The following is a 922,746-nucleotide window of genomic DNA, read 5'->3' as shown; positions in this document are numbered from 1 at the left end:
CTCTGCCGAGGTTGATTTCGACATCGAGATGGCAACGTGGACGGCCAAGGCCTATGCCGCCGGCGCCGGACGACAGGTGGTCGAGGACGCCTTGCAGTTGCATGGCGGGATCGGCTTCACCACCGAATACGACCTACACTGGTACTACCGCCGCGTCCTCGCCCTGCGGACCTGGTATGGGGACGAGCACGAACTCCACGCACTCATCGGTTCGCGGCGCCTGACCGACGGAGTCGACCGATGATCACCGCAACTCACACCGATTCCGCGCGCCGCGACCGCTACCTCACCAGCGGCGAGTGGAGCCACAGCACGATCGATTCTGCATTGGCCGAGTATGCACACCATCATCCCGATCGGCTGGCTGTGGTCGATGGCGATCGTCAGGTCAGTTATGCCGAACTCGACGCCATGATCCGCCGGTTGGCCGGCGTGCTACTCGAGCGTGGGATCCGGCCGGGGGACTCGGTGGTCTGGCAGTTGCCGAACTGGCTTGAAGCGATTGTCGTACATCACGGCGCGCTGCGGATCGGCGCCGTCTCCACCCCGATCATCCCGATCTATCGACATCGCGAAGTGCAGTTCATTCTGAAGCAGTCGCGAGCGCGTATCGCATTTGCGCCCGGCATGTTCCGCACCTTCGACCACCGTGGGATGTTCGACGAGCTGGCGCCCACGCTTCCCGACCTCGAGCATGTGATCACCGTTCGTGGTTCCGACAACGAGTTCGACCACCTCCTCTCGGGCGCAACTCCACTCGACAATCCCGTCGAGCACGCCAGCACCGATATCGCATTGCTTCTGTACACATCCGGAACCACCTCCGATCCGAAGGGTGCTCTACACACCCACGAAAGCCTGGATTACGAGAACCGGAGCATCATCGAACTCTTCGATCTGACCGGCGAGGACATCGTGTACATGCCCTCACCGGTCGGTCACATCACCGGAATTCTGTACGGACTGCAGTTGCCGTTCATGCTCGGCAGCCATGTCGTGTTCCAAGATATCTGGGACCCCGGCGCCGGCTTGGAGTTGCTGCAACGCCGACACTGCACGTTCGTCGTCGGTGCCACACCCTTCTTGCACGGACTGGTACACCACCCGGATCTCGCCGAGTACGACATCGCCCTGCGGGTTTTTGGTTGCGGTGGCGCCGACGTACCCCCCGAACTGATCCGGCAGGCCGAGGAGCAGCTGGGCTGCACCGCGACCCGCATCTACGGATCGACCGAATTCCCGACTCTGTCCGGCGGAAACGCGAGCGATCCGCTGGACAAGCGCGCCACCACAGACGGGCGTCCTATCGGGTCCGCAGAAGCGAGGACTGTCGATGAGCACGACACTCCGGTCCCCCCGGGCGCGGTCGGCGACCTGCAGGTTCGCGGCCCTGACCTGTTCACCGGATACCTCGATTCGAGACTCAATGCGGATGCCTTCGCCTCGGGTGGCTGGTTTCGGACCGGTGATCTGGCGGTGATCGACGAGGACGGGTACATCCAGATCACCGGTCGGCGTAAGGACATCATCGTCCGGGGCGGGGAGAACATTTCCGCCAAGGAGATCGAAGACCTGCTCTTCGAATATCCCGGTATTGCCGATATCGCGGTGGTCGGCATGCCCGACCCGATCATGGTCGAACGCATCTGCGCCTATGTGGTACCGAGCGACCAGGCGCATCCACCTGCGCTGGACGAGCTCACGTCGTTCCTGCGCGAACATCGGATGGCTACCCAGAAGCTGCCCGAGCGGCTCGAAGTCGTCGAACAACTACCGCGGACGGCGACAGGCAAGATCCAAAAGTTCATCCTGCGCGACCGAATCCGGGACACTCTGACCTCCGACAACGCTGTCTGATCGCACTCCCCATCTCCCTCGTACCCCTTCCGGAAGGAAATCCAGTGAACACCACACTCCTCGAGGAGCTCGACGTCCTCGTCATCGGCGGCGGCTTCTCCGGCGTCTACCAGCTCGACCGGCTGCGCACCCTCGGCTACAACGTCAAGATCTACGAAGCCGGCACCGGACTCGGCGGCGTCTGGCATTGGAATTCCTATCCAGGTGCACGCGTCGATACCTGGGCGCCGGTCTACCAGTTCTCGCGTGAAGAGCTCTGGCGCGACTGGAACTGGAGCGAGATGTACCCCGGTCGTGACGAGCTGGTTCGCTACTTCGAATACGTCGACGACAAGCTCGACCTGAGCAAAGACGTCCGCTACGAGACCCGTGTCCTGGCAGGCCGATTCGATGAAGAAACCCATAGGTGGACATTGGTCTCCCGCAACGAGCGCACCGGTGAAGAATTCACCACCCAGGCGCAGTTCGTGATCATGTGTCTCGGTGCCGGCTCCAAACCCCTCTTCCCCAACATCCCTGACCTCGAGAAGTTCGGGGGCGACTGCTTCCACACAGCACGCTGGCCACTGGAGGGCTACGACCTTGCGGGCAAGCGGGTCGCCGTCATCGGCACCGGAGCCAGCGGCGTCCAGGTAATCCAGGAGGCCTCGAAGGTCGCAGATCATCTGACGGTGTTCCAGCGCACCCCCAACACCGCGCTTCCGATGAATCAGCGGGCGCTTGGCGAGGCGGACAATGCCGAGATGAAGAAGACCTACCCGGAGCGATTCGCCAATCGCAAGAACACCTGGGCCGGTTTCGATTATGACTTCCTCAAAGAGAACATCCAGGATCTGACCGAGGAACGTCGCAACGAAATACTCGAGGAACTCTGGACCAACGGTGGACTGCAGCCCTGGCTGGGCGGCTTCCTGAATGTCCTGTTCGACAAGGACGACAACGACATCCTGTACGCGTTCTGGCGGGACAAGACACGTCAACGTATCACCAGGCCGGAGTTGGTGGAACTGCTTGCACCGACCGAGCCGATCCATCCGTGGGGCGTCAAGCGTGTCTCCCTGGAGCAGAACTACTTCGAGAGCCTGTGCCGTGACAATGTCGAGCTCGTCGATACCTCTGCCAATCCGATCCGGGAGGTCGCCAGTGACGCCATCATCACCGCGGACGGTATCCGACACGAAGTCGATGTCATCGTGCTGGCCACCGGCTTCGACTCGGTCACCGGAGGCTTGACTGCCATCGATATTCGCGGCACCGGAAATGAGACCTTCGAGGAGGTGTTCCGCGGCGGCAGCCGTACAGCACTAGGCAAGGCGACAGTAGGCTTCCCGAATCTCCTGTACGTCTACGGACCCCAGAGCCCGAACGCATTCTGCAATGGTCCGACATGCGCCGAACTTGAAGGCGAACATCTGATCCAGATCGTCGAGCACATGCGGAACAACGGCTACACCCGTATCGAGGCCAAGCCGGAAGCCCAGCAATATTGGGGCGCGCATAGCGCAGAGCTGACCTCGGCCACCCTTTTCCCGCTGGCCAAGTCTTGGTACATGGGCGCCAACGTGCCCGGCAAAACCGTCGAAATGCTCATGTATCCCGGCGGACTTTCGGTATACCTCGAGATCCTCGAGAAGGCTGCTGCCGGTGGATATCAGGAGCAGTTCGAACTCGTCTGATCTCACCTGACCAGCCACCCGATCGGAACCCGAGGGTAGACATGCTCATACATGTTGTGACATTCACCTTCAAGCCGTCCATCTCGACCAGTTGAAATCGACGAATTCCAAAGGGACTTCAAATTTTTCGGCGACCGAATACCGTACGCGCGCAATGTCCGACACGGTATCGACCTCGGAAAGCAACCGAACAACGCCAGCTACGCACTGGTTCCCCATTTCCAGGACGAAGCCGACTTCCAGCAGTATCTCGACCACCCTCTCCACAAGGAGCTGATCCAGTCCACAATCGTGCCCAAGTGTGAATCCTGGCTCGGGGACCCAATTCCTGACAGCCGAGTGACAATCACCCAGTACCTCAACCCGCACGGACTAAGGAGTTCACGCGATGGCTATCTACCAACCCACAGTATTCTCGACCGGGCATCAGTTTCTCGAGGCACCTCGCTGGCATGACGGAAAATTCTGGGCCAGCGACTTCTTCAGCGAACAGGTGCTCACCTTCGCCGAGGACGGCACCGCAACGCCGATAACCAAAGTGCCCGGACGACCGTCCGGACTCGGTTTCCTACCCGACGGGACCCCCCTTGTCGTCTCGCAGAACGAGCGGTCGGTGTATCGCATCACCGCCGGCGGCAAGCTCGAGCAGTATGCCGACTTCAGCGCACTGGCTGGAGGGATCGGCAACGACCTGTATGTGTCACCGGCGGGCGACGCGTATGCCGGCAATTTCGGATTCGCACTCGGTGAAGAGGATCCCAAGCCGACCCACCTCGTGCACATCCGGGCCGACCGCAGCGTCTCGCAGGTTCCTGGAGATCTGATCTTCCCCAACGGCTGCGCACGTACCCCCCATGGGACCCTGCTGGTCGCGGAAACCTTCCCGCACCGCATCAGCGCGTTCGACATGACGGAAGATGGCGGTCTGACCAACCACCGAGTATGGGCGCAGCTCGACGAATCGTTTCATCCCGATGGCATCGCCCTGGACAGTGACGGCGGCCTCTGGTTCGGGAACGCGTTGACCCTCGGCGCCGACAGTGGGTTCTATCGCGTCGTCGAAGGCGGCCAGATCACCGATAAGGTCGAGGTCACCGACACGTGGGCAGTGGCGTGCGCCTTCGGCGGAGAGAACCTCGACACCCTCTACCTCTGCTGCAACACAACAACGCTCGAAGAGTTTCACGAAGGATGCTCGACCGCTCATGTGGCCGTCGCGCAGGTCGGGCGCACCGGAGTTCCGGCGTCCATCTGAACGTGAGGAGACAGACGCGAACACCACGATCGTCACCGAAGGCCGCGGCGGGATCGGGCGTGCGACAGCGCGTACCCTTCAGAAGATTGTCCGAAGCGCCAGGTCGTCCTGGTGGACCTCGACGCTGGCGAAGCCCCCGGCCTTCACTGATCGAGTCCCCGCGCCGGCCGGGTTCATCGCGGGCGATCTTGTCGACCAGGCGGATTCATGCGGTCGTTGCACCATCGAGTAGTTCGTTGAGCTTTTCGGCTGGAGTATGCCAGTCGTGGGTTTTGCGGGGTCGGTCGTTGAGTTCATCGGCAACGAACCGCAGGTGCTCCTCGGAGTGCACGGACAGATCGGTGCCCTTGGGGAAGTATTGGCGCAGCAGCCCGTTGGTGTTCTCGTTCGAGCCTCGTTGCCACGGGGAGTGCGGATCGCAGAAGTAGATCTGCACCCCCGTGTCGACGGTGAACCGGGCGTGTTGGTGCATCTCGGTGCCCTGATCCCAGGTGATCGACCGGGCCAACGCCGACGGGAGCTCGCCGATCTTCGCCGCCTTCGCCTCGCGCACGTTCCGGGCGGAGTGCCCGTCGGGCAGGTGCAGCAGCAGCACGAACCGGGTGCTGCGTTCGACGAGGGTGCCGATCGCCGACCGGTTGGCTTCGCCCATGATGTAGGGGTCGGACCGGGGCGCGGTGCCGGGGTTGCTCCCGGTCCGTTCCCCGGCCCGCCCTCCGCACCGGACGTGCGACTCTTCGGAATGAGTCTTTCCGCCACCGGCAGAGGAGCAAAGGTCCGAGACTTCAATTGGTCTCGAACCTGCCCCAGGAATGCGACCGTCTCGGCGTCCCCGGTGATGGATACAGGTGCCAGACGGTCGACACCGGCCGAACGTGCGCCCTTGTTGCCCCGCACCCGCTCCCACGCGACGGTGAGAAAATCTTCGGTGGTGGACGAGGTTGAACACATCATCAAAGAGGCGGTCGGGATCGTCGACCGCCCAGTGGTGCAGCTTGCGTTGCATCTGTCGTACCCGCCATGCCGCCCGATCGGGATCGGGCCATGCCAGCTCACCGGTATTCACCAGCGCCTCCGTTCGTGTCGTACTCGCTGCATCAAATTCCGCTGGGGCCCTTCGCCATGTACGAGGCATTCCCCGCTCGGACTACTACGGCCCCTCCGCGTGGCCATCGTCAGACGACGCGTCAACCCGACCAGCCGACCCCTGGAAGAGGCCGATACTCGGGAGCCTCGCGGTGGTTCCCACGTTCACTGCTAACCGCTCGAGGAGTGAGGTGCCCACCTATGCCCCTGCGATATCGCCACGGCTACGCCGCAGGCATTCACCGTGGCCTCCGGAGCCGACGACCTAAACCGACCCCGGAGTTCCCAACACCAAAACAACGGGTGTTGGTGCGCATCGCAGACCAGCCCGAATCCACCGGGTTAGAGCTGGCGGGAGAGTGAGAGGCGTTAGAACACTGGTTCCTCGCGTACACCTTCTCCTCATGCTTGCCGGACCCAGACCATCCGGTAGTGCTGGCCTGTCCCGTCGTTGTCGGGGCTGCTTGCCACCCTCACCGGCGTCTCCCGGATCAGGCTGCCCCAGCTTCGTTATGCTGCTGCGACAGCACAACGGCGCAGGTCTTTCACCTCCGCTCGGTCACACAGCGCCTCGAGGCGCACCAGATCGCCCCCCTGCGCCCGGGGACCGCCCGGTCCTCGGCCTCGGCGGGACGCTGGGAAACATTGAGCATGTTCGGGATCCGGCCGCGCCGCTCGTCCGGTTTGCGGTGGCCCTTGCGCAACGCCCGCCCGGTCCGTAACGCGGTGGTCAGCTCGCGTTTGAGGCCACCGCAGGCCTGGATGTAGAGCGAGAGGTAGATCGTCTCGTGGGACACGCGCATCTCCGGGTCGTTCGGGAATCTGCGCACCAGGGTCCGGGAGATCTGCTCCGGCGACAACTTCTTCTTCAACTGTTTCTCCACGAACGCGCGCAACCGGTCGTGGACGGCGAGCTTCGCCGGTTTCGGTCGGCGTCCCCTCGCCTGCGCGGCCGGGTGTGCGGTGGAAGCGACGTAGTAGCCGCGCCGGTTGGTGCCCCGCTCGATCTCCCGGCTGATCGTGGTGCGGTGCCGACCCAGCACCGCCGCGATCCGGGCGACACTCTTGCGGTCCCGCAACATCACGTCGATCTGCTCGCGGTCCTCGACGGACGGAAACCGGGCGGACGGTGGTCACCTCGGCGGCGCACGCCGCCTCCACCACGGTCGCGCCTTGCGTGCGACACTGCCAGAACAACAGCCGCGCCCGCTCCGAAGCCGGCGGTCGACCAATCATCACCATCTGCGACACCCCTCATCATCAGGGACGTTGCAACGACCGGTTGAACCCGCCCCGTCGATACCGCGCACGCCGACCCGCCCGAAGCCCTCACGTCGATATCCACCGACACCGTCGCCCCGTCCGCCTCTCGAACACCGTCCGAGAAGCGCCGGATTACCGTCCGAGCCAGTCTGGCAACATCTCGATCCCGGACGTGGCGATTAAGCCGGTCACGGACGACGCACGCGAACGAGACGGCGGATGTGATACCAGTTACTTTCGAGCGATACCCTTCAGTATCGTTCGCCGTGTCGCTACCATCAATTGCACACCGTTTACCACCTCGTTAGAGGTGACCGAGTGTGGATCATCCGGGTTCGTCCCGGTCCCACCGATGTCGAGCCCAGGCATCAACGCACCGAACCGCCCTGCGGACGTGGTGCCGCACCGATCACAGTCCCGGACCCAGGTCTGTCGCTGCCGCTACCCGACTGCCGCCTCCCGGGCATCAGAAGTGACACCGCGATGTGTCGAGGGGTCATGTCGCACAACATCTTCGGATGAAGGGTATGACAACGTGGTTGTTCCCGGGAGGCCACGCCAACCCACACCGATCCGCTTGGCATACCACGACAGCAAGCAAGCCCACCTCCGCCGGCCACACCCACGCGCTCCACCCTTACCGACAGATCGGCCCACCGCTCCACTCCGAAAGCGACCCAGCCCGCTGTGCCTAATCACTTCCACCACTCCCCCGCCCGGGACTGGCAACACCGCGCCTCCTGCCGCGGCACCGACACCGACCTGTTCTTCTCCCCCGACGGTGAACGCGGCAACGTCCGCGCCCGACGTGAGCGCGCCGCCAAACAGATCTGCCAAGACTGCCCCGTACTCGCACAGTGCCGCGCCCACGCTCTCACCGCCACCGAGGCCTACGGCATCTGGGGTGGCATGTCCGAAACCGAGCGCACCCGCCACATCCGACGCACCCGCTTCCCAGCCCGCCACCGCGACGCCACACACGCTCCGGCACCACACCACCACCGCTCTACCACCTGCTCGCGCACGTGACGAACACGTGGGCGGTGACATCGATACCCCCGTCACGGCTCCGCCTCCGAAAACCTGCGAACGTATCTCCGCAAACCGGCAGACGGCCCTCCTGAAGTCCCTATCCTCGACAACGGACTTTCTCCCGGAAGGAGTGACAACGAGCGGATCGATAGAATCATCGCCTCACGACGGTGCCCGTGTGCTCGTCGTGATCCTCTCCGCGGTGGTGGCGGTCGTGGGTTCGATCATCGGCTCAGGGGCGCCTGGTGGGAACCCCGATCTCCCAGGTCGCCGACGCCACCGCAGTGGCCCCCGGCGGAGCCTGCCTTCTTCTCCAACTGGACCCTGATCTACCTCGGGATCCTCACGCTCGCGATCTGGCAGGCACTGCCCGCGCACCGCACCGATCCTCGGCAACACCGCGCCGGGTGGTGGCTCGCCGCGGCGATGATCCTGAACGCGGCATGGATAGCCTAGGTGAACGTCGTCAACGGCGCGAAGACGTTCATCGCCGGTGGCCGCCATGCCGGACGTGTCCTGGTGGTCTGCCGCACCTCGCCGCCGGAGAAGGCCAATCGCCGCGCCGGGTTGACCATCCTCGCGATCGACAGCACCTCACCGGGGTTCACCATCGGTCGTATGCTTGACAAACTGGGCCTGAAAGCTCAGGACACGTGCGAACTTTCGTTCGACGACGTCTGCGTCCCGGTCGAGGACCGCATCGGGGAAGAAGGGCACGCCTTCCGGTACCTTTCCCAGAACCTGCCGCAAGAGCGCCTGGTCAATGCCATCGGCGCCGTCGCCTCCGCCCGCCGGGCGGTCGAGCACACGGTGGACTACACCCGCAGCCGTACAGCGTTCGGCACGCCGATCGCTGGGTTCCAGAACACGAAGTTCGTCCTTGCCGACTGCGCAGCCGACATCGCGGCGGGACAGGCACTGATCGACGACGCCATCGAGAAGCACGACACGAACGCACTCACCCCTGCACAGGCCGCACTGGTCAAGCCGTGGACCACCGAAATGCAAAGTCGGGTCGTCGACAAGTGCCTACAGCTGCACGGCGGCTACGGCTACATCACCGAATACCCCATAGCCAAGCTTTACGCCGATGCGCTGGGAACCCGCATCTTGGGTGGAACCAGCGAGGTGATGCGACACGCACGACCAAGGCCCCCGCTCCCGCAAGGAATCGGGGGCCGTTCGCGTCTTCCACCGTGTCGGTTCGGTTAGGTGAGTACAGCGGCGGGTGCGCCGCCCGGTGCGCCGGTGACTGCATACACGGCGCCGTCGGCGTAGTCGGTCACGTACAGCGTTCCGCCGGTGTCCGGATCGACGAGCAGGATTCGGTAGGGTCCATACGATCCGGAGGTCGAGCCGTCCGGGTCGGTCACGAAGGTCCCGAGCACGGCGTGTGTCGAGGTGTCGACCACCGAGACGGTCCGGCCGTCCGCGCCGGAGACATACAGCAGATCGCCGTCCGCGCTGATCGCCACGTCTTGTGCTCCCTCGGGCAGCCGGACCGTCGCGAGCTGGGTCCCGTAGGTGGTACTGGACGGGTCGACGTCGATCACCGCGACGACCTCGTATCCGCCCGTCACACGCCAGAGCCGTCCGGTGCCGTCGACGATAAACTGTCCGTTGGAGTAGCCGCCGCTGGCGAGCTCCACCGTGCTGACGTGGTACGTGGCATAGGCCCGGGTGCCGACCGCGTTGACAGCGACACTGCTGACGACATCGGTGAACTCGCTGCTCGAGCGGGTGAGGTCCCACACCGGCCCGACGGTGACCTCCGCCGTCCTGGTCATGGACTCGGTGTCGATCACGGTAACGGACGCACCGCTCGTGCCGTACAGGTGACGGCCGTCCTCGCTGACGGCCAGATCGGTGAAGTATCCGAGGGACTGCGAGGTCACGAGGGTGTTCGTTGCAGTGTCGACCACCGACACCGTGCCGTCCTCACCGCTGGCGTAGAGGCGCGTCCCGTCGGGGCTGACGGCCAACTCCTGCGCCAGGGAATACCCCTGGTAGTCGGGGGAGGTGGGCAGCCAGATCGTGTCGACGACGGTGTCGGTGCTCGTGTCGATCACCGAGATGGTGCCGGTATAGGGACTGTTGACGTACACGCGGTCGACCGCCGGGGCGGCCGCGATGTTCGACGACGCCCAGTCGACCGTGATCGGCGCACCGACGACCGTGTTGGTGTCGCGGTCGACGACCTGCACGAAGCCGTCCTCGCTCACGACGTACAGCCGGTCGCCGACGAGAACCGCGCCGGTCGGGCTGCCTCCCGCCGGGATCGATGTCGAGTCGATGTCGAACCCGCCCGCGGCAGGCGCCGGCGTGACCGGGACGGTGACATCGACGTTGGTCACGTCCTGGCCGTCTCTGACGGTGAAGGTGACCGTGTCGGTGTCCGGTCCCTCCGACTGTCGGGCGAGGTCGCGGGCGGCGGCGGTCGGGGTGAAGACGAACGCCCCGTCCCCGGTGGCGACGACGGAACCGGACGGTGGTGCGGTGTAGGTGAAGGTCACGGGGTCGCCGTCGGGGTCGGGCGGGAGCGTGATCGTGACCGCGCCGTCGGACGTGCTGGGAGCGCCGACCGTCGATGCCGCGGATGGCGCGGAGTTGACCTGGGTGAGAGACAGTGCCCGCACCCGCCCGTCGACTGCGTCGGTCACACGCCACCGAGTGCCGTCGGCGCTCATGGCGATGCTGTGCGCGCCGGCCTCGGGGGCCGAGTCGATACCGACATTCGACACCACCTTGGCGGTCGCGGTGTCGATCACCCACAACCGATCCGAGTCGGTCACGACGTACGCGGCGCTGCCGTCGTAGCTGACACGCACGGCGGTCGGCCGAGCCCCGACGGCCACGGTGCCGACGACTTTGTTGGTGGCGGTGTCGATGACCGAGAGGGTGTTGCTGCCGCTGTTGGTGACGTACGCGCGGGTGCCGGTGGGGTTGACGGCGACGGCGTTGGGTGCGGTGCCGGTCGTGACGGTGGTGACAACCTTGTTGGTGGCGGTGTCGATCACCGACACGTTGCCGCTGCCGCTGTTGGTCACGTACACCCGGGTCCCGGCCGGGTTGGCCGCGACGCCGGTCGGCGAGGTGCCGACGGGCACCGAGCCGACGACGGCGTTGCTTGCGTCGAGCACGGAGACGCTCTTCGAACCCTGGTTTGCCACATAGGTTCTGGTGCCGGCGAACACCACACCGGACGGGTTGGACCCGACAGTGGTGGACTGCACTTCCTGCATCCGTGCCGCAGATACCGGAACCTGCACCTGCACGTCCACCTGGTTGCTGGACTGGACGTCGGTGACGGTGACAGTGAACGAGTCGTAATTGGCGTTCGGGTCCAGCGCGGCCGGGTTCAGCGCGGCCGCAGAGGCTGCCTGGCGCGCTGCCTGGGTTGGGGTGTACTTGAAGCCGCCGGTACCGTCGACGGTGACCGTTCCGCCGCTCGGCGGTCCGGTGACCTCGTAACGAAGTTGGTTGCCGGACGCATTGATCGAGCCGAGCACCGTACCGGTGCCGCGATCGGGGGCATAGACGATCGGCCCGGCAGTGGATGCAGAGCTCGGGCCGGTGGATGCGGCGCTCGCGACGGCGAACAATTCGATCGGCTCGCCGGTCGCAACGGGGGATGTTCGTGTTCCGGCGACCGATTCGATCGGCTCGCTGGTCGTGACGGGGGCGGCAGCCAGCGCTCGGCTCGCGTCGGTGGTGATGGCCTTCTCCTGTCGACGGCACCACGCCGCGGCCAGTGCCCAGAACGTCGGCGACTCGATCGGAACCTGTGGGTCATTCGACAGGAACGGACGAAGACCGAGGGCGCCGAGCACCTTCGACACGACGCTGGATGCGACATCCACCGCCGGGGTGGGCAGAGACGGGGCCAATGCCTGCGTCCCGACCTGCGGCGCGTCCGCATGGGCGTCGGATACCCGGCGCGCCAGGGCCGTCGTCCCGTCGATCGTGGTGATCGCGGGAGCCACCGCCGACACTGCAGCCGGAATCGCTGCCGGCGCGGCCGGGACGGGTCCGCGCATTGCCGGGCCCTCCACCATGGCCGGCGGGGCGAGTGCCGTGCCGAAGCTGCCCGTCACCGGGGTGGTCGATGGGTTCGGCGCAACGGCGCTGCCCGCAGGTGCGCGGTCGTGACCCTGTGCGGGTGCCGAGGACGAGGACGAATCCGATCGCTCGGCGACTGCTCCCGCCGGAGGCCGGTCGGCCGGCGCGATCGCGGCCCCGGACACGTCGATGGTGTCCGGTGCCGTGGTGGCAGAACTCGATCCGACCTGCCCGGACTCGTCTGCTGTTGTGCCCGGATCCGGCATGCCACCGCCGTCCGCCGTCGACGAGCCGTCGGGTGTCGTGGGGTCGGATGGCGTGCCGGTGTCGAGGGTCGTCGCGCCGGACCCGTTCGCCTCGTCGTTCGAGGTGGAGGACGTGGATTCGGTGCCCGCGGTGGAGTGGGTATCGGTGCCGGAGGTGGATTGCGAAGCCGTGTTCGAGTCGCCGGTCGTCGACGATCCGGATCTGCCGCTCGCCGAGGCCGAGTCGGTACCCGATGCGCCGGATGACGTCCGGTCCGACGAAGTCCCGTCCGTGGATCGGTCCGTGGATCTCCGGTCGGACGATGTCTTGTCGGAGGATGCCTGGTCGGAGGAGTCGGAACTCGACGACGTGGACGAGTCGCCGATGGACGGTGCTGCCACCGCCATGCCCGCCGGCGCGACCGCAAGCCCTATGCCCACTGCCACCGCCAGCTCGCCGAGGTGCTTCAGATGCTTGTCGTCAATCATGGGTTACTCCTCCATGAGGACGCTTCGAACTGCAGTCCGGACGCACCATCCAAGGGCTGGGCTGGCTTATCGCCTCGAAGCGCTTCTCGAGTTGCATGGGACAGCAATGATCGTCTCGCTCAGTCGCGGATCTGAACCGCGTAGTCGACTACGCGATTTTTCTGGTTACTGCGGCGACGCGCGATCAGCGCAGTCTGGCGTGGTAGCGGTGGCCTTCGACTGTGCGGACGGAGACTCCGAGGCGTTCGGCGATCTCTTTGTTGGTGAAGCCCTGGGAGACGAGGGCGACGATTTCGCGCTGCCGTCTCGTCAGTGGGGTGGTTTCGACGGCTTGGCGCAGTGCGGGGGTGTTGACTCCGCGGTGGGTGCCTGCCAGCGTCCTGGCACGTTCGATGGCTGTCAGTGCGGAACCGTGATGTTGCTGTTCGCGGAAGAGAGTTCCGGCTTGGGCCGAGGCATCGGTCGCTGCGACGATGTCACCGATTTCTTCGTACCGCCGTGAGGCTTCGGCGAGTTTTTCGCCGTTTACGCTGGTCAGACCATTGGCATGCAGTGCAACGGCGTGGACGCGTGGCCCGTCGACGAGCGCGGTGAGCTCGTTCACCCGGTGCGCTGTGGTGCGATCGCCGAATTGCGATGCGGCTTGCAGACACAGGAGTTCTTGGCCGAAGTGGCCGCGTTCGGCCGCGATCGCGGCCGCCTTCCGGGCGATGCGGATTGCATCGGCGATCATCTCCTGGGCGGCCGCAGCCCATGCTTTGGCGAGGGTGCACGCTGATCGGAGGAAGCCGTAGGGATTCAGCGTGTCGAGATCGCGCACCAGCTCCGCTGCGCGTTTCCCGTCCCCGCGACGCGATAACGCGAGAATCAGGTAAACCCGGCAGCTGACGACAGCTGATCTGTCGTACGTGGTGGTACGGAATTCGCGATCCGCCCTGTTCAGAACCTTGAGCGCAGCGCTCAGATGACCTTGGGACAGGTCTACATAGCTGTAAAGCAATGAGACGAACAAGCCTATGGTTCCGGGAGTGTTCGCGGCATACTCGACAAACTGGGTCATGACTTGTTCCGCGGCCTGAAGGTACCCCGCGATGAACATTGCTTCGATGTGGAAGTAGACGATCCCGTACTCCAGCGCGGAAGCATCACTAGATGTTGCGACCAAAGCGGAGGCACGCTTGGTCAACGGAGAAACCTTGGCGGCATTTCCCGAGTAACCGTGGGCAATGACCAGGGCGCATGAGGTGAGCACGAATGCCATATCGCTCGGCGCAGCCTGAAAGACCACGTTTCCTGCGGCGATCGCGCGGTCAGGTCGGCCTTGCACCGACTCGAGGAGTGCTTCGAATGCGGCTAGCTCGGATGATTTGTGGTTATAGGGCGCTACCTTGGCGATTGCCAGTTCGTGCCTCGCCCGTTCGGGATCGCCGAGGCTCCAGCAGAGGGTGCCGACTCGCATAACGGACAGTCGCCGTTGCTCCTCGATCGTTAGCGCGTTCTCATCGAGCGCCTCGAGCAGGGTGAATGCATCCTGCGCCCGACCGACGTGATGGAGCACCCAGTAGTGCAGCATCGCGCCTTGGAAGCCGCTGTCAGATATATGTCCGGCGTCCGCGAAACGAAGGGCGAGGGGAGCATCGTGGAGCCGTAGTGCGGTGGCGGTGGCGGCGAGGTGAAGCTTCAGGTCGGGTGGCAGGTCGGATTCGAGGGTCAGCAATGCGCGTCGCAACAAAGCTGCTGGTGTTGGATCAGGACGGGTGGACAGAGCGGTTGCGAGACGACCGCGCAGGCGGCGCAGTTGTAGGAGGTTGCCAGTGCTGCGACGGACTTCACCGTAGAGGGGGTGGCTGAGGCGGACGGCGATATCGCCGTTGTCAGTGGTCATGTCGATGAGGCCGCGGGAATGCACTTCCTTGACCGCATGCGGGCTGGTGAGGATTTCCAACACCGTGCCGTCAATGGGTTCGCCAATCGCGAGGTAGTCGAGGACTTCTGTCGTGTCATCGGTCAGCGAACCAAGCTGGCCGGTAATGAGTTTGGCGAGGGTGGGTGAGACGACGGGTTCACCGCTCCACCGCCAGGTGCCGACGTCGCGCACGAGCCGTCCGGCGTCCCGTTCCTGGCGAACGAGATGCCGGAGGAACAGCACATTGCCGCGGGTCAGGTTCCACAGTTCGGCCGCCGTTGCGGGGCCGACGGGCCCAGCGAGCGCTTGCGAAAGCAAGCGTTCAGTGTCGTTCTCGCCCAAGGGATCTAAATCGATCCGGTTGAGGAACCCGTCTTTCCAGAGGGTGGTGATGGTGTCGGGGACCGGTTCTGTGCTGCGCAGGGTGAGCACGACCCGGGCAAGGCCGCGCTGCACGAGTTGCTGGATGACGACGACGGACAGGTCGTCGAGCAGGTGAACGTCGTCGACGGCCACGACTACGGGCTTGTCGCCAGCAGTGAGCGCTTTGATGACGGTATGGATGACCATCATCGGGTCGGCCTGCGAGATCGGCGCCCATTGAGCAAACGCTCCCAACGGAAGAGTTCGGGCCGAGGCCGTAGCGGTGACCCACCGGACGGCGTGCCGTTTGGCAAGTACGGCGACGGCGGCACGCACCAACCGACTCTTGCCAACACCGACACCGCCCGCCACAAGGACCCCAGAGTCATCACCAGAGCCTTCGATAACCGCCCAGATGCGCCGCAGTTCCTCATCCCGGCCAACAAGTGGCCAGACATCGTCCACGGCGCAATCTTAGCTACTGCGTTAGTAGGCGGCGGGAAATCATCGATCCCTGACGCTCTGCGTCTTTCAGCGGTAGTTGGCGCGACGGATCCCCCGCATTCACGCCGAAGCGATGAGACGCCAATACACCGCGCCATCTGTCATCGACCCTGAGACGGGTAAACGCCGTGCCGGCCAGGTCCATGGTCGTCCGATGCGACTTCGTGCACTCGAAGATCCGATTCTCCAACCAGTGCTTCGTAGTGACAGTCGCGGTTGGTACGACAGCCAGGACTTTTACCAGCGGGAGTACCTGTACGAACTGACCGATTTACCGCAAACCCGAGACCTGCCGCTGGTCGCTGAGTGGCCCGAGATCGGACTCGAACCTGTGACCACGCACCTGGTGCTTCCTGACCCGTCAGAGCTTGCCGGCGCGATCCTTCCTCTGCCTTAGCGGAATTCGACGACCGTTGGTGGATCCGCTCGCGGGAACCACCTGTTCGCCGACGCGTTTCCGGACCGTTCCGCAGGTGGTTCGGTGACCTGTCATTGAGCGTCAGCGGATCCTCCGGCGGGTACTCGAAGATGGATACAGAGTCGATCGGACTGTGGAAGGTGAGACGAGTGCGATACACGGGCGGCGCGGAGGTCGACCGCATGTTCTGTCTGAAGGACGAGGATGAACACGCGTGGGAGGAGCTTCCGCCACTTCCGGAAATCGGTTTCGGCCTAGCCGCGGGCGATCCCGGGATGGTCTACGTCTATACCGGGATGTACATGAGTCCGCTCGATCTCGAGGTGCAAGTGCTCGGCGACCGTCCAGTCACTGTCGACGACGGTTGGGAAGACATCGAGGAGGTTTCGTTCGAGACATTTTCCGACACTGTCGCCGTGCTGACCGACTCGGAGACGCCGATCGCTGGTTTTCCGCCTACCGTTCTCTCCGCCGGCGCGGGAACCTACCGCGTCCGAGTCCACTCGTTCGGGTGTGATCTTATGTGGGACCTCGTCGCGGAAGTGCCGGTCGAGCAGTACAAGATTCAGATCTGGCCCGCCAGACTAGCTGGGCCGGTCGTGGTCCAACATCGGAGTGTGCACGCGGTGATGGGCCGCTGAAAGGCCTCCGATTTTGTCTGCTCATCGATGGTTTAGCGGGACCGCACGCCGACGCCTCGCATGGTGTTGAGTTCTCGCAAAGGCCCGAGGTGAGGTCGCCGAGCGGATCGGGCGGCTTCCGCGGAATGAACCTCGGGGCGGCGGCGTGTCAGCCGGATGCGGGGCCGGGCTGATCCGACTTGGGGCGGGGGGTGTGCTGGAGTTCAGCGTTGATGCGTCGGGCCTCGGCGAGTTGGTCTTCCAGGATGATGATGCGGCACGCGGAATCGAGCGCGGTGCCCTGGTCGATCAGTTCGCGGGCTCGGGCGGCGAGACGCAGCTGGTATCGGGAGTAGCGGCGGTGGCCGCCCTCCGAGCGCCCGGGGGTGAGCAGCTTCGCGGCGTCGAGGCTGCGCAGGAATGCCTGTGTCACGCCGAGGATCTCAGCGGCGTGACCCATGCTGTACGCCGGGTAGTCCTCGTCGTCGAGCTTCCCGGCCGCGCGGCGGTCGGGCGAATCTTCCGGAATGGGGTGACGCCTTTCCAACGGACAGGGCCCCCGGCGCCGTGAGGCACCGGGGGCCGGAGCGGGTTTCACTTCCTTGTTCACTGCACTTCTTCCGGCTGTCGGGCCTTCGTGCCGCCCGGCAGCCGCCGGATATGCCGGGGCCTTACACACTCATATCAACCCTTGCCCGGCACATCCTGGTCTTGCGTTACTTCTCTGCGGGCAGTTCATTCTCTCCCGCATCTCGTGAACTCTTTCCTTGCGACGAGAGGAACTCTACAACAGCGATGCCTCAATGTCTACAGTCACCACTACAGATATTCTGGAGCGGTTGACCGGGGATTTCACACCCGGCAGCCGACTTTTCTGTCCACGTCGGCGGCCGCTCGCTCGACGGACCGGCTCTCGGTGATCGATGACGGACGACGAAGTCGGCAGTCGCAGTAGGCGTCGAGATGTCCGCTTCCTCAGATCAGGTGTGGTCGTCCCGATCCGTCGTCGGCAGGATCACTGGTATCGAGATCGGGAATCAGATGTGAGTGCCGGATCGATATTCAGGGAGTATCGGCATGGCGCAGGGCATTACGAAGTGCGCAGAGTTCGGCGTGTACGGGGACCGTGACGAAGCATTCCGGGTCTGCGCCGGGCTACGCGCCCAGGGATACGACGCGGGGGTGTACGGCGGCAACGGTGCGCGGCTCGAACACGTTGATCCCACGCAGCCGGCACCCGATACGGACGCGCATCTCGCACCTGCACCCGAGGGGGCGTCGGAGAGCGCGCCGTGAGAAGCGTCGACGTTGTCGCTCGCCGTCCCCGATGGGGTTGGCATCGTCGAGGAAGTCCCTCCTGCAGCCGTCTTTTGCTGCAGCGGAAGGACTCACAGCATGTTCGCGCCGGCGCGAGCCGCGTAGCTCGGTGGCGGCTGCAGCAGCTACTGGTCTGAACTGATGCAGCCTGGACCGCTCCGATGCTCCGGACCATCGGGGTGCCTGCTGGTGTATACCCCGGCTGCGCCGCACCAACGCGAACACCTGGGCGGAGATCCGGCGGGGCGTCGGGCGGCCCCGCAGATGCTGCGGGCACCTGCTGTGTCCGGCGTCGTGACCGTCCGCTTCCCTATCACCGGTCGCGGGTACACGGACGCCACCCCTCCGACAGAGAGCGTGTTGGCCGTGCCGGCGAAACAGGAACATCACACACCCCCGGTGCCGATCAGACGGTGGCCCGAGAGCCCGCTGCCAGCCACCGGCGGCATCGAGGTCCACCGTCGGCGCCCTCTGGCCGCACAAACACACCTGACGCTGGAGTTGGTCCGGATCACCGCGTTCGACTCCGGGCTGAGCGTGCATCTGACGCTTACCGCCAACGGTCGACCCGCGGTGGCGGCGCGGATGTAGACCCGCCCCCTCACCGACGCCCGCGACAGCTCCGGGCACTGGTCGTACCTCGATGTCTGGATCGGAGCCGATCAGCTTGCGGTCGCCGACCCGTACCGTGCCCGTCCGGACCTGCGCGCCGGGGACGGCGGCGTGTGCATGTACCGCACCGAACCGCATTACTGGATCCCGATTTCCCCACCCACACCGTTCCTGACGATCGCCGCCGAATGGGCCCAGATCGGCCTCGAATCCGTCGTCACCACCTTGAACCTGACCACCCAGCCCCGCAGCTGACCACTTCCCCTCACCGGGATTCGTCAGGCATTCGCCCACCGTGTCAAGGAACGCGGTCGCGACGTCAGGCGGCCAGGTCCGGGGGATCGGGAGCGTCGACGTCCAGGAGGAAGTCGAGCCAGATCAGGGCGTCGGCGAGCAGCGTGGCCCGCTGCACCGGGTCCAGCTCCCGCCCGGCCGCCGCGAGCCGCTCCTGCCCTGCCTCGGGGTCGTCGGCCAGGAACGCCCCGGCCGTGCGCAGCACCCAGTCCCCGGATTGCGGAAGCTCCGCGGGGTCGACTACACCGCCGTCCGTGCGATGCACGTCAACGGCGAACTCCTGTCCCGACGGCGCGGGTCCGAGACGGGCCACGATCACCTCCGCGATCGCCTCGACCACCCAGGCCAGCACCTGCTCGTAGTCCGGATGCCCGGAACCGGGATGAGGATTGCACCCCATCGCCGACAGCGCATGCGAGAGGGTGGCACTGTCGCGGTCTCCGACCAGCTCCACCAACCGTCCCCCGATGACCGCCGCATCGACCGGCCGCGGCGCCTCTGAATCGATGACCACCGAGTGCCCCGCCACACCGGCGTGCACACCGGCACCCGCGTCCGACGCGACCGGACCGGCGTGCACGCTCGCTCCGGCCGTGTTCGGTGGTGACCCCGCCCGCGCCTCCATTGGGTTACGACACGATGGTCAGATCCGACTCCGTTTCCTACACCATCTTCATGGAGCAACCAGTGTTGCGAAATAGGACACAAGTCATCTCATCCGTACTTTTACCCTTCTCAGGTGCGCACTCCATATGCATATTCGGAGCCGTTCCATGTCCCATCCCCCCGCTAGAGGAGGTCGCGAACTCGCGCAGCCGGGCGATACTTCTACCTCGGCCCGCGCCCCACGTTGGTGCGCCCACGGCGGCGGCCCTCCCGAGGTGATCAGAACCGATTTCGGGATGGACACCGCAGCGTTCTGTCGGGCACTGGTCGCGTATCTCGACGTCGCCGCGCCGGCACCGCTGCGGCCGCTTGGTCGAGCAAGTGATCACCGTCGCTCGTCGAAGGTTCTGGCTGGGCACCTGAACTTAAAGAGACCGTCCGGACTGATTGTGAAGGATGTTGTTTGCGAAAGGATTACCGCGGTGACAGGTCCGCAGCACAAATACCCGTGAGTGAGATGAGTGAGACCGATCCGATGACTTGTATATCCGCTCGTGCGCCGAACACTGTGCCGGCTTCCCGCCGTGAAGGTACGCCACGGACCGGACTGCCCGCCGACCGTGATCGTGGAGATTGGCGCATGCTGGGGTCGTGCCGGAACGTCGAGTCGTCGTTGTTCTTCTCTCCAGAGGGGGAGCGTGGTCGGGACCGGGCGCGGCGCGAAGCGCGCGCCAAACGCGTCTGCCAGGACTGCCCGGTGCTCACCGAATGCCGCGAGTACGCCCTGGCCGTTGCCGAACCGTACGGAACGTGGGGCGGGATGTCCGAGAACGACCGCAGACGGCACATCCGGCCCCGGCAAACAGAGGGGCGGCCCACCGACCTTCCTGTCGAGGAACCGGTGCGCTGACAGACGATGCGCCGCCCCGAGAACTTCCACATCCAGTCTGGAATGCACGGGGTTGCTCGAAATCGACCCGCGAGCGCCCCTACGAGATTCTTCGGACTGAGTCTTGATGTAAGCGGTTGCGGTACTGAGCATTTGGTAGCTAGCTCGGATGCCGATGATTCTGGCGTCTTTGATCACCTCGCGGCCGCCGGTGCTGTGCCGGGGCGGCATGAGCACCGCGGAGATCAAAGCGAGGATCGAGGCCATGTTCGCCGACGACCGACGACCGGTCAGCCAGACGGGTCCACTCTGACACATCAAGGGGGACAGGATGAATGTGCTGCTTCTGCTGGTTTTGCTGATCACCGCGGTCGCTGTCGTGCTGGCGATGCAGACCGACGAGTAGTCCCGCTTTCGGCACTGAACGGCGCGTCACCGACCGGCGTTCTACTGGTCTTCGTTCCCTTTCAGCAGTTCATCGATGGTTGCTGTCTCGGGGGCTTCCTCATGGTCGTCGAAGAGCGTTCCGATTCCTCGATCACCACCAGCCGGAACTTCCGCACCCCGGCCCTTTTGAACACCATTCAAGAAGTCGGTGCCGACCGGCTGCTGTTCTCCGCCGACTACCCGTTCGAGGACATGCGCGAAGCCGCGGAATGGTTCGACCGGCTGGAAATCAACGACAACGACCACATCAAGATCGCCCGCACCAACGCCCAAGCACTGCTGAAACTCTGAGCCCGCGGCGGGACCACGGATATCGAGCTGCTGTTTCTGCTGAACGATGAGGAGCATCGAAGGGGCGACAGCGGCAGACACGTAACGGAATCCATCACCAACCTGCCGAATCCACACCACACTCACGGTATCCGTCCATCAACGCGTGAAATCGTGCGACAGCTCTCAGTGCGAATCGGGTACTCCAGGGCAAATCCATCCGGCGGCGTTTGTGCGACACAGAAGCGTGCTGCAGGCGACGCCGTGCCGACATAGGACACGTGCCGCGGGCCCAGCCGATTCGCCCGTATGTGGTCGAGATCGTCATGGGCGCGGTGAAGGGTGCGGGCCCAGTGCTGGGTTCGTCCATGTGTGGCGGAGTCCAGGGCATGCGGAACAGGTGGAGGTCGTGGTGCGCACCGCGACCGGGCGACGAGTCGGGATGCTCTCCGACGGGTGCTCTACATCTTCTCGCCGGGCAGGTTGCTTGCCTGCTCGATCCAGGAACGCAGCCGTCCCTCGTCGAGATCGTCGTCTTCGCAGATGTCGACGTAGCGCACCTCGGCGTGCTTGGACGCCTTGGGCGGAACAGGGTCCAGCGAGGTCCCACGGAAGAACTGAACCTGGACGTACTTCGTGTAGCAGCGGAAGCTGAGGAACCAACCCTCGCCGTCGTGCCCGTAAAACGGTTGGTTCCACTTCACGGCCTTGTGCACATCGGGGACGGTCCGCACGATCAGGCTATCGAGCCGCTCGCCCAGCGAGCGCTTCCACTCGGGCATCGCGGCGATATAGGCCTGCACCGGTCCGTCACCCTCCTCCTTCGGGATCTGCGGGTTCCCCCGGAGAGCAGCTTCGGTTCGGAGCCAGCGTTCTTGTTCGCGTTGTTCCTACTGGTCGGCATCGATCCTCCATCGTTTGTGCTCGTCACACACGGCCGAGATGGCGGTTTATGCGTCGAGCTGTGAGCGCCGCTCCCGGCGCCCGGCACCACGAAGGAGCCACCCACTCGAAGCCGGCGGGCGAATGAAACACATTTCGTCGCCGTCCACCACTCGCGGAGACCGCGGCAGCGCACACAAAAAAACCCGTCGCGGCCCGCAACCACAACTTACCTACGGTGAACTCGCGGAGCCGGTGCACCGCGCTCGCGGTGTTCACCAACAGCGCCGAGAAGGGCGGATGGCACCCCGCACCACTCACACTGAAGATCACGATCATCCGCCGCCGGGTCGGAGCAATTTCTCGACACGTAACCCAGCGGGAACCTGTGCGGAGGTCAACCAACCAGGGGACGGTAACTCTCTAGCTCGAGAAGCGACCGCACATGTCCCGCTTCCGCCACGGCCGTCACCTCATCGAGGTAGGCCAGGACGGGCCGGATCGGCGGTCTAGGTCGTGCCCGGGTCGCAGAACTGGACCTCCAGACGATCACCGGCCGTGGTCGCCTCACTACTGACTGCACCGACATTCAAGTTGTACTGCGCAGTCCCGCTGTGCCGTTAATCGAGCCAGGCTCGGCTGCGCGACCATGAGCGAACAGGCAGGCATCACGCTTGCGGCATTCGCCGAGCGCGCTCACATACGACTCGAATCCAATTCCGGCTCCGCAGAGACGTTCTCGTCGGGCTCCGGGGCCGATGCGAGCTTGCTCGGCCACCAGATCTTCTGCCCGATGTCGACGGTGAGGGCGGGCACCAGGAGTGACCGCACGAGGAGTGCGTCGAGGAGCACGCCGAACGCCACGATGAAGGCGATCTGCGCGAGGAAGATCAGCGGGATGACGGCGAGCGCCGAGAAGGTCGCCGCCAGAACCACTCCCGCCGACGTGATCACGCCGCCGGTGACGGTCAGGCCGCGGAGCGCTCCCCGGCGCGTGCCGATGCGCCGGGCCTCTTCCCGGACCCGGGTCATGAGGAAGATGTTGTAGTCGATTCCGAGGGCGACGAGGAACACGAACGCGAACAGCGGGACGACGGGATCGGCACCCGGGAACCCGAAGATATGCTCGAAGACCAACGACGAGATGCCCAGCGTCGCAGCGAAGGACAGGACGACCGTTCCCATCAGCAGCAGCGGCGCGAGTAGCGAACGCAGCAGCAGGCACAGGATCGCGAACACCACGAGGATCACGACGGGGATGATCAGGGTGCGGTCACGCGTCGATGTGGTCTTGGTGTCGAGGTCCGTGGCGGTGGTGCCGCCGACCAGGGCGTCGGCGCCGTCGATCGGGTGGACGGCGTCACGCAGGCGGACGATGGTGTCCTCGGCCGCGAGGGAATCGGCCGGATCGGTCAGGGTGGCTTCGATCGCCACCCGGCCGTCCACCACCAGTGGGTCCTGCATGCCGGGGGTCGACAACACGGTGATGTCGCCGACGCCGTCGACCCGGGCAGCGTCGGCTACCGCATCGCGGGAGTCCTCGTTCGCGATGATCACGGCCGGTGAACCGGAGCCGGCGTCGAAGTGATCGCCGACGATCTGCTGGCCCGCAACGGAATCGACTTCGAGCAGGAACGTCTCGGACTCCGCGACCCCACTCGCCTCGAACTGGGGCATCAGGAGCGCGAAGAGCACCAGCACCAGGCTGGACGCCACCCAGAATCGGCGCGGGTGCGCACCGATACGCGCCGCGAGCGCGGCCCAGAACTTGTGGTCTGCCGCCTCGTCCTTCTCGGCGTGCCGCGCGTCGAAGGCGGGCCTGCTCGGCCAGTACGCCATCCGGCCGAGGAGCACGAGCACCGCGGGCAGGTACGTCATGGACGCGACAAAGGAGGCCGCGATACCGACGGCCGCCACCGGCCCGAGTCCGCGGTTGGAGTTGAGATCGGACAGCAGCAGGCAGAGCACACCGGCGATGACGGTGCCCGCGGAGGCGGCGACGGGTTCGAGCGTCGCCCGCCACGCGGTCCGCATGGCGCGGTACTTGTCCTGCTCGATCCGCAGTTCCTCGCGGTAGCGAGACACGAGCAGCAGTGCGTAGTCGGTCGCGGCACCGAATACCAGGATGAACAGGATTCCCTGGCTCTGGCCGTTCAGCGCGATCACACCGGCGTCGGCGAGCAGGTACACGAGGAGACTCGACAGTCCCAGCGCGAAGACGGCGGAGGTGATCACCGCGAACGGGAGGATCGGGCTGCGGTAGACGACGATGAGGATGAGGACCACGACGACACCCGCCACCAGGAGCAGCAGTCCGTCGATTCCGGCGAACGCCGCGGACAGATCCGCTACCTGACCGGCGGGCCCGGTGACGAGGACGGTGAGACCGTCCGGTGCGGCGCCGAGCGCGTCCCGGAGTTCTGTGACGCTGTCGCCGACCTCGCCGGCGCTGTCGACGGGCACGAACGTCTGCAGCGCCCGGCCGTCTGCGGACGGGATCGGCGGCGACACCTCGTCACCGAATCCCTCCGAACCGGCGAAGGAGTTCGCGGTGCGGGCGAGGAACTCGGTGTCGGCCGCGGTGATCCCCGACGTCCGTTCGGCGACGACGATCGCGGGCACGAACTGAGTGTCGGTGAAGTCCTTCTGCAGCGCGGACACCTCGGTGGCCTCGGCGGACGCGGGCAGAAACGACGTGCTGTCGTTCTGCTGGACCGAGGAGAGTTTGCCGGCGAACGGACCACCGAAACCGCCGACGGCCAGCCAGACGATCACGAGGAGGGCTGGCAGAATCCACCGCAGGCGACGAACCGGGCGTGGTCGGGCAGTTGTGGTCACGTGCTCTCCAATGCTGGACGGTTCGACGACCGGATGTCCGGATTGCGATGTTCCCATTTTGTTCAGCCTGCTGAGCAAATTGCAAATGGAGGCGAAGAGATGACGAGCGACGGCATGGACGAGTGGCCCACCGGACGGCTGTTGTCCACGGCTGCGCGGCTGGTCGAGCACTCGTGGGAGGACATCCTCCGGTCACAGAACATGACCCACGCGGGCCTCATCTGCCTGCACACGATCGCCGACCGGCCGGCCTCGCAGCGGGACATCGCGAAGGTCTCGCGGGTGACGGACCAGACGATCAGCCGCACCATCGACCGCCTCGAGCGAGCCGGGTACGTCACCCGGGAAACCGACCCGCTCGACGAGCGGCGCAAGCGGGTCGCGATCACCGAGTCGGGTCGCGCGATCTACCGCCGCCTGCTGGCCCTGGAGAAGGAGGATGCGGCCCTCACCGCCGCCGTCGGCGACGTGGGGCCGCTGCGCGAACAACTCCTCCTCCTCGTCCGGTCGCTGGGACTTCCGACCCGGGACTGATCGTCGTCGTCACACATTCGCAGGCAGGGCGATGACGACCTCCCGCTCGTTCCCCGGCAGATAATGGACCGTCACCACCCGGCCGACCTGAACGTGCCCGACACTGCGCGGCGGCAGGAACTTCTCGACACGGGTGGTGAACGTCGTGCCGTCGGGCCGCGTGACCGCCAGCCCGAGTTCGATCTTCGAACTCCCGTTGCGGATCTCGCCGGGCACACTGAGCGACTGCACCACCGCCTGCGCGGGAACGCCACGAGCCGCGATGTCGAGCTTGCCCGGGATGGTGAGTCCCTGACGAATCATGGATCGGTTCAACGCGTCCTGCGCCGTCGACGCGTCTCCCGACCGGTCGATCTCGACCTTGTCGGTGCGCCCCGGCAGGTAGCGGACGGGGAGAACGACACCCGGGCGGAAAAGAGCCAACTCGGTGAGCGGCACGATCATCCTGGCGTGCGAGTCGAAGGTCTCGCCGTCGGCGCCCTCGACGCCGAGGTCGATCCGCACTTCCGGTTGATCGTTCAGCGTCATGCCGGTCTGGCGCACCGACCGCACCGTCCCGATCCCGACGGCGCCCTGCCGGAACGCGGCACTGTTGCGCCCGGTGAACGCCGCCAGCACGCTGTCGCCGGTGAGGGCGAAACAGACCACGACCACGCTGACCGCGACGATCGGCCAGATCATCTGCGGGCCGACCCACGACAGGGCGTCGATTCCGTAGTTCGACCGTCCCCGATCGCCGAGGCCGTACCACAGGTAGTAGCCGACCGACCCGACGAGAAACACCAGGGCGGCGGCACGCACGATCTTCTTCACGATGAGTCCTCTCCGTGCCTGAACTGGGGGGAAGAACGGGTGGGACGCGCGCGAACTCGACTGCCGCGACTCCGCGCGCGTCCCGGGTGAGCCGGCTCAGCCGCCCACCACGGTCGAGCATGCGAACGTGATGTCGAACTTCGACGAACTCGGCGCGGTCGGGTTGCTCATGTCGGGCGCGCCGACGCCTTCGCCGCTGATCGTGTAGGTGTCGCCGTCCTTCACGACGGTCGCGGAGCCGCCGGGCATTCCCTGCCCGAAGCCGAGGGCGTACGGGAGGCCGTTCGACCCGCCCTTGCTGCCCGCGATTCCGACGGCCTGCACGGTGTCCGCGCCGGTGATGGTCGCGGAGACCGCCAGGTCGCCGTACGTCGAATTGGCGGTGTCTGCCAGCGCCAACGCCAGGGTGTCGCCCTGCTTGGCGCAGGTGGCGTCGAAGTCGGCTTCCAGTGCCTTGCCGTCGACGGCGGCCGAAGACGCGCCTGCCGGGTTCGCGGCGGCCGGGGACTGTTCGGAGCTTCCGCCGCCGGAGTTGCTGTCACCGGTGTCGCTGCAGCCCGAGACGAGCAGGGCGACAGCGGCCGCTGCCACGATGCCGGCGGTGTAGACGCGCTTCTGAGTCCGAACGATCTTGTTCATGATCCGTCCTTCACGTTTTCGTGAGGGGCGCTCGGCGCCCGTCGTCGATTCCTTCGGCTCGCGGACTGGAGCCGATGTGAGAAAGGTAGGAACGTCTCGCGCCCTACCGATCCCAGATTTGTCGACCCGTCGACGGGGCATCCCTGCGGTAGCCTGCTCGAATGCGGACGGCATCGAGGAGCTCAGTGGCTGCTCGGCGACCGCGAGCGATGGTCCTCGACGAGGTGTGGCGCGAGCTGGACGGGGTCGAACCGCTCAGTGGGCCGGACGGCGGACCCCTGAGCCGCACCGTGAAACTGATCCTCGATCCGCTGGTCATCCGCCCGGTACAGAACCCGCTGTGCGCCGGTCCGATCGTCACGGCCGACGGGGCGCAGTTGCTCGCCACCCGGGTGCACGCCTCCGCCGACGCGCTCCGCGCCACCGCCGCCTGGTTCACGCTGCTCAAACGGGTTCGCCGGGCGCTGCGCATCACGGACGGCAACCCCCAGGACCTGTATTTCCAACGCTGTTTCGAACTGGCGACCGGTTCGGGCACCCCCGACCCGCTCCGGAGCGAATCCGTCGCCGAGGACACGTTGCGCGACGTGCACGATGTCGCCGCAGGCCGCACCACTCAGGCGTTGAAGGCCCACGTCACCGACCCGGAACGGGCACGCGAGCTGAACGCCCTGATCGACGTCGCGTGGGGACGCCGACCGCTGTCGGGCGCGGCCACCGTCGACCACGCCGACGCGATCCACGTGGTTCTCGACGCCTGTCCCGGCGCGCGCCTGGAGCAGGACGGCGACGACGGACGGCAGGCACTCGACAGCCTGCTGGCCGGCCACGCGGGAACCCACCGCGGGATTGCGCTCTGGACAACCGACGCCTCTGCCCACCGGCTCGGGCTGACGGCGCATCCCGTGCCCGCGCCGCCGCATCTGGGAGCGTCGGCGTCCACCTCGACCCTCGGGCTCCCGTTCGACCGGTCCGTCTACGAACGCGTCTTCACGGTGCTCCGCGCGTCGACCGACCGTGCGGAGCTGCCACCGATCCACGAACTGGTCACCACCGAGATCGCCCGAAGTTGCTCGCCCTGGGCGCTTCTCGACGAATCCCTGCGGGTTGCGGCGACGACGGGCGTTGCCCTGGCGACCGGTCTCCGTCCGATCGGTACCGCGCCCTCTCCTGCGGGCACGGACACCACCGCCGTCCGGGTGATCAACGGCCGCTGGCAACGGGAGGCGTATGTCCTGCAGGCACGCCGCCTCACGGTGAGCGCCGACGCCGCGTCGCTGCCCGAAGCCAATCCGCTGACGGCCATCGCCGCCGAACTCCTCGAGCCGTGGCGGCCCTACCTCCGCCGCCTGTGGGTCCGCCTCCACGGCCGCGACGTGCGCGAGTTCTCGGTCCACGAACCGGACGAGCTCTGGGACCTCCTCGACGGAGTGGCGCGATCGGTGATCCTCGACCACCGCATGCGGGTCAAGCAGGCGCTCAGTGCAATTCCGCTGACGGATGCGGCGGGTGCTCCCGAATCGAGGGCGAGTTGACCCCCGGCACGGTGCGGATCGAGCGCGCGCCCGACGGGGTATGGGTCATCGCCCCCGACGACGCACCGAGTGTCCTGGACGACGCCGCGGGCATCCACGTGGCAGTGCTGGAAGTGCTGGGTGGGCACCTGTCGTGGAGTGTGCTCGCCGACCACACGGTCCCGGTCGCGGTGCTCGACGACGTCGCGTCGGCGCAGAACTGGGTGTGGGCCGTGTTCGGCGAGGAAGTCGCGCTCGCCGTGGCCGCCGGCTCCGGGCACGGCGTCACGGTCGAGCCGGCGCGACCGCGGGTGGCCGCCGGTGCGAGGCGACTCGCGTACGCGCACTGGGCGGCGCGGTGGTGGCCGGCCTCGACGATCGACGCCATCCCCCCGCTCGACGAGGGGCTGTTGAACGGCGAGATCGCCACCCTCGTCGAGGAATGCGATCTACTCGTCGACGGAGACGACGCCGTCGTGCCGACGGGCCCGGCGCTCGCCGACCGGCCCCGCCGGGCAGACGACTACGCCCTCGCGGCCGGCGCGGCGGTCGCGACGCTGCCGAGCACGCTCGTCCTGGCGCGCGGTACCACCGGATCCGACTGGCGCCGGTACCCACCCGGGCTCGTCGACGCGTCCGAGCGTGCGGTGTCGTGGGAGGTGGTGCGCGCCGCCGGGAACACGACCGTGCGAGTGAGCGTGGTTGCGGCACCGGGCCTTTCCGAACCCATGCCGGCGCATGTGCGTCCACACGCGCTGATCGGCGCCGCATCGGGCACCGCTGACGTCGTGCTTCAGCTGTCAGGGGATGTGTGGTCCGGCGAGTCCGCCGCACCACCGGGCTCGGAATCCGGGGTGTCCGTGGACGTGCACCTGCCCGGGTTCGGTGTGACCGGTCAGGCCGACGACGGAGGTCCCGAGGCCCGGGAGCGCGTTCGGGCCCTGGTCCGCCGGCGGCTACGCCGGGCTTCGGAGACGGCGGCGGACGACGGGCCGGACGCGCCCCTGCTCGCCGAGATAGCCGCGGCCGCCTCGGATTCGGACTTCTGACGTGGGAGATCAGATGGGGCGTGACCTCCTCGCGGCCGGCGCGGCAGCGTACTCCCGCGGAGAGGTCGCCGAGGCACTCCGGACGTTCGAGCAGGTCGCCCGCTCGACCACCGGCGATCTTCGGACGAGCGCGATCATCAACGCGGCCAGCATGTCCGACGAGCTGGGCGATCACACGAAGGCCGTCGACCTCTACCGGGAAGCCCTCGCGGAGATGCCGGCCGACGCGATCCGGAAGCGTCCCGCGGCGCTGGTCAACCTGTCGCAGGCCCTGCAGCACATCGGCGACCTCGACGGCGCGCAGGACGCGCTCGAGCAGGCACGGCGACTGCTCGCGGCAGCCGACGATCAGGGCGACCTGCGCGTCGCGTGCCTGCTGTCACTGACCGCGGTCGCGATGCACCGGCAGCAGTGGGCGCACGCGGCCGACATCGCCACCGAGTCCCTCGACGCGGCGGTGCGTTTCGCCCCCGCGCTGGCGGGCCACCCGCTCATGAACCTGGCCGCCATCCACTTCGAGACCGGGCGCTTCGACCTCTCCGACGACTTCGCCGGGCAGGCGCTCGAGGCGTTCGAGACCGCGGGCGACGTCAGCGCGGTCGCCGAAACGCAGCAGAACCTGGCCATCATGCGCGTCCGCTCGGGGCGGCCCGACGAAGCGGAACCGCTGGTGCTGTCGAGCCAGACGTACTTCGAGCGCGCCGGGATCGGCCACCGGGCGGGGATCGGATCGAAGGTGCTCGCCTTTCTCGCCGAGGGCCGGGGCGACACCGAACGCGCGGCGACGCTCTATCGCCGCAGCCTCGACTGCTTCCGGGCTTCCGGAGCAATACTCGACGTCGCGGACGTCGAGACCCGCCTCGCCACCGTCGCCTTCGGTGAAGGGCGACCCGACGAGGGAGAGACACTGCTCGCCGCCGCGTTCGACACGTACCGCGGGCTGGGGCTCGGGCTGCACTGCGCGCAGGTCGACTTCTGGCACGCAGCCCTCCTCGAGTCCACGCTCACAGCGTCCGAAACTCCCGACAGCGCGGTGCCGGCACGCGCCACCGCGCTCGCGGTGCCCGCGGCGATCGCCATCGACGCCGTGCGGTACACACTCCCGAACGGGCGTCAGCGCGAGCAGTGGAACCGCGAGATCGCGGATCCGGCGATGCAATTGGCGTTCCGGCTCGCGTACGCCTCGGGTGACGCGCGCCTGGTGGCCGATCTCGTCGAGGCACAGTGCGCGGGGACGACGGTGGACGTCGGCCGCGCCGGGCACCGCACCCCGGCGCGGCTCCCCCTGCAGTTGCCGGACCTTCCCCCGGCAGGCACGACCGACACCGAGGGGTCGTTCCTGCTCGGCGCCGCACTGGCCGGAGTCGCGGCCGGCGCCGGTCTGCCGGTGCCCCTTCCCCCACGGCTCGCCCTGACGTCGGATGGGCGAATCGCGCTGGACAACTCGATCGCGGTCGCCGAGGAACGCTACCGACGCGCGGTCCGGGACAGCCGGGTAGTGCCTGCATGGTGACCTCTCCCAGGTGTCATCGTCGTCACACCACACGTTCTGCGACCACCTCAGGTGGTGTGGGTGGAGTGCGGCACTGACCTGCAATGCTGCCGATTCTGCGACCATTGATAGCCCCACCCAATCTATGGAATAGGTCTCATAGATTGGACCTATTCCAATCTGCTGGATAGCCTCGTCACTGTTGGATTCCCCGTCTCCCCGAATAGAGGTTTCAATGGCCCTGATCAACACGCAGATCAAGCCCTTCGCCGCCAACGCCTTCAAGGACGGCGCGTTCATCACCGTGTCCGCAGACGACATCAAGGACAAGTGGGCGGTCTTCTACTTCTACCCGGCCGACTTCACCTTCGTCTGCCCGACGGAACTCGGCGACCTCGCCGACCACCACGAGGAACTTCAGCGACTCGGCGTCGAGGTCTTCTCGGTGTCCACCGACACTCACTTCACGCACAAGGCGTGGCACGGATCGTCCGACACCATCGGCAAGATCAAGTACGCCATGATCGGTGACCCGACCCAGGAGATCAGCAAGAACTTCGAGGTCCTCCGCGAGAACGAGGGACTGGCCGACCGCGGCACCTTCCTCGTCGACCCCGACGGAGTCATCCAGTTCACCGAGGTCACCGCAGAAGGCATCGGGCGCAACGCCGCCGAGCTCGTACGCAAGGTCAAGGCCGCTCAGTACGTCCGGTCGCACCCGGGCGAGGTCTGCCCGGCCAAGTGGGAAGAGGGCGAAGAGACCCTCGCCCCGTCGCTGGATCTCGTCGGCAAGATCTGACGCAGCCAGTCGTACCGCAGGCACGGGCTCAGATTTCCTGAGCCCGTGCGGGCGGTTCCCGGTGCTCAGCTCCCGTGGGGGCAATCGGTGTCGCACCAACACCTTCCGGACCACCTGAACCAGAATTTCCGGTTTCCGATCCCCTTGTCCTCCCGACCGATGGAGTAGATCCTCATGCTCGAAGCCTCGCTTGCCGGCCAACTGAAGTCCCTGCTCGAAAAGCTGACCCTGCCGATCGAGCTCGTGTCCTCACTCGACGACGGACCCAAGTCGGTCGAACTCGCCGAACTGCTCACCCAGATCGCGGCGATGTCGGAGAAGATCACCTACGAACGCCGCGACGACGACACGCGGCGCCCGTCGTTCGCGGTCCGCCGCAGCGGCACCGACATCGAGGTCCGCTTCGCGGGCATCCCTCTCGGCCACGAGTTCACCTCACTCGCACTCGCTTTGCTCCAGGTCGGCGGTCACCCGTCGAAGGAGGCACCCGAACTGCTCGAGCAGGTCCGCGACCTCGACGGCGACTTCCACTTCGAGACCTACTTCTCGCTGTCCTGCCAGAACTGCCCCGACGTGGTGCAGGCCCTGAATCTGATGTGCGTGCTCAATCCGCGCATCAGCCACGTCGCGATCGACGGCGCCCTGTTCCAGGACGAGGTCGACGGCCGCCAGATCATGGCTGTCCCGACGGTCTTCCTCAACGGCGAACTCTTCGGCTCCGGCCGGATGAGCCTGGAGGAAATCGTCGGCAAGCTCGACGTCGGTGCCGCCGACCGCGCCGCCGCCGCGATCGCGCAGAAGGATCCCTTCGACGTTCTCGTCGTCGGAGGCGGTCCGTCCGGCGCCGCGGCCGCGGTATACGCCGCGCGCAAGGGAATTCGCACAGGCATCGCCGCCGAGCGCTTCGGCGGTCAGGTACTCGACACCATGGCGATCGAGAACTTCATCTCCGTCCCCTACACCGAGGGACCCCAGTTCGGGTCGGCGCTCGAGAACCACGTCCGTCAGTACGGCGTCGACATCATGAACACGCAGCGGGCCGCGAAGCTCGTGCCTGCCGCCACCGAGAACGGCCTCGTCGAGGTCGAACTGGAAAGTGGTGCTTCTCTTCTCGCGCGCACCGTGATCCTGTCGACGGGTGCGCGGTGGCGTTCGATGAACGTGCCCGGCGAGGACGCGTACCGGAACAAGGGTGTGACCTACTGCCCGCACTGCGACGGACCGCTGTTCAAGGGCAAGCGCGTCGCCGTGATCGGTGGCGGTAACTCCGGCGTCGAGGCCGCAATCGATCTCGCGGGACTCGTCGAGCACGTCACTCTCGTCGAGTTCGATTCGGTACTCCGCGCCGACGAGGTGTTGCAGCGCAAGCTGCGCAGCCTCCCGAACGCCGACATCCTCCTGAGCACGCTCACGACGGAGGTCCTCGGGGACGGCAACAAGGTCACCGGCCTGACCTACCAGGACCGCACGACCGACACCTCGCACACGCTCGACGTCGAGGGTGTCTTCGTCCAGATCGGCCTCCTGCCCAACACCGAGTGGCTGGCCGGATCGGTCGAGTTGTCCGACCGCGGCGAGATCGCGATCGACGACCGCGGCCAGACGTCGGTGCCCGGAGTGTTCGCTGCCGGCGACTGCACCACCGTGCCGTACAAGCAGATCGTGATCGCCGCCGGCGCCGGAGCAACGGCAGCGCTGAGCGCATTCGATCGGCTCATCCGGACGGGCGTACCCGCCGAGGAGTCCACCGCCGCAACGGTCGCGTAGCTCGGCCGAGGTCGACGAGCCGTGCCTGCACGTCAGGCACGGCTTTCGGCTTTCAGATCGACCCGGGTGCCGGTACTCGCGCCACAACCCGGGTGGGTAGGGGATGCTGGGACGGTGCCGACTCACCCGTGTCACCCACCGACCGCGATCGTCCGGATGGCCGACGCCGGCGATCTGTACACGTCGTGGCGGTGGACCCACGACTCGCACGCCGGCGGGGTCGGCGTCGCACCCGCCGCGCAGGTGGACGCAGCCCTCGCCGCGCTGGCCCGGGCTCTGCCCGACCTCACGGATCCGCAGGGGCTGCCCCACGCGCTGACGGCGGGCGGCTTCTCCGCCTACGAGTCGGAGCATGATCTGGCTCAGCTCCTTTCACGCACATTTCTTCCGTTCGGCCTCGCGCAGCAACTGCACGAGCTGCTCACCCGCGGGGTGCGGCCGCACCTCCGGATCCAACCGTCGCCCCGCGTCGCGCAGGTGCCGTGGGAACTGATCGCACCCGACGCCGGGCTGCGTCTCGTCGACATCGCGGACGTCAGCCTGCTGGCTCCGCTCAGCATCGTCCACTCGCCCGGCCGGCCGGTCCGAACCTGGACGCACACCCGGCAACTCCCCGTCGTCGCGGTGCTCGACCCGCGGGTGCCGGGCTACCGTGCGGATTCGGAACTCGGCTCGGTCCTGGGGCGGATGGCCGCGGACAGTCCGCTGTCGCAGCGGGTCGCGACGTACGCCGGCGAGGGCCGGCTGCTCCCCGACGTGGACGGACCGACGGACTGCTTCCGCCGTGAAGACGTGGACCGGGAGTGGCTCGGCGCAGCGTTGCGTGAGGGTGCGGGCCGGCTGATGTATGTCGGTCACGTCACCGCGGCGGCACCCGAATCCGGTCAGAGCGAGCACGCCGAGCTGCACCTCGCCTGCGCCGCGGACTCCGTCGGGTTCGCGGAGCCGACCCGTGCTCACCGACCGTTGTCCGCGAAGGACCTCCTGCTGGGAACGCACACGCTCACGCCCGAGCCGATCCGCGGCGCGGAGTTGTGGCCGATCCCGAGCAGGGTGGCGCTGATCGCCTGCGAGAGCGGTGGTGACCTGCGGTTCAGCGAGGCACTCGGGTTGGTCTCCGCGATGATCGCCGGCGGGGCGGAACTCGTCACGGCCAGCCGCTGGGCCCTGCCCACGGACCTCGCGTTCCAGCGCATCGCCGGCGCCGCAGCACACGCGCGTCCGCTGCAGGACACCATCTGCTCGATCGACGCGGCGCACGAACTGCCCGACGCGGTCGGCGCGCTCTGCGACTGGCAACGCGAGCGGGTGGCCGCCTGGCGGGACGAGCGGAGAATCGAGCACTCACCGGTGCTGTGGGCGGCGTTCGCGACGGTCTCCACCCACTGATCCGCCTCGGCCGTCCGTTCCCCACATCGTGTCGGCCGGTCGTTGTACCGTCGTTGCTGTCGGTTCCGGCACGAAGAAGGAGCATGTCCCATGACCTCTCGGCTCAACCCCTACATCAGCTTCGACGGCAACGCGCGGCAGGCAATGGAGTTCTACAAGGACGTCTTCGGAGGCACCCTTGCGTTGAACACGTTCGGTGAATACGGTGCGCCGGAAGGCGAAGGCGCCGACAAGATCATGCACGCCATGCTCGAGTCGGACACCGGCTACACGCTCATGGGTGCAGACACCCCGCCCGGGATGGAACACAACCCGGGAACCAACATCGCGGTGAGCCTGAGCGGAGACGACGGCGACGAACTCCGCGGCTACTGGGCCAAGCTCGCCGACGGCGGATCCGTGTCCGTGCCCCTGGAGAAGCAGATGTGGGGAGACGAATTCGGCGCCTGTACTGACAAGTTCGGCATTTCATGGATGGTCAACATCGCCGGCACACCGAGCTGATCGCAGCGCCGGGTAGTCCCGCAGATCGATGTCGGTGGCGAAGGAGTCGGTCAGCTTCATCATCAGGCCGAACAGGAAAGTGGACTTGAACGTCCAGTTGCGCAGCCTGATTCGAGTAGCCGACTTCGGCGCGAGAAACGGTCCGGCACTGCCCTTGCGGGCGATCTTCGCGTACCCGAGCATCTTTTCGTTGTAGCGTCCGAACGCCACGCGGTGGTCGCCGTCTGCAGCGGCGAGCTCACCCGCCAGGACGTACGCACCCACGAGGGCGAGGCCGGTCCCGAAGCCGCCCAGCGTATTTCCGTACGCGGCATCACCGACCAGGGCCACACGGCCGGCGGTGTAGGTATCGGTCTCGACCCTCGCGATCGAGTCGAGGTAGAAGTCGGGCGCGTCGTCCAGGTGCGCGAGTAGCCGGGGCACGCGCCACCCCGCTCCGGCATACGCGGCGGTGAGCATTCGTTTCTGCTGGGTGATGTCGGCGCGGCCGTACTCGATCCGGTCGGAGGCGAAGACGAACAATTCCGGAGCCTTCGGTCCGCCGACCACGGCCATCCGTCCCGGCTCGTTGTACATCAGTCCCGTCCCGCGTTCCCTGTCCGGCGAGGCGTCACTCGCCGAACCGGTGGTCCCGACGACGGCGTAGTAGTACCCGAGGAATCGGACGAACTCGTCCTCCGGCCCGAACCGGTGGCGACGAACGGCCGAGTGGATGCCGTCGGCGCCGAACACCAGGTCGAACCGGCGTGCGTCCGACTTCTCGAACGTGACCTCGACACCCGAGTCCGTGTCGACCAGCGCGGTGACGGAATCGCCGAAGAGGTACTCGCACGACTCGGCGGTGCGCCGGTAGAGGATCTCGGTGAGGTCGCCCCGCGCGATCTCGATGTCGCCGCCGACGAATTCCCCGGGGATGGTCGCCAGATGCCTGTCGCGTTCGTCGACGATCAGGAGGTCGGTTTTCCCGGTCTGGCGACGGAGTACGTCGTCGAGGATTCCCATCCTCTCCAACACTTTTCGGTGAACCTCCCCCTTGAAGTCGACGGCCTGGCCGCCGAGCCGAAGGTCGGGCGCCCGCTCGACGACGGTGACGGCGTATCCGCAGCGGCCGAGCCAGAACGCCAATGCAGGTCCGGCGATGCTTGCACCCGAGATCAGGATGGTTCTGTTCGACATGGGAGCCTCCGCGGATTAATTGTGTCTGACGGACACAAATCAGTGTATGGTAGACACTATTCCGGATCAAGAGTCGTCCGGAGGAGCGCAGATGGTCACCCAGCCCCGTACCGCCGAGCTCCTGTGGGGATCGCCGGAGAGACCGAAGCGGGGACCGAAACCCGCGCTGAGCCTCGAGCAGATCGTCGCCACCGCGATCTCGATGGCGGATGCTGAGGGCCTCGCCACACTGTCGATGCAGCGCCTCGCCGAAGACCTCGGGTTCACCAAGATGTCCCTCTACCGCTACACCCCAGGCAAGGCCGAGTTGACCGCCCTCATGCTCGATGCCGCTCTCGGACCCGCGCCCGACCTGTCCGAGATCGACGGCGGCTGGCGCGCTGCGCTCCACGAGTGGGCTCTCCGGATGTGGGCGGGCCTGCGGCGGCATCCGTGGGTGGTGGACGTCGCGGTCGGCCCGCGAGTGATGGGCCCGAACGAACTGGACTGGCTCGAAACCGGCCTCGATGCCCTGCGCGACACGGGACTCACTGGCGGGGAACGCCTGGACGCGGTGGTCCTGATCACCGGTCACGTGCGCAGCCTCGCTCAGCAGACGACGGCGCCCGGCGCCGAAACCGACACACCGGAGAAGTCCCTGAACGCGATCATGACGGGCATCCTCGCCGACCACGCCGACCGCTACCCCCAGGTGACGGCCGCGTTCGCGTCGGCCAGTGCCACCTCCGGGCAGGACGACGCGCTGGAATTCGGCCTGGCCCGTATTTTCGACGGGCTCGCCGCCCTCGTCGCGGCCCGCGCCGGATGACACCCATTCCGCTTGCGGCTCGGCGCTCCTAACGTCATGGGTAGACCACATCGAGGAGACATCATGACGATCGACCGAGGACTACTGGCACTGCTCGAGGCAAAGCCGGGCAAGGGCGAAGAACTCGCCGCGTTCCTGAAGCAGGGGCGCGCCCTGGCGGCGGAAGAACAGGGCACCGTCACGCGTTCAAGGTCAGCGACACGACATACGGCATCTTCGACACGTTCGAGAACGAGGACGGCCGGCAGGCGCACCTGACCGGAGCCATCCCTCAGGCACTGGGCAAGGTCGGCCCCGACCTACTCGCCACCGACCCCGACATTCGTCCTGTCGACGTCATCGCCGTCAAATAATCACACCCCCTGTCGAGCACGGTTTACCTCCACCTCCCGTCGGGCACCCGACTACGGACATCGACCGACGAGAGGTTTGGTTCCCAGTGCGAGCAGTCACGTGGCAAGGCAAACGAAAGGTCAGCGTCGACACCGTCGCCGATCCGAAGATCGAACACCCGACCGACGCCATCATCAAGGTCACGACGACGAACATCTGCGGTTCCGATCTGCACCTGTACGAAACTCTCGGCCCGTTCATGGGAGAAGGGGACATCCTCGGCCATGAACCGATGGGGATCGTCGAGGAGGTCGGCACGGCGGCGGGCAACCTGAAGGTCGGCGACCGCGTCGTGATCCCGTTCCAGATCTCGTGCGGCGACTGCTTCATGTGCAACTTGCAGCTGTACACGCAGTGTGAAACGACGCAGGTTCGCGAGCAGGGCATGGGAGCGGCATTGTTCGGTTTCTCCAAGCTCTACGGCGAGGTGCCGGGAGGACAAGCCGAGTACCTGCGTGTTCCGCAGGCCCAGTTCACTCACATCACAGTGCCCGAGGGCCCGCCGGATTCCCGTTTCGTCTATCTGTCCGATGTGCTGCCCACGGCGTGGCAATCCGTCGAGTACGCCGCGATCCCCGAAGGCGGGTCGGTCACCGTGCTCGGCCTCGGACCGATCGGAGACATGGCAGCGCGCATCGCCCACCACAAGGGCGCACGGGTCATCGCCGTCGACAACGTCCCCGAGCGCCTTGCTCGCGCCAAGGCCCGGGGCATCGAAACCCTGAACCTGGACGAACACGGCGGCGATCTCGCCGACGTCATCCGCGACGCGACCGACGGTCGTGGCACCGACTCGGTGATCGACGCGGTCGGCATGGAGGCGCACGGTTCACCGATCGGCAAACTCGCCCAGCAGATCGTCGGGTATCTTCCCGATGCGGTCGCTGCGCCGCTCATGCAGAAGGCGGGGGTCGACCGTCTCGGCGCGCTGTATTCGGCGATCGACATCGTTCGTCGCGGAGGCACCATCTCCATCATCGGGGTCTACGGCGGCATGGCCGACCCGATTCCCATGCTCACCCTGTTCGACAAGCAGATTCAGCTGCGCATGGGCCAGGCCAACATCAAGAAGTGGGTCGACGACATCATGCCGCTCCTCGGCGACGACGACCCGCTCGGCGTCGACACTTTCGCCACTCACGAACTCCCCCTCGAACAGGCACCCCACGCCTACGAGATCTTCCAGAAAAAGCAGGACGGGGCGGTGAAGATCCAGCTCAAACCCTGAACAACGCAGGCGCAAGCGGCGGTGGCCGGGATCCCGTGACGGGTGTCCCGGCCACCGCCGCCGTTTGCGCGAACCGGATAGACCTCTCCGCGAGAATACCGCTGACCAGCACGGATGCCGGAGAAGTCCGCGTCACGCCCGGCGCATAGCGGATTGCCTCTTTCGGTGACGCCCCTCACACTTGTAAGCAAGGAAACCTGATATTCAGCCAACAGCTGTCGCAGGTCTTGCGTACGACCCGGCCGCAGCGAGGCGGCCGCCGAGCGAGGAGCAGTCAAGAATGACGCGAACCCTTCCCCCAGGCGTTTCCGACGAGCGATTCGACGCGGCGCTCCAGCGCTTCCGCGAGGTCGTCGGCGACAAATGGGTCCTGTCGACCGCAGACGAACTCGAAGCGTTCCGCGACCCGTACCCGGTCGGCGCCGCCGAGGCCAACATGCCGTCGGCCGTCGTCTCACCGGAGTCGACCGAGCAGGTCCAGGACATCGTCCGGATCGCCAACGAGTACGGCATCCCCCTCTCCCCGGTCTCGACCGGAAAGAACAACGGTTACGGCGGCGCCGCCCCGAGGCTGTCGGGTTCGGTGATCGTCAAGACCGGCGAGCGGATGAACCGAATCCTCGAGGTCAACGAGAAGTACGGCTACGCACTCCTCGAACCCGGGGTCACCTACTTCGACCTGTACGAGTACCTCCAGAGTCACGATTCCGGCCTGATGCTCGACTGTCCCGACCTGGGATGGGGCAGCGTGGTGGGAAACACCCTGGACCGCGGCGTCGGGTACACCCCGTACGGCGATCACTTCATGTGGCAGACGGGACTGGAAGTGGTCCTGCCGCAGGGCGAAGTGATGCGCACCGGGATGGGCGCACTGCCCGGCAGCGACGCGTGGCAATTGTTCCCCTACGGGTTCGGCCCCTTCCCGGACGGCATGTTCACCCAGTCGAATCTCGGGATCGTCACCAAGATGGGGATCGGCCTGATGCAGCGGCCGCCCGCGTCGCAGTCGTTCCTGATCACCTTCGACAAGGAGGAGGATCTCGAGCAAATCGTCGACATCATGCTGCCGCTGCGCATCAATATGGCTCCGCTGCAGAATGTTCCGGTGCTGCGCAACATCTTCATGGACGCGGCCGCGGTGTCGAAGCGCACCGAGTGGTTCGACGGCGACGGGCCGATGCCGGCCGAGGCGATCGAGCGGATGAAGAAGGATCTCGATCTCGGGTTCTGGAACTTCTACGGCACCCTGTACGGACCTCCGCCGCTGATCGAGATGTACTACGGAATGATCAAGGAGGCGTTCGGCAAGATTCCCGGTGCCCGCTTCTTCACACACGAGGAACGTGACGACCGCGGTGGACATGTGTTGCAGGACAGGCACAAGATCAACAACGGCATCCCCAGCCTGGACGAACTGCAACTCCTGGACTGGGTGCCCAACGGCGGGCACATCGGATTCTCCCCGGTGTCGGCGCCGGACGGTCGCGAGGCGATGAAGCAGTTCGAGATGGTCCGCGCTCGCGCCGACGAATACGCCAAGGACTACGCCGCGCAATTCATCATCGGGCTCCGCGAGATGCACCACGTGTGCCTGTTCATCTACGACACGGCGATCCCCGATGCTCGTGAGGAAATCCTGCAGATGACGAAGGTCCTCGTCCGCGAGGCCGCCGAAGCCGGCTACGGCGAATACCGCACCCACAACGCCCTGATGGACGACGTGATGGCGACGTTCGACTGGGGCGACGGTGCGCTGCTGAAGTTCCACGAGAAGATCAAGGACGCCCTCGACCCCAACGGCATCATCGCACCCGGTAAGTCCGGTGTGTGGCCGCAGCGGTTCCGTGGCCAGAACCTCTGACACGCAACGCGCCTCAGTGCGCGGGCGTCTCGGCCAGGGCGATCCGGCAGCGGCCGAGGTATCCGCGGAACGCATCGCGCTGACGAACACTCATGTCGGCGAGCATCTGTTCCTCCAGCCCGCAGATGCTCGTGTCGTATTCGGCGAGAAGGTCCAGAGCGTCCGCGGTGAGGCTGGTGAGCATCCGGCGACGATTGGCGGGGTCGACGCGCCTGGTCACCAGTCCGCGGCGCTCCAGCGCGGAGAGCATCTCGCCCATCGTCTGCGCGGTGACGAAGGAGTTTCGTGCCAGCTCGGCGGACGACAACCCGTCGCGCCGGCGCAGGACGGTCAGCGCCGTGTACTGCAGCGCGGTGATTCCCATCGGCCGCAGCAGGGCATCCATGTGCGATCGGATCGCCAGCTCGACCTGCTTGATCGCGTACAGCAGGGTCGGCGAGGAGTCGTGCGCGTACTCCCCGTCGAGCGGTGTCTCGTCGATCTCGTCCGGAAGGTCCGCCGTCATCGTCCACTTCTCCCCGCGCCTCGAGCTCGAGGCCCACGAACTCGGACCTCAGGTTTCCTGACCATCTTAGGTCGCCGAGCCGGGTTCGACCGCAACAACGAACACAAGGAACCCTGCCGAATACGGTCGGCAGCTCACACGAAGCGAAGGCAGCGACATGACAGTCACCGACGACACCGCCGTCATCACCCGACCGCGGATCGGGCCACGCCAGCTGTTCATCGACGGGCAGTGGCGCGACGCCGGTGCCGGGGAACGATTCGAGATCGTCGACCCCTCCACCGGGAAGCCCGTTACCACCGTCGCCGAGGCAGACGCGGACGATCTCGACTCCGCCGTACGCGCCGCACGTGCCGCGTTCGACGACGGTCGCTGGTCGGGACTGCCGGGCCGCGAACGGGCCCGGATCCTGCTTCGCGTCGCTGCGCTCGTCCGCGAACGGGCCGACGAGATCGTCGCCGTCGAGAGCGTCGACGTCGGCAAACCCGTCTCCCTGTGCCGACCGGTCGACGTGATGACCACCGCCGAGCAGTACGAGTACTGCGCCGCGCTCGCGCAGACCGCGGGCGGCTCGAACCGGGAGACTCCGCTCGACGCCCACGCCTACACTCGCCGCGAACCACTCGGCGTCGTCGGCGCCATCACCCCGTTCAACTTCCCGCTGATCCTCAGTACGTCGAAGATCGCACCCGCCCTGGCCGCCGGGAACACCGTGGTCCACAAGCCCGCCGAGGACACTCCGCTAAGTGCCCTGCTGATGGCGGAGATCCTCACCGAGGCAGGGGTTCCCGCGGGCGTGGTCAACGTCGTCACTGGCAAGGGGTCGACCGTGGGCGAGGCCCTGTTGCAGCACAAGGGGATCGACAAGATCGCGTTCACCGGATCGACGGCCGTCGGCCGGCACGCCGCGAGCGTCGCGGGAGAGAACCTCACGCCCGTCACCATGGAACTCGGTGGCAACGCCGCGCACATCGTCTTCGAGGACGCCGACGTGGACAAGGCGATCGGCGCGATCATCAAGGGCTTCGTGTTCAACACCGGACAGTTCTGCATGGGCGGGCCGCGGCTGCTGGTCGCCCGCCCGCTCTACGAGACGGTGCTCGGGATCCTCGGTCAGGCCGTTCCCGGTGTACCGGTGGGTGACCCGTTCGACCCGGCCACCGTCGTCGGACCGATGGCCGGGGACAAGCACGTGCGGAAGGTCGAGGAATACGTGCAGATCGCCCGCTCCGACGGTGGCCGCATCGTCGCCGGCGGTGAACGACTCGACCTGGGCGGCGGCTACTACTACAAGCCGACCGTCATCGCCGACCTGCCCAACACCTCCCGCGTCGTGCAGGAGGAAATTTTCGGGCCGGTGCTCACCGTGCAACCGTTCGACACCGAGGACGAGGCGATCGCGCTCGCCAACAGCACCGAATACGGACTCGCGTCGGGCCTGCAGACGTCGAACGTCGCACGGGCCCACCGCGTCGCGGCCCGGTTGCAGGCCGGCATCGTGTGGGTCAACGACTGGGCGATGCTCGACCCCGCCGTCCCGTTCGGCGGCGTCAAGAACTCCGGATTCGGCCGCGAATACGGCCCGGAGGCCCTCGAGTCGTATTCCAAGGTCAAGTCCGTCGTCATCTCCCTCGCCTAGAGCGCACCCACCTTTCAGGAGCAACCATGCCCACCAGCACCACCGCCGCCGTCGTCGAAACCGGCGGAGCGAAGTTCACCGTGTCCACCGTCGACCTCGACGAACCACGCTCCGACGAGATTCTCGTTCGTCTCGTCGCCGCGGGCCTCTGCCACACCGACCTCGGAGTGGCCTCGGGCGCGTTGCCGTTCCCGCTGCCCGGCGTGCTCGGGCACGAGGGAGCCGGGATCGTCGAGAAGGTCGGCGCCGGCGTGACGACAGTCGACGTCGGTGATCACGTCCTCCTGTCGTTCAGCTCATGCGGCTCGTGCGGGAACTGCCGCGACGGGCATCCGGCCTACTGCGCAACGTGGTTGCCGCTCAACCTGATCGGGGGCGGGCGTGCCGACGGAACCAGCCCCGTCAGCCGCGGCGGCGAGGCGATTGGTGGGCACTTCTTCGGGCAGTCCTCCTTCGCGCACCATGCCGTCGTCGACGCACGCAGTGCAGTGAAGGTCGACCCGGACGCCCCACTGGACATACTGGCGCCGCTGGGGTGCGGTGTGCAGACCGGTGTCGGGGCGGTGTGGAACGTACTGAAACCCCGCCCGGGCCAGACCGTACTCGTCACGGGGGCGGGCGCCGTCGGGTTGTCGGCGGTGATGGCCGCGGCTCTGACTCCGGCGTCGAAGGTGATCGTCGTCGACCGGGTTCCGGCGCGGCTCGATCTCGCCCGCGAACTCGGCGCGACCCAGGTGATCAACGCTGCCGAGGTCGACACCGCTGAGGCACTGGCGAAGATCGTTCCCGACGGCGTCGACGGCGCGGTCGAGACCACCGGCAACGTCGGGGTGCTGCGGACCGCGATCGACGCGCTCGCACCTCGCGGCACCGCCGTCATCGTCGGTGCACCGGCCTTCGGCACCGAGGTGCCGGTCGACGTCAACGCCATGATCCCGGGCCGCACCCTCGTCGGTCTGACGCTGGGCGACAGCGAAACCCAGACTCTCATCCCCGTTCTCGTCGACCTCGTCAAGTCGGGCCGGCTGCCGATCGACCGCCTCATCACCCACTACGGTTTCGACGACATCAACACCGCCGTCGCGGACATGACCAGCGGTGCCTCGATCAAACCGGTCCTCCGGTTCTGATCATCGAGAAGTGATCGCCCGCAGTGCCGCAGAAGGGCTTTCACCGAACATCTCGCGGTACTGCCCCGCGAAGCGACCCAGGTGGTTGAAACCCCACCGGTACGCGATCTCGGCGACGCCTGCCGTCTCGGGATCGGCCGCCAGCAGGTCGCCACGGACCTTCCGCAGGCGGAGGTCCCGCAGATAGCGCATCGGGGTGGTCTGCAACGACGTCTGGAAGCCGTGCTGCAGCCCCCGCAGACTCACCCCGACCGCGCCGGCGATCTCGAGGGCGGTCAACGGCTCGTCCGCGTGCGCCTCGATGTACTGCTTGGCGTGCTCGACCGCCGCCGGGCACGCGGGGGCGACGGTGGCTGCCAACTGCTCGCTGTAGTCGTGCCGCGACGCCAGGAGCAGCGACACGATCACGCTCTGCGTCAGCGGCGCCAGCAGTAGCGGGTGACGGAAGAGGGCGTCGGTGTCACGCAGTTGCACCGACAGGGCCTGCATCACGGACCACCACTGCTGCCCGTGGCCGGTGGTGATGTCCAACGCGAGATCGAAGGCGATCGGATTGCGGATCGGACGTCCGAGAAGCAGCGCGAGTTGCTCCTCGACGGCGCGGCGTTCGATCTTCATCCCCAGGATCCGTCGGGTCTCCTGCCCCCAGCCCTGGAGCACCGATCCGCGGTCCGCGCGGTACACGGCGGCGCACGACGGGGTCGAGATGATCCGGTCGGCGCCCGAGCTCGTCTTCAACCGGCCGCTCACCGGCACATTGACCTGATACCAGTCCTGGAGTTCGCCGGTCTCGATCTCGACCTCGGTGTCGTAGGACAGCCAGCCCATCGTGACGGGGCCCAACTCGGCGGCATCGAGGTGTATGCCGAAGCGCTGCTGATCGCCGAGAACTTCCACGGAGTGCGGGTAGAACAGTCGCCCACCCACGTGACGCGCCTCTTCGACGTCTCGGCTGACGAGAGAGACAGACGCTGGGCCGCCGACAGAGGTGGACATCCCACAATGAGACCAGAGTCACATCCGGATTGCAAGGTTTCCTTATCTTGAGGTCTGTCAAGGACAGTCTTCGAACCGTCCGATTGGGTAGTACCCGGACCGGTGGGTCCAGGGGCATACTTGGCCGGCTCGGGGGTTTCCGCAGACGATACGGAGAAACTGATGCTCGACCGGCTGTACGCCGCTGTCCTCACCGTTGCCGGCCTCGGCTACGGGGGATACATCCTCCTCGACGAGCTGACCGGCAGCTCGGACACACCCGGCGAGGACGACCATCACCTCCGCCGAGAATTCTCCGAACCGGTCTCCACGGCATAACCGCTCGGTTGAAGGACTCAGCGCTCATAGCGAAACGCGAGGGATGCGGATGCTACCGGCTCACGAGTTTGACCGCCGCGGCCTCGATGGTCTCCTCGGAGAGCAGGACCTCGAGGGCGGCGTCGCCGAGGGGGATGAAGCTGTCGTCGCTCGTGACGCGTGCCAGCGGCCCGGTGAAGCCGTCGTCGATCAACGCCGTCACCACACCTTCGGACACTCCCCCCGACTTGCGGGTTTCGTCGACGACGAGCACCCGGCCGGTGGCGTTCGCCTCCCGGAGAATGTCGTGCACCGGCAGCGGTGCGAGCCACCGCATGTCCACCACGCGCGCGGCGATGTTCGCCCGTTCGAGACGGCGCGCGACCCGCAGACTCATCCGGACCCCGTTGCCGAACGTGACGATCGTCAGGTCGGCGCCGTCACCGTACGTGCGGGCGGAGCCGATCGGCACGTGATTCCCGGCCCGCTTCACGGGATCCGGATACGGTGCCAGCCACTGCTCGTCACCGTCCTCGTACAAATCGCGGGTGTGATACAGCGCAATCGGTTCCAGATACACACACACCGCCCCCGCGGTGCGGGCGGCCGCCGCGCACGTGTGCATCATGGCCGCGGCGTCGTCGGGGCGCGCCGGGGACGCCACCACGATGCCCGGGACGTCGCGCAGTGCGGCGACGGCGTTGTCGTTGTGGAAATGCCCGCCGAACCCCTTCTGATACCCGTATCCGGCGACCCGCACCACCATCGGGTTGCGGTACTGGCGGTCGGAGAAGAACTGCAACGTCGCGCCTTCCCCCCGGATCTGATCGGCCGCATTGTGCAGATAGGCCAGGTACTGGATCTCCGAGATGGGCAGCAGCCCGGACACTCCCGCTCCCAGCGCGAGACCCAGGATCGCCTGCTCGTCGAGGAGCGTGTCGAACACCCGTGCCGACCCGGCCTTCTTCATCAGACCCCGGGTCACCCCGTACACCCCGCCCTTGCGGGCGACGTCCTCACCGAACACCAGCGCCTCGGGGTACCGGGCCAGCACGTCGAGCAGGGCACGATTGATCGCGAGAGCGGTGGTCAGCGGACCTTCGTCCTCGGGAAGCGGGGATCCGACGAACTGCGCGCGACGGTCCGGGTCGACGCGTTCCGGCGCGGCCGCGGCGGCCTGCTCGGCACTGTCGGTGAGGGGCTTCATCACCGCCGCGGGACTGTCCAGTTGAGGTAGTTCGCCGACCTGCTCAGCCAGTTCGAGGACCTCGGCGCGCTTCTTCTCGTAACGGTCGAGGATGTCGGTGGGACTCAGGTGTCCGCGCTCGATCAGCAGTTTCGCCGTGCACAGCACCGGATCCCGGTCGAAGTCGGCGGTGATCTCCGCCGATGTCCGGTACGCGGCCTCGACATCGGAGCCTGCGTGACCCATCAACCGGACGGTGCGCAGGTGCAGAAACGCGGGCTTCCGATTCCTCCGGACCCACTCGGCGGCCGACACTGCCGTGGCGTACGCCGCCGGCAGGTCGGAGCCGTCCGCCTCGAAGTACTCGAGGCCCGCACGGTCACCGAAGTTCGCGGCGATCCAGCCCTTCGGAGTCTTGGTGCTGATCCCGATCCCGTTGTCCTCGCACACCAGCAGCAGCGGCAACGGCAACCCCTGATAGGCGGCGTGCACCGCGGTATTGATGGCACCGACGGCGGTGGAATGGTTCGCGGACGCATCCCCGAAGCTGCCGACGGCGATCGCGTCCGCCGGCCACGGCGAGGGCACATGCACCTTCTCCGACCGGGCGATGGAGAAGGCGACACCGACAGCGCGTGGGAGATGCGAAGCGATGGTGGAGGTTTGGGGAATGATGTTGAGATCGTGGCGGCCGAACACCTTGTGCCGACCACCCGATATCGGTTCCTCCGTCGCGGCCACGAGACCGAGGAGGACGTCGCGCAGCGGATCACTGCCGTCCACCTGCTGCGCCCGCGCCAGGAAGAAACCACCGGAACGGTAGTGCAGCAGAGCGGGATCGGTGGGTCGCAGCGCGGCCGCGACAGCGGCATTGCCCTCGTGCCCGGAAGAGCCGATCGTGTAGAAACCCTTGCCCCGCGACCGCAACCAGCGGGCCGCCAGATCGAGATGCCTGCTGCCGACCTGGGCGTCGAAGAGGTCCAGAGCGCCCTGCACCGACAACGGGGACGGCGGCTGGATCGGATCCTCCGGACCGACGCCGGGGCGGCTCTCCCCGGGGACCAGCCCCGACACGACAGAGGTGAAGTAGTCGTCGATCTGTTCGGCCATTCCTCGATCATCCTGTGGCGCCGACCAGCGGGCAAGAGTCGCAGGATGGCAGCATGTCTGATTCAGCAGGTAGTGGATGCGCTCGACGGCACCACTACCTGCCGGGACAGACGTACTGCACATTCGAGAGACTGTGATCATGACCAATTCCCCCGCCGCCGAATACACGCTGGTGCGTGCTCGATGACCACGACGAGGACCGGTGTCGCCGTGATAGGTACCGGCACGATGGGCTCCGCAATCATGTGGAGACTGTCGGAGCGGGGTGTTCCTGCCGTCGGTCTCGAGCAGTTCACTCCCGGACACGATCGTGGCTCCGGGCACGGCGAGTCGCGCATCTTCAGAACCGCATATCATGAGGATCCCGCGTATGTCCCGATGCTCCGGGCCGCACTCCGAGGATGGCGGGAACTCGGTGAGCAAACCGGCGAACCCGTCCTGACGATGACCGGGGGCCTCAGCATCGGCCCCTCGACCGGCGTGATCGTGGGTGGCTCCCTCGAAGCAGCCAAGGTCCATGCCCTCACCCAGGAGATTCTCGACCCGGCCGAGTTCGCTACCCGGTTTCCTACTCAGCGATTGCGTGAGGAGGATACGGCCATCTGGGAGAAGGACGCCGGCGTGATAAGGCCGGAGTTGGCGATCATCGGTGCCGCGCGCCGTGCGTGCGAACTGGGTGCCTCTGTGCGTCCCGAGAGCCGCGTCCTGGGTATCGAGGACGGTCCCGGTGACACGGTGCTCGTGCGGCTCGACGACGAGGTCATTCGAGCCGACCACGTCGTGGTCGCCGCCGGCGCCTGGATTCCCGGCCTCCTCCCGGCCGCCCAGCTCCCGTTGACTGTGGAGCGCAAGATCCTCGCATGGTTCCCGGCCGAAGATCCGACGCAGTTCGAGCCGGACCGGTTCCCGATATTCCTGAGGGACAGCCCGGAAGGTACGTGGTACGGCTTCCCCACCATGGACGGCAAGACAGTCAAGATCGCGCTCCATCTCGGCGGGCGCGAGACCGACCCTGACGAGCTGGATCGTGTGGTCCACGACGGGGACACCGCCCCGTTGCGGGACCTCGTTCGTCGTTACCTGCCTGGATTGGGTTCGCGCCCCGTGCGGGCCGCGGTGTGTATGTACACGAACACGCCCGACGGGCACTTCGTCATCGGGAATCCCCCCGCCTATAGGAACGTGACGGTCGTGTCCGCGTGCTCTGGTCACGGATTCAAATTCGCACCGGTGATCGGGGAGATCGCCGCCGATCTCAGTTGCGGATCGTCCCCCGAATTCTCCTTGGAGTTGTTCGACGTCAACCGATTCGCGGATTGACACATCGGAATACGGCAGTCGCACGGTTGCGATCGAGGGGGAGGGCCGCCGGCTTCCCCTCGCCGGCTAGGCGGAGAAGTACTCCGGGGGTGTCGTCGAATCCAGTGCCAGTGCCACAGCCGCACGCGCCGCGACGGGACCCACCAGGTTTCCAGTCCCGTTGTACCCACCGATGGCGATGACACCGGGAAGAACCTCGGAGCAGAGGGGACGGCCGTCGGTGGTGTAACTCACGGACGCACCCCATCTGCGAACGACGTCGACGGGCTTGCCCGCCATACGTTCCGCTACTCGTTCGATGTAACCCTGGACGTCCGGAGTGGGTGACGTGTCGAATGTCCACTCGGTGTCGACGAAACGGTCTCGCCCGCCCCCGACGAACAGGCGCCCATCCTTCGCTTGCTGGGCGTAGTCGTATCCCCAGCGTCCGTACACAGGACACGGCAGGCGTTCGGGCAGCCCCGGCGCCGTCCCGAGCATTTGCAGGCGTGCCGTCCGGACCCGCCCCTGCAAGTCCGGGAGGACCTGTTCGAGTTTGCCGTCCACCGCGACAATGACGACAGGCGCACTGACCGTACCGTGTTCTGTTGTCACCCTTCCACTCTCCACGGTGGTGACAGGCGAGTGCTCGTACAGGCCGGCCCGCCCCCGAAGGAGTGACGCCAGCCCCAGAGCTCGGCGGGAGGGGTTCATGGCGGCGTCGTCGGGCAGAAACAGGCCGCGCCCGAGCTCGCCGTCGTATTCTTCGACAGCGATGTCGTGCTCCCGCAGCACCGCTTCCAGTGCTGCGCAATCCGCGAGTTCCGCCACACGGTCGGCGGCCTCGGCGTCGTCGACAGGTTCGCCGGGCAATCCCGCGAGGCGAATGGAGCCCGTCCGTGCGATGATCTCCGGCCCCAGCATGTCGGCAAGCCGGTCCAACTCGAGAAGAGTTGCGCGATAGAGATCGACCGACGACGTCCCCCAGGTCGCGAGGGACGAGTGGAGGAAAGTCGCCGGGCCGCCCAGGAGGAAGCCGCCGTTGCGCCCCGCCGCGCCGGCCGCGACCCGCCCGGCGTCGACGCCGACAACCTGCAGCCCACGTTCGACCAGGGCGCCGATCGCCGCGAGACCCGACCCGCCGAGGCCGACGACACACACGTCGGCCGTGACATTCTGTTCCAACACCGGAAGACCGTTCCACGAGGCGACCACCGGGTCGTAGTCCCAGGCGCTCACCGAGTCCCACTGGGTCTCGGATCGACGATTCGTCATCGCATTTCCCTATCGTTCAGCTCGATGCGTTCCGGTACGCCGGGCGGCGACTCTACCCCGTGCCCGTCGGTCGTTCCCGACATTCGCCAGGCGGTGCCGAGCGCGGTGCGGGTCGCGGAGTCCAGCAGGTGAGTGTATGGCGTTCTCCGATGATAGATCGCGGACGATGCGGCTCAGCTCACCTTCTTGATCAGGTCGGCGAGCTCGGCCAGTTCGACGGCGTCGAGGTCGGTCAACGGCGCGCGGACGGGGCCGGCGGGTCGGTCGATCACCGTCATGCCGGCCTTGATGATGCTGACCGCGTAGCCCTGTTTCTTGTTGCGCAGGTTGCAGTACGGGATCACGAACTCGTTGAGCGCGTTGATGACGAACGCGTTGTCTCCGCTGCGGAGCGCGTTGTAGAAATCGATCGCGAACTTCGGCACGAAGTTGTAGATGGCCGAGGAGTACGTGGTGACACCCAGCGCGAGATACGGCAGTGCGAACATCTCGGCGGTGGGCAGTCCACCGACGTAGGTCAACCGGTCGCCGAGACTCGCGTAGATGCGCGTCATCTGCTCGATGTTGCCGACACCGTCCTTGAACCCGACCAGGTTCGGGCAGCTGTCCGCGAGCTCCGCGACAGCGGCCTCGGTGTAGACGGCGTTCGCACGACTGTAGATCGTCACCCCGAGACTGGTTGCGGCACACACGTCTTTGACGTGGGCGACGAGGCCGTCCTGGCTCGCCTCCGTGAGATACGGGGGAAGCAAAAGGATCCCGTGCGCGCCGACGCTCTCCGCCGACCGGGCCATCTGCACGGCGGTGGCCGTTCCGTAACCGGCGGGTGCGATCACCGGGAGACCGTCGGGTGCCTCCTGCACCGCGGCCCGGACCACTCGCTCCACCTCCGGCGGGGTGAGCGAGAAGAACTCACCCGTGCCACCTGCGGCGAACAACCCGGAGGCGTCGAACTGCCCGAGCCAGCCGATGTTCTCGCGGTACGCGGCCTCGTCGAACGAGTGGTCGTCCTTGAAGTGGGTGACCGGGAACGACAACAGACCGGAGCCGAGCTTGTGAGCGATCTCGTGGGGGGACGCAGTGGCCATGGGTTTCGTTCTCCTCGTTCGCAATCGCGTCACCGTCGGTGCGCGCTGTGTCCCCAAGGCTAGGAGCGTCAACCATTCAAGTCCAACACTAGTTATGGATCTTTTGATACCGAAAAGGCATCAAAGGATCCATCTGCGCCGAACCAACGGGACGCTCGTTCGATCTGACGCAACGAGCGTCCCGTTCGTTCAGGAGATGTCGAGTGCGGCGCGGACGATGCTGTCGGTGTCGATGCCGTGGTAGCGGTACACATCGTCGAGGGAGCCGACCTGCCCGAACCGGCTGACACCGAGCGCGGCACCGGGGACGTGGTTGATCCCGGCCAGGAACGCGAGGGTGTGCGGGTGCCCGTCCAGGACGGTCACCATCGGTGCCGCCCGGTCGGCGGGGAACACCTGGTCCAGGATCCACGACGGGCCGTCGGCGAGTCCGCGGCGCGCCTGCATCGCCTCGAACAACAGCCCGGGGCTGGTCACGCACACGACGTCCGCGGCGATGCCCTGCTCGGCCAACCGGTCTGCGGCGGTCAGGGTTTCGGTGATCATCGCACCCATGCCGACCAACGTGACGGCGGGCTTCTCGGTGTGGCGGAGGGTGTATGCGCCGGCGACGACCTGACGGCGGCGACGTTCCCGGGCGGCCGGGTCGGTCGGCACGGCCGCGAGGGTCTGATCGACCGGGCGGGTCGACAGCCGCAGGTACGACGAGGAGCCGTCCGGTCGGCCCAGCCGGGAGATGCTGTCGAGCAGCGTCCACTCGACGTCGATCGCGAAGGCCGGTTCGTAGCTGACACAGCCGGGTTGCTCGAGGCCGATCGACGGGGTCTTGATCGACTGATGCGCCCCACCCTCGGCGGCGAGGGTGACCCCGGACGGGGTGCCGACCAGGATCGACTGCCCACCCGCATAGATCCCGTACGACCACGGCTCCAGCGCCCGTTCGACGAACGGGTCGTACATCACCCCGATCGGGAACAGCGGCTGCCCCCACCGGCTCCAGGTGGCACCGAGCTCACCCATCAACCCGACCAGGTTCGTCTCGGCGATGCCGAGTTCCATGTGCTGCCCGGTGGGCTTTTCCCGCCAGTGCATGATCGTCTCGGCGTCGTCGTCGAACCAGTTGCGGCGCTCGTTGGGCGACCACACCCCCACCTTGTTCAGCCACCCCGCCAGATTCGTGGTCGAGGAGACGTCGGGGCTGACCGTGACCACCCGCTTCGCCGCGTCGGGGGCCTCCCGGGACAGGTCGAGCAGCGCCCGACCCAGTGCGGCCTGGGTCGTGGAGGTGCCGGACGGGGTGCGGCCGATGTCGGCCGGCACCGCGGGCGGGGTTGCCGGTTCGACGGGGTTCCGCCGCAACCGGTCCGCGGTCGTCGCGCACACCCGGCCCGCCGCACTGCCGGCCTCGAACCGGGCCCACGGGTTCGCCGGGTCCATGCCCAGCTCCGCGGCCAGCTGCTCGTACTGCTCGACGGTCAGCAGCGAGGAGTGGTTCTGCGGATGCCCCTGCGTCGGCAGGCCGCGGCCCTTGATCGTGTAGGCGATGATCACCGTCGGCCGGGTGTCGTCGATCTGCCCGTACGCGGCGCGGAGGGCGTCGAGGTCGTGGCCGCCGAGGTTCCGGATCGCCCTCAGCAGGGTGTCATCGTCGAGGTCGGCGATCAGCGACGCGATCGCCGCCGCATCGGGGCCGTCGCCGGGGAGCCGCACCCGCACCTGCTCGGCGTCGCACCGCAGCAGCCGCTGGTATTCGGGGTTGGGCATGTCCAGGATCCGGGTCCGCAGCGCCGCACCACCGGTCCGGGTGAACAGCGACTCCAGCAGGGTCCCGAATTTCACGGTGATCACCTGCCACCCGGCGGCAGCGAACATGGCCTCGAGCCGGACGGCGGCGATGTTGGGCACCACCCGGTCCAGGGACTGCCGGTTCAGGTCGACGATCCACACGATCTCACCGAGCTCGGACACGGACGTGTCGAGGATTGCCTCCCACACCGCGCCCTCGTCCAGCTCGGCGTCACCGACGAGGGAGTACTGCCGGCCCGTGCCGGCGCCGCCGATGGTGGTGTCGACGTAGCGGCGGGCGATGGCACCCCAGATCGGGGCGGTCGCGCCGATGCCGACCGACCCGGTCGAATAGTCCACCGGATCCGGATCTTTCGACCGGCTCGGGTAGGACTGCAGCCCGCCGAACTCCCGCAACGTCGTCAGATACTTCTCGTCCAGCTCACCGAGCAGGTAGTTGATGCCGTGCAGCACCGGCGACGCGTGGGGTTTGACCGACACTCGGTCACCCGGCCGGAGCTGCTCGAACCACAGCGACGTCATGATCGAGACCATCGACGCGCACGACGCCTGATGGCCACCCACCTTCAACCCCGTCGGATTCGGGCGAACCCGGTTGGCGTGGTGGATCATCGACGTCGCCAACCAGAGCACGCGCTTCTCGATCTCCACGAGCGCTTCCGGAGTGGCCGCGCGCGGGGTGAGCTGCGCCGTGTGGTCGTCGATCGTGCGGGCGTCGTTCATCGTTTCGTCCTTGCCTGTGAGTTCCTGGCACCGAATCCGATCCTCCTCGGCCCAGTTCGTGAGCGAGGCGTATCGGCGGTGACGGGCAGGCGGACCTGTGGGAACCGACCTCACCGCATCTTCGAGGTCTCGTGTGCAGATCTCTCACAACAGTCGACCACCGGAACGCACTTTGAGCAATACCGAGCGTCACGTTTGAGCATCCTGCGCATGTTCGGAGCAGCCACCGTGGGCGGCGGTTGGCAAAATGCCCAGCACGACCGCCGCCGCTACCCTCCGGCGCTACCCTGACCGGGAGGGCTCCGCACCGCGCACACCGACCCAGGGGGAAGCGTGACCACCACACCAGACCGCGTTCGCACGGCGTTCCCGGAGATCAGCTCTCGTGCGTGGGAGCACCCCGCGGATCGGGCGGCGCTCGTCACCCTGCGCACCTTGAAGGGGTTCGACACGGTCTTCCGGACCATCTCGGGTCTGTTGCAGGAGCGCCAGCACCGGCTGATGTACCTCGCGACGTCCGTGCGCGTCGACGAACGGCAGTTCAGCGATCTCCACGACCTGCGCAGCGACTGCGTGCGCATTCTCGGCGCCGACGAAACACCCGAGCTGTTCGTGCTGCAGACGCCGGTCGTGAATGCCTTCACCATCGGCATGGACCGGCCGTTCATCGTGGTCACCACCGGACTGCTCGACGTGATGAATTTCGAGGAGCAGCGGTTCATCATCGGTCACGAACTCGGGCACGCGCTGTCGGGGCACGCGGTGTATCGCACGATCCTCATGCATCTGATGCGCTTGGCCGGGACCATCGGCTGGATCCCGATCGGCGGGTGGGCGCTGCGCGCGATCATCGCCGCGCTCATGGAATGGCAGCGTAAGTCGGAACTGTCCGGTGACCGTGCCGGATTGCTGTGCGGGCAGGACGTCCACACGGCTCTTCGCGTGCAGCTGAAGTTGGCCGGTGGTTCCCGGGTCAGCGAGATCGACACCGACGCCTTCCTGGCGCAGGCAGCCGAGTACGACGCCAGCGGCGACCTGCGCGACGGTGTCCTCAAGCTCCTCAACATCGAACTGCTCTCCCACCCGTTCTCGGTGCTGCGCGCCGCCGAGCTGAAGAAGTGGGTGGACAGCGGCGCCTACGCGGCGATCCTCCGCGGGGAGTACCCGCGCCGCAGCGAGGACGACGACGCCAAGATCAGCGAAGAATTTCGCAAGGCCGCGAAATCGTACAAACAGAATTTCGACACCTCGAACGACCCGCTGATCCGCATGCTCCGCGAGATCGGCAGCGGACTGGGCACCACCGTGGACGCCGTCGGCAACGGCGTCGGCGACGTCGCGGCGGACATCAAGGAGCGGTTCACGCACTGGCGCAGGAACTCCGACGGCAAGAAGGATTCCGACGGCGACAGCTGACCGGGAACCCATCGGAGGTCGGGCGCGTTTTCGCGCGCCCGACCTCTTCGGTCAGTCGGCCATGGCCTCGGCCAGCTCCTCGACCTCCTGGATGACCGGTTCGGGCACCCGCACGGGCCCGGGGGTGTAGGTGACCGACCGCAGTCTGCCGGTGAATCGGAAGGTTCCGCGTCGTTCCCTCAGATCCCACACGACGGGTCCGCGGGCGTCGACGCCCACCGAGATCCCGGTCCACGGCGCCATGCCGACCAGCTGGAACTGGTCGTCGAGTGTGGCCACGTCGGTGGTGACCCCGGCCGAGTCGGTGAGGGTGACGGTGAAGTTCCACCGAACGGATTCGGTGGCCTCCGCCCGCACCTGCACGCCCACCACATCCGCACCGAGGGGCGCGGAGGTGTGCGCGACGCGGCCGTAGCTGTTGACCGCGAACATGATTCGGCCGTCCTCGACGTAGAGCACGTATCCGCCGTGCGGGTCACCGTGCGCGACGAGCACACCTTCGTCGCCCGCGGCGATCGCATGGGTGGCGACGTCGATGGTGAAGTCGCGGTACTGGATCAGCACACTGGACCGATAGCGTTCCAGCGTCGGCGTGCCCGCGAGGATCTTCACCGGCTCCGCGAGGCGACGCTCGTCGGGTCGCCGCTGCACGGCCTTGCGGTCGTTGAGGATCGGGAACACGGTGTTGTGCCACGCCGCTCGATCCCACGCCTCGGCGAGTTCCCGCACCTTCTCGGGGAAGAGATGCGCGACGTCCGTGGTTTCGGCGGGGTCGGATTCGACGTCGAACAGTTGCCACTGCGGATCGTCGACCCGGGTCGGATCCGTGTGCAGCGACAGCAGTTTCCAGCCGTCCCGGTAGAACCCGCGGTGACCACCGAACTCGGCGTACTGCTCGGTGTGCGGGGTGGGCTGCGCGGCGTCCCGCAGAACGTCGGCGATGCTGACACCGTCGCGCTCCTGGGCGGGAAGCCCGTTCCGGTGGCTCGGAGTTTCGAGTCCGGCGAGATCCAGGAGCGTCGGGGTGATGTCGGTGACGTACGAGTACTGCTTGCGCAGTCCGGTGTCGCCGCCGGCGCGCCCGAGACCCGCCGGCCAGGACAACAGGAACGGCACCCGGACTCCACCGGCGAACGTCTGCCCCTTGTAGAACCGGAACGGGGTATTCGACGCCTGTCCCCAGCCGCGCGGGTAGTGGACGCCGATCTTCTCCGAGCCGATCAGTTCCTCGTCGTGCGGAACGTCGCGCACCCAGTCCGACGGGACCGGTCCGTGCACGAATTGACTGAAATACGAACGCGTTCCCGCCGCGCCGCCCTCGGCGGTGCCGCCGTTGTCGGACGTGAACACGATGATGGTGTTGTCGGTCTCGCCGAGTTCGTCGAGGGTGTCGAGCACCCGCCCCACGCTCTGGTCGATGCTGTCGACCATCGCGGCGTAGACCTCCTGGTACCGGGCGAACCGCAGCTGCTCCTCTTCGGTGAGCTCGTCCCACGGCGGCGCGTCGTAGCCGGGTTCGGTGTTGCGCTCGGCCATCTGGGTGCCGGGCGGGAAGAAGCCTGCCTCGAGCTGTGCGTCGAAGCGGCTGCGTCGCACTGCGTCCCAGCCCTCGGTGTAGCGGCCGCGGTACTTGGCCAGGTCTTCGGGCTTGGCCTGGTGCGGTCCGTGCATCGCGATGTGCGAGAAGTACAGGAAGAACGGCTTGTCGGCGTCGTGTGCGCGCAGGCTCTTGATCCGCGAGACGGCCTTGTCCGTGATGTCGTCGGTGACGTAGTAGTCCGACGGATACTCCTCGACGTCGACCACGGAGTTGTCGGAGATCAACTCGTTCGGGTAGTAGAACGAATTCAACCCTTCGAGCGAGCCGTAGTAGCTGTCGAATCCACGCTGCAGGGGCCAGGAGTCGCGGGTGCGACCCGGCGCGAGGTTGGTGTCGCGCGCGAGATGCCACTTGCCGACCGCGTGCGTGGCATACCCGTTCGCACGCAGAATCTCCGCGAGGCTGAGCGCGTCGTCGGCGAGTTCCATCCGCAGGCCGGGGAAGCCGGGATCGAAGTTGGCGACGCTGCCGTAGCCGGCGCGGTGCGGGTTCAGGCCGGTGAGCAGCGCCGCGCGAGCCGGTGAGCAGACCGAGGTGGTGTGATAGTTCGACAGCCGGTAGCCACTGTCGGCGAGCCGGTTCAGGTTGGGCGTGTCGATCTCGGAGCCGAACGGTCCGATGTCCGAGTAGCCCATGTCGTCGATGAGGATGACGACGATGTTCGGCGCACCGGCGGGGGCTTTCGTCTCCGGCGCCCACCACGGCGTCGACTCCGCACTCGTCCGCCCGATATGTCCGCCGAATCCGTCGTACCCTCGCGCGCCCGAAGGGATCTGCTGCCCCCCGGAACCCTGCCCGTCTCCGCTGGTTGCCGAATCCGTCACAATCACAATCCCTTTCACGATCCGAGGCGTCTTTCCCCACAGAATCGGAGAAATATTTCCCCGTGCAATCCGGGAAATACTACGGTCGCCCAAGGGCCCGTCGAGTAGTTAGAATCATGCAGATTTCAACCACTGATCGAACTTGGTCGGGCCTCCGAGCCGGTGCTAGCTTCGATCCCATGGGTACCCCGACCAGCTGCGATCGCGCCTCCATGCGGTGTCGCTGCCGTAGCTGAACGTCCCCTCACGCCTCTCGTCGTCCGGACAACGCGATCCGGGTTGTTCACGGGTTCCGCGTATCTCCTGCCCTTCCCACTTCCCTTCGGGTGACCCTTAGGACACAGCCATGTCTTCTCGTTTCCGCACGTCGACCACGCACCGGCGACGGGGCCTTGTCGTGTCGGCGGTTGTCGCTGCCCTCGTGGTGCTGGTCAGCGGGTGCACCTCGGCGGTCGGCCTGCAGCGGTCGGGTACGGAATCGGTGCTCCAGCCGGGAGAGGACGTGCCGACGGGCGGGACGGCGCTGATCGGTGTCGGTGCCGACCTGATCCCGGCGACGTTCCTGTCGCTGGGCAACAACCCCACCAACGGCGGGGTCTCGGCCAACGTCTTCGACACCCTGGTCCAATACCCGCACGGCAGTCTCGAGCCCGAGCCCCGGCTGGCCACGGCGTGGCAGCTGTCGGACGACGGACGTCGTCTGGAGTTGGCGCTGCGTGACGATGTCCGCTTCCACAACGGCAAGGAATTCACGTCGAGAGACGTCGAATTCACGTTGCGGACCTACACCGATCCCAGTTGGAACGCGCAGTTCCGGCGCACCGCGGCAGCGATCACCGCATTCGACACCAGCGACCCTCACCGCATCGTGCTCACCCTCTCGCAGCCGACCGGGAACATCTTCGACCTCCTGGCGGTCGCGCCCATCCTCGACGGCGACACCGTCGACGGGCTGAAGGAGGGGCGGGTGTTCAACGGCACCGGACCGTTCACGTTCGTCTCCTGGCAGCCGAAGGTCGCGCTGTCGCTGGCCCGCAACGCCGACTACTGGGGTGATCCGCCCCACCTGGACGGCGTGACGTTCGCCGTCGTCTCCGACGCTCAGGCGCTCGTGACCAAATTGCGGACCGGCCAGATCGACGCCGCCTACGATCTGCCGTCGCTCGACGCCGAACTCGCCGTCTCCCGGGGCGGGTTCCGCTCCCACGTGCTGGAGGGGGCCGAGTCCGATCAGTACATCGGGATCAACGTCTCCGCACAGCCGCTGAACGACGTACGGGTCCGGCAGGCGATCGCGTACGCGATCGACCGGGACCGCATCCTCACCGACGTCTACCGCGGCAAGGGCTACGCCTCGAGCCTGCCGTGGCCGCGGACCTCGCCGGCCTACGACGAACAGACCGCGAACACCTACGGCCGGGACGAGGAACGGGCGCGCGCACTCGTCGCCGAGATCGGTGACGTCCCGACCATTCCGCTGAACTACCCCGCCGACCGCACCTCGCGGATCATCGCCGAGATCATCCAGGCGAACCTTCGCGACGTGGGCATCGACGTCGACCTGATCCCCACCGACGCAGCCCAGATGACCAGTCTGCTGGTGGCCGGCCAGTTCCCGGGGCTGTGGGTCACCCAGCACGGGTTCGCGCAGATGACTCCGTCCACCCTGGCCGTGGCCGCCTTCCCGTTCAACGCGGTGAAGAACGCCTCCAACTTCCTCGACCCGGAGTATCAGGCGCACGCGGTGGCGGCCTGGCAACAGCAGGACCCCACGTCACCCGCGGCGATCGACGCCTACCGCGCGCTGAACGCGGATCTGCTGGAGTCGCTGTTCCTGGTGGAGGTCGGGGTGGTGCAGACCGAGGTCGTGGTGTCCACCAACCTCGGCGGGTTCGACTGGTCCCGCACCAACGACCCGCGCTTCGACTCCACGTACCTGCTCCGCACCTGATCCGGCGACCGCCCGCTCACCCACCGACACAGGACTCGACATCATGGTGACCTATCTGGCCAGGCGGCTCCCGTCGGCCGTCCTCGTACTCTTCCTCGCCTCACTCCTCATCTTCGCGATCCTCCGCCTGGTTCCCGGCAGCCCGGAGGAGACACTCGCCGGGGCGGACGCCTCACCGGAACAGTTGGCGGCCGTGCGCGCCGATCTCGGTCTGGACCGGCCGCTGGTGGCGCAGTACCTGTCCTGGCTCGGTTCCCTGTTCCGCTTCGACCTCGGCAAGTCCTACATCGTCGGCGGGTCGATCGGTGACCTGATCGCCTACGGTGCCCAGAACACCGTGGTGCTGGCGGCGTCCGCGCTGCTGATCGCGGTCATGTACGCGCTCGTCGTCAGCACCGCTTCGGTGATCTTCCGCAATCGGGTGCTCGACGCCGTGGTGACGGTGAACAACTCGATCGCGGCGGCGCTGCCCATCTTCATCACCGGGACGCTGCTGGTGCTCGTGTTCGGGATCCTGTGGCCGATCCTGCCGTCGGGTGGGACCCCACCCGACGGGTTCCTGACCCGGCCCGACATCGCCGCGCAGTATCTGGTTCTTCCGGCGATCACCTTGGCGATACCGGCGGGGGCCGCCCTGACCCGATTCCTGGTGGAGGCCTTGCACACCGAGCTGCGGCAACCGTACGTCGTGACGGCCCAGTCGATCGGTGTCAATCGTCGCCGCATCGTCCTGGCACACGCGCTGCCGAATGCGCTGCCGTCGGTGTTGACCGTTCTCGGACTGACCGCGGGCGGGTTGCTCGGCGGGGCCGTCCTCGTGGAATCGATCTTCGTCTGGCCCGGCCTGGGGCTTCTCACCGAGGAGGCGATCAACAGCCGTGACTATCCGCTCGTGCAGGTGCTGCTGGTCCTCTCCGTCGCGGTGTTCGTGGTGCTGCAGCTGCTCACCGACGTCGCCCACGCCTGGCTGGATCCCCGTATCCGATTGGGAGGACAGGCATGAGTGAGCTGGTCGATCGTGATCTGACGACATCGGAAGCGTTGCCCCCCGGTGGCCTCGCGGACCTGCGGCCCGGCCTGGTCCCGGAAACCCCGGCGGATCGGGATCCACGCCGCAGCACGGAACCGCTGTGGCGCAGCCTGACCCATGGCCGAGGTCTGGCCGGCGCGATACTCGTCGGAATCGTGGTACTCCTCGGGGTGCTGGCCCCGGTACTGGCTCCGTTCGCGCCGGACGAGCAGTTGGACGCGTCGTTCCTCCTCGGCCCCAGTTCCACACACTGGCTGGGCACCGACGACGTGAACCGTGACGTGTTGTCCCGGGTGCTGTTCGGTATCCGGGCCGACCTGGGGATCGTGTTCCTCGCGGTGCCCGCCGGCGCGTTACTCGGATCACTGATCGGCCTGGTGGCCGGCATCCGGGGGTACACCGACGTCGTCGCGCAGCGCGTCTTCGACGTGATCCTCGCGTTCCCGGCGCTCGTCCTGGCGATCGCCCTGACCGCCGTGCTCGGGCCCGGGGTCCGCGCGATCGTGCTGGTGATCGTCCTCGCCGAGATACCCGTGTTCGGCCGGCTCATACGAACGTCTGTATTGAAGGTGCGCGAACTTCCCTACGTCGAGGCCGCCGCGGTCTCCGGCGCGAGCACCGGCTGGGTTCTGCGCAAGCACGTACTGCCGAACTCGATCGAACCGCTCGGAGTGCAACTGGCACTGTCGATGTCGGTCGCCGTGTTCATCGAGAGCGCGATGAGCTTCCTCGGCATCGGTGTGGTGCCACCGACTCCGTCGCTCGGCTCCATCCTCAGCGACGGCAACCGCTATCTCGAAACCAACCCGCAGTTCGCGGTCGGCCCCCTGGTGATCGTCTCCCTGCTGACACTCGGCTTTCTGCTGATCTCCCAGGCATTCGCGCACGTGCGGCGCCTGTAGAAAGGACACCTCGTGACCGCAGCATCCACTACTCCCGCCCTCGACGTGACGGACTTGCAGGTGGCGTTCAGCCACCCGCGCCCCGCCGTCCGGAGCATCGGCCTCCGGGTGAACCGGGGCGAGATCGTCGCGCTCGTCGGCGAATCCGGATCCGGCAAGTCGATCACTGCCCGCGCCGCGATGGGACTACTCCCGCACACCGCACACGCGACCGGCTCCGTGAAGGTCGACGGCGTCGAGGTGCTCGGCGCATCCGAACGCGAACTCGAAGCCATCCGCGGCGGACGGGTCGCGATGGTCTTCCAGGAGCCGCAGACGGCGCTCAATCCTGTGCGCACGGTCGGCTGGCTGATCGGTGAGGCCCTGCGTGCCCACGGCCACTCGGGCCGAAAGCAATTGCGCGAACGCGCCATCGAACTGCTGACCCTGGTGGAGATCCCGGAGCCGGACAAACGCATCGACTACTACCCGCACCAACTTTCCGGCGGCCAGAAGCAGCGTGTGGTCATCGCACTGGCCCTGGCCAACGACCCCGTCCTGCTCCTGGCCGACGAACCCACCACCGCGCTCGACGTCACGGTGCAGGCCGACATCCTCTCCCTGCTCCGACGGCTGCGGGACCGCACGAACGCCGGCATCCTGCTGATCACCCACAACCTGGGTGTCGTCGCCGATATCGCCGACAGCGTGGTGGTACTCCAGCTCGGCGAGGTCGTCGAACGCGGTGAGGTCACCGAGATCTTCGCTCGAGCCGAGCACGAGTACACCCGGCACCTGCTGGACTCGGTCCTCCGACTTCCGCAGCCGAGCGACGTTGCTGAACCGGTCGCCGAGGTCGAAGAAGCAGGCACACCGGTCCTGGACGTCGACACCGTGTCGGTCGTCTACCCAGGTCGGCGCGGTCAGGCGGCGTTCCGCGCGCTCGATAACGTGTCATTGAAGCTGGCCGCGGGTGAGGTGCTCGGCGTGGTCGGCGAATCCGGTTCGGGAAAGACCACTTTGGGTCGCACGATCGCCGGATTGATTGCTCCGGCGACCGGGGCGATCAGCGTCGACGGCCGAGATGTCGCCGCCACCCGCGGATCCGCGCTGCGGGAACTGCGTCGTCGGCTGGCGTTCGTGCCGCAAGATCCCGCCGCCTCGCTCGATCCCCGCTTCACGCTCGAGGAGAGCATCGCCGAGCCCCTCGACATCCACCGGGTCGGCACCCGCGCCGAGCGACGCAAGAAGGTTGTCGACCTGCTGGACGCGGTAAGGCTGCCGACGTCGTTCGCCACACGGCTGCCGTCCGAGTTGTCGGGCGGGCAGCGTCAACGGGTCGCTTTGGCCCGGGCCCTCGTGCTGGAACCCACCCTGCTGATCGCCGACGAACCGACCAGCGCCCTGGACGTCTCCGTGCAGGCCGACGTGCTCGAACTGTTCGCCACCCTCCAGCGTGAGCTCGGCTTCGCGGCCGTGTTCATCAGCCACGACCTCACCGTGGTCGAGCGGGTGTCCACCACGGTCGCCGTGCTCCGGGCCGGACAGCTGGTCGAGACCGGCCCCGCCACGACCGTGCTGAACCACCCTCAGCACGACTACACCCGGCGACTCGTGGCCGCTCTCCCGATCCCGGACCCCGTGGCACAGCGTGCCCGGCGACGAGCGACGAGCTCTGAGTCACTATCCCGACCTCCGAAATCCAGACGGCCGATAGATGAACGCTGATCGGCACGTTCCGAACGCGGCGCCACTACCGGACGCTGGTGACCCGCCCTTGTCCAGTAGAGGTAGTCCGTTGACCCTTTCCGCAACGGGACGGTAAGTGGGACATCGCCAATTAGGTTCCACAGCTCGGAGTCACTTTCTGGGCCTACAACCTGCGGGTTCTCAACGTCGTGTCAGTGCGTGATTCTCACGAACTTGTCGGAATCCTCAGCCTTGCCGCCATCCGTCAGCGGATGGTTTAGCGGGACCGCACGCCGACGCCTCGCATGGTGTGGTCTGGGCTGATGCGAACAGTCCGTTCTCGCAAAGGCCCGAGGTGAGGTCGCCGAGTGGATGGGCGGCTTCCCGAGGAATGGACCTCGACTGGTGTTCCGAAGGGGCGGCGGTGTTTCAGCCGGATGCGGGGCCGTGATCCGACTCGAGGCGGTCGGTGTTTCGGAGTTCGGCGTTGATGCGTCGGGCCTCGGCGAGTTGATCTTCGAGGATGATGATGCGGCACGCGGAATCGAGCGCGGTGCCCTGGTCGATCAGTTCGCGGGCTCGGGCGGCGGGACGCAGCTGGTATCGGGAGTAGCGGCGATGGCCGCCCTCCGAGCGCCCGGGGGTGAGCAGCTTCGCGGCATCGAGGCTGCGCAGGAATGCCTGTGTCACGCCGAGAATCTCAGCGGCATGACCCATGCTGTAGGCCGGGTAGTCCTCGTCGTCGAACTTCCCGGCCGGGTCACGGTCGGGCGAGTCTTCCTGAATGGGGGGACACCTTTCCAACGGACAGGGCCCCCGGCGCCGTGAGGCACCGGGGGCCGGTTTCATTTCCTTGTTCACTGCACTTTTGCCGGCTGTCGGGCCTTCGTGCCGCCCGGCCGCCGCCGGACGTGCCCGGGGCCTTACACACTCACATCAACCCTTGCCCGGCACATCCGTCTCTTGCGGTACTGCTCTGCGGGCAGTTCATCCTCTCCCGCACCTCGTGAACTCTTTCCTTGCGACGAGAGGAACTCTACAACAGCGACACTTCAATGTCTACAGTCACCACTACAGATATTCTGGAGCGGTAGACCGGGGATTTCGCACCCGCCAGCTTTTCTGTCCACGTCGGCGGCCGGTCGCTCGACGGCCCGGCTCTCGGTGATCGATGACGGACGACGAGGTCGGCAGTCGCAGTAGGCGTCGAGATGTCCGCTTCCTCAGATCAGGTGCGGTCGTCCCGATCCGTCGTCGGGGTGGCAGGATCAGTGGTATCGAGATCGGGAATTCGATGTGAGTGCCCGGATCGACATTCAGGGAGTATCGGCATGGCGCAGGGCATTGTGAAGTGGTTCAACGGCGAGAAGGGCTTCGGTTTCATCGCGCCCGACGACGGAACTCCGGACGTCTTCGTGCACTACTCGGAAATCTCGGGCAGCGGTTTCAAGTCGCTCGACGAGAACCAGCGTGTGGAGTTCGAGGTGGGCCAGGGACAGAAGGGCCCGCAGGCCACAAATGTGCGGCCTGTCTAACTAGTCTGCGGGACCGCACCCGATGGGTGCGGTCCCCATTCGACAGCCGGATGAGGACGGGCCTGCGGCATAGGTCATAGATCCGGTGGACTGCGAGGGCAGCGGATTGATGGGGTCGCTGTCCGGGGTGACCTTTTGATCAGGGTCGAGGGGAGCGCCTCGAGTGCGCTCGTTGTTCGCGTGGGGTCCGACGAAGTAGTGGGCTCAACGGCCTCGATGACTGAGACCGATACCGAACCCTCACTGGCGCGTTCCGGAAGCCGCACCGTGACCGGAAGCTCCTGACCTGCTGGTGTCCTGTAGAGGTGGTCCGGTCTGAGCCTGTCCACACTTCATACGACCGGGATCCCTTGTCGGAACGCCGCGTCGGCTGCCCAAGCACGTAGCCCTCACGACAGCGCCGCCGAGACCAAGGCACTCTGCGGGTACCGTGGTCCATAGGTGACCCCGAGTCCGCGACCTTCGTGTCGCGGTTCACCGAGAACTTGGGGCATGAAATGCGCATACCGTTCCGCTCGACCACCCAGCACGGGACCAACCGGTCGACGCCGAGCATCGTCCTAGCGGGGTCGTCGACCGCGGCATTGTGATGGAGAACCGCTTTCAAGGCGGCCGCCTCGGACACCTGATTGCATGCGTCAGCATTGTGATGGAGGCCGTCGCTCGACGCGACCGGTGGCAGATTGCCCGCAACACGACGGGCCCTCTGCTCGAAGAACTACTCGCCGGCCGCTACGACCACAAATTTGTCACCGTTGATCGGCCCTACCACCGCGGTCTCGACGGTGCACCGATCGCCGTTGCCGACAACCGGATCGCCATCGTCGTCGGAACCGTACCGACGGAATCCGACCATCATCCGAGAGTCCCCGTGACCGCGGTCCTGGTGGCAGCACCTGCTCATCCCCTCCACTGGTTGGTCGCTGCCCTCGACGTCGACATGTTCGTGGACAACGATTTTCAACGCCGGGTCCAATTCGGGACCTTCTCGGAGGATGCGGACCTCGCCGTCATCGCCGCCCACGGGACACTCGACACCGAAGCGGCGGCCATCGACTGGGACGATCCCACAGTCGTACTGCACAACAGCGAGAACGGCACGATCACCGTCGCAGACGTCATTGCCGACCTCGCCAAGTGGGACAGACGTGGGTGGGCGTGGATTGCAGAGGACCGGAACGAGTTCGTCAGCCTCTATCTGCGCGCCAAACACCCCGAACTCGTACGCGAGTACTCGTACCCCTGAAGGCACCGTCCGCATGAATGCTGGCCTGATGATCCGCCAGCAGGGAAAGATCGGTGATCAGTCACCGATCGGCAACGGTCACCGATCTGAATAGACCGGTTGCGCGTGCCGGGCGAAGCCTCAGCTGCAGACCTGTGGTGCGGCGAGAAACAATCCGCCACAGATGAAGACGCGGGAGAGCTTCCACTCGTTGTTGAAACGCACGAAGGGAATTGGTCCCACCGCGTACGGTTCCATGCCTTCGATGTGGCCCTGCCCAGTCGCGTTGACCATCTCTGGGCCGACGGGTTCCACGGCGGTGAATTGGATGTATTGGGGTGAGGGCTGGGCTCCCCAGGCCCGCGCGATCGGCAGGGTCTGGTCGCTGGGACCATCCAGGAGTCGCGCCCGGTCCTCCTCGCGTATGGAGTAGTTGGTGGTGGCGTTGTACAGGGCGGTCAGTTGCTCGGCGGTGGGCACGAGATCGGTGATCGGCGACGGCGGCGGTGCGAACTGTGTGGATTGGACGAAGACGGTCGGATCGCGTGTTTCGGTGTCCTCGGGCGAGCAGGCGCCGGCGATGGTTGCGATCGCGACAAGAGCGCTGGTACCTATCGCGGCTTTCCTCACCCTCATGATCCAGCTATCGCCCCAAGTCGACGCAACGTGACAAGCGCGTGCAAAACCGACTCCCTGGTTTGCTCTCCATCATCGATCGGCACTCCGCAGGTTTGAATATCCCGCATTACCAGTAGCGTCGTACGCTCCGAGGATCAGCACGGCAACCGGCCGACTGGAGCCGACGAAGCCGATCGCCAAAACCGATCTGCGAGTCCTGATTGCGTGCTTGATCCAGGATCGGCTCCGCTGCCCGGAAGGCAGATTGATGTCGACCATTCGACCCAAATTCCCTCCATTACAGCACTTTTCGCGGAAATCGGCATAATTCAACTGCTCTGATTTCCCAGTGCAGAGGAACGGTGATGGGCAGGCCGCCGACGTCCTGGATGACCGAATCCAGCTCAGCAAGCTCCGCCCGCCGATCCAGGTGCGGCGCGCTCATGAGGTCCAGGTCGTCGAACGCCAGGACGTCAAAGGGTAAGAATGTCACAGGGATTCGTCGTTGCAACGGCTTCGTCGCGTGTGCAATCCCCATGCGGCGCTGAAGCAGTCCGAACGAGGGCCGGCCGTGATCAAGTACGACGACCTCGCCGTCGAGAACGATGCGTCCGCGGCCGCCGAACGCCGCTGTCAATGCCTCGGCGATCTCCGGATACGAGGGTGTCACCACGTTCATGGCGCGGGTCCACAGCACCGGCTCGCAGCCGCCCACCGAGGCCAGCATCCGGCACCCGTCGTACTTCATCTCGAAACTCCACGGACGGTCCGTGTTGGCCGGGAGGGCACCGGCCGTGGCCAGCATGGGCGCGATCAGACGCATACGCCCGATTGTGCCCGTGACCTGGGAGCTACGCAGGTAGAAGGCTCAGGACAGCGCCGGCGGCGGGCGATAGGTACTGGGTCAGTGCCAGGAGTTCCACCAGAGAACGATAGGCACCAGCCAAGGTGTCCACACCATCCAGCTGTCGCCCCCGCGTTACACGGTGACCACTTGCATGCGGGTCGATCACGTGAATGACAACGCAATCCTTTGTGCACGTGGGTATGCGGAAGACCAGCCGATTCGTCAAGCGTATGTTCACGCTGCTCACGTGACGCTGAACCACCAGTACGCGATCTGTGCCAGACCGTTGGCGATCGCATAGAAGGCGGGCTGCGCCCACTCGGGAATGCCCCAAACACTCAGGTCGTCCATGGCGTCCTCCACACGTTGAAGTTGGCCCCGACAACTACGTATCGCACGCGGCGACGGGGGATCGGAATCACGTCATCACCTCCGGGGTTAGTTGAATGGAAGCGACTGCCACCACCGCACTGCGTTCCCTAGTGCCACGATGGCAGCCGTGATCTCAGGGAAAGCGTAGAAAAATCCCAGGTCCAACATGGCGAACTCCTTGGTCGGAAACGGGCTCAGTTGAATGGAAGCGCACCTCCTGCGCTGTGTATCGACCGCCGGAGGCGGATCGGTACAGCTACCCAATGAGTGGGCCCCATAGGTGCAGGCCGAGTGATGGCGGATTCACCCCAGATCGTAAAGAGAAACAGGCCGCCACGCACCTGCCAATCCGCGGAACACCGCAGATCAGGAACCGTGATCAGATCACCGGTCTGGGCAGTGAGTGGCGACCTGTTGCTCGTCGCGGTTGTCAGAGTGGATCGTCCCTCCGATATTTAGCCTCGGAGGGAGTCCGCAGGCGGGCCGAACGTCCGACCGGGACACCTGGTGATCCCTGGCCTTCAGACGATCAGGACTGCGCCGGGACGAGAAACTTCACCGCGACGCTGAAGGCGTATTTTCCTGGGCTGTCCAGTAGGGACTCGATGAGTGCATGGCCTTCCTCATCGATGCTGAGGATTTTGAACTTCGAGACCCCTTGAGGGTGGAGCATCACCGTGTCGCCAGTTGTCATACCCGCGCGGGTTCCCGGATTCTCGGTCATAAGACATGACTAACCCGTCCGGTTTCGGTGTCAAGCCACCAAGTATCGCTGGGTTCGAGCTCCGAGCAAGATGTGCTGCCGCCAAGTCCAGATGGGACTGATCACTGCGCTTGCTTCATCGCCCGTCTCCGCTTGCTGTACGTCATCCGGCGCCTCGACCCCAGAGATCCGCCGCGCCGCGCTTTAGGCACTGGCGGGTAGCGCGAGATCGCCGGCGCTAACCCGTACTGGACTCGCTCGGGGCGACGATCCCGGCGACATGGAGGAACGGATCCGGCGTGCCGAAGCGGCCGGGCTTCCCCTCACACTGAGGTAGTCCTGTAGGCAGCGGTAAGGCGATTCAGTGCTTGATGCCGAGAACGCGCAGCGCGTTCTGCTTGAAGATCAGGGGCGCGACCTCGGGTTTGATGTCGAGGTTCGCGAAGTCCTTCATCCAGCGGTCGACCTGGATGACGGGGAAGTCGGAGCCGAACAGCACCTTGCCGCGGAGCATGCTGTTGGCGGCCTTGACCAGCTGCGGCGGGAAGTACTTCGGCGACCACCCGGACAGGTCGATGAAGACGTTGGCCTTGTGGGTGGCGATGGAGATCTGCGAGTCGACCCACGGCACCGACGGGTGCGCCATGATCACGGTGAGGTCGGGGAAGTCGGCGGCGACGTCGTCGAGCAGCATCGGGTCGGAGTAGCGCAGTTTGATGCCGTGGCCGCCGGGCAGCCCGGCGCCGATCTTGGTCTGACCGGTGTGGAACAGGGCGGGGACCCCGGCCTCGGTGATGGCCTCGTAGAGCGGGTAGAACTGCCGGTCGTTCGGTTCGAATCCCTGCATGCTGGGGTGGAACTTGAACCCCTTCACGCCGTAGTCGTCGACGAGCCGGTGCACGCGCCGCACGGCCGCCTTGCCCTGCCAGGGGTCGACGGATCCGAAGGGGATCAGGACGTCGTTGTGGCGGGCCGCGCCCTCGGCGATCTCCTCGACCGAGTTGGTGGGGTGTCCGCTGGCCGAGGCCGCGTCGACGGTGAACACGACCGCGGCCATGTTGCGGGCACGGTAGTGGTCGGCGATCGCGTCGATGGACGGGGTGCGTTCCTCGCCGGACTTGAAGTACTTCTCCGAGGCGGCCATCAGTTCGTCGTCGAGGGACCGGTGCCCGCAGCCGTCGATCTCGACGTGGGTGTGGATGTCGATGGCGTCGATCTTGTCGAAGTCGATGCCGTACTCGTACTTGGTGCTCATCGGGCGTTTGCCCCCTCGGGAAGTTGTGTGTTCGACTCGCCCGCAGGTGCTTCGGTGCGGGTGGTTTCTTGGGCGGCGCGGAACGTGTGGGCTTGATCGATGTACCAGTCGATGGCCTCGGGGTTGGCCAGTGACCCGCGGTTGACGGCGGTGTCCGGATTGTGCCCGGCGAAGAGCTTCTTGATCGGTACCTCGATCTTCTTGTTGGCATGTGTGATCGGGATGGCGGGTGCGGTGATGATCTCGTCCGGGACGTGTCGCGGCGAGGTGTGTTCCCGAATGGTGCTGCGGATTCTGGCGTCGAGTTCGGCGGACAACCGCACGCCGGGGGCGAGCGTCACGAACAGCGGCATGTAGTAGCCGCCGTTCGGTTGTTCGAGGCCGATCACCAACGAGTCCGACACTTCGGGAACGTGTTGGAGTGCGGCATAGATGTCGGCGCTGCCGAGCCGGACTCCGCCCCGGTTGAGGGTGGCATCGGATCGGCCGTGCACCACGAACGTGCCGTCGGTGGTTTCGGTGATCCAGTCTCCGTGGGTCCAGACACCGGGGAACTTCTCGAAATACGAGCTGCGGTACTTGGCTCCGTCGGTGTCGCCCCAGAAGAACACCGGCATCGAGGGCATCGGGCGGGTGATGATCATTTCCCCGACGTCGCCGACGACCCGGTCTCCGGTCTCTGACCACGCCTCGACGGCGACGCCCAGCAACGGGCCTTGCAGCTCGCCGAGGTGCACCGGCTCGAGCGGGTTGGATCCGATGAAGCCGCTGCAGATGTCGGTGCCGCCGGAGTCGGAGCCGAGGTGCACATCGGGTTTGACGTGTTCGTGGACCCAGAGCCAGGTGGAGTCCGGGAGCGGGGATCCGGTGGAGAGGATCGCGCGTAGGCGGGACAGGTCCCAGTCCGTGTGGGGTTGCAGACCGGATTTTTCCACCACGCACAGGTAGGCGGCGCCGGTGGCGAACATGGTGGCGCCGGTCAGCGCGATGATCTCGAACTGGCGGTCCTTGCGGCCGAACATCGGTGAGCCGGCGTAGGTGACCACCGATGCTCCGGACATCAGGTTGTTGACCAGGGTGTTCCAGACCATCCAGGAGGTGTTGGCGGCGACGTAGTAGAGGTCGCCGGGGCCCATGTCCTGGTTCAGGCCGGTGCCCTTCAAGGCCTCCAGGGTGATGCCGCCGTGTCCGTGGACGATGCCCTTGGGTGCGCCGGTGGTGCCGGAGGAGAACAGGATCCACAGCGGATGGTCGAACGCGACGCGGTGGTAGTCGGCGTCGGCGGTATCGTTGACCAGGTCCGCGAAGGCGATTCGGGCGCAGTCCGGTTCGGGTGCGGCCGGATACGCGTTGCGGACGACGATGGTGTGCCGGACGCTGGGCAGGCCGGCTTCCACCGCTGTCAGGTGCTCGCGCCGGTCGAAGTCCTTTCCGTTGAAGCGGTAGCCGTCCACTCCGATCAGGATCTGCGGTTCGAGCTGGCGCAGGCGGTCGAGGGTGGCGGCCGCGGACAGGTCGGGTGAGTTGATGGTCCAGATCGCACCGATGCTCGCGGTCGCCAGCAGTCCGATGATGGCCTCGGGCAGGTTCGGCAGTACCGCTGCGACACGGTCTCCCGGTTCGACACCGAGCCGTCGCAGGTGCCCGGCCAGGGAGGCGACCTGGGCCTCGAGTTGCCGCCAGGTGAGCTCGGTGACGGCGTTCTCCTCGGTCACGGTCAACAGTGCGGTGGTGCCGGCGAGGGCGGGGTCCTGGGCGTGCCGCAGAACGTTTTCGGCGAAGTTCAGTGTCGCGTTCGGATACCAGCGGGCGCCGGGCATCCGTTCCTCGGCCAGGGCGGGTCCGTCGAATCCGTCGCCGAGGACCCCGAAGTATTCGCGGACCGAGTCCCAGAAGGCGGACAGGTCCTGCACGGACCACTGCCAGAGAGCGCGATAGTCGGTCAGGTGGACGCGCCGGTGCTCACCGACCCAGGTCATGAAGTCCCAGAGTCTGGACTGTTGTTGTTGTCGAACGGTGGGCTGCCACGTGACGGGCCGGCCAGCGGTGGACTCGCTGAGAGGTGACATCGTTGGTCCTTGTCTATCCGAGCCGGGAGGGGGCGCGCTCAGGCACCGCCGCGAGCAGTTCCAGCAACTCGCCGAGGGCGCCGATGACGAAGTCGGGTTGGTGCTCGGGCGGTGCCTGATCCGCGTCGGCCGCCGAATGCGTTCCGGTGGTCACCAGGGCACCCAGCGCACCGCCCCGGCGTGCCATCGCACATTCGAGGGTGAGGTCGTCGCCGATGATCAGCATCTGTTCGGGAGCGACCTGCAGGTGTCGGGTCAGGACCTCGAATGCCTCGGGGGCAGGTTTGCCGAGTACGCGGTAGGGGCGCTGAGTGACGTGGCTCAGGCCCGCGGCGATGAAGCCCGATACTCCGACGTTCAGGCGGTGTTCGGAGGCGAAGGAGCGTGCGTCGGAGGTGCAGTAGATCGGGGCGCCGTCCAGGACGGCTTCGGCGGCGATCTGCAGCTTGTTCCGGCCGAATTCGACGTCCCAACCGATGACGACCGCGGCGGCGTTCGTCGGTTCCCCGGCCAGGGCGCGATCGAGGTCGACGACGTCGAGGCCGCGGGTGAGGAAGTCGTGTTGGACTCCGGGCCCGCCGAACACGAGTAGGGGCTGGCCCGGATGCAGGATCTGCATGGTTTCGGCGGCCACGACCGCGGGGGTGAGGACCTCCTCGTCGCGGACGTCCAGATCGAGGGAGCGCAGCGATTCGGCGATCTGGTGGGGTGTCTGCATGGAGCCGTTGGTGAACACGGCCATGCTCCGGCCGGTGCGGCGGACCAGATCGATGGCCTCGTCAGCGCCGGGCAGTGCCCGTCCGCCCTTTCCGCTGGGGCCGTCGGAGATGACGAGGCAGCCGTCGATATCGAACATGACGCCGCGGACATCGGCGAGCCGGGTAAGGAGTTCGTCGCGGTTCACTGGGTTCCTCCGGTGGTGTTGCGGCGCAGTTCGACTCGTTCGGTGCCGCGGTTGACGGCGAGGTACTTCCAGCGGGGAAGTTCGTGGGCGGCGCGGATGAACTCGGCGATGGTGGTGACCGGGGCACCCTGCCCGGTGGTGCCGGTCGGGGACCAGCGTGGAGCCGGTCCGGCGGCGAGCATGGAGTCGACCTGGTCCTGCGGAAGCACCATCCGCAGCAGCAGTTCCTCCTCGGGCAATTGTCGGCCGAAGCGGCGGGCGTACTCCTCGTGCAGTTCCGTCAGGGTGGGTTCGGGCACCTTCTTGTCGAGTTCGCGGGCGCGGGGCAGCGCCGACACCTTCTCGAGGACCTCGGGTGCGATCTCGCCTTCGGGGGTGCCGAAGTGGCCCAGCACGAACCGCACCACTTCGTCGGGGATCCGGCTGTAGCGCTCTTGCCCGGACTGGGCGGCGAGCACATTCATCAGCGCCTGGCTGCCGACGAACTGGCTGAACGGGGTGACCATGATGGGGTAGCCCAGGTCGGCGCGCACGCGGCCGGTTTCCTCGATGACGGCGGGCAACTGCTCGAGCATCCGCAGTTCGCCGAGCTGGCGTTTGAGGGTGCCCATCATCCCGCCCGGCACCTGATGGACGTGGAAGCTCAGGTCGTACTCGGTCGGTGCCCCGGCGGGCAGGTTCTGGGATTTGGCGATCGAGTAGAGGATGTCCGCGGCCGCTGTGGCGGCCGCACGGTCGGCCTGCACCGGGATGCCGAGGGCGTCGAGGTTGCCGACCAGGTTCTCGAGTCCGGGCTGGGCGGTGCCGTTGGAGAGCGGACCGAGACCGGTGTGCAGGACGTCCACGCCGAGCTCGGCCGCCACCAGGTACAGGTGTGAGGCTGCGCCGGTGGTGCAGTGACTGTGCAGTTCCAGAGTCTTCTCCCCGGCGGCGTCGCGGACGCCGGGGATCAGTTGCCGGGTCCGTTCGACAGTCAGCAGCCCACCCGGGTCTTTGACGTAGACCGAATCGACGTAGCTGCTGGCGGTGTAGGCCTTGATGTTTCGGCTGTAACTCTCGTCGGTGTGCACGGGGCTCTCGGTGAACGTCACCGCCGCGACGATCTGTTCGATCCCCTCTTCCTTCGCCCACTGGGCGACCCGGAGCAGGGATTCGACGTCGTTCATCGGTTCGGCGATCTGCAGACGGCGCAGGCCATGGTGTGCCATCAGGCGCAGCGCCATCCGCATAACGGTCTCGGACGCCTTCTCCCAGGACATGAACCGCATGCCGGTGGTGATGGCGGACAGTGGGGTGTTGGGCATGACGGCCCGCATGCGGGAGATCCGTTCCCACGGGTTCTCGTTGTGCCACTTCACGCCCATCGACAGGTTGGTGGAGCTGGTGAAGTCGATGGCCTCGAAGCCGACCTGATCGAGCAACGGGCCCACGGCCTCGACCATGCCGGTGGTCAAACCGGTCGCGCCCCACAGGCTCTGGTTTCCATCGCGCAGGCTGGTGTCCACCAGACGGATCGGCTTCCGGCGCCCTGCTGAGGTGGTCGGGCGGGCAGCTGTCGGGTCGGTGACGAGCGTGGTCATCGGAGTGCTTCCTTTCGCTGGGCTTGGTGCTGCTCCCAGATCGGACCGAACCACGATGTGCTGACACCGCCGTGAATGAAATCGGGGTGTGAGAGCACGAATGCGTGCAGCGGCAGTGTTGTCGTGACGCCCTCGACGGTCACCGAGTGCGCGGCCGCCTGTACTGCCGCAACAGCGGCGTCGCGGGTGTCGGCGCGGACGATCAGCTTGGCCATCAGGCTGTCGTAGAACGGCGGGAACGAGTAGCCGTCGTAGATGTGGGTGTCCACCCGTACACCGGGCCCAGTGGGCCAGGACACGTGGTCGATGACGCCCGGGTTGGGCCGGAAGTCGTTGTCCGGATCCTCGGCGTTGATCCGCAACTCGATGACGGCGGCCGGCGGCACCGGGGGAACGTCGGGCAGCTGCGGGTCCTGCCCGAGGGCCAGGCGAAGCTGGGCTGCGACCAGGTCGATTCCGTAGGCCTCCTCGGTCACGGGGTGTTCGACCTGGATGCGGGCGTTCATTTCCAGGAAGACGACGTCCTCGGATTCGGTGTCGACGAGGAACTCGACGGTGCCGGCGCCGCGGTAGCACAGGGCCTGGACCAGTGCGCGGGAGGAGTCGTGCAAGACGGTGCGCCGACTTTCGGTGAGGCCCCAGGCGGGGCATTCTTCGATGAGTTTCTGATGCCGGCGCTGCACGGAGCAGTCCCGGTCCCCGAAGATCTGCGCGCCGCCCTGCCCGTCCCCGAACACCTGCACCTCCACGTGCCGGGCCGCGGGGTAGAAGCGCTCGAGGTAGAGCGCGCCGTTTCCGAACGCGGCCTGGGCCTCGGCTGCGGCCTGCGGGGCCAGCCGTGCGAGGTCCTCGGGGCCGGTGACCAGGCGGATGCCGCGGCCACCGCCGCCGTGCACCGCTTTGATCAGCAGGGGGTAGCCGATGGATTCGGCGAGCGGCACCACGTTGTTCACGTCGTCGATCTCGGTCGCGGGTGCGACCGGAACACCTGCGGCGACGGCCACCTTGCGGGCGCTGCTCTTGTCGCCGACGGCGCGCAGGGTCTCGGGGCGCGGGCCGGCGAAGGCGATGTTCTCGGCTTCGAGGAGTTCGGCGAGTTCGGGCTGCTCGCTGAGGAATCCGTAGCCGGGGTGGACGACGTCGGCGCCGGCGTGCACCGCGGCCTCGGCGACGTACTCCGGCCGCAGGTACGACTGACCCGCCTGTGCGGGGCCGATGACGATGACCCGGTCCGCCAGTTGCGCGGCCCGTGAGCCGATGTCGGCGGTGCTGGCCGCCAGGACCGGGCTGGCGCCGATGCGGCGGGCGGCGGCGACGATCCGCACGGCGATCTCGCCGCGGTTGGCGATCAGGACCACCGGCTGCTTCGTCGTGTCACTGATGGTCATGGCGTGCCTGCCTCGGTGACGACGGCGAGCGGCTGCCCGTATTCGACCTGCTCGTTGTCCTTGACGAGGATCTCGGTCAGGGTGCCGGACACCCCGGCCGTGACCGGGTTCATCAGCTTCATCACCTCGATGATGCCGATGGTGGTGTCGGGTTCGACGCGCTCGCCCGGTTCGACGAAGGGGGGTGCGCCCGGGGAGGGGCACCGGTAGAAGACGCCGATCATGGGTGCGGGGACGGTGGTTCCCTCCGGTGTGGGTGGTGCCGGAGTTTCCTCGACTTCTACCGGTGCGGGCGCGGTGGGCGCCGCCGCGGCAGCGGGTTGCGCTGGCGCGGGCAGGGTTCCGGTCGACGCTGTCGCTGTCGCCGGGGCTGCGGCGGGTGCGGGGAGGTCGCCGGTGCGGGAGAGGCGGACGGAGACGTCTCCGAATTCGACGGCGGCTGTGTCGTAGTTGCCGTCGTCGAGCTGGGTGACCAGGTCGAGGATGTCCTGCCAGCTCGGGGTGGTGTCGGTGCTCATCGGGTCTGTCCCTTCGCTGCGGCGGATACGAACCCGAGCAGGTTGGATGTGGCGCTCGAGGTGCGCTTGCTCTTTTCTTCCTTACGCTTTTTCCAGTTGGTTTCCGGGCGGGACTGCAGCAGCATGACCCGGCTGGTGCCGTCGCTGTCGTGCTCGAGGGCCCACTCGATGTCCTGGGGGCAGCCGTAGTGTTCCTCCACCAGCAACCCGATTTCGGCGAGCTGCATCAGTTCGCTGTCGCTGAGGCAGGAGACCTCGCGGCGGGCCTCGTCGACTTCCCGGAAGATGACACCGGTGCCGTCCGGGGCGGGCACGTATTCGTGTTCCTTCGACGCGATCCGGCTGCTGGTGAGGGCGGGCCCGATCTTCGTCAGCCAGTACTCGTCCGGCGTCACCTCCCCGGAGACCACGGACTGTCCGAGTCCCCAGCTCGCGTTGATGGCGATCACGGACCGGTCGCCGGTGCGCGGGCTGACCGTGAACGTCACCCCCGCGACGTCGGCGTCGGCCATCAGCTGCACCGCGACCGAGATCTTGGACGCCTCGGCGGCATCCGTCTCGGACATCCCGGCGCGGTAGGCGATGGCCTGCGGGGTGTACAGGCTCGCCCAGCACTCGCGGACCTTCGCGATCACGTCGTCGGCGCCGACCACCCAGAGGTAGGTTTCCTGCTGTCCGGCGAAGCTGGCCGCGTCCCCGTCCTCGTCGACGGACGAGGACCGCACCGCCACCGGGATACGGTCGGTGTCCCCGGTGCCGCGACGACGGGCGGTCTCCCGGGACAGGGCGAGATACGCCTCGCGGATCTCGTCCTCGATCGCGGCCGGCAGGTTCCTCCCGAGGACCAGGGCCACAGCCTGATCGTGGGCGTCCTGCAGCGACTTCGAGCTGTCCGGATCGACGCCGAAGACCAGGTTTCTCAGTTCGGTGCGCAGATCCGAGTCGTCCCGGAAGTCCTCGTACGCATCGATCGTGACGGCGAATCCGTCCGGTACCGGAAGTCCGGCCTGGACCATCTCGCCGAGGCTGGCGCACTTGCCGCCCACCAGCGGGCGGTCGGTGGAGCGGACCTCGTTGAATTTCTTCGTGTACTTACCCACGGTCTTGTTCCTTTTCAGTGCTTCGGTGGTGGTGGCCGCCGAGAGTCGATCAGGAGGCGTCAGCGGCCTCGTCGAGGATGGTGACGGTGCCGGTGTTGCCGTCGACGCGAATCAACTGGCCCGTCTTGATGGTCGAGGTGCCGAAACCGGTGCCGACCACAGCGGGCAGCTCGTATTCGCGGGAGACGATCGCGGCGTGGCACATGATGCCGCCGATATCGCTGACCGCTCCGCGGATCCGGCCGAATACCGGAGTCCAACTCGGGCTGGTGACCGGGGCGACGAGGATCTCGCCTTCCTGGACGGTGTCGAGCTGGTCCGGGCGCAGCACGACGCGGGCGGGGCCCTCGGCGACGCCGGGCGAACCCGCGAAGCCCGACAGGGTGTTGCTATTTCCGCCGCCGTCCTGGGCGGTCAGCCAGCGTTCGACTGTTTCCGGGGTGATGCCCCAGAGCATGATGGTCAGCGGCTCGCTCACCTCCTGCGGGACCGGGCCGAGGGCCGGCGGCGGGTTCCACGCGTCGAGCGCGGCGTAGATTTCCATGCGGCGCTCGATGATCTGTGGCCAATGGAAGCCGCCCTGCGGCTTACCGCCGGCACCCCATGCCATCTGCAGGTCCACGATCGCTTCTTCGACCTCGGCGCGGCGGAGGAAGAAGATGTCCTCCACGTCGTCCCAGAAGCCCCACTTGCACAGGAGCCGGCTGAATTCGCGGGTCTTGTTCCAGAAGTTGGTGAGGAACCAGTGCTCGACGTAGAAGTTGTGGTTTTCCACGTAGGGGAACACGGTCCGCGACAACCCCAGCGCCTCGTCGAAGCCGGGCAGGTCTTCCTCGTCGAGCAGTGAACGGTAGTGCTCGACCACCGAATCACGCTCGGCCTGCAGCCTTTCCAGGGGGCGGGTGAGGTCCTCGCCTTTTCGCAGGCGGTCGAGGTAGTCACCGATGGCCTGAATCGGCAAGCTCAGGTCGTCGATCCAGCTGCGGTGCGAGTGGTACATCCCCGACCCGTAGGAGAAGTAGAACCACGGGTCCTTGCTCTCCTCCAGGGCGGCGAGCCACGCCTTTCCGGCGTCGGTGCCGCCGAGCCCGTCGGTCAAGTCCTTTTCGGTGGTGGCGGCCCGGACGATGTCCCCGACCCCGAGTTCCTCGGCCTTGCGTGCCAGGGCGCGCAGTTCGTCGTCCGGGCGGAAGAGCAACACGTCGACACCGCTGACCATCCGGGAGATCGTCTGGTCGTCGATCTCCGGGAAGTGTTCCTTACACAGGGTGAGGAACTGCAGGTACGCGGCGTAGCCGAGATTCAGGAACTCCGAGTGCAGCGTCCAGATCTGGTCGCCGTACTCGAGGAGGCGGTGATACGCCGCCAGCAATTGGTTGCCCTGGGTGGGACCGCGGTCCTCGAGGACGCGCTCGATCGGCTCGAACTCCGACAGCGCGGGGACCTCCAGTGCGTGCACACCACGGATCGCGTCGGTGACGCGGCCCTCCCACTCGGCGTAGAGGGTGTCCCAGTTCTGGAAGTAATACCCGGCGCGCTCGGCGAATTCCTCCGCACGGCGGGCCTGCTCGTCCGAATCCGGGCTGGGCAGGGTGGACATGTAGGTGTACCCGTTGACGATCCGCACATCCAGGCCCTTGGCCGGCGGCAGCGCGAAGACACGGGTGTTCGTCACGCCCGTGCCGGTGAAGGCGCCATCGACCATCGCCTGATCGAACGGGTACGAGACCTCCGGGTAGTGCAACGAATTGCGGAACCAGGTCTTCGTCGAGTCCTCCGCGCGCCGCGAGCCCAGGAACCGGTTGTGGTAGGCGTACATCTCCTCCCAGCCCTCCGCCCCCTCCGGGGTGGTGATCTCGTACGGGTCCGGGAAATGGCGCGCATCCGGTGCCGGCTGCGACGTGGGAATCGAGTTCCGCTCGCTCTCGGTGGTCGTCATAACTTCTCCTCCATACCAAAGGGCTCAGTGCCCGGAACGTGGATCACAGTGTGTGCCGCTTGTGACCCAGGCCACCAGAAAGCTTTTCACTGAACGAAAAGGAACCTGACGATCCGCAGTTCAAAGCCCTTACCGGCGGGAAAGCCTGTCGACTCTTTTCACACAGTGGAAAGGCGTCTAGGGTGCGAGTTGAGCGCAAGACCCGGAAGGCAGAAAGGTGGACCTCATGACGGCGTCACCACCCGGCACCCCCAGAAAGTCGGTGACCGAACGCGCCTTCGCGGTTCTGATGTCCTTCGACATCACCCATCGGCGCATGACGCTGTCCCAGATCTCGCGTCGCACGGGTCTGCCGGTCGCCACCACGTTCCGTCTTCTCGACCGGCTCGAGGCCATGGCCGCGGTCGAGCGCGGCGGCGACGGCCGGTACAGCATCGGCCCGAAGATCTGGGAGCTCGGCATCCTGGCTCCCACCCACGATGTGATCGGGATGGGCACCCGCCCGCTCCTGGTTCGTCTCGCCGCTCGCTCCGGAGCCATGATCCGGGTGTTCGTCTACAACGGCCAGAATGCGCTGTGCGTCGAAGAAGTCCTCGCGCACGGCGGCAGCTCCGCCGGCGGCGGCCCGGGCTTGACGCTGCCGTTGCACGACTGCGCCGCCGGACAGCTGATCATGACGTCACTGACCCCGGCCGTCCGGAGCTCGCTGCCATTGACGCGAATACATTTCGACCGACTCGAGGAAACCCTCGCTATCGTTCACCGGCAGGGCTGGGCCCGCCTGGTGCGGCCCGACGGAACCGTGGATTACGCAGTCGGACTCGACGCCGAAGGCCGACCGCCAATGGCTCTCTCGGCCGCCGTACCCCCGCCCAGCGGCACCACCAAACCCCCGGTCACCGCCGAAGCCTTGGTGCCCGAACTGAGAAGTGTTGCGCGCACTCTCGTCGGCATCCTGAACAACTCCTCGGACGATCGCCATTCGACCGCCGCACCACCCGAAACTCAGCCACACACGAACAGCGAGCACCGATGAGCGCCGAACCGTACAAGAGCAACGCGAAGTCCGTCACGGCCCGGGCCCTCGCCGTCCTGGCCGCCTTCGACCTCGAACACCCGCTACTGACGCTCAGCCAACTCGCACGCCGCGCGGGACTTCCCGTCGCCACGGTGTACCGCCTCGCCGGCGAACTCGAGGACGGCCGATTCCTCGACCGCGACCACGCAGGTCGGTACGGACTCGGGGTGAAACTCTGGGAAATGGGGCTCCTCACCCCCGTTCACGGCCGACTCCGCGAAACGGCCATGCCGTTTCTCCTCAACCTCCAATACGACTGCCGCGAGACAGTGCAGCTTGCCGTCTGCGACGGAACCGACGCCATCTACGTCGAAAAGCTGACATCGGAAGAATCCGTGCCCGTACAGAGCCGCATCGGCGCCAGAATCCCGCTCCATGCGACCGGCGTGGGCAAAGCGCTGCTCGCCTTCAGCGACGAATCCTTCATCGACGCCATACTCGCAATGCCGCTGACCAGCTATTCCGCGGAGACCATCACAGACCGCCGCGCACTCTCCCGCCAACTCGCCCAAATCCGGCAGCGCGGATACGCAGAAAGCCACCAGGAATATCACTGGGGCTCAACATCGGTCGCCGTCCCAGTGCAAGTCAACGGACTGGTGAAAGCCGCCATCGGCATCGTCAGCTACACGCTGCGCGACGACCTATCCCAATACCTTCCATCGCTCGTGCACGCAGCACACGGCCTCGCCACCCGACTGGAACAGACCGCAGGAAACGCCTACCCAGGCCTCAACGGCCTCACCCAAGACGACACCCCATAACGGTCGAATAACGGGTTTGCCGACACCCGCTCTGACCCGGGAAATCGACGGGAAATCGCGTCGACAATCCGTGTCGAGAACCTATGTCGAAAAACCCCCAGCCGCCGGCATTGTCGACACATGCTGATCGGCTACGCGCGGGTGTCCAGCGCTGACCAGAACCCTGACCACCAGGTCGATGCGCTGCGCCGCGCCGGTGTCGTCGCCGAGAACATCCACGTCGACCACGCGGGCGGGGCGAAAGCGTCACGCCCTCAACTCGATCTGGTGCTGCAGCGGCTCCGCGCGGACGACGTCCTGGTGATCACCCGGCTCGACCGGCTCGGGCGGTCGATGCTGCACCTGATCACGCTCGGCGCCGATCTGCGCGAGCGCGGCATCGGTCTGAAGGTGCTCGAGCAAGGGATCGACACCGCCACTGCAGAGGGCCGCGCGATGTTCGGCATGTTGTCGGTCCTGGCCGAATTCCAGCGCGAGCTGATCGTGGCCAACACCCGCGACGGCTCGCCGCTGCCCGGGCCCGCGGCCGGAAGGGTGGCCGGCCCTCGAGGCTCAGCCCAGACCAGATCGAACTCGCTCAACGCCTATACGACGCCGGGCAACACACCGTCGCCCAGATCGCCGACATGCTGAAAGTGCCGCGCACCACGGTGTATGGGCATCTGAACAAGCGGCAGGCCATCGCACCGGTCACGCAGGAAATCATCGACCCACCTGCACCAACATCGCGGATATGCCCTACCTGCGGCCCCGAGCCGACCACTCGCGCCGAGGCAGCGCATCAACGCGCTGACCTGGCGGTGATCTGGCTCTACCCAGATCCCGATCGCCGCAAAACAGTGATCGGTCGACAGCATTGCCGGCACTGTGAACCCGGGCAACCAGCGTTCGACCTCGCCTGCAGTGTCTGCGGCGACGGTCCCATTCTCGCCGGTCAATTCGCCGAGCTCGCGGAGGACGGCGATCTAGCCAAGCCGGTTCAACAATGGCTCACCGCAGCCGGATGGACGGTCACACCCGATCTCTTGTGCCCGGACCACGCATGACATGCCGCAGCCAGAATCGGTGCCCGAAGCTCAGTAGGATGGCCGCTAGCGGTGTGGATGCGCGGCGTGCAGGTAGTGCATCGCAGCGCTGTGACCTGCATCGCCCGAAACCACGTGGATAACGTGATCTGCGCGATGAAAGCGGCGACTTTTACACGGGCGTAAGAAATCCAGGACAAGCTTTGCGAAGGCTTGTCCACCGGCGATCGTCGGCCGCGGCAGGCTCTACAGAATGTGCTCCTGCCCACGTGTGACCGTCCAGAAAGCTGTACCACTGTGCTCCAGCTCATCTCGATACTCGCTCTTCTCCGGAAGGTCGGCTCCTCCGCTCTGCCGTCAGTGCGCGCCGCATTGCTTCGCTTCGCGGGGTACCTGATGCCGATTGCGCAGACGGCGGTCACCGCGGGGGCGGCATGGTGGGTGTCGGTCGAGGTGGCCGGTCACGAACAGCCGCTGCTGGCCCCGCTGGCCGCGGTCGTGTGCCTGAGCGTCGCGCGGGGTGCCCGCAGCCGCCGGGCCGGCGAGCTGATAGCTGGTGTCACCATCGGAACGATCGTCTCGGACGTCGTCGTGCGGTACATCGGCAACGGGCCGTGGCAGATCTGCCTCGTGGTGGCGGTGGCGATGTCTTTCGCGGTGCTCCTCGACGGTGGTTCGGTGATCGTCCTGCAGGCGGGTTCGTCGGCGGCATTGGTTGCGGCCATGGCATCCGCTACGAGCGCCCACCCGTTCGACCGTGTCGTGGACGCACTGATCGGGGGTGCGCTCAGCCTTGTGGCGCTGTCCGTATTGCCCACCGACCCCGTGCGACGGACACGCCGGTGCGCGGCCGCTGTGCTGGACAGCGTGGCCGCAGCCCTCCGGCAGACGTCGAAGGGCCTGGCCGCGGGTGACGTCTCCGCGCTGGAGGATGCTCTCGCACTTGCCCGTTCGACGCAGTCGACCATCGACAGCATGCGCGTCGAACTCCGTTCCGGCTCCGAGGTGGCCCGCATCTCCCCGATTCACTGGCGGGGACGTCGCCGCATCGGCCGGCTGGCATCGATCGCGGACCCGATCGACAACGCCGCACGCAACACCCGGGTTCTGGTGCGGCGGGCCCTGATCGCCACGTACGACGGCGAGCGAGTGGACCCGCAACTGGCGGACGCCATCTCCGATCTGGCGCACCTCGCCGACCGGATGCGGCTGATGATTCTCGCGACTCCCGCGAAGAAGCCCAACGAAATCCAGATCAGCGACGAACTCGAACGATTCGCGCGCTCACTGCCGCAGCAGGAGATCTCGGCAGGGTTCTCCGCAGCGGTCGTCTCCGCGCAGGTCCGATCCATCGTCATCGACTTCTTCGAAGTGTGCGGCATCCCGCGCGCCGTCTGCAGGCCGATGCTGCCCCGTCCCGCCCACTACGCGGACGCCGCGTAGCCCGGCGACCTCAGGGCATCTCGAGCCGGCACTGTTCCGGCGCGCGAGAGTTGTCGATGACGCAGAACCGGTTGCCCTCGGTATCCTCCAGCACCACGAAGTCCGATTCCTCGGGGTACCGGTCCCACGGCACACGCCGCGCACCGAGACCGACGAGTCGTTCGATCTCCGCGGCCTGATCCTCGCTGTCGCGAGCGTGCAGGTCGAGGTGCAGCCGAGGCTCGGGTTCCGCGTCGTGTTCGCTCTGCTGGATCGCCAGCAGTGGTCGGCCGTCGGGCAGCGTCAGGTTGGTGAAGTCGTTGTCGCCGACGGGCGGGAGCGCAGTCAATCCGAGTGCCTCGGTCCAGAACCTGGTTGCACGCCCGATGTCGCGTGCTCCGATCACTGTCGTTCCCAAGATGAGCATGAACCGAATTTATCCGCTGCGCCGGGCCGGGGTGGACGATGTGGGATGTGGAATTCGACGACCCGGTGTTGCGTCCCCTGGCCGAACGCTTGTGCCGCATCGACGGCGTCGTCGGCGTCACCCTCGGGGGCAGCCGCGCCCGAGGGACGCATACGGCGGAATCCGACTACGACCTGGGCGTCTACTACCGCGGTGCCCTCGACACCGGCGGGCTGAACGATCTCGCGCGGGAGTGGGCGGGCGCCGAGGCATCGGCGACCCGGACGGGTGAGTGGGGACCGTGGGTCGACGGCGGGGCGTGGCTGTCGATCGACGGCCGGGCAGTCGACTGGCTGTACCGCGACCTCGACCGGGTGACCACGGTGTGGCAGGACACCCAGCGGGGTGTGTACGGGTTTCACGCCCAGACCGGTCACCCGTTCGGGTTCGCGGACTTCGCGTACGCGGGCGAACTCGCGTCGGCGGTGATCCTCGTCGATCCATCCGGACGCATCGCTGCTCTTCACGCCGACATGCAGCACTACCCGGACCTCCTGCGTGAAGCCCTGGTGCGGCGACTGTGGGAGGCGGACTTCGTCACCATGCTGGCCCGCAAGGCGATCCCGCGTGCCGATGCGACGTATGTGGCGGGTTGCCTGTTTCGCGCGGTGTGCCTGTGCGCGCACGCCCTACACGCCCACGCCCGGCGCTGGCTCATCAACGAGAAGGGCGCCGTGGCCGCCGCCGGTGCCCTGCCGAACGCACCCACCGACTTCAGTGCTCGCGCTCATCTCGTCCTCGGCCGACTCGGAACCACGCCCGACGAACTGACCGCCGCCCTCGCCCTGGCCGAACAACTCGTCGACGACACCCGGAACGCCTGCCCCCTGACGTGATCGTGCGAACCCTCAGGCGTTCTCCCCGAACCGCCCGCGGGCCTCGGCCGGAATCAGCGGCTTCTCCGCCCGCGCCTTGATCTGCTGGACCGCCCACGTATTGCCGTCGGGATCGGCGAATCCGAAGAAAGTTCCCCCGTCACGCTCGTCGAACACGGTGATCTCGCTGACCTCGACACCTCGATCGAGCAACTCCTGGCGGGCCGCGGCGGCGTCGGCGACCACCAACTGCAGTCCCCTCATCGACCCCGGTGCCATCTCCGTGTGCGACGGGAGGTCGCCGATCACGATCGAGCAACCCGAACCGGTGGGGGTCAGCTGAACGACGTGCATGTGCTCGTTGGTGGTGTCGTGGTCGAGATGGAAGCCGAGCTTGTCGCGGTAGAACGCGACGGAACGGTCGATGTCACTGACGGGCAGAACGACCACTTCGAGTGTCCAGTCCATGATGCGGGTTCCTCCGTATAGGTGGGGAGCGAAATTGCTCCGCATCAGATGGTGGCGCATCGGAGGCGTCGTCGCCGCCGTTCTGCCGAGAGATCGGGGCTACCAGCCGCGCAACCGGTCCGGGGTGACGCGGACGAGCGTCGAGTAGTCCTTCCGGAACTTCTCGGGTGTGTAGTCCAGCCCGGCCATGTCCTCGCTGTACTTCCCGACGTAGGTCTCCCACTCCTCCACCAAGGGACCGTCCGCGTCGACGCGGGCTTTCCCGGTGAACACCGACACGTCACCACCCGTGGGGCTACTGTTGAAATTCAGCGCGACCTGCGGATTCCTGCCGATGTTCGCCAGCTTGGCGGTGCCCGGTTGACTGAAGATCGGGAACTCGGTGCCCGACCAGCTGAACCACACGGGGTCGGAACCGGGGTGTCGTTGCGACCGATGGTCGTCAGCCACACGATGGCTTCGTGGGCCAGCCGGTCGGCGACGGATTCGGTGATCGCGGACGCTGAAAGAGTCATTGCGTTCTCCTTGTCGTTTCCGATGATCAACCGGTTTCAACCGCGGACCGGTGCGCGATCTTCCCCGACGCGGATCGAATGCGTTCAGCCGTGCGCGTGCAGCGGTTTCCCCGACAACGCCAGCATCGCTTCGCCCAGTGCTTCGTTCTGGGTGGGGTGCGCGTGGACGAACGGGGCGACGTCGGTGGGCAGCGCTTCCCAGGCGACGGTCAGTTGGGCTTCGCCGATCAGTTCGCCGACGCGGTCGCCGACCATGTGCACACCCACCACCGGGCCGGCATCGCCGGCGCGGACGACCTTGATTCCGCCCGAAGTCTTCAGGATCTGGCTCTTGCCGTTGCCTGCGAGGTCGTACACGACGGATGTGACGTCGCCGTACCGTTCGCGGGCGGCGTCCTCGGTGAGTCCGACGGACGCGACCTCGGGGTGCGAGTACGTCACCCGCGGAACGAGATGCTCGGCCACGGGAACGGGATCGAGGCCGGCGATCTCTTCGGCGACGAAGACGCCGTGCTGAAAGCCGCGGTGCGCCAGTTGAAGTCCGGCCACGACGTCGCCGACGGCATACACACCGTCGACGTGGGTGCGCAGCCGCTCGTCGGTGACGACGAACCCGCGGTCCAGTGTGATTCCGTGTTCCGCGAACCCGCTGTCACCGGTGCGCGGCCCACGTCCCACCGCCACCAGCAGGATCTCCGCCTCGAGGGTGTCGCCGCCGTCGAGTTCCACGAGAACGCCGTCTGCGGTTTCCTTCGCCGCCGCGACCGTCACGCCCGTGCGGGCCGCGATACCGCGCTTACGGAATGCGCGTTCGAGTTGCTTCGAGCACCACGGATCCTCCGCCGCAACCAGGCGGGGGAGCGCCTCGACGACAGTCACTTCGGCGCCGAACGACGCCCAGACGCTGGCGAACTCGACGCCGATCACGCCACCGCCGAGAACGATGGCCTTCTTCGGGACGAACCCGAGATTCAATGCGTCGTCGCTGGTGACGATGCGCTCACCGAGTTCGATGGACGGCACCGTCCGGGCGTAGGAGCCGGTGGCGAGAACCACGGACGTCGCGGTGTAGCGGGTGCCGTCCACCTCGATCGTCCTGTCTCCGACATACTTTCCGTGCCCGCTCACGACGCTGATCTCGTGCTGGGCGACCAGACCCTGCAGTCCCCTGTGCAACCGGTCGATCGTGCCGTTCTTGTACTGGTGCACCGCCTCGATGTCGATGCCGTCGAACGTCGTTCGCACACCGAACGCGGCACCGGTCCGCGCGGTGTCGGCGACCTCGGCGGAATGGAGCAGCGCTTTGGTCGGGATACAGCCCCGGTGCAGGCAGGTTCCGCCGATCTTGTCCGCCTCGATCAGCGTGACCGACAGCCCGAGCTGCGCGGCGCGGAAGGCGCAGGCGTAGCCGCCGGAACCGCCACCGAGGATGAGCACGTCACTGTGCGCGTCGGCCATCAGAGCCTCCCCAGCGCGGTGATCGGGTTCTCGATGTAATCGGCGAACAATCTGAGGAACCCTCCCGCGATACCGCCGTCACACACGCGGTGATCGAAGCTCAGCGACACCTGGGTCACCTTCCGAACGGCCAACTGCCCGTCTATGACCCACGGTTTGTCGATGATGCGGCCGACGCCGAGGATCGCGGCCTCGGGATGGTTGATGATCGGGGTCGAGCCGTCCACGCCGAAGACGCCATAGTTGTTGAGGGTGAACGTGCCACCGGTCAGCCGTGCCGGTGGGAGCGTCCCCTCACGGGCCAGCTCCGTGGTGTCCCGCAGTTGCCGGGCCAGTTCGACTGTGGTGAGCGAGTCTGCCTTTTCGATCACCGGGACGACCAGGCCGCGCGGAGTCTGCGCCGCGATGCCGAGGTGGACGTGACCGTATCGGACGATCTCGCCCCGTTCGGTGTCGACGGTCGAGTTCAGTTCCGGGGACTGCTTCAGCGCCGCGAGGGCCAGGCGCGCGAGCAGGGCCATCAGGCTCACGCCGGCGTCGGCGTCGAGGGTGGCGTTGATTGCCCGGCGGGCGGCGAGGAGTTCACTGGCGTCCACGTCGACCCAGGTTGTCGCGTCCGGGATTTCGCGTCGACTCGTCGACAGCTTGTCGGCGACCGCTTTCCGCAGGCCCTTGATCGGAATCCGCTGCGCGTCGGCTGGCGCGGGTGTGGTGGCGAGTGCCTTCTCGACGTCGGCGCGGTTGATCACACCGCCGGGACCGCTCCCGGACAGCCGCGACAGGTCGAGATCGTTCTGCCGCGCCAGGTTGCGGACGACCGGCGAGATGACCCGTGGCGCAATACCGGTGCGGATCGGTTCCGGCCGTGTGACCTCGCGTGTCACGCCGACGCGTCGCCGACGCCGGCGGGTGTCCTCGCTGGTGCCATACCCGATCAGGACGTTGCCCGAGCCTGCTTGTTCTTCTTCGCGGTACTGCTCGTGCGCGGCGGGGGTTCCGCTGACGGTGATCAGCGGGGTGCCCACCTGAAGCGTCGAGCCTTCGTCGCCGTGCAGGGAGATCACGGTGCCCTCGAAGGGAATCGGCACCTCGACCCCGGCTTTCGCGGTTTCGACCTCGACGACCACCTGGTCGATGGTGACGGTGTCGCCGACCCGTACTTTCCATTCGGCGATGTCGGCCTCGGTGAGTCCTTCGCCGAGGTCGGGGAGCAGGAAGACCTGGTTGCTCATGCTGTCACCGCCCACCGGGTGTCGGCGGAGTCGTTCCACTGCAACCGGTCGACGCAATCGAGGACACGGTCGACGCTCGGCAGGTGGAGGCGTTCGAGTTTCGGCGCCGGATAGGGGATGTCGAATCCGCTGACCCGCAACACCGGCGCGTGCAGGTAGTGAAAGCAGCGTTCCTGGACGCGGGCGGCGATCTCGGCGCCGACACCGGCGAATCCCTGCGCCTCCTGAATGACGATGCAGCGACCGGTCTTCCGGACCGACGCCATGACGGTCTCGTCGTCGAACGGCACGATCGACCGCAGGTCGATCACCTCGATGTCGTGACCCTCCGCCGCGGCCGCTACGGCGGACTCGAGCGCGACGGTCACCGACGGCCCGTACGCGACGATGGTCGCGTCCCGGCCGGGACGCCGGACGGCGGCCTGCCCGATCGGCGCGCCCACCGCGACGTCGACGTCGGCGCGGGAGAAGTACAGGCGTTTCGGTTCGAGGAAGATCACCGGGTCGGGGTCGTCGATCGCCTCGCGCAGCAGGGTGTAGGCGTCCTCGACGGTGGACGGGGCGACGACCTTCAGTCCGGGGGTGTGGGCGTAGTAGCCCTCGCTGGAGTCGCAGTGGTGCTCGACCCCGCCGATGCCGCCCGCGAACGGGATTCGAATGACGATAGGCACGGACAGCGCACCCTTGGTGCGGTTCCGGATCTTCGCGACGTGGGAGACGATCTGCTCGAACGCCGGGTACGCGAACGCGTCGAACTGCATTTCGACGACCGGCTTGAACCCGGACATCGCCATGCCGATCGCGAAGCCGATGATGCCGGACTCGGCGAGCGGGGTGTCGAAGCACCGGTCGTCGCCGAAGTCGCGGGTCAGGCCGTCGGTGACGCGGAAGACGCCGCCGAGGGCGCCGACGTCCTCGCCGAAGACGACGACGTTCTCGTCGGCGGCGAGGGCGTCGCGCAGTGCGGTGTTCAAGGCCTGGGCCATGGTGAGCACGGGCATGGGGTCAGTTCTCCTCGGACTCGGCGGCCAGTTCGGCTTCCGCCTGCGCTTGCTGCTCTCGAAGTTGCGGGGTCTGTTCAGCGAAGACGTACCGGAACAGATCCATCGGATCGGTGGGCCGGTCGACGTTCATGCCGGCACGCAGCGTCGATGCGGCGGCCTCGGCGTCCGCGGTGAGGGCCTCCGACGATGCGTCGTCGAGCAGTCCCTTCCCGCGCAGGTACTTCTCCAGCCGGGCCAGCGGGTCGCGGACGAGCCACTGCTCCACCTCGGCCGAGTCGCGGTAGCGGGTGGCGTCGTCGGCGTTGGTGTGCGCATCGATCCGGTAGGTGTGGGCTTCGACGATGACCGGACCGTTGCCGGCGCGGACGAAGTTCGCGGCCTCGTCCATCACGGCGAGCATGGCGACCGGGTCGTTGCCGTCCACCTGCTCGGAGCCGATTCCGTAGCCGACTCCCTTGTGCGCCAATGTGGGCGCCGCGCTCTGCCGGGCGAGCGGCACGCTGATCGCGAATCCGTTGTTCTGTACCAGAAAAACCACCGGGGCCTTGAACACGGCGGCGAAGTTGAGGGCCTCGTGGAAGTCGCCCTCACTGGTCGCGCCGTCACCGCAGAACGCCAGGGCGATCGTGTCGTTTCCCTTGCGGTGTTCGCCGTAGGCCACACCGGTCGCGTGCAGCAACTGGGTGGCCAGCGGGGTGCACTGCGGGGCACTGCGGTGGGCGGCGGGGTCGTAGCCGCAGTGCCAGTTGCCGGCGAGCATGCTGAGGATCTCGACCGGATCGATGCCGCGGGCGGCGAGCGCCACCGAGTCGCGGTACGTGGGGAACATCCAGTCGCCGGGTTGCAAGCTCATCGCCGCCGCGATCTGACAGGCCTCCTGACCACGCGACGACGGGTACACGGCCAGCCGGCCCTGCTTGGTCAGAGCCGTCGCCTGCTGATCGAAGCGCCTGCCCAGCACCATGTTCCGGTACATCTCGACCAGACGGTCGTCGCTCGGCCGCGGATACCGGGCCTCGCTCTCGGTCAGCTCGCCGGCCGCGTCCAGATACTGCACCGCACACTCGGCGGGAAGGAACTTCCGATACGGCCTCGCCAGGGGCGGCTCTACGAGCGTCACGTCTACCTCCAGATGCATTGTGTTCGTCAATGCTCGCAACTGAACGACCTATCGACAACGACAAGGAGAAATCAGAGACAAACGGTTTAGAATCGGCTCATCGGGAGCAGAATGTCTCACCGGAGTGTGAGCGACCACAGTAGGGATGGACAGATGGCCGGCGGCACAGCGGGCACGTATGAACTCGACGCCATCGACCGGCGCATCATCAAGGAACTCGTCGCCGACAGCCGCATCTCGATGCGGGCGCTGGCGGAGAAGGCGCACATCTCCCGCGCGCACGCCTACGTCCGCATCGAGCGGTTGCAGGAGGCCGGTATCATCGAAGGCTTCACCACCCGGATTTCGCACTCCAAGGCGGGACTCGGCTCGTCCGCGTTCATCGCCCTCTCGATCCGGCAGGACTCCTGGCGAGGAATCTCCACCCAGCTCCGGACACTGCCCTTCGTCGAGCACTTCTCTTTGCTGGGCGGCGATTTCGACGTTCTCGTCCTGGTGCGCGCACCGGACAACAGCGCACTGCGTCATGTCGTTCTCGAACGGTTGCAGAGCCTCGAGGGTGTGCAGTCGACGAAGACGTGGCTGATCTTCGAGGAGGCCAACGGGCCCGGACCGGAGTGGGTTAGTTGACGGGCCGGATAGGATTCCGTCATGCGCAGCGACCTGATGAAGAACGCCGAACGCAGTGGTGAACCGGGCACCTTCGTGCTACAGAATCCCCGAATGCTCAAGGTGGACTTGGCCGGAACCAGCGGTCACTTCTTTGCCCGGAAAGGATCGATGGTCGCCTACCAGGGGGACGTCGACTTCGCCTACCAGGGCAGCGGCGGAGTCGGAAAGTTCTTCAAGAAGGCCTTCACCGGTGAGGGCATGTCGCTGATGAAGGTCTCCGGCAGCGGCGACGTGTTCCTCGCCCGCGACGCCGACGAGATCTTCCTGCTCGAACTCGAGGACGAGTCGGTGACCGTCAGCGGTTCCAACGTCCTCGCGTTCGACAGCTCCCTGAACTGGGACATCAACCGCGTCGAGGGCGCGTCGATGCTCAGCGGCGGACTGTTCAACACCACGTTCACCGGCCGCGGTGTCCTCGCCGTCACCATCTACGGCACTCCCGTCGTCCTGAACGTGGACACCCCCACTTACGTCGACATGCAGAGTGCGGTGCTGTGGTCGACCGGTCTGCACTCGACGATCCGCAAGACCGCGAAGATGGGTGCCGCGATCGGCCGGGGTTCCGGTGAGGCATATCAGCTGTGCCTCACCGGAAACGGCATCGTCGTCGTCCAGGCCTCGGAGGGGCACCCGGTTCCCAAGCCGTAACCGCCGCGGCTGCACGGGTGCCCCGGTCACTCACCCTGCCCGGGTGCGGGCGAGGGCGCCGATCGCGACGTCGACGAGCAGGAACGCGAGGAGACTGACGCCGAGCAGCGGAACGAACCAGCCGACGAGGACGACGCAGGCGGCCCCGGCCACCGCCGCGGCCGGGTGGATTCGGCGCCAGGAGCCCCGCACCGGCGGCCTGCCCACCGCCCGGGTGGTGCCGCGGGTGGGCCTGCGGCGCCACCACAGGAGGTAGCCGCGGACGATCACGGCGAGCAACGCCACCGCGAGGGCGGCCAGGACCAGCTGGTTGAGCAGGCCGAACAACAACCCCATGTGCAGGGCGATCCCCCAGGACGTCAGCTTCGCGGCGAGCGGCCAGTCACCGAATCGCGACACGTCCGTCACCGCGCCCGTCGCCCCGTCGACCGCGATCGCGTCGGTCGAGAACTGCCACGGTTCGCGGGTCTGCGTGACGGTGAACGCGGTGCCCGCGTCGGCGGGAACGGTTGCCTCGACAGCGCCGGTGACACCGCCCCGCCGGGCCACCTCGAGGACGGTGTCCAGTTCGCCCACGTTGCGGTCGAGGATTCCCGGATCCGACGCGGGGGTGTGCCCGGCGCCGTGCCCGTCGTGACCGCCCGATGCGGCGGCGCCGGCAGCGGGCGCCGAGTCCAGCTTCTTGTCGATCTTGGGGGTGGTCCAACTCAGGGCGGAGCGGAGTTCGCCGACGTTCTCGCCCGCGTACCGCGACCAGGTCAGGCCCGTGGCCGAGAGGAACACCAGGCCGACCGCGATCCAGATCCCGACCACACCGTGCCAGCCGAGGGTTCTGTTGCGGCCGCGGCTCGACCGGTCGAGCGTCCACAGCCTGGCGGCGTCTGCGTTGCGGGCGCGGGTGGTGCGGTAGCGCTGCACCCAGAGGTACACGCCACCGAGCGCGATGACCCACAGCCACGACGCGGCGAGCTCGCTGTAGATGCGGCCGGGCTCGCCCAGGTGCAGGTGCCGGTGCAACTGCGAGATCCAGGTGCGCATCGGCAACGCCCCGCTGCTGCCGTAGACGACGAGCTCGCCCACCGACTCCGCGGTGACGGGATCGACGAAGACCGCGCGGCGCTCGGACTCTCCCAGGGTGGGATCGGTGAACATCACCTGCGTCGTGTCACCCGCTTCGATCGCCGGGCGCACGGCGGCGACGGTGAGGTCCGGGCGAACCTGCTGCGCGGCCCGCACCTGTTCGGACATCGGCAGGTCCGGGCCGGTCGAGTCGACGTGCAGGTAGTCGCGGTAGACCAGCTGCTCGACCGACGGCGCGAGAGCGTAGAGGCCGCCGCTGACGGCGGCGATCACCAGGAACGGGGCCACCAGGATCCCAGCGTAGAAGTGCAGGCGCAGGATCAGTGGCCGGAAACTGCGCGGCGGCGCGGAGACCTTCGACGCCGGGGAGGACGCGACCGGTGTGTCGCGTTCGAGGTCAGGGATGGACATGACGATCTCGCTTCGAATCGGGTGAGACGGGCACCCAGCGCCGTCGAGGCCGCGCACGTCAGGGGTGCGCTGGGCAACTCGAGGTCAGGGATGCACCGACTCAGGAAGGCGTCGGCACCGGGACCCGCCGGGGAGTCCGCTGGTGCCGCGTGAGGACACGCCGAACCGGCGACGACACGTCTGGTGTGCGCCGGGAAGGCAGTGAGAAAGGATTCGACTAGACGAGAGCGGGTGGTCCGCGGGTGCCGGCGCCCGCGGCGACCAGCAACCACAACGACAGCTTCGCGCGGTAGACCGGGGTCGCGGTCCAGGTGCCGGTATCGACCTGCAGCGGGGCGAGGACGGCGAGAACGATCCGCGACAACGCGGCCAATGCCCTGAGGCAGGCGCGTTCGGCGGACCGGACCAGCACCGCGGCCACCGCGATCGCGGCAAGGTGCGCGGCGATCATCGGGGTGGAAAGCCCCAGCCCATGGGAATGATCGGCGGCCAAGGCCAGCGTGGTGTGGCCGATCAACTGGCCCGCAGCGAGCACCGACAGCACGAACAACCATTCACGGGTGGCCACCCGGACAGCGGCGACCGACGCCCCGACCGCGGCGCACGCCGCGAGAAGCAGCACCACCGAGCCATCGCTCGGGGGCATTCCGCCTCCACCGATGCCGTGGGCGGCGATGCTGACCGCGCCGGACATTGAACCCACGACGGAGCCGCGCACCCGCGCGACCACCTCCAACCGTGAATTCACCCCGCGAGGGTACCGCTTCCGGTGCCAGCCCCGGCCGCGGGGCGCAGACGCGCGAGGACGTCGGTCAGGGTGACGACACCGATCAGCTCACCGTTGTCGGTGACGATCGCGAGATGGCTGCGGGTCTCGCGCATGGTGCGCAGTGCGTCGTACACGGCGGCGTCCGCATCGAGGGTCAGCACCGGGCGCATGAGGTCGGCGGCCGTAACCACGGGACCGGCCCGCAGGCTGTCACGAACGTGCACCACCCCCTTGATCCCGTCCTCGTCGCGCACGAGCAGTCGGAGGTGGCCGCTTCGATCCGCGACCGCCCTGATCGCAGCCGCAGACGCGTCCGGGGCGACGCTGCTGGGGGTGGTGTTCGGCCGCACCATGTCTCGCACGGCGAGCGATTGGAGTTCCAGGGCGCTGGTCAGTTGGCCGTGGTACCGCTCGTCGAGCGTGCCGACGGTCGCCGAGTGCTCGACGAGGTGTCGCAGCGCGTCGGGATCCTGCCCGGCCCCCACCTGGTCGACCGGTTCCACGCCGAACTTCCGCAGACACCGGTTGGCCATCCGGTTCAGCACCAGCAGCAGCGGGCGGGTGGCCCACATGAACCCGCGCATCGGGATCGCCAGCAGTGTCGCCGACTTCTCCGGGTGCGCGATCGCCCACGACTTCGGTGCCATCTCACCGACGACGAGATGCAGGAACGTGACGATGATCAGGGCGAGGATGAATCCGAGCACGTCCGCCAGCCACAGCGGGGCACCCCAACCTGCGAAGGCCGGGGTGAGCCAGTGATGCACGGCCGGCTTCGTGACGGCGCCGAGCGCGAGGGTGCAGACGGTGATGCCCAACTGGGATCCGGCCAGCAGCACGGACAACTCGGAGGCGCTGCGCAGAGCAGCGCGGGCGGCCCTGCTGGTGGGGGCAGCGTCCTCGAGCCGGTGGCGACGGGCAGCGATCAACGCGAATTCGATCGCCACGAAGAACGCGCTGGCCGCGATCAACCCGACGGTGACGAGCACGATGACCCACGGATTACTCATCGGTCGAGTCACTCTCCAGGACGCGGAGCCTCACGAACAGCGAGGACGGGACGTGCTTGTCGACTGCCCGCACCTCGGCGTCGAGGCTGCGGACGGGCGGGTCGGCGTCATTGATCAGGTCGGCCGGATCCGGGTTCAATCGGACCGCGACGACGTCACCGACGACGGGGAGACCGCCGAACTCGGCGATGACGGCACCCGCGAGCGTCTCGAAGTCACCGGGCGGCAGGTCGTGTCCGAGAATGCGCTCCACCTCGTCGATGTGCAGATCGCCGGGCATCGTCCAGCCTTCGGACTCCGAGCCCGTCACGGACGCGTCACCGTCGGGATCGTGCTCGTCGGCGATCTCACCGACGAGTTCCTCCGCGAGGTCCTCGATCGTGATGACGCCGGCGAATCCGCCGTACTCGTCGACGACGAGGGCCATTTCGTCTCGGGCGGCCGTCAGCTGTTCCAGCACGTCGGGCAGCGGCAGCGACGACGGCACGACGACGGCCGGACGGGCCCGGGACGCGGCCGGACCGTCGGACTGCTCGCCGAGCAGGTCGTGGAGGTGGATGACGCCGCGCAGATCGTCGGACGAACTCCCGACCACGGGGTAGCGGGTGTGGCCCGCACCCATCTTCTCGAGAACACTGCTCAGGGAATCGTGGGCCCGGGCGGTATCGACGTGGGCGCGGGGAATCATCGCGTGCCCGGCGGTGCGGGTGGGAAAGTCGAGGATCCGGTCGAGCAGGGTCGACAGTTCCCGCGGCAGCTCACCGGCGTCGCGGGATTCGGCGACGATGTGTTCGAGGTCCCGCACGGTGGCCGAGTGTTCGACGTCGTGGACAGGTTCGATCCGCAGCGCGCGCAGCAGCAGGTTCGACGACTGGTCGAACAGCCAGATCAACCAGCCGAACAGTTTCAGATAGATCGTGGTCGACAGCGCGAGCCGACGCGCCACCGGTTCCGGCCGGGCGATCGCCAGGTTCTTCGGGAAGAGCTCCCCGAAGAGCATCTGAACGAAGGTGGAGAACAGGACGGCGAGGACGGCGCCGACACCGATCCCGACCGCGGTGGGGATGCCGACGCCGCCGAGGAGCTCACCGAGGCCGCGTCCGATCAGGGGTTCGGCGACGTAACCGACGAGCAGGCCGGTGACGGTGATGCCCAGCTGGGCGCCGGAGAGCATGAACGAGGTGCGGCGAGTGACGCCGAGGGCGCGGGCGGCGCCCGAGTCTCCCGCCTCGGCCCGGGCTTTGAGCCGCGAGCGGTCGACCGACATGTACGCGAATTCCTGGGCGACGAAGTAGCCGGTCAGGGCGGTGATCAGTAATACGACGACGACGCCGAAGCCGATGCTCAGGACGGTCACCATGCGTTCACCCGCGCCCTGCATCCGGGACTGCGGTGATCACTTTGGGGCGGGCTGGGTCTTCGGGGGCGCGAAGCGCTGGTCATGGCTCTCTCTGTATTCGGGATATGAAACACCCATAGTAAAGGACTCTTTACTTTTGCGACCGGCGGGTGCGCAGAGTCACACGGTCGGTGTTACGACCGGATTTCCGGATTCGGGCCGCGGTGAGGGTTACGAAACCTGAGCTTGTTCCGCGCGTGACCATTCGGAAATCACCGAACCGTGTACTTGTTTCAGGTCGACGGAGTGCACAACGCACTCTTCCCACGCAGAGCGAACAGACATCGAAGTCTACGCCCGGGCGTCGCCCACAGCATCTCATCAGCGCGTTCAGGCCCTTCGGGCGCCTCCGCCCCACGACCGACCAGGAGTCCCCCGTGACCGACATCGAGAACACCATCGCCGCGAACATCCAGAAGTCGCTCGGCGAGATTCCCCACCCGGCGCTGCCCAAGGGCAGCAACATCTACGGGTCGACGAAGATCTTCCCCGACTACAAGGCCGAGGACGGCGAGTCCTACTTCACGCTGGTGCACGGCATCGCGCACGAATCCTCCGTCAGCTTCGTCGCCGTCCTGCAGGCAACCCGCGCACTGCGCAAGGGTTTCGAGTCCGCGATCTACTTCTACGGTCCCGGAGCTCTCAACTGCCTTGCGACACGCGGCTTTCCGACCACCGGCGACAACGGGTTCCCGGGCGAGCAGAACATCAACGACGCACTCGCGACGTTCATCTCCGAAGGTGGAACCGTCTTCGCGTGCCGCTTCGGTCTCGCGCTGCACGGCGGCAGGGAAGAGGACCTGATCGAGGGCGTCGTGCCCGCACATCCCCTCGATGTGCAGGACGCCATCATCCACTACTCCCGCAAGGGCGCCATCATCAACTCCACCTACATGGTCTGAGGTGTGAACGATGAGCGATCTCTCGACACGAGTTGACGTAGCAGTACGTGGGATTCGGTCACTGAACGTCCCGGTCACCCGGACTTCCGGCGCCGGCCCCAGCGACGACGGTCACGTACTGATCGGCGGGATCGGCGGCGCCATCCCCATCCGGTCCGACAGCCCCTACGAAGTCAGCGGAAACCGCCTGCTGATGAACGGCACCGACATGGGGGTGGAGATCGAGCCGGTGCGCCGGCCCCGGTTCTACGACCTGGACACCGCCGACGGCATCTCCTACGAGAAGATCGCCCGGCTGCACGGGACGAACGTCCTCGCCACCACAGTCGTCCAGACCTGCATTCGATACGACCCGCAGCAGCGGTGCCGATTCTGCTCGATCGAGGCATCACTGCAGTCCGGCTCGACCATCGCGGTGAAGAAGCCCGAACAACTCGCCGAGGTCGCCGAAGCCGCCGTCCGTCTCGACGGCGTCACGCAGATGATCATGACCACGGGCACGTCCGCGGCCAAGGATCGCGGTGCCCGTCACCTGGCGCGATGCGTCGCGGCCGTCAAGGCGGTGGCTCCGGATCTCGCCATCCAGGTGCAGTGCGAACCGCCCGGCGATCTCGGGACCATCACGGATCTCCGGAACGCGGGGGCCGATTCCATCGGCATCCACGTGGAGTCGTTGGACGAGGAGGTTCGGCGGCGCTGGATGCCGGGCAAGGCGACGGTCCCGCTGGACGAGTACCGGGCGGCGTGGCGGGAGGCGGTACGGGTCTTCGGACGGAATCAGGTGTCGACCTATCTGCTGGTCGGATTGGGCGAAGATCCCGACGAATTGGTCGCGAGCGCAGCCGAACTGATCGACATGGGTGTGTACCCGTTCGTCGTCCCGTTCCGGCCGCTCGCCGGCACGCTGGCCGCCGAGGACGGGGCGCAGGCGCCGTCGCCTGCCCTGCTCGCCGACGTCACCTCACGGGTGGCGAAGGAACTGCAGGCGGGCGGCATGCGCGGCGCCGACCAGAAGGCGGGCTGCGCGGCATGTGGGGCCTGCAGCGTCCTTCAGAACGCCGGAGGCTGACATGTGGGACCTACCGACCGCCGAGAGCACTCCTTCCGACTTCGCCGTCCTCACCGGGCCGTCGATTCAGGAGTCGCAGCAGAGCTTCCTCGTGCAACCCGCCACCGGTCGGGTGATGATCGAGGCATACCGGCGACTGCGGCGTGAGACGTTCGTCGTGGAACAGGGACTGTTCACCGCCAGCGACCGGGACGACGTCGACGACGATCCACGCACCGTGGTGCTCGTGGCGATCAGCACCACGGGCGAGGTGCTCGGCGGTGTTCGCCTCGCACCGATGACGGACGGCACCGACCTCGGGTGGTGGGCGGGAAGCCGACTCGTGGTGGGTCGAAACATCCGGAACAGCAGGGGAATCGGGAAGGCGCTCGTGCGCGCCGCCTGCGCCCACGCCGAATCCCGTGGTGTGTTGCGGTTCGACGCCACCGTGCAGAGCCGGAACGAGACGATGTTCGCACACCTGGGCTGGACGCGGATGGGTGACGTCACGCTGGCGGGCGCGCCGCACGTCCACATGACGTGGCCGATCGATCGCGTCGAGCGTCTGGTCCAGAGCACGAAGTCGTGTCTGGCCCACACCCTGGCCCCCTTCGGCACGCACGGTGATGCGCTCGGCGGCAGCGGGTTCCGCGGCGACGACGGCGCACCGGTTCCGGGGAGCGACCTGATCGCGGCGTGCGACGCCATCCTGCCCGCCATGGTTCAGCGCGATCCCGAGTGGGCCGGATGGTGCGCCGCCCTCGTCAATCTCAACGACCTGTCGGCGATGGGTGCCGTCCCGGTCGGGATGCTCGACTCCGTCGGCGCACCGAACACGTCGATCCTGGCGAAGGTGATCCGTGGGCTCAGCCGGGCTGCGGAAGCGTGGGACGTACCGGTACTGGGCGGCCACACCCAGCTCGGTGTTCCCGCGGCGCTGTCGGTGACGGCGCTCGGACGCACCGCGGATCCGGTGCCCGCGGGTGGTGGCCGGATCGGGGACGAGCTCACGCTGACGGCTGACCTCGACGGGCAGTGGCGACCGGGATACACCGGACAACAGTGGGATTCGACGTCCCACCGCAGCCGGGGCGCTCTGCGGGACATGGCCTCGTTCGTCGCCCGCACCCGTCCCGCCGCGGCAAAAGACATCAGCATGGCGGGGATCGCGGGCACTACCGGGATGCTCGCCGAGGCGAGCGGACTCGGCGCCGTCCTCGACGTCGAATCGGTCCCCCGGCCACCTGTTGCGACGGCGGGTGACTGGATGACGTGCTTCCCCGGGTTCGCGATGATCACCGCCGATCGGCGGGGTAGCGCGGTGGCGCCCGCCGGGCCGGCCACCTCGGCCGTCTGCGGGGAATTGACATTTGAGCCGGGGGTCAGCCTTCGCTGGCCCGACGGCGTAACGACACGCGTGGTGCACTCCACGGTCACAGGATTGGGAAGAGCATGACTGATATCGGAATCTCCGTCGCGGCAGCCGAGTTCGGCCGCGACATGGAACAGGCGTATCGCACGATCGGTGAACTGATCGAGCAGGCGCGGGCAGCCGGGAGTTCGCTCCTCGTGCTTCCGGAGGCCTGCCTGGGCGGTTACCTGCCCAGCCTGGGCGGAGGCGACGAAACCGAGGAGCAGCGGCAGCGTCGGCTCCGCAGCCTCCCGCCCGCACTGGAATTGGACGGGCCCGAGATCCGGCGAGTCGTCGAGATGGCCGGCGATCTGGTGATCACCCTCGGATTCTGCGAGGCCGACGGCGCCGACCGGTACAACGCCGCGGTGACGCTGCACGGTGACGGGATACTCGGCTCGTACCGCAAGGTGCACCAGCCGCTGGGGGAGAACCTCTGCTACCGCGCCGGCGACAAGTACGAAGCGTTCGACACACCGGTCGGACGGATGGGCATGCAGATCTGTTACGACAAGGCGTTTCCCGAGGCCGCGCGGACGCTCGCCCTCGACGGCGCGGAAATCATCACGTCGCTGTCGGCATGGCCCACCGCCCGCACCAACCGCGTCGAGAATCCCGAAGACGACCGGTGGAAGCAGAGATTCGACATCTACGACCGCGCGCGGGCCACGGAGAATCAGGTGGTCTGGGTGGCGTCGAATCAGGCGGGAACGTTCGGGTCGCTCCGGTTCGTATGCAGCGCGAAGATCGTCGGCCCGGGCGGCGAGGTCCTCGCCACCACAGGCGTGGAACCCGGCCTCGCCTCGGCCACGCTGAATGTGCAGGCCGAACTGGACGCGATTCGCAGCGGCGGAATGTACAACCTCCGGGACCGCCGGCCGGAACTGTACGGCGACGTCGTCGCGGACAACCGGGTCAGCGGCACCCGACTCGACGCGTCGGCGCGACCGTCGTTCCTCCGCACCACAACAGCCGAACTGGAGCCCGTCGATGCCTGAGATGACGTTCACGGTGCGGTGGCCGGACGGACGCACCCAGTCCTGCTACTCGCCGTCGCTGGTCATGCACGACCACCTGGTGGCCGGTGAGGACTACACGGTCGCCGAATTCCTCACACGCACCACGACGGCGCTCACCGAGGCCAGTGAGCGAGTCCGTGCCAAGTTCGGGATGTACTGCACGTCCGCGTCCGAGCAGATGCAGGAACTCGAACGCGCCGGCCGCACCCTCGACCCCCAATCCCTCGTCCGGGTCCTCGAGATGAACCCGGCTTCACTCCCCGGAGAGTCGTGATGACCGAACAACACACAGTCGTCGTGATCGGCGGCGGCCAGGCGGGCCTGTCGATCAGCTGGCATCTGGTGCAGCGTGGAATCGACCACGTGGTGCTCGAACGAGAGTCGATCGCCCACGAGTGGCGCGACAGTCGCTGGGACAGCTTCACTCTCGTCACTCCGAACTGGCAGTGCACCCTTCCTGGATACACCTACTCGGGCGGCGATCCCGACGGGTTCATGAACCGCGAGCAGACCTACCAGTTCGTGCGCGGGTACGCCGACACCTTCGATCCTCCTGTGCGCGAAGGGGTCGCGGTGGTCGCGGTGCGGCAGTCGGGTTCCGGAGGGTTCGACGTGGACACGACGGAAGGCCCGATGCACGCCGACCACGTCGTGGTCGCGGTCGGCGGATACCACACTCCGGTCGTTCCCCGGTTCGCCGAACGGCTTCCCGCCGACATCACGCAATTGCACTCGTCGCAGTACCGGAGCGCCGGCGCGCTGCCCGCGGGCGAGGTTCTCGTCGTGGGCAACGGCCAGTCCGGCGCCCAGATCGCGGAGGATCTTCACCTCGCGGGTCGCACCGTCCACCTCGTCACCGGTGGTGCGCCGCGGGTCGCGCGGTTCTATCGCGGCCGGGACTGCGTGGCCTGGCTGCACGACATGGGTACCTACGACGTTTCCATCGCCGATCACCCAGGTGGTCTGGGCAAGCGGGAGAACACCAACCACTACGTCACGGGCCGGGACGGTGGCCGGGACATCGACCTCCGTGCCTTCGCGCTCGCGGGAATGCGTCTGTACGGGCGGCTGCTCGACGTCGTCGACGGAACCCTGCGGTTCGCGGCCACCCTCGAGTCGTCGCTGGATGCCGCGGACGCCGTGAGTGAGAGCATCAAGGATTCCATCGACGCCTACATCGACCGCGCAGGAATCGATGCGCCGCGCGAGGAACGGTACGTGCCGGTCTGGCGTCCCGAACGTGAGGTCACCGAGTTGGAACTGCCGACGTCGGGCATCACGTCGGTGGTGTGGTCCATCGGTTTCCGGACCGACTACCGGTGGCTCCACGCGGGCGTCTTCGACGGTGAGGGCCATCCCACCCACAACCGCGGCGTCACCGCTGCGCCCGGGCTGTACTTCCTCGGCCTTCCGTGGCAGCACACGTGGGGTTCGGGACGGTTCGCGGGAGTGGCTCGGGACGCGGAGTATCTGGCGGATCGCATCGAACTCGAAGCGGGTGTGTTGCCGGCGACGGCGACACTAGCCTGACGCCTATGGTGACGACACGGTTGGCCGCGCTGGCGGGGCACTTCGGCCGCGACATCGATCGCGCGCTCCTGAAGTTGCAGGCGCTGATCGAGAGTGCCGCGAACGACGGCGTGGACCTGCTGGTCCTGCCCGACGCCTGCCTCGGCGGCTACATCTCGGATCTCCGGCGGCCGGACACGGAGGAACTCCCGCCCGCGCTCGCCGCGGACAGCCCGGAGCTGAAGGCCGTCGCGAAGATGGCGGGCCGCATGACGGTCTGCCTCGGGTATACGGAACTGTGCGACGGGGTGCGCTACAACGCCGCCGCCTGCGTGACCGGCGACGGGGTGCTGGGCAGTCACCGCAAGGTGCATCAACCGGCCGGGGAATCCCTGGCGTACGCCGCGGGTGACTCCTTCACCGCCTTCGACACACCGGTGGGCCGGATCGGGATGCTGATCGACTACGACAAGACGTTCCCGGAATCCGCCCGCACCCTCGCGCTCGACGGCGCGCGGATCATCGCGGCGTTGTCCGCGTGGCCGGCCAGCATCACGGACCGGGCGGCGCGCATGACCCAGGACCGGCAATCACGCCTGTTCGATCTCTACGACTCGGCCCGGGCCGCCGAGAACCAGGTGGTCCTCGTGTCGTCCAACCAGACCGGAATCCAGGGTGGACTGCGATTCCTCGGTCAGGCCAAGGTGGTGGGCCCGGGCGGCGACGTGCTCGCGCGGACGGGGACGAAGGGCGGGCTCGCCGTCGCCGAACTCGACGTCGACTACGAGGTCAACCGGGCCAGGAAGGTGCTGCGGCACCTGGAGGAACGCCGCATCGACACCTACCGGAGACTGCTGGACCGAGGAGACCACTGACGTGCGGATCGCGCTACTGACCTATTCGACCAAACCGCGCGGGGGAGTCGTGCACACCCTGGCGTTGGCGGAGGCCCTCGCCCGGCAGGGCTCGGACGTGACGGTCTGGACCCTGGGCAGGCACGGCGACGCCGCCTTCTTCCGTCCGGTCGACCCGACTGTCGCCGTACGGGTGGTGCCGTTCGCACACGTCGACGACGAGACCGTCGGTGAGCGGATCCTCCGATCCATCGAGACGATGCGCGCCGCCTTCACACCGGAGGCCTACGACATCGTCCACGCGCAGGACTGCATCAGTGCCAACGCCGTGGGACGGTGCGTGCGAACCATCCACCATCTCGACCAGTTCACGACGCCCGCGCTCGCCGCCTGCCACGAGCGCGCCATCGTGGATCCGTACGCGCGGATCTGCGTGTCAGCCGCCGTCGCCGCGGAGGTCTCCGCCGGGTGGGGTCTCGAGTGCGCCGTCATTCCGAACGGCGTGGACGCCGCCCGATTCGAGGAAGCCCGCGAGGACGCCGACCGCCGCCGCAGGTGGGCCGGCGAATTGGGCGACTACGTGTTGGCGGTCGGCGGTATCGAACCGCGCAAGGGCAGCATCGACCTGGTGGAGGCGTACGCACTGCTCGTGAAGGAGCGACCCGAACTGCGGCTGGTGTTCGCCGGCGGCGAGACCCTGTTCGACTACCGGGGGTACCGGGCCGAGTTCGACCGACGGGCCGCAGAGCTGGGTGTCACGCCGACCATCCTCGGAACGATCGACGACGCCGAACTCCCCTCGCTGGTGGCCCAGGCGCGCTCGTTCGCCTTCCTCTCCACCAAGGAAGGATTCGGGCTGGCCGCGATGGAAGCCCTGGCGGCAGGCGTTCCCGTCGTCGCACGTGACCTGCCGGTCCTCCGGGAGGTCTTTCGCGGGACGGTCCGGTACGCGTCCACCCACGAGGAGATGGCACGCGCCCTGACCGAACCTGCCGACGGCTCCTCCCTCGACGCGGGGCGCGCCTTCGCTCGCTCACATCGATGGGACGACGTCGCGCAGAAACACCTCGAGTTCTACCGAGAGGTCGCGGCGCACCGCTGACTCAGTCGGCGCTCTTGATGGTCTTCATCGTGATCAACGAGGTGACCCGCGAGACCGCGGGGAGCCCGCTGAGTTTGGTAGCCATGAAGTTCTCGTACGTCGCGAGGTCGCGGACCGCCACCCGGATGAAGTAGTCGGGGATCCCGAACAGCCTCCGGCATTCGATCACCTCGTCGAAGGCGGCGACCCGCGACTCGAACTGCTCGATGGTCGCCTGGTCGTTCACCCCGATCTCGGCGGTGACGATCACCTGGAAACCCCGATCGAGCGCTTCCTGGCTGACGATGGCGCGGTAGCCGGTGATGACTCCGTCCGCCTCGAGCTTCTTGACCCGGCGCAGGCACGGGGAGGGAGTGAGACCCACGAGATCCGCCAATTCCGTGTTGGTCAGACTGGAGTCGTTCCGCAGGTGGTCGAGAATTGCGTGATCGATATCGTCCATTGAACTATTATTGCGCAGAGTGCGCCGAATGGGCATTCCCTCGCAATCGTGCACCGGGATAGTTGCTATAGATTTGCGTGGTGATCGATCCAGCTACCCTCTCGACGACCGCCGTCGTCGACCCCGACCCCCGGCAGTCCCCGGAGTGGCGTCGCGCCCTGCAGGCGTCCCTCCCCGTCGGAATCGGGCTGGTCCCGCTGGGGATCGCCCTCGGGGTGCTCGTCGTCCAGCAGGGGCTCAACCCGTGGTGGGCGATGGTCTTCACGTCGCTGATCTACGCCGGTTCCCTCGAATTCATCGCGGTCGGCATGGTGGCCGCGATGACGCCGCTCCCGTACATCGCGCTGACCGCGTTGCTGGTGAACTTCCGGCACGTGTTCTACGCCTTGAGCTTTCCCCTCGACAGGGTGAAGGGCCGCCTTGCCCGCTTCTACAGCATGTTCGCGCTGACCGACGAGGCCTACGCCATGACGGTCACCGGCGACCGGAAGTCGATGTCCGGGCGGGTCATCGTGTACTCGCAGGTGTATCTCCACGCGTACTGGATCGGTGGAGCGATGCTCGGAGCGACCGCGGCGCAATGGATCCCGGAGAACATCGTCGGCCTCGACTTCGCACTGACCGCGCTGTTCGTCGTGTTGTCCATCGAAGCCATCCGGGCCCAGCGCGGTTTCGCGGTTCCCTCGATGGCCGTGATGTGTGCGCTGATCGCGCGACTGGTCGACCCCGAACACATGCTGCCGATAGCGATGGGCGCCTTCGTGGGCCTGCTCGTCATCCGCTACCTCGTCACCCGGCGAAAGGTGCGCACCGATGCCTGACCCCGGTTACATCCTCGCGGCCATCGCGATCATGGCGATCGTCACGTTCGCCCTGCGCGCCGTCCCCTTCGCGATCGTCATGCCGTTGCGCTCGTCCGCACTCGTCGGCTACCTCGGTGTCTACCTGCCCGCCGGGATCATGCTGATCCTGGTGGCGTACTCCCTGAAGAGCGTGTCCGTCACCGCCCCCTCGCACGGAATCCCCGAACTGATCGCGGTGGGGGCGACGGCCGCGGTGCACCTGTGGCGCAAGAATGCGGTGCTCTCGATCGTCCTCGGAACCGGGCTCTACGTCGTCCTCATGAACTGGGTATTCGCGTGAGCCCGGCGCGCCTCACGTTTACGACGCAACCACACGGGTAGGCAGGAACCACAAGACAGTCGGCCGTTTCTCGGGAAGGACGCACTGATGAGTGAACAAGATGCACGCTCGGTGACCGGTGTTCGGGACAAGGACTACAACCTGATTTGGTTCGTCGAAGCGTCACTGAGCAACGCGCTGCGTCTCGAGGGCTACATCTCGGATGCCGACATGGACGGCGACGCCGAGTTGGCCGACTTCTTCCGCCGCGCCCAAGCCGTCAGCCGAAAGGGTGGCGATCTGGGCAAGGCCATGCTGGCCGCCCGCCTGAAGAAAGAACAGTAGGTCCACCGCAGAACGAAAACCGCCGGCACCAAATGGTGCCGGCGGCTTCTGCGACGGTGCCGTCATATCGCCTCTCGGCAAGTGGTCGCTCTCGGCGACAATTTTAATGTGGTACCCGGGGTATGTCCGACACCGTCGACGGATTCAACAGTACCGTCCTCGGAGATATTCCGCCGCTCCGGCGTCACACTTCGTCGTCAGCCGTCGGATGCGCGATCGCGAGCAGCGCCGGCGCACCTCGGCCCGGCCAGGTGCCCTCGAGGGTGTGCGAGCCGACGGGCGCGACCCGATCCGGATCGATCACGCGGAACACCCGCACGCCGATCTGGTCCGTCGTGATGACGGTGGCCGTTCCCTCATTCACACAGGTCACAGCATCGATGACCGGTACGGGCGAGCCCACCGAACCGGAACCCGACACTCTGGTGGTCACCTCTCGGCGCTCGCCGGGTGTGGCGAACTGGAGTTCCGCCTCGGTCCCTCCCGTCAGGATCGCCGTCGCGAGCGCACCGGCGTACACCGGGTCGACGCACGCGTCGTAGACCCAGCGCTCACCCAGCACGGAATGCTGCATCGTGGTGATCAACGACGCCTCCGCACCGGCCATCGGGGCACCGCGATAGGTCACCGGCACCTGCACGACCTGCCCGTCCGCCGTCCGGACCAGGTGGGTTTCGATGCCGACCTCCCCGGCCGGATCGTCGAACCGGTACGCACCGACGACCTCGACGGACGACGCGTCGGCGGACCCGATCCAGGGCTGGCGAGGAACCCAGTCAGCGAGCATCTCGGCCTTGGACGGGGACAGCTGAGCGTGATGGATGAGAGCCACGCGGGCGACGGTACCGCGTCACCCGGTGCCGCGACGACAGCGCCGATCAGGATCGGGGCGCCGCAGTGAGCTTGGCGATGTCGGCGGCGTAGACGGTCATCCACTGCGGATGCAGCCGGTAGTAGACAACGTCGTTATCCCAGTCGAAGAAGTCTTCGCCGTAGAAGCCCTTGAAGTAGGCGAGCAGGTCCGGCCAGTCCGCGGCCGGCTCGCCCTCCTCGGGGTTGAGGATCTCCACCGTGCCGTGCGTGAACACACCCAGGTCCTCACCGCGCAGGTGCGCAGCACTGACGGCGGGCCGGGCGGCGAGGTGGCGGGCCTTGGCGGCGCCCCGCGCCGTGCCGAAGTGCCACTTCCCGTGCAGGAAGTGCCCGTCCACACCGCTGATGCGCGGTTCGCCCTTGGCTGTGACGGTGGACAGGGCGAGGGTGCACATGCCGGTGACGACCTGGGTGAGCTGCTCCGCGGTCAGGGTGCTCCCGGTGTTGATGATCGAACGCAGATGTGCGGTGGAGCGGGACAGGGAGGCGTCGAGGAGGGTTTGGAGCTCGTCGAGCTCTTCTCGTGTTTCGCGCATGGAGGTCCTTGTCTGCGTCGATGTCGATCCGGGGTCCGGTCCACGTCCACCATCGGCGCCGAACGGTGCAACCATGCTCGCACCGAGACCCTGACAACCTGTGTCAGGTTTCGCTCACATCACCGGGACGGAGGAGAGTCGGGCTGCGTCAACGTGGCGGTCAGGCCCGCGAGGAGGATGTCGACGCCGCGTTCGAGTTCGGCGGCCCCGTCGTAGGACGCCAGAACCGGTGCCAGGCCCCGGATCATTGGGAACTCGCCGATCGGCAGGCGGTGAAGGCCGAGGCGCAGAAGGTCGTCGGACTCGTCGGGACGCTCGACGAGCTCCTGCAGTTCATTGAGGACGTGGCCGTAGAGGAAACCGAACAGTGCCCGATAGACGTGCAAGGCATCGGCGTCGGTGAAGCCCGCCTTGGTGAGCAGGGTCAGCATGTCCTCGAGTGGACGCAGGGTGCCGAGCGGCCTGAGCCCGAGCGGCGTCGACAGCGGCCTGGTGACCAGTAGCGGGACCACCTGAGGATGAGCGAGGGCCAACCGGCGAAAGCCCCGCGCGACCTCCCGCAGCTGCGTCACCCAGTCGCCGTCCTCGGTATCGACCTCGAGTTCTTCGAGGACACGCTCGGCGACCCCGTCGAGCAGCGCGGCCTTGTTCGGGGCGTGGCGGTACAGGGTCATCGGGTCGCGGCCGAGTGCTTTGCCGAGGCGGCGCATGGACAACCCGTCGATGCCGTCACCGTCGATGATCCCGAGCGCGCACTCGAGTATCCGCTCACGGGTGATCGGGCCATCGTCGGAGTGGATCGAACGACGCTCGGGCATCTTCGCCACCTTCCCTCGCCTTCAACTGTAGGCCTAAACCGTAGATCTACAGTGTTGACTTGCGGCGGAATCCGGCGTTGACTTGATTATGCACCGTGGGCCACACGAGGCCATCATGATCGTCCGAGATCGTCGGAGGCGCAAGCATGTTGAACCCCAGTGGTGACGCATCCCCGCTCACGAACGACGCCTGATCCGCACCCGCCGCGTAACCGAGAATCGAGAAGCATCGCCATGAGTATCGGGAAAAAGCTTCGGCACAAAGCTGAAACCGCTGAAGGCGCCGCCAAGAAGACCGTCGGGAAGGCGCTCGGAAACGAGCGCATGGAGGCAGAGGGACGTGCGCAGGAAGCCAAGGGCAAAGCCAAGCAAGCCGGCGACCAGATCAAGCAGGCAGGCCGGAAGATCAAAAAGATCTTCACACGCTGACCCTCCATACCAGTCCGAATCTCGACCCCCGTCCCGAAATCAGGCCTCTTCATGATCATTCTCGGCATCATCCTCGCCATAGTCGGCTTGGTCCTCAGCGTCCCAGCGCTCCTGTACATCGGGATAGCGCTCATCATCATCGGAGTGGTGCTCGAGGTCATGGGGATGGCCGGGCACGCGGTCGCGGGCCGACGCCACTACTACTGACGCACAGCCGGTCCGGCGTGGGTCCGGAATCTGGAGTAGATCATGGCGATATCCGACATCAAGGAATATGCGCACCTCACAGCGGAGGACGTCGAGGCGCTCAGCACCGAACTCGTCGCGATCAGGCGGGACATCACCGATTCACTCGGTGAGCGCGATGCCACCTACATCCACCGCACGATCGCCTTCCAGCGCGGGTTGGATGCCGCTGCGCGGCTGGTGATCCACGCAAGCCGGACGCGCGTCGGATGGGCACTCGGGACCACGGCTCTCGCCGTGGCCAAGAGTGTGGAGAACATGGAGATCGGGCACAACGTGTCCCACGGCCAGTGGGACTGGATGAACGACCCGGAAATTCACTCCAGCACCTGGGAGTGGGACATGGCGGGCCTGTCGTCCCAGTGGCAGTACTCCCACAACTATCGCCACCATGTGTTCAGCAACGTGATCGGGATGGACGACGACCTCGGATTCGGCGTCATCCGCATCACCCGCGACCAGCCGTGGAAACCGGACAACCTTCTGCAACCGCTTCGGAACCTGTTGCTGGCGGCCACATTCGAATGGGGCATCGCCCTGCACGGGTTGTATTCCGAACAGGAGCGCGCCGGCACCCCCGCCGAGAAGTCCGGCCACACCCGAGCCCTGATCGGCAAGATCGTCCGGCAGACCGGCAAGGATTACGTGCTCTTTCCCGCCCTCAGCGGGCGGCGGTGGCGACGGACGCTGAAGGCGAACTTCGTCGCCAACCTACTGCGAAACCTGTGGGCCTACGTCGTGATCTTCTGCGGGCATTTCCCGGACGGCGCAGAGAAGTTCACTCCCGCCGAACTGGAAAACGAGACGCGGGCGGAATGGTATCTACGTCAGATGCTCGGCACCGCCAACTTCCGAGCCGGCGCGGTGCTGGCATTCCTCAGCGGCAACCTCTGCTACCAGATCGAGCACCACCTGTTCCCCGACCTCCCCAGCAACCGCTACCCGGAAATCGCGACGCGGGTCCGCGCACTGTGCGAGAAGTACGATCTGCCCTACACCACCGGTTCGCTCGCCAAGCAATACCTTTTGACGCTGCGCACCATCCACAAGTTGGCGCTCCCGGACCGGTTTCTGTCCGCGACCGCCGACGATGCTCCCGAGACCGCGTCCGAACTGAAATTCCGCACCGCACCCATCACGCCCGCCGACGGAGCCACCGGACGCCGCACAGGACTCCGCACCGCGCTGCGCACGCACCACCGTTGAGCCGATACGGGACGAGCGGGCATTTCGCCGTCATGAACGGTATCGACCGAGTCGTGGTGGTCGAAGATACCGGCGGTCCTTCTCCGTCGTGCCACCCCAGACGCCGAATTGCTCACCGGTGCTCAATGCGTGATTTCGGCACTCGGTCAGCACCGGGCAGGGCTCGCAGACATGCTTTGCGGCCCGTTCTCGCCGAATGCGTGCGCCCTGCCCTTCGCCCTCGCACGGGAAGAAGAGCTCGGTGTCCATGGACCGGCAACGCGCATGCATCCGCCAATCCCAGTCCGTTGCGGAGGGCGCGATCGGCTGGAGTTCGAACCTGTGCTGACACATCCTGCTCGCCTCTTTCGTGAGAAACGGTGTTCGCTCGACGCGAGGTCGTGGTGACCGCTGGGGCACTTTCGCCCCTTCGGTATGTGAAGGGTCTGTAAATACGGCCATTAGGTCGGTCGATGCCTCTCATCGGATTCTGCGCTCTCGAGCAGCAGAGATGGTGCCGATCAGGACTAGATCGTGGCACCGAATGCGCGCCGATGTCAACGCTGAGACTTGACTCAAGCGTACATATTCGAGAATATGGCCGTACAAATGTTGTGCGAGTGCGAGGTGGAGTGATGGGCAAGCTGAACGAGGAAGAGGCGTACCTGGTCGAGACGGTGCGCGCCTTCGTCGACCGCGACGTGAAGCCGACGGTGCAGGCGGTGGAGCACGCCAACGAGTACCCCGAGAAGTGGATCGAGCAGATGAAGCAGATCGGGATCTACGGTCTGGCGGTCCCGGAGGAGTACGGCGGATCTCCGGTGTCGATGCCCTGTTATGCGCAGGTGACCCAGGAACTGGCCCGCGGGTGGATGAGCCTGGCCGGGGCGATGGGTGGGCACACCGTCGTGGCGAAGCTGCTGTCGCTGTACGGCACCGAGGAGCAGAAGCGCCGGTACCTGCCGCAGATGGCGACCGGCGAGATCCGGGCCACGATGGCGCTGACCGAGCCCGGCGGCGGGTCGGATCTGCAGGCGATGTCCACCAACGCCAAGACCGACGGCGACGATCTGGTGATCACCGGTTCGAAGACGTGGATCTCCAACGCCCGCCGGTCCGGGCTGATCGCGCTGCTGTGCAAGACCGATCCGGCCGCGACCCCCAAGCACAAGGGCATCTCGATCGTCCTGGTCGAGCACGGTCCCGGCCTGACGGTGTCGCGGGATCTGCCCAAGCTCGGCTACAAGGGCGTCGAGACGTGTGAGCTGTCGTTCGACAACTACCGGATCTCGTCGGACGCGGTCCTCGGCGGCACCCCGGGCAAGGGGTTCGCGCAGATGATGAAGGGCCTCGAGACCGGCCGCATCCAGGTGGCCTGCCGCGCCCTGGGTGTGGCGACGGCGGCGCTCGAGGACTCTTTGGCGTATGCGCAGCAGCGGGAGAGCTTCGGCAAGCCGATCTGGAAGCACCAGTCGATCGGCAACTACCTGGCGGACATGGCGACCAAGCTGACCGCGGCCCGGCAGCTGACCTGGCACGCGGCCGAGCAGTACGACAGCGGTGACCGGTGCGACATGGAGGCCGGGATGGCGAAGCTGTACGCGTCCGAGGTGGCGATGGACATCGCCCTGAACGCGGTGCGCATCCACGGCGGCTACGGCTATTCCACCGAGTACGACGTCGAGCGGTACTTCCGGGACGCCCCGTTGATGATCGTCGGCGAGGGCACCAACGAGATCCAACGCAACGTCATCGTCTCGCAACTCGTATCGCGCGGAGGGCTCTGATTCGCGCGCGACTAGTTGTCCGGCTTCCAGTGAGCGGACGACCACTCACCGTGCTCGACGGCGTCGCGCATCTGGCGGACGAGCAGATCGGCCACCGCGTGCACGGCAGGCGGGATCCGGGGGGCGCTCGGTAACGCGAGCACGACGGTGCGTTCGACCGCCGGGGAATGGAGCGGCGCCGCACTGAGAACGCCGCCGGCGACATCACCGGCAACGGCGATGCCCGGCAGGATCGTCCAGCCGTGACCGGCTCGCACGAGTCTCTTCTGGATGCTCACCGCGTTGGTCTCGACGACGATGTTCAGACCGATGTCGAGTCTCGCGCACGCCTCCGCTACCAACGTCCGAATTCCGTGGGGCGCACTGGGCATCACGACCGGGTGGGTCGCCACTTCCTCGAGGGTGACCGGTCGTCCGGTGTCGAGCCCGCCGTCGGCCGGGGCCACCGCCCACAGGTTTTCGGCGAGCAATGCGCGCACGTTGAGCGAAGACGTGGATTTCAGGTTGTAGAGCAGGCCGAGGTCGATGTCACCGGCATCGAGCCACTGCCGCACGTGTCCGGCGTAACCGGACACTATTCGCAACCGGACCGCCGGATGCTCCTGCAACACGGCCGCGACGAGTCGTTCGGCGAGCAGTTCGGAGGTGGAGGAAAGAAGCCCGACCGTCACGATCCCTTGCAGCACTCCTGGATTCGGGCGGATCTCGGCGCGCGCCCGCTCGAGTTCGGACAGCACCCTCCGGGCGCGCTCGAGCATGAGCCGGCCGGAGTCCGTCAATTCCATTCCCGCACGGCTGCGTTCGAACAGGGGAACACCCAGTTCCTGTTCGAGCGTGTGAATTTGGCGTGTCACCGCCGGCTGAACCAAGTGGAGTAGCCCGGCTGCGCGGGTCACGCTCCCAGCGTCCGCCACCGCAACGAGTGCGGTCAACTGCTTGACGTCCACCGGACGACCACCTTCCCGAGCTACTCGCCGTCCCGCACCATCAGCAGGCGATATGCAAGAGCGACATCGATCACAACGAAGAATAGCAATGGTCAAACAGACGAGAAAGCCGGCTGCCATGAGCCAGGAGGGCATGTCAGCGGCGAAGGTCATCGCCATGCCCGGGTCCGGTAACTAACGCGCCTCGACCCCACTCGCGGACGCAGGCTTACCTTTCGGCGAGGAAGCCGATCGCTGCGGCGCCCGCGACAGTGCGCTCCTCTTCGAAGTACGCGTGCCGTGCGCCCGGGAGCAAGTGCACGCGGGAGTTCGGGATCCGTTCGGCGAGCAGGGGTGCGTTGTCGGCCGGGGACAGAAGGTCGTCGGTCCCGTGCAGGACGAGGGTCGGTGCACTGATCGACGGCAGCGCATCCCACGCGTCATGACCGTTGCTGGCCCGCAGGTGGGCGAGCTTGGCGTGCGTGGGCATGTCCGGGTCCCCGAGGGTGTTGTAGGGTCCGGGATTTCGACTGAGCCACTCAGGCGTGTACATCAACTCCAGCAGGGCGCGGCGCGACCGGTCGGGGTCGGATTGCGCCACGCTCGCGCGGACTTCCCGGCTGCGCTCCACCGCGTGCGTTCCGCCGGGTGAGGTGCAGCCGAGGATCAGGGCGCGGACACGCTCCGGGTGACGCACGGCGACCCATTGCGCCACCCGGCCTCCCATCGACGTGCCGTAGACGTGCGCCCTCCCGACGCCGAGGGAGTCCAGCACGCTGATCACGTCGTCGGCGAACAGTATTGTGCTGTAGGCGGTCTCGGGCTTGTCGCTTGCTCCGGTGCCGCGGCAGTCCACTGCGATGGTGCGGAAGTGCGTGTCGAAGTCCGCGCGAACACGATCCCACCAGTGGTGGTTGTTGGCCTGACCGGCGAGCAGCAGCAGCGGCGGTCCTTCGCCGCTGACCTGGTACGCGATTCGAGTTCCATCGGACGCCACTGCGTGGGGCACTGCGGAGCCTCAGATCGAGTCGGCAGTACGCAGTTCGGAGATCGCCGCATCGGTGTAACCGAGCTCCCCCAGGATGGCATCGGTGTGCGCACCCAGAGCGGGAACCGGATCGAATCGAGGCTCCACACCGCTGAGGTTCGCCGGCGGCAACAGCGCTCGCACCGGACCACCCGGGGTGTCCACCTCACGCCAGCGGTCACGTCCGGCCAGGGACGGGTGGGACAGAAAATCCGAGACGGAGCCCAGCCGTCCGTTGGCGATCGACACCTTGTCGAGTAGCGCTAGGGCGTCGTCCGTGTTGAGCAGACGCGTCCGCGCGGAGATCAGAGCGTTGCATTCCTCACGGTGCGCCACCCGCGCGGAGTTGCGGCAGAAACGTGGGTCGGTGGCGATCGACTCGTCGCCGAGCACCTCCGAGCAGAACGCGGACCATTCGCGGTCGTTCTGGATCGACAGCAGGACAGTGCCGTCAGCGGTGGGGAACGGGCCGTACGGGGCGATCGTCGCGTGTTCCGATCCGACCCGGTTCGGCTGCGTGCCACCGTATTCGGTGTAGTAGGCGGGCGATCCCATCCATTCGCCGAGCGCCTCGAAAAGAGCGACCTCCACCGCGCGGGCGGTACCGGTGGTTGCGCGCGTGTACAGCGCGGACAGGATCCCGCTGTAGGCGTACATGCCGGCCGCGATGTCGGCGATCGACACACCGACCTTGGAAGGGCACTCGTCGGGGCCGGTGAGCGACATCAGGCCGGATTCGCCCTGGACCAGCATGTCGTAGGCCTTGCGATCGGACCAGGGACCGGTGTTGCCGTAGCCGGACACGTCGCACGGAATCAGCGCGGGATACCGCTGCTGGAGAGACGGGGCGTCGAGGTTCATCCGGGATGCGGCGCCGGGCGCAAGGTTTTGCACGAACACATCCGCTGTGGACAACAGCTTTTCGAGGATGTCGCGGCCCTCGTCGGACTTCAGGTCCAGCGTCAGCGACTCCTTGGAACGGTTGAGCCAGACGAAGTAGCTCGATTCGCCGTGCACGGTCTCGTCGTAACGCCGCGCGAAGTCGCCGGCGTCGGGACGTTCCACTTTGATGACGCGGGCACCGAGGTCGGCCAGTTGCCGGGTCGCGAAGGGTGCAGCAACTGCTTGTTCGATGCTCACGACTGTGATCCCCGCGAGCGGTAGGGCGGTCTGCGATGCCATGGAGCCAGCCTTCCTCGAAATGTACGGCCATTTTGCCTCTATGTACGCGCCATCGTCAATCGGGTGGGGGGCAGGTTTTACACGTACTTGAGGTTGCCGGCCGTACCCGGCCGCCTTCTAACCGTGGTGACGGCGGTACGCCTCGACAGCCCCCGGATGGCGAGGGACGCCGGCTGTCTGGATCAGTGATCGGGCGTCGAGGAACTGCGCGCCGACAGTATCGGGGGGGATCAGGTCCTGGGCTCGATCGATGAGAAGGTCGACGAGGGCACCGGCCACGGCGTCGGGCAGCTGCGGCGACGCGACGAGCAGGCTGGGAACCCCCACCGTCGCGGTCTCGGCAGTGTCACCGTACGTCCGGGCGGGGACCGAAACCGGTTCGTACATGGGCCCGTAGATCCTGCGCATCTCGACGTACTCGGCAGACAGGTCGAGTAGCCGGATCCCGCCGTCCGGACCGTGCCCGGCCCGAGGCATCGCCGCCGGGGTGGGTACGCCACCGGCCCACAGTGCGGCGGCGACCGTACCGTCGCGCAGGGAGTCGAGGACGGTGGTGAGTGACACCGGGCGCACCGTCACGTCGTCGACGGTAAGTCCGCTCGCCTCGAGGACCCGCCTTCCGGTTTGTGCGGTTCCGGAGCCGGGAGAGCCGAGACTGATCGCCTGGCCGCGAAGATCTTTCATCGAGTGAAAGGGTGAGCGCGCGGGCACCGCGCACTGGAGATAGTTCTCGTACACCCGGCCGATGGCCAGCATCGGAGTGGCCGACTCGACAGCGGAGTCGGCCAGCGTCAGCCCGATGAGTACCTCACCAGAGGCCAGCAACGACAGGTTCTCCAGGGAACCGGTGGTGTAGCGCACCGTCAACCGGAGATCCCCACCCGAGGGGGGCGGGACGTCCGCAAGCAACTCGGCGAACTCGGACTGGAATCCGTCGCGCTCCCCGGACGCGATTTCGTACGTCCCCGTGGGCTGGGCACGAGCGCATCCCGACAGTGCGACCGCTGCGGCCACACCGCCGATGAACTGTCGCCGGCTAATCATCGTCCAGCTTCTCCACGTGCGGTTCGAGCCACAAGCGTACGCGCAGACCGCCGGCGGGGGCCTCGTCGATGACGAGACGACCACCGTAGGCCGCGGTGACGACCTCGACGATGGACAGGCCGAGTCCCGTTCCGGCCTGGTCGCTGGCCCGGAAGAAGCGGTCGGTGAGCTTGTCGCGCAGCTCTTCCGGGACTCCCGGACCGTCGTCTGCCACCCACACGCACACCGGAGAGCGGCCCTGTGACTGCTCCACGACGACGCCGATCTCGATGGTGGGGTGCGGGCCTGCGTACCGGGATGCGTTGTCGATCAGCACATCGAGCACCTGGGACAGATCGTTCTCGGCGATCGCGACCGGAACACGGTCGACGTCGGGGGCTGCGACGGTGACCAGACGTGCACCACGTTCGCGGGCCGTCACCGACCAGAAGTCGACCCGGTCGGCCACCACCGACAGTGCGTCGCAGGCCGCCTCGGACCGATCCGCCCCGAAGCGCGGTGTCTCGGCCGAGGCGAGCGAGAGAAGGCTGTCGAGAATGGTCTGCAAGCGTTTGGCCTCCTCGGTCACGCTGTGATAATCCTCGCGCGCACTGTCCGGCACACCGTCGTCGAGAAGATCGAGGCGAAATTGCAACGCCGCAAGCGGGTTCCGCAGTTGGTGGGCGGTGTCGGCGATCAGGCGCTGTTGCGCGTCCGCTGCCCGCAGCACCGCCGAAGACATCACGTCGAACGAATGCGCGAGGCGACGCACCTCGGGAGGCCCGCCTGCCGCCGTGGCCGGCAGCACCGATTGCGGCGGCGCGGACGTCTGCGGCATCCCCGTGTCGGGTATGCGGCGGATGAGTTGCACGATCCCCTTGGACAAGTTCGCGAGCGGTCCGAGTACCCACCGGCTCAAGACGATCGCGAGGACGCCGAACGCGGCCAGAGCCAGCACCGCGCCGGCCGCGATCACGGCCCATTGCCGGAGGATGTCGGAGCGAGCATCGGCGGTCGAGGCGCGCAGCACGATGGTGCCGTTCACCTGAGCGCCCGACCCCACCGGCTTGACGAACAGGGCCTCGTCGTCGCTCCATGGGAACAACCGGTCGACGGTGGAGACCCGCTCGTTGCGCAGTCCGCTGCGAATCGCGGCGTCGATTCCGGGTTCGTTGCCGTCGAGGCCTACCCCGAGGGTCGGGACACCACGCGTGGAGACCACCAGAACGTTCTCGCTGTACACGTCGTCGTACGCCTCGACCTCGCCGGCGATCCGCGCCGGGTCGCCGGTCCTGACGTACTCCTCGGCGAGGACGGCGAACCGTTGGATGTCTCCCTCGCGGCCGAGTGTGAACTCCTGCGTCCGCGCGTCCGCAGTCGCGAGCGCGAGGGGAATCGCGAAACTCGCGACCGCGCAGGATCCGAGTATCGCGAGAATCAGCAGTAACCGTCGGCGCATGTCGTTTCGACCCCGAGGTCAGCACACCCACCGGTAGCCGAAACCACGGATGGTGCTGATCAATCCGGGTCGGTCCAGCTTGGCGCGCAGTGTGCCGATGTGGACGTCGAGCGAACGCGAGACCGCCACGAACGCGTCACCCCACACCCGGTCCATCAGTTGCTGACGGCTGACCGCAGCCCCCGGGTTCTCGAGCAGGATCTCGAGGAGGGCGAATTCCTTCGATGTCAGGTCGACCTCGGTGCCCGCCACGGTGACGGTGCGGGAATCGAGGTCGACGCGGACGTCGCCGGTGACCACTTCACGTGGTGCGCCGCCTTCGACGGCCATACTTCGCCGGCGCACCACTTCGATGCGAGCGAAAAGCTCGGACATACGCGCGGGCTTGACGAGGTAGTCGTCGGCGCCGCCACGCAGGCCGCGCACCACCGAACGTTCGTCGTCGCGGGCGGTCAGGATGATGACGGGGACGGCACTGACCTGGCGGAGCTGACGCAACACCTCGAGCCCGTCGCGGTCCGGTAACCCCAGATCGAGCAGGACGAAGTCCACCTCGCCGTGGTGCAGCAGCAGTTCGGACCCGAACTTCATCCGCACAGGCTGGTGCGCCTGCCGGGTCAGCCCCGCAACGAGTGCGTTGCCGACGCCGTCGTCGTCCTCGACCACCGCAATCCGCATAACCGGCATTGTCCCCCGGCCACGATGAGCCGGGGGAACAATGCCGGACGAGGAGGGATCAGACACGCTCGAGTTCGCGGTTGTCGCGGTCTTCCTCGCGTCCGTCGCGAGCCTGATTCTCCGTCGCAGGATCGAGGGTGGTGCCGCCCTTGCCCTTGGCCATGAACAGCGCGGCAACCAGGGTCAGCGCCGAGCAACCGACGACGTAGTAGAAGAACGCCGATTCATGTCCGGCCTGCTTGAGAGCGAGCGCGAGAGGCTCGGCCGTGCCGCTGAACAGGGCGGCGGTGATCGCGTGCGGCAACCCGACACCGAGCGCGCGGACCTTCGTCGGGAACAGCTCCGCCTTGACGATCGCGCTCAGCGCGCTGTAGGCGGTCACGATGACCAGTCCGGTCATCATCAGGCCGAACGCGACGAACGCGTTGGTGGTGTTGCCGAGAACGGTCAGGATCGGCACGGTCAGCACGGTCGAGCCGACACCGAAGAACAGCATGACCTTGCGGCGACCGATGCGGTCGGAGATCAGTCCGGCCGCGGGCTGCAGCAGCATGTAGATGAACAGTGCGGCGAAGTTGATCCACGCCACCGTTTCCGGGGCGATCCCCGAGGTGTTGATCATGTACTTCTGCAGGTACGTGGTGTACGTGTAGAACGCGACGGTGCCACCGATCGCGAGGCCGAAGACCATGGCGAGCTGCTTCGGGTATTGCAGCAGCAGTCGGAGGGTGCCGCGCTTGGCCGACGGCTGCGTGCCGGATGCCTTCTCGGCAGCGATCTGGGCCGCCTCCTCCTTGTACTGGTCCGACTCGTCCATCCCACGGCGGAAGAGCATGACGGTCACCGCGGCGATCGCGCCGATCACGAACGGAATACGCCAACCCCAGGCCTGCATCTGGTCGATGGTCAGAAGCTGCAGCAGAATGATCTGGACGCCGAGCGCGGCGAGCTGACCCAGAATGATCGACACGTACTGGAAGCTCGAGTAGAAGCCGCGTCGACCGGGCGTCGCGACCTCGGACAGGTACGTCGCGCTGGAAGCGAATTCGCCTCCCACGGAGAGTCCCTGGATCAGCCGCGCCATCACCAGCAACGCCGGGGCGAGCATGCCGATCGCCTCGAAACTCGGTGTCGCAGCGATGATCAACGATCCTGCGGCCATCATCAGCACCGACAACGTCAGAGCGTTCTTGCGCCCGTACCTGTCCGCGTATCGACCCAAGATGTAGCCACCGATCGGGCGCATCAGGAATCCGACGGCGAAAACCAGTGCCGTGGAGAGAAGCTGGGCAGTCGTGCTGCTCTGCGGGAAGAAGGACGCCGCGAAGAACACGCTGAACGCTGCATAGACGAACCAGTCGTACCACTCCACGAGGTTGCCGATGCAGCCGCGAACCACGTTCGCAACAACCCGCCTCTCGCCGGTCGACGACGTTGGGTTCGAAGTCGTGTGTCGCATGATGTTCCTTCCTCGACTGCTGTGATGATGCATAGCCACTGACACCAATGTGATCGCCACCACAGCGAGAGGGAAGGGATGGGCCGCTTTCCTTACATTCGCTTTAGACGGCACCGCAGCGGGTCGGTCCGAGCCCACCCGAGGGTGAGCCTTATCGGCATCGGCCGAGCTCGAGGCCATTTTTCTCGTCGCGACCCGAGTTGACGTCTGTCATGCCTTCACGTTCCGCGGTCGCATGCCCGATCGGCATGGTTCCATCACGAAATAGCATTTTCCAACGCCGTCCATCACACATCAGAATATTGGCGACACCGACTTCCCCAAGAAGGAGCCACCATGCAGACCGTCGAGAAAGAGACTCCGGTATGGCAGAAGGAGATCTTCGAGATCCTGAAGTCCGGAGACGTCAAACAGATTGCCTACGTCCCCGATGCCGGACATTCCCACGCCATCCGTGAGGCACAACAGGACCCCGACATCCGAGATGTCGTGCTGACCACCGAGGAAGAAGGTGTCGCGGTCGTCAGCGGAGCATGGCTCGGCGGCCAACGGTCGGTTCTGCTCATGCAGAGCAGCGGAGTGGGTAACTGCGTCAACATGTTCTCGCTGTTGGAGATGTGCAAGTTCCCGTTTCTGACGCTGGTCACCATGCGGGGGGAGTACGCCGAGTCCAACCCGTGGCAAAGCCCGATGGGACAAGCCACTCAGGCGGCTCTGGAAATCATGGGGATCACCGTTCACCGCGCAGATCATCCCGACGAAGTCGCAGATGTGGTCGCGGCGGCCTTCGACTCCGCGTTCCTGGCCGGTGAGCGCGTCGCAGTCCTCCTGGGCCAGAGCCTGATCGGACGCAAGAAGTGGGAGAACATGTGATGAGTGCCGATACTACATCCAGGATCGATCGACGCCTCTTCGTGGCAGACCTGCTGTCCGAGGTACCCGACGCGCTCATGGTCACCGGGCTGGGGTCGCCCTCCTACGACGTGTGTGCCGCCGGCGCCAGGCCGCGCAACTTCTATCTGTGGGGTGCCATGGGCGCCGCAACACCGCTCGGACTCGGTCTCGCGCTGGCGCAGCCCGACGAATCCGTCGTAGTGATCACCGGCGACGGCGAACAACTGATGGGAATCGGCGCACTCGGGACGATCGCCGTCCAGGCTCCGCCCAATCTCACCATCGTGGTACTCGACAACGGCCACTTCGGCGAGACCGGGATGCAGCCGAGTCACTCCAGTCTCGGAACCGACCTTTGCTCAGTGGCACAGGGATTCGGAATCGAGACGACATTGAGGATCGACTCGCACGACGGGTACGCGCAGATCGGCGACCACGTCCGCGCTCGTCGCGGAACGACGTTCGCGCAGGTACTCATCTCGGGTGCAGAAGCCCCGCGTGTGCTACCCCCGCGCGACGGCACCCACGTCAAGAACATCTTCCGGGCCGAACTCGGGTTCTCCCCCTTCTGACGAGAGCGAGGCAGCGATGCAGCGATATCCGCTCCACATCGACGGCACACAGCGGCACCCCCGGGACGATCGCTGGATCACCAGCGACAACCCGTACACCGGTAAGCCGTGGGCAGAGATCGCGCGGGGAAACGACAACGATGTCGACGAGGCCGTTCGGGCCGCCCACTGCGCGTTCACCGAAGGCCCGTGGTCGAGCACGACCGCGACCGACCGCGGGCGGGTATTGCGCGACATCGGTGACCGCATCGCCGAGGACGCCGATCGGCTCGCCCGAATCGAAGTGCAAGACAACGGAAAACTGCTCTCCGAGATGCGTGGGCAGGTCGACTACGTCCCGCAGTGGTTCTACTACTACGGGGGGCTGGCCGACAAGATCGAGGGCACCGTGCTCCCTCTCGACAAGAAGGGCTACTTCGCCTACACCAGGCGCGAGCCCATCGGGGTCGTCGCCGTCATCACCCCGTGGAATTCGCCGCTGATGCTCCTGGCGTGGAAACTGGCGCCTGCCCTGGCGGCGGGATGCACGGTGGTGATCAAACCGTCCGAGTTCACTTCGGCATCCACCCTCGAACTGGTGAAACTTCTCGAAGAAGCGGGCCTGCCGCCGGGAGTGGTCAACGTGGTCACCGGATTCGGCGACGAGGTCGGCAGCCCCCTAGTCGACCACCCACTGGTCACGAAGGTCAGCTTCACCGGGTCCGACCTCACCGGACGCCGGATCAACGAGCAGGCCGCCCGAAGCTTCAAGCACGTCAGTCTCGAACTCGGCGGCAAGTCACCGAATATCGTGTTCGACGACGCAGACCTGGACTCTGCCGTCAACGGGGTCGTGTCGGGAATCTTCGCCGCCACCGGCCAAACCTGCATCGCCGGATCCAGGCTCCTGGTGCAGCGATCGATTCACGACAGCTTCGTCGACAAGGTCGTCGACCTCGCTCGCACCGCGCGGATGGGTGACCCCCTCGATCCGCACACACAGGTCGGGCCGATCACCACCCGGCCGCAGTTCGCGAAGGTTCTCGAATACCTCGACGTCGCCAAGCACGACGGAGCCCGGGCAGTGCTCGGCGGCTCGGCGGCGCAACGCCCCGAGTGCGGCAACGGCTGGTTCGTCGAACCCACGATCTTCACCGGCGTCGACAACAGCCACCGCCTCGCACAGGAAGAAGTGTTCGGCCCGGTTCTCGCGGTCATCCCGTTCGACGACGAGCACGACGCGGTTCGTATCGCCAACGACGTCCGGTTCGGCCTCGGTGCCGGAGTGTGGACGAGTGACATCGCCCGGGCCTTCCGCATGGCCGAGGCGATCCAATCCGGAACGGTCTGGGTCAACACCTACCGGGCAGTGAGCTTCATGGCGCCCTTCGGCGGCGTCAAAGACTCCGGTCTCGGCCGGGAGAACGGAATCGGAGCACTGGACGAATACCTGCACACCAAGAGCGTCTGGATCAACACCGGAGCCCCATCCGGCAATCCCTTCGTCATGCGCTGACGCGCCTGTGAGTACTTATTAACCGTGGGGGGTTAACAAGTACTCACGGGCGTGTGAGCGCACAGGGGTGGGCAACGCGCACCCTAGGGTGTCTGTCGAACCGCTTGCCGGGAAGGCAGTGTTGTTGTGGCCAAGGAATACTCGACCACACACCACCAAGGACACCGCATGTTTCGCCACACTGCCATTCGCGCCGGCCTGATGTTCGCCGCGGTCGCGTTCTCTCTCACCGGCGCAGCCGGAATCGCGCACGCCATGCCCGCCTCGTCCGGCACTGATGTCGCGGTGGCCTCACAGTCGGACCGCGATGCCCGCGACCGGGATCGGCGCGACCGTTTCGACGACGACGAGCAGGCCATGCTCTGCGAAGGTCAGGCCATCGTCGACCGCCCCAGCTGCTCGTCTTTGCCGTACTGATTCGCATCGATCGGACGGCCCTCCGCCGGCGCCGCTGCCGCGTTCAGTGCGGCAGCGGCGGTCGAACCGATGCGGCAGGGCGCGTATAGTCTGCTGCACGGTAACCCCGCACCCGATGGCGTCGCCCATCGGTCCGCCTACTGCGCGGGGTCTGACGATGCTCGACGAACGACCACGACGCACCCCTGACCATGCCTCACCCCAGACGCTCACAGTCTTCGTCGACGACGAGCCTGTCTCCGCAGACTCCGTCTGGCACCCGGGTGACACCGTGACCACTGCCCTCTCGTGGCTCGACGAGCAGCAGCTTCCCGCCGAGCTTCGATCACTGGCCGAGGAGGTCGAGAGTCGGAAGAACGGTGTCGGCCGAGGAGTCTTCTACGTCGACAGGTACCCGGGGTTCTCCCCTCAGCCCGTGCTGTCCGTGAGCGGAGTGGTCGCGACCATCGAGGTCGTCGCGAACCTCGAACTGCACACCGCCCAGGGCTGGAAACTGTTGCCCGCCAACGTACACATGTGGGACGTACCCGACACGGGCACGTGGCGCATGCCGAATCGGCAGTACTCGGTGCCCGGCACGTCCGGTGACCTTCGGTTCATCGAACAGCACGAGTTCATCGAGCGGTACGGCGTCACCACACCGACCTTCCGTCGCGATTCCCGATACTTCCGGGTGACTCTCTATCTGACCGAGTGAGAGCTACCGCCTACCGGAGGTCGAGCCGCACATCCCGGAACTCGAAGATGCCGACAACCCAGTCGAAGGCCGTGGGCCCGTCCTCCCTCAGCGCGCGCTCGAGATCGGCACGCACCCTCTCCCGGTTCGTCGGGTGGCACTGCGCGACGCTGCTCGAGCTAACGCGCAGTCTCTGCATACCCGAGGGCCTCGCGGGATCTGTCGCTGTTCTCCCATACGAAGAGGAAACCACCGTCATCAGGCGTGCCGTATCCACCGGTGAGGCAGTCGGCGAACGCATCCAGGTTGCGGCCGAAGTACCCGCCTTCACCGCGTACCGCTCTCCGACCACCGTGAAGACGTCGTCGAGCGTGTGGATGCGCGCGCCGTCGATCACGTACGTCACGGGTTGTCCGGTCATGGTTCGATCATTCCCCACCCGACAGGTGGAGGGTTCGTGAAGAGCTCGGACCAGCGGACCTCGGGATTCGTCGCGAGCAGTGCCCGGCGCTGCCGTTCCGTCATCCCACCCCAGATGCCGAATTCGACTCGATTGTCGAGTGCGTACGCACCGCATTCCATCAGCACCGGACAGTGCCTGCAGAGGGCGGCGGCTTTGCGTTGCGCGGCGCCTGTGACGAAGAGCTGATCCGGGTCTCCTTCTCGACACTGAGCCCGCGTTATCCAGCCGAGGTCCGCTGCGGGGTGTGCGAGGTCGTGACGCCTGTTCGGTTTGCTCATGTGGAGCCATCCCATCTCGAAGACCGAGCACAGTCAGGGCACTGGGAATGCGGGCACGGCCCGATGAATCGTGTGAAAGGTTCGGTTGCGGACAGATTTTCGCAACGCCTCGGCTCCGGCGACGAGGTGCGATCGACAATTGCACCGCTGACAGATTAACTGCACTCCGTGCCGAGCGCGCGTCGGAGATCGGCCCTGCCGTCGTGGGTGCAGACTGGATCCATGGTGTCGACGCAGCGGGAGCGGGAAGACAAGTACGAGGTGGGGCTCGAGTTCGTTCTGCCGGATCTCGAGGACGTGTTGCCTGCCGGTGGACGGATCGAGCAGGGCACGGTGAATCTGAACAGCGTCTACTACGACACGGATGACCGCGATCTGCTCCGTCAGAAGATCACGTTCCGCCGCCGGACCGGGGACGCCGATGTGGGATGGCAGTTGAAGGTCCCCGCCGACAAAGCACGCACCGAGATTCGGATGCCTCCAGGGGAGAGTGACGCGGTTCCTGACGATTTGGCGACCATGATTGCGGGTGTCGCACGGGGTAAACCTGTGCATCCGGTGGCGACGCTGAAAACCGTGAGACGCACGCAGCGACTCCTCGACCGGGACGACCGCCTGCTGGCGGAAGTGGCGGACGACCGGGTGCGCGGCGCCGTCGCCGGCGATCGCGCTGTCCTGAGTGAGTGGCGGGAGGTGGAGGTCGAACTCGGCGACGCCGGGGACGAGAAACTGCTCGGGAAGATCGGTAAGCGCCTCACCCGCCGCGGTGCGCAGCCGTCCCTGTATCCGTCGAAGCTCAGCCGTGTGCTCACCGTCGCGCACCTCGCCGTCGACGGCGGGGACACGACCCGAACGACCGTGGAAGCGGCGCTCGTCGACTATCTGGATGCTCAGGTTCAGGCGATCGTCGCCGGCGACGTGTGGTTGCGGCGCGGGCTGGACCCGGTCCACCCCACCCGCGTGGGGATCCGACGTTTCCGCAGCACGTTGCGGGTATTCAGGCGCCTGTTCGAACCGGTCGCGCGGGCAGAACTCGACGCGGAACTGTCCTGGTACGCCGGTTTGCTCGGGGAGGTGCGGGATCGGCAGGTGCAACGCGCACGGTTCGCGGATGCGCTCGCCGCCCTGCCTCCGGAACTCGTGATGGGGCCGGTTGCCGCGCGCATCGAGAACGATCTGCTCGCCGAGCAACTCCGTCAGAGAACAGAGGTGATGGCAGCGCTCGACGGTGACCGCTACCGTGCGCTGCTGGCCACCCTGGCGCAGTGGCGCACCACTCCACCGCTGACCGCCGAGGCCGGCGACGATCCCCGGGTGATCGACAAGTGCGTACGGAAAGCCGAACGCAAAGCGCTCACACGCGTCGCCACCGCAGCTGCCGACGACGACGATGCGGCCCTGCACCGCGCGCGGAAGGCCGCCAAACGGGCCCGATACGCCGCCGAACTCGCCGCACCGATTCTGGGAAAGAAGACGGCGAAGAAGAAGGCGGCACGGTTCAAGAAGATGCAGACGGTCCTCGGCGAGCACCAGGACAGCGTCGTCGCCGCGGAGACGCTCCGGACTCTCGGTGCCCGCGCCGGCGCGACGCCCGGCGAGAACGGTTTCACGTTCGGCCTGCTGTACGGCCTGGAACTGCAGAAGGCGCGGCAGGCCCGGGAGGACGCCGCCCGGCTCGCGTCGGCCTAGAAGTCGAGGTCAGCCCGCCGGAATCGGAGCGAGGTACCGCAGCGTCGGGGACGGACCTGCACCGCAGTCGACGAACCACGCGCCCCCTTTCGCGGTCGCGCCCGAGGGCGGAACGTCCGGTATCCCTCGCGACCGCGCGAACTCGGCCAGCGCGTTGAGGATCTCCCCGTGCGTGCAGAAGATTGCCCGGTCGGCGTCGGGCTCGTGGAGCGCGGAAAACAGTTCGTCGGGGGACGCGTCCGGTGCCAGCAGCGGGTGATCGTGGACAGGCAGACCGCGCGCCTCGGCGAGTGGAAACAGGGTCTGGCGGCAGCGGGTGGTGGGACTCGAGAACAGACTCGCGATCTCGATGCCGCCCAGCGCAGCGACGAAACCGTGGGCCTGCTCGTGCCCGAGTGGGCTCAGCGGTCGCTCGGCGTCGGGGCCGTGCCACAGCGTCTTCTCGCCTGCATGGGAGTGCCGGACCAGGACTAACATTCTCACCTTCTCCCGGCGCAGGGATTGTCGTTGAAGACTCCCACGCGGGACGCCAATTGGCCACCGCGAACAAAGGGTCGAAATGCTCTGCGGGGTAGCGGCACACACCCTCGACGGTCAGGTACGGAGGGAAGTGCGGATCCCGTAGATCACAGCCCCCAGCCCGAGGACGATCACACCCGAGATCACCGAGGCCAGGGGGAGGAACGCGGCGAGAACGAGGCACCCGACGGCGCCGACGACGGCAATCAGCCGCGACCACGGTTTCGCGGACAAGGTGCAGGCCGATGCGTTGGCGATCAGGTAGTAGACCAGCACCGCGAACGAGGAGAACCCGATGACGCCGCGCAGATCCGCTGTCGCGGCGAGGAGCGCCACCACCGCACCGACGGCCAACTCGGCCCGGTAGGGCACCGCGAACCGGGGGTGGACGGCGTCGAGCAGACGTGGCAGGTGGCCGTCCCGTGCCATCGCGAACGTGGTCCGTGACACCCCGAGGATCAGGGCGAGCAGCGAGCCGAGCGCGGCGATCACCGCGGCCACCCGGACCACCGGCTCGAGGCCCCCGAACCCCGCAGCGGCAACGGCCTGCGCGAGCGGATCCGTCGCGGCAGCGAGTGCGTCGGCGCCGAGAGCCGTCAGGACGGCGATCGCGACGCACAGGTACACGACGAGCGTGATCGCCAGAGCAATGGGGATCGCCCGGGAGATGGTCCGGGCCGGGTCCTTCACCTCCTCGCCGAGCGTGGCGATCCGGGCGTACCCGGCGAACGCGAAGAACAGGAGACCGGCGGCCTGCAGAACCCCGGTCGCGCCGTGGCCGGAGGTGATCTCGAGCCCGTCGAAGCCGGTATCGGAACCGGTAAGGCACACGACGACGACCACAGCGAGGACCGCGAGTACCGCGAACACGATGACCCGGGTGACCAGGGCAGACTTCTGCACACCCAGGTAGTTCACCGCCGTGATGACGGCGACGGCGATCACCGCGACGAGATGCTCACGCCCGGGCCAGGCGTAGGCGCCGACGGTCAGGGCCATCGCGGCACACGAGGCTGTCTTGCCGACCACGAATCCCCAGCCCGCCAGATACCCGAAGAACGGTCCCAGTCGTTCACGGCCGTAGACATAGGTGCCACCGGATTGCGGGTACAGCGCGGCGAGCCGGGCCGAGGAATGCGCATTGCAGTACGCGATCACCGCGGCCACGGTCAACCCGACGAGCAGGGCGCCTCCGGCGGCGGCCGCGGCAGGCCCCAGCGCGGCGAAGATTCCGGCCCCGATCATCGACCCGAGGCCGATCATCACCGAGTCGAACACCCCCAGCCGCCGGCGCAACTGTGGCGTCGTGGTCGGGTGCGCGTCGTTGCCTTCCGAAATCTCGTCACCGGCCATGCGTGGCAGTCTCCCCTTCGGACGTGCGGGTGTCGGGCACTCCAACGCTAACGGTTGTCCGGAACTGACACGTGAACCATTCGGGGTCAAGCAGTTTCGGTGCGGCGACAGGATCACGTTTCACGACCAGGGCTGCTGCGGCCGTGACGAGGGTAGGTGCGGGCATCGCGCGTAAGACACCGATAACCACGCGAAGGGGTGATTTCCGCCAACCGCTCGGACCATAATTGTTTCATCGGGAAAACGGATATCCGAAATCATGTGTAACCCGAGAATCATCGGCCGGTGAGACGCCGGGCGACAATCGAATCAAAGGTGACATCAGATGAACACGTTCGCATTGCGTACGGCGATTACCTCGGCCGCGATCGCCGCCTTTTTTGCGCTCGGTTCGGGCGTCGTAGCGGCGGCACCGGCATTTCATGGGGACCCGAACACACCCGGCTCGCAGCTCCACGTCCACGCCGACCCCAACACCCCCGCCGACAACAACAGTTACCAGTGCGGGGCGATCGGCGTCGGCGGTGCCGGAGTCGGATCGAACGCTCCGGGACAAAGCGGGCAACTCAACGGCGTCTTCTTCGGCAGCGGCCCCGTCCAGGGTGGTTGCATCGGGAATGACGGGTCGGTGCACTTCCCGTCCGGACGTGCCGAGTAGTACGCGGCGCTCGGCCTGATCCGCGCCCTGGCCGTCCGGTGCGTTGCACTCTAATTCGACATCTGTCAATATCGACGCATGTCGAATCAAAAGTTGTCGGACGGTGGTGCGTGTTGCTCGCCGCTCGCGCGTGAACCATTGACCGAGGACTGGGCCGGGGATCTGGCCCGGATGTTCAAGGCCCTCGGCGATCCGGTGCGCCTGCGCCTGCTGAGCCTGATCGCCAGCCACGCCGGCGGCGAAGCCTGCGTGTGCGATATCTCCGAGTCGTTCGACCTGTCGCAGCCGACGATCTCGCATCACCTGAAGGTGCTCCGCGCAGCCGGCCTGCTGGGCTGCGAGCGACGCAGCACCTGGGTGTACTACTGGGTGATCCCGTCGGCGCTGCAGCAATTGTCTGCTGTGCTCCTGACCGAGAGCGGCACCGCCGTACCGTCCCCGACGTGCGCCGAGGCGCAGGCATGAGCGGGCCAATCACGACCGAACACCCGGCCGTCGTCGGGAAGCTTTCCACCCTGGACCGGTTCCTGCCGGTGTGGATCGGCGTCGCCATGGTCGCCGGACTGCTCCTCGGCCGGATGATCCCCGGACTCGGGGACGCCCTGAGCGCCGTCGAGATCGACGGCATCTCGTTGCCGATCGCCCTCGGCCTGCTGGTCATGATGTACCCGGTGCTCGCGAAGGTCCGCTACGACCGACTCGACACCGTCACCGGCGACCGCAGACTGCTCATCGGATCGTTGGTACTGAACTGGGTGCTCGGTCCGGCACTGATGTTCGCCCTCGCCTGGTTCCTCCTGCCGGATCTGCCGGAGTACCGCACCGGTCTGATCATCGTCGGCCTGGCCCGCTGCATCGCCATGGTCATCATCTGGAACGACCTCGCGTGCGGTGACCGCGAGGCAGCCGCCGTCCTGGTCGCGATCAACTCGGTGTTCCAGGTCATCATGTTCGCCGTGCTCGGCTGGTTCTACCTGTCCGTGCTACCCGGCTGGCTCGGCCTCGAGCAGACCACCATCGACACCTCACCGTGGCAGATCGCGAAGTCGGTGCTCATCTTCCTGGGCATCCCGCTGCTCGCCGGCTACCTCACCCGTCGCTTCGGCGAGAAGGCCAGAGGCCGCACCTGGTACGAGAGCACGTTCCTTCCCCGGATCGGGCCGTGGGCGCTGTACGGATTGCTGTTCACGATCGTGATCCTCTTCGCGCTGCAGGGTGACCGGATCACGTCCCAGCCGTGGGACGTCGTCCGGATCGCGGTCCCGCTGCTGGCGTACTTCGCGATCATGTGGGGCGGCGGCTACGCGCTCGGCGCCGTCATGGGCCTGGGTTACCAGCGCACCACCACTCTCGCGTTCACCGCCGCGGGCAACAACTTCGAACTCGCCATCGCCGTCGCCATCGCCACCTATGGTGCGGCGTCGGGCCAGGCGCTGGCCGGTGTCGTCGGACCGCTGATCGAGGTCCCCGTCCTCGTGGGGCTGGTCTACGTGTCGCTCGCGCTCCGTTCCCGGTTCCGCGCGTCCGTTACGGAAGGTTCGCTGTCATGACCAGGCCCAGTGTGTTGTTCGTCTGCATCCACAACGCCGGCCGCTCCCAGATGGCCGCCGGGTTCCTGGCCCACCTCGCCGGTGATCGGATCGAGGTCCGCTCAGCCGGGTCCGCGCCGGCCGCGACCGTCAACCCGGCAGCGGTCGAGGCCATGGCCGAGATCGGGATCGACATCTCCGGCCAATCCCCGAAGATCCTCACCGCCGGGGCCGTCGAAACCTCCGACGTGGTGATCACGATGGGCTGCGGCGACGCCTGCCCCGTCTTCCCCGGGGTCAGCTATCGGGACTGGGCGCTCGACGATCCGGCAGGCAAGGGCGTCGACGCGGTTCGTCCGATCCGCGACGAGATCAAGGCGCGAGTCGAAGCGCTGATCGCCGAACTCGTCCCCGCCTGAGACGCGAACCGGTACGAGTCGCCGGTCAGATCGCGGTCTCCTGCGCCGACAGTGCCATCCACGTGCCGTTCTGCTTGACGAACACATCGGTGAAGCGTTCCCGGGCCAGCACATTGCCCGACTCGGTGAGGGTGTTGACGCCGTGGATCACGGCGGTGTCGCCGACGATATCGACGGTCTGCTCGGTGGCATTCATCGTGAACGCCACCGGAACGATGCTCGCGATCTCCTCGTCACGACCGAGCAGTGTGCCCTCGCTGGTGATGTGCTTGAAATCGGGACTCAGGATCGATTCGATCGTGTCGCGGTCGCCGGCAGTGATGGCCGTCAGCCACCTCGCTTCCTGAGCGAGAACCGCATCCTGCTCCTCGGTCGCGCTGACCGTTGCGGTCGCCGACACCGACGCCGATGCCGTCTCAGTCGTGGCGCCGCCGCATCCTGCCAGTCCACCGAACACCAGCATCGCGACGACGACGCCGATCGCTTTTCGTCTCATACCGTCTCCAGGTGGCCCGCGGGTTTCGGTCTCTCACAACGGTGACACACGCCGCCCCGCGCGCGGCGGAAAAATTACGGAGCCGTCCGCCTCAGAATTCGATCCTCAATGCGGGACTGGTCGGCTTCGCCTGGCAGCCCAGGATATAGCCGTCGGCGACGTCGTCGGGGTCGAGGGCGTCGGTGACTCCGGGGTTCACGGTGCCTTCCGTGAGGGTGCAGGCGCAGGCGCCGCATTCGCCTTCGCGGCAGGAGTAGGGAGCATCGATGCCGGCGTTGACCATGACGTCGATGAGTGTGGCGTCGGCGGGCCACGACAGCACGTGGGTGTCACCGTCGAGAGTCACTTCGACGGTGGCGGAGTCTGCGTCGTCGGCGGGCGTGAGACTCCGGATCGGGGCGAACGGGTCGCCGTCGAGGGACTTGAACTCCTCGATGTGCACCCGGTGCCGGCCGTAGCCGATACCCGTGAGGGTGTCCTTGACCAGCGCCATGAACGGCGCCGGGCCGCAGACGAATACGTCGCTGTCCTGACCACCGTCGGCGAAAGTCGCGAGACTCTCCGAAGTCGGCAATCCCGATTCGCTTTCGAGCCGATGCTCGACGGTCAGCCGATCCGGATACCGCTCGGTGAGGCCGATTAGTTCGGCGGCGAAGATGATCGACCCGCCGTCCCGGTTGGCGTAATACAACGCGACCGTGCCGGTAGAGGATTCGAGCACCGACTTCAGGATGGACATCACCGGCGTGATCCCGCTGCCGGCCGCGAACAGACGGAAGTGCCCGTCGAGGCGGTGGGGCGTGAACGTTCCCGACGGCGGGAGAACGTGCACGCCGTCACCCACAGCGACGTTGTCGCACAACCAGTTCGATCCGTATCCGTCGGCAGTGCGTTTGACGGTGACCTTGATGCGATCGTCGGTGAGCGGGCAACTCGCAATGGAGTAGCAGCGTGCCACCGAACCGGTGCGCTCGCTGGGGATGCGGATGGTGAGGAATTGTCCGGGTCGGTAGACGAAGCGGTCGGCGAGGTTGTCGGGTACCTCGATGACGAGGGACGACGCGTCGGGGGTCTCTTCGATCACCTCGGCCACGCGGACGGTGTATCCGAGGGATTCGGGTGCGAGGGTAGTCATGGCGGTTCCTTCGAGTCAGCACCTCAGGACATGGGGACTGACGGATGACTGCAGGCAGGGTCCGGGATGAGGGTGTTCGGTCAGCGATTTTCCGGCGCGGTCACCGGGGGTGGGAGTGCACGAAACCACACCTCGCCGAGGGCGCGGCCGAGTTCGTCGATCCGTTCACGTTTCGGGGTTGATGCGGGCAGCCCGACGTGGACGTACGCCATCTGTTCGGTCATGCATCCGAGCGATTCGGCGAGGAGGTCGAGGTCGGTCTCGCCGATCTCCCCGCGGTCGTGCAGCTTCTGCAGCCAGCGCCGGGTGCGCGAGATGAAGTCCTCACGCAGTTTCAGCCACAGTTGCTGGAAGCCCTCGTTGGCGCTGGCCGCGGCGGCCTCACGAAGCAACCGCAGGATGTGCCGGTGCCGGGAGTACGCGTGCAGGTAGGTGATGTTGACCTCGATCAACGCCTCGAGTTCGCCGCTGGTGGTGGCCTTACGGCTGGTGGCCTCGGACAGTTCCAGCAGACCGGTGTGCATCGCTGCGAGGAAGACGTCGTCGAGGTCGGTGAAGTGCCGGTAGAAGTTTCCCTGGGCGGTCTTGGCCCGGTGGGTGATGTCGGAAACCCGGGTGCGGGTGTAGCCGTACTCGCTGAAGCATTCGATCGCGGCCTGCACGATGCGCTCGCGGGTGAGTTCCCCGCGCCGGTTCGGTCGCTTGGGTGCGGGCGCGGCGGGATCGATCAGGCCGGCGTCGGTGTAGACGTCGTCGAGCGATCGCGGCGTGGCCGGGTTCTGTGTGGCCATCTCTAGTTCCTCGCCTTCCCCCGCGTTTGCGAACAAGATATCACTAACCATGACTGTTGCATCGTGCTGACCTCGCGTTATGCCCGCTCGAGGCGTTCCGCGCGCAACGGCGCCAACGGGTGATCGACCGGAACCGGGTCGGGCAGATAGCTCAGCAGTTCCGACAGATGTTCGTCCGTGTCCGCCTCGTCATCCGAGTGCAGTGCGTCCCCTTCGTACACCGAACCGGTGGCGCCGTCGACGGTCACCGTCAGCCCGGTCAGTGTCGCAACCGTGCCCGCTCCGGCACCGACCACGCACGGCAGCCCGATCTCCCGGCACACCAGCGCAGCGTGCGAGGTGCTACCGCCGAGTTCGGTGACCACGGCGACGGATTCGAACATTGCGGGGACGTCGTCCGGCGCGGTGGACGGACGCACCAGCACCACCGGCGTGCCCGCCGCCGCCAGGTCGAGCGCTTGGTCGAGGTCGCTGACGGCCAGTCCGACGGCCACGCCCGGGCCGGCAGCGGTACCGGTCGCGAGCACAGTATGGCCGGCGCGTACACCGCTGGTATTCGCAAGGCTCGCAGCCTGTTCCGCGGACACCCGGGTCAACGCCTCGGCGGGGGAGATGACGCCTTCCCGCACCAGGTCGACGGCCACGCGCACGGCGGCGCGGGGCGAGCGTTTCCCGGCCCGGCACTGCAGGATGTAGAGTCGGCCGCTCTCGACGGTGAATTCGATGTCGACGAGGTCACGGTGCTCGCGTTCGAGGGTGTCCGCGATGCGCTCGAGCTCGGGGTAGGTGGTGGGGAGAATGTCGCCGACCGTCTCCAGCGACGCAGGAGTCTTCTCCCCGGACACGACGTCCTCGCCCTGCGCCTTGGCCAGCCACTCTCCGTAGAGCACGTTGTCGCCGGTGGCGGGATTGCGGCTGAACATCACCCCGGTACCGGACCGCTCGTCGCGGTTACCGAACACCATGGCCTGCACGGTGACTGCCGTTCCCGCGCCGGTGCCGAGGTTGTGACGAGCGCGGTAGGCCTTGACGCGCTCGTTGGTCCAGGAGTCGAAGACGGCACCGATCGCCGCCCGCAGCTGTTCGACCGGGTCGGTCGGCGGCTGGGCACCGGGTGTGCCGACGACGATGGCTGCGTAGCTGTGGCAGAAGCGTTCCCAGGTGTCGTTCGCCCATTGCGGATCGCCGGTCTCCTCGGCCAGGACGGTGCACAACTCCGGGTTCAGGCCGAGGTTGAGGACGGTGTCCATCATGCCCGGCATACTCTGGGCGGCCCCGGACCGGACGGACACCAGCAGCGGGGACGGACCCGCGCCGAACCGGCGGCCGGTCTCGGATTCGAGTTTGCGCAGGTGGGTGAGCACGTCCTGCCAGATCTCGTCGGGCAGTGATCGCCCGTTGTCGTGATAGATCGAGCAGACGTGGGTGGGCAGTGCGAATGCCGGTGGTACCGGCAGGCCCATCGCCCGCATCTTGTTGACGCTGTAGGCCTTGCCGCCCAGTTCGTCCCGCGTCCCAGGGAAGGTGCCGTCGAGAGTGATCACGTCACCCGGGGGCGTTGCAGAGGAGGTCATATCGAGAGTCCTTCGAAAACGGGGGATTTGGCGGCTGCTCGGGTGGCGAAGAGCCCACCTTCGACGGGGATGTCGATGCCGTTGAGCCAGGAGGCGGCCGGGGAGAGCGCGAACGCGACCACCGCGGCGATCTCGTGCGGGTATCCGTGCCTGCCCACGGCGTCGTGTGAACGCTGCATCGCGTCGGTGCCCATGCTCGCCTCGAAGTCGGCCAGGATCGGTGTCTCCACCGGCCCCGGACTCACCGACAGCACCCGGATGCCGTGCGAGTTGAGCTTCGCGGACAGCAGTTGGGTCCAGTCGATCAGTGCGCGTTTGGAAGTGTCGTACGCGTCCGGACCCTCGACCGGGTGATCCCTCAGCCAACCCTGGAGGTCGGTGCAGTCGCGCACGCGCAGGAGTTCGTCTATCGCGTCCGGGGACTGGGTGTTGCGGTGGGCGGCAACGGAGGCGACGTTGACGATCGCCGTGCCCGCCGCCATTCGCGGGAGCAGTTGTCCGGTCAGGAGGCGGGCTCCGAGGAGGTTGACCGTCAGCACGGTCTGCGCCGCGGCCGTGCCCGGCACACCTGCGACGTTGGCCAGTCCGGCGATGTCGGGGGGCAGGGCGGCAACGGCGTCGCCGATCGAGGCGGGATCGGTGAGATCGCACACGATGCTGTGCACCGAACCGAGCGGGCAGTCGCGGCGGTCGAGGGCGAATACCGTTGCGCCGGAGACACTCAGCTGGTCGGCAAGTGCGAGGCCGATTCCCGACGCGGCGCCGGTGACGACGACGTTTCCGGTGACACTGCTTCCGGTGACACTGTTTCCGGTCATGACATTACCGCCGTCACGTCGGTGAACTCCTCGATGCCGAGGTGGCCGAGTTCGCGGCCGTAACCGGAATCCTTGACGCCACCGAAGGGGACTGTGGGCCGGTTACGGGTCCGGACCCCGTTGATCTTCACCTGTCCGACGTCGAGTCGCCCGGCCACGGCGCGAGCGCGTTCGACGTCGCCGGACCACACTTCGGCGGACAGACCGTATGCGCAGTCGTTGGCGATGCGGACGGCATCGTCGACGTCGGTGTAGATCTGCACGGCAAGGACCGGGCCGAAGATCTCCTCACGGATGGCGCGGGCGTCCTCGGGCAGGCCGGTGATGATGGTGGGATCGACGAAATAACCGGTAGGGCACGACTCGGACGGTTTTCCCGTGCCGGTCAGCAGGTGCCCGCCGGCGGCCACCGCGTCGGCGACGTGATCGAGGACGCGGTCACGTTGGCGCGCCGACACGAGCGGACCCTGTCGAGTGCGGGGGTCCGCAGGATCTCCCAGAACCTGCTGCGCGGCTGCATCTTCGAGGATGTCGACGGCGTCGGCGGCCAGGTGTGCCGGGATCAGCAGGCGGGTGGTGGCGTTACAGGCCTGACCGGAGTTCACCAGGCCGGACGTCACCGCCCCGGTGAGCGCGGCGTGCAGGTCGGCGTCGGGTAGCACCACCGCCGGGGATTTGCCTCCGAGTTCGAGGGTGCAGCGGGTCAGTGTGGCTGCTGCGAGCCCGGCGACCGCGCGGCCTGCGGCCACACTGCCCGTGAAGGAGACGTGTGCGAGGTCCAGGTGCGCCGCCAGCGCGGCTCCGGTGACCGCGCCGGTTCCGGTCACGACGTTGAACACCCCGGGCGGAAGTCCAGCCTCGAGGAAGAGCTGGGCGAGAGCGTTCGCGTCGTACGGGGTCATCTCCGACGCCTTGAGCACCACGGTCGATCCGGCGGCGAGAGCCGCCGAGACCTTGGCGACGATCTGGTGGACCGGCATGTTCCACGGCGTGATCGCACCGACCACCCCGCTGCCGCGACGGACCAGGGTGGCCCCGTCGATATCCTGCGACCACGGGAAGACGCGGGCAGTGCGGGCAGTGGCCCGCAGCACGTCGGCGGGTAGCTGCGCCTGGGTGACCTCGGCCAGCGAGATCGGCATTCCCATCTCCCGGCTGACCAGCGCGGCGATCGCCGGGCCGTCACGGGTGAGCAGATCCGCCGCACGGTCGAGCAACTCCGCCCGATCGGTGACGTCAGTGCGCCGCCACTCCGGATGGGCGGCCGCAGCCGATCGCACGGCGTCGTCGACGACGTCGGATCCGGCGTCGACGACCTCACCCATCACGGTCTCGGTGAACGGGTCGATCACCTCGATAACCGGTCCGGCCGGTACGAACCAATCGCCGTCGATCAGGCACCCTGCCCTGTCGAGTAGGTCAGCCACGGTGCCGCTCCATCGTCACGGGAAGGGACTTGATGCCGCGGAAGAAGTTGCTCTGCAGGCGCTTCGGGGCATCGACCACACTGATGTCGATGCCGCGTTCGACGAGCGCGGTGAAGAACAGCTTCGCTTCGAGGCGCGCGAGGTGCGCTCCGAGGCAGGCATGCTCACCCCAACCGAAACCGAGGTGTTCGTTCGGGAATCGATCGGCGCGAAACACATTCGGCTCGTCGAATACTCGCTCGTCCCGGTTCGCCGAGCAGAACCACATGACGACCTTGTCGCCGGCCCGGATCGACTTGCCGTGCATTTCCACATCTCGCGTGGCGGTGCGACGCATCGACAGCACCGGCGAGACCCACCGCACCATTTCTTCGACGGCGGTCCGGATCTTGCCGGGGTTCTCCCGAAGTTCCTGCCACCACTGCGGGTTCTCGTGCAACGCCAGTACACCGCCGGAGAGCAGATTCCGGGTGGTCTCGTTGCCGGCGACCATCAGGATCAGGTAGTACGCGTCGAGGTAGCCGCGGCTGAGCCGGACGCCGTCGAGTTCCGCCGCGGTGAGCACACTGACCAGGTCGTCGGCCGGGCAGGCGCGCCGCTCCTCTTCGAGGGCGCGGAAGTAGGCGAAGACCTCGTCGCGGGCGCGGACCGCGGTCTCGGGTCCCTCGGAGTAGTCGGGGTCTTCCGACGCCATCTGATTGGTCCATCGGAGTAGGTTCGGGCAGTCCTCGAGCGGGGCGCCGAGCAGTCGGCCGATCATCACCAGGGGAAGCTGCGCGGAGATTTCGGCGACCATGTCGATCGGCCCGGCGCCGACGGCCTTGTTCAGCAGCCCGTCGATGACCGCCTCGATGTCCGGGACCAGCGCCTTGACCTTCGCCGGACGCACGTGCGGCGTGACGATCTTGCGCAGCGGGCCGTGTTCGGGCGGGTCGACGTGGTGAATGCTGCGCGCACCCTCACCCTCGGCGCGGCGGCTCGCGATCTGCGTCCCCTCGGTGACGGTGAAGGTCTCGTGGTCGGAGGCGACGGCCTTGACGTCGGCGTACCGCGTCACCGACCAGAAACCCGGTCCGTTCGGCTCCGCATTCCAGTGCAACGGATCGTGTTCGCGCAGTTGCGCAAACACGTCATCGGCGTACCCGGATTCGAAGGCCCGCAGGTCCATCAGGTCGATATCGCTGCTGGTTGTCATTGGATGTCTCCCGTCACGGTCACGTTCGTTTGTGACATCTGTTTCACTAAATCACAGATCGGCCTTTTTGCAAACACCCCTTGTACGATGAGCCGATTCGCTTGTAGCCTGACCTTGATAGTGACTAACAATTCACAAAAGAGGTCTTGTGTACCCACCCGCAATCGCCGCCGAGCACCCCGATTCCCGCGCGTTCGTGATGGCCGGTTCAGGCGCCTCGCTCACCTACCGTCAGCTCGACGAACAGTCCAACCAACTGGCCCATCTGCTGCGCAGCCGGGGTGTGGCCCCGGGCGACTCGATCGTGCTGGTGCTGGAGAACCGGATCGAATGGCCCGTGATCGTCGCGGCAGGCATGCGCTCGGGCCTGTATGTCACACCGGTGAATTGGCACCTCGGCGCCACCGAACTCGCTGCCCTCCTCGAAGAGGCGTCGCCGGACGCAGTGGTGACCAGCGGTTCGCTCGCCGAGACGGTCGCCGAGGCACTCCCGGCCGGTCGCTCGGCGCTGATCCTGTGCACGGATCCCGGCACCCGGTTCGAGCACTTCGCCGCGGCGATCGCACCGCACCCGACGACACCGATCGCCGACGAGCGGTTCGGCGCCCGCGTCCTCTACAGCGGTGGCACGACAGGCAGGCCGAAGGCGTTCCGGCAGAAGCTGCTCGACATCCACCCCGCCGATGCACCCTCCCGCCACGCCGGGCTCGCCGCAGAGCTGGGCATCGACTCGGACACCGTGCTGCTGTCACCCGCCCCGAACTACCACGCTGCACCGTTCACGTTTCAGCTCATGACGATGGCCGCGGGCGGCACGGTCGTATGTATGGAACGCTTCGACGCGGCGGCGGCGATGGCCGCGATCGACGCGCACGGCGTCACCCATTCGCAGTGGGTGCCGACCATGTTGCTGCGGATTCTCCGGTTGCCGGACCGCGAGGCCATCACGCTGTCGCCGACGCACACCACCGCCTTCACCTCCGGCGCGCCGTGCCCGGTGGAAGTCAAGGAACAGATCAACCAGTGGTGGGGGCCGATCCTGCACGAGTATTACGGCGCCTCCGAGGGATACGGGCACACCTACGTCTCCGCCGCCGAATCCGCCGATCACCCCGGGTCGGTGGGCAGGCCCCTCGGTGGCACAACTGTGCACATCACCGACGACGAGGGCACACCGCAACCGGCCGGTGAGATCGGCAAGGTGTGGTTCGAGCCACCGGGATCGACCGTGTACGTGAACTCCGGCGACGACGCCGCCGCCAGCTGGAAGAGCATGGGCGACCGGGGCTACCTCGACGCCGACGGATTCCTGTACCTCGTCGGACGCGAGAGTTTCATGATCATCTCCGGCGGGGTCAACATCTACCCCGAGGAGATCGAGGCAGCCCTGCTGCGCCACCCGGACGTCGTCGACGCGGCCGTGTTCGGAATTCCCGACCCCGAGTTCGGCGAGCAGGTCAAGGCGATGGTCCAACTCCGCGAGGGGGTTTCGCCAGGCGAGGCCACGGAAACCCGGCTCATCGATCACTGCCGGGCGACGCTCGCCACCTACAAGGCGCCGCGGTCGATCGACTTCGTCGAGCGCCTGCCTCGGCTTCCGACGGGCAAACTCAACAAGAAGGCACTGCGCTCGCCCTATCTCGCCGGCTCGTAACCGGTGCACGACCCTTTCGCCGACCGAATCGAACAGGAGCCAGACCATGGTTCACACCCAGCAAGACCAGATCGTCTTCGACGTCCTGCATTCCCTGCGCGTGAAGGGCCTGGCCGGTGACGGCGTGCTCAGCGCGCTGTCCGGCGTCGCGGTCGAGGACCTTCCGGCGGTGGTCGACCCGCTCGTCGAGCAGGGTTTCGTCGTACGCAGGGAAGGCCGGATGGCGGGATCGATGCTGACCCCCGCGGGCAAGGCCGAACATCTGCGCGTCCTCGCCTCCGACGCCGGCACCGCAGGCGGCGCCGGCGCACTGGAAGCCTTCTACGAACGCTTCTTGCCGATCAACTCGGAGTTCAAACAGGTGTGCCGGCGTTGGCAGATGCGCAGCGACGACACCCCGAACGACCACTCCGACCCCGCCTACGACGCGGAGGTCGTCGACCAGCTCGCGGCGACGGACGCCGAACTCCGGCCACCGCTGCAGGACCTGGCGGAAGCCCTGCCGCGGTTCGGCCGCTATCTGCCCCGGCTCACCGCCGCACTCGACCGCGTTCGCTCCGGCGACAACGCCGCATTCGCCCGGCCGATGTACGACAGCTACCACGACATCTGGATGGAATTGCACGAGGACCTCATCCTCAGCTCCGGTCGCACTCGGGGCACGGCCGACGAGGGGTGACGGACCGACGAATAAAGGAGTGGCCGGTGCGCGACCAGCCACTCCTTTACTCGCGTCTTGCGTCGAATGCGTCCAGGGATCAGCGCGTCTACCGATCAGCGGCGAGTGGTAGGCGCGTTTCGACGTACGCGGCGACATCGAGATCTTCCGGTGCACTGACGACGGCTTGTAATGCGCTGATCGCCACGTAACCGTCGCGCACCAGCGCCGAATCGGTGCCGGTGCCGAGCCGTTCGGTGTTGGCGTAGCGCAGAAGTCGCACGCTGTCGGGGCTCTTCTCGAACGTCAACCCGAGCAGTCCACGCGGGGCGAGGGGCGCGATGCGCGCACCCTCCAGTGCGGCGAGGTCGACGTCCGGAACGTTGACGTTCAGCACGGTCCGCGGGGCACTGTGCGCGATCATCCATCGCGTGACGTCGACGGCGACCTTGCTCGCGGTATCGAAACGGTGCGCCGGCGGAAACCCGCAACTGACGGCGAGACCGCGGACTCCGAGCGTCGACGCTGTCAACGCGGCGGCCACCGTGCTCGAGTTCAAGACCATGCGACCGGTGTTGTGACCGGGATTGATGCCACTGACGACGAGGTCGGGAGCAGGCCCGAAGACCCCCGCGCACGCGGAGAACACGGCGAAGGCCGGCGGAGCGTCGAAGCTGATCGCCTCCACTCCGGGGAGGTGCGCGAACCGGCGATGCTCGTACCCGATCGCCGCGCCGTGTTCGAGGGTGCCCAGCGACGAACCGCTGCCACTGCACTCCTCGGCCGGAGCCGCGATCGTGATGTCGTGTCCCTCCGCCAGTAGTGCCGTCGCCACTGCGTGCAGCCCGGGGGCGTCGATCCCGTCGTCGTTGGTCACCAAAATGCGCATGCGTGCGCTCTCCTTCCGGCCGACCTCCACGACAGACGCCAGCGAACCTCGTATCCCCACGATTGTGACTCAGCGTTCACACTTCTGTCCATAGGGGGAGCGATTCTCCCGAACCCCCCACGACCCGGAAGCCTCAGTCGACGTCCCGGCGGTGCTGCGCATCCGGTCGGAACACGGCGTAACGCGGCTCCTACCGTGCGCGTATCGATAGACACCAGCCACAACGCCGCACACCTCCCATCCTTGACAGAGTGACGCCACTCACATAAGAATGTGAACTTACAGTCGCTAAACGAAGCGACGCAGAGATCGCTTCCGGCGCAGACCGGTGTTACGCACTCCTGTCCTGAAAGAAGGCATCGCATGGCTGAGTGGCCCATCAACGACACAGTGTCGAAGGTGTTTCCCCTGTACTCGCGAGCGAACGTCGGGGAGATCTTTCCCGATCCGATCAGCCCGCTGAACGCCTCGGCGGGATTCCAGCACAATCTCGAACCCGGCTGGCGTGACGCCTTCGTCGACTGCAAGGTCTGGGATCACGACCTCTACGACGAGACCGTCGAGAAGAACATCCTCCCCGCCTTCGGCAGCTACCTGTACATCAACATGTCTCTGATGCGACTCTTCGGCGTGCGCGTTCCGGGCATGTCGCCCGAAGCGGTCGACCTGCAATATTTCGGCGACATGCCCGGCATCCCCAGCTACGAGAGCGAGAAGCGCGACTTCGACGAGAACCCTGAGTTCGAAGCCCGCGCCGGGGCCTGGCTCCTCGAAGAGGTCATCGGTGCAACCGACCTGTCCGAGTACGACGCCGACCGGCAGGACGTCGAGCGCATCCGAGCCGACCGTCCGGACATGACCACGCTGACCGATCAGCAGTTGCGGGAACGCATCACGTCATTCGACTACATCCTGCGGCCGCTGTTCAAGCGCCACATCGAAGCGAGCCTGAAATCGGGTGTGGGACTGGGTGCGGTCGCTCAAATCGCCGCGGCAGTCGGACGGCCGGAGCTCGCATTGACCCTCGTCGGCGGCATCGGCGACGTCGACTCCACCGGCCCGTCCAAGCGGATGTGGACCCTGAGCCGCTCGGCCCAGGCCCCCGCCGTGGCCGCCCTGTTCGACGAGGGCAGTACCGATCTGTACTCGCGACTGTCGGTGAGCACCGATCCCGCCGTCGTCGCGTTCCGTCACGACCTCGATGCGTTTCTGTCCGACTGGGACTTCCGCGGTCCCGCCGAATGGGAGATCCGCGCCCAGACGTGGGGAGTGAAGCCGGCACTCGCGCTGGCCACCATCGACCGGATGCGTCAGGTCGGCGACGACGAGGCACCGGACGGCAAGGGCGTCACCCGCTCCCAGGAACGTGAAGCTGCGGCCACGGCGATTCGGGAACTTCTGGCCGAAGACCCGGAGACCTCCGCCCAGTTCGAGGCGACGCTCAATGCGGCAGCGCTCTGGCTGCGCGGCCGTGAACGCGGTCGCACCACCGCCGCCATGGTGATCCACGAAATCCGTCTCCCGGCACGGGAGCTCGGACGCCGCGGGGTGGAGGCCGGGGCGCTCGACAGCGTCGAGCAGATCTTCATGCTCTTCGCCGACGAACTCGACGACTACCTGACCGATCCCACCGCGTTCACCGACATCGTGCGTGAGCGGGAGAAGAGCTACATCGAACTCTTCGACGTGAAGCCGCCGTTCGTCGTGTCCGAAGAAGTTCCGCCCCTGGAGAACTGGGAACGCCGATCCAGTGGCGCCGGCACCATCCTCGCAGCGGGGGATTCGATCGTCGGTGTGTCCGGCTGCACCGGTATCGCCCGCGGCCGCGCACGGGTTCTCACCACAGCGGACGACCCTTCCGCTCTCGAGCCCGGGGAGATCCTCATCGCCCCGATCACCGACCCGTCCTGGACGCCACTGTTCGTCGCCGCTTCTGCCGTGGTCGTCGATGTCGGCGCACCGTTCTCCCACGCCGCGATCGTCAGCCGGGAAATCGGGATCCCCTGCATCGTCTCCGCCACCGATGCCACGAAGAAGATCCCCGACGGCGCCCTCGTCGAGGTCGACGGCACCACCGGCACTGTTACGATCATCGAGAACGCGAACTGACAGCGCTCCACCCGGCCTCCGGCGGTCCCGCCCCTTCCCTCGGCTGCGGTGGAGAAACCGACACTCCTACCGCTCGATCACCGACACCGTATCGTCGGCCAGGTTGACGACGTAGGCGGTGTGGCTGGTCGGGTCCACGGCCACACCCTGCGGACCGCTCCCGACCTGGACGGTGTCGGCGACGGTGCGGGTCTCGGTGTCGATGACCGACACCGAATTGTCATCTATGTCGGTGACGTACGCGGTGTGCGCCGATGGGTCGACGGTCGCCCCGTAGGGTTGCGTCCCGACCCGGAGGGTGTCTGTGACAGTGAGGGTTTCGAGGTCGATCACCGATACCGAACCGTCGTCTGCATCCGGCACGAAGGCCGTCCGGGTCGAGGCATCCACCGCCACGTCGTGAGGACTGCGGCCGGCGGCGATCGTGTCTGTCACGGCGAGGGTTTCGGCATCGATCACCGACACCGTCCCACCCGGACCCGTCGTCGCGACGTACAGCGCGTGGGTCGACGGATCGACGCCCATTCCCCCGGGTCGGTCCCCGACCTCGACGGTGGCGGAGACGGTGCGGGTCTCGGTGTCGATGACGGACACCGACCCGTCTTCGACGTTGGCGACGTAGAGGGTGTGGGTCGACGGATCCACCTCGATGCCCTGGGGTAGGGCACCGACGGGGATGGTGGCCGTGACGGCCCGGGATCCGAGATCGACCACCGACACCGCACCCTCCGCCAGACTCGTCACGTAGGCGGTGTGGGTGGACGGATCCACCGCCACCCCGCTCGGTGCCCGGCCCACCTCGATGGCACTGATGCCGCCGTCGGCGTCGATCAGCGACAACAAGTCGTCACCGCTGCTGGTGACATAGGCGGTACCGGTGGACGGGTCCACCGTCACATCGAGGAGTGGTCCCTTTCCGGCACTCACCGTGGCCGTGACCGTGGGTTTCCCCAGCGGCGCATGGTCGACGGCGGAGTCGCTCCGCGACTGCCCGCACGCCGCCACAGTGAGGAGCATCGCGGCCACGGCAATCGGGGCCGCTCGCCTGCCGCGTGGCCCGGTCGCCCTGATCACCCCTCCACCTGCGATTCCACGACCCACGCCGCGATCTGCGCGCGGGAATTGAACCCCAGCTTCGTCAGGAGATGTTCCACGTGCCCCTGTGCGGTGCGGGGCGAGATCACCAGCCGCGCGGCGATCTCCTTGTTGGTCAGCCCCTCGGCGATGAGGGCGGCAACCTCACGCTCCCGCTTCGTCGGTGTGGGCGACGGACCGGCGGACGTCGGAGAGGGCGAAACCTGCTCGCCCAGCGCGTAGGCGACTGCTGCGTCGAAGCCGAGCGCCGCACCCTTTCTGCGGGCCGCGGCGAAGGCCTGCTCACTCATCGCCTCTCGGGTCCGGCGTTCGCACTCGTCCTGGTACACGCTCATGCCGGGCACCAACACCGTCGAACTGCCCACCGATCGGATGCACTCGTCTGCGGCGCCCATCAATACGACCGCTCGTTCCATATTGTGTTCCTCCGCGGCGAGCCACGCGAGCGCCTGCAGGCACACACTGGCGCTGAGCCGGTCGTTCACGCGACGGTCGATCTGGAGAGCCTGCCCGAGGAGCTGCGACGCCCGTGCGCTCTCCCCGAGCCGCCACACCGCGACAGCCAGCGCCCACAGCGAATACGACCGATACACCGATTCGCCCTGCGCCTCGGTGATCGCGAGGACGCGCTCATGGCATTCGACGGCTCGTTCCGTGTCGTTCACGAGGTCGTGCGTCATGCCGAGACCCACGACTGCGGCGACCTCGTAGAGGTCGTTGCGTGCCGTGAACCCTCGGACAGCCTTCTCGAGATGTGCGCGGGCGTCGGAAAGGCGCCCGGCGAACAGTGCCGCGTAGCCGGCCGCGTGGTCGGCGTGCGCACGCACCAGCGGGTCGCTCGACTGAGCGGCAACCGCCTGCGCTTGCTCCGCCAGCGCGTCCGACACGGAAATGTCGCCCTGCACTCCGGCCAGCATACTGCCGGCGTAGAGCGCCTTGACGCGATCGCCGGTAGGCTCTGCCGGTTCTCGAGCGAGGAGGCGACCGAGCCATCGCCGACCCTCGCTGAACAATCCCCGGGACAGCCAGAACGGGTACAGTGCGGCAGCGATCCGCACTCCCGTTGCGGGACTGTCGGACATGCAAAAATCCAGCGCCTCACGGATATTCGGTTGTTCCCGAGTCAGTCTGGCGATCAACGCGAGCTGCCGGGAACTGATCCATTCGGTTTCCGCCTCGACCGCCAGCCGCTCACACCAGTCGCGGTGTCGACGGCGAAGCGCGGTGTAGTCGCCCCTCTCCTGCATCTTTTCCCGCCCGTAGGCGCGCAGGGTCTCGAGCATTCGGAACCGCACCGCGGAACCCGACTCTTCTCTCGTCAGGATCGACTTGTCGACGAGAAACGTCACGGTGTCGAGGAGGTCGTTTGCGTCGTCGCCATCGCAGACCTGTTCCGCGGCCTCGAGTTCGAAACTGCCCGCGAACACGGAGAGCTGCGCCCACATCCGTTGTTCCGCAGGTGTGCACAGGTCGTAACTCCAGTCGATGCACATCCGCAACGTCTGCTGCCGGGAAGGCGCGTCCCTGCTGCCGCGAGTGAGGAGTAGGTAACGATCGGTGAGACGCTGCAGGATCTGATCGGGTGTCATCGCGCGTAGCCGGGCCGCCGCCAGTTCGATCGGTAGCGGCAGCCCGTCCAGCCGCTGACAGATTCGGGCGATGGTGACCTTGTTCTCCTCGGTGAGCTCGAATCCGGGGACTACGGCGGCGCCGCGTTCCGCGAAGAGGGTGACCGCATCGTTGCGGGGCAGTCCTTTCGGCAGGTGATCGGGATCCGGGACGGGCAACGGGGGAATAAGAAGGGCTGTTTCCCCACCGATTCCGAGCGGTTCGCGACTCGTCGCGAGAATTCGCAGCCGAGGGCACGTGCGCAGCAGGATTTCGGCGAGTTTCGCGGCCGCGTCCACCACCTGCTCGCAGTTGTCCAGCACGAGCAACACTTCACGCGGGGCAAGGAACTCGACGAGCACCTCGTGTGAAGGTCGCGCAGACTGGTCACGCAATCCCAGAGCGGCCGCTACGACCCCCCCGACCAGCGAATCGTCCAGCAGCTCAGCCAGTTCCACCAGTGTCACACCGTCTGAGAAGTTTCGTTTCGCTTTGGCGGCTGCACGCAGAGCAAGCCGGGTCTTTCCCACCCCGCCGATTCCGGTCAACGTCACCAGCCGCGACGTCGAGAGCAAGTTCGTCGCCTCGGCGAGTTCCGTGCGGCGGTCGACGAAACTGGTCAGCTCCAGCGGAAGTCCACCCGTTCGGCCCGAATCCGCCGGCGACCACGACGGCCGGACTGGCTCTACGCCATGCTCTGCCCCCGGTTCCGCATGCATTGCCATCTCGTCGACCGGGAAGCCGTGCTGCAGTTGGGACTCGCGGAGTTGCCGACCCAGTTCCACTGCGGAGGGGCGAGCGCCTGCGTCTGCGGACATGGCACGTTCGATGACAGCGCTGACCCCCTCGGAAATGCCGTATTCGCGCGGGTTCGGCACCGGCTCGGACGTGATCCTCAGGAACTGTGCCACCACCTGCTCACCGCTTCGGCGTTCGAACGCCGCATGACCAGTGATCGCCGCGAACAGGGTGGCACCGAGGCCGTAAACATCGGCAGCAGCACTCGGGGGCTCACCGGCCACCACCTCGGGGGCGGTGAACGCCGGCGAACCCGTCACGACGCCGGCCGTGGTTTCGAACCCACCGGCGATGTGAGCGATGCCGAAATCCGTCAGCGCAGGCTCGCCGTAGTCGGTGAACAGGATGTTCCCGGGCTTGACATCGCGATGCAGGATCCCGAGCCGGTGGGCAGTTTCGAGGGCGCCGGCAATCTTCACCCCGAGTCGCAACGCTTCGTCGAGCGGGAGCGGCCCGTGGCGCCGGATCCGCTCGTCGAGCGACCCCTGGGCGTGGTACGGCATCACGATGAAGGGCCGACCGTTATCGGTGACACCGGCGTGGAAAACATTGACGATGTTGGGGTGACCGGTCAGCCGGCCGGCCGCACGCTGCTCACGCAGGAACCGTGCCCGATTCTCCTCGTCGAGGTCTGCGGTGAGGACCTTGACCGCCACGGTGCGGTCGAGCGCAGCCTGCGTGCACCGGTACACGACGCCGAAACCGCCGCGGCCGATCTCCTGGGCATCCTCGAATCCGGCCGCCGCCAACTCCGCCGTGACCGAACCGGACACGTCGCGTTGCGTCGCGAACGGATCGACGTCCGTCATCGACTACATCGATTCATCCCGCTCGAGGCACTGCCAAACGAATGCCACACTGCTCACCTCTCGACGATGTACCCCAGGATATCGCCGCGCCGCACCGCTGCGAAGTCGACGAGAATGGTGAACACGGGGTTGGCTGCACAACCGAAGGCGAACCGGGTGGCTCGGAATGAGCCACCCGGTCGCTCTCAGCTCGTGCGCTGGCACACACGTCCTGGTCGTTATCGAAGCGACCGCAAGCCCACGCGGAGCTCGTTTACCAAATGCTGGGGCTGCTCCCAGGCGGCGAAGTGCCCGCCCTTGTCGAGCTTGTTGAAGTGGATGAGGTTGGGGTAGGCCTTCTCTGCCCAACTGCGCGGTGCCTGATAGAGCTCGTCGGGAAAGACGCTCACGGCAACCGGGATGGAGACGCTACCCGCGGCGAAGAACGGGGCATTGTTCTCCCAGTAGAGACGAGCCGCCGACAACGCCGTGTTCGTCAGCCAGAACAGGGTGATGTTGTCGAGGATGTCGTCTCGCGTCAGACCTTCGGGCTGTCCCGCGAAGACCCGCGAGATCAGCGCCAAACTCGCCGGGTCGTGGTCGATCATGAACGCGGCCAGACCGACGGGCGAATCCGCCAATCCGATCAGTGTCTCCGGCCGCGACCCCATCTCCACGGCGTAGCCGATGTGCTGATAGAAGAATGCGAGCTGGTCGCACGCAGCCTGTTCGTCGTCGGACAGATCGGCGGGCACGGGATGCCCGGTGAGGAGCGCCTGGTCGATCTCGGGTGGAACCACCTTGGCCATGTTGGTGTGAATGCCGAGCAGTTCCGGCGGCGCCTGCACCGCCATCGCCTCTGTCACGATCGCACCCCAGTCCCCGCCCTGTGCCACGTACCGGTTGTACCCGAGGCGCTTCATCAGCTCTACCCAGGCACGTGCGATGCGGTCGGGGCCCCAGCCGGTCGTCGTGGGCTTGCCCGAAAAGCCGTAACCGGGCATCGACGGAATCACCAGATGGAAAGCATCCGACGCGTCACCACCATGGGCGGTGGGATTGGTCAGGGGGTCGATGATCTTCAGCTGCTCGACGATCGAACCGGGCCACCCATGTGTGACGACGAGCGGCAACGCATCCTCGTGCTTCGAGCGGACGTGAATGAAATGAATGTCCAACCCGTCGATCTCAGTGATGTGCTGCGGCAGAGCATTCAGCTTCGCCTCGACCTTGCGCCAGTCGTATTCCGAGGCCCAGTACTGCGCCAGTGCCTTGCTCGTCGCGAGCGGTGTGCCCTGCGACTGATCTGCGACGGTTTCCGTTTCGGGCCAGCGGGTGGTCTCGATGCGCTCACGCAGTGCCTCGAGTTCGGAGTCGGGGAACTGGACTGTGAACGGCCGGATGGTGACGTCGGTTGTGAAAGACATGAAGGGTTTCCTTGCTGTGTTGGTTGTTGGTCGAGAAGGGTTTTCGTTGGATTGGCGCCGCTTCTGACGGGGCCAGGGAGCGATGACGTTGGTTCGGCCCTCAGGGGAGCGTTCGACGGTGCGACCGTCTACCTCGGGGTGCTGCTGCCCCAGCCGTCGAGGATCTCGTTGCCGATGGTGATTTCGGCGCGGCGGTCCTGCCTCTGGTGGCGTTGACGGTCGTGCCGGCGCTGCTGCATGGTGTTGTCGTGATCGCGGGGGATGTCGTGGCTGGCGACGGCTGCGAGGGGGATGGGCGCCGGCGTGCTGGTGGATGCGGCCGCGACGCCGGCGGGGATGATGGCGAGTGCGGCGGCGGCGACTCCGACGGTGGCGAACCGCTTCCAGGAGGTGCTGGTGGTGTGTGTCTTGATGTGGTGTTGGTGTGTGCTGTTCATGCCGATAAGACTCGCAATTGCGCGGCGAGTGGGACGGCGAAGATCTACGTGCTTCACTACCCGCATTTCCTACGCAGGTACCCGCGGGGACCAGCGAAGCCCTCGATGAGTTCAGCCCGGGTCCGCACCCAACGCAGCGGGGGCACTGCCCGAACTACGGATTTCGGGACTCGATGCTCTCCTCGCGGGCGATCCAGGCGGCAAGCTGCGCGCGGGATCGATGCCCGGTCTTCGTGAGGATGCGATCTACATGTCCTTCTGCGGTACGGGGCGAGATAACCAACCTTTCCGCGATCTCCTTGTTCGTCAGTCCCTCAGCCACCAGCTTTCCCACTTCTTTTTCACGAGGTGTGAGTTTCACCTTCGCTGCAGGAGTGGCCGGCGCCGGCTTGGACGTGCGCTTTTGCAACGCGAATTCGATCGACGCGAGGTGTTCGAGACGCTCACCGGCCCGGGATTCTTTCTCGAACGCAGAGTCACCCAGCAGCTGACGGGTGCGTTGTTCGTAAGAAGTCCGCGTACGGATCAACGTGTCGTTTCCGAAGAGTGGAGTGCTCCCCATCTCGCCGCACAGTGTGCGCCCGATACCGAGCAGGCGGGCGGATCGGACGGGGTTTGCTTCCTCGATCGCGATCCACGCCAGAATCTCGGTGCATGTACTCACGCCCAACCAGTCGCTCAATGACTGCTTCAGTTCGAGCGCTTCTTTCAACGAGTCCGAAGCTTGCGGGTACTTGCGCTGGGTCCACAGGGCAAGTCCGCGGGCCCACAGCGCCCATGACGTCGAGAAGTGCTCCTTCAGCGACTTGCCTGAGGCGATGGTGTCGTCCGCCCAGGCAAGGGATTGTTCCAGGTTTCCGGACAGGCAGTGCACTAAAGCGAGCTGAGCGCCGCCCAGCAGTGTCAGGGAGTTGACTTCCCCTGACTCTGCGTGAAGTGCCATGCCGGCAGTCAGATACTCCAGCGCGACGTCGAGATTTCCGTTTCCGAGCATCTCCGCCGCACCCCGGAACTGAACTGCAAACGCCTGGGCGGTTCGATCACCGATCGCTTCCGCGACTGCGCTGCATTCCAGCAAATACTGCTTGGAGGTCGGGTTGTCGCCCTGAACCATGGCGTTCCACGCGATCACCCAGAGCGCTTTCGCCCTCTCGCTGCTCGGCTCCCGGTCGGCCTCCAAGGCCCGGGTCAGCCAGTACCGCCCGTCGCGCAGCAGGCCACTCGCGTTCCAGAAGAACCACAACGCACCCGCCATCCGAAGACCGGTTCGGGCCTCCCCGGAGGTGGACAGGCAGTACTCCAGCGCCGCCCGCAGATTCGCCCGCTCGTGCCGCATACGACGGTTCCATACCAGCTGCCCTGACCCCAGTGACTGGCTCTCGCTGCGTTCGGCCAAACGCAGGAAGTAGTCTCGATGATTCCTGCGCCACGCATTCGCGTCGCCGTGCTCGGCAAGTTTCTCGGCCGCGTAGTCCTTGATGCTTTCCAACAGTTTGTATCGAACGGTGGATCCGGATTGAACGGTGGAAATGACCGACTTTTCGACAAGACTGGAGATCAGGTCAAACGCGTCCGGAACGATGTCCGGATCGGTGCAGACGCTCTCGACCGCATCGAAATCGAACCCGCCCGCGAAGACGGACAGCCGCGCCCACAGGGCTTGTTCCTCCGGCGAGCACAGATTGAAGCTCCAATCGATGGCGCCACGCAGCGTTTGATGCCGTACCGGTCCGCCACGGTTTCCTCGCGTCAGAATTTCGAAGAGTGCGCCCTCGCGCGACAGGACGCGGTCGAGGGGAAGGGACCTGATCCGGACCGCTGCGAGTTCGATCGCCAGAGGGATGCCGTCCAGCCGCTGGCACAGGCGGGCAACCTCCAGGCGGCTCACGTCGTCGAGGGTGTATCCGGGGACGACGGAGGCAGCGCGTTGCTCGAAAAGATCGACCGCCTCGGAATGAAAGCTCTTGGCGTTCAGTCCGTCGGCGAGTTGAGCTTCGTCGGGGACCGGCATGGGGGGTACCTCGAACACGGTCTCACCCAGCACACCGAGAGGCTCCCGACTGGTTGCCAGGATCTCCACACGGTCCGACCGCCGAACAATCTCGGCGGCGACGCTTCCGCTCGCCTCGATCAAGTGCTCGCAGTTGTCCAAAACGATGAGTGCATTTCTTCCACCGAGGAATTCGAACAGGTAGTGACTACCGTCCGCATTCATTCCGTCTCGAATGTCGAGCGCCTCGGTAATCGCACTGACGACAAGGTCTGGAGTGGAGATCGCGGCGAGATCCACAAACCAGACGCCGCCGGTGTAGGTTCTGCGCACTTCCGAGGCGACGCGGCACGCCAGCCGGGTTTTCCCTACCCCACCAAATCCGGTGAGGGTCACTATCCGGGAATCCGACAGACGCGCCTTGACTGCGGCTACTTCATTGCGGCGTCCGACGAAACTTGTCACTTCGCGAAAGAATTCGTGTGCATGGGAGACGAGTTGGTGAGGCGGCGGCACCCTCACGTCCTCCTTTGGCTGCACGGCTCCCGCTTCGGCGTGCAGTGCCATCTCGTCGACGGGAAAACCATGGAGGCGTTGAGATGCTCGGAGTTGCTGACCGAGTTCCGTGGCGGAGGGACGGCCCTCCGAGGTGCCGGACATGGCACGTTCGATGATCGTGCTGACGTCCTCGGGAATGCCGTGCTTCCGTGGGTCCGGACCGGGCTCGGCGGCAATCCTCAGGAACTGGGCCACCACCTGCTCCCCGCTACGCCGTTCGAAGGCAGCGTGACCGGTCATCGCAGCGAACAACGTGGCGCCGAGGCCGTACACGTCGGCAGCGGCACTCGGGGGTTCGCCGGTCACCACCTCGGGGGCAGTGAACGCCGGCGAACCCGTCACGACGCCGGCGGTGGTTTCGAACCCGCCGGCGATACGGGCGATGCCGAAATCTGACAGTGCCGGCTCGCCGTAGTCGGTGAGCAGGATGTTCCCCGGCTTGACGTCGCGGTGAAGGATCCCGAGGCGGTGGGCAGTCTCGAGGGCACCGGCCATCTTCACCCCGAGTCGCAGCGCTTCGTCGAGCGGGAGAGGTCCGTGGCGGCGGATCCGCGTGTCGAGTGAGTCCTGGGCGTGGTACGGCATGACGATGTACGGCCGACCGTTGTCGGTGACGCCCACATGGAGGACATTGACGACATTGGGGTGCCCGGTCAGCCTGCCCGCCGCGCGCTGCTCGCGGACGAAACGCTCCCGGTTCTGCTCGTCGAGGTCGGCGGTGAGGACCTTTACCGCCACAGTGCGGTCGAGGGCCGCCTGGGTGCAGCGGTAGACGACGCCGAAACCGCCGCGGCCGATCTCTTGTGCGTCCTCGAATCCGGCAGCCGCCAGATCGGCCGTGACCGAACCCGACGCGTCGCGTTGCGTCGCGAAGGGATCGTCGTCGGTCATCGACCGGATCGATTCTTCCGGTCCGAGCCACTGTCGAAGAAGTGCACCACCGCTGGCCTCTCGAGGAGATACCCAAGGATATCGCCGACGCCCCCATCCGATGGCCGACTTACGACCTACCCTGGGCGGAGTACTCGAGGATTCCCGGTCAGGGGGCGACGAAGCCTCCGACTCCGGGGAGCGAGGGCTGGCCGGCCCGCGGGTAGAACCCCGAACCGATGACGGACACTGTGAACGCAACCGGACCGGAACCCGTGCGCACGGTGGCGCGTTCCGGTGCGGGCTCCAGGAAATTCACGCACGGCTTCACGACTACCGACCCGCGGTCGCCGCTGGAGACGTTGAGATAGCTGACCCTGACGAGGGCGCCGCCGGCGCTGGACGAGCAGAGCTCCGGCCGAAACGGCGCCGAGAACGTCGTCTCGCCGGGAACGTTCGCGGTCTCGGCGAGCACCGACCCGAAGTAGGGACCGGGAACGACCAGCCCGCTCACCGTCATCCCGATCGCAGGAATCTGGTAGACGGAGATCGGCGCCGGACCGATGGCCGGCCCGACCGGATCGGCTGCCGCAGTGGGCGCCGTGAATGCGGCGGCTGCCACGGCCGTGGCACCTCCCAGAACGACGAGACGTAGACGTTGTGCGACGCGCATAGAAATTGCTCCCCCTGGTGGACGGTCGATGAGACGCTCACCGACTGCATCGCCACCCGCAAAGTTCGTGTTACGCACAACTAAACACGCGCGCTCTCGTGCGCGGCCGGCGGCGTCGGCCGCGAGAAGGATGATCTTCGCAGGTCAGACTGTCGCGGGCAGCATCGTCACTCGGGCGAAACTTTTCCTGCCCGAAGCGAGTAGCCCCGCACGTCGGCGGGTACCCGGCATCCACGCTGCCCCGGGCTCGACGGCCCCGAGTGGCAGCCAGGCCCCCTGACCGGTCCCCCTCGGCTGGGAGGCCGTCCGCCGCTCGTGGCCGGGGACGCCCCCCTCTTCCTCGGTCGCGGGCGGCTCGTCGTGCGCCTGCACGTGCGGTCAGTCGCGAAGACCGGCCTCCGGCGCCGTTCCCGGCCCGCGAAGCCGCAGACCACTGTAGTCGTTCACACGACCCGCCGAAGCCGAAACACGGTTGTCATTTTCTGCGCACCTTGCACATCGAATGGGCGCTCGCATAGTCACTTTGACGTTGACGACGCATCAAAGGTAGGCCACGATCATGCGACAACCGGGCTGCGGCCCCGCGTCGTGACCCGACAAAGGTCGCTACTCGGCCGTCCTCGCCCGCAACACTTCCGAGGTATTCGCCGCAAGTAGTTCGATACAAGGAGTCGCACGTGGGCGCTGCGCAGATCGTGTTCTTAGTCGGCCTTGCTTCTCTCATCGTGGCCATGGCGCTACGCAAGAACGTCATGATCCCCGCGATACTCGCGACATTTGCCACGGCACTTGCGTACAGCGGCAGCGTCCCGAATGCCATCATGTCGGTGTTCCGGGCCACCATCACTTCCGGCACCGCGCTGTTCGAGATCTTCATCGTCATCGCCGCGGTGACTTCGATGCTCGCGGCGATGCGGGCGATCGGTTCCGATGAGGTGATGGTGCGCCCCATCAGTCGGTGGATGGTCAATGGCCGCGTCGCATACATCGTGTTGTTCGTCTTCACCTATCTTCTCTCGTTGTTCTTCTGGCCGACCCCGGCACTGGCCCTGATCGGTGCGGTCCTACTTCCTGCCGCGATCAAGGTGGGTCTGCCACCGCTCGGAGCCGCGGTTGTTCTCGCGATCTCCGGCCAGGGGATGTCGATCGCCTCCGACTACGTGATCGGTCTTGCGCCGTCGATTTCCGCGAGCGGCGCAGGAGTTCCCGCCGATGACATCGCCGACCGCGCCCTGGTGATCTCATTGATCGTCGGTGTCACCGCGGCGGTGCTCGCCTACTTCCTGACCGTCCGCCGCAGGATGCGAACGGACGCAGTTCCGGGCACCGACCCGATCGGCGGAACCGTGCATCCCCCCGGTGGTGTCGGTGGTACGCCCGGTGGCACGTCTGCCGGTTTCTCACCGAGCCCGGACGTCGCGGTCTCACCCACCGTCACGGACGTGCTCGACGAGGAACTGCCCGGCTTCGAGGACGACGGAACGAGAATCACGGATCGCCCGACACTGACCCGCGCGTGGGCGATCGGCGTGCCCGCCGCGTTCCTCGCCGTCCTGGCCTACATGTTGGTCGGTCGTTTCACCGACCTCGTCCCCTGGGAGGACGGTGGCGGCGCGTCCCTGGTGGGAGGCACGGCAATCATCCTGATGGCCCTCGTGACCGTCACGTCACGACGATCCGAGGCTCTCGAATTCTGTGCCACCCACTTCATCGACGGTCTGTCGTACGCCTTCAAGGCGATGGGAATCATCCTTCCCGTCGCAGGTTTCGTGTACATCGGCATTCCCGATTATTCGGGCGCCATTCTCGGACTCGACGACGACACCACCGGTCCGGCCTTCCTCTTCGACACCGTGGAACGCGTGCAGCCGTACATCCCCGACAACGGCGTATTCGTCGCGCTCAGCATGCTCTTCATCGGGATGGCGGTCGGTCTCGACGGTTCGGGGTGGGCCGGCCTACCCCTCACCGGCGGATTGGCTGCCGCGCTGGCGCCGCAGTCCGGGATGGACACCGCGACCTTGGCGGCCATCGCCCAGAACGGCGCCACGTGGACGGGCGGGGGAACTCTCGTGATCTGGTCGTCGCTGGTGGTGGTCGCCGGATTCTGCCGGATACCGGTGGCCGAACTGGTCCGCCACCTCGTCGTCCCGGTGATGGCCGGATTGCTGCTGGCCACGGGAGCCGCCGTCGTCATCTGGTAGCGGCTCATCGCCGAACAAGGTTTCCGTACAACCCCTGACATGGAAGGACATTACGAAATGAGCTCGGTCCCGTTCCGCTACGACCCCGCCCGGTGCGCACTGATCGTCATCGACATGCAGAACGATTTCTGCTCTCCCGACGGGTCGCTGGCACAGAGGGGTTTCGACGTGACCGCCCCGGTGGCGATGGCTCCGCGACTGGAGCACCTCGTCGCGTCCGCGCGCACGGCCGGGGTCCGGGTGATCTTCGTACGCACCCTGCACGACGAAACCACCGATACACCCCAGTGGCTCGGCCGTGTGGGCGAGGGACCGGACGCGGCACGCACCGGAATTACCTGCCGCACAGGAACACCCGGGGCAAACTACTATGCCGTCGCTCCGCACGACGGCGACGTGGTGATCACGAAGAACCGGTTCAGCGCATTCGTCGGCACCAACCTCGACCTCACCCTGCGTTCCCTCGGCATCGATTCCCTGCTCTTCACCGGCGTCGCCACCGAGGTGTGTGTCGAGTCGAGTCTGCGGAGCGCGCTGTTTCACGAATACTGGGTTTCGCTCGTCGAAGACTGCGCTGCCACCTACAGTCGAACAGCCCACGACGCTTCGGTGTCCGTCGTCGCACAGAACTTCGGCACCGTGATCACGGCCGAGAAGCTCGCGACGTTCTGGACTGCAGGATCGTGAACGGCTTCCGTCGGCGACGGGCGCGTTGAGCGACCGTCAGATTTTCGCCGGAGTCCAGTCGGGTGCCTCGACGAGGGCGACCTGCTTCAGGAGTGTCGCCGCCCGGCCGACGCCTTCGAGGGAATTGACGAGTGCGTCCTCGTGCTCGATGTTGAGGGTGCCGTAGTATCCGACCGCGCGGAGGTTGTAGACGAAGTCCGCCCAGAACGTGGCACCGGCCGGGTGGCCGAGACCGAGGGTGACGTAGTTCCAGGCCCGACCCAGCGGATCGGTCAGCGGCCCGGTGTCGAGGAGTCCATCACGCTGCGCGGTCCAGGAGTTGATGCGGATGTCCTTCGCGTGCACGTGGAAGATCGACGTTCCGAGCGCGCGAATGACGGTGGGGATGTCGGCGCCCATCCACATCAGGTGGGACGGGTCCAGGTTCGCGCCCACCACGTCGGCACCCGCGCTGCCGATCAGCCGGAGCATCGCCGAAGCGTTGTGCACGAGTTGACCTCCGCACGCTTCGACAGCGAGCTTGACGTCGTGATCCCGGGCGAAGGCCGCGAGCTCCTTCCAGTAAGGAATCGCGACCTCGTTCCACTGATAGGCGAGGACATCGAGGTTCTCCGGCGGCCACGCCGTGGTGATCCAGTTCGGGTTGGTGTCACCTTTCGCGCCCGGCAGTCCGGACATGAGGACGACGGTCGGGACGTCGAGTGCGCTCGCGAGTTCGACGGTCTTGCGGATGACGGCGTCATGCGCCTGTCCCGACACCGGATGCAGTTGGTTGCCGTTGGCGTTCAGGGCGCTCAGCGTCAGGCCCCGGCTGGAGATCTTCTCGGCGAACTCGGCGCGCGCGTCCGCGGACGAGACCAGTGTGTCGAGGTCGGCGTGCGGCGCCTCCGACCAGTTTCCCGTTGCGACCTCGACCGAGTTCAACCCGTGTTCCTGCGCGAGGTCGAGAGCTGTCTCGAAGGGTAGATGGCTGACCGAGTCGGTGATCAGTCCTATTTCCATGTCTGCTCTCCCTCATACTCGGTGCTTCGTCTAACTAGTACGTTCTAGTACTCCTATTTGTCAAGACATTCTCAGCTGTGACTGTGCAATGGTGTTCCCGCGAGAGCGAGGTGTGCCTCGCCGAGCGCTTCGGCCTGAGTGGGGTGCGCATGAACGAGGGTGGCGACGTCGTCGGGGTAAGCGCCCCAGTTGACGATCAGTTGGGCCTCACCGATCAGTTCGCCCACGCGTTCCCCCACCATGTGGATCCCGACGACCGGTCCCTCCGTGGCTCCGGCGCGCACCAGTTTGACGCCGCCGCTGGTTCCGAGGATCTGACTCTTGCCGTTGCCGGCGAGGTCGTAGACGACGGTGGCGACGTCACCGTGCCGCTCGCGGGCCTGGTCTTCGGTGAGCCCGACCGACGCGACCTCCGGTTTGGAGTACGTCACCCGGGGGATGCCACTGTCCTCGATCGGTGTCGGAGTCAGGCCGGCGATCGTTTCCGCGACGAAGATGCCCTGCTGGAATCCGCGATGCGCGAGTTGCGGTCCGGCGACGATGTCACCGACCGCGTACACGTCCGGCTGCGAAGTGCGCAGGGAGTCGTCGACCGTGACGAAACCGCGGGAGTCGAGTACGACGCCGTTCTCGGTGAGCCCGATGTGGGCGGTCCGGGGTCCGCGGCCGACCGCGACGAGCAACAGGTCCGCCTCGATCGTGTCGCCCGACTCCACCGTGACGCTGACCGTGCTCTCGTCCTGGACCGCTTTCGCGAATCGGGTGCCGGTCATGATCGTGATGCCGCGTTTGCGGAGGGCCCGGGTGAGTTGCTTCGACGACCACTCGTCCTCTGCGGCGACGAGCCGGGGCAGCGCTTCGACGATCGTGACGTCCGCACCCAACGATGCCCAGATACTGGCGAATTCGACCCCGATGACACCGCCGCCGAGTACGACGACGCGCTTCGGCAGCTCGGGAAACGTCAATGCTTCGTCGCTCGTGAGGATTCGGCCGCCGATCTCGAGTCCGGGCAGGCCCCGGACCTGGGAGCCGGTCGCGAGGACCAGGGACGCGCCGGTGATCGCGCGATCGCCGACGTGGACGGTGCGGCCCCCGCCGTAGCGACCGGTGCCGTGCACCACCTCGATCTTGTGGCTGCGAACCAGCCCCTGCAGGCCCTTGTACAGGCGTTCGACCGTCGCGTTCTTGTACGCGTGGACACCGCCGAGGTCGATTCCGTCCAGCGTCGCACCGATCCCGAGGGCCGACGCGTGCGTGACGGTGTCGGCGACCTCGGCGGCGTGCACGAGCGCCTTGGTGGGGATACACCCTCGGTGCAGGCAGGTGCCGCCGACCTTGTTCTCTTCGATCAAGGTGACGGTCTTGCCCAGTTGCGCGGCGCGGAAGGCGCAAGCGTACCCGCCGGATCCACCGCCGAGAATCAGGACGTCCGGTTGGTCGGACATGGGAAAACTCCCTCGGTCGGGCACGCCATGGGACGTGCAGCAAAAGGTCGACGTGGGCTGGGTTTCAGCTCAATGCGATCAACGTCAACGGGTCCGACAGAATCTGACCGATGGCCGCGAGGAATCTCGATCCCTGCTCGCCGTCGACCAGTCGATGGTCGAACGACAGGCTCAGTGTGGTGACCGACCGCAACGCGATCTCGCCCCGGTATTCCCACGGCTGCCTGCGGATCGCCCCGAAGCACAGGATCGCCGCCTCGCCGGGGTTGAGGATGGGCGTGCCCGCGTCGATTCCGAAGACGCCGACATTGGTGATCGTGATCGTGCCGTCGGCCAGATCGGCGGGCCCGGTCTTGCCCTCCTTCGCCGTGGTCGTCAGATCCGACAGGGCGATCGCGAGGTCGCGCAGACCGAGGGTGTGGGCGTTCTTGATGTTCGGCACCATCAGCCCCCGCGGGGTGGCGGCCGCGATGCCGAGATTCACGGAGCGTTTGACGACGATCTCCTGAGCGTCCTCGTCCCAGGACGAATTCAGGGTCGGGTTGGAGCGCAGCGCCACGAGCAATGCCTTGGCCACCAACGTCAGTGGTGTCAGGCGCACGTCGGTGAAGTGCTTCGTTTCGCGCAGCTCAGCCAAGAGGTCGATCGTCGGGGTGACGTCCACCGTGACGAACTCGGTGACGTGCGGGGCGGTGAATGCGCTGCGGACCATTGCTGCGGCGGTGTGCTTGCGGACGCCCTTGATCGGGATGCGTTCCTCGTCGGCGTCCGGTGGGACCGTCGCCGCCGACGTCGTCACCGAGGCGGCGGTGCGGTGGCGCTCGAGGTCGTCCCTGGTGACTTCACCGTGCACCCCGGTTGCGTCCACTTCGGTGAGGTCGACTCCGTGTTGCTTCGCGGCGAACCGCACCGGGGGAGAGGCCAACGGCCGCGACGTGCGCGGCGCCGGGGTGACATCGACCCGGGTTCCCGCCGGACGCCGCTGCCGGCGCCTGCTGGACGAATCCTCGGCCACGCCGTAGCCGACCAGGACCGGGGTCCGCTCGGCCGGGGCCGCGGGAGTGGTCGGCTCGGGCGCGTCCGCCGGGTCCTCGCCGGCGACCGCGACGTCGATGAACGGGCTGCCGACGTCGACGGTTGTCCCCTCCTCGGCGTGCAACGCGACCACCGTTCCGGCGTAGGGCGAGGGCAACTCCACCGACGCCTTCGCCGTCTCGACCTCGGCGATGATCTGGTTGAGCGTCACGGTGTCGCCGACCCTCACCAGCCAGGTCAGCAGTTCGGCGTCGGTGAGGCCCTCGCCGAGGTCGGGCAGCAGGAATGTCTTGACAGTGGGCATGGAAAACTCCTGGTTCCTACGCGGTGAAGGTGCGGTCGACGGCGTCGAGGATGCGGTCGACGTCCGGCAGGAAGTGCTCCTCGAGTTTCGCCGGCGGATACGGGACGGTGAAGCCGCCGACGCGGGCCACCGGCGCTTCGAGGTGATAGAAGCAGCGCTCGCTGATGCGGGCCGCGATCTCGGCACCGATCCCGAGGAACACGGGCGCCTCGTGGGTGATCACCAGGCGTCCGGTGCGCTGCACGGACTCGGCGACGGTGTCGACGTCGAGCGGGGAGATGGACCGCAGATCGATCACCTCGATCGACCTGCCCTCGTCCGCAGCGACTTTCGCGGCCTGAAGTGCAGTTGTCACGAGCGGCCCGTAGGCGACGACGGTGGCGTCGGTGCCCGGTGCGACCACCCGGGCCTTGTGCAGGGGACTCGTCTCGGCCGCCGGGTCTATCTGCCCCTTCTCCCAGTACCGGCGCTTGGGTTCGAAGAACAGCACCGGATCGTCCGACGCGATGGCCTGCTGAATCATCGTGTGCGCATCGGCGGCGGTGCTGCAGGTGACGACGCGAAGACCCGCGGTCGCGGCGAAATACCCCTCCGGCGACTCGGAGTGATGCTCGATCGCACCGATGCCGCCGCCGTACGGGACGCGGATGGTGATCGGCATCTTCACGTTTCCGCTCGTGCGGTAGTGCAGTTTAGCGACCTGCGAGACGATCTGGTCGAAGCCGGGGTAGATGAACCCGTCGAACTGGATCTCGCACACCGGGCGGTATCCGCGCATCGCGAGACCGACTGCGGTGCCGATGATCCCGGATTCGGCGAGCGGGGTGTCGATGACACGGTTGGGACCGAAGTCCTTCTGCAGTCCGTCCGTGATGCGGAAGACACCGCCGAGTTTGCCGATATCCTCTCCCATGAGCACGACCTTCGGGTCGTTCTCGAGGGCGCGGCGCAGGCCGGCGTTGAGGGCCTTGCCGAGCGGAAGCGTGGTCGGGGCGGCCGCGGAGATGGCTGTGCTCATGCGTCGGTTCCTTCGAAACTGTCGAGGTAGACGGCGAACTGGCGCCGCTCTTCGTCGACGAGGGGATGGGGTTCGGCGTACACGTTGTCGAACAAGGACATCGGCTCGGGTTCGACGGTCTCGAGGCACCCGCGGCGCAACGCCGCGGCGGTGTCGTCGGCGCGTTGCTGCACGGCGGCGAGGTAGTCGTCGTCGATCGCGCCCGCCGACTCGAGGAGGGCGCGGATGCGGTCGAGGGGATCCTTGCGTTTCCATTCCTCGTCGAGCGCGGCCGGCCGGTACCGGGACGGGTCGTCGGACGTGGTGTGCGGACCCATCCGGTAGGTGACCGCCTCGATCAGGGTGGGTCCGCTGCCTTCCCGTGCCCGTTCGAGCGCGGCCCGGGTCACGGCGATCACGGCGAGGACATCGTTGCCGTCGACGCGCACGCTGGGAACCCCGAAGCCCCGGCCCCGCGCGGCGATACTCACCCGCGATTGCAGGCTGACCGGTTCGGAGATCGCCCACTGATTGTTCTGGCAGAAGAACACCACGGGCGCGTGGAAGCTCGCGGCGAACCCGAAGGCCTCGGAGATATCGCCCTGACTGGTGGCGCCGTCGCCGAAGTAGGTGATCGCGGCGCCGTCGGAGCCGTCGAACTGCATGCCCATCGCGTACCCGGTGGCGTGCAGCGCCTGCGCGCCGACGATGATCGCGGGGGTCGTCATGTTGTATTCGAACGGGTTCCAGCCCGAGTGCGTCGACCCCCGCCAGAACCTGAGCATGTTGGTGGGGTCGACGTCGCGGCAGTACGCGACACCGTGTTCGCGGTAGCTGGCGAAGACAAAGTCGTCCGGACGGAGGGCGCGCGCCGACCCGACCTGCGCGGCTTCCTGCCCCAGCAGCGGAGCCCACAGCCCCAGTTCGCCCTGACGCTGCAGCGCGGTCGCCTCCGCGTCGATGCGCCGCACCACGACCAGGTCTTCGTACAGCGCACGCACAGCGGTGATGTCGACATCGTCGACGTACCGGGAGTAGTCCGGATGCTCCACTCGCGCACCGATTTCGGTGACCAGCTGCACCACATCGTCATTGTCGAACACGAAAACCTCCGAGAGTGATGTACCGGGAGAGCTCGCCACCCGCGAGTGACCGTGTCGGTCAGAATGTTGCATTCACACAATCATCAGGATTCATCATGCGCAAGTGCTGTCATTCAAAATAAGCAGAATGCTCAAAACTCGGGCTTCGATCTCTGGCATACTGCGCTACATGACGAAACTCGATCGGACCGACGCCCGGCTACTGCTCGCCCTGTGCGACGCCCCACGCGCCACCGGGGTGCAGCTGGCCTCGCTGCTGGGGATGGCACGGAATACCGTGCAAGCACGGATGTCTCGCTGGGAGGAGCAACGAGTGCTCGCACCGGTCGACCGCTGCGTGTCACCCCGCGATCTGGGATACCCCCTGCAGGCGTTCGTCACCGCGGTGGTCGACCAGCATCGCCTCGAGGACGTCATCGAACACCTGCGGGACATCGCCGAGGTCGTGGAGGTCGTCGGCATCTCCGGGGCGGCGGACCTGCACATCGGCGTGGTCGCCGTCGATGCCGACGATCTGTATCGGGTCGCCGGCCTCATCCTCGCCGTGCCCGGGATCGAGCGCACCACCGTGTCCGTCGCGATGCGCGATGCCATCCCCTACCGAACCCGGCCGCTGCTCGAGCGGATCGCCGAGGAGCAATGACGAAGGCGCTGCCGTCGACCGCCCGGCAGCGCCTGTTCTCCGATCAGTGGTGTGCCGCGACGACCTCCCCGCCGACGTCTTCGGCACTGCGAGTGGGACTTACCCGCGATCTGAGCACGAGAACCAGCACCACGGCGACGAGCATGACCGCCCCGACGACCCACAGGCCTGCGCGTGAGTTGCCGGTGGCGTCGAACAGCCATCCCGTGACGTACGGGGCCCCGAAACCGCTCGTGTTGCCCACCGAGTTGACGACGGCGATGCCTGCCGCGGCGCCCGCGCCGGTGAGGAACGTGCTGGGCAGGTACCAGAACACCGGCAGGGCACAGAACACACCGACCGCGTTGACGGTCACCGCGATCATCGTCGTAAGCGGCGACTGCATGTACAGGGCGACAGGAATGGAAACGGCGCCGATCAGGGTGGGGATGGCGACGTGCCAGATCCGCTCACCGGTCCGGTCGGAGTGTCTGCTCCACAACACCATTGCGACAGCACCGACCGCGAACGGGACCGCGACGATCAACCCGGTGGTGAACAGCGAGAAGTCGGTGTCGAACGTCTTCTTGAAACCGGCGACGATGCTGGGCAGGAAGAAACTGAGCGAATACAACCCGTAGGTGATTCCGAAATAGACGAGCCCCAGCATCCACACGCGGGAGTCCGTCAGCGCCCGGCGCACCGACATGTGAGAGCCGGATTCGGATGCCTCGGATTCGAGTTCGTATGTGAGCCACACCTTTTCGTCCTCTTCCAGCCACTTGGCCTGCGAGGGCCGGTCCGTCAGGTAGAACCAGGTGACCACCGCGAGCGCGACGGCGGGGATCCCCTCGAGCAGGAACATGACCCGCCACCCGGACAGTCCGAACAGCCCGTCCCAGTATTGAATGATGGCGCTCGACAGCGGGGCGCCGAGCGCCGACGACACCGGGAGCGCGAGAAGGAACAGGCCCATCAGCCGGACCCGATAGGCGCGGGGGAACCACAGGGTCAGGTAGAGCAGAACACCCGGGAAGAATCCCGCCTCGGCGATACCCAACAGCATGCGCAGCGCGTACAGCGAGCCGGCATTGGGCACGAAGGCCATCGCCGCCGCGATGATTCCCCACGTGAGCATGATCCGGGCGATCCACCGGCGCGCCCCGAACCTGTGCAATGCGAGATTGCTCGGCATTTCGAACAGGAGGTATCCGATAAAGAAGAGCCCGGAGGCCAGACCGAACATGGTCTCGGTGAGTCCGAGTTCCTCGCTCATCGTCAGCTTCGCCAGCCCGATATTGGTCCGGTCGAGATAGTTGACGAAGTAGGCCAGGCCGAGGAACGGAATGAGCCGCCGGGCGACCTTCCGGACCACCCTCGCCTCGATCTCGGGTTTCTGCAGTACAGACGACATGAATGACTCGGCTTCCTGAAGAGTGGGCGCCCGACCGGGCAACGTGATGTAGACCACTGTATGAGCCGGGTCGAGTGGAAACCATGGAGAAATCACCCATACCGCGATGAGATCAGTGGAGACAATCACCGCCTTCGGTGACCAGCGTGTGCCTCACGCCGTCGAGGCGCCCTCGCCGGAGTTGCCGCGTCCGACGAGCCCGTGCAGGAGTGAGTCGACGATGCGCTCGGGTAGCTCCGGGTCGAGAGCTTCGCGGGTGAGCAGTACCTTGAAGTGTATTGGGGCGACCAGCATTTCGATGGCGAGTCGGACATCGGTGGTCTCGGGCAGCTCACCCCGTCCGATCGCCCGCTTCACGATCTCACCGGATCGCGCGAAGCGCGCCTCCCAGTACCGGTTGCGCGCCTCGGTGGCGGCGGGGTCGTCGCCAGAGGCAGCCAACGCCCTGTCGAAGGCCGAGCCGACCGGGCTGGTCAGGTACGTCACGAGTCGACCGGCGTAGGCGATCAGATCGTCACGGAGCGATCCGGTGTCGGGCACCTGACCCCATTCTTCCGCTTCCTCGAGCAGCGCCTCGATCATCAGGTTCTCCCGCGTACCCCACCGACGGTAGATCGACGTCTCGTGCACGCCCGCCCGCGACGCGACATCCGCGACCGCCAACCCCTCCATGCCGTGTTCGTGTAGCGCGTCGAGAGCGGCATCGAGGACTGCACGGCGGACTCGAGCGGAACGGCCACCGGGGCGACGCTGGGCTCCTTGATCACTCACGACTCCACCTTAACGCAAGACCCTTGCGTTAATGACGTGACTCAGCTCATACTGTTAATGCAAGTTTCTGGACTTTAGAAGGTGGGTAGTCATGACAACGCAAACCAGTGCGGAGATCACCGAACGCAGCGAGACGGCGGACGGGATGCGCATCGACTGGGACGTACCCGTGCCGATGGCGGACGGCACGATCCTGCGGGCCGACGTCTTCCGGCCCGACGACGAGGGCGAATATCCGGTGCTGATGACCCTCGGGCCGTACGGCAAGGGCCTCGCGTTCCAAGAGGGTTTCGGGCCGATGTGGCAGCAGCTGATCAGCGCGCATCCGGACGCGTCGGCCGGGTCGAGCAACCGCTACCAGGTGTGGGAGACCGTCGATCCGGAGAAATGGGTCCCGGACGGATACATCTGCATTCGGGTCGATTCCCGCGGTGCAGGCCGCTCGGCCGGACTGTTGGACATGCTCAGCGAGCAGGAGGCCCGCGACTACTACGAGGCCATCGAATGGGCCGGCACCCGAGACTGGTCGAACGGCCGGGTGGGACTGCTCGGGATCTCCTATTACGCGGCCAACCAGTGGCTCGTGGCGGCACTGCAGCCACCACATCTGACGGCGATCTGCCCGTGGGAGGGCTTCACCGACATCTACCGAGACCTCAACCGGCACGGCGGCATCTTGACCCGGTTCGGCCAAGCGTGGCAGGAGCACCAGATCTTCACCGTCCAGCACGGGGCCGGGGAGCGGGGCCGACGCAATCCCAACACCGGTGAGTTGGTCGCCGGACCGCCGACGCTGACCGACGACGAACTCGTCGCGAACCGAGTCGACACGATCGGGGAAGGCAAATGTCGGGAGCTGCTCGACGAATTCGCGCAGGCCCGCACGCCGGACCTGACGCGGATCGAGGTCCCGGTGCTGTCGGCGGCGAATTGGGCGCACCGGCTGCACACCCGCGGCAATTTCGACGCCTACGCCCAGGTGTCCTCCTCCCAGAAGTGGCTGGAGGTGCACGGTCACGAGCACTACGCGGAGTTCTACACCGACTACGGCGTCGACCTGCAGAAGCGATTCTTCGGCCACTTCCTCAGAGGCGAGGCGACCGGCTGGGAAGACCAGCCACCGGTGCGACTGAACGTGCGCCACCTCGACGGCTCGTTCGAGGGCCGCGACGAACAGGAATGGCCGCTGGCCCGCACGCAGTGGACGCGGTTTTACCTCGACGCCACGTCCGGAGCGATGAGCCCGGCCGAACCAACGGCCGAGGGCACGGCCGAGTTTGCGGCGCTGGGGCCCGGTGTCGACTTCTGGACCGCGCCGCTGACCGAGCCGTTGGAGATCACCGGACCGGCCTCGGCGCGGGTACGTCTGTCCTCCTCCACCACCGACGCCGACCTGATCGTCACCCTGCGCGTTCAGGACCCGGACGGGAACGAGATCTCACTGGTGGACGCGATCGATCCCCACGGTGTGCTCGGCGTGGGCTGGCTGCGCGCGTCCCACCGCGAGCTGGACGAGCAGGCCAGTCTGCCGCACCGCCCGTGGCACCGGCATTCGAGCAAACAGCCGCTGACGCCCGGCGAGGCCGTCGATCTGGACGTCGAGATCTGGCCTACCTCCATCGTCGTCCCCACCGGCTACCGGCTCGGCGTCACCCTGGCCGGCCGCGACTTCGACATGCCCGGCGACGGACCTTGGCCGGTGATCTACGGCATCGAGATGCGCGGCAACGGATTGACCCCGCACGACGATCCGGACGACCGGCCTGCCGGCATCTTCGACGGCACGACAACAGTGCACACCGGCCCGGACGCCGGAACCTCCCTGCTCCTTCCCGTGATCCCGAAGTAAAGGCTCGAAACCATGCGACGCATCATCGACCTGTCCGTCTCATTGCAAGCGGGCATTCCCTCCGACCCACCCGGCCATCTGCCCGAGATCGACTACCTGGACCACGCACATACCCGCGATGACCTGCTGCAGTTCTTCCCCGGCACGCGGGTCGACGACCTGCCCGATGGGGAAGGCTGGGCCATCGAGCGCATCCGGCTGTCCACCCACAACGGCACCCATCTCGACGCCCCCTACCACTACGCGTCCACCATGGACGGCGGCCAACGGGCCATCACCATCGACGAAGTGCCCCTCGACTGGTGCTTCGGGCGCGGCGTCAAACTCGACTTCCGGCACTTCGACGACGGCTACGTCGTCACCGCCGACGACATCGACACCGAACTGGACCGGATCGGGCACACCCTGGCCCCGTTCGACATCGTCCTGGTCAACACGAGCGCGGGTGCCCGCTACGGCCACGACGACTATGTGAACACCGGCTGCGGCATGGGCCGTGATGCCACGCTGCACCTGCTGCGCCAGGGCGTGCGGGTGACCGGCACCGACGCCTGGAGCTGGGATGCGCCGTTCGTCTACACAGCTCAGCGCTACGCCGAAACCGGCGACGCCGGCATCATCTGGGAGGGCCACCGTGCCGGCCGCGACATCGGCTACTGCCACATCGAAAAACTCGGCAATCTCGAATCGATCCCGTCCGCGGGTTTCCAGGTGGCGTGCTTCCCCGTGAAGATCCACAAGGCCTCGGCCGGATGGACCCGTGCCGTGGCCATCTTCGACGAGGAGCAGGCATGAGAATCGGTTCCCTGATCGTCGACGGTGTCCAGCGCTACGGCGTCGTCGACGACCACCACATCACCCTGTTGGCGGAGTCCGCCGACGTCTTCGACGTGCTCGAGTCCGACGACCCGAGCGTGGCCTTGACCGGGCACCGGCTAGCGTGGGAGTCGACCACCGAACTGGCAGTACCGGTTCCCGTCGCGAGCATCCGTGACTTCATCACCTTCGAGCAACACACGGCAGGATCGCTGCGCGCGGTCACCGGGGCGGCCGCGATCCCGGACGCCTGGTACGAAGCGCCCGCCTTCTACTTCACCAACCCCCACGCGGCCATCGGCTCGGGCGCAACGGTTCCGATGCCGCCGGGCTGCGAGGTACTCGACTTCGAATTGGAAGTCGCCGTCGTGATCGGCACAGCCGGCTACAACCTGTCCGTGGACGAGGCATTCGACCATGTTGCCGGGTTCACCATCCTCAACGACTGGTCCGCCCGCGACCTGCAGGGACGTGAAATGCGGGTGGGCCTGGGAGCTGTGAAAGGCAAGGACACCGCCACCACCCTCGGGCCGGTACTCGTCACCGTCGACGAGTTCGTCGACTACGAGGTCGATGGTCGCTTCGACCTGGACATGGAGGTCTTCGTCAACGGCACCCGCATCGGCGGCGACACCCTGGCGAACATGGCGTGGAACTTCGCCGAGTTGATCGCCTACGCCAGCCGCGGCACCTGGGTGCGGCCCGGTGACGTACTCGGATCCGGAACCTGCGGGGGCGGCTGCCTCGCCGAACTGTGGGGATGGCGCGGAGATCGACAACCACCACCGCTGCGCATCGGTGACACCGTCAGCATGACCGTGGAAGGCATCGGCAGCATCCACAACACCGTGGTCGCCGGACCACCACTCCACGAGGTCCCGCCAGCGCGCCGATAGCCGCATTACTCGAAGATTTTGCCCGGGTTCATGATTCCGCGTGGGTCGAGGGCGTTCTTCACCGCTCGATGCATGCCCAGGACGACCGGATCGAGTTCCTGGGCGAGGCCGTCCATCTTCAGTAGACCGACACCGTGCTCGCCGGTGACCGTGCCGCCGAGTTCCAGTGCCGCGTCGATGATGCCCGCGAACGCGGCCTGCGCGCGGGCGCGGGCGGCCTCGTCGTCGCGCGGCGTGATGAGGAGTGGGTGCAGGTTTCCGTCGCCGGCGTGTGCGATGTTGGCGATGGTGGTCCCGTGGTCGATACCGATCTGTTCGATGCGCGCAAGCATCTCGGGGACAGCCCGTTTCGGCACGCACACGTCTTCGGTGAGGACCGGTCCGAGCCGCTCCATCGCGGGGTAGGCCAGACGACGCGCAGCGAACAACGCGTCGGCTTCCTCCTGGTCGGTGGAGACGACAGACCAGGTGGCTCCGGCTTCATCGAAGCACGACAGCATCTTCTCCGCTTCCTGGTCGCCGACGACTCCCGCGGTGTCGATGCGGCCGAGCAGAACGACGTTCGCCTCCACCGACAGCCCCATTTTCTTCCACGCGTCGACGGCGATGAGGCACTGCTTGTCCACCAGTTCGAGCGCCGACGGGGTGAGTCCCGCCGCGGCCACCGCGCTGACGGCCCGGCCCGCGTCGACTATGGAGTCGAAGTAGCCGGCCACCGTGCGCTGCGGGTCCTGGAGTGGACGCAGCTTGACGGTGATTTCGGTGATGACGCCGAGCGTTCCCTCGGACCCGACCATGAGACCCGCCAGATCGTAACCGGCCACACCCTTGGCGGTCTTGCGTCCGAGGCGCACGAGGTCACCGGTGCCGGTCACGATCTGCATGCCGAGCACGTAGTCACGGGTGACGCCGTACTTGACGCAGCACAGTCCGCCCGCGTTGGTGGCGACGTTCCCTCCGATCGTCGACCACGGTGAGCTGGCCGGATCCGGCGGATACCAGAGTCCGTGTTCGGCGCACGCGGCGCGGAGATGGTCGTTCACCACGCCGGGCTCGACGACGGCATACCGCTCGAGCGGATCGATTTCCTTGATCGCGTTCATGCCCTCGAGGGCGAGGACGACGCAGCCGTCGGTGGCGTTCGCTCCGCCGGACAGACCGGTCCCGGCGCCCCGGGTGACGACGGCGGTGTCGTGGTCGAGGCAGGCGCGCACGACAGCCTGGACTTCGAGGGCCGTTCGGGGCCTGACGACCGCGAGTGGAGCGGCGTACGGCGCCCACTCGGCTTCGTCGTGCTGGTACTTCGCGACGACGTCGGGGTCGCGCACGACGCGATCCGCGGGGAGGGATGCCAACACTGCATCGATCAACATGGCGAAAACCGGTCCTTTGCGGGCGAGAAGGTGATGTCTCGAATCTAGCTGTGATCTGCATCTCGGCCAATGTAGATTTCATCTATCAAATCCAGGAATCCATGGATGGAGGCACCAGTGAGTACTGCCGATCGCGGCTGGATGGAACTGCTGCTCGACGACGCACCCATCGACGAACTCGATGCCCTCCGGCGCACGTTGATCGAGGAATCCGACGCGTCCGACAGGGCCGCGGTCGAACGCGAAGCCAACGCCGCACTTCGGCTCCGGGCGCAGCTCGACCAGCGCCAACAGCGCAGTAGGGAGTTGGCGGCGCTCAACGACATCGCCGCCCGATTGACGACCGTCCGCTACGACCGGGTGTTGCTGCAGGAAGTGGTCGATCAGGCGCGGCAACTGCTCGGTGTGGATCTCGCCTACATGGGATCGGTGTACGACGAGGAATTCGTCATCGAGGTCACCAGCGGGGCCCTGACCCCGAACCTCGTCGGAATCCGGTTGTCCCTGGACGAAGGACTCGTGGGCCTGATCGTCCGCAGGTCCGCGCCGGAGTGGACGCCCGACTACCAGAGCGAACCGGCGTTCCGGCACATCACCGGAGCCGACAGCGCAGCGCGGTCGGAGAACATGCGCGGCCTGCTCGGAGTGCCCCTGCGCGTCGCCGACCGCGTCATCGGTGCCCTGTTCGCGTGCAAGCGTCAGGAGCGGGCGTTCACCGAATCCGAGATCGCGCTGTTGTCGGCGCTGGCAGCCCATGCGGCGATCGCGATCGAGAACGTTCGCTCGTTGGAACGTGAGCGAGACACCATCGCACGGCTTGAATCGGTGAACGCCGAATTATCGCAGCGCACAACCGAGCTCGAACAGATACTGCAATGGGATCGGACGCTGACTCAGGTGGTGCTGCTCGGCGCCGGGGTGCAGCGTCTGGTGCAGGAGGTCGCCCAACTCTCCCGGCAACCGGCCTATTTCGTGCAGGACGAATCCGAGTTGCCCGTGGACCTGATGCCGCATGCCGACGAGGTGTCGGCGGCGGTCCGTGAGCTGCGCGCGGGCGGGAAGGACCACGCCGAACGCGGCGAGGTGATCGCGCAGCGTGTCGCGGCTGCCGGCGAGATGCTCGGCGCGCTCCTGTCCGTGGGAGCCGGGCAGCCGACCACTCGCCTCCTGCTCGAACGCGCGGCACCCGCGATCGCACTGTCGCTCGCCGAGGAACGTGCCGCGGGGGAGGCGACGCGCCGCGCACGGGATGCGTTTCTCGTCGACCTGCTGACCCATCCCGCCGCCACCGCACAGGACGAGCGCCGCCAATTGCGGTTGGCCGGATTCAACCCCGACACGACGTACTGCGTCGCCGTGGCGATCGCCACGGGCCAGGACACGGTCCGCACCGCTCTCGGGACATTACCCTTCCCCTCGGGAACCGTTGCAGCGGAACATGGCTCCCGCGCGCTGGCGGTCGTGCCCGCCAAGGATTCCGCCTCCGTCCAGGCGGTGTTCACCGCCGGACGGCTCGACGCGACGATCGGTATCGCGGAGCCCGCGCGTGGTGCGAAGGCACTCGCGCGTGCCTACGTCGAAGCCCAGCAGACCGTCGATGTGCTCGACACATTGGGACGCGCAGGCGAGGTCTCGTCCGCGCGCGGTCTGGGCATCTACCGGATCCTGCTGAGCCACCTGGCGCGTGAGCACCTCGACGAGCTCACCGAGGCGCAACTGGGCCCGCTGATGGCCGAGCAGGCCAAACGCGGAGTGCCACTGCTGGAAACACTGTCCGAGTATCTGGCTCACGGCCGTCACCATTCGGCGACCGCGTCGAGTCTCGGCGTGCACGTCAACACCCTCTACCAGCGTCTCGACGCGATCGACCGCCTCCTCGGCCCGGACTGGCGCGACCCCGACAAGGCTCTCGATCTGCAGGTGCTGATGCGGTTGCGGAGAACCGCGGAACTACTCGGCGCACGAACTCGGTGACACGGTTCAGGCGCTGATGCCGCCCGTGAGGATGGCGGCGAGTTCGGCGTAGGCGTGCGCGTCGTCGAGCCCGGTGCTGTCGCGGACCCCGCGCTGCTGGATGCGGACCATCATGGTGGCGGCGAGGTCGGCGGCAAAGGCGGCGTGCACGTCGCGGAAGTCCCCGCCGGCGACGCCTTCGGTGATCAACTCCTGGACCCGGCCGGCCGCGAACTGCGTGTTCCGTTCGTATACCTCCCGTGCCGGCGGGAAGGCGTCGAGGTCGGTCATGAACTGGTCGGACGCGGCCGACAGTGCGGTGCCCACGGCCGACAGATAGGCGGTGATCCGCTCGCGGGCCCCGGTGATCGGCTCGATGTGCGACTCGACGTCGTCGGTCGCGCGGCGGAAGAAGTGCACGGTGGCGGCCCGGACCAGCTGTTCCTTGCTGCCGGCGAGGGTGTACAGCGTCGACTTCGAACAGCGCAGCCGGTTCGCGATCTCGTCGAGCGTCAAGTGGGCGAACCCCTCGACCAGGATCAGGTCGACGAGGGCGTCGAAGAGCTGGGTGCGCCGTCGGGTGGCGAAACCGGTTCGGGTGGGCTGCTCCATGACAGAAATAGTACTGGGCGATGCCTTGCAGTACTATTTCGCAATCAGTACCCTGGGGCGTAATCCAGTACTGTTTTCCGTAGCCTTCTCGAGGAGAAACCGTGGCCGTCGATCGCTTGCTGCCTACTGACGAAGCCCGTGACCTGATCCAGCTCACGCGTGACGTCGCCGACAAGGTCCTGACGCCGATCGTCGACGAGCACGAGAAGGCGGAGACCTACCCCGAAGGCGTGTTCGCCACCCTCGGCGAGGCCGGACTGCTGAGCCTGCCGTACCCGGAGGAGTGGGGCGGCGGCGCGCAGCCGTACGAGGTGTACCTGCAGGTGCTCGAGGAGATCGCCGCCCGCTGGGCATCGGTCGCGGTCGCGGTCAGCGTCCACAGCCTCGCCTGCCACCCGCTGATGGCGTTCGGCACGGACGAGCAGAAGCAGCAGTGGCTCCCGGAGATGCTCGGCGGCAACACCATCGGCGCCTACAGCCTGTCCGAGCCGCAGGCCGGATCCGACGCCGCCGCACTGACCTGCAAGGCCTCCGCAACCGACGGCGGGTACGTCGTCAACGGCGCGAAGGCGTGGATCACCCACGGCGGCATCGCCGATTTCTACAACCTCTTCGCCCGCACCGGTGAGGGATCGAAGGGAATCTCCTGCTTCCTGGTCCCCAAGGACACCGAGGGCCTGACGTTCGGCAAGCCCGAGGAGAAGATGGGCCTGCACGCCGTGCCCACGACGTCCGCGCACTACGACGACGCCTTCGTGCCCGCGGAACGACGTATCGGCACGGAAGGCCAGGGTCTGCAGATCGCGTTCAGCGCACTCGATTCCGGCCGGCTCGGCATCGCCGCCGTCGCCGTCGGTCTCGCGCAGGCCGCCCTCGACGAGGCAGTCGCCTACGCCCAGGAACGGACTGCGTTCGGCAAGAAGATCATCGACCACCAGGGGCTCGGCTTCCTGCTCGCCGACATGGCGGCGGCCGTCGACTCCGCGCGCGCCACCTACATCGACGCGGCCCGCCGCCGCGACGCCGGCCTGCCGTACTCCCGCAACGCGTCTGTCGCCAAGCTCGTCGCCACCGATGCCGCCATGAAGGTCACCACCGACGCCGTCCAGGTGCTCGGCGGCTACGGCTACACCCGCGACTTCCGCGTCGAGCGGTACATGCGGGAAGCGAAGATCACGCAGATCTTCGAGGGCACCAACCAGATTCAGCGCCTGGTCATCAGCCGCACCCTCGCCGCGAACTGACGCATCCACCTTCGAGAAAGGCTCCTCCACTCATGCCCACCTCTGTGATCGTCGCAGGCGCCCGCACCCCGATCGGCCGGCTGCAGGGTTCGCTCGCCGGGTTCTCCGGCGCCGACCTCGGCGGAATCGCCATCGACGCGGCGCTCGGCAAGGCCGGTGTGGCCCCGGACCAGGTGCAGTACGTCATCATGGGTCAGGTCCTCACCGCCGGCGCCGGGCAGATGCCCGCCCGTCAGGCCGCCGCGAAGGCCGGCATCCCGATGAGCACCCCGTCGCTGAACATCAACAAGGTCTGTTTGTCGGGGGTCGAGTCGATCATCCTCGCCGACCAGTTCATCCGGTCCGGCGCATTCGACGTGATCGTCGCCGGTGGCATGGAGTCGATGAGCCAGGCACCGCACCTGCTGCCCGGTTCACGCGGCGGTTTCAAGTACGGCGACGTCACCCTCGTCGACCACATGGCCCTCGACGGGTTGCACGACGCGTTCACCGATCAGCCGATGGGCCTGCTCACCGAGGCCGGCAACGACAGGGACGTCATCGCCCGCGAGGACCAGGACGCGTTCGCGGCCCGCTCCCACCAGCTGGCCGCCAAGGCATGGGACAACGGGATCTTCGACGACGAGGTCGTCCCGGTCGAGATCCCCGCCCGCCGCGGTGAGAGCACCTGGCTGCGCCGCGACGAGGGCATCCGCCCCGACACCACGCCCGAAACCCTGGCGCGGTTGCGTGGCGCGTTCCGGGACGGTGGCACCGTCACCGCGGGGAACGCGTCGACGATCAACGACGGTGCCGCCGCGGTGGTGGTGATGAGCAAGGAACGCGCCGAGGCCGAGGGGCTGACCTGGCTGGCCGAGATCGGCGAGCACGGCATGGTCGCCGGCCCGGATTCGGGTCTGCAGCTCCAGCCGTCCGGTGCCATCGCGAAAGCGTGTGATGCAGCGGGTATCGCGCCTGCCGAGTTGGATCTGATCGAGATCAACGAGGCGTTCGCCGCGGTCGGGATCGCCTCCACCCGCGAACTCGGCGTCGATCCCGACCGGGTCAACGTCAACGGCGGTGCGATCGCCCTCGGTCATCCGATCGGCATGTCCGGCGCCCGGATCACGCTGCACCTCGCGCTCGAGTTGCAGCGCCGCGGCGGCGGCACCGGCGCCGTCGCTCTCTGCGGCGGCGGCGGACAGGGCGACGCCCTGATCCTGCGCGTCCCCTGACAACCCCGCTTACCCAACACTGCCGCAACCCTATTCGAGGAGAACTTTGTGAAGATCGATGGAGCCGTCGCTGTCGTCACCGGCGGAGCATCCGGACTCGGCAACGCCACCGCCCGGGCCCTGCACGAGCGCGGCGCCCAGGTCGTGCTGCTCGACCTTCCGTCGTCCGACGGGGAAGTGGCCGCCAAGGAAATCGGGAAGGGCGCCTACTTCACGGCCGCCGACGTCACCTCCGCCGGTGACGTCACCTCCGCGATCGACTTCGCCGCGTCGCTCGGCGACCTTCGCGTGGTGGTCAACTGCGCCGGAATTGCCACGCCCGGCAAGGTTCTCGGCAAGGCCGGCGCCCTTCCCCTCGCGGACTTCGAACGCGTCGTCCGCATCAACCTCGTCGGCACGTTCAACGTCCTGCGCCTCGCCGCCGAGAAGATCGCCCAGACCGACCCCGTCGACGGGGAACGCGGCGTCATCATCGACACCGCCTCCGTCGCCGCATTCGACGGCCAGATCGGTCAGCCCGCCTACGCGGCGTCGAAGGGCGGCGTCGCCGCGATGACACTGCCGATCGCCCGCGAACTGGCCCGCCACCTCATCCGCGTCGTCACCATCGCGCCCGGAATCTTCGAAACGCCCATGATGGCCGGGCTTCCCGAGGAGGCCCAGAAGTCCCTCGGACAGCAGGTGCCGCACCCCTCCCGGCTCGGCAAGGCCACCGAATACGCCGCCCTCGCCGCGCACATCATCGACAACGCCATGCTCAACGGCGAAACCATCCGCCTCGACGGAGCCATCCGCATGGGTCCGCGGTAGAAGTCTGGGTACGGATCGATCCGCCTTCCTCCCCACCTAGTTAGCGAATTTGACTGCCGATCGACGCAATCGCCCTTTCTGGAGGGGGCCGATAGCTCGTGATCTCCGGGTGCATCGGCCTGGGCAGGTCAGCGCCTCGGCGGCGAGCTGCTCGACGATTCAGGCGGCGGTGTACGGGCTGGGGTGGTCGACCGCGGATGCGTCCGGAAGGCCTTTTCGAACAGTGTGTTCGGTGTAGCGATCTCGTCGTTCGCGGTGGCCGGCAAGGGATAGGTGACGTCGGGTTGGGTGAGAGGTCTCGGACGTGGTGCCGTCCGTGCAATCCGGAAACACGGGAATCTCGGAGTGTTCAGTCCGGCACAGCCAGCAGGATACGTGTGCGGGTGCCGCGGTCGACGAGGTCGTGAGCGCGCGCGGCCTGATCGAGAGGGACGGGTTCGTCGATGGCGATCGACAGGGCACCGTCTGCCGCTGCGGCGGTCAGGTCGGTGGCGGCCTGTTGTTTGGCTTCGGCCGGAAAATCGTCACTGCCCAGTAAACGAATCGTGATGTTGTCGAACAGCATCGGCCAGAACGGGAAGCTGGGCCTGCTCTCGCCGGTGCCGTACGCAGCGATCACGGTGTTGTTCTTCGCGACCGCGGCGTCGAGGTCGACGTTGTCGGCGAAGGCAACCTCGACGATGCGATCGATCCCGCCCGGCGCACGATCGCGGATCTCGCGTGCGGGGTCGGGGCCATCCAGTGCGACGACCTGCTCAATTCCGCGGCGGTGGGCGGCCTGGGAATCGGCGCTTGTGCGCACGGTCCCGATGACGGTCGCTCCGCCCCAGGCGGCGAGTTGCGCCGCAAGGCTTCCGACGCCGCCGAGCACGCCGTGCACCAGGACTGTGCTGCCGCGGACCTGGCCGTCACCGAACATCGCGCGGTGGGCAGTGATGCCGGGGATACCCAGGCAGGCGCCGACATCGTCACTGACGGTCTCGGGAAGAGCCACGGCCTGATCGGCAGGGACAACGGTGAACTGGGCCGCGGTGCCGAACGCGCGGTAGGACTGTGCACCGAACACCCAGACCCGTTCGCCGATGCGGGCGGAATCGACACCCGCACCTACCTTGTCAACCACGCCGGCGCCGTCGCTGTGCGGGATGACCCGCGGGAAGGGCATCGACGACCCCAGCCAGCCTCGACGCTTTTTGGTGTCACCGGGATTGATCCCGGAACGAGTCACCCGCACTCGGACCTCACCGGCGCCGGGTTCGGGCGTGGGCAGGTCCCCGAATCGCAGCACCTGCTCGGCCGGGCCTTGCATGTCGTACCAGACTGCCAGCACAGGGGGTCCTTTCTCTCGCCCGCCACAGGAGTGACGCGCACGCGATGATGTTGCGGCGGACGTTCTACTTGGGATCGACTTCCGGTTCGGCAAGGATTTCGTGCAGCCAGGCTCGCTCGGCGGTACTGGTCGCCCGGGCCACTTGGAGCATCCCGCGGCGGTAGGGGTCACCGACCTCCTCGGCGCGCAGTGGCCGGTCGCCCTCGTAGAAGAAGCTGGCCGGTTCCTCGAGGAACGCGAGGCGCCGCCGCAGCACCGCCGCCCGAGCGGCGGGGTCGGGCAACCGGGACAGGAACGCCAGGATGGTCATGAACTTGGTGTTGTCGGTGATGTCGTGTTCGTCCGGTTCTCGCAGGCGGCGCAGCAGTTCGCCACGGCCGACGGCGGTCAGGTGCAGCACCTGCCGTGGGGCCGCCGCGGAGCCCGGTTCGGCCCGCTGTTCGAGAAGCCCCTGCTGCACCAGGCGTTTGATCGCCGGGTACAGGCTGCCGTCGCTGACCGGGCGGGTGTAACCGGACAACTGGGTGACGCGGCGGCGCAGCTCGTAACCGTGCAACGGACCGTCGGTGAGGAAACCCAGGATGGCCAACTCCAGCATGCCGCCAGCGTACACCTCGAAACGAGATACCTCGATACGAGGTATCGTTTGCCCTGCGCAAACTCGGCGCCTGATCCTTTGACACCCCGGAGTGCACTTCCTCATGACGATCAATCCCGCTGCCCCCGGCCCTCAGGGGCCGCCCACCGCAGGCGACGCGGCCACCGACCACCAGCTCCCACGGGCCTCGATCGTGGTCGCGGCTCTCTCGACCGTCGTCGAGTGGTACGACTTCACCCTCTATTTGTTCATGGCCACGGTGCTATCCCGTGTGTTCTTCGGCGACGGACCGGAATCGATCCTCACCACGCTCGCCGTCTTTGCGATCGCCTATGTGATGCGACCGGTTGGGGCGCTCGTGTTCGGATACTTCGGTGACAGACTCGGCCGGCGCCCTGTCCTGCTCGCATCGATGACCGTGATGACCGCCGCGATGCTCGCGACCGCGCTGCTGCCCACCCAGACGCAAGTCGGGCCCGCCGCCGGGGTCCTGCTGCTGTTGTTGCGGTGCCTGATGGGGTTCTCCGTGGGCGGGGAGTACACCGGCGTGATGACCTACCTCGTCGAGGGAGCGGTTCCGGGCCGTCGCGGGTTGGTAGCGTCACTTGCTGCCGCGGCGAGTGAGATCGGTGGTCTGCTCGCCGCCGGGGTTTCCGCACTGACCGTGTTCTTCGTCAGTGGTGACGCGTTGGAGGAGTGGGGTTGGCGGATCCCGTTTCTGGTCGGAGCCGTGCTTGCCGCGCTCACCCTGGCTGCTCGATCGATCATGCAGGAGTCACCGGCTTTCGAGCGGTTGCGGCAATCCGGGTCGGTACCTTCGCGCCCGCTCGGCTCCATTCTGCGATCTCACCGGCCCGCGCTGTATCGAACGTTCGCGATCTCCGCGTTGGCCTCGGTGACCTACTACGTCGGCATCACCTACGTGCCCGTCTATCTGACCACCGTGAGCGGCTATGACGAACGGTGGTCACTCGGGTTGACGACGATCGCGTCGGTGGCCGTCGTCGTGGTCACCCCGATCGCCGGAGCGCTGTCCGACCGCTTCGGGCGGCGACCGACCCTGATCGTCCTCGGCGTCCTTGCGGTTGCGTTGCCCGTGACCATGTTCGGTTTCATGGCACACGGCCCGTTCGCCCGCGCGCTGACCGGCGCGGTGATCCTGGCCTGCATCGCCGGCGGCCTGAGCGCTGTCGGGGCCGCCGCGACTCCCGAACAACTACCCGTCGCCGGCCGGTTGTCCGGTCTGGCCGTCGGCACCGTCGCAACCACCATCTTCGGTGGCCTCACCCCCTACCTTTCCCAAACCCTGGTCCAGGCCAGCGGTTCGGTGATCGTCCCCGGAGCCATGGTCACCGCTGTCGCCCTGCTGGCCCTCCCCGTCCTGTGGCGCATGCCCGAGACCGCCCGGATTTCTCGCACCCGGCCAGCGCTCGGTTGTCACGATCTGTGAAACAACTCCAACTGGATGTTGTCCGGATCGCGGAAGACGACCACAGAGTAGGGGCGTGCGCTGTCCTTGTCGATGACACCCGAGTGCGGAACACCCAGCTCACTCAGCCATGCTGCCCAGGCGTCGAGGTCGCTCCGCTGGGGCACACCCCACGCGATGTGATCGAGGCCGACACGACGCTCGTCGAATGAGCCTGTGACGACAGCCGTGTGGTGGTGCAACCCGATGAGGAAACCAGTGCGCGGATCGATCAACAACACCGCATATCCGCCCTCCTCGTCGCCATGGTGAGGAGCGACGGTCGGTAGTCGCTCGAGTCCGAAGACTCGGCTGTACCAGTCAGCCGACGCCTCCACGTCGGAGACCGTCGGGGAGAAATGATGAATTCCGGTCGTGGGCGGTGCGTCAGAGTGCGACATACGCGATCACCCGATTTCTTTGTGGAGCAACAACGACGGAGGGGCGTTCATGCGGACTGTGTGCCGGAGGGTCACGGCTCCTGCCGCCGACTGTCCGTGGACTCGGTGACCGGCGGCCGCCAGCGTCGTCGGTCGGTGCCGGCTTCGTAGGCCTGCGGGGAGGGGTAGGTCACCAGCTCGACCGTGCTTCCCCAGGGGGTTCTGGCGTACAGGTATCGGTTTCCGGGTCCGGCGTCGCCGCCGGGCAGGTCGCCCGGCGCGCTGAGCAGAGTTCCGCCCGCCTTCTCCAGTCTTGTAGCGGCGGCGTCGATGTCGTCGACGTAGACGCAGAAGTGCTGGATGCCGAAATCGCTCGGCAGCACGGGCTCTCGCTGTTTCGTCCCGGAGTAGACGAACAATTCGAGGTTCGGGCCGTTGCCCAGCCGCAGCATTCGAATCGACTCGATCGCGGTCCCCGGTGGAACACCGAGGCCGGATTCGATGCCGGGACCGGCCAGCGGGGCATCGATCATGTCGTAGATCTTCTCGGCGCCGAACGCGTCGGCGAAGAAGGTGGTGGCTTGTTCGAGGTCCGGCACGGTGATGCCGATGTGCTCGATAGCTCGGGCGGTCATGGTTGTTCTCCTCAGATTCGTGCGGCTGTCCAGAAACCGGACTGGGTGGCCTCGTACAGGCGGCCGCCGCGGAAGCGGGTGCCGATCGTCTGCACACGGTCGTCGTCGACGGCAGCGGACAACACTGTGGACGGGACCCGTGGGGTGGCCCAGACGACGGTGCCGGTGTCGGGGGCGGACGCACCGAGCCGGATGGTGACCCCGTGCTCGGTGAGCAGGCCGGTGAGGTGTTCTCGCTCCATGTCGTTGGTGTCGACGCCGACGACGTCTTCCGGGGAGAGCAGGGTCGTGTGCTTGCCCTGCTCGGCGAGCCACAGGGCCGCGAACATGGCCGTTTCGGTCTCGCCGAAGACGGTGACCTCGTCCGCCTCCGGGGCGCGCCGCGCGGTGAGCATGGTGACCGCGTCGAGGCCGTCGTGGTTGGGGACGGTGCCGGTTGCCAGCAGCACCGAGTCCCACGCGTCGAGGTCGAGCGAATCGCCCGCGGTACCGAGACGGAGGGTCACGTCCGATCGGTCGAGCTCGGTCTCGTAGAAGGCCATAAGGTTCTCGATCTCGGCGCGGAACGCACCTGGCGCGGCCCAGGCGTGAAGCTGCCCACCGATGCGGTCGGCGCGGTCGACCAATTCGACGTCGTGGCCCCGGGCGGCGGCGAGCAGGGCGGCTTCGCAGCCTGATGGGCCGGCGCCGACGATGAGCACCCGTCGTCGCACCGCCACGGGCCGTCGGGCCTCGGCTGCGCGGCGTTCCTGGCCGAGGGCGGGGTTGATCACGCATTGAGTACGTTTGCCGTTGAACATCCACCGTGAGATGCATTCGTTGACCGCCAGGCAGCGTCGCACCCGATCAGGTGCGCCCCGGCGGGTTTTCGCCACCGTCTCGGGGTCGGCGAGCTGTGCGCGGCCCAGTGCCACGAAATCGAGTTCCCCGTCGCCGACGGCCTTGTGCATGTCGTCGAGCAGCCAGGTCAGGCGACCGACGCCGATCACCGGAACGGACACCCGCCTCTTGACCGCCTTCGCGTACCCGACGAGGGATCCCGGGGCGATCATCGGCAGTAGCGTCGCGGCGGTGTCGTAGTTGCCCGCACTGACGTCGAGTGCGTCGACGAGCGGGTCGAGCATCTCACAGAACGCGAGCCCGTCGTCGAGGCTGAGGCCACCTTCGTAGGGTTCCTCGGCGCTGAGGCGGTACAGCAACGGGACGTCCGGTCCGATCTCCGCGCGGACGGCCTTGACGACCTCGAGCGCGAACCGGGCGCGGTTCTCGAGTGGGCCGCCCCAGTCGTCGGTGCGGTGGTTGGTGAACGGGGACAAGAACTGTCCCAGCAGGTAACCGTGGGCACCGTGCAATTCGACGGCATCGAAACCCGCGGCGACGGCGCGGCGGGCACCCTGCACATAGCGGTCGATGAGGCCGGGTATCTCGTGTTCCTCGATGGCCCGCGGCGGCGTGCCGAACGCACTGGTGATTCCTGCGGTCGGAGCGATGGGTGGTTCGTTGCGCTCGGTGTTGCCCTGCGAGTTCTGGCGGCCGGTGTGATGGAGTTGGACGGCGATCTTGGCGCCCTCGTTGTGGACGGCTTCGACCAGGTCCGACAGGCCGGCGCGGAACCGGTCGTGGTCGATGCGGATCGGGTGGCCGACGGTGCGGCCGACTTCCCAGTCGATGGACGTGTTCTCGATGATGATCAGTCCGACCCCGCCGCGTGCACGTGCGCGGTGATATTCGATCAGTCGTTCGTCGACCTCGCCGAAGGTGCTCGCGAACTGGGTGAAGATCGGGGCCTGCACGAACCGGTTGCGCAGGGTCATCTTTCCGATTTGGCCGGGCTGGAAGAGTGGGCCGTCCTGCGGCGCGCGCACGCCGGCGGGATCGGGTGTCGTGATCGTCATGGTGGTGCCTGCCTTTGCGTCGTTGAAATGAGGCGCTGATCACAGGCTGGCACGGATCCAGGGGGCCGGTCTTGGCGTGGTGAGCACGAAACTTCACCGGAAGCGCACACCCTTACGCGGCAGTGGACTGCCGCCGCGCCTCGCGCGGTGCCACACCGAATCGGGTGCGGTACGCGCGGCTGAAGGACGACGGGCTGTCGAAGCCGCTACGGATGGCGACCTCGGCGACCGGTAGCTCCGGTCCGGAACCGAGCAGCAGGCGCTGGGCGCGCTCGAGGCGGCGGCGTCGCAGGAATTCCCGGGCGGTCTCGCCGGTGCCCTGAAAGAGCATGTGCAGATAGCGCACCGATACCGCATTCGCCCGCGCGACCATGTCCAGCGTCAGATCCGGGTCTCCGAGGTTGCGGTCGAGGAAGTCCTTGATCTGCAACAAAAGGACTTCCCTGGACTCACTCACATCGCCGCGAGTACGCGCGAGGGCGGAATGCAGCAGATCGACCGCCATCCGGCCCGCGGTGTGCGCCGCGTCGCGGTCGAGCGAGGTCTGCCGCATCGACACGTCGAGCCACCCGGTCAGCAGTCGCAGGGTCGCCGAATTCTCGATCGTGCGCACGAACACGGAATCGAGGTCGGGGACGGCGCCGGCCAGCAACGCGCGTGGGATGAACATCGTGCTCTTGACGAGCGTTGCGGCACTGAAGCACTCGACGGGACGCACGCCGTCCCACAGCGCGGCAGTGCCTGCCCGCACCTCGGTTGTCCTGCCTTGCTGGGTCAGGATTTCGGTCCCGCTGTGCACCATCAGGACCGCGGCATACTCACCCTGTGTGTTTCGTATCTCGGGAGCACTGCGACGTCCACTCATGCGCCCGACGCGGCAGCCGACCACCCACGGTTCACCGAGATCGACACGGGTAGTGGTGGGCGCCACTGCGGGATCGAACTCCAGGTTCCACGGCAGATGGCTCGTCCTGAACGGGTTACCCGGTGCGTCATCGGGATCGAACTCCAGGTTCCACGGCAGATGGCTCGTCCTGAACGGGTTACCCGGTGCGTCATCGACGAAGATGCGAGTGGCCGAGGGGTTGTCGTGTGCTGATGTGTCGCGCATGTGTTCATCACCGTTCGCCGGAGAGCCTGTTGGTGTGAACCACATCATATCGTAGGTCAACTATGGCTCCCACCACGGTGACTGGTCCGTGGGCGACCCAACGGAACGGGTTCCGCCCTTCCATCGAAGGACGGAACCCGTTGCAGCCGAAGACTAGAAGCTGGTGCGACCGGCGTCGACGAGTTGTGCGAGTAGTGGTGCCGGCGTCCACGTTCGACCGTGTAGGTTCTCGAAGTCGCGGATCTTCTGCAGGGTGACGTCCAGGCCGAGGGCTTCGGCGTAGTACATCGGCCCGCCGCGGAAGGCTGGGAATCCGTATCCGTCGACGTAGACGACGTCGATGTCGGAGGCGCGTTGGGCGATTCCTTCACCGAGCAGTGTGGCGCCTTCGTTGACGAGGGCCAGGACGCAGCGGTCGATGATTTCCTCGTCGGTGATCGTGCGGCGTTCGATGCCGTCCTCGGCGGCGCAGGTGCGGATGATCTCGTCGACGGCTGGGTCCGGAACCGGTGTGCGGCTGCCCTTCTCATACCGGTAGTAGCCTGCTCCGCTCTTCTGCCCGAACCGTCCGTTCTCGCAGAGGGTGTCGGCGACCCGCGGATACCGGACGTCTTTCGGCCTGGTCGGGGCCAGTCGCTTGCGCGCAGCCCAGGCGATGTCGAGGCCGGCCAGGTCCGACATCGCGCACGGACCCATCGCCATACCGAAGGCTTGCAGCGCGGCGTCGATCTGCTGCGGAGTCGCACCCTCTTCCAGGAGGAACTCGGCTTCGCGCCGGTAGGGGGTGAGCATGCGGTTGCCGATGAAGCCCTCGCACACCTGCGACAGAACCGGGATCTTCCCGATCTGCTGCGCGAGCGTCAGGCCGGTGGCGACGACGTCGTCGGCGGTGGCTTCCCCGCGGACAACCTCGACGAGTTTCATGATGTTGGCGGGGCTGAAGAAGTGCAGTCCGATCACATCGGACGGACGACTGGTGGCACGTGCGATCTCGTCGAGGTCCAGTCGGGACGTGTTCGATGCGAGGATCGCCCCCGGCTTGCAGACGGCATCAAGTTTGCCGAACACCTCCTTCTTCACGGCCATGTCCTCGAAGACGGCTTCGACGACGAGGTCGGCCTCGGCGGCGGCGTCGAGATCGAGGTTCGGTTCGATCAACGCGATGCGGTCGCGTGCCTGCGTCTCGGTGAGTTTGCCCTTGGTGGTGGATGATTCGTAGGTCTTCCGCACCAGGGCCGTTCCCCGGGTCAGGGCGTCCTGGTTCTGTTCGATCAACGTGACCGGGAGTCCGCCGTTCGCGAACGCCATGGCGATCCCGCTGCCCATGGTGCCGGCGCCGACGACCGCCACCCGGGAGATCGGTCGCGCGGACACAGGGGGAACGCCGGAGAGTTTGGGGGCGGTCTTCTCCGCGAAGAACACGTGCCGCAGGGCCGCGGATTCCGGGCCCCGGAGCAGGCCGAGGAAGGCGGCCCGTTCGAAGGCGAGCCCGGCGGCGGTAGGAAGCCGGGTGGCGGTCTCGACGGCGTCGATGGCGGTGAGCTGGGCCAGACCGTTGCGGGTGCTGGGCCGCACCGGACGGCGGGCGGCGTCGAAGTCGATGCCAGTCGCGTCGGCCGGCGGCAGGCTGTCGACCACCGGTCCCGAGGTACTGGTGTCGACCTGGGTGCGGAGGAAGTCGAGGGCGGCGCCGAGCGGGTCGCCGTCGAAGCAGGCGTCGGCTATACCGAGTTCGGCCGCCCGGGCGCCGGACACCGGCGTGCCCTGCTGAATCATGCGCAGCGCGGCCGCGGCGCCGATCAACCGGGGCAGACGTTGGGTGCCGCCTGAACCGGGAATCAGGCCCACGTTCACCTCGGGCAGGCCGAGTTTCGCGTCCCGGTGTGTGATGCGGTAGTGGCAGGCGAGAGCGAGCTCGAGTCCACCACCGAGGGCGAAACCGTGGATGGCGGCGATCACCGGTTTCGGTGAGTGAGTAATGGTGGTGAGGACGTCCGGCAGGGTGGGGTCGGCGGTCGCTGCGGGGGTGCCGAATTGGCGCAGGTCGGCGCCACCGCAGAACCCCTTGCCCTCACCGACGACGACGACAGCACCAACGTGGTCGTCGGCGGCGGCACGGGCGACGGCGGAGGCGAGTCCGGCGCGGACGGTGTCCCCGAGGCCGTTGACGGGTGGGTTGGCGAGGCGGATGACGGCGACGCCGTCGCATACCTCGTACCGCACTGTCGGTGATGGCTGGTGTTGCTGGGACGTGCTCATGGACCCTTTTCCTCGGATGCTGATTGCGGGTGTCGCGGTCTTCTTCGTTGTCGCCTCTCAATCGTGTTCGATTCTGCGGCGCCGTGGTGTTCCGATTTGGAACAACCGGACGCCCCCTGGTTGACCGATCCTGGAAGTACACACCACACGCCGAATCCGGCGTCCCGAAGTTCGCCTGCCGCGCGAACTGACGATCAATTCGCATTTCGATTTTCAGGAGACAACCGTGACCGCCACCGCGACCCGTGATCCGAACACCGAGTTGGACGACGACGACTTCCGCGACATCCTGGCCCACACCCGGGCGTTCGTGCGCAATGTCGTTGTCCCGCGTGAGCAGGAGATCGACGAGACGGACGCGATCCCGGCGGAGATCCGGGCGGCGGCCAAGGACATGGGTCTGTTCGGGTTCGCCATTCCCCAGCAGTGGGGTGGCCTCGGCATGAACCTCGTGCAGGACGTCGAACTCGCGATGGAGTTGGGGTACACCACCCTCGCGCTGCGGTCGATGTTCGGGACCAACAACGGCATCGCCGGTCAGGTACTGGTCAGCTACGGCACCGAGGAACAGAAGACGACCTGGCTCGAGGGTATTGCGTCGGGTGAGGTCGTTGCCTCGTTCGCCCTCACCGAGGCCGGCGCCGGCTCCAACCCCGCAGGGCTGCGCACCAAGGCGGTACGCGACGGCGACGACTGGCTGATCACCGGCGAGAAACGGTTCATCACCAACGCCCTGATCGCGAACCTGTTCGTCGTGTTCGCCCGTACCCGGCCCGCCGACGGTGACGGCCCCGGCATCGCCGTCTTCCTCGTGCCGGCCAACACCCCCGGCGTTCAGGTCGGAGGCAAGGACCGCAAGATGGGGCACGCCGGATCGACCACCGCGACCGTGCACTTCGACGGCGTGCGGGTGCCGTCGTCGGCGCTGGTCGGTGGCAGCGAGGACGTCGGCTACCGCGCCGCGATGACGTCGCTGGCCCGCGGCCGGGTGCACGTCGCGGCGCTGGCGGTCGGGCAGGCGCAGCGTGCGCTCGACGAGTCGGTGGCCTACGCGGCGACCGCAACCCAGGGCGGCACCGATATCGGGGACTTCCAGCTTGTGCAGGCGATGCTCGCCGACCAGCAGACCGGTGTCATGGCCGGGCGGGCACTGGTGCGTGACGCCGCCCGCGCCTGGGTCGAGGGCACCGACCGGCGTATCGCCCCGTCCATCGCGAAGCTGTACTGCACCGAAATGGTCGGCAAGGTCGCCGACCTGGCGGTGCAGATCCACGGTGGCAGCGGGTACATGCGCGAGGTCGCCGTGGAGCGGATCTACCGCGACGTCCGGCTGCTGCGCCTCTACGAGGGCACCAGCGAGATTCAACGCCTGATCATCGGCGGAGGACTGGTCAAGCAGGAGCGCAAAGCGGCGGGTACGCCGAAATGAGCGACCAGCTGCACGGTGCACTGCCCCTCGACGGGATCACGGTCGTCAGCTTCGAGCAGGCCGTCGCTGCTCCAATCGCCACCCGGCACCTGGCCGATCTGGGTGCCCGCGTGATCAAGGTCGAACGCATCGGTGAGGGCGATTTCGCCCGCAACTACGACAGCGCCGTGCACGGAATTGCCTCGCATTTCGTCTGGCTCAACCGCGGCAAGGAATCGGTGACCGTCGACCTGAAAGCGGCCGAGGGCGTCTCGGTGATCCGCAAACTCGTCGGCCGGGCCGATGTCGTGGTCCAGAACCTCGCGCCCGGCGCCATGGACCGGCTCGGTCTGGGCGCGGAGGAACTGCGCCGGGATCGTCCCGAGCTGATCGTGGTCAACATGTCCGGATATGGCACCGATGGGCCGCTGAAGGACCGCAAGGCCTACGACATGCTCGTCCAAGCCGAGACCGGGCTGTGCTCGATCACCGGCACCCCCGAGTCCGCCACGAAGACCGGTATTCCGGCCTCGGATATCGCCACCGGTATGTATGCCCTCACCGCAGTGCAGGCGGCGCTGTTCCGCCGGGAGCGGACCGGCGTCGGCGCCGTTGTGGATGTGTCGATGTTCGATGCCACCGTCGAGTGGCTCGGGCATCCGATGTACTTGCAGATGTACCAGGACACGCAGGTGCAACGGATGGGACTGAGCCACGCCTCGATCTCACCTTACGACGCCTACCCGACCGTCGATGGCCGGATCCTCATCGGCGTGCAGAACGACCGCGGCTGGCGGGCCCTGGTCACCGAGGTGTTCGACCGCCCCGACCTCGTCGAGCACCCGAAGTTCGCGACCAACATCCTCCGGGTCCGGCACCGAGCCGAGACCGACGCGGTCGTCGCCGAACACACCCGCCGGTTCGACACCGACGAACTCGACAAACGGCTCGCCGCAGCAGGGGTGCCCGCCGCACGGTTGAACGACATGCGCGATCTCATCGACCACCCGCAGCTGTCCGAGCGCGACCGGTGGCGCCAGATCGACACCGAAGCAGGCCAGGTCCGGGCCGTGTTGCCACCGATGACCTTCACCGACGTCGAACTGCCCATGGGACCGGTCCCCGCCCTGGGACAGCACACCGACACCGTGCTCACCGAACTCGGCCTCACCGACGCCACGATCGCCGCATTGCGTACCGGGGGGGTTGTCGGGTAGATGCCTCACTTCTCCCGATAAACCGTCGGTGTTTCATTTCGGAACAACCGCGCATACTTGTACTGACCAACAATGTGACGTGGAACACTGTTGCATCGGATAAGGGGAGCACATGGCTCAGCGCACCGGTGGAGGCAAATCCGGTCGTGTAGCCGGTCCACTCGATCAGGAGCGGATCCGACGAGCGAAAGAGGAGTTGCTCGCCAAAGGGTTGCTGGACTCGGGCACGCTGAACACTGGGGTCCGAGAGGTCATCGATCGTAGCTGGCGGCGTTGTATCGGTGAGGAAGTGCAGTCCGTCCAGCCGCCGTACCGGGGGAGTCTGGTCACCAATTCCGCTCTCGAGGAGGCTGCGGAGCCGGTGCTGGCGCGCTTGGCGGATCACCTGGCCGACGTGCGTGTCGCGATGTTCCTCAGTGACAGCAGCGGCAACATCCTCAGCCGCAAGGCCAGCGAACCGCGCCAGCGCTCTCGCCTCGACAGTGCGTACGCTGCAGAGGGGTTCGACTTCTCGGAGCGCACTATCGGCACCAACGGGATGGGGACCTCCCTCGCTGAGAGACGTCCGCTGGTGATCCAGGGCAACGAGCACTTCAGCGAGCGATTGGCCGCGTTCTCCTGCGCCGGGGCCCCGGTCTTCGAGCCCTTCACCGGTCGTCTGCTGGGAACGTTCTCACTCGCCGCCAACACCGAGGACGCGTCCCCTCTGATGGGAGCGATCACCGTCGACGTCGGGCGGCAGATCGAGAGCAACCTCGCCGCGACACTCGAAATGCACGATCATGCCCTGGTCCGGTCCTACCTCTACGCGAATCGGAACAAGCGCGATCAGGTCATCGTGATCAACGAGCAGACCATGTTCGCCAACACCGCCGGCCTGTCCCATCTGGGTCCTGGCACGCACGCCATGCTGTGGCACTACCTGAACGACAACGCACCCACCCGGGACAAGTGCCGGATGCCGATACCACTGCAGTCCGAGTGGCACGAGGCCGAGGTGGAAATGATCGACCGTGGGTCCGGATCGAGCCCCACCTACATGATTCGAGTGCTGCCCGAACAGGACAATGGCCTGCGACTGGACCGGGGTGAGTCCGTCACTGCGCGTCGCCGATCGCCCAAGGCGAAGCGATCACCCCGACCGCCGGTGCATCCGGTGCCCGCGGTCGACGAGCAGCTGTCCCTGGTGGCTCGGCACCGTGAATGCCTTGCACTCGACGGAGGCCCGGGTACCGGGAAGCTTCACACGGCCACTGCGTTCCTGCGCACGCACTTCGCGGCGCAGAATCCCCACGTGGTCGATGTCGCGACACTCTTGCCGGACGAGGGGCCGCAGTGGTTCGTCGCAGCTTCAGCAGCCCTCGAATCGGGACGTCCGGTGATCGTGCAGCACCTGCAAGACCTCACCCCGCTGCAGGTGAATCGGGTCAAGGCGCTCATGCGTCCCGCGGAATCGCACGTTCCGGTTGTCGTCACCGTCGATGGGGACAGCGCCCCCGCGCACGTCAGTTCCCTGATCAGTCAGATGGCCACCACCGTGGCGTTGCCCGAACTCCGAGACATGGGCGAACACATTCCCGGCCTGATCGATGCGGTCCTGTCGGAACTGGAAGGTCCTGAGCAGTCGACGAAATTCTCCTCCGAAGCGCAGCAATTGCTGATTCGCTGGAGCTGGCCCGGTAACCTCGCCGAACTGCGCCGGACCGTAGAGCAACTCGTCCGCCGTATGCCCGGCCGGGTGATCCAGATTGCCGACCTGCCGGCTCAGATTCAGGGGGCTGGGTCCGGGCGTCGGCTGTCCATGATCGAGACGTCCGAGCGCGAGACGATTCTGCGGGCTCTCCAACAGTTCTCGGGCAATCGCAGCAAGGCCGCGGAGGCATTGGGAATCGGCCGAACCACGCTGTATCGAAAGATGCAGGCTCACAACATCGAAGTGTGAGCCTGCATCCTCTCGTCACGTCAGGCTCGGGCGCTGAGTTTCTCGGTCACCACGGGGATGACCTTGTCGGCCAGGTACTGGATGCGCGCCGATCCGGATTCGATGGACTCGCCGGGCAGTTGCGCCCAGTAGTGGAAGTCGCGGATCTGGGGATAGGTGGTGGCCAGCGACACCAGTTCGTCGACCGCCATCGAGGCGTCCATCAACCGGTAGGCGCCGGCGTCGAGGATGGACTGGGTGTCGGGGAACTGTGACGGCTGATTCGGGCCCTCGAACGATCCCCACTCGATGTATTTGTTGAGCTGGTACCGGGCGTGCTCGCCCACCTGCGACCAGACTCGCTCAGGATCGTCGGCGACGATCGCCCACTGACTCGCGTAGATCCGCGCATCGGCAGTGCTTCCGCCATGGCGTTCGACGGCGTCCAGGTAGACCTGGCAGTGGTCGTTCGACAGGGTGATCAGGCCGTCGCCGAGTCGGGCGGCCCGATCGATACCCGGCTCGGACTGGCCTCCGATCAGCAGTCGCGGCGACACTTCCGGCAGGGGTGTCACCGGAACTCCGGGCAGCGAGAAGCGCTTGCCGTCGAAGGGCTCTCCGCTGCCGCTCCAGGCGCGTCGGATCACGGCGATGGCATCTTCGAGTAGGCTCGGGCGTTGCTTGACCGTGCGCCCGAAGGCGGCGAATTCCATTGCGCGGTAGCCCAGTCCGACGCCGAGCTCGAACCGATTGCCGGTCAGCAGCGACAACGCCGCGGCGTCCTCGGCGAGGCGCACCGGCTCGTGCAGACCCGCGACGATGATGTTGGTGCCGATCCGCATCGTCGACGTCCGTGCGCCGATCGTCGCGGCGACCGTCAGCGGGGAGGATGCGTAGTCGTCGTCGGCGAAGTGATGTTCGCTCAGCCACGCGGAGGTGAATCCGAGTTGCTCCGCCCAGACCACCTGGTCGATGGATTCGCGGTAGAGACTGCCGAGTGGCTGCCGCCACTGGGCCGGGTTTCGGAAGTCGTACCAGAGGCCGAACGTCGGGACGTGAGATGAGGTCATGAGGGGCTCCACAACGGTGGGGAGGGGTAGGGTGCGTGCTCTCCGCTTGGGGGAGCACGGGTGGTGCTGCCCCGCCCGACGACGTGAATCGTGGGGTCGGGCGGGGCAGGTCTGCTCAGGCCGCGCGGCTGGGGTATTCGGGTCGTGCTGTGTCAGACGAAGAGCATGCCGCCGTCGATGAGGGCGGATTGGCCGGTCATGTAGTTCGAGTCGGGTCCGGCGAGGTAGGACACGAACCCTGCGACGTCCTCGCCCCGGGACACTCGTCCGAGGGTGATGCCGGCGGCCATGGCCTTCATGGACTCGCCCTCGCCGACATTGTTTATGGCGCCGAGGTCGCGGTCGACCTCCACCCACATGTTGGTGTCGACGATGCCGGGGCAGTAGGCGTTCACGGTGATGCCGTGCTCGGCCCATTCCTGCGCGGCCGCCTGGGTGAGGGCGCGTACACCGAACTTGGACGAGCTGTAGACGCCCAGCAGGGGGAAGCCCTTGTGGCCGGCGATCGAGGACGCGCCGATGATCTTGCCGCCGGTGCCCTGCTTGATCATCTGTCGTGCCGCCTCGGTGTAGCAGAGGAAGACGCCGCGGCCGTTGACAGCGTGAACCTTGTCGTACTCCTCCGGGGTGACGTCCAGCAGCGCTTTGGTCTGCGCGATGCCGGCGTTGGCGACGAAGACGTCGAGGGAACCGAGCTGTTCGGCCGTGTCGACGACCAACTGCCGGACCGAATCATGATCCGACACATCGCCGGTCAGGGCAGCCGATCGTCTGCCGAGCGCTTCGATGCCCTTGCGGGTGACGTCGAGCTCGTCTTTCATCGAGGGCAGGTCCGAAACGGCGACGTCGTGGCCGTCCTGGGCGAGGCGCAGGGCGATGGCCTTCCCGATGCCGCGTGCGGCACCGGTTACATGTGCAACTGTCATTGTCAGTCTCCTGTAGTGAAAGTGGGTGGGATCAGAGTGTGGGATCGACGAGCAGCTTCATCTTCTGGCCGGCGCGGAGTGCTTCGAACCCCTGCTCGATGACACCGCTGAGGGGCACGGTGTCGACCCATCCGGTGGTGTCGTAGTGGCCCCGGGCCATGAGGTCGATGACGGCCCGGTAGTCGTCGCCGGTGTAGCAGATCGTTCCCTGGATGCGGCGCTCGCGCAGAACGAGGTTGATCAGCGGAGTGGGCAGTGGCTTGTCGTAGATTGCCACGCTGATCAGGGGTCGGCGTTCGCCGACGCACTCGAGCGCCGAGGTGACCGCCGGGGCGACGCCTGCGGCGTCGAATGCGGCGTCGACACCGTCACCGTTGGTGCGGTCGGCGATGAGTGCGGACACGTCCTGGCTCGTCGGGTCGAGTGTCCGCGCGCCGAGCGCCTCGATCGACGCGCGACGGGTCGGTGAGGGCTCGACCACGTCGATGTCGGTCAAACCCATGCCCCGCAGCGCGAACCAGAGACCGATGCCGATGGGGCCGGCGCCGTAGATCAGCGCACTACTCTGGTCGCCCACCTCACCGAGGACAGCGGCGTGGTACGCGACGGCCATCGGTTCGACGAGTGCGCCCATCTCCAGCGGGATGCTCTCGGGGAGGGCGTGCACCTGGTTGCGGGGGACGACGGTGTATTCGGCCATGCCGCCGTCCGCCATGAGGCCGTGGAAACCCACCGACGTGCACAGGTTGTAGCGACCGGACTTGCAGGGGCGGCACTCACCGCAGCGGTAGACCGGCTCGATGGCGACGTGGTCGCCCTCGTGCACATCCGTCACACCTCTGCCGACGTCGGTGACGACACCGGAGAACTCGTGCCCGATGACGAGGGGCATGGCCTTGCCGGTGAGCGGGTGGGGGTCGGACGGCGGGATGAAGATCGGCCCGTCGTAGTACTCGTGGAGGTCGGTTCCGCAGATTCCGTTGCGGCTGACCCGCACCTTGACCTGCCCGTCTCCGGGTGTCGGCTCGGGAACGTCTTCGATCTCGAGCTTCTTGTTGCCGTAGTAGACGGCAGCGCGCATGACTACTCCTGGTGTCGCAGTGGTGGGGTCGGCCGCTCAGACGATGCGGACGAGTTTCTTGTTCGCGAACTCGTCGAGGCCGAATCGGCCCAGTTCCCGTCCGATTCCGGAGTTCTTGACGCCACCGAACGGCAGATCCGGGGCGCTTCGGATGGTGGTGTTGACCCCGACCATGCCGACGTCGAGCCGGTTGGCGACGTAGTCGGCTTCGTTCTCGTCGCGGGTGAACACCGCGCTGCCGAGCCCGTACGGTGAGTCATTGGCCAACTCGATGGCCGCGTCCACCGACTCGACCTTGTGCAACACGGCGACCGGGCCGAACAACTCCTCGTGGAACGCGCGCATCACCGGGGTGACACCGGAGAGCACCGTGGCCGGGTAGTACGCGCCGGGGCCGTCCGGGACCTCACCGCCGAGGTGGACGACGGCGCCCTTGGCGATCGCGTCGTCGACCAGGGCGGTCAGATCGGCACGGGCGGCGACGGATGCCATCGGGCCGAGACGGGTGTCTTCACTCATCGGGTCCCCAGCCCGCCATTGCGCGGCCTGTTCGACGAACGCAGGAACGAACTCGTCCCACACCGAGGCCTCGATGATCATCCGCTTCGACGACGTGCATGCCTGGCCCGCGTTCCAGAACCGGCCGGCGACCGCAGCGGAGACGGCCTTGTCCACGTCTGCGCCGGGCAGGACGATCAACGGGTCGGAACCGCCCAGCTCGAGCACGCACTTCTTGAGGTGGCGTCCGGCATGCGCGCCTACTGCGCTGCCGGCTCGTTCGGATCCGGTCAGCGACACACCCTGCAGGTGAGGGTCGGCGATCATCGTCGCGACCTGATCGGTGGTGGCGAACACGTTCTGGTAGATCGCGGCCGGTGCTCCGGCCGCGTCGATGATCTCGGCGATCCGCAGGGCCTGCTGCGGGCAGGAGCCGGCGTGCTTGATCAGAATCGTGTTGCCCAACAGCAGGTTCGGCGCGACGAATCGGGCGACCTGATAGTAGGGGAAGTTCCACGGCATGACGCCCAGCAGAGGCCCGATCGGTGCGGTGCGCACAATGGCCCGCCCGGCGCCGGCGATGTCGAGTTCCTCGTCGGCGAGCAGTGCCGGTCCGGCGGTGGCGTAGTAGTCGTAGATCGAGGCCGACAGCTCCACCTCCGCCTCCGCCTGGGCGATCGGCTTGCCCATCTCGAGGGTCATCAGCTTGGCCAGCTCGGTGGCGTGCTGTCGGTGTAGCTCGGCCACCTTCGCGAGCACTGCCGACCGGTCGGCCAGATCGAGCTCGCGCCACAGCCGGTAGGCGTCGGCGGCTCGTACGAGCGCCTGATCGGCGTCGGCGTCCGACATCGTGGCGAACTCACGCACTACGGTGCCGGTGGTGGGGTCGACTGTTGCGTACTTCGTCATTCCTCGTCCTTCGTTGCAGATCGAATCCGGCCTCGCAGGGTGTGTCAGATCGCCGGCTCGAGGACGTCGTCATTGGTGGTGTAACTCGGGTATCCGGCCGACGATTCGGCGGCGAGGGTCGAGCGGTATTCCTTGAGTCCGCCCAGGTAGAACAGGACCGTGCGCTTCTTGCCCGGGATGTTGGCGCCGAAGATCCAACCGGCGGCCTTCGAGAACAGGGTCTGATTGGCGATGTCCGTGCAGGTCTGCGTCCATTCGGCTTCGGTGTCGGGCTTGACGTCGATCCAGCCGGCGTCGGTCGCCGAGACGTGGCGGACGGCGTCGCCGATCCATTCGACCTGAGTCTCGATCGACGGGGGGAGGTTCGTGAAAGGACCGTTGGGGCCGAGGATCATGAACATGTTGGGGAACCCTGCGGTGGTCATGCCGAGGTAGCTCGTCGGCCCGTCGCTCCAGTGTTCCTTCAGGGTTTCACCCCCGCGGCCGCGGATGTCGACGCGCACGTAGTTTCCGTCTACGGCGTCGAATCCCGTGGCGCACACGAGGACATCGAGTTCGTGGAGGATGCCGTCCTCGGTGACGATGCCCTTTTCGGTCACCTTCGCGATCGGGTTCTCCTTTACGTTCACCAGTGTGACGTTGGGGCGGTTGAAGGTTTCGTAGTATCCCGAATCGCACAGCGGGCGCCGCGCGTACAGATCGGTGGGAGTGAGCTTGCGGGCGGTCTCCGGGTCCTTGACGACCTCGGCGATCTTGCGGCGGATGAACTTTGCCGCCTCTTCGTTCGCGTCCTCGTCGGTGGCGATGTCGCCGAACGTCTCGAACATGAACCGGAACCCGCCGCCCTCGTTCCACGCCTTCTCGTAGACGGCTTCGCGCTCCGCTTCATCGATGCTGAAGGTCTCGACGGTGCTCTCCACGAAACCCATGGCAGTGCTCGAGTTGTGGACCTGGTCCCAGATGGCGTCGAAGTTGTCGCGGTGATGCTGAATCTGTTCCGGGGTGAGCTCGCGGTTACCGGCGGGCACGCTGTACTGCGGGGTGCGCTGGAACGACGTCAGGTGCGCAACGATCGGGGCGCTGGCGGTGATCACCTGGTTGCCGGTCGATCCGTTGCCGATGACACCGACCCGCTTGCCGGTCAGGTCCAGGTCCTCGGGCCACGCGCCGGTATGCACCAGGCTGCCCTCGAACGTCTCGATGCCCGGGAAGCTGGGCATGTTCGTCGCGGACAGCAGGCCGAGGCCTGTGACCAGGAACCGGCACCGGTACGTGACGCCGCGGTCGGTCCGCACCGTCCAGGTGCCCGAGGGCTCGTCGAATTCGGCGTCGGTCATGCCGGTTTCGAGCTGGATATGCTCACGCAGGCTGTAGCGATCGACGACGCCGTTGAGGTACTCGAGGATTTCGGGCTGGGTCACGAACTTGGTCTTCCACGGGGTCTGCTCGTACAGGTCGCGGTCGAACGAGTACTGGTAGACGAAGCCCTCGGAGTCCGAGAGCGCTCCGGGATACTTGTTCCAGTACCAGGTTCCACCGACTCCGCCGGCCTTGTCGATGGCGACGGCGTCGAGGCCCAACTCGTTACGCAACTTGTACAGCATGTAGATCCCGCCGAACCCGGCTCCGACGACAAGGGCGTCGAGCTCGTGGATCTGATCGTGAGCGGCTGCATCCATGGCACATGTTCCTTCGGTCTCGCGTGGTGTGGCGTGCGCCACTTGCTTGGGACCATCATGGAAGGGGACACAGGTCCGTAGTTGTTCCAATCTGAAACAACGGCCGAACATGGGCTGTGACCTGCTCCGATACTCGAAGTGCGAGCTCGAATTTCTCGAAACGACGATGGCCCGGGACGTTGCTACGTCCTGGGCCAGCGAAGTTGATGAAGTTGTCGAGCAACGTGAATGGGCGTGATCTTCGGTGCTGTGGCTAGTCGATGCCGGGGATGAGTAGTATCTTTCCGGCGTTTCCGCCTTGCAGGTCCAGGGCTTCCTGGAACTTGGACAGCCCCATCCGGTGAGTGACAAGCGAGTTCAGATCGAGGCGCTCTCGCGACACCAGGGAGCCGAGGACATCCCAGGTCTCCCAGAGGGATCGGCCGAAGCTGCCTTTCAGGGTGATGCCGTGCTTGATGACGTAACGGGTGATGTCGAGGGCGAAAGGTTGTCTGGGCACCCCGATACACACGGCGGTGGCCTCGCGGCGCAACGACTGCAGAACGATGTCGAGTGCGCCGGGGGCGCCGGTGCAATCGAAACCCACATCGAACCCGTGCCGGTCGGCGGCATCGTTCAGGCACCATTCGACGGCCGCTTGATCGGACTCGAGGGCGACAGCGCCGAAGGATTCGGCGATGCCGCGACGAAAGTCATTCGGCTCGATCACGACGACCCGACTGGCCCCCGACAGGTGGGCGAGCTGAACAAGTGCCAAGCCGATCGGTCCGGCGCCGGCGATGATCACCGAGCACCCGGCGAGGGTGACCTGGCTGCGCAGCATCGCATGCACCGCAACACCGGCGGACTCGAACAGGGCACCGGTCTCGGTGGGCACGTCGTCGGGCAGTGCATAGCAGGCGTGTTCGGACACGACGGCGCGTTCGGCGAACCCACCGTCGACGTGCAGGCCGAGCAGCGCCATGTTCAGGCAATTGTGTCCTTGACCGATGCGGCAGTGGTAGCAGTTCCGGCACGCGATATGCGATTCGAGGGCGACGCGGTCGCCGAGCCGGAGGGTCTCGACGCCCGATCCGACCTCGATGACGGTTCCTGCGACTTCGTGGCCGAGGACCACCGGCAGCTCGAGGCCGAAGGCTTTCGCGGTGGCGCTGTAGCGGACGAGTTCGCGGTCGGTGCCGCACGGTGACGCGGCGGCGACCGCGATGCGGACCTCATTGTGCGCGACGGGGCGTTCCGGGTGGTCGGTGATGTAGTCGAAGCCTTCTGCGGGGGTGGTTTTGACGATGGCTTTCACAGCGTTCTCCCTGCGGATAGGCCACCAACGAGGAGCTCGCTCAGGCGGCGGCGATGCCTGCGGTCAGGCCGCCGCAGACGTAGAGGATCTGTCCGTTGACGAATCCGGCCCGGGCGTCGAGGAAGAACCCCGCGGTGTGGGCGATGTCGTCTGGTTGTCCGATGCGCCGAACCGGGACGGAGTCGACGATCTGCTTGGTGCGTTCGGGATCGTTCGCCTTCGTGAACAACTCCGTCGCGATCGGCCCGGGGCCGATGGCGTTCGCGGTGATTCCGAGCGGCCCGAGTTCGAGCGCCCACACCCGGGTCAGGCCGATGAGTCCGGCCTTCGATGCGGCATAGGCGGTGCGCAGTTCCTTTCCGAGTGCCGCCCGGGACGTCATGTTCACGATTCGCCCGAAGCCGGCGTCGGTCATCCCGGGTAGCAGGGCCTGGGTGCACTGGACGGCGCAGCGCAGGTTGAGAGCGAATGCCGCGTCCATTTCCGCGAGAGTCTGCTCGCGCAGCGGGCCGGGGAAGACAGCGCCGACATTGTTGACCAGCCGGGTGACGGGACCGTTGGCCAGTACCTCCTCGAGTGCTGTGGCGGTGGACGCGGTATCGGCAAGGTCGGCGAGCACACTCTTGCCGATCGGCGACGGGTCGCGATCGATGACCACGACGTCCCAGCCGCGAGCCAGACCTTCCTCGGCGATGGCACGGCCGATGCCGGAGGCACCGCCGGTCACGAGAAGACGTTCGGGAGAGGAAGACACGTTCATACCGTCGCAATCGGGGTCAGAGGCGACCCGGTTGCGCCGGGTAGCCGAAGTGGGGGGGCAGTAAGCAGAAACCGCGAGCGTCGTTGCGCTCGTAGATGGTTCGCGAGATCGGACAGCCACCACAGCTCACCGAGGTGCACGCCGAGCCGGAACAGGCACAACTCGTGCAGCGGGAGAGCGGGGGCATCGTGAAGCTCGATGGTAGGGGGAAACGCCTCGACCGCGTAGTTGTCGGCGGCGATCGCGACGACTCCGCTGTCGCGGATCCAGTCGTGCAGGGCAGGGTCGGAGCCGTCGAGGACCGCGCACACCCGGAGCGCCTCCGGGGTGGGGGTCCCCTGCTGGGCGAGCACGTGCCGGGCGAAGCCGGTGTGCAGGACCAGCAGGTCGCCGGGTTCGACGACGACGGCGTCGGCCGCGAGGACGCGTGCGAGGTCCTGGTACCCGACGACCGTGCGGTCGGCGCCGAAGTGGGCCTCGAGGTCGACCAGGACGGCGCGGCCCTGCACGCCGTGCCGCGCCATGTGGCTGATGTCGACCGGACCCGCGTGTGAGGTCGACGCCAGACCGTCCTCGGCGCCGTCGAGTCGACCGAGGCTGCCGATTCCGGCACCGTGGGCTCCGTCCGGTCCCACGACGTCGACACCGGCACGCCAGCCGTTGTAATAGACCCGCTCGGGCGAACCGTCTCCGTTCGCGTCGAACAGTGCACCCGCGTGACCGAAGGCATCCCACTGGGTCGAGTACTGGGTATGCAGGACAACGAGATCGTCGCTCATCACGTCGGTCGCGCCGGAATGGGCAACGGCCATGTCGCAGTTGAAATTGACCGCCCCGGCCCGCAGTGTGGGACGCACGACGGGCGGGAACCGGTTGGCGTTGAGGGCAGTGCCGCCGGGCAGATCGAGCGGCAAGGATAGGCAGAACACGAGGCCGTCGCGAACCTCGGCGACACCCTTGCGGACCTGGTCGGGTCCGAGCAGGTTGAGCCGTCCGAGCACATCCTCCGGGCCGAAGTCCCCCCAGGTCGAACCTTCGGGTCGGTTCCGCCAGCGTGTCATCCTCTACCTCCTGCTGCAGTCCAGATCCTGCGGTGTCCTAGTCCGGAAGCGAGCACGTGCCGGTCGGACGGTGGCTCATGACTCGTCGTCGGGCTCCATGACCTGATGGATCTCGATCATGTTTCCCGCCGGGTCGGTCAGGAAGATCTGGTACCAGCCCTCGACTGACCAGATGCCCCAATCGTCGAACGGAATGTTGTTGTTGCGCAGGCGCTCCATCACGGCTTGGATATCGTCGGTGCGGAAGGCGACATGTCCGCCGATGAGGGGATTCACCGTATGCCCCTCTGTCAGAGCGAGATACGGCTGGCGGCGTGTGGCATGCAGCTGAAGCTCGTCCTTGTCGCCGGCATCGTAGAAGCGCGCGCGCGTCGCCCACTCCTCGTCACCCGAATCGCCGCTGTCCGCCGACCGAGACGTCGCAATCATCGGGGGGCTGGCGATCTCGCCGAGTCCGAGGGCGTCGGAGTAGAACTTGCCCAACTCCCCCATATCGTCCGAGGTCACGTTCACGTGGTGCAGGCGCAGATACATCGTGTTTCCTTCCTTCGTGCACGGTGCGCGACGGCTCCGTGTGGTGTTGGCCCCTGTGCTGGGTGTGCCTCGCCGGAACGCTCGGATGTGCTCTCACGGGAGTGACCGGTGGTGGCGAGTACCGCGCCAGGTGGCGCTACTCACATGATTACCCACCTGAACCGGCAAATCCAATACGAATCCTGTGGCAACTAATATCGTCAGAGTATTAGTGTGGCATTTCATGGACCTGCGTGACCTCGAAGCATTCATCGCGGTGGCCGAAGAGCTGCATTTCGGTCGGGCCGCGGCCCGTCTGCACATGGCGCAGCCGCCGCTGAGCAATCGCATCACCCAGCTCGAAAACGAGTTCCGGCTCAAGTTGTTCCAGCGGACGACGCGCAACGTGCGGTTGACCGACGCGGGGGAGCGGCTGCTCGGACCCGCACGGCGGGCGGTGAACCAGGCGGCGTCGGTGCGGGAGCTGGCGACCGCGATCGCGTCAGGCGAGGAAGGTCGGGTCCGGATCGGCTTCGCCGGTGCGTCGAGTCAGCGAGTGCTGCCCCTGCTCACCCGTGCGGTCCGGGCAGAGCATCCCGGGATCGATCTGGTCCTGCAGTCCCAGACGTACGTCTACCGGGCGTTCGACCTGCTCGTAGCGGGCGATCTGGATCTCGCGTTCGTCCGGATACCGGTGGCGCGTCCCGAACTCAGCTATCGGGTCGTCGAGGTGGAGGAGGTGCTCTGCGCATTACCGGCCGGGCACCGGCTCGCCGATCGCGACAGCGTGCGCCTCGAGGACCTGATCGACGAGGACTTCGTCAGCCTCCCCGAGGACAGCGGATCGATGCTCCGGTTGACCATGTACTCGATGTGCATGTCGGCGGGGTTCCGGCCGAAGATCACCCAGGTGGCGCCGGATTCGAGCACGGTGCTCGCTTTGGTTGCGGCGGGCGCCGGGGTGACCATCACGCTGAGCTCGGTCTGTCAGGCGCAGAGCGTCGGGATCATCTACAAGCCGATCGAGGGCACCGAGCCGAGCCACCTCTTCCCGGCTCTCGCCTGGCGCACCGACAACACCTCACCCGCCTTGCAACGCGTGCTCGCGGTCGGGGAATCCGCCCTGCCGACACCTGATCTCGATTCATACGGTTTGAATATGAACAATTGAGAAATGAGTCTTGGACAAGATAGATCGTGAGCCGATAACTTCCATACGTGTGGCGGGCATCACGCTTTGCCGTTCGAGGGAGTTGGATCATGGTGAAAGCAATGGCGGACAGGGCAACGAGATACCCGCGGTCGGCAAGCTCCATGGACGGCGGCACCCTGCCGGCCACGCTGACCCGGCAGCTGCACGAGATCCCTCGACTGCGCAGAATCGTCGGCCCTCTTCACTGTCTACAAGATCGTCACCTGGATCCAATCATGAAAGCAACGGACAACATCATGAATTCACACGAAAAGAACCTCCCCACAGTCACGTTCGTCGGAATCGGTGCCATCGGCATGCCGATGGCGCACCGCCTCGTCTCTCACGGCTACTCCGTCGCCGCGGTCGATCCGAATCCGGCGTCCCGCGCCCGCGCGGAAGACGACGGCATGCAGTCTTTCGACGACATTGCCGCGACCCCGGTCAGCGACGTGGTTCTGGTACTGGTCGCCACCGGGCAACAACTCCTCGACGCGGTCAAAGCCGGAACAACGCACAGGCGGGTCGATCACCAGACCTGGGTGATCTGCTCGACGGTCGGCCCACGCGCCGCGCAGGAGGCGGCGCAGATGCTGACGGAAGTAGGTGCCACCGTCATCGACGCTCCCATCACGGGCGGTGTGCCCGGCGCCGAGAAGGGGATGTTGCGTTTCCTGACCGCCGGCGACGCCGGGGCCGTCGAGGCGTTGCACGAACTGTTCGCCGTGCTCGGCAACCTAGCGTTCGTCAGCGACCGTCCCGGGGACGGCCAGGCGACCAAGATCGTCAACCAGCTCTGCAGTTCGGTGCACCTCGCGGCGGCCGCGGAAGCGATCGCCCTGTCCACCCACCTCGGTCTCGATCCGGTCAAGACCGTCGGCATCATCAGCGGCGGCTCCGGTGCGTCGTGGTTCTTCGACGAGCGCGGACCTCGCATGGCCGAAATCGGCACGGTCCCAGACGTGTTGACGCGGCTAGCGATCCTGGCGAAGGACAACGGACTCGTCCACGAGGAAGCGGTCGAGCACGGCGCCCATGTCCCGCTGCTCGAAGCAGCCAAGCAGCAGTACCAGCGTGCGGCCGAACTCGGCCTGCTCGAGGCCGACGACAGCCAGATCATCCGGACCTACCTCACCTGACAGCACCACCGAAGACCCGTCGGGCACCGAGACCCGTACAGAGACCACAACGATCGCTGGTCCCGTCGCGACGACGGGCCCGGAGTCGTGATGCCCGAAATAGGGGAAACACCATGAAAATCACTCATATCCGGGCGATCCCGTTCGCCATTCCGTACCGCAAACCATTGCACTTCGCCAGCGGCCACATCGACGTCGCCGACCACGTCCTCGTCGAGGTCGTCACCGAGGACGGCGTCACCGGTATCGCGGAGGCACCCCCGCGCCCGTACACCTATGGCGAAACCCAGGCCTCCATCGTCGCGGTAATCGAGACCGTCTTCGCCCCTGCCATCACCGGCATGTCGCTGCTGGCCCGCGAACAGGTACGCGAGAAACTGAACCGCACCGTCGGCAATCCCACCGCGAAGGCGGCCATCGATATGGCCATGTGGGATGCCTGGGGCAAAACGGTCGACCGGCCGCTACATGAACTGCTCGGTGGCTACACCGACCACCTGAGCGTGAGCCACATGCTCGGATTCGCCGACCCCGCCGTCATGGCCGACGAGGCCCTCCGGATCACGGCCGAATACGGAATCGCCTCGTTCAAGATCAAGGTGGGACGGCGCCCGATCGACCTCGACATCGCCGTGTGCCGGGCGATCCGCGACGCCGTCGGCGACGGCGCCGAACTCTACCTCGACGGCAACCGCGGATGGACCGCATCGGAGGCCGCGACCGCGCTGCGCCGGCTCGAGGACCTCGGTCTGTCCCGGGTCGAGGAACTGTGCCCCGCCGACGACGTCCTCGGCCGCCGCTGGCTGGTGCGACAGTCCCCGGTTCCCTTCGTAGCCGACGAAAGCGCCACCACCCCAGCCGACGTCACCCGCGAGATACTCGCCGGCGCAGCCACCGGAATCAGCATCAAGACCGCACGCACCGGGTTCTCCGACTCGCTGCGCGTCGCACACCTCGCCGAAGGTCTGGGGGTGGAGGTCGTCATCGGCAACCAGATCGACGGCCAGATCGGAACCGCCTGCTCGCTCGCTTTCGGCGCCTCCCAGCGCACGACCGCGCATCATGCCGCCGAGTTGTCGAATTACCTGGACATGAGCGACGACCTGCTCACCGAATCCCTGCGTATCAGCGACGGCAAGATGAGTGTGCGGCCCGGTCCCGGGCTCGGCATCGAGATCGACCCGGCCAAGCTCGACCACTACCGCACCGACAACTGAACGAACTGTTCCCGCTACCGAAGGTAAATGCGGCCGGAAACCGTTACACGAGCAGAGAATTAGCCATCCGGACCGCCCGACCGCATCCCCTCACACCACGCAGTCCTCGCGACGAGCCCTAGCACATCTGCCGCACCGCCGCGACCTCGAGGAAGCCGATCCCATGACCAATCCCCTCCCTGCTGCCGACCCCGACATCGATATCGAAGCACGCATCTACAAGAAGACCCTTCTGCGAGTCATCCCGATCATCATGCTCGGAATGTTCATCTCGTACATCGATCGAGCCAACATCGGCGTGCTGGCCGGACCGATGTCCAAGGACCTCGGACTCACCGCCGCAACCTTCGGTCTCGCGGCCGGGCTGTTCTACATCGGATACTGCTTTTTCGAGATTCCCTCGAACATGGCCCTGACCAAATTCGGTGCGCGTGTATGGCTGGCCCGCATCATGGTCACCTGGGGTATCGCCACCATGCTGATGGGATTGGTCCAGAACGACACAACCCTCTACATCGTGCGAATCATGCTCGGTATCGCCGAAGCCGGATTCTCCCCCGGCGCACTGCTGTTCCTCGCCTTCTGGTGCACACCTCGCATGCTCCCCAGAACGTACTCCATGCTGAATCTGGCCGTTCCCATCGCGCTCGCGGTCGGGTCGGTAGTGACCTCGGCGCTGCTGTCACTGGATGGAGTATTCGGCATCGCGGGATGGCGGTGGGCCTTCCTGCTCGAAGGCATACCGGCGATTCTGCTCGCGGTCTACATCTTCTTCCGCCTTCCCGACGGTCCCTCGAACGCCAAGTGGCTCGACGCGTCGGAAAAGGAATACCTCGCCAAGGCCAGCGCCCAGCGACCCGATAGCGCCGGCCATGAGCTCGCGCAGTTGTGGGCGGTGCTGCGCCGACCCGCAGCGTGGCTGTTCACCGTGTTGTACTTCTGCATGACGATCGGTTACTGGACCATCGCGTACTTCCTTCCGACCATCGTTCGAGACCAGTTCGACCTTGGCGCTGCCGGCGCCGGCTTCGTCTCCGCAATCCCGTGGCTGTTCGCCGCCATCGTCATGATCGTCGTCTCGCGGAATGTCTCGCGGACCGGCGAACGAACCTGGCACATGACCCTCCTCCAGCTGGCGGGAGCCGCAGGGCTGACCATTGCCGCGCTCAGTGGCAACCCGTACCTCGCGCTGGTGGGTATCAGCCTGGCCGCGGCCGGATTCTTCGGCTCACTCCCGACCTTCAATTCGATGCCTGCCCAGCTGTTCACCGGTGGACTCGCCGCCGTGGCTCTCGCAATGATCAACGGCCTCGCCAGCCTCAGCGGCCTGGCCGGCCCCTACCTGTTCGGGCTGCTGAAGGACAACACTGGATCGACCACGAACGGACTCCTCATCATGGCGGGCTTCTTCGTCGCCGCCGCGATCCTCGCCTTCACCATGAGCCGCTGGACCGACACGATCACCGGCGGCCTGCACGTGACCACCATCGAAGACACGGAACCAGTAGCCCTGCCCGCGAAGAGTTGAAACGAGCTCGGTGGTCGAGGCATACCTCGGCCACCGAGTTGTGTCAGGCACCGACAACGGTGATCGCGCCGAGGTTGGTGAACTCGGCGACGACCTGTTGCCCGGGTTCGATGGAGACGGCGTCGGTCATTCCGCCGGTGAGGACGGTCCAGCCCGCTTCGAGCGCGATGCCGCGTTCGGCGAGCGCGTTCGCGGCGAGAGCGAGTGCGTTGGCGGGGTGACCTTGGACGGCGGCGCCGGTGGCGGTGGCGGTGGCGACGCCATTCACGGACAGGACGCATGTTTCGAGGGCGAGGTCCAGGTCGGCGGGGTGGCGCTCGATGTCGCCACGTACGAATCTCGCTGAGGAGGCGTTGTCGGCAACGACGTCCGGCAGGGTGAAGCGGAAGTCGGTGTAGCGACTGTCGATCACCTCGACACCGGCATACACGGACCGCACAGCGGCCATCGCGGACGCCGCAGTCACACCTGGGCCTTCCAGCTTCTCGCCGAGGACGAAGACGATCTCGGGTTCGACGCGGGGGTGGATGAGTTCGTGGGTCGGAACCGGTGCCCCTGCTGCGAGAACCATGCCATCGGTGAGCCATGCGGTGAGTGGCGAGCTGATGCCCATCCGCTGCTGCTTCGCGCGGGACGTGAGGCCGAGTTTGACGCCGACAAGTTTCTCACCCAGTGCCAGCTTGCGGGCGATCAGTCGGTCCTGCACTTGGTAGGCGGTCTCGAGGTCGAGCGCAGCCCAGTCGTCGGTGATGGGGTGTCGATCGGTGCGAGTTGCCTCGGCCTCGAGGAGAACGTCGGCTGCCGTCTCGACAGTCCAGATGGAGTCGCGGCTCATGCAGTCTCGTCGCGTTGTTCCGCAATGACATCGGCTGTGGTGACGATCTCTGCGATGTTCGTCAGGGCGTAGCCGACCGCCGCAGCTTGCCAGTCCGCGCTCAGGCTCGACGTGGCGTCGGCAGGGAGGATTGCGCGGTAACCGTGGTCGGCTGCGTCGCGGATGGTGTGCTCGACGGCCATGTTCGTCCACACGCCCGAGACGACGACGTCGGTGACGCCGAGGTTTCGCAGCAGACTGTCGAGCGGTGTCCCGTTGAAGCAGCTCATCCGGTTTCGCAACAGTACGGGCTCGTCGTCCCGAGCCTCGAGGCCGTCCAGCGCCTGGGCGCCCCACGAGCCGAGGCGGAGCGAGTCCGGACCGATCATCCGGAAGATGGGGGCGTTGCGGCCGCCGAAGGGTCGACCGGGAAAGGACACGATGTGGTTGTGGACTACGGGTACGGATTTCGTTCGAGCCCAGTCCAGCAACTCGCCGACGTGGGTGAGGAGTTGTTGTTCCTCCGCGTGTGCGGCGGCGCCGAAGGACGCGTACGCGCCGTCCCGGTGAACGTTGTCGTTTTGAAGGTCGATCAGGACGAGTGCGGTGCGGTCCAGGTCGAGCGTGAGGTTGGTCATGAGGCGTCTCTCTATTGGATGCGGCTCGGCAAGGGGAGGCTCTCGGAGGAAGGCGAGTCGATGAGCCGACCGGTCGCGTAGGCATGGCTTGCCGCGACGACGCCCTCGATTGTTGCGAGCTCGTCGTCGTCGCGGGGTCCGTAGACCATCACGAAGCCGGGCGACAGCCGGGTTCCCGCCCACGGGTGCATCCGCCCCCACCCCTGGGCCACGAGGTCGGCCGCGAGGGCGGCCGGCAGCGTCAGGTGCAACGAGCCGTCGTACTGCGGGTGCAGATGCGCGAACTCACCCGCCGACGGAACGAGATACGCCTGCTCGTCGGGCCCTCGGTCTTCGAGACTGAATCCGACTGCTCCGGGGACCGAGATGTGTGAGGCACCGACGGTGACGCCGGCCATCTCGCGGACGTGCGCCAGCAAACGTTCCTGCAGATCGACGGGGGCAATGTCAGTGCTCTGCTGCTGCGGGATCGACCACGAAACACGCGGGTGGGGGCCACGACGTTCCGGTAGCCGACCGCCCGGGACGGTCGGCCAGTGGACACCGGCTCGCGGGCCGCCGGAAGGCACGTGTTGGTGCTTCACGAAGCGCAGTCGATGCGCAATCCATTCGCCCAGAGCCGACACCACGGTCTCGGACAGCCCATGTCCGCCGGGGTCGCGGTGCGCTTCTGTGGGTGCACCGGACTCGCTGAGTAGGTAATTCCAGGTGCGCTCGAGCAGCTCGGCCGGGATGACATGGTCCTGATCCCCTTGGGCGACGAAGACCGGAAGGTGAGCGAGACGGGCCGGCTCCACCGAAAGGCCCGCGTCGAAGGGCAGTGTCCCGTACAGGACAGCCGCGCCGGTGAAGCGGGCAGGGTCGTCGAGGATCAGGCCGCCGGCGAAGGCCGCTCCGCCGCTGAAACCGACGAGAATCACCGGACGCCCGATCGGCGCGACGGAGTCGAGCCAGCTCCGGAACCACTTCATGGACACTGCGAGAGAGGCCGCAACAGGCCGGCCGATCCCACGATTGGCAAACCAGGCGAACCCAGATCCCTCGGCAAGTGGGGCGCGCACCGCGGTGTAGGCGATGTCTCCCGGCAACTGGGTTGCCAGCGAGAGGATTTCGCGCTCGTTCGACCCACGCCCGTGGAGGAGCACGACCAACGGCGCGGTCGGGTCGGCGGAGCCGTACGTGGCGGTGACGGGTTGGCCGAAGGCCACTGCGCTCATGATTGCTCGATGTAGTCGACGGTCACTGGGTGTCCACCTTCCAGTTGGTCGTTCCGGCCGAAACCGGCAAATTGTCGTTACAGGGCGATTTTTCGCACACGGAACAGCTGTTGCCTGGTGACGGCGTTGCAGCCGACGGCGGAGATGCCGACGGCGAGGAACTCATGCTGCACGCATCATGGTTGATGCTTCAAGTAAAGCCTAGTTGATTTAGTTGTCGTGTCAAGTAATGGAGGTAGGCTCCTGGAGTGGAAACGAGATGGCTGAACGCGGATGAACGGGCAACGTGGCTCCGATTGGTCGCCGTCGTCGAACTGCTACCCGGCGTCCTGGACTCGCAATTGCGACGGGACGCAGGCGTCACTCACTTCGAGTACTTCGTACTCGCCATGCTGTCCGAGGCAACCGACCACACCCTGCGGATGACTTCGCTGGCCCAACGCACCAGCGCAACTCTGCCCCGACTGTCCCATGTCATCCGGCGATTGGAGAGGAGAGGATTCGTGGAGCGAAACCCGTGCCCCGAGGATGGCCGGGCGAGCAATGCGCGACTTACGGCGGCAGGGTGGGATGAGGTCGTCGCCGCTGCGCCCGGACACGTCCGTACCGTGCGCCGCAACGTCCTCGACCCGTTGACGCCCGCACAGCTGACCCAACTCCGCCGCATCGGTGAAGCATTGTTGACGCAACTCGATCCAGAAGGACGGATGACCGGGCTCTACAACCCCGCGGACACCGTCGGCGATGCGCCGGCGAGGTGAAGTGCGATGTGATTCGGCCTGCGCACTCGGAAGTGGAGTCAACCAGAGTTCGATACCGAAGCTGCCACGCCGGAATCAATTCTTCCGTGCGGCGCCGACACCGAGTTCCATCAAGTCTTCTCCGACGAGAATCTCGCCTGAGAAGTCCCTTCTAGTGTCTTGAGTCATAAATAAGCGATCGGTTGTTAAGATTGGTCATGGCAACTCGTGGTCCGCGACCGACGGAGATTGTGCTGACCGAGGCCGAACGCGTAGAACTCGAGGGGTGGTCGCGGCGACGCAAGACCGCTGCAGGTTTGGCAGTAAGGTCGCGAATTATTCTCGCTGCCGCCGATGGTGGATCGAATACCGAAGTGGCGCAGAGGTTGGGGTTGAACCGAGGCACGGTGCGGCGGTGGCGCGACAGGTTCGTCGAGGACCGATGCGACGGGTTGCTCGACGAACCACGCCCGGGCCGTCCGCGGACGATCGACGACGACAAGATCAAGGATCTGATTACCTCGACCCTCGAAACGACACCGAAGAATGCCACACACTGGTCCACACGATCAATGGCAGAGCATCTCGATATTTCGCAATCGACGGTCTCGAGAGTGTGGCGCGCGTTCGGTTTGGCCCCGCACAAACAAGACTCGTGGAAACTGTCGAAGGATCCACTGTTCACCGAGAAGGTCCGTGACGTCGTCGGCCTGTACATGAACCCGCCCGAGCGGGCTCTGGTGCTCTGCGTCGACGAAAAAACTCAGATCCAAGCACTGGACCGGACCCAACCGATATTCCCGATGCTTCCCACCACCCCGCAACGCGCCAGTCACGACTACGTCCGCAATGGCACCTCGAGCCTGTACGCTGCTCTAGACATCGCCTCAGGGAAGGTGATCGGATCACTCCATTCACGCCACCGCGCACAAGAATTCATCGCATTTCTTCGCAAGATCGACGCTCAGGTGCCCGACGATCTCGATGTCCACCTCGTGATGGACAATGCATCGACCCACAAGACTCCCGCGGTCAAACGATGGCTCCTCGCGCACCCGCGCTTCGTCATCCACTTCACACCGACCAGCTCATCGTGGATGAACCTCGTCGAACGCTGGTTCGCCGAACTGACCACCAAGAAGCTCCAACGCTCCACCCATACCTCGGTCCAACAGCTCAACAAAGACATCCGAGCATGGATCGAGACCTGGAACGACAACCCCAGACCTTACGTCTGGGTCAAGACCGCCGACCAGATCCTCGACTCCATCGCACACTACTGCGCCAGAATTAAAGACTCAGGACACTAGCTTCGAGCCACCGCTCGGGCGGATTGTGCGCTGGTGCCAGATGGGTGAGCACGAGCGTCCGCACACCCGCTCGCTCAGCCACTTTCCCGACATCCTCGATCGGTGTGTGCGAGTTGACGAGGTGATCGATCTTCGCTTGCTGTGCCGGGCTGGGCGGGTCCGGAAAGAGTCCTTCCACCCACGAAATGTCGATCACCTCGTGGACGAGTATGTCCGCACCCCGGGCAAGCTCGACAAGATTGTCACATGCGTTCGTATCTCCGGACACTACGACCGATCCGTCGGCGGTATCGAAGCGGAAGGCAAAGGCAGGAAACACCGGTGCGTGGCCGACCAGCGTGGCCGTGACTCGCACCCGTTCGTCCTGGAACACAGGGAACGGTGACATGCGCGGTGCCACATCGATGTTCGGATCGACGGTGATGCCGACCGGAAGTTCGATATCGTGAACGGCGATCAGCGAGTGCGGGTCGGGCTTGAGGCTGTCTCGCATATTGTCGTTCAGATCGTTCGCGAATGCCTGGTAGAGGTATTCGGTGGTATTGCGCAGTCCCGGAGTCGGATTCGACGCATTCAGAACGGGCGGGCTCCGGAGCGGACGAGATGCCGAGCGGCACGAGCGAGGGGCGGGCACCCGGGCCGAAGACCTGAAGGGGCGTTGGACGGCTCGCCAAACCGTCCGATGACCCGAAGGTGAGGATATTCGGGTAGTCGACGATGTGGTCGGAATGAAGATGGGTAACGAAGGCTGCCTCGAGCCGCTCGAGGCCGTGAAATTCCTCCTGTCTCCCCAGTCCTGCTTGTAGGTACCGCCTCGCCCAGCCTTCCCCGAAGTCGACCAGGTACACCGAGTCCTCCACCACGACAGCGGTAGATATTCCCTTCCGCTCCGAGCCACCCCACCACGTCCGGCCGGCGGCTGTCCCCAGCAACACGAGGCGTGTCCGAAAATCAGCTGCACTGCTCGAGGAACCGACCGGTTCCGCTTCGGCTACGTGACCGTCCTCCGTGCATCCACTGAGAGCGGTGGATGCTACGGCGGCACCGGACATAGACAGTGCCACCTGGACGAACGAGCGCCGAGAGATTCCGGCGAGAGGACGAGCGGTATCGCACATTGAATCGATTCCAATCGATAAGCGCGTCGGACAGCGCGAATACACGGTTTCCGACAGGATCAGGGAGTACTCGGTTTCCGGCGCTGGTCGTCAGCCCCCGCTTCGGGCCGCGCCCACACCGATCACATCCAGGTCCCGGCCGATGATCAGCTTTCCGTCGAAACCGTCCCTGGCCGCCTCGAACCGTTCGTCCGCGCCGTTTCCCGGGACGATGTGGGAAAGTGCCAACGTCTTCACGTTCGCCTCCTGCGCGACCCGTCCCACGTCCTCGACGAGGGTATGAGCGTTGATCAATTGCTGGAATATCGATTCCTGCTTCGCGTCCCGAGGTTCCGGGAAGAGCGATTCCGGCCAGGACTTATCGATCACCTCATGAACGAGGACGTCGGCGTTCCTGGCCAACGGCACCAGGTTGGGATTCTTTCCGGTGTCACCCGAGAAAACGATCGAGCCGTCGGGGGTGTCGAAGCGGTACGCCAGGGCTGGGAAAACCGGCGCATGGTTGACGAGTGTTGCGGACACCTTGACGTGATCATCTTCGAAGAAGACGAAGGGATCCATCTCCGGGCAGGGCTGCCCATTCGGATCGGACAGATACTGCGCGGGGACGGGAACGTCTTTCGCCTCCCACATCTGTTCCGGGCGCGGCTTGGCGTTGTCGAACAGCCTGTCATTGAAATCCGCGGCGAATGCTTGCACCAACAAGTCGGCCATCTCGCGAGTACCGGGCGTGGGATTTTCCGGGTTGACCGGAGCCGGGGGCGTACCACCGCCGAAGAACGGTGGAACCTGGCCGCGGTTTCCTGGCCCCCAGATGGGGATTCTATTCACGAACTGGAGACCGTTGTACATTCCCTCACTGAGAATGTTATTGAGGTCGACGATGTGGTCGGAATGGAGATGAGTAAGGAACACTCCCGCCAGTACATCGAGGGGACCATCGAAATCCGTGTCGTAGTTCCTACCCAGCTTGGCGTTTCGGAGCTGACGCATCACCCCGTGGCCGGCATCGATGAGATAGAACCGATCGTCGACCACAACGGCGGATGCGATACCTTCACGAGTTCCGCCCGGCCAGTACGGTGGCCCGCCCGATGTGCCGAGCAGAATGAGACGCGTGCGCTGATTGGCATAGGGCTCGGGACCGTAGGGGCGTGCGTCGAGCGCGACGCCGCCACCACCGGTGTCTGCATCGGACGAGCATGCTGCCGCAGTGGCGGTCGCCGCAGCGCCGATCGCCAGGCTGGCAAGAATCCTCCTTCGCGAGACTCCCCTGGATTCGAGGCCTGCAACTATGTCACACAACGAAATCAGCCTTTCTTGTTGCCCATGCGGACGTTCGTGCTCGGTGAGTGGTGCATCGTGGTCCGAGTTGTCATGCCGGTGCCGGTCCCGGCCTTCGGTCCACTCGTCGCCCGTGTGCAGCAGTGGAGCGACCCACGGAACCGGCGGATGCAACAGTGCCGAGTGTGGCGGTGCGCGTGATGACGAACGCAACGCCACACTCTTGGGCCGGCTACTTCACGACGCGGATCGCGTGGTCCTCGACGTACTCGCTCATGCCCGCTTCGCCGAACTCGCGTCCGATACCGCTCTGCTTGACGCCGCCGAAAGGCATGCGCAGGTCGAGGGATTCGAATGCGTGCGAGTTGATGAACGTACTGCCGGCCTCGATCTGACGCGCGATCGCAAGCCCGCGATCGATATCGGTCGTCCAGACTGATGAGCCGAGCCCGTATTCGGAATCGTTCGCCCACTCCACGACCTGGGTTTCGTCGTCGTAGGCGATGAGGGGGATGACGGGGCCGAACTGTTCGCAACTGCTGATCGGCGCGGAGTGTTCGACGTCACGAACCACATGCGGGAGAACGTAGTAACCGTCGACGGCCGAGTCGAGCTTCTTTCCGAGCTGAACGATGTTCGCGGAGGAGTTCTTCGTCCCTTCGATCAGGTTCGTGACGCTGTCGAACTGGGCCTTGTTGTTCAGCGGTCCGAAGCTGGCGTTTTCGTCCAGCCCGTGTCCGACGGCGTACTGGTCGACTCGTTCGCAGAAGGCGTCGACGAAGGTGCCGTACAGCGAGCGGGGTACGTAGATGCGCTTGACCGCGAAGCAGATCTGCCCGGATCGGGTGAACACACCCTTGAGCATTCGGTCGAGCGCCGCGTCGATGTCGACATCGTCGAGGACGACCGCCGGGTCGTTGCCACCGAGTTCGAGGGTCAGGTTCTTGATCGTGCCTGCGGCCGAGGCCATCACGTGCCGGGCGGTGGCGGTGCCGCCGGTGAAGCCGACCTTGCGCACCAAGGGATGGGAGGTGAGTGCCTGCCCGACGTCCGCGTTTCCGTGGACGACGTTGACCACACCCTCGGGAAGTTGTTGCGCGATGCGTTGCAAGGCCAGGGTCAGCGCGGCAGGCGCGAACGGGGACGGCTTGAGCACGATGGTGTTGCCTGTGGCGAGCGCGGGCGCAAGCTTCATCATGGTCAGCACCACGGGCATGTTCCACGGCACGACCGCTGCGACGACGCCGCGGGGAACGCGCTCGATGCTGATGAAGCTCTGCTCGTCGTCGTACTGGACGGGTGTGAAGAATCCGTCGACGAGACTCGCGGTGTGCTGGAGCACACCGGTGCCGAGGGCGAAGTCGGTCTGAGCTTCCCACAGCACACCGCCGTGCTCGCGGACGAGCAGCGGCGCGAGATCCTCCGCGCAGCCGGCGAGCACGTCTGCGGCGCGGAGCAACAGCTGAGCCCGCTCGGCGGGCGGGACGTTCCTCCACGACGTGAACGCGCGGTGCGCCAGTTCCACCGCCTGGTCCACATCGGCGGGGGTGCCGACTGCGACGCGGGCGACGACGTCGTCGAGGCGGCCCGGGTCACGGACCTCGTCGTAGTTGTCGACGTCGGTCAGGGTGTGGCCGATGAGGTGGCCGATCGACAGGACATCGTGGGTGGTGGTCATGAGAATTGCTCCTTGGCTGGTTGCGGGGATTGTGGTTTGCCGGTGCGGAGGTGTACTCAGAACACGACAACTGGCTTGATCGTCGACCCGTCCGCGGAGTCGGCGAACGCGGTGTTGATGTCGGCGAGGGAGTAGGTGCGGATCAGCTTGTCGAACGGAAATCGGCCTTGTTTCCACAGTTCGACCAATCGGGGGATGAACACCTGGGGCACCGAACTGCCCTGGATGATCGTTTTGAACGTCCAGCCCTTGACCAGCGACGCGCCGATCTCGAAGTTCACCTCGGTGCCGGGGGCGGCCGCCCCGACGAGGGCCAGTGTTCCTCGAATTCCGAGGGAATCGGCGGCTTGGCGCAGCACCGCCGGTACCGCGGTCGTGTCGATGGCGTAGTCGACGCCGTCCCCGTTCGTGATCTTCTTCAGTTCGTCGACGACATCGACGGTGCCGGCGTTGACGGTGTGCGTGGCGCCGATCTGCTGGGCGAGCTCGAGCCGGGAATCGTGGAGGTCGACGGCGATAACGGTGGTGCATCCGGCGACGCGGGCTGCCATTATCGCGGCCGAGCCGACGGCGCCGGTCCCGAACACCACGAGGGAGGTTCCCGGCTCGGGACGCAGGTCGTTGAGGACGGCGCCGGCACCGGTCTGCAGGCCACAGCCGAGCGGGGCGAGGGTGGCGAGTGGCGCTCCGGGATCGACCTTGACGACGCTGGTCTCGACGACGTTGGCGTGCGTCGCGAACGAGGACTGCCCGAAGAAGTGGGAGGAGATCGGTGCGCCGTCCACCGACAGTGCCGTCGTGCCGTCGTGTCGGCGGCCGCCGAAGTCTTCTTCGAAGAGGTTCTCGCAGTATGCCATTCGACCGGACCGGCACTGCCTGCAGTGCCCGCAGTAGGCGGCGGACAGGACGACGTGATCGCCCACATCGACGGTGGTGATTTCCTCTCCGATCGCCTCGACGACGCCGGCACCCTCGTGGCCGAGGACGGCGGGGAGAGGGGTGGGGTAGATGCCGTCGCGCACGATGGCGTCGGTGTGGCAGATGCCGGTGGCGACCATTCGCACCCGCACCTCGTTCGAACGCAGCCGGTCGAGCTGCAGTTGCTCGATAGTGAGTGGTTCGCCGGTGTTGCGGGCGACGGCGGCGGTGACGGTCGTGGTCATGAACTCTCTTCTCTCGGAATGAACGGCTATCCGGTCAGCTCGCTGCGGCCTCGACGAGGGCAGCGGCGAGCGGCTCCGGCTGGGTGAGCTGGGATTCGTGGCTGCCAGGGGTGTAGATCAGGGGAGAACCAGTCGGCAACCTGTCCGGGAACCGTGGAGCCCAACCGAATTCCCCGGGCGGCAGGGCGAGGTCCTCCTTCGAGAGCAGATAAGCGGAGGGCAGTTGCAGTCGTTCCCACTCGTCGAGGTCGAGTGATTCATTCATGGTGTGGAAGGGCTGACGCTCGAGCAGCGGGTAGAGAACGCGCTGGGTCTCGGGGGATGCGTCTTGCATGAACGCCGCGCAGAACACCTCGAACGGGAACATCACCGAGTTGTCGTCTGAGGCTGCCGCCGAGGCCCGGAACATGTCGCCGTAGGCGGGTGGGCACAGATCGATCAGCGACTCACCGCTGTGCGGTACGAACGCGCTCCAGTAGACGAGCCGTGAGATTCGGGTCGCGAGTCGGATGGAGGCGCCGGAGACGGGGAAGCCGCCCCAGCTGTGTCCGACGAGGACGATGTCCGTGAGATCTCGCTGCTCGACGTAGTCGATCAGGTAGTCGACTGTGTCGGTGAGGTGGATGTCGGCCCGTTGGTCCTCGGTGCCGAGTCCGGGGAGGGTCGGCATGTACACGCGATGTCCCTGAGCGCGCAGGTATTCGGCGACCGGCCGCCAGGTCCAGCCGCCGTGACAGGCGCCGTGGACGAGTACGAAGGTTGTGGACATGGTCTCTCCTATAAGGGTGGGTTGAATCAGAGTCGTTCCGGTGTCGCCGACGCCGCAGGCCGTGCATCGAATTCAGCAGCACTCGACAGGCGTGTCCCGGCAGCCGGACGGCTGACGAGCGCAACAGCGAGGCAGCCGAGTGCGGCGAAGGCCGCGAAGGCGTAGAAGTTCCATTCGACGCCGAGTGCGGAGGAGGCGATCCAGCCGCCGAGAATCGGCCCGACGATGGCGCCGACCCGGCCGAGACCGAGTGAAAGTCCCAGGGCGGCAGACCGCTCGTTCTCCGCGAAATAGGTGGCGACGTAACCGTTGACGAGGATCTGTGTACCGACGGTGCCGAGCCCGGCGACGGCGACTACGGCCATGGCTGCAGACACCGGCAGTCCTGTTCCCAGGGCGAGGATGGCTACGACGGCGAGCAGGAATGACGTGACGGTCACCGGTTTGCTGCCGAATCGGTCTGCAGCTCTCGAGGCAGCGAGTGCACCGATGATGGCTCCGAGGTTGAGCACCAGCAGGAAGCTCAGCGAGCTACCGAGAGAGTAGCCCGACTGGCGCATGATGTTCGGCAGCCAGGTGTTGACCCCGTAGACCAGGAGCAGGCCGCAGAACGAGGCGACGACGAGGAGGAGCAGGGGGATCCGGCGGGGCCCGGTCACCAGCGCCGCCATACTGCCGTTCGACGTGGTGGCCGACTGTGCGGGAAGTTCGATTCCGAACTTGTCGGCGAGCGCCCGCGCTTCGATGATTCGGCCCTTGCCTGCCAGGAACGCCGCAGATTCGGGGAGGTACCGCCATGCCAGGGGCACGATGGTGACCAACGGCAACAGACCGAGGGCGTACATGATTCGGAAACTGTTCTCCGGGAGCAGAGCCAGCGCTGCGAGGGCGGAGAGCATGCCCCCGACGGAGTAGCCGCTGTACATCAGTGCGTTGTTGAACTGCCGGCGCGACGGCGGTGAGTACTCGACGGTCAGTGCGATGACGGTAGGGACGACACCACCGAGGCCGAGACCTCCGAGGAATCGCAGGAGGCCGAACACCTCGGGATTGGGCGCGAACGCGGTGAGGCCCATGATCACCGAGAAGGAGATCAGTGAGCCGAGCACGATGGCGCGGGCGCCGACCCGCGAGGCCAGCCACCCCGACAACAGGGCGCCTAGCAGCATGCCGACGAGCGCGTAGCTACCGATCGCACCGATCTGGCCCGCGGTGAGCTGCCAGGGTTCGTAGGCGAGGAGGGACGGAACGGTGGCGCCGTAGACGACCAAGTCGTATCCGTCGTAGACGATGATGACGAAGCAGAGGGCGACGATCGAGGCACTGGAACGCCGGGTGGAACCGGCGTTCGTGGCCGAGGTCAGGGGGGTCACCTGTTTCCTCCGTTGCGGGTGGGTGTCTGGAGGTGATGGGGGAGTCCGACACACTTGCGTGACGTCGGGCGGTTCGTGGTCGGTGGGACGACCGCGAGAAGACTATGTGAGCACAGTCACTATGTGACACAATTGCCTCTGAAGTCAATACCAATGACACATATTGCAGGTCGAGTGGATCGATCGCGGGCGAAGGGATGGCAGACATGCGACCACGGGCACTCGTGTTCGATCTGTACGGCGAATACTTCCGCTATACCGGCGGGGCGGCCAAGCTCGGGGCCCTGACCGAACTGATGGGTGTCTTCGGCGTCGAGCCGGCCACGGTGCGGGTGGTGATGACACGCCTACGCAAAGAGGGGTGGTTCGACTCGGCGAAGAATGGGCGCGAGGTGTCGTACCTGCTCAACGACAAGAGTTGGCACCTGCTCGACGACGGCCGTGCCCGCATCTTCGAGCGGCACTTCGACGACTGGGACCGCACCTGGACGCAGGCGCTCGTCGACGACTCAGGCCTCGATCGGGAACGGCGCAAACGGATCGAAACCGCATTGACCTGGTGGGGATTCGGGCAGTACGGCGGTTCCGCGTGGTTCTCGCCGCACGATCGCGAGAAGCAGCTGCGCGAAATGCTCTCGGGTGACGACGAGCTTCATATTCAGTTCCTGCGCAGCCAGACGGCGGGCCTGCCGAGCGACCGGCTCATCGCGGAGCGTTGCTGGGATCTGCGTGAGCTCGGCGCCGACTACCAGGGGTTCATCGAAGAGTTCCAGCCCAGGCTCGCGCGCTACCGCCGGGGCCTCGACGGACGCGAGGCCCTTGTCGAGCGGATGCATCTGATTCAGGAGTACCGGAAGTACCCGTTCCGCGACCCCGACCTGCCCGAATCGCTGCTGCCGCCGGGCTGGCGCGGCCGGGTCGCGCACGAGGTCTTCACCGAGTGCCACGACACGCTGCGCGCAGATGCCGAGGAGTTCGTCGCCGGAATTGTCGAAAACATGTAACAAATCTATTGACTCTACGACAATTTGTGTCACATAATTGGAGAAGAGTCAGCCCGAGATCCGGGCCACAGTCACATGAGGGGCCGACATTGATGTCCATCCCAGATCAGAATTCGTCGCCTGGCGCAGCACCGCTGCGCGTCGCCTGCATCGGCGGTGGACCGGGCGGATTGTTCTCCGCCATCGCGTTGGCACAGACCGTGCCGGGCTCGACGATCGACGTCTTCGAACGCAACAACGAATCCGACGTCTTCGGATTCGGGGTCGTGTTCTCCGACGCGACGCTCGACAACGTCGACCGGATCGATCCCGTTCTGCGGGACGCTCTGGCCGAGCACGGCCGGCACTGGGACACCATCGAGGTGCGCAGCAAGGGTGTGACCACATCCGCCGGCGGCAACGGAATGTCCGCCGTGCACCGACGGGTCCTGCTCGGAGCACTGCAGGACCGCGCGACCGAACTGGGCGCGCGCCTTCACTTTTCGACCACCGTGGATGTCGACGCGCTCGACGCCGGCGGTGAGTACGACCTGATCATCGCCGCCGACGGCGCGAACTCTGCGTCGCGGGAACGTTTCGTGGACGAGCTCGGGCATTCGGTAGACGAGGCCGCGGTCAAGTTCATCTGGTTCGGCACCACATTCCAGTTCGACGGACTGACCTTCCTGCACAAGCAGTCCGTGCACGGCAATTTCGCCGTGCACGCCTACCCGATCGGCTCCGACCTGAGCACATTCATCGTCGAAACCGACGAGGCCACCTGGCGCCGCGCGGGCCTGGACGGCTTCGACATGTCCACCCCGCCCGGGCAGTCGGACCTGGTGACCCAGCGCTACCTCGAGGAACTGTTCGCCGATCAGATCGACGGTCACAAACTGGTGGCCAACAACTCCCGATGGGCGAACTTCCGTACCCGCCGCACCCGCCGCTGGCACACCCACGCCGCGCAGGGCACCCCCGTGGTCGTCCTCGGCGACGCCGTGCACACCGCCCACTTCTCGGTCGGCTCCGGCACCAAGATGGCCATGGAAGATGCTGCCGTCCTCGCCCAGACCGTCGCCGATCATCGCGGCGACCTCGATGCCGCCCTGGCCGCGTTCGAGGACATCCGTCGCCCGCAGGTCGCGAAGATCCAGGATTCGGCGATGCCGAGCCTGTCCTGGTGGGACCACTTCGGGGAGTACTACCGCGCACTCGAACCGTGGCAGTTCGGATTCCACTTCTTCAGCCGCGCCATCTCGGCCGAGAAGATGCGCGTGCGCGACCCCCGGTTCGTCTCCGACGCCGAGCGCGCCTGGAACACCCAGCACGGTGCTACACCCTTGGATACCGCGCTGACCATCGGAGCCGTCACGCTCGGGTCCCGGCTCCTGCAGATCACCGAATTCTCCAACGATTCCCTGCATTTCAGCGACGGCACGACTTCGGTGGTCGCCGGAACATCCACCGGCGAACTGGACGTGGCGGCGATCTTCACCGCACCGCACGCAGACCGGACCTCGCTCGACGTCGTCACCCGCACCGAACTCGATGAGCTGTGTGCGCGGAAACCGGTTGCTGTCGCGGTCCGCGGAGGCACTGCCCTCTCCCGGGTGTTGTGCGCCGAACACATCCGCTTCACCCATCGCATCCCGGTGATCGTCGTCGACCAGCCCACGTCTCTGCGCGCCAGGCGCGCTGTCGACGAACGGGACTGCGCCGCAACGTTGATCCTGTCCGGTCGCGCCGACGCCGTCGCCTTCGAACCCACCGCCGACGCGCATCCGCGTGTCCTCACCTCCGCCGAGGTCGCGAAATGACACTGACACACACTCCCGTGCCGACGAACACACAACTGAACCGACTGTTCGCCCCGACGTCGATCGCCGTCGTCGGAGCATCCGCCTCCCCCGCGAAACTGGGGTCGGTGATGCTCGACGCGATCAATCGTGGCAGCGACGGCACCGTGACCGCGTACGGGATCAACCCCAAGGGCGCAGGCGACGGATTCCACGTGTCGCTGGCCGCCGCCACCGAATCGCACGGCGCGCCGATCGACCTGGCCGTGCTCTGCATTCCGGCCGCGGCCACCCCAGCCGCGCTGCGTGAGGCCGCGGACTGCGGCGTCGGCGCCGCGCTGATCTGCTCCGGCGGATTCGCCGAGGCCGGCCCCGACGGTATCGCGCTGCAGAATCAGCTCGCCGACATCACTGCCGAGACCGGGATCCGGTTGCTCGGCCCCAACACCTCCGGCTTCTTCCGCCCGGGAAACACCACCGTGAGCTTCGTGCCGACGGTCGAACACATCAACCGCGGCACCGTCGCGGTCGTCGCGGCCAGCGGCGGCATGAATCACGCCCTGTCGTTCCTGCTCTCCGAGCAGGGCGTCGGCGTCGGACTCGGGGTCGGGCTGGGCAACAGTGTCGACGTGACCAGCGTCGACGTACTCGAATACCTGAGCGAGGACCCGACCGTCACCGCCATCGCACTCCACGTCGAATCCGTCGACGACGGCCAGGCCCTCCTCGCCGCGGTGCGCAAGGTCACTGCCGAGAAGCCGATCGTGGCGATCGTCGTCGGGCGCAGCGACGTCTCCGCCTTCTCCGAATCGCACACCGGCGCCCTCGCGACGTCCTGGAAGACCACCCGGGCGCTGCTGGCCGAGGCCGGCGCCGTGGTCGTCGACTCCGAGCGGCAACTCGTCGATGCGCTTGCAGTGCTCAGCCGCACCCGACTGACCGCCGCCCCGACCCCCGGCATCGGCCTCGTCACCGCCCAGGCCGGCCCCGGTCTGATGATCCTCGACGAATTGCTCGCCCAGGACGTGCAGGTGCCCACCCTCACCGGATCGACCCAAGCGGGGTTGTCGGAACTGCTGCCGCCATTGACATTCCAGGCCAATCCCGTCGACACCGGTCGGCCCGGCGCCACCTTCGGCAACGTATTGGCGACCACAGCGGCCGACCCCGGGGTCGACGCCCTCGCGGTCTACGCCCTCGCCGAACCCGACGCCATCGATCTCGCCGCCGCCGTCCGCGAATCCGGAGTACACACCGACGTGCCCGTCGTCCTCGGCATCGGCGGCCACGGAGAGGCGGTCGGCAAGACCTCCGCGTCGGCCGCAGAGATCGGTGTCCCGGTACTGCCGAGCCCGACCGCCCTCGCCACCGGCATCAGTGCGCTGGTACACGACGCACGAAGTCGCTACCTGCGCGCCGCCGAGCCCCGGCCGACCGCTACCGCCACGGCCCCGGCACTTTCGCTGCCCGCCGACGAGGCCACCGCCAAGGACCTCCTCGACGCCATCGGAATCGCCACACCGCCAAGGCGCGTCTGCACCGACCGCGCCGCCGCACACCAGGCCCTCACCGAACTCACTCTCCCGGTCGCGGTGAAGATCCTCGACGCCACGGTCGTGCACAAGACGGAGATCGGTGGCGTCCACCTGGGGATCCGCACCGCGGAGGACCTCGACACCGCCCTCGACGCCCTCGACGCCATCAACGCACCTGCATACTTGGTCGAGAGCATGGCCACCTCCGGGGTGGACCTGTTCATCGGCGCCCGCCGCGATCCGGTGTTCGGGCCCATCGTCGTCGCCGGTCTCGGCGGCACGGCGGCGGAAGCCATCGGCGATGTCGCCATCCGCAGCCACCACCTCACCCACGCCGCAGCCGCCGCCATGCTCGACGACCTCCAGTGCGCGCCGTTGCTCGACGGCTGGCGTGGCGGCCCGGTCCTGAACCGCGACGAGTTCGCCCACCTCGCCGTCACCGTCGCCGGCTACCTGGCCGCCCATCCCGAGATCAGCGATATCGAGATCAATCCACTGCGGCTGACCCCGACCGGACTGACGGCCCTCGACGCGGTCATCCTCCCGGCACCGAACCGGCCCACCGCACCCGAAGGAGAGCTGAAATGAGCACCCGCACGCCGCTGTCCATCGAGGGTGTCGTGCCCTGGCCCGATGATGTCGCCGAGCAGTACCGCAAGGCCGGGTACTGGCAGGGAACGTCGATCGGCTCCCACATCGCCGGACAGGTCGACCGCCGACCCGACGACGAAGCCCTGGTCGACGGCTCCACCCGCCTGACCTACCGGCAACTGTGGGACAAGTCCGCCTCCTGCGCCCAGTACCTGCTCGACCTGTCGATCGCCCCCGGTGACCGGATCGTGCTGCAACTGCCCAACAGCTGGGAGTTCGTCGCACTCACGCTCGCGTGCTTCCGGACCGGGATCGTCCCGGTGATGGCGCTGCCCGCGCACCGCAGACACGAACTCACTCACCTCGCGTCGCTGTCCGAGGCCACCGCGATCGTCGTCGCCGACACGGACCGGGATACCGACCTGCGCCAGATCGCCCAGCAGGTCGCCGCCGAGGTCCCCAGCATCCGGACGGTGCTCGTCCACGGAGAACTCTCGAACGACGCGACGCAGCACGCACCCGAGCGCGCGCTCGCCGCCGGCATGGACACCCCCGTTCGGTTCACCGACGCCGAGTACGAACCGACCGGCGCCGACGTGGCCTGCCTGCTGCTCTCCGGCGGCACCACCGGACTGCCCAAACTGATCGTCCGCACCCACGACGACTACGTCTACAACGTCCTCCGGTGCAACGATGTCACCGAATTCGACTCCGACACCGTTTATCTCGGGACTCTGCCGAGCAGTCACAACTTCCCACTTGCGTGTCCGGGCATTCTCGGTGCGCTGTTCGCCGGCGGCCGCACCGTGATGCTGCCGTCGCCGGCCCCCGAGCGGGCCCTGCGCACCATCGACGCCGAAGGCGTCACCGTCGCCACCGTCGTTCCCGCCGTCGCCCAGACCTGGATCGAGCACCAACGCGAGCACCACACCATGACCGGCACCACGCTGCGGGTGCTGCAGGTGGGCGGATCCCGCATGCCCGACGAACTCGCCGCCCGCGTCGAACCCGTCCTCGGTGCCCGCCTGCAGCAGGTGTTCGGGATGGCCGAGGGTCTGATCAACATGACGCGTCTCGACGACGACCCCGAGATCATCACCAATACCCAGGGCCGACCGGTCAGTGAGGCCGACGAGGTCGCCGTCGTCGACGAGATCGGCGAACCGGTACCCGACGGCACTCCCGGCGCCCTGCTCACCCGCGGCCCCTACACACCGCGCGGCTACTTCCGGGCACCCGAACACAACGCGAAAGCGTTCACTCCCGACGGGTGGTACGCCAGCGGCGACATCGTCGTCCGCCGCCCCGACGGAAACCTGGTGGTCGCCGGCCGCGACAAGGACATGATCAACCGCGGTGGGGAGAAGATTTCCGCCGAGGAAGTCGAGAACTTCGCGTATCAGATCGACGGCGTCGAGATGGCCGCCGCCGTCGCCATGCCCGACCCCAAACTCGGTGAAAAGCTGTGCCTGTACATGTCGCTGACCGAAGGCCACGACGTCACCCTCGACGACGTCGTCGCCATCATGAACGAGGCCGGCGTCGCCCGATTCAAACTCCCCGAGCGGCTCGTCATCGTCGATCAGATGCCCACCACCAAGGTCGGGAAGATCGACAAGAAGGCCATGCGCGAAGACATTCGCCAACGCCTCGCGCAGGAACACGCCGCGTCGTAAGACTTCCGAGGATCGGCGACGTGTATGGCGCCGTCGCCGATCCTCGGTCTCCAAATCTGAAGGAGCCCTTCATGCATACCCCCGACCCCTCGCTCGACGACGCTCCGGAGCTGAAGCAGCTCTATACCGACTTCGAGGCCGAGCACCTGAATCCGTTGTGGACCCAGCTCGGTGATCTGATGCCGATGACGCCGACGTCGCGGGCGGTGCCGTTCGTGTGGAAGTGGTCGACGTTGTATCCGTTGGCGCAGCGGGCCGGGGATCTGGTGCCGGTCGGCCGTGGTGGGGAGCGGCGGGCGATCGCCCTGGCGAACCCCGGCCTGGGTGGGGTGCCGTACGTGACGCCGACGTTGTGGGCGGCCATCCAGTATCTGGGCCCGAAGGAGGTGGCCCCCGAGCACCGGCATGCGCAGAACGCGTTCCGGTTCGTCGTCGAGGGGGAGGGGGTGTGGACGGTCGTCAACGGGGACCCGGTCGCGATGCGGCGCGGCGACTTCCTGCTGACCCCGGGCTGGCATTTCCACGGCCACCACAACGAAACCGATCAGCCGATGGCCTGGATCGACGGCCTGGACATCCCGTTCGTGCATTACACCGACACCGGGTTCTTCGAATTCGGGTCCGAGAACGTCACCGACGACTCCACCCCGGATGTGTCCCGGTCGGAGCGGTTGTGGGCGCATCCGGGGCTGCGACCGCTGGTCGGGTTGGACGCGAAGACGTCCTCGCCGATCGCGGCGTACCGGTGGGAGCACACCGACGCCGCGCTGCGCGAGCAACTGCAATTGGAGGACGAGGGGTATGCGGCGACCACCGAACCCGGTCATGCCGCGGTCCGCTACACCAACCCGACCACCGGCGGCGACGTGATGCCCACGATCCGCGCCGAGTTCCACCGCCTGCGCGCCGGCGCCCGCACCCGGTCCCGCCGCGATGTCGGATCCACCGTCTACCAGGTGTTCGACGGCGAGGGCCGGTTCGTCCTCGACGGCCAGAGCCGTGAGGTCGGCACGGGGGACATGATCGTCGTCCCGTCCTGGACGGAGTGGTCGATCGAGGCCGACACCGAGTTCGACCTGTTCGCGTTCTCCGACGCCCCCATCGTCGAGCGCCTGCACTTTGATCGCACGTACATCTCCGAAGGAGCCTGAAATCCCATGAAGCTTGCCACCCTGCGCCGCAACGGTGCCACCGTCGCCGTCCGCGTCGATTCCGACACCACCGGCACGATCATCGACGGATACCCGGACCTGTCCGCGCTGCTGACCGACCCGGACTGGGCGAGCCTCGCGCAGGACGCGTCCGGTGACGTCGTGAATCTCGACGGGGCGGATTACGCCCCGGTGGTCCCGCACCCGGGGAAGATCATCTGCGTCGGTTTGAACTACGCCAACCACATCCAGGAGATGGGCCGGGATCTGCCCGAGTACCCGACCCTGTTCTCCAAGTTCAAGGAGGCGTTGACCGGCCCGTACGACGACGTGATCGTCCCGTCGTATGCCGCCGCCCAGTTGGATTGGGAGGGGGAGTTGGCGTTCGTCGTCGGCAGACAGGCGTACCAGGTGCCCGAGGCCGACGCCGAGCAGTACATCGCCGGGTATTCGGTGATGAACGACTACACGATGCGCGACTACCAGTACCGGACGTTGCAGTGGGATCAGGGCAAGACGTTCGAGAAGACCAGCGGCTTCGGGCCGTTCCTGACCACCACCGACTCGTACACGTTCGGCGGCACCCTGGTCACCACACTCGAGGGGCAGGTGGTGCAGTCCACCACCACCGACGATCTGGTGTTCACCCCGGCCAGGCTGGTGGAGTACATTTCGCACATCGTGACGCTGCAGCCCGGTGACGTGGTGATCACCGGCACCCCGGGCGGGGTGGGGCACGCCCGCAAACCCGGTCTCTACATTCAGGACGGGCAGACCGTCGAGGTCACCATCGAGGGCCTGGGCACCGTCCGCAACACGACGATCGTCAAGTAGGGGTGCACCCGGTGGGTTTTAACGATCTTCCCCTGGCAGAGCGGTTGCTGATCGCCCGCCGCGGCACCGCGTACTTCGCGCAACGCCTCGCCGAACTGTCCGACGAGCAGCTGTCCGAGCCGACCGGGTTGGCGGGGTGGTCGCGGCGACACCTGGTGGCGCACGTCGGCTACAACGCGGCCGCGTTGTGCCGGCTGCTGGACTGGGCGGCGTCGGGCGTGGAGACCCCGATGTATGCCTCGCCGGAGCAGCGGGGCCGGGAGATCGCCGAGGGCGCCACCCTGCCGGCGGCGGCGCTACGGAACCTGTTCGACCACACCGTCGCCCGCCTCGACGAGAAGTGGCGTCACCTGCCCGCCTCGGCGTGGGAGGCGCAGGTCCGCACCGCGCAGGGCCGTCTGGTGCCGGTGTCGGAGACGGCGTGGATGCGCACCCGGGAAGTCTGGATCCACGCCGTCGACCTCGGCAACGGCGGCCGGTTCGGCGACTTCCCCGACGTGGTCCTCGAGTCGCTGCTCACCGACATCGTCGGAATGTGGCAAAAGAAGGACCTCGGCGCCGGCCTGATACTGGCGGTCGACGGAGGTGAACCGGTTGCGGTGCAGCCGGATTCACCACCCACCGAGAAGGTGTCCGGGCCCCTCGCCGCGGTCGTGCGGTGGGCCGCCGGGCGCGGCACCGTCGGCGTAGGAATCGAAGGGGATCTGCAAGAGCCACCGCACTGGCTGTAAGCGGGCGGCCGATCCTGCGCGAGGTTGAGCGGTCAGAGCCCGGCCTGACGCATGAAGGCCGGGCCGTCCGCTTCGTTCAGTTCATACTCCGCTCGGTGTCTACAACGTCATGCCCCGCAACAATTAGGACGGGCACGTCCGAGCAAGGAAGGACGCTGGGATGGACGGCCACTCGGGCTGCCAGCGGCCGTGGCGTTGATCGTCGGCGATGTCGGTGAGGAGTCCCGTGACGGACTCGCCGCCGTCGGCCACCAGGCGGGGCAGTCCTCGGCGTGGCGCCCGACCTCGGACAACCCGGCCCCGCCTCCGGTCCTCTCCCTTGCGGAACGCGTCTGGCCCGGCCGTCCCGACGACGCGGCCCCGCAGGCGTAGACACCTTCTGACGGTGGAGCTTTCGAACAACGAACCGCTGGCGGATGCGCACAACGCACTTCTGCCGCCGGATGCCTTCCACCTGCCGGTGGGCCGCCCCGTGACCCACTAGATCTACCGGGACGCCGCCCACCATTCCCGCCTCGTTCTGCCGTTCACGACACGCGAGACGGAGGAAATGTAGCGACGGTGGATTCGGCCCGCGGACCGGCGGAGCACTGGCCATCGGCGAGCGGATCGGTCACGATCGACGGGTGGACCGCACCGCCCGACTCGCCCTCGCCATCGACAGACAGGGCGGACGATGCCTGTGGTGCGGTCGTCGTTTCGGACCGTTGATTCCGCCGACCACCGAACACCTCGTGCCACGACTCAAGGGCGGGCCCAGCATCGCAGCCAACGAGGCCGCCGCGTGTCCGCGGTGCAACGCGGACCGCGGCCACACCGGTCCGGTCGACTGGCTCGCGCAGTGCCGGAACCGACACGGTTGGGCCCCGCAGGCAAGCCTGCTCGCGACACTCCTGAACACGTTGGACGCCGAACTCGACAACGTGGGTGGGCATCGCCGCGCCAAGCGGTACCTGTCCGGCCAACTGCGGCGCTGCCGGAGCGATCACATCGACTGAATCGGGTCAGCGTCGCCCGTTGGCCGCCGTCTCGTTCCGCGGGCTCGGAATACCACCGGTAAGTCCGCTGTTGAGGAGATTGACGGTGGCGCTCATACCCCGGGTACCACACCAGAAGAGTCGCTGCGAGCGACCACTTGCCGAGAGGCGATATGGCGTCACTGTCATCTCTGACCGGGTAAGACCTACATTGCGTAGCGTTCCCGGAAGGATGAGGAGTCGCTGACACCGGGGAAGGTGTCGGCGGCTTCCGTCTGCCTTGGATCCTGAATTCATTCGGACAGCGTTCTCAGGTTCGGGCCGTAGACTTACGCAGATCCACCGGGCCGGCTCTTTCCGGCCTCGCTCGACACATCTCGTTCGACAGAGAGAATCCACTATCACCAATCCACACCGCGCCGGAACATCACCGAGAACCCACAATCTTCGCCACGCAGCAGCTGGCACGGCCTGGGTACTTTCGTTCGCCTACTTGTTGGCGGAGGTGTTCACCGCGGCGGCGTGGAGCACGCCTTACAGCTTCGCGCAGGACTCGATCAGCTCCCTGGGCGTGACGACCTGCGAAGTCGGATCGTGCTCACCGCTGCACGACGTCATGAATTCGGCGTTCGTCGCGCTCGGCGTGCTCACCCTCCTCGGTGCACTGTTTCTTCATCGGCACATCAGAAGTGGCCGGGAGAAGAAGTGGATACTCTCGCTTGCCGTGATCATCGCGGTGAGCACCGCTGCCACCGGTCTGTTTCCGGCGAACGATGGAACGATCATCCACTGGTCGGCCGTGTTGCCGGGCTTCGTGGCGCGCCACGTGGTGCTCGTGCTCATCGCCTGGCATATGTGGCACGAGAAGCGGCTGGTCGCCCTGTGGTCCGCGCTGTGCGCACTCGTGGGCCTGGTCGGCGCCGGCCTCATGCTGGGTCAGGCGCTGCATTTCGGCCTGGGGGAGCGTCTCGCTCTCTACCCGTTACCGATGTGGATGGCCGTGACCGGCATGGCGGTACTGATGGGGCTGGCGCGCCGCACGGTGTTCCGCAATGTCGAGTTCTCGCTGCGCGCTTTCCACCCGCGCACCGCTATTTCGCGGGCGTGGACTCGGCCGCGATACCTTCGTCGACGAGCTGACGCGCGGATGTGCGATGGCGCCGTGACTGCGGGCGGTGGGGCGTCCAGACGCTCAGTGCGGTGATCGTCGCGGGCGTCGTCGGCGCAACTGCTGGTCAGTGACGCTCGCCGGTCGGGGCTGTTCCGGTGCCCGGTGGCGGCGTCTCTGCGCGGGCCAGTTCGGCGACGCGGTCGGCCAGCTCTCCGGTCAGTGTCGTGTCGGGTTCGGTGCTCGTGGCGTCCGCGAGCTGGGTTATGACGTCGGCGGTCGCGGGGTCGGCAGTGTCGGTGGCCGCGGAGTGCTCGAGCTGGCGCGGCGCCTCAATGTCTTCGAGGTGCTCGGCGAGCAGGTCGGTGTCGAGTTGTTGTGCCGCCTTCTCGTTCAGCTCGGCGTTCTCGACGGTCGCGGACCGAGGGGCGGTCTCGACATCAGCGGCAGCGATATTCGATGCGCCGGCATCGTCCTCCCTGTCTGATGCACTGCCGGAGATCCGGGTGCTGCTGGGTGCGGTGTCAGCGGCACCATGGGCACGGTCCGGGTTACCCAGAACGGTGCCGACGGCACAATCGAGAAGGCTGAGGCTGCCCCGATACAGCCGCCGGGCCGGTGCCGCGGGCGCCAGGTGTGCGATTAGCTGGTCGTCGATCAGGTGAAGGGGGTAGCGCACGATTGTGTACTGCACACGCAGTATGGCCACGGGTAGTGCGGTGAGGATGTTCATGAAGGCTCCAGGTTCGGGGTGGCAGGTCTATCGGCAGGGTGCGGAGTGATCGGCTGCGCGCGGCGCCCATCCGTGGTGGGGTGGAGTCAACCGCGCGCTGCGGGTCGTTTCCTCCCGCGTTTCCTGTACAGGACATAGGCGATCACGCCGACCAGAATGACGATTCCGATAACTTCCACAGGGAGCGGTTACCCGATCGGTGCGTTCCTCACGCGGTGCGCGAATCCAAGCTCGGGTCTGGCCGTCACCGCGCCCGGACGCGGTGACGACACGTGTACCGAGGTACTCAACCGTGACCGAAAGCAAGCCTGCGCGCCTGCACCGGCGGGTCAGCGTTGCCCGTTGGCTGCCGTCTCGTTGCGGCGCTTGGCCTTTTCCGCTTCGGCCAGCTTCTCCACGCGGTCGGCGCGAGCGCGTTTGTCCGCCGCCTCGCCCTGCTTGTCCGCGGCATCCTTCAGCTGGGCCTTGGCCGGCGCTGCCGCCGCTTTCTCCGCTTCCCGGAGTTTGGTCTGCTCGGCGCGGTGCTCGGCCTCTGCGGCCCGGGTGCGTTGGGCGGCAAGTTGATCGGCGTTCTTCTTCGCGACCTGCTTGCGTTGCTCGGCGTCCCGTATGGCGGCCTGCTTGCGCTCGTCCTCACGCCGGCGGGCCTGCTCGACGTCGCGCTGCTTCGCCTCCCGCGCCGCCACCTGCTCCCGGTGGACCTGCTTGCGCTTGGTTTCCAGTGCCGTGTCGGCCTCGGCCTCGGTACGCGCCGCCTCCTGGTCGAGTTCCGCCGCCCGCGCCAGCGCGTCGCTGCGCTCGGTGAGCGCCTCACCGCGCCGCTCGGTGTCACGGTCGCCGAGTGCACTGCCGACGGCGCCGTCGAGCACCCCCAGGGTGCGTTCGTACATCAGCCGGGCCGGTGATTCGGTGGCCAGCCGGGACATCAGCTGGTCTTCGACGAGTTGCAGAGGGATCCGCAGGATCGTGTACTGCAACCGCAAGATCGTGATGGGGACGGTGAGGATGTTCATGGAATCTCCGATGATTCGTGGGGAGTGGATCAGGACAGGCCGGCGTCGCCGGTGAGGCCCTCGGCGGCGCGCCGAACTCGTTCCGCCTCGTCGCGGGCGGCGTTCGCGTCACGCACTGCCCGCCGGTGTTCGTCGGTGGCGTCGACGGCTTCTTCGGCGGCAGCTGCCGTCTTCGCTCGTGCGGCGGTTTCCGCGCGGGCCGCTTCGTCGCGGGCGTCGGCCGCCGCGCGGGACTGCTCCTGCGCGACCTGGCGGTGCTGGTTTTGCTCCGCTGCCTGGTGCTCGGCGTGCTGCCGGTTCCGGGCAGCTTCTTCGGCGGCCGCCGTCTCCGCACCGATCGCAGCGCGTTCCTCGGCACTCTCGCGACGCACCTCACCGAGTTCCTCTGCGGCCTGGGAGGTTTCCGCGCGGGCCACGGCCTCGGCGCTGTTCGCTTCTCTACGTTGCTGCGCCTGCGCCTGTTGCAGCTGTCCTTCGGTGGCCAGCGAGTCGTTGCCGGTCACTGCCCCGGCCACTTCCTTCACCTTGCCCTTGACCGAGTCGAGGAGGCCCTTGCGCGCTTGTCCGGACGTGTTCTGCTCATTCATGAGAATGTTCTCCTGGTATTCGGGCGGGCGACGGTACCGCCACCCGCGGGTGGGGTGGTCCGATCAGTTGATGCCGACGACTTCCTGCGCGATGGCGGTGAGGCGGGTCTGCGCTGCCGATACCACCCCGTGGCGGTTCTTGTTCGCCTCTTCGTGGGCGATGATGATGCGAATTTCGCCAGGTACGGTGAGTTCCTTCACCGCGGCCACCGCACCGGAGACATTGAGTTCGGTGTATTCGGAGATCGGGAGCTCTTCGTCCTCGAGAGAACCATTGACGGTTCGGGCATTGCGGATGGCATCCGCGACACCGGGTGCGCCTTCTCGGCGGGTCACCTCTTCGGCCGACTCGAGTGCCGCCTCGCGACTGGCGACGAGCGTCTTCGTGGCCACGTCACCGGCGTGGGCACCGCGGCTCAGAAGCGCACCGATCCGGTCCGGGGTGGCCCGGAAGGTGTCGATGGCGCGATCGATTCCGCGCGCCGACCACGTCGCCGGGACGTTGATGAACCGGATCGCGGTCCCGGTCGCGGCCTGCATCGGGGTGCGTCGCAATGCCGCCGGGCCCCCGAGGGCGTCCTCCGCCAGCACCGTCGTCAACCATTCGACTGTGGCGGTGTGGGCGGTGATCAATCGTCCGGCCAGTGCAATGACGCCGGTGTGCTGCGACGCGGTCGCCAGTGCCCGGAGGTAACGCGCCCGGTCGAGGAGCTGGTGCTCGAGGATCAGATCACCGAGCAGGGCCTCGTCGAACGGCTGCGCTTGCTCGGCCATCGCCTTCACCATCGCAGTCGCGCGACCGAGGAACGGGCCCACGACGTCGGGAAGTCCACCGAGGTCCCGGATCGCTTCCTCCACTGCGCCGGCGCGCTCACGTGCATTGCCGGCAATCTGCGACAGCTCCCGGCGGACCGCTTCTGTTCGAGCTTGCGCGATCCGGGTCTCGGCGACCTGAATTTCGTTGTGCGTCAGGTCCAGTACGACTCGCAGCTGGTTGATCACTGTGGCGGTGTTGTCGGTCATGCATTACTCCTGAGGTCGAGTGAGTCGGGTGCGCGGTGTGCGCCGGCCGGACGCGTGGCGGCGTCATCGGCGCCGGCCCGGCGACGGGCGAACCGCGAAATTCCGAGCAGGCCGCGCGATGCGGTGGTCGGTTTGCCGGCGCGGCGTTCGAGGTGATTACCGAGTCGGGACAGTACGGCGGCCACGAGGGGAAGAGCGAGAACGATCATTTTCCATCGGCGTAGCAGACGGCTGACGAGAATCCACATGGGATGAACCTTTCTTATCGAGCAGTCAAGCTGCGGCGCAACGCAGCCCGGGCGCCGATCACGGAGAGCAGACCGAGGGTCGCAACTGTGAACGACGTCGTGGCGGCCACGGCAACCGACAGCATGGTGATCGCCGCGAGGTCGAGAACACGCCGGACGCCGGGTAGTTCCACCAGGGAGGGGTGCCCGGCGTGGACGGCGGGAGCTGCATCGATAGGCGACGGAGTTGCACCGTCAACGAACAAGGGGGAGAACAATTCTGACAAGATCTTGATCCAACTGTCTGGGGCGCGGACGCTCCTCGGACGAAGGGTGCCGCGGAGTCGATCGACCAACGACGCGGCGCGGAGGCCCGGCAGATGTGGCGCCGGAACCCCCGCGCTACGAGAAGGACTAGACGCCCGTGTGCCGATCGGTGTCCGTGTAGTGCTCGCGGCTACCCGACTTGGCAATGCCCCGGCTGACGATGTAGGCGATCGTCAGAATGACGATGTAGAACCAGGCGCGGTCCGCCCGGAAATAGTCCTCGTGTGCGTCGGTCGTCTGCACCAGATACGAGGCGATGAGGACACCGATGACTGCGGCGATGTAGACGAAGAACTCGGTGGTCTTGAACGCGGCCTTCGTCTCGGTGCTGCGGCGCTGATCGAGCTGAGCGCGCGGACCGGAAGCTGCGGCGCCGGTGTTGCTGTGGGTGACAGGATTAGGGGAGGTCATGGATGACTCCTTCAACGGGTGCCCGGTATTGCAGATTCGGGTCACCATGTACGTCTCCTCGAATGAGGTGGACGTTGGTGAGCGCGACCCTCTGCTGGAGCGAACCCATACAACGCAAGTATACCCATTAGTAACTACAGTGCAAGTGTACGGTGTAGTTAAGGGCTGCATAAGACGCGATCCGGCGTGGACGCGTCTTTTATGGTCGGTCTTGCATGAGGAGGCAGTGATGAGTGCGCGCACGGACTCGGACGAGTCGAATACCCCGAAGGACCGTCCCCGGATGCGAACTCGTCTGACCCGCTTGACCACCGAGCAGGTGCTGGCCACCGCCCTCGAGATCGTCGACCGCGAGAGCGTCGATGCCCTCTCGATGCGCCGGTTGGCGCAGGCACTCGACCGGGACGCGATGAGTGTGTACCGCTACGCGGAGAACAAGGCCGCACTTCTCGACGGTGTCGTCGAACTGGTACTCCGGGAACTCGTCATCGACCCGGACGCGCAGGACTGGACGCAGGAATTGCGGTTACTTGCCCACCGCTACCGTGACCTCGCACTCGCGCACCCCAATGTCGTTCCACTATTGGTGACCCGCCCCCTCGCGACACCACTGGGCTTACGACCCCTGGGCACGCTGCGTCCGCTCGAGGACTTCCTCGAACTGCTCATCCGGGCCGGCTTCTCCCCACCGATTGCGTTGCGCTCCTACCGGCTGTTCTTCGGATTCCTGCAAGGGCACATTCTCGACGAACTCCAGGAACTGATCGAGGACCCAGAAGAGTCGGAGGATGTTCTCCGGCTCGGACTGCACCGCCTGCCGCGCAGCAAATTCCCCCGGTTACGCTCCCTCGCTTCCGAACTCGCCGACTACGACGGTGTGCAACTTCTCGACGAGGGCCTCGATGTCACCATCGGCGGCCTCGAGACCCTCTTCCAGACCACCACCTCCGCAACCGGCACATGATCGGGCCCCGGCGATCCGTCCGCGTGTAATGGGGCCCGGGGCCGGGCACTCTCGAATATGGGATCGAACGCACGCCGCCCCATCAGCTCGTCGGCCGCGACTCTCGGCGGTCGGCTGGTGCAGCTGGTCGGTGATCGCGACGCCGCCGGGTTCTCGTTCGAGGTATCCCGAGTATGCACCGAACCGCACCCCGTCGGAGAGCGGCCGGAATACGGCGATGTGATTGCGTGGGTTGTCGATGCCATCGTCGGCGTGGTCATCGCGCGCCTGGGCGCCGCGGGCCCAGGGGAGAGGTTCATTCTCGACCTGCGCTTCGCGGACGGCGGGTACGTCGACGTCGACGCCCTGCCGGCATCGGCACGCTGGGTGCTGCGGACGGTGTCGGCCTTCCTCGCCGAGGATCACGCCGAGGTGGAGCGGTCGCTTGCCGACGAGCAACAATTCGACCTCACCATGCGCGCGGAAACCCTGGCCGACGCGGTCATCTGGCTCGACTTCGTCCTCGATGTCGACCTCCCCGATCCACCCGACGTCACCACCGCATAGGGAGAGTTTCCTGTGCGGAAAGCAGTTCCTGCGGGTCTCGGTCCAGGTTCAGGTCCGCCGGTCAGGCCGGGTGGTCCGCCTGTTCGTCGGGGTATTCGTGTGCGGTCAGGAGCAGGTGGTCGAACCGGGCGCGAAACGACGCCGGGAGGGTCGCCTCGGCGGCGAGGGCCCCGACGAAGCGCTCGGCCAGGGTGTGAAGTTTTATGTTCGTCTCCTGTGAGCGCCAGGTGAGGATGCCGAAGGCACGCTCGGAGGAGATGCCGTAGACGAGCATGAGAGCACCCTTCGCCTGCTCGATCACCGCCCGCGATTTCTCGAGTCCGGCGACGGCCTCGGTGAGTGCCTCGTTGAATTCTCTGAGGTCGGTCTCCAATGTTTCGGTGACGTCGATGTAGTACCCGGATGTGCCGATGACCTGGCCGTCCTCGTCGAGCATTCGATCGCCGACCACGATGACGTGGTGGATGCGGCGGTCGGTGTCGATGATGCGGTGCTTGCTGCTGAACGGTTCGCCGGCGTGGATCATCTTGTCGAAAAGTGCGGCCACCTGTGACTGATCGTCTGGATGCTTGTGGGAGAGCAGAAGTTCGGTGGTGGGGGTGACCTCACCCGGGTGGTAGCCGTGCATCCGGGCAACGGAGTCGGACCATTCCCAGCGCTCGCCGTCGAGGTAGAACCGGAAACTTCCGCCCTGTGGCGGTGCATTCGCGCCGAGGAGCTCATCTCTGTCCACAGCCACACCCACTGCCCGCCGTGCTCAACCCTCGCCTCGATCCCACTGCCACAGTATGCCGAGCACCCATACCGGCGTGCACAGAAATAGTCCACACCGGTGTACCCGACGGCGTCACCACGCCCGAGAGCACGGTCACGAGACGGCTGGAACCGGGTGAGTGCTGTTCGTGATCTCCGCACTACCGCTTCCTGCAAGCCCCTGCGCTGATGATTAATCGCCTCTGTCCGGGGTACGCACGGCTTACGCACCCCGCCGGGCGCGGACCCAAGTCGTATCTCGCCGCCCGCCGACGCCGAGGTGCGTGGGTGACACTCGGCAACTGTGGGTGAGGGAGATGAAGACCAGAGGTCAATTGGTGGTAGCCGTCGGCGCGGGATTTCTCCTGGGGCGGAGGACCGCGAAGCTCGCGAGTTCCCCGGAAGTCGCCAAACTGATCGAGACCATTCGGGGAGACCTGATGAGCTCCGCGAAAGCCGCGGCGGTCACCGCGGTCAGCTCGCGTATCGATTCGCTGAGCAGCCGGCTCCAGTTGAGCGGCGAGAACCCGGTGGGCGGCGTGGGCCAGGTGGCCGACACCAAGCGGAGGTCGAGCGAGACCCGCGACAGCCACCCCGCCGAGCCGGAAGAGAGTGCAGGAGAGGAGCAGGCCGAGGAGACGGGCGTTACCGACGAAGACGGCACCGAACCGCCGCAACAGGAGGAACAGCCGAGGCGCCCTCCCCGCGTCAGACGGACCCGGGACGCAAGCACAGCCAAGGAAATTCGGGAGTGGGCCGTTCAGCAGGGACTCGAGATCTCCTCGCACGGCCGCATACCTGCGAACATCGAGCACGCTTTCCGCGACGCCCACTGACAATCGAGCGAGGATGCGGCGGTACCGGACGGTGATGGTCGACGGCAGGCGTCGGATCCTGTGTGGCCTTGGGTTCGATTGCTTGGGTTCGATGCTGTCACCCCGTCGTTCGGCTCGGCGCGAACGGGGTACACGCAGTCCATGCCGGATCAGCAGATACCGAATCCCCCCGACCACTCGAGGCCCACCCGAGCGCGTGACGAAGAGGTTGCCGCTGCCGGCAAGCTCTCCGAAGCCCTCGAGACCGTAGAACGTGCGCGTGGACGTCTGTACGACTTTCACCAATTGATCGGTCATGCCGATCTGATGCTCGATGAGGCCGTCCAGAAGTTGCGTGAGTCCGGTCGCGACGATATGGCGGAACAGGTGGAGAAGGAACTGATCGGCCGCAACGTCCTCAACGGTCGGTGGACGTTCCAGATCGTCGAGGATTTCGACGACCACTACTGGTCCGCTTTTCGTGAATGTGAGGCGATCGTGCGCAGCGAACTGTGCGACGGACGCCGGCACGTGTTCGCGTCCGAAATGAAGGAATCTCGTCGAACACACGGGCATCCCCGGCACGACGCGCGACCGTAGCCGCACCAATTGTTTGCGATGCGCAACGCAACCCTCGATCCCCGCGGTTCCAATACCCCGCCGGGGGGTTCGATCCGGCGGGGTACCGGGCCACCGCGCCGGGCAGGCGCGGCGACATCATCAACGGTAACCGTGTCGTGGGCAGTTCCGGGTGCGAGCGGTCTTCACGCGGAACCACAGACCGGGCCGAAGATCAAGCACTGATCCAGATGCTGTCGAGCGGGCGGACGCGGTGATCATCGTTACTCGTCACCGTTATCGCCTCGCCGCCTGCCCGCCACCTCCATCGGCGTACCCGACTCCACCTCGAGATGTATCGACCGGTCGGACTCGAGTGCGGCTATCCGCTCCTTCAGCTTTCGATTCTCGAGTTCGAGGTCACTGCTCTTGCCGGTCAGCCAGGGATCGTTCTCCCACCAGTTGATCCCGACCTCCTTCGCCGTCTCCAGCGAGGCGATGACCAACCGCACCTTGATCGTCAGCAGTTCGATGTCGACGAGGTTGACCTGAATGTCCCCGGCGATCACCAGGCCCTTGTCGAGTACCCGCTCGAGGATTTCCCCGAGATTCGTCGACTGGTGCCCGCCGCCCATGCCGCCGGCGGGGCTCTGCGGGAGACGCCCGGAGTCGCCACTGGACAGGGTCATGACTGCCCGCCCGTGCTGTCGCAGGCGCCGCGGCTGTAGCGCCGGGTTCTGTGGTAGGCCAACAACTCTCCATCCAGATCCAACACCACCTCGTACAGGGCGAGCATGTCCGTCGAGGACGGGATGCGCCGATCCTCGACGACTTCCACTTCGACGGTCCACCCGTCGTCGGTCGGCATCACCGACGTCGCACCGAGCGGATTCCTGCCCGTCATCTGCGTGATGTCCCGCACCGCGACCTCGGCGATGTCCTCCGCCGGCAGTGTCGGTGGCTGCTCCTGCGCCATGACCTGCTCACTCCTTCTCCCGAGTGGTGGCCGCGCCCGTCTGGTCATCCGGTGGCGAGGTCACGCCACGCACCCGCGCCCGCGCGAGGTGTCGGCGTGACGATCAACGACACCAGCCCATCGCCTCAGCCCTCCGGCGTCGGGGACAGCACGAAGTCATAGGCGGCGAGCGGTCCGAGCAGCCGCATCTCGACCCGGCCGTCCCACTGCTCCGCCAACGCTCCCACCGCCTGCTCGAGCTCGTCCTGCCGGGCAACCTCGACCAGGACCGCCACCTGGGCGGCATCCTCCTCGTGGGTGGGTTCGCGGACGTTGACCGAGTCGGCCAGCGAGTCGAGGGCCTCGACCACCGTGGCCGTATCTTCCTCCCGCTTCGCGACGATGGCGTTGGCCACGATCTCGCCGAGGGCCATCCGGGCGTCGCGGGTGGCGGCCTCCGGCTGGTCCCGGATCGTGTCGCGCAGGGCGCTGGCCCGCTCGTTCTCGCCGATCACCTCCCACAGGATGGCGTGTTCGACGTAGCGGCCCTTCACCACGTATTGGGCCTTACCCTCGAGTTCCTCCATGGCGGCGGCGAACTCGTCGGCGTGCGCGGTGAGCAGTTCGTCCTTCACCGCGTCGGTGTCGGTCAGGACCGCCCCGAACCGCAGCGGCAGTACCGGTGCCACCCGCGCAACACCGTCCAGCAGGTGGGCGTGGGCCTGGAGGTCCGCGGGTTTACCGATCGGCCGGTCCACCGAAATTTCACTGACCAGCGCCGCGATGTCGCCGTGTTTGATGGTGCTCACCCGCGAGTCGTCGACGCCGACCGCGTCGTCTTCGGTCTCCACATCCGCGGGCACGATGCCGTAGACGTAGACGCCGGTGGTACGCGGCTCTTCGGACGCATCGGCAGCCTGATCCGACGCATCGGCCTGCTTCGACGTGGACATCACTTGTCCCCTCTGCTGGATTTACGTGACACCCGCTCGCGCTCGGGCTCCTCTTCTCCGCCGCCGAGGAGGTCACCGAGTTTGTCGCCGGCAGCCTCGAGCGCGCCCTTGGTCTTCGACTTGGCACCACCTTCGGTCACGGACCCCACCAGATCGGTCAGGCCCTTGGGTTCGCTGCCGATCTCGAGCCGATTCACCGCCTCCGCGAACCGCAGATACGTGTCGACACTGGCCACGACGATGCGGGCGTCGATCGTCAACAGTTCGATCCCGACCAGCGAGACCCGCACGTACGCGTCGATGACCAGACCCTTGTCCAGGATGGTGTCGATGACGTCGGCGAGGCTGCTCGAGCTGGGCCCACCGGTGGTCATCGGCGAGCTCCTCGCTTCGAGGCGGCGGACTTGGTGGCCGCGGTCTTGCGTGGACGGCCACGGCGTGCCGGTGCAGTGTCTTCACCCGACGCCGCGGTCTTGCGTGGGCGGCCACGGCGTTTCGGCGGTTCACTCGCGGCCGCGGTCTTGCGCGGACGGCCGCGGCGTGCCGGCGCGGGCGCCTCGGCCTCCTCGGCCTCCTCGTCGACCGCTTCCTCACCCTCGTCCTCGTCAGCCTCGTCTTCCTCTGCCTCGGGCTCCTCGTCCTCGGCCTCGTCTGTTTCCTCCGGCTCCTCGTACTCGTCCTCGTCTGCTTCGGCGGGCTCCTCGTCCTCGGCCTCGTCTGTTTCCTCCGGCTCCTCGTACTCGTCCTCTGCCTCGGGCTCCTCGCCCTCGTCCTCTTCGCCCTCGTCCGGCTGGCTTTCGGCCTGTTCGTCTTCCGTTTCCGCCTCGTCCTCTTCGGGCTCGACCACCTGACCGTCCCGGATCTCTCCGCGCCAGCCCTCGACGTCGTCGGGATGGAGAATCGACTGCGTCATGACGTGGCGTGCAAAGTGTTTCAATTCCAGCCGTGCTCGGCGTCCCTGCGCACGCCACAGGTTTCCCGTCTTCTCGAACAACCCCTTCGGGTGATACTCGAGAATCAGAACGATGCGGGTGAGATCCGGGGTCACCTCGTGGAACGTCACCGCACCGTCGATGAACCCCTTGGCGCCCTTCGAGCGCCACACGATCCGCTCGTCGGGAACCTGCTCGAGGATCGTCGCTTCCCAGGTTCGGTGCGACAGGAAGATCTGCGCCTTCCACTCGAGCTTCTCGTCCGCTTCCTGCTCGACCCGTTCGACCTTCTTCATGAACGACGGAAAGTCGGCGAATTGGGTCCATTGGTTGTAGGCCAGCTGAACCGGGACCCCGACATCGATCGTTTCGACGATGTTGGTCAACTTCAGCTTCTTGCCTTTTCCGCTACCGCCACCACCACCGCCGGTGACCGCGTCCTTGAGGTCGGACGCCTTGTCCTTGACCGTCTGCTTGGCGCCCTCCCACCAGCCGCCACCGGTGTCGGACTCGTCCGGTGACTCATCGTCATCCGATTTCTCGGAACCGGTCAGGGCGGCGAGCAGCCCTCCTTCGCCGCCGTTCTCGGCGTACTCGCTGAGCCGCCCGGAAGTGTTCGCCACCTTGTCCGAGACCGAGGACAGTGCCTTCTCGGCGACCGTGCCGACCAGCTTCTGCATTGCTTCCTGCAGCACGCTCGACGATCCGTCCCCGTCACCCGGTGCGGCTTCTTGTAGTTTCTTCGCGGCGCTCGTCATCGCCATCACCTCCGTGCCCGTCGGACGGGCGCAGAGTCCGTCGCGGCCTTGGCCCGTGTCCTGCGTTTGCGGGCAGGAGCCTCTTCGTCGTCTTCGTCTGACTTCGCGGTTGACTTCGCGGTCCGCGACCTGCTCGCGGGCCGGGAACTGCCGGAGTTCGAGACCCGGCGGCGCGGCGGGGGCCGCTTACGTGGGGCCGGTTCCTCGTCGGCCTCGTCTTCGTCCGGCTCCTCGGCCCCTGCCTCGTCCTCGGCCGCTGTCTCGTCTTCGCCGCGCTCCTCGTAGTCGTCGGCCTCGTCTTCCTCGGCGGCGGAGTTGTCCTCCGGTTGTTCGTCGGCGCTGGGTTGCTCGTCGTCCCGCGAGCGGGTGCGCTTCTTGCGACCGAATCTGCTCACCTTGGTGACATCAGTGACGTTGTCCGTGGCATCGCTGACGGTGCCCGTGATCTCCTGGCTGCCCGATTGGAGCCGGTTGCTCAGCGAGTCGATGCGCTGGCTGGCAGCGGTGACCGCTGCCGCCTTCGCCGCCCCGAGTAGCTCACTCCGGACCGTGTCGCCGAGTTTGGCGACCTCCGGGGAATTCGCGAGCATCTTGGTGCCGAGCGAGAGCAGCTCCCGCGGCCCGCCGGGGAAGCGCCCGGCCGTCCCCGCCCCGGCGAGCATCAGTGCCAGCTTCATCCGGCGGGTGCGCCCCAGCAGATAACCCGCACCGATCGCGGCCGCCATCTGAGTCTTGTTGTTCATCGTGGAACCCCTTTTTGCCGAGTGGTCACCTAGCACCTCTCGCCAACCTCGGAGATGTGCCGCAGGACCGTTTCGGAGATGTGCCGCAAGACCGTGCGCGGTAGGGGTGCGCGTTTTTTGACTACCCCAACCCAGCAACGCTCAATCACCAGCACAACCACTACACCGGCCGACTCCACGGATGCCCCGTTTCTGCATCCACTCGTGCAGAAAGTCCGGCCGTCGATGATCCCGGAGCCTCCTGCAGCGACCGTGTCGAACCGTTGCGGCCGCGCATGGCATTACCTCTCGGATATGTTGCTGTGCAGGGGAATTAAGTACTTGCCGGTCGTTCCGTGGGGGTTCTTGTGCAAACGGAAGATTGGAGGGAATCGCATGGTTGCGGAATGTCGCGATGAATTTTTTGTGGAGCGTCGTGTGCCGCCTGCTCACGAAATCGGTACTGCCGGCCCGTCGATCAGGTCAGCCTGCGGCGGCCCGTACCGCCGCGACGATCGCCATGACGAGCAGGGCCAGCAGCAGGACCACGAGCAGTACCGGCCCGAGGAGGAGTCCGAGGGCCAGGAGGAGGAGCAGGGCGATCTTGGCCTTGGTGCTCAATCCGGAGGCCAGCCCTTTGATCGCCGCCCACACCGGATTCTTACCCGTCAGGGCGGCCCGAACGCCCTCGAGTCCGGCTTGCATGCCCACCCCGCCGTGCGCGACCTCGTCGACGAGGGTTTTGATCCACTCCTGGATCTTTTGTTGGATTTTGTCCGTCAGCATGGCGCCGCGGTCTCGCGCCGCCTCCAGCAGCCGGTGAAGGTGGGTTTTGAGCCATTCGATGGCGGCCTCGACCGACCGCGACACCAGGCCCGGGGTGGTGTCGGCGCGCCCCCCGCGGTCGGTGTCCTTCGCTGACGAGTCCGGTCGGCGGGTGCGAGTCGGTGCGGTGGACCGCGGGTGCGCGGACGTGCGCGGCCCCTCACCTCGGGGATGCGTGCGGGCCGCCGGCTTCGCGGTGGTGGCCCGCGCCGGCGCACGCCCGGAGGACGCCTCGCTGTCGGCGCGCCGCCGACGGGGTGTGCCCGAGGCCGATTCGGCGGTGGCGTCCGTTCGTCTCGGTCGTGGCGTCGGTTCCGCCCTCCGTGGGCTGCTGCGCCGCGAGGTGGCTCTGGTCGATGTCGCGGCGGCCGGACGCCTGCGCGGCAGCCGCCCCGCCTCGGTTGTGGCGGTCGCCGCGAACCTTTTCGCCGTGGTCGATGCTCGGGCCTTCGGCTTGGTTTCGGCGGCCGTAGCCAGGCGTCCGGCGTCCGTGTTCTTGCCCGTGCCGACCGCGCCGCGACGGCGCGATGTGACCGGCGTCCGGCCGTCCGTTCTCGCTCGTGCACCCATACATCGCAAGTACCCCCGGGTCGATCCGCGGAAACCGGATTCAGCGCCGAACACTGCACCGACGCGACACCACCGTCGCTATTCGACCACTGGATCAGGAACTGCTCTCGGCTGAGACGGGCTCCGAGTCCCGGACTGTTGGGACGACCGAGTGGCTGGTGTGGAACGTCAACCGAAATCCTTTGCGGGAGCACCATCCCACAGCAATTCGGTGACGTCGTGGAAGCAGACGAGCGTGACGGGGTCGTCGTGACGCTCGAGCACCGACTCGCTGACGAATGCGCGAACGGTCGAGCCGTCTCGATGCGTCAACGCGACGAGTTTCCCGGCGCTCTCCCGTAGCTCGGCCACGGCCGACGGGCCCGGGGACGCCGTCTGCATCAGATCACCGATCAAGTGGTTACCGACCTCGTTCGGTGGATAGTCGAGCATCAGCCCGAACGCCCGGTTCGAGTACACGACGACACCGTCGTGTTGCACCGCGAGGACGGGCACCGGCAACCGCTCGAGCAGAACAAGAGCGGGTAACCGCTCGAGGTAACCCAGCGCGGTGTCCGGGTCCGGGCGTCGTCTCTCGTCCATATGTCGATCATCAACCTTCGTCGTCTTCCTTACAACGACCGGCGGCACCACCGCACAATAACGGACCTGACATTCGAAGCCGAGCAGTGCGCAATCGTGGCCGGTTCTCAACTACGTTCGGTAATCCGCTGCGCGATAACACTCAACCGGGTATTAGTCTCCTGGGAGAGTCTGCTGAGCAGCTCGAACGCACGGATCGCGTCGATGTCGAATCGCTCCATCAGCATTCCCTTCGCCTGCCCGATGACGTCACGTGAGGCTACCGCTGATCGCAGCTGCTCTTCGGTCCGCGCGGCGGTCAGCGCCAACGCGGCATGGGCTGCGAGCACCTCGCCCGCTACTTCCTCGTCAGGACCGAACGCGCTCGGAGTGAACGCAAACAGGTTGAGAGCTCCCATCTTTCCTTCCGAGGTATACAGCTGAAAGGACATCGAACTGAGAATCCCCACATCGACGGCGGCCGCAGCGAACTGCGGCCACCGCGGTTCCGAGCGAAAGTCCTCGCTTCGCACCACGAGGTTGTTGAGCGCCGCCGCCACGCACGGTCCTTGCCCGAGTTGCTGCTGAGCGTGGTCGAGCTTTCGGAGCAGCTCGGATGTCGGCGCAACGGTCTCGAATTTCTTGCCACCGGAGATGAGCAGAATGCCCGCGCACGTTTCGTGCGGCATCAGCTCGACCACTGCGGCGGTGACAGCGCGCAGGCGTTCGTCAAGGGTGCGCGGTGCGGAGAGACTGCGAGCCAGATCGGCCATGGTGCGACTGAGGTCCCCGGTACTGGAATCGCTCATAACCGCTCCTCGGTTCGATCGAAAAGGATGACTGCAGGTAGCCACCCACACCACCATAAGCACCCCGTCTCCTTGGCCGAACCGGAAATGCAGGTTCTTTCCCTTGGCGGGGCGTGCGGCGCTGTTCGCTGACGGGAGCGGCACGTCTTTTCGCGGTGATCGGGGTGAAGCAGCATCGGTGCGCGTAACGCCGTGGCACCCGTTCCGCTGTCGCCGTGTCAGCGGTGCGCGTGGTGGTATGCGGTGGTGGCACAGCCCGGACACAAGGTGAGTTCAGTGAAAGCCCAGCCGTTGATCTGTGCCGCTCCGGCCGCCGCAGTCCGATCTCCGGTACCGGTGCGGAATCCGTGATCGCACCGATCGCAGCGCGCTTCCCACACCCCGTCATCTGCGCAAATCATCACCGATTGCCCCTCCCTCGTCGAGCGAGCTCGATGCGGGAAGACCCTCAGTCCGCGCTCGCTGCACATGGAAGCCGAATACCCTTCACCGAGAAGGATAATCACCGAATCGACGCCCCCCGTCGATCCACCCAGGACGGCCGTCCGGTCACCCGGAGGACGGTCCGTTGCTCACAGCCTCCTGGCTCGTGGCGCGGTCGTGGCGGTGTTACGGGAGAGCACGAACCCGAGCGCAACCATGGCGACACCGAGTACGAAATGCAGCCAGTTGTCGGCGCTGTTGACGGGCACGAAGTTCACAGCACTGTTCTGGTCGATGAGCACGCCGTAGATCCACAGGACGAGGTAGATAACTCCGCCGCCGATGAGGAACAGCTTCGCCGTGTCCGCTCGACGGGACAGCGCGATACCGGCAACACCGAACAACAGGTGCACGATGTTGTGCAGGATCGACACCTCGAACACGCCGAGCAGCTTGGCTTCGGAGTGGTGGCCGGCGAAGGTGAGCATGTCGTAGTCGGTGGTGACACCCGGAATGAAGCCGAGGACTCCTACCAGGAGAAAGACCGCACCGACGATCAGGGCGGCAAGTTGGAGTGGTGAACGCGTCGTTGATGACGCGGCCGGTCGAGTCATGGGAGTGCCTTTCTCGGAGGGTAGGGACTCTGTTCCCGAGTGGTACCCCTGCACCCCACCGTGAAACAGTCACGGGAACAGCGGGCCGTGTTAGCGAACGGCGCGGTTGGGTACAGCGTAAGTACGACGTCACCGTGCCCGCGATCAGTTGCGATGGACGACGTGCACGTCCCGGCCAACTGTGAGGTACTCATGTCCACTGATGCGATCGTGCTCCTGAAGAACGACCACAAGGAGATCCGGAAACTGTTCCGTGACTTCCGCGGTGCCGGGCCGAACGCCCGCGTGGAGAAAGGTCGCATCGTCGACGACATCATCGAAGCCCTCACGGTGCACACCTACATCGAGAACGAGGGGATGTACCCGGAGGTGCGCGATCTCGCCCCCGACCTCGAGGACGACATCCTCGAATCCTACGAAGAGCATCACGTCGCGGACGTGCTGGTCGTCGAGCTGGCCGCCATGAAGCCCGACGACGAGCGGTTCGACGCGAAGACCACCGTCCTGATCGAGAACGTCGAACACCACATCGAAGAAGAAGAGCAGGAATGGTTCCCCAAGGTGCGAGAAGCGCTGGGACGTAAACAACTTCGGGAGATGGGTGCGCGGATGCTGGAACTCAGAGACAAGGCACCGAGGTCTCCCGCCCAGCCGTCGGCCCTGAAGAAGACGGTCGACGCGGTGATCAAATAGCGGCGAGCGTGTCAGGGGCGGCACGGTGAATCCGACCGGACACGCTGTCGGTGCAGCGAGGACCGTGTTCGTCCGGGCACCGTTTCAGGTGGCCGCCGCGTTGCGGGGCGGCGTCCGGGTCTTCCATCCGCGTGGCCTGGTAGCTACTGGGCACGTCGAACTCGACTCCCCCTGGTGGACGCTGAAGACTGGAACACCGATCGACGTGGTGGCGAGACTGTCCGGGGGAATGGGAACTCCGACAGGAGTACCAGACGTGCTCGGGCTCGCGTTGAAGATCCCGCTCGACCCGCCTGATACCGAGTGGGATCTTCTGCTGGCCAGCTCGGGCACCTCGGTGGTGACTCGGATTCTCCCGCTCCCTGCACGGGCGTGGAGCAGTGCCCGGTACAGCAGTCTGATGCCCTATTCGTCGAACGGAACGGACACCCGATGGGTCCTGGCCGCCCCGGTGGGACCGCATCCCGCGACGACCTCACTGGACGCGTTGAGGCAGGCCCTCACCGACGCGCCGCTGAGGTTCCGTCTGGACCTCGTCTCGGCGACCGGGCCGGCCGTTGCCGGCGGGCATGTCGAACTGACACGGGTGCAGGAACTGCCGGACGACGACCAACCCACCTTCGACCCGGTACTCCACTGTCCACCGGGGTTGGCGCTGCGCCCCGCCTGGCTCGCCGGGGTGCGGGTCGGCGCGTATCGGGGAAGTCGCCACGGACGCGGCGAACCGTCCCCGTAGAACCCGCCGGTCAGCGATCTCTCCACCTCGTGCGTTGTGCCGTGACTCGTTGTCTCCCACACTCGTTGGCAGCCCCGTCGGCTGTGGACTCAACCGGGGAGCCTAGCCGTCGTCGCGTCCGGACACGACGATGACGTGACTATCGAAGTACCCTACGGCGAGCGAGAGTAACCCGCATCACCGCAATTGCTTTCATCTCGAACGAGAGTCGGGCGACGAGGGCCTCGACACCATCGGCGTCGAGACCCTCGTCCAGTCAATTCACTTCACACGGTCACGTCATACCTGGCGCTCCCAGACGCGGTGGGACTTCATCAGCGCAGTGAGGCCGTCGAACAGTGCGGAAGCGTCGTCGGCGATCACGATGCCCGGGGCCTCGGCCGAAATTCCGGCCGCTTCGAGGAGGCCGCGACCGGCGGCCCATCCCCCGATCGCCTTGCAGTGCCGGAACGCTTCGGTCAGCAACACCTGCACCCGCGGGTCCGACGCCGGCGCCGCAACGAGGATGGCGTCGAACTCCACCGATCGCATCGTGAGGAACGTCCGGGACACCGGGACGGCGCCCTTGCCCGACCCCAATTTGCCACCGTGCGGTCCGATGACGAGCGGCACCATACCGTTCTTTCCGATCATCTCGACCGCGTCGGCCACCTCGGACAGATCCGACTCGTCGTTGGCGACGATGCCGATGATCCGGCCGTCCAGCGGCCACTCGGCACCGACCTGTGACAGCGCGGGACTGGGCGTCGGAGCCGCGTCGTAGGCGACGGTCGGCGCGGGCGCCGGGAGTCCGAGACCCACGGCCACCTGTTCACACAGTTCGGGATCGATGTTCGCGACGACCTCGAGGGCGCGCTCCTTGATCACCTGCTCATAGCACTTGCCCAGCTCGAACGTATAGGCCTCCGCGACGTGCGCCTGCTCGACCGGGCTGAGGCTGGCGTAGAACAGTCGTGCCTGCGAGAAGTGGTCGTCGAAACTCGCGGGGGCGGCGCGCAGTTTCGTCGACTCCGGCATCGGCACCGGCACCTCGACGAACGCCGTGTCCGCTCCGGCCAGGAACGGGCAACCTGCGTCGAGCGAATTCGGCCGATACGGCGCGACACCCGGATGGACTCCCGTCTGGTGCATACCGTCGCGCAGCATGTCGTTGACGTCGGCCTGGGGCCGATTGATCGGTATCTGCCCGAAGTTGGGCCCGCCGAGCCGGCTGATCTGGGTGTCGAGGTAGGAGAACAACCGCGCCTGCAGTAGCGGGTCGTCGGTGACGTCGATCCCTGGTACGAGGTGCCCGGGGTGGAACGCCACCTGCTCGGTCTCGGCGAAGAAGTTCGTCGGATTCGCGTCGAGCGTCATCAGCCCGATCGGCTGCACGGGGGCCAGTTCCTCGGGCACCATCTTGGTCGGGTCGAGCAGGTCGATGCCCTCGAACGTCTGGTCCGGGGTGTCCGGGAACGCCTGGATGCCCAGCTCCCATTCCGGGTACGCGCCGGACTCGATCGCGTCGGCGAGGTCGCGGCGGTGGTAGTCGGGGTCCATGCCGTTGACGATCTGAGCTTCTTCCCACACCAGCGAGTGCACACCGAGTTTCGGCTTCCAGTGGAACTTCACGAGCGAACTCTCGCCCGCCGCGTTCACCATCCGAAAGGTGTTGACGCCGAAGCCTTCCATCATCCGATACGACCGCGGGATACCACGATCGGACATGTTCCACAACGTGTGCGCGGTGGCTTCCGTGTGCAGGGACACGAAGTCCCAGAAGGTGTCGTGCGCGCTCTGCGCCTGCGGAATCTCGCGATCCGGATGCGGCTTGGCAGCATGGATGACGTCGGGAAACTTGATGCCGTCCTGAATGAAGAAGACCGGAATGTTGTTTCCCACCAAGTCGAAAGTGCCTTCGCCGGTGTAGAACTTGGTCGCGAATCCTCGGGTGTCGCGGACGGCGTCGGCCGATCCTCGGGAGCCGAGGACGGTGGAGAACCGGACGAAGACCGGCGTCTCGACGTCCTTGCCGAGGAACGCCGCCTTGCTGATCGGCTCGGCGGAACCGTATCCGCGGAAGACGCCGTGGGCAGCCGCGCCGCGCGCATGCACCACCCGCTCCGGGATCCGCTCGTGATCGAAGTGCGTGATCTTCTCACGGAGATGGTGGTCCTGGAGCAGGGTCGGTCCCCGGGTTCCCGCCTTGAGCGAGTGGTCGGTGTCGTACAGCCGCGCGCCCTGCGCCGTGGTGAGGTGCTCACCTTGCTGGCCGCGGGCAGTGTCCGGGCCTTCGACGGGTTGCCCGGTCGCGCTGCCCAGCGCGGGAGCCCGCTGATCCGGCTTCGGGGGCAACGGCTCAGTGGGTTCCGTGGGCTCGGCGAGCGTCGGGGTACCGGAACCGGGAGTTCCGGGGATGGGCGGGTTCTTTTTGGGCACGGCGTAGCTCCTCGCTGAAAATCCGTGGGATCGGCGCCGCATCGTGGCTGTACGGGCCGTTCTTCTCGGAGTGCCCAAACGTTCGCAAAACGAATCAGCGTTGGCGCAGCGCCACAACTTGTCCCCAATCGGAAGATGCGGTTTCGCGTTCGCATCCCAGGGCATAGCTACAACAGATGTCAACCACGAAGAAAGTGAGAATCCGGCGTTCCGCTGCGCCGGCAAGGAGTGAACATGAGTACCGAATCAGGCAAGCAGTTGCATGAGGAACCGCAGTCGGAGCGTGGCCCCAAGGGCTCGCGAGACGCGGGCCCGGACCAGGCCGGCGCGGGCCAGACGGACCGTAAGGCGGGTTCTCTGGACCAGGAGGAGGTCACCTCCTCCGGGGAGCCGGGCAAGAACCCTGCGCCCGCCGGCGGCTCGCTGCCTCCCGGCGATGCGGAGCCGGCCACACCGCCGTACGACGGCCGGACGACCAGCACTAAGGAAGGGCGCCCGGAGCACGACGACCATGTGGACTCCAGCGGAATGCAGTCACCGAAACCCGGGGAGACCTCACGCGGCGCCGTGGCCTCACCAGCCGAGGAGACACCCGCCGCACAGGCGGCCGAGACCGAGGGCAGCGACTCCGGAGTCGGACCCGCGCATCAGGGAGGCGTCGGCAAAGCCGAAGACAAGAAGTGAGCTACTGCGGGTGCCGACGGCATTTCTGTCGTTTCGACGGCGGTGCGGCCGCACCGGCTCTCGATTCTGAACCGGTGCGGCCTGAGCCCTCTGATGATCCGGAACATCACAGCACCTGATGGCCGAATACCCAACGTCACAAGGCTGAACCCGACATCGGAGGCGCCCCCGTCGCCCTGACAATCGAAGACGACGGTGCGCCAGGCTGCAGGCCCGACCCCGTCAGTTCGGGCCCTGGGCGTGCTTGCCGTCCGTCGGCGAAGTAACGGTCGCCGGCGGCGTCGGGGTGCGGCCCGCAGCTTCCTCCAGTGACACTCCGTTGGTAGGGGCGCTCGTTGCGCTCGTGTCGGTGCCGCGGTGGGTAGCCTTCTTCGCCAGTTCGCCGACCTTGTGCTGCACCTGTGGCGCCTTGTCCTTCACAGTCTCGGTCGCCTCGCTCACCTTCTCCTGCACGGTGGGGTTGTGCCAAAGTTCGAGGGACTGATGCCTCATCTTCTCGTAGGTCTGTCGGCCGGACCGAGTGCCCAGGACGAAACCCGCGGCCGCCCCCGCTGCGAAGATCAACACTTTCTGCATGACATCTCCTGATCGTTGTGTGGCACGAGCGGTCAGCCGAATCATCGTCCGAACGCCCACCTGGACAGCTTGCCCTCAACTGCCGAGCCCAAACCGCGCCGGCGAGGAGGTCCGAACTAACTCACATCTCATCTGCACGTAACCTACGCTTCCGTAACTTGCCGTAGCGTGACGTTATGGCGATTTCGGATGTCAAGATGTACACCCACCTGACCGAAGCCGATGTAGAAGCGCTCGGGATCGAGTTCGACGCGATCCGGCGAGACATCGAAGCTTCACGCGGGGAGAGTGATGCCCGGTACATCAAGAACGCGATCCGTTTGCAGCGGTCGCTCGAAATCGGTGGACGCGCAATATTGTTCGCGAGTCTGTTTCCGCCGGCGTGGCTTGCGGGCACGGCGATGCTCGGCATCGCCAAGATCATCGAGAACATGGAACTCGGTCACAACGTGCTACACGGGCAGTGGGATTGGATGAACGATCCGGAGATCCACTCGTCGTTCTGGGAGTGGGACATCGCCGGCCTGTCGGAGCATTGGAAGCAGACCCACAACTACGTTCACCACAAGTACACGAATGTGCTGGGGATGGATGACGACGTGGGCTACGGCATGTTGCGTGTGACTCGCGACCAGCAGTGGACGCCGTTGAGCGTCGGCAACCCGGTCTACAACCTGTTGCTGCAGTTGTTCTTCGAGTACGGCGTTGCCCTCCAGCACCTCGAACTCGGCAAGGTGGCAATGGGCGGTGTCGATCGTGAGGAGTTCGAGCGTAGGTGCCGCGAGGTGCTCGAGAAAGTCGGCCGCCAGGTACGTAAGGACTACGTCGTCTACCCGGCGCTCACCGGTCCGGCCTTCCTGACGACATTCACAGCCAATCTGACGGCGAACGTGATCCGCAACGTATGGACGAACGCCGTGATCTTCTGCGGTCATTTCCCGGACGGCGCCGAGAAATTCACAACGAAGGACCTCGAGAACGAGACACGAGGCCAGTGGTACCTGCGGCAGATGCTGGGTAGCGCGAACTTCGAGGCCGGCCCGGTCATGGAGTTCATGAGCGGCAACCTGTGCTACCAGATCGAGCATCACCTGTTCCCGGACCTGCCGAGCAACCGCCTGCGGGAGATCTCCGTACGGGTGCAGGCGCTGGCCCAGAAATACGATCTGCCCTACACCACGGGTTCGCTGCCGGAGCAGTATTTCGAATCGTGGCGGACCATCGCCAAGCTGGCGCTGCCGAACAAATTCCTCACCGCCACCGCCGACGACGCCCCTGAGACGGCGTCGGAACGCAAGTTCACCGACCCGCGCCCGCAGGTCGATCCGGTTACGGGTAAGCGCCGCGGGTTGTTGACTGCGCTTCGCGCTCGTGCGGGAATCTGACATCGCTGGGGTGTAACTCGAACGCCGGCTGTGGTTCTCGCCGGCGCCCAGTGTGCGCCTAGGTGTTGTCCGCCGTCTTCGAAGTGGCGCTGCGCGTTTCCTCGAATGTTCTTGCCGTCACGGACCACGGCGGCGTCGACGTCGGTCGTCCCGCCGGGCCGGCGGGTGAGGGTGTAGGTGTAGGTGTAGGTGTGGCCGGAGTTTCCGCCCCACAGGTTGGAGTCGGTGGTCGTCATGACGACGCGGATACTCGGGATTTGTCGAACAGGTGGGTTTTGTGAGGTGTGCGGAACCTCCTCGAGGGCGGTCTACCCGTCGACTGCTGCGAGGGACAGCGTCCAGAGTCGTTGCGCCGATTCAGGGTTGAGGGCGTAGTCGGCGACTCCGACTCGCTCGGGTCCGCCCACGTAACGGACCGCTTGATTGCTGTCTTCGAAGTAGCGTCCCCCGATGCCGCGGAGGAGGGGTGACGTGGCGACGAACACGGATGTCGCCGCTCCCTGCTGTGGTGACTTGTACTCGGCGGTGGGGTCCGCGCGCAGGCTGTTGTACACGTTCTCGGGCAGACGTCGGGTCAAGTTGGTCCAGATCCCGCCGGGATGCAGCGCGTTTGCCGTGATTCCGTCGTGTGCCCAGCGGCGGGTCGCCTCGACTGCGAACAACACATTCGCGGTTGTCGAAGTTGATGTCGTCGAAGACGATGTCGGAGCTCAAGTGTCCGCGGGAACTCAGGGACACGATTCGCGCACCGTCGGCATGTGCGAGCGCGTCGTGAAGGGCGTTCGCCAGCGCGAAGTGACCGAGGTGGTTGGTCGCGAACTGCGAGCGATTCCCATCCGGACCTCGTTCGGCCGAGCGGGGTGGCCATGATTCCGGCATTGTTGATCAGCACGTCGAGTGCAGTGCTGCCCCACTGTTCGGCGAAGCGGTGAACTGAGCTGAGATCGGCGAGGTCGAGCGTCCGGACTGCGACACGTTCCTGACCGAGGGCGGTGTTGATGTCGTCGGCGACGCCGCGGCCGGCGTCCGGGTTTCGGACGGCGATGGTGACGTCCGCGCCGGCAGTCGCGAGCGCGCGAGCGGTCTCGATGCCGATGCCGGACGAGGCGCCCATGACGATGATGCGCTTGCCGCGCAGGTCTATTCCTTCGAGGACCTCGGCGGCGGTCGAGGCCGCGCCGAAGGGACTGGTGATGCGGTGCTGTGTCATTGGTAGCTGTCCTTGTTCGGCGGCTGGCGTGAGGGTTCGGGTTGCCTGGACGGCCCAGGTCAAGTCGCCGCTCTACATCTGGGTGCTGCTGTTCCAGCCGACCAGGATCTGGTCGAGCACGATGGTTTCGGCGCGTCGGTCCTGCCGCTGGTCACGCTGACGGTCGTGCTGGCGTTGCTCCTGCATGTCATTGTCGCGGTCGAGCGGGCTGTCGTGGGTGACGGCGGCGGCAACCGGCTGCGCGGCGTTCGGCGGTGCGGTGGTGGCGTTGGCGGCACCGACCGGGACGAGGCCGAGTGCGGCAGTCGCGGCGGCAGCGGCAGCCAGTCGCTTCCAGGAGGAGGTGCTGGTGGCGGAGTGGGTGATCGAGTGGAGCTGTGTGGTGCTCATGGCGGTAGGTGTTCCTCATCCGAGTGCCGCGGGCCCAGCGTCTGCGGCTATTCGAACGGTGTCGGGGAGGGCCGGGAGCGTTACACCGGCAGAACCCGGGATAGCTGTGACGTGCGTCACTCGGGTAGGCGGCCTTCGACACCGCGAGCAGGGGACACCGGGGCCGACCGAGCGCTCGACTCGACTTGATGGCCGGCGCGCGTCGAGTCCGGCGACGCTGGGTGCAGGTGCCGCCCAACCAGCAGCTCGGGCTACACCTGCACCCCACCCCTCGCGTGAACCGACTCGTGTGCCCGAGGCGTCCGCGTTGCCATGTGACCACCATGACGGCCGAGACGTTACCAGAAAACGGGCCGATTGGTTTGTTTTATTTGCGGAGGGCAGACATGTCGTCAGAAGTGGGTATCCGCCTGCTTTTGCTGCCAGAGTCCACACGCCGCGAGCGGGAAACCGAACCCGGGAGTCGTGAGTATCCGAGTGGTCTCGTCGTCAGCGGCCGATAGATCGAAGTAGCCCAATGGACAGCGCGCGTCAGCTGGGTTTCGTCGATCCCGAAGACGGCATCGACGTCCGGAGACAGGGGGCCGCAGGGACAGTGACCATTGGCTGGTCCCGCATATGTCGAGAGCACGTCGCGACCCTTGACGACGAACACCTCCGGATAGATCTCACACGCCATCGTTTCCTCACATTCGCGAGGTGGGTGCCTTGACCTCGTACATTCGCGTTCCTTCCGGCGAGCGCCGCGGGGTGCCCGATTGCCGTGTCTTCCGGACCTTAATGGGTATGCGCCGACAGTTCCGTGCCTTCCCCGCGTGTCGGGGCGGGCACACCGCGGGCCGCATGGCAGTTATCTGCGGTCCGATCGCGCCGGAGTTGGCTGTTGCAGCCGCCACCGATCCAGTACTCGCGTATGGCTGGAGGACCCCGCCACGACGGCATGCCGGCTCGGCAACAGGAATCGGCCTGTTGCAGAGTCGGCAGTGTGCGCTTTGCGGGGCGGTCAGGATGCTCGGGGCCGTGCCTGGTTGTGTGCCGGTATCGGCTTCCGTTCCCAGTCGACCTGCCGCGGTGGGATGAACATGGGGTGCCGATCGGTTCCCATCTCTATTTCCCACTCACTGTGATGGAGGAGTCGGTGGTGGAATCCGCAGAGCAGGACCAGGTTTCCCATGTCGGAGGGTCCCCCGACGGACCAGTGAACGATGTGGTGACCCTCGCACCATGATGGCGGCGCACCACACCCGGGGAACGCGCATCCTCGATCCCTCGCCACCAGCGCTTTTCGCTGCCTCTTGGTCACTGTTCGAGTGGAAATACCGAGGTCGAGTGGCGCCCCGTTCTCGTCGAGCACGATCGGCGTGTAGATCGAATCGCAGCTGAGGAGCCGGGCTACCCTGAGGCTCAGCGGCCCCATCCACTCGGTCCACGCCACCCCATCGACAGCGAAGAGCGAGCCGTCGGACGAAGCGGCATCCCGCTCTGCGCGTGCACTGCAGTCGGTGTGGTCGTTTAGATCGCGAAGGCTGACGTGCAGGGAGACGTGTGGCCGTTCTCCGCCTTCTTCGCCGGCGATCCCGGAGTCGAGGTAACGCCGAAGAAGTTCGGTGAACCCGTCGGCTCGTCGCTGTCCGGGCGTGCGGCTGTCTTTGGTGCCGTCCTGCGCCGGTCGCGGCTTGGACAGTCCGGACAGCGCCGAGAGCAGCATTTCGCCGGCGACGGCATCCAGGTCGCCTTTGACGGCGACACGGCCGTTGAGTGTTTTGGAGGCGTGGAATTCGTTGAGTTCGGTGTCTTCACTGGGCGGCGGGTCGTCGGATTCGAAGGCGCGTTCCAGCCTGGCGATCACGGCGCGCACTGCGTCGGTGTTGGCGGTGGGACCGGTTGCGGCAAACAGCAACGCATTTCGGCAGTCATCCATCGCCTCGAGCGGCATGCCCTTGGGTGGCCGTTCGCAGAACTTCATGATCAGCGCTGCGTGCTCCGCCGAAATGTTCGTCTCGAAGTACTCGTCCGCAATTTCCGGCTGGAAACGCAAACCTCGGCCCAACAGCACGATTCGCCCCGCCGCACCTACCTCGAGCAACGTCTTGGAAGCCAGCCACATCTTGGCGTTCGGAAACCCCAGCACATCGACCTTGCAGCGGTGGTCGACGGCACCGACGAGCTTGACGCGCAAGGCTTCGAGTCGCTGAATCTCTTCCGAGATACGAACAACCGATTCGAGTAACTCCGCTTCGGCCAGACGCCACGCATCACCGACCGCGGTTGCCAGAATCTCTTCCGACAACGCCCCCTGGATATCTCCCCCGAGCCCCATCCTTGAATTCTAGATCGAATACCCTTTCGAGTCAATGGTTTCAAGCCATCGGAATCGGGGCTCCGAGGAGGACGAGGATGCCCGCGACATCGCAGCCGACGGCTGAGTGTGCTTGCCTCAGAGGCTCACCCGGGTCTCGCCCATCACCGCCGTAGGTCCACCGCGAACCCGGCCTACCGCGCCAGGAACTCATGGTTTCAGGCCGGTGTCTAATTCGTAAGCGAAAACGGCTGTAGCGCATGCCAAATAGATTCGTCCAGTCCCCATTACCAGATTGCCGCCACGAACCGTCCTGTCCGACGCTTGCCCCGGCATCGAGGTCGCGGCAGCAGCCGATTGGATCGGTGTAGGTTCCGGACTCACTTGTCCGCTCGACCTGGGAATTTCAAGATCTTCCACGACACTTGTCTCGGAGATTCCGCGGGAAGATGTCCCATTTCTGCGACTCCGCTCACTGCCGGCTCCACCCGGTTACGAACGATGAGCTTTCAGCGGCGAGGCCCACCGAATACGCGACGACGCCCGGGAGAGCAGCCACTGCTCGGCCCGGGCGTCGTGAACCTACGGTGCCGCCGGTCAGCCCACGGACATCGCATCGGCGGCGTCGACCGCGGGGTAGATGGGGTACTCCACACCGGACAGGTACTGGACAGTGCGCACCACCTGGCACGAGTATCCGAACTCGTTGTCATACCAGACGTAGAGGATGGCGGTGTCGCCGTCGACGATCGTCGCGTTCGCGTCGACGATGCACGCGGCGCGCGAACCGATGAAGTCACTGGACACGGCATCGGTTGCAGCGGTGTAGTCGAGGTTCCGGCTCAGCGCTCCGGTGAGCGACTCCTGGCTGAGATGCTCGAGCACCTCCTCCCTGGTGGTCTCACGACCCAGCTGAAGGTGGAGGATGGCGACGGATACGTCCGGAGTGGGAACGCGGATCGAGTTGCCAGTGATCTTGGCCTTCAGCTCGGGGAGCGCCTTGGCGACCGCCGACGCGGCGCCGGTCTCGGTGAGCACGAGGTTGAACGGCGCCGAACGACCACGACGGTCGGCCTTGTGATAGTTGTCCAAGAGGTTCTGGTCGTTGGTGAACGAGTGCACGGTCTCGACGTGGCCTCGAGACACACCGAATTCGTCGTCCATGGTCTTCAGCGGCGGGACGATGGCATTGGTGGTGCAGGACGCGCACGACACGATCTGCTCGTTCGGGTCGAGGTCGCGGTGATTGACGCCGTGCACGATGTTCGGGACGTCTCCCTTGCCGGGCGCGGTGAGCACCACCTTCGCGACTCCGGGGCGGAGGTGCTTCGACAGTCCGTCGCGGTCGCGCCAGATTCCGGTGTTGTCGATCAGGATGGCGTTGTCGATGCCATGCTCGGTGTAGTCGAGGCTCTCCGGGTCGTTGCTGTAGATGAACTTGATGACGTTGCCGTTGGCGATCAGCGTGTTGTTGTCGGTGTCGACCTTGATCGTGCCGTTGAACTGCCCGTGGACGGAGTCACGGCGCAGCAACGATGCGCGCTTGGTCAGATCGTCGCTGCCACCCTTGCGGACCACCACGGCACGCAGGTTCAGCCCATTGCCCGAGCCGGCCTTCTCGATAAGCAGTCGAGCGACGAGGCGACCGATTCGCCCGAATCCGTACAGGATCACGTCCTGCGGCTGCGCGGGACTTGTCTGGGCGCCGCCGACCAGGTCGGCGAGGCTCCGTGCAACGAACTCTGGGACCGATGCTCCGTCACCGTTGGCGCGATAGGCCATCACCAGCAGTCCGAGGTCGATCTTCGAGGGCCGAAGATTGAGGTGAGTCAGCGCTTCGAGGAAGGGGAACGTCTCCTCGACCGACAGTTCATCGCCGCTGATCTGCCGGGCGAAACGATGGGTCCGCAGGATACTGATGACCGACTTGTTCACCAGGGAGCGACTGTGAAGCAGAATGGTCACCGAGCGTCTGCGGTGCAAGCCGCCGATGATCGGGATCATCGCCTCCGCGAGAGCTTCCTCGGAGTTCCACTGGGCCAGTTCCACTGTGCTCACTGCGCTTGTCTGCCTTCCCGGCTCATGTGGCGTGTCCTTAGGTGGGTTGCCGGCGAGCGCACACCGTTCCACCAGCGGTGACCTGGATCACCGGACCCGGTTTCGCGACTCGCGGACACCGGCGCGCCCGACGCACTCATCATATGGAAGCGTGTCGTCGGGCCGACAAGCCGGTCGCCGAAACGCCCGGCGGGACGAGAACCGGCCATCTCGCAGGTCTGACGACCGACGAGTTGCCCGAGCGGTAACCGTCAGACAACAGGCCGAGGGTGGGAGGTGGGAGGGGCGGCGGCAGCAAGCAGGCAAGCTGCTGCTGCTGTTGCCGTCGGCGGCGGCGGCGGTACTAGCCCCGCGCCATGTCGACGAACTTGGACAGGTGAAGCTGGTGCGCCACCGTGATTGTCGCGGTCGGGCCGTTACGGTGCTTGCCGAGGATGAGGTCGGCCTCACCGCCGCGGGGGTCGTCGCGTTCGGTGGCGTCGGGGCGGTAGAGCAGGATCACCATGTCGGCGTCCTGCTCGAGCGATCCCGACTCACGAAGGTCGGCGACCTGGGGGCGCTTGTCCTGTCGCTGCTCGGGACCACGGTTCAGCTGGCAGATCGCGACCACGGGAACCTCGAGTTCCTTCGCCAAAAGCTTGAGGCTACGGGAGAACTCGGAGACTTCCTGCTGACGTGACTCGACCTTCTTACCTGAGCTCATCAGCTGCAGGTAGTCGATCACGATCAGCTTGATGTCGTGTTTCTGCTTGAGCCGCCGGGCTTTTGCGCGGATCTCCATCATCGTGAGGTTGGGGGAGTCGTCGATGAACAGCGGCGCTTCACTGATCTCACTCATACGTCGAGCGAGCTTCGTCCAGTCGTCGTCGGTCATCTTGCCGGAGCGCATGTCGCCGAGCTTGATCTTCGCCTCCGCCGACAGCAGACGCATGACGATCTCGGTCTTGCTCATCTCGAGCGAGAACATGACGCTGGCCATGCCGTGCTTCACGGAGCAGGAGCGCAAAAAATCCATTCCGAGTGTGGACTTACCCACACCGGGTCGGGCCGCGACGATGATCATCTGGCCGGGGTGGAGGCCGTTGGTGATCTCGTCGAGTTCGACGAAGCCGGTGGGCACACCGAGGGAGATGCCGCCGCGGCTGGCGATGGAGTCGATCTCGTCCATCGTGGGCTGCAGGAGCTCCTCGAGGGGGACGAAGTCCTCGGTGGTGCGGCGTTCGGTGACCTCGAAGATCTCGGCCTGCGCGCGGTCGACGACCTCGGCGACGTCCTGACCGTCGGCGCCGGTGTAGCCGTACTGGACGATGCGGGTGCCGGCGTCGACGAGGCGGCGCAGGATGGCCTTCTCCGCCACGATCTCGGCGTAGTAGCCGGCGTTGGCGGCGGTGGGCACGGTCTGGGTGAGCGTCACCAGATAGGGCGCTCCACCGATGCGACGGAGCTCGCCACGACGATCCAGCTCCGCGGACACCGTGACCGGGTCGGCGGGCTCACCGCGGCTGTAGAGGTCCAGGATCACGTCGTACACCGACTGGTGCGCGGGACGGTAGAAGTCGCCGGGACGGAGCACCTCGAGCACGTCCGCGATGGCGTCCTTGCTGAGGAGCATGCCGCCGAGCACGGACTGCTCCGCCGCCATGTCCTGAGGTGGCTGCCGGCCGAACTCTTCGCCGGGCTCCGCGTCAGGCGGACCCGGGTATTCGGAACGGCCCCGATCGTCTACTACAGCCACTCGACCGACCTTCCCCATCACTGTTGCGCCACCCCGGAAAATGCTTCCCGGCGTTGGTGCCCCGAACTCTTTGTACTCGCCCCTACCGACAACCTTCGCAGGCTCTTCGCGGCAGCCGGCGTCGTGATCGCGAGACACGCCGGGACGACGTTAGGGATTAGCTACCCGGTGTTCAAACCAGCCTGTGTACACAGTTGGGGATAAATTGTGTAAACCGCTGGGCATCTTTGTTAACCCCATGGGGATAACCTGAGGATAAGTGCATATCACAATCCCAAAAACCCAGATCAGAGCCGTTTTTTGGTTTCTCACCACTGTGGATGGAAACCCGTTCGGCGTGTCTTTCACGTTGACGACTCGGGCGTGTTGAGTTGGTCGCCCCCTGCGTGGCAATATGATTCACCTCACAGATCGCCGGCGGGGCGGCTAACTTCCAGACACAGCTGGAAGCCGCTCCCCTGCGTGCTTCACACCGGTGAAACCGGCCTCGAGAGGGCGGCTGTGAGCCGGAATCGACAAGCACAGACCCCCCACACGCCGAGGCGTCCGGGGGGCCTGTGAGTAAACGAGTCGACTAGGCGCCGACGACGTTCAGGTGGAACTTCGCAACCACGTCGGGGTGCAGGTTCACGACGATGGCGTGCTTGCCGGTCGCCTTGATGTGAGCCTTCGGCAGCTCCAGGTTGCGCTTGTCGACGACGGGTCCACCGGCGGCCTTGATGGCACCGGCGACATCGGCGGCGGTAACCGAACCGAAGAGCTTGCCCGAGTCACCGGCGGTCTTGACCGACAGCGAGATGTTCTCGAGGCCCTCGATGGCGTCCTTGAGCTCCTTGGCGTGGTCGAGTCCGCGCACGGCGCGGGCTTCCTGCGCACGACGGATGCCCTCGACCTGCTTCTCGGCGCCACGGGTGGCGACGATGGCCAGGCCGCGGGGCAGCAGGTAGTTGCGGCCGTAGCCGTCCTTGACCTCGACGGTGTCGCCAGGCGCACCGAGGTTGTCCACGTCAGCGGTGAGGATGAGCTTCATGTCTTTCCTCCCTTTCCTTAGCGAGCCACGGTGGCGTAAGGCAGCAACGCCACCTCACGTGAGTTCTTGACGGCAATGGCAACGTCGCGCTGGTGCTGGACGCAGTTGCCGGTGACACGGCGCGCGCGGATCTTGCCGCGGTCGCTGACGTACTTACGCAGAAGCGTCGTGTCCTTGTAGTTGATCTGCGTGTTCTTCTCTTTGCAGAAGATGCAGATCTTCTTCTTCATTACCTTGTCGCGCAAGGGCGGCTTCGGCATTAGTTTGCTCTTTTCTGGATGTTCCGATCAGGTACGGATCAGAACGGGGGTTCGTCGCTCCCGCCACCAGAGCCTCCAAAGGAGCCGGACGCCTGCGGCGCGCTGCCCCACGGATCATCTCCGCCGGTGTTGGATTGCGGACGTCCGCCGCCCGATCCGCCGGAGGAACCGAAGCCACCGCCGCTGCCGCCACCACGGTTGGCCTTGTTGACCTTGGCCGTGGCGTACCTCAGCGAGGGGCCGATCTCGTCGACCTCGAGCTCGACGACAGTGCGCTTTTCACCTTCACGAGTTTCGTACGAACGCTGCTTGAGCCGGCCGCTCACGATCACTCGCGAGCCACGGGTCAAGCTCTCCGCGACGTTCTCGGCTGCCTCGCGCCAGATGTTGCAACGCAGAAACAGTGCTTCGCCGTCTTTCCATTCATTGGTCTGACGGTCGAAGGTGCGGGGCGTGGACGCGACAGTGAAGTTCGCGACCGCGGCTCCCGCGGGGGTGAATCGAAGCTCCGGATCAGCCGTCAAGTTTCCGATGACGGTGATGACGGTGTCGCCTGCCATATGGTTCCTCCTGCAGAATGTGGAGTTCGGTTGGGCACGAGCCTAGGGCTGGTGACCGACAGAAATCACTTGTTGTGGCGCAGAACCTTCGTACGCAGCACCGACTCGTTCAGACCGAGCTGACGGTCGAGCTCTGCGACGGTGGCGGGAGTAGCGCTGATGTCGATCACCGCGTAGATGCCTTCGCTGTGCTTCAGGATCTCGTAGGCGAGACGACGCTTACCCCAGACATCGACCTTGTCGATCTTGCCGCCGTCCTGGCGAACAACATTGAGGAACGTATCCAGCGAAGGAGCAACAGTGCGCTCGTCCAGGCTGGGGTCAAGGATGACCATCAATTCGTAATGACGCATAAGACCTCATCACCTCCTATGGACTAGTGAAAACGGCCACGGACTGTCCGTGGCAGGAGGGTCGTTGCGTCAGCAACCTTTGCAGGTTACACGACGAGCCCCTGACCAGCGAAATCAGGCAAGCCGGTGTGACACCGGGAACCGCGGGGTACGCCGACGCGATGGCAGAAGAGAAGAAATTCCGACAGGGCGACGAGGTGGAGTGGAAGACCCACGGCACCACCACGTCGGGGACGGTCGAGGAGGAGATCACCGAGGACACCGAGGCGGCGGGCCGCACGGTGCGGGCGTCCGAGGACGACCCGCAGTACCGCGTCGTCAGCGACAAGAGCGGGCGGGACGCCGTCCACAAACCCAACGCCCTGCGCCGGGCGAGCGACTGACCTCCGCACCCGCGGCGTTCCGCTTCGCACGCGGAGGCCCACGCACCCTAATGTGGATTCATGCATATCGGAGCTCGGCAGCGGTCGCCGATCACGGCGCTCGTCGTCGGGTTGGCGGGCCTCTCCATGCTCGCCGGCTACCTGCAGAAGGCGCGGTGCGCCGGGGCTCCGTTCGACGGCGTCGGGCGATCCCTGATCTTCGACCGCATCAAGGACACGCAGGTCTGCTACTCCGACATCCAGTTCCTGTGGCTCGGACGCGACGTCAACCTGCACGTCTTCCCGTACGTCACCGGGGGGATCAACGCCGACGGCATCCTCACCGGCGGCACCGTGGAGTACCCGGTGCTGAGCGGTGTGCTGATGTGGCTCGGCGGCATCGGTTCACACACCGACGCCGACTTCCTGCTGCACTCGGCGCTGATCCTCGCCCCGTTCGGCCTGCTCACGGCGTGGATGCTCGGACGTCTGGCCGGCTGGTGGGCACTGTTGTGGTCGGCCACGCCGCCGCTGGTGCTGTACGCCTTCCACAACTGGGAACTGCCGGTGGTCGCGACGTCGGTGGCCGCGATCTTCGTCATGACACTCGAACGGATCCCCCTCCGTGCCCGAGCCGTCCTCGCGGCGGTGCTCCTCGCCGTCGGCTTCTGCCTGAAGGTGTATCCGGGTGCGTTCGTGCTGCCGCTGATCGCCTACGTCCTCACCCGGAACGGCACCGCCGGGCGGCGCTACGACGTGCGCGGCGCGGTGATGGTCGCGGTGGCTGCGATCACCACCGTCGTGGCGGTGAACCTGCCGTTCGCCCTCATCTCCTACAGCGGATGGCGGGCGTCGTTCACGTTCCAGGAGAACCGTCAGGCCGACCTCACCACCAACTCCATCTGGTACTGGGGCCTGCGACCGCTGTTCGGGCCGGTCGCCGACGACGTCCCGCTCCCCGCGTACGACCAGACGGTGAGCCTGCTGTCGCCGCTCCTCGTGTGCGCGGCGTTCGCGATCGCCCTGCGTCTCGGCTGGCTGCGGTTCCAACGCGACGGCGCCTACCCGTGGATCGCCGTCAGCGCCGCCATGCTCTGCGGATTCCTGCTGCTGCACAAGGTGCATTCGCCGCAGTACACGTTGTGGCTGATCCCGTTCTTCGTCTTGCTGCGCGTCCCGTGGGGGCTCGTCGCGGCGTATCTGGTGGCCGACCTGTCGATGGGGATCGGCGTCTTCAAGTACTTCGGCGCCCTCGCAGCTCAGACCGACGCGTCGACGTTCGAGGTTCTCGTGAAGTTCGGGGTCTGGGGCCGCGCGGGACTGCTGGTGGTGCTGTTCTTCGTGTTCCTGCGTGCCGCCCAACGGCATCCGCCCGTCCGCGGGCGCACCGGTCCCGAGTCCGGCCGACGGCCGGTGCTGAAATCTCCCGAGCCGGTGCGATGAGCGAATCCTGGTTCGCGCACCCCACACTGACCGGACGGCACGTACGACTCGAACCGCTGGGCGACAACCATGTCGACGGCCTGGTGGACGCCGTCGACGACCCCCGCATCTTCCACTGGACGTCCGCCGCGATCGCCGACCGCGGCGACGCGGTGGCGTTCGTCCGCACCGCCGACGAGGATCCGACCCGCCTCGCGTACGCGCAGATCGACGTCACCACCGAGAGGATCGTCGGCTCGACGTCGCTGTATCTGATCGACCCGAAGAATCGCAGCCTCGCGATCGGGCACACCTGGTTGTCCCGTTCCGCGCAGGGCACGCTCATCAATCCGGAGGCGAAACTGCTGTTGCTGAGGCGGGCGTTCGAAGACCTCGGCGCGGTCCGCGTCGAATGGCACACCGACGAACGCAACGCCCACTCCCGCGGCGCCATCGCGAAGCTGGGGGCCGAGTTCGAGGGAATCCTCCGCAAGCACCGACGTCGCCGCGACGGGACGTGGCGCAACACCGCACTGTTCTCGATGATCGACGAGGAGTGGCCGCGCATCTGCCCCCGACTCGAGGCTCGAGTCGAGGGCTGACACGGTCGGGTCACGTCACGCGACGGGAGCGGTGGCCGTCACCCTCTTCACGAACTCGACGACCGCCGAGCGCATTTCGGCGCTGCGCGGCACCACCCCGGACATCCAGAACGATCCGTGAATCAGCCCGTCGAAGCGGATCGCCTCGGTATCGACGCCGGCCTGCCGCAACGACTCGGCGTACGCCTCCGCCTCGTCGCGGGCCACCTCGTTCTCGGTGGTGAGCACGAGGGCCGGCGGCAACCCCTCGAAACCGGCGGCGCGACTCGGTACGGCGTACGGGTGTTTCGCATCCTCCGGCGAGGACAGGTAGTTGCTCCAGAACCAGTCGAGGTCCCCGGCGCCGATCACGTACCCCTCGGCGAACTCCTGCCGGGACGGGAGGTCCGCGTTCGGATCGATCACCGGGTAGATCAGCACCTGCCCCCGCAGGCGCGGTCCGCCCTCGTCCCGGGCCCGCAGCGCGGTGACGGCGGCCAGGTTGCCGCCGGCGCTGTCACCCATGACGACGACGTTGCCGGGGTCACCGCCGTAACTTGCGACGTTGTCGGCCACCCACTGCAGGGCGGCGGCAGCGTCGTCGGCGGCGGCCGGGAACCGGTGTTCCGGGGCGCGGCGGTACGTCGCGGCGACGACGATTGCGCCCGCGCCGTTCGCGACCGCCCGCGCCGGTTCGTCGACGACGTCGATGTCGCCGGCGACGAACCCGCCGCCGTGGAAGTACAGGACCACCGGGTGCGGTGCCCGGCCCTCCGGCACGTAGACCCGCAGCGCGATCTGCGCTCCGCCGCTCTCGTAGTGCGCGTCCTCCACCCGGGCGACGGGTTCGGGCGGCGCCTGCAGTCCGGCGAACGTCGCCACCACCGCCCGCGCCTCCTCCACGGTGCTGTGCTCGAAAGCTTTCAGCCCCTGCGCCTGTAGTCCGGCGATCAATTCTGCTGCGTGTGCGTCGAGTGCCATTTCGGTCTCCTTTGGTGGGGGGTAGGGGTCAGGACACGGTGGAGGCCGCGCGGGCCTCCGCCCGGGTGAGCGCGAAACCGGAGTAGCCGCCTGCCACTACCTCGTCGCACGTCGCCCGGTAGGTGGGGGCGCCGCCGAGGTAGACCATGCAGGCACGAGGCTTGCCGGGAATGTTCGCGCCCATGTACCACGAGTTCGTCTCCGGCAGCAGGGTCTGGTCGGCGATCTCGTTGGTCAAGGCACCCCAATCGCTTTCGGCCTGCGCGGTGGGCTCGATGACGTCGAGGTCGCGTCGGTCCAGGTAGTCGATCGCGTCGGTCGCGAAGTCGACGTGGTCCTCGATGGCGAGTGGCATGTTGTAGAGCACCGACGGCGACTGCGGTCCCGTGATGAGGAACAGGTTGGGGAACTCGTTGACCATGATGCCGAGGTAGGTCCTGGGTCCGTGCTCCCACTTCTCGGCCAACGGCAAACCGCCCCGACCGCGGATGTCCATGGCCATCAACGGACCGGTCATCGCGTCGAATCCGGTTGCGAGGACGATGGTGTCGACCTCGTAGACGCGGTCACCGACCCGGACTCCGGTCGGCGTGATCTCGTCGATCGGCGTGGACTTCACGTCGACGACACTCACCGAGTCGCGGTTGAACGCCTCGTAGTAGTTGGTCTCGAGCGGGGGACGCTTGGTGCCGTACGCGTAGCCCGTCGGCGCCAGCGTCGCGGCCTTCGCCGGGTCCTGCACCCGCTCGTGGATCCGGTCGCGGATGTAGTCGGCGATCGTGTCGTTGGCCTTCTTGTCGAACAGGATGTCCTGGTAGGAGTCGATGAACAATCGGAACCCGCCGGCGTTCCAGCGCTCGTCGAACGTGCGGCGGCGTTCCTCGGCGTCGACGGCGAGCGCGGACGGCTGCACCTGATTGAACGGGACGCCGAGGAAGTGGTTGCGGGCCGCGGTCCGCACGTCCGCATAGTTGCTCTTGATGTCCGCCAATTCGTTCGGGTCCATCGGACCGTTGCCGAGAGGGGTCGCGAAGTTGGGGGTGCGCTGGAAGACCACCAGTTCGGCGGCGTCCTCGGCGATGAATGGGATGGCCTGGATGCCGCTGGCCCCGGTCCCGATCACGGCCACCCTCTTGCCGGTGAAGTCGGCGCCCTCACGTGGCCAGTTGCCGGTGAGCAGCACCTCGCCGCGGAAGTTGTCGATACCGCCGAACTCCGGCGTCTTCGGCACCGACAGGTTGCCTGCCCCCGAGATGAAGTACCGGCTGCGCACGACGGCGCCGTCGTCGGTGCGGACCGTCCACACCGAGTTCTCGTCGTCCCAGTGCACGCCGACCACGCGGGTGTCGAACGTGATGTCTTTGCGCAGGTCGAAGCGGTCGGCGACGTGTTCGAGGTAGCGGAGGATCTCCGGCTGTCCGGCGAACCGCTCACTCCACTGCCATTCCTGCTGCAGATCCTCGTCGAACGAGTACGAATAGTGGACGCTCTCGATGTCGCAGCGGGCACCCGGATAGCGATTCCAGAACCAGGTGCCGCCGACGTCCGAGCCGGCTTCGAACACCCGTGTCGACAGCTTCATCGTGTCGCGCAGCTTGCGCAGGGCGTAGAGGCCGGCGAATCCGGCACCCACGACGACGACGTCGACGTCGGCAGAAATGGTCTTTGACATGCGTTGGGCTCCTCGGGACGATGGGTTCCGGCTGGAGTCGAGCGGGCAACCGGGGTATGCCAACGACAATGGCCCACGTCACATCACCCCCACACCGGGTAAAACACCCCCTCGGTTACCTGTGTTGTCCGTCACATTCGGTGGGGGTAGGTTTCGTTCCACACCTGGCCAACCGGACACGGGAGAAATCCACTGACTCGCTCGAGAGAACTCATGAGGTCGATGACCAGCTTCGTCGGCCGACGCCGCGAGATCGAGGAAGCCCGCGCACGACTGCAGCAATCCCGGCTCGTGTCGCTGCTCGGTGCCGGCGGCGTGGGCAAGACGCGGCTGGCCGAGGAACTCGCGGTCCGCTCCGCCCGCGCCTTCCGCGATTCCGTCCGGTGGATCGACCTCGCGCCCGTCCGCGATCCCGACGCACTGCCCTCCGCGGCCGCGGCCGCGCTCGGCGTCACCGACCAGTCGAGCCGTGCGGTGATGGACAAGGTGATCGACCAACTGCAGTCCCGGCATATGCTGATCGTCCTCGACAACTGCGAGCACCTACTGTCCGCGGCAAGCGAATTCGTCGGCACCGTCCTCGCCTCCGCGCCGGAGGTCCGGATCCTCACCACGAGTCGCGAACCGCTCGGGATCGCCGGCGAATTCACGTACCTCCTTCCACCGCTGAGCACTCCGGGTGACATCGAGGACTGCCGCGCCGCGGACATCGCCACGTTCGAATCGGTGTCGTTGCTCGTGGAGCGCGCGCAGGGCGTCGTCGCCGACTTCCGCCTCACCGACGCGAACGCCCCCGCCGTCGCACAGTTGTGCAATCAGCTCGACGGGATCCCGCTCGCCATCGAACTCGCCGCCGCCCGGCTGCGGTCGCTGTCCGCGTCGCAGCTCGTCGAACGCCTCGACCAGCGTTTCGCACTCCTCACCGGCGGTGACCGGGCGGCGATGCCTCGCCAGCAGACGCTGCGCGCCCTCATCGACTGGAGTTACGAACTGTGCTCGGACACCGAGCGGCTGTTGTGGTCGCGGCTCGCCGTGTTCCCCGGAAGCTTCGATCTCGAAGCCGCGGAAGCCGTCAGCGGGTTCGGTGCGTTGTCGGACTCGCCGGTCATCGACGTCCTCGACCGCCTGGTCGGAAAATGTCTTGTCACCGTGGACCGTTCGACCGAGCGTCTCCGTTACTCGCAGCTGATGACGGTGCGGGAGTATGGGCACGAGCTCCTCGAGCTGAGCGGGGAGCGCGACGAGCTGTACCGGCGACATCTCGAGCATTATTCGGAGCGCGCCCGCCGGTCGTCGCTCGACTGGTGCGGGCCAGGACAATCGGAGATCCTCGCGGGACTGCGGATCGACCACCCCAACCTCGTGGCCGCCCTGGACTGGGCCCTGCACGACGACTCGCAGCGGGCGGCGGCCGCGGAACTGGCCGTCTCGCTGCGGTACCACTGGATCGCGGGCGGCAACCTGTCCGACGGGAGGACCCGGCTCGAGCGGATACTGCTACGGCTCACCGACCCCACCCGGGAACGGGGCGACGTGCTGTGGGTGACCGCGTGGACCGCGCTGATCCAGGGTGACCGCGACGCCGCGCGCGAACACCTCGACGAGTGCACGGCGATCGCGACCGCGCTCGGTGACGAACGACTTCGCGCGCACGCCGACCACTGGGCGGGGATCCACGCCGTGTTCTCCGGCCGCCCCGACGAAGCCATCGGGCTGTTCCGTGATGCCATCGCCGTCCACCGCGCCGTCGGCGACACGGCCTCGGTGCTGACCGCGTCGTTCGAGATGGGCATGGCGCAGACCTACGACGGCCGGCTCGACGACGCCCTCGAGACGTGCCGGGACGTGATCGCGGTGGCGGACGTGCATGGCGAGAAGTGGAACAAGGCCTACGCCCTGTGGGTTTCGAGCGTCGCGTACTTCCACCTGGGCCGGGGCGACGATGCCGTCGACGCTGCCCAGCAGGCGCTGCGGATCCAGCGCGACTTCAAGGACAAGATCTGCACGGCTCTGTCGATCGAGGTGCTGTCGTGGGTGGCCACGTCGAGCGGTGACGCGAACGCGGCGGCCAGGCTGTGCGGCGCCGCGAAGGGTGTGTGGCATCGGCTGGGCACGTCCGTCGCCGCCTTCGGCCCCCATATCACCGACGACTCGCTGTCGTCGGAGCGCGACGCCGCCCGCATGGTCGGGCCCGACGAGTTCGCCCAGCTCGCAACGCCTGCGGTCCGGCTCACCATCGAGGAAGCCGTCGACCTCGCACTGGGCACCCCCACCGAGCGCAGGGCGCCGCGCGCCGAGGCGTCGCCGCTCACCAAACGGGAACAGGAGATCGCCGACCTGCTCGCCCAGGGCCTCAGCAATCGGCAGATAGCCGAGGCGTTGGTGATCTCGCGGCGCACCGTCGACGGACACGTCGAGCACATCTTCGACAAGCTGGCCGTCAGCTCCCGCACGCAGGTGGCGGCGTGGGTCGCAGCCCGGGCGCATCCCCCCGTCGTGGAGACCGGCCGATAGCCGGACCGTAACCGCCGGCCGCGCGAAAGGCACTGCACAGTCGGGAATCTCGACGGTCTATACTCCACCTCGTCGCCCACGGTCGTGGGCTCCACCACGGGGAGGCAACGCATGACGTCGCAGCAGCAGGACACCTCGGCGGACCACAGCGGGCCGCTGGCACCGCCGCCCGCCAGCAGTCTGCCGCTCGCCATTGTTGCGATCATCGCGTTCGTGCCGTTCGGCATCGTCGCACTGCTGCGCTCGCTCACCGTCCACCGACTGTGGGAGCGCGGCGAATACGACCTTTCGGTGCGCGCCGCCGCCGACGCCCGACAGTGGTCGATCCGCGCGATCGCCCTCGGCCTGTCGATCGCGGTGTTCGCGGTCGGGGCGGCGCTGGTGCTGTCGAAGCCCTAAACGCTGTGAGCGGGAGCCGTTTCTACCGGCGGCCGTGGCCGTAGCCAGGCGGGTAGCCACTGCGGCTGCGCATCGGGCGCCTGGTCGAGCACGCCGCCCGCAGGATCGTCGATGAAGCCGTACCGCACGAGGTCCTCGCCGGGCCGGTAGATCTGGCGGATGATCAGCGCGCAGATGACCACGACCGCAATGTCGCGGACCACCACCGCGGCGGTGAACCACTGCTCGGGGAGTCCCTTGTCGGCCACGCCGAGGTAGTAGAACATCCGCGGCACCCACACCAGCGCGTCGATCGTCATCCAGGCCAGCAGGATCCGCCGGTGCGGGAAGGCGAGCACGGCCAGCGGGACGAGCCACAGCGAATACTGCGGGCTCCACACCTTGTTGGTGAGCAGGAAACCCGCGACCAGCAGGAAACACAGTTGGGTCAGTCGCGGCCGTCGCGGCGCCGTCAGCGCGATGTACCCGATCCCGACGCACACGAGGGCGAACAGCAGGAACGACACCGCGTTGAGGACGGTGGGCGCCTGACCGGCCGACAGGATCCCGTCGAATCCGGTCCAGCCCGTGAACGACGAGATGACGTTGTAGACGGAGTCCGGGTCGGCGCCGCGTTCGGAGTTGAGCCGGAAGAATTCGGCCCAGCCGCGTGGGAACAGCAGGGCGATCGGCAGATTGACCGTCAGCCAAGCGCCGATACCGGTCAGCGCCGTCACCGACCACTCACGGACCTTGCCCGTGCGCAGGCACAGCACCAGCAGAGGCCCGAGGAGGAGCAGCGGATACAGCTTGGCGGCACCACCGAGGCCGAGCAGGATCCCGGCGAGCACCGGCCGTTTCCGCGACCACGCCAGCAGCCCACCCGCCGCGAAAGCCGTTGCGAGGGGATCGAAATTCGTGAACGCGTGCACGATCACCAGCGGGGACACGGCGATCAGCGCGGCGTCCCAGATGCGGCGTCCGGCCAGAAGCGCACTCGCCCAGACGGTGACCAGCCACGCCAGCGCCAGACCGAGCGCGACGACGTTGAAATAGATCGCGACCTGCAGCGCACCGGGCAGCCAGTGCACCGCGTCCCACGACTTCGCGATCGTCATCGCGCCGTACTGGTAGAGCCCGGAGATCACCGGGTACTCCATGTAGCGGCGCTGGGTCTGGCCGTTGCCGGCGTCTTCCTCCCACCACTTCTTGTAGGGGAAGGCGCCCTCGTTCAACCGTTCCGCGCCATACAGCGGGACCGTGTCCGAGTAGCACATGGCGACGTACTGCCGGCTGCCACTCCAGTCGAGCCCGAGCGCGCCGTTCTCGCCGACCGGCGCCTGCTGGATGCACGGCGCCTTCGCGAACCAGCCGAGCGCGAGAAACACGATCGCCAGCAACAGAATGGCGCGCATCGGCGTGAAGAACCGGCTGCGCCCGACAACCGCATGCCGTCCGACCGGACCACCGATCACCCCGGAGAGGTCGGCGGTCAGCGGATCGGTGCGCCCGGGAAGGTCCCGCCAATCCGCGGAACGCCGATCCTTCGCCAGCGGCGCGGGCGAGACGAATCCCGTCTCACCCGCGTCGCTGAAGGCGTGCGCGTCAGGGTTGTCGGCCACTCCGCGAGGCTACCGGTCGCCGTTAACGGGCCGGAACCTGCTGCTGGGCGTTGCCATTACCGGCGTTCGGCGGCGTCGTCGTCTCCGGTTCCGCCGGAACCGCCGGGGCCGCGGTGGTGGGCCTCGGTGCCAGACCCGGAATCGGGATGGTGATCCCGGGCAGGATCTCGACCGGCGACGGCGTCACGACCACCGGCGGCACGAGCTCCGTCGGCAGCTGGAACGTGCTCGTCGGCGGCGCCGATGTCTTGGTCGGTGCCGGTGCCGAATAGGCCGGGATACCCGACTGGCCACCGATCGCACCCGGCTTCGGGAACTTCTCGACGTCGGTGCCCGCGAGGGCGCCGTCCATCGTGTCCTTCCAGATGTCGGACGGCAGACCGGAACCGTAGATCATGGCGCCGCTGCTGTTCTCCAGCGCCTGACCGTCCGTGGTGCCCACCCACACCGCCGTGGACAGCGACGGGGTGTATCCGACCATCCAGGCGTCCTTGTTCTTGCCGGTGTCACCGAGCTGCGCGGTACCCGTCTTGGCCGCCGACGGGCGTCCGCCCGCCAGGTTGTGGCCGCGCGAGTACCCGGCGATGGGTTCCATCGCCGACGTCACGTTGTCGGCGACGTCCTTGTCGATGCGGTCCTCACCGGTGTCACCGCCACGGTCGAGCAGGACCGTTCCGTCGGCGCTGACGACCTTCTGCACGAAGTGCGGCGGGTGGTACGTACCCGAGGCGGCCAACGTGGCGTACGACGACGCCATGTCGAGGACCCTCGACTGGTACTGGCCGAGCACGATGCCGTTGTTCGGACCGCTGCCGTCGGGCTCGGTCAGCGAAGGCCCGACACCGGGGATCTCCTTCGGGATACCCGCCTTGTGGGCCATGTCGGCGATCGCCTGCGGTCCACCGTCGAGTTCGAGCTCCTGACGGTAAAAGCTGGTGTTCAGCGAACGCTTCAACGCCTCGGCGATGGTGCAGGTGCCGCAGCCCTCGCCTTCGACGTTGCTGATGGTGATGCCGTTGACCGTGAGCTCCGAGCTGTCGTACATCTGTGACAGCGGGATGCCCTGATCCAGGGCCGCGGCGAGACCGAACACCTTGAACGACGAACCGGTCTGCAGTCCGGCGTTCGCGAAGTCGTACCCCCCGCCGTCCTCGCCGCCGTAGTACGCGCGCACCGCGCCGGTCTTCGGGTCGACCGACACGACACCGGTACGCAGGTTCTCCGGCTCACCCTCCATGTTGGAGCGCGCCGAATCCACCGCCGCCGCCTGGGCGACCGGGTCGATCGTCGTGGTGATCTCGAGGCCCTCGGTGTTGAGCAGCTGCTCGCTGATCCCCGCCTCACCCAGCTCACGCAGAACCTGGTTCTTGATCAGGCCCTCCGGTCCGGAGTCCTGGTTGCCGTTGTCGACCTGCGCGATCGGCACGTACGGCGGATACTGCATCACCGACCGGGCCGACTGCTCCAGCGTTCCCGCCGACACCATGCCGTCGAGCACGTAGTTCCAGCGCGCCTGAGCACCCTCCGGGTTGGTCTCCGGATCGAGCAGCGACGGCAGCTGGATCGACGACGCCAGCACCGCGCTCTCCTCGACCGTCAACTGGTCGACGGGCTTGTTGAAGTACGCCTTCGACGCGGCCGCGATGCCATACGCACCACGCCCGAAGTAGATGGTGTTCAGGTACGCGGCGAGGATGTCGTCCTTGGACCACTCGCGGGCCATCTTCGACGAGATGACGAGTTCCTTCATCTTTCGCGTCAGCGAACGCTCTGAACCGACCATCGTCTTCTTCACGTACTGCTGCGTGATGGTCGAGCCACCGCCGGCGCTGTCCTTGCCCAGGACGTTGTCGCGGGCGGCACGCGCGAACCCACCGATCGAGAAGCCGGGGTTCGAGTAGAAGTCCCGGTCCTCGGCAGCGAGCACCGCGTCACGGGTGTGCTTCGGGATCTGGTCGAGCGTCACCTCGGTGCGGTTGCCCTCCGGCGGCACGACCTTGCTCAGCACCGACGTTCCGTCGGACGCGTAGATCGTGGCCACCTGGTTGGTCTTGAGGTCGCCGGGCCGCGGGACGTCCTGGACGACGTATGCCGCCATGAACAGCAGGATCGGGATGATCAGCCCCATCGCGACGCACGCGTACGCCGTCCGGCGCACGATCTTCCACCGCGACTTCTTCACAGCCGTCTTCTTTCCACCCTTCGGCGGTTCGCCACCGCGGCCGCCGCCGGTCTTGCGACCGTTCGACGGCGGAGGTCCCGGCGGGCGCCCACCGGGACCCGACTGGTTACGCGCCACTGGGGGCGCACCTGCAGGACGGCCGGGCGGCGGGCCCGGACGACGCGGCGGGGGACCCGGCGGACGCCCACCACCCTGCGGCGGCGGACCGGGACGACGAGGCGGCGGGCCGGGGGGACGGCCACCACCCTGCGGGGGCGGAGGCGGCATCCGACGCGGCGGCGAGCCGCCCGATCGGCCCGGCGGGGGCCCACCCGCAGGCTGTCCGCCGCGGGGTGGTGGACCTCCGGGGCGTCCCTGTGGCGGGGGGCCACTCGGTCGTCTCGGTCCGTTCGGTCGATCACCCGGGGCGTTGCTGCGGGGGGAACTCACGTACAAATCTCCAGTGGTTGTGGACCGGCTTCAGTCCTGCGTTACGTCTGTGGGCACTCTTCTGCCCGCGTCCGTGTTCGGGCGTGTCTACTCGCTCGCGGTACGACGGCTCGGAGGCCGCGGCCGTGGCGACGAACGCCTGGGCCGTTTCGGTTCGGGCACGGTACCGAGAACATAGGACTGGACCAAATGGTTCCAGCTGCAAGTCCGGCACACCTCGACCACGTGAACCGAGAACTCCTCCTGAGTGGACGCGAGACGCACCAACTCCTCGGCCGTACGAGCCGAACCCGACACCGGGCCCAACTTGTCACCGAAGACCCAGGAGACCAGAGTCAACTGCTCCTTACGGCAGATCGGGCACACCACATCACTGCCCTTGCCGTGGAACTTTGCGGCACGAAGCAGGTAGGGGCTGGCGTCACACACCTCTGTGACACCCGTCCTGCCCGAGTAGACCTCGGCCAGGAGTGACCGGCGCTGAAGCGCATAGTCCACCACCTGCCGCTGTATCCGCACGGAGACCAGAGTACGTGCGTCGCGTCCGGAGAGAAGGGGTCGGTCGAGTGACACTGGTCAAACACGGTTGCCGCACTACGATGCCGGTGTGGCCTCAGGACCGTCCTCGCAGACTCGCGCACGTGACCTCGATCGGGTCAACGCATGCAGCCAGCTCGACGCCGCGTACGCCGACGGGCAGCTCGGCGCCGACGAGTACCACGACCGCACCGCCCAGGCCATGTCGGCGAAGACCCTCGCCGAGCTGAACCTGCTGATCAGTGACCTGCAACTGCCGTCGTCGATCACCGCACAGGCACCTGTCGGGACAGCGGGTTCACCCCGCCGGGCGCTGCGGATCGCGGTCGCGTGCGGTGCGGTGATCGCGGTCGGCGCGGTCGGTCTCGCGCTCACCGAGCAGGACGGCCCGGACCCCGTCACCCCACCGGTCCCGGTGCAGATCGACAAGCCACTGGCCCAGCCGGAGGTCGAGGTGCCCGCGGTCGAACCGATCATCGTGGGCCAGGCGCAGCCCCTCACCCAGGACGGGATCTACGCCCTCTTCGAGCAGTACCGGCAGAAGTTCGGCGACCTCACCGTCCACGAACTGGGCTTGTACGACGAGTACGCGATCCTGTCGCGGACCGCCCCGGACGCGCCCGACAAGGTCGATCGGTACGACTTCCGCGGCGGGTTCAAGACGTCGGGGATCCGCACGCAGCGCCTCCCCGGAACCGGCGAGGTCGACCTCGCGCAAGTAAACGTGCCGGCACTCGTCGCGCTCATCGCCGACGCACCCCGGCTGGTCGGAGCCCCGGACGGCACCATCGGGCACGTTCTCCTCGCCGACGGCGGCAAGGGACCGACGATCAACGTGTACGTCTACGACAAGCAACAGACCGGCGGGGGCTACCTGCGGGCGACGCTCGGCGGAGACGTATGGCAGGTGAATCCCGCGAACTAGCTCTAAGATCCACCCGTGGCCAGCCGATACCCACCGAACACGCGGGCACGCGACGTCGATCGAGCCAACACGTCCGCATTTCTCGACGCCGCGTTCGGCGACGGCCAGATCAACGAGGCAGAACACCGCGCGATGTCCGAACTCGCCGCGGAGGCGCGCACCCTCGCCGACCTCGAGGTCCTGGTCAGTGACCTGCAGCGACCCGCCGACGCACCACCGGACGCACGGCCCCCACGCGACACCGCCAAGCACTGGTTCCCGGCGGCCGTCGCCGTCGCCGCAGTGGTGGCGGCCGTCGGCGCCTTCACGCTCGTCGACAGCGACGACGCGCAGGCCACCGTGACCCCCGTCGCGCAGCAGGTCGATTTCGACTCCGTCCAACCGCTGGTCGTCCCGACGCCGAATCCCGTCACCCCCGAGGGCATGAAGGTGTTCCTCGACCGGTACCTCGCCAGGTTCGGCGACCTGATCGTCGACGACCTCACCCTCTACGAGGGCGGCCACGCCGGCCTCGAACGCGCGCTGCCCCTCGAACCGAACCGGATGGTGAGCTACGACTACCGCGGCGGCTTCACGCCGTCGGGAACCCCGACCACCCGGAAGGTCGACACACCCGTGTTCGACCTGTCGACGCTGAACCTCGACAAGATCGGCGGAACGGTCGTGGGTGCCCCGGTGAGTCTGGGCGTCCCCGACGGAGAAGTCAGCCACATCTCGTTCGAGGCCGACGGCGACGGCCCCACCGTGTCGATCTACGTGACCAACGAATTCAGCGAGAGCGGACACATGGAACTCGCCCCGTCCGGTGAACCACTGAGCGTCTACCCCTTCGGCCGATAGGACGCAGATGCCCAGGACCACACTCGCCGGTATCCGCGCACGCGACTCCGACCGCGCCGACGCCTGCGGGATGCTCGACGCGGCGCTCGCCGACGGGCAACTGTCCGCGGAGGAGCACGCGTCCCGCACCTCCACGGCAATGCGGGCGAAGACGTTCGACGAACTCGGCCGCCTCGTCGGCGACCTGCAGATCCCCAGCCGCCTCGCGGCCAGCCCCGTCGTGTCCCCGCGACGCCGCAGATCGTCGCGGCGGTGGGTGTACGCCGCGGTCCTCGTCGTCGCCGCGGCCGCCGTCGGCGGCATCGCCGGGGCCGTCGCGAACAGCGAACTCGGCCCGTCGAAGTCGGTGCCGAACCTGACCACCGGCGCCGGCCTGCACTTCTTCCTCGACGAGTACCGCGCCGAATACGGCGACACCGTCGCCGACGAACTCGGCCTCTACCCGGCCCACGCCGTCTTCGACCGGCCGGCCGTCGGTAACGCGCGGCAATCCGACTCCTACCTCTACGACGGCGAATTCGACGACTGGGGCAGCTCGTCCACCCGATCCGACGACGAGAAGTCCTTCGACCTCGGCACCGTCGACCAGGTCGCGATCGCAGGACTGCTCGCCGGGGCACCTGAAACCCTGCACGTCCCCGACGGCGCGGTGGAGATCGTGTCCTTCCGGTACGAACCCGGGTCCGACGACGGACCGCCGACCATCTCCATCCACGTGAAGAACGCCGCCGGCCACACCGGACACATGGTCGTCGGATTCGACGGCGAACCGTTCGACATCTACCCCTACGAGGGCTGAGCGTCCGGGGTCGTGCCGGCGGGTGCCACCGGCCGCCGGCCACCAGGCGTCCCCGGCGCCCGATGACATCCGTTCAGTCAGACGGCACCGGTGTGACATTCGGCGACGCGGCCGGCCACCCGGACCTGTGTTAAAAACCTGTGACGGCTTGTCTCATGTATCGAGCGCGCGTATCCTCCTATATATCGGTGCGATATAGTTTTGAATCGCATCACACGGTTAGGTCGGGCGACTCAGGGGGTGGACGTGCTCGAATTGGCAATTCTCGGGCTGCTCCACGAGTCACCCATGCACGGATACGAGCTGCGCAAACGGTTGACGGGACTGCTGGGTGCATTTCGCGCCTTTTCGTACGGTTCCCTCTACCCGACGCTCCGACGCATGCAGGCAGACGGTTTGATCGCCGAGGACGCAGGCCCTCCGGGGACCGTCAAACGTCGCGCCCGCCGCGTCTACCAGCTCACGCCGATCGGCAAGGAGCGGTTCAAGGAACTGGTCGCCGACACGGGTCCGCAGAACTACACCGATGACGGATTCGGCGTTCATCTCGCCTTCTTCAGCCGCACTCCCGCAGAGGCGCGGATGCGGATTCTCGAAGGCAGACGACGCCAGGTCGAGGAGCGTCGTGAGGCGCTTCGAGACGCGATCGGAAAAGCGAGCGGCACGCTGGATCGCTACACCAAGCAGCTCCACCAGCTCGGTCTCGAATCCAGTGAGCGTGAAGTGCGTTGGCTCAACGAGCTGATCGCCGCCGAGCAATCGACAGCAACACCTAAGAAAAAAGGAGAACCCGACCATGGGTGAGAACAGCACCGCGGTGCGCGTGGCCATTGTGGGCGTGGGGAACTGTGCCTCGTCCTTGGTTCAGGGCGTGCAGTACTACAAGGACGCCGACGAGACGGCGACCGTTCCCGGCCTCATGCACGTCAAGTTCGGCAAGTACCACGTGCGCGACGTCCAGTTCGTCGCCGCGTTCGACGTCGACGCCAAGAAGGTCGGATTCGACCTGTCCGAGGCCATCTTCGCCAGCGAGAACAACACCATCAAGATCGCCGACGTCCCGCCGGCCGACGTTCCGGTGTTGCGCGGCCCCACCCTCGACGGCATCGGCAAGTACTACGCCGAGACCATCGAGATCTCCGAGGCCGAGCCCGTCGACGTCGTCAAGGCTCTGAAGGACGCCAAGGTCGACGTGCTGGTCTCGTACCTGCCCGTGGGTTCCGAGGACGCCGACAAGTTCTACGCCCAGTGCGCCATCGACGCGGATGTCGCGTTCGTCAACGCTCTGCCCGTGTTCATCGCTTCCGACCCCGAGTGGGCTGCGAAGTTCAAGGACGCCGGCGTCCCGATCGTCGGTGACGACATCAAGTCGCAGGTCGGCGCCACCATCACCCACCGCGTGATGGCGAAGCTCTTCGAAGACCGCGGCGTGCAGCTCGACCGCACGATGCAGCTGAACGTCGGCGGCAACATGGACTTCAAGAACATGCTCGAGCGTGACCGCCTGGAGTCGAAGAAGATCTCCAAGACGCAGGCCGTGACGTCGAACCTGACCCGCGACCTCGGTCCGGGCAACGTACACATCGGCCCGTCGGATCACGTCGGCTGGCTCGACGACCGCAAGTGGGCGTACGTCCGCCTCGAGGGTCGCGCCTTCGGTGACGTTCCACTGAACCTGGAGTACAAGCTCGAGGTCTGGGACTCCCCGAACTCGGCCGGCATCATCATCGACGCCGTCCGCGCAGCCAAGATCGCCAAGGACCGCGGCATCGGTGGACCCGTCTACCCGGCGTCCGCGTACCTGATGAAGTCCCCGCCGGTCCAGATGGCGGACGACAAGGCTCGCACCGAGCTCGAGGCGTTCATCATCGACGCGGAGTAATCCGCGCAGCAGCTCCCGGGCGAATGCACCTTTCGTCGTCTTCACGGCGATGAAAGGTGCATTCGCCTTTGTGTTCGATTTCTTGTCAGACCCTCCCTCTACGGTGACACCCAGGATTCATCGAGGGAGGCGTGATGTCCGACAACACTTTCGATCGAGAGATCGACGACGCCTGGACCGAGCTCCAGGACCGTCTGACCGGGTACGTGCACGCTATGGAGGACGACGACGAACTGGTGCTGCAGTCGCAGTACGACAGCGTCGACGACGGCCTCGTCGAGACCGCCGCGTGCGTGCGGTTCTTCGCATGGGCCGGCGACAAGGTGCGGTGCGAGGTGCCGTCCAACCGCTTCCTGCACCCGGCGCGGGCACTCACCGCCGAGGAGCACGATCGGCTGATCGAGCTCGGCTGGAACCGCCCCGACCTGTGCGAGCACGTCGACGAGGGCAACGGTTCCGCGTCGTACTACCTCGACGCCGACCGGGAGGACGCCCACCTGCTGGCGTCGATGACGGTCACCGTGTTCCGGGAGATCTGGGACCTTCTGCATCCCTCGTTCCTGAAGGCGATCACCGGTGGCCGAGGCGAGACCCCGGAGTTCGGCTCTGCTGACGTCCCGGCCCAGCTACGCGACGGCGCCGGTTTGCGCGACCGTGTCGATGCCGCGGTCGAATCGATGCTCGAGCAGGCACCGGGCAAGGACGCGGACGGCGACATCCTCGTGTGGGTCGGCGACCTCCCGACGTATGTGCGGGTGATCGAGGAGGACGCTCGCGTCGAAGTGTTCGCCCGCGTGGTCCACACGATCAGCGATCGCACACGCACCGCGGAGGCGCTCGCCGACCTCAATCGCCAGTGGCCCGACATCAAGTTCCTGCTCATCGTCGACAACGTGGTCGCCGTCATGCGCGTCGACGGGTCACCGTTCGTCGCGGATCATCTGGTGTCGGTGTTCCGGATGTTCGAGCGTTTCGTGGACACCGTCGACGACGCGTTCGCCGAAAAGCTCGGTGGCAAACTCAATTCCACACCCGGCGCCACGTCCTCGTACGCCGAGCACGAGTGCGAGGACGATTTCCCCGCCGCGCTCGTGACCCTGATCCACCTCGACTCCGAGAGCGGGCTCGACCCGGACGACGTGGCCGAGATCTGCGGACGCGACCGCGACACCATCCTCGAGTTCCTCCGGCTCTGCACCGAGCAGGAGTTCGAGTGGCGCCACAACGCGGAACTCGCCCGCGACGAGGAGCCCGAAGAGGCCGACATGTGCGAGGACGAGGCGAGGGCCTGGGCCAAGACGAAGGAAAGCCTCCGCGCCGCGCTGCGGGTTGTGGTGCTGCCGAACAGGACTCCGCCGCGCGGCGGGATTCAGAACCTCGGCTAACCGGGCAGCGGGATGATGACGCCCGGGAGGATTTCGATCTGGGTCGGCGCCGGGACGGGTGCGGGCACCGGCGGGACGGGCGGGACCGGGACGGCCGCCGGGGGCGGAACCTCGACGGGCGCGGGGGTGGGGGCACCGGGCGGCGGGACTACCCCGCTGGTGCCGGTTCCCGTTCCGTCGCCGCTGGTTTGGCCGGACCACGTAGGCACCCCGGCTTGGCCGCCGATAGGGTCGGGCCACGGGAAGTCTTCCCAATCGGTGTCTTCGAGGGCGCCGTCCATCGTGTCTTTCCAGATGTCGGACGGCAGACCCGAACCGTAGACCAGTCCGCCCCAGCTGTTGTTGATGGCGGTGGCGTCGGCCTTGCCGATCCACACCGCCGTCGCCAGCGACGGCGTGTAACCGACCATCCAGGCGTCCTTGTTCTCGCCGGTGTCCCCGAGCTGAGCCGTCCCGGTCTTCGCCGCGGACGGGCGTCCCCCCGCGAGGGCGTGGCCCCGCGAGTAGGAGGCGATCGGCATCAGTGCCTGGCTGATGTTGTCGGCCACCGCGGCATCGAGCCGACGCTCACCCGGGCTCGGCGCACGGTCCAGGAGCACGACGCCGTCGGCGGTCACGACCCGCTGCACGAAGTACGGCTGGTGGTAGATGCCCGACGCCGCGAGCGTCGCGTACGCGGACGCCATGTCGATCGGCCGCGACAGGTACTGGCCGAGAACGATGCCGCCCTCGGGTTCGCCGCCGTTCTCGCTGAGCGTCTTGCCCTGCACCCCGGGGATGAACTCCGGGATCCCCGCCTTGTGGGCGGCGTCGGCGATGGCCTGCGGACCGTTGTCCAGCGACATCATCAACCGGTAGAAGCTCGTGTTCAGCGACCGCTTCGTCGCCTCGGCGATGGTGCACGTGCCACAGGACTCGCCCTCGACGTTGCCGATCTGCACGCTGCCGACCGTCAGCGGAGCACTGCTGAAGCGGGCGGAGAGGGGGATGCCCTGCTCCAGCGCGGCGGCCAGGCCGAACACCTTGAACGACGACCCCGTCTGCAACGGCGCCTGGGCGTAGTCGAAGCCGGCGCCGTCCTCGCCGCCGTAGTACGCGCGCACACCGCCGGTGCGGGGATCGATCGACACGACCGCGGTCCGCAACCCCGGATCCTCCCCTTCGAGGTTGTCGTGGACGGCGTCGATCGCGGACTGCTGCGCCCGCGGGTCGATCGTGGTGGTGATCTGCAGACCCTCGGTGTTGAGGGTCTGCTCGGAGATCCCCGCATCCGACAGCTCGCGCAGCACCTGGTTGCGGATCAGGCCGTCGGGGCCCGGCGCGGAGTTGGCGTCGGTGGGGCGGTTGGACGGCGCGGTGATCGGGAATTCCGCTGCACTGCGGTCCTGCTGACCGAGCACGCCCATCGCGACCATGCCGTCGAGGACGTAGTTCCACCGGGCCTGCAGCTGGTCGAGGTTGGCCTCGGGGTCGAGGTAGGACGGGCTCTGGATCACGGAGGCGAGCACCGCGCCCTCGGCCACCGACAGGTCGCCGACCGGCTTGTCGAAGTAGGCGCGCGACGCCGCCTCGATGCCGTACGCGCCGCGGCCGAAGTAGATGGTGTTCAGATAGGCGGCGAGGATCTCGTCCTTGGACCACTCGCGGGCCATCTTGGTGGAGATCACGAGTTCCCGCATCTTGCGGTACACGTTCCGGTCCGCGCCGACCAGCACGTTCTTGACGTACTGCTGTGTGATCGTCGACCCGCCGCCCGCGCTGTCCTTGCCGAGGACGTTGTCGCGGGCGGCACGCATGAAGCCGGTGACGGAGAAGCCGGGGTTGGAGTAGAAGTTGCGGTCCTCCGCCGACAGGACGGCGTCGCGGACGTGCTGGGGAATGGCGTCGAGCGCGATCTCGGTGCGGTTGCCCTCGGGCGGGATCACCTTGGTCAGCTCGGTGGTGCCGTCGGCGGCGAAGACGGTGGCCACCTGGTTGGTCTTCATGTCCGATGGGCGCGGGACCTCGGCGCGGACGTAACTGACCAGGAAGACGACGAGCGGGATGACCAGCAGCAATGCGATCACGACCAGGCTCACCCGGCGGACCGTGCGCCACCGGTTGCGCTTCTTCGTCCCGTCCGGTGATGGAGTGGTCGTGTCAGCCGAACCGTCGTCTACGGGCGGTGTACCCCCCGGTTCGGAGGCATGGTTGCCCGTCGCGTCGTTGCCAGAACTCACTTCCACCCTCCCGGTCAGTTATCCGGTCACGGAGGATCATCGCACCCACCGGTACGTATGTTATGTGAAGGGCCTCGAGTGTGACGCGCGCCGCGCTAACGCTCAGCAAATATCCATACCGACCGTACTGTTTCAGCGCACCCGATTCCGGGCTACGATCGCCAGCCCCGACAGCACCAGGCAGCCGAGCAACACCAGCGCGGGGGTGACGCCGGGGTCGCCGCGGACGACCTCGACGACCGCGGCGATGAACGCCATCACCGTGAAGAACCCGAGGATGCCGATCAGAACCTCGAGCCGCTGCCGCTTCGCCACCGGATGCATGACCGACACCTTTCCCCTCGCTCCGCTCGACCGTTAACTCTTCACGCCGCCGGCCGTCAGGCCCGACACGATGCGACGCTGGAACAGCAGCACCATGATCACCAGCGGAATGGTGACGATCGTGCCCGCCGCCATGATCGCCGCGTATGGCACGACGTGCGGGTCGTTGCCGGAGAACCGGGCGATCGCGACCGTGACCGGTTCGGTGGCGTCGCTGGAGAGCTGGCTGGCGAGCAGGTACTCGTTGACGGTCGCGATGAACGCGAGGATGGCGGTGGTGAACAGGGCGGGCGCCGCGAGCGGCAACATCACCAGCCGGAACGCCTGACCGCGGCTGGCGCCGTCGATCCGGGCCGCCTCCTCGAGCTCCCAGGGGAGTTCCTTGAAGAACGACGTCAGCGTGTAGATGGTGAGCGGCAGGACGAACGAGATGTTCGGGATGATCATCGCCTGGTAGGTGCCGATCCAGCCGATGTTCGTGAACAGCTGGAACAGCGGGGTGACGAGGGCGACGACGGGGAACATCGACGCGCCGAGCACGATGCCGACCACCACGTACTTGAACCGGAACTCGATGCGGGCCAGCGCGTAGGCGGTGAAGATGCCGACGGCGAGGGCGACAACGGTGGTGATTCCGCCGATGATCATGCTGTTGACGACGGCCCGGGTGAAGTTGTTGCCGCTGCTCGTCGACAGGGCGTTCTGGAAGTTCTCGAGCGTGACGTGCGTGGGCCAGGGTGTGGTGTCGAACGTGTAGTCGGGGTCGCGGAACGCCGTCACCATCATCCAGTAGAACGGGGCGAGCCCCCAGACGAGGATGATCGCGACACCGATGTAGATGCGGGAGTTCTTGAAAGCGAACCGCTTCGGACGGTTGCGGCGGACGGGCCTGCTCGGGAGTTCGAGCTCCGGGGCGCGATGGGTCACGACTTCGGCCCCTTTCGCTGGGCTTCCTGAGTCTCGACGGCGTTGGCGCCGAGGAACTTCACGAGGACGAACGCCACCGCGAAGATCAGGAGGAACGTGATGGTGGAGAGTGCGGACGCGCTGTTGAACCCTTGCCGCACCTGGTCGACCACGAGGATCGACACCGTCGTGGTGGCCGGGTTGCCGCCGGTCAGGATGGCAGGGAGGTCGTACATGCGCAGGGCGTCCATCGTGCGGAACAGGATCGCGACCATCAGCGCCGGCTTCACCAGCGGGAGCGTGATCTGCCGGAACCGCTGCCACGCGGAGGCGCCGTCGACCCGCGCCGCCTCGTACACGTCCTGCGGGATCATCTGCAGGCCGGCGAGGATCAGCAGGGCCATGAAGGGTGTGGTCTTCCAGACATCCGAGATGATCACCGCGAATCGCGCGGGCCACGCGTCCGACGTCCATAGGATCTCGGTGCCGAGGAGGCGGTTGGCGATGCCGTCGTAGGCGAAGATGAAGTACCAGAGCTTGGCGGTGACCGCGGTCGGGATGGCCCACGGGATCAGGACCGCCGCACGCAGCAGGGCGCGGCCCTTGAACGTCTTGCCCATGATGATCGCCATCCACAGGCCGATCGCGACCTCGAGGCCCACCGTGACGACGGTGAAGAACGCGGTGTTCCCGACGGCCGACCAGAACTGCGAGCCGAGCGTGCCGGGCGGGCACGCCACGGCCACCCCGCTCGGGGAGGTGCACTGCTGCAGAATCCAGTGTGTGTAGTTGGTGAACCCGGCCCAGCCGCCCTCGACGAACATGCCGGTCGACGGATCGAGTCCCGCGTCCTTCTGGAACGACATCACCACTGCCCGGATCACCGGGTAGCCGATGACGACGGCCAGCACGGCCAGCGTCGGGACGACGAACAGCCACGCGCGGCGACTGCTCAGCCCAAAGCGTCGCCTGTTCTCGCTCTTCTCACGCGAACCGCGGCCGGGGTCGTTATCCCCGGCCGCGGGACGGGCCGGCGCTCCACTGGTGGTCCCAGTCGGAACGGCCATGTTCACTCCTGTGCTCTACGAGCCTGCGGACTGGATGCCGGACTGCATGTCCGTGATCGCCTGATCCACCGACTTCTCACCCTTGATGGCAGCGTAGGCGTTGTCCTGCACTGCCTTCGACACAGCGGGGTAGTACGGGGTGACCGGACGGGGGACGGCGTTCTCGATCGACACCTTCAGCGTCGGCATGAACGGGTAGGCCGCGATGATCTCCGGGTCGTCGTACAGTGCGGCGCGGACCGGGGGCAACGAGCCCAGCGCGATGATCCGCTGCGCCTGTTCACCCTGCAGGAAGGTGAGGAAGTCGCGGGCCGTCGCCTTGTTCTCGGAGTACGCGCTGATGGCCGCGTTGTAGCCACCGAGGGTCGAGGCGCCGATGCCGTCCTTGCCGGGCAGCGGGGCGACCGCGAACTTGCCCTTGACCGCGGACGAATCCTTGTCGGCGGTGCCGTACACGTACGGCCAGTTGCGCAGGAACAGCGCCTTGCCGTCCTCGAACGCCTTCTGGCTCTCGGGCTCCTTGAACGTGGTGTCCTGGGCCGGGATGTCACCGTTCTTGAAGTTGTCGACCAGCACCTGCAGGCCGGCGCGGGCCTCGGGGCTGTCGACGGTCGGGGTCTTGCCGTCCTCGCCGACGAACGAGCCGCCGTACGCGTTGATGACCTCGGCGGTGTTCACCGTCAGGCCCTCGTACGGTGCGAACTGACCGGCGTAGCAGTCGATGTTGTTGGTCTTCGCGACCTCACACGCGGCGGCCAGCTCGGCCCACGTCTTCGGTGCCGCGGGCAGCAGGTCGCTGCGGTAGTACAGCAGGCCGCCGTTGGTGTTCTTCGGCGCCGCGTACTGGGTGCCGTTGTAGGTGGCGCTGTCGACCGTGGCGGGGAGGATTCCGGTGTTGTCCACCGCGAACTCGCCGGTCAGCGGCTGCAGCCAGCCCTTGGCCGCGAACTCCGCGGTCCAGGGGACGTCGAGTGCGACGACGTCGTAGTCGGACTGCTTGGCCTGCAGGTGCTGGACCAGGTCGTCGTGCGCCTGATCGGCGTCGTTCGACTGCTCCTTGAACGTCACCTGCTCGTCCGGGTGCTCGGCGTTCCACGCGTCGATGATCTGGCGGACGACACCGGTCTCGGTGGTGTCCTTGCCCTCGACGTACGTGATGGGTCCGCGACCGTCGAGGTTCTCCGACGTGGAGTCGCTGCCGCTGTCGCTCGAGCAAGCGGTGAGCGTGACCAGCGAGGCAGCGGTGGCAAACACCGCGGCGCGCCGGACCGCTCTCGAAATCTGAACCATGGAGTCTCCCCGTAGGTAGATGTGGATGAACCCGTTACCGGCACGACTGAACTCGCGGCACCGGCGCGGTGTCGGAACATACTGTGGCATGGAACACCGCAGAAGTCCGGCATTACCCCCGACCTGAATCGGTCAGGAACCGCTCCGGCCACCGCCGGATCAGCTCAGCCGGTAGCCCTCGGACGCCGAGAACAGGTGCACCTGGGACGGGTCGACGTGCAGTTTCACCAGGTCACCCTTGCGGGGCGGGTTCCGCCAATCGGCACGGGCCACCAACTGCTGCGTCTCCCCGTTGACGGTGCTGCGGCCGTAGATGTAGGCGTCGGATCCGAGTTCCTCCACCACCGCGACCTCCATCGGAATGCCGGTGGTCGACAGTTCCAGGTGTTCGGGGCGGATCCCGACGACCACCTGACGTTCGTCGCTGTCCGAGCGCAGCTGCCGGGGCAGCGGGATGGTCGCGTCGCCGAGCACGACCCCGTCGGGGGTGATCGGCAGCGTGAAGAGGTTCATCGACGGCGACCCCATGAAGCCGGCGACGAACACGTTGGCGGGCCGGTTGTAGAGGTCGCGGGGCGACGCACACTGCTGCAGCACCCCGTCCTTCAGCACCGCAACCCGGTCGCCCATCGTCATGGCCTCGACCTGGTCGTGCGTCACGTACACCATGGTCGTCTCGAGCCGGCGCTGCAGCTGCGCGATCTGCGTGCGTGTCTGCACGCGGAGCTTGGCGTCGAGGTTGGACAACGGCTCGTCCATCAGGAACACCTGCGGCTGCCGGACGATGGCGCGTCCCATCGCGACGCGCTGCCGCTGACCGCCGGACAGTGCCTTCGGCTTGCGGTCCAGGTACGGCTCGAGGTCGAGGAGCTTCGCCGTCTCCTCGACCCGCGTGCGGATGTCGTCCTTCGCGGCGCCGGCGAGCTTGAGCGCGAAACCCATGTTCTCGGCCACCGACATGTGCGGGTACAGCGCATAGTTCTGAAACACCATCGCGATGTCGCGTTCCTTGGGTTCCTGGGTGGTGACGTCGCGGTCCCCGATGAGGATCCGGCCGCTGTGGACGTCCTCGAGCCCGGCCAGCATCCGCAGCGACGTCGACTTGCCGCAGCCGGACGGGCCGACGAGGACCAGGAACTCACCGTCCTCGATCTTCAGGTCGAGCGTATCGACGGCCGGTTTGTCCGAGCCGGGGAACAGGCAGGTGGCACCGTCATAGGTCACTGTGGCCATGAACGTCGAAGTCCCTTCTACCCGGCGCCGCGCACAGGTGCGTGAGAATGTACCTGTTGACGCACTTTCTCACTCACCGCTGGGTCGGTGGATGATCGGTTCGCACAACCGCCGTCAGGCCTCGTCGCGAAGCCGCCGATGACAATTCGGCCGAATTACCCTCGGTCCGAATCATGTTGGCGGCATTCATGTACAGGTTTCTCCACAGCTGGGGATGAATGTGCCGATGAATCGGGGCGGTGAATTCCGCGTGAACGCCACGAGTCGCCGGCGCAACCGCAACGAGACCTCCTGCCGCAAGAGGCGCTTCGCGCCCGTGCGCGGTTGAGGAGTCTCTGGACTCGTCAAGCGCGCACGGGTGGCGGAGCCGCCTCGAACCGGTCCGGGCTGTCCACGACACCCGCGCTGCAGGCGGTCAGGCGGGGTTCGTCGCGGGTCGTGCGCACCCGGACCCGGTCGGTGCCGTCCGGGTGCCGGACCAGGACGTCGGTGTCGCCGTCCGCGCGTGGGACCGCCGACAGCGGGATCACGTCGTCGAGTCCGAGCAGCGACCGCTCGGCCCGCACGGTGTGCTCGGCGAATTGCAGCACCGGGTCGTCGGTGCACCGGCCGCGGTAATGCTCGAGCACCACCCGTCCGCGATCGTGTTCGGCGACAATGTGTTCCGCGGACTCCGCGGTGACCCGGCCGTAGTAGATGCCCGACGGCAGGCACACCACGGTCGCGGCGAACCGGTCGCCGCCGACGTGCGTCGACTCCCAGACCCGTCCGTCGCGGTGGCCGAGACCGGTGACGACGGGGCGTCCGAACGACGCGCAGCAGGCGTCCTTCTTGCCGTGGGTGCAGACGAGGAACAGCGATTCGGTGGGGTCGAGACGTTCCCCGACTCCGGGTAGCAGGTCGATGGCGAGGTCGAGGTCCAGCAGCTCCCGGTCCTCGCGCACCAGCAGTCGCTCCGCCCAGCCGTCGGCTCGTCCGGGACGCACGAGGTAGACGTGACGTCCCGCGGCGACGTCGCGGCGCTCTCGGGTGCGGATCAGCACCGGACGCACCCCCGCGTCGGCGCACAGGGTGGCGAGCGCGTCGCCGAGGACCGGGTCGAGGCGGCTCTGCCGGAGCCGGTCGCGGCCCCACGGTCCGGGTTGCTCGATCAGCAGCCAGCCGTGCACCCGGGGCGCAGTGCCGCACAACGGCTCCTGGAGTGACCGGGAGAGCGCCGCGCAGGCCGGTGGCGTCCACCCCTCGGGCGACGTCGTCGTCTGCACGCTCACGCAGCAGACTGTATAAGGTTAGGTTCGCCTATCTTCTACCCCCTTCGAGATTGAGGTCCAGGATGCGTTCAGCCACGTGCTCCCCGAATGTCACCGACGCCCAATGGCAGGAGATCGTCGACGCCCTCACGCGACGCGAATTCGGGGCCGGACTGGGAGCAGCCGCACTGGCCGCACTCACCGCGGCATGCGCGCGACCCGACGCCGCAACCGGAAGCGACAGCGGCGCCCAGCGCACCGTCACCCACGCCATGGGCACGACGACGGTGAGCAACAGGCCCAGTCGCATCGTCGCCCTCGACAGCCTACCCATCGACACCGTCGTCACGCTCGGGAAGACACCGGTCGGCGCTGCTCAGGCCGGTTCCGCCGACGCACTGCCCGCCTACCTGGGCGGCGGACTGGACAGCACCACCGTCGTCGGGTCGATCGCCGAACCGAACCTCGAGGCGATCGCCGCGCTGCAGCCCGACCTCATCCTCAGCAGCAAGCAGCGGCACGGCGACCTGTACGACGCGCTGTCCGCGATCGCGCCCACCGTCTTCTCGGTGTCGCCCGCGGTCGACTGGCAGGGGACGCTGCGGCTGTTCGCCGAGGCCATGGGTGAGACGGAAGCAGCCGAGCAGAAGCTGTCGGCCTTCCACGCCCGCGCCGCCGCGTTGAGCGAAACCAACCGGGGCCGCACCGCGCACGTCATCCGCGTGATGGACGACGGTCTGCGCCTGCACGGACCCGGCACGTTCTCCGGTTCCGTGCTGACCGCGGCCGGCTACACCATCACCGGGCAACCGTGGGACGCGAAGAACGACATGTCCGAGATCTCGCTCGAGAACGTCGCCCAGATCGACTCCGACATCGCGTTCGTCGCGAACACGTCCGCACCGGGAGAGCTGGGGATCGACCCCGTCCTCATCGGGCAGATGGGGCCGTCACGACGCGACGGCGTCCGCCAGACCGACTACCGGGTGTGGATCACCGGCATCGGCCTCACCGGCGCAAACCTGATCCTCGACGACCTCGAGCGACTGTAGGCGGCTTCGCCGCCCGTGCGCGGTTGAGGAGTGTCACGACTCGTTAACCGCGCACGGGGGCTAGCCTGCCTTGGTGAGTTCCGACAAGATGCTGACCCGCATCGGTGGGCTCCTCCGGCAGGCGGAATCCACCGACAACCCGCACGAGGGCGAGGCCTTCATGGCCGCCGCCCAGCGGCTCGCCACCGCCTCCTCGATCGACCTCGCGGTCGCGCGCGCACACGCGGCAGGCAGGGAGAAGCGGGCCACTCCCACGCAGCGCCTGATCACGATCGGCGAACCGGGCAAGAAGGGTCTGCGGACGTACGCGCAACTATTCCTGGTGATCGCCGCCGCCAACGACGTCCAGTGCGACATCGCCCAGACGTCGGCCGTCATCTACGCGTACGGGTTCGCCGGCGACATCGACGTCTGCGAGGCCCTGTACGCGAGCCTGCTGATCCAGATGGTCCGGGCATCCGACGCCTACATCAAGTCGGGGGAGTACCGCGGCGAGACGACGGTGCGGACGCAGGTCGAGAAGCGCGGACGCCGCCGCGTCGCGACACGGGTGCGACGCCCCGTCGCCGGTGTCACCGCCCGGTTGAACTTCCAGCTCGCCTACGCCGCGCGGATCGGGCAGCGCCTCGCCGACGCCAAGAAGGAGACCGAGGAGCAGGCGGTGTCCGTGCCGGAGTCGTCGGCGGAGACGGCGCTGGTCCTGCGCGACAAGCAGCTCGAGCTGAAGGACTACTATTCGGAGAACTCGCAGGCCCGCGGCACGTGGCGCGGAGGCCGGGCGTCCGCCGGACATTCGTCGAGCGCCCGCCGGGCCGGCGACCGCGCCGCCCGGACTGCACGCCTGAGCAACTCACCCGAACTGTCGACCGCCCGCAAGCAGATCCCGTCGTGAAGCGGCCCCGCGACACCCAGCGGACCGCCGTGTACGACGCGGAAGCCCTCGTGCGCACCATGTTCGACCGCGCCGACGAGCGCGGGCTGCGCGTCGTCGACGTGATGGGGTCGCAGGTGACGCTGCCGGTGGAACGCAAGTTTGCGTCGATCGACTCGGTACAGGACTACGTGGACCGGGTGCTCGCCCTGAACTGGGTGCGGTCCACGTGGACGCGGGCGGCCACGCCGGTTCACGTCCGCGCGCGGTCGGGTAACAAGGCCGCCCACTACGAAAGCGATTGCGCGACAATCGCGGTCCCCGAGCATCGAAACGGCAACGCCTGGGCGTTCCGCGAACTGGTGGTGCTCCACGAGGTGGCCCATCACCTGGATCCGTCCGACCCCGAGTACCCGACGGTCGCCCCGCACGGACCGGAGTACGTGGACCGCTACCTCACCCTGGTCGGGGAGATCATCGGTCCCGAGGCGGCATTCGTCCTGCGGACCATGCTCCTCGCGGGCGGGGTGCGGCTGAGCTGATGTGCCTCAGGCGCGGGGATGCAGCCGGACGAAGCGGATCTCACGGCCGGCCGCCCGGAAGTCGGCCGCGCTGCCGTCGACGTCGAAGCCCATGCCCCGGGCGATCCGCATTCCGAGTTTCGGATGCTCCGACCCGTAGTGCGCCATGAAGTCCGCACCGGTTTCGGGATCGAGGAATTCGGCTGTGACGGACAGTCGCCGGCGGCCCACCTGAATCCTCGCGTTCGGCTGCGCGCGCAGGTTCCGGTACCAATCGGACTTGGGACCGAACCCCGCGGCCAGCACGTAGCCGTCGCCGACGGCGTCGTGGTTGACCACCTCGAGCACGACCTGCCGCCGGGCGCCGGTCTTGCGCCCGACGTGTTCGAGGAGCAGGAATCGGCCGTCGAGGAGAACGCCGAGGTGGACGTGGTAGAGGTAGATCGGCGCGCGAAAGAACGCCCGCCGGATGCCGGTGGGCGGGTCAGGCCTCTGCGTGACCTTCACACACCCAGTCTTCCAGTCCGCCGTGTGGTCGGGTGGTGATGCGTCCTCGTCCGTTTCGAAGACGATGGGCGGAAGGTGCGCCGACAACCGGGTGAATGTACCGCTTGGCGCATCTGGGGCGCCGGACGGTACATTCGCCCGCTCAGATCGTCCGCTCGGCGGGTTCGTTGTGCGCCCGACCGTCGCGCGAGCACTATGGATCGAGAAGGCCCAACGTCTACTCCGAGGAGCCACGAATGACTCGTCCAGTTCGCATCGGTGTCCAACTTCAGCCGCAGCACGCGCCCGACTACGGGCTGATCCGCGACGCGGTACTGCGCGCCGAGGACGCAGGCGTCGACATCGTCTTCAACTGGGACCACTTCTATCCGCTGTACGGCGACCCGGCCGGCGCCCACTTCGAGTGCTGGACGATGCTCGGGGCGTTCGCCGAGCAGACGGAGCGGGTGGAGATCGGCGCGCTCGTCACGTGTGCCGGCTATCGGAACCCGGATCTGCTCGCCGACATGGCCCGCACCGTCGACCACATCAGCGGCGGACGGCTGATCCTGGGCATCGGCTCGGGCTGGTTCGAGCGCGACTACGACGAGTACGGCTACGAATTCGGTACCGCGGGGTCGCGGCTGAACCTGCTCGCCGAGTACCTTCCACGGATCACCGCCCGGTTCGGCAAGCTGGAACCCGCACCCACCCGGCACATTCCGATCCTCATCGGCGGTGGCGGCGAGAAGAAGACGCTGCCGCTGGTCGGGCAATACGGCGACATCTGGCACAGCTTCAGCGACATGGACACGTACAAACGTAAGTCGGGGATCCTCGCCGGATACGCACGGGATGCCGGACGCAGCCCCGACAGCATCCAGCACTCCACGTCGTGGCCGGGGGTCGACGACGCGGCAGCCCACGTCGACGCCGGCGTCACCCTCTTCACCGTCGGTGTGGGCGGTCCCGACTACGACCTCGGCACGCTGAAGGAGGCCATCGCCTGGCGCGACGAGAACACCCCGCCGCCGCTGTCGGGCCTGGCCTAGGCGCTTCGCGCCCGTGAGCGGTTAACGAGTCTCTGCACTCGTCAACCACGCACGGGCGGCGGAGCCGCCTACAGTCGCTCGAGCACCATCGCCATGCCCTGTCCGCCTCCGACGCACATGGTTTCGAGGCCGAACTGCTTGTCGTGGGTGGTCAGGTTGTTGAGCAGCGTCGCGGTGATGCGGGCACCGGTCATGCCGAACGGGTGACCGAGGGCGATGGCGCCACCGGACACGTTGAGCTTGTCCTCGTCGATGTTCAGCTCCCGCGCCGACCCGATCACCTGGACCGCGAACGCCTCGTTGATCTCGACGAGGTCGATGTCGGAGATGCCCAGTCCCGCGATCGCGAGGGCACGCTTGGACGCCTCGATCGGCCCGAGTCCCATGATCTCCGGCGACAGACCGGACACCCCGGTGGACACGATCCGGGCCAGCGGGGTCAGCCCCAGTTCCTTGGCCTTGGTGTCGGACATGATCACCAGGGCGGCGGCACCGTCGTTGAGCGGGCACGCGTTGCCGGCGGTGACGGTGCCGTCCGGGCGGAACACCGGCTTCAGCTGGCTGACGGCCTCGTAGGTGGTGCCGGCGCGGGGGCCGTCGTCCTTCGTCACGACGGTGCCGTCGGGCAGGGTCACCGGGGTGATCTCCCGCTCGAAGAAACCGGCGCCTATGGCCGCCTCGGCGCGGTTCTGCGAGCGCACCGCCCACCGGTCCTGCTCTTCGCGGGTGATGCCGGTGATCTGCGCGACGTTCTCGGCGGTCTGGCCCATCGCGATGTAGGTGTCGGGAACCAGCCCCTCCTTGCGGGGGTCGACCCACTGCTGGCCACCCTGGGCGAGCTTCTCGGTGCGGGTCTGCGCGTCGGCGTACAGCGGGTTCTGGGTGTCGGGCAGCGAGTCGGAGTTGCCCGCGGTGAACCGGGAGACGGTCTCGACGCCGGCGGAGATGAAGACGTCCCCCTCACCGGCCTTGATGGCGTGCAGTGCCATGCGGGTGGTCTGCAGCGACGACGAACAGTACCGGGTGATGGTGGTGCCGGGGATGAAGTCGTAGCCGAGCTGGACCGCGACGTTGCGGCCCATGTTGAACCCCTGCTCGCCGCCGGGCAGGCCGCAGCCCAGGATGAGGTCGTTGATGTCGGTGGGGTCGAGGGCGGGCACCTTGTCGAGTGCCGCCTGGACCATCTGCGCGGCGAGGTCGTCGGGGCGCATGCCCTTGAGCGATCCCTTCATGGCGCGACCGATCGGGGACCGGGCGATGGAGACGATGACGGCCTCGGGCATGGGTAACTCCTACCGATTGACGTGGTGGACGGCAGTCGGTGCGGACCTGCAGCCCCTCAGTTCTAAGCATATGCTTATTTTCTAAGCGTTTGCATATATTGACCACGTCTGCGGTGCGGTGTCAACCCCCGGACACCAGCCGTTGTGCTCAACCGACAACGAACCGATCGAACTCGAGCCCCTGAGGCCGTTTCTTGTACGAAACCCCGTCGATAGTGTTGTGGATCACACCACAACGAAAGGGCGGACGAAATCGTGTCGCACATCGGCTATTTCGCTTGGGACCTCGCCGCACAGCGCGGAGATGCGCCCTGCCTGCGCGACGACCGACTCGAACTGACCTACGCACAGTTCGCGGAGCGGGTGGACGCCTTCGCCGCACAGTTGTCCGAGAACGGTATCGGCCGTGGCGACGTCGTCGCGATCATGCTGCCGAACCGCACGGAACTGCTCATCGCCCTGATGGCCTCCTGGCGGATCGGTGCGGCCGCGACCCCGGTCAATCCCACGTTCACCGTCAGCGAGGCGGAGTACCAAATCGACGACGCCACAGCGGTTCTCGTTGTCAACGAGGGACCCGGCGCACCGACCGGTGGACGTCCCGTGATCGCCGTCGACGACATGGCGACCATCCCCGACCCTGCCTGGGCACCCGGCACCACCGCCTGCGGAGACGACCTCGCGTTGCTCATCTACACGTCCGGGTCGACCGGACGGCCCAAGGGCGTGATGCTCACCCACGACAACCTGCAGGTCATGAGTTCCTCGATGGTGCAGCATTTCTCACTGACCGCCGACGACCACTGCCTCCTGATCCTCCCGCTGTTCCACGTCAACGCGATCTGCGTCAGCTTCCTGACCCCGATGCTCGCCGGCGGTCAGCTGAGCGTCACCGGACGCTTCTCACCGGCCCGGTTCTTCGACGACGTCGCCCGCCTGCGGCCGACGTACTTCTCCGCCGTCCCGACCATCTATGCCCTCCTGGTCTCCCAGGACACCGTCGGCGACACCTCCTCGCTGCGCTTCGCGGTCTGCGGGGCCGCCCCGATCTCCAAGGAACTCCTCGAGCACGCCGAGCAGCGTTTCGGACTCGTCATCGTCGAGGGCTACGGGCTGACGGAGGGCACCTGCGCGTCCGCGTGCAACCCCCCGGACGGCCTTCGCAAGCTGGGCACCGTCGGCCCCGCACTGCCGGGGCAGACCATCGCGATCGTCGACGAGTCCGGGGCACCGGTGCCGGCGGGGGCAGTCGGTGAGGTGGTGATCCGGGGCGCGAACGTGATGCGCGGCTACCTCGGCCGCCCCGACGAAACGGAACACACCGTCGTCGACGGCTGGTTGCACACCGGCGACGTCGGCCGACTCGACGAGGACGGCTACCTCACCCTCGTCGATCGCATCAAGGACATGATCATCCGCGGCGGGGAGAACATCTACCCCAAGGAGATCGAGAACGCTCTCGCCACTCACGACGACGTCCTCGAGGCGGCCGTGATCGGAGCCCCGCACGACGTGTACGGCGAGGTGCCGGTGGCATACGTCGTCACCTACCCGGAGACCGCCGTCACCGACGTCCTCCTGGCCGAACACCTCGGAAGCCGGCTCACGAAAGTCAAACTGCCGGTGGCTATTCACATCGTCGACGCGCTGCCCCGCAACCCCGTCGGCAAGATCGACAAACCGGGACTGCGGAGTCGCCATCGGCCTGCCGCCGTCCGCTGATCCAGTAACACCCCACACCTCGGGACGCACCCGAGGCGATGCCCCCTACCCTCAGGAGCCTTCCATGGGATTCAAGACCGGGAACTTCCCCGAAGTCGACCCCTCCACCTTCCTCGACCTCCCGTTCCGCGACCGCCTGCGCGCCATGTCGACCCATTGGGTCGACTACGGTTTCGGAACCCCGAAGATGGTGCACACCATCTACATTCTCAAACTGCTCGTCCTCTACCTCGGCGTCGGTTTGACGTTGGCGACGTTCACATCCGGCCTGAACGTCCTCGACGTCGGTGGCTGGTGGAACGAGCCGATCATCTACCAGAAGCTGATCCTGTGGACGGTGCTGCTCGAAGCGGTGGGTCTCGCCGGTTCGTGGGGTCCGCTCGCCGGCCACTTCAAGCCGATGACCGGCGGCATACTGTACTGGCTGCGCCCCGGGACCATCCGGCTCCCACCGTGGCCGGGGAAGGTGCCGCTCACCTCGGGCGACACCCGCACCGTCGGCGACGTCCTGATCTACGCGGCCCTGCTGGTCAACATCGTTGTTGCGCTGATACTTCCGGGCGTGCACACGTCGTCGATCGACGCGGCCATCACCGACAACTCCGGACTCGTCCGCCCCGCGGTGCTGTTTCCGCTGATCGCGCTGCTGGTGCTGATCGGTCTGCGCGACAAGGTCATCTTCATCGCGGCCCGCAGCGAGCAGTACCTGCCCGCGATCGTGTTCTTCGGTGTCCTTCCGTTCGTAGACATGATCGTCGCGCTGAAGCTGCTGATCGTCTCGGTGTGGGTCGGGGCGGGCGTCTCCAAGCTCGGACACCACTTCTCGATGGTGGTGCCGCCGATGCTGAGCAACACCCCGTGGATGCCGTTCAAGAAGATCAAGCGCGCCCACTACCGCAACTTCCCCGAGGACCTGCGGCCGTCGATCGTCGCCGGTGGCGTGGCCCACGTGCTCGGGACGGTCGTGGAGGTGGTGACCCCGCTGGTGCTGCTGTTCTCCACCAACCGCACGCTGACGCTGCTCGCGGTCGTGCTGATGGTCGCGTTCCACCTGTTCATCCTGTCCACGTTCCCGCTGGCGGTGCCGCTCGAGTGGAACCTGCTGTTCGCCTACGCGTCGATTTTCCTGTTCCTCGGATTCCCCGCCTGGGACGGATACGGCGTCGCCGACATGTCATCGGTGTGGCTGACCGCGGTGATCGTCGCCGCCCTGGTGTTCTTCCCGATCCTCGGCAACCTGCGCCCCGACCTGGTTTCGTTCCTGCCGTCGATGCGTCAGTACGCAGGCAACTGGGCGTCCGCCACCTGGGCCTTCGCGCCGGGCGCCGAGGAGAAGCTCGACGAGCACATCATCCGTCCCACCAAGAACACGCGCACCCAGCTGCTGGCCACCTACCCGCCCGAGGTCGCGGACGTCGTGATGCACCAACTGCTCGGCTGGCGGTCGATGCACAGCCAGGGACGGGCCTTGTTCTCGTTGATGATGCGCCACCTCGGCGACGACATCGACACCTACTCGCTGCGCGAGGCCGAGTTCAGCTGCAACTCGCTGGTGGCGTTCAACTTCGGTGACGGTCACCTGCACAACGAGTTCCTGATCGCCGCACTCCAGCGGCGCTGCAACTTCGCGCCCGGCGAGTTCGTCGTCGCCTGGATCGAATCGCAGCCCATCCACAAGGGCACTCAGCAGTACAAGGTGATCGACGCCGCGCTCGGTGTCATCGAGCGGGGAACGTACAGGGTGTCCGCCGCGATCAACGAACAGCCGTGGCTGCCGAACGGTCCCATTCCGTTCGACGTGCAGTGGACACTGGACGGAGACGGCTCGAACGTGCGGACGCGGGAGGCGAAGATGCAGAAGACAGATCTGGTGGTGCGGCCGTGACCACCGCAGTCGTGGTCGGCAGCGGGCCCAACGGGCTCGCTGCCGCGGTCCACCTCGCCCGGCACGGCGTCGACGTCCAGGTCCTCGAGGCCGCCGACACCATCGGCGGCGGCACCCGCTCCGGCGAACTCACCGTCCCCGGACTGCTGCACGACGAGTGCTCCGCGTTCCACCCGATGGGTGCCGGGTCGCCGTATCTGCAGACCCTCGACCTCGGCCGGTACGGCTTGACGTGGAAGTGGCCGGAGATCGACTGCGCCCACCCCCTCGACTCCGGTGAGGCGGGATTGCTGCACTGGTCGGTCGCGGCCACCGCCGCCGGACTCGGCGACGACGGCGCGCGCTGGCAGCGCATGTTCGGCGGACTCGCCGACGGCTTCGACGACCTCGCCGCCGACCTCATGCGTCCGATCGCGAACGTGCCCCGGCACCCGCTGCGGCTCGCGAGCTTCGGACCCCGGGCTCTGCTCCCGGCCGCGGTGACCGCCCGCTGGTGGCGCACCGACAAGGCCCGAGCCCTGTTCGGCGGTGCCGCCGCCCACGCCTACTACCGCCTCGACCGGCCCGCGACGTCCGCGGTCGGGATGATGATCATCGCCGCCGGGCACCGCTACGGGTGGCCGGTCGCCGAGGGCGGATCGCAGTCGATCGCCGGAGCACTCGCTGCCCTGCTGACCGACCGGGGCGGCAAGATCACCACCGGTGTCCACGTCCGCGAGTGGAACGAACTCCCGCCCGCCGACGTCGTCCTGCTGGACGTCGCGCCGTCCGCCGCGCTCGGCATCCTGGGCGCCCGCCTGCCCGACCGGGTGGCCCGTGCGTACCGGCGATTCAAGCACGCGCCCGCCGCGTTCAAGGTCGACTTCGCCATCCAGGGCGGGGTGCCGTGGGCCGATCCCGAATGCGGACGCGCCGGAACCGTCCACCTGGGTGGCAGTTTCGCCGAGATCGCGGCCGCTGAGCGTGACGTCGCGGCGGGGCGGATGCCGGAGCGGCCGTTCGTGCTCCTCGGTCAGCAGTACCTCGCCGATCCCGGTCGGTCGAACGGCGATCTGCATCCGCTGTACGCGTACGCCCATGTCCCGCACGGGTACACGGGCGACGCGACGGAGGCGATCGCCGCGCAGATCGAGCGATTCGCGCCCGGCTTCCGGGAGCGCATCGTCGCCACGGTCAGCAGCGGACCGGCGCGTCTGGCCGCGTCGAATCCCAATTACGTCGGTGGCGACATCATCGGCGGCGCCAACACCGAAACGCAGGTGGTGCTGCGTCCGCGCATCGCCCTCGACCCGTACAGCACCGGGATCCCCGGCACGTACCTGTGTTCGGCCTCCACACCGCCCGGCGCCGGGGCACACGGGATGTGCGGATACAACGCGGCGCAATCGGCTCTGCGCTATCTGCGAAAGGGAGGAGGGGACGTGTTGTGAGCAGTCCCGCCCCCGGCGACCGCGGCGCCGGTGCCAGGCGCCGCATGGCGCGGGTGCCCGCGATGGCGGAGGCCGAGGTCCTCGACATCGTCGCCGGCGTCGCCCGGAAACTCGATGCGCGGCAGGCGGAGATCACCCGCACGATGAGCGCGCTGCTCGCACACGAGATCGACCAACTCGACGAAGACCCGCAACTCGTCGAACTGCTCGAGGCGAGCGTGAACGGCAACGTCTCGACGATCGTGCACGTCCTCGCCAACGACATTCCCGTCGACCACTTGCAGCCCACCACCGCCGCCGTGGAGTATGCGCTGCGACTGGCGCAACGCGACGTGTCGTCGAACTCGCTGGTCCGCGCGTACCACATGGGCCAGGACGACCTCATCAAGATCTGCTACGACGAAGTCAGCGCCCTCCAACTGTCCGGACCGCTGACCCTCGCTGTGCTCAAACATATTTCGGAGGTCGTGTACAGCTACATCGACTGGATCACCCTCTACGTGTTCGACGCCTACGAGCAGGAACGCCGGCGGTGGCTGGGTGCCCGCGGCAACGTCCACTCGTCGACCATCCACACCCTCCTCACCGGAACCGGCAACGACGGGTCCGCGTTCGAGGCCGAGACCCACTACCGGCTCGAGCAGACGCATGTCGCGATGATCCTGTGGTCCACCGGTTCCGACACCGAGGCGAGCCTCAACGCACTCGACCACTACGTCCGGGACCTCGCCCACCACCTCGCCACCGACTCCGCGCCCATCGTCACCGCCATCGACCGCCGAACTCTGTGGGCCTGGCTGCCTTTCGGCCGCCGGAAGCCCATCCTCGACACCACCGAACTCGCCGCGGCCCTGCCCGCGAACCCGGGCATCCGGACTGCGATCGGCCTGGCCGCGTCCGGGATCGCGGGATTCCGGCGGTCGCACGAACAAGCGCACGCCGCCTACTCCGTCGCCACCGTGCCCAACACCCCGGCCCGGCCGATCGTCGGCTTCGGCGACCGCGGCGTCGCCGTCGTCTCGCTCCTCGCCGAGAACCTGGACTCCACCCGGGCCTGGGTGTGGGAGGTCCTCGGCCCACTCGCGGAGAACACCGAACAGGCCGCGACACTGCGGACCACGCTCAGCACCTACTTCGCGACCGGCGAAAGCCACCTCCACACCGCCCAGCAGATGAACCTCCACCGCAACACCGTCAAATACCGCATCACCAAAGCCCTCGGCGACCCTGCCACCGGCACGCACAGCAAGCTGGATCTCGCACTCGCCCTGCAGGTGTGCGAATTCCTCGGTCCGACGGTGCTGAAGTAGGCGCTTCGCGCCTGTGCGTGGTTGACGAGTCTCAGGACTCCTTAACCATGCACGGGCGGCGGAGCCGCGAGCGCAATGGATGCGTCTCGCTGTGGTGGCGGGTGGAATCGTCGTCGGCTTCCCGCTCCTCACGTCGTTCGCCCTGACGACTGCGCCCGCCAGTCACGGTGCCGTCGTCATCGCGCTGCTGCCGGCGGCGACCGCGGTCACGGCTGTTGTCCGCGGCAAAGAGCGTCCGCCGCTGTCGTTCTGGATCATGGCCGGGGGGGCGCGCTGCCGTCTGTCGTGTTCGCGTCCATGCAGGGCGGCGGGATCGGTCAGTTGCACTACTGCTGTTCGGTGCCGTCGTAGCCGCCGCGGTCGGATACGCCGAAGGCGGCCTCCTCACCCGCGAACTCGGCGCATGGCAGACGGTGTCCTGGGCTCTGATGGTCGCCGCGCCGCTGATGATCGCCCTGACAGTCATTTCGGCGATCCGGCAGCCGCCAACCGGGTCACCGATCGAGTGGGCGGCGTTCGCCTACCTGGGCGTGGTGAGCACGTTCCTCGGATTCTTCGCCTGGTACCGCGGGCTCGCGATCGGGCCGATGGCACAGGTCAGCCAGGTCCAACTGGTCCAACCCGTGCAGACCATCTCCTGGGCGGCCCTGCTGCTGCGTGAACAACTCACCTGGGCCACCGTCCGAGTTCGAGGGCGCTTCGCGCCCGTGCGCGGTTGAGGAGTCCAGAGACTCGTCAACCACGCACGGGCGGCGGAGCCGCCTACGCCCGACCGAGGATGGACCCGAGGTCGGCGGACGTGGAGAGGGTGCCGTATTCGTGAGTACGGTCCGGGCCCAGGCGGGCATCGATGAAGGCGTCGGCGACGGCGGCTGGTGAGAAGCGGGTCAGTAGCGACGCCTGAAGTGCGAGGGCCATCGATTCGACGACGGTGCGGGCGCGCAACTGTGCGCGGGCCGAGTCCTCGGTGGCGAGTTCGCCGAGCTGACGACGGACCCGGTCGAGGTGCTCGTCCAGCACCGCGTTGCTGCCGCGAGCCAGGTTCACCTCGGCATCGAATGCGGCGACGCTGTCGGGTTCGCGGGTCATCGCGCGCAGGACGTCGAGGGCGATGACGTTGCCCGACCCCTCCCACACGGCCATGACGGGCTGCTCCCGGTAGCGGCGGGCGAGCGGGAAGTCCTCGGTGTACCCGTTGCCGCCCAGGCATTCCAGTGCCTCGTACGCGTGGTGCGGGCCGCGCTTGCAGATCCAGTACTTCGCGACCGCGGTCGCGAGCCGACGGAAGCTGCGTTCCTGCTCGCTCGCGTCCTCGTCGTGGGCGCGGGCGAGGCGCAGGGCGGTGACGGTGGCCGCCTCCGACTCCAGCGCCAGGTCGGCCAGCACCGACGTCATCGCCGGCTGATCGGCCAGGACCTTCCCGAACGCCGAGCGGTGCCGGGCGTGCCACACCGCCTCCGCGACGGACTGCCGCATGCCCGCGGTGCTGCCGAGCACGCAGTCGAGGCGGGTGCGTGCGACCATCTCGATGATGGTGCGGACGCCGCGCCCCGGTTCGCCGACCATGACGCCGACGGTGCCGTCGAGTTCGATCTCGGACGACGCGTTGGACTTGTTGCCCAGCTTGTTCTTCAGCCGCTGGATGCGGAAGACGTTGCGGGTGCCGTCCGGGAGGATGCGGGGCAGCAGGAAGCACGAGAGCCCGTCGCCACCTGCACCTTCCGCCTGTGCGAGGACGAGGAACGCATCGGACATCGGGGCGGAGCAGAACCACTTGTGCCCGGTCAGCAGGTAGTCGGCGCCGGGGCCGCCGCGTCCGGCGGGTTTCGCGACGGTGGTGTTGGCCCGGACGTCGGAGCCGCCCTGCTTCTCCGTCATGGACATGCCGAAGATCGCGGACGCCTTGCCGGGTGCGTCGAGTTCGGGGGTGTAGCTGCGGGACAGTGCGCGCGGCTTCCAGATCGCGGCGACGTCGGGTTGCAGGTCGAGGGAGGGGATGACGGCGTTGGTCATCGAGATCGGGCAGGAGTGTCCGGGCTCGATCTGCGCGAACATCATGAATGCCGCTGCGCGCGCAACGTTCGCGCCGGGCTTCGGGTCGGCCCAGGCCGACGTGTGCGCCCCGTGCGCGACGGCCGCGGAGATGATCCGGTGATACGCGGGGTGGTATTCGACCTCGTCGATCCGGTTGCCCCAGCGGTCGAACGTCTTCAGTTCGGGAATGATCGTGTTGGCGAGTTCGGCGTCGTGCTGGAATGTGGCGCTGCCGACGAGTGCGCCGATGTCGGTGAGTTCGCCGGTGGCCCAGTCGGCATCGTGGCGGCGAACCCCCTCGGACAGCACCGTGTCGAGGGTGAACTCGTTGACGTCGGTGCGGGGCACCGACTGGTTGAGCACGGTGTGCGTCCGGTGGGGTGCGGGATGGGTGACGTTCGTTTCGGAAAAAGTAGTCATGGCAGTGTCTTTCGTGAGTCAGCTCGCGGAGCGGATCAGGTGCTTCTGGATCTTGCCGGTGGGGGTGCGGGGCAGCACGGTGACGAACACGTAGTCGCGGGGAATCTTGTAGCGCGCCAGCTTGTCCGACAGGTAGTCGCGGATGTCGTCGGCACCCACGACGTCCGGTTCGCGCCACACGACGTGCGCGACGACGGTCTCACCCCACTCGGGGTGCGGCCGGCCCACCACCGCGACGTCCACGACGTCGGGATGGCCGGAGATGGCGTCCTCGACTTCCTTGGAATAGACGTTCTCGCCGCCGGTGATGATCATGTCTTTCGCCCGGTCGACGATGAAGAGGTAGCCGTCGTCGTCCTTGCGTGCGAGATCGCCTGTGCGGTACCAGCCGCCGTCGGCGAACACGGCTGCGGTGGCGGCGGGATCGTCGAGGTAGCCCTGCATCACGGTCTCGGTGCGTAGCCAGATCTCGCCGATCTCCCCGGCGGGCACGTCGGCGCCGTCGGGGCCGGCCAGGCGCATATCGACGCCGGCGAGCGCCGCCCGGCCGATCGAACCGGCCTTCGCGAGCTGTTCCTCCGGGTAGAGGACGGCCCCGACGGGACCCGTCTCCGTCATCCCGTACACCTGGTAGAAGCGGGTGGTCCGGTACGACTCGACGAGTCGGCGCGCCACGTCGGCGCCGATCGGGCCGCCGCCGTAGAGCCAGGCACGGACGCTGGACAGGTCGTAGTCGGCGAAGTCCGGCACCGCATTCAATGCCGTGGTGTAGATGACCGGCGGACCGAAGCACAGCGTGATGCGTTGCTGCTGTACCGCTTCCAGGAAGTGGACGGGGTGGTACTCGCGGACGAGCACGACGGTGCCGCCCATGTAGAGCGTCGCCATCAGCCAGTTGTTGAGCGGCGACGCGTGCCAGATCGGGACGGCCATCAGTAGTCGCTCGTCGCGGGTGATCGACAGACCGAGGGCCGCCGTAGTCGCCACGAGCACGACGTTGCGGTGGCTGTGCACGCAGCCCTTGGGCGCGCCGGTGGTGCCGGACGTGTAGAGGATTTCCGCGGGGTCGTTCTCGTCGAGGTCGATGCCGTCGATGCCGTCCAGGTCCGCGATCGCGTCGTCGAAGAAGGTGTGGCCCGCCACGGCGGTGTCGGTGGACAGCAGCTGCACCGGCGTCTCGAGCCGCTCGATCACGGGTGCGAGTTCGCCGTCGAAGACGCACACCTTCACCCGCGCGTGCCGCAGGATGTAGTCGACCTCGGGTGCCTGCATCTTGTGGTTGACCGGCACCACCACCGCGCCGATGCGCCAGGCGCCGAGCATCGCGTAGACGAATCCGGGGGTGTTGAAGCACATGAGAGCGACGCGGTCGCCGTGCTCGACCCCCAGTGTCCGCAGCAGGGCGGCGGCCCGGCGGCTACCGTCCTGCACGGAACCATACGTATGGTCGCGGCCCTGGAAATGGAGAAACGCCTTGTCGGGCGTCTTCCGGACGTTGCTGTCGAATACGCGAACGATGTTCATCGCGCTCCTTGGAGAAGAGAAGTTCAGTCGATGGAGGTGTTGCGGACGGCCTCGGGGATCTGCAGGTTCGCGAAGATGACGGCGACGGCCTCCTCGAGCGAGTAGCCGAAGCTCTCACCGGTGGCGGTCTTCTGGATCACCAGTCCGAAGATCGCCGACCAGAACGCCTTCGATTCGACGTCGATGCCGGCGCGCAGTTGCCACCCGGTTCGCATCAGGGTGCGGATCAGCGCGACCTCGCCCGACGAGTGCAGAGTGCGGAGGGTGTCGGTGATGAGATCGCGCAGTTCGCTGCGACGTCCCGTCATCAGCATCGCCGACGTGAAGAGTTCGACGCTGGGGGCGCCGGGTCCGAGCAGGGAGCCGACGAGTTTCTCCGTGTAGTCGCCGACGGTCTCCGCGGTGGCCGCGTCGTCCTCGGCCCGCTTGCCGGCGCGCAGCACGGCAGCACACGCGACCTCGACGAAGAGTCGTTCCTTGGAACCGTAGTAATAGGTGACCTGGTTGGGGTGCGCCCCGGCGGCGGCGCAGATCTGCGTGATCGGAACGCCCTCGCCATGCTCGAGAAACAGTTCGGTGGCGGCGGTGAACAGGGCGTCGCGGGTCTGACGACCGGACTCCCGGGTGGCTCGCGCTGCTCGGCCCGTCTGCGGCACCATGACTGCTCCTACTTGTTTGTATGACAAACAATAACTCGACTTTGTTTGTATGACAAACAAGGAGAGTGACGGGCGTCGCCCCCGACGTCCTCCGACCCCGGAAATACCGACTGCCAGGGTTACGCTGCTCACCATGTTTTCTTCCGTCGGAGCGAAGATCCGTGTGGTGGTGGCGCTACTGCTCACCGCCCTGCTGGCGCTGACCCTGTCGTCGTGTTCGAGTGACGGGGAAACGTCCGGGGCGGCACCGCAGGATCTGTGTTCGCCACCCGGCGTGGGCGCGGCCACCGCCGCCCCGACCAACCTCGCCGCCGCAGGCGCCGCGGCCGAGGACCGCTACACGACGCCGTCGACCACCCCGGTCGACCAGATCGACGCGTCGAAGCTGAACCTCATCACCCCCGGCGTGCTCACCGTCGGCACGCTGTCCGACGCGCCGCCGAGCATCTGCGTGAACTCGGAGAACCAGTTCACCGGTTACGACAACGAACTGCTGAAGGCCGTTGCCGACAAGCTGGGCCTGCGCGTCGACTTCGTCGGCACCGAGTTCGCCGGACTGCTCGCCCAGGTGGCCGGGCGCCGCTTCGACGTCGGATCCTCCTCCATCACGACGACGGACGAGCGCCGCAACACCGTCGGCTTCACCAACGGCTACGACTTCGGCTACTTCTCCCTCGTCGTTCCCAACGGCGGTCCGATCCAGGGCTTCGACGACCTGACCGAGACCACTCGGATCGGCGTCGTCCAGGGCACCGTCCAGGACGACTACGTCGTGAACACGCTGAAGCTGAACCCGGTGAAGTTCCCCGACTACGCCACCGCCTACGCGAACCTGAAGTCCGGGCAGATCGACGCCTGGGTGGCGCCGTCGCAGCAGGCCGAGGGTGCCATCGCGCCGGGCGATCCCACGTCGATCGTCGAGAACACCTTCAGCGTCAACAACTTCGTGGGCTGGGCCGTCAACAAGGAGAACCAGCCGCTCATCGACGCCCTCAACTCCGGGCTCGACGCCGTCATCGCCGACGGCACCTGGGCGCAGCTGTACTCCGACTGGGTGCCCCGCGAACTGCCCGAGGGCTGGAAGCCCGGCAGCAAGTCGGCACCGGTGCCCGACCTGCCCGACTTCGCCGCGCTCGCCGCCCAGAACGCACAGAACACGACCGAAACCCCCGTCGCGGAGCCCAAGTCGACACTCCAGCAGCTGAAGGACACGTTCTTCAACTGGGACCTCTACACCCGGGCGTTCCCCGATCTGCTCAAGACCGGTCTGCCGAACACGTTGATCCTCGCGCTGGCGTCGGGCGTCGTCGGCACCGTCCTCGGCATGCTGCTCGCGATGGCAGGGATCTCCCGCACCCGCTGGCTCCGCTGGCCCGCCCGCATCTACACGGACGTGTTCCGCGGACTGCCCGCCGTCGTCATCATCCTCATCGTCGGCCTCGGCGCCGGACCCATCGTCAAGGGACTCACCGGCAACAACCCGTACTGGCTCGGTGCCGCCGCGCTGTCACTGCTCGCGTCCGCATACATCGGTGAGATCTTCCGGTCCGGCATCCAGAGCGTCGAACCCGGACAGCTCGAAGCGTCCCGGGCGCTCGGCTTCAGCTACCGGAAGTCGATGACGCTCGTCGTCGTCCCGCAGGGTGTGCGACGGGTGCTGCCCGCGCTGATGAACCAGTTCATCTCCCTCATCAAGGACTCGTCGCTGATCTACTTCCTCGGCCTGCTCGTCAGCCAGCGGGAACTGTTCGCCGTCGGCCGCGACCTCAACGCCCAGACCGGCAACCTGTCGCCGCTCGTCGCCGCCGGCCTGTTCTACCTGGCGATGACGATTCCGCTGACCCACCTCGTCAACTACATCGACAACCGTCTGCGCACCGGCCGCGCCGACACGTCCGGCACGCTCGACCCGGTGGAACAGTCCATCGTCGTGGAAAGGGGATAAGGCGATGGCCGTCTCTCTCACTGGCACCGACCTGCATCTCGCATTCGGCACCAACAAGGTGCTCCGCGGCGTCGACCTCCACGTCGACGCGGGCGACACCGTCACCGTGATCGGACCGTCCGGCTCCGGAAAGTCCACCCTGCTGCGGGTCCTCAACCGGCTGCACGAACCCGATCAGGGCGACGTCCTCCTCGACGGCAAGTCGGTGCTGAAGGACAACCCGGACAAGCTGCGGCAGCGCATCGGCATGGTGTTCCAGCACTTCAACCTGTTCCCGCACAAGACCGTCGTCGACAACATCGCCCTCGGCCCCCGCAAGCTCAAAGGGATGTCCAAGGACGAGGCGCGGTCGCTGGCGCTCGAACAGCTCGAACTCGTCGGGCTCGCCAACAAGGCCGACTCCCGGCCCGGCAACCTGTCGGGCGGGCAGCAGCAGCGCGTCGCGATCGCCCGCGCCCTCGCGATGAAGCCCGAGGTGATGTTCTTCGACGAGGCCACCTCGGCGCTCGACCCCGAGCTGGTGAAGGGCGTCCTCGCGCTGATGGCCGACCTCGCCAAGGGCGGCATGACGATGGTCGTCGTCACCCACGAAATGGGGTTCGCCCGCGAGGTCTCCGACACCGTGCTGTTCATGGATCACGGCGCCGTCGTCGAGACCGGGAAGCCGGACCAGCTGTTCGACAAGCCCGAAACCGAACGGCTGCAGCAATTCCTGTCCCAGGTACTCTAGGCCGCTCCGCGGCCTGTGCGTGGTTAACGAGTCCTGAGACTCCTTAACCACGCACGGGCGCGAAGCGCCTACCGCGTCATCGCCCGGATCCGCCTGGCCGCGACGGAGATCAGCGCCAGCGTGGGTTCGGTGGCGACCTCCGACTCGATCTCCGTCAGCAGTGCCCGCGCGCGGGCGAGCCGGGCGGCGTTGTGCTGTTCCCACTGGTCGACCTTGTCGGCCGCGTCCTCGCCGGGTTCGCTCACGGACAGCGCGTCGAGGGTGATGGCGCGCAGCGAGCTGTAGAGGTCGTCGCGCAGGGCCAGGCGGGCGAGGGCGTGCCAGCGGTCCAGCCGGGGGAGCGCCGTGACGGCGGTCAGCGCGGTGTTGATGTGCAGGTGCGCCGACAGCGCGAAGTACAGTTCGGCGACGTCCTCGGGACTGTGCTGTGAGATCTCCGCGATGTCCACGATGTCGAGGAGGCAGTACGTGTGCAGGAGGTCCGCCACGTCCGCGGCCAGCCCGGTCTCCGCCCCACGCGATGTGAGGGCCTCGGTGCGCCGCTCCACCGCGGTGATCTCGTCGCCCCGCAACCATTCCCGCACGCGTGGCCCGAGGTCGCGGACGACCGGACGGTAGCGGGCGATGGTGGCCTCGAGCGGCAGCGGTTGCGGCCGGTGCGTGGTCAGCCACCGCGACGCGCGGTCGATCAGTCGCTGGGTCTGCACCGTCAGTGCGTTCGTGCCGGCCGTCGGTGTGGTGTCGGCCGACGCCCGGATCCGCTCGAAAGTCGCTCCGAGGTCGAAGATCTCGGCGACCGCGGTGAAGGCGTTCACCGCCTCCGCGGAGTCGGCGCCCGTCTCCTCGCGCAGGCGGAAGGCGTACGTCATCCCCGCGCGGTCGACCATGTCGTTGACGACCGACGTCGTGACGATCTCCCGGCGCAGCGGATGCGCGGCGACCGTGTGCGCGAACTCGCGGCCGAGGCGCGGCGGGAAGTAGTTGTGCAGCCGGCCGGCGTAGACCCCGTTGTCGGGGAGGGTCGTGCCCGACACCTCGCTCTTGATGAATCGCTTGACCTGCGCGGTGAGCTGCGCCAACTCCGGGCTCGTCAGCCCCTTCTGCTCACGTTCGAGCGCGCCGAACTGCGCGGACGTCGGGAGCACGTCGATCGCGCGGTCCACGTGTCCGCGTCGTTCCAGGTCGTCGACCATGCGGGAGTGGAAGCTGACGAGGGTGCCGGCCTGCGCCCGGTTCAGGCTCATCATCTCGTTCTGGCTGCGGTTGTCGGCGAGGACGAGCCTGCTGACGTCGTCGGTCATGTCGGACAGCAACTCTCGCCGGTCCTGCGCGGTGAGGGTGTTGTCGGCGGTCGCGCCCGCCAGGGCGATCTTGATGTTGACCTCGTGGTCCGAGCAGTCGACGCCGGCCGAGTTGTCGAGCGCGTCGGTGTTGACGCGACCGCCGTTGCGCGCGTATTCGATTCGCCCGAGCTGGGTCAGCCCGAGGTTGCCGCCTTCGCCGACCACCCGGACCCGCAGTTCGGGCGCGTCGAGCCGGACCGCGTCGTTCGACTTGTCGCCGACGTCCGCGTGGCTCTCCGTCGTCGCCTTCACGTAGGTGCCGACCCCTCCGTTCCACAGCAGGTCGGCGGGCGCGCCGAGGACGGCCCGCACCAGTTCGACGGTGGTGAGGACCCGATCGTCGTCGATCCCGAGAACGCGCCGGGCCTGCGGTGTCAGCCGAACCGACTTCGCGGACCGGTCGACGATCATGGCGCCGTCACTGAGGACCGCCTTGTCGTAGTCCTTCCAGCTCGACCTGCCGAGCGCGAAGAGGCGTGCCCGCTCGTCCCACGACCGCTGCGGGTCGGGATCGGGGTCGATGAAGACGTGCCGATGGTCGAATGCGGCGAGCAGACGGATGTGCGGGCTGAGCAGCATCCCGTTTCCGAAGACGTCGCCGCTCATGTCGCCGATGCCGACGACGGTGAAGTCGTCGGTGCGCGTGTCGACGCCCATCTCGCGGAAGTGCTGCATGACGCTTTCCCACGCGCCGCGGGCGGTGATGCCCATCGCCTTGTGGTCGTAGCCGACGGATCCGCCGGACGCGAATCCGTCGCCGAGCCAGTATCCGCGCTCGAGCGCGATCGCGTTGGCGACGTCCGAGAACGCCGCTGTCCCTTTGTCTGCGGCGACCACGAGATAGGTGTCGTCGCCGTCGCGGCGGACGATGCCCTCCGGCGCGATCACCTGCCGGGTCGTGATGTCGAGGTTGTCCGTCATGTCGAGGAGGCTCGAGATGAATTCGCGGTAGCAGGAGATGCCCGCCGACGCCGTGGCCTCCCGGTCGGCGGCGGCGTCACCGGTCGGCGCGGGCGGGTTCTTGACGACGAAGCCGCCCTTCGCTCCCGCGGGGACGATGACGGCGTTCTTGACCGCCTGCGCCTTGACGAGTCCGAGGATCTCGGTGCGGAAGTCGTCGCGGCGATCCGACCACCGGATGCCGCCGCGGGCGACGTCGTCGAATCGCAGGTGCACGCCCTCCACCCGGGGCGAGTACACGTAGGCCTCGTATTTCGGCCGGGGCAGCGGCAATTCGTCGATCGACGCAGAGTCGAACTTGAACGCGAGAGCGCGCGCGGGCCGACGGTCATCGGCGTAGTAGGTGGTCCGGGTGGTCGCGCGGATCAGGGACAGCAGTGCCCGCAGGATCCGGTCGGCGTCGATCCCGGCGACGGCGTCGATCGCATCGACGATGCGGCCCTCGAGCGCGTCCTCCGCGGCGGCGTCGCGTTCGATACCCGGGTCGAGCCGAAGGGCGTGGAACTCGACGAGAAGTTGCGTGATTGCACTGTTGCTCAGCAGGACTCGTTCGACGTTGCTGCGGCTGTACGGGAGCCCAGCCTGACGCAGGTAGGCGGAGTACGCGCGGAGGACGGTCACCTGACGCCAGCCCAGCCCGGCATGCAGGACGAGCGCGTTGAACCCGTCGACCTCGGTCTCACCCGTCCACGCCGCCCGGAACGCGTCCGCGATCCGGCTGTCCCGGGTCACTCCGTGGCCGTCCGTCACGGCGACCAGATCGACGGTGAGGTCGTAGATCCAGGCACGGTGCCCGTCCGGGCGGGTCAGCGCGGCCGGACGTTCGTCGAGCGCGTTGACGCCGAGGCTGGACAGGATCGGCAGAACCTCGTTGAGCGGTGCGGGTTTCCCGACCGCGTAGATCTTGAGGTTCTCGTACGGTGCGGACGCCTCGGTGGTGGTGAACGTCAGCGCCACACTTTCGACGCCGAGGCGCTCCACCTCCGCGACATCGCGGATCGCCTGTGCCGGATCGGTTTCGGTGGCGTAGCTGATCGGCAGTGCGGACGCGTAGTGGCGCGCGACCGCGGTGTCGAGGCGATGCGGCTCCGTGAGCAGCGTGCTACGCCACAACTCGTGGGACCAGGGTGTGTCGAGTTCCGTGCCGATGCTGTTCATGACGATGGGGTGATCTCCTGTAGTGGGATCGGAGCGAAGCCGATCACGCAGTGGTGAAGCGAATCAGTTGACCTGGTCGAGCCTGGGCGATCCGGTCTATGTCCTCGTCCGCGACGACGCCGATGACGGGATAACCGCCCGAGATGGGATGGTCCGCGAGGAAGACGACGGGCTGCCCGCTCGGCGGAACCTGGATGGAGCCGAGCGCGACACCTTCGGTCGGGAGTTCGGCCTCGGACGTCCGCACCAGTGCCGGCGCGTCGCCGTGCCGGTTCAGGCGCGCCCCGATGCGGTCGGTGTCCGGGGAGACGGCCCACACCCCTGTGGTCAATGCTTCGGGGTTGGTGAACCAGTCGTCGCGGGGGCCGCCGACGACCCGCACCGACAGCGTTCCCGCCTCCATCGGGGGGACGGGTGCGACGTCGACGTTCGGGAAGCTCGTCGCCGCGGTGCCGACGAGTAGAACGTCGTTGGGTTTCAACGCTTCCGGGCCGATTCCGGAGAGGGTGTCGGTGCTGCGGGAGCCGAGCACGTCCGGCACTGCGACGCCACCTCGGATGCCGACGTAGCTGCGCAGGCCGACCTGCGCGTACTGCAGGCGCAGCGTCTGCCCCGGTTGCATCACGACGACGCTCGCGTGGCCCATCGGGATTCCGTCGAGCAGCGCCGTCGCGGGTGCACCGGTGACGGCGACGATGGTCACGTCCCGTGTGCGGAGGGCGAGGCCGCCCATCAACACCTCGATGCACGCGCTGTTCTCGTCGTTCCCGACCAGCCGATTGGCCAGCTTCGCGGATCCGCGGTCGGCGGCGCCGGACACGCCCACACCCGAACTCAGGTAGCCGGGGCGGCCGAGGTCCTGGATCAGGCTGAGCGGACCCGTTTCGAGTACTTCGAGTTCACTCACAGTGTTTCCTCGTCGACGAATCGGACGCGCTGCCCCGGCTGCAGCAGCGCCGGAGGGTTCGCGTCGAGGTTCCACATCGGGGAGTCCGTGGTTCCGATGATCTGCCATCCGCCGGGTGAGGTCCGGGGATACACCGCACCGTAGCCACCGGCGAGGGCCACGGACCCGGCGGGCACCACGGTCCGGGACTGCGCCCGCCGTGGCACGGTGAGCCGGTCGTCGCCGCAACTCAGGTAGGCGAAACCCGGTGCGAATCCAATGAACACGCAGCGCCAGGTGGCCGCGGTGTGCGCCGCGATCACGTCCTCGCGGCTCAACCGCAGATGGTCGGCGACGTCGGCGAGATCGGCGCCGTCGTAGCGGACCGGGATGGTGACCGGCTCGGAATCGGTTGCGCGGCTGTCCTCGTGCACCTCGAGGTCGACGGTCATCGTCCGCAGCGCGCGGCGCACCTCGTCGAGGTCGGTGCGCGGAGTCGTGGTCACGAGCACCGTCCGCGCCGCGGGGAGCACGTCCTCCACACCGGGAACCGGGGTGCGGCGGAGGCGTTCGGTCAGCGACACCACGAAGGGTTCCGACTCCAGTTCGACGAGGAGGGCCCGGTTGCCCGCCGGAAGGATCCGGGTGCCGGCGCTCGGGGTGGTCATGCGAAGGACCCGAGCGTGACGTCGGCACTCTCCAGGGCGTGCCGGACCTGGCGTGCCGTGCGTACGGACCCCGGCGAATCACCGTGGACGCAGATGCTGCGCACCGACACCGCGACGTCGTCGCCGTTCATCGACTCCACCGTTCCGCTCGACACCATGCGCACGGCCTGGGCGGCGGCGACATCGGGATCGTCGATGACGGCGCCGGTCACCGAGCGCGGGGTCAACGTGCCCGCGGCGGTGTAGCGGCGGTCGGCGAAACCCTCGGCGACGAACTCGATGCCGTGGGTTTCCGCCGCACGCTGCAACTGCGAGCCGGGTGGGCCCATCAGCGCGAGCGGTTCGGCGAACCGGCCGATGGCCGACGCGATCGCCTCGGCCCGCTCGTAGTCGAGTGCGGCGGAATTGTAGAGCGCACCATGCGGTTTGACGTACGACACGCGAGATCCGGCGGCACGCGCGAACCCGGCGAGCGCGCCGATCTGGTACAGCGTCTCGTCGCACAGGTCCGCCGGCGACACCGCGAGTTCCCGGCGGCCGAATCCGGCCAGATCCCGGAAACCCACGTGCGCACCGATCGCGACGTTGCGCACGGCCGCGCCCTCGCAGGCCCGGCGGATGATCATCGGATCCCCCGCGTGAAACCCGCACGCGATGTTCGCGCTGGTGACGATGTCGAGGAGGGCCTCGTCGTCCGCCAGGGTCCACTGCCCGAAGCCCTCACCGAGGTCGCAGTTCAGATCAACGCGCATCGGGAACCTCCAGCACGTACTCGCTGTCCGGGATGTCGGTGATCAGCATGTATCCGGGCGCATGGGTGATCGCGAACGGCAGCCGGGACGCCATCACCGCCGCCTGCGGGGTGACCCCGCAGGCCCAGAACACCGGCACGTCGCCGGGCTCGAAGTTCACCGGATCGCCGAAGTCGGGGGCCGCGACGTCGGCGATGCCGAGTTCCGCGGGATCGCCGATGTGCACGGGTCCACCGTGGACGGCGGGCATCCGCGCCGAGATCGCCGCCGCGAGCGACACCTGATGTTCGGGAACGGGCCGCATCGACACCACCATCGGTCCGCTCATCCGGCCCGCGGGCCTGCATTCACGGTTGGTCACGAACATCGGGACGTTGCTGCCCTGCTCGACGTGCCGCAGCGGGACCCCGGCGGCGGCCACCGGGTGCTCGAACGTGAAGCTGCATCCGATGTGGAACGCCACGAGGTCGTCCCGCCACAGCCCCGACACGTCCGCGGTCTCGTCGGCCAGTTCACCGTCCTTCCACACGCGGTACAGCGGCAGGTCGGTGGTGATGTCGGCGCCGGGGGCAAGCACCGTCTCGCGGGAGCCGACGTCGCCGACGTCGAGGACAGGGCACGGCTTGGGGTTGCGCTGCGTGAACAGCAGAACGTCGTAGGCCCAGTCCTGCGGAACGGCGATGAGGTTCGTCTGCGCGAATCCGGGCGCCAGACCGGCGGTCGGGGTGACACGTCCCGAACGGAACGCGGAGCGGAGGTCGGCCGGTGAGTCAGTCAAGTTGGATCCCGCGGGTCTCGGGGAGGAAGAACAGGGCGAAGACGGCGATGGCGTACCCGAGCGCACCGAAGATCATCGCGCCGCCGATACCCAGCTGGGTGGCCGCCAGGAAACCGACGACCGCGGGGAACACGGCACCGACCGCGCGGCCGAAGTTGTAGGTGAAGCCCTGACCCGTGCCGCGGGACTGCGTCGGGTACAGCTCGGACAGGAACGATCCGAATCCGCTGAAGATCGCCGACGTGCAGAAGCCGAGGGGGAAGCCCAGGATCAGGATCAACGTGTTCGCACCCTCGGGCACCTGGGTGTAGCCGACCATGAAGATCGCCGACAGGAACGCGAACAGCTGCATGGTCCGCTTGCGGCCCAGCTTGTCGGTGAGGATGCCGCCGCTGACGTAACCGAGGAACGCACCCGAGATCAGGACGGCGAGGTACCCGCCGGTGCCGACGACGTCGAGTCCGCGCGAGGTCTTCAGGAATGTGGGCAGCCAGGACGCCAGCGTGTAGTAGCCGCCCTGCACACCGGTGGCGAGCAGCGACGCGAGCACGGTGGTGCGGAACAGTCCGCCGCGGAAGATCGCGGCGAACGAGCCCGTCTGCTTGCCCGCGGACTCGCGGCGCTCCGTGACGACCTCGGGGTCCTTCAGATTCCGGCGAACCCAGATGATGAGGAAGGCGGGCAGCACACCGGTGAAGAACAGCACGCGCCACGCGACGTCGGGGTCGAACAGCTGGAAGACGACGGTGTAGACGATCACCGCCAGCGCCCAGCCGACTGCCCACGCGCTTTGGACGAAGGCCACGGCCCGGCCCCGGTACTCGGCCCGGGCGTACTCGGCCACGAGAATCGCACCCGCCGCCCACTCGCCGCCGAAGCCGAGGCCCTGGAAGGCGCGGAAGACGAGCAGCGTCTCGAAGTTCTGCGCGAAGCCGCACAGCACCGTGAAGATCGTGTACGTCGCGACGGTGACCTGCAGGGTGCGGACCCGGCCGATCTTGTCGACGAGGATGCCGGCGAGGGCACCGCCTAGCGCGGACACCACCAGCGTCACCGTCGTCAGCAGGCCTGCCTGACCGGTGGTGAGGCCGAAGTAGGCGGCGATGGCCGCGAGGCCGAGCGGGAGGACCTGGAAGTCGTAGGAATCCAGTCCGTACCCGCCGAACGCCCCGATGAAGGCTCTCTTTCCCTTCGGCCCGAGGGTGCGGAACCAGTCGAAGGGGCGCGCCTGCGCGACCTCGGTCTGTGTATCTGTGGTCATGGCACCTCGCCTGAAGAAGGGATGTAACTGCCGGAAGAAACGGTGTAACTCCCATCACGGTACAAATCGTTCAACGATCCTGCAATACCCTGAGAGGATCGTTTAACATGGAAGACATCGCGGAACCGAGCTCACAACTATGATTGCGGTCGAGATCGAAACCTGAGGAGTGGACTTGACCAGCTCGAATGCCCTTCGCGGCGATGCGCATTCCCGCCTGGCCGCTCACCGCGGCCTGCTCGAACGCACCAGCAGGACCACCCGGGTCGCCGGCATTCTGCGGGACGCGATCATCGACGGAACGTTCCGACCAGGCGCGCGACTGTCCGAACCCGACATCTGCGCCGCCCTCGACGTCTCCCGCAACACCGTGCGCGAGGCCTTCCAGATCCTCATCGAAGACCGGCTCGTCGCGCACGAACTCAACCGCGGCGTCTTCGTCCGCGTGCCCACCGCCGAGGACATCACCGAGCTGTACATCTGCCGGCGCGTCGTCGAATGCGCCGGTGTCAACGGATTCGATCCCGCCACCGGCGACCTGTCGCGCGTCGCCGAGGCCCTCGACCTGGCCGACGAACGGTACGCCGTCGAAGACTGGACCGGAGTCGGCACCGCCGACATCCACTTCCACAGCGCCCTCGCCAGCCTCAACAACAGCAATCGCATCGACGAACTGATGCGCAGCGTGTGGAACGAGGCGCGGCTCGTCTTCCACGTCATGGACGACGCCCACCGATTCCACGGCCCGTACCTCACCCGCAATCACGAGATCTACGACGCCCTGGCGGCCGGCAACACCGAAGCCGCAGGTCAGCTACTCAAGACCTACCTCGAAGACGCCGAGGCGCAGATCCTGGGGGCGTACCGCCCCGTGAGCGGTTGACGAGTCCAGAGACTCCTCGAGCACGCACGGGCGCGAAGCGCCCGTAGAAGCCCTCGATGTGCTCCCGCACCAGGCCGGCGGCCTCGGCGCCGTGCCCGTCGCGGAGGGCGGCGACGATGCCGCGGTGCTCGCAGCGGAGGTGGGTCGCGACGGCAGGCCAGTCGTCGAGGAGCGGAACGGCCTGCATGACGTAGCCGTGAATGGAGTCGCGGAGCGAGACCATCATCGCCTCGACGAGGACGTTGCCCGCGAGTCCGGCCATCGCGACGTGCAGGTCGGCGTCGAGCCGGTGGAACGCCTCGGGTGAGAGGTCCTCGTCGTCCATCGCGTCGAGCAGTGTGTCGATGGCCGAGAAGTCGAGGTCGGGGGCCTGTCCGGCGGCTTCCTGCACCGCCCACGACTCGAGCAGTGTGCGCGTCTGGACGACGTCGTGGATGGGCAGCGTGCGCGTCGCCATGTGCAGTCGGATGGCTGCGCCGATGGACGCGGCCGGGTCGGCGGCCACGATCGCGCCCGCGTCCGGTCCGGACCCGACGGCCGTGCGGACGATGCCCATGGCCTCGAGCACGCGCATGGCCTCGCGGACGGACGACCGTCCGACCCCCAGCTCCTCCGCGAGTGCGCGCTCGGCGGGCAGACGACCGCCGACGGTGAGTTTGCCTGCCGCCAGATCCTGCTCGATGCGATGCAGGACGACCTCGTGTGTGCGCACGACGAAAGTTTACCTGGTGTGGTCTGACCACAGTGCGCTACTGTGGTCAGACCACAGCCCAGCCCGGTTGGAGTACCCGATGAGAATCGCCCTGTTCGCCACGTGCCTGGCGGATGCCCTGTTCCCCGAATCCGTCACCTCGACGGTCCGCCTGCTCGAGCGGCTCGGCCACGAGGTCGTGTTCCCGCCGAAGCAGACGTGCTGCGGGCAGATGCACGTCAACACCGGCTACCAGGCCGAAGCGCTCCCACTCGTCCGTCACCACGTGGAAGCGTTCGAGAGCGGACCGTCCTGGGACGTCGCGGTCGCGCCGTCCGGGTCCTGCGTCGGATCCGTCCGGCACCAGCACGCGATGGTCGCCCGCCGGTACGGGGACGAATCACTCGCGACGCGCGCCGAGGAGGTCGCGTCCCGGACCTACGAACTGTCGGAACTGCTCGTCGACGTCCTCGGCGTCACCGACGTCGGCGCCTACTACCCGCACCGGGTGACGTACCACCCGACATGCCACTCGCTGCGGATGCTGCGCGTCGCCGACAAACCGCTGCAACTGCTTCGCGCGGTGCGGGGGATGACGCTGATCGAACTCCCCGCGGCCGAATCCTGTTGCGGCTTCGGCGGAACGTTCGCGCTGAAGAACTCCGAGACGTCGACCGCGATGCTCGCCGACAAGATGGGCAACGTCCTGAGCACGGGCGCCGAGGTGTGCAGCGCCGGCGACTCGTCCTGCCTGATGCACATCGGCGGCGGACTGTCCCGGCTGCGCAGCGGGGTCCGCACCGTCCACCTCGCCGAGATCCTGGCGAGCACCGAGAAGATCGGGAGCAACGCATGACCACGTTCCTCGGCTCGCCCACCTTCCATGCGGGCACCGGAAACATCCGGGGCACAGAATCTTTCCCCGACGCGGCGCGGAAATCACTCGCCGACACCCAACTGCGCGCCAATCTCGGCGCGGCCACCACCACCATCCGCAACAAGCGCATCGCCGCGGTCGCCGAGGTCGACGACTGGGAGGAACTGCGGCAGGCGGGGAGCGCCCTCAAGGCGGACGTGATGGCGCGGCTCCCCGAATTGCTCGTGCAGTTCGAGGAGAACGTCACCGCCCGCGGCGGCACCGTCCACTGGGCACGCGACTCGGAGGAGGCGAACCGGATCATCACCGACCTCGTGCAGGCCACCGGCTCCGACGAGGTCGTGAAGGTCAAGTCGATGGCCACCCAGGAGACGGGCCTCAACGAGCACCTCGAGGCGAACGGGATCGCGGCGATCGAAACCGACCTCGCCGAACTCATCGTCCAACTCGGCGAAGACAAGCCGAGCCACATCCTCGTTCCCGCCATCCACCGCAACCGCGCCGAGATCCGTGAGATCTTCCTGAAATCGATGCCGGGCATCGACAAGGACATCACCGACGACCCCCGGGCGCTGGCGATGGCCGCGCGGGCACACCTTCGGCGGAAGTTCCTCTCCGCGAAGGTGGCAGTCAGCGGCGCGAACTTCGGGGTCGCGGAAACCGGGACTCTCGCGGTGGTGGAGTCGGAGGGCAACGGGCGGATGTGCCTCACCCTCCCCGACACCCTCATCACCCTCATGGGCATCGAGAAACTGGTCCCGACGTTCACCGACCTCGAGGTGTTCATGCAACTGCTGCCGCGGTCGTCCACCGCCGAGCGGATGAACCCGTACACCTCCATGTGGACCGGGGTGCATCCCGGCGACGGCCCGCAGGACTTCCACGTCGTCCTCCTCGACAACGGTCGCACCAACGTGCTGGCCGACGAGGTCGGGCGGTCGGCACTCCACTGCATCCGCTGCAGCGCCTGCCTGAACGTGTGCCCCGTCTACGAGCGGGCAGGCGGACACGCGTACGGGTCGGTGTATCCGGGCCCGATCGGCGCGATCCTCAGCCCGCAACTCACCGGGACCACCGGCCACGACGACCCGAACGCGTCGCTGCCGTTCGCCTCGACGCTGTGCGGCGCCTGCTTCGACGCCTGCCCGGTACGCATCGACATCCCCAGCATTCTCGTGCACCTGCGCGCGGAGCAGGTCGACTCCGAGCGGCACGGGCTTCCCGGCGGCCAGGACCTCGCGATGAAGGCCGCCGGCTTCGTGATGGGGTCGGAGAAGCGCTTCGCCGCCGCCGAGACGGCGTCCAAGATCGGCCGGGTGCTGGGCGGAAAGAAGGGACGCATCACGTCGCTGCCGTACCCGGGGTCCAAGTGGACCGCGAGCCGCGACCTCCCCTCCCCGCCGAAGGAAACCTTCCGACAATGGTGGGCCCGCACTCACGAGGACACGACACGATGACCGCACGCGAAGAGATCCTGTCCCGGATCCGGTCGGCGCTCGCCGACGCACCCGCCCCCGAAACCGTTCCCCGCGACTACCACCGCCTGCCCGCGTCGGGCCCCGGGGACGTCGAGTTCTTCGCCCACACCGTCGACGACTACCGCGCGCAGGTCCATCGCGCCGACGAGAGCACGGTCGCCGAGGTCGTCACCGGGCTGATCGCGGACGGCGGGCGCGCCGTCGTCCCGCCGGACCTGCCGCTGTCGTGGCGGCCGCGACGTGACGTCGTCGTCGACGGGGCACCCGCCGAACTGTCGACGCTCGAACTCGACGCGCTCGACGTGGTCGTCACCGGTTGCACCCTCGGGATCGCCGCCACCGGGACGATCGTGCTCGACGGCGGCACCGGCCAGGGGCGGCGGGCACTGACCCTGGTCCCGGATCACCACATCTGCATCGTGCGCACCGATCAGATCGTCGACACCGTGCCGCAGGCCTTCCAGACCCTCGACGCGACCAAGCCGCTGACGTTCATCAGCGGCCCCAGCGCCACCAGCGACATCGAACTCAACCGCGTCGAGGGCGTCCACGGTCCCCGGACGCTGGACGTCGTCATAGTGCGCTGACGCGCCTGTGCGTGGCTTACGAGTCCAGAGACTCGTCAACCACTCACGGGGCGCGGAGCGCCCTCGCGGCCAGATCGGCGGTGGCGCGGACGATCTCCGCGCCCCCGAACATCACGTCGTCGTTGTGCCCCGCCCCTTGCAGCACGACGGTTTCGACGGGACCGCGCGTCGCATCCGCCACGCGTGCGCTCTGGTCCGGGGGGACGACGCTGTCGGCGGTGCCGTAGACCACGGTGGTCGGCACATCGATGCGTGCGACGTACTCCGCGACGGGGAATCGGTCGCGCAGCAGCAGCCGGACCGGCAGGAACGGGTAGTGCCGGGCGCCGACGGACGCGAGGTCGACGAACGGCGACCGAAGCAACAGGCCCGCAGGCGGATGCTCGGTGGCGAGTTCGGTGACGACGCCGGTGCCGAGGCTTTCCCCGAAGTAGAGCAGCCGCTCCGGCGGCACGCGACGTTCGTCGACGAGGTACCGGTGGGCCGCTCGGACGTCGAGTGCCAGCCCGTCCTCGCCGGGGTGGCCGGGGTTGCCGCCGTACCCGCGGTAGTCGAAGAGCAGTGTGGCGAAACCGGCGGCGGCGAGGTCCGACGCCAGCAGCGCGCGGTCGGCCCTGTTGCCGGCGTTCCCGGCGGCCACGAGGACGGTCATGCGCGGGTCCCCGCTCGCGGGTGGGACGTACCAGGCACCGAGTTCGAGGCCGTCCGACGTGGTCAGCGTGATGTCCTCGGCCCCGGCGATCAGTCGGTCGGCAGGCGGCACCGGCGAGGTGTCGGGGTAGTAGATCAGTCGCCGCTGCAACACCCACACCGCGGCGACCAGCAGAGCGAACACTGCGAGCGCAACGATGCCGACGCGGATCATTGCCGGATCGGTGTTCCCGCCCACTCCAGCAATTCGGCCACGGGCAGGGTGTTGATCACGTCCGACGGCTCGACTCCGCGTTCGGCGGCGCGCTCGCAGGCGTAGCCCTGCCAGGCGAGCTGACCGGTGGTGTGCGCGTCGGTGTCGATGGAGAACTTGCACCCGCTGTTCAGTGCGAGGTCGATCAGGCGTCCCGGCGGGTCGCGGCGCTCGGGGCGGGAGTTGATCTCGACCGCGGTGCCGTACTCACGGCACGCCTCGAACACCCGTTCCGCGTCGAACTTCGATTCGGGCCGCGGTCCCCGCGCACCCTCGACGAGCCGGCCGGTGCAGTGCCCGAGCACGTCGACGTGCGGGGACTTCACGGCCTGCAGCATCCGCTTGGTCGTCGTCGCACGGTCGGTGTCCAGGTGCGAGTGCACGCTGGCCACCACGATGTCCAGGTCGGCGAGCAGGTCCTCGTCCTGGTCGAGGGAGCCGTCGTCGAGGATGTCGACCTCGATGCCGGTGAGCACGCGGAACGGCGCGAGTTCCGCGTTCAGTTCGGCGACGACGCTCAGCTGGGAGAGCAGTTGCTCCGACGACATCCCGTTCGCGACCGTCAGCCGCGGCGAGTGATCGGTGATCGCGCAGTACTCGTGGCCCAGGGCGGCCGCGCGGCGCATCATCTCCCGGATCGGGCACCGGCCGTCCGACCAGTCGGAATGGGTGTGCAGGTCGCCGCGGAGGGCGTCGAGCAGTTCGGTCCCGCCGAGGCCGATCGGCTCGGCCGCATTGCGCAGGTACATCAGATACAGCGGCACCGACTCGGCGCACTCACGGATGATCGCGGCGGCCTCGGACCCGATGTCGGGTGGCGACACCCAGCCGCGCTCCTCCAGGTCGGCCAGTTCGTCCTCGTCCGCGTACGTCAGCACGTCGGCCGCCCGCCGGAATGCGGCGATCCTCGGTGCCTCGTCACGCGAGCGCTCGAGCCAGAACGCAATTTCCCGCAGCGCTTCGACGGGGTCCATCTTTCAATGGTGCACGGCTGCCGGGCTGCTGGCTAGAAGCAATTTCTGCCAGAACTTAGGGTCACCTCGTTGTCCGCATGTTCACACGCACGTTCCCTTCGTCTCGCTTACGACTTCTACGGTGCCGGAGTTGTCCACATTCGAATCGGGAGCCACGGTGAGTTTGAAACCCCTCGCACTGTTCGTCAATCACGACGGCGTGTCTTCGCGCGCATCCGTCACCTGTCAGTACAAGTGCGGAAACGCGTGCTCCCACGACGTGCCCAACACCTCGTACGGCGAATACTTCCGTGACATCGCCCGTACCGCCCTGTCGCGGCGCGGGATGCTGCGCGGGACCGGGATGGCCGTCCTCGCCGTCGGCGCGGGCAGTGCGCTGGTGGCCTGCTCGGACGACTCCGGCAACGGAAGCGTCTCCGGTTCGGACGGTTCGGACGGTTCCGCACCAGCCGGAACGAACTTCGACGCCGTCGCCCCCAACACCGAGGACGCCCTCGTCGTCCCCGACGGGTACGAGCAGGCCGTGGTGATCCGCTGGGGCGACCCGGTGCTGCCCGGGGCTCCCGCGTTCGACTTCGACAACCAGACCGCCCAGGCGCAGGCGCAGCAGTTCGGGTTCAACAACGACTTCGCCGGACTCCTGCCGGTCGAGGGGCAGCCGAACGCCTTCCTGCTGGTGGTCAACCACGAGTACACCACCGAGCCGTTCATGTTCACGGGCTACGACGCCGAGAACCCGTCGCCGGAGCAGTTCCAGACCGCGCTCGCCGCCCACGGGCTGTCCGTGGTGCAGGTGAAGGGCGAATCCGCCTCCGGCGCGCTCACTCCCGAGTTCGGACCGTACAACCGGCGCATCACGGCGACGACGGAATTCGTCGTCACCGGCCCTGCCGCGGGCAGCGACTTCCTGAAGACGTCCGCGGACCCGACGGGCACGAAGGTGCTCGGCACGCTGAACAACTGTTCGGGTGGCGTCACCCCGTGGGGCACGGTGCTGTCGGGGGAGGAGAACTTCAACCAGTACTTCGCGAACGCCGAACTGGTCACCGACCCCGCCGTCGCCGCACGGCTGAAGCGGTACGGCGTGGAAGGTGCTGCGTCCGAACGCAAGTGGGAACGGTTCGACAAGCGTTTCGACCTCGCCCAGGAGCCGAACGAGGTGAACCGCTTCGGCTACGTCGTCGAGGTCGATCCGTGGGACGCGACGTCCGCACCCGTCAAGCACACGGCACTGGGCCGGTTCAAGCACGAGGCCGCCACCATCCACGTCACCGAGGACGGCACCGTCGTGGCGTACAGCGGTGACGACGAACGATTCGACTACATGTACAAGTTCGTCTCCAGCCGCAAGGTGATGGACGGCAGGAGCCAGGCCGCATTGCGCCACAACATGACGCTGCTGGACGCGGGCACCCTGTACGTCGCAAAGTTCAGCGGCAACTCGGCGGACGAAATCGACGGGTCGGGCACGCTGCCGTCGAGCGGCACGTTCGACGGCACCGGCGAGTGGATCCCGCTGCTGCGCACCGGCGAGGACGGCCGGGGCGAGTCGCTCGTGGACGGCATGAGCGCCGAGGAGGTGGCGGTGTTCACCCGTCAGGCCGGCGACAAGGTGGGTGCCACCAAGATGGACCGTCCCGAGGACTTCGAACCCAGCCCGACGACCGGCAAGGTGTACGTGGCACTGACCAACAACACCAAGCGCGGCGTCGACGGCGCGGCGGCCGCCGACGAGGCCAACCCGCGGAACAACAACAAGAACGGCCAGGTCCTCGAACTCACCGACGACCACGCCGGCACCGCGTTCACGTGGAACCTGCTGCTCGTGTGCGGTGACCCGACGGAGGCCGACACCTACTTCGGCGGCTTCGACAAGGCGAGCGTCAGCCCGATTTCCTGCCCCGACAACCTGGCGTTCGATCCGCACGGCAACCTGTGGATCTCCACCGACGGCAACGCGCTGAAGTCCAACGACGGCCTGTTCAGCGTCGTCCTCGAGGGCCCGAACCGCGGGGAGACCAAGCAGTTCCTCACCGTGCCCAAGGGCGCCGAGACGTGCGGTCCGATCGTCGGCGAGCAGCGGGTCACGGTGTGCGTGCAGCACCCGGGTGAACTGGACGACGCCAGCGCCGACAACCCGGCGTCGCACTGGCCCGACGGCGGCGACGCGCAGCCGCGTCCCGCCGTCGTGGCGGTGTGGAAGTCGGGCGGCCGGATCGGCGTCTGACCCCAGGTGAGTGGCAAAGTGTGCCCCGGCACGCTTCGCCACTCACATGGCGGGGGTGGGCGGACGCCCGAGCAGCGACTCGAACATCGCGCCGCCCGCGAGGAACCCGTACCGGTCGTAGAACTCGAACATCGCGGACAACCGGGCGCGACCGTCGTCCGTCAGGTCCCGCCCGTGCCGCGACATCCACTCGTCGACGGACACCTGCTTCACCGACACCGGGCCACCCGCCCGGTCGCACAGGTCCCGCACGCTGAGGGCCTCCGGGCCGCCGAGTTCGTAGGTGGCGCCGTGGTGGATGTCCGGGCCCTCCACCAGCACTCGCGCGCCCACCTCGGCGACGTCCGCGAGTGCGACGAACGAGAACGCCGCCTCGGGGCTGTAGGGCAGTTCGACGGTCGTCGCCGTGCCCGCCAGCACCGCCCCGAAATTCTCGGCGTAGGCGCACGGCTGCAGGACCGTCCACCGGAGCCCGCCGAACGTCCGGAGTTCGTCCTCGCACCGCGCCTTGTCGACGTGGTGGGGCATGAGCGGGGTGTACGGCCAGGCCACGGAGTGGTAGACGAGGTGATCGACGCCCACTGACGCTGCGGCGCGCATCGTGTTCCGCAGCAGCGCCGGCTCGTCGGGGTGCACGTTGGGGGCGATGAAGTACACGCCCCGGCAACCCGACAGCGCCTTGTCCAGTCCCGCACCCGTTTCGAGGTCGACGGCGAAATCACCGGCACGCCGGGCGGTGTGCACCACCCGGCGTACGTCGTCGAGTCCCTCGAGCGCCGCCACGACGGCGGCTCCGGTCTTCCCCGCGGCGCCGATGACGGCGATCTCGGCGCCGCGGGAGAGTGACTCGGTCATCGGATCACCGGTCGATGAAGTCGAACTCGGCGAACTTCGCTCCGCCGGACAGACGTTCGTAGCCGGGACCGCGGTCGAAGAAGGGCTCGTCGAGGCCGCGGTCCGCGCGCAGCTGCTCACGCAGGGCCTCGGTGGCGTCGATGTCCGCGACCGGTTCCCCGGTCGACGACGCCAGCACCACACCGTAGTCGACGCGTGCACCCTCCGCGGACACCTTGCCCCACAGCACGTCCCGGACGACTTCCTCGATCGGACGGTCGAGCGGGTCGCCCCAGCCGCCGCCACCGGTGGTGCGGATGCGCACCACTTCACCGGCCTTGATCGGTTCGGCGTCGGTCAGCGCGTCGAACTCGCGCTCGTTCGGTCCGCCGGGGTCGAGGACCACCGAGAAGGGGCGTCCGGCCTTGCCGCCCTTGACTCCCCAGCAGGAGAGGATCGACCGGTCGGCGATGGACATGAAGTTCGCGTCCTTGAGCATCCGGATGTGCTTCTCGTAGCCGAGGCCGCCGCGGTAGCGTCCGGCGCCGCCGGAGTCCTTCGCCAGGCCGAGCTTCTCGACGATGAACGGGAACCGGCTCTCGGTGAATTCGGTCGGCAGGTTCCGCGAGTCGGGAACGACGTGGATGGTGTCCTCCCCGTCCGCGTAGTGCCTGCCGCCGGACCCGCCGCCGAGCACCTCCCGCATCAGGTAGGAGTGCCCGTCGAAGTCCTCGCCGTACACCCCCGTGTAGCGGATGGTCTCCTGGTCGGCGGGCATGTTCCCGTCGACGGCTTTCGCGACGACGCCGGCGAGCACGCCGAGCAGTCGCAGGATCACGAACGTCCGGGCGTTGGTGGGCGCCGGGAAGATCGGGGTGATCAGCGTGCCCTTCTCCGGGAACTTCATCTCGATCAACGGCACGACACCCTCGTTGACGTCGAGTTCCGCCATCCGCTCGGGACTGTCGGCGAGGTTGCGCAGGATCGGCGCGAGCCACTTGATGAGGAAGTTGCCGTCGGCGTAGTCACCGCAGTGGTTGATGGGACCCTTGGCCTGCGGGCCCGTGCCGTTGAAGTCGAGGATGAGGCGTTCGCCGCCCTCGTCCTCCGGGCCGGTCTTGGTGAGCGTGATCCGCTGCCGGTGCAGCATGGGCTCGTCGACGCCGTCGTGTTCGGCGTAGTCCTCCCACGTGTACTCGCCCTTCGGGATCTTGCTGAGGATTTCCCGCCGGTACGTCTCGGTGGTCGCGTCCATCATCGCGTCGAAGCAGGCCTCGACGGTGTCGCAGCCGTACCGCTCGAACAGCTCGGTGAGGCGACGGGCCCCCATGAGGCAGGCCGAGCACTCGGCGTCGAGGTCGGCGGCCAGCGCGTCGGGCATCCGCGAGTTGCGGGTCATGATGCGCAGTGCGGCCTCGTTGGGCACCCCCTGATCCCACAGCTTGATCGGCGGGACCATCAGGCCCTCCTCGTACACCGTGGTCGCGCCCGACGGCATCGATCCCGGGCAGCAGCCGCCGATGTCGTCGTGGTGGCCGAACGCCTGCACGAACGCGACGACGGACGGTTCCTCCTCGCCCGGCCTGGTGGCGAACACCGGGACGGTGACGCAGAGGTCGGGGAGGTGGCCGATGCCGCCTTCGGACAGGTAGACGTCGTTGTGGAAGTAGACGTCGCCGGGCTTCATCGTGTCGAGCGGGAAGTCCCGGGCCACCGGGTGCACCAGCGCCGAATACGAACGGCCCGTGAGCTTCCGGAGGTTTCGGTCGTGGATGCCGGCGCGGAAGTCGTGGGCGTCGCGGATCATCGGGGAGCGGGAGGTCCGCGAGATCGACGTCTCGACCTCCATCTCGACGCTGGCGAGGTAGCCGGCGACGATCTCCACCAGCACCGGGTCGGGGGTCGTGCCGTCGACCGGGGTCAGCCGGTAGGGCTTGACCGCCTGCACTGCAACGGGTTCGGTGGTGACGGTCATCGGTTCGCTCCGTTCGAGTCGGCGATCTTGGTGACGCGGATGTTTCCGAAGGTGTCGATCCGCGCCCGGAAACCGGGGTGCACGGGGATGGTCGAGCTGAATTCCTCGATCACCGCCGGACCCTCGAGGACGTCGCCGGCACCGAGCCGGGCCCGGTCGTAGACCTGGGTGGTGACCCACTCGTCGAAGTACGCCGGACGGGTGCCGGTCACGGCGGACTCCGCTCCGGTCCCTGCCGCGATCTCGTTGAGGGTCGGGCGCTTGATCGGGCCGATGCCGCTGACGCGCAGGTTGACCCACTCGACGTGCTGGTGCGGGTCGCCGCGGAAGTCGTAGCCGTACAGCTCCTTGTGTGCCTGGTGGAACCGGTCCGCGGCGTCGTCCATCAACTCCTGCGTGACGGGACCCTCACCGACGGGCACCCGCACCTCGAAGGCCTGGCCGAGGTAGCGGAGGTCTGCCGAGCGCGCGTACTTGCGCTCGGCCTCGCCGAAGCCCTCGTCGGCGAGTGCGCGCTCCGCCTCCGCGGCGAGCGCGTCCAGCCCCGATTGCAGTTCCTCGATCTTCAGCCGGTCGTGTCTGCAGACGTGGGTCTGCACGTAATCGTTGCGGACGTCGACCGTGAGCAGCCCGAATGCGGACACGTTGCCCGGGTTCAGCGGGACGAGGACGTCCTTGAGACCGAGGATGTCGACCAGCCGGCAGGCGAGCAGCGAACCGGAGCCGCCGAACGTGACCAGGGTGAAGTCGCGGACGTCGAGACCGCGCTTGACCGTGATCTGCCGCAGCGCGTTGGCCTGGTTCCATGCGGACACCTCGAGGATGCCGGTGGCGCACGCCTCGAAGTCGAGCTTCAGCTGGTGGGCGAGCTGCTCGACGCCCTTGCGGGCCAGTTCGGTGTCGAGGGGGATCTCGCCGCCGAGCAGGTGGGGTGGGATGCGGCCGAGCAGCACGTGGGCGTCGGTGATCGTCGGCTCGCTGCCGCCCTTGCCGTAGCAGAGCGGTCCGGGGTCGGCACCCGCCGACTGCGGTCCGACGCGGAGCGTGCCCTCGGGGGTCTGCCAGGCGATGGAGCCGCCGCCGGCGCCGACGGTGACGACGTCGATCATCGGGATCTTCGACGGGTACGCCCCCACCCGACCCTCGGTGGTGAGCGCGGGTTCACCGCGGACCACGACGGTGACGTCGGTCGACGTTCCGCCGCCGTCGCACGTGAGGACCTGTTCGACACCCGCGACACTCGCGATGAGCGCCGCGCCGAGCGCGCCGGCCGCCGGGCCGGACAGCACCGTCGTGATCGGCTGGTGCACGACCTCCTTGGCGGAGAGCACGCCGCCGTTCGACTTCATCACGTAGAACGGTATGTCGCGTGCTTCGCCCTCGTCGGAGGAGAACTCGCGCAGCCGGTTGGCGATGTTGTTCACGTAGTTGCGGATGTTCGGCTTCACGGCCGCATCGACCAGCGTGGTGATGGACCGCTCGTATTCGCGGTACTCGCGCAGCACCTGGCTGGAGATGCTTACCGTGGCCTCGGGGTATTCCTCGAGCAGAAGATCCCGGACGCGGTTCTCGTGGCTGGGGTCGGCGTAGGAGTGCATGAGGCACACGCCGATGGTGCGGATGCCGCGCTGGGCGAAGAACCGGGCGGCCTCGCGGACGTCGTCCTCGACGAGGGGGCGGATCTCGCTGCCGTCGAACGCGAGCCGGCCGCCGATGGTGCGGACGCGGTCGGCGGGGACGATGCGGTCGGGCTTGACCCAGAAGTAGGAGTTGCCGTAGCCGTCGGGGACGGACTGGCGGGCGATCTCGAGGACGTGCTCGTAACCCTCGGTGGTGATGAATCCGAGGTTCTCGACCTTGCCTTCGAGGAGCTTGTTGGTGGCGACGGTGGTGCCGTGGCTGACGGCGCCGATCGCGTCGCCGGTCTCGCCGAGCTTGGCGAGCACCTTCTCGATTCCGGTGAGGAATCCCTGCGCCGGGTCGGCAGGCGTCGAGGGCGTCTTGGTGGTGACGACGGCTCCGGACTCCTCGTCCACAGCCACGACGTCGGTGAATGTTCCGCCGGTGTCGATACCGACCCGAATCTTTCTGGATTCCACGATTCCTCCTGGGCTCGTCTCTGTAAGGCAATTGCACCGCTTCCGCCGCCCGGTTTCTTTGTCACATATCGCCGAACTCATCGGTCCTCGTTCGGTGCTGCCCGTGCCCGGATGGCCCGGACAGACGACAGCACCCCGAACCGGACGGTTCGGGGTGCTGTGTGACGAGGTGTTCGCGACGCTACTTCGAGCAGGTGCCCCGCACGAGGATGCCGCCGACGAGAACACCGGCGAGGGCGATGCCGGCGCCGAGTGCGGCCGACGCGAGAACGGTTGTCGTGGAAGCACCCTCGGGCGCCCGCACCCGCGCGGCGGCTGCCGCGGGAGCCGGGGCCGCCTCCGCGACACCGGCGACCGCCGGTGCCTCGCCGGCCGCCGCGGCGACCTCGGCCGCCGGGATGCCGTTGGCGATCACGCCGTCGATGCCCTTGAAGAACACCCCGGCCATCTTCTTCGCGACGCCGGTGATCATCCGCTGCCCGACGCCGCCGACCATGCCTCCGACGGCGGCGTCCGCGTCGTAACTGAGCAGGGTGCCGCCATCGCGTTCCTCGAGCCGCACCGTCACGTCGGCCTTGACGGTGCCGGGAGCGCCCGCACCCGACGCCGTCATCACGAACGACTCGGGCCGATTCTGCTGCGACAGAATCACTTCGCCGTCATAGGTGCCCTTGATTGACGCGACACCCGCGGTGATGGACAACTTGTAATGGTTGTCGCTGAGTTGCTCGAGGGACTGCACCCCGGGGATGGTCGCCGCGAGGACCCGTCCGTCCTGCAGGTTGTCGTACACGGCCTCCGGTGGGGCCGTCAGTAGGGCGGTGCCGGCGATTCTCATTCGTTCTCCTTGCTCTGTGACGACGCGTGTGCGAGGCGAAGCTCGAACAACTCTGAAGGGGATATCGGCATGGAGGCGATCGGGATGCCTTCGGCGTCCTCGATCGCTGCCGCGATGACGGCGGACGTCGGGATCACGCCCGCCTCGCCTGCGCCCTTCATCCCGAGGGGATTGAGACCGGACGGGGTGACGGTGTGGTCCATCTCGAGCGAGTCGGGCATCTCGGTGACGAACGGCATCAGGAAATCCATGTACGACGCGTTGAGCATCTGGCCGTGCTCGTCGTAGACGATCTTCTCGTACAGCGCGCCGCCGACACCCTGCGCGACGGCGCCCATGACCTGGCCCTCGACGATCCGCGGGTTGATGACGTTGCCGCAGTCGTGGATCACGGCGTACCGCCGCACGTGGATCTCCGCCGTCACCGGATCGGTTTCGACGATCGCCGCGTGCACACCGGACGCGAACGTCGACGTCGGGGGCGAGTAGTAGCCGGTGGCCTCGAGCCCGGGTTGTTCACCCTCCCGGACCGGCGGAATCGTCATGTCCGTATCGGCTTTCGCGAATCCGGTGGCCTGCCGCGACGCGTCGTCGAACGCGTAGCGCAGCGGATTCGACAGCACGGCGACCACACCCAGCGAGATGGACGTGCCCTCGACGCCGGGCAGCGTGCCGATCTTGCACACGTGCCCACCGCGAAGTTCCAGTTCGGCGGGGTCGAGGTTCAGCGCCTCACCGGCGATCGTGCGGGCCTTCTCCGCCACCATCTGCGCGGCCACGTGGAACGCCGAACCGGACATCACGGCGCCGCGGGACGCGAACGTGCCGACGGCATAACCGAATCGACGGGTGTCGCCGGTGACGATCTCCACGTCGGTGACCGGCACGCCGAGGTCGTCCGCGACGATCTGCGCGAACGCCGTCTGGTGGCCCTGCCCCTGGGTGGTCAGACCCGTTGCGGCCTTGACCTTCCCGGACGTCTCGACGAGGACGTGGGCGCCCTCGTACGGGCCCGGTCCGGTGCCTTCCACGTAGGCGCCGATCCCGATGCCCACGGCCCGGCCTTCGGCCTTCGCCTGTTTCTTGTACTCGGCGAACCCGTCCCAGTCGATGAGCTTCTTGAGCTTGTCGATCCCGGCCTGGTAGTCGCCGGTGTCGTAGATCAGCGGGCGGCCGTCCTGGAAGGTGAGGTGGAAGTCGTACGGCATTTCCTCGGGCCGGATGAAGTTGTGTTCGCGAACCTCGATGACGTCCTTGCCGAGGTATTTCGCGATCGCGTCCATCGCCCGTTCCATCGCGAACACGGCCTGCGGTCGGCCGGCGCCGCGGTAGGGCGTGACGATGACGGTGTTCGTGTAGAGCGAGTACGCGTCCACCCGGAACGATTTCGGCTTGTACGGCCCGAGCACCTGCGTCGACGTGTTCAGCATGACGATGATGCCGTACGGCAGGTAGGCGCCGTTGTCGTGCCAGAACGTGAAGTCGAACGCGAGGAGTGTGCCGTCGTCGTCGAATCCGACCGTCACCTCCTGGATCTGGCCGCGCTCGTGCGCGCTCGACACGAAATGCTCGCGCCGGTCCTCGACCCATTTGACCTCGCTCGAGATGCCCGCCGTCCCGAGCCGCCGCGCTGCCCAGGTGACCATGACCTCCTCCGGCCACGGGTGGACGATCTTGACGCCGAATCCGCCACCGACATCGGGCGCGATGCAGTGGACCTTGTTGTGCGCCATCTTCAGTCGTGCCGCGATCGCGGCGCGAGCCGACGTCGATGTCTGCGTGGACGTCCAGAACGTGAGCGCCTGCTCGTCGGTGTCCCAGCGCGCGTAGACGCCCTTGCCCTCCATCGGCATCGACGCCGACCGCTCGATCTCGAGGTTCAGCGTCAGCCGGTGCGGCGCATTCGCCAGTTCCGCGTCCACGTCGCCGAATCCGTGCTGCAGGTGCGCCGCGACGTTGTCGGGGACGTCCGCGTGCACCGCGTTGTCCGCCTGCCGCGCCACGTCGATACCCACGACCGGTGGGAGCATCTCGTACGTGACGTCGATCTTGGCGCACGCGTCCTCGGCGACGTACCGGTTGTCGGCGACCACCATCGCGATCGCCTCGCCGACATGATTCACCTCGTCCTTGGCGAGCGGATACCCGTTGCGCGGGGCGGTGATCGCCGGATGCGGGATCAGGAGGGGGAGATTCTCCGCCATCTCCGGGGAGTCGTCCACGAGGTCGTCGTACGTGTAGATCGCGTGCACACCGGGCAGGTCGAGCGCGGCATCGATGTCGATCCCCGTGATGCGGGCATGCGCGTGCGGTGACCGGACGAACGCGGCGATGAGCGCGTTGTGACCCAGATCGTCGAGGTAGCGGCCGTTGCCGGACAGGAGCCGGGCGTCCTCCGTGCGGGGAATCGGCTTGCCGAACAACTTCTCCGACGCGGCGGGCGCGTCGGCACCCGTGGTGGGCGCGGGCTCGGTGCGGGGTTTCGTGACGCTCATGCTCGCCCTGCCCTTCCACCGACCGGGTTGGTCGTGCCGCGGACCTTCGGATCGAGTGAGGCCCGTGACGACTCGTCGTCCTCGCCGAGCGGGAACTCGCCCGAACGCTCGCGCTTGATCTCCGCGGCGCGCAGCACTGCCGCCCTGATGTTCTGATATCCGGTGCACCGGCAGAGGTTGCCCGCGATCGCGTCGGTGGCCTCCTCGCGGGTGGGCGAGTCGTTCTCCTCGAGGAACGCTGCGATGGTGGTCACGAAGCCGGGAGTGCAGAATCCGCACTGCAGGCCGTGGCAGTCGATGAACGCCTGCTGCACCGGATGCAGGGTGCCGTCGGGTTCGACGAGACCCTCGACGGTGGTGACCTCCCGGCCCTCGAGGCTCGCCGCGAGCACCAGGCACGACCGCACGGGTTTGCCGTCGAGCAGCACGGTGCATGCGCCGCAGACCCCGTGCTCGCAGCCGACGTGTGTCCCCGTCTGGCGCAGATGGTGCCGGATCGCGTCGGACGCGAGGGTGCGCGACGGCAGCACCACCGTCTGCGTCACCGCGTTGAGCGTGAACGTCACCGCGACGTGCTGTTCACCCGTCTCCTCCTGCAGTCCGGCAAGTTGTTCGTCGATGCTGTGCGTTGCCTTTGCCATGGTCACCTTCCTCCCGCCGACGCGTGCACGGCGGCACCGTCGAGCACTGCATCCTGCGCGGCCGCGAATCCGACCCGGGCGGTCAGCGCCGCCACCAGCTGCGACCGGTACCGCGCCGTGGCGTGGATGTCGGGCTCGGTGTCGATTCGCTCCCGCGCGAACTCGGACAGATTCCGCCACAACGGGTCCCGGTCGTCCGTTGCGGACGCACCCCGCAGCACGTCCGTGTAGTCGACGACCTCACCGAGCTCGCCGGCCGACACGTACGTCATCCGAGCCGCCGCGACCGCACCGCCTTCGACCCGCACCTGCGCCGCGACCCCGACGAGTGCGTAGTCGCCGTGCCGTCGGGCGATCTCGTCGATCGCCGTCCCGACACCGGGCTCGGCGGCCGGGACGGTGACACTCGTGGCGATCTCGTCCGCCTCGAGCGTCGTCTCGAGCGGCCCGGCGAACAGGTCGGTCGAGCGGATCTCCCGGACCCCGCGCACGGAACGCACGGTGACCGAGCCGCCGAGCAGCGCGAGCACGGCCGGCATCTCGGCGGACGGGTCGGCGTGGACGATCGAGCCGACCGTCGTGCCGCGGTTACGGATGGTCGGGTGCGCGACGAGACGCAGTCCGCGGCCGATCAGCGGCTGCACCTGGGTGGCGCCGCGGTCGGCTTCGAGCACCGAGTGGGTGGTCAGTGCGTCGAACGTGACACCGAGCTCGCGTGACGACGACACCGCGTCCAGCCGGGGGATCGATCCGATGTCGACGAGGTGCGCCGGCGCGGCCAGCCGCATGGAGAGCAACGGGATCAGCGACTGCCCGCCCGCGAGCACCTTTCCCTCGTGAGCCACGTCCGCGAGGATCTGACAGGCCTCGTCGATCGACCGAGGTCGGTGATAAGTCAGTGGCGACGGTTTCATTCCTCAGATCCTGCCCGTATCGTACGCTCGACGTTTCGTGAACTAGTGACAAAACTCACGTCCCCCCGATGGCAGATCACGTGAGCTGACCGACCCGATCCGGGGCCGTTCCGTCGTCCGCGGTGGGCTTCGGGGCGTGACCGCCGGCCCCCGCGTCGTGGGCGTCCTTCGGGGCGATGACCCGGCACAGGTGGTACATGCCGATCACCACGATCGTGCCGAGCGCGATGCCGCTGAGGGAGAAACTGTCCGTGAAGGTCAGCTCGGTGTCACCGATCGCGATGATCAGGCCGGCGGCGATGGGCATCAGGTTGAGCGGGTTGCCGAAGTCGACGCCGTTCTCCTTCCAGATCTTCGCGCCGAGCAGGCCGATGATCCCGTAGAGCACCACCGTGATTCCGCCGAGCACACCACCGGGGGTCGCGGAGATGACGGCACCGAACTTGGGGGAGAAGCCCAGCAGCATCGCGATGACGCCTGCCGCGGCGTACGCGGCGGTCGAGTACACCTTCGTCGCGGCCATGACGCCGATGTTCTCGGCGTACGTCGTCGTGGGGGATCCGCCGACGCTGGTCGCGATTGTCGTGGCAAGGCCGTCGCCGATCAGGGCGCGTCCCATCATCGGGTCGAGGTCGGTCTTGGTGATCTCGGCGACGGCCTTGACGTGTCCTGCGTTCTCCGCGATCAGGGCGATCACACCGGGCAGCACGAGGACGATGAACGTGAGGCTGAACGACGGCGCGTGGATGCCCACGATGCCGTTCGCCTCGTCGGAGAACGGCGGAAGTCCGATCCACGACGCGGAGGAGACGCCGTCCCAGTTGACGCGGAAGTGCTCGGTGACTCCGCCTGCGACCGGGTCGTACGACGTGATCATGCCGGTCGTCAGGTCGAGCACCCACGACAGCACGTATCCGAAGAGCAGCGTCAGGAAGATCGCGACCCGTCCGAGGAATCCGCGGAGCGCGACGCTCGCCACCACCAGCACGACCATCACCGTCAGCGCGACCCACTGGTCCTGCGGCCAGTACGTTCCGGCCACGACCGGGGCCAGGTTGAACCCGATCAGCATGACGACGGCGCCGGTGACCACGGGCGGCAGGATCTTGAACACCACCCCGCCGCCGAGAAAGTGGATCAGCACGCCGATCCCGGCGAGCACGAGACCCGATACCAGGATCGCCCCGGTCACCTGCGCGGAGGTGCCGCCCTGGGCGCGGATGGCGGCGATGCCGCCGACGAACGCGGCCGACGTCCCCAGGTAGCTGGGAATCCGGCCCTTGACGACCAACAGGAAGAAGAGGGTGCAGAAACCCGACAACATTACGGCCAGTTGAGGATTGAGTCCCATGATGATCGGGAAGACGAACGTGGCCCCGAACATCGAGACCACGTGCTGCCCGCCGAGCCCGATCGTGCGACCCCAGCTGAGCCGTTCGCTCGGGGCGACGACCTCCCCGGGCGCGATGGTCTTGCCATCTCCGTGCAGTGTCCAGATAGGCATAGGGGGACCTTTCAGACAGGTGACGGTGCAGGAGTGCCGCCGGCCAGCTTCGATGATGTGCCGCATGTCACAGTTGCACCTCGATAGGAGGGAAACGTTATTACAGCGTCAGCCACCCGGCGTGAGAAGAATCTGCCAGTGCGTGCCCGGCGAAATTGGCAACTTTAGGAATTGATGCCGCGCATCGCCATGATCTTGAGGGCGAGCGACAGGTCGAGGCGCAATTCGGGGTGATCGGTGAACGACCCGAGCATCTTCTCCAGCTTTACCACCCGGTACCGCAGGGTGTTGTAGTGAAAGTGGAGTTGACGTGCGGTTTCGGCGATGTTGATGTTGGTGGCGAGCAGCACCTCGAGGGTGCGCCGCATGTCCTGCGCCTCGGGTGTGTCGGCCGTCAGTTCGCGGAGGGTCTCGGAGGCGAACGACTCCAGTTCCCGGTCGTCCTCGACGAGGCTCAGCAGCCGGTAGACACCGAGATCGTCGAAATGTGTCACGGCCCAGGCGCCGGTGATCTGCCGTCCCACCTTCAGCGCGGTCCGGGCCTGGCCGTAGAGGGCCGGGATGCCGTCCACCGAGTCCGTCGGCCGGGACACGCCCACCCCGAAGGGCCTGCGCCCACCGCCGCCGTCGCCGCGCACGTACGCGACGAGTTCGTGGACGAGGTTCATCGTGTCGGTGCCGACCCCCATCAGGATCACCGTCTCCGTCGCCAGCGCAGTGACCGCGGCACCGGTGTCACGGCCCGCGACGGCACTCGTGAATGCCCGCGCCTGTCGCTCGACGAGCGGCATCCGGGTAGGCATCGACGGCTCGTCCGCACCGACCGGATCGGGTTGGATCACCACGACGACCACGGGACGGTCCAGGTCCCAGCCGAACGTCTTGGCGTGCGCGACGACGTGCTCGTGTTCGCCGCCGCGGCCGAGCAGCAGGTCCCGCACGAAGTTCGCGCGATGCTTCTCCTCCACCGAGGACACGACCAGTTCACGGGCGACCACCAGGGCGCACACCGCCGCCGCCTGCTCGACGAGATACAGGTCTTCGCTGCGCAGCGGGTGCCCGGTGCTGAAGTGCACCAGCCGCCCGTGATCGATGCCGTTGGCCGAAATCGCTGAGACGGCGATGAACTCGTCGCCCAGCCGGTGCAGGCCGAGCCCGCCCTCCGTCGAATCGGTGCGGACCCGCCCGGTGGAGTCGAGCGCCGCACTCGACGCCAGCCGGTTCAGCTCGGACGGATCCCCGGCCCGGCACAACTGACGTCCGTCGGGTGTCGTGATCAGCACGGCCCCGCCCAGTTCGCCGTGGACGGCGACGGCGAGTTCGGCGAACCCTCCACCGGCCATCACGACGTCGACGAGCACTCTCCGCAGCCGGTCCGCCTCGAACACGGCGTCGACCTGCCGGGCCGACAACTCCGCGAGCGCACCCGCCAGCGGGTGTGTCTGCGAGTACAGGTCCGCGACCACGACGACGGGTAGCCCGAGTTCGTCGGCCGCATCGGACATCTCGGCCGGCAGCGTCGCGGCGGGGTCGTCGAGGCGGACGGCGAGCCCGCAGACGCCCCGCCTGTCGAGCCGGGCGAGAAACGCGTCGATCGGCTCGGCCAGTCGGTTGAGAACCGCGGACGTGGTGATCAGCAACTGTCCGGTCCGGAGCCACGGTCCGATGTCCGGCACCGCCATCACGGCCACGTTCGAGACCTCACGCGAGGTGCCGGTTTCGCCGGCGACGAGGGTCGGGGAGACGAGGAGATCGGACACCAGCACGTCGGCGAACGATTGCGGCGCAACGTCCCGACCAGGCCTGTCGCCGATGTCGGCGGCTGCGCGGAACCCGGGAGCGGAACTACCGACATCCCTCGCCGTCACTGCAACACCCTGCTCACCTGATCCGATACTCGCCCCGGATGGCGCGAAAGTGTGACCTTAAGTCTCGACCCGAATACCCGTCAAACGATGGTCACACGGTGCACTCGAGCGGACGGCCGGTCCCGGCCGGTGCGTCACGGTGAATCGGACCGCTCAGCTGCTGGAGCTCGAGCCCGGTGGTGCCCCGGGTCGTCTTCATCATCTCGGCGAGGATCGACACCGCGGTCTCCTCGGGAGTGCGGGCACCCAGGTCGAGGCCGATCGGGGAATGCAGCCGCGCCAGCTCCGCCGTGGTCGTCCCCTGTTCCCGCAGCCGCGCGACCCGGCGCTCGTGCGTGGCCCGGCTGCCCATCGCGCCGATGTACGCGGCGTCCGATCGCAGGGCAAGCTCCAGCAGTGGGATGTCGAATTTTTCGTCGTGGGTGAGCACCGCGAGGACCGTCCGGTGGTCGACCGGCGCGGTCTCGAGGAACCGGTGCGGCCACATCACGACGACGTCGTCGGCGTCCGGGAACCGGGCGCGCGTCGCGAACACGGCGCGGGCGTCGATCACCGTGACGTGGTAGCCGGCGAACGCGCCGAGCGTGCACATGGCCGCCGCGAAGTCGATGGCCCCGAAGATGTACATCCGCGGTGGGGGCGCGAAGATCTCGACCATGCACACCGTCTCGGACTGCAGCTGATACACCAGCGACTCACCGGCGTCGAGACGACGGCGGACATTCGCGACGTCGGTCTCGGGCAGGTCGAGCTCGCCCGCGGGCCCGTCCCCGGTGATCACGCAGCGCCGGGTCCGTGATCCGTCGCCCGCCTCCGTCACGACGGCGATCGACTCACCGCCGCGGATCCGTCGCGCCACATCCGCGAAGTCGGGGAAGTCGTTGTGCCCGATGCGCTGAACGAACACCTCGATGGTGCCGCCGCACGTCAGACCGACACCGATCGCGTCGTCGTCCGCCACGCAGAACACCTCGGTCCGGCTCCGTCCGTCGGCCAGCACGTCCCGCGCCGTCTCGTACAGCGCGCTCTCGACGCACCCACCGGACACACTCCCGAGCACCTCACCGGATTGCGACACGGCCATCGCCGCGCCCGGTGCCCGCGGAGACGACTTCCAGGTGCGCACCACCGTGGCGAGGGCGAAGTTCTCGCCGCGGTCGAACCACGCTTCCAGGCCCGTCAGGATGTCGCGCATCGTCTCGTACTCCTCGGGTGATTCGTCGGGACCCTCACGCTAACCGGAGGCGACCGGCCGACGCGGCACACAATGCGCCGAAATCCCCAGCGGCCGCTTGTGCATTCTCGCCATCGCTATCGATCGGCGGCTCCGCAATTCTCGGACGGTCCCCCTCCTTCACAGAGAACCGAGGATCCACCATGAATCAGTTGCTCCGCGGAATCCGGGTCCTCGACCTCACGCGGGCCCTCGCCGGTCCGCTGTGCACGGCACTGCTGTCCGATTTCGGCGCTGACATCATCAAGGTCGAGACCCGTTCCGGTGGCGACAGTTCCCGTCAGTGGCCGCCGTTCGACGGCAGCGACAGCCTGTACTTCGCCTCCGTCAACCGCGGCAAACGGTCCGTCGCGCTCGACATGCGCAGCGAGCAGGGCCGGAAACTGCTGCGCCGCATGGCCGTCGACGTGGACGTCATCGTCGAGAACTTCCGTCCCGGCGTCCTCGCGGACATGGGGCTCGATCAGGAGTCGCTCGCCGAAGACAATCCCGGCGTGATCGTCATGAGTGTCAGCGGTTTCGGCCCGACCGGACCCGAGCAGTTCTCGCCGGGACTCGATCAGGTGGCGCAGGGCATGTCGGGTCTGATGTCGGTGACCGGCGCGGGCGACCACACGCCGATGCGCGTCGGCGTCCCGATCATCGATACGGTGTCCGGTATCTATGCGGCACTGGGCATCACGGCGGCGCTCGTGTCGCGGGGCAGTGACGGCGCCGGTCATCACGTGCAGACGTCGCTGCTCGAATCGGCCCTGTCGATCATGTCGTTCCAGGCGCAGAACTACCTGAGCACCGGTCGCGTCGCGGAGCCGAACGGCAACGCGCACCCGACGATCACGCCGTACGGCACGTTCGACACGGCCGATTTTCCCATCATCATCGCGACCGGCTCGGATCGGCACTGGGAGTCGCTGTGCCAGGTTCTCGGGGATCCCGACCTCGCCGACCGGCCCGAATACCGCACCGGCCAGTCACGACTCGCGCACCGCGATCGGCTCACCAAGGAACTCCTCGAACTGCTGTCCGTGCGGCCGGCCGCCGAATGGGTGACGGCGATTCGCGCGGCGGGTATCCCGTGCGGTCCCGTCCACACGATCGATCAGGCCTTCGCCGACCCTCAGGTGCAGGCGCTGAAGATGGTGCAGCCGGTGGCCACACCTGACGGCGGTGAAGTGCCGCTGGTGCGTGGTCCGTTCTGGGTGGACGACGAGACCCTGCCCATCCGGAATGCGCCGCCGATGGTGCTGGGACAGGACACGGCCGAGGTGCTCGGTGAATTCGGGCTGAGCGACGAAGACATCGCGGGCCTGCGGCGAGACCGGGTGATCTGACACCCGCGTCGGCCGTGGTCGCCTCACAACCGGGCGGCCACGGCCAACGCCACGTGCTCGCACCACGGGCGCGCGACGACCTGCACGCCGATCGGCAACCCGGACCGGGTGCTTCCCACCGGAACGACGACGGACGGCAGACCCGTCACACTGATCGCGCGGCAACTCGCCAGGGCCTGAGACCACGTGAGCGAGTGCCCACCGACGTCGAACAGTTCCTCGCCCAGAGGCGGCGCCGGGATGGAGGCGACGGGAAGGACGAGCACGTCGCCCATCTCGCCGAGCAATCGGTGGACGAGTTCCGCTCGCTGCGCCCACAGCCGCTCGACCAGGCGCCGGTCCACGTCCCGCGCGTCGGCGAGCATCGTGGCGATGTTCGTTCCGAAGTCGGTGCCGAGTTCTTCGATGTCGGTGTGGGTTTCGACCGAACGCAACGTCCCGAACAGCTCGTTCCCCTCCGACAGCGCCGCCCCCCGGTACGGTCGGGCGCCGAGCCGTCCGGCGGCGCCCGCGACGGCCGCAAAAATCTCCTCGTCGACCGGGACGGTACCGTCACCGGGCGCCCACGTGATGTCGAGACCCGGGAGGTCCACCGAAGCCGGGTCCGTCCAGCGATACTGCCGACACGAGAGCACCCGCAGCACGAGCGCCACGTCGTCCAGGGTCCGCGCCATCGGGCCGATCGTCTGCAGTGTGCCGTGCATGGTCGCCGGATTGGTCAACAAGTGATCGCCCGACGGGACGCCGGGATACTGTCCGTCGGGGTCCACCCGGCCGATCGTCGGGCGCACGGACCGCAGTCCCGTGCAGTGGGCGGGCCAGCGGACCGAGCCGCCGAAGTCGGTGCCGAGACCGACGACACTCATCCCGGACGCGATCGCTGCCGCCTCGCCGCCACTCGAACCGCCGGGGGAGCGGGCGACACCGTCGGGCCGCAGCGGGTTCACGGTGTACCCGAACAGGTCGTTGTGTGTCAGGCCGCTGGCCCCGAACTCCGGGGTGTTCGTCTTCCCGACGAGAATCGCGCCTGCCGCCCTCATCGCGGCCACCGCGGGCGCGTCGACAGAAGGCACGTTGTGCTCGAGCGCGCGAGAGCCCGCCGTCGTCCGGACACCTGCGGTCGCGATCAGGTCCTTCACGGTGAACGGGACCCCGGCCAGCGGACCGACGTCCTCCCCTCGGCCGATCCGGGTGTCGAGGTCGTCGGCGGCCCGGATCGCCTGATCCTCCGCGACGGTGACGACGGCGTTCAGCTCCGGGTTCCGGGCCTTGATGTGCGCCAGGTGGTCGTCGAGCACCTCGCTCGCGGACACCTCCCGGTTCGTCACCGCGCGGGCGATCGTCTGCGCGTCCGAGCCGACCCAGCTGCCGTCGTTACCCCACACATGTCCTCCTCGGCTCGTGCTCAGGGGTCGACGCTAGACACCCCCACACCCGCCGCACACGGCCAGTGTGCACAGGAAACCGTCGCCCGAGCTGTGAAGAGTTGATACTTCGCCGCTCTACGGGCTCTGGGAGGATCAGGTGATGCTTTCGCCCTGGGTCCGCCTCGCCGCCGCGCTGTTCGCGGTCAGCTGGGGTGCCAACCAGTTCGCCCCGATGCAGCTCGTCTACCGCGAACATCTCGGTCTCGGCAACGGCTCGTTCACCGCGATACTCGCGTCGTACGTCGTCGGGCTGGTACCCGCCCTGCTGTACTTCGGGCGCGTGTCCGACCGGTACGGCCGGCGCGCGGTGATCCGCCCGATGATCCCCGTCGGCATCGTCTCCTCCCTCGTCCTCATCGCGGGCGCCGCCGTCCCCGACCTGCTCTACCTGGGCCGGGTGCTGGCCGGACTCGCCTCCGGCATGGCGTTCGGCGCCGGAACCGCCTGGATGAAAGAACTCAGCTCCACCGCGCCCGCCGGGGCGGGTGCACGCCGCGCCGCCGTGTCGTTGTCCGCGGGATTCGGCTGCGGAGCCCTGTTCGCCGGCGTGATCGCGCAGTGGCTCCCCGCCCCCGAACTGCTCCCGTACCTGGCCCACATCGCGTTGATGCTCGGGGCCCTGGCGCTGGTGTGGGCAGTGCCCGACGTGCGGGCCCGGGCGACCGACCTCACCGCCACACCCCTGTCGGCGGTGGCGACACCCCAGTTCCGGTGGGGCATCGCGCCCTGGGCACCGTGGGTGTTCGGTGTGGCGACCATGTCGTTCGCGACCCTTCCGCCGCTCGTCTCCGAGTCGCTGCGGTCCACGTCGGTGGCCTTCACCGGGCTCGTCGCGGCGCTGACCCTGATCACCGGGGCGATGATCCAGCCGTGGGCCAGCCGGTGGTCGCAGCAGGACGACGCCGCCGGGATCCGGGTCGGCATCACCCTCGGGGTGCTGGGCTTCGGCGCCGCGACCGTGGTCGCATACACGGACGGCGCGCTGTCCGTCGCCGCGATCGTCGTCGCGGCCTTCCTCCTCGGATCCTGCTACGGCATCCTGCTCGGATCCGGTCTGGCGTCCGTCGAAAGACTGGCACCGGCAGACGAACTCGCACAGACCGTGGCGGTGTTCTACTGCCTGATTTACGTCGGCTTCACCGTCCCGTTCGTCATCTCACTACTCGCCCCGCACGTCGGTTACGCCGCCTGCTTCGTGGGGGCGGCACTGCTGATGCTGCTGTCCGTGGCAGTGGGCCGGAAGGTGAAGGACCGGCACCTCACCCACACGTGAGTGGCGAAGCGTGCCCTGGCACGCTTCGCCACTCACCTACGGAGGGTCCTACCGTTCGGTCGCGCCGCACTCGCCGCATGCGGGCACCAGCGCCTCACTGCGCGGCTGCGGCGCACCGGCCCGCGACCGCACCGGGAGCAGCGGCGGCCACGGCCAGTGCTGGCCGAGGCGGCCCCGCGCACGCAGGAAGCCGAGACCGAGCACGAGCCCGAAGATCAGGTGCCCGATCAGCGACAACGTGATCGTCGTCGGCGTGAGCGGGAACATGTCGTGCTGTCCGTGTGGCGACAGGGCGACCGTTCCGATGAGCCCGGCCCACACCGGGAACACCGCGAAGGTGACGAACGCGAGGATGACGACGCGGCGCGACCGATGCTGGAGGCCGAGTGCGAGGGCGACGAGGAAGAAGGCGATTCCGATGCCGCCGCCGTCACCGAGATACCGCCACAGGTAGCCGACGATCGCGCCGGTCCGGGTGTCGGTTCCCGAGTGCAGCCACGTCCCCATTTTCGGAATGAAGTCGCCCCACAGCCCGAGCAGATACACGGTGTCGAGGCGGAAGACGTCGTAGGCCAGACACGCGAACATGCCCCAGCCGAGGCCGTGGCCGACGATGCGGTCGATCGGGTGCGGAGCGAACACGCACAACACGGCGAGGGTGGCGGCGAGCGGAATGATCACCAGCGCACCGGTGGCATTCATCGGCACGACGCCGAACACCTGCGCCGAGATCGCGAGCAGCGGCAGGGAGGCGAGCAGCAGATACAGGCCGATCCGGGCGAAGGCCCAGTGGTGACGGACCGCCTTCCGGACGGATTCGACGGCGGGCAACGCCACGCCCGGCGGATCGTGTTCGTGGACGTCGGGGACGGTGGTGCCGAGGATGCGGGGCATGCGACGGATTCCTTTCGATCGAGGGACTTCTCTCTCCGAGTGGTCGGTTTTCGAGATCCCCAGCGTCCGACGAGTGCCCGGCATTCGAATAGTCCCCCGAGGGGTGGTGATAGCCACCCCTGTACGTGCGTCCCGTCAGTAGGCGCGCCCGAAGATCACCCGCTTGCCATACGCCGACGCCGCGCCGCATCGCACGCACACACCTGTCTCCGGTTCGCCGCCGAGGGGAACACATCGCGGGGTGGCAGCGGTGAGGGACTTGATCTCCTCCTCGCACGCGGCAATCCCGCAGTGCAGGGCCAGTGCCCACCCGGTCGACACCGCGTCCTCGAAATCCGTCCAGTTGTCGACGGTTCGGGCGTGGCCGTCACGGAACGCGGTGGCGCGAGCGAGCAGGAAGGCCTGAAAGTCGTCCAGGACCCCGGGCATGGCCTCGGGCAGGGAGTCGATCGGCACGGCCTGCTTACCGTCGTCGCCGAGTCGTTTCACCATCATCACGGTGCCGTCCTCCAGATCTCGCGGGCCGAGCTCGAGCCGGACCGGGACGCCGCGCATCTCCCATTCGTTGTATTTGAAACCCGGGGTGAGGTGGGGGCGGGCATCGACATGGGTCCGTACCCCCACCGACCGCAGGCGGTGAGCCAACTCGTCGGCCGCGCCCTCGACCGCGACGTTGCCGCCGCGGGTGATCGGCACGATCACCACCTGGTGGGGCGCCAACCGCGGCGGGAACACCAGGCCCTTGTCGTCGCCGTGCGTCATGACGATGCCACCGATCATCCGGGTGCTCATCCCCCAGGACGTGGTGTGACACAACTCCTCTCGTCCAGTCTCGCTGGTGAACCGTATGTCGAACGCCGACGCGAACTTGGTGCCCATGTAATGCGAGGTGCCGGACTGCAGCGCACGACCGTCCCGCATCATGCCCTCGATCGTGTAGGTCGCCACCGCACCCGCGAACCGTTCGCCGGGTGTCTTCTCACCCGGGACGACCGGGATCGCGGCCAACTCACGCGCCACCTCGTGGTAGATGTCCAGCGCCAGCATCGTCTCGCGGCGGGCGGACGCCTCGTCGACGTGCGCGGTGTGACCCTCCTGCCACAGAAACTCTGTGGTGCGCAGAAACATTCGCGGCCGTAGCTCCCACCGCACCACATTCGCCCATTGATTCAACAGCAGTGGCAGGTCGCGGTGCGAGCTGATCCACTTGGCCATCATCTCGCCGATGATCGTCTCCGACGTCGGCCGCACCACCAACGGCTCCTCGAGAACCTTCCCGCCGGCATGGGTGACCACCGCCAGTTCCGGGGAGAACCCTTCGACGTGTTCGGCCTCCCGGCCCAGGTAACTCTCCGGAATCAGCAACGGGAAGTATGCGTTCTCGTGACCGGTGTCCTTGATGCGACGATCCAGCTCCGACTGCAACAGCTCCCACAGCCGGTACCCGTACGGCCGGATCACCATGGTGCCCTTGGCCGGACCTCGATCCACCAGGTCCGCCTTGAAGACCACCTCGTTGTACCAGGCAGCGAAGTCCTCACTCTGGGCTGTCACACCACGCTCATCCCGTGCCATGCCCAGACAGACTACTCGGGAGGCGCATGCCACGGTCGGTCCTGGGGCACCCGGCCGCCGGCCGCCCGGGCTGCGGCGACAAGATTGATCGACTACATCTCGACGTGCCGAGAACCTGCGCGGGGTCGTACCCCACAGTCTCGTCGAGTCCACAGCATGCCTCCACAACCGACCACGGTGGGCCGAATACTCACCTCCCGTGAACTTCCCGGTTGCCAGATCATTTCTGGCCGGCAGCGGCCGGAGCTTCCCCGCTGTCTGTATCAACCAGAGAGGTGTAGGCCACGATGTTGGACAGGTAGCTACGGGCGTCCGCGTCGTACTCTCCCCCACAGGTGACCAGTTGCAGCGTTTCATCACCGTGAGAGCCGTACACCTCCTCGGCCGGGAACTCCGTCTTCGGATACGTCTCCACCCTGGTGACCGCGAAATGAGCGATGGTGCCGTCGGCCAAGCTCACCTCGATCGAATCTCCCGCCTCGAGGTCTTTCAATCGGTAGAACACCGCCGGACCCTCATAGGAATCGACGTGCCCCAGGATCACTGCCGAACCCAGCTGGCCCGGAGCCGGCCCGAACTTGTACCACCCCGGCTTGTCGAAATCGGCGGGCACCTCGACTGTTTCGTCGGGATTGAGACCAAGAGTGATGAGTGTTTCGTCCACCCCCAGTGCAGGGATCCGCAACGCGACCGGTGCCGGGCCGGACGCCCCGTCGGAGGGCGCCGCCACGGTGTCGGTCACGGATGGCTGTCCGAGCTGGGGATCTCCCGACTCCTGATAGCTGCGCAGGGCGAGGACAGCCGTCGCGATGAGTATCAGGACCGCTGCCACCACCCACCAGCGTTTCACCCTGCCCATCGCCCCCTCGAGCCCTGGCCACTCGGGGCCCGGGACGGGCTCGGGGTATTCGGGGCTCGGGTCGCTCATCGCTGCCTCCTGCGCAGTCGGGCCCCCTGGCCTGCCGCTATGCCCGATCCGGCCAGGGCCAGACCTGCGAGGGAGCGGAGAACGTTGTCATCTGAGTGGGGAGTGGTGCCGCCAGCCCCCGTTTCCGGATGCCCCTTGGGGATGATGTATCCGTTGCCACCGGGGCCGCCCTTGCCTCCGCCGCCGGGTCCGCCTTGTTCGCCGGGTCCGCCTTGCTCACCCGGGCCACCTTGCTCACCCGGGCCACCTTGTTCTCCGGGTCCGCCCTGCTCACCAGGTCCACCAGGACCGCCGGGGGGAGCGGGGGGAGCCGGAGGAGCCGGAGGAGCGGGGGGAGCTGGAGGGCCGGGGGGTGCCGGCGGGCCCGGAGGAGCGGGAGGGCCGGGAATTCCGGGGACACCGGGGATGCCGGGGACACCGGGGATGCCTCCGCCGGGGGGGATCGGAATGGGGATGGGAATCGGAATGGGAATCGGAATGATGGGACCGTTGGTGACGGTCGTAGTAGTGGTGGTCGGCGGTGCCGTGGTCGTGGTTGTCGTGGTCGGCGGCGGTGTCGTCGTGGACGTCGGCGGCGGCGTGACGCAGTTGGGCCGGGTGATGGTGTTGGTGTCCAGAGTGACTGCGCCGTTGCGTGCCAAGACGCGTCCGTTCACGGTGGTGCCGGTCTGCACCGAGATCGAGGTCAACGCCATGATGGTTCCGACGAAGGTGGTGTTGGTCCCCAGGGTCGCTGAGCTACCCACCTGCCAGAACACGTTGCACGGGGAGGCCCCGTTGATGAGAGCGACCGTGCTGCCCGACGCGGTGATCAACGTGGACCCGGCCTGAAAAATAAACACCGAGTTGGGATCACCCTGCGCATCGAGGGTGACGGTGCCGGTCAGTCCCATCGGGCCGGCCGTGTTGTAGGTGCCATCGACCAGAGTCAGGCCACCGAGATCGGGGGGCGCCGCCGCGGTGGCCGGCCGGCCGGCCGCATCGTTGTATGCCGTCGTCAGATCGGATTGAGCCTGCAGCGCAACGGCATCGGCAACGTGTTGCGTGCCGTTGATCACCGTTCCCGGCGGAAAGCCGGTGACCGCGCTGCCCGGACTGACACCCAGGTCCCCGGAGATGATCGACGGGCCGGTGTTGGTGACCGTTTGGCCCGCCAATATCGCGAAGGAGTTGGCTGTCCCCAGTCCGACCGGAGGATGAGCCGCTGACGCGACTCCACCGAAGACGATCACAGCCGTGGCGGTCGCCATGGCCGCCCCCGCCACAAACCAGCGACGCCGAGAACGCGCCTGGATCGAAGTGTGCACCGATGTCACGAATTTCCCCTCACCGTGGAGCGGTTGATGGCAGGAATCATTCGCAAACCACCCGGTATGTGTCAACGACCGGCGCGGTGTGTCGGTTATTAATTAATTTACGCCCGAATAGCGAATCCACGCCTTCGCGGGAATTCGTCGATTTGGAAACTGTCGGCCGAAGAGGTGTGACCGCCGCAGTTACGGAGAAAAGTACTGTTCTTCACAAGAACTAGAAGCGCGCGCCTGAGCAGGAGAACCCGGATCGGACCTGGCAGTGCGCGTTTCGCTTTCGGTTGGACGTACAGCAAGGTTCGCTTCTTTATGCTGGTTGGACGTACAGCAAGGTTCGCTAATTTATATGGGTTGGACGTTCGATAAGTTAGATTGAAATATTGTTACCAAGCTACATTGCATGCCATTTCATACCGGCGGTACGGTACCCGGCGTCAAAACAATTACAGAAACGGTGAGCGTCCCTTTTTTCGGGCCGATGTCACAATTCTCGTATTTGTTTATTTTTCTGGTAACAAGTTACATTGCGATCACGCGTGCTATCTTTCAATGTGTCAGCTTCAAGTTCCGTCCGCTCTGGTCGTAAATGTGGGCAACAGAATTTTTCCGATACTTCGCGTAACACTCAACATGTGCCTGCAAAGTCAGCCCTCCCGGACTGAACACGCGAGGGTGCGGCACCGAGGCCGCCGCTCTCGTCGAACAGCTACCTCATCGGTACGTCAAGGAGATGAAGATGGGCAACGAGCACTCCGCGGGAGCATCCGACACCGTGCTGCAGATCGCGGCGCCGGATTGTGATTCGGATCCGCTCTTCCCGAGTACTACAGCCGAGGCCGCTCCGGTCTCCGTCGGTGCGGCGAAACTCCCGCAGTTCTCCGCGCGCGTGGACCCGGAGTTGCTGCGGCAGGTGAAGATCGAAGTAGCCACCCGCGGGACGACTTTGCAGGCTGCGACGGCCGAAGCATTCAGGCTGTGGCTGTCGTCGAAGTAGCCCCGACCGGGACGTCCGATCTCGCCTTCGGCCCCGAGCCGCACAGATTCATCGGTACGGATCGTCTCGACGCCGGCAGGGCAATCTCGAGTATTTTCGAGCCTCGGCGATCGTGCACTGTTGCTCGGCGGCACCGCCAATGGGACACCGGGACGGACGCCCCAACACGATCGTCGCTGCAGCCGCAGCTGACCCTACGGTCCGACTGGGCACACCGTGACGTGGGACACGGTGGCGGTCCGATTCGTCTCCTCGAGAGGATCGAACGCATACGATCCGGGAATGCAAAGGCTTCCCGCTGATGCGCTGACCATCCGTAATGTGGCCGAGACCGCCGGGGTGTCACTCGGGGTGGTGCACTACCACTTCGAGCACAAGGAAGAGCTTCTCACCGAGTTGGGGCAGTGCCTGATCCTCGAGATCAGTGAGGCGATGCGCCTGGCCTTCAGTCAGCTGGTCGGTCCTCTGGAACTGCGCGGTATCGCGGGTCTTCGGGAACTCCTGGGGGCCGGAATTCGCGGCCTGTGGCCGATCATCGAAGCCAGTCCCGACCATCAGTTGCTGACCTACGAGATCACCGCGCAAGCCCTGCGCCAACGCGGGGCCGGCAATGACTCCCCCGGAGCAATCGCGGCCCACCAGTACCGCACCATGGACACCGAGGCCGTCGTGTTCCTCGACCTGTGTGCACACCGGGCCGGCGTCACCTGGAGCACTCCGGTCGACCAGATCGTGCGCTTCGCCCTGGCTGCGCTCGACGGAGTGGTACTGCGCTGGCTCGTCGACCGTGACAGCGGCGCCACCCTCACCGCACTCGACGACCTGGTCCAGATCATCGCCACGAAGGCCCGCCAGGATTGCTCACCTGAGCACCATCGCGAAACCGCAAGCGACCCCTCGTCACCGGACGGCAACCGCGGAGAGTCGAATTCGGATACGTCGGTCGGTCGGTGCGGGCCACACTGTTCGCGAGGGTTCACCGCCGCCTCGACGAAGCAAGGAATCGGTCCGTGCGTTCCTGAAACGCTCGCCGTGCCGGGATCCGTAGGTTATCGCGACCCGGCACAAAGCGAAGACACGTGCCGACGCAGCGGATGCCACGTCGGCACGTGTCGAAGCCCTCTTCAGAGTGTCTCGAACTCTGCTTCCCGGTCGGCAACACGGGTGCCGGAGGTGTGCCGGTGCGCGAGGTACAGGGCCAGGCCGGTGAATACCAGTCCGCCGACCATGTTGCCGAGCACGGTGGGGATTTCGTTCCAGATCAGGTAGTCGAGGAGTGTGAAGTCGCCACCGAGCAGCAGGCCTGAGGGGAACAGGAACATGTTGACGACGGAATGTTCGAATGCCATCGCGAAGAACAGCATGACGGGCATCCACATCGCGATCACTTTGCCGGGGACGTCGGTGGCGATCATCGCCCCGGCAACCCCGGTGGAGACCATCCAGTTGCACAGCACGCCGCGGACGAAGAGCGTCAACATGCCCGAGGCACCGTACTCGGCGTAACCGAGTGTGCGCGACTCGCCGAGATGTCCGATGGCCTAGCCGATCTGGTTGGGGTCGGCCGCAAATCCGTAGGTGAAGACGATCGCCATCATCACAGCGACGGTGAATGCGCCGAGGAAGTTGCCGAGGAACACCAGACCCCAGTTCCGGAGAACTCCGAACCCGGTCAATCCCGGCCGCTTGTCGAACCAGGCCATCGGGGCGAGCACGAATACACCGGTGAGGAGGTCGTAGCCGAGCAGATACAGAATGCAGAACCCGACCGGAAAGAGCAACGCACCAATGAGCGGTTGGCCTGTCTGCACGCCGACCGTGACCGCGAACACCGCGCCGAGTGCGAGTATCGCACCGCCCATGTAGGCGCGAATCACGGTGTCGCGTGTGGACATCAACACCTTGGACGCACCGGCGTCGATCATCGCCGTGACCAAGTCGGGTGGCTTGACGTAGGACAACGTGGCTCTCCTTGCGGGACAGTGCCGAGCCGGATGATTCGGCCTTCGAGCGGCCGTAGGAAGCACGCGTTGCCGCTCGGAACCCGACGATGGTCCGGGCAGTAACGATCCGCTCACGGGGACCGGGCCGCATGTGTGATGAACCAGGCTCGAAGGCGCACCGCCGGTGGACCTGCATCACGCCGACGCAGCGTGCCGTAGGTGTGCATGAAAGTAGTTGCAGCCGCGCTCCCACACCGACTCGAGAGCGTCGCGGAGTGCAATCTTGGCGGGTTCGTCACCGAGGACGTAGGTGCGATCGAAGTCCGCTTCCCAAGCCTCGAGGATCTGGCCGAAGTCGAGGAAGGTGATGTCGTCGGCAGCGATGGTGTGCTCCGGTGGCTGGTGCAGACTGACTGAGATCAAGCTGGCCGCACCGGCGAGGGCAGGAGAAAGGACGCCAGATGACCGCAGCGCATGCCGTCTCGATCGCGGTGACCTTCACCTGGCTGGGAATGGTGCTCGCGATCTCGTTCCTCGAAGCGCCGCTCAAGTTCCGCGGCACCCGGGGTGACGGTGCCCCTCGGATTGGGGATCGGCCGGCTCGTGTTCCGTGCGCTGAACGTCGCCGAGGTGGTCTGGGCGGCACTGCTCGTTGCCGGACTCCTCATCGACGGGCCGCCTACCCGAGTAGTGGTGGCAGGATCTGCGGCGGTCGCGGTGCTCGTGGTGCAACTGGTCGGTGTTCGCCCCCGGTTGACACGTCGATCCGACCGCGTCCTCGCCGGTGAAGACGTCCCCCGTTCTCACGCGCACTACGTCTATATCGGCCTGGAAAATCGTCAAGGTCATTGCGTTGCCAGCGACCGGGATTCTGTTGCTCGGCGTCTGACGCGGCGACCTGTGGTGGAGCCCTCCCGATAGCTCCGCGACTCTGCTCGACCGGGCTGGTCGCGTGCCGCAAGTGCTGAGCTTGCCCTTCCTGGATTACCGTCACCCCTGCTCACTTTGGTTTGTCTGCAATGTCATTCGCATAGACGACAGCGGGTTGCTGGGACAAGCCGGCACGATCGCGCTGTGCGGACACGCGGCGACACAATGTTTGCCAGGTGTTGTCCCTGAATGAAACGAACCGATTAGTATGCGCAGTTGATGCGACGGACGTCGGTAGTCGGCTCAGGCTCTGCCCGGCCCCGCAGGGTTGGTGCGGTTCCGGGTCGAACGAGGGTGGTTCCGGTGGAGTTTCCGATGCTGTCCAAGGGACAGAACATGTCTCTGCCCGCTGAGGTGGAGCAAATCGATGTGGTGCTCGGGTGGACCGAGTCGGAGGTCGAGGTCGATGCCTCCGCGCTGTTGTTGAACGCGGAGGGGAAAGTGCGCTCCGACGAGGATTTCGTGTTCTACAACCAGCCCGAATCGACAGACGGGTCGATCCGCTTCCTGGGTACGAGCGGCACCGAGGAAGGTGCGCAGGCGAGGATCGCCATCGACCTGTCCACTGTGCCGGAAGACGTGCACACCGTGGCCCTGGTCGGCAGTGTGGGCGAGGGCAGGTTCGGTGATCTCGGAAAGCTCGCTCTGCGTGTCGTCGACGGGGCCGGGTACACGTTGGCGGAGTACGTCACGGCCGATGCCACAACCGAGTCGGCGTTTGTGTTCGGCGAGGTGTACCGCCGGGGTGCCGAGTGGAAGATCCGGGCGGTCGGGCAGGGCTGGGAGTCCGGACTGGCAGGTTTGGCCACGGACTTCGGCGTCGACATCGACAACGAGCCGGATCTCGAACCCACCACCGGTGATGACTCATCCGGCCGTGCCGAACCCGCTTCGCCGCCGAACGGGTCCGCCGGCGACGCCCCGCAACTGGTGCCCGAACTGCCCACCCCACCCACCGCACCGGCGACACAGACGAAGGCGCGACCCCGGGGTGTCCGCACCGCCAAGCGGACGGTGAAAAAGTCGAAGCCGGTCGAATTCACCCTCGCCGAACAGGACACCTGGCAGCCGGCGCGGTTGTTCTCGGTCATCGGTGTCGGGACCGGGGAGGAACAGGAGCGGCGCGCTACCTCAGCCTTGATCGCCACCATGCAGGCGGTGCGCCCCTTCGCACGCGCGGTGTGCGCCCGGATGGGTGCCCCGGTCGGTGTCTTCGAAGGTTATGTCGAGGTGGCGTACGAGCGGGGTGAGACGAAGGTGATCCCTGACGCGGTGCTGAAGGTCTCCCGCGGCGCCAGGGTGTGGACCGGCCTGCTCGAGGTCAAGACCGGCAACGGCAAGCTCGAGAAGGAGCAGCTCGAGAACTATCTCGACGTGGCGCGGAAGAAGCAGTACGACGTGGTGGTCAGCCTGTCGAACGACGTCCCCGCCAGTGCCGGGGAGTTGCCGGTGGAGGTCGACCGTCGCAAGCTCGCCAAGGTCGCGCTGCGGCATTTGTCGTGGGCGGAGGTGGGGCACGAGGCACGGATGTTGCTCTCGCACGGCGGTATCGACGATGGCCTGCAGGCCTGGATGCTGGCCGAGTTCCTGCGCTACCTCGATCACCCCCGCTCCGGGGCGGCCGAGTTCGTCGACATGGGCCGGCACTGGGTGACCGTCCGCGACGCGGTCACCGCCGGTACCCTCCGCGCCGGCGACCAGAAGGCCGCCGCCGTGGCGGACACCTGGGTGTCCCTCTCCCGTCATCTCGCGCTGCGACTGACGGCCGAACTCGGTGTCACCGTCAAACACATCCTGCCCCGCCGGCACGGCAGCGACCCGGCGGCCCGCAATGCGGCGGTAGCCGAAAGGTTGGCCACCGACGGGGTGTTCGAAGCGGTGCTGCGGATCCCGGAGACCGCCGGCGATCTGGTGGTGATCGCGGATGTGCGGACCAACAAGATCCGCTGCCGCACCACCGTGGAGGCACCGAACGAGGGCACCTCCGGTCGTCGGCTGTCGTGGCTACTCAGGCAACTCAAGGACGTACCCGGCGACGTTCAGGTCGAAGCGGTGTTCTCCGAGCGCGGCAACGAAGCCTGCGAGCACCTCGACACGGTGCGAGCGGACCCGAAGGTACTGACCAATGGGCGATCCGGAGACATCGTCTCCTTCTCCCTCGAACAAGCCTTCCCGATGGGAGGCCGGCGGTCGGGCACCGCGGCGAGCTTCATCACCAGCGTGACGTCATCGACCGACGCGTTCTACGGCACGGTGGTTCAACAACTGCGGGAATGGGTGCCGGCAGCGCCGAAACAGAATGAACAGCCGAGGCCCGGCACCCAAGAATCCGAAGGCGAGTAGCCAGCGTGAATTACTCGCCACTTGGCCGACTCCGCCACAACCATCAATCTGGAGACGAAGTGACCTGACGGCGGCGCGCGGCATTCGGTTACGGGTACCAATATCTGGTTAACGCCGAGGAGTTGCTCAGAGCCAAGGGAGGTCGACAACGGACCCGGGCGGTCATTCCCCCGGGTGCCGGTCAAGGGCGTCCCAGGCGGTGCGCTGCTCGCACAGTTCGCCGATGGCGGCGACCGCGGTGCCTGTGTGCGGGTCGACCCACACCGGTTCTTCCTGGCGGAGGCGGGGGTTGAGGATGTGCCGTCCTCGCGATGGCCATTGGATGAACTCGTAGCCGGTCAGCTCGCCTTGCGCGGTGTCGGCGACCCAGACCGTGGCCTGCGGGTAGGGGGCTTCCATCGAAACGCCGTGGCAGAGGTTGAACCCACCGACCCCCGGCCCTCGCCAGCCGATGGTGACGGCGTACTGGTCAGTGATCGCGAGTTCCCACACCAGACGTTCTACCTGCACGTCGCGTCCGTATCGCAGGCACCACAGATCGCGGGCAACGGCTCCGATCGCGAGCAGCCACGCAGCCGGCGGCTCAAAGCCCGGAGTCTCGTAGAAGTCCGGACCGTCGTCGGTCATAACGAAGCGCCACACCAAACTGTCCTGGTTCCATTCCGAGATCGGCATGGAACGATCATCGCGGTCGATGACTTCCCGCGATGCGCTTTCACCTACGGGATGGGATGGGAAGGTGACACTTTTTGCATGTTGAGCAACGTATTTCGTTCGCGATCCGGGCGGCGTGAACCCAGGACCCCAGCGGCCGTCGTCACCATCGACCGAGCCTGAGTCCGTCATCCGTTCCGCTGCCGCGCCCAGCCGCATTGTGTGTTCGTTTTTTTCGTTTTATGGTGAGGTATGGGCGCTGGGACGAACCACACGGTATTGCCGCCGGCCACCGACGATCGGGATCTTCTCGCAGCGCTGAAGGCCGTTCTTGCTGGTTCCGAGGAGGTGTCGATCTCGTCCCCGGGCGGGTCGGTGCCGTTGCCGGACAGTGTCCGGGGTTTGCTCGTCGACGCGGTTGCTGCTTTGGATCGGGGTCAGGCGGTGACGGTGGAACCGCATCGCACGATGTTGACGACGCAGGAGGCTGCGGACCTGTTGGGGATTACGCGGCCGACGTTGGTGCGATTGTTGGAAGCGGGGAAGATTCCGTACACCTCGCCCGGCCGGCATCGGCGGGTGGAGTTGGCGGACGTGCTCGCATTCCAGCAGGGTGAGCGGGCGCGTCGGGGCCAGGTGTTCGAGGAGATGGCGCACGAGGAACCCCCGGACCCGGGCGATGCCGCTGACGGCTTCGTGTCGACTCGTTGATATAGGGCGGGGCGACCATGACGACCTTTCGGGTGGTTCTCGACACGTGCGTCATGCTTCCCCAGACCCTGAACAACCTGCTGCTGACGCTGGCCGATGCCGAGTTGTTCCGGCCGGTGTGGACGCCGGATCTGCTCGACGAGGTCGAGCGCACCCTGTCCGGGGAGAGGTTCGGTAAGTCGCCGCAGCAGGCGGTGCGGCGAGTGCAGCAGATGCGCAGAGCATTTCCCCTCGCAGAGGAGGAATCACGCGGATACCGTGAGCTGATCCCCGCGATGACCAACGATCCGAAGGACCGGCACGTCCTGGCTGCGGCGGTGCGATCCGGTGCGGGTGTGATCGTGACCGCAACCGTGCAGGATTTCCCGCCGGCGGCCCTCGTCCCGTTCGACGTCGAGGCGATCCACCCCGACGAATTCCTCTGTGATCTGCTCGATCTGGACCCGGACGCGGTGCTCGAGTGCATGCATGCCCTGGTCGCCCGGAACATGCTCCCGCCGCGCACGGTGGGGGAACTGCTCGAGTCGCTCGAGCGGCTGACCCCACGGTTCGTCGACACCGTCCGCGCCTTGCTCGTCGCCCGAGGCGAGGCTCCCGACCTTGGTGCGGTGCCGGCGGCGTCCTCCCTTCCGGAATTGACCGACGAACAGGTCAGCGCCTTGCTGCCCGAGATGCGGGAGGCCTACCTCGAGCTACGTGCGATGGATCCGACGGAATTGGTGCGGTTCCTCGGGCATACGAAGCTGGTGAGTGCGGCGTGGGCGTTCTTGACGTCGGTGTGCGTCGACGGGGATCTGTTATCGGTGTGGCCGAACGTGGATCCCGACTTCCGGTCGGTACTCGCATGGCGGTGGGTGCGGGACAACCACTATCAGATGACCGTTGACGGTTGGGAGGGTGAGGCGGTCGCGGCGGCCCTCGCAGGTCCGGTGCCGGAGCATCCGCTGTGGGTTCATTTCGAGCGCGTGCATGTGCGGTCGTTCCGGGCGATGCTGCCGGACCCGGCGACGTGGGGGATCGGTACCGGAACAAGGATCGTCGGCCCCGGTGTGGAGGTGCTCTATGTGCACGAGATGTCGACGCTCGAGAGCGGTGTGTGGGAGCCGAACGTTCCTCGGCCGGTGTTTCCGATCCTGATGCATCTCGTCGACGATCGGTGGCTGGTGCGGAACCTGGGATCCGAGGAGGACCCCGCCGCCAGGGCCTGATTCTTTCGCACACGAACCTCGCCCGTACCTCGAGCGCGTTTGATTTCAGCTTCCTCGCTGGTGCATGACCGCTCGCGTGGAAGGCAGTGCGGCTTTCGGACTAAAGGCTTACCGCATGGTCGACGCAGATTCGGCTGATATCGGAATTCGTCCAGATCGATTCATCCGGTCCGCGATATGTTCGATGAAATCTGCCCGACGGCGTGATCCAGCTGACTCATCACTGAGGTAGACGTAATCCGAGTCATTCGAGGATGAGCGGGAGTTTCATCGCCAGCTCGCCGAGGTCGGCCTTCTCCGAGTCGGTCGGGCCCCGTCGTCCGGTGCCGACCAGCAGTGTGTCCCTGTCGGAGAATGACGCGGGGAATGCGGCCCCGGCGATCTTCTCCAGCAAGTCGCGGGACCGGGCGAGGCCCTCTGCGGGCGGGTCCGCCACGCCTGGGAGGCAAGCGATCAGGTCGAGGTGGTGCAGCGTCGACTCCAAGACGTACGCGGAGAGGTACTCGCCTGCGGTAAGCACCTCGTCGCGGGTGCTGACCCGCAGGTCCGGGTCGGCGAGTTCGGCGGCGCGGCCGGCAGCGGAGCCGACGTCGTCGAAGTGGAACTTCAGCAGCCGTGGCTCCTGGTACGCGGCGGCCAGCCGGACGATCAGCGCGTCGAGCGGGTCGTCGCCGGTCGGCGGCGTGTCGGCGAGGTCCCAGTAGGTCACGGCATCGCGAGTCGGTTCCATGTCGGAGGGGGTGACGAGGGTGATCAGGACGTCCTGCGCGTCGATGATCAGGTGGCACACCAGATCCCGCACGAGCCAGCCGCTACAGCCGGACTGCTGTGCGAAGTCGTCGTCCGGCAGCTCGGCGACCGCGGTGCGCAGCGCCGACCACGAGCGTGAGAAAAGATCCACATCGGCACGGTAGTGCGGGCGTACCGTCGATGTCATGACCGAGGACAACCAGGTTGCGCCGTGGGACGACATCTACCGAGGTGACGCGGAGGTATTTACGGGGCCGGTGCCGTGGAACATCGGTGAGCCGCAGCCCGAGATCGCCGGGCTGATCGCGGAGGGCAAGTTCCGCAGCGACGTGCTGGACGCGGGCTGCGGACATGCCGAGACGTCCCTCCAGCTGGCGGAGCAGGGGTACACGGTGGTGGGTCTGGACCTGTCGCCGACGGCCATCGCGGTGGCTCAGGCCGCCGCCGCCGATCGTGGACTGACGACGGCGACGTATCAGGTGGCGGACATCAGTTCGTTCACGGGTTTCGACGGCCGGTTCTCCACGATCGTCGACAGCACCCTGTTCCATTCCCTTCCCGTCGACCGACGGCGCGACTACCTGCGCGCGGTCGCTCGGGCGGCCGCGCCCGGCGCGTCGTACTACATCCTGGTGTTCGCGAAGGGCGCCTTCCCCGAGGGCGAGGGACCGAACCCGGTGACCGACGACGAGCTGCGCGAGGCCGTCGCCGAGTTCTGGACCATCGACGACATTCGTCCGGCCTTCATCCACGCGCTGCTCGGCCCGGAGCAGGCCGTGAACTGGGAGCACGACGAGAAGGGCCGGTCCAAGTTGCCTGCGTGGCTGTTGTCGGCTCACCTCGACTGATTCGGCAGTCGGAAACCCTTACCCGGCAGAACTGTTCGTCTCGGACGGGCGCAGGAGGAATTCTCCGGCGAGTTGGATGGCTTCACGTTTGGTGTACCCGGGGTGGTCCGCGACGATGAAGTGACGGCCGATCGCAAGTCCGAACATGAGGGTGCTGCGTGCCTCGATCTCGTCGGGGTCGGTGACGAAGGTGCCGAACATCTTTCGCAGGAAGTCCATCCGCTCGTTGTCGATGGCGTGCAGGCGCGTCGCGACGGACCGGTCGTGGTGGGCCCAGACCCGGATCGCGAGATCGATCCGTTGAAAGTCCTCCGAGTAGGTCAGTTGCCCCACGCGCCGGATTCTGTCGGCGGGGGTGCCGCCTTCGGCATCGGCTTGGGCGATAACGGTTTTGGTGCAGCGGCGTTCCCATTCGTCGAGCATCTCGGTGAGCAACGCGGGACGGCCGTCGAAGTAGCCGTAGAACCCGCCCTTCGTCACGCCGAGTTCGGCGGCGAGTGTCTCGACGCGGACGGCGTCGGGGCCTCCTCTTGCGAGGGCGTCGAGGCCCGCCTCTATCCAGCGGGCTCGTGTCGTGCGGGCGACGGCGGGAATCGGGCCACCTCCATTGATCGCGTTCAATTTGTACGGTACCGTATAGATGAAATATACGGTGCCGTATAGATCGGGGTCGACAGTGCCACGAATAGCAGAGGCCACCTACATCGAGCAGCCCTGGCGCATCCACGAATTCACGAGAGACTTCGACGTCGAAGACGTGTGGTCGTTCCGCACTCCCGGAGCCGGGCCCGACGACTTCCCCACAATGCTCGCAGCGATGCGAGCCGCGGGCGGACCCGCGAAGCAGCCCCGACTGGTGAGGTTCCTGTTCGCCGTTCGATGGAAACTCGGGGCACTCTTCGGCTGGGACAATCGCTCAACTGGTGTCGGTGAGCGGGTTGCCTCGCTCCGCGACCGCCTGCCCGGCGATCTCCGCGCCGCTCCGCGCGGCCCGGACGACGCAGGCATGCCCCTCACCGCGGTGTACGAGCTCGACACGGAGTCCGCCCGCGAGCTGGCGAACAAGACCGTGCACACCGTGATGCATCTCGGCTGGGCGAGAGGAGCGAACGGCGACTACGAGCTGCAGATGACCGTTCTCGTCAAGCCCAACGGATGGTTCGGGCGGCTCTACATGACCGCCATCGCGCCTTTCCGGTACCTCATCGTCTACCCCGCCCTGACCCGGCAATGGGAGCGAGCGTGGCGCGACCGCCACCAAGCGGCGACGAGGTAGGGCGGCTTGCTCCCTCAGCGGCTCACCGCGGTTTCCCGCTCGACGCGCGACAGCTTCTCCGGGTTGCGCACGATGTAGAGCCCGGTGATCTTGCCGTCGTCCATCCGCACCGCCACGACGTCGTCGATCTCCCCGTCGAGCCGGACGATCAGCGCGGGGGAGCCGTTCATCTGCACCGGCTCGACCGACACCGTGCCGTCGATCCGGGGCAGGCCGGCCGCCAGCAGGCGACCCACCTTGTCGGCCCCCACGATGGGCCGCAGCACAGCCTGCTTGACTCCGCCACCGTCACCCAACAGGACGACATCCGGTGCGAGCAGGTCGAGCAGGCTCTGCAGATCGCCCGTTTCGAGCGCCCGTTGGAACGCCTCGAGTGCGTCTCGGGACTCGGCCGGGGATACGACGCCGCGCGGCCTGCGCGCCGCGACATGCGCCCGCGCCCGGTGCGCGATCTGACGGACGGCGTCCGGGCTCTTGCCGACGGCGTCCGCGATCTCGCCGTACTCCAGAGCGAACACCTCACGCAGCACGAACACGGCCCGCTCGGTCGGCGCGAGCGTCTCCAGCACGAGCAGCATCGCCATCGAGACGCTGTCGGCCAACTCGACGTCCTCGGCCACATCGGGCGCAGTCAGCAGCGGCTCGGGCAACCAGGGGCCGACGTAGGACTCCTTGCGACGGCTGAGTGTGCGCAGCCGGACGAGCGCCTGGCGGGTGGTGATCCGGACCAGGTACGCACGCTGATTGCGCACCGTGTCGAGATCGACACCCGCCCACCGCAGCCAGGTCTCCTGGAGGATGTCTTCCGCGTCGGCGGCCGAGCCGAGCATCTCGTAGGCGACGGTGAACAGCAGGTTGCGGTGGGCGACGAACGCCTCCGTAGCGGGGTCCGAACGATCGTCCTGGCTCCCGCCGCGATCTGCGGGCGTGGTCTGCGACGTGCCGGCCATGGTGGCTCCTCTTCACTCTCGACTGTGTCACACACCAGACACCGGACCCCGCCGTTTTGTGACACCCAGCCGTGTTGCCCGCTGCCAAATTACGTGACCGCGAGGCAGCGGCGTGAACGATTTGTCACAAGAATCGGGTCGCCGGCATCTCATGTTCGTTCCGAGCAGTACACGACACCACGAGTGAGGACGAAGTCATGGACGCCCGATTCAACCTGTTCGACAACGAGATCGCCCTGAAGTTCGGCAAGAGGTTCGCCAACGCGTCCCTGGTGATCGACCAATCGCCACTGCCGAAGGCCACTCAGGAACTGGTCAAGATCCGGGCCAGTCAGATCAACGGCTGCGGCTTCTGCACCGACATGCACACCAAGGACGCCACAGCTGCCGGCGAGACCCCGGTCCGGCTCAACCTCGTCGCGGCCTGGCGCGAGGCCACCGTGTTCACCGAGGCCGAGCGGGCCGCGCTGGCGCTCAGCGAGGAAGGCACCCGGCTCGCCGACGCCCACCACGGCGTGACCGACGAGACCTGGGCCCAGGTGCGCAAGCACTACGACGACGACCAGATCGCCGCGCTGGTCTCGCTGGTCGCCCTGATCAACGCCGCCAACCGGATCAACGTGATCGTGCGCAACCCGGCGGGTTCGTACGAGCCCGGCATGTTCGCCAGCATGACGAACTGACCGGCAGACGACAGCCTCCTGACAACGAGCCCTTGACCCTGACACAGTGACAAGGACTCGAATGGTCGGCGAAGGAGGTGGTTGTCGTGAACACAACCAACCACGGTGGGCCGAATGCCCACCTCGTCGACGCTCTCGCCGCAGCCGACCCGTCGGGTCGGCTGCGTGCGGCGCTCTCGGCAGGCACACGCCCCGATCCGCATCTCACGGACACTCTCGTCGATCGGTGCGCCGTCGAGCCGGACTTCTTTGTCCGGGACATGCTGACCTGGGCATTGTGCCGCTTCCCGACCGAGCTCACGGTGCCGAGACTGGTCCGAGAGCTCGGGTCGGACACCGCGCAGGCCCGCAGTCAGTCGCTGCACACCCTGTCCAAGATCGGGGACCGGCTCGCCTGGCCCGCCGTGTCGGCACTGCTGCACGACGAGCACGACGAGGTCGCGCGCAGCGCGTGGCGGGCCGCCGTGGCACTCGTGCCGCCCGGCGACGAGGCTGCGCTCGCGGCCGATCTGACGACCGAACTCGGACGGGGCGACCAGCACGTGCAGCTCAGTCTGAGCCGTGCTCTGGTGGGACTCGGGGACGCTGTCCTCCCGGTCCTCGATGCAGCCGGGACGAGTCCCGATCCGCGTATTCGAGCGCATGCGGAGGCGACGAAGCGGCTCTGTCACGACCCCGACAGCGGGTTCACCCTCTCGGTCGAGACGGCGAAACGCGTCGCGGTCACCGGTCCGAACGCGTAGCAGGAGGCGATGGAATGTTGATCGGTGAGGTCTCCCGGCGTTGTGGTGTCAGTACGCGGATGTTGCGCCACTACGACAGGCTGGGACTGGTGAAGCCCACGGGCCGCACGTCCGGCGGCTACCGCGAGTACTCCGCCGACGACATCCGACGGCTCTTCCACGTCGAGAGCCTGAGGACCTTGGGGTTGTCGTTGAACGAGGCCAAGCGGGCATTGGACGAGCCCGATTTCGCACCGGCCGATCTGGTGGGAGACCTCATCCGGCACACGCGCCGGCGGATCGCTGCGGAGCAGGAACTGCTCGGCAAGCTCGAACGCGTCGACGCCGCCGCACCTGCGGAGTGGGACGACGTCCTGCGCATCGTCAGTCTGGTGCGTGCGCTCGAATCGGAGTCCGCGGCCCGCCGTCAACAAGCGATCCTGTCTCACGACGGGACCGCGGCGCTGCCCGTCGACGCGCTGGTCGAGGCCATCCTGTCGGAGGACGACCCCAATGTGGCCGGAGCGCTGCAGTGGTCGCTGGCGCGGGCCGCCGGCCCGGGACTCGCGGATCTGGCCGACGGTCTCGACGCGAAGGAGGTCGATGTCCGGCGTCGCGCCACTACCGCGATAGCGGCAATCCACACCGCGGAGGCGGCGGTTCATCTGAGACGAGCCCTCGATGATTCGGACGCCACGGTCCGCGGGTACGCCGCCCTCGCTCTCGGCTCTCGCGGAAACGTCGACGCGATACCCGCCCTGATCGAGATGGTCGTCGAGGGGCGACGCGATGTCGAGGCCGCCGAAGTGCTGGGCCTGCTGACGACGGTCTCACCCTCGGCCGACGACATCGTCCAGGCCCTGCAGGACAGGCTCGACAATGCCGACGACGCGCCGACGCGGTTGCGGATCACGCAGGCCCTTGCCGAGATTCCCGGCACCGCGGCCCGGCGGGTACTCGACGGGCTGACCCACGACGGCGACCGGACGATCGCGTCCACCGCGGCCGCGATCGTGAACATGCAGGACCGCGGACGAAGCCGGCGCCGCCGATCGGGAATCGGGACGGCAGTGGCGGTGGACGACACACGGTCATCCAAAGTTACTGGAGCATGGCAGCATTCGTAGTCGACCCCTACTCGGTGGCGGTCCGTGGCCGTGATCGAATTTTCCCAGCGCATTGCGGCCTTTGACCGATTGACGGCCATCCGTTGCCGGTAGTCGGGTTCGGGGTTGGTTCGCACCGGACTGCCGATCCGGGGTATGCCGGGCGGCCGGCTCCGGGCGGTCATCAGGTGTCGCGAAGCCGTACCCGAATCGCTGACACTGCAATTACCCCAACACACGCCCTGGACCGCGGTGTCCACGCCGTGTTCTCACCTGTTGGTGCGGGACTATCTCGAATTGCAGGCAACGGGACTCGAACTGATGTAACGCCGGCGGTCAGTCGGGGATCTTCTTTCCGGAAATCTCGCCTGGTTCGTATTCGTCGTGGCGGCGCAGCCAACTCATGAAGGGGTCGTCGCCGCGGCGGGGTTCTGGTTCCCAGTCCTCCTGACGGCCGCGGGCAGTGAGGTCGAGCCAGTGATAGGTGCCGAGGAGGATCTCGGTGGAGCGCGCATAACCGGAGTAGGTGTGGAAGATGCGCTCACCCTGGCGGAGAAAAGCACTGACGCCGTGCTCTTCGCCGCACCAGCCTTCCCATGCGGGGTCCAACCGCACGAGCTCGGCCTCGTCCTTGTAGTTGTATTCGACCGGGGCGACCGACGCGTCGAGGGTGACGTGGTAGTCGTAGTTGAAGTCGCTGCCGTGCGAGGAATACCACCGAAACGTCCAGCCCATGCGCCGGCGGTACTGCTCGAGTTTGGGCAGCGGTGCACGCGACACAGCCGCGAACGAGGTGTCCCGGGCGTACAGGTGCCGGAGGTCGCCGACGTTGTCCATCGTGAACGAGCAGGAGGGGCATCCCTCGTCGGCGTCGGGTTCGAACATGAAGTGGTAGATCAGGAGTTGGCTGCGGCCGTCGAACAGGTCGGCCAATCCGGTCCTGCCGTCGGGGCCGTCGAAAACGTAGTTCTCGGTGATCTCGACCATCGGCAGCGCGCGCCTGGCGGCGTTGACCCGGTCGCGGTGGCGGGTCAGCTCCTTCTCCTGTGCGAGTAACTCGCGGCGCGCGATGAGCCATTCCTCGCGGGTGGTGACCTGTGGATCGGATGCTGTCATCGTTCGACTCCTCTCGAAGGGCACATGCAATCGTCGCAGGCGGCTCCCGGCGGTGGCTACCACCGAGACCGGGAACGACTGATTCGCGGTTCGTCTCCTCGTGCAGGACGCGAAGCTGAGTTCGTGAGTAGCGCTCTCCATCCTGCGGTGGAACCGTACGAAGCCGGGTTTCTCGAAGTTTCCGACGGCCATTCCCTGTATTGGGAGACCACCGGAAATCCCACGGGGACGCCGGTGCTGTATCTGCACGGAGGCCCGGGATCTGGATGCACTCCCGGCGCACGACGCTTCTTCGACCCGAATGCTTTTCGCGCGGTGCTGTTCGACCAACGCGGATGCGGGCGCAGCCGCCCGCTAGCCGCCGGCCCCGACACCGACCTATCGACCAACACGACAACACATTTGATGGAGGACATCGAACGCCTGCGTAAGCATCTGGGGATCAGGCGTTGGGTCGTGGCCGGGGTGTCCTGGGGTGTGACCCTGGGTTTGGTCTACGCCCAGCGCCATCCCGAGCGTGTCCTCGCGATGGCGCTCGGAGCGATCACGTCCGGATCCCGAACCGAGATCGAATGGATCACCCGCGACATGGGTCGGATCTTCCCCAGGGAGTGGGAGGAGTTCATCGCTCCCGTACCAGCCGGCGAACGGGACGGGGATCTGGCAGCCGCCTATGCGGGCCTCCTCGCCGACCCGCACGCGGCGGTGCGCGAGGAGGCGGCGACGAGGTGGTGTGCGTGGGAGGACACCCACGTGTCGTTGATGCCGGGATGGACACCGAGCCCCCGATACGAGGACGCAACGTTCCGGATGATTTTCGCCAGGTTGGTGACGCATTACTGGAGTCACGAGTGCTTCCTCGTCCCGAACCAGATACTGGACGGAATGAGCTGTCTGGCAGGTATCCCGGCAGTGCTGGTCCACGGCCGCTTCGATGTTTCTGGACCGTTGGACACGGCCTGGAAGCTCTCGCGGGCCTGGCCGGAAAGTCGACTCGTCGTGGTTGACGATGCCGGCCACGGTGGAGGCGGATTCAGCTCCGCGCTGGTGGCCGCCTTGGACTCCTTCAGCGGGCCATGATCGCGGCACTTCGAGAGCTTCGGCCGACGTCAGGTACTCGTGAGGATGACGAGTCGCTGGGTCGCCCTGGTCATGGCGACGTAGCGGTCGACGGCTCCTTCGATCCCCGTGCCGAAGGTGTCCGGGTCGACGAGGACGACCAGGTCGAACTCGAGCCCCTTCGACAGCTCCGGGGTCAGCGAATGGACGCGGGGCGTTGCCCGGAACGTCGAATCGCCGATGACGCAGGCGATTCCGTCGGAGTTCGATTCGAGCCAGGTGTCGAGGATCGAACCCAGATCGGAAACGGATCCGTGCATGACGGGGATGTCGTTGCTGCGGATGGAGGTCGGCACGTTGGCGTCCGGGAGCACGGCGCGGATGACCGGCTCGGCTTCGGCCATGACCTCTTTCGGTGTCCGGTAGTTGACGGTCAGTGAGGCCAGTTCGATCCGGTCGAGCCCGACCCTCTCGAGCCGTTCCTGCCACGACTCCGTGAACCCGTGCCGGGCCTGGGCGCGGTCGCCGACGATGGTGAAGCTCCGGGACGGGCAGCGCAGCAACAACATCTGCCACTCGGCGTCGGTCAATTCCTGCGCTTCGTCCACGACGACGTGTGCGAACGTGCGGTCGAGCAGGTCGGGGTCGGCGCTGGACAGCGCGGCTTCGTCGACCAGCATCTCCTGCAGGTCCTTCTGTCGCAGTTGTGTCATCAAACTTTCACCGTCGTCGTAGGCATCGGACGCGATCAGGTCGTCGATGACCTTGGACCTCTGCTCGCGTTCGGCGGCGACGGCGGCCTGGTGGCGACGTCGGCGTCGTGGTTCCTCCGGGTCGCCGAGCCGCTGCCGTGCGGCGTCGAGGAGCGGCAGGTCGGACACCGTCCAGCGCTGGGCGTCCGGGCGTTGCAGCTTCCGAACGTCGTCGGGGTTGAGCCAGGGCGCGCACTTGCGCAGGTACGCGGGCACCGACCACAGGTCGGCGACGAGGTCGGCCGCCTCGATCAGTGTCCACGCGTTGTCGAGGGTCGTGCGCAATTCGTCGTTCTGCTGCAACGACTTCCGGAGCTGGACGGCCGGAACGTCACCGTCGTACTTGTCGATCAGGATCGTGAGCAGCAGCTCCCAGATCTGCTCGCGCGCCTCGTTGTGCGGAGTACCGGGTTCCGGCGCTTCGAACGCCTCGGCCCAGTCGTCGGCGCTCAGCCAGATGTCGGACCACTCGGTCGCGACCGTCATACCCTCGGTGGGTGGCTCCTCGTAGAACGCGACGGCCGCGTCGATGGCCTTCACCAGATCCGCGGACGACTTCAGGCGGGCCACATCCGGGTCGGTTTCGACTGTCGCGGTGGCACCCTCGGCGACGAGGTCCCGCAGTGTGCAGAGCTGCACGCCCTCCTCTCCGAGGCTGGGCAGGACATCGGCGACGTAGGCCAGGTAGGGCTCGTGCGGACCGACGAACAGCACGCCGTGACGGAGTCGGGCGTCGGAGTAGAGCAGATACGCGGCGCGGTGCAACGCGACGACGGTCTTGCCCGTACCCGGCCCGCCGTCGACGACGAGGGCGCCACGGGATCCCGCGCGGATGATGGCATCCTGGTCGGATTGGATGGTGCCGAGCACGTCCCGCATCCGGGCCGACCGGTTGCTGCCCAGGCTGGCGATGAACGCGGACTGGTCGTCGAGCGCGGCGTTCCCTGCGAACCCGTCCGGGGTGAACACCTCGTCCCAGTAGTCGCTGACCCGGCCGCGGGTCCAGCGGTACCGGCGGCGGCGTTCCAGACCCATCGGATTGCCGTGGGTCGCACCGAAGAACGGCTCGGCCACGGGGGAGCGCCAGTCGACGAGCAGCTGATTGCCCGCACGGTCCATGAGGCCGAGTCGTCCCACGTACACAGGCTCGGGGTTGTCTGCGCTGACGAAGTGCCCGAGGCACAGGTCCAACCCGTAGCGGCGCAGGGCACGCAGCTCGGCGTTCAGCCGGTGGACCATCATGTCCCGCTCCATCGCCTCCTGACCCAGCCGGCGAGGTGCCTTGCGCTCGGTGTCGATGCGGTGGTCGAGGTCTGCGATCGACTGCTCGAGGCTTTCCGCGATAGCCGCGAAGTGTTGCTCGTCGTCGGCGATCAGCGTCGGGTCGGCCTTGGGCGCGAGGTGGTCGGGAAGGTCGAATGCGCTGGTAGTCAAGTTGGTCATGTCAGCAACTCCGATCCGAGGTTCGGACGATCGTGTCGAGCAGCAACGTCGCGGCGACCGCTGCACCGTCGGTGCGGATCGTGCCCGCCACGGCGGCCGCGCGTGCTCCGGTCTCGGGGGTCAAGGCCGCCGTGAGCGCGGCCGACAGGGTCTCGACGGCCGGAACCGGACCGTCGTGCGCCGCGCCGATGCCCAAGTCGGCTACCCGACCGGCCCAGTAGGGCTGGTCCGCCATCTGCGGCACCACCACCTGAGGCGCGCCGGCCCGGGTGGCCGTCGTCGTCGTCCCGGCGCCGCCGTGATGCACGACAGCGGCCACGCGCCGGAACAGTGCCTGCTGGTTGACCTCGCCGACGGCGAAGCAGTCGTCCACGTCGTCGATCAGGGCCAGGTCGGCCCAGCCGCGCCCGACGAGTACGCGGCGGCCCTGCGCGCGGACCGCCTCGATGGCCACCGAGGCGGCGTCCGTCGCCGCGTGCAAAGGCATGCTGCCGAAGCCCACGTACACCGGTGGTGTGCCTGCGTCCAGGAACGTCATCAACTCGGCAGGGAGTGGGCGGTCGTCGGCCAGGATCCACGCGCCGGTCTGTACGACGTCGAGGTCCGGTGTCTCCTGCCACGGATCCAGGGTCGGGTCGGTCGCCAGCCACGGCCGGTCGCCGATGACGTAGTCGCGAACGTTGCCCACCGGGGGCAGGCCGATCGAGGCCCTGTTGGTGTCCAGCGCCTCCCCGAACAGCGCATCGATGCTCTGAGCGTCCAGGTCCCACAGCACCCGGTTGTCCGTCACGTCCGGCGGGAATGCCCGGCCCGGATACGCGAGCGGCGGGCGATGCGGCGACGGCAGGGTCAGCTGCTGGAACGTCACGGACACGGAGCGGATGCCCAGCTTCTCGGCCACCGACAGTGCACCGGCAGCGGCCGGCATCGCGCCGGTCGCCACCAACGCGTCGCATCCCTCGGCCGCCGCGGTGACCGCGTCGAACTGGCCGGCGATCAACTCGGCCGCGCGCCGGGGCAGGTCCGCCGCCGACGGCGCGGCCGTCGTCAGCGCGCGCGCCGACCGGCCGACAGGCACCATCGACACACCGACCCCGGCCAGCCGCTGCGCGAAGTCCTCGTCCGGCGGCGCGCACACCCGCACCTCCGCGCCGAGTGCCTGCAACTGCACCACGAGACCCACCAACGGTTCGGCGTCCCCACGCGACCCATACGTCGACAACAACACACGCACTCGCGACTCCTATTTCTGCAGGTTCTGGCTTCGGCCGGTAATTCTGCGGCACGACCCGGGCCTTGCCGCAAGCCCTGGGGTGCGCTATAAATTGAAAGTGGAAAGGGGTTGGTACTCCTCTCCAGTTCCTGGTCCGATTCGGGCAAGCCCCAAGGCATCGTCGGCCCGTCGTGGATCGAATGCGTTCGCCCACAATCGAGCTCACCGATCACGGTAACGCCATCCGGTGACGGCACTTGGCGGGATAGACTTCTCGGCACACGCCGCTGGTACGCCCTGGCCTGTCGTCCGCCCTCGCGGACGCTCTGTGTCAACACTCAGGAGGTCGCAGATGACTCCGCAATCGTGCGACGACCTGAACGTCGCCACCCGGCGTTGGGAGCGCCGATGGTGACGGCTCACCCGATCCCGTCTCGGGTGATGCCGCACCGGCCTCGACGCCTCCTGCAAGAGGCATAGGCATTGCACGTACCTCTCCCGACCTCCGCCATCCCGAGAGTGGCCGCCGCGGTGGTGGTCGGTGTCGCGGCGGGCTTCATCGGCGGCCTGGTGATCACAGCCGCGTTGGGGGCTCTCGTCGGCATCGCCGCTGCTGCCGCCGTGTTCGTCGTCTCCGGTTGGGCGGTGTTGTGGCCGATGGATGCGGCGGCGACTCGCCGCAACGTGGGACGCGAGGATTTTCGTCCGATAGTCGACGAATTGGTCGTGGTGACAGCGGCTTCGGGAGGTCTCGGAGCAATCGTCGCACTGCAGGTGGCCGGCGGATCCTCGGCGGGAACCGCGCACGCCGCCGTGGCCCTGATCGGGGTCTTCCTGGCGTGGGCTTCGCTGCACCTGATGTATGCGGCCCGATACGCCTTTCTGTACTACGAGGGATCGGGTCCTGAAAAATCAACGGGTGGTATCGATTTCAATTCCACCGCCCCGCCCGCGTTTCGCGACTTCTTCTACTTCAGTTACAACCTCGGGATGACCTACCAGGTATCCGATACCGACGTCTCGAGCCCGGAGATCCGGGCGGTGGCGCTCCGGCACTGCCTGTTGTCCTACGTTTTCGGTGCAGTCATCCTCGCGACGACGATCAACCTGGTCGCCGGGATCCTCACCAGGTGAAGACTCGGATTCTCGTACTGATTTCAGGGCTCGCGAGAACCGAGCATCCTGCCTGGTCCCCGGTGTTAATGTTGATCTACTCGGCCACACCGAAAGGTGCACCTCGATGAGAAGATTCACTCGAAGAGTCGGTGGAACCATCGTGGCGCTGACGCTTACCGCCGCGGCATTCGTCGTGTCACCACCACCGGTGTACGGATTCGCCGAGGATATTTGCTACACCGAGGACGGTGCCCCACCGCACAACTGCGCTCCGCTGCCACCCGAATGCCTACTCGACGATCCGAACTCGCCGATCTGTGGCGCCGAGGCGTTCCTCCGCTACGGCTTCACGTTGCGCCGTCCGCTCGGCGGACGGAGTCTCGTGCATTCGGACTCGACGTACATCATCGCCCGCACCGTCGGCTTCTCCGAGCGGGACGCCTACTGGATCGCGGCGTACGACGAGGCGACCGACCTCGGCACGTTCGCCCCACGCGACATCTTCGGCCGGCTCGTCCCGGACGCCGACGCATTGACCACCAAGGACATCAGCGGACTGGTGCGCACCCACTTCGCCACCGGCGGGTTCCTCTTCCACTTCCTGCCCACGCTGCGCGGACCGGCGGATCCCCTGCCCAACGGCCTGCAGCCGGATGTCGACGATCCCCGGCACGAGGTCATGCTCACGCACCTGCGGACTTGGGCCCTGGCCGGGCCGGGAAGTGGCGCTCCGTTGTGCACGGGAGGTTTCACGAACCCCTCGGAGAACGGCGACTATGCTACGGGTGCAACGTGTTACGGCGATGCCGATCCCGTGCAGATCAACGGCACGTACAGCCTGGAGACTCCGGCCGCCATACCGTTCACCAACATGACGGGGCAGCAGGTCATCTCCGACACGGTCCTGTCGTCACAATTCGACTCCTGGATCGGCGAGAATTCCTGGAATGCGCGGACCGGCATCTACATTCACGCACTCGGTGACCGCATCTCGCACCACGTCTGCACCGACGCCGGCACGATCACGCCGCCGGGTCCGGCCGGGCCGGACTTCCGGATCGATCTGAACCAGCCCACCTGCGACCAGGGTCCACACGCCGTCCGCCACGAATACGAGACGGGCGTGGACTTCGCCGGGCTGCACCCGGAAGACCGGACCACCGAGGCGGCCCTGTCGATGGTGTACGACGAACTCGTCAACTTCGCGCGGGTGCGCGGAACCCTGGACGATCACGCCACGGCGCCGTCGACCAAGAATGCACTCCTGACCGACGGCCTCGTGCCTGCGCTCGAGATCCGGGAGCCGGTCGAGCGGTTGACCGCCGTCACCGACGTCGGCTGCCGAGTCGGCGTTCCGGCGTTCCCCGGAAATCCGGCGTGCCGGGATTGATCGCGCCCGACGGCGTCAGCTGCCGAAGGGGGATGCGCTGTTGGAGTATCGCGCGAAGTCGCCCTGCGCCCCGCTGTAGACGTTGAGGTCGACGTCGCCGTTGACGCCGGCGATGCGACCGGTGCTGGTGTACTGCCAGAACGTCCAGTTGCTCCAGCCGCCGGGGAGGGGGCCGGGGGCGTTCTGACCGTTGTAGTCGGCGATCCACAGCGGGTAGCCGGCGAACTCGTTGGTGTTCGCCATCGCCGTCCGCCAGAAGTTCGGGTACGTGTAGATGATCGGCTGACGCCCGGTGAGCGATTGGACCGTGTTGAGGTAGCGGTGCGTCCAGTCGATCAACGCCGCGGGCGGCAGCCCACCGGAATGCTCGATGTCGAGGACCGGAGGCATGTCACCCGGACCGTTGATGCCCAGCACCACCGTCGAGTAGAACGCGGCCTGCGCTTCCGGCGACTGGGTGGGGTCGGCGTAGTGGTACGCGCCCCGCGAGACGCCGGCCACCCGCATGGCGAGGCAGTCCTGGACGAAGAACGGATTGACGTAGTTGAGACTCTCGGTGGCCTTGACCATCGCGAAGTCGTGGCCGGCGTTGCGGACGGCGAACCAGTCGATCGGCGACCCGCCCGGATGTTGCCACGAGGCCACGTCCGGACCTCTGACAGGTTCGGCGGCAGCATGCCCCGGCACTGCGGCCGCGAGCGCACCGGCGAGCAGTAGTGGTGCGATCTTGGAGAACCTTCGGACCTTCACCCCGGTAGCCATGCGCCCGAGGGTAACGTCTTCCCGCTGCCCGCACGTGGCAACGGACGTCACTTCGTCACGTACGCCGCCTGCCGGAGCGTCTCGCCGCGCGCAGCCCGTCCCGGGGCCGACGACGCGTTGATCGCGAGCACCGACAGCAACTCGTACGCGACATGCGCTGCCGCGATGCCGGTGATCTCGGCGTGGTCGTATGCGGGCGCCACCTCCACGATGTCGGCGCCGACCACGTTCAGGCCGACCAGTCCCCGCAGCGTGTTCAGCAACTCGCGGGACGTCATCCCGCCGGCCTCGGGTGTTCCGGTGCCCGGCGCGTGCGCGGGATCGAGGACGTCGATGTCCACGGAGACGTAGACCGGTCCGCCGTCGAGCCGTCGACGCATCCGTTCGACGATGCTCGCGACCCCGTCCACCTCGTAGTCGTCGGAGCGGATGACCTGGAAGCCGAGAACGGCGTCGTCCTCGAGGTCCTTCTTGCTGTACAGCGGGCCGCGGATACCGATGTGCTGCGAACGCTCGAGGTCGATCAGCCCCTCCTCGCTGGCCCGCCGGAACGGGGTGCCGTGCGTGTAGGGGGCACCGAAGTAGGTGTCCCAAGTGTCGAGGTGCGCGTCGAAGTGCAGCACGGCGATGGGGCCGTGGTCGCGGGCGAGGGACCGCAGGATCGGCAGGGCGATGGTGTGGTCGCCGCCGAGCGTCAGCACGGTGGAACCGTCCTTGCGCAGGTCGGTGACGGCGCCGTCGACGGTGGCCAGGGCTTCCTGGATGTCGAACGGGTTGACGCCGATGTCGCCGAAGTCGGCGACCTGCTGCGCCGCGAAGGGGTGCACGTCGAGTGCGGGGTTGTACGGACGCAGCAGCTTCGATGCGGCGCGGATGTGGCCGGGGCCGAAGCGTGCGCCGGGACGGTAGCTCACGCCGGAGTCGAACGGGACGCCCATCACGGTGACGTCGGCGCGAGACACCTCGTCGAGCCGGGGGAGGCGGGCGAATGTGCTGGGTTCGGCGTAGCGCGGCGTGCGGGTGGCGTCGACGGGGCCTTGGATGCGGGTCGCGTCGATGGGGCTCTGGATGCGGGTCGCGTCGATGGGGCGGATGTCGTCTGTACTCATCGGAATCCTTCGGTGTGTGCCGGAGACGTGGCGTCGTCGTATCGTTTCCCTGGAATGCATTCTTGTCAACACCTGTTTCCTATACGAGACACAAACGAAGGATCGATGCATGGCGAACGAGCTCGCAACCGAAGGTGCGTCGGGCGTCGACGCGCCCAGAATCGGCCCCCGGCTCAAGGCCGCCCGGCAGGCCCAGCGCCTCACCCTCGACGACCTGGCCGCCAGCTGCGGCATCACCAAGGGCTACCTGTCGAAGATCGAGCGGGACCACGCGAGCGCATCCGTCGCCACGCTGGTGCGGATCTGCGCCGCACTGAACATTCCCGTCGGGTCGCTGTTCGAGAGCTCCGCCGCAGGTGAGGTGGTACGAGCCGACAACTACCCGCCGATCAGTTTCGGCGGGGAGCGCATGGCCGAGTTCCTGCTGACCCCGTTCGGCGAGCGCCGCATCCAGTCGCTCCTGAGCCGAATCGAGCCCGGCGGCGGGAGCGGCTCGGAAACGTACGAGCTTCCGGTCGACGTCGCCTTCGTCTACGTCGTCTCCGGCCGGATCTGCATTTCCTTCAACGGTCCAGGGGCCGGGGAGGACGTGTCGCTCGCGACCGGGGACGCGTTCACCTTCTCGCCCCAGTTGCCGCACAGCTTCCGCGCGCTCGGCGACGACACCGCGACGGTCCTGTGGATTCTGGCCCCCGCACTACCGGACGACGTCCGGCCCACCTCCCGCTAGGAAACCGTCAAGCGGTTTAGGAAACATGTGTTGACAGTCACGGCTTGCCCGTTCATTGTTGTCCACATCACTCCACCGCTCAGGAGCTCAACGTTGGACATCACCAAGATTTCTCCGCGCCCGCCGGGACTGGCCGGCGCACTGCGCGCCCGCAAATCGGTCGACGCGATCGTGGCGCGCAACGACCAGGAACCCGGTCACGGCCTCAAGCGGTCGATGGGCCTGGTGCACCTCACCGCACTGAGCATCGGTGCGTCGCTGGGAACGGGCATCTTCGTCATCCTCGGCGAGGCGACACCCAAAGCCGGCCCCGCCGTCGTCCTCGCCTTCGTGCTCGCGGCATTCACCGCCCTCTTCTCCGCCCTCTCCTACGCGGAACTCGCAGGCAGCATCCCTGTCTCCGGTAGCTCCTACTCGTACACCTACGCGACGATGGGCGAACTCTTCGCGTGGATCTGCGGCTGGTGCCTTATGCTCGAATACGGCGTCTCGGTCGCAGCCGTCGCCGTCGGCTGGGGCGAGTACATCAACGAACTACTCCACGGCATGTTCGGCATCGCACTACCCACCGCGATCAGCGAATCACCGGGCGCGGGCGGCATCGTGAACGTGCCCGCCATCGTCATCGTGCTCGTCGCGGTGGCACTGCTGACCCGGGGAGCTTCCGAGAGCGCCCTGGTGAACACGGTCATGGTCGCCCTCAAGATCCTCGTGCTCGTGTTCTTCTGCGCGGTCGCGTTCACCGCGTTCCGCGCCGGAAACTTCGCACCGTTCATCCCTCTCGGCGCGGCAGGCGTGACGGCCGCGGCCTCCCAGGTGTTCTTCGCCTACATCGGGTTCGACGCCGCGTCGACCGCAGGCGACGAGGCGAAGAACGCGAAACGCGACCTTCCCCGCGCCATCATCCTCTCGCTCCTGATCGTCACGATCCTCTACTGCCTGGTCGCGATCGCCGCCGTCGGCGCGATGCCCTGGCAGGACATCGCGGGCGAGGGCGCCGCACTCGCGACCATCCTGAATGCCGCGACCACCAGCACCTGGCCCGCCATCCTCCTGTCAGCGGGCGCGGTGATCGCCATCGCCAGCGTCGTCCTCGCCGTGATGTACGGGCAGACCCGGATCCTGTACGCGATGTCGCTCGACGGTCTCGTTCCGCGGGTCTTCTCCCGCGTCAACCCGCGCACCCGGGTGCCCGTCGTCAACATCGTCGTCGTCGGCGGTGTCGTGTCCGCGCTCGCCGGCTTCGTGCCGCTGGGCGAACTGGCCGACGCGACGAGTATCGGCTCGCTGTTCGCGTTCATGCTCGTCAACATCGCCGTGATCATCCTGCGCCGGCGCCATCCCGACCTGCACCGCAGCTTCCGGACGCCGCTGTTCCCACTGATGCCGGTTCTCGGCGTCGTGTTCTGCGCGCTGCTGCTGTTCGGCCTCGGCGTCTCGACGTGGGTGGCGTTCGCGCTGTGGATGGCAGTCGGGCTCGCGATCTACTTCGCGTACGGCGTCCGCAAGTCCGAACTCCGCAACAACCCGGAAGAGGTGACGGCACCATGAGAGCAGCGCTGTTCCAAGGTCCCGAACTGTCCTTCGACGTGGCGGCGAACCTCTCCGTCATCGAGTCGGCCGCGCAGACGGCGGCGGCATCCGGGGCGTCCATCCTGGTCTGCCCGGAGATGGCGGCCACCGGCTACAACATCGGATCTCTGATCGCGGAGCGGGCCGAACCCGCCGACGGACCGATCGCGACGCGGATCGCGGAGATCGCGCGCGAGTCCGGGATCGCCGTCGTCTACGGATACCCCGAGGCGGACGGGGGCGTCGTCTACAACAGCGTGCAGGTGTTCGACCCGTCCGGAACGCCGCTCGCCAACTACCGCAAGACCCACCTGTTCGGTGAGCTCGACCGCTCGCACTTCGCCGCCGGCGACGAACTGGTGGCCCAGTTCGACCACGCCGGAATCCGGTGCGGAATCCTGATCTGCTACGACGTCGAGTTCCCGGAAGCCGTTCGCGCACATGCCGACCGGGGAACCCAGTGGCTCGTCGTCCCCACCGGCCTGATGAGCCCGTACGAATTCATCGCGGAGAGCGTCGTCCCCACCCGGGCCTACGAGAGTCAGCTCTTCGTCACGTACGTCAACCGGTGCGGCACCGAAGCCGACCTCGACTACTGCGGATCCAGTTGCGCGATCGCGCCCGACGGCACCGAACTCGCCCGCGCCGGCCGCCACGAGGAGCTGACGATCGTCGACCTCGAACTCGACGTCCTCCACCGATCCCGCCGCGAGAACACCCATCTCGACGACCGACGCGTCGACCTCTACCCCTTCCTGCAGGAGAAGACTTCATGACGATCCCCGTCACTCCGGACAGCACCGCCGCGGACACCGATCCCCGGCCGCTCACCATGTTCGGCCCCGACTTCCCGTTCGCCTACGATGACTACGTCACGCACCGCTCAGGTCTCGGCGCGGTGCCCACCGATCGCCACGGCACCGAGGTGGCGGTCATCGGCGGCGGACTGTCGGGGATGGTCACCGCGTACGAGCTGATGAAACTCGGGCTGAAACCGATTGTCTACGAGGCCGATCAGATCGGTGGCCGGATGCGGTCGCATCCGTTCGACGGGCACCCGGACGTCGTGGCCGAGATGGGCGCGATGCGGTTCCCACCGTCGTCGACCACCCTGTTCCACTACCTCGACGCCATGGGCCTGCGGACCGAGGCATTCCCGAACCCGCTCGCCGACAGCACCCCCAGCACGGTCATCGACCTCAAGGGCGAAAGCTACTACGCGCAGCACCTCGACGACCTGCCGCCCGTGTTCCGGGAAGTCTCGGATGCGTGGCAGCGCACGCTCGAGGACCACGCCGAGCTGATTCCGCTCCAGCAAGCGATCCGCGACCGCGACACCGCCGAACTCAAGCGCATCTGGAACGACCTGGTGGTCCGGCTCGACGATCAGACGTTCTACGGCTTCCTCGCCTCGTCGAAGCACTTCGCGTCGTTCCGGCATCGGGAAGTGTTCGGGCAGGTCGGTTTCGGAACGGGCGGCTGGGACACCGACTTCCCCAACTCCATCCTCGAGATCCTGCGCGTCGTCATCACCGCCGCCGACGATCACCACCGCGGCATCGTCGGCGGGTCGCAGCAACTGCCCCTGCGCCTGTGGACCGACACCCCGGCGGGGATGGCGCACTGGCCGGACGGCACGTCGGTGCGTGCACTCAACGGTGGAGCCACCCGGCCCCGCGTTACGGAGGTCCGGAGGACCGCACCGCACCAGGTGACGGTCACCGACTCGTCCGGGGAGATCCGCACCTACCCCGCCGCCGTCTTCACGGCGCAGAGCTGGATGCTGCTCAACAACATTCACTGCGACGACGACCTGTTCCCGATCGACCACTGGACCGCCATCGAACGCACCCACTACATGGGGTCGACGAAGGTGTTCGCCCTCGTGGATCGTCCGTTCTGGAAGGACAAGGATCCGGTCACCGGCCGCGATCTCGTCAGCATGACCCTGACGGACCGGATGAGCCGCGGCACCTACCTCCTCGACCACGGTGACGACAAGCCCGGCCTGATCTGCCTGTCCTACACGTGGTCCGACGATTCACTCAAGCTTCTGCCGCTCGATGCGACGGAGCGGATGAACCTCATGATCAAGTCGCTCGAGGAGATCTACCCGGGAGTGGACTTCCGCAGTCACATCATCTCGACCCCGGTCACGCTGTCCTGGGAGACCGAACGCGACTTCATGGGTGCGTTCAAGGCGAACCTCCCCGGCCACTACCGGTACCAGGAACGGCTGTTCAGCCATTTCGTCCAGGACGAACTCCACCCGCGACACCGCGGCATCTTCCTGGCCGGCGACGACATCTCGTGGACCGCGGGCTGGGCGGAGGGTGGCGTGCAGACCGCACTCAACGCCGTCTGGGGAGTGATGCACCACCTGGGCGGTGCCGCCCCGGCCGACAACCCCGGCCCCGGCGACCGGTACGCCGAGCTCGGCCCGATCCGCTTGTGCGACTAGCGCCTTCGGCCTGTGAGTACTTATTAACGTCCCGCGGTTAATAAGTACTCACGGGCCTCAGCCCAACCAGTCCAGAACCGCAGCGGCCGTCCACGACTGCTGCATGCTGCCGAGGGGCTGGCCGGTGAACGGTTCGTAGTATTCGGCGAAGCTGCCGTCGCTCGCCTGCCGCAGCCCCTCGGACCGCAGCAGGTGGGCGCGCTCGGCCCACCCGCGCCGGGCGAACGCCCAGGAGAACAGCCACGTCATCACCGGCCACACCGGACCACGCCAGTACTCGCGCGGACGGAAATCGCCCGACACCGGCGACGTCGACGGCGGCACGGCGTACCGGAGGTCGGGGTGGCCGCAGAACTTCGGTCCCTCGAACGTGCGGAGCAGGGCGCGTTCGGCGTCACGGCTCAGGCCGCCGCACAGCAGAGGCGAGAACATCGCGAGGGTTTCGGTGGAAATCCACCGGCCGCTGCGCAGATCGAAATCGCGTGCCGCCCCGGACCGTTGGTCGGTGGTGGTGAGGACACCCTGCCGGAACCGGGCCGCCCACCCGTGCAGTTCCCGGACGTCGGAGTTCGGCATCGAGTGTTCCTCGCCGATGGTCGCGAGCACCTCGCACGCCATCGAGAACACGGCGCTGACGAACACGTCCTCCACCGCGAAGCTCATGGCGGTGGCCAGTTCCTCGTCGTCGTAGCGGACGGTCTTCATCTCCTCGAGCAGCCACAGGTAGCGGTCGTATTCGCCGTTGGACGGACGCTGTCCGGTGTCGGCGACGTGGGACAGATCCTCGCGCAGATACGTGGGCATCACCCCGGCCACGACGTTGGCGTACGAGTGGTCCCAGCGCGGCGAGTTGTCCATGCCGGACTCCCAGCCGTGGTACAGCGCGATCCGGCCGTTGCCGTCGAGGTCGCGGGCGTTGGCCAGCCAGCGGTGCCAGCGCACGAGGTCGGGCCAGCGCCGGTCGAGGAACTCCTCGGCGACGGCGCGGGTACTGCGGCCGTGCCTGCGCGAGTGGTCGAGGATGCGCTGCACCGCGATGGCGTGCACGGGCGGCTGGGTGATCCCCGACGTCTGTGTGCCGCTCGGCGCGTGCGCCGCGAGGGTCCCGCACTCCCAGCGCCCGGGGCCGGGGAAGTATCCGTCGACGCCGTTCGCGAACACGATGTGCGGGATCATCCCGTTCTTCCACTGCGCCGACAGCAGGGTGTCGAGTTCGACGACGGCCCGCTCCACGCTCAGGGGCGCCAATCCGACCGCGACGAACGCCGCGTCCCAACTCCACATGTGCGGGTACAGGCGCGGCGCGGCACTCGTCATCGTGCCGAGGTCGTTGCCGCGAAGCAGGTACGCGGCACGTGCCGCGAGCTGTGTGGGGGTGAATCCGCGGTCCGCCATTGCACCATTCTGCTGCGGGTCGGCCCACATCGCTCGTCGGACGGGTTCAGCCCGCGAATCCGCACAGGGTCAAGGTCGGACGCGAGTTGCGCAGTGGCCGCAGTTCCGACAGCCTTCGCAGCAGGGTCGACCCCCACAGGCCGCGGCCGAGGGGCAGTGTCACCTCGCGGGTGAACGCGAGGTCCGGCACCTGTCCGGGCAGGTCCGCCGCGTCGCCGGCGGAGAGGTGGAACGGCATCGGCGGGACGGTGTAGTCGCCGTGAATCCGCATTCCCTTCTGCGTCCTGCGGCTGAACCATTTCGGTACCGAGGCGAACATCATCCGGCCGCCGGGGAAACGCCGGGCGCAGTCCCCGATCAGGGACAGCGACTCGTCGGCGGGCAGATGCATCGGCAGGCCCTCCGCCGAGACGAACACGGCCCGGCCGGTGTCGACGTGGTCCATCCACGAGCGGTCCAGCGGACACGGCGAGTGTGGTGACGTGCGGCTCGTCCGGCAGCAGTTGCCTGCGCAGCGCGGCCACCTCTGGCAGGTCGATCGACACCCACCGGATGTCGGGGTCGCCGATCCGCCAGTAGCTGGTCTGCAATCCTTCACCGAGGGCGACGACCGTTCCGCCGGGGTGGTCGGCGAGAAACGCCCGTGATGCCGGCGATCAGAAACGAGATCAGCACGGCCGGGCCGGTGACGGAATGCGCGACCGAGCCGGCGAGTGAGAAGACGCCTGCGCCGATGATGCCGCCGACGCCGATCGCGGTGAGTTGCCACGGGCCGAGCGATTTGGTCAGACGCTCGTCGGGCGGAGTGTCGTCCTCGACCTCGGTGAGGGGTTTGCGGCGCAGCATTTGGGTGCGCGACTCGTCCATCGACATTGCCGGGCTCCGCTTCCCAGTGGGGTGAGATGCGGTATCTCACTCAATCACCTTTCGGGGCCCGCGTGGGCGAGGAACACGGTACCGGGTGGCCGCCATCACCCTTGCGAGAATACGGTAGGGGGGTATGGTAGTTCTCAGAGACGACATCGACACCCCGAAGAGAGGCAGACTCGTGAGCACCTCGAGCGTCACCGTCAGCGGCATGACCTGCAACCACTGCGTGTCCTCGGTCACCGAGGAGATCAGCGCACTTCCCGGCGTCACCAACGTCAACGTCGATCTGGCCACCGGCAAGGTCGTCATCGACAGCACCACCGACCTCGATCCGAGTGCTGTCGCGGGCGCTGTCGAAGAAGCCGGATATTCCGTCGCCGGCTGAGCCGGCAACTCCGACGCGGCCGGCTGAGCCGGCGACTCCAACGCGACCGGCTGAGCCGGCGACTCCACCACAGGAGACCCATCATGAACGCAACCGGCAAGTTCGCCGGATTCACCGTCGGCCTCGTCGTGATCTTCGGCGCCGCGCTCGCACTCGGGTCGGTTGCCGGCCCGGACGTGGCCGAGCCCGCCGCGCACACGGCCGAGGACGACGGGCACGGAGCGGGAGGTCACGGCGCCGCCGCCGACCCGACCCCGGGCGGACTGACGCCCACTGCCGACGGCTACACCCTCGCACTCGCATCCGACCGGGTCACCGCGGGTGCCGCGGTCCCGGTGCAGTTCCGGATCACGAACCCCTCGGGGGTACCCGTGACGGACTACACCGTGGAGCACGAGAAACTGCTGCACCTGGTCGTCGTCCGCCGGGACCTCGCCGGGTTCCAGCACGTGCACCCGACGCTCGACGCGACCGGAACGTGGAGCGTCCCCCTCGACCTCACTGGCGGCGGCGACTACCGCGTGTTCGCGGACTTCACCCCGGCAGACGGCGAAGGCGTCACCCTGGGCACGGATCTGCGCGTCGCGGGCACCTACGACCCGCAGGAACTGCCGGCACCCGCACCGACCGCCACCGTGGACGGCTACACCGTCACACTCGACGGCACGTTGCGACCGGGAGAGACGTCGAACGTGACGCTCTCGGTGAGCCGCGACGGGCAGCCCGTCACGGATCTGCAGCCCTACCTCGGCGCATACGGTCACCTGGTGGCGCTGCGCACCACCGACCTCGGATACCTGCACGTACACCCGGACGGACATCCCGGTGACGGCGTCACCGCGGCGGGCCCCGGAATCGACTTCGCCGTCACCGCACCCGGCGCGGGCGACTACCGGCTGTTCCTGGACTTCCAGCACGCCGGCGTCGTCCACACCGCCGAGTTCACCGCCACCGCCGGACCGGAGGAGAAGTGATGACCCGCTCGACCGACCTCGCGGCACCGCCCGATTCCCAGATCGAACTGGCCATCGGCGGAATGACCTGCGCGTCGTGCGCCAACCGCATCGAGCGCAAGCTGAACAAACTCGACGGCGTCACCGCGACCGTCAACTACGCGACGGAGAAGGCTCGCGTCCATTACGACGCCGCCGACGTCTCGCCCGAAGACCTCGTCGCCACGGTCGAGCAGGCCGGGTACACGGCGCGACTGCCCGAGGTGAAGCCCCCGGCCCCGGAGGAGGAGGACCCGGCGGCGGAACTGCGGCAGCGGCTGCTCGTGTCCGCGGTGCTGACGGTCCCCGTCATCGCGATGGCGATGATCCCGGCGCTGCAGTTCACCAACTGGCAGTGGCTCTCGCTCACCCTCGCGGCCCCGGTCGTGGTCTGGGGTGCGTGGCCGTTCCACAAGGCCGCCTGGACCAACCTGCGGCACCGCACCGCGACCATGGACACCCTGGTGTCGCTGGGCACGCTGGCCGCGTTCGGCTGGTCGCTGTACGCACTGTTCTGGGGCACGGCGGGCATGCCGGGGATGACGCACCCGTTCGAGCTCACGATCGCGCGGGTCGACGGCACCGGCAACATCTATCTGGAGGCCGCGGCCGGCGTCACCACGTTCATCCTGGCCGGCCGTTACTTCGAGGCCCGCGCCAAACGCCGGGCGGGAGCGGCACTGCGGGCGCTGCTCGAACTGGGCGCCAAGGAAGTGTCGGTACTGCGTGACGGCACCGAACAGCTGATCGGCATCGACCAGCTCGAGGTCGGCGACCTCTTCGTGGTCCGTCCCGGCGAGAAGATCGCGACCGACGGCGTCGTCGTCGAAGGTTCGTCGGCGGTGGACGCGTCGATGCTGACCGGTGAATCCGTGCCGGTCGAGGTGTCGCCGGACTCCGAGGTGGCGGGTGCGACGGTCAACGTCGGCGGTCGAATCGTGGTTCGCGCCAGCCGGATCGGAGCCGACACCCAGCTCGCGCAGATGGCGTGGATGGTCGAGGACGCGCAGACCGGCAAGGCCGAGGTGCAACGCCTGGCCGACCGGATCTCCGGCATCTTCGTCCCGATCGTGATCGCATTGTCGGTCGCGACCCTCGGTTTCTGGATCGGCACCGGCGGTTCGGTCGCCGCCGCGTTCACCGCCGCGGTCGCCGTCCTGATCATCGCGTGCCCGTGTGCGCTCGGACTCGCCACCCCGACCGCCCTCATGGTGGGCACGGGACGCGGAGCCCAGCTGGGCATCCTGATCAAGGGACCCGAAGTTCTGGAATCGACCCGGCGAGTCGACACGGTGGTGGTCGACAAGACCGGCACCGTCACCACCGGCACGATGTCGCTGCACGACGTGATCGCCGCGGACGGCCAGGATGGGGAGCAGGTTCTGCGGTTCGCCGGCGCACTCGAGGACGCGTCCGAGCATCCCATCGCACGGGCGATCACCCGCGCGGCACGGGACCGGTTCACGACGCTGCCCGACGTCGAACAGTTCACCAACATCGCGGGACTCGGCGTCCAGGGCATGATCGACGGACACGCGGTGGTCATCGGCCGCGCGAAACTGCTCCGCGACTGGTCGCTGCACCTCACCACGGAACTCCAGCGCGCCGTCGACGCGGCGGAGTCGGAAGGCAAGACGGCCGTCGGGATCGGCTGGGACGGCCAGGCGCGCGGCGTGCTCGTGGTAGCCGACACCGTGAAGCCGACGTCACGCGAGGCGGTGGCGCAGTTCCGCGAACTGGGCCTCACCCCGATCATGCTCACCGGCGACAACAATTCCGCGGCCCGGGCGATCGCCGCCCAGGTCGGCATCGGCGAAGTGATCGCGGAGGTACTGCCCCAGGACAAGGTCGACGTGATCAAGCGTCTGCAGGCCGAGGGCAAGGTGGTCGCGATGGTCGGCGACGGGGTCAACGACGCCGCCGCTCTCGCGCAGGCCGACCTCGGTCTCGCCATGGGAACCGGCACGGACGTGGCCATCGAGGCCAGCGACCTCACGCTGGTGCGCGGCGACCTGCGGGCCGCGGCCGACGCGATCCGGTTGTCGCGCAGGACGTTGAGCACGATCAAGGGCAACCTGTTCTGGGCCTTCGCCTACAACGTCGCGGCGTTGCCACTGGCGGCGGCGGGCCTGCTCAACCCCATGCTGGCCGGCGCCGCCATGGCATTCTCATCGGTGTTCGTCGTGAGCAACAGCCTGCGACTGCGCCGCTTCCAGCCCCTGACCACTCCCACCCGAGGGGAACACTCATGACCGAGCAACCGAACACCGACCACGACCACACGGCCGGCCACGGGTACATCAGCGCCAAGGACGACTACCTCAAGCGCCTGCGCCGCATCGAGGGCCAGGCGCGGGGACTCCAGCGGATGGTCGAGGACGAGAAGTACTGCATCGACATCCTCACGCAGGTCTCCGCGATGACCAAGGCGCTGCAGGCCGTGGCGCTGGGTCTGCTCGAAGACCACATCAGCCACTGCGTCGTCGACGCCGCCGTCGCGGGCGGCTCCGAGGCCGACGCGAAGATCAAGGAAGCCACGGACGCCATCGCACGACTGGTGCGGTCCTGAAACCAGACCACGAGAGCAGCTTCCGAGGGAGCAGGCATGTCTCACGATCATCAGCAGCAGGCAATGGAACGGGTCCGGCACACCGACCACGCTGATCGGCACGCCGGTCACGGCGCGCACGGCGAGGTGTTCCGGCAGAAATTCTGGATCAGCCTCGCACTGTCGGTGCCGGTGGTGGTGTTCAGCCACATGTTCGCCGACCTCCTCGGCTACACCGTCCCCCACTTCCCCGGTGCGTCGTGGATTCCGCCGGTGGTCGGCACCGCGATCTTCTTCTACGGGGGCGCGCCGTTCCTCACCGGCGCGTGGGGTGAGCTGAAGTCGCGACGGCCCGGCATGATGCTGCTGATCGGCATGGCGATCACGGTCGCGTTCGTCGCGTCGTGGATCACGACCCTGCAGATCGGCGGGTTCAACCTCGACTTCTGGTGGGAACTGGCGCTTCTCATCGTCATCATGCTGCTCGGCCACTGGCTGGAGATGCGGGCGCTGGGGTCGGCGTCCGGCGCCCTCGACGCACTCGCCGCGCTGCTGCCGGACACCGCCGACAGGGTCACCGACGACGGTGTCACCGAGGTGCCCGTCTCCGAACTCGCCACCGGCGACCTCGTGCTGGTGCGGGCCGGTGGTCGCATCCCCGCCGACGGCACCGTCGAGGACGGCCGCGCGGAGGTCGACGAATCGATGATCACCGGCGAATCCAACCCTGTCCCACGGTCGGTCGGCGACACCGTGGTGGCCGGCACCGTCGCCACCGACAGCGCGCTGCGAATCCAGGTGGGCGCGGTGGGGGAGGACACCGCCCTCGCCGGCATCCAGCGGCTGGTCGCCGACGCGCAGTCCTCCTCGTCCCGGGCGCAGGCCCTCGCCGACCGCGCCGCGGCGTTCCTGTTCTACTTCGCTTCGATCGCAGGGCTTCTCACGTTCGTGGTGTGGTCGCTGCTCGGCAACGTGGACGAGGCCGTGGTGCGGACCGTCACCGTTCTGGTGATCGCCTGCCCGCACGCACTCGGTCTGGCGATACCCCTCGTGATCGCCATCTCCACCGAGCGTGCCGCGAAGGCCGGTGTCCTGGTGAAGGACCGGCTGGCGCTCGAACGCATGCGCAACGTCGACGTCGTCCTGTTCGACAAGACCGGCACCCTGACCCAGGGCAAGCACGTCGTCACCGGGGTGGTCACCACCGCGGGTGTCACCGAGACCGAACTGCTCGCGCTCGCCGGCGCCGTGGAGGCCGACAGCGAGCACCCGGTCGCGCGGGCCATCGTCGCCGAGGCGGCAGCGAACGTGCCCGCGGACGAGCGGCGCACCGCGTCCGACTTCCGGTCGCTGCCCGGACGTGGGGTGCGCGCAGACGTCGACGGCATACCCGTAGAGGTAGGCGGGCCGGCGATGCTCGCGGAGCTGAACGTGACAGTCCCCGAAGACGTTGCCGCGCAGACGACACGGTGGGTCGAGCGCGGCGCCTCCGTCCTCCACCTCGTCCGCGACGGCGCGGTGCTCGGCGCGGTGGCGCTCGAGGACGCCGTCCGCGAGGAGTCCCGGCAGGCGATCGACGCCCTGCACGAGCGCGGTGTGAAGGTCGCGATGATCACCGGAGACGCCCGTCAGGTGGCCGACGCCGTCGCCGCCGATCTCGGGATCGACGAAGCGTTCGCCGACGTGCTACCGGAGAACAAGGACGCCGAGGTGGCCGCCCTCCAGGCCCGCGGTCACCGGGTGGCGATGGTCGGCGACGGCGTCAACGACGCGCCTGCACTCGCCCGCGCGGATGTCGGCGTCGCGATCGGCGCCGGCACGGACGTCGCCATCGAGTCGGCGGGTGTCGTCCTCGCCGCCGACGATCCCCGCGCCGTCCTCTCGATCATCGACCTGTCCCAGGCGAGCTATCGCAAGATGTGGCAGAACCTGGTGTGGGCCACCGGCTACAACGTCATTGCCGTCCCTCTGGCCGCCGGTGTCCTCGCGTTCGCCGGGGTCGCGATTTCACCCGCGGTCGCGGCGATCCTGATGTCCGTGTCCACCATCGTCGTCGCACTCAACGCGCAGCTGTTGCGACGACTCGATCTGGATCCGGAACGGCTGAGCCGACACTGACCCGCTCTGCGTCGACCGGGGCCGGCGCCCTCGCTATCTGCTGTCGGTCAGTACTTCGATCTTGCGGGAGAGGCCGAACAGCACCGCTCCCAGAAGGACGGCTCCCGAGCCGACGAGGAGGAAGAAGGTTCCGGTGGAAATTGTCGTGAACAATCCGCCGAGTAGGCCGGAGAGCGTCGATCCACCGGCGAGGGTCAGGAAGAGCAGTGTCACGGTTTGCGCCGTGAATCGCTCGGGTGCAATGCGCGTGGCCAGTGCGAGTCCGACCGGTCCGACGAAGATTTCGGATGAACCGGCAACGGCCATGCTGACGAGAACCAGGAGCGGTGGCACGGTCTTGTCGGGAAAGAACTGCGAGAGCAACAGCAGCAGGTAGGCGCAGCCGACCATGGTCAGCCCGATGGCGAACTTCGCGGACGTAGTCGGTTGGCGAGTACCGAGTTTCGTCCACAACATGGCGACGAGAGGGGTGAGCAGGACCGCGGAGACCGGGCTGATGGTGGTCAGCCAGGGAGCGGGTACCTGCCAGCCACCGACGTCGAGATCGACCCGATCCTTGATGAACACCGAGATGGTGGTGAACTTCTGGAACAGGAATCCGAAGTACAGCAGGCTTGCGATCCACAGTGGGATGAAGCCCCTCATACGACGCTTCTCCGCCGGTGTCACGTTCGGCGAACGCAGGATCACGGTGAAGTAGATGATCGCGGCGACGAGGATGACGGCGCCGACGAAGTGCGAGAGGTTGGTGTTGTCGACGAACCCGAGCTGCCAGAGGGCGACCACGAACGCAGTCACGGCGGCGACGGCGGCGAACGCGTAGGGCAGGTGCGTGCGAGCGATGGGATTTTTGACGACGCCGGCCTCGGCGGGCAGGTCGCGCATCTTCCACGAGTATTGGATGAGCGCCCCGACCATTCCGACGGCGGCGAGGCTGAAGGCCGCGTGGAATCCCCATCTGCTCTGGGTGAATCCGGTGAGCAGCGGTCCGAACGCGGAGCCGGTGTTGATGGCCATGTAGAAGTACGAGAAACCGGCGTCGCGTGCGGGGCGATTGTCGGCATAGAGCATGCCCACTATCGACGTGATGTTCGTCTTGAGCGCGCCGGTACCCAGGACGATGAGCGTGAGCCCGAAGGCCAGGCCGGAGAGTCCGTCGAGTATCGCGAGAGCGAGGTGGCCGACGGTGATGACGACGGCGCCGTAGAGGACCATTCGGCGTGGCGCGATCAGCCGATCGGCGATCCATGCCCCGAGAATCTGGGACAGGTACACCGATCCGCCGTAGGCGCCGACGATGCTGACCGCGGTCGCCGGCGCGAGATCGAGTCCGCCGTCGCTGAGTGAGTACAACAGATAGAAGCTGAGAACTCCCTGCAAGCCGTAAAAGCTGAAACGCTCCCAGAGTTCGGTGAACGCCAGGTTCCACAGACCCTTGGGTTGCCCGAGCGAGTCGGACCTCGTCCGTTCGACCGTGCGGTGGTACTCGGTTGCGACGCTCTTGTCGATCTCGGTCATGTCTCTCCCTGTGTTCGGGGAAGGGGTGTAGTTCGTACCGGTGCCTCGGCGCTGAGCGCGTGCTGGTGGTGAGAGATCAGCGCCCGGCGATCTTGTCGGCCAGCAGCGCGAGTCGGGAGGTGCGAGGGCCGGCCGCTCGAGCCTCGAGAACGTCGGCAATCGAGTAGATGCGGTAGAGGCCGTGTGCGCCGATCCACCGGAGCGGTTCGGGTTCCCAGCGTCTGGGCATCTGACGAACCCACGGCAACGTGGAGAGCTTGGTATCGCCCTGCAGGATCAGGTCGGAAGCGATGCGGCCGGCGAGATGGGCGGCCGTCAGACCTTGGCCGGCGTAGCCGCCCACGCGCAGGATCTTGCTACTCGGGTCGTTGTCGATGAACGGTGACCAGTCGCGGGTCACCCCGAGCACACCGCACCACGCGTGGGCGGCGGCGAGGGGGACTTGGGGGAACAAGTCCGCCAGGAGGTTGGTCAGTGCGGCAATGGTGTGCTGGTCGACTTCACCATCGCGGTCGACTCCGGAGGCGAAGCGGTACGGCTTACCGCGGCCGCCGATCGCGATGCGCCCGTCGGGCGTTCGCTGGCCGTAGAAGTACGCGCCCGTCACAACGCCTTGTCGGGTGCTCTGTCAGGGAGCGAACTATCGCCAACATGCGATCGAATCCGGGATGAATCCGGATCATCGACCGTTCAATCTGTTTTTTGACAAAACCGATGCATCGATCGCAGGTCCGCATGAGAACGTAATTCGGCCATCGCACGTCCAGTTGCTGGATTTCGAGGTGGAGTTGGCGCTGGTCATCGGCAGGAGCATATCTAAGCCCCTCACCATCACAGATGACACCCTGCACGAATACGTCTTCGCCGTCGCCATCGCCAACGATCTGTCGGCCCGCGATGTCCAACTGCCTCAGGGGCAGTACCTCAAAGGTAAGAGCTACCGTGGGTTCTGTCCGATCGGCCCCTACATCGGGTACTCGACCCTTCCGACCTTGGATTGCTCGACAACCTCAATCTTCGGCTGCGGGTGAACGGGCAGCTGAAACAATCCGACAACACCGCGAACTGGGTGTACCGCCCAGCGGAGACCTTGACCGAACTGAGCGAGTTCAGCAATCTGAGTCCCGGCGATGTGGTGCTGACTGGAACGCCGCACGGCTGCACCGCCACGTCGCCGCCCCCGATCCTTCGTCGACTGCTCACCGCCTTGCTACCGGAGCGGAAGTTGTGGGACATCTTCATTCGGCAGAACCTGAAGAAGCCGTATCTCGCACCCGGCGACGTGATCGAGGCCTCCATCCAATCTTCAGACCGGTCGATCGATCTCGGGTCACACCGGATGACGATCACCGAACCAGGCTTAACTCGTCGAGGAGAATAGTCATGAAGTCACACCCCGTTCAAAAGAATGTTCCCGGTTCGGATGCATTGCCCCCGAGCATTATTGCGCACTGGGCGATCAAGACGGCCCGTGCCGAGGAAATGATCGATTGGTATGGAACGGTGTTCGGCGCCGAAGTTGTTCACCAGGACAAGCAGATCGCGTTCCTGAGCTGGGACGAGGAGAGCCACCGTCTGGCACTGGTCAAGCTCCCGCGGCCGCTGCGGCTGTTGTTCCCGCTCAGCAAGCTTCGCCGCAAGCTGTACGGCCTCGACCATTTGGCGTTCAGTTACACCTCTCTTCAAGATCTCCTGCTCAACTACGAACGACTCAAAGGTGTAGGGATTCTCCCGGTCTGGACAATCAACCACGGTCCGACCACGTCTCTGTATTACGAAGATCCCGACGGCATCCGGCTCGAGTTCCAGATCGAGAACTTCGCCGACCCGAAGGACACCGCAGAATTCTTCAGCAGCGCAGATTTCGCGCAGAACCCGATCGGCACCGAGATCGATGTCGATTATCTGCTCGAGCGGCTCCGAGGCGGAACTGATCCGGGCGAGTTGCTCCGGCCGGGCGCAGGCACGCGACCCGGCACTGTGCCTCGCTCGAGCAGGAAGGCCATTACCATCAAGACCCTCTAGCCAACAATCGCCGATAGCGCTGCTACGCGGACTGCGCACGAGACAGCGACCGAACGGGTCGGCCGTGGGCAAAATGCCCGCCTCGCAGCGGTCAGTCCTCACTGGTGGAGTTGCGTATCGGTCAGTTGTCACCGGTGAGCTGTTCGAGCAACGGGGTGAGGCGGTAATCGACCAGCTGACGCATGACCAAACTGGTAGTGGTCTTTTCGACGCCGTCGATGTCGAGAATGCGGCCGGCGATGCGGTCGAGATCGTCGGCGTCGCGGGCGACGACGTGAATGAGAAGGTCTGTGACGCCGCTGAGTCCGTGCACTTCCATCACCTCCGGAACACTGTCGAGGGCCGCGGCGATCTGCGACAGTTTCTACTGGGTGACGTTGGTCAGGATGAATGCCGTCAGCGGGTAGCCGAGCGCCGCTGGGTCGATGCGGCGTTCGAAGGATTGTAATACGCCCTGCTTCTCGACTTTGCCGAGACGGGCCTGCACCGTGTTGCGGGACAGTCCGGTCTTGTCGGCCAGCGCGATCACGGTGGCTCGCGGGTCAGTGCTCAGTGCCTCGAGGATTCTGGCGTCGAGGGAGTCGACGGTGGTCATGGTGAGTATTCTGCCAACCTTGAGCGACGGCGTAACGTGGGTATGCCCTTGTGTTCCGGTGGGACTGGGATTGACCGCCGTGGCCATCCGATGTATTCGTCACCGCCGTCGTGGTGAGCCTTGATCTGCTCGTAACCTCAGTGCACGTCGCAACCGCCCTAGGTGCTGGACTTGCCACCGGCTTCGATTCTGTGGGCCATCGCTGCACGTCTTCGCTCGGCGAACTCCCGGGAAGTCGAGCATAAGCACCCCACACGGGCGGGCGACCCGAACATTCCGAGCCCGGGGAGTATCTCGAGGTTTCGTCAGATGTTCGGGTGCAGAGCCGCTGGGGTGAAGGTCGGTAGCGAATTGTAGAGAGCAGCTGGTGATCGACTGGTCCGCATGACGGTGCGGTCGGGTCGCACGATCGCCGCGGCGGCGTGCCCGCGGGCGAGCCACCGCCCGAGGTCGGAGCCGGGAGGTGCCGGTACGACGACGGCGCCTCGACGTTCGATCTCGTACCGCTGGCCGGCGGAGGGCTCACGCGTGGTCACGAACAAGAACCGCGCGGGCACGGTGTCGTCGAGCCGGCATCTGCCGCCGTCCACAACCGGATTCGGGCACAGAGCGCCGGCGAGGCCACGCGCGGCAGGGGCGCGGTGGACGAAGGCCGACGCGTGCAGCGCAGGCGTGACGCTGTCGGTGACCTTCGCGCTCAACCCCGGCGTCCGTCCGGCCAGCGGAGCGAGGCGCCGTCGCAGCACGGTGCTTATTCGACCGCCTTCGGTCATCGCCCAGCCGATTGCCGTTGCGAGTCGGATCATGTAGCGCGAGTGCGGTTTCCGTTCCTGTTGATAGGTGTCGAGACAAGCGGCGGGGAGGGTGCCGTCAAGGACTCCGGCAAGTTTCCAGGTCAGGTTGGCAGCGTCACGCAGTCCGGCGCCCATGCCCTGGCCGACGAACGGGGGCGTCAGGTGCGCTGCGTCGCCGAGCAGGAAGACCCGGCGGTCCCGCCACCGGTCGGCGACCTGAGCCCGGAACGTGTAGTCGGTGACCCGGACGAGCTCGAGATCGGCATCGGAAAGGTGCCCGGTCCAGGGGACGATCAGGGGTCGCAGTGTGTCGAGATCCGGGAAGTCCGCCGCGCTCTCGCCGGGTTGGAGCCGGAACTCCCACCGGTATCGGTTGCGCCCGATCCGCATGTACGTCGCGGCGCGGACCGGGTCGCACATCTGATGCACTCCCTCCCATTGGTGCAGGTCGGTGTCGGTGGCGAGGTCGACGACGAGCCAACGCTGCTCGAATCCGAAATCCTCCATGCGCGAGCCGATCGAGGAGCGGACGACGCTTCCCGCACCGTCGCAGCCGAGGACGTACCCTGCGCGAACGGAGAAGGGCTCGCCGGTGACTCGGTCGGTGAACGCCACTCGCACACCGTCGCGTTCGTGCACGACGTCGGTTACTTCACTGTCGCCGCGCACCTGCGCGCCGCCATATCGCCCGAGTCCCGACCGCAGCAGCCGTTCGAATTGGGGTTGGTCGAACATGTTGGCCTGCGGGAATCCGTGCACGCTGCGCGCGGGATCGCGGTGGAACTCGGCCAACGTCCTCATGTCGCGGCCGACGAGCCGCAGCCCCTGCGCCGGACGGGAGATGCTGGCGAACTCACCTGCGAGCCCCAACCGGGCAACGATGCGGTACACCTCGTCGTCGAGGTGCACCGCCCGCGGCTGGGGGTAGACCCCGTTCCACCGATCCAGCACCAGGGTGTCGACGCCGTACTGCGCGAGCAGGGTGGCGGCGGTGATTCCGGTGGGCCCGGCGCCGACGATGACGACCGGGTAGTGCGCCTTGATCATGAGGTTGCTTCGATCGCGTATAGCCCCAAGTAGGCCGCCGACCCGATTCCCAACACCACGGCGGGGACGAGATCCTTCGCGGTATCGCCATTTCGGAGGTGCGCGGCCAACGCGCCGGTGAGCAGCAACGATAGGCCGCCGGCCGCGGCTGCACCGAGCCCGGGCATCGCCCACCCGGCAAGGAGTCCGAGGGCACCGGCAGCCTCGAGCGCACCGATCCGCCGATATGCCGGAACCGTGAAGCCCAGATGTGCAGCGCGTTGTCGCATCGGTGCCACCGCGGCAATCTTGGCGCCGATCGCGCCGAAAGTCACCGCTAGTCCCCCGGCGAGCATGTTGATGGTAGTCATGATGGGTCCTCGATTCGCCAGGTCAGCGGGTATCGATCGAGCGCTGTCTTGATGTCGGCCTCGTGGCCGGCGGCCGCGGTGACGATGACGACGACGACGACCGAACCGTCCTCGACGATCGCATCGACGCGGTGGACGCCGGTCACCCGAGCCAGCGCGCCCTCGGTGACACGGCGGGCGGCGTCCGCGCGGAGAGCGAGTTTATAGGGTTTGCCGACATCGGTCACGGGAAGGGCGTCGAGCACGGTGACCGATTTCGGGGCGGCGGCGGCCTCGGGGACGCGTTCGGTGGTCCAGGCGAGCAGCGTGCCCTCGCTCACCTCGGCCCCGGGGGCGAGGGTGACGTACGCGACCGGAATCTCGCCGGCATGGCGGTCCGGGCGCCCGACCGCGGCGGCGCCGGTGACATCGGGGTGGGTGAGCAGGGCGTCCTCGATTCCTGCCCGGTCGATGTTGTGGCCACCGCGGATGATCAGATCTTTGACTCGGCCGGTGAGATGGACAAAGCCGTCGGCGTCGACATGGCCGAGGTCGCCGGTGTCGAGCCATCCGTCGACGAGCTTTCCGAATCCGTCGACCACGGGCCCGTTCGTGTCACGACCGACGACGTAGCCGGCGAAGACGGTAGGCCCGCTGACGACCAGGGTGCCGGCTTCCCCGACAGCTAGATCGGTCCAGCGGCCGTCCTCGTCGATGAGTACCGCCTTGATCTGCTGGTACGGCATTCGCTGCCCGACCGCACCCGAGCGAGGGCCGGTGGTGAAGCTGCGGGCGCTGGCGCAGGTGGCCTCGGTCAACCCGTACCCCTCGAGCAGTTGGACGCCGGTGTGGGACTCGAACGCATTCCGGACAGCGGTGGGTAGCATCGACGCCCCGACCATGCAGGCCCGCAGGCTGGAGATGTCGGCGTCGACCGGGCATTGCGCGAGCACCGAGTAGACGGTCGGGACCGCGCTCATCGCGGCGATTCGATGGTGTTCCACAATCTTCCAGTATTCGCCGTAGAGGGCGGCATCGCGGTAGCCGAGCGGTCCGGCCCACACCACCGTCTGGCCCCGCAGCATCGGTGCGAGAAGTGTGACGATCAGCGCGTTGACGTGAAAGAGGGGAAGCGCCGCGAAGATCGTCGAGTCGTCGTCGAGGACGGAGTTGGCGGCGATCATCCACGCGTTGGCCACCTCGTTGGTGTGGGTGTGTGCCGCGAGTTTCGGTGCGCCTGTCGTGCCGCCGGTGTGGAAGAGCGCCGCGAGATCGTGTGCTGCCGGCGGGGTGCCGATGAAGTTGGTGGCGTCGTGGCCGCTTGCCGCGTCGGTCAGGTAGACCACCTGTACGCCGGGGATCGGCGTGAGTGGGCCCGCCGGGTCGGCGCCGGTGGGTCGAAGTACAAGCAGGGTGTCGATTTCTCCGGATCCGGCTAGGGCACAAGCGGTGTCCCAGGTGTGGGCGTCCAACTCGGGACCCGCGGCGATGAGCACGCGTGCCCCGGAAAGGCGCAGCAGTTCGACGAGATGCTTGCTCGACAGTCCCGGGTTGATCGGTGCAGCGATCCCGGCGAGCTGCGCGGCCAATGTGGCGGTGATCAGCTCGTCGCAGTTCGGTGACATCAGCGCCACTGCATCATCGCGCCGAATACCGTATTGGTGCAGCAGATTCGCGGTGCGGTGTACGTCGGCGAGCACCTGCGCGTAGGTACGGGATACGACTTCACGCCAGCGTGCCGCGTCGGGGAGGACGGTCAGTGCGGTGCGGTCGGGCCAGAGGTCGGCGGCACGGGTCAACAGGTGGTAGGTGGACGTGGGGAGTCCTCGGTCTTCGATCGGGACCGCCTCGATCTCGGGGAGATCGCCGGGGTGATCGTAGACCGGCCACAGTGTGCGTGCGGTCATTGGGCGAACCTCACCACTGTGCGTTGGATTCCCAGATCGAGACCGCCGTCGTCGGTGGCGATCGACAGCTCCACGATGTCGCCGTCCTGCAGATAGTTCGGGTTTTTCGCCTGTGCCCGGAAGAAGGATTTCCATTTCACCGCCGGCGGCAGGAGTGAGCCGATGATTTCGATCGGCTTGCCCGGGGCCTTCAGCGCGGTACCGCCAGGAGTGCCGGTGAGCAGCAGATCGCCGGCGTCGAGCCGCTGAAACTTGGTCAGTGCCTGTAGTGCCTGCACCGGCCGGTAGATCATGTCCGAGCCGACCGTCATGTTCTGCCGGAGCTGCCCGTTTACCCGCAGTTGTAGGCGCAGGTCGTCGAAGCGCTTGAAGTCGCCCTCCTCCAGCAACACCAGGGCGGGGCCGACGGGAGTGAAGGTGGGGTACGACTTGGATTCGTAGAACTGTGTTTTCGGCAACTGCACATCGCGCGCAGAGACGTCGTTGGTGAGGACGAGGCCGGCCACGAAATCGGAGACGTTGTCCTCGTCGATCGAGGTACCCACAGGCACGGACCGACCGAGAACCAGTCCGACCTCGACCTCGTAGTCGAGGAACCGAACGTGGTCGGGTTTGATCACGTCCTGGTAGGGGCCGCTGATCGAACCGGACGCCTTGCGGAAGAACGTCAAGGGCACGGTATCCGGGTTCATTCCCGAATCCTTCACGTGCGAGACGAAATTCGTCATCTGCGCCACGACCCGGCACGGGGCCGTGACCGGGGAGACCACCTCCAAGATGTCGACGGGGATCGTGTGAGTGGCGGTGGCGGCAGCCTCGACCGCCGCCCGATCGGCGAGAAGTTCGGCGGTGGTGGTGGCCGCGGTGTCGACCTCGGCGGCGCCGCGCGGGGTCTGCACCCACCATCCATCGGTTGTACGGAGAACGGACATGCTCATGAGGAAGCCACTTTCAACAGGCCGCGGAGGCGCTGGACATCGAATTCGTTGTCCTCGCGAAGCGAGGAGATCATTGCGTGCAATTCACGGACGGATTCCCGGCCAGGTGCGATACCGAGGAAGTCCTTGGTGATCGGCGGGCCCCATTGCGCCAGCCCGGACGCACTCATCGGCGCCCAGCCGGGTTCGAGGGCGGCGTCGAACATGTCTCCATCGCTGAAGTGCTCGACCAGGAAGCCGTCCGGGTCCCTCCAGTAGTCGAAGATCTGACTGCCCAGGATGTGGCGGCCGATACCCCACGAGCGGTGATAGCCGCGTTCGCGCAGGTACTCGCCGCCGGCGGCGAGTGCGTCGAGATCGCACACCTGGTACGCCGAGTGCACGTAACGGTTCGACGGGCCGAGGGTCAGCGCGACGGTGTGGTGGTCGGCCGGAGTATCGCCGCGGTCGCAGCGGATGAAACTCATCACGGGGCCCCGCTCCCGCTGGCCGGGGTAGTACTGGAAGTCACTGACGATCATGCCCAGGTGCTGCAGATACCAGTTCAGCGTTTCGAGGCACCGGGTGCTCTGTAGCACCACGTGGCCGAGTCGCTGCACCCGGGCAGGTTCCCGAGGTGGGCGCTGGGTGGCGTTGGTCCGCTCCAGCGCGTGTCCGGCATTGACGGTAAGCGGAGTCTGAGCAGGCAGTTCCGGCAACCGCTGTACACCGGAGACCACGCATATCGAGACCCCACTCGGGTCGGTCAGCGCGACCGCGGTGCCGCCCAGGCTGTCGGGGAGGCGGTCGACACGCCGGCCGGTGGCCTCAGCCAGGCGCAGTACGTCCGTGGCGTCGGCGGCCAGGAAGGCCGCGCCCAGGAATCTCGACCGTGGGCCTTTGCGGATGATCACGCACGGCGCCCCGGGATCGGTTCCCCGCAACTGCACCTCGTCGCGGGTGCGCAACGCGGTGGTGAACCCGAAGGCGTGGGCGAAGAGCTCCGCTCGGTCCAGGTCAGGTTTGGCGAATTCCAGCCAGGCCAGGTCGCGCACCTTCACGATCGGATTTACTGCCCGGCCGGGATGCTCACCACGAAGCGGACCCTGATCGCTGTGCAGGTCGGCGTGGGCGTCGATGTGTCGGCTCATAATGTAGCCCTCCTCACATATTGACGATATCATCACTCACGACTACTTCGTCAGTCAAGCATCTTGAGGAAATCGTCATTTCTGAACGAAGGTGTTATCGTGAGCGGGGGTCCACACACTTCAGAGGCGGTGACAAAGCCCTTGACTACCGACGACACTCCGACGAGCCGCTTGGAGCGACGCAAGGCGCGCACCCGGGACGCGTTGATCCGCGCGGCGCAAACCTTCATCGCCGAGGGCAACCTCAACGTGCCGGTCCTGGAGATCACCCAGGCTGCGGACGTCGGAATGGGCTCGTTCTACAACCACTTCGACAGCAAGGAACAGCTGTATCAGGCCGCAGTCGAAGCCGCGCTGGAAGCACACGGCCAACTTCTCGACCACCTCACCGGCGACCTCGAGGATCCGGCCGAGACCTTCGCTCAGGCTTTTCGCCTGACCGGCAGGCTGTTTCGTCGTGAACCCACCCTGAGCCGGATCCTGCTCAACAACCCTCCCGCCCTGTTCACCGCCGACCGCGGTCTGGCGCCCCGCGCCCTGCGCGATATCGAGGTGGCCACCGTCGCCGGACGATTCACCGTCCGCGACCCGGAACTGGCATTGGTCCTGACTGCCGGCGCTATCGTGGGGCTTGGCCAGTTACTACATGACCGGCCAGACCGGGACGCCGCCGAGACCACGGATGCTCTCACCGAGGACCTGCTCCGCACGTTCGGGCTCTCCCCGGACGAGGCCCACAAAGTAAGTCGTCGACCGCTTCCCGACCTCGGATGACGGATCAGCCGCCTGATATCGCCGCAGCCGAGACCGGTGAGCAGTTCGCCCATTGCGGGATACCACAGAACCCGAACCCGTCCGTAGGGCTCGGCCGCAGACCGTCATGCAGCTCCCCTGCGATGGGTCTCGCCAGCCAGCCAGTGATCGCAGTCGAGACGCCCCGCCCGACGACACGCTGAATCCGCGCTGCCTTCCCAGCTCGACCGCGAAAGGGGCGGTAACGTACTCCAGCGCACACCACGACACGGATCGCCACCGAACGTAACGTCAACGAGGCTTTGCCGGCATCACCAGCGAGCGCGGGCCGCCATGCCACACGGCACCAATCCCGCGCCGGTGCAGTGCGGTGCGGTGTCCTTGCCCTTCACCGGACCCGTCCAGAGGGTCATTTCCTGTTTCTGCAGGTCGCGAGCAGACCAGTCGTGGAGGATGCAGAAGCCGGCGATGAGCGGCTCGGCCTGCTCGGGAGTCAGGTCCTTGCCGTACCCGCCGATGACAGCCGCAACCTCGAGTTTCCACTCCGATGCAGCTGTGGTCACAACGGTGCTTGTCGCCCATTTTCAGGCACCGGCGGGCGGTGCCTGACCGGGAGGCGCAGATCCGCCTGGCATTCCTGTACCGCTGGGAGGTTGTGCGCCACCGGTGCCGGCGAGAGAACCATCAGCGACCTGATATGTACGCCGATTTGTCAAGAGCGCAAGGCGAGGCGGCGTCCAGGACCGTCGTCCTTGGGCGCCGCCTCTGTGGGTCCGGTCGATCTGGGTGATGGCGAGCGTGTCGGTTTCCACGCGTGGTCAACTCTGATATGCGCGGGTTGGGTACCGCAGGAAGGCTATTCGGCTGGAGTGGATCGCTCGTCTAATGTCGAGCGTGATCGCCCAACGTTCAGTTGGAGATTGCTCAATAGGTCGCTCGCGGATCACTCCCAGACGCTGCCGCCACCACCGCAAGATTCATCCGGACGTTGTAGACATCCCAGGGGCGCAAGTCGTCAAGCAGCCCGGGCGGTGCGGCGGTGGTCCCAGGCGATGTGTTCGTCGTAGTGGGTGCGGTGGCGGAGGCAGCCGTGGAGGATGCCGACGCGGCGATTGCTCAGGGGTCAAGTCCATGGGGGTGGTGTACGAGGTCGTCGCGTGACTCCTCGTTGGTGAGTCAGGCAGTCAAGGCCGGTGTCACCTCCTCGGTGGACTCGGTGCTGCTGGCGGTGGGCTGGTCGTTGCGGGAGCGAGCCAGAACGTCCAGGCCGAGATAGCGGCGTCCTTCGATCCATTCGTCGTGTCGTTCGGCCAGGACCGCACCGACGAGGCGGATCAGGGCGGTACGATCCGGGAAGATTCCGACCACATCGGTTCTCCTGCGGATTTCCTTATTGAGGCGCTCCTGCGGATTGTTGCTCCAGATCTGTCTCCAGATCTGTGTGGGAAATGCGGTGAACGCCAACAGGTCCGGTCGTGCTGCGTCGAGGTGGTCGGCGACCTTCGGCAGCTTCTCCGACAGTGCGCCGATGATTCGATCATATTGGGCATGAACGGAATCCGCGTCGGGTTGGTCGTAGACCGAGTGCAGCAGCGTCTTCACCCAAGGCCACGATGCCTTGGGGGTTACCGCCATCAGGTTCGTCGAGTAATGGGTTCGGCACCTCTGCCACGAGGCGCCTGGCAGGGTCCCACCGATCGCCGCCACCAACCCGGCGTGCGTATCGGGGGCACCATCCGCACCGCGGACAGGCCGCGGGCGACGAGCGACCGGAAGAACGCCAGCCAGTTCTGGTGGTGGGTGCGGGCGGCTCCGGCGGCGAGGACGACGACTTGTCGGGCTTGATCGGAGAATCCCTCGAACACGATGATGCACTTCCCTCCCATGCGTCGCCGCGAGCGACGATCCGCTGCTGAATTCCCTGCTGCCCATTTTTGGGCGATGTGTAGGTGGTTAGGGGTGGGATCGATGCGGCATCGGCACCCGGGGCCGTAATGGTGCTGTGACCTGGTGTGATGACATGTCCCCGGTTTGTGATGTGGGGGCGCCGGCGACGTGTCGGGGGGAGTGCCGACGCCGGGTGTCGGCGGGCACGCGGGTGTCTGTTTCGTCCGTTTTGGATCCGTTCTCGGCTACCCCACATCTGACAAACTCGTGACAGCCCAACGGAATCGCGCGGACGTAGATCTCCTCCACGGTGCCGTATGCCCGGAAGTCGAGAAGCTCGGACTCCTCGCCGCCGACGGGATCGACGGGGAATGATGGTGTACCCATATCAGTGACCTTTCGTACGGGATCGGACCCATGCGTTACGTGCGTCAGCGGGTGCGCGGGTGCAGGCGGCCGCCGCGGGACTCTGCCAGCAGGATCGGCCGGTGCGCGGCCGCGTGGGTGGTCGTATCGGAGTCGTTGAGCGCGAGGAAATGCCCTCGTATCGAGGCCAGGTCGTCGGGGGAGGCGATCGTTGCGGCGCGAGCGTACGCCAGGATTGCTTCGTACGTCGTCTCCGACAGCGAACTCAGTGGGGGTAGCATCCCCTGTGCGCTTGCGCGATAACGCTTCTCAAGGTCGCTGTCGTCTCCGAACCCTTGGAAGTAGCCGAATGCGGCCCACACCCCATCGGCATCGGCGTTACCGATGAGTTGATGGGTGGCCTCGTCAAGAACGAGCGCGAAGGTGCGAGTGCTGGCCCGCAACCCGTGTTGGGAGCACTGCCGTTCGAAGAAGACCTCGTCGTGACCGACGAGTGAGGACAGGATCAACTCGGCGCCCGAACGCTCGATAGCGTCAATGGCCTGCGTAAAATCTTTGGTCCCCAACGGTTGGTAGGTCTCGCCGACGACCGAGCCCCCGGCTTCGGCGACCCCGCGCCGTGCGGCCCAGTGTGCCCCGTACGACCACGAATAGCGCTGGCCCACGAAAAACCAGTTACGGCAGCCTGTCTCGGCCATCAGGGCAGGTACGCCCGCGCGCACCTGCGCAAGCGGGCGTTCCCCTAGTCGGACAACATCGGGGCTGGGCCGGCCGCCTTCGTTGAGGACGGTGTGGACCAACAGCACGCCCCTGCTGTGCAATGCCGATGCAGCAGCGTTGAACGTCGCGGAGGTCACGCACGCGAACACGACGCGGCAGCCGCTGCGCATCAACCGCGTCGCTGCCGCGGCACCGGCGGCCGAATCGGATGCGTCGTCACCCACGACCAAGTCCACGAGGACCCCACCGATTCCGCCGTCGGCGTTGACTTCCTCGACCGCGAGCGTTGCCAGCGACTCGGTTGCCTGGGCGAACACCGCCGCCGACCCCGATTTGCTCACGAGCAGGCCGATCCGGTGCCGATCAGCACGTGGTGGCTCTGGTGGTGCGTACCCGCGCTTGTGCGCGAGCCAAGTCAAGCCATCTTGATCCAGGCTCGACTCGACGACAATCCGGGTTCCGGCTCCGTCGGGGAAAAACCGGACGACCAGACGACCCCGCCACGGCTGGTGGTGCACGATCAGAACCGAACGGTCACACTTGACGCCAGCGATATGGCCCAACAGGGTGATCGGCGCCCCCGCAGGGCCCGCCTGTTCAGCGTCGCCCACTGGCAACGAGATCGACACCGCCGCCCCGACCGTCAACTGCTCGCACTCGAGCTCGAGCAACCCGCCTGCCTCGAACCTCTCGAAAGTCCGTGCAGGCGGGTCGGGAGTGACAATTTGTGCGGTCACAGATAAACCGGCCACGTACTTTACCGCCTGAGAACGAGGTCGCAGGTCCGATCATGCCCGGCGACGTACCGATCCGCCTTCGGGATCGACCACCGGTGAGGTCGACGAGTCGCCGGTTTTTGTGCCAGCGTCCAGAGCGCGCTCGAGAACACCACGAAGAAACTGCAGAGCATCATTGGCCGGGCCCGCCGGGTCGATCGAATACAGGCGATGACGTCCCTGGCGCCGTTCGAGCACAACACCGGACATGCGGAGCGCTCTCAAGTGCGTGGACACCGTGGTGCGTCCCACGGTCGATATCTGGTCGCTTATGAAGCCGGCGCTGCACTCCCCATGCGAGGCGAGTGTGTCCAAGATCTGGCGCCGGACCTGATCGGCCAGCACGGCAAACGCCAACTCTTCGTTCCGCTGAGTAGTCACTGCCTCAGCACCACGCTTTCCTGCAACCAAAAGCCGATATGTCAACAATGGTCAACATATCGCAGGTGTCCCGGAAAGCAAAGCCCTGGCTCCCAGCGGTGCCGATCTGGTATCGCCGATCGGCACCGCATACGGCGTTCAGCGGCCACAGAAGCAGGAACACCAGCGGAACGTTCAGCGGTCCTAGTTCTCGACTGGGTGGGCGTCGCGCATCATGCCGGTCTGGGGGTGGCAGTTGATGTACTCGTAGAGTTGGTCGCTGGTGTCGAACACCGAGACCTCATGATAGAGCCGCAGTTTTGACAGGCCGGCAGCGACCTTGAAGAAAGTGGTAAATATCCGCAGGTGGGTCGGATGGGATTCTGACCAGCGCTCGAGTTTGTCGAGCGAACTCCAGTGGCCGATGTTGTAACTCAGATCGAGGAAGTTCCCTTCCAAATCGATATTGCGCACAAACCTGTTGCTGTAGCAACCCACCGACTCGCCGTTGTCGCGGAGAAAGTCCATGCCCTGCTGCAGAGTTGGGAGGATCTCGTCGAGATACAAGGCACGTTCTTCGGATTCGGCGTCTTTCCAATCCTGACCGGACCGAATCAGGGTGATGTTGTCGTGGCCCTGGACGACCACGCGGCCACCTACGGCAGGATCGCCGCTGATCACCTGCAGTTCGCCCGAGGGCTGCATCCAGTCGGTCTGGGACAGCGGGAAACGTTCGCGCATTGAACCCCAGTACCCGTGTTCGTTGATGTCGCCGCTGGTCCCGTCCATGACGGCACCGACACCGGGGAGGCGGTCCTGGAACGCGTACAGCGTTTCGAATTGCTCGGCCCGCGGGGCTACGATCTCACGGAAGTAGCCGAGTCCCTCCGCTAGTCGTTCTTCCGATGCCCACCAGTCGGCCACCGCCGGGTGTTGGCGCCAACGGGTGTGGGAGGCAATGTCTTTCCAGTATCCCACGATCATCAGATTCTGATAGCCCTGATTGTCCTCGTGATGGGTCAGGTCGTGGTGCAGTGGGCCGTCGTCCAGGTCGAAGCTGGCAACGATCTCGCGCATGGCCGCGAGTGCGGCCGGGCGCTGTTCGTCGCCGCGGAACTGCACGCCGAAGTAGGCCATGACTACCTGCTGCAAGCTCTCGTCGGCGCGTCCTACCCACATGGGGAAGGGCGGTTGGTAGTCATCGGGGACACGCCGGGTCAACGTCCGTGGGCATGTGAGGTGGCTGCTGATTGCAGATTCCATGAGGACTCCTGATTCATCGAGTTGGGGCTCGCCGAGAACGTTCGGCAACTCGGATGGATCGAAGCTACCTTTTTGTGCCGGTGTGTATTTGACTGTGCGCGACAGATAGCTGGACGATGAGCGACAGTCGGCGAAGGAACCTGTGGGCCTGGCCGGTGAACTCACCGGGACGGAGCAGGACCTGACCACTCAGCGGTCCAGCAACCCCGTTCGCCGGTAGGGCGTCAGTGGAGGGAGAGGTGCCGCGACGACCGCGGCCGGTACGTGACGGTGGGGTAGCCGGTGACGGGATCTATGGCGACCCCCGCCCGCACCCGGTACACCTGCTCGACGAGGGCCTCGGTGATCACGTCTGCGGGACGGCCCGCGGCGACGATGCGGCCGCCGTCCAGCACCACCACGCGATCGCAGAACATCGCGGCCAGATTGAGATCGTGCAGGGCGATGTAGCTGGTGAGGGGCAATTCGGCGACCAGGGACAGGATGTCGAGCTGATGCTGGATGTCCAGGTGGTTTGTCGGTTCGTCCAGCAGTAGTTCGTCCGGCTCCTGCGCGAGGGCCCGCGCGATCTGGGTGCGCTGCCGTTCACCGCCGGACAGTGTGTGCCACAGGCGGTGCGACTTCGACGTCATGCCGGTGTGCTCGAGGGCGCGTTCGACGGCCGCGGCGTCCGCCGACTCGTCGCCGCCGAACACGCTGCGGTGGGGGATGCGGCCGTGCCGGACCACGTCGAGGACGGTGATGTCGACCTCGGTGTCGGAATGCTGGTCGACCATCGCCACCCGGCGGGCGATCTGCCGTCGCCGGAGGGTCCTGATGTCGGTGTCGTCGAGGAGGACCCTGCCGGTGTCGGGCTCGCCGATCCCGCTGAGCAGTCGCAGGAGCGAGGACTTGCCCGACCCGTTGGGGCCGAGAAGCCCGATGGTCTCGCCTGCTGCCGGATCGACGGACACCCCGTCGAGCACGAGATGTCCGCCGCGGCTCCAGCCGAGGTTCGCAGCGCGCAGGGTCATGGGCTCGTCCTCATGCGGAAGAGGATGACGGCGAAAGCCGGGACGCCGATCAGGGCGGTGACGACACCGACCGGAACTTCCTGGGGTGCGAACACCGTGCGGGCGATCGCGTCCACCCACACCATGAAGATTGCGCCGACCACCGCGGTGGTGGGCAGCAGGCGGCTGTGCCGGGGGCCGACGAGGAACCGTGCGGCGTGCGGCAGGACCAGCCCTACGAACCCGATCGCGCCCGCCGCGCTGACGAGCGCCGCCGTGACCAGCGCGGTCACGGTGAGCAGCAGCAGGCGGATCCACCGCACGGACACCCCGAGTGAGGCGGCCGCGGTGTTCCCGAACGTGAAGGCATCCAGCGCCGAGGACGTGAGGAGACAGACGCCGATGCCGATCGCGGTGACGGCCCCGCAGAGCGCCACGTCCGCCCAGTCGACCCCGGACAGCGAACCGAGCAGCCAGAACAGCACCCCGCGGGTCTGCTCGGCGTCGGCGGACGAGATCACGATGAACGACGTCAACGCGGAGAAGAGTTGCGTGCCCGCCACTCCCGCCAGCACCACCCGCGACGTGCCGCCGCCCGCACCGGTCGCCAGCAGCATCACCAGGGCAAACGAGATCACCGCCCCCGCGAAGGCACCCGCCGACAACGACACCGCCCCGGCGCCGAGACCGAGGACGACGACGAGCACCGCCCCGGTGGACGCGCCCGACGAGATGCCGAGCACGAACGGATCGGCGAGCGGATTGCGCAGCAGCGACTGCATGATCGCTCCGCACAACGCCAGCCCCGCGCCGCACACCGCCGCGAGGAGGGTCCGCGGCAGGCGCAACTCCCACACGATGCCGTCCTTGATCCTGCTCACCCCCGAACTGCCCAGACCGAAGTGCTCGAGGACCACCGCGTACACGTCGCCCACCGACAGGCTCGCCGGGCCGAGGGTGATGACGACCGCGATCGACGCCGCGAGCACCACCACACCGCCGAGGAGGAGCGCGGCGAGCAGCGACCTGGAGTCGAACCGTGTTGCCGCCAACGTCAGTTCGCCAGTCCCCACTGCTTCAGCGCGGCCGCCGTCTTCTCCACGCCGTCGACGGTGCGGATCGATGGATTCAGGTCGGCGCCGTTCACGACGATGTACCGCTTGTCCCGGACTGCGGTGAGCCGCTGTGTCACCGGGTTCGACTCGAGGAACGCGATCTTGCTGTCGAGAGCGTCGCCGTCGATGCTCCGGCGGCTGAGGTCGGCCAGGACGAGGGCGGTGGGGTCACGGTCGAGAACGCTCTCCCAACTCACCTGCGGCCACTCGTTTGTGGTGTCGGAGAAAATGTTCTGCGCGCCCACCGAGTTGGTGATGATGCCCGAGGATCCGCAGCAGCCCGCCATGTACGGGGTCTCGGTGTCGGCGAACCAGTACGCCAGCGACACCCCGGAGGCCTCGATCTCACGCGAGGCGGCGTCGAACCGCTGCTGCAATTCCGTGACGAACTGCTCACCGCGGTCGCGGACGTCGAAGATGGCGGCGAGTTCGCGGATTTCCTCGTAGACCGTGTCGATGCGCAGCGGCCCGGTGCGCGCCCCGTCGGCGTTGACGCTCTCGTCCGTCTTGCCCTCGCAATCGGCGGGCGACAGGTAGCTGGGGACACCCAGTTGGTCGAACTGGTCGCGATCGGCCACACCGCCCGGGCCGAGGGTGCCGCCGAACGACGCCGTCACGAAATCGGGTTCGGTGTCGAGTACCACCTCGAACGACGGCTTGTTGTCGGCGAGCCGAGGAACCTTCGCGTTGTCGGCGGCCAGGTTGTCGCGGACGGGGTCGGTCCAGGTGGCGGTTCCCACCAAGCGGTCCGCCAGGCCGAGGGACAGCAGGATCTCGGTGGAGCCCTGATTGAGCGACACCGCCCGCTGGGGCGGGGCGTCGACGGTGACCGTGTGCCCGCAGTTCTCCAGGGTCATGGGGTAGCTGGAGGAATCCGAGGCGGCGGTCTCCTCGGTGGCGGGGGAGTCGCCGGCCGACGAACAACCGGAGACGAGCAGCGCGGATGCCGCGGAGAGGACGGCAGCAGTCTGCCGGAACGAGATGCGCATGGCGCGGGAACTCCTAGGGCCAGGGGCCAGGGGCCGTTGCCGTGCCGCGGTGAGTCCGCCAGTGGATCAGACCCACTGTTGGTCATCACAATTCGAGCGATTGCTACCGATCGGACGGGTTATGCAGACCAATGTCGGCGTTCGCGGTCCACGGTTCGGCCCTCGGTGGGTGATTGATTCGATGCCTTCTTGCAGGGCCGGGTGCGGAGGCTGGGTTATCTGTACGAGGTAGCTCTGCCGCTGTGATCATCGGTGTACCTGCTCTCCTGGTGTGTATCCGCCAACTGTGCGAGCAGTTCCATTGACCGTATTTCGGCTCGTGCCGCGGCGATTCTGCTGACCCCGTCCTTCAGACCAGCCGGCCAACGGTGGGGCGCAGCAGAAGTCCGAGAAGAACGAGGACAGCGTCGAACAACAAGAACGGCATGGATAGGTCTCCGCATCGGGCCACGGCCGGGTAAGTCCGGACGATGACGATGGGCATCGAGAGTCGCCAGAGGTGCGAATGAAGAAAGATGCCACCTGGCACGAGGAATCGATCGGCAGGACTGGATAACAGGACTGGATAAAAGGGGTGGCTCGGCCCGGACCGATGTGGTGATCGGCGCGGGCCGAACCGGGGTTGTCGTGACTGCTCGACGGGCAGTACAGGTCAGCTGGTCAGCGCTGGAGCGATCGCGACCGGGTCCCGGTGTGCCTCGTGGTGATTGGCGTTGCGAGGTGTTGCCAGTACCGTTCTCGTCCGTTCATCGAGAGCGCTGTCCGAGAGTGCACCTTTGTCAGCGAGCACGGCCTCGAGGGCCACGAGCCAGTGTTCGTAGTAGCTCCACGGCTCGGAGCCTTGGCCGTCTTCCCACCGCCTAATCGACTCGACAAGCGAGAGCTGGAATTCGGACCAGGCGTAGTGCCCATTGTCGTAGGCAGCAACGGCCATCGCGAAGGCCCGCAACTCCCAGGGCTGCTCGAACGGCTGATCACCCGCGTCGGGCAGACCGCAGACCAGGTCCTCGATGCGGCGCCGGGCCTCGTCGAGTTCGGCGGCGTCGTGGTGCACCGGGGCGCTCATGAGGCCGGGGTGGCGACGGGGCCGACGCCGATCATCGAGTCCCGGGTCACCAATGCCGCGAGCTGGTCGACGCTCAGTCCGTCGGTGCCCACCGGACGCTGCGGCAGTACCCAGTACCGCAGTTCGGAGCTCGAGTCCCACACCCGGATCTCCACCGAGTCCGGCACCGTGAACCCGAAGTCCTCCGCGAGTAGCTTGCGGGGCTCGCGCACGATCCGCGCCCGAAAGGGCGGTGCCTTGTACCAGTTGGGCGGCAGACCGAGTACCGGCCATGGGTAGCAGGAGCAGAGGGTGCACACGATCACGTTGTGCACGGTGTCGGTGTTCTCGACGACGATCATGTCCTCGCCCTGCAGGCCACCGATGCCCAGTTCGCCGCAGGCAGCGGTGGCGTCGGCGAGTAGGCGGGCCTTGAACTCGGGATCGGCCCATGCCCGCGCCACGACCTTGGCGCCGAGCTGCGGCCCGACCTCGTTCTCGTAGACCTCCGCCAGCCGGTCCACCGCGGCGGTGGTCAGGACGCCCTTCTCGATCAACACCGCTTCGAGGGCCTTGACCCGGGCGGTGATCTCCTCCTGCGTGCGCAGGCGAGTGTCGGTTGTAGCCATGTTCACTCCTTGGTTTCGGTGGTAACGAGGGTCAGATACGGCTCCCAGACGTCGAAGTAGACGACGCTGTTGGGATCGCCGGTCTCCTCGCCCCAGAGCTCACGCGCGGTAAAGCGCACGGTGTAGACGTGTTCGGGGGCGTCGGGGCCGCCGTTGCCGGCGCTGTCGGGATAGATGAAGGTGCCGTGCGCGCCGGTGATCACCCCGGTGCGGCCACGGACGTAGCGGGCCCGGCGGGTGTGGCCGGTGGGGCTGTCGGCGGAGATGGTGACGGTGTCACCGACCGAGAACACGGCGACCTTGTCCGATTCCCGGACGGCCGGTGCCCCGCCGGTGACGGCGGCGTCGACGAACGCGAGCAGCTCGGGGTCCTCACGCTGCGGCAGTGGGGCCTCCGGGTTCTCCAGGTAGAACTGGGTGAGCCGGTCGAGTTCGGCCGGGTCGATGACGCCGGCCTTCTCCCCGGAGTGCTCGGCGACGTGCGCCCAGTGCTCGTAGTAGTTGGACAGCAGGTACTCGGCCGGGTCCATCTGCTCGATGCCGTGCCGGAAACTGTCGACGTTGAACAGTCCGGCACGGAAGCAGCTGGCGAACAGGGAGAACGCGATCTTCTCCCATTCGGCGCGGAATACCGGTTCGTCGTCCTCGGTCACCACCGGGCCGAGCCCGTCCGTGCCCCCGAGATCGAATACACCATTCATGCGAAACTCCTCGCGGTCGCGGCGGCCGGCGGCGTGGGGAATACGCCGACCGCCTGTTCATAGGTGTGTGCCACGCGCAGAACCGTGGCATCGTCGAAACGCTTGCCGACGATCATCAGACCGGTCGGCAGGCCGCCGACCAGACCGGCTGGGACCGAGCACGCGGGGTGTCCGGTGACGTCGAAGGGTGCGGCGTTGCCCACCATCGACAGCGCAACATGCAGGTAGTCGACCAGGCTGGCATCGGCCGGGGGGATCTCTTGGGCGGTGTAGGGGACGGTGGGCATGACCAGGACGTCGAAGCGGGCCAGCGCGGCGTCGTAGGCGGCGCGCAACTCGGGCACGAGCTGGCGGGCCATGGCGTAGTACTTTCCGCCGCCGACCTCGAAGGTGTACCGGCCCGACAACCCGACCAGCTTGACGGTCTTGGACAGCTCGTGGCCGCGCTCAAGGCGCTGGGCGGCGAAGTGCGCGACCAGCTCCGGGTCGTAGAAGCCGTCGGTGTTCATCCCATAGGCGTTGCCGTCGAGCATCTGATAGGCGGCGCCCTCGGTGGCGATCACGTTCCACACGTGCATGGCATCGAGATGCCAGGGAATCGACACCTCCTCCGCCGCGAGCCCGGCACCGCGCAGGACATCGATCGCCGCCCGGACGGCGGCATCGACGTCCGGATCGGACACGGGCGTGCCGAAGCCTTCGGTCACGACACCGACCCGCAGCCCGGACGCCGGTTCGGCGATCGTGGACACGTAGTCCACGACTTCGATCCCGGTCGGCTGCCGAGGATCGGCCCCGTCGGGGCCGGCCAACACACCCAGCATGAGGGCCGCATCGGCAACGGTGCGGGTGATCGGGCCGAGATGGTCGATGGTCCGCTCGATCGGGAACGCCCCGGTGTAGGGGACCAGCCCATGCGTCGGCTTGTGCCCGACGATCCCGCAGAACGCCGCAGGAATGCGGATAGAGCCACCCTGGTCCCCGCCGACCGCGAGATCGACCTCGCCGCTCGCGACGAGTGCACCACTACCGCTGGAGGATCCACCGGAATTGCGCGTGGGATCCCACGGGTTGCGGACCGGCCCCGGCTGCGAGGTGAAGCTCGCCCCGGAGAAACACAGGTCCTCACACACGGACTTGCCGGCGATGGTCGCACCGGCATCGAGCAGACGGCGCACCACTGTCGCATCGTGACGGGGGACGAAACCCTCCACCGTCCTCGATCCGTTCATCATCGGTACGCCGGCGACGGCGACGTTGTCCTTGACCGCCACCGTCTTGCCGGCCAGCGGACCCTCCGACGCGCCGGTGAGCTCGGTGGTGACGTACCAGGCCCCGAGTTGGTTGCGTTCCGGGACGGGCATGTCCCAGGTCCGCTGCGGCGCCGGTGATGCCGAGCGTAGATAGAGGTCTTCGACGGCATCAGATCCGGCCAGAGTGGCCTCGACCGCGGGAGCGAACTCCTCGAGATCCGCAGCGGACAGGCCGAACCTGAAATGCTGGTCGAGCCCGGCCAGGCGTGCGGAATCAGGTGGGGGCAATGTAGACATGAACCGATGGTCTCCTTCGGTTAAACCGCGGCGCCCGCGGGGACGTGGTCGAAGATGGTCAAGAACCCAGTACGGTTGTGGCAGTTGATGAACTCGGCCGTGGCATGGTTCCGGGGTATCACCGCGGTCTCGCGGTAGTAGCCGACCGGCCCGGTCGACAGCCGCGACGCCCAGAACACCTCGACGCTCTCCTGTCCGGCCCACCGGTGATAGTCGTCCGGGCAGAACCAGTACGCCCTCAGCGTGGCATTGGCGTATCCGGAGGTGTCGATGAAGTGGCCTCGATCGAGAACCGCCGGACGCGGATCGTGATCGAACAACCCCAGCATGTCGTCGACCGCTGCGTTCGCCTGTTCCAGATTGGCTGCCTGCACCCCGAATTGGGCGAACAGAACCTCCGTCACGCCCTCGGGATAGGTGGTCGACCACCTATCGAACCGTGGCGCGTTGTCGGTGATGCGGATCTCAAATGGCATCGCAGCGCAGCCTCCAAGTGCAGATCGTCCAATCAGTCCAGGAGGGTCCCCTGAACCATCCGAGGATTTCCGGCGTACTCGAACGGTAGGCGCTTGCGCGGCGCGGTGTTTGACGCTGCGCGACAGCTGTCTTTGCACTCTGCGACAAGGTCATCGCGGGGGCGGAGCCATCACCTGAGAATCGAGGGGGACAGTCAGTGTGACGCGTGAGGACAAGGGCCGTTGACCACCCGGCATCGCCAGCGCTCTCGCTAGGCTGGGTGGCACTGAGATGGGAATGGAGGGCCCAATGTCTGCGCAAAAGGCGTTCGATGCGATCGCGGACCCGGTTCGCCGCGAAATTCTCCGCCTTCTCGTCGACCATGACGAATGCAGCGTGAGTCAACTCGCCGAGAGTATCCACAGTGTCGGGCGTACCGGCGTGTCCACGCATCTGCGGGTGTTGCGTACAGCGGGCCTGGTCACGGAACGGAAGGCGGGCCGGTTCCGGTTCTATTCGGTCGATGCGACCGGACCCGCGCGGGATGTGCTCGTGGAGATGCACGAATTGTTCCGCGACTTTCCCACCGGCTCCGGACAGAGCGCCACAGGTTGTGTGCCCGCCGGTCCCGGCGTGTCCGGTGCGAATGAGTCAACTCCCAACGTCTACAGTCCACGACTTGGAACAGTGTTTCGTTCACGTAAATAAGTCAGTACTCATTGACATGTTGTTCCTGTCCTCCTAGCGTGGGGTTCACGCGAGGAGAAGGAGCTGTTCATGTCGTTGTTGCCGCCACCTGATGGCGACCTCGTGGACAGTGCCTGTCCAGATTGCCGGTCCGCGGACACGCCCGCGCTGCCGCCTTTCCCGCAACCCGCGGCGTCGACACCGCAACATCGCCGCGAGGTAGTGCGGACCACCGCGCTCGGCACCTGGATCGACACCATCCGGGACACGTTCGTGGCACTGGACATCGCCGCCGAGCCCACGTACTTCACCGGTGCGGTGCACACCCGCCACTTCGCGCATCTGATGGCCGCCGATGTCACGGCCACATCCCAATCCTTCCGCAGAACGGCGAGGCTCACCAACGACCACCCACTCGAGTTGATACAGATCGGCATTGTCGTTGCCGGTGAAGGGCAGCTCATCCAGGACGGACGCACATGCACCCTCGGCCCCGGCGATTTCGCCCTCTACGAGAGTTCGCGACCGTTCACCTGGAACCTGCGTCCGGACTGGCATCTGCGTGTGTTCACATGGCCGCGTGCCTCGGTGTCGCTCACCGAGAGTCAGTCGCAGGAGTTGACAGCACGGACCGTCAGGTCCACTTCGCCTGTGGGACAGATGCTGTCACCGATGCTGTCTAGCCTGCTGGTTGCAGGCGGGACAGTGTCCTCCGGGGGCGCGATCGGACTCGCCGGGGGCCTGGCGGATCTCGCCATCACCGCGGCGCGGGAGGAATGTTGTCAGCCCGAGGACCCGGATGCCGGTGTCCGGGATCTGTACGTGAGCATGGTGCGATACATCGGACAGCACCTCGACGACCCGGACCTGTCCCCATCCGGCATCGCCCAGGCGTTCTTCGTCTCCACCAGAACCGTGCACCGAGTGTTTGCACGCTTCGATGCAACCGCCGCCGCCACGATTCGTGAACACCGACTCGAGGCCTGCCGCCAGGCGATGGTGGCCCCACGCAACACCCCCCGATCCCTGACCGACATAGCAACCCAGTTCGGATTCGTGGATCTGTCAGTCTTCAGTAGGGCATTCACAGCGACCTACGGCATCAGTCCGAGCCGGTACCGCGAACAATACCGATGATCAAGGCCCGAAAGTCGATCCGCCGAGCGTCGGTAGTCACACCGACGCTCCTGATGAGCGCTGCACGTTGACAACATCTTCGGACGCAGATCGAGACCTGCACCATCCGTTCAAGGTTCGCGTACCACGACTCGTGGTGCCGGACGGCGGCCGTACGGGTCGCTGATCGCCCGCGAAGCGGGTGATGGCGCTGAAAGCAAAAGCGACTGTCACTGAGGGTCAAGCGTTATGCATCGGCGGCTCCTATCCTTCGAATACACCCGACGATCGAAATGGTCTGCCGGAGTCACCAGCGGACTGCCAAGTAGTCCGAAGTGCCACAACATATCGACCCGCCGGAGCGATTCAGGCTGAGCGCACCCCAGGACCCGACCGCCCGACACCGTATCCACCCTCGCTGCCAGCGAACTATCGCTGTAGACACAAAGGACAACCATGGCGTCCGTTACCCACTCGTTCACCACCCGATGGACCAGCGCCGAGCGATCGCGCCTCGCCGCGATCGTTGCCGCCATCGCCGTCCTGCACGTCCTCGGGTGGAGTCTCTACCTCTGGCAGAGTGAAAACCTCGCGGCCGCTAGTGGATTCGCCGGAGCAGGGACCCTCGCCTACATCCTCGGCATGCGTCATGCCTTCGATGCCGATCACATCGCCGCCATCGACGACACCACACGGCTGATGCTCGTGCGCGGACGACGGCCCGTCGGTGTCGGCTTCTTCTTCGCGATGGGCCACAGCGCCGTCGTGCTGGTCCTCGCCGTTCTCGTCGCCTTCGCCGGCGCCAACCTCAGCGACACCAGCCTGGACGGGATACGCAGCGTCGGCGGCACCATATCGATCCTTGTCGCGATCGGCTTCATCGCTCTCGTCGCCGCGCTCAACGCCGTCGTCTTGACCGGGCTGACCCGACTGTGGCGCCAATATCGCCTCGGCACTCTTCACGCCGAACAGATCGACCTGCAACTGCTGAACCGAGGGCTGGTCAACCGTGTTCTCGGCTCGCGCGCCCGCAACCTGATCAAGTCTTCCTGGCACATGGCGCCACTCGGCTTCCTCTTCGGTCTCGGTCTCGAGACCGCCAGCGAAGTCACCTTGCTGGCACTGTCGGCGACGACCGCGGTCAACGGCGGCATGTCGTTCGCCGCCGTCCTGACCCTGCCACTGCTGTTCGCGGCCGGCATGTCGATGATGGACACAGCCGACAGTCTGCTCATGACCCGGGCATATTCGTGGGCCTACCGCAGCCCCGGCCGCCGCCTGTACTACAACCTGGCCACCACCGCTATGACCGTCGTCATCGGCCTGTTCGTGGCCTCGGTCTACCTCGCCGGAGCACTCACCGACCACTTCGGAGTAACCACCGGCTGGATCGGCCGGTACGGCGCCCTCGCCGATCGCTTCGAACTGTTCGGATACGTCATCGTCGGACTCTTTGTTGCATCCTGGCTGGGCGCGGTGCTGCTCTGGAAGCTGCACTACCACAACGCCGAAGCCGAGCGCGCTCCCGATCCAACCATGTCAGCTTCCTGACAAGGAGAGCACCGGACCACCACCGAGGGTGCCACTGACCGCACGATGACCACCCACCGGACCAACGAAAACTTCCCACGGGATCGAGAGTTGCTGCACACGCATCCAGACATCCTCGGCGCCCACGTCATCGGGGTGCCGGACGCGAAATGCCCCGCCTCGGCGCAGCCCGATTCCCTCGCCCACGGCGCCCAACCCCGATTTCCGGGGTCCGGCGCCGGACGGTCCGAGATGACTGGCGGAGAGCACAGGATCGCCGACCGGCGAGATGCTGGCTTGGCGATGTGGACCGGCCACCGCCGCCACCGTTCGGTAGCACCTGCGTGACAACTCCGACGTCCACGCGATCAAACTCAGAATCCGCACCAGCATGGGGTACCCAATCTGCCCCAAGGATCTTGCCGACGCCGACGCCGACGCCGTCGTCGTCATCGGCGCTGCGGATGAGAATCACGGACCCTGGTCAGACTGAACCGAGGACAATGGCAGTCGTTCGTCCATTGCCGACGGTTGGAACTCGACGCGTGCCGGCTGCCCGGAATGGGCCGGAATATGCCCGGCGATCCACGAGTACACCCAGGGGCCGTCGTCGAGTGCGACGATCGCAATGGTGCGCGAGACGAGACTGTTCTGGGCGTCATTACACTCGCGATGCATCACCTTCGACGACACGATGGACCCGATGCCGCTGGAGGGCACCGATTCGAGATCGGCGCCGTGGCACGCCGAACACGCGGCAATCAAGGGCGCCAGCAATGTGCCACAGTCTCGGCATCTTTGGATCACCAGGGTGCCATCGCGGGGGGTCATCGCGACCGCCCTGCGCCGAGGCCGGTGCGCACAGGCCTCATCGGCCCCGAATGGAGCGGATCGTCGAGACGCCAGCTGCCAGCATCCGCCACAGTGAATCGACAAGAAATCGGGCTGTGTGAGCGGACGTTGGGGTGCGGCAGCGCTGGTGCTGCCGCTTCACGCGGCGGACCTGACGGACTGGGGTGTGTTCTGGCTGTGGGGGACATCGGACGCCTACGGATTGCGATGGTGATAGTGGGGTGTCCCGCTGGTGGAGATGTCGGGCGGGACTGCTCGATCGGCCGATGAGTGCATCATTCGGTCGTCGGATGTTGCGGCATTCCCCCCGTGGATATGCCGCGGCGCGTGGTCAGGTTCAGCTGACATTTACGCGAAAGTGTTTACCGAAGGGCCCCTTTCATTTGGTCCCACGTGAGTAGCTGGTAGCCGAGGTGGCTGGTGCGTGGTAACGGCACGACTCGTCATTGGGGATGGCCGGTCGAGTGCCTGAGATCATTGCTTTCCGTGGCGGACCACACAATGCATGACGAGATCCACCAACTTCCGCACGCGGAGCACCGACTCACCTCGAGTTGCCCACTCGTCGCGAAACCTGACCACCAGTGAGCGGCTCTTCAATCACCGGATCCGTCCGTGACAGGGCCGCATCGTGTGTGGCGGGCGACCACCCGAGGTAGATGCGCGTGAGCGCCGATGTGAGAAGGAAGTTGCCAAGCGCCCGCTCACCTACACGGGGCATGAGGATGCGGAGTACTGCGAGGAACGCATAAACGAGAAGAGTCGGCATTTCGGGGCCTCGAGTTCGTGGAAATGTTCAGCGAGATCCCGAACGGCGGGATCTGGTCGTATCGATGTTCAAGGGGGGTGGCCGGGCGGGGCGGCAGAGTGTCGTGGTTATTGCCGTGCGCTTTCCTGTTTGCGGAGCAGGAAACGTTGTACCTTTCCGCTGGGTGTCTTGGGGAGGCTCGGCACGAAGTGCACCCGGCGGGGGTAGGCGTGCGCGGCGAACTTTCGTTTGACGAGCGTCTGCAGCTCGGCCTCGAGTTCGTCGCCGCCGACCACTCCATGGCGGAGGACCACGAACGCCTCGAGTACCTCACCACGAAGTTCGTCGGGCAGTCCCACCACGGCGGCTTCGATGACGTCGTCGTGAAGCACCAGTACGCTTTCGACGTCGAAGGGGCCGATTCGGTAGCCGGCCATGATGATGACGTCGTCGTCGCGAGCGGAGAAGAAGTAGTTCCCGTCGGAGTCGACCATCCCCGCGTCACCGGTCAGGTACCAGCGGCCATCGTCTGTGTATCGCTGTGCCGTCTTCTCCGGGGCGTCGATGTAGCCGGGGAACCACAGCAGCGGGCTGTTGACGGTGTCGATCACCACCCGTCCCATCGTTCCCGTCGGAGCGAGTTCGTCGGCGTCGTCGGCGAGCACCGCGCAAACGAAACCCGGTAGTGGCTTGCCCATCGAACCGGCCGGCACATCGGTGGCGAGCGCATCGTGCCAGGCGTTGGAGATGAACATGCCGTGTTCGGTTTGCCCGTAGTGATCGTGTACCTCGACTCCGAGAGCCTGCTTCGACCAGCTCACCACATCGGGGGTGAGCGGTTCGCCCGCGGACGATGCGCGCCGCAGACTGATTCCGGCGGGGACCGGCGTCGGGTCGGCGCGAAGGCTGCGGTACACGGTGGGCGCGGCGGCGAAGTTCGTCACGCCGAGTCGTTCGATGATCTGCCAGGTCAGCGGTGCGGAGAAGCCGGCATGCAGCAGGATGCTGCGGGTCCCGGATGCCAGGGGCGCCAGGATCGCGTAGTACAAGCCGTAGGCCCAGCCGGGGTCGGCGGCGTTCCAGAAGACGTCGTCCGGCCGGGCATCCAACCCGAACTCCAGGTAGGCGTGGAAGGACGCCAGCGCACGCACCGGGACGGGCACGCCCTTCGGGGTGCCCGTGGTTCCGCTGGTGAACAGTTGCACGAGCGGACCCTGGCCGCCCACGGCGACGGCGTTGCCGCGGGGGTCGTCCGGGGTGTATCCGGCCAGAAGGTCGTCCAGGCGTAACTGCGCCGGGTTCTCGGTGCTGTCGGCGGCGATCACCAACCATGGTGCGTCGGCGGGAATGTCGTCGCCGGGTTGGAGTTTGTCGAGCTGGTTGGCGTCGCTGACGACGATCTTCGCATCGCTCGATTCCAATCGGAACCCGATCGCGGGCGGTGCGAAGGCGGTGAACAGTGGAACGTGCACCGCACCTCGGCGCCAGATGCCGAGCAGGACGATCACCAGCTGGGCGGACTTGCTCATCAACGTTGCGATGCGATCACCCGGCTCGATGCCCAGTTCGGTCAGTGCGGCAGCGAACTGTGCCGACTTCCGTCTCAAGTCGCGGTACGTCAGATCCGTTGTTGCCAGATCACTCTCGACGACGGTGAAGGCCACCTTGTCGTCGGGGTGGCGGTCGCACAGCAGCTCAGCGGCGCACGCCCCAGGGGTGTCGTACTCCACCAGCAGTTGCCGGATGCGGTCGTCGATGTCGCTGGAAATGATGGTCTCTCCTAGATCTTCGGTTGCCGAGCAATGTGAGGGCCGAGCCGATGCCAGTGCGGTCCCGGGAGGGGCCCGCACCGCTCCCCTTGTTCCGGGGCGGTCGGCCGGGACGCGGCCACGGTGAGCGCTGTTGCGGGAGCCAGCCGGGGGCCGGGTTTCACCGCCGCGATTCCGTCCACGCACGCCCCAGGTGAATGGTCAACTCGCGTTTGAGGTCCCGGATGCGGGGCAGATCGGCTGGTGTGGGCCCCAGCTCAATCCGAAGCAGGTCCAGGTATCTCTGGCGCGTGACTCCGAAGTGTTCGAGAAGTTCCGCGGCACTGGAACCACCATAGGGCGACCACCTTATCGCGAAGTCTGTCATCCACCTGCCCTCAGCTGTGAACGTTCCCGTCTTCAGCAGGATCTCGTACAGCTCGCGGCATCGGGCCAGCGTCCCTGGCCCGAACGCCACTGCGGTGGGCGAGCGCCTTTGCCGGCCGTGTGTCTCTGCCGGGGCGAGGCACGGACGCTGGATGGTCGGCATCTGCCACCGGCGGTCGGCCGTGTCAGCGGAAGCGCTGATCGCGTCCGAAACGGCGAGAGCTGATCCCGTGGTCGTGGTGTTGTCCATCAGTTCCCTCTCGTCTCACGCTCCTGTGCGAAGCAGGGCGTCTGGGTGGCAGCGATCGTTCCTTGGGGCGGCGCCGGAGCTTGTTATCCGTGCTCTGACGATTCTTCCAGCGCGCCATCAGTGTGTCTTGACGCACAGCGACAGACGATTTGGCATCGAGCGACAGCTCTGGCAATCGGATGCATGAACTCCCGCCATGCTGCGTAGCCGAGCGTTGAACGGTGGCTCTGCTGCCTCGATGGACTTCCTCGCGTTTCGGCCATTCCACCGGGCAGATGCCGCGGTCGGCGACGCACGGCATCTGCCCGGGTGGTTACTTCTTGAGGATCACCGTTTTGGTTTCGGTGTAGGCGTCGAGGACCGCGCCGCCGTGCTCACGTCCCCACCCGGACTGCTTGTAACCGCCGAACGGCAGGGCCGGGTCGAGGACGTGGTAGCTGTTGATCCACACGGTGCCGGCCTTGAGTTGTGCGGCGACGTTGTGGGCCTTGGACACATCCGAGGTCCAGACACCGGCGGCGAGCCCGTAGTCGGTGTCGTTCGCGGTGCGGACGATGTCGTCGACCTCGTCGAACGGAGCGACGGTGACCACCGGTCCGAAGATCTCCTCCTTGACCACTCGCATGGTCGGGGTGGTATCGACCAGGACGGTGGGTTCGACAAAGTATCCGACGTTGCCCTTGCGGCCACCACCGGTCAGTGCGGTGGCCCCCTCGGCCCTGCCGCTGTCGAGGTATCCGAGGACCGTGTCGAGTTGCTTCTGCGACACCAGAGGCCCCATCTGGCTTTCGGGGTCGAGGCTGTCGCCCACCTTCAGGGTGGAGGCGATCTTGGCGACCCCTTCGACGACTCGGTCGTAGATCTTCGATTGCACGAACAGTCGTGACCCCGCCTCGCAGGCCTCGCCCTGATTGAAGAAGATGGCCATTGCCGCACCTTCGATGGCGGCGTCGATGTCGGCGTCGTCGAAGATGATGTTGGGGGATTTGCCGCCGAGTTCGAGGGTCACCTTCTTGAGGTTGCCGCGGGCCGAGGAGATGATCTCGCGTCCCACCGCGGTGGATCCGGTGAAGGAGACCTTGTCGACTCCGGGGTGGGCGGTGAGTGCGGCGCCGACGTTCTTTCCGTCTCCCTGGACGATGTTCACCACGCCGTCGGGGAGTCCGGCGTCACGAAGGACCTCACCGAGCAGGGCGGCGCTGAGCGGGGTCTGCTCGGCGGGCTTGAGGATCACGGTGTTGCCGGTGGCGAGCGCAGGGCTCAGCTTCCACGCGGCCAGCAGCAGCGGGAAGTTCCAGGCGACGATGGCGGCGACGACGCCGACAGGTTCGCGCACGGTGTAGGCGAAGTAGTTGCCGGGAGCGGCGGTGGAGGTGACGGGGATCGTGCTGCCCTCGAGCTTGGTGGGCCAGCCCGCCATGTACCGGAACCAGTCTGCGGACAGCGGCACGTCGACCAGCCGCGCGTAGGTCAGCGGCTTTCCGTTGTCGAGTGCCTCGAGGAGGGCGAACTCTTCGACGCGTTCTTCCAGAAGGTCGCCGACCCGCCACAGGATCTTGCTGCGCTGCGCCGGGGTCATACGGCCCCACGGTCCGTCGAGGGCGCGACGCGCCGCTGCGACCGCGCGTTCGACATCTTCCTCGCCGCCGAATGCCACCTGGGCAAGGGATTCACCGTTGCTCGGGTTGAACGTGGTGAACGTTTCGCCCGACGCTGCCGGCACCGGTTTGCCGTCGATCAGGTGCAGGACCGGATTGCCCAGGAAAGCCGATACCTGGGGTGAGGGTGCCGCTGAAGTAACCGTCATTACATGCTCCTCGAACTTGTGCTTGGTCTGGCGGACTGAGCCGTCGTGGTGGTACGTGCTTGTCGGAAAGGGGTTCGTGCTTTCCTGTGCGGCGCATTTCGAGAGTTCGACGGGCCGCTACTGCCCTTGGGTGTGTAGTCGAACGGTAGTTCCGGCAGCGATGCGTCAACTGTGTAAAAAATGGACGGTGTCATCGGTGATCTTCAGCGCGCGTAGCCGGTTGTAGAGGGTGGTCCGGGTGATCCCGAGGAACTGTGCCGCCCGCGTCTTGTTGCCGTCGAAGCGGCGCAGTGCTTCGATGATCGCGTGCCGCTCAGCGTTCTCCCGGCCCGCGAGCGCGGGCACCGGTCGCACACGATAGGCAGCAGGTAGATCGACTACCTCGAGCGCACCGAATGGTCTGTTGGCGAGAGCGTGACGCAGGACCTCACGCAGTTCTGGGATGTTTCCCGGCCAGGGTTGGGCGGTCAGAACGCGGACCGCTGACGGAGCCAATCGACGTGTCCGCCCAGGCTCGAGAGCATCTATGACCGACTGCGCCAACACCGGAAATTCGTTGCGCCGCTCGCGCAACGGCTTCAGTGCGACTACTTGGCGACAGCGCCGGACCAAGGGCTGAACGTGAGCAGGCAGCCACGCCTGCGGATTTCCGGCCAGAACAATGGGCATGCTGTGGTGATCGACGCTGAGCGTGCGGGCCAGAAGATCGACCAGTTGACCGGGCAGGACATGGACATTGTCGATGACAAGTCCGCCTGCGCCCCCGTCTATTACACCTGCAAGCCGCCCGGCCCAATCGGTGGAATCCTCGACGAGGCAGTCGAGTGCGTCGATGACCGTGACCGATGTCCCGTCGAGGAGGGATCGGGCTACCGTGCTCCTGCCGCTGCCGGGTTCACCTTCGACGAACACGCTGGCGACCGCTGTGGATGTCGCTCGCTCGGCGCTCACGAGGTGACTGCGATTCGCAGGCTGGGCACCTGGCGCAGCGTGCGGGCCGGAGCGCGGTCGAAGCCAGAACACTGCGCCGTGCGATAAGTCGTGCAGTCTGTCGATCCGGGCCGTGACCATCGCGCCGGACAGCAGGAGCAGCGACTCCACTGTTGACGTCCCTCGGTGGGCGGCAGAGCGGGCGATCTCTCGCATCGTCTCGAGGTCGAGGTCTTCGGCCATCGCCACCGCGGCGTTGCTGGCCAGCATGAGGTGGTCATTGAGCGCGACAATGGCCCGGCCGGTCCTGCAGGCCTCTCGAAAGGCCCGGAACAGCCGCGAATCGGCCGGCCGCGACGTGTCGATCAATCGCTGTTCGATGTCATCGACGACCCGGGTGAGGGTGGGCGGAAACAGGGGATGGGCGTCGTCCGGGTGCACGGTGATGTTGAGAACGCCCTCGACCCTCCGGGTGAGGGGGTGCAGGATCGGCAGGCCGTAGCAGGTGAAGCCACTCAGCACGGCCGCAAAGTGCTCGGCACCGTGCACCCACATCCCGCTCCGAACTTCAGCGGGAGTGCCCAGCCCGTTGGTTCCGACATCGGATTCCTTCCACCTCGAACCTGTCACGGCGCCGGCGCGCTGGAGTGTTGTGTCGATCGTCGGCCGGTCGAACCAGCGTCCGACGATCCGACAGTCCGCATCGGCGAGAAGCAGGCTGTACGTCAGCCCCGTCAGGTCACGGGCCACGCCGTCGAGCACAGGTACGGCCGCGGTTAGCAGCTGACTCGACGACTCGAAGTCTCCGATCTGCAGTCGCTCGAGGACAATCTCGTGGGTGAGTCCGGCGATCTCCGACCGCCTCCACGACGCGGCGATCTCCGGGCGCAGCACCTTGTCGTTGACTCCGGACGAGTCCGTCATGGTTTCACTCCTTCGATCGCCGTGACATCTCGGCTCACCCGAGAGGACACTGGCCGTTCGTCGGGCCGATATGCGCCTGCGCCGGTCGTCGACCTCAAGTGGACGAATCCCTGTCGGCGTCTGTGCCCGATGTCCTGGACGGCCCCTCCACTTGACAGGGATGTCCGAGTGCGCAGAATCTGATGGCATACGTGCTGGTCCCCGGCACACTGGTCGCGCCCGGAAGAGGAGGGATACCCATGCCATACTGGTCCACCGCTGGCTTGAGCGTGCAGGATCAGGCCAGGTACTGGGGTGATGTGGTCTGTGAGGCCTTCACGCCGCTCTCCCCGCGGCGCGGGCGGACCCATATCGATCACAGTGCCACCGCCGAGGGAATACCGGGGTGGGTGCGGTCGGAACCACTGGCAAGTACGAACGGCGCCGAAATCGCCTCCTGCACCCAGCTACTGACGCACGGATCCGCGGAAGTCCGCCGCGCACCGCAGGAGGCGCTTTTCATCAATTTGCAGCTGTCCGGGACCTGCTTCGGAGAACAGGATGGCCGCCGATGCATCGTCCGTCCGGGCAGTTTCGCCATCTTCGACACCACACGTCCCTACACGCTCGAGTTCCGGGAGCCGTCGAACGAACCAAACTGGCGAGTCTTGTCCTTCCGAATTCCCCGTGATCATTGGCACTCGACGGTTCGCGTCGACGACGCGACCTCGTGCGCCATCGACACAACCGCCGGTCCGGGCCACGTTGTGGGAGCAATGATGTCAGCCCTGTGGAGCGAACAGCCGAACATGGATGACATCACGCTGAAGACGCTCGAACGGTCGTTCACCGACGTCCTCACCGCGGTAACCTCCTCCCGGATAGGAACATTCGCTACAACCGACGGTGAACGACGCGATGCGGCGTTGCGCCGGATTGTGCGGCACTACATTCGCGCCGCCGTCCCCCTCGGACGGGTCAGTGCTGAGGGAGCCGCACGGGAGGCCGCGATCTCGGTGCGAACCCTGCACCGGTTGTTCCAGGCAGTCGGCACCACGTTCTCGGCGTGTGTCCGAGACGAGCGGCTCCGAGGAGCGATGAGCGACCTCGAGGTGGCACCGGATTCGGTGATGTTGAGTGAGATCGCTACCCGCTGGGGATTTTGCGACAGCTCCCACTTGACCCGCACATTCCAGCATCATCTCGATTGCACGCCCACCCAGTACCGGGAAACTCACCGGATCGCGGCCGTGCCGTCTCAGACTGCGGTGATGCCTGCTGAGGACTCCATCGGGTCATAGTCCGCACTCTTGAGCAACGCGTGCAGCTGGCGCCGCCGAACACCCATGTTGCCTCCGTCGTAGACGGGGAAGCACAGGACGTCCTCCATGATCGCGGCGATCGGTGTCTGGTCGCCGTACGAGTTCACACCCACCACCCGCATCGTGTCATAGACCACCTGCACGGACAGCTCGGACGCGAAAACCTTGACCATGTGGCCGAGTTCTTCGCCCGCGCCATCGGTCTTGTCATAGAGATCGCAGGCCTTCCAGGTGAAGTATCTGGCCGCCTCGATCCGAGTCTTGATGTCGACGAGCATGTAACCGACATTCTGGTAGTCGATAATCGGCACCGGACCGGACCGCTTGTCGGTCTTGGCGAACTCGAATGCGTAGTCGAATGCCGCCCGCATCCGGCCGACACAGGCCGCTCCGATGAGGGACGACGTCCAGTTGAAGGTCTTCCGGGAGATCTCGATTCCGTCCCCGGGAGCTCCGATCAGGTTACCTGCGGGTACGCGAACATTGGTGAAGGTGATACGGGGAGAGATGGTCGCCCGGTGGCCCATCGTGTCGATGTATGACTCGACCTTGATGCCCGGCGCGTCGCCTGGAACGACGATCACCGCCAGCGATTCTTGTGGGGGCAGGGTGGGGTCAGTGCGACACAGGACGCTGATCAACGCAGCACCGTTGCCGTCCCAGCCGGAACCGTTGGTAGTGAAGTGCTTGTCACCGTTGATCACCCATTCGTCACCGTCCAATCGGGCGAAGGTCTGCACACCGGCCGAGGTGTCGTCGGTGTCGAAGTTGGCGCCGCCCGCGGTCTCGGTGAAGGCCCACGCTGCGAGCAGTGGTTCAGTGCCAGCGAAGGGGGGAAGGAACTGCGCCTTCTGTTCGGGGGTTCCGAAGTGGATGATCGGCTGGAGTCCCAGTCCGGTGCCGAGGAGCGCAGTCGGAACATTGATATCGACGCGCGTGAGTTCCTCAGCAGCTAAAGCGAAGTCGAGCGAGGGCATTGCCGTTCCGCCGTACTCCGCGGGCACCAGCGCCTTCAAGAAGCCGGCATCCACCATTTCCTGATAGAACGGCTTGATCGCCGCAAACCGGGCCTCGGGGGTCGGCAGAGGAGCGATCACGCCCTCGACGAGACTGAGCCGGTCGTCGGCGAACGATCGTGCCGCCTTCTGCAGACCGGCCTGTTCCGGGCTCAGATCAAAGTTGATGGCCATTGCGATCAGATCCTCCGTTGTGTGAAATGTTACGAACGTGTGAGCTCAAACACGCTCGGGCTCGACAACAATGGTGTCCCGTCGCGGATCACCATGCTTGGATCCCCGCGCCAACTTGCTTGGATGTTTGCGCCAGGCAGCGGACTGCGCTACTCGAACAGGCTCGATGAATTCTTAGGTAAGCAACTCCATGCGGTGACGGCGGGGTCTTCGCCGGCACCCGCCCGCAGGCGCCGGGGTGGGATGCGGTCGATAGCTTTTGTGCGTGGTTGCTGGCCTGATGAGATCACACCGATCGGTGGGACTGTAGGAGCATCACACGGTTTCGAGCGTCTATTCTGGGAGTGTGCCGCTGCGACCGTCGGCGGCGACGAACTCGAGGCCGAGCTGCACGCTGCGCACGCTCATCACACGAGACTTCGCCCCGCATACGTACGCACAACGTCGACGCATCGAAGTCCCGGATATCGAAGGCCCAGGTGTGTGCCCCAGCCTTCGACACCCGGGGCATCCTGAAGCAGGGAGTCTCATCGACGCGATGCCCAAGATGACGTCGGCGCGACGCCCACCGCAACCACTGCGGAAACCACTCGCACCCCATCTGGCGGGACTCTCGTACGGTTACCTGGCCTTGGACGTGTATGAAGACACGGCACCATGGAAGATGATCACGAGAAGTCCGATGATTATCAGATAGCCGCCGATGCGTAGTGTCGGTACAGCGGCGACGAAACCGCCCCAGCTCAGGGGACCCTTCAAGGCAAGCGCGGTCAGGACCAGGGCGACGAGCCCTGTCAGCGGCTCCGCAACCGACAGAAGCCGCCGCGGAAGTAGCAATGCCGCGACCGAAACGGCAACGGCGAGAATCACCAGCGCCGCGCCCACCCCAGTCACCCGAAGTACGCAGCTTGAAGTGCCGACGGGCTCTTGGCGGTTGCGGTGGCGAGGTCGGAGAAGCTCAGGTTCGCACTCGGGGTCCCGGTATCGGGTTGAGCCGGGCTGTACATCCACGGTGGTCCAATCATGCTGGCCAGCAGTAGGATTACGGCAAACGCGACGACTGCTGCACCGGGGAGGAGCTTCGTGATGGTTCGTACACTAGTGGCTAAGGCTTCTGTTGCCATTGGAGCTACTCCTTGGTTTTTTTGATCGGTGTCGCTGATGTGTGCGCCGAGCTGGCGAGAGGCATGTCCGATACCTCTCCCCGCCGAGGGACAGTGGGAAGCGCGCTTTCCGCTCGATCGGCTGAGTGCGAGAAGTCTCAATTGGAGCCGAACGCGCGGCCGCCTACACAGCCTCCTGAAGGACATCCGTTGACCACAGGCACGCAGTAGGGGGTGTTCTGCAACCCTGCCGTAGCCCTGGCCGCCCTCAAGCTGTGTTCAGGCGGGCGGGGTTTCGCTGATGAGGACCCAGAACGCCTTCACGAATTTGTTTTCGATGTCCAGGTGATGGTCACTCCCGAGGGCAGGCCAATGATGTCATGGTCGTTCCTCGCTGACGGATGATTGGGTAAATGGGATGTGCCGACGGTAGGCACCTCGGAGACGGTTTGGTGTTCTACCGGTGCCAGCTAGTTGTCGGAGAGTGCCACCCTGAAGTGGGGCCGGTTCGGTGGTGCTCTGGTCGTGACTCGCTGCGCGTCGTACTCTGCACCGCATGGCAGGCTCGGAGAACGGGGTTGTCGTCGAGACGGTGACGTCGCTGCGGTCGTGGACCGGGGTCATTCGGGAGCGTTCATCGCGCTGCAGATCGCCCAGCAGGACGCCTCGCCGTTGTCCGGGTTGGTGCGGTCACGGCAGAATCGGTCACCTGCAGGCATCGGTGGTCACCTCGACCCCGCAGACCTTCACCCGGACCCAAAATTGGCCTCGGCCGCCGACCGCGATCTTCTGGCTGTCGGACTGGTCGACCGCGGGAGTGGATACCTTGCTCAGGATGGCCGCCACTGCTTCGTGTCCGGCGGTGATCTCGCGGTCTACGACACCTCGCGGCCCTTCCCCTGGGCGATGTCGGGGGATTGGCGACTGCGGGTGTACGCGTGGCCCCGTGAGAGCATCGCGGTCAGCTCGGCGGAGTTGCAGCAGTTGACAGCCACCCCGGTGCGCACGAGTGCCGGTGTCGGGTTCTTCCTGTCTCCGATGCTTGACCGCCTGACACAGTCCGCCGCCGGCATGTCTGGGGAGGGGGCAGTCCGACTGGCATGTGAGGTCGCCGAACTGACCGTCCCGGCGAGCACTCGGTTCCCCGGCAGCACGGAACCTGACCATCAACGAGATCGGGTCCAGGTTCGGGTTCTCGACACCCGCCTACTTCAGCCCGGAGTTCACCGCGCGATACGGGTAAGCCCGCGGCGGTACCGCCTGGAGAACGGCTGGACCCGCCCGGACTGACGGCGCCCGCTCATCCGGCAGGAACCACTTCCGTTGGCCGCTGAAGATGCCCTCCCTCAGCTGTTCATACAAGCCGCGGTAGGCGCGTGCGGGTGAATCCGGCCCATCTGGGGTGTTACTGACAGATGACATACCGGTACCTCTAACTCCCTCGGAATTGGATCTGTTGGACCGGTCGGATCAGGTCAACTATAGGAACCACACACACCGTCAGTGTGAACGCGATCACAGAGCGACATCGGTGCGAGTGCTGGAGTCGACGCCCACTTCCCCGGGCGCCCCGAGAGCGCACTGTTTCGAGAAGAGAAAGGTTTCACCCCATCATGGCTATCTACCTGAGCATGCAGCGCGTGCGGTTCTCCAGCCCGGACGCGTACGAGAAGTTCAAGGTCGTCTTCGCCGACACCCGGCACCACCTGATGAAGCTGCCGGGGTTTTTGCACCTGACCTGGTGGGAGCACCCCGACGACCGGATGTGGTTCAACGAGTGCAGCTTCTGGGCGAGCAAGGAAGCGCTCTACGACTGGCACACCGACACCTATCACAAGCACGCCAAGGCGTGGGCGGCGAACGGCGCCATCATGGAGGACATCATCACCAACTTCGAGTTGGTGGGAACCCGGTTGTTGCGAATCTGTCCGTGCTGCAACGAACTTCAGGACAAGGCGTACGACCTCGGTCAGGAGCAGGCGGTGCTGCGTGAGCAGTGCCCGAACTGCGGATTCCACTTCCCGTACATGACCGAGCAGGAGTCGAGCTTCGGGGTCTTCAAGGACCTGGCCCCAGTTCCGGTCTCCACGAACCGCAAGGAGCCGGCCGCCGCACAGGTGAACGCCTGATCCCCGCAGCTTCGATGTCTCTATCCCACCGAGCCCACCGGGGCACCCACTGAAAGGGAATACGAAATGACCACATCACTCGTCCGAAAGATCGAATTCGGAAGCCGGAGCACCAACCCGGAACAGTGGACCCCGTTCGAGTGGGTCGAGCCCAAGCTCGGCCCCCAGGTCAAGGGCGAGGTCGTCATCATCCGGACCGGCAGCACCTCCGGCGCCCAGCAGGCCGGCCTGTGGCGCACCGGGGTCGGCATCGCCGGTTGCGAAGCGGACGGATCCTGTCACGTGGACTACTCCGCCCCCGACGCCGACGAGACCGTGGTGATCCTCGAGGGCGAGGCCCTCGTGACGGTTAATGCCACCGGCAAGCAGTACAAGCTCGAGCCCGGAACGATCATGAGCCACCCGAAGGGACTCGAGATCACCTGGGAAATCAAGGCACCGTTCCTGAAGAAGTTCTGGGTGCTGTGGGACAGTCCCCAGGAAGCCACCAAGGGCGACGACCTCTATGTCGGCAACATCAGCGACAACCCCGAGTCGTGGGAGCCCTACGAGTGGGTCGAGCCGCAGCACGGCTCGCAGGTCTGCGGTGAACTTTTCGCGCTGCGGTCCACCGGTTCCACCGGCACCCTGATGTGCGGCCTCTGGCGTACCGGCGTCGGGATCGCCGGCTGCGAACCCGACGGCTCCTCGACCGTCCCGTACACCGCGCCGATCGGCGACGAGACCATGCTCCTGCTCGAAGGGCAGGCGCACCTGGTCAACGAGGAAACCGGCGAGGAGTACGACTTCAAGGCCGGCGACATCATCGCGCTCCCGTCGGGTCTGAACGTCACCTGGACCTCGAAGGCCCCGTTCGTGAAGAAATTCTGGGTCATCACCAACGAGAACCTGCCAGCGTGAACACAGCTCGCTCTTGGTAGTGCCCGGACAGCCACCGGCACGCTGATCTCACGCTGATCTCGGAGAACAGCGTGGGACAGGGGTGTCGCTGCCCGTTCGGCGGATGCAAGTCATAACGGGTGGGTGCCGCGGACTCTGTGCTCGCAGCATCTACCCGTTGACGTAAGGAGAGTCGATGAGTGAGCCAGGAATTGCCAGACCTCCACTCCCGGAACGTCGGTCCTGGAACACCGTGACACTGCCGGCGAACCGGAACCTTCCGGACGACGATCAGGCGATGCTCGCTCTGGCCGTCGAATGGATTCCCCTCGGTGGACCCAAAGAGGACGATATCTGGGCGCGATTCGGGTTCGGCCTCATGCCATTCTGGCATCGAATCTGCTACCTGCTCACGCGTCCGAACTGGCTGCAACTACTCAATACCGACACCATCACAGAACTTCAAGACCAGGCCATGACCCAGTTCAATCCCCCGAGACGATTGACGTCATCCCACCAGACGCGGACTCTTCTGGAATCTGAGGTCGAACCGAATTCACACCGTGCGGAAAAGCCGTGGGTTGATGGGAGAGGACTTTGACCGTCGCGATGGCAGTGGCTACTGCGGTCACATTCGTCTGGCTGGGGATGGTGCTGGCCATTTCCTTTCTCGAGGCGCCGTTGAAGTTCCGGGCCCCCGACGTTACGTTGCGGATCGGGCTGGGGATCGGCCGCCTCGTGTTCCGGGCACTGAACATCGTCGAGTCGATACTGGCGGTGATGCTGGTCGTCGCGGTCGTTCTCGGTGAACCGCCCACCCGGATTGTGGTCGCGGCGGTCAGTGTTGTCGCAATCCTGAGTGTGCAACTCGCGGTGGTACGGCCTCGGCTTACGCGGCGCTCCGACCGCGTCCTTTCCGGCGAGGAAACGCCACGGTCGCACGCGCACTACGCCTTACATCGCGCTCGAGGTCGCAAAGATCGGCGCGCACGTGGTGACGGGTGTGTTACTGCTGACCGGATGACGCGGCCGGAGCGGCCGCAAATTTGCGACGGAGCGAAACCCACCGCGGCAGTCAGCTCAACCGGGCATGTGGTCTGTAGCCACGGAGAATTCGGTCCAAAGTGGCCACGCCGTCGCCGATGTCGCGTTCCTTGATTCCGGCGTAGCCGAGCAGAAGGGCTGGTGGCAGGTCGGCTTCGACGCAGTGCGTCGAGAGGGGCCAGAGGTGGAGGCGCTGGCGGGAGGCGAGGTCGGCGACTGCCTGGTCGTCGTGCCCTTCCGGGAGCCAGCCGACCAGGTGCAGCCCGCCGTCGGGGTCCTCGATCCGCATACGGCTACCCAGCCGGCTCTTGGCTTCGGACACCAGCAGTTGCTGCCGTTTGCCGCAGAGGACGCGCATTCTGCGCAGGTGCCTGGTGAAGTGGCCGGCCTCCATGAAGTCGGCCAACACCGCCTGGTCGAGCAGGTGGGCATGCATGTCGGTGCTCAGATGCGCTGCGGCGAAGCCGTCGACGAGCTCGGTCGGGGCGATCAGGTAGCCCAGCCGTAGCCCGGGGAACATGATCTTGCTGAAGGTGCCGACGTAGATCACCCGTCGGTGTTTGTCGATGGCCTGCAGCGCGACGAGCGGGCGGCCGCGGTACCGGAATTCGCTGTCGTAGTCGTCTTCGACGATCCAGGCGCCGGCTTGGGCGGCCCAGTCCAGCAGGGCGAGTCGGCGCTCGAGGGAAAGGGTGACCCCGAGGGGGAACTGGTACGAGGGGGTCAGGACGGCCAGCTTGGCGCTCGGTTCGCGTGCGATGCCGGCGGCCACGTCGATGCCTTTGCGGTCGACGGGCACGGGCACCAAACGCGCTCCGGCGGAAATCAGGGCCGCCTTCGCCCCGAGATAGCAGGGGTCCTCGATCCAGGCCGGGTCGCCGGGATCGAGCAGGATCCGGCCGCAGAACTCCAAGGCTTGTTGCGATCCGGAGACGATGACCACTTGGTCTGCGGTGCAGCGGATTCCGCGTGCCGGGCCGATGTAGGAGGCGATGGCCTCGCGTAGTGGGCGGTAGCCGCGTGGGTCGCTGTAGCGCATCAGGTCGTGGGTCGATTGCCGCAGCCGCGCACCGTACATCCGCGCCCATAGCTCGGCCGGGAAGCTGTCGAGGGCGGGCAGGCCGATCTGGAAGGCGGTCGCCTCGGCGGAAACGCCGGTGACCTCCGGAAGCGGCATTCTGCGGGTGTCGGCGATCGCCCTGCCGCGGTGCGAGAGCCTGCCGGAGCTGTCGTCGGCGCCGGAACCGGTCCAGGGAGCGTGATTGATGGTGAGCATCTGTTCGGGCAGGACGTCGGCGACGTAGGTGCCCGATCCGGGACGGCGGTCGAGGTAGCCCTCGGCGTCGAGCTGCTCGAACGCGGCCAGGACGGTGTTGCGGGAGATGCCCATTTCGGTGGCGAGGCGGCGGCTGGCCGGCAGCGGCGATCCCGCCTTCAGTTGGCCGCTGAGGATGCCCGCCCGCAGCTGTTCGTAGAGGCGGCGGTACGCGGGTTGGGGTGAATCCGGCCCGTCTGGGGTGTTACTGGCGGGTGACAAATCGGTACCTCTATCTCCCTCGGAATTGGATCTGTTGGACCGCTCGGATCAGGTCAACTATAGGAACCACACACGATAAGTGTGAACGCAGTCACAGAGCGAAGAGCGACGTCAGTGCGAGCGCTGGAGTCGACGCCACAGCCCCGGGGCGCCCCGAGAACGCACTGTATCCAGATAAGAGAGGTTTCACCCCATCATGGCTATCTACCTGAGCATGCAGCGTGTGCGGTTCTCCAGCCCGGACGCGTACGAGAAGTTCAAGGTGGTCTTCGCCGACACCCGGCATCACCTGATGAAGCTGCCCGGCTTCTTGCACCTGACCTGGTGGGAGCACCCCGACGACCGCATGTGGTTCAACGAGTGCAGCTTCTGGGCGAGCAAGGAAGCCCTCTACGACTGGCACAGCGACACCTATCACAAGCACGCGAAGGCGTGGGCGGCGAACGGTGCCATCATGGAGGACATCATCACCAATTTCGAGTTGGTGGGAACCCGGTTGTTGCGAATCTGTCCGTGCTGCAACGAACTTCAGGACAAGGTTTACGACCTCGGGCAGGAGCAGGCGGTGCTGCGTGAGCAGTGCCCGAACTGCGGATTCCACTTCCCGTACATGACCGAGCAGGAATCGAGCTTCGGCGTCTTCAAGGACCTGGCTCCAGGTCCGGTCTCCACCAACGGCAAGGAACCGGCCGCCGCACAGGCACACAACTGATCCTCACCTCAGCGATGTTTCACCCCCACCCTGCCCACCGAGCACCCACTGAAGGAGAACAGGAATGACGACACAAGAAACCACCACGGGCCGTGTCTACGGCGGCTCGGCCGACCCGGCCAAGCACGAGTGGGAGCCCTTCGAGTGGGAGGAGCCCGCACTCGGGAGGACCGACGTGCAGGGCGAGATCGCCGTCTTCCGCCCGGACGGGACGAGCGGCAACCTGCTCGCCGGTTTCTGGCGGTATCACGCCGGAGCACAGGGAGCTAGTTCAGACGGTTCCGGCTCGATCGTGTGGTCATCTCCCCTCGGTGACGAGTGCGCGGTCGTCCTGGAGGGCTCCGCGACCATCACCGTCAAGGCGACGGGCAAGCAGTATGAGGTCGGTCCCGGCTCGATCATCTACGAGCCCAAGGGCCTCGAACAGATCTGGGACGTCAAGGGCCCCTACTTCAAGAAGTTCTGGGTCATCTTCGACGGCCCCAATCCGACGGGCGCCAAGAGCGACGACCTGATCATCGCGAACGTCAACGACAACCCGGAAACCTGGACCCCGTACGACTTCACCGAACCCCTCGAAGGTGACCTGACCAAGGGCGAGCTGGTCATCCTCCGCCCGGAGGGCAGCAGCGGCACCGTGCTCTCGGGGCTGTGGCGCTCGGGCAAGGGCATCGCCGGCAGCGAACCGGACGGAACGCTGGTCACGCCCTACACCGGAACCCTCGGGGACGAGACGATCCTGCTGCTCGAGGGCGAGGTCCACGTCCGCAACGACGAGACGAACGAGGAATGGGACTTCAAGGCCGGTGACCTGATCGCACTGCCGTCCGGCGTGCACGTCACCTGGACCTCGAAGGGCCCGTTCGTGAAGAAGTTCTGGGTCATCACCAAAGCGGACCTGCCCGCGTAACAGCTGTCGCTGCGCGGATCTCAGAGCACACAACCATCTTGCAGAGAGTAGGGAAATGACCTCCACCATCAACCCCACCGCGGGACTGTCTCCCACGGTGGCCGACTTCCTCAGCCGACCGATCGAGCACCTGATCGACGGCTCGAACGTGGCCTCGGCCACGGGCGAAACGTTCGCCACGGTCAACCCCTCCAACGGCGCCGCGCTGACGCAGGTCACCCGGGGATCATCGGAGGATGTGGACCGGGCCGTCGCCGCCGCGCGTAGGGCCCTCGACGGCCCATGGGGTCGGCTGACGGCTTCCGCACGCAGCAAAATCCTCTGGCGGGTCGCCGATCTCATCGAAGACAAGCTCGAGCAGTTCGCGATCCTCGAGGCCATCGACAGCGGCAAGCCCGTCACCTACGCCCAGTTGGTCGACGTCCCGCTGGCCATCGACTGGTTCCGCTACTTCGCGGGCTGGCCTACCAAGCTCGAGGGCACCACCATCCCCGTCTCGGCGGTCGCGACGCCGGGGGACTACTTCGCCTACACCGTGCGCGAGCCGGTCGGTGTGGTCGGGGCGATCATCGCGTGGAACTTCCCGCTGCTGCTCGCCGCCTGGAAGCTCGCGCCGGCTCTGGCCGCCGGGAACACCGTCGTCCTCAAGCCGGCCGAGCAGACCCCGCTCAGCGCGGCCCTTCTCGGTGACGTGCTGCGGGAAGCCGGTGTTCCCGAGGGGGTGGTGAACATCGTGCACGGTTACGGTGACCAGGTCGGTGCGGCATTGACCGGGCATCCCGGGGTCGACAAGATCTCGTTCACCGGATCCACCGAGGTCGGCCGGCAGATCATCGCCTCGGCCCGCGGGAACCTGAAGAAAGTCACCCTCGAACTCGGCGGCAAGTCCCCGAACGTGATCTTCGCCGACGCGGACATCGACGCCGCGATCGCCGGGGCGGCGAATGCGATCTTCTTCAACCAGGGCGAAGCGTGTGAGGCGGGTTCCCGGCTGTTCGTGCAGTCGTCGGTGTACGACCGGGTGGTCACCGGTATCGCCGAGGCCGCCGCGCAAATCAAGGTCGGGGACAGCCTGGCCGCGGATACTCAGCTCGGACCGTTGGTCTCCCAGCAGCAGCTCGACCGCGTGCTCGGATACCTCGACAGCGGTCGCGCCGAGGGGGCCACCGCCGTCGCCGGCGGTACCCGCAAGGGCGACGTGGGATATTTCGTCGAGCCGACCGTTCTCGTCGATACCAAGCCCACCATGCGCGTGGTCAAGGAAGAGATCTTCGGGCCCGTCGTCACCGTCGCACCGTTCGACGACGTCGACGAGTTGGTTCACGCCGCCAACGACACCAACTACGGACTCGCCGCCGCGGTGTGGACCTCGGATGTAGCCAAGGCCCACAACCTGGCCGCGAAGTTCCGGGCCGGCACCGTGTGGATCAACAGCTACCACATCCTCGACCCCGCACTGCCGTTCGGCGGCTACAAGCAGTCCGGCTGGGGCCGCGAACACGGCTCGTCTGCCCTCGACGGATACACCGAAACCAAAACCGTGATCCTCAAGAAGGGATAGCAGTCCACCGCGGAGGCCGGGGCGTCACCACCCGCCCCGGCCTCCGCGCGCCACCCTGCACCGACAACGACATGCACCGATCAGACACAAGCAGCCATACCGTCCCCGGAGTGCGGCAGCTGACCCCTCGACCCCAGCCGCCAGGGGTGTCGATCTCTCGGGACGACGATCACATGCTCGTCAACCTTGCGGTCACCTGGCTCCCTACGGCGGACCTCCGCATGAAGAAATCTGGATCCGCTTCGGCCTCAACCCCAACCAGTACTGGAGCCGCCTCTGCTACCTTCTCGCGCCGGGTTCATGGCGTCGGCAGCTCGGAATAGAAACGGGCCAACGCCGAACACTCGCCCTTGGGCATCTTCACCCCCGAGCCAGAGGACCCGCCCTACGCCGACGACATGACAGCGCCGATCGGACACGCACACTCTCGATTGGCGGGCGAGGGGGCGAGGCTGGGTGAGCCCGCGATCCTGACTCTGATCTCGCGCTGATGGAGTCCATGGCCGTCGCTCGGCACGCGACACGGGTGCGACCAATCCTCCAGTCATCCAACAAAAGGGTGAAACCACTGTGGCGGCTACCGCATTCGCACTTCTGCGTCCCTGAGACGGAGATGCCCTCCGCGGCGAGTTACGCACCATCGCCGCATGCGGCGCCGCGCCCGTCGTCTTCGCCGGCGAGATCCAAGACGACGTACTGCAGTGAGCGCATTCGTGGGAACCCGCACCACCGGGTTGAAGGGATTGTCGATCTAGCCGCACTCGGGCCTCGGAGGACGCGCAGTCGCCCACCGCGCCCCGATGTCGGTGCACGACTATAGACGCTCGGCCACCATCACTTACCACTACGACCGGCCCGTTCTCACCGAAGGCCTGCGTTCGGTCCTCGCGGTTCCGGTGGTGGTCGGCCGCAAGGCGCGGGCGGTCCTCTACGCCGCGAACCGTGAATGCGCGCCGATCGGTGCTCGCACCGCCAACCTCGTCGTCACAGCGTCCCGCCGACTGGGCACCGAGATCCTCGTTCGCGACGAGGTCGATCGGAGACTCCAGATGCTCGCCACGATCGAACCGGCCGGCGCGGACGGCGCAACCACCGAGGAGCTCCGAGACATCCACGCCGCCCTGCGAGCGGTGCAACACATCGCCGACACGACCGTGCGGTCGCGGCTGCACGGAGTTGTCCGAGCGGATCGCAACCCTGCACCGGCCGAACAACGCCAACGCCACGAGGCTGGACCGCGGCGTGCGCCTGGCAACCCGCGAGATCGACGTTCTCTCGCACGTCGCGCTTGGCTGCACCAACAGCAAAATCGCCCAAAGACTTTCCGTGGGACCCGAAACCGTGAAGAGCTATCTGCGCGCTGCGATGAACAAGCTCGAGGCCCGCTCACGTCAGGAAGCACTTGTCACTGCACGCAAGCTCAGGCTACTGCCATGCAGCAACCGTTGTTGTCATCCGGCCGCAACCTACCCGGTGCGGGCAGATAGTAGGTAGTGCGGGCAGGTGACCACCTGCCGAGGGAACGGGAATCGCCTGGCGGTCGGTGTCGAGGTAGAGGCGGTATACGAGCTGCCCGCGTCGATGGGTGCCAGTGCCTGGGTCGACGGCGCCGAGGAAGTATCCGTGCGCGTTATCGACGGTCGAGAAGAAGATCGCCCGCGCCTACTCGGCGGGCTCCGCCGGCGGCAGATACCGCGGCACGCCCGTCTGCGCGTCGACGATGTGCACGATAACCGTGACGGCGAACCCGGTCGCCGCGGGAAACCACTCCTCGGCCACAACGTCGAACGGTGCGACGGACGTGTGAATCAGCAGGTCGATGTCCGTTCCGGTGCATGCCGCCGCTGTGATGATGTGGGATCCGCCGAAGCGTCCGGTACGGCCAGGTTCGGCAGCGCCCGGTGGCCGTCGGCGCGGATGCGGCCGGGATCAGCGGACATGGGGCAAGGGTACGGGCCGCCGATACGCGGCCCACGGGATGACGGCGATAAGTCCGACCGGCGACCGATCCGGCAGAATGGGATGTTGACCTGCAGTGATGACAGGTCCCCTAACGGAAGGACTGGGCCGGTGATTGTGGGTGATCGCGTCACGGTGCATACCGACGCGACCTCGGAGTTCGTCATCGTAAGCATCGTCAGCAAGGCCCCAGCCAGAACCCGGCAAGCGCTGACGTCCCCGGTAGTCTCGAACGTGCCCGAGGGCAACGCCGTGGTGATCACTGGCTTCGAACGGTTCCGCGCCCTGCCTTCGGGACGGCGACCAGAGCTACCGAACAAACTATGCCGAGCGTTGCTCGGGATCCTCGACGCACAGGCGTGCCCATCGCGCCTGCGCGCGGGCGAGGGCAAGGTCCCGGACGATGTCTTTGGGATCCGTGACAGGCGCCGGGGGCGAATAGGACTGAGCGCCGCGACGAACGCGTCAAGGGGCACGGTTGGCATAGTCGGAAGTCCTACGATGAGGGTAGTAGTGCGGACATGTCATGGGATGGCTCCGGCGACGGGAAATCGATCAGCAGCCGTTGTGGGGTGCCTCTCTGTTTGTCAAGCGGCCCTTGCGGAGTGATTGTTCTCTGGTTGAAGACGACGCTTTTCGTCGGACAGCATGATGCGCCAGACGTGATCGGACAGGTGACGTTTGAGGGCGCGCCTGGCCGCTGCCGGCTTCTTGCCCTCGGCGATTTTCTTCTCGAAATAGTTGCGCCCGGCGCTGGCGCGCATCCGGATCTGAACCACAGCGACGGTGTAGAGCGCGCTGTTGAGCTGCCGGTCGCCGTAGCGTGAGAGTCGGTGCCGGTCGGTGTCGGCGCTGGCGATCTGGACCGGTGCCGAGCCGTTGTAGTTCGCATAGGCCGCCGCGGTCGGGAAACGATCTGGCCGACCGGTGCGGCCGATCAGCCGGGCCGCGGTCACCGCACCGATTCCGTCGACCTCGCGCAGGCGGGTGCCGTGCTCGTCGAGGGTCTCGGCCATCTGCTTCTCGTTCGCCGCGAGCTGGTCGTCGAGGCGTCGGATGTCCGCGATGAGATCTCGACACAGCCCGACCCGCATCCAGTCGACAGGGCTCTTGGCGCGGAAGCTTCGTAACAGGGCGGCTGCCGCAGAGGCGGTGAGCGAGGTCGGGGCACCCCCGGCAAGCAGCTGCCGCAGTAGCGCATGCAGCTGATTCATGTTGCGGGTTCTACTGTTGGACAGATTTGTTCGTCGCTCGTCGAGTAGTCCGAGAATCTCGGCGGGACCCTCCGGGTCGACCGGGCGGGCGTCGCCCTGCAGCGCGGCCACACACGCCGCCGCGGCTGCGTCGATGCGGTCGTTCTTGCGGCGGCCGCCGCGGGAGAGTTCCCGCACCCGGGCGGTGGCGGTGGTCGGAACGTCGAGGGTAACCTCCCCGAGGACGAGCAGCCACTGCGCAAGGTGATGTCCGAGGCCGTAGGCATTCTCGACCGCCCACTGGCGTTGCGGCCAGGACTTGGCCCAGGCAATCAGCGTCTTGTAGCCGGTGAGGGTGGCGTCGATGCGGATCGAGCCGAGGTCGGTGTTGGTGGCCGGGTCGACCGCGGTTGCGGTGTGGGTGGACTTGTGCGGGTCGATACCGATGACGATCATGGAAGACGGTTCCCTTCTCTGTCAGGATGGGATCCGCGGAGGACAATCCGACTTCAAGTACCTCTCACAGCAGCTTGGGGTCACGCCTCTCTTCAGTCACTCCGCGAACGCAGACCGGGAGGGTTGGACACACCCCACAAGGGTCAACCCACCGTGCGGGTGACAGGAGCTTCTCGAGTCAGCCCTTCCGGTCTGCTACGGGACGCTACGGGTAGCTGACCCGATCACGAACCGCTGACACTCATACAAGTCGGAGCTTCGATGTCGTCGGAGCTGGCGCGACGAACAGAACTTGAGGATCAGATCCTTCACTTCGGGGGGATACCTGCGAATGCGATTGCTGCAGGCGTGATCGTAGAGGCGATCTTCGTATTCACGCTTGGAGATTCCGAAGGTAACCAGGATGTCTTCCTCAGGTCCTCCACCGAATGCGGACCAACGTCGGAAGAATTGAACCATGAAGTCATCTTCACGAGAGCTTGTGAGATGTTCCTCGACTCTGTTCGTCATTGTTGTCCCTATCCCGACAGCCACGGCCCCGACGGCGTGAGCTGTGAATGACCTCGGTCTCCACCAACGGACCGGCTGGAAAGGACAATATGACCGTCAGCTACGCGGGCGCATTGCGTTGAGAGATAACTAGGGTGCGATGTTTCCTCGCTCGAGGATGAGGACTGCGACACATGTGGAGTTACCGTTTTCCGGCGGCTACCCACGCTGCAATCTGGGTACGTGAGGTGAAACCCAGTTTCGTGAGGATGTGCTCCACGTGCCCCTGCGCTGTCCGATTGGAGATGACCAGCCTCGTTGCGATCGCCTTGTTGGTCAGTCCGTCCGCTACGAGTTCGGCGACTTGGTGTTCACGTTTGGTCAGGTGGTAGTTGTCCGAATCGGCGTGCGCCGGCTTTGCCGGAGTGTCTTCGCCGAGTGCGAAGGCCACGGCCTCGGCCAGCGTCATGTGGCGTCCGGAGTGAAAGGCGTCGTCGTAGCGTTTGCGGCTCAGCGCGTTATGTGCCTGGCGTGCACAGTGTTCGTGATGAATGTGGAGACCGGGAATGTGCACTGGTGTGCTGCCCGCGCTCTCCCACAGTCCTTCGGCCGCCCCCATCAGCTGCGCGGCGTGTTCGGCCCGGTCGGCCTTCGCAGCGATCCATGCCAGCGCTTCCAAGCACCAGGCAGCGCTGACCGCGGTTGACGAAGTCAGCTGGGGCAGGGTCACGGGCTTAATTGCGCGCAATCGGGTCGCTCGGCCATCGGCTAGGGAAGGGATCGGCTACGCCGATGTCGGTGACTGACTCTGCCTCGAAGTGGTCGGCTCGAACACCTCCACGGGTCGATACACATCTGCGCCCAGCGCATCGCGGCCCGTGCGTACGCGATTTCCCAGATTATCCGGCGGGGCGTGACCCCCCACTGGCCTCGGTGCAAGAGGCTGAGCACTGCGATCAGGGCGTGGAGGAAGAGCGTGGGCATGCGTGTCTCCTGCAGGTGACGTCGATAAGGGTGGTGCGGGCGGGCCCAGGTAAGCGTCTGGGTGTCACCGTCGGTGGCGTGCTTGATCCGGCCAAGACAAGGGGGTCGGGCCGAGATCTGGCCTTGAGGGCGTGCGGTGCCGGTCGTGTCCGTGCCGAGTTCCAACTCGAACTCCACCGTGCTGATCCCGATGCCGGCGAGCTATCGCACACGGAAGCGATGCTTCATCGAAGTGCGGCTATGCGGTCAGTACCTCGACCGTCGTTCGGTGGCAGAGAGTCCGCCCCATATACCGTGTTGCTCTGATTTTTCGAATGCGTAGGTTCGGCATTCCTCTGCGACTGTGCAGCGCGCGCAGAGCTGTTTGGCTTCGCGTTCACGCTTCGACCGCTGGTGCGGAGATTCTCTGTCCTGTGGGAAGAACAACTCGGTTCCCATCCTGCGGCATCGGGAGTTTCGCTGCCATTCGAGTTCGTGGCCGAACAGGTCGTCGTTCATGCTGGCTGGGGGCGTACCTTCTGATGGCGAGGTCCGCGGCCGTCGTGCTGAACCGCGACGGCCGCGGACACCTTCATCGTTGTCGTATTCTGCGGCTACTCGGACAGAAAGTCCGCGACCATGCTGTTGAACCGGGCCGAGTGCTCGATCTGGACCCAGTGACCGCAGCGTCCGAACACGTGCAGCTGCGAGCGGCCGATGAGTTCGAGCAGCCGCAGCGAGTTGGACAACGGTATGACCTGATCGTCGCGGCCGTGCACGATGAGAGTGTCGTTCGTCAGGCCGGCGATCAGTGTCTCGTCGACGGCCATCTCGTCGACACCTTGCTGGCGCGGTGCCGGGAACATCGCACTGAATGCCTCTTGAACGCCTGGTCGGGTCGCTGCCGCCAGTCGAAGCTCGGCGAGCTCATCGTTGACCAGCGAGCGGTCGTAGGCGAAGACATCCAACAGCTTGCGCATAGCCGGAAGGGAGGGCTCGAAACCCCAGACTGCGTCGAGACCGTCGGTGATCTCGAAGGGCACCCCGACGCTACCCATCAGCACAAGCCGGTCGACACGCTCGGGGTGCTTGGTCGCGATGTTCAGGGCGAGTGATCCGCCGAAGCTGTTGCCCACGATGGAGACTTTGTCGAGGCCGAGAGCATCGAGCAGGCCCACAAGATGATGGGTCCAGGTGGTCGAGTTGTATTCGACGCCGTCCGGGCGTTCGGTGTATCCGAACCCGAGGATGTCCGGTGCGATGACGCGGAACTTTTCGGCGAGGTGGGGGATCGTTGTGCGCCAGTTCGCCCACGCGGTGACGCCGGGACCCGACCCGTGGATAAGGACGACGGGGGCACCTTCTCCCACATCGTGATAGTTGGTAGCGACACCGTTGACGTCGATGGTCTTCGCGATTTCGGGTGATTGGTCGGTTGTGGTGGTCATTGGTTTACTCCGTGACGGTGCAATCGTTGTGGACTTCCGGTCGCGGGCGTCGGCGTGTGTGGCCGGTGCCTTAGGTGACGACGGTGAGGAAGTTCTGGTCCAGTTCCCGATGGGTGAAGTTGATGCCGCGGGCGGCCTGATCCATGGTCCAGGTGATGGTGCGGAAGTCCTTGCCCGTGCGGTACCCGCCGGAGAAGACTTCGTTACGGTTGCCGGCGGGATCGAAGAAGTAGATCGTCTCGCCGCGGGTGATTCCGTGACGCGCCGGACCGAAATCGATCGGCACGTCCTCCATGGAGAAAACGTCTCCGGCATGGAGTAACGCCGACCAGTCCGCGATGTGATAAGCGAAGTGGTGCAGTTTGCCGTTCTCGCCTTGGACGAAGGCGACGTCGTGTGGCTGCTCGCCGCAGAACATCCACGAGCCGACGAGTTCGTTGTTGTCCTCGCCGCCGACGAGGCGTTCGGCGGCCTGGAAGTCGAGCGCCTCGGTGAAGAAGCGTTCCAGCAGTGTGGGGTCTTCGGTGGTGATGAGGGTGTGGTCGAGGCGCGGCACTCCGATGCCGCGGGTTCCGCCGCGCGGCCACGGGTCCGGGTTCCATACCCCTGTTGCGGTGCCGACGTACTCGATGTCGCTGTAGAGCTCGAGGGTGTGTTCGGACGGCAGAGTCACGCGAAGGCCGTCGCCGACGGATTGATTGTCGCCCTTGCTCATCCGTTCGCAAGTGGCGCCGAACGCACGAACCCGGGTTTCGATCTCGGCGAGCGCGTCCTCGTCGGAGACCTTGTAGCCGAGTTTGATCAGTCCGACGCCGCCTTCGTTGAGGACGACGGAGTGGTGGTCTGCTTCGTCCCAGGACTTGAGGTAGACGGTGCCGTCCTCTTCGTGGACGGCGTCCATGCCGAGGGTGTTGATGTAGTGGTTCTTGGCCTCGGCGAGGTCGGTGACGTTGATGTGGACATAGCCCAGTCGCAGCACGGACATGGTGGGTACCTTCCTGTGGTGTGATGTGTCTTCGCGGCCACGGTCTACGTGGAGCGTTGTCGGGACCGGCCGAACCCTGCGAGGACATCGACGAGACGGTCCCGTTCTCCGAGTTCGATGGTCACGTCTGATTGAGGAAAGGCCCGGCAGGGGAGGCACTTTTGCTGACCGGGCTCGCGGTCGGGACCGTCGACGACCGATTCGCTCACTGGCGTGCGGTAGACGACTTGCCCGTCGACGAGTGTGGCTCGGCAGGCTCCGCACCCGCCTCGCCTGCATTTGTACCGGGATCGGTAGCCCTGCCGGCGCAGCGCATCGACGATCGATTCGTCTGTGCCGACACTGATGCGGATACCGTTGGGAAGCACGGTGACCTGATAATCGCGCGGTGGTGGCAGTGAATCCGATGTGTGAGCGAGCGACGGGTCGGTCATTGTTCCTCCGCACTGCTGCATTGCTCTCCCAGCGGAGGACGAACCCCGCAATTGCTGCGTGCATCGGGGTGCAGTGCGCCTTGACCAGTGCCTTCGCCTTGTGGGTCGGGTCGTCGCCGGTCATGGAAGCACGTCCATCGCTAGGACTGATGTGGGGATTGGGGGGACTGGTGGCGGACTTTCTTGGACGAGACCCAGCCCGTTCGCCGTCGAGAAAGCTCGCCACCCGGCGACGCTCCGCTGTCGTCGGGCGTCTCTCATTACTCGGCTGGTGCTACTTGCGGCCGAAGTACGAGACGTCGTCGTTGCCGATGAGGTCCGGGACAGTCCAGCCGTCGAGGTTGTACTCGCTCATGAACTGTTCTGCCAGACCCCTCATACCCGACACCACCCCGGTCGCCTGCGCACCGAACAGCAACTCGGCCTTGACGTTTTCGTGGTTGCCAGAGTAGTTGCGCTCGTACAGTTCGTGGCGCCCACCGAACTCGCTGCCGATCGAATCCCACAGCGCTTTCATGACCTTCACGCGGTCGACCGCGGTGATGCCGTCGGAGCCACGCACGTACTTGTCGAGGTACGGGCGGATTTCCGTCGACTTGAAGTCGGCCGCCGAGGACGGGAGATAGATCAGCCCGGACGCGACGTCCTGCTCGATGATCTCCTTGATCCGGGGGTAGCCCTGCATCATGAACATGCGGTAGGTCAGGCCGTATTCGAGCTTGGGGATGACGGTGTCGCCGATCCACTGTTCCGGGTCGCGTGCCATCGATTCGGTCAGCGACCAGAACAGGTTCCGCCAGCCGATGACCTCGCCGACGCGGGTCTGCACGCCGCGGAAGCCGCCGGCTCCGGTGCAGTCGAGGGCCTTCATGAGCAGGCCGGCGATGAAGTCGAGTTTGACCGCGAGCCGGGTGCAGCCCTGCAGCATCGCGCGGGGAAGGAACCCGGATTGCGGGAAGAAGGTGTTGATCTTGTCAACGGCCCCGTACATGAAGACGTTCTCCCAGGGCACCAGGACCTTGTCGAAGACGAGGATGGCGTCGTTCTCGTCGAACCGGCTCGACAGCGGGTAGTCGAACGGGGTCCCGGTGATCGCCGCGTTCTGCGCGTAGGACGCACGGGAGATCAGCTTCACCCCGGGTGCCCCCATCGGGACCGTGCAGATGAGAGCGAATTCCTTTTTCTTGATCGGCAGGCCGTAGTGGGCGATGAAGTTGTAGTTGGTGATCGCCGACCCGGTCGCCACCACCTTCGCACCGGAGACGATCAGGCCCGAGTCGGTTTCCTTCTCCACCTTCATGAACACGTCACCGACCTCGTCGGGCGGAAGCTGACGGTCGACTGGCGGGTTGATGATCGCGTGGTTCCAGTACAGGACCTTCTCCTGCGATTCGCGGTACCAGCGTTCGGCGTTGGCCTCGAACGGGGAGTACAGCTCCTTGTTCGCGTGCAGGGTGCCAAGGAAGGAGGCCTTGTAGTCGGGGCTGCGGCCCATCCAGCCGTACGTCATCCGCGCCCAGGTGGCGATCGCGTCGCGGTCGGCGAGCACGTCTTCGGTGGACTTGGCGGTCCGGAAGAACGGCATCGTCACGCCACCGTTGCCGGTATCGGTGGGTGTGGTGAGGGTGTCGACGTGATCGCCGGTGTGCAGGCTGTCGTAGAGGCGCGCGATCATGCGAACCGAGTTGCGGAACGCGGGGTGGTTGGTGTGGTCCTTGACCCGCTCGCCGTGCAACCAGATCTCACGGTCGTCGCTGATGGACTCGATGTACTCGTCGCCGGTCATCGGTTTCGTGGCGTAGATCTGGGGCTGGTTCGCGGCGGCGTTCGCGGCCGGATTAACCTGCGTCGGTTCGGTTCCGGCCGCGTCGGTGGCGGGGTCGGTGACGGTCATCGGTAATCCCTTCGAAGTGCGGTTGGTGCTTGTGGGTTCAGGGGATGGACAGGGCGGACCTGGCGTGCAGTGGAGTGAAGGAGGTCGTCGCGTCGAACCACCCGCTGTGTGGGTCGTCCATGCTGCCGTTCCAGGCGGCGGCGGACGGCTCTGTGCCGATGTGGTGGAACTTGCTGCGGTAGAACAACAGCGGCGCACTCTCCGTGACAGTGACATCGACGATCTCACCGATGAAGATGATGTGATCGCCACCGTCGTATTCGGCCCACGGTGTGCAGGACAGCGTCGCCGCCGATCCGCACAACAGGGGCGCGGTGGGGCCATCGGCCCATACCGGGCCGGGAACCTGCGGGCGACCGGCGAAGTGCATGGCTGTATCGGTCTGCTCGGCGCCGAGGATGTTCACGGCGAAGGGGGCGTCGCTCAGGTATTGGCATGCCTTCGACCTGCGGGTGAGTGTCACCTGGCACAGTGCGGGCTCGAGGGAGACGGCGGTGAACGCCGTCACCGTGGCGCCGTGGGGTGTCCCGTCGGTGTTCCGGCACGTGATGACCGTGACACCACTTGCGAACTGTCCGAAAATGTCCCGTAGTTTGCGTGCGTCCATCGGTGGCCACCTTCGCTCTCGTTCGACCTGTTTGGCCTGCCTGGTGAGTACGGGTCTCACGCTATGGCGGGGGTCACAAGCCGTCGATCCACTCAGCGAAAGACTGATCCGCTCGGCGCAACGAACATCGGTCGGGACGTGTCCGGGGGGTATGTCTATGTCGCGCCCGCGTTGAAGGTTTGGCGCTGCCTGACGCAGTGTGACTATTCGGTTCGCTCCGGGGACATCCGCTAACAGGACGACGACCGACTGCCATGATCCGGCCTCGCCGTGCCCATGGGTGGCCCCGACCGCCCGAGGTTTAGTCGGGTGCGGCTGGTGGCGGTGACGTCGCGTCGCTGGAGGCCAGGACTGCACGAAGAAATGGTGCAGGAACCGCGGGCCAGCCGACATCCCAGTCCTGGCTCTCGCGCAGTTCCGCCAGTGTGGCGACGAGCTGGGTCAGAGCCGGCCCCTCGTCGCACAGCGGCCGGATCAACCCGAGGCGGGAACACTGTGCCACAAGGGGGACCAGGGCGACCAGGGCATCGTGGTCTCCCTGCACGCGGCGGGTGGTGACGACGCGCAGGAGGCTCGCGCGGAGTGCGGCCCGTGGGCGGTGCAACGCGGTGGCCCTGGCCACGAGCTTCTCGGCCCGCCTGTGCGCGAGCGCGGCGTCGCCGGGATCTAAGCTTGCCAGGAGCCGGCGAATGGCGGAGTCTTCGTTGAGCTCCGCGGTCACCTCGGTGACACCGTTGACGGGATGCGATGTCGGCGCCGCGGTATCGGGGAGGGCATTGGCCATGGTCATCGCGGGCGGATATTGGCCTGGGGTGATCCGCCACCGGGTGCGTTCATTCTCGATCCGTGCCGCCAGCCTCGGCAACGACAGCGCCGTGGCGATCTGGGTCCCCTCGTCCAAGCGATGCGCTGCCGCCGCGAGATCGCCGCGCAGGGCCTTGATCCGGGATCCGGTGCCGAACGTGACAAGCATGAAATCGACAACCCCACCCTCGGATCCGAGTTCGGAGCATTCGTCGAGAAGGCGCTCGGCGTCGTCGAGAAGGCCTTGCTCGTAGAGCGATTCGCCGAGCATCGTCCCGGCGAGCCGGGTTGTGTAGGAACGGTGCCCACCCGACCGTCGGGCGAGATCGTAGGCCTTGCGGTAATAGTCCTCGGCCTCCTGAACATTCAGCAGCTCGCTCTCGGCGAGCCCAGACAAACAGTATCCGTAGATCACGCTGAAGGGGCCGGACGTGCGCGCATGGAAGGGGGCGGCCCAGTCTTGCCAGCGTTTGGCGGCCTCGAAGTCGAAGCGGTGAATGGCCTCGTAGGAGGCGACGTTGGCCGAGCCTGCCAACGCGAAGGGGCGGAGAGTCTTCTCTCGTGCCAGGCAGTCCGAGATCAATTCGGTGAGATCATCGATGCGGTCCCGGAACAGGTCCGCAGCTGCCTGGACAAGCGATGCTTCGGCACGCAAGGCTGCGGTGGCATTTCCCGACTCGGGTAGAGCCGCCAGCCCGACCCGAACGGAGTCGAGGGCGCTGTCGACGATGGTAGGTCGATGGTGGAGCAGGATGTGCGCCCAGGCGGCGGCGATCTGCAGATGCGGGCGGCACTCGATCTGAGCCGGTGGCAGTTTCCCGATCAACCCGAGAACCGTCGCCATCTGGGAGCGTTCGATCAGGGCGAATCCGCGAGAGTCGACGAGTTCGGCCGCCTGATCCGGATCCGCCGCCGCGAGTGACTGGTCGACGGCCTCACTGAGGAGCTCGTGCGCGGCGAACCAGCGTGCGGCGGTGCGATGAAGGTCAGCGATCCTGCTCGGCTGGTCGCGCTGGAGACGGCGGCGGAGGAAGTCCGCGAAGAGGTGGTGGTACCGGAACCACTCGCGGTCGTCGTCGAGCGCGCGCAGGAACAAATCGCGTTCCTCGATTTGCTCGAGCAACCCCTGGCCGTCGGCGACCCCGGCCAGGGTTTCGGCGAGGTCAGCACACAGGCGTTCGGTGACCGATGTGGCCAGCATGAAGTCGAGGACCTCGGGTTCGAGAGCGCTCAGGACGTTCTCGGCGAGATAGCCTGCGATCCCGCGGTGACGGCCGGAGAGATGGGCGATGAACTCTGCCGGATCGTCACGTCCGCGCAACGACAGGGTGGCCAGTTGCAAAGCGGCAACCCAGCCCTCGGTGGAGTCCTGCAGAGCGCTGATCGCGTGCCGATCGAGGGCCAGCCCGCCGACGTCGACCAGGAATCGCCGCGATTCCTCCTCGTCGAAGCGGAGCGCGGCGGAGTCGATCTCGACCAGCTCGTCTCGCACCCTCATCCGCCCGAGTGGAAGGCCCGACTGGCTGCGGCTGGTGACCAGCACTTGGAGGTGATGGCAACCATTGTCGAGCAGAAAACTCATCGCGGCGATCGTGGCGGGATCACTGACCCGATGCCAGTCATCGATGACGACGGTCATGGGATCCCTGCTGGTGTGGATCTCGTTGATCAGCGCGGTCAAGACGAACCGGTCGGCCTCGTCACCATGATCTTCGAGGATCTGGCCGAGTTCCTCGGCCAGATCGGGTCGGACGACACGAATCGACTCGATGAGGTGGGACAGGAACCACACGACGTTGTTGTCGTCGGCGTCGATGCTCAGCCAGGCCACCGCGACACCGTCGTCGACCAGGGTGCGCCGCCACTGCGCCGCCAGGGTGCTTTTGCCGAAACCTGCAGGGGCGTGAATCAAGATCAGCCGGCGGCGGGCGGCACCGTGAAGACGCTCGGCGAGCCGGCCGCGCTCGACGAGGGGCCGGGACGGAGTCGGTGGCCGATACTTGGTGGAAGCACTGGGCGGCTGCCGCGGCGGTTCATCCATTTCAGCGCGCTGACCGAGTTCCGTCGGAGCGTAGTCGACCGTTCCCGTGTCGTTTCGTGGGGGAGAAGCCGGGGCTTCCGGGTGCGAGTCCTGCGGCAGAGCCATCTCGTCCTCGGCCAAGCCGTGGCTGCGTTCGATCGCGCGTAGCTGATGTCCCAACTCCGCTGCAGTACCCGGTCGCCGGCCGGGATCGCGGGCCATCGCGGATTCGACCGCGGCACGGACATCAGCGGGGATACCCGCCGCGGGCAACCGCGGAGCCGACTCCGCGGCGATCCGCAAGAACTGAGCGACGATCTGCTCACCGGAGCGGCGTTCGAAGGCAGCGTGCCCCGTAAGCAGACAGAACAACGTAGCTCCGAGCCCGTAGACGTCGGAGACCAGGGTAGGGGGATCGCCGGACAGCACCTCCGGTGCCGTGAAGGCCGGTGACCCGGTGATGGTGCCGGTGTCGGTCTCGAATCCGCCTGCGATCCGCGCGATCCCGAAGTCCGACAGCTGCGGCTCGCCGTAACTGGTCAGGAGAACATTGCCCGGTTTGACATCACGATGAAGGATCCCCGCACGATGCGTAGTTTCGAGGGCGCCGGCGAGCTTCACCCCGATTCGCACAGCGGCGCTCCACTCGAGCGGGCCACGGCGCCGAAGCACCGCATCCAGGGAGCCGCGCGCGTGGTACTGCATCACGAGGAACTGCCGACCACTCACGGTAGTCCCGATGCGCAACACATTGACGATGTTCGGATGCCCCGAGAGCTGCCCCATGGCACGTTGCTCGCGGAGGAACCGGGCGTAACCGTCCTCATCGAAAGTCGAGTTCAGCACCTTGACGGCCACGGTCCGGTCCAAGGACGGCTCGCGGCACCGGAAGACCACCCCGAATCCTCCGTGCCCGATCTCGCCGACCTCCTCGAAACCGTCAGCCTCGAGTTCCGCCTTGAGCACGGGAACAAGTCCGCGACCAGGCCCGGGGCCGTCCTCGCTCGTCATGGATACCACGCCCTCATCGGGCGAGGAACCTCGTGCATCCGGTCCATCCTGCGCCGCCACGATCCTTGCCCAGCCCGCTCATCACCCGCCGCTGTGCGGCGATGGACATCCGAGCCGGTGGTCTTTCGACTCTCCTTCCGATGAGCCTACGCGGTGGAAATACCAGGTGGACCGGAGTTCGAACCGGGAAAACACCGTGCCGTCGCCCTCACGGAAGCGCCGTGATCAGCATGTCCACATCCACCCGCGGGCCGGTGAAGAACGGCACCTCCTCGCGGACGTGCAGGCGGGCCTCGGTGGCGCGCAGGTCGCGCATGAGGTCGACGATGCGGTACAGCTCGGGCGCCTCGAACGCGAGAATCCACTCGTAGTCGCCGAGTGCGAACGAGGGCACGGTGTTGGCGCGGACGTCCTTGTAGGTGCGGGCCGCCATGCCGTGGTCGGCGAGCATCTTGCGCCGCTCGTCGTCGGGCAGCAGGTACCACTGGTAGGAGCGGACGAACGGGTACACGCAGATGTAGTTGCCCGGGTCCTCACCGGCGAGGAACGCCGGAATGTGGCTCTTGTTGAACTCGGCGGGGCGGTGGCACGCGACGTTGCTCCACACGGGCTTGCTCGCGCGGCCCAGTGCGGTGGTGCGGCGGAAGTCGGCGTAGGTGGCCTGGAGGGCTTCGATGCGTAGAGCCCGCGCACCACGACGCCCTTGTCGGCCTGGCCTTCGAAGAAGCTCCGCGCCTGTTTGATCGCAGCTTCCCGGTCGTCCTCGAGTACACCGGGTTCGACCTGGAACACCGAGAACATGAGGTAGCGGATCTGGGAGTTGAGCGCCTCGAAGTCAGGGCGCGGCAGGGGACTCATGGCCCTCCGGTCCGGGGGATGGGGAGGGGGGAGGGGGCGCCGCCGCGGTCGATCGCGACCGAGCGGTGCGAGGAGATGGGCATCTGCATCCGTCCCTCCGATGGAGCGGGAGATCGATCAGCTCGCCACGGACAGCATGGCGATCATGCGCAGTGCTGTCACCGGATGGGTCAGCAGACCCTTCACGACCAGCTTGTGGGTCACGATGTCGCGAAGAACGCCTAGTCCACGCCGGGTGAAGAAGCCGACAGGCAGCAACCCGCCTGCCTTCATTTCCAGTTGGGAGACATCGAGGATCTGTCCCACGGTCGCCCATACGACGACGGCGGGATTGTTCACGATGTCATTGCAGACCGTGGCGTGATCGTCTCGAAAGATGATGGTCGCGGCGGCGTTGGTGTCCGTGCTGAACACCGCGACCGGCCGGCCGAATGTGCGGGCCAGGTCGACTCGTTCGGGATGATTCTGAAGATTTTGTTCCAACAGGGTCGACAGGATGCTCGCGACGCCGTTCGCGTCGTCACCGTCGTAGAGGGACAGGGTGTACGTGGTGGGGTGAACCGTTGTCATCGTGGGCCTTCCAAGGCGCTGCTTACGATAGGGTGCCCGCGCAGGCCGATGGAGTGCCGTCGACCTGCGCGGGCTGGAGGTGTGGTGTCAGACTGCCCACTCGGTCGGTACCCGACCCCAGGACAGCAGGAAGTTGTTGAGAGCTCCGGCGTTCTCGATCGCGGCGGTCATCGGGCCCTTGACGAACTTGAGTTCGCCTGCCATCAAAAGTTTTCCAGCTTCCTCGTCACCGTCGGCGGCGCGCTGCCACGCTTCGTGCCCACCGTTGAGGACGATCCACAGATCGTCTTCGTCGAACTTGCGGGGAGTCCACGAGATGACCTCACCCTGGTTCCATTGGAGGTGAACTGTCAGGTCTTCGCGGCCGGTGACGGCGAGTTCCATCCTGTTGGTGAACGACGACGGGTCCTTGAACCCGCGGTAGACCGCCTCGTTCGCGTTGACAGCATCGCGGGCGGCGTCACACCACTCCGGTGAAAAGAACTTCAAATTGTCAGTCATGAAACGAGCTCTCCTTCGAATTGTCTTGTGCTGTAAAATTGTTGGGTCTGTTTTCGCTGTGGGTGGTGCCGTGTCCACCCGACCATGGACACGGCACCTCTCCGTACCCCACCGAACGGCCACCTGCACCCGGTCCGAGAAACCTCAGGGCTTCGCTTGCCCCGGCGAACGCGAAGAGGTGTCGCGGCAAACCGGTCGGCGATGGTGCGGTGACGCCACCATGATTCGGTGGGAGTCTTACTGGGTGGAGGATTCGGCTGATCAGACGCCTTGCAGGGTCCGTTCGCGGGGCGTGGTGCGGCTTTCGGCGTTCCGCGTCGCGGGGATTCCGAGCCCGCCGAGCACGATCAGCGCAACCCCGGGAACGACGAGCCACCAGGTGAGCGTTGTGGTGGGTTGTGTCGCGGTGGGGATACTGGCCGCCGCCTGAAAGTTGTCGACGTTCTGTTCCATTCCTGCCACCAGGGCCTGGAACCGCGGGAGGATCTCGTTGAGCTGGCCCATGCCGGCTGCAACAGCGGGGAAGTTCTGGCCCATAAAACTCTGAAACTGGGTGGGGTCCATCTTCAGTGCTTCGGCGAGCGCGGGGGCGGTCTCGGCCTGAAGTTGGTCGGACATCTTTTGGATGACGTCCATGTCCGAGCGCACCGCGGCAACACCTTCGTCGGTGAAGATCGGGCCGAAGGCCGCAGTGAGGTCATCGACGGCCTGGGTTTTCGCCGGCACCGACAGGATCAGTGGTGCGATGACGAAGACCACTCCGGTGGCGACGGTGACCAGCAGGGCGACTCGGGAGAGTCCGCTCCGCGCGGGGTTCCGTCCGAGGACCAGTGCGCCGCCGGCAAGGACGAACAGGACTGCACCGGGGACCAGGAAGAGATAGGGCACGGTGGTGCTCGGCAGGAAGTTGGTCGGGATCTGATCCGCGCTGCGGAAGTTCGGGGCTTGGGTCTCGAGCCCGGTCACCAGGCCCTGGAACTTCGGGAGAATGGTGTCGAGTTGTACGATCCCGCTCGCCACATCAGGAAAATTCTCGCTTATGAAGCCCTGAAACTGCTCTGGCGGCATCCCGAGCGCGTTCGGGAGTGCGGGAAGGGTTTCCGCCTGCAGTTGGTCGGCCATCGCCTGCACGGTGTTCATATCCGTTCGCGTCTGGATCAGTGCGTCCGGTTCGAAGCTGCCACGAAGATCACCGGTCAGGGTGTCCACGCTCTGCGCCTTGCTGAGCATTCCCGTCACGAGTGGGAAGAGGAACAGTACTGCGCCTATCATTGCCACACTGGAGAGTGCGAAGGTCCTTCTTGCCGGCATTCCCGGCCTCCTTGGGGGTTGGGGAAATCGCTGTATGCCGGAGATCCGGCGTCGATGCTGGTGACGGCTGCGGCGACCGCGGAGTGCGGGCGCTGTCACCGGGCATCGTGTGAGGGGGGACCGACGCCGCACTGGGTTCGTGCGGTGCGCACGCTTCGCATGGGTGGCCGGTCGTGGGGGCCCATCGAGCCGAGACTCGTGGGCTGGCCGGTGCATGGGTCGAGAACGCGAAGGAATCAGAGCAACCCACCGACGGGAATCCGAGCTCTGTGGCCCGGGTCGATTCAGCCGAGCGTCGCGGCGAAGTGCACGATCTGCACACCACCGGTCGCGAAGTTGGGTACGTCGGCCACCGCCGCCGCTCCCTCGGGGGAGGACAGCGCGGCTGCCATGGCTTCGGCGGAGTCGAAGTCCGCCTCGAAGACGGCAATGAATGGTGACTCGCCCTCCGCCGCAGCAAGGTTGATGCTGTGGCGGGTCGCTCGCACGCCGGGGAGTTTTTGAGCGATCGGCAGATGGGTGTGCTGGTAGTACTCCCGGAACTTCTCCGGATCGGTGGGCTGGCCATAGAGAACCATCAGGGTGTGCATCGGTGGGTCCTTCCGGGGGGATAGGGGGTCATGGTTCGACCGCGCCGAGGACAAAGCTGTAGGTGGCGCGGACGGTGCCCTCGGGGCTGGTCGTGACGTCGAGGACGAGTTCTGGGTCGATCCTGTCGCTGACCGCATCGAAGGCCGCGCCAGTATCGAAGTAGAGTTGTGTGGTCACGGGGAAATACCCGAGTTTGGTGACGGTGGCATGTATGGTCGCCGGTCGCCAGGGGTTCCATTTCGCCTTCGTGAACAGGGTGCCGACCGCTCCGTCCGCCGGTATGCGGTAGGGCTTGGGCAGGATGGTTTCGATTTCGAAGCGCCCGTGGTCGTCGGTTGTCACGACACCGCGGAGGTTGCCTGCCGGAATCCCGGGCGTGAAGCCTGAGTAGTGGCCGCTGTCATCGGTCTGCCACATGTCGAGGTTCGCGTAGGCGATGGGGGAGCCGTCTGTGGCAGTCACGCATCCGGTGAGTATCAACGACGTCCCCGGCTCGTCCGCGCGCATCGGCAGCACGCACGGCGACGTCAGCTGTGGTTGCCCGGGAATGTAGTAGGGCCCTTCGGTGCTGCTCGGGGTCGCGCCGTGGTCTGGGTTCGCGCGTTCTGTGATCGTGCGCTCGGCAAACAGGTCCAGGAGCAGCGGCCACTCTCCGTTGTCGCCCACCGAGATCAGCCAGGACTTGAGGGCGCGAAATTCGGCATCGGTCACGTCATATCGACGGAGAACGTCGACAAAGGCGGCGGCGGCTGCTCGGGCAAGTTCCGAGATGCGCGCCGATGATGGATTCGCGCGGATTGCGCGGAGGGTGCGCTCTCGAACGAGCTGTGTTGCCGTGTAGCTCGGTGTGTCCAAGGCCGTTGAGGCGCTCGTGTGAGCAGTCATTCCGGTTCTCACTGACAGAGGGTCGGTGATGGCGGCGGTGGCGCCGTGGGGTGTGGGTACGACCCACACGGCACCACCTGCCGTCGTGTCACTCGCTGGTTCGGATATCGGGACTGGCCCCGGGGTGGGCGTAGTGGGAAACTACGGCCGGTCCTCGGGGAGCGGGTTCTGGATCGCGTCCCACTCGACGAGGACATGGTCGGGACCGCGGAAGGAGGTGTTCGGTGAGTACGTCCATTCCTGGTCCTGCACCAGGCGCAGGTGCGGGAGACGCTTGGTGGTCTCCTCCAGCATCACCCGCATCTCCATGCGGGCCAGACCCTGGCCGAGGCACAGGTGCACACCCCAGCCGAAAGCCAGGTGCTCATCGGCGTTCTCACGGGTGATGTCGAAGGACTCCCCGTCCTCGAACTTGGCGTCGTCGTGGTTGGCGGATCCGGTCAGCATCATCACCCGTGAACCGGCCGGCAGGTCATAACCGCCGAGCCGGACCGGCTTCGTCGTGATCCGCCGCCAGGTCGGCACGGACGACTGGTAGCGCAGGATCTCGTGGACCGCGCCGGGGATCAGTGACGGGTCCGCGCAAATCGCTTCCCATTGATCGCGGTTCTCGAGCAGTGACTTGAATCCGCTCGCCGCCGCATTGGTGGTCGTCTCGTGTGAGGCGTAGAGGTGGCTCTGCATGATCGACGCGAGATAGGTCTTGTCCCACACCTCGTCGTTGCCGTCCTTCTGCCAGGCCTTGATGACATTGGACATGTAGTCCTCACCCGGATTCTCGGCCAGCTTGTCGACGTGTTCACGCGCGTACTGAAGGTACGCGGCGTAGTCACCGGCGAGGGCAACCTGCTGTTCGTCGGTGGGTCGACCCCACAGCCACAGCGCGAACCGGGCCGCATACCCGCGGACACGCTCGACCTCGGCCTCCGGCACACCCATCAGGATGAACGCCGTCAGCGCCGGTACCGAGAAGGTCATGTCGCCGACCATGTCGGCCCGGCCGTTCTTGACGATCGCGTCCAGGCACTGGGAGACGAACCGGCGGGTGTAGGGCTCGAGTTCGGCCACCTTGTTGTCGTTGAGGCCTTTGCGGAAGACCCTGCGCCGCTTGGGATGCAGCGGTGCGTCCTCGTCGACGAGCATGGTCGAGGGCACGAAGTTGGCCTCGGCCAGCACATCCATCGCCGCCGGGCACGGCGGGGTGATCATCACCCCGGCCTCGCTCGCACTGTAGGACTCGGTGTCCTTGAAGATTTCGATGATGTCCTCGTAGCGACTGACGATCCAGTAGTCGATCTCGGGGCTGTAGAAAACCGGTTCCTGTTCGCGGACGGACTTGAAGACGGGGTACGGGTCCTGCTGGTACTGCTCGTCGAACGGGTTGAACTCGGCGGCGAAGTGGCTGACCGGGCACTTGCCCGCGACGATGTCTTCGGCATTCGGTGCCGGAGTGGTTTCGGTCATCTTGATCCTCCTGGACGTTGGGTAGCGGCAGATCGGGCTGAACGCCGCGCGATGTCGAACAATGGGTCGGATGGCTACATGTCGAGGACGATCCGCGGTGAGCGTGCCCGCGAGCAGCAGATCATCATCACCTCGTTCTCCGCCTTCTCGTCGTCGTCGAGCACCGCGTCGCGGTGATCGACCTCGCCCTCGAGCACGGTTGTCTCGCAGGAGCCGCAGACTCCCTCGCCGCAACTGTTCGCGGCCTTGATCCCGCACGCGAGCAGGGCGTCCAGAATTGTCTGGTCCGGACCGACGGTGAGGGTCCTCCCGGATCGGGACAGCTCCACTTCGAAAGCGGTCTCCACGTTCGGATCGAGCTCGACGACGGTGCCGGAGAAGTGCTCGACGTGCAGCCGCGCGGACATCTCGAGCTGGGAACACCGCGCGGCGAGTGCGTCGAGGAGCCGTTCGGGGCCGCAGCTGTAGATGTGCACGTTCGGGCCGAGATCGTCGTCGATCAAGGTGTCGAGGTCCAGGCGTGTTCCCTCGTCGGAGACGCACATCTGCACGCGGCTGTCGTCGGAAAGCTGTTCGAAGAACGCCATCTTCGGGCGTGAGCGTCCGGCGTACACCATGCGGTAGGCGATGTCATTGTCGGCGGCGGCCTGCATCATCGGCAGCAGGGGCGTGATGCCGATCCCTCCGGCGAGGAAGAGATACTCTTCTGCCGGCTTGAGTGGGAAGTTGTTGCGCGGCAGTGAGGCTGTGAGTGTGGCGCCCTTCTTCACCTCGTCGTGGATGTGCTGTGACCCTCCGCGGCTGTTGGGATCTCGAAGGACGGCGACCTCGTAGCGGGAACTGTCGCCGGGCGTGTTGTGCAGCGAGTACTGCCGCACCATGCCGTTCGCCAGGTGCAGATCGATGTGTGCGCCGGCCTCCCAGGTCGGGAGGGTACTTCCGGTGCCGTCGATCAAGCTCAGCGTGAGCACGTCGTCGCATTCCTTGCGGACTTCGTCCACCACCAGTTTGAGGGTGGTGTTCGGATCAGGGTTCTCGGGGGACATAACAGCCTCCATGGGGCGGGGAAGCGGGCGATCATCGGTCGATGAAGACACGGTTTGGTCTGTCGGATCGCAACCGCTTGTCGCGGACATGCGGCCGGAGTGCGATCTCACGAACAAAGCTATGGTGTGGCCGAGCTCATAGCTATCCAGGACGCGTCGCGTCCTATCCGCTTTTCGACACGCCGCTTCGGTGCCTGATCGCACATGCGGCAGGCCGTGAAAAGTTCAGTAGCACAGTGGTGTTCGGGTCGTCTGCGTCTACTCCAGGAGGCTCGAAGTCCCTGGGATCCATTTTCGGGGTCCCCGATGCGCCGTTCTTCCTTGACAAATATCTAGTGATGGGGCTCACAATGGCGTTTACGATCTGGGCCCGCCCGGGAGGTTCTTCGGGCGACAGGCGCAAGACAGTGAGAGGTTTGTAAACCCCGATGGGCACACACAGCACTACCCGATTCACCGACTGGCACGAAGTGCACGAGGCTGTCGCCGCAGCGTATTTTCCGCACGAGATGAGGCCGCTGACGACCGGAGCTGCGTCTCGATCGGCCCTGAAGTCGGCGACGATCGGATCGTGCCGGATCACCAGCATGCGGCTCGGCGCCGAGGTGTCCGTCGCGACCGACCACCCCGGAGCCTATGGCGTCAACATTCCGGTCTCGGGACGGTTCGAGTCGGTAGTCGGGAAGACTGCGGTCCTGTCGCTGCCTGGCCAGGCGACCATCTGTCCGCCGGACACCCGAACCGTCATCCCGCACTGGAGTCCCTCATGCCGCCTCGTCGGGTTCAAGGTCGAGAAGAGCTATCTGCAGCATGAAATGGACCGCGTGCTGGGTCGTCCGGGGAAACTGCCGATGCAGATCGATCTCCGCAGCGGTCGGGGGGCGAGCTGGCTCAGGTTCGTCCACACCGTCTTCCATCAGGTCGCTGACGACGCCGGCCTCTGGCGCGACAGCCTCGTGCTGACCCAGCTCGCGGGCACCCTCACCACTGCATTTGTCCTCGCGGCCACGCCAGACGAAGAGGACAGTCATCGCGGCGCGCGCCCCCGCATCGTCAAGAGGGTCATCGACGCGATACATGCCGATCCGGCCCGCGCCTGGACACCCGGGGAGATGGCGGAACTGGCGGGAGTGAGTGTGCGCCGACTGCAGCAAGGCTTCCGGGAGTGCATGACTCAGACACCATTCGAATACTTGTTCGAAGTCCGTCTGGAGCGCGCACACGCCGAACTCGTATCGGCCGGTCCGCCGGCCACCGTCGCAGACATCGCCTTTCGGTGCGGGATCACCCACACAGGCCGGTTCGCCGCGGCGTACCGCGACCGGTACGGCAGCACCCCGTCGGAGACGTTGAAGCGGTGAGATCGGCCCCGGTGCGACGGCCTCGGGCGCGTCCGCGTGCGAGTGCCATAGGGGCACGGTCGAGTGGCCCACTTTTCTAGCGCGATGCCCATTAGGCATAAAATGTGATGTGAGTCATACTCTGCGCACTCGGCGAGTGCGCGCCGCAGTGCCGGAAAGGTGAACAGACTTACGTGGCTGACCACTGGATGGGGTCGGAGAAGACCGCGTCGTCCGCGTCGGGACGCGGCGCCCCTCCGTGTACCTCGATCAATCTGCACAGCGAAGACGTCGAAGAAGCCGTCGCCGGTGTCGGCGAGGTCTTTCATCCCCACGAACTCACACGGGTCGGTGCCGGCTCTGGATTTCACGCCGACCTGAAGGCGGTGGTTGCAGGATCCATGGTCTCCGGGCAGCTGCGCTACAACAACAACACGGACCTCTACTGCCCGACCATTGACGGCTATCACGTGAACATCCCGATGTCGGGTCGGCTGCTCTCGGAATCGGGGGGCGAGCAGACCGCAGTCGAGCAGGGCAACGCTGTCGTTTACTCCACGGGCTCCGACGCTCGCATCCTCACCCCGCGAACCAGCCAATTGCACGTCTTCGCGATGAAACTCGATCGCTCCACCATGCAGACCGCGATCCAGGATCTGCTCGATCGGCCCGTCTCGCGACCGGTTCAACTCCACGGCGGGCTGGATCTCACCACCGTCAACGGGCGTGCCTGGCGCCGCCTCGTGCTCGATACCTACCGCAGCCAAATCGAAGGGACGTTCATGGCGAATCCCCTTCTCGCGGCGCCTTTGACCTATTCGATCGCGGTGGGATTGCTCAATCTCACCGAACACCAGTACGCCGAGGAGCTCACCAGGCCGGCGATGCGTACCGCCCCGGCTCCGATCAACGAAGCCGTCGAGTACATCACCGCGCACGCGGCGATGCCGTTGTCTCCTGAACTGATTGCCCGAGAAGTAGGTGTGGGCGTCCGCGCACTGCAGCGCGGTTTTCGCGAGTACCTGGACACCACCCCGATCGAGTTCATCCGGAACGCCCGGATGAAGCGAGCCCACGAGGACCTCATGGCGGCCGACGCGGAAACCGACACCGTGTCCGGCATTGCCAGTCGCTGGGGCTTCTACCACTACGGTCGATTCTCCCAGGAGTATCGACGAATCTATGGTGTGAGCCCGTCCCAAACCCTGCGCTCAGCCTGACATCTGTCGAGCGCAGTGTTCCGTCGGGAAGCCGCCGAACATCGGCGAGGCATTCGCTCACACGTATTCGGACACCGAACTCATCGCACATGACAGTCCGCGATGCACCTCGCTCCGAAACCGGCGCTGTCGCAATACGTACAGCGTGTGACGCACACTGGATAGTGGCGCAGATCATATGCGCGTAAATTTGCAGATACCCCGCAGGATCTCGCCCCAGCCGTGAGCCCACCCGAGGTGCGAGGTGTGATCTTTCTGCCGAGTCAGGCGATTCGGCCACTACGTGCGACGCACACATTATTCGACCGAGTAGCAAGCAGGTCAGCTGATGAATCTACCCGTGGCGCACAGCGCGTCGTCGTCAGAGCCGATAGAGCAAGTCCAGCAACCGAACTGGGTGCAACAGTGCCGCATGGACAGTGAGCACCTCAAACGGCTGCAAATCCTGACCTCGGATGAGTGCTGGATAGTCGACTTCGCGATACGGTGGGCGCCCTTCGGCGGATCCGGTCCGGGTGAATTGATGGTCAACCACGGCGTCACCCGGGATCGATTCATTGTCTTGTTGCAGGCAGCGCTGGCACCGAAGCCGCAGGATCTGAGCATGATCAGGGCGCACAAGCGCAGGCTGCGCGCTGTACTCGTCGAAGCGTGGCGACCGGAGCGGCGCGAGGGTCCGTCTTCCACGGCCCGAAATGCGACGGGAGATCTCGCCAGGGCAACCCGGTCCGCAGTCGATACAGCATCCCCTCGACCACCACACGATTGTTCCGGAACTTCCGCCCCCGGAGCCCATCGGAACTGGGCAACAGCAGCGCGAGCAACTCCCACTGCTTGTCCGTCAACACCTCAAACCGATCAACAACGTCTGCCACACCGAAGAGTCTGCAGCACAACACCACAAATCATTGGGAGACACACCCTAGTGTCCTGAGTCTTTAATTCTGGCGCAGTAGTGTGCGATGGAGTCGAGGATCTGGTCGGCGGTCTTGACCCAGACGTAAGGTCTGGGGTTGTCGTTCCAGGTCTCGATCCATGCTCGGATGTCTTTGTTGAGCTGTTGGACCGAGGTATGGGTGGAGCGTTGGAGCTTCTTGGTGGTCAGTTCGGCGAACCAGCGTTCGACGAGGTTCATCCACGATGAGCTGGTCGGTGTGAAGTGGATGACGAAGCGCGGGTGCGCGAGGAGCCATCGTTTGACCGCGGGAGTCTTGTGGGTCGATGCATTGTCCATCACGAGGTGGACATCGAGATCGTCGGGCACCTGAGCGTCGATCTTGCGAAGAAATGCGATGAATTCTTGTGCGCGGTGGCGTGAATGGAGTGATCCGATCACCTTCCCTGAGGCGATGTCTAGAGCGGCGTACAGGCTCGAGGTGCCATTGCGGACGTAGTCGTGACTGGCGGGTTGCGGGGTGGTGGGAAGCATCGGGAATATCGGTTGGGTCCGGTCCAGTGCTTGGATCTGAGTTTTTTCGTCGACGCAGAGCACCAGAGCCCGCTCGGGCGGGTTCATGTACAGGCCGACGACGTCACGGACCTTCTCGGTGAACAGTGGATCCTTCGACAGTTTCCACGAGTCTTGTTTGTGCGGGGCCAAACCGAACGCGCGCCACACTCTCGAGACCGTCGATTGCGAAATATCGAGATGCTCTGCCATTGATCGTGTGGACCAGTGTGTGGCATTCTTCGGTGTCGTTTCGAGGGTCGAGGTAATCAGATCCTTGATCTTGTCGTCGTCGATCGTCCGCGGACGGCCCGGGCGTGGTTCGTCGAGCAACCCGTCGCATCGGTCCTCGACGAACCTGTCGCGCCACCGCCGCACCGTGCCTCGGTTCAACCCCAACCTCTGCGCCACTTCGGTATTCGATCCACCATCGGCGGCAGCGAGAATGATTCGCGACCTTACTGCCAAACCTGCAGCGGTCTTGCGTCGCCGCGACCACCCCTCGAGTTCTACGCGTTCGGCCTCGGTCAGCACAATCTCCGTCGGTCGCGGACCACGAGTTGCCATGACCAATCTTAACAACCGATGGCTTATTTATGACTCAGGACACTAGTCGCCATGCTCAAGATGATGGACGCCACCGGCCTGCGCCCGGTCATCGACCGCACCCTGCCCTTGACCGAGATACACAAGGGATTCCAGCTCATGATCGACGGCACCCTCACCGGAAAGCTCGTCATCCACCCGACTACCCAGCAGCAGTGAGGAATTCGCCCATGACCACCGCACTCGTCGGTCTCTCGCATTCGCCCCTGATCGGAAAGAACGACCCGGATCCGGAAGTCCTGGCCCGTATCGACGCCGCCGTCGACGGTGCCCGCGCGTTCGTGCGGGACTTCGACCCCGACCTCGTCGTGCTCTACGCCCCCGACCACTACAACGGGTTCTTCTACAAGGAGATGCCCCCGTTCTGCCTGGCCACCGGGGCCCACGCGGTCGGGGACTTCGGCTCCCAATCCGGCCCGTTGTCCGTCGACACCGACGCCGCCCAAGCTCTCGCACGCGGTGTCCTCGACCGCGGCATCGACCTGACCGTGTCTGCCCGCATGATCGTCGACCACGGCTTCGTCCAACCGCTCGAGGTCCTCTTCGGCGGCATCGACGCGGTTCCGGTGGTGCCGATCTTCGTCAATGGCGTCGCCACCCCGCTCGGACCACTGCACCGCATCCGCGCCCTGGGCACCGCCATCGGCGAGGCCGCCGCCCAATTGGACAAGCGGATCCTGTTCCTCGGATCCGGTGGCCTCTCCCATGATCCACCGGTCCCGGTCCTCGACGGCGCCCCGCCGCGCGTCGCCGACGCACTCATCGAAGGCCACCCGCCCACCCCCGAGCAGCGCGCCAAGGGGGAGGAACGGGTACTGCAGGCCGGCCGCGACTACGCGGCAGGGGTGGCCACGATGATCCCGATCAACCCGGGCTGGGACAACCTCGTCCTCGACACGTTCGAGACCGGCGCCCTGACCGACATCGACGACTGGACCGTCGAATGGATGGGCGCCGAGGGCGGCGGATCCGCCCACGAGGTACGCACCTGGATCGCCGCCTACGCATCCCTCGCTGCCGCCGGTCCCTACGAGATGACGTCCCGATTCTACGAACCGGTGCCCGAATGGATCGCCGGGTTCTCGGTCACCACCGCCACCCCGCGCGGGCTGCGATGACCACGAAAACCTCTACTTCGGCGATCGGGGCAGCCGTGGAGCGTTTGACCGCAGCCGCTGCCACCGACACACCGTGCGCGGCCGTGCGGGACCTGATCGGGACCACCGATATCGGCGCGGCGTACGCCGTGCAGCAACTGCTGACCGACCGGCGTCTCGCCGCCGGTGCAACGGTCGCCGGCCGCAAGATCGGATTGACCTCCCCCGCCGTGCAGCAGCAGTTGGGGGTGGACCAACCGGACTTCGGTGTGCTCTTCGCCGACATGGACGTCACCGGCCTGCCCGAGGTGCCCAGCGGCCGGTTGCTGCAACCGAAGGCCGAGGCCGAGATCGCCTTCGTACTCGGCGCCGACCTGATCGACGGCGACCTCGACGACACCCAGATCCGGGCCGCCGTCGCCCGGGCCGCAGCAGCCCTCGAGATCGTCGATTCCCGGATCGCCGACTGGGACATCACCATCACCGACACCGTCGCCGACAACGGCTCCTCCGGACTCTACGTCCTCGGCGAAAGCTGGCTCACCCTCGACGAATTCGAACCCCGCGAGGTATTTATGCGCCTGTTCTCCGGCGAGGAATTGGTGTCCGAGGGCACCGGCGCCGCCTGCCTCGGCGATCCCCTCCAAGCCCTCGCCTGGCTCGCCCGCACCGCCCGCGACTACGGGCAACCGCTGCGCGCCGGGCAGGTCATCCTCTCCGGCGCCCTCGGCCCGATGGTCCCCACCCCACCCGGCACCACCGTCCGCGCCGAACTGTCCACCCTCGGCACCGTCACCGCCACCTTCTCGAAGGGCACCCACTCATGAGCGACACTCCCACGATCAAGGTCGCGATCATCGGCTCCGGCAACATCGGCACCGACCTGATGATCAAGGTCCTGCGCAACTCCGACATCCTCGAGATGGGCGCGATGGTCGGCATCGACCCGAACTCCGACGGCCTCGCCCGCGCCGCCCGGCTGAACGTCCCGACCACCGCCGACGGTGTCCAGGGTCTGATCGGCCTCGACAACTTCGCCGACATCGACATCGTCTTCGACGCCACCTCCGCCGGGGCCCACGAGGCCAACGCCGCCGCCCTCGCCCCCCACGGCAAGAAGCTCGTCGACCTCACCCCCGCCGCGCTCGGCCCGTACGTGGTGCCGCCGGTCAACCTCGAGCAGCACCTTGACGTCGACAACGTCAACATGGTCACCTGCGGCGGGCAAGCCACCATCCCCATGGTCGCCGCGATCTTCGCCGTCACCCCCGTCGCCTACGCCGAGATCGTCGCGTCCATCGCGTCGAAGTCCGCCGGCCCCGGCACCCGCGCGAACATCGACGAATTCACCGAAACCACCTCGCACGCCATCGAACAGGTCGGCGGCGCGGCCCGCGGCAAGGCGATCATCGTCCTCAACCCCGCCGAACCACGGGCAAAGCGCGAAGTGAGGGACACCCCGTCGGGCAGGGCTCTGTCGACTCGAACCTTAGTTGTAGGTGCACGGGACCCATCAATGTGGAATCACGCGAATATCGCGGTCGGAGCCGCTCGGTTCGGTCGATCCTGGCAGCAAACCGAATCTGAAGCCGCAAGCTCATCGGCGCGTGTCCCCGTGCCGAGGCTCCACGTTCAGAGAGCAGACCTGGCCGAAGCCCAGGTCATGGCTTGAACGCTCCCTCTCGTGACATCCACGCTGCGACCTGACTCCTCGACGTGAAACCCAGCTTCGCCAGGATACGTTCGACGTGACCGTCCACCGTTCGCTTCGAGACGACCAACCGCTCGGCAATCTCGCGGTTGGACAGGCCTGCTTCGATGAGCGCCGCCACCTCCAGTTCGCGCTTCGTCAACGGACCCTGTACGGCGCGCCGCTCTACGGGAACGGACCCCAAGCCCAAACCCAAGTCGATCACGTCGTCGAGGTCCCGCATCGGCCTAACATTGGTTGCCTGCATCACCGACGAGGCAGACCGCGGCATACGCCGCTCTGCCCAGCCGAGCAGTTGGGGGCCGAACGCGTCAAGTGACGTACCGAGCGACCGCCAGACCCGGCCGGCTGCCACGAGGAGCGCACCCGCCGCCCTGGTGCGGCGCTGGTCCGAGGCCACCCAAGACAGCAGACTGGTGGTAAGCGCGACGCAGATCGGATCGCGCAAGACGCTCAACAGCCGAAGCACCAGATGCGCAGTGCTCTCTGCTTCCTCCAACTGGCCCTGTTGCCACTGGGCAACGGCCATCGCCCACATCGCGTACACCCGGGCGGATCGGTCGCCGCAACGCTCGCACATCTCCACCGTCGTCGTGCTGACCTCCAACGCCTCCTCGGCGCGATCCGCCAATACGAGGGCCGATGCCAGCATGTAACGGGCGGTGAGTTCGAGGTAAAGATCATCGGCAAGATGATGACCCTCCACTGCCGATCGAAAATGCCCGATCGCTTCTTCAGGGCTTCCGCTGAACAGGGCGAGGAGACCCTGCCAGTGCCGGAGGTGGACCGAGAGGCTGTTGGTCGGCAGTTCCGCAGCAGCCTCGAGCTCGTTCAACAGGCTACGGGCACCCGTGTGGTCGCCTTGGAGGAGCGCAATCCAGATGAGGAGCCACAGACACTCGGTGCGCGCAACCGATGGCTCGACGTGGGTTGCGAGCATCGCCTCGATGCGCATGCGTCCCTCGGCGAGTGAGCCGCCTGAGAGCCAGTGGTAGCGCAACATGCTCAACAGGTGGAGTCCTGCAAGGCCTTCGTCCTCGGAGTCGGCGCACCACTGGAGAGCAGCGACGTAGCTGGGGTGATCTCGGCGCATCTGCGCCAGGAGGTTCGGCTGATCTGGGCCGCACCAGCGAGCAAGCATTTCCTCCGCGCGGCGCAGCATGGCGTCTCGATGGCGACGCTCAAGCTCTGCTGTCTCGTCGGCTTGTTCTGCGAGTTGGGCGGCGACCTCCCGCAACGGGGCGAGAAGCCGGTAGCGCATCACCTCGCCTTCCCTGTTGGTGAGCAGGATCGACTGGCCAACCAGGCGGTCCAGGGAATCCATGATCTCGTCGCCGGTCAGACCGTCGAATGCGCACACGGCTTCGGCGAGCTCGAGGTCGAAGTCGGACGGGAACACCGAGAGGCGACGCCACAGGACCTGACCCCGCTCGGAGCAGAGCTCGTAGCTCCACTCGACCAGCGCGCGAAGCGACTGATGTCGCGGTGAGGCTCCCGCGCCAGGACCAGCCAGACTCGTAAGCCGATGACCGAAGCGCCGTACCATCTGTTCGACTGTCAGCGTTCGCAACTTGACGGCCGCAAGCTCGATGGCGAGCGGCAGCCCCTCCAACAGGCCACACAGCTCGATGACCGCGTGAGCGTTCTCTTCGGTGATCTCGAAGTCAGGATCCACTGCGCGCGCACGCTCGACCAGCAGCGCCACGGAACCGTCCATCACCAACTCGCCGACGGAAGTCTGTGGCGCAGGCACGCTGAGTGGGCGAACCGGGAGCACGACCTCGCCGGGAACTCCGATTGGTTCGCGACTCGTTGCGATGACCTTGAGGTGGGGCGCTGCGTTGAGCAGGTCCGGGAGTAGCGTTCGGAGGGGTGTCAGGATGTGTTCGCAGTTGTCGAGGACGATCAGGGCCTGTTGGTCTTGCAGGAAAGCCGACAGCTTCTCACGTTGCGCGCGAGCTGACTGATCCGTCATACCCAGGGACTGCACCATGGCGGCCCCGATGTCTTCCACGCCGGCGTCAAGCCGGAGGTCGCTCAGCGGGGTGAGCCACACGCCATCGGCGAATGCGGGCCGCATTCGGAAGGCGAGTTCCAACGCCAGTCTCGTCTTGCCGACACCGCCCGGTCCGGTGAGCGTGACCATCCGGGACCGCGTCAGCGCTCGCTTGGCATCCTCCATCTCGTGCCGGCGGGCAACCAGTCCGCTGAGCGCCGGCCCTACGGGGTTACCACCCAACCGGGGTGCCTGAACACGAGTCATGTTGGGATCGTAGGCAGGCCCTGGCCGGGTCGACTACCCGCTGCCGACCACTCGGCCAAGCCCATGACTGCTTCGCCGTATCGGTCGGTGTAGTCAAAGACCAGGAAGCCCTGCACCGTGCATCGCTGGACGATCAGGTTCATGTGGTGGGTGATGCCCGGGCGAGCGTCCCGCCAGTAGCTCGAGACGGCGACGCACAGGACCACGCGACCCCTGGGCGCCGTCCGCGAAGGCGGCGGCCAGGGGCGCTGCGTCGAGGTTGTCGAAGAAGACGTGATGTCCTCTGGGCAGGCATGCGCCACGCGCCGCTCCAGGTCACCGCCGCGGTGGTCCAGCGCCTCGTCTACGCCCAGTTGGTCGAGGAGCCAATCGCAGTTCCGTGCGCCGCCGGCAATGCCGACCACGCGACAACCCCGAGAGCTTCGTGATCTGGCAGACGAACCAACGCCAACGGCACCGGAAACGACCACGGTCTGCCCCGGCTCGGGGCGACCGACATCGAGTGACCAAGCGGGGATGTAAGTGTCGAATTCCATCCATGCCCGCTGCGCCGTGTCACACCAGAGCCACCCGTTGCGGACCAGGAACTGTCCCGGATGGACGGTCGGGCGTGCGTGTTCCCGACAGGAGAGGTCGTCGTGACGGGAGTTGGGTGGATCGCCGTACCAGCACCCACGCCCTGGTGGTGTGCTCCATCGCGTTCGGGCGAACTGGTCGCCTGTTTCCCCATTCACAACCTGTTGACGTTCATGCCGCCGTCCAGCGTGATTGCGGTGCCGTTGACGAAGGTCGCGGCATCGGACGCCAGGAAGACGGCCAGCGAAGCCACTTCCTGCGGCTTCCCGAGTCGACCCTGTCGCGCCGTGATGATCTCCTCGAGGGACGGCCCGCCGGGTGGAGCCTCGAAGTCGTCGAAGGCGCGACGCATCATCGGGGTATCGATGAACCCCGGACAGATTGCGTTCGCCCGTACGCCGAGGTCGCGCAGCTCCACTGCCATGACCTCGGTCAGCCGCACCACACCGGCCTTGGCGGCCGCGTAGGCCCCGAGCAGCGGAAACCCGACGATCCCAGCGAGGGATGCAATGTTCACGATCGCCCCGCCTTGCATCAGGGGCACGGCGTGCTTATAGACCAGCCAGGTTCCTCGCAGGTTCACCGAGATCACCTTGTCGAATGAATCCTCGCTCAGCTCATGGAGCGGCCCGAACGCCTCGACGCCAGCGTTGTTCACCACGACATCCAAGCCGCCGAGCGACTCGCCCACGGCGGTGAGGGCGCTGGCGACGCTTTCGCCGGAGCTCACGTCACAGGTGACGCCTACGGTGTCGCCGCCAATGTCCTTCGCTGCCTGCTCCGCGCCCGCAATATCGGCGATCGCGACGCGTGCGCCCGCCTCCACGAAGCCCTCGACGATGCCTCGACCGATTCCTCGGCCGCCGCCGGTCACCAACACTCGCTTGTTCTGAACCGTCATGTCGTTCGTCTCTTTCCCCGGGTCAGACGCCGGCGGTCGTGGTTGCGGGGTCGGCGCACAACAGCGGTGCGAGGAACGCCGCCAGGGCCGCCTGGACCTCCGCGGCCCTGGGGAGGGACCCCGACATCGAGAGGGTGGTGTGGATCAGCCCCTCGAATCGGCGTGACTCCGCGGGAGTACCGGCGGCGGCCAGCGCGCGGGCATAGTCCTCACCTTCGTCGCGTAGTGGGTCCACGCCCATGGTGAGCACCAGGGTCGGCGGTAGGCCTGACAGGTCGGCGGCCCGGGCGGGCGCGATCGACGGCGAAGCCAGATCGGTGGGGTCCACGGCGTACATTCCGGCCATCCGTGCGCAGAGCTCCATCGACAGCACGGGGCCGTTCGCAAACAGCTTGCGCGACTCCGTCTCGGCGAACGGGTCCGTGACCGGTGCGACGAGCACCTGCGCGGTCAGCCGGGGTCCGTCCTCGTCACGAGCCCGCTGCGCGGCGACCGCGGCGAGGTTGGCTCCCGCGCTCTCACCACCCACGGCGATCCGCTCCGGATCTCCGCCGTGCACCGCGATGTTCTCCGCCACCCACCGCAGCGCCGAGAGCGTGTCTTCGACCGCAGCCGGGAACGGGTGCTCAGGTGCGAGACGATACTCGGGAGAGACCACCAGAGCCCCGGTATTGTGCGCGAGTGCGGCGCATGGCTCGTTGAATGCGTCCAGACTTCCGCCGATCCAGCCGCCGCCATGGAGGAAGAGGACCACGGGCAGCGGCCCCTGCACTGCGGTGGGGCGGTACAGACGGAGCTTCCGGCCGTCGTTACCAGACGGGAAGTCGACTTCACTGATAGTGACGTCGGACGGAAGGGACGCCTGGAAGAACTGGAACATGTCCATGGCGGCTCGTGCCTCCTCGAGGTTGCACTCCGCGAGGGGCTTGGCTCCGATGTTCATCATGCCGGCGAGGAAGAACACCGCGGATCCGTCCACCTGCACCAGGCTCGACAACGGCTGCTCGTCCTGGTCGAACGTGAACCCCGCGTAGCCCGTTGCCTCGACCTCGGCGCAGATCGCGCGATACATCGGAGCTCCGGTGAACAGCGAGAGGGGAGTGCGTGCCTTGCCCTTGATGTTGTCGCCCATGTACCACGTCGTCGCAGTCGGAAACAGCGTCGCGTCCGCGACCTCCCTGACGAGCTCGTTGTAGCGATTCTCCGCCGACTCGCTCACCTCGACGCGGGTGCAGTCCGCGGCGTCGGTATGCGCAATGAGCCCGCCCACGAAGTCCACGCTGTCCTCGATAGCGATGGGGTTGTTGAACAGCGCGGCCGCGCTCTGCGGGCCGTTGATGTGGAACAGGTTGGGGAACCCGTGCGTAGCCATCCCCAGGTATGCGCGCTGGCCGTCGCTCCAGTGATCTGCGAGCTTGCGGCCGTCGCGACCCACGACCCCCATCTGCACGAGAGCGCCAGCACCGACGTCGAACCCTGTCGCCAGGACGATGACGTCGAACTCGTACTCGTGGTCCGTCGTTGCGATGCCCTTGCGCGTGATCCGCTCGATCGGAGCGGTCCGAGCATCCACCAAGTGCACATGGGGCAGGTTGAACACCTCGAAGTAGCCGGTCTCGAACGTGGCTCGCTTCACGCCGTAGGGGTGGTTGGTGGGACAGAGGAGTTCGGCAATCTTGGGGTCGTTGACGCGCTGGCGGATCCTGCCGCGGATGTACTCCGCCGCGGTCTCGTTGGCGTCCGCGTCGTAGATGAGGTCGAAGTACGTGGAGGCCAGCATGCGGAAGCCGCCGCCGTCGTAGTGCTGGTCGTAGACCTGCTCCCGCTGCTCGGGGGTGTCCATCAGGGCCGGGCGTTCGGGCCGGGGGTACGGCGCGCCAGCCAGACTCGCCCTGGACTCTGCGCGCAGTCGGGGATAGTCGGCGACGACGTCGGCGAACTCCTCGTCGGCCATCGGCCGGTTGCCGAGCGGGCAGGCGTAGTTGGGAGTGCGCTGGAAGACCGTCAGCTCACCCACCTCGCCTGCGATGGTCTGGATGACTTGGATTCCGGTCGATCCGGTCCCGATCACGGCCACGCGCTTACCGGCCAGATCGATGTCGTCCGGCCACTGAGTGGTGTGGGCGATCGTGCCTTCGAAGTCGTCCTGCCCCGGGAAGTCGTTGGGCTTCGAGACGCTGAACGCGCCGGCACCGTTGATGAAGTACCGCGCCATGGTCACCGCCCCGTCGTCGGTACGGACCTCCCACCGTTCGGCGTCTTCTCGCCAGACCGCTGAGGTGACCCTGGTGTTGAACCGGTAGCTGCGTCGCAGGTCGAACCGGTCTGCTACGTGCTCGAGGTAGGCGAGGATCTCGGGTTGGGCAGCGAACCGCTCGGTCCAGCGCCATTCCTTCTGCAGATCCTCGTCGAAGGAGAACGAGTAGAAGATGCTCTCGAAGTCGCAGCGGGCACCGGGGTAGCGGTTGCGGTTCCAGACACCGCCGGGGCCCGACATTGCTTCGAAGCTCTGGACGGAGAGGCCCTGCTGGTTCCGCAGGCGGTGGGTGGCATAGAGGCCGGAGAATCCTGCGCCGACGATGACGGCGTCCACGTGGTTGTGAGTCATGACACAGGACAATCCCTGACGTTCAGGCGACCCGCACGGGTACGTGTGCCCCACGCCATACCTGTTCATATACCTGTTCCCGAGCGCGGGCGGCGTCGAGCGACGTTTCCGGCCATAACCTCCCGTCACGGGCCAGCCGATGGTCCACGTCACAAACGGGAGGAAGCCCACCATGCTAGGCACGATGCAGGACGAGCAGCTCTCGCTCGCCACCCTGTTGCGCTACGGGTCCAGCGTCCACGGAGATCGCACGGTCTCGACCTGGACCGGGGACGGCGTTCGGACCATGACCTTCCGCGAGCTCGGACGCCGCGCGAGCAGACTGGCGCACGCGCTCACCAAGCTCGGCATCGGCGTCGGCGACCGGGTCGCGACGTACATGTGGAACAACAACGAGCACGTCGTCGCGTACCTGGGCGTGCCGGCCATGGGCGCGGTCCTGCACCCCCTCAACATCCGCCTGTTCCCCGAGCAGCTCCAATACGTGGCCAACCACGCCGAGGACCTGGTCGTGGTGGTGGACGAGTCTCTCGTTCCCGCGTTCAACCAGCACCTGCCTCACCTGAAGACCGTCCGGCATGTCATCGTCAACGGTGACACCGCATCGTTGGAGGTGCCGGCGGAAGTCCAGATCCACAGCTGGGAAGACCTCCTCGCGGCGGAGCCGGAGGACTTCGACTTCCCAATCGTGGACGAGCGGTCGGCCGCAGCGATGTGCTACACGTCGGGAACGACTGGGGACCCGAAGGGCGTCGTGTACACCCATCGGTCCAACTGGCTCCACGCGATGCAGCTGATCAACCGTGATGGCATGGGCTTCACCGGTGAAGACACCGTCTTGACGATCGTTCCGCTCTTCCATGCGAACGCGTGGGGCATCCCGTACGCCGCCATGATGAACGGCGCGAATGTCCTGTTGCCGGACCGCTTCCTGCAGCCCGAGCACCTCCTGCGGCTCATGGACTCCCAGAAGCCGAGCTACGGTGCCGCAGTCCCCACCATCTGGAGCGGGGTCCTCGCCCAGCTCGAAGGCAAAGACCAAGACATCTCCCACCTGCGGACCGTGGTGGTCGGCGGTGCTGCCCTCTCTCCGGCGATGATGCACACCTTCGAGGAGAAGTACGGCGTGCAGCTCCTCCACGCCTGGGGCATGACGGAGACCTCGCCCCTCGGCTCCGTGGCCCACCCGCCCGCCGGCGCCTCCGGCGACGACGCTTGGCGATACCGGTACACCCAGGGCCGCTTCCCAGCCGGGGTGCAGGCTCGGCTGGTCGACGACGACGGCACGATCCTCCCGCACGATGGAATCGCGTTGGGCGAACTCGAGGTCCGTGGACCCTGGATCACCGGCTCCTACTACTCGCCGGCCGGGAACGCGATCGACCCCGAGAAGTTCCGCGATGGCTGGCTGCGCACCGGTGACATCGGACGGATCTCGCCCGACGGCTACCTCACCCTCGCCGACCGGACCAAGGACATCATCAAGTCCGGCGGCGAGTGGATCTCCTCGGTCGGTCTCGAGAATGCCGTGATGGGACACCCCTCGGTCATCGAGGCCGCCGTGATCGGCATTCCCGACCCGAAGTGGGACGAACGCCCGCTGGTCACCGTGGTGACTGCACCCGGCGCGGAGGTCACCTGCGAGGAGCTTCGCGAGTTCCTCGGTGTTCAGTTCGCCAAGTGGCAGCTCCCCGAGCACTGGGTGTTCGTCGACGAGGTTCCCAAGACGAGTGTCGGCAAGTTCGACAAGAAGCGACTCCGCGCGCTGCACGCCGCGGGCTCCCTCCCCGTCGAGACGCTCACCTGACCCACCGCCGACCTTTCAACGCGACAGCCGGAGACCGATGAACCGAACTCTCTACACCGACGACCACCATGCCTTCCGGGAGACCGTACGCACCTTCCTCGAACGCTCCGTGATTCCCTTCCTCGGCAGGTACGCCGAGGAAGGGATCTTGCCGCGGGAGTTCTGGCTCGAGGCCGGCGAGATCGGCATGCTGGGCCTCGCGGTGCCCGAGGAGTACGGCGGCGCGGGTGCCGACGACTTCCGCTTCAACGCGGTGCTGACCGAGGAACTGGCGAAGGTCAACCTCGCGCTCTCGACCGCTGTCGGGATTCACGCCGACACCACGGCCCCTTACCTTGTCGAGTTCGGTAGCGAGGCGCTCCGCAAGCGCTGGCTTCCCGGCGTGGTCTCTGGGGAAGTGGTGCTGGCGATCGGTATGACCGAGCCCTCCGGCGGGTCCGACCTGGCGGCGTCGAAGACGACCGCTGTCCGAGACGGGGACTCGTGGGTCGTCAACGGATCCAAGACCTTCATCTCCAACGGTTTCACCGCCGACCTGGTGATCACGGCCGTCCGGACGGGCCCGGAGAAGAAAGCGCGCGGGATCACGCTTTTCGCCATTCCCGCCACAGCACCCGGCTTCCATCGCGGGCGCAGGCTCGACAAGGTCGGCCAACGCGAGTCGGACACCGCCGAGCTGTTCTTCGAGGACGTTCGCCTCACCGACGCAGATATCGTCGGTGAGGTCGATCGCGGATTCGTCCAGATGATGCAGATGCTTCCTCAGGAGCGCATCATCGGCGCCGTCGGCAACGTCGCCCAAGCCAGACAGATTCTCGAGGAGACCCTCGAGTACGCCAAGCAACGACAGGCGTTCGGGTCTCCGATCGGATCCTTCCGGCACAACAAGTTCGTTCTCGCAGAGCTGTTCACGCGCATCGACGTCACCCAGGCCTACGTAGACCAGTGCGTGAACGCACACGCGCAGGGTGCGCTCTCCGACGTCGATGCGGCCAAGGCCAAGTGGTGGGCAGCTGATGTGCAGAACGAGATCCTCGACCACTGTGTCCAGCTCCACGGAGGCTACGGGTTCATGAACGAGTACCGGGTGGCGCGGGCGTGGCGTGACGCGCGCGTGACCAAGATCTGGGCGGGCTCCAACGAGATCATGAAGGAGCTGATCGGCCGTGACCTCGGCCTCTGATCGCCTCTCCAGCACACCATTCGCTCTCGAAGGGAGCTTCCGCATGTCCTACCCTCACCTACTCGAACCCCTCGATCTCGGGTTTACCCGCCTGCCCAACCGAGTGCTAATGGGCTCCATGCACGTTGGGTTGGAGGAGGTCGAAAACGGCTTCGAGCGGATGGCCGCCTTCTACGCCGAACGCGCCCGTGGCGGCGTCGGCCTGATCGTGACCGGAGGCATCGCGCCGAATGAAGCCGGGTGCGGCTTGCCGAACGGAGGAGGCGCCAAGCTCACCACAGCAGACGAGGCCGATCACCACCGCGCCATCACGCGGGCGGTCCACGAGGCCGGGGGTCGGATCGCCATGCAGATCCTGCACGTCGGCCGGTACGGCAACCATGCCGACGTGGTGGCGCCCAGTGCGATCCAGGCGCCCATCAGCGAGTACCTGCCCCGCGAACTCAGCTCCGCCGAGGTAGATCAGACGATCGCCGACTACGCGACGTGCGCTGCCCTGGCCAAGCAAGCGGGGTACGACGGTGTCGAGATCATGGGATCCGAGGGCTATCTGATCAACCAGTTCATCGCCCGACGCACCAACCAGCGCACCGACGAATGGGGCGGCACCTACGAGAACCGCATTCGCTTCCCCGTCGAGATCGTCCGCGCAGTGAGGGAGGCAGTCGGGCCCGACTTCATCGTGATCTACCGACTGTCGATGCTGGACCTGGTTCCGGACGGATCGACGTTCGATGAGGTCGTGGCTCTCGCCAAGGCCGTCGAGTCGGCTGGTGCAACCATCATCAACACGGGGATCGGCTGGCACGAGGCCCGCATCCCGACCATCGCTGCTTCGGTACCCCGCGGCGCCTACGCGTGGGTCACCAAGCGGCTCATGGGTGCCGTGGGCGTGCCCCTGGTGACGAGCAACCGGATCAACACCCCGGAGAAGGCCGAGGAGCTTCTCGCCGGGGGATACGCCGACATGGTGTCGCTTGCCCGTCCGTTCCTGGCCGACCCGAACTTCGTCAGCAAGGCCGCCAACGGCGCCTCGCACTCCATCAACACGTGCATAGGCTGCAATCAGGCCTGCCTCGACCACGGTTTCGCCGGAAAGATCACCTCCTGCCTCGTCAATCCCCGTGCGTGCCACGAGACCGAACTCGTGCTCGGTCCGACGCTTAGGAAGAAGCGAGTTGCCGTGGTCGGCGCAGGACCCGCGGGCCTCGCCATCGCGACCGCCGCTGCCGAACGTGGGCACCAGGTGGATTTGTACGACGCAGCCGACGCCATCGGAGGTCAACTCAACGTGGCCCGTCAGGTGCCGGGGAAGCAGGAGTTCGACGAGACCCTCCGCTACTTCCGGCACCGAATCGACGTCACCGGCGTCTCACTGCGGCTTGGGGCGACCGTGGCCGCTTCGGATCTGCTCGGCTACGACGAGGTTGTCCTCGCGACGGGTGTTCGTCCCAGGAAGCCGGACATCTCAGGCGTCGATCACCCGATGGTGCTGGGATACCTCGACGTGCTACGCGACAAGCAACCCGTGGGTAGCAGGGTCGTGATCCTGGGCGCGGGAGGAATCGGCTTCGACGTGGCCGAGTGTCTCACCGACAGCGGCAGTGACCACACCAGCATCCCGGAATTCCTCGCCCCATGGGGCGTCGACCCGGACTACCGCAACGCCGGCGGCCTCAAGCCCCCGGTGCCGACGCCAGCGACTCGGACCGTCACGTTGATGCAACGCAAGGCGACCAAGGTGGGGGCAGGTCTGGGCAAGACGACCGGCTGGATCCACCGCACCGAACTCAAGCATCGGGGCGTCAAAATGGTCGCAGGAGTGACCTATGACCGCATCGACGACGAGGGCCTGCATTATCTCGTCGGCGACGAGAAGCGGGTGCTCACGGTCGACAACGTGATCCTGTGCACCGGACAGGAGCCCAACCGGGAACTGTACGACGCCCTGCAGGCGGCCGGCATGTCGGTACACCTCATCGGAGGAGCGGACGTTGCGGCCGAACTGGATGCCAAGCGCGCGATCGACCAGGGCACTCGGCTCGCTGCCGTGCTCTGACTCGTGCCCGTCTTCGCCGGCTTCACACGCTGATGCCGCACCACCCGCCCGCCGGTCCGCGCCCCCGACCGTCCGCGTCGGTCCATCGGACCGCTCGGCATGGGCGATGTGGGGCCTCAGATCGCCGCTCTTCTCCTCCAACCACCGTATTGTCACCGAAGGAATCCGAGACTCTGATGGACTTCAATCTCCCCGACACCGCCCTCGCCGTCCAGGACGGTGTTCGTGCCGTCGCCGCGAAGTACGACAACGCCTACTGGTCCGAGTGCGAGGAGGCCCACCGCTTCCCCATCGAAATCTTCACCGACCTCGGCAAGGGCGGCTGGTTAGGACTGAACGTCCCTGAACAGTACGGCGGGGGCGGGCAGGGCCTGCTCGAAGTTGCGATCGCGAACGAGACCCTGTGTGCCTCTGGAGGTGGCGCGGGAACTTTCTTCTATGTCACCACCCCTGGCTTCGGCGCGACCACCCTGGTCCGGCACGGCACCGAGGAACAGAAACAAGCGATCCTCCCGGGCATCGCCGTCGGCGACATCCAGTTCTGCTTCGCGCTGACCGAGCCGAATGCAGGCAGCAACGCGATCGAGATCACCACCTCGGCCCGCCGCGACGGCGACGACTTCCTCATCAAGGGCCAGAAGGTCTGGATCTCCAACGTCGAGAACGCCGACTGGATGGTCGCCGTGACCCGCACCATCCCGGCCGCCGAGGCGACCCCTCGGTACAACGGCTTCACGCTGCTCCTCGTGGATGTAAAGGAGGCGTTGGCTGCCGGCACGCTGAGCTACACGCCCATTCCGAAGATGGGCAACAACATCCTGTGCTCGAGCCAGGTGTTCTTCGAGGACGTGCGGGTGCCCGCCCACAACGTCATCGGCGATATCGACGGCGGCTTCCCGGTCCTGTGGGACGTCCTCAACCCGGAACGGATCATCGCCGCAGCAGGCGCAATCGGCGCCGCGGACGCGGCGCTCGCGTACGCCGCCAAGTACGCCACCGAACGCGAGGTGTTCGGCCGCCCTATCGGCGCCAACCAAGGCATCCAATTCCCCCTCGCCCAGGTCAAGGCGAAGGTCGAACTCGCCCGGCTGATGACACGTAAGGCAGCCTGGCTCTTCGACCAGGGACTCCCCTGCGGCAACGAGGCCAACGTCGCCAAGCTGACCGGCTCCCAGGTGGCGTGGGAGGCTGCGGATCAGGCGTTCCAGACCCTCGGCGGGATGGCCTACTCCAAGGAATACCCCGTCGAGCGTTGGATGCGCGACGCCCGGATCGTCAAGAACGCTCCGGTCGCCGAGCAACTCATCTTGGCGCACATCGGCACCTCGATGCTCAATCTCCCCAAAAGCTACTGACCACTCGACGACCGTCGCGTTGCCGACGGCCCCCTCATGAAGGGACTCCGACCCGTCCCGCAGCGGGGATAGGGCTAAACGAATCCCAAGCCGGGAAGGGCGTACAACCGGTTTCCGTCAGTTGGCGCCTGCTGACGGACTTGACCGGACGATGTCGGGGAGCTCCGGTTAGTGCGCGACGGTGCCGGGAACCTTTTCGGGCGTGTGGTTGTCGTTTTTCCTCTGCCTTCGAAGTAGGCGGCGATGAGCAATGTGATGACGCTGACGGCGGCGAGGATCATCATTGGGATCATGGCGAGGCCGAAGCTGTAGGTGTGGTCTTTGATCGCTCCGATGACCCTGTGGGCTGCACCCGACACTCCGTCGCCGTGCGCCCAGCCGATCTGCTCCCACTGATCGTCGGTGAGCCGGTCGGTCACGAGCATCGCACTGTTGAATGGGAGCATCCGTCGGCGCTGTCCCCGCTGCCGGGAGGAATAGCCTTCGGTGGCGACCACGACATGCCGACGTGCCCGGACGGAGTGAGCGCCGACAGCGAGTCGGCCGGGCTCGATCGTGTCCACCCGCGACGAGGTGTAGATGCGCACCCCGGCCCGTTGAACGGTCCGGGCAAGGGCGAGCAGCATCTTCACGGGATCCACGCAGTAGTTGTCCGGTGAGTGCAGGGCGCCCGTCACGCCGGCGATGTTCACCCGCTCGCTCGCCTCGGCGGCGGTGAGGAGGCGGAGGCGGCCTTCGTCGACGCCCCAGCTGCGGCTCTTGGCAAGGTAGTTTTCGATCCGGTTCTGTTCGCTGGCCGAGCGGGCCACCTGCATCCAGCCGCCATGGCGGGCGTCGATGTTCTGAGCGCCGAGCACGTCGACGACGTCGTGGATGGATTCTTCCAGTCGCTGTTCGATCTCGAGGACGCCGGCACGACCACCGTGTTGACGTGCCAGAACATCACGGATTCCAACGGGTTTCGCGGACAACCAGCCGCCGTTGCGTCCGGAGGCTCCGAATCCGAGACGCTCGGCTTCGAACACGGCGACGGACAGTGAGGGGTCGGCCTGGGTAAGGGCCCACGCGGTCCACAGTCCTGAGAGTCCACCGCCCACGATCGCGACATCGACTTCCTCGTCGCGGTCCAAGGGCACGGTCGCGGGGGTGTCGAGATCATCTCGCGACATCCAGTGGGAAAGGTGGCCGTTTCGCATGGAGAGACTCCCCGGTCAATTTTTCTTTACCTAAGATAAAGTTATCTTGATCACAACCAAAGGCTGATGTACTTTCTGAGGTATGTCAAGTGCATCGACGGACGACGGTTCGCCAGCGGTCGATCCCCATTCACTGGGTGCGCGACTGCGCTCACGACGGCGCGCGCTGCGGTTGACGCTGGCCGAGGTCGCCGCGAAAGCCGAGGTCAGTGAGGGGTTTCTCAGCCAGCTCGAACGGGACCGCAACACTGCCAGCATCGCGACCCTGCAGAGGATCTGCGCGTGCCTGGAGATGAACGTCGGCGAGTTGTTCACCGAGGCATCGACGACCGCTGTGCACCGGTACCGCACCGCGCATTTCAATGCCTTCGGCACCAACGCGCGGAAGGTCCGCATCACGCCGACCACCCATCGCCAGCTCGAATCGTTCATCGGGGAGTTCGACCCGTACGGGACCACCGGTGACGAGCTGTACGCACACGGCGACTCCGAAGAAGTGCTGCTCGTCATCTCCGGCCGCATCGAGGTCACCGTCGGTGAGCACACCGACGTGCTCAACGCACTCGACAGCGTCGCGTACTCGAGCGCCAGCCCGCACCGCGCCCGGGAGATCGACGGCAAGCCTGCTGTAGCGCTCTGGATGATGTCGCCACCGAGCTACTGAAGCGTCACCCGTCGCAATGCGGACATCAGCCCGTCGACTGTGTCGGTGACCGCCGCGACGTACGCGTCGGGGCGGATGACCCACACCTCACCGGGCTTCGCGTCCAACGCGGCGGTGAGGACGCCGGTGCGGTCGATCTCCGACAGCCGGACGAGGCGGATCGGCGTGTGCACCGTGTCGAGTGCCGCGCTGCGGATCTCGTCGACGTCCACACCGTGACCCGCGAGAAGCAGGATTCCGTGCCGGGCGATGGCGCGGAGCCGGGTGCCGGCACCGCCCTGCAACGTCACCGGGGTGTCGGGCACGAGGATTCCCGGCGCCGCGGCCGGGGTGCAGCCGCGGTCGGGGCGCCCGGCGAAGGGTCGCTGCGGATCGATTGTGGTCACGGGTGATTCGACGTACCAGAACGGCTCGGCGAGGCGTCCGCTGTCGACGTGGGCCCGCGCCTCCGGGTCGGTGACCGCCGTGGTGAGCACGTCGCGCCGGTGCCGGTGCTGATCCTCGGACTGCGGGACGAGGAAGTCCATCGTCGCCGTGGTGACCGCGATGTTCTCGACGGCCGCCGCGTGCCGCTCGGTGTGGTACGTCTCGAGCAGCGACTCGCCGGCCCAGCCCCGCAGGACGAACGCGAGTTTCCATGCCGCGTTCTCGGCGTCGGCGACACCGGAATTCAGTCCGCGCGCCCCGAACGGCGACACGATGTGCGCGGCATCGCCGGCCAACAGCACCCGGTCGATGCGCATTCGGCTCGCGACCCGGGAGTGGAAGCGGTACACCGATTTCCACACGATCCGGTAGTCGGTGTCGCCGATGATCTTCCGGATCCGCGCGTCCAGCGCGCCCGACTTCTCCTCGGCCTCGAGGTCGTACTCGCCGGGCACCTGCCAGTCGATGCGGAACGTCGAGTCCGGGCAGGGGTGGATGAGCACCTGCCTGCCCGGGTTCCACTCGGGGTCGAAATAGAAGCGGCGTTCGTCGGCCCAGCCCGGGATGTCGGCGGCGATGTCGCAGATCAGGAACTTGTCGTCGAACGAACGACCGTCGAACGTGACACCCAGCTGCCGCCGGATCGCGCTGCCCCGCGACCCCACGGCCACCACCACGTAGTCCGACGTGACGGTCTCCTCCCCGGAGCCGGTGCGGCAGGTGATGGTCACGCCGGTCTCGTCCTGATCCACCGACGTGGCCTCGTATCCCCACCGGACGTCGATCGACGGCGTCGCCGCGATCCGCTCGTCGAGCAGTTCCTCGGTCCGTGCCTGGGAGATGTTGACGAACGGCGGGAACGACGAGATGCCGCGGTCGACGAAGGTCTGCGCGAACAGTTCGTGGTCGCGGTGGAAGGTGCGGGCGCACCCCCACGTCACGCCCTCGTCGGCCAGTTGCCTGCCGACGCCGATCGCGTCCCACACCTCGAGGACGTCCCGCTGCTGGCAGATGGCCTTCGATCCGATCGGGTCACGCTCGGCCCGTGCGTCGAGCAACGTCACCGGTATTCCCCAGCGCGCCAACAGCAACGCGCTCGTCTGCCCCACCGGGCCGTTGCCCACGACGGTGACCGTGCCGCCGCGGGTGTGTCGTCTTCCCATGATCCTCGCCTTGTCAGTGTGAAACGGTGACGGACGTCAGCCCTGTGAAACGGTGACGGACGTCAGCCCTGCAACTGGTCCCAGACCTCGCGGTCACGCTCGGCGGTCCAGATGACGGGCCGCTCGATGCCCGACAGTTCGTCCCACACGCGGGAGACGTCGAAGGGGAGGCAGTGTTCGAAGATCGGCCAGTGCCCGTACTGCTCGTTCAGTGCGGCGTGGGTGGCTTCGAACGCCTCCTTGAGGGTGCCACCGCGCTGCTGGACGGCACCGACCTCGGCCAGCATGACCTCGATGAAGTGGCGGGTCTGCTCGATCGCGGCGTCGACGGCCTCCCGACCGTGGGAGACGGCGCCGCGTCCGCCGATCAGGACCTCAGCGCCGAGCTCCTTGATCCGGTCGAGGGTGCCGGTGGACCAGTCGCGGTGGAAGGCGTCACCGGTGTAGAGCGCGGCCTGAGCCTCCACGAGGTCGCCGGCGAAGAGGATCTTCTGCTTCGGCAGCCACGCGGTGATGTCGCCCTCGGTGTGTCCGCGGCCGAAGTGCTGGAGAACCAGGTCGCCGCGTCCGCCCCCGAGGTCGATGGCGAGCTTGTCGGCGAACGTCAGGGTGGGCCACGTCAGTCCGGGCACCGAGTCGGCCGCTTTGGCCAGGCGCGGCATGCGTCCGAATTCGCTTGCCCAGTCTTCTTTTCCACGCTCCTCGATGAGCGCGCGGGTGGTCTCGTGCGAGACGATGGTCTCGGCGTCGAACGCGGCCGCACCGAGAACGCGGACGGCGTGGTAGTGCGAGAGCACCAGGTACCGGACCGGCTTGTCGGTGTGCTCGCGTAGCTTGCGCAGCCAGTCCTGGGCGGCCACCGGGGTGGCGAGCGCCTCGAAGCAGACGACGAAGTCCTCGCCCTCGATGGCGCCGATGTTGGGATCCCCCTCGGCGGTGAGGGCGTACACGCCGTCGGCGAGGACCTCGAGGGTCTGTTCCTTCTCACCGAGGTCGGCCGACGAAGCGAAGCTCGTGGGGCTCATGCGATCCACCTAACTAATCAAAGGTTTGATTGATGGTGGACACAGTAACCCGGGTCACAAAATAATGAAAGCCTTGATCAAAAATTGGTCCCTGGACTCCGCGGGGGGCGACAGGGGTGGGTCGACATCACCCCGCGAGCAGTACGCCGACCAGGGCGATCGATGCCACCCAGACGGTGGAGATGCCTGCGAGCACGAAGGGTCGTGCGCCGACCTTCTTGATCGTGGCGATCTGGACGCCGGCACCGAGGGCGAACATCGCGGCGGTGAGGAGACCGGTCTGCACGATCTTGGCCTCGGCAAGCAGGCCCTCGGGCAGCAGGCCGGACGACCGCAGGCCGACGCAGACGAGGAACGCAAGGACGAAGAGCGGGACGAGCGGGGGCCGCTTCACGTCGGCGTCGGTGCCGGCGAGCTTGCGCTGGCGCACGCTGAGGACGGCCATGACCGGGGCGAGCATGAGGACTCGCGCGAGTTTGACGACCGCGGCGACGCCGAGGGCGGCACCGCCGATCGCGCCGCCCGCGGCGACGACCTGCGCGACCTCGTGGATGGAGCCGCCCGCCCACAGGCCGGCGTCGGTGTCGGAGAGTCCCAGCGCCCGCGACAGCAGCGGGATCGCGGGGATCATGAGCGTGCCGAAGATGACGACGAGCGCGACCGCGGTGATCACCTCTTCCTCGTCGGCGTCGACGACACCGTCCACCGCCGCGACGGCGGCCGCACCGCAGATCGAGAATCCGCAGGCGATGAGCAGGCGCTGGGTCCAGCTGAGGCCGAGCAGCTTGCCCACGAACATCGTTCCCACGATGCCGAGACAGACGATCGAGACGACCACGACGATGACGCCCCAGCCCAGTCCGAGGATGTCGCTCAGCATCAACTGGAGTCCGAGGAGGGCGATGCCCACCCGCAACAGCTTCTTGGCAGAGAACTGCAGTCCCGGGCGCAGGCGTTCGGGCAGATGCACGACGTTCGACAGAACGGCACCGAGCACGATGGCGATGAGCAGTGGGCTCACCGTCGGAAGGAACCGGCCGACACCCATGGCGACGGCGGTGGCGACGGCGCACAGCGTCAGACCCGGCAGGAGAGCGGCCGTGGCGGTCTGCAGTCGCGGCAGCGTTGCCGGGCTCTCGACGCGCTGTTCCTCGGACTTCGATTCGCTCAGTTGACTACTCATGGATCCACGGTCCGTCACCGCGGCCGTCTCCGGTAGCCGTCATCTCGACATACACATATATCAGTGTGATATGTCTTGCGCCGGGGTCATATACTCGATGCATGTCCCGCAGATGGCCCGAGTTCCCCGTTCTCGAGTTGCTCGTGGGCGTCGACGACCACGGAAGCCTCAGCGCTGCCGCCAGACTCGCCGGAATGGCGCAGCCGAATGCGAGTCGCGCCATCAAGCAACTCGAGCGCCAGTTCGGCATGACACTGCTGCAGCGCAGCCCGACGGGCTCGATACTGACACCGCAGGGAACCGTGATCGCGCACTGGGCGCGCCGGGTGCTCTCCGACACGCGCCGGCTGCTCGACGTCGCCGAGGGATTGCGCGCGGAACGCGCCGCCGAGTTGACGGTAGGTGCGAGCATGACAGTCGCGGAACACCTGATGCCGGGGTGGCTGGGGCAGTTTCGCCGTTTGCACTACGACGTAACCATTCACCTGCAGGTACACAACTCGACTCAGGTGTTCGAGCGGATCGACAGCAGGATCTGCGACGTCGGGTTCGTCGAATCGCCGACGGTACCACGACCGTTGAAGAGTCTCACGGTCGCGCGTGACCGGTTGGTCGTCGTCGTTCACCCCACCCATCCGTGGGCACGGCGACGGAAGGCGCTGTCCGTCGCCGAGTTGGCACTGACACCGCTCCTGGCCCGCGAGCCGGGATCCGGAACGCGGACCACCCTCGACGTGGCATTGCAGGAATACGACCGGGCGGCACCGCTTCTCGAGCTGGGCAGCGCCGCCGCGATTCGCACCAGCGTGCTGGCCGGGGTCGGTCCGGCGGTGATGAGCACCCTGGCGGTGGCGGAGCAGGTCGGCGCGGGAGAGCTGAAGGTGATCGACGTCGACGGTCTCGAACTCGACAGGGTGTTGCGCGCCGTGTGGCGGGGCGCGCGTCAGCTCGATGGTCCCGCAGGCGAACTGGTGCGTCTGGTCCGCCGGGTCGGTGCCGAACCGTGAGCAGCTGTCACCCGAGAATGCAGGTCGCCGCACCGGCGGCGATCACCAGTACGATGACCGCGGAACGGAACACCCCCGGCGGAAGTCGGCGGGCGATCGCCAGCCCGATGACGTTGCCGATCAGCGCGGCCCCGACGAAGACCGGGAGTCGCGGCCAGAACATCGATTCCGTGATTTCGTCGTGAAACCACAGGACCGCGAGCGCCATCACGTTCGCGACGATGAAATAGCCTGCGAGATCGGCAATGAAGGCCATCGGTGGCAACCGCGCGCGCATCAGCAACAGGACCGGTGGCGGTCCGTTGAGCGACGTCGTCGTTCCGAGGTACCCACCCACGGAACCGGTGAGGACGTGCGCGGTCGTGGAGGGCGCACGTGTGGCTTCCGCCCGGTTGGGGAGCGCCATCGCAAGCCCGCACAACATCACCACGACTCCCGCTGCCGGCTTCAGATACTGCTCCGGCAGAGAACCGAGCGTGACCGCGCCCAGCCAGGCGCCGGGCAGGCTGCCACCGCCGAGCAGCGCCACCCGTCCCCACGTGATGTGTTCTCGCAACTGATACGCGGCGCCGATCCGCGTGATCAGGCCCGCCACCAGATTGACGAATACCACTTCGGGAACGGCGAATCCGACCATCAGCATCACCGGCGTCGCGATCAGTGCCGTCCCGAACCCGGTGGCGCCGCCGATGACCGAGGCGATGCCGATACACAGGGCACCGATGAGGAGCATCGTCATCGCGGCTTCCTTCCCGATCCGGTGGCACGTTCCCGCGCAGGTCTGATATTCAGGTGGCCAAGGATTGGACTGCGCTCACCAGAGCCATCAGTTCGATGTCGCTGCCGGTGCACCCTCGGGACAGGTCGTTCCACGGTGCGGCCAAGCCTTGCAGGATGGGACCCAAGGCTATTGCACCACCGAGCCGCTGAGCAATTTTGTACCCGATGTTGCCGGCATCGAGATTGGGGAAGACCAACACGTTCGCCCGGCCGGCGACCCGTGAACCGGGCGCCTTGGACGCGCCGATCTCGGCGACCAGCGCGGCATCGAATTGCAGGTCACCGTCCACGTGCAACTGCGGGTCCCGGACGCGCACCAATTCCGCGGCCTCGCGGACCTTCTCCACTCGCGGGTGGCTGGCGCTGCCCTGGGTGCTGAACGACAGCATCGCCGCGATCGGCGTCTGCTCGGTGAGCTGGAAGTGGGTGGCGCTGGCGGCCAGCGCGATGTCGACCAGTTCCTCGACCGTGGGGTCGGGTACTACTGCGCAGTCGGAGAACGTCAACTGCCTGCCGTCCGACAGCAACATCAGGAACGAGCTCGACAGGATGCTCGATCCCGGCGCGAGACCGACGATGCGCAGTCCGGCCCGCAGCACGTCGGACGTCGGCCTGCTCGCGCCCGCGACGCAGGCGTCGACCACTCCGGCGCGCAGTGCCGCTGCGGCGAGGCACACCGGGTCGGACAGCGCCGACTCGATCCGGTCGGGGTACCTGGCGAATCCCGATTCGACGGCGTCACGGATCGCGGGGTCGGCGGCCGCCTCGGCGAGGTCGACGACGAGTTCCTCGGCCAGTGGGATACCCGCGGCCTCGGCGATGCGCCGGATGACGTCCCGCCGCCCGAACAGCCGCGGGGAGACGACACATTTGTGGTGCAGATGGTGGGCCGCACGTATCGCGCGCTCGTCTTCTCCGTCCGCCAGACCGACGATGCGGTTCTCCCCGCGCAGGGTGGCGATCCAGTGGTCGATCAGCGACGAATCATTCAGTCGTGCAGCGTCGGTGGGTGGTACAGCGGTGACGCCCGGGGCCATGGCCTCGCTCTCCCATCACTACGAAGAAGGGTGGCGGTCGTCGATCTCGACGACCGCCACCCGCTGGAACTCGGGGAACGTACCGTTCCTACGGCTGGATTGCCTTTTCGATGTCGGTGAGCATGCTGTCGATGCCGTGGAGCAGTTCCGAGAGCACCTCGTCGTCGGCGACGAGGGGCGGCGAGATCATCAGCATCGTGGCACCCCGGTCGTCGCCGCGGAGAATCACCTTGGTGCGGGCGAACGCCTCCGGCAGTACCTTGCGCAACACCGTCAGCGATTCCTGCTCGGTGAACTCGCGGCCGCTGTCGCTGTCGGCCATCAATTCGATCGCGTAGAAGAATCCGGTGCCGCGCACGTCCTTGACGCAGCGGTGCGCGCTCATCAGCGAGTCGAGTGCCGACTTCAACTTCGGGCCGCGCGCGGTGACGTTGCCCAGCACGTTCTCGTCGCGCATCGCGGTGATGTTCGCGACCGCCACCGCCGTCGACACCGGGTGCCCGCCCCACGTCGCGCCGTGGGTGAACACGCCGCCCTTGGGCGAATCGTAGAGCTCGCGCACCAGCTGCTCACGCACGATCAGGCCGCCGAGCGGGGCGTATCCGGACGTGGAGCCCTTCGCGAACGTGATCATGTCGGGCACCACACCGGTGAGCCCGTGCCCGAACCAGTGCCCGAGGCGGCCGAACGAGCAGATCACCTCGTCGGAGACCAGCAGGATCCCGTGCTTGTCGCACAGCGCGCGCAGCGCAGACCAGTATCCGTCCGGCGGAACCAGGGCGCCGCGCCCGTTCTGAACCGGCTCGGCGAACACGGCGGCGATGGTGTCGGCACCCTCTTCCTCGATGACGGCTTCGATCGCGGCGATGCAGTCGAGCTCGTTCGCCGGGCCGCAGTCGCCGAGGTAACCGAGGGTGTTGGGCACGGAACGAACCCCGGGCAGCAGCGGGCCGAACGGGTCTTTGATCTTCGGCAGCTGAGTTACCGAGAGCGCGCCGAGAGTGGTTCCGTGGTACGCCATCTCGCGGCTGATGATCTTGGTTCGCTGAGGGTTGCCCTGGCTGCGGTGGTACTGCCGGGCGAACTTCACGGCCGTCTCCACGGCCTCGGATCCCGAGTTGACGAAGAAGGTCGTCCCGAGGTCGCCGGGTGCCAGGTCGGCGATGAGCGCGGACGCCTCGATCGCGGGGATGTGGGCGCTGCCCCAGTTGGAGGCGTAGGCGAGCGTCCCGATCTGCTCGCTCGCCGCCTTGGCGATGTCGTCGCGGCCGTGACCGATGTTCACGCAGAACAGGCCTGCCAGACCGTCGAGGAAACGGTCCCCCTCGGTGTCGATCAGATAGCTTCCCTCGCCACGAACGAACACCGGAAAGTCGCTTTCCCAGGTGTCCTTACGGGTGAAATGAGGTCCGAGGTGCCGGCGGGCCCGTGCTCGCAATTCGGTGACGTCCACGACCATCTCCTTCGTTGTCGAATGGCTGTGATCCACAACATACCGACGGCGCAGACTGCAGGTCAGGGCCAGAAGAGCGGTATTCGATGGGTCCAGTCTGGTCCCCGTAGACGGCGCTCAACTGGTCCTTCTGGTCCCATGCCAGAGTGATCCAGACTTCGGTATCGCTCGGGCACCACGACGTGTGGTCGGAGCGGCGAACAGCCCCAGCTAACGGAGGTCTCAGATGAGGATCGGTATCCCCAAGGAAGTCAAGAACCACGAGTACCGGGTGGCGGCCACTCCCGCCGGCGTCCACGAAATGGTCGCCCACGGGCACGACGTGTTCGTGGAACGCGGTGCGGGGGAGGGCTCGTCGATCGGCGACGACGCCTACGGTGCCGCCGGCGCGAAGATCCTCGACTCCGCCGATGCGGTGTGGCAGAGCGCGGAACTGCTGCTCAAGGTCAAGGAGCCCATCGCGGAGGAATACCACCGGATGCGTTCGGACCTCACGTTGTTCACGTACCTGCACCTCGCTGCGGGTGAGGAGTGCACCCGGGCACTGCTCGCCGCAGGCACCAATTCCGTTGCATACGAGACCGTTCAGCTTCCCGACGGTTCACTGCCGCTGCTGTTCCCGATGAGCGAGGTCGCCGGCAGGCTCGCACCGCTCGTCGGTGCGCAAGCACTCATGCGCCCGGAGGGTGGCCGCGGCGTACTGATCGGCGGTGTATCCGGTGTGTCCCCGGCTCGCGTCGTCGTGATCGGTGCCGGCGTCTCGGGCATGAACGCCGTCGCCGTCGCCGCAGGTACCTGGGCCGATGTGGTCCTGTTCGACAAGAACGTCGACAAGCTGCGCGCCGCCGACCGGATGTACCAGGGCCGGATCCGCACCCTCGCCGCGAACGCCTACTCGATCGAGCAGGAGGTCATGCAGGCCGACCTCGTCATCGGTGCCGTGCTCGTCCCGGGCGCCAAGGCACCGAAGATCATCTCGAACTCGCTGGTCTCGCGGATGAAGCCGGGCAGCGTCCTCGTCGACATCGCGATCGACCAGGGTGGTTGCTTCGAGGATTCGCGTCCCACCACCCACGCGGAGCCCACGTTCAAGGTTCACGACTCGGTGTTCTACTGCGTGGCGAACATGCCGGGAGCGGTGCCTCACACGTCGACGTACGCACTCACCAACGTGACCTTGCCGTACACCCTGCAGATCGCCGAGAAGGGCCTCGCCCGCGCTGCCAGGGAGAATGCCGCACTCCGCGCCGGTGTCAGCACCGTCGCCGGGCGCCTGACGAACGATGCCGTCGGCGCCGCACTGGGGATCGAGTCGGTCAGCGTCGACGACGCGCTCAACCTGGTTTGATTTCGCCGCCGGCCCGGCATACTGAGAAGTGCTCGTTCGAGAACTTCTCGGCGTGCCGGGTCGGCCTACCTCTGGCCACTCTTGGATCCACAGGAGGCGATGCGTGCCGAGAACACTGATCGAGGTCGACCGCAACTCCGCCGAACCGCTCTACCGCCAGGTTCGACGGGCGATCGAACACGGCATCGCCAACGGACTGTTCGATCCACGCCACCGCCTTCCGAGTTCGCGGGAACTCGCGGTCGATCTCGCGATCTCACGGAACACGATCAACCTGGCGTATCAGGAACTGATCGCCGAGGGACTCGTTCAAAGCCACCAGCGCTCGGGCATGTTCGTCAATCCCGACATGATCGAGACGCTGGCATCGGACGCCCGCGCGACCATTCCGCGCATCGACTGGTCGTCCCGTATACGGCGTTACCCCGACGCCGACGTCCCGCACATCGAGAAGAACGTCGACTGGCACAGCTACCCGTACCCGTTCCTGGCCGGGCAGATCGACATCCGCAGTTTCCCCGCCCGCGCATGGGTGCGGTGTCTCCGCGACGCACTGTATCAACCCCACGCCTACGCGAGCCTCCAGGACAGTGTCGGTGCGGACGACCCGATGCTGATCGACATGATCCGCCAGCATCTGCTGCCCTCGCGCGGCATCGAGGCGAGTGCGGACGAAGTTCTGGTGACGGTCGGTTCCCAGCAGGGGCTGGACCTCGTCGGCCGGGTGCTCCTCGGACCCGAGGATCGGGTTGCCATCGAAAACCCCGGCTATCTCGATGCGCGACACATCTTCCTGCGCACCGGCGCCCAGGTGTACGGCATCGACGTCGACGATCGCGGCCTGCGCCCGCCGGAGACTCTCCGCGGCACGGACCTGATGTATCTGACACCGAGCCATCACCATCCGACCAACGCGACGCTCGGCATCGACCGTCGTCAGCGTCTGCTGCAGCTCGCCGCGGAGTCCGGCACCGTGATCGTGGAGGACGACTACGACAGCGAGTTCCGCTATCACGGCAGTCCCAGCCCGGCGCTGAAGGCGCTCGATTCCAGTGGCGACGCCGTCTATCTCGGCACGTTCTCGAAGTTCCTGGCCCCCGGCCTGCGTCTGGGCTACCTCGTCGGGCCCGCGGACCTGGTGCGCGAACTGCGGAAGGCCCGGCGGTACGTGCTCCGACATCCACCGGGTCACCAGCAACGGGCCCTGGCCATGCTCATCGACAGCGGGGAGTACCACCGCGCGCTGCGCCACCACCGCACCCAGATGAAACACAAATGGGAGCGGCTGTGCGCGGCCGTCGACAAGTACCTCCCGTGGCCACAGGAGCCGTATCCGCCCGGTGGCGTCAGCTTGTGGATGACCGGCCCGGAGAACCTCGACTGCCGGGTGCTCGTGCGCGAGGCGGAGGCCCGCGGTGTGCTCATCGAACGGGGCGACATCTTCTTCACACAACCGGTCCCGCCCCGCAACAACTTCCGCATCGGCTACGGCGCGATCCCGCTGCGTTCCATCGAAGAAGGCATCGCGCTCCTCGGCCAGGCGTGCCAGGCGAGTTTCCGCCTTGGCAGGTAGACCCGACAACACCCGCGCCCCGGCCGCACCTGCAGGACGTCCTCGCCCCGATCGCGGGGATGGCCCGGTGGCAGGCCAGTCCGGTTTCGTGGCGGGGTGGTCGGTACCAGTCGGCTGCACGCACACTGCCGCCCAGACGGCGGCCTGTTCGGCCGGCTTCCTCGCAGCCGCAGTGGCCCACGGCCCGCGGTGAGAACGTATTCGGAGGCGCGTCGGCTCGGGGACTCTAGGGTGGTCAGCACATGACTACCGCAGAAGCATTGTTGGCCGGCCCACGTGGGCGTCGGATGCTCCTCGCCTACGCGAGAGACGCCGAACGAACTCTGCACTCCGAGTTCCGCAGTGACTTGTTCGATCACGCCGTATTTCTGGCGTCGTATCACCTCGAGTCCGGTCGGGAAGGTGCACGCGTGCTGTTCGGGCCCGGCGCTGAAGAGGCTCGGCGGACCGTCCTCACTGCAGACGATGTGGCGCACCGCCTGTCCCAGGTGCCGCTGCCCGAGGTGACGGCGGTTGCACTCCGTTCGGCCCTCGCCGACGCGGTGGACGCGGCGCGCTACTGGCAGGACCCGGACGGCGAAGACATCCTCGTCGCCGCCGAGCCGGTGCGCCGTGAGCTTCGACGGGTCGCCGAGCACATCGCACGATCCCCGCATACGCAGTGGTGGACGACGCCCGCTGCGACCGATCAGTGGTCGGTGGGCTGGAGTGAGGACGGTACGGATCCCGTTGACTCCACTACCGCAGAACTGTTGCGTGACTACCGTGATCGGACTGCCGCGGAGGAAGTGCGAGCAGAACGCGATCGTCCGGCGGATCCGTCGGCGAACTGGTCCGGCTGGTGGTGGTCGACTCCACCTACACGGTGTTCGTCCCGGCCGCTGTTCGACGGGACCCCAGCCGGCTTGTGGTTCGTCGAGGACAGCATGGGATGGGAGCGCGCCATCACGCGACGAATGAACATTCCCGCCAGCGCTCGCGTGTACGACGTCGACGGTGCGCAGGCGTGGGCAGAACTGTGCAGACAGTTCTCCGTCGAGGTCACCGCGCAGAAACGACACGATTGGCACCGCACCACCGGACGTTCAGGACGATGGGTCATTCCGGACTGGCCGCGGCTCTCCGAACGGTACGAGGGCGTACATCTCACCGTGGCGGGATACCTCGCCGCGGCGGGCACCGTGATCACCGTCGACGCCGACACCGCGAGTGTCATCGCGGGATGGGCGCCCGACGACACCTACTGGCTCACCGACACCGTCAACCTCGACAGCGACGACTCCCGAATCTGGGTGTGCGACACCAGTGGAAGACATCCTTCCTGGGTCGAAGAAGCGCACCGCTGAGGACTGCTGGCCCCTGTGCCGCAAGCGGATCCGCGAACGCGATGCCGGCGGACAGGCGGCACGCGACACTCAGTCCGGCATGATTGGGGGATGCCGGTGCTGATACGTCTCGGGTGGGTCGCTCTCGCTTCACTTTCAGCGGCGGTGTCGGCGGATTGGGCGCTCGGTCCGATGCTGTGGACCACCGAATGTCAGCTCGGCGAATTTCGGACTGAACTCATCGCCAGTTGGGACGAGTGCATTTCCTCAACGCTGTCGGATTACGGCAACACGCTGCTACTCGTCCTCGCCGTTCCGATCCTGCTCTGCTTGATTCCTGCCGTGCTCCCCCGTCTCGTCGTGGCTCGGACAGTTGTGACAGTTCTGGCAGCTATGAACGTGTTGTCGATCTTGAACTCTTTCAACGTGCTGCCAGGAAACAGCGACAGTGTCTATTGGTTCGCAACAGACGGCATCCCCATCACGATTGGCGCGACGATGAATCCGTCCTCGGCTATTGGAGCATCGAACTCGTCAAGCGTGCTCCCGATCACGCTGCGTGCATCTGCGGCTGCGGTGGCCGTGAGCACCATCCATGACTCTGTCGGCAAACTCCCGTCTGGATCCGGTGGAGCGGATCGTCGAACGCTCAGCCGCTGAAGATGCGACGGGGAAATCCCCGATCGAGTAGTGGATGGTCCAATTCCGCGACGCCCGGTTCGGGTACCGCCCCGACCATCCCGTCCTCGACTCGGTGAGCTTCACCGTCGCACGCGGCTACGTGGAACAGAACGCGCCCGCGATCTCGGGCACCGTCCGGGAGAACCTCACCCTCGCCCGCCCCGGAGGCGACGGACGAGCAGTGCTGGGCGGCCCTGGACACCGTCAACCTGCGCGACCGGATCGACACCGAAACCGCGGCTTTGCACGCGCAGATCGGTGAGCACGGGATTCGCCTGTCCGGTGGCGAGCGGCAACGGTTCGGCGCCCAGCACGTGCCGTAGCGGTGGGCGCGGAGGATGTCCCGAGTTCCGTGGAGTGTGGTGGGGGCCCGGTGACGTGTCAGGCTGCGCTCGCCTCGTCGTTGTGTACCACGATTCGACAGGTTCGGCGGACTCGGCGGCTCAGAGCTTGTCGGCGAGCACGTCGAGGTAGCTGATTTCGGGCGGCGCAGCGAAGAGTTCGTCGGCGCGTTCGCCGAGGGCCTTGCCGACCGGCCCATTGAGATGTGTGTCGCGGGCGGCCTCGTCGGGGAATGCGTCGATGATGCCGAACGTCGAGGGGCCGAATCGTACCGCCAACCAGGGCTTCGTGCCGGGCTCCTGTTCGACGAGTGGCAGCGCCGATCGGAGGAATTCCTCGACCGCGCTTTCCTTGCCGGGTTTTGCTTCGAGTCGGACCAGCAGCGCCTTGGTGGCCATGTCGGGTCTCCTGTTCGAGGTGGTGGACATGGTCCAGCATCACACCATCGACCGGTGAAGGGAAGGAGCCCCCGTGCCCACGAATCAAGGAAACCGATCTCACCCCTAGTAATCGTGGAGCCGAAAGAGGAGACTCCATGGTGGATGGAATGCGACGCCTGGAATGCGCCCGCTTTATCGGCTGTGACGCGAAACATGGTGGTGTGCCAACGTTTTGGTGTTGTTTTCAGTTCCGTGCGCTGTCGCGTCTGCCCCAGCGGCACGATTCATTCGGTCGCTCACATGTCATCGCCTGTGGCCGCCGGGCCGGGATCCACCGGGAAACGCAGCATCAGGGAGTCGAGATGAAAGCGCTTGTGTACGACGGGCCACGTGAGGTTCATGTGAAGGATATGCCCGATGCCAGGATTGAGCAGCCGACCGATGTGCTGGTAAAGATCACCAGCACCAATATTTGCGGGTCGGATCTGCACATGTATGAGGGCCGCACCGACCTGGAGCCCGGGATGGTCCTCGGTCACGAAAACCTGGGGATCGTCGCCGAGGTCGGCAATGCGGTGGTCAAGGTCTCACCCGGGGATCGGGTGTGCCTGCCGTTCAACATCGGCTGCGGTTTCTGCCGCAACTGCGAGGAAGGGTTGACCGCGTTCTGCCAGACGGTGCACCCGGATCCGAAGATGGCCGGCGCCGCATACGGGTTCGCCGGGATGGGCCCGTTCTGGGGCGGGCAGGCGGAATATCTGCGGGTGCCGTTCGGCGACTTCAATTGTCTGCGGTTGCCCGAGGATGCCCAGGACAAGGAAACCGACTACGTGATGCTCTCCGACATCTTTCCCACCGGCTGGCACTGCACCCGCCTCGCGGACATGCAGCCCGGCGATTCGATGGTGGTGTACGGGGCCGGACCGGTCGGGTTGATGGCGGCGTATTCGGCGATGATCCAGGGCGCGAGCAAGGTGATGATCGTCGACCGGCATCCGGACCGGCTCAAGCTCGCCGAGCAGATCGGCGTCATTCCGATCGACGATTCGAAGGGCGACCCGGTCGAGCAGGTCCTGGAACAGACCCGCGGGCAGGGTGCCGACAAGGGTTGTGAATGCGTCGGCTATCAGGCGCACGACCCGCAGGGTCACGAGGACGCCGCGATGACGATGAACCGGCTCGTCGACTCGGTGCGCTTCACCGGCCACATCGGGGTGGTCGGGATCTTCCTGCCCCAGGACCGAAACGGCCCCGACGAACTCGAACGCCACGGCAAGATCGCCTTCGACATGGGCAAATGCTGGTTCAAGGGGCAGAAGGTCGGAACCGGGCAGGCCAACGTCAAGCACTACAACCGGCAGCTGCGCGACCTGATCCACCAGGGCCGTGCCAAGCCGTCCTGGATCGTCTCCCACGAACTGCCACTGGCCGAGGCCGAATCCGGTTACCAGCATTTCGATGCCCGCGACGACGGATGGACCAAGGTCGTACTGCATCCGTGAGGCGGCCCGGACCGAGAGGAGCACAATGATGGCAATGACACTGCAGGGCAAGCGGATCGCGATACTTGCTGCCGACGGGGTCGAAAGAGTCGAACTCGAGCGACCCCGCGACGCGGTGCACCAAGCCGGTGGGCACACGGAGCTGCTGTCGCCGAAGACCGGCGAAATCCAGGCACGCAACAACGACCTCGACGCGGCCGGCACGTTCACCGTAGATCGGGCCGTGTCCGATGTTGCGGTCGACGATTACGACGCCTTGCTGCTGCCGGGCGGCACGGTGAACCCGGACAAGCTGCGAATCGAGGAGGCGGCGGTGTCGTTCGTGCGCGACTTCGTCGGCTCGGGAAAGCCGGTCGGGGTAATCTGCCACGGTCCCTGGACCCTCGTCGAGGCCGGTGTGGCCAAAGGCAGAACGCTCACCTCATACCCGAGTCTGCGGACCGACCTGCGCAACGCCGGGGCCGACGTCGTCGACGAAGAGGTCGCGATCGACGGGAACCTGATCTCTAGCCGCTCGCCCGACGACCTCCCCGCGTTCTGTCAGACCATCGTCGAGCAGTTCGCGAAGCCCCGGGCGGGTGCGTCATGACAGTGAACCAGACCTCGGTGTCCCTCGACGATGCGCAGCGGGTGATCGCCGCCGGGCAGGCCAAAGCTGACGAGATCGAGTCGCCGTCGAACATTGCGGTGGTCGATGCCGGCGGCAACCTCGTGGCCCACGTGCGGATGGACGGTGCCTGGATCGCCAGCATCGACATCTCGATCAGCAAGGCGTTCACCGCGCGGGCGCTGGACATCTCGACCGAGGACCTCGCGGCCAACGCGGGTCCGGGCGGGCAGTTCTACGGGATACACGTGTCCAACGGTGGGCGCATCATGATCTTCACCGGCGGTGTGCCGCTGCGGCACAACGGCCAGGTCGTCGGGGCGGTCGGCGTCAGCGGCGGCACCGGAGAGCAGGACAAGACCGTCGCCGAGGCGGCCGCGGCGGCGCTGTGAGCAGTGAACTGCGCCGTCAGGGAACTGCGTCGACAGGGCGACGTCGCGGATGTGAGCGTCGAAGCGGTCGGAATGGAGGCGCACGCCCCTGGCCACGGGGACCTGTACAACCGGGTCGGCAGCAGCTGCGGTGGCACAGCGAGCGACCGACGTCGGGGCGGAGCGGGCTGAGGAGTACGGCCGGCTCAATGCGGGCGAGGGGATGCTGCTGGTGCGGATCACCGCCGAGAAGGTGATATCGGAGAACAACATTACTGGTGAACAGCAACGGGCGATGATCATGACCACTGGTCGACGATGACGGTCTACGACGGCAACGCCGCCGGGGGATCTGCCGGCCGCGAGCCCGACACCGACGGATCGCAGGAGTCGAATGGGCGGTCGGTGGGCAACCTGGAGTTGTTCTTCGACCTCACCTTCGTGTATGCGATGTCGCAGGTCACACACCTGATGCTCAGTGACATCTCCTGGCAGGGTTTCGGACGGGGTGTGCTCGCTCTGCTCGCCCTGTGGTGGGCGTGGGTGTGCTACGCCTGGCTGACCAACACATTCGAAACGGCGCGGGTGATGCACACGACTTTGATCATCGTCGCGATGGCGGCGATGCTCATCGCGGCGATCGCACTGCCGACCGCATTCACCACCGGGGCCCTCGTTTTCGGGCTCGCATTGCTCGCCGTCCGCGTCATCAACGTCGGTATGTTCCTCGCCTCGTCATCCCACGACGAGGATGGATTGGCGTCGGCGATCCGCCGACTGGCGCCGGGCCTGCTCGTCGGGCCGGCCTTGATCGTTGCCGCTGCTTTTGTGGCCTCCCCCTACCGTGAGTTGCTGTGGGTCGCGGCGGCGGCGGTCGACTTCGGCAGTCCCCTGATAGCGGGAATCAGCGGACTTCGAGTCGTACCTTCGTATTTCATCGAGCGCCACGGTTCGGTCATCATCATCGCGCTGGGCGAGACGATCATCGCGCTGGGGTCGGGGGCAACCGAAAACCTGCGCCGTCCCGGTGTCCTCGGCGCTGTGGTTCTCGGGGTGCTGATCTCGGCCACCCTGTGGTGGACCTACTTCGGCCTCACCGCCGGCGCCGAAAAACGTATGCAGCGAACACTCGGTGTCGATCGGGCACGGTTGGCGCGCGACGCCTACAGCTACCTGCACCTGCCGCTCGTCACGGGGATTGTCTTCTTCGCCCTCGGGGCTCGGGTTTCGGTGGAACACATCGACGAGCCGCTGGCGCCGCTGGCCGCCCTCGCCCTCACCGGTGGGGTGGCACTGTTCTACGCCGCCGAGGTGGCCTACCGTTGGCGTGACCACCATCAGCTCACCGTCGATCGGCTCCTCACCGCCGCCGCGGCCCTCCTAGTTTTTCCGGTAGCGATTTCCGTCCCCGCCGTCTTGTCGCTGACCGTTCTTACCGCGATCGGAGTCCTGCGACTCGCATGGGAGCTGTGGCGGCGCCCGCAGATAGGCACCGGCATAGGGGGAGCCCTACGGTGAGAACGACTCCGCTGACGTAGGCACCGTCTAGCTAAACTTCAGGGCGTTGCAGTGAGTGGGCGATTGACTTGCCCTGATGGGCACATGGCCGAACGTGACCACGACGAAACCGTACGCCATCGACGTCGCAGGTTTGGTCGATACGCCGCCGCGCTGATTTACGACGTCGCTGCGGCCGTCGAGATCCCGCCGACGACTTCGCCCCCATCTGGTTGTCGTCCGCCCAAAGTAGTTGCGGCGTTGGGACGAACTGCCGCTACGGCTGGTCAGCTCCGCGTACCGGGCCACGTGGTGATCGGTTGAGCCGAACTCGTACCGAACGGCTGTCGGCCTCGACCTGTCGCCAACCCCCGTCGACCCCGGGTCAACGGGCGCCCACCTGCCCTGCGCCAGTACGCTATTCGAACCATTGGCCATCGGGCCCACCAGGTCTCAGATCGCGTCGGCTGGCCTTCCCGGACGAGTCCCCGCAGGGTCCACCGCCCGACGGGAGGGCGGGAAGGTGACCGTCTAGAGTCGCATCGAGCCGGACTCCAGGTACCGCTGGTGGAACGAGAACGCCTCCCCAAGCAGGTGCGGCGTCTGGCCGGCTCCCGCAGTGGCCGTCGCCCGCTCGACGTAGTCGGTGAGCAGCGGCCGGAATTCCGGATGCGCGCAGCGCTCTATGATCACCCGTGCCCGACGACGCGGCGACAACCCCCGCACGTCCGCAAGGCCCTGCTCGGTGACCAATACCTGGGTGTCGTGCTCGGTGTGGTCGACGTGCGGGGTCATCGGGACGATCGACGAGATCGCTCCGTTCTTCGCCGTGGACGGGCTGAGGAACATCGACAGGTACCCGTTGCGCGCGAAGTCCCCGGATCCGCCGATGCCGTTCATGATCTTGGTGCCCATCACGTGGGTCGAATTGACGTTCCCGTAGATGTCGGCCTCCAGCATCCCGTTCATCGCGATGATTCCCAATCGGCGGACCACCTCGGGGTGGTTGCTGATTTCCTGCGGACGGAGCCGGATGTGCTGCCGGTAGAAGTCGATGTTGGAGGTCAACTCCTCGATCCCGGCCTCCGAGAGTGCCAGCGCGGTAGCCGACGCGAACCGGACGGTGCCGTGCTTGATCAAGTGCAGCATCCCGTCCTGGATAACCTCGGAATAGCAGGTCAAACCCCGATACGGGCCGCGATCGAGTCCCCCGAGGACGGCATTGGCCACGTTTCCGACGCCCGCCTGCAGTGGCAGCAGGGTGTTCTCCGGGAGTCGGCCACGCCTCACCTCGTGGTCGAAGAAGTCCAGCACGTGGGCCGCGATCGCCTCACTGACCGCATCCGGAGCGGTAAGCGCGCTCGCACTGTCGGGGGCGTTCGTCTCCACCACCGCAACAACCTTGGCCGGGTCCACCCGGTAATGCGGTTGCCCGATGCGGTCCTCGACGCCGGTGAGTTCGATCGGTCGGCGGTGCGGGGGCAGAGCTGTGCCGTAGTAGATGTCATGGATACCATCCATGGCGTCCGGGACCCACGAGTTGACCTCGAGAATGACTTTTTCCGCGACGTCGAGCCAGGTCTTGTTGTTTCCGACCGACGCGGAGGGGATCAGCTCACCGGTCTCGGTGATGCCGGAAACCTCGACGACCGCGACGTTCACCACACCGTAGTAGCCCTCCCACACCTGCTGGGCCACGTGCGAGAGGTGGATGTCGACGTAATCCATGCGCCCCTGGTTGATCTTCTGCCGTGCCGTGGATTCCGCCTGGTAGGGCATCCGCAGGGCGATTCCGTCGATCTCGGCGAGCATCCTCTCGGTCTCCGTCGACACGGACGCCCCGGTCAGCAGGTCGATGGTGAAATTCGCGCCAGCCGCCCGGGCGGCGTGAATCCGGTCAGCCAAGGCCGGGATGACCGCCTTGGGTGTCCCGGCACTGGCGAAACCGCTGACAGCGACGGTGTCACCCGGACCGATGGCCTTCACCGCTTCCTCCGCCGACGTCACCTTCTGCTGGAAGGCCGAGTGACGAATCCGGCTCGACTGCACCGGGGACGCGGAATCACTGATCTGGAGGCTCACGGCGGCCAGTGTAGGAGTGGGCCACGTGACGCGACCACCCCGAAAGATCGTGATGTTCACCGGATCACCCCGGTGTTCGCCACTGCCCGCCGTCCTCGACCGTTCGTCGCGGCGGACCCGCCGCTCGCAGGCTCCGCGAGGTCGCCCACCGAATCACGCCCGAATGCGCGTCGAATCGTGATCCTGCTCACTGCCCGAGCGCTTCTGTGAGAGGGCCCGGCGATCATGACGCCGACAGTTCTCGATTCCTGGCCGCCCCACAGCGGTCCGTCACCGGGGTCACCCTCCAACTCGACGTCCGCACCGACCGGCGTGTCCGCCGAGTCGGAACCGTCCCGAAATACGCGCCGCGACGCGAGGCCGCCAGCATGCACTCGGCAAGGATCCGATGACCGAATATCCTTCCATGTGATGCTGGATTCAGGGGCCGGGACGCCGTAAGCGGATCGGCGAACGGGGTGCAGGCGGGAGCCTCGGTCTGGTGAACTACCGAGTGACTGCACGTAGCCGTCTGGCGATAGCTCGAGTTGGTTCCGGCGTTGGCGCTCTATGGCGCCGTCCTGGGAATGCTCGCGTCGTGGCGTGGAGGTGGGTCGGACCGCCGACATTCGGGCCGCCGGGCCCGATACCGGCGATTGCCAGATTTTCGGCCGGGCCACCGTCCCCACCCTGGGTACTGCTGTGGTGGTCGGTCGCACCAGTCGGCGGCCTCCTCGGCGCAGCCGTCGGGGGTGGTCATGACCACGTACCACTGGCGACGACGGCGTGCGATGCCGGTTAGGTGACCGGTTCGACGGGTGTCGGTGAAGGATCGATGACCTGCTTTGAGGGACCATCCGCGCCGGATCGGTCGATCAGCCCCGGCACACCGGCCAGCATAAAGACCCCACCGATTCCCGCTCTTGTCGACGATGCCTCCGCGGACCCCGGTGGACCTGTCAACCGGACACGGACAGCGCGGCGGCGCCGTGATCGACTCGCACCCACAGCCTGGGAGTTTGGGGGCAGACCGGGCGGGTACGCGAAGACGGTGAAGGCGAACGAACACCTCCAGGGAGGGCAATCCGGTGCCGCGGGTGAGCAGGCCTCGGTGCTGTTCATCGCGGATCCGGGCAAACCTGCGGCTCTCGCCGAACGCGTCGCGGAGCACCTGCCGCAACGCATGCGAAGCCGTGACCGCCTCGAGCGCCGGTGGACTACATGCGTGCGCAGCAAGCCGTACCTCTCAGACGAGCAAGCGGATTTCGCAGACGTGATCGACGCGGTCGATCCATCCTCCGAAGGCGAGGACATCGTCGTGTACCTCACCGACCTACCACGCCGCGAAGACACCCTGCCGGTGGTGGCCGACGTCAGCGCCGACCACCTCTTCGCGCTCATCTCCGTCGCCGCGGTGGGCGGCGTCCACATCGAGCGCCGCATCCGCACCGTCACCGAACTCGCGATCGCCCACATCCTCGGGGAACCGGAACTCATGCCCCCCGGCACGGCACGACGCTTCCCGTGTGTGCAGATCGAGGACGGCATCCGGTACTTCGCGCCCTCGGGACTGCGGCGACTGCGACTGCTGTCGGGGATGGTGCGGGCGAACCGGCCGTGGCGGCTGGTCACCGGACTGTCGAAGGTGCTCGTCGGCGCGTTCGCCACGGGTGCGATCGCACTGGCCACCAACACGATCTGGTTGTTCGCCGACACGATGGGCCCATGGCGTATGAGTGCGGCGACGATCCTGTCGATCGTGGCGATGATTCTCTGGCTGATCCTCGATCACGAACTGTGGGAGCGGCCGAAGTCGCCGGAAGTGCGCGATCGATCGGCGCTGTACAACACCGCGACCGTCGCCACCCTGGTCATCGGTGTGATCGTCCTCCACGTGGCCCTGTTCTGCCTGCTCCTGTTCACCGCGTGTCTCACTCTTCCCCCGGAACTGCTGTCCCGCATTCTCGGGCACGGGGTGAACTTCTCCGACTACCTCACGCTCACCTGGTTGCTGGCGTCCATCGCCACCATCGGTGGGGCGCTCGGGTCAGGTCTCGAGGACGACGCCGCCGTCAAGGAGGCGGCGTACGGGGTCCGGCAGCGCCAGCGCATCGAGGAGACCCAGAGTCGAACGAACGAGGCGGAATGAATGATCGCCCGGGAAGGGGTCAAGGACGGCTTCGACTTCGTCGCTACCGACGCATGGTATGTCGGCGAGGAACCGTATCGCCGCCCCCAAAGGGCCTAGCCCGGCGCGTACACCACGTCGCTGACGATCACCCTCGACGACGACCCTGACCACAAGGCTCACCGGATTCCACCCGGGGATTCGCCTGAGGACTACATCCGCCAGCTTCCCGGCGACAATTAACCGATCCCGATCCCGATCCCGATCCCGATCCCCTACATGCACGGTCGGTGACCCGGGACGGGTATCACGATCGCCTCGAAACACAGCGCCACGAGATCCTTGGGCGGCCCGGGCCGATCCGAGGTTGGGTACTCAGCGCCTGGTCTCGTACCTGGTCAGGACCACGCCGTCAGGGAACGTCCCGGTCTCCACCAGGGTCAGGTTCACCCAGTTGTCCAGGGCCGCAAAGAACGGGGTGCCGCCACCTACCAGGACCGGATGGGTGACGATCGCGTACTCGTCGATCAGCCCTTCCCGCATGGCCACTGCGGCGAGTGTGGCGCCGCCGATGTCCATGGGGCCGCCGTCCTCGGCCTTGAGCCGGGTGATCTCGGTGACCGCGTCGCCCGTGACCAGGCGGGTGTTCCAGTCGACCGTGCTGGTCGTCGAGGAGAACACCACCTTCGGCATGTCCCGCCAGCGGCGGGCGAACTCGATCTCCGCCGGTGTGGCACCCGGCTGCTGGTCGGCGGTCGGCCAGTGGGAACTCATCGTCTCCCACAGTTTGCGCCCGTACAGCGCCGTGCCTGTCGCCCCCACCCGGTCGGACCACCACTGGAACAGCTCGTCGCTCGGCACACTCCAGCCGAGGTCGTCGCCGGGCGCGGCGATATAACCGTCCAGGCTCACGTTCATGGCGAAGGTCAGTTTCCGCATGGTGTCAGCCTCCCGCGAGTCGGTATTCGGTGTACAGACCAGCACGGCGCGGAAAAATCATCGGTCAGGCCGACCACCCTGCCGCGACGGCCGTCTACACCGGGCGTCGGGCTCCTTCGTGGGCGGTGAGGAGCAGGCGATCGAACTGGGTGCGCAGACCCGCTCCGGTCTCACACTGACTGAACCCGGCGACGATCCGTTCCGCGAGAATACGTAGCCGGGTGTTGGTCTCCTGCGACCGCCAGACGAGGACATCGAACGCCCGGTCGGCGGGAATGCCATAGACCAGCATCAACGCACCCTTGGCCTGCTCGATCACCGCCCGCGATTGCTCGAGCTCGGCGACCGCCTCGTCGACCGACTCGTTCACCTCGTCGCGGTAGGAGTCGGTGAGGTCGATGTAGAACCCGGTCGTCCCGATCACCGCACCGGTGTCGTCGCACAGACGGTCCCCGACGACGACGACCTGGTGGATCTCGCCGGCGGTGTCGAGGATGCGGTGTCTGCTGCTGAACGGTTCGGCGGCGCTGATCATCCGGTCCAGGACCCGCGCCACGTGCGGGTGGTCTTCGGGGTGCTTGTGGGAGAGCAGCAGTTTCGTGGTCGGTGTGACCTCACCGGGCTGGTAGCCGTGCATCCGGGCGACGGCATCGGACCATTCCCACCGCTGCCCGTCCAGGAAAAAGCGGAAGCTGCCCACCCGCTGCGGATCCCCATCGAACACCTGCTCTGAGTTCACGTCCTAATTTCTAGCGCATAGCGGTAGCCGCAGAGTTGCCCCGGTCCCGCGGCCGCCGGTGCGGCGCAGCGGCGGCATGAGCACCGCGGAGATCAAAGCGAGGATCGAGGCCATGTACGCCGACGACCGCCGACCGATCCACCAGATAGGTCCGCGCTGACACAACAGGGGGACAGGATGAATGTGCTGCTTCTGCTGGGTTTGCTGATCACCGCGTTCGCTGCCGTGCCGGCTATGCAGACCGACGAGCAGTCCCGCTCTCGGCACTGATCGTGGATGGGGTTCGGTTTCCGAATCTGTCGGCAGACGGTGGCGCAGATCGCCGGGGCGCTCGAGTGCGAGAGCGACGTCCGCAGTGCCGCGATCGTCGAGACAGAACTGTCCGGACCTGGTCCGACGGTGTCAGTGATGTCCGCGTTCGCCGGTGGCCCGTGCCTGGGGTGAGCTCTCCCGCCGGCGCGGACGCTGCCCGGCCTGACGTCGTGGGTGATTGGTTCGAGTGGTCTCCGATGCCGGGCTCGCCGGCTGGTCTGGGTCGGCTCCGAGGTGGGTGGCGTCTGGGTCGGTCTCGGTGGCGGGGGTTTGTTCGGCGCGGAGCTGGGCGTTGTCTGCGGCCAGGCGCCGGTTGTCGCGTTCGAGTTCGCCGGTGCGGTGTTCGAGGTCGAGGACGCGGCCGATGCCGACGAGGTTGACTCCGGAATCGATGAGTTCGGCGACGCGTTCGAGCCGGGCCAGGTCGTGGTCGCTGTACCGGCGGGTGCCCCCGCCCGTACGGAGGGGAGTGATCAGCCCGTACTCCTCGTACAGGCGCAGCGCCGCGATCCCGAACCCGGACAGCTCGGCGGCCACCGAGATGCTGTAAACGCCACGTACCGAGGGCAAGTCGGCATCACGCCCGGATTCTGCGGCCATGTCGCTCCGATCGGGAATTTTCTCGCGCAGGCCCTTGTCATTGCCTACTGAAGATGCTATACCAAATCTACAGCATCTGCTGGAGTTTACCTGATGGAATGAGATGGTTTCAGGAGGTGGACACGATGTTGATGCGGACGGATCCGTTCCGTGATCTCGACCGTCTGACGCAACAGATCCTCGGTACCGCGGCTCGTCCGGCGGTGATGCCGATGGACGCCTGGCGCGAAGAGGACCGGTTCGTGGTGGAGTTCGATCTACCCGGTGTGAATGCCGACTCGCTGGATCTGGACGTCGACAAGAACACGCTGACGGTGCGCGCCGAACGGCCCACGCTGGACGAGAACCGAGAGATGGTTGCGGCCGAGCGGCCGCGCGGGGTGTTCAGCCGGCAGTTGTTCCTGGGTGAGAATCTCGATGCGGACAGGATCGAGGCGAACTACGACGCCGGGGTGCTGCGGTTGACGATCCCGGTCGCGGAGAAGGCCAAGCCCCGCAAGATCGAGATCAGCAGTGGGCATTCCGAGAGGAAGGCCGTCAGCGCCTGAGCGCGGCGACAAGGTTCGGGAGGGGGTGAGCAGAAGATGACATTGGCGAACATGGTCGCAGAGGCGGACGCCACCGAGATTGGGGAGCGTACCGAACGCGAGGTGGTGTGGCCGTGGCACGAACTCGAATATGCACTGCTCGTGGCCGATTCGGACCGACTCCTCGCCGACGCGCTCACGCCGCAGGCCGTGGTCCTGCTCCACCAGGTGGCCACCGCACCGGCCGCTCCGCCGCGGCCATCCCCTCTCGCTTCGGTGTCGTGGACGGTGTCGATCCCACCGGTCCCCGAGATCCGGGCCACGCAGCGCTCACCACCGAGGCCGGAGAAAGACCGACCGCAACGATGCGCTCTCACCGATGAACAGTCGTGGAAGGGGTGATCAACCACACGAGAGCACGTGTCAGGGTTCGCCGTTGCCGCCTTCCTTCACCTGTCATCTCCTTCCCACGCGGCGCGGCGATCCCGGGCAACCCGCCCGGCCGCCGACCACCCGATGAGAACTGCGCAGACCACGAATCCGATGATCGTCATGGTCGGATCGAGGCGCACCGCCATTGACTGGCATCCGGAAATCTGTCGGCCGTCTCGGGCGGGCAGTGCCCACCCACATCGTCACAAGCCGGGGCGGGCCCTTCGTGCGGGTCGGGCCCGTCCCACCCTGGTGGTTCCGGCACCCCGAGCCCGATACCACCTCCTCGTCCGCACCGCACGAAAGGGAAGCGGTGATGGCCACCGAGCAGGATCCATATCTGGTACTGGGGCTGTCCCCGGCGGCGTCCCCGGCCGAGATCACCAGCGCCTACCGGCGACTGTTGCGCGAACACCACCCCGACACCCGTGTACCCGGCCGGCCGGCCGACTCGTCGGCGGACGAGCGCCTTCAGCAGGTCCTGACCGCCTACGCCCTGCTACGCAACCCCGAATTCCGCGTGGCCCATGGCAAGTCAGCCACGTGCCGGGTGGATGTGCAACGGGCAGCGGCCGAACCCCCGGGGCGGTATCGGAGGCCCCCGCGGGTCCCGACCCCATCTACCACCCCGATCCGGATCCGTGGCCTCGTGATCGACACCCCCTCGCAACGACCACCCGCAACCGGCCTGTGGATCGGACCGACGCGATGGCACCGCTGACCGCAGCGCACCCCTCCCCGCAATCGAGAAATCGGTCATGAAAATCCTGGATCAGGATGTGCCACAACGGGATAAACCTGTAAGCCCTCCCGCGGAGGATGGGGTTCAGATGAACCTTGGCGTTGGTGCGTTGGGATATGTCGGCCGGCGATACGTTTGAGCCGGTCGATGTCGTAGTCGCTGTAACGCCGGGTGCCCCCTGGGTGCGGATCGGGGTGATCATCCCGTACCGCTCGTAGAGGCGCAGCGCCTGGATCCCGAACCCGGACAGCTCCGCGGCCAGCGAGATGCCGTACAGCCCTCGACGGGATCGCGTCGAGGGGCCGACCGTATCCGCGGACATCGAAACCTCCGAAGTTTCCCAGTCCGATTCACGCCTGATCTGCATCGATCACAATAGTGAATCTACACCTTTTGCTGGAGATAATCCGAGGCATCGGTGGTCCAAGCATTTCCGGAGGGTGCGGCGTCGATTGGTCGGCGTGGCGGTCACGAGTGCGGCGCCGCGCCCTGTCAGGGATGGGCCGGAATATCGTGCCGACGATCCAGTGATCGTCGCGTTCGGTCTGCGGTCGGTGGCCTGCCGCGCGGGACCGGCGGCAGTCGACAACCACTGGCCAGGAACGCCCGCGGGACTCGCGGCGGTGCGCCGTCTGGTCGGGATCCGGCCGGCATGAGCTTCGCGTAGTCAGCGGGACAAGTCCGCCTCACACTCGGGCAGCGCACCGGAGCGCCCTCGACGGGCGATTGGGAACCGGGCACACGGGGTAGTCAGGGTATACGCCTCGCGCGCATCGACGCGCCGTAGTTCCACATGCTCCCGACGCCCGACGCAGTGCGTGGTGACGACACACAGCAGGTGGGTTCGATGATGAAAATAAGGAAGACAAAAACCAAAGTTGAGGTTGTCGCAGCGGTCGGCGCCGGATATCTACTGGGGCGCACACACCAGTTGAAGATGGCCGTGAAGATCGCTGGAGCGGGCGGGCGGTCCCCCAAGGGGCCTGAGGATCTGCTCGCACAGGGATCCGAGTTCCTCGCCTCGTCTCCGGAGATCGGGGAACTGGGCGATTCGGTTCGGGGCGCGCTACTCGACACGGCGGCCGCCACGGCCGATGCCAGCAGCGAGCACGTCGATTCGTTCCGCGACCGCCTCCGGTCGGGCGGTGCGCACGTCGTGGCCGGCCGCGGGCACCTGGTCGCCGGGGTGAAGAGGATCGGCCGTCGCGGGCACGCCCACCCGCGGGACCTTGAAGATTCCACCGTCGACGAGGCGCTGGACCACGGAAAAGACGTGGACGGACGTTCGTCTCCCGCGGTCGAAGAAGAACAACAGGCGAAGCCGCACAGACTGCGCAAACGTCGGATCACGACGCCCAGTGATTCGGCGGGGGAGTCCGGCGACGAATCCGCACAGGAAGCACGACCTGACACAACCGCACGCAGGAAGGGAACGGCCAAGGCGCACTAGCCTCCTCACCCGTTGGGGCCCCGGCACTTATTGATCAGCGCCGGGTTGTCGATGCTCATCGATTCGCTCCGACCGGCGCCGAAACCGCACACTTCGTCTCATGCAGCAACTCCTCGCGGACAACGAACACTTCCTCACGGTCGTGATGTGCGTGGTCGTGGTGGCGCTCGCCGCCGCCGCGGTGTGGACGATCTTCCGCTGACGGACAGGATCCCGGGGTCCGGCGAGGCGGGAATCTCGTTGGCCGGCACGAAATGCCGTGTCCAACGAGCCCGCGCCGCCCTCCAGGCCCAATTGCACGACTTCCAGCCCCGCAGCGGATCGTGCGCCTGCGGAGCGACGCCATCGGAGGACGAGTAGACCGGCGCCTCGCCGCTGGTGACTGCGACCGAGCGACCGCGAGGTCACCGTTGTCTTCTGAGGGCTACTGGCAGCCGCGTCCGCCGCCGGCCGTCGCCTCCGGGCCGCAGCACGTCGACTTCTCACCGTGGTCGCAGCAGGTGGCTTGTCTTTCGGGGCTGCCACACGTGGACGCCGCACCCTGTGAGGTTGCGTCCGTCCGATCCGTCGTCGGGTTGGCGAACTCGTGGGGGGTTGGTCATGGTGACTTCTTGATCCGTTGGGGATGGGTACCACATCAGACGGAGGAGATGAAGAATTGACATACTGGCCCGTCGCAAACGACGAGGTGCGCCCGTTCCTGGCGCGCCTCACGGAGGACAGTTGCGTGCGCTGGTAGCTCTGGGGTGACACGTTCCCACGGTGGTCGGGCCGACACCACCTGTAATGGGTGGTGTCGACGAGGGGGATATCCGCGGGGTCGAGGGAGGGACTCGAGGATTTCATCGGGTACTGCGGATCTGTCAGTGGGACTGTTCCGCTTTGTACCCGGGTGATGGTGTGGCAGCACGTGCGTGTTGAGTGATGGGAATGGGGCGTCATGTGGTTCGGTTGTGCTTGGCTGCGGTGGTGGTGACGATCGTGGTGTCCGCCTGTGGGGGTGGTGAGTCCGGGTGCCGCGGGCCGATGACCCCGTTGGATGTACACGCCTGCCTGCGGTTCGGCGTCAGCACACCGGGCGGCCCCACGGCCGTCGAGGAATTCGAAGGCGTCGCGAAGATTGTCGGTGAACCACCGACGGTGGTCCTGTCGTATTCCGATTTCACCTCGCCGCCCCCGATCGCCGGCCTGCGGGCCGTGCGGGACCTCGGCGCCGTGCCGGTGATCACCTGGGAACCCTGGCGGTGGCTCGACGAGGGGCGGTACGGGTCGAGTGAATTCTCGTTGTCGTCGATTGCCGCCGGTGTCCACGACAACTACCTGTACCGGTGGGCGGACGAACTGATCACCTGGGACGCACTGGTCTACCTCCGTTTCGCCCACGAGCCGAACGGAACCTGGTACCCGTGGAGTGTGGCCCAGGGAACGCAGCCGAGCAGCTATATTGCTGCCTGGCGTCACATCCACGACCTGTTCGCATCGAAGGGCGCCGACAACGTGAAATGGGTGTGGGCGCCCAACGTCGTATTCACAGGCAGCAGTCCGATGGCTGACCTGTATCCCGGGAACGATTACGTCGACGTTCTCGGCGTGGACGGATACAACTGGGGCACGACCCAGCCGTGGAGTACCTGGGTGGAAGCGGCCGAACTTTTCGGTCCGAGCCTGCACGAACTGCGGAACCTGGCGCCGCGTAAACCGATCCTGGTCACCGAGGTAGGCAGCGCCGAAGCCGGTGGGTCGAAGGCCGACTGGATCGGTACGCTCGTCGACTTCCTCACAGCGCAGGACGACGTGTCCGGTTTCATATGGTTCGATCACGACAAGGAAGCCGACTGGCGGCTGACGAGCACGCCGGAATCGACTGCCGCTCTGGCGGACGCATTGGGGAGGAAACACCGCTGACATGGACATTCCGATCATTGCCGCGGACACCGAGATCGCGCGGCTTCGTTCACTCGAACAGCTGGCGATCCTGGATACCGCACCAGAGGCGCGTTTCGACCAGATCACCCGAATGGCGCGTCACCTCTTCGGAGTTCCGATGTCGGCGGTGTCGCTGCTCGATCGGGATCGGCAGTGGATCAAGTCGACGCAGGGCCTCGACATGCAGAACATTCCGCGATCGCAGACCGTGTGCGAGACGACGATCGCCCGTGCGTATCACCATCCGGAGGATCCGATGGTGATACTCGAGGACGCGCGTCGCGATACGGTGTTCGCGGATCTGCCCGGGGTTGCCGCGGACGGCGGGGTGCGGTTCTATGCCGGCTACCCGCTGTACGGGCCCGGCGGCCACCCGGTCGGGACGTTCTGCATCTACGACACCGAGCCCCGCAGACTCGACTCGGCACAATTGGCCGCTTTCGTCGAACTCGCCGAATGGGCGCAGCGCGAACTCGAGCACTCCGACGAACTCGAGCAGGCCGCCAGGATTCAGCGTGAACTTCTCCCTCGACAGGAGATCGACCTACCGGGATACGACCTGGAATCGTCGTGCGTGCAGGCCTTCGCGGTCGGCGGCGACTTCTACGACTATTACCGGATCGGCCCGTACTCGATGTTCAGCCTCGCCGACGTCATGGGCAAGGGCCTGGGCGCGGCGATCCTGACGGCTTCGGTCCGGTCCGCGTTGCGGGGCGTCACCCATGCCTTGGCCGGATACGGCGATGATCGCCCCGACCTCGGACGCACACTGGCTGCTGTGGCGGCACAACTCGCCGACGACTTCGACCGTACCGGCACGTTCGTGACCCTGTTCCACGCTGCACTCGACGTCGAATCCGGCGCTCTCGATTATGTCGACGGCGGACACGGTCTCGCGATGATCGTCCGCCGCGACGGCACCGTGGAACCGCTTCGCAGCTCCGGACTCCCGCTGGGAGTGATCGAAAACCACTCCTGGACGGCGCAACACACCACACTGCACCCCGGCGACATGCTCATGATCTGCTCCGACGGCCTGCTCGACCACCTCGACGACGCCGACTGCGAATGGAAGTCGGTGCCCGCGTTCGCCGCTGCGCACCCGTCACCGAAGCAGCTGCTGGCGGCCGTCCATACCCTCGCCGCTGCCACCGCACCCCTCGACGACATCACTGTCGTCGCGCTTCGACGGCGCGACTGCTGAGGAGGACACCTGTGTCACCCATCCGACTTGCCGGGCTCCGGATACTCATCGTCCTCACCGCCCTGCTCGGTCTCAACTACATCGTGTGGCGATGGCTGTTCTCGGTGAACTGGCCGGCGTGGTGGATCGCCGTGCCGCTGGTGATCGCCGAAACCTACAGTCTGATCGACTCGTTGCTGTTCGGACTGACGATGTGGCGCCTACGGAAGCGGCCCACGCCATCACCGCCGCCGCCCGACCTCACCGTCGATGTCTTCATCACCACGTACAACGAACCCGAGGACCTCGTGCTCGCGACCGCAGCCGCGGCACACCGGATCCGGTACCCACACACCACATGGATTCTCGACGACGGTGACCGCCCCGAACTGGCCCACGCCGCCGACGAACTCGGCGTGCGCTACATGACCCGCGCGGCGTCCTGGACGAACAAACCCCGGCACGCCAAGGCCGGCAACCTGAACAACGCACTCCTGCTCACCGAGGGCGAGTACATTCTCGTCCTCGACGCCGACCAGGTACCCGATCCGGCAATCCTCGACCGCACTCTCGGATACTTCAGGGACGAGAAGATGGCCATCGTCCAGACACCGCAGTACTTCGTGAACGTGACCGCGAGCGATCCTCTCGGCAGCCAGGCCCCCCTCTTCTACGGTCCCATCCAACAGGGCAAAGACGGCTGGAACGCCGCCTTCTTCTGCGGGTCCAACGCCGTTCTGCGCCGCGACGCCCTGATGCAGCTCGGCATCGCCGGATATGTCGAAGCCGTCGAACGCGACGTACATCGGGCACTGCGGACCGCCGCGAAGGTGGTCACGAAAGCTCGGGCCGAGCTGAACGGGGACCAGGAAGAGATCGCCGACGCCCTCGATGATGTCACCGAGGCCGTCCACTCGGCACGGGAAGCCCTCCGCGGCAACCGACCACTCGCCGACGTTACTTATGACTTCCAGCAGCGGGTCGACGCCGCCGCGCGCCGGATCGTCGACGCCGACGTCGGGTCGATGCGCGAGGACCTGGCGGCCATTGCCGCACTGGAATCGGATCTGCACGATACCGACACTCCCGTCGCGGTACTCGACGACGCCGCGTTGGCACGGCTGGCCGAACGCGAATGGTCGCCGCTCGGCGCGATCGAGTCCGTCCGCACCCTGATCCGAGCGGTTGACGTCGGCCGCGACGACGAGGCGCAGCCGGTGTTGCCGATGGCCACCATCTCGGTCACCGAGGACATGGCGACGTGCATGAAACTGCACGAACTCGGTTGGCGCACCGCCTACCACCACGAGAACCTTGCCCACGGTCTGGCACCGGAAGACGCCGGCACGATGCTGACTCAGCGACTGCGGTGGGCGCAGGGCACCATCCAGGTGATGTTCCGGGAGAACCCGCTGCTGCAGCGTGGTCTCACCCTCGCGCAGCGGCTGATGTACTGGGCGACGATGTGGAGTTATCTCTCCGGCTTCGCCGCCGTCGTCTACATCGCCGCACCCGTGATATATCTCGTCTTTGGCGTCATGCCCGTGCAGGCATACAGCTGGGAGTTCTTCGGCCGTCTCGTCCCGTTCCTCGTCCTCAACCAACTGGTGTTCTTCGTGGTCAGCCGCGGCACACCCACCTGGCGTGGCCAGCAGTACAGCCTCGCCCTCTTCCCGGTCTGGATCAAGGCGTGCTGGACCGCTGTCCTCAACGTGTACGCAGCGCGGCCGCTGGGCTTCGCGGTAACGCCCAAGACCCGGCAGGAACACGGTGCGACCCCGTGGTATTTGGTGCGATACCAGCTGATCGCGATGGCAGCACTCGTCCTCGCGTCGGTGATCGGCGTGATTCATCTGGCGCTCGGGAACATCTCCGTCCTCGGTGTCGGTGTGAACCTGTTCTGGGTCGCGTTCGACCTGGTCATCTTGAGTGTCGTCATCCCCGCGGTCCGATATCGCGGATTCCGACAGGAGGAAACTGCATGATCGAGTTCGAGAGCCGTACCACGGACGAGGGTGTGGCGGTGGTACGTCCGGCCGGCAGGCTGAACATGGTCGCAGCGCCGCGCCTGCGAGAGCTGTTGCGCGACGTCGTCGACGGCGGAACGACCCGCGTGGTAGTCGATCTCAGCGCCACCGACTTCATCGACTCCTCGGGGCTCGGGGCACTCATCGCCGGCCTCAAGGCCGCCCGACAGGCCGGTGGCGACCTCCGCATCGCCCAGCCCACCGAGCAAGTCGAGACCGTACTCGCGCTGACCAACCTCAATCGTGTACTTCGAACACACGATTCGGTCGATGCCGCATTCGATGGCCGCTGAACTCGGCTCCTTCTCCCGGCGGCTTCGCACCACCGCCCGCCCGGAAAGCCTGGACGAGGTCCACGAACTCCTCGCGGACCTGTGGGCGCACGACCCGCTGGACGTGTCCCGGCGCATCGAGTTCGAGTCCGCTGTCGCTGAAATCGCCGCGAACATCATCGAGCACACTTCCGGTGACAGTGTGACCATGACACTCGAAGTCCGTGCCCTGCCGGACCGGATCGAAGCCCGGTTCGAGGACGACGGCGATCCCGTGTCGGTCGACCTCACAGCCATCGAACTCCCAGACGAGCTCGCTGAACGCGGCCGCGGCCTCGTCATCGCCACCACGGTTCTCGACCGGCTCGACTACCGGCGGGACGGCACCGTCAACACCTGGATTCTGGGCCGCAACCGGGTGGGTTGACGCGAAACCGACGACGGTCAGCCAGATCCTCCACCGAGGGCACCGCGATCCTCACCGGACTCGTTCGGGAGGGGGCGCGCATGCTCAGCAGTTGTCGGCGGCCGCTGGGGCGGGTTACCTGCTGAGGGGCTGGACCGCCCGGCTCCAGATACGGCGCCGCCATCGAATCGGTTGCGGGTCCACAACACCGGCCCGTGACCGTCGCCGACCGCAGCCACGCCGGGGCACCCGTCGTACTTCATTTCGCCGCCCAGCCGCCGTGCAGTGCCTCCGGGAGCTCACCCGGAGTTTCCGCCGGTAGCCGGAACCCGCCCTCGCCTGATCGGCGGGGACGGGTTCCGTTTCAGCTGAGGCACTTACGTTCGGACTACCGCATATCCGCCGCTTCTCCGTCGATCATGACCATTGTGGGACGGGGTATTTCGGTGGTGCCGTCCGCGAGATCCCCGAGACTGCCGCCCAGCGCCACCAGGTCTGCACGACGCCCCGCCGTCAAGGTTCCGACACGGGTCTCGTCGTGCACCAGGTACGCGCTGTCGATGGTCATGGCCCGGATCGCGCGATCCACTCCGATCCGCTGGTTCCCGCCGAGCACGGTGCCGCCCCTCGTCATCCTGGTGACCGCGGTCCTGATGGTCGCGAGCGGGTCCATCGGGGTGATCGGGCAGTCCGAATGCAGTCCGAATCGCAGCCCCAGTTCGTCGGCGCAGGCGAGGGGATCCATCTCGGCGGCGCGCTCGGCACCGAGAAACCGGTCGCGGTGACGATCGCCCCAGTAGAAGACGTGGTTGACGAAGAAACTCACCCCGAGTTCGGCTTCCCGGATCGCGGCCAGGTCGCTCGGTGCGCTCACCTGGCAGTGCTCGATGCGGTGCCGTCCCACCCGGCCGTCGGTGGCTTGCGCCCTCCTCAGCGAGGTGATCGCGGCGCCGACCGCCGCGTCGCCGTTGGCGTGCACGGCGACCTGACCGCCCGCGCGATGCACCCGCAGGATCATCTCGTCGAGTTGCGCCTGCGGGTAGAGCAGGTCGCCGTGATGGTTGGGGTCGCACGCGTACGGCGTGCGGAGTGCGGCGGACAGCCCCTGGATCGACCCGTCGGCCCAGAACTTCGCGCCGGCCAGCCGGAAGCGTGCTCCGGCCGCGGGTGCGTGTTCGAACGTGACTCCCCGGTCGTCGAGGGCCTCGAGCGCCATGTCACCGCGCAGGAACCCGACGACGTGCACCGGTAGCTCACCCGAGGCGTCCAGCGAGCGGTAGGCGGTCAGCTCCTGCTCGCCCGCCGAGAGACCCACCCCGAGATCGTGGATGGTGGTGATGCCCCGCGACCGCGCCGACAGCAGGCTGCGAAGCAGGGCGCCGTTGACCTCCTGCTCGGTCAGCGCGGGAACCGCCGCGGTGAGCCTCGCCACCGCATCGATTTCCCACGCCATCCCGGTCAGACGGCCGTCGGCCCCGCGGGGGAACAGCGGGTCGTCCACCGGCACCGTGGATTCGTCGATGCCTGCGGCCGCGAGTGCGGCGGTGTTGGCGACGGCGAAGTGCCCGCAGATGTGCAGCACGATGACCGGCCGGTCGGTGCTGACGGCGTCGAGATCCGTCCTCGTCGGATGCCGTCCCTCGGCGATCTGGGTGTCGTCGTAACCCCACCCCCTGATCCATCCGCTGCCGGTGGCCGCGGCACGCAACGCCTGCTGGATGTCGGCGATCGACCGGCACGGTGGTGTCCGGCAGTCCGCCCAGCCGTCGGTGAGGCCGGCGTAGGTGGGGTGGATGTGCGATTCGATCAGTCCCGGGATCACCGTGGCGCCGGGCAGGTCGAGGCGGCGGGCCCCGCTGCCTGCGTAGTCGGCCATGTCCTTCCTGGTGCCGGTGGCGACCACGTCGGCTCCGTCGATGACCAGCGCTTCGACGCTCGGCGACGACGGGTCCTGCGTGTGAATCGAATCGGCGGTGAGCAGTGTCCTGGACATCAGGCACCCACTTCGCTGCGTGCGGCCACGGATCCCGCGGCGGTTCCGGACGTTCGGCCGTCGGCGCGAAGGCCACGGACGGGATCGGTGGGTGGCCAGAACACCCGCGTCGACACCACGAAGAGGATGTTGAGGACCAGGGCGGCCGCGCCGAGGTTGACTCCGTGCTCGGCGAGCCACAAGGACACGGGACCGTGCTTGTCGAGATACAGCCACAGCACCACGACGTCGCCGAGCACCACGCCCATGGCGAGGGCGGCCGGCCGCAGCTTCCATCCGAAGACCATCGTCGCGAAGACCACCGCGGCCTGGGTGACGCCGTAGTACGCCGTGTTGACCAGGGTCAGCAGGAGCTGAGGTGTCGCGAGGGTGAGCAGGAGCGAGATACCGAGGTACGCCACGACGACGCCACGCACCCAGACCCGTTGGCGGGACTCCGGGATCCCGGGAATGATGTTGCGCGACACGATCGCGCCGATTCCGAGGGCCGCCCCGCACAGCACCACGATCGCACAGAGGGCCGCGCCGCCTGCGACGACGCCGGTCAGCCAGTCGGGCAACAGTTGTCGCGACAACTGCAAGAGCACCTGGTCGGATTCCGTGCCCTCGAGCTTCGTCGGCAGCAGCGTGATCGCCCCGAAGGCGGCGGCGACGAGGAACGGGTACATCAGCATGTACAGGGGATTGAACTTGGCGACCCGCTTGATCGTCGCCTCGGACTTCGCCGCGAGCACGGCCTGCACGATGATCGGGAATATGAAGAACCCGACCGATTGGAACACGATCGTCGTCAGTACGAAGGTCAGTGACGACCCGGTGACCGTGGAGTGTGAGGCCGAGCCGCCGGCACTGGCGGCCGCCGCGGCGAACAGTTTCTCGGTGCCACCGGTCTCGATCACTGCCGCCAGTCCGATCAGGACGGCGCCGAGCAACAGGGCTGTGTCCTTGACGTACGACACGAATGCGGGGGCGCGCACCCCGGACAACATGAGGAACAGCAGCGCGAGGGCTGCGCCTGCGAATACCGCGACGGTGGGGTCGATGGAGATACCCAGACCGGTCAGCGCGATCTGCAGCCCGGCGAGCTGAAGCTGACCCCACGGGATGAGGAATACGACCGAAGCGATGGCGATCGTCAATTCCAGCCCACGCGACCGGAAGTGGCGCCCGGCCACATCGGGCAGCGTCATGGCGCCGTATCTCTTACCCGCGCGCCAGAGGTAGGGGGCGAAGAAGTATCCGATCGGGTAGGCCAGCAGGATGTACCCGATGAACCAGACGCCGTAGCTCGCCCCGTGGGCGTACACGCCGCCGGGGAACCCGATCAGGGTGCCGATGCTGTACGCCTCACCCGCTCCCAGGATGAAGACCAGCAGCGGACCGAACGACCGGCCACCCACCAGGTAGTCGGAGATCTCCTTCTTGCTGCCGCGCCGCGACAGCACGCCTGCCCCGAGGGCGAGGACGAGCACGAGGGTAAAGAAGGCCGCGGTCATGACCGGTCTCCGATCCGAGCGCTCTCAGCGGCCGATTCGGCGCGCTCGGCAGCTTCGAAGTCCTTGCGGTCGAAAAGCTTCCAGGCAAGATGGAGGCAGAGCGAGGTGAGCGGCATCCACAGGAACAACCACGCGAACAGGATGGGGACTCCGAAGACCGTGGCCGTGGATCCGGACAGGGCGACGATGCCCCCCAGGACCCCGGCGAACGGGACACCTATCGCGAGTAAGGCGCTTTTTGCCTCGTTGGACATGATTGTTTTGTCTCCTATTCCGACTGCGTCCACCGGCGTCGCGGGTTGGGTCCGGTGCCGGTCGACGTGCACTCTGGCACTAGTGTGGTCTGAATCACTCCCTTCGGGCCATGGGCGAATCCCGGAAAACGCCGAGGCGGTTCGTGAATTTCACGGGAGTGCGGAAAGCGAGAGAGAGGGTGCCCGAGTCCGTGGGTGAAGACACGATCCAGCGGTTGTGCCGACAGGTCTCGGAGGAGATCGACTCGGTAACCGACCGGGCGGTGGGTCAGATCCGCGCCGAGTTGCAGTCGTACGCTGCCGTTCCGATCGACGAGCAGCGCGGATACATCAGTCGCCAGCTCGCGGCGACGTTGCGCGCCCTCGCGGAGAGCGAACCGCTCGCCGACGACGTCCTCGAGCGTTCGCGTCAGCTCGGCCGGCGCCGGGCCATGCAGGGGTTGCCACTGTCCGACGTCATCGAGACGTACCACATCGCGTCCCGCGAATTGTGGAACACGATGGTGGCCACGGCCGCCGAGCCGACAACCGACCTGCTGCGTGCGGGCGGCATGATGTGGGATCTCGTCCACACCGCCACCAGCGCGGTCGCCGTCGGGCACACCGACGCGACCCGAAGCGAACAGGCCATCCGCGCGGGGATGCGATACCGGTTCTTCGAGGCCCTCGCGAGTTCGGTCGACGGCGACCACCGTGATGTGCGCGAGCTGGCAGAGGCGCTGGGTTTCACACCGCAGCACGAGTTCCAAGCGGTGTGCGTCGCCGCGGAGGAGTGGTCGGAGGCGGCGCTCGAACGGCTGCAACGCACCCTGGACACGATCCCGGGCACCACCCAATGCAGCGGGCACGGCACCGTCATAATCGCCCTGAGCCAGCGCGCACCGGTCGACGACATCATCCGCGAGGTCCAGCTCGGTCACCCGGGGACAACGGTCGGAGTCGGATTGGGCCGCCCCGGCCTGGCCGGCGCGGCGATGAGCATCACGGACGCGCGCCGAGTCCTGCATCTGGCCTCGCCTACCGGCGGGGTGGTCCGTTTCGCCGACGAATGGGTGGCCGCCACCCTGGCCGACCATCGCAACGAGCTCGCCACGCTGCTGGAGCCGGGTGTCGCCGTCGCCGCGGACCATCCGCACCTCGTCGAGGCGGTATTGGCCTTCGCCCGCAACGAATTCTCCATCAGCGCGGCCGGGCGGGACATCCACCTGCATGCGAACTCGATCACCTACCGGCTCGACCGCTGGCAACAGCTGACCGGCTGGGATCCCCGGACCCTCGACGGCCTGCAGCGCTCGGTGTCGAGTCTGAGTCTGTTCCAGCGTGATTCGGGTGATTCGGGCTCACGGGATACGCGATCAGCGCAACGCCACCTGCACGAGGACGGCGGCGCCGAGGAAGCCGAGTAGCCACAGCACGCGCTGACGGACCTGCTGGGCGGTGGTGCGGTCGAACAGCCATTTCCCCGCGGCGGCTCCGAACATGCAGAGCGGCGTGAACAGGGCGATCTGTGCGAGGACGGGCACGGTGAGGAGACCACCGGCGGCCGACCCCGCGGCGCCGAACGCGTCGATGACGAGGAAGAACACGACGAGCGAGGCGCGCCCGGCCGCCACGTGGGAGGACGCGGAGAAGTACATCAGGACGGCGGGCGGGCCACCGAGCGCGAAGCCGCCGTTGAGGAGACCGGACGCCACCCCCGTCACCGTGGTCAACCCGGGGCCGGGCAGCGACTGCCGGTCGGGGACCGCGGCCATGGTGAAGGCGGAGCCGATGATCGCGACACCCAGCAGTACGCGCACCAGGTCGCCGGACAGTTGCGTGAGCGCCCACATCCCCAGCGGCATTCCGATCAGGGTGCCGGCGAACAACCAGCGCAACGACTTCCAGTGAACCTGCCGCCACACCTGGGGCAGCATCGCGGCGCTCGCGACGACCTCGAGGACGAACACGGTGGGGATCACCGACGTCGGCGGGAGCAGGACGACGAGTCCCGCAACCCACACCATCGCGCCACCGAACCCACCGAAACCGCGGACGACTCCGCCGGCCACCACGACGCCGAGCGCGAAGAGGAGGACAGGCAACGACAGATCCCACACCGTTGCCGCCATACCCTGTTGCACCGCTTCCGTTCGCCGTTGTCTCCGTCAGAAGTGTGGGGGTCGCGGCGGCGAAGCGACAGGTCCAGACGGCGTCGAATCGTCGGTACCAGGAACGCACGGGGCGTGGCCCCCGGGCGTGAGCGCCGGGGGCCACGTGCTCGCAGGGAGCGGACTACACGTAGTCCTTGTACTTGTCGAGCAGGCGAACCGGCTTCGACAGCGCGTCGCGGCGGAAGGGGTCGCCGAGTTCGCGGGTGCACATGATCTCGATGACCGTCGTCTTGCCCTCGTTCATCTGTGCGGCGACCGCGCGCTGCAGTGCGGGACCGACCTCTTCGAGCTTGTCCACCACGATGCCCTCGGCGCCCATCGCCTGTGCGATTCCGGCGAAGGACTCGCTCTCGAGCTCACCGGCGACGAAGCGGCGGTTGTAGAAGTCGACCTGGTTCTTCTTCTCCGCACCCCACTGCCGGTTGTGGAAGACGACGGCGGTGACCGGGATGTCGTGCCGGACAGCCGTCATGATCTCGCCCAGGCTCATTCCCCAGGCGCCGTCGCCTGCGTAGGCGATGGCGGGCCGTTCCGGTGCCGCCGCCTTCGCGCCGATGATGGTCGGCAGCGCGTAACCGCAGTTACCGAAGCTCATCGGGGCGAGGAAGCTGCGCGGCTTCTCGAACCGGAGGTAACTGTTGGCGACGGAGTTGATGTTGCCGATGTCCGTGGACACCATCACGTCGTCCGGCATCGCATTCTCCAGCTCCCGCAGCACCTGACGCGGGTGCAGCCAGTTGCCGTCCTCGCCTTCCTGTTCGGCGATCATGTCGAGGCTGAACGCATCGCGCTCGTGCGTCCATTCGTCGAGTTCCTTCTCCCACGCGGCCTTCTCGGCGTCGATCTTCTCGCCGCGTGCCGCACGGTTGGCGTCGCAGACGAGGGACTTGCCCTCGAGCCGCTCGGTGAGGGCGACGGCAGCGGCCTTCGCGTCACCGCAGATCCCGACGGAGATCTTCTTGACCAGACCGAGCATCTTGTGGTCGGCGTCGATCTGGATGATCTTGGCATTCTTCGGCCAGTAGTCCATGCCGTGCTGCGGGAGAGTCCCGAAGGGGCCGAGGCGGGTGCCGAGGGCGAGCACCACGTCCGCGTGGCTGATCAGCTTCATCGCGGCCTTGGAACCCTGGTAGCCGAGCGGTCCGGTCCACAGCGGGTGGCTGGCGGGGAACGAGTCGTTGTGCAGGTAGCTGTTGACGACGGGGGCGCCGAGACGCTCGGCGAGTGCCTTGCACTCCTCGACACCGTCGGCCATCACCACGCCGCCGCCGGAAACGATCACCGGGAACTCGGCCTGCGCCAGCAGTTCAGCCGCCTCGTTCAGGCTCGTCTCGCCACCGGGACCGCGGTCGAGGCGGGTGGGCTGCGGGATCTCCGTCTCGATCTCACCGTAGAAGAAGTCGCGCGGAATGTTGAGCTGCGTCGGGCCCATCTCGGACATCGCGCGGTCGAAGCAGCGGCCCGTGAACTCGGCCATGCGCTTCGGGTTGTTTACGTGCCCCTGGTACTTCGTGAATTCCTGGAACATCGGCAGCTGGTTGGCTTCCTGGAAGCCGCCCAGGCCCGTTCCCATGGTGCCGGCCTCGGGAGTGACGATGACGACGGGGCTGTGCGCCCAGAACGCGGCGGCGATCGCGGTGACACAGTTGCTGATACCCGGACCGTTCTGCCCGATCACCATGCCGTGCCGCCCGCTGACCCGGGCATATCCGTCGGCCATGTGTCCCGCGCCCTGCTCGTGCACGACCGGGACGAGTCGAATGCCGGCGGGAGCGAAGATGTCCATCGCATCCATGAAGGCGGATCCCATGATGCCGAACATGTCGGTGACGCCGTTGGCGACCATCGTCTCGACGAACGCCTCCGACGGCGTCATCTTCTGTACACCGGAGACAGCGGTGCGATCGGCACCGTTCTTCTTCTTGCTCATGTGTGATCCTCCTTCAAGGGCGCGCCGGAACCGGCAGAGAATGTCAAAAATCGGAACGTTTCGTTCGTGATTTTGTGATCTGCAGTGACAGTAGGCCACGTCACACACTTCGTCAATGAATGTTCCTAAAACTGGAACGACATGTATGATTTTTCGATACACGATGCGAATGCGTCGCCGTTTCGGCCAAGGAGGAACCGTGGGTGAGATTCACCGGATCGACGAGTCGAACGGACACCCGGCAACGGAGCTACCCGGAGACACACCGACGCTCCGCCTGTTCGCACTGCTCGAGATGATCGCGTCCAAGGACCAGCTGTTCACGTTGCAGGGGCTCGTCGAGGAGACGGGCATGGCCAAACCGACCCTGCACCGCATGCTCCAGCAGCTCGAGGGCGCCGGACTCCTCACCCGGCAGAACAACGGCAGGCATTACGGCACCGGCGTGCGCCTGCGACGTTTCGCCGAGAATCTGCTGCTCAACGACACCCACCACGGCGCGCGGCACGCCATCCTCCGGAACCTCGTCGCGGAACTCGGGGAGAGCTGCAACGTGACCACCCTGTCGGGCAGCGAAGTGGTGTATCTCGACCGCGTGGAAACCTCCGAGCCCCTTCGGTTTACACTCCATGCTGGTTCGCGGGTGCCCGCGCACTGCTCGGCCAGCGGCAAGATGATCCTGTCGCAGCTCAGCCCCGCCCAGCGCCGGCGTCTTCTCGGGCGGATGCCGCTCGAGAGGTACACCAACAAGACGGTCACCGACATCGAGCTGATCGAGACCGAACTCAAACAGGTCCGCCGCGACGGCTACGCCATCGACGACGAAGAGTTCCTCCCCGGCCTCGTGTGCGCCGCGGTGCTCGTCCCCTGTGCCACAGGCAATTCCAATCTCTGCATCGCGGTCCAGGCCCCAGTCATGCGACTCACCCCAGACAAGGCGCTCAAGCTTCTGCCCGCACTCCGGCGGGCAGCCGACGCCATCGGCGAGATCGAGAACGAGGTCATGGACGACGCTTCGTCAGACCTGAACTGAAGGAGGGCGCATGCCCGAAATGACCACTGCGACAACCAGCCACGTGGTGTCAGCACGCGAGCTGTTCGGACTCGACACCGACCTGACGGTGCGCGCCTTCCGCGAACCCGTAGACCACGTCCCCGACGTCGACCCCGCGTACCGGTTCGATCACGCGGTGACCACGGCCCTGCTCGCCGGGTTCAGCCGCAACCGACGAGTGATGGTGCAGGGTCTGCACGGCACCGGCAAGTCCACGCACATCGAACAGGTCGCGGCGCGGCTAAACTGGCCGTGTGTGCGGGTCAACCTCGACGGACATCTCAGCCGGCTGGACCTGATAGGCCGGGACGCGGTGGTGCTGCGAGACGGCAAGCAGGTCACCGAATTCCAGGAAGGCATCCTGCCCTGGGCACTGCAGCGACCCGTCGCGCTCATACTCGACGAATACGACGCCGGCCGCCCCGATGTCATGTTCGTCATCCAGCGTCTCCTCGAACGCGACGGGAAACTCACCCTGCTCGATCAGAACAGGGTCCTGACTCCACATCCGGCCTTCCGGTTGTTCGCCACCGCCAACACCGTCGGCCTCGGCAATCTCAACGGGTTGTATCACGGTGTGCAGCGGCTCAATCACGCGCAGATCGATCGCTGGAACATCGTCGCGACGCTCGATCACCTCCCCGCGGAACAGGAAATCGAGATCGTGTCCGCGCGGGTGCCGTCGCTGAGCCGGGAGCTCATCGGGTCGATGGTCGCCGTGGCCAACCTGACGCGGAGCGGTTTTCGGGTCGGCGACCTGTCGACGCTGATGTCGCCGCGCACGGTGATCACCTGGGCCGAGAACATCGAGATCTTCCACGACCCGGCGCTGGCATTCCGGTTGTCGTTCGTCAACAAATGCGACGAGGCCGAGCGGCCCGTCGTCGCCGAGTACTTCCAGCGATGCTTCGACTCGGAACTGGAGCGGTCTGCGATGCTCGCAACGAGCACGGCCTGAGCGGGCAGTCATGACAGAACTGCCTGTGCGCCCCGCGTCGGTCCGCCGTCAGCAGGAGGTGCACGAACTCTGTGCCGGCGCGATCCGCGCCCTCGCGGGTCAGGGTGGGTTGCACTTTCGCGGACCGGAACTCCATCGCGGACATCGGCGCGTGCCGATGCCCGCCCCACACCTGCACCCGTCGTTCGACGGCGCCGACTTCGCATCCTTCCGCGGTGCGGCGGACGGCATGGCGTCGCGCCTCCTCAACACCGACCCCGTCCTGCATCGCAGCCTGTGCCCGGACGACACGGCGGGCCGGCTGATCTTCGAGATCCTGGAACAGTTCCGCGTCGAGTCGCTGGCCGCCGACGCGTGGAGCGGCGTGCGCGCCAACCTCTCCCACCGCTTCGCGCAGTGGTCGCAGGACTACGTGACGTCCGGTCTGACCGAGACCGTGCACGGGATGCTGCTGTTCACGGTGACGCAGATGTGCCGGGCCCGGATCACCGCCGAGCCGGTTCCCGAGGCCACCGAGGACCTGATCGAATCGACGCGGTTCGCTCTCGCCGCCGTTCTCGGCGACCACCTCCCGTGGCTGCGTCGAACCCGTTTCTCGCAAGACGACTTCGGCGTCCACGCACAGGACGTCGCCGAGCTGATCGGCCGTCACCTGGAGTCACCCGCCGACACGGACGGCTCGTCCGACGACCGGAGCGACGGCCGGGCGGCGTTCTCCCTCCTGTTCGACTTCGACCCCGACGACGAGACCGTCGCGACCGCGGTGTCGGGACGCAGTCGCGCGCTGGGGGAGGGCGGAGACGGATACCGCGTGTTCACCCGCGCCTACGACGAGACCCGGCAGATCGCGTCCCTCGTCCGCCCCGAGTTGCTCCAGGACTACCGCCGGCGACTCGACCTCGTCATCGACACGCAGCATCTCAACGTCCGGAAACTCGGACGGCAGCTGAAGGCGCTGCTCTCGGAACCGGTCCGCGACGGATGGGAAGGCGGCCGGGAAGAGGGGTACCTCGACGGTCGGCGGCTCGCCCAGCTGGTCACCTCGCCCACCGAGCGCAGACTCTTCCGGGCCGAACGCACCGAGCCGCACACCGACACGACGGTGACCTTCCTCATCGACTGCTCCGGTTCGATGAAGGAGTTCGGCGAACCGGTCGCGGTGCTGGTCGACGTGTTCGCCCGGGCCCTCGAACTGGCCGACGCCCGGTGCGAAATCCTCGGTTTCACGACCGCTGCATGGAACGGGGGCCGAGCCCGCCGAGACTGGCTCCGGTCGGGCCGTCCGCACGACCCGGGACGGCTCAACGAGGTCCGGCAGCTGGTGTTCAAGGACGCCGAGACTTCCTGGCGCCGAGCCCGTCCCGCGATCGCCGGGCTGCTGAAGAACGACCTGTTCAAAGAGGGCGTCGACGGTGAGGCCGTCGACTGGGCGTGCTCCCGGATGCGAGACCCTCAGGGCCGCAGGCTCCTGTTCGTGATCTCGGACGGAAGCCCACTGGACGGCGCCACCGCCCTGGCCAACGACGAGTTCTACCTGGACCACCACCTGCAGGTCGTGGTCGAGCGACACGAGGACGAGCGGGCCGTCGAGGTGTACGGACTGGGAGTCGGGCTGGATCTGAGCCCGTACTACGACCGCTGCCGGACACTCGATCTGTCGCACGGTACCAACAGCGACGTCATTGCCGACGTGCTGTCGATGATCGGCCACTGACAGCCATCACCTGCCAGTGACGCAACAGTGAAGGAGTCACACCCATGACCGCACACGGGGTTTCCCTGGTCACCTTGGACATTGCCGGAACGAGCGTCGACGAAGGCGGCGCCGTGTACGTCGCGTTGCGCGACACCGTCGAGAAGCACCTCGGCGAGCCGATTCCGGACGCTCGGTTCGACCGGTGGAAGGGCACGGGCAAGCGGCAGGCCATCGAGGGACTGCTACGGGAGACCGGGGTGCCGGCTGAGAAGAATGTCCTGGACGCCGTCGAATCCGATTTCACCGCAATGCTTCTGGACGCGTACCGGAAGACACCGCCCACCGCACTGCCCGGGGTTCACGATGCCTTCGGTGCGTTGCGGCAGCGCGGCATCAAGATCGTTCTCCAGACCGGCTATTCCCGCGAGATCGCGGAACCGCTACTGGAGCAGGTCGGGTGGGAGATCGGGCGGGACATCGACGGTGTGATCACGAGCGATCAGGTGCGGATGAGCAGGCCGTCGCCGTATCTCATCTTCCGCGCCATGGAGCTCGCCGGAGTGCAGAGCGTCGACGCGGTGCTGGTGGGTGGTGACACCCCGAACGATCTCCGAGCAGGGACGAACGCCGGGGCGCGGTACGTGGTGGGTGTCCTGACCGGCGCACACGACGCGGCGACGCTGCGTCCGGAGCCCCACACGCACATCCTGGAGAGCGCAGCGAAGATCCCCGAACTGCTGGGCTGAACGACGACTGTGGGCCGGTTCTGCTGCACGACAGCGGAACCGGCCCACAGTGGTTTCGGAGGAGCAGGGATCAGAACGTCACCAGCCGCGTTCGGCGAGCCGGTGCGGGACGGGAATGTCGTCGACGTTGATCCCGACCATCGCCTCACCCAGCCCACGGGAAACCTTCGCGAGCACATCCGGGTCGTCGAAGAACGTGGTCGCCTTCACGATCGCCGCGGCCCGCTCCGCCGGGTTACCCGTCTTGAAGATCCCCGACCCGACGAACACACCCTCCGCACCGAACTGCATCATCATCGCCGCATCCGCCGGGGTGGCGATGCCACCGGCAGTGAACATCGTGACCGGCAACTTCCCGGCCTTGGCGACCTCGACGACCAGATCGTACGGCGCCTGCAACTCCTTCGCCGCCACATACAGCTCGTCCTCGCTGAGCGAGGTCAACCGGCGGATCTCCCCACCGATCGTCCGCATGTGCGTGGTCGCGTTCGACACGTCACCGGTACCGGCCTCCCCCTTGGACCGGATCATCGCCGCACCCTCGGTGATCCGCCGCAGCGCCTCACCGAGATTGGTGGCACCACACACGAACGGGACGGTGAACTGCCACTTGTCGATGTGATTGGCGTAGTCGGCCGGGGTCAGCACCTCCGACTCGTCGACGTAATCGACCCCGAGGGACTGCAGGATCTGCGCCTCCACGAAGTGCCCGATCCGGGCCTTGGCCATCACCGGGATCGACACCGCGGAGATGATGCCGTCGATCATGTCCGGATCACTCATCCGGGACACCCCACCCTGCGCCCGGATGTCCGCGGGCACCCGCTCGAGCGCCATCACCGCGACCGCACCGGCATCCTCGGCGATCTTCGCCTGATCGGGGGTGACGACGTCCATGATGACCCCGCCCTTCAACATCTCGGCCATGCCACGCTTGACGCGTGCCGTACCGACGGCGGAATTGTTCACGACTGTCTCCTCTGATGACGATGGGTGTGCGGCTTCTGTTGTGCCGCGGCAAGCAGTTCGATGTCCGAGCCGCCGAGCGTCTCCACGGACTCGATGCGCTTCTCCGCCTCCGCAACCGACTCGTCCGCGGAACCGATCGGGGGAGCACCGGACAGCGATTCGTCGTCGCGACCGCCCTTGCCGAGCAACTTCCGCACCTCGTAGCTGATCAGGATGACGATCAACGTCAGACCGCTCATGAGGAACTGGGAGCGGGTGGTCGGCAGGAACGCCATCGCGAGGATGACGGCGGCCATCAGGGCGATGGTGGCGTAGCTCAGCCACGGGAACAACCACATCCGCAGTTGCAGTGCGGCTGGGTCTTCGCGCTCGAGTCGACGCCGGAGCACCACCTGGGAGATGGCGATCAGGAGGTACACGAAGAGCGCGACGGCGCCGTACGAGTTGACGAGGAAGCCGAAGACGACGTCGCCCCACACGTACGTGCAGGCGACGGAGACGTATCCGACGGTGGTGCCGAGCAGGATCGCACGACGGGGCACACCGTTGCGGGACAGTGTCGTGAAGAACTTCGGGGCGTCGCCGTTGCGGGTGAGCGCGAACAACATTCGGGACGTGGTGTACAGCGCCGAGTTCAGGCAGGAGAGGACCGCCGTGAGGACGATGAAGTTCATGATCGTCGCGACACCCGGAATTCCCAGGACCTCGAGCACCGCGGCGTACGGGCTCACACCCACACTCTCGGTGTTCCACGGCTGGATCGTGACGACCACGAGAATCGAACCGACGTAGAACGTCACGATCCGCACCACGATCGACCGCATGGCGTGGGCGACAGCACGCTTCGGCTCCTCCGACTCGGCGGCCGCGATCGTCACGATCTCGGCTCCCGTGTAGAAGGCGACGCAGGGGACGACCGCCGCGAGCACCGCGCCCCAGCCGAGCGGGGTGAAGCCGCCGTGGTTCACGAGGTTGCCGAGCCCGGGCGTCGAATCGGGCCACAGCCCGGTGATCCACAGGGCCCCCATCCCGAGAAACAGAACGATCGCCACGACCTTGATCGACGAGAACCAGTACTCGAACTCGCCGTAGGAGCGGGCGGACACCATGTTGGTGGCCGTCAGCAGGAGCATCAACCCCAGGCTCAGGAGCCACAGCGGGATCATCGGCAGCCAGAGCTGCAGGATCCGGCCACCGGCGATCGCCTCGACGGCGACGACAATGACGAAGAAGTACCAGTACATCCACCCCGTCGCGAACCCGGCGCGGCGCCCCAGGGCCTGGCGGGCGTAGACGTAGAACGATCCGACCACCGGCCGGGCCACCGCCATCTCCGCCAGCATCCGCATGATCAGCAACGTGATGATGCCTGCGATGAGGAAGGAGATGATCGCGCCGGGGCCGGCCCCGCCGATGACGACACCGCTGCCCACGAAGAGACCGGCGCCGATCACCCCGCCCAGGGCGATGAGGTTCATGTGCCTGCGTTTCAGGCCCTTGCCGAGACCTGAACTGTCGGTGTGTCCGGGAACGGTACTGTCCACATTTCCTCCAGAAGGCGCTGCCGGGACCCTCGCCTGACACGACCTCGTCGGTCGTACGTCGATGCGGGCACCCACCGGTTCAGCGACCCAATCGTATGTGTGATCCACATCACTTATTCCAGTGTTCACCTCACACTACGACTGGTGCCAGAACTCGCCCAGAGCCAGTTGCCTCGCAAGCGATGGGTCCAGTTCGACCGCGGAACCGCCGACCGAGAAACCCCGTGAACTGGGAAGACGGCGATCATCACCGGGAGGAGCGTGTTCGGTCGGCCCGGCGGTGCGCTGTCGCGGCCGATCTGGATCCCCCGGCGCCGGCGCTCACCCACGAGACCGTGTACACGCCCTTACCCTGTGACCAGTGGTAACGAACTGGTCCTCAGACGTGCCGTCGAACTGGCACTGTGCTGCCCACCGGACCCTCCATACAGTGTTGTGCATCACATCAACAGTTCAGTTCGCGGTGGATCGTCTCCCGTATCTCCGCCGGCACTGTTCTCCGTTCCAACCGCCCGACGATCCGGCCCCGGATCGCGATGGCGACCTGACGATTCCGGTCAGCGCACAGTGGAGGAAAACGTGACTTCAACACCACCCCCGGTCCAATCCCAGGACTCCGGCCTCGGAAAGGGCCTGAAGAAACGGCACATGAACCTCATCGCCCTGGGCGGCGTGATCGGTGCCGGATTGTTCGTCGGCAGCGGCGTCGTCATCGAGAGCGCAGGCCCGGCGGCGATCGTGTCGTTTCTCATCGCGGGGGTCATCACACTCCTGATCATGCGGATGCTGGCGGAGATGGCGGTGGCCCGGCCGGTGGTCGGATCGTTCTACGTGTACGCCAGGGAAGCGCTCGGCAATCGCGCCGGCTTCTCCGTCGGCTGGATGTACTGGTACTTCTTCGTCATCGTCGTCGCCGTCGAAGCCATCGCCGGCGGCCGAATACTCCAGCTCTATCTCCCGTCCGCGCCGCTGTGGATCCTCAGCCTCGGGCTTCTCGTCATCCTGACCTGCACCAATCTCGTGTCAGCGCGTTCGTTCGGCGAATTCGAATACTGGTTCTCGTCGATCAAGGTGATCGCGATCGTCCTCTTCCTCGGTTTGGGCGCACTGTGGATCACCGGACTGTGGCCGGACGCGACCCCCGGAGTGGCGAATCTCGTCAGCCACGGCGGATTCGCTCCGCTCGGCTGGGGCGCGGTGCTCGCCGCGGTCGTCCCCTGCGTGGCCTTCTTCACCGGGGCCGAGATCGTGACAATCGCGGCCGCCGAGTCCGCGGAACCCAAGAAAGCGGTCGCCCGGGCGATGCGTTCCATCGTGGTCCGGATCATCACCTTCTACGTCGGTTCCATCTTCGTGGTCGTCGCGGTGGTGCCGTGGAACACGGAGGCCGTCGGCGTCAGCCCCTACGCGGCAGCCCTCTCCGCCCTGCACATTCCCGGTGTCGCCACGATCATGAACGTCGTCATCCTCACCGCGGTGCTGTCTTGCCTGAACTCCGCGCTGTACACCTCCTCGCGGATGCTCTTCGCGCTCACCCGCAACGGCGACGCCCCGCACATGTTCACCCGCCTGTCCGGCGGCGGCGTGCCCCGGCGCGCGATCCTCGCCGGAACGGTGATCGGCTACGCGTCGGTGATCGCGGCGTTCGTCTCCCCGGATCTCGTGTTCTCGTTCCTGGTCAACTCGTACGGCGCCGTGGCGCTCTTCGTCTACCTCATGATCGCGATCTCCCAGGTCGCGCTCCGCAAAAAGCTGGAAGCGCGAGATCCCGAGGCCCTCAGCCTGAAGATGTGGCTGTTCCCCTGGCTCAGCTACGCGACCATCGTCCTGATGGGAGCCGTGATCGCCGCCATGGCCGTGCTCCCCACCACCCGTTCGCAGTTCTGGCTGAGTGTGGTGACTCTCGCCTTCATCCTGATCGGGTACGAGTTCCGCCGCCGCAGCCGGACCAGCGCCGAACGCCTCGACACCGTCACACCGCCCGCGGCCTCGCCCGCCGACGGATCCGACGCGGAACAACTCGTCGGAGTCGTCACCCGCGAGCAGCCCTGACGCACCCGCCGTACCGAAGGACAGGGACCGCACCAGCGGTCCCTGTCCTTCTCTGTGCGTCCGATGCGACATCGGCTTTTCCGGCACGACCCGCCGAAAATCGGGGCACACTTGCAGAAGACCTCGGCGGAGGAGGGCACCGTGTTCCACCGCGGAGACGACGCCGTCACCGAAGAACACTCGCTGGACGAGTCCCTGCTCGTCGAGCCCGAATCCCGGAGCCGGCCGTGGCGGGAATTCCTCGTCTCGACCCCGGGACGACTGTCCGTGCTGGGGATCGCCCTCGTGACCGCCGCGCTGGCCACCGGGGCGATCACGTCGGCGGCGATCGGTGCCCGGCAACAGCGCATCGAGACCCTGCGGACACACACCGAACCCCTCACCTACGCGGCCGAACGGCTCTACAGTTCGCTGTCCATCGCCGACGCCGCGGCCACCACGTCCTTCATCTCGGGCGGTGTCGAGCCGATCGACGTCCGCAATCGGTACAACCAGGCGATCGGGGACGCGTCGAACGCGCTGGTCACCGCGTCGAACGGCGTCGACTCGACAGACGCCGCGGCCCTCGCGCTGCTGTCCGAGATATCGCGGGATCTCGCCGACTACACCAGCCTGATCGCCACGGCCCGCGCCAACAATCGGTCGGGCAACCCGGTCGGCGTCGCCTATCTCAGCGACGCCTCCACGATGATGCAGGACACGATCCTGCCCGCAGCCGAGAGCCTCTACTCGGAGCAGTCGAGAGCCGTCGCCGACACCCAGGTCCTCACCGCGCGGCTCCCGAGAGCCGCATCCGCCGTCACCGTCGCCCTGCTCGTCGCGCTCGTCCTCGCGCAGGTGTACCTGGCGCGCAAGAGCAAACGCCGCGTCAATCCCGGCCTCGTCCTCGCCTCCCTCCTCGCCGCCACCCTCCTGATCTGGCTGGCCGCCGCCACCCTGGTCTCCACCGCGGCCACGGACCGAGCGAGAACCGAAGGGGCGCAACCACTCGGCACGATCACCCAGGCGCGGATCCTCGCCCAGCAGGCCCGGGCGGACGAGACCCTCGCGCTGCTGCAGCGCGGCTCCGACGAACAGTCCGAGGTCGACTACGCCCGGCGGTCGGCCGAACTCGCCGACATCCTCGGGGCGCTGCAGGACGGCGATCACGGGCCGGCGACGACACCGCCGATCGACGCCGCTGTCACCGCGCTGGGCGACTGGCGGCGCGCGCACACCATGCTGCAGGAGAAGCTCGACGTGGGGGACTACCCGGGGGCGAAGGCCATCGCGATCGGCCCCGCGGACTCGGCGTCCCCCGCCACCTTCGCGGCTCTCGACGAGTCGTTGCAGGACGGCATCGACCGATTCCGCAGCGAGGAACTCGACGGGATGGCCGACGCATATCGCTCGTTGTCGCTGCTCGCGGTGGGTAGCATGGTGATCGGCGTCCTCTGCGGGTTCGCCGTCGGTGGGGGGATCTGGCCCAGACTGAACGAGTACCACTGATGACGCGGGTGATTCGACCGAGACGGCGGACGCGCCCGCGCGCCCTCCTCCTCTCCGCTGCCGTGGTCGCCGTCCTCGCGGCCGGATGCGCCACCCCGCAACCCCTCACGCCCACCGTCAGCGGCGACTACTCGGAGGTGCCGCTGACGAGTGGGGCCGAGATCCTTCTGCCCACCGGCGACGTGCCCGAGGAGCCACCCGCACCCGACTCCTGCGGTGCGCTCGCGAGTCTCCGCCCCGCCGCCACCCCGGACGTCCGGGCGCCGGGAAGCTCGCTGGCCGAGATCACCGCCCGCGGCCGGCTGATCGTCGGAATCGATCAGAACACCAACCTCTTCAGTTTCCGGGATCCGACCACCGGCATGCTGATGGGATTCGACGTCGATGTCGCGGGCGAGATGGCGCGGGACCTGTTCGGTGACCCCTCCCGGGTCGAATTCCGCCTCCTCACGTCCGGCGACCGTTTCGACGCCCTCCAGAACGAGGACGTGGATCTCGTGGTGAAGAGCACGTCGATCACGTGTGAACGGTCCGAGCGTGTCGCCTTCTCCACCGTGTACTTCCAGGCCTATCAACGTCTGCTGGTGCCGAAGGGCTCCGGTATTTCCGGCCCGGCGGATCTGGCGGGCAAGCGCGTCTGCACCGCCGGCGACACCACCTCACTGGACACCGTTCGCCGAGTGCAGCCCGAGGCCACGATCGTGGCGGTACCCGACTGGGACGACTGCCTCGTGGTCCTCCAGCAGCGGCAGGCCGACGCCGCGAGCACCGACGACTCCATCCTCGCCGGGCTCGCCGCCCAGGACCCGAACCTGGAGATCGTCGGCCCGCCGCTCGAATCGGAGCCGTACGGCATCGGGGTCAACAAGAACCACGACGATCTGGTGCGTTTCGTTAACGGCACGCTGGATCGGATGCGTGCGGACGGAACCTGGACGAGGCTCTACGACAACTGGCTGACGGTTCTCGGCCCTTCCGCCGGACCACCCGCCCCCACGTACCGGGACTGAGGTGACACCGAGTGAGCGACGAAACCAGGCGAACACCGATGGACGACCCGCAATCCACCAGGGGTGTGCGGTTCGATCCGTTCGCGGACGACGACGATGACGACGTCCCCTCCGCACGCACGGTGCCGGACGCCGCCCACACCTCCGACCTGTCGATGCTCCTGACCAATCCCGTTCTGGCGGAGCACAAACGTTACTGCGACCGATGCAAGCGCCCCGTCGGACGTTCCACCGCCGCGCGGCCGGGCGACACGGAGGGGGTGTGCACCCACTGCGGCACCGTCTTCTCGTTCGCCCCGCAACTCGAGGCGGGTGAACTGGTCGCGGGCCAGTACGAGGTCCTGGGGTGCCTCGCCCACGGCGGTGTCGGCTGGATCTACCTCGCGCTCGACCACAACGTCAGCGACCGCTGGGTTGTGCTCAAGGGCCTGCTGCACTCGGGCGACCCCGAGGCCCAGGAGGTAGCTCTCGCCGAGCGCCGGTTCCTCGCCGAGGTGACGCATCCGAGCATCGTGAAGATCTACAACTTCGTCGAACACCCTGGGATGGACGGCAATCCCATCGGCTACATCGTCATGGAGTACGTCCGGGGCAGAACCCTGCGCGACCTGCTCACCGAACTGAAGGAGGACGCCGGACCCGACGACCCGAAGCCGATGCTGCCGGTGGAGCACGCCATCCGCTACCTCCTCGAGGTCACGCCCGCGCTCGGATACCTGCACTCGATGGGGTTGGTGTACAACGACCTCAAGCCCGAGAACATCATGATCGGTGACGACTACGACCAGCTCAAGCTCATCGACATGGGCGCGGTCGCCAGGATCGGGGATCACGGATACATCTACGGCACACAGGGTTACCAAGCCCCCGAGATCGCCACCACCGGTCCGACCGTCGCCTCCGACATCTACACCGTCGGGCGGACGCTCGCCGTCCTGACCCTCGACATGCCCACCGCCGGCGGCTGTTACGTCGACGGCCTGCCAACGCCCGAGGAGGCGCCGCTGCTGGCGGAGTACGAGTTCTACCACCGCCTGCTGCTCCGGGCCATCCATCCCGATCCGGCCCGGCGCTTCGCGTCGGCCGAGGAGATGTCGACGCAACTGGAGGGTGTTCTGCGCGAGGTCCGGGCCCAGCAGACCGGCCACCCGCAGCCGGGGCTGTCCCACCGGTTCAGCCCACAGCGCACGACGTTCGGGACCGACCTCACGATCAGCCGCACCGACGTCTACGTCGACGGGCACCGCCGGGACGAGCGGATCAGCGCGATGAGTATCGTTCGAGCGCTGCCGATTCCGTTGGTGGACCCGGACGATCCGGCCGCCCCGTTGCTCTCCGTCGTCCACAGCCGACCGAGGGAGCTTCTCGATTCACTGCACAGGGCGAAGGAGGCGGCGGACGACGGTGTGGCGTCCACGAGCATCGAGATCCCGCTCGCCGAGGTACGCGCGCACCTCGACCTCGGGCAGCCCCGTGATGCCGCCACCATTCTCGAATCCCTCGACCATCAACGTGAGGACACGTGGCGCGTCGACTGGCACACGGGACTGTGTGCGCTGGTGGGCGGCGACTTCGAGGCGGCATTCACCCGGTTCGATTCCGTCCTGACCGCGCTACCGGGCGAGGAGGCCCCGAAGCTCGCCCTCGCGGCGACGGCCGAGATGTGGTGCGAATACCGCTCCGGTGAGCACATCGGGCGGTGGCGCCGGACCGCCGAAAAGTTTTACTGCACAGTGTGGCGCACGGATCACGGCGCGGTGAGTGCGGCGTTCGGATTGTCGCGGCAACTGGAGCACCGCGACGACCGGGCGGCCGCGGTGGAGGCCCTCGACGAGGTGCCACCCACATCCCGGCACTACGCCGAGGCCCGGTTGACGAGTGTGCTGATGCTCGTCCACGATCGGCCCCTCGCCGAGGTGAGCGAACGGGATCTGCAGGAGGCCGCCCGGCGGGTCGAACTGCTCGCTCACGACGAGCGTCGCGCACTCCAGACCCGGGTGCTCGTCCTCGGCGTGGCCGTCGACTGGCTGCACGCCGGCGGTATCCCCGAGACCACGCGGATCCTCAGCGTGCCGTTCACCGAACGCGGTCTGCGCACCGGGGCGGAGTCGGCGCTCCGGGCCCTCGCCCGCAAGGCCCCCGAGCGCAGGCATCGGTACACCCTGGTGGATCTCGCCAACCTGATCCGCCCGACCACGTGGCTGTGACTCCCGGACTCGGGTCACCGCACCCCGAATCCGGTGTGCTCGCGGCCCCACCGGGCATTCCACGCCATCACCTGCACGCGGTCGCTCAAAGCATCACGGCTGCGGACCGTTTCGGCCAGCTGGCCCATGAGTTCGATGATGCGGCGCCGGGCGTCCTCCAGTTCCGTTGCCAGGCACTCCTCCTCCCTCGACCTCGCGGTGCGGTTTCTGCGCGCGACCATGGTGTTCATCTCTACTCCGATCGTGACGACGTGGTGTTCGGCTCCTCGCACCGACAACTCTGGGCCGTCTGGTACGGGTCCAGAAGATCCAGATAGACGGCGAGACAGGGGTCCAATCTGGACCTATGACGTAGCGCACAAGTGGTTCTGACGTCGGAGACGATTCGATCGTAGGGTTCGAGTGCTCGCCGAAATCTCGACCGGAGGTACCCATGCGAATCCACACCGACGCACTCACGATCGCGGGCCGGGACTTCGCGTCCCGCCTCGTCATGGGCACGGGCGGTGCGGCCAACCTCTCGGTACTGGAAGAGGCACTCGTCGCCTCGGGCACCGAACTGACGACGGTGGCACTGCGCCGGGTGGACGCCGCAGGGAAAACCGGGCTGCTCGAACTGCTGGATCGACTGGGCATCGCGTTGTTGCCGAACACAGCCGGCTGCCGGGGCGCCGCGGAGGCGGTGCTGACTGCGCGCCTGGCTCGCGAGGCCCTGGGCACCAACTGGGTCAAGCTCGAAGTGATCGCCGACGAGCGCACGCTCCTGCCCGACGGGATCGAACTCGTCGCGGCGGCCGAACAACTCGTGGACGACGGATTCGTCGTGCTGCCGTACACCAACGACGACCCCGTGCTCGCGCAGCGCCTGGTCGATGCCGGGTGCGCCGCCGTGATGCCGCTCGGGTCGCCGATCGGCACCGGGCTCGGTATCTCGAACCCCCGCAACATCGAGATGATCGTCGCGCGCACCGGCGTCCCGGTCATTCTCGACGCCGGGATCGGCACCGCCAGCGACGCAGCTCTGGCGATGGAACTCGGCTGCGACGCCGTGCTGCTCGCCTCCGCGGTGACGAGGGCGTCGGACCCTCCGCTGATGGCCGCGGCGATGGCCGCAGCGGTCACGGCCGGGCACCTCGCCCGGAATGCCGGACGGATCCCGAAACGGTTCTGGGCGCAGGCGTCGTCACCGGTCGCGGTGTAATCGGCCGTCCCACGAACGCCGACTCGGCTAGCGTGAGCCCCCATGCGGGTACACCACCTCAATTGCGGCTCGTTCTCCTCGGCGCTCATCGGGCGGTTGGTGTGCCATGTGCTGGCGTGCGAAACCGACGCGGGCATCGTGCTGGTCGACTCCGGCTTCGGGCTGGCGGACGTCGCCGATCCCACCGGACGCGTCGGCCGGTACGCGAACCTGATGGGCGCCCGGTTCCGGGAGTCGGAGACGGCGGTCCGCCGGCTCGAGAAGCTGGGCCTGAATCCTGCGGACGTGACCCACATCGTTGCGACCCATCTCGACTTCGACCACATCGGCGGCGTCGCCGACTTCCCGAACGCCACCCTGCACACCACCGCCGCGGAACGGGCGGCGTCGGAAGGACGTTCGTCGTTCCGGGAGAAGGTCCGGTACCGTCCCGCCCAGCTCACCCCCCAACCCATGCTGCACACCTACTCGGGGCCGGGCGAATCCGTGCTCGGGTTCTCCGACACCTACCCGATCGCCGGTGTCGGCGACCGCATCGTGCTCGTCCCGATGCCCGGCCACACCCGCGGTCACGCGGCGGTGGCCGTCGACACCGGTGAGAAGGGCTGGCTGTTACACGCGGGCGACGCGTTCTACCACCGCAGCACTGTCGCCGCCCCCGGACAGGTGTCGCCGGGAACCGAGGGTCGCGCCCTGCGGGTGATGGAAGAGCTGATCGCGGTAGATCGTTCGAAGATCCGCGGCAATCATCGCCGGCTCCGGGAACTGAACAATCAGGTGGCGCCGCGGGTGCGTGTCTTCTCCGCCCACGACCCGACCCTGTTCGAGGAACTGGCCGGTGAGCGGGGCTAGCGCTACCGCTTCACGAGGGGCTCAGTCGATCGCGAACCAGGCCCGCACCTGAGCCTCGTGGTCGATGTACCGTTCGCCTGACACGTCGACGACGACCTTGTCGATGGCACCGCCGGTGAAGCGGAACGGTGCGGTGTAGTCCGGGGTCACCGGGGACGCGCTGTCACGCCCGACGCAGATGCCGTCGCCGACGAGGCAGAACGCGCCCGGCTGGGTCACGATGTTCCCGCCCGCCACCCGCTGGTCGTCGACGTACAAGGTGACGGCTCCCGCGAACCCCGGCACTGCCGGGTCGGTGTTCTTGCCCTTCACCTGAAACTCGGCGGTACAGACATGTGATCCCGGAGTGATTTCGCTTTCGGCGGTGATCTCCTGGAGGTGTGTTCCGAGCCAGTTGAACACATAGTGCAGTCGCCGATCCTTGAGGTAGAGGCTGTGCCCGCCGGCCACACCACCGTGGGCGTAGAGGACGCCCTCGGCGTCGGCGGTGTCCAGGCGAACCCCCGCCGCGATCGTGAACGACCGGCCGTTGATCGGGACACCGGCCGACTCGGGAACATCCGCGCAATCCGGGTAATACACATACTGATCTCTTTTCTTCCCGGAGTGCGGGCGCTCGGCCACGACCTGCTCGAGGGCGCTGCGATCGTCGAGCGGCAAACCGTTGTAGAGACCGGCGTAGTAGAACCACAGGCTTTTCAGGGTCGCCAGACGTTCCGGTTCCTGCGCGGCAAGGTCCTTGGTCTGGGACCGGTCCTCGTCGAGGTGGTAGAGCTCCCAGACGTCGTGTTCGTAATGACCCCACCCGGACAGTGGCGGATGCACGGCAGTGGCGAGCCATCCCCGCTGATACAGGGATCGCTGACCGAGCATCGTGTAGAACTGCAGTTCCTTGCCCGGTACCGTCGCATCGGTCAGGGATGCCGCGAAACTCTCCCCTTCGATGGGGTTCTGAAGGTATCCCCCGAGGGTGCGCGGCGGTTCGATTCCCACCAGTTCGTAGATCGTCGGAACGATGTCGACGGCATGGATGTACTGGTGCAGGGGCTCACTCCTGGGCTCGAGCTTTGCCGGCCAGGCGACCATGCACATGTCGGCGATGCCGCCCTCGTAGCCGGCCCACCGCTTCCAGTACGGGAACGGTGTATCGAACGCCCAGGCCCATCCGGTGTTGTAGTGGTTGTACGACGCCGGCCCACCCAGTTCGTCCAGGTGTGGGAGTGTCTCCTCGGTCGTGTCGGCGACCCCGTTGAAGAAGCGCCACTCGTTGAACGACCCGTTCGGGCCGCCCTCACCACTGGCGCCGTTGTCGGAGATGACGACGATGAGCGTGTTGTCGAGTTGCCCCGAGTCCTCCAGAAAGTCGATCACTCGACCGAGCTGATCGTCGGCGTACGAGACGAAGCCGGCGAACACCTCGGCCATCCGCGCGAAGAGGCGCTGCTCGTCGGCGGTGAGCGACGCCCAGGGCCGGACCGTGTCGAGCAGGGGCCAGGGTTGCCCGTCGGGTCCGGTGGTGGCCGGCTCGCCGTGCGGATTGATGGGTGAGAGCTCGGTGTTCTCGGGCAGAAGTCCCATTTGCTTCTGCTGCTGCAGGATTCCGGCGCGAATGGCCTCGTACCCTTCGTCGAACCTGCCCTTGTACCGGTCGGCCCACTCCGCGGGGACGTGGTGCGGTGCGTGCGCGGCCTGCGGCGCGAGATACATGAAGAACGGTTTGTCAGGGTCGACGGATTTCGCGTCGCGGATGAACTCGATGGCCTTGTCCGACAGGTCCTTCGACAGGTGGTAGCCGATCTCGGGGGTGCCGGGAGCATCGACCGGGTGATTGTCGTAGACGAGATCCGGGTACCAGCTGTTCGTCTCGCCGCCGAGGAATCCGTAGAAGCGTTCGAATCCGCGGCCAAGTGGCCAGCGGCTCTTGACCGCAGACATGTTCGTTTCTTCGCCCGGGGTGAGGTGCCATTTTCCGACACAGTAGGTGTTCCAGCCCTGCTCGGCCAGAACTTCGGAGATGAACGCATTCTCGAACGGGATGTGGGTCGAGATGCCCGGGAATCCGGAGCTGAACTCCGCGATGGTCGCCATGCCGTTGGTGGTGGCGTTGCGGCCGGTCAGCAGCGACGCCCGGGTCGGGGAACACAATGCCGTGGTGTGGAAGTTCGCGTATTTCGTCCCCATGTTCGCGATGCGTCTCATGGTCGGGGTGTCGACCGGGCCGCCGAAGACGTCCATGGTGCCGTATCCCACGTCGTCCCAGGCGAGGAGCAAGATGTTCGGGGCACCGTCCGGGGCCTGCGCCGGCAGATACGGTTCCCAGTCCGGGACCGAGTCACGAATATCGACCGCGATCTTCCCCCGCTGATTCCTGGCCATGGTGTCACTCCTCGACTGGGTAGGGTTGACCTGCCATGCGGTCACTGCACCCGTGCACCGGCCGCCGGCGGGGATCGCCGGTGATCCCCGCCGGATTCATCGTCCGGCCGCCGACGACCGGGTGTCTACGCCCGCACGGTACGAGCCGACACGATCTTCTTCCCCCACTCCGGGCAAGTCTTGACGGGTTGAATTCCGGCCCCGAAAGGGCCGGCACCTACGGCGGTGCGCGTGGCGACACCGGATGGACGTCAGAGGCTTACAGCACTGTGGTGAGAATGGTCCTGACGATCATCGAGATCGCGACGACGCCGAATATTCCGAGTCCAACGATCCACACGTAGAACATGAGCCGCAGGTGTATGAGGTTCCCGAACCAGCCTGCATCCAACTTCGTTTCATAGGGTTTCCGGAAGGCCGCGCCGTGTGGTCCCCAGTCTCCCGCCCCGAGTTCGTCCTGTTCGAAGCGGTCGAGCCACTGTACGTCCCGAATTTCAGCCTGTCGGTGGCTCGCCATGAGCATGATCGAGATGACCGACAAGTTCAGCGCGAGCACTGCGGAGAAGATCCGAGCCCACGTGTCGACGCCCTGACCCAACGCGATGCTGAACAGGAAGGCTTGGGCGGTCAGGCTCAGGGCCGGGACCTGCCAGAGCAGGTTCTCGTATTGCAGGCGGCGGGCCGCCACCACCCGGTACAAGGCCTCTGGATCGGTGGGGCGCCGGGGCGCGGGATTGGCCACACCGGCACTGTCTCATGAAACAAACATCTTCCGCCAGAGCCGTAACCCGGTGCTCGGCGTCGCCGTGCACGCTCAGTTCGGGCGGGTCGATTCGTGTCGACCACCCGCGAGGATGAACACACTGATCAACAGCACCCACGCCGGAAACAGCAGAGTCACCCAGAAACTCAGGCTGACGACCAGTAGCAGGCTCAGCGCCACCAAATAGGTGATCACCGCCAGCCAGCGCGGCATCAGGCCGGTGCGTAGCCAGATCGTGCCGAGCGAAATCATGAACACCCCGGCCATACGCAGCGCGTAGACGTTGTTGATCTGCAGCATCACCTCCCGTCCGAAGTAGACGATCGACGATTGCGGGAGGTCGGACTGCCGCGAGATGGCGAGCACACCACCGGCGACCGCCGTCGAGGTGAAGATCATGGCCAGAAACAGCAGCCCGCTGCCCAGGAACACCGTCGAGAAGAATCGGTCCTCGAGATCCCCGAGCCGGTCGCGGATGACGGCGACGAACCACAGGAATGCGATACCCGCGAACGGTAAAAGAGTCAATGCGACAGACATTCTCGATCCGGTGCGCCCCACCCACGCCGTGTCCGTGACGACGCCGCCGGGCAGCGCGGTGCGCACCAGCACGAAGCTGATGGCGAAGAGTACGGCGAATACGATACCGGCGATCGCCGCGGCGCGCGGAGTCTTCAGCTGCCGCAACCGCGCATCGCCCTGCACTTCGGCCATACACCAATCGAGACCGAAGTCGTGTTTCCCGACTAGACGGAACGCAGGCCTTCGGCCCGTGCGCGGTTGACGAGTCCCTGCACTCGTCAACCACTCACGAGCGCTACTTTGCCCATTCCAGCAGATCGTCGGCGGACCACGTGTTCACGACGCGGTCGGGCTCCACACCGCACCGCATCGCCCGCTCGCATCCGTACCCCTGCCAGGCGAGTTGCCCGGGGGCGTGCGCGTCGGTGTCGATCGAGAACAGGCACCCCACGTCCATGGCCAGATCGATGAGACGGCTCGGGGGGTCGCGGCGTTCGGGACGGCTGTTGATCTCGACGGCGGTGCCGTTGTCGCAGCAGGCGGTGAATACCTGCTCCGCGTCGAACGTCGACTCCGGCCTGGTTCCGCGCCCGCCTTCGACGAGGCGGCCGGTGCAGTGCCCCAGCACGTCCACCAGCGGATTCTCCACCGCCCGAACCATCCGGCGGGTCATCGCCCCGCGCTCCGCCCGCAACTTGGAGTGCACACTGGCGACGACGATGTCGAGTTCGTCGAGCAGATCCGGATCCTGGTCGAGTGAACCGTCGTCGAGGATGTCGACCTCGATGCCGGTGAGGATGCGGAACGGTGCCAGTTCCTCGTTCAGCTCGGCGATCACCTCCAGCTGAGAACGCAACCGCTCCGCCGACAGCCCGTTCGCGACCGTCAGACGCGGGGAATGGTCTGTCAGCGCACAGTATTCGTGACCCAGAGCGGCCGCGCTGCGCATCATCTCGTCGATGGGGCTGCCGCCGTCCGACCAGTCGGAGTGAGTGTGCAGGTCGCCTTTCAGCGCCTCCCGCAGCGCACCGCCGCCGATCGGCTCCGCGTTCTCCCGTAGTTCCGCGAGATAGACGGGCACGCCGTCGAGTGCCTCCCGGATCACGGTCGCCGTCTTGGGTCCGATGCCCGGCAGGTCCTTCCAGCTGTCGGTGCGCTGCCGGACGTCCCGCTGGTCCTCGGACAGTTCGGCCACCACGTCGGCCGCGCGGCGGTACGCCTTCACACGATGCGTCTCCGCACGCGACCGCTCGAGCCAGAACGCTGTCTCTCGCAGGGCCTGCACCGGGTCCATCGGGCTGTCGGCGTCCATGCCTCCAGTGTTGCGCCCACCCGGACGTCACCGCAACGCTTCGCGCGCCCCGTCCCGGACCGCGGTGGTGAGCGCCGCGAGGATCGGCGAATCCAGCTTCCACCGCTGCCAGTACAGCGGGACGTCGATCGGGCGGGACGGGTCGAGTTCGACGAGCCCGTGGTCGTCGCCGGTGTGCAACTCCGGCAGCAGTCCCCAGCCCAGTCCGTGGCGGACGGCGTCGGAGAATGCCGAAGACCCGGGAACGAAATGCCGCGGCGGCTGCAGTCGGCGCCGTGCGAATCCGCGCAGGAACCGGGCCTGCAGTTCGTCCTTGCGGTCGAAGTCGAGCATCGGTGCCACTGCGAGGGCGTCCGGTGTCGGGCCGTCGGGGAGCCAGCGTTCGGCGTAGTCGCGGCTGCAGAGCGCGCGGTACCGCATCGACCCCAGCTTCTCCACGGTGCAGCCCTGCACCGCCTCGGGGACGGACGTCACCGCGGCCATCACCGTGCCCTCCCGCAGCAGGGTGGTCGAGTGGAATTCGTCTTCCCGATGCAGGTCGAACCGCGCCCGATGTTCCGGCGCCAGACGGGCGAGGGCCGGAATCATCCACGTGGACAGCGAATCCGCGTTGACGACCAGCGACAGCGTGCTTGCCGTCGCCTCCTCGGGATTGAGGGACGACATGGCCTCGCGCTCGAGGTGGGCCATCTGGCGGGCGAGCGTGAGCACGACGTGCCCGGACTCGGTGGCCCGGACCGGCTTGGCCCGCTGCACGAGGACGCGTCCCACCTGCTGCTCGAGTGCCTTGATCCGCTGGCTCACCGCGGACGGCGTGATGTGCAGTACCCGGGCCGCGGCGTCGAAGGTGCCTTCGTCGATCACGGCGGCGAACGTGCGGAGAGAAGCCAGGTCCAGATCCATATGAAGCGATGCTAATGGCAATGAAGGATAATTAGCTGGATTGATGGACGCGGGTTTCGTAGCGTGGTTTTCATGCACCTCACCCCTGCCTTGCTCACGGCGGCGGCCGGCTTCGGTACCGGCCTGTCGCTGATCGTCGCGATCGGCGCGCAGAACGCGTTCGTCCTGCGACAGGGGATCGCGCGCAGGCACGTCCTGCCGGTGGTGGTGCTGTGCGCGGTATCGGACGCCGTGCTGATCGCCGTCGGGATCAGCGGGATCGGCGCCGTACTCGCGCACGCTCCGGCCGCCATCACCGTGATCCGCTGGGCGGGAGCGGCATTCCTCGTCTCCTACGCGGTGCTCGCCGCTCGCCGCGCCCTTCGCCCCGGAACTCTGGATGCCACACAGGAAATCGGATCGGCAACTCTCGCGACATCGATCCTCACCTGCCTCGCGCTCACGTGGCTCAACCCGCACGTCTACCTCGACACGGTGCTGATGCTCGGCTCGGTGGCCAACAACCAGGGCGATTCGGGCCGGTGGCTGTTCGGCCTCGGCGCCGCCACCGCCAGCGTCTCCTGGTTCCTGGCGCTCGGCTACGGCGCCCAGTTCCTGCACCGCGTGTTCGCCCGACCCGGCGCGTGGCGCGTGCTCGACGCCGGGATCGCCGCGCTGATGCTCACCCTCGGCATCACCCTCGTCGCCAGTTAGTCACCAGCAAGTCAACATTTTGTTGACAACGCAACTCTTGTCAACCAATACTTGACACATGCCGGATGCCGCGCTCACCCAACTGCTGTCGGACGCGATCGCCAAGGCGGACCCCGAGATCGACCCGGGACTGGACCACGACCCCGCCGCCTACCTGGCCCTCGTCCGGCTCACCTCACAGGCACGGGAGTCAGTCGACGAACTGCTGGTCTCCGCGATCGCCGCCGCACGCTCCGCCGGCCACAGCTGGGACACGGTCGGCGCCGCACTCGGCATGTCGCGGCAGGCGGCGCAACAACGTTTCGGCAAACGGATCGGCGACGCCCCCGACACGGACCCGGACGGCCGGACCCGCCGGCTCACCCCGCTCACCGCGTTCAACGAGATGCGCATCCTCAACCACGCCGGTTCGTACGGCTGGCACTCCGTCGGATTCGGCACCCTGTTCCACACCATCCGCAAGTCCGAGGAGCAGTGGGAACACACCCGCGTGTCGGCGCTGGCGAGCCGCCAGAAGCTCGAGTCCGACGGCTGGCAGAAGGTTGGAACATTGTGGTTCCCCTGGGCGTACTTCAAGCGCCCGTTGGGCATTCCCGCCCTCCCGGAACCGGTGAGCGGCGACTACCTGATGGAACCGTGATGGACGCCGTCGCGCGATTCGCGGCCGCCCGTATCGCGCGGCTCGCCACGGTCGGGGCCGACGGGGTGCCGCACCTCGTCCCGCTCGTCTTCGCACTCGACTCCGACACGATCTACTCCTGCGTCGACCACAAACCGAAGCGCACCAAGGCCTTACGACGTCTCACGAACATCGCGGCCAACCCCGCGGTCACCCTGCTCGTGGACCACTACGACGAGAACTGGGACCACCTGTGGTGGGTGCGGGTCGACGGCCGGGCCGAGGTGCTCACCCCCGACTCCCCGGCGGGCGGCGCCGCGATCGACGTCCTCGCCGCGAAGTACCCGCAGTACGTCGACCGCCGCCCCGACGGGCCGGTGATCGCGATCCACGACCTGACGTGGCACCACTGGTCCGCGCTGTGAGTACTTGTTGACCGCCCGACGTTGACAAGTACTCACGGGCGTTAGCCTCGACAGCATGCCCACAGCCCTGATCACCGGCGCGAGCCGTGGCCTCGGAGCCGCCATCGCCCGCGAACTCGCCCCGACCCACGACCTCCTGCTCGGCGCCCGGTCGGCCGGGTCGCTGACCGACATCCTCGACGAACTGCCGGAGGCGACGCCCTGGCCGGTCGAGTTGACGGACTACGACGCGCTGGCGGCGGCGTGCGCCCCGATCGAGCGACTCGACGTGCTCGTCCACAACGCCGGCGTCGCCGATCTCGCGACCGTCGCGGAGTCGGCCGTCGAACAGTGGCGGCACACGCTCGAGGCGAACGTCATCGCGGTGGCCGAACTGACACGGCTGCTGCTGCCCGCTCTCCGCGCCGCGGGTGGGCACGTCGTCCTGATCAACTCGGGCGCCGGGCTCCGCGCGAACGCCGGATGGGCGTCGTATGCGGCGAGCAAATTCGCCCTGCGGGCGTTCGGTGACGCGCTGCGTCTCGAGGAGCCGTTACTGCGCGTCACGTCAATTCACCCCGGTCGGATCGACACCGATATGCAGCGCGCCATCGTGGCCGGCGAGGGCGACGAGTACCGGCCGGAGAAGTATCTGAAGCCGTCGACCGTCGCAAAAGCCGTGCGCAACGCGGTGGAGACACCGGGTGATGCGCACCCCACAGAAATCGTGCTGAGGGTCCGCTGACAACGAAGAAACCTGCGTGAGATAGATCACAGATTGATCTCACAGAAAGGCTTTAAGCTGCTCACAATTAGTCGCCCTACAGTTCTTCTCATCAGCAGAGGTCGCAAACGTGAGTCAGATTCAACGAGCTGACTCCCAGGAGGTATCCCCACGATGAACACCGACCAGCGTATGTACAGCGACACCGTCGTCGCCGTCGACGGCGACGTCTTCGCGACGATGTTCACTCTCGACCTCGGTGACGGCGAGGTCGATCGCGAAGCAGTCGAGCGGATTCACGGCGGCGACTTCGACGAGTGGATCGAGGCGGCAGCGCGGTCCGGTCTGTTCACTCCGCAAGGGGTCGCGGGCCTCGTTCAGACGTGGCAGGACAACCCGAAGTCCTTGTTCGACGCCCTGCTCGTCGATGCCGACGAGATGACCCACAAGCGCTACGCGATCATCTGGGACGCGCTCGACGACGCCGACACGTTCGAGAACGTCGAGTACGCCTGACGCTCAGAACGGCCACGCGGGCACGGGCGGCAAGCCCTCCCGCGTGGGGCGCCCGATAACCCACGCCAGCAGGTCGGTGCGCGGAAGTTCCGGCACCGCGACGTCCGGATGCCTGGCCGCCAGCTCGGGCAGCTCCGATTCCAGCGTGTGCTCCACGAAGGCCGCCGGCCAGTCGGCCGCCGAGTAGTCGAGCCCCAGGTCGACGTGGTGGATCTCGAGCTCACGCCACCGCAGCACCGGTACCTGCCGCGCAGGCACCCGCTGACGCCAGTTCACCGGCGTCTCGTACAGATCTTCGGTGATCCGCCGCAGCGACTCGATCACCCGCCGTCCCGCGAAGCGGAAATCGGCCACCAGTAGTTCGGCCGGCCGCCCGGCCCCCTCCTCGATCGCCGCGGCCCGCGCGGCCGGACCGCCCGGGTACATTTCGGGCGCGGCCTCGCCGGTGATCACCCCGACCGCGAACCGGTTGAGCGCGTCCGCATTCCTCGCGAGGTGCGTGACGACGTGCCCCCGGCTCCACCCCGGCAGCAACGACGGCTCCCGCGCCTGGTCGTCGGTCAATCCCTCCAGCGTTGCCTCCACCGTCCGGTGCGATTCGGCAACCGTATCGAGCAGTTCGGCATACGACAGTGCGGCACTCGGCGACGTCATGCTGACGATGCTAGGCGATGCCACCCACAGCCCACCCACGACGCAATCCTCGGGTTTCCAGTGACGGAACGGGGACGATCGATGTCGCATCGAAGGCTCTGGCGCGCAAGCGGTCCGGGGAGTGGGTGTTCACCGCGCACCTCGAGATCACCGGTCACCTGCCCGAGCCGAGTCGCCGTCGTCGCCGCCTGTACCGCCCGCGACGAACGTGAGCAGCAGCTCGTTCACCTCGTCCGGTCTTTCCTGCTGGACGAAGTGCCCGGCGCCCTCGACGAGATGGAGTCCGCGCAAGTCGGGTACGGTGTCGCGCATCCGGTCGAGGGCCTGCGCACCACTCATCGTGAGAACGGGATCGTGCGCACCGGCCACGAACAGCGTCGGCACCTCGATATCGGCTCCGGCGAGATTCCCGGAGCGTTCCCAGTTGGCGTCGTACGCCCGGTACCAGTTCAGTCCGCCGGTGAATCCCGTCCGGGTGAAGACCTCCACATAGTGGTCGAACTCGTCCTCCGTCAGCCACGACCACGGCAGGGGTGGGGCTTCGGGCAGCACGTCCAGGTAGCCGTTGCCCTCCGAGGGGTGCTGCCAGATGTCCAGATAGCGGTAGGCGCCCGACAACGCATAGAACAGCCGCTGCAGGAATCCGCGGGGATCGGCGTCGAGTTCGCGGTCGGCGACACCGGGTTCCTGGAAGTAATGGATGTGCAGGAAGTGCTTGCGCGCCATCGACGCATACAGCTCCGATGGTCGCAGCGGGAACCGGTCGGGCGCGTAGGGGACCGCCAGTAGCACCAGCCCGGACACGCGTGTGCGGTGACGCAGTGCGACGGTCCAGGTGACCGGCGCGCCGAAGTCGTGGCCGACGAACACGGCACGCTCGTGACCGAGCGTGTCGAGCAGGCCGATCAGCGCGTCCGACACCCGCTCGTTCGTGTAATCGTCGATGTCGCGGGGCACGTCGGTGCCGCCGTAGCCGGGCATGTCTGGGGCGATCGCCCGGTACCCGGAAGCCGCGAGAGCCCGCATCTGATGGCGATAGCTGTAGCCGAGCCCCGGGAATCCGTGGCACAGGACTACGGGCGGACCGTCACCGAGTTCGGAAATCTGCCAACGGAATCCGTCGACCGTGACCACCCGCTCCGTCGACGACGCCATGCTCCGCATCCCTCCACCGGCTGGAACGTGTTTCAGCACTGTAGCGTAACGACGACGCCATTAGAATGCACCTGACTCGCAGTGGCGACCGTCGACCGACGGGGAAGTGGAGTGATGCGCAATGGTGGAGGCACGCTCCCGCCATGAGTTCGTCGCACTCCAGCTCCGGCAGCGCATCATGCAGCGGCAATACGCGGTGGGTGAGTCGCTGCCCAGCGAGAGCATGCTGTGCGCGGAGTTCGAGGTCTCGCGCGGTCCCGTGCGCCAGGCCCTGGCGACGTTGAAGAACGAGGGGCTCATCCAGCTGTCCCAAGGCAAACCGGCCGTGGTGCGCAGTCACGACATCACGCAAACCCTGGACACGTTCACCCCTTTCTCGCAGTGGGCGCGTCGAACCGGCCGCGTTGCGGGGAGCCGCACGCTCGAGATCTCACGTCGCCGGGTGTCCGAACCTGCCGCCAGCGCATTGGGATCGGCTCCGGACGACTTCGTCGTCGAGGTGCTCCGCGTCCGGCTGCTGGACGGCGAACCGACGATGATCGAGCGGAGCACGTTCACCGACCGCGTCGGCTCCCTGCTGTTCGACTTCGACATCGACACCGGATCGATCACCGATTACCTCACCTCCCGCGGCGTCCGCTTCGAATCGATGGAGCACGTGCTCGACGCCGTCGCCGCAACCGGGGTCGACGCCGAGAATCTCGGCATCGACCCCGGCAGCCCGTTGCTTCGGGAACGTCGGACGTCGCGGGATCAGAACGGCGACACGTTCGAGTACGCGGACGATCGGTACCGCCCCGACCTCGTCGCCTTCAGCATCGTGAACGCCCGCACCATCGACCTCCGACTTCCGTCGGACGACGGCAACGGAGCCTGATCGGAAAATCAGGTGTTGCGCAGTTCGGCGAGCAGACCGGGCAGGTCTGCGACGCTGTCGAGAACGTGGGTGGCCCCGGCCTCGGACAGCTGGGTGGCGTCGTGGGCGCCGGTGAGCACGCCCACGGAGGCGAGTGCTCCGGCGCGGAGGCCGGTGGTGACGTCCGACGTGGTGTCGCCGAGCACCACCATGGACTGCACGGACGGGGCGCCGGTGCGCATCAACGCGGTCAGCGCCAGGTCCGGGAAGGGGCGGCCGCGGACACCGTCTCCGGGGCACAACACGACGTCGGCGACGTCCTGCCAGCCGAGCGCGCGGATGATCGACATCTGCGTCTCGTGCGCGAACCCGGTGGTGAGCGCCGTCTTGATGCCCTGCTCCCGCAGGGAGCCGAAGAGTTCCTCGGCGCCGGGGATCGCGCTGCACCGACCGTCGTCGACGAGTTGCGAGTAGCAGCGTTCGAATTCCTTGTTCGCGGCCTGCGCCTGCTCCTCGTTACCGCCGCTGAGATGGCGGAAGACGACGATCTTGGACTGGCCCATGGTGTCGGAGACGTAGTCGAGCATCTGCCGGCGGTCCTCGTCGGTCTTCGACAGTCCTGCATGCTCGTCCGCGGCGAGGAAGGACTGCTGTACCAGCCCGCTGTCCTCCACGGTGGTGCCCGCCATGTCGAAGACGACGAGGCTGATGTCCCGGTGATGTGTTCCCATTGCCTGGTTCCTCTCGGTGTTCGGTGAATGTGATTGTGCTGCTATGCCATTACGGGCAGGATGTCGCTGCCGAAGACGTGGTCGATGCGGTCCTTCGCCAGACCCATGCTGGTGGTCATGCCGATTCCGGTGGTCACGGTGACGATGTGCACGCCATCGATCGGCTCCTCGATCAGGAACTCGGAATCGGGTGCCGAGCTGTACACGCCCTGCCAGCGTTCGGTGACGGTGACGTCCGAGACGCCGAAGAGGGCGGCGGCCTCACGGATCAGCACCTCGAACCCCTTCTCCGACTGGAACGGCTCCGCCGAGATCTCACGGATGTGGGTGTCGCCCAGCAGGATCGACCCGTCGGGCTGCGGTGTGTACATCTGGTGGAGGTCGAGATCGACGTAGTCCGGGTACTCGTCACGCAGCCTTGCCGCGACCGCCGCCGTCGCAGGAAGATTCTCGAAACCGCTGTACCGCACGAGCGACCAGCCCGTGAACAACGGTGCGGGCAACGGCGCGGACAACGGAATCCTCGCGCGCATCATGTGGAGCCGGCACCGCAGGAGCCCGCCGCGCTCAGCCGGCTCCGGGAACAGGCGGTCGATGTCGTAGTTGACGGTGACGAACACCGTCGCCGCGTGCAGATCGCCCCGCGAGGTATGAACGACTCCGGTGTCGAATCCGGTTGCGGCGGTCCGCCAGAAGAAGTCGACGCCCGACGCTCCGAGCCACCGCGCAATGGCGGGGGCCGCTTCCCGCGGGTTCACCTGGAGGTCGTCGGCCATGTACATGCCCCCGACGACGCGGTCGCCGACGATGGGTAACGCGCCGAGGATCCGGTCTCGGGACAGCAGTTCCACTTCGGCCGGTTCGCGTACTTCCGCGAACTCGGTGATGACGGCCAGCTCGTCGTCATGTCTTGCCACGCAGTATGTTCCGGATTCGGCGGACCAGAACCCGGCCTTGCGTGCCAGGTCGAGCCAGTGCTCCCGGCCCGCTCGGGCGTAGTCGCGGGCGACGCCCGACTGGGCGGTGATGCAGGCGTGGCCGAAGTTCTGGACGGACGCGCCCGCAACGCGGTCGGCGTGGTCGATCACCGCCACGGACAGGCCTCGATTGCGCGCGTGATACGCGTGCGCGAGGCCGACGATTCCGGCACCGACGACCACCACGTCGTAGCGTCGTTGAGTTGTCATGCGACTCACTGTGGACCCACCCAGGACAACATGTCAATACAAGTGCAAGGAGTTTGCCACAGGTATAGATAAGTTTCCTTCCGTTAACTGTCCGTTGTGCGGCTCGGCGGGCGCGTCGGGTGGTCGGGGTCGTGGGTTGCTGGGAAAATTGCCGCCTGAGTCCATCCACCTGCAGAGGGGCTGATCAATGAGTAGTGGTTCCGGCCCGAGAGCCGTTCCCGTCCACGAACCGGCGTCGTCCCACGACCGCTTCGGTCCCCTGATCGAGCGCCGCGACGACGCCGACTTCCCCTTCTACAACGGGACGCCCACCACGCTGTCGGTGCGGCAGTGGGTCCTGGCATGGGCCTCGGTCGCAGTCGGCTTCGCGGCCCTAGTCCTCATCCCGTATCCCGACAACGTCGTTGCGCTGATTCCGCGCATCCTGTTCGTCGTCATCCCGCTCGTCGTGCTGGCGATGGTGACGCGCGAGCACTGGACAGCGTTGTTCCGGAAGGTGCACGGCCGGGACGTCCTCACGATGATCGGCTTCGCCGTGCTCAACCTCGTTGTCACGTCCGTGCTGGCGTTGATCGTGCGGGCCCTGTTCGGGGTGGCGTCCAACGAGGCCATCGACGGTGCAGGCGAGGGCGGTGCGCTCGACACGGCCGCGTTCTACGTGGGAACCGGGATCCAGTTGGTCGGCGAAGAAGTCTTCACCATGGTCCCGTTTCTCGCGCTGATGTATTTCCTGTTCGCCAAGGCAAAACTGTCCCGCAAGACCGCGATCATCCTGGCCTGGCTGCTCAGTGCGGTGTGGTTCGGCGCCGCCCACCTGCAAACCTACGACTGGAACTTCGCGCAGGCCTTCATCGTGATCGGCGGGGCCCGACTGGTGCTCACCCTCGCCTACATCCGGACCAAGAACCTGTGGGTCTCGACGGGCGCGCACATCATCAACGACTGGACCCTCTTCACCCAGGCGATCGTGATCAACACCGCGCTCGTCACCCTGTAGCCGAGTCTCCGCGGCCGACCCTCAGTTGGGAATGGGTATGACGATGGGTGGCAGACCCGGAATCTGCACCTGAATCTGCTGTGGCGGCACGGGCGCCGGCGCGGCGGGAGGCGGGTAGTTCACCTGCGGCTCGGGCGCGGGCGGCGGTGGCGGTGGAGGCGGAGCGGGTGCCGGCGGCGGGGGCGGAGGCAGAGGTTCCGGGGAGGGAGCCGGCGCGGGACGGGGAGCCGCCTGCTGCACCACCGCGGGCGGCGAATCCACCACCGGCGCCTGGGCTTCCACGGGCGCCACCGGATTCGGGCGCTCCACAGGCTGCTGCGGGCCGGAACCGATCGGCACCGGCGACAGTCCACCGGTCATCAGATCCACCACGGTCACTTCGGTCATCGCCAGGTTGGAGGGCTGCACGACGTACAACCTGTCCTGTTGGAAACCCGGCCACGGATCACCCTGCACGTCCGCGTTCTCGTTCACCACCGGGGACAGCAGTGGGCTTCCGCGCACACATCGGACGCGGGGAACGCCGTGGTCGTCGATCAACACGATGGTCCCCGCCTCCAGGACGGACTGGAATGCGCTCGCATGCCCGTCGTCGAAGCCGTGATTGGTGACGCGGGTGTCCGCACGGAGCAGCACCGGTGTCAGGGTGCGGACGTAATTCCGCACGTCGTCGACCTGGAACACGCTCGACCAGGCTTGTAGCCTCGCCGGATCCTGCTCGAGGTCGTCGACGAGACGCTGCCGGTCGCAGAGCACCCGGTCGGGGCTTCCGCCGTAGAGACCGGCACGGTCGCCGATCACCCGGATCCCGGCCGCGCGGGATTCGCTCGGCAGGTCGGTGCCGGGCGGACCGAACGGGACCGTCGTCGGCGTCTGCGGTGGAAGCAGCACTTCCGTCCACGGAAGCTGCCCGCTGTCGGTGGCGCGGTCCAGGTCGATCGGATCGGGGTGGCCCCCGGAACCCGAGGAGCACGCCATGAGCACCGTGGCGGTCAGGGCCCCGGCGACCGCCAGCCAGCTACGCGGTGCGCGCCCGGGGCGCGTACCGGCTCGAACGACTGCTCTGCGTCGGGCACGCCGTGCGGCCTGCCCGGCGACGTCGGTGGCCACCACGCCATGGTAAGCACAGTCGCTGATCAGCCGGGCCGAATTGCGGTGTGGTTGCCGGGCCCGGCCGTCGGTCAGCTCGTGATCATGTCTTCCTGCGACCAGAAGGCGCGCATGGAGGTGATCTTGCCGTCGTCGTCGAACGTCATGACGTCGATCGGCGCGATCTCGAGCTTCTGCTCACCCAGGTCGGTGACGAGGGAGAAGTGAAACGCGGCCGAGTTTCCGGCGATCTTCAGCGTCAGGAGCTCGCCGGTCTGCTTCAGCGGTTCGATCACTCCGTAGAACTCCCGCAGCGATTCCACCGTGGTCCGCGGCTCGGTACCCACCGGATCCTCGACGGTGGCGCCCTCGGCGTACAGCGCGACGACGTCGTCGGCGGTCCCGGTGGCCACCGCCTCGATGTACCTCTCGACGGTCTTGCGAATGTCTTCTGCGGACGGTGCCATGATGCGAACTCCTCAGTCTAATAGAACGTGTTCTAGTGGTGAGAGTAACGCAGCACCGGCCCGGTGGGGAGCCCCTTCTCCCAGGCAGCGGGACATGTTCGCACCGGGCCCGCCCCTGCCGACATCGGAAGCCGGCAGGGGCGGGAGGTAACCATCCTCAGGTTCGCGGCGCGGACGCCTCCTCCAACTTCTCCAGCCGGGGAGCGCTCGTCCCCATTACCGGGGCAGCGGTTACGGACGACACCTCTTCCAGCGACTTCCCCTTCGTCTCCGGCGACATGAAGAAGCAGATCACGAACGCGACCGCCGTCAGCACCGCACCGAAGAGCATCGTGGTGCCGGTTCCCAGCGCCGAGATGCTCAGCGGCAGCAGGTACGTGCCCGTCGCGGCACCGAACCGGCTCACCGCGGTGGCGATTCCCACCGCGGTCGCCCGGAACTCGGTGGGGAAGAGTTCGTTGGGGTAGATCCACACCAGGATGCTCGGACCGCCGGAGATGAACGCGTACGCGCAGAAGGCGGCGACGATGAACCAGAGGGGACCGTCCGCCCACAACCACAGCCCTGCCAGCGGAATCACCATCAGGGCCAGCGGGACCACGGCGATCGGACGCCGGCCCCACTTCTCGACCAGGAACAGTGCGGGGATGGATCCGGCGACGATGAGCCCGATGATGACGGTTTCGACGATGAGCCCCGCGGAACCGTCACCGGAGATCGAGAAGCCCGACAGGATCGTGGGCAGGAATGTCAGCAACGCGTAGAGCGGGGTCACGACCGCCAGATACAAAGCGCTGCACATGATCAGCCGGGCCAGGTACTGGCCGCGGAAGTAGATCCGGATGTCGGCCTTCGGCTTGTCCGCCGTGTCCTCGACGGTGACCTTGCTCAGGTCGAGTTTCTCCCCGTAGATCTTCTCGACCACGGCCTCGGCGTCGGCCACCCGGCCGTTCTTCAGGAGCCAGCGCGGCGACTCCGGGATTCCGCGGCGCACCAGGATCACGATCAGACCCAGCACCGCACTGGACGCGAGGAGCAGGCGCCAATGGTCGTTGCCACCGGAGATGCCGACGACGAGCGCACCGACCACGTACGCGGCAACCGCGCCCGCCGACCACGCGACGGCCGACATCCCGACCATGGCGCCGCGCTTCTTGGTGGGAGTGAACTCGGTGAGCAGCGAGGTGGCGATGGGGTAGTCGGCACCGATGGCCGCACCGATGACGAAGCGCAGAACGATGAGCTGCCACGGCAATTGGACGAACACCGACAATGCGCACGCGACGACCAGTACCACCAGGTCGAGGGCGTACATCTTCTCCCGGCCGATCCGGTCGGTGAGGAAGCCGAACACTGTGGCGCCGAGGAAGATTCCGATCAGCGAGGCGGCACCGATCAACCCTGCCTCGGCTGTCGTCGGGTGAAGTTGCTCGGTCACCCCGAGCAGGGCCACGCCGATGATGCTCATGACGTACCCGTCCAGGAATGGTCCGCCACAGCACGCGATCAGGAGCTTGGTGTGAAACCCGCGTTTGGCGGGTCTGTCCATCACGTCGAAGGAACTCATGTCGTCTCCACTACGTAGATTGGTGCCGTCACCCTGGGGGTGGCGGTCGAGTCGGCCGCACTCGGCCGGTACCGCTAAGAGGTTGTCTTGTTCAGCGCCGAGTAGGCGAGCTGCTCGAGCAGCAGCGAGGCATGGTGCGGGGAGTCGGCGCTGACGTCCAGCACCTGCTTGGTGATGCTCAGCGCCAGCGGCGAATACGCCGCGAGTTCGTGCGCGATGCTCAGCGCCTGCTTCACGTGCTCCGTGGGAGGGGCGATCTCACTGACGACGCCCCAGCGTTCGGCCTCGGTGTGATCGAAGCGCCGTCCGCGCAGGACGAGGTCGCGGGCACGGCCCGCCCCGACGACGCGGGTGATGCGGGTGACCCCACCGGAACTGGGGAGGATTCCGATTCCGATCTCCGGGAATCCGAAGACCGCGGCCGGATCGGCGACGCGGATGTCGGTGGCGAGAGCCAGTTCGAGCCCGCCGCCGAGGCAGTAGCCGGTGATCGCGGACACGGTGGGTTGCGGGAGAGCCGCGAGCGCCTCGTACACCGACCCGCAGGTCCGGTAGTACTCGGCGATCGCCTCCGGCGTCATCTCCCGCAGTTCGGTGACGTCCGCGCCGGCCGAGAACACCGAGTCGCCCCCGGTGAGGACCACCGCACGGCTGGATTTCACCTCGGGTGACCCCAGTGCGCCGAGCAGTTCGGCTTCCATGTGCGTGGACAGCGCGTTCCGCTTCCGTTCGCGCCTCAGGGTGACGACGGCGACGTCGCCGTCGCGGCGCACATCGACGGTCCCGGGGTTCTCGGTCGACATCGTGCTACTTCTCCCCGGCCTCGTAGCGGAACGACAGCAGGTTGTCGAGACCCCGCTTGTTGGCCTCGTTCGCGATGACCAGGCGCTGGATCTCCGACGTGCCCTCCCAGATGCGGTCGACGCGCAGTTCGCGCCACAGCCGCTCGACGGGGTAGTCGCGGATGTAGCCGCGCCCACCGAAGATCTGGACGGCCCGGTCGGCCACCCGGTTCGACGCCTCCGAGGCGGCCAATTTCACGGTCGCGGCCTTGGCGTGCAGCGTCTTTCGCAGATCGGCGTCGTGGGGGTCGGCCTGGTCGAATTCCCACGCCACCTGGTGGGTGAGTGCCCGGTTGGTGGTGATGTCCACGACGGAGTCGGCGATCATGCCCTGGATCAGCTGACGATTGATCAGCGGCTCGCCGCCCTGCACCCGCTCCCGCGCCCAGTCGACGGCCAGGGTCAGCGCCCGCTCGGCGGCACCGATCGTGCGTGCGCCGATCATCAGCCGCTCCTCCGTGAACCAGTCGCGGGTGAGGTCGTGACCCTGCCCGATGCCACCGAGCACGGCGTCCTCTCCGACGCGCACATTCTCGAACGTGAACTCGGGGTGCTCGTAGACGAAGGTGTGCGTGTAGCGGGGGATGTGCTTGATCTTCACACCCGGGGTGTCGACGTCGATCAGGAAAATCGTTGCGGCGTGCTCGGGTTCGACGTTGGCCAGCACGATGAGGTAATCGGCGACGTCACCGACCGTGACGAACCACTTCTCGCCGTTGATGATGTACCCGCCGTTGCCGTCGGGGGTCGCGGTGGTACTCGCCGCGGAGAAGTCCGAGCCCGCGTTGGCCTCGGAGATCGCGACGGCGTCGCGGCGGTCACCGCGGGCACCGGGAATCAGGTAGCGCTCCCGCTGTTCGGGGGTCGCATGGGTCAGCGGGTTCGCGGGCCGCCACACCGTGTCCCACAGCGCGTTGGTGAGCTTACCGAGTTCGTCCTGCACGACGGCCTGCTCGAGCACCGTCAGTCCGGCACCGCCGTATTCGACGGGGGTGTTGATCGCCTGCAGTCCCGATGCGAGGACGGCCGCCTTGATGGTGGCGTGGGATTCGTCGGAAATTCCGTTGTTTCTTTCGCACTCGTCCTCGAACTGCATGATCGTGTCGGTCAGGGCGCGTGCGCGCTCCTTGAGGTCGGCGAGGCGGGGGCTGTATGCGAATTCCATGGTGAAAGAACTTCCTTGTGTCAGTTGGTGTTCGATGAGCTGAGGACGATGCGTGCGTCGAGTCCGAGGGCGTGCTTCGGAGTGACGAATAGTGGGTTGATCTCGAGTTCCGCGATCTCGGGGTGTGCGGTGGCCACGGTCGTGACGGCGGCGATGGCATCCGCGGCCGCGTCGACGTTGATCGGGGGCCTGCCGCGAACCCCTCGGAGCAGAGCGGACGCCCGCAGGTTGTCGAGCAGGCCGCGGGCGGTCTCCGCATCGACCGGCGCCAGCGCGAAGGCGACGTCCGCGAGGACCTCGGTGAAGATACCGCCGAGACCCACCATCGCCACGGGACCGAACCGCGGGTCGGTCTGGACTCCCACGATGAGTTCGACTCCCTCACTGAGGTCCGCCATCCCCTCCACGCAGTAGGCGGGCGCACCGAGCGAGTCGTCCATCCGCGTGAACGCGTCGGTGAGTTGCTGCGCGGTTCCCAATCCGAGCGCCACCCCGCCGGAGTCGGACTTGTGCAGCAACCCCATCGCCTTCAGGACCACGGGGTACCCCACGGTGTCGGCCGCTGCCACCGCCTCGGCGCAGGTCCGCACCAGTTGCGCGTCCGGGAACTCGACGCCCGCAGTGCGGAAGAGTTCGCGGGCGTCCCAGTACGCGTCGCTGGTGACCGGCTCGGCCGGCTCGCTCGACAGGCTCGCATGATGCTGCGGCGCAGCGGTTTCGGCGATGATCCCGAGCGCACCCGCGGCATCCTCCACCGCCCGGAAGACCGGAACTCCGCTGTCGGCGAGGACCCGGGCCGCGGCGCTGTCGGGATGCATCGTGTGCACGACGACCGGCTTGCCGTGGGTGCGCGCCGTCTCGGCCATCGCACGGGCGGTGTCGACCTCCGCTCGCGCGAGGTTCTCGCCGTAACTTCCGTAGCCGCCGAAGTATCCGGTGAGCAGGACGGAATCGACGGCCGGACTCTGCAGGATGGTGTCGAGGACCGAGACGAACGAGGTGATGTCCTGTTCCCCGGCTCCGGCGAGGTCGACCGGGTTCGTCACCCCGGCGGACGGCGGCAACAGAGTGCGCAGTGCGCTGCTGATGTCGGCGGTGAACTCCGGCACCGCGAGTCCGGCTGCCTCGACGACGTCGGACGCGACACCCGCGTGCCCGCCGCCGTCCGCGATGACGCCGACCCTGCGTACCTCCGCAGGTCCGTACCCGAGGAGTGTGGCCGCCACGTCCGCGAGCTGCCGTGGACTCGACACCCGGTACACCCCGGCAGCCCGGCAGGCCGCGTCGATGACCGCGCTGTCGGACGTCAGCGATCCCGTGTGCGACTGCGCCCCGCGGATGGAGGCCGCGCTGCCACCCACCGTCAGCAGCAGAACCGGCTTCCCGGCTCGGGATGCCTGCGCGGCGGCATCGACGAACGCCCGCCCGTCACCGAAGTCCTCGCAGTACACGGCGATGAGATCGGTGTCGTCGTGCTCCACGCAGGAGCGGATGAGGTCGGCGGCGCCGAGGTCTGCCTGGTTCCCGAGCGAGGCGAACCGGGAGAACCCGTGCCCGCGGGCCTCGAGGAACTGGCTGAGTTCGAGCGCCATGTTGCCGCTCTGGGAGAGCAGCGCGACCCGTCCGGCGGGAAGCGCGTTCGAGGCCAGCGTCAGCGCGGTGCTCGAATCCAGCACACCCAGGCAGTTCGGCCCGAGAAGGACGGCTCCGGCCGCCCGCACCCGCTCCACGACCCGATCCTGCACAGCCTTTCCGGCAGCACCGAGTTCGGCGAAACCGGCGGTGACGCCGACGATGGCGGTGGCGCCCGCCGCGAGGGCGTCGTCCACGGCCTCCTCGAAACCCTGTGCCGGAACGGTGATGACAACGAGATCGACTCGTTCGTCGAGTTCCGACAGGCTGCGGAGCGAAGGGTGTCCCAGGATGCGCTCACCGCGCCGGTTGACGAGGTGGACCGACCGGTTGCCCTTCATGCGGAGCGCCTGAACGCTGATCCAGTTGCCGTACTTCGTCTCGTCGTTGCTGGCACCGAGGACGGCGACCGACCGGGGGTCGAACAGTGCCGTGAGGTCACGGTCGGTGATCGTGCTCATCGCGTCTCCTCGACCTTCGGAGCTGGGTGACCCGTACCCCAGGCGTCGGCGCCGCCGTCGATCACCAGCGTGGTGCCGGTGACGTAACTGCCTGCGGGCGACGCGAGGAATGTGACCACTCCGGAGACGTCCTCGGCCGTACCCAGGCGTCCGAGCGGAACCGCGGACGTCCACTGCGCGCGGGCCTCTTCGGTGTAGTTGCCCTCCATGCCCTCCGTCGCGATGGTGCCCGGGGCGATGCAGATCGACCGGATTCCGTACCTGCTCCACTCCAGCGACAGTCCGGACGCGAGGTTCTCGAGGGCGGCGCGGGCCGAGGTGGCATGGACCATCGATGCGATTCCGCGACGCGGGGAGAACGCCATGAAGAAGATGCATCCCGACCGCTGCGGAATCATCGCGCGAACGGCGACCTCCCGGGTGACCGCCCAGGTGGCGTCGACGGCGAGGCGGTGAACGGCGCGCCATCCCTTGCTGGTGATGTCCTCGGCCGGCGCCGCGAACTGGCCGCCGGCGTTGTTGACGAGGATGTCGATCCGGCCGAATGTGTCGAGAGCGCGGTCGACCAGGTCGGTCACCTGCTCTTCCTCGCGAATGTCGGCGGGCACTGCGAGCACCCGGGCGCCCAGCGCCTCGATCTCGGCGGCGGTTTTTTCGAGGGGCTCGGACCGGCGGCCGCTGATGACGACGTCGGCTCCACACCTCGCCATGTCCAGTGCGATCGCGCGTCCGATCCCGGTGCCTCCACCGGTGATCAGTGCCACCCGCCCGCGATGGACGTCGGGGCGCAGCACCTGCCCGGCGCCTCCACCTGGGTTCTCACATTCCATCGAGCGTTCGCCTCTCGTCGCTGCCGTTCCGACCCGGGGGTCTGACTGATGCATCAGTTATACCGTGATGCAGCCCACAGATGTCAAGGGTTTTCCGGAAACTGACTCGCCGCCCGAATGGTTTTTCTGCTCATTGAGATGGTTTGAGCTGAGGTTATGCAGGGGAGTCCCCGGAGTCGACCACTTTCACGCAGGGGATGCGCTGTCTGACTGATGCGTCAGTTTGAGGCGTATGATTTGATGGATCAGTCAGATGACTAATCGAAGGAGGGACAGTGACCGCTCAAGTCACCGAGGACGCGCGTCGAACGGCGATACTCGATGCCGCGGCTCAGCTGATCGCCGAGCGCGGATACCACTCGGTCCGCATCTCCGACATCGCACAGGTCGTCGGCACCAGCACCGGGGCGGTGCACTACTACTTCCCCGGCAAGAGCGACGTCCTGACGGCTGCCCTCCGCCACGCCATCGACAACGCGTTCGACCGGCAGAGCCGCGAACTCAAGGCGATCGACAACGCCCACGAGCGGCTGCTCCGCCTGATCGACATGCAGTTGCCCCGCGTCGGGCCACTGCGCGACGAGTGGTCCATCTGGCTGCAGTTCTGGGCCGAGGCCACGCTGCGACCCGAACTCCGCCCGTTCCACAACACCTACTACGCGCGCTGGCACGAAACCGTCGTCAAGATCGTCCGTCGCGGACAACGCCAGGAGATCTTCCGCACCGACGTCGACCCGGAGACCATCGCGCAGCGGCTGACCGCGCTCACCGACGGGACCGCCATCCAGGTGCTCACCGGCGCACCGAACATGACCGTCGCCGCCATGAAAGAGGTTCTCGTGCAGTTCGTTCACGACGAACTCGTCGCGCCGCGGACATGGTGACCCGACCACCGCGGACCGCTCGGCGCGTTCGAGTCCATGGGCGATAGCACCACCCGCGGCCGCAGTGCCGTCGCCTGGGGATGTGGTGCGGCCTCCGCGGTCGCCTACGGACTCACCCCGACGTTCGCCGCGATCGGCTACGCCGGTGGAGTGTCGCCGGCCGTCCTCGTCTGCCTCCGCAGCCTCGTCGGTGCCGCACTCCTGCTACTCCTGGCCTGGTCGACCGGACGACTGACGGGCGTGACCTGGAAGTCCGCTGTCGGGCTGTGCTTCATCTGCGGCCCGCTGTTCGGCATCCAGCTGCTGTGTTTCTTTGCGGCAGTGCGCGTGACCGGCGCCCAGATCGCGGTCGTGATCGTCCACATCTACCCGCTGTTCGTGATGGCGCTGGTCTGGGTGCTCACCCGGAACAGGATCCACCGCGGTCAGCTGGTGCTGGCCCTCGCGATGTCCGGCGGCATCGCGCTCGTCGCAGGCGCGGGCAGCTCCGCCGTCGCCGTGAACGGGGCGGTACTCGCCCTCCTCAGCGCTGCCGGGTACGCCCTGTATCTGGTGGTCGGGGAACGATGGGTACACCAGGTCAGCCCCGTCGCCGCCGGCGGACTGGCGTCACTCGGCGCCGGAATCGCCACCGGCACCATCGCCGTCGTCGACGGACAGTCCTGGACGTTCGCACCCAGCGGGTGGGGGTCCATCCTGTTCCAGGGGCTCCTGCTGATGCCGATCGGGATCGGCTGCTCCTTCATCGCGGTACGCGCGCTCGGTTCGGCCTCGGTCAGCCTCCTCGGACTGCTCGAACCGGTGGTCGGGGTGCTGGCCGCCCAGATTCTGCTGGGCGAGCAACTGTCGCCGGTGCAGTGGGCGGGGATGGCCGTCGTCCTGATCGCGTCCGCAGCACTGCCGTGGATGCGGGAGAAGCGTCCCCGTCACGTCGATCGGCCGCCGGCCCTCCACGACGCCGAGAGCCGATAGCGACTACTGGTCCGGAGCGAGACCCACAGCCCGCTGCATCGCCTCGAAAGCGTTGTCGGCGTCGGTATTGGGCCCGACGATCAAGATGTCGAGGCGACGTCCGTCGGTACCGAAGACGTACATGATGTCGGGCGGCTGATCCGGATCCGGGCCGGACACCTCGATGCCGTCCCGCCGGTCGATGCCGCGTTGCGAGATGCTCAGCGAGTTCCAGTCGAACGCGACGCGTTCGGTCGTTCCCACTCGATCCGTCAACGCGCTGATCAGGTCGTGCAGTTCGGTGGTCAGATTGGTGGTTCGGGGCCACCACGCCCCGTCGACGCCCTCCGACACCTCGCCGCGAGCGCGCAGAAGCAGTCTCGGGGTCCGGGTGGGTGCGTCGAAAGGCTGCCCACCGTCGGCCGGCCGAGAAAGTCCCAGCCCACGACCGGAGTGCGTGATGTTGTCGTCGTGCGTCATCGTTCACGTCCCTTCGCGCTCGTGGTGCGGTCGAAGCCGTCCCTGATGCCCGACATCAGCAGTTCGTCGGCGGTCAGGGCACTGTTGGGGTTGGCCGCCGTGTGCATCGTCGAGTCGGCATAGCGGGCATCGGCCTCGGGGGGCACCACCAGGAGCGTCAACCTCGTCCGCTTCAGACCGCTCACGTACAGGGTGTTGAGCGGCTGGTACTCGTAGCCGTCGAGATGCACCGACCGCCCCGCGACCGTGACCCGGCGCGGCGCAGGAAGCCAGGCCTTGATGTCGTACACGACCCGATCGACCACACCCACCCGAACCGCCACCAGCGCAACCAGATCCGCAATCTCCACGGTCAGGTCACGGGACCGGGGCCACCAGGCGCCGTCCACCGTGCCGGCACCGGGCGCTTCCGGCTTCAACCGAAGCCGCGGCGACTGCGCCGGGCCGCCACGAGTATGGGCGCCGTGAAGACGACCGGGAAAATTGCGATCCTGTTGTAGCGTCATGACGACGCTCCCGCCTCGGCCGCAATGCGACCGATATCTCTGTCGGCGGCGACGCGATCTCGGGCGTTCGCGTACGAAGTGCCGCCGATACCCTCACCCTACGCGCAGGGGGTACGGCGATCGGCTACGCCGACCACTCGACCAACGGCGGACGCACCGCAGCGCACAGCGGATTTCCCCGGGCGTCGGTGAGCCCGAGTCGCGCCGTGATGCGACCGGCAGCCGACGCCGCGTCCGCAATCGCCGGATCCACCGCGTCCACATCAACTTCGCCCGGCGGAACATGTCGAATCGGCCGTCGGCATCGAGCGTCCCCCACGACAGGTAGACGAACCGCGCGCCCCGGCCGGCCCTGCACGTACGGTCCGGTGAGGTCGAGACCCGTCAGCGTCGGGGTCGCCGTGCAGTCGAGAACCCAGCCGGCGGTGGTCGCGTCTCCCGGATGCAGACCGAGAAGGTCGGTTGCCTCGATGACGAGTTGCACCCATGTGTCAAACCACCCGTGAGTACTTGTTAACCGCCGGTGGTTAATAAGTACTCACGGGCGCGCACGCCCAGCGCAGAACCGAATACAGCAGTTGCGTTGCGCCGGGCATGAACCCGGATCCGTGGTGGTACACGGGGTCCATCGTGGTGACGAGCAGCCGCCCCGCGGTAGTGGTCTCGTCGACGAACAGGATCGAACCGTCGCGCTCACCGTGCTCGGTGTGGAGGTCGACCAGGCTCACCGCGCCGCTCGGCGGCTCCAGGACGCCGTGGTAGTGCCAGATCACGGAGCGTTCGGAGAAGTAGTCCCACGCCGGGTGGTCGGGGGAACGCAGACGCAGTCGGTGATCCTCGCCGGTGCGCCACCACCAGAACACGGTCGGGCGGCTGTCCTCGCGGACACCGGGAAGCCAGTCCCCGCAGTGGTTCTCGCCGAAGACGACCACCGTGGCACCGCGACCGAGACAGTCGATGATCGCCGCGGTCCACCGTGTCAGCAGGTCCGGGCGCAGGCGGTCGACGACCACCAGGACGTCCACGTCGCGGAGGTCGCCGAGGTCGCCGGTGCGCACGTGCACCGGGCGGATCCGGTACGGCTCCAGGGCGGGGTCGGCGAGAGTGGCCAGCTGGGCGTGGCTACCACCGTGCAGGAAGGCGACGGTCGCGGCGCGGGTCATCTCACCTCCAGCCATCGGACGATCTGCGGCCGCAGGTCGGCGGTGCCGCGATCGGCACTCGAGAACTGGAGCAGGTCGTTGCCGCCGTGTACCAGCACCCGGCCGGCGCCGAGCGGGTACTCGTAGTCGATCGGGGCGCGGGTGCGACCGATCGTGTGCACCACCCGCGCGCCGTCTGGCAGGTCCAGATAGCAGCCGCGGCCGTAGAACCCCGCGACGCCGATGCGTTCGAGTTCGGCGAACGCCACCGGTCCGCGGCGCCCCGTGTTGTAGAGAAACGCCTTCGGATCGGTCCCGGCCCACACCGGGTGCTCCGTCACACGCGTCAGCGCCAGGTCCGCAGGGCCGCGGTACTCGAGCTTGCGCCACCGGGTCAGTCCGTCCAGGAAGACGCGCTGCACGTGCCCGTTGACGACGACCCGGCCGCCGCGGACCACGAAAGAGTTCAGGAAGTCCCGCTGCTCGACGAGGAATTCCTGATCGACGTCCCACCTGAGGTAGATACCGGTGACGTCCGCGGTGCACGCGGTCGGCAGGTCGTAGACGTCGACTTCACTGAACCCGTCGACCACCGTCTCGTCGCGGGGAGCCATCACGGCTTTGAGAACGGTCATACGACGATCCTGCCGTGAGTACTTATTAACCGCCCGACGTTAACAAGTACTCACGGGCGCGTCAGCGCACTATGTTGACCATCTTGCCGGGAACGACGATCACCTTGCGGGGATCCTGGCCGTCGAGGAGCGCCACGATCTTGTCGTCGGCCAGCGCGATCTTCTCGATCTCCTCGCGCGGGGCGTCTGCCGCGACGGTCACGCGGCTCCGGACCTTGCCGTTGACCTGGATCGGGTACTCGACGGTGTCTTCCACCAGCCACTTCTCCTCGGCCACCGGGAAGGGGCCGTGGGCCAGGGACTTCTCGTGCCCGAGCCGCGACCACAGCTCCTCCGCGAGGTGCGGGGCCAGCGGTGCCAGCATCAGCACCAGCGGCTCCACCACCGAGCGGGGGGCACCGCCGGGGTACGCCTTGGTGAGGTGGTTGGTGTACTCGATCAGCTTGGCCGCCGCCGTGTTGTCGCGAAGGGCCGTGTAGTCCTCGCTCACACCGGCGATCGCCTTGTTCAGCGCGCGCAGCGTGTCCTCCGCCGGGGCGTCGTCGGTGACGCGCAGTGCACCGGACTCCTCGTCGACCACCACCCGCCACGCGCGCTGCAGGAAGCGCTGCGCACCGACGACGTCCTTGGTCGCCCATGGGCGGGACGTGTCCAGCGGACCCATCGACATCTCGTACACGCGGAGCGTGTCGGCGCCGTACTCCTCGCAGATCTCGTCCGGCGACACGGAGTTCTTGAGGCTCTTGCCCATCTTCCCGTACTCGCGGTTGACCTCGACGCCCTGGTGGAAGAACTTGCCGTCCTTCTCCTCCACCTCGTCCGCGGGTACGTACACGCCGCGCGCATCGGTGTACGCGTACGCCTGGATGTAGCCCTGGTTGTACAGGCGGCGGTACGGCTCGCTCGAGCTGACGTAGCCGAGGTCGAACAGCACCTTGTGCCAGAACCGCGAGTACAGCAGGTGCAGCACCGCATGCTCGACCCCGCCGACGTACAGGTCGACGCCGCCGGGATCGTTGGGTCCGTGGATCTCCGGGCGCGGACCCGTCCAGTACCGCTCGTTCTCCTTGTCGCAGAACACGTCCGGGTTGGTGGGGTCGATGTACCGCAGCTGGTACCAGGAGCTGCCGGCCCACTGCGGCATCACGTTGGTGTCGCGGCGGTACGTCTGCAGCCCGTCGCCGAGGTCGAGTTCGACGTTGACCCAGTCGACGGCCTTCGCCAGCGGGGGAGAGGGCTCCGAGGACGCGTCGTCCGGATCGAACGACACGGGTGCGTAGTCCTCGACCTCCGGGAGCTCCACCGGCAGAGACGATTCCGGCAGGGCGTGCGCGTTGCCCTCGGCGTCGTACACGATCGGGAACGGCTCGCCCCAGTACCGCTGGCGGGCGAACAGCCAGTCGCGCAGTTTGTACTGGATGGTGCCCTTGCCGGTGCCGTCCGCTTCCAGACGCTCGGTGATCGCCTTCTTGGCGTCGGCGACACTCATGCCGTTCAGGAAATCGGAGTTCACGATCGTGCCGTCGCCGGTGTACGCGTCCTTGGTGAGGTCGCCGCCGGAGATGACCTCGACGATGTCGAGACCGAACTCGGTCGCGAACTCGTAGTCGCGGTGGTCGTGACCCGGGACCGCCATGATGGCGCCCGTGCCGTAGCCGGTGAGGACGTAGTCGGCGATGAACACCGGCAACTTGTGCCCGTTGACGGGGTTCACCGCGTAGGTGCCGAGGAAGACGCCCGTCTTCTCCTTGTATTCCTGACGCTCGAGATCCGACTTGGCCGCGATCGACTTCCGGTACGCCGCAACCGCTTCGGCGGGAGTTGCGGCACCACCGGTCCAGCGCGAATCCACACCCCGGGGCCACTCGGCCGCAACGATGTCGTCCACCAGTTCGTGCTCCGGCGCCAGCGTCACGTACGTCGCGCCGAACAGCGTGTCCGGACGCGTCGTGAACACCTCGACGTCGTGGACAGTGGGTTCACCCTCGCTCCGCTCGACCGCCACGGCGAACTTCACCTGCGCACCGTGCGAGCGTCCGATCCAGTTGCGCTGCATGGTCTTGACCTTCTCGGGCCAGTCCAGGTACTCCAGGTCGTCCACCAGACGGTCCGAGTACGCGGTGATGCGCATCATCCACTGCTGCAGGTGCTTACGGAACACGGGGAAGTTGCCGCGGTCGCTGCGACCGTCGGCGGTCACCTCCTCGTTTGCCAGTACCGTGCCCAGGCCGGGGCACCAGTTGACCATCGAATCGGAGTGGTAGACGAGGCGGTAGGAGTCCAGGACGGCCTCCTTCTCGGACACGGACAGCGACGCCCAGTCCCGTCCGTCCTCCAGCGAGCGCGCACCCGAGACGAACTCGGCCTCGAGCTCCGAGATCCGCCGGGCTTTGCCCGCCTCCTTGTCGAACCACGCGTCGTGGATCTGCAGGAAGATCCACTGCGTCCAGTGGTAGAAGTCGGTGTCGGTGGTCGCGAATGTGCGGCGTTCGTCGTGGCCGAGCCCGAGGCGGCGCAGCTGCCGCTTCATGTTGACGATGTTGGCCTCGGTGGTGGTCCGCGGGTGCGTACCCGTCTGCACCGCGTACTGCTCGGCAGGCAGACCGAACGCGTCGTAGCCGAGGGTGTGCAGCACGTTGTGGCCCTGCATGCGGTGATAGCGGGCGAACACGTCGGTGGCGATGTAGCCGAGCGGGTGGCCCACGTGCAGACCCGTCCCCGACGGGTACGGGAACATGTCCTGCACGAACAACTTGTCCGCGGGAACGTCGCCGGCGAGGGGACCGACCGGGTTGGGCGCGTTGAACGTGCCCTCCTCGCTCCACCGGTCCTGCCAGCGCTGCTCGATCTGGCCGGCGAGCTCCGCGGTGTAGCGGTGCTGCGGGGTCGCGTCGGACGGGTTGGCGGGCTGCACGTGCTCGGTCACTGTGGTCGCTATCTACTTGGCTGACATTCTGAATTAGGGGGATACCGTCAACCAGGGTAGAGCCTCACCCCACCCGGGCTCACCTGCGCGTCCGGGTCCGCCGTATCCTGGTCTCGTGTTGATTGCCTCCGTCGTGCTGTTCGTGCTCGCCGTCGCTGTCTCCGGTGTCGCCGTTGCAGGCCTCGCCGAGCGCCTCCCGCGCAACCGGTGGGCGGGTGTTCGCACCCCCGAGACGATGCGCGACGATCAGACGTTTGCGCTGGCCAACAAGGTCGCAGGGCCCACCCTGCTCGCCGCGGCCGGGCTCCTCGTGATCGGCGGAATCGCCGGAATCCTGATCGGCGGAGTCTTCGGAATCGGTGCCGTCCTCGTCAGCGTCGTGGCTGCCGCTCTCACCGCGGCGACGGGCGGATCACTCGGTGCCCGTGCCGCCGCGGCGGTGCCCGCTGCCGACACCGGCGGGTGCGGCAGTTCCTGCGGTGCGTGCTCGCTGAAGGGCGCCTGCCAGCCGTCCTGACCGGCTGCCGACGGCCCGTCCGGTGAAGTCCTCGCGCGTCGTCGACCCCGCAGGCGCAGTTTTCGGTCTCCTGCTGCCGGTCCTCGCCGCCCTGTTCGGGGTCGTCCTCACGAAGATCTGGGAACCGCGGCTGCCCGCGGAGATCGCAACCCACTGGACCACCACCTCGCCCGACGGCTTCGCCACCCCGATGTCGAGCGCCTGGACCTTTGCCCTGGTGACGGTCCTGTTCGGTGGCGGATGTGCCGCGATCGCCGCACTGGCCCAGGCGATGCTGATGATGCGACGCACGATGCTCGTCGTCGGACTGTCCGTGGTCGGCCTGATCCTGACGGTGCAGGTGGTGCTGCTCTACGTCCAACTCGACATCACCGACGTCTCTCATACCGAACTGCCGTTGTGGTCGCTCGGCCTCGGCGTCGTGATCGGCGCGGTCGTCGGCCTGCTCGGCGCCGCCCTGCTGCGCGACTACCGGCCCCGGGTGTCCGCCACAAGTCCCCCCGACCCCCGGTTGCCGCGCGCCGACGACCCGGCGACGGTCGCGGACACGGTCGGTTTCGGCACCGTCGGCTCGCTGGTGCTGCTCCTGCTGCTCGGTGTCGCGCCCGCTGTCGCCGTCTGTCTGCTCGTCGACGGGTGGTGGCCGCTCGCGGTGTTCGTTCCGGTCGGGCTGCTGGTGGTGAGCCTGCTCCGCTTCCGGGTGATCGTCGATCCGTCCGGCATCCGGGTGGTGAACATGGGCATGACCGCATTGCAGTACGGCGTCGACGAGATCGAGGGCGCCCGCGTCGACGTGATCAAGCCGTTCGACGACTTCGGAGGCTGGGGACTCAAGGTGAAGGGCCGGCGGAACTACGGCGTCGTGACGAGGAGCGGTCCCGCCGTGATCGTCACGACGGCGTGCGGCGACCGGCTGACCGTCACCAGTGCACGGGCCGAGGACATGGCCGGGGCGCTCAACACGTTCGCCGACAGGCGGCTCCGCCACCCGTGAGTGGCCCGGGAGTGCAGGGACTCGCTAACCACTCACGGGCGGGAGGCCTGGTGCACCGCGTCGAGCACGCGGTCGAGGTAGCCGAGGGCGGCCCGGACCGCGGCGTCCGCGTCGCGGGCGGCGATCGCGTCGATGACGGCGCGATGGTCGTCGGTGGTCAGCGACGGGGGGTGGACGCCCTCGGTGAAGTCGTAGGTGGCGCGGGTGGGTTCGAGGATCCCCGCGAACAGGTCGGACAGCACCGGATTGTGCGCGGCCTCCACGACCCCGAGGTGAAATGCGAGGTCGGCGTCCGCGAACCGGGACGGCTGATCCGTCGTTCGCTGCCGCTCTTCCAGTAGCGCGGACAGGGACCGCAGGTCGTCGTCGGTGCGGCGACCGCACGCCAGCCGGACGGCCTCCGTCTCGAGGGCCCGCCGGACCTCGAAGACGTTCAGCATCTCGGCGACCGCGACCTGTCGCCCGAGCAGCCCGCCGATGTCGGTGCGGGCCCGCACGAACGTCCCGGACCCGCGCCGGATCTCGAGGATGCCCGTCGACGTCAGGGTCTTGATGGCCTCGCGCACGGTGTTGCGCCCGACCCCGAGCAGCGTCATCAACTCGGGTTCCGTCGGGATGCGCTCGCCCACCGTCCAGTCGCCCTGGGCGATCTGGCCACGCATCCAGTCCAGGGACTGCTGATACGCGGATTCGCGCCGAACCACTGCCATGTACTCATCCTCACACCTCGCCGGCTCGCGACACACGACCGGCCCGCCTAAACTACGTAGGACGTCCCATGTATTCGGACAGCCCGAGGAGGCGACCCCACACGTCCACGTCAACCGCTCACGCCGACACCGTCCCCACCTCCACCAGCCGCCACTTCCACGGCCTGAACTACCTCCTCGTCGTGCTGCTCCTCGGCGCCAACATCCCCACGGCGCTGTACTCGCTCTACCGCCACGAGTTCGGATTCACCCCTCTGGTCCAGACGCTGATCTTCGCCGTCTATGTCGCCGGACTGCTTCCCTCGTTGCTGTTCTTCGGCCCGCTGTCCGACAAACTCGGACGCCGTTTCGTGTTGCTGGCCGCCATCTCCTTCAGCCTGCTGGGCGCACTGGTCCTCGCGTTCGCCGACTCGACCATCTGGCTGTTCTTCGGCCGAATCGCCCAGGGCATCGCCGTCGGTGCGTGTTCGGCCGCCGGATCCGCCGCCCTCATCGAGCACGAACCGGCCCGGAACCTCCGCCGCGCGGGTCTCGCCGCCACCCTCACCACCGCACTCGGTGCGTCGCTGGGCCCGCTGTTCGGCGGGGCCGTCGCGCAGTACCTTCCGCACGCCCTCGTCCTGCCGTACGTGCTGTTCGCGCTGACACTGCTACCTGCACTGATCATGGTGCTGCTGCTCCCCGCACCCACCGGCGGGCAGTCCCGCCCCACCCAGCTGTTCCAGGTCCCGCACGTCCCCGCACCCATCCGTCAGGTGTTCTGGCTGTCCTCCCTCGGAGTCGCACTGGCGTGGGGTGCCGTCGGCCTGTTCCAGTCGGTGGTCCCGACGTGGATCATCGGCCTGCTCGGCGTGAGCAACCTCGTGGTCGCCGGCGGTGCCGCCGCACTGGTCATGATCTGCTCGGTGACCGCGCAACTCGTGGCCAACCGGCTCGGAACCGTGCTCTGCCGAACCCTGGGCATCGGCGCCGTCGGCGCAGGCATGATCGGGTTGCTCGTCGTCGACTTCGTGCCGTCCCTCGTCCTGCTGTGCGTCGTGACCGTCATCGTCGGTGTGGGGCACGGACTCTCGTTCGCCGGAGCGATGCGCGCGGTGGGTGCCGCCGCCGCGGAGCACGCCCCCGACGCCCAGGGCGGGACGCTCGCCGCGTTCTTCACCGTCGGCTACGTCGGTCTCGCCGTGCCGTCCATCTGCGCGGGCATCGCCATCACCGTCCAGGGCATGCACGTCGCCATCATCGAACTCGCGATCATCGGCGCCGTCCTGTGCGGCGTCCTCGCGGTGCTGAGCGTCCGCACGAAGGGTCGTGACCACGCCGTTCTACCCTTGACGCAGTGAAATTTCTCAGCCGGTTCCACCTCGACGGGTTCGTCCTCGGCATCGTCGCCGTGGCGATCCTGGGGACCGTCTTCCCCGTGTCGGGGACCGGTCAGACGGTGCTCGACTGGGCCACCCGGATCGCGATCGGCGTCCTGTTCCTGCTGTACGGCGCGCGGCTGTCGCCGCAGGAGGCGCTGAAGGGGCTGAAGCACTGGCGGCTGCATTCCGTCGTGTTCGCCGCGACGTTCGTGCTCTTCCCGCTGATCGGGCTCGCGCTGCGCATCCTCGTGCCGGGGGTGCTCAGCGAGGACATGTACACGGGCATCCTGTACCTGTGCCTGGTTCCGTCGACGGTGCAGTCGTCGATCGCGTTCACGTCCATCGCCAAGGGCAACGTGGCCGGGGCGATCGTGAGCGCGTCGTTCTCCAATCTCATCGGTGTGTTCGTGACACCGGCGCTGGTGATCCTGCTGATGAACACCACCGGTGACGCCCACGTCGACTTCTCGTCGATCCTCGACATCGTGCTACAGCTTCTCCTGCCGTTCTTCGTCGGCCAGCTGATCCGGCCGTTCGTCATCGACTGGTTGCAGAAGTACTCCGAACCCACCCGGATCGTGGATCGCGGCTCGATCTTCCTCGTGGTCTTCTCCGCGTTCAGCGCGAGCATGACCGAGGGAATCTGGCACACGGTGACGGTGTGGCAGGTGATCGGTGTCGTGCTGGTGTGCTTCGTCATCCTCGCTGTCGTACTCGCCGTCACGGCAGTGGCCGGTCGGAAGTTGGGATTCTCCGTCCCCGACCGGATCGTCATCGTCTTCTGCGGATCGAAGAAGAGCCTCGCGACCGGTCTGCCGATGGCCTCGGTCCTGTTCGCGGGACATCCGGTGGGGCTGATAGTGCTGCCGCTGATGATCTTCCACCAGATCCAGCTCATCGTCTGCGCCGCGCTCGCGCAGAAGTATTCGAGGCGCAGCCGCGAGGAGTCGGCCAGTACTGTGTCATGAGGGATGTGAAATGCCGATGCCCGAGCCACTTCGTCACTGCGAGTTCCGCTTCTACGAGGAGCTGAACGACTTTCTGCCGCCGCTGCGGCGCAAGCACACGTTCGAGCACGAATTCGATGGCACCCCGTCGGTGAAGGACCGGATCGAGGCGCTGGGCGTCCCGCACACCGAGGTGGATCTGATCCTCGTCGACGAGGTGTCGGTCGATTTCGCGCACCTGCTGCGCGGCGGCGAACGGGTCGCGGTGTACCCGATGTTCGAGCGACTCGAGCTGACCGGAGTCACGAAACTGCGTCCCCGACCGCTGCGGGACCCGACGTTCGTGCTCGACGTGCATCTCGGCCGACTCGCCCGCTACCTCCGCCTGCTGGGATTCGACACCCGCTACCGCAACGACTTCGCCGACCCGGAACTGGTGGACATCTCCCTGTCTGAGCATCGCATCGTCCTGACCCGGGACACGGGCCTACTCAAGAGGTCGGCGCTCACCCACGGCGCGTTCCTGCACGAAACCGACCCACGCCGGCAGTTGCGGGAAGTGCTGGACCGCTTCGACCTTCGGTCGCGGATCTCACCGTTCACGCGGTGCGCGCGCTGCAACGGCCTTCTCGCGCCGGTTCCCCGTGCCGAAGCGCTCGCCGAGGCGCCACCGGGCGTCGCGGGTAACGAACACGAGTTCAGTCGATGCCGCGACTGTGCGCAGCTGTACTGGCCGGGCAGCCATCTTCCGAAGCTGCGCCGACGCCTGTCGGAGGTAGGGGTGACGCTCGAGGTGGATTCTCAGGATGCGTGACGCAGCTGCTCGGCGAACTCCGCCGAGCACACGCAGTCGCCGAATTCGTCGCAGTCGATGATCAGTGCGTGCCGGTCCGCGGACAACTCGACGCACGACTCGTCCGTGCACTCTGCTCCGTAGAGCGCGTGCACGATCAATGTTCCGTGACAGGTGTCGATCACGTGTGCTGTCCTCCTCACTTCTCGTTCCCCACCTCTGTTGATACCACCCGTCCCCGACAGTCCGGGGACGTGCGCGGGGTGTGTCGGCTAGTTGCGCTCGACGTCGATCGGGTGAGTGGCGAGCAGGGCGAGGGGGAGCGGCTGCCTGCGCAGCACCTGCGCCCACACGTCGACCCGGGCGGGAGCGACCACGTCCGACGCGAGCGCGGAGATCACGATCCAGTCGTCGCGCTGGAGTTCGGAGTCGAGCTGGCCGTACGTCCAGCCGGAGTAGCCGGCGAAGATCCGGACACCCTCCACCAGCGGGGCGATGACCTCGGGGTCGGAGTCGAGATCCACCATCACCACACGGCCGTGGACCCGGCGCAGACCCGCGACACCGTCGGCCTGCGCACCGGTGCGCAGCGTCGCCAGGCACAGTGCGGCGTCCCGTTTGACGGGGCCGCCGACGTACAGCGCGGACGGGCGCGCGGCGAGCGGCGCCCACTGTGGCAGCACGTCGTGCACCGCGGTTTCGCTGGGACGGTTGATGACCACGCCGAGGCTGCCGGCGTCGTTGTGCTCGATCACATAGATCACGGTGCGACGGAATGCGGGTTCGACGAGATCTGTGGACGAGACCAACAGGCTGCCGGGCCGGACCACCGGTTCCGTCGACGCCGTTCGATCTTCGGGTTCTTCTGCGTGCGCCACCTGAACATCATCCCACCGCGGCGGACGCGATGTGACGGAGGACGCGACCTGCGTCCGGTTCGCCGCTTTACGCCCCGGACAGCCCCGCCGTCTCGGCCAGAACCGCGAGGTGGTGCTCGTACAGTGCCCCCGGTGTGGTGAACGTGTCGGCGCCGTACTGCCCGAACACCTCGAAGTTCACCGCCCCGAACAGAGCCGACCAGACCAGCACGCCGCGGGCGAGCAGATGGTCGGGGGTGGTGAGTCCGAGTTCGGAGCGGATGCGGTCGAGGTCTGCCGCGAGCTCGTCGTCGATGGGCGCGGCGGCGGCCGCCTCGAGCTTGCCCGCCCGGAACGCGTTGTCGAAGATCCCGACGAGGGCGTAGATCACCCGCGTGCCCGGCGTCGTGGTCTGCTCGCCGGGCGCGTGGTAGCCGGGAACCGGGCTGCCGAACAGCAATCCGTAGCGGGCGGGCTCGTGGAGCGCCCATTCGCGCACCGCCCGGCCGAGTGCCAGGAACTGTTCCCGCGGTTCGGCGGCGGACGCGACGGCTGCCTCCGCGGCGTCGCCGAGTTCGTTGTATCCGTCGACGACGAGCAGCGTCAGCAGTTCGTCGCGGCTCTTGACGTACCGGTAGACGGCGGAGGACACGACGCCGAGGTCCCGCGCGACGGCCCGCAGCGACAGGGCCGCGGCGCCGACCGCGGCCAGCTGTTCGCGTCCGATCCTCGTGATGTCCTGCAACGTCTGCTCGCGGGCGCGCTCCCGTGGTGTTCCTGGCATGGGGTCCAGCGTGGCAATTTCAGAGAGCGGTGTCAACAAACGAGAGCAGTGCTCTTGACAATGAGGTCGAGGGGGAGCATTCTCGAATGAGACAGAGAGCAGTGCTCTCGAATCGCCGAAATCGACTCACACAGCAGGAGCGGACATGTCGAACATCGAGATCGTCACCGGAGCAGGACCCGTCGGCTGGACCGTCGCCCTGCAGCTCGCCGAACAGGGGCGCCAGGTGCGGGTCCTCACACGGTCGGGCAGCGGCCCGGACCATCCCCTGATCGAGCGGCGGAAGGTCGACGTCTCCGACGCCGACGCGTTGGGTGAGGCGTTCGACGGAGCCGTCGCCGTCTACCACTGCATCCACGCCGCCTACAACGCCGACGCATGGGAGCGCGAACTCCCCGCCGCCGAGCAGACCGTGCTCGAGGCCGCAGGCCGCGTCGGCGCCGTCGTCGTGTTCCCCGAAAGCCTCTACTCCTACGACACGTCGCACCAGCCGATGACCGAGCACACGCCGCGGTCGGCCGACTCCGGCAAACGCGGCATCCGGACCCGGCTTCTGAAAGCCCGCGCCGAGTCCTCGACCCTCACCGTGAGCGTCGTCGCGTCCGACTTCTTCGGACCGCAGGTGCTGAACGCGCACGCCGGAGAGCGCATGGTGCCCGTCGTCCTCGCGGGCAAGACGATGCGCGTCCTCGGTTCCGCCGACCTGCCCCACTCGTTCACGTACGTTCCCGACTTGGCGGCCGCGATGATCGCCGCCGCCCACGACCCCGCGCTGTGGAACTCGGTGCTGCACGCACCGACCGTCCCGGCCGTCACCCAACGGCAGATGGTCGAGGCCTACGCGAAGGCCGCCGGGGTTCCCGCCCCGAAGGTGAGCACCCTGCCCGGCTGGGTGATCCGCGGCGGCGGGCTCGTGCACCAGGGGAGCCGCGAGCTGGCCGAGATGCTGTACCAGTTCGAGGAGCCGTTCGTGATGGACTCGTCCGAGAGCGAGGCCCGGCTCGGACTGGCCCCGACCCCGCTGGACCGCGCCGCCGAGGAGACCGTCCAGTGGTGGCAGGACAGGTCGGTCGCGGCCGCCGGATAGGGTCCTGTGAATGGCGAAACAGCTCGGCGACCGGCGCGAGGCGTGGCGCAGAACGGCGTACACCCTCCGGCGGTCGCCCGGGCTGGCCCGCCTCGCGACGGTGCGATTCGCCAGTCAGCTGGGCGACGGTATGTTCCAGACGGCACTCGGCGGCGCGATTCTGTTCAACCCGGAGCGCGCCACGGATCCCGTCACGATCGCCGCCGGTTTCGCGGTACTACTGCTCCCGTACTCGGTGATCGGACCGTACGCGGGCGCGCTCCTCGACCGCTGGGATCGCCGCGCCGTGCTGCTGTGGGCGAATGTTCTGCGCGGACTGCTGATTCTGCTGACCGCCGTGTTACTGGAGACGGGGACCGGTGAGTCCGCGCTCCTCCTCCTGGCGCTCGCCGCCATCGGAGTGAGCCGTTTCGTTCTCGCGGGAGTCTCGGCGGCGCTGCCGCGAGTGGTGCACCGGTCCTGGCTCGTGGCCACCAATTCGGTGCTCGCCACCGCCGGCTCCGTCGTCGCCGCACTCGGAGCCGCGACGTCCGTCGCCATCATCTCCCTCGTGGGCGCCGGCGACCGCGGCTCGGGAATCGCCGTCGCGACAGCCGCCTGCGGTTCCGCGGTGGCCGCGTTCGCGGCGTCGCGCTTCCACCATCGGCTGCTCGGCCCGCACGCCGACGAGAAACCCGAATACGGGGCGGTCCGCGCCGTCGCCGCCGGACTGCGCAACGGGGCGGTCGCCGTGTGGCAGTCACCGGGCGTCACAACGGCGATGATCGGAATAGGCACGCACCGGATCGTTTTCGGTGTCAACACGTTGATCATGGTCCTGGTACTCCGGGACACCGCCACCGTCAGCGCCCTGCCGGGCGGTCTGGCCGGGTTCGGCGTCGCCGTCGGCGCCACCGCCGCGGGCATGCTGCTGGCGGCGATCTCGACACCGTTCCTGATTCCGCGCGTCGGACGGTCGCGCACCATCGTCGGCGGCCTGATCCTCGCCCTCGTCGTGCAGTGCACGCTCGTCGCGACGCTCACGCAGGCTTCGCTGCTGTGCGGTGCGCTCCTCCTCGGATTCGCCGGGCAGTCCATCAAACTCACCGGTGACGCGGCGATGCAGATCGAGATCGAGGACGACCGCCGCGGACAGGTGTTCGCCCTGCAGGACACGGTGTTCAACGTGGCCTTCATCGCGTCGATCGCCGCGGCCTCCCTGGTGATCGCCCCCGACGGCCGGTCACTCGGGCTGGTGTTGGCGGGTGGCGCGGTCTACGGACTCGGACTGCTCGGCGTCCTGTTCAACTCCCGACGCGAACCCGCCTGAGAACCGCCCTATTTCGACCCCGGCATCGGCACGTTCTGTAGCCGTACCTGACCGCGGGCCACCTCCTTGCCGGTGTCGGTCGCGGTGATCACCACCGACCACAACTGCTGCACCCGGCCCTGCTGGATGGGCACCGCGACCACATCGACCCGCCCCTCGGTGCGGGCCCGCAGGAAGTCGGTGCCGTTGTGCACACCCACCGCGAACTCACCACGGTCGGCGACGGCAGTGCTCGCACCGATACTCGCGGCCGATTCGACCGCCGTCGTGTAGACGCCGCCGTGCACGACTCCCCACGGTGTGTGGTGGTCGGCGGACAGGTCGATGTGGCCGACGACCTTCGTCCCCGACACCTCGTCGAGTTCCAGGCCGGCAGCGGCGACGAAGGCGCTCGCCGCCTCCCGGGTCAGATCGGTCATGATGCGTTCTCCTCGTCGAATACTCGGTTAGTTTGAAATCCCAACCCACTGTGCCCGGCTTCGGCACCGACGTCAATGGTCCCGGTAGTACCGGTTTCACCTGCGCGCGATGACATTCTCCTGTGCGACAGTGAGACCGCACTGTGACCGGACGGGCCGGGCTCGTGCGCTGAGGATGCCGTCGCCGGGTGTTATCTTCAACCCGAACGTGCAGGTCGGTCCACTATTACTCCGACCACCGATCTGGAGGGGTCCCGTGGTCGAGAAGTCATGGTCTGTGGCCGGAGTGCCGCTGTGCGTCGCCGCCGTGGTGGCCGCGACGATCGGCTTCACCGCCGCCCCCGCCGCGGCCGAGACCACTCCGTGGCTGCCGGTGAACGCGTGCGGCGAGACCGGGTTCAACCCGGCCAAGGAACCGCCGAGTCCGGGGGGCGGCCCACTGCTTCCGCCCATTCCCCCGACCGTGAGCATCCCGATCCCGTACCCCGACTTCGTGCCGGTGCCGGTCCCCGGACCGACCGCCGACCAGACGCGTGTCGCCCAGGACCTTCCCGCCGACCCGTGTGCGGACCCGTGCCCCGACCTCACCGATCCGGTCGACGAACCGGAGACCGAGCCCGGGTCCTCCGGTTCTGCAGGCTCTTCCGGTTCTGCGGGGTCGTCGGGTTCGTCCGGCTCGAGTGCGCTGCCGATCCCGAAGATCTCGATCGATCCGCGTCCCGAGACCATTCCCATCCCCGTTCCCGGCGGCCCCGGACCCGACCCGCAGCCGGCGCCTCCCGTCGAGATCAACCCCGCCGAACGTGGTTCCCTCACCGCACCCGTGGCGAAGCCGGAGGTCGGCGACGTCCGGTTGGTGTCGCAGCTGACGGGCCGCGGTTCGGAGAACCGCACGGACAAACGCTGGCAGGTCGACGGCACCGACCTCGGCATCACCTGGGAGACGAAACCCGGTGAGGTCGCGGTCGCGTTCGGCGACACGTTCGGCAAGGACTGGGCTCCGCCCGGCGCGTTCGGCGAGGACTGGCGGAGCAACGTTCTCGGCCACAGCACCGACACCGACCTGTCCGACGGCATGACCATCGACAGCATGGTCCAGGACAGCCGGTGCCATGCCGCCGAGATCATCGACAGCAGGCACATCAACAACTTCGAGACCACCACCATCCCCACGTCGGGGTTCGCGATCGGTGACCGTCAGTACCTCAGCTACATGTCGGTGAAGCGCTGGAGCATGGTCCCCGGCATGTGGTACACGAACTACGGCGGCATCGCGTACTCCGACGACAACGGGCAGACCTGGACCAAGGACCAGCATGCCAAGTGGGACAACATCTTCGGCGCCCGATTCCAGGTGTCCGCGATGGTGCCGCAGGGCGACTACGTGTACATGTTCGGCACCCCCAACGGGCGGATCGGCACCATCGGCCTGGCCCGGGTGCCAGTCGATCAGGTCCTCAACACCACGTCGTACCAGTACTGGTCGGACGGCATGTGGACCCCGGTGTCCCAGCACCTCGCCACCCCCATCGTCGGTGGGGTGGCCAGCGAATTGTCGGTCCGCTACGACGCGACCGCGGGCACCTGGCTGATGAGCTACCTCGAGCCCGTCGGCGGCTCGATCATCCTGCGGCAGTCGTCGAGCCCGCAGGGTGTGTGGTCGGACGGCGCGACGCTCGTCGACACGGCCGACTACCCGATGGCATACGGCGGCTTCATGCATCCGTGGTCGACGGACAAGGATCTGTATTTCACGATCTCGGAGTGGGACAGCTACAACGTCTACCTGATGCACGCGTCCCTGCACCCGTGAGTACTTATTAACCGCCCGCGGTTAACAAGTACGCACGGCATGGAGGGCGACCTCGGTGGCCTTGACGACGAAGAACACGTCCAACCCCGGAACCAGATCGAGTTCCGCGACGGACGCCGCCGTCACGTCGGCGCTGAGTTCGAACCGGCCTCCGGCTTCGGCGGCGCGCACCCGGACCGTCGGCCCTCGCACCTCGATCTCCGAGATGGACACCCGGAAGACGTTGCGCGGACTGCCTTCCGGGGAGCGCCGGTGGACGGCGACCGAATGGGGAGCGAACACCGCGACCGCAGGCGCACCCGGCACGAAATCGGCGTCGGGCAGTCCGTGCAGCCGAACACCGGTCTCGGTCTCGAAGCCGTCCTGCGCCCCGAACACGGGAACGAGGTTGAGCCCGGCGATCCGCGCGGCGAACGCACTGCGGGGGCGGGTCAGCACGTCTCGTACCGAACCGAATTCGACCACCTCACCGCCCTCGACGACGATCACCCGGTCGGCCAGCGCCAGCGCGTCGAGGATGTCGTGGGTGACCACCACCGCGGTCCGGTTCCCTTCCCGCAGCACCCGGCGAAGCAGCACGCGCAGGGCGGGCGCCGCGGCCACGTCGAGGGCTGACATGGGTTCGTCGAGCAGCAGGGCCTGCGGTTCGGCCGCGAGGGCCCGCGCCACCGCGACCCGCTGCGCCTGCCCCCCGGACAGCTCGTGCGGACGGCGGTCGGCGAACTGCGTCGCATCCACTGCGTCCAGCCATTTCTCGGCGATCGCCCGCGCCTCCCGCCGTCCCCGGCCGGCACTGCGCGGGGCGAATGCCACGTTGGCGGCCACCGTCAGATGCGGGAACAACAGCGCCTGCTGCGCGAGCAGCGCGATTCCGCGCCGGTGCGGGGGCACGGCGACGCCGCGGGTGGTGTCGGTGAGCACGCGACCGTTCAGTTCGACCCGTCCGAAGTCGGGACGAACCAGGCCTGCGACCACGGACAGTGCCGTCGACTTGCCGGCACCGTTCGGCCCGAGCACCGCCAGCACCTCGCCCTCGCCGAGGTCGAACCCCACGTCGACGCCACGCGCATCCACCCGCGCCTCGACGCTCAGGCCGGTCATACTGCAGCCCTCGACGCCCAGCCCCGCGAACCCACCACGATGAGCACCGCGACCACGACCAGCACCAGCGACAACGCCACGGCCGCATCGGCATCGGTCTCACGCTGCAGGTAGATCTCGAGCGGCAGGGTTCGCGTGACGCCCTGCAGACTGCCCGCGAACGTCAGTGTTGCCCCGAACTCGCCGAGCGCCCGCGCGAACGACAACACCGCCCCGGACACCAGCCCGGGCAGCACCAGCGGCAGCGTCACCCGCCGGAAGACGGTGGTCGGGCTCGCACCGAGCGTCGCGGCGGCGTGCTCGTACCGGCTGCCCGCGGTCCGGAGCGAGCCCTCGAGGCTCACCACCAGGAACGGCAGCGCGACGAACGTCTGCGCGAGCACCACGGCGGTGGTTGTGAACGCGATGTGGATCCCCGCGACCTCGAGGTGCTGCCCGATCAGGCCCTTCCGGCCGAACGTGTACAGCAGGGCGATGCCCCCGACCACCGGTGGAAGCACCAGCGGCAGGAGCACCAGCGACCGCAGCACGTGCAGTCCGCGAAAACTGCTGCGCGACAGCACGGCCGCCATCGGGACACCCAGCAGGACGCACAGCACGGTGCTCAGGGCGGCGGTCCGCAGGCTCAGTTCCAGCGCTGCGAGCGAGGATTCGGACGTGACCATTTGGAAGAACCGCGACCAGTCGACGCTCGCCAGCATCGCGAGAAGTGGCAGGACGACGAACAGGCCGCCCAGTGCCGCCGGAACGAAGATCCAGCCCGGAAGCCCGGACGGGACTCTGACGCGCGCCGCCCGGATCACGGCTGGGCGAACCCTGCCCTCGCCAGCACTGCCTGACCGTCGGGTCCCGTGACGAGGTCGACGAAGCCCTGCGCTGCGTCCGGTGTCTTCGAAGCGGACAGCGTCGCAATGGGATAGGTGTTCACAGCCTGCGCGGCCTCGGGGAACGCCACGGCCGTCACCTTGTCGCCCGCGCTCGCCGCGTCGGTGACGTACACCAGTCCGGCGTCGGCCTGGCCGGCCGTCACCTTGTTCAGCACGTCGGTGACCGACGACTCCTCGCTGACCGGGCTGAGGTCGACACCCGACGCGGTCTCGACCTTCTGCGTCGCGGAACCGCACGGAACCTGCGGGGCACACGTGACCACCAGCGTCCCCTCACGGTTCAGATCCGCGAAAGACTTGATGCCCTTGGGGTTTCCGGGTGCCGTCACGATGGTCAGGGTGTTGGTGGCGAAATCGACGGGACTGCCCTCGACGAGCCCGGCGTCGACCACCTTCGTCATGTTGTCGGTGTCGGCGGACGCGAACACGTCGGCCGAGGCGCCCTGGTCGAGTTGAGCGGCGAGGTCGGAGGATCCCGCGAAGCTGAACTCCACGTGCGATCCGGGGTTCGCGGTCTCGTACATCTGGCCGAGTTCCGTGAACGTGCCCTTCAGCGACGCGGCGGCGAACACCGTGATGTCGCCAACCGGCGCGGACGCGGACGCCGGCTCGGCCGAACCCGAGGCTCCGCTGTCGTCGTTCGAACCGCAACCGGTGAGAAGACCGAGACCGAGCGCGGCCGCGGCAGCCCCCGTCGTGGCCCGGCGCCAGGACATTCTCATGAAATTCCTCCAGGTGTTTCGACGATCACCGTGGTCGACTTGACGACGGCGACCGCGACCTTGCCGGGCTCGAGCCCGAGATCGCGGACGGCTTCGCTGCTCATCAGGGAGACGACGCGAAAAGGCCCGCACTGCATCTCGACCTGGGCCATCACCTTGTCCATCACCACCGCGGTCACGATTCCGGTGAATCGGTTACGCGCCGAGGACTCCGATCCGAGCAGATCGGGGGACTTCGACGCATTGGCGCGCGCGAACTCGGCGAGCGCCGGGCCGTCGACGACCTTGCGGCCCGACTCGTCCTTCTCCGCCGCGAGGCTGCCGTTGTCGATCCACCGCCGGACCGTGTCGTCGCTGACGCCGAGCAGTTCTGCTGCCTGTCGTATCCGGATACCCGTCATCCGAGAATTGTCCGCGCATGCGTCATACCGACATCCTATGTCGGCAAATACGGACCGATCAAGTGTGTCTTTCCGCAGATGCGGATCAGTACACGTCGCGCACGTAGCGCTTGTCGGTCGCGAGCTGCTTCATGTACAGCTCGGTGTCCTCTTCGTCCATGCGCCCATGGGTGCGAACGACTTCACGGACGGTCTCGTCGACGTCCTTCGCCATGCGGCTGGCGTCGCCGCAGACGTACAGCGAGGCACCCTCCTGCATCCAGCCCCACAGCTTGGCGCCGTGCTCGCGAATGCGGTCCTGCACATAGATCTTCTGCCGCTGGTCCCGGGAGAAGGCCGCATCGAGGTGGGTGAGAAATCCGTCGCGGTGCATAGCTTCCATCTCCTCGCGGTAGTAGAAGTCGGTAGCCTCGTGCTGCTCACCGAAGAACATCCAGTTCTTGCCCGTGTGACCCAATTCCCGGCGTTCGTGCAGGAATCCGCGGAACGGAGCGATGCCGGTACCGGGACCGACCATGATCATCGGTGCATCGGCGGCCTGCGGGGGACGGAAGTGCGCCGACTTCTGTACGAAGATCGGCACGTCGGCCTCGTCGCAGTGATCGGCGAGGAACGTCGAGCAGACCCCGGCGCGGTTCTTGCCCTCGTGGTTGTAGCGCACCGCGGAGACGGTCAGCTGCACCTCACCCGGATCGACCTTGGGGCTCGACGAGATCGAGTACAACCGCGGCTGCAGGCGCTTGAGGACGCTCAGCCACTCGTCCGCGTCGGCGTCGACCCCGTACTCCGCCAGCACGTCCATCGACTGCCGCCCCCACAGCCACTGCTGGAGCGCGATCTTGTTCTGCGGGCGCAGCAGCCGCGCCAGCTCGGTGTCCTGGGTGCGGCTCTGCACGAACCGCAGCAGCTCGGGGGTCACCTTCGTGATCTCGAGCTTCGTGCGCAGCGCCTCGCGCAGCGTCATCTCCGGCAGGTCCGGCAACTTCACGGGCGTGTCCGGGATCGACCGGGTGACCTTCAGCCACTCGTCGACGACGGAGTCGCTGTTGGTCGGCCAGACACCGAGAGCGTCGCCCGCCTCATAGGTGAACTCCGGATCGCTCACTTCGAAACCGAACTGCCGCACGTCCTTCGACGATCCGGCCGCACTGAGCGGAACATTCTTCGTCAACCGCGTGATCAACGGCGTCTTCCGGGTGAACGTCGCCGCCTTCTTCGCTGCGGGCCGGGCAGAGGCGGGGGCGGATGCCACCACGGTCGCACCGTCGGCCGCCGCACGCTCCCGGACCAGCTTCTGGACCTGGGTCAGCCACTGACGTGCCTGCGCCTCGTAGTCGGGTTCGCAGTCGACCCGCTCGGTGAGACGCTTCGCCTCCAGCTGCTCCAGCCGGGCGTCGATCCGCTTGCCGTGCCCGCAGAAGTCGTCGTAGTTGGAATCACCGAAAGCCAGCACGGCGTACCGGGTCTGCGACAACTTCGGGGCCTCGTCGCTGCTGAGCGCGGACCAGAAGCTGCTGCCGTTGTCGGGGGCGTCGCCGTCCCCGAACGTGCTGGTGATGATCAGGAGGTCGCGGACGTCGGCGAGGCCCGCGACGTCGTAGTCGTCCATGCTCGTCAGGCGGGTGCCGTGCCCGGCCGCTTCGAGTTGTTCGGCACATTCGGCGGCGAACTCCTCGGCGTTGCCGGTCTGCGACGCCCACACCACCACCACGGGGTGCTGCACCGATTCAGCGTTCGCGTCCGGCACCACGACACTCTGCGGAACGTCGGAACGGGAGAACAGCCCCGCCATGAGACCGTCCAGCCACACTCGCTTGGACCCCGAGATCGGTGCGCTTCGCGGAAGAACCGGAACGCCCTGGATCTCGGTGGACTGCAGCCCCGACAGCAGCCCGGCGAGGTACATGCGTTCGTGTTCGTCGAAAGTGGGGGAGGCGGAGTCGTCCAGGCCCAGGATGCGGCTCATCTCCGCGGCGGGCGAAGCCTGCGCGAGGGTGAGCGCCCCACCGGTCTCCGGGACCTCCGGCGCCGACACCGGGGCCACCCGGGTCAGGGAGACGGCGCACGCCTTGAACTCCGGCTGGAAGGACGTGGGATCGACGGCGTCATTGGTGACGGCGTTGATGCTGAGGTACTCGCCGAAGGAGTCGTTCCAGTGGAACGGGGCGAAACACCCGCCGGCCAGGACGCGGTCGCTGACGACGGCGGGAAGGACCGCGCGACCGCGCCGCGACGCGACCTCCACCTTGTCGCCGTCGGCGATCGAAAGCTTCTGCGCATCAGCGGGATTGATCTCGACGAACGGGCCGGAGTTCAGCTTGTTGAGCTTGGCCACCTTGCCCGTCTTCGTCATCGTGTGCCACTGGTGCTGCAGGCGACCGGTGTTGAGGACGAAGGGGTAGTCGTCGTCGGGCATCTCGGCGGGCAGCATGTGCGGGCGCGGGAAGAAAGCGGCCCTGCCGCTCGCGGTGGCGAACGCCAGCCGGGGGAGTGAACCGTCGGGAGCCGACAGCAGGTTCTGGCTCACGCCGTCGTTGACGTAGCGGAGGGGGTTGCGGTCGGTGCGGTTGCCGGGCGGGCTCGGCCACTGTACCGGTGTCTCCCGCAGACGGTCGTAGGTGATGCCGCGAAGGTCGTAGCCGGTCTTGGGATTCCAGGTGCGCTTGATCTCCTCGAACACATCCTCCGAGGAGTCGTAGGTGAACGCGTCCGCGTATCCCATCTCGCAGGCGACACGGGCGATGATCTGCCAGTCGGGCAGTGCCTGACCCACCGGATCGACGGCCTGCTGCAACAGGGTGAGGTTGCGCTCGGAGTTGATCATCACCGAATCCGACTCCGCCCACAGCGCCCCGGGCAGCAGGATGTCGGCGTAACCGTTGGTCTCGGTGTCGAGGAAGACGTCCTGCGTGATCACGAGCTCGGCGGCCTCGAGGCCCTCGATCACCGTCCGCCGGTTCGCCACGGTGGCAACGGGATTGGTGCAGATGATCCAGCAGGCCTTGATCTCACCCGCCACCATCCGCTCGAACATGTCGACGGTTCCGGTGCCGACCTCCGTGCGGATACTGCCCTCCGGCAGCTCCCACAGATCCTCTATGAACGCCCGGTCGTCGGCGGCGAGCACCGACCGTTGCCCCGGCAGGCCGGGACCCATGTACCCCATCTCGCGGCCACCCATCGCATTGGGCTGACCGGTGAGGGAGAACGGGCCGCTGCCCGGACGGCAGATCGCACCGGTGGCCAAGTGCAGGTTGCAGATCGCGTTGGTGTTCCACGTGCCGTGCGTGCTCTGGTTCAGCCCCATCGTCCAGCAGCTCATCCAGTTCTCGGCCTCACCGATCCACTGGGCGGCCCGACGGATGTCGGATTCGGGGATGCCGGTGATCTCCGCGACCTCCTCGGGGGTGTACTCCTCGAGGAACTCCGGCATCACCTCCCAGCCCTCGGTGAACTCGGCGATGAACTCGGGGTCGGTGTGCCCGTTCTTCACGAGCAGGTGCAGCAGGCCGTTGAGCAGCGCGAGGTCGGTGCCCGGCGCGATCTGCATGAACAGGTTCGACTTGTCGGCCGTCGCGTTGCGGCGCGGGTCGACCACGATCAGCTTGGCGCCGGCCTTGACGCGGTCCATCATCCGCAGGAACAGGATGGGGTGACAATCCGCCATGTTGGCGCCGATCACGAAGAACACGTCGGCCTTGTCGAAGTCCTGGTACGACCCGGGCGGGCCGTCCGCACCCAACGACTGCTTGTAGCCGGTGCCCGCACTGGCCATGCACAGCCTCGAGTTGGATTCGATCTGGTTGGTGCCCACGAAGCCCTTCGCGAGCTTGGTGATCAGGTACTGCGCCTCGATGGACATCTGACCGGAGACGTAGAAGGACAGGGCGTCCGGTCCGTGCTCGTCGAGTTGTTCCTTCAGCCGGCGCGCGGTCTCGCTGATGGCGGCGCCGACGTCGATCGAGGTGGGTGCCTCCCCGCGCTCGTCGCGGACGTACCCGGTTTCCATCCGGCCACCGGCCACCAGCATCTCGGCGCTCGTCGCCCCCTTGGTGCACAGCCGCCCGAAGTTGGTGGGATGGTCCTTGTCGCCGGACGCCTTGAGTACACGGCGCGCACTGGTCTCGGGATCGATCCCGACCTCGAGCACCATGCCGCAGCCGACACCGCAGTACGAGCACGCGGTCTTCACGGTGGAAGTCCCGGCTTTCTGCTGCTGCATCGACTTAGCTCCTCACCTGCACGGTCGCAGCCTGTCCACCCGGCTCACGACCTGTATCAATGCTGCCGTGAACCGTGTTTCGTCGGGATTAACCCCCGTGAGCGTTCGGTGACGTCTCTCGCACCCGGACCCGGGCCCGGTGGTGATGTCGACCAGGCCGTGTGACCGTCGTCACGTCAGGTGAACGGCCGCCCGAAAGCGAAATAAGGAGATGAGACGTCGACCCGAACGGATCGACGCTCGGTCAGCCCTGCTGCGTGGCCCACCACGACAGCAGTTCGGCCTCGGCCTCGTCGCGGCTGAGGGGGCCACGATCGAGCCGGAGCTCCTTCAGGTACTTCCACGCCTTACCGACGTCGGGGCCCGCCGGAATGCCGAGCAACTCCATGATCGCGTTGCCGTCGAGGTCAGGGCGCACCCGCGCGAGATCTTCCTGCTCGGCGAGCCGGGCGATCCGCTCCTCGATGTCGTCGTATGTCGCCTGCAGGGCGGCCGCCCGCCGCTTGTTACGGGTGGTGCAATCGGCGCGGACCAGCTTGTGCAGCCGCGGCAGCAGCGGGCCGGCATCGGTCACGTACCGGCGCACGGCGGAATCCGTCCACTGACCCTTGCCGTAACCGTGGAACCGCAGGTGGAGGAACACCAGCTGCGAGACGTCGTCGACCATCTGCTTCGAATACTTCAGCGCCCGCATCCGCTTGCGGACCATCTTCGCGCCGACCACCTCGTGGTGGTGGAAGCTCACACCACCGCCCGGCTCGTTGCGCTTCGTGTCCGGTTTACCGATGTCGTGCAGCAGCGCCGCCCACCGCAACACCAGGTCGGGGTCGCCGTCCTCGAGGTCGACGGCCTGCTTCAGCACGGTCAGCGAATGCCAGTACACGTCCTTGTGCTGGTGGTGCTCGTCGATCTCGAGCTTCATCTGCGGCACCTCGGGCAGCACGAAATCGGCGAGACCCGTCTCGCACATCACGTTCATGCCGTCGATGGGGAACTCGCCGAGGATCAGCTTGTCGAGTTCGGCCCGCACGCGTTCGGCCGTGATCCGCTCGATCTGAGGCGCCATGTCGACGATGGCCTGATGCACACGCTCGTGCAGCGTGAACCCCAGCTGGGACACGAACCGGGCGGCCCGCAACATGCGCAACGGATCGTCGTTGAAGGAGTTCTCCGGCGCCGACGGCGTGTCCAGCACCCCGGCCAGCAGCGCGTTCATGCCGCCCAGAGGGTCGACGAAGTCCTGCGATCCGTCCGCACCGATCCGCACGGCCATCGCGTTGACCGTGAAATCGCGCCGCACCAGATCGTCCTCGAGCTTCGTCCCGAACTGGACGACCGGATTGCGCGACACCCGGTCGTAGGCGTCGGCGCGATACGTCGTGATCTCGATCTGCTGGCCCGCCTTGGCGGCGCTGATCGTCCCGAACTCGATGCCCGTGTCCCACTGGTTGTCGGCCCAGCCGGACAGCAGTTTCTGCACCTGCTCCGGGTGAGCGTCGGTGGTGAAGTCGAGGTCGGTGCCGAGGCGGCCCAGGATCGCGTCCCGGACACTGCCCCCCACCAGGTACAACTCGTGACCGGCGGCGGCGAACCTCTCACCGAGCGGCGTCAGGACTTCGGACAGCTCGCGCAGCGTCACCGCGGCGCCGGCAAGCAGTCGCGTACGGCGCTCGTCGTCGAGAGAAGGGGCAGTCACGTCCAGGAAGCTTACCGAGGTGCGCAAATAGCGAGATACGCATACACGCTGTCACCTCGCCGTTCGGTTCACCACAGGTGTGTCACGAAGCGTCTCGGTTCGGGTGCGGCGTTCCGGTGGAGACGGCAAAGCCAACTACTATCGATGGGGTGTCTGCTGCCGAACGTGCGAACAGGAGTCGCCGCAACTCGCGGCGGCGCGGCGCCGTCGGCAAACCCGCGAAACCCCACATGAGGACGGTTCGCGAAACGTCGGCGGGCGGGCTCGTCGTCAACGGTCTCGGCGGACCGCGGGAGAATCTGTGCGCCGCGCTGATCGGACGCACCGACCGACGCGGGCGGCTGCTGTGGTCGCTGCCCAAGGGACACATCGAGCAGGGCGAGACCGCCGAACAGACCGCGATGCGTGAGGTCGAGGAAGAGACCGGCATCCAGGGCACCGTCCTCGCGTCGCTCGGCAGCATCGACTACTGGTTCGTCACCGAGGGCCGGCGGGTCCACAAGACCGTCCACCACTATCTGCTGAGATGCCTCGGTGGGGAACTGTCGGACGAAGACGTGGAAGTCACCGAGGTAGCGTGGGTGCCGCTCGCCGAGCTGGGATCACGCCTGGCCTACGCAGACGAACGGAAACTCGCAGAAATCGCCGGTGACTTGATCTCCAAGATGACTACCACCCCGACCGCCCCCGACCTGAAGCTCCAGAAGGGGCCAGACGCCGGATGAGGATGGCTTTGCGTCGGGTCGGTGCCGTGACGTTGACCGCACTCGCGGTCGTTCTGGCTCCCACCAGCACCGTGGTGGCGGCGGCCCAGGACCCGGTGCCGCCCGAGAGCGCCGGGACCCAGTCGGTCGACGAGGACCCGGAGTTTCTCGAACTGCACATCGACGACGTCACGCCGTCCACGGTCACCACCACCAGCGACCCGTTCGTCACGGTCACGGGCTCGGTGAAGAACATCGGTGACCGCACGGTCCGCGACGTCAGTGTGCGGTTGCAGCGCGCTCCCGCCGTCGCGAGCAGCGAGGGCCTCCGTACGTCCCTGACCCTCGATCAGTCGCGGTACGACACGGTCGGGATGTTCGACACGGTCGCGGGCCGCCTCGACGAGGGGCAGAGCAAGCAGTTCACGCTGTCGCTGCCGCTGCGGTCCGACACCGACATCTCCCTCGACATCACCGAACCCGGCGTGTATCCGCTGATGGTGAACGTGAACGGCACCCCCGAGTACGGCGGTGCGGCGCGACTCGACGACGCCCGTTTCCTGCTCCCCGTGTTCGGGGTCCCCGGCACTCCGGCCGTGCCCCCGGACATCTCCAGTCCCGTCGCCGTCACCATGATGTGGCCGCTCGCCGACCGGCCCCGGCTCGCGGCGGGGGTGCCCGGCTCCGTCACCGAACCGGTCCGTCTCGTCGACGACGACCTCGCGACCTCGCTCGCGGACGGCGGCCGCCTCGACGAACTGCTGGGCGCGGCGGAGTTCGCCACCCGGGAGAGCGTCGACCGCGATCACACGCTCCGGGACAGTCTGTGCCTGGCCGTCGACCCGGACCTGCTGATCACCGTCGAGAACATGGCGCGTGGATATCTGGTGGTGGACGACCCGTCCGATCCCACCGGTTCCGCGCACGAGGGCGCCGGTAAGGATGCCGCGTCGGCGTGGCTCGACCGCGCCCGGTCGCTGGCCGCGTCCATGTGCACCACGTCGGTGCCGTTCGCGCAGGCCGACCTGTCCGCGATCACCGAGGTCGCGAACCCGGGCCTCACCGCGACCGCCGTCGAAGCCCCCGCGGACATCGTCGACAACGTTCTGGGTGTCACGTCGCTGCGCAATTTCGTGTGGAGCGACGCCGGGGTGCTCGACGACGCGACGGCGCAGATGCTCCGCGGAGACGAGGCGACCACCACGCTCGTGGCCGCGAATTCCGTCGACACGACGACACCCCGCGACAGCGCCCACGTCATCGAGGCGACACCGCCCCCCGCACCCGTTCCCGCGAACGGGGAGACGACCCCGGCGGCCACCGAGACGCCCGCGGCCACCGGAAGCGTCGACGCGCTGCTCTTCGATCCCTCGGTCGGCACGGCGCTCGCGGCCATGGGGGCGACACCGCAGACCCCCTCGTACACCCCGGAGCGCGCGCGGTACGACCTCTCGGACGATTCCCAGACCGCCCGGCTGCAGGACGCGCTCGGCGCGGTGTCCTGGTCTGCCCTCGAACCCGAGGCCGCACGGGCCGCCGGCACCCCGCGATCGCTGATGGTGGTGCCACCGCAGCTGTGGACGGCAGGCGCCGAGGACGCGAAGACACTGCTGTCCACGGTGTCCTCGCTGATGCGCTCGGGGCTGGCGACGCCCCGGCCACTGCCCGCGATCCTGGGACGGCAGCCCGGATCACCCGAGATCGCGACCCTGGAGTACCCGGATCAGGCCGCCGAGGACGGCGTCCCCGCCCATATCCGCGACGCCGCCGCCACGCAGACACCCCGCATCGAGGCACTGAACGCCGCGCTGGTCGACGACCCGCAGGCCCCGCTCACCCCGGAACGCTTCACCGCACCGCTGAGGGAGGACCTCCTGCGCTCGATGAGCCTCGCGCATCGCCGCGACGACGAACGACGGTCCGCGGAAGAGGCGTCCGACGTGCGCGCCGACGAGGTGGCCGAAACCATGGACGACCTGTTCGGGGCCGTCACCGTCGTGTCGCCGGGCGGCGTCTACACGCTGGCCTCGGAACAGAGCCCACTGCTGCTGGTGGCCAGGAACGACCTGCCGGTCGGGATCACCGTCCGCCTCCAGGTGGATGCGCCGTCGGGGATGACCATCACCGACATCGGCCCCACCACACTGCCCCCGCGCGGCAGTCGCACCCTCACCGTTCCCACCGAGGCCAACGACTCCCGCAAGCTCGTCGTCAAATTCTCTCTGACCACCGCCGATGGACAGCAACTGGGAGAGCCGACCAGCGTGACGGTACGGTCCAACGCGTACGGGCAGGCATTGGCGATACTGACAGCATGCGCGGGTGCTCTGCTGCTGTTCCTCGCCGGCCGCCGGCTGTGGCATCGATTCCGCGGCCAGCCGGATCCAGCTGACGAAGGGTACGAACGTTCATGACCGGGAACTTGCCCAGTAGGGGTCAGAGGCTTCCCGATCGCTCCCATCCCCGGGTCGCGCCGTGGGAGCGGGACCACTGGGCTCGGGAAATCCGGCCGGACGAGGCGCCGACGGTGCAGTTCGCGGCCATCCGCGTCGACCCCTCGCCGCCTCCGGTCCGGGATTCCGGGCCCTCGACCGCGCCGCAGAAGCAGAGCAACTCGCGACTGCTGGCGTCCACCGGCTCGATCGCGGTGGCGACGCTCGTCAGCCGCATCACCGGATTCGCCAAGCAGCTCCTCGTCCTGACGCTGCTCGGTGGGTCGGTGGCCAGCTCGTTCACCGTCGCCAGCCAGATCCCGAACATGATCTCCGAGCTCGTGCTGGGAGCGGTGCTCACCGCGATCGTGGTGCCCGTCCTGGTGCGCGCCGAACGCGAGGACCCGGATCAGGGTGCGGCGTTCGTCCGACGCCTGTTCACCGCCACGTGTGTGCTGCTCGGCACGGCGGCGTTGCTGGCGACCGCCGCGGCACCCGTACTCACCACCCACGTCTTCCTGTCGGCCGACGGCAAGGTGAACACGTCCCTCACCACAGCTCTGTCCTATCTCCTCCTGCCCGCGATCCTGTTCTACGGACTGTCGGCGCTGCTCACGGCCATTCTCAACACCCGGCAGGTGTTCAAACCCGGTGCCTGGGCTCCGGTGCTCAACAACGTCGTGATGCTCACCGTCCTGGTGATCTACTACGCGACACCGGGGGAGATCACCCTCGATCCGGTGCGGATGAGCGACCCGAAACTGCTGGTCCTCGGTGTGGGCGTCACGCTGGGTGTCGTGGTGCAGGCGCTGAGCCTGGTGCCTGCGATCCGGCGCGAGGGCATCTCGCTGAAACCGCTGTGGGGCCTCGACGACCGGCTCAAGCAGTTCGGCGGCATGGCCGTCGCGATCATCCTGTACGTGCTGATCAGCCAGGCAGGAATGATCGTCGCCACCCGCATCTCGTCCCACGCGGACGCATCGGGTCCCGCGATCTACAACAACGCGTGGCTGCTGCTGCAGCTGCCGTACGGCGTGCTCGGCGTGACGGTGCTGACGGCGATCATGCCGCGGCTCAGCCGCAACGCCGCCGCCGACGACACCCCCGCCGTGGTCGACGACCTGTCCGTCGCCACCCGGCTCACGATGATCTCCCTCATCCCGATCATCACGTTCCTCACGTTCGCCGGCCCCGAGATCGGCCAGGCACTGTACGGGTACGGCAACTTCGGGTCCGGTGACGCCGAACGCCTCGGTCAGGCCGTCAGCTGGTCGGCCTTCACGCTCATTCCCTATTCCCTGGTACTGATCCAGCTCCGCGTGTTCTACGCCCGCGAACAGGCCTGGACCCCCACGTGGATCGTCCTCGGCATCACCGCGGTGAAGATCGCTTTGTCCGCTCTCACCCCGCTCATCGCCTCCAGCGACGACCAGGTGGTCATCCTCCTCGGCGCCGCGAACGGCCTGGGCTACATCACCGGCGCGCTCGTCGGGGGCTGGCTGCTGCACCGCAGTCTCGGCAACCTGCAGATGGCGAACGTCGGCAAGACGGTGTGGGTGGTGGTGCTCGCGTCGATGGCGGGTGCGCTCGTCATGCTCGGCGCCGACCGCCTCCTCGGGCTCGACCGTCTCACCAGTCTGTTCGGCGGTCCGGGCTCGATGGTCCGGGTCATGATCAGCGGTGTCCTGATGCTCGTCGTCACCTTCGTGATCCTCTGGTTCGCGAAGATTCCCGAAATCGTGTCCATCACCGTCGCCGTCGCCCGCAAAGTTCGCGCGCTGCGCGGTCGCGGCGCCGCACCGGAACCGGAGGCCGACCCGCTCGCAGACGCCGAAACCGAACTGATTCCCGTGGTCCGCGCCACACCGCACGACTTCGGGGGACAGCCGCGTGGTATCGAACGACCCGGTGGACTCCCGTACCCTGGACACGAGCGGGTCGGATCGCCGCCCGGTACTGGTCGGAGTTGGGCATTCGAGAATGAAGGAGTGAGGGTGAGCGACGACGACGTGGCCGGCAGCAAGAGAGCCGGAGGTTCTACGGTGCAAGCGTCCGAACGCGATTCGGCCGCCGCCCCCAACGGCGTCGACGCCCCGACCACCCGGATGTCGTCCGAGTCGGCCTCCACCGACTCCGCGAAGTCCGGCAAGCAGGCCGGCGCCGACGCACCGCAGAAGAAGGACGCGGACACGTCCGCGGGCGCCGCGGACACTCCGAAAACGGGGCAGAGCAAGGAGACCGGCGGTCCTGCGGATGCGCAGACGAAGGCTGCGCCGACGACTCCCGCCGACGACTCCGGCGAATCGCGCGGAGACACACGTCACATGGGCGCTGCCCCCGCACGGGATCTCAGTTACGACACCGGAGTGATCCCGATCACACCGGCACCCGGACGTGAGCCCGGCGCAGGCCCGCGTCGTACTCCCCGTGGCCCCAAGCTCATTCCCGGCGCGTCCGTCGCGGGCGGTCGGTACCGCCTGCTGACTCCGCACGGCGGTTCGCGCGGACTGCAGTTCTGGCAGGCACTCGACGTCAAGCTCGACCGCGAGGTGGCCCTGACGTTCGTGGACGCCGAACAGCGCTCCACCTCCGCCGGTCCCGAAGGCCCGCAAGCCATTCTGTCGCGCACCCTGCGCCTGGGCCGGATCAACTCGCCCGGTCTCGCCCGCGTGCTCGACGTGGTCCGCGGTAGCTCCGGCGGCATCGTCGTCGCCGAGTGGACCCCGGGCCGCTCCCTGCGGGAGATGGCCGACACCAAGCCGTCTCCGATCGGCGCCGCCAGTGCCATCCGCGCACTCGCCGCGGCCGCCGAGACCGCGCACCGGGCCGGCGGGGCACTGTCCATCGACCACCCCGACCGCGTCCGTATCAGCATCAACGGCGATGCCGTGCTGGCGTTCCCGGCCACGCTCGCCGACTCCGACTCGAGTACCGATGTGCGCGGACTGGGCGCCATGCTCTACGCCCTCATCACCGCCCGCTGGCCGCTGGGTGACCCGTCCGCGCCCTCGGGTGACCCGTCGGGTTCGCACCGTCCGGGCAGCGTCGGCGGTATGCGACTGGCCGACCGCGACTCGAGCGGACAGCCCATCGGACCGCGGGTGATCCGGCCGGAGGTCCCGTTCGAGATCTCCGCGGTGGCGTTGCGCTCGCTCGAGCCGAACGGGGGAATCCGCACGGCGGCCACCGTGCAGCACATTCTCGATCAGGCGTCCGTCGTCAACGACAAGACCGAATTCATCCCCGCCCTGCGGCTCGGGCAGCGGGGCCCCGGCACGACCGGTCACGCTCTCGCCGACCCGGAAGCGTTGGAGGCGGAGAAGAAGAAGTCCAACCGGATGATCGCGGCGCTCGTGGGCCTCGCGGTCGTCACGATCATCGTGCTGGCGCTCTTGGGCTTCTGGCTCGCGACGTTCCTCACGGGCAGCAGTTCCGACGCGCCGCTCACCGAACAGGACTTCGGGCTCACCACGTCGGCCGAGGCACCGCCCAACCCCGAGTCGCCCGCACCCGCGCCCGCCCCGGCGGCGAACGTCGCACCGGTCACGCCCTCGGGGGCAACGGTGTTCTCGCCGCAGGGCACACCCGACTCGGCCGCGAACGCCCGGCTTGCCGTCGACGGCAACACGTCCACCGTGTGGAGCACCGACTCGTACTTCCAGCCCTTCCCCGCGCTGAAGAACGGTGTGGGCCTGATGGTCACGCTGGACGAGCCGGCGACCCTGTCGAGCGTGTGGATCAACTCGCCGACTCCGGGCACCAACGTCGAGATCCGCAGCGCGCCGTCGGAGAACCCGACCCTCGACCAGACGCAGGTGCTCGGTTCGAAGGTCCTCGGCAACGGCGTCACCGACATCCCGGTGAAGTCGGAGGGACCCACCAAGAACGTCCTGGTGTGGATCACCGGCCTGAGCAATTCCGGTGGCAAGAACCAATCGTCCATCGCCGACGTCGGTTTCAACGCCGCGACGTAGTCGGCACCCGGTACTCGCGGACCGGCGAACTGAGCTAACATCCGCCGGTGCGAATCTTCCGGGGGGATTCCGAGGGTGAGCCCTCGGACGTCGACCTGTTGGCTGCGCACGTCGCCGGCGATCGGCACGCCTTCGAGACACTGCTCGCGCGGCACTACGACCATCTGTGGCACGTCGCCAAACGCACCAGCTACACCACCGAGGATGCGGCGGACGCCCTGCAGGAGGCGCTGCTGTCCGCGCATCGCAACGCGGGCTCGTTCCGCGGGGATGCCGCGGTCCGCAGCTGGCTGCACACGATCGTGGTCAACGCCTGCCTCGACCGGATCCGCCGCAACAAGGCTCGTCCGGCGGTGTCCCTGTCCGCGGACGAGGACGACGAGCCGCGCGACGCCCGCGACTATGTGTCCGAGGTGGAGCTCAGCCTGGTGGTCGAGCGCGCACTGGCGCAGCTGCCAGCGGATCAGCGGACCGCGATCGTGGCCGTCGACCTCGAGGGCCGTTCGACCAGCGAGGCCGCCATTCTCCTCGGGGTTCCGGAAGGCACCGTGAAGAGCCGCTGCGCCCGCGGCCGGAAGAAGCTGGCCGCCTCTCTCGAATATTTTCGGGTGGAGGGGAACCGATCATGACTCCGGGGCGTCAAAACGTAGTAGGAGTGGGTAACTGTCCTGACGTCCCGGACCACAACGACTCGGTGAGGAGGTGCCATGGCCGACCGTGAACCCGACCCGTCCGATGCCAACCTGCCTGCACCGCCGTACTCCGAGGACCTGTTGGCCGACCTTCATGCCGGGGTGCTGCCGGAGTCGGTCAGCGATCGCCTGTGGCCGCTCGTCCGGAACGACCCGCAGGCGATGGCGGTCATCGACGCCCTCGACCGGGTCGCCGACCAGCTGGGTGCGCTCGGTCGCGATCATTCCGTCTCGACCCCGATTCCCGCCGACGTCGCCGACCGCATCAATCGTGCTCTCGCCGCGGAGCGGGGCACACCTGCCGAGGCCGCCACCGTGGTCCCACTCGCCCGGCGGCGGAAGTGGGCTGCCGCGGCCGCGGGGACGTTCGCGACGGCGGCAGCGGTCGTGGTGGCCGTCGCGGTCGTCACGCCGGACAGGCAGGAACCCGAGACGCCGATCGTCGCTCTGCCCAGTTCCGAAACCTCGCCGGCACCAGCCGTTCTCGATCTGGGCACCGATCTCGACTCCGGACGCCTCCTCACCGTGATCGGTTCGCGGCAGCTCGGACCACTCGAGGATCCCGCGCAACTGTCGGAATGTCTGCGCGCCAACGGTATCGAAACGTCCCGCCCCCTGCTCGGTTCCGGCGAGGTTCGCCTCGACGGTGTTCCCGGGGTACTGCTGCTGGTGGCCTCGCCGCGTCCGCCGCAGATCACGGCCCTGGTGGTCGGCCGCGAGTGCGGCGCGGGAGATCCGGCGACGATCGCGGTCACCGAGATCGGTTGATCCTCAAGATCGTTCGCGCCCCGAGCGGGCGACCGGCAGGAGTAGCTCGAGGATCTTCCCACGCAGTTCCGGGGTGTCGTCCTCGACGGCGATCAGGCTGGTGAACAGCGCGGCGCCGGCGGCGAGCACCAGCACGGCCGTCGCGGTGCTCGACCCGGCCGGGTCCTCCTCGCTCTCGAACAGCTGAGTACTCGGCCCGCTGAATCCCCGCCACAGCGCGGTGCGGAGATCGTCGTGGTCCCGGATCGCGGCCAGCAGACCCGGCGTGGCCGCTCGCACCTCCGGTCGTGAGAACAGTTCGGCGCTGCCGGTCACCACCCAGCGGATCCAGCCTTCGCGGTCGGTGCCCTCGAACGGTGTCAGGTCGGGTGTTGCACCGAGGATGGCGTCGAGAACCAGGTGCGCCTTCGACGGCCACCGTCGGGTGATGGAGGCCCTGCTCACCCCGGACCGCGTCGCGATGGCCCGCATGCTCAGTTGTTCCCAGCCCGATTCCACGAGCATCGCCCGGGTGACCGCGAGGACGTCGGTGTCGATCCGCGGGTCGCGGGGGCGGCCGCTTCCAGTTGCATTCATTGGTTCGAATTGTGGGACAGAAGTGCCTTCCGCGCTATATCGTACCTATTACGAGACCAGTGGCACCGTAATTCGATCAGGACGGTCACATGAAGATCGCGGTCACCGGCGGCACCGGATACGTCGGCGCCCACACCACGCTGGCGCTCCTCGCCGCCGGCCACTCGGTTCGGCTGCTGGTGCTGCCCGCCGAATCTCCCGACGCCGTGCTCGCGGCAGCCGGGGACGACGCCGCGCGGATCGAGCAGGTGGTCGGCGACATCCGCGACGCCCAGGTGGTCGCACGCCTCCTCGACGGCTGCGACGCACTGCTCCACGCCGCCGGAGTAGTGGGCACCGACGATCGACGCGAGCAGCTGATGTGGGAGATCAACACGCAGGCCACCGCCGCGATCCTCACCCGGGCGGCGTTCCTCGGACTCGACCCGATCATCCATGTCGCGAGTTTCAGTGCCCTGTTTCCGTCACCCGACGCCGTCATCGGCCCGGACAGTCCGACGGCGTCGGGCCGCAGCGCGTACGGCCGCACCAAAGCGGCCGCCGATCGCATCGCCCGCGCGCTCCAGGGCGCGGGCGCCCCCGTGGTCATCACGTACCCGACGAGCGTCGTGGGTCCCGGGCTCGGATCCACGAAGGGCGTCACCGAACAGGGCTGGGGCGCGATCGTCAGCGGCGGGGTGGCACCCCGATTCGACGGCGGCATGCAGATGATCGACGTGCGCGACGTGGCCGCGGTCCACGCCGCCGCGATGCACCCCGGCCGCGGTCCCCGGCGATACGTCTGCGGCGGCGAACTCGTCGAGTTCAACCAGCTCATCGACGTCCTCGAACACTCGTCGGGCCGTCGACTCCGGCGCATCCCGCTGTCGGGCAGCACCTTTCGCACGCTCGGGCGGATCGCCGACGTGATCGGCAGGTTCACACCTCTCAGCGCGGGGCTCAGTTACGAGGCCGCCTGGTTGCTCACCTCGGCGACCCCGACCGACGACTCGCGCACCCGCGACGAGCTGGAGCTCACCTGGCGGCCTGCCCGCGCGGCGCTGGCCGCGACCTTCACCTGAACGCCCTTCCACCACCACCCTCGAAGGCGGACCACCATGACCGTTCCACCACCGCACCCCGGCATCTGGGAGCCGGCCCGCCTGGGTCCCCTGACGCTGCGCAACCGCATCGTGAAGGCCGCCACGTTCGAAGGCGTCATGCCGCGCGGCCGGATCACCGACCAGCTCGTCGACTTCCACGCCGAGGTCGCTCGCGGCGGCGCCGCACTGACGACCGTCGCGTACTGCGCCGTCTCACCCGGCGGACGCGTCCACGCGAACACCCTCGTGCTCGACCGCGCCCGCGTCCCCGACCTGCGCCGGCTCACCGACGCCGTTCACGCCGAAGGCGGGTTGGTCGCGGCGCAGATCGGTCATGCCGGTCTGGTCGCGAACACACTGTCCAACCGCACCAAGACCCTCGCGCCGTCCACCCGCCTCAGCCCGCCCGCGATGGGTCTGGTGAAGGGGGCCACCCGAGTAGAACTCGACCAGGTCACTCGGGACTTCGAGGACACGGCCCGCAACGCCGTCGAGGCAGGATTCGACGCGATCGAGGTTCACCTGGGGCACAACTACCTCCTCAGCTCGTTCATGAGCCCCAACCTCAACAAGCGGACCGACGAGTACGGGGGCAGCCTGGAGCGGCGGGCGGCGTTCCCCAGGCGGGTGGTCGAGAGAGTGCGCCACGCCGTCGGCGACTCGGTGGCCGTCACGGCCAAATTCAACATGACGGACGGTGTTCCGAAAGGGCTGTGGCTCGACGACAGTCTCCGTATCGCGCAGCTCCTCGAAGCCGACGGGCATCTCGACGCGCTGCAGCTCACCGGGGGCAGCTCGTTGCTCAACGGGATGTACTTCTTCCGCGGCGAGGTTCCGATGGCGGAATTCGTTGCCTCACAGCCCAAGCTGGTGGGCTGGGGCCTGAAGGTCTACGGGCCGCGCATCTTTCCGACGTACCCCTTCGAGGAAGCGTTCTTCCTCCCGATGGCACGGCAGTTCCGCGAAGCCCTGTCGATGCCGCTCATCCTCCTCGGCGGCATCAACAGACTCGACACGATCGAGAACGCACTCGGCGACGGGTTCGAGTTCGTCGCGATGGCGCGCGCCCTGCTCCGCGACCCGGACCTCGTCAACAAGTTCCGCGACCGGCACGTGGCCGAGGGACTCTGCATCCATTGCAACAAATGCATGCCCACCATCTACACGGGCACCCGCTGCGTCATCCGGGAGACTCTGCGCTGATCAGGGCGCCCGCGAGGGGAGCGACCGGTATCACCTGCAGTCGGGGAACAACACCCTTTAGTCTTGTGTTGATCCATACGACTGAGCACCCCCTCACTACTGGAAGGCCCGCATGACCACTCCATCGACGGTTCATGAACTCATCATCGTTGGTTCGGGACCTGCCGGATACACCGCTGCCGTCTACGCGGCGCGCGCGGAACTCGAACCGTTGCAGTTCGAGGGGACCCAGTTCGGTGGCGCCCTCATGACCACCACCGAGGTCGAGAACTTCCCCGGATTCCGTGAGGGAATCATGGGACCCGACCTGATGGACCAGATGCGCGAGCAGGCCAAGCGGTTCGGCACCGACATCCGCACCGAGGACGTCGAGGAACTCGACCTCACCGGCCCGATCAAGAAGGTCGTCGTCAACGGCGAGACCTACCAGGCGCATGCGGTGGTGCTGGCAATGGGCGCCGCAGCCCGTTACCTGGGGATTCCGGGTGAAGAGAAGTTGCTTGGCCGCGGCGTCAGCGCCTGCGCCACGTGTGACGGATTCTTCTTCAAGGATCAGGACATCGTCGTGGTCGGCGGCGGCGACTCCGCCATGGAGGAGGCCACCTTCCTCACCCGCTTCGCGCGCAGCGTCACCGTGGTGCACCGCCGCGAGGAGTTCCGTGCGTCCCGCATCATGCTCGAGCGCGCCAAGGCGAACGCGAAGATCCGGTTCGTCACCAACGCGGCGCCCGTCGAGGTGCTGGGCGAGAACAGCGTCACCGGTCTCGTGATCCGCGACACCGTCACCGGTGAGACCTCCACGCTGGACGTCACCGGCATGTTCGTCGCCATCGGTCACGACCCGCGCAGCGAACTCGTCAAGGGACAGGTCGACCTCGACGACGCCGGATATGTGCTCGTCAAGACGCCGACCACCGCCACCTCCGTGGACGGAGTCTTCGCCGCCGGCGACCTGGTCGATCACATCTACCAGCAGGCGATCACCGCCGCCGGCACCGGTTGCTCCGCGGCGATGGATGCCGAGCGCTGGCTCGCAGAGCGCGGCGACATCACCGCCAACACCGTCGCCGCCGCGGGCTTACCGGTCGACGCCTGACCTCACCACACACACCCACCTCGAGTAAGGGAAATCCCCGTGTCGAATACCGTCACCATCACCGATGATTCGTTCCAGCAGGACGTCATTTCCAGTGACAAGCCTGTCCTCGTCGACTTCTGGGCCACCTGGTGCGGCCCGTGCAAGATGATCGCCCCCGTCCTGGAGGAGATCGCCGGTGAGCACAGCGAGAAGCTGACAATCGCGAAGCTCGACATCGATGCCAACCCGGGCGCTGCGCGCGATTTCCAGGTCATGTCGATTCCCACGCTGATCCTGTTCAAGGACGGCAAGCCGATCAACACGATTGTCGGCACCAAGGGCAAGGCTGCGCTGCTGAAAGAGCTCGCCGACGTTCTCTGATCGACACCCGAACACCCGGCGCGATTCCCGATTTTGTGGGAATCTCTGAGACAATCGATCGATGTGCTCCAGTCGCATCAGCTAGACCGACCGGAACACATCGATCGTTTTGTTTGTACCGAGACTCGTATGTACTCGTTGATTCGGACTGAGAGGCCCTGAAACATGCACCGACTCCGTCACGGCGACCATGGTCCGGCCGTCGCTGAGATTCGGGGCACTCTGGCCGGTCTCGGTTTCCTGCACAACGGCGTCGCCGACACCCGTCGCGAGGGCACCAACGGTTCGCACTGGATCGCCCCCGACGCCGTGTTCGATCACCACCTGGACAGCGCCGTACGGGCCTTCCAGCAGCAGCGTGGGCTTCTCGTCGACGGAATCGTGGGTCCTGCCACCTACCGGTCCATGAAAGAGGCGTCGTACCGCCTGGGCGCGCGCACGCTGATCTACCAGCTGTCCGCACCGCTCTACGGCGATGACGTCGCCACCCTGCAGACCCGCCTGCAGGATCTCGGCTTCTACGTCGGTCGCGTCGACGGCTTCTTCGGCCCGCAGACCCACGATTCGCTGTCCTCGTTCCAAAGGGAGATCGGGATCGCCGCCGACGGCATCTGCGGTCCGGCCACCCTGCGGTCGCTCGAGTTGCTCGGCACCCGCGTCACCGGTGGGTCACCGCACGCGATGAGCGAAGAAGAAATGGTTCGCAGCTCCGGACCCCAGCTGAGCGGCAAGCGGATCGTCATCGATCCGGGCCTCGGCGGCGACACCTACGGCACCATCGTCCGGTCCGCGTACGGCACGATCTCGGAGTCCGACATCCTGTGGGATCTCGCCAGCCGCCTCGAGGGCCGCATGGCCGCGACGGGCATGGAGACATTCCTGTCCCGCCCGCACCACGCCAATCCGACGGACATCGAACGCGCGTCCACGTCGAACGCCTTCGATGCCGACCTGATGATCTCGTTGCGCTGCGACGGGAACACCAGCCCGTCCGCCAACGGTGTCGCGAGCTTCCACTTCGGCAACTCGCACGGTTCGACGTCGATGATCGGTCAGGTCCTCACCGGATTCATTCAGCGGGAGATCGTGGCGCGCACGCCCCTGCAGGATTGCCGGACCCACGGCCGCACCTGGGACCTGCTGCGTCTGACGAACATGCCGACCGTGCAGATCGACCTCGGTTACCTCACCAACGACCTCGACGCCGCGGTGCTCTCCAACCCCCGGGCCCGCGACGCCATCGCCGAAGCGATCCTCATCTCCGTGAAGCGTCTGTACCTGCTCGGTCAGGACGATCAGCCGACCGGAACGTTCACGTTCGCCGAGTTGCTCGCCGAAGAGCTGTCTTCCTCCGAACGTTCCTGACGTCTCGTTCCCGAACGCTCAGTGCGCACCGACGGGTGTGCGCTCCCCGATGTCGACCATGCTCACCGTCGCGGTGTGGATCAGACGCTCCAGGGCAGCCTCGACGTCTTCCTTCCACCCGTGATCCCGGTTCAGCTCGAGCCGTAGGCGCGGGAACCGATGATGGGGCGCGACGATTTCGAAGCCGTTGTCCTCGAGGAAATCAGCCGGGATCATGCACTCCTCGGGGGAGCACTCGCGCGCCGCTGTGGCTGACGCCATCCCGTGTGTGTCGATCGGCCCTGTTCCGTCGGTGTTGCGGATGCCGAACGCCTCGAGCGCGCGAACGCCGCGGCGCACCAGATCGGCAACCACGGCTTGGATCAACGTGGTTCCCAGATTCTGTTCTTCCCCGGCCGGCTCGAGCCGAAGGCTGGTGAGGAGGACAGCGTCGGCACCGACCGGAGCGGTCGGGAGAAGCTGCGCGCGCGGAACGGTCCGTGGGGGAGCGTAGAGGGCGCTGCCGACCGGCTTGCCGTCCATGACGGCAACCTGACCGCACGATCCCCATTCGAGCATGACCATGGAGAGCCAGGCTTCCTTCTCGAACTCCTGGTCGCAGAATCCGCGCGAACTGTGGATGGCCGCGGGATCCATTTCCCAGAAGACACAGCGACGAGCGTGGGCGGAGAGCTTGTCCAAGCCGTCGAGAGTGAGCGATGTGACGTGAGTCGACACTGGCTAGCTCAGCCTCCATATGTCACTACCGCAGATCATTCGACATCCTCTGGTATTCAACGTTTTTCGCCCCCGATAGTTCTGCTGGAGTCGGCCCGTCAGCGGCCACTGTCACAGTGACGGATCACCCGCGGGTACTTCTACCTCTCTCAGGCGCTCATGAATCGGCCTTCTGTGCCTCCATCATCCCAACGATCCTCTGAAGATCGTCCACCGAACCGAACTCGACCACAATCTTGCCCTTGCGCTTGCCGAGGCTGACCGTGACCCTCGTGTCGAACGAATCCGACAGCCGCTCGGCGACGTCCTGCAAGCCAGGCATCTGGATCGGCTTGCGGCGCTGGGCGGGCTGCGCCGCCTGGTCGTCGCTGCGGTTGGCGAGCGTCACCGCCTCCTCTGTCGCGCGAACGGACATGCCCTCCGCAACGATGCGTGCCGCCATCACCTCCTGCGCGTCGGCTCCGGCCTCGAGCGACAACAGGGCGCGAGCGTGACCGGCGGACAGCACACCCGCCGCGACGCGTCGTTGCACGGGAATCGGCAATTTCAACAGTCGGATCATGTTCGTGACGACGGGACGCGAGCGGCCGATCTTCGCCGCCAGTTCCTCGTGGGTCACCTCGAACTCTTCGAGCAACTGCTGATACGCCGCAGCCTCTTCGAGCGGGTTCAGCTGCACGCGGTGGATGTTCTCCAGGAGCGCGTCGCGAAGCATGGCGTCGTCGCCGGTCTCGCGGACGATCGCCGGGATCGTCTCCAGCTCGGCTTCCTGGCTGGCACGCCACCGACGCTCGCCCATGACGAGCTGGAACTTGCCGTCGTCGAGCGGACGCACCACGATCGGCTGCATCAATCCGAACTCGCGGATCGAGTGGACGAGCTCGGCGAGTGCGTCGTCGTCGAACACCTGACGCGGCTGCTTGGGGTTCCGCTCGATCAGGTCTGGAGCGATCTCCCGGTACACCGCCCCGGTGGGGGAGGGGAGGGGTTGAGCACCGTTTCCGGATTCGCCGTCGGCGCCGTTGCTGCTTCCATTGTTTCCCGTGGACGCGGGAGCGGTCTTCTCGTCGGTCGCAGAGTCCGACGCGTTCGGCGCGGGAGCGGTCAGTACGGTGCGCCGGTCCGCGCCGATCACGACATCCGCGGCGGCGTTGCCCAGCCCCGGTCCCGTCGTCGTCGGTCCCGTAGGAATGAGCGCAGCCAGTCCACGGCCAAGTCCACCCTTACGCGTCTGACTCATCGCTGCTCCTGCTTCGTGATGTGTGCGGTGCGCGCTGCGAGTTCACGTCCCGCGTCGAGGTAACTCATGGCGCCCCGCGAGCCGGGGTCGTAGTCGAGCACGGTCATGCCGTACCCGGGCGCTTCGGACACCTTCACGCTGCGGGGAATGACGGCGCGGAGGACGGCGTCGCCGAAGTGGGTGCGGACTTCTTCGGCCACCTGGTCGGCCAACTTGGTGCGCCCGTCGTACATCGTGAGAAGGACCGTCGACACGTGGAGGTCCGGGTTGAGATGTGCCTGCACCAGTTCGATATTCCGCAGCAGCTGTCCCACACCCTCGAGGGCGTAGTACTCGCACTGGATCGGAATCAGGACTTCCTTGGCCGCGACCATGGCGTTCACCGTGAGCAGTCCGAGCGAGGGCGGGCAGTCGATCAGGATGAAGTCGGCATCCACTTCGCCGAGAGCCTTCTCCGAGAGCGCGCCCTTCAGCCGACCCTCGCGGGCGACCATGGAGACCAATTCGATCTCGGCGCCGGCGAGGTCGATCGTGGCCGGAATGCAGAACAGCCGGTCGTTGTGCGGGCTCTTCTGGATCGCCTCCGCTGCCGTTACCTCACCGAGGAGAAGCTCATAGCTGGACGGCACACCGGAGTGGTGGGCGACTCCCAACGCCGTGCTGGCGTTGCCCTGCGGGTCGAGGTCGATGACCAGAACGGTAAGTCCCTGAACCGCGAGGGCGGAGGCGAGGTTGACCGCGCTCGTCGTCTTGCCGACGCCGCCCTTCTGATTGGCGATCGTGAGGATCCGCCGTTCGGGCGGCTTCGGCAGACTCACCGAGTGGGGGTGCAGCACCTGACTCGCGCGGTGCGCGGCGGCACCGATCGGAGTCTCCTCGACGGAGATTCCGTTGTAGGGGGCCGTGAATCCGTCGTCTCCGTTCCCGGAGCTCGTCGCCTGGTCGGATTGATGGTCGGTTTCACGTGAAACTGTTTCACGTGAAACGGCGGATTCAGGCCCACCCGACATTGACTACTCCTTTGATTGGGAATCGCTCGTTACTCGACATATTCACTCCCTAGTCACCGTGCACATCGTCATCGACGCTGACGGCGTTTCGGTATACGTTCTGCCCGAACGACAACGGTGGGGACTGGAAGCAGGCCCACTCCGCATTCCACGATATCCAGCTTGCCAGCACCCAACCGAGTCAGGGAAGCGCGATCACGGGAAATCTCTTCGGCGGCGCTCGAACCTTTCAATGCGAGCATTCTCCCATGCTCGTGGATAAGCGGCAGCGACCACTTGGCCAACTTCTCCAACGGTGCCACCGCACGGGACGTCACGACGTCTGCGCCGCCGGCTTCCTTCACCACGCCCGACTCCTCGGCCCGGCCCCGGACCACCAGCACGTCCAGACCGTTCGACTCGACGAACTCGGCGAGGTACACCGACCGTCGCAGCAGCGGCTCCACCAACGTGATCCGGAGATCTGGTCGGGCGATCGCGAGCGGGATACCGGGCAATCCGGCACCGCTTCCGACATCGACAACCGACTCACCCTCGGCGATCAGTTCACCGACGACGGCACAGTTGAGGAGGTGGCGTTCCCAGAGTCGCGGAACCTCCCGCGGTCCGATCAACCCCCGCTCGACACCGTCGGTCGCCAACGACTTGTAGTAGCGCTCCGCAATATCGAATCGTTCACCGAACACCTGGCGTGCCGCCGCTTGTTCGTCCCATTCGGCCGGCTCTCCACCATTCGGTTCCACGTGAAACATCCTCCCGCGAATAACGCGAAATCAACAAACACAGTTTCTTTATTATCCGCCCTCCGTTGCGAGTATGTCCCTTAACTCGAACGCGCAACGCCGGAACAGTGTCGAGCCGCACCCCTTCCGGTGGGGGAGGGGAGGGGTTGACTTCGTGCACTGTCGGTGAGGCATCCCGCCGACTCGGCGGTCCCGCGTCGCCTCGCCGGTGAACGACCTCGGATGCGTCTCGCGCACATCGCGTCATCTGGTTCTGCGGATCAACAGCGGGGCGATCGACGCGCGAATGTTTCACGTGGAACAGGCGACGGGGCGTGCAAGGACTGGGCGGCAGCGTCGGCGTAGTCGTGATCGGGATTGTTCGCGACGTTGCGCCGGGATCGCGGTCGGTTGATCGCGGTCGGCGCGGACAGTTTCACGTGGAACAACGGTCGTGCGTTTCACGTGGAACAGAACCGACCCGTCGGCGCATCCGTCGTCCCAAGTCTGCGGCGCGGGGGTCAGCGAATGAGTGACCCCCGAAGAGGCGCAGCCATCGCGCCTACTCGACGCTAACTCTCGGTAGCTTCGCTCCGACGGATCCCCGTTTCTCAATCATCACAGTGACGAAACTCCCGGGTGTGGTTGGGTGGGTGAAACTACAACCTAAATTCATTCAAAAACGTCCGAAATAGCGGCCTGCGGGCTCCACATACGCGATAGGTCAGACCGTGGTGTCCGGGAACGAGTGGTGCTCGTGAGCGACGAGCCAACGACCATCTACCTTCCGCGACCCCACTGTGAGGCGGAGCCGGTTTTCCGGATTGCCGGCGAGCTCCGCGTCCATTCCACAGCGGAGGAGCGCATGGGCGAACGCGACATCCTCGCCGGCAGTCACGTCCAATGTCACCATCTCGAACCTGGCACCCTGCGACTGCCATTCGAAGAACGGCGGCCATGTCTCGCGATACGCATCAATTCCGCGAGCGCCCTCGTATGGCGGCGGCACGTCGAACATCACGATGTCGTCGGAGTGGTCCGCGAGAACCCCGGCCATGACGCCGCTATGCACAGCCTCCACCCAACGGTCGATCAGATTCCGGATCTGTCGTTCGTCCTCGCTCATCATTCACTCCATCAAGTCGACGGCACCGCTTCGGTCGCTTCAATCATGTGGACTTCGAGAAGCGTTGAAACTCATCGCACCGAACCACTGACACGTGAGTGGTATGTCTCAGGACTTCGCGGACGCTTGCGGATCGTTCCGCTCACCATCGCCTGACGAGCGGAACAGAGCTTCGATGGATCCAGCACCCTCTCCACGATCCCAGCAGTAGTCGCGGCAGGAGGGTTACCCGAGCGCTTCGTCACAAGGGCCCCGACGGACTCACGTGTGGGCGGCCCCTGAAAACTGAGCGAGGCACGGCATCCCAATCTTGACCCGCCTCCATACATCCTGGCTCGAGTCCGCTCGGCCTGGGCCGCCGAGGGTTGTTGAAGAGTTCCAGACGATGCCGGCGGCCCCACCTACTTTGCGGGGGACATCGTCAGCAATTTCCGCTTCCCGCCGCTGCTCGATGGGGCGCATCGCCGGGAAAGTCGGCCGCGTCCGGGAAGTCCGAGGCAGGGAAGAGTCATCTCGTCGACGCGCTCGCGCGCACGCCGCGATCGAGACTCAGCTGCGGGTGCTGAAGTCAGTCGGACCCGCCGCCCGGACGCTGGCGAACTTCTGCTCCTGCGAGCTTGTGGTCGTCGACGACACCGCCTCGCCCGACGCCTCGCTGGCATGTGCGTGCAGCCGCTCGACTGACGACGGAGGCTGAATTGACCCACTCCTGCCGCGGCACGATCGGGGCGAAGTCGGCGGACCGGTGGCGCAGTGACCCGCCCGCACTGTCCACGAAGTCCTGAGACAGCGCAGTCACGCGACGGTGGCGCACGAAATCTCGCCGCAGACACCCGACGTCTCGGTGGGGGAGGGGAGGGGTTCGTGTTTCACGTGAAACGAAACGAAGCCAAAGTGACGGATCGCGACTACGAATAGCGAGAAGGCGGGGCTCCCGCAGATGAATCCGGGAGCCCCGCCTTGGTGATGCTTGTGTGGATCAGTCCTTGATGACGACCACGCGACGTGAAGGCTCGGCGCCTTCGCTCTCGCTCGAAACCCCATCGACCTTCGCGACTGCGTCGTGAACGATCTTGCGCTCGAACGGTGTCATCGGAGCGAGCTCCTCGCGTTCACCGCTCTCGAGTACGCGGCGGGCAGCCGAGGAACCCAGCTCGGTCAGTTCGGCGCGACGGCCGGCACGCCATCCGGCGATGTCGAGCATCAGGCGACTACGTTCGCCCGTCGCCTGCTGCACGGCGAGGCGAGTCAGTTCCTGGAGTGCGTCCAACACCTCACCCTTGCGCCCGACCAACTTGGTGAGATCGTCTCCACCATCGATGCTGACAACAGCACGGTCGCCCTCGACGTCCAGGTCGATATCGCCGTCGAAGTCGAGTACGTCGAGCAGCTGCTCCAGGTAGTCGCCGGCGATTTCCCCTTCCTCGATCAGGTAGTCGTCAGAATCGGAATCCACCTCGGTGTCCGGGTTCTGCGTCGTTGCAGTCACGTCTGTCTCATCTCCGTCCACTGCGATGTCAGGCTCACTAGCCATGCTTGTTCTCTTTTCTGAATCAGCGCCGCTTGCGCTTGGGGGACTTTCCGCGGTTGGACTGGGGGCGGGCACCGGGCTTCGGCTTCGACGTTCCGGCAGCCGAACCGTCACCACTCACCTGATCGGAGGCGCTGTCTTCGACGACGCCCTCGACGATCTCCGGTTCGTCCGCCGAGGAAGAACCGTCCGTTGCGGTCGCGGACTTCTTCTTTTTCTTGGTGAGATCGGGACGTGCACCAGGCTTCGGAGCGTTGTCCGCCCGGCGTGCGATGGCAGCCTGCTTCTTCTCTTCCTCTTCTTCGTCGATGCGACGGAAGACGATGTGCTGCTGCGCGTACGTCCAGATGTTGTTACTCACCCAGTACAGGAGGATCGCGATGGGGAGAAACGGACCACCGACGAGCACACCGAGCGGGAAGACCCACAGTGCGAGCTTGTTCATGATCGCGGACTGCGGGTTGGCGGCGGCCTCGGGACTCTGACGAGCGACGGAGGCGCGCGAGTTGAAGTGCGTCGCGATGCTGGCGATGACCATCAGCGGAACCGCGACAACGGCAATGTTCAGCACGGTGGGGATCGGGCCGTACGCAGCGAACGCGTCGAGCTGTTCCTTCGGCATGGTGATCCAGGCCGAGATGGGAGCGCCGAACAGTCGGGCACTCAGGAAGGACTGCACGTCCTCGACGCTGAAGAAGTAGTTCGGCGTGTTCGCGTTCGCCTCGACCGACATGCCGAGCTGCCCGAACCCGGTGCCGGTGCGGTTGAACGAGCGCAGTACGTGAAACAGGCCGATGAAGACCGGAGCCTGCGCGAGAACCGGGAGGCAGCCCATGATGGGGTTGAACCCGTGCTCCTTCTGGAGCTTCTGCATCTCGACGGCCTGGCGCTGGCGGTCGCCGGAGTACTTCTTCTGCAGGGCCTTGATCTGCGGCTGAAGTTCCTGCATCTGGCGCGTCGTGCGTACCTGCTTGACGAACGGCTTGTACAGCACGGCACGCAGAGTGAACACGAGGAACACCACGGAGAGCGCCCACGTGACACCGCTGTCCGGCCCGAGAAAGGGAATGGCACCGAATATCTTGTGCCAGACCCACAGGATCCCGGACACCGGATAGTAAATGAAGTCGAGCACGGCTCTATGTACTCCTCTGTTCGTCCACGTTCGCCGGACAGCAACGTCGGCCACCCGCATGACGGTCGCGACGGGCAGGGACCGGGTCCCACCCACCAGGGTGCCAGGGGGCACACTTCGCCAACCGAACCACCGTCAAAAAAAGGCCTTTGATCACCCCGTGGGTACGCAGGGATTCCACCGCGTACTCGCTACAGGTCGGCATGAACCGGCAGGTCGGCATCCTCAGGGGCGACACATACGTCCGGTAGAGCTCGATGAAGAAAATGAGAGTGCGCGCCGGCATCGCACGGACCGACTTCCACGCGGAAGAGGCCGAGGAGGTGGCCTCGGCCGTATCGGCGCGCGACTCGTGGAGTGCGCTTTTCATGCGGAGGTACTCACGGGCGCAAGAAGGTCCAATCGAAGGAGACCTGCACGGAGTTGCTTCTCCAGGTCCCGGCTACTTGCAGTCGCAGCTCCCGGAAGAGCCCGAATCACCACATCGGTGCCCCGTGGAACCACGTCCACAAGGTCGATGCAGATATGACGAAGCCGGCGTGCGACTCGATGTCGAATCACCGCCGGCCCGACAGCCTTACTCACAACCAGTCCGAATCGCGGACCGCCGCTACTCACCAGCTCATCTGCCTGCGCACGGTCGAATGCGTGCACAACCAGGTCGCGTCTTCCCATCCGACGACCACGTCGCACAGTCATCGAAAAATCTGAATGACGACGCAATCGGTGCGGCTCAGGCAACACCCCGAGCTCCCGAACCCAGTGTCGGGATCAGGCGGTGAGAGATTCGCGGCCCTTACGGCGACGCGCCGAAACGATTGCACGACCCGCACGGGTCCGCATACGAAGACGGAAGCCGTGAACGCGCGCGCGGCGTCGGTTGTTCGGCTGGAACGTCCGCTTGCCCTTGGCCACGGTCAACACTCCTCGAAGTTCATCGACGCCTCCCGGCGTCATGGATCTAACATTGGCGAAAACTCAGGTGTTCATCCACAGGGTGGGGATGGAACGACTCCGAAACTGGACTCGAGCCAGCACGAAACCGCCACCTCACCACAGGGTGACTGTTCGAGAGTACTTACCACTCACGGTCAGGTCAAACTCGCTCACCTGCGATTCCCCCGCGAATCGGTTGACCGACACGCCGAGGATCGACAAATGCTTGCACCCCAACTTCCAATGTGCCAAACCGCTGTGAGGTTGCCGACACTGTTGCTAGCGTCTATGCATGGTCTCGCCGATGAACCCTGATCGAGTGCCCAGCTCTCGACTTCACCGTTCTCATCTGCATATTCACCACAATTCATCCACAGGGCACAGATGGTGTGCCGCTTCGGATCGCCACGAGGGTTGTTGACACCCTTCACTTCCCGGGTCCGTGAACCCGCTCATCCAGGCTTCGCATGCATAAGCGCAGGTCAGCGCGCTGGATCTGGACTCCTCGCCGTGCAACGGCGTCTCGACAGGAGGCGTCTGCACTTTGTCCACATCTGTGGATAATTGTGTGGAAACACTGTTCAGATGGCATATTCGTAGGTCCGTACGGGGTCCATCCTCAGGTCGGGGAAGCTACCGATTCCACCTCGACGACGGCACCGACACTCGACTCGGCACCGCTGGCGCCGAATCCGCGAACACACTGGGGAGGAACCACGTGAACGACGATCCGAATGCGCTCGCACGGATCTGGATCGACGTCGTCGCAGACCTCACTTCCGATTCGCCCGGCGGCGATCTGCCGCCGTTGACGAGGGGACAGAAGGCGTGGTTGGCGCTCGTCAAACCGCTGACGCTCGCACAGGGCTTCGCGCTCCTGTCCGTTCCGTCGCCCTTCGCGCAGGAGGCGATCGAGCGGGATCTCCGTGAACCGATCCTCCACGCCCTCGGCCGGCATCTCGGTGAGCAGGTCGAAGGCCTCGGTGTGCGTATCGCGGCCCCGGTCGACGACGAACCCGAATCCGATCCGCCGAGCCGGGACCACCGGCCCGAGCCGGAACCTCTCCACACGCCTCGCCACCTCGAGCCCTCCGTCACCAGTTCCGGGTCGTTCCGCAGGCGCCGGTTCGGTTCCGGAGAGGATCAGCCCTACTCCGACACGACGGACTTCGAGGAAGTCGACGACGACCGCGAGGCCCTCGCCAGCGTCCACGAATCCTGGCCGTCGTACTTCACGAAGCCCCCGTCCGGCCCGGCACCGTCGGCGACCGGGGGGAACAGCCTCAACGCGAAGTACACGTTCGACACGTTCGTGATCGGCTCGTCCAACCGGTTCGCCCACGCCGCGGCGGTCGCCATCGCCGAGGCGCCGGCACGCGCGTACAACCCGTTGTTCGTGTGGGGAGCGTCCGGCCTCGGCAAGACGCATCTCCTGCACGCCGCCGGCCACTACGCCCAGCGGCTGTTCCCGGGGATGCGGGTGAAGTACGTCTCCACCGAGGAGTTCACCAACGACTTCATCAACAGCCTCCGCGACGATCGCAAGGTGGCGTTCAAGCGCCGCTACCGCGAGACCGACGTGCTGCTGGTCGACGACATCCAGTTCATCGAGGGCAAGGAAGGTATCCAGGAGGAGTTCTTCCACACCTTCAACACCCTGCACAACGCGAACAAGCAGATCGTCGTCTCGTCCGACCGGCCGCCGAAGCAGCTGGCGACACTCGAGGAACGACTGCGTACCAGGTTCGAATGGGGCCTGATCACCGACGTTCAGCCACCCGAACTCGAGACCCGCATCGCGATCCTCAGCAAGAAGGCCCGAATGGACCGCCTCGAGGTGCCCGACGACGTCCTCGAGTTGATCGCCTCCCGGATCGAACGCAACATCCGGGAACTCGAGGGTGCCCTCATTCGTGTGACGGCGTTCGCATCCCTGAACAGGCAACCCCTGGACCTCACGCTCGCCGAGGTGGTGCTGCGCGACCTGATGCCGGATTCGTCGAGTCTCGAGATCAATGCGGCGACGATCATGGCGGTCACCGCGGAGTACTTCAACATGTCCATCGACGACCTCTGTGGCCCCGGTAAGGCCCGTCCGCTGGCGTCCGCCCGCCAGATCTCCATGTACCTGTGCCGCGAACTCACCGATCTGTCCCTGCCGAAGATCGGGCAGACCTTCGGCCGCGACCACACCACCGTGATGTACGCGGACAAGAAGATTCGCAAGGAGATGACGGAGCGGCGGAAGGTCTACGACCAGGTCCAGGAGCTGACCGCCCGGATCAAACAGCGTTCCAAGAGATAGTCGCCGTCCCGCCACTCCTGTGCCCCTGGTAGCTCGCCTACCGGGGGCACAGGTCGTTTCGGGGGAACCGCAGGGCCGCGGGCAACTCGAGGGGCTCCTCGAGCCGGTCCTCGAGGGTTGGCTCGAGCGGGTCCTCGAGGTACCGCTCGAGGGTCTACTCGAGGCTCGTGCGAACCCCCGCCGATACGACACGCCGGTGCAACACGCCGACGCCGGGACCTGGGATAAAGCATGCACACCTGTGGATAAGTGTGGGGATGAGGTGGAATCTCTGTGGACAGAACGTGCAGAACTTTGAACAACCTCGAGTAGTCCACATGGGTGCCGGATTGGTCCTCGAGTTTGTCCTCGAGAATTCCCCATACGGCGACGCGGACGGACCAGCGGCTACACGCCTTCGTCCACAGATTCCACAGGACCTAATAGTACTTCTCATTAATTCTTATAAAAACCTCTTTGAAAACAGGGTTGGGGACAGCGTCGGTTCACAGGCCTCGGTCGGCGACTCGAGGACGCGACGGTTCCGCTTTCAACTTCGTCCTCGAGGGCATACGGTTATGCATCGCCGCTCTGTGAAAGACTGCAGTGCTGTGGTCACGGCCCGACCGTGGCGAACAACCGTGCCTACCGAGAGGAACAACCCGGCGATGGAGCTTGGAAGCCTGAAGTTTCGTGTCTCCCGGGAAGAATTCGCTGATTCAGTGGCATGGGTCGCTCGCAGTCTGCCGTCGCGGCCTCCTGTCCCCGTTCTCGGCGGTGTTCTCTTGGACGCGACCGAGCAAGGGTTGACGGTTTCCGGATTCGACTACGAGGTATCGGCCCAGGTCAGGGTCGCAGCCGAGGTTGGCAGCGCCGGTCAGGTCCTCGTCTCCGGCAAGCTTCTCGCCGACATCACGAAATCGCTTCCCAACAAGCCGGTCGACGTGACTCTCGAAGGCACCCGCGTGCTGATCACGTGCGGAAGCGCCAAGTTCTCCCTGCCCACCATGCCGGTCGAGGACTATCCCCAGCTTCCGCAGTTGCCGCAGCAGACCGGCTCGATTCCCGCCGACGTCTTCTCCGAAGCGATCAGTCAGGTGGCTGTCGCGGCGGGCAAAGACGACACCCTGCCGATGCTCACCGGCATCCGCGTCGAGATCGAGCGCAACGCGATCGTGCTCGCCGCCACCGACCGGTTCCGTCTCGCGGTCCGTGAACTCGAGTGGTCGCCGGCGAACCCCGACACCACCGCGGCCGTCCTCATCCCCGCGAAGACGCTCTCCGAATCGGCGAAAACGCTTGCGGGAGATGCCACGTCGCCGGTCGAGCTGGCGCTCGGTTCGGGTTCCGCAGTCGGCAACGACGGCCTCCTCGGCATCGTCAACGACGGCCGCCGCACCACCACCCGGTTGCTGGACGCCGAGTTCCCGAAGTTCCGGCAGCTGCTGCCGTCCGAGCACACGGCACTGGCCACCGTCGAAATCGCTCCGCTCGTCGAGGCGATCAAGCGTGTTGCCCTCGTCGCCGAGCGCGGTGCGCAGGTCCGCCTGCAGTTCTCCACCGAGGGACTTCTCCTCTCCGCGGGTGGCGACGATGCGGGCCGCGCCGAGGAAGGCTTGAACGCGGTCTTCCAGGGTGAGCCGCTGACGATCGCCTTCAACCCCGGCTACCTGATCGACGGACTGTCCTCGCTGCACAGCGAGCAGGTGCTGTTCGGCTTCACGACCCCGAGCCGCCCCGCCGTGCTGCGTCCGGCCACCGAGGACGAGATCGAGCCCGACGATTCCGGCAACTTCGCGGCGCCGGAGAGCGCGTACACGTACCTGCTGATGCCGGTGCGTCTCCCGGGCTGACCGTTTCGCGGAAGCGAAAGCAGCACTGCCGAACGAAATCTCACGAGTGGACGGAGATCACGATGCAGATCGGGTTGGTCGGGCTCGGAAAGATGGGATTCAACATGCGCGAGCGGTTGCGCGCGCACGGGCACGAGGTGGTCGGTTACGACCCCCGCCCCGATGTCACGGATGTGGCGTCGCTCGCGGAACTCGCGCAGCGACTCGAGTCTCCCCGAGTCGTGTGGGTGATGGTTCCGGCAGGAAAGATCACCCAGGACACGGTGACCGAGCTGTCGTCGGTGCTCGAGACCGGCGACCTGGTGATCGACGGCGGCAACTCGAGATACACCGACGACAAAGTCCACGGTGAGCTGCTGGGTTCCCGCGGCATCGGCTACCTCGACTGCGGTGTGTCCGGCGGGGTCTGGGGACTCGAGGACGGCTACGGCATGATGGTCGGCGGATCGGACGCGGACGTCGAGCGGGCGCTGCCGATCTTCGACGCTCTGCGCCCCGAGGGGGAGCGTGCGGACGGCTTCGTCCACGCCGGCCCGGTCGGTGCAGGCCACTACGCGAAGATGATCCACAACGGCATCGAATACGGACTGATGCAGGCGTACGCCGAGGGCTACGAGCTGCTCGAGGCGGAAGACCTCGTCACGGACGTCCACGGTGTGCTGCGCGCGTGGACCAAGGGCACGGTGGTCCGGTCGTGGCTGCTGGAGCTGCTCGTCAAGGCATTGGGTGAGGATCCCGATTTCGCCGAGATCTCCGGTTACACAGACGATTCCGGTGAGGGTCGTTGGACGGTGCTCGAGGCGATCGATCATGCCGTGCCCGCACCGGTCATCTCGGCCGCGTTGTTCGCGCGGTTCGCCTCCCGGCAGGACGATTCCCCCGCGATGAAGGCCGTCTCGGCGCTGCGCAACCAGTTCGGTGGTCACGCCGTGAAGAAGGCGGCAGGCGAGGCAGAAGCCGGTTCTGGAACGTAGGTGTTCGTTCGCGCACTCTCGCTCAGAGACTTCCGTTCCTGGGACGCTCTCGGTCTCACCCTGCGTCCGGGCTGCACCGTCTTCGTCGGACCCAACGGGCACGGCAAGACCAACGTGCTCGAGGCGCTCGGCTACCTGTCGACCCTCTCGTCTCATCGGGTCAGCTCGGACGCCCCGTTGATCAGGACGGGGACCGGTCAGGCGTTCGCCGGGGCCACCGTCGTCAACGCCGGCCGGGAACTGACCGTCGATCTCGAGTTGAACGAGGGCAAGTCCAACAGGGCGCGGATCAACCAGTCACCCACCCGGCGGCCGCGGGAGATTCTCGGGATTCTGCAGACGGTGCTGTTCGCGCCGGAGGATCTGTCGCTGGTCCGCGGTGATCCGGGGGATCGGCGGCGCTATCTCGACGAACTCCTCACGTCCCGTATCCCACGGATGGCGGCGGTGCGCGCCGATTACGACCGGGTGCTGCGGCAGCGGTCGGCGCTGCTCAAGACCGCGGGCGGCGCGCTGCGACGGGTGTCTCGCGGCAGCGGCCGGCCGAGTGAGGACGGCGCGAGTGCCCTTGCCACGCTGGAGGTCTGGGACGGACATCTCGCCGCACACGGTGCACAGCTGCTCGCCGGGCGGCTCCACCTCGTTCACGATCTCGCTCCCCACCTGGCCGAGTCGTACCAATCGCTGGCGCCGGAGTCGAGGCCCGCGAGCATCCGCTACCGCTCGAGTCTGGGCTCCTCGCTGCCACCGGAGTTCACCGAACCGGCTCGAGTGCCCGAGGCGGGCGACATCGCGTTTCTCGAGGAGCGATTCCTTCAGGAGCTGTCCGTGATGCGCTCCAAGGAAATCGAGCGCGGCGTGTGTCTCGTCGGACCGCATCGTGACGATCTCGAACTGCACCTCGGCGACACCCCGGCGAAGGGATTCGCAAGTCACGGTGAGTCGTGGTCATTCGCGCTGTCGTTGCGGCTCGCGGGATTCGCCCTGCTGCGCTCGGACGGCAGCGATCCCGTCCTCATGCTCGACGACGTGTTCGCCGAACTCGACCGTCGCCGACGGCGCGCACTCGCCAAGGTCGCGTTGGACGCGGAACAGGTGCTGATCACGGCTGCCGTGCCGGAAGATGTTCCGGAGGAACTCGACGCCGTCCGATTCGGTGTGGAGGCCCGCGACACCGATCGAGGACGGATATCGCACATCGTGGAAGAGCCGGAGGACCGCAGTGACGGATGATCTCGAACCCACCGCACCGGCAGCGGCGGCCCCCGAACCGGAAGTGAAGGGAATCGACCTCGCCCGCCGTGCCCTCGAGGAGGCGCGTGCCGCGGCGAAGGCGAGCGGAAAATCCGTCGGGCAGGGCCGCCGATCCGGAACCGGTGTCCGGGCCCTGCGCGCCCGGCGTCGACGCGGATGGTCGGGTCCGGGGCCGGACGACCGCGATCCGCAGCCGTTCGGTGCACTGACCAACGCGATCGCGAAACAGCGCGGCTGGTCGCCCAAAGTGTCCGAGGGGACGGTCCTCGGTCGGTGGGTGCAGGTGGTCGGTGAGGACATCGCCGCGCACGCCGAACCGACGGGGCTGCGGGACGGGATCCTGAGCGTCTCCGCGGAGTCGACGGCCTGGGCGACGCAGCTTCGGATGATGCAGTCGCAGATTCTCGCGAAGATCGCCGCGGCCGTCGGCGACGGCGTCGTGAAGTCGTTGCGGATCACCGGTCCGACCGCTCCGAGCTGGCGAAAAGGGGAACGGCACATCCGGGGGCGCGGCCCCCGGGACACCTACGGATAGGCCGGAGCGGACGTTCGGTTCCTAGTTTTGTCTATTACCCGGTGTTACAGTTACTCCAGGTTTTCGAGTGAACTGTGCCACAGGCCTCCGTCGTGGCGCAGCCGCCGGCACGAAGGAGTATTGAGATGTCCGCCCCGACTGCACCCCGGAACGCGATCCCCGAACCGGACCACATCCTGTTGCAGGCCAGGAACGTGGAGTTCGACTGGTCGAACCTCCCCATGCACTGGATCCCGGGCGACCCGTTCAGCACGCACGCCCTCAACGTCCTGCATCTGCTCCTGCCCGCGGGCGAGGAGTGGTTCGTCGAGACGTTCAAAGAGGCGCTGCCGCAGATCGAGGACGAGCAGCTCCGCGACGACGTCGTCGGGTTCATCGGCCAGGAGGCGATGCACGCCAACGCCCACACCGGCGTGCTGGTGCACCTGAAGGAGAAGGGTCTCGACCCGACGCCGTTCACCGAGCAGATGGAATGGACGTTCTCCAAGATCCTCGGACCGCGACCGCTCACCGGTCTGCGGGAGAAGAACTACCTGATCGAGCGGCTGGCGGTCATCGCCGCCATCGAGCACATCACCGCGTTCCTCGGCGACTGGGTACTCAATGCAGAGGGACTCGACCGCTCCGGCACGCATCCGACGATGCTCGACCTGCTGCGCTGGCACGGCGCCGAGGAGGTGGAGCACCGCTCCGTGGCATACGACGTGATGCGGTACTTCGACAAGCGTGAGTCCCGGCGGATCCGCACCCAGGTGATCGTCACCCCGGTCATCGTGTGGCTGTGGGTGCGCGGCACCCGGTTCCTCATGCGCAACGATCCCGAGCTCGCCCAGTGGTCGGCGCACCGGCGTAAGCCGCATCTGACCGATTTCTTCGCGGCAGGCAAGCGCGGCACCCTCCCGACGGGCCGGGAACTCGGCAAGCGGATGTCGACGTACTTCACGCGTTCGTACCACCCGAGCAACGAGGGTTCGACGGCGCAGGCCGTGAAGTACCTGGCCTCCTCGCCCGCAGCTCAGGCGGCCGAACGATGAAGCTGTCGCAGGTGCGGGAGGTGCTCACCGGGCAGGGCCTGCCCCGCTACGACGCTCCCCCGGACATCAAGGGGCGACCGCGCCCCGACCGCGCCATGCGGATCACCGAGGCCGTGGCCGCCAAGTATCTCCGCGTTCTCACCGCGTACGAATACAACCCGGGCGTCGCCGGTCACAACCCGGACGTGGCGATGAAACTGGTTGTCTCCCAACGCGACGTCGTCGCTCGGGACGAGAACGTCGTGCAGTTGCGGTTCGAGGCCGAGGACGGTGCGGAACTCCCTGCGTGGCAGCCGGGTTCGCACCTCGACTTCCACCTGCCGTCCGGTCTGCGACGTCAGTACTCGCTGTGCGGGGACCCGTCCGATCGCACGGGCTACAATGTCGCCGTCCGCCGGATCCCCGAGGGCGGTGGGGGATCCCTCGAGATGCACGCGCTCGAACCGGGTACACCGGTGACGGTGCGCGGGCCCCGCAACGGGTTTCCCTTCGTCGGCGAGGGGAGTGCACTCTTCGTCGCCGGCGGAATCGGTATCACGCCGATCCTGGCGATGGTCCGGGCGGCACGCGACCTCGGAATGGACTGGCAGTTCGTGTACTCCGGCCGGTCGCGGGAGTCGATGCCGTTCCTCGACGAGATCGAAACATTCGATCAGTCAAGGGTTTTCATCCGACCCGACGACGAGTTCGGACTGCCGACCGCCGGGGAGTTGCTTGAGCGTGCCGCGCCGGGCGGCGCCGTCTACTGCTGCGGACCGACGCCGATGCTGGAGTCGGTACGCCGCGCGTTCCCCGGAAGCCCCGCCACCGCATTGCATTTCGAACGCTTCGGGGCTCCTCCGGTGCTCGACGGCACCGAATTCGAAGTGCAGCTCGTCAGCACCGGTGAGGTGCTCACCGTCCCCGCCGACGAATCCGCACTGACGGTGATCAAGAAGACGATGCCCGGAGTGGGGTACTCGTGCCAGCAGGGATTCTGCGGCACCTGCCGGGTGAAGGTGCTGTCCGGCACCCCGGATCACCGTGAGACGCGGCTCACCGACGCCGAGCAGGAGAACGAGATGCTGATCTGCGTGTCCCGCGCCGACAGCGGCCGTCTCGTCCTCGATCTGTAGTTCCCACCGTCGATCCCATACCCGAACCCGCACGACCAGAGGACCCACCATGACTCCATCCACATCCCGTACCGCCCGGCGGATCAGCAACGGTTCCGTCGAACTCGCCGTGTTCGAGGAGGGCAACCCCGACGGCGAGACGATCGTGCTGGTGCACGGCTGGCCCGACACCCACGACCTGTGGAACCGGGTGGTGCCGTTCCTGACGGAGTGGTTCCGGGTGGTCAGCTACGACAGCCGCGGCGCAGGCCGGAGCACCGTGCCCACCCGGGTCGAGGACTACCGACTGCCCGCCCTGGCCGGCGACCTGTTCGCGGTGATCGACGCCGTGAGCCCGGGCCGGCCGGTGCACGTGCTGGCCCACGACTGGGGATCGGTGGAGGGGTGGGAGGCGGTCTGCGAACCGGGAGCCCGCGAGCGGATCGCCTCGTTCACCTCGGTCTCCGGGCCCAACCTCGATCACCTCGGCAAGTGGATGCGCCGCCGCATCTCCGACCGCAGCTTCGGCGGGCCGCTCGCGCAGGCCGTCGCGTCCGGCTACACCGTCCTGTTTCAGATTCCGGGCCTGGTCACGCTGCCGTTGCGGCTGTGGTTCTCCCGGCACTGGCCGGCGTTCCTGAAGTTCTTCGACCGCCTCGACCCCGCGCTGGTGCGTCCGGCGCCGACGCTGGCGGACGACATGGTGAACGGTCTCAAGCTGTACCGCGCCAACATCCGGACGAGTCTGCTGCGGCCGCGCGAGCGGTACACCGACGTCCCCGTCCAGCTGATCCTGAACAAGAACGACAAGGCGGTACGGCCCGTCGGCTACGAGGACACCGAGAAATGGGCGCACGACCTGCGGCGTCGAGAGGTCGAGGCCGGGCACTGGTCGCCGATCTCGCACGCCGAGGACATCGCGCAACTCGCCGCGGAGTTCGTGCTGGACGTCGAGGACCGGCGGTGGGCGGATCTCCCCGACGGCCCGTCCGAGAGCGCTTCGGCCTAGGTTTTCACTCCCGAGACGCCCTGAAAATTCGTCTACGGGGCGCTCAGGGGTGTCATAGCCCGCTCCTGGCGCTGACGTACCAGTAAGATGGCCGAGGTAACTAGCGGCAAGATTCCCGATTCTCGTCTCCCGCGTGCCCGACCAGGGCGGTGGGCGCCTGCGTCGGGCATTGGACGGAGAAGGAGAGCTACCCACCCGTGGCTGCCCAGAAGTCAGACAAAAGCACCTCAAGCAAGGACTACGGCGCTTCTTCGATCACCGTCCTCGAGGGACTCGAAGCTGTTCGTAAGCGACCGGGTATGTACATCGGTTCCACCGGTGAACGCGGTCTTCACCACTTGATCTGGGAAGTCGTCGACAACTCCGTCGACGAGGCCATGGCCGGCCACGCCACCAAGGTCGAGATCACCCTGCTCGAAGACGGTGGCGTCCGGGTCGTCGACGACGGTCGAGGCATCCCCGTCGGGATGCACGCCTCCGGTGTCCCCACCGTCGAGGTCGTCCTCACCCAGCTCCACGCCGGCGGCAAGTTCGACTCCGACTCCTACGCCGTGTCCGGCGGTCTGCACGGTGTCGGTATCTCCGTCGTCAACGCGCTGTCCACCCGGCTCGACGTCGACATCAAACGCGACGGCTTCCAGTGGCACCAGACCTACACCGACTCGAAGCCGGGTGAACTCGTCAAGGGCGAGGCCACCAAGGAGACGGGCACCACGGTCACGTTCTGGGCCGACCCGAACATCTTCGAGACCACGGTCTACAGCTTCGAGACGGTCGCGCGCCGCCTCCAGGAGATGGCCTTCCTCAACAAGGGCCTGACCATCACCCTCACCGACGAGCGCGTCAGCGACGCCGAGGTCACGGAAGAGGTCGTCAGTCAGGTCGCCGACGCGCCGAAGACCGCCGAGGACGAGTCCGCCGAGGCGGAAGCGCCCGCAGTGCACAAGGTGAAGACCCGCGTCTACCACTACCCGGGCGGCCTCGAGGACTACGTGCGGCACATCAACCGCACGAAGCAGCCGATCCACAACTCCGTCGTCGGTTTCACCGCGAAGGGCACCGGCCACGAACTCGAGATCGCGATGCAGTGGAACTCCGGCTACTCGGAGTCGGTCCACACGTTCGCGAACACCATCAACACGCACGAGGGCGGCACCCACGAAGAGGGCTTCCGTTCCGCTCTGACGGCGACGGTCAACAAGTACGCGCTCGACAAGAAGCTCCTCAAGGAGAAAGACCCCAAGCTCACCGGTGACGACATCCGTGAGGGTCTCGCGGCGATCATCTCCGTGAAGGTTGGTGAACCGCAGTTCGAGGGTCAGACGAAGACGAAGCTCGGTAACACCGAGGTCCGGTCGTTCGTCCAGAAGGCGAGCAACGAGCACCTGTCGCACTGGTTCGAAGCGAACCCGGCCGACGCGAAGACCATCGTGAACAAGGCGGTGTCGTCGGCACAGGCCCGCGTCGCCGCCCGCAAGGCCCGCGAACTGGTGCGCCGCAAGAGCGCCACTGACCTCGGCGGCCTGCCGGGCAAGCTCGCCGACTGCCGGTCCAACGATCCGAGCAAGTCCGAGATCTACATCGTGGAGGGCGACTCCGCAGGCGGCTCGGCCAAGTCCGGCCGCGACTCGATGTACCAGGCGATCCTGCCGCTGCGCGGAAAGATCATCAACGTCGAGAAGGCACGCATCGATCGTGTGCTGAAGAACACGGAAGTCCAGTCGATCATCACCGCGTTCGGCACGGGCATCCACGACGAATTCGACATCGCGAAGCTGCGGTACCACAAGATCGTGCTGATGGCCGACGCCGACGTCGACGGCCAGCACATCGCAACGCTGCTGCTCACGCTGCTGTTCCGCTTCATGCGGCCGCTCGTCGAGCACGGCCACGTCTACCTGGCACAGCCCCCGCTGTACAAGCTGAAGTGGCAGCGCAGCGAGCCGGAGTTCGCGTACTCGGACCGCGAGCGCGACGTCCTGGTCAAGGCCGGCCTCGAGTCCGGCAAGAAGATCAACAAGGACGACGGCATCCAGCGTTACAAAGGTCTCGGCGAGATGAACGCCAAGGAATTGTGGGAGACCACGATGGATCCGACGGTGCGCGTCCTGCGTCTGGTGACGCTCGACGACGCAGCCGCAGCCGACGAGCTGTTCAGCGTTCTCATGGGTGAGGACGTCGAGGCCCGGCGAAGCTTCATCACCCGTAACGCCAAGGACGTCCGCTTCCTCGACGTCTAGGTATCCGGCACAAGAGATTACGGATGTCATGCAGCCACCGGCGGTCGGAAGACCCCGGTGGCTGCACCCGTCTGGGCCGGTTGCGGGACCGGGTCACGCAGAAATCCGTCCTCGACTGTGAACCGCGATTCTGTGTAGCCTGGTCCGCTGATCCACCCCGCGACGGCAACGTCTGGGATCGGTGGGGCGCATGTTACTTAGAAGTAAGGATCGGGGAATTTCTGTGGTAAGAACGTTCCCCATGGGGATGTGATGAACTCGTTACATTCGGAAATCGGTGCGTCGGGCAGCGCTGCGCACAGCGCAACTGATCGATCACTTTCCTCTGTCGACGCGTGTCGTCCGGGCCGGTACGACTGTCCCGCCGCAGGCGCGGTCACGAGCACAGAGCGACAAGCTATGAGTGGTTGGAAAGGAAGCGTGGGATGAGCGACGATTCGCCGCCCCGGGCAAAGTTCTGGGATATCGAGGGCTGGGGCCTGCGGTGGAAGGTCACCGCGGTTCTCGCAGTTCCCGTCACCGTCGCCATGGTGCTCGGCGGGCTCCGTGTGCAGGGCGAGCTGAGTAACGCCGTCCACTTCACCGAGGCGGCCGACCAGATCGTCGTCGTCCCGGACATCGTGGCCCTCGAGGCCTCGATGGGTACGGTGACCAGTGGTTACGCCTCGGGCACCCTCACCAAGCAGGACCGCGAGGACGCGGAAGCCCTGATGAACGACGTGTCCGAACAGGCCCGGAACCCCGAACTGGATCCGGCCGTCGCGAGTTCCATCAACCAGACCGTCTCGGACGGCCGCGCCCTCCTGAATCTGATGGATTCCCCGGGCGTCGCCACCGACCTGCTCGCGGAACGCCAGCGCGCGTTCGCCGCGGACTTCATCCGCGAAGTGGACGACATCGTTCGTCCCATCGAAGACAGCGAAGTCGTCGACAAGGGCTACCAGCTGACCAACGCGTGGCAGGCGCAGCGTCGTCTGTTCGACCAGGCCATGGGCCTCGTGATCGTGAAGGACGTCTACGCCGCTCCCGACGGACGGGAGAAGGCCCGCACGGGCGACATCCCCACGTCGGCCGTCATCGCGGCCGCAGGCGCCGAATCGAGCCTCCTCGACGTCCTCGACCGGTATTACCCCAAGGGGGATGCCCGTCTCGAGACGCTGCGAAACAACATCAACGACCGCAACGCCCTCATCGACCAGGGCCTCGCGGACGCGGCGCGTGGCGGGATGCTGCCCATCCTGCAGCTGCGCTCCTCGCTCATCGCGAGCCGTGACGTCTACCAGGAGCTGACCAGCGAAGCGGCGAAGGACATCGCATCCACCGTGCAGGTCCGCGCGGCCGAGACCCGGTCCGCCGCGCTGCGTGACACGGCGATCGTCCTCGGTACCCTGCTCGCCGCGCTCGTCCTCGCGCTCCTCGTGTCGCGGTCGCTGATCGGTCCGATCCGCCGCCTGCGGTACGGCGCGCTGAAGGCCGCCCGCCGCGACCTTCCGGAGGCGATCGAGCAGATCAAGGCCAGTGACGATCCGCGGGCTCTGTCGTTCGAGCCGGTGGCCGTGCACTCCTCCGAGGAGATCGGCCAGCTCGCCCGCGCCGTGGACGACATCCACGGGCAGGCACTCAAGCTCGCCGGTGAGCAGGCACAACTGCGCCTGCAGATCAACGACATGTTCGAAACGCTCGCGCGCCGAAGCAAGTCGCTCGTCGACCAGCAGCTCGGCCTGATCGAGAATCTCGAGTTCGAGGAGAAGGATCCGAAGCGACTCGAGAGCCTGTTCCGGCTCGACCACCTGGCCGCGCGTATGCGCCGGAACGGTGAGAACCTGCTGATTCTGGCCGGCACCCGCGTGCGTCGTTCGCAGGCGGCACCGATCCCGCTCGGCGACGTGCTGCGTGCCGCGATCTCCGAGGTCGAGGACTACCAGCGTGTGCAGATGGGTGCGACCCCCGAGGGCGCGCTCAGCGGCACCGTCGTCACGGACGTCGTGCACTTGCTCGCCGAACTCGTCGACAACTCGCTGCGCGCTTCGCCGCCCGACACGGTGGTGACGTTCAGCTTCGCTCGCGCCGTCGACGGCGGGGTGCTGCTCGAGATCGCGGACCGCGGTATCGGTATCCCGGCCGACGACATGCGCGCCGTCAACGAGCGGCTGGCATCGGGTGGTGAGGTCGGTCCCGAAACCGCCCGCCACATGGGTCTGTTCGTCGTGAGCCGGCTCGCGAAGCGTCACGGCCTGACCGTGCGCCTGCGGTCGACGTTCGACACCGCCCGCAACCCGGGTGTGACCGTGAGCATTCACATCCCGAATGCGCTGATCGTGTCGCAGGCCGCCCGGCAGGACACGGGACCGCAGCGGAAGATCCCCGCGGCACCGGTCCGGACCGCCATTCCGGCACCCGCGGCCCCTGCACAGCGCAAGGACAACGGACAGCAGCCGGCAACCCGCAACGGACTGCCGACCCGCACCCCGTCCACGCCTCCGCCCGCGCCGAGCCCGGCACCTGCGGGCGCGGTGACGACGGCGTCGGGCACGAGCCTGCCCCGACGTCAGCCCGGTGCCAGTGGCATCGCGGCCGGCGCGGGATCGTCGGCCGGGGCGCCGGCCGCGCAGTCCCAGGACACCGTCAACGTCCGCGGATCCGGGGCGATGCCGAAGCTGCCCGTGCGGCGGCCGAAGGCAGCGACCTCGGAGACGGCACCGGCGCAATCGCAGCCGCAGCACGCACCGCACGCACCCCGCAGCGAGAACCGCATCGAGGCGCGGACCGCGGAGCAGCCGGCGCCCCCGTCGTCGAACGGCGACGACCAGGCACCGGTGCGGCACCGCTACCGCACCAACTCGGCGAAGACCGCGTCGTTCTTCCAGTCGCGGATCGATCCGCCACCAGCCGAGACCACACCTCGGCCCGGCGGCGGCACCCCGATCTTCTCCGACATGGTGTCCGACTGGCTGACCGATCCGACCGGCGCCGAAGGCGCACCCGGAGTCTGGCATTCCGCCGGCGACGCCGGATGGTCGGCCGCGGAACGGATCAGCGAGACTCCCGTCGAGGTCGACCCGGAGATCGGACTGCCGAAGCGGCGTCCCGGCGACCGGCTGGTTCCCGGCACGGTCGAAGGCGCGCACAATACGGGGACACTGCGCCGGGTGCGTGACCCTGAGACAATTCGCGCCAATCTCAGTCGTCACCAGCAGGGCGTCCGAAACGGCAGGGCCACGAGGCTCGCGGAACGTAACAGCATTGAAGGAGACCGATGAACACCGCTCATGGATCCGACGTCACGCGACCGCTCGACTGGTTGGTGTCGAACTTCGCCAGTGACGTGCCCGGTGTCTCCCACGCCGTGCTCGTGTCCGCGGACGGTCTCCTGATGGCAGCCAGCGCCCATCTCCCCATCGACCGGGCCGAGCAGCTGGCCGCGGTGACCTCGGGGCTGGCCAGCCTGTCGGCCGGTGTGTCCCGGTTGTTCGAAGGCGGCGGAGTGCTGCAGTCGGTGGTCGAGATGCAGCACGGGTACCTGCTGCTCATGAGCGTCGGCGACGGCTCGCACCTCGCGACCCTCACGGACGCCGAGTGCGACATTGGGCAGGTCGGCTACGAGATGGCGATCCTGGTCGACCGCGTCGGGGCATCGGTGCAGGCCACGGCCCGCACCCCGCAGGGTCTCTGACCAGCCCATGCTCATGAACGACCACCACTCGGAGCAGCCGGGCCCGAACATCGTGCGCCCGTACTCGCTGACGTCGGGCCGGACCCGGCCTGCGGTCGAGCTCGCGCTCGAAGCGTTGATTCAGGCACTGCCGCAGTCGGTGGACCGGCAGTGGGAACTCGACGACGTCAACGCGGCGATCGTCGCGTTGTGTCAGCAGTCGCCTTCGGTCGCCGAGATCGCCGCCCGGGTGGGCGTCCCCCTCGGAGTGGCACGCGTCCTGGTCGCCGACCTGGTCGAGGCCGGTCATCTCCAGATCCTGGCCACCCTGAAGGAAGACTCGACCGACTCCGAACGTCGTGAACTCATCGAAAGGGTCCTCAGTGGACTTCGCGAAATCTGATCCCCGCAATCGGGTGACCTCGACCAAGATCGTGATCGCCGGCGGGTTCGGCGTCGGCAAGACCACACTGGTCGGGGCTGTCTCCGAGATCGTCCCGCTTCGCACCGAGGCGCTCGTGACCAACGCCAGCGACGGCGTCGACAACCTGGCTGCGACACCGCAGAAGGGCACGACCACCGTTGCCATGGACTTCGGTCGCATCAGCCTGGCCGACGACCTCGTGCTGTATCTGTTCGGTACCCCCGGTCAGCACCGGTTCTGGTTCATGTGGGACGACCTGATCCGCGGTGCCATCGGTGCGATCGTCCTGATCGACACCCGCCGGCTGGACGAGAGTTTCGCGGCCGTCGACTTCTTCGAGGCCCGGCAGCTGCCGTTCCTCGTCGCGATCAACGAATTCGACGACGCCCCGCGCTACCCCATCGAGGACATCCGTGCGGCCCTCGCGATCTCCGAGGACGTGCCGATCATCCCGATCGACGCGCGTGACCGGGAATCGGCGAAACGCGCACTGGTCGCGATCACCGAATACGCACTGACCAAGCTCCACACGGCCGCGTACTGAGGATTCGAAACATGTCGGACGACTTGCAGCACTTCTCCATGGGCACGTGGATCGTTGCCCTCGCCGCGGTCACGGCGTTCATCGGCGTCTTCGTCGGTATCGCCAGCGCCCGCAAGGCGGTGACCGCGCCGAACCCGAGACAGCGGTACCTCTGGCTGGCGTGGGGTGCGCTGTCCATCGGCGGCATCGGCGCCTGGCTGCCGCACTACATCGCGATGGTCGGATTCGAGGTCTACGGCAGTGTGGTGCGCTACGACGTCCTGTGGATCGCGGTCTCGTTCGTGGTGCCCGTCGCGGCCGCCGCGGTGGCGTTGCTGATCATCAGCCCGCCGCCCACGAAACACCGGCTGCCGAGCGCATCGGTGGAGATCGGCCGCCTGGCAGGCGGTGCGGTGCTCCTCGGCGTCGGCTTCACCGGAATGGACCTCGCGATCGTCGCCTCCCTCGAGATCCAGGGTTCGGTGGACTCCGACATCGTGCTGACGGCGGCGTCCGCCGTGATCGGCCTGGTCGTCGGCGCCGGAATCATGTGGTCGATCTCGGCCCTCGAGTCCCGCACGCTGCGACTCGTGGCGTCGGTGATCGTGGCGGCCGGACTGGTGGCCATGCACTACACCGGCGTATTCGGGCTGAGCGTCACCGTCGACCCGTCCGTGGCGCGCCCGGACGGTCTCGAAGTGTTCTCGATCCTGTTCCCCGTCTTCGTGCTGGGCATGCTCGTCGTCACGATCCCGATCACCGCCCTGCTGATGGCGCCCGACCGCGTCGCCGCCGAGCTCGAACTCGAGGCCGACATGCTCGCCGCCGAATCCCTCGCCGCCGAAACCCAGGGCAGGGAGCTCGAACTCCAGTAGAACGGACGACTCCTGCGGCACCGATTCATGAGCGCACCCGAGTCCTTCACCCTCACAGCTGACCTGCACCTATAGACTCGGGTGGTTGCGCGACGTCGTGCAGGACCGCGAGTCCGCGAGGAGACGTCAAGCCGAGTAGAAGAAGGAGCTCATGACTGACACAACGTTGCCGCCGGAGGGACCGGGGCACGACCGCATCGAGCCCGTCGACATTCAGCAGGAGATGCAGAGCAGCTACATCGATTACGCGATGAGCGTGATCGTGGGCCGTGCGCTGCCCGACGTGCGCGACGGCCTCAAGCCGGTGCACCGCCGCGTTCTGTACGCGATGTACGACAACGGTTACCGGCCCGATCGCGGTTATGTGAAGTCTGCGCGACCGGTCGCCGAGACGATGGGTAACTACCACCCCCACGGTGACGCCTCGATCTACGACACGCTCGTGCGCATGGCCCAGCCGTGGTCGCTGCGGTACCCGCTCGTCGACGGCCAGGGCAACTTCGGTTCCCGCGGCAACGACGGCGCCGCCGCGATGCGATACACCGAGTGCCGGCTCACCCCGCTGGCCATGGAAATGCTGCGTGAGATCGACCACGAGACGGTTGATTTCACCCCGAACTACGACGGTCGTACACAGGAACCGTCAGTTCTCCCCAGCCGTATCCCCAACCTGTTGATCAATGGTTCCGGCGGCATCGCCGTCGGTATGGCCACCAACATCCCGCCGCACAATCTGCGGGAGGTCGCCGAAGCCATCTACTGGGCGCTCGAGAACTGGGAAGCCGACGAGGAGTCCACCCTCACCGCGGTCATGGAACGCGTCAAGGGACCCGACTTCCCGACGCACGGCCTGATCGTCGGCGGCCAGGGCATCCACGACGCCTACACCACCGGACGCGGTTCGGTCCGCATGCGCGGTGTGGTGGAGATCGAGGAGGACGCCAAGGGGCGCACCACGATCGTCATCACCGAGCTGCCGTACCAGGTGAACCCGGACAACCTGATCACGTCGATCGCCGAGCAGGTGCGCGACGCGAAGATCGCCGGCATCTCCGACATCCACGACGAGTCCTCGGACCGCGCGGGTATGCGCATCGTCGTCACCGTCAAGCGTGACGCGGTCGCGAAGGTCGTGCTCAACAACCTGTACAAGCACACCCAGCTGCAGACCAGCTTCGGCTGCAACATGCTGTCCATCGTCGACGGCGTGCCGCGCACCCTGCGCCTCGACCAGATGATCCGGCTGTACGTCGCCCACCAGGTCGAGGTCATCCGCAGGCGCACCGAGTACCTGCTCCGCAAGGCCGAGGAACGCGCTCACATCCTGCGCGGACTGGTGAAGGCGCTCGACGCCCTCGACGAGGTCATCGCGCTGATCCGGGCGTCGCAGACCGTCGACATCGCACGGGCCGGCCTGATCGAACTCCTCACCGTCGACGAGATCCAGGCCGACGCGATCCTCGCGATGCAGCTGCGTCGTCTCGCCGCCCTCGAGCGTCAGAAGATCATCGACGAACTCGCCGAGATCGAGCGGGAGATCGCCGACCTCAAGGACATCCTCGAGAAGCCCGAGCGTCAGCGCCGGATCGTCCGCGACGAGCTGAAGGAGATCGTCGACAAGCACGGCGACGACCGCCGCACCCGCATCATCGCCGCCGACGGTGACGTGGCCGACGAGGATCTGATCGCCCGCGAGGACGTCGTCGTCACGATCACCGAGACCGGCTACGCCAAGCGCACCAAAACCGACCTGTACCGCTCGCAGAAGCGCGGCGGCAAGGGCGTGCAGGGCGCCGGACTGAAGCAGGACGACATCGTCTCGCACTTCTTCGTCAGCTCCACGCACGACTGGCTGCTGTTCTTCACCACGAAGGGCCGCGTCTACCGGGCCAAGGCGTACGAGCTGCCGGAGGCGAGCCGCACGGCCCGCGGACAGCACGTGGCCAACCTGCTCGCGTTCCAGCCCGACGAGCGCATCCAGAGCGTCATCCAGATCAAGACCTACGAGGACGCCCCCTACCTGGTTCTCGCCACCCGCAACGGTCTGGTGAAGAAGTCCAAGCTCACCGACTTCGACTCGAACCGCAGCGGCGGCATCGTCGCCATCAACCTGCGCGGCGAGGACGAACTGGTCGGCGCGGTGCTCTGCTCCTCCGACGACGACCTGCTGCTCGTCTCCGCGCAGGGACAGTCGATCCGCTTCTCCGCAACCGACGAGGCGCTGCGTCCGATGGGCCGCGCCACGTCCGGTGTCCAGGGCATGCGATTCAACGGCGACGACGAACTGCTGTCGCTGAACGTCGTGCGCGAAGGCACCTATCTGCTGGTGGCGACGTCGGGTGGCTACTCGAAGCGCACCGGTATGGAGGATTACCCGGTCCAGGGTCGCGGCGGAAAGGGTGTACTCACGATTCAATACGACAAGAAACGTGGCACCCTGGTCGGAGCGCTCATCGTGAACGACGACGACGAGCTCTACGCGATCACGTCGGGCGGTGGCGTCATCCGCACCGCCGCCAAGCAGGTCCGCAAGGCCGGTCGGCAGACCAAGGGCGTTCGGTTGATGAACCTCGGGGAAGGCGACACCCTGCTCGCGATCGCGCGCAATGCCGACGAACCCGACGAACCCGACGACAACGCCGAGAGCAGCGGCAAAGGAGCTAAGGAGTCCTAGTGAGCACTCCCAACCAGCCAGGCAGTGACCGGCAGAACCCGGGTTCCGCCAATCAGGCGAAAACCGAGCAGCAGGCCTCCCGCACTCCCGAGAACGGGTCGGCGCGACCGAACCCGCAGCAGGGTTCCGCGCCGCAGGGGCCGCAGGCGTCCGCCGGTCGTGGTCCCGCTCAGGCGGGGCCGGCTGCCCGGCCGGGCGGTGCTCCCGACGCGAGACCGGATCGGCAGGCTCCGGCCGATCCGGCCCGGTCTCCGTCGACGCCCCAGCATCAAGGTCCGCGCACGCAGACGCCGCAGGGGCGGTCCGTGCCGCCGCAGCAGGGTCACGCTCCGAATCAGCAGGCTCCCGGGCATCAGGGCCCGCCGCAGCAGGCGCCCGGCAACCGGGCTCCCACGGGTGGTGCTCCCACCGAGGGTGCGCAGTCCATTCGGGGGAACCAGGCTCCGCCGTGGCAGCGGGGAATGCAGCGGGAGCCGCAGACCAACCTGAAGCGGCCCGTGCAGGGCGGGGCCGGTGCCAAGCAGGCTCCGCGCCCGGAGGGTCAGCCGAACGCGTCCAACGGCGCGGGCACAGCGGCTGCAGCGGGTGCCGCGGCAGCGAAGGCTCCCGGCGGCCAGGACGTTCAGAAGCCGCAGACCGCTCCGACGCAGAAGACGCAGCAGCCCCAGGCACAGGGTCAGCGACCCCAGGGAGCGCAGAACGCGGGTGCTCCCACCCAGGCCGTGCCCACCCAGAAGGCGCCCGCACAGAACCCGTCGGCGCCGGCGAAGGGCCAGCCCGCGCCCAAGCAGGGTTCCGATCGCACACCGTCCTCGACCGCGGCCACGGCAGCGGTCGGTGCGGTGTCCGGCGCAGCCGCGGCCGGTGCCGTGACGCAGCGGGAAGCCGCGAAGGCGAAGGCATCCGCAATCGACGGACCCACCCGGCACATCAACCGGGACGTGCTCCCCAAGGACATGCCGGACCTGTCCGAGGCCAAACATCCCCTGCCCGGGGCGGCGGCCACGGGTCAGCAGCCGAAGATCGCCGTGGCGCCGCAGCGGGTCGAGGAGGGTGAGGCGCTCCGGGCGACGGTGCAGGTCCGCAAGATCGATCCCTGGTCGACGCTGAAGATCTCGTCCGTCATCTCGGTGTCGCTGTTCTTCGTGTGGATGGTGGCCGTCGGTCTGCTGTACGTCGTCCTGGACGGGATGGGCGTGTGGGACCGGCTGAACAACGCGTTCACCGATATCGTCGCGGAGTCGAGCTCTGACGGGCTCGTGACGGCCGGGCAGGTCTTCGGATACGCCGCCGTCATCGGTCTCGCGAACATGGTGTTGTTCACCGCGCTGGCGACGATCGGCGCGTTCATCTACAACCTGTGTTCGGACCTCGTCGGGGGCGTCGAAGTGACGCTGGCCGACCGGGACTGAACGCGGAAAACGACGGGGGCTGAGCTGGGAAAAGAGCGTCTCGCCGGGCCGGTTTTGGTAGTTGCCGGTCCGGTGGGGTAATCTTCCGACTCGGTTCAGGGAACTGCGCGAGATGAGTTTCCAGACTTCAGGGGCCTATAGCTCAGGCGGTTAGAGCGCTTCGCTGATAACGAAGAGGTCGGAGGTTCAAGTCCTCCTAGGCCCACTCCTGGTGCCGGTGAAAGGTCATTCGCATGAAGGTCCTCCTGTTTGTGGGAGCCGGAGTGCTGGTGGCGATCGGACTGTCCAAGTTGCTTCGCGGCAACGAGGTGTGGCACGAGGTAACGGGGCCTTAGCTCAGTTGGTAGAGCGCTGCCTTTGCAAGGCAGATGTCAGGAGTTCGAATCTCCTAGGCTCCACAGGTACGAATACAGAACGGTGTGCCCCGGACTCGGAAGAGTCCGGGGCACACTGCTGTGCGGACCAGAGTGTGTGAGGTTACCCTTACTTTATGACCGCACTCGACCCCGGAGCCCGTGAACGCCTCGACCCGCACAGCCGCGTCGTATCCCACCACCGGACCGGTAAGGGAACCGCACGCATCGGCTACCCGATCGGAGTCCGCACGGTCACGGTCCGTACACGCGAGTACGTCACCCCCCGCATGGTGCGCCTGACGATCGGGGGCCCCGGACTCGACGGATTCCACACCTATCAGGCCGACGATCACGTGAAGATCGTGTTCCCCGATCCGGACGGCACCCGCCGCGTGCCCGTCGTGAACGACGCGATGATGCTCGACTGGCCGCGACCGCTCCCGACCACGCGGAAATACACCGTCCGCCGCTACGGCGCCGACGCCCGCGAACTCGACCTGGACTTCGTGCTGCACGACGGAGGGCTCGCGTCCTCCTGGGCGACGACGGTCGCGATCGGCGACGAGGTGACCATCGCCGGGCCGCCCGGCGCCAAGGCATTCGCCCACAACTTCGACCACTACGTCTTCGCGGTCGATTCCACCGCGCTGCCGGCGGTCGCGCGGTGGCTCGACGAGTCCCCGGCCGACGTCTCGGCGCACGTGGTGATCGAGACCGACGACGACGTCGAGCACGGATACCCGCTGGCCGTGCGCGAGCACGTCGACGTGACGTGGCTCGTTCGCGACGGCAGCGAGTCCGCCCTGGCGTCGACGGTGCAGTCGCTCGCGCTGCCCGATCGCCGCCCCTTCCTGTTCGCGGCAGGCGAGGCGAATGACATCAAGCCGTTGCGCGCGTGGAGCCGGGACCGGATGGATTCGCTGTTCACCGGGTACTGGAAACGCGGAGTCGCCGGGCTGGACGACTGACCGGCCCTACACTCGCACCATGACCACGGTCCGGCCCGCACTCGCCCGCCGCACTGCGGTCGCCGCGGTGATGCTCGCGATGTCGACGGCAGGCGGTACCGCGCCAGCGAGCGCGCACACCCGGCCACTGGAACCGATCGCCCTGGCGGTCTCGCTGCGCCTCGCGACGGCCGACACGGTGGCGGCGGCCAAGTGGGGCACGCCGTCACCGATCGACGATCCCGCGCGCGAGGCACAGGTCCTGGGTGCGGTCGCCGCGCAGGCGGCCGACGAGGGCCTGAGCGCGGGGCGGGTGCAGCAGATCTTCCGGGACCAGATCGAGGCCAACAAGGAGGTGCAGCGCGCCCTCTTCGGCTGGTGGAGCGTCGCACCCGGCGCGGCGCCGACCGTCCGGCCCGACCTGACGCAGGTTCGTCCCGTGATCGACCGCCAGAACACGGACATTCTGCTGCAGCTGCGGGAACAGGAGGCCGTGCTCGCCGGTCCCGGCTGTGTGCCCGCTCTCGTCGATGCCGCGGTCGCGGTGGCTGCCGAACAGCGTCTCGACCCACTGCATCAGGCCACGCTGGCGCGTGCGCTCGTGTCGATCTGCGGGCCGGTCCGCGAATGACTGGCCGTTCCGACATGGTCCGGCAAGATGTTGCCATTTAGACTGGGGGCATGATCTCCAAGGTCGCGACGCTCCTCCTCGACCGTGTCTCGATGTTCGAGTTCGGGGTGGTCTGTGAAGTGTTCGGCATCGACCGCACCGAACACGGGGTTCCGCCGTTCGAATTCCGGATCTGCGGGATCCGTCCGGGCGAACCGCTCGCGTCGATCACGCCGGGACTGACGCTGTCCGCCGACCACGGACTGGACTCCCTGCGCGACGCCGATCTCGTCGTGGTCCCGCCGCCGGGGGCTCAGTCCGACTTCCCGGTGGAGGCGCTCGACGCGGTGCGCGGCGCCGCGGATGCCGGGGCCATCGTCCTCAGTCTGTGCTCGGGTGTCTTCCTGCTCGGTGAGGCCGGGCTACTGGACGGGCGCAAGTGCACCACGCACTGGGAGTACGTCGAGGAACTGGCCACCCGGTTCCCGACCGCGACCGTCGACCCCGACGTTCTGTTCGTCGACGAGGGCAACCTCGTCACCAGTGCGGGTACCGCGGCCGGCATCGACGCCTGCCTGCACGTGGTGCGTCGGGAACTCGGTTCCACCGTCGCCAACACGATCGCCCGCAGGATGGTCGTGCCGCCGCAGCGCGACGGGGGACAGCGCCAGTTCATCGAGCAGCCGGTGGTCGCGTGCACGTCGGACAGCCTGAGCGAGACGATGGCGTGGATGAGCGAAAACCTCGAGTTGCCGCACACGATCGACGAGCTCGCGGCCCGCTCGTCCATGTCGACGCGCACGTTCGCCCGCAAGTTCGCGGCCGAGACGGGCACCACCCCCGTGAAGTGGCTGACGACGCAGCGAGTCCTGTACGCGCAGCAGCTGCTCGAGGGCACCGACCTCGGTCTCGAGGCGATCTCGAGACGCAGCGGATTCGGGTCCGGCGCCCTTCTGCGCCATCACTTCAACCGAGTGGTCGGCGTCGCGCCCGCCGACTATCGGCGCCGGTTCGGCTGCAACACGGCCGAACTCACGCGATAAACGTGCCGATGGCGGGGTTCGCCTGGCAGATCGGGCTGCTGCCGAAGTTGATCGATCCGAACGCCGTCGCCACCACGTTCCCGACGCCGGTGTTCACCGTCGCCGACAGGAAGGGGTAGACGCCGCCGAGGTTCACGATCCCCGAACGTCCGCTGTCGGTGTTGACCCAGGCAACGGTGACCTGCGCGGCCGCCGGTATCGGCGGCGCGGCGGGGCGGGACTCGAAACGGATGTCGCCGTCGGCGAGGGGCGGTGACGCCTCCGGCCCGGACTGTCCGGTGAGCGCCGTCAACGACATCAGGCTGCCCTGGTTCGGACATCCGATGGTCAGGGCCGGTCCGCCGAACGGGTGGGGCGGATCGGCGCCGGCGGGGCCGGCCGTCAGCAGAGCCGTGGCGGCGGCGATCGGAAACGTGACGACGGCGATGCGGTGGACGATACGTCTGGCGGTCATGTCTGCTCCTCGGAACGGATCCTCGCGCTGGTGCGCATCTGCCTGCGGGATACCCCTGGTACAAGCCGTGAAACGAAGACAGGACACCAGGACGCTTGTCCACCCAGGATTCGCAGATGCCGGAGACCGCACCGTCCGTCCCCTCCCGATTGCGGGACACGTCCGTGCGGTACGCGCGGTCGCTCCACCCCGTCGGATCGGGTGGTGGACCCTGCTCGGCGCCGCCGTCATCCTCGTTCCGACCTTCCTGGTGCTGGGGTCGTGGTGGCAGCAGATCGTCCGCGATCTGGTCGGTGCCGATCGCGCGAACCGCACCTATTACCTGCTGATCCTCGTGATCTCGTTCGCCGTCGCGGCACTGCTGCTGGCCGCGGGCAGAGGACTCCGCACTGTCGCGGCCACTCACCGCCGTCGGGTTGCGCTACGTCCCCGCACCGATCGCGAAAATCGCGAGTGTCGTCGTGCTCGTCGCCGTCCTGTTCTTCGTCGTCAACGGCGCCCTCTACGCGGCCCTGCTCGCCCTCGCCAACGGCAGCCTCGCCGTCGCCGACCACGACACGGCCGCAGGCGTCACCCAGCCCACCGCGCCGGAACGGTCGGGCTCACCGGACTCGGCGGAACCGTGGGATTCACTGGGCAAGGAGGGGCACACGTTCGTCGCCGCTCACGCCGATCCGCGCGTACGCGGGCCACTCCGCGGGCACCGTCGAGGAGGTCGCGCATCACGTGGTGGCCGAACTGAAACGCACCGGCGCCTACGACCGCGCTGTTCTGGCCGTCGCCACGACGACCGGTCGCGGCTGGGTCAACCAGGACGTCGCGTCCTCGCTCGAGTACCTGAGCGACGGCGACACCGCCATCGCGTCGATGCAGTACTCGTTCCTCCCGAGCCCACTCGCGTTCATCGCCGACCGGGAGACATCGATGGTGGCAGGCAGGGCGCCGCTCGAGGCCGTCTACGCCGAATGGGCTGCGTTGCCGCAGGAGTCGCAGCCGAAACTGGTGGTGTTCGGCGAGAGCCTCGGTTCGTACGGGGGACAGGCCGCGTTCGCCGGCGGCCAGGACATGCTGGCCCGCGTCGACGGCGCGCTGGGGACGCCCCACTTCACCGAACAGTGGACCCGGATCACCGAGAACCGCGACCCCGGGTCGTTCCAGCGAATCCCGGTGATCGAGGACGGCACCGAGCGAGCGCGCGCTACTGGCCGGGGAGTGACGGATCGGTTGGCGTGAGGGGCTTCGTCGCCGTGGGCGGTGTGGGCTGCTGCTTGTCCGCACTGTCGAGGTCGCGCAGGTTCGGGGGAGCGGATGCGACGCGCGGCTGCTCGCGCCGACGGCTCCTGACGAACACCGCGCCCCCGGCGACGGCGGCGCCGAGCAGGACGACGATCGCGATGCGACGGCCCTTCCGCGACTTCTTCTCCTCGACCGGTGCTACGGCCGAGGTCAGGGGACGAACGACATCCTGGGCGACCTTCTTCACCGGCACGGTCCGGGCGCGTTCGTAGCCCTTCTTGGCCAGTGAGGCCCCCTGACGGCCGAGGAACACACCGAGCTGGCCGGCACCGCGCGCCGTCGCGATTGCCGCCGAGCGTGCGTAGCGCCGCGCCTGATCGACAGCCTCGGATTCCTTGACGCGGGAAGCCGAATCCTCGACGTGCGCCAGAGCGGTCTCGACTCGTTCGGACACCTGCTCCTGCAGGGTCTCGGCGCGTTCGGTCGGAAGCAGATTCGTGAGGGACTTCGTCGCTCGTGTCATGTCCCCACTTTGTCACAAGAACCGGGAGCACGAACCGATCCGAAGTACTCGAGTCACCGCGGCGGAACCACACGGAACCCCACAATGGCAACATGGTGGTGTGACTTCACCTCATCAGACCGCAACCGCAACGCTGCACACCAACCGCGGCGACATCAAGATCGCGCTGTTCGGCAACCACGCGCCCAAGACCGTCGAGAACTTCGTCGGCCTCGCCGACGGTTCGAAGGACTACAGCACCACCAACGCCGGTGGCACCGACTCCGGACCGTTCTATGACGGCGCCATCTTCCACCGCGTCATCGACGGATTCATGATCCAGGGCGGCGACCCCACGGGCACCGGCGCCGGCGGCCCGGGCTACAAGTTCGGCGACGAGTTCCACCCGGAACTGCAGTTCGACCGCGCGTACATCCTGGCCATGGCGAACGCCGGCCCGGGAACCAACGGTTCGCAGTTCTTCATCACCACCGGCCCGACGCCGCACCTCAACCGTCGCCACACCATCTTCGGTGAGGTCGTCGACGAGGAATCGAAGAAGGTCGTCGACGCCATCTCGACCACCGCCACCGATCGCGCGGACCGTCCGCTCGAGCCGGTCGTGATCAACAGCGTCACCATCGCGTAGGGAACTGCAGCACATGACCAACCCCGGCTGGGGCGGTGCCGCGAACGAGGGCACTCCGCCCCAGCCGCGGTGCGTCCGCCACCCCGATCGCCCCACTGCGCTGTCGTGCAATCGGTGCGGTCGTCCCGCGTGCCCCGAATGCCTGCGCGAAGCGGCTGTCGGCTACCAGTGTGTCGATTGCGTCGCCGCCGGACGGCGGGACGTCCGCCCGGTCCGTAACGTCGCCGGTGCCGTGACCACACAGCGTCCGACACCGCTGGTGACGTACATCCTGATGGCCGCGAACGTCGGCATCTTCCTGATCACCGCGGCGCAGTCCCGCAGCATCATGCAGAACCAGGCCGGGTCGAAGCTCTTTGCGGACTGGGCGCTGTTCCCACCCGCTGTCGTGGACGGGCAGATCGTCCGCGTGCTGGGCAGCGGATTCCTCCACTTCGGCATCATCCACCTGGCCGTCAACATGTTCGCGCTGTGGGTGATCGGCCGCGACACCGAACTGGTCCTCGGGCGTGCCCGCTACGCCTGCGTGTACTTCGCGTCGCTGCTCGGCGGTTCCGCCGCGGTGATGCTGTTCCAACTCGGCGCGGTCACCGCGGGTGCGTCGGGTGCCGTCTTCGGACTGATGGGCGCCCAGGCCGTCATCCTCCTGCGTCTGCGACGCAGCCCCGCACCGGTCATCTCGGTGATCGCCATCAACGTGATCATCAGCATCACGATCCCCGGCATCTCACTGTGGGGGCATCTCGGCGGCCTGGTCGCCGGAGCCGCGGCCACCGCGGGAATCCTCTACGGGCCCCAACTGCTGGGCGTCGGGAACAACCGGGAGAAGGCCGTCACCGTCGGTTGGGTCTGCCTCGGCGTCGTGATGCTGGTGCCGCTCGCCGTCATCGCGATCCGCACCCTGCAGCTGCGCGCGAGCTTCGGCTACTGACCCCGGCCCACCAGACGGTGCACCGCGAGCGCATCGAACACGTCCTCCGGATTGGTGCCGAGATCCCACCGGCCGAAGATCAGGAGTCGTTCGGTGCCGTCCTCGGTGCGGACGTCGATCTCGAGCATCGGCACCCGGCGGCCCAGCCGGGGATAGCGGACGAGCCGCGCGCGTTCGATCTCCGACCGGGCATACCCGTGGCGGCCGCTCAGCCGGTTCACCACGATCCCGCCGCCTTCCTTGTCGACGGCGAGGCGCGGGCGTTGCCGGAGCGCGGACGCGGCGGTCAGCAGCAGCCCGAGGGCGGCGACGCACACGAGGACACGGCCCGCCGGCTCGGTCGACACGGAAAGTCCCGCTACCCCCAACGCGACTCCGCCCGCGGCGAGAGCGATCACCGCGGCGAGGGGCGTCGACCACTCCAGCGGTGCCTCGTCAGCAGACATCAGCACTCGACCTGCGGCTATCCACAGGGGTTGTCCACATTGGGGATGAATGACATCTGTGTAATTGTGATGGTCAACGCCAGCGCATCGTCATGATCAGACCGACCACCATGAAGCCGAATCCGATGAGGAAGTTGTAGGCACCGAGGTTGTTCATCCACTCGAGCTGGTCGGCGGCCAGGTAGTAGACGAGCAGCCACACCAGGCCCACCAGCATGAACCCGAGCATCACCGAGACGTACAGGGTGCTCGAGGGGCCGGCCTTCACCTTCACCGGGGTGCGGCTCGCAGGGTTGATCGTGTAATCGGTCTTCTTTCGGACCTTCGACTTCGGCATGACGTCCTCGTTCGTGCGGCTCAACAGGAATGGGGGCAGGTAGATTCGGAAATACCTGCGTGTGTACACGCTAACGTAGCCGCGATTCGCGCGGCGAGGACGAGGGGACGGAAACACCGGTGACCAGGTCGATCTTCTGGCGGATCGCGGTGCTGGTGGTGTGTCTCGTGGCCGGTCTGCTGGTGGCAACCACCCGTCAGGTGTCGCACGGCAACGAGATCCGCGCCGGCGATTCCACCCGACTGTCCGACCTCGTGCGCAACGCCCAGTCCGAGACCGACCAGGTGGCCGAGACCCGCGACCGGCTGGCGGCGCAGGTCGAATCGCTGCAGCAGGACGCCGCCGCGTCCGACAGCGGTGTCGCGCAGGCGCTCGCCGACAGCAAGGCGCTCGCCACGGATGCCGGACTCACGCCGATGACCGGTCCCGGCGTCACCGTCACACTCACCGACGCACCCCGCGACGCGGACGGCAAGTACCCCGTCGACGCGTCGCCGGACGATCTCGTCGTCCACCAGCAGGACGTCCAGAGTGTGCTGAACGCACTGTGGGTGGGCGGTGCCGAGGCGATCAGCATGCAGGACCAGCGGATCGTCAACACGTCGGCGCCGCGCTGCATCGGCAACACCCTGCTGCTGCACGGTCGCACGTACAGCCCGCCCTATGTGATGTCGGCGATCGGGGACCCCGCGCGACTGGAGGCGGCGCTCGCCAACGAACCCGGAATCCGGGTATTCAAGCAGTACGCGACGCGATTCGGCCTCGGCTACTCGGAGGCGGCGTCCGGCCAATTGTCCGTGCCCGGTTACGCGGGGCACTGAGCCCGAACGGTCCCCGGCCGTGCAGGGTACGAGGCGGGCAGAATACCCTGCTTCCATGAGGATTCTCGTCGTCGACAACTACGACAGCTTCGTGTTCAACCTGGTCCAGTACCTCGGACAGCTGGGAACGCGGGCCGTGGTCTGGCGCAACGACGATCCGAACCTCACCGGGCCCGACGCCGTCGCGGCGGCAGCGGCCGAGTTCGACGGCATTCTGCTGAGCCCGGGCCCGGGCACACCGCAGCGGGCAGGCGCGACGATGGACCTGGTCACGGCATGCGCCGCCGCCAGGACGCCGCTCCTCGGGGTGTGCCTCGGACACCAGGCGATCGGAGCCGCGTTCGGCGCCACCGTCGACCGGGCACCCGAACTCCTGCACGGCAAGACCAGCGTCGTCCACCACGCCGGCGAGGGCGTTCTCGTGGGTCTGCCCGACCCGTTCACCGCCACCCGCTACCACTCGCTGACCGTCCTTGAAGACACCATCCCGGACGAACTCGAGGTCACCGCCCACACCGACAGCGGCATCGTGATGGCGATGCGGCACCGCGAACTGCCGATCCACGGCGTCCAGTTCCACCCGGAGTCAGTGCTCACCGAAGGCGGGCACCGCATGCTCGCCAACTGGCTCACCGTCTGCGGCGAAGCCCCGAAGGAATCCCTCGTCGCCACCCTCGAGACCGAGGTCGCGCAAGCATTGGGCGCGTAGCGCCCGTGAGTGGTTGACGAGTCCAGAGACTCCTCAACACGCACGGGTGGCGGAGCCGCCTACCGCGGGATGCCCAGCGCGCCGACACCGACGGAGACGACACCGTTCTTGGTGATCTCCGATCCCGGCGGCTGTTCCTGGCTGATGATCTTGCCGACCATCTCCGGGTCCAGGGTGGACGTCTGCGTCTGATTCAGCGAGCTCGACGACCCGCTCCAGCCGGCGCTGCGCAGTTCGGCGAGCGCCTGCGACACGGTCTTGCCCGTCAGGTCCGGCATCTCGATGTTGTTGCCGTTCGACACCCGGATCTGGATGGTGTCACCCTTGGCTGCGGTGGAGCCGCCGACGGGATCGGTGGAGACGACCTGGCCCTTCGGCGCACCGGAGTCGATGTTCTGGATCTGCGCCTTGAAACCGGCGCCCTCGATGTTCGCCTGCGCGACCTCGACCTTCTGACCGGTCACGTCGGGGATGCGGATCTGCTCCGGCCCGGTGCCCAGCGTGACGGCGACTTCGGAGTCGAGGGAGATGCTCGCCCCGGAGGACGGGTTCTGGTCGATCACCTTGTCGACGTCGGATACGTCGGACGGTGCGCGTGCGACGGCGGTGTCGAGCCGCAGTCCCACCGCGTTCAGCTCCTGCTGGGCTTCCTGCTGGGTGAGGCCGGCGAGCCGCGGGACCTTCACCTGTTCGGGGCCCGACGACACCTCGAGGGTGATGGTGCTGCCCTCGTCCACCTGTACGCCGCCGACGGGCCGGGTGGTGATGACATTGCCGGTCGCCACGACGGCGTCCGGTTTCTGTTGCCGGGCGACGCGGAAACCGAGGTTCTGCAGTGTTGTCTCGGCGTCGTCCGCGGCCTGGTTCGTGACGTCCGGCATGGTCACCTGATCGGCCTTCGAACCCGGTCCCACGGACCACAGGAACGCGCCGACGACGCCGACGACGATGAGGGCGCCCAGCGCCATCAGCGCCACCCGCATCGGGTTCTTCTTCTTGTCGGGCTCGCCGCCGTCCGTCTTCGACGCGGTGGCCGGGGTCGGCGACTGCTGGCGCCGGTAGTTCCCCGCGCCGGTGTCGACGGCACCGAGGATCGTGGTGCGGTCCTCGTCGCTCATGACCATAGGCGCGCTGGGGCGCTGCCCGCCGAGCACCCGGACCAGGTCGCTGCGCATGTCCGCGGCGGTCTGGTAGCGGTTGGCGGGGTTCTTGCTCATCGCCTTGAGGATCACCGAGTCGAGCTCACGCGGAATGTCCGGGTTGACCGCGGACGGTGTCTGCGGGTCCTCCCGCACGTGCTGGTATGCGACCGCGACCGGGGAGTCACCCTTGAACGGGGGTTCGCCGGTGAGGATCTCGAACAGCACGCACCCGAGGGAGTACACGTCGGAGCGGGCGTCGACCTGCTCGCCGCGGGCCTGCTCGGGCGACAGGTACTGGGCGGTGCCGATGACGGCGGCCGTCTGCGTCATGGGGCTGGACGCGTCGGAGATCGCTCGCGCGATGCCGAAGTCCATCACCTTCACCGCACCCGCACGGTTGATCATCACATTGGCGGGTTTCACGTCGCGGTGCACGATGCCGTTGCGGTGGCTGAAGTCGAGCGCCGCGCACACGTCCGAGATGACTTCCATCGCGCGGCGCGGTGCCATCGGGCCCTCGCTGCGCACGATGTCCCGCAACGTGTCGCCGTCGACGTACTCCATCACGATGTACGGCAGCGGTCCCGCTTCGGTTTCCGCCTCGCCGGTGTCGTAGACGGCCACGATCGCCGGATGGTTCAGCGCCGCCGCGTTCTGCGCCTCGCGGCGGAACCGGAGGTAGAACGTGGGGTCGCGGGCCAGGTCGGCGCGCAGGACCTTGATCGCGACGTCACGGCTGAGTCGGACGTCGCGGGCGAGGTGGACCTCGGACATGCCACCGAAGCCGAGAATCTCACCCAGCTCGTAGCGTGAGGAGAGGTTGCGCGGTGTCGTCATGGCAGTCCTTGTGGGGTCGGAGTAGTTGACTCCTCCGACGTGGTCGTCGTGGTCGTCGTCGTGGGTGCGGTGGTGGTCGTGGTGGTAGTCGTCGTCGGCTCTGTCGTCGTCGTGGTCGGCGGCTGGGTGGTGGTCGTCGTGAACGGCTCGGTGGTGGTCGTCGTGTACGTCGGCTCGGTGGTGTACGTCTGTTCCTCGGTCGTCGTGGTGGTCGTCGGCCGCGGTGTCGTCGTGATCGTCCGCAGCGAGGACGTAATCGCCGGCGACGTCGGTTCCTTCGTGTCACCACCGTCGAACAGGACGAGCGCGAGCCCGATGATCGCCGCCAGCAGGAGCAGGCCGCCCGCACCCCAGGCCACGGCCTTCTGGCCGCTGGTCAGTCCGCCCTTCTTGCCGTCACCGTTCGAGTCGTCCGGCGGCACCTGCCCGGTGACCGGTCCCGCGTATGCGGTCTGCGAGGGCGGCATCACCTGGGTTGCACCGGTCATCGGCGGGGGCAGCACCCGCGCCGCCCCGGTACCCGACACGCCGGGCGGCGGGGGACGCCTGCCCGCCCGGACCGCCGCGACCGCGTCGGCGAACTCTCCGCCACTGGCGTAACGGGTGCTCGGATCCTTCGCGATCGTGATGTCGATGAGTTCGCGGATGTTGGGCGGCAGGTCGCTCGGCAACGGTGCCGGCGCCTCCTGCACGTGCTTCATCGCGACGGTGATGGCGCCGTCGCCGACGAACGGGCGACGTCCGGACAGCGCCTCGTAGCCGACGATGCCGAGGGAGTACACGTCGCTCGCCGCGGTCGCGTCCTGTCCGAGCGCCTGCTCGGGGGCGATGTACTGCGCGGTGCCCATCACCATGCCGGTCCGCGTGATCGGCGAGTTCTCCACGGCCTTCGCGATGCCGAAGTCGGTGATCTTCACCTGGCCGGTGGGGGTGATCAGGATGTTGCCGGGCTTCACGTCGCGGTGCACCACGCCGGCGTCGTGCGCCACCTGCAGCGCCCGGCCGGTCTGCTCGAGCATGTCCAGGGCGTGCGGCACCGCGAGACGGCCCACCCGCGAGAGGACGGCGTTGAGCGGCTCACCGTTGACGAGTTCCATCACCAGGTAGGCGGTGGAATCGCCGGTGGCGTCGCGGACCTCGCCGTAGTCGTAGATTCCGGCGATACCGGAATGGTTCAGCTGCGCGGTGGTACGCGCCTCGAAACGGAAACGTTCGACGAATTCCGGGTCGGACGAGAACTCGGACTTCAGTACCTTCACCGCGACACGACGGTTGAGCCGGTTGTCCGTCGCTTCCCAGACCTGTCCCATTCCGCCCGTGGCGATGAGCCGGATCAGACGGTATCGATTGGCGATCAGCGCGCCGTTGTTCAGTGCCACAATCAGCCCCCTTGTAGTCCGGCTGCGATGACGGCACGGCCGATAGGTGCAGCCACCGAGCCGCCGGTTGCGGCCAGTGCACGATCTCCGCCGTCCTCGACGATGACCGCGATGGCCACGGTCGGGTTCTGGGCGGGTGCGAATCCGATGTACCAGGCGTGGGGCGGGGTGTTCCGAGGGTCGGTCCCGTGCTCGGCGGTGCCCGTCTTGGACGCGATCTGGACGCCCGGGATCTTGCCTTCGCCGCTGGTGTTGTTCTCGGAACCGATCATCAGGTCGGTCAGGGTGGCCGCCACCTGGGACGACATCGCCTGGCCTTCGGACACCGGGTTGGTGGTCGCGAGGTTGGACAGGTCCGGCCCCTGCAGTTCGGACACCAGTTGCGGTTGCATCCGCACGCCACCGTTGGCGACGGTAGCCGCGATCATCGCGTTCTGCAGCGGAGTGAGCGCGACGTCACGCTGGCCGATACTGCTTTGGCCGAGTGCGGCGTCGTCGGGGATCGACCCGATCGTGCTGTCCGCGACGGGGAACGGGACGCCGGGCATCTGCCCACCGATGCCGAGCGCGCTGGACTGGTCGCTGACGGCGTCGGTGCCGGTCTTCACACCGAGTTCGACGAACGCCGTGTTGCAGGACCGCGCGAACGCCTCACGCAGCGACGCGGTGGGGGCGCCGCCACACGTGGAGCCGTTGTAGTTCTCGAGCGTCGTCGACGTGCCGGGAAGGGTGATCTGCGGGGCCGCGGTCAGCTGGGTGTCGGGGGTGGTTCCGGCGGCGAGCGCGGCGGCGGTCACCACCACCTTGAACGTGGAGCCGGGCGGGTACGTCTGCGACACCGCGCGGTTGATCAGCGGCTTCTCCGGGTCGGCGTTCAGGGCCTCCCATGCCTGGGTGGTCTCGGTGCCGTCGTGGCTGGCGAGCGAGTTGGGGTCGTAGCTCGGGGTGCTGACCATCGTGAGGATGCGTCCGGTGCCCGGTTCGATCGCGACGACCGAACCGGTGTAACCCTTCGCCGTCAGCTGGTCGTACGCCACCTGCTGCATGACCGGGTTGATGGTGGTCACCACGTTGCCGCCGCGCGGGTCGCGCCCGGACACCAGGTCGAAGAAGCGGCGTCCGAACAGCCGGTTGTCGGAACCGTTGAGGACCGGGTCCTCGGACCGCTCCAGACCGGTGCTGCCGTACTGCATCGAGTAGAAACCGGTGACCGGTGCGTTGGCGAGCGGGCTGGACGGTGCCGCCGGGTTCGGCGGGTAGGTGCGCAGGTACTTGTAGCGGTCGTCGGTCGGGACGGACGCCGCGAGCACCTGGCCGGCCGCCGAGATCTGGCCGCGCTGACGCGAGTACTCGTCGAGCAGCACGCGCGAGTTCCGCGGATCGGCCCGCAGGTTGTCCGCCTTGATGACCTGGACGTAGGTGGCGTTGGCGAGGAGGGCGACCACCATCACCATGACGGCGATCGCGACGCGACGCAGAGGTGTGTTCATGAGCGCGGCACCATCTCGGTCGGGGCGTCGGCGATGGGTGCGGGGCCCTTCTTCTTCGGGACGGCCGGCTCACGGGCGGCGTCGGAGATCTTGATCAGGATCGCGAGAAGGAGATAGTTGGCGAGCAGCGACGACCCACCGTAGGACATGAACGGCGTCGTCAGACCGGTGAGGGGGATCAGCTTGGTGACGCCGCCGACCACCACGAACACCTGCACAGCGATCGTGAACGACAGACCGGCCGCGAGGAGCTTGCCGAAGCTGTCGCGGACGGCCAGCGCGGTGCGCAGACCGCGGATGACGAGGATCAGGAACAGCATCAGGACGGCTGCGAGCCCGATCAGACCGAGCTCCTCACCGATCGTGGCGACGATGAAGTCGGTCTTCGCGAACGGCACCTGGGCGGGTCGTCCGCTGCCGAGTCCCGTTCCGGCCACGCCACCGGTCGCGAGCCCGAACAGCGACTGCGAGATCTGGTAACCGGTGTTGTTGTAGTCGGCCAGCGGATCGAGCCAGGTGCTGACGCGGACCCGGACGTGGCCGAACAGCTGGTAGGCGAAGAAGAAGCCGATTCCGAGAAGCCCGACGCCGATCAGCAGCCACCCGACGCGCTCGGTGGCGATGTAGAGCATCACCAGCACGGTGCTGAACAGCAGCAGCGACGTGCCGAGGTCCTTCTCCAGGACCAGCACACCCACCGACACCATCCACGCGACGAGGATGGGGCCGAGGTCGCGGGCGCGGGGGAGGTCGATGCCGAACACGTGCTTGCCTGCGGTGGTGAACAGGTCGCGCTTCGCGACCAGCACCGACGCGAAGAAGATGATCAGGAGGATCTTCGCGAACTCACCGGGCTGAATGCTGAAGCCAGGGAGGCGGATCCAGATCTTCGCGCCGTTCACCTCGGAGAAGCTGGACGGCAGGATCGCCGGGATGGCGAGGAACACCAGTCCGGCCAGGCCCAGCGTGTAGCTGTAGCGGGCCAGGAGGCGGTAGTCCTTGAGCAGCACCAGCACGGCAACGAAACCGGCGATGGCCAGCGTCGTCCACAGCACCTGCTGGTTGGCGTCCGGCGACGGGACGGGCAACCCGAAGTAGGCGGCGGACTGTGCGTCGGCGAGGTCGAGTCGGTGGATCAGCACCAGTCCGAGGCCGTTGAGCAGCGCGACGATCGGCAGGATCAGGGGGTCGGCGTACGGCGCGAACCGGCGCACCGCGAGATGCGCGATCAGAAACAGCGCCGAGTAGGCGGCGGCGTACTTGGCGAGGTCCCAGGTGATGCTCTGTTCCTGGCTGGCCTCGACCAGCACCAGCGAGATCGTCGTGATCAGGATCGCGAAACCGATCAGGATCAGCTCGGTGCCCCGGCGCGTCGACTGGACGGGGGCTGGCGCGAACCCGCCGGGGGGACTGGGAAACTGCGCCCCCGGTGATGCACTTGCGACCGACATCAGCTAGCCGTCCTGCAGTTCTGACCGGGAACCTGGGTCACGGTCGGCGCCGGGGTGGCGGTCGGAGTCGGGGGTGTGGCAGGCGCCGGAGCGGGCGGTACCTCCGCCGGGGGAACAGGCGCGGGCGGCGGCGTGGTCTCCGGGACGGGAGCCGGAGTCGGTGCCGGAGTGGTCGTGGTCGTGGTCGTGGACGACTCCGACTCGCAGACCGGGAGCAGATCGTTCTGGGCGAGCCGCGTCATCTGGTTGCGGACGTCGTCGAGCTTGCCCGAGGGCAGCCCGGCACGCACCTGCTCGCGGGCGGACGGCTGGAGGTCGTCGACCTCGAGGATGGTGCACCCGTTGGGTGATTCGGTCGGCGACATCAACGTCAGGTCGCCGGCATCGCTCACACAGCCGACGAGATTCGCTTCCTGCAGCGAGTAACCCAGCACCGAGCCGGGAACTCCGCGCAGCACGGTCACGCGTTCGCCGTCGGCGCCGACGTAGTAGTTGTTGCGGACCAGAGCCCGCCCCACGAAGGCAGCGACGGCGACCACGACGATCAGACCGAGCGCGAGCGCAGCCCACCACATGCGGTGACGCTTCTTCTTCGTCGGCGGTTCCTCGACCTGCGGGACGACCCGCTTCGGGGTGGCCCGCGGCGGACGCATCGCGGCGGCGCGACCCGCGGCCGTGTTGGGCGGCGGTGTGTCCTCTTCGTCGTCGGCGGAGGCGGCACCGGCGACGATGGGGTGGCTCTGCCCGTAGTCGAGGTCGATGACGTCGGCGACGACGACCGTCACGTTGTCCGGGCCGCCGCTGCGCAGGGCGAGTTCGATGAGCCGGTCGGCGCACTCGTCCTGCGAGCCCTCACGCATCGTGTTCTCGATGGTCTCGTCGCTGACCACGTCCGACAGCCCGTCGGAGCACAGCAGGTAACGGTCGCCTGCGCGCGCCTCGCGGACCGTCAGCGTCGGCTCGATCTCGTTGCCGGTGAGGGCGCGCATGATCAGCGACCGCTGCGGGTGGGTGTGCGCCTGCTCGGCGGTGATCCGTCCCTCGTCGACGAGGGACTGCACGAACGTGTCGTCCCGGGTGATCTGCGCGAGGGAGTCGTCGCGGAGCAGGTAGGCGCGGGAGTCGCCGATGTGGACCAGCCCGAGCTTGTTGCCGGAGAACAGGATTGCGGTGAGCGTGGTGCCCATGCCGTCGAGTTCGGGGTCCTCCTCGACGTGGTCGGCGATGGAGTCGTTGCCCTCCCGGGTGGCGGCCTCGAGCTTGCCGAGAAGGTCTTCGCCGGGCTCGTCGTCGTCGAGATGCGCGAGGGCCGCGATCATCAACTGCGACGCGACCTCACCGGCCGCGTGACCGCCCATGCCGTCCGCGAGCGCCAGCAGGCGGGCACCGGCGTAGACGGAATCTTCGTTGTTGGAACGGACGAGGCCACGGTCACTGCGGGCGGCATAGCGGAGGACGAGGGTCACGGGCGCAACTCGATTACCGTTTTGCCGACCCGTACAGGGGTACCGAGCGGCACGCGGACAGATGTGGTGACCTTGGCGCGATCCAGGTACGTGCCGTTGGTCGAGCCGAGGTCTTCGACGTACCAGTCGGCGCCTCGCGGGGAGAGCCGAGCGTGGCGGGTGGAGGCGTAGTCGTCGGTGAGGACGAGGGTGGAGTCGTCGGCCCGGCCGATGAGGACGGGCTGGGTGCCGAGGGTGATGCGGGTGCCGGCGAGGCCGCCCTGCGTCACCACCAGATACTTGGCCGTCTTGGTCTTACCCAGCGACGGCAGGACGTTGCCGCTGCGCGAATATCGGGGCGGCACACGGACGCCGGATCCCGCGTAGATGTCGCCGCGCAACGCCCGCAGAACGGTCCACACGAAAAGCCACAGCAGAAGCAGGAAACCTGCTCGTGTGAGTTGCAGAATCAAACCTTGCACGGCAGTCCACCTCCTTCTGTGGCGGGAACGTTCGAGGTTCCAGCGTCTTTTTCTCGCAGCATCATATGGGCAACCCGCACCCTGGGATCAGGATACGGACAGCCCACAACGATACGGAGTCCCCACCGTGTTACGTCCGACACGGGCTCCGACGCGATGTCGGTCGAGTATCGAAGCCGTCTCGGTTGGGTCTCGGTGAGGCAGTTCGGGGTCGGGTATCGGCGGAACCTACTCGGAGTCCTAACTCGGTGGTGCCTCAGAGGATTCGGACCAGAATCTCCGAATGACCCGCCCGGATGATGTCTCCGTCGGCCAGCTGCCAGTCCTGCACGGGGGCACCGTTGACGGTGGTGCCGTTGGTGGAGCCGAGGTCGGACAGCATCGCGACCTGGCCGTCCCAGCGAATGTCGATGTGGCGGCGCGACACACCGGTGTCGGGCAGGCGGAACTGTGCCTCCTGGCCGCGGCCGATGATGTTGTTGCCCTCACGAAGCTGGAAGTGGCGTCCGCTGCCGTCCTCGAGCTGCAGCGTGGCCGTGAACGTGTGGCCGTCGGGCGCGTAGGCCTGCTGCCCGTAGCCGCCCTGGTCGTAGTCGGCGTAGCCCTGCTGGTCGTACGCCTGCTGGTCGTAGCCACCCTGCTGGTAGCCGCCGCGGTCGTAACCCTGGTCGTAGCCCTGCGGCTGCTGGTACCCGGCCTCGGCGTAGGAACCGTCCGGGTAGCGGGCGGGAGCCCCCTGCTGGTCGTACGCCTGCGGGTCGTAACCCTGCTGGTAGCCACCCTGCTGGTAGTCGTAGCCGGCGTCCGCGGGCTGCTCGTAGCCGGGAGCCTGCGCACCCTGGTCGTACGCCTGGCCGTACGCGGCATCCTGGGGGTACCCGCCGCGCTGGTCGTCGGGGTACTGCTGCTGGTCGTAGCCGCCCTGCTGGTAGCCGCCGCGGTCGTAACCGTTCTGGTTGCCCTGCGGGTACCGCTGGTCCTGACCTGCATGGGCATGACCGTTGCGCGCGTACTGCGGGTCGGGATTGCGGTTGCCCGCTGGTTCGCGGCTGGGGTCGTAGCCTGAGTTCTGCGTCATGGGGCCAGCTCCTGGATTCGACGTGACGGGTACAAACGGTGCCTGTGGTCGCGGTGCGGGACCGCGTGGCGGTTCGGGTCGCCCCGGCGTGGCCGCACCTGGGCGGCCGGCATCCGGATCCACCGAACCCCGGGTGCGGAACTGCCCGGTGTGCAGTGAAGGCGACGGTTCGAACGCGACATGAATGGGACCATACGTCTGCCAGCCCTGGTCGCGAATGAAGTCTTCGAGGTGTCGGGCGAAGGCCTTGACCGTCAGGTCTCTGTCGGCTGCAAGTTCTTCGTGATCCGAGTTGTTGATGGCGATGACATAGCTGTTCGGCGCGAGCAGGTGCCCGCCGTCCAACTGCTGGATTCGGTCGGAGGCTTCCTGCTGAAGCGCGGCCTCCACCTCCTGCGGCACCACGCCGCCGCCGAAGACCCGGGCGAACGCGTCACCCACGGCTCCCTGGAGCTTCCGCTCGAAACGTTGAACTATCCCCATCGGAACCTCCTCACGGTGCCTGGCTGTCGGGTCTTCTGTCCTCGGTGCGTGGTGGCTGTGACGAGACATGTCCGTGTCGCGCCACTGCCGTGCGCGTATCCCACGGTACTGTCATTGCCTCGGGCCACGACACGGGTCTACGCCATTGCATGATATCGGTCTTTGTCTGGACGGGTGTTTTTGTAGCCTTTTCGGGCCCTGACCTGTACGAATCGTAATTTCTGGCGACCTCGTGTTAATGTTTCCGGGTCGCTCGGGCGAGTGGCGGAATGGCAGACGCGCTGGCTTCAGGTGCCAGTGTCCTTCGGGACGTGGGGGTTCAAGTCCCCCTTCGCCCACCACAAGCGATTCTTCGGAATCGCGACATCGAGGCCACGAACTCCACGAGTTCGTGGCCTTCGTGTTTTTCCCACAAGGAGTGTGGGGTGGTGTATCCCCACCCCAGGGTGGCTACCGGGCGCCCCGTCGCAGCCCGACGATGGAGTAGAAGCCTCGTCGCGAACCACCGGCTCTTTCCGGACCCGAACCAGTCCTCTCGGCGGTCCGTGACGAATGACTCGAGTGTGAACCTGCCGTCCGGCTTCTTCCGCTGGGTTTCTGCGAACGTCGAGAGTGGGTTGTGTATGAGCATCAGCCAGGTCCGGGCCACCAGCTCGGCGAATGTCGGTGAGTACGTCGGTTCCGTCGCGACGACGGTGGGTGCCCTGTCGGTCGACTGGTGGTGCACTCCCGCTTTCGACGCGGTCGTGACCCTTTCCTGCGAGATCCCCTACTACCGCGGCCGGAAGGCCGTGCTGGCCTGGAACCGCCACTTCGGGTGGTCGCTCGGGGTCCACGGACTCTCGCAGGGGAACGTGCTGGTGGTCGAGGGACTCGGGTTGGGACCGGCACCGGATCCCGCGCACTGCTCGGATCGGGTCGCCGAGTTGCTCACCGAACTCGCCGACTGGGCGCCCCGTCCGGCGTCCGGACAGCCCGCCCCGCGAATCGTGCACGGCCCCGGCGCGCCCCACGCCTGATCTATAAATCTGGAACCCGTGCGTCGCGGGCGCCGACCGGCTTGGATATCGAGTATGGACGGCAGGAGAGCCCCTGATCCGCTGCGCCTCGCGGCCGGCTTCGCCGCGACCACCGGCGGTGCGTTGCAGCGTGTGATCGGATTCGGCGTCGACACGGCGCGACTCCTGCCGGGAGTGGACCCGCTGCTGGTCACCCTCGAGGAACGCGGCACCCAGACGCTCCGCAGCGCCGACGAACTCGCGGATCGGGTGCTGCACGCAGTGCTGCGGAGAGTCGTGCAGGTCGCTCTTCAGGAGGTGGACCTCACCACGATCGTGCGTGATCACGTCGACCTGGACGTGGTCGCCGAAGGCATCGACATCCAGCGCATAATCGACCGCGTCGACGTGGATGCCATCGCCGCCCGAGTGGACATCCCGCAGATTCTCGATCGCGTGGACATCGACGCCGTCGCCGCGCGGATCGACGTGGATGCGATCGTCGACCGCGTCGACGTGGACTCCGTCATCGGGCGGGTCGATCTGGTGGTGCTCGCCGACACCGTGATCGAGGGCGTGGACCTGCCGCGCATCATCCGCGAGTCGACCGACTCGATGTCCAACGAGGCGGTCCGCGGGGTGCGGACCCAGGGCATGCAGGCCGACGACGCCGTCGCCGGGTTCGTGGGCAAGTTGTTCGGGCGCGGGCACGAACCGGACGATGCATGAGCACGCCGGCGCATCGCGCGGCCGGGATCGTCACCCGCGGTCTGGCAGCGGGCATCGACCTGGCGGTCGTCCTGGCCGTGATGGGCGGCATCTACGTCGGAGTGTTGTTCCTCCGGTTGCTGTTCTCGCCGCAGGAATTCTCGTTCCCCGATGCCAATGCCGTGCTCTCCGTGACCTTGTTCATCGGCGTGTCGGTGCTGTACCTGACGGCGTGCTGGGCCGTGAGCGGCCGCACCGTCGGTGCCGTGACGATGGGGCTGCGGGTGGTCAGCCGCAACGGTGAACTGATCGGCTGGCTGCGGGCCCTTCTCCGGGCGGTGCTGTGCGTGATGTTCGGGTTCGGATTGTTCTGGGCGGCAGTCGACGGCCGGCGGCGGTCACTGCAGGACATCCTGCTGCGGACCGCAGTCGTCTACGACTGGGAGCCGGATCTGCACGCCGTCGAGCCGGAGACCTGATGCCTGCCTAGCATGGGGTCATGTACGCGGAGCGGCGGTCGGTGTTCCCCGGCGCTGTGGTGTGGCAGAAGACCGCAGCCGGGGGTGAGGCGGCCATCCTGCCCGACGGTTGCATGGACCTCATCTGGATGGACGGTGACGTCGTCGTGGCCGGCCCCGACTCCCGGCCGTATCTGAACCGCAGCCGCGAGGGCGACCGCTACGTCGGATTACGCTGTTCCCCAGGATCTCTCCCGGATCTTCTGGCGACGCCGGCAGAGGAGCTGGCCAACCTTCGGGTGCCGCTCGCCGAGGTGCTGACGGACCGCGCCACCATGGATTTTCTCGGCAGGATCGCGGACGCCGCCGACCCCGGCCGGGTGCTCGAGGACTTCGCGAGGTCGCGCCGGATCCTCGGGCCGCCGCCGGACGGCCGGATCCCCGCGATCGTGCGACTTCTGGAGCAGCAGGCATCTGTCAGCGAGGTGGCGGACCGGATCGGTGTCGGCGAGCGCCAACTGCACCGCCTGTGCCGACGTCAGTTCGGTTACGGGCCGAAGATGCTGGCCCGGATCCTTCGGTTGCAATCGGCACTGGGGCTGGCGGGTGCTTCCATCCCCGCAGCTCAGGCGGCCGGCATGGCGGGGTTCGCCGATCAGGCCCACCTGATCCGTGAGGCACACGAGTTGACCGGCCGCACGTTCGGTCAGCTGGTCACGGTGTGAGCGCGGCAAATAGGTCGACGGGGTTGCCGTCGGGATCGTCGACGGTGGCGTAACGCTGTCCCCACGGTGCGTCCCACGGCTTCTTCCGACCGTTGTAGCCGTCGCCCGTGAACTCGTCGAACAGCGTGTCGACGTCGGCGGCGGTTCCGCAGTCGAAGGCGAGTGCGATGCGATGCCCGCCGGCGGGTTCGGTCCAGTCGGGTGTGAACGAGCGGATGGTCTCGACCGTGTCCCACAGCAGGCGGATCCCACCGGGAAACTCGAATTCGACGTGCGGCGCCTGATCGGCGTCGGCGGGAATGTCGAGTCCGAGCCGCCGGTAGAACGCGAGCGACGTGGGCAGATCGTGGACGACCAGTTCGATGGCACTGAATGTTGCGGTCATACCGAGAACGCTAACGACCTCAGGCGGACCCGCATTGAAGGTTTCGGACATCGAGCACCGGAGTCCGATTTCTTCAATCACCCGCGCGGTGGAACGGGGATGCTGGGAGTCATGACCACCGAATCAACCCATGTCAGTGTGTTCATCGCTCGGACCGCCGCCGACGTGTACGCCTACGCGGGCGACCCCGCCAACCTCCCCGCCTGGGCGGCCGGCCTGAGCACCAACATCACCCGGGACGGCGACCGCTGGCTCGCGGTCTCCCCGATGGGACAGGTCGCCGTGACCTTCGCACCCGCCAACGACTACGGCGTCCTCGACCACGACGTCACCCTCCCGGGCGGCGACACCGTCTACAACCCCGTGCGCGTCATCCCCGACGGCGACCACAGCGAAGTCGTCTTCACCATCCGGCGACGCGACGGCGTCACCGCCGAAGAATTCGCGCAGGACGCAGCAGCCGTCACCGCCGACCTACAGAGGTTGAAGGGGCTGCTGGAGGCGTGAGGGGGCGCGGGCCTTCGCGTTTGCACACCGATTGGTCAAACGCGCTGCAATTGCGGGTGCAGCTGACTGAATCGTGGGCGGATGTAGGTAAGTGGTCGCGATTTCAGACCCGTTCCGGACGACCTTCGACCACGGCCGACGCCGCCGCGGACACCCGGTCGTACGCCGCCCGGGTGTCCGGTCCCAGCCGGCTGTGATCGATGACGATCCCCATGCCCAGATGTTCGTCGTAGGGGATGGTCTCGACGCCCCACACCTGTCCGCCCAGGTACTCGCGGAGGAGGTCGACGTCCACCTGCCAGCCGGTGGCGTCCTGATTCGACACGGTGACGACGGTGCGGGCGAGCCCGGGTTCACCGAGCGTGTCACCGATCGACTGCAACGCGGAGCGGAGGCGGTTGAACGCGTCCGCCCGGCACGGCACGACGAGGACGATGGGCGACGGAGTAGCCAGCAGCGGCGCGAGGTACGCGGCACGCAACCGATGGCCGAGGTCGTGGACGGCACTCACTCCGCGAGCGCGCAGCGACTCTGTGAGAGTGTGGAATTCACCGTCCGACGCGGTCCGATTCCCGATGCGGCTCAGGATGCGGGTCCCGGCACTCGTGCGGGAGCAGTACCCGTCGAACACGTCGTCCGCGACGGGGCCGGCCGCCACCAGTTGCTCGAGGCCGCTCACGGAGAGCACGGCATCGGCGCCGCGTTCGGCGACGTCGCCGCCCGCAGGTGTCGCGTCGACGGCCACGACCGCGCCGCCGCGAGCTGCCGCGGTGTTGGCGAGCCCCAGCGTCGTCGTGGTTGCGCCGGCTCCGCCGCACGCCCCGAGGACGAGGGTGGACACCGGAAGTGCATGCAGCAGTTGGTCGGTCACTTCGCGTCTCCAATGGATGTGATGTACGTGCGACCGTCGCGGTCGGCGGTGGTCACGACCTGCTCGTACTTCTTCGTCGACCCGTCCGGACGCAGTTCCGACAGCGTCACCGCGTAGCGGCCGGGTTCGGTTTCGGTGATGGCGAGGCAGTGCTCGGTGCCCTCGGGCACCGACTCGATGCCGCCCTGGATGGACTCGGCGGATCCCAGCGGCGCGTCGGGGGCGACCACCTCGCGGGCTTTCGTGCCACTGCGTGCGACGTAGTACGCGTGGTCGAAGGCCAGGATCGCGGCGACGCCGTCGGACGTCCCGCCGGGACCGTTGCCGACAGCCGTCGAGCCGTCGCGGGATTCGACGCACCAGCCGGAATCTGTAGCGGCGACGGGAGTTCCGCTCGCATCATCGGACGTCGAGGCGAACGCGGCGACCACACCGGCGAGGACGGCGATCACCGCGGCGGCGCCCGCGACCACGAGCCTCTGATTACCGCGAACAGGTGGTGCGGGATCGGGCTCGGCGCCCGCGGTCAGCCACGTCGGAGCCGGGGGTTGCTGCTCGGGTTCCGCGGCGGGAGCCGTCGACCTCGGTGCCGGGGCCGACGCGAACGGCGGGAACCAGTGCGAGAAGCGGTCGAGGGGTGCCCCGCTCGGCGGTTCTGTCACAGTTGAATCCTCCACACTCATTCCCTCGCGCGGAGCCGACCCCGGGCGGGCTCCGCGCGAGGGATTCGGATCACACGTGCAGCGTCGCCTGGCTGCGCACGTTCACGCCGCCGATCGTGGTGGTGGCCGGACCGCTGTCGGTCGACTGCAGCTTCGGCAGTTGCGGTGCGGGCAGGGACGCGATCGTTCGAACCAGCTCCCCGAACGCCGGGTACCGGTGGGCCGCATCCGTGATCGCGGCGGCGACGGGTGTGACGTTTACGGGCGCAGACCAATTGGTGGGGTGCTCGGCGTGGGAATCGGCCGAGAACGCGGAGACGGTGGCCGCCGTCGGCGAGGACGGGTCGACGGCGATGCCCGCGGTGCCGGTGGCGTCGCCGACGCGCCAGTCGATGGTGCCGACGTAGCCCTCGGGGTTGCCGTACTGGCGTCCGTTGACGGCCACGGGCACCGCGCCGACCAGTGTGTCGACGGCGGCGTTCACCTCGACGACCGGCTTCGGCACCGGAAGTACGGGGGCGACGGGAGCCTGGTGTGCCCTCGGCATGTCGTCGGGGTCGATCCACACGGTCGCCGGCCGGGCGGCCGGTGCCTCGTCGACGGCTCCCTCGGCGGCGGGCGCTGCCAGGTCGGGAGCAGCAGGCACGACCGTCTCGACACCCGGCACCGCCAGCGGAGCCTGCGGGGGAGCGGGCGGTGCCGCGGCCGGAGCGGCCGGGTCGGTGACGCCCGGCTGCGACGTGGTGGGCGGTGTCGTCGGGACCGACACGCCGGGCTGCGACGTGGTGGGGGTGGCCGAGGGGTCGGTGACGCCCGGCTGCGACGTGGACGGCGGGGTGGTCGGAGCGGCGTGTGCCGGCGCGGCGCCGAGCAGTGCTGCGGCGGACACCGAAACAGCGGCTGCCAGAGCGTGCATGCGGATTCTCAAGTCTTTCACTCCCGAAGTCGAATGGACATGGTGATCGAACGGACTGGTGCTGACGAAGCAAACGCAAGAGTGGTGCAGTTCAGAGGCACCGAAAGAGGGAAGCGAGCACAGCAGAATGCCTCCACCGACCAGGTGGATGTGTTGTTTCCCCGATGAGATACGTCCGTGCTGCCGGCACACTGCCGCAGCCGTCGTCCACCGCCCCCATGACCGCCCCCGGTTCTTTCTCGTCCCCCTACCGCGGCAAAGTACCAGACGGGCAAGCGTTCCCGCGCCCCCGCATTCCGGTCAGGCCAGGCCCGCGGCCAGCTTCACCGACAGATCGCGCAGCGGACGGAGACGGCCGGTCATCGCGACGGAGGACATGGCGCGCGATCCACGCACCAGCCGCCGCGTCGCGGGCCGCCGCGCACGGTCGTACCCGCGCAGCGCGGTGTGAATGTCGGTGTCGGCGGTGAGGAATCGGCCGAGCGCGACCGCGTCGACGAGGGCCTCGCAGGCGCCCCGGCCGAGGTTCGGCGCCATCGCGTGGGCCGCGTCGCCGAGCAGGGCCGCGTTGCCCGACACGTACGACGGCAGCGCGGGCGACTCGTACAGGTCGTGGTGGAGCATCGCGTCGGGAGTGGCGGCATCCAGTACTGCCCGGACGTCTGCGTGCCAGTTCCCGAACCGTGACCGGAGGTAGTCGAGGCCGCCGGGGTGGCCTGCGTCGGTGCGGACGCACGCGAACCAGTTGACGAGATCGCCGTCGCGCGGGGTGATGCCGAAAAGTGCGTCCGTGTCCCAGGTTTCGCTGACGGTGTCGCGATGGCCGGGCACCCACCCGCGCCAGGCGGTCGCGCCTACGTACCGTGGCTCGAACTTCTCGCCGAACAGTTGTCGGCGGGTCGGGCTGCGCAGACCGTCCGCACCGATCACGACGTCGTGGTCCGTCAGCGCGTCGAGGGCGGGTGCCGGTGTGCCGAACGAGATCATGCCGTCGGGCAGGGCCTCGGCCAGTGTGGCCAGCAGGGCGGGCCGAGACAGCAGGTAGGCGGTGCGGTTGCGGTTGTCGATGGTGCCGATCACGGATCCGTCGGGGCGCAGGAGCGAACCGCGGTGCTGGGGTGATCCCAGCGTGCGAACCCGATCACCTGCGCCGATCGCGTCCAGCGCGTCGAGGGCCTGCGGCCACATGCCGAGTGCGGTGCCCGACGTGGGCAGGGTGTCGGCACGCTCGTAGACATCGACGTGCCAGCCGGCGCGGGACAGGTAGCGGGCGACGGCGAGTCCGCCGATGCCGCCGCCGAGGACTGCTGCGGAGTGCGTCACGACCACCAGGCTACTACGGGTGTAGTGAATTTACTACCGTTGTAGTGTCGGGGTATGGCAGACAAACGGGAGCAGGTGCTCGACGCCGCCATCGAGCTGCTCGGCACGAAAGGCGTCCGGGCTCTCACCCATCGGGGTGTCGACGAGCTGGTCGGAATGCCGCAGGGGTCGACGTCCAACTACTTCCGTAGCCGGGGCGCGCTGCTCGAGGGGATCGTCACACGGCTCGTCGAACGTGACCGGGAGGACTGGCAGAAGTTCGCGCACCTCCGGCCCGACAGCAGAGACGCACTGGTCGAGGCGCTGGTTGCCTTCGTGAATTTCTCCACTGGTCCGGACCGCGTGCGCACGAGTGCCCGCTACGCACTCTTCGTCGAGGCGTCCGTGACACCGGGCTTGGACGCGAAGATCGGGTCGGCGCGCCGAGTGCTCGTAGAATGGGGCGCGGACATGCTGGAACTCGTGGGATCGAGGAACCCGGCTTCCGACGCAGTGGTGATCACCGACTACCTGGACGGTGTAATCCTTCATCAACTCACCGTCCCGGATCTCGATTTCGATCCGACTGCGGGAATTACAGCGGTGCTCGGCGCGCTCACTTAACATGTACTCAGTGCAGTCGGACGAGGTCCGCCCTCGACAATGCCCAGTTCAGAGGGTGAATAGGCCAACCTAAGTTGTGTTTCGTCGGGGGTTCTGAATTATCGTTTTCGTTACACGTTGGACCCACGAAAGTCCGACCCGACCGAAAAGCCACGTCGCCCGGTGCGAGGACCACACCCAGCGTGCTGCAAAAGGGCGATAGCCGATCGGTGGTGCCGATCACGTCGTGACGGCACCTGCTTTGCAAGTTGATGGCCATCAGCGCTGCTGGTCGTCGGTGCATCTTTTGGCATACGAAGGCTAGGTATGAAGCAACTTCCAGGCCCCCAGGGGCTGTATCACCCGTCGAACGAGCACGATTCCTGTGGTGTCGCGTTCGTCGTGGACATGAAGGGCCGCCGCAGCAGGGACATCGTCGAGAAGGCGATCACCGCGCTGGTGAACCTCGAGCACCGTGGTGCCGCGGGCTCCGAACCCAACACGGGTGACGGCGCCGGCATCCTCCTCCAGGTCCCGGACAAGTTCTTCCGCGCCGTGGTCGACTTTCCGCTGCCCGCGGAAGGCACGTACGCCACCGGCATCGCGTTCCTGCCGCAGAGCAAGGCCGACGCGCAGCGCGCAGCCGACGCCGTCGAGAAGATCGTCGAGAGCGAGGGCCTGAAGGTCCTCGGCTGGCGTGAGGTCGCCACCGACGACTCGTCGCTCGGCGCACTGGCCCGCGACGCCATGCCGACGTTCCGGCAGATCTTCATCGGCAGCGAGAACGACGCCCTCACCGGACTCGACCTCGAGCGTCGCGCCTACGTGGTCCGTAAGCGCACCGAGCACGAGCTGGGCAGCGAAGGCGCCGGCAAGGACGGCCCCGGTCGCGAGACCGTGTACTTCCCGAGCCTGTCGAGCCAGACGTTCGTCTACAAGGGCATGCTGACCACCCCGCAGCTCAAGGGTTTCTACCTGGACCTGCAGGACGAGCGGCTCGAGTCGGCCCTCGGCCTCGTGCACTCGCGCTTCTCCACCAACACGTTCCCGTCGTGGCCGCTGGCCCACCCGTTCCGGCGCGTGGCCCACAACGGTGAGATCAACACCGTCACCGGCAACGAGAACTGGATGCGTGCCCGTGAGGCGCTCATCGACAGCGACATCTTCGGTGGGTCAGGAGAGGTTGGGCCCGGCAAGGATCGGCGCAGCCAGCTGGAGAAGATCTTCCCGGTCTGCACGAACGGCGCCAGCGACACCGCGCGGTTCGACGAGGTGCTCGAGATGCTGCACCTCGGTGGCCGCAGCCTGCCGCACGCCGTGCTGATGATGATCCCGGAAGCCTGGGAACGGCACGAGAGCATGGACCCCGCACGGCGGGCGTTCTACCAGTACCACTCGTCGCTCATGGAGCCGTGGGACGGACCGGCGTCGGTGTGCTTCACCGACGGCACCGTCATCGGCGCCGTCCTGGACCGCAACGGCCTGCGTCCCTCGCGCCTCTGGGTGACCGACGACGGCCTCGTCGTCATGGCCTCCGAGGTCGGCGTCCTGCCGATCGACCCCGCCACCGTCGTGAAGAAGATCCGGCTGCAGCCCGGCCGCATGTTCCTCGTCGACACGGCCGAGGGCCGCATCATCAGCGACGACGAGATCAAGTCGGAACTGGCCGCCGAGCACCCCTACCAGGAGTGGCTCGACCAGGGTCTGACCCACATGGACGACCTGCCGGACCGCCCGTACACGTACATGTCGCACGAACGCGTCGTGCTGCGTCAGCTGATGTTCGGGTACACCAACGAAGAGGTCAACCTCCTCGTCAAGCCGATGGCGCTCTCCGGCGCCGAGGCGCTCGGCTCCATGGGTACCGACACCCCGATCGCCGTGCTGTCCTCGCGGTCGCGGATGCTGTTCGACTACTTCTCGCAGCTGTTCGCGCAGGTCACGAACCCGCCGCTCGACGCCATCCGCGAGGAGGTCGTCACCAGCCTCGGCGGCACCATCGGTCCCGAGCACGACCTGCTGCACCCCACCGCGGAGTCCTGCCGGCAGATCTTCCTGCCGCAGCCGATCCTGCACAACGACGACCTGTCGAAGCTCATTCACGTCAACGACGACGGCGAATTCCCGAACTTCCGCAGCGTCATCGTCCGCGGTCTGTACCCGGTCGCGGAGGGCGGCGCGGGCCTGCGCAAGGCCCTCGACGACGTCCGCTACCAGGTGTCGGAGGCCATTGCCGGCGGTGCGCGCCTCGTCGTCCTGTCCGACCGTGAGTCGAACGAGACGTACGCGCCCATCCCGTCGCTGCTGCTGACGTCGGCCGTGCACCACCACCTGGTGCGTGAGAAGACCCGCACCAAGGTCGGCCTCATCGTCGAGGCCGGCGACGCCCGCGAGGTGCACCACATGGCGCTCCTCATCGGCTTCGGTGCGGCAGCGGTCAACCCGTACATGGCGTTCGAGACCGTCGACGAGGCGGTGCAGAACAACGAACTGCAGGGCGTCAGCCTCGACAAGGCCATCCAGAACTACATCAAGGCCGCGGGCAAGGGTGTGCTCAAGGTGATGTCCAAGATGGGCATCTCCACCCTGGCGTCCTACACCGGCGCTCAGCTGTTCCAGGTCATCGGCCTGTCGCAGGAACTGGTCGACGAGTACTTCACCGGCTTGCAGTCCAGCCTCGGCGGCATCGGTCTCGACCAGATCGCCGCCGATGTCGCGGTGCGCCACTCCAACGCGTACCTGGACCGTCCCGAGGAGCGCGCGCACCGCGAGCTCGAGGTGGGCGGCGAGTACCAGTGGCGTCGCGAGGGCGAGTACCACCTGTTCAACCCGGACACGGTGTTCAAGCTGCAGCACTCCACGCGCACCGGGCAGTACGAGGTGTTCAAGGAGTACACGAAGCTGGTCGACGACCAGTCCGAGCGCCTCGCAGCGTTGCGCGGCCTCTTCGAGTTCAAGAAGGGCGTGCGCGAGCCCGTCCCGCTGGACGAGGTCGAGCCCGCCACCGAGATCGTCAAGCGCTTCTCGACGGGTGCGATGAGCTACGGCTCCATCTCCGCCGAGGCGCACGAGACCCTCGCCATCGCCATGAACCGCCTCGGCGGCCGGTCCAACTCCGGTGAGGGCGGCGAGAGCCCGGCCCGCTTCACCCCGGACGAGAACGGCGACTGGCGGCGGTCCGCGATCAAGCAGGTCGCGTCGGGACGCTTCGGTGTCACGTCGCACTACCTGACCAACTGCACCGACATCCAGATCAAGATGGCGCAGGGAGCGAAGCCCGGTGAGGGCGGCCAGCTGCCGGCGCACAAGGTGTACCCGTGGGTGGCCGAGGTCCGGCACTCCACGCCCGGCGTCGGGCTGATCTCGCCGCCGCCGCACCACGACATCTACTCGATCGAGGATCTCGCGCAGCTGATCCACGACCTGAAGAACGCCAACCCGCAGGCGCGGATCCACGTGAAGCTGGTGTCCGAGGTCGGTGTCGGCACCGTCGCCGCCGGTGTGTCGAAGGCACACGCGGACGTCGTGCTGATCTCCGGTCACGACGGTGGCACCGGTGCCACCCCGCTGACGTCGATGAAGCACGCGGGCGCCCCGTGGGAGCTCGGCCTCGCCGAGACCCAGCAGACGCTGCTGCTCAACGGTCTGCGCGACCGCATCGTCGTGCAGGTCGACGGCCAGCTCAAGACGGGCCGCGACGTCATGGTCGCCGCGCTGCTCGGCGGCGAGGAGTTCGGTTTCGCGACCGCTCCGCTGGTGGTGTCGGGCTGCATCATGATGCGGGTCTGTCACCTCGACACCTGCCCCGTGGGTGTCGCCACGCAGAACCCGGTTCTGCGCAAGCGGTTCAGCGGCAAGCCGGAGTTCGTGGAGAACTTCTTCCTCTTCATCGCCGAAGAGGTGCGAGAGCTCCTCGCCGAGCTCGGCTTCCGCACCCTCGACGAAGCCGTCGGACAGGTCGACGTCCTCGACACCACGAAGGCGCTCGAGCACTGGAAGGGCAGCAAGGCCGGCAACCTCGACCTGTCGCCGATCCTGCACGAGACCGAGTCGGCGTTCATGGACCAGGACCTGTACTGCACAGGCACCCAGGACCACGGCCTCGACAAGGCACTCGACCAGCAGCTGATCGTCCAGAGCCGCAACGCTCTCGACAAGGGCCAGAAGGTCACGTTCGAGTCGCCGATCACCAACGTCAACCGCACGGTCGGCACCATGCTCGGCCATGAGGTGACGAAGGCGTACGGCGGCGAGGGCCTGCCGGACAACACGATCGACATCACGTTCACCGGTTCGGCCGGTAACAGCTTCGGTGCGTTCGTCCCCAAGGGCATGACTCTGCGCCTGCACGGCGATGCCAACGACTTCGTCGGCAAGGGCCTGTCCGGTGGACGCCTCGTGGTGCGTCCGCCGCTGGAGACCGCCCCCGGCTTCGTCGCCGAGGACAACATCATCGGCGGCAACGTGATCCTGTTCGGTGCCACGAGCGGTGAGGCTCTGCTCCGCGGTGTCGTCGGCGAGCGATTCGCGGTCCGCAACTCCGGCGCCACCGCGGTGGTGGAGGGAGTCGGCGACCACGGTTGCGAGTACATGACCGGCGGAAAGGTCGTCATCCTCGGTGCGACGGGACGTAACTTCGGCGCCGGCATGTCCGGTGGTGTCGCGTACGTCTACAACCCGGACAAGGTGTTCGAGGACAACCTCAACACGGAACTGGTGGATCTCGAGGACCTGACGGGTGACGACTTCACCTGGCTGAAGTCCGCCATCGAGCGTCACCGCGACGAGACGGGCTCGGAGGTTGCCGCGCGCATCCTGTCCGACTGGTCGCAGCAGGTCAACCATTTCGCGAAGGTGATGCCCCGCGATTACAAGAAGGTGCTCTTGGCCATCGAGGCCGCGAAGAAGGATGGAAAGAACGTGGACGAGGCAGTGATGGAGGCAGCTCGTGGGTGATCCAAGCGGCTTCCTGAAGCACACGTCACGCGAACTTCCGGTTCGCCGGCCGGTGCCGTTGCGCCTGCTCGACTGGAACGAGGTCTACGAGGAGTTCTCGCCGGACACCCTGAAGACTCAGGCCAGCCGGTGCATGGACTGCGGTATCCCGTTCTGCCACAACGGCTGTCCGCTGGGGAACCTGATTCCCGAGTGGAACGACCTGGTGTACCGGGACCGGTGGCACGACGGCATCGAGCGTCTGCACGCGACCAACAACTTCCCGGAGTTCACCGGGCGGCTGTGCCCCGCACCCTGTGAGGCGTCGTGCGTCCTGGGCATCAACCAGGACCCCGTCACCATCAAGCAGGTCGAGGTCGAGCTCATCGACCGCGCCTTCGACGAGGGCTGGGTCAAGCCGGTGCACCCGACGCGGTCGACGGGCAAGAAGGTCGCCGTCGTCGGTTCCGGTCCCGCGGGTCTCGCTGCAGCGCAGCAGCTGACGCGCGCCGGGCACATGGTCACCGTGTTCGAGCGGGCCGACCGCATCGGCGGGCTCCTGCGGTACGGCATCCCCGAGTTCAAGATGGAGAAGCGGCACATCGATCGCCGTCTCGACCAGATGAACTCCGAGGGCACCGTCTTCAAGACGGGTGTCAACGTGGGTGTCGACATCACCGCGGACGCACTGCGCGAGCAGTTCGACGCCGTGGTCCTGGCCGGCGGTGCCACCGAGGCCCGCGACCTGCCGATCCCCGGCCGCGAGCTGGACGGCATCCATCAGGCGATGGAGTTCCTGCCGATCGCCAACCGCGTGCAGCTCGGCGACCTGGAGAAGCCGACCATCACCGCGGAGGGCAAGAAGGTCGTCATCATCGGCGGCGGCGACACCGGCGCGGACTGCCTGGGCACCTCGCACCGTCAGGGTGCCGAGAGCGTTCACCAGTTCGAGATCATGCCGAGACCGCCCGAGACCCGCGCCGAGCACACCCCGTGGCCGACGTACCCGCTGATGTACCGGGTCGCGTCCGCGCACGAGGAGGGCGGCGAACGCCTCTTCTCCGTGAACACGGAACGGTTCGTCGGTGTCGACGGCAAGGTGACCGCACTGAAGGCCCACGAGGTCGAGATGAAGTCGGGTCGCTTCGAGAAGGTGGAGGGCTCGGACTTCGAGCTCGAGGCCGACCTCGTGCTGCTGGCGATGGGCTTCGTCGGACCCGAGAAGCCTGGCCTGCTCACCGATCTCGGCGTCGACCTCAACGAGCGCGGCAACGTCGCCCGCTCCGCGAAGTGGGCCACCAACGTCGACGGCGTCTTCGTGGCCGGCGACATGGGACGTGGTCAGTCGCTGATCGTGTGGGCCATCGCCGAGGGTCGCTCCGCGGCCGCCGCGGTCGATGCGTACCTCGAGGGCGAGTCGGCGCTGCCGTCTCCGATCGAGACCACCACCGCCCCGCAGCGGTAGCTGTAACTGCTCGTACAATCCGCACCCCGGTAGGTTTTCCTACCGGGGTGTCGGTTTATCGTGCGGGGGTCACGTTCGGTCGGTAACGTTCATTTACCGATCGTGCATCTTTAGGTCACGTCGCCCTGGCAGCATCCCGTCTGCAGGACGGCGAAGGGGAGAACAGGTTGAGGCCATGGCAATGAAACGGGTTATTGCATTTCTGACCGCAGTGGCTGCTGCGGCAGCCATCCCGGTGGTATCGGGTGTGGTGGGCACGAGCGCAGTAGCGAACGCGGACCCCTGCCCGAGTCTGTACGTGGTCGCGATTCCGGGGACGTGGGAAACGTCCACCAAGGACAATGTCAGGCCGACGCCGGGTCTGCTGTCCGCGGTGACGAATGGTCTGCCGTCGTCGATCCGCACCGACTACGTCACGTACGCCGCCACGGCCTTCCCGTGGGAGTCCGAGGTGTACGGGCGCTCGAAGGCGCAGGCGGTCAGCAATGCCAAGGGCATGCTGTCGTCGATGTCGCAGCAGTGCCCCGACACCAAGCTGTCGATCATCGGTTACAGCCAGGGCGCCGACGCCGCAGGTGATCTCGCTGCGGAGATCGGCACCGGCCTCGGTGTCGTCCCCGCCGACAAGATCGCGGCCGTCGGACTCGTCTCCGATCCGCGGCGGTCGCCGACCGACGCCCTCGTCGGACCTCCCGTCGCCGGCAGCGGCGCCGGTGGTCCCCGCATCGGCGGGTTCGGCTGGGTCAGCCAGAACACTCGGACCTTCTGCGCGTACGGCGACCTGTACTGCTCCACGCCGAAGGAAGACTTCGTGACCAGGCTCGCCGGATTCCTCGCACAGACGTCGGATCCGACGCCGACGCTGTTCGGCCGCTACCAGCAGGAAGCGCTCGCGATCTGGAACGACATCCTCGCTGTCGGCGGTGTGCCGGCCCTGATGGCTCAGCTGGACGAGCAGTCCAACGAGAGGCGCATCGACGAGTTGGAGCAGTTCTACAAGTCGCAGGCTCACCAGGACTACACCCGCTACGCCGTCGACGGATCGGGCACGCCCGCCACGGCGTGGCTGAGGAACTGGTTGCGCGACATCGCGTGAGTTCGGCCGACGGCGGCAGGGGATGATGTCCGACGTGACTGACACCCCTGCCGCCGTCGTCGGCTACGACGCCTTCGTGACCGTCCGGTGGTCCGACATGGACGCCTTCCAGCACATCAACCATGCGCGGATGGTGACGTTGCTCGAGGAGGCCCGGATCGACTGGCTGCTCAGCGAGGGCAGTGAGAACTCGTCGCTCATCACGAGCGCATTCATCGCCGACATCCACGTGAAGTACCGGGGACAGTTGCGGCACTCCGACAGTCCCCTGCGGATCACGATGTGGATCGCGAAACACCGGGCGGTCGACTTCACCATCGGTTACGAGGTGCGGGGTGCGCGTACTCCGATCACCGACCCGCCCGCCGTCACCGCCACCACTCAGATGGCCGTCGCGGATGTCGATGCCCAGCGGCTACGCCGCATCACCGCCACCGAGCGCGAGTACCTGACCCGCTGGTCCCGCACGTGAGTGCGAAAGTGTGTTCCGGCACGCTTTCCCACTCACGTGCGGAGGTCGTCGGGGGCCGGTAGGGGACTGTCCGGGTCGAGGACCGCGCCGCGGCTGCGCATCGTGGTGTCGACCAGCGCCCACGCCCACGCGGCCAGCTGTTCGGTCAACGCGCCGACGTCGGTGCCGCCCGGGCGGTCGATCCACTCGGCGGACACCGACTCGACCACCCCGATCAGCGCATTGGCCAGTGGTGTCGCGGTGGCGGCGGCGCCGAGGGCGTCCAGGTAGGGGTGGAGCATGTCGGAGACCGCGGTGCTGATGGCCCGCCGCACCTCTCCGGCCGCGGGGGAGAACGACGTCAGGTAGCGGTACAGGTTGGCGTGTTCGGTGACCCAGTCGAGGTGGGTGCGGGCGGCGCGGGTGAGGATGGCGCGCGGTGCGCCGTCGACGGTGATCACGGGCGCGTATTCGAGGAGCATCATCGCCGCGACCCGCCGAGCGACGGCGTTCTTGAGGTCGGTGCTGTCGTCGAAGTGCCGGTAGATGCGGGTTCGCGCGACCTCGGCGTACACGGCCATCGTTGCGACCGACACGTCGGGGCCTTCTTCGTCGATGGCGACGAGTGCTCGTTCGACGAACTCCGAGCGCCGCTTCTCGCGTTGGCCGCGCCACCGGGCAGCGCGCCCGTCACCGGCGTCTTGCTGGGGTTTCGTCATCGAATCGAATCGTAGTCTTCCCTGTCGCTGCGTTTCCGTATACCGTCGACAGTATGCGGTACATCGATGTACCACACACTCTTCGCCTCGGACGTCGACACGTTGGGATATCCGTCTTGTCCATTCAGCTCTGCCTGTCCGGCCCCCGCAGCCCCGGGCGTTCGCCGATCGGCTTACGCAGCACCACGGTCATCGTCGTTCCGCCCGCGATGGCGTTCGAGTACCTCGGTGATCCGGACACCGTGGCCGGTGCGATCTCGCTGCCGTCCCGCGCCCGGGTGGTCGCGTCGGATCCGGGCCGCCGGCTCGTCGTCGAGGCCGATCACGGCGTGCACGGATCGGTCTGGACATTCGACGCGCTCAGCCCGGACGAAACGGCGCTCACCGTCGACTTCCGCTACCACCGTCCCGGCAGACCGGCCGGACAACTGCTCGGCGGTGTGGCCGCACCGGTGGTGTGGCAGGCGCTGCGACGCGCACAGGTGACGTTGAAGCACCGGATCGAAACCCTCTACCACGAGCCCGCCGACCCGGCCGGTGTCGATCGAAGGAGAGCATGACGTGGCATTCTCGGCAGCGGGCAAGACGGTCCTGATCACCGGGGCGGCAATGGGGATGGGACGTCTCTTCGCCCGCCTCGCCGCCGCCGACCACGCGGGCACGGTGGTGTTGTGGGACATCGACGCCGACGCGCTCGAATCCACGGCGCAGGAAGTGCGCGAATCGGGGTGCACCGTCAGCGCACACGTCGTCGACGTCGCCGACCTCGATTCCGTCCGCGCGGCGGCCGCCGAGGTGCGGGGTGCGTTCGGTCGTCCCGACGTGCTCGTCAACAACGCCGGTGTGGTGCGCGGCAAGTACTTCTGGGATCACGACCACGAGTCGGACACGAAATTCGTGATGGACGTCAACACACTCGCGCCGATGTACGTGACCAACGAGTTCCTGCCCGCCATGATCGAGGACCGCGGCCGGGACTGCCGCATCGTGAACATCGCCTCGGCCGCGGGGACCGTGGCGACACCGAGGATGGCCGTCTATGCGGCGTCGAAGTGGGCTGTCCTGGGCTGGAGCGATTCGCTGCGACTCGAACTGGTCCAGGCCGGTCACGGGCACGTCAAGGTCACCACCGTGTGCCCGAGCTACATCTCCACCGGCATGTTCGACGGTGTGAAGAATCCCCTGTTCGCCCCGATCCTCAGCCCGGAGGACGTCACGGCCCGGTCCTGGCGGGCGATGAAACAGGGGAAGCCGCTGCTGATGCTGCCGCGGTCGCTGTATCTGTCGCGGGTGGCGAAAGCCGTCCTGCCCGTACGTGCCTGGGACCGTCTGGCCGACCGGCTCGGTGTGTACCACAGCATGGACGCCTACACCGGCCGGGTGCAGGCCCCCACCCCCTGACGGTTCGGATCAGCCGAGGTCGAAGCGGGCGCCGAGCCGCATGCTGCCCGGGGCCAGGCGGCTCATCGCCCGCCCGAACTTGGCCTCGGGCGTGACGGGGACGACGGCCTTGTTGTGCTTGACGGCCCTCACGATCTGCGTCGCCACCCGGTCAGGGGTGAAACCGCGTCTGCGGTAGAGCTTGTCGGCCCGGTCCCGCATCTTCGCCTGGTCCTCCGGTGTGGCTCCGGCGAAGTCGGTGGCCTTGACGATGTTGGTGTGGACAAGTCCGGGACAGATCGCGCTGACGCCGATGCCGTGATTCACCAATTCCGCACGGAGACAGTCCGACAGCATGAACACCGCGGCCTTGCTCGTCGCGTACGCGGTGAGCCGCTTCTGCGGCGTGAAGGCCGCGGCGGAGGACAGGTTGACGATGTGCCCACCGGTTCCGCGGTCGATCATCTGCTGGGAGAACGCGCGAGAGCCGTAGACGACACCCCAGAAATTCACGTCCATCACCCGCTCGAAATCCTTCTGCGGGGTCTTCGTGAACGTGCCCGAGTATCCGATCCCGGCGTTGTTGACCACGATGTCGGGGGTGCCGTGCTCGGCCTGCACCTGCTCCGCGAAGCGCTGCACCTCGTCCTCCACCGCGACGTCCACCCGATAGGCGTGGGAGCCGCCACCGAAGATGGCCACCGCACCACCGCCCTTCATCTGGGCGGAGTTGATGAGATCGGAGGTCTGCTGCGCGGATTCGAGATCGCGGTCGGCGACCACCACGACGGCACCCTCGGACGCGAACGCCAGCGCCGTCTCGCGGCCGATCCCGCTGCCACCGCCGGTGATCACGACGAGGGTGCCGTCGAGGTCCCGCAGGCGGTGATGCTTCCGCGAACCGCTGCGCCAGCCCCTGACTTCGCCGAGAAGATTCATGTGACCATCTTGTCCGAGTACGGTCGTTTGTGTGCTGATCTGGTACGTCAGCTATGGATCGAACATGGCGACGACGCGTCTGACCTGCTACCTGCGTGGTGGTTGCCCGGCCGGGGGCAACCTCGTGCACGCGGGTGCCCGCGACGGGAGCGCCCCGCGCGAGTCGATACCGGTGGTGATACCCGGCTCGGTGTTCTTCGCGGGAGAGTCGCGGATCTGGGGCGGCGGCCGCGCGTTCTACGACCCCGACGCGCCCGGCTCCGTCGCGGCCCGCGCATTCCTGGTGACACAGGAACAGTTCGAGGACATCCACGCGCAGGAACCCGCCTGCTACGACCGTCTCGTCACTCTCGGCTCCCGCAACGGTGTCCCCATGTGCACGTTCACCACCCGGGCCCGCGGTGACGTCGTCGCCCGGAACGCGCCGGCGCCCGCCTATCTCGCGACCATCGCGGACGGTCTCCGTGAAGCGCACGGCTGGGACGAACCGAAGGTCGCCGATTATTTGACGCGACTTCGGGTTTCCTAGCCGACCCAACTGTGCTTACGTGAGACGGGCCACACGAGGTGGCGTTCACGAAAGGGAGTCGATGTCCGATCTGCATGTCGTAGCGACCATTCCTGCCAAGCCCGGTTCCGAGGACACCGTCCGCGGCGGACTGTCCGCGCTGGCCGCGGAGAGCCGCAAGGAAGAGGGCTGCATCTCGTACGAGGTGTTCGAATCAGCCGCGGTCGCGGGAACCTTCGTCACCGTCGAGGTGTGGACCGGTCAGGAGGCGGTCGACGCGCACATGAAGTCGCCGCACTTCCAGGCCGCGCTCGGGACGTTCGGTGAGCACCTCGCCGGGGCACCGGCGATCCACCCGCTGAAGCCGGTTTCCTAGAGTCGTAGTTCGTGACCACACCACTCACCAGCATCACCCCCGAAGGTCCCGTCCGCGGCGGTGTAGTCGTGATCCAGGAGGCGTTCGGCGTCACCGGGCACATCGTCGACGTCTGCCGTCGTTTCGCCGACGCCGGATACCACGCGGTCGCGCCGCACCTGTTCCACCGGAGCGGCGATCCGGTGCTGGAGTACGACGACATGACGTCGGCGATGTCGTTGATCGGTGAGCTCACCGCTGCGCACATCGACGAGGACGTCGACGGGGCCGTCGCGGCTCTGTCGGCGGCCTCGATCGACCCGCGGAACACCGCGATCGTCGGATTCTGCATGGGCGGAACGGTCGCGTTCCACACGGCGGCGCGCCTCGAACTCGGGGCGGCGGTGAGTTTCTACGGCGGTGGCGTCGCGAAGGGACGATTCGGATATCCGTCGCAACTCGACGTCGCCGGGCAGCTCCGAACGCCGTGGCTCGGCCTGTTCGGCGACCGCGACAAGGGGATTCCGACCGAGGAAGTCGAGGAGTTGCGTGACGCGGTCGCGCACGCCCCGGTCGACACCGAGATCGTCCGCTACGCCGAGGCCGAACACGGCTTCCACTGCGACGACCGTCCTGCGGTGTTCAACGAGGCGGCCGCCCGGGACGGTTGGGCTCGAACGCTGCAGTGGTTCGGCGCCCACGTCGACGTTGCCGCCGGAACCGACTGACCGCGGCCGGATCACCGCGACCGGGCGGTCGCGTGTTTGTACGCCGACGCTGCATCCGTACACGACCGTGACAAGTCGCGGCGTGTTGCGGATACCGCCACGCGGGCCTGCGTTTCCGCAGCTTTCGACGTCGATGGCGCGAACGGGAACCCGATGTGCGTCACGGGGGTACGGCAAAAAAGCGCCTGACGTGCCGTCCGGTCTGCTTCATGCGCGAGACCCGTGACCGAACCGTTATAGTCGGCGTCATGACTTCAGTTCTCGGTGTATCGGTAGGCGCCAGCGCGGTGCGCTTCGCGTGCCACGACGCCGTGACTCTCGAAACGCCGATCTTCCAATCGCGCTCGGTGACCGCAACACTCGAACGGCCGGAGGAACTGGCTGCCGAGTCCATCGGGACGGTCCTCGCCGAGCGCGACGAAGCCGACGAGGTGCAGGCCATCGGTGTCGCATACCAGGACGAGGCGCAGGCCGGTGCCGTGCAGGCTGCGATGTCGAGGCTGCAGATCGGCAACTTCCAATTGGTCCCCGAAGTGACGGCCGCGCTCCAGATGCTGGAGATGTCCGGAGAACTCGGCGACCACTCGACGCTCGTGTTCTATGACCTCGGCAGTTCGGGTCTCACCGTCACCGTGGTCGACCGAGACACCGGCATGGTGCTGAGCAGTGCGCGTTCGGACCAGATCAGCGGCGACCTCGTCGACCGGCTGATCTGTGACAACCAACTCGAACTGCACCGCTTCGCGCACCCTGCCGACGCGGCGGCCGCGCTCGCGCTGGCCGCGCGGTGCCGGGATGCGAAGGAGCAGCTGTCCACGAACGGCGCCGTGTGCATGCCGGGCGAGGGCGGGCTTCTTCTCCTGTCGCAGGACAGTTTCGATTCGCTCATCGTGGGCCCGGTCGAGACGTCGGCGCGCCTGACCCGCGAGGTCATTCGCCGCTCGGGTCGCCTTCCCGACGCTGCGGTGCTGATCGGCGGCGGCGCGCACATTCCGTTGGTCACATCCGTGATGGAGTCCTGGCTCGACCTTCCGGTGATCGTCCCCGCGCAGCCCGAGCTGGTGGCGGCCGAGGGTGCTGCCCTGCTGGCGCGCCCGACGTCCGACGAGTTCGTCGGGGCGGCGGTGCCGGAGCACCGGTTCGAGCCGGAGCCCGAGCCGGAGTTGGGGCTCGAGTCCGAGCTGGAGCCCGAGCCCGAGCCTGAGCCCGAGCCTGAGTCTGAGCTCGAGGAGTACGCGCCGGCCCGGAAGCGTCGTGGCCTCGTCCTCGCCGGCAGTGTGGTGGCCGTGGTCGCCGCGGTGGGTCTCGGACTCGGTGTCGGCACCGACCTCCTGCAGGGTTCGGAGCAGGACGCACAGCCCGCCGCCACGCAGTCGAACACGCAGGCACCGGCAGCGAGGCAAGTGATACCGCCGCAGCCCACGACGACCACGGATGTGGCCCCACCTTCGGAGGCCGCCCCGTCGGTGGTCGACGAGCAGCCGGTGATCCCGCCGCAGACCGAGGTGCGCACCACGTACCAGCCGCAGGCGCAGAGTTCGACTCAGGCACCGGCCGCCCCCGAGGGTCAGAGTGTCGTGCCGTCCGACACGTCGGCTCCGCCGACCGCACCGGAGCCTGGTCCGCTCATTCCGGGTCTGCCGCAGATTCAGCTGCCGACCATTCCGCCGCCGGCACCGCTCCCCATGCCGGAGTTTCCCCGGATCCCCGGGCTCTGAGCCCATATAACGAAGCCGGCGGCCGCGAGGCCCCGACACGCGTTCCGTGATCAAACCGTTATAGTCTTTCCATGGTTTCAGTTCTCGGTGTATCGGTGGGTGCCAGCGCGGTACGCGTGGCGTATCCGGACGACGAGGGGGCCGTCTTCCGGTCGTTTCCGGTGGACGCCGCCCGCGAGCACCCGGAACACGTGGTTGCCGATGCCATCGGAACGGTGATGGCCGAGCGGCCCGTCGACGACGTGCAGGTCTTCGGTGTCGCGTACCGGGACGAGGCGCAGGCCGCTGCCGTGCAGGCAGCAATCGACTGCCGGCTGGTACCGGAAGTGACGGCCGCGCTCCGGATGCTCGAGCAGTCGGGGCAGCTCGGCGACCATGCGACGCTCGTGTTCTATGACCTCGGCAGCTCCGGCCTCACCGTCACCGTCGTCGACCGATTCACCGGCGCGGTGCTCGGGACGGCGCGCACGGACGAGATCAGCGGTGATCTCGTCGACCGGTTGATCCGCGACCATCAGCTGGGCGAGAAGCGCATCGCGCCACCGGCCGACGAGGCCGCGGAGTCGGCGCTCGACGCCCGTTGCCGCCGCGCCAAGGAAGAGCTGTCCACCAACACCGCGGTGTGTGTGCCCGGCGACGGCGGTCTGCTCCTGCTCTCGCAGGACATTCTCGACTCGCTGATCGTGCGCCACGTCGAGGCGTCGGCGCGTCTGGCCCGCGAGGTGATCGAATCGTCCGGGCGTGCTGCGGACGCGGTGGTTCTGATCGGGGGCGGCGCGCATATTCCGCTGGTCGCGTCTCTGATGGAATCGTGGCTCGCGCTCCCGGTGATCGTGCCGGCGCAGCCGGAACTGGTGGCCGCGGAGGGCGCTGCGCTGCTGGCGCAGGAACGCTCGGATACTTCGGATCGCATCGGTGCCGAGAGATTCGCAAGACCGGTGATCCGTGGTGGCGCCCTGGCGGGCGGTGCGCTGGCCGTCGTCGCCGTGATCGGTCTCGGTCTCGGCGTCGGTGGCAGCCACCTGCAGAGCTCCGACGGTGACGCACGTCCGGTCGCCACTCAGCCGAGTGACGTGGACGTCTCTCCGTCGCCCGCACCGGCACCGGTGTCGACGCCACCGCCGTCGGCCGCGGTGTCGGTTCCGGGCCCGGTCGAGGAGGAGGCGAGCGTGCCGGAGCCTGCTCCCGCGCCTGCCCCCACCCCGCGTCCCCTCATTCCGGGTCTACCGCAGATTCAGCTGCCGACCCTCCCGCCGCCGCCTCCGCTCCCTCCGCTGCCCCGGATCCCGGGCCTCTAGCGACCGCTCATCGGCGCAGCATGTCCCTGACGTGACCGGTCTCGTTGACCGACGCCACTCGCCGCTCACCGCTGCGGGAGACGAGCACCCGGGTCACGGAGACGTATTCGATCGGGAACACGAGGGGCCGGTCGAGCCCGAGCAGGTCCTGGAGGAACACGTTGATGACGCCGCCGTGGGCGAATACGGCGACGGTGTCCTCGTGGCCGGACTCGTCGACGATGCGGCCGAGGGACTCGAAGACCCGTGTCCGGAATGCGTCGGCGTCGACGGACTTCGGGAACTCGCCGGCCCGAATCCGGGCGAAGGCCTCGGGCGCCCGCGCCTCCGCCTCGTGGAACGGGATGTAGTGGTCGAGGTCGTAGTCGTATTCCGCGAGGCCGACGTACTCGGTGACGGGCAGGTTGAGGGCCTCGGCGACCGGTGCCGCCGTCTCGAGTGCCCGGCGCTGCGGGCTGCTCACGATCCGGGCGATGCGGTACGGGGCCAGCGCGGCAGGCAGCCGCTTGGCCTGGGCGTGACCTTCCTCGGTCAGTGCGGGGTCCGCGCGCCCCTCGGACGCGGTGACGAGCTCGGGCAGCGCGTGGCGGATCAGTAGCAGTTGCACGTCGATCAGCTTGCCAGCTCCCGTACCAGTGCCGCGATCTGGCCGGGCTGATCGATCATGGCGTGGTGGTGCGCGGGACGCACGACGCGGAACGCGGCACCGAGGAACTCAGCGAACTGTCTCTGCATGCGGATCCACGCCGACCCCCACGGTGTCGGACGTCCGGTGTGGGCGGCGGCCACGACGACGGGCGCCGTCATCGTCGTGGTCTCGCGCAGCGCGGCCAGCTCCTGAGCCAGCGCCGGGTACGACGCGTTCTCGACGATCGAGGATTCGAGATACGCCGGCTCGCGGTAGATCCGCTCGACCCATCGACGGGTGCCCGGCGCGATTCCGTCGGGGGGTGTCGAGTGGTTCAGGATCCGGCGGACCGTGGGCCCGAGGAGGCGTTGCAGCCCCACCCTGGTGGCCGTTCGGGCCACCCGCCTGCCGATCGTGACGCGCCATCGGGTCGGGATCACGCGGTGCGGATGGGCCGTGACGGTGGCGTCCAGCAGGATCACGCCGCCGGTTCGGTCGGGGTACAGCCGGGCGAAGGCCTCGACGTAGATGCCGCCGAGCGAGTGGCCGACGAGCACCACGGGGGTGGTCACGGACAGCGCGTCGAGAACGTCGGCGATTCTCCCGGCCTCGCCGCGGGCGGACGGCCGCTCGTCGGACGGGGGACTGAAGCCGTACCCGGGACGATCGATCCGCACTACGAGGCAGCTCCCGGACAGCAGCTCGGTCACCTCGTCCCAGTCGAACCAGTTCCCGCCCAGGCCGCCGTAGAGGACGACGGGTGGGCCCTCGCCGTCGACCACCACGTGCACTCCCGCGACAATTTCCCCAGGACGTTTCACGTGGAACCATCCCTTTCCGGGGTGACGTGAATCACGCTGAGCGCCACGAAGATCAGCCATCCGCAGAAGGCGAGCAGCTGGACGCGCTGGCCGAGCCCGAGCCAGGCGTCCTGGTCGCCGCGCAGTCCCGCGGCCGTCAGCGTCCATATCGTGCCCCCGACGAACACCGTTGCCACGGCCACGCCGGTAATTTTCAACCAGGCCGGCCAGCCGTAGCGGAACGCGGCCAACAGGAACGCGAGGGACGACACCACGCCACCCGTCGAGGCGGACGCGCTGGTCACGGCGTGCAGATCATGGGTGAGCGGCAGGTGTCCGGCGGCCTCACGCGCGGCGCAGACGGGGTCGTTGGTGGCCGCGCAACTCATCGGCAGGCGCGAATCCGTGATGGTCGCGACCGCGAACACGATCAGCGCGAGCCACCCGACTGCCGTCACCCAGCCCTGCGAGTACCGCGACAGTCCGAGCACCCCGGCCACGGCGACGATGCATCCGGTCAGCAGGTCGCCGGTCCGGAACCAGATTCCGTACGGCTGGTCCGCGGCGGCGAGTTCGCTCGCGTACCCCCGCAGCGGATCGATGCCGGTGTCGAGGACGAATTCGAGCAGCCACGACGCGTAGCCGATGGCGCCGAGGATCAGCAGCGCCGCGACGGCCACCCGGCCACGGGAGGTCATTGCCTCGGCTTGGCCAGGGGGAACGCGAGGGTTTCACGGATGCTGCCGCCGGTGATGAGCATGACCACCCGGTCGACGCCCATGCCGAGCCCGCCGGTCGGGGGCATGGCGTGCTCGAGGGCCTGCAGGAAGTCCTCGTCGAGTTCCATCGCCTCCTCGTCGCCGCCGGCCGCGAGCATCGACTGCTCGGTGAGCCGGTTCCGCTGATCCACCGGGTCGGTGAGTTCGCTGTACGCGGTGCCGAGTTCGACGCCCCACGCGACGAGGTCCCACTTCGCGGCGACCCCGGGAATCGTGGGGTGCGGCCGGGTGAGCGGTGACATCGACGTCGGGAAGTTGGTGTAGAAGGTGGGGAACTCGGTGTAGTCCTCCACCAGGTGCTCGTACATTTCCTGCGCGACGGCGCCGGCGTCCCAGGTGGACTGGTACGGGATCTCGTGCTCGTCGCACAGCCGTTGCAGTTCCGTTAGCGGCGTTTCCGGTGAGACGTCGACGCCGAGCTTTTCGGCGACCGCCTGGTGCATCGTCTTGACGGGCCATTCGCCGGAGATGTCGACCTCCACCAGCGCGCCGTCGGGGCCGGGCCGCATGATGATCTCGCGTCCGTACGCCGCGATCGCCGCGGTCTGGATGAGCTCCCGGCACAGCACCATCATCTTCTCGTAGTCGCTGTGCGCCTCGTACGCCTCGAGGATCGTGAACTCGGGATTGTGTTTGAAATCGACGCCCTCGTTGCGGAAGACGCGGCCGATCTCGAACACCTTCTCCATGCCGGCGACGCACAGCCGCTTGAGGTACAGCTCCGGCGCGATCCGCAGGTACAGGTCCAGGTTGTAGGCGTTGATGTGGGTGAGGAACGGGGCCGCGTTGGCGCCGCCGTGCACCTGCTGCAGGATCGGTGTCTCCACCTCGAGGAAGCCGCGCCCGCCGAGCGAATCGCGCAGCGACTTCACGACGGCGCTGCGGGCCTCGAGCAGTCGGCGGGCATCGGAGTTGATGGCCAGGTCGACGTACCGCTGCCGGACGCGGGTCTCCGGGTCGGACAGGCCCTTCCACTTGTCCGGCAGGGGGTGCAGGCACTTGCCGGTCATGCGCCATTCGTTCGCGAGCAGCGACAGCGCGCCGCGGCGGCTGTATCCGATGACGCCGGCGACCTCGACGAGGTCACCGAGGTCGAACTCGGCGGCGAACGCCCGGATGCGGTCGGTACCCACCCGGGCCTCGTCGACGAGGATCTGGATGTCGCCGGACCAGTCCCGGACCACCGCGAACACGACGCCGCCGTAGTCGCGGATCCGGAGCAGGCGGCCCGCGATGCGGACCGTCGTCCCCTCCGGCGACTCCACGGCCTCGCTCACCGTGTGGCTGGGCGGATACGCGACGGGATAGGGATCGATGCCCTGTTCGGCGAGGCCGGCCAGTTTGTCGAGCCGGACGCGGACCTGCTCGGGACGTTTCGGGCCGGTCGCCGCCGGTGCGAGACCTTCGCCGGGTGCGCTGCCGTCGGAGTGCAGTCCTTCGGCGGCGACGAGTGCGGCGGGGACCGCGGCGTGGGTGCCGGTGTGCTCGAGGGCGTCCCGGGTTCCGGAGCGGCCGAAGCGGGGCAGGGTCACGAATCCTTCCGCGACGGCCGACGCGAATCCGACGCGCAGCAGTTCCCGGTTGTCCTCGAAGCAGAGGAACCGCGGCACCCATTCCGGCTGGTACTTGACGTTCGACCGGTACAGCGCCTCGAGCTGCCACCAGCGGGAGAAGAAGACGAGGATCGAACGCCAGATCCGCAGGATGGGTCCGGCCCCGATGCGGGAGCCTTCCTCGAAGACGGAGCGGAACACCGCGAAGTTCAGTGACACCTTGGTGATGCCGAATTGATCCGAGGTGGTGGCCAGTTCGGACACCATCAGCTCCACCACCCCGTTGGGGGACGTCGGCTTGCGTCGCATCAGGTCGAGGGAGACACCGGTCGGCCCCCACGGCACCAACGACAGGATGCCGTCGATCTCGCCGTCCTCGGCGACCGCCTCCACCAGCAGGCAGTCGCCGTCGAGGCGGTCACCGAGCCGGCCGAGGGCCATGGAGAAACCGCGCTCGGTCTCGGTGTCGCGCCACGCGTCCGCGAGCCGGATGGTCTCGGCCATCTCCTCCGCCGGGACGTCCCGGTGTCTGCGGATCCGGACGGTGACGCCCTGACGCCGGACACGGGTGACGGCCTGGCGGACCTGCCGCATGTCGCGCCCGCTGAGGTTGAATTCGCGGGTGCGGAGGATGGCTTCGTCGCCCAGCTGGAGCACGGTGAGACCGGCCTTGTTGTACGCGGTGGCGCCGGTTTCGCTGGCGCCCATCACGGCGGTGGCCCAGCCGTATTGGGACGCGAGTGCCTGCCACTCCTCGATCGCGTGGGGCCACGCCTCCGGGTCGCCGATCGGGTCGCCGCTCGCCAGGCACACGCCGAGCTCGACGCGGTAGGTGATGGCCGCCTTCCCGCTGGGTGCGAACACGACGGCCTTGTCGCGGCGGGTGGCGAAGTAGCCGAGGGAGTCGTCCGCGCCGTACTGCAGCAGGAGCCCGCGCAACGCAGATTCGTCGTTGCCGGTGAGCGCGTTGTGGGAGCGTTGGGCACGGAACAGGGTGATGACGGCGGCGAGAAGTGCGATCGCACCGAACAGGCCGAGGAGGGTGTTGACGAATCCGTGTGGGCGCCCGGTGAATTGTTCGTTGTCGGCGGCGGCGAGCGCGGTCACGCGATTCAGCGCCCACAGGAAACGTTCATTCTGCGGCAGGGTGCCGGGGAACAGTTCGACGAGGCCCCAACCGAGGAGCGTGCCGATGGCAAGCCCGACGATGAGTACGCCGAGGGCTTTCCAGCCGGCGCCGCGCCGGACTCGGGTGTAGAACTCCGGGCGGGCCGCGATGAGGATGCCGATCAGCACCACCTGGACCACGGCGGCGACCATCGCATTCACGTTCTTGTCCGTGATGCTCACGATCACGTTGGTGATCAGGAACAGAACCAGGTAGATCGTGAGCAGCCACCAGGCGATCCGCTTGCGACTCGCCAGCGCCGCTGCGAGCAGCGCGACCACCAGAGCCCACGACAGGCTGGTGTCGGGGGCGTCGAAGTAGTAGGTGTCGACGTACTCCCGCGGCACGTGCACGTAGTAGCGCAGCACCGGCGAAATGCTCCACAGGAACACGAGCACCGAGAAGACGCCCAGGATCAGTCCCGCGATGTGGGGAACCTGGTGCAGGCGCCCGTTCTTCGTGCCGAGGCCGGGCCGGGGCCGTGGTGCGGTGGGGACGGCCGCCTCGGACGCGTGGTGTGTCTCGGTGCTAGCTGACATCGAGCGTTTCCTTCCCGGCGAGAGATACGTACCGATCACGGGAGACAGGTGTTCCAGTGTTCAGTGTGAGCCGTCGGGCCGCGATTTGGGTCGAGAGGGAAGATAGAGGCATGTCCGACATCCACGACGCCGTCCCGATCCGCGACGAATCCATCCGTCTCGGCCAATTCCTCAAGCTCGCCAACCTCATCGAGTCGGGTGCCGAGGCGAAGGAAGTGATCGCCGACGGACTCGTGTCGGTGAACGGAGAGGTCGAGGTGCGGCGGGGGCGGCAGTTACGGGACGGGGACGTCGTGGAGATCGGTGGGATGACGGCTCGGGTGAGTTCTCAGTCCTGACGGCCGGCGGTCGCGAATCTCTGCAGGAACAGCGCTTCGGCGACGGCGAGGTTCTCGATTTCGCCGGGATCCACACTTTCGTTGGGGGCGTGGATGAGGCAGCGCGGTTCCTCCACCCCGATCAGGGCGATCTCCGCTGTCGGGAGGACGGCGGAGAAGACGTTGCACAGTGGGATGGAGCCGCCCTGCCCGGCGGTTCCGAGTTCCTTCCCGAACGCCTCCTCCATCGCCGCACCGAGGGCCGCGTAGCCGGGACCGTCGGTGGTGGCGCGGAACGGGGAGCCCACCGCTTCGCGTTCCACCGTCACCCGCGCATCCCACGGGGCGGCGTTCTCGAGGTGCGCGGCGAGCGCGTCCTGCGCCTTCTGCGGGTCCATTCCGGGTGGCACCCGCAGGTTGAGGCGCGCCGATGCGCGCGGCGAGATGGCGGCGGCCGAGCCGACCACCGGCGGGCAGTCGATGCCGAGGATCGTCAGCGCCGGCCGTGCCCACACGGCGTCGGCGACGGAACTCGAACCGGCGAGACGCACACCGTCGAGCACGCCGGCGTCGGTGCGGAACTGCGCCTCGGGGTAGTCGACGCCCGTCCACTTCTGGTCCGACTCGAGCCCGTCGACGACGGTGTTGCCGTCCGCGTCACGCAGGGTGGCGAGCATCTGGACGAGGGCGGCCAGCGCGTCGGGGGCGGGCCCGCCGAACATGCCCGAATGCACCTCCCCGGCCAGGGTCTCGACGTGGACCACGACGTTCGCGATGCCGCGCAGCGTCGTGGTGACGGTCGGGCTGCCGACCGCGGCGTTTCCGGTGTCGACGACGAGGATCATGTCGGCGTCGAAGAGTTCGGGCCTGGCCTCGACGAGGTTCTCGAGCCCGCCGGTGCCCATCTCCTCGGACCCTTCGGCGACGATTCTGATGCCGACGGGGAACGGGGTGCCGAGTGCACGCAGCGCCAGCAGGTGCATCACGATGTTGCCCTTGCAGTCGGCAGCGCCGCGCCCGTACCAGCGGCCGTCCCGCTCGGTGAGGGTGAAGGGGTCGGTGTGCCAGAGTTTCTCGTCGCCGGGCGGTTGAACGTCGTAGTGGCAGTACAGCAGTACCGTCGGGGCCCCGGCGGGCGCGGGCTGATGTCCGACGACGGCGTGTGACCCGTCGGATGTCTCGAGGAGTTCGACCTGTCCGATTCCGGCCCCGAGGAAGGCGTCCCGGACCCATTCGGCGGCGCGAACGCATTCCTCCGGTGAGAACTGCCGCGGATCGGCCACCGACCGCATCGCCACCAGTTCGGCGAGTTCGTCACGGGCCGCGGGCATCAGCCCGGCTACCTTGGAACGGATTTCGTCGGACATCGACGCCTCCTCGGGGTTCGCGCGGTTCTCGTCGGGTCAGCGGACGACGACGCCGTCCTGATCGCTGTAGACGGTCTCGCCGGGATTGAACGTGACGCCGCCGATCTCGATCGGGACGTTCTTCTCGCCGGAGCCGGTCTGGGTGCTCTTGCGGGGGTTGGTGCCCAGTGCCTTGACACCGATGTCGAGGGTCTTCAGGATCGCCGAGTCGCGGACCGCGCCGTTGACGATCACACCGGCCCAGCCGTTGTCGACGCCGCGTCCGGCGATGATGTCGCCGACCAGGGCGGTGTGGATGCTGGCGTCACCGTCGACCACCAGGACGCCGCCGTTGCCGGGTTCGCCGAGGGTCTGCTTGACCAGCAGGTTGTCCTGGAAGCACTTGATGGTCGTGATGGGGCCGGAGAACACTTCACGGCCGCCGAACTGGATGAACTGCGTGTCGCAGCTCCGGATGTCGGGTCCGATCTCGTCTGCCAGGTCAGCGGTTGCCACGGGTTCAGTCATACGCGTCAGGATAGAGGGCCGGCGCTGGGAGAATGCGGGGCATGACCATTGCAGTGACAGGAGCCACGGGGTCGATCGGCGGCAAGGTGCTCGAGCGGCTCGGCGGCGGCGCCGGGGTCCGGCTGATCGGGCGGAACGCGCAGCGGTTCGAGCCGCTGGCCGAGCATTACGACTCCGCGTTCGCGGTGGCCACGTATGCCGACGGTCCGGCGATGACCGCCGCGCTGGACGGCGTCCGGTTGCTGTTCCTGGTCTCGGGAAACGAGAGCGCCACCCGCCGCGAGGAGCACCGCACCGCCGTGGACGCCGCCCGTGCCGCCGGGGTGGAGCGGATCGTCTACCTGTCGTTTCTGGGCGCGGCGCCCGAGTGCACGTTCACGTTCGGGCGCGACCACTACTTCACGGAGCAGCACATCCGGGAGACCGGGCTGAAGTACACGTTCCTGCAGGACAGCTGGTACCAGTCGATGATCCCGCTGATGGCCGACGATCAGGGCGTCATCCGGGGTCCCGCCGGGGACGGCCGGGTGAGCGCGGTCGCGCCCGACGACGTCGCCGATGCGGTGACGGCGGTCCTCACCACCGGCAACGGCGACCACGACGGCGTCACCTACCGGCTGACCGGGCCGGAGGCGTTCACCCTCACCGAGGCCGCCGAGACGATCACGAGGGTGACCGGACGTTCGGTGCGGTTCGAGAACGAGACGCTGGACCAGGCGTACGCGTCCCGCGCCCACTTCGGGGCGCCGGATTTCGAGGTCGCAGGGTGGGTGACCTCGTACGCAGCGATCGCGGCCGGTGAGTTGGCGGTCGTGACGGGTGACGTCGAGACGCTCACCGGACGGCCGCCGCAGACCTTCGCCGACTATCTGAACAGCTACACTTGACCCGTCCTGGCATAGCGAGCGGTAGATAGGTCTTCGATGGTCAGCTCATCCAAGGGTGCGACGCCCACCGAGGTCGGCAACGCAGCGGACTGGCGCCGCCTCGAACCCACGAAGTTGACGCCGATCCTCAGCGCCTCCCTCGACGCGTTCTACGAACACGGTTTCCACGGCACCTCGGTGCGCGACATCGCCCGCCGAGTCGGTGTCACGGTACCCGCTCTCTATTACCACCACGAGAACAAGGAGGCCGTTCTCCTGGCGCTCCTGGAGCTCTCCACCAGCGACGTCCTCGAGCGTGCCCACGCCGCGAGCGCCGACGGCGGCGACGATCCGGTGCAGCGACTCGCCAACGTCATCGAGGCGATCGTGCTGCGGATGACCATGCGATCCCGTCTTGCGGCGCTCGAGAGCGAGGTGCGCTACCTGAGCCCGGAGAACCGGCAGCGTTACCGCACGGTCCGCAAGGGTGTGGAGGAACTGGTCCTCGAGATAGTCAAGGAAGGCAAGAAGCGGGAGCTCTTCGACGTGTCGGATGCGGCGGAGACGACGCGGGCGCTCCTCGGTATGTGCCAGTCGATTCCGCGCTGGTATCACGCCGAGGGCAAGCTGACCCCGGACGCGGTGGCCCGCAAGTACGTCGAGATCGCGATGAAGACCGTGGGGTCCATCGAAGCTCCCGTCAAGCCGAAGAAGAGGCGCACCGCCGGCGTCTGACCGGCGATGCGTCTCGGCAGTTTCGGTTGTCAGCTCCCCAGGCCCAGCCCCGGTGACGCGACGGCATCGAATTCCGTCGTCGTCTCGGTCGGCTCGCCGTTCGGTGGCGCGAACGTGAAGACGGCGGTGTAGCGGCCGGCCTCGTGGGTCCGGATCGCGGCCGTCCCGGCGCCCAGGGTGAGGGGGATCGACCGCGCGGTCACGTCGCCGGAGGGGTCGGTGAGTTCCAGCTCGACCGGGGTGGTGCCGTCCGTCCCCGTCGGGGTGGGGGTGACGAGCGCACCGAGCGTCACCAGGTTGTTGGCGTAGACGGTTCCGATCGGTGGGACGACGTTGATTTGATAGGTGGTGGCGGCGGTTGCCGTGGGGGCCAGAGCGAGTGAGGCCGCTCCTGCCAGTGCGGCAATGGTCAGGGTCCCTCGCGAGAAGTGCACAAAATCCCTTCCTGTCGACGGTCTCTACGCGCAGCCACGTTACGGCAGAACCCGGTGGTATCCGCCCCCATTCACCGTGTGTCCGAAAATAGTTCGAACACACGGCTTTCCGTCGATCACGCTTCCAAAGCGGTTCAGGATGCGGTGTTTTCCCGCGCGACCGTACCGTTGGTGTGCTGCACGGGGCAGGTTCTGGGGAAGGTGCCCAGTTTCTCCACTTCGTACCCGGTCGGGTAGCTGCGAATGTTGGGAAGGTCGCGGGCGAACTTGGGCTCGGTGCGCACGGGGTAGAACCGGACGAGGCGGGCGCGGGCCTTCAACGCACCCCGCGACAAAGTCCGCGCGAGGCGGGAAGGTCTGCGGTAGGCGAACGCGTCGAGAAGCGGATCGTCCATGAGTGCCCAGGAGAAGCGCTTGATCAGGGCGGCGGGCGCGAGGTTGTTCGGCGGGAACGTGCAGAGGAGTTCGAGCGTCGAGTCGGCGACGGCGCGGCCACCCCGGTCGAAGAGAAAGTGGTCACGCTCGTAGTCGTCGAGGAATTTCTCGAACGCCTCGAAGGTCTCGGGAATCTGCTTGATGCCCATGTACTTGCCGAGCGCACGGTAATAGTTGGTGGACCCGACGATCTCGTTGCGGGTGAGTTTCCGCCAGCCGAAGTCGTCGATCCAGCGCACCGGGGTCACCACGAACGTCGACAGCACGTACCGCATGTCGTCGTTGGAGATGTCGTAGGAGCCGTGCATCTGGTTCATCCGGCGGATGGCGACGCGACCGGGATCGCTGGTGAAGCCGTGTTCGAGAACGGCGTCGAGGATCAGTCCGGTGTCGTCGTAGCGCTTCTGCACGCGTTCGGTGAACTCGCCGGTCTCGAACAGCAACCGGCCGATGGTGGGCACGGCGTACGTCCGGAACAGCGCGAAGCTGAGGGCTTGGTTGATGTCCCAGGGAAATTCCTGAGTGGCGAGAATCCGGTACATCTCTTCGTGCTGCGTCTCGGGATCGAGTCGGTCGGTCCGGCGACGTAGATCGAAGCGTTTCATGAGTTTCACTTCCTGCAGCGGCTGTGACGGATGGCCAGGCAATTTAGCGATCGTTCAGACAGCTCGACTGTATCCCTCGTCACAGTGCGCCGCCAGAGTGGCATTATGCAAACACATGGCACGAAATTCACCGCAGACCGAACGTATCGTGATGCTCACGGAACTCCTGGCAGACGAGCCGGAGACGCCCCGCAGCCTCGCCGACATCGCCCGGCACCTCGGCGTCGCGAAGGCCACCTGCTATCCGATGGTCGTGGCCCTGACCGAGGCCGGTTGGCTCATCCGGCACCCCACCCGCAAGACCTACCGTCTCGGGCCGGCGCTGATCCCGGTCGGGCGCGCCGCCGAGACGGCCACGGACGTCGTCGACCTCGCGCGGTCGGTGATGCACGAACTGGCCGACGCGTCCGACATGGCGTCCATCGCGTTCGTACATTCGGGCAGCGATGTGGTGGTCGCGGAGGTGGTGCAGCCGGTCGGGGGACGCCGCGGAACCCTGGGTCTGCGGCTCGGCGACAAGGTGCTGCTCGCGCCGCCCATCGGTTCGGGGATCGCGGCCTGGTATCCGCCGGAACGGCGCGAGGAATGGTATGCCCTCGGCGGGCAGAATCTCGGAGTCGACGTGGACGTGCTGCGGGCAACATACGAGCCGGCCCTCGCGCTCGTCCGGGAGCGCGGATACGCGATGGAATGCATGCAGCAGCAACAGCATTCGCTCGCGGATGCCGTGTCGGAACTCCGCGGTCGCGGTGTGGGCGGGCACCGCTCGACCGTCGCGCTGCGGGAGGCGCGCACATTGTTGTCGGCGGATGCGGTGGTCGGTGACATCGACCCGGAGGGCAGCTACCAACCGCTGTCGATCAATGCGGCGGCATTCAACCGTGACAGTGAACCCGCGGTCGTGCTGTGCGTCGCCGACGCGTCCCGGCCGATGTCGGGTGTGCGCACGGCGGAGATCGGTGAAATGGTCCGCGACGCCGCGGCGCGGGTGACGGCCGCCATGCACGGCCGCCACCCGTGAGTACTTGCCAACCGCGGGCGGTTTGTGCTGTCTACGTAGATGTGAGACACGGGTGTCTAGGTAGATGTGAGACAGATTTTAGGCGGGGCGGAGTTTGCCTTGGTAGCGCTTGGTGTGGTCGAGGTGTAGGTGGCCGATCACGTTGCCGTCGGTGGTGTAGGCGGTGACGTGGTCGTCGTCGCGCAGCAGGGTGACGGTTTGCCCGGCCATCTTTCGGCCGACGCTCAGGCGGGCGCGGGAGTCGACGCACACGGTGCCGACGGAGGAGACGACCAGGGCGTGCACGGTGGCGTCGTGTTGGATCGGAAGGTGCTGCGGCCCACCGAGGATCGCCGCATTCCGCCAGGCCTGCAGCGGTGGCATCTTGACGGCACTGTGCGGGCGTTCGGTGTTGTAGAACCGCTGGTACGTCTCGCACAGTTGCTGCAGTTCGGCGATGGTGGCCGCGGTGGTGGGCCGTGCGGCCAACCATTGCTTGAAGGTGCGGTGGTGGCGTTCGACCTTCCCGCAGGTCTGCGGGTGATACGGGGTGGAGTGGATCAGCCGCGCCCCGGCCTGCTCCACGACCCGGGTGAAGCCGGAGATGCCGCCCTTGGTGCGGCGGGAGGTGAACGCGCTGCCGTTGTCGGCGAGCACCAACGCCGGGACCCCGAAGCCGGTGAACGCGGCGGTGATCGCCGCGATCGCCCCGGCGGCGGTCTCGGCGTCCGCGACCCGGGTGGCGACCAGGGTGCGGGTGCAGTCGTCGAGGACCTCGAAGACGACGACCTTCTCGCCGGTGGCCAACCGGACCTGGGTGGCGTCGATCTGGTAGCAGTCGCGGGGGTTGCGGTAGCAGAACCGGCGGTACGACGATTTCGGGCGTTTCTTCGGCGCCGGGATCACCAGGTCGTAGCGGGTGAGGATCGTGTTGATCGTGGCCCGGGACGGGATGGTCCAGCCCTCGGCGGCCCAGTTGTGTTTCTCGGCGACGGCCTGCAGGTGGTAGGCGATGGTGTCGGCGCCGCGCTCGTGGTGGGGCAGGTCCAGGCGAAGCCGCACGATTTCGATCTCGACCGCCAGTGGGGTGGCGTGTGGGCAGGAGGTGGGCCGGCGGGACCGGGTGGTCCACCGGCCCTGTTCCTCGATCCGTTTCTTGTGTCGGTAGGCGGTGGCACGGGGGATCCCGTGGTCGGCGCACCAGCGGGCGAAGTTCCCGCCGAACATGTCGGCGCCGGTGTTGTGGGCGAGCACCAGCAGGGCGTGTAGCAGGTCCATGACGGCATCCGTTCCGGTCATGAACCAAGTTCACGACCAGTCAGGTGCCTCACACCTCGTCGACGGCAGCGTGTCTCACATCTGGGTAGACATCATCTGTCTCACATGTCCCCAGACTCAACAAACCGCGGGCGGTTGACAAGTACTCACAAGCTATTTCAGTTCGGCGAGGACGGTGCCCTGGGTGATGGCGGCGCCGGGTTCGACGGCGAGGCCGGTGACGACGCCGGCTTTGTGGGCGTTGACGGGGTTTTCCATTTTCATGGCCTCGAGGACGGCGATGAGGTCGCCCTCGGCGACTTGTTGTCCTTCTTCGACGGCGACCTTGACGACGGTGCCCTGCATGGGGGCGGTGACGGCGTCACCGGAGGCGGCGCCGCCGTGGGCGCCGCCGCGGGTGCGGGCCTTGGGCTTCTTGCGGACCGCCCCGGCCGGCCCGCCGCCGCCGGTGCCGAGGGTGAACTGGCCGGGCAGGGACACCTCGACGCGGCGGCCGCCGACCTCGACGACGACGTTCTGCCGGGGCAGGGTTTCGTCCTCGTCGATCGGCTGGGTGCCGGTGAACGGTTCGATCTGGTTGTCCCATTCGGTTTCGATCCACTTGGTGTAGACGTCGAATGAGGTGCCGTCGCCGATGAAGGCGGGGTCGGAGACGACGGCCCGGTGGAACGGGATGACGGTGGCCAGTCCTTCGACCTGGAATTCGGCGAGGGCGCGGCGGGCGCGGGCCAGGGCCTCGTCGCGGGTGGCGCCGGTGACGATGAGTTTGGCGAGCATGGAGTCGAACTGGCCGCCGATCACCGAGCCGGTTTCGACGCCGGAGTCCATCCGGACGCCGGGGCCGGTGGGGGGCACGAACTTGGTGACCGGGCCGGGGGCGGGCAGGAAGCCGCGGCCGGCGTCCTCGCCGTTGATGCGGAATTCGAAGGCGTGGCCGCGGGGGGTGGGGTCCTCGGTGAGGTCGAGGCGTTCACCGTTGGCGATCTTGAACTGTTGCAGGACCAGGTCGATGCCGGCGGTTTCCTCGGTGACGGGGTGTTCGACCTGCAGGCGGGTGTTGACCTCGAGGAAGGAGACGGTGTCGCCCTGGACGAGGTATTCGACGGTGCCGGCGCCGTAGTAGCCGGCCTCTTTGCAGATGGCCTTGGCGGAGGTGTGGATGCGGTGGCGTTGGTCGTCGGTGAGGAACGGGGCGGGGGCCTCCTCGACGAGTTTCTGGAAGCGGCGTTGCAGGGAGCAGTCGCGGGTGCCGGCGACGATGACGTTGCCGTGCTGGTCGGCGATGACCTGGGCTTCGACGTGGCGGGCCTTGTCCAGATACTGTTCGACGAAGCATTCGCCGCGGCCGAACGCGGCGACGGCCTCGCGGGTGGCGGAGTCGAACAGTTCGGGGATTTCCTCGATGGTGTGGGCGACCTTCATGCCGCGGCCGCCGCCGCCGAACGCGGCCTTGATGGCGACGGGGACCCCGTATTCCTGGGCGAAGGCGATGACCTCGTCGGCGTTCTTGACGGGGTCCTTTGTGCCGGCGGCCATCGGGGCCTTGGCTTTTTCGGCGATGTGCCGGGCGGTGACCTTGTCGCCGAGGTCGCGGATCGATTGCGGGGAGGGGCCGATCCAGATCAGGCCGGCGTCGATCACGGCCTGCGCGAAGTCGGCGTTCTCGGAGAGGAAGCCGTAGCCGGGGTGGATGGCGTCGGCGCCGGACTTGGCGGCGGCGTCCAAGATTTTGTCGAACACCAGGTAGGACTCGGCGGAGGTCTGCCCGCCGAGGGCGAACGCTTCGTCGGCCAGGCGCACGAACGGGGCGTCGGCGTCGGGTTCGGCGTAGACGGCGACGCTGGCCAGGCCGGCATCGGCGGCGGCCCGGATCACCCGCACTGCAATCTCACCGCGGTTCGCGACGAGCACCTTGGAAATACGTGCACTACTCATCGAAATGTCTTCCCTTTTCTACAGTTTCAGTAGCCTGCGTTGACCAGGACGGCAGCGGCGGCTACTTGCCGACGCAGAATGAGGGCGGGAGTGCCCCACGAATCGTTATCGGACGCGGGCGCTTCCGCCGCGGAACCGGACGAGGCGATCGCAGCGAACACTGCGAGCACCGCGGCGATGTCGGTGTCGCTCGGGTTGCCCGTGAACGTCACGGCCGGCGCCGCCGGCGCCTCTTCGGCGAGGCCGGCGTCCAGCGCGATCTCGTCGAGCACCTCGTCGACCGCCAATTCCGCGGTCAAGGTGCCAAACGATTCGCCGCCGCTCATAGGGGGATGTTCCCATGCTTCTTGGGCGGGAGGGTGACCATTTTGCGTTCGAGGAGGCGCAGGGCGGCCACGATCTGTCCGCGGGTGTGGGACGGGGGGATGACGGCGTCGACGTAGCCGCGTTCGGCGGCGACGTACGGGTTGACGAGGGTGTCCTCGTATTCCTGTTGCAGTTGCAGGCGCAGGGCGTCGACGTCGTCGCCGTTCTTGGCGGCCTCGAGGAGGCGTTTGCGGTAGACGAAGCCGACGGCGCCGGAGGCGCCCATGACGGCGATCTGGGCGGTGGGCCAGGCGAGGTTGACGTCGGCGCCCATGTGCTTGGAGCCCATCACGTCGTAGGCGCCGCCGTAGGCCTTGCGGGTGATGACGGTGATCTTCCCGACGGTGGCCTCGCCGTAGGCGTAGAGCAGTTTCGCGCCGCGGCGGATGATGCCGTTGTATTCCTGGTCGGTGCCGGGCAGGAAACCGGGGACGTCGACGAGGGTGATGATGGGGACGTTGAACGCGTCGCAGGTGCGCACGAAGCGGGCGGCTTTTTCGGAGGCGTCGATGTCGAGGCAGCCGGCGAAGACGGTGGGCTGGTTGGCGACGATCCCGACGCTACGGCCGTCGACGCGGCCGAAGCCGACGACGATGTTGCCGGCGCGTTCGGCCTGGACCTCGAGGAATTCGTCGTCGTCGAGGATGCGGCGGATGACCTCGTGCATGTCGTAGGGCTGGTTCGCCGAGTCCGGGATGAGGGTGTCGAGTTCGAGGTCCTCGGCGGTCAGGGAGTCGTCGATGGAGCCGGTGATCGGGTCGGTGGGCAGCATCCGGGGGGCCGCGGCCTGATTGTTGGACGGCAGGTAGGACAGCAGGTCCTTGACGTAGTCGAGGGCGTCTTGTTCGCCGGAGGCGACGTAGTGGGCGACGCCGGACTTGACCATGTGGGTGTGCGCGCCGCCCAGATCTTCCATGGTGACGTCTTCGCCGGTGACGGTTTTGATGACGTCGGGGCCGGTGACGAACATCTGGGAGGTCTGGTCGACCATGACGACGAAGTCGGTCAGGGCGGGGGAGTAGACGTGGCCGCCGGCGGCGGGGCCCATGATCAGGGAGATCTGCGGGATGACCCCGGAGGCCTGGACGTTGCGGTGGAAGATTTCGCCGTAGAGGCCGAGGGAGACGACGCCTTCCTGGATGCGGGCGCCGGCGCCTTCGTTGATGCCGATCAGGGGGCGCCCGGTCTTGAGGGCGAGGTCCATGACCTTGACGATTTTTTCGCCGTAGATTTCGCCGAGGGAGCCGCCGAAGACGGTGGCGTCCTGGGAGAACACGCACACGTCGCGGCCGTCGACGGTGCCGTAGCCGGTGACGACGCCATCGCCGACGGGGCGGTTGTCGGCGAGGCCGAAGTTCACCGAGCGGTGCCGGGCGAGGGCGTCGAGTTCGACGAAGCTGCCCTCGTCGAGCAGGGCGGTGATGCGTTCGCGGGCGGTGAGCTTGCCCTTGGCGTGGACCTTTTCGACCGCGGCTTCACCGCTCGGGTGCTGCGCCTCGGCCTGACGATTACGCAGGTCGGCGAGCTTTCCCGCCGTCGTGTGAATATCGGGCGTGACCGCCGAATCTGTGACTGTCATCTATGACTGCTCTTCCCGTCGAGGCTGTCGGAACCTGCGCTGCACCCTGTGGGGTACGCGGTTCGTGGGATTACCCACTCGGACGCCGCCACTTTAACGCATTACTTATCGATCGTTCACGTGCGCTGCGTCACTGTCGAGGCGAGAGTGTGATGCATCATGCTGCCGCTACTGGTCCTCGGTGCGGCCGTGGCGGCGCTCGTAGTCCTCGCGCGTGCGGTCGGCGCGGCGCTGCGCCTTCTCGCCCACGAGGTCCGGATCGAGGCCGTGGCTGAGCAGACGGTGGCGACGGTAGATGTTCATCAGCGCGACCGCAAAGTAGAGCAGGGGGAGCAGCAGGAGGGCCATCATCGCCAGCGGGATCCAGATGGGACCGGGGATGAGGAGGAACAACGCCAGCACCGCGGCGACGGGAAGCATGAAGCGGAGGACGTACCGCACCGAGGCTCCCGGCCCGACGAGGTCGTTGCGGACCCAGTCCTGCATCGAATCCGGCAGCGTGCGACCGAACAGATACCCGACGTACTGACGGGGGCTGGGACGCTGCGCATCGGACATGGGTCCCAGGATAGTGCTGAAAAACGGAGCGAACTCGACGACGGTGCTTCATCGAGTCCGCGCTGTTCCCGTTACCGCTGCTCGGCATTCGCGACGATGACGTCCCGGACGTACTGCGCGAGACCGGGGGCGACGTCGTCGTAGTGCCGGCGAAAGCGGTCGTCGGCGAGATACATCTCGGCGAGGTTCACCTGCATTGCGTAATCGCAGTCGTAGAACCGTTCGATGCCGGCGCGGTGTTCCTCGGCGAGTGCGTTGGCCCGATCGGAACCGGGTTCGACGCCGTCGGCCATCGCCTGCGCGAGCGACGCCTCGAATGCGTCTCCCTCGGCCTTGATTCGCTTCCAGTCCTCTTTGCTCATCTTCGCGGACCGCTGCTGGGACTGCTTCCACGCGTCGGTATCGCCCCAGCGCTCTTCGGCCTCGGCGGCGTACTCCTCGCCCGGCCAGTTGTCGCCGAAGATTTCGTTCTGCTCTTCGGGGGTGAGCTGAATGCCCATGCTTCTCGCCTCCATCATCTTCTCCACGGCTGCAGCCATCTCGTGTAAGCGATCGATCCGTTCGCTCAGCAACGCGTGCTGTCGCCGTAGATGCGCGAGGGCATCGACGTCCGGGTCGTCGAGGAGGGCTGCGATCTCCTCGAGGGGGAAACCCAGTTCGCGGTACGTCAGCACGCGGTGCAGACGTTCCACGTCGGCGTCCGAATAGCTGCGGTACCCACCGGGTGTGCGGTCGGACGGTGTCACCAGACCGATCTCGTCGTAGTGGTGCAGGGTGCGCACACTCACTCCGACCAGCCTGGCGACCACGCCGACCGTGTGTTTCTCGCTCACGCCCTCTACCGTGCAGCCTGACGTCGCGTGAGGGTCAACTCAGTTGTAGAGATCGTGGAGTTCGTCGGAGAAGTTGGTCATCACGACCTTGCGCTTGAGCTTCATGCTCGGTGTGATCTCGCCGTTCTCGACGGTGAGTTCCCGGTCGAGGATGCGGAACTTCTTGATCTGCTCCCACCGGTTCAAGCCGGCGTTGAGTTCCTCGACGTATCCGCCGATCAGGTTGCGGGTTTCCTGGGCGTTCGCGATCTCGGCGAGAGACTTGCCACCCAGGTCGTGATTCTTTGCCCACTCGCCGATCGATTCGGCGTCGAGGGAGATCAGGGCGACGCAGTACGACTTCCCTTCGCCGTCGACGATGAGTTCACCGACGTACGGGCAGATGCCCTTGAACGTGGCTGCCACGGCGGACGGTGCAACGTATTTGCCGTTGGACGTCTTGAACATGTCCTTCTTGCGGTCGGTGATCCGCAGGTAGCCGTTGTCGTCCAGTTCGCCGATGTCGCCGGTGTGGAACCAGCCGTCGTCGGTGAGCGCTTCGGCTGTGGCTTCGGGGTTCTCGTGGTATCCGCTCATGACGCCGGGACCCTTGATGAGGATTTCGCCGTCCTCGCCGATCCGCGTCTCGGTGCCCGGGATGGGCCAGCCGACGGTGCCGAACCGGTACGCCGAGGGGCGGTTGACGAACGACGCGGCACTGGTCTCGGACAGTCCGTACCCTTCGAGGACGACGATGCCGACGGCGTCGAACCATTGCGCGACATCACGATTGAGCGCCGCGGAACCGGAGATGAAGAACTTCAGGCGGCCGCCGAACCGTTCGCGAATCTTGCTGTACACCAGCCGATCCGCGACGGCGTGTTGAACCGTGTCGAGCAGCGACGGACTCTTGCCCGCCTGCTTGGCCTTCGACACCCGCAGCCCGACGCCGACGGCCCAGTCGAAGATCTTCTCCTTCAGCCCGCCCTCCTCGCGCACGGTGGAGACGATCCGCGCGTACGCCTTCTCGAAGATGCGGGGGGCCGCGCCCATGAATGTGGGTTTGACGACCGCGAGATTCTCCACGATCTTGTCGACGCGACCGTCGACCGCCGTCGCGAAACCGATCTGCAGCGGCAGGGTGAGCAGGACCTTCCCGAACACATGGGACAGGGGGAGCCAGAGGTATTGCAGGTCGTCGGCGTCGAGGATGCCGGTGGCGTCGATCGCGGCCGCCTCGTACGTCCACGCCGAGTGCGACAGCCGCACACCTTTGGGTCTGCCGGTGGTGCCGGACGTGTAGATGAGGGTGGCGAGGTCGTCGGGGGCGATCGCCTCGATCCGGTCGTGCACGGCGTCGGGTGTCTCGGCGAGCAATTCTTCGCCGAGGTCGTGTAGCTGGTCGAACGTGATCACCCAGTCGTCGTCTCCGGGGTCGCCGTCGATCAGAACGACCTTCTCGACGTCGCCGAGTTCGCCGCGGTTCTCGCGCAGCTTGGCCAGCTGCGCGTCGTCCTCGGCGAAGACGACGCGGCTGCCGGAGTTGGCGACGATGTAGGCGACGTCGCCGGCCGTGGTGGTGGGATAGACCGTGGTGGTGGCGGCGCCCGCGCACATGACGGCGAGGTCTGCCAGCACCCACTCGTAGCGGGTGGCGGATGCGAGTGCCACCCGCTGCTCGGCCTGCACACCGAGGACGATGAGACCGGCCGCGAGGTTGCGTACACGGTCGCCCGCCTCGGACCAGGTGACGCTGGACCACTGCTGCGGGTCCGCCGCGTCGACGTATCGGAACGCCTCGCGGTTGGGTGAGTGGGCCACCCGATCCACGAACAATGCGGCTACCGACGGAGCCCGATTCTCGATCTTGGAGCGGTCAATGACCTCGTCCGACGCACGCTGAGCTGCCATGTATCGATCTTAGGAACCGGGGCCGCCCGGGGGAGTGGTTTCGGCGCAGGTCAACTCATCTCGGACGCCATCTTGCGGGGTTTCGCGACGATGGCCAGAGACATGACGGCGGCGATCGCGCACAGTCCGCCCGCGACGTAGAACGCGGAGTCGTAGCCGCCGAACTGGTCGCGCACCAGTCCCGCGAGGAACGCCACGATGCCGGCGCCGATCTGGTGCGACGCCAGCACCCAGCCGAACACGATGGGTGCGTCCCCACCGAAGTGCTTGCGGCACAGTGCAACCGTCGGGGGTACGGTCGCCACCCAGTCGAGTCCGTAGAAGATGACGAATGCGATCATCGGCGGGTGCACGGTGTTCGCGAACAGGATCGGCAGCAGCATCAGCGAGATCCCGCGGAGCAGGTAGTAGATGCCGAGGAGCTTGCGTGAATCGAATCGGTCGGTGAACCACCCCGACGCGATGGTGCCGATCACGTCGAAGATCCCGATCACCGCGAGCAGGCTCGCCGCCGCCGTCACCGGCATGCCGTGGTCGTGCGCGGCCGGGACGAAGTGGGTTCCGACGAGTCCGTTGGTGCTCGCCCCACAGATGGCGAACGTGCCGGCAAGCAGCCAGAACACCCGGGTCCGCGCCGCCGACACCAGCACGGTCACGGCCCGGCCCGCGGCACCGCCGCGACCGGTCGGGGCGGGTGGTTCCGCGACGTAGTCGGGTCCGGCGCCGTACGGCACCGTCCCGACGTCGGACGGCCGGTTGCGCAGGAACACGAGCACCAGCGGTACGACGGCGAGGGCCGCGAACGACACCGTCAGCGCCACGGTCTGCCAGTTGTAGTGCTCGGCGACCATCGCGAGGACCGGCAGGAACACCAGCTGTCCGGCGGCGCTGCCCGCGGTGAGGATGCCGGTGACGAGGCCGCGGCGGGCGACGAACCACCGGTCGACGACGGTGGCCACGAAGGCGAGCGCCATCGAGCCGGTGCCCAGCCCGACAAGCACGCCCCACAACAGCACGAGTTGCCAGGTGGCGGTCATGAAGACGGTCAGTCCGCTGCCGGCGGACACCAGGACCAGCGCCGCGGTGACCACCCGCCGCATGCCGAAGCGTTCCATGAGCGCCGCCGCGAACGGCGAGGTCAGCCCGTACAGCACCAGGTTGATCGACACCGCGGAGGAGATGCTCGCCCGCGACCAGCCGAAGTCCTCGTGGAGTGGGTCGATCAGGATGGAGGGCGCCGCCCGGAAGCTGGCGGCCCCCACGAGGGCGAGGAACGCGACGGCGGCGACCAGCCAGGCGTAGTGGAGGCGCGGCGGGGCGGTTCGGGCAGGAGGTGCCGGGGGCGCGATTTCGGACGTCACGACGGTAAGTCTGCGGGACGTCGTCTCGCCGGAACAGTTGCCGGAATGACAACATGTGAAAGAATCTGGCCATGGTCGAACGTCATCGTGTGGTTGTGCTCGCCCTGGACGGTGTGATCCCGTTCGAACTCGGCATTCCGTCGCGGGTTTTCGGACGGGCGCAGGACGCCGAAGGGAATCCGCTGTACGAGGTGCAGACCTGCACGGCGGACGGACGGCCCGTGCGTTCGGACGCCGATTTCTCGGTGTCCGTCGATCACGGGCCCGAATTGCTGGCCGAGGCCGACACGGTGGTGATCCCGGCGTCCTACGAACTCGGCCCGGCCTACGACGACGGGCATCTGACCCCGAACCTCGAGGCGGCTCTCGCCTTCGTCCGGCCCGGCACGCGCTACGTCTCCATCTGCACCGGCTCTTACATCCTCGCCGCGGCCGGGCTGCTCGACGGATTGCGCGCCACCACGCACTGGCGGAACGCCGAACACTTCCAGCGCACCTATCCGCAGGTCCGGGTCGATCCCGACGTGCTGTTCGTGGACGAGGGGCACATCCTCACCTCGGCAGGTGTCGCGGCCGGACTCGACCTCTGCCTCCACATCGTGCGCCGCGACCACGGCTCCGACGTCGCCAATCAGGTGGCGCGCCGCTGCGTCGTCCCACCGTGGCGCGACGGCGGGCAGGCGCAGTACATCGAGCGGCCGATTCCGGAGACCACGGCGGAGTCCACCGCGACCACCCGGGACTGGGCGCTGGATCGGCTGGGTGAGTCGCTGACGCTGAGCCGGCTGGCCGCGCACGCGAACATGAGCGTCCGCACGTTCACGCGGCGGTTCGGTGAAGAGGTCGGCACCACCCCGAACCGCTGGCTGATCACCCACCGGGTCGACCGCGCGCGACAACTCCTCGAGACCACCGACCTGTCCGTCGACGTCATCGCCCGCGAGGTCGGTTTCGGGACTGCGGTGTCCCTGCGTCAGCACATGGGCGCCGTGCTCGGCGTCCCCCCGTCGGCGTATCGCAGAACATTTCGGGGCCGGGCGCTCACGACGAAGGCATCGGCGTAGATCCCGAGTCCTGTTCGGTGGCTGTGCGGGCCGGGCGGATGAGCAGTTCGAGGGCCGCGAGCGCGAGTAGCGCGATGAAGACGATCCACAGCACGACCAGTCCGGTGGGGTAGCGCCAGAACACCAGAAGCAGAGCCGCTATACCGATGATGGTGCAGCGCAGTGGAACTCGAAGCTGGTTGGCCCACCGTTCCACTTCGTTCGGCGGTCGGCCCGCGCCGGATTTGCGGACGAAGTCCAGTGCCTGACCATAGCCGCGACGCACGGCGGTCGCGGACGACGAGCCGCCGGTGAGGAAGGCTCCGATCGCGATCACCAGACCGAGGACCGCGACCGCGCGCAGGCTCGTCCGCAACGGCACCAGGACGGTGTCGATGACCGCCGTCGCCGCGTCGGGCGACAGGATGTCCGGTGGGACGCTGTCGAGGTAGATGGCGCGTCCGATGAGTATCCCGATTGCGAGGACGAGCATTCCCAGTGCGATCGCCAGGCCGGCGAGGGAGAGGGCGCGCAGCCGACGGCCTCTGGGGGCGACGGCGACCGCGGCGGCGGCGCACGCGATGCCCAGCCACGGCAGGATCGCCGAGGCCTTGTCGAGCGCGTTGACGGCTCGCTGCGCCTTCACCAGTTCGGGTGATTGGAACAGCACGAATTGTTTGTCCACGGAGGGGATCTTGTCGGCGAACGCGAAACCACGCTCGGTCAGCGCGGCCTTGACCCTGTCGATGACGGTGCCGAGGGAGATGCTGACGGTGCCGCTCTGGTCGACCTCCACCGAGCTGAGGCCGTAGTTGCCCGTCATGACCGCCACGAGCGCGTTGTGCGCCGAACGGTTCGCCTGGATCCACAGGTCCTCGAACTGCTGGGACTGCACGAGTGAGCTGACGGTGTCGTGGACGAAATTCTTTGCCTGGCTGGTGATGACCGGTGCGAGGCCGACGACGGCCGCGTCCAGCCGGGGCGCGTTCGCAGCGAGATTCGAGACGTCGGTCAGTGCCGTCAGTGCTTCCTTGGTGAGCCCTTCGACATCGACTCGGGCGAAGATCTCGTCGGTGATCTGGTTCGTGATGTCTGCCTGGAGGGCCGGATTCGAACCCAGGGGGGCCACCGTGCTCACGTAGCGGTCGGTGTCGAGGATCTGACTTCTCGTGAAGCGCGCGGTGACCGACGCGAGCGCGAGAACGGCGACCAGCACCAGAAGGATCGCCACCGCCGTCCAGCGCAATCCGTTCCGGGGTGGGCGGGAGACCGGTTCTGCCGGAACACCCGCGGCGGCGCCCGCGGCCTGTCCGCGCAGCGTCGCCACCTCGTCGCGCAACCGGAGGAGTTCGGCGCGTTCGTCCTTGTCGAGTGAGCCGGTGCTCGTGCCGTCTTCCATTGCAGATCAGATCACTTCGGGGTTCCAGGTGGCGACCGCCCAGATCACGACGGCGTTCAGCGCGATGATCGTGATCGCCCACAGGGGGTAGTAGGGCAGCCACAGGAAGTTGACGAAGATCGACAGGGCGCACAGCACCATCGCGCCGACACGCGCCCAGGTAGCCCCGGTGAACAGTGCCGCGCCGACGGCCGCGACGATCACGCCGAGCACGAGGTGAATCCAACCCCAGGTAGTGACGTCGAATTGGTAGGTGTACTCGATGCCGACGACGATCACGTCGTCCTTGGCTACCGCGGAGATCCCCTGCAGGAACTCCAGCACGCCGACGGTGACGAGAAGAACCGCCCCGCCCATCGACGTTCCCTTTGCCACACCTTGCTTGACCAGCGATTCATCGGACATGACCGTTCCTCTTTCGTCAACGTACGAAATGAACTGGCGAAAGTAAGTATCCTCCGCCGGATCACCCCTTGTCAGGAAGATGACCGGACGGGCGCGTATTGACCTCGCTCGACGCGGCGACGGAAAATATTTGCAGGCCAAGGTTTGTCCGGGAAGGGATCGCCATGTCCGACGAGTCGTTGGTCAAGCAGGGGGTCGCGGCCGCGACGTCCATGGTGGCAGCGATAGTTTTGCTCACTATCGGAATTCTCCATGTGCTGTCGGGCATCTCGGCGCTCATGAAGGACGACCTCGTCGTGGCGGGCCCCGAGTACATCTACCAGTTCGACACGACCGCGTGGGGCTGGATTCACCTGGTGCTCGGTGTGATCGTTGCGGCCGTCGGTGTCATGTTGTTCACCGGGGCGACGTGGGCCCGCGTCGGCGCCATGGTGATCTGTGCTCTCTCGCTCCTCGCCAATTTTCTGTGGCTGCCCCACTACCCGTGGTGGTCGGTGGTCATGATCGTGCTGGACGTGTTCGTGATCTGGGCGGTCGCGACATGGAAGCCGGGCTATGAGGAGCGGCTCTAGGTCGCGAACCCGTCGAGTACCGGTTGTCAGGGCGCCGCCGAGTCACGGGCGATCCCGGGCTTTCGCCGCCAGCGAACCGACGCGGTCAGCACCCGGATGCCCAACGAGATCAGGATCAGGTTGCCGATGAGTTGTGCCGACACCACCGCCCTCGCGGTCTCCGTGGAGGCCACGATGTCACCGAATCCGACTGTGCTGAATACCGTCAGGGTGAAATAGAGGGCGTCGAGGCGGGTCAACACTTCGCTGAAGTTGTCCGGCCCCGATTGCGAGAGCAGAAAGTACGTCGTCGCGTAGGCGACGAGGTAGACCCCCACGGTGACGGCCAACGCCTCGACCGCCTGCGCGACCGGGTACTCGGCACGCAACACCCTGCGGATCTGCCAGACATACACCGCGCAGACCACAGCGAGACCCCCGACCACCAGCGACACGGTGCGCAGGTTGTCGACCGTGGTGAAGGGCAGCAGGAAGTATGCGCTCACCAGCACTGCCGTGGCGCACACCGGGCGCAGGATCGCCGGAACCAGCACACGCGCCCGCGCATGTCGGGAGAGACTTCGCACGCCGTCCTCGTCCATCGACACCGCCCGGATCACCACCTTCTCGGCGATGGTGCGACTTGAAATTGCCACCTCCAGTTTCCGCCGATCGAGGAGCCGACCAGAGCGCTTTGGCCGTCTTTGCGCCTCGGAGCGCACCCACGCGTCGATCGACACGGTTTCGGAGCAACCGGATTCACACCCCGAGTTCGCTACCCGGGTGCAACTCCACCGCAACGACACCCGCCCGCTCGGCGTGGTGGACGAACTCCCCGCCCGGGCCGAAGAACAACCGGGGTCGCACGGCGTCGAGGCCGATCGGCCACAGTGTGCCGTAGTGGATCGGCACCGCCAGGCCCGCCTCCACCAGGCGTGCGACGACCGCGGCGCGAGTCGGGTCGAGGTGACCCTTGCCGAGGGTCGGACCCCAGCCGCCGACGGGTAGCAGCGCGAGGTCGACGGGGCCGACGTGGTCGGCGAGGTCGGGGTACAGGTCGGTGTCGCCGGCAAAGTAGGTCCGCCGGTCACCCTCGACGACGTACCCGACCGCGGGCGCGATCTGCGGGCCGCGCGGCCAGCGCCTGCCGTCGTGTCGGGCGGGCACGGCGCGCACGGTGACGTTGCCGATCCTTGTCTCGTCGCCCGGCCTCAGCAGCACCAGGCGGTCGGCGAACTGGCGCAGCGCGGGGAGGCCGTCGACCGCCCGCCACGGGGCCACGATCGGGACGTCGGGATCGAGCAGCCGCAGCGACGGCAGGTGCGCATGGTCCGCGTGCAGGTGCGAGAGCAGGACGGCGTCCGGGTTGCGCACGTGCGGCCCGATCGGTGCGGGCCCTCGGCGGCGGCGTAGGTGCGCGACGTGGTCGGTCAGCACCGGATCGGTCAGGACGACCGTCCCGCGGTCCACGATCAGCGCGCTGGAATGTCCGAGCCAGCGCACACCGGGTGCGGCGGCAACTGGACCCGGCGTTGCGCTCACACCCTTACGATTCCAGATGACGAAAGGCGGTGCGATGCGCACGGTGGGCGGCGTGGTGCGGGTGCTCGTCGAGTTCTTCGTGCTCTGGGGGTCGTCGGCGCTCGCGCTCATCGTGCTCGACCGCATCCTCGGCGGCATCACCCTGGACCGGTCGAGCTTCACTCCGATCCCGACGCTCCCGGCCGCGCTGGTGCTCGCGTTGGTGTTCGGCCTGCTCAACGCCGCGCTGTGGCCGGTGATCATGCGGTTCATGTCGTGGATCGGCCCGGTGCTGCTGTTCGTCGGGGTGTTCCTCGCCGGCGGCGTGATGATGCTGTTGACGCTGTACCTGGTGCCGGTCGCGTCGGTGGACCAGTTGAGCGACGCATTCGTTCTCGCGGCGCTGCTCTCGCTGTTCACCTCCGTGGTTTCGGGAGCAATCGCGTCCCGCTCCGATACCGCGTACCGACTGATGCAGGTGCGCCGACAGCGGTTCCGGTTGCGTCGCAACGCCGCGCTCGTGGACGCGTCACCGGGACTGTTGTGTATCCAGATCGACGGCCTCGGGTACGACGTGCTGCGTCGTGCGATCGCCGACGGCGTGACGCCCGGTCTGGCGAAGTTGGTGCGCGAGACCCACCGGCTGGTGCCGTGGCACACCGACTGGAGCAGTCAGACGGGTGCGACCCAGCTGGGCGTGCTGCACGGTTCCAACCACAACGTGCCGGCGTTTCGCTGGTACGACAAGACGACCGAGCGCATTTCGGTGTCCAGCAACCCGGCCGACAACGAGCAGCGCGAACTCGAGCGAACCGGCATCCCCGGCCTGCTGGCGCACGACGGTGCGAGCCGCGGCAATCTGTTCACCGGCGGCGCGCACGACAACGTGCTCGTCGTCAGCCGCATGCGCGGTGCCCGCCTCGGCGGCGGTGCCGGTTACAGCGACTATTTCGCGGACCCGGCGAGCGCGCTGCGCACGTCCATCCGGATGGTCGCGGAACTGCAACGGGAACTACGCCAGTCACTGCGGCAGAAGCGAAAGGACATCCAGCCGCGGGTGCCGCGGGGCGGGGTCTATCCGTTCGTGCGGGCGTTCGCGACCGTGCTCGCCACCGATGTCGCCGCCGCCGCGGTGGTCGGCGATCTGATCAAGGGGCGCAGCGTCGTCTACGTCGACCTGATCGGCTACGACGAGGTGTCGCACCATTCCGGCATCTCCCGTCCCGAGACCCTCGCGGTGCTGACCAAACTCGACGACGTCATCGAGATGCTGCTCGCCGTGGTGGCGCAGGCCGATCGGCCCTACCGCGTCGTCGTGCTGTCCGACCACGGGCAGAGTCAGGGCGCGACCTTCCTGCAACGCTACGGGGAAACTTTGGGGCAGTTGGTCATCCGGCTTGCCGCACAGCGCGAACCGGCCGCGGTGCAGCGCCACTGGTACGAGCGCGCATCCGAAGCCTCCCGACAGCCCGGGGCGGAGGGGCGCGGCTACGCGGCGGCCAGCGTGCACTCGCCGACGGCCGGCGAGGAGGCGCAAGCCTCCACGGGTGAGCCGATCGTGCTCGGCTCGGGCAATCTCGGTCTGATCTACTTCCCGCACCTGCCCGGACGCGCCGATGCCGACGCCATCGAGGCTGCCCATCCCGGGCTGCTCACCGGGCTGCGCGAGCATCCCGGGGTCGGCTTCCTGCTCGTTGCCGCCCAGGGTGGGTCCGTAGTGCTCGGGCCCCACGGCCAGGTCGACGTGACGACCGGCGAGGTCACCGGTGAGAACCCGCTCGCGGCGATGGGCCCCGACGCGCTGGCGAAGGTGCGACGCACCGACACCTTCGACAACGTCGCCGACATCATGGTCGGTGGCGCGTACTGGCCCGACACCGACGAGGTCGCGGCGTTCGAGGAGCAGGTCGGCTCGCACGGCGGTATGGGCGGACCGCAGAGCACCCCCTTTCTCATCTATCCCGCCGACCTGCCCGCACCGCCCGACCCGTTGCACGGCGCCGAGGCCGTGCACAGGGTGCTCGCCGGATGGCGGGACCTTTCGACGAAACCGCGCGCGGGCGACCTATCGGGAACTGGCGCTTGACCGCTCGCGGCTGAGTCCCGGACGTCGACGCGCCCGACCGGACGGACCGCTGCCGCAGTCCGAGGCGTGCAATGTGCTGCGATCGCCTCCGCGTACGGCGGAAGATGGACATACGACGGGAAGTCGCACCGTCGCGAAGAAAGTACACGCCGCCGGTGAGGGGCAGTCACGTGAACAGATCAGGCACCGCCGATACCACCAACCGTGGCCGACGTTGGTGGGCGCGTGTGGCGTTCGTGTTCGCCGTCGGTGCGGCGGCGGTGCCCGTGCTGTTCGCCGGCGTGCTGGGCACCGTGGCGTTGCTCATCGTGGGGACCGGTGGCGTCGTGGTCACGGTGGCGGCGTTGTACTGGTTCCTCACTCGGCGCGGAGTGCTCAGGTGGATCTCCCTGGGAGTGGCGATCGTCGCGCCGATCATCGTGCTGACACTGTTCGTCCGCGCGCAGCTGCTGTGGGTGGTGCTGCTCGCGTACGCGCTGGCGCTGCTGGCCGTCGTCTGCGCCCGCGTCGCACTGCGTGGAAGACGGGCGGAGACGACCATGCCGGAATACCCTGCCCCGCCACCGGAGCACCCGTTCCTGATCATGAATCCGCATTCGGGCGGCGGGAAGGTCGCGAAATTCGACCTGAAGCGCAGAGCCGAAGAGCTCGGCGCCGACGTCGAGCTGCTCGAAGGGCCGACCACCATCGACGTCACCGCACTGGCCCGACGGGCGGTCGCGCAAGGGGCCGATCTGCTGGGGGTGGCGGGCGGAGACGGGACTCAGGCGCTCGTCGCGGCGGTCGCGGCCGAACACCACCTGCCGTTCCTCGTGATCAGTGCCGGAACCCGCAACCATTTCGCGATGGATCTCGGACTCGACCGCACCGATCCGTCCCGATCGCTGGACGCACTCCGGGACGGTGTCGAGCTGCGTGTCGACCTCGGCACCATCAACGGCCGACCCTTCGTCAACAACGCGTCGTTCGGGGTCTACGCCGAAATCGTGCGCAGTCCCGCCTACCGCGACGACAAGGCCGGAACGGTGCTGACGCTGCTCCCCGATCTGCTCACCGGGCACGCCGGGCCACGATTGGTCGCGCGGATCGGTGACACGGCCGTGGAGGGACCGCAGGCGGTCCTGGTGAGCAACAATCCCTACGGCAACAGTGATCTGGCCGGTCTGAGCCGCCGGGACCGTCTCGATCGCGGCGTCCTCGGCGCGGTCACCGTGTCGGTGGCGAACACCCGGCAGGCGGTCGGTCTGCTGCGCCGCACCAACGTTCACGGCTTGACGCAGGAAACGGCGATCGAGGTGGTCGTGGACGCCGACACCCCGGAAATCCCGGTGGGAGTCGACGGCGAATCCCTCCTGCTCCGCACTCCGGTGCGGTGCACCATCGAACCGGACGCCCTGCGGGTGCGGGTGCCCAGGACGAGGCCAGGGGTGCGTCCGGCTGCGCCTGCGTTCGACTGGGTGCGACTGTGGCGGGCGGCGTACGGCACTCACACTGCGACCGGGGCGGCGCCCCGCGGTTGAGGGTTCAGCCGCCGGAAGGATCTCCGGTGTGGTCGGCTCGGCTGTGGAATGCGGTGACAGCGGACTCGATGGTCGGATAGAAGTGCGACGAATCGAACCTGTCGCCCACCCCGAACCGGATGAGCCGGTCCTTGATCGGACCCTTCATCTCCGCGAACACCAACCGGATCTCTTTCCCTTCGAGATACGTGTCGAGGTCGACGAGCTCGTCGACGGCGGTGGTGTCGAGACCGGTGATCGGCTCGGAGGCCACGACCACCCACTCGACCGGGGTCGGCGCGGCCGCCACCACCGAGCGCACGTATTCGTCGAAGATCTCGCCGTTGGCGAAGAAGAGGGGAGCGTCGAAGCGCACCAGCACCAGTCCGGGGATGCGGAGGCCGCCGGGGTGGCGTTGGACGTCGTGGAAGCCGGGGCGGTCGGGCGTCCGGACGAGTTCCGTGCGGTACGGCTGCCACGCCTGCGCGACCACCGCGACGAAGGACAACCCGATCGCGACGAGGATTCCCTGCAGCACGCCCACCAGGGCCACCCCGAGGAATGCCGCAACGGCGAGCCCGAACTCCACGGTGCTCATGCGCCACATCCGGACCATTCCACCGACATCGACCAGCGCGGTGGCGGCGACGATCACCACGGCCCCGAGTGTCGCGTCGGGGAGATAGGTGGTGACCCCGGGGGCGACGAGGACGAAGACCAGCACGGCGAGTGCTCCGACGACGCATGCCAGTTGGGTGCGGGCGCCGCTCTGTTCGGCCACCGGGGTCCGCGACCCGCTGGCGGAGACGGGGAACCCGCCGAACAGCCCGCCGGCGATGTTGGCCACGCCGACCGCCTTCATCTCCGTGCTGCCGTTCACGTCTTCGCCGTGCCGGGCGGCGAACGTGCGGGACAGCACCCCTGTGTCGGCGAACGCGATCAGCGCGATGCCGGCCGCGGGGCCGACGAGGTTCCCCACGTCTCCCCAGTCGACACCGCCGAACGACGGCAGCGGCAGGCCGGCGGGCAGGGCGCCGACCATCCCGATGTCGTCGGTGAGTCCGAGTGCGGCGGACAGGATTATCGCGCCGACCACGGCCACGAGTACGCCGGGGATGCGGGGCAACCAGATGCGGAACCCGACGATGACGGCGAGGGAACCGATCCCCATGGCGGCGGCGACGGGGTCGATGTTGCCCTGTATGACGGACTGTCCGATTTCCCCGATCTCTCCGATGAGGCCGGATGCGTCGACGGAGAACCCGAGCAGCTTGGGCAGTTGGCCGACGACGACGATGAGCGCGATCGCATTGAGGTAGCCGAGCCGGATGGGCTTCGACAGCAGTTCGGTGACGAAGCCGAGATGCAGGAATCCGCCGACGAGGAGAATGAGGCCGACGAGGACGCCGAGGACTCCGGCGAGGGCGAGCGCACTCTCCGGGTCGTCGGCCACGGCGAGCGGCAGTACCGCCGCGGCGATGAGCGGTGCCAGCGACGAGTCCGGGCCGAGCACGAGGATTTTCGACGGTCCCACCAGGGCATAGGCGAGGAGCGGGATGATCGTGGCGTAGAGGCCGGCGTAGGCGGGCAACCCGGCGGCCTCGGCGTACCCCATCCCGGCGGGAATGAGCAGGGCGGTGAGGACGAGTCCGGCGGTGATGTCGGGGCGCAGCCATTCGCGGCGGTACGCCCGGGCCGTCGCGATGCCGGGTAACTGCGCGAGGCTACCTGTCCAGGACATGGTTCGGGCCTCAGCGCGCGCGTTGCGGGTCGACCGCGGCGGCGGCGGTGATCGGTGCGGGCGGCGCCGAGTGGAGGTGGCGCCGGCGCCGGAACGCCTTCTCCGCTTCGACGACGATCGGGATGATCAGTGACCACCCGAGGCAGGCGAGCCACTGGCCGCCGGTCAGCGATGTGGTCATGAGGAGGTCTTGGAGGAACCCCGCCTCGACCGCGAACACCGTCACGATGATCGGGATGGACAGGATCTTCAGTGCGCCGAGGATCGGTGGGGTGAGCCCGGACTCCGGGTCGCGCCGCATGACGAGCCCGGCGAGGATGGAACCGAACGACAGCACCACGAACGCCGTCGTCATGGGAACGTTCGCCTCGGTCGTGCTCATCTCGCCCGGCGCGAGGAGCATCGCGGCGAGCGTGACGGCGAACTGCAGGACGCCGTATGCCAGCCACTGCACGAACGCCCTCCGGTTGGCTATCGGCATCTGCGGGTCGCGGGGCGGCTTGTTCATCAGATCCGGTGGCGGAGGGTCGAGCATGATGACGGCGACCGGGAACAGCGTGATGAAGAAGTGCTGGAACAGCACCATCAGCGGGGTGAGCGCGACCCCGTCGTTGATGTCGAAAATGCTCGCGACGAGAAACAGCAGCACCAGCGAGAACAGTTTCGACATCTGGTAGCGGATGTACGACACAATCTTTTCGTAGATGTTGCGGCCCAGTCGGATCGCGGTGATCAGGGTGCCGAAATTGTCGTCGGTGAGCACCATCTTGCCCGCCTGTTTGGTGACTTCGCTGCCCGAGCCCATGGCGACGCCGATGTCGGCCTTCTTCAGCGCGGCCGCGTCGTTGACGGCGTCCCCGGTCATCGCCACGACCGCACCGTTCTTCTGCATGATGTCGGCAAGGCGCAGTTTGTCCTGGGGGGTGACGCGGCCGAACACGTGCAGGTTCGGGAGCGCGGCCGACAGGTCGTCATCGGTCATGGCCTGGAGTTCCGCACCACCGATCGCGCCCGGTCCGAGTCCGAGTTCGGCGCCGATCGCGGCGGCCGTTATCGCGTGGTCGCCGGTGATCATGCGAACGTCTATGCCCGCCTCGTGGGCGGTGCGCACCGATGCGATAGCCTCCGGCCGAAGCGGGTCGATGATGCCGACCATGCCGACGAATATGAGGTCCTCGACGAAGGACATGGGGTCGGCCACCGCCGCCTCCTCCTGCCCGTCGAGGCGGCGGACCGCGAATGCCAGCACGCGAAGCCCCTTCTCGGACATGGTCCGATTCGCTGCCGTCAGTTCCTCCCGGACCTCGTCGAGCGGCACCTCCTGCCTGCCCGGCCGGAAGGCGGTCGCGCACCGCGCCAGGACCACGTCGGGGCCGCCCTTGACCAGTTCCACGAATTGAGTTCTGCCATCGACCTGGAGATGGTGGAACGTCGCCATGAACTTGTACGCGGAGTCGAACGGCACGGCGGCGACGCGGGGATACGTCCGCCGGGTCAGTGGGGCGTCGACGCCGATCTTGGCGGCGAGCACGACCAGCGCGGCCTCGGTCGGATCGCCCACGACCTCTCCGGTGTCGGAGACGGTGGCATCGCTGTCGAGGCACAACCCGTACGCGAGCAGCGTGAAGTCCGGGACGGCCTCGCCCGCGACGTGGGTGATTCTCCCTGTCTTGCTGTATCCCTCGCCGTCGACGGTGTACCACCGGCAGTGGAAGTACAGCGACCGCACGGTCATCTGGTTCATCGTCAGCGTGCCGGTCTTGTCCGAGTTGATCACGCTGGTGGCGCCGAGGGTCTCGACGTCCGTAAGGTTTTTCACGATGGCCTTGGCTTCGGCCAGCTGCCGCGCGCCGTAGGCCAGCATCGCCTGGACGAACGTCGGCAGACCGGTCGGGATCGCGGAGACCCCCATGGAAATGCCGAGCAGCAGAAGCGTCGTCACGTCCTGTCCGCGAATCACCCCGATGATGACGATGATCGCCACCGCCGTCCACGCGATGATGCCGAGCACTTTGGTGAGCGAGTCCAGTTCGCGCTGCAGCGGGGACTTGCTCGGTGCGACCGCAGACAGCATCGACGCGATCTGGCCCATCTGGGTGTGCATCCCCGTTTCGGTGACCACCATGGTGGCGGTGCCGCGGGTGACGGAGGTGTTCTGGAAGCCCATGTTGCTGCGGTCGCCGAGAGAAATGTCGAGGGTGCCGAGCGTCTGGGGGTCCTTCGCGACGGGTGCACTCTCACCCGTCAGTGCAGCCTCCTGGGTCTCCAAGGTGGCCGTCGTGAGCAGGCGGCCGTCCGCGGGGACGATGTCGCCCGCCTCGAGCTGCACGACGTCGCCCGGCACGAGTTCGGTGGCGTCGAGCTGGGTCAGTGTGCCGTCGCGGACCACCCGCGCCTGCGGTGTCTGCATCTTCGCCAGTGCGTCGACGCTGGCGCGCGCCTTCACTTCCTGCCGTGTGCCCAGCACGATGTTGAGCCCGACGAGAACCGCGACCACGATCGCCGTCGGGATTTCGCCGATGACGATGCTGACCACGGCCACCGCGACCAGCATCAGGTTCATGGGGTCCTTCAACTGCAGCAACGCGATCGACCACGTCGACGGCGCCGGCTCGGAGGCGATCTCGTTCGGACCGTGCCGTCGGCGACGTTCGTCTACTTCGCCGGCCGTCAGCCCCGCCTGCCGATTGGAGGCCAGTGCGGACACGACGGCGTCGGCGTCCTGGGCATGCCAGGCCGTCTGCGCTTGCGCGGGTTCCGTCGAGACCATGACCGCTCGTCCTTTCGGCTCGGATTCTCAGTAGGGGGTGGGAATCCAGTGCAGTGGTTGCCTCGGCGCCTCGTAGCCGTGCGGGCCCCGCCGCTCCGGCAAGGTGATGTCGGGGCGTTCGAGGGGTTCGTAGGGGATCTGGCTCAGCAGGTGGCTGATGATGTTGAGCCGACCGCGTTTCTTGTCGTCGTTGACCGCGACGTACCAGGGCGCCCAGCCGGTGTCGGTGAAGTGGAACATCTCGTCCCGCGCCCGCGAGTAGTCGTACCAATGGGTGTACGACTTCAGGTCGAGGTCCGACAGCTTCCAGACCTTCCGCGGGTCGTCGATCCTGCTCTGCAGTCGAAGCGTCTGTTGTTCCTCGCTCACCTCCAGCCAGTACTTCAGCAGGATGACGCCCGAGTCGACGATCGCCCGTTCGACCGTCGGGACGAGTTGGAGGAACTGCTGCGCTTCCTCCTCGGTGCAGAAACCCATCACCCGTTCGACGCCCGCCCGGTTGTACCAACTACGGTCGAAGATGACGACCTCTCCGCCGGCCGGGAGATGGGGCAGGTACCGCTGCACGTACATCTGCGACTTCTCGCGATCGGTCGGGGCCGGCAAGGCGACGACACGGAACACGCGCGGACTGACCCGCTCGGTGATCGCCTTGATCACGCCCCCTTTCCCGGCGGTGTCGCGGCCCTCGAAGACGATGCAGATCCGCGCATCCGACGATTTCACCCATTCCTGCAATGCGACGAGTTCGCCGTGGAGCGGACGGAGTAGGCGGCGGTACTTCTTGTTCTTCATCGGTGCGGCAGGCTCGGCACCGTCCGGCCGGGGCAGGTCGAGGCCGGATTTCTCGTGCTTCGACTTCTTTCCCACGGCTTCTACCCCGGCCGCCTGCTCAGACCCGATCCGGATTCCAGGTCGACACGGCCCAGATCACCACGACGTCGAGGGCGATGATGAGCACCGACCACCACGGGTAGTACGGAAGCCACAGGAAGTTGGCGAGGATGGAGACGGCCGCGATCACGATCGCGGACACCCGCGCCCATCCCGCGCCGGTGAACAGCGCGAGGCCGACCCCTGCGACGAGCACACCCAGCACGATGTGGATCCAGCCCCACGTGGTCAGGTCGAACTTGTAGATGTAGTTCAGCCCCGCCACGAATACTTCGTTCTCGGCAACCGCGGCGATTCCTTGGAAGAGGTGGATGATGCCCACGGTCACCATGATGATGGCCGCCCCGATCGAAGTGCCTGCCGCGACGCCCTGCTTGACCGACGTTGTCTCGGACATGACCGTCCCCTTCCTTACCGCGAGCCGGGCGGCCCGGTATCTCCATTCTCCGCCGTTTCACCTGGTGGTAGTCGGGAAACTGTATTTCCGGGCATACTCCGGATATTTGATTCATCCCAGACTCAGGGTTTTTCACGGTCTGACACCGAACCGAGTTGTTCGAGAGGCCGTTTCGTGTCTTGACGGTGGTTCCGCGGCGGGACGACGATGAGTCGATGACCGGCGATGACGAACTGCTTCAGATCGAGCGGGTCATCGAACGCCTGACCACTCGGTATCCGGCCGCCTCACCCGTGGACGTCGAGCACATCGTGCGTACTGTCCACAAGCGCCTCGCGGAGTGCAGGATCCGTGATTTCGTACCCCTCCTCGTCGAGAAGGCGGCACGGCGTGAACTGTCGGACCGCGCAGCGGCCGAAGCGACTGGTGACCTTGTTCTCTAGTCGCCGCGCCCCGCAAGGGTGAATACTGATGAAGAAGCTGTGTGTGGCTGTCGCTGCTGTCTTCGGAAGAGAGGTCTCGCAGTGAACGACACCGATTTCGACGAACTCGGGCCCATCGACTATCTCGTCGTGGAGTTCCCCGCCGACCGGAGACCGGACGGATCGGCGTTGCCCCTTCTGATCGACCTGGTAGAACGAAACATCATCCGCGTGCTCGACCTGATCTTCGTCCGCAAGGAAGCCGACGGATCGCTCGCCGGTGTCGCCATCGAGGACCTCGGGTTCGACGGTGGTGTGGACGTGACGCTGTTCGCCGAGGCGGCAACGGGTCTGATCGACCGAACAGACCTCGAGGATGCGGCTGCCGTCCTGGCCCCCGGGTGCTCCGGAGCGATCCTCGTCTACGAGAACTGCTGGGCCGCACCGTTCGCCTCCGCCCTCCGGCGGGAGGGCGCGCAACTGGTGGCCTCCGGCCGAATCCCCGTCCAGGGCATTCTGGCGGCGCTCGACACGCTCGACACCACCAATTGAGATTCGAGGAGGCCGGAATCCTGGCCTGCTGACCGGAACACCGAGTGGACGGAGCGTCGAAAATGGAAGGTTTCTGGGAGTTCTTCTGGTTCATCTTCGTCTGTTTCGCCTTCGCGGCCTACTTGTCCGTGTTGTTCTCGATCATCACCGACCTGTTCCGGGACCGCGAGACGTCGGGGTGGGTCAAGGCGATCTGGATCATCCTGTTGTTCGTCATTCCCTTCCTGTCTGCACTGGTGTACGTGATCGCCCGCGGCGACGGCATGGCGAAGCGGTCGATGGCCGCCGCTCATCAGGTCAAGCAGGCCCAGGACTCCTACATCCGCGACGTCGCCGGGAAGTCCCCGGCTCAGCAGATTACGGAAGCCAAGGCGCTGCTCGATTCCGGCGCGATCTCCGACGCGGAGTTTCAGGCGATCAAAGCGAAGACACTGGCGTAGAAAGGATTTCGAGTTTGACGACTTCTGTCCATGGCCGCGTTCGATGGGTGCTGCGCACCCGGTGGCCGGTGGCTCTCGGCTGACGTAGGACGATATCGATCTCCGGCTGCAGGACGGATCCGAACGACTTATGTAGTCGGACCGTGAATCCTTTTGCGTTTCAGAGTTGTCAGGATTTGAGGTGTCGGCCTCGGGATCTGATGGAGGCGGCGGCGGCACGCCATGCTGTCACTGGGGGCGAAATCGAACTCGCACCCGGACCTCCTCTCTGCCGGGGCGTATCTCTGTCCCGCAACAGGTTTGCTCGGCTCCGTAATGTGGACGTGGGCTCGGTCTCGGCCTGGCCTCAGCTGTCGGGGGCCGGGTCGTCGGCATTCTTCGCGGCGACGGTGTGCGCATCTGGTGGTGGTGCGCTCTAACGGTGCCATGCCAGTTCGCGGAGCCGGACCCAGTCGACTGCCGCTTTTGCGGGACGCACGCCGGGGCGATCGCGGGGGACCCGCACGCGCAGGGCGCCGGGCTCGATCGTGCAGCGCACCGGGGTGTCGAGGAGCAGCGATTCTCCGTCGACGCCGACGGGGGTCTGGCGTGTGTGGGCGTCGACGACCACCTCGCCCGTTGTGTGTTGGGTCAGGCCGTGGGCGTTGACCCGGCCGAGGAGGCCGACCGCTTGACGGGTGTTGGCCACCGACACGGTCACGGCGCCGAGGACGCCGCGGTCGAGCCGGTCGCGTCGGTTCAGGCCGGCGAGATCGCTGCTGCCGTAGGGGTTGTTGCTCACCAGCACCGCTTGCGGGTTCCGCACGGTGACGTCGCCGATCCGGGTGACGAGTGGGGCGGCGGCGTGCCCGGTGAGCAGGTCCGGGAGCATCTCGAGCACAGTCCCGGTCTTGTCGTTGCGGTAGGCGGGACTGCGGACCACCTCGGCGTAGACCCCGAAGGAGGCGTTGTTGACGAACGGACGGCCGTTGATCCGGCCGAGGTCGACGGCGAGCTCGACCCCGTCGCGCAGGGCGTCGAGACACCGGCTGGGATCGGCGCGGTCGAGTCCGAGGTCCATCGCGAAGTGGTTGCGGGTCCCGGCGCTGATCACCAGGAACGGCAGATCGTTCTCGGCTGCGACCCCGGCGACGAGGGCTTGGGTCCCGTCGCCGCCGGCCACACCGAGCAGGTCGGCTCCGGCCTCGACCGCCCGCCGGGCCAGTTCGGTGACGTCGACGGTGCCCGGGCCTTCGAGCAGGACCACCTCGGCGCCGAGTTCCTCGGCCTTGCGCTGGAGGTCGAATTTCGCGACCTTGCCACCACCGGAGTGCGGGTTCATGATCAGCACCGGATGCCGCGCCGGTGGGGCGGGCACCTCACGGACGGCGGTGTCCGAGGTTCGCCCGCTCAGGGCGGCGCGGGCGCAGAGCACGGCGAGGATCGCGAGAATGGCGGCGGCGGCGACCTCGGCGAGCAGGTGGGCGCGAATGAACAGGACCAGCACGACGATCGGTGACAGTATCGCGATGGTCAGCGAAATCCAGCGCAGGACACCGCGAGTGGCGAGGAACCAGTACAGTGCGGCGACCATGACGACGACGCCGCCGACTCCGACGACGAGGACCCCGAGGGAGCTGAGCAGGCCTGCGGAGACCAGCGGCACCGCCACCGCGAGGATCGCCAGTGCGAACGCCGCCCGCGCCCACCAGCGCCGGGATCGGGTCGCGGTGTCGGGGGAGCCGGATCGGTTGTCGCTCATCGTCATGTTCCTGGGTGTGCGGTGATCCGGCCGTCGTCGATGGCCTGGCGCAGCGCGGCGTGGTCGCGGGCGTTCTGGTCGGCGTAGGCCTCGGCGAAGGAGGCCAGCGCTTTATCGAAGTCGTCGTCCGAGCCCAGGTACCCGGCGATGGCGAACCGGTCGCCGGCGCGGGCGTGCGCATACGCGAGCACACGGGCGCACAGCCGGCCGTAGAGGGTCATCAGGTGGGCGGACATGGTCTCGATGACGGCCGAGCCCTTGCCGTCGCGCAGCTGGCGGACGTAGTAGTCCCGGACCGTCCCGTCCGGGTCCGGTCCCTGTTGCCAGCCGAGGAGGATGTCGCTGGCGGCCTGGATCCGGCGTTGCCCGGTGACGACGCGTTCGCCCTGGTTGGTGATCGTGGGGCCGTCGAGGTATTCCGCGAGGACCGAGGCCCGCGCCTCCTTGGCCTGTAGGAACAGGGGGTCACCGCCGGTGCCGCGGAGCAGGATGATCCAGGCCCGGGTGCCGACGCTGCCAACGCCGACGACTTTCCGTGCCGTCTGGACGTATTCGAATCGATCGAACAGGACACGTCGGGCGGGTTGCAGGGTGTCGCGGTATTCGCGCAGTCGCTGGATCAGCTCCCGGTTGATCTGTTCGGCTTCGGTGTCGGTGAAGATCTCCTCGATGGGAACGACCAGCGGCGGCGTGCTCACGATCCGCGGGGTGCCGTCCACGAGTGTGGTCAGTTTGGACAGCGCCTGCACGCTGTCGCGGCCCCAGGATTTGCGGATCGTCTTCTTCACGCGTTTGCGTGCCGAGGAGTCCAGGGCGTCGCGGAGCTCGTCCAACTCGGCGGCGGCGTCGATGTGGGAGTACCAGACCGCGAGCTCGCCGCACTCGGCCTGGCGGGTCATCGTTTCGCGGTATTCGGCCGCGCAGGCGCGGGCGATCCGCTTACGTTCTTTGCCACGGAACCCGTTGCCGCGGCCGGCGACGGCGAGGCTCGCGACGAGTCGTTTGACGTCCCATTCGAAGGGGCCGGGATAGGTTTCGTCGAAGTCGTTGACATCGAAGGCGAGGTCGCGTTCCGGTGTGGCGAAGAGCCCGAAGTTGCTCAGGTGGGCGTCCCCGCACAGCTGGGTGTGCAGACCGGTGGTCGGGGTGTGCGCGAGGTCGTCAGCCATCACCAGGGCGGCGCCACGATAGAACGCGAACGGTGACTCGGCCATCCGCCCGTACCGGATGGGGACGAGGTCGGGAACCCTATTGGTCGCCTGGGACTCGAGCAGGCCGACGGGGTCACGGTCACGGGTTCGATCGTGTTCGGCGATGGCGCCGAACGGGATTCGGTGCCGAACCGTTTCGCCGTGCTCGGTGCGAGCGGCCCGGGTCGGATGGTCGGTGGGTCGCGGTACGGGGGGAGTGTCTGGTGTTGTCATGGCGTAGTCCCTGGCTTCGCGGCGACGGTGTCGTCCGGTTCGTCTTCTTCCGGTGTGCCGTCATCGGGTGTCACCGTGCTGGCGAGCATGACCTGCACCCATCGCGTCGACGGATCGATGTCCACCAACATCGCCTTGGCGAACAGTGTCAACGGGATCGCCAGGATCGCCCCCAGCGGTCCGAGCACCCACGACCACAACACGAGCGAGAGCGGCAGCGGGATGCCCATCAGCCACAGTGCGCCCGCGTCGAGCACCGCGACGATCAGACCGAAGAAGGTCGAGACGAAAAGGTAGCTGCGCGTGCCGGCGGCGAAGCTGGTGAACGCCGACGCGAGGTCGGGGCGCAGCCGATTCAGTGTGTTCAGCCGCCACGTGTAGGTGGCGGCGTCGGCGGACATGAACAACAGCAGGGCAAACACGAACAGCAGGTTCGAGAACACCGCGAGGGTGCTTGCGAGAATATCGCTGACCAGGTCGGTCACCTTGGACATGTCGATGCCCGCGATCATCTGCTGCACCTGGTCCGAGCCGATACCGTGCGATTGCAGCCCGGACTGGACGTTGCCGACGAGTTCGTTGAACTTGTCGGAGTATTCGGGGAGCAGGGTGGACAGTTGCGCGATCGAGAACACCAGGGAGAGGACGAGGAACAGCAGGATCCCCCACACGGCCAGGATCGCCACGATCATCACGAGCCACCCCGGCCAGCCCTTGCGCCGCAACGCGTTGGGGATCGGCTGGACAGCAACGGTGAGTATCAGCGCGAGAAACACCGGGCCGACGACGTCGGCGAACGCCTTCAACGCCCCGAGGGCGATGACCAGGCTCGCCCCGCCGACCAGGACGATGACCCCGCGGGGCATCGCCCAATTCGGCACGGTCGCCGGTGACGCAGATACCGGGCGCATCGCTACTTCTCTCGTCGAAGAGTGTCGCGTGTGACGATCGATTCACTGTCGATCTTGTGATCCGCGGTCTTGGTCATGCGTGAACGGTCTCGCCCACCCGGTGTTGGCGCGCCGATATAGGTTGTCGCCGGTAGCGCGATGAGGCCGCGGGGAATCGTCCACGGCGCTGGGGGCACCGCCGGGTGCGGGGCGGATTCGTCGGAGTGCATCTCTTGCGCCTCCTTCCCTCTGGTTGGGATCGCGTGCGGTGAGCTCGGGCCGAGCCGCGAGGAGGGCCACCAGGTGACGAGGTCGGGCACCCTCACATGTGGTCTGGTTCCCAGCTTTCGCAGCCCGGCCGCTGGTCGCATCCACCGAAACGGGTGACGACCTGGGAAGCATCGGAGTTCAATGGAGGGGTCGAGCGGATCACGCAGAATCGCTTCGGACGGACGCCGGTGCCCCCATGCAGAACCCTGCAGTGCCCGATCCCGCAGTACCCGATCCCGCGGTTCCCGATCGCGCGGGTCCCGGATCAATCGACCCGCTGCTCGCGGCCCGGTTCGCGGTCCCGGCGGCCCCCAAGATCCTCGTCCGCCGGCCGGGGCTGCTCGACCGGCTGACCGCCGGAACGCGCGGTCCGGTGACCCTCGTCGCCGGACCGGCCGGCGCCGGCAAGACGGTGCTCGCCGCCCAGTGGGCCCGGGAGCACACGGCACTCCCACCCCCGGTATGGCTGACCGTGGAACCCGGCGACGCCCCGGGACTGTTCTGGGCCTATGTGCTCGAGGCGTTGCACCGGGGCGGGGTACTGCCGGTTGGGGTCGGGCGGCCGGAGCGGGCAGAGGAGGTCGACCACCCACTGCTGGTGCGGCTCGCCGACGCGTTGGCCGCCTCCCGGCAGCCGGCGATCCTGGTACTCGACCAGTTCGACGCGGCGTCCGCACCCGAGATCGCCGCCGGCCTGCACTTCGTCGTCACGCACGCCGCCGGCGTGCTGCGGCTCGTGCTCACTACCCGGACCGAGCCTCTGCTGCCGCTGCACCGCTACCGGGCGCACGGCGATATCACCGAGATCCGCAACGCCGACCTGATGTTCACCCCTGCGGAAGGCGAACTGCTGCTGCACTCGCACGGGCTGGAGATCTCGCGGGCGGGTGTTGCACTGCTGGCCGAACGCACCGCCGGCTGGGCTGCCGGGCTGCGACTGTCCGCGTTGGCGATGCAGCGCAGCACCGACCCGGAGGCGTTCATCGGCGCATTCGCCGCCGACCGCACCACGATCGCCGACTACCTCCTCTCGGAGGTGCTCGCCGCACAGCCGCCCGCGGCGCAGGAGCTGCTGCTGTGTGCCTGCATCACCGACCGGATCCATCCCGAACTGGCGGACCTGCTCACCGGCCGCCGCGACGCCGACTGGACCCTGGCCCGCCTCGCCCGCGCCCACGCCTTCCTCGAACGCGTCGAGGGATCGGCCTGGTACCGGCTGCATCCGCTGTTCGCCGAGGTGCTCCGCGCGCACCTCTCGCAGCGATACCCCGGCCTCGAACCCCGGCTGCGCGCCCAGGCGGCGCGCTGGTTCGCCGACACCGGGCGCGTCACCGATGCCGTCGCACAGGCCGCCGCCGCCGATGACTGGCAGTTCGCGGCCGGGCAGCTGGTCGACAACCTTGCGGTCGGCCGGCTCCTCACCGGACTCGACACCGCACGACTCGCTCAGGCGTTCGCCGCCATGCCGGCGGACCTGCCCGGCGCGGCCCCGGCGCTGGTGGACGCCGCTCTCCGACTCGCCGATGGTGACTTGACCGGTTGCACGGCCGCGCTGACCCGGGCCGACGAGTTCCTGCGCGCCGGGCCCGTTGCCCCGGAACCCCAGCTGGTCCGTTCGATGGTCGGGGTGCTCGCGGGACGGGCCGCCGGCGATCTGGCCGCCACCCGGCAGGCGGCGACCACCGCCGACCGGCTGCTCCACACGGTGCCGCAGCCCCTGCGCGGGCAACACCCCGAGATCCCTGCGATGGTGCTGGGTGGGCTCGGCTCGGCCGAACTCGGCGCCGGCCATCTCGACCTCGCCGAACAGATACTCACCGACGCGGTCACCGCGAGCGAGCGACCCGGAACCCAACAGCCGCTGCGGGATTCGCTGGGCTCCCTCGCCCTGGTCGAGCTGCTGCAGGGACGTCTGAGACAAGCCCTGGCACACTCGCGCCGAGCGCTCGCCGTCGCCGAGCGCTCCGCGGTGCCACCGGACGACCTGGTCCGGCTCAGTCACCTCGTCCTGGCCGGAGTCGCGGCCGAACACGACGACCGAGCGGCCGCCCACACCCATCTCGACCTGGCAATCGAGCCCGCCGGACCCCGGCCCGACCCCATGACGACGGCAACGGCCGCCGTCATCTGCTCCCGGCTCGCCACCGCCGACGGTGATTGGCGCGGCGCCCTCGAGATCCTGCGCACCGCGGAAACAGCCCTGGTTCACCCCCCGCCTCAGTGGGCGGCGGATGAATTGGTCATCGCCGCATCCTGCGCCCACCTCGCGCACGCCGACACCCGGGCAGCCCTCGAAGTCCTCGACGCCGCACCCTCCGGCCGTCCGGAGCACGCCGTGGCACGGGCCCGGGTACAGCTGGCCACCGGTCAGAACACCGCCCGCGCGCTGGAAGTCCTCGCGGACGTGCCGGCGGGCACATCGGTCCCGACCCGGGTGCAGGCGTGTCTGCTGCGGTCCCAGGCCGCTGCCGACGACGGGAACACCGACCAGGCCCGCCGACTGCTCCAGAAGGCGCTCGGCCTCGCCCGCCCGCAGGAGTTGCGGCGGGTCTTCGTCGAGAGTGGACCCTGGGTGCACCAATGGCTTCGGCAGAACCCGCAACGCGCGAACGGACACGACTGGCTGCCCACCCCCCTCCGCCCTGGTCTGCTCCCGGCCGACGATCTGGCACTGCCCGCCGTGATCGAGCCCCCGACCCCACGAGAGCTCGACGTGCTACGCCAGGTCGCGGCGATGCTGACCACCGAAGAAATCGCGGCCGAGCTGTCGATCTCGACCAACACCGTCAAGACGCACCTGCTGCGCATCTACCGCAAGCTCGGCGTCACGCGCCGCCGCGAGGCCGTCCACCGCGCCCGCGACCTCGGGATTCTGTAGCGGCGGGTCGCCCATACCGGGTGATCCCAACAGGCCCGGGCGCGGCAGATGATGAGGACAACTCGCCTTCGGCTCCGAGAAACGAGCTCACATGCGTTACGAATTCCGTGTCGCCGGCGTCGTGTCGCAGGCACTGACCGACACCTTCCCCGAACTCGACCACGTCCGCATGCCCGATCAAACCCTGTTCTTCGGCGACGTGACCGACGAAGCCCACCTGTACGGGCTGCTCAACCGGTTCCAAAACCTCGGCCTGCAGGTCCTCGAGATGCGGCAGCTGCCCGCCTCACGTGCCGGCCCACCCCCGGACGAATGAACATCCCTCGACACAGAAGCTGCTCGCGTTCCGCCCGCCCCAACGCATTTACCGCCTGACCACCCGAATCGGAGAAACCCAGATGAGCATCGACAGAAAAGTCCTGGAATCGCTCTCCGCCCCCGACCGCCTCGAAACCCCATTAGGGGCACTCGAATTCACCGACGGCGCCCCGTCCAAAGAAACCGTGGAGAAGGCGTATGACCACCTCGATCTGATGCACGGAGTGAACGTTTTCCTCAACGCCTTTCCGGGCGCATCCACCTGGGCGATGCGCCAAGGTTTCCTCGGTATCGGCGCCGAAGACAACACGGTCGTGATGTTCTCCGAACTGATGGATTCCCAGTCCCTGTTCCTGACCGCCAACGCCGACACCGTCTATTACCTCTCGTTCGTGGATCTCAGTAGCGGGCCGATGGTGGTCGAGACGCCGCCGATGGCGTTGGGCGTCTTCGACGACATGTGGTTCCACTGGATCATCGACTTCGGCCTCCCCGGCCCCGATCGGGGCGAGGGCGGCCGGTTCCTACTCCTTCCCCCGGGTTACGACGGGCCCCTGCCCGACAGCGGATTCCATGTGGGCCAGTCGCAGACCAACCGCGCCCTGCTGCTCGGCCGGTCGTTCATGCAGGACAGCGACCCGAAGCCGACGGTCGAGGAGATCAAGGACCGGCTGAAGATCTACCCCTACGTGCCGGGTACATACGGGACCAGTGTCGCGACATTGCTGGAAGGAAAGGTCCCCCCGGGAAAGTCGGCGACGCCGCCGAAAACCAACTTCGTCGAGGCCAGCGGGAAGGCGTTCAACACCATCCCGCCGTCCGACTTCGGTTTCTACGAGACGCTCAACGCGATGGTCCAGGAAGAGCCCGCCACCGCCACCGACCCAGAGACGATGGGACAGCTGGCCGCGATCGGGATCGTCAAGGGTGAAAAGTTCGACCCGGACGAGCGGATGCGCAAGATTCTGCAGGAGGCGGCCGCGGTGGGCCATGCGACCTCGCGGTCGTTGATGTTTGACGCCCGCGAGTCGGAGGGACATATCTACTACCCGGGATCGGCGTGGACCGCCATGCTCTTCCCCGGGGGCTACACCTTCGAGACACCCCCTCCGCTGGTCACCGAGGAGGGCATCAAACCGTTCCCGCCCGGCGGCGCGAAGAAGCTGCACCTGCGGACGTTGTTCTTCTACGGCTACACCGGCATCACCCCGGCGATGTGCATGCGACTGACCGGTATCGGATCGCAATACCTGGTGGCGTTCAAGGATTCCGAGAACAACTTCTTCGACGGCGCCAAGCACTACACGGTGACACTGCCCCCTGATATCCCCGCGGCGCGTTTCTGGTCGATCACCTTGTACGACAACCAGACCCGGTCGATGCTGCAGACGCAGCAACGCTTCCCGAGGTCCGGCAGTCAGAGCTACCCCACCCCGGCCGCGGAGGCTGATGCCGACGGGTCGACCACGGTCCACTTCTCTCCCGACAAGCCCGACGGTGTCGGCGAGGGCAACTGGATCCAGAGTGACCCGAACAAGGGATATTTTGTCATCCTGCGCCTCTACAGCCCGCTGCAATCCTTCTTCGACAAGACCTGGCGACCCAGCGAGGTCGATCCGGTGCGATGAGGCGGTGACACCGTGACGTGGGCATTTCCCGCAATCGCCGGCGTGCTGCTCGTCTTCGCCGCCATCTCCGGCCGCATCGAGGGTACACCGATCACGGCCCCGATCGTCTTCACCGGTAGTGGCCTCGTCCTCGGTGCCAGCGTGGCCGGGCTGATCGACGTGGAAGCCACCGGCGAGATCATCAAACTCCTCGCCGAGGTGACGCTGGCACTGGTGCTGTTCTCCGATGCCTCCCACGTGGACCTGCCGGCGCTCCGCGCCGAGATCTCCCTGCCCGCACGACTGCTCGGCATCGGGCTGCCGTTGACCATCGCGGCAGGTTTCGGCGCCGCGGTGGTGATGCTCGGTGACTTCGCCTGGCCCGAGGCGCTGCTCCTCGCGGTGATCCTCGCCCCCACCGACGCCGCGCTCGGGCAGGCCGTGGTCACGCTCCCGCTTCTCCCGTCCCGGGTACGCCAGGGCTTGAACGTCGAGAGCGGTCTCAACGACGGGATCTGCGTGCCACTGTTTCTGGTCGTGCTGGCGATCGCCCAGGCCGAGTCGGGGGCGATCGGGGGCGGCGCGGCCGTCCGGTTGGTCGCCGAACAGATCGGGTACGGCATCGTGGCCGGCCTCGGCGCCGGGGCGGTCGCCGCCGCGATCCTGATCACCGCCCAACGGCGCGGAACGATCGACCCGTTGTGGGCGCAGATCGTTCCCGTCGCGGCTGCTGTCCTCGCCTACACCTTCGCCGTGCCGCTGGGCGGGTCGGGATTCATTGCCGCATTCGTCGGCGGACTGACCTTCGGGACCATCCGCCGCCGCAAGGCGGCCGGCAGTGACGGTGCGGGTCTCCTCGACGAGTCCGGGGACCTGTTCAACGCCGTGACCTTCATCGTCTTCGGCGCCATCCTGCTAGGCCCCGCCCTCGGTCACCTGTCCTGGGCGGTGCTCGGCTACGCGGTGGTGAGCCTGACCGTCGTCCGCATGATCCCGGTGGCGTTGTCGATGATCGGGATGCACGCCCGCGCACCGACCGTCGGCTTCATCGGCTGGTTCGGCCCACGCGGGCTCGCCACCATCGTCTTCGCCATTCTCATCCTCGAAGAACCGGGCGAACTACCCCACGAGGAACTGCTCCTGACCACCGCGATCGTCACGATCGGCCTCTCGGTCCTGGCCCACGGACTCAGCGCCTCGCCGCTGGCCAACCGCTACGCCACCTGGTTCCGCAACAACCCCCGCGGTGAGACACAACCAGCCCAGCAAACGACACCCTCGACATGACACATGACACATGACACATGACAACCGGGCACCGAACACACAAGGGAGAAGATCCGATGGCCACAGAATTCCGGGAGAGGGCCCGCCGGCTGCGCAACGCACTCGAACCCGTGGCGGCCGGGGTGTACTTCGCCCCCGAGGCGCACGCGGCGTACGAGAAACTCGGTTTCGCGGGCAGTCCCGTCACCCACGAAGGCGCCGCCCGCCCGGAAATGACGGCGTACTTCACCAGCCGCAGCGCCTGCATGGGCGACGTACCGGGGGAAGTGGTCGCCGCCGCCTTCGGCTGCTTCAACCCGAAGGCCGTCGTGCCCGCCGTCGAGAAAGGACGGCAGCTCGCCGACCGCGAAACAATCCTCGCAGCCCGGGAAAAGGGGGCGACCGCCATGCTGGCGCGGGTGCTCGGCGATAAGCCCGAGGGGCTCGCTCGGGTGACCGACCTGCTCCGCCGCGGCGCCGACGCGGCCCGGTGGGAAGCGCACCCGATCTACGGGGGCCTGCGCTCGCTCGGCTTCCCCGGCACCCCGATCGGTGACTTGTGGCGGGCGGCGGACCTGCTGAGGGAGCACCGAGGCGACAGCCACGTCATCGCCTGGGCGGTCGGCGGCGTCGACGCGGTCGAGATCCTCCTGCTGACCGAACAGTGGTGGGGACTCCCGGCCCGCGCCTACGCCCCGACCCGCGGCTGGAAAGCGGCCGATATGGACGCCGGCTTCGAGCGACTCGAGAAACGTGGACTTGTGACCGGCGACGAGAAGCTCACCGACGCCGGCCGCGCATTCCGCGAGGAAATCGAGGTCCGCACCGACGAACTCGAACGGTCCGTGCTGGACGCACTCGGCGACGACCTCGACGAACTGCTCTCACACCTCGACCCCTGGTCCGAGGCCGTCGTCGCCGCCAAGTCCTACCCCAAGCGGATCGCCGGTATCTACAACGTCGGCGGTGGGCCGCATTTCGGCTCCGGATTGACCATCGACACCGCGGCCGAAAAGTACGAGAACAAGGCATGAACCGCCCTGGCCGATAGCCAGCGTTAAGAGTGGAAGGGAACCGTCAGATGAGTGTCGACCGAAAAACCCTGGAATCGATCTCCGCGCCCGCCCGGATGGACACCCGGCTCGGCGCCGTGGACTTCACCGACGGCGCACCGAGCCGGGAGACCGTGGAAAAGGCGTACGACCACCTCGACTTCCTGCACGGGGTGAACGTCTACCTGAACGCGTTCCCGGGAGCATCCACCTGGGCGCTGCGCCAAGGCTTCCTCGACGCCGGCGCCGAGGACAACTCGATCCTCATCTTTTCGGAGCTATTGGATTCGCAGTCACTGTTCCTGACCGCCAACGCCGACACCGTCTACTTCTGGTCGATCGTGGATCTGAACGGCGGCCCGATGGTGGTCGAGACACCGCCGATGGCGTTGGGCGTCTTCGACGACATGTGGTTTCACTGGATCAGCGACTTCGGACTGCCTGGCCCCGACCGGGGCGAGGGCGGCCGATTCCTGCTCATCCCCCCGGGTCACGACGGTCCCCTGCCCGACAGCGGCTTCCATCTGGGCCACTCGCGGACCAACCGCGTCATGCTGATCGGCCGGTCGTTCATGCAGGACAGCGACCCGAAACCCACGGTCGCGGTGATCAAGAACACCCTGAAGCTGTACCCGTACGTGCCCGGTGGGTACGGCACCGCCGTCGCGACGCTGCTGGAAGGGAAGGTCCGGCCAGGGAAGTCGGCGGCGCCGCCGGAGACCCGGTTCGTCGAGGCGAGTGGGAAGGAGTTCAACACGATTCCGCCCTCGGACTTCGGGTTCTACGAACTGCTCGACACATTGGTCCAGGAAGAGCCCGCCACTGCCACCGATGCCGAAACGCTGGGGCAGCTGGCCGCGATCGGCATCGTGAAGGGTGAAAAGTTCGACCCGGACGAGCGGATGCGCAAGATCCTGGAGGAGGCGGCCGCCGTGGGCCACGCGACCTCGCGGTCGTTGATGTTCGATGCCCGCGAGTCGGAGGGGCACGTGTACTACCCGGACTCGGCCTGGACCAACATGCTCTTCCCCGGCGGCTACACCTTCGAGACCCCGCCGCCGCTGGTCACCGAGGACGGTATCAAACCCTTCCCGCCCGGCGGTGCGAAGAAGCTGCACCTGCGGACGATGTTCTTCTACGGTTACACCGCGATCACCCCGGCGATGTGCATGCTGCTGACCGGCATCGGGTCGCAATACCTGGTGGCGTTCAAGGACACCGAGAACAACTATTACGACGGCGCGAAGACGTACACGATGTCGTTGCCGCCCGACATCCCCGCGGCCCGGTTCTGGTCGGTCACGTTGTACGACAACCAGACCCGGTCGATGCTGCAGACACCGCAACGCTTCCCGAGGGCCGGCAGCCAGAGCTACCCGTCCCCGGCCGCCGACGCCGATGCCGATGGGTCGACCACGATCCACTTCGCCCCCGAGAAACCGGATGGTGTCGGCCAGGGAAACTGGATCCAAACCGACCCGGAAAAGGGATTCTTCATCATCCTTCGGCTGTACAGCCCGCTGCAATCCTTCTTCGACAAGACCTGGCGACCGAGCGAAATCGAGCGGGTGCAGTAACGCGGTAGGGAAGTCTTCCGCGAGTGTCCCAGGGAGGCGACCTGATGTTCGACCACTCACCGGCGCCGACACGCGCGAGCCGGCGCGCACAGCTGCGCGGAGCGATTCTGCGTCCGATACTGACAACGGCACTGCTACTTGCGCTGTATTTTACTGTGCCACTGGACAATGTGAACGATCCACGGAGCTGGCTGCTGCTCGTCGGGGCGATTTGCGTGTTCGGTGCGGTGACCACGTGGCAGTTCCGCCGGATCCTGCGATCGCGGTACCCGGTGCCCCAGGCCGTCGAGGCGATCGCCACCGTCCTGCCGCTCTACCTGCTCGGATTCTCGATCATGTACTACCTGATGGCGGCGGTGAACCCGGGCAGCTTCTCGGCCGCGCTGTCCCGGATGGCGTCGCTGTATTTCACCGTCACCGTCTTCTCGACCGTCGGATTCGGGGACATCCTGGCCGTCTCGGACACCGGACGGGCGGTGGTCACCACCCAAATGGTCACCAACCTGGTGCTCTTGGGGATCGGCGGCAAACTCCTCTACGGCGCCATCGAGCGCTCACGGAAGCGCCGAGAGCCCACGGACCCCGTCTAGAAGAATCGGGCTCGCCCTCGACGTCGTGCGACCGGAGGCGCGAGGCGTCGAACCGTCGTGTCGGTGCAATTCTCAGGATTTGGAGGCCTCGTCGATCTCCTTGCTGACCTGCTCCGTGTCCGCCTCGAGCTGCTTCTTGGTCACCTTGGAGGCGCGTTCGAGCGCCTTCTCGACGCGCGCCTCGAGGTCCGTCGCCGCAACGACGATCAGTCCGCTGTCACCCGCGTCGAGCAGCTCACCCACCTCCTTGAGGTCGGAGCGGCTCATCCCGGCCGCGACGTGCCCGCCGAGGGCCCCGAGACCAGCGCCGCCGGCGCCACCCAACAACAGCCCGGCCCCGAGCCCTACGGCTGGGAACAGGGCAACGAGCGCACCCCCGACCAGGCCGATGCCGAGTCCGCCCCAGGCGCCCTGCCGGGTCGGCTGCTCATGCTTCTTGACTATCTTGACCTTGCCTTTGTCCGTTCTGGTGATGACGGCGGCGTCGTAGGTATCGACCAGGCCCGTCTCGACGTAGAGCTCGTGCACGGCGTCGTAGTCGGCGATCGCGGCGTCCTGCGAGTCGTAGGTCGCCGCCAGGAGGGCGAATGTATCGAGGGCCATGGTTTCCTCCAATTGATGTGGATGACGGTGGGTCAGTGAAGGCGCGGGCTAGGTCGGCCACCAGGCCGGTGGGTCGCCCGGCTCGGCCAGTAGTTGGCCTTCGCGCGGAATGGCTCCGACCAATCGCGGATATCGATTGACGTCACCTCGATCCGGTTGTGCATGCTGTAGCCGCCTCGCATTGTTGTCCGGCTTCCAGCCTCGACACCCGCAGCGCCGGTCACATCCCCCGAAACGGGTGACTACCAGGCGACCACCCGGGTAGTGGGTGCGTGCTCATGAGGCTTACCGACATGTCGCGATTGCTCGTCGGGGTTGTTCACCCCTGTGCTGCCACATCGCGCCGGTGGCCTATTGGCCGACGTGTGGAGCAGTAACGCCTTTTCCGCAATGTCGGAGGCTGCGGAAATGTCTGGGGGAGAAAGGAAGTCGTCGGTGCCGTAGGCGGGATCGGGATAGTTGTAGTATCCCCGTCCTGTCTGCAATCCCAGCAGACCCTGATCGAGGAAGTTCTTCTCGATGTAGTGGGCATTCCGGAGCATCTGCTCGTCGTTGTTCACATGCCCCCAGTGGTCGAGAACATTGAACACGGTGGTCATACCGACGACGTCCATCAGCCCCAATGGGCCCATGGAGCAGCCTCGATTGACGATCATGTAGGTGCGGTCGACGTCCTCGGCGGTTGCGACATCGTTTGTCACGAGGGTTTGTGCGGCATTCAGCAGGGGAACGAGCCAGGTATTGATGGCGTACCCATTCTGCTGCTTCTGTATCGGGACGGGGACCATGCCGATTTCGATTCCGAACTCCGTTGCCGCGATCAACGTATCTCGCGCGGTTTCCGGGTGCGCCATGATCTCCACTGCATTCAGTTTCCAGATGAGATTGGCGAAATGCATCGCGCAGTATTTTTCCGGACGGCCGGTCGCTGCTGCAAAGTCCTGCGGCAACAATGTCGACGAGTTCGTCGCGATCAACGTGTGTTCGGGGAGGTGCGGTGCCATGGTCTCGTAGACGCTGGTCTTCACGTCGGGCCTCTCCGATACCGCTTCGATGACCAAGTCTGCATGCTGAACGGCCTCGGAAATGTCGGTGCTGTAGGTCAACCGTTTCCGGGTCTTCGCGATGTCCTCGTCGGTGGCGGCGACGTCCACGCGGTAGATGTCGGCGTACATTTCGTGCGCAGCACGGCAATTGTCGATGGCCTTCTGGTGTAGGTCGTAGACGACAACGTCCTTTCCCTTGAACGCGCTGTGCCATGCAATCTGCCCGCCGAGGACACCTGCGCCCAATACGGTGACCCGATTCAGGTCGGACATAACTTCTCCATTCGTGTTCGGTGATGCACATTTCTGATGTGCGATGGGTGCCGTCTCACATCGTCAGTGACGGCGTGCTGCGGACGGGGTCGAGGACTTGGTGGAGAAAGGCGAGCTGGTCGGCCAGTGCCTGCTGCTGCCACGGCCCCTGGTAGACGTCGAAGTGATCGACGGGGTACTCGCGTAGTTGCGCGAGCGGACCGGCCTTCGCGGCGGTCCGGCGCGCGGCGTCAGGCGGCGCGATGCGGTCGCGTGTGCCGACTTGCACCAGGATCGGGCAGGTGAGACGACGGGCGAACGTAGTGGGCCGGTTCAACCCGACCTCCAGCGCTGTGCGTGCACACACTTCGTTGCGCCAGGTGGCGCCGGCCATGGAGGTGTAGGCCTCCTCGGCGCCGGGCGTGCTGATGATCGCCGCCGACCCGGGCTGCCCGACCAGCGGAACGTGGTGCGGTGCGCGCTTGGTCAGCGCACGGGCGACGTCCCGCAGCCCGTGTCCGGTGGCGCGAACCAGCTGGCCGGGTCCGGCATAGCGGGCGATCTGCACCAGGGCGGCCGACCCGTCGGTGGCCGGTGTCATGGAAACGACCGCCGAGATGCGCCGATCCTCCGCCGCGACCGCGATGACGTGACCACCGGAGTACGACGTCCCCCACAGTGCGATCCGGTCCGGGTCGACGCCCGGCAGGCGGCGGGCCGCATCGATCGCGGCACGGTAGTCCTGTCGCTGACGCCGGAACGAAACATCCTGGCGTGGACCGCCGTCCGAGTCACCGAAGCCGCGGTAGTCGAAGACGAACGCATCGATGCCTGCCTCAGCGAATGCCTCGGCGTAGCTCAGCAGGCCGGTGTCCCGGGTGCCGCCGAAGCCGTGTGCCATGACCACGCACGGCCGGCCGGGTTCCCGGTCCGCCGCGTCGGTGGTGGCCGAAACGTGCCAGGCCGCACAGGTGACGCCGTGGCTGGTGAAGGTGATCTCGTTCTTCATCGTGCTCGCTCCGATCACGAGGCCAGCAGAGCCGGCTGGTTGGCGGTGAATCGCAGGTCGGGGTCCTCGATCGGCCCCTCACGCAGCCGCTCGACGTCCTTCTCGTAGGCCATCGCGGCCGTCCACGGGCCGCTGGTGCCTGCACGGGGGAACGCGGCGACCGCACGCTGGACGTATCCGGAGGTGAGGTCGAGCAACGGGACCCGTTCCATGCCCGGATCGGTGAGGACCGGTTCGACTGTGGTGTAGCCGCGCTCGTCCATGTGGTCGAGCAGTCGGCAGAAGTGCTCGCTGATGAGGTCGACCTTGAGCGTCCAGGAGATGTTCGTGTAGCCGAGTGCGAACACGAAGTTCGGTAGGCCGCTGAGCATCATCGACTTGTAGACGGTCGTGTCGGGCGGATTCACCGGCTCTCCGTCGACACTGAGCTGGATCGCACCGAACGCGAGCATGTTCAGACCGGTGGCGGTGACGACGATGTCGGCCTCGAGTTCCTGGCCGGACTCGAGCCGGATCCCGGTTTCGGTGAAACGCTCGATCCGGTCCGTCACCACCGAGGCGTGGCCTGTCGAGATCGCCTTGAACAGGTCGCCGTTGGGCACCATGCACAGGCGCTGATCCCAGGGGTTGTAGCGGGGGGTGAAGTGGGTGTCGACGTCGAAGTTCTTGGGCAGTTGGCGGCGGACGTTGGCGATCAACAGCTTGCGCATGAGCTTCGGGGAGCGGCGGCAGGCCTTGAAGATCCCGCGGTGCATCATGATGTTCTTGCGCCGGATGATCGGGTAGGCACGCTTCGGGCCGATCAGCTTGTTGAGCGTGTTCGCGATCGCGTCCTCGGCCGGCAGCGAGAGCACGTAGCTCGGCGAGCGCTGCAACATCGTGATGTGCGCGGCGGTGCCGGCCATCGCGGGGATCAGCGTTGCCGCGGTCGCGCCGCTGCCGATGACAACCACCTTCTTGCCGGAGTAGTCGAGCTCTTCGGGCCAGTGCTGGGGATGAACCACTTGGCCGGTGAAGTCCTCGATGCCGTCGAACTCGGGCGTGAAGCCGGCCTCGTGGTTGTAGTAGCCGGTGCCGGAGAACAGGAATCGCGCGGTGATCTGCACGGTCTCGTCGCTGCCGGAACGTTGTGCGGTCACGGTCCAGCGCCCCGCCGACGAGGAGAACTCCGCCGACGACACCCGGTATCCGAATCGGATGTGCTCGTCGATGTGGTTCTCGGTGACGGTCTCCTGCAGGTAGTCCAGGATGATGTGCGCGTCGGCGATCGCCTTCTTGTGCGTCCACGGCTTGAATCCGAAGCCGAAGGTCGGCATGTCGGAGTCCGAGCGGATCCCCGGGTAGCGGAACTGGGTCCACGTCCCGCCGATCGCGTCCTTACCCTCCAGGATCGCGAACGTCGTGTCGGGTCGGCGGGTCTTCAGGTGGTAGGCCGCACCGATTCCGGAGATGCCGGCGCCGATGATCAACACATCGAAGTCCATGGTCTCCACCTCGGGAATGGTCGTGATCGTCACTGGGGTCTCCTGGTCGCTGTCGTGCGAGGTTGTGATGTGTTTCACAGTAGTTCTGCACCCGCGCCCAGCGACATGTCCGCTCGCCTAATCCTTGCCCCCGACTATGTGCGGTAGCACACTCGTTTCATGACCAGCGGAACGACCCCGACTGTGATCGTCGGTCTCATGGGTGATGTCGCCGAGTCGATGCTCGCCGAACTCGATCAGTTCGTCGAAGACATGGACGCCGAGGAGGTCAAGCTGGCCCCAGCGCTGGGCGCCGATGCAGCAATCGCGGCGGAGATGTCGGCAAGCAACCGCGCGAACGTCGCGCGCCTACTCACTACACTCGCACGCCGCGACGGCCGCGCCGCACCGATCGACGTCCCACCGGAGGCGCTGGATGTGGTCCGCACCGTCGTTCGCCGCGGCAGCGACCTCGACGTGATCTTCCACGCCTACCGCCGAGGGCAGAACCTGGTGTGGCAGAGCTTCATCGCGCACGCCGCACGGATCGTCCCACCGGGCCCGCAGCTCGTCGAGTTGTTGGAGGCGTTTTCGCAGCACCTGTTCGAGTACGTCGACCACGTGATCGGCCGTGTCATTGCCGACGCGCAGCGCGAGCGCGAGGAGGTGCTCGGTGGTGCGCTCGCACGCCGTGCCGAGACCATTCGTCTGATCCTCGACGGTGCCCCGATCGACAGCCGCCGAGCCGGCGAACGCCTGGGGTACGAACTGGCCCGGCGCCATACCGCACTCGTGTTGTGGGCCCAACCGCCCGGCGAGGTGCAGGGCGCGCTGGAGTCCGCCGCCACCAGCCTCGCCCGCGCCGCCGGTGCGCGCCCTCCGCTGACCCTCCCCGCCGGGACCTCGACGCTGTGGGCATGGTTCGGCACCGACTCCGACCCCGCGCTCGACACACTGCGCGACGCGCTCACCCGAGCGCAACCCAATGTCCGCGTCGCGGTCGGCCCCACCCAGCCCGGCATCACCGGGTTCCGCCGCTCACATGATGCGGCGCTGACCGTCCAGCGGCTGCTCAGCGGGCATCCGAGCGGCGCGCGCCTAGCGCTCTACCGCGACCTCGAAGTCACGGCGCTGGCAGCGCAGAACCCAGACCGCGCGGCCGATTTCGTCGCCACGACGCTGGGCCCGCTCGCCGCGGACACACCCAGTGCAGCTCGGCTCCGCGAGACCTTGCGGGTGTTTCTCGACGAAGCGGACAACGCACCCCGCGCCGCCGTCCGCCTGCACACCCACCGCAACACCGTCCTGCAACGCGTCGCGCGTGCAACCGAACTCCTCGGTCACCATCCCGGCGAACGCCGGCTGGCGCTCGAACTCGCGCTCGAGCTCGCCCACCAGATCGGGCCACGGGTCCTCACCCGGACCTGATGAACGATTCAGGATCCCGGGGTCGCGCGCGGACACCGGTCTCACAGGTCGCCGATGACGCCGGGGTGAGCGGACTCGGCCGAAATGCGAACATCCCACGTGGGCTTCGATGTTCACGGGACGCGGTGTGATTGCGGATTGCCGTCGAACGTGACTCTGTGACGGCTACGCTTGGTAGGTGCCGAACGAAGTGATCGATGGTGCACCCGAGCGCGAAGCCGGTCCCGTCCGGCCACCCGGGTATCGCCGCTGGCGTCCGGACCGCTATGCCTTCGGGGGGCTGGTGGTCGCGGTGCTGTTCGTGTGGCTGTCGTTGACGCCGACACTGCTGCCGCGTGGTCCGTTCTTCCAGGGATTGGTCACCGGCGTTTCGGCGGCGATCGGCTACGCCATCGGATTCCTCGGTTCCAAGTTGATCCGCTACCTCGTGCACCGGGAGGCGCCTGCCCGGGTGAAGACAGTGGTGCGCCGGGTGGCGTCGGTGATCGGGATCGTCGGAACCGCGGCGTTGCTGGTGTGGTTCTGGGATTGGCAGTCGCAGTTGCGGGCGATCATGAGTGCCGCACCGTTCCCGTGGTTCGGCTATCTCGTCATGGTGATCGTGGCGGTGCTGATCTACGTCGGGTTGGTGGCGCTGGCCCGCGTGCTGCTGCGGGCGGTGTGGTGGGTCGAACGCAAGATCAGCCGGGTGGTGCCGCGGCGGATCTCGGCGACGGTCATCGGTGTACTGGTGGTCGCGCTGCTCTTCGCACTCGTCAACGGCGCGGCGGTGCGGGTGATCATGTCGGGGTTGAACAATTCGTTCGCCGCCGTCAACCAGGAGACCAAGGCCGGTGACGAGCCGCCGACGTCGTCGCTGCGTTCGGGCGGGCCGGACTCGCTCGTCACGTGGGATTCGCTGGGTCGGCAGGGCCGTTCCTTCATGTCGCGTGGTCCGACCGTCGACGAATTGTCCGCGTTCAATGGAGGGCGGCCCGCGGTGGAGCCGATCCGGACGTACGCCGGGCTCGCCAGCGGCGGCGATTCGATCCGCGAGAACGCCCAACTGGCAGCGGACGAACTCGAACGCGCAGGCGGGTTCGATCGTGCGGTCGTCGGCGTGGCCACGACCACCGGTACCGGGTGGATCAACGAGAGCCTCGCCTCCTCGCTGGAGTACATGTACAACGGCGACACCGCGATGGTCGGGTTGCAGTACTCCTATCTGCCGAGTTGGCTGTCCTTCCTGGTGGACAAGGAGCGGGCCCACCAGGCCGGGGAGGCCTTGTTCGACGCGGTGTACGACAAATGGAAGGTCTTGCCGCCGGCGTCCCGCCCGAAGCTCGTCGTGACGGGGGAGAGCCTCGGCTCGTTCGGGGGCGAAAGTGCATTCGGCAGTGTCGACGACGTCGAGGCGCGCACCGACGGTGTGTTGTTCACGGGACCGCCGAACGCGAACGAGATCTGGACCGACGTCACCACGAACCGCGATCCGGGCTCGCCCGAATGGCTTCCGATCTACGAGCAGGGCGAGACTGTTCGATTCGGAGCGCGGGCGCCGGAGGACCTGCCGCGCCCCGACGCCCCGTGGGGACGGCCACGGATGGTCTATCTGCAGCACCCGTCGGACCCGATCGTCTGGTGGTCGCCGGAATTGCTGCTGAGCGAGCCGGATTGGCTGAAGGAGGACCGTGGATACGACGTCCTCGACAGCACCCAGTGGTTCCCGTTCGTGACGTTCCTTCAGGTGGCGGCCGACATGGCGGTGTCGACGGGCGTTCCCGACGGGCACGGACACACGTACGTCGTCGACATCGCCGACGCGTGGAGCGCAATCCTGTCGCCCGAGGGCTGGACCCCGGCGGATACCGAGCGTCTGCGGACGACGCTTGCGGCGATCGGGGAGGACGGCTGACCTGTTGTGCGGGCCGACGGCTACGGAGCCGCGAGAAAGGTCGTGACAGCAGGGGCGAGATCGGCTGCATTGGTGACGATGTCGAGGTGCCCGCCGGGGTGGAGGTGCAGGGTCGCGTGCGGCAGGAGCGCGTTCATGACGTGGGCGTTGGCGACGGGAATGATCGGGTCGTCGGTGCCCGCGACGATCAGCGTGGGCTGCCGGATGAGTGGTAGTACCGGCAGGCTCGTCCACACCGCCCCCGCGAGGAGTTGGTGGAGATAACCGATGCGCGAGCCCGTGTGCGTCTGCTTCCGAAAGATGCGCGCAACGCCCTCGCCGCCGTCGCGGGCCGTGCCGCCGTACAGGTCGCCGGCGATGGCCGTGGCGTAGCCGGTGTCGGTGAACCGTCTCGGAGTCAGCATCTTCGCGAGCACACGCGGGTGGCCGGGAATCATCACGGCACCGGTTCCGGTGGCGACGAGGACGAGTCGCCGGCAGCGCCGCGGGTTCTGCAGGGCGAACTGCTGGGCCAGCGCTCCGCCCCAGGACAATCCGAGGACGTCGACGGCACCGACCCCGATCTCGTCGAGGAGGCGGCTCAGGCCGCACGCGAGCGCGGGAATGGCGTACGGGACCGGTGATGCCGGCGAACCCCCGGTGCCGGGAACGTCGAAGCGGATGATCGGCACCGCCGGATCCATCGCGGCGACCAGCGGGTCCAGCACTTCCAGGCCCGCTCCGATGCCGTTGCACAGAACCAGGGGCACACCGGTCCCGCGGCGGATCCGCAACCGGATCCGCCGACCCCCGACCGGAACGACCCTGTCCTCGAACCGGTCGCTCCTGCCGAACAATTCGGTCACGCTCACGTGTAGAGCACCACGACGTCGGCGACGCACACCGGACGCGTTCCGCCGTCGATCTCGTAGGTCAAGCGGAAGACGGCCTCGATGCCGGCCGGTTTCTGCTCGCCCGAGATGACGGACACGGTGACGCGGAGCGCGGAACCGACGGGCACGGGAGCGGGGAACCGCACCTTGTTCAGGCCGTAATTGAGGGCGGCGTGGACGCCGTCGACGGTGAGAACCTCGGCGAGGACGCTCGGCGCCAGCGACAGCGTGAGGTAGCCGTGCGCGATCGTGCTGCCGAAGGGGCCGCTGGCCGCGCGTTCGGGATCGGTGTGGATCCACTGGTGGTCCCCGGTCGCGTCGGCGAACAGATTCACCTGATTCTGCGCGATTTTCAGCGTGCCGGTGGTTCCGATGGTCTGTCCGACGAGATCGAGGAGATCGGTGGGCTGTGTGTGATGCATGGGCATGGATTACCTCTGTGGTGTCGAGCGGGTCAGCTGTGGTGGACGTAGGTGCCCGGGGCGGGACCGAGCGGGGGGAACTGCCGGGCGCCGAGGCCGCCGGGCGCGTCGATGTCGGGTCCGCTGCGCTCGGCGAGCCAGCGGGCGTAGTCGGGCCACCACGAGTCCGGTGCGGTCTCCGCCGCGGTCAGCCACTCGTCCGGAGTCTCCGGGGCGGGCTGCCCGAATCGGAAGGACGCTCGCGGATTACCCGGCGGGTTCACGAGTGAGGCGATGTGACCGTTCGACGACAGCACGAACCGGGAGTCCTTGCTGCCGAGGAGGCGAGCGCTCCGGTAGGTGGACTGCCACGGGCAGAGGTGGTCGGCGGAGCCGCCGACGACGTACGCGTCGGCGGTCACGGTGGCCAGGTCGACGGGTGTGCCGAGCATGGTCGCAGCGCCCGGCGCCGTCAGCGCGTTGCGCAGTCCGAGCAGGACGAGATCGCGGTGCAGTGCCGCCGCCATGCGGGTGGTGTCCGAGTTCCAGAACAGCACGTCGAAGGCTGCGGGAGCCCGGCCCTGCACGTAGTTGTTCACCCAGTACCGCCAGATCAGGTCGGTCGGACGCAGCCAGGCGAACATCTCGGCGAGGGTGCGGCCGTCGAGATATCCCTTGGCGGCCGAGGCGCGGATGGCGGCTGCGGCGGCGCGCTCGCTCATGACGGCCGCCGCGGTACCGGCCTGGGTCTGGTCGAGGACGGTGACGGCCAGGGTGAGGCCGGCGACGCGGTCGCCCTCGCCGACCTGGGTGAGATGCGCGGCGACCATCGCCGCGAGAATCCCGCCCGAGCAGGTGCCCAGGAGGTGGGCGCTGTCGGTCCCGGCGATGCACTGCACCGCGTCGAGCGCCTCCACGATCGCGGCACCGTACGTGTCGGCACCCCAGTCCCGGTGGCGGGCGTGCGGGTTGCGCCAGGAGATCGCGAAGACCTGCTGACCCTGCTGCAGGAGGTACTCGACGAGACTGCGGCCCGGTGCGATGTCGAGTATGTAGTACTTGTTGATGACGGGCGGGACGATCAACAGCGGTGTGGCGTGGACCTTTTCCGTCTGCGGCGTGTAGTGGATCAGTTCGAAGGTGCGGGTCTGCAGGACCACGGCACCCTTCGTTGCAGCCACGTCCTCCCCGACGGCGAACGCGTCGGGTTCGACCATGGCAGGCACGCGAGGGCTCGACAGTATGTCGCGCACGAACGCCCGGACGCCGCGTGCCGCACTGAGACCGCCGGTGTCCACCATTGCCTTCCAGCCGAGCGGGCTGAGGAGTGGATTGTTGGAGGGGGACAGACCTTCGACGAGGTTGTCGAGAACGAACCGCATCCGCTCGTGGTCACGCCAGTCGAGTTCGGCGTCGTCGAGCAGGGCGGCGGCGGTGTGCGATGTCGCGAGATACGCCTGCATCGCCCGGCGCAGGGCAGGATTCTGTTGCCACGCGGCGTCGCCGAAGCGCTTGTCGGCCTTCGCGGGAGATCGGTCCGAGGTGCCGGCGGTAATTGCGCCGAGTTCGCGGGCGAGGGCGCCGCCGCGCCGGGCGAGGGTCCCCGGACGGCCGGCGAGGCTGACCCCGAGGCGGCCCCACGAGCTGTCGGGGAGCATGCGGGCGGCGACGCCGCGGGTTCCGCTGGTGAGGAGGAGGTCGAGGGGAGCGGTGAGCTCGTCGGGGATGGTGGGGAGGGGAGTGTCGCTCACGCTTGTGCTTTCGATATCAGAGTGCGGCCGGGGCGCGGCCGAGTTCGCGTTTGAGGATCTTGCCGGTGGCGGTCATCGGAAGGGTGGTGACGAATTCGACGGTGCGGGGGTACTTGTAGCTCGCCATCTGCTGCCTGGCCCAGGCGATCACCTCGTCCGCGGTGACCTGTGTGCCCGGCTCGAGGATGACGTACGCCTTGATCTCCTCGCCGTGGCTGTCGTCGGGGACGCCGACGACGGCGGCGAGAGAGATGGCGTCGTGGCCGAGGAGGACCTCTTCGATCTCGCGGGGGTACACATTGAATCCGCCGCGCACGATCAGGTCCTTGACCCGGTCGACGATGTAGTAGAAGCCGTCGTCGTCGACGCGGGCGAGGTCGCCGGTCCGGAACCAGCCGTCCCGCAGCACTTCTGCCGTGGCGTCCGGGCGGTTGTAGTAGCCCTTCATGATGTTGTGGCCGCGCAACGCGATCTCGCCGATGTCGCCGGCTCCGGTGACGGTGTTCCAGTTCCTGTCGACGAGCCGGGCCTCGATTCCCCACACCGGGACACCGATCGAGCCGGGCCGTGGATCGCCTCCGGGGTCGCTGAACGTCGCGAGCGGTGACGTCTCGGACAGTCCGTATCCCTCGAGGATCTGGACACCGAAGCGGTCGGCGAACCGGGTGAGGATCTCCACCGGCAGCGCGGCGCCGCCGGAGATCGCGAGTCGCATGTTGCCGGCGATGCGGTCGATGTCGGCGGGGTGTTCGTCGAGGGCGCCGAGCAGGCCCCAGTACATGGTGGGCACCCCGGCGAATACGGTGATGTTCTCCCGTTCGATGAGGTCGAGTACGGCGGCGGCCTCGAACCGGGGCAGCAGCACGAGGGTCGCCCCGACCGAGATTCCGGCATTGAGGGTGACGGTCTGGCCGAACGAGTGGAACAGCGGGAGGGTCACCAGGTACCGGTCGTGGGTGGCTGGAGTGCTGTCGAAGAGTCGGTTGGCGGTCAGCGCGTTGAGCACCATGTTGGCGTGGGTGAGCTCGGCGCCCTTGGGTTTTCCGGTGGTCCCGCTCGTGTAGAGGATGACAGCGGTGTCCCCGGGTTCGCGGACCACGGTCTCGACCTCGGTGTCGCGATCCGCGACGGCGTCCGCGAGCCTTCCGATGCCATCGATCGTGGCGGGAGCGTCGGGGTCGGCGGTGATGCGGAACATGGTGCGGCAGTCGGGACTCTGTGTGAACGCGGAGCGCCCGTACTCGCCCATCGGCAGGTCGGGGGTGCCGTCATAGCACAAGTACGCCTTGGCGTCGGAATCGGCGAGGTGGTACGCGATCTCGCGGTCCTTGAGCAACACGTTGAGCGGTACGACCACGGCGCCGGCCTTGAGGATGCCGTAGTAGACGACGGGGAACTGGGGGATGTTGGGACAGGAGAGCGCGACCTTGTCACCGGGTTCGATGCCGCACGACATCAGCAGGTTCGCGACCTGGTTCGACCGGGCGTCGAGGTCGGCGTACGTCATTCGTGTGTCGCCGAGAATCAGGGCGTCGCGGTCGGGGAATCGGCGGGCGGAGTCTTCGAGAAGGACGGAAAGGTTGAGCACGGGAAACTTTCTCGTGGTGGGCGGGTGGGAGAAGCGCTACGACAGCGCCGCTGCGGTGGCGGCGCGCACCAGGTCTGCGGTGACCCCGGGCGCGCACTCGCGCAACACGAGACCGGAGTCGGTGACGTCGACGACGGCCAGGTTGGTAATGATCCGGTGCACGACACCGCGTCCGGTGAGAGGCAGGGTGCAGCGTTCGACGATCTTCGGGGCACCGGACTTGTCGCAGTGCTCCATGACCACGATGACTGTGCGGGCGCCGTGCACGAGGTCCATCGCACCGCCCATGCCCTTGACCATCTTTCCCGGAACCATCCAGTTCGCGAGGTCGCCTGCCGCGGAGACCTGCATTCCGCCGAGGACGGCGGTGTCGATGTGGGCGCCGCGGATCATCCCGAAGCTGAGCGCCGAATCGAAGAACGATGCGCCCGCGTTGACGGTGACCGTTTCCTTGCCTGCGTTGATCAGATCCGCGTCGACCGCGTCCTCGTCGGGATACGGGCCGGTCCCGAGGATGCCGTTCTCGCTGTGCAGCGTCACCTCGACCCCCGGCGGCAGGAAGTTGGGGATCAGCGTGGGCAGCCCGATACCGAGGTTGACGTACTCGCCCGGCGACAGTTCCTGGGCAGCACGGGCTGCCATTCCCTCGCGGGTCCAGCCGATCGTCTCGACGATGGTCGTCATGTCAGTCCTTCCTCGCGGCGACGGTGCGTTTCTCGATCTGCTTGTCCTGAGTCCCGGTGTGGACGATCCGGTCGACGAAGATCCCCGGCAGGTGCACCCGCGCCGGGTCGAGGACACCGGGCTCGACGAGCTGCTCGACCTGCGCGATACAGACACGGCCGGCCATCGCGGCGAGCGGGTTGAAGTTGCCTGCGGCCTTGGCGAAGACGAGGTTGCCTTCGGCGTCGCCGATGCGGGCGTGGACGAGTGCGAAGTCGGCGGTGATCGACTCCTCGAGCACATACTGGCGGCCTGCGAACTCGCGGATCTCCTTCGGCGGAGACGCGACGGCCACCGATCCGTCGGCGGCGTACCGCCACGGCAGCCCGCCGTCGGACACGGGCGTTCCGACCCCTGCGGGGGTGAAGAACGCGGGGATCCCCGCACCGCCGGCACGCAGCTTTTCGGCCAGAGTGCCCTGCGGCGTCAGTTCGACCTCGAGCTCACCCGTCAGGTATTGGCGCGCAAATTCCTTGTTCTCCCCGACATACGACGCGGTGACGCGGCGAATCCGACTGTGGGCGAGCAGGATACCGAGTCCGTGGCCGTCGACGCCGCAGTTGTTGGAAAACACCTCCAGATCGGTGACGTCACCGGCGGCGATCGCGGCGATCAGCTCGTCCGGGATTCCGCACAACCCGAACCCGCCGACCGCCAGCGACGCACCGGAGGTGATGTCCGCGACCGCGTCGGCTGCCGAACCGAAGACCTTGCGCGTCATCGGCCACCTGCGTTCGCGAGCCCGGGAACGACCGTGCTCTCGATCAGTTCCCGGAGCAGTTCCTCGGCGTACGGCCAGTACCCGTAACCGGCGGCCGGGTTGAGGTGTCCGACCGCACCGAGGTCGACGAGCCGGCTCCCCCAGGCCTCGGCCATTCCGGCGACCCGACGGAATCGGGCCAGCGGATCGTTCGTGCTGGCGGCGACGACGCTGGGGAACGGCAGCCGGCGGCGGGGGACGGGATCCCAACCACCCTGCTCGAGTTCCTCGGGGGTGGGATACCCCGCGGGCAGTGGTTCCTCGAGGTCCGGTGGGGTGGCGAGCAGGGCGCCCTGGATCGGGCGGGTCGACTGCTGCGCCCAGTGGACGGTAATCGCGACTCCCGCACTGTGAGCGACCAGCACGACCGGGCCGTCGATGTCGGCGAGGACGGTGTCGAGGGCGGCGACCCGGGCCGCGAGGCTGAGCTTGTCCCGTTCGAGCGGCGGCACCGTCCGCGCGGTGTCGAGCCTCTCGGCGAGCAAGGTCTGCCAGTGGTCGGTGACGTGGTCCCGCAGTCCGGGCACGATCACCACGGTCGGTGAGGTGGAGGTGGAGGTGGAGGTGGTCACGGTCGGCTCCAATTCTTCGGAGGTGGATCAGGCGGGTGCGGCGGTGAGGGCGGCGAGCTTGCGGCGTCCGGCCGGGTAGGCGCGCTTGCCGAGGATCAGGGCCACGATCGCGACGATGTAGATCAGGGGAGCGATCTGCAGGGCTGTGACCAGGCCGAAGCGGTCGGCCAGCACCCCGACGACGAAGGGTCCCAGTGCCAGTCCGAGGAGGTTGTTGGCCAGGGTGAGTGTGCCGAAGGCTGAGGCGCGCACCGACGAGTGGGTGAGGTTCGCGACCATCGCGGCGATGGGGCCGGACGAGCCGGCGGAGAAGAAGGCACCGATGCCGATCAGGACCAGTTGGGGCGTGCCGGTCGGCAACTGGAACCCGGCGCCGAGGAAGACGAGGGAGATCACTCCGAAGACCACCGCGGTGGTCCATTTCCGCGCTGGGTCGTTGCGGCTCACGCGGTCGGTAATGATGCCGCACACCACCATGCCGCTGCCGACGAGGAGGACGAAGATCGAGGCCATCGCACCGGCCTTGTCGAGAGCGAGACCGTAGGATCGGTTGAAGAAACTCGGCAGCCACGCCAGAAGCACACCGGCAGTGAACATCTGGAGGCCACCACCGATGTAGGCGAACACGACGGCGGGGGTGGTGAACAGGCTCGAGATCGGCGCCCGGAATCCGGCGGGGCCGGGTGCGTCGGCCGGGTCGTCGTCGGCCGCATGCTGAGCAAGTTTGCGTTCGGAGACCAGAGCCCGGAACAGGGCGACGAGCATGAGCCCGAAGACGGCCATCGCGGCGAACGACCAGCGCCAGCCGAGGTTTACGGCGATCACGCCGCCGAGGGCGACGCCGATCACGGACCCGAACGATCCGCCGCCCATGAAGGCGCCGCTGAGTGTGGAGTGCACTCGCGGGGCGAACACGCTGAGAACCACCGCGATGCCGACGCTGCCGTAGGCGGCTTCACCCACGCCGACCAGGAAGCGGGCCCCGAGCATCTGCTCGTAGCTGCTCGCCACGGCGCAGAGCAGTGTGGCGATGCTCCAGAGCACGGCCATCAGGACGAGGCTCTTCACGCGACCCCACCGGTCGGCGAGCAGCGACAGCGGGAGGGTGAGCAGTCCGACCATCAGCGCGACGACGCTGCTGAGCGACGCCAGCTGTGAATCGGTCAGTGTCCATTCGGTTTTAAGGAGCGGGAAGACGGCACTGAGGACCTGCCGGGACATGTAGTCCGACAGCAGCAGGCCGAAGGTGAGTGCGAAGACGATCCAGGGGTAGAACCGCGACCGGGAGGCCGGGGCGGTGCTCCCGGTGGTGGTATTCGGGGTGGTGGTGTTCAGGGCGGTGGTGGCGGGCAATCCCATGAGGCCTCCTATGGCCGTCAGGAGTGATAAAGGGGTGGGGGAGAGAGCCGGCCGTGCTCGTGTGAGCGGCGGTCTGTCCGGCTCTCTCCCCGGCGTGATGCAAATCCCCCGGCGCCGAAGATCAGGCGTGGTGGGTGAAGCCGACCTGTCCGGGACGGCGGTTGGGCGCGTAGCCGAGCTTGGCGAGTGTCTCGTCGGCATCGGCGTAGGTCTGACCGATCCGGTAGATGTCACGGGCCTCCTTGCCGGTGGCCACCTCGCGGCCCAGTTCACCCGCGACGCGGACCAACTGCTCGACCTGCTGGACGGAGGTCATCTTCTCGCCCTTGCGTCCCCAGATGGTGTCTTCGTTACCGCAACGGGGGTGCAGGCCCATCGCGATCGCCATCGCGTTGACCGGCAGCACGCTGCGCATCAGGGTCTCGAGGGTCAGGCAGGCACCGTCCGGGACTCGCTGGATGAAGTTCATGATGTTGTACGGGTTGGGGCCGTCGAAGCCGCCGCCGATGCCGACCCAGGTCAGGTTGAGCGGACCGGTGTAGATCCCGCGCCGGATGAGCCGCTCGACGGTCTCGAGCTGGGGGATGCTCGAGAGCTGGAAGTGCGGCTGAATTCCGGCCGCCTGCAGGCGACGCAGATGCTCCTCGACCCACGCCGGGCCTGCCGGTACCGTCATCTCCCGGTACGCCTCGGCGAGCTCGGGCCGCTCCATCGAGGTGCCGGCGATGTCGTCGGCGGTCATGAGTTCCATGATGTTCATCTGAGAGGTGTTGATCGCGATCGTCACCTGGTCGGGTGCGGGATCGAGGTCGGCCAGCATGTGCCGCGTGTCGTCCGAGAGCCACTTCGCATCCGCGCCTTCGCCTTCGGGTGCGAAGGAGATCGATCCGCCGACCTGCAGGATCATGTCCGGCACCGCCTGGCGCAGTCCGGCGAGCAACTCGTTGAACTTCGAGAGCCGCTTGGAGCCCTTGCCGTCGAGCTCACGGACGTGGATGTGCAGGACGGTGGCGCCGGCCTCGTAGCAGTCCACTGCCTTCTGGACGTGCTCGTCCATCGTCAGCGGCAGGTCTTCGCGGAAGTCGTCCGGCTCCCACTCGGGACCGTACGGGGCACACGTGATGACCAGCTTCTCCTGGGTCTCGGGGAAGAGGGCGTCGTCGTGGAAGTGCATGGGTGTTCTCCGTTCGAAATCGGATCTGATGAATAGGGGCTGTGAGAATTCAGAAGGGCCGGTCGCCGACGATTCCGGCGCGTTCCATCTTGCGGACGGCCGGCCAGTAGTCCTGGACCGCGTAGTGCTGGGTGGACCGGTTGTCCCAGATCGCCACACTGTTCGGGGTCCACCGCCACCGCACCTGGTACTCGGGGATCGCGGCCTGGCTGATCAAGTAGTTCAGCAGGTTGCTGCTGCCGGGCGCGTAGTCGATGCCGTACCGGATGTTCTCGGGGGTGTGGTAGTTGACGAAGTGGGTCGCGAAAGCGTTGACGAACAGGATCTTTTCACCGGTCTCGGGGTGCGTGCGCACTACGGGGTGCTCGGCGTCCGGGAACCGCTGGTGCAATGAGTGCCGCTGCTCCGTCGGCTGGGCGGCGCCGAACGACGCCTCGATGCTGTGCCGTGCACGGAGTCCGTCGATCTGCTTCTTCACCGCGACGGGGAGTTTCGCGTAGGCCTCGGCCATGTTCACCCAGATGGTGTCGCCGCCGACGGGGGGCGTCTCCACACAGCGGAGCACACAACCCATGGGCGGGTTCTCCCGCCAGGTGGCGTCGCAGTGAAAAGCGTTCTCGTAGTGCTCGGCCGGGCTGTCGAGGTCCTTGTAGATCTGCACGAGCCCGGGATGATCCGGGTCGCTGCCCGCGACGGGGTGATCCTCGAGCGGACCGAACCGTTCGGCGAGCGCCACGTGCTCGGCGCGGGAGATGTCCTGGTCGCGCAGGAACAGGACCTTGTATTCGAGCAGCAGTTCCCGGAGTTCGGCGAACAGGGCGTCGTCGCGGGAGGCGTCGCCGAGGTTCACGTCGAACAGTTCGGCGCCGAGGGAACACGTCATCGGTGCCAGCCGGAAGGAACCGGAGGGGGAGGGAATCGTGTGCCGTTCGGGTGAATACGTCAGTTGCGCAGTGTCGTTCATGGTGGTGTCTCCGTCGTGGTGAGAGGTGTCGCGCCGTCAGAGGCGGAACACGGAGGAGCCGATGCTGCGGCCGGACTCGAGATCCCGGTGTGCCTGGACCGCGTCCTCGAGCCCGTAGCTCTGGTTGATCTCGATCCGGATTCGTCCCGCCTCGACGTGGTCGAACAGTTCACCGGCGAGTTCGGCGCGCTCGGCCGGGTCGGCGATGTAGTCGGCGAGCGCGGGGCGGGTGACGAACAGCGAACCCTTGACGGCCAGCTGCATCGCGTTGATCGGAGGAATCGGTCCGGAGGCCGTTCCGAAGCACACCAGCAGACCGCGCCGGGCGAGGCAGTCGAGCGAGGTCTGGAAGGTGGACTCGCCGATGCTGTCGTACACGACGGGGACGCCGGCACCGTTCGTGATCTCCCGAACCCGCTCGGCGACGTTCTCCCGGGTGTAGACGATCACGTGCTCACACCCGTGGGCGCGGGCGATCGCGGCCTTCTCGTCGGTGGACACGGTGCCGATGACGTTGATGCCCAGCAACTTTGCCCACTGCGTGAAGATCAGGCCGACGCCGCCGGCCGCCGCGTGCAGGAGCACGGTGTCGCCCGCCTTCAGCGGGTGGATGCGGCGCAGCAGATAGGCGGTGGTCAGACCGCGCATCGTCATCGCGGCCGCGGTGTCGAAGCGGATCGCTTCCGGCAGCGGGATCAGCGGTGCGGCCGGCATCACGCGTTCGGTGCTGTAGGCGCCGAGGGGGCTGCCCGTGTAGGTGACGCGGTCACCGACCTGCACGTGGGTCACGCCGGAGCCGACTTCCTCGACGACACCGGCCGCCTCGACGCCCATGCCTGCGGGCAACTCGGCCGGATACAGGCCGGTGCGGAAGTAGGTGTCGGCGAAGTTCAGTCCGACGGCCTCGTGCCGGATCCGGACCCCGTGGGGACCGGGCTCCCCGACCTCGACGTTCTCCCACCGCATGACCTCGGGTGCGCCGTGCTCGTAGAACCGAACAGCCTGTGCCACTGTACTTCTCCTCGTCGATGTGAAGGCCGCCGCTTCGGCCTCGTGCTGTGATGCACCTAACAGTAGGGTCGCGATGAGGCGCATGCTTATCCCTGCGGGACAGGCGGCGTATCATTTCGGGACATGCTGGAGGCGGTATGAAACCCCTTGCGCGGTACGCGTCACTGAACGGGTACGTAGAGCTGTGCCGGTCGCTCGGACTCGAGCCGGCACCGCTGCTGCGCTCCGCCGGTCTGGACCCCTCCGGGCTCGGCCTCCAGGACCGCTGGATCCCGGCCGCGGCGATCGCGTGGTTGCTCGAGGCGTCGGTTAGCGCATCCGGGTACGACGACTTCGGGCTGCGCCTCGCCGAGCGCAGGCAGTTCTCCAACCTCGGCCCTCTCAGCCTCGTCGTGCGCGAGGAGCCCGACGTCCGCAGTGCCCTGCGCGTCCTGACCAGGTACGAGCACACCTACAACGAGGCGCTGCGGACACGGATGTCGGAGCGCGGCGGTCTGGTGACCTTGCGCGTCGAATTGGACGTGGGCGAGACGACCGAGATTCGGCAGTCGGTGGAACTGGCCGTCGGGGTGCTGCACCGGCTGCTGCGCGGCTTCCTCGGGGGCGGCTGGAAACCGCTCGCCGTCTGCTTCACCCATCCGGCTCCGGCGGACACGGCGACCCACCGACGCCTGTTCGGGCCGGTGGTGAACTTCGACCACGAGTTCGCGGGCATCGTCATCGAGGCCGGCGACCTGGCTGCGCCGAACAAGATGTCCGATCCACTGCTCCGTCCCTACACCCAGCAACTCCTCGAGTCCTGGGAGCCGTCGGACGACGTGACCATCGTGAGCCGGGTGCGCGAGCTGATCGAACTACTGCTGCCGACGGGCCGCTGTTCCGTCGAGCAGGTGGCTCGCAGCCTGGGTGTGGACCGGCGGACGGTGCATCGCCGCCTCGCCGAGAGCGGCGAGACGTTCTCGACCGTCCTGGACGCGACCCGCGTCGAACTCGCCGAACGGATGGTCGCGAATCCCCGCCTGAGTCTCACCGAGATCGCGGACATGCTGGCGTTCTCGGCGCCGAGCAACTTCTCCCGCTGGTTCGGTGGGCGGTTCGGATGCAGCCCGAGCCGGTGGCGAACTCAGCGGTCGGGCGACACCGGCTGAACCGGCCGGCACCCGTCCAGATCGAGCCTGCTGATGTAGTGGGCGCCGTCGTCGATGGGGTTGTCCGGCGGCAGGTAGCCCTCGCCGACGCGGCGGAAGCCGGCCTTCTCGAGCGCGCGCCACGACGCCCGGTTGGGGACGACGACGGGGACGACGATCGCGGTGGCGTCGGGTAGGTCGGCGCGGCACTTGGCGACGAACGCGCTGATCATCGCGGTTCCCAGCCCCTGGCCGGTGTGTTGCGGGTCGCCGACGTAGTAGTCGATGGAGATGCTTCCCGGTGGGATTTCGACGAGGGCTGCGAGGAGCGTGAGGTCCTCGGGGTAGTCGGCGATCCGGTACCGCTGGATGAATCCGAACGGCAGGCCGCCGCGCAGGACGAGGAAGTCCTCGCACGGCTCGGTGCCGTCGATGCTGCCGCCGAAATCGCGCTCGATGTCGGCGTCCGCGGTGTCGTGGTTCCAGAACCGCGCGACGTGCGGCGCGCGGAGCCATCGTTGCAGTTGAGGGAAGAATTCGCGGGTCGTGCGGACGAATTCGAAGGTGACTGCGTCGGCGCTCACGACAGGAAACTAGCAGGAATCCTGTCGATTCAACTTCGGCATCGATAACGAGAATCTTTGACTTGGACATGTATCGACCATGCCTCTAGCGTGATTCCTATGACTCAGGTCACGCCTGGTAGCCGGGCGTGATCGGAGTCCTCCAACGTTCCCCGCACCACCAGCGCCAGCACACAGAGAGGAGTCACCGATGACCCTCCCCCTCGCCGTTTCCCCGGCAGTCGACAGCGCGGTCTCCAAGATCTTCCGTCGCGTCGTCCCGCTGTTCATCGTCATGCTCATCTGCAACCAGCTCAACAGATCCAACATCGGTTACGCGCAGACGCATCTCGAGGCGGACGTGGGAATCGGCGCCGCGGCGTACGGCTTCGGTGCAGGTGTCTTCTTCATCGCCTATGCGATCTTCGAACTGCCGTCGAACGTGCTCATGGAGAAGTTCGGCGCCAAGGTGTGGCTCACCCGCATCATGATCTCGTGGGGCCTGGTGTCCGCGGCGATGGTGTTCGTCAACGGCCCGGAGATGTTCTACGTCCTGCGGTTCCTCCTCGGTGTCGCCGAGGCCGGCTTCTTCCCGGCCATCATCTTCTACTTCACCCGCTGGCTGCCGAATAATCACCGCAGCCGCGCCACGGCACTGTTCATCGCCGGGTCCTCCATCGCGGCCGCCATCTCGGGGCCGCTGTCCGGACCGCTGCTGTCCCTCGACGGACTCGGTGGGCATCACGGCTGGCAGTGGATGTTCGGGCTGGAAGGCCTGCTGTCCGTCGTCGTCGGATGCATCGCCTACCGCCTGCTCGACTCGAAGATCGACGACGCGAAGTGGCTCACCGCCCCGGAAAAGCACGACCTGCAGGCCGTCATCGCCGAGGAGGACGTGCTGCGCAGCGAGGCGTCCGCGAAGCGTGGCGAGTCGGGCTCGCGCTGGAAGCTGCTCCTGCAGCCGCGGATCCTGGTGTGCTGCGGCATCTTCTTCGCGATCACCATGGCGATCTACGCCAACACGTTCTGGCTCCCGTCGATCATCCGCCGCATCCCGGGCACCAACGACGTCACCGTCGGGTTGCTCTCCTCGCTGCCGTGGATCTGCGCGATCTTCGCGATGTACTTCTCCAACCGCTCCGCCGACCGCACCGGACGGCACAAGCCCTACCTCGTCGCCGCGCTGCTCATCGGCGGTGTCGGCACGATGGCCGCCGCGTTCGTCACGCCCTGGCTGGCGCTTCCGCTGCTGTGCGTCGCGACGATGGGATTCAAGAGCGCGAGCCCGCTGTTCTGGTCCATTCCGCAGCGCACCCTCCACCCGATGGTGCTGGCACCGGCGATCGCGATCATCAACTCGCTCGGCAACCTGGGCGGCTTCGTGGCCCCGTTCGGCTTCGGAGTGATCAAGGAGCAGACCGGCACGGTGACGATGGGCCTCGTCGTGTTGTCGCTCTTCGCCCTGGCCGCCGCCGCGGCGGTGACGTACTTCCGGCGCGACAAGGAAGACATCGACGACGTCGCGGACCTGGCAGAGGTGGGCTCCGACGAGCCCACCGTGGCAGCCAAGTGAACTCTCACCGGCACATACGAAACGTAGACGAGAACTCGAGGACCCAATCATGACAGCAACGGTGAACCGGACCGACGTGACCGGACAGATGATCATCGCAGGGAAGCCCGTCCAGGGTTCCGGCACGACGATCCACGGCATCGACCCCACCACCGACGGCCGGCTGGAACCGGGCTTCGCGCACGGTGACGAACGGGACGTCGACGCCGCCTGCGCCGCCGCCGCCGAGGCGTTCGCGCCGTTCCGCGCCACGAGCAGCGAGAAGCGCGCCCAGTTCCTCGAGGCGATCGCCGACAACATCGAGGCCCTCGGCGAGACGCTCATCGCACGGGCGTGCGCCGAATCCGGACTTCCCCAGGGCCGCATCGCCGGTGAGGTGGGCCGCACGTCCGGACAGCTGCGGCTGTTCGCCGGCGTGCTGCGTGACGGCGGCTGGAACGGTGCCCGCATCGATCCCGCGATGCCCGACCGGACGCCCCTGCCCCGTGCCGACATCCGGCAGCGGAAGGTGCCGCTCGGACCCGTCGCGGTGTTCGGTGCGAGCAACTTCCCCCTCGCCTTCTCCGTTGCCGGCGGCGACACCGCGTCCGCGCTGGCTGCGGGCTGCCCCGTCGTCGTGAAGGCTCACGACGCGCACCCCGGCACCTCCGAACTCGTCGGCCGCGCCATCGCCGACGCGGTGACGAGCACCGGCATGCCTGCGGGCACGTTCTCCCTGCTGTTCGGCTCGGGCCGCGGGCTCGGCACTGCACTGGTCACCGACCCGCGCATCAAGGCCGTCGGATTCACCGGATCCCGTTCCGGTGGAACCGCTCTGGTCGCCGCTGCCGCCGGACGTCCGGAACCCATCCCGGTGTACGCCGAGATGAGTTCGATCAACCCGGTGTTCGTGCTCGAGAACGCCCTCGCCTCCCGCGGCGCCGACCTCGGCCGCGCGTTCGTCGGGTCCCTGACGCTCGGATCCGGCCAGTTCTGCACCAACCCCGGACTCGTCATCGCCGTCGACGGTCCCGGCCTCGCCGAGTTCGTCGCGGCCGCGAATGCCGCGGTCGCCGAGGCGGTGCCGACGCCGATGCTCACCCCGGTCATCGCCGGCTCCTACGCCGACGGGGTTGCCGCCCTCGAGGGCGCGGCCACCGTGGAGGCCCGCGGCGTCGAGTCCGACGCCCCCAATTCGTGCCGGGCCGCCCTGTTCAGCAGCGACGCCGACACGTTCCTGGGATCGGAGGTGTTGCAGCAGGAGGTGTTCGGCTCGTCCAGTCTGATCGTGAAGTGCCGCGACGCCGAGCAGGTGCGTGCCGTGGCGGCGCAGTTGGAAGGACAGCTGACCGCGACCGTCCACGTCGACGACGCCGATCTCGACGAGGCCGGACGGCTGCTGCCCGTCCTCGAGCTCAAGGCCGGCCGGATCCTGTTCAACGGCTGGCCCACCGGGGTCGAGGTCGGCCACGCGATGGTGCACGGTGGCCCGCACCCCGCGACCTCCGACTCGCGCACCACGTCCGTCGGCTCGCTGGCGATCGAACGGTTCCTGCGTCCCGTTGCCTACCAGGATGTTCCGAGCTCGCTGCTCCCCGCCGCCATCGCCGACGGCAACCCCGACCAGTTGTGGCGCCGCATCGACGGCCGACTCACCCAAGCCTGATTTTCCCTTCGTGAAGGAGTTCCCCATGCTCGACGGCGTCTTGTTCTTTCCCGTCACCCCGTTCACCGCATCCGGCGACGTCGACTACGACCGGCTCGCCGAGCACGTCGCCAAGGGTGTCGACGCCGGCCCCGGAGGCGTCTTCATCGCCTGCGGCACCGGCGAATTCCACGCCCTCGGGCTGGAGGAGTTCGGCAAGATCGTCGCCAAGGCCACCGAGGTCGTCGCCGGACGCGTCCCCGTGTTCGCCGGCGCCGGCGGCTCGGTGCAGCAGGCCAAGGAGTTCGCTGCCAGCGCGAAGGCCAATGGCGCCGACGGCATCCTGCTGCTCCCGCCGTACCTGGTGACGATGCCGCAGGCCGGACTGGTGGAGTACACCCGCGCGGTCGCCGACACCACCGATCTCCCGCTCGTCGTCTACAACCGCGGCAACGCCCGGTTCGACGAGGCGGCCGCCGTGGAGGTCGCGCAGTTCCCGACCGTGGTCGGGTTCAAGGACGGCACCGGTGATCTCGACAAGGTGGGCCGCATCGTCCGTGCGGTGAAGGACGCGCTCGCCCCGTCCGGCAAGCCGTTCCTGTTCTTCAACGGCATGCCCACCGCTGAGGTCACCCAGCAGGCGTACCGCGCGATCGGCGTCACGCTGTACTCGTCCGCGACGTTCGCGTTCGCGCCCGAACTCGCTCTCGGGTTCTACGAGGCGCTCGAATCCGGCAACGAGGAACTCACCGACGCGCTGCTCCGCGACTTCTTCCACCCCCTGGTGCGTCTGCGTGATCAGGTGCCCGGATACGCGGTGTCGCTGATCAAGTCGGGGGTCGCGATGGAAGGTATCGACGCCGGGTCCGTGCGGCCGCCGCTCGTCCCGACGAGCGAGGCCCACCTGCTCGAACTCGCGCAGATCACCGCAGCCGGTCGCGCCGTTCTCGCCGACGCGCTGGCCGTGCAGGCGGCGGTCTGATGACTGCCGCACCCATCCGGATCACCGGCGCACGGATCACGCCCGTCGCGTTCGTCGACCCGCCGCTCCTCAACACCGTCGGCGTGCACCAGCCCTACGCGCTGCGTGCGATCATTCAACTCGACACGGACGGCGGGCTCGTCGGCCTCGGTGAAACGTACGCCGACTCAGCCCACCTCATCCGGCTCGAGGCGGCCGCCGACGCGATCGTCGGGCTGGACGTGTTTGCGCTCAACGCGATCCGCGCGGCGATCGACGAGAAGATCGCCACCCTGACCGTCACGGGCGGTGACGGCGTCGCGGGCATGATCACCACGGCCAGCACCACCGACCGCGTGTTCTCCCCGTTCGAGGTGGCGTGCCTCGACGTGCAGGGCAAGACGCTCGGCCGGCCGGTGTCCGATCTGCTCGGCGGCAAGGTGCGCGACGCCGTCCCGTTCAGCGCCTACCTGTTCTACAAGTGGGCCGGGCACCCCGGCGCCGAGCCCGACGAATGGGGCGAGGCGATCGACCCCGACGGTCTGGTCCGTCAGGCACAGAAGATGATCGGCGAGTACGGCTTCGAGGCCATCAAGGTCAAGGGCGGCGTGTTCTCGCCGGACGAGGAGATCGCCGGCATCAAGGCGCTGCGTGCCGCATTCCCCGACCTGCCGCTGCGCCTCGACCCCAACGCCGCGTGGACCGTCGACACGTCGATCAGGGTCGCGTCGGAACTCGACGGCATCGTCGAATACCTCGAGGACCCGACGCCGGGCCTCGACGGCATGGCCGAGGTTGCGCGGGAGGCGAAGATGCCGCTGGCCACGAACATGTGCGTCGTCGCGTTCGATCAGCTGAAGCCTGCGGTGCTGAAGGATTCGGTCCAGGTCGTGCTGTCGGATCACCACTACTGGGGTGGCCTGCAGCGGTCGCGGTTGCTCGCCGGTATCTGCGACAACTTCGGTCTGGGCCTGTCGATGCACTCCAACTCGCACCTCGGCATCAGCCTGGCCGCGATGGTGCACCTCGCCGGCGCCACACCGAACCTCACGTACGCGTGCGACACGCACTGGCCGTGGAAGACCGAGGACGTCGTCAAACCCGGTGTGCTGAAGTTCGTCGCCGGCGCGGTCCCGGTGCCGACGACGCCGGGTCTCGGTGTGGAGATCGACGAGGACGCCCTCGCCGCCCTGCACCAGCAGTACCTCGACTGCGGGGTGCGCGACCGCGACGACACCGGATACATGAAGTCGGTGGATCCGACGTTCGAGAACACCTGCCCTCGCTGGTAACTGTCTCACCGAAGGCGCCGACGGCGGTCTCGGTCGGCGCCTTCGGGGTGGGATACATTGAGTCCACCCCGAGGCAAAGGAGTGGATCGAATGTTCTCCCTCGCGCGGCTGTCGTGTTTCATCGCCGTCGCGGAGGAACTGCATTTCGGTCGCGCCGCCGAGCGCCTGCACATGACGCAGCCGCCGCTGAGCCGTCAGATCCAGCAACTCGAAAGCGAACTCGGCGTGCAGTTGATCGACCGCACCAGCCGATCCGTCACCCTCACCGCCGCCGGTGCGGCGTTCCTGCCCGACGCTCGGCGCATCCTGAGCCTGTCGGAGAGTGCCGCGCTGACGGTGCGGCGCGTCCCGGCCGGTGACCTCGGCACCGTCGTCGTCGGATTCACCGGCGCGTCCGCGCACGCGGTGCTGCCGAGGTTGCTCGAGGCCGCACGGGACAGACTCCCGGACGTGAAAGTCGTTCTGCGGGAAATGGTCACCTCCGTGCAGATCGAATCGTTGATCAGCGGTGAACTGGACCTCGGTCTGATCCGCCCGATCCTCACCCGCCCCGGCATCGACACGCGCCCCATCCACCACGAACGGCTCGTCGCCGCGCTGCCCGCCGGTCACCCCCTCGCCGACGCCGAGCAGCTGGCTGTGGAGGACTTCGACGATCAGCCCGTCGTCATGTATTCGCCCGTCGATGCGCGGTACTTCCACGAACTGCTCATCAGCACGTTCACGATCGTCGGCGCCTCTCCCCGCTACGTGCAGTACGTCACGCAGGTGCACACGATGCTGGTGCTCGTCCGGTCCGGGCTCGGCATGGCCCTCGTCCCCGAATCCGCGCAGACGATGCACCCGGAGGGGGTCGTGTTCCGTCCCGTCTCCGCCGTCCGCGACCGGCCCGTCCAGATGAACGCCGCCTGGCGTTCGGACAACCGGAACCCCGCGCTGCGCAGGTTCATGGAGGACGTCCTGCCGCAGCGGGAGTGGGAATGAGAACCGGAGTGCTCAGAGCGTGAGCTTGCACGTCTGACCGATGTCGAGCACCCGCAGCACCCGGCCCGTCCCCAGCCACAACGCGCACGACAACGCCAGGTCGGTCAGGATCTCGTCGGTGAAATGCTCGTGACACCGCGCCCAGAAGTCCTCGTCGTCGCGGAGCGCCGTGTGATCGGTGGCGAACCGGTGGGCGAACTCCGCCGCCGTCCGCTCCTCGGCGCTGTACCCGGGCCACGACTCCCACTCGAGAACGTGATCGTAGAAGTGCTCGTCGATCCCCGCATCGGCGCCACTCCTGTCGCGGGTGCCGAGGCACACGGCGCACTCATTGGCCTCCGCGACCGCCATCCGGGCGATCTCCCGAACCCGTAACGGTAACCGGTTCCGGTTGTACACGGCGTCCGTGAAAGCGCCGAGCGCACCACCCAGCTCGGGTGAGATCGACAGCCAACCTGCCACGTCATCGTCACTGTAGCTACCTACTCGACTCATCCCCGAATGCTACAGCTGGAGGTGTCGCGGGCGGAAGATCTGACACGTGTTCTATCTTTCGAACGTCACGCTCGCAGTGTGCGGACGATGTCTTCGCGGGCGGCACGTGCCTGGCGGATCAGGGGGAAGAGTGCGTAGTCGTGCTGCATCCCGATCTCCTCGATGTAGTCGACTGTCGTGCCGGCCTCGCGTGCTCGCTGAGTGAGCGCGCGGGAGTCGGTGACGAGAATGTCGTGGGTGCCGGTGTACACGCTCATGGGCGCGAGGCCGGTGAGGTCGCCGAAGAGGGGGCTGACGCGCCAGTCGGTGACCTCGAGGTCGCCCGCGTAGAGTCGGCCGGCTTCTTCCAATCCTCCGCGCGCAAGGAGGATGTCACGCTTCTCGATGGTGGCTTGGGTGGGGTCGCTCATGGTGGCGTCCAGCCACGGGGCGACAAGGATCAGCCGCCACGGCTGTGGTGCGCCCCTACGTTTGAGTTCCTGCGCTGCGGCGAGCGCGAGCCCGCCACCGGCGGAATCGCCGATCACCGCCACGTTGTCGGCGCCTCGGGTGGAGATTGCCGATTCGACGAGGTCGGCCGCATCGGCGACGGTGCGGGCGGCCGTCCGGTGCGGGGCGAGGGGGTAGATCGGAAGCAGAAGCCGGACCGATGCCGCCGCGGTGATGGTGCGCGCGAACAGCCAGTGGAAGGACGTTATTTCGCGGACATAGGCACCGCCGTGGAAGTCGACCACAGTCTTTCCGTATCGCCCGTTGTCCGGTTCGACGGTGAAGACGGGAAACCCGCCGGTGCGGTCGGCGGAGAGCCGCACCCCGCGCAGGAGCGGAGATGGTGGCGGGTTGAACGAGGCCGGCCGCAGCGTCGTCGCGTGGACGTCGCGCCGCGTGTCCTCGGCCGTGCGGAGTTTGCTGCGGCCGAGCAGTATCCGAACCCCTGTGTGAACGATTGCGGGGCGAATGTCGGGAAGGTTCACGCCCCTCATTGTGACGTGTTCGCGGACTCGGCGCGGCTGCTCCGGCGAGTTGCACGGCAATTCGATCCTCAGTGGGCCAGCCGCTGGAGGATCGCGTCCAATGCCGCATCAGCGTTCTCGCTGTTGAAGATGTTCTGCCCGTGTGCGGAGCCCGGCAGAAGGATCACTTTGTTGTCGGCGCCCGGTGATCCGTCGGCGAGTTGCTCCGACACGCCGGCGACGGGCTCGTCCTCGCTGGCGATGAACAGCTTGGGCTCACTGCCGAGGCCGTCGACCACCCGGTTGGGGGAGAGCAGCACCAGCTGGTCGGGTAGGTCGGGCTGCTGCGAGGCCAGTTGCAGGATTGCGTCGGCGCCCGCGCTTCCGCCGACCAGCGCGACGTCGGGGTGCCCACTGTCCTGGAGGCTGGCGACGGTGGCCGCGATCGACTCCGGCGTGATGTCCTCGACGGCGATGACGGACGTGTCATTGCCCGCCGACGGTGTGCTGTCATCGCCGGAGCAGCCCACCACGACGGCGAGCAGCAGAGACAGAAGGGCGAGTATGGCCTTCATGTCTCGAACATACTGCCGAGGGCACGTTCGACGCGGCGAAAAGGTCCCGTTCTAGGTGACTTTCACGCTGCCCGAGAAGAAGAACGGGGCCATGTTGCCGAAGCAGAACGCGGTCACATTCGATCCCGTCGCGAATCCGTCGAGCGTGCCGAGACCAGCCGCGAAGGCACCCGTCTTGAACGTGAAGTTCGAGTCGAATGCGAAGCACGTCCAGCTTTCACCGGTCGGAATGTCGATCTTCACCTGGCCGGTTCCGCCCGCGCTCAGTGTCGGTGCCGCCGTGGCGGGAGTGCCGCCCGCGAAAACCAGGGTGGGAGCGATGACGGCGGCCACGACTGCCGATCGCACAGCGAATGTGTTTCTCATAATACTCACCTCATTCGATAATCCCCGACTCCTGCAGCGGGATTGTTACTTTCTCTCCCGAGTTCGCGCCACCGGTCTGTCAAATGGTCCTACGCCACTGGCGGAGGAATATTAACCCTGTTCAGGGTGTGGATTCTCGGCTACCGGTGGGAGCCGAGAATCCCTGTCCTGGATCACTCGATCGTCAGCCGAGTCCGAGAAATTCTCTTCCCTGTTGTTTATGTGAAACACGGGATCGTCGATCTCCGCTTACTTTGCCTATCGCACACGGGTCTGCAGAACGTTTCGATTAATGACGCTCTTTCTCACATTCTGATATTGAACAACTGTCCACCATGATTTCGTCACGTCGGTAGGAATTGAATTCCTACGTGTCGGCAGCTACCCCGTTCAGTCGAGAGTGAGCTGTTGTCGGTGGAAGTCGAAGTGCTTTCCCGGGTATCGAAAGACCTGCTCGACGGTCATCGTTTCGGTGAAGAACGGATCCCAACGCACCGGAAAGGACATGCTGCGCTGTAGGTCTGCATCGGTCTGCCGGGCGAGGGAGCCTTGCAGCGAAGCGATGACGCGGTCGAAGTGGCGGCCCATCCGGCGTCGGTTGTAGACGCGCGCCGCCAGGGCCGAGCCCCGAAAGTTGACCTCGTCGAAGACTGGGGTGGCGGCGTCGAGCACGTGCGCGAACCGTCGGCTCGCCCCCTCCGGCAACCGGGAGAACATCCGGATCAGCAGGAGCAGCCGGCGAACGACCATGTAGCCGAAGACCATGTGGAACAGCAATTGCTCGTTGGTCCATCGGGTTCCGGACGAACGCCTCGCGAGATCCGGGGCGCTCGCACCGTCGAGTAATTCGTGCAGCACGCTCCGGGCGCGTTCGAGGTCCACGGCGATCGCGGCACGATCGACAGGTTGCTGCTCGGACATCGTGTGCCCCAGTCGATTCGGAGGATTATCCGACGACGGGGGAGCGGCGCTCGAGAAACACGGTGTCGCGCCATATGTCGTCGAGTCGGGCGATGCGTTCGCGCACACCGAGGGTGCGGAATCCGGCGGAGTGGTGCAGGGCGATACTGGCCCGGTTCTCGGGGAAGATCGAGGTCTGCAAGGTCCACAGTCCGGCCTCGTCGGCGGCGATGACCTGGGAGCGCAGCAAGGCCTTGCCGACGCCGCGCCCGCGCATCCCGTCGGCGACGTAGATCGAGTTCTCGGCCACGCCGGCGTAGCAGGCTCGCCCGGACACCGGGGACAGGGCGGCCCAGCCGACCACGACGTCGTCGATCTCGGCGACCCACCGATGCCCGGGCAGCCACAGTCCATCGAGCGTCGCCTGGGTGGGGACCTCGGTGGTGAAGGTGGCGTTGCGGGTGGCGATGCCTTCGCCGTAGATCCGGCGCACGTCATCCCAGTCCTGATCGGTCATGGTGCGCACGGTGACGTCGTCGGGCAGGTCGTCCGGGCAGCAGGGACGCGGCGTCAGTACACCCATCACTGCGTCGGCGGCGTGCGGCAGTCCGGTGCAGCAGGCCGGATTGACCATGACGACGGTGCTGGTGCCGCTCTTGCGGACCGAGACGAACCCGACATCGGCAAGCTTGCGCACGTGGTGCGAGACGGTGGGCTGGCCGATACCCAGAGCCTCGGCCAGCTCGCCCACGTTGATCCCGGTCTGGTGGGAGGCGACGTGGTGCAGCAGCCGCACCCGGGTCGGGTCGGCCAGGCACGCGAACCACCCGGCGTAGGTGGCCGCATCCTGCGGCGCCAACGCATCCACCTTGTCCGCGGGGCGGGCGACCGGAATGTCGGGGGAAGCCATGCCCTCACTATATCGATATCCATCGATGGTTGCCTTCATCGACGCGCATCGATACTCTCTGGAAGGATCGATGAACATCGATGAAAGGACTCCGAAATGATCGCCTTGCCTGTTGTTGTCGTGGGGGCCGGACCGATCGGCCTCGCTGCCGCGGCCCAGTTGCGCGAGCGTGGCCTGACCCCGCTGGTCCTCGAACGCGGTCCGGTAGCCGGTGCCGCGATCACGCAGTGGAATCACGTGCGGTTGTTCTCCCGTTGGGGTGAGCTGATCGACCCGTCGGCCCGCCGCCTGCTCGACGCCACCGGCTGGGCGGCGCCGGACGACGACGCGTACCCGTCCGGCCAGGACTGGACCGAGAACTACCTGCAACCCCTCGCGACCGCACTCGGCGACATCGTGCAGCTGTCCACCGAGGTGGTCGGGGTGGCCCGGCGCGGCCGGGACCGTGTCGTCGACGCCGGCCGCGACACCGAACCCCTCTCGGTACACATCCGCCGCGCCGACGGCACCGAGGATCGGATCACCGCGCAGGCCCTGATCGATGCCTCCGGCACCTGGGCCACCCCCAATCCCCTCGGCGGGGAAGGCCTGCCCGCGCTCGGCGAGCGCGCCGCCGCCGACGTTCTCGAATACCGGGTTCCGCATGTCGACGATCCCGAGGTGCGCGCCCGGTACGCGGGTAAGCACATCGTGATCGCCGGCAGCGGGCACTCGGCGCTGACCGCCATCGTGGCGCTGGCGGGCCTGGAGAAGCAGACGCCGGGCACCCGGATCAGTTGGGTGCTACGCCGCGGAGATGTCGGGTCCACCTTCGGCGGCGGCGAGGACGACCAGCTGCCCGCCCGCGGCGCCCTGGGCCTGCGTGCCAAGGCGGCGCTCGACGACGGGCCGCTGACGGTGGTTCCCGGGTTCCGCACCGCCACCATCGAACCCAACGGCGACGTCGGCCGGGTGGCGTTGATCTCCGACACCGGCGCCCGCATCGAGGACGTCGATCGGGTAGTGGTGCTCACCGGATTCCGGCCCGATCTGTCCTGGCTGTCGGAGATCCGCCTCGGCCTGGACCCGGTGCTGCAGGCGCCGGTGGAGTTGGCGCCGTTGATCGACCCGAACGTGCACTCCTGCGGCACCGTCTACCCGCACGGGATAGCCGAACTGTCGCATCCGGAGCCGAATGTGTTCCTGGTCGGGATGAAGAGCTACGGGCGGGCGCCGACGTTCCTGGCGATGACCGGGTACGAGCAGGTCCGCAGCATCGCCGCCGCCCTTGCCGGCGACCACGCCGCCGCCGCCCGCGTCGAACTCACGTTGCCGGAGACGGGGGTATGCGGCGGCGCCGGGGTCTTCGACGAACCCGAACCCGCCGCCGATGGCGCCACCATCTCCTGACCTGCCTGATTCTGCTTCGGGTGCGTCCAACTCGAGGTTCGTTCGTCTGAGGAAGCGGACTCCCACTCACCACCGGGTGGGTGCACACCTTCCGAGAGGAACCTCCGATGACCATCCACCCGACTGCCCGCCCCGCCCCTTACCGGTTCGGGGGTGTGCGATGAACGCGCCGACCGTCGTGGTCGAGGATCTGCACGTCGCCTACAACAAGACGTGGGCTCTCGACGGTGTCGATCTGGAGGCTGCCGCCGGGACCACGCTCGGTGTGCTCGGCCACAACGGTGCCGGCAAGACCACCTTGATCCGCACCCTCACCACCTTGGTGCGGCCCACCATCGGCCGCGTGCAGATTGAGGGCCTCGACGTGGTCGTCCACGCCACCGAGGTGCGTCGCCGGATCGGTGTGACCGGCCAATACGCCGGTCTCGACGAATTCCTCACCGCCCGAGAGAATCTGGAGCTGATCGGCCGACTGACCGGGCTGCGCCGCACCGCCCGCGAACGGGCCGACGCGCTGATCGACCGGCTCGGGTTGCAGGAATACGCGTCCCGGCGGGTGGGGGAACTCTCCGGGGGCTCGCGCCGGCGGGTCGATCTGGCCGCCAGCCTCGTCGGCTCCCCGTCGGTACTGTTCCTCGACGAGCCGACTACCGGTCTCGATCCCCTCGCCCGCGCCGGATTGTGGGACGTCGTCGACGAGCTCACCGACGCGGGCACTACGGTCGTGCTCACCACCCAGTACCTCGAGGAGGCCGACCGGCTCGCCGACCACATCGTGGTCCTGCGCCGGGGCAGGGTCGCCGCCCGCGGCACCCCCGCCGAGCTCAAACGGATTGTCGGCGGCAAGGTCCTCAGCGCCACCATCCCCGCCGGTCAGCTCGCCGCGCTGCCCTTCGTCCCGGACACCGATCCGCGGGTCGACGGCGACCGCCTGCGGGTGTCGGTCACCGTCGACGACGCCCCCGCCGCGACCGCGCTGGTCGCTGACCTGCACCGCGGCGGCATCGAGGTCACCGACCTGGACGTGACCTCACCGAGCCTCGACGACGTCTTCACCCACCTCGCCCACACAGGAGCCCACAAATGACCACCACCACTGCGATCGGGCGGCCCTCGGCCTTCGACCAGCTCGCCGCACTCACCGTCCGGAACCTGCGCACCAGTGCCCGCGTTCCGCAGCTGTTGATGTTCTCGCTGACCATGCCGATGGCGATGCTGGTGCTGTTCAGTCAGGTGTTCCGCAGCGTCGCCGCCGGACCGGGTTTCCCTGCCGGGGTCAGCTACATCGTCTTCCTCACCCCGGCGATGCTCGCCGTCTCCACGGTGATGGCCGGCACCAACGCCGGAGTGTCCGCCGCGATCGATCACACCAACGGCCTGCACGACCGCTTCGCGGCCCTGCCGATGCGGGCGGCGCTGCCGGGGGTGGCTCGCACCATCAACGAGGCCGTCTTCACCCTCGCCCGGGCTGCGTTGCTCGGGATCGCCGCCGTCGCTTTGGGTTTCGAGTTCCACGGCACCGCAGGGGATGCCGTCGCCGCGGTCCTGGTGCTGGTGGTGTTGGCCGGGGCGATGAGCGCCCTGTTCGGGCTGATCGGGGATCGGCTCCGCAGGCCGGACGTGGTCCAGTTCGCCGGGATGATGGTGATGATGCCGCTGATGTTCGTCTCGAGTGCGTTCGCGCCGATCGAGACCATGCCCGGCTGGATGCAGGCGATGGCGACAGTGAATCCGGTCGCGCACGCCACCGATGCCCTGCGCGGCCACGTGCTCGGCACCGCCACCGCCGGCGACACTCTTACCGCCCTGGTCGCGGCGATCGGTTTGTGGGCGGTGGTGACCGCCGTTCCCGTCCTCACCCGCATGATTCGGTCGGCACGCACCCGCTGAACAACGAACCCGCCCTGCCCATCCCACAACGGGAGGGGCAGGGCGGTTTGGTGTGTGCCCTCCTGGTCCGGAGCCGGGCACTCTGATGGCCCCTACCCGGTGCAGGGGGAGGGGCTAGGAGAGCGCTGTGTCAGCGGGTGCGCCCGGTGCGGGCGTCGACGGCGCTCATGCGGCGGCGTCGAGCAGATGCAGCTCCTCCGCCACGATCAGATCGACCTCTTCGCTGGTCAGACCCGACAACAGATGTGTAGTCAGCATTGCTCTCACCTCCTCACCGTGCTTCTACTGGTACGTCGAACCGGAGAATCCGGAATCGACATCGACACCCATACAGACGAGGAACTTCGGATTCGGACGCAGGTGCGTCCGACCGCGGTCACCGTCGTCCGTACCTGAGAGAGGACGCCCTCAGGGGGTCGCGACCGCGACGCCAGGCGGGGATGCTGGAGACGGAAAGGAACCACAGATCATGAACGAGGACACGGCCACCACCGCGACGACACCCCAGCAGGCACCAGCTGATCTCGACCAGCTCTGGCGCCGCTTCTCGAGCGACTTGCGGGCCTTCATCGCCCGCCGGGTCTCGCGTCCCGAGGACGCCGACGACATTCTGTCGATCGTGTTCCTGCGGATGGCCAAGAGCCTCGACAACCTGCGGGAGCAGGACCGCCTCCTTGGCTGGATGTATGCCATCACCCGCAACGCGATCACCGACTACTACCGGTCCGCATCTCACCGCCGCGAGCTGGCCGTCGACACCGTCCCCGACAACCCACCCGACGGAGAACCTGACGCCGACGAGACGGCGGAGAAGGAACTCGCCTCCTGCCTGGTGCCGATGCTCTCCGGGCTGCCCGCCGAGCAGGCCGCGGCGGTGAAGATGGTCGACCTCGACAACCGAACCAACGCCGCCGCCGCCAACGAGGTGGGAATCTCGGTGTCCGGGATGAAATCCCGGGTCCAACGCGGCCGCGCTGCCCTCCAGGCCCAATTGCACACCTGCTGTCAGATCAGCCAGGACCGCACGGGCCACGTCCACGACTACCAGCCCCGCAGCGGATCCTGCGCCTGCGGAGCCACGCCATCGGACGACGAGTAGACCGGCGAATCATCTCTGGTGACGGCGACGGGGCGACCGGGCGAGGTCACGCTGACAAGACTGCGGTGCGGCGCGAGCCATCTTCGCTCGCACCGCACCGTTGTCACCTGAGGGCTACTGGCAGCCGCATCCCTCGCGGCCGGCCGTCGCCGCCGGACCGCAGCATGTCGACTTCTCACTGAGGTCGCAGCAGGTGGCCTGCCGTTCGGTGCTGCAACACGTCGGCGCCGCAGTCCGTGGGGTTGCGTCCGTCCTGTCCGTCGCCGAGGTCTCGAACTCGTTGGGGTTGGTCATGGTGGCTCCTTGATCCGTGGGGATGGGTACCAGATCAGACGAAGGAGACCGGAAATGGACGCACTTGCCCGTCGCGAAAGATGAGGTGCGCCCGTGCCTGGCCGCGCCCCACTGAGATAAGTCGCGTGTCGAAACTTGTGTGCGAAACCGTCGGCGACCAGCACGGGTGAATCCTGCGGAGGACAATGGGACGATGCGATCCGAGCCGAAGCCTGACGACGCCGGAATGGCGGCCGCGGGTGAGGAGCCCAGGTATGAGCTGGTGGCCGCTCTGCTGGGCCAGTTCGCTGGATTTGTCCTGGGAGTCGCACTGGGCTGGTATGCGATTACCTGGGGGGTGGATACGTTGAGGGACGTCATGAATGTCCCGGAATTGTCGCCGGTGCCCATCGCGATGTTCGCACCGCTGTGGATCTCGATCGATGTCGGCGGGTTCTCCCCGAGCTAGATCGCGCTCGTCGGCGCACCGCATGCAACATCTTCAACCTGAGAGTCGAAGGGGCCTTGCACATACAACCAATCGGTTGTATGTTCTGGGTGTGTCAGAAACAGATGAGGACCGGGCCGATGCCCTGTTCCACGCGCTGTCCGACCGAACGAGGCGCGACATCATGCGTCGCGTGCTGGCCGGCGAGCATTCCGTCTCGGCACTGGCAGCGAAGTACGACATGAGTTTCGCTGCGGTACAGAAGCACGTCGCCGTTCTCCAGAAGTCCGGCCTACTCGTCAAAAGACGCAGCGGCCGTGAACAACTCGCCACGGGCGATGTGGAAGCAGTACGCGCGGTGTCGTCCATGCTCGCGGAGCTGGAACAGGTCTGGCGTGGACGTATCGCGCGCATCGACGAACTGATCGCAACGCAACCCCAACGGAAGGAATGAACGATGCCTGTCACCAATGTCAGCCACGACATCGACGCACTGACCCTGACCATCACCGCCGAGTTCGCCGCGCCCCGAGCGCGGATCTGGCAGATCTATGCCGATCCTCGCCAGCTCGAGAAGATCTGGGGTCCGCCGACGTACCCGGCGACGGTGGTCGACCACGAGTTCACCCCCGGCGGGCGGGTCAACTACTACATGACCGGCCCCGAGGGCGACAAGCATGCGGGCTACTGGAACATCGTCTCCGTCGATGAGCCGACCGGCTTCACCTTCACCGACGGATTCGCCGATGCGGATTTCACCCCGATCGAATCGATGCCGGTGTCCACCAACGAGTACTCCTTCGAGGAGAAGGACGGCAGCACCATCGCCACCTACGTCAGCACCTACGCAACCGCCGAAGGTCTCCAGCAGGTGCTCGACATGGGTGTGGTCGAGGGTGCCTCGCAGGCGATCGGCCAGATCGACGACCTCATCAAGGGTTGAGCCTGCCGGTTCACCGCGCAACCGATCTCGCCGCCTCGCTCTCCACGCGCGAGGCGGCGAGCCGGAACGGAGGACGCGACACTCGTGTTGCGACCACACGTCGTCCAGTACGACGGCGATGAGTTTCGCAGTGGTTCCCAGTCTGTACCTACACCGACCACAACCGCATTCGAGGAGAACGACATGACCGCGACCTACACCTTCGACGTCTTTTCCAGTCTCGACGGCTTCGGCGGCATCAGCGGCGGCGACTGGGGCGGCTACTGGGGTAAGCAAGGCCCCGAGTTGCTCGACCACCGCCTTGGCTTGTACAGCACGGAGCAGCGGATGATTTTCGGGGCCAACACCTATCGGGCGTTCGCACAGATGCTGGCCTCGAGCACCGAGGAGTCCGAAGTGCGTGACCCCTGGGTCACCAGGATGAGGAGCCTGCCGGCGACGGTGGTGTCGACGACGCTGGAAGGACCTCTCGACTGGCCGGACGCGACCGTCGTGAGCGGTGACGCTGTCGATGTCGTCGCCCGGCTCAAGGAGGAGTCCGAGGTGCCGTTGCGCTCGCACGGCAGCCTGGCGATGAATCGGGCGCTGATGGCCGCCGGCCTCGTCGACCGCCTGCAGGTGACGATCTTCCCTGTGATCACCGGTCAGACCGGTGATGACCCGATCTTCCAGGGTGGGGCCGACTTCGACCTGGAACTGCTCGAGAACCGGACGCTGGACGGTCACATCCAAGAGCTCATCTACCGACCCACCCTCCATTCGACCTGAAGGAATTCCGGGCGCGGCCAATCAGCGATCGGCCCTCGCGTGCTGGAAATAGGTTGGACGGGATTCGGCTCAGGTTGATAGCGTGCGCCAGACCGTGACATCACGCGAGGAGGTGAGACCCATGAACGCAGTAACCATGTGGGTGCTCCCACTCGTGTTCACGGTTCGGCGATTGACATAGGTGTCGCCGGGAGCGCCTCGACAACAAGGCAATCCCGAAAGGCAACACCATGCATTTCACCTCTGAGACATCGTCGAACGGTGTCATCGAACGTACATTCACACTGGATGAGATCACCGGCGTGCTCTGGTCGCCCACATCCGGAACCGTCCGCGCACCGCTGCTGCTGTCGGGGCACTCCGGCGGCATGCACAAGAAGGCGCCGGGGCTGGTAGCCGGTGCACTCCACTGCGTGACCACCTATGGGTACACCGTCGCCGCCATCGACGCGCCCGGACATGGCGACCGGCCGCGAAACCTTCAGGATCAGCGGTGGGCAGAGGCGATCCATCGGGCCCGGGCGGCGGGCGAACCGATCGCCCCGATCGTGATCGACTACAACATGTCGCTGGCGGAGCGTGCGGTGCCGGAATGGCAGGCGGCACTGGACGACCTTCAGGCGCTGCCCGAGATCGGCGTCGAAACGCCGATCGGCTACGGCGGCATGACGTTGGGTGTCGTGACCGGGATGATGTTGACGGCGGTCGAATCCCGGATCGCTGTCGTGAGTTTCGGTGGGGTCTTCGTGCACGATGCTCTGATCGAGGCGGCGAGAAAGATCACCGTCCCGGTCGAGTACCGGATTCCTTGGGACGACGAGGAATTCGACCGCACCTCCGGGGTCGCGTTGTTCGACGCCTTCGCGTCGAAGGAGAAGACGTTGCACGCCTACTCGGGCAGGCACTACCCGGTGCCCGAATACGAGAGCGACAGCTCCGCTCGGTTCTTCGCCCGCCACCTCGGCCGGGCCGCCGACACGGTTTCGGACTGACGTGAACGGTATCGGCGTCCGGATCCGCGCCGGACGCCGATACCGCCGTTGCCGTGCTCCAGCCGGCCTGGATCAGGACAGGTATTCGGCGCCGGTGCCCTCGGGAGCGGTGTCCTCGCAGAGGTGCGGGCCGGCATCGAACCTCATCGCTTTTCTGGCGTCGTCGTAGGTGGGCCAGCCGGGATCTCCGTGGGTTGCGAAGTCGATCCACGCTTGGTGCATCGAGTGAGTGAGGGCGCCGGGTGCGTCGTCGCCGATGAGGCCGCGGCATGCCTGTGTGGTGTCGAAGACGAAGGGGACGTCGAGGCCGTGTGCGGCGCCATGCAGTGGTGATCGCCATGCGAATTCGTAGACGTAGGTGGGGCCTGGGTGGCGGCGGGCGGCGCGTCGGCTCGGTGATCGGAACATCAGGTCCGTGTACGCGGCTGTGAGTGCATGCGCGGGGGTGACGGCCGGGTCGTGGAGACCGTGTCGTTCGAGGAGCGCTTCGGCATCGGGGTAGGTGGCGGCCAGCTCGGCTACGGCGTCAAGCGCGTCGAAGGCGGCGAACTGGTCGGCACCGAAACCGAGGTTGGCCTCCTCGAGTGTTGTGCCGATCAACAGGTCGACGCCGCGCGAATGTGTGCTCGGGACCCCGACCGGGTCGGGGAGGACGTCGTCACCCGTGGTGGGGAGGAACAGCGCACGACGGTGGCCCGGGTCGACACCGTTGCCGTCGCGCAGGTCTGGGTGGGGTTCGTTTCTGAGCAGAGCTGCCTGTGCGCGCAGCAGGTCGGAGGCAGAGAATGCTCGGAATGCTTCTGTGGTCGGGGAGGTTCCGAGCCGGGCGGCGAGTGCCTTCGTGAGTTCTTCGGTGAGCTCGAGCCGGCGGGCCATCTCGTCGTGTCCGCTCTGGACGATCGCGCGCCGGAACAGTCCGGCGGCCAGCGGGGAGTGCAGCAGGAACGCGACGGAGGTGCCGCCGGCCGATTCGCCGAAGACGGTGACGTTGTCCGGGTTCCCGCCGAACCCGGCGATGTTGTCGCGAACCCAGCGCAGTGCTGCGATCTGATCACGCAATCCGATGTTCGTGTTCGCGACCTCACCGGACAGAGCGAGGAAGCCCTCCGCCCCGAGTCGGTAATTGACGGTGACCAGGACGACGCCGTCGCGCGCGAACGAGGTGCCGTCGAAGGCGGGGGCGGCGCCCGAGCCGATCATGAACCCGCCGCCGTGGACGTAGACCATCACCGGAAGCCCACTCGTGCCGGGGTCGGGTGTCCAGACGTTGAGATTGAGGTAGTCGCCGTCTCCAGTGACCCATCCGGGCCCGATCAGCGGCGCGAGATTCGCGTGAGCGGGGTGCAATGACGGCTGGGGTGCAGTAGCGCCGTAACCGGGGGCGTTCCTGGTCCCTGCCCACCGCTCGGCAGGGCCAGGGGGTGCGAATCGGCGTTCGCCCGCTGGAGCTGCCGCGTAGGGGATTCCCAGGAATCGGGCGACCCCGTCGGTGTGGTCACCGGAGAGTCGCCCTGCCTCAGTGTTCACGGTACGGACGGTCATCGGCGACGTCCCCTTTCGTATGTGCACACCACGCTGGAGGTCTTCGGTGACCGGCGGTAGGAACGGCGTGCCGCCACCGACGACGATCGGATTGCGGAACATGCGCAGCTCGTCGACGCGGCCGAGCTCGATCGCTGCCGCGGCCAGGCCGGCGCCGCCGATCGAGACATCGTCGTCGGTCGCGTCGAGATGAGGTACGCCCTGAGGCTCGACATCGGGCTCTCCTCCGTGCTGCGGTGCTTCGCCGTTGGTGACCGATCGCGAGACGAGAACGCATCGTCGCGGCTCCACGATCGTACGACCATTGCCGGTCTCCGCGAGACGAGTGCCTGTGGGCGTTCGTCCAGCCTGCGGCCCCGGGTCAGTCGACGACAGCGCCCCCGGTGAGGTTGATCTCGGTCGCGGTCATCGTCGGGGCCCAGTCGGACGCGGCGAAGATGGCCGCGTTCGCGACCTCGGCGTAACTCGGGCGCCGTGGCAGCAGCAGACGGGAGGCGTCCGGGTCGGGCTCGTCCGGTTTCGGGGCCACCATCGCCCGTATGGCTGTGCACCAGAGAAGGAGACACCTCCATCAAGACCGAAACAGTCAGGCAGGCAGTGCGGTACGCATTGACAGTCTCCGGGTCATAGCCCGGGCGCATCCTCGCAAGACGGCGAGGGACGGCCCTCGAGGGTGGGGTTGCGGTAACAACACGGCTGGTGATCGCGAAGTTGATCTTGTGTGGACACTGATACTGCGGTCTCGGGAGCGATTTCCGGTTTCGTTGCCGCGCGCCGCGGTTGGCGGCTGATGCGATCGATTGCCTGATCGAGGGGCGCATCGGTGGGAGATTGGCCGAGGGTGAGCATGCGCCGACTCTGCGGCAGAACTAATCCGGATGCATCGGCGCGAGTTTGAGAGTGCACAACTCGTCGAGCCGGCGTCGGACGCTGTCGTTCACGCCGTGGTGACGCGTGAGGAGGCGTTGCAGTTGCCGGTAGAACGCGGTCGGGAAGACGCCGAACTCGGGCAGAATGTGTTCGTCTCCGCCTCCGAAAGGTGCCCACTTGACCGCGAAGTCGAGCATTTCGAGTTCGTCTTCGGTCATGTCGTCTCCGTCCTTTCAGTCCCGATATGCGGTGGCGGGGCCGCGCGACATCTCGCGCGACCACGCCACCGGTCATCGCCTCGAGGTAGATGCTCTTCAGGCACACGTACTCACCGAGGATGAGCGCCGCGCCGACAGCCCGACCGTCGGTAGGCGCCCGAGGAAGGGCGCTACAGGTCGAGGACCAGTCGTGGTCCGAGGGCGCGGGAGACGCAGATCAGCATCGACGTGCCTGCCTCCCGCTCGTCGTCGCCGAGGATCAGGTCGCGGTGGTCGGGCACCCCGTCGAGCACTTTCGTCTCGCAGGTACCGCACAGGCCCTCTCCGCAGGAGGTGGGGACGACGACGCCGACGTCGGCTAACGCGTCAACGATCGACTGGCCCGGCGCCACTGAGCAGACCATGCCACTGCGTTCGGCGACGACGGTGAACTCGGCTGTCGGCGCGTCGGTGACTACGCCTGAGAATCGCTCCAGGTGTAATGACCCTGCGGGCCATGGCTTGCACAACTGCTGCACGGCGTCGAGCAGGCCGGTGGGCCCGCAGCAGTAGACCTCGGTGTCCGGCCGAGGTGTGCCCAGAAGCGCGGGCAGGTCGAGGCGCCCGAGTTCGTCCTCCGGGACCAGCTGGACCCGGTCTCCGTAGCGCTGTAGCTCGCCGGTGAAGGCCATCGAGTCGCGGTTCCGTCCGCCGTAGACGAGCTTCCACTCGCGCCCGTCCCGCTCGGCCTGTCTGATCATGGCGAGGATCGGCGTGATCCCGATTCCGCCGGCGATGAACAGAGCTCGGTGCCGGGCAGCGAAGGTGAAGTTGTTGCGTGGGCCCCGCACGGGGACCTCGTCACCGACGCGCAGTCGGGTGTGCACGTGCTCGGAGCCACCGCGGCTCTGCGGCGCGCGCAGCACCGCGATCTCGTAGGCCGCATCGTCCCGGGGGTCACCGCACAGCGAGTACTGGCGCACCACACCGTTCGGCAGCAGCACGTCGATGTGCGCTCCGGGCTCCCAATCAGGCAGCGGTGTGCGATCGCGACGCTCCAAGCGCACCTGCCGCACACCCGTTGCCAGAGGGACGACGGCGGTGACCTCGAGCGGGAACTTGGGGTCACCGGTCATCGCGGCCGCCGAAGGAGATGGCTTGTGCGATGTCCCAGCGCCCGGTGAGGTAGGCGGAGGCGAGCTGGGCCTGGAAGGCGCGGACGCCGTCCTCGCGCGCGTCGAAGGGCCCGGGCCGGTACCCGTTGCTCAGCAGGCCCTGGTACACGGACTCGCAGGCCGCGAAGTCCTGGCGGTTGGTGATGTCCCAGAACCCCGCGGCGTACGAGGGGTCGAAACCCGGACGCTCGGCCACATGGCGGGGGAACAGCCAGGAGCACTCCACGAACGTCTCACCGGGAGAGAGCGGCACCAGACGGTGGGTCATCACGTAGTCCGGCTGCAGGGTGAGCAGCAGATTGGGTGCGAGCATGAAGTAGATCGTCCGACGGGCCTGCTCGTCGCTGATTCCGGCGATTCGCTCCCCGCCGCTGCGACCGTCGAGGCTCATGGTTTCGGCATTTTCGCGCAACTCCAACGGTCCGCCCAGCCACATGCCGGTGTGCCGCAGGCCCATCGCCGTCTCCGGCGGGCTGACCCGGCAGAGCTCGGGGTGGATCGAGGGGCAGTGGTAGCACTCGAGGTAGTTCTCGATCACCAATTTCCAGTTGGTCTGGAGCGTGTAGCTGTGAGACTCGCCGACGACCATGTCCGTGGGATCCCAGGGGGCGACGACATCGGTCAGATTGCCGACCCACTCCTCGAAGTCGGGGGCATCGTCGGAGGCGTTGACGAAGATCCAGCCGAACCACTCGACTGCGCGCAATCCGACAAGCGGCCATTCCTCTTTGGAGAAGTCATCTGTGCCGGTGAACTGCGTCGCGGAGCGGAGTTCGCCGTCGAGTTCATAGACCCACGCGTGGTAGGGGCAGTGCACCACCCTCTTGTTGGTGCACGAGTCCACCGCCAGCAGCTCGTGTCCCCGGTGCCGGCATGCATTGTAGAAGGCGTGGAGCGTGCCGGCACCGTCGCGGGTCAGCAGGATGCCTTGGGTCCCGACCCGGACGGCGCGCTGGTCACCTGGCTTGCCGACGTCACTGCTTCGCCCCACGCAGACCCAAGCTGCCTCCAGCAGGTGCTTACGCTCCCAGTCGAGGACCTCGGGGGACAGGTAGGCATCCGCCGGAAGCGTTCGTGCATCTGAGAGTTGTTCCTGGAGCACGGAGTCCAGCGCATTGGCGGTGAGGGGTGCGGGCGGGAGGGCGGTGGTCATGTCATCGTCTCCATCGTGGGGGAGTGCCGGATCAAGTGACAATGAACTTAATCACTAATTCAGCCCGCCAACATATGTCAGTGCACAGTTCAAGGAGTGCGTACTGTGCACGCCCACAATCGTGCTCGCAAATTACGTCCAGATCGAGGCGTACTGCGTGAGGAGGTCGTCGGAGGCCGGCGTCTGGATTCCGAAGGTGACGCCGAAGGGGTCGGCGAGCACGGCGAAGGGGCCCATGGCTGATTCGGTGGCGGGCACCCGGACCCGGGCGCCGAGGTCGCTCAGGCGGGCGACCTCGGCTTCCAGGTCGAGGACCCGGAGGAAGGGGATCCAGTGCGGGGCAACGGCGGAAGGTAGGACGTCCAGCATGTCCACGACGCCGGCCACTGGTCGGTCCGCGGATACCAGCAGGCGGTAGTTGCCGGGGCCGGGTGCGGGTTCGTCGATGACCTGGCAGGCCAGGGTCTGGGCGTAGTAGGTCGCGGCTTCTTCGGCCAGTGGTGTGTACAGATCGACGAAGGCCACGTCCCCGAGCTGTTGATCCGGTGGTCGGGGGCCGGCCGGGTCGGTGAGGGCGAACAGTGCCCCGTCGGGTGCGGAGTATGCGGGCTGGTGTCGGCCGTCGATGGGTACGGTGCCGGCCGGGTGGGCGCCGAGGTCGAGTGCCCGGCGGCCGGCGGCGGCGGGGTCTGTGGTGCCGAAGCAGGGCACCCAGCATCCGGACGGTGGTGTGGGTACGTCGTCGGCGGGTACGAACGAGATGCGTTGTCCGGGGCGGTTTCCGGCTTGTTCGTGGTTCATGGCGAGGGTGTAGAAGGCGCGGCTGGCCGGGGTGTCGCCGCCCACGAAGAGGACGGTGTCGAGGGTGATCTGGGTGTTGCCGGTCATTCTGGGCCCCGCCCGTCGAGTAGTGACGACAGGTCGGCGGCGGAGCCGAGTTCCCAGCCGGTCGTGGCGAGCCAGAAGTGTGTGCGGCTGCTCGGCGAATCGATGTCGCGCCCGGTGAGTTCCTCGATCAGTCGCAGCCGGTTGCGTAAGGTGTTGCGGTGCACGAACAGTGCCGTCGCGGTCGCGGCCGGTACGCAGTCCTCAGCGAGGTAACGGCGTAGCGTGGTCACGAGTGCGGTGCCGTTCTTCTCGTCGTACTCGAGAAGCGGCGCCAGTGCCTCGGCCGCGAGATCGCGTAGCGGCATCCCGGCCTCGATGCTGGCGATCAGGAGCGCCGTGGCCAGGTCCTGGATCCGGTGCACGTGCACACCGTGGCCTTCGGCCAAGGCGTTGCGCGCTTCGAAATACCCCAACCGAAGGCCGCGCACCCCGACGCGCGCCTTGCTCACCCCCACGCGGGCGTCCGGTCCCAGGCTGGTGAGGTGCTCGTGGCACAGTTTGGCCACGAACAGTCCGGCGCCCTCGGGGACGACCAGAATGACTCGGTCGTGCACGATGGCACGCAGGTGTGGGTCGTGGTGCTGACTCAGCAGGGTGTGCAAGTTCCACGGGTAGGAGCGGAGCCGCCGAGGCGGACAAGCGACCGACCCGACGACTACCTCGTGGGCCTTGCCGGCGTCCAAACCGTGCTCGCCGAGCCGTCGCGCGGCCTCCTGCTCACTGGACTGACCGGCGATGACGTCCTCCAGTACCTGGCCGAGCAGTTCCCGTCGTCCGCTCAAGACGGCATGTCGGCGGGACAGCTCGATGCCGGCCAGCGTCGCGGCGAACGAGAGCAGCGCCGGTGGGATGTCCTGTCCCCGCGCACACAGCACTGCGACCGGCTCGCCTTCCAACTCCACCGGCCGAAGCATGCAGCCGGCCACCAGCTCCGCGGACTGGGGAGAGGCAGCAACCAGTTCTTCTGCCGACCACTCCGCCCGCGCCGGCACGCTGACCAACACCCCACCGCGGAGATCGATCACGGCGACCGGTGCGGCCGAGAGCCCGTGAAGCGCGGTCACCAGCGCATACAGTGGCCGCTCGGCGGTCAGCGCGTCGGCCAGGACCCGGTGGTCGGCGAGGTCAGGGTCGGCCGACGTCATAGCGTGCATCCTACGCACGGGCGACGTGGGCCACGCCGGTCGATGGCGGCGCCGAATCGGTAGACGATTCCTCTACGACCTGCGGAGCGAAGCGCGGAAAGGTGCGGGCTACTCGACGTCGACACGATGGCCGCTGCGGTTGAAATCAGCTTGCCGACGACGCCACCGGAGGCGTTGTCCGCGAAGAAGAAGGGAAAGCGCTGCCACCACCGAGCACGCCGACGTCGACTTCTCGCTCGTTCAACGCGGCCCCTCTTCCGAGTACGTGGCGAGACCGGCGTCGAGAACGGCCTCGCGCAAGAACCGCAGGACCTTCCGAGTGATTTCCCAGCGCAGCTGCGCGCCCGGCAGGACCGTCCAATAGTGCCCTGTGTACGTGACCTCCTCGGGGAGGACCCGGACCAGGGACGGGCGCCTATGTGCGATGTAGGAGGGCATGACGGCAATCCCCACTCCGGCTAGTGCGGCTTCCTCATGTACCAGGAGATTGTTGGACTGCAGTCGGATGGTGTTGGGCAGATTCGGCCTGAGAGCCACGAAGTCGGGCACGGCCGCGAGCGGGTCTTCTGCGTACCAGCACAGGACGTGCTGGTGCAGGTCCTCAACCCGTCTGATCTCGGCGTGTTCTCGTAGGTAGTCCTCGGTAGCGTAGAGCCCGATCTCGTAGGTGACGAGTTCTTGGATCCTGACGCGGGGAGACGTGGGCTTGGTGCGGACCACCGCCGCGTCGTACGACACCCCGTCCCGGCTCGCGAGCGAGTCCGCGGTCACGATACGCAGGATGACCCCGCTCTCGGCGATCAGGCGACCGCAGCGCGGTGCAAGGACTGTCGCCGCGAAGCCGTCCGGGGCCAGAATGGTCCATTCCTCCGGGCCGGACACGATCGGGTCGCCGTCCGCGAACACATCGACACCGAGGGAGACCATGCGTGCCGCCGGCAGGAGACCCTCGCCCGTGGGTGTCAGCTTCCACCCAGTCCCACTTCGGCTGAAGAGTCGAGTGCCGAGCTCCTTCTCCAGCCGACTTATCCGGCGGCTGACGGTCGTGTAGTCAACTCCCAGCTCCTGGCCGGCGCGCGCTAGAGTCTTGGCTTCGGCCACGACGTGGAAGTACTTCACGTCTTCCGCATCCACTCTCATCCGGTCCCTCATGTTGATCTCATTTCGATGCGTTCGACGACTGTCGGTGTCGCGGGACCGTCGTCGAGGTACCGGAAGCCCGCCGGTCATCGTCCTCGCATGGCCTTCACCGAGGTTCCTTCTCGAGTTCGGTCGGCGTCATCGGGTCACGGTTCTTCAGGTGGGTGGGCGAGGAATGCATCTGTTGCATCTCGTGCTCGAGGGCGAGAGCGTCGGCACCGTGAGGCATGGCAGGCGCAGGGAGGCGCCAGAGCATCGGAAGCTTGTCCTGGACCACGCGCCGATACGCATAAAGCACGACCGACAACAGCAGAACGGCCACCGCGACCAGAGACTCCCGGGCGCCCCCATAACCCAGCAGTTCGGGATTCAGGACGCCGATCACGGTGATGAAGATGTTGAACGCCACCAGAACTGCCACGACAGGAATCCAGCCATTGCTCCGCCGAATCGGCCGAGGCCAGTTCGGGCGGTCCTTGCGCAGCAACAGGAATGCCGCCAGGCCCAGGATGATCGCCAGCAGGTAGCCGAGGTTGCTCGCCAGCAAGATACTCACCGGATGGCCCACCAAGACCATGACGGTCGCGTTGAGGAGCACGTCCAGGGTCAGGGACCGGCCAGGCACACCCCAACGGTTGACCCAGTCGAGTTGCTTGATGGTCATGCCCTCCTGCGCAAGCCCGAAGAGCGCGCGGCCGCCATCGGCGGTCGTGGAGATGATAGAGATCAGCAGGGCCGACGCGATCACGATCGTTCCGATCCAGGCCGCGCCGCCGAAGGCTTGGTCGAATGCCACGGCGACGTAGGTCACCGGGTTGTCCCGGACCACGCCCTCGCCGAGACCACCCGCAAGGGCGGTCGGGACGACGACGAACAGTACGATCATGAACAGCGAAATTCGCGACATGGCCCTGGATGTGTCGCGGGCGGTGTCCTTGTACTCGGGAGCGAACGAAGCAACGATCTCGCCCGCGTAGATCGTCCACGCGGTCACGTAGAACACCACAGCGACTGTTTTCCAGTCGCCGGCGACCGACCAGGACAAGTTGGCCGTCGACCATTGAATTGATGGGCTGACCAAGCACGCCGCCGTTATCACGGCTAGACCCGCGACAACCAGCAATCCGAGCACCTTGTTGACGGTGGCACCGAATTTCAGGCCGAAGTAGTTGAACGCCCAGGCGAACAGCATGGCGCCGAGGGCGAAGAGGTGCTCGAGCCCGAGGTGGTTGCCGAAGATGTCGAAGGCGAGAGTGTTGTCCTGGAACCAGGTCGCCTCGATCAACTCTCCGAAGACGACCGAGGCCATCGAGATGGACAGGGACCAGCCGAGCCAGTAGCCGAACGCGGCGATGGCTCCGAGCGGGGCGAAGTACTTCTTCCAACCCTCGATTGCATAGCGTGCGACCCCGCCGGAGTCGCGGGGGAACATTGCCGCCATCTCCGCGAAGACTTGGCACTGCAGGAAGCTGATCACCGCTCCGATGAACCAGACCGTAATTGCGGTCCACGCGCCGACGACCCCGAGAAGGTAGCCGAACGTCACAAACAATCCAACCGGCAGGGTCAGCGCCATGGCCATGCCATCGCGCCAGGTGAGCTTCTTGGCGAGTCTTCGATGGTCCATGTGGTCTTCGGTCATGTCGCGTCCTTCGTTTATTGTCCCCCGGTTGTCAGCTGGACGCGATCTCCTGGATCGGCACCATCTGGTGATCTGTATGGGCAGCAGGGCCGGGACGCCAGGCCGCCGCCGGCATCCCGGCCCTGCATGTCTAGGCCTTCACCCCTGATTTCGCGTGCATCGAACTGCGCCGAAGGGGTACACCGTGCGACCGGGCTCAGCTGGGATTCCCGGAGATCCGCGCATGAATCTCTCGATCAGCCCGGATTCCGGATTCGATTGCGCCATCGATGAACCCGTTCCATCCATTGGCGAGATCCGAACCAGCAAAGAAGACCCGGCCTTCGGGCTTTTGTAGCTCCGCGAGCAACCTCGTCGTCTGGCCCGGTCTGAACATGCACCACGTGCCGCGCGAAAACTCGTCGCTCGCCCAGTCGTGTCCAGTGGTGGCGACGACCTCCAGATCCCCGAACAGTTTGCGGAGTTCCGCGCTGACTTGGTCGACGTCGCAAGCGTTCAAATCAGCCCCCTCGGGGCCGAATGCGATAAGCAACTGGCCGTCATCGAGGACCTTGTCTGTAACGACATAGTTGATCAAGTGGTTCTCCGGAGCAACAGCGAAGAACGGCTTGGGTAAGTCCCCTCGAACGTGCACCCACGCTTTCGAACCACGGCCGGGCTGACCCTCGGAAATCCCCGCTTGTTTCGCGGCGGACAGTGCGGGGCTGAAATCAATGGCTCCGAAGGTATTCAATGGTGCGGCGACAACCACATATTTGGCCCGCAAGGTATCCCCTTGTCGAGTGGTCACGACCACACCTTCATCCGATTGTTCCACCGCGGCAACCGGAGTGCTCAGCCGTATGTCGGCCGAGGAGTCGTCCGCGATGGCCTGGATCAGAGAGCGCGTTCCGTTCTCGAGTTTGTAGCGTCCCACCGTATCGAAGACTGCATTGATATCGAAGCCGCTGAGCGCATACCAACGCAACGCGGCAACCAGGCCAACGTCACCGCACGGCGCGGAGCCCATGGCTGTCCACAAGCCGTTGGCAAGGTCTTTCTCTTCTGGGGTCAGGTCAAGTCCGTCGATCCGGTCTTGGATCGACAGCTTGTCGATCACCTCTAACGCGTCCTTTCGGTAGAAGGGCTCGAAAGGCCGCTCGAGAACCTCGCGAGCGTCCTGAACAACCATCTCCATGAGGGACTCGATAGCAGACGCGGCCTCCTCGTAGGGAACGCTCTTTCGCCGGCCTGCGGTCACCGTGGCCGCGATCTCGGGCGCGGACACTCCGATGGTTTCGACGAGCTCGAGGTTGTAGCGCGAGATTTCCGCGAACGCATGTGGCTGGAACCAATGGACCCACGTGCCTCCCAGCTCCAGTGAGTGTCCCGGCAGAGCGTCGTCCTTGTACCAGGTTCTGCCGCCAATGCGATCCCTGCCTTCCAGCACCACCACGTCGTACCCTCGGCGACTGAGTTCCCGAGAAGCGGTAATGCCGGCGAAGCCGGCTCCAATGATCACAACATCACAAGACTGATTGTTTCCCATGTCCTCATCCACTAATCACAAAGAATTCTTCGGTGACAAACCGACTTGGTCCTCTTCCGAACGAAGTAATGTCCCCGGGCTCGGGGGTTACCGTCCTCCAGTTATCTGCACGGTCGCGCGGCCTTCGAATAAGCACTCCCTCTTCCACGAAGCTGCAATTCTTTACTTGACGATGTGAATGACGCTGGTGTCGGTGAACTCCAGGAGTCCTTCCATGCCGAACTCGACGCCGAGGCCCGATTGTTTGCGTCCGCCGAAGGGAACGTCGGGCAGGACGGCGCAATGCGTATTCACCCAGACGGTTCCGCTCTCCAGGCGCTGCGCGACAGTGGTAGCCCGCTCCACGTCGGTGCCCCACACCGAGTTACCCAGGCCGTATTCGGTTCCGTTGACCCGCTCGATCACCTCGTCGAGGTCGTCGTACTTCAAGATGGCGCGGACCGGCGCGAAGGTCTCCTCGGAGACGAGCGGACTGTTGTGGTCGATGTCGCGGACGACGGTGAGTTGCACGAAATAGCCGGGGGTGTCGAACACGTCGCCGCCGGCGATGATCTTGCCGTCACGCGCTGCGATGTCGAGCGCCTTCTTGGCGGCCTCCAACTGCTTCAGGTTCTGCACCGGACCGTATTCGGTGTCCGGGTCGAGTCCGTGCCCGACCTTGGCGTCGGTGGCCAACCTGGCGAACTCATCGCAGAACTCGTCGTATTGCGACGCGTGCACGAAGATCCGCTTGATGTTGATGCAGACCTGACCGGAGTTCCAGAACGCCCACTCGAAGATGCCTTTGGCGACCTTCGCTACGTCTGCGTCGTCGAGCACGACAGCTCCGTCGTTTCCGCCCAACTCCAAGACGACTCGCTTGAGGGTCTCGGCGCTGCTGGCCATCACCTTGCGGCCCGCAGCGGTCGAACCGGTGAAGGAGATCTTGTCGACCTCCTTGTGGGCGGTCAGGTAGGGGCCGAGATCGCCGCCGTCGCCCACCACGTTGACCACTCCGGCCGGAACCAGGTCCTGGAGCATCTCACCGATCAGCATCGCGTTGAGCGGCGTGGTCGGTGCCGGTTTGATCACTATCGTGTTGCCCGCAAGCAATGCCGGCGCCACCTTGTAGATGGTCTGGAAAAATGGGAAGTTCCACGGGATGATCCCGAGCACCACGCCAATGGGCTTGCGGTGGATCTCGATCCGCGAGTTCTCGTCGTCCCGCACCACCTCGGGGTCGAGGCGCAGGTCGGCGATGTGGCGCATCCAGACGAGGGCCGAGTCGACATCGCCGTCGGCCGAGGCGGCCGGCTTGCCGGTTTCCAAGGTGATGATCCGCGAGATCTCCTCCCGTCGGGCCTCGATCCGCTGCGCGAGTTGGTGCAGGATGTGTGACCGCTCCTGCACGGTGGTGTTCTGCCACTCTCCGAAGGCGCGGGCCGCGGCCCGGTATGCCTCATCGGCCTGCTTCGCATCCGCGACGGGCGCCGTCGCGATGGCCTCACCAGTTGCCGGGTCGCGGACCGGCTGACTCGTTGCCCCTTCGACTAGTTGCCCGTCGATCAGCTGCTTGAAGGTCTGATCCGACAGGTCGACTCGGGGAACCGAAGTTTCCAGCTGGAGGGGTGCGGGCGGTGGGGCGGTGGTCATGTCGTCGTCTCCATCGTGGGGAGGGATCTGCCGTTCAGGGGCATCGTCGGTCGCACCGTGCATCGTCGAACGCGGAGTACGCAGCACCGGCTGACCGTCGATAGGTGAAGGTGATCCGCTCGGCTGGATCAAGTGACAATGAACTTAATCACTAATTCGGCCCGGCAACATATGCGCGTGCACAGTTCGGAACGAACCTTCTGTGCACACCCACACTCACTTGGTGCTTGATACGTACTCTCTGAGGAGGTCGTCGGAGGCCGGCGTCTGGATTCCGAAGGTGACGCCGAAGGGGTCGGCGAGCACGGCGAAGGGGCCCATGGCTGATTCGGTGGCGGGCACCCGGACCCGGGCGCCGAGGTCGCTCAGGCGGGCGACCTCGGCTTCCAGGTCGAGGACCCGGAGGAAGGGGATCCAGTGCGGGGCAACGGCGGAAGGTAGGACGTCCAGCATGTCCACGACGCCGGCCACTGGTCGGTCCGCGGATACCAGCAGGCGGTAGTTGCCGGGGCCGGGTGCGGGTTCGTCGATGACCTGGCAGGCCAGGGTCTGGGCGTAGTAGGTCGCGGCTTCTTCGGCCAGTGGTGTGTACAGATCGACGAAGGCCACGTCCCCGAGCTGTTGATCCGGTGGTCGGGGGCCGGCCGGGTCGGTGAGGGCGAACAGTGCCCCGTCGGATGCGGAGTATGCGGGCTGGTGTCGGCCGTCGATGGGTACGGTGCCGGCCGGGTGGGCGCCGAGGTCGAGTGCCCGGCGGCCGGCGGCGGCGGGGTCTGTGGTGCCGAAGCAGGGCACCCAGCATCCGGACGGTGGTGTGGGTACGTCGTCGGCGGGTACGAACGAGATGCGTTGTCCGGGGCGGTTTCCGGCTTGTTCGTGGTTCATGGCGAGGGTGTAGAAGGCGCGGCTGGCCGGGGTGTCGCCGCCCACGAAGAGGACGGTGTCGAGGGTGATCTGGGTGTTGCCGGTCATTCTGGGCCCCGCCCGTCGAGTAGTGACGACAGGTCGGCGGCGGAGCCGAGTTCCCAGCCGGTCGTGGCGAGCCAGAAGTGTGTGCGGCTGCCCGGCCCGCTGCACAAGGTCCTGCGGTGCACGAACAGTGCCGTCGTAGTTGCCACCGGTGCGCAGTTTTCGGCCGGATAGCGGTGGTCGGCGAGGGCAGGGTCGGCCGACGTCATAGCGAGCATCCTACGCACGGTGCGTCCGGCTGATGCGGGTGACGCGGCGCGATCCGGCCTGGCGATGGGTGACCCCGCGCTCGGTTGTGGTGAATGGCTTTGCAGCACTGGAGTAATCGGCGCATCCGGGAGCCGAGAAAGGCCCTCGGTTGGATCCGGAACACGAAGGCGCGGACCCGGAACCCGTCTGACCTGCGATTTCTGCACGAATGCATGTTGCTCTGCAGGACTGTCTCTTGTCTGTCACCCGCGCTCGTTCCTACCTTGCTTCTAACCGCATCAGAAAGGGGACATCATGGTCCAGAGCGATTCAGTCTCGTCGGTTCGTGGTCTTATTCCAGCCCACCTCACCCCAATGTCGAGGGGCGGAGCGATTCACTGGGATGCACTCACCACTCACCTCCGGTGGCTTTCGGCAATACCAGGAGTCGAGTGGATCACCACCACTGCCCACGCCTCGGAGGTCGCGACCCTGACCACCGAGGAACGGCAGCGCATGATCGCACACGCCGTCTCGGTGGTTCCGGAATCCATTGGTGTGGTTGCCGGCGTCTACGACGACGGCAGCGCCCGGGCCGCTGCCGAGGCGCGACGTTCGGTCGAGTCCGGAGCGAAGGCGCTCTTGGTGTTCCCCTCGGGTGTCTTCGCCGGAGGTTCGCAGCGACGCTCGGAATCCCAGCGTTCCCACTATGAAGCGGTCGCTGAGGCCGTGGACGTGCCCCTGATCATCTTCAAGTATCCGGTCGGCAACCCTCTCACGCTGCCGCTCGAGACCACCCTGGAAATCTGTCAGACCATCCCGACCGTGGCGGCCATCAAGGAGTGGTCCTACGACATCGTCGAGTACGAGGACACGTGGCGGGCGATCAAGGCCGACGCTCCCCACGTCTCGGTCCTGAGCAGCTTCAGCCGCGCCCTCTTTGCGTCCCTTCTGGTGGGCAGCGACGGTGTGCTGAGCGGTCACGGCAGTATCGTCGCGGATCTGCAGAGTGAACTCCTTGCCGCAATGCAGGCCGGGGACCTGAACGGGGCGCGGAAGGCCTGGGATCGCATCTACCCCCTAGCCGTTGCCTGCTACGCCGATCCCTTCTTCGACCAGCACAATCGAATGAAGGCGGCCCTGGGCATCCTGGGCCGGATCCCGCGCGACGCCACGTATGTGCGGCGCCCTTTGGTGGAGGTCGACGACGCTGAGCTCGCCACTCTCGAGGCCGCCTGCATCAGTGCCGGGCTCGTGTAACGCGTATGTCCTACGCCCACCTCTTCAGTCCGAGCGCGATCGGCGGCGTCGAGATTCGCAACCGGGTCGTCCTGCCCAGCATGACTACTCGGCTCGCCACCCCCTCCGGGGAGGTCACGCCGGAGCTCGTGAGTTACTACCAGGAGCGGGCCAGGGGTGGCTGCGGTCTCGTGATCGTGGAGATGGCCTCGCCGCAGCGTCGTGGTCGGCACCGAGGGCGCGAGCTGGGCATCGACTCGGACGAGTACATACCCGGGTTGCGTTCCCTCGCCGCGGCCATCCACGAGCAGGGTGCCCGGGCCGGGATCCAGCTCGGCCACGGCGGCGCGCGGGCGCTCCCGAGGGAACTCGGCGGGCGCCCCCTGGCCGCGACTGCGGGGCCGGTACCGGTGTTCGAGACGGCACGCTTTGTGAACTTTCCCGAGCTCTTCGACGAGGACTCTCTGGAGCAGCTCGTGGTGGATCACGTCGACGCGGCCAGACGGGCGGCGGAGGCGGGGTTCGACATGATCGAGCTTCACGGTGCCCATGGATACCTCCTGGCGCAGCTGATCAGCGCCGACGAGAATCGGGTGCTGCCGGACGCTGCGGCCCGGTACGCCTTCCTCGCGTCATTGGTGCGCCGCATCGTCGACGCTGTCGGAATTCCCCTGAGCTATCGCCTCAGCGGTCAGGACTACTACTCCGCCGGACAAACCTTGGACGACTCGCTCGCGTTCCTTTCCTACCTCGAGGACGCCGGCATCTCCGCCGTCTCGGTGACCGGTGGGCACTACAAGTCCGTCGATCCCGAGATCATGATTCCGCCGATGCCGTACGAGGACGGCGTGTTCCTCGACGCGGCGCGCGTGGTCAAGGCACGCACGCGCCTGCCCGTCATCGCGGTCGGGCGGGTGAACACCCCGGCGGTGGCCGAGGACGCACTCGTACAGGGGTGGGCGGACTTTGTCGCGGTGGGGCGCGGCCAGATCGCCGATCCCCACTGGGCGCGCAAGACGCAGCAACAGCAGCAAGTACGAGAGTGCTTGGCGTGCAATCACTGTGTACGGACCATGCGCTCGGGTAAACAGCTGGCCTGCGCGGTGAACCCCACCGTGACGACCACGGATCGGCCTGACGCCGGAACCGCTGCGCAGCGTCGACTCGTGTTCGGTGCCGGGCCGGCCGGCCTGACCTATGCAGTGGAATCCGCACGAGCAGGACACGAGGTGTACGTCATCGCCCGGGATCGCACCTGGAAGGCGGCGGCAGCGCCCACCTTCAACGGCTACCGGCCGGATCGACAGCGGATGCACCGCTACTTCGACGGTCTGTGGAAGGAGGCCATCGACGCCGGCGTTCACATCTCGGCGGAGGGGGAGCGGGAACCGCCGCCCGAATGGCGTACCGGCGTCGACGTCGTCGCTGACGCCAGGGGCGCCACGTACGTGGGCAACCTCGGTCCCCTCGTCCGCATCCTCATCCGAGTCCTGTCCCGCGTACCCCTGCCGAAACGGCTGATGAAGAGCGACCGGCTCCATCACATATTGCTCTATGACCTCCGCAATCCGCGGATGAAGGAGCCGACCCGCATCCCAGGGGCTCGCACCATCAAGATCGGCGATGCGGCACAGCCGGGTGAGCTGGCCGCCGCCGTGCACGACGCATACATCCAAGCTTGGAAGGAACACAGTGATGACCAGTAACCCGCTGCGATGCATCGTCACCGGGGGCAGCCAAGGCATCGGCGAGGCCATCGTCGAGAAACTTCTGTCAGATGGAGCCGCTGTGGCGGTAATCGACCGGCAGGAGCCCAATGCCCGACTGAAGGGCCGGGTAGCTTTCGCCGAGTGCGACGTGAGCGATTCCGTTGCCATGGAGAACGCAGCCCTGGCGCTGACCGATGCGCTGGGAGGGCCCCCCGACACGGTGGTCGCCAACGCCGGAAGGTGCGTATCCGGTCGGTTAGCGAGCGACCCGGTCGACAACCTCGTGAACCACTTTCAGATCAACACCTTGGGTGTGCTCAACACCTTCCGCCCGCACATCTCCCACATGCGTGCGAACGGGGGTGGTTCGCTGATCGCAATAACCTCCAACTGCGCGCACAAGCCCCGCCTCGACCTCGGCGCCTACTGCGCTACCAAGGCCGCCACCAAAATGATGGTCGAATGCCTCGCACTCGAGCTCTCGGCAGAGGGAATCCGCGTCAACGCTGTCGCTCCGGGATCCTGCGACACCGAGATGCAGCGTCGGCAGTGGGAGGAGCTCGGTGTTCCGAATGATCGACAGGTCGTCGGCGACCTGAAGTCCTATCGGTCCGGCATCCCGGCAGGCAGGCTGGCGACGCCGAACGACATCGCGCAGGCGGTCGGCTTCCTCGCCTCACCGGCTGCCGAATTCGTTCGAGGTGTGACCTTGGTCGTCGACGGAGCGCAGTCACTCTGAATCAGCACGACGACGACGCGCATCGTCGATCGTTTTTCAGGGAACCACCGAGTGCACCCGAACCGGGTCCTCCCAACATCTCGGAGAGTTCGTCATGACCGACACCCAGGACCCCACGGCGAACTCCGCATCGGCGCCGCAACACGCAGGAGTCTCCCCGCCGGCCACCCGCAGGGCGATGCTCGGCCTCGGTCTGGGCAACACCCTCGAATGGTACGACTGGATGATCTTCGGCCTCCTCGCCGCGTTCATTGGGCCGCAGTTCTTCCCGTCGCAGGACCCGGTGTCGTCCACCCTCGACGCGCTGGCCGTCTTCGCGGTCGGGTTCTGCGTCCGGCCGTTGGGCGGAGTCCTGCTCGGCAACGTCGCCGACCGCGTCGGCCGTCGCCGCGTAATGCTCTGGTCGGTCGGCATCATGGCGGCCACCACCTCGAGCATCGCGCTACTGCCGTCCCACGACTCGATCGGCGTGTGGGCGGGGATCCTCCTGCTGGCATGCCGGCTGCTACAGGGCCTGTCCACCGGCGTCGAGGCACCGCTGTCCACGGCGTACGCCGTGGAACTGATGCCCGCCGGACACGAGGGTAGGGCGGCCGGCTACATCAGCTTCTTCCAGAACTTCGGCATCCTGCTCGCCTCGCTGGTCAGCTTCGCGACCAGCTACATCATCGGCGGCGACGCCATGTCGACGTGGGGCTGGCGGGTCCCGATGCTGGCCGGCGCCGCGATGAGCTTCTTCGTGCTCTACCTGCGGCGGGCTCTCCCCGAGACGCTGTCAGCGGAGGAGAAGGCCGAACACACATCGGGCACGTGGGAGGGCGTCCGACGACATTGGCTCGGCCTGGCCGCGATCATCTTCGTCGTCGGTGCCGCGCAGGCCTACAACTACGCGTGGAACGTCGGCCTGCCCAGCCTGGCCCGCGGCACCTACGGCGAGAACCCGACCACGATCTTCGCCGTCACCAGCGCGCTCGGCGTGATCATGCTGATCGGGTCGATCGTCACCGGCCGGGTCGCCGACCGGGTGCGCCTGTCCCGGGCATTCGTGGTCACCCGCCTCGCGGTCGTCCCCGGCATCTTCCTGATGCTGTTGTACGCCGGCCCTGGCTTGCGCACCTTCACGGTGGTCCTGCTGCTCGGTGGAGTACTGCTGGCGGCGAACATGACGCTCTACAACGTCGTGTCCACGTCGCTGATGCCCAAGTACTGCCGGGCGACCGGCACCGGGCTGGGCTACGGCGTCGCCGTCGCAGCCTTCGGTGGCACCGCGTCCTATCTGATCGTCTGGCTGCAGAGCCGTAGCTTGTTGTGGACCTTCCCCGTCTACACCGCTGTTCTGTCGGTCATCAGCGTTGTCTTGTACGTCGCGGCCCGTCGCCACAGCGGCACATTCGCTGGAGATTGAGCACCAACGCGATGAACATGAGGACCCTCAGCCATCCGGGCTCCTGTCGGGTCTGCGCACCGTTACCAGTCTCGAGAATGCAGTGACCAAACATGAAGGAGCACAAGGATGAACGACAGTGTCGACCATCATCGACTCGCCAAGACCCTGACCTGGCGCGATGGAATGGCCCTTGCGCTTGCCCTACCCACTGGGTTGTTCGTGACGTTCGGCTACCTTCTCGGGGTCGTCGGCGCGTGGACCGCAATTACGGTCTGGTTCTGCGGTGCTGTCATCAGCTACCTCCAGTGCCGGGTATTCGCGGAGATGGCATCGATGTTTCCGCGTGACTCCGGGGGCGTCGCACGCTATGCAATCGAGGGTTGGAAGAAGTACTTCGCCCCGCTCGGAGCCATCGCCGCGTTCGGCTACTGGCTCGGCTGGTCCCTGACCATCTCCATGGCGGCGGTGGTCTTCGGTGAATTGATCGAGGCGACCTGGTTCCAGGACAACACTCTCGCCTTCGACATCTTCGGCAACCACCTCGGGCTCGAGCACCTCTTCGCCCTCGGCGCCATGCTGTTCGCCTGGGCGTTCAATTACTTCGGCCTGAAGTTCGGTGCGGCGGTCAACAAGGTGCTCGGCCTGCTCGTGATCGTGGGTCTCATCGTGGTGTCGGTGGCGTGCCTGGTCAGCCCGTCGATCCAGTGGTCGACGAGTAACCTGTCGTGGTCGGTCACGGGAGACTGGAAAACAGTCGCTGTGGTGTTCTACGTGACCGCGTGGGCGGTCTACGCGGGCGAGATCGTTGCTTCGTTCGCTCCCGAGTACAAGGACACATCCCGCGACACATCCAAGGCCATGTCGCGAATTTCGCTGTTCATGATCGTGCTGTTCGTCGTTGTACCGACTGCTCTTTCGGGCGGTCTCGGTGAGGGAACGATCCGGGACAACCCGGTGACCTATGTCGCCGTGGCATTCGGCCAAGCCTTCGGCGGTGCGTCGTGGATCGGAACGATCGTGATTGCGTTTTCGCTGCTGGTCGGGATCATCTCCACGACCGCCGATGGCGGCCGGGCGCTCTTCGGGCTTGCGCAGGAGGGCATGACCGTCAAGCAACTCGACTGGGTCAACCGTTGGGGTGTGCCTGGCCGGTCCCTGACCCTGGACGTGCTCCTCAACGCGACCGTCATGGTCTTGGTGGGCCATCCGGTGAGTATCTTGCTGGCGAGCAACCTCGGCTACCTGCTGTCGATCATCTTGGGACTGTCGGCATTCCTGTTGCTGCGCAAGGACCGCCCGAACTGGCCTCGGCCGATTCGGCGGAGCAATGGCTGGATTCCTGTCGTGGCAGTTCTGGTGGCGTTCAACATTTTCATCACCGTGGTCGGTGTTTCGAATCCCTCCCTGCTGGGCTACGGGGGCACCCGGGAGTCTGTGATCGCCGTGTGCATCCTGCTGGTGTCCGTTGCGCTCTATGCCTATCGACGCGTCGTCCAGGACAAGGTTCCACTGGTCTGGAGGCTTCCCGCTCCGGCGATGCCCCAGGGTGCCGACGCTGTGGCCCTCGAGCGCGAAATGCGCGCGACTACGGGTGCTACGACCATCCACGACGGGTTAGTCGACAACGCTGACGGACTCTCCAACGCTCGACGGGAACAGGCATCGAGCGCGCGGCCGGTTCGGGTATCAGCAGACCACGACGACTGATCGGCGCAGCCTATTTCGCGGCTGACCGTTGATACGACAGGAACGATGCGGCCTGCGCCGTATTCGTCCGCGAGAGGAAGGGAGAGCAACTGTGAAGAACTCGGAAACCGGTGTGGGCCGCCGCGCCATTGTCACCGGAGGCACCAAGGGGATCGGCTACGCCTGCGCAGAGCTATTTGCGCGGCGGGGCTACCGGGTGCTGATCTGCTCACGCAATACAACCCAGGTCGATGCGGTGGCTGCGGAGCTGAACCAGCACACCGGTGGTCAAGTTGCCGGAATGGCTGCCGATCTGGCGGATCCGGACGTGGGCAACAGCATTGTCGATCGGTGCCTCGATCTGTTCGGCGGGGTCGATTATCTCGTCAACAATGCCGGCATCTATGAGCCGATTGCCATGGTCGACATGACGGCCGAAGGATGGGACACCACTTTGCACAACAACTTGCGCGGTGCGGCACTCGCCTCCGCCGCGGCTGCGCGTTCCATGCGGTCCACCGGCGGCGGATCGATCGTCAACATCGCCTCGGTCAACGCGCTGGCGGCGGAAGCGAACTTCGCGCCCTACAACGCCTCGAAAGCCGGGCTGATATCTCTGACGCAGACCAGCGCCATCGAGTGGGCCGATGAAAACATCAGGGTCAACTGCGTTGCGCCCGGCTGCATACGAACATCGATGGTTGATCCATTGGTCGCCGACCTGTCCGATGAGGTCATCGCACGGTACGTACCGATGCGCCGATTCGGTACGCCCGAGGAGATCGCATCAGTGGTGGCCTTCCTCGTCTCCGACGATGCTAGTTACATCACGGGGCAAACCATCGTGGTCGATGGCGGCACACTGACCCGCCAGCCGATGCTGTAGGGAATTGGGCCGCCCGGCGCACACCGCGACGCCGTGGGTCGGCTCATCACGACAAGCCGAGAAGCGGCGGCAGGAGAGATCACTGGCTATCGAGTGGATCACCGAGATCGGTGCGCGCGGCAGCACTGCCATCAGCGGTCGGCATGCTCAGTGTCGCAACAACTTTCGAACACCGTCCGATGTCCTCTCGCTGCCCCTCAATCTCGATAGGTCGCCGGGGGTGGGCCTGCGATCGGCCCGAGGGGGGCGGCGAGCCACCGGTCGTACAGGCGCATCCAGGTTCCGTCGGCGCGTATGCGTTCGAGGGTGCCGTTGACGAACCGCACCAGGTCGTCCCTGCTCTTGTTGACACCGATCGCCCAGTGCTCTTCTGCCTCCAGTCGTGGCCCCACGATCTGAAAATGCGGGTCCTGGGACACGAGCCCGGCCAGGATCGAGTCGGACGTGCTGGTCGCGTCGGCCTGCCGTTTCTGCATGGTGACGAGGCAGTCGTCCCAATCGGGGACCGCGACGATCGTGGCATCCGGCGCGACCCGCTGGACGGTGCCGAGCGACGTGGTGTCGATGAAGGTGCAGACCCGTTTTCCGGCCAGGTCCGCCGGGCCGGTGATGTCGGAACCCAGCGGGACCAGGATACGTTGGAAGGCGCGGACGTACTCGGTGGAGAAGGCGACGCGTTGGGCGCGTTCGCAGGTGATGGAGAAGCCATGGACGACGACGTCGACGTCGTTGTTCTCGAGTGCGGAGAACCGGCCGGAGGAGGTGAGCAGCCGGAACTCGACCCTGGTCGGATCGCCGAAGATGTCCCGGGCGATCTCCTTCGCCAGGTCGACGTCGAACCCCTGCAGAGTGCCCGAGGTCGGGTCTCGGAAGCTGAACAGGTTGGTGTTCTGGTCGACGCCGACGATCAACCGGCCGCGTGCGGCGATCGCGGCGAGTGACCCACCGGGCGGCATCTGCCCGGGCGGGGGCTGCGGGCCGGGTCGCAGGCTCGCGAGCGCCCCGCACGACTCGGGGAGCGGCGGCTCCGGCGGCGGACTGTTGGTGGGCGGGACGATCTGTGCGCCGCCCGTCATCGGACGTGCGGTGTACGTAGCCGCGATGGTCGGGGTGAGAGGATCGGGTGCGGCGCAGCCGGCGAGGACGGCGACCGCGAGAACGCCGACGAGGTGCCGGGCGCACGGTCTCGCCCCCGGTCTGGAAAGCCTCACCTGTGTCATCAGTGGTACTCGTTCAGTCGCGGCCAGATACCCCCGCCGACGGCGAATCCGCAGGACACGCCGATAATCATGCTACCGACTGCCAGCGACGACATCGATCGGTAGACGTCCGTCACGGCGTTGGCCTCGTCGTCGCGCAGTCGGTCGATCGCGTTCCGGAGGGACTCGTCCAGGGCGGCGAACTGCGCCGACGACGTGCGCGAGCCGGATCCGGCGGCGATCGCCGCGGCCGTCGGGTAGTCACCGCGCTCGAGGGCGATCTCGATGTCCCGGTGCGCGGCCAGCCAGCCGTCGCGGGCCGTCACGGCCTCGCGGAGTTGTTGCTCGGCGGCGCGACCGTGCGAGCTCTCCAGCTGTCGGGTGAGCTCGTCGGACAGCGCCTGGGAGTGCCGCGCGTAGTCGATTCCCGACTGGGTGTCGGACCCGCGTTGCAGAATGGCGAGCGTTTCGTCGGCGCGGGCCTGCTGCGCCAGGATGCGAGCGCGCGCAACTGCGTTGATGGGTTGCGTACCTTCGGTTCTCGCGTGTTCGCTTGCCGACGTCGACACCAGGCTCCCGGCGATCAGCCACAGCAGGAGTCCGGCCAGGAGCAGGGTGGCGACAGCGAGGCCGGGGTTGAATCGGCGCTTGCTCTTCCGGATGAGGTACAGCTGGGCGAGGGCGAGGGCGAAAAGTGCGGCCGCGGTCACCGTGAAGGCGGCCGCGGGCAGCTGGGCCGTGTGCGTCTGGGTGTCGGCGACCGCCTCGGCCTGGCGGACGTAGAGTCGCTCCGCCAACGGGAGGATGGTGTCCTGCATGAGCGCGGACCCATCGGCCAGATACGCCACCCCGACCGGGTTCCCGGCCCGGTCGTTGGCCTGAGCCGTCGCGACGAGATTGAAGTACTCGGCGAGGTTGCGCACGACGTCCGACAACAGCGCCAGCGATCCGGCGTCCTGCGACGACACCCCATTGGTCGCCGTGACCAGCGCGTTCGAGGCGTCTCCGATCGCCTGGGTGAACTGCTCCGCGCCGGTCGTCGACTCGGCACCACCGCCACCTGAGACGAAGGACGTGGTCGCTGCGGCGTCGGCGATCGACAGCGAGCTGTAGAGGGCCTGGGCTGCGTTTGCCAGGGGCTCGGTGTGGGTGCGCAGTGTCTCGACCCGCTGTTGCCGCGCGCCGACCGCCGCCGAGGTGATCGCGCCCGCGGCGATGACCGCGGCGATGAGCGCGATCCCCAGCACGGTCAGCCGTCCGGGCGTGGATGCGAAGAATTCGACCCACGGGCGGCGGCGGGCCGCGGGCTCGACGAGGAGGTCCTCGTCGAGCGTGGGGGCTTCGGTGACGGCGTGCTCGCCGCGGTGGAACATCCGGTCCTCCTGCACCGCCTCCGCGGTTCCGGTAAGAGCACCGATCCGGGCCGCGTGGCTGAGTTCAGTGTGCACCGACGGTGCCGACCGGCGCACCGACTCGGGAGACAGACACCGCAGGAACCGGATATCCGGTGATCGGGGCGGCTGAGCCGGGTGGAATCGGGTACTCGCACGGAATGAAGAGGTGGGTGTGCCGCGCCGCGCTGTCGCTGTTGGTCGCGGGCCTCGTCGCGTCCGCGTCCGGAGTGACGGCCCACTCGGCCCCGACGCCCGACAGGATCGACGACGTGCCGGGGCGGACGGCGCTGTCGTTCACGCACACCCCGAGCGGAACCCGCGTCGGGACGGCGAATCAGGGGGAGGCCCGGCCGGGTTTGTCGATCGTGAAGCTGTATGTAGCCGACTACATGCTCCGGCACGGCGACGGCTCTCCCGAGGACCTCGCGCTCGGACAGCGGATGATCCGCGACAGCGACGATTCCGCCGCCTCGCAGGCGTACGCCAAGTACCCGCAGTCGATCGATGCGATCGCCGCCGAGTATCGGCTGACCGGTACGCGCGGCTCCGGATTCTGGGGCGATGCGGTTACCAGCACCGCGGACACCGTGACGTTCCTCGAGGCGAAGAAGACCACCGATCCGGACAGCCGCATTCTGGAGTGGATGGCCACCGCGGCCCCCGTCGCCGCCGACGGAACCCATCAGAACTGGGGTACCGGGCGGCTGCCGTCGGTGACCGGAACCAAGTGGGGGTGGTCGGACCTGGGGCCCAGTGTTGTCGCGTCCGCGTCGTTCGGGCCCGATTTCTCGGTAGCGGCCAACACGTACGGCACTGCCGACCAGCACACCGGTGACGTTCTCGGTGCCTTCGCGGAGGATCCGGCGTCACCACCACCGCCGGTGGCGCAGGATCCCATCCAGGAGTTGATCGACCGGTTCGTGCCCCTGTTGATCACGCCACGATGATCGACATCCCGACGTGCCGGAGGAACAGCCCTGACCCGGTTGGTGGGGTGACGGCCTGGGTAATCGGGTCCCATGTTGCCCCCAACGGACGAAACACCGAACGCCGGACCGCACCTGCCGGCAGGACAGACGCCGGGCGGCGGGGTGCCTCCTTCCGACCCGCACGCCCATGACGCGGGTTCCGGGATACCGCCGGATGTGGCGAGAGGTAAGGGGATCAAGCACACGCGTACCGGGGCGACGTGGACTGGTCTGGTCATCGGCATTCTCGTTCTGATCCTGCTTCTCGTGTTCATCCTGCAGAACCTCGACAGCGTCGTCCTGGAACTGTTCGTCTGGGAGTTCACGGTCCCGCTCGGGGTCACTCTGCTGTTCGCGGCCATCGCGGGTGCGGTGGTCATGGCGCTCGTCGGCGGTGTCCGGATCCTTCAGATCCGGCGGGCAGCGAACCGGCAACGGAAACTGACCACCTGACCGTTGCTCATTTTCCGTGTTCGCATCGACCGATGCGTCGACCGGTCAGGCCCTCGGCCGAGAGATTCGAGTAGTCGACTACTCGGTTCAACTGGCGAGGGTCCTCGTACGGTCGGTCCTGTATCGCATCGACGAAAGGACACCGAAATGGCTTGGTCGACAACCCCTCAGGGGCTTTTTCTCGCCGCTGGGCAGGCGAATCAATTCTCCTTCTCGTTTGGAGACATCTGGAAGGGCCCGCAGTTGGCGACTGCGAGACTCGACGCCAGCCAGGGCGGTGGTGGCACGAAGATCCTGATGACGCAGTGGCAGGGCACCGCGAACGCACCGGTATTCGGCGGCCCCAGCAAGCAGTACTACGTGCTCGGCATTCACAACAGCTCCACGTCGGGCGTGTGGTTCCATCTGGAAGGAGGCGTCCTCGCATGACGACACAGGAATCACCAAGGGTTTCTCAGATGCAGGTCCTGACGGACGAACAGGGCGGCATTCTCGCCGCTGTCCTGCGGACTGCGGACGTGGCGGCGGGCACGGCATCGGGTGAGGACGTCCCGCCTCAGGTTTCGCTGGTTCCTTCGGAAGGCCAAGCGTTGCATGAACTCTCTGTTCCCGGTGGACCGTCGGGGGACGAGATGTTCGAGTCGCTGGATCAGTGGATGGTTCGGGTCGACGCCGGCGTACCGGCGTTGGTGCGACGCGCGGGCGCGTAGTCGCTGGTGGAGGTGCGCCGGGTCGGCACCTGCTGCGGAAGGGGAACGCTGGTCCGCGCGATCAGCGGTCCCTCCGCGCGATGGCGGTGCGAGGCCCGGAAAAGCCATCAAAATCACCTCGAGAGCCAGTTTGTCAGAACAAATGATTGACTTCGCTCGTGGCGCGCAGCACTGTCGTAGAGACACACGCCGCACCGATCAGTCCCGGAGTCGATCTTGACCAACGTCAACCCCACCGAAATCGCAGTAGCCGTCGCCGGATTCGGCTGGATGGGCCGCGTGCACACGAACGCGTATCTGCGTCAGCGCCACCACTTTCCGGAAGCGCCGTCCATCCGTCTGGGGGCCGTCGCCGACGAGGTACCCGGCCGCGCCGAGGAGGCTGCCGCCCAGTTCGGGTTCGGCGCAGCGCTGACCGACTGGCGCGACGTCGCCGCCGACGAGAACATCGACGCGGTCAGCATCACCGCACCCAACTTCCTGCACCGCGAGATCGGCGTCGCGATGGCGGAGGCGGGCAAGCACATCTGGATCGAGAAGCCGGTCGGGCTGTCGTCCGAGGACGCGAAGGCAGTCGCCGCCGCTGTGGAGAAGGCCGGCGTCCAGTCGACCGTCGGATTCAACTACCGAAACGCACCGGCCGTTGCGATGGCGCACGACCTCATCGCGGCGGGCGAATTGGGCACCATCACGCACTCGCGGTTCCGCTTCCTCAGCGACTACGCCGCGCATCCGGACGGCGCGCTGAGCTGGCGTTACGAGAACGCGCGTGGTGGGTCGGGCGTTCTGGGCGACCTTGCCTCGCACGGTGTCGATCTGGTCCGGTACCTGCTCGGCGACATCGACGCAGTCGTGGCCGACACCGCGATCTTCATCCCGCAGCGCGCCATCCCGTCGGGTGCCACCAGCGGGCACGCACGCGCGACGGGTGGCAAGTTGGGGCCGGTGGAGAACGACGACTTCGTCAGCGCCCTGGTTCGCCTGTCGTCCGGCGGACGGGTAACGCTGGACGCGAGTCGCGTGGCCGTCGGCGAGCAGAACAACTACGGGTTCGAAATCCACGGCACGAAGGGTGCGGTGTATTGGGACTTCCGCCGGATGAACGAACTCGGAACGAGCCTCGGGAGCGAGTACCAGGACCAGTCGATCACCACGGTGTGGGTGGGCCCCGACGCCGGAGCGTATGCTCGCTTCCAGCCGGGTTCCGCGTCCTCGATGAGCTACGACGACCTCAAGGTCATCGAGGGGAACAACTTCATCGCCTCGATCGTCGACGGAAAGCCCCGGGGCGCAACGATCGCCGACGCTGTGGCCGCGGCCGAAACTCTCGACGCCATCACGGCCTCGGTCGCATCTCGTGCGTGGGTCGACGTGCGCTGATCCGATCCGCAGAGCCAGGTCCCGGAGTTACGCTTTATCGGTTGGCGGGTCAATTCCCGTAGGCGCCTTTCTCCGCGGAGGTTGGTATGAATACCAAACCGTTCGGCTCGGGCTTTGCGATTCTCGCGTTGGCAATTTCGGCGGTCGCCTGTTCCTCGGGCAGTTCCTCTGACTCCGAAGACAATTGCGTGCGCGCGACAGACAGTGAACTGGATGCGCTCTTCACGAGTTGGAATGACGCACTGGAAAGCGGTGACGCGAGCAGGGTCGCCGCGTTGTACCGGCCGGATGCGGTGCTGCTGCCGACCCTGTCGGTGCCTATCGCCGACACTCCCGAGGAGATAACGGAGTATTTCGTCAACCTGATCAAGGCCGATCCCACTGCCCGCATGGAAGAAAGTTTCAAGTATTCGGATTGCAACCTCGCCTACAACGTGGGCCGCTGGGTCATCAACGCCAACGGCCAGGATGTGGCGGCCAGGGTGACATGGGTCTATCGCTACGAAGACGGAAAGTGGCTGATCGCCAACCACCATTCGTCGGTGAACCCCTAGAGCGGTGACCGCCGGTCGACCGTGATGTCGTCCGGCGGTCACGAGGAACCACCCGTCTAGGACGCCTTGGCTCGTCGGCCTGCGACGTAGACCTCGGAGATGGACGTGTCGCGTATCCCCATCAGCAGCGCGAACAGGGTCTGATCGCGGGCCAGGTCGGGATCGGCGGCGCGAACGGCGTTGCGCAGCAGCCCGTCGAGCGCCGGCGTGCCGGACGGGTCGACAACAACGAAGTCGGCTTCCTTCCCGACGTCGAAGTTGCCGAACCGGTTCTCCATGTCCAAAGCCCGGGCACCGCCGAGGGTACCGACGAACAGCATCTCGGCCGGATGCATCGACACCCCGTCGTCACCGGCCTCGCTGATGTGCACCTTGAACGCGTCGCCGAGCACCCGGGGAATCAGCCATTCGTCGCCGCCGCCGAAATCGGTTCCCACCGAGATGTTGACGCCCGACGCGACGGTGCGCTTCCACGGCATCGTTCCGGATCCCAGGAACAGCTGCGAGATCGGGCAGTGCGAGACGGACGTACCGGTCTCGGCCATCCGCTCGAGCTCGACATCCTGACAGTGCACGCAGTGGGCGAGGATGGTGCGTCGGCCCAGCAGGCTCTTCCCGCCCACTTCCGAACCGGGTAGGAACTTCCCGTCGTAGGTGTCCAGGTATGAATTCACCTGATAGGTCTCTTTGGTCGAGTCGACCTCGCCGGTGCCGGGGCGATTGTTCTCGTTGAGGTGTGAGTGCACGTACACACCGCGGTCCCGGACCTCTTCGTAGAGGTCCCCGAGATTTTTCAGGGTCTCGGGGGTCACCGACAGCGAGAACCGCGGGATGATCGCCACGTGCAGCAACGCGGTGTCGACATCGCCGGTGTCGGCGCCGTGCCATTTCTCGATCTCCTCGCGGGTGAGCCGGATCGCGTCCTCTTCGGAGGTCATCAGCGGCTGAGCGGTTTCGCCGCCGACGGTCTGAATTCCGCGGCCGCTGACGATGCGCAGACCTGCCTTCTGCGTCTCGGTGAACAACGCGTCCTGCGCATGTGGGAACGCCGACCCGAACACCATGGCGGCCGTGGTGCCCGCCGAGATCCGCCGGTTGGTGAACTCGACGGCCGCCTGTTGCGCGAACTCCGGGTCGGCGAACTTCGTCTCCGACGGGAACATGCACAGGGTCAGCCATTCCAGCAGCTGGCCGCCGCCGTAGGAGTCGCCGGCGTAGGTCTGCGGGAAGTGGATGTGGGTGTCGACGAACCCCGGCAGCAGAAAGCCGGGCCTGTGGTCGTGCACGGTGCCGGACTCGTAGTCCGACGGGATCTCGGCTCTGTCACCGCAGAACACGATTCGCCCGCCATCGTCCAGCACCAGGGCGCCGTCGGGAATCGATACCAGGGCGGCCGCGGCTTCGGTCACTTTCGGTGTGCCGGCGATGTGGAAGATGTGTCCGAGATGGGTATGCGTGGCCATGCGATGAACTCCCGTCGAGTGGTAACGGATCATGCCTTCTGCAATGAACTTCGGCGGCTGGACGAAAGCCCAGCCGAGTAGCACCTGTGCGGCCGTGCCGCACCCACGATGAGATAACAGCCCGTATTAACAATGCCACCGATCAGACCCGGGTCGCGGCCGAACAGGCCAAGCGCCCGCGGCAATCACCACCGGCTCGGTGCTACTGCGGGGGTGTGCGGTCGTCGACGAATCGACGGATGACCTTGTCCCAGCCCAAGGACTCGAGGAGTTCCGCGGCGGCGGCCCGCGACGTGAGCGGGCGAAGCACGTCGATGTCGAGGTCGCCGCTGGTGCCCAGGACGTCGTCGAGGCGCAGGCAATCGACGTATCCGTAGTCCGTCCAGGGTTCGACGTGGCTGTCCCAATCCGCGGTGTCGGCGTACGGCCCACCGAGACGCAGCTTTCCGCTGCGGTGGATCATCACGTACCGAGGCACCACCTGCATCGTCTCGTTGGCAGTCGCCAGAGTCATCTCGGGGTCGGCGGCGGGGTCTGCGCCTGCGAGCCGGCGGTCGTAGGACGCCGTCTTGACCGATGCGACCTCGACCAGTGCCCGCACGTAGACCCACCGCGCCCGCTCGATCGAGCCCGCCCACGCCGATTCCTCGTCCGCGCAGGAGAAGACGTTCTCGGCCGGGGTCCGTATCAGCAGTCGCGTCCCCACCCGTTCGTGATCGACAACCAGGTCTCCGTCGACGACGAGTTCGCCGTCGTGCTCGCGGACCCCGGTGATCGTCGCGACCGCGAGCACCTCGTCGTCCGGGGCGGTGACGAACAGTTCACGCTCGGAGCGGACGCTGTCGGCATCACCGGGGAACGTGCCACGACCTCTGGCGAACGCTTCGTGCTGGGTCAAGTCGGCCCGAAACCCGGTCTCGGTCATCCCCAACGGATGATCGCGCACCTCTCGCACGTTGCCGAGCCGAACCCTCGACGCCACAGGTCGATCCTCCCCGGTTTCATCTCCGGCGCACTGCCGGGTGATCCTATGATCATAGCTGTTGACCTGCGGTGATGCCTCATCAGCGTAACCACGGCTTCCCCAGTAGGGTCGCACTGTCGATACAACCGACCGAGGGGGACCGGTGACGGGTTCTGCGTCCGAAAAAATCATCTCGCCCGCATCACGCGCGTTCTGGGACCGCAGCTTCGCGGGCCGTCGCGCGATGTTCGAGGAGCTTCGTCAGCGATCGCCGATCGAGTTCCATGCGGAAACAGCCGGTCCGGGCTTCTGGTCGGTCGTCGGATACGACGACGTGGTGGCGGTGAGCCGGAACCCGGAGGTCTTCTCCTCGGCCAAGGGCTTCACCATCGACGACGTCCCGGCCGAGATCCTCGAGTTCGCCATGTCGATGATCGCCATGGACGATCCCCGGCACCGGCGTCTGCGGGGCATCGTGCAATCGGCGTTCACCGCGGCCTCGGTGCGGGGCATCGCCGAGCGGGTGCGTGGCACCGCTGCGCAGATCGCCGCGGACCTGCCCCGAGATGCCGAGTTCGACTTCGTCCCCGACGTCGCGACACGATTGCCGGTGCAGGTGATCTGCGAGTTGATCGGGATCCCGGAGAGCGACCGGCCGATGATCCTGGCCGCGGCGGCCGATGTCGTTGCCGGAGGCGGTGATCAGGAGTTCGTCACCGCACCCGGCGGCGCGGCCGGCCTGGGCCAGATCTATGGATACGCCCTCGAGCTGGGCGAGAGACGCAAGGCGGATCCCGGCGAGGATCTGACGTCCCGGCTGGTGTCGACGATGGTCGACGGCGAGGCCCTCGCACCGACCGAGTTCGGTTCGTTCGTCATCCTTCTGATCACGGCGGGTTTCGAGACCACCCGGCAAGCGTTGGCCTGGGCGCTGCATCTGCTCAGCGAGCACCCCGACCAGAAAGAACTGCTGCTCGCCGATTTCGCCGGCCACATCGACAACACGATCGACGAGGTGATCCGCTTCGCCTCCCCGGTGCCCTACATGCGGCGCACCGCGACCGTCGACACCGAGCTCGGCGGCGCCCACATCGCGGCGGGGGACAAGGTCGTCATGTGGTATCTGTCCGCGAACCACGACGAACGCGTCTTCGATGGTCCGGGCCGGTTCGACATCACCCGGGCGAACGCCGGCAAGCATCTCGGGTTCGGCGCGAAAGACATCCACCACTGCCTGGGCGTCAACCTCGCACGGCTGGAGCTGCGCGTCATGCTCGAAGAACTTTTCACCGCCCACCCCACACTTCACGCGGTGGGCGAACCGGAACTGCTGCTCTCCGCGTTCATCAGCGGCGTCGCCGCACTGCCGGCCCGGACACGTGACGGACGGTGAGGTTCACGCAGGCCGGCGCCCGGAAATCATGACCAGCGGCATCTCGCTGATGCGGGAAACGTGCTCGTCGACGAGATCGAGTCGGCTCGCGAGGTCACGCGCCTCGTCGAGACTGATGGAGCGGCCGGCGATCCAGGTGTGGAAGATCGCGAGATTGATGCTGCCGAGAACGCGCGGCGCCTTGTAGTTCTCGACGAACTTTTCGGCGTCCTCGAAACTCGTGCTGCGGTCTGCATCGGTGATCAGCAGCGGGCCACCCGGTTTGAGGACGCGCACGCACTCGGCGAGCCCGGCCTCACGCGACGACCAGTGCTTGATGGAGCCGTAGCTGATCACGCCGTCGAAGGTCTGGTCGGCGAAATCGAGCCGCGTGGCGTCGCCGACGTCGAACCGGACCCGGTCGCCGTAGTTGCGCATGCGTTTGGTGGCGCGCTTGATCTGGGCTTCCGACAGATCGAGGCCGAGAATATGCACGTCGGGGCGCTGGTCGGCGATGTAGTTCGTGAACAGCGCCCCGCCCGATCCGACGTCCAGAATGCGGGCGTTCGGTGGGAGATGGGGCAGAAAGTACTCGTCGATGACGTGGCGTGAGCGGTAGACGGCCGGTGCCACGATGGTCTCGTACATCCAGGCGTGCGCCGGTGTGTAGATCGCGGTGATGGGGCCGAACGGTGCCATCGGCATGGTCGCGCTCCTCGTTGACATCCCGGTTCCCACGGCGCCCGAACCCGTGCGGGTCGACGTCCTTCGCCGGTGTCGATTCGAGATTAACGGGTGCGCGGTCGGTTTTGCAGCATCGCCGCGTGCCTGACAGGGCTGTGAACAGGGGTGATGAGGTGTCGGCCCCGGTGTAGTCGATCTCCCGCGAGTGCGAATCCGGAAAATGCGCCAGTATTCTGGTCCCCACCTACAGGAGGGTGCTACCGGACCCCGGCACCGAATGGTTCCGTGCCACCGTGCGAAGAGCCCTGGGCGCCGAGGCGAATCGGAATGTAGCTACCGCGCGGTGAGCCGGATGACGGGGTATTCCCGGTCGGATTTGCTCTGGTACTTCGCGATGCGGGGCTGGGCGGCGGCTATGCGCTGCCATGCCTGCTCACGCTCGGCGCCGTCGAGCTGGTGCGGGATCACCGGCGTGGCGTCGTGGCCCGGCAATTCGACCGACGCCTTGTCGGGGTGCGCCATCAGATTGGCGTGCCAGTCCGGGTTCTGACTGCCGCCACCCGACGCGACCACCAGCCGGGCATCGTCACCGTCGTCGAACCACGCCACCGGCGATTGCCGCGGCTGTCCGCTGCGACGACCCACGGTGTTCAGGATCAGCACGTCCATACCCATGAACTGGCCGTGGCCGCGTCGGATCTTGCGGTTCATGCGGGCGTTCATCTTTCGCTGCATCCACCGCGAGAACGCGCCGGGGGTTCCGGCTTTACGCTTGCCTTGGTTGTTCGTCATGTGCTCTCTCCCATCGGTCACTTCGCCTCGCGACACCCACGACTGAGCCGCCGGCTCTACGGCTCTCGGCAATGACGTTAGTGCGGCCCGGTGGTCGGCGCTTCTCGATTCCTGATCGGTTGGACATCGCTGAGGACAACCTGTTCGGGATTCGCCCCAGCGCGCGCCTGAGACGGGCACTCGTGTGAGTGCCCGTCTCGCTGTCTACCGCAGCGGTGGTGCGATCACTCCGTCGTCGATCGGCGAGTCGTACGGCTGTTTGGTGGTGCGTTCCAGGAACTCCTCCGTCGCGAGCTTCAGCAGGGCTGAATCTGTGAGGAGGTTCATCGCCGATCCGGCCATGACCTTGGCCGCGTGGATCATGCCCTTGTGTGCGGCGGGGAGCTTTCCTTGGGCGACCAGCTGCCATGAATGCGCGGGGGTGCCGCGAGTGACACAGGCAGTGGTGCATTGCACGGTGGGAGTGACCCAGCTGACGTCGCCGACATCGGTCGAGCCGGTGAGCACGCGCCGGGGCGCGCTGGCGTCGAAGGTGATCACGCCGTCGTGGAGGGGGCTGTCGCCCTCTTCGATTGTGGTGCCGAACATGTCGATAGGCTTGTCCGTGCCAAACTTTCGTGCGGTTGCCAGGTCTTCCTCGTCGAACGGCACCGGACCGAGCTCGAGGAGCGTGTCCTGCATCGACACTTCCAGCACGGTGTTTCCCAGGAGGTTCGAGGAGCCGCCGTCGATCTCGATCTCCACCGTGGTCTCGGTCATCTGCGCGGCGCCTCCGGCGATCTTGCGAACGCGCGCGAACAACGCGCGCATCTCCCGGACGTTCGGCGCCCGCACGACGTAGTAGGCCTCGGCATAGGGCTGGACGACGTTCGCCGAGCGCCCGCCCCCGTCGAGGATGGCGTAGTGGATGCGGCAGTCGGAGTGCATGTGCTCGCGGAGGAAATTGACGCCCACGTTCATCAGTTCGAGCGCATCGAGTGCGCTGCGGCCGAGTTCGGGCGACGCTCCGGCGTGGGAGGCGACACCGGTGAAGCGAACATAGGACTGCATATACGCGAGGCTGTGGTCGCGTTGCACGAGGGTGCTGTCGCCGGGATGCCAGCAGATCGATGCGTCGACGTCGTCGAACGCCCCGGCCTTGACCATGAAGGTCTTGCCCGCCGCGGCTTCCTCGGCGGGGCACCCGTAGTAGCGGACGGTTCCCGGTAGCCTGTTTTCTTCGAGGTGGCGTTTGACGGCGGTGGCGGCGAGCAGCGAACCCGCGCCGAGGAGGTGGTGGCCGCAGCCCTGGCCGTTACCCGAGGTGTTCGACGGGTCGGGGGTGCGTTCGGGGTTACCGGATTCCTGGCTCAGGCCCGCGAGCGCGTCATATTCACCCAGAATGGCGATCACGGGTTCACTCGAACCGGCCTCCGCGCTGAACGCGGTCGGCACACCACCGATCGCTGGAGTGATGCGGAACCCCTCGGAGCGTGCCAGCTCGATATGTTGTTCCGCGGATGCGGTTTCTTCCCAACGTAATTCGGGATTATCCCAGATCGCATCACTGAGTGCTGTAAACCTGGGTGCGAGGTCGTCGATCAGTCGGGCAAGCTCGTGCGTGGTGCTCATGTGTTCCTATCCTTCGAATGAGATGGTGATGGTTGGTCAGTCGAGAGCGCTCCAGTCGGGAGTCGCCTCCATGCCGCGGTGGGCCTCGTACCACGCGGCGACCTGGAGAACGGTCAGGTCGCGCCGCCGATCTGCGGCGATCTGCAGGCCGATCGGCCTTCCGTCCTTGGAGAAGCCGCAGTTGATCGAGGCCGCGGGGGTGCCTGCGGCGTTGAACGCGGACGTGAAGTTGGCCGATCCGGCGAACTCGCTGATCATCGGACTCTCGGCCGGCCCGGCGAGGATGCCGGAGGTGGGGGACAGGACGACGTCGTAGCGGCCCAGCATGTCCACGGTCTCCTGAACGAGCGGCCCGATCGAGTCGTAGGCCCGCATGAGCTCGAGAGAGGAGAGCGAGCCGACGCTCGACACCGCCGCCACCATCTCCTGATTCGCATTGGTGAGATCGTCGACGATGTTCTTGTCGCGCATCTGCGCCCACAGATGCGCGGTGAAGAAGGGCATGAACCCAGTGGTCAGGTAGTCCCGGGACAGGTAGGGCTCGACGACGTCCACCTGGGCGCCGGCGGCTTCGAACACCGCGACCGCCCGCCGGACCGCCGCGACGATCTCGGGATCGGCGGACTTGCCCTCCACCGGAGCGAAATTGACGCCTATGCGCAGCCCCCGGATGTCGATGTCGAGGTCGGTCCACCGGATCGATTCGTCCGGGAGCGAGCTGTGGTCGCGTGCGTCGGGGCGGGACAGGTATGCCATCGTGTGGGCGGCGTCGCGGACGGTGCGGGTGATCGGGCCGGCGCAGCGGCCGAGGTAGGTGTCGTTGATCGGCACCCGCCCGTAGGACGGCTTGAACCCGAACGCGGCATTCATGGCTGAGGGTATGCGGATCGACCCGCCGATGTCGGTTCCAATGTTGACCGGCGCGTACCCGAGTGCGGCGGCGACGGCCGCACCGGAGGACGAGCCGCCGGTGTTCCAGGCGGGATTCCAGGCGTTGCGTGCGGTGCCGTGACGGGACGACACCCCGGACCCGAGCCCGCTGAAATCGGGCATGCTGGTGCTGGCGACCACCAGGGCGCCCGCCTCCTGCAGTCTGTCGACGACGGGCGAGTTCTCTCTTGCGATCACGGGTTCGCGTGCGGCGGTCCCATACGACTGCGGCAGACCGACTTTCGCGGTGTTTTCCTTGATGGTCACCGGGATGCCGTCCAGCGGGCCGAGTGGGGTGCCGCTGCGCCACCTCTCGGTGCTACGCCCTGCGGACTCACGAGCTTCGTCGGCGTCGATCACGTAGATCGCGCGGTGGGTGTCGTCCTTCGCTGCGATCCGCGCGAGGGTCGATTCCAGTGCATCGAGCGGCGTGAGCGATCCGTTTCCGAATGCCTCGTTCAGTTCGGAAATGCTCGTTGCGTGACTGGTAATTGTGTTATCGGGCAAAACTCATTCCTTTCGATTGAATGACGTGATCAGGCGACTGCGGGCGCGTTCTCGCCGACGGTCGGTGAGGGGACCTCGGAAGGGATCCGCGGGCGGCGAGAACCGAGGAACGGGGCCAGGACGGCGATGGCGATGCAGAGGGCGGCGCAGATCGCCCAGACCGTCGCGTAGGAGGTGAACGACGAAATCGAGCTCGTCTTCTCGCCCACGGTCACCGAGGTGACCAGCGATGACATGAGGAGGGCGAACATTGCCCCGGCGACCGATCCCGCTCCGGTTCGGGAGCTGTTGTAGAGGCCGGAGGCGATACCGACCGAATCCTCGGGAGCGCGATTGACGATGATCGCCGGCACCACACCCGCGAGTAGTCCGGCGCCGAAGCCCAACAAGAACAGCCAGATCGAGAAGGTGATCACACTTGCGTGCGCGACAAGCATCGCCACGTACCCGGCGGCGCTGACGAGTGCGCCGAATACGACGGCGAAGCGAGGTGTCAGCGTGCGCGCAATCCGGTCGCTGATCGTCGAGGCGATGAATGCTCCGGTGGCAGTGATCGACAAGAGGAGACCCGCGACCGTGGCCGTCACACCGAGGCCGTACCCGTACGCATTCGGATCGGCTCGCGAGAACAACGAGATGGGCGCCTGGGAACCGAACGACTGAGCTCCGAGCAGGGCGGCGATGAGCATCGGGAGCACGAGCCTGCCCCGCTTCAGGACGCGGAAGTCGATGAGGGGGTTGGTCACTCGATTCTCGACCACCACGAAAGCCGCCAGCGCGACCGCACCTGCGGCGACGAGAGCGACGATCAGAGGGCTTGCCCACCCGATCGCGTTGCCGTTGGAGACGCCCCCCATCACCATGAGCAGGCCGGACGACAGGAGCGCCGCCCCTGCCCAGTCGATGCGCCCCTCCTTGCGGACGGTCGTCTCCTGGACGAGGAAGTGTGCGACCGGGACGCAGATCGCCATCATGATCCCGGGAACCAACAGCACGAGGGTCAGGTTGTCGATTCCGGTCATGAACCAGCCCGCGAGGAATCCGCCGACGATGACGCCGCCGGTGAGTGCCCCGATCAGACGGCCGATGTTGCGCCCCGCCCTGCCTGGATCCCGGTGACGGACGATGGCGAATTCCAATGGCAGGAACGCGATCAACGGCGCCTGCAGGGCACGGCCGACGAGAAGGACGGCGAACGAAGGGGCGAAAGCGACGACGAAGGATCCCACGGCCACTGCCGCGGCGGATGCCACGAGCATTCTGCGATGGCCGTACATGTCACCGAGCTTGGCGATGATCGGCACGCAGGCCACCGATGCGAGTAGGAAGATCGCATTCACCCAGTTCAGTGCTGCTGCCGAGGTCCCGTGTTCCTGTCCGATGCTTGTGAGAAGCGGTGGGTACCACCCCTGCAACAGCCCGCTTCCGACCTCCATGACAATCAGGAATCCGACGGCCGCGGAGGTTCCGGTGGCCCGCCTCGCGCCGGTGTGCGGTGTAGTGCTCATATGTTCCTCCAGCGAAATCTGTGTGGTGCCCGTATCCTCAATTCGATTGAAATCCGATAAGTTAAATGTCAGGAAACGATGCAAAGTGACCACCTCGAGTCCGGATTCTCTGCGCAGAGACTCCGATCTACGGCTGATTCACGCTCTGCAACTCGAGCCGCGAGCATCGTGGACCGAACTGGGCCGGGCTCTCGGCACCGATCCGGTCGGGCTCGCCCGGCGATGGGCCAGGATTACCGATGAGGGGCTTGCGTGGATTACCGGGCAGCGTCGGCACTTCCCTGCAGTGGCCATCGTCGAGATCGAATGTGCGCAGGGGAAAGCCGCCGAGACTGCGAGTCTTCTCGCCGACGAAGAGATTGTGCGCACCATTGATCACACGTCCGGTGGCCGCGATCTCGTCGCCGTGGTCGCGGCAGCCGACCTCGAGGCGCTGTCGGCATTCGTGATCGATCGGCTGGGTGACCAGCGTCTGATCACACACGCTCGCACGCACCTGGTCACCGAGGTTCTCGTGGAGGGCAGCGACTGGAGGTTGAGCGCCCTCTCCGAGTCGGAGGCGCAGCGGGTTCCCCGGGCCAAAGCGCCCCGGCCCCGCGCAGCACGGCAGGTCCCTGCCGACCTCCAGGCGGCCCTCTTCCGTGAGTTGTACCGCGACGGACGCACCCCTACCGGTGACATCGCCGCGAAGGCGGGCGTGAGTAACCAACGAGTCGTCGATGCCATTGCGACACTCCGGCACTCGGGTGACCTTGTCCTACGGACGGATGTCGCCCGTAGTTATACGGGGTGGCCGATCAACGCCTGGTACTTCGTGCAGGTGCCTGCGTCCTCCATCCATCGGCTTCGGTCGACGCTGTCGCGGCTCGCGGAGGTCCGGCTCGCGGTCACCACCGCGAGCCGCTACAACCTCGTCATGACCCTATGGACTCGTGACCTTGCCGACGTCAACCGATTCGAAGCCTTGCTCGAGAAGGTCCTCGCTGGAGCCCGCATCGCCGACCGCGCCGTCGTCATCCGGCCGGCAGTACACCTGGGGCGCCTGTTGGATGCCCGGGGATTCGTCACCGGACTGTCGACTGTTCACAACGACCCTGCCCCGGCCCGGCCCGGGACGGGGCAGTGAACGCAGAGGAAGTGGGGCAGGCGTCTACCGACGTCGGCCGGTAACACCTCGACTCGACGTCAGCCGACTGTGCTGTGTCCGAGTGCGTCGATGGCCGCGGTCACCTCGGGCACGGCGGCAATCGTGACGTCTTCGAGGTCCGGCACGGATCGGTAGCTCGCGCGCACGGCCCCTCCGGTGCAGTCGTACTCGACGATGCCGAGTTGGTGGAGCGGCCCGGGCAGGGATTCACCCTCGCCGGCCACGAACCCGGTTGACGGCGCCCAGACCTCGCGCACCCCGTCGCGGACGGTCTGCCGATAGCAGTGCAGGTGCCCACTGCCGACGGCAGCGAGTGACATCTTCCCGAGCGCTGTGAGCAACCGGGTACGAGATTCCCCGATGTCGACGGCGTGCCCGACCGGCTCGTCCAGTGCGCTCCAGATCGGCTTGTGCAGGAATACGATCACCCGCTGCGAGTCGGGGACGTCCGCGGCCACGTCTTCGATCCAGGCCCACTGCGCGGTTTCCCGGTCGAGACCTGAACCGAAGAGCTCGCTGTTCAGTCCGAGCACCGTCCAGTCATCGACGTCGTGGCGCCAGTGATCGGGACCCCACACCTCCTCGAAAGCGGCGATTCGCTCATCGGTCACGCCGATTCCCTTCCACGGCGCAGAGCCCGGCTCACCGACGTCGTGGTTGCCGGGCACGACGAGCACCGGGGCGGCGAACCGCTGCATCAGTTCGTGGGCGTGCGCACGGTCGTCCGCTTCATCGGGGTGGATGATCACAATGTCGCCGGAGTGCACGATCAGATCGGGACGGACCTGATGGTTCACGTAGTCGACGACGCGTTCGAAGTTCTGCTGTGTGCGCCCGCCGCGGGCGGACAGGTGCGTGTCACTGATCTGGATGATCTTCATCGGAGCTCCTTCGGGTTGTGTTCGGCCGAAAGCTATTTGAGGCCAGACCGGACGAATGCGTCGCGCACGTAGCGCTGGAGGAACAGGTAGATCAGGAAGATGGGGAGGCAGGCGAGGCCGGACGCAGCCATCACAGCACCCCAGTTGTTGCCTTCCGCGCCGAGGAAGCCGCGAATTCCGATCTGGACGACCGCATTCGACTGACGCATGATCAGTGAAGGCCACAGGTACTCGTTCCATGCCGAGATGAACAGCATGATGCCCAGTGCCGCGAGCGCCGGTCTCATGTTGGGCAGCACCACCTTCCACAGGGTTGCCCACGAGTTCTGGCCATCGATCTGGGAGGCATCGAGCAACTCTCGCGGAAACGCCTCCATGTGCTGGCGCATCAGCAGAACACCGAACGCCGAACACAGATTCGGGATCACGATTCCGGCAACGGTATTCAGCAGGCCCATCTGTGAGATGAGAAGGTAGTTCGGAATCATGGTGACCTGGAACGGCACCAGCCACGATCCCACGAACAGCAGAAACAGCACCTGCTTCCCGAAGAAGGTCCACCGCGCGAACGCGTAGGCGGCCAGGATCGCGACCAGAAGCTGGCTGACGGACATTGCCAACGCCATGACGAACGTGTTGACGAGCATCGACGCCATCGGAATGGTCTCCCACACGTAGCGGAAGTTGTCCAGACTGAACGGAGACGGCACGGGGCTGACGGACAGGGAGTCCTCGGGACGGCGGAACGCGGTGGCGAACATCCAGTACACCGGGAAGATACTGAACATGGTGACGGCAGCGAGAACCACGTGCCCGGTCGCCATGCGGCCTCGGGAACGGGTGGTGCCCGGGGCGTCGCCGGGATCGCGGGTCGCGGCGGCGGCGGCGGTCGATCGGGCCGGCGCATCGACGAGTGCAAATGCCATGGGGTGTCCTAGTTGTCGTAGAAGCTCAGCCGGTCCGACACACGAACGAACACGACTGCGATCAGTCCGAAGCCCAGGAAGAACAGGGTTCCCGCAGCAGCCGACAGTCCTGCGTCGAAATTCTGAAATCCGAACTGGTACAGCAGGTAGTAGATGTTGGTGGAGGCACCGCTCGGACCCCCCTGCGTGACGATGTCGATGATCGGGTACGCCCACTGCGCCCCCAGTAGAATCGTCATGAGGCCGAGGAACACGAGCGTCGGGGACAGCAGCGGCAAGGTGATCTTGCGGGTGATGGTCGCTTGCGACGCGCCGTCGAGGGCCGCCGCCGACGCGTAGTCGGGATTGATTCCGGCCAGTCCGGCGGAGATGACGAGCACACCGAAGCCAAGCATCTGCCACCCGACGATCAGCACGACACCGAGCATCGCGAGGCCGGGTTCTCGAAAGACGTTGCCCAACTCGAAACCCAGGGTTGCGGCCACCCGGGGAATCGTGCCGCCCTCGGGATTGAACAGCCACCGCCAGATCGCGCTGCCGGCCACCGGGGTGATGAGGAACGGGACGAAGATCAGGGCCTGGTAGAGCGTCTTCCACCGCCCGGCGACCCGGTTCGACAGCAGCGCGACGACCATCGGCAGCAGCAACGAGAACACCATGAACGCGAGGACGTACACAATCGTGTTCCGCAGTGCCTGATGGAGCTCGGGCAGCGACAGTACGCGAACGTAGTTGTCCACTCCCACCGGAACCTTCGGGCTGGTGGGCACCATGTTCCACTTGTAGAACGACAGGCCGATGGTCTCCCCGAGCGGCTTGTAGATCCACACGATCAGCAGGACGACGGCGGGCAGGAGATACGGGTAGGGCGCGAGACCGCTCCGTACCCGGTCGGCCCGCGACGGAACCGCCGCTGTGTCGGCGCGGACGGCGGAGGCTGCGGCTGGAACTTCGACGAACATCAGACGCCGGGCGCCGTGAGCTGCTCGATCGACTGCCGAATATCGTCCGCAGTCATCTCGTACACGGTGGGGGACACGTCGAGGGGGACGACCGTGTGCAGGACACGGTCGCGGTAGACGTGCACCATGTTGAAACCCTGCGCGCCGTCCTGGCCGCGGATGCTGCCCTCGTCGACGAGCAGATCCTGGGTGTAGCAGGTGGCCGATGCCACCGACACCGGGATGCCCGCGAACGTGCACGTCGTGGAGTAGTGCAGGTGTCCGGCGAGGATTCCGCGGACGTCGGTGCCCGCGAGCACCGTCTCGAGCCGGTGCTGTTCCTTCAACTCCACCGATTCGATGGCGTCGAGCAGGCCCGGTACCGGCGGATGGTGCAGGGCGAGCAGGGTGCCGTGCGGTGCCGGCTCGGCCAGGACGTCCGTCAGCCAGGCCAGCTGTTCGTCGCTGATCAGGCCGTGGTGGAAACCCGGGACCGTGCTGTCCAGCACGATGATCCGCAATCCGTTGACATCGACGACCACGTCGACCGAGTCCTGGGTGGGTTCGGTGTCGAGCAGGCCGCTCCGGAAGGCGGGCCGGGCGTCGTGGTTGCCCATCACCCAGATCACCTTCGCGCCGAGGCGCTCTGCGGCGGGCTCGACGATACGGCGCAGGCGCACGTACGCCTCGGGTTCGCCCCTGTCGGCGAGGTCGCCGGTGAACACGATGGCCTCGGGCCGGCGGCCTGCCTTCTCGAGCCGCTCGAACAGCCGGGAGAGGTTGGCGTCGCTGTCGACCGAATCGTGAAGCAGGGCGCCGTCGGCGACGAAGTGGGTGTCGCTCACATGCAGGATGTAATGGTCGGGTTCCCCGTACTGGGACATGAAGTTCTCCTGTGGAAGTGGATGTCAGGCGACGAGTGCGCCGCGCAGGTCGTCGAGTTCCCGCTCGATCATGCCGTGGCCGAGGAGGTAGTCGCGGACGCCGCCGTGCGCGGCTGCAATGGAGTCGAGGGTCGTGCGCATCAGCACGGCCGGGCTGGCGCCGACCAGGTGATCGACGTCCACGTCGTCGGGAAGGCCGCGGCCGCGCATCTTCTCGGCCATACCGAGCGCCCAGTCGCCGGCCAGCAGAACCTCGGACATCGCATAGTCGGCGACGATGTCGCGTTGATCGACACCCACCGCCGCGAGGGTGAGAGCGACGACCAGCCCGGTGCGATCCTTTCCCGCGGTGCAGTGCACGACGGTCGGGTCATCGCCCGAGGCGGCGATGGCGCGGACGGCGCGGGTCAAACGATGTCCGTAATTCTCGACCATGTCGCGGTAGACGACCGCGAGGTCGAAGTTCGCGCCGTCCAGGTCGATCTCGCCCTCGTACACCGGCAGGTGTTCCACCCGGTGTCCGACGCCGTCGAGTGCGCTCGGACTGTCGTCGAGCTCCTGCTGTTCGCGAAGGTCGATGACGAGAGCGAGTCTCCGCTCGCGGAGGTTGTCGCGGGCCGGCTGGTCGAGCTGGTGAAGCGCGTCCGAGCGGAACAGTTTGTTCCACTTGGTGGTCCCCGTATCAGTAGGGAACCCGCCCAGGTCGCGGAAGTTATAGGTGCCGGTCAGATTCAGGCGTCGATGATTCGTCGACGCAGGCAGAGTGCTGGTCATGGTGTCGGTGTCTCGTTCTGTCGGAAGTGGTTACTGAATGAGTTCCTGCACGCGCTGCTGCGCCGCCTGCATGGTGGCGGCCGGGTCCTTGCCGTAGTAGACCGCGTCTTCCACGGCCTGGCCGAGGATGTCGTCGGCCTGCACATAGCTGTTGCCGGGATACGACTCCCAGGCCTCGAGCTTGTCGAGCTGGCCGAGATTCGGAGCCAGGAGAGGGTTGTCGTCGGCCCATTCCTTTAGCGATGCCGGATCCTCGGTGAGGGACGGACGAAGCGGAAGGTAGCCGATCTTGCTGGAGATCTGGGTGTACGCGTGGTCGCTCGTCATGAACTTGATGAACTCCCACGACGCGCGCTGCTTCGCCGGATCCTGGGAGAACGTGAACAGAGCCGACCCCGAATTGGTGGGCACCGCGGCGTGACCCTCGAAGGCGGGCATCGGTGCGGCGCGCAGGTCCCAGCCATCGGTCGCCGCCGACTTCATGAACATCCCCTGCAGAGCCGACGTCTGCAGCTGAATCGCCACGTCGCCCTTCGCGAAACTCTCGTACTGGGTGGTCGAGTCGAGGTTGGCGAGGACGCCGTCGTCGTACATCTGCCGCAACGCGGTCACCGCCGACACCGCACCGGGCTCGCCGAATTCGATGGTCTTGCGGTCCTGCGACAGCACATCGCCGCCTGCCGAGCGGAACAGCGCCTGCATGCACCAGTTGCCACCCTTCACCGAGCACGACACGGACAGCGCCGGCTTGCCCGTCGCCGCGGTCACGGCCTTGGCGGCAGCCGCCACCTTCGGCCACGTCGACAGGTCGGCGTCGGCGGTCAGCCCGGCCTTCGTGAGCGCGGTCGCGTTGTAGAAGAGGGTGGGTGTGGAGAACACGTAGGGGATGCCGTACGTTTCGCCGTCCCAGTCGCCGAGGGTGGCGGCCCGCGGGTGGAACGGATGCTCTCCACCGAACGTCGCGTCCACGGCCTCGGTCCCGAACAGTCCGTCGAGCGACTGTGCGCCGAGTTCGTTGACGGCGAAATCGAGAGTGTCGAAGGTTAATTGGGCCACATCGGGGGGCGAGCCGGCGAGCATCTGCGTCTGCACGCTACTCGCGGTTCCGGCGCCGGCCGTGCCGCTGCCCTGCGGCGGCTGGGCCTTCACGTGGATGTTCGGGTGCTGCGCCTCGAAGTCGGCGACAAGGCCGTTGATCGTGTCCGACCAGAGCCCGGCCTGCTGGAGGTTGTACGACTCGAAGACGATGTCGACCTGCTGGTCGGGGGAAAGATCCGGGACCGGTGCGCCGGTTCCCGAGGTGCCCGGCGCGGCTCCACCGGTGGCACAGCCGGTCAGAGCGGCGGCCACGGCCGCCACTACGACGACAGAGAATGTCGATCTACGCATCACGCTGCTCCTGTTGCGGAAAGTGTTTCGGGAGAGTGGTCCACAGCCGTGGGGGCCGCGGAGTCGAAGTCGGTGAGTTCGGGAACGTCCACCCATTCCAGGCGGCGTCCGGTCGCGCGGTCGAAGAGGTGCACGTGGGCGGGATCCGCAGTCAGGGCGGCGGTTCGATGGGGGCGCAATGCAATCGGTCGCGGTGCGCGCACGCAGACCGTGGCACCCCCGACCTCGCAGTACGCGACCTGCTCGCTGCCGAGATTCTCGACGGACGTGACGTCGACCGACAGCCGCACCCCCGGATGATCCACAGGGTCGGCGACGCGGAGATGCTCCGGCCGAATGCCCAGGACGACGTCGCGGCCGTCGGTCTGTCCACGCCACAACGGTGCGGTCACGCCCTCGGCGGACGCGACAACAGTGCCGTCGACGGTGCGGACGCGTGCGTCGAGCAGGTTCATCGCGGGACTGCCGAGGAAACCTGCGACGAACACGGACGCCGGCCGGTCGTAGACGTCCTCGGGTGTTCCGACCTGTTCGAGTGCGCCGTTGTTCAGCAGGGCGATCCGCGTCGCCATCGTCATCGCCTCGACCTGATCGTGGGTGACGTACACGAACGTGGCACGGAGGCGACGATGGAGTTCGGTGAGCTCACGCCTCGTCGCGGTCCTGAGCTTCGCATCGAGGTTGGACAGCGGCTCGTCCATCAGGAACGCCTTCGGATCACGCACGATCGCGCGCCCGACTGCAACGCGCTGCCGCTGGCCACCGGACAGTTCCTTCGGCTTTCGGCCGAGCAGGTGCGCGATGTCGAGTTGCCGAGCGACGGCCTCGACGCGCTCCGCTACCTCCGACTTGCGCATCTTTTTCACGCGCAACGGAAACGCGAGGTTCTTCGCGACGCTGAGGTGCGGGTAGAGCGCGTAGCTCTGGAAAACCATCGCGACGTCCCGGCGCCGGGAGGGCGCCGCGGTGATGTCGTCGTCGTCGAGCAGGATCCGTCCGCTGGTCGGCTCGAGCAGCCCCGCGAGCATCCTCAGCAGCGTGGTCTTTCCGCACCCGCTGGGCCCGAGGAGGACCAGGAAATCGCCGTCCCGGATGTCGAGGTCGATACTGTCGACCGCGGTGAAATCTGCGAACTTTCGACTCAGATTCTCGATCCGAATCCTGCCCATTGGCCTCTCCCGATGAAATGACGTTACCCAATCTCGGCGAGACGGGGAATTTCGTTACATCGGTAGTTAGCCAGGGTCAGGTTAATGGCGGGCGAATGGCGATCCAATCAGCGGTGATGCTTCGCGCAACGGCTGTAGCACCCGATGCCATCACGGATGGATCAGCGGCACAATCTGTTTGAACGTCTCTGCCGCAGCCTCGGCCGAGTCGCCCCGCGCCCGGCAGACAGCGATCTGCAGGCTGATGAGGAACGCGAGCTGCACCACCGTGGCCGATGCGCCGAGTCCACCCCACGGTCCCGTACCGCCGCCGATGACCAGTCCGATGTCGGATTTCTCCACGAGAGTCGAACGGGCGTAGCTGGTGACGCCGATGACCGTGGCCCCCGCTGCCCGCGCGGCCTCGACCGGACGCAGGGTGACCGAGTTCAACCCGCTGTCGCTCACCGCGAGGCACACGTCCCGGGAGGTCAGGCGCCCGGCAGTCAGTTGCTGGATCACGGCGTCGGTCGGCGCCTCGGCGTGGCGGCCGTTGAGAATGAACCGCACGGCCACGGCAGCCGCCGACGGTCCCGACGCTCCGTTGCCGACAACGAGCACCCGCTCCGCCTCCGCGAGCGCCGTCACCGCCCGCTCGAACGAGTCTTCGTCGAGCGGTGCCAGGGCGCCGGCGAGATCCGTCGCCAGTTCGGCGAACACGGCCCGCACCAGTCCGGTGCCGTTCTCTTCGGCGGCGGGTATTCCCCCCGTTCCGGTATCGGCCGACCCCAGATCCCGTAGCAGCAACATCCGTAAGTGCTGGAAACCCTTGAAACCAAGGTTCTGGCACGCACGGATGACGGTGGCAGTGGATGTCTCTGCGTGTTCCGCGACATCGGCCGCCGACCACCACGCAACATCCTGCGGACGCTCCACGCACACGTCCGCCACCCGACGTTCGCTCGGAGCCAGCTTGGGTGCGACGGCTCGGATGGCCGAGAGGGTGGCTCCTACGGGCGGATCGATCGACGACGCAGTCATGAGCCTTGAATAACACACAGCGGTGAACGAAGGGCGGCAGCAGCCTCCGCCGATTACCGACCGGCGGAGGTGCCGAACCGAGGGTGCGGCGAAAGGCACTGCCCCTCAGTGGGTATGCACACTCAGTTGATTGGGACGTTCCAGATGATCGGAACCTGATCGGTGGGCATGTTCTCGGCCCGGCGTTCCTGCCGCTGTTCGCGCTGCCGATCGCGGGTCCGATCGTCGTTGCCGCCGGGGATGTCGCGGCCGGTGTCAGGGGCGGCCACTGCGGCGACCGGGTGTTGCGCGGCCGGGGCGACCGCGCCCGCGACGCCGACGGGAAGGACGCCGAATGCGGCTGCAGCCACCACCACGGTCACGATCCGCTTCCGCAGCGAGCCGCGGTGGGTGCGTCGGTCGTCCTGGTGCGAATGTGTGGCGTTCATGGTCTGAATTCCTGTCCGAGTGCCGCGAACCCAACGTTCACGGCTACTCGAACGGTGTCTGCGAGGGGGCGAAACGTTACACCCTGCCGGACATTATTTTGCGGCGAGTTTCGCGCCGCTAACGCCACTCGCGGAACGCGGCGAGCAGGCGGTCCCGCAACGCCGGATCGAGCTCGTCCGGGGGGAGCGCGCCGAGGGTGTGCACCGTCTGCTCGATCTGTTCGAGATAGGTGGCGCATCCCTGGCATTCGCCCAGATGGGTTTCGAATCGGACCCGGGCATCGGGATCCATGTCGTTCTCGAGGTAGGCCGTGACGAGTTCGACGAGGTCCTGGCAGTCCATGTCTTCCATGTCTCACGCTCCCGTTCCAAGATAATCCTCGAGGGCCTGGCGCACATGCGCGCGACCCCGGTGCAGCAGCACCCGCTGGTTCGCCGGGGTGATCGAGAGCATCGCGGACACTTCTTCGGCGTCGTAGCCGAGGACGTCACGCAGAACGACCACGATCCGCTGGCGGTCGGGTAGGTGCTCGAGTTCGCGGCCGGCGACGTCGAGCACCTCCGCACCGAGGACCGACCCCTCGGGGGTCACCGGCCAGCTGGTCGGCGGAGTCGCCCAGTGGTGTGGATCCTCCGGGGAGGATGCGGGCAGGAACCGGGCCGGGTCCACGGCGGCGCTGCCCGCGTAGGCGGCCAGCGCGGCGTCGACATCATGCCGGTCCCGCACTCCCCGTTTCTTGGCGATGTTGACGAGTATCCGGAACAGCCAGGTACGGAGGGTGGAGCGGCCTTCGAATCCGTCGATGCCCTGGAGCACGGCGATCCAGGTTTCCTGGACGACGTCTTCCGCGACCTCGGCGCTGGCCACGTATCCCCGCGCCACGCGCAGCATCATCGGCGTGTGCTGGTCGACGAGTTCGGCGAACGCCGACTCGTCGCGTGCCCGTAGAGAGTCGACGAGGCACTGCTCGTGCGAGGTATCGATCTCGGTCATCCGCTCCTCCTCGGTGATCGAGGCGCTCCGGAAGCGTGGCCGCGTGAGACGGCCGGACGCCATCCAACATTACTGATCTCAGGGGCAGCCGTCGATGACGCTGCCCGATCTCGTGGTGGTAGGGCCGAACGGCCCTGTCTTGGCTTCGCGGTGCGGGGAAGACTCGGTGCGGAGGGGTGGCGGGCCGCGGCGATGCGGTGACGGTCGCGGCGGCCCGGGTGCCCCAGGCAACGATTGGACCTGGCAATCCAGGGAGGGCGACGCATGGACTTTCGGCGGACTCCGCTGGCGCGGTCGGAGAATTACTGGGAGCAGCTGGGTTCAGTGGAAGCTCGCCACCTCGACGGTGCCGAGCGGGACCGGCTGCCGGCCCCGGACGAACAGGTCTCGCTCGTCGACCACTGCCGAGGCGCAACACCCGACCCGGCGTGAGGAGCGTGCGCGCGGGCGAGTGGCGCTAGGCAACTCCGGTGCGACGTGGCACGATCTCGTATGTGACGAGCAGTACCGCTGAGAACCAGCGCTTACGCGATCTCGCGCTGCTGCGCCGCGTCCGTGACCGGATCGATCGGGAGCACGCGCAGCCGCTGGACGTCGAGTCGCTCGCCCGTGGCGTGAACATGTCGGCAGGGCACCTCAGCCGTCAGTTCCGGCTCGCGTACGGCGAGTCTCCGTACTCGTACCTGATGACGCGGCGCATCGAGCGGGCGATGGCATTGCTGCGTCGTGGTGACCTCAGCGTCACCGAGGTGTGTTTCGCGGTCGGCTGCTCGTCGCTGGGCACCTTCAGCACGCGTTTCGCCGAGCTGACCGGGGTCCCGCCCAGCACCTACCGGCGCCAGGAGGCGGACGCGACGGCGGGCATTCCGTCGTGCGTGGCGAAACAGGTCACCAGACCGATCAGGAATCGAGAAGCGCAGGTCGCTGATTCGTAATTATCGTGATCCCATGGACATCACAATTCACCAGACCTACCTCCCGCAGGACGACCCGGACGCCGCGTTGGCTTTCTATCGCGACGCTCTCGGCTTCGAGGTCCGCAACGACGTCGGATACAACGGGCTGCGCTGGATCACGGTGGGCCCGGCCGACCAGCCCGGCACGTCCATCGTTCTGCATCCGCCGGCCGCCGACCCCGGAATCACCGACGACGAGCGTCGCACCATCGCCGAGATGATGGCCAAGGGCACGTACGCAGCCATCAACCTGGCCACCAGGAACCTCGACGGCGTCTTCGAGAAGCTGCAGGCCAGCGACTCCGCGGAGGTCGTTCAGGAGCCGACCGAGCAGCCGTACGGAGTCCGTGACTGCGCCTTCCGCGATCCCGCGGGCAACATGGTTCGTATCCAGGAACTGCGCTGATCGACGCTGGCGGAAACCGCGAAGGCGGCTCCGCCCAACAGAGGGAGACACGATGAGCATGGCCACGAAGGCGGACACGACGGGCCGAGCGAAGCGACGGGAAAACTCGGAGTCGCCGGATCTGCACCTTGCCGACAGTCACGATCTCATCCGCGTGCACGGCGCGCGCGAGAACAACCTCAAGGACATCAGTGTCGAGCTCCCGAAGCGCCGGCTGACGGTGTTCACCGGTGTCTCCGGCTCGGGCAAGAGTTCGCTGGTGTTCGCCACGATCGCCGCGGAGTCGCAGCGGATGATCAACGAGACCTACAGCGCCTTCGTGCAGGGCTTCATGCCGTCACTGGCGCGACCCGACGTCGACGTACTCGACGGGCTGACGACGGCGATCATCGTCGACCAGGAGCGGATGGGTTCGAACCCCCGCTCCACAGTCGGCACCGCCACCGACGCCAACGCGATGCTGCGCATCCTGTTCAGCCGGCTCGGGAAGCCGCACATCGGCTCACCCCAGGCGTTCTCCTTCAACGTCGCGTCGATCTCCGGTGCGGGCGCGGTCACCATCGAGCGCGGTGGCCAGCAGACGAAGGAGCGGCGGAGCTTCAGCATCACCGGCGGCATGTGTCCGCGATGCGAGGGCCGGGGGGCGGTCACCGACTTCGACCTGACGGCGCTCTACGACGACAGCAAGTCGCTCAACGAGGGCGCGCTGACGATCCCCGGCTACAGCATGGAGGGCTGGTACGGCCGCATCTTCCGGGGCTGCGGCTACTTCGATCCGGACAAGCCGATCGCGAAGTTCACCAAGAAGCAGTTGCAGGACCTGCTCTACAAGGAGCCGACCAAGATCAAGGTCGAGGGCGTCAACGTGACCTATGAGGGTCTGATCCCGAAGATCCAGAAGTCGTTCCTGGCCAAGGACGTCGACGCCATGCAGCCGCACATCCGCGCGTTCGTGGAGCGGGCGATCACGTTCGCCACCTGCCCCGACTGCGACGGCACCCGACTCAGCGAGGGGGCGCGATCGTCGAAGATCAAGGGCAAGAACATCGCCGACGTCTGCTCGATGCAGATCAGCGACCTCGCCGACTGGGTCCGCGGCCTGAAGGAACCGTCGGTGGCCCCGCTGCTCACCGGGCTGCAGCATCTGCTCGACTCGTTCACGGAGATCGGGTTGGGGTACCTCTCCCTCGACCGGCCGTCGGGCACCCTGTCCGGTGGTGAGGCGCAGCGCACGAAGATGATCCGGCACCTCGGTTCGTCGCTCACCGACGTCACGTACGTCTTCGACGAGCCGACCATCGGCCTGCACCCGCACGACATCCAGAGGATGAACGGCCTGCTGCTGCAGTTGCGCGACAAGGGCAACACGGTGCTGGTCGTGGAGCACAAGCCGGAGGCGATCGCGATCGCCGACCACGTCGTCGACCTCGGACCGCGCGCCGGCACCGAGGGTGGCCAGGTGGTGTTCGAGGGCACCGTCGAGGGGCTGCGGTCCAGTGACACGCTCACCGGGCGGCACCTGGACGACCGGGCGTCGCTGAAACAGTCGGTGCGCACACCGTCGGGGGCGCTCGAGGTGCGTGGCGCAGACAGCCACAACCTGTGCGGCGTCGACGTCGACATCCCACTCGGCATGCTGGTGGTCGTGACCGGAGTGGCGGGCTCGGGCAAGAGTTCGCTGATCCACGGTTCCGTGTCCGGGCGGGACGGCGTGGTGTCGATCGACCAGGGCGCGATCAAGGGCTCCCGGCGAAGCAACCCGGCGACCTACACCGGGCTGCTCGAGCCGATCCGCAAGGCATTCGCGAAGGCCAACGGCGTGAAGCCGGCGCTCTTCAGTTCCAACTCCGAGGGCGCGTGCCCCACGTGCAACGGCGCCGGTGTCATCTACACCGACCTGGGTGTGATGGCCACCGTCGAATCCCCCTGCGAGGAGTGCGAGGGGAAGCGGTTCCAGGCCGAGGTGCTCGAGTACACGCTGGGCGGCCGGAATATCGCCGAAGTGCTCGCGATGCCGGTGGCCGAGGCCGAGGAGTTCTTCGGTTCCGGCGAGGCGCGGATCCCGGCGGCGCACAAGATTCTGCAGAGGCTCGCCGACGTCGGGCTCGGCTACCTCAGCCTCGGACAGCCGCTCACCACGCTGTCCGGCGGCGAACGGCAGCGGCTCAAGCTGGCCACCGCCATGGCCGACAAGGGCGACACCTACGTCCTCGACGAACCGACCACCGGTCTGCACCTCGCCGATGTCGAACAGCTGCTCGGACTGCTCGACCGGCTCGTCGACTCCGGTAAGTCGGTCATCGTCATCGAGCATCACCAGGCGGTCATGGCGCACGCCGACTGGATCATCGACCTCGGCCCGGGCGCCGGCCACGACGGCGGCCGGATCGTGTTCGAGGGCAGGCCGGAGGATCTGGTGTCCGCCCGCTCCACCCTCACCGGCGAGCACCTCGCGGCCTACGTCGGCACCTGATCGAGGCGCTCGTCGAGATGTGCCCCCGGTTGCCACGGCGGCCGGGGGCTTTCGCGTTCGGTGGCCGGCATTGGGCCGCAGTGCAACTGTGACGCCCGCCACGCGGATTCTGCCGAACCGAGACGTGCGGTGCCGAACTGAGACGTCGCCACCCTCCGCCCGGTCATAGCGTCACGTTCCATCAGTGACCACAGACACGACAGGAGAGTGGAATGTCCGATCTCAACGCCGCGCTCGGCAAGGTTCTCGACAGCGTGACCGAGGAAGGTGCGCCGAGGGTGCCCGGAGTGGTGGCGATGGTGACCGATCGCGACCACACGGTGTTCGAGGGCGCCGCCGGGGTGCGGTCCCTGGCCGACGGCGAGCCGATGACCGCCGACACCGTGTTCGCGATCTTCTCCACCACCAAGGCGATCACCGGGACCACCGTGCTGCAGTGCGTCGAAGAGGGTCTGCTCGACCTCGACGCGCCCGCCCGCGAATACGTTACGGAACTCGGTGACATTCAGGTCATCGAGGGATTCGACGCCCACGGCGATCCGGTGCTGAGGGCACCGAAGCGGGACATCACCACGCGGATGCTGTTGTTGCACACCGCCGGATTCGGATACGACTTCTTCGACGAGACCTACAACCGGTTGGGGGTGGAGCACGACCAGCCCGGCGTGATCACCGCGACCCGGGCGTCGCTGACCACGCCGTTGCTCTTCGATCCGGGTGAGAAGTGGCAGTACGGGACGAACATCGACTGGGCCGGCCAGGTGGTCGAGGCGATCCGCGGCAAGCGGCTCGGCGAGGTGATGGCCGAGCGGGTGTTCGCGCCGCTCGGCATGCACGACACAGCTTTCACCCTGACCGGATCGATGGCGGCCCGTCGCGCGACCATCCACCAGCGGGAGGAGGACGGCCGGCTCACTCCCTTGGATCTGGTGCTGCCGCAGGCTCCCGAGATCGACATGGGCGGGCACGGCCTCTACTCCACGGTGGGCGACTACCTGAAGTTCCTGCGGATGTGGCTGAACGACGGAGACGCCCCCGGTGGCCGAGTGCTGCGGCCCGACACCGTGCAGGCCGCCGTGTGCAACGGCCTCGAGGGACAAAAGGTCGGGATGCTGCCTGCCGTGATACCCGCCCTCACCAACGACGCCGAATTCTTTCCCGGCCAACGTAAGTCGTGGGCGTACACGTTCATGGTGAACGAAGAGGACGCACCCACCGGCCGGCCCCGGGGGTCGCTCGGGTGGGCCGGCCTCGCCAACTCGTACTACTGGATCGATCGTCGCAACGGAATCGCCGGGTACTGGGCCACCCAGATCCTGCCGTTCGCCGATCCCGTGTCTTTCGGCGGCTACCTGGACTTCGAGACGGCGGCGTACCGTCACGCCACTCTGGGCTCACCCGTCTAGGTCGGTCTCGAAGCCGGTTTTCCACTGGATGGCCGGTGGCCCTGCCCGGTACGATCGCGGGATTGTCTTCACCGCTGGGAGCCCATGAGGTTCGTGTGTGGGCTCCCGGCAGTTCCCGGGCTGAGAGCAGGTTTCGTCATGGCATGTCGTATCAGTGAGCTCGTGCTCGGTTGCCGCGACCCTGAGCTGCTTTCGCGGTTCTGGTGCGAGGTCCTGGACTTCGTCGTGCTCGATCACGAGGACGACGGGTCGGTGGAGATCGGGCCGCGCGATGGGTTCGGCGGTCCGCAGCCGACGATCATCCTCAGCCGCATGGATGAGCCGGAGAAGGGGAAATCCCGGCTGCACATCGACGTCAACGCCACCGACCGCGATCAGGACGCCGAGCTCGAACGCCTACTGAAGCTCGGGGCGCGCCCGGCCGACATCGGCCAGACAGGGCAGGAGCAGTGGCATGTCCTCGCCGACCCCGAAGGCAATGAGTTCTGCCTGCTGAAGGCTCGCCTGGACCCACTCTGATGCTCACCGGTCGGGGTCAGCGCAGGTCGGCGAGCTTACGCCCCAGCACCGTCCGCTCGCGCTCGTTGCCGCACAACCGCACGGCCGCCTCGAATTCGGTGCGCGCCTCGTCGGTGCGTCCCAGGCGGGTGAGCAGTTCGCCGCGAACGCTCGGCAGCAGGTGCGAATTCGACAGCGCCTGGGCGGCCACCAGCTCGTCCACGATCGGCAGCGCCGCGGCCGGTCCCTGGGCCATGGAGACCGCCACCGCCCGGTTGAGGTCGATCACCGGTGACGGCGCGAGCCGACCGAGTGCCTCGTAGATGAGGACGATCCGCTCCCAGTTCGTCGCGTCGACGGACGGCGCGACGGCATGACATTCGGCGATCGCCGCCTGCAGGCCGTAGGCGCCCAGCCCGCGGCCGACCTGCTCCGCTCGGGCGAGGGCGGCGCGTCCCCGGCGGATCGCGGTGCGGTCCCAGCGGCGGCGGTCCTGGTCCTCGAGCAGCACCGGCTCGCCGTCCGCCCCGGTGCGGGCCGGGAACCGCGCCGCGGTCAGTTCGAGCAGCGCCAGCAGGCCGTGCACCTCCGGCTCGTCGGGCACCAGCCGAGCCAGCACCCGAGCGAGGCGCTGCGCCTCGCTCGCGAGGTCGAGGCGGATCAGGTCGTCACCGGAGCTGGCCGAGGACCCTTCGGTGAAGATCAGGTAGATCACGCTGAGCACCGAGCCGAGTCGCCCGGTCCGCTCTGCGGCGGGCGGCACTTCGAACGGCACCCGGGCCGCCCCGAGGGTCTTCTTCGCCCGGGTGATCCGGGCCTGCACGGTCGCGGTCGGCACGAGGAACACCTTCGCGATCTCGTCGCTCGTCAGACCGCCGACCACCCGCAGGGTGAGCGCGACCCTCGCCTCCCGCGACAGCACGGGGTGGCAGGAGATGAACATCAACGCCAGCATGTCGTCGTCGATCTGGTCCGGATCCCACAGCACGTCCCCGGTGCCCCGGGCCGGATCGGCGGGCCCGCTGCCCGAGGCGGAGCCGCCCTCGCTCAGGTCGTGAGCGAGGGCGGCGTACCTCTCGTCGAGGGCGGAGCGCCGACGGAACGCGTCGATCGCGCGGCGTCGGCCGACGGTGAGCAACCATCCCGCGGGGTTGTGGGGGATACCGTCGCGTGGCCAGCTCACGAGTGCCTCGGCCAGCGCCTCCTGGGCGAGGTCCTCGGCCAGCGCGAAATCGCCGGTGTACCGCGCGAGCGCACCGACGATCCGTGCCGACTCGATCCGCCAGACGGCGGCGACGGCCTCACGCCCGGTGTGGCCGTCACCCGTCGATCCGCTCAGAGCTGACCGGTCGCTTCGCGCCACGCCCGCTCCTTCTGGATCCACACGTTGTCCTGCGGGAACTCGTCGATCGTCGCGACCCGGCGGATCTCTGCTTTGGAACCGGGACCAGCCATCGGGGCACGCTTGGCCCACTCGACAGCCTCCTCCTTCGACGCGACGTTGAGCATCCAGAAGCCGCCGAACAACTCCTTCGTCTCGCCGTAGGGGCCGTCGGTCACGACAGGTGTTTCCGAGGAGTAGTCGACCACCACACCCGATTCGGGGTCGGGGTCCAGACCCTCGGCCGCGAGCAGCACGCCGGCGCGGATCATCTCGTCGTTGAACTTGCCCATCGCTTCCATGATCTCGGTGAAATCAACGTCCTGGGACGCCGCGAAGGTCTCGTCGGTGGCGCGCATGATCAGCATGTACTTCATGGTTCCGTCTCCTTGGATGTCGGGGTCCCTCTTGGACCTTCTCATCCTCAGGTCGAACGGGGAGTGACATGGATCGACACACTCGCCGAAATCTTTTTCGAACCTATCGCGCCCGGCCGGCTCGGCGCCGGTCGGTTTCGGTGGTGCCGCCCCATATTCCGTGGGTTTCGCGGTGTTCGGTTGCGTGTGCTCGGCATTGCCGGGCGACGACGCACCCGTTGCAGATCTGTTTGGCGCGTCGTTCACGCCGGATCCGGGCGCCGCGTCGTTCGCCGTCCGGAGCGAAGAAGGCGGCGGGCTCGGTGGTGCGGCAGTGGGCGCGGTACCGCCATCCCCAGCGTTCGGCTGCGGTGGTGGGTAGGTCGTGAATTGTCGTGTGGTCGATCATCGGGTGTCCCGGGGATTCGGGCGGTGGACGGTGGGTACCGTCCACCGCGGTGGCTGCACCGACTCAGTGCAGGTGGCTGCCGCCGTTGATGTCGACGGTGGTGCCGGTGAGGTACGCGGCGTCCTGCGAGGACAGGAAGGTGATGACGGCGGCGACCTCGGTGGTGGTCGCGACCCGGCCGAGGGGGATGTCGCGGCAGAGTGCGGCTTCCTGTTCGGCGGTGCTGCCCACGCGGATGCTGGTGTCGACCGCACCGGGGGTGACGGCGTTGACGGTGACTCCGCTGTCACCGAGTTCCCGTGCGAGTGACTTGGTGAAACCGAGAACCGCGGCTTTGGCGGACGAGTAGGGCACCTTGCCGAAGACGCCGCCACCCCGCTGGGCGGAGACGGACGACATGTTCACCACACGCCCCCAGCCGTTGTCGATCATGGCCGGCAGGAACGCGCGGGTGACGAGGTAGGTGCCGGTGGCGTTGACCGCCATCACCTTGTTCCACAGTTCCAGCGTGGTCTCGAGGAACGGCACCGGCGAGGTGATGCCGGCGATGTTCGCGAGCGCACCCACAGCGGGGAGGTTGCCGCCGGCGACTTCGGCGGCGACACCGTCGTGCGCCCGCTGGACCGAGTTCTCGTCGGCGACGTCGATGTCGTGACCGAAGGCCGGTACCCCGAACTCGTTGCCGATCTCGGCGGCGACCTTCGCGGACTTCTCCCCGTCGAGGTCGAGAACGACGATCGCCCAGCCCTCTTCGGCGTAGCGGCGGGCGGTGGCGAGACCGATCCCGCGCTCGGAGGTGGCGCCGGTGATGACGGCGGTGCGCTGAATGGACGACATGATCGCTCCTCGTGTTGCTGGAATCGCGCGTCCCGTCCGATGCGGGGGAGAACAGGGAGGTCGACGGCGCGGTAGGTGACTGCCACCACAGTAAGCCGATCAACTGTTAACAGTCAACCGTCGGCGGGTAACGGTTGACATATTGACGTGGCTCGGATCACACTGTTGGAACCGCACTGTTGACAGTCAACAAATCGGCGGCAATCGTAGAAACCGGCAGCTCGAAGAGGAGTCCCCATGAGTACCGAAACACTCAGGATGCGAGGTCCTGTCCATGGCACGAAGGACGCCAAGCGCGTAGCAATCGGCTCCTCGGTGGGTGCCGTCATCGAGACGTACGACTTCATCGGCTTCGGCACGGCCGCCGCGCTGTACTTCGGTACCGCCTTCTTCCCGGGCGCCGACCCGGTCACCGGAACACTCGCCGCGTTCGCGACGCTGGGTGTCGGTTTTGCGGCGCGCCCGCTCGGCGGGGTGCTCGGCGGACATCTCGGGGACAAGCTGGGTCGCAAACCCGTGCTGGTGGCGTCGCTGATCGCGATGGGTCTCGCGACCTTCGCGATCGGCCTGCTGCCCACCTATTCGCAGGTGGGGCTCATCGCGCCGGTGCTGCTGGTCCTCGTCCGCGTCGTCCAGGGCCTCGCTTTCGGCGCCGAGTGGGGCGGTGCGATCCTGATGAGCTACGAGCACGCCCCCTGGAAGTCCAAGGGCAAGTTCACCGGCATCGTGCAGGCCGGCTTCCCCGTCGGACTGCTGCTGGCGAATCTGGTGTTTCTGTTCAGCGTGCACCTCGGCGGCGACTGGGCCTGGCGGGTGCCGTTCCTCGCCAGCATCGTCCTGGTGATGGTCGGCCTGGTCATCAGGTCGAAGGTGCCCGAGTCCCCAGTCTTCGAGGACGTCAAGAACGAGGGCGACATCGTCAAGTCCCCGGTACTCGAATCCATCAAATACGACTGGCGAAACATTCTGCGCGGCATCGGTCTTCGAGTCGCCGAGACGGCCGGTTACGCGGTGTCGATCACCTACATGATCTCCTACCTGCACAACCAGGGTCTCGCCGGGAAGTCCGAAACCCTTGTCGCCCTCTGCATCGCGTCCGCAATCGGCATCTTCGCCACCGTCGCCTGGGCCCGACTCACCGACCGTATCGGACGACGCCCCCTCTACATCGCGTCCTGCGCCTTCGCGGCACTGTTCGGAATCCCGATGTTCCTTCTGGTCAACACCGGCCTGTTCATCCTGGTCATCGCCACCATCGTGATCGCCTACGCGGTCTGCCAGAATTCGATGGCGGGAGCGCAGGGTGCGTGGTTCCCCGAACTCTTCGACGCCTCGCGCCGCGCCTCGGGAGCGTCCCTCGCCTATCAGATCTCGGCGATGGTCTCCGGCTTCACGCCCTTCGTCACCACATTGCTGTTCGTCTCCTTCGGCTGGTGGGGTCCGGCGCTGCTGTTCAGCACGTACGCCCTGATCGGACTGTGGGCGGCGTTGATCACCAGGGAGACCTGGGGACCCACCGAACGGCGCCTCGCCGCCGAGGCTGCGGCGCGCGCCGATTCCAAAAGCGTCGACGCGCCGACGTCCACCGGCACCACGCCCACGATCCGCAAGGAAAAGGAACTCCTGTGACCACCACAACCGCCACCACCACCGCGGCCGAAGACACGACCAGTGACGCGTCGCGCATCGCGAACGTCGAACAGTTCGCCTACCGCATGCGGCACAACGTCCTCGACATGGGTGAGGAACAGGGCCAGGGATACGTCGGGCAGGCGCTCGGAGCCGCCGACATCTTCGCCACCGTCTACGCCGACCAACTACGTTACCGCGCAGACGATCCCGCATGGGAGGGCCGGGACCGGTTCCTTCTGTCCACCGGCCACTACGCCATCGGCCACTACGCCGCACTCGCCGAGGCCGGAATCATCCCCCGCAGCGAACTGGAAACCTACGGCTCCGACGACTCCCGGCTTCCGATGTCGGCGATGTCCACGTACACCCCCGGCATGGAAATTTCCGGCGGCTCCCTCGGCCACGGTCTCACCATCGCGGTCGGGATGGCACTCGGGCTGCGTCACCAGCATTCCACCGCCCGTGTCTTCAACTTCCTCTCCGACGGCGAACTCGACGAGGGTTCGACGTGGGAGGCGGCCATGGGCGCCCATCACCACCAGCTCGGCAATCTCACCGCGATGGTCGACATCAACGCCCTCCAAGCCGACGGTGCGACCTCCACGGTCCTGAGCACCGAACCCGTGCACGACAAGTGGGCGGCCTGCGGGTGGCACGTCGAACGCGTCGACGGCAACGACGTCACCGCACTGGTGCGCGCGTTCGACAGCGCCGCCGCCGAATCCGACGGCAAGCCGTCGATCATCCTCTGCGACACCCGCGTCGGGAAGGGCGTGCCCCTGCTCGAGACCCGGGAGAAGGCGCACTTCATGCGCATCGACGAACACGAGTGGCAGATCTGCCGCGACCAGCTCACCGCCGGCTTCGACCACAAGGACGCCTGACATGACCACCGCCAGCAAGCCCAAGCTCAAGACGTCGGCCATGATCGCCTCGTTCGTCGACGACGGCCAGAAGACCACGTCCGCGCCGTTCGGGCACGCCCTGGTGAAGGCCGCCCCGGAGAACGACAAGATCGTCGGCCTGTCCGCCGACCTCGCCAAGTACACCGACATGCACATCTTCGCGCAGGAGTTCCCCGACCGGTTCTTCCAGATGGGGATGGCCGAACAGCTGCTGCTCGGAGCCGCCGCCGGGATGGCCGAGACCGGCCTGGTGCCGTTCGCGTCCACGTATTCGGTGTTCGCCGCGCGCCGCGCCTACGACTTCCTGTGCCTCGACATCGCCGAACCGAACCTCAACGTCAACATCATCGGTGGGCTCCCCGGACTGACCACCGGCTACGGGCCCAGCCATCAGGCCACCGAGGACATGGCCATCTTCCGGGGCATCCCCAACCTCACCATCGTCGACCCCTGCGACTCGATCGACATCGAACAGGCCGTCCCGCAGCTCGCCGCCTCCGACGGTCCCACCTACCTGCGGCTGCTGCGGGGGAAGGTCGCGACCGTGCTCGACGAGTACGACTACACGTTCGAACTGGGCAAGGCCAAGGTGCTGCGTGGCGGCAACGACGTCGTGTTCGTCACCAGTGGCCTTATGACGATGCGCGCGCTGCAGGCCGCCGACCGACTCGCCGCGCACAACGTCGACGTCGCGGTCGTCCACACGCCGACGATCAAACCGTTCGACGCCGAGACCGTCCTCGCGGAGGTGAACACCGACCGACTGGTGGTCACCCTGGAGAACCACACCGTGATCGGCGGTCTCTTCGAGACGGTGGCCGCCGCCGTCGTCACGGCCGGGCTCGGCAAGCGGATCGTGCCGATCGCTCTCCCCGACCAGTTCCTCGACGCCGGTGCCCTGCCCACCCTGCACGAGCGGTACGGCTTGAGCACGGACCGGATCGTCGCCAAGGTTCTGGGCGAACTGGCATGACCAGCGCGTACGGCCCACGCCGCAGGCAGGGCGGCGCGGGCCGTACGATGGCTGTCAACAGATTGCTGTCAACAGACCGCTGTCGACAGTTGATCGCTGACCCCACGGAGGCACCCATGGCCGGACAACCCGCCGCACTGCTCGGGCTGGAGAAGACCAGCCTCCGTCAGCAAGCCGTCGCCGCCCTGCGGGTCGCGATCACCAGCGGGGAGCTGGCGCCGAGCAGCCCGCTCGTGGAGACCGAACTGTCCGAGATGCTGCAGATCAGCCGCGGCACGCTCCGCGAGGCGATGCGGCAACTCCAGCAGGAGGGGTTGATCTCCGCCGGCGCGCGGGGCCGGCTGTACGTCCGGCACCTCGATTCCAAGGAGATCCGCGACATCTTCGCCGTCCGCGCCGCACTCGAGGCGCTGGCCGTTCGGGAACTCGCCGGCCTGGCCGACCGCACCACCGTCATCGCGGAACTGCGCGCCGCCCTCGACGTGATGGACACCGCCGTCCTCGAAGCCCGCATCGAGGCCGACCTGAACTTTCACCGCACCATGTGCTCCCTGACCGGTAACGACACACTCCTGCACTCGTGGATCTCCCTCGAAGGATCGATCCGGATGTCGATCATGTTCGCCGGCCTCGACCGCGCCGTCGGCAACATGGACGTCGACCGCCACAGCGCCATCGTCGACGCCATCGAAACCGGCGACGCCGACGAAGCGGCCAATGCGATTCAGACGCACATGGACTGGGCCTCAGCGAATTTGGTGTCCTGACCCAGGTGAGTGGGAAAGAGTGCGGGCACACGCTTTGCCGCTCACGTGCCCGGGACAGGCCGCCGTGTCACCCGCCGACGACACACGCGGGCTCGGTGGCGTCGAGTGTGGTCCATGCCCGTCGGCGGGCGTCGATCGGTGTGCCGGCGAGGATGCGGGCGCGGCGGTGCCCGGGTTCGAGCAGCACTGTCGCGAGGGTGGCCCAGCGCTGACCGAAGACGGCGTCCGGGGCGGGGACGCAGCACAGCTGGGGCTGCCCCGGATCGGAGTACAGGTACTCGACGAGGTGATCGGCGACGGCCGGCTCGGCGTACCGCTGTTGCCGTGAGGCGATCAGACCGTAGCGGTCCTGCGAGTCCGGCTCGTACAGACCGGTCTTCTCGCGGGCGGCGTTGGCCGGGTCGAGGAAGTGGTTGGTGTGCGTCAGGAATCCGCCGCTCGGGCGGAGCGTCGCGACGCCGACGGGGCTGACCTCGGCACAAGCGACGGTGTCGGGGTCGAGCAGGGTCAATGCGCCCGAGGTGGCGATCGGTGCCGAGCGCAGCAGTTCGAGGGCTTCGTCGACGGTTCCGGCTTCACCGAGGACCGCCGCCGACAGGACGTGCACGGGCACCCCGGCCGGTGCGTCGTCGCGGTGGCCGAGGATGTTGAAGAAGATTCCGAGACCCGCGCTGTTCATGCCGATCTTGCCGAGGATGCCGTGCTCGGTCAGCCCCACGTAACTGTGGCGGGTTCCGCGCACCTGATGGGTGTGCCAGTACGGGTCCAATTCCTCGTGCCAGTCCCAGGTCTGGACGCCGAACGGCGCCGACGGACGATCCGCGGGTGCGTAGGCGATGGTGGAGCACTCGCCGGGACGGGCCGCGGTTGCCTGCGACAGGATCTCCGTCCGGCCGTTGAGCGCCATCACGTGCCAGGGCTCGAGCCCGGCGCCGGCCGCGATGCCCTCGATCTCCTCGAGGTACCGGGGGCTCCACGCCGCCAGGACATCCGCGAGGCGGTGCGCGCTGTCGCGGGTGCGGGACTCGGTGACGCCGACCGTGTCGAACAGGCGCAGATACAGTTCCACGGACGCAGGCAGGTCGGTGCGCAGCTGCGTGCCGCGGGCGATGCCGCGTTCGTGCGGCCGGGTGTCGTCCACGCAGACGTGGGAGTGGGCAGTGCTGGTCTCGGTCATCGTGGTCCTCGTTGTGGTGCTGGTGTGAATAGTGCTGTGTGCCGATCGATCACAGTCGATCAGCGGGTTCGGTACGAACGCATCAGCGCGATGTACAGTGCTGCGGAGACGATCAACCCGACCGGCAGCGACAGGTCCACGCCGCCGGCCGCGTTCGCGATCGGACCGGTGTAGACCGGGGCGGCGACGCAGAGTGCGGCTGCGGCGATGCCGGTGAAGACGGCGACCGTTCCCGCCCAGTTGATCCCACCGCTGTACCAGTAGGGGCTGCTGCTGGTTTCGTTGCCGAGCTCGAGGCCGTCGTAGCGGTTGCGGCGCCACAGAACGTCGGCGACGTACACGGCCATGACGGGACCCATCACGGTCACGACGAGCTGCATCATGTTGCTGACGGTGTCGAGGAAGTTGGAGACGAGCAGGGCGTACAGCGTCATGGCCACACCCATCGAGCCGTCGAGGAGGACGCTGCGCGAGCGGCGCAGGCGCAGGCCGACCGATTGCAGGGCGAGCCCGGAGCTGTAGGCGGTCATCGCGTTGTTGGCGATGGTGCCGACGATGACGGCGAGCAGGAAGATCGGCGTGAACCATGCCGGGAGGATGGTTTCGAGCGCGATCTGCGGGTCGGCCATGTCGAGTCCGGTACCGGCGAGTGCGCCGAGCCCGGTGAACAGCACGCTGGGGACGAATGCGCCGAGCGCCGTCCACACGGTGACCGAGACCGGTGAGGTGGTCGCCGGCAGGTACCGGGCGAAGTCCGCGCTGTTGGTGTAGGACAGCGGGGCCGACGCCACGATCGACACACCCGCGGCCACCGTCGCCCACAGTCCGATTCCGTGGAGTGCCTCCGTCGGCTGGTAGCCCCAGTCGGCGTTGCCGAGGACGTATCCGGCCATCACCACGAAGATCGACGTCAGCACCAGGGCCAGCGGCTGGTAGAGCCGCACGATCGTGGCGTGCCCGTACACGCCGATGGCCAGCGTGACGGCGGCGATCGCCAGGATGACGACGACCTTGACGGGGGTGGTCGCGTCGATCCCGAACCGTTCGACGAGCCGGAAGGCCGTGTACGACGCGGCCGCCCAGTTCAGCGCCAGGTAGCAGACGCTGATGAACCAGCTGGTCACGAGAATGTTCACCCGGTTGCCGCGGATGCCGAAGATCGCCCGCGTGATCACCTCGCTGGGCGTGCCCGACGCGGGTCCGCTGGCAGCGACGATTCCGGTGAGGATCGAGAACAGGTTGCCGGCCACGATCACCGCCAGCGCCTGCCAGAAGGACAGGCCCATCAGGATCAGTGCGCCGCCGACGACCAGGGCCAGGTAGCTCACGTTGGGCGCCGCCCACACCGCGAACAGGTCCCGGGCGCGGCCGTGCCGTTCGCTGTCGGGGATGAAGTCGATGCCGTGTGTCTCCACCCGCCCGGCGCGGTCGGCCGGCGGTGTTTCGCCGGGCGTCACCGCGCGCGGGTCTGCTTTTGTCGATGCCATGGGGTCCTCCGGATAGATGAGCACGGATGTGCGGCTGGTGGGCGCAATCGCCGATCTGGCGTGACCTCGGTCACCGTACGGAACCAAATCGATTTGGACAAGAAGTGTGACAGCGAATTTACAAATCGATTTGGTGCAGGTTGCGCTGTTGGTAGCCTGACTGCGTGACGGAGAAGCGATCGAGGCCCACCATCGCCGACGTGGCACGGCACGCGGGGGTGTCGACCACGACGGTGTCGCACACGTTCAGCGGCAAGGGCGTCGTCGCCACCGCGACGCGCGAGCGTGTCCGCTCGGCCGCAAAATCCCTCGGCTACCGACCGGACGTGGTGGCGAGGAGCCTGCGGAGCAACCGTCTCGGCGTGATCGCCCTCGTGCTCCGGCCACTCGAGACACTGGATTCGTCTCTCCCCGAGGGGGTCGACTACTTCCTGCGGTTCGCGGGTTCGGCGGCCCTGGCCGCGATGGATTTCGGATACGGCCTCATGTTGGTATCCGATCCGACGCGCGACGAGTCCCCGGCCGCCGCCCTCGCCTGCGACGGGTTCCTGATCACGGAACCCGTCACGAACGACCCCCTCATCGAGATGCTCCTCGGGGAGGGTGTGCCGTTCCTGTCCGTCGGCAAGGATCCGGCGAGGGCCGCGTACGACGCCTGGCTCGACACCGACACCGAACTCATGACCGACCGAGTGCTGCAGCACCTCGAGGACGCGGGGGCGACGCGAGTGGCTCTCGTTGCCGGAACCGATCCCAATTCGTGGAATCTGGGCGCCGAGGCCGCCTACCGCGCGTGGGCAGCGACACGCGGTCAGGCCGCTCAGGTCGCCATCCGGCCCGAGACCACGGGTGAGGCCGGCGGACGCGACGCCGCGGACGAACTGTTCGACCGGAGCGATCCACCCGACGCGGTGTACTGCCTTACCGGCCGGCACGCGGCGGGGGTGCTCGCGCGGGTCCGGGAACGAGGATTCGACGTCCCCGGCGACGTGCAGATCGTCGGCGGCTCCGACTCGGAGCACACCCGATCCGCCGTTCCCCCCATCACCTCGGTGGACCTGAAGCCCGAACACCTTGCCCGCGTAGCCGTCACACTGCTGGTCAACCGCCTCGACAACTCTGACCGGCCGGTCCCCCCGGGACACCTCCACGGACGCCTCGTCGTGCGGGGCTCCACCCGGTAGTCACGTCGAGGACGGCAAAATGCACGTGCTCGCCGGCGCACCGTCGGTGATGCGCCGGCGAGCACGTTCGGCCGGATCAGAACAACCAGGGGACTTCGTCGTGACCGAAGTCGTGGAAGTCGCCGAACCGCCCCGAGTAGAACACCAGGCCGGTGCCCTCCCGACAGCGCATGTCGGTGACTTCGCCGTAGAACACGCGGTGGTCGCCGATGTCGTGTGCGCTGTGGACCCTGCATTCGAGCTGGGCCAGAGCATCTTTGATCAGCGGCAGACCCGAGCGGCTGCGATCGCAGGGCAGGTCGTCGAATCGGGCGCCGCCCCGTGTGGCGAAGCGGCGGGCGAGAGCTTCCTGGCGTGAGCCGAGAACGGACACGGCGATCGGATTCGCGCTCGCCGGCGCCGACCCCTACCTTCAGCTCCTGCTCTGGGTGAATTCGCCCGGCGTCGTCGGCATCGTCGTACTCCAGGCGATGGCAGCCGCAGCCGCCCTCGCCATGTTGAGCTACGCGACGTGGTTGATCGTGGCCAAGATGGACTTGCTCACGGCCGCGGGACCCGCCGTGAACACCGCCCTCGTCGCCGTCACACCGGTAAGCCTGGCGGTCGGGCTGGTGCTCGGTGCGCGGCTCGCGCGACGCGATCCCGATCTCTTTGCCCGGCTGGGCACCACCGACGTGGACGCCGAACTGTCGGTTCCGCCCGACGAAGTGAGCAACAGCCCGATCCAGCCCGGCAAGGCCACCTAGCCGTGCCTGCGCAGAAATCGGATCAGTTCGAGGTGGACGTCCGGCGTTACCGTCGGTGGCGCGATCGACGACGAGAAGCCGAACGACACCGCGTCCGGCGGCCGAGACCGGGCAAAGAGATCGACGACATCCTCGACTTCGCTCGGGCCTGGGCGCCATTCGGCGGTCGCCCGGAGGAGGAGACCCTCGTCAACTTCGGGATGTGCCCAACTCGATTCACCGAACGGCTCTGGCAAGTCATCGGTCAATTCGGCTGCGGGCGAGCCGACGAGACCTATCCGCAGCACGAATAGCGACGGTGCGGGTCCACGGGATCGTGATCGATAATGGTCGCATGCGGTCGCGGAGGAAGATCTTGGACGCCACGCTCGACTTGATCGCGAGTGACGGCTTCGAGGGGGTCACCGTCGCGGCGGCGGCGCAGGGTGCGGGCGTCACGCGACAGACCGTGTACTCCAACTTCGGGTCGCGCGAAGAGCTGGTGTCGCAGGCGATCGCCGGTCTCGCCGTCGAGGTGCTGGGCGGGATCCACTCCCGATCGAACGCCACCGACACCACGTGCGGGTACGTCGTCGAACTCATCGTCGCGGGCCGGGCCGCCGTGCGCGCGCATCCGGTGTTGGCTACCCTGCTCCAGGCGGAACGGGGAAACCCTGTCTTCGACACGGGCATGATGTCCCGCGCGAAACCCGTAGCGCGCGAACTGCTCGCGCCCCTCGTCGAGCGCGATCCCGGCGTGGAGTCGAGCCTGGACGACATCGTGGAGATCGCACTTCGGCTGGCGCTGTCGGTCGTCCTCTTCGACGACGACGCCGTTCACACCGACGACGACCTTCGCCGGTTTCTCACCCGCTGGCTGGCGCCGGCGATGCCGTCCAGCTCGTAACTGCAGTCACAGTTACTTCTTGACACATCTCGCTCAGAGTGTCTAGTTTGAGCTCGCCTAAGAGAAATGCTCCACGCTGATCTTTCGACATCTCGCCGAGTCCGTCTGTGATCTGGGGGAAATCTGTGTCTGCACTCAATCGCCGCTCCTTTCTGGCCGGGGCCGCTGCCGCGGGGGTCGCGTTGGCGAGTCCGCGCATCGCGCAGGCCGGGACCGGAGGCCGCCGGACTACCGTGCCGCTCACCCGCGAAGATCACCGAGTCATCGTCGTCGGGTCGGGGTTCGGCGGCGGCGTCGCGGCGCTCCGGCTCGCGGAGGCCGGCGTGCCTGTTCTGGTGCTCGAGCGTGGAATGCGCTGGCCCACAGGGCCGGACGCGGACACCTTTCCCCGTGCGACCGCCCCGGACAAGCGCATCCTCTGGTACCGGTCCAGTCCGCAACTGTTCGGTGAGCCGGTGGCGCTGGAGCCGTACACCGGTCTGCTCGAGGCGGTGCCCGGCGACAACATGACCGCACTGTGTGCCGCCGGCGTCGGCGGTGGTTCCCTCGTCTACCAAGGGATGACGTTGCAACCGGCCGAGGCCGTCTTCAACACGCACCTGCCCGAAGCGCTCGACTGGGCCACCATGGACCGGGTCCACTACCCGCGGGTCGCGCGGATGTTGCGGCTCGCTGTCGCCCCCGACGAGTTGATCGACAGCCCGAATTACCAGGCCGCGAGGGTGTTCGCGCAGAACGTGCAGCGCGCCGGGCTCCCGGTGTCGAAGATCCCGATGCCGATCGACTGGAACTTCGCGCTCGACGAACTCCGCGGCCGCATGAAACCTTCGTACACCAACGGCGACGGCGCCCTCGGTGTCAACAACGGCGGCAAGCACTCGGTCGACGTCACCTACATTGCTGCCGCCGAAGACACCGGCCGGGTGACGGTGGAAACCCTGCACCAGGTCACCGATGTCGAGCGAGCCGCCGACGGCCGCTGGACGGTATACGTCGACCGGATCGATACGTCCGGCAACGTACTCGAGAACAAGATCCTCACCACGAATGCCCTCGTGATGGCCGCCGGAAGCGTGGGCACCACAAAGCTGCTGGTGCGTGCCGCGTCGACGGGCCGCATCCCGGATCTGCCGGACGAACTCGGAACCGGTTGGGGAACCAACGCCGACCGAATCTATGTCTGGACGAGCCTCGAAGAAGAATTCGGCGCTCCGCAGGGCGGCCCGGTCGTCTACGGCAGTTTGAACTGGGACGACCCCGCCACCGCCGTCACGGTCATCCAGGCGTCGATGCCACCACTGTCCCTCGACGCACGCAGCACCATGCTCGTCGGTTACGGCGTCAGTGAAGGCCGTGGGAGTTTCGTGTACGACTCGGCCACCGACGACGCGGTACTGCACTGGCCGAGGGAAGGCGACTCCGTCATCCAGAACGGCCGCATCGACCCGATGGTGCGGAAGATCGCCGGGCCGGGATCCATACTCACGGACACTAATTCGCTCTTCCCCTCGACCTGGCATCCGCTCGGCGGGGCATCGATGGGCTCGGTCTGCGATCTCGAGGGCCGGGTGCTCGGCCAGCGTGGACTGTATGTGCTCGACGGTGCTCTGATGCCCGGCAACACCGCGGCATGCAACCCGTCGATGACCATCGCCGCGGTCGCCGAACGCGCCCTGGACCACCTGGTCGCCCGAGACGTCGGCACGGTGATCTGACCATGCGCACCACCCCTTCTCGTCTTCGCCGCTCGCACACACCGCACGCTGTCCGGGTCGCCGTCCTCACCGTCGTCAGCTGCATAGCCGCCGTGGTCGCGCTCACTGCCGGCGCTCATCCTGCACACGCCGCCCCCGGCGACGACTTCTACACTCCGCCGGCCGAATTCGCGTCGGCTCCGGGGTCGATCATCCGCACCGAACCGATGCCGTTGTTCGCCTCGGTGCCCGGAACGGACGGCACCTGGCCGGGCAGCGGGTGATGTACACGTCGCGGCTGCAGGACGGTTCCCCGACAGCGGTCACCGGGACCTTCATCGACGCCACCCGGCCCTGGAATGGCAGCGGCACGCGGCCGACCGTGATCATCGCGCCCGGCACGGTCGGGCAGGGTGATCAGTGCGCCCCGTCGCACGCGTTCTCCACAGGGCTGAACGTGACCACGGCCCCGTTCTCGTTGTCCGCCAACCAGGAAGCGCTGTCGGCCAACGTGTGGAGCGCGATGGGAGCGCGCGTCTTCGTCACCGACTACATCGGCCTCGGCACCCCCGGAGTCCACACCTACGTCAACCGGCTCGAAGAAGCCCACGCCGTTCTCGACGCCGCGCGCGCCGCGAACGCACTCGGCGGCAGCGATCCGACGACGCCACTGGCCCTGTGGGGATACTCCCAGGGCGGTGGAGCCGCCGCGGCCGCCGCGGAGCTCCAGTCCTCCTACGCCCCGGAACTGAACGTCAAGGGCACCTGGGCGGGCGGACCGCCGGCCGACCTCCTCACCGTGCTCGCCTAGATCGACGGCAACCTCATCGGCGGTGCCATCGGGTTCGCGATCAACGCTTCGTCGCACGCCATCCCGAGTTGCAGAAACCACTGCACGAACGCATCACTCCCGAGGGCCAGGCAATGCTGAACACGGTGAGCACCGAGTGCATCGGTGACGTCATCACCAACCAGCCGTTCCTGCGCACCAGCACGTACACGAACGACCACAAATCCTTGCTCGACAACCTACGCGACATCCCCGAAGCCGCCCCCGTCTTCGACGCGCAGCGCCTCGGCACCCTCACCCCGAGCAGCCCGGTGCTCGTCACCAGCGGTCGCAACGACGACACCGTGCCCTACGAGCAGGCCCGCCAACTCGCCACCGACTGGTGCGACCGAGGCGCACAGGTCACCTTCCGCACCAACGACCTACCGCCCATCGCACCGGGCACCACCATCCCCAACCACTTCGGCCCCGAACTCATCGACGGCTACGACACCAACGGCGCCGTGTCCTACATCGTCGACCGGTTGAACGACACCCCGATCGCCGAGGGCTGCAGGGTGAACTGACACCGGTGGGTCTTCGATCGCGAAGACGACGCGACGCCAGGGTGGTCACGGCACGAGGCCGCGACCACCCTGGCGCTCACCGAGGGTGCGTCAGAGCGACGCGTCGGCGACAGCGCGGGAGTGCTCCAACTCGTCGGGGACGGAGAGTTCCGCCGCGAGGGCGTCGGGATCGGGGGCACCGGGCCCGAAGTGGGCGTACTTTTCGATGTGCTGGTCCAGGGACAGCGGGCTCGGGGTGCCATAGGTGAAATACGACTCCCACGGCAGCTTGGCGCCTCCGACGGCCAGTCCGGTGTCGATGTCGGACATCTGCCAGGTCTTGGTCTCGGCGTCCGGGTCCAAGTGCAGGTAGCCGGCCTCGCCGAACAGCTCGATGCGGTTGCCGCCCGGTTCGAAGACGTACAGGAACTGGCTCTGCGTGATGCCGTGCTTGTCGGGGCCGGCTTCGATCTGAATGTCGTAGTCGCGGAACATCTCCACGGCGTCGATGTTGTGCTGCCCGGTGCCGTAGAAGAACGCGAGGTGGTGCAGCTTGCCGTGCCCGCCGGTCATGTCGCGCATGCAGGCGACCTCGTGACCGAGCAGGTTCGAGCTCATCCACGCCCCGATCTCGACGTTGCCGTCGACGACCCGCTCGGTGGTCCGGAATCCGAGGTGCCGTTCGAAGGAGTCCTTCACCGCGGTCACGTCGGACGACATCAGGTTGAGGTGGTCGATGCGCTTGACGGGGATACCCTGCAGCGGCTTCTTGGACGGCCGGGTGAGGATCTTGCTCCGCAGTTCCGGGGGAGCGACGTACTTCTCGGCTTCCCACAACAGCTGCAGATTGTGCCCGTCGGGTGACTGGTACTCGAAGGTCTTGCCGTACCCGAACTGGTCTTCGCTCCACGTGCCGTCGACGTTGCCGTCTGTCAGTGACTTGGCCCGTCGCTCGAGCGCTTCGGGAGAACTCGTCCGCATCGCGGCGTGGCCCATCCCGGCCTCGGGTGCTTCGGTGATCTTCAGGCTCCACGGATACGGGTCCTCGTATCCGCGCAGGTACACCGACTGCCCTTCCCTGTGGGTCACGTACATCCCGAGGAACTTCGTGAAGAAGTCCAGCGTCTCCTGCGGTTTGGGGCTGAACAGTTCGGCACGGGCGAGGTGCGCGATGTCGAAACGAGCGTCACTCATGGCTTCTCCTGGTTTCCGACGTCCGGGCCTGCTGCACCGGTTGTGGTCGATGTCACGAGCGTGGCGGACGGGGTCCGGGGCGGTCAGCGCTTTTCGTGATAGCCGAACAGTGGTCGCGTGAGGGCGCTCGCTGTCCGGCACAGCCGAATCGCCGGTCCCGGACCTGCGAATTCTTCCTAGCGTCGACCGCATCACCCCGCCTGCCCAGGGAAGGCCTAGAAGATGAGTCGATTGAAAGCCGCGATCGTCGGATCCGGGAACATCGGTACGGATCTGATGTACAAGCTGCTGCGGTCCGAGCACGTCGAACCCGTGTGCATGGTGGGCATCGACCCCGACAGCGAGGGATTGGCCCGGGCCCGCCAGGAGGGCCTCGAAGCCTCCGCCGGCGGACTCGACTGGCTGCTCGCTCAGCCGGAACTGCCGGACTTCGTCTTCGAAGCGACCTCGGCGAAGATCCACGCCGCCGCGGCGCCGCGCTACGCCGACGCCGGAATCACCGCCATCGACCTCACCCCGGCCTCGGTCGGCCCGTACGTCGTCCCCGCGGTCAACCTCGACGCGCACCTGAGCGCACCCAACGTGAACATGGTCAGCTGCGCCGGCCAGGCCACCATTCCGATCCTCTACGCCATCAACGAGGTCGCCGACGCTTCCTACGGCGAGATCGTCGCCGCCATCGCCTCCCACAGTGCCGGCCCCGGCACTCGGCAGAACCTCAGCGAATTCAGCGAGAAGACCGGCCGCGCCCTCGCCCAGGTCGCCGGCGCCGACCGCGCCAAGGCGATCTCGGTGATCAACCCGGCCGAACCGCCGATGAACATGCGCGACACCGTCTACGCCAAGGTCCGCAACCCCGACCCGGCCGCCATCGAACGCGCCGTGGTCGACATGGTCGCCAAGGTCCAGCGGTACGTCCCCGGTTACTCGCTACGCCTGGTCGACGTCGACGGCGACCTGGTCACCGTCATGCTCGAGGTCGTCGGCGCCGGCGACTACCTGCCCACCTACGCCGGCAATCTCGACATCATCACCGCCGCCGCCGTCCAGGTCGCCGACGTCATGGCCCAGCAGAACCTCGTCCAGGGAGCAGCACAGTGAGTAAGAAGATCACGATCGTCGACACCACCCTGCGCGACGGCATGTCCTCCGTCTCGCACCAGTTCACCCCCCAGAACGTGGCCGACATCGCCCGCGGCCTCGACAAGGCCGGAGTGCCGACCATCGAGGTCGCGCACGGCATCGGTCTCGGCGCCTCGTCCATCCAGTACGGGTTCGCCGCCGCCACCGACCCCGACTACGTCCGCGCCGCCGTCGACGCCGTCGAGAACGCCGACATCGCCGCCCTGTACGTCCCCGGCATCGCGACCCTCGCCGAACTGCAGAAGGCCATCGACGCCGGCATCAAAACGGTCCGCATCGCGGTGCACTGCACCGAGGCCGACTGCGGGCAGCAGCCGGTCGAGTGGGCCAAGGAGCAGGGCCTGACGGTGATGACGTTCCTGATGATGAGCCACAAGCTCGACCCCCAACCCCTCGCCGAGCAAGCCGCCAAACTCGACTCGTACGGTGCCGACGTCGTCTACGTCGTCGACTCCGCCGGCGCCATGGTTCCCCGGCACGCCGGTGAACGGGTCGCCGCCCTGAGGCAGGCCATCACCGCCGACATCGGGTTCCACGCCCACAACAACCTCGGTGTCGGGATCGCCAACGCGCTGACAGCCGCGGAGAACGGGGCCACGTTCATCGACGGGTCCCTGCGCGGTCTCGGCGCCAGCGCCGGCAACGCGCAGACCGAGGTCCTCGCCGCCGCGTTCGAACGCGCCGGCTGGGACACCGGGGTCGACCTTTTCCCGCTCATCGACACCGCCGAACACATCGTCGCGCCGCTGATGAAGGAACCGCAGATCGTCGACGAGACCGCACTGGTCCTCGGCTACGCCGGTGTGTACTCCACGTTCTTCCACCCCACCAAGCGGGCCGCGAAGAAGTTCGGGGTGCCCGCCCGCGACATCCTCATGGAACTCGGTCGTCGCGGTGTCATCGGTGGTCAGGAAGACATGATCATCGACGTCGCCTCCGAACTCGCAGGCCGCACCTACGAGACCCCGGCCCCGGCCGGGGTCTGACAGGCAAGGAGCACCATGACCACGACGGAATCCGTACCCGGGGTGACCGAGGTTCGTCACCTCATCGGTGGCGACTGGGCGGCCGCCTCGGACGGGGCGACCTTCGAAACCCGTGATCCGCACGACGGTTCACTGCTCGGGACGGTCCCCCGCGGAACCGCCGACGACGGCGAGGCCGCGATCACCGCGGCCCGCACCGCATTCGATGACGGTCCGTGGCCGCGGATGTCGCCGAAGGAGCGTGCGAAGATCCTGCACGCAGTAGCCGACAAGGTCGACGAACACCGTGAGGAACTCGCGCTGATCGAGACCCGTGACGGCGGCAAGAGCATCAACCAGTCCCTGCACGCCGAGATCCCGCGGGTGGCACACAATCTGCGGTTCTTCGCCGACTATGTGTCGATGGCCGCCAACGAGGCCTACCCGGACGGCGACCTGCTCTCCTACGTTTTGTACCCACCCGCCGGGGTGGTGTCGGCGATCAGCCCGTGGAACGCGCCGCTGATGCTCGCGACGTGGAAGATCGCCCCCGCATTGGCCTTCGGCAACACCACCGTTCTCAAACCCGCACCGCAGACGCCGCTCACCGCGCACCGGTTCGCGCAACTTGCCCTCGAGGCCGGCCTTCCCGAAGGCGTGCTCAACGTGGTCCACGGATTCGGGGGCGAGGCCGTCGCCGGTCCGCTCACCGCGGACCCGAGGGTCGACCGGATCACGTTCACCGGTTCGAGCGCCACCGGCGTGCGGATCCTCCAGGCCGCCGCGGTGAACCACACCCCGGTCTCGGCGGAGATGGGCGGCAAGTCCGCGAACATCGTCTTCGGCGACGCCGACCTCGACGTCGCTGTTCCGATGTCGATCCGGGCGATCTTCGGCGGCAACGGGCAGGTGTGCCTGTCCGGTTCGCGTCTGCTGGTGCAGAATTCGATCATGGGCGAGTTCCTCGACCGGTTCACCGAGGAGGCGAAGAAACTCACCGTCGGCGACCCGAAAGACCCGTCGAATTTCCTCGGCCCGCTGATCGAGCAAAGACACCTCGAGAAGGTGCACGGCTACGTCGAACTGGCCCAGGAGGAGGGCGGCAAGGTCGTGACCGGTGGGTCGCGGCTCACCGACGATGCGCGGGCGAAAGGCTTCTACTACCCGCCCACGGTGATCACCGGGCTCACCAACGACTCGCGCACCGCGCGTGAGGAGATCTTCGGGCCCGTCGAGACCGTCCTCGGGTTCGACACCGAGGACGAGGCGCTGCGCATCGCGAACGACTCGCCGTACGGGTTGGCAGGGATTCTGTTCACCGACAACCTCAACCGTGCGCACCGCATGGCCGCACGGTGGAAGGCCGGCACGGTGTGGATCAACACCTTCTTCGAGCGCGACCTCCGACTGCCGTTCGGTGGCGAAGGCAGCAGCGGCCTCGGACGCGAGGGCGGCCAGTACTCCCGCGAATTCTTCACCGAGCCCCGAGCGGTCACCATCCGCCTGCGGAGCTGATCGAACTCGTCCACCAGTGGCCGGGGCGGTACCCACCGTCCCGGCCATCGTCTTCCCGAACCGAGGAGAACTGTACTGTGACTACACCCGACCTCTGTGTCGTCGTCGGTGCGACCGGTGCGATGGGCACCGAAATCACCCTGCGACTGGCCCGCCGCGGGCTGCGAGTGCTGGCCGTGGCCCGCAGAGGCGACGAACTCGAGAAGCTCGCGATCTCCGACGACCTGATCACGCCGTGCGTGGCCGACATCGCCGACGACACTGCAATCGACACGATCTCTGCGTGTATCGACTCGCCCGTTCGGATGGCGCTGTTCGCCGCCGGCCTCCCGGTGCGGGGTTCCGTCGACACGATTCCACCAGGCGATCTGGCCGTGGCGACGAACATCAAGGTGGGCGGGCTCGTCCGCCTCCTGCACGCCGTCCGCGACCATCTCGTCGACGGCTCCCGCTTCGTCACCATCGCCGGCTCCCTCGGTCTCGAACCGGGTCCGCTCGATGCGGCGCCCGGCACGGCGAACGCGGCGGTCTTCAACCTCATGCGCCAACTCAGTGCCCTCTACGGGCCGAAGGGTGTCACCACCCACACGATCGCTCCCGGACCGGTGGACACTCCGAGGCTGCGTGCCTTCGTCGAAACCGAATCCGCCGAAACCGGGCAGGATCCGGAGAAGATCTGGAACCGCTACCGCGCCAAGACCAGCCTCGGTCGGCTGCCGACGCTCCAGGAGATCGGCTGGATCGTCGAGACCCTGCTCGCTCCGGAGGCCGCGGTGCTGCACGGCTCGGTGATCAACGTCGATGCCGGAACCCGCCACGGAATCCACTGACCGACTCCCGAAAAGGATTGTCACCTATGCCTGTCGCCCATTTCCACCTCGTTGACGGCGCCTACACCGCCGAGCAGCACCGAGAACTGCTCACCGCCGCGAGTCGGTGCTACTCCGAGGTTCTCGACTCACCGATGGACCGCGTAAGGGCGTTCATCGTGCGATACCGGCCCGACGATGTCGCCGTCGCGGGAACCACCGTTACAGATGGCGCGCCCGCGGCGCCCTATTTCACGGCGATCGTGCTCGCCGGACGCCCCGCCTCGCAACGTCAGGAACTTGCGGCGCGGTTCACCGATCTGATCGTCGACATCCTCGGTGCGCAGCGTGCGCTCGTGCGCGGACAGATCATCGAAGTCGACCCGGCGAACTGGGCGATCGCGGGGACCGCGGCCGCCACGACTCGTGCCGGTGAGATCGCGGCTCGTGCCCAGGCCGTGCCCTGAGCTGCACCACACATACGTATGGGCGGCCGCGACATTCGTCGCGGCCGCGCCAGCCGTCGGCACTCGGTTCAGAACCCCCAGGGCTCGTCGCGCCCGAGGAGTTCCAGCGACCGGAAACTGCCGGTGTAGAAGACGAGCGGGTGCCCGTCGTCGTACCAGAGTTGCTCGACCCGGCCCACGTGCAGCGTGTGGTCGCCCGCGGGGTGCGAGGCGACCACGGTGCACGCGAGATGCACCAGAGCGCCTTCGAGGAGCGGCACGCCCCTGCGCCACACGAACCGAACCCGATCCGGTTCGTGTGCCGCGCCCGCGAAGTGCAACGACACAGGTTCCTGGTCTCCGGCGAGAATCGAAACGCCGTACGTCCCGGTCTCTCTGATCTTCGTGTCCATCTTCGCGCGTGTGGAGATGGACACGAGCACCAGCGGTGGGTCCAGCGACACCGAGGTGAACGCATTGGCGGTCATCCCGTGCACCGAGTCCTCGTCCTCACATTCGGCGGTGGTCACGATGGTGACACCGCTGGCGAACCGTCCCAGCGCCTTCCGCAGGTGTAGCGGCGTCACCTCGGGATCGAGTTCGCCCACTGTCTCGGTCATGGCTGCGCTCCTCGTCGTCGGTTCCACTCAGCCCCGGACGATCCTCAGATCGTCGTTGCCGATCAGGTCGGGCCGGGTCCAGCCGTCCACGTCGTACTCGGACATGCACTGTTCTGCGAATCCCTTGAGCGCCAGATCCTGTCCGGTCGCCTGGTAGGCGAACAACGTCTGGAACCGGACGGCCTCGTGATCGCCGCCGTAATTGCGCTCGTAGAGTTCGTGCCGCCCACCGAACTCGGTGCCGACGGCGTCCCACAGCAACTTGAGCAACTGGACGCGGTCGATCGCGGCGACGCCGTTCGATCCGCGGACATACTGGTCGAGGTAGGGACGCATGGCCGGGTTCGCCCAGTCGCTCGCATGGGAGTTCAGGTAGATCAGCCCGCTCCCCAGCACCTGCTGGATGATCTCCTTGACCCGCGGGTACCCCACACCCATGAAGGTGCGATAGGCGAGACCGTAGTTCAGGTTCGGCTGGACGGCGCCGTTCACCCACTGTTCGGGTGACTTGGCCATCGCGTCGGACAGCCCCCAGAACATGTCGCGCCAGTTGAGGATCTCCCCGATCTGCATCTGCACACCGCGGAATCCCGCGGAGCCGGTCATTTCCACACCCTTCATCACACAGCCGGCGATGAAGTCGAGCTTCACCGCGAGCCGAGCGCATCCGTGGAACATGAAGCGGGAGAGAAATCCCGACTTCATGACGAAGCCGTTCGCGGTGTCGGTGTCGTAGGCGAAGACGTTCTCCCACGGCACCAGCACCCGGTCGAACACCATGATCGCGTCGTTCTCGTCGAACCTGCTCGACAACGGATAGTCGAACGGCGTGCCCATCACCGCAGCGTTCATCTCGTAGGAGGTGCGGCAGAACAACTTCAGTCCTGGCGAATCCATCGGCACCGTGAAGATCAGGCCGTATTCCTTCTTGCGCAGCGGCAGTCCGTAGTGGGCGATGAAATTCGCGTTAGTGATCGCCGATCCCGTCGCGACGACCTTCGCGCCGGACACGATCAGACCCGCATCGGTCTCCTCGACGACGTGCACGCACACGTCGGCGGTTTCGTCGGCCGGCTTGTCGCGGTCGATCGGCGGATTGACGATGGCGTGGTTGAGGTAGAGCATCCGCTCCTGCGCGTGCTTGTACCAGCGCAGGGCGTTGTCGCGGTACGGGCCGTAGAAGTCGGCGTTGGCTCCCAGCGTGCCGAGGAACGAGGCCTTGTAGTCGGGCGACCGACCCAGCCAGCCGTACACCTCACGCTGCCAGGCCACGATCGCGTCACGGGAGAGCACCAGGTCGTCCGCACTACGAGCGGTCTTGAAGAAGGGGTGCGTGAAGCCGCCGTTTCCGGTATCGGTGGGCACCGCCAGCACGCCCTTCGCCTCCGGCTGGTGCAGTGCGTCATACATCCGCGCCACCGACCGCGCCGAGTTACGGAAAGCCGGATGGGTGGTGACGTCGTCGACGCGCTCCCCGCGGAAGTAGACCTCGCGGCCGTCGCGCAGCGACTCGAGGTACTCGTCGCCCGTCATGGGCCGGACGTCGTTCGGAACTCCGACGCGATCGTCGACGAATGCTGATGTGGTCATGGAGTCACTCCTGGTCTCGTTGGGCAGGAACCTGTTTCGGAAGGCGAGGACGTCGGCGCGCCTCGGTCACCGCTGTCGGTGTCGTACTCGACGGGGTGGGGTATATTGACCCGAACGCCAAGTTCCTGTGATCTGGAACACTATTAGGCGGAGGTGTGGTGGAACATGGCTGAGCGCGAACAATCGAATGACTCCGCGCGCACCGACGTGCCCGCGATCGTCTCTCTGCGAACACGGGAGCTCGATACCGGGGAGGGCCGTATGCAGTGGGCGAGCACGCTGGAGCGGCTCTACTGCGAGACGGACGTGGCGTGGCCGGAGCCTCGGCGTCACTTCGACGCGGAGTGGGGCGGGCGGCCGTTCGGTGATCTGCATGTCAGCACGATCCGGGCCGACGCGCACACCGTCGTCCGATCGCCGGCGATGATCCAGTCCGATTCGGGGGAGGGGTATTTGGTCTGCCTCGTCACGGACGGAAGCGTGGAGGTCCGGCAGTCCGGCCGGGCCACGGTGGTGGAGCCGGGTTCCTTCGCGCTCCTCGACTGCGCCGCACCGTTCGTGTTCCACTCACCCGCCCCGTTCCGACAGGTCGTGGTTCGATCCCCCCGCGAGGTGCTCACGTCGCGCCTTCCGGGACGAATCGTCGAACACGGCACGGCGCGCTCGATTCACGGCGACACCGGGGCTGGCGGACTGGTCGGTCGGTTGTTCGTCGATATCGCGGACATGGACGCGCCGATGTCGCAAGGTGCTGCCGTGTCCTTCGCATCCTCCGCCGTCGACATGCTTGCCACGGCCCTGACCGAGGGCCTGTTGGCGACCAGCGCTGCAGACCTGCACCGCACGGAGGACCTCAGGCGAGTTCAGCGGGTGATCGAACAGAATCTCCACGACCCCGACATCACGCTGTCGGACATCGCCGCGGCAGCGGGTATGTCGCTGCGCACCGTGCACAAGTTGTTCAATGCGGAAGGCACCACGACGCGGGCCTGGCTGTATCAGGCCCGCCTCGAGGCTGCGCGAAAGTACCTGCTCACCACGAATCTGTCCGTCGCCGACGTCAGCGAGTGCGCCGGCTTCCGCGACGTGTCCCATTTCAGCCGGTTGTTCCGCAGCACCTTTGGCTCGAGCCCCGGCCTGTACCGGAAGGAGCACGCGCGCAGAGTTTCGTGATGCGCTGCGCCAACAAGTACGGTCAGGGAAGAACGGTGTCCTCATTGCTGAAGAGCATCGTGACACCACCGGTGGCGAAGTTCGCGAGATCTCCGGCGGCCGTCTGCCCAGCAGGTGACGACAGAGCCTGCGCGGCGGCATCCTTGGAGGCGAAGAACAACTCGGCGAGCGCGTACGCCGCGGGAGTAGTGCCGTCGAGGGTCTCACACTTGCCGGCGGCGAATCGGACGACCCCGGGCACCTGCCGGACCAGCGGCAGGTGTTTTGTGGCGTAGTACTCGTCGAATTCCGCCGGGTCGGTCGGCGGGTTGTAAATGATGCTCACTCGGTACATGAAATTCCTGTTCTCGGCGTCGTAGGTCGGGTTGGGGACAGTGGGATCACACGGCCTCGGCCGCCGGCCGAGGAGCGTTCACGGTGAACTCCTCCTTGAAGATCAACCGCGGCGACATGCGGCGGCGTTTCAAGGCCTTGACGGCGGCGACGACCATCGCGGGCGGTCCGCACAGGTATGCGCTGTGGCCACGGCAACTGGCGAAGTCACCCAGCACGGCGTCGGTGACCATTCCCGTTGCCCCGTCCCAGTTCTCCTCACTGAGGACCGGATGATAGTGGAATCGGGAATCGGTCGCCTCCATCGCGCGGAAGCACTCGACGTCGTAGAGGTCGGCTTCCCGGCGACCACCGTGGTAGAGGTGAATCGCCGGTAGCAGATCGTGGTCCAGTGCATGCCGGACAATCGATTTGAGCGGTGCGAGCCCGGTGCCTCCGCCGATCAGGATGGCCGGCTCCTCCCGGGATTCGACGACACCGAACTGGCCGAGCGGTCCACGCAGATCGATGCGGTCACCCACCGCGAGTGAGTCGAAGATCCAGCCCTCGGTGGCGAGGCCGCCCGCCGTATTCCGGACGTGGAACTCGAGCAGCCGTTGCTCGGACGGCGGGTTCGCCATCGAATACTGGCGCGCGACACCGGAGCCCGGCACGATCAGTTCGGCGTACTGACCGGCGTCGAACTCCATCGGTTCGTCGAGTTCGACGACGAGCCTGCGGGTCTGCCGAGCGATGTCGGACAGTTCCCGTACTGTGCCTGTGTAGTCGCGAAGGGGGTGCATCGGCCGGCCGGGGTCGGCGTGGTTCACGGGGGCGATGGTCAGGTCTCCGAGCGGTTTCGACTGGCAGGCCAGCGCGAGTCCCGACGAGCGTTCGTCGGCGGAGAGGATGGTCTCGTCGGCGGTGCCGTGGTCGACCTCCCCGCAGAGAACCCGGATCTTGCACGTGCCACAGGTCCCTTGTGAACAGGCGTGCGGAAGCCAGCGATTCGCCCGCAATGCGGCTTCCAGGACCGACGTGCCGGGTGCGACCGGGAACGCCCCGTCCTGCCCCGACACCGTCACCATACGGTCCATCGGTCAGACCTCCCAGGTGACGTGCAGGCCCTGCGGTCCGCGGAACGTCCATCCCCAGAACTGCGGGGCGCGGTCGGGATCGGGCTCGATGTTCGGGATCGTCTCGAACAGTGCCTCGAGTGCGATCCGCACGATCGCGGTACCGAGATACGTTCCGGCACAAGCATGGTTTCCCGCTCCGAACGCCAGATGCGGCATGATGGGCCGGTCGATCTCGTAGGCCTCCGCGTTCTCCCAGACGGACTCGTCTCGATTGGCCGAACCGTATGCCAGCATGACCGGTGTTCCCGTCGGCAGGTCGATGCCGCCGATGGTGACATCGCGGCCCGCGACCTTCACCGCGGCACTCCAGATCGGGGCCACCCAGCGCGCGCCCTCGTTGACGGCGCGCGGAATGAGTGTGGGGTCGTCGATGACGCGTTCGAGCTGGTCGGGGTGCTGGAATAGCCCTGCCAGGGTGGTCGTCATGACGTGCCCGGGCTCCTGAAGGGCGCCGAGCAGGAACACGTAGATGTTCGGGTAGATCTCGGACCGGTCGCGGACCTGGCCGTCGGGCATCCCGTCGTGCAGCCAGTGCGAGATCAGGGTGTGGTCGGGATGTTCGGTCCAGTGGTCGAGCATCGGGCCGACAGCGGCGACGATCTCGGCCTTCACCCGGTCACCGGCCTCGAACGGCCCGGGATTGGCGAAGTTTCCGTTCTCGTCGACTTCCGCGTTCCCGTACGACTGCGCCAGCGTCTCGAACCAGCGCACCAATGTCTCCGAAGGGATTTCGGTGAGACCCATCAGGTCCCCAACCGAACGCACACTGATCGGCGCGAAGTAGGCCTCCTGGATGTCTGCGGCACCCAGATCCTCGATCCCTTCCCGGAGGCTGCGCGCCTGCGGCCGGACCAGCGCTTCTACATAGGAGTCCACTGCACTGGGCCGCAATTGCGGATCGATCCATTCGCGAATTTTCTCGTGCTGTTCACCGTTGGCGGCGAGTACGGTACCTTTCCCGAAGGTTCGTCCACCCGAGGGCGCGATCACCGTGGACCAGGTCTCGGAATCCTGCGCGATCTGCAGACAGAGGTCGCGCGACGCCACGACGTGCATCCCTACCGCGGGTACGAACGCAACCGGGGCCTCGCGCCGGAGCCGGTCGTAGATCGGGTTCGGATCGCGGTCGAGTTCCTCCATGGTGATCGATTCGATCCACGTGGTGCTGGTGGTCATGGCGCTGTCTCCTCTGAAGTCGTTCGCAAGATTCGAAGTGGGCGCGGCCCGGAGCCTTTCGGGGATCGTCCGCGCGGGGAGTGCCTGTGATCTGGAACACTATGATGCGGAGGTGCGATCGAACATGACCGACAGTGCACAGAAGGATGACTCCGCCTGCACCGACAGCGCCGCGTCGATGGTGCTGAGTACGCGCGAGCTGGAGTCGACCGAAGGGCGCGTGCGCTGGGCGGACACCCTCGACTCCACCTACTGCGAGATGGACGTCGACTGGCCCGACAGACACGCCCGGTTCGCCGCGGAATTGACGGTGCGGCCCTTCGGGGACCTGACCGTGAGTGTGGTGCACGCAGACCCGCACACGGTCGTGCGCACGCCCGAGATGATCCGGTCCGACCCCAACGACGACTACCTGCTGTGTCTGATCACTCGGGGGACGGCCACCCTCCAGCAGCATTCGCGGAGTGCGACCCTCGAGCAGGGAGCATTCGGGATCCTCGACTCGGCCGCACCCTTCGTCGTGGACGGCCGGACGGAATTCGAGCAGGTCGTCCTGCGTGCACCCCGCCAACTATTGATCTCCCGGCTTTCCGCCGAGGCCATGGAGGGCGTCGCCGGGCTGGGGATCTCCGGGCAGACCGGGATGGGCGGCCTCGTCTCCCGTTTTCTCGTCGACATAGCAACGACCGACGCCCGGTTGTCGGTGGGGTCTTCGGCATCCGTGGCCGCGTCCGCGGTCGAGCTGCTCACCTCTGTCCTCACCGAGCAGGCGCGCCCCCTGACCGCGACGAAACGGGTCCACCACGACGACCTCCGGACGGTGCAGCAGACGATGACGCGGTACCTGCACGACCCCGACCACTCGACGGCCGAGATCGGTGTCGAACTCGGAATGTCCCTGCGCTACATCCACAAACTGTTCAGCTTGACCGACACCACCCCACGCACATGGCTGTACCAATTGCGCCTCGACCGCGCCCGAGGGCAGCTCCTCGACACCGACTCGACCGTCGCCGAGATCAGCGACCGTGTCGGTTACCGCGACGTCTCACACTTCAGCCGCGCATTCCGCAAGCGGTTCGGCGTCAGCCCCGCGCATTTCCGTGAACAGCACAGCGGGAAAGGCGGTTCACGTACGGACCGTTAGGTTTTCTTCGCTCTAGCCGGTGTGGTCACGCCCGAAGATCTGACGCGCCAGCACCCACCGTTGGATCTCGTTGGCTCCCTCGTAGATCTCGCCGATCTTGCTGTCGCGGTAGATGGCCTCCACCGGACCCTCGGTGTCGTCGGCGCCGAGCGACCGGACGAAGCCGAGTCCGCCGAAGGCCTGCACGGCATCTCGGGCGATCCGCGCGGCCAGGTCCGTGCCCCGCAGTTTCGCCATCACCGCCTCGGGTTCGGGGAATCGCTCGCCGGCGTCGAGCCGCAGTGCCGCTTTGAGATACAGGCTGCGGGCGGACTCCAGATCCGCGGCGTAGTCGGCCATCACGAACTGCCAGTGCTGTTTCGAGGCGAGCGAACCCCCGAAGGCGTGCCGCGACTTCAGATGGGCGACAGTCCGATCGAATGCGGCCTGCGCCATGCCGACGCCCGCGGCACCGATCCCGATGCGCCCGTAGGTGAGGGTCTGCAGCGCGAGGCGCAGTCCACCCCCGACCCGTCCGAGCACCGAATCCGGCCCGAGGCGGACGTCGTCGAGATTGACATCGGCGGTGATCTGCCCGCGGTTCCCCAGTTTTCGGTCGGGGGTTCCGATCGTGACACCCGACGCGTTGGTGGGCACGATGAAGGTCGTGAGGTCGTCACCGGTGCGTGCGAGCACCACCACCACACAGGCGACGACGGAGTTGGTGATCCACCGTTTCCGGCCGCGGAGGATCCAGCCGTCACCGTCCGGGATCGCTTCGGTGGACACGGCGTCGGGGGACAGGTCGCTGGACGCACCCGGTTCGCTGGTCGCGAAGGCACCCACGATCTCCCCCTCGACGAGGGGCCGCAGCCAGCGGCGTCGCTGCTCGTCTGTGCCCTGGTCGAGCGCGGTGCCCGCCAGGATGCAGTGCACGTCGTAGATGGCCGCGACGCTGTTGGAGTAATACGCCAATTCCTCCACCGCGACTGCGGTCGCGGTGGCGCGATGCGACAGACCGTCGCCGCCGACGTCGGGCGGGAACGGGATCCGGAACAGTCCCTCCGACGCCATCGATTCGAACGCGTCACGTGGGAAGCCGTCGAGCCGCTCGTCGCCGCCGGCGATGCGATGCGCGACGGGCTCGATCGCCCGGGTGGCGAAGTCGCGCACCCGCAGACGAAGGTCGCGAACCTCGTTCGGGGACAACAGGTCATGATACAACTCGTCGGACATGCGCGCGACGGCGGGCGAGGCGGGCGCTGCCTCCGCGACGAGGGTGACGGGACTGTTCGGGGGCATCGGATCTCCTGAGACGGACGGCATGCGTGCCTTCCCTGTGTAACCCGGGTCTGGTTTTCGCCTCGACGTCGAATCGCAATGCCCGACTCCTCAGGTGCCGACGTCGGTGGCCGTTCCGGATATCCGGATGTTCGCCGCTTCCTCCCGCTCGGCGAGCGTGACGTCGCCGGCCGCGAAGTGCGTCTTCGGTGTCTCGCGCAGGATCACACGGACGTTCGCGACGGGCGTCCCCACCGCCCGGTGAGCGGCGTGGGTGAGCTCGTGGATCAGCAGGCGCAGTTCCTCGGGGCTGCGGCCCTCGGCGATGGTGACCTCGATGATCGGCATCAGCGACCTCCCGCCACGGTGATCGTGCCCAGATTCGTGAAGTGCGCCGCAATCCGCGCGCCCGGCTCCACCGGCACCGCGTCGGTCATCCCTCCCGTGAGCACCACCCAGCCGGCCTCGATGGCGTGGCCCCGTTCGGCGAGCGTGTTGGCGGCGAACGCCAGCGCTTCGGCCGGATGTCCGTGTACCGCAGCACCGGTCGCCGAATCGACGATTTCGCCGTCGACCTCGAGCAGGCACGCCTCGAGCGCAAGGTCGAGATCTTCGGGCCGCCGGCTGATCGGCCCGGTGACGTAGCGTCCGGACGAGTTATTGTCGGCCACCGCGTCCATCATCGAGAACTTGTAGCCCGAGAACCGGCTGTCGATGATCTCGATCGCGCCCACGACGTGATCCACGGCGGCCAAGGCGGTCGCTGCGCTGATGCCCGGACCTTCGAGTCGGCGTCCCATGACGAACGCGATCTCCGGTTCGGCCCGCGCCTGGATCAGGCGGTCGCGGGGCACGGTCTCCCCGATCGGGAGGATCATCCGGTCGGTCAGCCACGCGGTCGACGGTGCGTCGACACCGACCTGACGCTGCTTGGCCTTCGAGGTGACCCCCAGTTTCACGCCGGTGACCTTCTCACCGCGCGCCACCCGGATGCCGAGGGCGATGTCCTGCGCGGCGTAGGCCGTTGCGAGGTCGAGGCTCTCCCACTCAGCTTTGATGGACGTCTGGGCCGTGGCACTTTCTTCCGCCTGTAAAAGTCGCTCCGCCACGAGTGCTGCGCTCCATGCGTCGGTACCCATCACTGTTCCTCCTTGGTGCCGAGGACGGCTGTCACACTGCCGAGCCCACTGATCTGCGCGACGATCGAATCGCCCGGATTCACCGGAAATGCCTTGGTCATCGAGCCGGGAAGCACGACATGGCCCGGTTCGAGTGTCACGCCCATCGGGCCGACAGTGTTCGCCAGCCAGACGAGCGCGTTGAGCGGCGAGCCGAGAACGGCACCGCCCGCGCCGGTCGCGACGAGTTCACCGCCGATGTGGAGGGTGCACCCCGCCAGTTGCAGGTCCGCCGCGTCGAGCGCGACCGGTCGGCTGCCCAGGATGACGCCGCCCGACGACGCGTTGTCGGCGATGGTGTCGAAGATGCCGATCTTCCAGTCCCGGATCCGCGAGTCGACGATCTCCAGTGCGGGAAGGACGAAGTCGACCGCCCGGACCGCCTCGGCGACGGTGACACCCGGTCCGGACAGAGGCCGGCCCAGCACGAACGCGATCTCGGGCTCGATCCGCGGCTGGAGGAACCGCCCCGAGGGTATGGGCTGGTGCTCGAGATGGAACATGCTCGCGGTCAGATGTCCGAAGTCAGGTTGGTTCACCCCCATCTGCCGCTGAATGGCCCGCGACGCGAGGCCCACCTTGTGCCCCTTCACGACGTCGCCGCCGAGCGTCCACTCCTCGACCTGCACTTGCTGAATGCGATAAGCGAGTTCGATCGACGCGTCGGGATGCTCCGGGGTCAGCGGGTCGATCGGTTCGCCCGTCCGGTACACCTCCAGCAACCGGTCGGCGGCCTTACGTGCGACGGTATCCATGGCACCTCTGCTCTGTGTCATTCGGTTCGGACTTCGGGTGACGGGACGTCAGGAGGCCAGCGCAGGCCGGCCCGATTCGGGAACGTCCCTGGTCGTGGTGGGTGTGGCGTGGTTCGTGTTCGCGACCGCGTGCGAGACGTCGCGGGCTGCCGCCATGACGGCACGGGTGAACTCGACGCGGCGGGGCACGAAACGGCTGACCGGGATGCTCATGCTCACCGCGGCCACCACGGAACCCATGTCGTCACGCACCGGCGCGGCGACGCAGTGGACCTCCGAGACGGCTTCACCGAGGTCGTAGGCGTGGCCGGCAGACCGCGCCACCGACAACGCGTCGAGCAGCGCCCCGGCATTCGTGATCGTCGACGGCGTGTGCCTGCGCAACTGGCGACCGGCCAGGTACCGGTGCAGTTCGTTCTCCTCGAGGCTCGCCAGGAGGACCTTGCCCACCGCTGTGCAGTGTGCTTCGAGACGGGCGCCGACGCGTGCACCCTGCACGGTGATGTTGTGCGTACCGACCACCTTGTCGACGTACAGCACGTGCCACCGTTCCATCACCGCGAGGTGACTGGTTTCGCCGTACCGCTCGACGAGGTTCTCGATGACCGGCGCGGCGCAGGACCGCACGTCGACGGTGCCCCGCAGGGTTTCGCCGAGTTCGATCACCCGCCACCCGATCCGGTAGCGACCACGCGTGCGGCACTGGAGCAGTCCGGTCTCGACGAGACTCGACAGCAAGGCGTGCGCACTCGATCGGGGGACGTCGATGGCAGCGGCGACCTCGGAGACCCCCCATTCCGGTTGCGCTGCGGTGAACAGGTCCAGCACCGGCCCGATCTTCTGGACCGTCTGCAGTGTCGCCACGGTGTCCGTCCTTTCTTCCCACGGCTCCGCGGGAAGCGAACGTGCACCTCGCTGAGCGTCTGTGATCTGAAACACTAGGAAGAACGCGGCCACCACACCATGACCACCAGCGCATGAATGGATGACTGCACGCGCACCACCTGCGATGGGGCGGTTAGCCGGATTCCCGAACCCGGGAATCTCCCCGATCAGAGGTCGTAGTCAACGACGACCGGAGCGTGATCACTCATCCGCCGGTCGGCCGCGGGCTCCCGGTCGGTGCCGGCCGCGACCGCAGCCTGTGCCAGGCGCGGCGTCGCGAGGCGGTAGTCGATGCGCCACCCGGTGTCGTTCACGAACGACTGCCCCAGCCACGACCACCACGAGTACGGACCGTCGACGCCAGGATGGTGCTGCCGGACCACGTCGACGAGAGTGTGCGGCGACAGGATGGAGTCGAACCACTCACGCTCCAGGTCGTCCACGGTGAGGACATCCGCCGTCCGTTGGGGCTCAGCCGCTGCTACCCGAGGGGAGGCCGTCGTCAGATCGCTGCGCCTGCAGACCCGGACCCCGGCGTCCTTCGGCGGGGCCAAGGAATTCGTGGCCGGTGTCCGGCTGACGGCAGAGGACGACGAACTTGACGGCTGGCGTGGACGTGAGGCCCGTGCCGCGCGCCCCATGTCACAACAGTTCAATCTGATTGGCCGGCGGTGACATTGGGCGACGGGCGACAGGCGGAGGGCACCGAGGTCCACGTCGGCTGAGCTACGGTCTGCCTATGGACGACGAGCACGCAATGGGCACGACTGGCGGTCCGGTGCGGTATGAGGGTGGACTGCCGGGACTGATTGCGCGCGCCCGGGCGCTCGCCGAGCCGGGCACGCGCCGGATTCTCGGTATCGCCGGACCGCCCGGCTCGGGCAAGAGCACCGTTGCCGCGGCAGTGCTCGCGGCGCTGGGACCGTCCGCGGTGGTGGTGCCGATGGATGGATTCCACCTGGCGGGTGCGGAACTGGTCCGCCTCGGCCGGGCCGGCCGCAAGGGCGCACCCGACACGTTCGACGCCGCCGGCTACGTGGCGCTGCTGCGCCGGCTGCGTGAACCCGGCGGCGAGACGGTGTACGCCCCGGAGTTCCACCGCGACGTCGAGGAGTCCTTCGCCGGGTCGATCGCCGTCCCGCCGGACGTGCCGCTGGTGATCACCGAGGGCAACTACCTGCTCCTCGACGAGCAGCCGTGGGCGAGGGTGCGCGACCTGCTCGACGAGGCATGGTTCCTCGCGCCGGACGACGAGGAGCGCGTCACCCGGCTCGTCGAGCGGCACATCCGGTTCGGCAAGTCGCCCGACGATGCGCGAGAGTGGGTGCGGCGCAGCGACGAACGCAACACCGCGTTGGTCGCGCCCGGCCGCGCCCGCGCCGACGTCGTCGTGCTCGGTGACCCGGTGTGACCGGGTTCAGGCCGGGTACTCGATCGGTTCCATCCGGCCGCTGGTGAGTGAGCGCGTCGCGGCTTCGGCGATCGCCTGCGCCTTCAGCGCCTCCGCCAGGGTCGGGCCGATGGCGGCACCGTTTTCCAGCGCGTCGACGAAGTGGTCGAGCGCGGTGCGGTAGCTGCCTCTGATCCGTTCGAACCATCCCGCGTGCAAGCCGTCGTCGACCACGCGGCCGGCGCTGTACCGGGAAACGGATCCGGCGCGCTGCCGTCGCGCCTCGACCATGCCGGTCGAACCGAGCACCTCGATGCGTTCGTCGTAGCCGTAGCCGATCCGCCGGGTGCAGTCGATCTGGACGAGCGCGCCGCCGGGCAGACGCAGGATGACTGCCGACGTGTCGACGTCGTCGTGCTCGGCGAGGCGGGGTTCGGCGAGCGTGGAACCGGTCGCGAAGACGGACTCGGGGTCGAGCCCGGAGATCCACCGGGCCAGGTCGAAGAAGTGGACGGTCTGGTCGCGCATCTGCCCGCCCGAGACCGCGACGTACTCGAGCGGCGGCATCGCCGGACCTCGGCTGGTCATCTGGATCAGCTCGACCGAACCGATCTCACCGGACGTGACCACCCGCTGCAGTTCGGCGTAGTCGCGGTCGAAGCGGCGGTTGAAATCGACCATCGCCGGCAGCGATCGGGTCTCGGCGAAGCGCACGATGTCGACGGCGCGCGCGAGATCGAGGTCGATCGGTTTCTCGCACAGGGCCGGGATCCCCGCCGTGGCCGAGGTGCGAAGGTGCTCGGCGTGGGTGTCGGTGGACGACGCGATGAAGACGGCGTCGATTGCCGTGGGGTCGAAGACCTCCGCGAGATCGGTGGTCGCACGGCTGCCGTGCCGCTTGGCGAGGTCCGTCGCGCGAGCGAGGTCGATGTCGAAGACGAAAGCCAGGTCGACGTCGGGGTGCGCGGCGAGGTTCGCGCCGTGCACACCGCCGATGAATCCGGCTCCGATGAGGGCGAAACGCTGCATGTCAGATACCGACCCTGTCGAGTGCGAAAGCGGGAACCACCCAGGCGGAGTCGGCGGCATGCGAGGCGGCCGTCGCCTCGACGAACTGCACGCCGATCAGCCCGTCGCGTCCGGTGGGGAAGGACAGATCGCGGAGGGTGGTGGGGGTGTCGTCGCGGCGGGCGCGGAGTTCGTCCGCGAGATCGCGGTAGAAGTTCGCGAACGCCTCGAGGAAGCCTTCGGGATGTCCCAGGCCGGGGCGGGTGAGTCGGTCGGCGTCCTCGGACAGCGTGCGCATCCCCTGCGCGAGGATCGTCGTGCCACCGTCGAGGTCGCGCACCGTCAGGTGCTGGGGGTCCTCGTGTCGCCATTCGATGCTCGCGGTGTCGCCGAACACCCGGATGCTCAGGCCGTGCTCGTTGCCGGTGGCGGCCATGCTCGCCCACAGTGTCGCGGGTGCCCCGTTGGAGAGGGTGAGGCGAACGGTGGCGTTGTCGAACACCCGCCGTCCGGGGACGAGGGGGTCCAGTTCGGCCGACACCCTGGTGGCTTCGAGTCCGGTGATGTATCGCAGGAGGTGGAAGGCGTGGGTTCCGAGATCGCCGACGAGGCTGGGGAATCCCGCGACGCCGGGATCGGTGCGCCAGCGTGCCTGACGGTGCTCGCCGAGTTCGACGGGTGCCGCGGCCCAACCGGACGCGTGCTCGACCGCGGCGAATCGGATCCGGCCGAGGTCGCCGTCGCGCACCATCCGGGCCGCCTGCCGGACCATCGCATACGCCGAATAGCAGTGCGGGACGGCGAGAATCGCGCCGGAGGACTCGGCGATCGCGACCAGTTCCGCAGCCGACGCCGAGTCGGGCGTGAGGGGCTTTTCGCACACCACCGAGATGCCCGCCTCCAGGAACGTGCGCGCGATGACGAAGTGGCTGTCGTTCGGCGTGGTCACGGCGACCACGTCGACGCCGTCCTCGCGGGCGGATTCCCGTTCCGCCATCTCCCGGTAGTCGCGATAGGTGCGATCTGCCGGAACACCGAGGCTCTCGGCGATCCGCGCCGACGATGCGCCGTCTCGCCCGAAGACCCCCGCGTGCAGGTCGTACCGGTCGTCGAGGCGCATCGCGTAACGGTGGCTCTTGCCGATGTCGGCGCCCTGCCCGCCGCCGACCATGCCCGCGACCAGGCGCAGGCTCCCTTGCTTGCTCAACTCGGCTCCTACTGAGGGGTTTTGACCGCGAGGACGGGGATCGGGGACTGCAGGATGAGGCGCTGGCTCACGCTGCCGAGCAGCGCCTTGCCGACCGCGCTGCGGCGTTTGACGCCGATCACGAGGCGTTCGATGTCGGGTCGTTCGTCGAGCAGGTCGAGCACGGCGGTCGCGGGATCGCGGTCTCCACGGCCGATCCGGTCGAGGACGGTCACGCCGTCGTCGGCGAGAGTGTGCACCTCTTCGGGTTCGGTGAGGGAGAGGTTCACCACCAGGAGGTCGGCACCCAGCATCGCGGCTTCCTTCTTGCCGGCCAGGAGAGCGTGCGATCCTTCGGAGGAGTCGGTTACGGCTACGAGCACTGTCATGGGATCAACCTTTCAGGGGACACGGTGCGGCGACTGGCACGAGTAGTCGCGCCGGAACTGGTCTTCGAGTTCCTCGAGGGAGCGGCCACGGGTTTCCGGAACCTGGGTTTTGATGAAGACGAGTGCCAACACGCCGAGGCCGGCGAAGATGAAGAACGTCGCACCGATTCCCAGTGCGGCCACGACGGGCGGGAAGAGCAGCGCGACAACCGCGTTGGCGATCCACAGCGCGAAGATGCAGACACCGATGGCGAAGCTGCGGATCTTCAGCGGGAAGATCTCCGACAGCATCAGCCACACCAGGGGGCCGATCGTGGCCTGCATCGAGAAGACGAACAGCACCACGAACGTCAGGATCAGGTATGCCTTGAGCGTGCCGTCGGGCAGCAGGAACGCGGACAGGCCGACGAGCACGTGGAACGTGGTGGTGAGGGTGAAGCCGCCGATGAGCATCTTCCGACGGTCGATCCGGTTGATCAGGGCGACGCCGGTGAGGACGCCGAGCACGCTGAACAGACCGTTGAGGGTGTTCGCGACGATGGCGGCGTTGGAGGAGAATCCGGCGTCGCCGAGCAGCTGGGTGCCGTAGTACATCACCGAGTTGATGCCGGTGGCCTGCTGGAACACTCCGAGGCCGACGCCGATGAAGATGAGGCGGCGGATCCACTTCACCGACAGGTCGGCGGCCCCGCCGGTCTGTGAGAGCTTCTCTTCCTCGGCGAGTGCCCGAACTTCCTCCAACTCGGCACGTGCCCGCTCCGGGGACCGAACCTGGAGAAGCACGGCGAGCGCTTCGTCGTGCCGGTCCTGCGACATCAGCCAGCGCGGGCTCTCCGGCATCCGCAGCATTCCGGCGAACAGGAAGATGGCCGGAATGACGGCGACCAGAAGCATGAAGCGCCAGACGTTCTCGTGCTCGCCCCAGATGTTGAAGATGATGGCGTTGATCACGAATGCGGCGAACTGTCCGACGACGATCATGACCTCGTTGCGGGAGACCACGCTGCCCCGTCGTTCGGTGGGGGAGATCTCGGAGAGGTAGACGGGCACGGTCGCGGATGCGCCGCCGACGGCGAGGCCGAGGATGAAGCGGAACAGTGCGAGCACCTCCCACGTCGGGGACAGCACGCAGCCGATCGTCCCGATCATGAAGATGATCGCGAGCACCAGGATGTTGTGCCGGCGTCCGAACCGGTCGGACATCCGTCCGCCGATGAGAGCGCCGATCGCGGCACCGAAGATCAGGATGCTCACCACCAGGCCCTCGGTGAACGAGGTGAGCTGGAGGTCTTCCTTCAGCGGTGCGAGTGCGCCGTTGATGACTCCGGTGTCGTATCCGAAGAGCAGGCCGCCGAAGGTGGCGACGACGGCGATGATGCCGAGTCTGTGCGAGTGCCGCCCAGAGGCGTCGGCAGGCAGGGACGGGGCGGTAGTTCGGGTGAGATCGCTGGCCATGAACATCTCCTCGACGTATTCCATGTACAGAACACGTAATGTGTTTATGTCCGAACAAAGCTAACCCATTGTGACTCGGGGCACAACGGCAAGCCAATCATCGGGCGGTTCCCGCGGCGCGATCGGTCGCTACCTACCCACGAGTAATAGAACGCATGATCTGTTATCGTTCGCGGTATGCCCAGGCCACGAGTCCACGACCTCGACGCCGCGCTCGATGCCGCCGAACGGCTGGCCGTCGATGGCGGACCCAGTGCGGTGACCCTGCGTGCGGTCGCCGCGGCCACGGAGATGTCCAACGGCGCCATCTACCACGCATTCGGCTCGCGGGGAGGGCTGGTCGGGCGCGCCTGGTTGCGGGCGGCGCACCGATTTCTCGACCTGCAACAGGAATCGGTCGAGGAGGCTCTGGGGCACGGTCCCGTGGACGCCGTCGTCGCGGCCGCCGACACCCCAGCCGTCTTCGCCGAGCGATTCCCGCAGTCGTCGCGGCTCCTTCTCACCGTGCGCCGCGACGAACTGCTCGGCTCCGAGGTCCCCGAGGACGTCGCCGCCGAATTGTCGCGCCTCGACTCCGTCCTCGTCGAACTGTTCGTCCGATTGGCGCTGGCGTTGTGGGGGCGCAAGGACGGTCGCGCGGTCGAAGTGATCGAAGCGTGCGTCGTCGGGCTCCCCACCGGACTCCTGCTGCACGCCCGGCGAAAACCGGACGATGCCATGCGCTTGCGCCTGGAGGCGGCGGTCCGCGCCGTCCTCACTCTCGACCCCCCGCCCCCGGGGAAACGTCACGACAGCAACACGAAAGGTTCCCGATGACCGCCACCTTGACCTACCAGGACACGATCGCCGTCCTCGACCTCGGCGACGACGAGAATCGTTTCTCCCCCGAGTGGCTCGACACCGTCGACCGGCTCCTCGACGACGCCCACGACCACGGCGCGCAGGCCCTGGTCACCACGGCCACCGGGAAGTTCTACTCCAACGGCCTCGACCTGGACTGGCTGATGGCCAACGGTGACCGCGCAGACTGGTACGTCGGGCGCGTGCAGGCCCTGTTCAGCCGGATTCTGACGCTCCCGTTGCCGACGGTGGCCGCGGTCAATGGGCACGCGTTCGGCGCCGGTGCCATGCTCGGAATCGCACACGACTACCGGGTGATGCGGTCCGACCGTGGGTACTACTGCTTTCCCGAGGTCGACATCCACATCCCGTTCACCCCGGGGATGGCCGCGCTGATCCAGGCCAAGCTGACACCGCAGACCGCGATCACCGCCATGACCACCGGCCGCCGCTACGGCGGCCCCGACGCGCAGACGAGTGGGCTGGTCGACGGGACCGCCCCCGAAGGGGCGGTCCTCGGCGCCGCTGTCGACCTGATCGCGCCGCTCGCGGGGAAGGACACCGGCACGCTCGGTGCCATCAAGTCCACCATGTTCGCGCCGGCCGTCGCCGCGCTCGCATCGGGCCGATCATGACCCGGTGGTGACGCGAAACCTACTGTGCGTGAATGGTGATCACTCGCCCGGGACGTGGAGAAGCAGGGCGTCGCCCTGTCCGCCGCCGCCGCAGAGAGCAGCGGCGCCGGTTCCACCACCGCGTCGCTTCAGCTCGAGCGCGAGGTGCAGCACGACCCGTGCCCCCGACATGCCGAGCGGATGCCCGATGGCGATGGCGCCGCCGTTCACATTGACCTTCGACGGGCCGACTCCGAGTTGCCGGGTCGACACGATGCCGACGGCGGCGAAGGCCTCGTTGATCTCGACGAGATCGAGCGCCGAGGGGTCGAGTCCCTCACGGGTGCACGCCTTGTCGATGGCATTGGCGGGCTGCTGCTGGAGCGTCGAATCCGGTCCGGCGACGACGCCGTGGGCGCCGATCTCGGCGAGCCATTCGAGTCCCAGCTCCTCGGCCTTGGCCTTGCTCATCACCACGACGGCGGCCGCGCCGTCGGAGATCTGCGACGCGGAACCCGCGGTGACGGTGCCGTTCTTGCTGAAGGCGGGCCGCAGCTTCGACAGCGACTCGGCCGTGGTGTCGGCGCGGACGCCCTCGTCCTCGGTGACGACGAGCGGCTCGCCCCGGCGCTGCGGGATGGTGACGGGTACGACCTCGTCGTCGAAGAGTCCGTTCTTCCACGCGGCGGCGGCGCGCTGATGTGAGGCGGCGGCGAAGGCGTCCTGCTCTTCGCGACCGATCTTGTCGGTGTTCGCGTTCCGGTCCTCGGTGAGCGCACCCATCGCCTGCTCGGTGAAGATGTCGTACAGGCCGTCATAGGCGAGGTGGTCGACGAGGGTGGTGTCGCCGTACTTGAAACCGCTCCGCGAGTTCGGGAGAAGGTGCGGCGCCTGGGACATCGACTCCTGCCCACCGGCGACGACGACATCGAATTCGCCGGCGCGGATCAGCTGGTCGGCGAGCGCGATGGCGTCGAGACCCGACAGGCACACCTTGTTGACGGTCAAGGCAGGCACCGACATCGGGATGCCCGCGTTGACCGCGGCCTGCCGGGCCGGGATCTGACCGGCACCGGCAGTGAGGACCTGCCCCATGATCACGTACTCCACCAGTTCCGGTGCCACCCCGGCCTTGTCGAGGGCGCCCTTGATGGCGATGCCACCGAGATCGGATCCGGAGAGTGACGCGAGCGAACCCGTCAGCCGGCCGACGGGGGTCCGGGCTCCGGCGACGATGACGGACCTGGCGGAAGAAGTCATGGGATTGTCCTTGGTGTCGTGACGAATGTTGCTCAGACGAGTGCGGATTCGCGGATCTCGAGGGGGGTTCCGGTGGCGGCGACGACCTCGTCGACGGTGACGCCGGGAGCGACCTCACGGAGAGCGAGGGTGCCGTCGCCGACCACGTCGATGACGGCGAGGTTGGTGATGATGCGGTTGACGACGCCCTGGCCGGTCAGCGGCAGGGTGCAGGCGTCGATGATCTTGGGGTTGCCGTCCCGGTCGGTGTGTTCCATGAGGACGATGACGCGGCTCGCGCCGTGCACGAGGTCCATCGCGCCACCCATGCCCTTGACCATTTTTCCGGGGACCATCCAGTTGGCGAGGTCGCCGGTGCGGGAGACCTGCATGCCGCCGAGGACGGCGGTGTCGATGTGGCCGCCGCGGATCATGCCGAACGACAGCGCGGAGTCGAAGAATGCGGCACCGGCATTGACGGTGACCGTTTCCTTGCCGGCGTTGATCAGGTCGGGGTCGACGTTCTCGTCGGTGGGGTAGGGGCCGGTGCCGAGGATCCCGTTCTCCGAATGCAGGGTCACGGTGACGTCGGTGCCGAGGTATCCGGGAATGAGCGTCGGCAGTCCGATGCCGAGGTTGACGTATTCGCCGTCGACCATCTCCGCGGCCGCGCGAGCGGCCATCTGCTCACGTGTCCATCCGTTGGTGCCGGTCATCGAGTGGCTCCTTCCGTGCTGCTGACTGTCCGCTTCTCGATCCGCTTGTTCTGGGGGCCGGTCTCGACGATGCGTTGAACGAAGACTCCGGGCAGATGCACCTGGGCGGGATCGATGGTGCCTGCGGGGACGAGTTCCTCGACCTGCGCGATGGTCACCTTCCCGGCCATCGCCGCGAGGGGGTTGAAGTTCAGGGCCGACTTGTCGAATACCAGGTTGCCGACGGTGTCGCCCCGCAGTGCGTGGACCAGGGCGAAGTCGGCGGTGATGCCGAGTTCGAGAACGTAGCGCTTGTCGCCGAACACGCGGGTCTCCTTCGGGGGCGACGCGAGCGCGACGGAACCGTCGGCGGCGTACCGCCACGGCAGTCCGCCGTCGGCGACGGGGCTTCCCACACCGGCGGGGGTGAAGAACGCGGGGATGCCCGCTCCGCCCGCCCGAAGGCGTTCGGCCAGCGTGCCCTGCGGGGTCAGTTCCACCTCGAGCTCACCGGAGAGGTACTGACGGGCGAATTCCTTGTTCTCGCCGACGTACGACGCGGTGACACGCCGAATCTGGCGGGCGCCCAGCAGAATTCCGAGTCCGTGGTCGTCCACACCGCAGTTGTTGGAGAAGACCTCGAGATTCCCGACACCGGAGTCGGCGAGCGCGCGGATCAGCGAGTCGGGGATTCCGCACAGGCCGAACCCGCCCACGGCGATCGACGCGCCGTCGGACACGTCCGCGACTGCTTCTTCCGGGGTGTCGAACACTCTCGATCCCATGTGCATCCTTTCTCCTGGCCGCCGTACCGGCGATACCGTCTTCCGCATCACATCGTCCACCTGGTGAACGTCTCCGTGCGACGAGCTTTGCTCCACTAAAAGGGGTCGCTTCATGCATTTCAAGGGTTTCGGAGAGAGTGCTCGCGGTTTGAACGTAGTGCCGGAGAGCGTTCACTGAGTGAACGTATACTGCGGTCATGGACGACGCGCAGCGGCCGCAGGTCATTCGGCGGGTGGGCGCCCTCTTCCGGGCCATCGCCGCCCTCGAATCGTCGGGATCCTCGACGTCCGCCCTGGCACGGGAGACGGGTCTCGCCCGCCCCACCGTGCACCGTCTCCTCGTTTCGCTGGCCGAGGAGGGGCTGGTGGACCGCGACCAGAAGTCGGGGAAATGGTCGCTGGGACCCGAGCTGTACCTGCTCGGCTCGCTCGCGGCCAGCCGGTACGACATCACGGACCGATCCCGCGACGTCCTGCGCGATCTGGCCCGCGAGACCGGCGAGAGTGTCTTCCTGTCCGCCCGCCGCGGCGACGAAACGGTCTGCATCGCGAGCGAGGAGGGCAGCTTCCCGCTGCGCTCCCACGTGCTGTACGTCGGCATCCGCCTACCGCTCGGGGTGGCGTCGGCGGGTCTGGTCATCCTGTCCCACCTGCCGGACCGCGACATCGACGACTACCTGTCGCGCGCCGACGTCACCGGCGAGTGGGGAACGCAGCACAGGCGGGACGAGATCGCCGAGCGCATCGCGGAGACACGACTGAACGGGTACGCCGTCAACCCCGGGCTGCTCGTCGAGGGCAGCTGGGGGATGGGCGCCGCCGTCTTCGACGCCCAGGGATCACCGGCCTGGGCGCTGAGCATCACCGGTGTGGAGAGCCGGTTCCGTGAGGAGCGTCGCCGAGAATTGGGAGAACTCCTCCTCCGCCAGGCGCACCGGCTCACCCAACTGCTCGCCGACAGGCCGCGGAGCCGGGGGTGAGCACGATTCGGTCCGGCGCCTACGCGGCTTTCCGTCGCCGCTGAGGTCGCCCGTGGCGGGTGTCGATACTCCACAGGTGGGTGCAGTCGGGGCACTGCAGATGGACGTGGGTGCCCTGATTGCTCAGCAGGTACTGCCAATGCCGGTCGCAGTTGCGGCCGGACCCGCAGTCGCCGCAGTCCGAGCCGTGGTCGCAGCCCGGGCAGGGCAACCAGGCGCGACGGGAGAAGTCCGCGGTCGGATCAATCGGTAACACGGCCCACCGTCCGATCCGGGAGCACACCCGCCTGGACCAGCTCGTCGTAGATGCGCTGCTGCTCGGGGTCGAGACCGGAGTACAGCATGTCGTACGCCCGCTCCTCCTCCGCGAGCACGGCGACGGGATCCCAGTCCTCGCCGATCGCCTCGAGAACAGCGGTGCGCCGCCGCGCCTCGTCCAGCGTGAGGTCGAGCGCGAACGAGAGTTCGGAGTCGCTACCCATGTGGTCACCTTCGTTTCGCAGTCGCCGTTATCGAAGGGGCCAGGGTCACTCGAGCCCGCGCAAGATCACAATGACCTGGATCACGTCGATCGAAAGTGTTGCGTCGTATTAACGACGAAACGCCCCGCCATCCGGGTGGATGACGGGGCGCGTGATGCGGGTGGGGTCAGGCCTGCAGGCCGGCCTCGATCTCGAGGGTGATGGTGATCTTGTCTCCGACGACGGCTCCGCCGCCTTCGAGGGGCATGTCGATGGTGATGCCGAAGTCCTTGCGGTTGAGGACGGTGGTGGCTTCGAAGCCGGCGACCGGGCCGTTGCCCATGCCGGGGTTGACGCCGTTGAACTCGAGGGCGAGCTCGACGGGGCGGGTGACGCCGTGGAGGGTGAATTCGCCTTCGACCACGTAGTCGTCGCCCTTGGCGCGGACCGCGGTGGAGGTGAAGGTGGCGGTGGGGTACTGCTCGGCGTCGAAGAAGTCGGCGGACTTGATGTGGGCGTCGCGGTCGGTGTTCTTGGTGTCGATGGACGCGACCTGGATTTCGGCGGTGACGGCGGCGGTGCCGTCCTCGGCGACGGTGATCGCGCCGGTGAAGTCGTTGAAGGTGCCGCGGACCTTGCTGACCATGAGGTGGCGGACGGAGAAGCCGACGGTGGAGTGGACGGTGTCGATGGCCCAGGTTCCGGCGGTGAGGTTGGGCAGGGTGGCGGTGGCGGTGGTCATGAAAACTCCTTGGGCTGTGGAACGGTCACTCGAAATCGAGGTAATTGAATCTGCAACTACTACGTTAGGCCGATGTCGTTGCGAAGTCAACTAAATTCTGCGAAAGGCTGGTGAACGGCGGTATTACTGCTTCGGCCGGACCGGATGGCGGCTGACGATGGAGATCCGGTTGAAGGCGTTCATGGTGACGGCGATCCAGCTCACCGTGGAGATCTCCTGCTCGGAGAGGAATCGCCGCGCGAACGCGTAGTCGGCCTCCTGGGTATGCGCGTCCGGGAGGGTCGTGATCGATTCGGCCAAGGTCAGCGCCGCGACCTCCCGGTCGGAGAACAGTGCCGTCTCCCGCCAGGCGGGCAGAACCGCGAGGCGCTGCTGAGTCTCGCAGGCCGCGAGCGCCGCGGCGACGTGAACGTCCAGGCAGTACGCGCAGCGGTTGATCTGGGAGACGCGCACGTTGATCAGCTCGACGAATCGCCGGTCCATCCCGACCTCGGTGGTCGCATGACGGACGGCCTTGGCGACGCCGATCTGCGCCTGATAGACGGCCGGACTCTGCTTGTCGATGTGGACGTACTCGTTCACGGGTGCCGTGCTGCTCATGGTCGACCTTTCCGGGCTCAGGGGTTTTCCAGCAGGTGGGTGCGCATTTCGCTGAAGTCGTGACCGAGGATGCCGACGTCGCGGGGGCTGAGCAGGTCGAACATGTTGCGGCGCACCTCCGCGACATGTCCGGGACTGGCGGCGGCGAGCTTCTCGGCTCCGGCGTCGGTCAGCTCGGCCAATGTTCCCCGCTTGTCGTCTTCGCATTCGACGCGGCGCACCCAGCCGGTGTCGACCAGCCTGCTGATGGCCCTGGTCACGCCGCTGCGGGTCGTGGTCACCGCGTCGGCGAGTTCGCGCATCCGGAGTTGCCGCTGCGGCGCCTCCGACAGCACGACGAGCAGTTCGAAGTCCGTGAACGAGATGCCGGCGTCGCGGGTGAGCTGTCGATCGAGCGCCTGCAGGAGTAGGCGGGTGGCGTCCAGGTAGGCGCGCCAGGTGTTCTGTTCGTCGGCGCTGAGCCATCGGGTCGGTTCCACAGCACCAGCATAGCTCAAGTAGTTGACAGCGCAACGACTTGCTGTAGCCTGAATTTAGTTGAAAGCGCAATCACTGCGCTCCGCGGAGAGGGGCAGGGCAATGAGCACCACAGACGAGCAGGAGCGTTCGCAGAGGTTCGCGGAGCAACGCGACCGGATCCGCGCCGAGCATCTGAAGCCGGTGGCGTCGAGGCCCGCGTCCTCGGCCCGCGGACTCCATCACACCGCGCTGATCAGCAGTGACGTCGAGCGCACCGTCCGGTTCTATCAAGACCTGCTCGAGTTTCCGCTCACCGAACTGATCGAGAACCGGGACTACGCCGGGTCGTCGCACTTCTTCTTCGACATCGGCAACGGCAACCTGCTGGCATTCTTCGACTTCCCGGGCCTCGACGTCGGCCCGTACCGGGAAGTGCTCGGCGGACTCCACCACATCGCGATCAGCGTCGAACCCGGCCGCTGGGACCACCTGCGCACGAAACTGATCGACGCCGGCGTGGAATTGGTCGAACACAGCGAGGTGTCGATGTACTTCCGCGACCCCGACGGTGCCCGCCTCGAACTCATCGCCGACCCGCTCGGCGAAATGTACGGCTCACACGTTCTGTGAGAACCCCGACTCTGAGAAGCCTGGCTCTGAGAAACCTGGAGAGGATTCGCTCATGACTGCCGCCATCACCCCACCCCGCATCGACGTCCGCCGAGCCGACGACCGGTTCAAGACCGACGCCGGCTGGCTGGATTCCAAGCATTCGTTCTCGTTCAGCAACCACTACGACCCGGCCAACACCCATCACGGGGTGCTCATGGTCAACAACGACGACATCGTCATCCCGGGTCAGGGCTTCGACACCCACCCCCACCAGGACATGGAGATCGTCACCTGGGTGCTCCAGGGTTCACTGGTGCACCAGGATTCGATGGGACACTCCGGCGTCATCTACCCCGGACTGGCCCAGCGCATGAGCGCCGGAACCGGAATCCTGCACTCGGAGAAGAACGACTCGTGGCGACTGGACGGCGTCACCGGTGAGCACGCCGACGAGCACACCGATCCGGTCCACTTCATCCAGATGTGGGTCGTGCCCGACGAAGCCGGCATCACACCCGGTTACGAGCAACTCGAGATCGACCACGAGTTGCTCGCCGGGGGACTGGTGCCCGTCGCATCGGGCATGCCGCACTACGCGGACCACTCGGCGATCCGGATCAAGAACAAGTACGCCGCAATGCACGTCGCACGTCTGCAGCCCGGGCAAGCGCCGATCACCCTGCCCGACGCCCCGTTCCTCCACGTGTTCGTCGCGCGCGGCGAAGCGTCGATGGAAGGCGTCGGCATCCTCGCCGAGGGTGACGCCGTCCGGCTCAGCGGTGGCGGCGGCCAACAGGTGACCACCGACACCGGTGCCGAGATCATCGTGTGGGAGATGCACGCGACGATCGCTGCATGACGCGAGCCGCGGGGCAGGTGCGGGTCTTCCGTTCGGGTTGCCGAAGCTGCTACTGTGCCCGACAGACAGTGACCTAAGGAAGGGCCTTACAACCGCGCAAGCGGCGACCCAGGCCCGGGTCCTGCATCCGAAGGAGTTCAGTCCCTTGGACACGGCTTCGACCGTCGTCCGCCGATCCACCGTCGAGTACGCCCCCGATCTGCTACTCGATCTCGTCCGTCCCGCCGAAGCAGAGCATCCCTTGCCTGCGATCGTGTGGATTCACGGAGGTGGTTGGCGGCTTCAAGACCGCACTGCATGCCCAGATCTGGTGCAACACTTCGCACAGCACGGCTATGTCATGGTCAGCATCGACTACCGGCTCGCGCCCGGAACCTGCCACCCCGGCCAGCTCTTCGACGTCCGGCGGGCGGTGCGCTGGCTGCGTGCCAACGCCGCGGACCACGGCATCGACCCCGACCGGATCGGTGTGTGGGGCTCGTCCGCCGGTGGGCACCTCGCGGCATTGACCGGAGTGCACTCGGGCACAACACGATTGCCCGGGGAAGAACCCGCGACCGTCGACAGCTCGGTGCAGGCCGTCGTCGACGGTTACGGGCCCGCCGACCTACCCGGCCTCGTCGACCTCTCCGCGGAACGGACACCGGGGGAGGATCATTCCCCGGAGGCGTCGTTGCTCGGCGGCGCGATCCGCGACCGGCTGGACGCCGCGAGATCCGCGAGCCCCGCACTGCAGGTGGCGCCTGGAGCGCCGCCGTTTCTGGTCATGCACGGGCTCGGCGACAACCTGGTGCCGTTCACGCAGAGCGTCGCGTTGTACGACGCGCTCGTCGCTCACGGCAACGACGCCGTTCTCTACCTGATCGAGGGATTCGGGCACGGGTTCTTCAACCCGGGCCACGTCCTCGAACTCGGCCCCGACCAGACCCTCGACCAAGGCCGTCTCGAACGAGATCCGCAGGCGCCCGCCTCCACTCGCGCGGTGAGCGTCGTCGGTCGCGCGCTGACCGACAGGTACCCCTCTGCTTCGTTCGCCGCGGTCGAAGCCTTCTTCTCGCACACACTGAAACCAGGTACCGGCACACCATGACTACTTTCGACATTCCCGTCCTCGACGAGATCCAGGCTGCCGCTCCGCAACTCGACGCCCTCCCCGGCCGCTGCGTGCCCTACGCCATGGCCGCCGGTGAAGGCGAGCGCCACGAACTCGGCGGGCAACTGATCACTGTCGTCGCCCGGCCGGAAGACACCGGCGGGCAATTCGGTGCCGCATATGTGTACGGCGGCAAGGGAACCGAGACGCCGTTTCTCGCCCACGATCGCGAGCACCGCTTCCTGTACGTCACCGACGGACGGCTGCAGATCTGGTTGCCGGGCGAATCGCACCTGCTCGTGCCCGGTGACTCGGTCACCGTCCCGGCCGGGACGCCGTACGCCTACCGCATGCTCGCGCACCGGACGCGGTTCCTGAGCTGGCTCACCGTCGGCGACGGGCACCGGTGGTCGCAAGCCACCGGGCAGGCCACCCCATCGCACGTCTTCGACGCCGAGGCTGCGCCGATGTCGGACGCGCGGCAATCCGAACTCGCGGACCGGTTCGGTGTCCGGGTCCACGATCTCGAGAAGACGGACCTGCCTGCGGTGACCGGCACGTCCTTGCCCGCCGCGGAGTCCCCCTACGTGCTGCAGGCGGGCGAAGGCGACCGCTGGGCGAGTCTCGACCAGCTGAACACCTACCTCGCACGGCCGCGGAACACCGGCGGAACGTATTTCGCGATGCACACCATGGGCGGCAAGAGTGCGTACATTCCCCGTCACTTCCACCGCGAGCACACCGAGAACTTCGTCTGCATCGAGGGTCGAATTCTCCTGCACGCCAACGGCCGGGAGATCATGCTGACCAAGGGTGATTTCCTCCATGCGCCTGCCGGAACGATCCACAGTTTCGCGTTCGACAGCCACGACACGCAGATGCTCGGCCTGCTGACCACGGGCGTGTTCGAGAAGTTCTTCGAGTACATGAACGTCCCGACGGACGCGCATGTCCACACCGAGGGCGGCGACATGCAGTTCCCGGCCGAAGGGTTCGCGCGGGCGCGTGCGGAGCTGGACCTCGAGGTCGTCGGGCCGCCGCCGGCGCGCGGCGACGGACGGTGAGCCCCGCCCGCTGCGCACACCGCCGGAGCGGCTGAGCTCTACACTCGTGCCATGGCGATCCAGAGCACCGTCACCCGGGCAGAGTCCCTGGTCGCCCACATCCAGGACCGGATCGCCGCGGGTGAACTCGCGCCCGGTGATCGGGTGGGCACCCGCAAGGAACTCCAGGCGGAGTCGGGGATGGCCCGCGGAACGGTCATCGAGGCGGTCCGGCTCCTGCAGGATCGGGGGGTCATCACCGTCCGGCCCGGGCCCGGCGGTGGCCTGTTCGTCGCCGAACCGTCCTCGGTGGTCCGGCTCGGCCGCACCCTGCTGACCGTCGAGGGCGACGCGGCGGGAGTCGCCGACGCGATCGCCGTCCGGGAAGAACTGGAACCCCTCGTGACGGAGCTGGCCGCCCGGCACCGGGCCGACGCCGACGTCGCCGACCTGCGGCAGGTGATGACCGTCCTCGAGGATTCGGCCGGTGACCCCGAGGCGTTCATCCGTGCTGTGTGGGATCTGCACCGCCGGATCGTGGCGATCGGCCCCAACCAGGTGTTGCGCGAAACCTATCTGAGCCTGGAAACCTATGTGGAGCAGCACGCGACGCGCGCGAGCCGCGAACGAAGCGCCACCAATAGCGAGTACTTCGCGCGACGGATCGACGTGCACCGTGCGCTGGTCGATGCGATCGAGTCCGGCGACGCGACCCGAGCCCGCGCGGCCGCTCAGGCGCACGCTCACTGAGCGATCACTTCTCGCAGTCTTTCTCGATTCCCGTGCTTGACAGGGGGCAGTGGTCTGTGGCTACCATCACACATAACGGTTATAACCGTTTATCGGAGGAGTCGATTCTCCCCCCACCGACCAGGAGTGTTCCGCATGAATTTCTCCACGTCCTCACCCGGCGGCCGCGGCAGAGTGCTCGTGCCCGTCCTCTGCTGGGCTGCCCTCCTCAGCGACGGATACGACCTGTTCGTCTACGGCGCCACCCTGCCCGCCCTGATCGGGCACGCCCCGTGGTTCATTACGGCGGGGGCGGCAGGCACCGTGGGCAGCGCTGCCCTGGTCGGAGTCCTCGTCGGCTCGCTGACGGCCGGGACGCTCACCGACATCCTGGGCCGTCGCCGCCTGTTCCTCGCGTGCCTGACGCTCTTCTCGACGGCAACCCTGGTCACCGCGATCGCCCCGACCTTCGAGATCTTCGCCGCCACCCGGCTGGTGGCCGGCCTGGGGATCGGCGGGTTGATGCCCACCGCCATCGCGATGGCGGCGGAGTTCGCGTCCCCGGCCTACCGGTCCCGGATCCTCGGCATGGTGCTCACCGGACCGGCGTTCGGCGGCGTCCTCGCATCGACGGCGTCCCTGGTGCTGCTCGAGGAGTTCGGTTTCCGTCCGGTCTACGCACTCGGTGCGGTTCCGCTGATCACGTTGCTGCCGTTGGCGTTCGCGTTTCTGCCGGAGTCGCGGGCGTTCGTCGCCGAACGATCCTCCGAGGAACGGGCGTCGAAGTCGCCGGTCGCCAAACTCTTCGGTGACGGGATGGGGCGGGCCACGGTCGGCATCTGGTTCGTCGCGATCTGCAGCATGCTCACCATGTTCGGGGTGACAACCTGGCTGCCGCAGATCATGCGCAATGCCGGTTACCCGATCGGTTCGGCGGTGACGTTCCTGCTCGTCTACAGCGCCGGCGCCATCGTCGGAACGCTGCTCGCCTCCGTGCTGGCCGAACGGTTCGGACCCAAGCCGCTGGTCCTGACCGGGTTCTCCACGGCCGCAGTCTCTCTCGCACTGATGGGCACGCACCCGCCGACCGCCGTCCTGATGCTGCTGGTGGCGCTGGCCGGATTCGGCGGCCTCGGCACCCAGAACATGCTCAACGATCACATCGCGACGTTCTACCCGGCCCGGTTCAGGGCAACCGGGCTCGGGTGGGCGCTCGGAATCGGACGGGCAGGCGCGATCGCGGGCCCCACGTACGGCGCGTTCTTCGTCGCCGGTGGCGGTGCCGTCATCGTCAGCTCACTGGCGTTCGCCGTGCCCGCGCTGATCGGCGGCGTCGTGATGGCGACCCTCCCACGACGCCCCCGCGCCACCCCCGCCGCCGCGAACAACCATTTCGAAGCAACCACCGCGCGCAGCACCGAAGTTTCCCGCTAGAACTCGTCACCGAACGGTGGCGGACGAAAAGGATGAAATAGATGAAGATTGTCGGCTACCGCAAGAAGGATCAGGACGCCGTGACCGTGGGTGTCCTCCGCGACGGCTTCGTTCGACCGCTCGCCCCGCTCGAGGAGTTCTGGAGCGACGCCGCCGGCTGGGTGGCACGGGCGGAACACCTCGAATCGCCGGAGATCGACGTCACGCTCGTGAGCGTGGTGCCGCCGGTGCCCGACTCCGCCCGCGTCATCTGCGTCGGCCTCAACTACAAGGCCCACGCCGCCGAGGGCGGCTTCACCCCGCCGCCCTACCCCACGTTGTTCGGGCGGTGGACCCCGTCGCTGAGCGTCGACGGAGCCCCGACGCCGGTGCCGGCCAACGAGGCGGGCCTCGACTGGGAGGGTGAGGTGGCCGCGTTCATCGGCACCCGGCTCGAAAGCGTCGACGCGGCCACCGGCCAGGCCGGGGTGCTCGGCTACGCCTGCTTCAACGACCTCACCGCCCGCAAGGCGCAGAAGCTGACCGCGCAATGGACGCTCGGCAAGAACGGCGACCGGTCCGGCCCCCTCGGCCCGCTGGTTCCCGCCGGTGAGGTCGGGGATCTGTCCGCGGGTCTGCGGGTGCAGACCCGCGTCAACGGAACGGTCGTGCAGGACGGCAACACCCGGGACCTGATCTTCCCGGTCGGCGAGATCATCGCCCTCGTCAGCGAGACGTTCACCCTGCACCCCGGCGACATCATCGCCACCGGCACCCCGGAGGGCGTCGGCTACGTGCGGAACCCCCCGTGGCTGCTCGGGCCCGGCGATATCGTCGAGGTGGAGATCGACAAGCTCGGCGTCCTGCGGACCCCGATCGTCGATGCCAGCGGAAGGAAGGGCGCATGACCGACGTCGCGTCCGGTGTCGACCGGACACCGGTACTGATCGCCGGCGGCGGGCCGTCCGGGCTCGCGGCCGCGCTCGAGCTGGCCCACCACGGGGTGGCAAGCCTGGTCGTCGAACCGAGGGTTGATGTCGACGCCGAACGCCCGCGCGCCAAGACCACCAACGCCCGCACCATGACGCACCTGCGGCGGTGGGGACTGGCCGACGAGGTGCGTGCCGCGTCGCCTCTTCCCGTCGAGTGGGCGCAGGACATCGTGTTCTGCTCGACTCTGCTGGGCCACGAGATCACCCGGTTCGAGAACGGCTTCCAGCTCGACGTCGCCACTCCGACGCTGGCGCCCGAACGCGGCCAGCAGGCACCACAACCTGTCGTGGAGACCGTGCTTCGGGAGGCGGTGCAGCGCAGCGAATTCGCCACCCTGCAGCTCGGGGCGCGGGTCACGTCGCTCGAGGAACTCCTCGACGGCACCGTCCGTGCGACGGTGGAGGGTCCGGGGCAGACCCGAACGGTCGTGGCGGACTACGTCCTCGGCTGCGACGGCGGCGCGAGCATCGTGCGCGAGTCCATCGGCGCCCGCTTCGAGGGCACGTCGGGCGAGCGCCCCAACCTCAGCATCCTGTTCCGTGCGCCGGGCCTGGCCGAGCGGGTGCCGTTCGACGGGGCCGTCCACCATTGGGTGATGGCACCCGGGGCGGCGGGCATAGTGGGCCGGCTCGACCTGTCGGACACCTGGTGGGCGATCGTGCAGGGCGTCGACGTCCGGGACGAGGAGGTCGACGCCACCGCGCTCGTGCACAGCCTCATCGGAGAGCCGGTCCCGGTCGAGATCATCGCCACCGACCCGTGGGTGGCACGAATGTTGCTGTCCGACAGCTACCGCAAGGGTCGGGTGTTCCTCGTCGGCGACGCCGCGCATCTCAATCCGCCGTGGGGCGGGCACGGGTACAACACGTGCATCGGTGACGCCGTCAACATCGCGTGGAAGCTCGCGGCGACGCTGCGCGGCTGGGCCGGGCCGCAACTGCTCGACAGTTACGAAGCCGAACGCCGGCCCGTCGCCGCCCGCACCATCGCCGAAGCCGGAGCGCAGGAAAAGGCTCTGGCGCACCACTTCTCCACTGTCGAGATCGGTCAGGACGGCCCCGCGGCAGACGAGGCGCGCCGCCGCACTGCAGAGGCGCTCGCCGTGAAGAAGAGCGAATTCCACTCGCTCGGACTCGTTCTCGGCTACGCCTACACCGACTCACCCGTCATCGTGCCCGACGGTTCGACGCCGCCGGCGGAAGATCCCGTCGAGTACGTGCCCACCTCGTGCCCCGGAGCGCTACTGCCGCACGCGTGGTTGGGCGACGGCCGTTCGCTCTACGACGCGCTCGGCCCGGAGTACACCCTCGTCGTGTTGGACGACGTGGGATCCTCGCGGCGTACCGCCGAACTCGACGCGCTGACGGCGAAGGCCGCGGAAGTCGGCGTCCCTCTGACGGTGCTGCGGCTGTCCGACACCGGTGGATCTCTGGGCAGTCTCCTCGGCGCCCCCTTCGTCCTCGTCCGACCCGACCAGCACGTGGCGTGGCGGGGCGGCGACCTCGCGGGCGCCGAGAAGGCGATCGACCTCGCGGCGGGATGGTGAGAACACCTCCCCTCGCCGGACGCTCCACCTCCACACTCGAGAAGGAAGATTCACGTGTCTGCTCTCCATGAGGCGCCCCAGACGGCGACCAAGCTGCTCGTGACCGCCATGGGTTTGATCGATACGTTCGACCCCCGGCAACGGGCGACCGCGATCATCGACGATTTCGACGACCCGCGGCGGCTGAACTGGGACATCATCCCCAAACCGGACCGCACCGGCATCCCGCTCCACCAGTTGGACCGTCACCAGAAGGTGCTGGTGTGGGATCTGATCCGGATGGCGGTGCCGCTGCGCACCTTCACGAAGGTGCTCTCGATTCCGCAACTCGAGCACGTGCTCCGGGACTACGAGCAGGACTTCCTCGGACCGGCACTGCAGACGTGGCGCACCTCGGATTCGTACTTCCTGACGTTCTTCGGCAGGCCGGGATTCGAGGACACCTGGACGCTGCGTTTCCTCGGTCACCACGTCTGCCTCAACCTGACCATCGTCGACGAGCGGTGGATCTCCGCCACCCCGGTCGCGCTGGGCGCCCAGCCCACCGAGTACGACGGGGTGCTCAAGCCCCTTGCCGACGACGAGGGCCTGGCCTTCGACCTGCTGGCCTCCCTGGACGACGAGCAGCGCGGCCTCGCCGTCATCCACGATGTCGCCCCCGCCGACTTCGTGACCCGGCAGGTGCCGCGGATCGGGGCCTACGAGTACCCCGACCATTACGACCTCGGCATGCCCGGGTACACCATCACCGACGCCGACCGGGTCGCCCTGAAGTTCGTCCGCGACCGGCCGTCCGGGATCAGCGGCGCGAAGTTGTCCGGTGACCAGCAGCACACGCTGCTGGGGATCGTGGACTGCTATCTCGAGCGACTGCCCGAGGAAGCCGGCGACCGCCACCGGCAGGCGCTGCGAGAGGGGGGCATCGACCGGGTGTTCTTCGCGTGGGCCGGTGCGCAGAAGCGCGGCGCACCGCACTACTTCCGCGTCCACACCGACCGGTACCTCATCGAAGCGGTCAACTCCGTCGGCGGTGGGAACCACCTGCACACCGTGCTGCGGGACTTCGACAACGACTTCGGGCACGACCTGCTCGCACTCCACGCCGGGACCGACTCGAAGTGGGGCGGCGGGCACCTGAGCAGCCGGACGGTATCCAGCGAACAGTCCGATCCGCACCTCGAACCCTGAACGCCGCTCGGCCCCGCACAGCGCTGAGCGGGGCCGACTCCGGCCCGCGGAGTGTGAGACTCGTCAAGTTTGTCCATTTCGGTTTCCCTGTTGCCTGATCAGTGGCGACACTGGTGAAGCTGATATTTAACGTGGACGAAACAATGAGGTGGATTGTGTTGGGGCGCTCGAAGGCAACCGTGGTGTACTCGGTGTCGGGTCGACCGTCCAACCCGTTCGCGCGACCCGTCGATCGCTTCGCGGCCACCCTGAAATCCGTCATCGTCACCCTCGGGGGTCTCGCGATCGTGCTCGCCGCCGTGATCGGCACCTGGGAGTACCACCAGGAGAGTGCGCGGGCCGCGCAACAACGCGCCACCACAACCCTCGTCGAGGCCGTCACCAGCGCCGACGCCCCGATCACCCTGTCGCCCCGCGGCTCGGTCCGGACCACCCCGATGGTGAAGGCGACGTGGGCCTGGGGCTCCGAGTCCCGCACCGACAGCATCGAGGTCCCCTCGGGGACCCCGGCGGGCACCTCGACGACCATCGCCGTCGGCGACGACGGAAGCTGGGCCGGCCCGCGGATCACGACCTCCGACGTCGTCAGCGCCGCGGTCGCGGCAGTGCTCGTCACCCTCGCCGCGAGCGCGCTGCTCCTGGGTGCGGTGTGGGCGATGTGCTCACGCGCGGTCGAACGCCGCCGCCAGCAGTACTGGGACGAGAGCATCCGCAGGCTGTTCGCGACCTACAGTCGCTGATCCTCCCGCAGGCCGGTTCGACAGGCCTCGCACCTCACCTCCGGCGGAGCTGAATCCGCTTCGGACGACACCCGATCGCGTTGTGCCGTGTCGGTTTCGGTGGACTCACTCCGGGTTATTCAGGTGATGCCGAGGAAAGGTGGGAGCCATGTCCGACCGGGATGCTTCTATATTCGAAAGCGAACGCGAGCTCGACGAAGAGTCCGTCCGTAAGGCGCAGCGGACCGTCGCCCACCACTCGATCGATGCCGAAGACTGCCGGATGCTACTCGCTGCCCTCGGCATCCCCCTCGTGCGCGACCTCGAGAACGAATCACTCTCCGGCACGGCCGGCGCCGAATCTCTCTGACCGGCGCGTCTCGCGAGACGCCCCACGGGACCGCTGCTGGGCGACAGGCGTTCACAGCGACTCCACAGCGAAGCTCGAGGGTGCCCGCACCGGCGACCGCTTGTATGGGATGTAACCCGAACAGCCCATGGAGAGGTCCTCATGACGAACAGCCCGCGTCACCACGCCGACGAAGTGCACGAGCACGATCGCGGCCTCAGCCACGACCTGAAATCGATGTTGTCGCGTCGCCGCGCACTGTTCGTGTTCGGCGCGGCGGGTGCGACCGCGCTCGCCGCGTGCTCGACCGCGGGATCGACGGCGACGTCGTCCTCGACAGGGGCGGCCGCGACCACGGCGGAGACGGTGAGCGACGGCACGTGCGTGGCGGCGGCGCCGCAGGAAACGGCCGGACCGTATCCCGGCGACGGGTCCAACGGCCCGAACGTGCTGGTCGAGTCGGGGATCGTGCGGCAGGACATTCGCAGTAGCTTCGGCGCGTACACCGGGACGGCGGAGGGTGTCGCGACGACCATCGAACTGAACCTGCAGGACCTGACGAAGGACTGCGCGGCCGGCGCGGGAATGGCCGTCTACCTGTGGCACTGCGACCGGGACGGCGAGTACTCGCTCTATGGTCAGGGCATCACCGAGCAGAACTACCTGCGCGGCGTTCAGCTGGCGGACTCCGCGGGCACGGTGTCGTTCACGTCGATCTTCCCGGCCTGCTACTCGGGACGGTGGCCGCACATTCACTTCGAGGTGTTCGACTCACTGGAATCTGCGGTGGCGGGCGAGGACGCCCGGTTGACGTCGCAGATCGCTGTGCCGCAGGACGCGTGCACCACGGTCTTCGCCTACGACAGCGGTTACGCGAACAGTGTCGGCAACCTGTCGAAGGTCTCCCTGGACTCGGACAACGTCTTCGGGGACGGCTGGGATGCCGAGTTGGCCACCGTGTCGGGCGAACCCGCCACCGGTATGACGATCTCGATCACGATCGGTGTCGCCGAGAAGTCGGCGAACGCGCAGTCCGCGCCGAGCGGTCCCGGTGGGGGTGGCGGACAGCCGCCGAACGGGGCGCCCGGCCGGTAGCCGTCGCGCTCGGTTCCGTCGTCGGTCAGCTGACGTGCCACCCGGGTGGACGGTCGAGTTCGTTCCATTCGCGCGTCAGCTGAGCCTGCTGGCGGCGGGACGCGACCCAGTGGACGACGAGGAACAGGAGGCAGTACCCACCGGTCGCGGTCACCCAGATCCCGCACGCGACGCTCACCGCCGTGGCGGCGTTCTGCGAACCGGTCTCCGGCGCCGGGACGAGATCGCCGCTCTGGTCGAGCCAGACGGTGACGGTCTGGCCGGCCTTCGCGGCCGATTCGGTCGGAACGTCGGCGGTGTGCGTCTGCCCGTTCGCCGACCACTGCACCCGTGCGTGGGCTTGATACTGGGGTGAGGCGGGCAGGGGTTCTCCTGCGCTCCCGGTGCGGGAATCGTCGACGAGCGTGGCGGGTGTCGGGTGCTGGGTGGCGAGTTCGGCTCGCGTCTGCTGGTCGAGCCGCGAGTACGTCTCGGTTCCGTAGGCCGCGGCCAGTGGGATCATCATGAGCACGAAGAACACCCCGATGAGGACCATCGCGGATCGGAGCCGGTCGCACCCCCGCATGAGAGGGTTGCGGCTCCATGGACCCAGACGCCACAGGCGTATCGGCGCTGCACACGTTTCGCTCATCGCGCACCTCCGGGTGGTTGCCCACCACCATTGTGCAACCGAAACGCCTGCACGTGTAGGGCCTTCTGGCAGGTGTTCGCGCGCGGTCGGCGTGGCTGCGTCAGACCCGCCGGGACAGGTCGGGCGACGGGGGAGCTGTCACGCGCCGATGCCGGTGAAGGCTTCGGTCAGTGCCTCGATCCCGGCCCGGACCGTGGGGCGGTCGTTGTCGGCGCGGCGGAGCGCGTAGATCTCGCGCTCGAGTGTGGGACGCACCGGGACGATCGCCACGTTGTCCGGTACCCAGACGCGGGCCAGGCGCGGCACGAGTGCGGCGGCGAGACCGTGCGCGACGAATTCGAGTTGAGCCGCGAATTCGGGCACTTCGTACCTGATATCCGGTTCGACGCCGCGGTTGCGCAACGTCTGCACCAGCCAGGTGTGGTACACCGCGCCCTTCTTCCACGTCGTCCACGGCATGTCCGCGATCTCGTCGAGGTCGACGTGGTCGCGAGAGGCCAGCGGATGGTCCCGGGACAGTGCGACGTCGGCGGAGTCGCGGTGCACCAGGGTGTGGACTGCGTCCTCGGGCAGGTGCAGCGGCATCGTGACCCAGCTGTCGACGACGGCGAGGTCGAGTTCACGGCGCACGATCGCGGGTATGAGGTCCTCGGTCTCGCCGGCGAAGAAGCTGACCGCGAGCTGCGGGTGGCGCCTGCGCAGCGTCGCCACGGCAGTCGGCACGACGACTCTGCCTGCGGAGGAGAAGGACCCGATTCGCAGTTCTCCCACCACATCGCGGTCGAGGGAGACGACTTCGGATTCGGCCTGCGCCAGAAGCGATATCACTTCCTGCCCGCGACGGGCCAGGAGCCGGCCCGCATCGGTGAGCTGGACGCCGCGGCCTGCGGGCACCAGGAGTGCGACGCCGACCTCCCGTTCGAACTTTCCGAGTTGCTGCGACACCCCGGACGGCGTCACGTGCAGGGCGCGGGCTGCGGCGCCGATCGATCCGTGTTCGGCGACAGCGCACAGCGCGCGGAGGCGATCGACACTCAACATAGTAGTAATGCTACTGTTTTCATGACACGACTATTCACTTGTTGTAATGGTTGGAGCCTCGGAGAATTCTCGGTGTGACTACCGCCCTCCGTTTGCGTCCCCGTGCCCTCGTCAGCCCCTCCTTCAGCGTCGCGTCCGTGGATCCGCGACTGCTGGTGCTGGCGGGTGCGGTGGCGACTTCGCTGACCGGCAGTCTCATCAAGCTGTCCGGGGTGGAGCCGGCCACGTCGACGTTCTTCCGGTGTGTGCTGGCGCTGCCCATCCTCGGTCTCCTTGCGCTGCAGGAGTTTCGGCGGTACGGCGGGATTCCGCGTCGGGTGATCGCGGCCCAGGTGCTCGGCGGGATGATGCTCGGCGTCGACTTCGCGCTGTGGGCGCGATCGATCCACCTGATCGGCGCCGGAATCTCCACCGTCGTCGTCAACGTGCAAGTCGTCGTCGTGCCACTGCTCGCGTGGGTCTTCTTCCGTGCACGAGTGCCGGTCCGTTTCGTCGTGGCGGTTCCCTTCCTGTTCGCCGGCGTGGCGCTCGCCGGCGGAATCCTCGGCGGCAGCGGCGACGGCGATCAGCTGTTCCTCGGAACTCTGCTGTCGCTGGCGGCGGGCGTGGCCTACGGGATCTACATCTTCGTCATCGGCCGCGCCGGATCCGCACACCGGGCGTCGTCGCAGGTGTTCGTGTCGACGATCGCCGCGGGCGTCGTCGGGACCGCAGTGGGATCACTGTGGGGAACGGTGGACCTGACGCCGGGATGGCCCGCGCTGGGATGGCTGGCGGCGCTGTCGTTCAGCAGCCAGGTACTCGGCTGGGTCCTCATCGGATTCGCCCTGCCGCGGCTCGCCGCCGAGGTGGGCGCCACGTTGCTACTGCTCCAGCCGGTGCTGGCGATGCTGTTCTCCATCGTGATCGTGCACGAGCGACCCAGCATCGGGCAGTTCGCCGGCTGCGCACTCGTCGTCGCAGCGGTGTGGATGGTCACCCACGTGAAGCCGGCGGACCGTCGTCCGGTGACCGCCCGAATCGCCGAATGACCCGGGTGCGGCGCCTGCCCGTGTTCACCCCGTCCGCAGCGACGGCTCGTCGGCGGGCGGTTCGGGTGGGCGCTGTCGCTGCTTCGCCGAGTACAGCTCGCGGTCGGCGTGTCGATAGAGCGCGGTGAGTGGGTCGGCCTCTCCGGTGCACGACGCGGCGCCGAAGCTGAACGGGGTAGGGCTCTGCCGGGCGAGTTGCGCCGTCACGCCGGGCAGCTCGGCGTGATGCTCGCCAACCACGCAGGTGACGAACTCGTCGCCGCCGACCCGGGCGAGAAGGGCGCCGCGGGGCATGTGCGCGGCGAGGTAGTTGGCGAGGTCGACGAGAACCGCGTCGCCCGCGGCGTGGCCGTAGTGGTCGTTGGTCGACTTGAACTGGTCGACGTCGATGAGGACCAACGACACGGAGACCTGTCCCGTGCCCGCGCTTTCGAGCGCATGCCGGAACGCGAGCTCGAACCCGGCGCGGTTGAGCAGGGCCGTCAGTCCGTCGGTGCTGGCCGATTCGATCAGGGTCCGGGTGAGGGACCCGAACATCCCGGCCGCGCCGACTACGCAGGTGACGGCCACGACGAGAACGGCGGCCTTCACGGTCACCGTGTCCACTTCCACCGGCACCAGCGTGAAGGCGGTGGGCGCGACGACGACTCCGACCACCATCAACCCGGTGAGGCATCCGACGAGGAGCCTCGACTGCCGTTTCGGGTAGAACACGACGAAGTACATCGCCAGGAACATCGCCGCGATCGCGCAGAGCAGTTGGGCGACGGCGAGAACGAGACCGGACATGACGATCGGTGTGGCGAGCAGTGCCGCCGCCGTGCAGACCTGGTAGGCGCGTCGGCTCGGCCTGCGCCCGCCCCGGTGCAGCACGACGAGTGCGAACACTCCGAGGAGAATGCCCGCCGTGCGAGCGGCGACGGTCTCCGGCCGGATCGACAACCCGACCATGGGCGGGAGGACGAACCCCGCGAGGTGCAGCGCAGTCGTGATCCACAGGTAGCGGCGCAGGATGCGCGGCTGATAGTCCTGCAGGACCGTGTCGACGGACGAAGCAGCGAGGGGCCTCACCCTCGCAATTATCCAGGACCTGTCCCGGAAAGGGCGGGCTCTCGCGACCGCCCCTCCCGGGAGACCGAGTCAGCTGGGCGTGGACGCGGGAATTTGCGTGGCGTCGTCGTGCCACGGCGGTGTCTGGATGCCCGCGCCTTCGTACATCGGGAGTCGAATCCCTTCGCCGTACCGGGCGATCTGGTCCCAGGGGCGGTTGAGGCCGAACGTGCCGTAGGTGCGGACCCGGGTCACCGCGTCGAGGTCGAGGGTGTCGACGAGGACTTCTTCTCCCGACCCTGCCTGCTGGCGGATGATGCCCTCGGGGTCGACGACGACGCTTTCGCCGACTCCGGCCGGGTCGGCGCCGTTCACGTTGACGACGTAGACCTGGTTGGTCCACGCGTTGGCGCGGGAGCAGACGAGTTCCATCTCGCGGTCGCGGGTGGTGGTGAGGGTCGGCTGGATGATCACTTCCGCGCCGAGCCAGGCCAGTTGGCGCGCGGTTTCCGGGAAGGAGCCGTCGTAGCAGATGGCCAGGCCGATGCGGCCGATGCCGGGAATATCGAAGACGACGAACTCGCTGCCGGGTGCGGTCTGCTCGTACGGCTGCCAGGGGAAGACCTTGCGGTAGCGGGCCACCACCTCGCCGAGAGGTGATACGGCGATGGCGGTGTTGTAGATCTTGTCGTCGTCGCCGCGCTCGTAGAGGCTTCCCGGCACCAGCCACAGGCCGGTCTCCTCGGCGAGTGCGCAGATCCGGTCGATGTGGGGGCCGGCGAGTGGGAGCGCCACCTTGTCCATCCAGTCGGCGCGGGCCTGCAGTAGGGGCGCCTCCGCGGCCAGCACGAGTTCGGGGACCACGACGAGTTCGACGTGCGGGAAGGTGTCCCGGACGGCGCGGACCTGGTCGGCGAACCGCTGCCAGGTGGCCTCCACGTCGAACGGGACGGGGGCGGTCTGGATGGCGGCGATGGTCAGTGTGCGCATGGGTTCAGTCCTCTGTGACGGTCAATTCGGTGACGGCGGTGCGGCCGTCTCGGAAGAAGCGGCGGAAGCGGGTGCGGACGAGCACCATCGCCACGGCGCCGACGGCGATCGAACCGACACCGAGCAGGAACACCCCGCCGATGCCGTGGAACGAGGTCGCCCCGTAGTCCGGGTCGAGCATGTCGTGGGCGCTGCGTGCGAAGGCGGCGAGCATGATCGTGCCCCCGAGTGCGGGCAGGATGCCCCGGAGGAACAGGTCGCGCGGCGAGTCGGTCAGGCGGTGGCGGAAGTACCAGACGCAGGCGAGACCGGTGACACCGTAGTAGAACGCGATGAGGAGGCCGATCGAGAGGATCGCGTCGCCGAGGAAGTTGCCGGAGACGAGCGTGAGGGCGGTCAGCAGCACCGCGGCGGTCGTACCGAAGAACACGGTGCCGAACGCGGGCGTGCGGTACGTGGCGTGGATTCGGGTGAAGGCGCGGGGAAGCGCGCCGTGGGTGCCCATGGAGAGGGTGGCGCGTGAGCTGCCGATGACACAGGTGAGCAGCGCCGAGATAGCCGACACACAGATGGCGAGTTCGACCACCTTCGACAGTCCCGCGCCGAGTACCGGCGGCCCGAGCGTGGCGAGCACGTCGCCCGCGTTGTCGGGATTGCCCAGGCCCAGCCCGTCGGTGCCGATGCCGGCGAAGCTGATCGCGGCGAATCCGGTGAACAGATACGTGCCCAGCAGGACGAGGGTGGAGATCACCGCGGCCTGACCCGGGATGCGGTCGCTGTCACGGGTTTCCTCGTTGACGGTGATCAGCGCGTCCCATCCCCAGTAGATGAACAGGCACAGCAGTACCGCCTCCGCGAAGGAGCCGAAGCCGCCGAATGCGAACGGGTTCAGCCAGGACAGGCTCGGTGTGGAGGCGCCGGTGCGGGCGAACGCGGCCGCTCCGAAGCCGAACAGGGCGACCAGTTGCAGCCCCAGCAGCACGTACTGCACGGACGCGGCCAGTTGCAGCCCGCGGTAGGCGATGGTGGTGACCGCAGCGACGATCAGGACCGCGGTGACGATCACCGCGACGTTGTCGGACGCCAGCGAATCCAGGCCGAGCAGGGTCAGGAGGTATCCGGCTCCGACGCGGGCGAGTGCCGTCATCGCGATGAGGGTCGCGATCTGCACCACCCAGCCGCCGGAGAGCCATCCCGTGTGCGGACCGAACGCGCGGGTGGTCCAGACGAACGTGGTGCCGCAGTCCGGCATCTCCCGGTTCAGCTCGCGAAAAGCGAACGCCGTCAGAAGGATCGGAACGAAACCGAGGAGGAGGGCGGCGGGGGCGAGGTTGCCGACGACCATCGTCACGAAACCGAGCGTGACCGCGATGCTGTACGCCGGCGCGACCGAGGACAGGCCGAGCGCGACTGCGGCGAGCAGACCCACGGAGCCGCCCCGCAGTCCCTTTCCGGTGGGTGCTGGTGGTGGGTCGAGACTCGTCTCGGCGTCGGTGGGATTGGTCGACACGGTGACTCCTGAGATCGGGGCGGATTCTTTAAATAAAAATTTAAGAACAGTGTGATCTACGTGTCAATACCTGGGCAGGTATTGTCTAAATCTCCATATAGAAACCGGGGAAGAGTGGAGCGAGGGCAGTGGCACGGAAGAAGGATCAGGGGGCCCGCCGGGCCGAACTCGGTGAGGCCGTCCAGCGGGCGGTGCTCGCGCGCGGACTGGAGGGGGTGCGTCTTCGTGACATCGCGGAGCAGGCCGGGGTCACCCCTGCGGCGGTGCTCTACTACGGCGACCTGGACGCGTTGATCTACGAGACGTATCAGCGGGCCATCGAACGGTTCAGCCAGGAGCGCGAGCGCGTCGCCGACCAGTTCCCCGACGCGCGCGACCGCCTCCGGGCCTGCATCGACCACGGCGTCGCGAGCGGACCGGACGACGAACTGGTCCGACTGCTGTTCGAGTGCTGGCCACGATCGCTGCGCGACGCCAAGGCGGCGGCCCTGGACAGTTCGCTGACCGAGCGCCAAATCGCCGTCTACTACGGCATTCTCGTCATCGGGCAGACTCAGGGTCACTTCACGCTCACCGACCCGCCGCGCCTGCTCGCAGCGAATTTCGTGGCCATGGAGGACGGCTATCAGATGGAGGTGCTGGCCGGCCGTCGCAGCCGCGCCGAGGTGATCACCAGCCTCCACTCCTACGCGCGCGCGGCCACCGGACACGATCTGAACGGTTAGGCAGGGTATGGGGAACTGTGAGTAACAGATAGGTTGGGTGCGCGTCGCCAGGCCCGGCCGCCGAGCACCGACAAGGAGCCTCCCATCAAGATCCTGCAGAACGTCTCTTCTCCGGACTAACGACTGCCAGTGGATTTCGGAGAGGGCGGTGGTGTCCCGGCTCAAGCGTTGCAGCGATATCCTGGTAGGACGTTTTCGTGAGGTGAGCGCCGTGCTGCATCGTCAAGGGTGTCTCGGATCGGGTGAATCGGCGTAGCCGATGGTTGATGCCGATCCGTACCGGACACAGCGCGCGGTGGATGCTTCAGTCACAGCGGAGCTAGCAGCCGCCGGGCTCGAAGACGCCCAGGAAATCGGGCGCGGGGGCTTCGGCGTTGTCTACCGGTGCATCCAGACTGAGCTGGACCGAACGGTCGCGGTGAAGGTCCTCACCGCCGACATGGAAGCGGAGAACCGGGCACGATTCTTCCGGGAACAGCAGGCGATGGGCAGGTTGACCGGCCACCCGAACATCGTCCCTGTCCTGCAAGCCGGTGCTACCGCCACCGGCCGCCCCTACATCGTCATGCCCTATCACCCGCAGGACTCCTTGCAGGTGCGGATCCGAGACCACGGTCCCCTGCCATTGAGCGACGCGCTGCGGCTCGGAGTAAAACTCGCTGGCGCGGTGGAGACGGCGCACCGCCTCGGCATCCTGCACCGCGACGTGAAACCGGCGAACATCCTGCTCACCGACTACGGCGAACCCGCGCTCACCGACTTCGGTATAGCGCACATCGCCGGAGGATTCGAGACGGCCACCGGCACCGTCACGGGCTCACCGGCCTTCACCGCGCCCGAGGTGCTGGCAGGCGATCCGCCGACCTCCAGTTCGGATATCTACGGTCTCGGGGCGACGCTGTTCTGCGCGCTCACCGGCCACGCCGCGTTCGAACGGCGCAGCGGTGAACAGCTGGTTGCCCAGTTCCTGAGGATCACAACACAGCCGGTGCCGAATCTGCGTGAACAGGGAATCTCCGCCGACGTGGCGGAAACGATCGAGCGGGCGATGTCGACGAATCCGGACGACCGCCCGTCCGCCGTCCAGCTCGGCGACGAACTCCGCGAGATCCAGCTCCACCGGGGATTTGTGGTCGACGGAATGGCCTTGCAGGGCGTTACGGGGTCCTCGCCGCGGAAACTGCCGAACTCTGTCGTGCAGCGCCTGACGATGGCGCGCACCGTGGGGGACGTCAAGACGAATATTTGCCTGGAACTCACCAGTTTCGTCGGCCGACGGAACGAGGTGACAGAACTCAAGAACCTGTTGTCGGTGTCCCGTTTGGTGTCGCTCACCGGGATCGGTGGTGTGGGGAAGACGCGCCTGGCGTTGCGGGTCGCGACCATCACGCACCGCGATTACGCCGACGGAGTGTGGCTCGTGGAGCTGGGCGAGCTGCGTGACGAGTCGTTGCTCGTCGACATGGTCGCCGCATCTCTCGGATTGGGTGATCACTCGGCCAGGCCGTTGATCGAGGTGCTGGTGGAGTTTCTGGTTCCGCGCGAGCTACTGCTGGTCTTCGACAACTGCGAGCACATCCTCGTCGGGGCCGCGGGGTTGGCCGAGACGCTGCTGCGGACGTGTCCGGGATTGCGAATCCTCGCCACCAGCCGCGAGCCACTCGGTATCGGCGGGGAATCACTGCTCCGGGTGCCCCCGCTCACTGTCCCCGACCCCGACCGACGGCCCTCCCTGCAGGGGCTGCCCAGCTACGATGCGGTGACCTTGTTCGCCGATCGCGCAGCAGCAGCTGTACCCGGATTCGAGCTCACCGAGGACAACGGTGTCGCGGTCGCCGGGATCTGCCATCGACTGGACGGATTGCCGCTGCCGATCGAACTGGCGGCGACACGGTTGCGGGCGATGTCGCCCGAGCAGATCCTTGCGCGGCTGACCGACCGTTACACGCTGCTGACCCGCGGCAGCCGAGGCGCACCCTCTCGTCAGCAGACCCTTCGGCTGTGTATCGATTGGAGCTACGATCTGTGCACCCCGCAGGAGCAACAGTTGTGGTCTCGGCTGTCCGTGTTCGCCGGTAGCTTCGAACTCGATGCGGTGGAACAGGTCTGCGGGATGGGCCTGGCATCGTCGGATCCGCTTGACGTCGTGGCCTCCCTGGTGGACAAATCGATCGTGATCCGGGTGGAATCCGGCTCGGCCGTGTGCTTTCGGCTGCTCGAGACCCTGCGAGAGTACGGGCATGAGAAGCTCCAGGCCACCGAGGATTATGTCGAACTGCGTCGACGGCACCGCGACTGGTATGAGCAACTGACCGCCGAGGCTGAAGCCGAGTGGATCAGCTCCCGGCAACTGGACTGGATCGCACGATTCGAGCGAGAACAAGCGAATCTGCGGGAGGCGATAGAGTTCTGCGTGTCCGACAGCCCCAACATCGGACTTCGCATCGCCGCGAGCTTGCTCCCCTTCTGGCTCTCCCGGAGCTTGCTCAGCGAGGGACGATACTGGCTGGGCCGCGTCCTTGCACACCTTCCAGCGGAGCCGACCCTGGAGCGAATCAAAGCGGTGTACGCCGGGAGCGTCCTGGCCGAATTGCAGGGCGACCTCTCCGCGGGGGCCGCACTGGTGGAGGAGGGCCGCGGGCTGGCCGAACAGACAACCGACGCGGTGAGCCACGCATACATCGAGTACGCGGACGGCCTTCTCTCCCTTTTCAGAGGTGATCCCACTCGCGCCTGCGCGCGACTGGAAAGCGCCGGCACCGTTTTCCGCACACAGGAGGACGTTTCACACGTCGGGGTCCTGCACCGGCTGGGGATGGCCTACGAACAACTCGGCGAATCCCAGCGGGCGAGTGACTGTTACGAACAGATCGTCGCGATCACGCAGGCGCACGGTGAATCGATGTACCAGTCGTTCGCGCTCTGGGCGATGGGTGACGCGGTGTGGCGCCACGGTGATACCGATCGGGCAGTTCAGCTACTCGAACAGTCACTGCAGTTGACCCGGCGGGTGAACACCCCGCGCACCGCCATCGCGTGCCTCGAGACACTGGGCTCGATCGCCGCCGAAGCGCATGACGCGCGACGCGCGGTCATCCTGATGGCGGCCGCCGACGAACTCGGACGCACCGTGGGCAGCCCCACGGTGGGGTTCCCCCAATTACTCGTCTCCCGCGAGGAGTCCGAACAGAGAGCCTATGGAGCGCTCGGCAAGAGCTCCGTGGAGGCGGCGCGCCGAGAGGGTCGGCGCTTGGGCTTTGACGCCGCCATCGCCTATGCCCTCGGCGAACGGCTCGCGGACGCGCCGCTTGATACCTCAGTGAAACTGACCAAACGTGAACGGCAGGTCGCCGAACTGATCGCCGCCGAGGGCCTGACCAACAGGGCGATCGCCGCACGACTGGTGATATCGCCCCGCACTGCGCAAGGTCACGTGGAGCACCTACTCACCAAACTCGGTTTCACCTCCCGCGCGCAGATCGCAGCGTGGGTCGTCGAGCAGGACCGGCAACCATGACACACGAAATGGCGAATGAAGACGGAGACGGGGATTTCCTCGATCCCCGGCCCCGGTAGATTTTCTGCAGTTGCGGATCTATCTATCCGCGCCAAAGCGAGGAAGGGATGAGTGCTGCTGGGCGACCGGTGATCTGGTCGCCCAGCAGGCCACCGGGTGTCAGGCCGGGCGGTCGCCTCTGAGGGTGACGCGGTGCATGCGCCTGTAGTGCGGGTGATAGTCGCCGACCGCGTAGTGTTGCGTCGACCGGTTGTCCCAGATCACGAGGGAGTTCGGTTCCCAACGGAATCGGACCTGATATTCCGGGGTCTTGGCGAGGCCCGTGAGCATGTTTCGTAGCGAGTCGCTCAGTTGCGGAGGAACCCCGGAGATGCGTGAGGTGAACAACTCGTTGACATAGACGAGTCTGCGACCGGTTTCTGGATGCTTGCGCACGACGGGGTGGGTCATCGGAGGATACTTTCGGCGTGTTTCCTCGTACCGTGCTTCCCCGTCCTCTCCTTGGCGGACGACGCCGGTCAGTTCCTTTTCCCAATCGTGCACGGCCTCGAGCCCGTCGATGAGGTTCTTCATCGTCTCCGGTAGCGCGTCATACGCGGCAGTCATGCTCGACCACAGTGTGTCACCGCCGCAGGGCGGGATGTCCTGGGCGTGGAGGCAGGTCGCGGAATTTGGAGTCGCCTGCCAGGTCAGATCGGAGTGCCAGACATCGGTTCCGGCTGCGCGACCGCGAGATTCGAGCACCTCGATGAACGGGTTTCCCGGAAGGGAGGGAAAGAATGCACTTACTTCCTGGGGGTCTCCGAACACCTTCGCGAATCGGAGCTGATCTTCTGGCTCGAGGTGCTGATCGCGAAGAAACAGGACTTCGTGTTCCAGGAAGGCTGTGCGCAGTTCGGTCTGGCACTGCGGTGTGATCTCGTCACGAAGATCCAGGCCGTGGATGAATGCCCCGATGGTGGGTGTTGCGCGTTCCAGGGTGAATGTTTCGTAGCGTGATTCATTGCTGCTCATAGGGTTTCCTTCCGTCAGCGTGTTATCTGTTACTAGATTTGGGCGAATTCTGTGCCGCGGCGGGCGGAGCCTGAAGCCCTAGAGCACAGGACGGTGAGCACCCCTTCTCCGAGAGGTTGTTCTTTCAGGAGTTGTGGGACCCGATCAGAGTTCGCTGTCATTGTGAGTGCTCCGTGCCCGAGGGGCGACGTCCATGAGGGGTATCACTCCGAGTAGGTGGGAGTGCGGAGCCCGCTCACGTTATCGGTGCCGATTCCGCTGTCGGCTTGCGTGTCTTTTTTCCGGTTCGTCCGTCCGAGCACCAGTACGCAGACGAACGATAGTGCTGCGGTGACGAAGACATACAGGGAAATGGAGATGGACGCATGGGTTGCGCTGAGTAGTGTTCCGGCGATGAGTGGCGCGATGGCGCTGCCCAAGAGGTTGCCGAGGGTGGTGGCCAGCGACAGCCCGCTGTAGCGGACTCGTGCGTCGAACGCCTCGGAGAAGTATGCCGGCTGCAGCGCCCACGGGATGTATACGGCGATGGTCGCGGCGACGTAGCAGACAGCGATGAAGCCGTACGAGCCCGAGTCGAGCGCCCAGTAGAGGGGGAAGGCGAGAGAACCGATGAGGGCAAGGCCGAGCAGGAAGAGTCGTTGCCGGCCGAACCTGTCGGAGAGCGCACCTGCGATCGGGGTGACCACGAATCCGACCGCGGAGGTGACGATTACCAGAATCAGCATGGAACTTTGGCTCAGGCCGCCTGCCTCTTGCGTGTAGACGAAGTTGTACACGGTCAGGAGGTAGAAGAAGATGCCCGGCGACAGGCTGGCGCCGGCGACCAGGAGCACCTGCTTCGGATGTGTGCGAAGAACTTCGATGATCGGCAGGCGCACGACGGCGTGCACATCCTTGACCCGGTCGAACTCCGGACTCTCGGCGACCTGTACCCGGATGATCAGTCCGGTGATCACCAGTACCGCACTGAGGAGGAACGGAACACGCCACCCCCAGGCCATGAAGTAATCATCGGCCATTGCATCGAGGGGTAGGTACACGGTCATCGCCAGGATCAGTCCGACCGCCACCCCCGCCTGCGGCCAGCTGCCGAAGAAACCACGTCGGCTATCGGGGGAATGCTCCGTCGCCATGAGCGCAGCGCCACCCCATTCGCCGCCGAGCGCGAAGCCTTGCGTCAGTCGCAGCAGCACCAGCAGCACCGGAGCGAAGGCGCCGATGGTGGCATATGTCGGCAACAGGCCGATCAGTACGGTGGCGACGCCCATGATCAAGATGGTGACGACCATCATCGATTTTCGGCCCACCCTGTCCCCGAAGTGACCGAAGACGATGGCTCCGATCGGACGGGCGACGAAGCCGGCGGCGAAGGTCGAGAAGGCCAGCAGGGTTCCGATGGCCGGGTCGAAGCTGGGGAAGAAGTGATGGTTGAACACGAGCACGGCTGCGGTGCTGTAGATGAAGAAGTCGTACCACTCGATGGTTGTGCCGATCAGGCTCGCCAGTGCGACCTTCTTCGGCGAGCCTGCGCCCGCTGGTCGTGCGATTGCACCACCCATATTGTGCCTCCCGGCTATTTGACGAACATGGGTCACGCGGCGCGTGAACCCGTGGCGAATCAGAGCGTTTTAGGGCGCCTCTGTTTCTGAATAACGTGCACAGATCGAAACCACCAAATTACTTAAGTGGTCAATATCTTAATGCTGAGGCTAGTTGTGCGCAAGCTCTCATTTCTTAAAGTTTGAGCCCTCAACCTGCTGTTATGCCGAACCGCGAGACCGCAAGATTCAGACACTGAGTGACGAATGAAATAGAGCGGAAAATGGATTCCCCGGCCCGAAACGCCGCTACGCATCTCGGTGGAATCAGCCACGCATGGCCGGCACGAAGAAATAGACCGTGTGCACAGTTAACGATTTCCACTCGTGGGCGGAAAGCAAGAGAAATCCACGTCGGATTAATGTGCGAAACATGGTCAGCGGCAAGCTGGCACACCACGAACAGAAATGTCCGCAGAGATGCGGATCCTGGCGGGGTTGCCGGCACTCACCCGAGCCGCGCGGGGTGCGATCGTGTGGGACGTCAGCGTGGATTCGACCATCGCGCAGGCTCACCAGCATGCGGCGGGCGTGCGCTGGGCTCCCGAGGCGCAGTCCGTGCCGCCCGGCGACGTCGAGATCGAGCCCGCCGACCACGCGTTGCGGCGCTCCCGAGATGGGTGGACCACCAGGACGCATCTGGCCTACCTGGCCTACCTGGCCGCAGCGGTCCCTGATCACCTCGGCCGCGGCGTCAGCGTAGTCGTCCAGGTCGAACCGACGTCCGGGATCCCCGCTGCGCCCGGATCCCGGGGCGTCCCACGCGAGCAGCCTCGGGGAACTGTTGAGCTCACCGAATTGTGGTGCGAAACTGTCGGCGCTACCACCGATTCCGCGCAGCAGGAGCACGGGACCGGTGCCAGCCCCGACTACGTGCGCCACGACGCCCGCCCGCTGTCTACCCGCCCGTTGGACGGCACCTTCCTCACCCCTGACTGATTGTGTCCACATGCATCGACCTCGACTTCGTGGGCCGGGAGTCCCGGTTGCGCAACTCGCGCTCAACCACTCTGAGTGGCGCACCTCACGAGAACTCGGTTTTGGCCGATTTCCATAATTTTTACGGCCATAATGTCCAATATGACCTCTCAGGCTGCAGCAGAACTGGACCTTGCAATTATCGGCGCGCTGCAGCTCAACCCCCGCGCTGACTGGGCGGACTTGGCGGAGGCACTTCAGTACTCGCCGAAGACACTCGCCCGAAGATGGAAGCTGTTGTCCGAGAGCGGCTCGGCATGGATCGCGGTGGCTCCGGGCCCGACCTTCCTGCAATTCGGATGTGCCGCATGGCTTGCGATCACCTGCAGACCCCAGAGCAAGCATGACGTTGCAGAAGCCCTGATTGCCGAACCAGCAGTCGACACGGTATCGAGCACATCCGGGACGTCGGACTTCCATGTGATCGTGTTCGTCTCCAGCATTGCCGACCTCACCCGTCTGCTCACCGACCGCATCGAGGTGATCGAAGGAATCAGGTCGGTGGCAACGACGGTCGTGCTCACCAACTACACAGAAGGCGCGCGGTGGCGCGTCCAGGCGTTAGACGTGGAACAGGCCAATCTTCTTCAATTGCCCCAGGCAGCGCCCACACGCAGGAAAACGATTCCATTCCTGGACGATCTCGATCGTTCTCTGCTCGGAGCTCTGGCGAAAGATGGGCGTCAAGCATGGACCACACTCGGCGAGCAATGCGATGTGACCGGACCGACCGCGCGACGCCGCGTCGAAAGGCTGATCGACGGGGGCCACGTGGCCCTGCGCTGCGAGGGAGCGAACACACTTGTCGGACCAGTCGTTGAGACGACTTTCATGATCACGACCGCACCGAGCGAGTTGAACACGGTCGGCAACCTATTGAGCCGGATTCCAAAATGCCGAATTGCAAACGCCACTACCGGAACCTCGACAATCGTCGCCACGATGTGGTTTCAGACGATCAGCGAGATCGCGCCATTCGCGGCTGCACTCACGCGAGAACTTCCGTCCATCACCATTTCGGACCGGTTCATCAGCCTCCACACATTCAAGAGGGCAGGACACGTCCTTGATCAGGATGGACGAACCACCGGATTGATCCCACGGGCCATCTTCTAGCGGGAACCGAACAACCCGTAACCAGCCGACACCCGGAGCTCTTGGGGGTGACCGGTCATCGATCCGCTTCCGGAAGTTGAGTTGGGCGGCGCCGGCGGTGTTGGTTGTGGTGTTCGGGTTGGTGACGGTTCCGTGGCGTGCTGCCCGTCAATTCGCCGTTCCGTTTGTGCTGGCGTTGCGCCGATCGCCGCGCCGGCGGCGTGGTTCGTCATCGGGGTGGACCTGTTTTTCACCCCGGATTGAGCTCGCCGGTGCCACTCGGGCGGCGCGTGAGTTGCTGCTGGGGCTGTTCGACGGTCCGCCCGTCGGGACCTATGTCGAGGGCCGCGACGATCGGCCTTGGCTGTACCCCGAGGTTTAGGTCGTGTTTCAAAGGTGGTTCGGCTGTGAGTTTTCGATCAAGTGGGTGTGTCGGTGCCGCCCAGCGTCGCGGTGCCGGGGCGGGCGGACGTTACCGACGTGCAATGGGCGCGGTTGGTGCCGCTGCTGCCTCTGGATAGGAAGGCGGGCCGTTCGCCGAAGTGGACGAAACGGCAGCTCATCGACGGGATCCGGTGGCAGATTCGGGCGGGTACGACGTGGCGGGATGTGCCGGCCCGGTACGAGCCGTGGCACGGTGTACTTGTTCCGGTGTTGGCGGCGGGCGGGGGTGTGGGTGCGGCGCCGAAGTGTCGCTGCGACGCAAGAACAGCGACGTTGCGCGTGAGGATGCCGCCGTCGGGTCCTGCTCCTGTCGACGTTCCGGTCGTCGGCGTCTGTGCCGACGACCGGTGGTCTGAGGTCCGGTTGAATTCAGGCGTGCGACAACGGCGGGAGACCGGGTACGCCGCCGGTTGAGAGTGCACGAAAGACGCGTTCTGGTGTCATCGGCAACTCGGTAAGCTGGGCACCGACCGCGTCCGCGATGGCCTGGGCAATCGCCGGGGCGATGGGGAGCATGCCGCCCTCCCCCATGCCTTTGGCGCCGAAGGGGCCGGCGCCGTGTCCCTGCTCCTGGGTGATCGAGACGAACCGCTCGGGGAGGTCCTCCGCGAGTGGGACGCGGTACAGCAGGGCCTCGGCGTTGAGAAGTTCACCGTTCTCGTAGCGCATTTCCTCGAACAGGGCCTGCGCGAGTCCAAGTATGGCGGCGCCTTCATCCTGACCGCGGCAGCCGATCTTATTGATCACCTTGCCAGCGTCTCCACTGACCGCGAGCTGAAGGACCGTAACCCTGCCGGTCTCCGGGTCGACTTCGACCTCGGCTGCCGCCCACCCGATCTCGTAGAAGACACACCGGGCGGCCAATGGCGCATCGGCATCATTGCGCACCTTGTAATAGCCGTCGGCCGAGAACTCGAACCCGGTGTGGCCGAAGAACTCCATGATCCGCTCGAAAAGCGGATATACCTCGCCTGTGGGGGTGCGCACCGTCCAGTCGTCGAGCACTGAGGTGGCCGGGTCGATGGCGAACTGTTCACCGGCCCACTCGAGCACTTGTCTACGCAGGTTCTCCGCCGCGTTCCGGACGGCCTGTCCCATCACCACCACGCCGGACGAGGCGTTGGTGCCCTGATCGAAGGGGGTGTGGTCGGTGTCGATGCGCGTGTACACGACGCGGTCGCGGCTGGTGCGCAGGACGTCGGCGACGATCTGGGACATCGCGGAGTGCCCGCCCTGGCCCATTTCGGTGAGCGCGCAATTGAGGAAGACGTCGCCGTTGGCGGTCACCTTGACCCGCGCCATCGCGGGCTTGTTGCCGCCGCCACTGTCCTTGAGCCCGACGCATACCCCCATGCCGCGGTTTCCGCTGCGATCCCTGGAGTGGTAGCCGATAGCGTCCGCGACCAGACGCATTCCCTCGGCGAGGTCGGAGTCGATCCCCGCATCCCCGGGGACGAATTCTTCGCCGAGCTTTTTGAGGTTTTTCAGCCGCAGTGCGTAGGGATCGATGCCGAGTCGCTGCGCGATGAGGTCGATCTGACGTTCGCCGGCCCACGTGGTCTGGGTGGCCCCGAAGCCGCGCATGGCGCCGGCGGGCACAGTGTTCGTGGTGACCGCCTTGCAGACGGTGTCGATGTGCTGCCAGCGGTACGCGCCCGGCATCCGGTAGCCGGCCTTCTCCGCCACCGCCGGACTGTGTTCGGCGTAGGCCCCGCTGTCGAGGAGCACCGTCGATTTGCGGGCGACAAAGGTGCCGTCCGCCTTGACGCCGGCCTTGACGATCAGCTTCGCCGCGTGCTGCGACACGGTGAGGAAGCCCTCTTCCGTGCTCATGCAGAACCGCACCGGCCGGCCGCCGCTCAGCTGGGACAGGCGGATGGCGACCGGGTCGGCCTTCGGGCCGTTCTTCGCGCCGAACGCGCCGCCGAGCAGGGCGACGTGCACCCGGATCCGGTTTTCGGGGAGGTTGAATACGTGCCCGAGTTCCTGGCGGAGGTTGAACGGGCTCTGTGTCGCCGTCCAGACCTCGATCTGTTCGTCGGTTGCCTCCGCGACCGTGACGAACGGTTCGAGATGCATGTGGTTCATCCGGGAGAAAAGGAAGGTGTCCTCGAAGATGTGGTCGCACTCCTCCCACACGTCCGGTGATCCAGTGCTGTAACGGAATTCGTAGCTGACATTGTGGTCGCTGCGCAGCGACGCCGACGCGCCGTTCCGGTACGGGGGCAACCCGCCGCGCGGCTCGAGCGGATGGATTGTCGGCGACGACGGATCGAGGGCCTCGTCGACGTCGAATACCGCGGGAAGGATCTCGTATTCGACCTGAATGAGGTCCAGTGCAGCCAGGGCCGTGCGCTCATCTACCGCAGCGACGGCGGCGACGATGTCGCCGACATAGCGGACGGTGTCGGTCGCGACGACCGGCTGGTCCTTGACCATGGTGCCGTAACACGCCAGGCCGTCGGTTTCGTTGCGGGTCAGTACCGCGGTGACGCCGTTCAGTGCCTCGGCGGCGCTCGCGTCGATGGACACGATACGAGCGTGCGCGTGCGGACTACGCAGCACCTTCGCGTGCAGCATGCCCGGTCGCACGATGTCGGTGTTGTAGACCGCTTTGCCGGTCACCTTGACCGCGGCGTCCGCGCGCGGCAGATCGCGTCCGGTGACCCGCTTGTCCGGAGAGGCGGTCGGCAGCGAATACACGGTGTATCCGGTGCTCGCGGCGTCGGGGTGGACGTCGTGAGTGAAGGACTCGGCTGTCGTCGTCACGCGGATTCCCCGTTCGTCTCACCGGTCAGTTCGGCAGCGCGCTCGACCGATTCGAGGATCATCTCGTATCCGGTACAGCGACAGGTGTTGGAACTGATCCATTCGCGGATGGTGCCGCGATCGGGTTGTGGGTCCTGACGCAGCAGCCCGGTGGTGAGCATCAACATCCCGGACGTGCAGAAGCCGCACTGGAAACCCCCGCACTCGGAGAATGCACGTTGCTGCGGGGACAGCGCGCCGTCGGGCGCGGCCAACCCTTCCACTGTCTCGACCGAGGCGCCGTCGATGCTGAATGCGAAGGTCGAACAGGAGGCGACGGGCAGATCGTCCACGAGCACGGTGCACGCTCCACAGACCCCGCGCTCGCAGGAACCGCGAACGCCGTTGCAGCCGTGGTTGTTGCGCAGGACGTCGAGCAGGATGGCGTTGGCGGCGACGCGCACGGTCTGCTTGACGCCGTTCAGGGCGAACTCGATGCAGGTGTCGAGTTCACCGTCGGGGGCAGCGGATCGGTCGGTCTCGCGATCGGGGTACTCGGTCATCTCGTTGTCGTTCCCTTCAGCTGCGCACACGCCGCGGTGAGCAGGCGGCGCGTCAGCACACGCACCAGGTGCCGGCGGTACTCCGCCGAGCCGGTGTAATCGGCACAATCGTCCGGTAGCTGCTGGGCAAGCTGCGCGCTCACCTCGAGCGGATCGAGTTCGCGGGCGCCGGTGTCGGCCGTCAGAGCGAATCCGTGGCGGTATTCGGAGCCCGATTGCGCGCGCACCTGCAGGGTGCCGTCGGGGTTGCGGCGCACCGCGAGGGCCACTGTCGCCGTCGGACGCATCGAACGCTCATATCCGAACCAGACGAGGTCGTCCGTTCGTACGGTGATGTCGGTCAACAGACCTCGCTGATCGGTTCCGCTGTCCGCCCACAACGACGCGACCGGGCGGGAGAGCGCGCCGGCGTCGAAGACCAGGTCCGCGCCGAGCGCCCCGAGAAGCAGCGGCATCTCGTAGCGGTACCGCCGCGCCATCAGGTTTCCGCCGACGGTCGCGGTGTAGCGGATCCGAACCGTGGCGATCGACGCCCATGCCGCCGCGAGGTCCGGGATCGCGGTGCCGACGGTCTCGTCCGTCGCACCCATGTGGTGGGTCACCATCGGGCCGATATGAAGTACGCCGGCCTCGTGACTGATGGCGCGGAGCGCATCGACCTTCTGCAGCGACACCAACGTGTTTGGGGCGCACCCCTCACGGATCTGGGCGACCAGATCCGAGCAGCCCGCGGCGATGACGGCATCCGGATGTTCGGACACGATCGCGAGGGCGTCCTCGATGGTGGTGGGGCGATGGAGCCGGAAAGGGGCCATCGCGAATTGGGTCTGCGCCACCAACCCGGCGCCGAGGGCCTGGATGCGCATCAGCGGGCTCCCCGCACGAGTGTGCGGCGCGGTATGCCATAGCCGGTATGCATGTGGTGATTCACCCCTTGTAGGGCGCGCCGTTCCACGGCCGCGGAGACGACGTCGAGTGCGGCGCGGACGGCTACCGGACAGAATCCGGTGTAGACGAACCTACGCCGATTCTGGCCCTGAAGATGCTCGCGAACGACGATCGGATCTTCGTCACCAACACAGTCGCAGGAGTCGGCCGGGTCGGTGTGGCACAGCACGGTGTCCAAGGTGCCGCGCGAGGCGTTCCTGCCGTCAGCTGGATTCTGCTCGGGGGTCGCATCGCCGCGCAAGGGTAGGGCAGTCACTGTGCCGCCGCCCTCCGCAGCCACCGTGGCAAGGCCGCTCTTGTTCATGTGCCTCGTTCCATTCGAAAGGACAACGGATGACGGTCCAAGAAGACTCAGCGCAAAGTATCTTTGCTATAAGATAGTTCTACGTTCCTGGCTCCCCGAGGTCAATAGCGCGGCCAAAGTTGTCCGGCCCGGTCATTTCGAGGATTGCGGCACCTGGAGCACACCCCTCCCCGAAGAGTTGCAGGTCACAGTCCTGGTTAGCCCCTGAAGCGCCTTCACCGCTCAGGGTTGCAATAACGTCGGGAACGCACGGGGGATCACGGCAGATCTTCGGCGAGCACACCCCGGAGCGCTCATGTGGTTTCGACCCCCTACGCAGGCGCTGCACCGACCGACTTTGCGGTGTTCTCGGATGCAGCAGCCTGTAAAGACCCCTCCAGAACGGACAGAAGATCGGCGAGCTGCTCGCGCTGACCACCCCCGAGTCCCCCCTGCATCCGGGCCAGTTCCGCGAAGTGTGCATCCGAAACAGCGTCGACAAGTTTGCGGCCCGCCCCGGTGAGCGTCACATACACCACGCGGGAGTCGATGTCATCGCGCTCACGTAGCACCAGGCCGGCCTCCTCGAGCCGGTTCACCCGCATTGTCAGGCCACCCGTTGTCACCAAGGTCTGTTTCGCCAGCTCCCCGGCAGTGCGCCGGAACGTCGGTTCCGCACGCCGAAGGCAGGCGAGAACGTCGAACCCCGCCTCGTTCGTCCCGAACCGTTCGAACAGCTCATTGATCTGAGCCCGGTACAGCAGAAAACTCCGATGCAGCCGTCCGAAAATCTCCAAAGCCGACACGTCCAGCTCGGGACGCGTCCGAGCCCACTGCCGGATGATCTCACCGACCCCATCCGCCCGATCCGATTCGGCCACTTCACACTCCAGATTCGATACGGGCACGGTGCCGCGAATCAGTCTCGCCTACCGGCGACCGACTCACCGACAATTTCAGGACTTATCTTTGCGCAAAACTATTGTACGATCCTCGCCACCACCGCGACGGCTCCCCAGCCCCCGGTCGCCGGAACCGTGACGCGAACAGAATTGCGAGGCACCCGTGAACACCGTCCTTCGCGACATCCACACTGAATGGGAAGCACACCGCGCTATCGCGGTCGCCACCGTCATCGCCACCCACGGGTCATCCCCACGAGACCCCGGCGCGATGCTCGCAGTCCACCAGGACGGAACCGTGGTCGGCAGCATCTCGGGCGGCTGCGTCGAAGGCGCCCTCTACGAAACCGCCCTCGACGTCCTCGCCACCGGGCACCCCCGAATCGAGCACTACGGCCCCACTGGCGACATCCTCGAACCCGGACTGACCTGCGGCGGATCACTGATCGTGCTCGTGGAACGAGTAGACCGCGAGACCATGCCGCAACTCGCCGACCTCATGGAACGGACACTGCGCGACGAAACCGTCATCCTCGAGACGATCCTCACCGGACCGGAAGCAGGTACCCACCGCATCGCAAACGAACTCGACGCCCCCACCGGCCTGACCTCCTCCGGAACGCTGATTCGTCGCTTCCCGTCCCGGCCCCGGATGGTGATCGTGGGTTCGACCGACTTCGCCGCGGAAACCGGGATAGTCGGTACCCGAATGGGCTACCGGGTAACCATTTGCGATGCCCGCCCCGTGTTCACGACATCGCAACGATTTCCCGATGTCGACGAGGTCGTATGCGAATGGCCATCAGACTGGATCGCACGCGAACGCAACGACGGTCAATTCGATTCCCGCACAGTCATTGTCGTTCTCACCCACGACCCCAAGATCGACATCCCCGTCCTCCTCGAATGCCTCGACGAGGCCAAATGGACACAGCCCCTCGCCTACGTCGGGGCCATGGGGTCACTCACCGCCGACACCAACCGACGGCGGGACCTGGCCGCAGCCGGCCTCCGCCCAGAAAGTCTCGCCACGCTATCCAGCCCGATCGGCCTCGACATCGGCAACCGCGGACCAGCCGAGACCGCCATCTCCATCGCCGCCGAAATCATCGCCAGCCGGTCCGTGCCAGTGTGCTCATAAAAAGATGACCCCCATCCCCGTAACCCGCTAATCTCCAGCGCCGACCAGGACCAAAACCACCAGATCGATGCGCTGCGCCGCCGAGGTGATCGCCAGCCTCCACTCCTACGCGCGCGGCCACCGGACACGATCTGAACGGTTAGGCAGGGTATGGGAAAACTGGGAGTAACAGATAGGTTGAATTCGCGTCGCCAGGCCCGGCCGCCGAGCACCGAAAAGGAGCCTCCCATCAAGATCCTGCAGAACGTCTCGAGCGAGATCCGCGAGTGGGAACGCGGCTTCAGGACGGTGATGCTCCGAGTACGCCAGATCGGGGTGCTGATCGACCGTCTGGGGCCCGCGCTCGACGACCTGTCCGAACTGCTGGACGCCGCCAAGCAGATCGCGGAGACAGCGGAGGGGCTCGCCGTGAGCGCAAAGGGCATCGACCAGAGCGCCGAGATCATCGCCCGCGACGCGGAGAAGATCGCGCAGGCGCTGCCCGCGGTCGAGCGGCTGGGGAGACTCGCAGACCGCCTACCCGGAGGGGGTAGACGGTCTGCTGCCGGGCGGTGACGGATGGACGCGGCCCCGTCAGGCGGTGTTACCGAGCGAGATCGTGAACGTCGGTGCCGACGAGGCGCAGCTCGGCGGGCTGCGCCTTCGGGTCGTCGGCGATCCCCGAAATCGGCATCATGGCGAGAGCCTGATCGAATGCGTCGACGAGCCATTCCCCGGTCACCGTCACGAGTTGGGTGTCTTCGGCGGCGGGCTGCTTCTGGAAGAAAGTCACCACCCACGGGTTCTGCGCGTCCGGATCGGAACTGAGATCCCCCGGTGCGTTGGTGGCGAGCAGGTGAATGCCGCGCTCGAAATCGACCCGGACGGCATAGCCGGTGCCGGTGTTGACGACGGTGGCTGGGCGGTGCGCGGCCAGGGCCAGCGTCATGAGGGCATCGGCGTAACGGGTGGTGTGCTCCACGGTGAGTGGCATGAACGATCACCTTTCAACTTCTGTGAGCGTCGCCGCGGCAGAGCAGGCCCGGAGTTCAGTGGTCCGGAAATGCAGTTCCTCCGACAGGTCACGAGAAGATAGAAGTAAAGCTGTTCGTCGGGAGCTTCGGCTGCGAGAGCGTCGTGCGGTGTGGTGCTCTCACTGTCGGCCACCTTCGAGGTGGGCGTCCTGGCACAGCGTGCACAGTTGGTACGCCCGATCAGAGCACGGACGCGTCGGGCGGTCCGTGAACTGCGGTAGCTGTGTACTCAACTACCACTAACCGTACGGTGCCGGAACCGGATACGCGACACGGGGGCGTCCGCCGGACAGCGTTGTGGCCCATGACCTGGGGTCATGGGCCACAACGTGTCGTCCTGCGGGTCGGCTCAGTGCTGCAACACCGGGTAGTCGGTGTAGCCCTTCGCGCCTTCCGAGTAGAAGGTCTCGGGGTCCGGGGTGTTGAGCGGCAGGTCTTCCTGCCAGCGCCGCACGAGATCCGGGTTGGCGATCGCGGGACGCCCGACGACGACGGCATCGGCGTGGCCGTCGTCGAGGATGGCCAGCGCCTCGTCGCGGGTGGTGACTGCCCCGAAACCACTGTTGATCAGCACCGGACCGCCGAAGCGCGTCCGCAGGTCCTGCGCAAGGGGCCCGGACGGGTCCTTGTGCAGAATGCTCAGGTAGGCGGGCTTCAACGGAGCAATGGCGTCGACCAGCGCGCCGTAGGTGGCCCGAACGTCGTCGGCGTCCAGTTCCAGGGCGTCCTGGATGTTGTGTTCGGGTGAGATGCGGATACCCACCCGGCCTGCGCCGATGGCGTCGGCCACGGCCTCGACCACCTCGACGACGAAGCGTGCCCGGTTCGTGGGGGAGCCGCCGTACGCGTCCTCACGCAGGTTGGACGCCGGGGAGAGGAATTCGTGCAGCAGGTAGCCGTTGGCGGCGTGGATTTCGACCCCGTCCATCCCGGCTGCCACCGCGTTCCGCGACGCCTGGACGAACTCCTCGATGACGGCGGGGAGTTCCTCGGTACGCAGCGCGCGGGGCACCGGGTACGGCTCCTTCCCCTCGTATGTGCGGGTCTCACCGTCGATGGCGACGGCGCTCGGGCCGACCACCTCGTGACCGCCGGTGGTTCCCTCGTGCGTGACGCGGCCGGCGTGCATGACCTGGGCGACGATCCGTCCACCGGCTCCATGCACGGCGTCGGCGACGTTCTTCCAGCCCGCAACCTGCTGGGGTGTCACCAGCCCGGGCTGGCCGGGGAAGCCCTGGCCGGCGTGGCTGGGGTAGGTGCCTTCACCGACGATCAGACCGAGAGAGGCCCGCTGACGGTAGTGCTCGACCACCAGCGGTCCGGGCACACCGTCACGCCCGGAGCGGACGCGGGTCAGGGGTGCCATCACGACCCGATTGGGCAGTTCGAGTTCGCCGAGTGTCAAGGGGGAGAAGAGATTCACAGATATCGGTCTTTCCGTAGGCGTGTTCGGCAGCTCCGTTCTCGGTGCCGCCGCGCAGGATCGGGATCCACTGGGGGAACGGGCCTACGGGTCGGGCTATTCCGACTCGTGACGGCCGTCACTGTGAGGGCACCGTCCCCGAGTCGGGGAATTGCGCTCGCCTACAGGCTGTGGTCGCATTCGAGCAGGGCGTCGAGCCAGAGCAAGGCTTCGACGAGGGCCTGCATGCGAATGAGTGCGGTGTCGGCAGGCACGGGCGGCGGGGGATCGGAGCCTGCCCGGTGCCTGCTCTGCAGGTGTCTCACGACGGCGGTGAACAGCCACTCGGCGGGCGCGGGCAATTCCTCGTTCAACTCTGCGGTGTCGTGCACGACGGGTACGACGCTGATGAAGCTGTCGACGGCGTCGGTGACGCTCGAGGCCGGATCCGCGATGAGGTCGGCGATGGTCGTGACGATCCACGCCACGACCGCCGTGAACGCCGACCGGTCGCTGCCGTGGTCGCACGCGAGCTGGGAGATCTCGGGTGCGAGCGCGTGGAAGTCGCGGTCGCCGACCAACGTCAGGAGGCGACCGCCCAGTTCCGCGCCCTCGGCGCGCTGAGGCCCATCGATCATGGCTGTCCCACGGCAGGTATTCGGCGCCGTCAGGTTTGCGGATGGGGCGCGAGGGCGTCACGGCCCTAACAGCCGAACGGAACGCACAGAGAACCCGTGCATGCCGCGGCGGCCGCGACAGAAAACGGCTGGACGAGTCCGGTGGCCAGGACGGTGGGGTGCCCCCGGTGACGGGCAGGGCGACCACGGTGCCCGAATCGAACTCGGTGACGTAGAGCGTCCCGCCGGACACCGCCACATCGAACGCGTTGCCCAGGCCGGTGGCGAGGGTGGTGGGCCGGTCGTGACGACCGCCCGACGGACGAGCGGGTGAACGGTGATCGGCGCGTCGGCAGTCCTCTCCTGGCCCGTGTCCGGAAGAATACAACCCGTCACTGTGCGATCCGCCGGGGTTCGGGCAGGACGTCCGTGCCGCTCAGACCTCTGCTGCGACGGGCGGCTTGACTCCGACGACCGGGCACTGCGCCTCGAGGAGCACACGCTGGGCGACGCTGCCCATGAGGAGTTTGCCGACGGGGGAGCGTCGTCGCATGCCGAGGACGAGGAGCTCGGCGGCGGAGTCGTAGGACGCGTCGATGAGGTTGTCGGCGTGGGAGCGGTCGGGTTCGTTCCGTGCGATGCGGTAGTCGACGCCGGCGGCGTCCGCTTCCTCCCGCGCGGAGTGCAGTTCGGCCCCGAAGCCGGGAGCCGAGGCGCTGTCGCCGTCCGCGATCACGACGAGATCGGTTGCGCGCATGCGGGCTTCGGCGAATCCGAAGGCCAGGGCGCCACGACCTTCGACTGTCGGAACGTAGCTGAGAATGACGCTCATCGTGACCTCGGCTCGAGTACGGGAGTGGTCAGGGTGCCCTGGGCGAGGTATTCGTCGAGGTTCTGCAGCGTGAGAGCCTCCATCGCGGCCCGGGTCTCGGTCGTGCCGCTCGCGACGTGGGGGAGGAGGACGACGGTGTCGAGGGCGAGCAGCGCTTCGGGCACATGCGGTTCGCGGGCGAATACGTCCAGTCCGGCACCGGCGAGCTTGCGTCCGGTGAGCAGTTCGACGAGCGCGTCCTCGTCGACGACGCTTCCGCGCGCCACGTTGATCAGGTAGCCGTCGGGCCCGAGGGCTTCGAGAACCGTTCGGTCCACGAGCTTTTCGGTGCCTTTGCCGCCTGCTGCGGCGACGATCAGCACATCCACCCCGGCGGCGAGTGCGGCGGCTGAGCCGACGTACGAGAACGGGGAGCCGGGAACCTCGCGCCGATTGTGGTACGAGATCGTGCAGCCGAAGCCGGTGAGGCGGGTGGCGATGGCGGAGCCGATGCGTCCCAGCCCGACGATGCCGACCCGCGTGCCGCTCACCTTCCGGGTGAGGGGGAAGTTGCCCTCTGCGGGCCAGCGGCCGTCGCGCACGAAGCGGTCGGCGGCGGAGAACCCGCGGAGCGTGTCGATCAGCAGTCCGACGGCGGTGTCGGCCACGCAGTCGGTGAGGACGTCGGGAGTGTTGCTCACGCCGATTCCGAGTTCCTCGGCGAGCACGACATCGGTTGTGTCGTAACCGACTCCGAAGTGCACGATGGCACCGAGGTTCGGTAGGTCCGTCATCAGTGCGGCGTCGACTCCGGTGCGACCGGACGTCACGACCGCGGTGACGGACTCGCCGTGCTCGGCGAGGAAGCCGGTGCGGTCTTCGCCCAGCGGGAGGTCGAGTGCGTCGTACTTCTCGGAGAGCGTCGCGGTGAGGGACGGCTTCAGCGGCCCGACCTTCAGGACGCGTCCTCCCGAAACAGTCTGTACAGCAGCTTCTTTCACGGACGACTCAGTGGTCACCATCGTGCCTCCTGGCGAGTGGTGACGCGACTCTCCGCGTCACCGGTTACTCGTACGTTAAGCGGCGCCCGGAATACCTGTCCAACACGTAAATAACATGGATCGATACTCAAACGGCATTGGTCGGCGGCGCGTTGACGTGCGCAGATGCCGAAACTCCCTGTATGTGCCGGTCAGGGGCCTGCCGGCGTGATCGCAGTCTCCATCAATTGTGCGTGTGACGGCCCTCACGAGCTGTTTCGGGCCGTTTCCCCCTGTTGACGCTCCTCCGGGCCGCTCATAGCGTGTGTCTACCGTCACAGGCGGGCCCTCTTCACTCGCGTCGAGTACGCGACACATCCCTACGGAGGACACCATGAGCCCTGCACGTTCGCTGCAGCAGGGAACCCGTTACCGCGCCGTCGTCGTGGCCACCGCCGCACTGACGGTGCCGGCTCTGGTCACAGGTTGCTCGGTGGCCAATTCGAGCCACAGCGACGCCGCCAGCCCCGACACGTTGCGGATCGTGCTCCCGCAGGAGCCGCCCACGCTCGAACCCTGCGACGCGTCACTGACCTCTACCGGAGTCGTCGTCCGCTCCAACATCACCGAGCCGCTGGTGGAACGCAACGCCGATACCGGCGATCTCGAACCGAAGCTCGCCGACTCGTGGGAGCAGACGTCGGACACCGTCTGGACGTTCCGGATCCGTCCGGGCGTCACGTTCAGCGACGGCAGCGTCTTCGATGCCGAGGACGCCGCCTTCTCGATCGATCGCACCGTCAACTCCACCATCGGCTGCGACGTCGACGGGTACGTCTTCGGCGACGACGAACTCGAGGTGAACGCCATCGACTCGTCGACCGTGACGGTGCAGACTCCCGTCGCCGACCCGATCCTTCCGCTGCGGATCTCGTTCGTGGAGATGGTGCCCTCCACCACCGACGCGCAGGACAAGGTGCGCGATCCGATCGGCACCGGCCCCTACGAGATCGACTACTGGGATCACGGGCAGCGACTCGCGCTGGTCCGCAACGACACGTACTGGGGCCCGGCGCCCGAGTACACGCGGGCGATCTACCAGTGGCGGACCGAGGGCAGCGTCCGGGCCGCGATGGTCACCAACGACGAGGCCGAACTCGCCACGTACCTCGGTCCGGAGGACGGCGCGGGCGACCTCGGTGTCGCCTACCCCAACAACGAGACGACGGCGCTGCGCATGATGGCCACCGAACCGCCGCTCGACGATTACCGCGTCCGCGAGGCCATCGACCTCTCCGTCAACCGGGCGGGGATCGTCAAGGCACTCTTCCAGGGTCTCGGCGAGCCGGCCGGGCAACTCGTCGGCAACAGCATCGTCGGGTTCGACCCCGACCTGCAGCCGACCCCCTACGACTCCGATCGCGCCGCGCAACTGGTGGCGGAGGCCAAGTCCGACGGCGTTCCCGTCGACAACCAGATCCGCCTGATCGGGCGCACGGGCCAGTTCCCGAAGATCAACGAGACCATCGAGGTCATCCAGAACTCGCTGAGCAAGGCCGGCCTGAACGTGAAGATCGAGATGATGGACACGGCCGGGCAGATGCAGTACCAGATCCGGCCGTTCCCGCAGGGCACCGGACCGATTCTGCTGATGATCCAGCACGGCAACCAGGCGGGTGACGCGCAGTTCACCGTCGACCAGTACATGCGCAGCGACGGATACCAGAGCTACTTCGGCTCGCCCGGATACGACGCGCAGATCGACGCCGCCGAGCAACTCGTCGGCGACGCCCGTCAGGACGCGTTCGCCTCGGTACTGGCCAACGAGCCGAAGGAGATCCGGCAGTTCGCGTACATCGCCCACATGAACGCGGTGCTCGCCAAGTCCCCGACCGTGCAGTACGCGCCCAACTCCGCGACCGGCGACGAGATGCGCCTGAGCGAGATGACCCACGCGGACACATCCGCGAACGGCTAACCCCTCTTCCCAGCCCCCCGGAGGAACTGAGATGTCCCAACCGAACCCGATCCGAAGGCGGTGAGTCATGTTCGCCTTCCTGCGCCGACGCGTCTACACCAGCCTCGTACCCCTCCTCGTCGTCCTCTTCGGTGTGTTCCTGCTCGCCCGCCTCACCGGCGACCCGACCAACCTCTACCTCCCGGTCTCCGCGACACCGGATCAGCGCGCCGAGTTCGCGGCCGAGAACGGCCTCGACAAGCCGGTCCTGAGCCAGATGGTCGACTACCTGTCCGGGGTCGTCCACCTCGACTTCGGCGAGTCGCTGCGCACCGGTGAATCCGCCGCGACCATGGCGTTGCGGGCGTTCCCGGCCACGCTGCAGCTGGCGTTCTTCACGATGCTGCTCGCGATCATCGGCGCCATCGTGATCGGTTGCTGGGCGGCGTACCGGCCGAATTCGCTCGCCGACCGGATCTCGAGCCTGCTGTCGATGACCGCGGCCAGCATCCCCGACTTCTGGTTCGCCATCACCGGAGTGTGGATCTTCGCGGTGGTGCTGGGGGTGCTGCCCACGTCGGGTACCGGAAGCGCGCTGTCGTGGATCCTGCCGATCGCCACCCTGCTGATCCGGCCGCTCGGCGTGCTCACCCAGGTGGTCCGCGGTGCGATGGTGTCGGCGCTGTCCGCACCATACGTACGACTGGCCCGGAGCAAGGGCGCCGGCGATCTGCGCGTCGTCACCCATCACGCGCTCCGCAACGCCGCGGCTCCGGCGCTGACGGTGGCCGGCGACCTCACCGTCGGACTGGTCAACGGCGCCGTCGTCGTCGAGGCGATCTTCGGCTGGCCCGGCATCGGCAAGCTGATGATCGACGCGATCCTGCAGCGCGATTTCGCGGTCCTGCAGGCGGCGGTGCTGCTGACCGCGGTCAGCATCTTCGTGCTCAACATCCTGATCGACGCGGGCTACGCACTTCTCGACGCGCGTGTCCGTGAGAAGTCCAAGGTCTAGGAGGCCGCCGACATGTCCATAGACAACGCACCCCGCCTGGACGGAGCCGGCGACGTCTACCCGGGCCCCGACGAGACGCCCGCCGTCGCGGTCCCCGTCGACGAAACCGTTCCGGCACCGAAACCGTCCCGGAGCAAGGCGCCGTTGTGGCGACTGCTCCTGCGGGACCGGATGGCCACGGTCGCGGCGGCGATCCTGGTGTTCGTGTTCCTCGTCGCCGTCTTCGGCCCGTGGCTCGTCGGCGACGCCGCGACGGATCAGAACCTCGACCAGTCCAACCTCGCACCGTTCCACGTGGCGAACGGGTGGATGAACATCCTCGGCACCGACCCCCTCGGACGCAGCATGCTCGCCCGGCTGATCGTCGCGTGCCGCACCACCCTCCTGGTGGCGCTGCCCGCGGTCGCGCTGTCCTGCATCATCGGGTCCCTCGTCGGCATGTGGGCGGGCTACCACCGCGGCTGGCGGGAGACGACGGCGATGCGCGTCGCCGACGTCATCATGAGCTTCCCATCGCTGCTGATGGCCGTCGTCGTCCTCTACGTGTTCTCGCCCAGCGCCGCGAACATCGTCCTGGTCCTGGCCATCACCCGCATCCCGATCTACCTCCGCACCGCCCGCGCGGAGTCGGCGGAACTGCAGAGCCGGTTGTTCGTGGACGCCGCCCGCACGTTCGGCGCCCGCAGCGGTGCCGTCATCCGCAGGCACGTGTTCCCCATCCTGCTGCCGACGCTGCTCACCGTCGCCACCCTCGACTTCTGCTACGTGATGCTCGCCGAGTCGTCGCTGAGCTTCCTGGGCATCGGCATCCAGCCGCCGGACATCAGCTGGGGCCTGATGGTGTCCCAGGGCCGGACGTACCTGCAGACGGCGTGGTGGCTGTCGTTCTTCCCCGGCCTCGCCATCGTGATCACCACCGTGTCGGCGACCGTGCTCGCGGCGTGGGCCCGGATCGCCACCGACCCCGCCCAGCGCTGGCGTCTGACCGTCCCGCGGTCGCGCCGCTCCCGGCTGTTCCCCACCCGAAAGGTCGTCTCATGAGTGCACCCGCACCGGCTGTCGAATCGCCCGACGTCGCAGACACCGACCGCGTCGCCCTCGAGGTCGCGGATCTGACCGTCGACCTGCGCACCCCCTCGGGCACGGTCCGGGCCGTCGACCACGTGTCGTTCACCGCGCGGCGAGGGGAGACCCTCGCGTTGCTCGGTGAGTCGGGTTGCGGCAAGTCGATGACCGCGCAGGCGCTCGTCGGCCTGCTCGAACCGATCGCCGGCATCACCGACGGCTCAGTCCGTCTCGGCGACGTCGACCTCGTGACGGCGAAGGCCAAGACGCGCCGAACCCTCGCCGCCACCGAACTCGCCATCGTGTTCCAGGACGCGCTGACCGCGCTCAACCCGGTGTACACGGTCGGCAAGCAGTTGGCCGAACCGTTCCGCATCCATCGCGGGCTGTCCTCGAAAGAGGCGCGACGGGAAGCGGTCTCGCTGATGGAGAGGGTCGGGATTCCCGAGCCCGAATCGCGCGTCGACTCCTACCCGCACCAGTTCTCCGGCGGCATGCGGCAGCGCCTGCTGATCGCGATGGCCGTCGCACTGAGCCCGACGGTCCTGCTCGCCGACGAACCGACAACGGCGCTCGACGTCACGGTGCAAGCACAGATCATGTCGCTGCTGCGGGACCTGCGCACCGAGCACGACATGGCCGTCATCCTCATCACCCACGATCTCGCCTTGGTCGCGGAGGAGGCCGACCGCGTCGCGATCATGTACGCGGGCAACGTCGTCGAGACCGGTCCGGTCGCCGAGGTGTTCTCGTCGCCGCAGCACCCATACACCAAGGGGCTGCTCGATTCGGTCCCCGTGCACGCGGTCCGCGGCGAAGACCTGAAATCCATCGGCGGCACCCCGCCCGACCTGCACTCCATTCCGTCCGGCTGCGTCTATCAGGCGCGCTGCCCGCTGGCCCGCGACCTGTGCCGCACCACCCGCCCACCGCTCGCCGACGTCGCCACATCTGGTCGCCGCTCGGCGTGCCACTTCCCCGAGGAGATCTCTCATGTCTGAGTCGATTCTGAAGGTGCGGGGCCTCACCAAGACGTTCAAGGTGCCTGCCAACGCGGCGGGCAAGAATCAGTTGCGCGCGCTCGACGGCATCGACCTCGACCTCGCCCGCGGCGAAACGCTCGGGCTCGTCGGCGAATCGGGCTGTGGCAAGTCCACTCTCGCCCGCACGCTGATGATGCTCGAGCGCCCGGACTCCGGTTCGGTGACGTGGGACGGCGTCGACCCGTTCTCGCTGAAGGGCAAGGACCTGCTCGCGCTGCGCCGCCGCGTGCAGATGGTGTTCCAGGACCCGTACGCGTCGCTGAACTCCCGGATGTCGGCGGCCGACATCATCGCCGAGCCGTGGCGCACCCACAAGACGATGTACAAGACGAGCCGCGACCGGGCGGCGCGCGTGCGGGAACTGCTGCACCTGGTGGGCCTGCGGCCGAGCGACGAGCACCGCTACCCGCAGGAGTTCTCCGGCGGTCAGCGTCAGCGACTCGGGATCGCCCGCGCCCTGGCGTTGAACCCGAGCGTCGTCATCTGCGACGAACCCGTGTCGGCGCTCGACCTGTCGGTGCAGGCGCAGGTGCTCAACCTGCTGAACGACCTGCAGAAGCAGCTCGGCATCTCGTACGTGTTCATCTCGCACGACCTGTCGGTGGTCCGGCACGTCGCCGACCGCGTCGCCGTGATGTACCTGGGACGGATCGTGGAGACCGGTGCGACGGACGCCGTCTTCGACCGTCCCGCCCACCCGTACACCGAGGCCCTGATGTCGGCGGCACCGAAGCTGGACGCCGCTTCCCGCGGCAAGCGGATCATCCTCGACGGTGAAGTGCCGTCGCCGCTGAACCCGCCGTCGGGCTGCCGGTTCCGGACCCGCTGCGCCCACGCGACCGACATCTGTGCGAGCACCGCGCCACCTGCAGCGGTCGACGAGCGCGAGAGCGGCCACGTCGCCGAATGCCACCATCCCCGGCGTCCGGTCGAACTCGGCGTCCCCGTCGCGGTCGGGTGAGCGGGGCAGAGTTCGCGATCATCGCGTTCGCCGTCTTCCTCGCCTCGTGCATGCAGGCCTCGATCGGATTCGGGATGGGCATGCTCGCGGCACCCGTCGTCGCGCTCGTCGACCCGGGCCTGCTGCCCGGGACGCTGATCATGACGGCGACGGTCGTCACGGTGATGGTGGTGTGGCGGGAACGCGACGCCCTCGATCTGTCGGGCACCGGGTGGGCGCTGGCCGGCCGGGTGCCGGGCACGATCGCGGGCGCGTTGCTGCTGGTGGTGCTGCCGGAACGGGGGCTGTCGCTGCTGCTCGCCGCCGTGGTGCTGGCCGGGGTCGTCTTCGCGACGCTGGGCTGGGCACCGCCGCCGCGACGCCGGAACCTCGCCGTCGCCGGCGCCGCGTCGGGTCTGCTCGGCACGGCCACCTCCATCGGCGGACCGCCGATGGCCCTGGTGATGCAGGGGTCGAAAGGGGCGCAGCTGCGCGGCAACATGAGCGCGTTCTTCCTGGTGGGATCCACGCTGTCGGTGGCCGTTCTCGCCGCGACGGGGTCGGTGCACCGCGAGTCGGCGGTGATGTTCCTGCTGCTGATCCCGGCGACGGTGCTCGGCTACGTGGCGTCGCGGTTCGTGAATCGCCACCTGGACGCTGCACGCCTGCGCCGGGCGTCGATCACGGTGTCCTGCGTGGGTGCGTTGATGCTGATCGGACAGCAACTTCTGTGATGCAGTGTCTGCATCGTTCGATGCTCAACAAGTCTTGGACATGTATCGATCGGGCAACTTAGAGTTTTGGTTGTGAGGCGCCTCACGGGCGGCGCTGCGCTGTGAAGGAAGGTTTTCGGAGATGAGTACAACGAGCACCCCGGTCGTCACCGACATGCGAGTGGTCCCGATCGCGGGACACGACAGCATGCTCCTGAACCTGTCCGGCGCGCATGCCCCGTACTTCACCCGGAACCTGGTGATCCTCACCGATTCCGACGGCAACACCGGTGTCGGCGAGGTGCCCGGCGGTGAACCGATCCGCCGTACCCTCGAGGACGCCCGCGCGATCGTGACGGGACGCAGCATCGGCGAGTACAACGGCGTTCTCGCCGATCTGCGACGCACGTTCGCCGACCGGGACGCGGCGGGCCGCGGCAACCAGACGTTCGACCTCCGTGTCGCGATCCACGCCGTCACCGCCGTCGAGTCGGCACTCCTCGACGTGCTCGGGCAGCACCTCGGTGTTCCCGTCGCGGCCCTGCTCGGCGAGGGTCAGCAGCGCGAGAAGGTGCAGGCGCTCGGCTACCTCTTCTTCGTCGGTGACCGCAACAAGACCGACCTCGAGTACCAGTCGGGTGCGGCGGAGTCCGACGACTGGCTGCGACTGCGGCACGAGGAGGCGCTGACACCGGACGCGGTCGTGAGACTGGCCGAGGCGGCTCAGGCGCGATACGGCTTCGCCGACTTCAAGCTCAAGGGCGGCGTCCTGGCACCCCGCGAGGAGGCGGCGGCCGTCACGGCGCTGGCCGAGCGATTCCCCGACGCCCGGATCACCCTCGACCCCAACGGCGGTTGGCTGCTGTCGGAGGCGATCGAGACCTGCCGCGGACTGAAAGACGTTCTCGCGTATGCCGAGGATCCCGTCGGGCCCGAGGGCAGCTTCTCCGGTCGCGAGGTGATGAGCGAATTCAAGCGTGCCACCGGACTGCCGACGGCCACCAACATGATCGCCACCGACTGGCGCGAGATGGGGCACACCATCCGCTCCGGCGCCGTCGACATCCCGCTCGCCGACCCGCACTTCTGGACCATGAACGGATCCGTCCGCGTCGCCCAGCTCTGCGACGCGTGGGGCCTCACGTGGGGTTCGCATTCCAACAACCACTTCGACGTGTCGCTCGCGATGTTCACCCATGTCGCGGCCGCGGCTCCGGGCGACATCACCGCCATCGACACCCACTGGATCTGGCAGGACGGTCAGCGGATCACCAAGGACCCGTTCGAGATCGAAGACGGCTACCTCACCGTGCCGTCGACCCCCGGCCTCGGTGTCGAACTCGACATGGACCGCGTCGAGGCCGCCCACGAGCTGTACCGGCAGAAGGGGCTCGGCGCGCGCGACGACTCGAGCGGCATGCAGTTCCTGGTGCCCGGCTGGACGTTCGACAGCAAGCGCCCGGCGTTGGTGCGCACCTGATGAAGGTCGTCGTCGGCGACCGGAACCTGCTGCCGCATCGCGAACTGTTCGAGTCGGGGCTGCCGCCCGGTGCGACGGTGTCGTGGCATCGGACGTTCGAGGAGTCGGCCATCGTCGCCGACCTCGCCGACGCTGACGTCTATGTGGGCGGCCGGTTCACCGCCGCGATGGCGGCCGCGGCGCCGAAGCTGCGCCTGCTGCACGTCGCCGGCGCGGGCACCGACAACGTGGCGTTCGCCGCGCTCCCCGCGGACACCCTGGTGGCCAATACCTTCCACCACGAGGACTCGATCGCCGAGTACATCGTGTCGGCGGCACTGATGCTGCGCCGCGGATTCCTCCGGCACGATCGCGCCCTCCGCGGCGACGTGTGGGCCACCTCGGTGTACGACGACGCGATCGCGCAGTGCCGGTCGATGCGGGGCGCGCGGGTCGGATTCGTCGGCTTCGGTCACATCGGCCGGCGGTCGTGGAACCTGCTGCGCGCGCTCGGGTCCGAGGGCTGCGCCGTGACCGGGCGGGGAAATCTCGACGCCGACGCGGAAGGCCTCGCCTGGGCAGGGGGCAACACGTCGCTGCTCCGGCTTATGGCGGAGTCCGACGTCGTGGTGGTGTCCGCACCCCTGAACGATCACACTCGCGACATGATCGGCGGCGCGGAACTCGACGCGCTCGGCCCCGACGGCATCCTGATCAACGTCGGGCGCGGCCCCCTCGTCCAGGAACAACCGCTGTACGACGCGCTGGCGTCGCACCGGATCGCGGCCGCGGCGATCGACGTCTGGTACTCCTACCCCGACGCCGGCGGTCACGGCGCCCCGAGCGCGCTGCCGTTCCGCGACCTGCCGAACGTCCTGATGACCCCGCACTCGTCCGGCGTCACCGACCACACGTTCGTCGGCCGCGTCGGCGACATCACCGACAACATCCGCAGGCTGGACACGGGGCAGACGGTCCTGCGCACCTGTCGCTGAGGACCGCCGCAGTCTTGCGACTCCTTCTATATAGGAGTTCCTATATAGAAGGAGTCGGTGTCACCGCGAGTGGCAGATCCTGAAGGATCGGCGGACGGAATCGCTGCGACCAGGCGATTTGGAAAACGGCGGACGGTTCGCGTAACTTATTCCAAGTCAGAGCGACACGGACACCGACCTTCACCGCAAGGTGAATGCAACGAGGTTGTACGAAGTGCCTGACCAATCCGAAGTTCACCATCGTGTATGGTTGTGCTTCAACCCCGGAATGTCTTCAGCGGGTGCCGGTTTGCGCCGGTCAGTCCGATGAGATAAGCTGGAAAAGTTGCCCCGGAGCGGCTGGCGAGTGTGCCAGAAGTGATGGTGTGTGCGTGTTCTTTGAGAACTCAACAGTGTGTCGATGAATGTCAGTGCCAAATGTTTTTGGTACTCCGCATCACGGATGATCAACCGCCTCTTGGGGTTTGGTTGTGAGGTGTGGTGTGGGTATTTGCTGGCTCTTCTCCTTCTTCCGTCGGAGGGGGGTCAGTGTTTGAAAATGCTAGTTTTGAGTTTTTGATCGCTAGTGATTTGACTCGATGTCTATGACTGATTAGAGGCCTCTTTTTGGGGGTTTCGAAATCTAGAGTCTTCAACGGAGAGTTTGATCCTGGCTCAGGACGAACGCTGGCGGCGTGCTTAACACATGCAAGTCGAGCGGTAAGGCCCTTCGGGGTACACGAGCGGCGAACGGGTGAGTAACACGTGGGTGATCTGCCCTGCACTTCGGGATAAGCCTGGGAAACTGGGTCTAATACCGGATATGACCTTCGGCTGCATGGCTGAGGGTGGAAAGGTTTACTGGTGCAGGATGGGCCCGCGGCCTATCAGCTTGTTGGTGGGGTAATGGCCTACCAAGGCGACGACGGGTAGCCGACCTGAGAGGGTGACCGGCCACACTGGGACTGAGACACGGCCCAGACTCCTACGGGAGGCAGCAGTGGGGAATATTGCACAATGGGCGAAAGCCTGATGCAGCGACGCCGCGTGAGGGATGACGGCCTTCGGGTTGTAAACCTCTTTCAGCAGGGACGAAGCGAAAGTGACGGTACCTGCAGAAGAAGCACCGGCTAACTACGTGCCAGCAGCCGCGGTAATACGTAGGGTGCAAGCGTTGTCCGGAATTACTGGGCGTAAAGAGTTCGTAGGCGGTTTGTCGCGTCGTTTGTGAAAACTCACAGCTCAACTGTGAGCCTGCAGGCGATACGGGCAGACTTGAGTACTGCAGGGGAGACTGGAATTCCTGGTGTAGCGGTGAAATGCGCAGATATCAGGAGGAACACCGGTGGCGAAGGCGGGTCTCTGGGCAGTAACTGACGCTGAGGAACGAAAGCGTGGGTAGCAAACAGGATTAGATACCCTGGTAGTCCACGCCGTAAACGGTGGGCGCTAGGTGTGGGTTCCTTCCACGGGATCTGTGCCGTAGCTAACGCATTAAGCGCCCCGCCTGGGGAGTACGGCCGCAAGGCTAAAACTCAAAGGAATTGACGGGGGCCCGCACAAGCGGCGGAGCATGTGGATTAATTCGATGCAACGCGAAGAACCTTACCTGGGTTTGACATATACCGGAAAGCCGTAGAGATACGGCCCCCCTTGTGGTCGGTATACAGGTGGTGCATGGCTGTCGTCAGCTCGTGTCGTGAGATGTTGGGTTAAGTCCCGCAACGAGCGCAACCCTTGTCTTATGTTGCCAGCACGTAATGGTGGGGACTCGTAAGAGACTGCCGGGGTCAACTCGGAGGAAGGTGGGGACGACGTCAAGTCATCATGCCCCTTATGTCCAGGGCTTCACACATGCTACAATGGCCAGTACAGAGGGCTGCGAGACCGTGAGGTGGAGCGAATCCCTTAAAGCTGGTCTCAGTTCGGATCGGGGTCTGCAACTCGACCCCGTGAAGTCGGAGTCGCTAGTAATCGCAGATCAGCAACGCTGCGGTGAATACGTTCCCGGGCCTTGTACACACCGCCCGTCACGTCATGAAAGTCGGTAACACCCGAAGCCGGTGGCCTAACCCCTTGTGGGAGGGAGCCGTCGAAGGTGGGATCGGCGATTGGGACGAAGTCGTAACAAGGTAGCCGTACCGGAAGGTGCGGCTGGATCACCTCCTTTCTAAGGAGCACATCTCCAATGTTGTTGTCACACAGGTGTACAACGGCTTGGCAGAGACCGTTTAGTCCTCATCAGTAGGGCTGCGGACGCTCATGGGTGGAACACTGACAAGCTTTCCCGCGTCACGGTTGATCTGATGATCGGCCGGCGGGTGATATATCGATGCACTGTTGGGTCCTGAGGGAACACGCGAGTGTTTTTTCTAGGCAAGAACTTACAAGTGATCATGGTGGTCATACCGGCCGGGTTTTTCTGGTGTTCGGTGGCGACGAGGACATGGTTGGTTGTGTGTTGTTTGAGAACTGCACAGTGGACGCGAGCATCTTTGTTGTAAGTAATGAAGAGCGTACGGTGGATGCCTTGGCACCAGGAGCCGATGAAGGACGTAGGAGGCTGCGATAAGCCTCGGGGAGCTGTCAACCGAGCTGAGATCCGAGGATGTCCGAATGGGGAAACCCAGCACGAGTGATGTCGTGTTACCCGCACCTGAATATATAGGGTGTGTGGAGGGAACGTGGGGAAGTGAAACATCTCAGTACCCACAGGAAGAGAAAACAATAGTGATTCCGTGAGTAGTGGCGAGCGAAAGCGGAAGAGGCTAAACCATGGATGTGTGATAGCCGGCAGGTGTTGCATTCGTGGGGTTGTGGGGTTCATCTTGTCAATGCTGCCGTGTTGGCCGACAGTAAGAAATCATTGTGTTAGTGGAAGTGGTCTGGAACGGCCTGTCGTAGAGGGTGAGAGTCCCGTACACGAAAACATGATGACTGTCGTGATGGAAACCCAAGTAGCACCGGGCCCGTGAAATCTGGTGTGAATCTGTCGGGACCACCCGATAAGCCTGAATACTCCCTGGTGACCGATAGCGGACTAGTACCGTGAGGGAAAGGTGAAAAGTACCCCGGGAGGGGAGTGAAATAGTACCTGAAACCGTGCGCTTACAATCCGTCAAAGCCTTCGAGCAGCTTGCTGCTGGGGGTGATGGCGTGCCTTTTGAAGAATGAGCCTGCGAGTTAGTGGCATGTCGCGAGGTTAACCCGTGTGGGGTAGCCGTAGCGAAAGCGAGTCCGAATAGGGCGTCCGTAGTGGCATGTTCTAGACCCGAAGCGGAGTGATCTACCCATGGCCAGGTTGAAGCGACGGTAAGACGTCGTGGAGGACCGAACCCACTTAGGTTGAAAACTGAGGGGATGAGCTGTGGGTAGGGGTGAAAGGCCAATCAAACTCCGTGATAGCTGGTTCTCCCCGAAATGCATTTAGGTGCAGCGTCGCGTGTTTCTCACCGGAGGTAGAGCTACTGGATGGTCTAGGGGGCCCACAAGCTTACCGAAATCAGCCAAACTCCGAATGCCGGTGAGTGAGAGCGCGGCAGTGAGACTGCGGGCGATAAGGTTCGTAGTCGAGAGGGAAACAGCCCAGATCGCCAGCTAAGGTCCCTAAGCGTGTACTAAGTGGAAAAGGATGTGGGGTCGCGAAGACAACCAGGAGGTTGGCTTAGAAGCAGCCACCCTTGAAAGAGTGCGTAATAGCTCACTGGTCAAGTGATCCTGCGCCGACAATGTAGCGGGGCTCAAGTACACCACCGAAGCTGCGGCATTCACACAATGCACCCCCTTGATTCTGCGGAGTCTTGGGCAGTGGTGTGGATGGGTAGGGGAGCGTCGTGTGGCCATGGAAGCGGCGGGGTGACCCAGCCGTGGAGGCCACACGAGTGAGAATGCAGGCATGAGTAGCGAAAGACGAGTGAGAAACTCGTCCGCCGAATGACCAAGGGTTCCTGGGCCAGGTTAATCCGCCCAGGGTGAGTCGGGACCTAAGACGAGGCCGACAGGCGTAGCCGATGGACAACGGGTTGATATTCCCGTACCCGTGTGAACGCGCCCCTGGTGAATCAGTGATACTAACCATCCTGAAGCGTCCTTACGCCCCTTCGGGGGCCCTGGATGTGGATGCATGGGACCTGATCTGGTAGTAGCCAAGCGATGGGGTGACGCAGGAAGGTAGCTGAGCCAGTCAGTGGTAATACTGGTGTAAGCCTGTAGGGCGAATGGTAGGCAAATCCGCCATTCATACAGCCTGAGAGGTGACGCATAGCCGAATGAGGCGAATTCAGTGATCCTATGCTGCCGAGAAAAGCCTCTAGCGAGCTTTCACACGGCCCGTACCCCAAACCGACACAGGTGGTCAGGTAGAGAATACTAAGGCGATCGAGATAACTATGGTTAAGGAACTCGGCAAAATGCCCCCGTAACTTCGGGAGAAGGGGGGCCTCGTCCGGTGATCACTCTTGCAGTGTGAGCTGGGTGGGGCCGCAGAGACCAGTGAGAAGCGACTGTTTACTAAAAACACAGGTCCGTGCGAAGTCGTAAGACGATGTATACGGACTGACGCCTGCCCGGTGCTGGAAGGTTAAGAGGACCGGTTAGCCACTTCGGTGGCGAAGCTGAGAATTTAAGCCCCAGTAAACGGCGGTGGTAACTATAACCATCCTAAGGTAGCGAAATTCCTTGTCGGGTAAGTTCCGACCTGCACGAATGGCGTAACGACTTCTCAGCTGTCTCAACCATAGACTCGGCGAAATTGCATTACGAGTAAAGATGCTCGTTACGCGCGGCAGGACGAAAAGACCCCGGGACCTTCACTACAGCTTGGTATTGGTGTTCGGTTCGGTTTGTGTAGGATAGGTGGGAGACTGTGAAGCGCTCACGCCAGTGAGTGTGGAGTCGTTGTTGAAATACCACTCTGATCGTATTGGACCTCTAACCTCGGACCATGATCTGGTTCAGGGACAGTGCCTGGTGGGTAGTTTAACTGGGGCGGTTGCCTCCCAAAATGTAACGGAGGCGCCCAAAGGTTCCCTCAGCCTGGTTGGCAATCAGGTGTCGAGTGCAAGTGCACAAGGGAGCTTGACTGTGAGACTGACAGGTCGAGCAGGGACGAAAGTCGGGACTAGTGATCCGGCACCGGCAAGTGGAAGCGGTGTCGCTCAACGGATAAAAGGTACCCCGGGGATAACAGGCTGATCTTCCCCAAGAGTCCATATCGACGGGATGGTTTGGCACCTCGATGTCGGCTCGTCGCATCCTGGGGCTGGAGTAGGTCCCAAGGGTTGGGCTGTTCGCCCATTAAAGCGGCACGCGAGCTGGGTTTAGAACGTCGTGAGACAGTTCGGTCTCTATCCGCCGCGCGCGTTAGAAACTTGAGGAAGGCTGTCCCTAGTACGAGAGGACCGGGACGGACGAACCTCTGGTGTGCCAGTTGTTCCACCAGGAGCACCGCTGGTTAGCTACGTTCGGAAGGGATAACCGCTGAAAGCATCTAAGCGGGAAGCCTGTTCCAAGATGAGGTTTCTCACCCCCTCGAGGGGGTAAGGCCCCCGGCAGACCACCGGGTTGATAGGCCAGAACTGGAAGTCCGGTAACGGATGCAGGTGACTGGTACTAATAGGCCGAGGACTTACCACAAAGAAGCTACGCGTCCACTGTGCAGTATCTGAAACAACACACACGTTTCAGAACAGAAGAAAGAAGAACACCCCCACCACAGAAGTGGTGATGTGTGTCTTCGCTGATGTTCCGTGTGACAGTTTCATAGAGTTACGGCGGCCATAGCGGAGGGGAAACGCCCGGTCCCATTCCGAACCCGGAAGCTAAGCCCTCCAGCGCCGATGGTACTGCACCCGACAGGGTGTGGGAGAGTAGGACACCGCCGAACATCCGTTACCGAAAGCCCCCCAACCTTGTTGGGGGGCTTTCGGCATTCCCGGGGCACGAACACCGGTGCCGCACATGCTCTTTCGTCCCGGCGCACCGTCGGCAGACGGTCAATCGGTCGGTCGATTCCGGCAGCCACCGCCAATCGCGTGAAGTCATGCCGACGCGTCGCGGAATCGACGCGTGAAATGCGTTCGGAGACCGCAGTCGAGGCGGCGGCTGGCGACAGCAGGGATCTGTGAGGTTCGACTCGATGTAGAGGCGAAGTCGCGCCCGCAGGCTGTGCTCGAGTGACTCCCGATGTCGTGCTTCGTCGTCGTCGGCGGCGCTCGCGACGAGTACGCGAGCGAGCCGGACCGTCGCGCACTCGAGATGGTCGAGAAGCAGCGGAGCCGCTGCGGCCGTCCGGGCCAAGTGGTGGAGATGCGTACACAGCATGTCATACAGAGGGTTCGCGGGAACCAGATACTCCACCGCCCCGGTGACAGTCGCCGCCGGCATATCCCATTGCGCGTGATCGAGATTCACCGCGATCCTTAGCCACCTGCGGCTTGTCGAACCAGTTGGATCACCCGGACGCACCAGCGCTCCGAGAAGTACTCGCCCGTCGCGGCGACGGATCCCGGAGTGAAGTACGAATGGCCGATGCAGTAGTCCTTGCCGAGGTTCGGGTCGGCCTCGATCACCTCGTTCAGCCTGGTCATCCGTACCGCGATGCGGTAAACGACCGATTCGTTGTAGCCGCGTTCGATGACGAACTCGCGCCAGGCATCGTTGTACTCCGGCCCCAGGTCGAAGAAGGCAAGTCTCCGCCGTAGCGCCATGTCGACCGCGGCCAGGGACCGGTCCGCGACGTTCATCGTGCCGATGAGGTGCAGGTTCGAGGGCCGATGAAACGGTCCTTCCCTGTCCCGCGGGTAGGCGAGGTTCAGCGCGTTCTCGGGGTCGCGCTTGTCGTGTTCGAGCAGGGTGAGCATCTCGCCGAAGATCTGTGCGGGATTGCCGCGGTTGATCTCCTCGATGACCACGACGTAGTCGTGTTCGGAAGTCTTGGCGGGCGTTCTGGGCGGCGGTGAGCAGAGGGCCGTCGATCAGGGTGAGTTTGCCGTCGGAGCCGGGCCGGAATCCACGGACGAAGTCTTCGTAGGACATCGACGGGTGAAACTGCAGGAGGGTCATCCGGTCGGAATGACGCTCGTTGCACAGCACCCAGCCAAGGCGTCGGGCGAGCCACGTCTTGCCGGTTCCGGGTGGCCCTTGCCAGATGATGTTCTTCTTCGACTTCACGGCCTCGATCATCGATTGCAGGAGTTGAATGTCGAGGAAAGAGCCATAGGCAACGATGTCGGCGACGACGTACTTCGATGCGACTTCCCGCACTGTCGCCTCGGGACCGTCGTCCGCTGACTCGACGTCCGCGGCGGCTGTGATGTCGTCGGCGGGTGCCTGTGGCGCGTCGCTGATCGCATGGAAATGCCACGCGCTCAGCGAAAGCTCCGGTGGCATGTCGAACGGAGAATCCCGGGACGAGAGCCAGGCGCTGATGGTCTCGGTGTTGGCCAGGAAGTCCTCGCCGGAGATCTTGCCCTCGAGGTTGAGCTGCGCGGCAACGTCGCCGTACTTGTTCGCGAAGAGATTTACGTTGACGCCATCGAAGGCGGTATAGGTTTCTGGCCTGACCCAGTACGCGCCCATCGTCAGCATGCGTGTCTGACCTGTGGCGGCCGCATCGAATGCGGTGATCAGCCGTTCTCGGTTGGCCTCGGTCCGGGATTCGGCGTACGCCAATTCGGCCTCGAAAAGGTCCCAAAGGATGTCGATGGCGCCGTCGGCGCGGTCGACTTCCCAGCGTATGAATCACGACTTCATGTTGTTCACCACGGGTATTCCGTCGAAGGTCACCAACGAGTCGCTACGCAAGCCCAAGACGGGGATACGTGCGGCCGCACGGGACCGGATGTACTACCCGGTCGGCGGTCTCGCGCTGAACGTCGCCATGCCCTGAAACGTGCATATCAGCTGAAACGGGCATATCGGGAGTGGTGGCTGCGCCTAGACTCCGAAGATGGTGCGCAACGCGAAGGCTGCACGTCAGCAGCCCACCGATCAGCGTTCGGCGTTCGACAGGTTCGTGGAGCAGATCGAACTCCGGGTCAGCCAGGCGCCGTTCTTCGGGATCTGCGCCGGAGTGGTCGCGCTGTGGGTCGTCAGCATTCCGCTCTGGAAGGACCTTCACGAGTGGCAGATCGCCATCCACACCGTCGGCGCCGTCTTCACGTTGCTCCTCGTGGTCCTGCTCGAGAATGCCAGCCGCCGCGCCACGGAGGCTCTGCAGGAGAAACTGAACGTCATCGCCGAGGCGCTCGCCGCCCTGCTCGATTCCTCCGCCCAGGACAACCCCGAGCTGAGGAAGGCAGAGGAGAAGTTGCGGGAGGCCGTCGGGCTCGAAGACCGGCACTAGCCACCCGCCCCTGTGACTTGGCACACCAAGCAGGTAAGTTATGTGTAACCGCAAAAACTACTAACCAGTAGGGGTACGAAATGCCTGTTCCATCCGCCGCCACGTTCGCGCGGCTCGCCGACCTCATCGCCATCCCGGATGCGGCGGATCGCCCGACGCGGTCCGTCGTCGAGGCGTTCACGGGTAAGGAACTGGCCACCGTCCCGGTCGGTACCGCTCAGGACGCAAAGGACGCGATCGCACGCGCCCGGGTGGCGCAGAAGGAATGGGCCAAGCGTCCCGTCACCGAGCGAGCCGCGATCTTCCACCGGTACCGCGACCTGGTGCTCGAGAACCGCGACGCCCTGATGGACATGGCTCAGGCCGAGACGGGCAAGTCCCGCGCCGCCGCGCAGGAGGAGGTCCTCGACATCTCGATGACCGCCCGCCACTACGCGCGCGTCGCCCCCAAGCTGCTGCGTCCCCGCCGCATCTCCGGCATGCTGCCCGGTCTCACCAAGACGGTCGTGCGGTACCAGCCGAAGGGCGTCGTCGGCGTCATCTCACCGTGGAACTACCCCATGACCCTCGCGGTGTCCGACGCCGTCGCCGCGCTCCTCGCCGGCAACGCCGTCGTCCTCAAGCCCGACAGCCAGACCCCGTACTGCGCGCTGGCCTGCGTCGACCTGCTGTACCAGGCGGGGCTGCCGCGCGACCTGTTCGCCGTCGTCCCCGGACCGGGCTCGGTGGTCGGCACCGCCCTCGTCGAGAACACCGAGTACCTGATGTTCACCGGGTCCTCGGCCACGGGTCAGCTCCTCGCCGAGCAGGCCGGTCGCCGTCTCATCGGCTTCTCCGCCGAACTCGGCGGCAAGAACCCGATGATCGTCACCGCAGGCGCGAACCTCCGTGAGGTCACCGACGCCGCCGTCCGCGCCTGTTACTCCAACTCCGGGCAGCTGTGCATCTCGATCGAGCGGATCTACGTCGAGGAGTCCATCGCACCCGAGTTCACCCGGATGTTCGGGGAACGCGTCCGCAACATGAAGCTCGGCGCCGGCTACGACTTCGGCATCGAAATGGGCAGCCTCGTGTCCGAGGCCCAGGTCAAGGCCGTGTCCAGCCACGTCGACGACGCCGTCGTCAAGGGCGCCACCGTGGTCGCCGGCGGCAAGGCGCGCCCCGACCTCGGCCCCCTGTTCTACGAGCCGACCGTCCTGACCGGTGTTCCCGAGGACGCCGAGTGCTACCGCGACGAGACGTTCGGACCGCTGGTCTCCATCTACCCCGTCACCGACGTGGACGAGGCGATCGAACGCGCCAACGACACCGAGTACGGCCTGAACGCCAGCGTGTGGGCGGGAACCAAGGCGGAGGGCGAGGCCATCGCCGCACGGATCCACGCCGGAACCGTCAACGTCGACGAGGGTTACGCCCCGGCATGGGGCAGCACCGGTGCGCCGATGGGCGGCATGGGAGTGTCCGGTGTCGGTCGCCGCCACGGCGACGACGGGCTCATCAAGTACACCGAACCGCAGACCATCGCCACCACCCGCATCCTCAACCTCGGTGGTCCGCGCGGACTGTCGCCGAAGGTGTGGGCCAAGATCATGCCGCCTTTCGTGAAGGCGCTGCAGTGGATTCCGGGCCGCTAGACGTGGACAGCGCGAGCATCCTGATCGACGTCCCGCCCGGCAAGGTGTGGGACGTGGTGACCGACGTGGAGGGCATGGGCCGGTTCAGCCCCGAGAACACCGGGGCGCGCTGGACGTCCGGCACCCCGGTGACCGTGGGTGCGCGGTTCGTCGGCGCCAACCGGCACGGGCCGGTGCGGTGGAAGACACACTGCACCGTCGTGGATAGCGTTCCGGGCCAGAAGTTCTCGTTCGAAGCGGACGAGCCGAAGGCGCGCTGGACGTATCACCTCGAACCCTCCGGCGCAGGCACACTCGTCACCGAGACCCGGGAGATCTACGCGACGCCCGTATGGTGGGTACGGCTGGTGCAGAAGTCGAAGGTGCTGGGCAGCAACCGCGACCAGCTGATGCAGGACGGGATGCGGCAGACCCTCGAGCGCATGAAAGTCGCCCTCGAGAGCTGATTTTCCACCCTAGGGTGCCGATTCTTCACCCTAGGGTGGATGTCGCCGCCGCGCGCAGGGCCCGAGACTGGACGCTGTCCACACCTCTCGGAGGCGCCTCCCATGAATCCTCGGCCGACACCCGTCGAAGCTGGTCGGTCGTGCCCTGACGTCCGCCGTGAGGACGTGTGGTTCTCCTCGCGGGGACAGCGCTGCGCGGCCTGGCTGTACCGGCGCCAATCCGAAACCCCTACGGCAGCACCCTGTGTCGTGCTCGCGCACGGTTGGAGCGGGGTGCGCGAACAGAGGCTCGACGCGTTCGCGGAACGGTTCGCGGCCGCGGGAGTCACGGCGCTGGTGTTCGACTACCGCTATTTCGGTGCCAGCGAGGGCGAACCCCGCCAACTGCTCGACATCGACAGCCAACTCGACGACTGGGACAGCGCCGTCGCGTTCGTGCGCAGCCGCCCGGACATCGACCCCAGCCGGGTCGCGCTCTGGGGTACGTCACTGTCCGGCGGGCTCGTCCTGACGGCGGCGGCGCGGGACCGGCGGGTGGCCGCGGTCGTGTCGCAGGTTCCGTACGTCGACGGTCTGACGAACCTTCCGCGACTGGGTGTGGTCGGCCTCGGCCGCATGGCGGTCGCCTACCTGCGGGACCGGTACGCCCAGCTGCGGCACCGGCCGCCGTACATGTTTCCCGTCGTCGGGCCGCCGGGCTCGTTCGCGGCCATGACCACACCCGACGCGGAGGCGGGATATCACGGGATGGATCCGCCCGGTTCGACATGGCGCAACGAGACACCGGGGCGGGTGGCGTTGCAGGCAGCGCTGTACCGGCCGACGAAAACGGTCGCGAAGATCGCCTGCCCCGTCTTCTTCGCCATCGCGGACCACGACGTAGTCACGTTCACCCGCAGCGCGCAGAAGGCCGCGGCCAAGACCCCGGGCGCCGAGGTGCACGTGTACCCGGGCGGTCATTTCGACCCTTACTTCGGCGAGCTCTTCGAGCGGGTGGTCGTGGACGAGACCGACTTCCTCGTCCGCCACCTCCGTCCCCCGGCTAGCCGCTGACCGTGCCGAACTGTTCCCGCAGAACACCTTTGACGACCTTCCCGCTGGCGTTGCGGGGCAGTTGGGGGAGGACCTCGACGAATTTGGGCCGCTTGTAGCGGGCGACCCGGCCGTCGAGCCAGTCCGCGAGGGCGTCGACCTCGAGCGCCGCCCCGGCCCGCGGGACGACGACCGCGACGGGAACCTCACCCCACCGCTCGTCGGCCCGCCCGATCACGGCGACATCCACGATGTCCGGGTGGGCGGCAAGGGCATTCTCGACCTCGGCGCAGTAGATGTTCTCCCCACCCGAGATGATCATGTCCTTCTTGCGGTCCACCACGTACACGAACCCGTCCGAGTCCACCCGCACGAGGTCGCCGGAGTGGAACCAGCCGCCGTCGAACGCGTCCGCGGTCGCCGCGGGGTTCCGCCAGTACCCCTCCATGAGTCCTGGGCCGCGGTAGACGATCTCACCGATCTCGCCCTGCGCCACGTCGTTCATCGCCTCGTCGACCACGCGCATCGCCACGGTGTCGATCGGTTTCCCGACCGACCCGATCTTGCGCACGGCGTCCTTGCCGTCGAGCATGCACGTCACCGGAGACATCTCGGTCTGCCCGAAGAAGGCGACGATCGCGGCGCCCGGGAAGGCGGCGTACAGGCGGTCGAGGAGTGTCGGGGTGGCCGGCGCGGCTCCCCAGCCCAGCACCCGCAGGGCGAGATCCCGGCCGTCGGGGCCGGCGTCGTCGAGGATGGCCTGCCACTGGGTGGGCACCATGAACACACTGGTCACCCGCTCGCGCGCGAGCGCGTCGAGTAGCTCGGCCGCATCGAACGCACCGGTCGGGTGGATCACGATCGTGGCGCCGATCAGCAGGAACGGCCCCACGCTGCCGAGGGCGGCGATGTGGAACAGCGGGGACGAGACCAGGTTGACCTCGGACTCGGTGTCGAACAGTCGCCATCCGCGGATCAAAGTCAGCGCCTGTGCCTGCAGATTGAGGTGCGACAGCACCGCGCCCTTCGGACGACCGGTGGTGCCGGACGTGTACATGATGGCGGCGGGGGAGTCTTCCGCCACGTCCACGATCGGGACGTCGGGATCGGCTGCGCGCAACTGCGTCTCGAGCGAGACGTCGTCGGGGGCGTCGCCGACCACGAGAACCGGCACGCTCTCGTCGACCTCCGCGGCGAGACCGGTGAGTGAATCCTCCACGACCACGACGGTGGCGTCGCTGTCGGCGACGATGAACCGCACCTCGCCGGGACTGAGCCGGAAGTTCACCGGAACCGCGATCGCACCCAGGCGAGTCGCGGCCAGCATCACCTCGAGGAACTCGGGGCGGTTGGTCAGCAGCAGCACGACGCGGTCACCGCGGCCGACACCGTGGGCGGCGAGGACCGCCGCCGTCCGCGCACTGCGGTTCTCGAGCTCCCGCCAGGTGGTCGAGGTGCCCCGGAACCGGAGCGCCACCGCATCGGGTTTCGCGAACGCATGCCGGGCAACATGATTGGCCCAGTGCGTGCGCCGGGAGGCGAAGGGCTGAGCGTTCGACGTCGCTGTCATCGTGATGCCGTCAGCCGTGGCCGAACACTGCGGGTCGCTTCTCCAGGAACGCCGCGACACCTTCCTGGTAATCGGGGGCGGCGAGGAGGTCGAGCTGACCCGTGCGCTCGCGGGCGAACGCGTTGTCGAGTTCGGTGAGGGTGGCGTCGTTGACCGCGTCCTTGGTGAAGTGGAACGCCTCCGACGGTCCGTCGGCGAGACGTCGCGCGAGGGCGTCGACGGTCGCGGCGAACTCGTCGTCGGGGACCACGTCGGCGATCAACCCGGCCGCGAGAGCCTCAGGTGCGGGCAGTCGTTCGGCCAGCAGCGCCATCTTCAATGCGCGGGCGCGACCGACCGACGCGGCGACGAGTGCGGTGGCACCACCGTCCGGCATCAGGCCGACCTTCGTGAACGCGAGCAGGAAATAACTCGACGCGGTGGCGATCGTGAGGTCGCAGGCCAGGGCGAGTGACACCCCGACGCCGGCGGCGGGACCGTTGACCGCACCGATCACCGGCCGGGGGAACGCGCGAATCGTGGCCGCCGTGCGGTTCGCGGCGTCGATCGTCGCGGACGACGGCGGGCCGGAGACGTTCTCGCCCCCCAGGTCTGCACCCGTGCAGAACGCACGACCGGCGCCGGTGAGGACAGCTGCCCGCACCTCCGCGTCGCCCGCGTACTTGTCGAATGCGTCGGCGACGGCATCGAGGGTTTCGGTGGTCACGGCGTTCATGCGGGAAGGACGGTCGAGGGTGATGCGGAGGACGCCGTCGTCGACGGTCGTGTCCACGCCGGGAATGTCGGAGCTCATGGGGATCCTTGTCAGGAAGGGCGGACGGAGAGGGCGATCTTGCCGGTGGCGGAGCGGGTTTCGAGCGTCCGCAGTGCGTCGCCGGCGTGTTCGAACGAGTAGGTGGTGGGCTCGGCGATCTGCAGCGCACCGGATTCGAGGAGCGGGCCCAGGGTCGCCCACTGCCTGCCCGTGTAGCCGGGGTTGGTGCGCACGTACTCGCCCCAGCCGGCCCCGAGAACGGAGATGTTACGCAGCAGAAGCCGATTGACCTTGACGGTGGGAATCTCGCCGCCGGTGAAGCCGAGGACAACCAGTCGCCCGTTGGGCGCGAGGCTGCGCAGGCTGTCGGTGAAACGGTCGCCGCCGACCGGGTCGAGAATGATGTCGACTCCGCGGCCTCCGGTGAGGTCGCGGACCCGGTCCTTCCAGCCGTCCA

Annotated in this window: 844 protein-coding genes, 3 tRNA genes, 3 rRNA genes and 26 pseudogenes (2 of these 876 only partly in view); 414 read left to right on the top strand and 462 right to left on the bottom strand. The window is 66.8% G+C overall.

Going from position 1 to position 922,746, the window contains the following annotated elements:
* From JVH1_RS21115 to JVH1_RS21095, 5 genes and pseudogenes are all read left to right on the top strand, one after another.
* On the top strand, positions 1-244 hold the end of the coding sequence (locus tag JVH1_RS21115) for an acyl-CoA dehydrogenase family protein (RefSeq protein WP_011595902.1). It extends 830 nt beyond the left edge of the window; 244 of the gene's 1,074 nt are visible here — the last part of the coding sequence; its start codon lies off the left edge, out of view; its stop codon occupies positions 242-244.
* Positions 241-1,857, top strand: a complete 1,617-nt coding sequence (locus JVH1_RS21110) for an AMP-binding protein (protein ID WP_009476195.1) — start codon at positions 241-243, stop codon at positions 1,855-1,857. Before JVH1_RS21115 ends, JVH1_RS21110 begins: the two co-directional genes overlap by 4 nt.
* Before the next feature lie 44 nt (positions 1,858-1,901).
* Entirely contained in the window at positions 1,902-3,533 is a 1,632-nt protein-coding gene (locus tag JVH1_RS21105; protein ID WP_009476196.1) for an NAD(P)/FAD-dependent oxidoreductase, read from the top strand.
* Positions 3,534-3,686: 153 nt separating this feature from the next.
* Positions 3,687-3,989: pseudogene (locus JVH1_RS21100) on the top strand (hypothetical protein); the annotation flags it as partial.
* Entirely contained in the window at positions 3,922-4,788 is an 867-nt protein-coding gene (locus JVH1_RS21095; protein WP_009476198.1) for an SMP-30/gluconolactonase/LRE family protein, read from the top strand. The pseudogene JVH1_RS21100 and the gene JVH1_RS21095, both read left to right, overlap by 68 nt.
* Positions 4,789-4,993: 205 nt before the next feature.
* On the opposite strand, the pseudogene JVH1_RS21090 reads toward JVH1_RS21095, so the two are convergent.
* Positions 4,994-5,443, bottom strand: a pseudogene (locus JVH1_RS21090) (IS30 family transposase); the annotation flags it as partial.
* 976 nt (positions 5,444-6,419) lie between these two features.
* Positions 6,420-6,974, bottom strand: a pseudogene (locus JVH1_RS21085) (IS30 family transposase); the annotation flags it as partial.
* An 850-nt stretch (positions 6,975-7,824) separates the two neighbouring features.
* On the opposite strand from JVH1_RS21085, the gene JVH1_RS21080 reads away from it, so the two are divergent.
* From JVH1_RS21080 to JVH1_RS21070, 3 genes and pseudogenes are all read left to right on the top strand, one after another.
* Entirely contained in the window at positions 7,825-8,166 is a 342-nt protein-coding gene (locus tag JVH1_RS21080) for a WhiB family transcriptional regulator (protein ID WP_011595908.1), read from the top strand.
* Positions 8,167-8,299: 133 nt separating this feature from the next.
* Positions 8,300-8,622 (top strand): annotated as a pseudogene (locus tag JVH1_RS21075) (tryptophan-rich sensory protein); the annotation flags it as partial.
* 3 nt (positions 8,623-8,625) lie between these two features.
* Positions 8,626-9,381, top strand: a complete 756-nt coding sequence (locus JVH1_RS21070; protein WP_009476203.1) for an acyl-CoA dehydrogenase family protein — start codon at positions 8,626-8,628, stop codon at positions 9,379-9,381.
* Here the strand turns inward: JVH1_RS21070 and JVH1_RS21065 are convergent.
* Positions 9,378-12,962, bottom strand: coding sequence for a YncE family protein (locus JVH1_RS21065; protein ID WP_009476204.1), 3,585 nt, complete (start codon positions 12,960-12,962; stop codon positions 9,378-9,380). The genes JVH1_RS21070 and JVH1_RS21065 overlap by 4 nt on opposite strands.
* Positions 12,963-13,146: 184 nt before the next feature.
* The gene (locus JVH1_RS21060) at positions 13,147-15,696 is read right to left on the bottom strand and encodes a LuxR C-terminal-related transcriptional regulator (protein WP_192817841.1); all 2,550 of its coding nucleotides are present in this window, start codon (positions 15,694-15,696) and stop codon (positions 13,147-13,149) included.
* A gap of 606 nt (positions 15,697-16,302) precedes the next feature.
* On the opposite strand from JVH1_RS21060, the gene JVH1_RS21055 reads away from it, so the two are divergent.
* Positions 16,303-16,794, top strand: coding sequence for a hypothetical protein (locus JVH1_RS21055; protein ID WP_009476208.1), 492 nt, complete (start codon positions 16,303-16,305; stop codon positions 16,792-16,794).
* Positions 16,795-16,942: 148 nt separating this feature from the next.
* On the opposite strand, the gene JVH1_RS21050 is transcribed toward JVH1_RS21055, so the two are convergent.
* Positions 16,943-17,383 (bottom strand): MerR family transcriptional regulator, encoded by a 441-nt coding sequence (locus JVH1_RS21050; RefSeq protein ID WP_009476209.1) that lies wholly within the window; start codon positions 17,381-17,383, stop codon positions 16,943-16,945.
* A gap of 467 nt (positions 17,384-17,850) precedes the next feature.
* Here JVH1_RS21050 and JVH1_RS21045 point away from each other — a divergent pair, with 467 nt between their 5' ends.
* From JVH1_RS21045 to JVH1_RS21035, 3 genes are all read left to right on the top strand, one after another.
* Positions 17,851-18,069, top strand: a complete 219-nt coding sequence (locus tag JVH1_RS21045) for a hypothetical protein (RefSeq protein ID WP_009476211.1) — start codon at positions 17,851-17,853, stop codon at positions 18,067-18,069.
* 210 nt (positions 18,070-18,279) lie between these two features.
* Positions 18,280-18,681 carry a hypothetical protein gene (locus tag JVH1_RS21040; RefSeq protein WP_157174024.1) on the top strand — a complete coding sequence of 134 codons (402 nt, stop codon included), beginning with the start codon at positions 18,280-18,282 and terminating at the stop codon, positions 18,679-18,681.
* Between the two features lie 138 nt (positions 18,682-18,819).
* Entirely contained in the window at positions 18,820-18,957 is a 138-nt protein-coding gene (locus JVH1_RS21035; RefSeq protein WP_009476213.1) for a hypothetical protein, read from the top strand.
* Positions 18,958-19,021: 64 nt separating this feature from the next.
* On the opposite strand, the gene JVH1_RS21030 is transcribed toward JVH1_RS21035, so the two are convergent.
* Positions 19,022-19,576 (bottom strand): hypothetical protein, encoded by a 555-nt coding sequence (locus tag JVH1_RS21030; protein WP_009476214.1) that lies wholly within the window; start codon positions 19,574-19,576, stop codon positions 19,022-19,024.
* Positions 19,577-20,119: 543 nt separating this feature from the next.
* Between JVH1_RS21030 and JVH1_RS21025 the strand changes: the two genes are divergently transcribed.
* Positions 20,120-20,512, top strand: a complete 393-nt coding sequence (locus JVH1_RS21025) for a WhiB family transcriptional regulator (protein ID WP_371113016.1) — start codon at positions 20,120-20,122, stop codon at positions 20,510-20,512.
* 486 nt (positions 20,513-20,998) lie between these two features.
* Positions 20,999-21,229: an amidohydrolase family protein gene (locus tag JVH1_RS21020; protein WP_009476216.1), complete on the top strand. Its 231-nt coding sequence runs from the start codon at positions 20,999-21,001 to the stop codon at positions 21,227-21,229.
* A 440-nt stretch (positions 21,230-21,669) separates the two neighbouring features.
* Here the strand turns inward: JVH1_RS21020 and JVH1_RS21015 are convergent, their stop codons facing one another.
* Both JVH1_RS21015 and JVH1_RS21010 read right to left on the bottom strand, forming a co-directional pair.
* A complete protein-coding gene (locus JVH1_RS21015) occupies positions 21,670-22,011 on the bottom strand; it encodes a DUF1801 domain-containing protein (protein ID WP_009476218.1) in 342 nt (113 codons plus the stop codon).
* Positions 22,012-22,786: 775 nt separating this feature from the next.
* Positions 22,787-24,985, bottom strand: coding sequence for an MMPL family transporter (locus JVH1_RS21010; protein ID WP_009476220.1), 2,199 nt, complete (start codon positions 24,983-24,985; stop codon positions 22,787-22,789).
* Between the two features lie 42 nt (positions 24,986-25,027).
* Here JVH1_RS21010 and JVH1_RS21005 point away from each other — a divergent pair, with 42 nt between their 5' ends.
* Positions 25,028-25,462 carry a MarR family winged helix-turn-helix transcriptional regulator gene (locus JVH1_RS21005; protein WP_009476221.1) on the top strand — a complete coding sequence of 145 codons (435 nt, stop codon included), beginning with the start codon at positions 25,028-25,030 and terminating at the stop codon, positions 25,460-25,462.
* Between the two features lie 9 nt (positions 25,463-25,471).
* On the opposite strand, the gene JVH1_RS21000 is transcribed toward JVH1_RS21005, so the two are convergent.
* On the bottom strand, positions 25,472-26,275 hold the full coding sequence (locus JVH1_RS21000; RefSeq protein WP_009476222.1) for a hypothetical protein: 804 nt from the start codon (positions 26,273-26,275) through the stop codon (positions 25,472-25,474).
* A 96-nt stretch (positions 26,276-26,371) separates the two neighbouring features.
* The gene (locus JVH1_RS20995) at positions 26,372-26,914 is read right to left on the bottom strand and encodes a lipoprotein LpqH (protein ID WP_009476223.1); all 543 of its coding nucleotides are present in this window, start codon (positions 26,912-26,914) and stop codon (positions 26,372-26,374) included.
* Positions 26,915-27,123: 209 nt separating this feature from the next.
* Here JVH1_RS20995 and JVH1_RS20990 point away from each other — a divergent pair, with 209 nt between their 5' ends.
* From JVH1_RS20990 to JVH1_RS20960, 7 genes are all read left to right on the top strand, one after another.
* Positions 27,124-28,449 (top strand): hypothetical protein, encoded by a 1,326-nt coding sequence (locus JVH1_RS20990; RefSeq protein ID WP_043779996.1) that lies wholly within the window; start codon positions 27,124-27,126, stop codon positions 28,447-28,449.
* Positions 28,446-29,477, top strand: a complete 1,032-nt coding sequence (locus tag JVH1_RS20985; protein WP_009476225.1) for a hypothetical protein — start codon at positions 28,446-28,448, stop codon at positions 29,475-29,477. Before JVH1_RS20990 ends, JVH1_RS20985 begins: the two co-directional genes overlap by 4 nt.
* Positions 29,478-29,490: 13 nt before the next feature.
* On the top strand, positions 29,491-30,990 hold the full coding sequence (locus JVH1_RS20980) for a lipopolysaccharide assembly protein LapB (protein WP_009476226.1): 1,500 nt from the start codon (positions 29,491-29,493) through the stop codon (positions 30,988-30,990).
* Positions 30,991-31,204: 214 nt separating this feature from the next.
* Entirely contained in the window at positions 31,205-31,768 is a 564-nt protein-coding gene (gene ahpC, locus JVH1_RS20975) for an alkyl hydroperoxide reductase subunit C (protein WP_005250059.1), read from the top strand.
* 174 nt (positions 31,769-31,942) lie between these two features.
* Positions 31,943-33,535, top strand: coding sequence for an alkyl hydroperoxide reductase subunit F (gene ahpF, locus JVH1_RS20970; protein ID WP_009476227.1), 1,593 nt, complete (start codon positions 31,943-31,945; stop codon positions 33,533-33,535).
* A 114-nt stretch (positions 33,536-33,649) separates the two neighbouring features.
* Complete coding sequence (locus JVH1_RS20965) at positions 33,650-34,924, top strand: CHAT domain-containing protein (RefSeq protein ID WP_009476228.1); 1,275 nt, start codon at positions 33,650-33,652, stop codon at positions 34,922-34,924.
* A 90-nt stretch (positions 34,925-35,014) separates the two neighbouring features.
* Positions 35,015-35,428: a VOC family protein gene (locus JVH1_RS20960; protein ID WP_009476229.1), complete on the top strand. Its 414-nt coding sequence runs from the start codon at positions 35,015-35,017 to the stop codon at positions 35,426-35,428.
* Here JVH1_RS20960 and JVH1_RS20955 read toward each other — a convergent pair.
* The gene (locus JVH1_RS20955; RefSeq protein WP_009476230.1) at positions 35,393-36,604 is read right to left on the bottom strand and encodes an FAD-dependent monooxygenase; all 1,212 of its coding nucleotides are present in this window, start codon (positions 36,602-36,604) and stop codon (positions 35,393-35,395) included. The two genes, JVH1_RS20960 and JVH1_RS20955, sit on opposite strands and share 36 nt — an antisense overlap.
* A gap of 91 nt (positions 36,605-36,695) precedes the next feature.
* On the opposite strand from JVH1_RS20955, the gene JVH1_RS20950 reads away from it, so the two are divergent.
* The 4 genes from JVH1_RS20950 to JVH1_RS20935 all read left to right on the top strand — a co-directional run bounded on the left by JVH1_RS20950 (position 36,696) and on the right by JVH1_RS20935 (position 40,894).
* A complete protein-coding gene (locus tag JVH1_RS20950) occupies positions 36,696-37,412 on the top strand; it encodes a TetR/AcrR family transcriptional regulator (RefSeq protein WP_009476231.1) in 717 nt (238 codons plus the stop codon).
* Positions 37,413-37,475: 63 nt separating this feature from the next.
* Positions 37,476-37,670 (top strand): hypothetical protein, encoded by a 195-nt coding sequence (locus JVH1_RS20945; protein ID WP_009476232.1) that lies wholly within the window; start codon positions 37,476-37,478, stop codon positions 37,668-37,670.
* A 181-nt stretch (positions 37,671-37,851) separates the two neighbouring features.
* Positions 37,852-39,033, top strand: coding sequence for a zinc-dependent alcohol dehydrogenase (locus JVH1_RS20940; RefSeq protein WP_009476233.1), 1,182 nt, complete (start codon positions 37,852-37,854; stop codon positions 39,031-39,033).
* A gap of 280 nt (positions 39,034-39,313) precedes the next feature.
* Positions 39,314-40,894, top strand: coding sequence for an FAD-binding oxidoreductase (locus JVH1_RS20935; protein WP_009476235.1), 1,581 nt, complete (start codon positions 39,314-39,316; stop codon positions 40,892-40,894).
* Between the two features lie 13 nt (positions 40,895-40,907).
* Here the strand turns inward: JVH1_RS20935 and JVH1_RS20930 are convergent, their stop codons facing one another.
* Positions 40,908-41,399: a MarR family winged helix-turn-helix transcriptional regulator gene (locus tag JVH1_RS20930; protein WP_009476236.1), complete on the bottom strand. Its 492-nt coding sequence runs from the start codon at positions 41,397-41,399 to the stop codon at positions 40,908-40,910.
* A gap of 157 nt (positions 41,400-41,556) precedes the next feature.
* Between JVH1_RS20930 and JVH1_RS20925 the strand changes: the two genes are divergently transcribed.
* Complete coding sequence (locus JVH1_RS20925; RefSeq protein WP_009476237.1) at positions 41,557-43,038, top strand: aldehyde dehydrogenase; 1,482 nt, start codon at positions 41,557-41,559, stop codon at positions 43,036-43,038.
* A gap of 26 nt (positions 43,039-43,064) precedes the next feature.
* Positions 43,065-44,168: an NAD(P)-dependent alcohol dehydrogenase gene (locus JVH1_RS20920; protein WP_009476238.1), complete on the top strand. Its 1,104-nt coding sequence runs from the start codon at positions 43,065-43,067 to the stop codon at positions 44,166-44,168.
* Here the strand turns inward: JVH1_RS20920 and JVH1_RS20915 are convergent, their stop codons facing one another.
* A complete protein-coding gene (locus JVH1_RS20915) occupies positions 44,169-45,164 on the bottom strand; it encodes an AraC family transcriptional regulator (protein ID WP_202803491.1) in 996 nt (331 codons plus the stop codon).
* Positions 45,165-45,326: 162 nt separating this feature from the next.
* Here JVH1_RS20915 and JVH1_RS20910 point away from each other — a divergent pair, with 162 nt between their 5' ends.
* Positions 45,327-45,482, top strand: a complete 156-nt coding sequence (locus JVH1_RS20910) for a hypothetical protein (protein WP_009476240.1) — start codon at positions 45,327-45,329, stop codon at positions 45,480-45,482.
* A 52-nt stretch (positions 45,483-45,534) separates the two neighbouring features.
* Here JVH1_RS20910 and JVH1_RS20905 read toward each other — a convergent pair whose 3' ends face one another.
* Positions 45,535-47,757 (bottom strand): thiamine pyrophosphate-dependent enzyme, encoded by a 2,223-nt coding sequence (locus JVH1_RS20905; RefSeq protein ID WP_009476241.1) that lies wholly within the window; start codon positions 47,755-47,757, stop codon positions 45,535-45,537.
* A 183-nt stretch (positions 47,758-47,940) separates the two neighbouring features.
* Between JVH1_RS20905 and solA the strand changes: the two genes are divergently transcribed.
* Positions 47,941-49,077 (top strand): N-methyl-L-tryptophan oxidase, encoded by a 1,137-nt coding sequence (solA, locus tag JVH1_RS20900; RefSeq protein WP_009476243.1) that lies wholly within the window; start codon positions 47,941-47,943, stop codon positions 49,075-49,077.
* Positions 49,078-49,143: 66 nt separating this feature from the next.
* Here the strand turns inward: solA and JVH1_RS20895 are convergent, their stop codons facing one another.
* The 3 genes from JVH1_RS20895 to JVH1_RS20885 all read right to left on the bottom strand — a co-directional run bounded on the left by JVH1_RS20895 (position 49,144) and on the right by JVH1_RS20885 (position 53,948).
* Entirely contained in the window at positions 49,144-50,331 is a 1,188-nt protein-coding gene (locus tag JVH1_RS20895; RefSeq protein ID WP_009476244.1) for an FAD-binding oxidoreductase, read from the bottom strand.
* Between the two features lie 173 nt (positions 50,332-50,504).
* Positions 50,505-51,419, bottom strand: coding sequence for a 5-dehydro-4-deoxyglucarate dehydratase (gene kdgD, locus JVH1_RS20890; protein ID WP_009476245.1), 915 nt, complete (start codon positions 51,417-51,419; stop codon positions 50,505-50,507).
* A 189-nt stretch (positions 51,420-51,608) separates the two neighbouring features.
* Positions 51,609-53,948 carry a transketolase C-terminal domain-containing protein gene (locus JVH1_RS20885; protein WP_083849789.1) on the bottom strand — a complete coding sequence of 780 codons (2,340 nt, stop codon included), beginning with the start codon at positions 53,946-53,948 and terminating at the stop codon, positions 51,609-51,611.
* Between the two features lie 333 nt (positions 53,949-54,281).
* Between JVH1_RS20885 and JVH1_RS20880 the strand changes: the two genes are divergently transcribed.
* Complete coding sequence (locus tag JVH1_RS20880) at positions 54,282-55,364, top strand: M48 family metallopeptidase (RefSeq protein ID WP_009476248.1); 1,083 nt, start codon at positions 54,282-54,284, stop codon at positions 55,362-55,364.
* A gap of 51 nt (positions 55,365-55,415) precedes the next feature.
* Here JVH1_RS20880 and JVH1_RS20875 read toward each other — a convergent pair whose 3' ends face one another.
* On the bottom strand, positions 55,416-57,788 hold the full coding sequence (locus tag JVH1_RS20875; protein ID WP_009476249.1) for an arylsulfatase: 2,373 nt from the start codon (positions 57,786-57,788) through the stop codon (positions 55,416-55,418).
* Between the two features lie 346 nt (positions 57,789-58,134).
* Between JVH1_RS20875 and JVH1_RS20870 the strand changes: the two genes are divergently transcribed.
* Genes JVH1_RS20870 through JVH1_RS20855 form a run of 4 tightly spaced genes read left to right on the top strand, consistent with a single transcriptional unit; the run spans position 58,135 to position 63,378 of the window.
* Positions 58,135-59,739, top strand: a complete 1,605-nt coding sequence (locus JVH1_RS20870; protein WP_009476250.1) for an ABC transporter substrate-binding protein — start codon at positions 58,135-58,137, stop codon at positions 59,737-59,739.
* Positions 59,740-59,782: 43 nt separating this feature from the next.
* Positions 59,783-60,742 (top strand): ABC transporter permease, encoded by a 960-nt coding sequence (locus JVH1_RS20865; RefSeq protein ID WP_043779997.1) that lies wholly within the window; start codon positions 59,783-59,785, stop codon positions 60,740-60,742.
* Positions 60,739-61,671 carry an ABC transporter permease gene (locus tag JVH1_RS20860; protein WP_043779998.1) on the top strand — a complete coding sequence of 311 codons (933 nt, stop codon included), beginning with the start codon at positions 60,739-60,741 and terminating at the stop codon, positions 61,669-61,671. The genes JVH1_RS20865 and JVH1_RS20860 overlap by 4 nt, the downstream gene beginning before the upstream one ends.
* Positions 61,672-61,683: 12 nt before the next feature.
* Complete coding sequence (locus JVH1_RS20855; RefSeq protein WP_009476251.1) at positions 61,684-63,378, top strand: ABC transporter ATP-binding protein; 1,695 nt, start codon at positions 61,684-61,686, stop codon at positions 63,376-63,378.
* Between the two features lie 390 nt (positions 63,379-63,768).
* Here JVH1_RS20855 and JVH1_RS20850 read toward each other — a convergent pair whose 3' ends face one another.
* Positions 63,769-64,200 (bottom strand): MerR family transcriptional regulator, encoded by a 432-nt coding sequence (locus JVH1_RS20850; protein WP_337460553.1) that lies wholly within the window; start codon positions 64,198-64,200, stop codon positions 63,769-63,771.
* Positions 64,201-64,670: 470 nt separating this feature from the next.
* On the opposite strand from JVH1_RS20850, the gene JVH1_RS20845 reads away from it, so the two are divergent.
* Together JVH1_RS20845 and JVH1_RS20840 are read left to right on the top strand one after the other, a co-directional pair.
* Positions 64,671-64,874 (top strand): cold-shock protein, encoded by a 204-nt coding sequence (locus tag JVH1_RS20845; RefSeq protein ID WP_009476254.1) that lies wholly within the window; start codon positions 64,671-64,673, stop codon positions 64,872-64,874.
* Positions 64,875-65,523: 649 nt separating this feature from the next.
* Positions 65,524-66,120: a hypothetical protein gene (locus JVH1_RS20840; protein ID WP_237735203.1), complete on the top strand. Its 597-nt coding sequence runs from the start codon at positions 65,524-65,526 to the stop codon at positions 66,118-66,120.
* A gap of 120 nt (positions 66,121-66,240) precedes the next feature.
* Here the strand turns inward: JVH1_RS20840 and JVH1_RS20835 are convergent, their stop codons facing one another.
* From JVH1_RS20835 to JVH1_RS20785, 11 genes are all read right to left on the bottom strand, one after another.
* Entirely contained in the window at positions 66,241-66,735 is a 495-nt protein-coding gene (locus JVH1_RS20835; protein ID WP_043780000.1) for a hypothetical protein, read from the bottom strand.
* Positions 66,736-67,015: 280 nt separating this feature from the next.
* Positions 67,016-67,540 carry a hypothetical protein gene (locus tag JVH1_RS20830; RefSeq protein ID WP_237735204.1) on the bottom strand — a complete coding sequence of 175 codons (525 nt, stop codon included), beginning with the start codon at positions 67,538-67,540 and terminating at the stop codon, positions 67,016-67,018.
* A gap of 925 nt (positions 67,541-68,465) precedes the next feature.
* Positions 68,466-68,660, bottom strand: a complete 195-nt coding sequence (locus tag JVH1_RS20825) for a hypothetical protein (protein ID WP_009476261.1) — start codon at positions 68,658-68,660, stop codon at positions 68,466-68,468.
* Positions 68,661-69,000: 340 nt separating this feature from the next.
* Complete coding sequence (couO, locus tag JVH1_RS20820; RefSeq protein WP_371113015.1) at positions 69,001-69,894, bottom strand: 4-hydroxyphenyl-beta-ketoacyl-CoA hydrolase; 894 nt, start codon at positions 69,892-69,894, stop codon at positions 69,001-69,003.
* Positions 69,891-71,963 carry an acetoacetate--CoA ligase gene (locus JVH1_RS20815; protein WP_009476263.1) on the bottom strand — a complete coding sequence of 691 codons (2,073 nt, stop codon included), beginning with the start codon at positions 71,961-71,963 and terminating at the stop codon, positions 69,891-69,893. The genes couO and JVH1_RS20815 overlap by 4 nt, the downstream gene beginning before the upstream one ends.
* Positions 71,964-71,976: 13 nt before the next feature.
* On the bottom strand, positions 71,977-72,867 hold the full coding sequence (locus tag JVH1_RS20810; RefSeq protein ID WP_009476264.1) for an HAD-IIA family hydrolase: 891 nt from the start codon (positions 72,865-72,867) through the stop codon (positions 71,977-71,979).
* A complete protein-coding gene (locus JVH1_RS20805; RefSeq protein ID WP_009476265.1) occupies positions 72,864-74,447 on the bottom strand; it encodes an HMGL-like family protein in 1,584 nt (527 codons plus the stop codon). The genes JVH1_RS20810 and JVH1_RS20805 overlap by 4 nt, the downstream gene beginning before the upstream one ends.
* Complete coding sequence (locus JVH1_RS20800) at positions 74,444-75,835, bottom strand: biotin carboxylase N-terminal domain-containing protein (RefSeq protein WP_009476266.1); 1,392 nt, start codon at positions 75,833-75,835, stop codon at positions 74,444-74,446. The genes JVH1_RS20805 and JVH1_RS20800 overlap by 4 nt, the downstream gene beginning before the upstream one ends.
* A complete protein-coding gene (locus JVH1_RS20795; protein WP_009476267.1) occupies positions 75,832-76,353 on the bottom strand; it encodes a biotin/lipoyl-containing protein in 522 nt (173 codons plus the stop codon). Before JVH1_RS20795 ends, JVH1_RS20800 begins: the two co-directional genes overlap by 4 nt.
* The gene (locus JVH1_RS20790; protein ID WP_009476268.1) at positions 76,350-77,453 is read right to left on the bottom strand and encodes a PEP/pyruvate-binding domain-containing protein; all 1,104 of its coding nucleotides are present in this window, start codon (positions 77,451-77,453) and stop codon (positions 76,350-76,352) included. Before JVH1_RS20790 ends, JVH1_RS20795 begins: the two co-directional genes overlap by 4 nt.
* A gap of 49 nt (positions 77,454-77,502) precedes the next feature.
* Positions 77,503-79,392 (bottom strand): PEP-utilizing enzyme, encoded by a 1,890-nt coding sequence (locus JVH1_RS20785; RefSeq protein WP_009476269.1) that lies wholly within the window; start codon positions 79,390-79,392, stop codon positions 77,503-77,505.
* Between the two features lie 226 nt (positions 79,393-79,618).
* On the opposite strand from JVH1_RS20785, the gene JVH1_RS20780 reads away from it, so the two are divergent.
* The 6 genes and pseudogenes from JVH1_RS20780 to JVH1_RS20755 all read left to right on the top strand — a co-directional run bounded on the left by JVH1_RS20780 (position 79,619) and on the right by JVH1_RS20755 (position 83,702).
* Positions 79,619-80,428 carry an IclR family transcriptional regulator gene (locus tag JVH1_RS20780; protein ID WP_157174026.1) on the top strand — a complete coding sequence of 270 codons (810 nt, stop codon included), beginning with the start codon at positions 79,619-79,621 and terminating at the stop codon, positions 80,426-80,428.
* Positions 80,425-81,234 (top strand): IclR family transcriptional regulator, encoded by an 810-nt coding sequence (locus tag JVH1_RS20775; protein WP_043780012.1) that lies wholly within the window; start codon positions 80,425-80,427, stop codon positions 81,232-81,234. Before JVH1_RS20780 ends, JVH1_RS20775 begins: the two co-directional genes overlap by 4 nt.
* 120 nt (positions 81,235-81,354) lie before the next feature.
* Positions 81,355-81,678: pseudogene (locus JVH1_RS20770) on the top strand (recombinase family protein); the annotation flags it as partial.
* A 20-nt stretch (positions 81,679-81,698) separates the two neighbouring features.
* Positions 81,699-81,842: pseudogene (locus JVH1_RS20765) on the top strand (hypothetical protein); the annotation flags it as partial.
* A gap of 18 nt (positions 81,843-81,860) precedes the next feature.
* Entirely contained in the window at positions 81,861-82,280 is a 420-nt protein-coding gene (locus JVH1_RS20760) for a hypothetical protein (protein ID WP_009476271.1), read from the top strand.
* A gap of 276 nt (positions 82,281-82,556) precedes the next feature.
* Positions 82,557-83,702, top strand: coding sequence for an aromatic acid exporter family protein (locus JVH1_RS20755; protein ID WP_009476273.1), 1,146 nt, complete (start codon positions 82,557-82,559; stop codon positions 83,700-83,702).
* A 10-nt stretch (positions 83,703-83,712) separates the two neighbouring features.
* On the opposite strand, the gene JVH1_RS20750 is transcribed toward JVH1_RS20755, so the two are convergent.
* Positions 83,713-84,108: a VOC family protein gene (locus tag JVH1_RS20750; RefSeq protein ID WP_009476274.1), complete on the bottom strand. Its 396-nt coding sequence runs from the start codon at positions 84,106-84,108 to the stop codon at positions 83,713-83,715.
* Positions 84,109-84,146: 38 nt separating this feature from the next.
* Here JVH1_RS20750 and JVH1_RS20745 point away from each other — a divergent pair, with 38 nt between their 5' ends.
* Complete coding sequence (locus tag JVH1_RS20745; protein ID WP_043780014.1) at positions 84,147-84,983, top strand: nucleotidyltransferase domain-containing protein; 837 nt, start codon at positions 84,147-84,149, stop codon at positions 84,981-84,983.
* 12 nt (positions 84,984-84,995) lie between these two features.
* Here the strand turns inward: JVH1_RS20745 and JVH1_RS20740 are convergent, their stop codons facing one another.
* The 6 genes from JVH1_RS20740 to pdhA (JVH1_RS20715) form a co-directional block, all read right to left on the bottom strand.
* Positions 84,996-85,430: a VOC family protein gene (locus JVH1_RS20740; protein WP_009476276.1), complete on the bottom strand. Its 435-nt coding sequence runs from the start codon at positions 85,428-85,430 to the stop codon at positions 84,996-84,998.
* A gap of 99 nt (positions 85,431-85,529) precedes the next feature.
* A complete protein-coding gene (locus JVH1_RS20735) occupies positions 85,530-85,880 on the bottom strand; it encodes a TIGR03667 family PPOX class F420-dependent oxidoreductase (protein ID WP_009476277.1) in 351 nt (116 codons plus the stop codon).
* A 149-nt stretch (positions 85,881-86,029) separates the two neighbouring features.
* Positions 86,030-87,403, bottom strand: a complete 1,374-nt coding sequence (gene lpdA / locus JVH1_RS20730; protein ID WP_009476278.1) for a dihydrolipoyl dehydrogenase — start codon at positions 87,401-87,403, stop codon at positions 86,030-86,032.
* Entirely contained in the window at positions 87,403-88,635 is a 1,233-nt protein-coding gene (locus JVH1_RS20725; protein ID WP_009476279.1) for a dihydrolipoamide acetyltransferase family protein, read from the bottom strand. Before JVH1_RS20725 ends, lpdA (JVH1_RS20730) begins: the two co-directional genes overlap by 1 nt.
* Entirely contained in the window at positions 88,632-89,636 is a 1,005-nt protein-coding gene (locus tag JVH1_RS20720; RefSeq protein WP_009476280.1) for an alpha-ketoacid dehydrogenase subunit beta, read from the bottom strand. The genes JVH1_RS20725 and JVH1_RS20720 overlap by 4 nt, the downstream gene beginning before the upstream one ends.
* A gap of 4 nt (positions 89,637-89,640) precedes the next feature.
* A complete protein-coding gene (pdhA, locus tag JVH1_RS20715) occupies positions 89,641-90,777 on the bottom strand; it encodes a pyruvate dehydrogenase (acetyl-transferring) E1 component subunit alpha (protein WP_009476281.1) in 1,137 nt (378 codons plus the stop codon).
* 135 nt (positions 90,778-90,912) lie between these two features.
* On the opposite strand from pdhA (JVH1_RS20715), the gene JVH1_RS20710 reads away from it, so the two are divergent.
* On the top strand, positions 90,913-91,389 hold the full coding sequence (locus JVH1_RS20710) for an Lrp/AsnC family transcriptional regulator (RefSeq protein ID WP_009476282.1): 477 nt from the start codon (positions 90,913-90,915) through the stop codon (positions 91,387-91,389).
* Positions 91,390-91,410: 21 nt separating this feature from the next.
* Positions 91,411-92,079: an AIM24 family protein gene (locus JVH1_RS20705; protein WP_009476283.1), complete on the top strand. Its 669-nt coding sequence runs from the start codon at positions 91,411-91,413 to the stop codon at positions 92,077-92,079.
* 30 nt (positions 92,080-92,109) lie between these two features.
* Here JVH1_RS20705 and JVH1_RS20700 read toward each other — a convergent pair whose 3' ends face one another.
* The 4 genes from JVH1_RS20700 to JVH1_RS20685 all read right to left on the bottom strand — a co-directional run bounded on the left by JVH1_RS20700 (position 92,110) and on the right by JVH1_RS20685 (position 96,709).
* Positions 92,110-93,570 (bottom strand): PepSY domain-containing protein, encoded by a 1,461-nt coding sequence (locus tag JVH1_RS20700; RefSeq protein ID WP_009476284.1) that lies wholly within the window; start codon positions 93,568-93,570, stop codon positions 92,110-92,112.
* A gap of 217 nt (positions 93,571-93,787) precedes the next feature.
* Positions 93,788-94,318, bottom strand: a complete 531-nt coding sequence (locus tag JVH1_RS20695) for a hypothetical protein (RefSeq protein WP_009476286.1) — start codon at positions 94,316-94,318, stop codon at positions 93,788-93,790.
* Positions 94,315-95,349, bottom strand: a complete 1,035-nt coding sequence (locus JVH1_RS20690; RefSeq protein WP_043780016.1) for a hemolysin family protein — start codon at positions 95,347-95,349, stop codon at positions 94,315-94,317. Before JVH1_RS20690 ends, JVH1_RS20695 begins: the two co-directional genes overlap by 4 nt.
* Positions 95,342-96,709: a hemolysin family protein gene (locus JVH1_RS20685; RefSeq protein ID WP_043780018.1), complete on the bottom strand. Its 1,368-nt coding sequence runs from the start codon at positions 96,707-96,709 to the stop codon at positions 95,342-95,344. Before JVH1_RS20685 ends, JVH1_RS20690 begins: the two co-directional genes overlap by 8 nt.
* Positions 96,710-97,125: 416 nt before the next feature.
* Between JVH1_RS20685 and JVH1_RS20680 the strand changes: the two genes are divergently transcribed.
* The 8 genes from JVH1_RS20680 to JVH1_RS20645 are packed head-to-tail and all read left to right on the top strand — an operon-like array spanning position 97,126 to position 104,593.
* On the top strand, positions 97,126-97,650 hold the full coding sequence (locus JVH1_RS20680) for an MSMEG_0572/Sll0783 family nitrogen starvation response protein (RefSeq protein WP_009476287.1): 525 nt from the start codon (positions 97,126-97,128) through the stop codon (positions 97,648-97,650).
* A 10-nt stretch (positions 97,651-97,660) separates the two neighbouring features.
* Positions 97,661-98,719 (top strand): MSMEG_0568 family radical SAM protein, encoded by a 1,059-nt coding sequence (locus JVH1_RS20675; protein WP_009476288.1) that lies wholly within the window; start codon positions 97,661-97,663, stop codon positions 98,717-98,719.
* Position 98,720: 1 nt separating this feature from the next.
* A complete protein-coding gene (locus JVH1_RS20670; protein ID WP_009476289.1) occupies positions 98,721-100,154 on the top strand; it encodes an MSMEG_0567/sll0787 family protein in 1,434 nt (477 codons plus the stop codon).
* Positions 100,151-101,107 carry a carbon-nitrogen hydrolase family protein gene (locus tag JVH1_RS20665; protein WP_009476290.1) on the top strand — a complete coding sequence of 319 codons (957 nt, stop codon included), beginning with the start codon at positions 100,151-100,153 and terminating at the stop codon, positions 101,105-101,107. The genes JVH1_RS20670 and JVH1_RS20665 overlap by 4 nt, the downstream gene beginning before the upstream one ends.
* Positions 101,100-101,402, top strand: a complete 303-nt coding sequence (locus JVH1_RS20660; protein WP_009476291.1) for an MSMEG_0570 family nitrogen starvation response protein — start codon at positions 101,100-101,102, stop codon at positions 101,400-101,402. The genes JVH1_RS20665 and JVH1_RS20660 overlap by 8 nt, the downstream gene beginning before the upstream one ends.
* Positions 101,402-102,658 (top strand): MSMEG_0569 family flavin-dependent oxidoreductase, encoded by a 1,257-nt coding sequence (locus JVH1_RS20655; protein ID WP_043780020.1) that lies wholly within the window; start codon positions 101,402-101,404, stop codon positions 102,656-102,658. The genes JVH1_RS20660 and JVH1_RS20655 overlap by 1 nt, the downstream gene beginning before the upstream one ends.
* 5 nt (positions 102,659-102,663) lie before the next feature.
* Positions 102,664-103,512 carry a carbon-nitrogen hydrolase family protein gene (locus tag JVH1_RS20650; protein WP_009476293.1) on the top strand — a complete coding sequence of 283 codons (849 nt, stop codon included), beginning with the start codon at positions 102,664-102,666 and terminating at the stop codon, positions 103,510-103,512.
* 1 nt (position 103,513) lies between these two features.
* The gene (locus JVH1_RS20645; protein WP_009476294.1) at positions 103,514-104,593 is read left to right on the top strand and encodes an MSMEG_0565 family glycosyltransferase; all 1,080 of its coding nucleotides are present in this window, start codon (positions 103,514-103,516) and stop codon (positions 104,591-104,593) included.
* A gap of 1 nt (position 104,594) precedes the next feature.
* Here JVH1_RS20645 and JVH1_RS20640 read toward each other — a convergent pair whose 3' ends face one another.
* Positions 104,595-105,035, bottom strand: coding sequence for an Lrp/AsnC family transcriptional regulator (locus JVH1_RS20640; protein ID WP_005254660.1), 441 nt, complete (start codon positions 105,033-105,035; stop codon positions 104,595-104,597).
* A 77-nt stretch (positions 105,036-105,112) separates the two neighbouring features.
* Here JVH1_RS20640 and JVH1_RS20635 point away from each other — a divergent pair, with 77 nt between their 5' ends.
* From JVH1_RS20635 to JVH1_RS20625, 3 genes are all read left to right on the top strand, one after another.
* Positions 105,113-105,856, top strand: a complete 744-nt coding sequence (locus tag JVH1_RS20635) for an AzlC family ABC transporter permease (protein WP_009476295.1) — start codon at positions 105,113-105,115, stop codon at positions 105,854-105,856.
* A complete protein-coding gene (locus JVH1_RS20630) occupies positions 105,849-106,178 on the top strand; it encodes a branched-chain amino acid transporter permease (RefSeq protein WP_009476296.1) in 330 nt (109 codons plus the stop codon). The genes JVH1_RS20635 and JVH1_RS20630 overlap by 8 nt, the downstream gene beginning before the upstream one ends.
* A gap of 87 nt (positions 106,179-106,265) precedes the next feature.
* Positions 106,266-106,502, top strand: a complete 237-nt coding sequence (locus JVH1_RS20625; RefSeq protein WP_005254663.1) for a hypothetical protein — start codon at positions 106,266-106,268, stop codon at positions 106,500-106,502.
* Between the two features lie 184 nt (positions 106,503-106,686).
* On the opposite strand, the gene JVH1_RS20620 is transcribed toward JVH1_RS20625, so the two are convergent.
* The 3 genes from JVH1_RS20620 to JVH1_RS20610 all read right to left on the bottom strand — a co-directional run bounded on the left by JVH1_RS20620 (position 106,687) and on the right by JVH1_RS20610 (position 108,738).
* Positions 106,687-107,334: a hypothetical protein gene (locus JVH1_RS20620; RefSeq protein ID WP_009476297.1), complete on the bottom strand. Its 648-nt coding sequence runs from the start codon at positions 107,332-107,334 to the stop codon at positions 106,687-106,689.
* 46 nt (positions 107,335-107,380) lie between these two features.
* Positions 107,381-107,911 (bottom strand): pyridoxamine 5'-phosphate oxidase family protein, encoded by a 531-nt coding sequence (locus JVH1_RS20615; protein ID WP_009476298.1) that lies wholly within the window; start codon positions 107,909-107,911, stop codon positions 107,381-107,383.
* Between the two features lie 119 nt (positions 107,912-108,030).
* Positions 108,031-108,738 (bottom strand): TetR/AcrR family transcriptional regulator C-terminal domain-containing protein, encoded by a 708-nt coding sequence (locus tag JVH1_RS20610; RefSeq protein ID WP_043780024.1) that lies wholly within the window; start codon positions 108,736-108,738, stop codon positions 108,031-108,033.
* Between the two features lie 225 nt (positions 108,739-108,963).
* Here JVH1_RS20610 and JVH1_RS20605 point away from each other — a divergent pair, with 225 nt between their 5' ends.
* The 3 genes from JVH1_RS20605 to JVH1_RS20595 are packed head-to-tail and all read left to right on the top strand — an operon-like array spanning position 108,964 to position 110,610.
* Positions 108,964-109,158: a CsbD family protein gene (locus JVH1_RS20605; RefSeq protein WP_009476301.1), complete on the top strand. Its 195-nt coding sequence runs from the start codon at positions 108,964-108,966 to the stop codon at positions 109,156-109,158.
* A 51-nt stretch (positions 109,159-109,209) separates the two neighbouring features.
* Positions 109,210-109,365 (top strand): DUF6131 family protein, encoded by a 156-nt coding sequence (locus JVH1_RS20600; protein ID WP_009476302.1) that lies wholly within the window; start codon positions 109,210-109,212, stop codon positions 109,363-109,365.
* 42 nt (positions 109,366-109,407) lie between these two features.
* Complete coding sequence (locus JVH1_RS20595; protein WP_009476303.1) at positions 109,408-110,610, top strand: acyl-CoA desaturase; 1,203 nt, start codon at positions 109,408-109,410, stop codon at positions 110,608-110,610.
* 30 nt (positions 110,611-110,640) lie between these two features.
* Here the strand turns inward: JVH1_RS20595 and JVH1_RS20590 are convergent, their stop codons facing one another.
* A complete protein-coding gene (locus tag JVH1_RS20590; RefSeq protein ID WP_272943935.1) occupies positions 110,641-110,880 on the bottom strand; it encodes a WhiB family transcriptional regulator in 240 nt (79 codons plus the stop codon).
* A gap of 344 nt (positions 110,881-111,224) precedes the next feature.
* Here JVH1_RS20590 and JVH1_RS20585 point away from each other — a divergent pair, with 344 nt between their 5' ends.
* Entirely contained in the window at positions 111,225-112,376 is a 1,152-nt protein-coding gene (locus JVH1_RS20585; protein ID WP_371113014.1) for an acyl-CoA dehydrogenase family protein, read from the top strand.
* Positions 112,377-112,387: 11 nt separating this feature from the next.
* Here JVH1_RS20585 and JVH1_RS20580 read toward each other — a convergent pair whose 3' ends face one another.
* The 7 genes from JVH1_RS20580 to JVH1_RS20550 form a co-directional block, all read right to left on the bottom strand.
* Entirely contained in the window at positions 112,388-113,323 is a 936-nt protein-coding gene (locus JVH1_RS20580; RefSeq protein ID WP_009476307.1) for a LysR substrate-binding domain-containing protein, read from the bottom strand.
* Positions 113,324-113,531: 208 nt separating this feature from the next.
* On the bottom strand, positions 113,532-114,311 hold the full coding sequence (locus JVH1_RS20575; RefSeq protein ID WP_043780047.1) for an alpha/beta fold hydrolase: 780 nt from the start codon (positions 114,309-114,311) through the stop codon (positions 113,532-113,534).
* Between the two features lie 9 nt (positions 114,312-114,320).
* Positions 114,321-115,511, bottom strand: a complete 1,191-nt coding sequence (locus tag JVH1_RS20570; protein ID WP_009476310.1) for a CaiB/BaiF CoA-transferase family protein — start codon at positions 115,509-115,511, stop codon at positions 114,321-114,323.
* 117 nt (positions 115,512-115,628) lie between these two features.
* Entirely contained in the window at positions 115,629-116,555 is a 927-nt protein-coding gene (locus JVH1_RS20565; RefSeq protein WP_009476311.1) for a TAXI family TRAP transporter solute-binding subunit, read from the bottom strand.
* Positions 116,548-117,993, bottom strand: a complete 1,446-nt coding sequence (locus JVH1_RS20560; protein ID WP_009476312.1) for a HAMP domain-containing sensor histidine kinase — start codon at positions 117,991-117,993, stop codon at positions 116,548-116,550. The genes JVH1_RS20565 and JVH1_RS20560 overlap by 8 nt, the downstream gene beginning before the upstream one ends.
* An 18-nt stretch (positions 117,994-118,011) precedes the next feature.
* A complete protein-coding gene (locus JVH1_RS20555; protein WP_009476313.1) occupies positions 118,012-118,671 on the bottom strand; it encodes a response regulator transcription factor in 660 nt (219 codons plus the stop codon).
* A 58-nt stretch (positions 118,672-118,729) separates the two neighbouring features.
* Positions 118,730-120,130 (bottom strand): MFS transporter, encoded by a 1,401-nt coding sequence (locus JVH1_RS20550; RefSeq protein WP_043780049.1) that lies wholly within the window; start codon positions 120,128-120,130, stop codon positions 118,730-118,732.
* Positions 120,131-120,466: 336 nt separating this feature from the next.
* Here JVH1_RS20550 and JVH1_RS20545 point away from each other — a divergent pair, with 336 nt between their 5' ends.
* The 5 genes from JVH1_RS20545 (at position 120,467) to JVH1_RS20525 (ending at position 124,205) form a co-directional block, all read left to right on the top strand.
* Positions 120,467-121,003, top strand: coding sequence for a thiamine pyrophosphate-binding protein (locus tag JVH1_RS20545; protein WP_009476316.1), 537 nt, complete (start codon positions 120,467-120,469; stop codon positions 121,001-121,003).
* Positions 121,003-121,596 (top strand): thiamine pyrophosphate-dependent enzyme, encoded by a 594-nt coding sequence (locus JVH1_RS20540; RefSeq protein WP_043780051.1) that lies wholly within the window; start codon positions 121,003-121,005, stop codon positions 121,594-121,596. Before JVH1_RS20545 ends, JVH1_RS20540 begins: the two co-directional genes overlap by 1 nt.
* 16 nt (positions 121,597-121,612) lie before the next feature.
* Positions 121,613-123,091: an aldehyde dehydrogenase gene (locus JVH1_RS20535; RefSeq protein ID WP_009476318.1), complete on the top strand. Its 1,479-nt coding sequence runs from the start codon at positions 121,613-121,615 to the stop codon at positions 123,089-123,091.
* A 168-nt stretch (positions 123,092-123,259) separates the two neighbouring features.
* Positions 123,260-123,508, top strand: coding sequence for a hypothetical protein (locus JVH1_RS20530; RefSeq protein WP_009476319.1), 249 nt, complete (start codon positions 123,260-123,262; stop codon positions 123,506-123,508).
* A gap of 271 nt (positions 123,509-123,779) precedes the next feature.
* Positions 123,780-124,205, top strand: a complete 426-nt coding sequence (locus JVH1_RS20525) for a hypothetical protein (RefSeq protein ID WP_237735206.1) — start codon at positions 123,780-123,782, stop codon at positions 124,203-124,205.
* Between the two features lie 158 nt (positions 124,206-124,363).
* Here the strand turns inward: JVH1_RS20525 and JVH1_RS20520 are convergent, their stop codons facing one another.
* Both JVH1_RS20520 and JVH1_RS20515 read right to left on the bottom strand, forming a co-directional pair.
* On the bottom strand, positions 124,364-124,489 hold the full coding sequence (locus tag JVH1_RS20520; RefSeq protein WP_237735208.1) for a barstar family protein: 126 nt from the start codon (positions 124,487-124,489) through the stop codon (positions 124,364-124,366).
* A 112-nt stretch (positions 124,490-124,601) separates the two neighbouring features.
* Positions 124,602-124,925: a WhiB family transcriptional regulator gene (locus JVH1_RS20515; protein ID WP_009476322.1), complete on the bottom strand. Its 324-nt coding sequence runs from the start codon at positions 124,923-124,925 to the stop codon at positions 124,602-124,604.
* Between the two features lie 222 nt (positions 124,926-125,147).
* Between JVH1_RS20515 and JVH1_RS20510 the strand changes: the two genes are divergently transcribed.
* Positions 125,148-126,614 carry a CYTH and CHAD domain-containing protein gene (locus tag JVH1_RS20510; RefSeq protein WP_043780053.1) on the top strand — a complete coding sequence of 489 codons (1,467 nt, stop codon included), beginning with the start codon at positions 125,148-125,150 and terminating at the stop codon, positions 126,612-126,614.
* A 9-nt stretch (positions 126,615-126,623) separates the two neighbouring features.
* On the opposite strand, the gene JVH1_RS20505 is transcribed toward JVH1_RS20510, so the two are convergent.
* Positions 126,624-127,091, bottom strand: coding sequence for a histidine phosphatase family protein (locus JVH1_RS20505; RefSeq protein ID WP_009476325.1), 468 nt, complete (start codon positions 127,089-127,091; stop codon positions 126,624-126,626).
* A 117-nt stretch (positions 127,092-127,208) separates the two neighbouring features.
* On the bottom strand, positions 127,209-128,486 hold the full coding sequence (locus tag JVH1_RS20500; RefSeq protein WP_009476326.1) for an APC family permease: 1,278 nt from the start codon (positions 128,484-128,486) through the stop codon (positions 127,209-127,211).
* Positions 128,487-128,811: 325 nt separating this feature from the next.
* Here JVH1_RS20500 and JVH1_RS20495 point away from each other — a divergent pair, with 325 nt between their 5' ends.
* The 4 genes from JVH1_RS20495 (at position 128,812) to JVH1_RS20480 (ending at position 131,092) form a co-directional block, all read left to right on the top strand.
* Entirely contained in the window at positions 128,812-129,144 is a 333-nt protein-coding gene (locus JVH1_RS20495) for a hypothetical protein (RefSeq protein WP_009476327.1), read from the top strand.
* A gap of 78 nt (positions 129,145-129,222) precedes the next feature.
* Positions 129,223-129,609, top strand: coding sequence for a helix-turn-helix transcriptional regulator (locus tag JVH1_RS20490; RefSeq protein ID WP_043780055.1), 387 nt, complete (start codon positions 129,223-129,225; stop codon positions 129,607-129,609).
* Complete coding sequence (gene arsB, locus JVH1_RS20485) at positions 129,606-130,694, top strand: ACR3 family arsenite efflux transporter (protein WP_009476329.1); 1,089 nt, start codon at positions 129,606-129,608, stop codon at positions 130,692-130,694. Before JVH1_RS20490 ends, arsB begins: the two co-directional genes overlap by 4 nt.
* Entirely contained in the window at positions 130,691-131,092 is a 402-nt protein-coding gene (locus JVH1_RS20480; protein ID WP_043780061.1) for an arsenate reductase ArsC, read from the top strand. Before arsB ends, JVH1_RS20480 begins: the two co-directional genes overlap by 4 nt.
* 25 nt (positions 131,093-131,117) lie before the next feature.
* Here JVH1_RS20480 and JVH1_RS20475 read toward each other — a convergent pair whose 3' ends face one another.
* From JVH1_RS20475 to JVH1_RS20445, 7 genes are all read right to left on the bottom strand, one after another.
* Entirely contained in the window at positions 131,118-131,588 is a 471-nt protein-coding gene (locus JVH1_RS20475; protein WP_009476331.1) for a nuclear transport factor 2 family protein, read from the bottom strand.
* A gap of 91 nt (positions 131,589-131,679) precedes the next feature.
* The gene (locus JVH1_RS20470; protein ID WP_009476332.1) at positions 131,680-132,723 is read right to left on the bottom strand and encodes a ferredoxin--NADP reductase; all 1,044 of its coding nucleotides are present in this window, start codon (positions 132,721-132,723) and stop codon (positions 131,680-131,682) included.
* A gap of 80 nt (positions 132,724-132,803) precedes the next feature.
* The gene (locus JVH1_RS20465; RefSeq protein WP_009476333.1) at positions 132,804-133,514 is read right to left on the bottom strand and encodes a TetR/AcrR family transcriptional regulator; all 711 of its coding nucleotides are present in this window, start codon (positions 133,512-133,514) and stop codon (positions 132,804-132,806) included.
* Positions 133,515-133,591: 77 nt separating this feature from the next.
* Positions 133,592-135,088 carry a pyruvate, phosphate dikinase gene (locus JVH1_RS20460; RefSeq protein WP_043780065.1) on the bottom strand — a complete coding sequence of 499 codons (1,497 nt, stop codon included), beginning with the start codon at positions 135,086-135,088 and terminating at the stop codon, positions 133,592-133,594.
* Positions 135,085-135,906, bottom strand: a complete 822-nt coding sequence (locus JVH1_RS20455) for a coniferyl-alcohol dehydrogenase (RefSeq protein ID WP_009476335.1) — start codon at positions 135,904-135,906, stop codon at positions 135,085-135,087. The genes JVH1_RS20460 and JVH1_RS20455 overlap by 4 nt, the downstream gene beginning before the upstream one ends.
* Complete coding sequence (locus JVH1_RS20450; protein ID WP_009476336.1) at positions 135,903-137,333, bottom strand: aldehyde dehydrogenase family protein; 1,431 nt, start codon at positions 137,331-137,333, stop codon at positions 135,903-135,905. Before JVH1_RS20450 ends, JVH1_RS20455 begins: the two co-directional genes overlap by 4 nt.
* Positions 137,326-138,528, bottom strand: a complete 1,203-nt coding sequence (locus JVH1_RS20445) for a cytochrome P450 (RefSeq protein ID WP_009476337.1) — start codon at positions 138,526-138,528, stop codon at positions 137,326-137,328. The genes JVH1_RS20450 and JVH1_RS20445 overlap by 8 nt, the downstream gene beginning before the upstream one ends.
* 148 nt (positions 138,529-138,676) lie before the next feature.
* On the opposite strand from JVH1_RS20445, the gene JVH1_RS20440 reads away from it, so the two are divergent.
* Together JVH1_RS20440 and JVH1_RS20435 are read left to right on the top strand one after the other, a co-directional pair.
* The gene (locus JVH1_RS20440) at positions 138,677-140,182 is read left to right on the top strand and encodes an AMP-binding protein (protein WP_009476338.1); all 1,506 of its coding nucleotides are present in this window, start codon (positions 138,677-138,679) and stop codon (positions 140,180-140,182) included.
* A 46-nt stretch (positions 140,183-140,228) separates the two neighbouring features.
* Positions 140,229-140,861, top strand: coding sequence for a hypothetical protein (locus tag JVH1_RS20435; RefSeq protein ID WP_009476339.1), 633 nt, complete (start codon positions 140,229-140,231; stop codon positions 140,859-140,861).
* An 88-nt stretch (positions 140,862-140,949) separates the two neighbouring features.
* Here JVH1_RS20435 and surE read toward each other — a convergent pair whose 3' ends face one another.
* A complete protein-coding gene (gene surE / locus JVH1_RS20430) occupies positions 140,950-141,729 on the bottom strand; it encodes a 5'/3'-nucleotidase SurE (protein ID WP_009476340.1) in 780 nt (259 codons plus the stop codon).
* A 363-nt stretch (positions 141,730-142,092) separates the two neighbouring features.
* On the opposite strand from surE, the gene JVH1_RS20425 reads away from it, so the two are divergent.
* Positions 142,093-143,838, top strand: a complete 1,746-nt coding sequence (locus JVH1_RS20425) for a PEP-utilizing enzyme (RefSeq protein ID WP_009476341.1) — start codon at positions 142,093-142,095, stop codon at positions 143,836-143,838.
* 66 nt (positions 143,839-143,904) lie between these two features.
* Here the strand turns inward: JVH1_RS20425 and JVH1_RS20420 are convergent, their stop codons facing one another.
* The 6 genes from JVH1_RS20420 to JVH1_RS20395 form a co-directional block, all read right to left on the bottom strand.
* Positions 143,905-144,912, bottom strand: a complete 1,008-nt coding sequence (locus tag JVH1_RS20420) for a YncE family protein (protein WP_237735207.1) — start codon at positions 144,910-144,912, stop codon at positions 143,905-143,907.
* Entirely contained in the window at positions 144,909-148,148 is a 3,240-nt protein-coding gene (locus tag JVH1_RS20415) for a protein kinase (RefSeq protein ID WP_009476343.1), read from the bottom strand. The genes JVH1_RS20420 and JVH1_RS20415 overlap by 4 nt, the downstream gene beginning before the upstream one ends.
* A 218-nt stretch (positions 148,149-148,366) precedes the next feature.
* Complete coding sequence (locus JVH1_RS20410; protein WP_009476344.1) at positions 148,367-149,554, bottom strand: epoxide hydrolase family protein; 1,188 nt, start codon at positions 149,552-149,554, stop codon at positions 148,367-148,369.
* Between the two features lie 128 nt (positions 149,555-149,682).
* A complete protein-coding gene (locus JVH1_RS20405) occupies positions 149,683-149,991 on the bottom strand; it encodes a hypothetical protein (protein ID WP_043780069.1) in 309 nt (102 codons plus the stop codon).
* 154 nt (positions 149,992-150,145) lie between these two features.
* On the bottom strand, positions 150,146-153,430 hold the full coding sequence (locus tag JVH1_RS20400) for a protein kinase (RefSeq protein ID WP_009476346.1): 3,285 nt from the start codon (positions 153,428-153,430) through the stop codon (positions 150,146-150,148).
* A gap of 148 nt (positions 153,431-153,578) precedes the next feature.
* Complete coding sequence (locus JVH1_RS20395) at positions 153,579-154,082, bottom strand: hypothetical protein (protein WP_051033724.1); 504 nt, start codon at positions 154,080-154,082, stop codon at positions 153,579-153,581.
* Between the two features lie 677 nt (positions 154,083-154,759).
* On the opposite strand from JVH1_RS20395, the gene JVH1_RS20390 reads away from it, so the two are divergent.
* Both JVH1_RS20390 and JVH1_RS20385 read left to right on the top strand, forming a co-directional pair.
* Positions 154,760-156,286, top strand: a complete 1,527-nt coding sequence (locus JVH1_RS20390; protein ID WP_009476348.1) for a hypothetical protein — start codon at positions 154,760-154,762, stop codon at positions 156,284-156,286.
* Between the two features lie 57 nt (positions 156,287-156,343).
* The gene (locus JVH1_RS20385; RefSeq protein ID WP_009476349.1) at positions 156,344-156,973 is read left to right on the top strand and encodes a cysteine hydrolase family protein; all 630 of its coding nucleotides are present in this window, start codon (positions 156,344-156,346) and stop codon (positions 156,971-156,973) included.
* 36 nt (positions 156,974-157,009) lie between these two features.
* Here JVH1_RS20385 and JVH1_RS20380 read toward each other — a convergent pair whose 3' ends face one another.
* The 5 genes from JVH1_RS20380 to pdhA (JVH1_RS20360) form a co-directional block, all read right to left on the bottom strand.
* Positions 157,010-157,975: a sugar phosphate isomerase/epimerase gene (locus JVH1_RS20380; protein ID WP_009476350.1), complete on the bottom strand. Its 966-nt coding sequence runs from the start codon at positions 157,973-157,975 to the stop codon at positions 157,010-157,012.
* Positions 157,976-158,046: 71 nt separating this feature from the next.
* A complete protein-coding gene (lpdA, locus tag JVH1_RS20375; RefSeq protein ID WP_009476351.1) occupies positions 158,047-159,423 on the bottom strand; it encodes a dihydrolipoyl dehydrogenase in 1,377 nt (458 codons plus the stop codon).
* Between the two features lie 64 nt (positions 159,424-159,487).
* Positions 159,488-160,762: a dihydrolipoamide acetyltransferase family protein gene (locus JVH1_RS20370; protein ID WP_009476352.1), complete on the bottom strand. Its 1,275-nt coding sequence runs from the start codon at positions 160,760-160,762 to the stop codon at positions 159,488-159,490.
* A 16-nt stretch (positions 160,763-160,778) separates the two neighbouring features.
* Positions 160,779-161,780 carry an alpha-ketoacid dehydrogenase subunit beta gene (locus JVH1_RS20365; protein WP_009476353.1) on the bottom strand — a complete coding sequence of 334 codons (1,002 nt, stop codon included), beginning with the start codon at positions 161,778-161,780 and terminating at the stop codon, positions 160,779-160,781.
* Positions 161,777-162,862 carry a pyruvate dehydrogenase (acetyl-transferring) E1 component subunit alpha gene (pdhA, locus tag JVH1_RS20360; protein ID WP_009476354.1) on the bottom strand — a complete coding sequence of 362 codons (1,086 nt, stop codon included), beginning with the start codon at positions 162,860-162,862 and terminating at the stop codon, positions 161,777-161,779. The genes JVH1_RS20365 and pdhA (JVH1_RS20360) overlap by 4 nt, the downstream gene beginning before the upstream one ends.
* A gap of 169 nt (positions 162,863-163,031) precedes the next feature.
* On the opposite strand from pdhA (JVH1_RS20360), the gene JVH1_RS20355 reads away from it, so the two are divergent.
* Positions 163,032-163,505 (top strand): Lrp/AsnC family transcriptional regulator, encoded by a 474-nt coding sequence (locus JVH1_RS20355; protein WP_016881876.1) that lies wholly within the window; start codon positions 163,032-163,034, stop codon positions 163,503-163,505.
* Between the two features lie 43 nt (positions 163,506-163,548).
* Here the strand turns inward: JVH1_RS20355 and JVH1_RS20350 are convergent, their stop codons facing one another.
* The gene (locus JVH1_RS20350; protein WP_043780088.1) at positions 163,549-164,898 is read right to left on the bottom strand and encodes an MFS transporter; all 1,350 of its coding nucleotides are present in this window, start codon (positions 164,896-164,898) and stop codon (positions 163,549-163,551) included.
* Positions 164,899-165,051: 153 nt separating this feature from the next.
* Positions 165,052-165,669, bottom strand: coding sequence for a TetR/AcrR family transcriptional regulator (locus JVH1_RS20345; protein ID WP_043780071.1), 618 nt, complete (start codon positions 165,667-165,669; stop codon positions 165,052-165,054).
* A gap of 91 nt (positions 165,670-165,760) precedes the next feature.
* Here JVH1_RS20345 and JVH1_RS20340 point away from each other — a divergent pair, with 91 nt between their 5' ends.
* Genes JVH1_RS20340 through JVH1_RS20330 form a run of 3 tightly spaced genes read left to right on the top strand, consistent with a single transcriptional unit; the run spans position 165,761 to position 169,230 of the window.
* Positions 165,761-167,518 (top strand): CocE/NonD family hydrolase, encoded by a 1,758-nt coding sequence (locus JVH1_RS20340; RefSeq protein ID WP_009476357.1) that lies wholly within the window; start codon positions 165,761-165,763, stop codon positions 167,516-167,518.
* A gap of 12 nt (positions 167,519-167,530) precedes the next feature.
* Positions 167,531-168,313, top strand: a complete 783-nt coding sequence (locus JVH1_RS20335) for a cyclase family protein (protein ID WP_009476358.1) — start codon at positions 167,531-167,533, stop codon at positions 168,311-168,313.
* Positions 168,310-169,230 (top strand): fumarylacetoacetate hydrolase family protein, encoded by a 921-nt coding sequence (locus JVH1_RS20330; protein ID WP_009476359.1) that lies wholly within the window; start codon positions 168,310-168,312, stop codon positions 169,228-169,230. Before JVH1_RS20335 ends, JVH1_RS20330 begins: the two co-directional genes overlap by 4 nt.
* A 5-nt stretch (positions 169,231-169,235) precedes the next feature.
* Here JVH1_RS20330 and JVH1_RS20325 read toward each other — a convergent pair whose 3' ends face one another.
* The gene (locus JVH1_RS20325) at positions 169,236-170,603 is read right to left on the bottom strand and encodes an FAD-binding oxidoreductase (protein WP_009476360.1); all 1,368 of its coding nucleotides are present in this window, start codon (positions 170,601-170,603) and stop codon (positions 169,236-169,238) included.
* Positions 170,604-170,708: 105 nt separating this feature from the next.
* Between JVH1_RS20325 and JVH1_RS20320 the strand changes: the two genes are divergently transcribed.
* Positions 170,709-172,577 carry a GAF domain-containing protein gene (locus JVH1_RS20320; RefSeq protein WP_009476361.1) on the top strand — a complete coding sequence of 623 codons (1,869 nt, stop codon included), beginning with the start codon at positions 170,709-170,711 and terminating at the stop codon, positions 172,575-172,577.
* Positions 172,578-172,583: 6 nt separating this feature from the next.
* On the opposite strand, the gene JVH1_RS20315 is transcribed toward JVH1_RS20320, so the two are convergent.
* A complete protein-coding gene (locus tag JVH1_RS20315) occupies positions 172,584-173,168 on the bottom strand; it encodes a TetR/AcrR family transcriptional regulator (protein ID WP_009476362.1) in 585 nt (194 codons plus the stop codon).
* A 101-nt stretch (positions 173,169-173,269) separates the two neighbouring features.
* Here JVH1_RS20315 and JVH1_RS20310 point away from each other — a divergent pair, with 101 nt between their 5' ends.
* The 3 genes from JVH1_RS20310 to JVH1_RS20300 are packed head-to-tail and all read left to right on the top strand — an operon-like array spanning position 173,270 to position 176,436.
* Complete coding sequence (locus tag JVH1_RS20310) at positions 173,270-174,412, top strand: acyl-CoA dehydrogenase family protein (protein WP_009476363.1); 1,143 nt, start codon at positions 173,270-173,272, stop codon at positions 174,410-174,412.
* Between the two features lie 32 nt (positions 174,413-174,444).
* Entirely contained in the window at positions 174,445-175,626 is a 1,182-nt protein-coding gene (locus tag JVH1_RS20305) for an acetyl-CoA C-acetyltransferase (RefSeq protein WP_043780073.1), read from the top strand.
* 48 nt (positions 175,627-175,674) lie between these two features.
* Positions 175,675-176,436, top strand: a complete 762-nt coding sequence (locus JVH1_RS20300; RefSeq protein ID WP_009476365.1) for an SDR family NAD(P)-dependent oxidoreductase — start codon at positions 175,675-175,677, stop codon at positions 176,434-176,436.
* 349 nt (positions 176,437-176,785) lie between these two features.
* Here JVH1_RS20300 and JVH1_RS20295 read toward each other — a convergent pair whose 3' ends face one another.
* Positions 176,786-177,766, bottom strand: a complete 981-nt coding sequence (locus tag JVH1_RS20295; protein ID WP_009476367.1) for an NADPH:quinone reductase — start codon at positions 177,764-177,766, stop codon at positions 176,786-176,788.
* A 64-nt stretch (positions 177,767-177,830) separates the two neighbouring features.
* Entirely contained in the window at positions 177,831-178,364 is a 534-nt protein-coding gene (locus tag JVH1_RS20290) for a PadR family transcriptional regulator (protein ID WP_009476368.1), read from the bottom strand.
* Between the two features lie 103 nt (positions 178,365-178,467).
* On the opposite strand from JVH1_RS20290, the gene JVH1_RS20285 reads away from it, so the two are divergent.
* Positions 178,468-179,814, top strand: a complete 1,347-nt coding sequence (locus JVH1_RS20285) for an MFS transporter (RefSeq protein WP_009476369.1) — start codon at positions 178,468-178,470, stop codon at positions 179,812-179,814.
* On the opposite strand, the gene JVH1_RS20280 is transcribed toward JVH1_RS20285, so the two are convergent.
* From JVH1_RS20280 to JVH1_RS20260, 5 genes are all read right to left on the bottom strand, one after another.
* Positions 179,802-180,233 carry a VOC family protein gene (locus JVH1_RS20280; RefSeq protein WP_043780075.1) on the bottom strand — a complete coding sequence of 144 codons (432 nt, stop codon included), beginning with the start codon at positions 180,231-180,233 and terminating at the stop codon, positions 179,802-179,804. The genes JVH1_RS20285 and JVH1_RS20280 overlap by 13 nt on opposite strands.
* A gap of 71 nt (positions 180,234-180,304) precedes the next feature.
* Positions 180,305-180,847 (bottom strand): VOC family protein, encoded by a 543-nt coding sequence (locus JVH1_RS20275; RefSeq protein WP_009476371.1) that lies wholly within the window; start codon positions 180,845-180,847, stop codon positions 180,305-180,307.
* An 11-nt stretch (positions 180,848-180,858) separates the two neighbouring features.
* A complete protein-coding gene (locus tag JVH1_RS20270) occupies positions 180,859-182,742 on the bottom strand; it encodes an FAD-dependent oxidoreductase (RefSeq protein WP_009476372.1) in 1,884 nt (627 codons plus the stop codon).
* 112 nt (positions 182,743-182,854) lie between these two features.
* Positions 182,855-183,853, bottom strand: coding sequence for a helix-turn-helix domain-containing protein (locus JVH1_RS20265; protein WP_009476373.1), 999 nt, complete (start codon positions 183,851-183,853; stop codon positions 182,855-182,857).
* Positions 183,854-184,006: 153 nt separating this feature from the next.
* Entirely contained in the window at positions 184,007-186,112 is a 2,106-nt protein-coding gene (locus tag JVH1_RS20260) for a 3-hydroxyacyl-CoA dehydrogenase NAD-binding domain-containing protein (protein WP_009476374.1), read from the bottom strand.
* A gap of 226 nt (positions 186,113-186,338) precedes the next feature.
* Between JVH1_RS20260 and JVH1_RS20255 the strand changes: the two genes are divergently transcribed.
* The 3 genes from JVH1_RS20255 to JVH1_RS20245 all read left to right on the top strand — a co-directional run bounded on the left by JVH1_RS20255 (position 186,339) and on the right by JVH1_RS20245 (position 190,679).
* On the top strand, positions 186,339-187,541 hold the full coding sequence (locus JVH1_RS20255) for an acyl-CoA dehydrogenase family protein (protein ID WP_009476376.1): 1,203 nt from the start codon (positions 186,339-186,341) through the stop codon (positions 187,539-187,541).
* On the top strand, positions 187,538-188,737 hold the full coding sequence (locus JVH1_RS20250) for a CaiB/BaiF CoA-transferase family protein (protein ID WP_009476377.1): 1,200 nt from the start codon (positions 187,538-187,540) through the stop codon (positions 188,735-188,737). The genes JVH1_RS20255 and JVH1_RS20250 overlap by 4 nt, the downstream gene beginning before the upstream one ends.
* Before the next feature lie 112 nt (positions 188,738-188,849).
* Positions 188,850-190,679: a sigma-54-dependent Fis family transcriptional regulator gene (locus tag JVH1_RS20245; protein ID WP_009476378.1), complete on the top strand. Its 1,830-nt coding sequence runs from the start codon at positions 188,850-188,852 to the stop codon at positions 190,677-190,679.
* Between the two features lie 20 nt (positions 190,680-190,699).
* On the opposite strand, the gene JVH1_RS20240 is transcribed toward JVH1_RS20245, so the two are convergent.
* From JVH1_RS20240 to JVH1_RS20200, 9 genes are all read right to left on the bottom strand, one after another.
* Complete coding sequence (locus tag JVH1_RS20240) at positions 190,700-191,728, bottom strand: LLM class flavin-dependent oxidoreductase (RefSeq protein WP_009476379.1); 1,029 nt, start codon at positions 191,726-191,728, stop codon at positions 190,700-190,702.
* A gap of 152 nt (positions 191,729-191,880) precedes the next feature.
* A complete protein-coding gene (locus JVH1_RS20235; RefSeq protein WP_009476380.1) occupies positions 191,881-192,654 on the bottom strand; it encodes an SDR family oxidoreductase in 774 nt (257 codons plus the stop codon).
* Between the two features lie 31 nt (positions 192,655-192,685).
* Positions 192,686-193,735, bottom strand: a complete 1,050-nt coding sequence (locus tag JVH1_RS20230) for a 2,3-butanediol dehydrogenase (RefSeq protein ID WP_009476381.1) — start codon at positions 193,733-193,735, stop codon at positions 192,686-192,688.
* Positions 193,736-193,771: 36 nt separating this feature from the next.
* Positions 193,772-195,142: an NAD-dependent succinate-semialdehyde dehydrogenase gene (locus JVH1_RS20225; protein WP_009476382.1), complete on the bottom strand. Its 1,371-nt coding sequence runs from the start codon at positions 195,140-195,142 to the stop codon at positions 193,772-193,774.
* A gap of 44 nt (positions 195,143-195,186) precedes the next feature.
* On the bottom strand, positions 195,187-196,821 hold the full coding sequence (locus tag JVH1_RS20220) for an NAD(P)/FAD-dependent oxidoreductase (protein ID WP_009476383.1): 1,635 nt from the start codon (positions 196,819-196,821) through the stop codon (positions 195,187-195,189).
* 253 nt (positions 196,822-197,074) lie between these two features.
* Positions 197,075-198,118 carry a zinc-binding dehydrogenase gene (locus JVH1_RS20215; RefSeq protein WP_009476384.1) on the bottom strand — a complete coding sequence of 348 codons (1,044 nt, stop codon included), beginning with the start codon at positions 198,116-198,118 and terminating at the stop codon, positions 197,075-197,077.
* A gap of 40 nt (positions 198,119-198,158) precedes the next feature.
* The gene (locus JVH1_RS20210) at positions 198,159-198,878 is read right to left on the bottom strand and encodes an SDR family oxidoreductase (RefSeq protein WP_009476385.1); all 720 of its coding nucleotides are present in this window, start codon (positions 198,876-198,878) and stop codon (positions 198,159-198,161) included.
* Positions 198,875-199,939, bottom strand: a complete 1,065-nt coding sequence (locus tag JVH1_RS20205) for a cyclase family protein (protein ID WP_009476386.1) — start codon at positions 199,937-199,939, stop codon at positions 198,875-198,877. The genes JVH1_RS20210 and JVH1_RS20205 overlap by 4 nt, the downstream gene beginning before the upstream one ends.
* Positions 199,940-200,014: 75 nt before the next feature.
* Positions 200,015-200,473: a VOC family protein gene (locus JVH1_RS20200; RefSeq protein WP_009476387.1), complete on the bottom strand. Its 459-nt coding sequence runs from the start codon at positions 200,471-200,473 to the stop codon at positions 200,015-200,017.
* Positions 200,474-200,696: 223 nt separating this feature from the next.
* On the opposite strand from JVH1_RS20200, the gene JVH1_RS20195 reads away from it, so the two are divergent.
* The 4 genes from JVH1_RS20195 (at position 200,697) to JVH1_RS20180 (ending at position 205,528) form a co-directional block, all read left to right on the top strand.
* Entirely contained in the window at positions 200,697-201,623 is a 927-nt protein-coding gene (locus JVH1_RS20195; protein WP_009476388.1) for a LysR substrate-binding domain-containing protein, read from the top strand.
* A gap of 278 nt (positions 201,624-201,901) precedes the next feature.
* Positions 201,902-202,783, top strand: coding sequence for an NAD(P)-dependent oxidoreductase (locus JVH1_RS20190; protein ID WP_043780097.1), 882 nt, complete (start codon positions 201,902-201,904; stop codon positions 202,781-202,783).
* A gap of 113 nt (positions 202,784-202,896) precedes the next feature.
* Positions 202,897-204,000, top strand: coding sequence for a mandelate racemase/muconate lactonizing enzyme family protein (locus JVH1_RS20185; RefSeq protein WP_009476390.1), 1,104 nt, complete (start codon positions 202,897-202,899; stop codon positions 203,998-204,000).
* 163 nt (positions 204,001-204,163) lie between these two features.
* A complete protein-coding gene (locus JVH1_RS20180; RefSeq protein WP_009476391.1) occupies positions 204,164-205,528 on the top strand; it encodes an MFS transporter in 1,365 nt (454 codons plus the stop codon).
* A gap of 43 nt (positions 205,529-205,571) precedes the next feature.
* On the opposite strand, the gene JVH1_RS20175 is transcribed toward JVH1_RS20180, so the two are convergent.
* Genes JVH1_RS20175 through JVH1_RS20165 form a run of 3 tightly spaced genes read right to left on the bottom strand, consistent with a single transcriptional unit; the run spans position 205,572 to position 208,197 of the window.
* Positions 205,572-206,363, bottom strand: coding sequence for a 2-keto-4-pentenoate hydratase (locus tag JVH1_RS20175; protein ID WP_009476392.1), 792 nt, complete (start codon positions 206,361-206,363; stop codon positions 205,572-205,574).
* Positions 206,360-206,980 (bottom strand): cysteine hydrolase, encoded by a 621-nt coding sequence (locus tag JVH1_RS20170; RefSeq protein WP_009476393.1) that lies wholly within the window; start codon positions 206,978-206,980, stop codon positions 206,360-206,362. Before JVH1_RS20170 ends, JVH1_RS20175 begins: the two co-directional genes overlap by 4 nt.
* Positions 206,981-206,991: 11 nt before the next feature.
* Positions 206,992-208,197: a luciferase family protein gene (locus JVH1_RS20165; protein ID WP_043780078.1), complete on the bottom strand. Its 1,206-nt coding sequence runs from the start codon at positions 208,195-208,197 to the stop codon at positions 206,992-206,994.
* 29 nt (positions 208,198-208,226) lie between these two features.
* On the opposite strand from JVH1_RS20165, the gene JVH1_RS20160 reads away from it, so the two are divergent.
* From JVH1_RS20160 to JVH1_RS20150, 3 genes are all read left to right on the top strand, one after another.
* Positions 208,227-208,406: a hypothetical protein gene (locus tag JVH1_RS20160; protein WP_009476395.1), complete on the top strand. Its 180-nt coding sequence runs from the start codon at positions 208,227-208,229 to the stop codon at positions 208,404-208,406.
* A 39-nt stretch (positions 208,407-208,445) separates the two neighbouring features.
* Positions 208,446-208,958 carry a MarR family winged helix-turn-helix transcriptional regulator gene (locus JVH1_RS20155; RefSeq protein ID WP_009476396.1) on the top strand — a complete coding sequence of 171 codons (513 nt, stop codon included), beginning with the start codon at positions 208,446-208,448 and terminating at the stop codon, positions 208,956-208,958.
* Positions 208,959-209,155: 197 nt separating this feature from the next.
* A complete protein-coding gene (locus JVH1_RS20150) occupies positions 209,156-210,247 on the top strand; it encodes an IS630 family transposase (protein ID WP_043783116.1) in 1,092 nt (363 codons plus the stop codon).
* Here JVH1_RS20150 and JVH1_RS20145 read toward each other — a convergent pair.
* The 7 genes and pseudogenes from JVH1_RS20145 to JVH1_RS20115 all read right to left on the bottom strand — a co-directional run bounded on the left by JVH1_RS20145 (position 210,228) and on the right by JVH1_RS20115 (position 217,632).
* Positions 210,228-210,740 carry an MBL fold metallo-hydrolase gene (locus tag JVH1_RS20145; RefSeq protein ID WP_371113013.1) on the bottom strand — a complete coding sequence of 171 codons (513 nt, stop codon included), beginning with the start codon at positions 210,738-210,740 and terminating at the stop codon, positions 210,228-210,230. The two genes, JVH1_RS20150 and JVH1_RS20145, sit on opposite strands and share 20 nt — an antisense overlap.
* A gap of 235 nt (positions 210,741-210,975) precedes the next feature.
* A pseudogene (locus tag JVH1_RS20140) lies at positions 210,976-211,299 on the bottom strand (MBL fold metallo-hydrolase); the annotation flags it as partial.
* Positions 211,300-211,455: 156 nt separating this feature from the next.
* Positions 211,456-212,823, bottom strand: coding sequence for an MBL fold metallo-hydrolase (locus JVH1_RS20135; RefSeq protein ID WP_371113012.1), 1,368 nt, complete (start codon positions 212,821-212,823; stop codon positions 211,456-211,458).
* Positions 212,824-212,881: 58 nt separating this feature from the next.
* The gene (locus JVH1_RS20130) at positions 212,882-214,327 is read right to left on the bottom strand and encodes an aldehyde dehydrogenase family protein (protein ID WP_009480673.1); all 1,446 of its coding nucleotides are present in this window, start codon (positions 214,325-214,327) and stop codon (positions 212,882-212,884) included.
* Positions 214,328-214,383: 56 nt separating this feature from the next.
* Entirely contained in the window at positions 214,384-215,490 is a 1,107-nt protein-coding gene (locus JVH1_RS20125; protein WP_009480674.1) for an NAD(P)-dependent alcohol dehydrogenase, read from the bottom strand.
* 34 nt (positions 215,491-215,524) lie between these two features.
* Positions 215,525-216,259 (bottom strand): alpha/beta fold hydrolase, encoded by a 735-nt coding sequence (locus JVH1_RS20120; protein WP_009480675.1) that lies wholly within the window; start codon positions 216,257-216,259, stop codon positions 215,525-215,527.
* 26 nt (positions 216,260-216,285) lie between these two features.
* Positions 216,286-217,632 carry an MFS transporter gene (locus JVH1_RS20115; RefSeq protein WP_009480676.1) on the bottom strand — a complete coding sequence of 449 codons (1,347 nt, stop codon included), beginning with the start codon at positions 217,630-217,632 and terminating at the stop codon, positions 216,286-216,288.
* Positions 217,633-217,838: 206 nt separating this feature from the next.
* Between JVH1_RS20115 and JVH1_RS20110 the strand changes: the two genes are divergently transcribed.
* The 11 genes and pseudogenes from JVH1_RS20110 (at position 217,839) to JVH1_RS20060 (ending at position 229,113) form a co-directional block, all read left to right on the top strand.
* The gene (locus JVH1_RS20110; RefSeq protein ID WP_009480677.1) at positions 217,839-218,636 is read left to right on the top strand and encodes a PaaX family transcriptional regulator C-terminal domain-containing protein; all 798 of its coding nucleotides are present in this window, start codon (positions 217,839-217,841) and stop codon (positions 218,634-218,636) included.
* 92 nt (positions 218,637-218,728) lie between these two features.
* Positions 218,729-220,435: an FAD-dependent monooxygenase gene (locus JVH1_RS20105; RefSeq protein ID WP_009480678.1), complete on the top strand. Its 1,707-nt coding sequence runs from the start codon at positions 218,729-218,731 to the stop codon at positions 220,433-220,435.
* On the top strand, positions 220,432-222,537 hold the full coding sequence (locus JVH1_RS20100) for an acetate--CoA ligase family protein (RefSeq protein WP_009480679.1): 2,106 nt from the start codon (positions 220,432-220,434) through the stop codon (positions 222,535-222,537). Before JVH1_RS20105 ends, JVH1_RS20100 begins: the two co-directional genes overlap by 4 nt.
* Complete coding sequence (locus tag JVH1_RS20095) at positions 222,534-224,216, top strand: (2,3-dihydroxybenzoyl)adenylate synthase (RefSeq protein WP_009480680.1); 1,683 nt, start codon at positions 222,534-222,536, stop codon at positions 224,214-224,216. Before JVH1_RS20100 ends, JVH1_RS20095 begins: the two co-directional genes overlap by 4 nt.
* Positions 224,217-224,287: 71 nt before the next feature.
* Positions 224,288-225,367: a cupin domain-containing protein gene (locus JVH1_RS20090; protein ID WP_371113011.1), complete on the top strand. Its 1,080-nt coding sequence runs from the start codon at positions 224,288-224,290 to the stop codon at positions 225,365-225,367.
* A gap of 6 nt (positions 225,368-225,373) precedes the next feature.
* Positions 225,374-226,201 carry a fumarylacetoacetate hydrolase family protein gene (locus JVH1_RS20085; protein WP_009474566.1) on the top strand — a complete coding sequence of 276 codons (828 nt, stop codon included), beginning with the start codon at positions 225,374-225,376 and terminating at the stop codon, positions 226,199-226,201.
* 11 nt (positions 226,202-226,212) lie between these two features.
* On the top strand, positions 226,213-226,932 hold the full coding sequence (locus JVH1_RS20080; protein WP_371113010.1) for a maleylpyruvate isomerase family mycothiol-dependent enzyme: 720 nt from the start codon (positions 226,213-226,215) through the stop codon (positions 226,930-226,932).
* 189 nt (positions 226,933-227,121) lie between these two features.
* Positions 227,122-227,304: a hypothetical protein gene (locus tag JVH1_RS20075; protein WP_009476397.1), complete on the top strand. Its 183-nt coding sequence runs from the start codon at positions 227,122-227,124 to the stop codon at positions 227,302-227,304.
* A gap of 1 nt (position 227,305) precedes the next feature.
* A pseudogene (locus JVH1_RS20070) lies at positions 227,306-227,488 on the top strand (X-Pro dipeptidyl-peptidase domain-containing protein); the annotation flags it as partial.
* A 70-nt stretch (positions 227,489-227,558) separates the two neighbouring features.
* Complete coding sequence (locus tag JVH1_RS20065) at positions 227,559-227,930, top strand: HNH endonuclease (protein ID WP_009476398.1); 372 nt, start codon at positions 227,559-227,561, stop codon at positions 227,928-227,930.
* Positions 227,931-228,414: 484 nt separating this feature from the next.
* Positions 228,415-229,113 carry a DUF998 domain-containing protein gene (locus JVH1_RS20060; protein WP_009476399.1) on the top strand — a complete coding sequence of 233 codons (699 nt, stop codon included), beginning with the start codon at positions 228,415-228,417 and terminating at the stop codon, positions 229,111-229,113.
* Positions 229,114-229,144: 31 nt separating this feature from the next.
* Here the strand turns inward: JVH1_RS20060 and JVH1_RS20055 are convergent, their stop codons facing one another.
* The 7 genes from JVH1_RS20055 to JVH1_RS20025 all read right to left on the bottom strand — a co-directional run bounded on the left by JVH1_RS20055 (position 229,145) and on the right by JVH1_RS20025 (position 233,338).
* On the bottom strand, positions 229,145-229,750 hold the full coding sequence (locus tag JVH1_RS20055) for a hypothetical protein (RefSeq protein ID WP_009476400.1): 606 nt from the start codon (positions 229,748-229,750) through the stop codon (positions 229,145-229,147).
* A 329-nt stretch (positions 229,751-230,079) separates the two neighbouring features.
* Complete coding sequence (locus JVH1_RS20050; protein WP_009476401.1) at positions 230,080-230,763, bottom strand: hypothetical protein; 684 nt, start codon at positions 230,761-230,763, stop codon at positions 230,080-230,082.
* A gap of 29 nt (positions 230,764-230,792) precedes the next feature.
* On the bottom strand, positions 230,793-231,350 hold the full coding sequence (locus JVH1_RS20045; RefSeq protein ID WP_009476402.1) for a CsbD family protein: 558 nt from the start codon (positions 231,348-231,350) through the stop codon (positions 230,793-230,795).
* Positions 231,351-231,413: 63 nt separating this feature from the next.
* Positions 231,414-232,373 (bottom strand): hypothetical protein, encoded by a 960-nt coding sequence (locus JVH1_RS20040; RefSeq protein WP_009476403.1) that lies wholly within the window; start codon positions 232,371-232,373, stop codon positions 231,414-231,416.
* Positions 232,370-232,621, bottom strand: coding sequence for a hypothetical protein (locus tag JVH1_RS20035; protein WP_009476404.1), 252 nt, complete (start codon positions 232,619-232,621; stop codon positions 232,370-232,372). Before JVH1_RS20035 ends, JVH1_RS20040 begins: the two co-directional genes overlap by 4 nt.
* A 14-nt stretch (positions 232,622-232,635) precedes the next feature.
* A complete protein-coding gene (locus tag JVH1_RS20030) occupies positions 232,636-232,887 on the bottom strand; it encodes a hypothetical protein (protein ID WP_157174030.1) in 252 nt (83 codons plus the stop codon).
* A gap of 127 nt (positions 232,888-233,014) precedes the next feature.
* On the bottom strand, positions 233,015-233,338 hold the full coding sequence (locus tag JVH1_RS20025) for a hypothetical protein (RefSeq protein ID WP_009476406.1): 324 nt from the start codon (positions 233,336-233,338) through the stop codon (positions 233,015-233,017).
* Between the two features lie 229 nt (positions 233,339-233,567).
* Between JVH1_RS20025 and JVH1_RS20020 the strand changes: the two genes are divergently transcribed.
* Together JVH1_RS20020 and JVH1_RS20015 are read left to right on the top strand one after the other, a co-directional pair.
* The gene (locus JVH1_RS20020; protein ID WP_009476407.1) at positions 233,568-234,302 is read left to right on the top strand and encodes a TetR/AcrR family transcriptional regulator C-terminal domain-containing protein; all 735 of its coding nucleotides are present in this window, start codon (positions 233,568-233,570) and stop codon (positions 234,300-234,302) included.
* A gap of 57 nt (positions 234,303-234,359) precedes the next feature.
* A complete protein-coding gene (locus JVH1_RS20015; protein ID WP_009476408.1) occupies positions 234,360-234,848 on the top strand; it encodes a hypothetical protein in 489 nt (162 codons plus the stop codon).
* A gap of 61 nt (positions 234,849-234,909) precedes the next feature.
* Here the strand turns inward: JVH1_RS20015 and JVH1_RS20010 are convergent, their stop codons facing one another.
* Positions 234,910-235,593 (bottom strand): PAS and ANTAR domain-containing protein, encoded by a 684-nt coding sequence (locus JVH1_RS20010; protein ID WP_043780106.1) that lies wholly within the window; start codon positions 235,591-235,593, stop codon positions 234,910-234,912.
* Between the two features lie 325 nt (positions 235,594-235,918).
* Between JVH1_RS20010 and JVH1_RS20005 the strand changes: the two genes are divergently transcribed.
* Both JVH1_RS20005 and JVH1_RS20000 read left to right on the top strand, forming a co-directional pair.
* A complete protein-coding gene (locus JVH1_RS20005) occupies positions 235,919-236,437 on the top strand; it encodes a histone-like nucleoid-structuring protein Lsr2 (protein WP_043780108.1) in 519 nt (172 codons plus the stop codon).
* A 141-nt stretch (positions 236,438-236,578) separates the two neighbouring features.
* Positions 236,579-237,016 carry a hypothetical protein gene (locus JVH1_RS20000; protein ID WP_009476411.1) on the top strand — a complete coding sequence of 146 codons (438 nt, stop codon included), beginning with the start codon at positions 236,579-236,581 and terminating at the stop codon, positions 237,014-237,016.
* Between the two features lie 242 nt (positions 237,017-237,258).
* Here the strand turns inward: JVH1_RS20000 and gvpJ (JVH1_RS19995) are convergent, their stop codons facing one another.
* The 10 genes from gvpJ (JVH1_RS19995) to JVH1_RS19950 form a co-directional block, all read right to left on the bottom strand.
* Positions 237,259-237,663 carry a gas vesicle protein GvpJ gene (gene gvpJ / locus JVH1_RS19995; RefSeq protein ID WP_011596046.1) on the bottom strand — a complete coding sequence of 135 codons (405 nt, stop codon included), beginning with the start codon at positions 237,661-237,663 and terminating at the stop codon, positions 237,259-237,261.
* The gene (locus JVH1_RS19990) at positions 237,660-237,950 is read right to left on the bottom strand and encodes a gas vesicle protein (RefSeq protein WP_009476414.1); all 291 of its coding nucleotides are present in this window, start codon (positions 237,948-237,950) and stop codon (positions 237,660-237,662) included. Before JVH1_RS19990 ends, gvpJ (JVH1_RS19995) begins: the two co-directional genes overlap by 4 nt.
* A gap of 125 nt (positions 237,951-238,075) precedes the next feature.
* A complete protein-coding gene (locus JVH1_RS19985; protein WP_009480808.1) occupies positions 238,076-238,882 on the bottom strand; it encodes a GvpL/GvpF family gas vesicle protein in 807 nt (268 codons plus the stop codon).
* Complete coding sequence (gene gvpJ, locus JVH1_RS19980; RefSeq protein ID WP_009480807.1) at positions 238,882-239,256, bottom strand: gas vesicle protein GvpJ; 375 nt, start codon at positions 239,254-239,256, stop codon at positions 238,882-238,884. The genes JVH1_RS19985 and gvpJ (JVH1_RS19980) overlap by 1 nt, the downstream gene beginning before the upstream one ends.
* Positions 239,253-240,572 (bottom strand): SRPBCC family protein, encoded by a 1,320-nt coding sequence (locus tag JVH1_RS19975; RefSeq protein ID WP_371113009.1) that lies wholly within the window; start codon positions 240,570-240,572, stop codon positions 239,253-239,255. Before JVH1_RS19975 ends, gvpJ (JVH1_RS19980) begins: the two co-directional genes overlap by 4 nt.
* Before the next feature lie 5 nt (positions 240,573-240,577).
* On the bottom strand, positions 240,578-241,315 hold the full coding sequence (locus JVH1_RS19970) for a hypothetical protein (RefSeq protein ID WP_009480596.1): 738 nt from the start codon (positions 241,313-241,315) through the stop codon (positions 240,578-240,580).
* Between the two features lie 462 nt (positions 241,316-241,777).
* The gene (locus JVH1_RS19965) at positions 241,778-242,689 is read right to left on the bottom strand and encodes a hypothetical protein (protein ID WP_371113008.1); all 912 of its coding nucleotides are present in this window, start codon (positions 242,687-242,689) and stop codon (positions 241,778-241,780) included.
* Positions 242,690-242,857: 168 nt separating this feature from the next.
* On the bottom strand, positions 242,858-243,271 hold the full coding sequence (locus tag JVH1_RS19960) for a PAS domain-containing protein (RefSeq protein ID WP_009476415.1): 414 nt from the start codon (positions 243,269-243,271) through the stop codon (positions 242,858-242,860).
* A gap of 107 nt (positions 243,272-243,378) precedes the next feature.
* Entirely contained in the window at positions 243,379-244,059 is a 681-nt protein-coding gene (locus JVH1_RS19955; protein ID WP_009476416.1) for a GAF and ANTAR domain-containing protein, read from the bottom strand.
* A 572-nt stretch (positions 244,060-244,631) separates the two neighbouring features.
* Positions 244,632-245,096: a DUF4383 domain-containing protein gene (locus tag JVH1_RS19950; RefSeq protein WP_009476418.1), complete on the bottom strand. Its 465-nt coding sequence runs from the start codon at positions 245,094-245,096 to the stop codon at positions 244,632-244,634.
* 192 nt (positions 245,097-245,288) lie between these two features.
* On the opposite strand from JVH1_RS19950, the gene JVH1_RS19945 reads away from it, so the two are divergent.
* Together JVH1_RS19945 and JVH1_RS19940 are read left to right on the top strand one after the other, a co-directional pair.
* On the top strand, positions 245,289-245,789 hold the full coding sequence (locus JVH1_RS19945) for a hemerythrin domain-containing protein (RefSeq protein WP_043780129.1): 501 nt from the start codon (positions 245,289-245,291) through the stop codon (positions 245,787-245,789).
* A 25-nt stretch (positions 245,790-245,814) separates the two neighbouring features.
* Positions 245,815-246,525, top strand: a complete 711-nt coding sequence (locus JVH1_RS19940; RefSeq protein WP_157174031.1) for a hypothetical protein — start codon at positions 245,815-245,817, stop codon at positions 246,523-246,525.
* 279 nt (positions 246,526-246,804) lie between these two features.
* Here the strand turns inward: JVH1_RS19940 and JVH1_RS19935 are convergent, their stop codons facing one another.
* Positions 246,805-248,985 (bottom strand): catalase, encoded by a 2,181-nt coding sequence (locus JVH1_RS19935; RefSeq protein ID WP_051033728.1) that lies wholly within the window; start codon positions 248,983-248,985, stop codon positions 246,805-246,807.
* 192 nt (positions 248,986-249,177) lie between these two features.
* Between JVH1_RS19935 and JVH1_RS19930 the strand changes: the two genes are divergently transcribed.
* A complete protein-coding gene (locus JVH1_RS19930; protein ID WP_009476422.1) occupies positions 249,178-249,627 on the top strand; it encodes a hypothetical protein in 450 nt (149 codons plus the stop codon).
* 222 nt (positions 249,628-249,849) lie between these two features.
* Here JVH1_RS19930 and JVH1_RS19925 read toward each other — a convergent pair whose 3' ends face one another.
* Positions 249,850-250,203: a YtxH domain-containing protein gene (locus JVH1_RS19925; protein WP_009476423.1), complete on the bottom strand. Its 354-nt coding sequence runs from the start codon at positions 250,201-250,203 to the stop codon at positions 249,850-249,852.
* A gap of 176 nt (positions 250,204-250,379) precedes the next feature.
* Between JVH1_RS19925 and JVH1_RS19920 the strand changes: the two genes are divergently transcribed.
* The gene (locus tag JVH1_RS19920) at positions 250,380-251,588 is read left to right on the top strand and encodes an acyl-CoA desaturase (RefSeq protein ID WP_043780117.1); all 1,209 of its coding nucleotides are present in this window, start codon (positions 250,380-250,382) and stop codon (positions 251,586-251,588) included.
* 308 nt (positions 251,589-251,896) lie between these two features.
* Here JVH1_RS19920 and JVH1_RS19915 read toward each other — a convergent pair whose 3' ends face one another.
* The 10 genes from JVH1_RS19915 to rpsF form a co-directional block, all read right to left on the bottom strand.
* Positions 251,897-252,253, bottom strand: coding sequence for a hypothetical protein (locus JVH1_RS19915; RefSeq protein ID WP_237735210.1), 357 nt, complete (start codon positions 252,251-252,253; stop codon positions 251,897-251,899).
* Positions 252,163-252,702 (bottom strand): SDR family NAD(P)-dependent oxidoreductase, encoded by a 540-nt coding sequence (locus tag JVH1_RS19910; protein ID WP_237735209.1) that lies wholly within the window; start codon positions 252,700-252,702, stop codon positions 252,163-252,165. The genes JVH1_RS19915 and JVH1_RS19910 overlap by 91 nt, the downstream gene beginning before the upstream one ends.
* Before the next feature lie 168 nt (positions 252,703-252,870).
* Positions 252,871-253,188, bottom strand: coding sequence for a hypothetical protein (locus tag JVH1_RS19905; RefSeq protein WP_009476427.1), 318 nt, complete (start codon positions 253,186-253,188; stop codon positions 252,871-252,873).
* A gap of 1,003 nt (positions 253,189-254,191) precedes the next feature.
* A complete protein-coding gene (locus tag JVH1_RS19900) occupies positions 254,192-255,508 on the bottom strand; it encodes an HNH endonuclease signature motif containing protein (protein WP_009476429.1) in 1,317 nt (438 codons plus the stop codon).
* Positions 255,509-256,084: 576 nt separating this feature from the next.
* On the bottom strand, positions 256,085-257,545 hold the full coding sequence (locus JVH1_RS19895) for a glyceraldehyde-3-phosphate dehydrogenase (RefSeq protein ID WP_041811567.1): 1,461 nt from the start codon (positions 257,543-257,545) through the stop codon (positions 256,085-256,087).
* Between the two features lie 343 nt (positions 257,546-257,888).
* The gene (gene dnaB, locus JVH1_RS19890; RefSeq protein ID WP_029539771.1) at positions 257,889-259,280 is read right to left on the bottom strand and encodes a replicative DNA helicase; all 1,392 of its coding nucleotides are present in this window, start codon (positions 259,278-259,280) and stop codon (positions 257,889-257,891) included.
* Between the two features lie 574 nt (positions 259,281-259,854).
* The gene (rplI, locus tag JVH1_RS19885) at positions 259,855-260,310 is read right to left on the bottom strand and encodes a 50S ribosomal protein L9 (protein ID WP_009476433.1); all 456 of its coding nucleotides are present in this window, start codon (positions 260,308-260,310) and stop codon (positions 259,855-259,857) included.
* Between the two features lie 17 nt (positions 260,311-260,327).
* Entirely contained in the window at positions 260,328-260,570 is a 243-nt protein-coding gene (gene rpsR / locus JVH1_RS19880; RefSeq protein ID WP_005249686.1) for a 30S ribosomal protein S18, read from the bottom strand.
* Between the two features lie 38 nt (positions 260,571-260,608).
* Positions 260,609-261,130, bottom strand: a complete 522-nt coding sequence (locus JVH1_RS19875) for a single-stranded DNA-binding protein (RefSeq protein ID WP_005249678.1) — start codon at positions 261,128-261,130, stop codon at positions 260,609-260,611.
* Between the two features lie 65 nt (positions 261,131-261,195).
* Positions 261,196-261,483: a 30S ribosomal protein S6 gene (rpsF, locus tag JVH1_RS19870; RefSeq protein WP_005249677.1), complete on the bottom strand. Its 288-nt coding sequence runs from the start codon at positions 261,481-261,483 to the stop codon at positions 261,196-261,198.
* Positions 261,484-261,644: 161 nt separating this feature from the next.
* Between rpsF and JVH1_RS19865 the strand changes: the two genes are divergently transcribed.
* From JVH1_RS19865 to JVH1_RS19855, 3 genes are read left to right on the top strand one after another with little or no spacing between them, the layout of a single operon-like run.
* On the top strand, positions 261,645-261,866 hold the full coding sequence (locus JVH1_RS19865) for a DUF2945 domain-containing protein (RefSeq protein WP_157174032.1): 222 nt from the start codon (positions 261,645-261,647) through the stop codon (positions 261,864-261,866).
* A gap of 60 nt (positions 261,867-261,926) precedes the next feature.
* Positions 261,927-263,288 carry a glycosyltransferase 87 family protein gene (locus JVH1_RS19860; protein WP_009476436.1) on the top strand — a complete coding sequence of 454 codons (1,362 nt, stop codon included), beginning with the start codon at positions 261,927-261,929 and terminating at the stop codon, positions 263,286-263,288.
* Complete coding sequence (locus JVH1_RS19855) at positions 263,285-263,869, top strand: GNAT family N-acetyltransferase (RefSeq protein WP_009476437.1); 585 nt, start codon at positions 263,285-263,287, stop codon at positions 263,867-263,869. The genes JVH1_RS19860 and JVH1_RS19855 overlap by 4 nt, the downstream gene beginning before the upstream one ends.
* Positions 263,870-263,884: 15 nt before the next feature.
* Here the strand turns inward: JVH1_RS19855 and JVH1_RS19850 are convergent, their stop codons facing one another.
* The gene (locus JVH1_RS19850; RefSeq protein WP_009476438.1) at positions 263,885-264,829 is read right to left on the bottom strand and encodes an alpha/beta hydrolase; all 945 of its coding nucleotides are present in this window, start codon (positions 264,827-264,829) and stop codon (positions 263,885-263,887) included.
* Positions 264,830-264,857: 28 nt separating this feature from the next.
* Positions 264,858-266,501 (bottom strand): NAD(P)/FAD-dependent oxidoreductase, encoded by a 1,644-nt coding sequence (locus tag JVH1_RS19845; RefSeq protein WP_009476439.1) that lies wholly within the window; start codon positions 266,499-266,501, stop codon positions 264,858-264,860.
* Between the two features lie 222 nt (positions 266,502-266,723).
* Here JVH1_RS19845 and JVH1_RS19840 point away from each other — a divergent pair, with 222 nt between their 5' ends.
* Both JVH1_RS19840 and JVH1_RS19835 read left to right on the top strand, forming a co-directional pair.
* Positions 266,724-269,015, top strand: coding sequence for a LuxR C-terminal-related transcriptional regulator (locus JVH1_RS19840; RefSeq protein WP_009476440.1), 2,292 nt, complete (start codon positions 266,724-266,726; stop codon positions 269,013-269,015).
* Between the two features lie 111 nt (positions 269,016-269,126).
* Positions 269,127-269,414, top strand: coding sequence for a CD225/dispanin family protein (locus tag JVH1_RS19835; RefSeq protein WP_009476441.1), 288 nt, complete (start codon positions 269,127-269,129; stop codon positions 269,412-269,414).
* Here the strand turns inward: JVH1_RS19835 and JVH1_RS19830 are convergent.
* The 3 genes from JVH1_RS19830 to JVH1_RS19820 all read right to left on the bottom strand — a co-directional run bounded on the left by JVH1_RS19830 (position 269,411) and on the right by JVH1_RS19820 (position 274,145).
* Positions 269,411-271,015 (bottom strand): glycosyltransferase family 87 protein, encoded by a 1,605-nt coding sequence (locus tag JVH1_RS19830; RefSeq protein WP_009476442.1) that lies wholly within the window; start codon positions 271,013-271,015, stop codon positions 269,411-269,413. The two genes, JVH1_RS19835 and JVH1_RS19830, sit on opposite strands and share 4 nt — an antisense overlap.
* Before the next feature lie 22 nt (positions 271,016-271,037).
* Positions 271,038-273,314 (bottom strand): transglycosylase domain-containing protein, encoded by a 2,277-nt coding sequence (locus JVH1_RS19825; protein ID WP_009476443.1) that lies wholly within the window; start codon positions 273,312-273,314, stop codon positions 271,038-271,040.
* 399 nt (positions 273,315-273,713) lie between these two features.
* Positions 273,714-274,145, bottom strand: coding sequence for a DUF5318 domain-containing protein (locus JVH1_RS19820; RefSeq protein ID WP_029539769.1), 432 nt, complete (start codon positions 274,143-274,145; stop codon positions 273,714-273,716).
* 88 nt (positions 274,146-274,233) lie between these two features.
* On the opposite strand from JVH1_RS19820, the gene JVH1_RS19815 reads away from it, so the two are divergent.
* The 6 genes from JVH1_RS19815 (at position 274,234) to JVH1_RS19790 (ending at position 279,994) form a co-directional block, all read left to right on the top strand.
* Complete coding sequence (locus JVH1_RS19815) at positions 274,234-275,088, top strand: DUF1707 domain-containing protein (protein ID WP_009476445.1); 855 nt, start codon at positions 274,234-274,236, stop codon at positions 275,086-275,088.
* A gap of 15 nt (positions 275,089-275,103) precedes the next feature.
* Positions 275,104-275,928 (top strand): DUF1707 domain-containing protein, encoded by an 825-nt coding sequence (locus tag JVH1_RS19810; protein WP_009476446.1) that lies wholly within the window; start codon positions 275,104-275,106, stop codon positions 275,926-275,928.
* A gap of 7 nt (positions 275,929-275,935) precedes the next feature.
* Positions 275,936-276,727: a DUF1707 domain-containing protein gene (locus JVH1_RS19805; RefSeq protein WP_009476447.1), complete on the top strand. Its 792-nt coding sequence runs from the start codon at positions 275,936-275,938 to the stop codon at positions 276,725-276,727.
* A gap of 246 nt (positions 276,728-276,973) precedes the next feature.
* On the top strand, positions 276,974-277,531 hold the full coding sequence (locus tag JVH1_RS19800) for a PadR family transcriptional regulator (protein WP_005264441.1): 558 nt from the start codon (positions 276,974-276,976) through the stop codon (positions 277,529-277,531).
* Positions 277,524-278,609: an inositol-3-phosphate synthase gene (locus tag JVH1_RS19795; protein WP_009476448.1), complete on the top strand. Its 1,086-nt coding sequence runs from the start codon at positions 277,524-277,526 to the stop codon at positions 278,607-278,609. The genes JVH1_RS19800 and JVH1_RS19795 overlap by 8 nt, the downstream gene beginning before the upstream one ends.
* Positions 278,610-278,743: 134 nt before the next feature.
* Positions 278,744-279,994 carry a hypothetical protein gene (locus tag JVH1_RS19790; protein WP_009476449.1) on the top strand — a complete coding sequence of 417 codons (1,251 nt, stop codon included), beginning with the start codon at positions 278,744-278,746 and terminating at the stop codon, positions 279,992-279,994.
* On the opposite strand, the gene JVH1_RS19785 is transcribed toward JVH1_RS19790, so the two are convergent.
* The 7 genes from JVH1_RS19785 to JVH1_RS19755 all read right to left on the bottom strand — a co-directional run bounded on the left by JVH1_RS19785 (position 279,991) and on the right by JVH1_RS19755 (position 288,304).
* Positions 279,991-282,213: a transglycosylase domain-containing protein gene (locus JVH1_RS19785; protein ID WP_043780133.1), complete on the bottom strand. Its 2,223-nt coding sequence runs from the start codon at positions 282,211-282,213 to the stop codon at positions 279,991-279,993. The genes JVH1_RS19790 and JVH1_RS19785 overlap by 4 nt on opposite strands.
* Before the next feature lie 132 nt (positions 282,214-282,345).
* The gene (locus JVH1_RS19780) at positions 282,346-282,537 is read right to left on the bottom strand and encodes a hypothetical protein (protein ID WP_005249641.1); all 192 of its coding nucleotides are present in this window, start codon (positions 282,535-282,537) and stop codon (positions 282,346-282,348) included.
* Positions 282,538-282,570: 33 nt separating this feature from the next.
* Positions 282,571-283,464: a carbohydrate ABC transporter permease gene (locus tag JVH1_RS19775; protein WP_005249640.1), complete on the bottom strand. Its 894-nt coding sequence runs from the start codon at positions 283,462-283,464 to the stop codon at positions 282,571-282,573.
* On the bottom strand, positions 283,461-284,510 hold the full coding sequence (locus tag JVH1_RS19770) for a carbohydrate ABC transporter permease (RefSeq protein WP_005570354.1): 1,050 nt from the start codon (positions 284,508-284,510) through the stop codon (positions 283,461-283,463). Before JVH1_RS19770 ends, JVH1_RS19775 begins: the two co-directional genes overlap by 4 nt.
* Before the next feature lie 15 nt (positions 284,511-284,525).
* Positions 284,526-285,800 (bottom strand): ABC transporter substrate-binding protein, encoded by a 1,275-nt coding sequence (locus JVH1_RS19765; RefSeq protein WP_009476451.1) that lies wholly within the window; start codon positions 285,798-285,800, stop codon positions 284,526-284,528.
* 159 nt (positions 285,801-285,959) lie between these two features.
* Positions 285,960-287,033, bottom strand: a complete 1,074-nt coding sequence (locus tag JVH1_RS19760) for an ABC transporter ATP-binding protein (protein WP_009476452.1) — start codon at positions 287,031-287,033, stop codon at positions 285,960-285,962.
* Between the two features lie 344 nt (positions 287,034-287,377).
* Positions 287,378-288,304 carry a sucrase ferredoxin gene (locus JVH1_RS19755; RefSeq protein WP_043780122.1) on the bottom strand — a complete coding sequence of 309 codons (927 nt, stop codon included), beginning with the start codon at positions 288,302-288,304 and terminating at the stop codon, positions 287,378-287,380.
* Between the two features lie 62 nt (positions 288,305-288,366).
* On the opposite strand from JVH1_RS19755, the gene JVH1_RS19750 reads away from it, so the two are divergent.
* From JVH1_RS19750 to JVH1_RS19740, 3 genes are all read left to right on the top strand, one after another.
* Entirely contained in the window at positions 288,367-289,335 is a 969-nt protein-coding gene (locus JVH1_RS19750; protein ID WP_009476455.1) for an ABC transporter substrate-binding protein, read from the top strand.
* Between the two features lie 73 nt (positions 289,336-289,408).
* Positions 289,409-290,227 carry a DUF2786 domain-containing protein gene (locus JVH1_RS19745; RefSeq protein ID WP_009476456.1) on the top strand — a complete coding sequence of 273 codons (819 nt, stop codon included), beginning with the start codon at positions 289,409-289,411 and terminating at the stop codon, positions 290,225-290,227.
* Positions 290,224-290,748, top strand: coding sequence for a TIGR04338 family metallohydrolase (locus JVH1_RS19740; RefSeq protein ID WP_043780125.1), 525 nt, complete (start codon positions 290,224-290,226; stop codon positions 290,746-290,748). Before JVH1_RS19745 ends, JVH1_RS19740 begins: the two co-directional genes overlap by 4 nt.
* 6 nt (positions 290,749-290,754) lie before the next feature.
* Here JVH1_RS19740 and JVH1_RS19735 read toward each other — a convergent pair whose 3' ends face one another.
* On the bottom strand, positions 290,755-291,234 hold the full coding sequence (locus JVH1_RS19735) for a nitroreductase family deazaflavin-dependent oxidoreductase (RefSeq protein ID WP_043780127.1): 480 nt from the start codon (positions 291,232-291,234) through the stop codon (positions 290,755-290,757).
* 236 nt (positions 291,235-291,470) lie between these two features.
* Here JVH1_RS19735 and JVH1_RS19730 point away from each other — a divergent pair, with 236 nt between their 5' ends.
* Complete coding sequence (locus tag JVH1_RS19730) at positions 291,471-292,265, top strand: LLM class F420-dependent oxidoreductase (RefSeq protein WP_005264455.1); 795 nt, start codon at positions 291,471-291,473, stop codon at positions 292,263-292,265.
* A gap of 68 nt (positions 292,266-292,333) precedes the next feature.
* Here JVH1_RS19730 and JVH1_RS19725 read toward each other — a convergent pair whose 3' ends face one another.
* Complete coding sequence (locus JVH1_RS19725) at positions 292,334-293,548, bottom strand: acetyl-CoA C-acetyltransferase (RefSeq protein WP_371113006.1); 1,215 nt, start codon at positions 293,546-293,548, stop codon at positions 292,334-292,336.
* A gap of 255 nt (positions 293,549-293,803) precedes the next feature.
* Here JVH1_RS19725 and JVH1_RS19720 point away from each other — a divergent pair, with 255 nt between their 5' ends.
* The 5 genes and pseudogenes from JVH1_RS19720 to JVH1_RS19700 all read left to right on the top strand — a co-directional run.
* Entirely contained in the window at positions 293,804-295,270 is a 1,467-nt protein-coding gene (locus tag JVH1_RS19720; protein WP_009476460.1) for a class I adenylate-forming enzyme family protein, read from the top strand.
* A 64-nt stretch (positions 295,271-295,334) separates the two neighbouring features.
* Complete coding sequence (locus tag JVH1_RS19715; RefSeq protein ID WP_009476461.1) at positions 295,335-297,155, top strand: DUF3556 domain-containing protein; 1,821 nt, start codon at positions 295,335-295,337, stop codon at positions 297,153-297,155.
* Positions 297,152-298,585 (top strand): NAD(P)/FAD-dependent oxidoreductase, encoded by a 1,434-nt coding sequence (locus tag JVH1_RS19710; protein ID WP_009476462.1) that lies wholly within the window; start codon positions 297,152-297,154, stop codon positions 298,583-298,585. The genes JVH1_RS19715 and JVH1_RS19710 overlap by 4 nt, the downstream gene beginning before the upstream one ends.
* A complete protein-coding gene (locus JVH1_RS19705; protein WP_009476463.1) occupies positions 298,582-299,895 on the top strand; it encodes a CdaR family transcriptional regulator in 1,314 nt (437 codons plus the stop codon). Before JVH1_RS19710 ends, JVH1_RS19705 begins: the two co-directional genes overlap by 4 nt.
* Before the next feature lie 58 nt (positions 299,896-299,953).
* A pseudogene (locus JVH1_RS19700) lies at positions 299,954-300,614 on the top strand (DMT family transporter); the annotation flags it as partial.
* Positions 300,615-300,657: 43 nt separating this feature from the next.
* Here the strand turns inward: JVH1_RS19700 and JVH1_RS19695 are convergent.
* Genes JVH1_RS19695 through JVH1_RS19685 form a run of 3 tightly spaced genes read right to left on the bottom strand, consistent with a single transcriptional unit; the run spans position 300,658 to position 304,532 of the window.
* Complete coding sequence (locus JVH1_RS19695; RefSeq protein ID WP_009476467.1) at positions 300,658-302,349, bottom strand: acyl-CoA dehydrogenase family protein; 1,692 nt, start codon at positions 302,347-302,349, stop codon at positions 300,658-300,660.
* Positions 302,350-302,367: 18 nt separating this feature from the next.
* Positions 302,368-303,873 (bottom strand): class I adenylate-forming enzyme family protein, encoded by a 1,506-nt coding sequence (locus tag JVH1_RS19690; protein ID WP_009476468.1) that lies wholly within the window; start codon positions 303,871-303,873, stop codon positions 302,368-302,370.
* Between the two features lie 23 nt (positions 303,874-303,896).
* On the bottom strand, positions 303,897-304,532 hold the full coding sequence (locus JVH1_RS19685) for a TetR/AcrR family transcriptional regulator C-terminal domain-containing protein (protein ID WP_009476469.1): 636 nt from the start codon (positions 304,530-304,532) through the stop codon (positions 303,897-303,899).
* 133 nt (positions 304,533-304,665) lie between these two features.
* Here JVH1_RS19685 and JVH1_RS19680 point away from each other — a divergent pair, with 133 nt between their 5' ends.
* Together JVH1_RS19680 and JVH1_RS19675 are read left to right on the top strand one after the other, a co-directional pair.
* The gene (locus JVH1_RS19680; protein WP_009476470.1) at positions 304,666-306,477 is read left to right on the top strand and encodes an ABC transporter substrate-binding protein/permease; all 1,812 of its coding nucleotides are present in this window, start codon (positions 304,666-304,668) and stop codon (positions 306,475-306,477) included.
* Positions 306,478-306,481: 4 nt separating this feature from the next.
* Positions 306,482-307,207 carry an amino acid ABC transporter ATP-binding protein gene (locus JVH1_RS19675; protein WP_005249317.1) on the top strand — a complete coding sequence of 242 codons (726 nt, stop codon included), beginning with the start codon at positions 306,482-306,484 and terminating at the stop codon, positions 307,205-307,207.
* A gap of 68 nt (positions 307,208-307,275) precedes the next feature.
* On the opposite strand, the gene JVH1_RS19670 is transcribed toward JVH1_RS19675, so the two are convergent.
* The 6 genes from JVH1_RS19670 to JVH1_RS19645 are packed head-to-tail and all read right to left on the bottom strand — an operon-like array spanning position 307,276 to position 315,013.
* Positions 307,276-310,668, bottom strand: coding sequence for an NAD-glutamate dehydrogenase domain-containing protein (locus JVH1_RS19670; protein WP_009476471.1), 3,393 nt, complete (start codon positions 310,666-310,668; stop codon positions 307,276-307,278).
* A 43-nt stretch (positions 310,669-310,711) separates the two neighbouring features.
* On the bottom strand, positions 310,712-311,575 hold the full coding sequence (locus JVH1_RS19665; RefSeq protein ID WP_009476472.1) for a biotin-dependent carboxyltransferase family protein: 864 nt from the start codon (positions 311,573-311,575) through the stop codon (positions 310,712-310,714).
* Positions 311,572-312,222 carry an allophanate hydrolase subunit 1 gene (locus tag JVH1_RS19660; protein WP_009476473.1) on the bottom strand — a complete coding sequence of 217 codons (651 nt, stop codon included), beginning with the start codon at positions 312,220-312,222 and terminating at the stop codon, positions 311,572-311,574. The genes JVH1_RS19665 and JVH1_RS19660 overlap by 4 nt, the downstream gene beginning before the upstream one ends.
* Positions 312,219-312,974 carry a LamB/YcsF family protein gene (locus JVH1_RS19655; protein WP_009476474.1) on the bottom strand — a complete coding sequence of 252 codons (756 nt, stop codon included), beginning with the start codon at positions 312,972-312,974 and terminating at the stop codon, positions 312,219-312,221. The genes JVH1_RS19660 and JVH1_RS19655 overlap by 4 nt, the downstream gene beginning before the upstream one ends.
* Complete coding sequence (locus JVH1_RS19650; protein ID WP_009476475.1) at positions 312,964-313,752, bottom strand: putative hydro-lyase; 789 nt, start codon at positions 313,750-313,752, stop codon at positions 312,964-312,966. Before JVH1_RS19650 ends, JVH1_RS19655 begins: the two co-directional genes overlap by 11 nt.
* Complete coding sequence (locus JVH1_RS19645; RefSeq protein ID WP_009476476.1) at positions 313,745-315,013, bottom strand: MFS transporter; 1,269 nt, start codon at positions 315,011-315,013, stop codon at positions 313,745-313,747. The genes JVH1_RS19650 and JVH1_RS19645 overlap by 8 nt, the downstream gene beginning before the upstream one ends.
* A 169-nt stretch (positions 315,014-315,182) precedes the next feature.
* Between JVH1_RS19645 and JVH1_RS19640 the strand changes: the two genes are divergently transcribed.
* Positions 315,183-315,896 carry a GntR family transcriptional regulator gene (locus tag JVH1_RS19640; protein ID WP_016884833.1) on the top strand — a complete coding sequence of 238 codons (714 nt, stop codon included), beginning with the start codon at positions 315,183-315,185 and terminating at the stop codon, positions 315,894-315,896.
* Here JVH1_RS19640 and JVH1_RS19635 read toward each other — a convergent pair.
* Positions 315,832-316,608, bottom strand: coding sequence for a FadR/GntR family transcriptional regulator (locus JVH1_RS19635; protein WP_009476478.1), 777 nt, complete (start codon positions 316,606-316,608; stop codon positions 315,832-315,834). The two genes, JVH1_RS19640 and JVH1_RS19635, sit on opposite strands and share 65 nt — an antisense overlap.
* A gap of 79 nt (positions 316,609-316,687) precedes the next feature.
* Here JVH1_RS19635 and JVH1_RS19630 point away from each other — a divergent pair, with 79 nt between their 5' ends.
* From JVH1_RS19630 to JVH1_RS19620, 3 genes are read left to right on the top strand one after another with little or no spacing between them, the layout of a single operon-like run.
* Positions 316,688-317,443, top strand: coding sequence for a (Fe-S)-binding protein (locus JVH1_RS19630; RefSeq protein WP_009476479.1), 756 nt, complete (start codon positions 316,688-316,690; stop codon positions 317,441-317,443).
* The gene (locus JVH1_RS19625; RefSeq protein ID WP_009476480.1) at positions 317,440-318,921 is read left to right on the top strand and encodes a LutB/LldF family L-lactate oxidation iron-sulfur protein; all 1,482 of its coding nucleotides are present in this window, start codon (positions 317,440-317,442) and stop codon (positions 318,919-318,921) included. The genes JVH1_RS19630 and JVH1_RS19625 overlap by 4 nt, the downstream gene beginning before the upstream one ends.
* A complete protein-coding gene (locus JVH1_RS19620; protein ID WP_043780151.1) occupies positions 318,918-319,529 on the top strand; it encodes a lactate utilization protein C in 612 nt (203 codons plus the stop codon). The genes JVH1_RS19625 and JVH1_RS19620 overlap by 4 nt, the downstream gene beginning before the upstream one ends.
* Positions 319,530-319,572: 43 nt before the next feature.
* Here JVH1_RS19620 and JVH1_RS19615 read toward each other — a convergent pair whose 3' ends face one another.
* Both JVH1_RS19615 and JVH1_RS19610 read right to left on the bottom strand, forming a co-directional pair.
* Entirely contained in the window at positions 319,573-320,394 is an 822-nt protein-coding gene (locus JVH1_RS19615) for an alpha/beta hydrolase (RefSeq protein ID WP_043780152.1), read from the bottom strand.
* Positions 320,391-321,407, bottom strand: a complete 1,017-nt coding sequence (locus JVH1_RS19610) for a PHP domain-containing protein (RefSeq protein ID WP_009476483.1) — start codon at positions 321,405-321,407, stop codon at positions 320,391-320,393. The genes JVH1_RS19615 and JVH1_RS19610 overlap by 4 nt, the downstream gene beginning before the upstream one ends.
* 157 nt (positions 321,408-321,564) lie before the next feature.
* On the opposite strand from JVH1_RS19610, the gene JVH1_RS19605 reads away from it, so the two are divergent.
* Positions 321,565-323,634 (top strand): PhoX family phosphatase, encoded by a 2,070-nt coding sequence (locus JVH1_RS19605; RefSeq protein WP_043780197.1) that lies wholly within the window; start codon positions 321,565-321,567, stop codon positions 323,632-323,634.
* A 42-nt stretch (positions 323,635-323,676) separates the two neighbouring features.
* Here JVH1_RS19605 and JVH1_RS19600 read toward each other — a convergent pair whose 3' ends face one another.
* The 10 genes from JVH1_RS19600 to JVH1_RS19555 form a co-directional block, all read right to left on the bottom strand.
* Positions 323,677-324,489, bottom strand: a complete 813-nt coding sequence (locus tag JVH1_RS19600; RefSeq protein ID WP_009476485.1) for an NmrA family NAD(P)-binding protein — start codon at positions 324,487-324,489, stop codon at positions 323,677-323,679.
* A 4-nt stretch (positions 324,490-324,493) separates the two neighbouring features.
* Positions 324,494-326,443: a hydantoinase B/oxoprolinase family protein gene (locus JVH1_RS19595; protein ID WP_009476486.1), complete on the bottom strand. Its 1,950-nt coding sequence runs from the start codon at positions 326,441-326,443 to the stop codon at positions 324,494-324,496.
* Positions 326,440-328,542 (bottom strand): hydantoinase/oxoprolinase family protein, encoded by a 2,103-nt coding sequence (locus JVH1_RS19590; protein ID WP_009476487.1) that lies wholly within the window; start codon positions 328,540-328,542, stop codon positions 326,440-326,442. The genes JVH1_RS19595 and JVH1_RS19590 overlap by 4 nt, the downstream gene beginning before the upstream one ends.
* A 181-nt stretch (positions 328,543-328,723) precedes the next feature.
* Positions 328,724-329,380 carry a carbon monoxide dehydrogenase subunit G gene (locus tag JVH1_RS19585; RefSeq protein ID WP_009476488.1) on the bottom strand — a complete coding sequence of 219 codons (657 nt, stop codon included), beginning with the start codon at positions 329,378-329,380 and terminating at the stop codon, positions 328,724-328,726.
* Positions 329,377-331,875 (bottom strand): aerobic carbon-monoxide dehydrogenase large subunit, encoded by a 2,499-nt coding sequence (gene cutA, locus JVH1_RS19580; protein WP_009476489.1) that lies wholly within the window; start codon positions 331,873-331,875, stop codon positions 329,377-329,379. Before cutA ends, JVH1_RS19585 begins: the two co-directional genes overlap by 4 nt.
* A complete protein-coding gene (locus tag JVH1_RS19575) occupies positions 331,872-332,516 on the bottom strand; it encodes a (2Fe-2S)-binding protein (protein ID WP_009476490.1) in 645 nt (214 codons plus the stop codon). Before JVH1_RS19575 ends, cutA begins: the two co-directional genes overlap by 4 nt.
* A 2-nt stretch (positions 332,517-332,518) precedes the next feature.
* A complete protein-coding gene (locus tag JVH1_RS19570) occupies positions 332,519-333,430 on the bottom strand; it encodes a xanthine dehydrogenase family protein subunit M (RefSeq protein ID WP_009476491.1) in 912 nt (303 codons plus the stop codon).
* A gap of 76 nt (positions 333,431-333,506) precedes the next feature.
* Positions 333,507-334,934 (bottom strand): uracil-xanthine permease family protein, encoded by a 1,428-nt coding sequence (locus JVH1_RS19565; RefSeq protein ID WP_043780154.1) that lies wholly within the window; start codon positions 334,932-334,934, stop codon positions 333,507-333,509.
* 164 nt (positions 334,935-335,098) lie between these two features.
* Positions 335,099-336,802: a PucR family transcriptional regulator gene (locus tag JVH1_RS19560; RefSeq protein WP_009476494.1), complete on the bottom strand. Its 1,704-nt coding sequence runs from the start codon at positions 336,800-336,802 to the stop codon at positions 335,099-335,101.
* 91 nt (positions 336,803-336,893) lie between these two features.
* On the bottom strand, positions 336,894-337,997 hold the full coding sequence (locus JVH1_RS19555) for an XdhC family protein (RefSeq protein WP_009476495.1): 1,104 nt from the start codon (positions 337,995-337,997) through the stop codon (positions 336,894-336,896).
* 182 nt (positions 337,998-338,179) lie between these two features.
* On the opposite strand from JVH1_RS19555, the gene JVH1_RS19550 reads away from it, so the two are divergent.
* Positions 338,180-339,367: a CaiB/BaiF CoA-transferase family protein gene (locus JVH1_RS19550; RefSeq protein ID WP_009476496.1), complete on the top strand. Its 1,188-nt coding sequence runs from the start codon at positions 338,180-338,182 to the stop codon at positions 339,365-339,367.
* Positions 339,368-339,390: 23 nt separating this feature from the next.
* Here JVH1_RS19550 and JVH1_RS19545 read toward each other — a convergent pair whose 3' ends face one another.
* Positions 339,391-340,752, bottom strand: coding sequence for an amidase (locus JVH1_RS19545; RefSeq protein ID WP_009476497.1), 1,362 nt, complete (start codon positions 340,750-340,752; stop codon positions 339,391-339,393).
* 142 nt (positions 340,753-340,894) lie between these two features.
* Between JVH1_RS19545 and JVH1_RS19540 the strand changes: the two genes are divergently transcribed.
* On the top strand, positions 340,895-342,067 hold the full coding sequence (locus JVH1_RS19540) for an MFS transporter (protein ID WP_009476498.1): 1,173 nt from the start codon (positions 340,895-340,897) through the stop codon (positions 342,065-342,067).
* A gap of 48 nt (positions 342,068-342,115) precedes the next feature.
* Here the strand turns inward: JVH1_RS19540 and JVH1_RS19535 are convergent, their stop codons facing one another.
* The 4 genes from JVH1_RS19535 to JVH1_RS19520 all read right to left on the bottom strand — a co-directional run bounded on the left by JVH1_RS19535 (position 342,116) and on the right by JVH1_RS19520 (position 346,714).
* Positions 342,116-342,961, bottom strand: coding sequence for a hypothetical protein (locus JVH1_RS19535; RefSeq protein WP_009476499.1), 846 nt, complete (start codon positions 342,959-342,961; stop codon positions 342,116-342,118).
* A gap of 135 nt (positions 342,962-343,096) precedes the next feature.
* The gene (proS, locus tag JVH1_RS19530) at positions 343,097-344,536 is read right to left on the bottom strand and encodes a proline--tRNA ligase (RefSeq protein WP_043780156.1); all 1,440 of its coding nucleotides are present in this window, start codon (positions 344,534-344,536) and stop codon (positions 343,097-343,099) included.
* 220 nt (positions 344,537-344,756) lie between these two features.
* Positions 344,757-345,464: a class F sortase gene (locus tag JVH1_RS19525; RefSeq protein ID WP_009476501.1), complete on the bottom strand. Its 708-nt coding sequence runs from the start codon at positions 345,462-345,464 to the stop codon at positions 344,757-344,759.
* The gene (locus JVH1_RS19520; protein ID WP_083849794.1) at positions 345,461-346,714 is read right to left on the bottom strand and encodes an ice-binding family protein; all 1,254 of its coding nucleotides are present in this window, start codon (positions 346,712-346,714) and stop codon (positions 345,461-345,463) included. The genes JVH1_RS19525 and JVH1_RS19520 overlap by 4 nt, the downstream gene beginning before the upstream one ends.
* A gap of 790 nt (positions 346,715-347,504) precedes the next feature.
* Here JVH1_RS19520 and JVH1_RS19515 point away from each other — a divergent pair.
* Together JVH1_RS19515 and JVH1_RS19510 are read left to right on the top strand one after the other, a co-directional pair.
* On the top strand, positions 347,505-347,768 hold the full coding sequence (locus tag JVH1_RS19515) for a hypothetical protein (RefSeq protein ID WP_016884814.1): 264 nt from the start codon (positions 347,505-347,507) through the stop codon (positions 347,766-347,768).
* A 282-nt stretch (positions 347,769-348,050) separates the two neighbouring features.
* Positions 348,051-348,620, top strand: a pseudogene (locus tag JVH1_RS19510) (TetR/AcrR family transcriptional regulator); the annotation flags it as partial.
* 272 nt (positions 348,621-348,892) lie between these two features.
* Here the strand turns inward: JVH1_RS19510 and JVH1_RS19505 are convergent.
* Positions 348,893-349,729 (bottom strand): annotated as a pseudogene (locus tag JVH1_RS19505) (formate/nitrite transporter family protein).
* Between the two features lie 177 nt (positions 349,730-349,906).
* Entirely contained in the window at positions 349,907-350,134 is a 228-nt protein-coding gene (locus tag JVH1_RS19500; protein WP_009476507.1) for a M24 family metallopeptidase, read from the bottom strand.
* Between the two features lie 38 nt (positions 350,135-350,172).
* Between JVH1_RS19500 and JVH1_RS19495 the strand changes: the two are divergent.
* Positions 350,173-350,600, top strand: a pseudogene (locus JVH1_RS19495) (hypothetical protein).
* A 344-nt stretch (positions 350,601-350,944) separates the two neighbouring features.
* Complete coding sequence (locus tag JVH1_RS19490; RefSeq protein ID WP_009476509.1) at positions 350,945-352,984, top strand: TerD family protein; 2,040 nt, start codon at positions 350,945-350,947, stop codon at positions 352,982-352,984.
* Between the two features lie 162 nt (positions 352,985-353,146).
* Here the strand turns inward: JVH1_RS19490 and JVH1_RS19485 are convergent, their stop codons facing one another.
* Complete coding sequence (locus JVH1_RS19485) at positions 353,147-353,659, bottom strand: hypothetical protein (protein ID WP_009476510.1); 513 nt, start codon at positions 353,657-353,659, stop codon at positions 353,147-353,149.
* A gap of 231 nt (positions 353,660-353,890) precedes the next feature.
* Here JVH1_RS19485 and JVH1_RS19480 point away from each other — a divergent pair, with 231 nt between their 5' ends.
* Together JVH1_RS19480 and JVH1_RS19475 are read left to right on the top strand one after the other, a co-directional pair.
* A complete protein-coding gene (locus JVH1_RS19480) occupies positions 353,891-354,349 on the top strand; it encodes a helix-turn-helix domain-containing protein (protein ID WP_011596129.1) in 459 nt (152 codons plus the stop codon).
* Positions 354,350-354,366: 17 nt separating this feature from the next.
* Positions 354,367-355,557, top strand: a complete 1,191-nt coding sequence (locus JVH1_RS19475; protein WP_043780162.1) for a PIN domain-containing protein — start codon at positions 354,367-354,369, stop codon at positions 355,555-355,557.
* A 244-nt stretch (positions 355,558-355,801) separates the two neighbouring features.
* On the opposite strand, the gene JVH1_RS19470 is transcribed toward JVH1_RS19475, so the two are convergent.
* Positions 355,802-356,458 (bottom strand): maleylpyruvate isomerase N-terminal domain-containing protein, encoded by a 657-nt coding sequence (locus tag JVH1_RS19470; protein ID WP_043780163.1) that lies wholly within the window; start codon positions 356,456-356,458, stop codon positions 355,802-355,804.
* Between the two features lie 34 nt (positions 356,459-356,492).
* On the opposite strand from JVH1_RS19470, the gene JVH1_RS19465 reads away from it, so the two are divergent.
* On the top strand, positions 356,493-357,155 hold the full coding sequence (locus JVH1_RS19465; protein WP_009476514.1) for a class I SAM-dependent methyltransferase: 663 nt from the start codon (positions 356,493-356,495) through the stop codon (positions 357,153-357,155).
* A gap of 18 nt (positions 357,156-357,173) precedes the next feature.
* Here the strand turns inward: JVH1_RS19465 and JVH1_RS19460 are convergent, their stop codons facing one another.
* Positions 357,174-357,854 (bottom strand): TetR/AcrR family transcriptional regulator, encoded by a 681-nt coding sequence (locus JVH1_RS19460; protein ID WP_043780166.1) that lies wholly within the window; start codon positions 357,852-357,854, stop codon positions 357,174-357,176.
* On the opposite strand from JVH1_RS19460, the gene JVH1_RS19455 reads away from it, so the two are divergent.
* Positions 357,832-358,431: a DUF2867 domain-containing protein gene (locus tag JVH1_RS19455; RefSeq protein WP_043780167.1), complete on the top strand. Its 600-nt coding sequence runs from the start codon at positions 357,832-357,834 to the stop codon at positions 358,429-358,431. The genes JVH1_RS19460 and JVH1_RS19455 overlap by 23 nt on opposite strands.
* A 14-nt stretch (positions 358,432-358,445) precedes the next feature.
* On the opposite strand, the gene JVH1_RS19450 is transcribed toward JVH1_RS19455, so the two are convergent.
* A complete protein-coding gene (locus JVH1_RS19450; RefSeq protein ID WP_009476517.1) occupies positions 358,446-359,381 on the bottom strand; it encodes an RNA polymerase sigma-70 factor in 936 nt (311 codons plus the stop codon).
* Between the two features lie 197 nt (positions 359,382-359,578).
* Here JVH1_RS19450 and JVH1_RS19445 point away from each other — a divergent pair, with 197 nt between their 5' ends.
* From JVH1_RS19445 to JVH1_RS19435, 3 genes are all read left to right on the top strand, one after another.
* On the top strand, positions 359,579-360,064 hold the full coding sequence (locus JVH1_RS19445) for a carboxymuconolactone decarboxylase family protein (RefSeq protein ID WP_009476518.1): 486 nt from the start codon (positions 359,579-359,581) through the stop codon (positions 360,062-360,064).
* Between the two features lie 77 nt (positions 360,065-360,141).
* Entirely contained in the window at positions 360,142-360,807 is a 666-nt protein-coding gene (locus tag JVH1_RS19440) for a HEAT repeat domain-containing protein (protein WP_043780169.1), read from the top strand.
* A 14-nt stretch (positions 360,808-360,821) separates the two neighbouring features.
* A complete protein-coding gene (locus JVH1_RS19435) occupies positions 360,822-361,913 on the top strand; it encodes a MerR family transcriptional regulator (protein WP_009476520.1) in 1,092 nt (363 codons plus the stop codon).
* A 315-nt stretch (positions 361,914-362,228) separates the two neighbouring features.
* Here the strand turns inward: JVH1_RS19435 and JVH1_RS19430 are convergent, their stop codons facing one another.
* Positions 362,229-363,008 (bottom strand): DUF899 domain-containing protein, encoded by a 780-nt coding sequence (locus JVH1_RS19430; protein WP_009476522.1) that lies wholly within the window; start codon positions 363,006-363,008, stop codon positions 362,229-362,231.
* Between the two features lie 123 nt (positions 363,009-363,131).
* On the opposite strand from JVH1_RS19430, the gene pip reads away from it, so the two are divergent.
* Positions 363,132-364,088 (top strand): prolyl aminopeptidase, encoded by a 957-nt coding sequence (gene pip, locus JVH1_RS19425; RefSeq protein WP_043780201.1) that lies wholly within the window; start codon positions 363,132-363,134, stop codon positions 364,086-364,088.
* A gap of 29 nt (positions 364,089-364,117) precedes the next feature.
* Here pip and helR read toward each other — a convergent pair whose 3' ends face one another.
* Positions 364,118-366,262 (bottom strand): RNA polymerase recycling motor ATPase HelR, encoded by a 2,145-nt coding sequence (gene helR / locus JVH1_RS19420; protein ID WP_009476524.1) that lies wholly within the window; start codon positions 366,260-366,262, stop codon positions 364,118-364,120.
* Position 366,263: 1 nt separating this feature from the next.
* Complete coding sequence (locus JVH1_RS19415) at positions 366,264-367,496, bottom strand: glycosyltransferase (RefSeq protein ID WP_009476525.1); 1,233 nt, start codon at positions 367,494-367,496, stop codon at positions 366,264-366,266.
* 498 nt (positions 367,497-367,994) lie between these two features.
* Between JVH1_RS19415 and JVH1_RS19410 the strand changes: the two genes are divergently transcribed.
* Entirely contained in the window at positions 367,995-368,609 is a 615-nt protein-coding gene (locus tag JVH1_RS19410; protein WP_009476526.1) for a DUF1345 domain-containing protein, read from the top strand.
* A gap of 106 nt (positions 368,610-368,715) precedes the next feature.
* Positions 368,716-369,981 (top strand): hypothetical protein, encoded by a 1,266-nt coding sequence (locus JVH1_RS19405; protein WP_009476528.1) that lies wholly within the window; start codon positions 368,716-368,718, stop codon positions 369,979-369,981.
* 15 nt (positions 369,982-369,996) lie between these two features.
* Here the strand turns inward: JVH1_RS19405 and JVH1_RS19400 are convergent, their stop codons facing one another.
* Positions 369,997-370,743: a glycoside hydrolase family 25 protein gene (locus JVH1_RS19400; RefSeq protein ID WP_009476529.1), complete on the bottom strand. Its 747-nt coding sequence runs from the start codon at positions 370,741-370,743 to the stop codon at positions 369,997-369,999.
* A gap of 47 nt (positions 370,744-370,790) precedes the next feature.
* Positions 370,791-371,852 carry an agmatinase gene (gene speB / locus JVH1_RS19395; RefSeq protein WP_009476530.1) on the bottom strand — a complete coding sequence of 354 codons (1,062 nt, stop codon included), beginning with the start codon at positions 371,850-371,852 and terminating at the stop codon, positions 370,791-370,793.
* Between the two features lie 109 nt (positions 371,853-371,961).
* Between speB and JVH1_RS19390 the strand changes: the two genes are divergently transcribed.
* The 4 genes from JVH1_RS19390 (at position 371,962) to JVH1_RS19375 (ending at position 376,615) form a co-directional block, all read left to right on the top strand.
* Positions 371,962-372,582 carry a helix-turn-helix domain-containing protein gene (locus JVH1_RS19390; RefSeq protein ID WP_005249249.1) on the top strand — a complete coding sequence of 207 codons (621 nt, stop codon included), beginning with the start codon at positions 371,962-371,964 and terminating at the stop codon, positions 372,580-372,582.
* A 93-nt stretch (positions 372,583-372,675) separates the two neighbouring features.
* Positions 372,676-374,133: an amino acid permease gene (locus JVH1_RS19385; RefSeq protein WP_009476531.1), complete on the top strand. Its 1,458-nt coding sequence runs from the start codon at positions 372,676-372,678 to the stop codon at positions 374,131-374,133.
* Positions 374,130-374,930: a carbon-nitrogen hydrolase family protein gene (locus JVH1_RS19380; RefSeq protein WP_009476532.1), complete on the top strand. Its 801-nt coding sequence runs from the start codon at positions 374,130-374,132 to the stop codon at positions 374,928-374,930. Before JVH1_RS19385 ends, JVH1_RS19380 begins: the two co-directional genes overlap by 4 nt.
* A complete protein-coding gene (locus tag JVH1_RS19375) occupies positions 374,927-376,615 on the top strand; it encodes an NAD(P)/FAD-dependent oxidoreductase (protein ID WP_009476533.1) in 1,689 nt (562 codons plus the stop codon). Before JVH1_RS19380 ends, JVH1_RS19375 begins: the two co-directional genes overlap by 4 nt.
* 57 nt (positions 376,616-376,672) lie before the next feature.
* On the opposite strand, the gene JVH1_RS19370 is transcribed toward JVH1_RS19375, so the two are convergent.
* The 3 genes from JVH1_RS19370 to JVH1_RS19360 all read right to left on the bottom strand — a co-directional run bounded on the left by JVH1_RS19370 (position 376,673) and on the right by JVH1_RS19360 (position 378,883).
* Entirely contained in the window at positions 376,673-378,010 is a 1,338-nt protein-coding gene (locus tag JVH1_RS19370; protein WP_043780209.1) for an amylo-alpha-1,6-glucosidase, read from the bottom strand.
* Positions 378,011-378,056: 46 nt separating this feature from the next.
* The gene (locus JVH1_RS19365) at positions 378,057-378,455 is read right to left on the bottom strand and encodes an O-methyltransferase (protein WP_009476535.1); all 399 of its coding nucleotides are present in this window, start codon (positions 378,453-378,455) and stop codon (positions 378,057-378,059) included.
* Between the two features lie 149 nt (positions 378,456-378,604).
* The gene (locus tag JVH1_RS19360) at positions 378,605-378,883 is read right to left on the bottom strand and encodes a hypothetical protein (RefSeq protein WP_009476536.1); all 279 of its coding nucleotides are present in this window, start codon (positions 378,881-378,883) and stop codon (positions 378,605-378,607) included.
* A 175-nt stretch (positions 378,884-379,058) separates the two neighbouring features.
* Between JVH1_RS19360 and JVH1_RS19355 the strand changes: the two genes are divergently transcribed.
* From JVH1_RS19355 to JVH1_RS19335, 5 genes are all read left to right on the top strand, one after another.
* Positions 379,059-379,265: a heavy-metal-associated domain-containing protein gene (locus JVH1_RS19355; RefSeq protein ID WP_011596157.1), complete on the top strand. Its 207-nt coding sequence runs from the start codon at positions 379,059-379,061 to the stop codon at positions 379,263-379,265.
* Positions 379,266-379,348: 83 nt separating this feature from the next.
* Positions 379,349-380,239 carry a hypothetical protein gene (locus JVH1_RS19350; RefSeq protein WP_009476539.1) on the top strand — a complete coding sequence of 297 codons (891 nt, stop codon included), beginning with the start codon at positions 379,349-379,351 and terminating at the stop codon, positions 380,237-380,239.
* On the top strand, positions 380,239-382,509 hold the full coding sequence (locus JVH1_RS19345) for a cation-translocating P-type ATPase (RefSeq protein WP_009476540.1): 2,271 nt from the start codon (positions 380,239-380,241) through the stop codon (positions 382,507-382,509). Before JVH1_RS19350 ends, JVH1_RS19345 begins: the two co-directional genes overlap by 1 nt.
* Positions 382,506-382,826: a metal-sensitive transcriptional regulator gene (locus tag JVH1_RS19340; RefSeq protein ID WP_009476541.1), complete on the top strand. Its 321-nt coding sequence runs from the start codon at positions 382,506-382,508 to the stop codon at positions 382,824-382,826. The genes JVH1_RS19345 and JVH1_RS19340 overlap by 4 nt, the downstream gene beginning before the upstream one ends.
* A 36-nt stretch (positions 382,827-382,862) precedes the next feature.
* The gene (locus JVH1_RS19335; protein WP_009476542.1) at positions 382,863-384,923 is read left to right on the top strand and encodes a heavy metal translocating P-type ATPase; all 2,061 of its coding nucleotides are present in this window, start codon (positions 382,863-382,865) and stop codon (positions 384,921-384,923) included.
* 33 nt (positions 384,924-384,956) lie between these two features.
* Here the strand turns inward: JVH1_RS19335 and JVH1_RS19330 are convergent, their stop codons facing one another.
* Together JVH1_RS19330 and JVH1_RS19325 are read right to left on the bottom strand one after the other, a co-directional pair.
* Positions 384,957-386,441 carry a peptide MFS transporter gene (locus tag JVH1_RS19330; protein WP_009476543.1) on the bottom strand — a complete coding sequence of 495 codons (1,485 nt, stop codon included), beginning with the start codon at positions 386,439-386,441 and terminating at the stop codon, positions 384,957-384,959.
* 76 nt (positions 386,442-386,517) lie between these two features.
* Entirely contained in the window at positions 386,518-387,048 is a 531-nt protein-coding gene (locus JVH1_RS19325; RefSeq protein ID WP_009476544.1) for an FAD-dependent oxidoreductase, read from the bottom strand.
* Between the two features lie 61 nt (positions 387,049-387,109).
* Between JVH1_RS19325 and JVH1_RS19320 the strand changes: the two genes are divergently transcribed.
* From JVH1_RS19320 to JVH1_RS19310, 3 genes are read left to right on the top strand one after another with little or no spacing between them, the layout of a single operon-like run.
* Positions 387,110-387,472, top strand: a complete 363-nt coding sequence (locus JVH1_RS19320) for a fumarylacetoacetate hydrolase family protein (RefSeq protein ID WP_009476545.1) — start codon at positions 387,110-387,112, stop codon at positions 387,470-387,472.
* Positions 387,469-387,822, top strand: a complete 354-nt coding sequence (locus tag JVH1_RS19315) for a fumarylacetoacetate hydrolase family protein (RefSeq protein ID WP_009476546.1) — start codon at positions 387,469-387,471, stop codon at positions 387,820-387,822. Before JVH1_RS19320 ends, JVH1_RS19315 begins: the two co-directional genes overlap by 4 nt.
* A 2-nt stretch (positions 387,823-387,824) precedes the next feature.
* Positions 387,825-388,466 carry a VOC family protein gene (locus tag JVH1_RS19310; protein WP_009476547.1) on the top strand — a complete coding sequence of 214 codons (642 nt, stop codon included), beginning with the start codon at positions 387,825-387,827 and terminating at the stop codon, positions 388,464-388,466.
* Between the two features lie 121 nt (positions 388,467-388,587).
* Here the strand turns inward: JVH1_RS19310 and JVH1_RS19305 are convergent.
* The 6 genes and pseudogenes from JVH1_RS19305 to JVH1_RS19280 form a co-directional block, all read right to left on the bottom strand.
* Positions 388,588-389,061 (bottom strand): annotated as a pseudogene (locus JVH1_RS19305) (Lrp/AsnC family transcriptional regulator).
* A gap of 305 nt (positions 389,062-389,366) precedes the next feature.
* Positions 389,367-390,902, bottom strand: coding sequence for a bifunctional 3-(3-hydroxy-phenyl)propionate/3-hydroxycinnamic acid hydroxylase (locus JVH1_RS19300; RefSeq protein ID WP_009476550.1), 1,536 nt, complete (start codon positions 390,900-390,902; stop codon positions 389,367-389,369).
* Positions 390,899-391,252 (bottom strand): DoxX family protein, encoded by a 354-nt coding sequence (locus JVH1_RS19295; protein ID WP_009476551.1) that lies wholly within the window; start codon positions 391,250-391,252, stop codon positions 390,899-390,901. Before JVH1_RS19295 ends, JVH1_RS19300 begins: the two co-directional genes overlap by 4 nt.
* Positions 391,249-393,138, bottom strand: coding sequence for an acyl-CoA synthetase (locus JVH1_RS19290; RefSeq protein ID WP_009476552.1), 1,890 nt, complete (start codon positions 393,136-393,138; stop codon positions 391,249-391,251). The genes JVH1_RS19295 and JVH1_RS19290 overlap by 4 nt, the downstream gene beginning before the upstream one ends.
* On the bottom strand, positions 393,135-394,076 hold the full coding sequence (locus JVH1_RS19285; RefSeq protein ID WP_043780176.1) for a fumarylacetoacetate hydrolase family protein: 942 nt from the start codon (positions 394,074-394,076) through the stop codon (positions 393,135-393,137). The genes JVH1_RS19290 and JVH1_RS19285 overlap by 4 nt, the downstream gene beginning before the upstream one ends.
* The gene (locus JVH1_RS19280) at positions 394,073-395,206 is read right to left on the bottom strand and encodes a VOC family protein (protein ID WP_009476554.1); all 1,134 of its coding nucleotides are present in this window, start codon (positions 395,204-395,206) and stop codon (positions 394,073-394,075) included. The genes JVH1_RS19285 and JVH1_RS19280 overlap by 4 nt, the downstream gene beginning before the upstream one ends.
* 141 nt (positions 395,207-395,347) lie before the next feature.
* Here JVH1_RS19280 and JVH1_RS19275 point away from each other — a divergent pair, with 141 nt between their 5' ends.
* Positions 395,348-395,980 (top strand): TetR/AcrR family transcriptional regulator, encoded by a 633-nt coding sequence (locus tag JVH1_RS19275; protein WP_043780212.1) that lies wholly within the window; start codon positions 395,348-395,350, stop codon positions 395,978-395,980.
* Between the two features lie 290 nt (positions 395,981-396,270).
* Here JVH1_RS19275 and JVH1_RS19270 read toward each other — a convergent pair whose 3' ends face one another.
* The 13 genes and pseudogenes from JVH1_RS19270 to JVH1_RS19210 all read right to left on the bottom strand — a co-directional run bounded on the left by JVH1_RS19270 (position 396,271) and on the right by JVH1_RS19210 (position 408,828).
* On the bottom strand, positions 396,271-396,522 hold the full coding sequence (locus tag JVH1_RS19270) for a fumarylacetoacetate hydrolase family protein (protein WP_009476556.1): 252 nt from the start codon (positions 396,520-396,522) through the stop codon (positions 396,271-396,273).
* 613 nt (positions 396,523-397,135) lie between these two features.
* Positions 397,136-397,746: pseudogene (locus JVH1_RS19265) on the bottom strand (transposase); the annotation flags it as partial.
* Positions 397,747-398,277: 531 nt separating this feature from the next.
* A complete protein-coding gene (locus JVH1_RS19260; protein WP_043780179.1) occupies positions 398,278-399,684 on the bottom strand; it encodes an ABC transporter substrate-binding protein in 1,407 nt (468 codons plus the stop codon).
* Between the two features lie 36 nt (positions 399,685-399,720).
* Positions 399,721-400,065 (bottom strand): helix-turn-helix transcriptional regulator, encoded by a 345-nt coding sequence (locus JVH1_RS19255; RefSeq protein ID WP_237735213.1) that lies wholly within the window; start codon positions 400,063-400,065, stop codon positions 399,721-399,723.
* A gap of 207 nt (positions 400,066-400,272) precedes the next feature.
* Complete coding sequence (locus tag JVH1_RS19250) at positions 400,273-401,331, bottom strand: phenylacetaldoxime dehydratase family protein (protein WP_043780182.1); 1,059 nt, start codon at positions 401,329-401,331, stop codon at positions 400,273-400,275.
* Positions 401,332-401,555: 224 nt separating this feature from the next.
* Complete coding sequence (locus tag JVH1_RS19245) at positions 401,556-402,344, bottom strand: ABC transporter ATP-binding protein (RefSeq protein ID WP_009476562.1); 789 nt, start codon at positions 402,342-402,344, stop codon at positions 401,556-401,558.
* Complete coding sequence (locus JVH1_RS19240) at positions 402,341-403,396, bottom strand: iron ABC transporter permease (RefSeq protein WP_009476563.1); 1,056 nt, start codon at positions 403,394-403,396, stop codon at positions 402,341-402,343. The genes JVH1_RS19245 and JVH1_RS19240 overlap by 4 nt, the downstream gene beginning before the upstream one ends.
* On the bottom strand, positions 403,378-404,427 hold the full coding sequence (locus tag JVH1_RS19235; protein ID WP_009476564.1) for an ABC transporter substrate-binding protein: 1,050 nt from the start codon (positions 404,425-404,427) through the stop codon (positions 403,378-403,380). Before JVH1_RS19235 ends, JVH1_RS19240 begins: the two co-directional genes overlap by 19 nt.
* Positions 404,428-405,079: 652 nt before the next feature.
* Positions 405,080-405,493, bottom strand: a complete 414-nt coding sequence (locus tag JVH1_RS19230; protein WP_043780186.1) for a nitrile hydratase accessory protein — start codon at positions 405,491-405,493, stop codon at positions 405,080-405,082.
* Positions 405,490-406,101 (bottom strand): nitrile hydratase subunit alpha, encoded by a 612-nt coding sequence (gene nthA / locus JVH1_RS19225; protein WP_009476567.1) that lies wholly within the window; start codon positions 406,099-406,101, stop codon positions 405,490-405,492. The genes JVH1_RS19230 and nthA overlap by 4 nt, the downstream gene beginning before the upstream one ends.
* A gap of 2 nt (positions 406,102-406,103) precedes the next feature.
* The gene (gene nthB, locus JVH1_RS19220; RefSeq protein WP_009476568.1) at positions 406,104-406,802 is read right to left on the bottom strand and encodes a nitrile hydratase subunit beta; all 699 of its coding nucleotides are present in this window, start codon (positions 406,800-406,802) and stop codon (positions 406,104-406,106) included.
* Positions 406,799-408,352 (bottom strand): amidase, encoded by a 1,554-nt coding sequence (locus JVH1_RS19215; protein WP_009476569.1) that lies wholly within the window; start codon positions 408,350-408,352, stop codon positions 406,799-406,801. Before JVH1_RS19215 ends, nthB begins: the two co-directional genes overlap by 4 nt.
* 20 nt (positions 408,353-408,372) lie before the next feature.
* Entirely contained in the window at positions 408,373-408,828 is a 456-nt protein-coding gene (locus JVH1_RS19210; protein ID WP_009476570.1) for a phenylacetaldoxime dehydratase family protein, read from the bottom strand.
* A gap of 271 nt (positions 408,829-409,099) precedes the next feature.
* Between JVH1_RS19210 and JVH1_RS19205 the strand changes: the two genes are divergently transcribed.
* From JVH1_RS19205 to JVH1_RS19190, 4 genes and pseudogenes are all read left to right on the top strand, one after another.
* Positions 409,100-409,516, top strand: a complete 417-nt coding sequence (locus tag JVH1_RS19205) for an ArsR/SmtB family transcription factor (protein ID WP_371113004.1) — start codon at positions 409,100-409,102, stop codon at positions 409,514-409,516.
* A gap of 69 nt (positions 409,517-409,585) precedes the next feature.
* Positions 409,586-410,632 (top strand): helix-turn-helix domain-containing protein, encoded by a 1,047-nt coding sequence (locus JVH1_RS19200; protein WP_009476572.1) that lies wholly within the window; start codon positions 409,586-409,588, stop codon positions 410,630-410,632.
* Between the two features lie 435 nt (positions 410,633-411,067).
* Entirely contained in the window at positions 411,068-412,162 is a 1,095-nt protein-coding gene (locus JVH1_RS19195) for a HoxN/HupN/NixA family nickel/cobalt transporter (protein ID WP_009476573.1), read from the top strand.
* A 57-nt stretch (positions 412,163-412,219) separates the two neighbouring features.
* Positions 412,220-412,312: pseudogene (locus tag JVH1_RS19190) on the top strand (hypothetical protein); the annotation flags it as partial.
* A 300-nt stretch (positions 412,313-412,612) separates the two neighbouring features.
* On the opposite strand, the gene JVH1_RS19185 reads toward JVH1_RS19190, so the two are convergent.
* From JVH1_RS19185 to JVH1_RS19165, 5 genes are all read right to left on the bottom strand, one after another.
* Complete coding sequence (locus JVH1_RS19185; protein ID WP_043780188.1) at positions 412,613-412,972, bottom strand: Zn-ribbon domain-containing OB-fold protein; 360 nt, start codon at positions 412,970-412,972, stop codon at positions 412,613-412,615.
* A gap of 897 nt (positions 412,973-413,869) precedes the next feature.
* A complete protein-coding gene (locus JVH1_RS19180) occupies positions 413,870-415,510 on the bottom strand; it encodes an AMP-binding protein (protein WP_043780218.1) in 1,641 nt (546 codons plus the stop codon).
* A gap of 160 nt (positions 415,511-415,670) precedes the next feature.
* The gene (locus JVH1_RS19175) at positions 415,671-416,126 is read right to left on the bottom strand and encodes a hypothetical protein (protein ID WP_009476579.1); all 456 of its coding nucleotides are present in this window, start codon (positions 416,124-416,126) and stop codon (positions 415,671-415,673) included.
* A gap of 313 nt (positions 416,127-416,439) precedes the next feature.
* Positions 416,440-417,933 carry an aldehyde dehydrogenase family protein gene (locus JVH1_RS19170; protein WP_009476580.1) on the bottom strand — a complete coding sequence of 498 codons (1,494 nt, stop codon included), beginning with the start codon at positions 417,931-417,933 and terminating at the stop codon, positions 416,440-416,442.
* A 165-nt stretch (positions 417,934-418,098) separates the two neighbouring features.
* A complete protein-coding gene (locus JVH1_RS19165; protein WP_009476581.1) occupies positions 418,099-419,787 on the bottom strand; it encodes a sigma-54-dependent Fis family transcriptional regulator in 1,689 nt (562 codons plus the stop codon).
* 182 nt (positions 419,788-419,969) lie between these two features.
* On the opposite strand from JVH1_RS19165, the pseudogene JVH1_RS19160 reads away from it, so the two are divergent.
* Positions 419,970-420,572 (top strand): annotated as a pseudogene (locus JVH1_RS19160) (hypothetical protein); the annotation flags it as partial.
* A gap of 3 nt (positions 420,573-420,575) precedes the next feature.
* Complete coding sequence (locus JVH1_RS19155; protein ID WP_237735214.1) at positions 420,576-421,067, top strand: helix-turn-helix transcriptional regulator; 492 nt, start codon at positions 420,576-420,578, stop codon at positions 421,065-421,067.
* On the opposite strand, the gene JVH1_RS19150 is transcribed toward JVH1_RS19155, so the two are convergent.
* The gene (locus JVH1_RS19150) at positions 421,025-422,278 is read right to left on the bottom strand and encodes an acyl-CoA dehydrogenase family protein (RefSeq protein WP_009476583.1); all 1,254 of its coding nucleotides are present in this window, start codon (positions 422,276-422,278) and stop codon (positions 421,025-421,027) included. The two genes, JVH1_RS19155 and JVH1_RS19150, sit on opposite strands and share 43 nt — an antisense overlap.
* A 621-nt stretch (positions 422,279-422,899) precedes the next feature.
* Complete coding sequence (locus tag JVH1_RS19145; RefSeq protein ID WP_009476585.1) at positions 422,900-423,163, bottom strand: hypothetical protein; 264 nt, start codon at positions 423,161-423,163, stop codon at positions 422,900-422,902.
* 827 nt (positions 423,164-423,990) lie between these two features.
* Between JVH1_RS19145 and JVH1_RS19140 the strand changes: the two genes are divergently transcribed.
* The 5 genes and pseudogenes from JVH1_RS19140 (at position 423,991) to JVH1_RS19120 (ending at position 427,413) form a co-directional block, all read left to right on the top strand.
* Positions 423,991-424,671 (top strand): transcriptional regulator, encoded by a 681-nt coding sequence (locus tag JVH1_RS19140; RefSeq protein WP_157174036.1) that lies wholly within the window; start codon positions 423,991-423,993, stop codon positions 424,669-424,671.
* A gap of 323 nt (positions 424,672-424,994) precedes the next feature.
* Positions 424,995-425,510 carry an antibiotic biosynthesis monooxygenase gene (locus tag JVH1_RS19135; protein ID WP_009476588.1) on the top strand — a complete coding sequence of 172 codons (516 nt, stop codon included), beginning with the start codon at positions 424,995-424,997 and terminating at the stop codon, positions 425,508-425,510.
* A gap of 66 nt (positions 425,511-425,576) precedes the next feature.
* On the top strand, positions 425,577-426,410 hold the full coding sequence (locus JVH1_RS19130) for a cupin domain-containing protein (protein WP_009476589.1): 834 nt from the start codon (positions 425,577-425,579) through the stop codon (positions 426,408-426,410).
* 175 nt (positions 426,411-426,585) lie between these two features.
* On the top strand, positions 426,586-426,990 hold the full coding sequence (locus JVH1_RS19125; RefSeq protein WP_009476590.1) for a hypothetical protein: 405 nt from the start codon (positions 426,586-426,588) through the stop codon (positions 426,988-426,990).
* Positions 426,987-427,413: pseudogene (locus JVH1_RS19120) on the top strand (hypothetical protein). The gene JVH1_RS19125 and the pseudogene JVH1_RS19120 overlap by 4 nt, the downstream one beginning before the upstream one ends.
* Positions 427,414-427,464: 51 nt before the next feature.
* Here the strand turns inward: JVH1_RS19120 and JVH1_RS19115 are convergent.
* Positions 427,465-428,970 carry a PLP-dependent aminotransferase family protein gene (locus JVH1_RS19115; protein WP_009476591.1) on the bottom strand — a complete coding sequence of 502 codons (1,506 nt, stop codon included), beginning with the start codon at positions 428,968-428,970 and terminating at the stop codon, positions 427,465-427,467.
* Between the two features lie 196 nt (positions 428,971-429,166).
* On the opposite strand from JVH1_RS19115, the gene JVH1_RS19110 reads away from it, so the two are divergent.
* The 4 genes and pseudogenes from JVH1_RS19110 (at position 429,167) to JVH1_RS19095 (ending at position 433,647) form a co-directional block, all read left to right on the top strand.
* Positions 429,167-429,682, top strand: a complete 516-nt coding sequence (locus tag JVH1_RS19110) for an antibiotic biosynthesis monooxygenase (protein ID WP_009476592.1) — start codon at positions 429,167-429,169, stop codon at positions 429,680-429,682.
* A 64-nt stretch (positions 429,683-429,746) separates the two neighbouring features.
* Positions 429,747-430,592, top strand: coding sequence for a cupin domain-containing protein (locus tag JVH1_RS19105; RefSeq protein WP_009476593.1), 846 nt, complete (start codon positions 429,747-429,749; stop codon positions 430,590-430,592).
* A 55-nt stretch (positions 430,593-430,647) separates the two neighbouring features.
* Positions 430,648-432,153 (top strand): aldehyde dehydrogenase family protein, encoded by a 1,506-nt coding sequence (locus tag JVH1_RS19100; protein ID WP_009476594.1) that lies wholly within the window; start codon positions 430,648-430,650, stop codon positions 432,151-432,153.
* Between the two features lie 639 nt (positions 432,154-432,792).
* Positions 432,793-433,647: pseudogene (locus tag JVH1_RS19095) on the top strand (LuxR C-terminal-related transcriptional regulator).
* Here the strand turns inward: JVH1_RS19095 and JVH1_RS19090 are convergent.
* Both JVH1_RS19090 and JVH1_RS19085 read right to left on the bottom strand, forming a co-directional pair.
* Positions 433,620-434,093: pseudogene (locus JVH1_RS19090) on the bottom strand (N-formylglutamate amidohydrolase). The pseudogenes JVH1_RS19095 and JVH1_RS19090 sit on opposite strands and share 28 nt — an antisense overlap.
* Before the next feature lie 606 nt (positions 434,094-434,699).
* Positions 434,700-435,761: an IS110 family transposase gene (locus JVH1_RS19085; protein WP_009480589.1), complete on the bottom strand. Its 1,062-nt coding sequence runs from the start codon at positions 435,759-435,761 to the stop codon at positions 434,700-434,702.
* A gap of 261 nt (positions 435,762-436,022) precedes the next feature.
* Between JVH1_RS19085 and JVH1_RS19080 the strand changes: the two genes are divergently transcribed.
* Positions 436,023-436,322 carry a hypothetical protein gene (locus tag JVH1_RS19080; RefSeq protein ID WP_237735343.1) on the top strand — a complete coding sequence of 100 codons (300 nt, stop codon included), beginning with the start codon at positions 436,023-436,025 and terminating at the stop codon, positions 436,320-436,322.
* A 130-nt stretch (positions 436,323-436,452) separates the two neighbouring features.
* Here the strand turns inward: JVH1_RS19080 and JVH1_RS19075 are convergent, their stop codons facing one another.
* The 16 genes and pseudogenes from JVH1_RS19075 to JVH1_RS19000 form a co-directional block, all read right to left on the bottom strand.
* Positions 436,453-436,980 (bottom strand): helix-turn-helix transcriptional regulator, encoded by a 528-nt coding sequence (locus tag JVH1_RS19075; RefSeq protein WP_043782932.1) that lies wholly within the window; start codon positions 436,978-436,980, stop codon positions 436,453-436,455.
* Between the two features lie 500 nt (positions 436,981-437,480).
* Positions 437,481-437,732 (bottom strand): WhiB family transcriptional regulator, encoded by a 252-nt coding sequence (locus tag JVH1_RS19070; RefSeq protein WP_009480639.1) that lies wholly within the window; start codon positions 437,730-437,732, stop codon positions 437,481-437,483.
* A 95-nt stretch (positions 437,733-437,827) separates the two neighbouring features.
* Complete coding sequence (locus JVH1_RS19065) at positions 437,828-438,661, bottom strand: alpha/beta fold hydrolase (RefSeq protein WP_009480640.1); 834 nt, start codon at positions 438,659-438,661, stop codon at positions 437,828-437,830.
* Positions 438,662-438,731: 70 nt separating this feature from the next.
* The gene (locus tag JVH1_RS19060) at positions 438,732-439,646 is read right to left on the bottom strand and encodes a catechol 2,3-dioxygenase (protein WP_009480641.1); all 915 of its coding nucleotides are present in this window, start codon (positions 439,644-439,646) and stop codon (positions 438,732-438,734) included.
* Positions 439,647-439,690: 44 nt separating this feature from the next.
* A complete protein-coding gene (locus JVH1_RS19055; RefSeq protein ID WP_063720721.1) occupies positions 439,691-440,080 on the bottom strand; it encodes a 2Fe-2S iron-sulfur cluster-binding protein in 390 nt (129 codons plus the stop codon).
* A gap of 274 nt (positions 440,081-440,354) precedes the next feature.
* A complete protein-coding gene (locus JVH1_RS19050) occupies positions 440,355-441,974 on the bottom strand; it encodes a 4-hydroxyphenylacetate 3-hydroxylase family protein (RefSeq protein WP_009480643.1) in 1,620 nt (539 codons plus the stop codon).
* A gap of 37 nt (positions 441,975-442,011) precedes the next feature.
* Positions 442,012-442,581: a flavin reductase family protein gene (locus tag JVH1_RS19045; protein WP_009480644.1), complete on the bottom strand. Its 570-nt coding sequence runs from the start codon at positions 442,579-442,581 to the stop codon at positions 442,012-442,014.
* A gap of 301 nt (positions 442,582-442,882) precedes the next feature.
* Entirely contained in the window at positions 442,883-446,416 is a 3,534-nt protein-coding gene (locus JVH1_RS19040; protein ID WP_043782935.1) for a serine/threonine-protein kinase, read from the bottom strand.
* Positions 446,417-446,624: 208 nt separating this feature from the next.
* Positions 446,625-447,265, bottom strand: a pseudogene (gene hemQ / locus JVH1_RS19035) (hydrogen peroxide-dependent heme synthase).
* Positions 447,266-447,391: 126 nt separating this feature from the next.
* On the bottom strand, positions 447,392-447,844 hold the full coding sequence (locus tag JVH1_RS19030; protein WP_009480647.1) for a hypothetical protein: 453 nt from the start codon (positions 447,842-447,844) through the stop codon (positions 447,392-447,394).
* A gap of 87 nt (positions 447,845-447,931) precedes the next feature.
* Complete coding sequence (locus tag JVH1_RS19025) at positions 447,932-448,345, bottom strand: hypothetical protein (protein WP_009480648.1); 414 nt, start codon at positions 448,343-448,345, stop codon at positions 447,932-447,934.
* Positions 448,346-448,606: 261 nt separating this feature from the next.
* A complete protein-coding gene (locus JVH1_RS19020; protein WP_237735344.1) occupies positions 448,607-449,617 on the bottom strand; it encodes a hypothetical protein in 1,011 nt (336 codons plus the stop codon).
* Positions 449,618-449,940: 323 nt separating this feature from the next.
* Positions 449,941-450,246, bottom strand: coding sequence for an EthD family reductase (locus JVH1_RS19015; RefSeq protein ID WP_009480650.1), 306 nt, complete (start codon positions 450,244-450,246; stop codon positions 449,941-449,943).
* Between the two features lie 28 nt (positions 450,247-450,274).
* Positions 450,275-451,132: a dioxygenase gene (locus JVH1_RS19010; RefSeq protein WP_043782942.1), complete on the bottom strand. Its 858-nt coding sequence runs from the start codon at positions 451,130-451,132 to the stop codon at positions 450,275-450,277.
* 141 nt (positions 451,133-451,273) lie between these two features.
* A complete protein-coding gene (locus JVH1_RS19005; RefSeq protein WP_009480652.1) occupies positions 451,274-452,596 on the bottom strand; it encodes a cytochrome P450 in 1,323 nt (440 codons plus the stop codon).
* 74 nt (positions 452,597-452,670) lie between these two features.
* Positions 452,671-453,642, bottom strand: coding sequence for a PDR/VanB family oxidoreductase (locus JVH1_RS19000; protein ID WP_009480653.1), 972 nt, complete (start codon positions 453,640-453,642; stop codon positions 452,671-452,673).
* A 428-nt stretch (positions 453,643-454,070) separates the two neighbouring features.
* Here JVH1_RS19000 and JVH1_RS18995 point away from each other — a divergent pair, with 428 nt between their 5' ends.
* Both JVH1_RS18995 and JVH1_RS18990 read left to right on the top strand, forming a co-directional pair.
* Positions 454,071-455,003, top strand: coding sequence for an AraC family transcriptional regulator (locus JVH1_RS18995; RefSeq protein WP_009480654.1), 933 nt, complete (start codon positions 454,071-454,073; stop codon positions 455,001-455,003).
* Between the two features lie 173 nt (positions 455,004-455,176).
* Positions 455,177-456,202 (top strand): AraC family transcriptional regulator, encoded by a 1,026-nt coding sequence (locus tag JVH1_RS18990; RefSeq protein WP_009480655.1) that lies wholly within the window; start codon positions 455,177-455,179, stop codon positions 456,200-456,202.
* Positions 456,203-456,810: 608 nt separating this feature from the next.
* On the opposite strand, the gene JVH1_RS18985 is transcribed toward JVH1_RS18990, so the two are convergent.
* Positions 456,811-457,050 carry a transposase gene (locus JVH1_RS18985; RefSeq protein ID WP_371113092.1) on the bottom strand — a complete coding sequence of 80 codons (240 nt, stop codon included), beginning with the start codon at positions 457,048-457,050 and terminating at the stop codon, positions 456,811-456,813.
* Positions 457,051-457,124: 74 nt separating this feature from the next.
* On the bottom strand, positions 457,125-458,216 hold the full coding sequence (locus tag JVH1_RS18980) for an IS630 family transposase (RefSeq protein WP_371113003.1): 1,092 nt from the start codon (positions 458,214-458,216) through the stop codon (positions 457,125-457,127).
* Positions 458,217-458,258: 42 nt separating this feature from the next.
* Here JVH1_RS18980 and JVH1_RS18975 point away from each other — a divergent pair.
* From JVH1_RS18975 to JVH1_RS18960, 4 genes and pseudogenes are all read left to right on the top strand, one after another.
* Positions 458,259-458,414: pseudogene (locus JVH1_RS18975) on the top strand (zinc-binding dehydrogenase); the annotation flags it as partial.
* A gap of 11 nt (positions 458,415-458,425) precedes the next feature.
* Positions 458,426-459,373: a 3-carboxyethylcatechol 2,3-dioxygenase gene (locus JVH1_RS18970; protein WP_009476600.1), complete on the top strand. Its 948-nt coding sequence runs from the start codon at positions 458,426-458,428 to the stop codon at positions 459,371-459,373.
* Complete coding sequence (locus tag JVH1_RS18965) at positions 459,370-460,179, top strand: 2-keto-4-pentenoate hydratase (RefSeq protein WP_043780245.1); 810 nt, start codon at positions 459,370-459,372, stop codon at positions 460,177-460,179. The genes JVH1_RS18970 and JVH1_RS18965 overlap by 4 nt, the downstream gene beginning before the upstream one ends.
* Positions 460,176-460,784: pseudogene (locus tag JVH1_RS18960) on the top strand (acetaldehyde dehydrogenase (acetylating)); the annotation flags it as partial. The gene JVH1_RS18965 and the pseudogene JVH1_RS18960, both read left to right, overlap by 4 nt.
* Positions 460,785-461,013: 229 nt before the next feature.
* Here JVH1_RS18960 and JVH1_RS18955 read toward each other — a convergent pair.
* The 4 genes from JVH1_RS18955 to JVH1_RS18940 form a co-directional block, all read right to left on the bottom strand.
* Positions 461,014-463,245, bottom strand: a complete 2,232-nt coding sequence (locus tag JVH1_RS18955; protein WP_043780240.1) for a LuxR C-terminal-related transcriptional regulator — start codon at positions 463,243-463,245, stop codon at positions 461,014-461,016.
* Between the two features lie 77 nt (positions 463,246-463,322).
* A complete protein-coding gene (locus JVH1_RS18950) occupies positions 463,323-463,862 on the bottom strand; it encodes a hypothetical protein (protein WP_157174037.1) in 540 nt (179 codons plus the stop codon).
* Positions 463,863-464,056: 194 nt separating this feature from the next.
* Positions 464,057-464,803: an SDR family NAD(P)-dependent oxidoreductase gene (locus tag JVH1_RS18945; protein WP_009476605.1), complete on the bottom strand. Its 747-nt coding sequence runs from the start codon at positions 464,801-464,803 to the stop codon at positions 464,057-464,059.
* Between the two features lie 22 nt (positions 464,804-464,825).
* Positions 464,826-467,411 (bottom strand): alpha/beta hydrolase fold domain-containing protein, encoded by a 2,586-nt coding sequence (locus tag JVH1_RS18940; protein WP_009476606.1) that lies wholly within the window; start codon positions 467,409-467,411, stop codon positions 464,826-464,828.
* 172 nt (positions 467,412-467,583) lie between these two features.
* Between JVH1_RS18940 and JVH1_RS18935 the strand changes: the two genes are divergently transcribed.
* The 4 genes from JVH1_RS18935 to JVH1_RS18920 all read left to right on the top strand — a co-directional run bounded on the left by JVH1_RS18935 (position 467,584) and on the right by JVH1_RS18920 (position 473,815).
* Complete coding sequence (locus JVH1_RS18935) at positions 467,584-469,218, top strand: long-chain fatty acid--CoA ligase (protein ID WP_009476607.1); 1,635 nt, start codon at positions 467,584-467,586, stop codon at positions 469,216-469,218.
* 37 nt (positions 469,219-469,255) lie between these two features.
* On the top strand, positions 469,256-470,401 hold the full coding sequence (locus JVH1_RS18930; protein WP_009476608.1) for an acyl-CoA dehydrogenase family protein: 1,146 nt from the start codon (positions 469,256-469,258) through the stop codon (positions 470,399-470,401).
* 43 nt (positions 470,402-470,444) lie between these two features.
* Positions 470,445-472,460 carry an FAD-dependent oxidoreductase gene (locus tag JVH1_RS18925; RefSeq protein WP_009476609.1) on the top strand — a complete coding sequence of 672 codons (2,016 nt, stop codon included), beginning with the start codon at positions 470,445-470,447 and terminating at the stop codon, positions 472,458-472,460.
* Between the two features lie 176 nt (positions 472,461-472,636).
* Positions 472,637-473,815, top strand: coding sequence for an acyl-CoA dehydrogenase family protein (locus JVH1_RS18920; protein WP_009476610.1), 1,179 nt, complete (start codon positions 472,637-472,639; stop codon positions 473,813-473,815).
* Positions 473,816-473,889: 74 nt separating this feature from the next.
* Here the strand turns inward: JVH1_RS18920 and JVH1_RS18915 are convergent, their stop codons facing one another.
* Entirely contained in the window at positions 473,890-475,011 is a 1,122-nt protein-coding gene (locus tag JVH1_RS18915; RefSeq protein ID WP_009476611.1) for an FAD-binding oxidoreductase, read from the bottom strand.
* Positions 475,012-475,093: 82 nt separating this feature from the next.
* Between JVH1_RS18915 and JVH1_RS18910 the strand changes: the two genes are divergently transcribed.
* Positions 475,094-475,675: a helix-turn-helix domain-containing protein gene (locus JVH1_RS18910; protein ID WP_009476612.1), complete on the top strand. Its 582-nt coding sequence runs from the start codon at positions 475,094-475,096 to the stop codon at positions 475,673-475,675.
* On the opposite strand, the gene JVH1_RS18905 is transcribed toward JVH1_RS18910, so the two are convergent.
* The 3 genes from JVH1_RS18905 to JVH1_RS18895 all read right to left on the bottom strand — a co-directional run bounded on the left by JVH1_RS18905 (position 475,669) and on the right by JVH1_RS18895 (position 479,472).
* A complete protein-coding gene (locus JVH1_RS18905) occupies positions 475,669-477,264 on the bottom strand; it encodes an FAD-dependent monooxygenase (RefSeq protein ID WP_009476613.1) in 1,596 nt (531 codons plus the stop codon). The two genes, JVH1_RS18910 and JVH1_RS18905, sit on opposite strands and share 7 nt — an antisense overlap.
* A gap of 62 nt (positions 477,265-477,326) precedes the next feature.
* Complete coding sequence (locus JVH1_RS18900) at positions 477,327-478,289, bottom strand: MBL fold metallo-hydrolase (RefSeq protein WP_009476614.1); 963 nt, start codon at positions 478,287-478,289, stop codon at positions 477,327-477,329.
* A 127-nt stretch (positions 478,290-478,416) separates the two neighbouring features.
* A complete protein-coding gene (locus JVH1_RS18895; protein ID WP_043780242.1) occupies positions 478,417-479,472 on the bottom strand; it encodes a YeiH family protein in 1,056 nt (351 codons plus the stop codon).
* A gap of 101 nt (positions 479,473-479,573) precedes the next feature.
* On the opposite strand from JVH1_RS18895, the gene JVH1_RS18890 reads away from it, so the two are divergent.
* Positions 479,574-480,479 (top strand): LysR family transcriptional regulator, encoded by a 906-nt coding sequence (locus tag JVH1_RS18890; RefSeq protein ID WP_009476616.1) that lies wholly within the window; start codon positions 479,574-479,576, stop codon positions 480,477-480,479.
* Between the two features lie 7 nt (positions 480,480-480,486).
* On the opposite strand, the gene JVH1_RS18885 is transcribed toward JVH1_RS18890, so the two are convergent.
* The 3 genes from JVH1_RS18885 to JVH1_RS18875 all read right to left on the bottom strand — a co-directional run bounded on the left by JVH1_RS18885 (position 480,487) and on the right by JVH1_RS18875 (position 483,755).
* A complete protein-coding gene (locus JVH1_RS18885; RefSeq protein WP_009476617.1) occupies positions 480,487-481,218 on the bottom strand; it encodes a sulfite exporter TauE/SafE family protein in 732 nt (243 codons plus the stop codon).
* A gap of 49 nt (positions 481,219-481,267) precedes the next feature.
* Positions 481,268-482,296, bottom strand: coding sequence for a phosphotransacetylase (locus JVH1_RS18880; protein WP_009476618.1), 1,029 nt, complete (start codon positions 482,294-482,296; stop codon positions 481,268-481,270).
* A gap of 88 nt (positions 482,297-482,384) precedes the next feature.
* Complete coding sequence (locus JVH1_RS18875) at positions 482,385-483,755, bottom strand: aspartate aminotransferase family protein (protein WP_016884783.1); 1,371 nt, start codon at positions 483,753-483,755, stop codon at positions 482,385-482,387.
* 220 nt (positions 483,756-483,975) lie between these two features.
* On the opposite strand from JVH1_RS18875, the gene ald reads away from it, so the two are divergent.
* The 5 genes from ald to JVH1_RS18850 all read left to right on the top strand — a co-directional run bounded on the left by ald (position 483,976) and on the right by JVH1_RS18850 (position 488,938).
* On the top strand, positions 483,976-485,097 hold the full coding sequence (gene ald, locus JVH1_RS18870; protein ID WP_009476621.1) for an alanine dehydrogenase: 1,122 nt from the start codon (positions 483,976-483,978) through the stop codon (positions 485,095-485,097).
* Positions 485,098-485,200: 103 nt separating this feature from the next.
* Complete coding sequence (locus JVH1_RS18865; RefSeq protein WP_009476622.1) at positions 485,201-486,670, top strand: PLP-dependent aminotransferase family protein; 1,470 nt, start codon at positions 485,201-485,203, stop codon at positions 486,668-486,670.
* A gap of 287 nt (positions 486,671-486,957) precedes the next feature.
* Positions 486,958-488,016 carry a hypothetical protein gene (locus JVH1_RS18860; RefSeq protein WP_009476624.1) on the top strand — a complete coding sequence of 353 codons (1,059 nt, stop codon included), beginning with the start codon at positions 486,958-486,960 and terminating at the stop codon, positions 488,014-488,016.
* 90 nt (positions 488,017-488,106) lie between these two features.
* On the top strand, positions 488,107-488,655 hold the full coding sequence (locus tag JVH1_RS18855) for a hypothetical protein (protein ID WP_009476625.1): 549 nt from the start codon (positions 488,107-488,109) through the stop codon (positions 488,653-488,655).
* 34 nt (positions 488,656-488,689) lie between these two features.
* Positions 488,690-488,938, top strand: coding sequence for an ABC transporter ATP-binding protein/permease (locus tag JVH1_RS18850; protein WP_009476626.1), 249 nt, complete (start codon positions 488,690-488,692; stop codon positions 488,936-488,938).
* 181 nt (positions 488,939-489,119) lie between these two features.
* Here JVH1_RS18850 and JVH1_RS18845 read toward each other — a convergent pair whose 3' ends face one another.
* The gene (locus JVH1_RS18845; RefSeq protein WP_009480791.1) at positions 489,120-489,416 is read right to left on the bottom strand and encodes a putative quinol monooxygenase; all 297 of its coding nucleotides are present in this window, start codon (positions 489,414-489,416) and stop codon (positions 489,120-489,122) included.
* A gap of 344 nt (positions 489,417-489,760) precedes the next feature.
* Here JVH1_RS18845 and JVH1_RS18840 point away from each other — a divergent pair, with 344 nt between their 5' ends.
* The 5 genes from JVH1_RS18840 to JVH1_RS18820 all read left to right on the top strand — a co-directional run bounded on the left by JVH1_RS18840 (position 489,761) and on the right by JVH1_RS18820 (position 493,396).
* Complete coding sequence (locus JVH1_RS18840) at positions 489,761-490,900, top strand: glutathione-independent formaldehyde dehydrogenase (protein WP_371113001.1); 1,140 nt, start codon at positions 489,761-489,763, stop codon at positions 490,898-490,900.
* A gap of 28 nt (positions 490,901-490,928) precedes the next feature.
* On the top strand, positions 490,929-491,489 hold the full coding sequence (locus JVH1_RS18835) for a type 1 glutamine amidotransferase domain-containing protein (protein WP_043780326.1): 561 nt from the start codon (positions 490,929-490,931) through the stop codon (positions 491,487-491,489).
* Positions 491,486-491,899 carry a heme-binding protein gene (locus tag JVH1_RS18830; protein ID WP_009476628.1) on the top strand — a complete coding sequence of 138 codons (414 nt, stop codon included), beginning with the start codon at positions 491,486-491,488 and terminating at the stop codon, positions 491,897-491,899. Before JVH1_RS18835 ends, JVH1_RS18830 begins: the two co-directional genes overlap by 4 nt.
* 130 nt (positions 491,900-492,029) lie before the next feature.
* A complete protein-coding gene (locus JVH1_RS18825; RefSeq protein WP_009476630.1) occupies positions 492,030-492,200 on the top strand; it encodes a hypothetical protein in 171 nt (56 codons plus the stop codon).
* Positions 492,197-493,396, top strand: coding sequence for a low temperature requirement protein A (locus JVH1_RS18820; protein ID WP_009476631.1), 1,200 nt, complete (start codon positions 492,197-492,199; stop codon positions 493,394-493,396). The genes JVH1_RS18825 and JVH1_RS18820 overlap by 4 nt, the downstream gene beginning before the upstream one ends.
* Positions 493,397-493,906: 510 nt before the next feature.
* Here the strand turns inward: JVH1_RS18820 and JVH1_RS18815 are convergent.
* Positions 493,907-495,457, bottom strand: a complete 1,551-nt coding sequence (locus JVH1_RS18815) for an acetyl-CoA hydrolase/transferase family protein (RefSeq protein ID WP_083849798.1) — start codon at positions 495,455-495,457, stop codon at positions 493,907-493,909.
* A 1,030-nt stretch (positions 495,458-496,487) separates the two neighbouring features.
* On the opposite strand from JVH1_RS18815, the gene JVH1_RS18810 reads away from it, so the two are divergent.
* Complete coding sequence (locus JVH1_RS18810) at positions 496,488-497,585, top strand: hypothetical protein (RefSeq protein ID WP_009476635.1); 1,098 nt, start codon at positions 496,488-496,490, stop codon at positions 497,583-497,585.
* A gap of 354 nt (positions 497,586-497,939) precedes the next feature.
* Here JVH1_RS18810 and JVH1_RS18805 read toward each other — a convergent pair whose 3' ends face one another.
* From JVH1_RS18805 to JVH1_RS18795, 3 genes are all read right to left on the bottom strand, one after another.
* Positions 497,940-498,503 carry a dihydrofolate reductase family protein gene (locus JVH1_RS18805; protein ID WP_016884767.1) on the bottom strand — a complete coding sequence of 188 codons (564 nt, stop codon included), beginning with the start codon at positions 498,501-498,503 and terminating at the stop codon, positions 497,940-497,942.
* Positions 498,504-498,597: 94 nt separating this feature from the next.
* A complete protein-coding gene (locus tag JVH1_RS18800) occupies positions 498,598-499,242 on the bottom strand; it encodes a PAS and ANTAR domain-containing protein (protein ID WP_041811624.1) in 645 nt (214 codons plus the stop codon).
* Between the two features lie 402 nt (positions 499,243-499,644).
* Entirely contained in the window at positions 499,645-500,154 is a 510-nt protein-coding gene (locus tag JVH1_RS18795) for a MerR family transcriptional regulator (protein ID WP_009476640.1), read from the bottom strand.
* A gap of 125 nt (positions 500,155-500,279) precedes the next feature.
* Here JVH1_RS18795 and JVH1_RS18790 point away from each other — a divergent pair, with 125 nt between their 5' ends.
* The 3 genes from JVH1_RS18790 (at position 500,280) to JVH1_RS18780 (ending at position 501,834) form a co-directional block, all read left to right on the top strand.
* On the top strand, positions 500,280-500,702 hold the full coding sequence (locus tag JVH1_RS18790; RefSeq protein ID WP_009476641.1) for an Hsp20/alpha crystallin family protein: 423 nt from the start codon (positions 500,280-500,282) through the stop codon (positions 500,700-500,702).
* A 36-nt stretch (positions 500,703-500,738) separates the two neighbouring features.
* Positions 500,739-501,083, top strand: coding sequence for a hypothetical protein (locus JVH1_RS18785; protein ID WP_043780265.1), 345 nt, complete (start codon positions 500,739-500,741; stop codon positions 501,081-501,083).
* Positions 501,084-501,429: 346 nt separating this feature from the next.
* Complete coding sequence (locus JVH1_RS18780) at positions 501,430-501,834, top strand: J domain-containing protein (RefSeq protein ID WP_009476644.1); 405 nt, start codon at positions 501,430-501,432, stop codon at positions 501,832-501,834.
* Between the two features lie 146 nt (positions 501,835-501,980).
* On the opposite strand, the pseudogene JVH1_RS18775 reads toward JVH1_RS18780, so the two are convergent.
* Positions 501,981-502,177 (bottom strand): annotated as a pseudogene (locus tag JVH1_RS18775) (MerR family transcriptional regulator); the annotation flags it as partial.
* Between the two features lie 615 nt (positions 502,178-502,792).
* On the opposite strand from JVH1_RS18775, the gene JVH1_RS18770 reads away from it, so the two are divergent.
* The 6 genes from JVH1_RS18770 (at position 502,793) to JVH1_RS18745 (ending at position 509,140) form a co-directional block, all read left to right on the top strand.
* Positions 502,793-503,305 carry a hypothetical protein gene (locus tag JVH1_RS18770; protein WP_237735223.1) on the top strand — a complete coding sequence of 171 codons (513 nt, stop codon included), beginning with the start codon at positions 502,793-502,795 and terminating at the stop codon, positions 503,303-503,305.
* A gap of 1,026 nt (positions 503,306-504,331) precedes the next feature.
* A complete protein-coding gene (locus JVH1_RS18765; protein WP_043780267.1) occupies positions 504,332-505,210 on the top strand; it encodes a glycoside hydrolase family 26 protein in 879 nt (292 codons plus the stop codon).
* Between the two features lies 1 nt (position 505,211).
* The gene (locus JVH1_RS18760; RefSeq protein ID WP_009476649.1) at positions 505,212-506,435 is read left to right on the top strand and encodes a PP2C family protein-serine/threonine phosphatase; all 1,224 of its coding nucleotides are present in this window, start codon (positions 505,212-505,214) and stop codon (positions 506,433-506,435) included.
* Positions 506,436-506,446: 11 nt separating this feature from the next.
* A complete protein-coding gene (locus tag JVH1_RS18755) occupies positions 506,447-508,399 on the top strand; it encodes a glycosyltransferase (RefSeq protein WP_009476650.1) in 1,953 nt (650 codons plus the stop codon).
* Entirely contained in the window at positions 508,396-508,734 is a 339-nt protein-coding gene (locus tag JVH1_RS18750; protein WP_007298666.1) for an STAS domain-containing protein, read from the top strand. Before JVH1_RS18755 ends, JVH1_RS18750 begins: the two co-directional genes overlap by 4 nt.
* Positions 508,724-509,140 (top strand): ATP-binding protein, encoded by a 417-nt coding sequence (locus JVH1_RS18745; protein ID WP_016884754.1) that lies wholly within the window; start codon positions 508,724-508,726, stop codon positions 509,138-509,140. Before JVH1_RS18750 ends, JVH1_RS18745 begins: the two co-directional genes overlap by 11 nt.
* A 367-nt stretch (positions 509,141-509,507) precedes the next feature.
* Here JVH1_RS18745 and JVH1_RS18740 read toward each other — a convergent pair whose 3' ends face one another.
* The 3 genes from JVH1_RS18740 to JVH1_RS18730 are packed head-to-tail and all read right to left on the bottom strand — an operon-like array spanning position 509,508 to position 512,862.
* Entirely contained in the window at positions 509,508-511,112 is a 1,605-nt protein-coding gene (locus JVH1_RS18740; protein ID WP_009476652.1) for an amidohydrolase, read from the bottom strand.
* Positions 511,112-512,608, bottom strand: coding sequence for a sodium:solute symporter (locus JVH1_RS18735; RefSeq protein ID WP_009476653.1), 1,497 nt, complete (start codon positions 512,606-512,608; stop codon positions 511,112-511,114). The genes JVH1_RS18740 and JVH1_RS18735 overlap by 1 nt, the downstream gene beginning before the upstream one ends.
* Positions 512,605-512,862 carry a DUF3311 domain-containing protein gene (locus JVH1_RS18730; RefSeq protein WP_009476654.1) on the bottom strand — a complete coding sequence of 86 codons (258 nt, stop codon included), beginning with the start codon at positions 512,860-512,862 and terminating at the stop codon, positions 512,605-512,607. The genes JVH1_RS18735 and JVH1_RS18730 overlap by 4 nt, the downstream gene beginning before the upstream one ends.
* A 179-nt stretch (positions 512,863-513,041) precedes the next feature.
* On the opposite strand from JVH1_RS18730, the gene JVH1_RS18725 reads away from it, so the two are divergent.
* Positions 513,042-514,268 carry a CdaR family transcriptional regulator gene (locus JVH1_RS18725; RefSeq protein WP_043780273.1) on the top strand — a complete coding sequence of 409 codons (1,227 nt, stop codon included), beginning with the start codon at positions 513,042-513,044 and terminating at the stop codon, positions 514,266-514,268.
* Here the strand turns inward: JVH1_RS18725 and JVH1_RS18720 are convergent.
* Together JVH1_RS18720 and xsc are read right to left on the bottom strand one after the other, a co-directional pair.
* On the bottom strand, positions 514,218-514,973 hold the full coding sequence (locus JVH1_RS18720) for a sulfite exporter TauE/SafE family protein (RefSeq protein ID WP_009476656.1): 756 nt from the start codon (positions 514,971-514,973) through the stop codon (positions 514,218-514,220). The genes JVH1_RS18725 and JVH1_RS18720 overlap by 51 nt on opposite strands.
* 163 nt (positions 514,974-515,136) lie before the next feature.
* Entirely contained in the window at positions 515,137-516,945 is a 1,809-nt protein-coding gene (gene xsc, locus JVH1_RS18715; RefSeq protein WP_009476657.1) for a sulfoacetaldehyde acetyltransferase, read from the bottom strand.
* A gap of 199 nt (positions 516,946-517,144) precedes the next feature.
* On the opposite strand from xsc, the gene JVH1_RS18710 reads away from it, so the two are divergent.
* The 4 genes from JVH1_RS18710 to JVH1_RS18695 are packed head-to-tail and all read left to right on the top strand — an operon-like array spanning position 517,145 to position 521,399.
* The gene (locus JVH1_RS18710; RefSeq protein ID WP_009476658.1) at positions 517,145-517,978 is read left to right on the top strand and encodes an IclR family transcriptional regulator; all 834 of its coding nucleotides are present in this window, start codon (positions 517,145-517,147) and stop codon (positions 517,976-517,978) included.
* A gap of 10 nt (positions 517,979-517,988) precedes the next feature.
* Positions 517,989-518,957, top strand: coding sequence for an AAA family ATPase (locus JVH1_RS18705; protein ID WP_009476659.1), 969 nt, complete (start codon positions 517,989-517,991; stop codon positions 518,955-518,957).
* A gap of 10 nt (positions 518,958-518,967) precedes the next feature.
* Positions 518,968-520,671 (top strand): cobalt chelatase, encoded by a 1,704-nt coding sequence (locus JVH1_RS18700; protein WP_043780276.1) that lies wholly within the window; start codon positions 518,968-518,970, stop codon positions 520,669-520,671.
* A 44-nt stretch (positions 520,672-520,715) separates the two neighbouring features.
* Entirely contained in the window at positions 520,716-521,399 is a 684-nt protein-coding gene (locus JVH1_RS18695; RefSeq protein WP_009476661.1) for a phosphonatase-like hydrolase, read from the top strand.
* A 78-nt stretch (positions 521,400-521,477) separates the two neighbouring features.
* Here the strand turns inward: JVH1_RS18695 and pdxS are convergent, their stop codons facing one another.
* Positions 521,478-522,368, bottom strand: coding sequence for a pyridoxal 5'-phosphate synthase lyase subunit PdxS (gene pdxS, locus JVH1_RS18690; protein ID WP_009476662.1), 891 nt, complete (start codon positions 522,366-522,368; stop codon positions 521,478-521,480).
* Positions 522,365-523,912: an amino acid permease gene (locus tag JVH1_RS18685; RefSeq protein ID WP_009476663.1), complete on the bottom strand. Its 1,548-nt coding sequence runs from the start codon at positions 523,910-523,912 to the stop codon at positions 522,365-522,367. Before JVH1_RS18685 ends, pdxS begins: the two co-directional genes overlap by 4 nt.
* A gap of 648 nt (positions 523,913-524,560) precedes the next feature.
* Here JVH1_RS18685 and JVH1_RS18680 point away from each other — a divergent pair.
* From JVH1_RS18680 to JVH1_RS18665, 4 genes are all read left to right on the top strand, one after another.
* Complete coding sequence (locus tag JVH1_RS18680; protein ID WP_237735224.1) at positions 524,561-525,964, top strand: amino acid permease; 1,404 nt, start codon at positions 524,561-524,563, stop codon at positions 525,962-525,964.
* Positions 525,965-526,105: 141 nt separating this feature from the next.
* Entirely contained in the window at positions 526,106-527,452 is a 1,347-nt protein-coding gene (locus tag JVH1_RS18675) for a hypothetical protein (protein WP_009476668.1), read from the top strand.
* The gene (locus JVH1_RS18670) at positions 527,452-528,462 is read left to right on the top strand and encodes a glutamate ABC transporter substrate-binding protein (RefSeq protein WP_009476669.1); all 1,011 of its coding nucleotides are present in this window, start codon (positions 527,452-527,454) and stop codon (positions 528,460-528,462) included. The genes JVH1_RS18675 and JVH1_RS18670 overlap by 1 nt, the downstream gene beginning before the upstream one ends.
* Positions 528,463-528,500: 38 nt before the next feature.
* Positions 528,501-530,669 carry a serine/threonine-protein kinase gene (locus tag JVH1_RS18665; protein WP_192817848.1) on the top strand — a complete coding sequence of 723 codons (2,169 nt, stop codon included), beginning with the start codon at positions 528,501-528,503 and terminating at the stop codon, positions 530,667-530,669.
* A 14-nt stretch (positions 530,670-530,683) separates the two neighbouring features.
* Here JVH1_RS18665 and JVH1_RS18660 read toward each other — a convergent pair whose 3' ends face one another.
* On the bottom strand, positions 530,684-530,899 hold the full coding sequence (locus JVH1_RS18660; RefSeq protein ID WP_043780278.1) for a hypothetical protein: 216 nt from the start codon (positions 530,897-530,899) through the stop codon (positions 530,684-530,686).
* A 203-nt stretch (positions 530,900-531,102) separates the two neighbouring features.
* Here JVH1_RS18660 and JVH1_RS18655 point away from each other — a divergent pair, with 203 nt between their 5' ends.
* Positions 531,103-531,870 carry a thiazole synthase gene (locus JVH1_RS18655; RefSeq protein ID WP_009476673.1) on the top strand — a complete coding sequence of 256 codons (768 nt, stop codon included), beginning with the start codon at positions 531,103-531,105 and terminating at the stop codon, positions 531,868-531,870.
* A 42-nt stretch (positions 531,871-531,912) separates the two neighbouring features.
* Complete coding sequence (locus JVH1_RS18650; RefSeq protein WP_009476674.1) at positions 531,913-532,722, top strand: MBL fold metallo-hydrolase; 810 nt, start codon at positions 531,913-531,915, stop codon at positions 532,720-532,722.
* 21 nt (positions 532,723-532,743) lie between these two features.
* On the opposite strand, the gene JVH1_RS18645 is transcribed toward JVH1_RS18650, so the two are convergent.
* From JVH1_RS18645 to JVH1_RS18625, 5 genes are all read right to left on the bottom strand, one after another.
* Positions 532,744-535,098, bottom strand: coding sequence for an arylsulfatase (locus JVH1_RS18645; RefSeq protein ID WP_009476675.1), 2,355 nt, complete (start codon positions 535,096-535,098; stop codon positions 532,744-532,746).
* Between the two features lie 259 nt (positions 535,099-535,357).
* Positions 535,358-535,840 (bottom strand): hypothetical protein, encoded by a 483-nt coding sequence (locus JVH1_RS18640; RefSeq protein ID WP_009476677.1) that lies wholly within the window; start codon positions 535,838-535,840, stop codon positions 535,358-535,360.
* 72 nt (positions 535,841-535,912) lie between these two features.
* Positions 535,913-536,575: a hypothetical protein gene (locus JVH1_RS18635; protein WP_009476678.1), complete on the bottom strand. Its 663-nt coding sequence runs from the start codon at positions 536,573-536,575 to the stop codon at positions 535,913-535,915.
* Between the two features lie 103 nt (positions 536,576-536,678).
* A complete protein-coding gene (locus JVH1_RS18630; protein ID WP_043780331.1) occupies positions 536,679-537,677 on the bottom strand; it encodes a PHP domain-containing protein in 999 nt (332 codons plus the stop codon).
* A 45-nt stretch (positions 537,678-537,722) separates the two neighbouring features.
* A complete protein-coding gene (locus tag JVH1_RS18625) occupies positions 537,723-538,598 on the bottom strand; it encodes a LysR family transcriptional regulator ArgP (RefSeq protein WP_009476680.1) in 876 nt (291 codons plus the stop codon).
* A 72-nt stretch (positions 538,599-538,670) separates the two neighbouring features.
* On the opposite strand from JVH1_RS18625, the gene JVH1_RS18620 reads away from it, so the two are divergent.
* The 5 genes from JVH1_RS18620 to JVH1_RS18600 all read left to right on the top strand — a co-directional run bounded on the left by JVH1_RS18620 (position 538,671) and on the right by JVH1_RS18600 (position 541,554).
* The gene (locus JVH1_RS18620; protein ID WP_009476681.1) at positions 538,671-539,291 is read left to right on the top strand and encodes a LysE/ArgO family amino acid transporter; all 621 of its coding nucleotides are present in this window, start codon (positions 538,671-538,673) and stop codon (positions 539,289-539,291) included.
* A 58-nt stretch (positions 539,292-539,349) separates the two neighbouring features.
* Positions 539,350-539,931 (top strand): hypothetical protein, encoded by a 582-nt coding sequence (locus JVH1_RS18615; RefSeq protein ID WP_009476682.1) that lies wholly within the window; start codon positions 539,350-539,352, stop codon positions 539,929-539,931.
* A complete protein-coding gene (locus JVH1_RS18610) occupies positions 539,931-540,335 on the top strand; it encodes a TIGR03668 family PPOX class F420-dependent oxidoreductase (protein ID WP_009476683.1) in 405 nt (134 codons plus the stop codon). Before JVH1_RS18615 ends, JVH1_RS18610 begins: the two co-directional genes overlap by 1 nt.
* Positions 540,336-540,390: 55 nt before the next feature.
* Positions 540,391-541,059, top strand: coding sequence for an SDR family oxidoreductase (locus tag JVH1_RS18605; protein WP_009476684.1), 669 nt, complete (start codon positions 540,391-540,393; stop codon positions 541,057-541,059).
* Positions 541,060-541,212: 153 nt separating this feature from the next.
* Positions 541,213-541,554 carry a hypothetical protein gene (locus tag JVH1_RS18600; RefSeq protein WP_009476685.1) on the top strand — a complete coding sequence of 114 codons (342 nt, stop codon included), beginning with the start codon at positions 541,213-541,215 and terminating at the stop codon, positions 541,552-541,554.
* A gap of 3 nt (positions 541,555-541,557) precedes the next feature.
* On the opposite strand, the gene JVH1_RS18595 is transcribed toward JVH1_RS18600, so the two are convergent.
* On the bottom strand, positions 541,558-542,208 hold the full coding sequence (locus JVH1_RS18595; RefSeq protein ID WP_043780283.1) for a maleylpyruvate isomerase family mycothiol-dependent enzyme: 651 nt from the start codon (positions 542,206-542,208) through the stop codon (positions 541,558-541,560).
* A 147-nt stretch (positions 542,209-542,355) separates the two neighbouring features.
* Positions 542,356-543,363: an alpha/beta fold hydrolase gene (locus JVH1_RS18590; RefSeq protein WP_009476687.1), complete on the bottom strand. Its 1,008-nt coding sequence runs from the start codon at positions 543,361-543,363 to the stop codon at positions 542,356-542,358.
* A gap of 121 nt (positions 543,364-543,484) precedes the next feature.
* Between JVH1_RS18590 and JVH1_RS18585 the strand changes: the two genes are divergently transcribed.
* On the top strand, positions 543,485-544,240 hold the full coding sequence (locus JVH1_RS18585) for a GntR family transcriptional regulator (RefSeq protein WP_009476688.1): 756 nt from the start codon (positions 543,485-543,487) through the stop codon (positions 544,238-544,240).
* Between the two features lie 8 nt (positions 544,241-544,248).
* On the opposite strand, the gene JVH1_RS18580 is transcribed toward JVH1_RS18585, so the two are convergent.
* Both JVH1_RS18580 and JVH1_RS18575 read right to left on the bottom strand, forming a co-directional pair.
* On the bottom strand, positions 544,249-544,950 hold the full coding sequence (locus tag JVH1_RS18580) for a phosphonatase-like hydrolase (RefSeq protein ID WP_009476689.1): 702 nt from the start codon (positions 544,948-544,950) through the stop codon (positions 544,249-544,251).
* Between the two features lie 41 nt (positions 544,951-544,991).
* Complete coding sequence (locus JVH1_RS18575; RefSeq protein WP_009476690.1) at positions 544,992-546,137, bottom strand: TIGR03364 family FAD-dependent oxidoreductase; 1,146 nt, start codon at positions 546,135-546,137, stop codon at positions 544,992-544,994.
* Positions 546,138-546,324: 187 nt separating this feature from the next.
* Here JVH1_RS18575 and JVH1_RS18570 point away from each other — a divergent pair, with 187 nt between their 5' ends.
* The gene (locus JVH1_RS18570; protein ID WP_009476691.1) at positions 546,325-547,134 is read left to right on the top strand and encodes a CPBP family intramembrane glutamic endopeptidase; all 810 of its coding nucleotides are present in this window, start codon (positions 546,325-546,327) and stop codon (positions 547,132-547,134) included.
* 21 nt (positions 547,135-547,155) lie between these two features.
* Here the strand turns inward: JVH1_RS18570 and JVH1_RS18565 are convergent, their stop codons facing one another.
* The 7 genes from JVH1_RS18565 to JVH1_RS18535 all read right to left on the bottom strand — a co-directional run bounded on the left by JVH1_RS18565 (position 547,156) and on the right by JVH1_RS18535 (position 555,187).
* Positions 547,156-548,247 (bottom strand): DUF6777 domain-containing protein, encoded by a 1,092-nt coding sequence (locus JVH1_RS18565; RefSeq protein ID WP_009476692.1) that lies wholly within the window; start codon positions 548,245-548,247, stop codon positions 547,156-547,158.
* 68 nt (positions 548,248-548,315) lie between these two features.
* The gene (locus JVH1_RS18560) at positions 548,316-548,690 is read right to left on the bottom strand and encodes a nuclear transport factor 2 family protein (protein WP_005262400.1); all 375 of its coding nucleotides are present in this window, start codon (positions 548,688-548,690) and stop codon (positions 548,316-548,318) included.
* Between the two features lie 157 nt (positions 548,691-548,847).
* Entirely contained in the window at positions 548,848-550,257 is a 1,410-nt protein-coding gene (locus JVH1_RS18555) for an MFS transporter (RefSeq protein ID WP_009476693.1), read from the bottom strand.
* 74 nt (positions 550,258-550,331) lie between these two features.
* Complete coding sequence (locus JVH1_RS18550; RefSeq protein WP_009476694.1) at positions 550,332-551,060, bottom strand: enoyl-CoA hydratase/isomerase family protein; 729 nt, start codon at positions 551,058-551,060, stop codon at positions 550,332-550,334.
* A 4-nt stretch (positions 551,061-551,064) separates the two neighbouring features.
* A complete protein-coding gene (locus JVH1_RS18545; RefSeq protein ID WP_009476695.1) occupies positions 551,065-552,264 on the bottom strand; it encodes an acyl-CoA dehydrogenase family protein in 1,200 nt (399 codons plus the stop codon).
* Between the two features lie 20 nt (positions 552,265-552,284).
* Entirely contained in the window at positions 552,285-554,357 is a 2,073-nt protein-coding gene (locus tag JVH1_RS18540; protein WP_009476696.1) for an acetate--CoA ligase family protein, read from the bottom strand.
* A complete protein-coding gene (locus tag JVH1_RS18535; RefSeq protein WP_011596223.1) occupies positions 554,354-555,187 on the bottom strand; it encodes an SDR family NAD(P)-dependent oxidoreductase in 834 nt (277 codons plus the stop codon). The genes JVH1_RS18540 and JVH1_RS18535 overlap by 4 nt, the downstream gene beginning before the upstream one ends.
* Before the next feature lie 275 nt (positions 555,188-555,462).
* Between JVH1_RS18535 and JVH1_RS18530 the strand changes: the two genes are divergently transcribed.
* Positions 555,463-556,071 carry a TetR/AcrR family transcriptional regulator gene (locus JVH1_RS18530; protein WP_009476698.1) on the top strand — a complete coding sequence of 203 codons (609 nt, stop codon included), beginning with the start codon at positions 555,463-555,465 and terminating at the stop codon, positions 556,069-556,071.
* 36 nt (positions 556,072-556,107) lie between these two features.
* Complete coding sequence (locus JVH1_RS18525; RefSeq protein WP_009476699.1) at positions 556,108-557,043, top strand: DMT family transporter; 936 nt, start codon at positions 556,108-556,110, stop codon at positions 557,041-557,043.
* A gap of 3 nt (positions 557,044-557,046) precedes the next feature.
* Here the strand turns inward: JVH1_RS18525 and JVH1_RS18520 are convergent, their stop codons facing one another.
* The 6 genes from JVH1_RS18520 to leuS form a co-directional block, all read right to left on the bottom strand.
* Complete coding sequence (locus tag JVH1_RS18520) at positions 557,047-557,502, bottom strand: DUF5994 family protein (protein WP_009476700.1); 456 nt, start codon at positions 557,500-557,502, stop codon at positions 557,047-557,049.
* Positions 557,499-558,008, bottom strand: a complete 510-nt coding sequence (locus JVH1_RS18515; RefSeq protein ID WP_011596225.1) for a DUF5994 family protein — start codon at positions 558,006-558,008, stop codon at positions 557,499-557,501. Before JVH1_RS18515 ends, JVH1_RS18520 begins: the two co-directional genes overlap by 4 nt.
* 124 nt (positions 558,009-558,132) lie before the next feature.
* On the bottom strand, positions 558,133-558,492 hold the full coding sequence (locus JVH1_RS18510; RefSeq protein WP_009476702.1) for a DUF5990 family protein: 360 nt from the start codon (positions 558,490-558,492) through the stop codon (positions 558,133-558,135).
* Positions 558,493-558,535: 43 nt separating this feature from the next.
* Positions 558,536-559,171 carry a hypothetical protein gene (locus JVH1_RS18505; protein WP_009476703.1) on the bottom strand — a complete coding sequence of 212 codons (636 nt, stop codon included), beginning with the start codon at positions 559,169-559,171 and terminating at the stop codon, positions 558,536-558,538.
* A complete protein-coding gene (locus tag JVH1_RS18500; protein WP_009476704.1) occupies positions 559,168-559,785 on the bottom strand; it encodes a hypothetical protein in 618 nt (205 codons plus the stop codon). Before JVH1_RS18500 ends, JVH1_RS18505 begins: the two co-directional genes overlap by 4 nt.
* 61 nt (positions 559,786-559,846) lie before the next feature.
* A complete protein-coding gene (leuS, locus tag JVH1_RS18495) occupies positions 559,847-562,711 on the bottom strand; it encodes a leucine--tRNA ligase (protein ID WP_009476705.1) in 2,865 nt (954 codons plus the stop codon).
* Positions 562,712-562,826: 115 nt separating this feature from the next.
* Between leuS and JVH1_RS18490 the strand changes: the two genes are divergently transcribed.
* Positions 562,827-563,228 (top strand): SdpI family protein, encoded by a 402-nt coding sequence (locus JVH1_RS18490; RefSeq protein ID WP_005249154.1) that lies wholly within the window; start codon positions 562,827-562,829, stop codon positions 563,226-563,228.
* Positions 563,229-563,250: 22 nt separating this feature from the next.
* Positions 563,251-564,222, top strand: a complete 972-nt coding sequence (locus JVH1_RS18485) for a DUF1648 domain-containing protein (protein WP_009476706.1) — start codon at positions 563,251-563,253, stop codon at positions 564,220-564,222.
* Positions 564,223-564,254: 32 nt separating this feature from the next.
* Here JVH1_RS18485 and JVH1_RS18480 read toward each other — a convergent pair whose 3' ends face one another.
* The gene (locus JVH1_RS18480) at positions 564,255-564,932 is read right to left on the bottom strand and encodes a FadR/GntR family transcriptional regulator (protein WP_009476707.1); all 678 of its coding nucleotides are present in this window, start codon (positions 564,930-564,932) and stop codon (positions 564,255-564,257) included.
* Between the two features lie 68 nt (positions 564,933-565,000).
* On the opposite strand from JVH1_RS18480, the gene JVH1_RS18475 reads away from it, so the two are divergent.
* Genes JVH1_RS18475 through JVH1_RS18465 form a run of 3 tightly spaced genes read left to right on the top strand, consistent with a single transcriptional unit; the run spans position 565,001 to position 568,054 of the window.
* Entirely contained in the window at positions 565,001-566,272 is a 1,272-nt protein-coding gene (locus tag JVH1_RS18475) for an MFS transporter (RefSeq protein ID WP_009476708.1), read from the top strand.
* Positions 566,269-567,261 carry a bile acid:sodium symporter family protein gene (locus JVH1_RS18470; RefSeq protein WP_009476709.1) on the top strand — a complete coding sequence of 331 codons (993 nt, stop codon included), beginning with the start codon at positions 566,269-566,271 and terminating at the stop codon, positions 567,259-567,261. The genes JVH1_RS18475 and JVH1_RS18470 overlap by 4 nt, the downstream gene beginning before the upstream one ends.
* Before the next feature lie 10 nt (positions 567,262-567,271).
* Positions 567,272-568,054 carry a Mut7-C RNAse domain-containing protein gene (locus JVH1_RS18465; RefSeq protein ID WP_009476710.1) on the top strand — a complete coding sequence of 261 codons (783 nt, stop codon included), beginning with the start codon at positions 567,272-567,274 and terminating at the stop codon, positions 568,052-568,054.
* Here the strand turns inward: JVH1_RS18465 and JVH1_RS18460 are convergent.
* From JVH1_RS18460 to JVH1_RS18450, 3 genes are all read right to left on the bottom strand, one after another.
* Positions 568,042-568,218 (bottom strand): hypothetical protein, encoded by a 177-nt coding sequence (locus JVH1_RS18460; protein ID WP_009476711.1) that lies wholly within the window; start codon positions 568,216-568,218, stop codon positions 568,042-568,044. The two genes, JVH1_RS18465 and JVH1_RS18460, sit on opposite strands and share 13 nt — an antisense overlap.
* 87 nt (positions 568,219-568,305) lie before the next feature.
* Positions 568,306-568,911 (bottom strand): YqgE/AlgH family protein, encoded by a 606-nt coding sequence (locus JVH1_RS18455; RefSeq protein WP_009476712.1) that lies wholly within the window; start codon positions 568,909-568,911, stop codon positions 568,306-568,308.
* A 67-nt stretch (positions 568,912-568,978) separates the two neighbouring features.
* Complete coding sequence (locus tag JVH1_RS18450; protein ID WP_009476713.1) at positions 568,979-569,674, bottom strand: TetR/AcrR family transcriptional regulator; 696 nt, start codon at positions 569,672-569,674, stop codon at positions 568,979-568,981.
* Positions 569,675-569,819: 145 nt separating this feature from the next.
* Here JVH1_RS18450 and JVH1_RS18445 point away from each other — a divergent pair, with 145 nt between their 5' ends.
* Together JVH1_RS18445 and JVH1_RS18440 are read left to right on the top strand one after the other, a co-directional pair.
* Complete coding sequence (locus tag JVH1_RS18445) at positions 569,820-570,761, top strand: NAD-dependent epimerase/dehydratase family protein (RefSeq protein WP_009476714.1); 942 nt, start codon at positions 569,820-569,822, stop codon at positions 570,759-570,761.
* Between the two features lie 10 nt (positions 570,762-570,771).
* Positions 570,772-572,070 (top strand): MFS transporter, encoded by a 1,299-nt coding sequence (locus JVH1_RS18440; protein ID WP_009476715.1) that lies wholly within the window; start codon positions 570,772-570,774, stop codon positions 572,068-572,070.
* Between the two features lie 8 nt (positions 572,071-572,078).
* Here JVH1_RS18440 and JVH1_RS18435 read toward each other — a convergent pair whose 3' ends face one another.
* Positions 572,079-572,489, bottom strand: coding sequence for a PaaI family thioesterase (locus JVH1_RS18435; protein ID WP_009476716.1), 411 nt, complete (start codon positions 572,487-572,489; stop codon positions 572,079-572,081).
* A 277-nt stretch (positions 572,490-572,766) separates the two neighbouring features.
* Here JVH1_RS18435 and JVH1_RS18430 point away from each other — a divergent pair, with 277 nt between their 5' ends.
* Positions 572,767-574,302, top strand: a complete 1,536-nt coding sequence (locus JVH1_RS18430) for a DUF4185 domain-containing protein (protein WP_043780334.1) — start codon at positions 572,767-572,769, stop codon at positions 574,300-574,302.
* A 21-nt stretch (positions 574,303-574,323) separates the two neighbouring features.
* Here JVH1_RS18430 and JVH1_RS18425 read toward each other — a convergent pair whose 3' ends face one another.
* The 6 genes from JVH1_RS18425 to JVH1_RS18400 form a co-directional block, all read right to left on the bottom strand.
* Positions 574,324-575,403 carry a sulfate/molybdate ABC transporter ATP-binding protein gene (locus JVH1_RS18425; RefSeq protein WP_009476718.1) on the bottom strand — a complete coding sequence of 360 codons (1,080 nt, stop codon included), beginning with the start codon at positions 575,401-575,403 and terminating at the stop codon, positions 574,324-574,326.
* Positions 575,400-576,206, bottom strand: coding sequence for an ABC transporter permease (locus JVH1_RS18420; RefSeq protein ID WP_009476719.1), 807 nt, complete (start codon positions 576,204-576,206; stop codon positions 575,400-575,402). Before JVH1_RS18420 ends, JVH1_RS18425 begins: the two co-directional genes overlap by 4 nt.
* Positions 576,203-577,012 (bottom strand): molybdate ABC transporter substrate-binding protein, encoded by an 810-nt coding sequence (modA, locus tag JVH1_RS18415; RefSeq protein ID WP_043780295.1) that lies wholly within the window; start codon positions 577,010-577,012, stop codon positions 576,203-576,205. Before modA ends, JVH1_RS18420 begins: the two co-directional genes overlap by 4 nt.
* Entirely contained in the window at positions 577,009-577,413 is a 405-nt protein-coding gene (locus JVH1_RS18410) for a molybdopterin-binding protein (RefSeq protein WP_009476721.1), read from the bottom strand. The genes modA and JVH1_RS18410 overlap by 4 nt, the downstream gene beginning before the upstream one ends.
* Before the next feature lie 85 nt (positions 577,414-577,498).
* A complete protein-coding gene (locus tag JVH1_RS18405) occupies positions 577,499-581,635 on the bottom strand; it encodes a bifunctional nitrate reductase/sulfite reductase flavoprotein subunit alpha (protein ID WP_009476722.1) in 4,137 nt (1,378 codons plus the stop codon).
* 244 nt (positions 581,636-581,879) lie between these two features.
* Entirely contained in the window at positions 581,880-583,331 is a 1,452-nt protein-coding gene (locus JVH1_RS18400; RefSeq protein WP_009476723.1) for a CCA tRNA nucleotidyltransferase, read from the bottom strand.
* Positions 583,332-583,480: 149 nt separating this feature from the next.
* Here JVH1_RS18400 and JVH1_RS18395 point away from each other — a divergent pair, with 149 nt between their 5' ends.
* The 5 genes from JVH1_RS18395 to JVH1_RS18375 all read left to right on the top strand — a co-directional run bounded on the left by JVH1_RS18395 (position 583,481) and on the right by JVH1_RS18375 (position 591,901).
* A complete protein-coding gene (locus tag JVH1_RS18395) occupies positions 583,481-584,056 on the top strand; it encodes an NUDIX hydrolase (RefSeq protein ID WP_005572816.1) in 576 nt (191 codons plus the stop codon).
* Positions 584,057-584,058: 2 nt separating this feature from the next.
* Complete coding sequence (locus JVH1_RS18390) at positions 584,059-586,449, top strand: DUF6049 family protein (RefSeq protein WP_043780300.1); 2,391 nt, start codon at positions 584,059-584,061, stop codon at positions 586,447-586,449.
* Between the two features lie 113 nt (positions 586,450-586,562).
* On the top strand, positions 586,563-590,441 hold the full coding sequence (gene murJ / locus JVH1_RS18385; RefSeq protein WP_009476726.1) for a murein biosynthesis integral membrane protein MurJ: 3,879 nt from the start codon (positions 586,563-586,565) through the stop codon (positions 590,439-590,441).
* Positions 590,442-590,488: 47 nt separating this feature from the next.
* The gene (sigM, locus tag JVH1_RS18380) at positions 590,489-591,070 is read left to right on the top strand and encodes an RNA polymerase sigma factor SigM (RefSeq protein ID WP_009476727.1); all 582 of its coding nucleotides are present in this window, start codon (positions 590,489-590,491) and stop codon (positions 591,068-591,070) included.
* Positions 591,071-591,148: 78 nt separating this feature from the next.
* Positions 591,149-591,901: a hypothetical protein gene (locus JVH1_RS18375; RefSeq protein WP_009476728.1), complete on the top strand. Its 753-nt coding sequence runs from the start codon at positions 591,149-591,151 to the stop codon at positions 591,899-591,901.
* Positions 591,902-591,904: 3 nt separating this feature from the next.
* Here the strand turns inward: JVH1_RS18375 and JVH1_RS18370 are convergent, their stop codons facing one another.
* Positions 591,905-592,477 (bottom strand): TetR/AcrR family transcriptional regulator, encoded by a 573-nt coding sequence (locus tag JVH1_RS18370; protein WP_009476729.1) that lies wholly within the window; start codon positions 592,475-592,477, stop codon positions 591,905-591,907.
* An 89-nt stretch (positions 592,478-592,566) separates the two neighbouring features.
* Here JVH1_RS18370 and JVH1_RS18365 point away from each other — a divergent pair, with 89 nt between their 5' ends.
* From JVH1_RS18365 to JVH1_RS18345, 5 genes are all read left to right on the top strand, one after another.
* Positions 592,567-593,538, top strand: coding sequence for an NAD-dependent epimerase/dehydratase family protein (locus JVH1_RS18365; RefSeq protein WP_009476730.1), 972 nt, complete (start codon positions 592,567-592,569; stop codon positions 593,536-593,538).
* Positions 593,539-593,574: 36 nt separating this feature from the next.
* Positions 593,575-594,762 (top strand): 4,4'-dithiodibutanoate disulfide reductase, encoded by a 1,188-nt coding sequence (gene nox, locus JVH1_RS18360; protein WP_009476731.1) that lies wholly within the window; start codon positions 593,575-593,577, stop codon positions 594,760-594,762.
* A gap of 112 nt (positions 594,763-594,874) precedes the next feature.
* Positions 594,875-595,858: a thioredoxin-disulfide reductase gene (gene trxB, locus JVH1_RS18355; protein WP_009476732.1), complete on the top strand. Its 984-nt coding sequence runs from the start codon at positions 594,875-594,877 to the stop codon at positions 595,856-595,858.
* 39 nt (positions 595,859-595,897) lie between these two features.
* On the top strand, positions 595,898-596,221 hold the full coding sequence (gene trxA, locus JVH1_RS18350) for a thioredoxin (protein WP_009476733.1): 324 nt from the start codon (positions 595,898-595,900) through the stop codon (positions 596,219-596,221).
* A gap of 165 nt (positions 596,222-596,386) precedes the next feature.
* Positions 596,387-597,586: an N-acetylmuramoyl-L-alanine amidase gene (locus JVH1_RS18345; RefSeq protein WP_009476734.1), complete on the top strand. Its 1,200-nt coding sequence runs from the start codon at positions 596,387-596,389 to the stop codon at positions 597,584-597,586.
* Between the two features lie 18 nt (positions 597,587-597,604).
* Here the strand turns inward: JVH1_RS18345 and JVH1_RS18340 are convergent, their stop codons facing one another.
* The 10 genes from JVH1_RS18340 to rpmH all read right to left on the bottom strand — a co-directional run bounded on the left by JVH1_RS18340 (position 597,605) and on the right by rpmH (position 605,982).
* Positions 597,605-598,303 carry a hypothetical protein gene (locus JVH1_RS18340; RefSeq protein ID WP_005560833.1) on the bottom strand — a complete coding sequence of 233 codons (699 nt, stop codon included), beginning with the start codon at positions 598,301-598,303 and terminating at the stop codon, positions 597,605-597,607.
* Between the two features lie 157 nt (positions 598,304-598,460).
* The gene (locus tag JVH1_RS18335; protein WP_009476735.1) at positions 598,461-599,543 is read right to left on the bottom strand and encodes a ParB/RepB/Spo0J family partition protein; all 1,083 of its coding nucleotides are present in this window, start codon (positions 599,541-599,543) and stop codon (positions 598,461-598,463) included.
* Complete coding sequence (locus tag JVH1_RS18330; RefSeq protein ID WP_005560835.1) at positions 599,540-600,553, bottom strand: ParA family protein; 1,014 nt, start codon at positions 600,551-600,553, stop codon at positions 599,540-599,542. The genes JVH1_RS18335 and JVH1_RS18330 overlap by 4 nt, the downstream gene beginning before the upstream one ends.
* 68 nt (positions 600,554-600,621) lie before the next feature.
* Positions 600,622-601,305, bottom strand: coding sequence for a 16S rRNA (guanine(527)-N(7))-methyltransferase RsmG (gene rsmG, locus JVH1_RS18325; protein ID WP_043780305.1), 684 nt, complete (start codon positions 601,303-601,305; stop codon positions 600,622-600,624).
* 694 nt (positions 601,306-601,999) lie between these two features.
* Entirely contained in the window at positions 602,000-602,404 is a 405-nt protein-coding gene (locus tag JVH1_RS18320) for a nuclear transport factor 2 family protein (protein ID WP_009476738.1), read from the bottom strand.
* A 976-nt stretch (positions 602,405-603,380) separates the two neighbouring features.
* Positions 603,381-603,935, bottom strand: a complete 555-nt coding sequence (locus tag JVH1_RS18315; protein WP_005249113.1) for a protein jag — start codon at positions 603,933-603,935, stop codon at positions 603,381-603,383.
* A 19-nt stretch (positions 603,936-603,954) separates the two neighbouring features.
* The gene (gene yidC, locus JVH1_RS18310; protein WP_009476743.1) at positions 603,955-605,067 is read right to left on the bottom strand and encodes a membrane protein insertase YidC; all 1,113 of its coding nucleotides are present in this window, start codon (positions 605,065-605,067) and stop codon (positions 603,955-603,957) included.
* Positions 605,068-605,071: 4 nt separating this feature from the next.
* Positions 605,072-605,437 (bottom strand): membrane protein insertion efficiency factor YidD, encoded by a 366-nt coding sequence (yidD, locus tag JVH1_RS18305; protein WP_043780307.1) that lies wholly within the window; start codon positions 605,435-605,437, stop codon positions 605,072-605,074.
* Positions 605,434-605,811 carry a ribonuclease P protein component gene (rnpA, locus tag JVH1_RS18300; protein ID WP_011596258.1) on the bottom strand — a complete coding sequence of 126 codons (378 nt, stop codon included), beginning with the start codon at positions 605,809-605,811 and terminating at the stop codon, positions 605,434-605,436. Before rnpA ends, yidD begins: the two co-directional genes overlap by 4 nt.
* A 27-nt stretch (positions 605,812-605,838) precedes the next feature.
* Positions 605,839-605,982 (bottom strand): 50S ribosomal protein L34, encoded by a 144-nt coding sequence (gene rpmH, locus JVH1_RS18295; protein ID WP_005263481.1) that lies wholly within the window; start codon positions 605,980-605,982, stop codon positions 605,839-605,841.
* 739 nt (positions 605,983-606,721) lie between these two features.
* Here rpmH and dnaA point away from each other — a divergent pair.
* From dnaA to JVH1_RS18190, 21 genes are all read left to right on the top strand, one after another.
* Entirely contained in the window at positions 606,722-608,308 is a 1,587-nt protein-coding gene (dnaA, locus tag JVH1_RS18290; RefSeq protein ID WP_011596259.1) for a chromosomal replication initiator protein DnaA, read from the top strand.
* A gap of 647 nt (positions 608,309-608,955) precedes the next feature.
* Complete coding sequence (gene dnaN / locus JVH1_RS18285) at positions 608,956-610,140, top strand: DNA polymerase III subunit beta (protein ID WP_005249107.1); 1,185 nt, start codon at positions 608,956-608,958, stop codon at positions 610,138-610,140.
* A gap of 62 nt (positions 610,141-610,202) precedes the next feature.
* Positions 610,203-611,114: a phosphogluconate dehydrogenase (NAD(+)-dependent, decarboxylating) gene (gene gnd, locus JVH1_RS18280; protein WP_009476746.1), complete on the top strand. Its 912-nt coding sequence runs from the start codon at positions 610,203-610,205 to the stop codon at positions 611,112-611,114.
* On the top strand, positions 611,115-612,347 hold the full coding sequence (recF, locus tag JVH1_RS18275; protein WP_009476747.1) for a DNA replication/repair protein RecF: 1,233 nt from the start codon (positions 611,115-611,117) through the stop codon (positions 612,345-612,347).
* Positions 612,337-612,903, top strand: a complete 567-nt coding sequence (locus JVH1_RS18270) for a DUF721 family protein (protein ID WP_009476748.1) — start codon at positions 612,337-612,339, stop codon at positions 612,901-612,903. The genes recF and JVH1_RS18270 overlap by 11 nt, the downstream gene beginning before the upstream one ends.
* Positions 612,904-613,028: 125 nt before the next feature.
* Complete coding sequence (locus tag JVH1_RS18265; protein ID WP_009476749.1) at positions 613,029-613,937, top strand: metal-dependent hydrolase; 909 nt, start codon at positions 613,029-613,031, stop codon at positions 613,935-613,937.
* On the top strand, positions 613,934-615,052 hold the full coding sequence (locus tag JVH1_RS18260) for a PDR/VanB family oxidoreductase (RefSeq protein WP_009476750.1): 1,119 nt from the start codon (positions 613,934-613,936) through the stop codon (positions 615,050-615,052). The genes JVH1_RS18265 and JVH1_RS18260 overlap by 4 nt, the downstream gene beginning before the upstream one ends.
* A gap of 49 nt (positions 615,053-615,101) precedes the next feature.
* A complete protein-coding gene (locus JVH1_RS18255; RefSeq protein ID WP_009476751.1) occupies positions 615,102-616,040 on the top strand; it encodes an alpha/beta fold hydrolase in 939 nt (312 codons plus the stop codon).
* 197 nt (positions 616,041-616,237) lie between these two features.
* Positions 616,238-618,280 (top strand): DNA topoisomerase (ATP-hydrolyzing) subunit B, encoded by a 2,043-nt coding sequence (gene gyrB, locus JVH1_RS18250; protein ID WP_009476752.1) that lies wholly within the window; start codon positions 616,238-616,240, stop codon positions 618,278-618,280.
* Positions 618,281-618,705: 425 nt separating this feature from the next.
* Positions 618,706-621,540 (top strand): sensor histidine kinase, encoded by a 2,835-nt coding sequence (locus JVH1_RS18245; RefSeq protein WP_009476754.1) that lies wholly within the window; start codon positions 618,706-618,708, stop codon positions 621,538-621,540.
* On the top strand, positions 621,537-621,953 hold the full coding sequence (locus JVH1_RS18240; RefSeq protein ID WP_005249096.1) for a roadblock/LC7 domain-containing protein: 417 nt from the start codon (positions 621,537-621,539) through the stop codon (positions 621,951-621,953). The genes JVH1_RS18245 and JVH1_RS18240 overlap by 4 nt, the downstream gene beginning before the upstream one ends.
* Before the next feature lie 7 nt (positions 621,954-621,960).
* Positions 621,961-622,335, top strand: a complete 375-nt coding sequence (locus JVH1_RS18235) for a DUF742 domain-containing protein (protein ID WP_009476755.1) — start codon at positions 621,961-621,963, stop codon at positions 622,333-622,335.
* A gap of 13 nt (positions 622,336-622,348) precedes the next feature.
* Positions 622,349-622,900: an ATP/GTP-binding protein gene (locus JVH1_RS18230; RefSeq protein WP_005249094.1), complete on the top strand. Its 552-nt coding sequence runs from the start codon at positions 622,349-622,351 to the stop codon at positions 622,898-622,900.
* A gap of 11 nt (positions 622,901-622,911) precedes the next feature.
* Positions 622,912-623,754 carry an MHYT domain-containing protein gene (locus tag JVH1_RS18225; RefSeq protein ID WP_009476756.1) on the top strand — a complete coding sequence of 281 codons (843 nt, stop codon included), beginning with the start codon at positions 622,912-622,914 and terminating at the stop codon, positions 623,752-623,754.
* 151 nt (positions 623,755-623,905) lie between these two features.
* Complete coding sequence (gene gyrA / locus JVH1_RS18220; RefSeq protein ID WP_009476757.1) at positions 623,906-626,428, top strand: DNA gyrase subunit A; 2,523 nt, start codon at positions 623,906-623,908, stop codon at positions 626,426-626,428.
* On the top strand, positions 626,428-627,840 hold the full coding sequence (locus tag JVH1_RS18215) for a DUF3566 domain-containing protein (protein WP_043780309.1): 1,413 nt from the start codon (positions 626,428-626,430) through the stop codon (positions 627,838-627,840). Before gyrA ends, JVH1_RS18215 begins: the two co-directional genes overlap by 1 nt.
* A gap of 131 nt (positions 627,841-627,971) precedes the next feature.
* Positions 627,972-628,045 (top strand) — tRNA-Ile (locus tag JVH1_RS18210).
* A 120-nt stretch (positions 628,046-628,165) separates the two neighbouring features.
* Positions 628,166-628,238: transfer RNA gene (locus tag JVH1_RS18205), tRNA-Ala, on the top strand.
* Between the two features lie 92 nt (positions 628,239-628,330).
* Positions 628,331-629,164: a siderophore-interacting protein gene (locus JVH1_RS18200; protein WP_009476760.1), complete on the top strand. Its 834-nt coding sequence runs from the start codon at positions 628,331-628,333 to the stop codon at positions 629,162-629,164.
* A 19-nt stretch (positions 629,165-629,183) separates the two neighbouring features.
* Positions 629,184-629,774 carry a chorismate mutase gene (locus tag JVH1_RS18195; RefSeq protein WP_009476761.1) on the top strand — a complete coding sequence of 197 codons (591 nt, stop codon included), beginning with the start codon at positions 629,184-629,186 and terminating at the stop codon, positions 629,772-629,774.
* Positions 629,775-629,824: 50 nt separating this feature from the next.
* Positions 629,825-630,796, top strand: coding sequence for a helix-turn-helix domain-containing protein (locus JVH1_RS18190; protein WP_009476762.1), 972 nt, complete (start codon positions 629,825-629,827; stop codon positions 630,794-630,796).
* On the opposite strand, the gene JVH1_RS18185 is transcribed toward JVH1_RS18190, so the two are convergent.
* Positions 630,786-631,250 (bottom strand): hypothetical protein, encoded by a 465-nt coding sequence (locus tag JVH1_RS18185; RefSeq protein WP_009476763.1) that lies wholly within the window; start codon positions 631,248-631,250, stop codon positions 630,786-630,788. The genes JVH1_RS18190 and JVH1_RS18185 overlap by 11 nt on opposite strands.
* Between JVH1_RS18185 and JVH1_RS18180 the strand changes: the two are divergent.
* Both JVH1_RS18180 and JVH1_RS18175 read left to right on the top strand, forming a co-directional pair.
* A pseudogene (locus JVH1_RS18180) lies at positions 631,222-631,852 on the top strand (alpha/beta-hydrolase N-terminal domain-containing protein); the annotation flags it as partial. The gene JVH1_RS18185 and the pseudogene JVH1_RS18180 sit on opposite strands and share 29 nt — an antisense overlap.
* A gap of 124 nt (positions 631,853-631,976) precedes the next feature.
* Entirely contained in the window at positions 631,977-632,483 is a 507-nt protein-coding gene (locus JVH1_RS18175; RefSeq protein WP_009476765.1) for an alpha/beta-hydrolase family protein, read from the top strand.
* On the opposite strand, the gene JVH1_RS18170 is transcribed toward JVH1_RS18175, so the two are convergent.
* Positions 632,449-633,009: a hypothetical protein gene (locus tag JVH1_RS18170; protein ID WP_009476766.1), complete on the bottom strand. Its 561-nt coding sequence runs from the start codon at positions 633,007-633,009 to the stop codon at positions 632,449-632,451. The genes JVH1_RS18175 and JVH1_RS18170 overlap by 35 nt on opposite strands.
* Positions 633,010-633,109: 100 nt before the next feature.
* Here JVH1_RS18170 and JVH1_RS18165 point away from each other — a divergent pair, with 100 nt between their 5' ends.
* Both JVH1_RS18165 and JVH1_RS18160 read left to right on the top strand, forming a co-directional pair.
* A complete protein-coding gene (locus JVH1_RS18165) occupies positions 633,110-633,637 on the top strand; it encodes a peptidylprolyl isomerase (protein ID WP_009476767.1) in 528 nt (175 codons plus the stop codon).
* Between the two features lie 13 nt (positions 633,638-633,650).
* On the top strand, positions 633,651-634,568 hold the full coding sequence (locus JVH1_RS18160) for a rhomboid family intramembrane serine protease (RefSeq protein ID WP_009476768.1): 918 nt from the start codon (positions 633,651-633,653) through the stop codon (positions 634,566-634,568).
* Here JVH1_RS18160 and JVH1_RS18155 read toward each other — a convergent pair.
* Complete coding sequence (locus JVH1_RS18155) at positions 634,562-635,020, bottom strand: PH domain-containing protein (RefSeq protein WP_009476769.1); 459 nt, start codon at positions 635,018-635,020, stop codon at positions 634,562-634,564. The genes JVH1_RS18160 and JVH1_RS18155 overlap by 7 nt on opposite strands.
* A 67-nt stretch (positions 635,021-635,087) precedes the next feature.
* On the bottom strand, positions 635,088-635,351 hold the full coding sequence (gene crgA / locus JVH1_RS18150) for a cell division protein CrgA (RefSeq protein WP_005249082.1): 264 nt from the start codon (positions 635,349-635,351) through the stop codon (positions 635,088-635,090).
* A 119-nt stretch (positions 635,352-635,470) separates the two neighbouring features.
* Here crgA and JVH1_RS18145 point away from each other — a divergent pair, with 119 nt between their 5' ends.
* The gene (locus JVH1_RS18145) at positions 635,471-636,172 is read left to right on the top strand and encodes a DUF881 domain-containing protein (RefSeq protein WP_009476770.1); all 702 of its coding nucleotides are present in this window, start codon (positions 635,471-635,473) and stop codon (positions 636,170-636,172) included.
* Positions 636,173-636,227: 55 nt separating this feature from the next.
* Positions 636,228-636,881, top strand: a complete 654-nt coding sequence (locus JVH1_RS18140) for an aminodeoxychorismate/anthranilate synthase component II (RefSeq protein ID WP_009476771.1) — start codon at positions 636,228-636,230, stop codon at positions 636,879-636,881.
* A gap of 59 nt (positions 636,882-636,940) precedes the next feature.
* Here JVH1_RS18140 and pknB read toward each other — a convergent pair whose 3' ends face one another.
* The 7 genes from pknB to JVH1_RS18105 form a co-directional block, all read right to left on the bottom strand.
* Positions 636,941-638,860 carry a Stk1 family PASTA domain-containing Ser/Thr kinase gene (pknB, locus tag JVH1_RS18135; RefSeq protein WP_011596278.1) on the bottom strand — a complete coding sequence of 640 codons (1,920 nt, stop codon included), beginning with the start codon at positions 638,858-638,860 and terminating at the stop codon, positions 636,941-636,943.
* On the bottom strand, positions 638,857-640,239 hold the full coding sequence (locus JVH1_RS18130) for a protein kinase (RefSeq protein WP_043780311.1): 1,383 nt from the start codon (positions 640,237-640,239) through the stop codon (positions 638,857-638,859). The genes pknB and JVH1_RS18130 overlap by 4 nt, the downstream gene beginning before the upstream one ends.
* A 2-nt stretch (positions 640,240-640,241) precedes the next feature.
* The gene (locus JVH1_RS18125; protein WP_009476772.1) at positions 640,242-641,729 is read right to left on the bottom strand and encodes a penicillin-binding transpeptidase domain-containing protein; all 1,488 of its coding nucleotides are present in this window, start codon (positions 641,727-641,729) and stop codon (positions 640,242-640,244) included.
* Positions 641,726-643,180, bottom strand: coding sequence for an FtsW/RodA/SpoVE family cell cycle protein (locus JVH1_RS18120; RefSeq protein WP_009476773.1), 1,455 nt, complete (start codon positions 643,178-643,180; stop codon positions 641,726-641,728). Before JVH1_RS18120 ends, JVH1_RS18125 begins: the two co-directional genes overlap by 4 nt.
* Positions 643,180-644,646 (bottom strand): PP2C family serine/threonine-protein phosphatase, encoded by a 1,467-nt coding sequence (locus JVH1_RS18115; RefSeq protein ID WP_009476774.1) that lies wholly within the window; start codon positions 644,644-644,646, stop codon positions 643,180-643,182. The genes JVH1_RS18120 and JVH1_RS18115 overlap by 1 nt, the downstream gene beginning before the upstream one ends.
* A complete protein-coding gene (locus JVH1_RS18110; protein WP_005249074.1) occupies positions 644,643-645,107 on the bottom strand; it encodes an FHA domain-containing protein in 465 nt (154 codons plus the stop codon). The genes JVH1_RS18115 and JVH1_RS18110 overlap by 4 nt, the downstream gene beginning before the upstream one ends.
* 256 nt (positions 645,108-645,363) lie before the next feature.
* Positions 645,364-646,668 (bottom strand): DUF3662 and FHA domain-containing protein, encoded by a 1,305-nt coding sequence (locus tag JVH1_RS18105; RefSeq protein WP_009476775.1) that lies wholly within the window; start codon positions 646,666-646,668, stop codon positions 645,364-645,366.
* A gap of 255 nt (positions 646,669-646,923) precedes the next feature.
* On the opposite strand from JVH1_RS18105, the gene JVH1_RS18100 reads away from it, so the two are divergent.
* From JVH1_RS18100 to JVH1_RS18080, 5 genes are all read left to right on the top strand, one after another.
* Positions 646,924-647,009 (top strand) — tRNA-Leu (locus JVH1_RS18100).
* 282 nt (positions 647,010-647,291) lie between these two features.
* Positions 647,292-647,687 carry a DUF6292 family protein gene (locus JVH1_RS18095; protein WP_016884699.1) on the top strand — a complete coding sequence of 132 codons (396 nt, stop codon included), beginning with the start codon at positions 647,292-647,294 and terminating at the stop codon, positions 647,685-647,687.
* 54 nt (positions 647,688-647,741) lie between these two features.
* Positions 647,742-648,395: a hypothetical protein gene (locus JVH1_RS18090; protein WP_009476777.1), complete on the top strand. Its 654-nt coding sequence runs from the start codon at positions 647,742-647,744 to the stop codon at positions 648,393-648,395.
* Positions 648,392-648,853: an RDD family protein gene (locus JVH1_RS18085; RefSeq protein ID WP_009476778.1), complete on the top strand. Its 462-nt coding sequence runs from the start codon at positions 648,392-648,394 to the stop codon at positions 648,851-648,853. The genes JVH1_RS18090 and JVH1_RS18085 overlap by 4 nt, the downstream gene beginning before the upstream one ends.
* A gap of 20 nt (positions 648,854-648,873) precedes the next feature.
* Positions 648,874-649,557 carry a helix-turn-helix domain-containing protein gene (locus JVH1_RS18080; RefSeq protein ID WP_043780314.1) on the top strand — a complete coding sequence of 228 codons (684 nt, stop codon included), beginning with the start codon at positions 648,874-648,876 and terminating at the stop codon, positions 649,555-649,557.
* Here JVH1_RS18080 and JVH1_RS18075 read toward each other — a convergent pair.
* Positions 649,547-649,942 carry a VOC family protein gene (locus JVH1_RS18075; protein WP_029539739.1) on the bottom strand — a complete coding sequence of 132 codons (396 nt, stop codon included), beginning with the start codon at positions 649,940-649,942 and terminating at the stop codon, positions 649,547-649,549. The two genes, JVH1_RS18080 and JVH1_RS18075, sit on opposite strands and share 11 nt — an antisense overlap.
* Before the next feature lie 111 nt (positions 649,943-650,053).
* Here JVH1_RS18075 and JVH1_RS18070 point away from each other — a divergent pair, with 111 nt between their 5' ends.
* The gene (locus tag JVH1_RS18070; protein ID WP_192817846.1) at positions 650,054-650,449 is read left to right on the top strand and encodes an SRPBCC family protein; all 396 of its coding nucleotides are present in this window, start codon (positions 650,054-650,056) and stop codon (positions 650,447-650,449) included.
* Between the two features lie 103 nt (positions 650,450-650,552).
* Here JVH1_RS18070 and JVH1_RS18065 read toward each other — a convergent pair whose 3' ends face one another.
* From JVH1_RS18065 to JVH1_RS18050, 4 genes are all read right to left on the bottom strand, one after another.
* Entirely contained in the window at positions 650,553-651,320 is a 768-nt protein-coding gene (locus JVH1_RS18065; protein WP_009476782.1) for a hypothetical protein, read from the bottom strand.
* A complete protein-coding gene (locus JVH1_RS18060) occupies positions 651,317-651,982 on the bottom strand; it encodes a hypothetical protein (RefSeq protein WP_009476783.1) in 666 nt (221 codons plus the stop codon). Before JVH1_RS18060 ends, JVH1_RS18065 begins: the two co-directional genes overlap by 4 nt.
* Positions 651,983-652,052: 70 nt before the next feature.
* On the bottom strand, positions 652,053-652,898 hold the full coding sequence (locus JVH1_RS18055; protein ID WP_043780317.1) for a hypothetical protein: 846 nt from the start codon (positions 652,896-652,898) through the stop codon (positions 652,053-652,055).
* Positions 652,899-653,198: 300 nt separating this feature from the next.
* On the bottom strand, positions 653,199-654,221 hold the full coding sequence (locus tag JVH1_RS18050; protein WP_237735221.1) for an FAD-dependent oxidoreductase: 1,023 nt from the start codon (positions 654,219-654,221) through the stop codon (positions 653,199-653,201).
* A gap of 54 nt (positions 654,222-654,275) precedes the next feature.
* Between JVH1_RS18050 and JVH1_RS18045 the strand changes: the two genes are divergently transcribed.
* From JVH1_RS18045 to JVH1_RS18025, 5 genes are all read left to right on the top strand, one after another.
* The gene (locus tag JVH1_RS18045) at positions 654,276-654,824 is read left to right on the top strand and encodes a TetR/AcrR family transcriptional regulator (protein ID WP_009476786.1); all 549 of its coding nucleotides are present in this window, start codon (positions 654,276-654,278) and stop codon (positions 654,822-654,824) included.
* Between the two features lie 306 nt (positions 654,825-655,130).
* Entirely contained in the window at positions 655,131-659,759 is a 4,629-nt protein-coding gene (gltB, locus tag JVH1_RS18040; protein WP_009476787.1) for a glutamate synthase large subunit, read from the top strand.
* On the top strand, positions 659,752-661,203 hold the full coding sequence (locus JVH1_RS18035; RefSeq protein ID WP_009476788.1) for a glutamate synthase subunit beta: 1,452 nt from the start codon (positions 659,752-659,754) through the stop codon (positions 661,201-661,203). The genes gltB and JVH1_RS18035 overlap by 8 nt, the downstream gene beginning before the upstream one ends.
* 181 nt (positions 661,204-661,384) lie before the next feature.
* The gene (locus tag JVH1_RS18030; RefSeq protein ID WP_009476789.1) at positions 661,385-662,299 is read left to right on the top strand and encodes a cutinase family protein; all 915 of its coding nucleotides are present in this window, start codon (positions 661,385-661,387) and stop codon (positions 662,297-662,299) included.
* 22 nt (positions 662,300-662,321) lie between these two features.
* Complete coding sequence (locus tag JVH1_RS18025; RefSeq protein WP_083849797.1) at positions 662,322-662,771, top strand: thioesterase family protein; 450 nt, start codon at positions 662,322-662,324, stop codon at positions 662,769-662,771.
* Between the two features lie 32 nt (positions 662,772-662,803).
* Here JVH1_RS18025 and JVH1_RS18020 read toward each other — a convergent pair whose 3' ends face one another.
* On the bottom strand, positions 662,804-663,469 hold the full coding sequence (locus tag JVH1_RS18020; protein ID WP_009476791.1) for a TetR/AcrR family transcriptional regulator: 666 nt from the start codon (positions 663,467-663,469) through the stop codon (positions 662,804-662,806).
* A 116-nt stretch (positions 663,470-663,585) separates the two neighbouring features.
* Between JVH1_RS18020 and JVH1_RS18015 the strand changes: the two genes are divergently transcribed.
* Both JVH1_RS18015 and JVH1_RS18010 read left to right on the top strand, forming a co-directional pair.
* Positions 663,586-664,029: a hypothetical protein gene (locus JVH1_RS18015; RefSeq protein ID WP_009476792.1), complete on the top strand. Its 444-nt coding sequence runs from the start codon at positions 663,586-663,588 to the stop codon at positions 664,027-664,029.
* A gap of 1 nt (position 664,030) precedes the next feature.
* On the top strand, positions 664,031-664,870 hold the full coding sequence (locus JVH1_RS18010; RefSeq protein WP_009476793.1) for an SDR family oxidoreductase: 840 nt from the start codon (positions 664,031-664,033) through the stop codon (positions 664,868-664,870).
* Positions 664,871-664,879: 9 nt separating this feature from the next.
* On the opposite strand, the gene JVH1_RS18005 is transcribed toward JVH1_RS18010, so the two are convergent.
* Positions 664,880-665,788: an SDR family NAD(P)-dependent oxidoreductase gene (locus JVH1_RS18005; protein ID WP_009476794.1), complete on the bottom strand. Its 909-nt coding sequence runs from the start codon at positions 665,786-665,788 to the stop codon at positions 664,880-664,882.
* 31 nt (positions 665,789-665,819) lie between these two features.
* On the opposite strand from JVH1_RS18005, the gene JVH1_RS18000 reads away from it, so the two are divergent.
* From JVH1_RS18000 to JVH1_RS17980, 5 genes are all read left to right on the top strand, one after another.
* The gene (locus JVH1_RS18000) at positions 665,820-666,317 is read left to right on the top strand and encodes a hypothetical protein (protein WP_009476795.1); all 498 of its coding nucleotides are present in this window, start codon (positions 665,820-665,822) and stop codon (positions 666,315-666,317) included.
* A 61-nt stretch (positions 666,318-666,378) separates the two neighbouring features.
* A complete protein-coding gene (locus tag JVH1_RS17995) occupies positions 666,379-666,672 on the top strand; it encodes a putative quinol monooxygenase (protein ID WP_009476796.1) in 294 nt (97 codons plus the stop codon).
* A gap of 11 nt (positions 666,673-666,683) precedes the next feature.
* Positions 666,684-667,379, top strand: a complete 696-nt coding sequence (locus tag JVH1_RS17990; RefSeq protein ID WP_009476797.1) for a dienelactone hydrolase family protein — start codon at positions 666,684-666,686, stop codon at positions 667,377-667,379.
* Positions 667,380-667,627: 248 nt separating this feature from the next.
* Positions 667,628-669,097 (top strand): Hsp70 family protein, encoded by a 1,470-nt coding sequence (locus JVH1_RS17985; RefSeq protein ID WP_192817847.1) that lies wholly within the window; start codon positions 667,628-667,630, stop codon positions 669,095-669,097.
* 71 nt (positions 669,098-669,168) lie between these two features.
* Positions 669,169-670,395 (top strand): Hsp70 family protein, encoded by a 1,227-nt coding sequence (locus tag JVH1_RS17980; RefSeq protein ID WP_043780320.1) that lies wholly within the window; start codon positions 669,169-669,171, stop codon positions 670,393-670,395.
* 7 nt (positions 670,396-670,402) lie between these two features.
* Here the strand turns inward: JVH1_RS17980 and JVH1_RS17975 are convergent, their stop codons facing one another.
* From JVH1_RS17975 to lysX, 4 genes are read right to left on the bottom strand one after another with little or no spacing between them, the layout of a single operon-like run.
* A complete protein-coding gene (locus tag JVH1_RS17975) occupies positions 670,403-671,002 on the bottom strand; it encodes a histidine phosphatase family protein (protein ID WP_009476800.1) in 600 nt (199 codons plus the stop codon).
* A gap of 5 nt (positions 671,003-671,007) precedes the next feature.
* Positions 671,008-671,826 carry an alpha/beta fold hydrolase gene (locus JVH1_RS17970; protein ID WP_043780347.1) on the bottom strand — a complete coding sequence of 273 codons (819 nt, stop codon included), beginning with the start codon at positions 671,824-671,826 and terminating at the stop codon, positions 671,008-671,010.
* A 14-nt stretch (positions 671,827-671,840) separates the two neighbouring features.
* Positions 671,841-672,521: a DUF998 domain-containing protein gene (locus JVH1_RS17965; protein ID WP_011596304.1), complete on the bottom strand. Its 681-nt coding sequence runs from the start codon at positions 672,519-672,521 to the stop codon at positions 671,841-671,843.
* Complete coding sequence (gene lysX / locus JVH1_RS17960) at positions 672,518-675,862, bottom strand: bifunctional lysylphosphatidylglycerol synthetase/lysine--tRNA ligase LysX (RefSeq protein ID WP_009476803.1); 3,345 nt, start codon at positions 675,860-675,862, stop codon at positions 672,518-672,520. Before lysX ends, JVH1_RS17965 begins: the two co-directional genes overlap by 4 nt.
* A 110-nt stretch (positions 675,863-675,972) precedes the next feature.
* Between lysX and JVH1_RS17955 the strand changes: the two genes are divergently transcribed.
* Positions 675,973-676,200 (top strand): RNA-binding S4 domain-containing protein, encoded by a 228-nt coding sequence (locus JVH1_RS17955; RefSeq protein ID WP_005263380.1) that lies wholly within the window; start codon positions 675,973-675,975, stop codon positions 676,198-676,200.
* On the opposite strand, the gene JVH1_RS17950 is transcribed toward JVH1_RS17955, so the two are convergent.
* Both JVH1_RS17950 and rraA read right to left on the bottom strand, forming a co-directional pair.
* Entirely contained in the window at positions 676,191-677,546 is a 1,356-nt protein-coding gene (locus JVH1_RS17950; protein ID WP_009476804.1) for a dipeptidase, read from the bottom strand. The two genes, JVH1_RS17955 and JVH1_RS17950, sit on opposite strands and share 10 nt — an antisense overlap.
* Before the next feature lie 36 nt (positions 677,547-677,582).
* Positions 677,583-678,053, bottom strand: coding sequence for a ribonuclease E activity regulator RraA (rraA, locus tag JVH1_RS17945; protein ID WP_005563989.1), 471 nt, complete (start codon positions 678,051-678,053; stop codon positions 677,583-677,585).
* Positions 678,054-678,094: 41 nt separating this feature from the next.
* On the opposite strand from rraA, the gene JVH1_RS17940 reads away from it, so the two are divergent.
* Positions 678,095-678,940: an SDR family oxidoreductase gene (locus tag JVH1_RS17940; RefSeq protein WP_009476805.1), complete on the top strand. Its 846-nt coding sequence runs from the start codon at positions 678,095-678,097 to the stop codon at positions 678,938-678,940.
* 36 nt (positions 678,941-678,976) lie between these two features.
* The gene (locus JVH1_RS17935) at positions 678,977-679,654 is read left to right on the top strand and encodes a TetR/AcrR family transcriptional regulator (RefSeq protein WP_009476806.1); all 678 of its coding nucleotides are present in this window, start codon (positions 678,977-678,979) and stop codon (positions 679,652-679,654) included.
* A gap of 29 nt (positions 679,655-679,683) precedes the next feature.
* On the opposite strand, the gene JVH1_RS17930 is transcribed toward JVH1_RS17935, so the two are convergent.
* Together JVH1_RS17930 and JVH1_RS17925 are read right to left on the bottom strand one after the other, a co-directional pair.
* A complete protein-coding gene (locus JVH1_RS17930) occupies positions 679,684-680,088 on the bottom strand; it encodes a hypothetical protein (RefSeq protein WP_009476807.1) in 405 nt (134 codons plus the stop codon).
* A gap of 134 nt (positions 680,089-680,222) precedes the next feature.
* The gene (locus JVH1_RS17925; RefSeq protein ID WP_009476808.1) at positions 680,223-681,128 is read right to left on the bottom strand and encodes an oxygenase MpaB family protein; all 906 of its coding nucleotides are present in this window, start codon (positions 681,126-681,128) and stop codon (positions 680,223-680,225) included.
* Between the two features lie 115 nt (positions 681,129-681,243).
* Here JVH1_RS17925 and JVH1_RS17920 point away from each other — a divergent pair, with 115 nt between their 5' ends.
* Entirely contained in the window at positions 681,244-682,149 is a 906-nt protein-coding gene (locus JVH1_RS17920) for an IclR family transcriptional regulator (RefSeq protein WP_009476809.1), read from the top strand.
* Between the two features lie 78 nt (positions 682,150-682,227).
* Here the strand turns inward: JVH1_RS17920 and JVH1_RS17915 are convergent, their stop codons facing one another.
* The 8 genes from JVH1_RS17915 to JVH1_RS17880 all read right to left on the bottom strand — a co-directional run bounded on the left by JVH1_RS17915 (position 682,228) and on the right by JVH1_RS17880 (position 691,928).
* Positions 682,228-683,427, bottom strand: a complete 1,200-nt coding sequence (locus JVH1_RS17915; RefSeq protein WP_157174038.1) for a DDE-type integrase/transposase/recombinase — start codon at positions 683,425-683,427, stop codon at positions 682,228-682,230.
* 132 nt (positions 683,428-683,559) lie between these two features.
* Complete coding sequence (locus JVH1_RS17910) at positions 683,560-685,341, bottom strand: biotin carboxylase N-terminal domain-containing protein (protein WP_371112998.1); 1,782 nt, start codon at positions 685,339-685,341, stop codon at positions 683,560-683,562.
* Positions 685,342-685,367: 26 nt separating this feature from the next.
* Positions 685,368-685,667 (bottom strand): acyl-CoA carboxylase subunit epsilon, encoded by a 300-nt coding sequence (locus tag JVH1_RS17905; protein WP_371112997.1) that lies wholly within the window; start codon positions 685,665-685,667, stop codon positions 685,368-685,370.
* Positions 685,664-687,286, bottom strand: coding sequence for an acyl-CoA carboxylase subunit beta (locus JVH1_RS17900; RefSeq protein ID WP_342338343.1), 1,623 nt, complete (start codon positions 687,284-687,286; stop codon positions 685,664-685,666). The genes JVH1_RS17905 and JVH1_RS17900 overlap by 4 nt, the downstream gene beginning before the upstream one ends.
* Positions 687,287-687,454: 168 nt before the next feature.
* Entirely contained in the window at positions 687,455-687,844 is a 390-nt protein-coding gene (locus JVH1_RS17895) for a DUF5313 family protein (protein WP_009476812.1), read from the bottom strand.
* Positions 687,845-687,915: 71 nt separating this feature from the next.
* Positions 687,916-688,677, bottom strand: a complete 762-nt coding sequence (locus JVH1_RS17890; protein ID WP_009476813.1) for a MerR family transcriptional regulator — start codon at positions 688,675-688,677, stop codon at positions 687,916-687,918.
* Between the two features lie 39 nt (positions 688,678-688,716).
* Entirely contained in the window at positions 688,717-690,567 is a 1,851-nt protein-coding gene (locus JVH1_RS17885; protein ID WP_009476814.1) for a long-chain fatty acid--CoA ligase, read from the bottom strand.
* Positions 690,568-690,617: 50 nt separating this feature from the next.
* A complete protein-coding gene (locus JVH1_RS17880; RefSeq protein WP_009476815.1) occupies positions 690,618-691,928 on the bottom strand; it encodes an MFS transporter in 1,311 nt (436 codons plus the stop codon).
* A gap of 71 nt (positions 691,929-691,999) precedes the next feature.
* Here JVH1_RS17880 and JVH1_RS17875 point away from each other — a divergent pair, with 71 nt between their 5' ends.
* Entirely contained in the window at positions 692,000-692,992 is a 993-nt protein-coding gene (locus JVH1_RS17875; protein WP_009476816.1) for a GlxA family transcriptional regulator, read from the top strand.
* Here the strand turns inward: JVH1_RS17875 and JVH1_RS17870 are convergent.
* On the bottom strand, positions 692,970-694,370 hold the full coding sequence (locus JVH1_RS17870; RefSeq protein ID WP_009476817.1) for a hypothetical protein: 1,401 nt from the start codon (positions 694,368-694,370) through the stop codon (positions 692,970-692,972). The genes JVH1_RS17875 and JVH1_RS17870 overlap by 23 nt on opposite strands.
* Before the next feature lie 6 nt (positions 694,371-694,376).
* The gene (locus JVH1_RS17865) at positions 694,377-694,775 is read right to left on the bottom strand and encodes a hypothetical protein (RefSeq protein ID WP_009476818.1); all 399 of its coding nucleotides are present in this window, start codon (positions 694,773-694,775) and stop codon (positions 694,377-694,379) included.
* A 164-nt stretch (positions 694,776-694,939) separates the two neighbouring features.
* Between JVH1_RS17865 and JVH1_RS17860 the strand changes: the two genes are divergently transcribed.
* Positions 694,940-695,347: a hypothetical protein gene (locus tag JVH1_RS17860; RefSeq protein ID WP_009476819.1), complete on the top strand. Its 408-nt coding sequence runs from the start codon at positions 694,940-694,942 to the stop codon at positions 695,345-695,347.
* A 26-nt stretch (positions 695,348-695,373) separates the two neighbouring features.
* Here JVH1_RS17860 and JVH1_RS17855 read toward each other — a convergent pair whose 3' ends face one another.
* Positions 695,374-695,982 (bottom strand): potassium channel family protein, encoded by a 609-nt coding sequence (locus JVH1_RS17855; RefSeq protein WP_009476820.1) that lies wholly within the window; start codon positions 695,980-695,982, stop codon positions 695,374-695,376.
* A 103-nt stretch (positions 695,983-696,085) separates the two neighbouring features.
* Complete coding sequence (locus JVH1_RS17850) at positions 696,086-696,868, bottom strand: MBL fold metallo-hydrolase (protein WP_009476821.1); 783 nt, start codon at positions 696,866-696,868, stop codon at positions 696,086-696,088.
* A 34-nt stretch (positions 696,869-696,902) separates the two neighbouring features.
* On the opposite strand from JVH1_RS17850, the gene JVH1_RS17845 reads away from it, so the two are divergent.
* Together JVH1_RS17845 and JVH1_RS17840 are read left to right on the top strand one after the other, a co-directional pair.
* A complete protein-coding gene (locus JVH1_RS17845; protein ID WP_043780374.1) occupies positions 696,903-698,933 on the top strand; it encodes a phage holin family protein in 2,031 nt (676 codons plus the stop codon).
* Between the two features lie 170 nt (positions 698,934-699,103).
* Positions 699,104-700,453, top strand: a complete 1,350-nt coding sequence (locus JVH1_RS17840; protein ID WP_043780366.1) for a diacylglycerol kinase family protein — start codon at positions 699,104-699,106, stop codon at positions 700,451-700,453.
* 4 nt (positions 700,454-700,457) lie between these two features.
* Here the strand turns inward: JVH1_RS17840 and JVH1_RS17835 are convergent, their stop codons facing one another.
* Genes JVH1_RS17835 through JVH1_RS17820 form a run of 4 tightly spaced genes read right to left on the bottom strand, consistent with a single transcriptional unit; the run spans position 700,458 to position 706,234 of the window.
* Positions 700,458-702,173, bottom strand: coding sequence for a SulP family inorganic anion transporter (locus JVH1_RS17835; protein ID WP_009476824.1), 1,716 nt, complete (start codon positions 702,171-702,173; stop codon positions 700,458-700,460).
* A gap of 10 nt (positions 702,174-702,183) precedes the next feature.
* Positions 702,184-704,943 (bottom strand): cation-transporting P-type ATPase, encoded by a 2,760-nt coding sequence (locus tag JVH1_RS17830; RefSeq protein ID WP_009476825.1) that lies wholly within the window; start codon positions 704,941-704,943, stop codon positions 702,184-702,186.
* Between the two features lie 27 nt (positions 704,944-704,970).
* A complete protein-coding gene (gene ppk2 / locus JVH1_RS17825; RefSeq protein WP_009476826.1) occupies positions 704,971-705,813 on the bottom strand; it encodes a polyphosphate kinase 2 in 843 nt (280 codons plus the stop codon).
* Between the two features lie 22 nt (positions 705,814-705,835).
* Positions 705,836-706,234: a hypothetical protein gene (locus tag JVH1_RS17820; RefSeq protein ID WP_009476827.1), complete on the bottom strand. Its 399-nt coding sequence runs from the start codon at positions 706,232-706,234 to the stop codon at positions 705,836-705,838.
* Positions 706,235-706,449: 215 nt separating this feature from the next.
* Here JVH1_RS17820 and JVH1_RS17815 point away from each other — a divergent pair, with 215 nt between their 5' ends.
* The 3 genes from JVH1_RS17815 (at position 706,450) to JVH1_RS17805 (ending at position 707,648) form a co-directional block, all read left to right on the top strand.
* Entirely contained in the window at positions 706,450-706,677 is a 228-nt protein-coding gene (locus JVH1_RS17815; RefSeq protein ID WP_009476828.1) for a three-helix bundle dimerization domain-containing protein, read from the top strand.
* Positions 706,678-706,758: 81 nt separating this feature from the next.
* Positions 706,759-707,208 carry a DUF6325 family protein gene (locus JVH1_RS17810; protein ID WP_009476829.1) on the top strand — a complete coding sequence of 150 codons (450 nt, stop codon included), beginning with the start codon at positions 706,759-706,761 and terminating at the stop codon, positions 707,206-707,208.
* Positions 707,209-707,270: 62 nt separating this feature from the next.
* Complete coding sequence (locus JVH1_RS17805) at positions 707,271-707,648, top strand: SHOCT domain-containing protein (protein WP_009476830.1); 378 nt, start codon at positions 707,271-707,273, stop codon at positions 707,646-707,648.
* Positions 707,649-708,063: 415 nt separating this feature from the next.
* Here the strand turns inward: JVH1_RS17805 and JVH1_RS17800 are convergent, their stop codons facing one another.
* From JVH1_RS17800 to JVH1_RS17790, 3 genes are read right to left on the bottom strand one after another with little or no spacing between them, the layout of a single operon-like run.
* Entirely contained in the window at positions 708,064-709,389 is a 1,326-nt protein-coding gene (locus JVH1_RS17800; protein WP_009476831.1) for a diacylglycerol kinase family protein, read from the bottom strand.
* A 2-nt stretch (positions 709,390-709,391) separates the two neighbouring features.
* On the bottom strand, positions 709,392-710,813 hold the full coding sequence (locus JVH1_RS17795) for a DUF2252 domain-containing protein (protein ID WP_009476832.1): 1,422 nt from the start codon (positions 710,811-710,813) through the stop codon (positions 709,392-709,394).
* Positions 710,810-711,724: an AI-2E family transporter gene (locus JVH1_RS17790; protein ID WP_009476833.1), complete on the bottom strand. Its 915-nt coding sequence runs from the start codon at positions 711,722-711,724 to the stop codon at positions 710,810-710,812. The genes JVH1_RS17795 and JVH1_RS17790 overlap by 4 nt, the downstream gene beginning before the upstream one ends.
* A 445-nt stretch (positions 711,725-712,169) precedes the next feature.
* Between JVH1_RS17790 and JVH1_RS17785 the strand changes: the two genes are divergently transcribed.
* The 7 genes from JVH1_RS17785 to JVH1_RS17755 all read left to right on the top strand — a co-directional run bounded on the left by JVH1_RS17785 (position 712,170) and on the right by JVH1_RS17755 (position 721,261).
* The gene (locus JVH1_RS17785) at positions 712,170-714,851 is read left to right on the top strand and encodes a LuxR C-terminal-related transcriptional regulator (protein ID WP_009476835.1); all 2,682 of its coding nucleotides are present in this window, start codon (positions 712,170-712,172) and stop codon (positions 714,849-714,851) included.
* A gap of 91 nt (positions 714,852-714,942) precedes the next feature.
* A complete protein-coding gene (locus JVH1_RS17780) occupies positions 714,943-715,167 on the top strand; it encodes a hypothetical protein (protein WP_009476836.1) in 225 nt (74 codons plus the stop codon).
* A gap of 82 nt (positions 715,168-715,249) precedes the next feature.
* On the top strand, positions 715,250-716,797 hold the full coding sequence (locus JVH1_RS17775; RefSeq protein WP_157174039.1) for a DUF1254 domain-containing protein: 1,548 nt from the start codon (positions 715,250-715,252) through the stop codon (positions 716,795-716,797).
* A 12-nt stretch (positions 716,798-716,809) separates the two neighbouring features.
* Positions 716,810-718,063 carry a sodium:proton antiporter gene (locus tag JVH1_RS17770; RefSeq protein ID WP_009476838.1) on the top strand — a complete coding sequence of 418 codons (1,254 nt, stop codon included), beginning with the start codon at positions 716,810-716,812 and terminating at the stop codon, positions 718,061-718,063.
* A gap of 56 nt (positions 718,064-718,119) precedes the next feature.
* Entirely contained in the window at positions 718,120-719,076 is a 957-nt protein-coding gene (locus JVH1_RS17765; protein WP_009476839.1) for a hypothetical protein, read from the top strand.
* Positions 719,077-719,123: 47 nt separating this feature from the next.
* A complete protein-coding gene (locus JVH1_RS17760; RefSeq protein ID WP_009476840.1) occupies positions 719,124-720,671 on the top strand; it encodes a DUF1254 domain-containing protein in 1,548 nt (515 codons plus the stop codon).
* 170 nt (positions 720,672-720,841) lie between these two features.
* Positions 720,842-721,261: a potassium channel family protein gene (locus JVH1_RS17755; protein ID WP_157174040.1), complete on the top strand. Its 420-nt coding sequence runs from the start codon at positions 720,842-720,844 to the stop codon at positions 721,259-721,261.
* A 72-nt stretch (positions 721,262-721,333) separates the two neighbouring features.
* On the opposite strand, the gene JVH1_RS17750 is transcribed toward JVH1_RS17755, so the two are convergent.
* The 4 genes from JVH1_RS17750 to JVH1_RS17735 form a co-directional block, all read right to left on the bottom strand.
* Entirely contained in the window at positions 721,334-721,864 is a 531-nt protein-coding gene (locus tag JVH1_RS17750; RefSeq protein ID WP_009476842.1) for a DUF1269 domain-containing protein, read from the bottom strand.
* A gap of 242 nt (positions 721,865-722,106) precedes the next feature.
* A complete protein-coding gene (locus JVH1_RS17745) occupies positions 722,107-723,183 on the bottom strand; it encodes a 3-hydroxyacyl-CoA dehydrogenase (protein WP_009476843.1) in 1,077 nt (358 codons plus the stop codon).
* Between the two features lie 55 nt (positions 723,184-723,238).
* Entirely contained in the window at positions 723,239-724,171 is a 933-nt protein-coding gene (locus tag JVH1_RS17740; protein ID WP_009476844.1) for an alpha/beta hydrolase, read from the bottom strand.
* A 14-nt stretch (positions 724,172-724,185) separates the two neighbouring features.
* Positions 724,186-725,655: an NAD(P)/FAD-dependent oxidoreductase gene (locus JVH1_RS17735; protein ID WP_192817851.1), complete on the bottom strand. Its 1,470-nt coding sequence runs from the start codon at positions 725,653-725,655 to the stop codon at positions 724,186-724,188.
* A gap of 159 nt (positions 725,656-725,814) precedes the next feature.
* Between JVH1_RS17735 and JVH1_RS17730 the strand changes: the two genes are divergently transcribed.
* Positions 725,815-727,062 (top strand): CdaR family transcriptional regulator, encoded by a 1,248-nt coding sequence (locus JVH1_RS17730; protein ID WP_192817849.1) that lies wholly within the window; start codon positions 725,815-725,817, stop codon positions 727,060-727,062.
* A gap of 178 nt (positions 727,063-727,240) precedes the next feature.
* Positions 727,241-728,956 carry an alpha/beta-hydrolase family protein gene (locus JVH1_RS17725; protein WP_009476847.1) on the top strand — a complete coding sequence of 572 codons (1,716 nt, stop codon included), beginning with the start codon at positions 727,241-727,243 and terminating at the stop codon, positions 728,954-728,956.
* 20 nt (positions 728,957-728,976) lie between these two features.
* Here the strand turns inward: JVH1_RS17725 and JVH1_RS17720 are convergent, their stop codons facing one another.
* The 11 genes from JVH1_RS17720 to JVH1_RS17670 all read right to left on the bottom strand — a co-directional run bounded on the left by JVH1_RS17720 (position 728,977) and on the right by JVH1_RS17670 (position 740,131).
* Positions 728,977-729,807, bottom strand: a complete 831-nt coding sequence (locus JVH1_RS17720) for an alpha/beta fold hydrolase (RefSeq protein WP_009476848.1) — start codon at positions 729,805-729,807, stop codon at positions 728,977-728,979.
* On the bottom strand, positions 729,804-730,250 hold the full coding sequence (locus JVH1_RS17715; protein ID WP_009476849.1) for a MaoC family dehydratase: 447 nt from the start codon (positions 730,248-730,250) through the stop codon (positions 729,804-729,806). The genes JVH1_RS17720 and JVH1_RS17715 overlap by 4 nt, the downstream gene beginning before the upstream one ends.
* Positions 730,251-730,282: 32 nt before the next feature.
* Positions 730,283-731,980 carry an alpha/beta hydrolase gene (locus tag JVH1_RS17710; protein WP_009476850.1) on the bottom strand — a complete coding sequence of 566 codons (1,698 nt, stop codon included), beginning with the start codon at positions 731,978-731,980 and terminating at the stop codon, positions 730,283-730,285.
* A gap of 16 nt (positions 731,981-731,996) precedes the next feature.
* A complete protein-coding gene (locus JVH1_RS17705; RefSeq protein ID WP_009476851.1) occupies positions 731,997-733,568 on the bottom strand; it encodes a long-chain fatty acid--CoA ligase in 1,572 nt (523 codons plus the stop codon).
* A 36-nt stretch (positions 733,569-733,604) separates the two neighbouring features.
* A complete protein-coding gene (locus JVH1_RS17700) occupies positions 733,605-734,252 on the bottom strand; it encodes a CoA transferase subunit B (RefSeq protein ID WP_009476852.1) in 648 nt (215 codons plus the stop codon).
* Between the two features lies 1 nt (position 734,253).
* Positions 734,254-735,012 carry a CoA transferase subunit A gene (locus JVH1_RS17695; protein WP_009476853.1) on the bottom strand — a complete coding sequence of 253 codons (759 nt, stop codon included), beginning with the start codon at positions 735,010-735,012 and terminating at the stop codon, positions 734,254-734,256.
* Entirely contained in the window at positions 735,009-735,623 is a 615-nt protein-coding gene (locus JVH1_RS17690) for an alpha/beta hydrolase (protein ID WP_009476854.1), read from the bottom strand. The genes JVH1_RS17695 and JVH1_RS17690 overlap by 4 nt, the downstream gene beginning before the upstream one ends.
* 27 nt (positions 735,624-735,650) lie before the next feature.
* Entirely contained in the window at positions 735,651-736,982 is a 1,332-nt protein-coding gene (locus tag JVH1_RS17685) for an MFS transporter (protein WP_009476855.1), read from the bottom strand.
* A gap of 121 nt (positions 736,983-737,103) precedes the next feature.
* Positions 737,104-738,156 (bottom strand): 3-keto-5-aminohexanoate cleavage protein, encoded by a 1,053-nt coding sequence (locus JVH1_RS17680; protein ID WP_009476856.1) that lies wholly within the window; start codon positions 738,154-738,156, stop codon positions 737,104-737,106.
* A 49-nt stretch (positions 738,157-738,205) separates the two neighbouring features.
* Positions 738,206-739,120 (bottom strand): TauD/TfdA family dioxygenase, encoded by a 915-nt coding sequence (locus JVH1_RS17675; RefSeq protein WP_009476857.1) that lies wholly within the window; start codon positions 739,118-739,120, stop codon positions 738,206-738,208.
* Positions 739,121-739,156: 36 nt separating this feature from the next.
* A complete protein-coding gene (locus JVH1_RS17670) occupies positions 739,157-740,131 on the bottom strand; it encodes a quinone oxidoreductase (RefSeq protein WP_009476858.1) in 975 nt (324 codons plus the stop codon).
* A gap of 137 nt (positions 740,132-740,268) precedes the next feature.
* On the opposite strand from JVH1_RS17670, the gene JVH1_RS17665 reads away from it, so the two are divergent.
* Positions 740,269-741,279 (top strand): AraC family transcriptional regulator, encoded by a 1,011-nt coding sequence (locus tag JVH1_RS17665; RefSeq protein WP_009476859.1) that lies wholly within the window; start codon positions 740,269-740,271, stop codon positions 741,277-741,279.
* On the opposite strand, the gene JVH1_RS17660 is transcribed toward JVH1_RS17665, so the two are convergent.
* Positions 741,255-741,842 (bottom strand): GNAT family N-acetyltransferase, encoded by a 588-nt coding sequence (locus tag JVH1_RS17660; protein WP_009476860.1) that lies wholly within the window; start codon positions 741,840-741,842, stop codon positions 741,255-741,257. The genes JVH1_RS17665 and JVH1_RS17660 overlap by 25 nt on opposite strands.
* 190 nt (positions 741,843-742,032) lie before the next feature.
* On the opposite strand from JVH1_RS17660, the gene JVH1_RS17655 reads away from it, so the two are divergent.
* The 5 genes from JVH1_RS17655 to JVH1_RS17635 all read left to right on the top strand — a co-directional run bounded on the left by JVH1_RS17655 (position 742,033) and on the right by JVH1_RS17635 (position 748,255).
* Positions 742,033-743,394 (top strand): MFS transporter, encoded by a 1,362-nt coding sequence (locus JVH1_RS17655; RefSeq protein WP_009476861.1) that lies wholly within the window; start codon positions 742,033-742,035, stop codon positions 743,392-743,394.
* Positions 743,395-743,443: 49 nt separating this feature from the next.
* Positions 743,444-745,039, top strand: a complete 1,596-nt coding sequence (locus JVH1_RS17650; RefSeq protein ID WP_009476862.1) for an aldehyde dehydrogenase (NADP(+)) — start codon at positions 743,444-743,446, stop codon at positions 745,037-745,039.
* A 25-nt stretch (positions 745,040-745,064) separates the two neighbouring features.
* Positions 745,065-746,000: a 5-dehydro-4-deoxyglucarate dehydratase gene (locus tag JVH1_RS17645; RefSeq protein WP_009476863.1), complete on the top strand. Its 936-nt coding sequence runs from the start codon at positions 745,065-745,067 to the stop codon at positions 745,998-746,000.
* Positions 746,000-747,271, top strand: a complete 1,272-nt coding sequence (locus tag JVH1_RS17640) for a glucarate dehydratase family protein (RefSeq protein ID WP_009476864.1) — start codon at positions 746,000-746,002, stop codon at positions 747,269-747,271. The genes JVH1_RS17645 and JVH1_RS17640 overlap by 1 nt, the downstream gene beginning before the upstream one ends.
* A 90-nt stretch (positions 747,272-747,361) precedes the next feature.
* Positions 747,362-748,255 (top strand): LysR substrate-binding domain-containing protein, encoded by an 894-nt coding sequence (locus JVH1_RS17635; RefSeq protein WP_005237937.1) that lies wholly within the window; start codon positions 747,362-747,364, stop codon positions 748,253-748,255.
* 12 nt (positions 748,256-748,267) lie between these two features.
* Here the strand turns inward: JVH1_RS17635 and JVH1_RS17630 are convergent, their stop codons facing one another.
* The 6 genes from JVH1_RS17630 to JVH1_RS17605 form a co-directional block, all read right to left on the bottom strand.
* Positions 748,268-748,750 (bottom strand): carboxymuconolactone decarboxylase family protein, encoded by a 483-nt coding sequence (locus JVH1_RS17630; RefSeq protein ID WP_029539728.1) that lies wholly within the window; start codon positions 748,748-748,750, stop codon positions 748,268-748,270.
* A 65-nt stretch (positions 748,751-748,815) separates the two neighbouring features.
* A complete protein-coding gene (locus JVH1_RS17625) occupies positions 748,816-749,733 on the bottom strand; it encodes an alpha/beta hydrolase fold domain-containing protein (protein ID WP_237735226.1) in 918 nt (305 codons plus the stop codon).
* A gap of 59 nt (positions 749,734-749,792) precedes the next feature.
* Entirely contained in the window at positions 749,793-750,278 is a 486-nt protein-coding gene (locus JVH1_RS17620) for a putative lipoprotein (RefSeq protein WP_009476867.1), read from the bottom strand.
* 51 nt (positions 750,279-750,329) lie between these two features.
* Complete coding sequence (locus JVH1_RS17615) at positions 750,330-750,644, bottom strand: hypothetical protein (protein ID WP_009476868.1); 315 nt, start codon at positions 750,642-750,644, stop codon at positions 750,330-750,332.
* Between the two features lie 390 nt (positions 750,645-751,034).
* Entirely contained in the window at positions 751,035-751,565 is a 531-nt protein-coding gene (locus JVH1_RS17610; RefSeq protein ID WP_009476869.1) for a DinB family protein, read from the bottom strand.
* A 25-nt stretch (positions 751,566-751,590) separates the two neighbouring features.
* Positions 751,591-752,454: a metalloregulator ArsR/SmtB family transcription factor gene (locus JVH1_RS17605; RefSeq protein WP_043780370.1), complete on the bottom strand. Its 864-nt coding sequence runs from the start codon at positions 752,452-752,454 to the stop codon at positions 751,591-751,593.
* 96 nt (positions 752,455-752,550) lie between these two features.
* Between JVH1_RS17605 and JVH1_RS17600 the strand changes: the two genes are divergently transcribed.
* From JVH1_RS17600 to JVH1_RS17585, 4 genes are all read left to right on the top strand, one after another.
* On the top strand, positions 752,551-753,843 hold the full coding sequence (locus tag JVH1_RS17600; RefSeq protein WP_009476871.1) for an NAD(P)-binding domain-containing protein: 1,293 nt from the start codon (positions 752,551-752,553) through the stop codon (positions 753,841-753,843).
* Positions 753,844-754,003: 160 nt separating this feature from the next.
* Positions 754,004-754,930, top strand: a complete 927-nt coding sequence (locus tag JVH1_RS17595; protein WP_009476872.1) for an ATP-binding cassette domain-containing protein — start codon at positions 754,004-754,006, stop codon at positions 754,928-754,930.
* The gene (locus JVH1_RS17590; protein ID WP_009476873.1) at positions 754,927-755,733 is read left to right on the top strand and encodes an ABC transporter permease; all 807 of its coding nucleotides are present in this window, start codon (positions 754,927-754,929) and stop codon (positions 755,731-755,733) included. Before JVH1_RS17595 ends, JVH1_RS17590 begins: the two co-directional genes overlap by 4 nt.
* 469 nt (positions 755,734-756,202) lie before the next feature.
* Entirely contained in the window at positions 756,203-756,832 is a 630-nt protein-coding gene (locus JVH1_RS17585) for a sigma-70 family RNA polymerase sigma factor (RefSeq protein ID WP_009476875.1), read from the top strand.
* Positions 756,833-756,946: 114 nt separating this feature from the next.
* Here JVH1_RS17585 and JVH1_RS17580 read toward each other — a convergent pair whose 3' ends face one another.
* Positions 756,947-757,126, bottom strand: a complete 180-nt coding sequence (locus JVH1_RS17580) for a hypothetical protein (protein ID WP_157174041.1) — start codon at positions 757,124-757,126, stop codon at positions 756,947-756,949.
* A gap of 193 nt (positions 757,127-757,319) precedes the next feature.
* Between JVH1_RS17580 and JVH1_RS17575 the strand changes: the two genes are divergently transcribed.
* The 5 genes from JVH1_RS17575 (at position 757,320) to JVH1_RS17555 (ending at position 760,256) form a co-directional block, all read left to right on the top strand.
* Complete coding sequence (locus JVH1_RS17575; protein WP_009476877.1) at positions 757,320-757,574, top strand: hypothetical protein; 255 nt, start codon at positions 757,320-757,322, stop codon at positions 757,572-757,574.
* 91 nt (positions 757,575-757,665) lie between these two features.
* On the top strand, positions 757,666-758,007 hold the full coding sequence (locus tag JVH1_RS17570) for a helix-turn-helix transcriptional regulator (protein WP_011596363.1): 342 nt from the start codon (positions 757,666-757,668) through the stop codon (positions 758,005-758,007).
* Positions 758,008-758,010: 3 nt separating this feature from the next.
* On the top strand, positions 758,011-758,496 hold the full coding sequence (locus tag JVH1_RS17565; protein ID WP_009476879.1) for an SRPBCC domain-containing protein: 486 nt from the start codon (positions 758,011-758,013) through the stop codon (positions 758,494-758,496).
* A gap of 183 nt (positions 758,497-758,679) precedes the next feature.
* Positions 758,680-759,264 (top strand): dihydrofolate reductase family protein, encoded by a 585-nt coding sequence (locus JVH1_RS17560; RefSeq protein WP_009476880.1) that lies wholly within the window; start codon positions 758,680-758,682, stop codon positions 759,262-759,264.
* 230 nt (positions 759,265-759,494) lie between these two features.
* Complete coding sequence (locus tag JVH1_RS17555) at positions 759,495-760,256, top strand: alpha/beta hydrolase (protein ID WP_009476881.1); 762 nt, start codon at positions 759,495-759,497, stop codon at positions 760,254-760,256.
* Between the two features lie 72 nt (positions 760,257-760,328).
* Here the strand turns inward: JVH1_RS17555 and JVH1_RS17550 are convergent, their stop codons facing one another.
* The 13 genes from JVH1_RS17550 to JVH1_RS17490 form a co-directional block, all read right to left on the bottom strand.
* Entirely contained in the window at positions 760,329-762,089 is a 1,761-nt protein-coding gene (locus JVH1_RS17550) for a carboxylesterase/lipase family protein (RefSeq protein WP_009476882.1), read from the bottom strand.
* 70 nt (positions 762,090-762,159) lie between these two features.
* Positions 762,160-762,330 carry a hypothetical protein gene (locus JVH1_RS17545; RefSeq protein WP_009476883.1) on the bottom strand — a complete coding sequence of 57 codons (171 nt, stop codon included), beginning with the start codon at positions 762,328-762,330 and terminating at the stop codon, positions 762,160-762,162.
* 337 nt (positions 762,331-762,667) lie between these two features.
* Complete coding sequence (locus JVH1_RS17540) at positions 762,668-762,886, bottom strand: DUF3263 domain-containing protein (RefSeq protein ID WP_009476885.1); 219 nt, start codon at positions 762,884-762,886, stop codon at positions 762,668-762,670.
* A gap of 170 nt (positions 762,887-763,056) precedes the next feature.
* On the bottom strand, positions 763,057-764,001 hold the full coding sequence (locus tag JVH1_RS17535) for a PDR/VanB family oxidoreductase (RefSeq protein WP_009476886.1): 945 nt from the start codon (positions 763,999-764,001) through the stop codon (positions 763,057-763,059).
* The gene (locus tag JVH1_RS17530) at positions 763,991-765,193 is read right to left on the bottom strand and encodes an aromatic ring-hydroxylating dioxygenase subunit alpha (RefSeq protein WP_009476887.1); all 1,203 of its coding nucleotides are present in this window, start codon (positions 765,191-765,193) and stop codon (positions 763,991-763,993) included. Before JVH1_RS17530 ends, JVH1_RS17535 begins: the two co-directional genes overlap by 11 nt.
* Before the next feature lie 132 nt (positions 765,194-765,325).
* Entirely contained in the window at positions 765,326-766,081 is a 756-nt protein-coding gene (locus tag JVH1_RS17525; RefSeq protein ID WP_371112996.1) for a VOC family protein, read from the bottom strand.
* A complete protein-coding gene (locus JVH1_RS17520) occupies positions 766,078-767,226 on the bottom strand; it encodes a PucR family transcriptional regulator (protein ID WP_371112995.1) in 1,149 nt (382 codons plus the stop codon). Before JVH1_RS17520 ends, JVH1_RS17525 begins: the two co-directional genes overlap by 4 nt.
* Positions 767,227-767,466: 240 nt before the next feature.
* On the bottom strand, positions 767,467-768,366 hold the full coding sequence (locus tag JVH1_RS17515) for a LysR family transcriptional regulator (protein ID WP_192817896.1): 900 nt from the start codon (positions 768,364-768,366) through the stop codon (positions 767,467-767,469).
* Between the two features lie 106 nt (positions 768,367-768,472).
* The gene (locus tag JVH1_RS17510) at positions 768,473-770,008 is read right to left on the bottom strand and encodes an APC family permease (protein ID WP_009480592.1); all 1,536 of its coding nucleotides are present in this window, start codon (positions 770,006-770,008) and stop codon (positions 768,473-768,475) included.
* Positions 770,009-770,204: 196 nt separating this feature from the next.
* A complete protein-coding gene (locus JVH1_RS17505) occupies positions 770,205-771,536 on the bottom strand; it encodes an NAD(P)/FAD-dependent oxidoreductase (protein WP_043782874.1) in 1,332 nt (443 codons plus the stop codon).
* Between the two features lie 162 nt (positions 771,537-771,698).
* A complete protein-coding gene (locus tag JVH1_RS17500; protein ID WP_009480590.1) occupies positions 771,699-773,168 on the bottom strand; it encodes an aldehyde dehydrogenase family protein in 1,470 nt (489 codons plus the stop codon).
* A gap of 216 nt (positions 773,169-773,384) precedes the next feature.
* On the bottom strand, positions 773,385-774,140 hold the full coding sequence (locus tag JVH1_RS17495; protein ID WP_371112994.1) for a VOC family protein: 756 nt from the start codon (positions 774,138-774,140) through the stop codon (positions 773,385-773,387).
* Positions 774,137-774,346 carry a hypothetical protein gene (locus JVH1_RS17490; RefSeq protein ID WP_371112993.1) on the bottom strand — a complete coding sequence of 70 codons (210 nt, stop codon included), beginning with the start codon at positions 774,344-774,346 and terminating at the stop codon, positions 774,137-774,139. The genes JVH1_RS17495 and JVH1_RS17490 overlap by 4 nt, the downstream gene beginning before the upstream one ends.
* A 295-nt stretch (positions 774,347-774,641) precedes the next feature.
* Between JVH1_RS17490 and JVH1_RS17485 the strand changes: the two genes are divergently transcribed.
* The 6 genes from JVH1_RS17485 to JVH1_RS17460 all read left to right on the top strand — a co-directional run bounded on the left by JVH1_RS17485 (position 774,642) and on the right by JVH1_RS17460 (position 781,972).
* Positions 774,642-775,586, top strand: a complete 945-nt coding sequence (locus JVH1_RS17485) for a dihydrodipicolinate synthase family protein (RefSeq protein ID WP_043780391.1) — start codon at positions 774,642-774,644, stop codon at positions 775,584-775,586.
* A gap of 5 nt (positions 775,587-775,591) precedes the next feature.
* Positions 775,592-777,271, top strand: a complete 1,680-nt coding sequence (locus tag JVH1_RS17480) for a tRNA-dihydrouridine synthase (protein ID WP_009476889.1) — start codon at positions 775,592-775,594, stop codon at positions 777,269-777,271.
* Positions 777,261-778,013, top strand: coding sequence for an SDR family NAD(P)-dependent oxidoreductase (locus tag JVH1_RS17475; protein ID WP_009476890.1), 753 nt, complete (start codon positions 777,261-777,263; stop codon positions 778,011-778,013). Before JVH1_RS17480 ends, JVH1_RS17475 begins: the two co-directional genes overlap by 11 nt.
* 94 nt (positions 778,014-778,107) lie before the next feature.
* Positions 778,108-779,418 (top strand): MFS transporter, encoded by a 1,311-nt coding sequence (locus tag JVH1_RS17470; protein WP_009476891.1) that lies wholly within the window; start codon positions 778,108-778,110, stop codon positions 779,416-779,418.
* Positions 779,419-779,526: 108 nt separating this feature from the next.
* On the top strand, positions 779,527-781,107 hold the full coding sequence (locus JVH1_RS17465; RefSeq protein ID WP_009476892.1) for an APC family permease: 1,581 nt from the start codon (positions 779,527-779,529) through the stop codon (positions 781,105-781,107).
* A gap of 91 nt (positions 781,108-781,198) precedes the next feature.
* Positions 781,199-781,972, top strand: coding sequence for an SDR family NAD(P)-dependent oxidoreductase (locus tag JVH1_RS17460; protein WP_009476893.1), 774 nt, complete (start codon positions 781,199-781,201; stop codon positions 781,970-781,972).
* A 197-nt stretch (positions 781,973-782,169) separates the two neighbouring features.
* Here the strand turns inward: JVH1_RS17460 and JVH1_RS17455 are convergent, their stop codons facing one another.
* Together JVH1_RS17455 and JVH1_RS17450 are read right to left on the bottom strand one after the other, a co-directional pair.
* Positions 782,170-783,192 carry a glutamate ABC transporter substrate-binding protein gene (locus JVH1_RS17455; RefSeq protein WP_009476894.1) on the bottom strand — a complete coding sequence of 341 codons (1,023 nt, stop codon included), beginning with the start codon at positions 783,190-783,192 and terminating at the stop codon, positions 782,170-782,172.
* Positions 783,192-784,640: a hypothetical protein gene (locus tag JVH1_RS17450; protein ID WP_009476895.1), complete on the bottom strand. Its 1,449-nt coding sequence runs from the start codon at positions 784,638-784,640 to the stop codon at positions 783,192-783,194. Before JVH1_RS17450 ends, JVH1_RS17455 begins: the two co-directional genes overlap by 1 nt.
* Before the next feature lie 83 nt (positions 784,641-784,723).
* Here JVH1_RS17450 and JVH1_RS17445 point away from each other — a divergent pair, with 83 nt between their 5' ends.
* The 6 genes from JVH1_RS17445 (at position 784,724) to JVH1_RS17420 (ending at position 788,630) form a co-directional block, all read left to right on the top strand.
* Positions 784,724-785,512, top strand: a complete 789-nt coding sequence (locus JVH1_RS17445) for a hypothetical protein (RefSeq protein ID WP_043780427.1) — start codon at positions 784,724-784,726, stop codon at positions 785,510-785,512.
* Between the two features lie 72 nt (positions 785,513-785,584).
* A complete protein-coding gene (locus tag JVH1_RS17440; protein ID WP_043780394.1) occupies positions 785,585-785,986 on the top strand; it encodes a lipopolysaccharide assembly LapA domain-containing protein in 402 nt (133 codons plus the stop codon).
* Between the two features lie 147 nt (positions 785,987-786,133).
* Positions 786,134-786,415, top strand: coding sequence for a hypothetical protein (locus tag JVH1_RS17435; RefSeq protein WP_009476898.1), 282 nt, complete (start codon positions 786,134-786,136; stop codon positions 786,413-786,415).
* Positions 786,412-786,696, top strand: a complete 285-nt coding sequence (locus JVH1_RS17430; protein ID WP_009476899.1) for a hypothetical protein — start codon at positions 786,412-786,414, stop codon at positions 786,694-786,696. The genes JVH1_RS17435 and JVH1_RS17430 overlap by 4 nt, the downstream gene beginning before the upstream one ends.
* 216 nt (positions 786,697-786,912) lie before the next feature.
* The gene (locus tag JVH1_RS17425; protein WP_009476900.1) at positions 786,913-788,076 is read left to right on the top strand and encodes a Gfo/Idh/MocA family protein; all 1,164 of its coding nucleotides are present in this window, start codon (positions 786,913-786,915) and stop codon (positions 788,074-788,076) included.
* Between the two features lie 86 nt (positions 788,077-788,162).
* Positions 788,163-788,630: a DUF4440 domain-containing protein gene (locus tag JVH1_RS17420; RefSeq protein ID WP_009476901.1), complete on the top strand. Its 468-nt coding sequence runs from the start codon at positions 788,163-788,165 to the stop codon at positions 788,628-788,630.
* Between the two features lie 56 nt (positions 788,631-788,686).
* Here JVH1_RS17420 and JVH1_RS17415 read toward each other — a convergent pair whose 3' ends face one another.
* Positions 788,687-790,093, bottom strand: a complete 1,407-nt coding sequence (locus JVH1_RS17415; protein ID WP_011596379.1) for a guanine deaminase — start codon at positions 790,091-790,093, stop codon at positions 788,687-788,689.
* 202 nt (positions 790,094-790,295) lie between these two features.
* A complete protein-coding gene (locus JVH1_RS17410) occupies positions 790,296-791,075 on the bottom strand; it encodes a hypothetical protein (RefSeq protein WP_009476903.1) in 780 nt (259 codons plus the stop codon).
* Positions 791,076-791,220: 145 nt separating this feature from the next.
* Between JVH1_RS17410 and JVH1_RS17405 the strand changes: the two genes are divergently transcribed.
* A complete protein-coding gene (locus tag JVH1_RS17405; RefSeq protein ID WP_009476904.1) occupies positions 791,221-792,450 on the top strand; it encodes a cytochrome P450 in 1,230 nt (409 codons plus the stop codon).
* Between the two features lie 3 nt (positions 792,451-792,453).
* Here JVH1_RS17405 and JVH1_RS17400 read toward each other — a convergent pair whose 3' ends face one another.
* The 5 genes from JVH1_RS17400 to JVH1_RS17380 all read right to left on the bottom strand — a co-directional run bounded on the left by JVH1_RS17400 (position 792,454) and on the right by JVH1_RS17380 (position 798,461).
* Positions 792,454-793,134, bottom strand: coding sequence for a class I SAM-dependent methyltransferase (locus tag JVH1_RS17400; RefSeq protein ID WP_009476905.1), 681 nt, complete (start codon positions 793,132-793,134; stop codon positions 792,454-792,456).
* A 312-nt stretch (positions 793,135-793,446) separates the two neighbouring features.
* Positions 793,447-793,905, bottom strand: a complete 459-nt coding sequence (locus JVH1_RS17395; protein WP_009476907.1) for a nitroreductase family deazaflavin-dependent oxidoreductase — start codon at positions 793,903-793,905, stop codon at positions 793,447-793,449.
* A gap of 204 nt (positions 793,906-794,109) precedes the next feature.
* Positions 794,110-795,516: a M20 family metallopeptidase gene (locus JVH1_RS17390; protein WP_009476908.1), complete on the bottom strand. Its 1,407-nt coding sequence runs from the start codon at positions 795,514-795,516 to the stop codon at positions 794,110-794,112.
* Positions 795,517-795,552: 36 nt separating this feature from the next.
* Positions 795,553-796,953 (bottom strand): amidase, encoded by a 1,401-nt coding sequence (locus JVH1_RS17385; RefSeq protein ID WP_009476909.1) that lies wholly within the window; start codon positions 796,951-796,953, stop codon positions 795,553-795,555.
* Between the two features lie 29 nt (positions 796,954-796,982).
* Positions 796,983-798,461, bottom strand: coding sequence for an MFS transporter (locus tag JVH1_RS17380; RefSeq protein ID WP_009476910.1), 1,479 nt, complete (start codon positions 798,459-798,461; stop codon positions 796,983-796,985).
* An 85-nt stretch (positions 798,462-798,546) separates the two neighbouring features.
* Between JVH1_RS17380 and JVH1_RS17375 the strand changes: the two genes are divergently transcribed.
* Positions 798,547-799,587 carry an Lrp/AsnC family transcriptional regulator gene (locus JVH1_RS17375; RefSeq protein ID WP_009476911.1) on the top strand — a complete coding sequence of 347 codons (1,041 nt, stop codon included), beginning with the start codon at positions 798,547-798,549 and terminating at the stop codon, positions 799,585-799,587.
* A 59-nt stretch (positions 799,588-799,646) separates the two neighbouring features.
* Here JVH1_RS17375 and JVH1_RS17370 read toward each other — a convergent pair whose 3' ends face one another.
* The 11 genes from JVH1_RS17370 to JVH1_RS17320 form a co-directional block, all read right to left on the bottom strand.
* On the bottom strand, positions 799,647-800,489 hold the full coding sequence (locus tag JVH1_RS17370) for a metallophosphoesterase (protein ID WP_009476912.1): 843 nt from the start codon (positions 800,487-800,489) through the stop codon (positions 799,647-799,649).
* 32 nt (positions 800,490-800,521) lie between these two features.
* Positions 800,522-801,415, bottom strand: a complete 894-nt coding sequence (locus JVH1_RS17365; protein ID WP_009476913.1) for a carbohydrate ABC transporter permease — start codon at positions 801,413-801,415, stop codon at positions 800,522-800,524.
* A gap of 8 nt (positions 801,416-801,423) precedes the next feature.
* Positions 801,424-802,377 carry a carbohydrate ABC transporter permease gene (locus JVH1_RS17360; RefSeq protein WP_009476914.1) on the bottom strand — a complete coding sequence of 318 codons (954 nt, stop codon included), beginning with the start codon at positions 802,375-802,377 and terminating at the stop codon, positions 801,424-801,426.
* Positions 802,377-803,240: a phosphodiesterase gene (locus JVH1_RS17355; protein WP_009476915.1), complete on the bottom strand. Its 864-nt coding sequence runs from the start codon at positions 803,238-803,240 to the stop codon at positions 802,377-802,379. Before JVH1_RS17355 ends, JVH1_RS17360 begins: the two co-directional genes overlap by 1 nt.
* Before the next feature lie 24 nt (positions 803,241-803,264).
* Entirely contained in the window at positions 803,265-804,014 is a 750-nt protein-coding gene (locus JVH1_RS17350) for a tyrosine-protein phosphatase (RefSeq protein WP_009476916.1), read from the bottom strand.
* 30 nt (positions 804,015-804,044) lie between these two features.
* Positions 804,045-805,403, bottom strand: coding sequence for an ABC transporter substrate-binding protein (locus JVH1_RS17345; RefSeq protein ID WP_009476917.1), 1,359 nt, complete (start codon positions 805,401-805,403; stop codon positions 804,045-804,047).
* On the bottom strand, positions 805,403-806,572 hold the full coding sequence (locus JVH1_RS17340; RefSeq protein WP_009476918.1) for an ABC transporter ATP-binding protein: 1,170 nt from the start codon (positions 806,570-806,572) through the stop codon (positions 805,403-805,405). Before JVH1_RS17340 ends, JVH1_RS17345 begins: the two co-directional genes overlap by 1 nt.
* A 150-nt stretch (positions 806,573-806,722) precedes the next feature.
* Positions 806,723-807,592 carry a MurR/RpiR family transcriptional regulator gene (locus JVH1_RS17335; RefSeq protein WP_043780397.1) on the bottom strand — a complete coding sequence of 290 codons (870 nt, stop codon included), beginning with the start codon at positions 807,590-807,592 and terminating at the stop codon, positions 806,723-806,725.
* Positions 807,593-807,714: 122 nt separating this feature from the next.
* Entirely contained in the window at positions 807,715-808,020 is a 306-nt protein-coding gene (locus tag JVH1_RS17330; protein ID WP_009476920.1) for a hypothetical protein, read from the bottom strand.
* 118 nt (positions 808,021-808,138) lie between these two features.
* A complete protein-coding gene (locus tag JVH1_RS17325; protein WP_009476921.1) occupies positions 808,139-808,363 on the bottom strand; it encodes an anti-sigma factor in 225 nt (74 codons plus the stop codon).
* Between the two features lie 12 nt (positions 808,364-808,375).
* Positions 808,376-809,077, bottom strand: coding sequence for an RNA polymerase sigma factor (locus JVH1_RS17320; protein ID WP_009476922.1), 702 nt, complete (start codon positions 809,075-809,077; stop codon positions 808,376-808,378).
* 201 nt (positions 809,078-809,278) lie between these two features.
* Between JVH1_RS17320 and JVH1_RS17315 the strand changes: the two genes are divergently transcribed.
* The 6 genes from JVH1_RS17315 (at position 809,279) to JVH1_RS17290 (ending at position 814,774) form a co-directional block, all read left to right on the top strand.
* A complete protein-coding gene (locus tag JVH1_RS17315) occupies positions 809,279-809,446 on the top strand; it encodes a hypothetical protein (protein ID WP_009476923.1) in 168 nt (55 codons plus the stop codon).
* Positions 809,447-809,508: 62 nt separating this feature from the next.
* The gene (locus tag JVH1_RS17310; protein WP_009476924.1) at positions 809,509-809,949 is read left to right on the top strand and encodes a helix-turn-helix transcriptional regulator; all 441 of its coding nucleotides are present in this window, start codon (positions 809,509-809,511) and stop codon (positions 809,947-809,949) included.
* Positions 809,950-809,962: 13 nt separating this feature from the next.
* Positions 809,963-810,376, top strand: a complete 414-nt coding sequence (locus JVH1_RS17305; protein WP_009476925.1) for a VOC family protein — start codon at positions 809,963-809,965, stop codon at positions 810,374-810,376.
* Positions 810,377-810,428: 52 nt separating this feature from the next.
* Positions 810,429-812,849: an excinuclease ABC subunit UvrA gene (locus JVH1_RS17300; RefSeq protein ID WP_009476926.1), complete on the top strand. Its 2,421-nt coding sequence runs from the start codon at positions 810,429-810,431 to the stop codon at positions 812,847-812,849.
* Between the two features lie 212 nt (positions 812,850-813,061).
* Entirely contained in the window at positions 813,062-814,255 is a 1,194-nt protein-coding gene (locus JVH1_RS17295; protein ID WP_009476928.1) for a serine hydrolase, read from the top strand.
* Positions 814,256-814,393: 138 nt separating this feature from the next.
* The gene (locus tag JVH1_RS17290) at positions 814,394-814,774 is read left to right on the top strand and encodes a VOC family protein (protein ID WP_009476929.1); all 381 of its coding nucleotides are present in this window, start codon (positions 814,394-814,396) and stop codon (positions 814,772-814,774) included.
* A 16-nt stretch (positions 814,775-814,790) separates the two neighbouring features.
* Here the strand turns inward: JVH1_RS17290 and JVH1_RS17285 are convergent, their stop codons facing one another.
* From JVH1_RS17285 to JVH1_RS17270, 4 genes are all read right to left on the bottom strand, one after another.
* On the bottom strand, positions 814,791-816,116 hold the full coding sequence (locus JVH1_RS17285) for an RNA polymerase sigma factor (protein WP_009476930.1): 1,326 nt from the start codon (positions 816,114-816,116) through the stop codon (positions 814,791-814,793).
* Positions 816,089-816,511, bottom strand: a complete 423-nt coding sequence (locus JVH1_RS17280; protein ID WP_007296236.1) for a YciI family protein — start codon at positions 816,509-816,511, stop codon at positions 816,089-816,091. Before JVH1_RS17280 ends, JVH1_RS17285 begins: the two co-directional genes overlap by 28 nt.
* A gap of 103 nt (positions 816,512-816,614) precedes the next feature.
* Complete coding sequence (locus JVH1_RS17275; RefSeq protein ID WP_007296235.1) at positions 816,615-816,944, bottom strand: WhiB family transcriptional regulator; 330 nt, start codon at positions 816,942-816,944, stop codon at positions 816,615-816,617.
* A gap of 18 nt (positions 816,945-816,962) precedes the next feature.
* Positions 816,963-817,736 carry an SDR family NAD(P)-dependent oxidoreductase gene (locus JVH1_RS17270; protein WP_009476932.1) on the bottom strand — a complete coding sequence of 258 codons (774 nt, stop codon included), beginning with the start codon at positions 817,734-817,736 and terminating at the stop codon, positions 816,963-816,965.
* 237 nt (positions 817,737-817,973) lie between these two features.
* Here JVH1_RS17270 and JVH1_RS17265 point away from each other — a divergent pair, with 237 nt between their 5' ends.
* The 4 genes from JVH1_RS17265 to JVH1_RS17250 all read left to right on the top strand — a co-directional run bounded on the left by JVH1_RS17265 (position 817,974) and on the right by JVH1_RS17250 (position 822,013).
* Positions 817,974-819,365 (top strand): MFS transporter, encoded by a 1,392-nt coding sequence (locus JVH1_RS17265; protein ID WP_007296233.1) that lies wholly within the window; start codon positions 817,974-817,976, stop codon positions 819,363-819,365.
* Positions 819,362-820,252, top strand: a complete 891-nt coding sequence (locus tag JVH1_RS17260; protein ID WP_009476933.1) for a transketolase — start codon at positions 819,362-819,364, stop codon at positions 820,250-820,252. Before JVH1_RS17265 ends, JVH1_RS17260 begins: the two co-directional genes overlap by 4 nt.
* A gap of 1 nt (position 820,253) precedes the next feature.
* Positions 820,254-821,246 (top strand): transketolase family protein, encoded by a 993-nt coding sequence (locus JVH1_RS17255; protein ID WP_009476934.1) that lies wholly within the window; start codon positions 820,254-820,256, stop codon positions 821,244-821,246.
* 116 nt (positions 821,247-821,362) lie between these two features.
* Positions 821,363-822,013: a GntR family transcriptional regulator gene (locus tag JVH1_RS17250; RefSeq protein WP_009476935.1), complete on the top strand. Its 651-nt coding sequence runs from the start codon at positions 821,363-821,365 to the stop codon at positions 822,011-822,013.
* Positions 822,014-822,080: 67 nt separating this feature from the next.
* On the opposite strand, the gene JVH1_RS17245 is transcribed toward JVH1_RS17250, so the two are convergent.
* Both JVH1_RS17245 and JVH1_RS17240 read right to left on the bottom strand, forming a co-directional pair.
* Positions 822,081-823,190: a C45 family peptidase gene (locus JVH1_RS17245; RefSeq protein ID WP_009476936.1), complete on the bottom strand. Its 1,110-nt coding sequence runs from the start codon at positions 823,188-823,190 to the stop codon at positions 822,081-822,083.
* A 59-nt stretch (positions 823,191-823,249) separates the two neighbouring features.
* The gene (locus tag JVH1_RS17240; protein WP_009476937.1) at positions 823,250-824,677 is read right to left on the bottom strand and encodes a cytosine permease; all 1,428 of its coding nucleotides are present in this window, start codon (positions 824,675-824,677) and stop codon (positions 823,250-823,252) included.
* A 164-nt stretch (positions 824,678-824,841) separates the two neighbouring features.
* Between JVH1_RS17240 and JVH1_RS17235 the strand changes: the two genes are divergently transcribed.
* Positions 824,842-825,861, top strand: coding sequence for a LacI family DNA-binding transcriptional regulator (locus JVH1_RS17235; protein ID WP_043780402.1), 1,020 nt, complete (start codon positions 824,842-824,844; stop codon positions 825,859-825,861).
* A gap of 76 nt (positions 825,862-825,937) precedes the next feature.
* On the opposite strand, the gene JVH1_RS17230 is transcribed toward JVH1_RS17235, so the two are convergent.
* Positions 825,938-826,234: a flavin reductase family protein gene (locus tag JVH1_RS17230; protein WP_237735228.1), complete on the bottom strand. Its 297-nt coding sequence runs from the start codon at positions 826,232-826,234 to the stop codon at positions 825,938-825,940.
* A gap of 55 nt (positions 826,235-826,289) precedes the next feature.
* On the opposite strand from JVH1_RS17230, the gene JVH1_RS17225 reads away from it, so the two are divergent.
* The 6 genes from JVH1_RS17225 to JVH1_RS17200 all read left to right on the top strand — a co-directional run bounded on the left by JVH1_RS17225 (position 826,290) and on the right by JVH1_RS17200 (position 830,543).
* The gene (locus JVH1_RS17225; protein ID WP_043780404.1) at positions 826,290-826,607 is read left to right on the top strand and encodes a hypothetical protein; all 318 of its coding nucleotides are present in this window, start codon (positions 826,290-826,292) and stop codon (positions 826,605-826,607) included.
* A 334-nt stretch (positions 826,608-826,941) separates the two neighbouring features.
* Positions 826,942-827,493, top strand: coding sequence for a TetR/AcrR family transcriptional regulator (locus JVH1_RS17220; RefSeq protein WP_043780406.1), 552 nt, complete (start codon positions 826,942-826,944; stop codon positions 827,491-827,493).
* A 125-nt stretch (positions 827,494-827,618) separates the two neighbouring features.
* On the top strand, positions 827,619-829,208 hold the full coding sequence (locus tag JVH1_RS17215) for a GMC oxidoreductase (RefSeq protein WP_009476945.1): 1,590 nt from the start codon (positions 827,619-827,621) through the stop codon (positions 829,206-829,208).
* A 2-nt stretch (positions 829,209-829,210) separates the two neighbouring features.
* Complete coding sequence (locus tag JVH1_RS17210) at positions 829,211-829,471, top strand: hypothetical protein (protein ID WP_009476946.1); 261 nt, start codon at positions 829,211-829,213, stop codon at positions 829,469-829,471.
* Entirely contained in the window at positions 829,471-829,998 is a 528-nt protein-coding gene (locus JVH1_RS17205; protein WP_272943937.1) for a lipase family protein, read from the top strand. The genes JVH1_RS17210 and JVH1_RS17205 overlap by 1 nt, the downstream gene beginning before the upstream one ends.
* 68 nt (positions 829,999-830,066) lie before the next feature.
* Positions 830,067-830,543 (top strand): lipase family protein, encoded by a 477-nt coding sequence (locus JVH1_RS17200; protein ID WP_349307447.1) that lies wholly within the window; start codon positions 830,067-830,069, stop codon positions 830,541-830,543.
* 90 nt (positions 830,544-830,633) lie between these two features.
* Here JVH1_RS17200 and JVH1_RS17195 read toward each other — a convergent pair whose 3' ends face one another.
* A complete protein-coding gene (locus JVH1_RS17195) occupies positions 830,634-831,716 on the bottom strand; it encodes a VOC family protein (RefSeq protein WP_009476949.1) in 1,083 nt (360 codons plus the stop codon).
* A gap of 222 nt (positions 831,717-831,938) precedes the next feature.
* Between JVH1_RS17195 and JVH1_RS17190 the strand changes: the two genes are divergently transcribed.
* The 5 genes from JVH1_RS17190 (at position 831,939) to JVH1_RS17170 (ending at position 836,615) form a co-directional block, all read left to right on the top strand.
* Positions 831,939-832,817 carry an acetaldehyde dehydrogenase (acetylating) gene (locus tag JVH1_RS17190; RefSeq protein ID WP_009476950.1) on the top strand — a complete coding sequence of 293 codons (879 nt, stop codon included), beginning with the start codon at positions 831,939-831,941 and terminating at the stop codon, positions 832,815-832,817.
* Positions 832,814-833,845: a 4-hydroxy-2-oxovalerate aldolase gene (gene dmpG / locus JVH1_RS17185; protein ID WP_009476951.1), complete on the top strand. Its 1,032-nt coding sequence runs from the start codon at positions 832,814-832,816 to the stop codon at positions 833,843-833,845. The genes JVH1_RS17190 and dmpG overlap by 4 nt, the downstream gene beginning before the upstream one ends.
* A 15-nt stretch (positions 833,846-833,860) precedes the next feature.
* Positions 833,861-835,339: an aldehyde dehydrogenase gene (locus tag JVH1_RS17180; RefSeq protein ID WP_009476952.1), complete on the top strand. Its 1,479-nt coding sequence runs from the start codon at positions 833,861-833,863 to the stop codon at positions 835,337-835,339.
* 77 nt (positions 835,340-835,416) lie between these two features.
* Positions 835,417-836,169: an SDR family NAD(P)-dependent oxidoreductase gene (locus JVH1_RS17175; RefSeq protein ID WP_007296210.1), complete on the top strand. Its 753-nt coding sequence runs from the start codon at positions 835,417-835,419 to the stop codon at positions 836,167-836,169.
* Positions 836,170-836,195: 26 nt separating this feature from the next.
* Positions 836,196-836,615, top strand: a complete 420-nt coding sequence (locus tag JVH1_RS17170; protein ID WP_007296209.1) for a tautomerase family protein — start codon at positions 836,196-836,198, stop codon at positions 836,613-836,615.
* A 68-nt stretch (positions 836,616-836,683) separates the two neighbouring features.
* On the opposite strand, the gene nphA is transcribed toward JVH1_RS17170, so the two are convergent.
* Together nphA and JVH1_RS17160 are read right to left on the bottom strand one after the other, a co-directional pair.
* On the bottom strand, positions 836,684-837,214 hold the full coding sequence (gene nphA, locus JVH1_RS17165) for an NADH-dependent flavin reductase (protein ID WP_005572670.1): 531 nt from the start codon (positions 837,212-837,214) through the stop codon (positions 836,684-836,686).
* A gap of 27 nt (positions 837,215-837,241) precedes the next feature.
* Positions 837,242-838,804 (bottom strand): 4-hydroxyphenylacetate 3-hydroxylase family protein, encoded by a 1,563-nt coding sequence (locus JVH1_RS17160; protein WP_009476953.1) that lies wholly within the window; start codon positions 838,802-838,804, stop codon positions 837,242-837,244.
* Positions 838,805-838,969: 165 nt separating this feature from the next.
* On the opposite strand from JVH1_RS17160, the gene JVH1_RS17155 reads away from it, so the two are divergent.
* Positions 838,970-839,977 (top strand): AraC family transcriptional regulator, encoded by a 1,008-nt coding sequence (locus JVH1_RS17155; RefSeq protein ID WP_009476955.1) that lies wholly within the window; start codon positions 838,970-838,972, stop codon positions 839,975-839,977.
* Between the two features lie 22 nt (positions 839,978-839,999).
* On the opposite strand, the gene JVH1_RS17150 is transcribed toward JVH1_RS17155, so the two are convergent.
* From JVH1_RS17150 to JVH1_RS17140, 3 genes are read right to left on the bottom strand one after another with little or no spacing between them, the layout of a single operon-like run.
* Positions 840,000-840,311 (bottom strand): EthD family reductase, encoded by a 312-nt coding sequence (locus JVH1_RS17150; RefSeq protein ID WP_009476956.1) that lies wholly within the window; start codon positions 840,309-840,311, stop codon positions 840,000-840,002.
* Between the two features lie 46 nt (positions 840,312-840,357).
* Complete coding sequence (locus tag JVH1_RS17145) at positions 840,358-841,386, bottom strand: NADH:ubiquinone reductase (Na(+)-transporting) subunit F (RefSeq protein WP_009476957.1); 1,029 nt, start codon at positions 841,384-841,386, stop codon at positions 840,358-840,360.
* A 3-nt stretch (positions 841,387-841,389) separates the two neighbouring features.
* On the bottom strand, positions 841,390-842,604 hold the full coding sequence (locus JVH1_RS17140) for a cytochrome P450 (RefSeq protein WP_009476958.1): 1,215 nt from the start codon (positions 842,602-842,604) through the stop codon (positions 841,390-841,392).
* 124 nt (positions 842,605-842,728) lie between these two features.
* On the opposite strand from JVH1_RS17140, the gene JVH1_RS17135 reads away from it, so the two are divergent.
* Entirely contained in the window at positions 842,729-843,751 is a 1,023-nt protein-coding gene (locus tag JVH1_RS17135; RefSeq protein ID WP_009476959.1) for a helix-turn-helix domain-containing protein, read from the top strand.
* A 12-nt stretch (positions 843,752-843,763) separates the two neighbouring features.
* Here JVH1_RS17135 and JVH1_RS17130 read toward each other — a convergent pair whose 3' ends face one another.
* The 6 genes and pseudogenes from JVH1_RS17130 to JVH1_RS17105 all read right to left on the bottom strand — a co-directional run.
* The gene (locus tag JVH1_RS17130) at positions 843,764-845,032 is read right to left on the bottom strand and encodes an acyl-CoA dehydrogenase family protein (RefSeq protein WP_009476960.1); all 1,269 of its coding nucleotides are present in this window, start codon (positions 845,030-845,032) and stop codon (positions 843,764-843,766) included.
* A gap of 90 nt (positions 845,033-845,122) precedes the next feature.
* Positions 845,123-845,359 (bottom strand): tautomerase family protein, encoded by a 237-nt coding sequence (locus JVH1_RS17125; protein ID WP_009476961.1) that lies wholly within the window; start codon positions 845,357-845,359, stop codon positions 845,123-845,125.
* Positions 845,359-846,150, bottom strand: a complete 792-nt coding sequence (locus JVH1_RS17120) for a 2-keto-4-pentenoate hydratase (RefSeq protein ID WP_009476962.1) — start codon at positions 846,148-846,150, stop codon at positions 845,359-845,361. The genes JVH1_RS17125 and JVH1_RS17120 overlap by 1 nt, the downstream gene beginning before the upstream one ends.
* On the bottom strand, positions 846,150-846,944 hold the full coding sequence (locus JVH1_RS17115) for a 2-keto-4-pentenoate hydratase (protein WP_009476963.1): 795 nt from the start codon (positions 846,942-846,944) through the stop codon (positions 846,150-846,152). Before JVH1_RS17115 ends, JVH1_RS17120 begins: the two co-directional genes overlap by 1 nt.
* Before the next feature lie 48 nt (positions 846,945-846,992).
* Positions 846,993-847,808 carry an IclR family transcriptional regulator gene (locus JVH1_RS17110; RefSeq protein WP_011596423.1) on the bottom strand — a complete coding sequence of 272 codons (816 nt, stop codon included), beginning with the start codon at positions 847,806-847,808 and terminating at the stop codon, positions 846,993-846,995.
* Between the two features lie 188 nt (positions 847,809-847,996).
* Positions 847,997-848,260, bottom strand: a pseudogene (locus JVH1_RS17105) (exodeoxyribonuclease III); the annotation flags it as partial.
* A 308-nt stretch (positions 848,261-848,568) separates the two neighbouring features.
* Here JVH1_RS17105 and JVH1_RS17100 point away from each other — a divergent pair.
* Positions 848,569-849,240 carry a nucleoside/nucleotide kinase family protein gene (locus JVH1_RS17100; protein WP_009476967.1) on the top strand — a complete coding sequence of 224 codons (672 nt, stop codon included), beginning with the start codon at positions 848,569-848,571 and terminating at the stop codon, positions 849,238-849,240.
* A 6-nt stretch (positions 849,241-849,246) separates the two neighbouring features.
* On the opposite strand, the gene JVH1_RS17095 is transcribed toward JVH1_RS17100, so the two are convergent.
* From JVH1_RS17095 to JVH1_RS17080, 4 genes are read right to left on the bottom strand one after another with little or no spacing between them, the layout of a single operon-like run.
* A complete protein-coding gene (locus JVH1_RS17095) occupies positions 849,247-850,248 on the bottom strand; it encodes a Gfo/Idh/MocA family oxidoreductase (protein ID WP_009476968.1) in 1,002 nt (333 codons plus the stop codon).
* A gap of 1 nt (position 850,249) precedes the next feature.
* Positions 850,250-851,434 (bottom strand): Gfo/Idh/MocA family protein, encoded by a 1,185-nt coding sequence (locus JVH1_RS17090; RefSeq protein ID WP_009476969.1) that lies wholly within the window; start codon positions 851,432-851,434, stop codon positions 850,250-850,252.
* 8 nt (positions 851,435-851,442) lie between these two features.
* Entirely contained in the window at positions 851,443-851,802 is a 360-nt protein-coding gene (locus JVH1_RS17085) for a universal stress protein (protein WP_009476970.1), read from the bottom strand.
* A gap of 12 nt (positions 851,803-851,814) precedes the next feature.
* Complete coding sequence (locus JVH1_RS17080) at positions 851,815-853,281, bottom strand: sugar porter family MFS transporter (protein WP_009476971.1); 1,467 nt, start codon at positions 853,279-853,281, stop codon at positions 851,815-851,817.
* A gap of 153 nt (positions 853,282-853,434) precedes the next feature.
* Between JVH1_RS17080 and JVH1_RS17075 the strand changes: the two genes are divergently transcribed.
* Together JVH1_RS17075 and JVH1_RS17070 are read left to right on the top strand one after the other, a co-directional pair.
* The gene (locus JVH1_RS17075; protein ID WP_009476972.1) at positions 853,435-854,073 is read left to right on the top strand and encodes a TetR/AcrR family transcriptional regulator; all 639 of its coding nucleotides are present in this window, start codon (positions 853,435-853,437) and stop codon (positions 854,071-854,073) included.
* A complete protein-coding gene (locus tag JVH1_RS17070) occupies positions 854,070-854,732 on the top strand; it encodes an enoyl-CoA hydratase/isomerase family protein (RefSeq protein WP_009476973.1) in 663 nt (220 codons plus the stop codon). Before JVH1_RS17075 ends, JVH1_RS17070 begins: the two co-directional genes overlap by 4 nt.
* 39 nt (positions 854,733-854,771) lie before the next feature.
* On the opposite strand, the gene JVH1_RS17065 is transcribed toward JVH1_RS17070, so the two are convergent.
* From JVH1_RS17065 to JVH1_RS17055, 3 genes are read right to left on the bottom strand one after another with little or no spacing between them, the layout of a single operon-like run.
* Positions 854,772-855,971 carry an acetyl-CoA C-acetyltransferase gene (locus JVH1_RS17065; RefSeq protein ID WP_009476974.1) on the bottom strand — a complete coding sequence of 400 codons (1,200 nt, stop codon included), beginning with the start codon at positions 855,969-855,971 and terminating at the stop codon, positions 854,772-854,774.
* Between the two features lie 32 nt (positions 855,972-856,003).
* Positions 856,004-856,666, bottom strand: a complete 663-nt coding sequence (locus JVH1_RS17060) for a 3-oxoacid CoA-transferase subunit B (protein WP_005260718.1) — start codon at positions 856,664-856,666, stop codon at positions 856,004-856,006.
* On the bottom strand, positions 856,663-857,430 hold the full coding sequence (locus JVH1_RS17055) for a CoA transferase subunit A (protein WP_009476975.1): 768 nt from the start codon (positions 857,428-857,430) through the stop codon (positions 856,663-856,665). Before JVH1_RS17055 ends, JVH1_RS17060 begins: the two co-directional genes overlap by 4 nt.
* 197 nt (positions 857,431-857,627) lie before the next feature.
* Here JVH1_RS17055 and JVH1_RS17050 point away from each other — a divergent pair, with 197 nt between their 5' ends.
* On the top strand, positions 857,628-858,410 hold the full coding sequence (locus tag JVH1_RS17050; RefSeq protein ID WP_009476976.1) for an IclR family transcriptional regulator: 783 nt from the start codon (positions 857,628-857,630) through the stop codon (positions 858,408-858,410).
* A 242-nt stretch (positions 858,411-858,652) separates the two neighbouring features.
* Here JVH1_RS17050 and JVH1_RS17045 read toward each other — a convergent pair whose 3' ends face one another.
* From JVH1_RS17045 to JVH1_RS17030, 4 genes are all read right to left on the bottom strand, one after another.
* Positions 858,653-858,892 carry a DUF6400 family protein gene (locus tag JVH1_RS17045; RefSeq protein ID WP_005237803.1) on the bottom strand — a complete coding sequence of 80 codons (240 nt, stop codon included), beginning with the start codon at positions 858,890-858,892 and terminating at the stop codon, positions 858,653-858,655.
* Between the two features lie 166 nt (positions 858,893-859,058).
* The gene (locus JVH1_RS17040) at positions 859,059-859,613 is read right to left on the bottom strand and encodes a YceI family protein (RefSeq protein ID WP_009476977.1); all 555 of its coding nucleotides are present in this window, start codon (positions 859,611-859,613) and stop codon (positions 859,059-859,061) included.
* A 123-nt stretch (positions 859,614-859,736) separates the two neighbouring features.
* Entirely contained in the window at positions 859,737-860,213 is a 477-nt protein-coding gene (locus JVH1_RS17035; protein ID WP_009476978.1) for a carboxymuconolactone decarboxylase family protein, read from the bottom strand.
* Between the two features lie 17 nt (positions 860,214-860,230).
* Positions 860,231-860,692 (bottom strand): MarR family winged helix-turn-helix transcriptional regulator, encoded by a 462-nt coding sequence (locus tag JVH1_RS17030; RefSeq protein WP_009476979.1) that lies wholly within the window; start codon positions 860,690-860,692, stop codon positions 860,231-860,233.
* Between the two features lie 100 nt (positions 860,693-860,792).
* Here JVH1_RS17030 and JVH1_RS17025 point away from each other — a divergent pair, with 100 nt between their 5' ends.
* From JVH1_RS17025 to JVH1_RS16970, 12 genes are all read left to right on the top strand, one after another.
* Positions 860,793-861,302 carry a VOC family protein gene (locus JVH1_RS17025; RefSeq protein ID WP_005256466.1) on the top strand — a complete coding sequence of 170 codons (510 nt, stop codon included), beginning with the start codon at positions 860,793-860,795 and terminating at the stop codon, positions 861,300-861,302.
* Positions 861,303-861,354: 52 nt separating this feature from the next.
* Entirely contained in the window at positions 861,355-862,143 is a 789-nt protein-coding gene (locus tag JVH1_RS17020) for a pirin-like bicupin family protein (RefSeq protein WP_009476980.1), read from the top strand.
* Positions 862,144-862,288: 145 nt separating this feature from the next.
* Entirely contained in the window at positions 862,289-863,233 is a 945-nt protein-coding gene (locus JVH1_RS17015) for an alpha/beta hydrolase (protein WP_009476981.1), read from the top strand.
* Entirely contained in the window at positions 863,230-864,300 is a 1,071-nt protein-coding gene (locus JVH1_RS17010; protein WP_009476982.1) for a quercetin 2,3-dioxygenase, read from the top strand. The genes JVH1_RS17015 and JVH1_RS17010 overlap by 4 nt, the downstream gene beginning before the upstream one ends.
* Before the next feature lie 51 nt (positions 864,301-864,351).
* A complete protein-coding gene (locus JVH1_RS17005) occupies positions 864,352-865,029 on the top strand; it encodes a FadR/GntR family transcriptional regulator (RefSeq protein WP_009476983.1) in 678 nt (225 codons plus the stop codon).
* A gap of 135 nt (positions 865,030-865,164) precedes the next feature.
* On the top strand, positions 865,165-866,442 hold the full coding sequence (locus tag JVH1_RS17000) for an aromatic acid/H+ symport family MFS transporter (protein WP_009476984.1): 1,278 nt from the start codon (positions 865,165-865,167) through the stop codon (positions 866,440-866,442).
* Positions 866,443-866,483: 41 nt separating this feature from the next.
* Positions 866,484-867,329, top strand: a complete 846-nt coding sequence (locus JVH1_RS16995; RefSeq protein ID WP_009476985.1) for a fumarylacetoacetate hydrolase family protein — start codon at positions 866,484-866,486, stop codon at positions 867,327-867,329.
* Positions 867,326-868,960: an FAD-dependent oxidoreductase gene (locus JVH1_RS16990; protein ID WP_009476986.1), complete on the top strand. Its 1,635-nt coding sequence runs from the start codon at positions 867,326-867,328 to the stop codon at positions 868,958-868,960. Before JVH1_RS16995 ends, JVH1_RS16990 begins: the two co-directional genes overlap by 4 nt.
* 54 nt (positions 868,961-869,014) lie before the next feature.
* Positions 869,015-870,148 (top strand): DUF3500 domain-containing protein, encoded by a 1,134-nt coding sequence (locus tag JVH1_RS16985; RefSeq protein ID WP_009476987.1) that lies wholly within the window; start codon positions 869,015-869,017, stop codon positions 870,146-870,148.
* 155 nt (positions 870,149-870,303) lie between these two features.
* Entirely contained in the window at positions 870,304-870,888 is a 585-nt protein-coding gene (locus JVH1_RS16980; protein WP_009476988.1) for a hypothetical protein, read from the top strand.
* Between the two features lie 148 nt (positions 870,889-871,036).
* On the top strand, positions 871,037-871,237 hold the full coding sequence (locus JVH1_RS16975) for a hypothetical protein (RefSeq protein WP_009476989.1): 201 nt from the start codon (positions 871,037-871,039) through the stop codon (positions 871,235-871,237).
* Positions 871,238-871,378: 141 nt separating this feature from the next.
* Complete coding sequence (locus JVH1_RS16970; RefSeq protein WP_009476990.1) at positions 871,379-872,311, top strand: 3,4-dioxygenase subunit beta; 933 nt, start codon at positions 871,379-871,381, stop codon at positions 872,309-872,311.
* Between the two features lie 25 nt (positions 872,312-872,336).
* On the opposite strand, the gene JVH1_RS16965 is transcribed toward JVH1_RS16970, so the two are convergent.
* On the bottom strand, positions 872,337-872,942 hold the full coding sequence (locus JVH1_RS16965; protein ID WP_043780416.1) for a hypothetical protein: 606 nt from the start codon (positions 872,940-872,942) through the stop codon (positions 872,337-872,339).
* 138 nt (positions 872,943-873,080) lie between these two features.
* Positions 873,081-873,983 carry a LysR family transcriptional regulator gene (locus JVH1_RS16960; RefSeq protein WP_009476992.1) on the bottom strand — a complete coding sequence of 301 codons (903 nt, stop codon included), beginning with the start codon at positions 873,981-873,983 and terminating at the stop codon, positions 873,081-873,083.
* A gap of 74 nt (positions 873,984-874,057) precedes the next feature.
* On the opposite strand from JVH1_RS16960, the gene JVH1_RS16955 reads away from it, so the two are divergent.
* The gene (locus JVH1_RS16955) at positions 874,058-875,014 is read left to right on the top strand and encodes a DMT family transporter (RefSeq protein ID WP_009476993.1); all 957 of its coding nucleotides are present in this window, start codon (positions 874,058-874,060) and stop codon (positions 875,012-875,014) included.
* Between the two features lie 24 nt (positions 875,015-875,038).
* Here JVH1_RS16955 and JVH1_RS16950 read toward each other — a convergent pair whose 3' ends face one another.
* From JVH1_RS16950 to JVH1_RS16940, 3 genes are all read right to left on the bottom strand, one after another.
* The gene (locus JVH1_RS16950; protein WP_009476994.1) at positions 875,039-876,085 is read right to left on the bottom strand and encodes a diguanylate cyclase; all 1,047 of its coding nucleotides are present in this window, start codon (positions 876,083-876,085) and stop codon (positions 875,039-875,041) included.
* A gap of 69 nt (positions 876,086-876,154) precedes the next feature.
* On the bottom strand, positions 876,155-877,054 hold the full coding sequence (locus tag JVH1_RS16945; RefSeq protein ID WP_009476995.1) for a carbon-nitrogen hydrolase family protein: 900 nt from the start codon (positions 877,052-877,054) through the stop codon (positions 876,155-876,157).
* Positions 877,055-877,058: 4 nt separating this feature from the next.
* Positions 877,059-878,564 (bottom strand): APC family permease, encoded by a 1,506-nt coding sequence (locus tag JVH1_RS16940; RefSeq protein WP_009476996.1) that lies wholly within the window; start codon positions 878,562-878,564, stop codon positions 877,059-877,061.
* 128 nt (positions 878,565-878,692) lie between these two features.
* On the opposite strand from JVH1_RS16940, the gene JVH1_RS16935 reads away from it, so the two are divergent.
* Complete coding sequence (locus JVH1_RS16935) at positions 878,693-879,289, top strand: TetR/AcrR family transcriptional regulator (protein ID WP_009476997.1); 597 nt, start codon at positions 878,693-878,695, stop codon at positions 879,287-879,289.
* Positions 879,290-879,548: 259 nt separating this feature from the next.
* Positions 879,549-882,806 carry a protein kinase gene (locus JVH1_RS16930; RefSeq protein WP_043780418.1) on the top strand — a complete coding sequence of 1,086 codons (3,258 nt, stop codon included), beginning with the start codon at positions 879,549-879,551 and terminating at the stop codon, positions 882,804-882,806.
* A gap of 159 nt (positions 882,807-882,965) precedes the next feature.
* Here the strand turns inward: JVH1_RS16930 and JVH1_RS16925 are convergent, their stop codons facing one another.
* Positions 882,966-883,820: a TauD/TfdA family dioxygenase gene (locus tag JVH1_RS16925; RefSeq protein ID WP_009476999.1), complete on the bottom strand. Its 855-nt coding sequence runs from the start codon at positions 883,818-883,820 to the stop codon at positions 882,966-882,968.
* A gap of 203 nt (positions 883,821-884,023) precedes the next feature.
* On the bottom strand, positions 884,024-885,379 hold the full coding sequence (locus JVH1_RS16920) for an MFS transporter (protein ID WP_009477000.1): 1,356 nt from the start codon (positions 885,377-885,379) through the stop codon (positions 884,024-884,026).
* A 447-nt stretch (positions 885,380-885,826) separates the two neighbouring features.
* On the opposite strand from JVH1_RS16920, the gene JVH1_RS16915 reads away from it, so the two are divergent.
* The 3 genes from JVH1_RS16915 (at position 885,827) to JVH1_RS16905 (ending at position 888,349) form a co-directional block, all read left to right on the top strand.
* Positions 885,827-886,357 carry a hypothetical protein gene (locus JVH1_RS16915; RefSeq protein WP_009477001.1) on the top strand — a complete coding sequence of 177 codons (531 nt, stop codon included), beginning with the start codon at positions 885,827-885,829 and terminating at the stop codon, positions 886,355-886,357.
* Between the two features lie 141 nt (positions 886,358-886,498).
* Entirely contained in the window at positions 886,499-887,512 is a 1,014-nt protein-coding gene (locus JVH1_RS16910) for an Lrp/AsnC family transcriptional regulator (RefSeq protein WP_009477002.1), read from the top strand.
* Between the two features lie 402 nt (positions 887,513-887,914).
* Positions 887,915-888,349, top strand: a complete 435-nt coding sequence (locus JVH1_RS16905) for a transposase (protein WP_009477004.1) — start codon at positions 887,915-887,917, stop codon at positions 888,347-888,349.
* On the opposite strand, the gene JVH1_RS16900 is transcribed toward JVH1_RS16905, so the two are convergent.
* From JVH1_RS16900 to JVH1_RS16880, 5 genes are all read right to left on the bottom strand, one after another.
* Positions 888,305-890,704, bottom strand: coding sequence for a xanthine dehydrogenase family protein molybdopterin-binding subunit (locus tag JVH1_RS16900; protein ID WP_009477005.1), 2,400 nt, complete (start codon positions 890,702-890,704; stop codon positions 888,305-888,307). The genes JVH1_RS16905 and JVH1_RS16900 overlap by 45 nt on opposite strands.
* Positions 890,701-891,246: a (2Fe-2S)-binding protein gene (locus JVH1_RS16895; RefSeq protein ID WP_009477006.1), complete on the bottom strand. Its 546-nt coding sequence runs from the start codon at positions 891,244-891,246 to the stop codon at positions 890,701-890,703. The genes JVH1_RS16900 and JVH1_RS16895 overlap by 4 nt, the downstream gene beginning before the upstream one ends.
* Positions 891,243-892,112, bottom strand: a complete 870-nt coding sequence (locus JVH1_RS16890; RefSeq protein ID WP_009477007.1) for a xanthine dehydrogenase family protein subunit M — start codon at positions 892,110-892,112, stop codon at positions 891,243-891,245. Before JVH1_RS16890 ends, JVH1_RS16895 begins: the two co-directional genes overlap by 4 nt.
* On the bottom strand, positions 892,112-892,498 hold the full coding sequence (locus tag JVH1_RS16885; protein ID WP_009477008.1) for a hypothetical protein: 387 nt from the start codon (positions 892,496-892,498) through the stop codon (positions 892,112-892,114). The genes JVH1_RS16890 and JVH1_RS16885 overlap by 1 nt, the downstream gene beginning before the upstream one ends.
* A 311-nt stretch (positions 892,499-892,809) precedes the next feature.
* Entirely contained in the window at positions 892,810-893,358 is a 549-nt protein-coding gene (locus JVH1_RS16880) for a MarR family winged helix-turn-helix transcriptional regulator (protein WP_009477009.1), read from the bottom strand.
* Positions 893,359-893,542: 184 nt separating this feature from the next.
* On the opposite strand from JVH1_RS16880, the gene JVH1_RS16875 reads away from it, so the two are divergent.
* Both JVH1_RS16875 and JVH1_RS16870 read left to right on the top strand, forming a co-directional pair.
* Positions 893,543-894,520, top strand: a complete 978-nt coding sequence (locus JVH1_RS16875; protein ID WP_009477010.1) for an XdhC family protein — start codon at positions 893,543-893,545, stop codon at positions 894,518-894,520.
* Between the two features lie 177 nt (positions 894,521-894,697).
* Positions 894,698-895,075 carry a hypothetical protein gene (locus JVH1_RS16870; protein WP_009477011.1) on the top strand — a complete coding sequence of 126 codons (378 nt, stop codon included), beginning with the start codon at positions 894,698-894,700 and terminating at the stop codon, positions 895,073-895,075.
* Positions 895,076-895,103: 28 nt separating this feature from the next.
* On the opposite strand, the gene JVH1_RS16865 is transcribed toward JVH1_RS16870, so the two are convergent.
* The 5 genes from JVH1_RS16865 to JVH1_RS16845 all read right to left on the bottom strand — a co-directional run bounded on the left by JVH1_RS16865 (position 895,104) and on the right by JVH1_RS16845 (position 899,385).
* Positions 895,104-895,493 (bottom strand): hypothetical protein, encoded by a 390-nt coding sequence (locus JVH1_RS16865; RefSeq protein WP_009477012.1) that lies wholly within the window; start codon positions 895,491-895,493, stop codon positions 895,104-895,106.
* Between the two features lie 389 nt (positions 895,494-895,882).
* Positions 895,883-896,956 carry an alkene reductase gene (locus JVH1_RS16860; RefSeq protein ID WP_009477013.1) on the bottom strand — a complete coding sequence of 358 codons (1,074 nt, stop codon included), beginning with the start codon at positions 896,954-896,956 and terminating at the stop codon, positions 895,883-895,885.
* Positions 896,957-897,117: 161 nt separating this feature from the next.
* Positions 897,118-897,573 (bottom strand): hypothetical protein, encoded by a 456-nt coding sequence (locus tag JVH1_RS16855; protein WP_009477014.1) that lies wholly within the window; start codon positions 897,571-897,573, stop codon positions 897,118-897,120.
* A 415-nt stretch (positions 897,574-897,988) separates the two neighbouring features.
* Positions 897,989-898,384 (bottom strand): universal stress protein, encoded by a 396-nt coding sequence (locus JVH1_RS16850; protein WP_005256524.1) that lies wholly within the window; start codon positions 898,382-898,384, stop codon positions 897,989-897,991.
* The gene (locus JVH1_RS16845) at positions 898,381-899,385 is read right to left on the bottom strand and encodes a 2-hydroxyacid dehydrogenase (RefSeq protein WP_009477016.1); all 1,005 of its coding nucleotides are present in this window, start codon (positions 899,383-899,385) and stop codon (positions 898,381-898,383) included. The genes JVH1_RS16850 and JVH1_RS16845 overlap by 4 nt, the downstream gene beginning before the upstream one ends.
* 352 nt (positions 899,386-899,737) lie before the next feature.
* On the opposite strand from JVH1_RS16845, the gene JVH1_RS16840 reads away from it, so the two are divergent.
* The 11 genes from JVH1_RS16840 (at position 899,738) to rrf (ending at position 914,393) form a co-directional block, all read left to right on the top strand.
* The gene (locus JVH1_RS16840) at positions 899,738-901,321 is read left to right on the top strand and encodes an ABC transporter substrate-binding protein (RefSeq protein ID WP_009477017.1); all 1,584 of its coding nucleotides are present in this window, start codon (positions 899,738-899,740) and stop codon (positions 901,319-901,321) included.
* A 67-nt stretch (positions 901,322-901,388) separates the two neighbouring features.
* On the top strand, positions 901,389-902,315 hold the full coding sequence (locus tag JVH1_RS16835) for an ABC transporter permease (RefSeq protein ID WP_005237765.1): 927 nt from the start codon (positions 901,389-901,391) through the stop codon (positions 902,313-902,315).
* 12 nt (positions 902,316-902,327) lie between these two features.
* Entirely contained in the window at positions 902,328-903,356 is a 1,029-nt protein-coding gene (locus JVH1_RS16830; RefSeq protein WP_009477018.1) for an ABC transporter permease, read from the top strand.
* Positions 903,353-904,381, top strand: coding sequence for an ABC transporter ATP-binding protein (locus tag JVH1_RS16825; RefSeq protein WP_009477019.1), 1,029 nt, complete (start codon positions 903,353-903,355; stop codon positions 904,379-904,381). The genes JVH1_RS16830 and JVH1_RS16825 overlap by 4 nt, the downstream gene beginning before the upstream one ends.
* Positions 904,374-905,384 carry an ABC transporter ATP-binding protein gene (locus tag JVH1_RS16820; protein WP_009477020.1) on the top strand — a complete coding sequence of 337 codons (1,011 nt, stop codon included), beginning with the start codon at positions 904,374-904,376 and terminating at the stop codon, positions 905,382-905,384. The genes JVH1_RS16825 and JVH1_RS16820 overlap by 8 nt, the downstream gene beginning before the upstream one ends.
* Positions 905,381-906,097: a sulfite exporter TauE/SafE family protein gene (locus JVH1_RS16815; RefSeq protein WP_005256537.1), complete on the top strand. Its 717-nt coding sequence runs from the start codon at positions 905,381-905,383 to the stop codon at positions 906,095-906,097. The genes JVH1_RS16820 and JVH1_RS16815 overlap by 4 nt, the downstream gene beginning before the upstream one ends.
* 121 nt (positions 906,098-906,218) lie before the next feature.
* Positions 906,219-907,556, top strand: coding sequence for a glucarate dehydratase (gene gudD / locus JVH1_RS16810; RefSeq protein WP_009477021.1), 1,338 nt, complete (start codon positions 906,219-906,221; stop codon positions 907,554-907,556).
* Positions 907,556-908,530, top strand: coding sequence for a 2-hydroxyacid dehydrogenase (locus JVH1_RS16805; RefSeq protein ID WP_009477022.1), 975 nt, complete (start codon positions 907,556-907,558; stop codon positions 908,528-908,530). The genes gudD and JVH1_RS16805 overlap by 1 nt, the downstream gene beginning before the upstream one ends.
* A gap of 631 nt (positions 908,531-909,161) precedes the next feature.
* A 16S ribosomal RNA gene (locus tag JVH1_RS16800) occupies positions 909,162-910,679 on the top strand.
* Positions 910,680-911,007: 328 nt separating this feature from the next.
* Positions 911,008-914,143: ribosomal RNA gene (locus tag JVH1_RS16795) — 23S ribosomal RNA — on the top strand.
* A 133-nt stretch (positions 914,144-914,276) separates the two neighbouring features.
* Positions 914,277-914,393 (top strand): 5S ribosomal RNA (gene rrf, locus JVH1_RS16790).
* Together the 16S, 23S and 5S rRNA genes form the textbook arrangement of a ribosomal RNA operon.
* A gap of 535 nt (positions 914,394-914,928) precedes the next feature.
* Here the strand turns inward: rrf and JVH1_RS16785 are convergent.
* Positions 914,929-915,420: an AAA family ATPase gene (locus tag JVH1_RS16785; protein WP_051033739.1), complete on the bottom strand. Its 492-nt coding sequence runs from the start codon at positions 915,418-915,420 to the stop codon at positions 914,929-914,931.
* 94 nt (positions 915,421-915,514) lie between these two features.
* A pseudogene (locus JVH1_RS16780) lies at positions 915,515-915,691 on the bottom strand (AAA family ATPase); the annotation flags it as partial.
* Between the two features lie 553 nt (positions 915,692-916,244).
* Between JVH1_RS16780 and JVH1_RS16775 the strand changes: the two are divergent.
* From JVH1_RS16775 to JVH1_RS16755, 5 genes are all read left to right on the top strand, one after another.
* Positions 916,245-916,397 (top strand): hypothetical protein, encoded by a 153-nt coding sequence (locus JVH1_RS16775; protein WP_371112990.1) that lies wholly within the window; start codon positions 916,245-916,247, stop codon positions 916,395-916,397.
* Positions 916,398-916,457: 60 nt separating this feature from the next.
* Entirely contained in the window at positions 916,458-916,853 is a 396-nt protein-coding gene (locus tag JVH1_RS16770; protein WP_007298231.1) for a low affinity iron permease family protein, read from the top strand.
* Positions 916,854-916,933: 80 nt separating this feature from the next.
* Positions 916,934-918,487: a succinic semialdehyde dehydrogenase gene (locus JVH1_RS16765; RefSeq protein WP_009477025.1), complete on the top strand. Its 1,554-nt coding sequence runs from the start codon at positions 916,934-916,936 to the stop codon at positions 918,485-918,487.
* A gap of 2 nt (positions 918,488-918,489) precedes the next feature.
* On the top strand, positions 918,490-918,933 hold the full coding sequence (locus JVH1_RS16760; protein ID WP_009477026.1) for an SRPBCC family protein: 444 nt from the start codon (positions 918,490-918,492) through the stop codon (positions 918,931-918,933).
* Positions 918,934-919,035: 102 nt separating this feature from the next.
* Positions 919,036-919,986: an alpha/beta hydrolase gene (locus JVH1_RS16755; protein ID WP_043780466.1), complete on the top strand. Its 951-nt coding sequence runs from the start codon at positions 919,036-919,038 to the stop codon at positions 919,984-919,986.
* Here JVH1_RS16755 and JVH1_RS16750 read toward each other — a convergent pair.
* The 3 genes in view from JVH1_RS16750 to JVH1_RS16740 are tightly spaced (at most 11 nt apart) and all read right to left on the bottom strand, a layout consistent with a single transcriptional unit that may run on beyond the window.
* Positions 919,976-921,535: a long-chain-fatty-acid--CoA ligase gene (locus JVH1_RS16750; protein WP_009477028.1), complete on the bottom strand. Its 1,560-nt coding sequence runs from the start codon at positions 921,533-921,535 to the stop codon at positions 919,976-919,978. The two genes, JVH1_RS16755 and JVH1_RS16750, sit on opposite strands and share 11 nt — an antisense overlap.
* Before the next feature lie 10 nt (positions 921,536-921,545).
* On the bottom strand, positions 921,546-922,328 hold the full coding sequence (locus JVH1_RS16745; RefSeq protein WP_009477029.1) for an enoyl-CoA hydratase: 783 nt from the start codon (positions 922,326-922,328) through the stop codon (positions 921,546-921,548).
* An 11-nt stretch (positions 922,329-922,339) separates the two neighbouring features.
* A protein-coding gene (locus JVH1_RS16740) for an NADPH:quinone oxidoreductase family protein (RefSeq protein WP_009477030.1) crosses the window boundary here: on the bottom strand, positions 922,340-922,746 show its end. It continues 565 nt past the right edge of the window; only the last 407 of its 972 coding nucleotides appear in the window; its start codon lies off the right edge, out of view; its stop codon occupies positions 922,340-922,342.

It is taken from the genome of Rhodococcus sp. JVH1, from assembly GCF_000280725.2.
GTDB lineage: Bacteria > Actinomycetota > Actinomycetes > Mycobacteriales > Mycobacteriaceae > Rhodococcus_F > Rhodococcus_F jostii_A.
Note: the sequence above shows the minus strand (reverse complement) of the source record. Positions and strands in the feature narration are given on the sequence as shown.

Bases quoted from the DNA above. Each gene is read 5' to 3' on its own strand.
- JVH1_RS20445 (WP_009476337.1), bottom strand. From the start codon at position 138,528: ATGACAACCAGCAGCGATATCGACCTGATGGACCTGCGGGCCTTCGAA.
- JVH1_RS19070 (WP_009480639.1), bottom strand. From the start codon at position 437,732: ATGAACGACGACCTGTTCGGCCACGAACTCGAATGGCAGCGAAACTCC.
- JVH1_RS18245 (WP_009476754.1), top strand. From the start codon at position 618,706: ATGAGCGACGATTCGCCGCCCCGGGCAAAGTTCTGGGATATCGAGGGC.
- JVH1_RS17035 (WP_009476978.1), bottom strand. From the start codon at position 860,213: ATGAGCAGCACGGCACCCGTGAACGAGTACGTCCACATCGACAAGCAG.
- JVH1_RS17390 (WP_009476908.1), bottom strand. From the start codon at position 795,516: ATGAGCACCACGCACGAGCTTGCCCGACTGATCGACGACCTCGCACCC.
- JVH1_RS19905 (WP_009476427.1), bottom strand. From the start codon at position 253,188: ATGAGCACCACACAGCTCCACTCGATCACCCACTCCGCCACCAGCACC.
- JVH1_RS20465 (WP_009476333.1), bottom strand. From the start codon at position 133,514: ATGGCCACACAGAACCCGGCCACGCCGCGATCGCTCGACGACGTCTAC.
- JVH1_RS18695 (WP_009476661.1), top strand. From the start codon at position 520,716: ATGACCGCACACGGGGTTTCCCTGGTCACCTTGGACATTGCCGGAACG.
- JVH1_RS19730 (WP_005264455.1), top strand. From the start codon at position 291,471: ATGACTCGTCCAGTTCGCATCGGTGTCCAACTTCAGCCGCAGCACGCG.
- JVH1_RS16895 (WP_009477006.1), bottom strand. From the start codon at position 891,246: ATGACCGAGTACCCCGATCGCGAGACCGACCGATCCGCTGCCCCCGAC.
- JVH1_RS19615 (WP_043780152.1), bottom strand. From the start codon at position 320,394: ATGATCCGCGTCGGCATCGTTGCGCTCGCAGTGTTCGCTCTGCTGGTC.
- gvpJ (WP_011596046.1), bottom strand. From the start codon at position 237,663: ATGACCCTGTCCAGTGGCGACTCCGGGCGTCTCCCGCAGAGCCCCGCC.
- JVH1_RS17445 (WP_043780427.1), top strand. From the start codon at position 784,724: ATGAAGAGGTGGGTGTGCCGCGCCGCGCTGTCGCTGTTGGTCGCGGGC.
- JVH1_RS19985 (WP_009480808.1), bottom strand. From the start codon at position 238,882: ATGTCCACGTCGAAGCAGGCCGATGCGTCGGATCAGGCTGCCGATGCG.
- JVH1_RS17045 (WP_005237803.1), bottom strand. From the start codon at position 858,892: ATGGGTAGCGACTCCGAACTCTCGTTCGCGCTCGACCTCACGCTGGAC.
- JVH1_RS19725 (WP_371113006.1), bottom strand. From the start codon at position 293,548: ATGCCCGAGGCCGTCATCGTCTCCATCGCCCGGTCCCCGATCGGTCGC.
- JVH1_RS18930 (WP_009476608.1), top strand. From the start codon at position 469,256: ATGAACCGAACTCTCTACACCGACGACCACCATGCCTTCCGGGAGACC.
- JVH1_RS20460 (WP_043780065.1), bottom strand. From the start codon at position 135,088: ATGACCTCCTCTGCAACGCCCCCGGGTGACGTGATCACTCTCGACGGC.
- JVH1_RS19765 (WP_009476451.1), bottom strand. From the start codon at position 285,800: ATGGTTCAGATTTCGAGAGCGGTCCGGCGCGCCGCGGTGTTTGCCACC.
- JVH1_RS19660 (WP_009476473.1), bottom strand. From the start codon at position 312,222: ATGACCACCCCGAGCGCCGGCACCCGGATCCTTCCGGCGGGCAACCGG.
- JVH1_RS17585 (WP_009476875.1), top strand. From the start codon at position 756,203: ATGAACGAGGACACGGCCACCACCGCGACGACACCCCAGCAGGCACCA.
- JVH1_RS19295 (WP_009476551.1), bottom strand. From the start codon at position 391,252: ATGACTACCATCAACATGCTCGCCGGGGGACTAGCGGTGACTTTCGGC.
- JVH1_RS18045 (WP_009476786.1), top strand. From the start codon at position 654,276: ATGGCAGACAAACGGGAGCAGGTGCTCGACGCCGCCATCGAGCTGCTC.
- JVH1_RS21025 (WP_371113016.1), top strand. From the start codon at position 20,120: ATGAGTGAGACCGATCCGATGACTTGTATATCCGCTCGTGCGCCGAAC.
- JVH1_RS17095 (WP_009476968.1), bottom strand. From the start codon at position 850,248: ATGCAGCGTTTCGCCCTCATCGGAGCCGGATTCATCGGCGGTGTGCAC.
- JVH1_RS20210 (WP_009476385.1), bottom strand. From the start codon at position 198,878: ATGAACGTGTCTTCCTCTCCCGAACGTCTTCTCGTGACCGGCGGTGCC.
- JVH1_RS20245 (WP_009476378.1), top strand. From the start codon at position 188,850: ATGGCTCAGCGCACCGGTGGAGGCAAATCCGGTCGTGTAGCCGGTCCA.
- JVH1_RS18880 (WP_009476618.1), bottom strand. From the start codon at position 482,296: ATGGCCCCGGGCGTCACCGCTGTACCACCCACCGACGCTGCACGACTG.
- JVH1_RS18590 (WP_009476687.1), bottom strand. From the start codon at position 543,363: ATGGCGTCGTCGACGGAGCGGGTGGTCACGGTCGACGGATTCCGTTGG.
- JVH1_RS20280 (WP_043780075.1), bottom strand. From the start codon at position 180,233: ATGTCGCACTCTGACGCACCGCCCACGACCGGAATTCATCATTTCTCC.
- JVH1_RS17965 (WP_011596304.1), bottom strand. From the start codon at position 672,521: ATGACCTCCCGTGGCCGGGTGGCCGTCGCGGCGCTGCTGATCCTCGGC.
- JVH1_RS19935 (WP_051033728.1), bottom strand. From the start codon at position 248,985: ATGCGGCGCCGATCCCACGGATTTTCAGCGAGGAGCTACGCCGTGCCC.
- JVH1_RS17520 (WP_371112995.1), bottom strand. From the start codon at position 767,226: ATGACGTCGGCCGACCCTGACCTCGCCGACCACCGGGTCCTGGCCGAC.
- JVH1_RS18080 (WP_043780314.1), top strand. From the start codon at position 648,874: ATGTACGCGGAGCGGCGGTCGGTGTTCCCCGGCGCTGTGGTGTGGCAG.
- JVH1_RS19300 (WP_009476550.1), bottom strand. From the start codon at position 390,902: ATGATCAAGGCGCACTACCCGGTCGTCATCGTCGGCGCCGGGCCCACC.
- JVH1_RS16945 (WP_009476995.1), bottom strand. From the start codon at position 877,054: ATGCGCACACTGACCATCGCCGCCATCCAGACCGCCCCCGTCCCGTTC.
- JVH1_RS17480 (WP_009476889.1), top strand. From the start codon at position 775,592: ATGTCCTACGCCCACCTCTTCAGTCCGAGCGCGATCGGCGGCGTCGAG.
- xsc (WP_009476657.1), bottom strand. From the start codon at position 516,945: ATGAGCAAGAAGAAGAACGGTGCCGATCGCACCGCTGTCTCCGGTGTA.
- JVH1_RS20110 (WP_009480677.1), top strand. From the start codon at position 217,839: ATGCGACCACGGGCACTCGTGTTCGATCTGTACGGCGAATACTTCCGC.
- JVH1_RS17060 (WP_005260718.1), bottom strand. From the start codon at position 856,666: ATGACCGGCACCAACGGATGGACACGTGAGCAGATGGCCGCTCGCGCG.
- JVH1_RS20995 (WP_009476223.1), bottom strand. From the start codon at position 26,914: ATGAACAAGATCGTTCGGACTCAGAAGCGCGTCTACACCGCCGGCATC.
- JVH1_RS19865 (WP_157174032.1), top strand. From the start codon at position 261,645: ATGGCAGAAGAGAAGAAATTCCGACAGGGCGACGAGGTGGAGTGGAAG.
- JVH1_RS16865 (WP_009477012.1), bottom strand. From the start codon at position 895,493: ATGCCACTCACCGTGGAGCACACCACCCGTTACGCCGATGCCCTCATG.
- JVH1_RS20385 (WP_009476349.1), top strand. From the start codon at position 156,344: ATGAGCTCGGTCCCGTTCCGCTACGACCCCGCCCGGTGCGCACTGATC.
- JVH1_RS20915 (WP_202803491.1), bottom strand. From the start codon at position 45,164: ATGTCCACCTCTGTCGGCGGCCCAGCGTCTGTCTCTCTCGTCAGCCGA.
- JVH1_RS17155 (WP_009476955.1), top strand. From the start codon at position 838,970: ATGGCTGAGCGCGAACAATCGAATGACTCCGCGCGCACCGACGTGCCC.
- JVH1_RS17665 (WP_009476859.1), top strand. From the start codon at position 740,269: ATGAAACCCCTTGCGCGGTACGCGTCACTGAACGGGTACGTAGAGCTG.
- JVH1_RS16750 (WP_009477028.1), bottom strand. From the start codon at position 921,535: ATGACAGCGACGTCGAACGCTCAGCCCTTCGCCTCCCGGCGCACGCAC.
- JVH1_RS19280 (WP_009476554.1), bottom strand. From the start codon at position 395,206: ATGAGCCGACACATCGACGCCCACGCCGACCTGCACAGCGATCAGGGT.
- JVH1_RS19600 (WP_009476485.1), bottom strand. From the start codon at position 324,489: ATGACCGAGTCACTCTCCCGCGGCGCCGAGATCGCCGTCATCGGCGCC.
- JVH1_RS17860 (WP_009476819.1), top strand. From the start codon at position 694,940: ATGTCCGACGAGTCGTTGGTCAAGCAGGGGGTCGCGGCCGCGACGTCC.
- JVH1_RS20905 (WP_009476241.1), bottom strand. From the start codon at position 47,757: ATGGCCGAACAGATCGACGACTACTTCACCTCTGTCGTGTCGGGGCTG.
- speB (WP_009476530.1), bottom strand. From the start codon at position 371,852: ATGAGTACAGACGACATCCGCCCCATCGACGCGACCCGCATCCAGAGC.
- JVH1_RS19175 (WP_009476579.1), bottom strand. From the start codon at position 416,126: ATGGACAACACCACGACCACGGGATCAGCTCTCGCCGTTTCGGACGCG.
- JVH1_RS18680 (WP_237735224.1), top strand. From the start codon at position 524,561: ATGAACCTCATCGCCCTGGGCGGCGTGATCGGTGCCGGATTGTTCGTC.
- proS (WP_043780156.1), bottom strand. From the start codon at position 344,536: ATGGCACGGGATGAGCGTGGTGTGACAGCCCAGAGTGAGGACTTCGCT.
- JVH1_RS17645 (WP_009476863.1), top strand. From the start codon at position 745,065: ATGCTCGACGGCGTCTTGTTCTTTCCCGTCACCCCGTTCACCGCATCC.
- JVH1_RS18885 (WP_009476617.1), bottom strand. From the start codon at position 481,218: ATGACGATGCTCCTCATCGGTGCCCTGTGTATCGGCATCGCCTCGGTC.
- JVH1_RS18435 (WP_009476716.1), bottom strand. From the start codon at position 572,489: ATGACCGATCTGACCCGGGAGGCGGCGAGCGCCTTCGTCGCCGCTGCC.
- JVH1_RS18525 (WP_009476699.1), top strand. From the start codon at position 556,108: ATGGGCGATAGCACCACCCGCGGCCGCAGTGCCGTCGCCTGGGGATGT.
- JVH1_RS20095 (WP_009480680.1), top strand. From the start codon at position 222,534: ATGAGCACCCGCACGCCGCTGTCCATCGAGGGTGTCGTGCCCTGGCCC.
- JVH1_RS17555 (WP_009476881.1), top strand. From the start codon at position 759,495: ATGCATTTCACCTCTGAGACATCGTCGAACGGTGTCATCGAACGTACA.
- JVH1_RS18160 (WP_009476768.1), top strand. From the start codon at position 633,651: ATGACCAACCCCGGCTGGGGCGGTGCCGCGAACGAGGGCACTCCGCCC.
- JVH1_RS18260 (WP_009476750.1), top strand. From the start codon at position 613,934: ATGAAGCTGTCGCAGGTGCGGGAGGTGCTCACCGGGCAGGGCCTGCCC.
- JVH1_RS18365 (WP_009476730.1), top strand. From the start codon at position 592,567: ATGAAGATCGCGGTCACCGGCGGCACCGGATACGTCGGCGCCCACACC.
- JVH1_RS18620 (WP_009476681.1), top strand. From the start codon at position 538,671: ATGCACCTCACCCCTGCCTTGCTCACGGCGGCGGCCGGCTTCGGTACC.
- JVH1_RS18615 (WP_009476682.1), top strand. From the start codon at position 539,350: ATGCCGGATGCCGCGCTCACCCAACTGCTGTCGGACGCGATCGCCAAG.
- JVH1_RS16835 (WP_005237765.1), top strand. From the start codon at position 901,389: ATGTTCGCCTTCCTGCGCCGACGCGTCTACACCAGCCTCGTACCCCTC.
- JVH1_RS17075 (WP_009476972.1), top strand. From the start codon at position 853,435: ATGCCCAGGCCACGAGTCCACGACCTCGACGCCGCGCTCGATGCCGCC.
- JVH1_RS18330 (WP_005560835.1), bottom strand. From the start codon at position 600,553: ATGTCGGGTGGGCCTGAATCCGCCGTTTCACGTGAAACAGTTTCACGT.
- JVH1_RS18265 (WP_009476749.1), top strand. From the start codon at position 613,029: ATGTCCGCCCCGACTGCACCCCGGAACGCGATCCCCGAACCGGACCAC.
- JVH1_RS19845 (WP_009476439.1), bottom strand. From the start codon at position 266,501: ATGTCAAAGACCATTTCTGCCGACGTCGACGTCGTCGTCGTGGGTGCC.
- JVH1_RS16770 (WP_007298231.1), top strand. From the start codon at position 916,458: ATGGTGCGCAACGCGAAGGCTGCACGTCAGCAGCCCACCGATCAGCGT.
- JVH1_RS17675 (WP_009476857.1), bottom strand. From the start codon at position 739,120: ATGAACGACACTGCGCAACTGACGTATTCACCCGAACGGCACACGATT.
- JVH1_RS20230 (WP_009476381.1), bottom strand. From the start codon at position 193,735: ATGCGCGCTGCCGTCTACTACGGCAACAAGAAGCTCGAGATCGAAGAC.
- JVH1_RS19520 (WP_083849794.1), bottom strand. From the start codon at position 346,714: ATGGCGACCGCCACGGCTGTGATCGTCTTCGGTGGAGTCGCGTCAGCG.
- JVH1_RS19575 (WP_009476490.1), bottom strand. From the start codon at position 332,516: ATGGCAAAGGCAACGCACAGCATCGACGAACAACTTGCCGGACTGCAG.
- JVH1_RS17745 (WP_009476843.1), bottom strand. From the start codon at position 723,183: ATGTCCGACCTGAATCGGGTCACCGTATTGGGCGCAGGTGTCCTCGGC.
- JVH1_RS18390 (WP_043780300.1), top strand. From the start codon at position 584,059: ATGGCTTTGCGTCGGGTCGGTGCCGTGACGTTGACCGCACTCGCGGTC.
- JVH1_RS18915 (WP_009476611.1), bottom strand. From the start codon at position 475,011: ATGCGAAACGGCCACCTTTCCCACTGGATGTCGCGAGATGATCTCGAC.
- JVH1_RS18375 (WP_009476728.1), top strand. From the start codon at position 591,149: ATGGCCGACCGTGAACCCGACCCGTCCGATGCCAACCTGCCTGCACCG.
- JVH1_RS20020 (WP_009476407.1), top strand. From the start codon at position 233,568: ATGAGTGCGCGCACGGACTCGGACGAGTCGAATACCCCGAAGGACCGT.
- JVH1_RS17540 (WP_009476885.1), bottom strand. From the start codon at position 762,886: ATGACCGAAGACGAACTCGAAATGCTCGACTTCGCGGTCAAGTGGGCA.
- JVH1_RS19065 (WP_009480640.1), bottom strand. From the start codon at position 438,661: ATGACCACCACAACCGACCAATCACCCGAAATCGCGAAGACCATCGAC.
- JVH1_RS17700 (WP_009476852.1), bottom strand. From the start codon at position 734,252: ATGACGACCATCGTCGAGACGATCGGCTGGACCCGCGAGGGAATGGCA.
- JVH1_RS19375 (WP_009476533.1), top strand. From the start codon at position 374,927: ATGACGATCCCCGTCACTCCGGACAGCACCGCCGCGGACACCGATCCC.
- nthB (WP_009476568.1), bottom strand. From the start codon at position 406,802: ATGAATGGTGTATTCGATCTCGGGGGCACGGACGGGCTCGGCCCGGTG.
- JVH1_RS19970 (WP_009480596.1), bottom strand. From the start codon at position 241,315: ATGAACAACAAGACTCAGATGGCGGCCGCGATCGGTGCGGGTTATCTG.
- JVH1_RS19840 (WP_009476440.1), top strand. From the start codon at position 266,724: ATGACCAGCTTCGTCGGCCGACGCCGCGAGATCGAGGAAGCCCGCGCA.
- JVH1_RS17870 (WP_009476817.1), bottom strand. From the start codon at position 694,370: ATGGAAGACGGCACGAGCACCGGCTCACTCGACAAGGACGAACGCGCC.
- crgA (WP_005249082.1), bottom strand. From the start codon at position 635,351: ATGCCGAAGTCGAAGGTCCGAAAGAAGACCGATTACACGATCAACCCT.
- JVH1_RS20120 (WP_009480675.1), bottom strand. From the start codon at position 216,259: ATGTCCACAACCTTCGTACTCGTCCACGGCGCCTGTCACGGCGGCTGG.
- JVH1_RS20340 (WP_009476357.1), top strand. From the start codon at position 165,761: ATGACAACGCAAACCAGTGCGGAGATCACCGAACGCAGCGAGACGGCG.
- JVH1_RS18980 (WP_371113003.1), bottom strand. From the start codon at position 458,216: ATGGCAACTCGTGGTCCGCGACCGACGGAGATTGTGCTGACCGAGGCC.
- JVH1_RS20935 (WP_009476235.1), top strand. From the start codon at position 39,314: ATGACGCGAACCCTTCCCCCAGGCGTTTCCGACGAGCGATTCGACGCG.
- JVH1_RS18655 (WP_009476673.1), top strand. From the start codon at position 531,103: ATGCGAATCCACACCGACGCACTCACGATCGCGGGCCGGGACTTCGCG.
- JVH1_RS20415 (WP_009476343.1), bottom strand. From the start codon at position 148,148: ATGACGGACGTCGATCCGTTCGCGACGCAACGCGACGTGTCCGGTTCG.
- JVH1_RS16850 (WP_005256524.1), bottom strand. From the start codon at position 898,384: ATGAGCGTCATTCTCAGCTACGTTCCGACAGTCGAAGGTCGTGGCGCC.
- JVH1_RS19435 (WP_009476520.1), top strand. From the start codon at position 360,822: ATGTTGATCGGTGAGGTCTCCCGGCGTTGTGGTGTCAGTACGCGGATG.
- gnd (WP_009476746.1), top strand. From the start codon at position 610,203: ATGCAGATCGGGTTGGTCGGGCTCGGAAAGATGGGATTCAACATGCGC.
- JVH1_RS20860 (WP_043779998.1), top strand. From the start codon at position 60,739: ATGAGTGAGCTGGTCGATCGTGATCTGACGACATCGGAAGCGTTGCCC.
- JVH1_RS18335 (WP_009476735.1), bottom strand. From the start codon at position 599,543: ATGAGTCAGACGCGTAAGGGTGGACTTGGCCGTGGACTGGCTGCGCTC.
- JVH1_RS19680 (WP_009476470.1), top strand. From the start codon at position 304,666: ATGTTTTCTTCCGTCGGAGCGAAGATCCGTGTGGTGGTGGCGCTACTG.
- JVH1_RS20930 (WP_009476236.1), bottom strand. From the start codon at position 41,399: ATGACGGCGGACCTTCCGGACGAGATCGACGAGACACCGCTCGACGGG.
- JVH1_RS20320 (WP_009476361.1), top strand. From the start codon at position 170,709: ATGGAGGCACCAGTGAGTACTGCCGATCGCGGCTGGATGGAACTGCTG.
- JVH1_RS18950 (WP_157174037.1), bottom strand. From the start codon at position 463,862: ATGGAATTCGACACTTACATCCCCGCTTGGTCACTCGATGTCGGTCGC.
- JVH1_RS17340 (WP_009476918.1), bottom strand. From the start codon at position 806,572: ATGGGCAGGATTCGGATCGAGAATCTGAGTCGAAAGTTCGCAGATTTC.
- JVH1_RS20175 (WP_009476392.1), bottom strand. From the start codon at position 206,363: ATGAGCCGCGACTCCATCTGGACTGTCGAGACGGCAGCCGACGTTCTC.
- JVH1_RS17775 (WP_157174039.1), top strand. From the start codon at position 715,250: ATGAGCATCGACAGAAAAGTCCTGGAATCGCTCTCCGCCCCCGACCGC.
- JVH1_RS20625 (WP_005254663.1), top strand. From the start codon at position 106,266: ATGAGTGAACAAGATGCACGCTCGGTGACCGGTGTTCGGGACAAGGAC.
- JVH1_RS20220 (WP_009476383.1), bottom strand. From the start codon at position 196,821: ATGGATGCAGCCGCTCACGATCAGATCCACGAGCTCGACGCCCTTGTC.
- JVH1_RS18195 (WP_009476761.1), top strand. From the start codon at position 629,184: ATGACCACGGTCCGGCCCGCACTCGCCCGCCGCACTGCGGTCGCCGCG.
- nox (WP_009476731.1), top strand. From the start codon at position 593,575: ATGACCGTTCCACCACCGCACCCCGGCATCTGGGAGCCGGCCCGCCTG.
- JVH1_RS18855 (WP_009476625.1), top strand. From the start codon at position 488,107: ATGCCGGTGCTGATACGTCTCGGGTGGGTCGCTCTCGCTTCACTTTCA.
- pknB (WP_011596278.1), bottom strand. From the start codon at position 638,860: ATGACGACACCGCGCAACCTCTCCTCACGCTACGAGCTGGGTGAGATT.
- JVH1_RS19330 (WP_009476543.1), bottom strand. From the start codon at position 386,441: ATGACCGAGATCGACAAGAGCGTCGCAACCGAGTACCACCGCACGGTC.
- JVH1_RS17070 (WP_009476973.1), top strand. From the start codon at position 854,070: ATGACCGCCACCTTGACCTACCAGGACACGATCGCCGTCCTCGACCTC.
- JVH1_RS18505 (WP_009476703.1), bottom strand. From the start codon at position 559,171: ATGACCCGCGCCGCGACCGTCGCCTTCCTGCACGGTGGTAGCCACGCC.
- JVH1_RS18970 (WP_009476600.1), top strand. From the start codon at position 458,426: ATGACCACCGCACTCGTCGGTCTCTCGCATTCGCCCCTGATCGGAAAG.
- JVH1_RS17485 (WP_043780391.1), top strand. From the start codon at position 774,642: ATGGTCCAGAGCGATTCAGTCTCGTCGGTTCGTGGTCTTATTCCAGCC.
- JVH1_RS19165 (WP_009476581.1), bottom strand. From the start codon at position 419,787: ATGACGGACTCGTCCGGAGTCAACGACAAGGTGCTGCGCCCGGAGATC.
- JVH1_RS19000 (WP_009480653.1), bottom strand. From the start codon at position 453,642: ATGTCCCCCGAGAACCCTGATCCGAACACCACCCTCAAACTGGTGGTG.
- JVH1_RS19285 (WP_043780176.1), bottom strand. From the start codon at position 394,076: ATGAGCATGTCCGTTCTCCGTACAACCGATGGATGGTGGGTGCAGACC.
- JVH1_RS20045 (WP_009476402.1), bottom strand. From the start codon at position 231,350: ATGAATGAGCAGAACACGTCCGGACAAGCGCGCAAGGGCCTCCTCGAC.
- JVH1_RS20605 (WP_009476301.1), top strand. From the start codon at position 108,964: ATGAGTATCGGGAAAAAGCTTCGGCACAAAGCTGAAACCGCTGAAGGC.
- JVH1_RS17210 (WP_009476946.1), top strand. From the start codon at position 829,211: ATGCGCACCACCCCTTCTCGTCTTCGCCGCTCGCACACACCGCACGCT.
- JVH1_RS19690 (WP_009476468.1), bottom strand. From the start codon at position 303,873: ATGAACATCGTTCGCGTATTCGACAGCAACGTCCGGAAGACGCCCGAC.
- rsmG (WP_043780305.1), bottom strand. From the start codon at position 601,305: ATGTTTCACGTGGAACCGAATGGTGGAGAGCCGGCCGAATGGGACGAA.
- JVH1_RS18660 (WP_043780278.1), bottom strand. From the start codon at position 530,899: ATGAACACCATGGTCGCGCGCAGAAACCGCACCGCGAGGTCGAGGGAG.
- JVH1_RS17145 (WP_009476957.1), bottom strand. From the start codon at position 841,386: ATGGACCGTATGGTGACGGTGTCGGGGCAGGACGGGGCGTTCCCGGTC.
- JVH1_RS18845 (WP_009480791.1), bottom strand. From the start codon at position 489,416: ATGGCCACCAAGGCGCTGCTGGTCCGACTCGAAGCAAAACCCGGCAAG.
- JVH1_RS17650 (WP_009476862.1), top strand. From the start codon at position 743,444: ATGACAGCAACGGTGAACCGGACCGACGTGACCGGACAGATGATCATC.
- JVH1_RS19085 (WP_009480589.1), bottom strand. From the start codon at position 435,761: ATGATCGTCATCGGTATCGACCCGCACAAGTCCACCCACACCGCAACC.
- JVH1_RS19685 (WP_009476469.1), bottom strand. From the start codon at position 304,532: ATGGTGCCGCAGACGGGCCGAGCAGCGCGAGCCACCCGGGAGTCCGGT.
- JVH1_RS18745 (WP_016884754.1), top strand. From the start codon at position 508,724: ATGGCCGCTGAACTCGGCTCCTTCTCCCGGCGGCTTCGCACCACCGCC.
- JVH1_RS18785 (WP_043780265.1), top strand. From the start codon at position 500,739: ATGACATTGGCGAACATGGTCGCAGAGGCGGACGCCACCGAGATTGGG.
- JVH1_RS17325 (WP_009476921.1), bottom strand. From the start codon at position 808,363: ATGGACTGCCAGGACCTCGTCGAACTCGTCACGGCCTACCTCGAGAAC.
- JVH1_RS20925 (WP_009476237.1), top strand. From the start codon at position 41,557: ATGACAGTCACCGACGACACCGCCGTCATCACCCGACCGCGGATCGGG.
- dnaN (WP_005249107.1), top strand. From the start codon at position 608,956: ATGGAGCTTGGAAGCCTGAAGTTTCGTGTCTCCCGGGAAGAATTCGCT.
- JVH1_RS16960 (WP_009476992.1), bottom strand. From the start codon at position 873,983: ATGTTGAGTGTCGATCGCCTCCGCGCGCTGTGCGCTGTCGCCGAACAC.
- JVH1_RS19105 (WP_009476593.1), top strand. From the start codon at position 429,747: ATGACGACACAAGAAACCACCACGGGCCGTGTCTACGGCGGCTCGGCC.
- JVH1_RS19350 (WP_009476539.1), top strand. From the start codon at position 379,349: ATGAACGCAACCGGCAAGTTCGCCGGATTCACCGTCGGCCTCGTCGTG.
- JVH1_RS20950 (WP_009476231.1), top strand. From the start codon at position 36,696: ATGGTCACCCAGCCCCGTACCGCCGAGCTCCTGTGGGGATCGCCGGAG.
- JVH1_RS18780 (WP_009476644.1), top strand. From the start codon at position 501,430: ATGGCCACCGAGCAGGATCCATATCTGGTACTGGGGCTGTCCCCGGCG.
- rraA (WP_005563989.1), bottom strand. From the start codon at position 678,053: ATGACTGAACCCGTGGCAACCGCTGACCTGGCAGACGAGATCGGACCC.
- JVH1_RS16910 (WP_009477002.1), top strand. From the start codon at position 886,499: ATGACCTCTCAGGCTGCAGCAGAACTGGACCTTGCAATTATCGGCGCG.
- JVH1_RS19675 (WP_005249317.1), top strand. From the start codon at position 306,482: ATGGCCGTCTCTCTCACTGGCACCGACCTGCATCTCGCATTCGGCACC.
- JVH1_RS20205 (WP_009476386.1), bottom strand. From the start codon at position 199,939: ATGACACGCTGGCGGAACCGACCCGAAGGTTCGACCTGGGGGGACTTC.
- JVH1_RS17560 (WP_009476880.1), top strand. From the start codon at position 758,680: ATGACCGCGACCTACACCTTCGACGTCTTTTCCAGTCTCGACGGCTTC.
- JVH1_RS17900 (WP_342338343.1), bottom strand. From the start codon at position 687,286: ATGACAGTCACAGATTCGGCGGTCACGCCCGATATTCACACGACGGCG.
- JVH1_RS20805 (WP_009476265.1), bottom strand. From the start codon at position 74,447: ATGACCACGCTCGTCACCGACCCGACAGCTGCCCGCCCGACCACCTCA.
- JVH1_RS20170 (WP_009476393.1), bottom strand. From the start codon at position 206,980: ATGACCAACCTCACGCTCGACCTGGACCGCACCGCACTCGTCCTGATC.
- JVH1_RS19965 (WP_371113008.1), bottom strand. From the start codon at position 242,689: ATGGGTGCACGAGCGAGAACGGACGGCCGGACGCCGGTCACATCGCGC.
- JVH1_RS21010 (WP_009476220.1), bottom strand. From the start codon at position 24,985: ATGGGAACATCGCAATCCGGACATCCGGTCGTCGAACCGTCCAGCATT.
- JVH1_RS20600 (WP_009476302.1), top strand. From the start codon at position 109,210: ATGATCATTCTCGGCATCATCCTCGCCATAGTCGGCTTGGTCCTCAGC.
- JVH1_RS18705 (WP_009476659.1), top strand. From the start codon at position 517,989: ATGCCCGAAATGACCACTGCGACAACCAGCCACGTGGTGTCAGCACGC.
- JVH1_RS16745 (WP_009477029.1), bottom strand. From the start codon at position 922,328: ATGAGCTCCGACATTCCCGGCGTGGACACGACCGTCGACGACGGCGTC.
- JVH1_RS19850 (WP_009476438.1), bottom strand. From the start codon at position 264,829: ATGGCACTCGACGCACACGCAGCAGAATTGATCGCCGGACTACAGGCG.
- surE (WP_009476340.1), bottom strand. From the start codon at position 141,729: ATGCGCATTTTGGTGACCAACGACGACGGGATCGACGCCCCCGGGCTG.
- JVH1_RS17345 (WP_009476917.1), bottom strand. From the start codon at position 805,403: ATGCGTAGATCGACATTCTCTGTCGTCGTAGTGGCGGCCGTGGCCGCC.
- JVH1_RS17630 (WP_029539728.1), bottom strand. From the start codon at position 748,750: ATGAGTCGAGTAGGTAGCTACAGTGACGATGACGTGGCAGGTTGGCTG.
- JVH1_RS16995 (WP_009476985.1), top strand. From the start codon at position 866,484: ATGAAGATTGTCGGCTACCGCAAGAAGGATCAGGACGCCGTGACCGTG.
- JVH1_RS18030 (WP_009476789.1), top strand. From the start codon at position 661,385: ATGAAACGGGTTATTGCATTTCTGACCGCAGTGGCTGCTGCGGCAGCC.
- JVH1_RS20015 (WP_009476408.1), top strand. From the start codon at position 234,360: ATGGGATCGAACGCACGCCGCCCCATCAGCTCGTCGGCCGCGACTCTC.
- JVH1_RS20150 (WP_043783116.1), top strand. From the start codon at position 209,156: ATGGCAACTCGTGGTCCGCGACCGACGGAGATTGTGCTGACCGAGGCC.
- JVH1_RS20225 (WP_009476382.1), bottom strand. From the start codon at position 195,142: ATGACGAAGTACGCAACAGTCGACCCCACCACCGGCACCGTAGTGCGT.
- JVH1_RS19215 (WP_009476569.1), bottom strand. From the start codon at position 408,352: ATGTCTACATTGCCCCCACCTGATTCCGCACGCCTGGCCGGGCTCGAC.
- ald (WP_009476621.1), top strand. From the start codon at position 483,976: ATGAGGATCGGTATCCCCAAGGAAGTCAAGAACCACGAGTACCGGGTG.
- JVH1_RS20845 (WP_009476254.1), top strand. From the start codon at position 64,671: ATGGCGCAGGGCATTGTGAAGTGGTTCAACGGCGAGAAGGGCTTCGGT.
- JVH1_RS18890 (WP_009476616.1), top strand. From the start codon at position 479,574: ATGTCCCGCAGATGGCCCGAGTTCCCCGTTCTCGAGTTGCTCGTGGGC.
- JVH1_RS17535 (WP_009476886.1), bottom strand. From the start codon at position 764,001: ATGACCGGTGACCCCAAGTTCCCGCTCGAGGTCACCGCCGTCGTCCCT.
- JVH1_RS20840 (WP_237735203.1), top strand. From the start codon at position 65,524: ATGGAGGCCGTCGCTCGACGCGACCGGTGGCAGATTGCCCGCAACACG.
- JVH1_RS17545 (WP_009476883.1), bottom strand. From the start codon at position 762,330: ATGGTGGCCCCGAAACCGGACGAGCCCGACCCGGACGCCTCCCGTCTG.
- JVH1_RS17080 (WP_009476971.1), bottom strand. From the start codon at position 853,281: ATGGAATACGTCGAGGAGATGTTCATGGCCAGCGATCTCACCCGAACT.
- JVH1_RS20480 (WP_043780061.1), top strand. From the start codon at position 130,691: ATGACCAGGCCCAGTGTGTTGTTCGTCTGCATCCACAACGCCGGCCGC.
- JVH1_RS19150 (WP_009476583.1), bottom strand. From the start codon at position 422,278: ATGGCCATCAACTTTGATCTGAGCCCGGAACAGGCCGGTCTGCAGAAG.
- JVH1_RS20285 (WP_009476369.1), top strand. From the start codon at position 178,468: ATGACGATCAATCCCGCTGCCCCCGGCCCTCAGGGGCCGCCCACCGCA.
- JVH1_RS19630 (WP_009476479.1), top strand. From the start codon at position 316,688: ATGAGAATCGCCCTGTTCGCCACGTGCCTGGCGGATGCCCTGTTCCCC.
- JVH1_RS19655 (WP_009476474.1), bottom strand. From the start codon at position 312,974: ATGCGCGTTGATCTGAACTGCGACCTCGGTGAGGGCTTCGGGCAGTGG.
- JVH1_RS18540 (WP_009476696.1), bottom strand. From the start codon at position 554,357: ATGAGCACGATCACCGACCGTGACCTCACGGCACTGTTCGACCCCCGG.
- JVH1_RS18730 (WP_009476654.1), bottom strand. From the start codon at position 512,862: ATGTCCAACGAGGCAAAAAGCGCCTTACTCGCGATAGGTGTCCCGTTC.
- JVH1_RS20330 (WP_009476359.1), top strand. From the start codon at position 168,310: ATGAGAATCGGTTCCCTGATCGTCGACGGTGTCCAGCGCTACGGCGTC.
- JVH1_RS20785 (WP_009476269.1), bottom strand. From the start codon at position 79,392: ATGACGACCACCGAGAGCGAGCGGAACTCGATTCCCACGTCGCAGCCG.
- JVH1_RS17605 (WP_043780370.1), bottom strand. From the start codon at position 752,454: ATGGCTTCCCCCGACATTCCGGTCGCCCGCCCCGCGGACAAGGTGGAT.
- JVH1_RS19245 (WP_009476562.1), bottom strand. From the start codon at position 402,344: ATGACCCTGCGCGCTGCGAACCTCGGCTGGAGCCGCGGCGGACATCTC.
- JVH1_RS17040 (WP_009476977.1), bottom strand. From the start codon at position 859,613: ATGACCACCGCCACCGCCACCCTGCCCAACCTCACCGCCGGAACCTGG.
- JVH1_RS20760 (WP_009476271.1), top strand. From the start codon at position 81,861: ATGCTGAAAGTGCCGCGCACCACGGTGTATGGGCATCTGAACAAGCGG.
- JVH1_RS17595 (WP_009476872.1), top strand. From the start codon at position 754,004: ATGAACGCGCCGACCGTCGTGGTCGAGGATCTGCACGTCGCCTACAAC.
- nthA (WP_009476567.1), bottom strand. From the start codon at position 406,101: ATGGCTACAACCGACACTCGCCTGCGCACGCAGGAGGAGATCACCGCC.
- JVH1_RS20165 (WP_043780078.1), bottom strand. From the start codon at position 208,197: ATGAGCGCAGTGGCCTTCGGCCAACCCGTCACCGCCACGTACGGCTCC.
- JVH1_RS20865 (WP_043779997.1), top strand. From the start codon at position 59,783: ATGGTGACCTATCTGGCCAGGCGGCTCCCGTCGGCCGTCCTCGTACTC.
- JVH1_RS17470 (WP_009476891.1), top strand. From the start codon at position 778,108: ATGACCGACACCCAGGACCCCACGGCGAACTCCGCATCGGCGCCGCAA.
- JVH1_RS19475 (WP_043780162.1), top strand. From the start codon at position 354,367: ATGACGACCTTTCGGGTGGTTCTCGACACGTGCGTCATGCTTCCCCAG.
- JVH1_RS17575 (WP_009476877.1), top strand. From the start codon at position 757,320: ATGCGATCCGAGCCGAAGCCTGACGACGCCGGAATGGCGGCCGCGGGT.
- JVH1_RS18200 (WP_009476760.1), top strand. From the start codon at position 628,331: ATGACCGCACTCGACCCCGGAGCCCGTGAACGCCTCGACCCGCACAGC.
- JVH1_RS19900 (WP_009476429.1), bottom strand. From the start codon at position 255,508: ATGGGGCTCGGGGGAGATATCCAGGGGGCGTTGTCGGAAGAGATTCTG.
- JVH1_RS21020 (WP_009476216.1), top strand. From the start codon at position 20,999: ATGGTCGTCGAAGAGCGTTCCGATTCCTCGATCACCACCAGCCGGAAC.
- JVH1_RS19010 (WP_043782942.1), bottom strand. From the start codon at position 451,132: ATGACTGCTCACACGAGCGCCTCAACGGCCTTGGACACACCGAGCTAC.
- JVH1_RS20550 (WP_043780049.1), bottom strand. From the start codon at position 120,130: ATGCGACACACGACTTCGAACCCAACGTCGTCGACCGGCGAGAGGCGG.
- JVH1_RS19025 (WP_009480648.1), bottom strand. From the start codon at position 448,345: ATGACTGACAATTTGAAGTTCTTTTCACCGGAGTGGTGTGACGCCGCC.
- JVH1_RS20315 (WP_009476362.1), bottom strand. From the start codon at position 173,168: ATGGAGCAGCCCACCCGAACCGGTTTCGCCACCCGACGGCGCACCCAG.
- JVH1_RS19445 (WP_009476518.1), top strand. From the start codon at position 359,579: ATGGACGCCCGATTCAACCTGTTCGACAACGAGATCGCCCTGAAGTTC.
- JVH1_RS19230 (WP_043780186.1), bottom strand. From the start codon at position 405,493: ATGAGCGCCCCGGTGCACCACGACGCCGCCGAACTCGACGAGGCCCGG.
- JVH1_RS20090 (WP_371113011.1), top strand. From the start codon at position 224,288: ATGCATACCCCCGACCCCTCGCTCGACGACGCTCCGGAGCTGAAGCAG.
- JVH1_RS20130 (WP_009480673.1), bottom strand. From the start codon at position 214,327: ATGACCACCACCCACGATGTCCTGTCGATCGGCCACCTCATCGGCCAC.
- JVH1_RS19670 (WP_009476471.1), bottom strand. From the start codon at position 310,668: ATGAACAGCATCGGCACGGAACTCGACACACCCTGGTCCCACGAGTTG.
- JVH1_RS19860 (WP_009476436.1), top strand. From the start codon at position 261,927: ATGCATATCGGAGCTCGGCAGCGGTCGCCGATCACGGCGCTCGTCGTC.
- JVH1_RS18445 (WP_009476714.1), top strand. From the start codon at position 569,820: ATGTCGAACATCGAGATCGTCACCGGAGCAGGACCCGTCGGCTGGACC.
- JVH1_RS17500 (WP_009480590.1), bottom strand. From the start codon at position 773,168: ATGACCACCGCCCCACCGCCCGCACCCCTCCAGCTGGAAACTTCGGTT.
- rpsR (WP_005249686.1), bottom strand. From the start codon at position 260,570: ATGCCGAAGCCGCCCTTGCGCGACAAGGTAATGAAGAAGAAGATCTGC.
- JVH1_RS17305 (WP_009476925.1), top strand. From the start codon at position 809,963: ATGGACATCACAATTCACCAGACCTACCTCCCGCAGGACGACCCGGAC.
- JVH1_RS20370 (WP_009476352.1), bottom strand. From the start codon at position 160,762: ATGCCCACTGTCAAGACATTCCTGCTGCCCGACCTCGGCGAGGGCCTC.
- JVH1_RS18090 (WP_009476777.1), top strand. From the start codon at position 647,742: ATGGACGGCAGGAGAGCCCCTGATCCGCTGCGCCTCGCGGCCGGCTTC.
- gudD (WP_009477021.1), top strand. From the start codon at position 906,219: ATGAGTACAACGAGCACCCCGGTCGTCACCGACATGCGAGTGGTCCCG.
- JVH1_RS19310 (WP_009476547.1), top strand. From the start codon at position 387,825: ATGAAGTCACACCCCGTTCAAAAGAATGTTCCCGGTTCGGATGCATTG.
- JVH1_RS18940 (WP_009476606.1), bottom strand. From the start codon at position 467,411: ATGACTCACAACCACGTGGACGCCGTCATCGTCGGCGCAGGATTCTCC.
- JVH1_RS18520 (WP_009476700.1), bottom strand. From the start codon at position 557,502: ATGACGCACGACGACAACATCACGCACTCCGGTCGTGGGCTGGGACTT.
- JVH1_RS20180 (WP_009476391.1), top strand. From the start codon at position 204,164: ATGACCAATCCCCTCCCTGCTGCCGACCCCGACATCGATATCGAAGCA.
- JVH1_RS17255 (WP_009476934.1), top strand. From the start codon at position 820,254: ATGACCACCGCCAGCAAGCCCAAGCTCAAGACGTCGGCCATGATCGCC.
- JVH1_RS18925 (WP_009476609.1), top strand. From the start codon at position 470,445: ATGTCCTACCCTCACCTACTCGAACCCCTCGATCTCGGGTTTACCCGC.
- JVH1_RS20125 (WP_009480674.1), bottom strand. From the start codon at position 215,490: ATGACCACGACCGTCACCGCCGCCGTCGCCCGCAACACCGGCGAACCA.
- JVH1_RS17365 (WP_009476913.1), bottom strand. From the start codon at position 801,415: ATGGCATTTGCACTCGTCGATGCGCCGGCCCGATCGACCGCCGCCGCC.
- JVH1_RS19465 (WP_009476514.1), top strand. From the start codon at position 356,493: ATGACCGAGGACAACCAGGTTGCGCCGTGGGACGACATCTACCGAGGT.
- JVH1_RS19100 (WP_009476594.1), top strand. From the start codon at position 430,648: ATGACCTCCACCATCAACCCCACCGCGGGACTGTCTCCCACGGTGGCC.
- JVH1_RS19015 (WP_009480650.1), bottom strand. From the start codon at position 450,246: ATGCACACCCTGATGGTTCTCTATGGCCAGCCCACCGATCCGGAGAAG.
- JVH1_RS18650 (WP_009476674.1), top strand. From the start codon at position 531,913: ATGCGGGTACACCACCTCAATTGCGGCTCGTTCTCCTCGGCGCTCATC.
- JVH1_RS17005 (WP_009476983.1), top strand. From the start codon at position 864,352: ATGGCGATCCAGAGCACCGTCACCCGGGCAGAGTCCCTGGTCGCCCAC.
- lpdA (WP_009476351.1), bottom strand. From the start codon at position 159,423: ATGTCCGACCAACCGGACGTCCTGATTCTCGGCGGTGGATCCGGCGGG.
- JVH1_RS17100 (WP_009476967.1), top strand. From the start codon at position 848,569: ATGGACGACGAGCACGCAATGGGCACGACTGGCGGTCCGGTGCGGTAT.
- JVH1_RS17190 (WP_009476950.1), top strand. From the start codon at position 831,939: ATGAGTCGATTGAAAGCCGCGATCGTCGGATCCGGGAACATCGGTACG.
- JVH1_RS17615 (WP_009476868.1), bottom strand. From the start codon at position 750,644: ATGAGAAACACATTCGCTGTGCGATCGGCAGTCGTGGCCGCCGTCATC.
- JVH1_RS18600 (WP_009476685.1), top strand. From the start codon at position 541,213: ATGAACACCGACCAGCGTATGTACAGCGACACCGTCGTCGCCGTCGAC.
- JVH1_RS17245 (WP_009476936.1), bottom strand. From the start codon at position 823,190: ATGACCGAGACCAGCACTGCCCACTCCCACGTCTGCGTGGACGACACC.
- JVH1_RS18575 (WP_009476690.1), bottom strand. From the start codon at position 546,137: ATGACAACTCAACGACGCTACGACGTGGTGGTCGTCGGTGCCGGAATC.
- JVH1_RS19780 (WP_005249641.1), bottom strand. From the start codon at position 282,537: ATGCATCCGGTGGCGAAGCGGCAGCGGCTCGAGGTTCTGATCGGCATC.
- JVH1_RS19430 (WP_009476522.1), bottom strand. From the start codon at position 363,008: ATGACAGCATCCGATCCACAGGTCACCACCCGCGAGGAATGGCTCATC.
- helR (WP_009476524.1), bottom strand. From the start codon at position 366,262: ATGACCAACTTGACTACCAGCGCATTCGACCTTCCCGACCACCTCGCG.
- JVH1_RS19045 (WP_009480644.1), bottom strand. From the start codon at position 442,581: ATGGACGCACGCAAACTACGGGACATTTTCGGACAGTTCGCAAGTGGT.
- JVH1_RS19955 (WP_009476416.1), bottom strand. From the start codon at position 244,059: ATGAGCGATTCCAGTACCGGGGACCTCAGTCGCACCATGGCCGATCTG.
- JVH1_RS17420 (WP_009476901.1), top strand. From the start codon at position 788,163: ATGAATACCAAACCGTTCGGCTCGGGCTTTGCGATTCTCGCGTTGGCA.
- JVH1_RS17010 (WP_009476982.1), top strand. From the start codon at position 863,230: ATGACTACTTTCGACATTCCCGTCCTCGACGAGATCCAGGCTGCCGCT.
- JVH1_RS18860 (WP_009476624.1), top strand. From the start codon at position 486,958: ATGCTCCTCGCCTACGCGAGAGACGCCGAACGAACTCTGCACTCCGAG.
- JVH1_RS18585 (WP_009476688.1), top strand. From the start codon at position 543,485: ATGGTGGAGGCACGCTCCCGCCATGAGTTCGTCGCACTCCAGCTCCGG.
- JVH1_RS20350 (WP_043780088.1), bottom strand. From the start codon at position 164,898: ATGTCGTCTGTACTGCAGAAACCCGAGATCGAGGCGAGGGTGGTCCGG.
- JVH1_RS20515 (WP_009476322.1), bottom strand. From the start codon at position 124,925: ATGAGCAAACCGAACAGGCGTCACGACCTCGCACACCCCGCAGCGGAC.
- JVH1_RS20590 (WP_272943935.1), bottom strand. From the start codon at position 110,880: ATGCATGCGCGTTGCCGGTCCATGGACACCGAGCTCTTCTTCCCGTGC.
- JVH1_RS18605 (WP_009476684.1), top strand. From the start codon at position 540,391: ATGCCCACAGCCCTGATCACCGGCGCGAGCCGTGGCCTCGGAGCCGCC.
- JVH1_RS17625 (WP_237735226.1), bottom strand. From the start codon at position 749,733: ATGAGGGGCGTGAACCTTCCCGACATTCGCCCCGCAATCGTTCACACA.
- JVH1_RS20040 (WP_009476403.1), bottom strand. From the start codon at position 232,373: ATGACCGACAACACCGCCACAGTGATCAACCAGCTGCGAGTCGTACTG.
- JVH1_RS18085 (WP_009476778.1), top strand. From the start codon at position 648,392: ATGAGCACGCCGGCGCATCGCGCGGCCGGGATCGTCACCCGCGGTCTG.
- JVH1_RS20920 (WP_009476238.1), top strand. From the start codon at position 43,065: ATGCCCACCAGCACCACCGCCGCCGTCGTCGAAACCGGCGGAGCGAAG.
- JVH1_RS19535 (WP_009476499.1), bottom strand. From the start codon at position 342,961: ATGCCCCGCATCCTCGGCACCACCGTCCCCGACGTCCACGAACACGAT.
- JVH1_RS18955 (WP_043780240.1), bottom strand. From the start codon at position 463,245: ATGGAGGATGCCAAGCGAGCGCTGACGCGGTCCCGGATGGTCACGCTC.
- JVH1_RS20290 (WP_009476368.1), bottom strand. From the start codon at position 178,364: ATGCTGGAGTTGGCCATCCTGGGTTTCCTCACCGACGGTCCGTTGCAC.
- trxB (WP_009476732.1), top strand. From the start codon at position 594,875: ATGACCACTCCATCGACGGTTCATGAACTCATCATCGTTGGTTCGGGA.
- JVH1_RS20960 (WP_009476229.1), top strand. From the start codon at position 35,015: ATGACCTCTCGGCTCAACCCCTACATCAGCTTCGACGGCAACGCGCGG.
- ahpF (WP_009476227.1), top strand. From the start codon at position 31,943: ATGCTCGAAGCCTCGCTTGCCGGCCAACTGAAGTCCCTGCTCGAAAAG.
- JVH1_RS20660 (WP_009476291.1), top strand. From the start codon at position 101,100: ATGCCTGAGATGACGTTCACGGTGCGGTGGCCGGACGGACGCACCCAG.
- JVH1_RS20100 (WP_009480679.1), top strand. From the start codon at position 220,432: ATGACACTGACACACACTCCCGTGCCGACGAACACACAACTGAACCGA.
- JVH1_RS20395 (WP_051033724.1), bottom strand. From the start codon at position 154,082: ATGCGCGTCGCACAACGTCTACGTCTCGTCGTTCTGGGAGGTGCCACG.
- JVH1_RS18370 (WP_009476729.1), bottom strand. From the start codon at position 592,477: ATGAATGCAACTGGAAGCGGCCGCCCCCGCGACCCGCGGATCGACACC.
- JVH1_RS17220 (WP_043780406.1), top strand. From the start codon at position 826,942: ATGCGGTCGCGGAGGAAGATCTTGGACGCCACGCTCGACTTGATCGCG.
- yidD (WP_043780307.1), bottom strand. From the start codon at position 605,437: ATGAAAAGCGCACTCCACGAGTCGCGCGCCGATACGGCCGAGGCCACC.
- JVH1_RS18840 (WP_371113001.1), top strand. From the start codon at position 489,761: ATGAAAGCGCTTGTGTACGACGGGCCACGTGAGGTTCATGTGAAGGAT.
- JVH1_RS20380 (WP_009476350.1), bottom strand. From the start codon at position 157,975: ATGGAAATAGGACTGATCACCGACTCGGTCAGCCATCTACCCTTCGAG.
- JVH1_RS17950 (WP_009476804.1), bottom strand. From the start codon at position 677,546: ATGTCCGACGAAATCCGTTCCAAGGTAGCCGGGCTGATGCCCGCGGCC.
- modA (WP_043780295.1), bottom strand. From the start codon at position 577,012: ATGAGAATGTCCTGGCGCCGGGCCACGACGGGGGCTGCCGCGGCCGCG.
- JVH1_RS20085 (WP_009474566.1), top strand. From the start codon at position 225,374: ATGAAGCTTGCCACCCTGCGCCGCAACGGTGCCACCGTCGCCGTCCGC.
- JVH1_RS17845 (WP_043780374.1), top strand. From the start codon at position 696,903: ATGCGCACGGTGGGCGGCGTGGTGCGGGTGCTCGTCGAGTTCTTCGTG.
- JVH1_RS18410 (WP_009476721.1), bottom strand. From the start codon at position 577,413: ATGACGGGTATCCGGATACGACAGGCAGCAGAACTGCTCGGCGTCAGC.
- JVH1_RS17800 (WP_009476831.1), bottom strand. From the start codon at position 709,389: ATGAGCGACAACCGATCCGGCTCCCCCGACACCGCGACCCGATCCCGG.
- JVH1_RS19525 (WP_009476501.1), bottom strand. From the start codon at position 345,464: ATGAGCGACCCGAGCCCCGAATACCCCGAGCCCGTCCCGGGCCCCGAG.
- JVH1_RS21035 (WP_009476213.1), top strand. From the start codon at position 18,820: ATGTACCGCACCGAACCGCATTACTGGATCCCGATTTCCCCACCCACA.
- JVH1_RS17440 (WP_043780394.1), top strand. From the start codon at position 785,585: ATGTTGCCCCCAACGGACGAAACACCGAACGCCGGACCGCACCTGCCG.
- JVH1_RS20195 (WP_009476388.1), top strand. From the start codon at position 200,697: ATGGACCTGCGTGACCTCGAAGCATTCATCGCGGTGGCCGAAGAGCTG.
- JVH1_RS17680 (WP_009476856.1), bottom strand. From the start codon at position 738,156: ATGCACTTCCACGACGACGCCCTCTTCCCCGAGACCCAGGAGAAGCTG.
- JVH1_RS17875 (WP_009476816.1), top strand. From the start codon at position 692,000: ATGGTCGAACGTCATCGTGTGGTTGTGCTCGCCCTGGACGGTGTGATC.
- JVH1_RS19360 (WP_009476536.1), bottom strand. From the start codon at position 378,883: ATGTCGATGGACGAGTCGCGCACCCAAATGCTGCGCCGCAAACCCCTC.
- JVH1_RS17885 (WP_009476814.1), bottom strand. From the start codon at position 690,567: ATGGCAGCTCAGCGTGCGTCGGACGAGGTCATTGACCGCTCCAAGATC.
- JVH1_RS20145 (WP_371113013.1), bottom strand. From the start codon at position 210,740: ATGCGAGACAGCCTCAAGCCCGACCCGCACTCGCTGATCGCCGTTCAC.
- JVH1_RS19320 (WP_009476545.1), top strand. From the start codon at position 387,110: ATGAATCCGGATCATCGACCGTTCAATCTGTTTTTTGACAAAACCGAT.
- JVH1_RS18515 (WP_011596225.1), bottom strand. From the start codon at position 558,008: ATGACGCTACAACAGGATCGCAATTTTCCCGGTCGTCTTCACGGCGCC.
- JVH1_RS18545 (WP_009476695.1), bottom strand. From the start codon at position 552,264: ATGGAATTCGCATACAGCCCCCGCCTCGCCGACCTCAAGGAGCGCGCA.
- JVH1_RS20495 (WP_009476327.1), top strand. From the start codon at position 128,812: ATGAACACGTTCGCATTGCGTACGGCGATTACCTCGGCCGCGATCGCC.
- JVH1_RS17465 (WP_009476892.1), top strand. From the start codon at position 779,527: ATGAACGACAGTGTCGACCATCATCGACTCGCCAAGACCCTGACCTGG.
- JVH1_RS16755 (WP_043780466.1), top strand. From the start codon at position 919,036: ATGAATCCTCGGCCGACACCCGTCGAAGCTGGTCGGTCGTGCCCTGAC.
- JVH1_RS17830 (WP_009476825.1), bottom strand. From the start codon at position 704,943: ATGGTCTCGACGGAACCCGCGCAAGCGCAGACGGCCTGGCATGCCCAG.
- JVH1_RS17935 (WP_009476806.1), top strand. From the start codon at position 678,977: ATGGTCAGCTCATCCAAGGGTGCGACGCCCACCGAGGTCGGCAACGCA.
- JVH1_RS20400 (WP_009476346.1), bottom strand. From the start codon at position 153,430: ATGACCGACGACGATCCCTTCGCGACGCAACGCGACGCGTCGGGTTCG.
- JVH1_RS20555 (WP_009476313.1), bottom strand. From the start codon at position 118,671: ATGCGGATTGCGGTGGTCGAGGACGACGACGGCGTCGGCAACGCACTC.
- JVH1_RS18170 (WP_009476766.1), bottom strand. From the start codon at position 633,009: ATGACACGAGCGACGAAGTCCCTCACGAATCTGCTTCCGACCGAACGC.
- JVH1_RS18625 (WP_009476680.1), bottom strand. From the start codon at position 538,598: ATGGATCTGGACCTGGCTTCTCTCCGCACGTTCGCCGCCGTGATCGAC.
- JVH1_RS21110 (WP_009476195.1), top strand. From the start codon at position 241: ATGATCACCGCAACTCACACCGATTCCGCGCGCCGCGACCGCTACCTC.
- JVH1_RS18070 (WP_192817846.1), top strand. From the start codon at position 650,054: ATGACCACCGAATCAACCCATGTCAGTGTGTTCATCGCTCGGACCGCC.
- JVH1_RS19960 (WP_009476415.1), bottom strand. From the start codon at position 243,271: ATGGACGAGAGACGACGCCCGGACCCGGACACCGCGCTGGGTTACCTC.
- JVH1_RS18075 (WP_029539739.1), bottom strand. From the start codon at position 649,942: ATGACCGCAACATTCAGTGCCATCGAACTGGTCGTCCACGATCTGCCC.
- gvpJ (WP_009480807.1), bottom strand. From the start codon at position 239,256: ATGACCACCGGTGGGCCCAGCTCGAGCAGCCTCGCCGACGTCATCGAC.
- gltB (WP_009476787.1), top strand. From the start codon at position 655,131: ATGAAGCAACTTCCAGGCCCCCAGGGGCTGTATCACCCGTCGAACGAG.
- JVH1_RS18700 (WP_043780276.1), top strand. From the start codon at position 518,968: ATGACAGAACTGCCTGTGCGCCCCGCGTCGGTCCGCCGTCAGCAGGAG.
- JVH1_RS17195 (WP_009476949.1), bottom strand. From the start codon at position 831,716: ATGAGTGACGCTCGTTTCGACATCGCGCACCTCGCCCGTGCCGAACTG.
- JVH1_RS20815 (WP_009476263.1), bottom strand. From the start codon at position 71,963: ATGTCACCTCTCAGCGAGTCCACCGCTGGCCGGCCCGTCACGTGGCAG.
- JVH1_RS19335 (WP_009476542.1), top strand. From the start codon at position 382,863: ATGTCTCACGATCATCAGCAGCAGGCAATGGAACGGGTCCGGCACACC.
- JVH1_RS18550 (WP_009476694.1), bottom strand. From the start codon at position 551,060: ATGTCGACCGAGAACCCCGGGACCGTCGATGTGCGCCGCGACGGCGAC.
- JVH1_RS19515 (WP_016884814.1), top strand. From the start codon at position 347,505: ATGAAGATGGGCAACGAGCACTCCGCGGGAGCATCCGACACCGTGCTG.
- JVH1_RS16830 (WP_009477018.1), top strand. From the start codon at position 902,328: ATGTCCATAGACAACGCACCCCGCCTGGACGGAGCCGGCGACGTCTAC.
- JVH1_RS18790 (WP_009476641.1), top strand. From the start codon at position 500,280: ATGTTGATGCGGACGGATCCGTTCCGTGATCTCGACCGTCTGACGCAA.
- JVH1_RS18095 (WP_016884699.1), top strand. From the start codon at position 647,292: ATGAGCATCAGCCAGGTCCGGGCCACCAGCTCGGCGAATGTCGGTGAG.
- JVH1_RS17610 (WP_009476869.1), bottom strand. From the start codon at position 751,565: ATGTCCGAGCAGCAACCTGTCGATCGTGCCGCGATCGCCGTGGACCTC.
- JVH1_RS17400 (WP_009476905.1), bottom strand. From the start codon at position 793,134: ATGCCGATGGCACCGTTCGGCCCCATCACCGCGATCTACACACCGGCG.
- JVH1_RS20990 (WP_043779996.1), top strand. From the start codon at position 27,124: ATGGTCCTCGACGAGGTGTGGCGCGAGCTGGACGGGGTCGAACCGCTC.
- JVH1_RS19055 (WP_063720721.1), bottom strand. From the start codon at position 440,080: ATGACCGACCCGTCGCTCGCTCACACATCGGATTCACTGCCACCACCG.
- JVH1_RS16840 (WP_009477017.1), top strand. From the start codon at position 899,738: ATGAGCCCTGCACGTTCGCTGCAGCAGGGAACCCGTTACCGCGCCGTC.
- JVH1_RS20585 (WP_371113014.1), top strand. From the start codon at position 111,225: ATGGGCAAGCTGAACGAGGAAGAGGCGTACCTGGTCGAGACGGTGCGC.
- JVH1_RS19205 (WP_371113004.1), top strand. From the start codon at position 409,100: ATGGGAATGGAGGGCCCAATGTCTGCGCAAAAGGCGTTCGATGCGATC.
- JVH1_RS17370 (WP_009476912.1), bottom strand. From the start codon at position 800,489: ATGAAGATCATCCAGATCAGTGACACGCACCTGTCCGCCCGCGGCGGG.
- JVH1_RS20980 (WP_009476226.1), top strand. From the start codon at position 29,491: ATGGGGCGTGACCTCCTCGCGGCCGGCGCGGCAGCGTACTCCCGCGGA.
- JVH1_RS16775 (WP_371112990.1), top strand. From the start codon at position 916,245: ATGAATCACGACTTCATGTTGTTCACCACGGGTATTCCGTCGAAGGTC.
- JVH1_RS20750 (WP_009476274.1), bottom strand. From the start codon at position 84,108: ATGCTCATCTTGGGAACGACAGTGATCGGAGCACGCGACATCGGGCGT.
- JVH1_RS18630 (WP_043780331.1), bottom strand. From the start codon at position 537,677: ATGGACCCGGTGCAGGCCCTGCGAGAGACAGCGTTCTGGCTCGAGCGG.
- kdgD (WP_009476245.1), bottom strand. From the start codon at position 51,419: ATGGCCACTGCGTCCCCCCACGAGATCGCTCACAAGCTCGGCTCCGGT.
- JVH1_RS19005 (WP_009480652.1), bottom strand. From the start codon at position 452,596: ATGACCGAAACCACTCCGGCACCGAATGCCGAAGACATCGTCGCGGGC.
- JVH1_RS17865 (WP_009476818.1), bottom strand. From the start codon at position 694,775: ATGTCCGATGAATCGCTGGTCAAGCAAGGTGTGGCAAAGGGAACGTCG.
- JVH1_RS19945 (WP_043780129.1), top strand. From the start codon at position 245,289: ATGTCCACTGATGCGATCGTGCTCCTGAAGAACGACCACAAGGAGATC.
- JVH1_RS17150 (WP_009476956.1), bottom strand. From the start codon at position 840,311: ATGTACCGAGTGAGCATCATTTACAACCCGCCGACCGACCCGGCGGAA.
- gyrA (WP_009476757.1), top strand. From the start codon at position 623,906: ATGACTGACACAACGTTGCCGCCGGAGGGACCGGGGCACGACCGCATC.
- JVH1_RS20690 (WP_043780016.1), bottom strand. From the start codon at position 95,349: ATGAGTAATCCGTGGGTCATCGTGCTCGTCACCGTCGGGTTGATCGCG.
- JVH1_RS20000 (WP_009476411.1), top strand. From the start codon at position 236,579: ATGCCGGATCAGCAGATACCGAATCCCCCCGACCACTCGAGGCCCACC.
- JVH1_RS18535 (WP_011596223.1), bottom strand. From the start codon at position 555,187: ATGGAATGTGAGAACCCAGGTGGAGGCGCCGGGCAGGTGCTGCGCCCC.
- JVH1_RS17730 (WP_192817849.1), top strand. From the start codon at position 725,815: ATGACCAGCGGAACGACCCCGACTGTGATCGTCGGTCTCATGGGTGAT.
- JVH1_RS16890 (WP_009477007.1), bottom strand. From the start codon at position 892,112: ATGCGCATCCAGGCCCTCGGCGCCGGGTTGGTGGCGCAGACCCAATTC.
- JVH1_RS19835 (WP_009476441.1), top strand. From the start codon at position 269,127: ATGACGTCGCAGCAGCAGGACACCTCGGCGGACCACAGCGGGCCGCTG.
- JVH1_RS19925 (WP_009476423.1), bottom strand. From the start codon at position 250,203: ATGCAGAAAGTGTTGATCTTCGCAGCGGGGGCGGCCGCGGGTTTCGTC.
- JVH1_RS19200 (WP_009476572.1), top strand. From the start codon at position 409,586: ATGTCGTTGTTGCCGCCACCTGATGGCGACCTCGTGGACAGTGCCTGT.
- JVH1_RS20325 (WP_009476360.1), bottom strand. From the start codon at position 170,603: ATGTTGATCGATGCAGTGTTGGCATCCCTCCCCGCGGATCGCGTCGTG.
- JVH1_RS18760 (WP_009476649.1), top strand. From the start codon at position 505,212: ATGGACATTCCGATCATTGCCGCGGACACCGAGATCGCGCGGCTTCGT.
- rplI (WP_009476433.1), bottom strand. From the start codon at position 260,310: ATGAAGCTCATCCTCACCGCTGACGTGGACAACCTCGGTGCGCCTGGC.
- JVH1_RS18935 (WP_009476607.1), top strand. From the start codon at position 467,584: ATGCTAGGCACGATGCAGGACGAGCAGCTCTCGCTCGCCACCCTGTTG.
- JVH1_RS17050 (WP_009476976.1), top strand. From the start codon at position 857,628: ATGGACGACGCGCAGCGGCCGCAGGTCATTCGGCGGGTGGGCGCCCTC.
- JVH1_RS19910 (WP_237735209.1), bottom strand. From the start codon at position 252,702: ATGGGCGCCTCGTCCGGCATCGGCATCGAGACCGCTCGCGCGCTCGCG.
- JVH1_RS18635 (WP_009476678.1), bottom strand. From the start codon at position 536,575: ATGGCCGAAGTGCAGGGCGATGCGCGGTTGCGGCAGCTGAAGACTCCG.
- JVH1_RS19565 (WP_043780154.1), bottom strand. From the start codon at position 334,934: ATGCCTATCTGGACACTGCACGGAGATGGCAAGACCATCGCGCCCGGG.
- JVH1_RS20560 (WP_009476312.1), bottom strand. From the start codon at position 117,993: ATGCGCCGACGGTTACTGCTGATTCTCGCGATACTCGGATCCTGCGCG.
- JVH1_RS17380 (WP_009476910.1), bottom strand. From the start codon at position 798,461: ATGAGCACTACACCGCACACCGGCGCGAGGCGGGCCACCGGAACCTCC.
- JVH1_RS18945 (WP_009476605.1), bottom strand. From the start codon at position 464,803: ATGACGGTTCAGAACAAGCGAGTGTTGGTGACCGGCGGCGGCCGAGGA.
- JVH1_RS17140 (WP_009476958.1), bottom strand. From the start codon at position 842,604: ATGACCACCAGCACCACGTGGATCGAATCGATCACCATGGAGGAACTC.
- JVH1_RS20710 (WP_009476282.1), top strand. From the start codon at position 90,913: ATGGCCGGCGGCACAGCGGGCACGTATGAACTCGACGCCATCGACCGG.
- JVH1_RS20870 (WP_009476250.1), top strand. From the start codon at position 58,135: ATGTCTTCTCGTTTCCGCACGTCGACCACGCACCGGCGACGGGGCCTT.
- JVH1_RS17835 (WP_009476824.1), bottom strand. From the start codon at position 702,173: ATGTCCTGGACAGGTAGCCTCGCGCAGTTACCCGGCATCGCGACGGCC.
- JVH1_RS18610 (WP_009476683.1), top strand. From the start codon at position 539,931: ATGGACGCCGTCGCGCGATTCGCGGCCGCCCGTATCGCGCGGCTCGCC.
- JVH1_RS17685 (WP_009476855.1), bottom strand. From the start codon at position 736,982: ATGGGATTGCCCGCCACCACCGCCCTGAACACCACCACCCCGAATACC.
- JVH1_RS18225 (WP_009476756.1), top strand. From the start codon at position 622,912: ATGTCGGACGACTTGCAGCACTTCTCCATGGGCACGTGGATCGTTGCC.
- JVH1_RS19855 (WP_009476437.1), top strand. From the start codon at position 263,285: ATGAGCGAATCCTGGTTCGCGCACCCCACACTGACCGGACGGCACGTA.
- JVH1_RS17580 (WP_157174041.1), bottom strand. From the start codon at position 757,126: ATGACCAACCCCAACGAGTTCGAGACCTCGGCGACGGACAGGACGGAC.
- JVH1_RS18720 (WP_009476656.1), bottom strand. From the start codon at position 514,973: ATGGCGGCAACGGTGTGGGATCTGTCGTTGCCTGTCCTCCTCTTCGCG.
- JVH1_RS18645 (WP_009476675.1), bottom strand. From the start codon at position 535,098: ATGGCCAGGAATCAGCGGGGGAAGATCGCGGTCGATATTCGTGACTCG.
- JVH1_RS18240 (WP_005249096.1), top strand. From the start codon at position 621,537: ATGAACACCGCTCATGGATCCGACGTCACGCGACCGCTCGACTGGTTG.
- JVH1_RS18345 (WP_009476734.1), top strand. From the start codon at position 596,387: ATGCACCGACTCCGTCACGGCGACCATGGTCCGGCCGTCGCTGAGATT.
- JVH1_RS19610 (WP_009476483.1), bottom strand. From the start codon at position 321,407: ATGGACCCCGTCGAAGCGCTGCGGGAAATTGCGTTCTGGCTCGAGCGC.
- JVH1_RS19130 (WP_009476589.1), top strand. From the start codon at position 425,577: ATGACCACATCACTCGTCCGAAAGATCGAATTCGGAAGCCGGAGCACC.
- JVH1_RS19750 (WP_009476455.1), top strand. From the start codon at position 288,367: ATGCGTTCAGCCACGTGCTCCCCGAATGTCACCGACGCCCAATGGCAG.
- JVH1_RS17320 (WP_009476922.1), bottom strand. From the start codon at position 809,077: ATGGCGTCCGGCCGTCTCACGCGGCCACGCTTCCGGAGCGCCTCGATC.
- JVH1_RS19210 (WP_009476570.1), bottom strand. From the start codon at position 408,828: ATGCCATTTGAGATCCGCATCACCGACAACGCGCCACGGTTCGATAGG.
- JVH1_RS18185 (WP_009476763.1), bottom strand. From the start codon at position 631,250: ATGACCGCCAGACGTATCGTCCACCGCATCGCCGTCGTCACGTTTCCG.
- JVH1_RS19020 (WP_237735344.1), bottom strand. From the start codon at position 449,617: ATGATAGGCGCAGTACTGTTCCTCTTCCCACTCGTGACGGGAATGCTC.
- JVH1_RS20740 (WP_009476276.1), bottom strand. From the start codon at position 85,430: ATGGACTGGACACTCGAAGTGGTCGTTCTGCCCGTCAGTGACATCGAC.
- JVH1_RS17750 (WP_009476842.1), bottom strand. From the start codon at position 721,864: ATGGCCCTCGATACATTCGCCCTCCTGGCGGCGACCTACGACTCGCAG.
- JVH1_RS19950 (WP_009476418.1), bottom strand. From the start codon at position 245,096: ATGACTCGACCGGCCGCGTCATCAACGACGCGTTCACCACTCCAACTT.
- JVH1_RS19485 (WP_009476510.1), bottom strand. From the start codon at position 353,659: ATGCCGATCTCGGAATGGAACCAGGACAGTTTGGTGTGGCGCTTCGTT.
- JVH1_RS20910 (WP_009476240.1), top strand. From the start codon at position 45,327: ATGCTCGACCGGCTGTACGCCGCTGTCCTCACCGTTGCCGGCCTCGGC.
- JVH1_RS16965 (WP_043780416.1), bottom strand. From the start codon at position 872,942: ATGAGCGAAACGTGTGCAGCGCCGATACGCCTGTGGCGTCTGGGTCCA.
- lysX (WP_009476803.1), bottom strand. From the start codon at position 675,862: ATGTCAGCTAGCACCGAGACACACCACGCGTCCGAGGCGGCCGTCCCC.
- JVH1_RS20545 (WP_009476316.1), top strand. From the start codon at position 120,467: ATGCAGACCGTCGAGAAAGAGACTCCGGTATGGCAGAAGGAGATCTTC.
- nphA (WP_005572670.1), bottom strand. From the start codon at position 837,214: ATGACCGAGACAGTGGGCGAACTCGATCCCGAGGTGACGCCGCTACAC.
- JVH1_RS20240 (WP_009476379.1), bottom strand. From the start codon at position 191,728: ATGACCTCATCTCACGTCCCGACGTTCGGCCTCTGGTACGACTTCCGA.
- JVH1_RS17530 (WP_009476887.1), bottom strand. From the start codon at position 765,193: ATGACCACCGCCCTCCCGCCCGCACCCCTCACCGCCAATGCGCTGGAC.
- JVH1_RS17315 (WP_009476923.1), top strand. From the start codon at position 809,279: ATGGACTTTCGGCGGACTCCGCTGGCGCGGTCGGAGAATTACTGGGAG.
- JVH1_RS20305 (WP_043780073.1), top strand. From the start codon at position 174,445: ATGCCCACCTCTGTGATCGTCGCAGGCGCCCGCACCCCGATCGGCCGG.
- JVH1_RS20700 (WP_009476284.1), bottom strand. From the start codon at position 93,570: ATGTCCATCCCTGACCTCGAACGCGACACACCGGTCGCGTCCTCCCCG.
- JVH1_RS18875 (WP_016884783.1), bottom strand. From the start codon at position 483,755: ATGGTCGTGGACGTCACCGAATTGCGAGCACGGGCCCGCCGGCACCTC.
- JVH1_RS20745 (WP_043780014.1), top strand. From the start codon at position 84,147: ATGTGGGATGTGGAATTCGACGACCCGGTGTTGCGTCCCCTGGCCGAA.
- JVH1_RS17790 (WP_009476833.1), bottom strand. From the start codon at position 711,724: ATGCGCCCGGTATCTGCGTCACCGGCGACCGTGCCGAATTGGGCGATG.
- JVH1_RS19625 (WP_009476480.1), top strand. From the start codon at position 317,440: ATGACCACGTTCCTCGGCTCGCCCACCTTCCATGCGGGCACCGGAAAC.
- JVH1_RS20725 (WP_009476279.1), bottom strand. From the start codon at position 88,635: ATGAGCAACCAGGTCTTCCTGCTCCCCGACCTCGGCGAAGGACTCACC.
- JVH1_RS16915 (WP_009477001.1), top strand. From the start codon at position 885,827: ATGTCCGCAGAGATGCGGATCCTGGCGGGGTTGCCGGCACTCACCCGA.
- JVH1_RS17600 (WP_009476871.1), top strand. From the start codon at position 752,551: ATGATCGCCTTGCCTGTTGTTGTCGTGGGGGCCGGACCGATCGGCCTC.
- JVH1_RS19695 (WP_009476467.1), bottom strand. From the start codon at position 302,349: ATGACTACTTTTTCCGAAACGAACGTCACCCATCCCGCACCCCACCGG.
- JVH1_RS18770 (WP_237735223.1), top strand. From the start codon at position 502,793: ATGGCCGTGAAGATCGCTGGAGCGGGCGGGCGGTCCCCCAAGGGGCCT.
- JVH1_RS19365 (WP_009476535.1), bottom strand. From the start codon at position 378,455: ATGGACCACGTCGACACCGGCCGGGCCGTGTTCGTCTCGGCGGAGGGC.
- JVH1_RS17265 (WP_007296233.1), top strand. From the start codon at position 817,974: ATGAGTACCGAAACACTCAGGATGCGAGGTCCTGTCCATGGCACGAAG.
- JVH1_RS18140 (WP_009476771.1), top strand. From the start codon at position 636,228: ATGAGGATTCTCGTCGTCGACAACTACGACAGCTTCGTGTTCAACCTG.
- JVH1_RS18440 (WP_009476715.1), top strand. From the start codon at position 570,772: ATGGCGAAACAGCTCGGCGACCGGCGCGAGGCGTGGCGCAGAACGGCG.
- JVH1_RS17455 (WP_009476894.1), bottom strand. From the start codon at position 783,192: ATGACACAGGTGAGGCTTTCCAGACCGGGGGCGAGACCGTGCGCCCGG.
- JVH1_RS17955 (WP_005263380.1), top strand. From the start codon at position 675,973: ATGTCCGACATCCACGACGCCGTCCCGATCCGCGACGAATCCATCCGT.
- JVH1_RS18190 (WP_009476762.1), top strand. From the start codon at position 629,825: ATGATCTCCAAGGTCGCGACGCTCCTCCTCGACCGTGTCTCGATGTTC.
- JVH1_RS17805 (WP_009476830.1), top strand. From the start codon at position 707,271: ATGGAAGGTTTCTGGGAGTTCTTCTGGTTCATCTTCGTCTGTTTCGCC.
- JVH1_RS18580 (WP_009476689.1), bottom strand. From the start codon at position 544,950: ATGGGAACACATCACCGGGACATCAGCCTCGTCGTCTTCGACATGGCG.
- JVH1_RS20185 (WP_009476390.1), top strand. From the start codon at position 202,897: ATGAAAATCACTCATATCCGGGCGATCCCGTTCGCCATTCCGTACCGC.
- JVH1_RS17205 (WP_272943937.1), top strand. From the start codon at position 829,471: ATGTACACGTCGCGGCTGCAGGACGGTTCCCCGACAGCGGTCACCGGG.
- JVH1_RS17335 (WP_043780397.1), bottom strand. From the start codon at position 807,592: ATGACTGCGTCGTCGATCGATCCGCCCGTAGGAGCCACCCTCTCGGCC.
- JVH1_RS17925 (WP_009476808.1), bottom strand. From the start codon at position 681,128: ATGAAACGCTTCGATCTACGTCGCCGGACCGACCGACTCGATCCCGAG.
- JVH1_RS17415 (WP_011596379.1), bottom strand. From the start codon at position 790,093: ATGGCCACGCATACCCATCTCGGACACATCTTCCACATCGCCGGCACA.
- JVH1_RS19125 (WP_009476590.1), top strand. From the start codon at position 426,586: ATGAGTGAGCCAGGAATTGCCAGACCTCCACTCCCGGAACGTCGGTCC.
- JVH1_RS19585 (WP_009476488.1), bottom strand. From the start codon at position 329,380: ATGAGAATCGCCGGCACCGCCCTACTGACGGCCCCACCGGAGGCCGTG.
- JVH1_RS17640 (WP_009476864.1), top strand. From the start codon at position 746,000: ATGACTGCCGCACCCATCCGGATCACCGGCGCACGGATCACGCCCGTC.
- JVH1_RS17695 (WP_009476853.1), bottom strand. From the start codon at position 735,012: ATGACGCGCAAGGTCTTCGGTTCGGCAGCCGACGCGGTCGCGGACATC.
- JVH1_RS20435 (WP_009476339.1), top strand. From the start codon at position 140,229: ATGGTTCACACCCAGCAAGACCAGATCGTCTTCGACGTCCTGCATTCC.
- solA (WP_009476243.1), top strand. From the start codon at position 47,941: ATGACCACGACGAGGACCGGTGTCGCCGTGATAGGTACCGGCACGATG.
- JVH1_RS17495 (WP_371112994.1), bottom strand. From the start codon at position 774,140: ATGACCGGCAACACCCAGATCACCCTCGACACCGTCCTCTTCGTGGGC.
- JVH1_RS17290 (WP_009476929.1), top strand. From the start codon at position 814,394: ATGGCATGTCGTATCAGTGAGCTCGTGCTCGGTTGCCGCGACCCTGAG.
- JVH1_RS19975 (WP_371113009.1), bottom strand. From the start codon at position 240,572: ATGACGAGCGCCGCGAAGAAACTACAAGAAGCCGCACCGGGTGACGGG.
- JVH1_RS19185 (WP_043780188.1), bottom strand. From the start codon at position 412,972: ATGACCCCCCGCGATGGCACCCTGGTGATCCAAAGATGCCGAGACTGT.
- JVH1_RS19060 (WP_009480641.1), bottom strand. From the start codon at position 439,646: ATGTCCGTGCTGCGACTGGGCTATGTCCACATCAACGTCACCGACCTC.
- JVH1_RS17295 (WP_009476928.1), top strand. From the start codon at position 813,062: ATGTCCGATCTCAACGCCGCGCTCGGCAAGGTTCTCGACAGCGTGACC.
- JVH1_RS18765 (WP_043780267.1), top strand. From the start codon at position 504,332: ATGACCCCGTTGGATGTACACGCCTGCCTGCGGTTCGGCGTCAGCACA.
- JVH1_RS19250 (WP_043780182.1), bottom strand. From the start codon at position 401,331: ATGGAATCTGCAATCAGCAGCCACCTCACATGCCCACGGACGTTGACC.
- JVH1_RS20565 (WP_009476311.1), bottom strand. From the start codon at position 116,555: ATGATTAGCCGGCGACAGTTCATCGGCGGTGTGGCCGCAGCGGTCGCA.
- JVH1_RS18900 (WP_009476614.1), bottom strand. From the start codon at position 478,289: ATGAGCCCCACGAGCTTCGCTTCGTCGGCCGACCTCGGTGAGAAGGAA.
- JVH1_RS17735 (WP_192817851.1), bottom strand. From the start codon at position 725,655: ATGGACTTCGATGTGTTGATCATCGGCGCCGGCATCTCCGGAATCGGT.
- JVH1_RS17355 (WP_009476915.1), bottom strand. From the start codon at position 803,240: ATGTCCCAGTACGGGGAACCCGACCATTACATCCTGCATGTGAGCGAC.
- JVH1_RS20685 (WP_043780018.1), bottom strand. From the start codon at position 96,709: ATGGTGACCGTCCTGAGCATCGGCTTCGGCGTCGTCGTCGTATTACTG.
- JVH1_RS20260 (WP_009476374.1), bottom strand. From the start codon at position 186,112: ATGAGCACGTCCCAGCAACACCAGCCATCACCGACAGTGCGGTACGAG.
- JVH1_RS19340 (WP_009476541.1), top strand. From the start codon at position 382,506: ATGACCGAGCAACCGAACACCGACCACGACCACACGGCCGGCCACGGG.
- JVH1_RS16765 (WP_009477025.1), top strand. From the start codon at position 916,934: ATGCCTGTTCCATCCGCCGCCACGTTCGCGCGGCTCGCCGACCTCATC.
- JVH1_RS18905 (WP_009476613.1), bottom strand. From the start codon at position 477,264: ATGGGAAGACGACACACCCGCGGCGGCACGGTCACCGTCGTGGGCAAC.
- JVH1_RS20265 (WP_009476373.1), bottom strand. From the start codon at position 183,853: ATGCGCGACACATCAGCACACGACAACCCCTCGGCCACTCGCATCTTC.
- JVH1_RS17635 (WP_005237937.1), top strand. From the start codon at position 747,362: ATGTTCTCCCTCGCGCGGCTGTCGTGTTTCATCGCCGTCGCGGAGGAA.
- JVH1_RS17795 (WP_009476832.1), bottom strand. From the start codon at position 710,813: ATGACAACACCAGACACTCCCCCCGTACCGCGACCCACCGACCATCCG.
- JVH1_RS18235 (WP_009476755.1), top strand. From the start codon at position 621,961: ATGCTCATGAACGACCACCACTCGGAGCAGCCGGGCCCGAACATCGTG.
- JVH1_RS17905 (WP_371112997.1), bottom strand. From the start codon at position 685,667: ATGAGCGGCGGCGAATCGTTTGGCACCTTGACCGCGGAATTGGCGGTC.
- JVH1_RS19390 (WP_005249249.1), top strand. From the start codon at position 371,962: ATGGCGAACGAGCTCGCAACCGAAGGTGCGTCGGGCGTCGACGCGCCC.
- JVH1_RS20355 (WP_016881876.1), top strand. From the start codon at position 163,032: ATGACGAAACTCGATCGGACCGACGCCCGGCTACTGCTCGCCCTGTGC.
- JVH1_RS18805 (WP_016884767.1), bottom strand. From the start codon at position 498,503: ATGCGGAAACTGACCTTCGCCATGAACGTGAGCCTGGACGGTTATATC.
- JVH1_RS18105 (WP_009476775.1), bottom strand. From the start codon at position 646,668: ATGGGGATAGTTCAACGTTTCGAGCGGAAGCTCCAGGGAGCCGTGGGT.
- JVH1_RS18965 (WP_043780245.1), top strand. From the start codon at position 459,370: ATGACCACGAAAACCTCTACTTCGGCGATCGGGGCAGCCGTGGAGCGT.
- JVH1_RS16925 (WP_009476999.1), bottom strand. From the start codon at position 883,820: ATGAGCAGCAATGAATCACGCTACGAAACATTCACCCTGGAACGCGCA.
- JVH1_RS17505 (WP_043782874.1), bottom strand. From the start codon at position 771,536: ATGGGAAACAATCAGTCTTGTGATGTTGTGATCATTGGAGCCGGCTTC.
- arsB (WP_009476329.1), top strand. From the start codon at position 129,606: ATGAGCGGGCCAATCACGACCGAACACCCGGCCGTCGTCGGGAAGCTT.
- JVH1_RS17000 (WP_009476984.1), top strand. From the start codon at position 865,165: ATGAATTTCTCCACGTCCTCACCCGGCGGCCGCGGCAGAGTGCTCGTG.
- couO (WP_371113015.1), bottom strand. From the start codon at position 69,894: ATGAGCACCAAGTACGAGTACGGCATCGACTTCGACAAGATCGACGCC.
- JVH1_RS19155 (WP_237735214.1), top strand. From the start codon at position 420,576: ATGGATGACATCACGCTGAAGACGCTCGAACGGTCGTTCACCGACGTC.
- JVH1_RS18465 (WP_009476710.1), top strand. From the start codon at position 567,272: ATGCCGATGCCCGAGCCACTTCGTCACTGCGAGTTCCGCTTCTACGAG.
- JVH1_RS17820 (WP_009476827.1), bottom strand. From the start codon at position 706,234: ATGTCCGAGACAACGTCGGTCAAGCAGGGCGTCGCGGCAGGCACTTCG.
- JVH1_RS16805 (WP_009477022.1), top strand. From the start codon at position 907,556: ATGAAGGTCGTCGTCGGCGACCGGAACCTGCTGCCGCATCGCGAACTG.
- JVH1_RS19050 (WP_009480643.1), bottom strand. From the start codon at position 441,974: ATGACCGTCACCGACCCCGCCACCGACGCGGCCGGAACCGAACCGACG.
- JVH1_RS17915 (WP_157174038.1), bottom strand. From the start codon at position 683,427: ATGACCGGAACGGATGCCGTCATGGACCTGCTACACGCCCTGCTGGTG.
- JVH1_RS19170 (WP_009476580.1), bottom strand. From the start codon at position 417,933: ATGACGGTTACTTCAGCGGCACCCTCACCCCAGGTATCGGCTTTCCTG.
- JVH1_RS17620 (WP_009476867.1), bottom strand. From the start codon at position 750,278: ATGAAGGCCATACTCGCCCTTCTGTCTCTGCTGCTCGCCGTCGTGGTG.
- JVH1_RS20405 (WP_043780069.1), bottom strand. From the start codon at position 149,991: ATGAACAGCACACACCAACACCACATCAAGACACACACCACCAGCACC.
- JVH1_RS19040 (WP_043782935.1), bottom strand. From the start codon at position 446,416: ATGACGAGCGAGGACGGCCCCGGGCCTGGTCGCGGACTTGTTCCCGTG.
- JVH1_RS18665 (WP_192817848.1), top strand. From the start codon at position 528,501: ATGGACGACCCGCAATCCACCAGGGGTGTGCGGTTCGATCCGTTCGCG.
- JVH1_RS17120 (WP_009476962.1), bottom strand. From the start codon at position 846,150: ATGGGTACCGACGCATGGAGCGCAGCACTCGTGGCGGAGCGACTTTTA.
- JVH1_RS17250 (WP_009476935.1), top strand. From the start codon at position 821,363: ATGGCCGGACAACCCGCCGCACTGCTCGGGCTGGAGAAGACCAGCCTC.
- JVH1_RS20795 (WP_009476267.1), bottom strand. From the start codon at position 76,353: ATGAGCACCGACACCACCCCGAGCTGGCAGGACATCCTCGACCTGGTC.
- JVH1_RS20530 (WP_009476319.1), top strand. From the start codon at position 123,260: ATGTTTCGCCACACTGCCATTCGCGCCGGCCTGATGTTCGCCGCGGTC.
- JVH1_RS18025 (WP_083849797.1), top strand. From the start codon at position 662,322: ATGATGTCCGACGTGACTGACACCCCTGCCGCCGTCGTCGGCTACGAC.
- JVH1_RS20025 (WP_009476406.1), bottom strand. From the start codon at position 233,338: ATGACCTCCCCTAATCCTGTCACCCACAGCAACACCGGCGCCGCAGCT.
- JVH1_RS17300 (WP_009476926.1), top strand. From the start codon at position 810,429: ATGAGCATGGCCACGAAGGCGGACACGACGGGCCGAGCGAAGCGACGG.
- JVH1_RS18850 (WP_009476626.1), top strand. From the start codon at position 488,690: ATGGTCCAATTCCGCGACGCCCGGTTCGGGTACCGCCCCGACCATCCC.
- JVH1_RS17515 (WP_192817896.1), bottom strand. From the start codon at position 768,366: ATGAGAGTGGATGCGGAAGACGTGAAGTACTTCCACGTCGTGGCCGAA.
- JVH1_RS19555 (WP_009476495.1), bottom strand. From the start codon at position 337,997: ATGCGCGACATCCTGACGGGCCTGGAAGCGTGGTTCGACCGCGGCGAG.
- JVH1_RS20780 (WP_157174026.1), top strand. From the start codon at position 79,619: ATGACGGCGTCACCACCCGGCACCCCCAGAAAGTCGGTGACCGAACGC.
- JVH1_RS20505 (WP_009476325.1), bottom strand. From the start codon at position 127,091: ATGTTAGTCCTGGTCCGGCACTCCCATGCAGGCGAGAAGACGCTGTGG.
- JVH1_RS17475 (WP_009476890.1), top strand. From the start codon at position 777,261: ATGACCAGTAACCCGCTGCGATGCATCGTCACCGGGGGCAGCCAAGGC.
- JVH1_RS20895 (WP_009476244.1), bottom strand. From the start codon at position 50,331: ATGACGAATCGTCGATCCGAGACCCAGTGGGACTCGGTGAGCGCCTGG.
- JVH1_RS17510 (WP_009480592.1), bottom strand. From the start codon at position 770,008: ATGACCGAAGACCACATGGACCATCGAAGACTCGCCAAGAAGCTCACC.
- JVH1_RS18750 (WP_007298666.1), top strand. From the start codon at position 508,396: ATGATCGAGTTCGAGAGCCGTACCACGGACGAGGGTGTGGCGGTGGTA.
- JVH1_RS17020 (WP_009476980.1), top strand. From the start codon at position 861,355: ATGACTGCCGCCATCACCCCACCCCGCATCGACGTCCGCCGAGCCGAC.
- JVH1_RS20655 (WP_043780020.1), top strand. From the start codon at position 101,402: ATGACCGAACAACACACAGTCGTCGTGATCGGCGGCGGCCAGGCGGGC.
- JVH1_RS20830 (WP_237735204.1), bottom strand. From the start codon at position 67,540: ATGCGTCTGATCGCGCCCATGCTGGCCACGGCCGGTGCCCTCCCGGCC.
- JVH1_RS19135 (WP_009476588.1), top strand. From the start codon at position 424,995: ATGGCTATCTACCTGAGCATGCAGCGCGTGCGGTTCTCCAGCCCGGAC.
- JVH1_RS20490 (WP_043780055.1), top strand. From the start codon at position 129,223: ATGTCGAATCAAAAGTTGTCGGACGGTGGTGCGTGTTGCTCGCCGCTC.
- JVH1_RS17715 (WP_009476849.1), bottom strand. From the start codon at position 730,250: ATGCATCACACACAGCCCACCGATCTCCTCGATCTCGTCGGACAGACC.
- JVH1_RS20270 (WP_009476372.1), bottom strand. From the start codon at position 182,742: ATGACGATCACGACACCCGATCCCGCCGGCGTGCGCGCGCCGCAGGAC.
- JVH1_RS19030 (WP_009480647.1), bottom strand. From the start codon at position 447,844: ATGACAACGGTTCACCCCACCACGTACACCCTGTCCCTCTACGACGGT.
- JVH1_RS19770 (WP_005570354.1), bottom strand. From the start codon at position 284,510: ATGGCCGTTCCGACTGGGACCACCAGTGGAGCGCCGGCCCGTCCCGCG.
- JVH1_RS17115 (WP_009476963.1), bottom strand. From the start codon at position 846,944: ATGGATACCGTCGCACGTAAGGCCGCCGACCGGTTGCTGGAGGTGTAC.
- JVH1_RS19480 (WP_011596129.1), top strand. From the start codon at position 353,891: ATGGGCGCTGGGACGAACCACACGGTATTGCCGCCGGCCACCGACGAT.
- JVH1_RS18120 (WP_009476773.1), bottom strand. From the start codon at position 643,180: ATGTCGGTCGCAAGTGCATCACCGGGGGCGCAGTTTCCCAGTCCCCCC.
- JVH1_RS17525 (WP_371112996.1), bottom strand. From the start codon at position 766,081: ATGACCGGCAACACCCAGATCACCCTCGACACCGTCCTCTTCGTGGGC.
- JVH1_RS19110 (WP_009476592.1), top strand. From the start codon at position 429,167: ATGGCTATCTACCTGAGCATGCAGCGTGTGCGGTTCTCCAGCCCGGAC.
- JVH1_RS17760 (WP_009476840.1), top strand. From the start codon at position 719,124: ATGAGTGTCGACCGAAAAACCCTGGAATCGATCTCCGCGCCCGCCCGG.
- JVH1_RS20615 (WP_009476298.1), bottom strand. From the start codon at position 107,911: ATGCGCGAAACACGAGAAGAGCTCGACGAGCTCCAAACCCTCCTCGAC.
- JVH1_RS18555 (WP_009476693.1), bottom strand. From the start codon at position 550,257: ATGAGTTCCTTCGACGTGATGGACAGACCCGCCAAACGCGGGTTTCAC.
- JVH1_RS18595 (WP_043780283.1), bottom strand. From the start codon at position 542,208: ATGACGTCGCCGAGTGCCGCACTGTCGTATGCCGAACTGCTCGATACG.
- JVH1_RS19795 (WP_009476448.1), top strand. From the start codon at position 277,524: ATGGGTGAGAACAGCACCGCGGTGCGCGTGGCCATTGTGGGCGTGGGG.
- JVH1_RS18570 (WP_009476691.1), top strand. From the start codon at position 546,325: ATGAGTAGTGGTTCCGGCCCGAGAGCCGTTCCCGTCCACGAACCGGCG.
- JVH1_RS17565 (WP_009476879.1), top strand. From the start codon at position 758,011: ATGCCTGTCACCAATGTCAGCCACGACATCGACGCACTGACCCTGACC.
- JVH1_RS18315 (WP_005249113.1), bottom strand. From the start codon at position 603,935: ATGGCTAGTGAGCCTGACATCGCAGTGGACGGAGATGAGACAGACGTG.
- JVH1_RS18795 (WP_009476640.1), bottom strand. From the start codon at position 500,154: ATGGCCGCAGAATCCGGGCGTGATGCCGACTTGCCCTCGGTACGTGGC.
- JVH1_RS17055 (WP_009476975.1), bottom strand. From the start codon at position 857,430: ATGGGATCGAGAGTGTTCGACACCCCGGAAGAAGCAGTCGCGGACGTG.
- JVH1_RS20835 (WP_043780000.1), bottom strand. From the start codon at position 66,735: ATGAGGGTGAGGAAAGCCGCGATAGGTACCAGCGCTCTTGTCGCGATC.
- JVH1_RS20200 (WP_009476387.1), bottom strand. From the start codon at position 200,473: ATGTATCTGCGCCTGCACCACGTGAACGTGACCTCGGACGATATGGGG.
- JVH1_RS20190 (WP_043780097.1), top strand. From the start codon at position 201,902: ATGAATTCACACGAAAAGAACCTCCCCACAGTCACGTTCGTCGGAATC.
- cutA (WP_009476489.1), bottom strand. From the start codon at position 331,875: ATGAGCGTCACGAAACCCCGCACCGAGCCCGCGCCCACCACGGGTGCC.
- JVH1_RS17765 (WP_009476839.1), top strand. From the start codon at position 718,120: ATGGCCACAGAATTCCGGGAGAGGGCCCGCCGGCTGCGCAACGCACTC.
- JVH1_RS18005 (WP_009476794.1), bottom strand. From the start codon at position 665,788: ATGAATCTTCTCGGCGAAGTCAGGGGCTGGCGCAGCGGTTCGCGGAAG.
- JVH1_RS18500 (WP_009476704.1), bottom strand. From the start codon at position 559,785: ATGACCGTTCTCAAAGCCGTGATGGCTCCCCGCGACGAGACGGTGGTC.
- JVH1_RS17740 (WP_009476844.1), bottom strand. From the start codon at position 724,171: ATGAAGAACGAGATCACCTTCACCAGCCACGGCGTCACCTGTGCGGCC.
- JVH1_RS17350 (WP_009476916.1), bottom strand. From the start codon at position 804,014: ATGACCAGCACTCTGCCTGCGTCGACGAATCATCGACGCCTGAATCTG.
- JVH1_RS18475 (WP_009476708.1), top strand. From the start codon at position 565,001: ATGTATTCGGACAGCCCGAGGAGGCGACCCCACACGTCCACGTCAACC.
- JVH1_RS18910 (WP_009476612.1), top strand. From the start codon at position 475,094: ATGTCAAGTGCATCGACGGACGACGGTTCGCCAGCGGTCGATCCCCAT.
- JVH1_RS20510 (WP_043780053.1), top strand. From the start codon at position 125,148: ATGGTGTCGACGCAGCGGGAGCGGGAAGACAAGTACGAGGTGGGGCTC.
- rpsF (WP_005249677.1), bottom strand. From the start codon at position 261,483: ATGCGTCATTACGAATTGATGGTCATCCTTGACCCCAGCCTGGACGAG.
- JVH1_RS16845 (WP_009477016.1), bottom strand. From the start codon at position 899,385: ATGGTGACCACTGAGTCGTCCGTGAAAGAAGCTGCTGTACAGACTGTT.
- JVH1_RS20365 (WP_009476353.1), bottom strand. From the start codon at position 161,780: ATGAGCACAGCCATCTCCGCGGCCGCCCCGACCACGCTTCCGCTCGGC.
- JVH1_RS19405 (WP_009476528.1), top strand. From the start codon at position 368,716: ATGAGAAGATTCACTCGAAGAGTCGGTGGAACCATCGTGGCGCTGACG.
- JVH1_RS16990 (WP_009476986.1), top strand. From the start codon at position 867,326: ATGACCGACGTCGCGTCCGGTGTCGACCGGACACCGGTACTGATCGCC.
- JVH1_RS19920 (WP_043780117.1), top strand. From the start codon at position 250,380: ATGGCGATTTCGGATGTCAAGATGTACACCCACCTGACCGAAGCCGAT.
- JVH1_RS17780 (WP_009476836.1), top strand. From the start codon at position 714,943: ATGCGTTACGAATTCCGTGTCGCCGGCGTCGTGTCGCAGGCACTGACC.
- JVH1_RS17240 (WP_009476937.1), bottom strand. From the start codon at position 824,677: ATGGCATCGACAAAAGCAGACCCGCGCGCGGTGACGCCCGGCGAAACA.
- JVH1_RS20650 (WP_009476293.1), top strand. From the start codon at position 102,664: ATGGTGACGACACGGTTGGCCGCGCTGGCGGGGCACTTCGGCCGCGAC.
- JVH1_RS17785 (WP_009476835.1), top strand. From the start codon at position 712,170: ATGCAGAACCCTGCAGTGCCCGATCCCGCAGTACCCGATCCCGCGGTT.
- JVH1_RS20500 (WP_009476326.1), bottom strand. From the start codon at position 128,486: ATGGCCGGTGACGAGATTTCGGAAGGCAACGACGCGCACCCGACCACG.
- JVH1_RS17160 (WP_009476953.1), bottom strand. From the start codon at position 838,804: ATGACCACATCAGCATTCGTCGACGATCGCGTCGGAGTTCCGAACGAC.
- JVH1_RS18055 (WP_043780317.1), bottom strand. From the start codon at position 652,898: ATGCACGCTCTGGCAGCCGCTGTTTCGGTGTCCGCCGCAGCACTGCTC.
- JVH1_RS20570 (WP_009476310.1), bottom strand. From the start codon at position 115,511: ATGGCATCGCAGACCGCCCTACCGCTCGCGGGGATCACAGTCGTGAGC.
- JVH1_RS18920 (WP_009476610.1), top strand. From the start codon at position 472,637: ATGGACTTCAATCTCCCCGACACCGCCCTCGCCGTCCAGGACGGTGTT.
- JVH1_RS20535 (WP_009476318.1), top strand. From the start codon at position 121,613: ATGCAGCGATATCCGCTCCACATCGACGGCACACAGCGGCACCCCCGG.
- JVH1_RS17940 (WP_009476805.1), top strand. From the start codon at position 678,095: ATGACCATTGCAGTGACAGGAGCCACGGGGTCGATCGGCGGCAAGGTG.
- JVH1_RS21045 (WP_009476211.1), top strand. From the start codon at position 17,851: ATGGCGCAGGGCATTACGAAGTGCGCAGAGTTCGGCGTGTACGGGGAC.
- JVH1_RS18830 (WP_009476628.1), top strand. From the start codon at position 491,486: ATGACAGTGAACCAGACCTCGGTGTCCCTCGACGATGCGCAGCGGGTG.
- lpdA (WP_009476278.1), bottom strand. From the start codon at position 87,403: ATGGCCGACGCGCACAGTGACGTGCTCATCCTCGGTGGCGGTTCCGGC.
- JVH1_RS20665 (WP_009476290.1), top strand. From the start codon at position 100,151: ATGACTGATATCGGAATCTCCGTCGCGGCAGCCGAGTTCGGCCGCGAC.
- JVH1_RS17280 (WP_007296236.1), bottom strand. From the start codon at position 816,511: ATGAAGTACATGCTGATCATGCGCGCCACCGACGAGACCTTCGCGGCG.
- JVH1_RS20885 (WP_083849789.1), bottom strand. From the start codon at position 53,948: ATGAACGACGCCCGCACGATCGACGACCACACGGCGCAGCTCACCCCG.
- JVH1_RS19990 (WP_009476414.1), bottom strand. From the start codon at position 237,950: ATGGCGCAGGAGCAGCCACCGACACTGCCGGCGGAGGACATCGCCGAG.
- JVH1_RS18995 (WP_009480654.1), top strand. From the start codon at position 454,071: ATGGGCACACACAGCACTACCCGATTCACCGACTGGCACGAAGTGCAC.
- JVH1_RS17980 (WP_043780320.1), top strand. From the start codon at position 669,169: ATGGTTTCAGTTCTCGGTGTATCGGTGGGTGCCAGCGCGGTACGCGTG.
- JVH1_RS18735 (WP_009476653.1), bottom strand. From the start codon at position 512,608: ATGACCGCGGCCTTCTTTACCCTCGTGCTCGTCCTCGCCCTCGGGGCA.
- JVH1_RS19345 (WP_009476540.1), top strand. From the start codon at position 380,239: ATGACCCGCTCGACCGACCTCGCGGCACCGCCCGATTCCCAGATCGAA.
- JVH1_RS17135 (WP_009476959.1), top strand. From the start codon at position 842,729: ATGACCGACAGTGCACAGAAGGATGACTCCGCCTGCACCGACAGCGCC.
- JVH1_RS16970 (WP_009476990.1), top strand. From the start codon at position 871,379: ATGACGAACAGCCCGCGTCACCACGCCGACGAAGTGCACGAGCACGAT.
- JVH1_RS18125 (WP_009476772.1), bottom strand. From the start codon at position 641,729: ATGAACACACCTCTGCGTCGCGTCGCGATCGCCGTCATGGTGATGGTG.
- JVH1_RS19450 (WP_009476517.1), bottom strand. From the start codon at position 359,381: ATGGCCGGCACGTCGCAGACCACGCCCGCAGATCGCGGCGGGAGCCAG.
- JVH1_RS20410 (WP_009476344.1), bottom strand. From the start codon at position 149,554: ATGTCTTTCACAACCGACGTCACCATCCGGCCGTTCACAGTCCAGTTC.
- JVH1_RS20955 (WP_009476230.1), bottom strand. From the start codon at position 36,604: ATGTCGAACAGAACCATCCTGATCTCGGGTGCAAGCATCGCCGGACCT.
- JVH1_RS20595 (WP_009476303.1), top strand. From the start codon at position 109,408: ATGGCGATATCCGACATCAAGGAATATGCGCACCTCACAGCGGAGGAC.
- JVH1_RS21065 (WP_009476204.1), bottom strand. From the start codon at position 12,962: ATGATTGACGACAAGCATCTGAAGCACCTCGGCGAGCTGGCGGTGGCA.
- JVH1_RS18020 (WP_009476791.1), bottom strand. From the start codon at position 663,469: ATGACGAAACCCCAGCAAGACGCCGGTGACGGGCGCGCTGCCCGGTGG.
- JVH1_RS19805 (WP_009476447.1), top strand. From the start codon at position 275,936: ATGCCCAGGACCACACTCGCCGGTATCCGCGCACGCGACTCCGACCGC.
- JVH1_RS20675 (WP_009476288.1), top strand. From the start codon at position 97,661: ATGAGCGATCTCTCGACACGAGTTGACGTAGCAGTACGTGGGATTCGG.
- JVH1_RS19195 (WP_009476573.1), top strand. From the start codon at position 411,068: ATGGCGTCCGTTACCCACTCGTTCACCACCCGATGGACCAGCGCCGAG.
- JVH1_RS20050 (WP_009476401.1), bottom strand. From the start codon at position 230,763: ATGAACATCCTCACCGTCCCCATCACGATCTTGCGGTTGCAGTACACG.
- JVH1_RS19540 (WP_009476498.1), top strand. From the start codon at position 340,895: ATGCTTTCGCCCTGGGTCCGCCTCGCCGCCGCGCTGTTCGCGGTCAGC.
- JVH1_RS18450 (WP_009476713.1), bottom strand. From the start codon at position 569,674: ATGCCAGGAACACCACGGGAGCGCGCCCGCGAGCAGACGTTGCAGGAC.
- JVH1_RS17065 (WP_009476974.1), bottom strand. From the start codon at position 855,971: ATGACTTCTTCCGCCAGGTCCGTCATCGTCGCCGGAGCCCGGACCCCC.
- JVH1_RS17395 (WP_009476907.1), bottom strand. From the start codon at position 793,905: ATGACGAACAACCAAGGCAAGCGTAAAGCCGGAACCCCCGGCGCGTTC.
- JVH1_RS20775 (WP_043780012.1), top strand. From the start codon at position 80,425: ATGAGCGCCGAACCGTACAAGAGCAACGCGAAGTCCGTCACGGCCCGG.
- JVH1_RS20670 (WP_009476289.1), top strand. From the start codon at position 98,721: ATGTGGGACCTACCGACCGCCGAGAGCACTCCTTCCGACTTCGCCGTC.
- JVH1_RS18670 (WP_009476669.1), top strand. From the start codon at position 527,452: ATGACGCGGGTGATTCGACCGAGACGGCGGACGCGCCCGCGCGCCCTC.
- JVH1_RS17995 (WP_009476796.1), top strand. From the start codon at position 666,379: ATGTCCGATCTGCATGTCGTAGCGACCATTCCTGCCAAGCCCGGTTCC.
- JVH1_RS16820 (WP_009477020.1), top strand. From the start codon at position 904,374: ATGTCTGAGTCGATTCTGAAGGTGCGGGGCCTCACCAAGACGTTCAAG.
- JVH1_RS17270 (WP_009476932.1), bottom strand. From the start codon at position 817,736: ATGTCGTCCATTCAGCGCACCGCCGTCATCACCGGCGCCACCTCCGAG.
- pdhA (WP_009476281.1), bottom strand. From the start codon at position 90,777: ATGCATCTGGAGGTAGACGTGACGCTCGTAGAGCCGCCCCTGGCGAGG.
- JVH1_RS18425 (WP_009476718.1), bottom strand. From the start codon at position 575,403: ATGACCGGCCTGAGCGTCGAGGCGCGGGTGGATGCGCGTGGCGTCGAC.
- JVH1_RS17170 (WP_007296209.1), top strand. From the start codon at position 836,196: ATGCCTGTCGCCCATTTCCACCTCGTTGACGGCGCCTACACCGCCGAG.
- JVH1_RS16855 (WP_009477014.1), bottom strand. From the start codon at position 897,573: ATGATCGATGGGCCTCAGCGCGCCGAGGGCGCGGAACTGGGCGGTCGC.
- JVH1_RS19790 (WP_009476449.1), top strand. From the start codon at position 278,744: ATGTCCGACAACACTTTCGATCGAGAGATCGACGACGCCTGGACCGAG.
- JVH1_RS18560 (WP_005262400.1), bottom strand. From the start codon at position 548,690: ATGGCACCGTCCGCAGAAGACATTCGCAAGACCGTCGAGAGGTACATC.
- JVH1_RS16825 (WP_009477019.1), top strand. From the start codon at position 903,353: ATGAGTGCACCCGCACCGGCTGTCGAATCGCCCGACGTCGCAGACACC.
- ahpC (WP_005250059.1), top strand. From the start codon at position 31,205: ATGGCCCTGATCAACACGCAGATCAAGCCCTTCGCCGCCAACGCCTTC.
- JVH1_RS20035 (WP_009476404.1), bottom strand. From the start codon at position 232,621: ATGTGGATTCTCGTCAGCCGTCTGCTACGCCGATGGAAAATGATCGTT.
- JVH1_RS17430 (WP_009476899.1), top strand. From the start codon at position 786,412: ATGACGACACAGGAATCACCAAGGGTTTCTCAGATGCAGGTCCTGACG.
- JVH1_RS17180 (WP_009476952.1), top strand. From the start codon at position 833,861: ATGACCACGACGGAATCCGTACCCGGGGTGACCGAGGTTCGTCACCTC.
- JVH1_RS20275 (WP_009476371.1), bottom strand. From the start codon at position 180,847: ATGACCGCCCGAGCTATCGAGCACATCGGCATCACCGTGCCGGACCTC.
- JVH1_RS19620 (WP_043780151.1), top strand. From the start codon at position 318,918: ATGACCGCACGCGAAGAGATCCTGTCCCGGATCCGGTCGGCGCTCGCC.
- JVH1_RS18320 (WP_009476738.1), bottom strand. From the start codon at position 602,404: ATGATGAGCGAGGACGAACGACAGATCCGGAATCTGATCGACCGTTGG.
- JVH1_RS17815 (WP_009476828.1), top strand. From the start codon at position 706,450: ATGACCGGCGATGACGAACTGCTTCAGATCGAGCGGGTCATCGAACGC.
- JVH1_RS19290 (WP_009476552.1), bottom strand. From the start codon at position 393,138: ATGACCGCACGCACACTGTGGCCGGTCTACGATCACCCCGGCGATCTC.
- JVH1_RS17085 (WP_009476970.1), bottom strand. From the start codon at position 851,802: ATGACAGTGCTCGTAGCCGTAACCGACTCCTCCGAAGGATCGCACGCT.
- JVH1_RS18740 (WP_009476652.1), bottom strand. From the start codon at position 511,112: ATGTCCAGGACACTGCTCACCGCCGATTCGATTCACACGCAGGACCCG.
- JVH1_RS20630 (WP_009476296.1), top strand. From the start codon at position 105,849: ATGCCTGACCCCGGTTACATCCTCGCGGCCATCGCGATCATGGCGATC.
- JVH1_RS19595 (WP_009476486.1), bottom strand. From the start codon at position 326,443: ATGACCGTCACCACCGAACCCGTTGCAGTGCAGGCGGTCAAGCCCTAC.
- JVH1_RS18480 (WP_009476707.1), bottom strand. From the start codon at position 564,932: ATGGCAGTGGTTCGGCGCGAATCCGCGTATCAGCAGTCCCTGGACTGG.
- JVH1_RS20540 (WP_043780051.1), top strand. From the start codon at position 121,003: ATGAGTGCCGATACTACATCCAGGATCGATCGACGCCTCTTCGTGGCA.
- JVH1_RS20720 (WP_009476280.1), bottom strand. From the start codon at position 89,636: ATGCCCGTGCTCACCATGGCCCAGGCCTTGAACACCGCACTGCGCGAC.
- JVH1_RS20825 (WP_009476261.1), bottom strand. From the start codon at position 68,660: ATGACCGAGAATCCGGGAACCCGCGCGGGTATGACAACTGGCGACACG.
- JVH1_RS16975 (WP_009476989.1), top strand. From the start codon at position 871,037: ATGTCCGACCGGGATGCTTCTATATTCGAAAGCGAACGCGAGCTCGAC.
- JVH1_RS21095 (WP_009476198.1), top strand. From the start codon at position 3,922: ATGGCTATCTACCAACCCACAGTATTCTCGACCGGGCATCAGTTTCTC.
- JVH1_RS19570 (WP_009476491.1), bottom strand. From the start codon at position 333,430: ATGAAACCGTCGCCACTGACTTATCACCGACCTCGGTCGATCGACGAG.
- JVH1_RS20235 (WP_009476380.1), bottom strand. From the start codon at position 192,654: ATGACAGTTGCACATGTAACCGGTGCCGCACGCGGCATCGGGAAGGCC.
- JVH1_RS17920 (WP_009476809.1), top strand. From the start codon at position 681,244: ATGGCACGAAATTCACCGCAGACCGAACGTATCGTGATGCTCACGGAA.
- JVH1_RS17330 (WP_009476920.1), bottom strand. From the start codon at position 808,020: ATGAACGCCACACATTCGCACCAGGACGACCGACGCACCCACCGCGGC.
- JVH1_RS19645 (WP_009476476.1), bottom strand. From the start codon at position 315,013: ATGACCACAGATACACAGACCGAGGTCGCGCAGGCGCGCCCCTTCGAC.
- JVH1_RS20470 (WP_009476332.1), bottom strand. From the start codon at position 132,723: ATGACTACCCTCGCACCCGAATCCCTCGGATACACCGTCCGCGTGGCC.
- JVH1_RS20250 (WP_009476377.1), top strand. From the start codon at position 187,538: ATGAGCGACCAGCTGCACGGTGCACTGCCCCTCGACGGGATCACGGTC.
- JVH1_RS19380 (WP_009476532.1), top strand. From the start codon at position 374,130: ATGAGAGCAGCGCTGTTCCAAGGTCCCGAACTGTCCTTCGACGTGGCG.
- JVH1_RS17360 (WP_009476914.1), bottom strand. From the start codon at position 802,377: ATGTTCGTCGAAGTTCCAGCCGCAGCCTCCGCCGTCCGCGCCGACACA.
- JVH1_RS20425 (WP_009476341.1), top strand. From the start codon at position 142,093: ATGGCTGAGTGGCCCATCAACGACACAGTGTCGAAGGTGTTTCCCCTG.
- JVH1_RS17025 (WP_005256466.1), top strand. From the start codon at position 860,793: ATGAGCACCACAGACGAGCAGGAGCGTTCGCAGAGGTTCGCGGAGCAA.
- JVH1_RS17985 (WP_192817847.1), top strand. From the start codon at position 667,628: ATGACTTCAGTTCTCGGTGTATCGGTAGGCGCCAGCGCGGTGCGCTTC.
- JVH1_RS18820 (WP_009476631.1), top strand. From the start codon at position 492,197: ATGACGGTCTACGACGGCAACGCCGCCGGGGGATCTGCCGGCCGCGAG.
- JVH1_RS18835 (WP_043780326.1), top strand. From the start codon at position 490,929: ATGGCAATGACACTGCAGGGCAAGCGGATCGCGATACTTGCTGCCGAC.
- JVH1_RS20105 (WP_009480678.1), top strand. From the start codon at position 218,729: ATGTCCATCCCAGATCAGAATTCGTCGCCTGGCGCAGCACCGCTGCGC.
- JVH1_RS16920 (WP_009477000.1), bottom strand. From the start codon at position 885,379: ATGGGTGGTGCAATCGCACGACCAGCGGGCGCAGGCTCGCCGAAGAAG.
- JVH1_RS16885 (WP_009477008.1), bottom strand. From the start codon at position 892,498: ATGAACAAGAGCGGCCTTGCCACGGTGGCTGCGGAGGGCGGCGGCACA.
- JVH1_RS20475 (WP_009476331.1), bottom strand. From the start codon at position 131,588: ATGAGACGAAAAGCGATCGGCGTCGTCGTCGCGATGCTGGTGTTCGGT.
- JVH1_RS20005 (WP_043780108.1), top strand. From the start codon at position 235,919: ATGAAGACCAGAGGTCAATTGGTGGTAGCCGTCGGCGCGGGATTTCTC.
- JVH1_RS20945 (WP_009476232.1), top strand. From the start codon at position 37,476: ATGACGATCGACCGAGGACTACTGGCACTGCTCGAGGCAAAGCCGGGC.
- JVH1_RS20335 (WP_009476358.1), top strand. From the start codon at position 167,531: ATGCGACGCATCATCGACCTGTCCGTCTCATTGCAAGCGGGCATTCCC.
- JVH1_RS19875 (WP_005249678.1), bottom strand. From the start codon at position 261,130: ATGGCAGGCGACACCGTCATCACCGTCATCGGAAACTTGACGGCTGAT.
- JVH1_RS19370 (WP_043780209.1), bottom strand. From the start codon at position 378,010: ATGGCGGACCGCGGATTCACCCCCACACAGCTCGCGGCACGTGCCGCG.
- JVH1_RS17655 (WP_009476861.1), top strand. From the start codon at position 742,033: ATGACCCTCCCCCTCGCCGTTTCCCCGGCAGTCGACAGCGCGGTCTCC.
- JVH1_RS20055 (WP_009476400.1), bottom strand. From the start codon at position 229,750: ATGAACATCCTCACCGCACTACCCGTGGCCATACTGCGTGTGCAGTAC.
- JVH1_RS19930 (WP_009476422.1), top strand. From the start codon at position 249,178: ATGAGTACCGAATCAGGCAAGCAGTTGCATGAGGAACCGCAGTCGGAG.
- JVH1_RS19760 (WP_009476452.1), bottom strand. From the start codon at position 287,033: ATGGCCACAGTGACCTATGACGGTGCCACCTGCCTGTTCCCCGGCTCG.
- JVH1_RS17130 (WP_009476960.1), bottom strand. From the start codon at position 845,032: ATGCCCCCGAACAGTCCCGTCACCCTCGTCGCGGAGGCAGCGCCCGCC.
- JVH1_RS16930 (WP_043780418.1), top strand. From the start codon at position 879,549: ATGGTTGATGCCGATCCGTACCGGACACAGCGCGCGGTGGATGCTTCA.
- JVH1_RS17490 (WP_371112993.1), bottom strand. From the start codon at position 774,346: ATGACGTCGGCCGACCCTGCCCTCGCCGACCACCGCTATCCGGCCGAA.
- JVH1_RS17125 (WP_009476961.1), bottom strand. From the start codon at position 845,359: ATGCCGATCATCGAGGTCACCATCGCCGAGGGCCGCAGCCCCGAGGAA.
- JVH1_RS20800 (WP_009476266.1), bottom strand. From the start codon at position 75,835: ATGACCATCAGTGACACGACGAAGCAGCCGGTGGTCCTGATCGCCAAC.
- JVH1_RS21005 (WP_009476221.1), top strand. From the start codon at position 25,028: ATGACGAGCGACGGCATGGACGAGTGGCCCACCGGACGGCTGTTGTCC.
- JVH1_RS17895 (WP_009476812.1), bottom strand. From the start codon at position 687,844: ATGTCCGATGCGCAGCGTCCCAGCCCCCGTCAGTACGTCGGGTATCTG.
- JVH1_RS18255 (WP_009476751.1), top strand. From the start codon at position 615,102: ATGACTCCATCCACATCCCGTACCGCCCGGCGGATCAGCAACGGTTCC.
- JVH1_RS19550 (WP_009476496.1), top strand. From the start codon at position 338,180: ATGAATCAGTTGCTCCGCGGAATCCGGGTCCTCGACCTCACGCGGGCC.
- JVH1_RS17910 (WP_371112998.1), bottom strand. From the start codon at position 685,341: ATGAGTAGTGCACGTATTTCCAAGGTGCTCGTCGCGAACCGCGGTGAG.
- JVH1_RS17590 (WP_009476873.1), top strand. From the start codon at position 754,927: ATGACCACCACCACTGCGATCGGGCGGCCCTCGGCCTTCGACCAGCTC.
- JVH1_RS20455 (WP_009476335.1), bottom strand. From the start codon at position 135,906: ATGACCGGAAACAGTGTCACCGGAAGCAGTGTCACCGGAAACGTCGTC.
- JVH1_RS19235 (WP_009476564.1), bottom strand. From the start codon at position 404,427: ATGCGCATCTCGTTCCGGCAGACTGCTGCCGTCCTCTCCGCGGCATCC.
- JVH1_RS17435 (WP_009476898.1), top strand. From the start codon at position 786,134: ATGGCTTGGTCGACAACCCCTCAGGGGCTTTTTCTCGCCGCTGGGCAG.
- JVH1_RS19080 (WP_237735343.1), top strand. From the start codon at position 436,023: ATGTCGTCGGAGCTGGCGCGACGAACAGAACTTGAGGATCAGATCCTT.
- JVH1_RS19400 (WP_009476529.1), bottom strand. From the start codon at position 370,743: ATGGCTACCGGGGTGAAGGTCCGAAGGTTCTCCAAGATCGCACCACTA.
- JVH1_RS18895 (WP_043780242.1), bottom strand. From the start codon at position 479,472: ATGAGTAGTCAACTGAGCGAATCGAAGTCCGAGGAACAGCGCGTCGAG.
- JVH1_RS20705 (WP_009476283.1), top strand. From the start codon at position 91,411: ATGCGCAGCGACCTGATGAAGAACGCCGAACGCAGTGGTGAACCGGGC.
- JVH1_RS18405 (WP_009476722.1), bottom strand. From the start codon at position 581,635: ATGCAGCAGCAGAAAGCCGGGACTTCCACCGTGAAGACCGCGTGCTCG.
- JVH1_RS19715 (WP_009476461.1), top strand. From the start codon at position 295,335: ATGGGATTCAAGACCGGGAACTTCCCCGAAGTCGACCCCTCCACCTTC.
- JVH1_RS20640 (WP_005254660.1), bottom strand. From the start codon at position 105,035: ATGGACGATATCGATCACGCAATTCTCGACCACCTGCGGAACGACTCC.